General features: G+C 70.1%; 794 protein-coding genes, 21 tRNA genes, 3 rRNA genes, 1 other RNA gene, 18 pseudogenes and 3 riboswitches (1 of these 840 cut by a window edge). Of the genes and pseudogenes, 400 read left to right on the top strand and 437 right to left on the bottom strand.

What is annotated here, in order from left to right; all coding sequences use genetic code 11:
- Positions 1 to 47 precede the first annotated feature (47 nt).
- From AB5J50_RS26815 to AB5J50_RS26800, 4 genes are all read right to left on the bottom strand, one after another.
- Positions 48 to 1,544: a hypothetical protein gene (locus tag AB5J50_RS26815; RefSeq protein WP_369260825.1), complete on the bottom strand. Its 1,497-nt coding sequence runs from the start codon at positions 1,542 to 1,544 to the stop codon at positions 48 to 50.
- A gap of 184 nt (positions 1,545 to 1,728) precedes the next feature.
- Entirely contained in the window at positions 1,729 to 2,385 is a 657-nt protein-coding gene (locus AB5J50_RS26810; protein WP_369260824.1) for a M15 family metallopeptidase, read from the bottom strand.
- 39 nt (positions 2,386 to 2,424) lie between these two features.
- Positions 2,425 to 3,039, bottom strand: a complete 615-nt coding sequence (locus AB5J50_RS26805; protein WP_369260823.1) for a Uma2 family endonuclease — start codon at positions 3,037 to 3,039, stop codon at positions 2,425 to 2,427.
- Between the two features lie 74 nt (positions 3,040 to 3,113).
- The gene (locus tag AB5J50_RS26800) at positions 3,114 to 3,578 is read right to left on the bottom strand and encodes an ATP-binding protein (protein ID WP_369260822.1); all 465 of its coding nucleotides are present in this window, start codon (positions 3,576 to 3,578) and stop codon (positions 3,114 to 3,116) included.
- 267 nt (positions 3,579 to 3,845) lie between these two features.
- Between AB5J50_RS26800 and AB5J50_RS26795 the strand changes: the two genes are divergently transcribed.
- Positions 3,846 to 4,736 (top strand): helix-turn-helix domain-containing protein, encoded by an 891-nt coding sequence (locus tag AB5J50_RS26795; protein WP_369260821.1) that lies wholly within the window; start codon positions 3,846 to 3,848, stop codon positions 4,734 to 4,736.
- 2 nt (positions 4,737 to 4,738) lie between these two features.
- Complete coding sequence (locus tag AB5J50_RS26790; protein ID WP_369260820.1) at positions 4,739 to 4,939, top strand: DUF397 domain-containing protein; 201 nt, start codon at positions 4,739 to 4,741, stop codon at positions 4,937 to 4,939.
- Here the strand turns inward: AB5J50_RS26790 and AB5J50_RS26785 are convergent.
- Both AB5J50_RS26785 and AB5J50_RS26780 read right to left on the bottom strand, forming a co-directional pair.
- Positions 4,917 to 5,411, bottom strand: coding sequence for a hypothetical protein (locus AB5J50_RS26785; RefSeq protein ID WP_327435128.1), 495 nt, complete (start codon positions 5,409 to 5,411; stop codon positions 4,917 to 4,919). The two genes, AB5J50_RS26790 and AB5J50_RS26785, sit on opposite strands and share 23 nt — an antisense overlap.
- Positions 5,412 to 5,540: 129 nt before the next feature.
- Positions 5,541 to 6,611, bottom strand: a complete 1,071-nt coding sequence (locus AB5J50_RS26780; RefSeq protein ID WP_369265521.1) for a sugar ABC transporter substrate-binding protein — start codon at positions 6,609 to 6,611, stop codon at positions 5,541 to 5,543.
- 359 nt (positions 6,612 to 6,970) lie between these two features.
- On the opposite strand from AB5J50_RS26780, the gene AB5J50_RS26775 reads away from it, so the two are divergent.
- Positions 6,971 to 9,400, top strand: a complete 2,430-nt coding sequence (locus tag AB5J50_RS26775) for a PA14 domain-containing protein (RefSeq protein ID WP_369260819.1) — start codon at positions 6,971 to 6,973, stop codon at positions 9,398 to 9,400.
- Positions 9,401 to 9,483: 83 nt separating this feature from the next.
- Here AB5J50_RS26775 and AB5J50_RS26770 read toward each other — a convergent pair whose 3' ends face one another.
- The 5 genes and pseudogenes from AB5J50_RS26770 to AB5J50_RS26750 all read right to left on the bottom strand — a co-directional run bounded on the left by AB5J50_RS26770 (position 9,484) and on the right by AB5J50_RS26750 (position 15,199).
- On the bottom strand, positions 9,484 to 9,936 hold the full coding sequence (locus AB5J50_RS26770; protein WP_369260818.1) for a helix-turn-helix domain-containing protein: 453 nt from the start codon (positions 9,934 to 9,936) through the stop codon (positions 9,484 to 9,486).
- A gap of 5 nt (positions 9,937 to 9,941) precedes the next feature.
- Positions 9,942 to 11,126: a molecular chaperone DnaJ gene (gene dnaJ, locus AB5J50_RS26765; RefSeq protein ID WP_327430334.1), complete on the bottom strand. Its 1,185-nt coding sequence runs from the start codon at positions 11,124 to 11,126 to the stop codon at positions 9,942 to 9,944.
- A 33-nt stretch (positions 11,127 to 11,159) separates the two neighbouring features.
- The gene (gene grpE, locus AB5J50_RS26760; RefSeq protein WP_369260817.1) at positions 11,160 to 11,822 is read right to left on the bottom strand and encodes a nucleotide exchange factor GrpE; all 663 of its coding nucleotides are present in this window, start codon (positions 11,820 to 11,822) and stop codon (positions 11,160 to 11,162) included.
- Entirely contained in the window at positions 11,819 to 13,669 is a 1,851-nt protein-coding gene (gene dnaK, locus AB5J50_RS26755) for a molecular chaperone DnaK (RefSeq protein ID WP_327430332.1), read from the bottom strand. Before dnaK ends, grpE begins: the two co-directional genes overlap by 4 nt.
- A 448-nt stretch (positions 13,670 to 14,117) precedes the next feature.
- Positions 14,118 to 15,199, bottom strand: a pseudogene (locus AB5J50_RS26750) (MraY family glycosyltransferase).
- A 190-nt stretch (positions 15,200 to 15,389) separates the two neighbouring features.
- Here AB5J50_RS26750 and AB5J50_RS26745 point away from each other — a divergent pair.
- Both AB5J50_RS26745 and AB5J50_RS26740 read left to right on the top strand, forming a co-directional pair.
- Complete coding sequence (locus AB5J50_RS26745; RefSeq protein WP_369260816.1) at positions 15,390 to 18,488, top strand: NACHT domain-containing NTPase; 3,099 nt, start codon at positions 15,390 to 15,392, stop codon at positions 18,486 to 18,488.
- Between the two features lie 183 nt (positions 18,489 to 18,671).
- A complete protein-coding gene (locus tag AB5J50_RS26740; protein ID WP_369260815.1) occupies positions 18,672 to 20,948 on the top strand; it encodes a heterodisulfide reductase-related iron-sulfur binding cluster in 2,277 nt (758 codons plus the stop codon).
- 208 nt (positions 20,949 to 21,156) lie between these two features.
- Here the strand turns inward: AB5J50_RS26740 and AB5J50_RS26735 are convergent, their stop codons facing one another.
- Positions 21,157 to 22,185, bottom strand: coding sequence for a hypothetical protein (locus AB5J50_RS26735; RefSeq protein WP_369260814.1), 1,029 nt, complete (start codon positions 22,183 to 22,185; stop codon positions 21,157 to 21,159).
- Between the two features lie 216 nt (positions 22,186 to 22,401).
- On the opposite strand from AB5J50_RS26735, the gene AB5J50_RS26730 reads away from it, so the two are divergent.
- The 8 genes from AB5J50_RS26730 to AB5J50_RS26695 all read left to right on the top strand — a co-directional run bounded on the left by AB5J50_RS26730 (position 22,402) and on the right by AB5J50_RS26695 (position 33,935).
- Positions 22,402 to 23,742, top strand: a complete 1,341-nt coding sequence (locus AB5J50_RS26730; protein WP_369260813.1) for an FG-GAP repeat domain-containing protein — start codon at positions 22,402 to 22,404, stop codon at positions 23,740 to 23,742.
- Between the two features lie 247 nt (positions 23,743 to 23,989).
- A complete protein-coding gene (locus AB5J50_RS26725) occupies positions 23,990 to 25,474 on the top strand; it encodes an FG-GAP and VCBS repeat-containing protein (RefSeq protein ID WP_369260812.1) in 1,485 nt (494 codons plus the stop codon).
- A gap of 89 nt (positions 25,475 to 25,563) precedes the next feature.
- Positions 25,564 to 26,925, top strand: coding sequence for an FG-GAP and VCBS repeat-containing protein (locus AB5J50_RS26720; RefSeq protein WP_369260811.1), 1,362 nt, complete (start codon positions 25,564 to 25,566; stop codon positions 26,923 to 26,925).
- Positions 26,926 to 26,942: 17 nt separating this feature from the next.
- Complete coding sequence (locus AB5J50_RS26715) at positions 26,943 to 28,310, top strand: FG-GAP and VCBS repeat-containing protein (protein ID WP_369260810.1); 1,368 nt, start codon at positions 26,943 to 26,945, stop codon at positions 28,308 to 28,310.
- Between the two features lie 76 nt (positions 28,311 to 28,386).
- Entirely contained in the window at positions 28,387 to 29,823 is a 1,437-nt protein-coding gene (locus tag AB5J50_RS26710; RefSeq protein WP_369260809.1) for an FG-GAP-like repeat-containing protein, read from the top strand.
- Positions 29,824 to 29,855: 32 nt separating this feature from the next.
- Positions 29,856 to 31,298, top strand: a complete 1,443-nt coding sequence (locus AB5J50_RS26705) for an FG-GAP-like repeat-containing protein (protein WP_369260808.1) — start codon at positions 29,856 to 29,858, stop codon at positions 31,296 to 31,298.
- Positions 31,299 to 31,362: 64 nt separating this feature from the next.
- Positions 31,363 to 32,808 carry an FG-GAP and VCBS repeat-containing protein gene (locus AB5J50_RS26700; RefSeq protein WP_369260807.1) on the top strand — a complete coding sequence of 482 codons (1,446 nt, stop codon included), beginning with the start codon at positions 31,363 to 31,365 and terminating at the stop codon, positions 32,806 to 32,808.
- Between the two features lie 110 nt (positions 32,809 to 32,918).
- Positions 32,919 to 33,935, top strand: a complete 1,017-nt coding sequence (locus tag AB5J50_RS26695; protein WP_369260806.1) for a Yip1 family protein — start codon at positions 32,919 to 32,921, stop codon at positions 33,933 to 33,935.
- A gap of 67 nt (positions 33,936 to 34,002) precedes the next feature.
- Here the strand turns inward: AB5J50_RS26695 and AB5J50_RS26690 are convergent, their stop codons facing one another.
- Positions 34,003 to 34,500, bottom strand: coding sequence for a phosphoribosyltransferase (locus AB5J50_RS26690; protein WP_369265520.1), 498 nt, complete (start codon positions 34,498 to 34,500; stop codon positions 34,003 to 34,005).
- Positions 34,501 to 34,510: 10 nt separating this feature from the next.
- Positions 34,511 to 35,086, bottom strand: a complete 576-nt coding sequence (gene dcd / locus AB5J50_RS26685; protein ID WP_010985889.1) for a dCTP deaminase — start codon at positions 35,084 to 35,086, stop codon at positions 34,511 to 34,513.
- Between the two features lie 580 nt (positions 35,087 to 35,666).
- Here dcd and AB5J50_RS26680 point away from each other — a divergent pair.
- Positions 35,667 to 35,740 (top strand) — tRNA-Gly (locus AB5J50_RS26680).
- A gap of 545 nt (positions 35,741 to 36,285) precedes the next feature.
- Entirely contained in the window at positions 36,286 to 38,133 is a 1,848-nt protein-coding gene (locus AB5J50_RS26675) for an RICIN domain-containing protein (protein ID WP_369260805.1), read from the top strand.
- Positions 38,134 to 38,353: 220 nt separating this feature from the next.
- Here AB5J50_RS26675 and AB5J50_RS26670 read toward each other — a convergent pair whose 3' ends face one another.
- The 3 genes from AB5J50_RS26670 to AB5J50_RS26660 form a co-directional block, all read right to left on the bottom strand.
- Complete coding sequence (locus AB5J50_RS26670) at positions 38,354 to 40,825, bottom strand: non-reducing end alpha-L-arabinofuranosidase family hydrolase (RefSeq protein ID WP_369260804.1); 2,472 nt, start codon at positions 40,823 to 40,825, stop codon at positions 38,354 to 38,356.
- 143 nt (positions 40,826 to 40,968) lie between these two features.
- A complete protein-coding gene (locus tag AB5J50_RS26665) occupies positions 40,969 to 41,751 on the bottom strand; it encodes a hypothetical protein (RefSeq protein ID WP_369260803.1) in 783 nt (260 codons plus the stop codon).
- The gene (locus AB5J50_RS26660; RefSeq protein ID WP_369260802.1) at positions 41,748 to 42,278 is read right to left on the bottom strand and encodes a SigE family RNA polymerase sigma factor; all 531 of its coding nucleotides are present in this window, start codon (positions 42,276 to 42,278) and stop codon (positions 41,748 to 41,750) included. The genes AB5J50_RS26665 and AB5J50_RS26660 overlap by 4 nt, the downstream gene beginning before the upstream one ends.
- 1,576 nt (positions 42,279 to 43,854) lie before the next feature.
- Here AB5J50_RS26660 and AB5J50_RS26655 point away from each other — a divergent pair.
- Positions 43,855 to 45,147: a hypothetical protein gene (locus AB5J50_RS26655; RefSeq protein ID WP_369260801.1), complete on the top strand. Its 1,293-nt coding sequence runs from the start codon at positions 43,855 to 43,857 to the stop codon at positions 45,145 to 45,147.
- A gap of 23 nt (positions 45,148 to 45,170) precedes the next feature.
- Here the strand turns inward: AB5J50_RS26655 and AB5J50_RS26650 are convergent, their stop codons facing one another.
- The 13 genes from AB5J50_RS26650 to AB5J50_RS26590 form a co-directional block, all read right to left on the bottom strand.
- Positions 45,171 to 45,872, bottom strand: coding sequence for a zinc-ribbon domain-containing protein (locus AB5J50_RS26650; protein ID WP_369260800.1), 702 nt, complete (start codon positions 45,870 to 45,872; stop codon positions 45,171 to 45,173).
- 770 nt (positions 45,873 to 46,642) lie between these two features.
- Positions 46,643 to 47,206, bottom strand: a complete 564-nt coding sequence (locus AB5J50_RS26645) for a phage tail protein (RefSeq protein ID WP_369260799.1) — start codon at positions 47,204 to 47,206, stop codon at positions 46,643 to 46,645.
- Entirely contained in the window at positions 47,203 to 49,179 is a 1,977-nt protein-coding gene (locus tag AB5J50_RS26640) for a putative baseplate assembly protein (protein WP_369265519.1), read from the bottom strand. The genes AB5J50_RS26645 and AB5J50_RS26640 overlap by 4 nt, the downstream gene beginning before the upstream one ends.
- A complete protein-coding gene (locus tag AB5J50_RS26635) occupies positions 49,179 to 49,601 on the bottom strand; it encodes a GPW/gp25 family protein (RefSeq protein ID WP_330306022.1) in 423 nt (140 codons plus the stop codon). The genes AB5J50_RS26640 and AB5J50_RS26635 overlap by 1 nt, the downstream gene beginning before the upstream one ends.
- The gene (locus AB5J50_RS26630; protein ID WP_330306021.1) at positions 49,601 to 49,918 is read right to left on the bottom strand and encodes a PAAR domain-containing protein; all 318 of its coding nucleotides are present in this window, start codon (positions 49,916 to 49,918) and stop codon (positions 49,601 to 49,603) included. Before AB5J50_RS26630 ends, AB5J50_RS26635 begins: the two co-directional genes overlap by 1 nt.
- A gap of 70 nt (positions 49,919 to 49,988) precedes the next feature.
- Positions 49,989 to 51,812 carry a VgrG-related protein gene (locus tag AB5J50_RS26625; protein ID WP_369260798.1) on the bottom strand — a complete coding sequence of 608 codons (1,824 nt, stop codon included), beginning with the start codon at positions 51,810 to 51,812 and terminating at the stop codon, positions 49,989 to 49,991.
- Positions 51,809 to 52,528 carry a LysM peptidoglycan-binding domain-containing protein gene (locus tag AB5J50_RS26620; protein ID WP_369260797.1) on the bottom strand — a complete coding sequence of 240 codons (720 nt, stop codon included), beginning with the start codon at positions 52,526 to 52,528 and terminating at the stop codon, positions 51,809 to 51,811. Before AB5J50_RS26620 ends, AB5J50_RS26625 begins: the two co-directional genes overlap by 4 nt.
- Before the next feature lie 58 nt (positions 52,529 to 52,586).
- A complete protein-coding gene (locus tag AB5J50_RS26615) occupies positions 52,587 to 53,012 on the bottom strand; it encodes a phage tail protein (protein WP_330306018.1) in 426 nt (141 codons plus the stop codon).
- A gap of 23 nt (positions 53,013 to 53,035) precedes the next feature.
- A complete protein-coding gene (locus AB5J50_RS26610; protein WP_369260796.1) occupies positions 53,036 to 56,134 on the bottom strand; it encodes a hypothetical protein in 3,099 nt (1,032 codons plus the stop codon).
- Between the two features lie 4 nt (positions 56,135 to 56,138).
- On the bottom strand, positions 56,139 to 56,297 hold the full coding sequence (locus AB5J50_RS26605; RefSeq protein ID WP_369260795.1) for a DUF6760 family protein: 159 nt from the start codon (positions 56,295 to 56,297) through the stop codon (positions 56,139 to 56,141).
- On the bottom strand, positions 56,294 to 56,788 hold the full coding sequence (locus AB5J50_RS26600; RefSeq protein WP_330306016.1) for a hypothetical protein: 495 nt from the start codon (positions 56,786 to 56,788) through the stop codon (positions 56,294 to 56,296). Before AB5J50_RS26600 ends, AB5J50_RS26605 begins: the two co-directional genes overlap by 4 nt.
- Positions 56,785 to 57,225 carry a phage tail protein gene (locus AB5J50_RS26595; protein WP_189151609.1) on the bottom strand — a complete coding sequence of 147 codons (441 nt, stop codon included), beginning with the start codon at positions 57,223 to 57,225 and terminating at the stop codon, positions 56,785 to 56,787. Before AB5J50_RS26595 ends, AB5J50_RS26600 begins: the two co-directional genes overlap by 4 nt.
- A gap of 57 nt (positions 57,226 to 57,282) precedes the next feature.
- Positions 57,283 to 58,839 (bottom strand): phage tail sheath family protein, encoded by a 1,557-nt coding sequence (locus AB5J50_RS26590; protein ID WP_369260794.1) that lies wholly within the window; start codon positions 58,837 to 58,839, stop codon positions 57,283 to 57,285.
- 246 nt (positions 58,840 to 59,085) lie between these two features.
- Between AB5J50_RS26590 and AB5J50_RS26585 the strand changes: the two genes are divergently transcribed.
- Positions 59,086 to 60,783, top strand: coding sequence for a DUF4157 domain-containing protein (locus tag AB5J50_RS26585; RefSeq protein WP_369260793.1), 1,698 nt, complete (start codon positions 59,086 to 59,088; stop codon positions 60,781 to 60,783).
- 9 nt (positions 60,784 to 60,792) lie between these two features.
- Here AB5J50_RS26585 and AB5J50_RS26580 read toward each other — a convergent pair whose 3' ends face one another.
- The 4 genes from AB5J50_RS26580 to AB5J50_RS26565 form a co-directional block, all read right to left on the bottom strand.
- Complete coding sequence (locus tag AB5J50_RS26580; RefSeq protein ID WP_369260792.1) at positions 60,793 to 62,889, bottom strand: AAA family ATPase; 2,097 nt, start codon at positions 62,887 to 62,889, stop codon at positions 60,793 to 60,795.
- A 142-nt stretch (positions 62,890 to 63,031) separates the two neighbouring features.
- The gene (locus tag AB5J50_RS26575) at positions 63,032 to 63,739 is read right to left on the bottom strand and encodes a DUF4255 domain-containing protein (RefSeq protein WP_369260791.1); all 708 of its coding nucleotides are present in this window, start codon (positions 63,737 to 63,739) and stop codon (positions 63,032 to 63,034) included.
- Entirely contained in the window at positions 63,736 to 66,966 is a 3,231-nt protein-coding gene (locus AB5J50_RS26570) for a hypothetical protein (protein WP_369260790.1), read from the bottom strand. Before AB5J50_RS26570 ends, AB5J50_RS26575 begins: the two co-directional genes overlap by 4 nt.
- A gap of 211 nt (positions 66,967 to 67,177) precedes the next feature.
- Positions 67,178 to 67,834, bottom strand: a complete 657-nt coding sequence (locus AB5J50_RS26565; RefSeq protein ID WP_330310208.1) for a LuxR C-terminal-related transcriptional regulator — start codon at positions 67,832 to 67,834, stop codon at positions 67,178 to 67,180.
- A gap of 276 nt (positions 67,835 to 68,110) precedes the next feature.
- Between AB5J50_RS26565 and AB5J50_RS26560 the strand changes: the two genes are divergently transcribed.
- A complete protein-coding gene (locus tag AB5J50_RS26560) occupies positions 68,111 to 69,451 on the top strand; it encodes a hydrolytic protein (RefSeq protein WP_369260789.1) in 1,341 nt (446 codons plus the stop codon).
- Positions 69,452 to 70,071: 620 nt separating this feature from the next.
- Here AB5J50_RS26560 and AB5J50_RS26555 read toward each other — a convergent pair.
- Complete coding sequence (locus AB5J50_RS26555; RefSeq protein WP_369260788.1) at positions 70,072 to 70,842, bottom strand: SDR family NAD(P)-dependent oxidoreductase; 771 nt, start codon at positions 70,840 to 70,842, stop codon at positions 70,072 to 70,074.
- 109 nt (positions 70,843 to 70,951) lie between these two features.
- On the opposite strand from AB5J50_RS26555, the gene AB5J50_RS26550 reads away from it, so the two are divergent.
- Complete coding sequence (locus AB5J50_RS26550) at positions 70,952 to 71,566, top strand: TetR/AcrR family transcriptional regulator (protein ID WP_369260787.1); 615 nt, start codon at positions 70,952 to 70,954, stop codon at positions 71,564 to 71,566.
- A 27-nt stretch (positions 71,567 to 71,593) separates the two neighbouring features.
- Here the strand turns inward: AB5J50_RS26550 and AB5J50_RS26545 are convergent.
- From AB5J50_RS26545 to AB5J50_RS26515, 7 genes and pseudogenes are all read right to left on the bottom strand, one after another.
- A pseudogene (locus AB5J50_RS26545) lies at positions 71,594 to 71,806 on the bottom strand (CGNR zinc finger domain-containing protein); the annotation flags it as partial.
- Between the two features lie 28 nt (positions 71,807 to 71,834).
- On the bottom strand, positions 71,835 to 72,278 hold the full coding sequence (locus AB5J50_RS26540) for a PIN domain-containing protein (protein WP_369260786.1): 444 nt from the start codon (positions 72,276 to 72,278) through the stop codon (positions 71,835 to 71,837).
- Complete coding sequence (locus AB5J50_RS26535) at positions 72,275 to 72,541, bottom strand: CopG family transcriptional regulator (RefSeq protein WP_369260785.1); 267 nt, start codon at positions 72,539 to 72,541, stop codon at positions 72,275 to 72,277. The genes AB5J50_RS26540 and AB5J50_RS26535 overlap by 4 nt, the downstream gene beginning before the upstream one ends.
- A 127-nt stretch (positions 72,542 to 72,668) precedes the next feature.
- Positions 72,669 to 73,499, bottom strand: coding sequence for a hypothetical protein (locus AB5J50_RS26530; RefSeq protein WP_369260784.1), 831 nt, complete (start codon positions 73,497 to 73,499; stop codon positions 72,669 to 72,671).
- A gap of 140 nt (positions 73,500 to 73,639) precedes the next feature.
- Positions 73,640 to 74,698, bottom strand: coding sequence for a CU044_5270 family protein (locus AB5J50_RS26525; protein WP_369260783.1), 1,059 nt, complete (start codon positions 74,696 to 74,698; stop codon positions 73,640 to 73,642).
- Positions 74,695 to 75,315: an RNA polymerase sigma factor gene (locus AB5J50_RS26520; protein WP_369260782.1), complete on the bottom strand. Its 621-nt coding sequence runs from the start codon at positions 75,313 to 75,315 to the stop codon at positions 74,695 to 74,697. Before AB5J50_RS26520 ends, AB5J50_RS26525 begins: the two co-directional genes overlap by 4 nt.
- 259 nt (positions 75,316 to 75,574) lie before the next feature.
- The gene (locus tag AB5J50_RS26515) at positions 75,575 to 76,363 is read right to left on the bottom strand and encodes a L,D-transpeptidase family protein (protein ID WP_369260781.1); all 789 of its coding nucleotides are present in this window, start codon (positions 76,361 to 76,363) and stop codon (positions 75,575 to 75,577) included.
- A gap of 539 nt (positions 76,364 to 76,902) precedes the next feature.
- Between AB5J50_RS26515 and AB5J50_RS26510 the strand changes: the two genes are divergently transcribed.
- From AB5J50_RS26510 to AB5J50_RS26500, 3 genes are all read left to right on the top strand, one after another.
- Positions 76,903 to 78,210 (top strand): ice-binding family protein, encoded by a 1,308-nt coding sequence (locus AB5J50_RS26510; RefSeq protein ID WP_369260780.1) that lies wholly within the window; start codon positions 76,903 to 76,905, stop codon positions 78,208 to 78,210.
- A gap of 267 nt (positions 78,211 to 78,477) precedes the next feature.
- The gene (locus AB5J50_RS26505; protein ID WP_369265518.1) at positions 78,478 to 79,089 is read left to right on the top strand and encodes a DUF5819 family protein; all 612 of its coding nucleotides are present in this window, start codon (positions 78,478 to 78,480) and stop codon (positions 79,087 to 79,089) included.
- Positions 79,079 to 80,212: an HTTM domain-containing protein gene (locus AB5J50_RS26500; RefSeq protein WP_369260779.1), complete on the top strand. Its 1,134-nt coding sequence runs from the start codon at positions 79,079 to 79,081 to the stop codon at positions 80,210 to 80,212. Before AB5J50_RS26505 ends, AB5J50_RS26500 begins: the two co-directional genes overlap by 11 nt.
- A gap of 124 nt (positions 80,213 to 80,336) precedes the next feature.
- Here AB5J50_RS26500 and AB5J50_RS26495 read toward each other — a convergent pair whose 3' ends face one another.
- Together AB5J50_RS26495 and AB5J50_RS26490 are read right to left on the bottom strand one after the other, a co-directional pair.
- The gene (locus tag AB5J50_RS26495) at positions 80,337 to 80,816 is read right to left on the bottom strand and encodes a hypothetical protein (protein WP_369260778.1); all 480 of its coding nucleotides are present in this window, start codon (positions 80,814 to 80,816) and stop codon (positions 80,337 to 80,339) included.
- Complete coding sequence (locus AB5J50_RS26490; protein ID WP_369260777.1) at positions 80,786 to 81,436, bottom strand: ABC transporter substrate-binding protein; 651 nt, start codon at positions 81,434 to 81,436, stop codon at positions 80,786 to 80,788. The genes AB5J50_RS26495 and AB5J50_RS26490 overlap by 31 nt, the downstream gene beginning before the upstream one ends.
- A gap of 114 nt (positions 81,437 to 81,550) precedes the next feature.
- On the opposite strand from AB5J50_RS26490, the pseudogene AB5J50_RS26485 reads away from it, so the two are divergent.
- Positions 81,551 to 81,784: pseudogene (locus AB5J50_RS26485) on the top strand (VapC toxin family PIN domain ribonuclease); the annotation flags it as partial.
- Between the two features lie 26 nt (positions 81,785 to 81,810).
- On the opposite strand, the gene AB5J50_RS26480 reads toward AB5J50_RS26485, so the two are convergent.
- The gene (locus AB5J50_RS26480; RefSeq protein ID WP_369260776.1) at positions 81,811 to 82,545 is read right to left on the bottom strand and encodes a DUF4232 domain-containing protein; all 735 of its coding nucleotides are present in this window, start codon (positions 82,543 to 82,545) and stop codon (positions 81,811 to 81,813) included.
- 185 nt (positions 82,546 to 82,730) lie between these two features.
- Here AB5J50_RS26480 and AB5J50_RS26475 point away from each other — a divergent pair, with 185 nt between their 5' ends.
- Positions 82,731 to 84,122, top strand: coding sequence for a helix-turn-helix domain-containing protein (locus AB5J50_RS26475; RefSeq protein WP_369260775.1), 1,392 nt, complete (start codon positions 82,731 to 82,733; stop codon positions 84,120 to 84,122).
- A 551-nt stretch (positions 84,123 to 84,673) separates the two neighbouring features.
- Here AB5J50_RS26475 and AB5J50_RS26470 read toward each other — a convergent pair.
- Positions 84,674 to 85,990 carry a phosphatase PAP2 family protein gene (locus AB5J50_RS26470; protein WP_369260774.1) on the bottom strand — a complete coding sequence of 439 codons (1,317 nt, stop codon included), beginning with the start codon at positions 85,988 to 85,990 and terminating at the stop codon, positions 84,674 to 84,676.
- 208 nt (positions 85,991 to 86,198) lie between these two features.
- Here AB5J50_RS26470 and AB5J50_RS26465 point away from each other — a divergent pair, with 208 nt between their 5' ends.
- The gene (locus AB5J50_RS26465) at positions 86,199 to 89,345 is read left to right on the top strand and encodes a BTAD domain-containing putative transcriptional regulator (protein WP_369260773.1); all 3,147 of its coding nucleotides are present in this window, start codon (positions 86,199 to 86,201) and stop codon (positions 89,343 to 89,345) included.
- Here the strand turns inward: AB5J50_RS26465 and AB5J50_RS26460 are convergent.
- From AB5J50_RS26460 to AB5J50_RS26440, 5 genes are all read right to left on the bottom strand, one after another.
- Positions 89,323 to 90,117, bottom strand: coding sequence for an ABC transporter permease (locus tag AB5J50_RS26460; RefSeq protein WP_369260772.1), 795 nt, complete (start codon positions 90,115 to 90,117; stop codon positions 89,323 to 89,325). The genes AB5J50_RS26465 and AB5J50_RS26460 overlap by 23 nt on opposite strands.
- Positions 90,114 to 91,085, bottom strand: coding sequence for an ATP-binding cassette domain-containing protein (locus AB5J50_RS26455; RefSeq protein WP_369260771.1), 972 nt, complete (start codon positions 91,083 to 91,085; stop codon positions 90,114 to 90,116). The genes AB5J50_RS26460 and AB5J50_RS26455 overlap by 4 nt, the downstream gene beginning before the upstream one ends.
- A 351-nt stretch (positions 91,086 to 91,436) precedes the next feature.
- The gene (locus AB5J50_RS26450) at positions 91,437 to 91,922 is read right to left on the bottom strand and encodes a hypothetical protein (RefSeq protein ID WP_369260770.1); all 486 of its coding nucleotides are present in this window, start codon (positions 91,920 to 91,922) and stop codon (positions 91,437 to 91,439) included.
- Positions 91,923 to 92,236: 314 nt separating this feature from the next.
- Positions 92,237 to 93,130, bottom strand: coding sequence for an alpha/beta hydrolase (locus AB5J50_RS26445; RefSeq protein WP_369260769.1), 894 nt, complete (start codon positions 93,128 to 93,130; stop codon positions 92,237 to 92,239).
- Between the two features lie 239 nt (positions 93,131 to 93,369).
- Complete coding sequence (locus tag AB5J50_RS26440; RefSeq protein WP_369260768.1) at positions 93,370 to 93,702, bottom strand: hypothetical protein; 333 nt, start codon at positions 93,700 to 93,702, stop codon at positions 93,370 to 93,372.
- A 390-nt stretch (positions 93,703 to 94,092) separates the two neighbouring features.
- On the opposite strand from AB5J50_RS26440, the pseudogene AB5J50_RS26435 reads away from it, so the two are divergent.
- Both AB5J50_RS26435 and AB5J50_RS26430 read left to right on the top strand, forming a co-directional pair.
- Positions 94,093 to 95,154, top strand: a pseudogene (locus AB5J50_RS26435) (chitinase); the annotation flags it as partial.
- A 250-nt stretch (positions 95,155 to 95,404) separates the two neighbouring features.
- A complete protein-coding gene (locus AB5J50_RS26430) occupies positions 95,405 to 97,087 on the top strand; it encodes a lysyl oxidase family protein (protein WP_369260767.1) in 1,683 nt (560 codons plus the stop codon).
- Between the two features lie 101 nt (positions 97,088 to 97,188).
- Here the strand turns inward: AB5J50_RS26430 and AB5J50_RS26425 are convergent, their stop codons facing one another.
- The gene (locus AB5J50_RS26425) at positions 97,189 to 98,661 is read right to left on the bottom strand and encodes a hypothetical protein (protein ID WP_369260766.1); all 1,473 of its coding nucleotides are present in this window, start codon (positions 98,659 to 98,661) and stop codon (positions 97,189 to 97,191) included.
- A 138-nt stretch (positions 98,662 to 98,799) separates the two neighbouring features.
- Here AB5J50_RS26425 and AB5J50_RS26420 point away from each other — a divergent pair, with 138 nt between their 5' ends.
- Positions 98,800 to 98,937, top strand: coding sequence for a hypothetical protein (locus tag AB5J50_RS26420; protein ID WP_369260765.1), 138 nt, complete (start codon positions 98,800 to 98,802; stop codon positions 98,935 to 98,937).
- Positions 98,938 to 99,218: 281 nt separating this feature from the next.
- On the opposite strand, the gene AB5J50_RS26415 is transcribed toward AB5J50_RS26420, so the two are convergent.
- Positions 99,219 to 99,509 (bottom strand): hypothetical protein, encoded by a 291-nt coding sequence (locus tag AB5J50_RS26415; RefSeq protein ID WP_369260764.1) that lies wholly within the window; start codon positions 99,507 to 99,509, stop codon positions 99,219 to 99,221.
- Positions 99,510 to 99,662: 153 nt separating this feature from the next.
- Here AB5J50_RS26415 and AB5J50_RS26410 point away from each other — a divergent pair, with 153 nt between their 5' ends.
- Positions 99,663 to 100,694: a LuxR C-terminal-related transcriptional regulator gene (locus AB5J50_RS26410; RefSeq protein WP_369260763.1), complete on the top strand. Its 1,032-nt coding sequence runs from the start codon at positions 99,663 to 99,665 to the stop codon at positions 100,692 to 100,694.
- A 62-nt stretch (positions 100,695 to 100,756) separates the two neighbouring features.
- Here AB5J50_RS26410 and AB5J50_RS26405 read toward each other — a convergent pair whose 3' ends face one another.
- Positions 100,757 to 101,026 carry a hypothetical protein gene (locus tag AB5J50_RS26405; RefSeq protein ID WP_369260762.1) on the bottom strand — a complete coding sequence of 90 codons (270 nt, stop codon included), beginning with the start codon at positions 101,024 to 101,026 and terminating at the stop codon, positions 100,757 to 100,759.
- Between the two features lie 5 nt (positions 101,027 to 101,031).
- Positions 101,032 to 101,631: a DUF5994 family protein gene (locus tag AB5J50_RS26400; protein ID WP_369260761.1), complete on the bottom strand. Its 600-nt coding sequence runs from the start codon at positions 101,629 to 101,631 to the stop codon at positions 101,032 to 101,034.
- A gap of 318 nt (positions 101,632 to 101,949) precedes the next feature.
- On the opposite strand from AB5J50_RS26400, the gene AB5J50_RS26395 reads away from it, so the two are divergent.
- The gene (locus tag AB5J50_RS26395) at positions 101,950 to 102,420 is read left to right on the top strand and encodes a DUF5994 family protein (protein WP_369260760.1); all 471 of its coding nucleotides are present in this window, start codon (positions 101,950 to 101,952) and stop codon (positions 102,418 to 102,420) included.
- Between the two features lie 15 nt (positions 102,421 to 102,435).
- Complete coding sequence (locus AB5J50_RS26390) at positions 102,436 to 102,606, top strand: hypothetical protein (protein ID WP_369260759.1); 171 nt, start codon at positions 102,436 to 102,438, stop codon at positions 102,604 to 102,606.
- 40 nt (positions 102,607 to 102,646) lie between these two features.
- On the opposite strand, the gene AB5J50_RS26385 is transcribed toward AB5J50_RS26390, so the two are convergent.
- The 4 genes from AB5J50_RS26385 to AB5J50_RS26370 form a co-directional block, all read right to left on the bottom strand.
- Entirely contained in the window at positions 102,647 to 103,054 is a 408-nt protein-coding gene (locus AB5J50_RS26385) for a DUF5994 family protein (RefSeq protein WP_369260758.1), read from the bottom strand.
- A 61-nt stretch (positions 103,055 to 103,115) separates the two neighbouring features.
- A complete protein-coding gene (locus AB5J50_RS26380; protein WP_369260757.1) occupies positions 103,116 to 104,141 on the bottom strand; it encodes an acyl-CoA desaturase in 1,026 nt (341 codons plus the stop codon).
- 92 nt (positions 104,142 to 104,233) lie between these two features.
- Positions 104,234 to 104,500, bottom strand: coding sequence for a hypothetical protein (locus AB5J50_RS26375; protein ID WP_369260756.1), 267 nt, complete (start codon positions 104,498 to 104,500; stop codon positions 104,234 to 104,236).
- Positions 104,501 to 104,900: 400 nt separating this feature from the next.
- Entirely contained in the window at positions 104,901 to 105,371 is a 471-nt protein-coding gene (locus AB5J50_RS26370; protein WP_369260755.1) for a MarR family winged helix-turn-helix transcriptional regulator, read from the bottom strand.
- Positions 105,372 to 105,589: 218 nt separating this feature from the next.
- On the opposite strand from AB5J50_RS26370, the gene AB5J50_RS26365 reads away from it, so the two are divergent.
- Positions 105,590 to 106,564, top strand: a complete 975-nt coding sequence (locus AB5J50_RS26365; RefSeq protein WP_369260754.1) for an alpha/beta hydrolase — start codon at positions 105,590 to 105,592, stop codon at positions 106,562 to 106,564.
- A 22-nt stretch (positions 106,565 to 106,586) separates the two neighbouring features.
- Here the strand turns inward: AB5J50_RS26365 and AB5J50_RS26360 are convergent, their stop codons facing one another.
- A complete protein-coding gene (locus AB5J50_RS26360; protein WP_369260753.1) occupies positions 106,587 to 107,216 on the bottom strand; it encodes a PepSY domain-containing protein in 630 nt (209 codons plus the stop codon).
- 135 nt (positions 107,217 to 107,351) lie between these two features.
- Between AB5J50_RS26360 and AB5J50_RS26355 the strand changes: the two genes are divergently transcribed.
- The 3 genes from AB5J50_RS26355 to AB5J50_RS26345 all read left to right on the top strand — a co-directional run bounded on the left by AB5J50_RS26355 (position 107,352) and on the right by AB5J50_RS26345 (position 110,292).
- Positions 107,352 to 108,029 carry a response regulator transcription factor gene (locus AB5J50_RS26355; RefSeq protein WP_369260752.1) on the top strand — a complete coding sequence of 226 codons (678 nt, stop codon included), beginning with the start codon at positions 107,352 to 107,354 and terminating at the stop codon, positions 108,027 to 108,029.
- A gap of 169 nt (positions 108,030 to 108,198) precedes the next feature.
- Positions 108,199 to 109,578 (top strand): ATP-binding protein, encoded by a 1,380-nt coding sequence (locus tag AB5J50_RS26350; RefSeq protein WP_369260751.1) that lies wholly within the window; start codon positions 108,199 to 108,201, stop codon positions 109,576 to 109,578.
- A gap of 198 nt (positions 109,579 to 109,776) precedes the next feature.
- Positions 109,777 to 110,292 carry a GtrA family protein gene (locus AB5J50_RS26345; RefSeq protein WP_369260750.1) on the top strand — a complete coding sequence of 172 codons (516 nt, stop codon included), beginning with the start codon at positions 109,777 to 109,779 and terminating at the stop codon, positions 110,290 to 110,292.
- A 47-nt stretch (positions 110,293 to 110,339) separates the two neighbouring features.
- Here AB5J50_RS26345 and AB5J50_RS26340 read toward each other — a convergent pair whose 3' ends face one another.
- Positions 110,340 to 111,095, bottom strand: coding sequence for a flavodoxin family protein (locus AB5J50_RS26340; protein ID WP_369260749.1), 756 nt, complete (start codon positions 111,093 to 111,095; stop codon positions 110,340 to 110,342).
- A 254-nt stretch (positions 111,096 to 111,349) separates the two neighbouring features.
- Between AB5J50_RS26340 and AB5J50_RS26335 the strand changes: the two genes are divergently transcribed.
- A complete protein-coding gene (locus tag AB5J50_RS26335) occupies positions 111,350 to 112,345 on the top strand; it encodes an NAD-dependent epimerase/dehydratase family protein (RefSeq protein ID WP_369260748.1) in 996 nt (331 codons plus the stop codon).
- 236 nt (positions 112,346 to 112,581) lie between these two features.
- Here the strand turns inward: AB5J50_RS26335 and AB5J50_RS26330 are convergent, their stop codons facing one another.
- Positions 112,582 to 113,694: a sensor histidine kinase gene (locus AB5J50_RS26330; RefSeq protein ID WP_369260747.1), complete on the bottom strand. Its 1,113-nt coding sequence runs from the start codon at positions 113,692 to 113,694 to the stop codon at positions 112,582 to 112,584.
- Entirely contained in the window at positions 113,691 to 114,623 is a 933-nt protein-coding gene (locus tag AB5J50_RS26325; protein WP_369260746.1) for a response regulator transcription factor, read from the bottom strand. Before AB5J50_RS26325 ends, AB5J50_RS26330 begins: the two co-directional genes overlap by 4 nt.
- 103 nt (positions 114,624 to 114,726) lie before the next feature.
- Here AB5J50_RS26325 and AB5J50_RS26320 point away from each other — a divergent pair, with 103 nt between their 5' ends.
- From AB5J50_RS26320 to AB5J50_RS26310, 3 genes are all read left to right on the top strand, one after another.
- Positions 114,727 to 115,497: a glycosyltransferase family 2 protein gene (locus AB5J50_RS26320; protein WP_369260745.1), complete on the top strand. Its 771-nt coding sequence runs from the start codon at positions 114,727 to 114,729 to the stop codon at positions 115,495 to 115,497.
- On the top strand, positions 115,494 to 116,114 hold the full coding sequence (locus AB5J50_RS26315) for a DUF2064 domain-containing protein (RefSeq protein WP_369260744.1): 621 nt from the start codon (positions 115,494 to 115,496) through the stop codon (positions 116,112 to 116,114). The genes AB5J50_RS26320 and AB5J50_RS26315 overlap by 4 nt, the downstream gene beginning before the upstream one ends.
- 233 nt (positions 116,115 to 116,347) lie before the next feature.
- The gene (locus AB5J50_RS26310) at positions 116,348 to 117,160 is read left to right on the top strand and encodes a class I SAM-dependent methyltransferase (RefSeq protein WP_369260743.1); all 813 of its coding nucleotides are present in this window, start codon (positions 116,348 to 116,350) and stop codon (positions 117,158 to 117,160) included.
- A gap of 331 nt (positions 117,161 to 117,491) precedes the next feature.
- Here AB5J50_RS26310 and AB5J50_RS26305 read toward each other — a convergent pair whose 3' ends face one another.
- Positions 117,492 to 118,733, bottom strand: a complete 1,242-nt coding sequence (locus AB5J50_RS26305) for a molybdopterin-dependent oxidoreductase (RefSeq protein WP_327430237.1) — start codon at positions 118,731 to 118,733, stop codon at positions 117,492 to 117,494.
- Between the two features lie 113 nt (positions 118,734 to 118,846).
- On the opposite strand from AB5J50_RS26305, the gene AB5J50_RS26300 reads away from it, so the two are divergent.
- The 3 genes from AB5J50_RS26300 (at position 118,847) to AB5J50_RS26290 (ending at position 123,224) form a co-directional block, all read left to right on the top strand.
- A complete protein-coding gene (locus AB5J50_RS26300) occupies positions 118,847 to 120,202 on the top strand; it encodes a hypothetical protein (RefSeq protein ID WP_369260742.1) in 1,356 nt (451 codons plus the stop codon).
- Between the two features lie 199 nt (positions 120,203 to 120,401).
- Positions 120,402 to 122,342, top strand: coding sequence for a YncE family protein (locus tag AB5J50_RS26295; RefSeq protein WP_369260741.1), 1,941 nt, complete (start codon positions 120,402 to 120,404; stop codon positions 122,340 to 122,342).
- Positions 122,343 to 122,564: 222 nt separating this feature from the next.
- Positions 122,565 to 123,224 carry a hypothetical protein gene (locus tag AB5J50_RS26290; protein ID WP_369260740.1) on the top strand — a complete coding sequence of 220 codons (660 nt, stop codon included), beginning with the start codon at positions 122,565 to 122,567 and terminating at the stop codon, positions 123,222 to 123,224.
- Positions 123,225 to 123,275: 51 nt separating this feature from the next.
- Here the strand turns inward: AB5J50_RS26290 and AB5J50_RS26285 are convergent, their stop codons facing one another.
- Positions 123,276 to 123,683, bottom strand: coding sequence for a DUF5994 family protein (locus AB5J50_RS26285; protein WP_369260739.1), 408 nt, complete (start codon positions 123,681 to 123,683; stop codon positions 123,276 to 123,278).
- Positions 123,684 to 123,868: 185 nt separating this feature from the next.
- Here AB5J50_RS26285 and AB5J50_RS26280 point away from each other — a divergent pair, with 185 nt between their 5' ends.
- A complete protein-coding gene (locus AB5J50_RS26280; RefSeq protein ID WP_369260738.1) occupies positions 123,869 to 124,831 on the top strand; it encodes a helix-turn-helix transcriptional regulator in 963 nt (320 codons plus the stop codon).
- On the opposite strand, the gene AB5J50_RS26275 is transcribed toward AB5J50_RS26280, so the two are convergent.
- On the bottom strand, positions 124,806 to 125,261 hold the full coding sequence (locus AB5J50_RS26275) for a (2Fe-2S)-binding protein (protein WP_369260737.1): 456 nt from the start codon (positions 125,259 to 125,261) through the stop codon (positions 124,806 to 124,808). The genes AB5J50_RS26280 and AB5J50_RS26275 overlap by 26 nt on opposite strands.
- A 29-nt stretch (positions 125,262 to 125,290) precedes the next feature.
- The gene (locus tag AB5J50_RS26270; RefSeq protein WP_369265517.1) at positions 125,291 to 127,378 is read right to left on the bottom strand and encodes a molybdopterin cofactor-binding domain-containing protein; all 2,088 of its coding nucleotides are present in this window, start codon (positions 127,376 to 127,378) and stop codon (positions 125,291 to 125,293) included.
- Between the two features lie 194 nt (positions 127,379 to 127,572).
- On the opposite strand from AB5J50_RS26270, the gene AB5J50_RS26265 reads away from it, so the two are divergent.
- Positions 127,573 to 128,205, top strand: coding sequence for a hypothetical protein (locus AB5J50_RS26265; protein WP_369260736.1), 633 nt, complete (start codon positions 127,573 to 127,575; stop codon positions 128,203 to 128,205).
- 57 nt (positions 128,206 to 128,262) lie between these two features.
- Here AB5J50_RS26265 and AB5J50_RS26260 read toward each other — a convergent pair whose 3' ends face one another.
- The 9 genes from AB5J50_RS26260 to AB5J50_RS26220 all read right to left on the bottom strand — a co-directional run bounded on the left by AB5J50_RS26260 (position 128,263) and on the right by AB5J50_RS26220 (position 139,560).
- A complete protein-coding gene (locus AB5J50_RS26260; protein WP_369260735.1) occupies positions 128,263 to 129,861 on the bottom strand; it encodes a protein kinase in 1,599 nt (532 codons plus the stop codon).
- A 166-nt stretch (positions 129,862 to 130,027) separates the two neighbouring features.
- Positions 130,028 to 131,059, bottom strand: a complete 1,032-nt coding sequence (locus AB5J50_RS26255) for a GNAT family N-acetyltransferase (protein ID WP_327430229.1) — start codon at positions 131,057 to 131,059, stop codon at positions 130,028 to 130,030.
- Positions 131,056 to 132,996: a DUF4910 domain-containing protein gene (locus tag AB5J50_RS26250; RefSeq protein WP_369260734.1), complete on the bottom strand. Its 1,941-nt coding sequence runs from the start codon at positions 132,994 to 132,996 to the stop codon at positions 131,056 to 131,058. The genes AB5J50_RS26255 and AB5J50_RS26250 overlap by 4 nt, the downstream gene beginning before the upstream one ends.
- Before the next feature lies 1 nt (position 132,997).
- Entirely contained in the window at positions 132,998 to 134,950 is a 1,953-nt protein-coding gene (locus AB5J50_RS26245) for an aminotransferase class I/II-fold pyridoxal phosphate-dependent enzyme (RefSeq protein ID WP_369260733.1), read from the bottom strand.
- The gene (locus AB5J50_RS26240; RefSeq protein WP_369260732.1) at positions 134,947 to 136,167 is read right to left on the bottom strand and encodes a hypothetical protein; all 1,221 of its coding nucleotides are present in this window, start codon (positions 136,165 to 136,167) and stop codon (positions 134,947 to 134,949) included. Before AB5J50_RS26240 ends, AB5J50_RS26245 begins: the two co-directional genes overlap by 4 nt.
- Before the next feature lie 47 nt (positions 136,168 to 136,214).
- Positions 136,215 to 137,282 carry an alkaline phosphatase family protein gene (locus tag AB5J50_RS26235; protein ID WP_369260731.1) on the bottom strand — a complete coding sequence of 356 codons (1,068 nt, stop codon included), beginning with the start codon at positions 137,280 to 137,282 and terminating at the stop codon, positions 136,215 to 136,217.
- A gap of 53 nt (positions 137,283 to 137,335) precedes the next feature.
- Positions 137,336 to 137,494, bottom strand: a complete 159-nt coding sequence (locus tag AB5J50_RS26230; protein ID WP_369260730.1) for a hypothetical protein — start codon at positions 137,492 to 137,494, stop codon at positions 137,336 to 137,338.
- A gap of 200 nt (positions 137,495 to 137,694) precedes the next feature.
- A complete protein-coding gene (locus tag AB5J50_RS26225) occupies positions 137,695 to 138,501 on the bottom strand; it encodes a metallophosphoesterase family protein (RefSeq protein ID WP_327430223.1) in 807 nt (268 codons plus the stop codon).
- 117 nt (positions 138,502 to 138,618) lie between these two features.
- Positions 138,619 to 139,560, bottom strand: coding sequence for a hypothetical protein (locus tag AB5J50_RS26220; protein ID WP_369260729.1), 942 nt, complete (start codon positions 139,558 to 139,560; stop codon positions 138,619 to 138,621).
- A gap of 358 nt (positions 139,561 to 139,918) precedes the next feature.
- Here AB5J50_RS26220 and AB5J50_RS26215 point away from each other — a divergent pair, with 358 nt between their 5' ends.
- Genes AB5J50_RS26215 through AB5J50_RS26200 form a run of 4 tightly spaced genes read left to right on the top strand, consistent with a single transcriptional unit; the run spans position 139,919 to position 143,821 of the window.
- On the top strand, positions 139,919 to 141,196 hold the full coding sequence (locus AB5J50_RS26215) for a nucleotidyltransferase family protein (protein WP_369260728.1): 1,278 nt from the start codon (positions 139,919 to 139,921) through the stop codon (positions 141,194 to 141,196).
- Positions 141,196 to 142,182 carry an ATP-binding cassette domain-containing protein gene (locus tag AB5J50_RS26210; protein ID WP_369260727.1) on the top strand — a complete coding sequence of 329 codons (987 nt, stop codon included), beginning with the start codon at positions 141,196 to 141,198 and terminating at the stop codon, positions 142,180 to 142,182. The genes AB5J50_RS26215 and AB5J50_RS26210 overlap by 1 nt, the downstream gene beginning before the upstream one ends.
- Positions 142,179 to 142,946: an ABC transporter permease gene (locus tag AB5J50_RS26205; protein WP_369260726.1), complete on the top strand. Its 768-nt coding sequence runs from the start codon at positions 142,179 to 142,181 to the stop codon at positions 142,944 to 142,946. Before AB5J50_RS26210 ends, AB5J50_RS26205 begins: the two co-directional genes overlap by 4 nt.
- Complete coding sequence (locus AB5J50_RS26200) at positions 142,943 to 143,821, top strand: ABC transporter permease (RefSeq protein ID WP_327430218.1); 879 nt, start codon at positions 142,943 to 142,945, stop codon at positions 143,819 to 143,821. The genes AB5J50_RS26205 and AB5J50_RS26200 overlap by 4 nt, the downstream gene beginning before the upstream one ends.
- 6 nt (positions 143,822 to 143,827) lie before the next feature.
- On the opposite strand, the pseudogene AB5J50_RS26195 reads toward AB5J50_RS26200, so the two are convergent.
- Positions 143,828 to 145,459 (bottom strand): annotated as a pseudogene (locus AB5J50_RS26195) (IS200/IS605 family accessory protein TnpB-related protein).
- A gap of 286 nt (positions 145,460 to 145,745) precedes the next feature.
- Between AB5J50_RS26195 and AB5J50_RS26190 the strand changes: the two are divergent.
- Positions 145,746 to 146,138 carry a helix-turn-helix transcriptional regulator gene (locus tag AB5J50_RS26190; protein WP_330305928.1) on the top strand — a complete coding sequence of 131 codons (393 nt, stop codon included), beginning with the start codon at positions 145,746 to 145,748 and terminating at the stop codon, positions 146,136 to 146,138.
- Between the two features lie 194 nt (positions 146,139 to 146,332).
- Here the strand turns inward: AB5J50_RS26190 and AB5J50_RS26185 are convergent, their stop codons facing one another.
- The 3 genes and pseudogenes from AB5J50_RS26185 to AB5J50_RS26175 all read right to left on the bottom strand — a co-directional run.
- Positions 146,333 to 147,265 (bottom strand): LysR substrate-binding domain-containing protein, encoded by a 933-nt coding sequence (locus AB5J50_RS26185; RefSeq protein ID WP_369260725.1) that lies wholly within the window; start codon positions 147,263 to 147,265, stop codon positions 146,333 to 146,335.
- A gap of 87 nt (positions 147,266 to 147,352) precedes the next feature.
- The gene (locus AB5J50_RS26180) at positions 147,353 to 147,553 is read right to left on the bottom strand and encodes a PucR family transcriptional regulator (protein ID WP_369265516.1); all 201 of its coding nucleotides are present in this window, start codon (positions 147,551 to 147,553) and stop codon (positions 147,353 to 147,355) included.
- A gap of 108 nt (positions 147,554 to 147,661) precedes the next feature.
- Positions 147,662 to 148,049, bottom strand: a pseudogene (locus AB5J50_RS26175) (hypothetical protein); the annotation flags it as partial.
- A 220-nt stretch (positions 148,050 to 148,269) separates the two neighbouring features.
- On the opposite strand from AB5J50_RS26175, the gene modA reads away from it, so the two are divergent.
- From modA to AB5J50_RS26160, 3 genes are all read left to right on the top strand, one after another.
- On the top strand, positions 148,270 to 149,094 hold the full coding sequence (gene modA, locus AB5J50_RS26170) for a molybdate ABC transporter substrate-binding protein (RefSeq protein ID WP_369260724.1): 825 nt from the start codon (positions 148,270 to 148,272) through the stop codon (positions 149,092 to 149,094).
- On the top strand, positions 149,091 to 149,957 hold the full coding sequence (locus AB5J50_RS26165; protein ID WP_369260723.1) for an ABC transporter permease: 867 nt from the start codon (positions 149,091 to 149,093) through the stop codon (positions 149,955 to 149,957). The genes modA and AB5J50_RS26165 overlap by 4 nt, the downstream gene beginning before the upstream one ends.
- A 61-nt stretch (positions 149,958 to 150,018) precedes the next feature.
- Entirely contained in the window at positions 150,019 to 151,119 is a 1,101-nt protein-coding gene (locus AB5J50_RS26160; protein ID WP_369260722.1) for an ABC transporter ATP-binding protein, read from the top strand.
- On the opposite strand, the gene AB5J50_RS26155 is transcribed toward AB5J50_RS26160, so the two are convergent.
- Entirely contained in the window at positions 151,120 to 152,055 is a 936-nt protein-coding gene (locus AB5J50_RS26155; RefSeq protein ID WP_369260721.1) for an FkbM family methyltransferase, read from the bottom strand.
- Positions 152,056 to 152,258: 203 nt separating this feature from the next.
- Here AB5J50_RS26155 and AB5J50_RS26150 point away from each other — a divergent pair, with 203 nt between their 5' ends.
- Together AB5J50_RS26150 and AB5J50_RS26145 are read left to right on the top strand one after the other, a co-directional pair.
- Positions 152,259 to 152,723 (top strand): cupin domain-containing protein, encoded by a 465-nt coding sequence (locus AB5J50_RS26150; protein ID WP_369260720.1) that lies wholly within the window; start codon positions 152,259 to 152,261, stop codon positions 152,721 to 152,723.
- A gap of 828 nt (positions 152,724 to 153,551) precedes the next feature.
- Entirely contained in the window at positions 153,552 to 153,971 is a 420-nt protein-coding gene (locus AB5J50_RS26145; RefSeq protein WP_369260719.1) for an ATP-binding protein, read from the top strand.
- A 281-nt stretch (positions 153,972 to 154,252) separates the two neighbouring features.
- Here AB5J50_RS26145 and AB5J50_RS26140 read toward each other — a convergent pair whose 3' ends face one another.
- The gene (locus AB5J50_RS26140) at positions 154,253 to 154,456 is read right to left on the bottom strand and encodes a cold-shock protein (RefSeq protein WP_010986199.1); all 204 of its coding nucleotides are present in this window, start codon (positions 154,454 to 154,456) and stop codon (positions 154,253 to 154,255) included.
- 269 nt (positions 154,457 to 154,725) lie between these two features.
- The gene (locus AB5J50_RS26135; RefSeq protein WP_327430208.1) at positions 154,726 to 155,064 is read right to left on the bottom strand and encodes a MerR family transcriptional regulator; all 339 of its coding nucleotides are present in this window, start codon (positions 155,062 to 155,064) and stop codon (positions 154,726 to 154,728) included.
- Positions 155,065 to 155,230: 166 nt separating this feature from the next.
- Between AB5J50_RS26135 and AB5J50_RS26130 the strand changes: the two genes are divergently transcribed.
- Positions 155,231 to 156,046 (top strand): hypothetical protein, encoded by an 816-nt coding sequence (locus AB5J50_RS26130; RefSeq protein WP_369260718.1) that lies wholly within the window; start codon positions 155,231 to 155,233, stop codon positions 156,044 to 156,046.
- Positions 156,047 to 156,307: 261 nt separating this feature from the next.
- Here AB5J50_RS26130 and AB5J50_RS26125 read toward each other — a convergent pair whose 3' ends face one another.
- Positions 156,308 to 157,864 (bottom strand): IS200/IS605 family accessory protein TnpB-related protein, encoded by a 1,557-nt coding sequence (locus tag AB5J50_RS26125; RefSeq protein ID WP_369260717.1) that lies wholly within the window; start codon positions 157,862 to 157,864, stop codon positions 156,308 to 156,310.
- Positions 157,865 to 158,045: 181 nt separating this feature from the next.
- Here AB5J50_RS26125 and AB5J50_RS26120 point away from each other — a divergent pair, with 181 nt between their 5' ends.
- Positions 158,046 to 158,672, top strand: coding sequence for a TIGR03943 family protein (locus AB5J50_RS26120; RefSeq protein WP_369260716.1), 627 nt, complete (start codon positions 158,046 to 158,048; stop codon positions 158,670 to 158,672).
- Positions 158,673 to 158,689: 17 nt separating this feature from the next.
- Here AB5J50_RS26120 and AB5J50_RS26115 read toward each other — a convergent pair whose 3' ends face one another.
- The 7 genes from AB5J50_RS26115 to AB5J50_RS26085 all read right to left on the bottom strand — a co-directional run bounded on the left by AB5J50_RS26115 (position 158,690) and on the right by AB5J50_RS26085 (position 165,603).
- On the bottom strand, positions 158,690 to 160,528 hold the full coding sequence (locus AB5J50_RS26115) for an alkyl/aryl-sulfatase (RefSeq protein WP_369260715.1): 1,839 nt from the start codon (positions 160,526 to 160,528) through the stop codon (positions 158,690 to 158,692).
- A gap of 61 nt (positions 160,529 to 160,589) precedes the next feature.
- Positions 160,590 to 160,811, bottom strand: coding sequence for a hypothetical protein (locus AB5J50_RS26110; protein WP_327430204.1), 222 nt, complete (start codon positions 160,809 to 160,811; stop codon positions 160,590 to 160,592).
- Between the two features lie 82 nt (positions 160,812 to 160,893).
- Positions 160,894 to 162,621, bottom strand: a complete 1,728-nt coding sequence (locus AB5J50_RS26105; protein WP_369260714.1) for a transglycosylase domain-containing protein — start codon at positions 162,619 to 162,621, stop codon at positions 160,894 to 160,896.
- Positions 162,618 to 163,367, bottom strand: a complete 750-nt coding sequence (locus AB5J50_RS26100; protein ID WP_369260713.1) for a hypothetical protein — start codon at positions 163,365 to 163,367, stop codon at positions 162,618 to 162,620. Before AB5J50_RS26100 ends, AB5J50_RS26105 begins: the two co-directional genes overlap by 4 nt.
- Positions 163,364 to 163,957, bottom strand: coding sequence for a SigE family RNA polymerase sigma factor (locus AB5J50_RS26095; RefSeq protein WP_369260712.1), 594 nt, complete (start codon positions 163,955 to 163,957; stop codon positions 163,364 to 163,366). Before AB5J50_RS26095 ends, AB5J50_RS26100 begins: the two co-directional genes overlap by 4 nt.
- Before the next feature lie 91 nt (positions 163,958 to 164,048).
- Complete coding sequence (locus AB5J50_RS26090) at positions 164,049 to 164,645, bottom strand: hypothetical protein (protein WP_369260711.1); 597 nt, start codon at positions 164,643 to 164,645, stop codon at positions 164,049 to 164,051.
- Between the two features lie 130 nt (positions 164,646 to 164,775).
- Entirely contained in the window at positions 164,776 to 165,603 is an 828-nt protein-coding gene (locus AB5J50_RS26085) for a L,D-transpeptidase (protein WP_369260710.1), read from the bottom strand.
- A gap of 285 nt (positions 165,604 to 165,888) precedes the next feature.
- On the opposite strand from AB5J50_RS26085, the gene AB5J50_RS26080 reads away from it, so the two are divergent.
- Complete coding sequence (locus tag AB5J50_RS26080) at positions 165,889 to 166,410, top strand: SigE family RNA polymerase sigma factor (RefSeq protein ID WP_327430199.1); 522 nt, start codon at positions 165,889 to 165,891, stop codon at positions 166,408 to 166,410.
- Positions 166,400 to 167,086, top strand: a complete 687-nt coding sequence (locus AB5J50_RS26075) for a L,D-transpeptidase (RefSeq protein ID WP_369260709.1) — start codon at positions 166,400 to 166,402, stop codon at positions 167,084 to 167,086. Before AB5J50_RS26080 ends, AB5J50_RS26075 begins: the two co-directional genes overlap by 11 nt.
- A 189-nt stretch (positions 167,087 to 167,275) precedes the next feature.
- Here AB5J50_RS26075 and AB5J50_RS26070 read toward each other — a convergent pair whose 3' ends face one another.
- Both AB5J50_RS26070 and AB5J50_RS26065 read right to left on the bottom strand, forming a co-directional pair.
- Positions 167,276 to 168,619, bottom strand: a complete 1,344-nt coding sequence (locus AB5J50_RS26070; RefSeq protein WP_369260708.1) for a helix-turn-helix domain-containing protein — start codon at positions 168,617 to 168,619, stop codon at positions 167,276 to 167,278.
- 175 nt (positions 168,620 to 168,794) lie between these two features.
- A complete protein-coding gene (locus AB5J50_RS26065; RefSeq protein ID WP_327435395.1) occupies positions 168,795 to 168,920 on the bottom strand; it encodes a hypothetical protein in 126 nt (41 codons plus the stop codon).
- 18 nt (positions 168,921 to 168,938) lie between these two features.
- Here AB5J50_RS26065 and AB5J50_RS26060 point away from each other — a divergent pair, with 18 nt between their 5' ends.
- Together AB5J50_RS26060 and AB5J50_RS26055 are read left to right on the top strand one after the other, a co-directional pair.
- On the top strand, positions 168,939 to 170,183 hold the full coding sequence (locus tag AB5J50_RS26060; RefSeq protein ID WP_369260707.1) for an amidohydrolase: 1,245 nt from the start codon (positions 168,939 to 168,941) through the stop codon (positions 170,181 to 170,183).
- Between the two features lie 150 nt (positions 170,184 to 170,333).
- Positions 170,334 to 172,304: an Ig-like domain repeat protein gene (locus AB5J50_RS26055; protein WP_369260706.1), complete on the top strand. Its 1,971-nt coding sequence runs from the start codon at positions 170,334 to 170,336 to the stop codon at positions 172,302 to 172,304.
- 78 nt (positions 172,305 to 172,382) lie between these two features.
- On the opposite strand, the gene AB5J50_RS26050 is transcribed toward AB5J50_RS26055, so the two are convergent.
- From AB5J50_RS26050 to AB5J50_RS26030, 5 genes are all read right to left on the bottom strand, one after another.
- Positions 172,383 to 172,856, bottom strand: coding sequence for an SRPBCC family protein (locus tag AB5J50_RS26050; protein WP_369260705.1), 474 nt, complete (start codon positions 172,854 to 172,856; stop codon positions 172,383 to 172,385).
- A 64-nt stretch (positions 172,857 to 172,920) separates the two neighbouring features.
- Entirely contained in the window at positions 172,921 to 173,397 is a 477-nt protein-coding gene (locus tag AB5J50_RS26045) for a hypothetical protein (protein WP_369260704.1), read from the bottom strand.
- A gap of 634 nt (positions 173,398 to 174,031) precedes the next feature.
- On the bottom strand, positions 174,032 to 175,171 hold the full coding sequence (locus tag AB5J50_RS26040; protein WP_369260703.1) for a hypothetical protein: 1,140 nt from the start codon (positions 175,169 to 175,171) through the stop codon (positions 174,032 to 174,034).
- Between the two features lie 138 nt (positions 175,172 to 175,309).
- A complete protein-coding gene (locus AB5J50_RS26035; protein WP_369260702.1) occupies positions 175,310 to 176,542 on the bottom strand; it encodes a PP2C family protein-serine/threonine phosphatase in 1,233 nt (410 codons plus the stop codon).
- A 7-nt stretch (positions 176,543 to 176,549) separates the two neighbouring features.
- A complete protein-coding gene (locus AB5J50_RS26030; protein WP_369260701.1) occupies positions 176,550 to 177,188 on the bottom strand; it encodes an NAD(P)-dependent oxidoreductase in 639 nt (212 codons plus the stop codon).
- Between the two features lie 102 nt (positions 177,189 to 177,290).
- On the opposite strand from AB5J50_RS26030, the gene AB5J50_RS26025 reads away from it, so the two are divergent.
- A complete protein-coding gene (locus AB5J50_RS26025; RefSeq protein WP_369260700.1) occupies positions 177,291 to 177,734 on the top strand; it encodes a hypothetical protein in 444 nt (147 codons plus the stop codon).
- A gap of 75 nt (positions 177,735 to 177,809) precedes the next feature.
- Here AB5J50_RS26025 and AB5J50_RS26020 read toward each other — a convergent pair whose 3' ends face one another.
- Positions 177,810 to 178,454, bottom strand: coding sequence for an SH3 domain-containing protein (locus AB5J50_RS26020; RefSeq protein ID WP_369260699.1), 645 nt, complete (start codon positions 178,452 to 178,454; stop codon positions 177,810 to 177,812).
- Positions 178,455 to 178,628: 174 nt separating this feature from the next.
- Between AB5J50_RS26020 and AB5J50_RS26015 the strand changes: the two genes are divergently transcribed.
- Positions 178,629 to 179,528, top strand: coding sequence for a hypothetical protein (locus tag AB5J50_RS26015; protein ID WP_369260698.1), 900 nt, complete (start codon positions 178,629 to 178,631; stop codon positions 179,526 to 179,528).
- On the opposite strand, the gene AB5J50_RS26010 is transcribed toward AB5J50_RS26015, so the two are convergent.
- Positions 179,443 to 180,774, bottom strand: coding sequence for a PLP-dependent aminotransferase family protein (locus AB5J50_RS26010; protein ID WP_369265515.1), 1,332 nt, complete (start codon positions 180,772 to 180,774; stop codon positions 179,443 to 179,445). The genes AB5J50_RS26015 and AB5J50_RS26010 overlap by 86 nt on opposite strands.
- A gap of 95 nt (positions 180,775 to 180,869) precedes the next feature.
- Here AB5J50_RS26010 and AB5J50_RS26005 point away from each other — a divergent pair, with 95 nt between their 5' ends.
- From AB5J50_RS26005 to AB5J50_RS25990, 4 genes are all read left to right on the top strand, one after another.
- Positions 180,870 to 181,652, top strand: coding sequence for an alpha/beta fold hydrolase (locus tag AB5J50_RS26005; RefSeq protein WP_369265514.1), 783 nt, complete (start codon positions 180,870 to 180,872; stop codon positions 181,650 to 181,652).
- A 200-nt stretch (positions 181,653 to 181,852) separates the two neighbouring features.
- On the top strand, positions 181,853 to 182,278 hold the full coding sequence (locus AB5J50_RS26000) for a hypothetical protein (protein ID WP_369260697.1): 426 nt from the start codon (positions 181,853 to 181,855) through the stop codon (positions 182,276 to 182,278).
- Positions 182,279 to 182,377: 99 nt separating this feature from the next.
- Positions 182,378 to 183,388, top strand: a complete 1,011-nt coding sequence (locus AB5J50_RS25995; protein WP_369260696.1) for an endonuclease/exonuclease/phosphatase family protein — start codon at positions 182,378 to 182,380, stop codon at positions 183,386 to 183,388.
- A gap of 81 nt (positions 183,389 to 183,469) precedes the next feature.
- Complete coding sequence (locus AB5J50_RS25990; protein ID WP_369260695.1) at positions 183,470 to 185,404, top strand: FUSC family protein; 1,935 nt, start codon at positions 183,470 to 183,472, stop codon at positions 185,402 to 185,404.
- A gap of 9 nt (positions 185,405 to 185,413) precedes the next feature.
- On the opposite strand, the pseudogene AB5J50_RS25985 reads toward AB5J50_RS25990, so the two are convergent.
- Positions 185,414 to 185,656, bottom strand: a pseudogene (locus AB5J50_RS25985) (alkaline phosphatase PhoX); the annotation flags it as partial.
- A 170-nt stretch (positions 185,657 to 185,826) separates the two neighbouring features.
- On the opposite strand from AB5J50_RS25985, the gene AB5J50_RS25980 reads away from it, so the two are divergent.
- From AB5J50_RS25980 to AB5J50_RS25945, 8 genes are all read left to right on the top strand, one after another.
- Positions 185,827 to 187,386 carry a VWA domain-containing protein gene (locus AB5J50_RS25980; RefSeq protein WP_369260694.1) on the top strand — a complete coding sequence of 520 codons (1,560 nt, stop codon included), beginning with the start codon at positions 185,827 to 185,829 and terminating at the stop codon, positions 187,384 to 187,386.
- Positions 187,387 to 187,580: 194 nt separating this feature from the next.
- Complete coding sequence (metG, locus tag AB5J50_RS25975) at positions 187,581 to 189,305, top strand: methionine--tRNA ligase (protein WP_369260693.1); 1,725 nt, start codon at positions 187,581 to 187,583, stop codon at positions 189,303 to 189,305.
- Positions 189,306 to 189,544: 239 nt separating this feature from the next.
- Complete coding sequence (locus tag AB5J50_RS25970; RefSeq protein ID WP_369260692.1) at positions 189,545 to 189,910, top strand: PH domain-containing protein; 366 nt, start codon at positions 189,545 to 189,547, stop codon at positions 189,908 to 189,910.
- A gap of 101 nt (positions 189,911 to 190,011) precedes the next feature.
- Positions 190,012 to 190,410 (top strand): hypothetical protein, encoded by a 399-nt coding sequence (locus tag AB5J50_RS25965; protein ID WP_369260691.1) that lies wholly within the window; start codon positions 190,012 to 190,014, stop codon positions 190,408 to 190,410.
- Between the two features lie 12 nt (positions 190,411 to 190,422).
- Positions 190,423 to 193,233 carry an FG-GAP repeat domain-containing protein gene (locus AB5J50_RS25960; RefSeq protein ID WP_369260690.1) on the top strand — a complete coding sequence of 937 codons (2,811 nt, stop codon included), beginning with the start codon at positions 190,423 to 190,425 and terminating at the stop codon, positions 193,231 to 193,233.
- A gap of 179 nt (positions 193,234 to 193,412) precedes the next feature.
- A complete protein-coding gene (locus tag AB5J50_RS25955) occupies positions 193,413 to 193,889 on the top strand; it encodes a hypothetical protein (protein ID WP_369260689.1) in 477 nt (158 codons plus the stop codon).
- Between the two features lie 89 nt (positions 193,890 to 193,978).
- The gene (locus AB5J50_RS25950) at positions 193,979 to 196,498 is read left to right on the top strand and encodes an FG-GAP-like repeat-containing protein (RefSeq protein ID WP_369260688.1); all 2,520 of its coding nucleotides are present in this window, start codon (positions 193,979 to 193,981) and stop codon (positions 196,496 to 196,498) included.
- 98 nt (positions 196,499 to 196,596) lie between these two features.
- The gene (locus AB5J50_RS25945; protein ID WP_369260687.1) at positions 196,597 to 197,310 is read left to right on the top strand and encodes a hypothetical protein; all 714 of its coding nucleotides are present in this window, start codon (positions 196,597 to 196,599) and stop codon (positions 197,308 to 197,310) included.
- A gap of 29 nt (positions 197,311 to 197,339) precedes the next feature.
- Here AB5J50_RS25945 and AB5J50_RS25940 read toward each other — a convergent pair whose 3' ends face one another.
- The 4 genes from AB5J50_RS25940 to AB5J50_RS25925 all read right to left on the bottom strand — a co-directional run bounded on the left by AB5J50_RS25940 (position 197,340) and on the right by AB5J50_RS25925 (position 200,241).
- On the bottom strand, positions 197,340 to 198,689 hold the full coding sequence (locus AB5J50_RS25940; RefSeq protein ID WP_369260686.1) for a polysaccharide lyase family 1 protein: 1,350 nt from the start codon (positions 198,687 to 198,689) through the stop codon (positions 197,340 to 197,342).
- A gap of 138 nt (positions 198,690 to 198,827) precedes the next feature.
- Complete coding sequence (locus tag AB5J50_RS25935) at positions 198,828 to 199,214, bottom strand: hypothetical protein (RefSeq protein WP_369260685.1); 387 nt, start codon at positions 199,212 to 199,214, stop codon at positions 198,828 to 198,830.
- Positions 199,211 to 199,390, bottom strand: coding sequence for a DUF397 domain-containing protein (locus AB5J50_RS25930; protein WP_369260684.1), 180 nt, complete (start codon positions 199,388 to 199,390; stop codon positions 199,211 to 199,213). Before AB5J50_RS25930 ends, AB5J50_RS25935 begins: the two co-directional genes overlap by 4 nt.
- Before the next feature lie 2 nt (positions 199,391 to 199,392).
- Entirely contained in the window at positions 199,393 to 200,241 is an 849-nt protein-coding gene (locus tag AB5J50_RS25925) for a helix-turn-helix domain-containing protein (RefSeq protein WP_369260683.1), read from the bottom strand.
- Between the two features lie 220 nt (positions 200,242 to 200,461).
- On the opposite strand from AB5J50_RS25925, the gene AB5J50_RS25920 reads away from it, so the two are divergent.
- The 4 genes from AB5J50_RS25920 (at position 200,462) to AB5J50_RS25905 (ending at position 203,908) form a co-directional block, all read left to right on the top strand.
- Complete coding sequence (locus AB5J50_RS25920) at positions 200,462 to 200,890, top strand: ATP-binding protein (RefSeq protein WP_369260682.1); 429 nt, start codon at positions 200,462 to 200,464, stop codon at positions 200,888 to 200,890.
- Positions 200,891 to 200,969: 79 nt separating this feature from the next.
- Positions 200,970 to 201,872, top strand: coding sequence for a hypothetical protein (locus tag AB5J50_RS25915; protein WP_369260681.1), 903 nt, complete (start codon positions 200,970 to 200,972; stop codon positions 201,870 to 201,872).
- Positions 201,869 to 202,312: a hypothetical protein gene (locus tag AB5J50_RS25910; protein WP_369260680.1), complete on the top strand. Its 444-nt coding sequence runs from the start codon at positions 201,869 to 201,871 to the stop codon at positions 202,310 to 202,312. The genes AB5J50_RS25915 and AB5J50_RS25910 overlap by 4 nt, the downstream gene beginning before the upstream one ends.
- 159 nt (positions 202,313 to 202,471) lie before the next feature.
- A complete protein-coding gene (locus tag AB5J50_RS25905; protein WP_369260679.1) occupies positions 202,472 to 203,908 on the top strand; it encodes a VCBS repeat-containing protein in 1,437 nt (478 codons plus the stop codon).
- A gap of 82 nt (positions 203,909 to 203,990) precedes the next feature.
- Here AB5J50_RS25905 and AB5J50_RS25900 read toward each other — a convergent pair whose 3' ends face one another.
- Both AB5J50_RS25900 and aspS read right to left on the bottom strand, forming a co-directional pair.
- Positions 203,991 to 204,941: an intradiol ring-cleavage dioxygenase gene (locus AB5J50_RS25900; protein ID WP_369260678.1), complete on the bottom strand. Its 951-nt coding sequence runs from the start codon at positions 204,939 to 204,941 to the stop codon at positions 203,991 to 203,993.
- Positions 204,942 to 205,076: 135 nt separating this feature from the next.
- Positions 205,077 to 206,840 carry an aspartate--tRNA ligase gene (aspS, locus tag AB5J50_RS25895; protein WP_369260677.1) on the bottom strand — a complete coding sequence of 588 codons (1,764 nt, stop codon included), beginning with the start codon at positions 206,838 to 206,840 and terminating at the stop codon, positions 205,077 to 205,079.
- A gap of 214 nt (positions 206,841 to 207,054) precedes the next feature.
- Between aspS and AB5J50_RS25890 the strand changes: the two genes are divergently transcribed.
- Positions 207,055 to 209,286, top strand: coding sequence for a SpoIIE family protein phosphatase (locus tag AB5J50_RS25890; protein ID WP_369260676.1), 2,232 nt, complete (start codon positions 207,055 to 207,057; stop codon positions 209,284 to 209,286).
- Here AB5J50_RS25890 and AB5J50_RS25885 read toward each other — a convergent pair.
- From AB5J50_RS25885 to AB5J50_RS25870, 4 genes are all read right to left on the bottom strand, one after another.
- Positions 209,181 to 210,302, bottom strand: a complete 1,122-nt coding sequence (locus AB5J50_RS25885) for an AI-2E family transporter (RefSeq protein WP_369260675.1) — start codon at positions 210,300 to 210,302, stop codon at positions 209,181 to 209,183. The genes AB5J50_RS25890 and AB5J50_RS25885 overlap by 106 nt on opposite strands.
- A 92-nt stretch (positions 210,303 to 210,394) precedes the next feature.
- The gene (locus AB5J50_RS25880; RefSeq protein ID WP_369260674.1) at positions 210,395 to 211,183 is read right to left on the bottom strand and encodes a VOC family protein; all 789 of its coding nucleotides are present in this window, start codon (positions 211,181 to 211,183) and stop codon (positions 210,395 to 210,397) included.
- 187 nt (positions 211,184 to 211,370) lie between these two features.
- Positions 211,371 to 212,342: a pirin family protein gene (locus AB5J50_RS25875; RefSeq protein ID WP_327430167.1), complete on the bottom strand. Its 972-nt coding sequence runs from the start codon at positions 212,340 to 212,342 to the stop codon at positions 211,371 to 211,373.
- A gap of 163 nt (positions 212,343 to 212,505) precedes the next feature.
- On the bottom strand, positions 212,506 to 213,012 hold the full coding sequence (locus tag AB5J50_RS25870) for an SseB family protein (protein ID WP_327430166.1): 507 nt from the start codon (positions 213,010 to 213,012) through the stop codon (positions 212,506 to 212,508).
- A 141-nt stretch (positions 213,013 to 213,153) separates the two neighbouring features.
- On the opposite strand from AB5J50_RS25870, the gene AB5J50_RS25865 reads away from it, so the two are divergent.
- Positions 213,154 to 214,980 carry an acyl-CoA dehydrogenase gene (locus AB5J50_RS25865; protein ID WP_327430165.1) on the top strand — a complete coding sequence of 609 codons (1,827 nt, stop codon included), beginning with the start codon at positions 213,154 to 213,156 and terminating at the stop codon, positions 214,978 to 214,980.
- Positions 214,981 to 215,133: 153 nt separating this feature from the next.
- The gene (locus tag AB5J50_RS25860) at positions 215,134 to 216,429 is read left to right on the top strand and encodes a M18 family aminopeptidase (protein WP_369260673.1); all 1,296 of its coding nucleotides are present in this window, start codon (positions 215,134 to 215,136) and stop codon (positions 216,427 to 216,429) included.
- Positions 216,430 to 216,567: 138 nt separating this feature from the next.
- Here the strand turns inward: AB5J50_RS25860 and AB5J50_RS25855 are convergent, their stop codons facing one another.
- Together AB5J50_RS25855 and AB5J50_RS25850 are read right to left on the bottom strand one after the other, a co-directional pair.
- Entirely contained in the window at positions 216,568 to 218,391 is a 1,824-nt protein-coding gene (locus AB5J50_RS25855; protein WP_369260672.1) for a thioredoxin-like domain-containing protein, read from the bottom strand.
- 29 nt (positions 218,392 to 218,420) lie between these two features.
- Positions 218,421 to 218,831 (bottom strand): cupin domain-containing protein, encoded by a 411-nt coding sequence (locus AB5J50_RS25850; RefSeq protein ID WP_369260671.1) that lies wholly within the window; start codon positions 218,829 to 218,831, stop codon positions 218,421 to 218,423.
- A 52-nt stretch (positions 218,832 to 218,883) separates the two neighbouring features.
- Between AB5J50_RS25850 and AB5J50_RS25845 the strand changes: the two genes are divergently transcribed.
- Both AB5J50_RS25845 and AB5J50_RS25840 read left to right on the top strand, forming a co-directional pair.
- Positions 218,884 to 219,882 carry a GlxA family transcriptional regulator gene (locus AB5J50_RS25845; protein ID WP_369260670.1) on the top strand — a complete coding sequence of 333 codons (999 nt, stop codon included), beginning with the start codon at positions 218,884 to 218,886 and terminating at the stop codon, positions 219,880 to 219,882.
- On the top strand, positions 219,879 to 220,373 hold the full coding sequence (locus AB5J50_RS25840; RefSeq protein WP_327430159.1) for an LURP-one-related family protein: 495 nt from the start codon (positions 219,879 to 219,881) through the stop codon (positions 220,371 to 220,373). The genes AB5J50_RS25845 and AB5J50_RS25840 overlap by 4 nt, the downstream gene beginning before the upstream one ends.
- Positions 220,374 to 220,421: 48 nt before the next feature.
- Here AB5J50_RS25840 and AB5J50_RS25835 read toward each other — a convergent pair whose 3' ends face one another.
- On the bottom strand, positions 220,422 to 221,216 hold the full coding sequence (locus AB5J50_RS25835; protein WP_369260669.1) for a carbon-nitrogen family hydrolase: 795 nt from the start codon (positions 221,214 to 221,216) through the stop codon (positions 220,422 to 220,424).
- A gap of 154 nt (positions 221,217 to 221,370) precedes the next feature.
- On the opposite strand from AB5J50_RS25835, the gene AB5J50_RS25830 reads away from it, so the two are divergent.
- Complete coding sequence (locus AB5J50_RS25830; protein ID WP_369260668.1) at positions 221,371 to 222,195, top strand: maleylpyruvate isomerase family mycothiol-dependent enzyme; 825 nt, start codon at positions 221,371 to 221,373, stop codon at positions 222,193 to 222,195.
- Between the two features lie 200 nt (positions 222,196 to 222,395).
- Here the strand turns inward: AB5J50_RS25830 and AB5J50_RS25825 are convergent, their stop codons facing one another.
- Complete coding sequence (locus AB5J50_RS25825; RefSeq protein WP_327430156.1) at positions 222,396 to 223,700, bottom strand: MFS transporter; 1,305 nt, start codon at positions 223,698 to 223,700, stop codon at positions 222,396 to 222,398.
- Positions 223,697 to 224,395, bottom strand: coding sequence for a GntR family transcriptional regulator (locus AB5J50_RS25820; RefSeq protein ID WP_369260667.1), 699 nt, complete (start codon positions 224,393 to 224,395; stop codon positions 223,697 to 223,699). The genes AB5J50_RS25825 and AB5J50_RS25820 overlap by 4 nt, the downstream gene beginning before the upstream one ends.
- A gap of 212 nt (positions 224,396 to 224,607) precedes the next feature.
- On the opposite strand from AB5J50_RS25820, the gene AB5J50_RS25815 reads away from it, so the two are divergent.
- Entirely contained in the window at positions 224,608 to 225,504 is an 897-nt protein-coding gene (locus AB5J50_RS25815) for a D-alanyl-D-alanine carboxypeptidase family protein (protein ID WP_369260666.1), read from the top strand.
- A gap of 99 nt (positions 225,505 to 225,603) precedes the next feature.
- Here the strand turns inward: AB5J50_RS25815 and AB5J50_RS25810 are convergent, their stop codons facing one another.
- The 4 genes from AB5J50_RS25810 to pdhA (AB5J50_RS25795) all read right to left on the bottom strand — a co-directional run bounded on the left by AB5J50_RS25810 (position 225,604) and on the right by pdhA (AB5J50_RS25795) (position 230,000).
- Positions 225,604 to 226,062 (bottom strand): hypothetical protein, encoded by a 459-nt coding sequence (locus AB5J50_RS25810; RefSeq protein WP_369260665.1) that lies wholly within the window; start codon positions 226,060 to 226,062, stop codon positions 225,604 to 225,606.
- A 284-nt stretch (positions 226,063 to 226,346) separates the two neighbouring features.
- Positions 226,347 to 227,801 (bottom strand): dihydrolipoamide acetyltransferase family protein, encoded by a 1,455-nt coding sequence (locus AB5J50_RS25805; RefSeq protein ID WP_369260664.1) that lies wholly within the window; start codon positions 227,799 to 227,801, stop codon positions 226,347 to 226,349.
- A 10-nt stretch (positions 227,802 to 227,811) separates the two neighbouring features.
- Positions 227,812 to 228,792, bottom strand: a complete 981-nt coding sequence (locus AB5J50_RS25800) for an alpha-ketoacid dehydrogenase subunit beta (RefSeq protein WP_369260663.1) — start codon at positions 228,790 to 228,792, stop codon at positions 227,812 to 227,814.
- Positions 228,793 to 228,794: 2 nt separating this feature from the next.
- The gene (gene pdhA / locus AB5J50_RS25795; protein ID WP_327430151.1) at positions 228,795 to 230,000 is read right to left on the bottom strand and encodes a pyruvate dehydrogenase (acetyl-transferring) E1 component subunit alpha; all 1,206 of its coding nucleotides are present in this window, start codon (positions 229,998 to 230,000) and stop codon (positions 228,795 to 228,797) included.
- Between the two features lie 382 nt (positions 230,001 to 230,382).
- Between pdhA (AB5J50_RS25795) and AB5J50_RS25790 the strand changes: the two genes are divergently transcribed.
- The 3 genes from AB5J50_RS25790 (at position 230,383) to AB5J50_RS25780 (ending at position 232,768) form a co-directional block, all read left to right on the top strand.
- Positions 230,383 to 231,048 (top strand): response regulator, encoded by a 666-nt coding sequence (locus AB5J50_RS25790; RefSeq protein WP_369260662.1) that lies wholly within the window; start codon positions 230,383 to 230,385, stop codon positions 231,046 to 231,048.
- Between the two features lie 105 nt (positions 231,049 to 231,153).
- Entirely contained in the window at positions 231,154 to 231,606 is a 453-nt protein-coding gene (locus AB5J50_RS25785; RefSeq protein ID WP_369260661.1) for a pyridoxamine 5'-phosphate oxidase family protein, read from the top strand.
- Positions 231,607 to 231,709: 103 nt separating this feature from the next.
- On the top strand, positions 231,710 to 232,768 hold the full coding sequence (locus tag AB5J50_RS25780; protein WP_369260660.1) for a phosphotransferase: 1,059 nt from the start codon (positions 231,710 to 231,712) through the stop codon (positions 232,766 to 232,768).
- 110 nt (positions 232,769 to 232,878) lie between these two features.
- Here the strand turns inward: AB5J50_RS25780 and AB5J50_RS25775 are convergent, their stop codons facing one another.
- Positions 232,879 to 234,444, bottom strand: coding sequence for a protein kinase (locus tag AB5J50_RS25775; protein WP_369260659.1), 1,566 nt, complete (start codon positions 234,442 to 234,444; stop codon positions 232,879 to 232,881).
- Positions 234,445 to 234,749: 305 nt separating this feature from the next.
- Between AB5J50_RS25775 and AB5J50_RS25770 the strand changes: the two genes are divergently transcribed.
- The gene (locus AB5J50_RS25770) at positions 234,750 to 236,393 is read left to right on the top strand and encodes a protein kinase (protein WP_369260658.1); all 1,644 of its coding nucleotides are present in this window, start codon (positions 234,750 to 234,752) and stop codon (positions 236,391 to 236,393) included.
- Between the two features lie 68 nt (positions 236,394 to 236,461).
- Here the strand turns inward: AB5J50_RS25770 and AB5J50_RS25765 are convergent, their stop codons facing one another.
- A complete protein-coding gene (locus tag AB5J50_RS25765; RefSeq protein ID WP_369260657.1) occupies positions 236,462 to 237,004 on the bottom strand; it encodes a bacterial proteasome activator family protein in 543 nt (180 codons plus the stop codon).
- A gap of 165 nt (positions 237,005 to 237,169) precedes the next feature.
- On the opposite strand from AB5J50_RS25765, the gene AB5J50_RS25760 reads away from it, so the two are divergent.
- The gene (locus AB5J50_RS25760; protein WP_369260656.1) at positions 237,170 to 237,646 is read left to right on the top strand and encodes a hypothetical protein; all 477 of its coding nucleotides are present in this window, start codon (positions 237,170 to 237,172) and stop codon (positions 237,644 to 237,646) included.
- A 28-nt stretch (positions 237,647 to 237,674) separates the two neighbouring features.
- On the opposite strand, the gene AB5J50_RS25755 is transcribed toward AB5J50_RS25760, so the two are convergent.
- From AB5J50_RS25755 to pdhA (AB5J50_RS25725), 7 genes are all read right to left on the bottom strand, one after another.
- Positions 237,675 to 238,655 carry an NAD(P)H-quinone oxidoreductase gene (locus AB5J50_RS25755; protein WP_369260655.1) on the bottom strand — a complete coding sequence of 327 codons (981 nt, stop codon included), beginning with the start codon at positions 238,653 to 238,655 and terminating at the stop codon, positions 237,675 to 237,677.
- A gap of 70 nt (positions 238,656 to 238,725) precedes the next feature.
- On the bottom strand, positions 238,726 to 239,823 hold the full coding sequence (locus tag AB5J50_RS25750) for a TrkA family potassium uptake protein (protein ID WP_369260654.1): 1,098 nt from the start codon (positions 239,821 to 239,823) through the stop codon (positions 238,726 to 238,728).
- Positions 239,824 to 239,888: 65 nt separating this feature from the next.
- Positions 239,889 to 241,253, bottom strand: a complete 1,365-nt coding sequence (locus AB5J50_RS25745) for a molybdopterin molybdotransferase MoeA (protein WP_369260653.1) — start codon at positions 241,251 to 241,253, stop codon at positions 239,889 to 239,891.
- Positions 241,253 to 242,221 carry a DUF6457 domain-containing protein gene (locus AB5J50_RS25740; RefSeq protein WP_369260652.1) on the bottom strand — a complete coding sequence of 323 codons (969 nt, stop codon included), beginning with the start codon at positions 242,219 to 242,221 and terminating at the stop codon, positions 241,253 to 241,255. The genes AB5J50_RS25745 and AB5J50_RS25740 overlap by 1 nt, the downstream gene beginning before the upstream one ends.
- A gap of 75 nt (positions 242,222 to 242,296) precedes the next feature.
- Positions 242,297 to 243,673: a dihydrolipoamide acetyltransferase family protein gene (locus AB5J50_RS25735; RefSeq protein ID WP_369260651.1), complete on the bottom strand. Its 1,377-nt coding sequence runs from the start codon at positions 243,671 to 243,673 to the stop codon at positions 242,297 to 242,299.
- The gene (locus tag AB5J50_RS25730) at positions 243,673 to 244,677 is read right to left on the bottom strand and encodes an alpha-ketoacid dehydrogenase subunit beta (protein WP_327430137.1); all 1,005 of its coding nucleotides are present in this window, start codon (positions 244,675 to 244,677) and stop codon (positions 243,673 to 243,675) included. Before AB5J50_RS25730 ends, AB5J50_RS25735 begins: the two co-directional genes overlap by 1 nt.
- Entirely contained in the window at positions 244,674 to 245,834 is a 1,161-nt protein-coding gene (pdhA, locus tag AB5J50_RS25725; protein ID WP_369260650.1) for a pyruvate dehydrogenase (acetyl-transferring) E1 component subunit alpha, read from the bottom strand. Before pdhA (AB5J50_RS25725) ends, AB5J50_RS25730 begins: the two co-directional genes overlap by 4 nt.
- Positions 245,835 to 246,009: 175 nt before the next feature.
- On the opposite strand from pdhA (AB5J50_RS25725), the gene AB5J50_RS25720 reads away from it, so the two are divergent.
- Complete coding sequence (locus AB5J50_RS25720) at positions 246,010 to 246,510, top strand: Lrp/AsnC family transcriptional regulator (protein ID WP_327430135.1); 501 nt, start codon at positions 246,010 to 246,012, stop codon at positions 246,508 to 246,510.
- 48 nt (positions 246,511 to 246,558) lie between these two features.
- On the opposite strand, the gene AB5J50_RS25715 is transcribed toward AB5J50_RS25720, so the two are convergent.
- Positions 246,559 to 247,149 carry a TetR/AcrR family transcriptional regulator gene (locus tag AB5J50_RS25715; RefSeq protein WP_369260649.1) on the bottom strand — a complete coding sequence of 197 codons (591 nt, stop codon included), beginning with the start codon at positions 247,147 to 247,149 and terminating at the stop codon, positions 246,559 to 246,561.
- Positions 247,146 to 248,660 carry a 3-hydroxyacyl-CoA dehydrogenase gene (locus tag AB5J50_RS25710; RefSeq protein WP_369260648.1) on the bottom strand — a complete coding sequence of 505 codons (1,515 nt, stop codon included), beginning with the start codon at positions 248,658 to 248,660 and terminating at the stop codon, positions 247,146 to 247,148. Before AB5J50_RS25710 ends, AB5J50_RS25715 begins: the two co-directional genes overlap by 4 nt.
- A 147-nt stretch (positions 248,661 to 248,807) precedes the next feature.
- Here AB5J50_RS25710 and paaN point away from each other — a divergent pair, with 147 nt between their 5' ends.
- Entirely contained in the window at positions 248,808 to 250,514 is a 1,707-nt protein-coding gene (gene paaN, locus AB5J50_RS25705; RefSeq protein ID WP_369260647.1) for a phenylacetic acid degradation protein PaaN, read from the top strand.
- 4 nt (positions 250,515 to 250,518) lie between these two features.
- Here the strand turns inward: paaN and AB5J50_RS25700 are convergent, their stop codons facing one another.
- The 3 genes and pseudogenes from AB5J50_RS25700 to AB5J50_RS25690 all read right to left on the bottom strand — a co-directional run bounded on the left by AB5J50_RS25700 (position 250,519) and on the right by AB5J50_RS25690 (position 253,361).
- Positions 250,519 to 251,268, bottom strand: a complete 750-nt coding sequence (locus tag AB5J50_RS25700) for a TrmH family RNA methyltransferase (protein ID WP_369260646.1) — start codon at positions 251,266 to 251,268, stop codon at positions 250,519 to 250,521.
- Complete coding sequence (locus AB5J50_RS25695) at positions 251,265 to 252,497, bottom strand: HTTM domain-containing protein (protein WP_369260645.1); 1,233 nt, start codon at positions 252,495 to 252,497, stop codon at positions 251,265 to 251,267. Before AB5J50_RS25695 ends, AB5J50_RS25700 begins: the two co-directional genes overlap by 4 nt.
- Positions 252,494 to 253,361: pseudogene (locus AB5J50_RS25690) on the bottom strand (DUF5819 family protein). Before AB5J50_RS25690 ends, AB5J50_RS25695 begins: the two are co-directional and overlap by 4 nt.
- A gap of 525 nt (positions 253,362 to 253,886) precedes the next feature.
- On the opposite strand from AB5J50_RS25690, the gene AB5J50_RS25685 reads away from it, so the two are divergent.
- Positions 253,887 to 255,029 carry an acyl-CoA dehydrogenase family protein gene (locus tag AB5J50_RS25685; protein WP_369260644.1) on the top strand — a complete coding sequence of 381 codons (1,143 nt, stop codon included), beginning with the start codon at positions 253,887 to 253,889 and terminating at the stop codon, positions 255,027 to 255,029.
- A gap of 126 nt (positions 255,030 to 255,155) precedes the next feature.
- Here the strand turns inward: AB5J50_RS25685 and AB5J50_RS25680 are convergent, their stop codons facing one another.
- The 4 genes from AB5J50_RS25680 to AB5J50_RS25665 all read right to left on the bottom strand — a co-directional run bounded on the left by AB5J50_RS25680 (position 255,156) and on the right by AB5J50_RS25665 (position 258,647).
- Positions 255,156 to 255,485, bottom strand: coding sequence for a rhodanese-like domain-containing protein (locus tag AB5J50_RS25680; RefSeq protein ID WP_327435113.1), 330 nt, complete (start codon positions 255,483 to 255,485; stop codon positions 255,156 to 255,158).
- Between the two features lie 177 nt (positions 255,486 to 255,662).
- Positions 255,663 to 256,589 carry a hypothetical protein gene (locus AB5J50_RS25675; protein ID WP_369260643.1) on the bottom strand — a complete coding sequence of 309 codons (927 nt, stop codon included), beginning with the start codon at positions 256,587 to 256,589 and terminating at the stop codon, positions 255,663 to 255,665.
- Positions 256,590 to 256,685: 96 nt separating this feature from the next.
- Positions 256,686 to 258,053 (bottom strand): DUF2252 domain-containing protein, encoded by a 1,368-nt coding sequence (locus AB5J50_RS25670; protein ID WP_369265513.1) that lies wholly within the window; start codon positions 258,051 to 258,053, stop codon positions 256,686 to 256,688.
- A 234-nt stretch (positions 258,054 to 258,287) separates the two neighbouring features.
- Positions 258,288 to 258,647, bottom strand: coding sequence for a winged helix-turn-helix transcriptional regulator (locus tag AB5J50_RS25665; RefSeq protein ID WP_369260642.1), 360 nt, complete (start codon positions 258,645 to 258,647; stop codon positions 258,288 to 258,290).
- A 124-nt stretch (positions 258,648 to 258,771) separates the two neighbouring features.
- Here AB5J50_RS25665 and AB5J50_RS25660 point away from each other — a divergent pair, with 124 nt between their 5' ends.
- Positions 258,772 to 259,425: an NAD(P)H-dependent oxidoreductase gene (locus AB5J50_RS25660; protein WP_327430126.1), complete on the top strand. Its 654-nt coding sequence runs from the start codon at positions 258,772 to 258,774 to the stop codon at positions 259,423 to 259,425.
- 94 nt (positions 259,426 to 259,519) lie between these two features.
- Here AB5J50_RS25660 and AB5J50_RS25655 read toward each other — a convergent pair whose 3' ends face one another.
- Positions 259,520 to 260,233 (bottom strand): ScbR family autoregulator-binding transcription factor, encoded by a 714-nt coding sequence (locus AB5J50_RS25655; protein WP_369260641.1) that lies wholly within the window; start codon positions 260,231 to 260,233, stop codon positions 259,520 to 259,522.
- Positions 260,234 to 260,469: 236 nt separating this feature from the next.
- Positions 260,470 to 260,552: transfer RNA gene (locus tag AB5J50_RS25650), tRNA-Leu, on the bottom strand.
- A gap of 515 nt (positions 260,553 to 261,067) precedes the next feature.
- On the opposite strand from AB5J50_RS25650, the gene AB5J50_RS25645 reads away from it, so the two are divergent.
- From AB5J50_RS25645 to AB5J50_RS25615, 7 genes are all read left to right on the top strand, one after another.
- The gene (locus tag AB5J50_RS25645) at positions 261,068 to 261,919 is read left to right on the top strand and encodes an FhaA domain-containing protein (RefSeq protein ID WP_369260640.1); all 852 of its coding nucleotides are present in this window, start codon (positions 261,068 to 261,070) and stop codon (positions 261,917 to 261,919) included.
- Positions 261,920 to 261,929: 10 nt separating this feature from the next.
- A complete protein-coding gene (locus AB5J50_RS25640; protein WP_369260639.1) occupies positions 261,930 to 262,454 on the top strand; it encodes an FHA domain-containing protein in 525 nt (174 codons plus the stop codon).
- Positions 262,455 to 262,552: 98 nt separating this feature from the next.
- Positions 262,553 to 264,121, top strand: a complete 1,569-nt coding sequence (locus tag AB5J50_RS25635) for a Stp1/IreP family PP2C-type Ser/Thr phosphatase (protein WP_369265512.1) — start codon at positions 262,553 to 262,555, stop codon at positions 264,119 to 264,121.
- Positions 264,122 to 264,147: 26 nt separating this feature from the next.
- Positions 264,148 to 265,596 carry an FtsW/RodA/SpoVE family cell cycle protein gene (locus AB5J50_RS25630; protein WP_327430123.1) on the top strand — a complete coding sequence of 483 codons (1,449 nt, stop codon included), beginning with the start codon at positions 264,148 to 264,150 and terminating at the stop codon, positions 265,594 to 265,596.
- Positions 265,593 to 267,071 (top strand): penicillin-binding transpeptidase domain-containing protein, encoded by a 1,479-nt coding sequence (locus tag AB5J50_RS25625; RefSeq protein ID WP_369260638.1) that lies wholly within the window; start codon positions 265,593 to 265,595, stop codon positions 267,069 to 267,071. Before AB5J50_RS25630 ends, AB5J50_RS25625 begins: the two co-directional genes overlap by 4 nt.
- 170 nt (positions 267,072 to 267,241) lie before the next feature.
- Complete coding sequence (gene pknB / locus AB5J50_RS25620) at positions 267,242 to 269,212, top strand: Stk1 family PASTA domain-containing Ser/Thr kinase (RefSeq protein WP_369260637.1); 1,971 nt, start codon at positions 267,242 to 267,244, stop codon at positions 269,210 to 269,212.
- Between the two features lie 203 nt (positions 269,213 to 269,415).
- Positions 269,416 to 270,465 (top strand): restriction endonuclease, encoded by a 1,050-nt coding sequence (locus AB5J50_RS25615; RefSeq protein WP_369260636.1) that lies wholly within the window; start codon positions 269,416 to 269,418, stop codon positions 270,463 to 270,465.
- A gap of 105 nt (positions 270,466 to 270,570) precedes the next feature.
- Here AB5J50_RS25615 and AB5J50_RS25610 read toward each other — a convergent pair whose 3' ends face one another.
- From AB5J50_RS25610 to AB5J50_RS25585, 6 genes are all read right to left on the bottom strand, one after another.
- Positions 270,571 to 271,269 (bottom strand): class E sortase, encoded by a 699-nt coding sequence (locus AB5J50_RS25610; protein WP_369265511.1) that lies wholly within the window; start codon positions 271,267 to 271,269, stop codon positions 270,571 to 270,573.
- A 112-nt stretch (positions 271,270 to 271,381) separates the two neighbouring features.
- A complete protein-coding gene (locus tag AB5J50_RS25605) occupies positions 271,382 to 272,770 on the bottom strand; it encodes a class E sortase (RefSeq protein WP_369260635.1) in 1,389 nt (462 codons plus the stop codon).
- On the bottom strand, positions 272,767 to 273,405 hold the full coding sequence (locus tag AB5J50_RS25600; protein ID WP_327430118.1) for an aminodeoxychorismate/anthranilate synthase component II: 639 nt from the start codon (positions 273,403 to 273,405) through the stop codon (positions 272,767 to 272,769). The genes AB5J50_RS25605 and AB5J50_RS25600 overlap by 4 nt, the downstream gene beginning before the upstream one ends.
- Positions 273,402 to 273,590 (bottom strand): hypothetical protein, encoded by a 189-nt coding sequence (locus tag AB5J50_RS25595; RefSeq protein ID WP_327435107.1) that lies wholly within the window; start codon positions 273,588 to 273,590, stop codon positions 273,402 to 273,404. The genes AB5J50_RS25600 and AB5J50_RS25595 overlap by 4 nt, the downstream gene beginning before the upstream one ends.
- Positions 273,591 to 273,636: 46 nt before the next feature.
- Positions 273,637 to 274,335 carry a class E sortase gene (locus tag AB5J50_RS25590; protein WP_369260634.1) on the bottom strand — a complete coding sequence of 233 codons (699 nt, stop codon included), beginning with the start codon at positions 274,333 to 274,335 and terminating at the stop codon, positions 273,637 to 273,639.
- A 60-nt stretch (positions 274,336 to 274,395) separates the two neighbouring features.
- Positions 274,396 to 275,175: a DUF881 domain-containing protein gene (locus AB5J50_RS25585; RefSeq protein WP_327430116.1), complete on the bottom strand. Its 780-nt coding sequence runs from the start codon at positions 275,173 to 275,175 to the stop codon at positions 274,396 to 274,398.
- A gap of 142 nt (positions 275,176 to 275,317) precedes the next feature.
- Between AB5J50_RS25585 and crgA the strand changes: the two genes are divergently transcribed.
- On the top strand, positions 275,318 to 275,572 hold the full coding sequence (crgA, locus tag AB5J50_RS25580; protein ID WP_099502056.1) for a cell division protein CrgA: 255 nt from the start codon (positions 275,318 to 275,320) through the stop codon (positions 275,570 to 275,572).
- 303 nt (positions 275,573 to 275,875) lie between these two features.
- Here crgA and AB5J50_RS25575 read toward each other — a convergent pair whose 3' ends face one another.
- Both AB5J50_RS25575 and AB5J50_RS25570 read right to left on the bottom strand, forming a co-directional pair.
- Positions 275,876 to 276,796 (bottom strand): rhomboid family intramembrane serine protease, encoded by a 921-nt coding sequence (locus AB5J50_RS25575; protein ID WP_369265510.1) that lies wholly within the window; start codon positions 276,794 to 276,796, stop codon positions 275,876 to 275,878.
- Positions 276,797 to 276,969: 173 nt separating this feature from the next.
- Entirely contained in the window at positions 276,970 to 277,503 is a 534-nt protein-coding gene (locus AB5J50_RS25570; protein ID WP_369260633.1) for a peptidylprolyl isomerase, read from the bottom strand.
- Positions 277,504 to 277,895: 392 nt separating this feature from the next.
- Here AB5J50_RS25570 and AB5J50_RS25565 point away from each other — a divergent pair, with 392 nt between their 5' ends.
- Complete coding sequence (locus tag AB5J50_RS25565) at positions 277,896 to 278,597, top strand: DUF5324 family protein (RefSeq protein ID WP_369260632.1); 702 nt, start codon at positions 277,896 to 277,898, stop codon at positions 278,595 to 278,597.
- A gap of 407 nt (positions 278,598 to 279,004) precedes the next feature.
- On the opposite strand, the gene AB5J50_RS25560 is transcribed toward AB5J50_RS25565, so the two are convergent.
- Positions 279,005 to 279,077, bottom strand: a tRNA-Ala gene (locus tag AB5J50_RS25560).
- A 182-nt stretch (positions 279,078 to 279,259) separates the two neighbouring features.
- Between AB5J50_RS25560 and AB5J50_RS25555 the strand changes: the two genes are divergently transcribed.
- Both AB5J50_RS25555 and AB5J50_RS25550 read left to right on the top strand, forming a co-directional pair.
- On the top strand, positions 279,260 to 279,808 hold the full coding sequence (locus AB5J50_RS25555; protein WP_327430113.1) for a DNA-binding protein: 549 nt from the start codon (positions 279,260 to 279,262) through the stop codon (positions 279,806 to 279,808).
- 115 nt (positions 279,809 to 279,923) lie between these two features.
- A complete protein-coding gene (locus AB5J50_RS25550) occupies positions 279,924 to 281,948 on the top strand; it encodes a protein kinase (protein ID WP_369260631.1) in 2,025 nt (674 codons plus the stop codon).
- 15 nt (positions 281,949 to 281,963) lie between these two features.
- Here the strand turns inward: AB5J50_RS25550 and AB5J50_RS25545 are convergent, their stop codons facing one another.
- Both AB5J50_RS25545 and AB5J50_RS25540 read right to left on the bottom strand, forming a co-directional pair.
- Complete coding sequence (locus AB5J50_RS25545; protein WP_369260630.1) at positions 281,964 to 283,529, bottom strand: hypothetical protein; 1,566 nt, start codon at positions 283,527 to 283,529, stop codon at positions 281,964 to 281,966.
- A 241-nt stretch (positions 283,530 to 283,770) separates the two neighbouring features.
- A complete protein-coding gene (locus tag AB5J50_RS25540) occupies positions 283,771 to 283,899 on the bottom strand; it encodes a DLW-39 family protein (RefSeq protein ID WP_003999697.1) in 129 nt (42 codons plus the stop codon).
- A gap of 326 nt (positions 283,900 to 284,225) precedes the next feature.
- Here AB5J50_RS25540 and AB5J50_RS25535 point away from each other — a divergent pair, with 326 nt between their 5' ends.
- The 3 genes from AB5J50_RS25535 to AB5J50_RS25525 all read left to right on the top strand — a co-directional run bounded on the left by AB5J50_RS25535 (position 284,226) and on the right by AB5J50_RS25525 (position 286,624).
- On the top strand, positions 284,226 to 284,573 hold the full coding sequence (locus AB5J50_RS25535; protein WP_369260629.1) for a DUF6344 domain-containing protein: 348 nt from the start codon (positions 284,226 to 284,228) through the stop codon (positions 284,571 to 284,573).
- Between the two features lie 495 nt (positions 284,574 to 285,068).
- Positions 285,069 to 285,857 (top strand): GntR family transcriptional regulator, encoded by a 789-nt coding sequence (locus AB5J50_RS25530; protein WP_369260628.1) that lies wholly within the window; start codon positions 285,069 to 285,071, stop codon positions 285,855 to 285,857.
- Between the two features lie 8 nt (positions 285,858 to 285,865).
- Positions 285,866 to 286,624 (top strand): glycosyltransferase family 2 protein, encoded by a 759-nt coding sequence (locus tag AB5J50_RS25525; protein WP_369260627.1) that lies wholly within the window; start codon positions 285,866 to 285,868, stop codon positions 286,622 to 286,624.
- A 170-nt stretch (positions 286,625 to 286,794) separates the two neighbouring features.
- Here the strand turns inward: AB5J50_RS25525 and AB5J50_RS25520 are convergent, their stop codons facing one another.
- The 5 genes from AB5J50_RS25520 to AB5J50_RS25500 all read right to left on the bottom strand — a co-directional run bounded on the left by AB5J50_RS25520 (position 286,795) and on the right by AB5J50_RS25500 (position 291,008).
- A complete protein-coding gene (locus AB5J50_RS25520) occupies positions 286,795 to 287,310 on the bottom strand; it encodes a hypothetical protein (protein ID WP_369260626.1) in 516 nt (171 codons plus the stop codon).
- 92 nt (positions 287,311 to 287,402) lie between these two features.
- Positions 287,403 to 287,861 (bottom strand): hypothetical protein, encoded by a 459-nt coding sequence (locus AB5J50_RS25515; protein WP_369260625.1) that lies wholly within the window; start codon positions 287,859 to 287,861, stop codon positions 287,403 to 287,405.
- Between the two features lie 418 nt (positions 287,862 to 288,279).
- On the bottom strand, positions 288,280 to 289,203 hold the full coding sequence (locus AB5J50_RS25510; RefSeq protein WP_369260624.1) for an FkbM family methyltransferase: 924 nt from the start codon (positions 289,201 to 289,203) through the stop codon (positions 288,280 to 288,282).
- A 260-nt stretch (positions 289,204 to 289,463) separates the two neighbouring features.
- Positions 289,464 to 289,652, bottom strand: a complete 189-nt coding sequence (locus AB5J50_RS25505; RefSeq protein WP_327430104.1) for a ferredoxin — start codon at positions 289,650 to 289,652, stop codon at positions 289,464 to 289,466.
- A 135-nt stretch (positions 289,653 to 289,787) separates the two neighbouring features.
- Positions 289,788 to 291,008: an amidohydrolase family protein gene (locus AB5J50_RS25500; RefSeq protein WP_327430103.1), complete on the bottom strand. Its 1,221-nt coding sequence runs from the start codon at positions 291,006 to 291,008 to the stop codon at positions 289,788 to 289,790.
- Between the two features lie 175 nt (positions 291,009 to 291,183).
- On the opposite strand from AB5J50_RS25500, the gene AB5J50_RS25495 reads away from it, so the two are divergent.
- A complete protein-coding gene (locus AB5J50_RS25495) occupies positions 291,184 to 291,633 on the top strand; it encodes a DoxX family protein (RefSeq protein ID WP_369260623.1) in 450 nt (149 codons plus the stop codon).
- 228 nt (positions 291,634 to 291,861) lie between these two features.
- Here AB5J50_RS25495 and AB5J50_RS25490 read toward each other — a convergent pair whose 3' ends face one another.
- The gene (locus AB5J50_RS25490) at positions 291,862 to 292,752 is read right to left on the bottom strand and encodes an amidohydrolase family protein (RefSeq protein ID WP_369265509.1); all 891 of its coding nucleotides are present in this window, start codon (positions 292,750 to 292,752) and stop codon (positions 291,862 to 291,864) included.
- Between AB5J50_RS25490 and AB5J50_RS25485 the strand changes: the two genes are divergently transcribed.
- Complete coding sequence (locus AB5J50_RS25485; RefSeq protein WP_369265768.1) at positions 292,753 to 292,908, top strand: hypothetical protein; 156 nt, start codon at positions 292,753 to 292,755, stop codon at positions 292,906 to 292,908.
- Positions 292,909 to 292,955: 47 nt separating this feature from the next.
- Here the strand turns inward: AB5J50_RS25485 and AB5J50_RS25480 are convergent, their stop codons facing one another.
- Positions 292,956 to 293,159 carry a hypothetical protein gene (locus tag AB5J50_RS25480; protein ID WP_369260622.1) on the bottom strand — a complete coding sequence of 68 codons (204 nt, stop codon included), beginning with the start codon at positions 293,157 to 293,159 and terminating at the stop codon, positions 292,956 to 292,958.
- Positions 293,160 to 293,577: 418 nt separating this feature from the next.
- Between AB5J50_RS25480 and AB5J50_RS25475 the strand changes: the two genes are divergently transcribed.
- The 3 genes from AB5J50_RS25475 (at position 293,578) to AB5J50_RS25465 (ending at position 299,412) form a co-directional block, all read left to right on the top strand.
- Positions 293,578 to 294,141: a hypothetical protein gene (locus AB5J50_RS25475; protein ID WP_369260621.1), complete on the top strand. Its 564-nt coding sequence runs from the start codon at positions 293,578 to 293,580 to the stop codon at positions 294,139 to 294,141.
- Positions 294,142 to 294,314: 173 nt separating this feature from the next.
- Entirely contained in the window at positions 294,315 to 294,923 is a 609-nt protein-coding gene (locus AB5J50_RS25470) for a hypothetical protein (protein ID WP_369260620.1), read from the top strand.
- Between the two features lie 475 nt (positions 294,924 to 295,398).
- On the top strand, positions 295,399 to 299,412 hold the full coding sequence (locus tag AB5J50_RS25465) for an AAA family ATPase (RefSeq protein ID WP_369260619.1): 4,014 nt from the start codon (positions 295,399 to 295,401) through the stop codon (positions 299,410 to 299,412).
- A gap of 286 nt (positions 299,413 to 299,698) precedes the next feature.
- Here AB5J50_RS25465 and AB5J50_RS25460 read toward each other — a convergent pair.
- The 9 genes from AB5J50_RS25460 to dnaA form a co-directional block, all read right to left on the bottom strand.
- Positions 299,699 to 299,772: transfer RNA gene (locus tag AB5J50_RS25460), tRNA-Ile, on the bottom strand.
- A 123-nt stretch (positions 299,773 to 299,895) separates the two neighbouring features.
- Entirely contained in the window at positions 299,896 to 300,645 is a 750-nt protein-coding gene (locus AB5J50_RS25455) for a DUF3566 domain-containing protein (protein ID WP_369260618.1), read from the bottom strand.
- Between the two features lie 18 nt (positions 300,646 to 300,663).
- The gene (gyrA, locus tag AB5J50_RS25450) at positions 300,664 to 303,258 is read right to left on the bottom strand and encodes a DNA gyrase subunit A (protein ID WP_369260617.1); all 2,595 of its coding nucleotides are present in this window, start codon (positions 303,256 to 303,258) and stop codon (positions 300,664 to 300,666) included.
- Positions 303,259 to 303,300: 42 nt separating this feature from the next.
- The gene (gene gyrB, locus AB5J50_RS25445) at positions 303,301 to 305,364 is read right to left on the bottom strand and encodes a DNA topoisomerase (ATP-hydrolyzing) subunit B (protein ID WP_369260616.1); all 2,064 of its coding nucleotides are present in this window, start codon (positions 305,362 to 305,364) and stop codon (positions 303,301 to 303,303) included.
- 328 nt (positions 305,365 to 305,692) lie between these two features.
- Complete coding sequence (locus AB5J50_RS25440; protein ID WP_327430092.1) at positions 305,693 to 306,292, bottom strand: DciA family protein; 600 nt, start codon at positions 306,290 to 306,292, stop codon at positions 305,693 to 305,695.
- Positions 306,289 to 307,410 carry a DNA replication/repair protein RecF gene (gene recF, locus AB5J50_RS25435; RefSeq protein ID WP_369260615.1) on the bottom strand — a complete coding sequence of 374 codons (1,122 nt, stop codon included), beginning with the start codon at positions 307,408 to 307,410 and terminating at the stop codon, positions 306,289 to 306,291. The genes AB5J50_RS25440 and recF overlap by 4 nt, the downstream gene beginning before the upstream one ends.
- 167 nt (positions 307,411 to 307,577) lie before the next feature.
- Positions 307,578 to 308,453: a phosphogluconate dehydrogenase (NAD(+)-dependent, decarboxylating) gene (gnd, locus tag AB5J50_RS25430; protein WP_327430090.1), complete on the bottom strand. Its 876-nt coding sequence runs from the start codon at positions 308,451 to 308,453 to the stop codon at positions 307,578 to 307,580.
- 162 nt (positions 308,454 to 308,615) lie between these two features.
- The gene (gene dnaN, locus AB5J50_RS25425) at positions 308,616 to 309,746 is read right to left on the bottom strand and encodes a DNA polymerase III subunit beta (RefSeq protein ID WP_327430089.1); all 1,131 of its coding nucleotides are present in this window, start codon (positions 309,744 to 309,746) and stop codon (positions 308,616 to 308,618) included.
- Between the two features lie 979 nt (positions 309,747 to 310,725).
- A complete protein-coding gene (gene dnaA, locus AB5J50_RS25420; RefSeq protein WP_369260614.1) occupies positions 310,726 to 312,774 on the bottom strand; it encodes a chromosomal replication initiator protein DnaA in 2,049 nt (682 codons plus the stop codon).
- A gap of 398 nt (positions 312,775 to 313,172) precedes the next feature.
- Between dnaA and rpmH the strand changes: the two genes are divergently transcribed.
- The 9 genes from rpmH (at position 313,173) to AB5J50_RS25375 (ending at position 320,230) form a co-directional block, all read left to right on the top strand.
- Positions 313,173 to 313,310 carry a 50S ribosomal protein L34 gene (gene rpmH, locus AB5J50_RS25415; RefSeq protein ID WP_006381191.1) on the top strand — a complete coding sequence of 46 codons (138 nt, stop codon included), beginning with the start codon at positions 313,173 to 313,175 and terminating at the stop codon, positions 313,308 to 313,310.
- 18 nt (positions 313,311 to 313,328) lie between these two features.
- On the top strand, positions 313,329 to 313,700 hold the full coding sequence (rnpA, locus tag AB5J50_RS25410) for a ribonuclease P protein component (protein WP_327430087.1): 372 nt from the start codon (positions 313,329 to 313,331) through the stop codon (positions 313,698 to 313,700).
- On the top strand, positions 313,697 to 314,062 hold the full coding sequence (yidD, locus tag AB5J50_RS25405; protein ID WP_327430086.1) for a membrane protein insertion efficiency factor YidD: 366 nt from the start codon (positions 313,697 to 313,699) through the stop codon (positions 314,060 to 314,062). Before rnpA ends, yidD begins: the two co-directional genes overlap by 4 nt.
- 3 nt (positions 314,063 to 314,065) lie before the next feature.
- Positions 314,066 to 315,346 (top strand): membrane protein insertase YidC, encoded by a 1,281-nt coding sequence (yidC, locus tag AB5J50_RS25400; protein WP_369260613.1) that lies wholly within the window; start codon positions 314,066 to 314,068, stop codon positions 315,344 to 315,346.
- Positions 315,347 to 315,361: 15 nt separating this feature from the next.
- On the top strand, positions 315,362 to 315,871 hold the full coding sequence (locus AB5J50_RS25395) for a R3H domain-containing nucleic acid-binding protein (protein ID WP_327430084.1): 510 nt from the start codon (positions 315,362 to 315,364) through the stop codon (positions 315,869 to 315,871).
- A 195-nt stretch (positions 315,872 to 316,066) separates the two neighbouring features.
- Entirely contained in the window at positions 316,067 to 316,783 is a 717-nt protein-coding gene (rsmG, locus tag AB5J50_RS25390; RefSeq protein ID WP_327430083.1) for a 16S rRNA (guanine(527)-N(7))-methyltransferase RsmG, read from the top strand.
- 339 nt (positions 316,784 to 317,122) lie between these two features.
- On the top strand, positions 317,123 to 318,196 hold the full coding sequence (locus AB5J50_RS25385; RefSeq protein ID WP_327435105.1) for a ParA family protein: 1,074 nt from the start codon (positions 317,123 to 317,125) through the stop codon (positions 318,194 to 318,196).
- Positions 318,193 to 319,287: a ParB/RepB/Spo0J family partition protein gene (locus tag AB5J50_RS25380; protein ID WP_369260612.1), complete on the top strand. Its 1,095-nt coding sequence runs from the start codon at positions 318,193 to 318,195 to the stop codon at positions 319,285 to 319,287. The genes AB5J50_RS25385 and AB5J50_RS25380 overlap by 4 nt, the downstream gene beginning before the upstream one ends.
- Positions 319,288 to 319,612: 325 nt before the next feature.
- Positions 319,613 to 320,230, top strand: coding sequence for a GNAT family N-acetyltransferase (locus tag AB5J50_RS25375; RefSeq protein WP_327430081.1), 618 nt, complete (start codon positions 319,613 to 319,615; stop codon positions 320,228 to 320,230).
- Between the two features lie 135 nt (positions 320,231 to 320,365).
- Here the strand turns inward: AB5J50_RS25375 and trxA are convergent, their stop codons facing one another.
- The 7 genes from trxA to AB5J50_RS25340 all read right to left on the bottom strand — a co-directional run bounded on the left by trxA (position 320,366) and on the right by AB5J50_RS25340 (position 330,142).
- Complete coding sequence (trxA, locus tag AB5J50_RS25370) at positions 320,366 to 320,698, bottom strand: thioredoxin (protein ID WP_327430080.1); 333 nt, start codon at positions 320,696 to 320,698, stop codon at positions 320,366 to 320,368.
- A gap of 43 nt (positions 320,699 to 320,741) precedes the next feature.
- Entirely contained in the window at positions 320,742 to 321,704 is a 963-nt protein-coding gene (gene trxB / locus AB5J50_RS25365; RefSeq protein WP_327430079.1) for a thioredoxin-disulfide reductase, read from the bottom strand.
- Positions 321,705 to 321,884: 180 nt separating this feature from the next.
- Complete coding sequence (locus AB5J50_RS25360) at positions 321,885 to 322,832, bottom strand: hypothetical protein (RefSeq protein WP_369260610.1); 948 nt, start codon at positions 322,830 to 322,832, stop codon at positions 321,885 to 321,887.
- Positions 322,829 to 323,560: an RNA polymerase sigma factor SigM gene (gene sigM / locus AB5J50_RS25355; protein WP_327430077.1), complete on the bottom strand. Its 732-nt coding sequence runs from the start codon at positions 323,558 to 323,560 to the stop codon at positions 322,829 to 322,831. Before sigM ends, AB5J50_RS25360 begins: the two co-directional genes overlap by 4 nt.
- A gap of 28 nt (positions 323,561 to 323,588) precedes the next feature.
- Positions 323,589 to 325,307 (bottom strand): protein kinase family protein, encoded by a 1,719-nt coding sequence (locus AB5J50_RS25350; protein WP_369260609.1) that lies wholly within the window; start codon positions 325,305 to 325,307, stop codon positions 323,589 to 323,591.
- Between the two features lie 118 nt (positions 325,308 to 325,425).
- Complete coding sequence (gene murJ / locus AB5J50_RS25345) at positions 325,426 to 327,675, bottom strand: murein biosynthesis integral membrane protein MurJ (RefSeq protein WP_369260608.1); 2,250 nt, start codon at positions 327,673 to 327,675, stop codon at positions 325,426 to 325,428.
- Between the two features lie 46 nt (positions 327,676 to 327,721).
- Positions 327,722 to 330,142, bottom strand: a complete 2,421-nt coding sequence (locus tag AB5J50_RS25340) for a DUF6049 family protein (RefSeq protein ID WP_369260607.1) — start codon at positions 330,140 to 330,142, stop codon at positions 327,722 to 327,724.
- 222 nt (positions 330,143 to 330,364) lie between these two features.
- On the opposite strand from AB5J50_RS25340, the gene AB5J50_RS25335 reads away from it, so the two are divergent.
- A complete protein-coding gene (locus tag AB5J50_RS25335; protein ID WP_369260606.1) occupies positions 330,365 to 331,831 on the top strand; it encodes a CCA tRNA nucleotidyltransferase in 1,467 nt (488 codons plus the stop codon).
- A gap of 106 nt (positions 331,832 to 331,937) precedes the next feature.
- Here the strand turns inward: AB5J50_RS25335 and AB5J50_RS25330 are convergent, their stop codons facing one another.
- The 4 genes from AB5J50_RS25330 to AB5J50_RS25315 form a co-directional block, all read right to left on the bottom strand.
- Complete coding sequence (locus tag AB5J50_RS25330) at positions 331,938 to 332,450, bottom strand: hypothetical protein (protein ID WP_369260605.1); 513 nt, start codon at positions 332,448 to 332,450, stop codon at positions 331,938 to 331,940.
- A 120-nt stretch (positions 332,451 to 332,570) separates the two neighbouring features.
- The gene (locus AB5J50_RS25325) at positions 332,571 to 333,839 is read right to left on the bottom strand and encodes an MFS transporter (RefSeq protein ID WP_369260604.1); all 1,269 of its coding nucleotides are present in this window, start codon (positions 333,837 to 333,839) and stop codon (positions 332,571 to 332,573) included.
- Positions 333,840 to 333,940: 101 nt separating this feature from the next.
- A complete protein-coding gene (locus tag AB5J50_RS25320; RefSeq protein ID WP_369260603.1) occupies positions 333,941 to 335,023 on the bottom strand; it encodes an inositol-3-phosphate synthase in 1,083 nt (360 codons plus the stop codon).
- A gap of 43 nt (positions 335,024 to 335,066) precedes the next feature.
- On the bottom strand, positions 335,067 to 335,750 hold the full coding sequence (locus AB5J50_RS25315; RefSeq protein WP_369260602.1) for a helix-turn-helix transcriptional regulator: 684 nt from the start codon (positions 335,748 to 335,750) through the stop codon (positions 335,067 to 335,069).
- A gap of 375 nt (positions 335,751 to 336,125) precedes the next feature.
- On the opposite strand from AB5J50_RS25315, the gene AB5J50_RS25310 reads away from it, so the two are divergent.
- Complete coding sequence (locus AB5J50_RS25310; protein ID WP_369260601.1) at positions 336,126 to 338,831, top strand: transglycosylase domain-containing protein; 2,706 nt, start codon at positions 336,126 to 336,128, stop codon at positions 338,829 to 338,831.
- A gap of 121 nt (positions 338,832 to 338,952) precedes the next feature.
- Positions 338,953 to 340,458, top strand: coding sequence for a glycosyltransferase 87 family protein (locus AB5J50_RS25305; RefSeq protein WP_327430066.1), 1,506 nt, complete (start codon positions 338,953 to 338,955; stop codon positions 340,456 to 340,458).
- A gap of 92 nt (positions 340,459 to 340,550) precedes the next feature.
- Here the strand turns inward: AB5J50_RS25305 and AB5J50_RS25300 are convergent, their stop codons facing one another.
- The 3 genes from AB5J50_RS25300 to AB5J50_RS25290 all read right to left on the bottom strand — a co-directional run bounded on the left by AB5J50_RS25300 (position 340,551) and on the right by AB5J50_RS25290 (position 343,331).
- Complete coding sequence (locus tag AB5J50_RS25300) at positions 340,551 to 341,582, bottom strand: alanine racemase (protein WP_327430065.1); 1,032 nt, start codon at positions 341,580 to 341,582, stop codon at positions 340,551 to 340,553.
- 152 nt (positions 341,583 to 341,734) lie between these two features.
- On the bottom strand, positions 341,735 to 342,856 hold the full coding sequence (femX, locus tag AB5J50_RS25295; protein WP_327430064.1) for a peptidoglycan bridge formation glycyltransferase FemX: 1,122 nt from the start codon (positions 342,854 to 342,856) through the stop codon (positions 341,735 to 341,737).
- Between the two features lie 163 nt (positions 342,857 to 343,019).
- Positions 343,020 to 343,331 (bottom strand): hypothetical protein, encoded by a 312-nt coding sequence (locus AB5J50_RS25290; protein ID WP_369260600.1) that lies wholly within the window; start codon positions 343,329 to 343,331, stop codon positions 343,020 to 343,022.
- Positions 343,332 to 343,619: 288 nt separating this feature from the next.
- Between AB5J50_RS25290 and rpsF the strand changes: the two genes are divergently transcribed.
- From rpsF to rplI, 4 genes are all read left to right on the top strand, one after another.
- Positions 343,620 to 343,910 carry a 30S ribosomal protein S6 gene (rpsF, locus tag AB5J50_RS25285; RefSeq protein WP_005482942.1) on the top strand — a complete coding sequence of 97 codons (291 nt, stop codon included), beginning with the start codon at positions 343,620 to 343,622 and terminating at the stop codon, positions 343,908 to 343,910.
- Between the two features lie 75 nt (positions 343,911 to 343,985).
- Entirely contained in the window at positions 343,986 to 344,582 is a 597-nt protein-coding gene (locus tag AB5J50_RS25280; RefSeq protein ID WP_369260599.1) for a single-stranded DNA-binding protein, read from the top strand.
- A 57-nt stretch (positions 344,583 to 344,639) separates the two neighbouring features.
- Entirely contained in the window at positions 344,640 to 344,876 is a 237-nt protein-coding gene (gene rpsR, locus AB5J50_RS25275; RefSeq protein ID WP_003949403.1) for a 30S ribosomal protein S18, read from the top strand.
- A gap of 18 nt (positions 344,877 to 344,894) precedes the next feature.
- A complete protein-coding gene (gene rplI / locus AB5J50_RS25270; protein WP_189187153.1) occupies positions 344,895 to 345,341 on the top strand; it encodes a 50S ribosomal protein L9 in 447 nt (148 codons plus the stop codon).
- Positions 345,342 to 345,524: 183 nt separating this feature from the next.
- Here the strand turns inward: rplI and AB5J50_RS25265 are convergent, their stop codons facing one another.
- Positions 345,525 to 346,862, bottom strand: coding sequence for an MATE family efflux transporter (locus tag AB5J50_RS25265; RefSeq protein ID WP_369260598.1), 1,338 nt, complete (start codon positions 346,860 to 346,862; stop codon positions 345,525 to 345,527).
- A gap of 459 nt (positions 346,863 to 347,321) precedes the next feature.
- Here AB5J50_RS25265 and dnaB point away from each other — a divergent pair, with 459 nt between their 5' ends.
- On the top strand, positions 347,322 to 348,797 hold the full coding sequence (gene dnaB / locus AB5J50_RS25260) for a replicative DNA helicase (RefSeq protein ID WP_330305789.1): 1,476 nt from the start codon (positions 347,322 to 347,324) through the stop codon (positions 348,795 to 348,797).
- Between the two features lie 76 nt (positions 348,798 to 348,873).
- On the top strand, positions 348,874 to 350,259 hold the full coding sequence (locus AB5J50_RS25255; protein WP_369260597.1) for a serine hydrolase domain-containing protein: 1,386 nt from the start codon (positions 348,874 to 348,876) through the stop codon (positions 350,257 to 350,259).
- A gap of 86 nt (positions 350,260 to 350,345) precedes the next feature.
- Here AB5J50_RS25255 and AB5J50_RS25250 read toward each other — a convergent pair whose 3' ends face one another.
- Together AB5J50_RS25250 and AB5J50_RS25245 are read right to left on the bottom strand one after the other, a co-directional pair.
- Entirely contained in the window at positions 350,346 to 350,798 is a 453-nt protein-coding gene (locus tag AB5J50_RS25250; RefSeq protein ID WP_369260596.1) for a GNAT family N-acetyltransferase, read from the bottom strand.
- A 39-nt stretch (positions 350,799 to 350,837) separates the two neighbouring features.
- On the bottom strand, positions 350,838 to 351,296 hold the full coding sequence (locus tag AB5J50_RS25245) for a MarR family winged helix-turn-helix transcriptional regulator (RefSeq protein WP_369260595.1): 459 nt from the start codon (positions 351,294 to 351,296) through the stop codon (positions 350,838 to 350,840).
- Positions 351,297 to 351,439: 143 nt separating this feature from the next.
- Between AB5J50_RS25245 and AB5J50_RS25240 the strand changes: the two genes are divergently transcribed.
- Both AB5J50_RS25240 and AB5J50_RS25235 read left to right on the top strand, forming a co-directional pair.
- Positions 351,440 to 352,651, top strand: coding sequence for an MFS transporter (locus AB5J50_RS25240; protein ID WP_369260594.1), 1,212 nt, complete (start codon positions 351,440 to 351,442; stop codon positions 352,649 to 352,651).
- 122 nt (positions 352,652 to 352,773) lie between these two features.
- Positions 352,774 to 353,193 (top strand): heme-binding protein, encoded by a 420-nt coding sequence (locus tag AB5J50_RS25235; RefSeq protein ID WP_369260593.1) that lies wholly within the window; start codon positions 352,774 to 352,776, stop codon positions 353,191 to 353,193.
- A gap of 131 nt (positions 353,194 to 353,324) precedes the next feature.
- On the opposite strand, the gene AB5J50_RS25230 is transcribed toward AB5J50_RS25235, so the two are convergent.
- Complete coding sequence (locus tag AB5J50_RS25230) at positions 353,325 to 354,191, bottom strand: GNAT family N-acetyltransferase (RefSeq protein WP_369260592.1); 867 nt, start codon at positions 354,189 to 354,191, stop codon at positions 353,325 to 353,327.
- Between the two features lie 208 nt (positions 354,192 to 354,399).
- Between AB5J50_RS25230 and AB5J50_RS25225 the strand changes: the two genes are divergently transcribed.
- Entirely contained in the window at positions 354,400 to 355,032 is a 633-nt protein-coding gene (locus AB5J50_RS25225) for an HAD-IB family phosphatase (protein ID WP_327430053.1), read from the top strand.
- Positions 355,033 to 355,431: 399 nt separating this feature from the next.
- Positions 355,432 to 357,150 carry a globin domain-containing protein gene (locus AB5J50_RS25220; protein WP_369260591.1) on the top strand — a complete coding sequence of 573 codons (1,719 nt, stop codon included), beginning with the start codon at positions 355,432 to 355,434 and terminating at the stop codon, positions 357,148 to 357,150.
- Positions 357,151 to 357,183: 33 nt separating this feature from the next.
- Here the strand turns inward: AB5J50_RS25220 and AB5J50_RS25215 are convergent, their stop codons facing one another.
- The 5 genes from AB5J50_RS25215 to AB5J50_RS25195 all read right to left on the bottom strand — a co-directional run bounded on the left by AB5J50_RS25215 (position 357,184) and on the right by AB5J50_RS25195 (position 360,910).
- Positions 357,184 to 357,666 carry an NUDIX hydrolase gene (locus tag AB5J50_RS25215; protein WP_327430051.1) on the bottom strand — a complete coding sequence of 161 codons (483 nt, stop codon included), beginning with the start codon at positions 357,664 to 357,666 and terminating at the stop codon, positions 357,184 to 357,186.
- Between the two features lie 67 nt (positions 357,667 to 357,733).
- Positions 357,734 to 358,639, bottom strand: coding sequence for a LysR family transcriptional regulator (locus AB5J50_RS25210; protein ID WP_369260590.1), 906 nt, complete (start codon positions 358,637 to 358,639; stop codon positions 357,734 to 357,736).
- Positions 358,640 to 358,888: 249 nt separating this feature from the next.
- Positions 358,889 to 360,034 (bottom strand): cystathionine gamma-lyase, encoded by a 1,146-nt coding sequence (locus AB5J50_RS25205; RefSeq protein WP_369260589.1) that lies wholly within the window; start codon positions 360,032 to 360,034, stop codon positions 358,889 to 358,891.
- Positions 360,031 to 360,522: a low molecular weight protein-tyrosine-phosphatase gene (locus tag AB5J50_RS25200; RefSeq protein WP_369260588.1), complete on the bottom strand. Its 492-nt coding sequence runs from the start codon at positions 360,520 to 360,522 to the stop codon at positions 360,031 to 360,033. Before AB5J50_RS25200 ends, AB5J50_RS25205 begins: the two co-directional genes overlap by 4 nt.
- Before the next feature lie 7 nt (positions 360,523 to 360,529).
- On the bottom strand, positions 360,530 to 360,910 hold the full coding sequence (locus AB5J50_RS25195; protein WP_327430047.1) for a phage holin family protein: 381 nt from the start codon (positions 360,908 to 360,910) through the stop codon (positions 360,530 to 360,532).
- A gap of 81 nt (positions 360,911 to 360,991) precedes the next feature.
- Between AB5J50_RS25195 and AB5J50_RS25190 the strand changes: the two genes are divergently transcribed.
- The 4 genes from AB5J50_RS25190 to AB5J50_RS25175 all read left to right on the top strand — a co-directional run bounded on the left by AB5J50_RS25190 (position 360,992) and on the right by AB5J50_RS25175 (position 363,422).
- On the top strand, positions 360,992 to 361,309 hold the full coding sequence (locus tag AB5J50_RS25190; protein ID WP_327430046.1) for a cupin domain-containing protein: 318 nt from the start codon (positions 360,992 to 360,994) through the stop codon (positions 361,307 to 361,309).
- A gap of 176 nt (positions 361,310 to 361,485) precedes the next feature.
- Complete coding sequence (locus AB5J50_RS25185) at positions 361,486 to 361,698, top strand: DUF5326 family protein (protein WP_327430045.1); 213 nt, start codon at positions 361,486 to 361,488, stop codon at positions 361,696 to 361,698.
- 347 nt (positions 361,699 to 362,045) lie between these two features.
- Positions 362,046 to 362,885 (top strand): IclR family transcriptional regulator, encoded by an 840-nt coding sequence (locus tag AB5J50_RS25180; protein ID WP_369260587.1) that lies wholly within the window; start codon positions 362,046 to 362,048, stop codon positions 362,883 to 362,885.
- Between the two features lie 99 nt (positions 362,886 to 362,984).
- Complete coding sequence (locus AB5J50_RS25175) at positions 362,985 to 363,422, top strand: SsgA family sporulation/cell division regulator (protein WP_067376783.1); 438 nt, start codon at positions 362,985 to 362,987, stop codon at positions 363,420 to 363,422.
- A gap of 63 nt (positions 363,423 to 363,485) precedes the next feature.
- Here the strand turns inward: AB5J50_RS25175 and AB5J50_RS25170 are convergent, their stop codons facing one another.
- Entirely contained in the window at positions 363,486 to 364,979 is a 1,494-nt protein-coding gene (locus AB5J50_RS25170) for a YibE/F family protein (RefSeq protein ID WP_369260586.1), read from the bottom strand.
- A gap of 71 nt (positions 364,980 to 365,050) precedes the next feature.
- Positions 365,051 to 365,207: riboswitch (TPP riboswitch) on the top strand.
- Between AB5J50_RS25170 and thiC the strand changes: the two genes are divergently transcribed.
- Positions 365,200 to 367,029: a phosphomethylpyrimidine synthase ThiC gene (gene thiC / locus AB5J50_RS25165; RefSeq protein ID WP_327430042.1), complete on the top strand. Its 1,830-nt coding sequence runs from the start codon at positions 365,200 to 365,202 to the stop codon at positions 367,027 to 367,029. (Overlaps the previous riboswitch by 8 nt.)
- A 238-nt stretch (positions 367,030 to 367,267) precedes the next feature.
- Positions 367,268 to 368,692 carry a VWA domain-containing protein gene (locus tag AB5J50_RS25160; RefSeq protein ID WP_369260585.1) on the top strand — a complete coding sequence of 475 codons (1,425 nt, stop codon included), beginning with the start codon at positions 367,268 to 367,270 and terminating at the stop codon, positions 368,690 to 368,692.
- A 139-nt stretch (positions 368,693 to 368,831) separates the two neighbouring features.
- On the opposite strand, the gene AB5J50_RS25155 is transcribed toward AB5J50_RS25160, so the two are convergent.
- The 3 genes from AB5J50_RS25155 to AB5J50_RS25145 all read right to left on the bottom strand — a co-directional run bounded on the left by AB5J50_RS25155 (position 368,832) and on the right by AB5J50_RS25145 (position 372,355).
- Positions 368,832 to 369,695 carry a hypothetical protein gene (locus tag AB5J50_RS25155; RefSeq protein ID WP_369260584.1) on the bottom strand — a complete coding sequence of 288 codons (864 nt, stop codon included), beginning with the start codon at positions 369,693 to 369,695 and terminating at the stop codon, positions 368,832 to 368,834.
- A 181-nt stretch (positions 369,696 to 369,876) separates the two neighbouring features.
- Positions 369,877 to 371,040, bottom strand: a complete 1,164-nt coding sequence (locus AB5J50_RS25150) for a metallophosphoesterase (RefSeq protein ID WP_369260583.1) — start codon at positions 371,038 to 371,040, stop codon at positions 369,877 to 369,879.
- A gap of 202 nt (positions 371,041 to 371,242) precedes the next feature.
- Positions 371,243 to 372,355, bottom strand: coding sequence for a LacI family DNA-binding transcriptional regulator (locus tag AB5J50_RS25145; RefSeq protein ID WP_330305769.1), 1,113 nt, complete (start codon positions 372,353 to 372,355; stop codon positions 371,243 to 371,245).
- A 498-nt stretch (positions 372,356 to 372,853) separates the two neighbouring features.
- Here AB5J50_RS25145 and hisC point away from each other — a divergent pair, with 498 nt between their 5' ends.
- Positions 372,854 to 373,933, top strand: coding sequence for a histidinol-phosphate transaminase (hisC, locus tag AB5J50_RS25140; protein ID WP_369260582.1), 1,080 nt, complete (start codon positions 372,854 to 372,856; stop codon positions 373,931 to 373,933).
- Between the two features lie 93 nt (positions 373,934 to 374,026).
- Here hisC and AB5J50_RS25135 read toward each other — a convergent pair whose 3' ends face one another.
- Positions 374,027 to 374,401, bottom strand: coding sequence for a cyclophilin-like fold protein (locus AB5J50_RS25135; RefSeq protein ID WP_369260581.1), 375 nt, complete (start codon positions 374,399 to 374,401; stop codon positions 374,027 to 374,029).
- Positions 374,402 to 374,650: 249 nt separating this feature from the next.
- Here AB5J50_RS25135 and AB5J50_RS25130 point away from each other — a divergent pair, with 249 nt between their 5' ends.
- The 4 genes from AB5J50_RS25130 (at position 374,651) to AB5J50_RS25115 (ending at position 382,729) form a co-directional block, all read left to right on the top strand.
- Entirely contained in the window at positions 374,651 to 376,159 is a 1,509-nt protein-coding gene (locus AB5J50_RS25130; protein ID WP_369260580.1) for a cytochrome ubiquinol oxidase subunit I, read from the top strand.
- Positions 376,160 to 376,179: 20 nt separating this feature from the next.
- Complete coding sequence (cydB, locus tag AB5J50_RS25125; RefSeq protein WP_369260579.1) at positions 376,180 to 377,187, top strand: cytochrome d ubiquinol oxidase subunit II; 1,008 nt, start codon at positions 376,180 to 376,182, stop codon at positions 377,185 to 377,187.
- Positions 377,188 to 377,270: 83 nt separating this feature from the next.
- Positions 377,271 to 380,816: a thiol reductant ABC exporter subunit CydD gene (gene cydD / locus AB5J50_RS25120; RefSeq protein ID WP_369260578.1), complete on the top strand. Its 3,546-nt coding sequence runs from the start codon at positions 377,271 to 377,273 to the stop codon at positions 380,814 to 380,816.
- A gap of 173 nt (positions 380,817 to 380,989) precedes the next feature.
- Positions 380,990 to 382,729 (top strand): GAF domain-containing sensor histidine kinase, encoded by a 1,740-nt coding sequence (locus tag AB5J50_RS25115; RefSeq protein WP_369260577.1) that lies wholly within the window; start codon positions 380,990 to 380,992, stop codon positions 382,727 to 382,729.
- Between the two features lie 124 nt (positions 382,730 to 382,853).
- On the opposite strand, the gene AB5J50_RS25110 is transcribed toward AB5J50_RS25115, so the two are convergent.
- The 7 genes and pseudogenes from AB5J50_RS25110 to AB5J50_RS25080 form a co-directional block, all read right to left on the bottom strand.
- Positions 382,854 to 383,744 (bottom strand): Cof-type HAD-IIB family hydrolase, encoded by an 891-nt coding sequence (locus AB5J50_RS25110; RefSeq protein ID WP_369260576.1) that lies wholly within the window; start codon positions 383,742 to 383,744, stop codon positions 382,854 to 382,856.
- A 99-nt stretch (positions 383,745 to 383,843) separates the two neighbouring features.
- Positions 383,844 to 384,745 (bottom strand): annotated as a pseudogene (locus AB5J50_RS25105) (LLM class flavin-dependent oxidoreductase).
- A 68-nt stretch (positions 384,746 to 384,813) separates the two neighbouring features.
- Positions 384,814 to 385,362, bottom strand: a complete 549-nt coding sequence (locus AB5J50_RS25100; RefSeq protein WP_369265508.1) for an RNA 2'-phosphotransferase — start codon at positions 385,360 to 385,362, stop codon at positions 384,814 to 384,816.
- Between the two features lie 134 nt (positions 385,363 to 385,496).
- Positions 385,497 to 386,441, bottom strand: a complete 945-nt coding sequence (locus tag AB5J50_RS25095; RefSeq protein ID WP_369260575.1) for a MerR family transcriptional regulator — start codon at positions 386,439 to 386,441, stop codon at positions 385,497 to 385,499.
- A gap of 22 nt (positions 386,442 to 386,463) precedes the next feature.
- Positions 386,464 to 387,387 carry a metal-dependent hydrolase gene (locus AB5J50_RS25090; RefSeq protein WP_369260574.1) on the bottom strand — a complete coding sequence of 308 codons (924 nt, stop codon included), beginning with the start codon at positions 387,385 to 387,387 and terminating at the stop codon, positions 386,464 to 386,466.
- Positions 387,384 to 389,153 carry an SDR family oxidoreductase gene (locus AB5J50_RS25085; RefSeq protein WP_369260573.1) on the bottom strand — a complete coding sequence of 590 codons (1,770 nt, stop codon included), beginning with the start codon at positions 389,151 to 389,153 and terminating at the stop codon, positions 387,384 to 387,386. The genes AB5J50_RS25090 and AB5J50_RS25085 overlap by 4 nt, the downstream gene beginning before the upstream one ends.
- Entirely contained in the window at positions 389,150 to 389,992 is an 843-nt protein-coding gene (locus AB5J50_RS25080; RefSeq protein ID WP_369260572.1) for a M24 family metallopeptidase, read from the bottom strand. The genes AB5J50_RS25085 and AB5J50_RS25080 overlap by 4 nt, the downstream gene beginning before the upstream one ends.
- A 257-nt stretch (positions 389,993 to 390,249) precedes the next feature.
- Here AB5J50_RS25080 and AB5J50_RS25075 point away from each other — a divergent pair, with 257 nt between their 5' ends.
- The 5 genes from AB5J50_RS25075 (at position 390,250) to AB5J50_RS25055 (ending at position 394,165) form a co-directional block, all read left to right on the top strand.
- Entirely contained in the window at positions 390,250 to 391,248 is a 999-nt protein-coding gene (locus AB5J50_RS25075) for an ABC transporter ATP-binding protein (RefSeq protein ID WP_369265507.1), read from the top strand.
- On the top strand, positions 391,238 to 392,155 hold the full coding sequence (locus AB5J50_RS25070; protein WP_327430025.1) for an ABC transporter permease subunit: 918 nt from the start codon (positions 391,238 to 391,240) through the stop codon (positions 392,153 to 392,155). The genes AB5J50_RS25075 and AB5J50_RS25070 overlap by 11 nt, the downstream gene beginning before the upstream one ends.
- A complete protein-coding gene (locus AB5J50_RS25065; RefSeq protein ID WP_327430024.1) occupies positions 392,152 to 393,063 on the top strand; it encodes an ABC transporter ATP-binding protein in 912 nt (303 codons plus the stop codon). Before AB5J50_RS25070 ends, AB5J50_RS25065 begins: the two co-directional genes overlap by 4 nt.
- A 10-nt stretch (positions 393,064 to 393,073) precedes the next feature.
- A complete protein-coding gene (locus tag AB5J50_RS25060) occupies positions 393,074 to 393,793 on the top strand; it encodes an ABC transporter permease subunit (protein ID WP_327430023.1) in 720 nt (239 codons plus the stop codon).
- A gap of 126 nt (positions 393,794 to 393,919) precedes the next feature.
- Positions 393,920 to 394,165, top strand: coding sequence for a hypothetical protein (locus AB5J50_RS25055; RefSeq protein ID WP_327430022.1), 246 nt, complete (start codon positions 393,920 to 393,922; stop codon positions 394,163 to 394,165).
- A gap of 434 nt (positions 394,166 to 394,599) precedes the next feature.
- Here the strand turns inward: AB5J50_RS25055 and AB5J50_RS25050 are convergent, their stop codons facing one another.
- From AB5J50_RS25050 to AB5J50_RS25010, 9 genes are all read right to left on the bottom strand, one after another.
- Positions 394,600 to 395,436, bottom strand: a complete 837-nt coding sequence (locus AB5J50_RS25050) for an HAD family hydrolase (RefSeq protein ID WP_369260571.1) — start codon at positions 395,434 to 395,436, stop codon at positions 394,600 to 394,602.
- Positions 395,433 to 396,710, bottom strand: a complete 1,278-nt coding sequence (serS, locus tag AB5J50_RS25045; protein WP_369260570.1) for a serine--tRNA ligase — start codon at positions 396,708 to 396,710, stop codon at positions 395,433 to 395,435. Before serS ends, AB5J50_RS25050 begins: the two co-directional genes overlap by 4 nt.
- A 561-nt stretch (positions 396,711 to 397,271) precedes the next feature.
- Positions 397,272 to 398,207, bottom strand: a complete 936-nt coding sequence (pheA, locus tag AB5J50_RS25040; RefSeq protein ID WP_369260569.1) for a prephenate dehydratase — start codon at positions 398,205 to 398,207, stop codon at positions 397,272 to 397,274.
- Between the two features lie 107 nt (positions 398,208 to 398,314).
- Complete coding sequence (efeB, locus tag AB5J50_RS25035; RefSeq protein WP_369260568.1) at positions 398,315 to 399,706, bottom strand: iron uptake transporter deferrochelatase/peroxidase subunit; 1,392 nt, start codon at positions 399,704 to 399,706, stop codon at positions 398,315 to 398,317.
- 8 nt (positions 399,707 to 399,714) lie between these two features.
- Positions 399,715 to 401,694 carry a copper resistance CopC/CopD family protein gene (locus tag AB5J50_RS25030; protein ID WP_369260567.1) on the bottom strand — a complete coding sequence of 660 codons (1,980 nt, stop codon included), beginning with the start codon at positions 401,692 to 401,694 and terminating at the stop codon, positions 399,715 to 399,717.
- Between the two features lie 13 nt (positions 401,695 to 401,707).
- Complete coding sequence (locus AB5J50_RS25025) at positions 401,708 to 402,178, bottom strand: copper chaperone PCu(A)C (RefSeq protein WP_369260566.1); 471 nt, start codon at positions 402,176 to 402,178, stop codon at positions 401,708 to 401,710.
- Positions 402,175 to 402,828, bottom strand: coding sequence for an SCO family protein (locus AB5J50_RS25020; RefSeq protein ID WP_369260565.1), 654 nt, complete (start codon positions 402,826 to 402,828; stop codon positions 402,175 to 402,177). Before AB5J50_RS25020 ends, AB5J50_RS25025 begins: the two co-directional genes overlap by 4 nt.
- 106 nt (positions 402,829 to 402,934) lie before the next feature.
- Positions 402,935 to 403,669, bottom strand: coding sequence for a YcnI family protein (locus AB5J50_RS25015; protein WP_369260564.1), 735 nt, complete (start codon positions 403,667 to 403,669; stop codon positions 402,935 to 402,937).
- Between the two features lie 167 nt (positions 403,670 to 403,836).
- Complete coding sequence (locus AB5J50_RS25010) at positions 403,837 to 404,649, bottom strand: hypothetical protein (protein WP_327430013.1); 813 nt, start codon at positions 404,647 to 404,649, stop codon at positions 403,837 to 403,839.
- Positions 404,650 to 404,883: 234 nt separating this feature from the next.
- Between AB5J50_RS25010 and AB5J50_RS25005 the strand changes: the two genes are divergently transcribed.
- From AB5J50_RS25005 to AB5J50_RS24985, 5 genes are all read left to right on the top strand, one after another.
- Positions 404,884 to 405,339, top strand: a complete 456-nt coding sequence (locus tag AB5J50_RS25005) for an ATP-binding protein (protein WP_327430012.1) — start codon at positions 404,884 to 404,886, stop codon at positions 405,337 to 405,339.
- A gap of 124 nt (positions 405,340 to 405,463) precedes the next feature.
- Positions 405,464 to 407,056, top strand: a complete 1,593-nt coding sequence (locus AB5J50_RS25000; RefSeq protein ID WP_369260563.1) for an MFS transporter — start codon at positions 405,464 to 405,466, stop codon at positions 407,054 to 407,056.
- Positions 407,057 to 407,095: 39 nt separating this feature from the next.
- Positions 407,096 to 407,704: a TetR family transcriptional regulator gene (locus AB5J50_RS24995; RefSeq protein ID WP_369260562.1), complete on the top strand. Its 609-nt coding sequence runs from the start codon at positions 407,096 to 407,098 to the stop codon at positions 407,702 to 407,704.
- Positions 407,705 to 407,800: 96 nt separating this feature from the next.
- Complete coding sequence (locus AB5J50_RS24990) at positions 407,801 to 408,739, top strand: intradiol ring-cleavage dioxygenase (RefSeq protein WP_369260561.1); 939 nt, start codon at positions 407,801 to 407,803, stop codon at positions 408,737 to 408,739.
- Between the two features lie 9 nt (positions 408,740 to 408,748).
- Positions 408,749 to 409,588, top strand: a complete 840-nt coding sequence (locus tag AB5J50_RS24985) for a triphosphoribosyl-dephospho-CoA synthase (protein ID WP_327430008.1) — start codon at positions 408,749 to 408,751, stop codon at positions 409,586 to 409,588.
- Here AB5J50_RS24985 and AB5J50_RS24980 read toward each other — a convergent pair.
- From AB5J50_RS24980 to AB5J50_RS24965, 4 genes are all read right to left on the bottom strand, one after another.
- Positions 409,563 to 410,900, bottom strand: coding sequence for an MFS transporter (locus AB5J50_RS24980; RefSeq protein ID WP_369260560.1), 1,338 nt, complete (start codon positions 410,898 to 410,900; stop codon positions 409,563 to 409,565). The two genes, AB5J50_RS24985 and AB5J50_RS24980, sit on opposite strands and share 26 nt — an antisense overlap.
- Before the next feature lie 68 nt (positions 410,901 to 410,968).
- Complete coding sequence (locus AB5J50_RS24975; RefSeq protein ID WP_369260559.1) at positions 410,969 to 412,357, bottom strand: PLP-dependent aminotransferase family protein; 1,389 nt, start codon at positions 412,355 to 412,357, stop codon at positions 410,969 to 410,971.
- Between the two features lie 124 nt (positions 412,358 to 412,481).
- Entirely contained in the window at positions 412,482 to 413,933 is a 1,452-nt protein-coding gene (locus tag AB5J50_RS24970; protein WP_369265506.1) for an aminopeptidase P family protein, read from the bottom strand.
- 135 nt (positions 413,934 to 414,068) lie between these two features.
- On the bottom strand, positions 414,069 to 415,580 hold the full coding sequence (locus AB5J50_RS24965; protein WP_369265505.1) for a PP2C family protein-serine/threonine phosphatase: 1,512 nt from the start codon (positions 415,578 to 415,580) through the stop codon (positions 414,069 to 414,071).
- Between the two features lie 480 nt (positions 415,581 to 416,060).
- Between AB5J50_RS24965 and AB5J50_RS24960 the strand changes: the two genes are divergently transcribed.
- Positions 416,061 to 416,726 carry a bifunctional DNA primase/polymerase gene (locus tag AB5J50_RS24960; RefSeq protein WP_369260558.1) on the top strand — a complete coding sequence of 222 codons (666 nt, stop codon included), beginning with the start codon at positions 416,061 to 416,063 and terminating at the stop codon, positions 416,724 to 416,726.
- Positions 416,727 to 416,782: 56 nt separating this feature from the next.
- A complete protein-coding gene (locus AB5J50_RS24955; RefSeq protein ID WP_369260557.1) occupies positions 416,783 to 417,382 on the top strand; it encodes a hypothetical protein in 600 nt (199 codons plus the stop codon).
- Between the two features lie 233 nt (positions 417,383 to 417,615).
- Here the strand turns inward: AB5J50_RS24955 and AB5J50_RS24950 are convergent, their stop codons facing one another.
- The 3 genes from AB5J50_RS24950 to AB5J50_RS24940 all read right to left on the bottom strand — a co-directional run bounded on the left by AB5J50_RS24950 (position 417,616) and on the right by AB5J50_RS24940 (position 420,383).
- Entirely contained in the window at positions 417,616 to 418,605 is a 990-nt protein-coding gene (locus tag AB5J50_RS24950) for a DUF5926 family protein (RefSeq protein ID WP_369260556.1), read from the bottom strand.
- 202 nt (positions 418,606 to 418,807) lie between these two features.
- Positions 418,808 to 419,446, bottom strand: a complete 639-nt coding sequence (locus AB5J50_RS24945) for an ATP-binding protein (protein ID WP_369260555.1) — start codon at positions 419,444 to 419,446, stop codon at positions 418,808 to 418,810.
- Positions 419,447 to 419,573: 127 nt separating this feature from the next.
- Positions 419,574 to 420,383 (bottom strand): glycerophosphodiester phosphodiesterase, encoded by an 810-nt coding sequence (locus AB5J50_RS24940; RefSeq protein ID WP_369260554.1) that lies wholly within the window; start codon positions 420,381 to 420,383, stop codon positions 419,574 to 419,576.
- Positions 420,384 to 420,640: 257 nt separating this feature from the next.
- Here AB5J50_RS24940 and AB5J50_RS24935 point away from each other — a divergent pair, with 257 nt between their 5' ends.
- Complete coding sequence (locus AB5J50_RS24935) at positions 420,641 to 422,140, top strand: trypsin-like peptidase domain-containing protein (RefSeq protein ID WP_369260553.1); 1,500 nt, start codon at positions 420,641 to 420,643, stop codon at positions 422,138 to 422,140.
- 46 nt (positions 422,141 to 422,186) lie between these two features.
- Positions 422,187 to 422,273, top strand: a tRNA-Ser gene (locus tag AB5J50_RS24930).
- Positions 422,274 to 422,453: 180 nt separating this feature from the next.
- Here AB5J50_RS24930 and AB5J50_RS24925 read toward each other — a convergent pair.
- A complete protein-coding gene (locus AB5J50_RS24925; protein ID WP_369260552.1) occupies positions 422,454 to 423,332 on the bottom strand; it encodes a bifunctional DNA primase/polymerase in 879 nt (292 codons plus the stop codon).
- 371 nt (positions 423,333 to 423,703) lie between these two features.
- Here AB5J50_RS24925 and AB5J50_RS24920 point away from each other — a divergent pair, with 371 nt between their 5' ends.
- The 8 genes from AB5J50_RS24920 (at position 423,704) to AB5J50_RS24885 (ending at position 431,990) form a co-directional block, all read left to right on the top strand.
- Positions 423,704 to 424,009, top strand: a complete 306-nt coding sequence (locus AB5J50_RS24920) for a hypothetical protein (RefSeq protein ID WP_369260551.1) — start codon at positions 423,704 to 423,706, stop codon at positions 424,007 to 424,009.
- Between the two features lie 279 nt (positions 424,010 to 424,288).
- Positions 424,289 to 425,485: an acyl-CoA dehydrogenase family protein gene (locus AB5J50_RS24915; protein ID WP_369260550.1), complete on the top strand. Its 1,197-nt coding sequence runs from the start codon at positions 424,289 to 424,291 to the stop codon at positions 425,483 to 425,485.
- An 80-nt stretch (positions 425,486 to 425,565) separates the two neighbouring features.
- A complete protein-coding gene (locus tag AB5J50_RS24910; protein WP_369265504.1) occupies positions 425,566 to 426,540 on the top strand; it encodes a bifunctional MaoC family dehydratase N-terminal/OB-fold nucleic acid binding domain-containing protein in 975 nt (324 codons plus the stop codon).
- A gap of 1 nt (position 426,541) precedes the next feature.
- Positions 426,542 to 427,639, top strand: coding sequence for an acyl-CoA dehydrogenase family protein (locus tag AB5J50_RS24905; RefSeq protein WP_369260549.1), 1,098 nt, complete (start codon positions 426,542 to 426,544; stop codon positions 427,637 to 427,639).
- Positions 427,636 to 428,031: a MaoC family dehydratase gene (locus AB5J50_RS24900; RefSeq protein WP_369260548.1), complete on the top strand. Its 396-nt coding sequence runs from the start codon at positions 427,636 to 427,638 to the stop codon at positions 428,029 to 428,031. Before AB5J50_RS24905 ends, AB5J50_RS24900 begins: the two co-directional genes overlap by 4 nt.
- On the top strand, positions 428,028 to 429,194 hold the full coding sequence (locus AB5J50_RS24895; RefSeq protein WP_369260547.1) for a lipid-transfer protein: 1,167 nt from the start codon (positions 428,028 to 428,030) through the stop codon (positions 429,192 to 429,194). Before AB5J50_RS24900 ends, AB5J50_RS24895 begins: the two co-directional genes overlap by 4 nt.
- Before the next feature lie 416 nt (positions 429,195 to 429,610).
- Positions 429,611 to 430,174, top strand: coding sequence for a SigE family RNA polymerase sigma factor (locus AB5J50_RS24890; RefSeq protein WP_369260546.1), 564 nt, complete (start codon positions 429,611 to 429,613; stop codon positions 430,172 to 430,174).
- A 172-nt stretch (positions 430,175 to 430,346) separates the two neighbouring features.
- Complete coding sequence (locus AB5J50_RS24885; protein WP_369265503.1) at positions 430,347 to 431,990, top strand: long-chain fatty acid--CoA ligase; 1,644 nt, start codon at positions 430,347 to 430,349, stop codon at positions 431,988 to 431,990.
- 63 nt (positions 431,991 to 432,053) lie between these two features.
- On the opposite strand, the gene AB5J50_RS24880 is transcribed toward AB5J50_RS24885, so the two are convergent.
- The gene (locus tag AB5J50_RS24880; RefSeq protein WP_327429983.1) at positions 432,054 to 433,310 is read right to left on the bottom strand and encodes an MFS transporter; all 1,257 of its coding nucleotides are present in this window, start codon (positions 433,308 to 433,310) and stop codon (positions 432,054 to 432,056) included.
- A 164-nt stretch (positions 433,311 to 433,474) separates the two neighbouring features.
- Here AB5J50_RS24880 and AB5J50_RS24875 point away from each other — a divergent pair, with 164 nt between their 5' ends.
- A complete protein-coding gene (locus tag AB5J50_RS24875; protein WP_369260545.1) occupies positions 433,475 to 434,059 on the top strand; it encodes a TetR family transcriptional regulator in 585 nt (194 codons plus the stop codon).
- 59 nt (positions 434,060 to 434,118) lie between these two features.
- On the opposite strand, the gene AB5J50_RS24870 is transcribed toward AB5J50_RS24875, so the two are convergent.
- Positions 434,119 to 438,240 carry a PAS domain-containing protein gene (locus AB5J50_RS24870; protein WP_369260544.1) on the bottom strand — a complete coding sequence of 1,374 codons (4,122 nt, stop codon included), beginning with the start codon at positions 438,238 to 438,240 and terminating at the stop codon, positions 434,119 to 434,121.
- Positions 438,241 to 438,504: 264 nt separating this feature from the next.
- Positions 438,505 to 439,038: an SSI family serine proteinase inhibitor gene (locus AB5J50_RS24865; RefSeq protein ID WP_369260543.1), complete on the bottom strand. Its 534-nt coding sequence runs from the start codon at positions 439,036 to 439,038 to the stop codon at positions 438,505 to 438,507.
- 226 nt (positions 439,039 to 439,264) lie between these two features.
- Here AB5J50_RS24865 and AB5J50_RS24860 point away from each other — a divergent pair.
- From AB5J50_RS24860 to AB5J50_RS24850, 3 genes are all read left to right on the top strand, one after another.
- Positions 439,265 to 439,355, top strand: a tRNA-Ser gene (locus AB5J50_RS24860).
- A gap of 193 nt (positions 439,356 to 439,548) precedes the next feature.
- Positions 439,549 to 439,621 (top strand) — tRNA-Arg (locus AB5J50_RS24855).
- A 433-nt stretch (positions 439,622 to 440,054) separates the two neighbouring features.
- A complete protein-coding gene (locus AB5J50_RS24850; protein ID WP_369265502.1) occupies positions 440,055 to 440,678 on the top strand; it encodes a lamin tail domain-containing protein in 624 nt (207 codons plus the stop codon).
- A 252-nt stretch (positions 440,679 to 440,930) separates the two neighbouring features.
- Here the strand turns inward: AB5J50_RS24850 and AB5J50_RS24845 are convergent, their stop codons facing one another.
- Both AB5J50_RS24845 and AB5J50_RS24840 read right to left on the bottom strand, forming a co-directional pair.
- Positions 440,931 to 441,296 carry a hypothetical protein gene (locus AB5J50_RS24845; RefSeq protein WP_369260542.1) on the bottom strand — a complete coding sequence of 122 codons (366 nt, stop codon included), beginning with the start codon at positions 441,294 to 441,296 and terminating at the stop codon, positions 440,931 to 440,933.
- A gap of 138 nt (positions 441,297 to 441,434) precedes the next feature.
- Positions 441,435 to 442,418, bottom strand: coding sequence for a tetratricopeptide repeat protein (locus AB5J50_RS24840; RefSeq protein ID WP_369260541.1), 984 nt, complete (start codon positions 442,416 to 442,418; stop codon positions 441,435 to 441,437).
- A 327-nt stretch (positions 442,419 to 442,745) separates the two neighbouring features.
- Between AB5J50_RS24840 and AB5J50_RS24835 the strand changes: the two genes are divergently transcribed.
- The gene (locus AB5J50_RS24835) at positions 442,746 to 442,910 is read left to right on the top strand and encodes a hypothetical protein (RefSeq protein ID WP_369260540.1); all 165 of its coding nucleotides are present in this window, start codon (positions 442,746 to 442,748) and stop codon (positions 442,908 to 442,910) included.
- Here the strand turns inward: AB5J50_RS24835 and AB5J50_RS24830 are convergent.
- Positions 442,907 to 443,419 carry a MarR family transcriptional regulator gene (locus AB5J50_RS24830; protein ID WP_369260539.1) on the bottom strand — a complete coding sequence of 171 codons (513 nt, stop codon included), beginning with the start codon at positions 443,417 to 443,419 and terminating at the stop codon, positions 442,907 to 442,909. The two genes, AB5J50_RS24835 and AB5J50_RS24830, sit on opposite strands and share 4 nt — an antisense overlap.
- Before the next feature lie 88 nt (positions 443,420 to 443,507).
- On the opposite strand from AB5J50_RS24830, the gene AB5J50_RS24825 reads away from it, so the two are divergent.
- From AB5J50_RS24825 to AB5J50_RS24775, 11 genes are all read left to right on the top strand, one after another.
- Positions 443,508 to 443,864 carry an HGxxPAAW family protein gene (locus AB5J50_RS24825; protein WP_369260538.1) on the top strand — a complete coding sequence of 119 codons (357 nt, stop codon included), beginning with the start codon at positions 443,508 to 443,510 and terminating at the stop codon, positions 443,862 to 443,864.
- Positions 443,865 to 444,024: 160 nt separating this feature from the next.
- Entirely contained in the window at positions 444,025 to 444,960 is a 936-nt protein-coding gene (locus tag AB5J50_RS24820; RefSeq protein ID WP_369260537.1) for a Bro-N domain-containing protein, read from the top strand.
- 186 nt (positions 444,961 to 445,146) lie between these two features.
- The gene (locus AB5J50_RS24815) at positions 445,147 to 446,016 is read left to right on the top strand and encodes a DUF2797 domain-containing protein (RefSeq protein ID WP_369260536.1); all 870 of its coding nucleotides are present in this window, start codon (positions 445,147 to 445,149) and stop codon (positions 446,014 to 446,016) included.
- 138 nt (positions 446,017 to 446,154) lie between these two features.
- A complete protein-coding gene (locus AB5J50_RS24810; protein ID WP_327429972.1) occupies positions 446,155 to 446,532 on the top strand; it encodes an antibiotic biosynthesis monooxygenase in 378 nt (125 codons plus the stop codon).
- Entirely contained in the window at positions 446,519 to 447,433 is a 915-nt protein-coding gene (locus tag AB5J50_RS24805) for an amidohydrolase family protein (RefSeq protein WP_369260535.1), read from the top strand. The genes AB5J50_RS24810 and AB5J50_RS24805 overlap by 14 nt, the downstream gene beginning before the upstream one ends.
- Positions 447,434 to 447,557: 124 nt before the next feature.
- The gene (locus AB5J50_RS24800; RefSeq protein ID WP_327429970.1) at positions 447,558 to 448,298 is read left to right on the top strand and encodes a response regulator transcription factor; all 741 of its coding nucleotides are present in this window, start codon (positions 447,558 to 447,560) and stop codon (positions 448,296 to 448,298) included.
- Complete coding sequence (locus AB5J50_RS24795; protein ID WP_369260534.1) at positions 448,295 to 449,917, top strand: ATP-binding protein; 1,623 nt, start codon at positions 448,295 to 448,297, stop codon at positions 449,915 to 449,917. Before AB5J50_RS24800 ends, AB5J50_RS24795 begins: the two co-directional genes overlap by 4 nt.
- 14 nt (positions 449,918 to 449,931) lie before the next feature.
- The gene (locus AB5J50_RS24790) at positions 449,932 to 451,446 is read left to right on the top strand and encodes a bifunctional glycosyltransferase family 2/GtrA family protein (protein WP_327429968.1); all 1,515 of its coding nucleotides are present in this window, start codon (positions 449,932 to 449,934) and stop codon (positions 451,444 to 451,446) included.
- The gene (locus AB5J50_RS24785; protein ID WP_369260533.1) at positions 451,443 to 453,716 is read left to right on the top strand and encodes an ArnT family glycosyltransferase; all 2,274 of its coding nucleotides are present in this window, start codon (positions 451,443 to 451,445) and stop codon (positions 453,714 to 453,716) included. Before AB5J50_RS24790 ends, AB5J50_RS24785 begins: the two co-directional genes overlap by 4 nt.
- Before the next feature lie 114 nt (positions 453,717 to 453,830).
- On the top strand, positions 453,831 to 455,345 hold the full coding sequence (locus AB5J50_RS24780) for an MFS transporter (RefSeq protein ID WP_369260532.1): 1,515 nt from the start codon (positions 453,831 to 453,833) through the stop codon (positions 455,343 to 455,345).
- A 96-nt stretch (positions 455,346 to 455,441) separates the two neighbouring features.
- Positions 455,442 to 456,215, top strand: coding sequence for a TetR/AcrR family transcriptional regulator (locus tag AB5J50_RS24775; protein WP_327429965.1), 774 nt, complete (start codon positions 455,442 to 455,444; stop codon positions 456,213 to 456,215).
- A 139-nt stretch (positions 456,216 to 456,354) separates the two neighbouring features.
- Here the strand turns inward: AB5J50_RS24775 and AB5J50_RS24770 are convergent, their stop codons facing one another.
- The 4 genes from AB5J50_RS24770 to AB5J50_RS24755 all read right to left on the bottom strand — a co-directional run bounded on the left by AB5J50_RS24770 (position 456,355) and on the right by AB5J50_RS24755 (position 460,858).
- Positions 456,355 to 456,825, bottom strand: coding sequence for a PPOX class F420-dependent oxidoreductase (locus AB5J50_RS24770; protein WP_369260531.1), 471 nt, complete (start codon positions 456,823 to 456,825; stop codon positions 456,355 to 456,357).
- Positions 456,826 to 456,874: 49 nt separating this feature from the next.
- On the bottom strand, positions 456,875 to 457,696 hold the full coding sequence (locus AB5J50_RS24765) for a YceI family protein (protein WP_369260530.1): 822 nt from the start codon (positions 457,694 to 457,696) through the stop codon (positions 456,875 to 456,877).
- Positions 457,697 to 457,802: 106 nt separating this feature from the next.
- Positions 457,803 to 460,331: an MFS transporter gene (locus AB5J50_RS24760; protein ID WP_369260529.1), complete on the bottom strand. Its 2,529-nt coding sequence runs from the start codon at positions 460,329 to 460,331 to the stop codon at positions 457,803 to 457,805.
- A 41-nt stretch (positions 460,332 to 460,372) separates the two neighbouring features.
- Positions 460,373 to 460,858, bottom strand: a complete 486-nt coding sequence (locus tag AB5J50_RS24755) for a MarR family winged helix-turn-helix transcriptional regulator (RefSeq protein ID WP_369260528.1) — start codon at positions 460,856 to 460,858, stop codon at positions 460,373 to 460,375.
- A gap of 250 nt (positions 460,859 to 461,108) precedes the next feature.
- Between AB5J50_RS24755 and AB5J50_RS24750 the strand changes: the two genes are divergently transcribed.
- Positions 461,109 to 461,306 (top strand): hypothetical protein, encoded by a 198-nt coding sequence (locus AB5J50_RS24750; protein ID WP_327429960.1) that lies wholly within the window; start codon positions 461,109 to 461,111, stop codon positions 461,304 to 461,306.
- A 163-nt stretch (positions 461,307 to 461,469) separates the two neighbouring features.
- Here AB5J50_RS24750 and AB5J50_RS24745 read toward each other — a convergent pair whose 3' ends face one another.
- From AB5J50_RS24745 to AB5J50_RS24700, 10 genes are all read right to left on the bottom strand, one after another.
- A complete protein-coding gene (locus AB5J50_RS24745; RefSeq protein ID WP_369260527.1) occupies positions 461,470 to 462,231 on the bottom strand; it encodes a hypothetical protein in 762 nt (253 codons plus the stop codon).
- Between the two features lie 136 nt (positions 462,232 to 462,367).
- Entirely contained in the window at positions 462,368 to 463,291 is a 924-nt protein-coding gene (locus tag AB5J50_RS24740; protein WP_369260526.1) for an RNA polymerase sigma factor SigF, read from the bottom strand.
- 244 nt (positions 463,292 to 463,535) lie between these two features.
- Positions 463,536 to 464,447 (bottom strand): RNA polymerase sigma factor SigF, encoded by a 912-nt coding sequence (locus AB5J50_RS24735; protein ID WP_369265501.1) that lies wholly within the window; start codon positions 464,445 to 464,447, stop codon positions 463,536 to 463,538.
- A 198-nt stretch (positions 464,448 to 464,645) separates the two neighbouring features.
- Positions 464,646 to 464,939, bottom strand: coding sequence for a Dabb family protein (locus AB5J50_RS24730; RefSeq protein ID WP_327429956.1), 294 nt, complete (start codon positions 464,937 to 464,939; stop codon positions 464,646 to 464,648).
- A gap of 31 nt (positions 464,940 to 464,970) precedes the next feature.
- On the bottom strand, positions 464,971 to 465,150 hold the full coding sequence (locus AB5J50_RS24725; protein WP_369265500.1) for a hypothetical protein: 180 nt from the start codon (positions 465,148 to 465,150) through the stop codon (positions 464,971 to 464,973).
- 352 nt (positions 465,151 to 465,502) lie between these two features.
- Positions 465,503 to 466,234, bottom strand: a complete 732-nt coding sequence (locus AB5J50_RS24720; protein ID WP_369260525.1) for an SDR family oxidoreductase — start codon at positions 466,232 to 466,234, stop codon at positions 465,503 to 465,505.
- Between the two features lie 169 nt (positions 466,235 to 466,403).
- Positions 466,404 to 466,488, bottom strand: a tRNA-Ser gene (locus AB5J50_RS24715).
- Positions 466,489 to 466,498: 10 nt separating this feature from the next.
- Positions 466,499 to 466,963, bottom strand: coding sequence for a tRNA adenosine(34) deaminase TadA (tadA, locus tag AB5J50_RS24710; protein ID WP_327435096.1), 465 nt, complete (start codon positions 466,961 to 466,963; stop codon positions 466,499 to 466,501).
- Between the two features lie 115 nt (positions 466,964 to 467,078).
- Positions 467,079 to 467,621 (bottom strand): hypothetical protein, encoded by a 543-nt coding sequence (locus tag AB5J50_RS24705; RefSeq protein WP_327429953.1) that lies wholly within the window; start codon positions 467,619 to 467,621, stop codon positions 467,079 to 467,081.
- A gap of 260 nt (positions 467,622 to 467,881) precedes the next feature.
- Complete coding sequence (locus AB5J50_RS24700; protein ID WP_327429952.1) at positions 467,882 to 468,064, bottom strand: hypothetical protein; 183 nt, start codon at positions 468,062 to 468,064, stop codon at positions 467,882 to 467,884.
- A gap of 148 nt (positions 468,065 to 468,212) precedes the next feature.
- Between AB5J50_RS24700 and upp the strand changes: the two genes are divergently transcribed.
- A complete protein-coding gene (gene upp / locus AB5J50_RS24695; RefSeq protein WP_327429951.1) occupies positions 468,213 to 468,848 on the top strand; it encodes a uracil phosphoribosyltransferase in 636 nt (211 codons plus the stop codon).
- A gap of 143 nt (positions 468,849 to 468,991) precedes the next feature.
- Here upp and AB5J50_RS24690 read toward each other — a convergent pair whose 3' ends face one another.
- Together AB5J50_RS24690 and AB5J50_RS24685 are read right to left on the bottom strand one after the other, a co-directional pair.
- Positions 468,992 to 469,621 (bottom strand): LytR C-terminal domain-containing protein, encoded by a 630-nt coding sequence (locus AB5J50_RS24690; protein WP_369265499.1) that lies wholly within the window; start codon positions 469,619 to 469,621, stop codon positions 468,992 to 468,994.
- Between the two features lie 114 nt (positions 469,622 to 469,735).
- Positions 469,736 to 470,032: a type II toxin-antitoxin system VapB family antitoxin gene (locus AB5J50_RS24685; protein WP_003999914.1), complete on the bottom strand. Its 297-nt coding sequence runs from the start codon at positions 470,030 to 470,032 to the stop codon at positions 469,736 to 469,738.
- Positions 470,033 to 470,137: 105 nt separating this feature from the next.
- Here AB5J50_RS24685 and AB5J50_RS24680 point away from each other — a divergent pair, with 105 nt between their 5' ends.
- A complete protein-coding gene (locus AB5J50_RS24680) occupies positions 470,138 to 471,754 on the top strand; it encodes a helicase HerA-like domain-containing protein (RefSeq protein ID WP_369260524.1) in 1,617 nt (538 codons plus the stop codon).
- A gap of 70 nt (positions 471,755 to 471,824) precedes the next feature.
- On the opposite strand, the gene AB5J50_RS24675 is transcribed toward AB5J50_RS24680, so the two are convergent.
- The 3 genes from AB5J50_RS24675 to AB5J50_RS24665 form a co-directional block, all read right to left on the bottom strand.
- Positions 471,825 to 471,962 carry a hypothetical protein gene (locus AB5J50_RS24675; protein ID WP_369260523.1) on the bottom strand — a complete coding sequence of 46 codons (138 nt, stop codon included), beginning with the start codon at positions 471,960 to 471,962 and terminating at the stop codon, positions 471,825 to 471,827.
- 561 nt (positions 471,963 to 472,523) lie between these two features.
- Positions 472,524 to 473,102, bottom strand: a complete 579-nt coding sequence (locus AB5J50_RS24670) for an HdeD family acid-resistance protein (RefSeq protein WP_369260522.1) — start codon at positions 473,100 to 473,102, stop codon at positions 472,524 to 472,526.
- A gap of 445 nt (positions 473,103 to 473,547) precedes the next feature.
- Complete coding sequence (locus tag AB5J50_RS24665) at positions 473,548 to 474,132, bottom strand: HhH-GPD-type base excision DNA repair protein (protein WP_369260521.1); 585 nt, start codon at positions 474,130 to 474,132, stop codon at positions 473,548 to 473,550.
- Positions 474,133 to 474,274: 142 nt separating this feature from the next.
- Between AB5J50_RS24665 and AB5J50_RS24660 the strand changes: the two genes are divergently transcribed.
- The 8 genes from AB5J50_RS24660 (at position 474,275) to AB5J50_RS24625 (ending at position 485,756) form a co-directional block, all read left to right on the top strand.
- Positions 474,275 to 476,443, top strand: coding sequence for a penicillin acylase family protein (locus AB5J50_RS24660; RefSeq protein WP_369260520.1), 2,169 nt, complete (start codon positions 474,275 to 474,277; stop codon positions 476,441 to 476,443).
- The gene (locus AB5J50_RS24655) at positions 476,433 to 477,053 is read left to right on the top strand and encodes a GNAT family N-acetyltransferase (protein ID WP_369260519.1); all 621 of its coding nucleotides are present in this window, start codon (positions 476,433 to 476,435) and stop codon (positions 477,051 to 477,053) included. Before AB5J50_RS24660 ends, AB5J50_RS24655 begins: the two co-directional genes overlap by 11 nt.
- 118 nt (positions 477,054 to 477,171) lie before the next feature.
- Complete coding sequence (locus AB5J50_RS24650; RefSeq protein WP_369260518.1) at positions 477,172 to 478,992, top strand: copper resistance CopC/CopD family protein; 1,821 nt, start codon at positions 477,172 to 477,174, stop codon at positions 478,990 to 478,992.
- Between the two features lie 215 nt (positions 478,993 to 479,207).
- Positions 479,208 to 480,521, top strand: coding sequence for an ABC transporter substrate-binding protein (locus AB5J50_RS24645; RefSeq protein ID WP_369260517.1), 1,314 nt, complete (start codon positions 479,208 to 479,210; stop codon positions 480,519 to 480,521).
- Between the two features lie 8 nt (positions 480,522 to 480,529).
- A complete protein-coding gene (locus AB5J50_RS24640; RefSeq protein WP_327435094.1) occupies positions 480,530 to 481,510 on the top strand; it encodes a sugar ABC transporter permease in 981 nt (326 codons plus the stop codon).
- Positions 481,507 to 482,397: a carbohydrate ABC transporter permease gene (locus AB5J50_RS24635; RefSeq protein WP_369260516.1), complete on the top strand. Its 891-nt coding sequence runs from the start codon at positions 481,507 to 481,509 to the stop codon at positions 482,395 to 482,397. Before AB5J50_RS24640 ends, AB5J50_RS24635 begins: the two co-directional genes overlap by 4 nt.
- 27 nt (positions 482,398 to 482,424) lie before the next feature.
- Positions 482,425 to 483,738, top strand: a complete 1,314-nt coding sequence (locus AB5J50_RS24630) for a glycoside hydrolase family 36 protein (RefSeq protein WP_369260515.1) — start codon at positions 482,425 to 482,427, stop codon at positions 483,736 to 483,738.
- Positions 483,735 to 485,756: a beta-galactosidase gene (locus tag AB5J50_RS24625; protein WP_369260514.1), complete on the top strand. Its 2,022-nt coding sequence runs from the start codon at positions 483,735 to 483,737 to the stop codon at positions 485,754 to 485,756. Before AB5J50_RS24630 ends, AB5J50_RS24625 begins: the two co-directional genes overlap by 4 nt.
- Before the next feature lie 74 nt (positions 485,757 to 485,830).
- Here the strand turns inward: AB5J50_RS24625 and AB5J50_RS24620 are convergent, their stop codons facing one another.
- Positions 485,831 to 486,652, bottom strand: coding sequence for a hypothetical protein (locus AB5J50_RS24620; RefSeq protein ID WP_369260513.1), 822 nt, complete (start codon positions 486,650 to 486,652; stop codon positions 485,831 to 485,833).
- A gap of 5 nt (positions 486,653 to 486,657) precedes the next feature.
- Complete coding sequence (locus AB5J50_RS24615) at positions 486,658 to 487,047, bottom strand: hypothetical protein (RefSeq protein WP_369260512.1); 390 nt, start codon at positions 487,045 to 487,047, stop codon at positions 486,658 to 486,660.
- A gap of 67 nt (positions 487,048 to 487,114) precedes the next feature.
- On the opposite strand from AB5J50_RS24615, the gene AB5J50_RS24610 reads away from it, so the two are divergent.
- The gene (locus AB5J50_RS24610) at positions 487,115 to 491,677 is read left to right on the top strand and encodes a CHAT domain-containing protein (RefSeq protein WP_369260511.1); all 4,563 of its coding nucleotides are present in this window, start codon (positions 487,115 to 487,117) and stop codon (positions 491,675 to 491,677) included.
- Positions 491,678 to 491,794: 117 nt separating this feature from the next.
- On the top strand, positions 491,795 to 492,298 hold the full coding sequence (locus AB5J50_RS24605; RefSeq protein WP_369260510.1) for a hypothetical protein: 504 nt from the start codon (positions 491,795 to 491,797) through the stop codon (positions 492,296 to 492,298).
- Positions 492,299 to 492,348: 50 nt separating this feature from the next.
- Here the strand turns inward: AB5J50_RS24605 and AB5J50_RS24600 are convergent, their stop codons facing one another.
- A complete protein-coding gene (locus AB5J50_RS24600) occupies positions 492,349 to 493,878 on the bottom strand; it encodes an FAD-dependent monooxygenase (protein ID WP_369260509.1) in 1,530 nt (509 codons plus the stop codon).
- A gap of 137 nt (positions 493,879 to 494,015) precedes the next feature.
- Between AB5J50_RS24600 and AB5J50_RS24595 the strand changes: the two genes are divergently transcribed.
- Entirely contained in the window at positions 494,016 to 494,681 is a 666-nt protein-coding gene (locus AB5J50_RS24595; RefSeq protein ID WP_369260508.1) for a class I SAM-dependent methyltransferase, read from the top strand.
- 131 nt (positions 494,682 to 494,812) lie between these two features.
- On the opposite strand, the gene AB5J50_RS24590 is transcribed toward AB5J50_RS24595, so the two are convergent.
- From AB5J50_RS24590 to AB5J50_RS24580, 3 genes are all read right to left on the bottom strand, one after another.
- Entirely contained in the window at positions 494,813 to 496,234 is a 1,422-nt protein-coding gene (locus AB5J50_RS24590; protein ID WP_369260507.1) for an ATP-binding protein, read from the bottom strand.
- Between the two features lie 63 nt (positions 496,235 to 496,297).
- Positions 496,298 to 498,736 (bottom strand): helicase-associated domain-containing protein, encoded by a 2,439-nt coding sequence (locus tag AB5J50_RS24585; protein WP_369260506.1) that lies wholly within the window; start codon positions 498,734 to 498,736, stop codon positions 496,298 to 496,300.
- Positions 498,737 to 499,372: 636 nt separating this feature from the next.
- Entirely contained in the window at positions 499,373 to 500,134 is a 762-nt protein-coding gene (locus AB5J50_RS24580) for a calcium-binding protein (RefSeq protein WP_369260505.1), read from the bottom strand.
- 199 nt (positions 500,135 to 500,333) lie between these two features.
- Here AB5J50_RS24580 and AB5J50_RS24575 point away from each other — a divergent pair.
- Positions 500,334 to 500,725: pseudogene (locus tag AB5J50_RS24575) on the top strand (site-specific integrase); the annotation flags it as partial.
- 58 nt (positions 500,726 to 500,783) lie between these two features.
- Here AB5J50_RS24575 and AB5J50_RS24570 read toward each other — a convergent pair.
- Positions 500,784 to 500,871, bottom strand: a tRNA-Ser gene (locus tag AB5J50_RS24570).
- Between the two features lie 95 nt (positions 500,872 to 500,966).
- On the opposite strand from AB5J50_RS24570, the gene ffs reads away from it, so the two are divergent.
- The 6 genes from ffs (at position 500,967) to AB5J50_RS24540 (ending at position 510,071) form a co-directional block, all read left to right on the top strand.
- An RNA gene (gene ffs, locus AB5J50_RS24565) (signal recognition particle sRNA small type) lies at positions 500,967 to 501,065 on the top strand.
- A gap of 82 nt (positions 501,066 to 501,147) precedes the next feature.
- A complete protein-coding gene (locus tag AB5J50_RS24560; protein WP_369260504.1) occupies positions 501,148 to 503,385 on the top strand; it encodes a DNA polymerase III subunit gamma and tau in 2,238 nt (745 codons plus the stop codon).
- 247 nt (positions 503,386 to 503,632) lie between these two features.
- Positions 503,633 to 504,886 (top strand): phosphoribosylamine--glycine ligase, encoded by a 1,254-nt coding sequence (gene purD, locus AB5J50_RS24555; protein ID WP_369260503.1) that lies wholly within the window; start codon positions 503,633 to 503,635, stop codon positions 504,884 to 504,886.
- A 366-nt stretch (positions 504,887 to 505,252) separates the two neighbouring features.
- Complete coding sequence (locus tag AB5J50_RS24550; protein ID WP_369265498.1) at positions 505,253 to 507,088, top strand: hypothetical protein; 1,836 nt, start codon at positions 505,253 to 505,255, stop codon at positions 507,086 to 507,088.
- Positions 507,089 to 507,558: 470 nt separating this feature from the next.
- Positions 507,559 to 509,085, top strand: coding sequence for a N,N-dimethylformamidase beta subunit family domain-containing protein (locus AB5J50_RS24545; protein ID WP_369260502.1), 1,527 nt, complete (start codon positions 507,559 to 507,561; stop codon positions 509,083 to 509,085).
- 86 nt (positions 509,086 to 509,171) lie between these two features.
- Positions 509,172 to 510,071: a phosphoribosylaminoimidazolesuccinocarboxamide synthase gene (locus tag AB5J50_RS24540; RefSeq protein WP_369260501.1), complete on the top strand. Its 900-nt coding sequence runs from the start codon at positions 509,172 to 509,174 to the stop codon at positions 510,069 to 510,071.
- Positions 510,072 to 510,130: 59 nt separating this feature from the next.
- Here AB5J50_RS24540 and AB5J50_RS24535 read toward each other — a convergent pair.
- The 6 genes and pseudogenes from AB5J50_RS24535 to AB5J50_RS24510 all read right to left on the bottom strand — a co-directional run bounded on the left by AB5J50_RS24535 (position 510,131) and on the right by AB5J50_RS24510 (position 511,860).
- A tRNA-Gly gene (locus tag AB5J50_RS24535) sits at positions 510,131 to 510,206 on the bottom strand.
- 23 nt (positions 510,207 to 510,229) lie between these two features.
- Positions 510,230 to 510,777 (bottom strand): annotated as a pseudogene (locus AB5J50_RS24530) (DNA-binding response regulator).
- A 20-nt stretch (positions 510,778 to 510,797) separates the two neighbouring features.
- Positions 510,798 to 511,052: pseudogene (locus tag AB5J50_RS24525) on the bottom strand (ATP-binding cassette domain-containing protein); the annotation flags it as partial.
- Positions 511,053 to 511,190: 138 nt separating this feature from the next.
- A tRNA-Gly gene (locus tag AB5J50_RS24520) sits at positions 511,191 to 511,266 on the bottom strand.
- Positions 511,267 to 511,346: 80 nt separating this feature from the next.
- A tRNA-Gly gene (locus AB5J50_RS24515) sits at positions 511,347 to 511,418 on the bottom strand.
- Positions 511,419 to 511,542: 124 nt separating this feature from the next.
- Entirely contained in the window at positions 511,543 to 511,860 is a 318-nt protein-coding gene (locus AB5J50_RS24510) for an Lsr2 family protein (protein WP_327429925.1), read from the bottom strand.
- 359 nt (positions 511,861 to 512,219) lie between these two features.
- Between AB5J50_RS24510 and purS the strand changes: the two genes are divergently transcribed.
- Genes purS through purL form a run of 3 tightly spaced genes read left to right on the top strand, consistent with a single transcriptional unit; the run spans position 512,220 to position 515,415 of the window.
- The gene (gene purS / locus AB5J50_RS24505) at positions 512,220 to 512,483 is read left to right on the top strand and encodes a phosphoribosylformylglycinamidine synthase subunit PurS (RefSeq protein WP_369260500.1); all 264 of its coding nucleotides are present in this window, start codon (positions 512,220 to 512,222) and stop codon (positions 512,481 to 512,483) included.
- Positions 512,480 to 513,160 (top strand): phosphoribosylformylglycinamidine synthase subunit PurQ, encoded by a 681-nt coding sequence (gene purQ, locus AB5J50_RS24500; RefSeq protein ID WP_369260499.1) that lies wholly within the window; start codon positions 512,480 to 512,482, stop codon positions 513,158 to 513,160. The genes purS and purQ overlap by 4 nt, the downstream gene beginning before the upstream one ends.
- Entirely contained in the window at positions 513,157 to 515,415 is a 2,259-nt protein-coding gene (gene purL, locus AB5J50_RS24495; RefSeq protein ID WP_327429923.1) for a phosphoribosylformylglycinamidine synthase subunit PurL, read from the top strand. Before purQ ends, purL begins: the two co-directional genes overlap by 4 nt.
- A 101-nt stretch (positions 515,416 to 515,516) precedes the next feature.
- On the opposite strand, the gene AB5J50_RS24490 is transcribed toward purL, so the two are convergent.
- On the bottom strand, positions 515,517 to 517,007 hold the full coding sequence (locus AB5J50_RS24490) for an MFS transporter (protein WP_369260498.1): 1,491 nt from the start codon (positions 517,005 to 517,007) through the stop codon (positions 515,517 to 515,519).
- Between the two features lie 78 nt (positions 517,008 to 517,085).
- On the opposite strand from AB5J50_RS24490, the gene AB5J50_RS24485 reads away from it, so the two are divergent.
- The 6 genes from AB5J50_RS24485 to purM all read left to right on the top strand — a co-directional run bounded on the left by AB5J50_RS24485 (position 517,086) and on the right by purM (position 523,727).
- Positions 517,086 to 517,724, top strand: a complete 639-nt coding sequence (locus tag AB5J50_RS24485) for a TetR/AcrR family transcriptional regulator (RefSeq protein WP_369260497.1) — start codon at positions 517,086 to 517,088, stop codon at positions 517,722 to 517,724.
- Positions 517,725 to 517,824: 100 nt separating this feature from the next.
- Entirely contained in the window at positions 517,825 to 519,060 is a 1,236-nt protein-coding gene (locus tag AB5J50_RS24480; protein WP_369260496.1) for a hypothetical protein, read from the top strand.
- A 9-nt stretch (positions 519,061 to 519,069) separates the two neighbouring features.
- Positions 519,070 to 519,882, top strand: coding sequence for a sterol carrier family protein (locus tag AB5J50_RS24475; protein ID WP_369260495.1), 813 nt, complete (start codon positions 519,070 to 519,072; stop codon positions 519,880 to 519,882).
- 318 nt (positions 519,883 to 520,200) lie between these two features.
- Positions 520,201 to 521,001 carry an META domain-containing protein gene (locus AB5J50_RS24470; RefSeq protein WP_369260494.1) on the top strand — a complete coding sequence of 267 codons (801 nt, stop codon included), beginning with the start codon at positions 520,201 to 520,203 and terminating at the stop codon, positions 520,999 to 521,001.
- Positions 521,002 to 521,062: 61 nt separating this feature from the next.
- Complete coding sequence (gene purF, locus AB5J50_RS24465) at positions 521,063 to 522,589, top strand: amidophosphoribosyltransferase (protein WP_369260493.1); 1,527 nt, start codon at positions 521,063 to 521,065, stop codon at positions 522,587 to 522,589.
- Positions 522,590 to 522,632: 43 nt separating this feature from the next.
- Positions 522,633 to 523,727, top strand: a complete 1,095-nt coding sequence (gene purM, locus AB5J50_RS24460) for a phosphoribosylformylglycinamidine cyclo-ligase (RefSeq protein WP_369260492.1) — start codon at positions 522,633 to 522,635, stop codon at positions 523,725 to 523,727.
- Between the two features lie 151 nt (positions 523,728 to 523,878).
- Here the strand turns inward: purM and AB5J50_RS24455 are convergent, their stop codons facing one another.
- Positions 523,879 to 524,136, bottom strand: a complete 258-nt coding sequence (locus tag AB5J50_RS24455; protein ID WP_327429915.1) for a DUF3073 domain-containing protein — start codon at positions 524,134 to 524,136, stop codon at positions 523,879 to 523,881.
- A 321-nt stretch (positions 524,137 to 524,457) separates the two neighbouring features.
- Entirely contained in the window at positions 524,458 to 525,555 is a 1,098-nt protein-coding gene (locus AB5J50_RS24450; protein WP_369260491.1) for a Leu/Phe/Val dehydrogenase, read from the bottom strand.
- Between the two features lie 222 nt (positions 525,556 to 525,777).
- Between AB5J50_RS24450 and AB5J50_RS24445 the strand changes: the two genes are divergently transcribed.
- On the top strand, positions 525,778 to 526,626 hold the full coding sequence (locus AB5J50_RS24445) for a hypothetical protein (RefSeq protein ID WP_327429913.1): 849 nt from the start codon (positions 525,778 to 525,780) through the stop codon (positions 526,624 to 526,626).
- A 610-nt stretch (positions 526,627 to 527,236) separates the two neighbouring features.
- The gene (gene bldC, locus AB5J50_RS24440) at positions 527,237 to 527,443 is read left to right on the top strand and encodes a developmental transcriptional regulator BldC (RefSeq protein ID WP_003949541.1); all 207 of its coding nucleotides are present in this window, start codon (positions 527,237 to 527,239) and stop codon (positions 527,441 to 527,443) included.
- 478 nt (positions 527,444 to 527,921) lie between these two features.
- Here the strand turns inward: bldC and AB5J50_RS24435 are convergent, their stop codons facing one another.
- The 10 genes from AB5J50_RS24435 to AB5J50_RS24390 all read right to left on the bottom strand — a co-directional run bounded on the left by AB5J50_RS24435 (position 527,922) and on the right by AB5J50_RS24390 (position 535,920).
- Positions 527,922 to 528,113 carry a DUF6274 family protein gene (locus AB5J50_RS24435; protein ID WP_369260490.1) on the bottom strand — a complete coding sequence of 64 codons (192 nt, stop codon included), beginning with the start codon at positions 528,111 to 528,113 and terminating at the stop codon, positions 527,922 to 527,924.
- 303 nt (positions 528,114 to 528,416) lie between these two features.
- A tRNA-Asp gene (locus AB5J50_RS24430) sits at positions 528,417 to 528,491 on the bottom strand.
- Between the two features lie 94 nt (positions 528,492 to 528,585).
- A complete protein-coding gene (gene hrpA / locus AB5J50_RS24425; protein ID WP_369260489.1) occupies positions 528,586 to 532,563 on the bottom strand; it encodes an ATP-dependent RNA helicase HrpA in 3,978 nt (1,325 codons plus the stop codon).
- A gap of 315 nt (positions 532,564 to 532,878) precedes the next feature.
- Positions 532,879 to 533,187 (bottom strand): hypothetical protein, encoded by a 309-nt coding sequence (locus AB5J50_RS24420; RefSeq protein ID WP_369265497.1) that lies wholly within the window; start codon positions 533,185 to 533,187, stop codon positions 532,879 to 532,881.
- A 186-nt stretch (positions 533,188 to 533,373) separates the two neighbouring features.
- Positions 533,374 to 533,450, bottom strand: a tRNA-Phe gene (locus AB5J50_RS24415).
- 212 nt (positions 533,451 to 533,662) lie between these two features.
- Positions 533,663 to 533,739, bottom strand: a tRNA-Phe gene (locus AB5J50_RS24410).
- 207 nt (positions 533,740 to 533,946) lie between these two features.
- Positions 533,947 to 534,023, bottom strand: a tRNA-Phe gene (locus tag AB5J50_RS24405).
- 24 nt (positions 534,024 to 534,047) lie between these two features.
- Positions 534,048 to 534,122, bottom strand: a tRNA-Asp gene (locus tag AB5J50_RS24400).
- A gap of 49 nt (positions 534,123 to 534,171) precedes the next feature.
- Positions 534,172 to 534,244: transfer RNA gene (locus AB5J50_RS24395), tRNA-Glu, on the bottom strand.
- Between the two features lie 80 nt (positions 534,245 to 534,324).
- Complete coding sequence (locus AB5J50_RS24390) at positions 534,325 to 535,920, bottom strand: metallophosphoesterase (RefSeq protein WP_369260488.1); 1,596 nt, start codon at positions 535,918 to 535,920, stop codon at positions 534,325 to 534,327.
- A 169-nt stretch (positions 535,921 to 536,089) separates the two neighbouring features.
- Here AB5J50_RS24390 and AB5J50_RS24385 point away from each other — a divergent pair, with 169 nt between their 5' ends.
- The 5 genes from AB5J50_RS24385 (at position 536,090) to AB5J50_RS24365 (ending at position 541,601) form a co-directional block, all read left to right on the top strand.
- Positions 536,090 to 536,440: a metallopeptidase family protein gene (locus AB5J50_RS24385; RefSeq protein ID WP_327429909.1), complete on the top strand. Its 351-nt coding sequence runs from the start codon at positions 536,090 to 536,092 to the stop codon at positions 536,438 to 536,440.
- 104 nt (positions 536,441 to 536,544) lie between these two features.
- The gene (locus AB5J50_RS24380) at positions 536,545 to 537,063 is read left to right on the top strand and encodes a hypothetical protein (protein WP_369260487.1); all 519 of its coding nucleotides are present in this window, start codon (positions 536,545 to 536,547) and stop codon (positions 537,061 to 537,063) included.
- Positions 537,064 to 537,352: 289 nt separating this feature from the next.
- Positions 537,353 to 539,599 carry a DEAD/DEAH box helicase gene (locus AB5J50_RS24375; protein WP_369260486.1) on the top strand — a complete coding sequence of 749 codons (2,247 nt, stop codon included), beginning with the start codon at positions 537,353 to 537,355 and terminating at the stop codon, positions 539,597 to 539,599.
- Positions 539,600 to 539,868: 269 nt separating this feature from the next.
- Positions 539,869 to 541,404 carry an amino acid permease gene (locus tag AB5J50_RS24370; protein ID WP_369260485.1) on the top strand — a complete coding sequence of 512 codons (1,536 nt, stop codon included), beginning with the start codon at positions 539,869 to 539,871 and terminating at the stop codon, positions 541,402 to 541,404.
- Positions 541,405 to 541,525: 121 nt separating this feature from the next.
- Positions 541,526 to 541,601, top strand: a tRNA-Lys gene (locus AB5J50_RS24365).
- A 167-nt stretch (positions 541,602 to 541,768) separates the two neighbouring features.
- Here the strand turns inward: AB5J50_RS24365 and AB5J50_RS24360 are convergent.
- Entirely contained in the window at positions 541,769 to 541,957 is a 189-nt protein-coding gene (locus tag AB5J50_RS24360; RefSeq protein ID WP_369260484.1) for a hypothetical protein, read from the bottom strand.
- A gap of 696 nt (positions 541,958 to 542,653) precedes the next feature.
- On the opposite strand from AB5J50_RS24360, the gene AB5J50_RS24355 reads away from it, so the two are divergent.
- On the top strand, positions 542,654 to 543,202 hold the full coding sequence (locus AB5J50_RS24355) for a YciI family protein (protein ID WP_369260483.1): 549 nt from the start codon (positions 542,654 to 542,656) through the stop codon (positions 543,200 to 543,202).
- 113 nt (positions 543,203 to 543,315) lie between these two features.
- Here AB5J50_RS24355 and AB5J50_RS24350 read toward each other — a convergent pair whose 3' ends face one another.
- Both AB5J50_RS24350 and AB5J50_RS24345 read right to left on the bottom strand, forming a co-directional pair.
- Entirely contained in the window at positions 543,316 to 543,468 is a 153-nt protein-coding gene (locus tag AB5J50_RS24350) for a hypothetical protein (protein ID WP_327429897.1), read from the bottom strand.
- Between the two features lie 518 nt (positions 543,469 to 543,986).
- A pseudogene (locus AB5J50_RS24345) lies at positions 543,987 to 544,211 on the bottom strand (sigma factor-like helix-turn-helix DNA-binding protein); the annotation flags it as partial.
- Between the two features lie 529 nt (positions 544,212 to 544,740).
- Between AB5J50_RS24345 and AB5J50_RS24340 the strand changes: the two are divergent.
- Complete coding sequence (locus AB5J50_RS24340; protein WP_369260482.1) at positions 544,741 to 545,172, top strand: hypothetical protein; 432 nt, start codon at positions 544,741 to 544,743, stop codon at positions 545,170 to 545,172.
- A gap of 129 nt (positions 545,173 to 545,301) precedes the next feature.
- Here the strand turns inward: AB5J50_RS24340 and AB5J50_RS24335 are convergent, their stop codons facing one another.
- Positions 545,302 to 545,850 carry a DUF6817 domain-containing protein gene (locus tag AB5J50_RS24335; RefSeq protein WP_369260481.1) on the bottom strand — a complete coding sequence of 183 codons (549 nt, stop codon included), beginning with the start codon at positions 545,848 to 545,850 and terminating at the stop codon, positions 545,302 to 545,304.
- Positions 545,851 to 545,953: 103 nt separating this feature from the next.
- On the opposite strand from AB5J50_RS24335, the gene AB5J50_RS24330 reads away from it, so the two are divergent.
- Positions 545,954 to 546,334 (top strand): hypothetical protein, encoded by a 381-nt coding sequence (locus tag AB5J50_RS24330; protein ID WP_369260480.1) that lies wholly within the window; start codon positions 545,954 to 545,956, stop codon positions 546,332 to 546,334.
- On the opposite strand, the gene ribA is transcribed toward AB5J50_RS24330, so the two are convergent.
- Both ribA and AB5J50_RS24320 read right to left on the bottom strand, forming a co-directional pair.
- Positions 546,321 to 546,947 (bottom strand): GTP cyclohydrolase II, encoded by a 627-nt coding sequence (gene ribA / locus AB5J50_RS24325; protein WP_369260479.1) that lies wholly within the window; start codon positions 546,945 to 546,947, stop codon positions 546,321 to 546,323. The two genes, AB5J50_RS24330 and ribA, sit on opposite strands and share 14 nt — an antisense overlap.
- 246 nt (positions 546,948 to 547,193) lie before the next feature.
- The gene (locus tag AB5J50_RS24320; protein ID WP_369260478.1) at positions 547,194 to 547,697 is read right to left on the bottom strand and encodes a MarR family winged helix-turn-helix transcriptional regulator; all 504 of its coding nucleotides are present in this window, start codon (positions 547,695 to 547,697) and stop codon (positions 547,194 to 547,196) included.
- A 72-nt stretch (positions 547,698 to 547,769) separates the two neighbouring features.
- Here AB5J50_RS24320 and AB5J50_RS24315 point away from each other — a divergent pair, with 72 nt between their 5' ends.
- From AB5J50_RS24315 to AB5J50_RS24295, 5 genes are all read left to right on the top strand, one after another.
- Entirely contained in the window at positions 547,770 to 548,906 is a 1,137-nt protein-coding gene (locus AB5J50_RS24315) for a dihydrofolate reductase family protein (protein WP_369260477.1), read from the top strand.
- 275 nt (positions 548,907 to 549,181) lie between these two features.
- Positions 549,182 to 549,255 (top strand) — tRNA-Met (locus AB5J50_RS24310).
- A gap of 112 nt (positions 549,256 to 549,367) precedes the next feature.
- Positions 549,368 to 550,579 carry a PP2C family protein-serine/threonine phosphatase gene (locus tag AB5J50_RS24305; protein ID WP_369260476.1) on the top strand — a complete coding sequence of 404 codons (1,212 nt, stop codon included), beginning with the start codon at positions 549,368 to 549,370 and terminating at the stop codon, positions 550,577 to 550,579.
- A gap of 233 nt (positions 550,580 to 550,812) precedes the next feature.
- Positions 550,813 to 550,970, top strand: a riboswitch (cyclic di-AMP (ydaO/yuaA leader).
- Between the two features lie 11 nt (positions 550,971 to 550,981).
- Entirely contained in the window at positions 550,982 to 552,022 is a 1,041-nt protein-coding gene (locus tag AB5J50_RS24300; protein ID WP_369260475.1) for a M23 family metallopeptidase, read from the top strand.
- A 165-nt stretch (positions 552,023 to 552,187) separates the two neighbouring features.
- Entirely contained in the window at positions 552,188 to 553,132 is a 945-nt protein-coding gene (locus AB5J50_RS24295; protein ID WP_369265496.1) for an aldo/keto reductase, read from the top strand.
- Between the two features lie 157 nt (positions 553,133 to 553,289).
- On the opposite strand, the gene AB5J50_RS24290 is transcribed toward AB5J50_RS24295, so the two are convergent.
- The 4 genes from AB5J50_RS24290 to AB5J50_RS24275 all read right to left on the bottom strand — a co-directional run bounded on the left by AB5J50_RS24290 (position 553,290) and on the right by AB5J50_RS24275 (position 558,717).
- On the bottom strand, positions 553,290 to 554,627 hold the full coding sequence (locus tag AB5J50_RS24290) for a PrsW family intramembrane metalloprotease (RefSeq protein ID WP_369260474.1): 1,338 nt from the start codon (positions 554,625 to 554,627) through the stop codon (positions 553,290 to 553,292).
- Positions 554,628 to 554,690: 63 nt separating this feature from the next.
- Positions 554,691 to 555,548: a tRNA (guanosine(46)-N7)-methyltransferase TrmB gene (trmB, locus tag AB5J50_RS24285; RefSeq protein ID WP_369260473.1), complete on the bottom strand. Its 858-nt coding sequence runs from the start codon at positions 555,546 to 555,548 to the stop codon at positions 554,691 to 554,693.
- A gap of 324 nt (positions 555,549 to 555,872) precedes the next feature.
- Complete coding sequence (gene lhgO, locus AB5J50_RS24280; protein ID WP_369260472.1) at positions 555,873 to 557,078, bottom strand: L-2-hydroxyglutarate oxidase; 1,206 nt, start codon at positions 557,076 to 557,078, stop codon at positions 555,873 to 555,875.
- Between the two features lie 214 nt (positions 557,079 to 557,292).
- Positions 557,293 to 558,717, bottom strand: coding sequence for an MFS transporter (locus AB5J50_RS24275; RefSeq protein WP_327429883.1), 1,425 nt, complete (start codon positions 558,715 to 558,717; stop codon positions 557,293 to 557,295).
- A 770-nt stretch (positions 558,718 to 559,487) separates the two neighbouring features.
- Between AB5J50_RS24275 and AB5J50_RS24270 the strand changes: the two genes are divergently transcribed.
- Both AB5J50_RS24270 and AB5J50_RS24265 read left to right on the top strand, forming a co-directional pair.
- A complete protein-coding gene (locus AB5J50_RS24270) occupies positions 559,488 to 561,590 on the top strand; it encodes an asparagine synthase-related protein (protein WP_369260471.1) in 2,103 nt (700 codons plus the stop codon).
- Between the two features lie 582 nt (positions 561,591 to 562,172).
- Entirely contained in the window at positions 562,173 to 565,883 is a 3,711-nt protein-coding gene (locus AB5J50_RS24265) for a BTAD domain-containing putative transcriptional regulator (RefSeq protein ID WP_369260470.1), read from the top strand.
- 105 nt (positions 565,884 to 565,988) lie between these two features.
- Here the strand turns inward: AB5J50_RS24265 and AB5J50_RS24260 are convergent, their stop codons facing one another.
- Positions 565,989 to 567,917 carry a sigma-70 family RNA polymerase sigma factor gene (locus AB5J50_RS24260; RefSeq protein WP_369260469.1) on the bottom strand — a complete coding sequence of 643 codons (1,929 nt, stop codon included), beginning with the start codon at positions 567,915 to 567,917 and terminating at the stop codon, positions 565,989 to 565,991.
- Between the two features lie 330 nt (positions 567,918 to 568,247).
- On the bottom strand, positions 568,248 to 569,027 hold the full coding sequence (locus AB5J50_RS24255; RefSeq protein WP_369260468.1) for a TetR/AcrR family transcriptional regulator: 780 nt from the start codon (positions 569,025 to 569,027) through the stop codon (positions 568,248 to 568,250).
- A 375-nt stretch (positions 569,028 to 569,402) separates the two neighbouring features.
- Here AB5J50_RS24255 and AB5J50_RS24250 point away from each other — a divergent pair, with 375 nt between their 5' ends.
- The 3 genes from AB5J50_RS24250 to AB5J50_RS24240 all read left to right on the top strand — a co-directional run bounded on the left by AB5J50_RS24250 (position 569,403) and on the right by AB5J50_RS24240 (position 573,737).
- Positions 569,403 to 570,782: an NAD(P)/FAD-dependent oxidoreductase gene (locus AB5J50_RS24250; RefSeq protein ID WP_369260467.1), complete on the top strand. Its 1,380-nt coding sequence runs from the start codon at positions 569,403 to 569,405 to the stop codon at positions 570,780 to 570,782.
- 132 nt (positions 570,783 to 570,914) lie between these two features.
- On the top strand, positions 570,915 to 572,570 hold the full coding sequence (locus AB5J50_RS24245) for a SpoIIE family protein phosphatase (protein ID WP_369260466.1): 1,656 nt from the start codon (positions 570,915 to 570,917) through the stop codon (positions 572,568 to 572,570).
- Positions 572,571 to 572,921: 351 nt separating this feature from the next.
- On the top strand, positions 572,922 to 573,737 hold the full coding sequence (locus AB5J50_RS24240) for a class I SAM-dependent methyltransferase (protein ID WP_369260465.1): 816 nt from the start codon (positions 572,922 to 572,924) through the stop codon (positions 573,735 to 573,737).
- 72 nt (positions 573,738 to 573,809) lie between these two features.
- On the opposite strand, the gene AB5J50_RS24235 is transcribed toward AB5J50_RS24240, so the two are convergent.
- Positions 573,810 to 575,084, bottom strand: a complete 1,275-nt coding sequence (locus AB5J50_RS24235; RefSeq protein ID WP_369260464.1) for an MFS transporter — start codon at positions 575,082 to 575,084, stop codon at positions 573,810 to 573,812.
- Between the two features lie 145 nt (positions 575,085 to 575,229).
- On the opposite strand from AB5J50_RS24235, the gene AB5J50_RS24230 reads away from it, so the two are divergent.
- From AB5J50_RS24230 to AB5J50_RS24210, 5 genes are all read left to right on the top strand, one after another.
- Positions 575,230 to 575,778 (top strand): MarR family transcriptional regulator, encoded by a 549-nt coding sequence (locus tag AB5J50_RS24230; RefSeq protein ID WP_327429875.1) that lies wholly within the window; start codon positions 575,230 to 575,232, stop codon positions 575,776 to 575,778.
- A 677-nt stretch (positions 575,779 to 576,455) separates the two neighbouring features.
- Positions 576,456 to 577,981 (top strand): 16S ribosomal RNA (locus AB5J50_RS24225).
- Between the two features lie 315 nt (positions 577,982 to 578,296).
- A 23S ribosomal RNA gene (locus AB5J50_RS24220) occupies positions 578,297 to 581,416 on the top strand.
- 86 nt (positions 581,417 to 581,502) lie between these two features.
- Positions 581,503 to 581,619: ribosomal RNA gene (rrf, locus tag AB5J50_RS24215) — 5S ribosomal RNA — on the top strand.
- Together the 16S, 23S and 5S rRNA genes form the textbook arrangement of a ribosomal RNA operon.
- Before the next feature lie 171 nt (positions 581,620 to 581,790).
- On the top strand, positions 581,791 to 584,292 hold the full coding sequence (locus AB5J50_RS24210; protein ID WP_369260463.1) for a beta-propeller fold lactonase family protein: 2,502 nt from the start codon (positions 581,791 to 581,793) through the stop codon (positions 584,290 to 584,292).
- Positions 584,293 to 584,389: 97 nt separating this feature from the next.
- Here AB5J50_RS24210 and AB5J50_RS24205 read toward each other — a convergent pair whose 3' ends face one another.
- Positions 584,390 to 585,151, bottom strand: coding sequence for a CDP-alcohol phosphatidyltransferase family protein (locus AB5J50_RS24205; RefSeq protein ID WP_369260462.1), 762 nt, complete (start codon positions 585,149 to 585,151; stop codon positions 584,390 to 584,392).
- Between the two features lie 133 nt (positions 585,152 to 585,284).
- On the opposite strand from AB5J50_RS24205, the gene AB5J50_RS24200 reads away from it, so the two are divergent.
- Positions 585,285 to 585,851 carry a GNAT family N-acetyltransferase gene (locus AB5J50_RS24200; protein ID WP_369260461.1) on the top strand — a complete coding sequence of 189 codons (567 nt, stop codon included), beginning with the start codon at positions 585,285 to 585,287 and terminating at the stop codon, positions 585,849 to 585,851.
- On the opposite strand, the gene AB5J50_RS24195 is transcribed toward AB5J50_RS24200, so the two are convergent.
- The 11 genes from AB5J50_RS24195 to AB5J50_RS24145 form a co-directional block, all read right to left on the bottom strand.
- Positions 585,848 to 587,365 (bottom strand): type IV secretory system conjugative DNA transfer family protein, encoded by a 1,518-nt coding sequence (locus tag AB5J50_RS24195; RefSeq protein WP_369260460.1) that lies wholly within the window; start codon positions 587,363 to 587,365, stop codon positions 585,848 to 585,850. The two genes, AB5J50_RS24200 and AB5J50_RS24195, sit on opposite strands and share 4 nt — an antisense overlap.
- Positions 587,366 to 587,378: 13 nt before the next feature.
- The gene (locus tag AB5J50_RS24190) at positions 587,379 to 588,803 is read right to left on the bottom strand and encodes an ATP-binding protein (RefSeq protein WP_327429870.1); all 1,425 of its coding nucleotides are present in this window, start codon (positions 588,801 to 588,803) and stop codon (positions 587,379 to 587,381) included.
- Between the two features lie 31 nt (positions 588,804 to 588,834).
- Positions 588,835 to 590,394, bottom strand: a complete 1,560-nt coding sequence (locus tag AB5J50_RS24185) for an SCO6880 family protein (RefSeq protein ID WP_369260459.1) — start codon at positions 590,392 to 590,394, stop codon at positions 588,835 to 588,837.
- Positions 590,391 to 591,707 carry a hypothetical protein gene (locus tag AB5J50_RS24180; protein ID WP_369260458.1) on the bottom strand — a complete coding sequence of 439 codons (1,317 nt, stop codon included), beginning with the start codon at positions 591,705 to 591,707 and terminating at the stop codon, positions 590,391 to 590,393. Before AB5J50_RS24180 ends, AB5J50_RS24185 begins: the two co-directional genes overlap by 4 nt.
- Complete coding sequence (locus AB5J50_RS24175; RefSeq protein ID WP_369260457.1) at positions 591,697 to 592,548, bottom strand: hypothetical protein; 852 nt, start codon at positions 592,546 to 592,548, stop codon at positions 591,697 to 591,699. Before AB5J50_RS24175 ends, AB5J50_RS24180 begins: the two co-directional genes overlap by 11 nt.
- 201 nt (positions 592,549 to 592,749) lie before the next feature.
- Positions 592,750 to 593,058 (bottom strand): hypothetical protein, encoded by a 309-nt coding sequence (locus AB5J50_RS24170; RefSeq protein ID WP_028804304.1) that lies wholly within the window; start codon positions 593,056 to 593,058, stop codon positions 592,750 to 592,752.
- Positions 593,059 to 593,546: 488 nt separating this feature from the next.
- On the bottom strand, positions 593,547 to 594,872 hold the full coding sequence (locus AB5J50_RS24165) for a peptidase S8 (RefSeq protein WP_369260456.1): 1,326 nt from the start codon (positions 594,870 to 594,872) through the stop codon (positions 593,547 to 593,549).
- A 449-nt stretch (positions 594,873 to 595,321) separates the two neighbouring features.
- Positions 595,322 to 596,698 (bottom strand): peptidase S8, encoded by a 1,377-nt coding sequence (locus AB5J50_RS24160; RefSeq protein WP_369260455.1) that lies wholly within the window; start codon positions 596,696 to 596,698, stop codon positions 595,322 to 595,324.
- A gap of 1,240 nt (positions 596,699 to 597,938) precedes the next feature.
- Entirely contained in the window at positions 597,939 to 598,199 is a 261-nt protein-coding gene (locus AB5J50_RS24155) for a DUF397 domain-containing protein (protein WP_369260454.1), read from the bottom strand.
- Positions 598,192 to 598,383 carry a DUF397 domain-containing protein gene (locus AB5J50_RS24150; protein ID WP_369260453.1) on the bottom strand — a complete coding sequence of 64 codons (192 nt, stop codon included), beginning with the start codon at positions 598,381 to 598,383 and terminating at the stop codon, positions 598,192 to 598,194. Before AB5J50_RS24150 ends, AB5J50_RS24155 begins: the two co-directional genes overlap by 8 nt.
- Before the next feature lie 9 nt (positions 598,384 to 598,392).
- On the bottom strand, positions 598,393 to 599,247 hold the full coding sequence (locus tag AB5J50_RS24145) for a helix-turn-helix domain-containing protein (protein ID WP_369260452.1): 855 nt from the start codon (positions 599,245 to 599,247) through the stop codon (positions 598,393 to 598,395).
- Between the two features lie 191 nt (positions 599,248 to 599,438).
- Here AB5J50_RS24145 and AB5J50_RS24140 point away from each other — a divergent pair, with 191 nt between their 5' ends.
- From AB5J50_RS24140 to AB5J50_RS24130, 3 genes are all read left to right on the top strand, one after another.
- Entirely contained in the window at positions 599,439 to 599,891 is a 453-nt protein-coding gene (locus AB5J50_RS24140) for an ATP-binding protein (RefSeq protein WP_369260451.1), read from the top strand.
- Between the two features lie 191 nt (positions 599,892 to 600,082).
- Positions 600,083 to 601,213, top strand: a complete 1,131-nt coding sequence (locus tag AB5J50_RS24135) for a hypothetical protein (protein WP_369260450.1) — start codon at positions 600,083 to 600,085, stop codon at positions 601,211 to 601,213.
- Between the two features lie 69 nt (positions 601,214 to 601,282).
- A complete protein-coding gene (locus AB5J50_RS24130) occupies positions 601,283 to 602,041 on the top strand; it encodes a serine protease (protein WP_369260449.1) in 759 nt (252 codons plus the stop codon).
- 2 nt (positions 602,042 to 602,043) lie between these two features.
- Here AB5J50_RS24130 and AB5J50_RS24125 read toward each other — a convergent pair whose 3' ends face one another.
- Positions 602,044 to 602,388 (bottom strand): hypothetical protein, encoded by a 345-nt coding sequence (locus AB5J50_RS24125; RefSeq protein WP_369260448.1) that lies wholly within the window; start codon positions 602,386 to 602,388, stop codon positions 602,044 to 602,046.
- A 396-nt stretch (positions 602,389 to 602,784) separates the two neighbouring features.
- Between AB5J50_RS24125 and AB5J50_RS24120 the strand changes: the two genes are divergently transcribed.
- Positions 602,785 to 603,786 (top strand): bifunctional lytic transglycosylase/C40 family peptidase, encoded by a 1,002-nt coding sequence (locus tag AB5J50_RS24120; RefSeq protein ID WP_327429857.1) that lies wholly within the window; start codon positions 602,785 to 602,787, stop codon positions 603,784 to 603,786.
- Positions 603,787 to 604,035: 249 nt separating this feature from the next.
- Positions 604,036 to 604,734 (top strand): phosphatase PAP2 family protein, encoded by a 699-nt coding sequence (locus AB5J50_RS24115; protein WP_327429856.1) that lies wholly within the window; start codon positions 604,036 to 604,038, stop codon positions 604,732 to 604,734.
- Positions 604,735 to 604,962: 228 nt separating this feature from the next.
- Here the strand turns inward: AB5J50_RS24115 and AB5J50_RS24110 are convergent, their stop codons facing one another.
- A complete protein-coding gene (locus AB5J50_RS24110) occupies positions 604,963 to 606,561 on the bottom strand; it encodes an FAD-binding protein (protein ID WP_369260447.1) in 1,599 nt (532 codons plus the stop codon).
- A gap of 370 nt (positions 606,562 to 606,931) precedes the next feature.
- On the bottom strand, positions 606,932 to 607,102 hold the full coding sequence (locus tag AB5J50_RS24105; protein WP_327429854.1) for a hypothetical protein: 171 nt from the start codon (positions 607,100 to 607,102) through the stop codon (positions 606,932 to 606,934).
- 93 nt (positions 607,103 to 607,195) lie between these two features.
- Between AB5J50_RS24105 and AB5J50_RS24100 the strand changes: the two genes are divergently transcribed.
- The gene (locus tag AB5J50_RS24100) at positions 607,196 to 608,050 is read left to right on the top strand and encodes a hypothetical protein (RefSeq protein ID WP_369260446.1); all 855 of its coding nucleotides are present in this window, start codon (positions 607,196 to 607,198) and stop codon (positions 608,048 to 608,050) included.
- Between the two features lie 104 nt (positions 608,051 to 608,154).
- On the top strand, positions 608,155 to 608,340 hold the full coding sequence (locus AB5J50_RS24095) for a hypothetical protein (protein WP_327429852.1): 186 nt from the start codon (positions 608,155 to 608,157) through the stop codon (positions 608,338 to 608,340).
- Between the two features lie 97 nt (positions 608,341 to 608,437).
- On the opposite strand, the gene AB5J50_RS24090 is transcribed toward AB5J50_RS24095, so the two are convergent.
- A complete protein-coding gene (locus tag AB5J50_RS24090; RefSeq protein WP_327429851.1) occupies positions 608,438 to 608,806 on the bottom strand; it encodes a metal-sensitive transcriptional regulator in 369 nt (122 codons plus the stop codon).
- A 215-nt stretch (positions 608,807 to 609,021) separates the two neighbouring features.
- Here AB5J50_RS24090 and AB5J50_RS24085 point away from each other — a divergent pair, with 215 nt between their 5' ends.
- From AB5J50_RS24085 to AB5J50_RS24075, 3 genes are all read left to right on the top strand, one after another.
- A complete protein-coding gene (locus AB5J50_RS24085) occupies positions 609,022 to 609,642 on the top strand; it encodes a DUF47 family protein (protein ID WP_327429850.1) in 621 nt (206 codons plus the stop codon).
- 7 nt (positions 609,643 to 609,649) lie between these two features.
- A complete protein-coding gene (locus tag AB5J50_RS24080) occupies positions 609,650 to 610,648 on the top strand; it encodes an anion permease (RefSeq protein ID WP_369260445.1) in 999 nt (332 codons plus the stop codon).
- Positions 610,649 to 610,865: 217 nt separating this feature from the next.
- Positions 610,866 to 611,132: a hypothetical protein gene (locus tag AB5J50_RS24075; protein ID WP_369260444.1), complete on the top strand. Its 267-nt coding sequence runs from the start codon at positions 610,866 to 610,868 to the stop codon at positions 611,130 to 611,132.
- A 115-nt stretch (positions 611,133 to 611,247) separates the two neighbouring features.
- Here the strand turns inward: AB5J50_RS24075 and pstB are convergent, their stop codons facing one another.
- From pstB to AB5J50_RS24020, 11 genes are all read right to left on the bottom strand, one after another.
- Positions 611,248 to 612,024: a phosphate ABC transporter ATP-binding protein PstB gene (pstB, locus tag AB5J50_RS24070; protein WP_369260443.1), complete on the bottom strand. Its 777-nt coding sequence runs from the start codon at positions 612,022 to 612,024 to the stop codon at positions 611,248 to 611,250.
- 48 nt (positions 612,025 to 612,072) lie between these two features.
- A complete protein-coding gene (gene pstA, locus AB5J50_RS24065) occupies positions 612,073 to 613,143 on the bottom strand; it encodes a phosphate ABC transporter permease PstA (protein ID WP_369260442.1) in 1,071 nt (356 codons plus the stop codon).
- Entirely contained in the window at positions 613,140 to 614,147 is a 1,008-nt protein-coding gene (pstC, locus tag AB5J50_RS24060) for a phosphate ABC transporter permease subunit PstC (RefSeq protein ID WP_369260441.1), read from the bottom strand. Before pstC ends, pstA begins: the two co-directional genes overlap by 4 nt.
- A 107-nt stretch (positions 614,148 to 614,254) precedes the next feature.
- Positions 614,255 to 615,382, bottom strand: a complete 1,128-nt coding sequence (pstS, locus tag AB5J50_RS24055; RefSeq protein WP_369260440.1) for a phosphate ABC transporter substrate-binding protein PstS — start codon at positions 615,380 to 615,382, stop codon at positions 614,255 to 614,257.
- A 332-nt stretch (positions 615,383 to 615,714) separates the two neighbouring features.
- Positions 615,715 to 616,128: an NUDIX hydrolase gene (locus AB5J50_RS24050; protein ID WP_369260439.1), complete on the bottom strand. Its 414-nt coding sequence runs from the start codon at positions 616,126 to 616,128 to the stop codon at positions 615,715 to 615,717.
- 10 nt (positions 616,129 to 616,138) lie between these two features.
- Positions 616,139 to 617,176: a CHAD domain-containing protein gene (locus AB5J50_RS24045; RefSeq protein WP_369260438.1), complete on the bottom strand. Its 1,038-nt coding sequence runs from the start codon at positions 617,174 to 617,176 to the stop codon at positions 616,139 to 616,141.
- On the bottom strand, positions 617,157 to 619,388 hold the full coding sequence (locus tag AB5J50_RS24040) for an RNA degradosome polyphosphate kinase (RefSeq protein ID WP_369260437.1): 2,232 nt from the start codon (positions 619,386 to 619,388) through the stop codon (positions 617,157 to 617,159). Before AB5J50_RS24040 ends, AB5J50_RS24045 begins: the two co-directional genes overlap by 20 nt.
- Positions 619,389 to 619,728: 340 nt before the next feature.
- Positions 619,729 to 620,736 carry a hypothetical protein gene (locus tag AB5J50_RS24035; protein ID WP_369260436.1) on the bottom strand — a complete coding sequence of 336 codons (1,008 nt, stop codon included), beginning with the start codon at positions 620,734 to 620,736 and terminating at the stop codon, positions 619,729 to 619,731.
- Positions 620,733 to 621,764: an ABC transporter permease gene (locus AB5J50_RS24030; RefSeq protein WP_369260435.1), complete on the bottom strand. Its 1,032-nt coding sequence runs from the start codon at positions 621,762 to 621,764 to the stop codon at positions 620,733 to 620,735. Before AB5J50_RS24030 ends, AB5J50_RS24035 begins: the two co-directional genes overlap by 4 nt.
- Positions 621,761 to 622,693: an ABC transporter ATP-binding protein gene (locus tag AB5J50_RS24025; RefSeq protein WP_369260434.1), complete on the bottom strand. Its 933-nt coding sequence runs from the start codon at positions 622,691 to 622,693 to the stop codon at positions 621,761 to 621,763. The genes AB5J50_RS24030 and AB5J50_RS24025 overlap by 4 nt, the downstream gene beginning before the upstream one ends.
- Positions 622,690 to 623,076, bottom strand: coding sequence for a GntR family transcriptional regulator (locus AB5J50_RS24020; RefSeq protein WP_327429837.1), 387 nt, complete (start codon positions 623,074 to 623,076; stop codon positions 622,690 to 622,692). The genes AB5J50_RS24025 and AB5J50_RS24020 overlap by 4 nt, the downstream gene beginning before the upstream one ends.
- Positions 623,077 to 623,232: 156 nt before the next feature.
- On the opposite strand from AB5J50_RS24020, the gene AB5J50_RS24015 reads away from it, so the two are divergent.
- The 6 genes from AB5J50_RS24015 (at position 623,233) to AB5J50_RS23990 (ending at position 628,466) form a co-directional block, all read left to right on the top strand.
- A complete protein-coding gene (locus AB5J50_RS24015) occupies positions 623,233 to 623,775 on the top strand; it encodes an RNA polymerase sigma factor (RefSeq protein ID WP_369260433.1) in 543 nt (180 codons plus the stop codon).
- 14 nt (positions 623,776 to 623,789) lie between these two features.
- On the top strand, positions 623,790 to 624,644 hold the full coding sequence (locus tag AB5J50_RS24010; RefSeq protein ID WP_369265495.1) for an anti-sigma factor: 855 nt from the start codon (positions 623,790 to 623,792) through the stop codon (positions 624,642 to 624,644).
- A 62-nt stretch (positions 624,645 to 624,706) separates the two neighbouring features.
- The gene (locus AB5J50_RS24005; protein WP_369260432.1) at positions 624,707 to 625,567 is read left to right on the top strand and encodes an ABC transporter ATP-binding protein; all 861 of its coding nucleotides are present in this window, start codon (positions 624,707 to 624,709) and stop codon (positions 625,565 to 625,567) included.
- Positions 625,564 to 627,138, top strand: coding sequence for an ABC transporter permease (locus tag AB5J50_RS24000; RefSeq protein ID WP_369260431.1), 1,575 nt, complete (start codon positions 625,564 to 625,566; stop codon positions 627,136 to 627,138). Before AB5J50_RS24005 ends, AB5J50_RS24000 begins: the two co-directional genes overlap by 4 nt.
- Positions 627,123 to 627,848 carry an ABC transporter gene (locus AB5J50_RS23995; RefSeq protein ID WP_369260430.1) on the top strand — a complete coding sequence of 242 codons (726 nt, stop codon included), beginning with the start codon at positions 627,123 to 627,125 and terminating at the stop codon, positions 627,846 to 627,848. Before AB5J50_RS24000 ends, AB5J50_RS23995 begins: the two co-directional genes overlap by 16 nt.
- A 33-nt stretch (positions 627,849 to 627,881) precedes the next feature.
- Positions 627,882 to 628,466: a hypothetical protein gene (locus tag AB5J50_RS23990; RefSeq protein WP_369260429.1), complete on the top strand. Its 585-nt coding sequence runs from the start codon at positions 627,882 to 627,884 to the stop codon at positions 628,464 to 628,466.
- Positions 628,467 to 628,487: 21 nt separating this feature from the next.
- Here AB5J50_RS23990 and mshD read toward each other — a convergent pair whose 3' ends face one another.
- Positions 628,488 to 629,414, bottom strand: coding sequence for a mycothiol synthase (gene mshD, locus AB5J50_RS23985; RefSeq protein ID WP_369260428.1), 927 nt, complete (start codon positions 629,412 to 629,414; stop codon positions 628,488 to 628,490).
- Positions 629,415 to 629,610: 196 nt separating this feature from the next.
- On the opposite strand from mshD, the gene AB5J50_RS23980 reads away from it, so the two are divergent.
- The 5 genes from AB5J50_RS23980 to AB5J50_RS23960 all read left to right on the top strand — a co-directional run bounded on the left by AB5J50_RS23980 (position 629,611) and on the right by AB5J50_RS23960 (position 638,521).
- A complete protein-coding gene (locus AB5J50_RS23980; protein ID WP_369260427.1) occupies positions 629,611 to 631,410 on the top strand; it encodes a bifunctional UDP-sugar hydrolase/5'-nucleotidase in 1,800 nt (599 codons plus the stop codon).
- Between the two features lie 210 nt (positions 631,411 to 631,620).
- Complete coding sequence (locus AB5J50_RS23975) at positions 631,621 to 631,932, top strand: trypco2 family protein (RefSeq protein ID WP_369260426.1); 312 nt, start codon at positions 631,621 to 631,623, stop codon at positions 631,930 to 631,932.
- Between the two features lie 37 nt (positions 631,933 to 631,969).
- Entirely contained in the window at positions 631,970 to 636,235 is a 4,266-nt protein-coding gene (locus AB5J50_RS23970) for an NACHT domain-containing protein (RefSeq protein ID WP_369260425.1), read from the top strand.
- Positions 636,236 to 636,483: 248 nt separating this feature from the next.
- Positions 636,484 to 636,621, top strand: coding sequence for a hypothetical protein (locus tag AB5J50_RS23965; protein ID WP_327429828.1), 138 nt, complete (start codon positions 636,484 to 636,486; stop codon positions 636,619 to 636,621).
- 139 nt (positions 636,622 to 636,760) lie between these two features.
- Positions 636,761 to 638,521: an ABC transporter ATP-binding protein gene (locus tag AB5J50_RS23960; protein ID WP_369260424.1), complete on the top strand. Its 1,761-nt coding sequence runs from the start codon at positions 636,761 to 636,763 to the stop codon at positions 638,519 to 638,521.
- On the opposite strand, the gene AB5J50_RS23955 is transcribed toward AB5J50_RS23960, so the two are convergent.
- From AB5J50_RS23955 to AB5J50_RS23945, 3 genes are all read right to left on the bottom strand, one after another.
- Positions 638,497 to 639,207 (bottom strand): response regulator transcription factor, encoded by a 711-nt coding sequence (locus tag AB5J50_RS23955; protein ID WP_327429826.1) that lies wholly within the window; start codon positions 639,205 to 639,207, stop codon positions 638,497 to 638,499. The genes AB5J50_RS23960 and AB5J50_RS23955 overlap by 25 nt on opposite strands.
- Positions 639,208 to 639,304: 97 nt before the next feature.
- Positions 639,305 to 640,090, bottom strand: coding sequence for a PH domain-containing protein (locus tag AB5J50_RS23950; RefSeq protein WP_369260423.1), 786 nt, complete (start codon positions 640,088 to 640,090; stop codon positions 639,305 to 639,307).
- A gap of 68 nt (positions 640,091 to 640,158) precedes the next feature.
- Complete coding sequence (locus AB5J50_RS23945) at positions 640,159 to 642,237, bottom strand: pectinesterase family protein (protein WP_369260422.1); 2,079 nt, start codon at positions 642,235 to 642,237, stop codon at positions 640,159 to 640,161.
- Positions 642,238 to 642,707: 470 nt separating this feature from the next.
- Between AB5J50_RS23945 and AB5J50_RS23940 the strand changes: the two genes are divergently transcribed.
- Complete coding sequence (locus AB5J50_RS23940) at positions 642,708 to 643,055, top strand: DUF6247 family protein (RefSeq protein ID WP_369260421.1); 348 nt, start codon at positions 642,708 to 642,710, stop codon at positions 643,053 to 643,055.
- Entirely contained in the window at positions 643,052 to 643,411 is a 360-nt protein-coding gene (locus AB5J50_RS23935) for a hypothetical protein (RefSeq protein WP_369260420.1), read from the top strand. The genes AB5J50_RS23940 and AB5J50_RS23935 overlap by 4 nt, the downstream gene beginning before the upstream one ends.
- On the opposite strand, the gene AB5J50_RS23930 is transcribed toward AB5J50_RS23935, so the two are convergent.
- The 4 genes from AB5J50_RS23930 to AB5J50_RS23915 form a co-directional block, all read right to left on the bottom strand.
- Positions 643,386 to 644,846 (bottom strand): sensor histidine kinase, encoded by a 1,461-nt coding sequence (locus AB5J50_RS23930; RefSeq protein ID WP_369260419.1) that lies wholly within the window; start codon positions 644,844 to 644,846, stop codon positions 643,386 to 643,388. The two genes, AB5J50_RS23935 and AB5J50_RS23930, sit on opposite strands and share 26 nt — an antisense overlap.
- Complete coding sequence (locus tag AB5J50_RS23925; RefSeq protein ID WP_369260418.1) at positions 644,843 to 645,574, bottom strand: response regulator transcription factor; 732 nt, start codon at positions 645,572 to 645,574, stop codon at positions 644,843 to 644,845. The genes AB5J50_RS23930 and AB5J50_RS23925 overlap by 4 nt, the downstream gene beginning before the upstream one ends.
- Before the next feature lie 105 nt (positions 645,575 to 645,679).
- Positions 645,680 to 645,892, bottom strand: coding sequence for a hypothetical protein (locus tag AB5J50_RS23920; protein ID WP_369260417.1), 213 nt, complete (start codon positions 645,890 to 645,892; stop codon positions 645,680 to 645,682).
- A 15-nt stretch (positions 645,893 to 645,907) separates the two neighbouring features.
- Positions 645,908 to 647,128, bottom strand: a complete 1,221-nt coding sequence (locus AB5J50_RS23915; RefSeq protein ID WP_369260416.1) for a S1C family serine protease — start codon at positions 647,126 to 647,128, stop codon at positions 645,908 to 645,910.
- A 359-nt stretch (positions 647,129 to 647,487) separates the two neighbouring features.
- On the opposite strand from AB5J50_RS23915, the gene AB5J50_RS23910 reads away from it, so the two are divergent.
- The gene (locus tag AB5J50_RS23910) at positions 647,488 to 649,239 is read left to right on the top strand and encodes a trypsin-like serine protease (protein WP_369260415.1); all 1,752 of its coding nucleotides are present in this window, start codon (positions 647,488 to 647,490) and stop codon (positions 649,237 to 649,239) included.
- Between the two features lie 129 nt (positions 649,240 to 649,368).
- Here AB5J50_RS23910 and AB5J50_RS23905 read toward each other — a convergent pair whose 3' ends face one another.
- Both AB5J50_RS23905 and AB5J50_RS23900 read right to left on the bottom strand, forming a co-directional pair.
- Positions 649,369 to 650,391: a LacI family DNA-binding transcriptional regulator gene (locus AB5J50_RS23905; RefSeq protein ID WP_369260414.1), complete on the bottom strand. Its 1,023-nt coding sequence runs from the start codon at positions 650,389 to 650,391 to the stop codon at positions 649,369 to 649,371.
- Between the two features lie 23 nt (positions 650,392 to 650,414).
- On the bottom strand, positions 650,415 to 651,233 hold the full coding sequence (locus AB5J50_RS23900; protein WP_327429816.1) for a response regulator transcription factor: 819 nt from the start codon (positions 651,231 to 651,233) through the stop codon (positions 650,415 to 650,417).
- Positions 651,234 to 651,485: 252 nt separating this feature from the next.
- Between AB5J50_RS23900 and AB5J50_RS23895 the strand changes: the two genes are divergently transcribed.
- From AB5J50_RS23895 to AB5J50_RS23855, 9 genes are all read left to right on the top strand, one after another.
- The gene (locus AB5J50_RS23895) at positions 651,486 to 652,361 is read left to right on the top strand and encodes an alpha/beta hydrolase family protein (RefSeq protein ID WP_369260413.1); all 876 of its coding nucleotides are present in this window, start codon (positions 651,486 to 651,488) and stop codon (positions 652,359 to 652,361) included.
- Between the two features lie 84 nt (positions 652,362 to 652,445).
- Positions 652,446 to 652,700, top strand: coding sequence for a MoaD/ThiS family protein (locus AB5J50_RS23890; RefSeq protein ID WP_369260412.1), 255 nt, complete (start codon positions 652,446 to 652,448; stop codon positions 652,698 to 652,700).
- Between the two features lie 8 nt (positions 652,701 to 652,708).
- Positions 652,709 to 653,905: a hypothetical protein gene (locus AB5J50_RS23885; RefSeq protein ID WP_369260411.1), complete on the top strand. Its 1,197-nt coding sequence runs from the start codon at positions 652,709 to 652,711 to the stop codon at positions 653,903 to 653,905.
- Positions 653,906 to 654,162: 257 nt separating this feature from the next.
- Positions 654,163 to 654,906, top strand: a complete 744-nt coding sequence (locus AB5J50_RS23880; RefSeq protein ID WP_327429812.1) for a DUF2993 domain-containing protein — start codon at positions 654,163 to 654,165, stop codon at positions 654,904 to 654,906.
- A gap of 220 nt (positions 654,907 to 655,126) precedes the next feature.
- Positions 655,127 to 655,207: a putative leader peptide gene (locus AB5J50_RS23875; RefSeq protein WP_350310325.1), complete on the top strand. Its 81-nt coding sequence runs from the start codon at positions 655,127 to 655,129 to the stop codon at positions 655,205 to 655,207.
- Positions 655,208 to 655,350: 143 nt separating this feature from the next.
- Positions 655,351 to 656,190 (top strand): sulfurtransferase, encoded by an 840-nt coding sequence (locus AB5J50_RS23870; RefSeq protein WP_369260410.1) that lies wholly within the window; start codon positions 655,351 to 655,353, stop codon positions 656,188 to 656,190.
- Positions 656,191 to 656,234: 44 nt separating this feature from the next.
- Positions 656,235 to 656,522, top strand: coding sequence for a DUF1416 domain-containing protein (locus tag AB5J50_RS23865; RefSeq protein ID WP_054232391.1), 288 nt, complete (start codon positions 656,235 to 656,237; stop codon positions 656,520 to 656,522).
- 167 nt (positions 656,523 to 656,689) lie between these two features.
- Positions 656,690 to 656,950, top strand: coding sequence for a DUF3099 domain-containing protein (locus AB5J50_RS23860; protein WP_327429810.1), 261 nt, complete (start codon positions 656,690 to 656,692; stop codon positions 656,948 to 656,950).
- Positions 656,951 to 656,970: 20 nt separating this feature from the next.
- Positions 656,971 to 657,393 (top strand): VOC family protein, encoded by a 423-nt coding sequence (locus AB5J50_RS23855; protein WP_369260409.1) that lies wholly within the window; start codon positions 656,971 to 656,973, stop codon positions 657,391 to 657,393.
- Here the strand turns inward: AB5J50_RS23855 and AB5J50_RS23850 are convergent.
- Positions 657,387 to 657,749, bottom strand: a complete 363-nt coding sequence (locus AB5J50_RS23850) for a DsrE family protein (protein WP_369260408.1) — start codon at positions 657,747 to 657,749, stop codon at positions 657,387 to 657,389. The two genes, AB5J50_RS23855 and AB5J50_RS23850, sit on opposite strands and share 7 nt — an antisense overlap.
- 174 nt (positions 657,750 to 657,923) lie before the next feature.
- Between AB5J50_RS23850 and AB5J50_RS23845 the strand changes: the two genes are divergently transcribed.
- The 6 genes from AB5J50_RS23845 to AB5J50_RS23820 all read left to right on the top strand — a co-directional run bounded on the left by AB5J50_RS23845 (position 657,924) and on the right by AB5J50_RS23820 (position 662,800).
- Positions 657,924 to 658,685 (top strand): hypothetical protein, encoded by a 762-nt coding sequence (locus AB5J50_RS23845; protein ID WP_369260407.1) that lies wholly within the window; start codon positions 657,924 to 657,926, stop codon positions 658,683 to 658,685.
- Positions 658,682 to 659,554, top strand: a complete 873-nt coding sequence (locus tag AB5J50_RS23840) for a hypothetical protein (protein ID WP_369260406.1) — start codon at positions 658,682 to 658,684, stop codon at positions 659,552 to 659,554. The genes AB5J50_RS23845 and AB5J50_RS23840 overlap by 4 nt, the downstream gene beginning before the upstream one ends.
- On the top strand, positions 659,551 to 660,531 hold the full coding sequence (locus AB5J50_RS23835; RefSeq protein ID WP_369260405.1) for a hypothetical protein: 981 nt from the start codon (positions 659,551 to 659,553) through the stop codon (positions 660,529 to 660,531). Before AB5J50_RS23840 ends, AB5J50_RS23835 begins: the two co-directional genes overlap by 4 nt.
- A gap of 230 nt (positions 660,532 to 660,761) precedes the next feature.
- Positions 660,762 to 661,337, top strand: coding sequence for an FABP family protein (locus tag AB5J50_RS23830; protein ID WP_369260404.1), 576 nt, complete (start codon positions 660,762 to 660,764; stop codon positions 661,335 to 661,337).
- A gap of 15 nt (positions 661,338 to 661,352) precedes the next feature.
- Positions 661,353 to 661,775 carry a transcriptional repressor gene (locus AB5J50_RS23825; RefSeq protein ID WP_327429803.1) on the top strand — a complete coding sequence of 141 codons (423 nt, stop codon included), beginning with the start codon at positions 661,353 to 661,355 and terminating at the stop codon, positions 661,773 to 661,775.
- Between the two features lie 50 nt (positions 661,776 to 661,825).
- Complete coding sequence (locus tag AB5J50_RS23820) at positions 661,826 to 662,800, top strand: folate-binding protein YgfZ (RefSeq protein ID WP_369260403.1); 975 nt, start codon at positions 661,826 to 661,828, stop codon at positions 662,798 to 662,800.
- A 28-nt stretch (positions 662,801 to 662,828) separates the two neighbouring features.
- Here the strand turns inward: AB5J50_RS23820 and dtd are convergent, their stop codons facing one another.
- Positions 662,829 to 663,254, bottom strand: coding sequence for a D-aminoacyl-tRNA deacylase (gene dtd / locus AB5J50_RS23815; RefSeq protein ID WP_369260402.1), 426 nt, complete (start codon positions 663,252 to 663,254; stop codon positions 662,829 to 662,831).
- A 174-nt stretch (positions 663,255 to 663,428) separates the two neighbouring features.
- On the opposite strand from dtd, the gene AB5J50_RS23810 reads away from it, so the two are divergent.
- The 3 genes from AB5J50_RS23810 to AB5J50_RS23800 all read left to right on the top strand — a co-directional run bounded on the left by AB5J50_RS23810 (position 663,429) and on the right by AB5J50_RS23800 (position 666,800).
- On the top strand, positions 663,429 to 664,121 hold the full coding sequence (locus AB5J50_RS23810) for a hypothetical protein (protein ID WP_369260401.1): 693 nt from the start codon (positions 663,429 to 663,431) through the stop codon (positions 664,119 to 664,121).
- A gap of 150 nt (positions 664,122 to 664,271) precedes the next feature.
- Positions 664,272 to 665,309, top strand: coding sequence for an asparaginase (locus AB5J50_RS23805; RefSeq protein ID WP_369260400.1), 1,038 nt, complete (start codon positions 664,272 to 664,274; stop codon positions 665,307 to 665,309).
- A 231-nt stretch (positions 665,310 to 665,540) separates the two neighbouring features.
- Positions 665,541 to 666,800, top strand: a complete 1,260-nt coding sequence (locus AB5J50_RS23800; RefSeq protein WP_369260399.1) for a GNAT family N-acetyltransferase — start codon at positions 665,541 to 665,543, stop codon at positions 666,798 to 666,800.
- A gap of 247 nt (positions 666,801 to 667,047) precedes the next feature.
- On the opposite strand, the gene AB5J50_RS23795 is transcribed toward AB5J50_RS23800, so the two are convergent.
- Positions 667,048 to 667,233: a hypothetical protein gene (locus tag AB5J50_RS23795; RefSeq protein ID WP_327429797.1), complete on the bottom strand. Its 186-nt coding sequence runs from the start codon at positions 667,231 to 667,233 to the stop codon at positions 667,048 to 667,050.
- A gap of 162 nt (positions 667,234 to 667,395) precedes the next feature.
- Here AB5J50_RS23795 and AB5J50_RS23790 point away from each other — a divergent pair, with 162 nt between their 5' ends.
- The gene (locus tag AB5J50_RS23790; RefSeq protein ID WP_327429796.1) at positions 667,396 to 668,304 is read left to right on the top strand and encodes a GntR family transcriptional regulator; all 909 of its coding nucleotides are present in this window, start codon (positions 667,396 to 667,398) and stop codon (positions 668,302 to 668,304) included.
- Between the two features lie 36 nt (positions 668,305 to 668,340).
- Here AB5J50_RS23790 and AB5J50_RS23785 read toward each other — a convergent pair whose 3' ends face one another.
- Positions 668,341 to 668,529 carry a hypothetical protein gene (locus AB5J50_RS23785; RefSeq protein ID WP_327429795.1) on the bottom strand — a complete coding sequence of 63 codons (189 nt, stop codon included), beginning with the start codon at positions 668,527 to 668,529 and terminating at the stop codon, positions 668,341 to 668,343.
- Positions 668,530 to 668,677: 148 nt separating this feature from the next.
- Between AB5J50_RS23785 and AB5J50_RS23780 the strand changes: the two genes are divergently transcribed.
- A complete protein-coding gene (locus tag AB5J50_RS23780) occupies positions 668,678 to 669,556 on the top strand; it encodes a GntR family transcriptional regulator (RefSeq protein ID WP_327429794.1) in 879 nt (292 codons plus the stop codon).
- The gene (locus AB5J50_RS23775; RefSeq protein ID WP_327429793.1) at positions 669,556 to 670,293 is read left to right on the top strand and encodes an HAD-IA family hydrolase; all 738 of its coding nucleotides are present in this window, start codon (positions 669,556 to 669,558) and stop codon (positions 670,291 to 670,293) included. Before AB5J50_RS23780 ends, AB5J50_RS23775 begins: the two co-directional genes overlap by 1 nt.
- Here AB5J50_RS23775 and AB5J50_RS23770 read toward each other — a convergent pair.
- The gene (locus AB5J50_RS23770; protein ID WP_327429792.1) at positions 670,284 to 670,472 is read right to left on the bottom strand and encodes a hypothetical protein; all 189 of its coding nucleotides are present in this window, start codon (positions 670,470 to 670,472) and stop codon (positions 670,284 to 670,286) included. The two genes, AB5J50_RS23775 and AB5J50_RS23770, sit on opposite strands and share 10 nt — an antisense overlap.
- Before the next feature lie 193 nt (positions 670,473 to 670,665).
- Between AB5J50_RS23770 and AB5J50_RS23765 the strand changes: the two genes are divergently transcribed.
- Positions 670,666 to 671,538, top strand: a complete 873-nt coding sequence (locus AB5J50_RS23765; protein ID WP_327429791.1) for a winged helix-turn-helix domain-containing protein — start codon at positions 670,666 to 670,668, stop codon at positions 671,536 to 671,538.
- Here the strand turns inward: AB5J50_RS23765 and AB5J50_RS23760 are convergent.
- Positions 671,502 to 672,371 carry an HAD family hydrolase gene (locus AB5J50_RS23760; protein WP_369260398.1) on the bottom strand — a complete coding sequence of 290 codons (870 nt, stop codon included), beginning with the start codon at positions 672,369 to 672,371 and terminating at the stop codon, positions 671,502 to 671,504. The two genes, AB5J50_RS23765 and AB5J50_RS23760, sit on opposite strands and share 37 nt — an antisense overlap.
- A gap of 230 nt (positions 672,372 to 672,601) precedes the next feature.
- Here AB5J50_RS23760 and AB5J50_RS23755 point away from each other — a divergent pair, with 230 nt between their 5' ends.
- The 3 genes from AB5J50_RS23755 (at position 672,602) to AB5J50_RS23745 (ending at position 674,244) form a co-directional block, all read left to right on the top strand.
- Positions 672,602 to 673,702 carry a phosphotransferase gene (locus AB5J50_RS23755; protein ID WP_369260397.1) on the top strand — a complete coding sequence of 367 codons (1,101 nt, stop codon included), beginning with the start codon at positions 672,602 to 672,604 and terminating at the stop codon, positions 673,700 to 673,702.
- Positions 673,703 to 673,777: 75 nt separating this feature from the next.
- A complete protein-coding gene (locus AB5J50_RS23750; protein ID WP_369260396.1) occupies positions 673,778 to 674,116 on the top strand; it encodes a hypothetical protein in 339 nt (112 codons plus the stop codon).
- On the top strand, positions 674,113 to 674,244 hold the full coding sequence (locus AB5J50_RS23745) for a hypothetical protein (RefSeq protein ID WP_369260395.1): 132 nt from the start codon (positions 674,113 to 674,115) through the stop codon (positions 674,242 to 674,244). Before AB5J50_RS23750 ends, AB5J50_RS23745 begins: the two co-directional genes overlap by 4 nt.
- Positions 674,245 to 674,279: 35 nt before the next feature.
- Here the strand turns inward: AB5J50_RS23745 and AB5J50_RS23740 are convergent, their stop codons facing one another.
- On the bottom strand, positions 674,280 to 675,251 hold the full coding sequence (locus AB5J50_RS23740) for a zinc-binding dehydrogenase (protein WP_369260394.1): 972 nt from the start codon (positions 675,249 to 675,251) through the stop codon (positions 674,280 to 674,282).
- 98 nt (positions 675,252 to 675,349) lie between these two features.
- Between AB5J50_RS23740 and AB5J50_RS23735 the strand changes: the two genes are divergently transcribed.
- Together AB5J50_RS23735 and AB5J50_RS23730 are read left to right on the top strand one after the other, a co-directional pair.
- Positions 675,350 to 675,964: a TetR family transcriptional regulator gene (locus tag AB5J50_RS23735; protein ID WP_369260393.1), complete on the top strand. Its 615-nt coding sequence runs from the start codon at positions 675,350 to 675,352 to the stop codon at positions 675,962 to 675,964.
- Between the two features lie 87 nt (positions 675,965 to 676,051).
- Positions 676,052 to 676,989 (top strand): annotated as a pseudogene (locus AB5J50_RS23730) (AAA family ATPase); the annotation flags it as partial.
- Between the two features lie 106 nt (positions 676,990 to 677,095).
- On the opposite strand, the gene AB5J50_RS23725 reads toward AB5J50_RS23730, so the two are convergent.
- The 3 genes from AB5J50_RS23725 to AB5J50_RS23715 all read right to left on the bottom strand — a co-directional run bounded on the left by AB5J50_RS23725 (position 677,096) and on the right by AB5J50_RS23715 (position 679,878).
- Entirely contained in the window at positions 677,096 to 677,794 is a 699-nt protein-coding gene (locus AB5J50_RS23725) for an SDR family NAD(P)-dependent oxidoreductase (RefSeq protein WP_369260392.1), read from the bottom strand.
- Positions 677,761 to 678,651, bottom strand: coding sequence for a nitroreductase/quinone reductase family protein (locus tag AB5J50_RS23720; RefSeq protein WP_369260391.1), 891 nt, complete (start codon positions 678,649 to 678,651; stop codon positions 677,761 to 677,763). The genes AB5J50_RS23725 and AB5J50_RS23720 overlap by 34 nt, the downstream gene beginning before the upstream one ends.
- Before the next feature lie 339 nt (positions 678,652 to 678,990).
- Entirely contained in the window at positions 678,991 to 679,878 is an 888-nt protein-coding gene (locus AB5J50_RS23715) for a sigma-70 family RNA polymerase sigma factor (protein ID WP_369260390.1), read from the bottom strand.
- Positions 679,879 to 679,984: 106 nt separating this feature from the next.
- Here AB5J50_RS23715 and AB5J50_RS23710 point away from each other — a divergent pair, with 106 nt between their 5' ends.
- From AB5J50_RS23710 to AB5J50_RS23700, 3 genes are all read left to right on the top strand, one after another.
- A complete protein-coding gene (locus AB5J50_RS23710) occupies positions 679,985 to 680,755 on the top strand; it encodes an SDR family oxidoreductase (protein WP_369260389.1) in 771 nt (256 codons plus the stop codon).
- Positions 680,756 to 680,832: 77 nt separating this feature from the next.
- Positions 680,833 to 681,381 (top strand): GNAT family N-acetyltransferase, encoded by a 549-nt coding sequence (locus AB5J50_RS23705; RefSeq protein WP_369260388.1) that lies wholly within the window; start codon positions 680,833 to 680,835, stop codon positions 681,379 to 681,381.
- Positions 681,382 to 681,413: 32 nt separating this feature from the next.
- Positions 681,414 to 681,974 (top strand): HAD domain-containing protein, encoded by a 561-nt coding sequence (locus tag AB5J50_RS23700; protein WP_369260387.1) that lies wholly within the window; start codon positions 681,414 to 681,416, stop codon positions 681,972 to 681,974.
- Positions 681,975 to 682,035: 61 nt separating this feature from the next.
- Here the strand turns inward: AB5J50_RS23700 and AB5J50_RS23695 are convergent, their stop codons facing one another.
- From AB5J50_RS23695 to AB5J50_RS23685, 3 genes are all read right to left on the bottom strand, one after another.
- On the bottom strand, positions 682,036 to 684,432 hold the full coding sequence (locus AB5J50_RS23695) for an ATP-binding cassette domain-containing protein (protein ID WP_369260386.1): 2,397 nt from the start codon (positions 684,430 to 684,432) through the stop codon (positions 682,036 to 682,038).
- Positions 684,433 to 684,705: 273 nt separating this feature from the next.
- The gene (locus AB5J50_RS23690; protein WP_369260385.1) at positions 684,706 to 685,644 is read right to left on the bottom strand and encodes an RNA polymerase sigma-70 factor; all 939 of its coding nucleotides are present in this window, start codon (positions 685,642 to 685,644) and stop codon (positions 684,706 to 684,708) included.
- On the bottom strand, positions 685,641 to 686,579 hold the full coding sequence (locus AB5J50_RS23685; RefSeq protein ID WP_369260384.1) for an NAD-dependent epimerase/dehydratase family protein: 939 nt from the start codon (positions 686,577 to 686,579) through the stop codon (positions 685,641 to 685,643). Before AB5J50_RS23685 ends, AB5J50_RS23690 begins: the two co-directional genes overlap by 4 nt.
- Before the next feature lie 186 nt (positions 686,580 to 686,765).
- On the opposite strand from AB5J50_RS23685, the gene AB5J50_RS23680 reads away from it, so the two are divergent.
- Positions 686,766 to 687,344, top strand: coding sequence for a carboxymuconolactone decarboxylase family protein (locus AB5J50_RS23680; protein ID WP_369260383.1), 579 nt, complete (start codon positions 686,766 to 686,768; stop codon positions 687,342 to 687,344).
- The gene (locus tag AB5J50_RS23675; protein ID WP_369260382.1) at positions 687,341 to 688,207 is read left to right on the top strand and encodes an RNA polymerase sigma-70 factor; all 867 of its coding nucleotides are present in this window, start codon (positions 687,341 to 687,343) and stop codon (positions 688,205 to 688,207) included. Before AB5J50_RS23680 ends, AB5J50_RS23675 begins: the two co-directional genes overlap by 4 nt.
- A 106-nt stretch (positions 688,208 to 688,313) precedes the next feature.
- Here the strand turns inward: AB5J50_RS23675 and AB5J50_RS23670 are convergent, their stop codons facing one another.
- The 5 genes from AB5J50_RS23670 to AB5J50_RS23650 all read right to left on the bottom strand — a co-directional run bounded on the left by AB5J50_RS23670 (position 688,314) and on the right by AB5J50_RS23650 (position 693,474).
- The gene (locus tag AB5J50_RS23670) at positions 688,314 to 689,195 is read right to left on the bottom strand and encodes a GNAT family N-acetyltransferase (RefSeq protein WP_369260381.1); all 882 of its coding nucleotides are present in this window, start codon (positions 689,193 to 689,195) and stop codon (positions 688,314 to 688,316) included.
- 244 nt (positions 689,196 to 689,439) lie between these two features.
- A complete protein-coding gene (locus AB5J50_RS23665; RefSeq protein ID WP_369260380.1) occupies positions 689,440 to 690,324 on the bottom strand; it encodes an alpha/beta fold hydrolase in 885 nt (294 codons plus the stop codon).
- A gap of 162 nt (positions 690,325 to 690,486) precedes the next feature.
- Positions 690,487 to 691,491 carry an NADP-dependent oxidoreductase gene (locus AB5J50_RS23660; RefSeq protein WP_369260379.1) on the bottom strand — a complete coding sequence of 335 codons (1,005 nt, stop codon included), beginning with the start codon at positions 691,489 to 691,491 and terminating at the stop codon, positions 690,487 to 690,489.
- Positions 691,492 to 691,663: 172 nt separating this feature from the next.
- Positions 691,664 to 692,719 carry an aldo/keto reductase gene (locus AB5J50_RS23655; protein ID WP_369260378.1) on the bottom strand — a complete coding sequence of 352 codons (1,056 nt, stop codon included), beginning with the start codon at positions 692,717 to 692,719 and terminating at the stop codon, positions 691,664 to 691,666.
- Positions 692,720 to 692,781: 62 nt separating this feature from the next.
- Complete coding sequence (locus AB5J50_RS23650; RefSeq protein ID WP_369260377.1) at positions 692,782 to 693,474, bottom strand: SDR family oxidoreductase; 693 nt, start codon at positions 693,472 to 693,474, stop codon at positions 692,782 to 692,784.
- A gap of 115 nt (positions 693,475 to 693,589) precedes the next feature.
- Between AB5J50_RS23650 and AB5J50_RS23645 the strand changes: the two genes are divergently transcribed.
- The 4 genes from AB5J50_RS23645 (at position 693,590) to AB5J50_RS23630 (ending at position 696,049) form a co-directional block, all read left to right on the top strand.
- On the top strand, positions 693,590 to 694,165 hold the full coding sequence (locus tag AB5J50_RS23645; RefSeq protein WP_369260376.1) for a TetR/AcrR family transcriptional regulator: 576 nt from the start codon (positions 693,590 to 693,592) through the stop codon (positions 694,163 to 694,165).
- A gap of 244 nt (positions 694,166 to 694,409) precedes the next feature.
- Positions 694,410 to 694,913 (top strand): helix-turn-helix domain-containing protein, encoded by a 504-nt coding sequence (locus tag AB5J50_RS23640; RefSeq protein ID WP_369260375.1) that lies wholly within the window; start codon positions 694,410 to 694,412, stop codon positions 694,911 to 694,913.
- 89 nt (positions 694,914 to 695,002) lie between these two features.
- Positions 695,003 to 695,593, top strand: a complete 591-nt coding sequence (locus AB5J50_RS23635; protein ID WP_369260374.1) for a hypothetical protein — start codon at positions 695,003 to 695,005, stop codon at positions 695,591 to 695,593.
- Between the two features lie 117 nt (positions 695,594 to 695,710).
- Positions 695,711 to 696,049 carry a DUF2516 family protein gene (locus AB5J50_RS23630; protein WP_327435087.1) on the top strand — a complete coding sequence of 113 codons (339 nt, stop codon included), beginning with the start codon at positions 695,711 to 695,713 and terminating at the stop codon, positions 696,047 to 696,049.
- Between the two features lie 134 nt (positions 696,050 to 696,183).
- Here the strand turns inward: AB5J50_RS23630 and AB5J50_RS23625 are convergent, their stop codons facing one another.
- From AB5J50_RS23625 to AB5J50_RS23615, 3 genes are all read right to left on the bottom strand, one after another.
- Entirely contained in the window at positions 696,184 to 697,512 is a 1,329-nt protein-coding gene (locus tag AB5J50_RS23625; RefSeq protein WP_369260373.1) for a PP2C family protein-serine/threonine phosphatase, read from the bottom strand.
- 370 nt (positions 697,513 to 697,882) lie between these two features.
- The gene (locus AB5J50_RS23620) at positions 697,883 to 698,968 is read right to left on the bottom strand and encodes an NlpC/P60 family protein (protein ID WP_369260372.1); all 1,086 of its coding nucleotides are present in this window, start codon (positions 698,966 to 698,968) and stop codon (positions 697,883 to 697,885) included.
- A 243-nt stretch (positions 698,969 to 699,211) separates the two neighbouring features.
- Complete coding sequence (locus AB5J50_RS23615) at positions 699,212 to 700,030, bottom strand: class I SAM-dependent methyltransferase (RefSeq protein ID WP_369260371.1); 819 nt, start codon at positions 700,028 to 700,030, stop codon at positions 699,212 to 699,214.
- Positions 700,031 to 700,502: 472 nt separating this feature from the next.
- On the opposite strand from AB5J50_RS23615, the gene mshA reads away from it, so the two are divergent.
- The 3 genes from mshA to AB5J50_RS23600 all read left to right on the top strand — a co-directional run bounded on the left by mshA (position 700,503) and on the right by AB5J50_RS23600 (position 704,207).
- Positions 700,503 to 701,840 carry a D-inositol-3-phosphate glycosyltransferase gene (gene mshA, locus AB5J50_RS23610; protein ID WP_369260370.1) on the top strand — a complete coding sequence of 446 codons (1,338 nt, stop codon included), beginning with the start codon at positions 700,503 to 700,505 and terminating at the stop codon, positions 701,838 to 701,840.
- Positions 701,833 to 702,333: a YbjN domain-containing protein gene (locus AB5J50_RS23605; RefSeq protein ID WP_327429768.1), complete on the top strand. Its 501-nt coding sequence runs from the start codon at positions 701,833 to 701,835 to the stop codon at positions 702,331 to 702,333. Before mshA ends, AB5J50_RS23605 begins: the two co-directional genes overlap by 8 nt.
- 128 nt (positions 702,334 to 702,461) lie before the next feature.
- Positions 702,462 to 704,207 carry a glycosyl hydrolase family 28-related protein gene (locus AB5J50_RS23600; protein ID WP_369260369.1) on the top strand — a complete coding sequence of 582 codons (1,746 nt, stop codon included), beginning with the start codon at positions 702,462 to 702,464 and terminating at the stop codon, positions 704,205 to 704,207.
- Here AB5J50_RS23600 and AB5J50_RS23595 read toward each other — a convergent pair.
- Entirely contained in the window at positions 704,186 to 705,001 is an 816-nt protein-coding gene (locus AB5J50_RS23595; RefSeq protein ID WP_369260368.1) for an AraC family transcriptional regulator, read from the bottom strand. The genes AB5J50_RS23600 and AB5J50_RS23595 overlap by 22 nt on opposite strands.
- Positions 705,002 to 705,050: 49 nt before the next feature.
- Between AB5J50_RS23595 and AB5J50_RS23590 the strand changes: the two genes are divergently transcribed.
- Positions 705,051 to 705,476, top strand: coding sequence for a DUF2000 family protein (locus tag AB5J50_RS23590; RefSeq protein ID WP_369260367.1), 426 nt, complete (start codon positions 705,051 to 705,053; stop codon positions 705,474 to 705,476).
- 94 nt (positions 705,477 to 705,570) lie between these two features.
- Here the strand turns inward: AB5J50_RS23590 and AB5J50_RS23585 are convergent, their stop codons facing one another.
- Positions 705,571 to 706,824 carry an MDR family MFS transporter gene (locus tag AB5J50_RS23585; protein ID WP_369260366.1) on the bottom strand — a complete coding sequence of 418 codons (1,254 nt, stop codon included), beginning with the start codon at positions 706,822 to 706,824 and terminating at the stop codon, positions 705,571 to 705,573.
- A 152-nt stretch (positions 706,825 to 706,976) separates the two neighbouring features.
- Here AB5J50_RS23585 and AB5J50_RS23580 point away from each other — a divergent pair, with 152 nt between their 5' ends.
- Complete coding sequence (locus tag AB5J50_RS23580) at positions 706,977 to 707,738, top strand: phosphoglyceromutase (RefSeq protein ID WP_327429761.1); 762 nt, start codon at positions 706,977 to 706,979, stop codon at positions 707,736 to 707,738.
- Between the two features lie 100 nt (positions 707,739 to 707,838).
- Here the strand turns inward: AB5J50_RS23580 and AB5J50_RS23575 are convergent, their stop codons facing one another.
- The 3 genes and pseudogenes from AB5J50_RS23575 to AB5J50_RS23565 all read right to left on the bottom strand — a co-directional run bounded on the left by AB5J50_RS23575 (position 707,839) and on the right by AB5J50_RS23565 (position 710,356).
- Positions 707,839 to 708,111, bottom strand: coding sequence for a ribosomal protein L7/L12 (locus tag AB5J50_RS23575; RefSeq protein ID WP_369260365.1), 273 nt, complete (start codon positions 708,109 to 708,111; stop codon positions 707,839 to 707,841).
- A 75-nt stretch (positions 708,112 to 708,186) separates the two neighbouring features.
- Positions 708,187 to 708,337 (bottom strand): annotated as a pseudogene (locus AB5J50_RS23570) (site-specific integrase); the annotation flags it as partial.
- 15 nt (positions 708,338 to 708,352) lie between these two features.
- Complete coding sequence (locus tag AB5J50_RS23565) at positions 708,353 to 710,356, bottom strand: YncE family protein (RefSeq protein ID WP_369260364.1); 2,004 nt, start codon at positions 710,354 to 710,356, stop codon at positions 708,353 to 708,355.
- A gap of 537 nt (positions 710,357 to 710,893) precedes the next feature.
- Between AB5J50_RS23565 and AB5J50_RS23560 the strand changes: the two genes are divergently transcribed.
- Positions 710,894 to 711,142 carry a hypothetical protein gene (locus tag AB5J50_RS23560; RefSeq protein WP_369260363.1) on the top strand — a complete coding sequence of 83 codons (249 nt, stop codon included), beginning with the start codon at positions 710,894 to 710,896 and terminating at the stop codon, positions 711,140 to 711,142.
- Between the two features lie 405 nt (positions 711,143 to 711,547).
- Here the strand turns inward: AB5J50_RS23560 and AB5J50_RS23555 are convergent.
- Positions 711,548 to 711,731 (bottom strand): annotated as a pseudogene (locus tag AB5J50_RS23555) (ATP-dependent DNA ligase); the annotation flags it as partial.
- Between the two features lie 293 nt (positions 711,732 to 712,024).
- Positions 712,025 to 712,495, bottom strand: coding sequence for a universal stress protein (locus tag AB5J50_RS23550; RefSeq protein WP_369260362.1), 471 nt, complete (start codon positions 712,493 to 712,495; stop codon positions 712,025 to 712,027).
- Between the two features lie 476 nt (positions 712,496 to 712,971).
- Between AB5J50_RS23550 and AB5J50_RS23545 the strand changes: the two genes are divergently transcribed.
- A complete protein-coding gene (locus tag AB5J50_RS23545; RefSeq protein ID WP_369260361.1) occupies positions 712,972 to 713,325 on the top strand; it encodes a PRC-barrel domain-containing protein in 354 nt (117 codons plus the stop codon).
- Positions 713,326 to 713,558: 233 nt separating this feature from the next.
- Here the strand turns inward: AB5J50_RS23545 and AB5J50_RS23540 are convergent, their stop codons facing one another.
- From AB5J50_RS23540 to phoU, 6 genes are all read right to left on the bottom strand, one after another.
- A complete protein-coding gene (locus AB5J50_RS23540; protein ID WP_369265494.1) occupies positions 713,559 to 714,824 on the bottom strand; it encodes a right-handed parallel beta-helix repeat-containing protein in 1,266 nt (421 codons plus the stop codon).
- 112 nt (positions 714,825 to 714,936) lie between these two features.
- Positions 714,937 to 715,272, bottom strand: a complete 336-nt coding sequence (locus AB5J50_RS23535) for a DUF5959 family protein (protein ID WP_369260360.1) — start codon at positions 715,270 to 715,272, stop codon at positions 714,937 to 714,939.
- A gap of 2 nt (positions 715,273 to 715,274) precedes the next feature.
- The gene (locus tag AB5J50_RS23530; RefSeq protein WP_369260359.1) at positions 715,275 to 715,754 is read right to left on the bottom strand and encodes a hypothetical protein; all 480 of its coding nucleotides are present in this window, start codon (positions 715,752 to 715,754) and stop codon (positions 715,275 to 715,277) included.
- A 165-nt stretch (positions 715,755 to 715,919) separates the two neighbouring features.
- Entirely contained in the window at positions 715,920 to 716,168 is a 249-nt protein-coding gene (locus AB5J50_RS23525) for an SCO4226 family nickel-binding protein (RefSeq protein ID WP_327429754.1), read from the bottom strand.
- 194 nt (positions 716,169 to 716,362) lie between these two features.
- Positions 716,363 to 716,512, bottom strand: coding sequence for a hypothetical protein (locus AB5J50_RS23520; protein WP_369260358.1), 150 nt, complete (start codon positions 716,510 to 716,512; stop codon positions 716,363 to 716,365).
- Positions 716,513 to 716,654: 142 nt separating this feature from the next.
- A complete protein-coding gene (phoU, locus tag AB5J50_RS23515) occupies positions 716,655 to 717,344 on the bottom strand; it encodes a phosphate signaling complex protein PhoU (RefSeq protein WP_369260357.1) in 690 nt (229 codons plus the stop codon).
- A 223-nt stretch (positions 717,345 to 717,567) separates the two neighbouring features.
- Between phoU and AB5J50_RS23510 the strand changes: the two genes are divergently transcribed.
- Together AB5J50_RS23510 and AB5J50_RS23505 are read left to right on the top strand one after the other, a co-directional pair.
- Positions 717,568 to 718,845, top strand: a complete 1,278-nt coding sequence (locus AB5J50_RS23510; protein WP_327429751.1) for an ATP-binding protein — start codon at positions 717,568 to 717,570, stop codon at positions 718,843 to 718,845.
- Positions 718,842 to 719,522 carry a response regulator transcription factor gene (locus AB5J50_RS23505; protein WP_009340348.1) on the top strand — a complete coding sequence of 227 codons (681 nt, stop codon included), beginning with the start codon at positions 718,842 to 718,844 and terminating at the stop codon, positions 719,520 to 719,522. The genes AB5J50_RS23510 and AB5J50_RS23505 overlap by 4 nt, the downstream gene beginning before the upstream one ends.
- Before the next feature lie 119 nt (positions 719,523 to 719,641).
- On the opposite strand, the gene AB5J50_RS23500 is transcribed toward AB5J50_RS23505, so the two are convergent.
- Complete coding sequence (locus tag AB5J50_RS23500) at positions 719,642 to 720,322, bottom strand: DUF461 domain-containing protein (protein ID WP_369260356.1); 681 nt, start codon at positions 720,320 to 720,322, stop codon at positions 719,642 to 719,644.
- Positions 720,323 to 721,070: 748 nt separating this feature from the next.
- On the opposite strand from AB5J50_RS23500, the gene AB5J50_RS23495 reads away from it, so the two are divergent.
- The 6 genes from AB5J50_RS23495 to AB5J50_RS23470 all read left to right on the top strand — a co-directional run bounded on the left by AB5J50_RS23495 (position 721,071) and on the right by AB5J50_RS23470 (position 727,769).
- A complete protein-coding gene (locus tag AB5J50_RS23495) occupies positions 721,071 to 721,553 on the top strand; it encodes a CarD family transcriptional regulator (RefSeq protein ID WP_003953493.1) in 483 nt (160 codons plus the stop codon).
- A 379-nt stretch (positions 721,554 to 721,932) separates the two neighbouring features.
- Entirely contained in the window at positions 721,933 to 722,685 is a 753-nt protein-coding gene (gene ispD / locus AB5J50_RS23490; protein ID WP_327429749.1) for a 2-C-methyl-D-erythritol 4-phosphate cytidylyltransferase, read from the top strand.
- On the top strand, positions 722,675 to 723,184 hold the full coding sequence (gene ispF, locus AB5J50_RS23485; RefSeq protein WP_369260355.1) for a 2-C-methyl-D-erythritol 2,4-cyclodiphosphate synthase: 510 nt from the start codon (positions 722,675 to 722,677) through the stop codon (positions 723,182 to 723,184). Before ispD ends, ispF begins: the two co-directional genes overlap by 11 nt.
- Before the next feature lie 272 nt (positions 723,185 to 723,456).
- Entirely contained in the window at positions 723,457 to 724,857 is a 1,401-nt protein-coding gene (gene cysS, locus AB5J50_RS23480; RefSeq protein WP_369260354.1) for a cysteine--tRNA ligase, read from the top strand.
- A 164-nt stretch (positions 724,858 to 725,021) separates the two neighbouring features.
- Positions 725,022 to 725,963 carry a 23S rRNA (guanosine(2251)-2'-O)-methyltransferase RlmB gene (gene rlmB / locus AB5J50_RS23475; protein WP_327429746.1) on the top strand — a complete coding sequence of 314 codons (942 nt, stop codon included), beginning with the start codon at positions 725,022 to 725,024 and terminating at the stop codon, positions 725,961 to 725,963.
- Between the two features lie 138 nt (positions 725,964 to 726,101).
- Positions 726,102 to 727,769 carry a DoxX family protein gene (locus tag AB5J50_RS23470; RefSeq protein WP_369260353.1) on the top strand — a complete coding sequence of 556 codons (1,668 nt, stop codon included), beginning with the start codon at positions 726,102 to 726,104 and terminating at the stop codon, positions 727,767 to 727,769.
- A 152-nt stretch (positions 727,770 to 727,921) separates the two neighbouring features.
- Here the strand turns inward: AB5J50_RS23470 and AB5J50_RS23465 are convergent, their stop codons facing one another.
- From AB5J50_RS23465 to AB5J50_RS23455, 3 genes are all read right to left on the bottom strand, one after another.
- Positions 727,922 to 728,653 carry a nucleotidyltransferase family protein gene (locus AB5J50_RS23465; RefSeq protein ID WP_327429744.1) on the bottom strand — a complete coding sequence of 244 codons (732 nt, stop codon included), beginning with the start codon at positions 728,651 to 728,653 and terminating at the stop codon, positions 727,922 to 727,924.
- Positions 728,654 to 728,766: 113 nt separating this feature from the next.
- A complete protein-coding gene (locus AB5J50_RS23460) occupies positions 728,767 to 729,225 on the bottom strand; it encodes a hypothetical protein (RefSeq protein ID WP_369260352.1) in 459 nt (152 codons plus the stop codon).
- Between the two features lie 251 nt (positions 729,226 to 729,476).
- Positions 729,477 to 730,613, bottom strand: a complete 1,137-nt coding sequence (locus AB5J50_RS23455) for a sn-glycerol-3-phosphate ABC transporter ATP-binding protein UgpC (protein ID WP_327429742.1) — start codon at positions 730,611 to 730,613, stop codon at positions 729,477 to 729,479.
- A gap of 260 nt (positions 730,614 to 730,873) precedes the next feature.
- On the opposite strand from AB5J50_RS23455, the gene AB5J50_RS23450 reads away from it, so the two are divergent.
- A tRNA-Thr gene (locus AB5J50_RS23450) sits at positions 730,874 to 730,951 on the top strand.
- A 6-nt stretch (positions 730,952 to 730,957) separates the two neighbouring features.
- Here the strand turns inward: AB5J50_RS23450 and AB5J50_RS23445 are convergent.
- Positions 730,958 to 731,437 (bottom strand): N-acetyltransferase family protein, encoded by a 480-nt coding sequence (locus AB5J50_RS23445; RefSeq protein ID WP_369260351.1) that lies wholly within the window; start codon positions 731,435 to 731,437, stop codon positions 730,958 to 730,960.
- A 195-nt stretch (positions 731,438 to 731,632) separates the two neighbouring features.
- On the opposite strand from AB5J50_RS23445, the gene AB5J50_RS23440 reads away from it, so the two are divergent.
- Both AB5J50_RS23440 and AB5J50_RS23435 read left to right on the top strand, forming a co-directional pair.
- Entirely contained in the window at positions 731,633 to 732,286 is a 654-nt protein-coding gene (locus AB5J50_RS23440; protein ID WP_369260350.1) for a rhomboid-like protein, read from the top strand.
- Between the two features lie 10 nt (positions 732,287 to 732,296).
- Positions 732,297 to 733,694, top strand: coding sequence for an NAD(P)/FAD-dependent oxidoreductase (locus AB5J50_RS23435; protein WP_369260349.1), 1,398 nt, complete (start codon positions 732,297 to 732,299; stop codon positions 733,692 to 733,694).
- Between the two features lie 33 nt (positions 733,695 to 733,727).
- Here the strand turns inward: AB5J50_RS23435 and AB5J50_RS23430 are convergent, their stop codons facing one another.
- The 3 genes from AB5J50_RS23430 to AB5J50_RS23420 all read right to left on the bottom strand — a co-directional run bounded on the left by AB5J50_RS23430 (position 733,728) and on the right by AB5J50_RS23420 (position 737,497).
- Positions 733,728 to 735,158 carry an MFS transporter gene (locus AB5J50_RS23430; RefSeq protein WP_369265493.1) on the bottom strand — a complete coding sequence of 477 codons (1,431 nt, stop codon included), beginning with the start codon at positions 735,156 to 735,158 and terminating at the stop codon, positions 733,728 to 733,730.
- A gap of 128 nt (positions 735,159 to 735,286) precedes the next feature.
- Positions 735,287 to 736,267, bottom strand: coding sequence for a zinc-binding dehydrogenase (locus AB5J50_RS23425; RefSeq protein WP_369260348.1), 981 nt, complete (start codon positions 736,265 to 736,267; stop codon positions 735,287 to 735,289).
- Between the two features lie 63 nt (positions 736,268 to 736,330).
- On the bottom strand, positions 736,331 to 737,497 hold the full coding sequence (locus AB5J50_RS23420) for an NAD(P)-binding protein (protein ID WP_369260347.1): 1,167 nt from the start codon (positions 737,495 to 737,497) through the stop codon (positions 736,331 to 736,333).
- A gap of 195 nt (positions 737,498 to 737,692) precedes the next feature.
- Here AB5J50_RS23420 and AB5J50_RS23415 point away from each other — a divergent pair, with 195 nt between their 5' ends.
- On the top strand, positions 737,693 to 738,409 hold the full coding sequence (locus tag AB5J50_RS23415) for a pentapeptide repeat-containing protein (RefSeq protein ID WP_369260346.1): 717 nt from the start codon (positions 737,693 to 737,695) through the stop codon (positions 738,407 to 738,409).
- Between the two features lie 303 nt (positions 738,410 to 738,712).
- Here the strand turns inward: AB5J50_RS23415 and AB5J50_RS23410 are convergent, their stop codons facing one another.
- Complete coding sequence (locus AB5J50_RS23410; protein ID WP_369260345.1) at positions 738,713 to 739,213, bottom strand: hypothetical protein; 501 nt, start codon at positions 739,211 to 739,213, stop codon at positions 738,713 to 738,715.
- Positions 739,214 to 739,244: 31 nt separating this feature from the next.
- On the opposite strand from AB5J50_RS23410, the gene AB5J50_RS23405 reads away from it, so the two are divergent.
- Positions 739,245 to 740,657 (top strand): M1 family metallopeptidase, encoded by a 1,413-nt coding sequence (locus AB5J50_RS23405; RefSeq protein WP_369260344.1) that lies wholly within the window; start codon positions 739,245 to 739,247, stop codon positions 740,655 to 740,657.
- 46 nt (positions 740,658 to 740,703) lie between these two features.
- On the opposite strand, the gene AB5J50_RS23400 is transcribed toward AB5J50_RS23405, so the two are convergent.
- From AB5J50_RS23400 to AB5J50_RS23385, 4 genes are all read right to left on the bottom strand, one after another.
- Positions 740,704 to 742,272: a M4 family metallopeptidase gene (locus AB5J50_RS23400; protein ID WP_369265492.1), complete on the bottom strand. Its 1,569-nt coding sequence runs from the start codon at positions 742,270 to 742,272 to the stop codon at positions 740,704 to 740,706.
- A gap of 251 nt (positions 742,273 to 742,523) precedes the next feature.
- On the bottom strand, positions 742,524 to 743,432 hold the full coding sequence (locus AB5J50_RS23395; RefSeq protein WP_369260343.1) for an NUDIX hydrolase: 909 nt from the start codon (positions 743,430 to 743,432) through the stop codon (positions 742,524 to 742,526).
- Positions 743,433 to 743,703: 271 nt separating this feature from the next.
- Positions 743,704 to 744,948: an FAD-dependent monooxygenase gene (locus tag AB5J50_RS23390; RefSeq protein ID WP_369260342.1), complete on the bottom strand. Its 1,245-nt coding sequence runs from the start codon at positions 744,946 to 744,948 to the stop codon at positions 743,704 to 743,706.
- Between the two features lie 140 nt (positions 744,949 to 745,088).
- The gene (locus AB5J50_RS23385) at positions 745,089 to 745,652 is read right to left on the bottom strand and encodes a hypothetical protein (protein ID WP_369260341.1); all 564 of its coding nucleotides are present in this window, start codon (positions 745,650 to 745,652) and stop codon (positions 745,089 to 745,091) included.
- Positions 745,653 to 746,037: 385 nt separating this feature from the next.
- Between AB5J50_RS23385 and AB5J50_RS23380 the strand changes: the two genes are divergently transcribed.
- Together AB5J50_RS23380 and AB5J50_RS23375 are read left to right on the top strand one after the other, a co-directional pair.
- Positions 746,038 to 746,610, top strand: a complete 573-nt coding sequence (locus AB5J50_RS23380) for a TetR/AcrR family transcriptional regulator (RefSeq protein WP_327429725.1) — start codon at positions 746,038 to 746,040, stop codon at positions 746,608 to 746,610.
- 46 nt (positions 746,611 to 746,656) lie between these two features.
- A complete protein-coding gene (locus AB5J50_RS23375; protein ID WP_369260340.1) occupies positions 746,657 to 747,139 on the top strand; it encodes an Imm21 family immunity protein in 483 nt (160 codons plus the stop codon).
- Between the two features lie 113 nt (positions 747,140 to 747,252).
- On the opposite strand, the gene AB5J50_RS23370 is transcribed toward AB5J50_RS23375, so the two are convergent.
- Complete coding sequence (locus tag AB5J50_RS23370; protein WP_369260339.1) at positions 747,253 to 747,828, bottom strand: TerD family protein; 576 nt, start codon at positions 747,826 to 747,828, stop codon at positions 747,253 to 747,255.
- Between the two features lie 189 nt (positions 747,829 to 748,017).
- On the opposite strand from AB5J50_RS23370, the gene arfB reads away from it, so the two are divergent.
- Together arfB and AB5J50_RS23360 are read left to right on the top strand one after the other, a co-directional pair.
- Positions 748,018 to 748,446 carry an alternative ribosome rescue aminoacyl-tRNA hydrolase ArfB gene (arfB, locus tag AB5J50_RS23365; RefSeq protein WP_327429722.1) on the top strand — a complete coding sequence of 143 codons (429 nt, stop codon included), beginning with the start codon at positions 748,018 to 748,020 and terminating at the stop codon, positions 748,444 to 748,446.
- Positions 748,447 to 748,742: 296 nt separating this feature from the next.
- Entirely contained in the window at positions 748,743 to 749,648 is a 906-nt protein-coding gene (locus AB5J50_RS23360; protein WP_369260338.1) for a sigma-70 family RNA polymerase sigma factor, read from the top strand.
- A gap of 34 nt (positions 749,649 to 749,682) precedes the next feature.
- On the opposite strand, the gene AB5J50_RS23355 is transcribed toward AB5J50_RS23360, so the two are convergent.
- Positions 749,683 to 750,165, bottom strand: coding sequence for a flavin reductase family protein (locus AB5J50_RS23355; RefSeq protein WP_369265491.1), 483 nt, complete (start codon positions 750,163 to 750,165; stop codon positions 749,683 to 749,685).
- A 458-nt stretch (positions 750,166 to 750,623) separates the two neighbouring features.
- Between AB5J50_RS23355 and cdgB the strand changes: the two genes are divergently transcribed.
- Together cdgB and AB5J50_RS23345 are read left to right on the top strand one after the other, a co-directional pair.
- Positions 750,624 to 752,339: a diguanylate cyclase CdgB gene (cdgB, locus tag AB5J50_RS23350; RefSeq protein ID WP_369260337.1), complete on the top strand. Its 1,716-nt coding sequence runs from the start codon at positions 750,624 to 750,626 to the stop codon at positions 752,337 to 752,339.
- Between the two features lie 117 nt (positions 752,340 to 752,456).
- Positions 752,457 to 753,440 (top strand): carbohydrate-binding protein, encoded by a 984-nt coding sequence (locus tag AB5J50_RS23345; protein WP_369260336.1) that lies wholly within the window; start codon positions 752,457 to 752,459, stop codon positions 753,438 to 753,440.
- Positions 753,441 to 753,464: 24 nt separating this feature from the next.
- Here AB5J50_RS23345 and AB5J50_RS23340 read toward each other — a convergent pair whose 3' ends face one another.
- The 3 genes from AB5J50_RS23340 to AB5J50_RS23330 form a co-directional block, all read right to left on the bottom strand.
- On the bottom strand, positions 753,465 to 754,394 hold the full coding sequence (locus tag AB5J50_RS23340) for a 1-phosphofructokinase family hexose kinase (protein WP_369260335.1): 930 nt from the start codon (positions 754,392 to 754,394) through the stop codon (positions 753,465 to 753,467).
- Between the two features lie 194 nt (positions 754,395 to 754,588).
- Positions 754,589 to 755,734: an N-acetylglucosamine-6-phosphate deacetylase gene (nagA, locus tag AB5J50_RS23335; RefSeq protein WP_369260334.1), complete on the bottom strand. Its 1,146-nt coding sequence runs from the start codon at positions 755,732 to 755,734 to the stop codon at positions 754,589 to 754,591.
- On the bottom strand, positions 755,734 to 756,684 hold the full coding sequence (locus AB5J50_RS23330; protein WP_369260333.1) for an ROK family protein: 951 nt from the start codon (positions 756,682 to 756,684) through the stop codon (positions 755,734 to 755,736). Before AB5J50_RS23330 ends, nagA begins: the two co-directional genes overlap by 1 nt.
- Before the next feature lie 161 nt (positions 756,685 to 756,845).
- Here AB5J50_RS23330 and AB5J50_RS23325 point away from each other — a divergent pair, with 161 nt between their 5' ends.
- From AB5J50_RS23325 to otsB, 3 genes are all read left to right on the top strand, one after another.
- Positions 756,846 to 758,102 (top strand): ABC transporter substrate-binding protein, encoded by a 1,257-nt coding sequence (locus AB5J50_RS23325; RefSeq protein WP_369260332.1) that lies wholly within the window; start codon positions 756,846 to 756,848, stop codon positions 758,100 to 758,102.
- 32 nt (positions 758,103 to 758,134) lie between these two features.
- Positions 758,135 to 758,362 (top strand): DUF3263 domain-containing protein, encoded by a 228-nt coding sequence (locus AB5J50_RS23320; protein ID WP_369260331.1) that lies wholly within the window; start codon positions 758,135 to 758,137, stop codon positions 758,360 to 758,362.
- A gap of 319 nt (positions 758,363 to 758,681) precedes the next feature.
- Complete coding sequence (gene otsB / locus AB5J50_RS23315) at positions 758,682 to 759,536, top strand: trehalose-phosphatase (RefSeq protein WP_369260330.1); 855 nt, start codon at positions 758,682 to 758,684, stop codon at positions 759,534 to 759,536.
- A 37-nt stretch (positions 759,537 to 759,573) separates the two neighbouring features.
- On the opposite strand, the gene AB5J50_RS23310 is transcribed toward otsB, so the two are convergent.
- Both AB5J50_RS23310 and AB5J50_RS23305 read right to left on the bottom strand, forming a co-directional pair.
- Positions 759,574 to 760,977, bottom strand: coding sequence for a trehalose-6-phosphate synthase (locus AB5J50_RS23310; protein WP_369260329.1), 1,404 nt, complete (start codon positions 760,975 to 760,977; stop codon positions 759,574 to 759,576).
- Positions 760,978 to 761,126: 149 nt separating this feature from the next.
- Complete coding sequence (locus AB5J50_RS23305; protein WP_327429711.1) at positions 761,127 to 762,071, bottom strand: glucosyl-3-phosphoglycerate synthase; 945 nt, start codon at positions 762,069 to 762,071, stop codon at positions 761,127 to 761,129.
- Between the two features lie 178 nt (positions 762,072 to 762,249).
- Positions 762,250 to 762,401, top strand: a riboswitch (SAM riboswitch).
- Between the two features lie 17 nt (positions 762,402 to 762,418).
- Here AB5J50_RS23305 and thrC point away from each other — a divergent pair.
- The 6 genes from thrC to AB5J50_RS23275 all read left to right on the top strand — a co-directional run bounded on the left by thrC (position 762,419) and on the right by AB5J50_RS23275 (position 769,852).
- Positions 762,419 to 763,729, top strand: a complete 1,311-nt coding sequence (thrC, locus tag AB5J50_RS23300) for a threonine synthase (RefSeq protein ID WP_369260328.1) — start codon at positions 762,419 to 762,421, stop codon at positions 763,727 to 763,729.
- A gap of 95 nt (positions 763,730 to 763,824) precedes the next feature.
- Positions 763,825 to 764,100 (top strand): MoaD/ThiS family protein, encoded by a 276-nt coding sequence (locus AB5J50_RS23295; protein WP_327429709.1) that lies wholly within the window; start codon positions 763,825 to 763,827, stop codon positions 764,098 to 764,100.
- A gap of 430 nt (positions 764,101 to 764,530) precedes the next feature.
- Positions 764,531 to 764,734: a cold-shock protein gene (locus tag AB5J50_RS23290; RefSeq protein WP_005315736.1), complete on the top strand. Its 204-nt coding sequence runs from the start codon at positions 764,531 to 764,533 to the stop codon at positions 764,732 to 764,734.
- A gap of 302 nt (positions 764,735 to 765,036) precedes the next feature.
- Complete coding sequence (gene groL, locus AB5J50_RS23285; protein WP_369260327.1) at positions 765,037 to 766,659, top strand: chaperonin GroEL; 1,623 nt, start codon at positions 765,037 to 765,039, stop codon at positions 766,657 to 766,659.
- A 251-nt stretch (positions 766,660 to 766,910) separates the two neighbouring features.
- Positions 766,911 to 768,029, top strand: coding sequence for an NADH:flavin oxidoreductase (locus tag AB5J50_RS23280; RefSeq protein ID WP_369260326.1), 1,119 nt, complete (start codon positions 766,911 to 766,913; stop codon positions 768,027 to 768,029).
- A gap of 341 nt (positions 768,030 to 768,370) precedes the next feature.
- Complete coding sequence (locus AB5J50_RS23275; protein ID WP_369260325.1) at positions 768,371 to 769,852, top strand: MFS transporter; 1,482 nt, start codon at positions 768,371 to 768,373, stop codon at positions 769,850 to 769,852.
- 73 nt (positions 769,853 to 769,925) lie between these two features.
- Here AB5J50_RS23275 and AB5J50_RS23270 read toward each other — a convergent pair whose 3' ends face one another.
- The 5 genes from AB5J50_RS23270 to AB5J50_RS23250 form a co-directional block, all read right to left on the bottom strand.
- A complete protein-coding gene (locus AB5J50_RS23270) occupies positions 769,926 to 770,597 on the bottom strand; it encodes a Uma2 family endonuclease (RefSeq protein ID WP_369260324.1) in 672 nt (223 codons plus the stop codon).
- Positions 770,594 to 771,421 carry a hypothetical protein gene (locus AB5J50_RS23265; protein ID WP_369265490.1) on the bottom strand — a complete coding sequence of 276 codons (828 nt, stop codon included), beginning with the start codon at positions 771,419 to 771,421 and terminating at the stop codon, positions 770,594 to 770,596. Before AB5J50_RS23265 ends, AB5J50_RS23270 begins: the two co-directional genes overlap by 4 nt.
- Before the next feature lie 282 nt (positions 771,422 to 771,703).
- Positions 771,704 to 772,198 carry a hypothetical protein gene (locus tag AB5J50_RS23260; RefSeq protein ID WP_369260323.1) on the bottom strand — a complete coding sequence of 165 codons (495 nt, stop codon included), beginning with the start codon at positions 772,196 to 772,198 and terminating at the stop codon, positions 771,704 to 771,706.
- Positions 772,195 to 772,473, bottom strand: coding sequence for a DUF397 domain-containing protein (locus AB5J50_RS23255; protein WP_369260322.1), 279 nt, complete (start codon positions 772,471 to 772,473; stop codon positions 772,195 to 772,197). The genes AB5J50_RS23260 and AB5J50_RS23255 overlap by 4 nt, the downstream gene beginning before the upstream one ends.
- Complete coding sequence (locus AB5J50_RS23250; RefSeq protein ID WP_369260321.1) at positions 772,457 to 773,296, bottom strand: Scr1 family TA system antitoxin-like transcriptional regulator; 840 nt, start codon at positions 773,294 to 773,296, stop codon at positions 772,457 to 772,459. The genes AB5J50_RS23255 and AB5J50_RS23250 overlap by 17 nt, the downstream gene beginning before the upstream one ends.
- A gap of 122 nt (positions 773,297 to 773,418) precedes the next feature.
- Between AB5J50_RS23250 and AB5J50_RS23245 the strand changes: the two genes are divergently transcribed.
- Together AB5J50_RS23245 and AB5J50_RS23240 are read left to right on the top strand one after the other, a co-directional pair.
- Positions 773,419 to 773,640, top strand: a complete 222-nt coding sequence (locus AB5J50_RS23245) for a hypothetical protein (RefSeq protein WP_369260320.1) — start codon at positions 773,419 to 773,421, stop codon at positions 773,638 to 773,640.
- Positions 773,637 to 773,837, top strand: a complete 201-nt coding sequence (locus tag AB5J50_RS23240) for a hypothetical protein (protein ID WP_327435394.1) — start codon at positions 773,637 to 773,639, stop codon at positions 773,835 to 773,837. Before AB5J50_RS23245 ends, AB5J50_RS23240 begins: the two co-directional genes overlap by 4 nt.
- A 113-nt stretch (positions 773,838 to 773,950) precedes the next feature.
- Here the strand turns inward: AB5J50_RS23240 and AB5J50_RS23235 are convergent, their stop codons facing one another.
- A complete protein-coding gene (locus AB5J50_RS23235) occupies positions 773,951 to 774,538 on the bottom strand; it encodes a hypothetical protein (protein WP_369260319.1) in 588 nt (195 codons plus the stop codon).
- Between the two features lie 128 nt (positions 774,539 to 774,666).
- Between AB5J50_RS23235 and AB5J50_RS23230 the strand changes: the two genes are divergently transcribed.
- Together AB5J50_RS23230 and AB5J50_RS23225 are read left to right on the top strand one after the other, a co-directional pair.
- On the top strand, positions 774,667 to 774,912 hold the full coding sequence (locus tag AB5J50_RS23230) for a type II toxin-antitoxin system VapB family antitoxin (protein WP_369260318.1): 246 nt from the start codon (positions 774,667 to 774,669) through the stop codon (positions 774,910 to 774,912).
- Complete coding sequence (locus AB5J50_RS23225; RefSeq protein ID WP_369260317.1) at positions 774,909 to 775,325, top strand: PIN domain-containing protein; 417 nt, start codon at positions 774,909 to 774,911, stop codon at positions 775,323 to 775,325. Before AB5J50_RS23230 ends, AB5J50_RS23225 begins: the two co-directional genes overlap by 4 nt.
- Here AB5J50_RS23225 and AB5J50_RS23220 read toward each other — a convergent pair.
- The 3 genes from AB5J50_RS23220 to AB5J50_RS23210 all read right to left on the bottom strand — a co-directional run bounded on the left by AB5J50_RS23220 (position 775,310) and on the right by AB5J50_RS23210 (position 778,782).
- On the bottom strand, positions 775,310 to 776,719 hold the full coding sequence (locus AB5J50_RS23220; protein ID WP_369260316.1) for a PTS transporter subunit EIIC: 1,410 nt from the start codon (positions 776,717 to 776,719) through the stop codon (positions 775,310 to 775,312). The two genes, AB5J50_RS23225 and AB5J50_RS23220, sit on opposite strands and share 16 nt — an antisense overlap.
- Positions 776,720 to 776,735: 16 nt before the next feature.
- Positions 776,736 to 777,671 carry an N-acetylmuramic acid 6-phosphate etherase gene (murQ, locus tag AB5J50_RS23215; RefSeq protein ID WP_369260315.1) on the bottom strand — a complete coding sequence of 312 codons (936 nt, stop codon included), beginning with the start codon at positions 777,669 to 777,671 and terminating at the stop codon, positions 776,736 to 776,738.
- Positions 777,672 to 777,861: 190 nt separating this feature from the next.
- A complete protein-coding gene (locus AB5J50_RS23210; protein WP_369260314.1) occupies positions 777,862 to 778,782 on the bottom strand; it encodes a MurR/RpiR family transcriptional regulator in 921 nt (306 codons plus the stop codon).
- Positions 778,783 to 778,837: 55 nt separating this feature from the next.
- Here AB5J50_RS23210 and AB5J50_RS23205 point away from each other — a divergent pair, with 55 nt between their 5' ends.
- Both AB5J50_RS23205 and AB5J50_RS23200 read left to right on the top strand, forming a co-directional pair.
- The gene (locus AB5J50_RS23205) at positions 778,838 to 779,233 is read left to right on the top strand and encodes a hypothetical protein (RefSeq protein WP_369260313.1); all 396 of its coding nucleotides are present in this window, start codon (positions 778,838 to 778,840) and stop codon (positions 779,231 to 779,233) included.
- Positions 779,230 to 779,496 carry a DUF4031 domain-containing protein gene (locus tag AB5J50_RS23200; RefSeq protein ID WP_369260312.1) on the top strand — a complete coding sequence of 89 codons (267 nt, stop codon included), beginning with the start codon at positions 779,230 to 779,232 and terminating at the stop codon, positions 779,494 to 779,496. Before AB5J50_RS23205 ends, AB5J50_RS23200 begins: the two co-directional genes overlap by 4 nt.
- A 2-nt stretch (positions 779,497 to 779,498) precedes the next feature.
- Here the strand turns inward: AB5J50_RS23200 and AB5J50_RS23195 are convergent, their stop codons facing one another.
- The 4 genes from AB5J50_RS23195 to AB5J50_RS23180 form a co-directional block, all read right to left on the bottom strand.
- On the bottom strand, positions 779,499 to 780,626 hold the full coding sequence (locus tag AB5J50_RS23195) for a GNAT family N-acetyltransferase (RefSeq protein WP_369265489.1): 1,128 nt from the start codon (positions 780,624 to 780,626) through the stop codon (positions 779,499 to 779,501).
- 29 nt (positions 780,627 to 780,655) lie between these two features.
- Positions 780,656 to 781,864 (bottom strand): Cmx/CmrA family chloramphenicol efflux MFS transporter, encoded by a 1,209-nt coding sequence (locus AB5J50_RS23190; RefSeq protein ID WP_369265488.1) that lies wholly within the window; start codon positions 781,862 to 781,864, stop codon positions 780,656 to 780,658.
- A 246-nt stretch (positions 781,865 to 782,110) separates the two neighbouring features.
- Positions 782,111 to 782,470, bottom strand: coding sequence for a hypothetical protein (locus AB5J50_RS23185; RefSeq protein ID WP_369260311.1), 360 nt, complete (start codon positions 782,468 to 782,470; stop codon positions 782,111 to 782,113).
- Between the two features lie 102 nt (positions 782,471 to 782,572).
- Positions 782,573 to 783,217 (bottom strand): hypothetical protein, encoded by a 645-nt coding sequence (locus AB5J50_RS23180; protein ID WP_369260310.1) that lies wholly within the window; start codon positions 783,215 to 783,217, stop codon positions 782,573 to 782,575.
- 47 nt (positions 783,218 to 783,264) lie between these two features.
- On the opposite strand from AB5J50_RS23180, the pseudogene AB5J50_RS23175 reads away from it, so the two are divergent.
- The 3 genes and pseudogenes from AB5J50_RS23175 (at position 783,265) to AB5J50_RS23165 (ending at position 786,368) form a co-directional block, all read left to right on the top strand.
- Positions 783,265 to 783,974, top strand: a pseudogene (locus AB5J50_RS23175) (maleylpyruvate isomerase family mycothiol-dependent enzyme).
- Between the two features lie 130 nt (positions 783,975 to 784,104).
- On the top strand, positions 784,105 to 784,794 hold the full coding sequence (locus tag AB5J50_RS23170; protein WP_369260309.1) for a copper homeostasis protein CutC: 690 nt from the start codon (positions 784,105 to 784,107) through the stop codon (positions 784,792 to 784,794).
- A gap of 335 nt (positions 784,795 to 785,129) precedes the next feature.
- Positions 785,130 to 786,368 carry a serine protease gene (locus tag AB5J50_RS23165; RefSeq protein WP_369260308.1) on the top strand — a complete coding sequence of 413 codons (1,239 nt, stop codon included), beginning with the start codon at positions 785,130 to 785,132 and terminating at the stop codon, positions 786,366 to 786,368.
- Positions 786,369 to 786,434: 66 nt separating this feature from the next.
- Here the strand turns inward: AB5J50_RS23165 and AB5J50_RS23160 are convergent, their stop codons facing one another.
- Complete coding sequence (locus tag AB5J50_RS23160) at positions 786,435 to 787,613, bottom strand: MFS transporter (protein WP_369260307.1); 1,179 nt, start codon at positions 787,611 to 787,613, stop codon at positions 786,435 to 786,437.
- A 92-nt stretch (positions 787,614 to 787,705) separates the two neighbouring features.
- Here AB5J50_RS23160 and AB5J50_RS23155 point away from each other — a divergent pair, with 92 nt between their 5' ends.
- Positions 787,706 to 788,101, top strand: a complete 396-nt coding sequence (locus tag AB5J50_RS23155) for an ArsR/SmtB family transcription factor (protein ID WP_369260306.1) — start codon at positions 787,706 to 787,708, stop codon at positions 788,099 to 788,101.
- A 13-nt stretch (positions 788,102 to 788,114) separates the two neighbouring features.
- Here AB5J50_RS23155 and AB5J50_RS23150 read toward each other — a convergent pair whose 3' ends face one another.
- Positions 788,115 to 790,145: an ATP-binding domain-containing protein gene (locus tag AB5J50_RS23150; RefSeq protein WP_369265487.1), complete on the bottom strand. Its 2,031-nt coding sequence runs from the start codon at positions 790,143 to 790,145 to the stop codon at positions 788,115 to 788,117.
- Positions 790,146 to 790,521: 376 nt separating this feature from the next.
- On the opposite strand from AB5J50_RS23150, the gene AB5J50_RS23145 reads away from it, so the two are divergent.
- Together AB5J50_RS23145 and AB5J50_RS23140 are read left to right on the top strand one after the other, a co-directional pair.
- Positions 790,522 to 790,713 carry a hypothetical protein gene (locus AB5J50_RS23145; RefSeq protein WP_327429684.1) on the top strand — a complete coding sequence of 64 codons (192 nt, stop codon included), beginning with the start codon at positions 790,522 to 790,524 and terminating at the stop codon, positions 790,711 to 790,713.
- Positions 790,714 to 790,800: 87 nt separating this feature from the next.
- Positions 790,801 to 791,922, top strand: coding sequence for a glycosyltransferase 87 family protein (locus AB5J50_RS23140; protein ID WP_369265486.1), 1,122 nt, complete (start codon positions 790,801 to 790,803; stop codon positions 791,920 to 791,922).
- Here the strand turns inward: AB5J50_RS23140 and AB5J50_RS23135 are convergent.
- Entirely contained in the window at positions 791,850 to 793,523 is a 1,674-nt protein-coding gene (locus AB5J50_RS23135; RefSeq protein WP_369260305.1) for a DNA repair helicase XPB, read from the bottom strand. The two genes, AB5J50_RS23140 and AB5J50_RS23135, sit on opposite strands and share 73 nt — an antisense overlap.
- 164 nt (positions 793,524 to 793,687) lie before the next feature.
- Entirely contained in the window at positions 793,688 to 796,231 is a 2,544-nt protein-coding gene (locus tag AB5J50_RS23130; protein WP_369260304.1) for a helicase-associated domain-containing protein, read from the bottom strand.
- 305 nt (positions 796,232 to 796,536) lie between these two features.
- Between AB5J50_RS23130 and AB5J50_RS23125 the strand changes: the two genes are divergently transcribed.
- On the top strand, positions 796,537 to 797,544 hold the full coding sequence (locus AB5J50_RS23125; RefSeq protein ID WP_369260303.1) for a hypothetical protein: 1,008 nt from the start codon (positions 796,537 to 796,539) through the stop codon (positions 797,542 to 797,544).
- Positions 797,545 to 797,591: 47 nt separating this feature from the next.
- Entirely contained in the window at positions 797,592 to 798,212 is a 621-nt protein-coding gene (locus AB5J50_RS23120; RefSeq protein WP_369260302.1) for an HAD family hydrolase, read from the top strand.
- Positions 798,213 to 798,328: 116 nt separating this feature from the next.
- Here AB5J50_RS23120 and AB5J50_RS23115 read toward each other — a convergent pair whose 3' ends face one another.
- On the bottom strand, positions 798,329 to 798,580 hold the full coding sequence (locus AB5J50_RS23115; RefSeq protein WP_369260301.1) for a hypothetical protein: 252 nt from the start codon (positions 798,578 to 798,580) through the stop codon (positions 798,329 to 798,331).
- 196 nt (positions 798,581 to 798,776) lie between these two features.
- Here AB5J50_RS23115 and AB5J50_RS23110 point away from each other — a divergent pair, with 196 nt between their 5' ends.
- Complete coding sequence (locus AB5J50_RS23110; RefSeq protein WP_327429679.1) at positions 798,777 to 799,160, top strand: cold-shock protein; 384 nt, start codon at positions 798,777 to 798,779, stop codon at positions 799,158 to 799,160.
- 25 nt (positions 799,161 to 799,185) lie between these two features.
- Here the strand turns inward: AB5J50_RS23110 and AB5J50_RS23105 are convergent, their stop codons facing one another.
- From AB5J50_RS23105 to AB5J50_RS23090, 4 genes are all read right to left on the bottom strand, one after another.
- The gene (locus tag AB5J50_RS23105; RefSeq protein WP_369260300.1) at positions 799,186 to 800,040 is read right to left on the bottom strand and encodes a 1,4-dihydroxy-6-naphthoate synthase; all 855 of its coding nucleotides are present in this window, start codon (positions 800,038 to 800,040) and stop codon (positions 799,186 to 799,188) included.
- Positions 800,024 to 800,779, bottom strand: a complete 756-nt coding sequence (locus tag AB5J50_RS23100) for a futalosine hydrolase (protein ID WP_369260299.1) — start codon at positions 800,777 to 800,779, stop codon at positions 800,024 to 800,026. Before AB5J50_RS23100 ends, AB5J50_RS23105 begins: the two co-directional genes overlap by 17 nt.
- Complete coding sequence (locus tag AB5J50_RS23095; protein ID WP_327429676.1) at positions 800,749 to 801,246, bottom strand: DUF2771 domain-containing protein; 498 nt, start codon at positions 801,244 to 801,246, stop codon at positions 800,749 to 800,751. The genes AB5J50_RS23100 and AB5J50_RS23095 overlap by 31 nt, the downstream gene beginning before the upstream one ends.
- Positions 801,247 to 801,329: 83 nt before the next feature.
- The gene (locus AB5J50_RS23090; protein ID WP_369260298.1) at positions 801,330 to 802,754 is read right to left on the bottom strand and encodes an MFS transporter; all 1,425 of its coding nucleotides are present in this window, start codon (positions 802,752 to 802,754) and stop codon (positions 801,330 to 801,332) included.
- 703 nt (positions 802,755 to 803,457) lie between these two features.
- Here AB5J50_RS23090 and AB5J50_RS23085 point away from each other — a divergent pair.
- The 4 genes from AB5J50_RS23085 to AB5J50_RS23070 all read left to right on the top strand — a co-directional run bounded on the left by AB5J50_RS23085 (position 803,458) and on the right by AB5J50_RS23070 (position 810,152).
- Positions 803,458 to 804,384 carry a DUF3027 domain-containing protein gene (locus AB5J50_RS23085; protein ID WP_369260297.1) on the top strand — a complete coding sequence of 309 codons (927 nt, stop codon included), beginning with the start codon at positions 803,458 to 803,460 and terminating at the stop codon, positions 804,382 to 804,384.
- A 361-nt stretch (positions 804,385 to 804,745) separates the two neighbouring features.
- A complete protein-coding gene (locus tag AB5J50_RS23080; RefSeq protein ID WP_369260296.1) occupies positions 804,746 to 807,925 on the top strand; it encodes a sacsin N-terminal ATP-binding-like domain-containing protein in 3,180 nt (1,059 codons plus the stop codon).
- 176 nt (positions 807,926 to 808,101) lie between these two features.
- Positions 808,102 to 809,034, top strand: a complete 933-nt coding sequence (locus AB5J50_RS23075; RefSeq protein ID WP_369260295.1) for a hypothetical protein — start codon at positions 808,102 to 808,104, stop codon at positions 809,032 to 809,034.
- 185 nt (positions 809,035 to 809,219) lie between these two features.
- Positions 809,220 to 810,152, top strand: coding sequence for a hypothetical protein (locus tag AB5J50_RS23070; protein WP_369260294.1), 933 nt, complete (start codon positions 809,220 to 809,222; stop codon positions 810,150 to 810,152).
- 47 nt (positions 810,153 to 810,199) lie between these two features.
- Here the strand turns inward: AB5J50_RS23070 and AB5J50_RS23065 are convergent, their stop codons facing one another.
- Together AB5J50_RS23065 and AB5J50_RS23060 are read right to left on the bottom strand one after the other, a co-directional pair.
- Positions 810,200 to 812,599: a cation-translocating P-type ATPase gene (locus AB5J50_RS23065; RefSeq protein WP_369260293.1), complete on the bottom strand. Its 2,400-nt coding sequence runs from the start codon at positions 812,597 to 812,599 to the stop codon at positions 810,200 to 810,202.
- Between the two features lie 112 nt (positions 812,600 to 812,711).
- On the bottom strand, positions 812,712 to 812,999 hold the full coding sequence (locus tag AB5J50_RS23060; protein WP_327429668.1) for a DUF2530 domain-containing protein: 288 nt from the start codon (positions 812,997 to 812,999) through the stop codon (positions 812,712 to 812,714).
- A 265-nt stretch (positions 813,000 to 813,264) separates the two neighbouring features.
- Between AB5J50_RS23060 and AB5J50_RS23055 the strand changes: the two genes are divergently transcribed.
- Positions 813,265 to 814,716, top strand: coding sequence for an NCS2 family permease (locus AB5J50_RS23055; protein ID WP_369260292.1), 1,452 nt, complete (start codon positions 813,265 to 813,267; stop codon positions 814,714 to 814,716).
- 43 nt (positions 814,717 to 814,759) lie between these two features.
- On the opposite strand, the gene AB5J50_RS23050 is transcribed toward AB5J50_RS23055, so the two are convergent.
- Positions 814,760 to 814,942 (bottom strand): ribbon-helix-helix protein, CopG family, encoded by a 183-nt coding sequence (locus tag AB5J50_RS23050; protein WP_327429666.1) that lies wholly within the window; start codon positions 814,940 to 814,942, stop codon positions 814,760 to 814,762.
- Positions 814,943 to 815,085: 143 nt separating this feature from the next.
- Here AB5J50_RS23050 and AB5J50_RS23045 point away from each other — a divergent pair, with 143 nt between their 5' ends.
- A complete protein-coding gene (locus AB5J50_RS23045) occupies positions 815,086 to 815,523 on the top strand; it encodes a MarR family transcriptional regulator (RefSeq protein WP_327429665.1) in 438 nt (145 codons plus the stop codon).
- A 373-nt stretch (positions 815,524 to 815,896) separates the two neighbouring features.
- Entirely contained in the window at positions 815,897 to 817,171 is a 1,275-nt protein-coding gene (locus AB5J50_RS23040; protein ID WP_369260291.1) for an MFS transporter, read from the top strand.
- A gap of 49 nt (positions 817,172 to 817,220) precedes the next feature.
- On the opposite strand, the gene AB5J50_RS23035 is transcribed toward AB5J50_RS23040, so the two are convergent.
- Positions 817,221 to 817,730, bottom strand: coding sequence for a GNAT family N-acetyltransferase (locus AB5J50_RS23035; RefSeq protein WP_369260290.1), 510 nt, complete (start codon positions 817,728 to 817,730; stop codon positions 817,221 to 817,223).
- A 69-nt stretch (positions 817,731 to 817,799) separates the two neighbouring features.
- Positions 817,800 to 818,561 (bottom strand): hypothetical protein, encoded by a 762-nt coding sequence (locus tag AB5J50_RS23030; protein WP_369260289.1) that lies wholly within the window; start codon positions 818,559 to 818,561, stop codon positions 817,800 to 817,802.
- A 102-nt stretch (positions 818,562 to 818,663) separates the two neighbouring features.
- On the opposite strand from AB5J50_RS23030, the gene thpR reads away from it, so the two are divergent.
- Positions 818,664 to 819,254, top strand: coding sequence for an RNA 2',3'-cyclic phosphodiesterase (gene thpR / locus AB5J50_RS23025; protein WP_369260288.1), 591 nt, complete (start codon positions 818,664 to 818,666; stop codon positions 819,252 to 819,254).
- 229 nt (positions 819,255 to 819,483) lie between these two features.
- Here the strand turns inward: thpR and AB5J50_RS23020 are convergent, their stop codons facing one another.
- On the bottom strand, positions 819,484 to 820,476 hold the full coding sequence (locus AB5J50_RS23020; RefSeq protein WP_369260287.1) for an aldo/keto reductase: 993 nt from the start codon (positions 820,474 to 820,476) through the stop codon (positions 819,484 to 819,486).
- Positions 820,477 to 820,866: 390 nt separating this feature from the next.
- Here AB5J50_RS23020 and AB5J50_RS23015 point away from each other — a divergent pair, with 390 nt between their 5' ends.
- From AB5J50_RS23015 to AB5J50_RS23005, 3 genes are all read left to right on the top strand, one after another.
- The gene (locus tag AB5J50_RS23015; RefSeq protein ID WP_369260286.1) at positions 820,867 to 822,408 is read left to right on the top strand and encodes an MFS transporter; all 1,542 of its coding nucleotides are present in this window, start codon (positions 820,867 to 820,869) and stop codon (positions 822,406 to 822,408) included.
- Positions 822,409 to 822,502: 94 nt separating this feature from the next.
- Entirely contained in the window at positions 822,503 to 822,907 is a 405-nt protein-coding gene (locus tag AB5J50_RS23010; protein ID WP_369260285.1) for a winged helix-turn-helix transcriptional regulator, read from the top strand.
- A gap of 19 nt (positions 822,908 to 822,926) precedes the next feature.
- Complete coding sequence (locus AB5J50_RS23005) at positions 822,927 to 823,700, top strand: cyclopropane-fatty-acyl-phospholipid synthase family protein (RefSeq protein ID WP_369260284.1); 774 nt, start codon at positions 822,927 to 822,929, stop codon at positions 823,698 to 823,700.
- Between the two features lie 33 nt (positions 823,701 to 823,733).
- On the opposite strand, the gene AB5J50_RS23000 is transcribed toward AB5J50_RS23005, so the two are convergent.
- The 3 genes from AB5J50_RS23000 to AB5J50_RS22990 all read right to left on the bottom strand — a co-directional run bounded on the left by AB5J50_RS23000 (position 823,734) and on the right by AB5J50_RS22990 (position 825,732).
- Entirely contained in the window at positions 823,734 to 824,345 is a 612-nt protein-coding gene (locus AB5J50_RS23000) for a GNAT family N-acetyltransferase (RefSeq protein WP_369260283.1), read from the bottom strand.
- A gap of 28 nt (positions 824,346 to 824,373) precedes the next feature.
- Positions 824,374 to 824,961: a Uma2 family endonuclease gene (locus AB5J50_RS22995; protein WP_369260282.1), complete on the bottom strand. Its 588-nt coding sequence runs from the start codon at positions 824,959 to 824,961 to the stop codon at positions 824,374 to 824,376.
- A gap of 87 nt (positions 824,962 to 825,048) precedes the next feature.
- A complete protein-coding gene (locus tag AB5J50_RS22990; protein ID WP_369260281.1) occupies positions 825,049 to 825,732 on the bottom strand; it encodes an SGNH/GDSL hydrolase family protein in 684 nt (227 codons plus the stop codon).
- A 132-nt stretch (positions 825,733 to 825,864) separates the two neighbouring features.
- On the opposite strand from AB5J50_RS22990, the gene AB5J50_RS22985 reads away from it, so the two are divergent.
- Positions 825,865 to 826,842 carry a WD40 repeat domain-containing protein gene (locus tag AB5J50_RS22985; protein WP_369260280.1) on the top strand — a complete coding sequence of 326 codons (978 nt, stop codon included), beginning with the start codon at positions 825,865 to 825,867 and terminating at the stop codon, positions 826,840 to 826,842.
- Positions 826,843 to 826,995: 153 nt separating this feature from the next.
- Here AB5J50_RS22985 and AB5J50_RS22980 read toward each other — a convergent pair whose 3' ends face one another.
- Positions 826,996 to 827,316, bottom strand: coding sequence for a carboxymuconolactone decarboxylase (locus AB5J50_RS22980; RefSeq protein WP_369260279.1), 321 nt, complete (start codon positions 827,314 to 827,316; stop codon positions 826,996 to 826,998).
- Between the two features lie 353 nt (positions 827,317 to 827,669).
- Here AB5J50_RS22980 and AB5J50_RS22975 point away from each other — a divergent pair, with 353 nt between their 5' ends.
- Positions 827,670 to 829,181: a cellulase family glycosylhydrolase gene (locus tag AB5J50_RS22975; protein ID WP_369260278.1), complete on the top strand. Its 1,512-nt coding sequence runs from the start codon at positions 827,670 to 827,672 to the stop codon at positions 829,179 to 829,181.
- 61 nt (positions 829,182 to 829,242) lie between these two features.
- Here the strand turns inward: AB5J50_RS22975 and AB5J50_RS22970 are convergent, their stop codons facing one another.
- The 8 genes from AB5J50_RS22970 to AB5J50_RS22935 form a co-directional block, all read right to left on the bottom strand.
- Positions 829,243 to 829,731 carry a hypothetical protein gene (locus tag AB5J50_RS22970; protein ID WP_369260277.1) on the bottom strand — a complete coding sequence of 163 codons (489 nt, stop codon included), beginning with the start codon at positions 829,729 to 829,731 and terminating at the stop codon, positions 829,243 to 829,245.
- Between the two features lie 159 nt (positions 829,732 to 829,890).
- Positions 829,891 to 831,009: a phosphoserine transaminase gene (serC, locus tag AB5J50_RS22965; RefSeq protein WP_369260276.1), complete on the bottom strand. Its 1,119-nt coding sequence runs from the start codon at positions 831,007 to 831,009 to the stop codon at positions 829,891 to 829,893.
- Positions 831,010 to 831,316: 307 nt separating this feature from the next.
- Positions 831,317 to 832,546 carry a cytochrome P450 gene (locus tag AB5J50_RS22960; protein WP_369260275.1) on the bottom strand — a complete coding sequence of 410 codons (1,230 nt, stop codon included), beginning with the start codon at positions 832,544 to 832,546 and terminating at the stop codon, positions 831,317 to 831,319.
- Positions 832,547 to 832,662: 116 nt separating this feature from the next.
- Positions 832,663 to 833,886: a cytochrome P450 gene (locus AB5J50_RS22955; RefSeq protein ID WP_369260274.1), complete on the bottom strand. Its 1,224-nt coding sequence runs from the start codon at positions 833,884 to 833,886 to the stop codon at positions 832,663 to 832,665.
- Complete coding sequence (locus AB5J50_RS22950; RefSeq protein WP_327429638.1) at positions 833,883 to 834,518, bottom strand: ATP/GTP-binding protein; 636 nt, start codon at positions 834,516 to 834,518, stop codon at positions 833,883 to 833,885. The genes AB5J50_RS22955 and AB5J50_RS22950 overlap by 4 nt, the downstream gene beginning before the upstream one ends.
- Positions 834,499 to 834,855 carry a DUF742 domain-containing protein gene (locus AB5J50_RS22945; protein ID WP_327429637.1) on the bottom strand — a complete coding sequence of 119 codons (357 nt, stop codon included), beginning with the start codon at positions 834,853 to 834,855 and terminating at the stop codon, positions 834,499 to 834,501. Before AB5J50_RS22945 ends, AB5J50_RS22950 begins: the two co-directional genes overlap by 20 nt.
- Positions 834,852 to 835,259, bottom strand: coding sequence for a roadblock/LC7 domain-containing protein (locus AB5J50_RS22940; protein ID WP_369260273.1), 408 nt, complete (start codon positions 835,257 to 835,259; stop codon positions 834,852 to 834,854). Before AB5J50_RS22940 ends, AB5J50_RS22945 begins: the two co-directional genes overlap by 4 nt.
- Positions 835,256 to 837,052 (bottom strand): ATP-binding protein, encoded by a 1,797-nt coding sequence (locus AB5J50_RS22935; RefSeq protein ID WP_369260272.1) that lies wholly within the window; start codon positions 837,050 to 837,052, stop codon positions 835,256 to 835,258. Before AB5J50_RS22935 ends, AB5J50_RS22940 begins: the two co-directional genes overlap by 4 nt.
- Positions 837,053 to 837,285: 233 nt before the next feature.
- Here AB5J50_RS22935 and AB5J50_RS22930 point away from each other — a divergent pair, with 233 nt between their 5' ends.
- Positions 837,286 to 840,327: an FAD-linked oxidase C-terminal domain-containing protein gene (locus AB5J50_RS22930; protein ID WP_369260271.1), complete on the top strand. Its 3,042-nt coding sequence runs from the start codon at positions 837,286 to 837,288 to the stop codon at positions 840,325 to 840,327.
- Positions 840,328 to 841,990: 1,663 nt separating this feature from the next.
- Here the strand turns inward: AB5J50_RS22930 and AB5J50_RS22925 are convergent.
- A complete protein-coding gene (locus tag AB5J50_RS22925) occupies positions 841,991 to 842,542 on the bottom strand; it encodes a hypothetical protein (RefSeq protein WP_369260270.1) in 552 nt (183 codons plus the stop codon).
- 1,212 nt (positions 842,543 to 843,754) lie between these two features.
- On the opposite strand from AB5J50_RS22925, the gene AB5J50_RS22920 reads away from it, so the two are divergent.
- The 3 genes and pseudogenes from AB5J50_RS22920 to AB5J50_RS22910 all read left to right on the top strand — a co-directional run bounded on the left by AB5J50_RS22920 (position 843,755) and on the right by AB5J50_RS22910 (position 847,010).
- Positions 843,755 to 844,891, top strand: coding sequence for a lipid II:glycine glycyltransferase FemX (locus tag AB5J50_RS22920; RefSeq protein WP_369260269.1), 1,137 nt, complete (start codon positions 843,755 to 843,757; stop codon positions 844,889 to 844,891).
- A gap of 123 nt (positions 844,892 to 845,014) precedes the next feature.
- A pseudogene (locus tag AB5J50_RS22915) lies at positions 845,015 to 845,911 on the top strand (ATP-binding cassette domain-containing protein); the annotation flags it as partial.
- A gap of 148 nt (positions 845,912 to 846,059) precedes the next feature.
- The gene (locus AB5J50_RS22910) at positions 846,060 to 847,010 is read left to right on the top strand and encodes a DMT family transporter (RefSeq protein ID WP_369260268.1); all 951 of its coding nucleotides are present in this window, start codon (positions 846,060 to 846,062) and stop codon (positions 847,008 to 847,010) included.
- On the opposite strand, the gene AB5J50_RS22905 is transcribed toward AB5J50_RS22910, so the two are convergent.
- A complete protein-coding gene (locus tag AB5J50_RS22905; RefSeq protein WP_369260267.1) occupies positions 847,007 to 847,693 on the bottom strand; it encodes a hypothetical protein in 687 nt (228 codons plus the stop codon). The genes AB5J50_RS22910 and AB5J50_RS22905 overlap by 4 nt on opposite strands.
- Positions 847,694 to 847,839: 146 nt before the next feature.
- Here AB5J50_RS22905 and AB5J50_RS22900 point away from each other — a divergent pair, with 146 nt between their 5' ends.
- The 8 genes from AB5J50_RS22900 to AB5J50_RS22865 all read left to right on the top strand — a co-directional run bounded on the left by AB5J50_RS22900 (position 847,840) and on the right by AB5J50_RS22865 (position 857,984).
- Positions 847,840 to 848,664, top strand: coding sequence for a TIGR03084 family metal-binding protein (locus tag AB5J50_RS22900; protein ID WP_369265485.1), 825 nt, complete (start codon positions 847,840 to 847,842; stop codon positions 848,662 to 848,664).
- Positions 848,661 to 850,364 (top strand): acyclic terpene utilization AtuA family protein, encoded by a 1,704-nt coding sequence (locus AB5J50_RS22895; RefSeq protein WP_369260266.1) that lies wholly within the window; start codon positions 848,661 to 848,663, stop codon positions 850,362 to 850,364. Before AB5J50_RS22900 ends, AB5J50_RS22895 begins: the two co-directional genes overlap by 4 nt.
- A complete protein-coding gene (locus AB5J50_RS22890; RefSeq protein ID WP_369260265.1) occupies positions 850,361 to 851,959 on the top strand; it encodes an acyl-CoA carboxylase subunit beta in 1,599 nt (532 codons plus the stop codon). Before AB5J50_RS22895 ends, AB5J50_RS22890 begins: the two co-directional genes overlap by 4 nt.
- A gap of 10 nt (positions 851,960 to 851,969) precedes the next feature.
- A complete protein-coding gene (locus tag AB5J50_RS22885) occupies positions 851,970 to 853,817 on the top strand; it encodes a biotin carboxylase N-terminal domain-containing protein (protein WP_369260264.1) in 1,848 nt (615 codons plus the stop codon).
- 66 nt (positions 853,818 to 853,883) lie between these two features.
- A complete protein-coding gene (locus AB5J50_RS22880) occupies positions 853,884 to 855,044 on the top strand; it encodes an acyl-CoA dehydrogenase family protein (RefSeq protein WP_369260263.1) in 1,161 nt (386 codons plus the stop codon).
- A gap of 38 nt (positions 855,045 to 855,082) precedes the next feature.
- Entirely contained in the window at positions 855,083 to 856,648 is a 1,566-nt protein-coding gene (locus AB5J50_RS22875; RefSeq protein ID WP_369260262.1) for a 4-coumarate--CoA ligase family protein, read from the top strand.
- Positions 856,645 to 857,379 carry an enoyl-CoA hydratase family protein gene (locus tag AB5J50_RS22870; protein ID WP_369260261.1) on the top strand — a complete coding sequence of 245 codons (735 nt, stop codon included), beginning with the start codon at positions 856,645 to 856,647 and terminating at the stop codon, positions 857,377 to 857,379. Before AB5J50_RS22875 ends, AB5J50_RS22870 begins: the two co-directional genes overlap by 4 nt.
- The gene (locus AB5J50_RS22865; protein WP_369260260.1) at positions 857,367 to 857,984 is read left to right on the top strand and encodes a TetR/AcrR family transcriptional regulator; all 618 of its coding nucleotides are present in this window, start codon (positions 857,367 to 857,369) and stop codon (positions 857,982 to 857,984) included. Before AB5J50_RS22870 ends, AB5J50_RS22865 begins: the two co-directional genes overlap by 13 nt.
- Positions 857,985 to 858,018: 34 nt before the next feature.
- Here the strand turns inward: AB5J50_RS22865 and pdxH are convergent, their stop codons facing one another.
- Positions 858,019 to 858,657, bottom strand: coding sequence for a pyridoxamine 5'-phosphate oxidase (gene pdxH, locus AB5J50_RS22860; RefSeq protein ID WP_369265484.1), 639 nt, complete (start codon positions 858,655 to 858,657; stop codon positions 858,019 to 858,021).
- Between the two features lie 557 nt (positions 858,658 to 859,214).
- Here pdxH and AB5J50_RS22855 point away from each other — a divergent pair.
- On the top strand, positions 859,215 to 860,315 hold the full coding sequence (locus tag AB5J50_RS22855) for a citrate synthase 2 (RefSeq protein WP_369260259.1): 1,101 nt from the start codon (positions 859,215 to 859,217) through the stop codon (positions 860,313 to 860,315).
- A 52-nt stretch (positions 860,316 to 860,367) separates the two neighbouring features.
- Here the strand turns inward: AB5J50_RS22855 and AB5J50_RS22850 are convergent, their stop codons facing one another.
- Positions 860,368 to 861,396 carry an isopenicillin N synthase family dioxygenase gene (locus AB5J50_RS22850; protein ID WP_369260258.1) on the bottom strand — a complete coding sequence of 343 codons (1,029 nt, stop codon included), beginning with the start codon at positions 861,394 to 861,396 and terminating at the stop codon, positions 860,368 to 860,370.
- A gap of 537 nt (positions 861,397 to 861,933) precedes the next feature.
- Positions 861,934 to 862,503, bottom strand: a complete 570-nt coding sequence (locus AB5J50_RS22845) for a nucleotidyltransferase family protein (protein ID WP_369265483.1) — start codon at positions 862,501 to 862,503, stop codon at positions 861,934 to 861,936.
- Between the two features lie 177 nt (positions 862,504 to 862,680).
- Here AB5J50_RS22845 and AB5J50_RS22840 point away from each other — a divergent pair, with 177 nt between their 5' ends.
- On the top strand, positions 862,681 to 863,928 hold the full coding sequence (locus AB5J50_RS22840; protein WP_369260257.1) for an RNA-guided endonuclease InsQ/TnpB family protein: 1,248 nt from the start codon (positions 862,681 to 862,683) through the stop codon (positions 863,926 to 863,928).
- Between the two features lie 187 nt (positions 863,929 to 864,115).
- A complete protein-coding gene (locus AB5J50_RS22835; RefSeq protein ID WP_369260256.1) occupies positions 864,116 to 865,549 on the top strand; it encodes a PAS domain-containing protein in 1,434 nt (477 codons plus the stop codon).
- 64 nt (positions 865,550 to 865,613) lie between these two features.
- On the opposite strand, the gene AB5J50_RS22830 is transcribed toward AB5J50_RS22835, so the two are convergent.
- Entirely contained in the window at positions 865,614 to 866,369 is a 756-nt protein-coding gene (locus tag AB5J50_RS22830; protein WP_369260255.1) for an SIS domain-containing protein, read from the bottom strand.
- Between the two features lie 295 nt (positions 866,370 to 866,664).
- On the opposite strand from AB5J50_RS22830, the gene AB5J50_RS22825 reads away from it, so the two are divergent.
- Positions 866,665 to 867,357 (top strand): metal-dependent transcriptional regulator, encoded by a 693-nt coding sequence (locus AB5J50_RS22825; RefSeq protein WP_327429616.1) that lies wholly within the window; start codon positions 866,665 to 866,667, stop codon positions 867,355 to 867,357.
- Between the two features lie 711 nt (positions 867,358 to 868,068).
- The gene (locus AB5J50_RS22820) at positions 868,069 to 868,968 is read left to right on the top strand and encodes an alpha/beta hydrolase (protein WP_327429615.1); all 900 of its coding nucleotides are present in this window, start codon (positions 868,069 to 868,071) and stop codon (positions 868,966 to 868,968) included.
- Positions 868,969 to 869,064: 96 nt separating this feature from the next.
- Here the strand turns inward: AB5J50_RS22820 and AB5J50_RS22815 are convergent, their stop codons facing one another.
- The 3 genes from AB5J50_RS22815 to AB5J50_RS22805 form a co-directional block, all read right to left on the bottom strand.
- Positions 869,065 to 870,798 carry a transporter gene (locus tag AB5J50_RS22815; protein WP_369260254.1) on the bottom strand — a complete coding sequence of 578 codons (1,734 nt, stop codon included), beginning with the start codon at positions 870,796 to 870,798 and terminating at the stop codon, positions 869,065 to 869,067.
- A complete protein-coding gene (locus AB5J50_RS22810; protein ID WP_369260253.1) occupies positions 870,795 to 871,592 on the bottom strand; it encodes an ABC transporter ATP-binding protein in 798 nt (265 codons plus the stop codon). The genes AB5J50_RS22815 and AB5J50_RS22810 overlap by 4 nt, the downstream gene beginning before the upstream one ends.
- 137 nt (positions 871,593 to 871,729) lie before the next feature.
- Positions 871,730 to 872,383, bottom strand: coding sequence for a bifunctional DNA primase/polymerase (locus AB5J50_RS22805; RefSeq protein WP_369260252.1), 654 nt, complete (start codon positions 872,381 to 872,383; stop codon positions 871,730 to 871,732).
- Between the two features lie 306 nt (positions 872,384 to 872,689).
- Between AB5J50_RS22805 and AB5J50_RS22800 the strand changes: the two genes are divergently transcribed.
- Both AB5J50_RS22800 and AB5J50_RS22795 read left to right on the top strand, forming a co-directional pair.
- Positions 872,690 to 874,075, top strand: a complete 1,386-nt coding sequence (locus AB5J50_RS22800; protein WP_369260251.1) for a transcriptional regulator — start codon at positions 872,690 to 872,692, stop codon at positions 874,073 to 874,075.
- A 400-nt stretch (positions 874,076 to 874,475) separates the two neighbouring features.
- Positions 874,476 to 876,353 (top strand): hypothetical protein, encoded by a 1,878-nt coding sequence (locus AB5J50_RS22795; RefSeq protein ID WP_369260250.1) that lies wholly within the window; start codon positions 874,476 to 874,478, stop codon positions 876,351 to 876,353.
- A 72-nt stretch (positions 876,354 to 876,425) separates the two neighbouring features.
- Here the strand turns inward: AB5J50_RS22795 and AB5J50_RS22790 are convergent, their stop codons facing one another.
- On the bottom strand, positions 876,426 to 877,724 hold the full coding sequence (locus AB5J50_RS22790; RefSeq protein ID WP_369260249.1) for an ABC transporter substrate-binding protein: 1,299 nt from the start codon (positions 877,722 to 877,724) through the stop codon (positions 876,426 to 876,428).
- A gap of 117 nt (positions 877,725 to 877,841) precedes the next feature.
- Between AB5J50_RS22790 and AB5J50_RS22785 the strand changes: the two genes are divergently transcribed.
- Positions 877,842 to 878,342: a hypothetical protein gene (locus AB5J50_RS22785; protein ID WP_327429608.1), complete on the top strand. Its 501-nt coding sequence runs from the start codon at positions 877,842 to 877,844 to the stop codon at positions 878,340 to 878,342.
- A gap of 84 nt (positions 878,343 to 878,426) precedes the next feature.
- Positions 878,427 to 879,311 carry a formyltetrahydrofolate deformylase gene (gene purU / locus AB5J50_RS22780; protein ID WP_369260248.1) on the top strand — a complete coding sequence of 295 codons (885 nt, stop codon included), beginning with the start codon at positions 878,427 to 878,429 and terminating at the stop codon, positions 879,309 to 879,311.
- Between the two features lie 240 nt (positions 879,312 to 879,551).
- On the opposite strand, the gene AB5J50_RS22775 is transcribed toward purU, so the two are convergent.
- A complete protein-coding gene (locus AB5J50_RS22775) occupies positions 879,552 to 880,787 on the bottom strand; it encodes a zf-HC2 domain-containing protein (protein ID WP_369265482.1) in 1,236 nt (411 codons plus the stop codon).
- Between the two features lie 266 nt (positions 880,788 to 881,053).
- The gene (locus tag AB5J50_RS22770) at positions 881,054 to 881,638 is read right to left on the bottom strand and encodes a sigma-70 family RNA polymerase sigma factor (RefSeq protein ID WP_369260247.1); all 585 of its coding nucleotides are present in this window, start codon (positions 881,636 to 881,638) and stop codon (positions 881,054 to 881,056) included.
- 398 nt (positions 881,639 to 882,036) lie between these two features.
- Here AB5J50_RS22770 and AB5J50_RS22765 point away from each other — a divergent pair, with 398 nt between their 5' ends.
- Entirely contained in the window at positions 882,037 to 882,420 is a 384-nt protein-coding gene (locus AB5J50_RS22765) for an STAS domain-containing protein (protein WP_327429605.1), read from the top strand.
- Between the two features lie 229 nt (positions 882,421 to 882,649).
- Positions 882,650 to 883,162, top strand: a complete 513-nt coding sequence (locus AB5J50_RS22760) for an EF-hand domain-containing protein (protein ID WP_369260246.1) — start codon at positions 882,650 to 882,652, stop codon at positions 883,160 to 883,162.
- Here AB5J50_RS22760 and AB5J50_RS22755 read toward each other — a convergent pair.
- Positions 883,146 to 884,738, bottom strand: a complete 1,593-nt coding sequence (locus AB5J50_RS22755) for a class I adenylate-forming enzyme family protein (protein ID WP_369260245.1) — start codon at positions 884,736 to 884,738, stop codon at positions 883,146 to 883,148. The genes AB5J50_RS22760 and AB5J50_RS22755 overlap by 17 nt on opposite strands.
- 210 nt (positions 884,739 to 884,948) lie before the next feature.
- Here AB5J50_RS22755 and AB5J50_RS22750 point away from each other — a divergent pair, with 210 nt between their 5' ends.
- The 4 genes from AB5J50_RS22750 to AB5J50_RS22735 all read left to right on the top strand — a co-directional run bounded on the left by AB5J50_RS22750 (position 884,949) and on the right by AB5J50_RS22735 (position 889,150).
- A complete protein-coding gene (locus AB5J50_RS22750; RefSeq protein ID WP_369260244.1) occupies positions 884,949 to 886,136 on the top strand; it encodes an amidohydrolase family protein in 1,188 nt (395 codons plus the stop codon).
- Entirely contained in the window at positions 886,136 to 887,290 is a 1,155-nt protein-coding gene (locus tag AB5J50_RS22745; protein ID WP_369260243.1) for an acyl-CoA dehydrogenase family protein, read from the top strand. The genes AB5J50_RS22750 and AB5J50_RS22745 overlap by 1 nt, the downstream gene beginning before the upstream one ends.
- Positions 887,291 to 887,300: 10 nt before the next feature.
- Positions 887,301 to 888,209: an acyl-CoA dehydrogenase family protein gene (locus AB5J50_RS22740; protein ID WP_369260242.1), complete on the top strand. Its 909-nt coding sequence runs from the start codon at positions 887,301 to 887,303 to the stop codon at positions 888,207 to 888,209.
- A 479-nt stretch (positions 888,210 to 888,688) separates the two neighbouring features.
- Complete coding sequence (locus AB5J50_RS22735; protein WP_327429599.1) at positions 888,689 to 889,150, top strand: ATP-binding protein; 462 nt, start codon at positions 888,689 to 888,691, stop codon at positions 889,148 to 889,150.
- Positions 889,151 to 889,551: 401 nt separating this feature from the next.
- On the opposite strand, the gene AB5J50_RS22730 is transcribed toward AB5J50_RS22735, so the two are convergent.
- The gene (locus tag AB5J50_RS22730) at positions 889,552 to 890,478 is read right to left on the bottom strand and encodes a cyclase family protein (RefSeq protein WP_369260241.1); all 927 of its coding nucleotides are present in this window, start codon (positions 890,476 to 890,478) and stop codon (positions 889,552 to 889,554) included.
- Positions 890,479 to 890,574: 96 nt separating this feature from the next.
- Between AB5J50_RS22730 and AB5J50_RS22725 the strand changes: the two genes are divergently transcribed.
- The 3 genes from AB5J50_RS22725 (at position 890,575) to AB5J50_RS22715 (ending at position 893,967) form a co-directional block, all read left to right on the top strand.
- Positions 890,575 to 891,489, top strand: coding sequence for an SDR family oxidoreductase (locus AB5J50_RS22725; protein ID WP_327429597.1), 915 nt, complete (start codon positions 890,575 to 890,577; stop codon positions 891,487 to 891,489).
- A gap of 248 nt (positions 891,490 to 891,737) precedes the next feature.
- Entirely contained in the window at positions 891,738 to 892,907 is a 1,170-nt protein-coding gene (locus AB5J50_RS22720) for an acyl-CoA dehydrogenase family protein (protein WP_369260240.1), read from the top strand.
- Positions 892,908 to 892,917: 10 nt separating this feature from the next.
- Entirely contained in the window at positions 892,918 to 893,967 is a 1,050-nt protein-coding gene (locus AB5J50_RS22715) for a Zn-dependent alcohol dehydrogenase (protein ID WP_369260239.1), read from the top strand.
- A 294-nt stretch (positions 893,968 to 894,261) separates the two neighbouring features.
- Here AB5J50_RS22715 and AB5J50_RS22710 read toward each other — a convergent pair whose 3' ends face one another.
- Entirely contained in the window at positions 894,262 to 895,317 is a 1,056-nt protein-coding gene (locus AB5J50_RS22710) for a GlxA family transcriptional regulator (RefSeq protein WP_369260238.1), read from the bottom strand.
- A 71-nt stretch (positions 895,318 to 895,388) separates the two neighbouring features.
- On the opposite strand from AB5J50_RS22710, the gene AB5J50_RS22705 reads away from it, so the two are divergent.
- Positions 895,389 to 896,735, top strand: coding sequence for an MFS transporter (locus AB5J50_RS22705; protein WP_369260237.1), 1,347 nt, complete (start codon positions 895,389 to 895,391; stop codon positions 896,733 to 896,735).
- A 12-nt stretch (positions 896,736 to 896,747) separates the two neighbouring features.
- Here AB5J50_RS22705 and AB5J50_RS22700 read toward each other — a convergent pair whose 3' ends face one another.
- Positions 896,748 to 897,371: a flavin reductase family protein gene (locus tag AB5J50_RS22700; RefSeq protein ID WP_327429593.1), complete on the bottom strand. Its 624-nt coding sequence runs from the start codon at positions 897,369 to 897,371 to the stop codon at positions 896,748 to 896,750.
- 148 nt (positions 897,372 to 897,519) lie between these two features.
- Between AB5J50_RS22700 and AB5J50_RS22695 the strand changes: the two genes are divergently transcribed.
- Positions 897,520 to 898,497 (top strand): hypothetical protein, encoded by a 978-nt coding sequence (locus AB5J50_RS22695; RefSeq protein ID WP_369260236.1) that lies wholly within the window; start codon positions 897,520 to 897,522, stop codon positions 898,495 to 898,497.
- Positions 898,498 to 898,549: 52 nt separating this feature from the next.
- Here AB5J50_RS22695 and AB5J50_RS22690 read toward each other — a convergent pair whose 3' ends face one another.
- The 5 genes from AB5J50_RS22690 to AB5J50_RS22670 all read right to left on the bottom strand — a co-directional run bounded on the left by AB5J50_RS22690 (position 898,550) and on the right by AB5J50_RS22670 (position 907,312).
- Entirely contained in the window at positions 898,550 to 899,329 is a 780-nt protein-coding gene (locus tag AB5J50_RS22690) for an enoyl-CoA hydratase/isomerase family protein (protein WP_369260235.1), read from the bottom strand.
- A 184-nt stretch (positions 899,330 to 899,513) separates the two neighbouring features.
- Positions 899,514 to 901,739 (bottom strand): acetate--CoA ligase family protein, encoded by a 2,226-nt coding sequence (locus tag AB5J50_RS22685; RefSeq protein ID WP_369260234.1) that lies wholly within the window; start codon positions 901,737 to 901,739, stop codon positions 899,514 to 899,516.
- A gap of 345 nt (positions 901,740 to 902,084) precedes the next feature.
- Entirely contained in the window at positions 902,085 to 903,566 is a 1,482-nt protein-coding gene (locus AB5J50_RS22680) for a flavin monoamine oxidase family protein (protein WP_369260233.1), read from the bottom strand.
- Between the two features lie 147 nt (positions 903,567 to 903,713).
- Complete coding sequence (locus AB5J50_RS22675; protein WP_369260232.1) at positions 903,714 to 905,756, bottom strand: recombinase family protein; 2,043 nt, start codon at positions 905,754 to 905,756, stop codon at positions 903,714 to 903,716.
- Between the two features lie 350 nt (positions 905,757 to 906,106).
- On the bottom strand, positions 906,107 to 907,312 hold the full coding sequence (locus AB5J50_RS22670; protein ID WP_369260231.1) for a flavin-containing monooxygenase: 1,206 nt from the start codon (positions 907,310 to 907,312) through the stop codon (positions 906,107 to 906,109).
- A gap of 256 nt (positions 907,313 to 907,568) precedes the next feature.
- Between AB5J50_RS22670 and AB5J50_RS22665 the strand changes: the two genes are divergently transcribed.
- The 4 genes from AB5J50_RS22665 (at position 907,569) to AB5J50_RS22650 (ending at position 910,372) form a co-directional block, all read left to right on the top strand.
- Positions 907,569 to 908,021: a DoxX family protein gene (locus AB5J50_RS22665; protein ID WP_369260230.1), complete on the top strand. Its 453-nt coding sequence runs from the start codon at positions 907,569 to 907,571 to the stop codon at positions 908,019 to 908,021.
- Positions 908,018 to 908,464, top strand: a complete 447-nt coding sequence (locus AB5J50_RS22660) for a Zn-ribbon domain-containing OB-fold protein (protein ID WP_369260229.1) — start codon at positions 908,018 to 908,020, stop codon at positions 908,462 to 908,464. The genes AB5J50_RS22665 and AB5J50_RS22660 overlap by 4 nt, the downstream gene beginning before the upstream one ends.
- A 168-nt stretch (positions 908,465 to 908,632) precedes the next feature.
- Entirely contained in the window at positions 908,633 to 909,262 is a 630-nt protein-coding gene (locus AB5J50_RS22655; protein ID WP_369260228.1) for a GNAT family N-acetyltransferase, read from the top strand.
- Positions 909,263 to 909,451: 189 nt separating this feature from the next.
- Positions 909,452 to 910,372 (top strand): GNAT family N-acetyltransferase, encoded by a 921-nt coding sequence (locus tag AB5J50_RS22650; RefSeq protein ID WP_369260227.1) that lies wholly within the window; start codon positions 909,452 to 909,454, stop codon positions 910,370 to 910,372.
- Here the strand turns inward: AB5J50_RS22650 and AB5J50_RS22645 are convergent.
- Positions 910,350 to 911,006, bottom strand: coding sequence for a pyridoxal 5'-phosphate synthase (locus tag AB5J50_RS22645; RefSeq protein ID WP_369260226.1), 657 nt, complete (start codon positions 911,004 to 911,006; stop codon positions 910,350 to 910,352). The genes AB5J50_RS22650 and AB5J50_RS22645 overlap by 23 nt on opposite strands.
- Positions 911,007 to 911,083: 77 nt before the next feature.
- Positions 911,084 to 911,554: a hypothetical protein gene (locus AB5J50_RS22640; protein WP_369260225.1), complete on the bottom strand. Its 471-nt coding sequence runs from the start codon at positions 911,552 to 911,554 to the stop codon at positions 911,084 to 911,086.
- 90 nt (positions 911,555 to 911,644) lie between these two features.
- On the opposite strand from AB5J50_RS22640, the gene AB5J50_RS22635 reads away from it, so the two are divergent.
- Positions 911,645 to 911,655, top strand: partial view of a hypothetical protein gene (locus AB5J50_RS22635; protein ID WP_369260224.1) — the 5' end (the start) only. Its footprint extends 1,573 nt past the window's final position; only the first 11 of its 1,584 coding nucleotides appear in the window; it begins with the start codon at positions 911,645 to 911,647; its stop codon lies beyond the right edge, outside the window.

The raw sequence follows: 911,655 nt of genomic DNA, 5'->3' as shown, positions 1-911,655 counted from the left end.
CCGTACGTCGATGTCTTGGCGACCGCGGCGACTTGGCGCCCCGGGTGTCAGGAGGCAGGCGCGAAGACGAAGAAGCCGTCGTCGGTGGAGAGGTAGCCGTACTGGGAGGTGTCGTTGAAGTAGGGGATCTGGTCGGTGGTCAGGTCCTTGGCGAGGACCTTCTTCGTGTGGGCGTCGACGGCGACGACGGTGTGGTTGTCGTCGTCGATGCCGTTGTCCGTGCCGTCCGTCGTGCCGTACAGGACCGAGCCGTCCGCGGAGAACCGGACCGGCGCGAGCGCCTTCTCGTTGCCGCCCTGGGCCCACAGCTGCTTGCCGTCGGCGGTCTGCCGTACGACGGTGCCGCTGTCGGTGGCGGCGGCGAACAGGTCGCCGGAGGGCGCGAAGAGGGGCTCCTCGACGCTCGGGTAGGACGCGGTGGCGGTCTTGGCGCCCTTCAGGTCGTACCAGGCGTCGATCCAGGTGCCCGAGACCGCCTGGGTCTGCCAAGCGGTGAGGATCTTGCCGTCCTCGACCCGCAACACCCGGGTCGCCTCCGACATGCGGTCGCCGTCCTCGCGGAACTTCACTCCCGGGGGCGGCGTCACATCGGCGCTGCTCCAGACCTTCGCACCGGTGGTGAGGTCGGAGAGGGTGACCTGCTCGGGGTCGTACTCGTAGCCGCTGGCGTTCTCGAAGCCGGCGTAGTAGGTGCCGGTGATGAGCGGGGCGTACGTCGACTGCCCGGTGGCCAGGCCCTCCTTCGGGAGGAACGAGCAGCCGGCCTGGGAGCCGGTGCAGCCGACCATGCGGGCGGTGCCGCCGTCGATGGGGGTGAGGCTGAGGGTGTTGTCGGCTACGGCGACGCGGTAGCCCTCGAAGAGGTAGGCGGCGTCGTACGTCTGCTCGTCCGTCGACTGCTCGTCTTCCTGCGGGAGTTCGCTCACCCCGAGCTTCTTGCCGGTCGCGTCGTACAGGGTGGCCGTCGAGGTCGTCGACTCCTCGGTGAGCCCGTCGGACTCGGCGGTCGCGGACGTGGTCACGGCGACGGCCGGTACGCCGTCGTGCCACGTCGTGACGGAGACGCCGTCGGTCTTCACCTTGAGGCTCTTGCGCAGGGCACCGGTCTTCGCGTCCCGGAACTCCAGGACCAGGTTCTCCGGTTCGTCCGCGAAGAACAGCACACGGTTCTTCGCGTTCTCCGGCTCGCCCTGAGCCTCGTTGTCCGAGAGGTAGGCGCCGTCCGCGTCCTTGGCGAACAGCAGCGTCTCGCCGAGGTCCAGTACGCCGGGGGTGCCCCCACCGTCCGGGGCGGGCAGGCTCCACGCCGTCTGCCGCGCCAGGCCCGGCAGCTGGGGCCCCTTGTAGGCGGGACCGGCCGCTGCCTTGCCGCCTCCGGACGCCGCGCCCTTGCCGTTGCCGTCGGACCCGCCCTCGGTCGCCGCGTCACCCGACCCGCACCCGGTCAGCAGCCCGAGCGACAGCACCAGCCCCGTCACACCCATCGCCATCGCACCCCGCCTGCGCGGCGCCGCGTACCGTATGTCCCCGTTCATTCCAGCCATGCGAAAGAATCTCCCCGTGATCGTCAGGTTGCAGCGCGCAACCCTAGACGATCTTCAGGGAGTTCATTGACCAGCCCTTGACCCGGATGTCCGGGTCATCCGGATCGTCCGCCTCGTCGGCCCCGCGGGCGCGTATCTCCACAGGATCTCGGCGCCCCCACGGGGCCAATGCCAACCGACCTCGTCAGGCGTCGAGTTCCCGGGGCCCGTAGAGCGCGTGACCGGCACCGGAGGCGAGGGCCCAGTACCGGTCGCCGTAGGACCAATGCCACCACTCGGTGGGGTAGTTGACGAGCCCTACGGCGGTCAACGCGTCGCCGAGCAGCTGCCGGTTGGCCCGCGCCTCCAAGCTGATGTTTTCCGCCGCGGTGTAGCAAGCACCGTCGCTCACCTCCGGGTTCGCGTTCACCGGGGTGCCCATGTCGAGTTCGCGCCCGTCGGCGTCCACGAGGGTGAGATCGACGGCGGCGCCGGCGCTGTGCGGGGCGATCTCCGGCGGGGACACATACCTGCTCGCCGCGGACCGGAGCCGCTCGGCTTCCCAGTCGGGGTTGCTCGCGCGCAACTCGTCGGCGTACCGCTCGAAATAGATCCGTTGCAGGCTGGGCGGCCGGTACCCCTCGACGAACAACAGCCGTACGCCGTCCGGCAGCAGGGCCCGCGCCTCCACGAGCCTGCTCAACACCCCTTCCCGCAGATGCGCGAAGGCTCCCGAGCCGTCCTGTCTCCGCCCGTCGACGGGAAACGGTGCCTTCTCCCGTACGTCGAGGAGAGGCTCATCGCAGTCCACGACTGGTATCGCGGCGATCTTCGGGTCCGACATCAACACGATCTCTGCCATGAATGGATCATGCCGTACGGCCCCTCGGGCTCGTCCGGCTCATGCCCGCTTGGGCCCGGTGATCGCCTCCCCGATCACGAACCCCTTGGCGGGTCCTTCGGGGATGGTGACTTCGGTGCCGTAGGCGACGCGGTGGACTCCGACCCAGTCGGCCTTTTCGGGACGGGGCTCGGTGAGGACCGTGACGGTTCCCTGGTCGTCGTAGTCGTCGGTGATCACGTAGACGGGGATGCCGGCTTGGGCGTACTCACGGCGCTTACGGACCCGGTCCCTGTCCTGGTGGCGCTTGCCTCGTGACACCACTTCGGCGACAAGGTGAACGGCCGAGGCGGCAATCCCGATGCCCTCCACGTCCGCGCGCGGATCCCACCCCTCCGAGGCCACCAGGACGTCCGGCATCCATACGCGGCGACGCCCCAGCGTTACGGCCATCGCCTGATAGGCGGCGTACGTATCCTCGCGCAAGGACAGGGACAGCGCCTCGCTCAATCGGTTGGCGATCAGCCCATGCCGCATACGGCCAATGCGCTGGACATCGATGATCCCCTCGATGATCTCCGCTCGGTAGCCCTCCGGGAGTTCCATGGCCTTCCACGCCTCCCAGAGGACCGCGTCCAGCTCGGCCGCGTCAGGGTCGACCTCGTTCTCGGACATGACACACCTCCCTTCGTTTTCGCGGGATCACCGTAAGTAGGGCGCCGAGGCCGACCAGCGGAACAGACCCAGGCTCACCCGATGCGGTGAGGACGGAACGATCCGGCGACCTCGCCCTCCCCCAGCTCGAACCACACCCCCTTCGCGAACCGCCCCGCCCGTTCCTCCGCCACGCCCCACAGATCCGCCACCTCCGCGACCAGCACGAGGCCGCGGCCCCAGCAGGCGGTGCCGGCGGTGGCCGTCGTAACCGGGGGCTCGTGGCTCTCGTCGTACACGCTCACTCGGAGGCGGGCCGGGGTGAGCTGTACGCGGAGCATGGCGGTGCCCTTGGTGTGGAGGTGGACGTTGGTGACCAGTTCCGAGGTGCACAGGGCCGCGGGCGTGATGAGGGGTTCGCGGTCGAGGGTGAGGAGCACGGTGCGTACGAAGTCCCGGCAGACCTTGGGGGCGGTGGCGTCGGCGGGGGCGAAGAGGCTGTAGTCGTAGGCGAGTTGGGCTGGGCGGTGGGGTGCCTTGCGGGCGGGTTCCATTTCCATGGGGGATCGGCTCCTGTCGGAGAGCTTGTGGAGTGGGGGGTAACGCCCGCGATGGCAGTGTCCGGCTCCGGCTGGGGGGCGGATCGGGTGCGCTTTCACTTGTGGGCAGGGGGAGTTGGACAACTCCGGTACGGTTCCGGAGAGTTAGTGGTGCCACACTCACGGTAGGGAATAAGGGTTACCGCGTGCAACCTATTCGCCGGAATAGGTGGCCCCTGCCGCTCGGGCGGGGCAGACTGGCGCCAACTCGGTGGGAGAGGAAGCACGTTGGCACTGCGCACCAGCACCACAGAACGGCAGCGACGCCTCGGTGCCGAACTGCGGAAGCTGCGCGAACAGGCGGGCTACTCCGTGACGGAGGGCGGTGAGTTCATCGCCATGGGTCGCGCCCACCTGGGACATGTCGAAGCCGGCCGCACCGCGATTCCGGCGGAGAAACTGCGCGCACTATGCCACGCCTATGGGTGCACACGGGAACCTTTGATCGAGGCCCTGGTCGCGATGAGCGAGGACAGTGGCAAAGGCTGGTGGACCGAGTACCGCCGCGCGCTCGCTCAGCCCGTGCTGGATCTGGCTGAACTCGAAGCAGCCGCCGACGCGCTCTTCTCGTACGAGTCACTGTTCATCCCGGGGATCCTGCAGACGCCGGAGTACACGCGCTCCATCTTCCGGTCCAGCGACCGCCCGCACGACGACCTGGAGAGGGCCGTCCAGTTCCGCATGGAGCGGCAACAGATCCTCACCCGGCCCGAGCCGCCGTCTCTGCACACGGTGATCCATGAGGCGGCCCTGCATGTGCGGTTCGGCGGCGTGACCGTCATGCGCCGACAACTCCTGCATCTGATTCGCATGGCGGAACTGCCGCGCGTCACCATTCAAGTGCTGCCGTTCACGGCCGAAGGGCTGTCCGCCTTCAGCACCCCGTTCCTGCTGGCCGACTCACACGGGTCGGCCCTGCAGACGGTTCTCGTCGAGAACCCGGCCGCCACGGTCTACATCCACGAGGGCGACGCGGTCCTGAAATACCGGCAGCGCTTCGACCGCCTCCGCACAGCGGCCCTGCCGCCCCTGGATCCCGCGGTATCCGCATCCACGCACGAGTCCCGTGACTCCCTGGCCCTGCTTCAGCACTTGCTCTACAGCCTTCAGGAGGCCTGACCATGTCCGAACCGGCCTGGCAGAAGTCATCGTTCAGCGAGGATCAGGCGAACTGCCTCTTCATCGCCACCGCCCCCGACGGAACGATCCGCCTCCGCGAGAGCGACGACCCCCAAACGGTCATAGCCACCGCCCCGCAGGGGCTCACCGCACTGCTGCGACACATCAAGTCGCGGCACATCAAGTCGTCGCCCAGCTCCTGAGCAAGGCTTCCCGCGCCGGGCGCCAAGGTGTCGTGGCGCCGCCCTCGGCGCGGCCCCATTCCAGCAGGCGCGCCACGTCCGCCGTGCCGTCCACGAAGCGGTGCAGCAGCTCCAGGGACAGCTCGTACTCGGACTGGACGTAGCCGCCGGGCACCGCGCAGTGCACGGTCAGCTCGGCCGTCTCGTCAGTGGCCGTGCGCACGTGGAGCTCGAAGGGGGGCGGGGCCTCGCCGACGCCCGCCGCGAGGTCGAGGACCGTGTCCGCGACGCTGTGCATCAGCCAGCCGGTGCTCGCCCGCACCTGGACGTGGTGGACGTCGACGGCGCGGACGTCCGCCCAGGTCCAGGATCCCCGCTGGTCCGTGCCGACGGCCTCCAGGCCCTCGGGAGTGAGCCGGACGCCGCGCCCCTGTCCTTCGGGCTCGGCACCCAGGTGCACACTCTCCTCGGTTATCCAGAACAGGCCGATCATGGCCACGGGGTGCCTCCAGCAGGACGATGACAGTACGTCGCACGGTACGACGTGCGGTCATCCTGTGAGACATCCGCGGACCGGGAACGGTTTACCGGCGGCCGCCCGGCCCGCGTACCTCGTACCGCTCTACTTCAGTCCTATCGCCGTGCACGACGCCTTGTACACGGCCGTGCAGATCTGCTTGACCGTGTAGATGCCGTCCGTGATCACCGTGTCCTGGATGTTGGCCTTGGTGAGGGCGACCACGGGCACGAGCTGGGCCGGAACGTCCTTGTTCGTGGGGCTGTCGACCTTGTCGCGGGTGAGGGCGTCGAACTCGATCGAGCGGCCCTGGACCTTCGCCACGGCCATCTCGGCGGCGGCGTTGGCCTCCTCCGGGTACGACTTGTAGACGCTCATGTACTGGTCGCCCTTGACGATGCGCTGCACCGCGTCGAGCTCGGCGTCCTGCCCGGTGACCGGCGGGACCTTGCTGACGCCCGCGGTCTTCAGGGCGTCGATGGCGGCGCCCGCGATGCCGTCGTTGGCGGAGTAGACACCGGCGATGTTGTTGAGGCCGACGGCCGCGATCGCCTTCTCCATGTTGGCCTTGGCGTTGACCGGGTTCCAGTCCTTGGTGTCGTACGTCTTGGCGATGACGACCTTGTCCTTGAGCTCGGACGTGGCGCCGGCCTTGAACTGCGCCGCGTTCGGGTCGGTGGTCGCGCCGTTCATCATGATGATCTTCTTCGAGGCCGCGTTCTCACCCAGCGCCTCGACGAGGGCCTTGCCCTGGACCTCGCCGACGAGTTCGTTGTCGAAGGAGATGTACGCGTCGATCGGGCCCTGCGCCAGGCGGTCGTACGCGATGACGGGGATGCCGGCGTCCTTGGCCTTCTGCACACCGGCCGCGATGGACTTGGAGTCCACGGCGTCCACGAGGATGACGTCGACCTTGTCGTCCACCATCTGCTGGAGCTGGCGGTTCTGCTTGGCCGCGTCCTGCTCGGCGTTGGCGTAGACGACCTTGCCCTTGTTGCTGGTCAGCTTCTCGACCTGCGCCTTGATGATGGGGTAGTCGAACTTCTCGTAACGGGTGTTCTCCCTCTCCGGGAGGAGCAGGCCCACCTGGATGTCGTCGCCCTTCGTGGGGCTGGCCTTGGTGCTGCTGCCGCCGATTCCGTCCACGACGCCGCAGCCGGCGAGGGTGACGGCCATCGCGGACGAGGCCAGGGATATGGCCGTACGACGAAGCCGGGCGTTACGAGTGTTCACATCAGGTGCCTTCCGGGCGAGGTTGCAGCATTGCGACCCAGGTGGCTGAAAGCCAACGCGGCGATCATCTCAGCGTCAAGGAGTAACCACTTAACGAGATGGCAACAGCGTTCTGTGTTCCCCAAGTGAACACGATGGGAAGAGGTTACGCCCTCGCCTTCCAGCAATCCCCTCAGCTTCACCCTGAGTCGCACAAGTCACTGCAACTGCCTACAACCAAGTGGCCACTTCAGGAGTCGTGATCGTCAACGGCTTTACCTCCCGTTGACGATCGGCGACGATCGGCACTCCTGAAGGAACGCATGAACCCAGCCAGAGGCACGACGGCCGCGGTCTCCTCCGCCCTCGTGCTCGCCACCGCAGGCGCCCTGCTCACTGCAGTCGCCACGCCCGCCTCCGCCGCGACATCCTGCGCATCACCGGTCTATAAGCGGCAGTTCTTCGCCAACACCACTTTCTCGGGCACACCGAAGAAAACGGACTGCGACTCGGCGATCGACCAGAACTGGGGGTCGGGTGCTCCGGCTTCGGGCCTGCCGACCAACAACTTCGGCGTCCGCTGGACGGTGACGCGCGACTTCGGCTCCGGAGGGCCGTTCACCTTCAGTGCCCAGGCGCTGGACGGGATCCGCGTGTACCTCGACGGCACCCGCAAGATCGACCTCTGGAAGAACGTCTCCACGACCCAGTCCAAGTCCGTCAAGCTGACCGTCCCGTCGGGCACGCACACCGTGCGTGTCGACTACGTCAACTGGACCGGCTCCGCCAAGGTGAAGTTCACGTACGCGCCGCGGACTTCGGCCTCGGACGACACCGTCAAGCCGCTGGCCCCGAGCGGCGCCGCGGTCACGTACACCGGCTCCACCGGCAAGGCCAAGGTCACCTGGTCCAGGAACAAGGAGATGGACCTCGCCGGCTACCGCGTCTTCCGCCGGCTCAAGGGCGGCACCACCTGGACGAAGCTGACGACCACGACGGCGACCTCGTACACCGACACCCCGCCGCCCACCGGCCAGACGTACTACTACGAGGTCCGCGCCTACGACAAGGCCGGCAACGAGTCGTCGGGCACCGCGGACCAGGGCGTCACGACCGTCGACAAGACCCCGCCCGCCGCACCGTTCGTGGAGATGGACTCCTGCCCGGCCGACCAGCCCTACGCGGCCCCGGAGCTGGTCACCACCGCGGCGAACGCGGCCGACATCACGTTGTACGAGATGCAGCGCCTGAACGCGGCGACCGGCACCTGGACCACCGTGTACTCCGGCACCAAGGGCGCGATCTGCGACACCGGTTATCAGGCCGACGGCAGCAAGGTCACCTACCGGGGGCGGGCCCGCGACGCCGCCGGGAACTGGTCCGTGTACTCGGCCGCCACCACGTTCACCACCTCCGACCGAACGCCGCCGGCGACCACCGCCGACGCCCACGTCGCGTACGAGTCGGGCGTTCCCCACCTCGCGTGGTCGCCCGTCGCCGGAGCCGCCTCGTACCAGGTCCTGCAGTACGACCCGGCGACCGGCGGGTACGTCGAAGCCCTCACCGACGGGACCACCACGACCACCACGACACGGACCGATGTCGTGCCGCGCCAGCGAGCGGCGGTCGCCGACACCTACAAGTACGTGGTGCGCTCCGTGGACGCGAAGGGCAACGCGGCCGCCCCGGTGGAGGTCGCCCTGTCGATGGCCGACCGGCCCGAGGCCATCCCCGCCTTCGAGACCACCGCGAGCAGGTTCGACGAGGGGGTGATGATCGGGTGGAGGAGCGCCGACCCGTGGACCTTCGACGACGGCCCGCTGCTCACGTACAAGATCATTCGCACCGACACGGCGACCGGCGAGAGCACCACCGTGGACAAGTGCAAGCCGAACTCCTCGGTGGACGAGCCGCTGGAAGACCCTTCGACGTCCTGGTGGTGGGCCGGTGACGACGCCCCCGCGTACGCGGGGCGCAAGGAGATCCACGGCACCTGCTGGGACGTCTCGGGCGCGTCCGAGACGAAGTACGAGTACCGGATCGTGACCGTCGACCCGTACGGGCACGTCTCGCAGCCAGGCCAGGCCGCCACGGCGACCACGCCGGACACCCAGCGCCCGGCCCCGGTCGAGAACCTGACCGCCGAGCAGCTCCCGCTCGGCGTCCACCTGACCTGGACGCCGCCCGCCGACGACGACGTCACCGGCTACTACGTGTGGCAGAGCGCCACCGACCCGGACACCGGCGAGACGGTCTGGAAGAAGAACTGCTGGCGGAACAGCTCCATGGCCGGCACCGAGATCCTCTGCCCGACGGTCCCCGACGGCACCACCCACGTCTACCGGGTGGCTGCCACGGACGTCTTCGGCCTGTACGACGACGAGGGCCCCGACTTCTTCCACACCGCCGACATCTCGGTCGCCCTGCCCGACACCCGGCCGCCGGGGTGGACCGGGACCGACGTCCGCGAGGACCAGTACCCCGAGCTGTACGTCGACTGCTCCGAGAGCTCGGGCCTCGGCGACTGCTCCCTGCTGACCGACTACCGCGTGGAACGCTGGGACGCGGCCACGTCCTCCTACGTCACCCTCGCCTCCGGCCAGGTCGGTGTCGGGGACGCGTACTACATGGACACCACCGTCCACGAGGACCGGCTGGGCCTGTACTACTACCGCGTCGTGTACCTCGACGCCGCCGGCACCGAAGTGGTGAGCCGCTCGCAGGCCTACGGCATCTGGGACGACTGGCTCTGACGGCACAAGGAAAAGCAGGGAAAAGGCGAAGGGGCCCGGAGGTTCAGGTGAACCTCCGGGCCCCTTCTTCGCGCATGTACCGCTCAGTCCGAGGACTGCTGTCGCTTCGGCCGCCACACCACCAGCGCACTCGCCTGCTGAACCTCCTGGTACGGAACCAGGTCGCGGCGGTACGAGGCGTGGACGGCGGCCTCGCGTTGCTGCATGGCGGCTGCCGCGCCGTCCAGGGCCGCCTCCATCTCCGCTACGCGGGACTGGAGCGCGGCGACCTGGTTCTCCAGCTCGATGATGCGCTTGATGCCGGCCAGGTTGATGCCCTCGTCCTGCGACAACTGCTGGACGGTGCGCAGCAGTTCGATGTCGCGGGCCGAGTAGCGACGGCCGCGCCCGGCGGTGCGGTCGGGTGAGACCAGGCCGAGGCGGTCGTACTGGCGGAGGGTCTGCGGGTGCAGGCCGGAGAGCTGGGCCGCCACCGAGATGACGTAGACCGGGGTTTCCTCGGTCAGTTCGTACGGGTTGCGTCGACGGCCGTCCATCGCTCTTATGCTCCCTTCGCGGCCTGGAACAGCTCCGCCCGCGGGTCCTCTTCCGCGGTCGCCTCGCGATACGCCTCCAGGGCGTCACGAGCCTTGCCCGACAGGTCCTTGGGGACCGTGACCTCGACGGTGACCAGAAGGTCGCCGCGGGTGCCGTCCTTGCGGACCGCGCCCTTGCCGCGGGCTCGCATCGTGCGACCGTTGGGCGTGCCCGGCGGCAGCTTGAGGGTGACCGGCGGGCCGCCGAGTGTCGGCACGCGCACCTCCCCGCCCAGCGCCGCCTCCGCGAAGGTGACGGGCACGGTGACGGTGAGGTTGTCGTCCTTGCGGCCGAAGACCGGGTGGGCGTCGACATGAACGGTGACGTACAGGTCGCCCGCCGGGCCGCCCCGTTCGCCGGGTGCGCCCTTGCCGCGCAGCCGGATCCGCTGGCTGTCGCTCACCCCGGCCGGTATGCGGACCTGCATGGTCCGGGACGACTTCGCGCGGCCCGAGCCCTGGCAGACCAGGCAGGGGTGCTCCGCGATCAGACCGCGGCCCTTGCAGTCCGGGCAGGGGTCGGTGAGCGAGAAACCGCCGCCCGAACCCCGCGCGACCTGGCCGGTGCCGACGCAGGTCGGGCACACACGCGGTGTGCCGTTCTTGTCGCCGGTGCCCGAGCAGGCCTTGCAGGGTGCCTGGGACGTCATCCGCAGCGGGACCGTCGCACCGTCCACCGCCTCGGTGAAGCTGAGCGTCACCTCGGTGTCGATGTCCTGGCCGCGCCGGGGCTGGGTCCGGGTGCCGGTGGTCGCGCCACCGCGGTTGAACAGGCCCCCGAACACATCACCGATACCGCCGCCGAAGCCGCCGGCCCCGCCCGCTCCGCCCTGGGCGCCGCCTCCGAAGAGGTCGCCCAGGTCGAAGTTGAAGTTGCCGCCGCCCGCACCGGGACCCGGACGGAAGCCGCCGTTGCCGAAGAGGGCGCGTGCCTCGTCGTACTCCTTGCGCTTCTTGGGGTCGCCGAGCACGTCGTTCGCCTCGGAGATCTCCTTGAAGCGCTCCTCGGCCTTGGCGTTGCCCTTGTTGGCGTCCGGGTGGAACTCGCGGGCGAGCTTCCGGTACGCCTTCTTGATCTCGGCCTCGGTGGCGTCCTTGGGGACGCCGAGAACCTTGTAGAAGTCCTTCTCGATGAAGTCCTTGGTGCTCATCCTCGACGTCCCTCCTTCCTCATGCGTTCAACGTCAGCCCTCGTCCGGGCCACCGGACTCCTTGTCGTCGGCCGCGGAGGCCGCCTCCGCCTCGTCGGCCTTGGCGGGCTGCGCCCCCGGCTGGGGCTCGGCGACGGCCACCCGCGCGGGGCGGATGGTGCGCTCGCCGATGCGATACCCCGGCTGCAGAATCGCCACGCACGTCGTCTCCGTGACATCCGGCGCGTACGAGTGCATCAGGGCCTCGTGGATCATCGGGTCGAAGGGCTCGCCCTCCTTGCCGAACTGCTGGAGCCCCATCTTCGCCGCGACGGTCTCCAGCGACTCGGCCACCGACTTGAAGCCGCCGACCAGTTCGCCGTGGTCCCGCGCGCGGGCGATGTTGTCGAGCACGGGCAGGAGCTCGGTCAGGAGGTTCGCGATGGCGATCTCCTTGACCGCGATCCGGTCGCGCTCGACCCGGCGGCGGTAGTTCTGGTACTCGGCCTGGAGCCGCTGGAGGTCCGCCGTGCGCTCACTGAGCGCCGTACGCACCTGGTCCAGCTGGGCCGTCAGACCGGCCGTCTGGGCTGCTGCTGCCGCGTCCCCGGCCGGGGCCGCCCCCTCCGTGGGGGCGGCCTTCGGCTCGGCGTCTTCAGGGGTGGCGCCGGAGGGGACGTCGGGCTGCTCTTCGAAGCCCGGGGTCTCCTCCGTCACGCGGCACCGTCCTTGCGCTCCTCGTCGACGATCTCGGCGTCAACGACGTCGTCGTCGGCCCTGGCCTGCTCGGCACCCGGGGCACCCTCGGCGCCACCGGCGGCCTGCGCGGCCTGGGCGTCGGCGTACATGGCCTGGCCCAGCTTCTGCGAGACGGCGGCGACCTTCTCGGTGGCCGTACGGATCTCGGCGGTGTCCTCGCCCTTGAGCGCGGCCTTCAGCTCCTCGATGGACGCCTCGACCTCGGTCTTGACGTCACCCGGGACCTTGTCCTCGTTGTCCTTGAGGAACTTCTCCGTCTGGTAGACGAGCTGCTCGCCCTGGTTGCGGGTCTCGGCGGCCTCGCGGCGGGCGTGGTCCTCCTCCGCGTACTTCTCGGCCTCCTGGCGCATCCGGTCGACCTCGTCCTTCGGCAGCGAGGAGCCACCGGTGACGGTCATCTTCTGCTCCTTGCCCGTGCCAAGGTCCTTGGCCGTGACGTGCATGATGCCGTTGGCGTCGATGTCGAAGGCGACCTCGATCTGCGGGACGCCACGCGGGGCCGGCGGCAGACCGGTCAGCTCGAACATGCCGAGCTTCTTGTTGTACGCCGCGATCTCGCGCTCGCCCTGGTAGACCTGGATCTGCACGGAGGGCTGGTTGTCCTCGGCGGTGGTGAAGATCTCGGACCGCTTGGTCGGGATCGTCGTGTTCCGCTCGATGAGCTTGGTCATGATGCCGCCCTTGGTCTCGATACCAAGCGACAGCGGCGTCACGTCAAGGAGAAGCACATCCTTGACCTCGCCCTTGAGGACACCGGCCTGGAGGGCGGCGCCGATGGCGACGACCTCGTCCGGGTTCACACCCTTGTTGGCCTCGTTGCCACCGGTCAGCTCCTTGACGAGCTCGGCGACGGCGGGCATACGGGTGGAGCCACCGACGAGAACGACGTGGTCGATCTCGGAGAGGTTGATGCCCGCGTCCTTGATGACGTTGTGGAACGGCGTCTTGCAGCGCTCCAGAAGGTCAGCGGTGAGCTGCTGGAACTGGGCGCGCGTGAGCTTCTCGTCCAGGTGCAGCGGGCCCTCGGCGGACGCCGTGATGTAGGGCAGGTTGATCGAGGTCTCGGTGGACGAGGACAGCTCGATCTTGGCCTTCTCGGCGGCCTCGCGGAGGCGCTGGAGGGCCATCTTGTCCTTGGCGAGGTCCACGCCGTGACCGGACTTGAACTGCTGCACCAGGTAGTCGACGACACGCTGGTCCCAGTCGTCACCACCGAGGTGGTTGTCACCGTTGGTGGCCTTCACCTCGACGACGCCGTCACCGATCTCCAGCAGGGACACGTCGAACGTGCCGCCACCGAGGTCGAAGACGAGGATCGTCTGGTCGTCCTTGTCGAGGCCGTAGGCGAGCGCGGCCGCGGTGGGCTCGTTGACGATACGAAGGACGTTGAGACCGGCGATCTCACCGGCTTCCTTCGTCGCCTGACGCTCGGAGTCGTTGAAGTACGCCGGGACGGTGATGACCGCGTCGGTCACCTTCTCACCGAGGTACGCCTCCGCATCCCGCTTCAGCTTCTGCAGGATGAACGCGCTCATCTGCTGCGGGTTGAAGTGCTTCCCGTCGAGCTCGATCTTCCAGTCCGTACCCATGTGACGCTTCACGGACCTGATGGTCCGGTCCACATTGGTGACCGCCTGGCGCTTGGCGACCTCGCCGACGAGCACTTCGCCGTTCTTGGCGAAGGCGACGACGGACGGCGTGGTCCTGGCGCCCTCTGCGTTGGTGATGACGGTGGGCTCGCCGCCTTCAAGAACGCTGACGACGGAGTTAGTCGTGCCCAGGTCGATGCCGACCGCACGTGCCATTTCGATTCCTCCAGCAATGACTTGAGTGGAACGGACTCAAGTGTGCATGACCGTCGCCGCCCGGTCAACAGAGCTGAGTCGGAGGGGCTCAACTCTTATCTGTTGCTTACGCGCAGGTGGGGGGTGAGCTGGGGGTTTGCCGTGGGGGGTGGGGTGGACGGGGAGGACTTTCGTCACCCCTTCGACCCCTCAGGCCTGGTCGACGATCTCTAATTCGCCGGCCGCGTTCTTCGGTCGCGGCCATGTTCTTCAGTCCCGGCTGGGAATCTTCGGTCCCGGCTGGAGATCTTCGGTTCCGGCTGGAGATCTTCGGTTCCGTCTGGAGATCTTCGGTTCCGTCTGGAGATCTTCGCCTACGACGGGAGATCTTTCGGCTCCGGCCCGCGATCTTCAGCCCGTCCGGGGATCTTCAGCCCGTCCGGGGATCTTCAGCTCCGTCCGGGGATCTTCAGCTCCGGCCCGCGATCTTCAGCCCGTCCGGCGTTTGAGGACGAGGCCGTTCAGGCCGATACGGGGGTCTGGGGGCGGAGCCCCCCGGGGATGGGATCGGGTAGGGGCGGCGGGGGCGAGAACCCGGACGCAAGCCACCCACGACCGCGACAAGACCGACACCCCCCACCACCCACCACGCGGCACCCGCCCCCACACCACCCCAGATCAATGGCCAGCCCCACCAGCGCCCCGGCAAACGCGGCGAAGCCGATGACGACCATGACCCCCTGCCGGGTCAGCCCAAGCCTCCGCAGCCGATGGACAAGGTGGTCCGGGGCAGAACGCAGCAACGGCCACCCCACCCTCCGCCGCGACACAAGCACCAGCACGACATCGGCACAACGCCACCGCCGTCAACGCAAACCCGGCCCCGACCCCCGCCCCACCCTCCCGCCCGGCATGCACCAGCACAGCCGCCGAAGCCAGCACAAACCCCGCGAACAACGCCCCGCACCGCCCCGGCACAATCCGCGCCGGAGGCCACCCATGCATCAGAAACCCGGTGAGCGCGGCGGCCAGCACGCTCAGCAACGTCGCGAGCCCGTCCATGACCTCGGCAGCCGCGCACCCGCCCAGCGCGAACGCGGTGATGACGCCGACCGTCCCGAGCACCCCGTCGGCATGATCGAGCGAACCGAAGGCATGCGTGACGAAGACGATCCAGACGACACCCACCACCGCACCCGGCAGCCCGAGTTCGTCGTACGGCACGGTCAGCGCGGCGCCCACACCCACAACAACCATCCGCACCACCGGCGGTACGGCCCACAGATCGGCGACCAGACCGACCAGCGCGACCCCGATCCCGACGACCAGCAGCCGCCCGGCCTCCGGGCCCAGCGGGGCGACATCCGTCCAGTCCCCGACCCCGGCGACGAACGCCGTACCGCCGACGACGGCCACCCCGCCGAGCAGCGGAACGGGCCGCACCCGGCGCCGCTCGACCACGCCGAAGCGCAGGGCGAGCATCCGCAGGAGCGCGGCGAGCGCGGCGGTGAGGAGCAGGGCGGCCGTGGCGGCGGCGATTCCGTACAACACGACGCCAATTTAGGCGTAATTGTCACAGTATTGTGCGAATAACACGATCGGTGTTACGTGTCCTGCCGAACCGCCTGCCGTACAGCCTGACGAACCGCCTGACGAACCGTGAGCTGTCCCGGTGAACCGGCAGCGGGGAGAAGGTCCCCCGTGGGAACCTGACAAGGCTCGAAAACCGGGAGGGGGCTCGGTGGGGGACGCCGTGTGGAGCTGGCTGGTCGGGCTCGGGGGATTCGTGCTCGGAATCCTCGCGCTCGCCTCGAAGGACCTGCTGGTCGCCAAGGTCAAACTGCTGCTCGACTTCCTGTACGGCCGCTTCGCCGGCAGCCGGCTCCTGCGCCGCGCGGCACTCGCCAAGTACACGCGCGAGCTGTACCGCCGCCACCGCGAGTTCCCGGTCTCCTTCCAGGCGGACGAGGCGCTGAAGCTGCCGATGGAGTCGGTGTACGTACCGCTGTACGGGGGCGAGTCCACCGCCGAGAGCCGCCCCGCACTGTCGGAGACGCTGCGGCGGGCCCGGCACAGCGTGGTGCTCGGGGTGCCGGGGGCGGGCAAGACCCTCCTCCTTCGCCACGAGTCGCTGATGTGGGCGCGGGAGCGGGTACGGGCGGACAGCTCACGAGTGGACCTGGGCGCCCTCGACGACATCCCCGTACTCCTCGAACTCCACCGTCTCAACAAGGACCCGGACCTGACCCTGGAGCAGCACGTCGTCCGGCACTTCGCCCGGCACGGCTTCCCGCGCGCGGACACCTGGGTGGCCGGGGCGCTGGGGAGGGGCGATCTGGCCCTCTACTTCGACGGGCTGGACGAGGTCGCCACCGACCTGCGCGCCAAGGTGGTCGAACTGATCAAGGAGTTCGCGGACACGTACGCGGACTGCCGGATCGTGGTGACCTGCCGGGTCGCGGTGTACGAGGGACAGTTCACGGAGTTCGACCAGACGCTGCGCGTGCGGGACTTCGACGAGCATCTGATCCGGCGGTTCCTGGGCGGCTGGCCGTGGCGGGCGGGCACCGCGACGGACACGGTGGACCAGGTCCTGGGCGCCCTCCGGGACACCCCGCAGATCATGTCGCTGGCCCGCAACCCCCTGCTCCTGACGATGGTCGCGTACCTCTACGACTTCGTGTACGCCGGCACGGACCAGGTCCTCCCACACACCCGCGCCGACTTCTACAAGCAAGTCATCGGCAGCCTGCTCGCCGACCGCCGCCAGACGTCGTACGCGCTCCCTCTGAAGAAGGCGGTCCTCCAGCACCTCGCCCTCGCGGCCCAGGACATCCCGTCGGGCACCCACGACCGGCTGGCGCTGCCGGAGACCGAGGTCCTGAAGACGGCGCGGACGGTGCTGGAGCAGCAGGGCCGCGATCCCGCCCTCGCCGAGAGCGTGGTCAAGGAGATCGTGGAGCGCAGTGGGCTGCTGCTCGCCATCGACAACGGCGAGCGGTACCAGTTCGCGCACCTGACCCTCCAGGAGTACCTGGCGGCGGTGGTCCTGGCCGCCGACCCTGCGGGGCTGCTGCGCCGGTACGCGGCAGATCCCCCGGCCTGGCGGGAGACGGTACGGCTGTGGTGCGGGGTGGAGCCGCGGGACTGCACGGAGGTGGTGCGGGCGGTGTACCGGCGGGACCCGGTGCTGGCCTTTCAGTGCTTGGCGGACGCGCACACCGTCGACGACCGGCTGGCCGAGGAGATCCTGGAGCACTTCGAGCACGGGATCGACCTGGATATCGCCGACGAGCAAGTGATCGCAGCGTTCGGGCTGGTGGCAGGTGACCGGCGGCAGCGCGGAGTGCGGGTCTTCGACTTCCTGGTGGAAGCGGTGCGGTCCGCCGAGGACAGCACCGTGTCGTACGCGGCGGCTCGGGCACTGGCGGCCACGAACCTGCCTCGGGCCGTCGACGCGCTGGCACCCATGGCACACCCGGGCAGCCCTGCTTGGCGTGCCCTCGAGCTGATGGGGGATCTGGCTGTGCCCACCCTCCGCTCCCTGGCGGAAGCGCACCCCCATGCTGTCCGCACGCTCTGGTCCATCCGTACGCCGAAGGCGGCGCGCGCCCTGGCCGAGCTACTGGGGGAGCGGGACCCGGAGAGGGAAGTGCTGTGCGCCTTCCACCTCGGCGAGCTGCTCACCGTCCCCGAGATCGCAGCCGAGCTACGCGTCGCATCGCTCCCGTGGGGCGCGTGGCCGCCGGACATGCCCTGGGTCTGGCGCCCTTTCGCCCAGGGGCCCGACGACGCGCTGATCAAGATCGTAGGCAGGATCGCGTACGTCATCGACCGGATGGACCCCGAGGAGATCGAGCGATGCGACGATCTGCCCATACCCGACCCGCGGATCATCGCCGCGCTGACGGCCGTCTCATACCGCGTTCCCGATGATCCTCTCTTCCTCGGCTTTGAGGTGCGCGTCGGAAGCGAGCTGGCGGAATGGCTGAAGCGGCGCCATCGCATACCCGAGGACTTCATCGGCCTCGAGCACGACCAGGACGGTGCCTACACCAGGGCGGACACGCTCTCCCGCTACTTGGAGGCCGAGCTCGGCGGCTTCAGCTCGTTCCTACTCCAGCAGGTCGTCGAGGTCCTCGCCTCGACCGAGCTGCCCCGACACCGGCTGGTACTCCTGCGCATGCTTCCCGACTGGCTGCAGATGGGGGTCGCCGTGGCGCTGTTGCGCGGGTTCCGGCTCGCGGGACCGGAGAGCTGGGACGTGCTGCCGCGAGAAACGGAGGCCAGGCGCTACGAGTACGCCAGGAGCTGGCACAACCGGTTCATCCGGCTGGTCTCCTTCGCGCTGATCGGGATCGCAGCGTGGGGAGCCGTGAGGGCGGCCACGGGCGACCGTCCGTGGGGCCCCTGGTGGCTGGGGCTGGCGGTCTCGATCGAAATCGGCCTGGGCTTGGCGGCCTACGCGCTGGTGGCCTGGGTCGATCGCAGCACGCGCGAAAGGTACGCAAGTGGAGTGCCTCCAGTTCGGCCGGTTCTGAGGCTGGGCCTGCCGAGAAACGTGGGCGGGATTCTCACCATGGTGAGCGAGACCGAGACACTCTTCATCAGCGTCCTCCTGCTCGTCACGGAGTTCTCCTCGTCCGCCCTCCTGCCCACGGTCGCCCTCTACGCCTACGTCGCCGTAATGCAGCCCTGGGGCGTAGCGGCGGCAACCGGTATCGCCCTGCTAGTCCTTGTCGCGTGCTCCGCGGTGCACATGCGCGCAATGCTGGTCATGAGACGGGACGACGCCCGCTTCCACCCGGTCCGCGAGTTCGTCCTCAAGCCCCTCCTCTGAACCCCCGCACGGAGAGCGACGCGGACCACTCAGGCTCCCCTCAGCGACGCAGATCACCGCCCCCCTGGCTACAGTGCGGCGGAAGATGTAGGTAGTCTCAGACGGACTGCATAAGTTACCGCTTAGTAATCACCTCCGAGGTCACCCTCGGAGCAACACCTCGCAGGCCCGAGGAGCCCCCAAATGCAACTCGCCGCGATCATCGTGTCGCTGGTCCTGACCGTGGTCGGCGTTGCGCTGCTCGCACGCGCCATCGGTCAGTTCGTCCGGTATTTCAAGCTCGGCCAGCCCCTGCCCGCCGGCACCCGGAACGACAACCCCTACCAGCGCAGCGTGACCCTGGTCAGGGAGTTCCTCGGCCACACGCGGATGAACCGCTGGGGCATCGTCGGCTTCGCCCACTGGTTCGTGGCCGTCGGCTTCCTGACGCTGCCGCCGACCCTCGCCCAGGCGTTCGGCCAGCTGTTCAAGGCCGACTGGGTGCTGCCGGTCATCGGTGGCTTCCTGCCGGTCGAGATGTACACCGAGTTCATCGGCGTGATGACCGTCCTCGGCATCGTCGTCCTGATGGCGATCCGGCTGCTCAGCCTGCCCTCGCGGGCCGGCCGCAAGTCCCGGTTCACGGGCTCCAAGGCCGGGCAGGCGTACTTCGTCGAGTACGTCATCCTCACCATCGGCCTGGCCATCTACGTGCTGCGCGGCCTGGAAGGCGCCATCCACCACGTGGAGAGCTACGAGGCCGCGTACTTCGCCTCGTACCCGCTGGTCCTCGCCTTCAAGGGCCTGAGCGTCTCCGCGCTGCAGAACCTGATCTACCTGACCGCGATGATCAAGATCAGCACCTCGTTCATCTGGATGATCGTGGTCTCGCTGAACACCAACATGGGTGTCGCCTGGCACCGCTTCCTCGCCTTCCCGAACATCTGGTTCAAGCGGAACGCGACCGGTGAGACCGCCCTCGGCGCGCTCCAGCCCATGACCTCCGGCGGCAAGCCGATCGACTTCACCGACCCCGGTGAGGACGACGTCTTCGGTGTCAGCCAGGTCGAGCAGTTCTCCTGGAAGGGCCTGCTCGACTTCTCCACCTGCACCGAGTGCGGCCGCTGCCAGTCGCAGTGCCCCGCCTGGAACACCGGCAAGCCGCTCTCCCCCAAGCTGCTGATCATGTCGCTGCGCGACCACGCGCACGCCAAGGCCCCCTACCTGCTCGCCGGTGGCGGCAAGGACATGGAGGGCAATGAGAAGGCGTCCGAGGAGCAGCTGAAGGACGTGCCCGCCGCCGCCCTGGCGGAAGCCGAGCGGCCGCTCATCGGCACCGTCGAAGAGAACGGCGTCATCGACCCGGACGTCCTGTGGTCCTGCACCACCTGTGGCGCCTGCGTCGAGCAGTGCCCGGTCGACATCGAGCACATCGACCACATCGTCGACATGCGCCGCTACCAGGTGATGATCGAGTCCGCCTTCCCGAGCGAGGCCGGCACGATGCTCAAGAACCTGGAGAAGAAGGGCAACCCCTGGGGTCTCGCCAAGAAGCAGCGCCTGGAATGGCTCAAGGAACTCGACTTCGAGGTGCCGGTCGTCGGCAAGGACATCGAGGACCTCAGCGAGGTCGAGTACCTGTACTGGGTCGGGTGTGCCGGCGCGCTGGAAGACCGCGCGAAGAAGACGACGAAGGCCTTCGCGGAGCTGCTCCACATGGCGGGCGTCAAGTTCGCGATCATGGGCGGCGACGAGAAGTGCACCGGTGACTCCGCCCGCCGCCTCGGCAACGAGCCCCTCTTCCAGGAGCTCGGCATGGAGAACGTCGCCGCGCTGAACATGGCGTTCGGCGAGGACGACGAAGACGAGTCGACGAAGAAGCCGAGGTCGGCGAAGAAGATCGTCGCGACCTGCCCGCACTGCCTGAACACGATCGGCAACGAGTACCCGCAGCTCGGCGGCGACTACGAGACCATCCACCACACCCAGCTGCTCCAGCACCTCATCGACGAGGGCAAGCTGCTGCCGGTCACCCCGGTCGAGGGTCTGATCACCTACCACGACCCCTGCTACCTGGGCCGCCACAACAAGATCTACACGCCGCCGCGCGAGATCATGTCCGCCGTCCCGGGCCTGCGTCAGCAGGAGATGCACCGCCACAAGGAGCGCGGCTTCTGCTGTGGCGCCGGTGGTGCGCGGATGTGGATGGAGGAGCGGATCGGCAAGCGCATCAACAACGAGCGTGTTGACGAAGCCCTGTCGCTCAACCCCGACATCGTCTCCACCGCCTGCCCGTTCTGCCTCGTCATGCTGACCGACTCGGTCAACGGCAAGAAGAACGACGGCCAGGCCAAGGAGTCCATCCAGGTCGTCGACGTCGCCCAGCTGCTCCTCGAATCCGTCAAGACCCCGGTCGACGACGAGCCCCCGGCGGGCGAGGCCGAGTCGGAGAGCGCGCCGGAGCCTGAGCCGGTGAAGTAACCGGCCTCGACCGGCCCGATCGGTACGACCGACGCCCCCTGTCCCACCTGGGCAGGGGGCGTCGCCGCATCCCACGCCGGCGTCAGGTCGCCGAAGTCATCGCCGCCCGCATCGCCGACGGCGAGTATCCCGTCGACGCCGCCGGATCAGACCGAGGCATAACCCAGGGCCCGCTTCCGGTGACGGACCCTCCCGGGCATGGGGCTCCTCAGTCCTCGCCAAGACTCGACACCGACGAGAAGACGTACACAAGGAGCACGAGGACGAAGCCGCCCAGGCCGACCAGCACGAACGGCACTTCGGGCGCACTCGCGTCGTGCCCCAGCAGCAGCGGCCGCCAGCCCAGGAACACCGCCACAGTCATCGCGCCGCGGACCGTCTGGACCGTCGGCGACCAGGCCGTCCGCCGCAGTCCGTCCAGCCCGGCCGCGAAGGTGAAGACGGCGCCGAGCACGCATCCGACGACCATGATGAGGACGAAGGCGACCAGCGCGTCCCCGCCGTTCGCCCCGTCCGGAAAGGCCTCCCAACGGCCGGCGGCGAGAGTACGCAGACTCTCGCGCTCGTGCACGACTCCGCCGAGGCGCGGCGCCGACCGGGACCACAGGACCTCGACCTCGGTGCCGACGCGGGGCTTGGCGTCCGTGTACGCACCCTTCACGGTGAGCCGTTCGGGACCGCCGGACACGGAGACCACCAGCCGGGACATATAGCCGCGTACGACGTCGTCACTGAGGTCCTCCCGCACCGCGCGCGGCGGTTCCACGACGGTCGCGGCGCTCACCTCGGCGCCCGCCTCGCGCAGGGCGTCGATCCTGCCGTTGCCCGAGGAGTCCGCCATCACGCCGACGAACAGCGCCCCGGAGACGAAGGCCACGAGGAGCCACACGGCACCCGTACGGACCCTGACCCACCCCGGCGAGCCGAACGAGATCCCGAGGACGTCGTCCAGCGGCGCCCGGCCAAGCTCCTCGGTCCGCCCGGCTCGCCCTTCCCGCGCGCCCGCCTTCGCGAGGGAAACAGCCTCCCCGTCCCCGCGCCGCCGCGGCACCCGCAGCCCCCACAACGCCCCGGCCCGCACGACCGCGCACCCCGCCGCCACACCTCCCCACACCAGCGGCCCGGTCCACGGCCGCGGCACGGCGGAGACACCCAGAAGCCACCAGCACGCGGCCCCCGCCGCGACCCACCCCACCAGCCCGCACACCCGCACGATCCAGACCAGCGCAGAGCGCATGAACCCCTCTCCCCCCGTGATCCCCGTGATCCCCGTGATCCCCGTGATCCCCGTGATCCCCTGCCGAACAAACGCACCATCACCGAGTCGCTGTCAAGGTCTCACCGCTACGCACTCCGCCTCGCAAGTGACCGATCCCGCACGCCCGCACCCTTAACGCATCACCACAACAGGGCCATCATGTGCAGGTTGTTGTCGACGGTGCGGTCGGGGTGAATGGTGCGCGGGCGAAGAAGCAGGCGCGGGAGCGGAATACGTACGGCGACTCCGGCGTCGGCGGCGGCAGCAACGGCGTTCGGCTGCCTCCTCCTGCTGCTCGCCGCCTGCGGCCCCAGCACCGACGCCGGAGCCACCCGGCACACCCCCGCACAGGTCGCCAAGGCCCCCGCCCACCTCCCCGTCCCGCACGGCAAGGGCAGCAAGACCCAGGACGACTTCAACGGCGACGGCCACCGTGATCTCGTCCTCAACGACCTCGTGAAGGACCAGAGTCACAGCGACGACGCGGGCATCGGCATCGTCTACGGGACGGGGACGGCCCACGGACTCGCCCCCGGCGCACGGCAGTTGCTCAGCCCGGCGAAGCAGGCGGCGCCCACAAAGGGCCAACTCCCGGCGGTCTTCGACGCGGAGGCGAGCTGCGACCTCGACAAGGACGGCTTCACCGATCTCGTCGTGTCGACCGATCCGCCGTACGACGGGCAGGGGCAGCCGCCCGTCCCGCTCCAGATCCTCTTCGGCTCGCCCGCCGGTCTGACCGGCAGGGCGGTGAAGCTCACCATCCCCGCGCAGGCACGTTTCGGCAACGACTGGCCGGACCAGCCGGTCTGCGGCGACTTCGACGGCAACGGCGCGAACGACCTCGTCGTGCACGCCTCCAACGGCGAACTCAGCTATCTGCGCGGCCCGTTCAGCCGCAAGGGCACCCCGCGCGCGGCGGGCAAGCCGCTCGTCTCCCCGGGCAACGTGCCGACCGAGCCCGCCGTCGACGTGAACCGCGACGGCTACGACGACCTCCTCGTCCGTACGGCGGCGGACGGCACCGCCCCCTCCGCCGTCGTCCTCGGCGGCCCGGCCGGCCCCACCCGCACCGGCACCACCCTGCCGACCGGCATCGACGTCGCCTTCGGCCGCTTCGGCAAGGGCAAGGCCCTCGACGCGGCGATCGGCTCGATGGGCGGAACGTCTCTGCGCTACGACCTCCCCGGCACCGCCCGCGGCAGCGTCTCCACCCCGGGCTCGGTGCTCGACGCCGGCGACTTCGACGGGGACGGCCTCAGCGAACTCGTCTCCAGCGGTACGGAGTTGCGTGTGCTCCGAGGTCGTACGACCGGACTGTCCGCGAAGGGCATGGTGACCGTGAAGCCGCCCGCCCGGGGCACCACCCGGGTACTGAGCGTGGGCGACTTCACCGGCGACGGGCGGGCGGACCTGGTGGTGCGGACGTACCGGGGAGAGACGCGGGACACGGTCGCCCTGTACCCGGGGGCGGCGAAGGGCCTGGTCGCGCAGAAGCCGACGGTCACCTTCTCCAGTGCGGAGTTCCTGGCCCGGTAAGGCAGGAGCCCGCACCGGGCCTGGTGCGAACCCGGCACCAGACCCCACCGGACTCACCCATCCCACTGACCCCACCAGCCGCAAAAATTTACCGAACTCACGTACAACCCTCGTCCCCCACCGAGGGTCTCCTGTTAGCCGACCGCCCCGCGAACCCTCGGACAACTCCAGGCAAACGCGGGCAGTCGCCACCCCATTGACTGTGGATGTCCGCCAGACATCCCCGCATGCCGCAGGAGAACCCCGCATGCACAAGAAGCACTTGCGACTCGCCCTCGCGACGGCCACCGCTGCCGCGCTGACGGGCGGACTGCTCACGTTCACGGCAGCCACCGCGACCGCCGCCGACTCCTTCAAGACGGCGAAGGCCGACTTCAACGGCGACGGCATCGGTGACGTCGTCGCCTCGGCGCCGGGCGCCTATGTCAGCGGCCACGCCAACGCCGGTCAGGTCGTCGCGCTCTACGGCACCAGCACCGGCGTATCGTCCGCCAAGCGCTCCACGATCAGCCAGAACACCACCGGCGTCCCGGGCACCGCCGAGGCCGGCGACTACTTCGGCGCCGAGACGGCGTACGCCGACTTCAACGGCGACGGGTACGACGACCTCGCCGTGGGCTCCCCGTCCGAGAAGGTCGGCACCGACACCAACGGCGGCGCCCTCGCCATCCTCTGGGGCTCGGCCAGCGGCCTCACCGGCAAGAGCATCGACGTCCCTGACCCGGCCGGCTCCTCGCACGACTACTGGGGCAAGGACCTGGCCGCCGGCGACTTCGACGGCGACGGCAAGGCCGACCTGGTCGTCGGCAGCTCGGCCGCCACCCTCTACGTCTACAAGGGCGGCTTCAGCACCAGCGGTACGCCGGGCGGCCGCTCGACCCTCAAGCCCCCGATCGAGTCGGGCACCAACGACTACCCGTACGGGCCGATGAGCCTGACCGCCGGTGACGTGAACGGCGACGGCCGCACCGACCTGATCGTCGACGGCTACGAGACCCAGACCAGCTACGGCTGGAACACCAACTACTACGTGCCCGGCACGGCCAACGGCCTCAGCGTCGCGTCCGCGCAGGCCCTGAAGCCCGGCATCGTCACCGGTATCGGCGACATCAACGGCGACGGCTTCGGCGACATCGTCAGCGGCGCCGGCTGGGACGCCACCACCTCCGACGGCACGCCCGTCCCGGACGCGGCCAACGGCGGCAAGGTGAACATCACCTACGGCTCCGCGTCCGGCCCGGCCTCGACCTCCGGCATCACCCAGAACACCGGCAGCGTGCCCGGCACCTCGGAGAAGGGCGACGCCTTCGGCTGGGACCTGGACCTGGGCGACATCAACGGCGACGGCTACCAGGACCTCGTCGTCAGCGCTCCCGACGAGGACATCGACGGCGTCAGCAACGCCGGTATGGTCACCGTCCTGTACGGCTCCGCGAGCGGCGTCAAGGTCTCCTCCGGAGTCCAGTCCTTCGCCCAGAGCACGGCGGGCGTCCCCGGCAACGACGAGAAGAGCGACCTCTTCGGCGCCGACGTGAAGCTCGACGACGTCACCGGCGACGGCAAGGCCGACCTGGTCGTGGGCTCGTACGAGAACAGCGCCAACGGGGCCGTGACCTACCTGCCCTCCAACGGCACGACGATCACCACGACCGGCTCGCGCACCATCTCGCCGAGCACCTCGGGCGTCTCGACGTCGGGTACGCCGCAGTTCGGCGCCCTCTTCGCCGACTAGCCGTTCCGTCCCGTTCCGTGCCGTTTCTTGTGCATTCGCCGGGCCCGTGCACCACGGGCCCGGCTTCCCCCCTCCCTGGAGCCCCCGCCTTGCGCAAGCGCACCCTCCTGCTGGCCGCGACCCTGACGACCGGCCTGCTCACCGCCCTGCCCGCCACCACGGCCGCCGCCGCGCCCTCCGGCCTGGTCGGCGACTTCAACGGCGACGGTTACCAGGACGCCGCCGCCCCGGCCCCCAACGCCACCGCCGGCGGTGAGGAGGGGGCGGGCTCGGTCGGTATCGCGTACGGCTCGTCGAGCGGTGTCGGCCGCAAGACGTCCGTCAACCAGAACACCTCCGGTGTCCCCGGCACGGCCGAGCTCTACGACTACTTCGGCGACGCGGCGGCCGTCGGCGACCTCAACAACGACGGTTACAGCGACCTCGTGGTCGGCACCCCGTACGAGCAGGTCGGCGACGACGTGAACGGCGGCACCGTCGTCATCGTCTGGGGCTCCTCCACCGGTCTGAAGGGCGCCACGACCGTGGCGGACCCGGCACCGACGAAGCACGACCGCTGGGGCCAGGCGCTGGCCGTCGGCGACTTCACCGGCGACGGCAAGGCCGACCTCGCCGTCGGCGCGACCGGCACCACGCAGTGGATCGTCAAGGGCGGCTTCACGAAGGCCGGTTCGACCGGTTCGAAGATCACCTACACCACGTCGTGGACCGGCAGCGCGGGCGTACGGCGCCTGACGGCGGGCAAGGTCAACACGGACGCGAAGGCCGATCTGATCCTCGGCGGCCACACCAAGATCGCCTCCGAGACCTACCTCGACCACAACTACCTCTACTTCGGCACGAGTTCGGCCCCGACGAAGAAGACAGAGCTTCCGTACGGCTGGCAACTGGCCATCGGCGACCTGAACAAGGACGGCTACGGCGACATCGTCACCGGCGAGACGGAGACCGCGACCGGCGGCGACGGGGCTCCGGGCGCGGCCGTCATCTCGTACGGCACCTCCTCGGGAGTCGGCACCAAGGCCACCCTCGCCAACTCCGGCCGCCCCTCCCTCGGCGACATCAACGGCGACGGCTATCTCGACCTGGCCCTCGGCTACCCGGAGGAGTCCAGCATCACCACCGTCAACGGCGCGGTCCTCCTCCACTACGGCAGCGCCGACGGCCTCGCCTCCCCCGTGACGCTGACCCAGGACAGCCCTGGCGTCCCCGGCTCCGCCGAGTACAACGACTTCTTCGGTACGTCCGTCCTGCTGACCGACGTCACGGGCGACGGCAAGGCCGACCTGCTCGCCGGTGCGGACGGCGAGAACAGCGGCGCCGGCCTCGTCACCTTCCTCAAGGGCTCCGCCACCGGCATCACCACGTCCGGCGCGGCCTCCTACGGGCCCAGCAGCTTCTCGATCTCCACCGCATCCGACCCGACCCTGGGCACGACCCTGGTCGGCTGACCACCGGAGACCACCCCATGCGCAGACGCACCTCCGCGGCCCTCGCCGCCTCCTTGCTCGCGGCGGGCCTCACCCCGCTCGTCCTGAGCGCTCCGGCGTCCGCCGCCGTCGCGAAGCACTACGACGACTTCAACGGCGACGGCTACCGCGACCTCGCGTACGGCAACTACTACACGAGCATCTCCGGCACCGACGGGTGGAAGGGCGGCGCCGTCACCGTCGTCTACGGCACCGCGAGCGGCCTCGACACCGCGCACCCCCAGGTCGTCCACCAGGACAGCGCGGGCATCCCGGGCACGGGCGAGGAGGACGACATGTTCGGCGAGTCGCTCGCCGGCGCCGACCTGAACAAGGACGGGTACGCCGACCTCGTCGTCGGCAACCAGTCCGAGAAGGTGGGCCTCACGGACCACCGCGGCACGGTCACCATCGTCTGGGGCTCCCGCTCCGGCCTGTCCGGCGGCACCAACCTCACCCCGAAGACCGGCGCCGGCCACCAGTTCGGCGCCGACCTCGCCACCGGCGACTTCACCGGGGACGGCTCGCCCGACCTCGCGGTGATCGGCGGCGGGGAGACCTGGCTGTACCGCGGCCCGTTCACGAAGTCCGGCTCCACCGGCACCGTCAGCAAGATCGACAACGCGGACGGCAGCTGGACCTCCAGCCGCCTCGCGGCCGGCAAGGTCAACGGCGACGGAAAGACCGACCTGGTGATCCTGGGCGAGCAGCCCTACGCCGGTGACGTGCAGCTGCGCGCCTGGTTCCTCAAGGGCTCCGCCTCCGGTCTGACGCCGGGCCCCACCACGACCCTGAGCATCTGGCACGGCGGGCTCGGCCCGAACGCCACCGTCGGCGACTTCGACAAGGACGGCTACGGCGACATCGCGATCGGGCTGCCCGACTCGTACAAGGGCCGGGGCGCGGTGACCGTCTGGCACGGCACGTCCTCCGGCCCCACCACCTCAGAGACGTTCACGCAGGACAGCACGGGCGTCTCCGGCAGCCGCGAGCCCGACGACAACTTCGGTTACGCCGTCTCGGCCGCCGACACCAACGGCGACGGCTACGCGGACCTCGCGGTCGGCGTGCCCCACGAGGACGTGAACGGCATGGCGGACCAGGGCGGCATCCAGCTCTTCCGCGGCGGCTCCGGCGGCCTGACCGGCACCCGCTCCTCCTGGATCCCGCAGACCGTCACCGGCCCCGCCGACGCGAACACCATCTTCGGCTTCGCGCTCCGGCTGCGCGATCTCAATGGCGACGGCAAGGCCGACCTGGCGGCCGGCACCAGCGGCGAGGGCGTACTGCTGCGCGGCACAAGCACCGTGCCGACAGCGACCGGACGGGTCGAACTGCCGGAGTTCGGCGCCAACTTCCTCGACTGACCTTGCCCTGACACCCCCGCACTTTTGCCTGACACCCCCTCACTTCCTGTTTCTCGCTTCTCCGAACGGACTTGGCATGCGCAAGCGCACCCTCCTCCTGGCCGCGACCCTGACGACCGGCCTGCTCACCGCCCTGCCCGCCACCACGGCCGCCGCCGCGCCCTCGGGCCTGTCCGGCGACTTCAACGGCGACGGCTACCGCGACCTCGCGATCGCCGCGCCCATAGCCAAGATCGGCGGCAAGTCCGGCGCCGGTTACGTCGCCGTGGTCTACGGCACCGCGAGCGGCCTCGACACCTCCAAGCGGCAGATCATCAGTCAGGCCACGGACGGCATCCCCGGCACCCCGGAGTCGGGCGACTACTTCGGCGACCGGCTGACCACGGGCGACATGGACGGTGACGGCTACACCGACATCGTCGTCGGCGTCCACAGCGAGAAGATCGGCTCCACCGACTCGTACGGCACGCTGACGGTGCTGTGGGGCGGCACGGACGGCGTGAAGTCCGGCACCGACATCTCCTCGCCGCTGCCGGAGTACCGCAACGAGCTCGGCTGGCAGATCGCGGCCGGCGACTTCGACGGCGACGGCCACACCGACCTGGCCGCCGCCAACAACTCCACGCCCGCCCTGAACATCTTCCGCGGCCCCATCTCCCGTACGGGCAAGGCGACTTCACTCGTCGGCGTCGACACCATCGACCAGACGACCATCTACCCGGACGGCCTGGTCGCCGGCGAGGTCAACGGCGACGGCAAGACCGACCTCCTGGTCATGGGCCAGCAGGAGACCAGCAGCGGCGACTACGCCACCCGCAGCGCCCTCTACCTCGGCTCGGCCACCGGCCCGAAGTACAGCAAGAAGCTCGCGGGCGGCTACGCGGCCACCATCGCCGACGTCGACAAGGACGGCTACGGCGACATCGTCACCGGCAACTTCATGGAGAAGTCGACGACCGAGCCCAACGGCGGCCTGGGCGGCGCGGTCACGGTGACGTACGGGGCGTCCGGCGGCCTCAGCACCCGTACGCCCGTCCGTATCACCCAGGACACCACCGGCGTCCCCGGCACCGGCGAGAAGTGGGACGGCTTCGGCTGGAGCCTGTCGTCCGGCGACACCAACGGCGACGGTTACGCCGACGTCGTGATCGGCTCCAACAGCGAGACCCTCGGCACGAAGACGCACGCCGGCCAGGTCACGGTCCTGCGCGGCTCCGCCTCCGGCCTGACCGGCACCAACTCCAAGTCCTACTCGCAGGACACCGCGAACGTCCCCGGCACCGCCGAGTCCGAGGACTACTTCGGCGACGCGGTGTTCCTGACGGACGCCAACGCCGACGGCCGCGCCGAACTGACGGTCGGCGCGATGGGAGAGAACGACGGCGCCGGCGCCGTCTGGCTCTTCAAGTCCACCACCTCCGGCACCACCGCGACCGGCTCCAAGTCCTTCAACGGCGTGACGCTGGGCGGCCCTTCGGGCCTCGCGTACTTCGGCAACGTCTTCGCGGGCTGACCTCCCTCACGTACTGGACGGAGAACTCCTCTATGCGTAAGCGCACTTCGGTGGCGCTCGCCGCCCTCGTGGCGGCGGGCCTCACCCCCCTCACCCTGACCACCCCGGCCTCCGCCGCCCCCGCCAAGTACGCCGACGACTTCAACGGGGACGGCTACCGCGACCTGGTGACCGCCGCGCCCTACGCCACCGTCGGCGGCAACGCCTACGCGGGCGCCGTGGTCGTCAACTACGGCTCGGCGTCCGGGATCAAGGCCTCCCGCCGTACGGTCATCACGCAGAACTCCACCGGTGTCCCGGGCACGGCCGAGAAGGAGGACGAGTTCGGCACCGCACTCGCCTCCGGCGACCTCAACCGCGACGGGTACGCCGATCTCGTGGTCGGCGCCGCGAAGGAGGACGTCGGCAGCGACACCGACGGCGGTACGGCCGTGATCATCTGGGGCGGCTCCGGCGGCCTCTCCGGCGGCCAGGCGGTCCCCGATCCCGCCCCCTCGGCCCACGACCTGTACGGCATGTCCCTCGCCGTCGGCGACTTCAGCGGCGACGGCAAGGCGGATCTCGCGGTCGGCAGCACGGGCAAGGACATCTGGATCCACCGGGGCGGCTACACGAAGGCCTCCGGCGCCGCGTCCCGCTACGAGCTGGCCACGGACCTGGAGCCCGGCAACGGCGTCTACGGCGCCCAGTCCCTGAGCGCCGGCGACATCAACGGCGACGGCACCGACGACCTGGCGGTCAGCGGCACGTACAACCCCGACGCGTCGACGTACACCGACGGCACCCTGGTGTACCTGGGCTCCTCCACCGGGCTCGCCTTCCAGACGGTCCTGAACAACCACGCCTGGGAGCTGGCGGCCGTGGGCGACCTCAACGGCGACGGCTACGACGACGTGGTGTCGAGCGCGGCCCCGAACGCCTACCGGGAGGGCGACGGCGGCTCCATCAACACCTACCTGGGCGGCCCGAACGGCATCGCCACCACCCCGCGCCAGACGATCGACCAGGACACTGCCGGAGTTCCGGGAACGGCCGAGGACTCCGACTGGTTCGGCTCGTCCCTCTCCATCGGCGACGTCGACGGCGACGGCCGCGACGACGTGGCCGTAGGGGCGCTCTACGAGGACATCGGCTCCGCGGTGCTCGCCGGAAGCGTCACGGTGCTGCGCGGCTCGTCGACCGGCCTGTCCACCTCCAACGCCAAGGCCTTCACCCAGGACACCGCCGGCGTCCCCGGCACCGCCGAGAAGACCGACCAGTTCGGCAAGGCGGTCCACCTCGCCGACCTCAACGGCGACGGCCACGCGGACCTCTCCATCGGCGCCGACGGCGAGAACAACGCGGACGGCGCCCTGTGGACCCTGCGCGGCGCGTCCTCCGGCATCACCACGACGAACGCGGTCTCCTTCGGCCCGTCGTCGGCGGGCGTCTCGACATCGGGCTACCCGAGGCTCGGGTTCGCGATGCTCCACTGACCCCCCTGTCGATGCTCCTCGACGCTCCGCTGACGCCCTTGTCCCAGGAAGGAACCACACGCGCATGAGACACCCCCTCCGCGCCACCCTGGCCACCGCGACGGCGGTGGCCCTCACCGGCGGCCTGCTCACCCTGGCCACCGCCGCTCCGGCGGGCGCCGCCCCCGCCAAGTACGCCGACGACTTCAACGGCGACGGGTACCACGACCTGGTGACCAGCGCGCCCACCGCCACCGTGGGCGGCGCGACCTACGCGGGCGCCGTGGTCGTCAACTACGGCTCGGCGTCCGGGATCAAGGCTTCCCGCCGCACGGTCCTCACCCAGAACACCAGCGGTATCCCCGGCACGGCCGAGAACAACGACTACTTCGGCAGTGCACTCGCCTCCGGCGACCTCAACAACGACGGGTACGCCGACCTCGTGATCGGCGCCCACGGCGAGAAGGTCGGCGACGACGCCAACGGCGGTACGGCCGTGATCGTCTGGGGCGGCGCGAACGGCCTCTCCGGCGGACGGACCGTCCCGGATCCCGCCCCCACGGCCCACGACGAATTCGGGGCGTCCCTCGCCGTCGGCGACTTCACCGGCGACGGCAAGGCCGACCTCGCGATCGGCAGCAACGGCAATGACGTCTGGATCCACAAGGGCGGCTTCACCAAGGCCTCCGGCGCGGCGTCGAAGTACAAGGTCACCGCGCCCGTCAGAGCCAACGTCGCGGGAGCGGGCGCCAGCTACCTCGCCTCCGGCGACGTGAACGGCGACGGCACCGACGACCTGACCGTCTCCGGCATCTACACCGGCGAGAGCACCGCCTACTTCGGCACGTTGGTGTACCTGGGCTCATCCTCCGGCCTCGCCTACCAGGGCGTACTGAAGGAGGAAAGCAGACACGCAGCCATCGGTGACATCAACGGCGACGGCTACGACGACATCGTCACCAGCGACTTGGGCGACACCGTAGGACACCTCGGCGGTTCCGTCAGCACACACCCCGGGGGACCCACGGGCGTCGACGCCGAGCCGACACAGACCGTCGGCCAGGACACCCCGGGCGTGCCCGGAACGGACGAGTCGGGCGACCTCTTCGGGTGGGCCGTCTCCCTCGGCGACATCGACGGCGACGGATACGCGGACGCGGCTGTCTCCGCGTTCTACGAGGAAATCGGCACCATCGACAACACCGGCACCGTCACCGTGCTGCGCGGCGCGCCGACCGGCCTGTCCACCTCCGGCAGCCAGCTCTTCTCCCAGAACACGGCCGGAGTCCCCGGCTACGCCGAGGCGTACGACTACTTCGGTTCGGCGGTGAGCCTCACCGACCTCAACGGCGACGGCCACGCGGACCTGTCCATCGGCGCCAACGGCGAGAACAGCGGGGACGGCGCCCTGTGGAGCCTGCGCGGCGCGACGTCCGGCATCACCACGACGAACGCGGTCAGCTTCGGTCCCTCGGCCGCGGGCGTCTCGACGTCCGGGTACCCGGGCTTCGGCTGGAAGATGCTCCGGTGACCCCGGTGCTCCGGTAGCCCCGGTGCTCCGGTGACTCAGGTGCTCCGCTGACCCAGGAGAAAACCCCGGAAACTCCTCCCCCCGTCCCCCCTTAGGGGATGCCTTAGGGGATGTCACAGGTCGGCCCCAATGCCGGGCCCGTAGCCCCGGGCCCGGCACGTCACTCAGCGGGACCAGGTACGTTCGATGACGTGGCTGGATTCAGGATCGGACGCGGCGGCCGGGACAATCGCCCCCCGCAAGCGCGACCGCAACAACACCGACCGTCGTACGGACAGCAGGCCCCCCAGGGAGGCCAGCAGCAGCCGTACGGCTACCCGCCCGCGCCTCCGCAGCAGCAGCCGTACGGCGGGCAGCAGCCATACGGCTCCCAGCCCTACGGCGGCGGACAGCAGGGCGGCGGCTGGCCGCAGTCCGGCGGTGGCCAGGGCGAGCCGGAGTACTTCGGTGACGGGCACCCGCAGCAGGGCCCGGACCCGTACGCGGCGAACAGCCCCGGCCACACCCAGGCGTTCTCTATCGGCGAGGACCCCTACAGCCAGGGCGAGACCTACCGCGCCGGCCAGGCCGCGGCCCCGCCCGTCGGCCCGCGTCTGCACTGGAAGGACCTGCTGAGGGGCATCGTGATGTCCCCCAACCAGACCTTCCTCCAGATGCGCGACTACACGATGTGGGCCCCGGCGCTCGTCGTGACGTTCGTCTACGGCCTGCTGGCGGTCTTCGGCTTCGACGGCGCCCGCTCGGACGCCATCAACGCCACCCTCTCCAACGCCGTACCGATCGTCCTCACCACCGCCGTGGCGATCGTCATCAGCACCTTCATCCTGGGCGTGGTCACCCACACCCTGGCCCGCCAGCTCGGCGGCGACGGCGCCTGGCAGCCCACGGTCGGCCTCTCCATGCTGATCATGTCGCTCACGGACGCCCCGCGCCTGGTCGTCGCCATGTTCTTCGGCGGCAACGCGTCCTTCGTCCAGCTCCTGGGCTGGGCGACCTGGGTCGCGGCGGGCGCCCTGCTGACCCTCATGGTCAGCAAGTCCCACGACCTCCCGTGGCCGAAGGCGCTGGGCGCGTCGGCGATCCAGCTGATCGCGATCCTGTCGATCGTGAAGCTGGGCACGTTCTAGTACGCGCGAAAGGGGCGCCCGGTGCTGTAAGGCACGGGGCGCCCCTTTCTTCGTACGCGTTCTGCGCTCAGGCGTCGAGAACCTGCCCGGCCCTCTTCACGACCGGCGGTTCCACACTCCACGGGAAGTTGATCCACTCATCGGTCCGCTTCCACACGTACTCACACTTCACGAGGGAGTGGGACTTCTCATAGATCACGGCGCTGCGGACCTCGGCGACGGCACCGACGCAGAAGTCGTGGACGAGCTTCAGGGTCTTCCCGGTGTCGGCGACATCATCGGTGATGAGCACCTTCTTGTCGGAGAAGTCGATGGCGTTGGGGACGGGAGCGAGCATGACCGGCATCTCCAAGGTCGTCCCCACCCCCGTATAGAACTCCACGTTCACGAGGTGGATGTTCTTGCAGTCGAGGGCGTAAGCCAGCCCGCCCGCGACGAACACCCCGCCACGGGCGATGGAGAGCACGATGTCGGGCTCATACCCGTCGTCGGCGATGGTCTGGGCGAGCTCGCGGATGGCACCGCCGAACCCTTCGTACGTGAGGTTCTCGCGCGCTTCGGACATGCTCACGCCCTCACACCTGGGTCCGATGGAAGTTGAGGAAGGACCGCGAGGCGGTCGGCCCGCGCTGGCCCTGGTAGCGGGACCCGTACCGGTCGCTGCCGTACGGGAACTCGGCCGGCGAGCTGAGCCGGAACATGCACAGCTGCCCGATCTTCATGCCCGGCCAGAGCTTGATGGGGAGGGTCGCGAGGTTGGACAGCTCAAGGGTGACGTGCCCGGAGAACCCGGGGTCGATGAACCCGGCGGTGGAGTGCGTGACCAGCCCGAGCCGCCCGAGCGAGCTCTTCCCTTCGAGCCGCGAGGCAAGATCGTCAGGGAGCGAGATGACCTCATACGTCGAGGCGAGCACGAACTCCCCGGGGTGGAGGATGAACGGCTCATCACCCTCCGGCTCGACGAGCCGCGTCAGATCCGCCTGCTCGACCGACGGGTCGATGTGGGGGTAACGGTGGTTCTCGAACACCCGGAAGTAGCGGTCGAGCCGCACGTCGATGCTCGACGGCTGCACCATGGATTCGTCGTAGGGATCGATCCGGACCCGCCCGGCGTCGATCTCGGCCCGGATGTCCTTGTCTGAGAGAAGCACGCCCTGAGGATACGCAAGGCGCGCGGACCGACCACAATCGTGACGTCCCGCGCGCCTGCACCCTTCGCGGTACCGCTTGTCGCTGGTACTTCTCGATACCGCTGGTTACCGCTTCGTTCAGCTACTGCTCGTTACGGTCCTTCACCGCTCATTACCGCTCTTACCGCTTTTCCAACTCCACCGGAACGACGTTCCGGAGCCGCGCACACCGCGGACACCGGAGCAGCCGACCAGGACCGAGCCGCTCGGCCTGCTGCATCGGGAACGAAGCGGTGCTGAACACGTGCCCCTCGGCACAACGGACGACGGTGCGCTCCATCAAGTCCTCAGAGTCCCTTCCCCAAGAGCCGCGTCTGACTGACGACGAAAGCCACATTACGGGATCAAAGGGATGGCCCTCCAGGCGGCACTCCGGTCCCGCCCAGACCCTCTTCCAGGCCCCCACCGTACGCCCCAACTCCGGCCCCCCGCAGCCGCATCCACCCCCCGAAACGCAACCGGGCCCCATGGCTTCGACGCCGGGGGCCAGGCATGCGGTAGAGTGAGCGAGCATTCGACACCGGCTCGGTCGGCGTCTTACGCGGGTGTAGTTTAGTGGTAGAACATCAGCTTCCCAAGCTGAGAGTGCGAGTTCGATTCTCGTCACCCGCTCCACGATTAAGGCCCAGGTCAGAGACCCGGGCCTTTTTGCTGTGTGGGGTGATCAGCGGTCGCGTTTCCAGTACATGCCGTACCCCTCGCACAGGATGCCCAGGGCGAGGGTGTCGGAGATGCCGGCGGTCACGGGTGGGGTCCAGGATGGTGGGCTTCTCGTTGGGCGGCCAGGTGGTCCGCAAGCGCATCGGACCCGATCTCGCTCAGGGCCCACAGGCTGCTGGATCGGCGAGCCCCCTGCCGGAGTGGGTCATCCACAGGGGTGTGGAAGGGCAGCACGGGAACGCCCTGCCGCAAGGTCGGCGAGGCGCTCGGAGCGGCCTTGCCGGGTCGGGATCTCGCTGCCGTCCCGCACCTTCCCCGACCAGCCATCAGGCGTTCGCCGCCGCCGGCGTTAGCCGTGCCGTGCTCCGCGGCGAACGGGAAGCGGTCAAGGCGAAAAAAATCTGTGGATCTTCGCGGCAACCTTTGCGGCCTCTGTGACCACTCAGTGTCGTCCGGCCAAGTGGTCCGGTCAGATGCAACGGCTGAAAGAGAGCAAAGGCATGGCCCTGGAACGAGAGCACAGACATGTCCCCGGCCCACCCACGTCATCGGTGGCGTCCCGCGTCGGCGGTCACCGTGCCGACGGCGGCGCGCGCGGTGATCGCCCGAAGCATCGTGGCCGTCGGTTGCTCGCGCGTCGGGGTCTGTGGGCGGGTCTCGCCATGGTGGTCGTGGCCGGCTCGGCCGTTGTGGTCAACCAGGCTTCGGCGCAGCAAAAAAGCCTGGATCTGAAGAAGTGGTACGTGCTGGTCAACCGCAACAGCGGCAAGGTGCTGGACGACCGCGCCTCCGCCAAGAACGACGGCGCGGCGGTGGTGCAGTGGAGCCGTCACGGCGGCGCCAACCAGCAGTGGCGGTTCATCGACTCGGGTGACGGGTACTACCGGCTGCAGAACCGGAACTCCGGCAAGGTGCTGGACGACCTCGGCTGGTCGAAGACCGCCGGCTCCGCCCTCGTGCAGTGGAAAGACCTGAACGGCACCAACCAGCAGTTCAAACTGGCCAAGTCGCCGGACGGCTACGTGCGTTTGGTCAATCGCTTCAGTGGCATGGCCGTCGATGTCCACAACGCCGCCAAAGCCAACGGGAGCGGTGTCGTCCAGAACCGCGACCGGGGCGGCGCCGATCAGCAGTGGCAACTCGTCCCGGCCGGGAGCGTCGGCAGCTCCGGTACGCCCACCCCGCCGAGCGGCAGCGTTCCCACCAGCCCGGCTCCGAGCAGCTCGCACCCGTCGTCGACGCCGTCTCCCGTGGCCGGTGGCGGCAGCTCGACGAAGCGTTTCATGGGCAGCAGCACGGTGCTCATCGGCGGCTCGATGTCCGACGCCTCGGCGGCCGCCGCGCCGTTCGACGTGCGGTACGCCTATGTGCACAGCCAGCCCGCGCCCTCGTCGGACTACTACACGGCAGCGAAGTGCCACGACGACTGGTCGGGTTGGTGGGGCTGCTGGAACGGCAGCACCACGGCGCCCGGCACGTACGTGACCTGGCGGGACGACGTGGTGTCCCAGGCGACGTACAAGGGCAGCTCGCGTCCGCAGAAGATGCTGTGGACCTGGTACTCGTTGCGCGACCTCGGCGATGCGGCGGGCGAGGGCGACGGTCCGGGTGAGGTCAAGGCCATCAACCGGACCGACCTGCTCACCCGCTACCTGAACGACTACCGCTTCTTCCTCCAGAAGATCGGCAAGACGCAGGCCGCGATCGACCTCGAGCCCGACTTCTGGGGCTACGTCCGCTCGCTCGGCGATCCGCACCAGGTTCCCGCACAGGTGAAGAGCGCGAATCCGACGGACTGCGGATCGCAGGAGAACAGCGCCACCGGGCTCGCCCAGTGCCTGATCTCGATGGCGCACAAGTACGCGCCGAACGCCGAGGCGGGGATGCACCTCTCCTGCTTCGACTGGCAGACCAACACGCAGGCCTGCGTCAAGTCCTACGAGAGCTTCGGGGCGAAGAACGCCGACTTCCTGGCCACCGATGTCTCGGACCGCGACGCGGGCTGGTACGCACAGCCGGCCCACGGCGGCAGTGACCACTTCTGGAACGACCAGAAGGCCGCCGCCGCGCTGCAGTTCTACAAGACGATGTCCGAGTCCGTGGGCAAGCCGGTCGTCCTGTGGCAGATCCCCGTGGGCAACATGGCGCAGAACAACACCCTCAACCATTACAAGGACGACAAGGTCGACTGGTTCTTCGCACACATGGACCAGGTGGCGAACGCCCATGTCGCCGGCCTGTTCTTCGGTCCAGGGCAGCAGGAACAGACCTCGGTCGAGACCGACGGCGGAAACCTGATCAACAAGACGATCGCGTACCACAACTCGGGCGGCACGCCGCTCAAGTAGGCGAAGCCGACGAATGCGCCCCCATCTCTTCGATGGGGGCGCATTTCGTCGTCTTCGCGGGGCTGCGGACTTCTCCGGCCGGCGCCCACGCCCACCCGCGCAGGACCAGGAGCCCACCCATCAGCCCGACAGGCCTCGCCGAGCCTCCGTCCGGTCCCCAAACGACGGGAACCCCAGCCGGCGTACGGCTGGGGTTCCTCGACGAGGCGGTGAGCAGCGGTCAGCGCTGCAGGGTGAGGACGCCCGGCCGCCACGGCAGTCGGTCGTAGGGGCCGGTCGCCGTGGGGGACTTGCCCTGGTACAGGAACTGCAGGTGGCAGGGGTCGATGGTCATGGTCTGGTCGGGGTTGGTGCGGACCAGGTCGCCGTGGCTGATGTCGTTGGTCCAGGTGGCACCGCTGTTGGCCTTGCCCGCGAAGGGGTTGCTCTCGCCGGCGGCCTGCGGGGTCCAGGAACCACTCAGGCTGGAGGCGGTGAACGAGCGGAAGTAGCGCTGCTCGTTCGCACCCCGAGCCTCGACGATCATGAGGTACTGGTTCTGGCCCTGGACCTTGTAGACCTGCGGCGCCTCGAACAGGTTCTTCGTCGAATCGCTCATGACCGTCGTGTACGACGAGCCGAAGTTGCCCGGGAAGTTCCCGATCGGCATGCTCGCCCGGTAGATCTTGCCGTTGTCGCCGGCGAAGAACAGGTACATGTTCTGGCCGTCGGCGATCAGGGTCTGGTCGATCGGGCCGGTGGCGGATTCGGTGCGGGGGATGCTGCCGGTGAACAGCGGCTGCGGCGCGGACCAGCCGTTGGGGTTGGTGGGGTCGCTCGACGTGCGGTAGACGAAGGGCGACGCGCCCCACTGGGACGCCAGCACCCAGATGTTCTTGGGCGCGAAGTAGAACAGTGTGGGCGCCACCGCTTTCTGGCTCATGCCGGTCTGGCCGGCCGACGCCATGTCCGCCCAGTTCGTGAAGGGCTTGAACATCATCGAGCCGTACGACGATCCCGACACGCTCGACGCGTAGACCAGGTGCTTGCCGTTGTACGTCACGGTGGTGAAGTCCTTCACCGCGTCCCACCCGTTCGCCGGCTGCGCCAGCGGGCCGGTCGAGCTCCACCGGTACGTCGACGGAAGAGCACACGTGGCGCCCGTCCCCGTGGGCGTTGTCGGGGTCGGCGTCGACGTCCTGAAGTTCCAGTGCTGGTTGGCGCCGCCGCCGTTGGAGTCCCAGATCTGGACGGGAGTGCCGTTGGCGGTCTTGCCGCCGGGGGTCTCCAGGGCTCGGCCGCTGGCGACATTCGTCAGGGTGTAGGAGCCGTCGCTGTTCCGGGCGGCCTTCCAGTGCTGGTTGGCGCCGCCGTTGGAGTCCCAGACCTGCGTCTTCGTACCGTTGCCGGTCTGGTTGCCCGGCTCGTCCAGGACCCGGCCGCTGGCGATGCTGGTCAGCGTGTAGGAGCCGTCGCCGTTCTTGGTGGCCCGCCACTGCTGGTTGGCGGCACCGCTGGCGTCCCACGCCTGGAGCGGGGTGCCGTTGCCGTTGTATCCCGCGGGCTCGTCGAGAACGCGTCCGGCGGCCGCGTTGGAGAGCGTGTAGACGGTGCCGGAGGTGATGTCCCCGGCCGTCGTACCGCCGCCCGCCGTGCCCCCGCCGCTGCTGCCGCCCAGGGTGGTGAGTACCGCGTCGTAGGCGGGCTTCTTGTTACCACTGTTGTCGAACAGCAGCGGGTTCTCACCGGTGCGCCAGGAGTCGCTGTCGCGGATGCCCCACACCGTGATGCCGGTGCAGCGAGCGACGTTGAGGCAGTCCTGCACGGTGTTGGCGTACGCGGTGGCGGACGCCTGGGCGATGTCGAGTTCGGTGATCTGTACGTCCACGCCGAGCGCGGCGAACTTGGACAGCGTGGTCTGGAAGCTGGCCGGCGGGCCGCCGGCGCCGAAGTGGCTCTGGAAGCCGACGCAGTCGATGGGCACACCGCGGGACTTGAAGTCCTTGACCATCGCGTAGACGCCCTGCGTCTTGGCGTCGGTCCAGTTCTCGATGTTGTAGTCGTTGTAGCAGAGCTTGGCGGAGGGGTCGGCGTTCCGGGCCGTGCGGAAGGCTTCCTCGATGAAGCCGTTGCCCAGCACGTCCTGGAAGACCGAGCTGCGGTGCTGACCGCTGCCGCCGTCGGCGAACGCCTCGTTGACCACGTCCCAGGCGTAGATCTTGCCCTTGTAGTGGGTCATCTCGGTGGTGATGTGGTTGTCCATCACACTGCGCAGGGTGTTGGCGTCGGTGATGGACTTGACCCAGCCGGGCAGTTGGGAGTGCCACACCAGGGTGTGGCCGCGCATGCGCTGGCCGTGCGCGGCGGCGTGGCCCACGATCGAGTCGGCCGGGCTGAAGTTGAAGTTCCCGCGGGAGGGTTCGACGGTGTCCCACTTCATCTCGTTCTCCGGGGTGATCATGTCGAACTCCCGGTCGAGAATGGTGGAGTACGTCGAGTCGCCGAGCCTGCCCGAGGACACTGCCGTGCCGAAGTAGCGGCCGCTGCCGGCCGCCGCGGCGGCCAGGGTCGGTGTGCGGGCCTCCGGCGTGCGTGCGGCCAGCGCGACCAGCGGTACGGCGGCACCCGCGGCGGCGAGGACCACGGCGGCGGCGAGCACGCGGCGGGTAGCCGGCCGGCGGCGATGAGAGCGGTTCTGATCTGACAACGGCATGTCCTTCTGGCACAGCGGGCCTTGATCCGGCCCCGGTTACCTGCCAGTTGCCGCCACGCACACAAAGGTTGCCGCGATCGAGGGAAGAGTTTTCACGGCCGCTGTCACCGTCCCCACCCAGTTCCACGGCGACCTGCTGGCGTTCACCGGGTCGGGACGAATCCTCCCCGGACAGACGCGGAGCCGGCCGAGCCCTGCGCGTCGACGCGGTAGGCGTCGCCTGAGGCACGGCGCACGCCGGTGCCGTTGTTGAACTGGGCGGCAAACTCATAGCTCGCGGCCGGCACGGTCAGGCCCGGCTTGAGGACCCAGCGGTAGACCAGCGCGCCGCCGGCCTCCTGGACGGTGACGGTGAAGTCACCACTCGGCAGGGTCTGCCAGGTGCCGGTGTTCTTCACCCCGCCGGTCTGCGCGATCCGGATCTCGACCGTGAGCGAGGTGAGGGGCCGGGTCGTCTTGAGGGCGAGGTTGCTCTGCGTCCAGTAGACGGTGCTGCCCGGGTCCAACGAGCCGGCCGACCACAGCGGCCCGTTCTGGCTCTCGCCGGCGGTCGGCGATGGACTCGTGGCCGGCGGAGTCGGGCGCGCCCTGCCCGGGGTGGCCGGGGCCGGCGCAACAGGGGTGGGGCGGCCCGATGTCGGGTGCGGGGAGCTGACGGTCGGGGACGGGGTGGCAGGCGTGGTCACGGTGGCCGACGGCGACGAGTGCGCGACGATGGCGGCGACGGCGAGGCCGCCGGTCGCCAGCATGCCGGTGGCGGCGAGCCCGGCGAGCGCGACCCTGGTCCCGGACCTCGCGAACGGCCGCGCGCGGTGACGGACGGCGGGGCCGGCCATGCCGCGTTGCACCCGGGCCAGCATCCGCGCGCGGTCGGGCCGGTGGGCCTCGGCGGCCTCGCGCAGCTGACGAGCGATCTCGTCGTTCACCGGTTCCTCCTCCCTGCCACCAGGTTCCCGGCCGCTCGTGCGCCCAGTATCCTTTCCAGCTCGGCCATCCCCTTCGAGGTCTGGCTCTTCACCGTGCCGACCGATATGCCCAGCGCTGCCGCCGTGTCCTTCTCCGACAGGTCGAAGGCGTGCCGCAGCACCACGCAGGCGCGCTTGCGGAAGGGCAGCCGGGCGAGCGCCGCGCGGACGTCCAGCACGGCCGCCATGTCCGGCCCCTCCACCTTCTCGGGGCTGCGGGACCAGAACAGCGTGATCCGGAGTCGCTCGCGCACCGCGCTGCGGATCCGTCCCCGCGCCAGGTTGGCCACCACACCGCGGGCGTAGGCGAGCGGGTGGTCGGCCTGCCGCAACCGGTCCCAGCGCTGCCACAGGGCGACCAGGGCATCCGCCGCGAGGTCGTCCGCCGCGTCGGTCTCGCCGGTCAGGAGGTGTGCCAGACGGGCGAGTTCGGCATAGTGGCGTTCGAAGAATTCGTGGAACTCCGCGGACGCGTCGTCGAGGAGCATCCCTCCGTCGCCCTCTCCTGGCGATGATGTGCACGTTAGTTGCATATTTAACAACAGGGGGCGCAGCCTAACAGTGCCCGGCCCGGGATTCGAACGGCGGTCGTGCTCGGTTGCGGACCGGTGAAGGCTGTCCGGCGGGCTGGTCAATGCCGGGCGAACTGGACGCCCGTCGGCTGCGCGACGTCCGGCTGCACGGCGGTGCCGTCGACGGTCAGCCGCTCCCCGTAGATGTCGGTGATCCTGACACCGGTCCCGCTCCCGGGGGGGGGGGGGACGGCACGCCAGCACCCGACGACCAGCAGCGCCAAGGGAATGCCCGTGACCAGTCCGCGCCTACGGTTGCGGCGCGGCGTGCTTCGTTGCCCTCATGCCCGTCCATCCGGTAGTCCGACTCGGCCTTCCGGCTCCCAGTTGCCGGCCGCTTGCGCCTGTGCTCTCCCGCAGTTGGCGATCGCTGCGACATGGTGATCGGCCGTGCTGCTGCGACTGGCACCATTTCGGCGTCACGAACGCGTTCGCCATGCTGCGTCTGTCGGCAAGAAGAGGGTGCGGTTCCACCCGGGTGATCGGGCATTCATGGCGGCGCCGCTGCACCAGCTCCCGAAGGACGTGCCGCCCAGGCTGCGGTTGCTGATGCGTCCGGACACGGTGCTGCGGTGGCACCGCGACCTGCTCGCGCGCCGCCACGCCGCCGCCTCCCAGCCGCCTCATGGGGCTTATCGGGTCGTGAGTGAGACTCGATGAGTGGCCGCCAGCAGGTGAGCACTCCTGATCAGTCCCGAACCCCCAGACGAACATTTGGACAGCGTGTTGAGGGTTGCCCCTTGCTGCCGAGGCGTCCGCGACGGAGCGTCATGCGCGGGATTGAGTGCACGGCCCGCATGTTGCTGACTAGGGAAAACAACATCAGATAGCACCGACGAGCGCACCCGGCAAGGATTCGATCCCACTCCCAAAGCGGGTGTCGAACTCTGTCGAGGCATTGGATGAGGGCAGCGCAGAGGATCTTCGACGCCTCCGCACTGACCCGGCTGCTCTGCTCGGCCGAACGTGGCCGCCCACTGGGCCACCGCTGCCCTCGGACCGCATACGCTGTCACAGGAGTGTGCATCTGCAATGCCAACACGTCAGGCACATCCCGCACCCGCAAGTGCAGTACCGCAACTGAGCAGTCGAGCCCCCGCACACCGTCCCCCTGTGGGTCCGTGCCCAAAGCGTGCCCATAAGACCGGGCAACAACGGTAAACAGCGGCACGAAGCCAGCCCTCCGAAGCTGCTTTGCGGCAACATAACTGCAGGTCAGAAGCAGTACCGCCATCCAAGCGCCGTCGCTTCCCAAGCTGAGAGTGCGAGTTCGATTCTCGTCACCCGCTCCATGGCAGAGGCCCAGGTCATCGACCCGGGCCTTTTTGCTGTCCGTGGTGACCAGTTGTCGCGTGCCAGATTCGTCCCCGAGGAAGACAAGGCCGTCGGCTCCGCGGCGGTCGGCCCGTCAGCGGGTGGGGGCAAGGTGTGTTGCCCCCACCGTGCCCTTCCGTCCCTGGGGCCCTCGGCTCCGGCCTCCTAGCGTGGGTCCATGCGTACCCACGAAGTCCCCGGGCAGACACACGGCACGCCGCATGTGACGCCTGCGCGGAACAACCGTGGTCCTCGCACCCTCGGGGCACTGCAGAGCACCGTGGGCAACGCGGTCGTCTCTCAGATGATCACGGTGTCCCGGATGATGACCGAGGACGAGTTCAAGCAGGGCACGACGGCAGTCACCGGGAGGCGCGGCCACTCCGAGATCACCAAGGTGGACCAGGCACTCAAGGCGTTCTACGCCCTGCCGGACGCCGGACAGGGCGCCCGGTGGCTCGCCCTCAGGGACATCATCAAGGCGTGCGGCGACTACGTCGCCCACAAGGGCGACGGAGGGTCGCGGGTCGGGGGCACCCGGCGGCTCGGCGACCAGGCCGCTGCGGCGCAGGGGCAACTGGACCCCGAGGCGGTCTTCCGGGATCTGCTGACCGAGATCGACCAGGTGATGAGCAAGGGGGACAACCCGGACTACGACCCTCGCATGCAGGCCGGCGAGGCCCAGAAGGCGGCCCAGGCCATCCCCGCGGACCGGTTCCACGAGATGATGGGCGGGTTCGTCCAGAAGCTGGGGGCGCTCCGCGAGGACGAGACGCTGCCCGAGGAGACGCACGCCGTCATCGGGGAACTGATGGCCGTGGTGCCGCTGGTGACCGTGATGCAGTACCCGCGGGGTGGCATGGGGGGCATGAAGCTCGGCCCGGACGCCACCGATGACAACCCGGCGTTCACGTTCAACGTCGACACCCAGGCCAGGGGCGGAACTTCCTTCCTGCTGGGGCACATCGCCCATGAGCTGACCCATGTGGCGGCCCATCAGGCGTTCGGCAGCAGCCCGGTGATGGAGCTGGTGCAGTCCGGGGCGACCGACGCGGAGGTCGCGGCGCTGGCGGCGGAGCGCAAGCAGACGCTCGCCGATCTGAAGGCGGCACTAGCCGGGAACCCCGAGTTCGACGACTTCCAGCAGGGGATGCTGGAGGAGAAGCTGGTCTACGGCGGTCAGCCGCAGAAGCTGGAGATGTACGCGAGCTCCTTCGAGGCGGCGGGCAAGATCACCCCCGCGCAGAAGAAGCGGCTGGTCGGCTGGGGCAAGGCGGCCGGAGACGCGTCCGGCACCCTGGTCGAGTACGACACCGTGCTCAACCAGATGCTGATCTATCTGCACATGTGGCAGACCAGCCAGGACAACCCCTTCTATGTACGACTGCGGGCGGCGGCCCAGGCGGCATACGACCGCCGGAGCCGCGCCCGCCGGCCTGCCACGGACGGGCCGGCCGAGCAGTCCTCGTAGAGCCGTTCGCGGTTGGTGTCGAGTCAGCTTCGCTGGAAGAACTCCACCTCCGCGAGGGCCAGTTGATGGCCCGAGGTCAGGCCGACGGGCGAGCGCAGGGTCAGGCGTACCGTCTTCACGTCGCTGATCCCGGTGGGGATCGTCTGGTCGCCCGGTTTGTCGCTGAGGGTGAGCTGCTTGTTCTGCCGCTCGCCGTCCGACGTCGTCACCTCCAGGTCCACTTGGAGTGCGCGTGCCTGGCTGTGGTAGTCCTCCGGGTTCCTGGACGGGCCGTTGGTGATGAGGAGGTCGACCATCCGGAACGGCTTGCCGAAGGTGTAGGTCACCGAGGCGCCGGGCGCGGGCGCGCCCCAGTAGCTGTTGCTCAGTCCGTCCGTGGTGTTCTTCGCCGGGTGCCCGGGGACCTCGGCGCTCGCCCTGATGCGCACCGGGGTCACGGGCTTGGGCTTGCCCAGCTTGTCCCGGGTGTCCTCGAACAGGGCGCGTCCGGCGGGGAGCAGCAGGAGAGCGCCGGCGCACAGCGCCACCACCACGGCCAGGATCACCAGGAGCCGCACCGCCCTGCCCGAACTCGCCCGCACCCGACGGCGGAACGGCCACACGGTCCGCCACCAGGGCAGCGGTTCGGGCTTCGCGGCGGGGTTCAGCGCGGTCGCGCAACGTCGGCAGAACCGACGGCCGGGCGGGTTGGGGGTGCCGCAGGAGGGGCAGGGGGCGCCTGCCACTTCGTCGGGGACCTCCGCGGGACGTACGACCGGGCGGGGGGCCACCGGCTTTGCGGGGCGTACGGGCTGGATGGGGGCGGGGAGTCGGCGTGTGGGGCCGGCCGGGGGGCCGGGGGCCGGCAGTTCCGAGGGGCCGGAGGGTGGAGTGGCCGGAGCGGGGTGGGTGACAGGGGCCGCGGACAGCGCACTCGTGGGGGCGGCCTCGTCGGTGCGGGAGGCCTCGCGGGGTGGTCGGGCGGGGGGCGGGAGCGGAGGGCTCGGCGTCGGCATCGTCGGGGCCTGGCCGGGGTGCGGGGCGTGCCGTCTCCCCGTACTGGCCGGAGGTGGTCCCGGAGCCCTCGCCGTCGCCGTCGCCGTCGCGTGAGTCCGCGGCCGGCGCCGTGCTCGCCCCCCGCTCCTCGCCGCGGCCGCGACCCGTCAGCCGGGTGCGCAGCGACGAACCGCGGGCGGGCGCGGCGGACGCCGGCTCCTCGGCCGGGGGCGACGAGGGCGCCGGAGTGGCGGCCGGGGGTTCGGCAGGTGTGGTCAGGGCCGGCGGCTCTGAAGCCGTGGGTCGGGGCACACGCGTGACCGGCGGCTCCGCAGTCGTACCCGATGCCGGCGGCTCCACAGGCGTACCCGAAGTCGACGCACTCGAAGACGCCGTATCCGAAGACGACGTACCCGGAGACGACGTACTGTCCGACCACCCCAAGTACGCCCCGCAGTTACCGCAGAAGTCGTCCGTGGAGCCGTTGGACGCCCCGCACGCGGGACATGCGCGCATGACGTCACCTCCCTTCGTCGGTGGGCGGGCCGGGCAGGATCTCCACCCGGCAGACGGTGTGCACCGGGCACATGGCCCGGACGACCTCGTGGACCCGGCGCTCGTCCACCCGTGCCTCGCGGCCCGGCCACACCCGGACCAGGGTCTCGGCGGGGGGCTCGGGCGGCAGGTCGGTACCGGCGGTGCTGGACCACGCCGCGCCGCCGTCCCCGCTCACCTCGGCGTGCACGCCGAGCGCGAGCCGCAGTCCCTCGACCAGGCCGCGCCTGGTGCCGCGCCACCGGTGCAGCTCCACCGCGCGGACGACCGCCTCACGGCGCAGCTCCACCGGCCACCGCGGGTCGTCGGCGGCGCCCACCCACGACGCCAGCCAGGCCAGGAAGTCGCTCGGAGCCACCCGGGGGTCGAGGTAGGAGGGCAGGTTGTCGAGGGTCGCGAACACCGGGGCGAGGACGGTGTCGAGCCCGGCCGTGAACCGCTGCGCGAAGTCGTCGTCGGCGTACAGCGCGGGCAGTTGCCCGCCGATCGGGTACTGGCTGGGCAGGCCGGGTACGGCGGCGCGGCTCATCCCCGGACCCCTCGTACCCCTGCATCCGGCTCTACCGCCGTGACGACCACCTGGTGCTGGTAGGAGAAGACCAGCGCGCCCGAAGCCACGTCGATACGGTCCGACGGTGCCCCGCGCCGCCCGGTGATCGGGTCGGCGGCGAACAGCAGGATCTCCTCCACCAGCGCGTTGCCGGTGGCGCGTTGGAGTACGCCGAACACGTCGCCGTACTGCACGGGCCGCCCGAAGGGCCACCCCGTGCCGTCTGGACCGCCGTGCAGCGGGTTGAGGTGCCGGAACAGCGCGGCGAGTGCCGCGTCGCGTACCCGGTCGGTGTCGCCCGGCGCCGCGGCGAGCCGGGCCACCACGGTGACGCCCTGGTAGACCGGCGGCTCCACGACGAGGCGGGTGCCGATCAGGCGTCGTTCGTCGAGGCTCGCGGTGATCGCTTCGAGCACCTGGTCGGAGGGGATCAACTGCTCGAAGCGGAGCCGGTCGTCGTCCTCGTCGGCCACCGCGTCCGGCACCACCAACACCCGTACCGCGCCGGCGCCTTCGGCCGCGGGCAGGCAGCGGACCCGGCGGACCGAGGGTGCCGCCTGGCGGGCGATGATCTCGTAGTCCTCGGCGGTCACCGCGCGTTCCTGCATCCGCAGCGCGTCCGGTGCCCGCAGCTTGGCGTTGTCGATGGTCTCGCCGGCGACGCCGCCGCGCGCCGCCTCCCGGTTGACGACCCGGGCGACGTAGGGAACGGAGCTGCGCAGCACGGAGATCGCGCCGCGGGCGACGTTGCCCGCCGGTCCGCCGCCGGTGCGGTAGCGGGCCACCCGTATCTGGGCGCCCTTGGGCGGCACGGCACCGCACTGCCGCAGCGTGCCGTCCGGCTCGCGCAGCACCGGCGGGAAGCTGAACTCGCCGGTGGTGGCGTCGACGCGGACGTGCCGGTCGGCGGGGCCGGAGCGGCCGAAGTGCTCCACCACTTCCCAGCGCTGCCAGCCCTCCTCCGAGGACACCTCCACCACGGGGGGCTCGCCGTCGAGGAGGACCGGCGGGCGGCCGAGCCGGAACGTCTGCCCGGAGACCCCCTCCGAGGTGCCGAGCGGTACGTCGGTCTCGGTCTCGGCATGCTCGACGGACATGGTGCCGCCCACGGTGAACACCACCGCCTCGCGCACCGTCGGGGACTCCGAGTAGAACGGCTGGCCCGGTTCCGCCTCGGTGACGCGGCAGCGCAGCCAGCCGGCCCGGGTCCCGCCGATCACCGACGCCGTGTGCCCGGCCGGTACGTACACGATGACCTCGCCGGGCCGGTTCAGGCCGCCGGTGGTGTCCTCACCGGTCTCGCACACCTGCCAGCCGCCGCCGGCCCACGCCTCCCACACCAGCGGGGGCTGGCGCGGGTCCACGCCGATGCCCTCGACGCGGCTGTCCAGCTGTACGGCGACCACGCAGCGCGGTACCGCCGTCGGCAGGCCGAACAGCAGCGCGTCGCCCGGCTCCGGTGCGGGCTGGAAGCACGGTACGTCGCCGGCCTCGGCGAGCGTCCTGGTCCGGTCGGTCTGCTCACCGGTCCGGGGCGCGGTCACCAGCCGTATCAACTCGCTGGGCACGATGCGCAGTTCGTCCGCGGTCGTGAACACCACGGCCTCGTCGCCCTCGCCGCCCGCGGTGGTCACCTCGGTGCCCGGGGGCAGCGTCACCGTGTCGGGCTGCGGCGCCGACAGCCAGAAGTCGACCTCGGCGGCGGCCGAGGCCGGCGGGAACAGCCGGATGCCCAACAGGTCGAGGAACGCCGTGTAGTTCTTGTCCGGGACCCGGTTCAGCCGGTACAGCAGCTGGTCCACGAGGTAGGCGAATGTCTCGATCAGGGTGACGCCCGGGTCGGAGACGTTGTGGTCGGTCCACTCCGGGGCGCGCTGCTGCACGTACCGCTTCGCCTCGTCGACGAGTTGCTGGAACCGGCGGTCGTCCAGGTTGGGGGAGGGCAGGGCCATCAGCCGGCGCCCCATTCCTCGGCCCCCTCCTCGGAGGGGATCGTGTAGAAGGGAAAGACCAGGTTGCGCCGGTCGTTGGTGGAACGCATGGTGTAGTGCACGTCGATGTAGAGGGTTCCGGCCTCGACGGCGTCGTAGGCGACCACCACGTCGTCCACCGCGATGCGCGGCTCCCACCGCTCCAGGGCCTCGCGCACCTGCTGCGCGATGAGTCCGGCGGTGGCGCCGTCGCCGGGGGCGAAGACGTAGTCGTGGATGCCGCAGCCGAACTCGGGGCGCATGGGGCGCTCGCCGGGTGCGGTGCCGAGCACCAGGCGGATCGCCTCCTCGATCTCCCGCTCCCGCTCGACCATGCCGATCCCGCCGGTCGGCCCGACCCGCAGCGGGAACGCCCAGCCTCGGCCGATGAACCGCTCGCTCATCACACTCCCCCGATCAGGACGTTGAGGGCGCCGGCCGAGATCATCGCGCCGCACGTGGTCTTGTCGCGCATCTTCGCGGCCGGAAGCCCGCCGATGAGGACCTGGCCCCGGGCGAGCGAGGCCGGGTCGGGCATGACCACGTTGCCCGGTCCCAGGGCCAGGTGCGGTGGCATGGCGCAGGTGTGCACGCTGCCCACGACGGCGGCGGGGCGCCCGCCGATCAGCACGCGGGCCACCGCCGCGGCGGCGCCGGGCGGCGGGGTGGCGATCACGCCGCCGTGGTTGGTGGGGTCACCGGTGCGGGCTGCGGCCGGCATGCGGTGCTCCTTTCGCTGGTCACGGTGTTGGGCCTCAGTTGATCCGGATCGCTGGTCACGGTGTTGGGCCTCAGTTGATCCGGATGAGCTTGGCCTTGAGGATGCCGAGCAGACCGCCGTCGACGGTGACGTTCGAGCTGCCGGTGACGCTCACCGTGCGGCCGCCGATCTTCACCCCGACCCGGCCCTGGATGTCCACGTTCCGGCCCGAGACGCTCACGTCGCCCCGTCCCGCGTCCAGGGTGATGCCCTTCTTGTCGAGCAGGACGGAGGTGAGGGGCTGTCGGCCCTTCCCGGCGTACACCGTCAGCTCGATCTGGCCCCGCCGTTGATCGAGGCGTACTTCGAGGCGCTCGTCACCGGACACGAGCCTGAGTCCGGACGTGCCCGGTGCCCTCGCGTCCAGGAGCTCCATCCGGTGCCCCGAACGCGACACGATGGAGCGGCGGTTGACCTTCCCGGTGCCCTTGTCGATCAGCGGGACCTTGTGGGGCGACGGCTTGTCGACGCCGTTGTAGAGCCCGCCGATGACGTACGGGCTGTCCAGCAGGCCCTGTTCGAATCCGACCAGGACCTCGTCGTTGACCTCGGGGCTGAACACGCCTCCGCCGCCCTTGCCGCCCCACTGCACGGTGCGCACCCAGTCGGTGGTGTAAGTGTCGTCCAGCCAGGGGAACTTCAGCTTCACCGAGCCGTTCTCGGCGCCGCCGATCTCGCGTACGTCCGTCACCACGCCGATCGCCAGACCCGGCATGCGCGAGCCGCGGCCGGGCGCGTTGGCGCCGGTCACCAGGCCGGTCAGGGAGCGGTCCGGGCTGGCGCTCACCCACACCGTCGTCCGGTACCCGCCGTGCGGTTCGAGGACGTGCTGCACCGCCGTCGCCGTGTACTTGCCGGAGAACGCCTGCCCGACGTTGCCGAGCGCCACGGGCTTGCCCGCCCTCAGCCGCGGGTTGCCCTCGGCCACCGCCTCCAACTCACCGAAACCACGGCTGACTTGATCGGACACGGCGTCCGCGACCGCCGTCGTCTCGGCCAGGGTGCGGTACGGGGTGTCCGTGACGGTCAGCTTCGCCGACTTGCCGAACCGGGCGGCGGCGAGCGCCGGGCTCAGGCCCGGCACCACCGTGTCACTGGTCACCGACGGCTGCCGGGACACCAGCGGCTTCTTGGTGGTGACGTCCCAGCCGCGCACCTCCACCTGCGACGCCCCGTCCGCCGCCGACAGCGAGGCCCGCAGCGCGAGCAGGTTCGCCCCGTACTCCAGCACCATCGGGTTGCGGGACGACGAGGTCGACGGCGCGGGCGCGCCGGACGCCTTGACCGGCTTGGTGAACTGGAGCAGCCCCTTGTCGTCGACGCGCACCAGCGCGCCGCTCTCCCCCGCCAGGAACTGCAGGAAGTCCCAGTCGGACACGTTCGCCTGCGAGAGCTGCTTGTAGGTGACCGGCGCGGCCTGCACGGTGCCGCAGGCCAGCCCGGCCCCGGCGGCCACCTTGCGGACGATCGCCGACGCCGTCATGTTCCGGTACGCCACCACCTTCCGGCCCCGCTGGAGGCGGTGCGCCTTGGAGTAGGCGCGCACCACGGTGAACGAGCCCGTGCTGTCCCGGTCCAGTTCGAGGGCCGTCACCTCGCCGGTGAACAGCCGCTCGCGCGCCTGCCCGGACACGGTCACCACCGACACCTTCAGCGGGGTGCCGATGGTGATGCCGGTCGCCTTGAGGAACTCGTGATCGGGGTCGCGGAAGGTGAGCTGTGCCGCGTCGGGCAGGCCCACGTTCTCGTCCACCACACAGCTCACCAGCTGGGCGGCCCAGATCTGCGGAAGTTCGGCGGGCGTCTCCACCACGGGGTCCGCCGCGAACAACCGGCCCCTTGCCTCGGTGGTCATCGCTCCTCCTCACCGCCCGCGTCCTGCAGCCCCGGCACCACCAGTTCGGTACCGGGTTCGAGCGCCATCGGGTCGTCGATTCCGTTCGCCTCCGCGATGACCCGCCAGGCCGTCGCGTCGCCGTATTCCCGCCAGGCCAGCATGGCCAGGCTGTCGCCCGCCACCACGGTGTGCGTACTGCGGGCGGTGCGCGCGCCGGACGTCGGGTTCTGGCCCGCCGGGCCGACGCTCGCCTCCTCGATCGACAGCGCGCAGGTGGCCCGCAGCGGCCTGCCGTCGACGTCGAACAGCGTGTACGACACCGACAGGCTGGAGAGCACCCCGTCGAACGAGGTCGTCCGGGCGGTGCCCCACGTGAACCGCACCCACGGGCTGGCCGGCTTCTTGCGGCCCAGGCTGGCCGGGGTCGGCACGCACGCCTTCATCAGCTTCTCCACCGCCTGCTCCACGGAGTTGTCGTGTTTGGCGGTGGCGTCCAGGAACACCTCCAGGCTCAGCGTGCGCGGGCCACTGCCGACGAACTCGGGCAGTGCCGACTGCCCCGCCATCCGGGACGGCGAGCGCCGCCACTCGGTGGTCTTGCTCAGCTGCAGGGTGGAGGGGTTGAACTGGAGGTTGAGCCGTGCGATGGTCCCGCCGGGCTTCGCGCCGACCGACGCCGGGGGCTCCTTCAGGGTCAGCTTGGCCCTGGCCCGACTGGCGCGCGCTGGTGACATGGCGGGACCTCCTTTCCGGGGGCCGATACGTGGTGGGGAACTGGTTGATGAGGGTGTGTCAGGACGGGCGCAGCCCCTCGTGGGCGATCTCCAGGGTCTCCACCGCGGCCTGCGAACTGGCCGGGTCGAAGGACGGCCCCTGCCAGCGCACCGGGACGATCCCGAACACCTGCCAGCTGATGATCTTTGTCAGGTCCGGTTTCAGGGCCACGATCTCGCCGTCCTTGGGCTCCACGCGCTTCAGCGTCTCGTCGAGCCAGCGGGCGATCTTCGCCGTGTCGGCGGTGACCGGCCGGGTGAGCGTGATGTTCGACCAGGTCACGCGTCCGGGCAGTTGCCACGTGAAGCCGTTGTTGCCGCCCTCGGCGTAGCTCTCCATCTCGACCTCGGCGCCCATGCCGGAGCAGGTGTGGAAGGCGCCCAGGTCGTTGCCGCCGATCGCGAGCCGGAAGAACACACTCGTCGCGAAGATGCTGTCCGTCATTCGTCCGTCATCCGTTCTGGCTCTCAGCGGCGTCCGTCGTAGGGGCGGCCCGTGCGGTCCCGGCCGCGGCGCAGCTCGGTGCGCAGCAGCCGGGCCACCGGGTCGAGCAGGCGGCGCGCCAGGTCGTCCAGGTCGAGGCCGGGGTCGTCCTGGGGTGTCTCGGTGCGGCGGGCCGCGTTCTTGCCGGAGGCGGCGGATGACGTGGCCGACGAGGAGGCCGCGGAGGACAGGGACGACGACCGCTTCCGGCCGGGTGCCGGAACCTCCTTGGCCAGTGCGCCTGTCGGCGGCGCGGGGGGCGCGGAGGACGACCGCGGGCGGCCGCGTGCGTCGCGCTGCACCGCGAGTGCCGGCCCGTCGGCCCCGCCGGTCCCGCCGTCCGCCGTAACGGTCCTCGGCCGGACCACGGGGACGGCTCCCCCCGGTGCCGGGGGGGCCGACGGACGGTCCGCGAGCGGCGGTGCCTGCGGGGCGGTCACCGGCAGGGGCCTCGCCGGTACGGCGGCAACCGGGGCGGCCGTCCCCTGGAGGGGCGGCGCGGGCCGGACTACCGGTACGCGCTGAACGGGGTCCGGGGAGCGGGTCGTTGGTACGCCCGACCCCTCCGGTCCGGGGTACGCGGCTGCTGCCCGCTGGACCTGCGGCGTGGCCGGGGCGAGGACGGACGGGCCGGGCGCCGGGCGCGCGGGGGTCCCGGGGCCGCCCGGCGAGGGCGCCGATGTGCCGGACCGGCGCGTGGGCGCCTCGGCGGTCGGCGTGGAGTCGCTCTGGGGGGCGGCCGGTGCGCCGGGCCAGCGCGCCGCCACCACGGGACGGCCGCCGGAGCGGGAGACGGCGGGCTGTGCCACGCCTTCCGGGGCACGGGTGTTCAGGGTGAGCCGACGCTCGGCGAGCAGCGAGAGGGTACGGGGGGCCGGCGGGGCGGAGTGCGCTGTGGAGCGGGTCGCGGTGAGCGGGGACGAGGTGGCCGGGCCGGTGGTCCGGGCACCTGTGGTGCCTGTGGTGCCTGTGGTGCCTTCGGCCGTGGCGCGGGCGACGACGAGCGGGTCCTGGGCGGCGGGGTCTCGGGGCCGTTGCCCGGCGGCGCCCGGCCCCCCGGGGGTCTGGTAGCCCCCGGTGCTGTCGGCCACGGCCCGGGCGACGACGACCGGGCCCGGAACGGAGGGGCCCTGAGGCCGGTGCCCGACGGAGCCGGAACCGGCTCCCGTGCCTTCGGCCGTCGCCCACGCACCGACGACCGGGCCCTGGGCGGCACGGCCCTGGACAGCGGCGTCTCGGGGCCGTTGCCCGTCGACGCCCGACCCGCCGGGAGTCCGGTCGCCCCCGGTGCCGTCAGCCACGGCCCGGGCGACGACGACCGGACCCGGGACGGAGGGGCCTTGGGGCTGCTGCCCGCCGGACGTCGTGCCGGGTCGTGGCGCGTTCCCGGCCGAGCCTTCCGGGCCTACGGCGCCTGCCGGGCCGTGGGCCGGGGCGGCTGCGGACGGCGTCACCAGCGGTGTGGCGGGCCCGTTTCCGTGGTCCGCGGGGCCGGTCGACATGGTGCCCCCGGTGGCGGACGGGTCCACGTGGCGGCGTTGGACGTCGCCCGTCCCCAGCAGCGGCGCGCCCGGCGTGCGGGGTGCGGCCTCGGTGGGCGTCCGGTCGCGATCCGGCGTGGGCGGCGCCGGAGCTGCGCCGGACCCCGGGTCCTGATGTGTCGTAGCACGCTGGATGTCCGGGCGGGAGGCACGGGCACCGGACGCGGCGGAACCGGGCACCTCGGCGTTCGGCGGCAGCGCGGACAGCGGCGCACCGAGGCCGCCACGCGCGCGTGCCCCGCGGTTGCCGGGGTCGGTGGTCCGGCGCGGGGCGGCGGGCGCCGTTCCCCTCGTACCGCCGTCGTACGGTCCCGGAGTGCCGCCCCCGCCTTCCGCATGGCGCTGAACGACGGGCAGCGCCGGACCGGTCGCGGATCCGGCGCCGGGCGCGGGGGTGCCCTGCGGCAACGGTGTTGCGGTGGAGGGCAGTTCACTCAGCGGGGCGCCGAGGGGCCTGCGGCCGGCCTCGCGCGTGGCGGCGCGCTGCACGGGGGCGGAGGCCGGACCGGGTGGGTCAGGGGTGGTGGCGCTGTCGGGCGCCGGTGCGGCGGTGGGCCGCAGGGCGGGGACACGGCGCGTCGGTCCGGCGGGGCGCCGGGCGACGGTCAGCGCAGCCCCCACCGGGCGGAGCCGGACGGCCGGGTGGGACACGTCGGGGCCGGCGGCACGGGATGCCTCCGACTGCCTGGCTGCCCCGGCGGGCTGCGGCCCCGTCGCGGTGCGTTGGACGGTCGGTCCGGAAGGCGTACGACCCCCGGAACCGGCCGGCGAACGGGACGGCTCGGCCGGGGCGGGCCGCGTCCTGGCAGCGGGCCGGGCCATGGCCCCGTCAGCAGCCGCGGGCGGGATCACCGCCACACGTCGTACCAGCGGAGTCGCGGGAGCGACCGGCGTCACGACCGGGCCGGCGCCCGGCTGCACGGCCCGTTGGACAGCGGGAGGTGCCGAGGAGAGCACAGCGGGCGAGTCCGCGGACGTGAGGCCACGGGCCCGCCCGGCGTCGCCCGAACGGCCCTTCCCCGCAGTGCTGTTGTCGCCAGAACGCTCCCCCAGGGGTGCCGGGCCGGATGGCCGCGCCCCCGGACGTGTCCGGCGCGAGACCTGGGTCGTCGGCGCATCCGCTGCCGCACCCTCGCTCTCCCCCGCCCCGCCCGCCCCCTCCGGGCGCAACGCCCGCAGCAGCAGCGGACCCCCGACGCTGCGGGTGGCCTTCGGGGCGGCGGCCGGGCGCGTGACGCCGCTCACCAGTCCGGTCGGGGCGGTGGGGAGCAGGGCGTGGCCGAGGCCCGCGTCGAACGACGGGTTCTGCCAGGCTGCGAGGCCCGCGCGGAAGGCGAGGCCGTCGCTCACGCCCAACGGGGCGCGGGACACGGTGAGTTCCGGCGCGGTGGTGCGGCGCCAGCCGCCGTCCCAGTCACCGGGCACGGCGGGACCCGAGTCGTCGCGCGCGGCCGGGCCCGAAGTGCCGGGCGCGCCCGGCTCCTCAGGTCCCGCGATGTCCGGCGCGGCGGCCCGGCGGCGCAGCCTGTCCCGCCATGCCATGTGCTCAACCGCCTTCGTTCACACGGGTGTTGATACGAGCGATCTCGGCCACCCACTGCCGGCGCTCGTCGTGGGTCAGGTCGAGGATCTCCTCGCGTTCCCAGTGGAAGTGGTAGGCGATGTACGCGATCTCCTCCCGGAGCCGGGGAAGGGCGTACGTCACGATTCCCCCAGGCGCCCACCCGAGAGGTCGACCTCGAAGCCGCCCTCGCAGTGCGGGCAGGTCACCGCCGCGCGGGTGTGGCCCTCGCTGTTGACCCGGCGGTAGAAGTCCTGGAGGAAGGCGACGTCGGTGGCGTACATCCGCTCCACGATCCCGGCGTGCACATCGCTGATCGAGCCGATCCGGGTGATCACCTGGCTCAGCAGCACCACGCTCAGGTACGCCGGGTTCTCCTTGACCCGCAGGTCGATCTGGGGCCGCAGTTCGTCACGGGCTGTGGCCAGGCGCATCGAGCCGTGGCGGTGCACCGTGCCCGCCTCGTCGACGTACCCGCGCGGCAGCTCGAACTCGAACTCGGTGCGCAGCCCGTGGTCCTCGCGGCGCGGCGGGGCGGCGGCGGGAGGTGCCGCCGCCTGCTCCGACGCCTGGGCGGGCTCCGTCGCCTGGAGGATCTCCTCCAGGTTGCCCGCCGTCACCGTACGACGCCTCATTCGACGATGATCTCCTCGAACACGATCGTGACCGACTCGGTGGCCGGAGACGACTCGCCCGCCTTCAGGGACGGGCCCTCCCACTTGGAGGCCCAGCCCTGCATCAGCTGGATACGGCGGACCGTGTTGCCCTCGGTGTCCTTGATCTCGATGGTGAGGTTCTGCCGCGCGGAGTTCACGGCGCCGTTGTTCAGGGTCTCCTTGATCCACTTGGTGAACTCGCTGCTCTGGTCGAGTCCCCGGGTGATCGTGATCTCACCTGCCTGCCGGGCGCCGGGCTGCTTGCGGATGATCTGCTTGCCCTCCGCGCTGACCTGCTTGACCTCGACGACCTCCTCCTCGACGGTCAGTCCGCTGATCTCCTGGATCGACTCGACCAGGTAGCCGCCGAGCTGCACGCCGAAGACGTGGGTGGAAAGAGCATCGCCCGTTGCCATGACTGTCTGTCACCTTTCCTTACGGGTCTTTTTCTCTGCTTCTCTACTGACCCGTTCTCACTCGTCGATGAGGCTGGTGCTGTCGGAGAACTGGGCCAGCCGGAACACCACGAACTCCGCGGGCTTGACCGGCGAGACGCCGATCTCACAGATGACCCGGCCCTGGTCGATTGACTCCTGCGGGTTGTTGTCCCGGTCGCACTTCACGTAGAACGCCTCTTCGGCGGTGCGGCCGAACAGCGCGCCCCGGCGCCACTCCTCGGTGAGGAACGCGGTGACGTTGCGCCGGATGCTCGACCACAGCCGGTCGTCGTTCGGCTCGAAGACCACCCACTGGGTGCCCAACAGGATGGACTCTTCGAGGTAGTTGAAGAGGCGACGCACGTTCAGGTAGCGCCAGGCCGGGTCGGAGGAGAGGGTGCGGGCGCCCCAGATCCGGATGCCCCGGCCGGGGAAGGCCCGTACGCAGTTCACGCCGATCGGGTTCAGCAGGTCCTGCTCGCCCTTGCTGAGCCGGATCTCCAGGTCCACAGCGCCGCGGATCACCTCGTTGGCGGGCGCCTTGTGCACACCGCGCTCGGCGTCGCTGCGCGCCCACACACCGGCGATGTGACCGCTCGGCGGCACGGTGGTGTTGCGTCCGGCGGCCGGGTCGAAGACCCGCACCCACGGGTAGTACAGGGTGGCGTACCGGGAGTCGTAACCCGCCTCGTCGTTGCGCCAGGTGCGCACCTGCTGGGCGGAGAGCCCGGGCGGGGTGTCCAGGACAGCCACCCGGTCGCCCATCTGCTCGCAGTGCGAGATCACCGCGAGCTGCACGGTGCGCACGCCCTCGGCGTCGATGTCGCCGCGCTGGTAGGCGCTCATCAGGTCCGGCACCGCGACCATGGTGATCTCGTCGATGGTCTCCAGGCCGCCGAACCCGGTGCGGGCCGCGGCGTCGCCGACGTACTCGGCCGGGTTGAGGCGGGACACCTCGCCGGAGCCGTTCGCGGCGGGCGCGGCCGGGCCGTCGGGCAGCGCCAGGGTCTGGCCGGCGGGCCTGGCCTGGGTGGCGCCCTGCTGCTCGGTGACCTCGATCAGCTTGGAGGCGCGGGCCTGGTTGACCAGGTACCCCTTGACGTTCTTGCGGGTGGAGGCCTCGTACGTCTCCGCCACCTTGTCGCCCTGGCGGACCAGGACCTTGAAGCGGTCCTCCGACGGCTTCTCGCCGTCGGCGTCGGCGACCTCCACCGACACGCCGGTCACGCCCGGCTTGGCCGCGACCAGGAAGCCGCCGAGCTCGACCGGCTCCGCAGCCGTGTTCCCGCGCCGTCCGCCGTTGACCGACGGGGCGGAGGCGTCCTCGGCCGCGCCGCCGATGCGCACCACGTACGCGGCGCCGCCGCCGTTGGCGAAGTAGCCGTAGACCGCGTGGGGCAGATAGGTGCCCTCGGTGAAGCCGCCGAACTGCTGGGTGTACTGGTCCCAGCTGGTGACCAGCGTGGGCGCGTGGAACGGGCCGTTCTCGGCGAACCCGACGAACGCGGCGACGGCGGTGCCGACCCCCTCGATCGGTCGGGCACCGGACTGCACCTCTTCCACGTACACGCCCGGGGTGAGGTACGTCGGCATGCTTGCTCCTTCGCGTCCTTACGGGTCACCTGTATCCAGGCCGAGTCTTCGTGGGGGTCCGCCGGGGCGCCAGGGACCCGCGGACCTGGTCGGGGGCAAGAACGCTGCCTTTCCAGACTCCCCGCGCTGACCGTCCGGGCGTCGCCCACCTCTGCCCTCGCGCTGCCCGCGCGGACCTGGACGCCCCGTTCGCCCGCGCGGTCCACTGGAGGCTGCAGCGCAGGTGTGCCGACGAGGAGGCAGCAGATGCAGACGTCCAGGTCGCACGCCGAGCAGGCCGAGACCCGGAAGTCGGCGCGCGGCCCGGCCGCCGCCCGCCGGGAGACGTCCGAAGGCGGCGCCGCCGTACCGCCTCCGCTCACCGCCGACGCGCTCCGCGCGGCGCAGCGCGGCGCGGGCAACGCCGCGGTGACCGGCATGATCGCCCGCCGCGCCCGCACCACGCCCGCCCCCGAGCAGCCGGACCACGGGGTGGACCGGGTCCTGGGCTCCGCCGGCAAACCCCTCGCCTCGCCGGTACGCCAGGACATGGAGGCTCGGTTCGGAACCGACTTCTCCGATGTACGACTGCACACCGGAGCCTCCGCCGCCCGCTCGGCCCGCGCCATCGGGGCCCGCGCCTACACCTCCGGCAGCCATGTCGTCCTCGGCGCCGGCGGCGGCGACAAGCACACCCTCGCCCATGAACTCACCCACGTCGTCCAGCAGCGGGGCGGTCCGGTGTCGGGCACCGACCACGGCAACGGGCTCAAGGTCTCCGACCCGTCGGACACGTTCGAACGAGCCGCCGAGGCCAACGCGCACAAGGTGATGTCCGGGCCGGCCCCGGACGTGCAGCGCCTGCCGGAGGCCGGGCCGGACGGGACGGCGGAAGCAGCGGCGGACACGGTCCAGCGGGCCAGCAGCACCGTGCTGGAGAACGCGGTCGTGACGCACTACCAACCGACCAAGGCCGGCACCCAGAACGCACAGAACCTCACCATCCGGCGTCCCAGCAGGGTGACCGGCCCCGTCAACCCGACGGGCACGGCCGGCCGGGCGGCGGCGCCGAACCCGATCGCGGTCAAGGAACTCCACACGGCCTACAAGAACCAGGTCGGCAAGCGTGGGGCGCCCAGCGAGGCGGACGTGTGGAAGGACCTGTTCGGCGGGGCGGGCTACGACCGCGGCCATGTCATGGGTCTGGAGGTGGGCGGGAGCGACGTCAAGGAGAACATCGTCCCCCAGTGGTCCCTGAACCAGGGCACCGGCATGTGGCGCCGGATCGAGACGGCGTTGGTGGGGGTGGGCACAGGCAACCTCCGCTTCGAGGTGAACTACGCGACGGCACAGGGCAATCACCGCCACGTGATGATCCCGGTCGGCATCGACATCTACCTCGACAACGCCTCCTACGACGTGTGGGAGAACGAGCCGGACGTCAACGACCTGATGAGGGCGGGCAAGGACCCGAGCGACCTGGCGGAGTACTACACGCAGGCGAAGGAAGCGCTGAACGGCCAGACGACGCGGACCGAGGCCCAGATGCAGGACTTCGCCGTGGCGGCGCTGTCCGAGGACAAGGCCACCTTCCTCGCCTACCGGGACTACGAGGCGGCGAGCGCCCAGGGCCAGAACCCTGGTGCCAGTACCGCCGGCACCCACTTGCAGGGCATGACCAAGTCCACCTTCCCCAAGGACCGCCGGGACAAGCTCATCAAGTCGTACGTCGACGCGGGCTGGGTGACCAAGACCGGCACCGGTCCCAGCGCGACCTACACCCTGCACGACGCTCCGGCTCCGGCGCCCGAGCCCGACAGCGACGTCAGCTCCAGCGGCGAGTCCGACGTCGAGATGTCCGACGGTTCCCAGATGTCGGCGCCGGGACAGCCGTTCGCCAGCATCCAGTTCGGCTCGCAGAGCAGCTCCGACTCGGACTTCGACGACCGGATGTCCGATTCCTGAGCATCACCCTCAGGCGTCGTTGGCCGCCGCCAGGTGCGGGCCGAACTCGCCCTCCAGGACCAGCCGTCCGAGCTTGCGGTACTCCTGTGCGACCGCCGTCACCACCTGCCGCATGGTGAGCGGCTCGCCGGACTCCGCCGCGAGGTAGGCCGCGGTCACCGCGCAGGCGCGGATGGAGCCGCCGGCGAGTTCGAAGCGGTCCGCGCAGAAGGCGAGGTCCAGGTCGTGGGCCCGGGGCAGCCGCTCGCCCAGGCAGCGTTCCCACAGGGCGAGGCGCTGGCCGGAGTCGGGCACCGGGAAGTCCGCCACCACGTCGAGGCGGCGGGTGAACGCCTCGTCCAAGTTGGCCCGCAAGTTGGTGGTCAGCACCGCGATGCCGTCGAACGACTCCATGCGCTGGAGCAGGTACGCCGACTCGATGTTGGCGTGCCGGTCGTGCGCGTCCTTCACCTCCGAGCGCTTGCCGAAGATCGCGTCGGCCTCGTCGAAGAGCAGCACCGCGTTGACCGCCGACGCCTCGGTGAAGATCCGCTCCAGGTTCTTCTCGGTCTCCCCGACGTACTTGTCCACAACTGTGGACAGGTCCACCACGTACAGGTCCATGCCCAGGTCCGCCGCGACGACCTCGGCGGACATGGTCTTGCCGGTGCCCGACTCGCCGGCGAACAGCGCGATGACGCCGCGCCCCCGGCCGCCGCCGGGCCGCATCCCCCACTCCCCGAGCACCTGCTCGCGGTGGCGGGCCCGCAGCGCGAGTTCGCGCAACCGCCGGTGGGTGGTCGGCGGCAGCACCAGGTCGTCCCAGCCGACGCCCGGCTCCACCCGGCGGGCGAGCCGGTCGAGCCCCGCGCCGTTCTGGGCACGTACGGCGGTGCGCAGGTCGTCGGCGCGGACCGGGCGGCCCGCGAGGGCGGCCGTACGCATCGCCACGTCGGCGGCGCGGCGCAACTGCCCGGAATCCAGGCGGTGCGCGGCGACGGACTGGGCGAGCTCGTCGGTGTCGCCGGTGCCGGTCGCCGAGCCGTCACCGGCGGCCCGGTCCAGGGCGTGCCGCCACCGCTCGGCCTGCCGCTCGGGGGAAGGCGCCGGCACGTTCAGGACGACGGGGGTGTCGGCCGCCCACAGCGGGTCCCAGGTGCCGGTGCCGTGCGTGAACAGGGGAATCCCGCGCAGCGCCGCGCACAACGCCCCCAGCGTCCGGGCTCGTTCGCCCGGTTCCGCGGGCAGCGACTCCAGCGGGCCGACAACGACCCCGGCACCGGTCAGACGGGCTTCGAGGGCGGCTGTCCGGGCGAGCTCCGGTACGTCGCCGGGGCGCCGGGCGAGGGCCACCGCGTCGAGGACGAGCGGGCGCAGCCCGGCCGCGTGCAGGGCAGCGGTGGCCAGCCCCTCGGCGTCGCCGCCCCGGCTGCGCAGATGGACGAGGCCTGCGCCGGTCCCGGCCGCGGCCGCCGTCCGGTGGACCTCCGCCGCCTCGGCGGTCGGGTCCTCGCGGGCCTCGCCGAGCACCCCGGCGAGCCGGGCGTCGGGTCGCGCGCTGCCCAGCAGGTGCGCGGTGACCCGGTCGGGGACCGCCAACACCCGGGACAACGGCGGCCGTTCCGGCTCGGTGACCTCCACCAGACCGCCCTCGACGAGCGGCGCCCCGGGGGCGAGCCGGAACCGGGCGGCTGCCGCGCCGGCGAGCCCGCACAGCTCCAGGGCGAGCCCGACCGTGGGCCGACGGCGCGTCAGGTCGTCGTTGAGATAGCCGTAGAGCCGCTCGAACCGGGCGTCCAGGTCGGGCGCCACCGCGACCAGCAGCAGGTCCAGATCCAGCGGGGACAGCCCGAACCGCCGGGCGAGGCCGTCGAGAACGGACCCGGCCGGCGGTCGCCACGGCTCCTGGGCGGGTACGTCGAGACCACCCGGCTCGTCCAGGATGCGAGCCGCCGCCTCGGGGCTGAGGTACTGCCCCCGATACGGGTCGTCAGGATCGGGATCGCCGGCACGACGGACAGCCACGGCGTGCCGCACCCGCTCCTCGACGAGACGAAGCCGCGCCCACAGGTGTTCCCCCGGGTCGGCCGTAGGCCCGGCGATCGCTGCCGCTTCGGCAGTGTGCATCACGGCTGGTAATCCCCTTGGTGGAGGCGCCTAAGCGGCCTTGGCAAGTTCCGGTGCGCTACAGCGCCCCTCAAGGGGCGCGGGGAACTGCGCGACCAGCCCCCACCGACCCGCAGACGAATCACCGCGCTTCCAGCGGAGCTCACGGCTGGCGATCCCCCCGGCGGCGCCGCTTCGCAGGGGCGGGTCCCCGCTCGCGTGGGCCGGCAAAGCCGTCCGGACCGGGGTCGGTCGTCTCCGTGTAGCGGAGCCGGCGTCCCGGCGTCGCTTCGCCGTCCTCGCCGCGGGCGGCGGAGCGCACGACGAGCCCTTCGGTGACCGGCGGCGCGACGGCCGTGCTCACCCCGGCGAGCGGCGCCCGTACCCGTACCCCGAGCGATGCCTTCAGCTCTCCGCCGAGCGCCGACCACACATCGGACGCGGCCGGCGCGTCGAGCCCGGCCCCTCCGGCGTCCAGGCTCACGGTCAGGCCGAGTTCGGCGAGCGTGCCGGTGAGCAGCCGCGCGGGCAGCGTGTCGGTGGCCACCAGAGTGGCGAGCACCTGCGAGAGCAGCCGGTGCTCGTCCTGCGGTCGGCTCGCCCACGCCGTGACCAGGTACGTCAGCTCGAACCAGCGGGGCGGGGTGCGCCGCGCCACCAGGTACCCGTCCGCGTCGTACACCTCCCCGGCGCCGCTGCCGCGCCGGACGGCGTCCTCGCGGATGTCGTACAGGAAGACGCAGACCGTCGGGGCGCTGCGGCGCGCCGCCCAGTCCCGGGTGGGGGCGTCGAACACCACCTCGATGCCCGACGTCTGCAGGCCGGACTCGCCGAGCAGCCGGCGCAACCCCTCGTCGACCTCGTGGATCACCGGCGGGTCACCTCGTCGGGCGGCTGCACGCTGCCGCTGACCACCAGGAAGTCGGTCTTCACCGGTGAGAACCCGGGGCCCTTGGCGGTGATGGTGCGCGGTCCGGTCTGGTCCTTGGCGAGGATGAGCAGCTGGCCGATGAAGGTGCCGTCCGGCTTCGGCACGGTCGGCGCCGCCGCCGCGGTGATCCCCGGATTCCAGGTGAACCGCACCGGCACTCCCGGCGGGAAGTCCTTGCCGCGCACTGAGGTGACGAAGCCGGGCTTGCCGATCGCCGGCACCGCGACGATGCGCGGCTGGAGGATGCGCAGCCGCTTCCGGGCGGTGTTGTCGCCCTTGTCGGCGTCCGTCCCGGTGGTGGTGAGAACGCCGGTGACCTGGCCGGTCAGCGCCTTGTCGGGGCTGAGGACGACCCGTACGACGGTGCTCTCGCCCGAGTCCAGGTCCGGCAGCGCACACACCCAGGAGGCGTCGCAGCCCGCCGGCGGCCCGCTGTCCGGGATGCCCTTGGGAAGGCCGATGCGCAGCCGCAGCCCGGTCGCCAGCGCGTTGCGGCCGTTGCGCACGGTGTACGTCACCACGACACGGCCGCCGACGTAGCCGGGGTTCGGCTGGGCCGAGACGCTCACCCCGGGCCCGGCGTCGGGCTCGGGCGCCTGCGGGGGCACGGTGGGTGTCGGTGTCGGGGTGGGCGTCGGTGTCGGTGTCGGGGTGGGCGTCGGTGTCGGTGTCGGGGTGGGCGTCGGTGTCGGTGTCGGAGTGGGCGTGGGCGTCGGAGTCGGCGTGGCCTCGCGCACCGGCACCACGGTCCGGCCGGCGTTGTCGCTGGGCTCCGGGTCCAGGACCGTACCGGTGACCGACCAGTCGACCGGCTGGTCGCCGACGGTGACCCCGGTGAGGGTGACGGTCACCGGGACGGTGCTGCCCGGCTCCACCACGCCGACGTTGCACTGGAGCGAGGCGGCGTCGCAGGTGCCCCCGGGCCAGGTCACCCCGGTGACCTGCACACCGGTGGGCGGGGCGATGGTGAGCGTGGTGCCGGGGGAGGCGGCGGGTCCGTTGTTCACCACGTCGACCTGGACCGTGGTGGAGTCGCCGACGGTGACCTCGGGGGCGGTGCCGGGCGCCTGGAGCGCGAGGTCCACGGGCTGCTGGACGCCGGGTTCCTTCTGCCGGCCCGGGAGGGTGCTGGTGAGCGGGGTGACGTCGCCGGAGTCGACGTCCAACAGGCTCAGTTTCTCGGGGCTGTTGGCCGCGACGGCGGCCCGTGAGCTGAACACCAGGCCCTGGCCGTCGGCCGTCCAGGCGGCGTCGCGCGGCTGGAACGGGCCGGTGGTCGAGGTGTCCGGCAGATCCCGGCCGCAGGCGCCGGGCAGGTCGAGGACGGAGGCGGGCAGCAGCACCTGGCAGTCGTCGCCCGACAGGGACGTGAGGAGGAGGCCGTCGCGCTCGTCGACCGCACCGCCGCCGCTCTTGCGGTTGAAGGCGATGCCGGTCCCGTCCGGCGAGAACGCCGGGCTGTCGTCGATGACTTCGCAGCTGCCCGGGCAGATCGTGGCGCTCAGGTCGCGCTGCCGGGTCAGGTCACCGACGGGCACGGTCCAGATGTGCTTGTTGCCGCCGCCCCCGTCGATCACCTCGTTGCGGGTGAAGGCCAGGGTGGTGCCGTCGGAGGACCAGGTGGGCTGGGCGTCGCCGCCCGTCTGCTCCCCGGCCGGCGGAGTGACCTCGCCGGTGATCGCCCCGGTGGTCGCGTCCGCGATGAGGATGCGGCTGGGACCCGCGGCCTCACCGACGCCGCCCGGCGAAGTCCGGGTGAAGGCAAGGAACTTGCCGTCCGGGGAGAACGTCGGGTCGGTGTCCCAGTCCGTCGCGGCGCGTCCCGCGAGCGGCATGGGCGCCGCGTTGGAGCCGTCGGCATCCACCCTCCAGATCCGCTCGATCCGACGGCCGTCGGCGTCGGTCTCGAAGCGGGTGACGACGATCCGGCGGCCGTCGGGCGTGTAGTTCTGCCGCTCGGTCCACGGGTCGTACCCGGCCGCCGGCTGGAACAGCGGGTCCTTGGCGGGATCGGTGTTGGTGTCGGCCGCCGGGTCCTCGTTGAGGATCGTCAGCCCCAGGTCGCGGGGGTCGGACCCGTCCGCCCGGGCGTCCTGCAGCGTCACCACGTGCGCGCCGGCCGCCGTGGTGCGCTCCACCACCGCACTGCCGCCGTCGACCGAGCCGAGCCAGGTGACCGCGGTGACCTCGCGGTCCTCGTTGAGCACCAGCCCGGGTTCCTGGTCGGAGTGCGCGGGAGTACTGAACACATGGTCGTAGTCGCCCTCGCACGTACAGGTGATCTCGGGGCTCAGGAACACCACCCCGTCCCCGTCGGGCTTCCACGCCGCCCCGTGGGCACGCCAGGTCGCGTACGTGCCCCCGAGCAGCGCTTCGTCACCGTTCCCGTTCGCGTTCGTCACCCGCAGCCGGGGCGTGCTCTGCCCGTCGACGGTGGTCGTGGCGGTGTACGCGATCCAGTCCCGGTTCTCGTCGTCGTTCACCGGGTTCCACGCCGGCTCGGACGCCGTGCCGTTCGCGGGATCGGTGATCCGGGTGGCGGTGCCGCCTGCCAGCGGCCGTACGTAGATCTGCTGTCCCACCGACACGTCGCTGTCACTGGAGTACGCCAGCCGCTGCCCGTCGGGGGAGACCGTCGGGCCCTCCTCGTCGGCGGGGGTGTCGGTGAGCCGCGTCAGGCCTGTGCCGTCGGTGCGTACGAGCCACAGGTCACGCTGCGTCCCGCCGTCCAGGCCCCCGGACCCGGCCGCGTCGAACACCACGGACTGCCCGTCCGGTGTCAGCCGGGGGTGCGCCGCGTCCATGCCGCTGGTGAGACGTCGTACGGAACCGTCGGCGGCCCGCAGGTAGATCTGCGGGTTCTTCTCGTCGCGGCGGCTCGCGAAGACCATCTGGTCGCCGAGGGCGGACGGCTGCATGTCGTTGTGGGCCGGGCCCTCGCCGAACAGCGGTGTACTGGACGTGGTGGAGGCGACCAGGCCGAGACTGCGGTGCCCGGTGCCGGCGTACGCGATCCGGGTGTCCGCGGCGTCGGCCACCGCCTGCGCCCGGGGCTCGGCGCTGCCCTGTCCGGAGGCCGCCGTCACCGCGAGCAGCGGGATCAGCAGCAGCAACGACGCGCCGAGTCTCCCCGGGCGGTACCGCCCGCCGGGGCCAGCGGTGCGCATCACGGTCCACCTCGCAGTCTGGTGCAGCATCTGGACGTACCCCTGCCACCCTGCAATGGCCGCAGGCGACATGGCAGGGCGGCAGGGACGTATCCCGGGGCAGCGCACGGTGTGCTTTAGGGCAGCGCCCCGAAGGGGCGCGGGGAACTGCGCGACCAGCCCCCACCGGCCCGCGGTGAACGACTTGCCCACCCAGCGGAGCGCTCCGGCGTCAAATCAGCCCGTTGCGCAGCGCATACCCCACCGCGTGGGCGCGATTACGCAGTTGCAGCCGGGTAATGATCTCGTGCAGGACGTTCTTGACGGTCCGTTCGGAGTACGCGGTCTTGCGGGCGATCTCCGAGGTGTCCAGGCCCTCCGACACCAGGCGCAGCATGTCCGCCTCGCGGGTGGTCAGCGTGGACAGGGACAGGCCCCGCGGGTCGAGCGCCGAGCGCTGGAGGCTGCCCACGTGGCTGAGCAGTGTGCCGAGCAGGTCGCCGGGCAGCACGCCCTCACCGTTGGCGATCGCCAGGACCAGGTGGAGGAGCCGGTCCTGGTCGGCCTCGGCGCGCCGCAGCACCGCCGAGACGCCGCACTCGATGACGCGTTGCAGCGCACCGGACCCGAGGGTGCCGACCACGAGACCCGCGCGGGTCTCGGTGTTGTGCCGCAGCCGGTGCAGCAGGGCGGCCACATCGTCGTCGACGCGGTCCACGACCACCAGCGACGCCTGGGCCCGCTCCACGTCCGCGTCGTCGAGCAGGTCGATCTCGGGGCGCTGGCGCAACTGCTGGACGACGCCGACGCGCAGGACCGGATCGGCGGCGTAGACGGCCACACTCACCCGGTCCGGACGGTCGGAGCCGGAGGTGCGGTACGTGGGCATGTCCGCCGTTGAGGCGGATATGGCCGGGTTGTTCTCGTCCGAACAGGACATGGCGGGGTTACCACCTGACTCATGAGTGCGTGGGGGGGAGCTGGGACGCGGAGCGGCACGGCGATCGCCGTGAAACGGAGTGGGCACGGCGTGGGCACGGCGGCGGGCCACATCAACCGCTCACAAGCGTAAGGGAGTTGACTTTGGCTTCGAAGGCATCACCACTGCCCGCGTGTTGCCCTCGCATCCCTCGTGGCGGCGCGGGCGCGCTCCTACCGTGGTGGCGTGACGCCTTCTGCAGCCTCTTACGGCCCCGGTGCGCCCAGCCTCGACATCCCGGCCGTGACGGTGGCCCCCGGCAGCACCGCCACGACCAGTCTGACCGTCCGCAACGACAGCGACATCGTCGAGGCGTACAGCCTGGAGGTCGTCGGGGACTGCGCCTCCTGGGCCACCGTGGAACCCCCAAGGGTCTCCCTCTATCCCGGCACCTCCGAGACGGTGACGATCCGTCTGGAGCCGCCGCGCTCCCCGGAGATACGCGCCGGTGAGCTGCCCCTGGGCGTACGGGTCCTGCCGACCGAGCACCCCGATGCGGTACAGGTTCCCGAAACCACCGTGCACATCGAGGAGTTCCACGAGCTGCAGACCGAGCTGGCCCCGCGCCGCCGGCGCGGCTGGCTGCGCGGCCGCTACAAGCTTGCGGTGCGCAACCAGGGCAACACCCCGGTGCAGGTGGGCTTCACCCCCGGCCAGGCGGGCGAGGAGCTGGCGTTCGCCTTCAACCCGGCCGAGCCGAAGCTGGAGCCCGGCGAGTCGGTCGAGGTCGGGCTGCGGGTCCGTACGGGCAAGCCCGTGTGGTTCGGCTCCCCGGTGGTGTGGCCGTTCACCCTGGCCACCGCCGAGACCGGTGACCAGGACGAGACCCAGCCGGACGAGACCCCCGACCGGCCGCCGCTGGACGCGGAGTTCGTCCAGATCTCCGTCTTCCCGAAGTGGCTGCTCGCCGTGCTCGCGGCGCTGCTCGCGCTGCTGCTCGCCTGGTTCATGCTGGTCCGCCCGGCGGTGCGCAGCGCCGCGAAGGAGGCGGCCAACGAGGCGGTCCAGCCGCGCCCCACGCTCCCAGGAGAGCAGGGCGGCAACGGGCAGACACCCGGCAACGGTTCCGGCGGCGCGAGCGCCTCGCCCGACGGTCAGGGTCAGGGTCAGGGTTCCGGAGCGGGCGGCGACGGCACCTCGACCGGGGACGGCACCACGGTCGGCGACGGTCAGCAGAGCTCGGCGACCATCGACCTGAAGAGCTCCGGCGGGGAGACCAAAACCGGTACCTACAAGGTGCCCGAGAAGAGCGTCTTCGGTGTGACGGACATCGTCGTCGCCAACTTCCAGGGTGATGAAGGGGTGATGACGATCAGCTTCGGCGACCGCAAGATCACCACGATCGCTCTGGAAACCTTCCGCAACCAGGACTACCACTGGGTCACCCCCATCAAGATCCCCGCGAACAACACCGTGACCATCGAAGTGACCTGCGCGAAGCCGGGCACTCCGGCCACCGGCCGCCGGTCGCAGGGATGTCACGAGGTCCTGAACGTGAGCGGTGTGGTCAGTCGCACCGAGCAGTGATCCGGACCTCAGGCTTCCGATCATTTTCGATTAGTGCCGACTGCATCTGTAAAGAGTGGCCACCGCATCTGTCCAGAAACCGATAACTCTGGTCTCAAAACCGGCATCCAGCCGCAGACGGCACACACACGGCAGCCAGACCAACGACATCATCACGGTCGCCGGCACCTCCGATACCACGTACATCCACACCGACGACCGCCGGAACGCCTCCGGAGGGAGTCGGGGGCGTCGAAGATCTCGCCGGCCGAGACGACGACTGTCCTGGTCCGGCCGGTGCCGACCACCCCCGCCGCGACCGACGCGAAGCCTCGGCGGACAAAGGTGGCTGACACCAACCGCCACTGGCGACAACGACGCGAAGGGGGATGTGCCAACCGGTGACCGGGGCTGCGCGATCCTCGCCTCGACCCGATGCGGCACCGATCGACTGCCGTGGACACGCCGAGATGTGCTTCCTGACCCGACAGCTCCCCCAAGCCCAAGCCTCCGCCGGAGCAGCGCCGCACGTTACGAAAGACCCGGGCCTTGCTTGTTTTCCCGTCCGATCCGAGGGCCGCGTGAGCTGCCGATGCCATGGCAAGCACGCGGCGGAGACGGGAAGGCTCAGGGTCCGCGCGCTACACGGCGATGACGGCGACCCCTGTCCTGCCCCCGTCGACGTCCACCACTGTTCCGTGCACGAAGGCCGCTTCGTCACTGGCCAGCCAGACCACGGCATGCGCGATGGCGTCCGGCGTGCCGACGGCCCCGGCCGGGGTGCCCTTCATCATGATCTCGCCCGGATGGGTCTCGCTGCCTTCCGGGGCCGGGGGCAGGATCACGCCCGGCGAGACGGCGTTCACCCGGACGCCCATCGGTCCGAACTCCGCGGCCCACGCCCGCGTGAGCGTCTCCATGGCTCCCTTGGTGGAGCTGTAGAGCGCGCCGAGAGGAACGCCCAGGCGCGCGATCCACGAGCCGAGGTTGATGATCGCCCCGCCACCGGACTCCGTCATGCCCGGGACGACGGCAGCGGTGAGGAAGAACGGCGCCTTCACGTTCACTCCGTAGACCTTGTCGAACGTCTTCTCGTCGGTGTCGATCGTGCCGGGGGCCGGGTAGATGCCGGCATTGTTCACCAGGATGTCGATCCGCCCGCCCAAGGTCTCACGGGCCCGGTCGGCCAGGTCCTGGGAAGCCTCCGCGCTGCCGTCGAGGTCCGCCATCAGGAAATCGGCCCGGCCACCGGACGTGCGGATCCCTTCGACGACCTGGGCCCCCCGTTCCCGATTGCGCCCGGACACGATGACGTGGGCGCCCTCGGCAGCGAACGCTTCGGCGATCGCCTGCCCGATATTGCTGGTCGACCCTGTGACCAGCGCCGTCTTGTTCCGCAGTCGTTCACTCATGACGCGATCTCCCTTGTCTCGCAGTGTGCTGACCACTGTGCGCCGCAAAGAATGGACCAGCAAGTCCAGAATGGCGGTACGGTGAGACGGAAGGAGGAGAGGAGGTCAGATGCCGGAGGCACCGACCGCGAAAGGCCGCGCCACACGGGCCCGCATCGTCGAGGGGGCAGCCGAGGTGCTGCGCGAGCAGGGTGTCGCCTTCACGACGCTCGACGACATCCGCAGCCGCACCGGCACGAGCAAGAGCCAGCTCTTCCACTACTTCCCCGACGGCAAGGACGAACTCCTGCTGGCGGTGGCCCGGTTCGAGGCGGACCGCGTCCTGGAGGACCAGCAGCCGCACCTGGGGCGTCTGGACTCGTGGGAGTCCTGGCAGCAGTGGCGGGATGTTGTGGTGGAGCGGTATGAACTCCAGGGCGACCACTGCCCGTTGGGGTCGCTGTTCCTACAGGTCGGGCGGTCCCGGCCTGGTGCGCGGGCAATCGTGACGGAGCTGATGCGGCAGTGGCAGGAGCAGCTCGCCCGCGGGATGCGCACTCTTCAGACGAACGGTCTGGTGTCGCCGGCCCTCGATGTGGACCGGACGGCCGCCGCGCTGCTGGCGGGCATCCAGGGAGGCGTGGCCATCATGATGTCCACGGGCGACTCGTCCCACCTGAGGGCGGCGCTCGACACCGGGATCGAGCACCTGCAGGGGACGGCCGGCGAGGCGGTACGGGCCTGACGCCACCGGGACGCCGCCCCGGACCGTTCAGTGGGCCGCCGCGGGCGCGGTCTTCTTGCGAGCTCGGTACGCGGCCGCCTTGATCTTGTTGCCGCAGGAGTCCATCCCGCACCACTGCCGGCGCATACCCCGCGAGCAGTCGATGTAGGTGCAGGTGCACTCGGGGTTGCCGCACTCCTTGAGCAGGGGCACGTCCGGCCCGCTCAGGAGCTCGATGGCGTGGCGCGCCACTGCGGAAAGAGGGCACTTGGCCGCAGAGAAGCTTGTGTCAGAGCGGGAGGTCGTCGGGGAGCACCCGGAACGCCTTGTGACGGCCCAGCGGTCGTACGGCCCGGAAGTCCCGTCGGTCGAGGGTGAGGATCGCGTCGGTGTCGTAGTCGGCGGCGAGCGCCACGTTCACCGCGTCGGCGAGGTCCAGGTCAAGCGCTCCGTAGCGGACGCGGACGGACTGGGCGGCGCCCAAGTGGTGCTCCGTGATCTCCGGCATGACGACACGGCCCCGGCTCATCCAGCGCCGCAGGTCGTCGACCGCGCTGACGGCGGCCTCCCGCCCCAACTCCCGCGTGGCCACGTGATCGAGTTCCGCCAGCAGGAGTGGCGACATGACCAGGAGACCGGCCGCCATGATCGCCTCATTCGCCCCCCTGTGCTCGGGGTGAGTCGAGTCGAGGGCGGCCAGGAGTCCGGACATATCGGCAATGACGACGATCACGCGGCGGGTCCGGAGTCGGAGTCGGCCTCGCGTCGAACGGCGTCTGTGACCGCGTCACGGACCTCGGCCCTGGACGGCGTACGGCCCGGCCCCTCAAAGGTGCGCGAGAACAGCGGCTCGTCCCAGACCCGGTTCGCCATGGCCGCGAGATGGATCCCCTGGCGGATGATCTCGGCCTCGCTTATCCCGCGGCGCTTGGCGGCCTCTTTGATGATCGCCAGGTCCTCGGGGTCGGCGTAGACATTGGTGCGCTTCATGGACATGTACCAAGCGTAGTCCATGTACCAGAGTGATGTACTGGGGCGGGCTCATGGCTCCACCTACCTGCTCAGCCCTCCTCCCCCTGAGAGGCATCCACAACCGATCAGAACCCTTCGTCGTCGTGTGGCCTCAGGCCGCGTGGCATAACGCCGGGGTCAGCTCGGGCGAGGGTACGACCAGGTAGGAGAAGCGGCCCCAGCCTCCGGTCCTGCGCAGGGCCAGGCCGAGGCGGCCGAGGTGCGGTTCCAGCCTCGGCATACGCGCACGGAGGGCGGCCCTGGTCAGTGGCTGCCCTGCCGGGCCCAGCAGAAGCGTCAGATCATGGCAGCACCAGGGTCGTGGATCGGCGAGGACGAGCTCCAGAAGGACTCTCTGCGAAGCGTGTTCGGGAAGCGGCCCGGGCGGCATCGGGTTCTGGCCCTGCGACAGGGGCTCGCGCGCCGCCTCCCTGGCGACCCACCGCTGGTCCGCCATCAGCCGGGCAGCCAGTTCCTCGATCGGCATGCTGCGGGGCAGGACGTTGGTGGCGCCCGCTTCGAGCAGCGCGGCGGGACAGACGCCTTCGGGTGCGAGGACCGTCACCGGGGCCAGCCGCTGCACAATGCCGACGCGCTGCCCCAGTTCATCCGCACCTCCCTCGTCCGGCACGTCGAGAACGGCCAGCGGGCGCGGTCGTCGGGTCAGGAGCTCGCCGTAGGCGTGCAGCGTCCCCCAGGGGTTGACCACCGGTGGCAGCAACTGCGTTCTGCGCGCCTCCCTCAGCAGCCGACCGCTCCGCTCCCGGGCGAGGGAGATCACCACGCACGCCACAGCGGGGGTGTCCGCCCCGAACTCATCAGCCCGGTCGCCCGGTTGGGCCCGTCCGTATGGTTCGTCCTCGATCGCGGGCTGCGACTCGATCGCGGGCTTCAAGGCGAGTGTCCGTGTGAAGCGTCGTACGGCATCTCCGTGTTCTTGCATCTTCTGGCGTGTTTCCTCGTTCTTCTCAGGCCGTCGGGACGATCTCTTTCCCGCGTGCACGAGTGATTCCCAGCCCCCACCGCACAGGGGCCTGATCCGCCGAGCGGATCAGGCCCCTGTCCCCGTCTGTGCGGCCGGGGTCAGCCGTCGGTCTTGGCGGGTTCCTCGCCATGACGGTCGACGACCGCACGCTTCATGACGGCGTCGATGCCGTAGAGCGTGTCGGTCGTGATGCCCCTGGCCTTGTCCTTGGTCATGTACGACCGCGAGCCGAGGTAGGCGAACGAGTGCTTGTCGAAGATCCACACGTCCCGGGTCGCGGACCCGGCGTCCTCGCGGGTGATGCCGATGCCGTGCCGGCCGGCGGCGTCGACGGCATCCGGGATCTGGGTCACACCGGGAATCCTCTCGACGGCCTTGTAGAGCGCGGAGGCGGTCTCCGGCGGCATGATCGTCGAGCGCAGCAGGTCGCCGATCGTCCCGAAGACGGCTTGGTCCTTCGAATCACCCTTCTCCACCCTGGTCCGGGAGTAGAGCAACTTGAGCAGGGCGTCGGGGTCCGTGGGCAGCGAGGCAAGCCACTTGTACGTGGGGTGATCGATGCCCGGCGAAACGGGGTCGGTGGACTCGATGGGGATCTCCTCGCCGGGCATCACGGCGTCCTTCCCCGTATCGCGCATCCACCCCGTCCTGACGACGGGGTCGGAGCTCTGCGACGTCCAGACTTCCCGCGTGTGCAGGCCGCCGAGCCGCACGGGGCCGTCGAAGGTGCCGGTGTTCTCGCGGGCCACGCTCTCGACGTACACGAACTGGCCTTCCTTCACCGGCGTCTCGTCGGTCTCCATGGCCGCGGCGGCGATCCGGTCGAGGGTGACGGAGGCGCTGTTCGCCTTGGCGGGTGCGGTGGTGGAACCGGCCGCCGGGGCGGAGCTGTGGCCGCCGCCGGAGAAGGTGATGACCAGCGCCCCGGCCAGGGCCATCGACACGGCCGGCAACACCAGGACCGGGCGCGGGAGCCGGCGGCGGCGCGGTGCCCGGGACGTCTGGGCGGAGGGGGTGTGGTCGCGGTCGATCTGCTGCATCAGGGCTTCCTTGTAACGGAGATGACGGCTCGGCGAGAGGTCCCATTCGGCCGATGCCAGCAGTTCCTCCGTCTCACTCCGGGCGGACCCGGCGCGGGGCAGGTTGTCGGCGTTCATCGGGTTTCCTCCTGCAGGAACAGGGCCGCGAACGCGGCCTCACTCTCCATCTCTCCGCGGGCGCCCGGCAGTTCCGCTTCCAGGCCCCGGAGTTGGCCGGAGCTGAGCCGGGCCAGTCGCGCCCGGGCGCGCGAGAGCCGCGACCGCACGGTGCCGACCGGGACGCCGAGCGCCTCGGCGGCCTGCTGGTAGTCCAGCCCGGACGCCACACACAGCGCGAGCACCTCCCGGTCCTGGCGTCGCAGTTGACGCAGGGCGTCGTGGACCACCGCGAGGCGGCGGGCGTCGTCGATCCGGCCGGCCGTCTCGTCCGCGAAGTCCTCGACCGGGCGGGGTTCGGGGCTGCGCGCCAGGAAGGCGAGCCGCCGGCGCAGGCCGCGGTTGGCGTTGTGCGCCTTGTGCGTGGCGATGCCGAGCAGCCACGGCTTGAGTGAGCCGCCCTCCGGCTCCACCGATTCCCGGGTGCGCCAAGCGGCGAGGAAGGTCTCGGACATCGCCTCCTCGGCCTCCGACCAGTTGCCGGTCAGCCGCAGGGCATGGTTGTAGACAGCCCGCGCGTTCTGGTCGTACAGGTCGGCGAACGCCGCGCGGTCCCCTGCCCGTATGCGCGCACGCAACGATTCCGCTGGTTCTGTATGGCTCACACTTTTTACTCTCCGCGGCCCCGGCCCGGTTCCTGTGGCATGCGCCACACCACTGTCGGAAGGGGCGGGTGCTGTCGAAGCGTGAGCATGGCAGCCCGCCCTCGGAGAACTCGACGCCGGCGTCGGTCAAGGGCACCGGTTCGGCCGGGTGCCAGATCAGCTGGGGTTTCCCGGAGACCGGGCGCCTCGGCGTTTCCGGGGCGCTCTTCTTCTTCGTCTCCCACCGCTCCCGTCAGCGTTCGAGGGAGGCGGCGTCGCCCATGACGATCACCGGGTGCTGGGCGGGGTCGAGGGTGCGCAGCAGCTCCTTCATGTGCTGCTTCGCCACGCTCACGCAGGCGTGCGTGGGCCCGCCGTGGTCGACGTGCAGCCAGATGCCGCCGCCCTTGTCCGCGCCGAGCGGGCGGGTCCAGTCGAGGGGCGTCGTTCCGGGCTTGTGGTTGTAGTTGATCGCTACGACGTAGTCGAAGGAGCCCGCGAGCGGCTCGCCTTCGAAGCCCGTGCCGTTGATGGTGAATCCGCGCCCTTGGTCGTAGGGCAGCTTGGTGCCGGGGTCGGGCAGCAGTCCGCCCGCGTCGGTGAGGGCGAACACGCCGATGGGCGAGCGGAGATCGCCGACGTGATGGTCGTCCGTCCAGCCTTTGAGAGCGTTGTGGGCCGGCCAGGTGGCTCCCGGCTCCCAGCCCGTGCCGGTGCGCCGGTACAGCACCACCCGCGAGGTCGAGGAGTTCTTGCCTCGGCCAGTGACCAGGACGACCTGGCGTGCGTTGCCAGGGATCTCGGCCAGCGTCCGGGGCCCCAGGCCCGGCAGCCGCGCGGGGCCGGCGCTGTTCGAGGACGCCTGCCCGGGCCTGGCCTGGGTCGTGCCGGGAGCGGCGGACACGGTGGCCGATCCGTCGTACGCACCCACGGTCACCGGCCGGCCGTCGTCGGCCGTCCTGACACCCGTCCCCGTTCCGCCACATCCGGTGAGCGTGACGAGCAGGGCCAGGCCGGCGGCCGGTATCCCGAGACGACTCACGCCGAGGGTTGCAGAGGTGGTCGCTTGTCGATTCCCGGCCGGGACACGAAGGCACGGGCGCCCGGACAGACGACGAGTTGATGAAGCCATGATCGTCAGACTGGAGGAGACCTGTGAGGAACTCGTCAGCTCCAGACCCCCGGCCCGGAGCTGCGACGGAAAGCGGACCTAGGGCCTGTCGGCCGACGCACCCGTTCGCCGAGTGACCGGAGGCGGACCTTTCCGCGTTCGAGCAAAGGCCGAGGCCGACCGCCGGCCTCCGCATCCCGCCGCCCGACCCGCCGGACGGCGCCCGCCTGTTGGACCGGCCTGCCAGGGAATCGTGAGCGGCTCGCCCGTCATCGAGCCGGATAAACAGCAGCGCCATTCAGCCCATTAATCATTTGTGCAGATGACGCACCGAATTCTTCTATTTCGGCGAAACCCACCCGGAGAAGCCATTACAGGGCCGTCTTCCTACGTAATATGCCAGCCGCAGAATCAGATTCTGCGCGGCCGGGAATCTCCAAGATCATCCTCTCAAAGGAGTTGGCCCCTCGATGACGCTGAATATCCTTGACGCGCCTCCACGGCGCACATTGTCGGTGTGGATCGCTGCGGTGACGGCCGTGGTGATCGCCGCCGTCGTCCTCGCGATGACGCCGACACGCGCAAACGCTGTTGCCAGCCCTGTGCCTCTGGGCACGGCAGCCAGTTTCGGAGTACTGGCCGGCGCCACGGTCACCAACACCGGTCCCACGGTGGTCAACGGTCTCAACGTCGGCGTAAGCCCCGGGACGGCCATCACCGGGTTCCAGGCGTCCGACGGTGGGCCAGGCATTGTGACCGCGCCCGGGACTCTGCACTCTGCCGATGCCGTCGCCGGCCAAGCCAAGATTGACTTGAATACGGCGTACAACCAGGCCGCCGGACAGACTCTGACGGACGCGGTGTACAACGACGCTCCCCATCAGTTCGGTGGCCAGACGCTGACGCCGGGCCTCTACAGGGCGAACAGCTCCGCCTCGATCACCGGCACACTGACCCTGGACGCCCAGGGGAACTCCAGCGCCGTCTGGGTGTTCCAGATCGGTTCGTCGCTGACGACGGCATCCGCCAGCACGGTGAGCTTCATCAATGGCGCCTCGCCGTGCAATGTGTACTGGCAGGTCGGCAGCTCGGCCACGCTCGGTACCAACTCCACGTTCGTGGGCACCATCCTGGCCGACACCTCGATCACCGCCACCACGGGGGCGACCATCAACGGCCGACTGCTGGCCGATGCGGGCCTACGCGGTGACGGCGCCGTGACGCTGGACAGCAACAGGATCTTCCAGGGGCCGTGCGCGACCGGGGGCAGTGGTGGGACCACAGCCGGTCTGGTCACCGGCGGTTTGGTCGCCGGGGCCACGAGCGGTGGCACCACCACGAGCGGTGGCACCACCACGAGCGGTGGCACCAGCACGGGCGGTGGCACCAGCACGGGCGGTGGCACCAGCACGGGCGGTGGCACGGGCAGCGCCACGGTCGGCGCCATCGCCGGCGTGCCGACGGGTGGCGGAACCGGTGGCGACGTGGGTGGTCTCCTCGGCGGCGTCCTGACGACGGGCGGCACCTCGGGCGGAGCGCTCGGCGGCCTCGTCGCGGGCGCTACGACGAACGGGAGCACGGGCGCCGCCACGGGCGGCGTCAACGGCGGCGTGACCGGCGGGACCGAGCAACCGGGCAAGCCCGAACACCACGACCACGGGAAGCCGGAAAAGCCGGGTGACCACGATCACGGTGGGAAGCCCGAAGAGCACGGCGGTTACGGCGGGTACGGCGACAAGCCCGGCAAGGACGACGACTACGGCAGCCTTCGTCACTGAGTCGTTCATGCGTCCCCGAGGGGACGGGCGGCACGCGGCGGATCGTTGTCGATTCCGTCGCGTGCCGCCGCCGGAAGCTCAGGAGAAGCAGTGAGAGAAGCCGGGATCGAAAGGCCGGGTGGGGCCGTGTTGGATGGCACTGCATCGACTGATGCGGACGAATCCGCGGACGAATCCGCGGACGAATTTCCGCAACAATCGGCGCCACAATCCGCACAACAATCCTCGGAAGGATCCGCGGAACAATCGCAGCCTCCGCCGGCCTTCCTGCAAGCGGTGACGAATACTGCCGTGTTCCTCTGCCTGGCGACGGCCCTGGTCCATGTGCTCCTGGTGTTTCTGCACGTGGCTCCCCCGAACCCGCTGTCCCGGCAGTACAGCCGGCAGGTCAACGCGTGGGTCTTCCCGCTGTTCGAGCAGAACTGGCGACTCTTCGCCCCGGATCCGGAGTCCGTCAACCGGCAGATTTCAGCGAGGACCACGCACACCACACCGGACGGAACCGTGCAGGTGAGCGGCTGGTTCGATCTGACCGCCGTGGATGATTCCGCGGTGAAGCACAACCCCTTCCCGAGTCATACGGCGCAGAACATGCTGCGGCGGGCCTGGAGTTCCTACCTCGAAAACCACGCCGACGACGACCAGCCGCGCTCGCAGCGGGCGCTGATGACTCAGCAATACCTGACCAACATCGCGTCGGATCGCGTCGCCTCCCACCGTGGCGGGAGCTTCGAGGCCATCCAGCTACGGGTGGTCACCGTGCCCATCGCCGCGCCCGCCGCGGCCGGCGGCGCGGGCGCGGCCGCAGTCGCGCCGAGGGCGGCCGATACGCGGTATCTGCCCTGGTGGAAGGTGGAGGTGGACTCCCATGGAAACTGAGCAGCTACCCGCATCGCCCCCTCGTACCGCCGAGAAGGCGGGGGTGGGCGCGCCGCACCGCGTACTCGACCGTGTTCGAGCGGCTTTCGACGTCCTGACCGAGCGGCCGGTCTCCCTGTACGCCGCGGCGGTCCTGCGCATCGGATACGGGCTTGTCTACCTCGTCTTCCTGCTGCGCGAGTTTCCGCACCGCGACGAGATCTGGGGTCCGGGATCACCGTGGACGCCGGAGTTGGCGAGGCAACTGTTCGACCAGACGGGATGGATCAGCATCCTCACCCTGTCCGACAACCGGGCCTACTTCGATGCCTGTTACGTACTGGCCGTCGGCGCGTCGGCACTGTTCGCCCTCGGCTGGCGGACCAGAGCGGTGTCCGTGCTGTTCGCGGTCGTGGTCGCGTCGTTCCACAGCAGGGCGATCTTCATGACCGACGGAGGAGACAACCTCATCCTCCTCATGGCCGTCTACCTCGTCCTCACCGCATGCGGCCGTCGCTGGTCCCTGGACGCACGCAGAATCCGGCTTCGAGCATGCGCGGGTGCTACGGCGCGCCCGTCGGTGGACCGGATGGCGGGTGGGCTCCGGCATCACCTCCGCGCTTCCCGGCGGACCCTGGCCGCCGTGCTGCACAACTGCGGGATGTTCGTCATCGCGGCCCAGGTCTGCTTCCTCTACGGGTCCGCGGGCCTGTACAAGGTGCAGGGCGGATCCTGGGGCAACGGGACCGCCCTTCACTACGTCCTGAACCTCGACCTGTTCCGGCCCTGGCCCGGGCTCTCCCTCATGGCGGACGAGCACGACCTACTGATCGCCATCGCCTGCTACATGACGGTGCTGTTGCAGGTCGCCTTCCCGTTCGTCCTGTTCGGGCGGCTCAAGTACCCGGTCCTGACCATGCTGTTGGGCATGCACCTGGGTATCGCGGTACTCATGGGACTGCCCCTCTTCTCCGGCGCGATGATCATCGCCGACGCCGTGTTCCTGCCGGACCGCTTCTACCGGGCTCTGGGACGGCTGTGGCGACGCATCGCTCGGGGCGCGGGTTCCGGAAGAACGGCGGACGCGCCCCGGACACCCCGTGCACTGGTACCTGCGCAGAGCGAAAGCGAACCCGCCGGCTGAGGCCGTATCCCGTCCCGCTCGAAGGCGAGGAGGGCCTCCCGGACGGTGGTGATGCCCTGTCGGACGGCGGCCCGGTCGATCAGGCCGGCGCGGCGCCGGGTGTGCGGTCCTTCAGGGGGTGAGCTCAGGGGGTGAGCTGCTGGTGTCCTATGGCGGAGAGCAGTTGGAGCTTTCCCTGGCTGTCCGTGCCGGGGCGGGCGGTCATGACCACCAGGGTCTGAGCGCGGTTCTCGGTGAACAGGACCTGGGCGTCCACGTCGATGCGGCCGAGGTCGGGGTGGACGATGGTCTTGCTGTCCGCGTAGCGCTGGGCGACTTCCTGGAGTTCCCACAGGTGGGCGAACTCGGGGCTGCGTTCCTGGAGTTCGGCGACGATCAGGGCGGCCCGGGGGTCGCCGCTGCCGGCCGTGAGCGCGGCCCGCAGGCGGGCTGCCTGGGCGCGGCTGTGGCGCGGGTGGTCCTCCTCGGGGTACACCAAGCGCTCGGCCGGGTCGGTGAACCAGCGGTAGTAGGCACTGCGGGCCAGGCCGGTGTGTCGGGTCTGGTCGCCGAGCAGGGCGGTGGCGAGCGGGTTCATCGCGAGGGGACGGATGCGTCCTTCCACGCCGACGCGTCACCGGAGGCGATCTTCGAGAACACCTGGGAGCCGCCCTGGCGGTCGAGCAGGTACTCCAGGTACATCAGCGTCGGCCACTTGGAGTTCGCGGCGAGGGAGAGCGGCATGACGCCTTTGCCCTTCAGCTTCTTCACGGCCGCCAGCAGGTCGGCGTACGTCTTCGGCGGCTCGACGCCCGCGTCGGCCAGCACCTTCTTGTTGTAGTAGAGGACGACCGGAGCGAGGCCGTTGGCGGGCACGCCGTAGACCTTGCCGTCGAAGGTGGCGCTCTGCATCACGCTCGGAGTGAACCGGTCCGTGTTCGCCTCGGCCGCCGTCAGCGCGTCGACCTTGCCGGCCTTGACGTAGTCGTCCAGGGCCCCGCCGCCCCAGCTGAAGAAGATGTCCGGGGCCTGGTTCGCGCCGAAGGCGACGCGCAGCTTCTGCTTGTAGTCGTCGTTCGCGAACAGCCGCAGGGTGATCTTCTCGTCGGGGTGGTCCTTGTTGTAGGCGTCGACGGACTCCTTGAGGATCGTCTGGTCGTTGAGCGCCCACATCGTGAGGCCCTTCGCGGACGAGCCCGCGGACGATCCGGACGGTCCCGAACTCCCGCACGCGGCAAGGCCCATGGCCGCCGTGAGGGTGACCGCGGACGCGACGACGGTTACGAAATACTTTCGCGATCCCGTGCCCCTGCACGGAAAGCAGGGGCGCCGACCGCACGCGCCGTCGTCGCCCGTCGCCTGCGGGCGATAGCAGCAGAGAGTAGCTTCGACCTGGACCAGCAGCAGCCGGGCACATCGCCACCTGCCCCGTCACCGAGCTGGAGCATCCGGGACATGCGCCTGCATTTCGGCTGGATACCGGTCGACGACCGCGCCTGGCAGGTCCAGGAGGCCCTCACCCGGCGCGGACAGCACCGCAGCGCCGGAGCCGTCGATCTCGTGGTGGCCGCCACGGCCGAGGTACAGGGGCTGCTGTTCTTCGAGCGCGCGCTCAGGCGTCACCAGTTGACGGCGTCGTCCATCGACTGCTGCCAGTACGTGACCTCGAGCGAGTCGTCGACGTAGACGCCCTTCGCGGGCAGCGACGGGTGAGCGCCCGCGCCGACGCTCTCGTTTCCGGAGCGGCCGCGGAAGTAGACGGTCAGGGACTTCTCGGTGTGGCCGTTCGAGCCGCTGCCGTCGGTGGCGGACAGGCTCACTGAGGCGTAGCCGGACTCGCCCGGCTCGAGCGTGACGACTGCCTGCGGCTGCGACTCCTCGATGACCGGAGGCACGGCCTGGGCCTCGCCGAAGCGGATGGCCGGGTAGCCGTAGAGGTAGCAGGTCTTGCCGCCGGTGTTGGTCACCGTGAGCAGCATGTGGTTCACGGGGCGGTTCAACGGGGCCGCGACCGTCTTGGTGTTGGACCCCTCGCAGGTGACCGGCTTGCCGGAGGAGCCGGGGGCCTTCGACGCAGAGGTGTCCGTGGCCGGCCTGGTGGTGGCGGTGGCGGGCTTGCCGTCCGAGGAGGCGGAAGAAGAAGAGGAGGAAGAAGAAGAAGAGTTGGATCCGGAGCCGGAACCGGAAGTGGAAGTGGCAGTGCCGGAAGGGGAGTTCGCGGTCGTGGTGGACGCCGAGGCACCCTCGTCGCGGGCCCCTGTTCCGTCGTTGCACGCGGTCAGGGAGAGCGCGGCGAGAACGGCGGTCGCGGCGGCGCCGACGAGACGAGTGCGGGAGGTGCGGAGGTTGGACATGTGGCTGTGCCCCTTCGGTGTTCGGGTGGGGGTGGTGATTGGATGACCGAAGCTTGTGAGGTGATCCGTCCCAACCGCCACGCACGGCGGGCAGTTGGGGACGCTGGAACGCCGAAACGCGCTCTGACCAGGGAGAATGCAGTGGCCCTGGAACGCGTGACTGGGACACGGGGATGGGGGAACGGGTGGCAGCGGCAACAGGGGCCGAGGAGACGGAGGCCTTCGCACGGCTGCTGCGCGAGCTCAAGGACCGCTCAGGACTGAGCTACGGGGCGCTTGCCAAGCGGCTGCACATGAGCACGTCGACACTGCACCGCTACTGCAACGGCACCGCCGTGCCGATCGACTACGCACCGGTGGAGCGCCTCGCAAGGGTCTGCCGGGCAACGCCGCAGGACCTGGTGGAGCTGCACCGGCACTGGATCCTGGCGGACGCGGCACGGGGGCGCAGGGCGGATCAGGTCACGCCGACGGGTTCGACTCAGGGAGCCGCCGGTTCGGCCGGGTCGGCCGGGTCGGCCGGGTCGGCTGATACGGCTGGTTCGGCTGAAACGTTTGAGACGGTCGATCCCGGCTCAACGGAATCGCACGGACGGGGCGACGGCGAGAACGGTGAGCCGGTTGTCGTCGACGTGCCGCGGGACCTCGCACCGCCCCGTCCTCCCCGTCGTCGCCTTCGTCGCCGCACCGTGCTGATCGCCTCCGTCGCGGTGGCCGCCGTGCTGGGGGCTGTCGTGCTCGCCGTGAATCTGCCGTCCGGCGGCGCGGGTGGCCGGCGAGCGGCCGGCGACACCGCCGTGATCACCGGCACGGCGGACGCCGGGAAGCCGTCCGCCGTGCCGTCCCCGAGCGCGAAGGGACACAAGCCGTCCGCATCTGCCTCCGCCTCCACCACCGAGTCCGAGGGGGCCGGATCCGGCACTTCGAAGGGCGACGGCAAGCAGGGCGCGGCCCAGTCCACCGGCGACAGCGCCACCGACGCCGTCCCGCTCACTGTCGGCACCCGTCCCTACGTCTACGACGACCCGTGCAGCCAGCACTTCCTGGTCAACAGCGAACCCGAACAGGTCGGCCCGCCGGCGAGCGAGCAGGACGCCCCGCGCTGGGCCGCCGCGTACGGGGCGGTGTCCTCGGGCGAACAGCGGATCGCCCTCACCGTCCAGGGCACCGGCGAGGACACGGTCGTCCTGGAGGCGTTGCACGTACGCGTCCTCACCAAGGGCGCGCCGCTCGCCTGGAACGACTACTCGATGGGCGTCGGCTGCGGTGGTGGCGTCGGCACCAAGTCGTTCGACATCGGCCTCGACAACGGCAGTCCCACGGTCACCGTCAAGAACGGCCAGCGCGACTTCCCGTACAAGGTCAGCGAGTCCGACCCGGAGGTCTTCTACGTCAACGCCCACACCGAGGCGCACGACGTCCGCTGGGACCTCACCCTGGACTGGTCCAGTGGCAGCCGCCGTGGCACCGTCCACATCGACGACAACGGCACCGCGTTCCGTACCAGCGCCGACGCGGACCGCCCGGGCTACGACTACCCGCTGGGCGGCGGCGAGTGGATCAAGCGGGAGAGCTGACGGGATCCTGGCGTGCCTTGCGGACGTCAGCCCTGCCGAGGAGGTCTTCGGCCGGCCCGGCCGTCTCGTTCCTCACCCTGGCTCGGTCAACGGACCACGCGACCAGAGCCACCACCACAGCCGCTCCGGCCGCGTAGACCGGCAACCACAGGGTCGTGGTGGCGGACAGGCGGTCGGCGACGGCGGGACACCTGTCGCGGGTGCCCGGCATCGGAAACAGCCACGCCCAGCGCTGCAGTATGGGGGCCAGTGCGATCGATGCGCACAGGCCGACGACCAGCGAATACGCCGTCAGATTCCGCGCGTACTCGGATCGGAGGCCGGGCGTCCACGTCGGCAGCCGGTAGGTAGAAGGAGAAGATCACCGCGAGAAGCGTCACCCCGATGTAGGTGGCGAACCACTGCCACGAACCTTCCGCGAGTGCGGCCGCCAGCACGGCGGCGAGGGCAATGCCGATGACCCCCGGCGCACCGGCAACGTCATGACCCGCACTGGTGGATGCCGAACTCCGGGGTCCTCGCGGGCTGGAATCGTTCACGCTCTCAACGCTTCACGCCAGTTCGAGCTGCGATTCCGGTTGCCGCGCTGGTGCGGGCTTCGATTCCCACAGTTTGGTGGTCCGTACGTAGCCGTAGATCACCGAGGTCATCGCCAGAATGAGAAGGGGTCCAGATACCCACTGGTGCCTGGCCATCTCCATCGGCAGATAGCGATAGGACACCAAGAGCGCGGCGAAGACCGCTGCACCGTAAGCGACCAGCTGGATTCCTGATCGGTCCCAGCCGTGGTCGTGCGCGCGCAGAGCCCCCTCGATCGTGAGCGCGAACACCGCGCCGGCAATGAGGTCGGCGCCGTAGTGGTAGCCGAATCCCAGCGTTGCGCAGAGCGTGGCGATCAGCCAGAACGTGCCCGCGTATCGCAGAATCCGTGGGCCCGTGCGGGAATGAACGAAGATCGCGGTAGCCCACGCCGTGTGCAGGCTGGGCATGCAGTTGCGTGGGGTGATCTCGTCGAACGGCATGTGGTGCGGGGTAGTGATCGGCGGCAGTGTTTCCGGCCACAGGTCGGCCGCCGCCCAGTGCCCGCTGGGCGGCGTTTGTGCCCACAGGCTGACCGCCGCCCAGTGCTCGGCGCCGGTGCCGTAGGCGAAGACCGGTCCGACCACCGGGAAGATCATGTAGATGGCCGGCCCGAGGAGGCCGATCGCCAGAAAGGTGCGCACCAGATGGTGGCGCGGGAAGCGGCGCTCGACCGCCACGTTGCGCAGTTGGTACAGCGCGACGACGACCGCGGCCACCGCGAGCTGACCGTAGACGATGTCGAGAAAATTGAAGCCGATCGGGCCGGTGGCCTCGACGATCCGGCCCGCCGGCCACGACGGGTTGCCCAGCGCGTGATCGGCGGTTGCCACGTACTGGTCGAGCACCGCCGGGCGGGTCTTCGAGGTGACGAGCAGCCAGGTGTCGCCGGTCTTGCGGCCGGCCACCAGCAGCAGGGCCAGCCCGACGCCCTTCAGCAGCAGGACACGTTCCCGGCCGGTCCGGCGCGTGACGGCGATGACCGCACAGCCCAGAATCACCCACAATGCGCCATTTCCGAAGGGCTGGCCGTGGGTCGTCCTGGCGTCGACCGCCCACCGCACCAGCGAGAAGACGACGTCGATACCGATCGCGGCACCAGCCGCGATGAACCGCTGCCGCCAGGTGAGCACCACCATCATCAACGCCATACTGGCGTACAACAGCGGCCCCGATTTGGGGGCGAATATCACCTCTTGCACCTGGTTGGTAATCGGCCCGGGCAGGCCGTAGCGACGCGCGGCGATCTCCAGCATGATGAGGAATCCGAGGGCCGCCACGCCCGCCACGGCCCAGAGTCTCGCCCGTGGTCGGCGCCACCCGGAGAACGTAATTCCGTATCTTATTCGTGCACATATCTGCGATTTCATAAATCTCACTTTTCAGTAGATACGCTGATTTTTACTGAGCAGTTGATAATCGCGCAATGGCATTGTTTCCGGTGAAGGGCGGGCAGTGAAGCGTCGCGTCCGGCGCGGTACTGGCTAATCTTCAGGCGTGATAACCGAGTTGACCCTGCTGTCCCGAGTCGCCTGTCGCGGGCGGGAGATCACCGCCCCCCGGCTGCGCGGGCTGTTGGCATTGCTTGCCGAGGATCTGCGTACCGGCTGCAGCACAGGGCGGCTGGTGGAGGGTCTGTGGCCGGACGAGCTGCCGGAGCGGCCGGGGAAGGCTGCGCAGGTCCTGGTGTCGCGGCTCAGGGCGCAGATAGGGGCCGACCTGGTCGTGAGCACGCCGACGGGGTACCGGCTGGCGCTGGACGAGGCACAGGTCGACAGTTCCGCGCTGCTGCTGCACGAGGCGGCGAGCGCCGAGCGCGCGAGGGCCGGGGATCACGCGGGCTCCTTGGCGCAGGCCGAGGCGGGCCTGGCTCTGTGGGACGGGAGTACGGGCGCCGGGGCGGGAGAGAACCTGCACGATCCGGTGGTGGCGCTGCGCGCCGATCGGGGCCGTGCGCATCGTGCGCTGGTCCGCTTCCGGGCGCTCGCGCTCGCCCGGACGGGGCGGCGGGAGGAGGCGGCGGCGCCGCTGGCCGGGCTGGCCCGCGAACTGCCGCGCGACGAGGAGGTGTTGGCTGAGCTGCTGCGGTGTGAGGCCGCGACCGCCGGGCGGGCCGCGGCGCTGACCCGCTACGACGCCTATCGCCGCGGGCTGCGGGACGAGCTGGGGACCGATCCGGGGCCCGGACTCCGGTCCGTGTACCAGGAGTTGGTGCGGGCGGACGCGCCGACGGTCCGGCATGGTGTGCCGCACGAGCCGAATCCTCTGCTGGGGCGAGATGCCGATGTCACCGCCGTGGGCGAGTTGCTGCGCGCGGTGCGGGTGGTCACGGTCGTCGGTCCCGGTGGGCTCGGCAAGACCCGGTTCTCCCACGCGGTGAGCCGGGCGGCCGAGCAGCCCGTCGTTCACTTCGTCACCCTGGCCGGTGTCCTCGCCGACGACGACGTCGCCGGTGAGGTCGCCTCGGCCGTCGGTGCCGGGGAGGGCGGGCGGTTCAGCGGGGGCGGGGATGCGGTGAGCGGCATCGTCGCCGCGCTGGGCGCCGGACCCGCCCTGCTGGTCCTTGACAACTGCGAGCAGGTGATCCCCGGCGCGGCGGATCTCGTACAGGCGCTGGTGTCGCGGTCGAAGGAGCTGCGGGTCCTGGCCACCAGCCGGGCTCCGCTGGGGCTGACCTCGGAGTCCGTGTACGCCCTGCCGGAGCTTTCGCTGGCGACGTCGGTCGAGCTCTTCGAACAGCGGGCGCGAGCCGCCCGGCCCGGCGTGGAACTGCCCGCCGACAAGGTTGCCGAGATCTGCCGTCACCTGGACGGGCTGCCCCTGGCCGTCGAACTCGCCGCGGCCCGGGTCCGGGTGCTCTCCGTGGCCGACATCTCGCGCCGGCTGCGGGACCGTTTCGCGCTGCTGCGCGGCGGCGCCCGCGACGCGCCCGAGCGGCATCGCACGCTGCAGGCCGTGGTCGAGTGGAGCTGGAATCTGCTGGAGCCCGATGGGCGGGCGGCGCTGCGTGCGTTGTCCGTGTTCCCCGGCGGGTTCACCGAGGACTCGGCCCAGTGGGTGCTCGGAGAGAGCGCGGACGCGCTGACCCTGCTGGAACAGCTGGCCGGTCAATCGCTCATCAAAGTGGGTGACAGTCCTTCCGGGGTGCGCTTCCACATGCTGGAGACACTGCGGGAGTTCAGTGCCGCCCGGCGCGCCGAGGCCGGTGAGGAGGAGACGGTGACCGGCCGGTTCCTGCTCTGGGCCCGGGACTTCGGGCGGGCACACCACGACGTGCTGTTCAGCGGCGGCCCGCAGCGCCCGTGGATCCTCATCGGGGCCGAGCAGGACAACCTCGTCCTGGCCCTGCGGTACGCGATGGTCCGCGCCGACGGGCCCACCATCGCGGCTCTCACCGCCGCGCTGGGCTCGCTGTGGGCCACCGGCTCCAACTACGCCCGGCTCGCCGCCCTCGCCGACGACACCGCCGGGCCGCTGTCCCATTTCCGTCCCGGCCCCGAGAACCCCGACGACGTCGAGACGGCCCGCAGCGCGGCGACGGTGTGCACGGCCAGCCTCTTCATGGGCCGCGGCCCCTACGCCGTACGCCATCTCGTCACGCTGCGCCGACTGCCGCCCGCCTCGCCGGACACAGTGGCGCGGGCGCTGGCCATCGTGCTGTGCGCCTTCCCGGAGATACACCCGCCGCAGTACACGCGGCTGCAGGAACTCTGCGACGCCGACGCGCCCATGCTGGCGGGCATGGCTTCGGGCGTCGCCAGTTACGTATGGGAAGCCGAGCACGAGACGGAGCGCGCGCTGGAGTGCGCCCGTCGGATGCTCGGCGCGCTGGGGCACATGGGGAATCCGGCCATGCGGCTGCTCAGCCATGGGCGGATCAGCGAGCTCTGCCTGAAGCTCGGGTACGGCGCGGAGGCGTACGACCATCTCCGGGCCGCGCTGAGCGCGCTCGACGAGGTCGGCGACTGGTCGGACACGATCGGTGTCCGCTCGGGGCTGGTGCTCGCCTGTCTGCAGCGCGGGGACGTCGACGAGGCGGAGTACTGGATGAGTCTCGCGGCCCTGGATCAACAGCCGGAGTCCGCCGAGGTCTTCAACACCGATCTGCCGGCCCGGGCGGAGATCGCGCTGGCCCGCGGGCTGACCGAGGTCGGGCTCGGGCTGTGGCGCCAGGCGGTGGAGCGGATGCGGGAGGGCGTCCTGCAGTATGCCGACGATCCGTTCGTGGATCCGTGGTCGCTGACGATCCAGTCGGCCGCTTTGTCGGCGCACGCGCAGTACGGCCGACTCGAGCCGGTGTCCGGGCTGGCCGAGCAGCTGCGGGAACGGCTGCTCGGGATGCTGTCCGGCTCCCCGGGCGGCGGCCCTCCGGCTCAACTGCCGGTCTACGGCACGGTGTTGACGGCGCTCGGCTTCGCCGGGCTGGCCGGGGGCGATCGTAGTGCCGTACGGCTGCTGGCGCTCGCGGAACGAATGCCCGCGGTACGGGAGTATCCCTCCCTGTCCTCGGCCCGCTCCCGGCAGGCCGCCGAGAACGCCGACAGGGCGGCCTACGACGACGCGAGGTCGACGTACGCCGCCCTGGGGCGGGAGGAACTGCGGGCCGCGGCCCTGCACGAACTCAACTCCGCGGCTCACGGTTGAACTTCGCCTTGGACCACAGGTAGCCCAGCACGGTCAGCCCCAGGCACCAGACGACGGCCAGCACCGCGCTCTTGGTGCCGATCCCGCTGCCCAGCAGCAGCCCGCGCAGGGTCTCGATGACGGGCGTGAAGGGCTGGTACTCGGCGAACCAGCGGAACCAGCCCGGCATGGCGTCCACCGGCACGAACGCGCTGGACAGGAACGGCAGCATCACCAGCGGCGTCCCGATGTTGCTGGCGCCCTCGGGGTTGGGGCTGATCAGGCCGATGCCGACCGCGAGCCAGGTCAGCGCGAGGCTGATCAGAGCCATCAGCCCGGCCGCCGCGATCCACTCCACCGGGGTCGCGTCGGGCCGGAAGCCGATGGCCAGTCCGATGCCCAGGACCAGCACCAGAGCCATCAGCGTCTGGAGCACGCTGCCGATCACGTGGCCGATCAGCACGGAGGCGCGGGAGATCGCCATGGTGCGGAAGCGGGCCATGATGCCCTCGGTCATGTCGGTGCACACGGCCACCGCGGTGCCGAGCGAGGTCATGGCCACGGTCAGGAGAAGGATGCCGGGGACGATGTAGGCGACATAGTCGGCACGGTTCGCGTGACCGCCGGTGATGCCGGCGCTCATCACATTGCCGAAGACGTACACGAACAGCAGCAGCAGGATGACCGGGGTGAGCAGGAGATTCAGGGTGAGGGAGGGGTAGCGGCGGGCGTGCAGGAGGTTGCGCCGGAGCATGGTGAGGTTGTCGCGGAACGCGTAGGTGGCGGTGCTCATCGGACGGTCTCCTTGCTGGTGGAGGGGGCGGGGACGGGGCTTGCGGTCAGGGCGAAGAACACGTCGTCCAGGTCCGGGGTGTGCACGGACAGCTCGTCGGCCTCGATGGCAGCGGCGTCCAGCCAGTCGAGAATGGCGCGCAGTTCGCGCTGGCTTCCGCCGCTGGGGATCTGCAGGGTGAGCGACTCGTCGTCGCGGGTGGTCTCGCGCAGGGCGGTGGCCGCCTGCTCGTACGCCACCGGGTCGGAGAAGCGCAGCCGCACATGGCCACCGGGGACGAGCCGCTTGAGCTCCTCGGCACTGCCCTCGGCGACGATGCTGCCGCCGTTGAGCACCGCGATGCGGTCGGCGAGCTGGTCGGCCTCGTCCAGGTACTGGGTGGTCAGGAAGACGGTCGTACCGCCGGAGACCAGCTCGCGGATGATCTGCCACATGGTGTGCCGGGAGCGCGGGTCGAGGCCGGTGGTCGGCTCGTCGAGGAAGATGATCCGCGGGCTGCCGACCAGGGTCATGGCGATGTCGAGGCGGCGCTTCATTCCGCCGGAGTAGGTGGAGGCGGGCTTCTTCGCGGCCTCGGTGAGATCGAACCGCTCCAGCAGCTCGGCGGTGACCTGCCGTCCCTCAGGCTTGGAGAGGTGGTGCAGGTCGGCCATCAGGAGCATGTTCTCCTCGCCGGTGATCAGTCCGTCCACGGCGGAGAACTGGCCGGTGACACCGATGGCGGCCCGTACCGCCTGGGCCTCGGCGGTGAGCTCGTGCCCGGCGATCCGCGCCTGTCCGCCGTCGGCGGAGATCAGCGTCGACAGGATGTTGACCACCGTGGTCTTGCCGGCGCCGTTCGGCCCGAGGAGAGAGAAGATCGTGCCGGCGGGCACCTGGATGTCGATGCCGTCGAGGACGGTCTTGTCCCCGTAGGACTTCCGCAGCCCGGTGGCTGCGATCGCGAGTTCGTGGGTCGTTGTTGTCATGCGGCAGAGCTTGCGGGCGGGGCGGTTCAGAATGGCTTCAATGCGGTTTCAGTGCTTCGGGGAGAGCTTCAGAGCGCTGAAACGTGCAGTTCAAACCATATGGACGAGGTCTGCGGCAGGACGACCGCGGTCGCCGTGAAGCCGCCGACGCCGCCGACGAGCTCACCCGGCGGCCGAACCGGCCCGCCAGGCGGGCCGGTTCACGCTCAGGTCCCGCAGTCGGCGAGACGGTCTACGGCATCGGGGCAGCGTCGGGTGGTGGTGGAGGGACTGTGTCCACCCGCAGACGGCTCGCCGGCCGGACCTTGCGCTCAGCGCCACGGCGAGCACTGCCAGAGCCGCCTCGTCGCGTCAGGCGTAGGTCCAGCGCCACGCGTTCGAGCTGTATGCGCACTTGATCGTCGCGCCGCTCGCGGTGGTCGTAAGAGACCCATGGTCGCTGTTGCGGCAGAACTGTCCCGCCGAATAACAGTTTCCCGAGTTGGAGACGATCGAGCACGTGCCGGTGTTGTCCTGGCTGCCGTTGTCGGTGTCGGCGGCCTTGGCGGCGGCGGTCTTGGTGACGGTGACCGTGGGGCGGGGCTTCGCCTTGACCCTGACCGTCTCGGTGACGGTCGGGGCGGGCTCGGGCGCGGCCGTCACGGTCGCCGTAACGGTCGTTGCGGGCTTGACCTTGGCCTCGACGGGCTGCTGCCCGCCGTTCCCGGCGGTGGCAAGCACCGCACCCGCGACGAGCAGGCCCATGCCGCCGATCCACACACCAACGCGCTTACGGAGCGGGCGGGTGTCGGGCGGGCGCGGCGTCGGTGGCGTGGGCGCGGTGTACGGGTTGGCCATCTCGTCCCCCAGGGTGGTTCGCGTGGAGCGACCGTAGTTCCCGGCAGGCACATGTGTGGAAGATGTGCGCAAGAGGTGACCTTCCCGTGACCCTTGACCTGTCGGTGCTCCCCTGCGGGTTGGAGAACGTTGCAGGCCGGGAATCACGGTGAACGCAGTCGTGCTCGACAGCTTGCCGAGCGCGGGAGTTCAGAGGAACACCACGTTCTGGGCGCCGCGCGACGACTCCAGGCCGACGCCGCTGCCGAAGGCGCCGAAATACGGCACGGCGTTCGTCCCCTACGCGGCGTCGTGTGGTGCGTGGCCGACCGGCGTCAGGCCCTGAGCGCCGAGCGCAGAGTGGTAGCCATCAGCTCGATGGCCTCCTTGCCCGCCAACACCGGGCCGGTGTGGGTGAAGTAGTGGTCGACGCCCTCGAAGACGCGATGGGTGACCGGGACTCCCGCGGCATCCAGGGCCTTGGCGTAGGCATCGCCCTCGTCGCGGAGGCGGTCGTGCTCCGCGGTGATGACCAGGGCGGGCGGCAGGCCGGCGAGGTCGTCGGCCAGGCCGGGTGAGACGAGGGGGTGGGCGCGGTCGGCCGGATCCGGGACGTAGGCGGTGGTGAAGACGCGTAGGAGGTAGGGGTTGAGCAGCGGCTTGGCGATGGGGGAAAGCTTGGTGGCGGGGTCGGCGAGCTGGTCGAGCGGTGCGGAGTCGATGATCTGGAGCCGGGGCGAGAAGGTGCCACGGTCTCGGGCCGTGCGGCAGACCGCGGCGGTGAGGTTGGCCCCGGCACTGTGCCCGCCCACGGCGAGTCGCGAGCCGTCCCAGTTGTTGGCGGGGCCGTTCCCGGCGATCCACGCGGTGACGTCGTACGCCTGGGTGACGGGGGCGGGGAACGGCCGCTGCGGGGCGACGGCGTAGTCCACGTTGATCACGACGCAACCGGCCATGGCGGCGATGTAGCGGCAGATGTGGTCGTCCTGCTCGGGGCGGCCGACGATGAAGCCGCCGCCATGGAAGTTGACGTACACGGGGGCGGGGGTGCCCGTGGTGGCCGGCGGGCGGTAGACGGTGCAGGTCACCGGTCCGGCACCGGTCTCCACCCGGAGGGACTCGGTCCGCTTCGGGATGTCGGTGAAACGCAGGTCCTTGTGTACGCGGGTCATCATGCCGCTGAGCAGCAACTGGATGCCCCTGGCCTGGATTCCGGGACTGAAGGGCATGGTCCGACCCGCCTATCGCTACAACTTTGAAGTATCAGGTTTCCTGATAATGAACGCTCGACCCGCGTAGCGCAACGGGGAGCGCATCACCGGCTCACTCCCGCCCGGGTCGAGGGCAGCGCTGACGACACCCCGACCGCGACGACGGAGGCGAGCGCGGTTGGGGTGTCGGTGCGCCGGTCTGGTGCGGGGTGTTCGTGGCGTGGGTCGCGAGGCGCGCGCCCGGCCTGCGACCCGGATCAGTGGTTGACCATGGCGCAGGTGACCGTCGTCATTCCGTCGCCCGTCTTGACGACGAACTTGGCCCCGCTCAGACCGTCGACGTCAAACCTTCCCGAATCGTCCGTTGAGACAGTGCCCGAACTGGACCCCGAGTAGGTCACCTTCTGGCCGTTGGGGAACCCCACACCCCAGAGGTGGTACTTGCCGTTCGACTCTCTTTCGACATTGCACGTCGCACTGGGAGCGGCGCCGGGCGCCATGGTGGTCGACGCGTGTGCGGCAACCGCGGGGCCCAGCGCGAGCGCGGGGACGGCCAGGAACGTGAGTGCTGCGAGACGTGTCCGGTTCATCGTTCCACCTCCCTTGGGCGCCGCCAGTGCGGCCGGTGGGACGTGACTGCTCCGTCGCACGCCTGCCGGCGCACCGCCTTGCCGGCCGCCGCCGAGCCGTCCTCCACTCCGGCACACAGCCCGTTGCGGGCGGACTCCACCGTGAACCCATCGCCGGAGACGGCCAGTTGCCAGGTTTCGCCGGCGGCGTGGTCGCAGTGCCCCCGCCCATCTCCCGTGCCCCCTCAGGTCAGTTAATTGTAAAGAACCTTGACAGATAATTGGTCTAGTCCAACCATGGACGCTGTTCGCCCCTGGTCGAGGGGAGTTCTCCCGCGCGTACCGGCCGGGCGGACGTCCCGCATCTGTGCCCGCTGTCCCCGCCTGCACTTCTTCCTCATGGGAGCGTCAATGAGACGACCTGGTCCTCTTCGTACGTTGCTGTCCTGCATGACCGTGACCGCCCTGTCGGCCGGGCTGGTCGCCCTCGGGGGAGGTGGCGCGTTCGCCGCGCAGCCGGCGCCCTCATATCGCGCGAAGCCCATGCCCGCACATGTGGCGGCGCCCTACTTCGAGGCGTGGACCGGTGAGAGCCCGGCCGCGCTCGCCGCCGCGTCGGGCAACAAGTACCTCACCATGGCGTTTCTCCAGACGGATGCGGCGAACTCCTGCACCGCGTACTGGAACGGCCAGACCACCCAGCCGATCGGCAAGGCCACCTTCGGCGCCGACATCGCCGAGATCCAGGCGCGCGGCGGCAACGTCATCCCGTCCTTCGGCGGCTACAGCGCCGACACCACCGGCACCGAACTCGCCGACAGCTGCACCAGCGTCGACGCCATCGCCAAGGTGTACGAGAGTCTCGTCACGACGTACGGCGTCTCCCGCATCGACCTCGACATCGAGGCCGACTCCATCAACAACTCCGCCGGAATCGACCGCCGCAACAAGGCCATCGCGAAGGTCCAGCGCTGGGCCGAACACACCAGCCGCAGCGTGCAGTTCTCCTACACCCTGCCGACCACGAACACCGGCCTCGCGCCGAGCGGCGTGGCCCTGCTGCGGAACGCCGTCGACAACGGCGCACGCGTGGACGTCGTCAACATCATGACGTTCGACTACTGGGACGGCGCCACCCACGACATGGCGGCCGACACCGAGACCGCCGCCGCCGGTCTGCACGACCAACTGGCCGCCCTCTACCCGAAGAAGAGCCCGGCGAAGCTCTGGCACATGATCGGCGTCACCGAGATGCCCGGCATCGACGACTTCGGCCCGGAGGAGACCTTCACCCCGCAGGACGCGGTGACGGTGGAGAAGTGGGCCGTCGCCAAGGGGATCAGCACGCTCTCCTTCTGGGCCCTTCAGCGCGACAACGGCGGCTGCGCGGGTACCGCCGGCGCCAACTCCTGCTCGGGCATCGCCCAGGACACGTGGTACTTCAGCCACACCTTCGAGCCGTTCACGCGCGGGGTCCACGTCAGCGGTTGAGGTCGCCGCCCGCTCCGGGGCGCCAAACGCTCCGGGGCGCCGCGCACTCCTTTCCCCCTCCTTTCCTCGTCCTCTTTCTCCCCAACAAGCAACCCCTGCACGGTTTTCACCCGTCTCACAGGTTGCTCACAGATTCGGCCTCAGGGCGCGTGGGGTGTGCCCGTACCGTCGGCCGGTCGTGGGCTGTCCAGTCAGCTGCCGCTTGACCACGGCACTCGCAGACGAGGAACCGATGACCAGTCAGCAACACCGCAGTCGCTTACAGCGTTCGGCGTTCGCCGCAGGGGCCGCGCTCACCGTTTTCTTCGCCGGGACCGGGGCCGCTCCAGGAGCCGGGGCGGCCCCGGCCGGCACGGCCGGGGAGCCGAAGCTCAAGCTGATCGCCGCGTCGAACTCCGTGACGCTCGACCGCTGGGAGGGGGAACCCGGGGTCTACCTCGACCTGGGTACGTATGTCACGGTCGACGGTGCGCCCTTCGAGTTGAAGGTCACCCGGAAGTCGTACAAGGACCCTGTCGTCGCCAAGCAGATCTTCCGCAACGGAAGCGGTACGAGTACGCGGACCAGGACACTGCCCGCGGGGATGGTGAAGGACTTCTCCGGTCTGCCCGGCTTCCTTCGGGTGTCGATCAAGAACGCGGCCGGTACGGAGGTGGCGAAGAGCAAGGGGACCTTCTGCCCGAACAACGCCTCCGGCCGGATCCGTCCGGACGCACCGGCGACGTCGAAGTACCCGGAGAGCTGCTCCACCAACCCGTTCACGCTGGGCTCGGTGTGGGGTGTCGAGAAGGGCTGGGCGTCCAACTCCAGCACGGTCGACTACGACAAGCCGGTGGACCTGCCGGCGGGCGAGTACACCGCCAAGGTCTCGGTCGCGAAGAAGTACCGTGACCTGTTCGGCATCCCCAATGACCAGCCGACCATCAAGGTGACGGTTCGGCAGGTCAGCAACGGGGGCGGGGGCGGGCAGGGAATGGCCTCCTCCTCGCAGTCCTCCGCACATCACAGTGGTGGGCATGGCGCGCACTCCGCTCCCCACCACTACGGTCCCCGTGGCGCCGACGCACCCACCCCGCCCGCCCTGTCGCACGCCCTCGAAGACCGGGGCATGGCGCACCACCTGGGTGACGGCCCCGGCCACACCGACGGCTCGCGCATCGCGCCCGCGCTCAAGCCCCACACCCAGCGGCCCACCGGCCGGGCCGGCGTCCCGGCGAACGTGCCCAAGCCGGACCTGCGTTCGCTGCCCGCCTGGGGCATCGCCATCACCGACGGCGAGGACGGGGACGTACCGGGCAAGGACTATCTCGCCTTCAGCGCCAACGTCTGGAACGCCGGTCCCGCCCCCCTCGTCGTGGACGGCTTCCGCAGCCCCGGCAAGGAACTGATGGATTCCTACCAGTACTTCTACGACGCCAACGGCAAGCAGGTCGGGTACACGCCCAGCGGCACCATGGAGTGGGACCCGCGGGAGGGCCACGAGCACTGGCACTTCACCGACTTCGCGAGCTACCGGCTGCTGAGCGCGGACCAGAGCACGCAGGTACGCAGCGGCAAGGAGGCGTTCTGCCTGGCCAACACCGACGCCATCGACTACACGGTGAAGAACGCCAACTGGCACCCGTACAACACCGATCTGTCGACCGCCTGCGGTGAGCAGAACTCGATCTCCGTGCGTGAGGTCCTCGACGTCGGCTCCGGCGACACGTACACCCAGTACCGTCCCGGTCAGTCCTTCGACATCACCGGCCTGCCGAACGGCACGTACTACATCCAGGTGATCGCCAACCCCGAGAAGCGGCTCCAGGAGACCAGCCTCAGCAACAACGTCTCGCTGCGCAAGGTCGTCCTGGGCGGTACGCCGGACGCCCGCACGGTGACCGTTCCGCCGTACGACCTGATCAACACCCCGTAGGAAACCGCTGGTTCACGCCGACGCGCACGCCCCGGCCGGGGTTCCGGCCGGGGCGTGCGCGCTCAGGTGATGGGGTGCCAGACGTGGTGTCTGAGGTGGTGTCAGAGGCTGCCGGTCACCGAGGTGCCGAGGATGGTGCCGGAGACGCCGGTCAGGGCCTTGGAGTTGGCGTCGTCCCACGAGCCGCTGCTGTGGCGGATGGTGTGGAGGAGCTTGCCGTCGTCGGTGACGAAGGTGGCCTGGAGTTCGCCGTCGACCCTCGCGGCGCCCACCGAGTTGATGGTCAGGCCCGAACCGAGGACGCCGGAGAGGCTGTTGAAGGTGTCCCAGGTGCCGTCGGAGTGGCGGATGGTGTGCACCTGCTTGGCGCCGGAGTTGCTGATCACGATCATCTGGAGCTCACCGTCGACACCGGCGACGCTGACGTCCGTCGGGGTGCCGGAGTCGCCGGCCTTGCCCTCCACGTTGCCCCAGGAGCTCCACGTGCCGTCGCTGCTGCGGATGGCGTGCCGCACGGTGCCGGGGACGACGACCGCGACCTGGAGTGCGCCGCCCACGGAGGCGATGGACACCTGGCTCGCGACACCCGCGTCGCCGGTCTGGGAGTAGACGCTGCCCCAGTCCTGCCAGCTGCCGTCCTCGTGCCGGATGGTGTGGTAGAGCTTGCCGTTCGATACGGCCACGACGTGCAGTTCCGTGCCGATGGACACGGCGGAGATGTCGGTGATGTTGGTCAGCTGCCCGGCGACGTGCTCGACGCTGCGGAACGGCGACCAGTCGCCGTTGTCGTAGCGGATGGCGTGGTAGAGGGTGTCGTCGGTGCCGACCGCCAGCACATGGGTGTCGTCGCTGACCGCGGCGTCCGCGACGGCCCGGACGTTGCCGATGCTGCCGGTCTGGCCCTCGACGTTGCCGAAGGTGGTCCAGCTTCCGTCGTCCTTGCGGATGGCGTGGTAGACGCTGCTGCTGGTGTTGACCAGGGTCTGCAGCTTCCAGGACGCGGCCGGGGTGGCGGGGGCGTCGGCGGTGATGTTGTTGTAGCGGAGAGCCTTGTAGTTGTAGTACGGGAGGCCCGCGATGTTGCCGCTGTCGATGTCCGCCGTGCCGTACGCCATGTCTATGTCGGGGTTCGCCTCCTGGTAGAACTTGAAGGTTCCTGCCGTCTTGTCGATCCACTTCACGAAGAGAACGACGTGCCCGTCCGACACATCGTCGAGCGCGTCTCCTGGCAGCAGGTCTCTCTTGTCCGAGAGCGTGGTGGACACGGCCGAGTCGTCGAGCGTCGATGTGGTGCGGCTGCTGGTGAGGTGCCACGCCATCGAGACGAAGCCGGAGCAGTCCTGTCGGTAGGTGTGATCGCCGTCCACGTCACTGGTGTACGAGGTCTGGCTGTACTGCACGTTGCGGTCGTACCAGTTCTTGGCACGGGAGATGACCTCCGTGCGGGAGATGTCCCCGCCCTGGGTCGAGGCGGCCGTGGCCTGCTGCGGCAGCACGAGGCCGGTGAGGGCGACGGCGGAGAGCGCGGGGAAGAGAACGAGGGCGCGACGGGTGCTCTTGGCGAGTGCGGACATGGTCGTACTCCTGAATGTGGGCAGGGCTCAGCCCTGGAAGTGACTGCGGGGAGGAGAGAGGGAGGAGAGAGGAGCCGGCGAGAAGAGGTGGAGCCAAGCGAAGGGGCCGGCACAGACGGCTGCCCTGCAGGTGCAGCCGTGGCGCTCGCCTTCGGACTACTGCCGGATCATTCGGACTACTGCCAGATCATGTCGTCCAGGATGAAGATGAAGGGGACCGCGGCGGTCTGGGCGAACTGGATGCTGGTCATGGCGAGAGCCCTTCCTGAGGCGTGAAGACGAAGCGTGGAGACGAGGGACTGAACCGGCCCGTGTCCCGCGGTGACGCGGTGCCGGTGGTGCCCGCCGGGGGTGTTCCCTGCTGGCGATGCCTAGCTTCGTCGCAGCTCAACTGGGGTGGAAGGGCTTTCGGTTGGCCCCAAAGGGCCTTGGCCCATTCGGTCCAGCGAGGGCCTCAGGGGCCCACAAGTCCCACTGGGTTCGACGTGGTTGCGGGGATTGCGGTGGCCGCAATGGCCGCAAAGTCGGCGACGCCTTGGCCGCAATGATCACAGCGGTCACAGGAACGGGGCGATCAGCGGAACCTGAGCCGAGACCAGCCGCCACTGGCGCAACGACGGACATCGCGCGAGCGCGCGCCGGCACGCCAGATCGGCGTGCCGTTCCGCCTCGTCCAGGTCGGCGGCGAGGAGGAAGAGACCGAGTACGGGGTGCGGGCTCGCGCCGGGGTGCGCGCTGACGTGCTCCAGGCGGTCCTGCGGCTCGGCGTGTGTCAGCACGAGCTGTGCCGTGTGCTCGGGTAGCGCCTGGCCAGGGGGGCCCTTCAATTGGACGTGGACGAGATACATACGACCACCGTCCCAAGCCCTAACACCTGTGAGCACCCTGTGGCCCTGGTCATTGTGGTCCTTGGCCGGAAGTGTCCTCGCTGCCCAAAGTCATTGCCTGGGCAATTACTTGTGAGTGATGATCACGACGTATGTCCACGAGGGGGGCCTCATATGCTGACTTTGCTCGGCCTGGACGCGGATGCCGAAGCCGTTTACCGGGCGATGCTGGCGCATCCCGATGACGGGCTGACGGCTCTTTGCGGACGGCTGGGTATCGCCGAAGTGACCGGCCGCCGTGCTCTGGACCAGCTCAGCGAACTCGCCCTGCTGCGGCCTTCGCACGAGCCGGGCCGCGGACTCCAGGCGGTCAGCCCGGACGTCGGCATGGAACTCCTGCTCGCCCGTCAGCAGGCGGAACTCGCCGCCCATCAGCAGCGCATCGAGGAATCCCGCGCCGCCGCCGCGCAACTCATCGCCGAATACGCCGACTCACGGTCCGCCCCCAGCCCCGGAGTCGAGCAGCTCACCGGCCTCGACCAGATCAGGGACCGGCTGACCACCCTCACCCGCGAGGTGCGCACCGAGGTGATGACCTTCGCCCCGGACGGCGAGCACACCCGGGGGAGCATCGAGGCCGCGCGGCCTCTGAATGAGCAACTGCTGGGCCGCGGCGTGCGGTTGCGCACCATCTACCTCGACAGTGTCCGCAACAGTCCGCACACCGCGGAGTACGTCGACTGGCTCGCCGCGCAGGGCGGACAGGTGCGTACGGTGCCGACCCTGCCCATCCGGATGATCATCGTCGACCGGGCCACAGCCGTCATCCCCACCCGCAGCGACGACACGGCGGCCGGCGCGGTCCTGCTCACCGGCGACGGCACCCTCACCGCGCTCTGCGCGCTCTTCGAGACCACCTGGGCCACCGCCGAGCCCTTCGGGAACGCGGTTCCGCGCGATCCTCAGGGGCTCACCGGCTCCGAGGCCACTACCCTGCGGCTGCTCGCCGAGGGGCATACCGACGAAGCGATCGCCAAGCGCCTCGGCGTCTCCCACCGCACCGCCCGGCGCATAGCGACCGGACTCATGGAACGGCTCAACGCGCGTAGCCGTTTCGAGGCCGGCGTCCGCGCCGTGCAGCAGGGCTGGCTGCCGGCCGTCGCCCCCGTCGCCCCCTCGACAGGATCAGACACGCCAGGGGTATGACCCCATGGCAATGTCCTGGACGCTTTGGGACTTTGGCTCGGAACCGCCGTGACAGCAAGGACTCAGCCCGCTCCCTTCCGGGTCCGGCGCCGGGGCCTGAACCGCCCGCGGCCGCCGTCGCGGTGATCACGACGGTCATCGGTGCCGCTCGGTCCGGCCGGGCCGCCCGCCTTCCGCGGAACCGACGGCGCCGGTCCCCGCGCGGTCGTCCAGGAGCGGCCGTAGCGGAAGGCGGCGATGCGTTCACTGTGCTGCGCGTTGAGCAGGTGGATGAGGAGCACGCCGAGAGCGATCATCACCAGGGGCAGGACCACGGCCAGGACGGTCCCCATGGTCCTCACCTCCCCCGCGTCCGCCGCGGTGCCGCGGCGGCCGGATCGCGGGCCTCATGTCCTCCTTCGGAGGCCCGGACCTCCTCCACGGCCAGGTCGGTCTCCGCCACCGTCCGCAGACGCGCGGCCTCCGCCATCAACCGGCTCGCGGTCGACGTGCCCAGTGGGTCGCTCGCGGCGGCCATCAGCCAGGCGGCCGAGGCCGGAGGCGTCTGCGGCGGGACCACCAGCAGGTTCCAGCGGCCCACGTGGTACGAGAGCAGCATCAGCTCGTGCGGGTCCTGCTCCGCCCGGAACCAGCCCACCTTCACCACATGCCCGGCGACGGGCACCTTGCGCGGGACGACCGGCCAGTGGACGGGATTCACGGTGACCCTGGTGATCCGCCCCCACAACGGATCGAGCACCGCCGTCAGTGCGGGGAGTTCCGCCCCGAGATCGCGGGACCGCGGCCACCAGGCGCCGTCCAGGAGAGCCGGTGCGGAACCGGCGGGAGCCAGCGACAGGCGGAGAGCGGAGGAAGCAGAAGACGAAGGGGAGGAGGAAGGGGAAGAGGAGGGCGGCCGGTCTTCGAGGGGCGGCGGGAGGGAGATGGTCGCAGTCATGACGCGGACCCTGCCCCGGGCCGACCGCAACCGGCCCGGCGTATTGAATCGCCGAAAACGACACGAGCGTGGCAGCCGGTGCGCGAAATATCCTCGGTACTTGGAGCGTACTCCTCGGACGACCGAACGGACCGTGGCGCCGGCGACTGCCCCCACCCTTCGAATCGGTGCCTCGCCGGGGTCCGTTCGGCAGGGCGGGAGAGTAGCGTGGAGCCATCGAGGGTATTTCGCACACCGGCAGCCATGCCGGTGTCGTTCTCGGCGAGTGACGACACCGGGCCGCAGCCGGCGGGCGTGGCCGGGAGACAGGTTCGCGCGATGTCCGCGACCACCGACCCCCCACTGCGGATCGTGCCCTTCAGGGCTCCGACCGCTCGCCTCGCGCTGAAGCCCGCGAGTACGCCCCGCGGGCTTCTGGACGGCGCCTGGTGGCCCCGCTCCCGGGACCTGGCACACGAACTCTCCGCTCTGGCCGATGTACTGGATCCCCTGTGGGGACGGATCACCCGGATCGCCGTCAACCCTCAGCACTGGCCGGCCATACCGCCCAGGCCGGCGGTCAACGGACATGTGGTGAAGGTCGGTTGGTTCGCGCGGGAGATGGACCCGAACGAGATCCTGCTGCTGTCCTACACCGCCGGGCGCTGGGACCTGCTGGTGATACCGCCGGAGACCGGCGCCCCGGCGGCCGCCCGGCTGATGGCCGTCGCGAGCGGGAGTTCCGGCCCTCGGGCGACCGCGAGCGCGCTCCTGGAAGCGGAACAAGCCCTCGTGCTCGCGGGAGTGTGAGCCATGGTCACCGGCATGGCCTTCAGTGCTCTGCTGATCCTGGCCGTCGCGGCAGCCCGAGTGATCCACCGGCTCGACGCGCGGCACGCGGAGCGCATCACTCTCTCCTTGCACGGAAGCCCGTCGAACGAGTCGCACCGCAGCCTGTCGAGCGAGCGGAAGCACCCCGGGCCGGCCCGAATGTGACGGGAGACAGAGCCCAGGGCCTCCGTACATCGGCACCCGGTCAGGTGTCGCCTCCCGCCGCGGCGGCCATGAGCGGCTCGGCGGTGCTCCGCGGGGTGCCGGGCGGTACGACCAGCAGGTCCCGCCTGCCCCGGCTGCCCCGGCTGGGGGCGAGCAGGCAGACCGTGTGCGGGGCGGACGCGGCGGTGGACCTGCTCAGGCGCACGACCTGGTTGAAGACGAGCATCCGGCCGGGTGTCGCGGCCCACGTCGCCCCGTTGACCGTGACGCTGCTGATGTGACCCCAGGCCCTCGGCAGTCCGGCGAGCAGCCGCGGGAGTTCCGCGAGCAGGTCGTACGAGTGGGGCCACCACGCACCGTCGATATGGTGCGGCTGGCCGCCACGGGGTGCTAGACGCAGGCGGAGGAGGGGATGCGAGGGGAGCGAGGGCTGCAGTGCGGTGGTCAAGAGGTCTCCTGTGGACTGCCGTACGGAGAGTGAGAGGGAAGGCGAAGGGGCCGGCCCGGGCTCAGGCGCGGCGGGCGGCGACCCGGTCCGGCGTCGGCCAGCGCACGTCGGACACCCAGCCGAGGCGTTCGAGGAGACGGATGACGGCGGCGGAGGGGTCGAGCTGACCGCGGTCTACGCCGTGCCGCGCGCTGGTGGGGTCGGCGTGGTGGAGGTTGTGCCAGCTCTCGCCGAAGGAGAGCAGAGCCAGCGGCCACAGGTTGGTGGCACGGTCGTACCGCCGGGTGTGGAAGGGGCGCTCCCCGATCATGTGGCACAGCGAGTTCACGCTCCACGTCACATGGTGGAGCAGCGCGATGCGCACAACTCCCGCCCACAGCAGGGCGGTCAGGGCACGCTGCCACGTACCGCCGATGGCCCAGCCCGCCGCGAACGGCAGCACGAGCGTGAGGGCGCACAGTGCCGGGAAGGCGCGGGAGACGGCACGGATGTCGCGGTCGGCGAGCAGGTCGGGGGCGTAACGCTCGGCGGACGTGGGGTCGTTGCGGAACAGCCAGCCGACGTGCGCGTGCAGCAGCCCGTGCAACTGGCCGCGCAGGTGCGTGCCGTAGCGGTACGGGGAGTGCGGGTCGCCGGGCCGGTCGGTGAAGGCATGATGGCGGCGGTGGGTGGCGACCCAGCCGATGACGTCGCCCTGGAAGCTCATCGACCCGGCCACCGCCAGTGCGACGCGTACGGGACGGATCGCGCGGTAGCCGCCGTGGGTGAGCCCGCGGTGGAAGCCGACGGTGACGCCGAGGCCGGTGACCGTGTAGAGGACGAGGGCGAGCAGGATGTCGGCGGGGTGGATGAGACTCCCCCACAGCAGCCAGCCGGCCAGGCCGAGCGCCAGGAAGGGGGCGACGACGATCACCGCCGTCACGGTCACGTAGAGCCGCTCGCCGCTGCCGCGCGGGGCCGCCGGTTCATCGGCGGGGAACGGCCCCACTCCGTCGTACTCCCGGGACGGCTGGGCAGCGCTCGGCGGCACGACCACTGAAGGGCGTTCGGCCTCGGACGTGGTGGAACTGGGCGTCATGGACGACATGAGGGGGACTCCTTGACCTCGGTGCGGATGGCGCGGCCGGGGTCACGGGCTGCCCCTGTACGGATGACGGGTGGCGTACTGCGGAGGGACGGTCAGACGGCCTCACGCGGATGCGTACGGTCGGTGGGCCGTCTGCTGGTCTCGATCCAGGGCCTGCGGAGCGGGGGCGCGGAGTACGAGGGATCCAGGGTCAGGTGCAGGCGCGTGCCCGCGCCCTCGGGGCCCGCCGGATAGCTGCGGCCCTCGTCACAGGCGAAGAACCGGCGGAGCACATCGGCGACCTGTCGTGCCACTTCCGGGGACGTGGAGACGATGCGGACCTCGGCACGCCCGGACAGCGGAGGGGCTTCGGCGGTCATAAGGCGGAACCTGCCTCCGAGCGCGCAGCACCCGGTGTCGTGGAGCCGCAAGGCCGAGACCGGTCTGAACGCCGGCATACGAAAGGTCCTCGCTCCCTTCACCGTACTCCTATGGGTCCAAGAGCGGCCGGTCCCCGCCGCGCGGCGCCACCGAGGTCGGCGAACTGCGACTCGGTCCCGCCGAGCGGCGCAACCTCCTCGCCGCTCTGCTGTTCAGGCCCAACCACCCGGTGCCGGTGGACCAGTTGACGGCCTGTGGGACCGTGAGCCGCCGGTGCGGAGGCCGAGATGTTCGGGTCGAACTGGTCGCTCAGGGCACGGCGTACATCCTGCGGATGCCCGAAACCCTGCTGGACGCCCACCGCTTCGAAGAACTGGGGGCGCCCCCTGGCGGGCGAGGTCAGCTCTCCGTGACGTTCGCGGTGAGGAGGCGGAGCAGTTGCTTGGCCATGGCGTCCTGCTCGGGAGTCAGGCCCATTGCGTCACCGATGGCGAGGGGGACGGTGCGTGCCTTCTCCCGGAGCTGGGCGCCGGCTTCGGTGAGGCGCAGGGCGACGGAACGCTCGTCCTCCGCGCGCCGTTCGCGACGGAGCAGTCCGCCCGCCTCCAGGCGCTTCAGGAGCGGGGAGAGGGTGCTGGACTCCAGCTGGAGGGCGTTGCCCAGATCGCGCACGGAGATCGAGTCCTGTTCCCACAGCACGAGCATCACCAGGTACTGCGGATAGGTCAGCCCCAGCGCGTCCAGCAGGGGCCGGTAGCGGGCGGTGACCGCCCGCGAGGCCGCGTAGAGCGCGAAGCAGAGCTGGTCGTCCAGGAGCTGGGAACCCTCCCGGGTACGGACCTCGGTCGGTTCCGCTCCGGCTGCGGTCACGGTGGGTCTCCCTGCATCCGCTTCTGAGTCCTGCTTCCCTGCCTGCTCCGTGTCCTGCACGGCGATCTCCACCTTAGCCTTCGAAGTCCCCTCGATTCTATCGATCCCTAATTAGTAGTGCACGACTTAATCGTGCGCTACTGTCATCGTGTACCGCCGCTCCACGGCGAACACCGCCGCCGGAGCCTGCCCGCGGTGCCCGATCCGAGGAGATCGCCATGACCGACGCCGACGCCACCTCCGCCCGTCCCGTCCTGGAACCCGCCGCCGCGGCCTTCGCCGAGGCGACCGCGAACCCGCCGTACCTCTTCGATCTTGGCCCGGCGGAAGGCCGCAAGACCGTCGACGAGGTCCAGTCGGGGGACATCGCCAAGCCGGCCGTCGACGAGGAGTGGGTGACCGTACCGGGCGGCCCCACCGGTGAGGTCCGGGCGCGTATCGTCCGCCCCGCCGGAGCGACCGGCGTCCTCCCGGTGATCGTCTACATCCACGGCGCGGGCTGGGTCTTCGGCAACGCCCACACCCACGACCGCCTCGTGCGCGAACTCGCCGTCGGCACCGGCGCCGCAGTCGTCTTCCCCGAGTACGACCTCTCGCCCGAGGCCCGCTACCCGGTCGCCGTCGAGCAGAACCACACCGTCGCCCGCTGGATCGTCACCGACGGCGCCGGGCACGGGCTCGACGCCACCCGCATCGCCGTGGCCGGTGACTCGGTGGGCGGCAACATGGCCGCGGCCCTGACCCTGCTGGCCAAGGAGCGCGGCGACGTCCCCCTCGTCCAGCAGGTCCTCTTCTACCCGGTCACCGACGCCGCCTTCGACACCGGCTCCTACCACCAGTTCGCCGAGGGGTACTTCCTGCGCCGGGACGCCATGCAGTGGTTCTGGGACCAGTACACGACCGACGAGGCCGATCGCGCCCGGATCACGGCGTCTCCGCTGCGCGCCACCACCGAGCAGCTCACCGGTCTGCCGCCGGCCCTGGTCATCACCGCCGAGGCCGACGTCCTGCGCGACGAGGGAGAGGCGTACGCCAACAAGCTCCGCGAGGCCGGCGTGCCGGTCACCGCGGTCCGCTACCAGGGCATCATCCACGACTTCGTGATGCTCAACGCCCTGCGCGAGACCCATGCCGCCGAGGCCGCGATCACCCAGGCCGTCACTGCCCTGCGGACGGCCTTCGGCGCCGAGTAACGCCGGCCCGCACTCCTCGGCGTCAGGCGGTCGGGGTGGTGGACACGACGGTGTTGCCGGTCACCGCGCCGGTCGCACCGTCGAGGGTCACCAGGTGCCGGACGCCGTCGGTGCCCAGCACCTCGACCTCCCAGGCGCTTCCGCCGCCCTGCTGCGCCACCACACGCAGGGCGTCCGGCTTGCCACCGGGGACCGCCTTGCCGGCCGCCTCGATCGCCTTGGCCGCCGACACCGCCGGCAGGGGCGCGGGCGCGAGACTGCCCTGACCGCTCTGGCTGTTCTGGCTGTTCTGGCTGCTCTCGTCGTTGCTGTCGCTGTTCTGGCTGTTCTTGTTGTTCCGGTTCGCCTTGAACTCGTCGTTCTTGCCCGCGTCCCCGCCTCGGCCCTCGCCGCGGCCGCGGTGCTCGCCGTTGCCGCGGCCCTTCTGGTCGCGGTCCGCCGCGACGTGGCCACGGTCGTTCTTGTCGCCGTGGTCGTGGTCGGCGATCGCGACGGCGCCGGCCGCGGCTCCGCCCAGCAGGACGACCGCGACGCCGAGCGCCACCTTGCGGCTTCGCCTCAGTTGCGGCAGGCGCGGGAGGCGCTCGCGGAACGGCTTGGCCGACTTGGCCGACTTGGACTCGGGCTGCTCCGGCGGGACGGGCTGGGACATGCTCGGGCTCCTGATCGCGAGGCCGGCCCGGTGCCGGCGGCTGCGGTCAGCTTGGAGTGTCGTTGCTGAAGCCAGGCTGAAGGCAGCTGAAGCTGTCTTCAGGGAGCCGCCGGGCGGCGTGCGACGCTGTACGGCGTGCGTGTACTGGTGGTCGAGGACGAGAAGCGGCTGGCCGCCGCCCTGCAGCGGGGGCTGACGGCCGAGGGCTTCTCCGTCGATGTCGCCCACGACGGGAACCAGGGGCTGTGGCTCGCCCTGGAGCACAACTACGACGTGATCGTGCTCGACATCATGCTGCCCGGCCTCAACGGCTACCGGGTCTGCGCCAGGCTGCGCGCGGCCGGCAGCGAGACGCCGATCCTGATGCTCACCGCCAAGGACGGCGAGTACGACGAGGCCGAGGCGCTGGACACCGGTGCCGACGACTTCCTGTCCAAGCCGTTCTCGTACGTCGTCCTGGTCGCCCGGCTCCGGGCACTCCACCGCCGTACCGGCCACCGGCTTCCTCCGACACTCGAACTGGGCGATCTCGTGATCGACCCGGCCCGCCGTACGTGCACCCGCGGTGGCAGCGAAGTACGCCTCACCACACGGGAGTTCGCCATCCTGGAGTATCTCGCCCGGCGCGCCGGCGAGGTGGTGGCGAAGCGCGAGATCCTCCAGCACGTCTGGGACTCCGCCTTCGAGGCGGACCTCAATCTCGTCGAGGTCCACGTCAGCGCCGTACGCCGCAAGATCGACACCCTGTTCGGCCGCTCGGCCCTGGAGACCGTCCGAGGCGCCGGATACCGGCTGGCGGCCGACGGTGGCTAGGCGATACCGAGGCCTGGGCCAAGAGCGAGACCGAGGCCTAGACGGAGACGGAGACCGAGGCCGAGACCGGTACCGGTTCCTCCCGCGGCCCGGCTTCCTCCTGCGGCCCGGCTTCCTTCCGCGCCCCGGCGAGATCCTGGCCGCGATCCGGAGCCCCCGCACCACCTCCGTGCGACTCGCGCGACGCCTGTGGCCGGGGTCGGTCCGGGCCCGGGCGACGCTCGGCGCGACCACGGTCGTCGCCGTCGCGCTGGCCGCGGCCTCCTTCGCGCTGCTCGGCATTCTGCACTCCAACCTCCAGCGCAGCGCCAACGACGCCGCCACCCAGCAGGCGGACACCGTGGGACGGCTGGCCACTCAGGGCAAGCTCCCGGACCTGCTGCCCCTCGCCCACGGCGCCGACTTCATCCAGGTCGTCGACGCCGACGGGCGTGTCGTGGCCGCCAGCCAGAACCTCAGCGGGCGCCCGCCCGTCGGCCACGTCCGCCCGCACCGCGGCGAGCTGCGCGCCACCTGGTCCGGCGAACCGTTCCACGACGAGCACCGCCAGCGGATCGTCGCCGTCACCGCGCAGACCCCCACCGGCAAGGTCACCGTGTACGCGGGTACCTCGCTGCGGGACGCGGACCAGGCGGACGAGATCACCGCGGTCGCGCTGGGCATCGGCACACCGCTGCTGCTGGCCACGGTCGCGCTGGTCACCTGGTGGGTGACGGGCCGGGCGCTGCGTCCGGTGGAGGCCATCCGGTCCGAGGTCGCCGAGATCACCGGGCACGCACTGCACCGCCGGGTCCCGGTCCCGGAGGCCCAGGACGAGGTCGCCCGCCTCGCCCGCACCATGAACGCCACCCTGGACCGCCTGGAGGACGCGGTCGTCCGCCAGCGCCGGTTCATCGCCGACGCCTCGCACGAACTGCGCAGCCCGATCACCGTCCTGCGTACGCAGCTGGAGGTCGCCCTCGCCCACCCGGACCCGGCACTGTGGCCGGACCTGGTCAGCGAGGTACTGGAGGACACCGTGCGGCTCCAGGACCTCGCCGCCGACCTGCTGCTTCTGGCCCGCCTCGACGCGGCCGAGCCTGTGGAAAGCGGTCCGCTGGAGCTGGCCGACCTCTGCCGTACGACCGTCGCCGCACGCCACGGCGACCGGGTCCCGGTCGGCTTGAGGCTGGAGCCCGGCATCACGGTCGAGGGCAACCGGGGCCGGCTCACCCGACTCCTCACCAACCTGCTCGACAACGCCCAACGGCACGCGGACGAGCACATCGAGCTGGCGCTGCACACCGACGCGGCCACCGGCACAGCCGTACTGGAGGTGACCGACGACGGCCCCGGCATCCCCGACGCCGACCGCGACCGCGTCTTCGAACGCTTCACCCGCCTCGACGACGCCCGCAGCCGCGACCTCGGCGGAGCGGGCCTCGGCCTGGCCATCGCCCGCGACATCGCGACCCACCACCACGGCACCCTCACCGCCGAGCCCCACCCGCGGGGCGCCCGCATCGTCGCCCGCTTCCCGCTCGCGCCTCCGGGGGCTGAAATGCCGTAAGGCGGCTGGGCGAAGCTCCAGGTCAGCAAGCTGTGCCCCGCGCTGCGTGATCTTCGTGGACAGGCCGCCACAGCATTAAGCTTGCCTAAGTCAAGCAATCTGTTTATAGTTGAGTGAGTTAAGCAAATGCGTGTCGCTGCTGCACCCAGCTGATCCCAGACACACCCCCGCCCCCACCCCCGCCCGAGAGGAACCCCCATGAAGCCGCTCGCCTCCTTCGCCCGGTTCGTGCTGTGCGGTGGCGGCGTGGGTGTCCTCTCCAGCGGTGCCGTGGCGCTGCTCGGCGGGCTGATGCCCTGGGTGCTGGCGAACGCGCTGATCACCGTCGCCTCCACCGTCCTGTGCACGGAGCTGCACGCCCGGTTCACCTTCGGGGCCGGACGGCGCGCCGGTCTGCGCCAGCACTGGCAGTCCGCGGGATCCGCCGCGGCCGCCTACGCCGTGACCTCCGTCGCGGTGCTGATCCTGCACCTGGCGCAGTCGTCGCCCGGGATGCTCACGGAGCAGGTCGTCTACCTCGGCGCCTCCGGGCTCGCCGGAATCGGACGTTTCGTGGTGCTGCGCCTGTTCGTCTTCGACGGGGGCCGGAGCGGGAACGCGGTGCCGGCGGTGAGCCCGGTGCTGAGCCCGGCGCGGGTTCAGGGGACGTGGGCCGCCGCCGGGAGGGCGTCGGCGGCCTGGGGGCGGGCGTACGCGGAACCGTCTGCGGCGTGATGCGGGGCCCGCTCCGGCGGGCGGGTGTTCGGTCGGGGCGTACGCCGTCAGCGGTAGTCGGGGTTCGGGGCGTCGAGGCGGCAGCCGGCGTCCCATTCCGAGCGCTGGTTGCCGTGGGGCGGGATGCCCTCGGCGCGCTTCAGCATGGCCGCCATGTGCATGAGGTTCCAGGTCATGAAGGTGGTGTTGCGGTTGGTGAAGTCGTTCTCCGGGCCGCCGGAACCGGGGTCCAGGTACGACGGTCCGGGGCCGGCCGGACCGATCCAGCCGGCGTCCGCCTGGGGCGGGATCGTGTAGCCGAGGTGCTGGAGGCTGTAGAGGACGTTCATCGCGCAGTGTTTGACGCCGTCCTCGTTGCCGGTGATCAGACAGCCGCCGACCCGCCCGTAATAGGCGTACTGGCCTTTGGAGTTGAGCAGACCCGAGCAGCTGTAGAGCCGTTCGACGACCTGCTTGGTGACCGAGCTGTTGTCGCCCAGCCAGATCGGTCCGGCGAGGACCAGGATGTCGGCCGCCATCACCTGCTCGTAGAGGGCAGGCCAGGCGTCCGTGGTGAAGCCGTGCTCCGTCATGTCCGGGTAGACGCCCGGCGCGAGGTCGTGGTCGACGGCGCGTACGACGTCGGTGGCGACCCCCCGTTCGTCCATGATCGCCCGGCTTTTGTCGATCAGCCCCTGGGTGTGGCTCTGCTGGGGCGAGGGCTTGAGCGTGCAGTTGATGTACAGCGCGCGCAGGTCGTCGAAGCGGTACGGGTCGTCGGAGGCGAGCGTGGGGCTGGGAGTGGGAGATGGCTGCGCTGCCATGTTGAGGCTCCCTCAAGGAGGCGGTGGGGGCGGGGATCCGGGTGAGGCGGCCGCATCATATCGGGAATTTCGGATTTGACTGATCCATGGGGATTGATTCCGACTGGCATGGATCAGTGGGATCAATGCGGTCGCATGGTGTGTCCAGTGTTCTCGGGATGCGCACGCGCCGGAACAGGCCGGGTCTTACGGACCCGTGACGTAACGGGCGCGGTGCTGCACGGTGGTGTGGTCGCGGTCCTAGCGTTCGGCGTATGCGAGTACTGGTCACCGGCGGTGCCGGGTTCATCGGGTCCCAGATCGTCCGGGCGCTGACCGCGCGGGGGCACGAGGCGGTCGTGTTCGACCTGCGCGGCGGTCTGGACGTACGGGATGCCGAGGCGGTCGCGGGTGCGCTGCCGGGCGTGGACGCCGTGTGTCATCAGGCGGCGATGGTGGGGCTGGGGACCGGGTTCGGCGACGCGGTCGAGTATGTGTCGCGCAACGACCTCGGTACGGCGGTGCTGCTCTCCGCGATGGCGGACGCGGGGGTGCGGCGGCTGGTGCTCGCCGGGTCGATGGTCGTGTACGGCGAGGGCGCCTACGAGTGTGAACGGCACGGTGCGGTACGGCCCGGGCCCCGGACCGTCGCCGATCTGGACGCGGGGCGGTTCGAGCCCCGGTGTCCGCGGTGCGGTGCGGAGTTGGCCCCTGGGCTGGTGGGCGAGGACGCTCCGGTCGACCCCCGGAACGTGTACGCGACGACCAAACTGGCCCAGGAGCATCTGGCGGCGGCGTGGGCCCGGTCGACGGGGGGTTCGGCGGTGTCGCTGCGCTACCACAACGTGTACGGGCCGGGGATGCCGCGCGACACCCCGTACGCGGGGGTCGCCTCCTTCTTCCGGTCCGCGCTCGCCCGGGGCGAGGCTCCGCGGGTCTTCGAGGACGGGGGGCAGCGACGGGACTTCGTGCACGTACGGGATGTGGCGGCGGCCAATGTCACCGCCCTGGAGGCGGGTTCGCCTGCCGGGGCCCTCACCGCCTACAACACCGGGAGTGGGGAGCCGCACACCGTCGGCGAGATGGCGCGGGCGCTGGCCGCCGCGTACGGGGGGCCCGCGCCTGTCGTGACCGGGGAGTACCGGCTGGGGGACGTGCGCCACATCACTGCCGACTCGTCTCGGTTGCGGGCCGAGTTGGGGTGGAAGGCCGAGGTCGGGTTCGTGGAGGGGATGCGGGAGTTCGCGGCGGCGCGGCTTGGCGACGGGTGAGTTTTTCGCCCCCGCCGCCCCTACCCGTCCCATCCTTCTGGGGCTCCGCCCCAGACCCCGTTCGGTTGAGTGTCGACTGCGGACCGGCGGGGGCCGTTCGCGCAGTTCCCCGCGCCCCTTAAGGGGCGCGGGGAACTGCGCAATCTTTTGGGGGTCTGGGGGCGCAGCCCCCAGGTACGGATGGGACGGGTAGGGGCGGCGGGGGCGAAAGACACCACAGGTCGCGACCAGGGGCGCTACGCCTCCGCCATGGGCAGGGTGACCTCGAAGCGGCAGCCGCCGGGCACGTTGTGGACGGCGGCGTGGCCCTGGTGGGCCTCGACGATGCCGCGGACGATGGCTAGGCCGAGGCCCGCTCCGGCGGGTGGGGTGCGGGCATGGGTGCCGCGCCAGCCGGTGTCGAAGACGCGCGGCAGGTCTTCTTCCGGGATGCCGCCGCAGCCGTCGGTGACGGACAGGACGACGCCCGCGTCCGACCGCTCGGCGGCGACCGCGACCGTGCCGTCGGCCGGTGTCCGGCGGATGGCGTTGACGAGGAGGTTGCCCAGGACGCGGCTCATCTCCTTGCCGTCCACCTCGACCGGCACCTGTTCGACGCGGTCGCCGACCAGCCGTACGCCGTGTTCGCGGGCGAGCGGGTCCGCGCCCGCGAGGGCGTCGCCGACGAGGTCGTAGACGGAGATGCGGGAGGGGGACAGGGCGAGTGCTCCGGCGTGTATGCGGGAGAGCTCGAAGAGGTCGCCGACCATGTCGTTGAGCCGCTCGACCTCGGTGCGGATCTGTCGGAGGTAGCGGTCGGGGTCGGCGGCCACACCGTCCTCCAGCGCTTCCGACATCGCGCGCAGCCCGGCGAGCGGGGTCCGCAGGTCGTGCGAGATCCAGGCGACGAGTTCGCGGCGCGAGGTCTCCAAAGCGCGTTCGCGGTCCCGGGACTCGGCGAGCTTCGCGCTGGTGGCCTGCAACTCCCGGCTCAGCGCGGCGAGTTCGGCGGTGGCCGGACCGTCGGGGGCCGCGAAGTCGCCGCCGTCGCCGAAGGAGCGGGCGGCGAGGGTGAGCGCCCGGCTGCGGGCCACCACCCAACGGCCAAGGAGCAGCGCCGTGGCCAGGGAGACGACGGCCGCCATGGCGACGACGGTCGTGACGACGGTCAGGTCGTGCGAGGACAGGAACATCGCCCACGCCACGGCCAGGGTCCCCGCGAGCATCGCGGTTACGGCCACGGCGGCGACCACGGCGAGCGAGGCGGTCAGCGAGCGCCGCCGGATCAGCCGCAGCACACCCGCGCCGAGCAGCCCCGCCGCGGCGGCGCCGAGGAAGGCGAACAGGGCCATGAGGAGTACGTCGTTCATGGCCGTGACCGGGTCTCTCCGTCGGGGGCGGCATCCGGGGAGCCATCGGAGGCTGCGTCCGGGGAGCCGTCCAGCGATCTGCCCCCTGATCCGTCCAACGATTCGTCCCCTGATCCGTCCAGGGATTCGTCCCGGGCTCCCGCCATGGCATCGAAGCGGTAGCCCACCCCCCACACCGTCTGGATCAGGCGGGGGCGCGCCGGGTCGTCCTCGACCTTGCCCCGCAGTCGGCGTACATGGACCGTGACCGTCGACAGGTCGCCGAAGTCCCAGCCCCACACCTCGCGCATCAGGTCCTCGCGGCCGTACGCCCGGCCGGGATGGCGGAGGAAGAAGGCGAGGAGGTCGAACTCGCGGACGGTGAGGGCGAGTTCCGTACCGTTCTTGGTCGCGCGGCGGGCCGCCGGGTCGACGGTGAGGCCGGCCGTGTGCAGGGGGTGCGCGACCGTGACGGGGCGGGTCCGGCGCAGTACGGACTCCACGCGCAGCACCAGTTCGCGGGGGCTGAACGGCTTGGTGACGTAGTCGTCGGCGCCCACCTCCAGGCCCAGGATCCGGTCGTCCTCGTCTCCGCGCGCGGTGAGCATGATGACCGGCACGGGCCCGTGGCCGCGCAGCCTGCGGCACACCTCAAGGCCGTCCATCCCGGGCAGCATCAGGTCCAGGACCACCAGGTCCGGCCAGTGCGCGGCGGCCCGGGCGAGCGCGGCGGGGCCGTCCGCGGCGCGGTCCACGACGTACCCGGCGCGGTCGAGGTAGCCGGAGACGACCTCGGCGACGGTGGGGTCGTCGTCCACGACGAGGACGCGCGCCGTCTCCCCGTGCCCGCGCGTCGCCTGCCCGTGCCCGCTCGGGGTCGGGGTCGGGGCGGGCCCGGCACCCGGGGATGCGTGAGGTCCGGCACCTGCGGATTCGTACGGCTGCTGCATGCATCCAGCGTCCCACCGGCCTCGGCTCCGTGCCGTGCTCCCGGCGCGACGTCCGTGTTTCGTAAGGACCTGAAGTCCGATATCTCCCTTTCGTGTTCGTAGGGTGAAAGCCGTGACGACCTTCCCCGCACCACCCCCGGAAGTCCCGGAAGTCGACGTGGTCCTCCCCTGTCTGAACGAGGCCGAGGCCCTGCCCTGGGTGCTCGCCCGTATCCCGCCCGGCTGGCGCGCGCTGGTCGTGGACAACGGCTCCACGGACGGCTCGGCGGACGTGGCCCGCGGGCTCGGCGCGACCGTCGTCAGTGAGCCGCGGCGCGGGTTCGGCGCCGCCTGCCACGCCGGGCTGCTGGCCGCCACCGCGGACATCGTGTGCTTCTGCGACTGCGACGCCTCACTGGACCCGTCCCGGCTCGTGCCCTTCGTCCGCGAAGTGCGGGGCGGCCGGGCCGACCTCGTCCTCGGGCGGCGCCGTCCGCAGGGCCGGGGCGCCTGGCCCGCGCACGCCCGGGCCGGCAACCTCGCGCTGGCCCGGATGCTGCGGCGCCGCACCGGCCTGCGCCTGCACGACCTCGGCCCGCTGCGGGCCGCCCGCCGCGAGCCGCTGCTCGGCCTCGGGCTCACCGACCGCCGCAGCGGCTACCCGCTCCAGATGGTCGTCCGCGCCGCCGACGCCGGCTGGCGCGTCACCGAGCACGACGTGCCGTATCTGCCGCGCACCGGCGCCTCCAAGGTCACCGGCACCTGGCGGGGCACCTGGCAGGCGGTCCGGGACATGCGCCGCGTGCTCGCCGAACCGCCCGCCCCCGGCCCCGGCACACTCGCCCCTCCCCATCCGCCGTCCCACACCCCTTCCCAGGGAGGAACCGCCCAGTGACGACTCTCCTCGTCATCGCCAAGGAACCGCTGCCGGGGCGGGTGAAGACCCGGCTCACCCCGCCGTTCACGCCCCGGGAAGCGGCACTGCTCGCCGAGGCGGCGCTCGTGGACACCCTGCGTACGGTGGCGGCGACGCCCGCGCGGCGCCGCGTGCTGGTGCTCGACGGAGCGGTGGGCCCCTGGCTGCCGCCCGGCTTCGACGTCGTACCGCAGTGTGCGGGAGGGCTCGACGAGCGGCTGGCCGATGCCTTCGCGGGCTGCGACGGGCCCGCGCTGCTGATCGGCATGGACACACCTCAGGTGACGCCTCGGCTCCTCACCGTGGACTTCGCCGACTGCGAGGCGTACTTCGGCCCGGCCGAGGACGGCGGCTTCTGGGCGCTGGGGCTCGCCGATCCCGATCCCGCGCTGTTGCGGGGTGTGCCGATGTCGACGCCGGCGACGGGGGCCGTTCAGCGGGAGCGGCTCGTCGCCGCCGGGTTGCGCGTGCGCGATCTTCCCTGCCTCCGGGACGTCGACACTGCCGCCGACGCGGAGGCGGTCGCCGCGATCGCGCCGGCCGGCAGCCGGTTCGCCGCCGAGCTCGCCCGTGTGCGGGCGGTGACCCATCCGTGAGTACGGCACCTGGCGCTCCCCGTAGCGCTGCCGAGCGGGCCCGCGGCGGAGCCGCTGATGGACGCAGCGCCCCCGCCGCCCCTACCCGTCCCATCCCCAGGGGCTCCGCCCCTTCGACCCCGCCAAGGGGCTCCGCCCCCTGGACCCCCGATCGGCCTGAACGGCCTCGTCCTCAAACGCCGGACGGGCTGGTGGGAACTCCGGACAGGCTCGTAGGCGCTCCAGACAGACTGGTGGGCGCTCCGGACAGGCTGGTGGGCGCTCCCGACGGGCTGGTGGGCGCCCCTTGGTCCGCGGATCCCTACTCCGACGCCCTGGTCACCGGCCGGGGCCCGCTCTTCCTCCGGCGGACCGACGGCTGGCTGCTGCCTCTGGAGGTGGAGCGGTGGTGCGCGCGGGCCGATGCGGTGGATCTGGCGGTGCTGGGGCACTGTGAGGGGGCCGTGCTCGATGTGGGGTGTGGGCCGGGGCGGCTTGTCGCCGAGCTGGCGGCCCGGGGGCGGACCGCGCTCGGGATCGATGTCAGTGAAGCCGCCGTCGCGCACACCGTGCGGTTCGGCGGGCAGGCGCTGCGGCGCTCCGTCTTCGAGCCGCTTCCCGGGGAAGGCCGCTGGGGCACCGCCCTCCTTCTCGACGGCAACGTCGGTATCGGCGGCGACCCGGCCGCCCTTCTGCGGCGGATGTCTCAACTCCTCGCGACTGGTGGGCTGTTGATCGCCGAGACTCTCCCGGACATGGACGCCGACATCGACGAACGCGTCAGCGTGCGTATTGTCCGGGCCGCCGATCCCCGCAGCGCCGTCGGGCCGGCCTTCCCGTGGGCCCGCCTCGGCAGCCCGGCCCTGCTGCGGTACGCGGAGCGCGCGGGCTGGCGCCCGGACGGTCAGTGGACGGCCGGCGGGCGCTCCTTCGTCGCCCTGCGCAACCGGAGCGACCGACGCGACCGCAGCAGGAGCAGCACCGCCGAACCACCGAACAGCACCGCCGTGATCAGCAGCCAGCGGGCCAGGAACCCGTCCCCGGAGAGGCCGGTGGCGGACCGGTAGTGGTCCGCCATCTGTCCGCTGATCAGCGGAAACCAGATCAGCAGCAGGAGAGCGGAGAGCGCCGCCGGGACCCGGACGTAGACCGTCCACTCCCGGCGGCCGGCCGCGCCCAGCCCCCGCGTGACGGCCCGGTCCGCTCCCGCGTACAACGGCACCAGCACCAGGTCGTGCAGCACCGCCAGGCCCACGAACCACAGCGCCACCCCGAACCAGTCGTCCGCGAGCAGCCGCACCCCCGCGTACCCGGCGAGTGCGAACGAGCAGGCGAGAAGAAGGATTTGGAACGGACTGCCCAGGGCGGGCTTCCCGAATGGTCGTCGCATCCGTCGCATCACAGGTCTCCGAACGTCATCCGGGCCACCCACTTGGTGTTGAGCACGCCGGGTGCCGCGGGAACGATGATCCGCGCCGGGTAGCCGTGGTCGGGGGTCAGGTCCTCGCCGTTGACGAACAGGGCGAGCAGGGAACGCGGGTCGCGCACCTGGTTGTAGCGCAGGGCGGCCCGGCGGAACGCTCCGTGCCGCTGGAGCGACTCCACCAGCACGTCGGGCGCCGCGCCCTCCTCGTATCCGACGAGCGCCGCCAGGTCCCGCAGCCGCACCCCCCGCCACCACTGGTCGGAGGTCGACCAGCCCTCCACGCAGGCGATGGGCAACGCGGCGCTGTACAACGGGAGTTGCAGCAGATCCGCGCGGCTCAGCCGGACCGTCCGGCCGCTTCCCTCCACCACCAGCCGCCATGCCTCCGCGCTCGTCTCCGTCGCGGTGATCCCGCGCGAGGCGGCCGTCTTGTTGATCTGGAAGCCGCCCGGTCCGCTGCCCGGTTCGGGGCCGCCGTGCGGCGCGAGCACGGCCGTCTCCCGGATCGGCGCGTCGAAGCTGTGGCCCGCCGTCGTGGCGAACAGGAGCAGCGAGCCGCCGCCGACGAAGCCGAGGGCACCGCGCCGCGAGACGGTGGGCGGGGCGGGGTCCGGTGAAATCAACTCCCGTTCCCCGTCGGTCAGATCCTCGTCCCTCAGATGGCGCAGATTGCGTACGGCCATCGGCACGCGCAGCACCGCGTGCGCCACGAACGCGGCGATGAACACCCAGGCGCCGTAGAAGTGCAGCGGATAGAAGGAGCCGGGGAAGATGTAGTCGAGCTGGACGTTCAGTACGCCCGTGACGAACTCGAACAGCGCGCCGCCGACCAGCAGGAGCAGCGAGATCCGCTCCAGCGCGTGGGCGAGCGACCGGGCGGGCGGCAGCGTGAACAGCTTCGGCACGACCGACCACAGCTTGGCCAGCAGTACGGGGATCAGGGTGATGCCGAGCGTGACGTGGATGCCCTGCGTGAGGCGGTACAGCCAGGGCGGGTCGGTCGGCCAGGAGAAGAGGTAGAAGCCGAGCAGGCCCTTGTCCGGGGTCATGTCGTTCACCGGCGACAGGTTCGGGTTGTAGGCGGCGTACGACACGAGGCCCGTCAGGAACAGCACCGTGATCCCGCCGAGCAGCACGATGCCGAGCACGGAGGTGAACCAGGGGCCGCGCAACGGGCTGCGCCAGAACGCGGGGGAGGAAGGAGACCGTGGCATGACCCGACCGTAGGACGGGGACACCCCCCGAACGGGTCCGTGAACCATGACGAAACCCTGACGTCCACACCGCCGGCGGCTGCGACGGGCGTTCCGCGGCCTAGCGTGCCGGTGTGAACCGCGATCTTCTCCGCGATCTGGCCGCCGTGCTGGCCGCCGCCCTGCTCGTCACGGCCGCCGTCCTGGCCGGCACCGCGATCGAGCACCGCGACGGCACGCTGCACGTCGGCTGGCCGCCGCTGTACGCCCACTGGGATCCGCATACCGGTCCCGGCACCCCGGCCGCGCTCGTGGTGGCCGTCGCCGTCGTCGCGTACGGGCCGCTCCTCGCCGCCCGGCTGCCGTGGCGCGCGCTGCTGTCCGCCGTCTGGGCAACCGCCATGGCGTGGACGTTCTCGCTCGCGCTGGTGGACGGCTGGCAGCGCGGGATCGCCCGGCGGCTGACGACCGAGTACGAGTATCTCCAGGTCATCGAGCCCGTGAACCGCTTCCACGACATCCCCGCCGCCCTGCGGGACTTCACCCACCACATCCTGATCCACTCCCCCGACCACTGGCCCGCGCACGTCGCCGGACATCCGCCCGCCGCCACCCTCACCTTCGTCCTCCTCGACCGGATCGGGCTGGGCGGCGGAGCATGGGCGGGCGTCTGGTGCATCACCGTCGGGGCGACGGCGGCGGTCGCCGTCCTCGTCACCGTACGGACGCTGTCCGGTGAGGCTCTCGCCCGCCGCGCCGCCCCCTTCCTCGTCCTCGCCCCGGCCGCCGTATGGATGGGCACCTCCGCGGACGGCTACTTCGCCGCGGTCGCCGCCTGGGCCGTCGCGTTCCTCGCCCTCGCGGTCACGGGACACCGGCCCCGGGCGGCCGGCCTCGCCTCGGGGCTGCTCTTCGGCCTCACCGCGTATCTCTCGTACGGGCTGACACTGTTCGCGGTGGTCGCCGCGGCCGCTGTGCTGCTCGGCTCGCGGCGGCTGCGCCCGCTTCCGTACGTCCTCGCCGGACTCGCCGTCGTACCGCTGGTGTTCACGCTGCTCGGCTTCGACTGGTGGGAGGCGTACCGGCTGCTGGTCACCCGCTACTACGAAGGGGCGGGCGGTGTCCGGCCGTACGGCTACTGGGTGTGGGCCAACCTCGCCTGTACGGCCTTGATCGTGGGCCCGGCGACGGTGGCGGGCCTGCGCCGGGCGGGAGCGGCCCCCGTCCGCACAGGCGTCCGCGGTGGCCTCCGTACCCCCGGTACCCTCGCGGCCGAACCCCGCCTGTCGCTGCTGGTGTTCGCCGCCCTGCTCGCCCTCCTCGCCGCCGATCTCTCCGGCATGAGCAAGGCGGAGACGGAGCGGATCTGGCTGCCGTTCGCGATGTGGCTGCTTTCGGCGTGCGCGTTCCTGCCCCGGCCGCGCGTGTGGCTCGCCGCGCAGGCCATCCTCGCGTTGACCCTCAATCACCTGCTGTTCACCGGCTGGTGACCCCGCTCGCCCCCCTTGGGAAGCCCATGGGAGACCCATGGGAAACACCTTTCACACCTGTCACAGGCATGCCATAGGCTTCCCACGGCAGCCGCGCCCCGCGCGTCACCGCATCTCCCTTTCCGCGGTCACGTCCGGGCGTTGCGCGGCGCTCTCAACTCCCGGTATTCACCGGTCTCCTTGTGGGGGTAGCAACACCTTGCGTACGCGCAGCATCTCGACCGCGACGGCGCTCGCGGTCCTCTTCAGCTCGGCGGTACTGAGCGTCGTCGCGGCCGGATCCGCCTCCGCCGACTCCGCCACCGTCCTCGCACCCGGCGGCATCGTCGCGGACGGCGCCCTCAAGCGGGTGTTCGTGGGCGACGCCGAGGCCGGGAAGATCCTGGCCACCGACTACGACGGCACCCTGGTCGACTCGGTGAGCGGCATCACCGCGGTGACCGATCTGGCGCTGTCCGACGACGGCACCACCCTGTACGCGGCCGCGTCGGGCAGCCACGAGATCGTGGCCCTCGACGCCACCACCCTCGACGTCCTGGCCCGCTACACCGTCGCCACCACCTACGGCCCGCGCCATGTCGCCTTCGCCGGCGGCAAGGTGTGGTTCAGCTACGGCGACCAGTGGGACGGCAACCTGGGGTCGGTCGATCCGGCGGTGCAACCGGCGGGCTCGGACAGCGCGGTGCAACTCGGCCAGTTCTCCAACCGGGTCTGGGGCCAGGCGCTCCTGGACACCGACCCGTCCTCGCCCGGCCTGCTGGCCGTCGGCGAGACCGGTCTGTCCACGGACTCGATGGCCGTCCTCGACGTCTCCGGCGGCACACCGCAGCTGGACGCCTGGTACAACGGCGACTACTCGCTGAACAGCGGCATCAGCGACATCGACCTCGTGCCGGGCGCCTCGCAGGTGCTGGTCAACGGCAAGGAGCGGGCCGCCTACGCGGACGGGAAGTTCACCGCCCACGGCGCCTACCCCGACGGGCAGCGTGCCGACATCGCCGCGAACGGGCTGGTCGCCCAGTCCAACGGCAACACGGTGGCGGTCTACCAGCCGAACACGACGCTGCCGGTCCGCACCTACGACACCGGCGCGACCACCGCCCCGACCACCCTGCGGTGGGCCCCGGACAACTCCCGGCTCTTCGCGCTCGTGGCGACGACCGGCGGCTACACCCTCAAGGCGCTCAGCGACCCGACGCTGAACAACCCGACCCTGACGGTGAACGCCCCGTCCACCGCCACCCGCGCCCAGCAGCTCACCGTCACCGGGAACCTGTCGGCGACGGTCGCGCTGCCCAGCGGCACCTCGCTGAACGTCACCCGCACCGACCTGGAGAGCCCGAACGGCAAGGCGCTGGCCCCCGTCACGGTCAAGGCGGACGGCTCGTACAGCTTCACCGACACCCCGCCGGCCGGCGGCACGGTCACGTACAAGGTCTCCTACGCGGGCGACGCCGAGCACACCGCGGTCAGCGCCTCCGACAAGGTCGCGGTCTCCCGTACGACGCCGACGCTGACCCTGAACAACAACGGCAAGGTCTACAACTACAGCGCCGACGTCTCCTTCACCGCGCACCTCGGCTCGACGTACAAGAACCGCACGGTCGAGCTGTGGGCGAACCCCTACGGCGCCGACAAGCCCAACACACTCCTGAAGTCGGGCACGGTCGACTCCAGCGGCAACATCTCCGTGACGGTGGACATGACGCGGGACACCGACGTCACCGCCGTCTTCAAGGGAGACGCCCGCTACGCGCCCAAGACGGTGAAGTCCACGGGGTACGCCAGGGTCAAGATCTCGACCGCCGTCTCCAAGCACTACAAGACGGCGCTGATCGGCTCGACGAACTACTACTGGTTCCACAAGAGCACCGCCCCGCTGCTCACCACCACGATGACCTACTACAAGGGCCGCAAGCAGCGCTTCGACCTCCAGGTCTACTCGGGCGGCAGCTGGCACTCCGACGACCCGCAGTACTTCGCGCTCGGCACCGACGGGAAGTCGGCCGTGTCCCTGGACGCGCCCGGGCAGTCCGGCATCAAGGCGCGCATCCGGTCGACGTACGTCAACAGCGCGTCCGGCGACACCGTGAACACGACGACGTACGGGCCCTGGAAGTACCTGTACTTCTCCAGCTGACCCCTCCCCGGCCGAAAGGCGCCCGCAAGTCCCTGATCCCTGACAGCCGAATGCCGCCCCTGCCGGGGCGGCATTCGGCTGTCGGACCAAAGGTGCTGGTCAGCGAGGTACGGCGAGGTGTGGGGGGAGGCCGTGGGGCGGCGACCGGGCCGGTGATCGGTTGCGGCGGGGTGCGGTGGTTCGCACGGTGGGCCTCAAGAGCATTTCTCGAAAGGACTGACCATGCGTCCCCCCACATCCCCCACACCCGCCACATCCCACATATCCCCCGACTCCCGCAGATCCCGCGGACTCCTCGTACCGGCCGCTGTCTGCGCCGCGCTGGTCTTCGGCCCGGTCGGCACGGCCGCCGCCGTCACCGACGTACCCGGGACGGCTTCGGCCGGCACCACCGCGGCATGGTCCTCCGTCGGCCCGGACGCCGTCCTGGACCAGCTCGACGTCCTCGACGAAGCGAACCAGGACGACGACCTCGCTCCTCTCCTGGACGTGCTGTCCGCCATCGCCAAGCACGAGGAGGCGGGCACGCTCGACCCGGCCGCCGCCGGATACGCGCGGTCCCTGGAGACGGCGAACGCCTCCCTCCAGCAGCGGCTGAAGGACCGGGCCGGCTCCACCACGGACCGGGCCGCGGTGCCGGCCGCCGACCCGATCGCGGATCTGGTGGCCCAGCTCCAGTCGACGGTCGGCGGACTGGTCCAGGCCCTGACAGGTGTCCTGTCGGGCGCCGTGGGCACGGTGACGGGCCTGCTGTCGCCGGTGCTCGGCGTGGTCACGGGGCTGCTCGGCACCGGCCTGCCGGCGCTCCCGGACCTCCCCGCCGCGGGAAGCCCGGCCACCACAGCGGGATCGCCGACCACCGTGGTGCTGCCGGCAGGATGACCCGCCCGGCCTGACAGTGGCCGCGGCACGGGCCGTGCGGGCGGTCGGCACCTACGGGTGTGGCCAGCGGCTGCCGGCCGCCGCGGCCGCCATCAAGGGCACGGCGTCGGCCGCGGCCACCTCCGGGGGCACGACCAGCAGGTCCCATCGGCCGTGGCCCGGGCTGACCAGACAGATGGTGTGGCGGTCGCGGGACCCTGATTCCCTGCGCAGTCGTACGACGTGGTTGGCGACCAGCATCCGCCCCGGCGACGCCGACCACATCGCCGTGTGCACGGTGACACCGGTGATCTGCCCCCAGCCGCTGGGCAACGCGCCTATGAGCGAAGGGAGTTCGGCGAGCAGATCGCGTGTTCGGGGCCACCATGCCCCGGCGATGCGCCGCGGCAAGACGCTGTGCGGCGCCAGCCGCACACGGGCCACGGGCGGAAAGGGCGGGATCTGACGGACGGCGGCCATGAAGGCGCTCCTGTCTGGGACCACGGCCCCGGTTCCTCCTCACCGTACTCCGCACGGCGGGCAAGCGGAGTTCTGCGAACTCGCCGCTCGTACCGGCGACTTGGCGCTCACCGAGCGCCGGGGTTCCCCGCACGCTCCGCCCAGTACCCAAGGAGTCGTGTCCGGGGGTGTGACAGGGCCCCCCCATGTTGCTGTCCCGCAGGTCACAGGGCTGCCACACTGGTCGCACGGCACGTGAGCAGCGCGGCGGTGGCGGTGGCACCGAGCTGGGGCGGTTTCTGCGCGCACGCCGGTCCCGGGTGGCGCCCGCCGACGTCGGTCTTCCGGAGGGCGTCGGGCTGCGCCGCACGCCGGGGCTGCGCCGCGAGGAGCCGGCCACGCTCGCCGGGGTCAGCATCGACTACTGCACACGCCTGGAACGCGGCAAGGAGACCCACCCCAGCCCGTCCGTCGTCGACGCCCTCGCCGCCGCCCTGCTGCTGGAGGACGGCGAGCGCGATCATCTGCGGGACCTCGCCGCCTGCGCCGCGCGCGGTACGCCCGGGGCGCCGTCCGCCCCCAGCCGCTCCGTGCATTCCGGCGTCGAGCTGCTGCTGGAGGGCATGCGGCCCTACCCCGCACACGTGGTCAGCCGCACCCTGGAGCTGGTCGCCACCAACCCCGGCGGGCTGCATCTGATGGCCGGCCTGGCGGACTGGCCGGTGCGGCAGCGCAACATCGTGCGGTACGTCTTCCTGCACCCCGCGGCCCGCGAGCTGTTCGACGACTGGGAGAACCAGATCCGCGGCTGCGTCGCCCGGCTGCGCACCCTGGCCGGCACCGATCCGGACGACCCCGACCTCACCCACCTCGTCGACGAACTCCTGCTCAAGAGCCCGGACTTCGCCCGCCTGTGGGAGCGCTACGACGTCCAGGGTCACTCCCACGGCCACAAGACCTTCCACCACCCCGCGGTGGGCGACCTCACCCTCGGCTACCAGAGCATGCAGCTGGACGGCACGTCCGGCCACCGCCTGGTCGCGTACTACGCCGAACCCGGCACCCCCGAGTACGCCGCGCTGGTCCTCCTCGACAAGGCCGAGGACCCGCACGCCTCGCCGAGCGGTGCCGGACAGCCGCCCGTCAGTCCTGGGCGGCGGCCTTCTTGATCGCCTCGCGGATCCGGGTGTAGGTGCCGCAGCGGCAGACGTTCTCGATGCGGTCGATGTCGGCGTCCGTCGGGCTGGACGTCTTCTTGAGGAGGGCCGCCGCGGCCATGATCTGCCCGGGCTGGCAGAAGCCGCACTGGGAGACGTCGCAGTCCAGCCAGGCCTGCTGGACCGGGTGGAGTGTGTCGCCGTCGGCCAGGCCCTCGATGGTGGTGACCTTGCGGCCCGCGCAGTCCGCGACCGGCACGACGCAGGGCTGGATCTCCGCGCCGTCGAGATGGCTGGTGCAGGCACGGCAGACGCCGACACCGCAGCCGTACTTGGGTCCCGTGACGTCGAGCAGGTCGCGCAGGACCCACAGCAGCGGCATGTCGGCCGGTGCTTCGACGGTGACCGGCTTCCCGTTGACGACGAAGGAGTAGGAGGGCATCGGCAGTCCAGGTCCGTCTCAGAAGAGGATCAGAAGTTGAGGGGGAAGCGGCGGGGGCGGGTGCCCGTCGCGCGGGCGTAGGCGTTGGCGACGGCGCCCGCCGCGGCCGGGACGCCGAGTTCGCCCGCCCCGCCGGGGTCCCGCCGCGACGGCAGGATGTGCGCCTCGAAGTGCAGCGGGGCGTGCCGCTGGCGGGCCCAGTGGAAGTCGGCGAAGCTGCCCTCGCGGACGGCGCCCCGGTCGATGTGGAGGCCGGCCTGGAGCACGGTGGAGATGCCGTCGACGGCGGTGCCCATCAGCTGGGCCTCCAGGCCTCGCGGGTTGACGGCCGTTCCGACGTCGGCCGCCATCACCACCTTGGTCACCCGGGGGTTCTTCGGGTCGGAGGCGTCGATCTCGGCCAGAGCGGCCACACAGGAGCCGTACTCCTCGTGGACGGCCACGCCCTGGGCGTGGCCGGCCGGCATGGTCCGGCCCCAGTTCCCGGCGGTCGCGACCTTGTCGAGTACGGCCTTGACGGTCTTGCTCATCAGGGTCGTACGGCGGAACGCGACCGGGTCCTTGCCCAGGCTCCGCGCGATCTCGTCGACGACGATCTCCTGCGCGGTCCGCGTCGTCCCGGAGTCCACCGAACGCCAGGCGCCCAACGGCATCGCCAGCTCCACGCCGCCCGAGTCCCCGGAGACGCGCCCGAAGTTGTACAGGCCGCTGTCGCTGGGGAGCGGTCCGCCCGTCACGCCGCCCTGAGCGGTGGCGCCGGTGGCACCGGAGTCGTCGTAGGCCTCGTTCACCGAAGCCGTCATGTGGGTGAAGGCCACCACCCTGCCGCCGGCGTGGCTGGCCCGGATCCGGTGGTGGCTGGCCGGGCGCATCCTGCCGTGCCGGATGTCGTCGTTGCGGCTCCACATCAGCTTGACCGGCCGGTGGGCGGCCTTGGAGATCTGGGCCGCCTCGATCGCCGCTTCGTAGTTGAGCCGCCGTCCGAACGAGCCGCCGCCGCGCATGACATGGACCCGGACCTTCGACGCGTCGAGCCCGACCTCCGAGGCGATGCTGTCGCGCGCGTCCATCGGCGTCTGGGAGGAGAACCAGATCTCGGCGCGGTCGGCGCGTACGTCGGCCACCGCGGTCAGCACCTCCATCGGGGCGTGGCTGACGAAGGCGAACTCGAACTCGCCCGTCACCTGTGTCGTACCGAGCAGCGGGGTCCCGAGGGGCGGGACGGCGGCCCGCAGCCGGGACCGGATGGCGGTGTCCGACAGTGCGGCGAGCGGGCCGGGGGCCCAGGTGATGTGCAGGGCGTCCCTGGCCTTGAAGGCGTGGTGGAAGGTTTCCGCCACCACGGCGACACCGCCGGCGATCCTGACGACCGCGTGGACGCCCGGCAGGGCACGGGCCGCCCGGTCGTCGACGGTGACGGCCTTCCCGCCGAGTGTCGGTGGCCGCGCCACCACGGTCGGCTTCGCCCCGGCCGCCGACACGTCCCCGGCGTACTTCGCCCGGCCCGTGACGATGTCCCGTGCGTCGATGCGGGTCGTCGGCTGCCCGATCACCCGGTGCTTGGAGGCCGGCTTGGGCTTGGCGGGAATGGCCGGGTGGCGGATCCGGGCGGCGGCCTCGGTCAGCGACCCGAAGGTGGCCGTACGCCCGTCGGGGGCCACCACCATCGTGTCCCGGGTGCGCAGCAGGCGGGGCGGGAGATGCCACCGTCGGGCGGCCGCCGTGACCAGCTTGGCGCGCGCGGTGGCGGCCAGCTCGCGGGCGGGCCCGTACAGCGAACTGACCGAGTTCGAGCCGCCGGTGTACTGGTTGCCCTTGGTCCGGGCCTCGGCGAGCGGGATGTCGATGTCGGCGAGCCGGGCGTCCAGCTCCTCGGCGATCATCATGGCGACGGCGGTCGTGATGCCCTGGCCGACCTCGACGCGGGGCAGCCGTACGACCACCTTGTTGGCCGCGGTGACCTCCAGGACCAGCATCTCCTCGTCGGCGCCGGTCACCAGGACGTCGGACGGTGTGGGGACGCCCGCCGCGGTGGGCTCGACGCCCTCCGCCGACGATCCGTCGCAGCCGAGCGGCGCCGCGACGGTCAGGGTGGACGCCGCCAGCGTGTAGACCATGAACCTGCGGCGGGACAGCGGAGGGGCCAACGGACAGTCCTCTCGGTGCGTCGTGCGTCGTACCCGGGTTCGTTCGACTGATGGGTAAGAGGGGCAGGACTTCTTCTGGGTTGCCTACCTGGCGGCATGAACGCTTGTGCCCCCTTCCGCGTCCCAGTACCGATGTACCGATCGGCCCAACGGGGAGGGACACCATGCGCGGACGAAGCAAGGCATCCACGGGCGCCACCATCGCGGGCGCCGTCGCGCTCTTCCTACTACAGGGGTGCGGCAGCGAGAGCGACAGCCAGGACGTCGCGGACGTCCACACGCGCTCCAGCAGGCCCGCACACCCGGCCAAGCCCAAGGCCCCGACCGTGTGCGTCGGGAAGCAGCCGGTGGGCAGCCTGCCGGGGCCGAAGCACGGGGAGACGGACGGCACCCCGCTGTGGCGGGTGATGGCATACGTGGAGAAGACGGCGGACAAGCACTACCGGACCGTCTACACCGGCCTGTCGGTCGACCAGGACCACCAGGCCACGGACGTGTACCGCATCCCCTCCGACGCGTTCGACGCGGACATCTGCGGCGCCGCCGAGAAGGGCGTGACCATGCGGCTGCACGACACCGACATCAACGAGAAGGACCTCACCGCCCTGTCCGACCGGATCAGCGCGGACATGAACCGCTGGGACGGCACGTTCGAGCTGCGCGAAGTCGGCCCGGACGTCCGGGGGTTCGTGTTCGTGGGCGTCGACGACCCCGCGAAGGCCAGGCCCGTCATCGCCAAGGCCTTCGGCAAGAAGCACATCAGGGTGCGGCACGTGGCGCCGGCGTCGGCCCGCTGACGGCCTCGGCGAGAAGACGTGCGTACGTGCATAAGTGCGTACGTACGCATGCGGACGTCAATCGGTGGTGAAGCCCGCCTTGACCTTGTTGAAGACGGGTCGGTACGTGTCCCATTGGACGTCCGGTGCCGACAGGTAGATGTCGTACTCCGTCGCGCCCTCCTGCCCGAAGCCCAGGTCGATGGCACGGAACACGCGCGCCCGCCCCTGGATGGTGAACTCCCACACCGCCGCGGCCTGGTCCTGGAACGCGGTCCGCTCCATACGGATCTTCCGGTACCGCCCGCCGGGGTAGTTGATCTTGGTGTTCGCCTCCATGTTCTTGAAGTGCGACTCGGGGTTCGGGCCGGCGGGGTCGACCGTGCCGATCGTGAGTTCCGCCAGGCCGGTCTTGTCGGTGTAGGTGACTGATTCGGAGGTCGCCTTGCCGCGCTTCCAGCCGTCCGGGACGGGATAGGCGACGCCGAGCGTCTTGTCCGTGACCAGGTGGAAGCCCGCGGGGACGGGCACGGACGTGGACGTGGGTGTCGACGACGCCGAGGCGGCGTGCGTGCCCGTGTCGCTGTCCCCGTGCGAGGTCACGTACAGACCGACCGCCACGGCCACGCCCGCCACCGTCACGGTGATCAGGCCGGGGACGAGGACGCGCCGCTTGCGGCGGCCGCCGCCGCCAACGTTGTCGGAGGGGGCGGGATCGGCCGGCTGGGCGGGCAGAGACCGCGTCGGCGCGGGCTGAGGCTTCGGCTGCCGCTTCGGCTGTCGGTCCGGCTGTCGGTCCGGCTGCGACGAGGACTGGGCGTGGGGCTCGGCGTGGGTCTGGGCGTGGAACTGCGTCGGAGCCTCCGACGCCACGACCCGCAGCGCCCGCTCCGCCTCCTCCATCGACGGCCGCTCCGCCGGGTCCTTGGCCAGCAGCATCTCGATGAGGGGTTCGAGGGGACCGGCCTGCTTCATAGGGGCGAGCGGGTCGACGACGATGGCGTACGCCGTCTCCACAGCCGTGTCCTTGCGGAACGGGGGCCGTCCCTCGACCGACTGGTACAGGGTCGCGCCGAGCGCCCAGAGGTCCGCGGCGGGGCCGGAGTTGCGGCCCTTCATCCGCTCGGGCGAGATGTAGTCGATCGACCCGACGATCTCGCCGGTCTTCGTCAGCGTGGAGGTGCCGCTCGTCATCGCGATGCCGAAGTCGGTGAGCACGACACGGCCGTCGGCGCCCAGCAGTACGTTGCCGGGCTTGACGTCGCGGTGCAGCACCCCGGCGGCGTGCGCGGCGCGCAGCGCGGCGATCATGCCGAGGCCGACGCGGGCGGCCTCGCTGGGCGCCAGCACCTCACCGCCCTTGAGCAGCGCGCCGAGGGTGGTCGAGGGGACGTACTCCATGACGATGCAGGGCAGCCCCCCGTCGTCCACGACGTCGTGCACGACGACCACGTTGGGGTGGGCGATACGGGCGGCGCTGCGCGCCTCGCGGCGGGTGCGTTCGTAGAGGGTGGCGAGCTCGTCGTCGGTGAGGTGCGGCTGGACGTGCAGCCGCTTCAGGGCGATCTGACGGCTCAGGACCTCGTCCTCGGCACGCCACACGGTGCCCATGCCACCGCGGCCGATCCGGTCGATCAACCGGTAGCGGCCGGCGATCAGCCGCCCCTCGTCCGACACTGCGCGCCCCTTGCCGACGTTCTTGGTGCCCCTGCTCGGTGCCCCCCTGCGCGTTCGATTCGCATCGTGCGCATCGACACCATAGTCGGCGCGGGTTGCGGACACTGTGGCGCGGGCCATGCGTGGAACCTGTGCAGACTGTGCCCCTGGTCAAAGGGCTCGTTCGTCAGCCGGGGGCGACACACGCGTACAGCGGCAGCGGGCTCATGCCGTGGCGTTCCTTCATCGGGCGGTTGCTCCGGCCGCCCTCCACCCACTGCTTGCCCGCCTCGATCGCGGCGCGGATCTCCGTGGCCCACATGAGGTAGTTGGGGCTGAAGCCTTGGACGGTGGCGTCAGTGGTGCCGCCCACCCACATGTGCAGGCGCTGGTCGTCCAGCAGGACCACCGCGGCCGCCGGCGTCCGCTCGCCCAGGTCGACGCGCACGACACGGGCGCGGTCGCCGAGGGCCATGACGAAGTCGATGAAGGCGCTCTCGGGATACATGTCCGCGCTGCCGTACTTGGCGGCCGTGCGGCGGGTGAGGTCACACACGGTGCGCAGGAAGTCCGGCCGGGGGGCTTCCACGGACGTCGTGACACCGGCGTCGGCCGCGCGGCGCATGTACTGGCGGATGTTGCGACGCGTCCTCGCGCCCAGCCTCGCGAGATAGTCGTCGTACGTCGTCACGCCCTGGAGCGGGAGTTGGAAGCGGGTGACGATCGGGGCCACCCGCCACCCCTTGCGGCGGGCCGCGTCGAGCAGCGGATCGCCCTCCGCGACGCTGACGAGACCCGTGGCCCGCGCGCCGTCGCGGGCCCCCAGCTCCACCAGGGCGTCCAGCATCGCCGCGAGCACCCGGTCGCGATGCTCCTCGTCCGTCGCGAGCACGGGGATCCGGGTGTCGTAGCAGTACCAGTTGTGCCCGAGGAGCGCCGTGCCGTCCGCCTCCGGGATGCCGACGGCGCGCAGGAAGCCGTACGGGTCGCCCTGCTTGTCGAGATAGCACGGCAGTACGGCGACGGTCCGACCGGCGTCGACGGCCGTCAGATAGCGGACGGCGGCGTACGGGCTGAGCGGGTTGTCCTGATAGGCCCGCAGATACTCCGGGGTGTAGTGGACGGGGGCGGCGGCCGAGGCGGCCACCCGCTGCCACTGGGCGGTGTCGAGGTCGTCGATGGATTCGGCGACGGTGACCCGCGGCCCGCTCGTGCTCATGCCGTTACCCCTCTTTCTTCGTGCGGCCCGGTTACCGGCGGCGGCCCGTCCGGCGCGACCTCGTCGGCCCAGCCCGCCCTGGTCATCGCCGACAGGAAACGCTCCCCGAAGTCCGGTGTGGCCGGCCGGATGCCGGAGTCCAGTTCGGCGGTGCGGATGACGGCCGCCGCGTCGGCGGTGCCGTCGATGCTCTGCGCGAGGGCCATCGCGGCGGCGTAGCAGCGGCCCCGGTCCACGGTCAGCTCCTCCAGGAACCACTGGCGGTCCTTCTCCGCCATGGCTCCCATCAGCGCCCGGAGGTTGAAGGGTCCGGGCCAGGCCCTGCGCAGGCCCGGACCGCGCGGCGCCGGCGGCCGGTGCTCCGCGAGACCGTCGTCCCAGGCTGCCGACAGCGTGCGGTGCAGCCCGGCGAGGAGCTCCGCCTGCCGGTCGAGCACGCGCGGGCTCGCGCCGAGCGGGCGCAGGGTGCGCAGGGCGTCCCGGCCGTAGTGCCAGCGCCGCGTCAGCCGGGCGACGGCCGACCGGTCCCCGCCCAGCCCGTCGGAGGACGGCCCCTCAACGGACGGCAGGCAGGCGGTCATCCGGCGGGCCGTCCAGCGGGTCAGGAGCTGGGCGAGGCGGTCGGCGTCCCGTCCGCAGGCCGTCGCCGCGACGGCGGCAGCGGACGCCGCGATCGCGGCGGACCTGCGCAGCTCCCGCGGATCGACCTTGTCGAGCGTGTCGGCACCGGAGTGGTTGAACCGGTCGGGCCAGTGCCCCAGTTGTACGGCGGGGACGCCGATCGCCCGGTCGGCGAGGATCGCGTGGTCGGAGGCGCCGACGAACGGCGTCGTACGCCAGGCCCAGGTGTCGCAGCCGACGGCACCGCTGTAGGAGCGCGCGGCGGGCGGCAGGGCCCGTACGCAGGCTTCGACCAGGGCGTTGGCGTAGTGCGGGAGGTACTCCGGGCCGTACTCGACGATCAGCGGCCCCCCGCAGCGCTGCTGGTCCTCGCCCACCATGTCGAGGTTGACCGCCATCGCGGGGAGCGGCCGGGTGCCCTCCTCGACCGCCTGGTGGACGTAGGCGGCGAGGCCCACGAACTCCGGTGCCCAGACGAACCGGACGGGACGGCGCAGCGACCGCCCCGCGAGCACGCGTCCGGCAGCCAGTGCCGCCGCGACACCCGAGGCGTTGTCGTTGGCCCCGGGAGCCGGATGGCACAGGTGGGCGCCGAGCAGACACGCGTCGCCCTCCGCCGCCGAGCCCGACGGGGTACGGGCGACCACGACCGGCATCCGCCGGGGGCCGGTGTCGACGTCGACGACCACCCGGACCCGCTCGCCCCGCCGGTGCGCACGGAGCAGCTCGTCCAGCTGGGCCGGGAACACGCTGAAGCCGAACAGGGCGCTGTCGCCGGGCAGTTCGACCCGCCCCGCCTGGCCGGGCCGGTCGGGATGGGTCGTCACGCAGAACCCGCTCGCCTTCTCGGTCCGCATCCGGGCGAACAGGCCGGGGCCGAGGCCGGCCGCCGACCCGACGAGGACCAGTGCGCCCGGCGGCCAGCCAGGTTCCTGCGCCAGCGCGAGCGGCACCTCGCCGTCCGTGGCCGCCGAGTTCGCCGCGAGGGCGTAGGGCTGTGCGGGGTAACTGACCAGCGAGGGGCGGCCGTTGAGCGACAGGTGCGCGGCGCGCGGTGTCCAGGAGGAGGGTGCCGTGTACGTCCACCACGCTGTCGTGCCGTCCGCGGGGAAGCTCAGCACCTCGACGTCGGCCAGCCCCACGCGTTCGGCCTCACCCGCGACGAAGTCGGCCGCCTCGGCGATCCCCGCCGATCCCTGGTACCGGTCCCATTCGACCAGCCGGGCGACCCAGCGCATCGCTTCGTCGGCGTCGACGGCCTGTTGGATGTCACCGACCAGACCATTGAGGCCACTTGGACCACTGAGGCCGCTCAAGCTATCCGCCCTGGGCGAAGGCCGCGCGGAAGGCCGTCAGCCGGGCGTCCGACAGCGGGACAGCGATCTTGAAGAGCCTGCCGCCACTCTTGGCCCCCGGCAGCCCGCGCCCTACAACCCCCGTATCCGTACCCGAACCCGTAACCGTGCCCCAAAACCCCTGCCCCTCCACCTCTTTGACCCTCAGCCCGAGCTTCTCGGCCAAGGCCCCGCCCGTGTCGTCCGCCGGCGCGGTCACCCACGGCAGACAGTCGGCCCCCTCCGTCACCGCGAGCCCCGCCCCCCGCAGCAGCGCCGACATCTCCGGCTTCACCTCGGCGATCCTGGCCCGCAGCGCGGCGAAGACGTCGCCCTGCGCCAGGAGGCCGAGGGAGACGGCCAGACCGTAGCCGTTCGCGCCGAGCGGTGGCGCGGCCTCCCGGAGCCGCCGGGTCAGCGCGGGCGCGGCGACCGCGAAGCCGACCCGGAGTCCGCCGCAGCAGTAGCCCTTGGACATGCTGCGCACGACGATCAGGTTGTCGTGTTCGGCGACCGCCGGTACGCAGCTGGCGTCCGGGCCCGCGTAGACGGCGTACGCCTCGTCGAGGACCACGGTCGTGCCGTGTGCGCGGGCGGCGCGGGCGATCTCGTCGAGCGCCGCCCTGCCGTACAGGTCCCCGGTGATCGTCGGGCGGTCGAGCACGAGGACCGAGGGGGCGTGCCGGTCGAGGTCGGCGACCAGGTCCTCGATCCGGGTCGCGATGGCCTCGCTGCCCAGGCGGGCGGCCCAGCGCGGCAGGTCGGGGTGACCGCCGCGCAGGTGCAGCACGGGACCCGGCTGCGCCAGTGCCGCGCAGGCGTGCAGCAGACCGGTGGCTCCGGTGCCGGCCGTCACCGTGTCCGGGGGGAGGTCGAGGCCGAAGTGCGCGGACAGCACCGGCGCGGCCTGTGCGGCGGCGTAGGGGTCGGTCACGTGATAGGCGCGCGCCGTATCGGCGGTGACCCCCTGGAAGGCACGGTCGACCGAGGACCGTACGAAGTCGATCTCGTCGGGCGACCAGCGCAGGTCCACGACATCGCCGGGGCCGACCGCATCCTCCGGTCCGGCAGATCCCGCAGATCCCGCAGATCCGACAAGCCCCCCGGCGGCGGGCCGTTCCCACGCCGTGATCGCGGTGGTGTCCGCGCCCTCCGGGTTGCGGGCCACGAACTGCACGTATCGCGTCGTGAGCGCGGCCTCCCGGCCCGCCGTGAAGTCGGCGTCGGCGCGCTCGACCTGGAACCCGGCGCGGATCAGCAGGTCCCGTACCTCGGCGGGCTGGTAGAGCCGTACGTCGTCATGGATGACCACCGGCTCCGCGCCGCCGCGCCGGACCTCGATCGAACCGGCGCTGCGGCCGGTGGCCACCTGGTAGTTGCGGCGGAAGACGGCCCGCAGCCCCTCGGTCTCGAAGGTGGCCTCGGGCACGTAATGGCCCGCGATCGTCAGGACGTTGGAGTGGTCGAGCACGAGCAGCCCGCCGGGGACGAGTGCCCGGCGGGCCTCCCGGAGCAGGCGCAGCTGCTGGGCGTCGCTGCCCCAGCCGAAGGACTGCACGCAGACGATCGCGTCGAACTCGCCGACCGGCCAGGGGAGTTCGCGCAAAAGGTCGAGGTGCAGCCACTCCACCTCCACCCCGGCCGCGGCGGCCGTCGCCGCGGCCTGCCGCAGGGCCCACGCGCCGGCGTCGGCGCCGGTGACGCGGAACCCGCGCCCGACCAGCGCGACCGCGTGCCGACCCGTGCCGCAGCCCAGGTCGAGGACGCGGCGGCCCGGGGCCGAGGCGTCGAGGACCTCGGCCAGGTAATCGGCTTCGGACGCGGTGCGCTCGGCGGTGTACTCGTGGGCCGCCACGGCCCAGAACTCCTCGCCGAAGAAGTCCTGGTACCAGGGGCGGCCCGCACCGCCGCCCCTCACGTCATCGTCATCGGTCATACGGCGTCCGCCCGCAGCGCCTCCTGCCGGTGGAGGAAGCCGCACACGTCGCACAGTCCGGCCGGGTTGGGCACGCCCTCCATCAGGAGATACCGGCCGCCGCAGACCCGGCACAGGTCGTCGACCACCGGCAGCAGACTGCGCTGCACGTTCTCGAAGGCGTTGAACAGGTAGTAGTCGATGCCCGGCCAGAGGTCGTACAGGTGGTCGGCCATCGCGTAGGCCATGGAGCGTTCGTCGGAGCCGGTGGTGAACCGGCCCGGGGCGCCCTGCCGGCTGAGCTCCGGCGCGACGAGTTCGAGGTAGAGGGTCAGTTCCTTCTTGGTGATGCGGTAGAGCGGGAAGACGTACCGCAGATCGCCCAGTTCCCGGACGGGGATGCCGCCCATCCGGTATCCGGTGGTGAACCAGGTGACCATGCTGGCCACCAGGTCGTCGGCGTTGAAGCCGAACGCCACGACCGAGGCGTCGGCGCGCCCGGCTTCCCGCTCCAGCATGCGGCGCAGCACCTGGTGGCCGATCACCATGTTCATGTTGCGGTGCTCGCCGGCGACGACCTTGTTCATCACGTCGACGAACGGCTCGCGCAGCTTGAACACGTCGGCCACGTCGTCGGCGGTCACGATCGTGTGCTCCAGGCCGAGACCCGCACAGGAGTCCAGCGCGATCTGGAAGGTCGCCGGCTCGTCCCAGTCGGGCAGCCCGGTGATGGTGACGGCGGTCATGTCGATCTCGGGCCAGCGGCCCCGGGTGCGTTCGAGCAGCTTGAGGTAGGCGACGCTGTCCCGGCCGCCCGACAGTCCGATGACGGCGCGGTCCCCGGCGCGCATCGTGCCGCCGGAGGTGATGCTCTGGACGAAGGTCTCCTCGACGTACTGCACGAAGGTCTCGGCGGTGAGCTGCTCGGTGCGGCGCTCCAGGGTGCCGCCGTGGTCGAACAGGACGGACTTGGAGTACACGGGGTCCGGCGCGGCGTAGACGTGCTCCTTGGGCTTGCGCAGCACGTCGAGGTCGTAGTGCCGTACCTGACGGACCTCGATGACGTCGTCGGGTTCGACGACGACCGCCGATTCGGGGATCACCGCCCCGTTCCGGTACGCGAGCACCGCGTTGGCCGGGATGCCGTGCAGGCGCAGCACGTCGAGGAGGTTCTGGCCCGGTGCCGCGTACAGGGTCTCCGAACCACCGGTCTTGTTGCGGAACACGACCGTGCTCACCGTTTCTCCTATTCGTCTGGGGGTGCTGGGTACTACGAGTCCTGGTGCTACGAGTCCTGGGCGAGCGGTGCGTTCCAGGCGGCGAGGGGTACGAACATCTCGTCGTCGCTGAGGGATCCGTGCTCCCAGGCGACGGTGGGGTCGGGCACGGGGAAGGCCGCGGAGGTGGCGAGGGCGACCACCGCGCCGATGCGTTCGCGGACGACGGGTGTCGCGGCGAGCAGTCCCCGCTCGGCCAGGTCGTCGGGGGTCAGTACGAGCGCATGGTCGCCGAGTGCGTCGCTCAGGGCGGCCGCGAGCTCCCGTTCGTGGCCCGGCAGCGGATACATCCACCGGACGCGGCCCGCGCCGCCGCCGGGCATCCGGCAGTGCGCGGGGGAGTCCAACCGTGCCCAGGCGTCGAGGAGTTCGGCCTTCGGCGCGACCGGGACCTGGCCGTGGTCGGCGTGTGCGAGGACGCTCCATCCGGCGTCGGCCCAGCGGCTCGCCGCCGTGTCCAGGAGCCGCAGGGACGCGTGCAGGCGGTCGTCGTAACCGGCCAGGTGGATGTGGTCGTCGAGGTTCACGTAGGCCCACACCAGGGGTGGCACCTCGTGGGAATCCGCGAGGACGGCCTCGACCTCGCGCACCGTCCGCTCGACGACCGCGACGGGATCGGGGTCGAGCTCGGCCGCCGACGACGGGACGACCCGGGCGCCGTGCAGCAGCGCCGCGGCCCACTCCCCGGTCAGCCGCTCCAGTTCGGCGCCGACCACGAAGGCGGCCCCGCCCGCAGCCACGGCGCGGTCGAAGAGGGTCGGACCACCGTGCAGCAACGGGTTCTTGGGCGGCGGGCAGGGGCCGAAGGCGTACGTCTCCCCGGTGATGAGGTGGGTGACGCAGTCGGCGTCCGGCGCCCGGTAGACCATGCCGAGGGCGCCGTGCCGGGAGGGATCGGCGCCGGTGACGGCGGTCAGCCAGGCGGTGGTCGAGGTGCTGGGGAACGTGGAGCGCAGCGGGCGCGTCCGGGCGTGGGCGAGGGCCCCTTCCGCGACGCCGTACGACAGGCCGTCGATCGCCAGGACGCACAGTCCGCGGGGTGCGTTGCTCAGACACCGTTCGACGACTTCGGGCACCACGCGCAGGTCGGCGGACGCTGTCGTACGTCCGCCGACACGTGACGCCGTGCTCAGAAGTTCGGCACGCAGTCGGTGCAGGTGGTGCGGAACTTGGCGATGTGCACGGCCTGACGGTCCGTGATCATCCGCTCGACCAGGCGCGGCAGCAGCATCACCGGCGCGGGTGTCGTCGTGGTGGTCTTCGGGGTGGCGAGTGGAGCTGTCTGCATGGATTCCTCCTGCTTGCCGGAAAGGTGCGAGAGAAAAGTGCCAAACAACTTTCAGTTTTTGCGTGAACAGGTCAACACATGGCGAGTTGGCCTGTCAACACCGGGCGGTCCGGCATTTCCTCCCCAACTCACCCTGCGTTTCGGTGAGTTGATGGAATGGAAACAATGAATGCCGCGCGCGGCGGAAGCGGCAGCGGCTGTCAATTGACGAAAACGAGGGATTCCGCTTCTTCGACGATCTTCTCCGGGACGGGCGGGCTCATCAGGGTGCCGGCATAGCGCTCGGCGTCCGGGTCCGCCGCCCGGTGGGCGCGGGCGACGGCGTCCGAGACGTCGTACCGCGTGGTCCTCAGACGGACGTCGGGACCCAGCAGAGCCCAGTACGCGGTGCCCGGTTCGCCCGAGTGGTACGGCAGCCCGACGCTTCCCGGATTGACGCTGCGCAGGCCCGCCACCACGCGGTCGAACTGGAGGTGCGAGTGCCCGGTGACCAGGACACGTGCGTCGAGGGCCGCGGACAGCCGCGCGAACCGCTCCGCCGGCGTGCCCGGCGTGACCAGTTCATGGTCGCTGCGCGGGGAGCCGTGACAGAAGTGCACCGGGCCGAGCCCGTCGATCCCGACCACGACCCCGAAGGGCACGCGGGTGAGAAAGTCGATGGCCTCGGGCGAGTGCCGGTCCGCGATCCACGACTGGCGGGGCGTGTCGGCCACCCGCGCGGCGGTGCCGATCTCGGCGGCGTACCGGTCGGCGTTGCCCCGCACACATAGGGCGCGCTCACCCAGGGCGACGATCCGCTCGTAGGTCTCCTGCGGCTGCGGGCCCCACGTCAGGTCGCCGTTGAGGACGACGAGGTCGGCCGCGGCGACGTCCGGTTCGGCGAGCACGGCGTCGAAGGCGGGGATGTTCGCGTGGATGTCGGAGAGCACGGCGACCCGGGCCACCGGCCCGTACCGGCGCACCGGCCCTTCCCAGCTCGCCGGGCCGTGCAGCGTGACGTCGTCCATGAGGGAATCGTCCGTCGGGGAGTCGTCCATCGGGGATCGGGCCTTTCGGGGTCGGGCCTTTCGGGCGGAGTCCTGGGCGAGGGATGGGCGGGAAGGCGGGTCACGCCGTCGCGGCCGTCACGCTGTCGCGGCCGTCACGGCCTTCGCGGGCCCGGTGGACCGGGGATGGTTGAGGCGCGTACCCGGAGGCGGTCCGATCAGCGCTTTTCCCTCGGACGGGAGGCCGTCGACCAGATGCGCGGCGATCACTATGCGGTCCCACAGCGGAAGCCCGTCGTCGTCCCCGGCCAGCTCGTCCACCCTGGCGAGGAGCCCGGCGGGGTCGGCCATCGGCGGCAGCGGCGGCAGTTCCGAGCCGGGTGCCGGGGCCAGGGAGTGGGCCGGGTGGGCGGCGCAGAGCCGACGTGCGGCGGCCACCACCCCGGCGGACCGCTCGGAGGACGGCTCGCCCGCCAGCATCGCGAACGCCTCGTCCCGCCGCCGCCCGGACAGCAGGACACTCACCTCACGGATCAGATCGGCGGGATCGTCCGGCGCGTGCAGGAAGTTGAGGCACATCAGCTCGCAGCCGAGCGCGCCGCGCAGTGAAGCGCCGCCCGTGTCCCGGTTCTTGGACGATCCCTTCAGCTCGCTGAGCCGTTCGGCCGCCGTCATCCCTGTCCGCTCCGGACCATGGGTGTCCCGCAACGCGACGAAGAGACAGGGCGGCCCCGACTCCAGGATCATGTCCACGGCCCGGATGACGGCCAGCGGCGCGGCGTTGATCTGGTAGCGCCACAGCTCACGGCAGACCCGCGCGTCGACCCGGACCTCCAGCGCGCCGAGCGGCACGAAGCCATGGCCGGCCAGCAGGTCGAGGGCGGGCTCGATACGGCGTCCGACGACGGCGTCGGGCTTGAACATGACGAAGGTGGTACGCCCGAGTGTCCGCTCGGTCTCGTCCGCGTCCCGCCCGTCCAGCAAAGCCGCCATCTCGCGGAAGTAGACGTCGTCCGGATACGTTCGGCGCCGTACGGGATCGTGTGTGAAGGGAGCCCGCAACCACTCCTGGACGGCCATGATCCTCCGACTCTCCGCTCGGTCGCGGCCCTTGGACTTTCACGGCGATTCACGCCAACTGGGCTGTATGCAAAGCGAGTTGCACCGTTGTCATGCACCATTCGAGGCAATACGCTGAGGCTAACTTCCAAGACCGAACACATCAAGGAGGGTCCCATGAGCGTCGCCTTCAAGAAGGTTACGGTCCGCCCGAAGCCGGGCAAGTAAGCGACCGGTGTCGATGCGATCGGGATCGGTGTGTCCGGTTTTCCGGAGATCCTGATCGCGTCTTCCGTCGCTCCCCTTCGCACTCCGCGACATCAATTCGCGTCACCCCTTCGACCACAACAAAAGCTCGCTCACGGGGGCGGAGTCGGCGTTGACTGAAGTAACGACCGGAACCGCGGTCACGACCGACACGGTTCTCGCCCTGCTGGAGGCCGGGCCCCGGTCCGCCCGCGACACCGTGCTGCGTACGGCCCGCGACGGCCGGCACAAGCTCGCCGCCACCCTGCTGAGCCTGTGGGCCGCGGGCGGCGAGGAGCTCACGGACGACCAGACGGCCGAGCTGCGGCTGGCCCAGGAACGCATCGAGCGTTACCAACAGGTCTGGGAACGGCTCCAGGAACACGCGCCCGACGCCTTCCTCCTCAAGGGGATGACGATCGCCGCCCTCTATCCGCCGGGGGTACTCCGCTCGGCCGGCGACCTCGACGTCATCTGCCCCCGCCATGCCGATCTGTGGGCCTGCGCCCGCCATCTGGCCGCCACCGGCTGGGAGTTGGAGGCCTTCACCGTGGGGCCCGCCCGCCCCGGCGACACCGTCTCCCCGCACCTGGGCGCGGAGTTCCGCAAGCCGGCGCCCGATCCGTCCCAGGATCCCTACGCCGTCGGCCTGTTCACCGCCGAGATCGTGACGGACGTCCACGGACCGGCCCGGCAGCTCGCCCGCCCGTCGCGTTCCCCGCTGGCCGCGAGCACGGTCGCCCTGGTGGCGGAACGGTGGGAACGGCCCTTCCGCTCCCGTGACCTGCTCGACCTGGTCCTGCTGCTGCGGGCCCTGGACGAGCAGGGCGTACAGCAGGTGCGCGACGACCTCGACAAGGCCGGCCTGTGGCCGGAATGGCGGGAGGCGATGCGCGGGATCGCCCGCCTCGGATGGCGGCCCTCTGTGGTGCTGCCGCACACCCGGGCGGCGGCCGTACGCGCACGGCTGCTGCGGTGGGCGCGCACCGCGGTGCGCTGGAGCAGCCCGGTGCGCGCGGCGGCCTTCGCCGCGCAGTCCGGCATCGAGGGCCGGGGCGGACGCCTCGCCGCCCTCGCCTCCGACCTCGTACACCGCCGGCCGGGTGCGCGGCGGCTGCTCGCGGCGGGGGTGCCGCTGTTCGGGGTGCCCCTGGACACACCGGACGCGCCCACGGACGTACAACCGGACATACCGCTGGACGACAAGCCCGTCGAGCAGCTGCGGCTCGACGACGTCGGCCGCCATCTGGTCGCGCGGACCCCGCTGGGTTCCTTCCTGCTGGTGTCGGGTGCCGCCCGGCAGGAATGGCTCGACGAGGCGGCCGGCCCCGCATCCGCCCCCTCCAGCACACCTGGCACACCCGGCACACCCGACACCGAGCACTCTTCGTCCATGCGAACGGGAGCGTGATGCGCGACAGCGGCAATCGGCCGGGCGGTGCGGACCTGGCCGTCGACACCCGCCGGCTGAGGCGGGAGTACCGCGTGCGGCGCGGACCGGCGGTCACCGCCCTGGACGACGTCTCGATCGAGGTGGAACAGGGCGAGGTGCACGGACTGCTCGGCCCGAACGGGGCCGGCAAGAGCACCCTGATGAAGATCCTCTCGACGGTGCTGCTGCCGACCTCCGGAAGCGCGTACGTACTCGGCCACGACCTGGTGACCGAGCACCGGCGGATCCGGCCGCTGCTCGGCATCGTCTTCGGCGGCGAACGCGGGCTCTATCCCCGTCTGACGGCCCGCCAGAATCTGCGCTACTGGGCCGCGTTGTACGGCATGTCCACCAAGAAGGGCCTCGCCAGGACCGACGCGCTGCTCGACGAACTCGGCCTGGCCGAACGAGCCGACGACCGCGTGGAGACCTTCTCGGTCGGCATGCGCCAGCGGCTGCACCTGGCCCGGGGGATCATCGGGGACCCGCGCGTCCTGCTGCTGGACGAGCCCACCAACGGCCTGGACCCGCTGGCCGCCCGCCAGTTGCGCGAGCTGATCCAGCGGCTCGCCGGGGAGGGCCGCACCATCCTCATCGCCACGCACGACCTGGCCGAGGCGGAAGTGCTCTGCGACCGCGTCACGATGATCAACCACGGCCGGGTGATCGCGGCGGAGGCCCCGAAGACCCTGGCGCGGCTGGTGTCGCGGCAGGAACGCGTCCGCGTCCGCGCCGATGCCGGGCTGCTCGACCGGGTGCGCGCCCTCGCCGGTGTCCTCGGCGTGGACCCGGCCGACGACGGCACGGCGGTCGTCTCCGTCGACAGCCAGGAGGCCGTCGGCACCGTGCTGGCCTTCGTGGTCGCCGAGGGCGTCACCGACGTACGCACGGAGCTGCCCAGCCTCGAAGAGGTCTATCTCCGGCTCGTCCACCGCAACGAGAAGCGCAGCGTGGTGAACCGGTGAGTCTGCTCGCCGCGGCCGGGCGCTTCCAGGGCCGGCTGGTGCTGACCCACCGCGACTACCTCATCGACCTGGTGCGCACGCCGCTGCTCGCCGCCGTGTTCCTGCTGCTGATCCGGCACAACGACCGGCCGGACCTCCTCGCGTACGGGCTGCTCGCACCGGTGCTGATGGGTGTGTGGAGCATGGCGATGCTGATCTCCGGGGAGGTCGTCGACAACGACCGCTGGCTCGGCACCCTGGAGCTCCAGATCGCGGCGCCGGCCGGCTTCGCCCGGGTGGTGCTCAGCCGGGTCTGGGTGACCACGGCGATCAGTCTGCTGACGGTGGTGGAGGTCGCCGCCGTCGCGATCCTCGGCTTCGGCATCGTCCCCGACGTACCGCACCCGTTCGTCTTCCTGGTGGGTCTGCTCGCCACCGCGGTCGCCACCGCCGGGTCCGCCACTCTGATGGCCGCACTGTTCGTGGCGACGCGCACCGCCCGCACCTTCCAGAACTCGCTGAGCTATCCGGTGCTGCTGCTCGGCGGGGTGTTCACCCCCCTCGACCGGCTGCCGGAGTGGACCCATCCGATCGGCCGGCTCATCTACCTCTCCTGGAGTTCCGACCTGCTGCGCGACGCGCTGGGCCCGGCCCCCGTCACCTCGGTGGCCTGGCGGACCGGCGCCGTCCTCGGCCTCGGGCTGCTCACCGGGACCGGCGGCCGGCTGCTGCTCGGCAGGGTCGTACGGCTGGTGCGGGAGACCGGGACGGTGGGGCTGACATGAGCGGCGGCACGGATGAAATGGCCACCGCTCCGGACGCGATGGCCGCTGCGCAAGCCGATGACACGCCGGACGCGTCCAGTGGCCTCGGCCGCCGTCTCCAGGTGCTGGGCTGGGCGGCACGCGCCGGAGCTGCCGACTACGGCACGGTCTTCACCTGGAAGACCTGGCTGCTCGGCTGGTTCGTTCGGATGCTCGCCCAGGTGCTGTTCTTCACCACCATCGGCGACCTGCTCGGCCCCGGCCAGGCCCGCTATCTGCTGATCGGCAACGCGGTGGCGCTGGTGGCGCTGCACGGCATCTTCGCGACCGCGTCGACCACCTGGGAACTGCAGAACGGCACACTGCCCCTGCTGGTCGCCTCGCCCAGCAGTCCCTCGCTGGTTCTGCTGGGGCGGAGCCTGTTCTGGCTCCCGGACGGCGTGGCGTGCGGCCTGGGGGCGGTGCTCATCCTGGCCCCCGTGGCGGACCTGCGGCTGACCGTGACCAAGGTGGCCCTGCTCGCCGCGCTGCTCGTCCTCGTCGCGATGACGAGCTACTGCCTCGGCCTGTTCCTGGGCTCCCTGGTGCTGACCGCCGCGGACCTGCGCAACGTGGTCTCCAACGCCGCGTTCACGGTGATGATGATCGTCTGCGGCCCGGAGGTCCCGGCGAGCGCCGTCGGCCCGGTGCTCGGCCGGATCGGCGATGTCCTGCCGCTGACCCACGGCCTCCTCGCGGTCCGCGAGGTACTGGCCGGGAGAGCGGGCGCCCACACCGCCGGGCTGGCGGCCTGGGAAACGCTGATCGGGGCCTGCTGGCTCGCGGCGGCCCTCACGGTACTGACCTGGCGAGCCCGCCGCAGCCGCCGCGACGGGGCGGCCCTCTTCCTGACGTGACCGTTCCTAAAGACTGAGCGGGAGTGAGTCCTGTTGCCAGGACGCATGCTCAGCCGAACGCCCCGAACGGTGTTGGGCGTTCTGGTCCCCCGCGTTCGCTCCGCATCCGGGCGGCACGCATCTGGTGCGTGGTCCGGGAATGCGGGGGCGGGTTTCCTCACGCCCGGGGACCTCCGGCCTGGCCTGGACGGTCCGATGCCCACGACGATCACTCCGGTCGTCGTGGGGCGGTGCCGTCCGTCGCCGGATCGGGTGTCCCTGGGCGCGCCTGCCGATCGCCACGGCGGCCGCGTCGTGGCGAGTGGTGGTGCGGTTCTTCGAGGTCAGCGGGCGCTGCCAGTGCTGGGCGCCCCATCGGGAGGTGTAGGCCGGGTCCACGGCGATGATTGCGATGCCCGTGTGGTCGGCCATCGAGGTCAGCCGGGCGCGGAGCTTCCCGGTGGGCATGCCGGAGATCAGCTGTCTGAAGCGCTTCTTGCGACCGTGCTTCTCCCGGGTCTTCTCCGCGCCGAAGTCCAGGTCCTCCACCGCGATCGCTGTGACGCCACAGGTCTTCGCCCAGTTCAGCAAGCGCGTGAGGGCGTGACGGACCTGGGCGTCGCGATGCTGCGCGGTGCCGGACAGATCGTAGAAGAAGCGGCGCGGGGTGCCGATCGGATTGCCGTGGACATCCAGGCGCCAGGCGGCGAGGTGATCGGCGTTGGTGTCCACGCCGATCACGCCCTCGGCCAGGGCAGCCTGAAGCGGGATCGTCTGTGTCGGTGCGTAGTGCCAGGACGCGGTGAGGTACCAGCGCCCGCGTGTGACGTCGTAGTGGATGCGGTAGGCCACGGCCCGGTTCGCCTCGACACGGTCGGCCCATTCCTGCCTCCGGTGCGGGAAGCTCACCCGGGCGGCGAGCACATAGCGGCCGTGCTTCGCGTTCGCCAGGTCTGCCAGCGGGGCAGGCAGCCTGATGCTCACCTCGCCCTGGGGGCTGACACGGATGGTCTCGTTGCCGTACCGCTTCCCGGACTCGCCGTCTGCGGCGAGGAACCAGCGTTCGGCTTCCCACTGTTGGCGCCACTGGTGCTCGGTGAGCTGGGCGGTGTCGAGGTGGTGGCGGGTGCGGGCCAGGCGCTTGCCGCCCCTCACCACATGCACGATCCCAGCCTCGCGGTCACCTTGCTCGGCGGCCAGCCGGTCTTCGAGGACGTGCAGGCGGCGGGTCTTGGCGTGCCACTCCTGACGGGAACGGTAGCCGCCCGGCGTTTTCTTGCTGCCACTCTCCCCGACCGGGAGCGACAACCGGTGCGCGATCGTGGCGATGCCCGCTTCCAGGCCCTGGATGTGGGCGGACTGGCAGCGGCGGGCGAGCGCCCACTGATCATGGGTGGCCTTGGTGATGCTGCCTGCCCACCGCGACGACGACACCGCCGTCAGTTCCCGCTTACGCACCGCCCACGTGTCCGCGGAGTGCTCCAGACCTTCCGCGCAGCGGGCCTTGAGGTCCTTCGAGGCGAGCGAGCCGAGATGCGCGCCGACCAGCCCGAGGACCTTCTCGTCCTGCGGCGTCAGATGCTTGAGGCGGGTCCGCACGGCCACACCGCTCGGGCCGGTCGCGACGAACGGCTTGGCCAGTGACCGCAGCCCGCCCACCCCGTCACCCCCTGCCCGGATCCGTCCGAAGATCCCGTCACCGCATCCAACGAGGCCCGCCAGTAAAGGTCACACATTCGATGCAAGAACATCCGTTCTCTCATGAAAGGGCCAGCCCATGGCCGACGCGCGCACAGCCAAGACCACGGCACTCGCTCCCGCTCACCAGAACACGCTCGAGCACACTCCAGCGGCAGCGGCTCCAAACCCCTCGCCCCGACCTGGGCCTGGCCCTCCGCGAGTCCTGGCTTGCAGGTGCGAGGATTTCCGACCTATCGTCACGCGCATGCAGTCGTACACCATCGGCCAGGCCGCCCGGCTCCTCGGCGTGAGCCCCGACACCGCCCGGCGGTGGGCGGACGCCGGGCGGGTGGCCACGCATCGGGACGAGGGCGGGCGGCGGCTCATCGACGGGCGGGATCTCGCCGCGTTCTCGGTGGAGCTCGCGAAGACCGGTGGCGAGGAAGACGCCTCCTACACCTCCGTGCGCAACGCGTTCCCCGGCATCGTCACCGCCGTCAAGCTGGGCGATGTCGCGGCCCAGGTCGAGATCCAGGCGGGCCCGCACCGGCTGGTCTCCCTGCTGACCCGGGAGGCCGTGGAGGAGCTGGGCCTGGAGGTCGGCATGGAGGCCACGGCGCGGGTGAAGTCCACCAACGTGCACATCGACCGCGCCTGAGCGGGGACCCCCGGGTTCAGGGGGCCGGTGTCGTCACACAGAGCACCTTGGCCATGTCGCGGCTCTCCTCAACTCCGTTGATCGGAAGGTGCTTTCACGATCCTCGGAGGCGAATGCACTGGTCAAAGCGAACGTTGCTATGCCCGGATAGCGCGCTCCTATCAACTCCCGCGGCCCGTGCACGCGGGGCCCGCTCAACCCCCCGCACCCAGATACGTCTTCAGCAGCGCGTCCAGCGCGTCCCGTACCCCGACCTCCCGCGCGACCTTCAACAGCGCCTCGGCCAGCACGGACTGAGGCTCGCTCCGGGCCACGACGAGCCCCACCCGCGGCCCGTGCGCGGGCCCCACCAGCGGCACCACCCGCAGCCCGTCCGGCACCCCGAACATGTGCAGCCAGGCGTGCGAGATCACGCTGGACCAGCGGCCGCCGGGCAGATGCGCGTACAGCCCGGCGACACTGTCCGACTCGATCGCCGGGGCGGCCGTCGCACCGTCGGCGGCGAAGCACTCGTCGATGATCCGCCGGTTGCGCATGCGGGGGCTGAGCAGGCACAGCGGCAGGGCGGCCACGTCGGCCCAGCGTGCGGTGGACGCGGTGGCGAGCGGACCGTCGGCCGGGGTGAGGAGCACGTACCGCTCCTCGTACAGCGGGAAGCGGCGTACGTGACGGAGCTCGTCGTCGTCGAGATACGTCATCGCCGCGTCCAGCTCGAACTCGGCGAGACCGTGGGTGATCTCGGCGGACGACAGCGACTCCAGGCTGACCCGGGCCCCCGGATGCCGCTCGCAGAAAGGCGTGGTGAGCAGGGAGGCCGCCGGCAGCGCGGTCGGCACGATCCCCAGCCGCAGGGTGCCGGCCAGTCCGCCGCGCAGTGCCGACAGCTCCTGGTGCAGGGCGTCCCGCTCGGCGAGGATGCGGTGCGCCCAGGCGAGGACCACCTCGCCCTCCGGGGTGAGCCCCTCGTACCTCCTGTCCCGGCGCACGATCGGCACGTCCAGCTCGTGCTCCAGGCGGCGTATCGCGGCGGACAGCGACGGCTGGGACACGAAGCAGGCGGCCGCCGCGCGGGCGAAGTGCCGCTCCCGGGCGAGCGCGACCAGGTACTCCAGCTGACGCAGCAGCATGGGTCACACCTCCCGTTCCCGTCGGCCGATCACGTCACCTCGGCGGCTCACGTTCGCAGACCGCAAGCCTTTCTGCCACCGACCGGGTCACCGCCCGGGCCGCTCCCGGCACAGCAGGGCGGCCCGCAGGCCGAGGCGGTCGTGGAGGCGGGACAGGTCGCGGCCGGCGACGTGCTCGATGCGCCCGATGCGGTAGTGGACGGTGTTGACGTGCAGGTGCAGCGCCTCGGCCGTGCGCGCCCAGGAGCCGTCGCAGCGCAGGAAGGTCTCCAGGGTCTCAAGGAGCACGGCGGCGGACGCGCTCCTGGGGTCGAGCAGCCCGCCCAGCACGGTCCGGCTGAACGCGCTCCGCACCTCCGCCGGTATGCCGGTGAGCAGCGTGTCGGCCGGCTCGGCTGTCCAGGACGGGTAGCGTCCGTCCACCCGTATCGCGTTGATCCCGCTGATGTGCCGGGCCCCGCAGCGGTCCTGCGGCAGGACCAGCTGGGGGCCGGCCCGGTCGAGCGGGGTGTCGTCGATGCCGACCGCGAGCAGGACCGGGGCGTCGGCGAAGTCCGGGTCGATCTCGGCCCAGGTCAGCAGGGCATGGTGGCCGCCCGCCCCGGTCACCGCGATGAGGAAGCGCAGCCGGTCCTTGCGGCGGGCCGGGTCGAAACCGGGCCCGGCGTCCCGCAGGACGTCATGCAGCAGCGGCCACGGTCAGCCGGGCGGGCCGGGCGAGGTCTCCGGTCAGGTCCAGCTCCGCGAGGGCGGGAGCGGGCGGCTGGTGCACGGACGGGGTCAGGGACTGGCTCACTGGGCAGCACCTCCCGAAAGACCGTACCCAGCAGACCGTCCCGTACAAACGCACATGCATACATCCCAAGGTCAATCACGCAGCTCATGCGATGTGACAGGAGACTTACGGCTTGCATATGCGGAAGTATGATCTGCGTATGCTCGGCTAAAGCTTGAGAGAGCCGCACAGCTCAGAGCATCAGAGCTTCAGAGGGAGTAGACCCGTGATGACCCGTTACGCCCGCCGGACCCGCCGGACCTTGCAGGTGGCCGGTGCCGGTGCCGCCGCGCTGCTGGCCCTGAGCGCCTGCTCCTCCTCCGACGACTCGTCGGCCAAGTCGGACCCGTCGGCCTCGTCGTCCTCGTCGCCGAAGCTGTCGGGCACGGTGACCGTCTTCGCCGCCGCCTCGCTCAAGGAGAGCTTCACGACGCTGGGCAAGGAGTTCGAGAAGGCCCACCCCGGTACGAAGGTGACCTTCAGCTTCGGCGGCAGCGACACGCTCGCCGCGAGCATCACCGGGGGAGCCCCGGCCGACGTCTTCGCCGCCGCGAGCCCCAAGACGATGGCGATCGTGACCGACGCGAAGGACGGGGTCGGCACCCCGGCCATCTTCGTCCGCAACCAGCTGGAGATCGCGACCCTGCCCGGCAACCCCGACAAGGTCGCCTCCCTGAAGGACCTCACCAAGTCCGGCCTCAAGGTCGTACTCTGCGACAAGACGGTGCCGTGCGGCGCCGCCGCGCAGAAGGCGCTGGACGCCGGCAGCCTCAAGCTCACCCCGGTCTCGTACGAGCAGGACGTCAAGAGCGCCCTGGCGAAGGTGGAGCTGAAGGAGGCCGACGCCGCCGTCGTCTACAAGACCGATGTGAAGGCGGCGGGTGACAAGGTGGAGGGCGTGGAGTTCCCCGAGTCGGCCAAGGCCATCAACGACTACCCGATCACCCTGCTCAAGGACGCGCCCAACGCGGCCGCGGCCAAGGCGTTCATCGAGCTCGTGACGTCCGCCGAGGGCCAGAAGGTGCTGACGGCGGCAGGGTTCCTCAAGCCGTGACCACGCAGCTGGGCAAGCCGGACGCCGCGGCCGACACCCTCACGGGTGGGCCGCGGCGTCGGCGCGTCGGGGCGGGTGCGCGCCGTGGGGCTCCGCTTCCCCTGCTGCTGCCCGCCCTCGCCGGCCTGGCCTTCCTGCTCCTCCCCCTGATCGCCCTGCTCGTCCGGGCCCCCTGGCGCAGCCTGCCGCACCAGCTGACCAGTCCGGAGGTCTGGCAGGCCCTCCAGCTGTCCCTGGTCACCGCGACGGCGGCCACCGCGGTGAGCCTGGTCCTCGGCGTGCCGCTCGCCTGGCTCCTCGCCCGGACCGACTTCCCGGGGCGCGGCTTCGTACGGGCCCTGGTCACCCTGCCGCTCGTCCTGCCCCCGGTGGTCGGCGGTGTCGCGCTGCTCCTCGCCCTCGGCCGCAACGGCGTCGTCGGGCAGTGGCTGGACTCGTGGTTCGGGATCACCCTGCCGTTCACCACGGCCGGGGTGGTCGTGGCCGAGGCGTTCGTCGCGATGCCGTTCCTCGTCATCAGCGTGGAGGGCACCCTGCGGTCCGCCGACCCGCGCTACGAGGAGGCCGCCGCGACCCTCGGCGCCTCCCGCTTCACCGCGTTCCGCCGGGTCACCCTGCCGCTGATCGCGCCCGGCATCGCGGCCGGTTCCGTACTGGCGTGGGCCCGCGCACTCGGCGAGTTCGGCGCGACGATCACCTTCGCGGGCAACTTCCCCGGCCGTACGCAGACGATGCCGCTGGCGGTCTACTTGGCCCTGCAGAGCGACCCGGCCGCCGCGATCGCGCTGAGCCTGGTGCTGCTGATTGTGTCGATCACCGTCCTTGCGGGGTTGCGGGGCCGATGGATGACGGCGGCGTCATGAAGCACGTGAGCGACGCAGGCGAAGACATCGACTCAGACGTGTGCGAAGGGGAGGCGGCCTCATGACGGACCTCACCCCCGCCACCGAGTCCGTCTCCGACAAGGGCCTGGACGCCCGCCTGGTCGTCCACCGCGGCTCCTTCCACCTCGACGTGTCGCTGTCGGCCGCGCCCGGTGACGTCGTCGCGCTGCTCGGCCCCAACGGCGCCGGTAAGTCCACCGCGCTCCGCGCCCTGGCCGGACTCACCCCGCTGTCGGACGGCGGCCACCTGCGGCTGGACGGCGCGGCCCTGGACCGTACGCCACCCGAGTCCCGCCCCGTCGGCGTCGTCTTCCAGGACTATCTGCTCTTCCCGCACCTGACCGCGCTCGACAACGTCGCCTTCGGACCGCGCTGCCAGGGCGTGCCCAAGACGGAGGCCCGGGCGCAGGCGGCGGCCTGGCTGGAGCGCATGGGCCTGGCCGACCACGCCGGAGCCAAGCCACGCCGGCTCTCCGGCGGCCAGGCACAACGCGTCGCCCTCGCCCGCGCACTGGCCACGCACCCCCGGCTGCTCCTGCTCGACGAACCGCTGGCCGCGCTGGACGCCCGCACGCGCCTCGACGTCCGGGCCCAGCTCCGGCGCCATCTGGCCGGCTTCGAGGCCGTCGCCGTACTCGTGACGCACGACCCGCTGGACGCGATGGTGCTGGCCGAGCGGCTGGTGGTCGTCGAACACGGCCGGGTCGTCCAGGAGGGCACCCCCTCCGACATCGCCCGCCATCCGCGCACCGACTACATCGCCCAGCTGGTCGGCCTCAACCTCTACCAGGGGCAGGCCGAGGGCCACGAGGTCCGGCTGGACACGGGCGCGGGCACGGGCGCGGCGACGACCACGATCACCACCACCGAGGACCTGACCGGCCCGGTGTTCGTGGCCTTCCCGCCCGGCGCCGTCACCCTCTACCGCGACCGCCCCACCGGCTCCAGCGCCCGCAACCTGTGGCAGTGCCGGGTCGGCGGCCTGGAAACACACGGCGACCAGATCCGGGTGGACCTGACCGGCGAACTCCCCCTGGCCGCCGACCTGACGACGGTCGCGGTGGCGGAACTCGACCTGCATCCGGGCGCCCCGGTGTGGGCGACGGTGAAGGCGACACAGACGCACGCGTACCCGGCGTAATCAGCCGCTCCGCGGTACCGCGTCCGCGCGCACCATCACGCAGTCGAACTCGACCACCCGCCCGGTGGCCGGTTCCCGCGACACCGGGTACATGCCGGTGATCTCGAATCCGCTGCCCTCGTACACGGCGATCGACTCGGCCATCCGCGGACTGCCCTCGTACAGCCGCAGCGTGGCGACCTCGGACTGCATCCCGACGAATGCGGCGACTCGTTCCCCGGCACCCGCGAAGACCTCCAGGTCGTACCCCTGGGTGTCCATCTTCAGATAGGGCCGGGGATCGGTGATCCCGGCGAGCGCCTTGTCCATCATGCCGTCGAGCCGGCGGATCTCGATGTCCTCGGTACGGGACTTCGCGAACCGCTTGTAGCGGTCCTTGCCGTAATCGCTGGGCTGGAGAAGGGAGTTCATGGTGTTCCAGCCCACATTGATGGACTGGGTGGCGTCCTCGCGCCCCAGCCCGATCCGGTGCACCCACCACTCCGGATCACCCTCGGCGGCCTTCTGGAGCTTGCCGAACGCCTCCGCCGTGGGTTCGAAGGAGACGATCCGGCCCCGGTAGCCGAGGCGGCGCAACTGCCGCCCGTACTGGCCGGAGTTGGCACCCACGTCGAAGACACAGTTCACCTCGCAGCGCTCCAGCAGCGCGGCGACGTGCTGACCGCACAGATACGCGGCGGCCGCCACCTGGAACCGGCGTTCGTCGGCCGCCGCCGCCTTCTCGTCGAGAAGCAGCCGCGCACCCGAGTCCCCGAGCGCCACGTCCTTCCAGGAGGCCCCCGCCGTGCCGCGCAGCACCAGATCGGCCCGCGGCCCCACCGGAACGCGGGTGCGCTCACCCCGCCGGTAGACCACCGCCGCGCCCGAACCGAGATCCAGCACCCGCACCCCGATCCGGGGAAGCAGACCTAGCAGTTTTCTGTGAAGGGTCGGCATCTGCGCACCCTTTCAGACATTCCGTGGAGTTCACCAGGAGTTGGAGAAAGCCTTTGCGAGGAGGGGCGGGAGCCGCCGCGCGACCGCCCCGTGCGGCTACGGGGCGTTGACCCGGGGCCAGAGATTGCCCTAAGAGGAGTGAGCCGAAACCGACTCCGACACCGACGACTCCCACTCCACCCCACTCCCAGCAAGGGCATGTGATGACCTCTCCCTCCTCCGAGACGTCCGGCATACCGGCGACAGCCACCGCCCTCGGCATGCGGCCGCACCCCGAAGGCGGCTGGTTCGTCGAGACATGGCGCGCGGAGCAGACCTTCCGGCCCGACGGCTACCCCGGCCCCCGTGCCGCCGCGACCGGCATCTACTTCCTGCTCGCCCCCGGAGACACATCCGCGTGGCACACGGTGCGCTCCGACGAACTCTGGCTCTGGCACCGCGGCGGCCCCCTGGAACTTGTCCTCGGCGGCGACGGCGACAGGCCCGATCCCGAACCGACGGTCGTCCGCCTCGGCCCCGCCGTCGAGGACGGCGAGCGCCCCCAGGCCCTCGTACCCGGCGGAGTCTGGCAGGCCGCCCGCCCAGCAACAGACCAGGAAGTACTGGTCAGCTGCGTCGTGGCACCCGGCTTCGACTACGAGGACTTCCGCCTGGAGGGCCGTCCGTAGAGGCGTTCTCGCCCCCGCCGCCCCTACCCGTCCCATCCCTGGGGGCTGCGCCCCCAGACCCCCCTAAAAGATTGCGCAGTTCCCCGCGCCCCTGTTAGGGGCGCGGGGAACTGCGCGACCAGCCCCCACCGTCCCACAGCCGAACGAACCAGGGCGGGCGGGGAATCGCAGGGCGAAGCCCCGCGCCATCAGGGGCGCGGGGAACTGCACGACCAGCCCCCACCGTCCCACAGCCGAACGAACCAGGGCGGGCGGGGAATCGCAGGGCGAAGCCCCGCGCCATCAGGGGCGCGGGGAACTGCGCGACCAGCCCCCACCGGCCCGCAGCCGAACGAACCAGGGCGGGCGGGGAATCGCAGGGCGAAGCCCCGCGCCATCAGGGGCGCGGGGAACTGCACGACCAGCCCCCACCGTCCCACAGCCGAACGAACCAGGGCGGGCGGGGAATCGCAGGGCGAAGCCCCGCGCCATCAGGGGCGCGGGGAACTGCGCGACCAGCCCCCACCGTCCCACAGCCGAACGAACCAGGGCGGGCGGGGAATCGCAGGGCGAAGCCCCGCGCCATCAGGGGCGCGGGGAACTGCGCGAACGGCCCCCACCGGCCCGCAGCCGACACACAACCCACGGCCAAAGCACTCACCCGCACCACCACCCCCACCTCCGTACACCCTTAGCGGCTTTGTGACGTACGGCGCTGGTTGCGGATCACCAGAGGCGGGCATCACCCGAAGGCAGGACCGGCCGCGCAGCGTGTCGCGCGGGTCCCGGCCGGCGGGGATGGAGCCGTCGGGTGCTGGTTCTCCTGGGAGGGGAAGAGAGGTGTCCGTCATGCGTGCGCACCAGCGCGCCGTCCGGCCGACCGCCCGCGTGGAGTACACACTGCCGCGTGCGGCCGTATCGGCGGGCAGGGCCCGCAGGTTGACGTCGGCGTTTCTCACCCGGCCGCGGCCACGGATGGCGGCACCGACCGCCGACCAGGTCGACGACGCCACGCTGATCGCCTCAGAACTGGTCGCCAACGCCGTACGACACGGCCGCACCGGTTGTCGGCTGCGGCTGCAGCTGGGGCACGGGCAGGTGACCGTCGAGGTCCACGACGACAGCCCGGGCCGCCCCCGCGTCGGCCCGCTGGACACCGACTCGGAGAGCGGGCGCGGGCTCGCGATGGTCCAGGAACTCGCCCACAGCCTTGAGGTCGTCAGCACCGGCTTCGGCGGCAAGACGGTCCGTGCGGTGCTGGCGGTGTGACCGCCGTCCACCGGGTGAGGTCTTGAGTTTCGCGGGACCGGAAAGCGGGTAAGGCCGCGCGCTCGGCGTGCGTCCGAGAAATTTCCCGGGAATTCATTCGGAACAGACGGAAGAGACAGAGCAGCTGGGGCAACTGGGCCGGCTGGAGTAGTCAGAGCCGGCCGTCAGAGAAGTCGGAACCGTCGGGAAAAAGCAGATGGCCGGGGCCGCACCTCGCGGTGCTGGCCCCGGCCACCTGTATGCATCAACCGACTCAGAAGTCAGGCGTCAGCGGTCCCGGACTAGGCGGGGACGATGTTCTCCGCCTGCGGGCCCTTCTGACCCTGCGTGACGTCGAACGTCACCTTCTGGCCTTCCTGGAGCTCACGGAAGCCCTGGGTGGCGATGTTCGAGTAGTGAGCGAAGACGTCGGCGCCGCCGCCGTCCTGCTCGATGAAGCCGAAGCCCTTTTCCGCGTTGAACCACTTCACGGTGCCAGTAGCCATATCAAAATCTCCTTCGGGGCAAAGCTCGAGAGCCCACACTGTGTGGACTCGCGTCGCCGCAATGATTGCCCCGTCCGGAAAATGCACCGGAAAAACTTTGGGAACCACAACTGCAACTGATAACGACACTAGCACGATACGAGCCCGGGAGGGGGCGCACTATCTCACCCCGCCCCGGGGAATAAAAAAACCTGACGGCGCCGCGAGCCAAATTCTGCACTGGCCGAAGTAAATATCCCCGCCCGCCGGACACCCCGCAGAGCGGGCGGTCACGCGTCCTGCGTCGCCGACCGGCGCAGTTCCGCGTTGAGCCGCAGGGCCTCGTCGAGGCGGTCCTCCAGGGTGACGATGCGGCAGGCCGCCTCGACCGGCGTGCCCTGGTCGACCAGCTCGCGGGCGCGGGCCGCGACACGCAGCTGGCGGCGGGAGTAACGGCGGTGGCCGCCCTCGGACCGCAGCGGGGTGATCAGACCCGCCTCGCCGACGGCACGCAGGAACGCCGGGGTGGCGCCGATCATCTCGGCGGCGCGGCCCATCGTGTACGCGGGGTAGTCGTCGTCTTCGAAACGGTCGCTGGGGCTCGCTGAAGATCCCTGGGGCAGGTGCATCACCTCCACTCTGACAGATCCACGAACAGATCCACGGACGGCGTCCGCCGACGGACGCGGCCCGGCGCGCCGGGCCCGGCTCACCCGGACGGCTCCGTGCGCTGGTGGGCGACCGTGCCCGGTGGTGGCGTGGGAGGACACACCGCGTCCTCGGGAGGCCTCCGTCATGAACCGTCCGTCGTCCTGTCTCCTCGCGTCCGCTCTGACCGCGGGCATGCTGCTGTCGACGGCCGCATGCTCGAGCGGCGGCGGGGACAACGGTTCCGGCCATACGGAGGTCTCGGCGTCCCCCCTGGCCACGAAGTCCCCCGCCACGTCCGCCACGCCCGCGCTCACCGAGGCCCAGGCCCGGAGCGCGCTGATCACCAACACCGACCTGGGGTCGCAGTGGACCGAGACGCAGGGCGCGGCGACCTGGCGGGACGCGCTGCTCAAGAGCAAGGTCGACGCGTCGGCCTTCGTCGAGAACAAGGGGGACGCCGCCGACTGCCAGCAGCTTCTGGACGGTCTGTACGCGGAGGACCTGCTGGGTACGCCCAAGGGGGCCCAGGCCGTCACCGGCTTCGACGACAGCGACAACGACGCGCAGATGCGTTACCAGGTCGCCGCCTACGATCGGGCCGCGCTGGACTCGAAGCTGGCGTGGATGAAGACGTTGCCGACGAAGTGCGACCAGTTCACGGCCATCGACAACAAGGGCGGGAAGCAGGTCGTCCAGGTTGTGTCCGCGTCGCCGCCCGACGTGGGTGACGCGCGCGAGGGGCTGGAGTTGACCATGATCGGTGAGCTGGACGGCAACCCCACGACGCTGACCCTGGACATCGGTGCCGTACGGGTCGGCGACAACGCCATCTACATCACCAACGGCGGCCTCAACGGCGCCGACGGCGACTCCACCATCCAGGCCATCAAGGCCGGCACCCAACGCCTCCAGGACGTCATGTCGGGCAAGACCCCGCCCCAGATCCCCACCCCAAGCTGACCCCGGTTCTTCGCCCCCGCCGCCCCTACCCGTCCCCTCCCTGGGGGCTGCGCCCCCAGACCCCCTAAAAGATTGCGCAGTTCCCCGCGCCCCTAAAAGACGGGGCGCGGGGCTGTGACATTTGCGGCTCCGCCGCGGGGCGCGACAAGCCCCCACCCACCCGCAGCCGACGAACAACCCACGGGGTCTGGGGCGGAGCCCCGGTAGGCGACGAGGCCGGTCACTCCGACGCCCACGACCACGACCACACCCGAACCGTTCCTAGAGACTGAGCGGGAGCGAGTCCTGTTGCCAGGACGCATGCTCAGCCGTGTGCCCCGAACGGTGTTGGGCACACTGGTCTCCCGCTTTCGCTCCACGGCCGGGCGGCACGCATCTGGTGCGTGGTCCGGGCGGGTGGGGGCGGGTTTCCTCACGCCTACGGGTGTCCGGTCGGGCCTGGGCGGTCCGATGCCCCGCAGCATCACTCCGGTGCTGTGGGGGCGGTGTCGTCCGTCGCCGGATCGGGTGCCCGAGGGCGCGCCTTCCGATCGCCACGGCTGCCGCGTCGTGGCGAGTGGTCTTCCTGTTGGTGCTGGTCAGTGGCCGCTGCCAGTGCTGGGCACCCCACCGGCTGGTGTACGCCGGGTCGACCGCGACGATCGCCACCTGCTGCTCGGCGGCCATCGAGACGAGTCTGGCCTTTAGCCTCGCGGTGGGGAAGCGGGAGATCAGGCGGCGGAAGCGTTTGTTGCGGCCGTGCTTCTCCCGGCCCTTGCCGTCGGTGAAGTCGAGGTCCTCGATCGCGATCGCCGTCGCTCCTCCGTGGCGGGTGTAGTGCAGCAGCCGGCTCAGCGCGTGCCGGATCTGCGCGTCCCGGTGATCTGCGCTGCCGGTCAGGTCGTAGAAGAAGCGCTGCGGCTCGCCGACCGGGTTGCCGTGCACGTCCAGGCGCCAGGCGGCGAGGTGGTCGTCGTTCATGTCCACCCCGACCACACCCCGCGCCAGCGCCGCCCGCAGTGGCAGGACCGGCGCGGTGGCGCGCTGCCAGGAGGCGGTCACATACCAGCGGCCCCGCGGCAGGTCGTGGTGGAGGCGGTAGGCCACCGCCCGGTCGGCCGTGATCCGGTCGAGCCACTCTTCGCCCCGGTGCTTGAACCGCACTGTCGCATCCAGCACGTACCGGCCGTGCGGCGCGTTGGCCAAGTGGGCGAGAGTGGTCGGGAGTTTCAGGGAGATCCGGCCGGTGTCGGTGACACGGATCGTTTCGTTGCCGAAGCGTTTGCCGGACTCCCCGTCGGCGGCCAGGAACATCCGCGCCGCCTCCCACCGCTCCCGCCACGCCTCCCGACTCAGTCCGGCGTCGTCCAGGTGGTGACGGGTGTGGGCGAGCCGCCGACCGCCGCGCACCACACGCACCCGGCCCGCCGCCCAGTCCGCCTCCACCGCCGCCAACCGGTCCTTCAGGGCCTGCAGGCGGCGGGACTTGGCATGCCACTCACCCCGCGAGGCATACCCGCGCACCAGCCCCTCACGCTTGCTGGCCTTGGCGCCCAGCGGCCTCGCCAGCCGCGCCTCGATCTGTGTGACCTGCCCCCGCAACCAGCCGATGTGGGCTGCCTGGCCGCGCCGGGCCAGCGCCCACTGGTCATGCGTGGCCTTGGTGATACTGCCCGCCCAACGCGCCGACGAGCAGCCCGTCAACCCCCGCTTGCGCACCGCCCACGCGGCGGCATCATGCGCCGTCCCCTGCCGGGACCGGACGGCGAGATCACCGGCGGCCAGCGAGCCGAGAAACGCGCCGACCTCACGCAACACGGCCGTGTCTGCTTCCGACACCCGCAACCGGTCCCGAATGGCCACCCCGGCGGGACCAGGCACCACGAACGACGCCGCCAACTCCCGCAGCCCGCCCACCCGTTCACCCCCATCCGGTCGAAGATCCCGCCACCTCACCCAACGAGCACCACCCGCAAAGGTCACCCATTCGACCCAAGAACTCCCGTTCCCCTCCCGGAAATTGGGCCCAGCACACGCCGCACGACAGGCAAGGCACCACCGGCACGCAGCCAGGCAACCAGGGCTCAACCCGCCCCGACACTCACTCACGCTCACCAAAAGTCGCTACCGCGCAGCACACGGGCAGCAGTTCCCAACCCCCCGCATCGCCTGGCTGCTCGCCGTCCCCGCCGCCGCCCTGCTTCTCTTCCCGCCCCCGGCCCTCGGCTCGTACAGCGCCGAGCGCGAAGCCGCACAGCGCGCGGCCCAGGGCGTGGGCACCTTCCCGGCGCTCCCCTCCGGGAACCCCGTGGAGCTGACCCTCGGCCAGTTCACCTCCCGCGCGATCTACGACAGCGGCAGGTCGCTCTCGGGCCGTACCGTCCGGATGACCGGTTTCGTCACCCGGGGCGACAACGGCACCTGGTACCTGGCCCGGCTGCTCATCACGTGCTGTGCGGCCGACGCGAGCACGTACAAGATCCGTATCAAGGGCGCCGACGCCCCCGTGAACGACACCTGGGTCACCGTCACCGGCACCTGGCACCCCAAGGGGAAACTGGGCTCGGAGGAGGCGTGGCCGCCGGTGCTGGACGCCACGGCGGTGAAGACGGTGAAGCAGCCCGACAACCCGTACGAGCGCCGCTGAGCGACCCCGCCCCGTGGCTACGGCGTGACGACCGGGAAGGCCTTGTCCGGCTCGGAGGCGTACGAGAGCAGGCGGGCCAGGAGTTCCGTGTCGCCGTCGGTCTCGATGCCGGCGAGGCCCTGGCCGGCGAGCAGGCCGCGCAGTTCGGGCCGGGTGAGGATCAGCGTCAGCCCCGCGTGCGGCTTCGGTGTGTGGTGGACCGGCATGCTGCGATGGGTGAGTGCCCCGTGGTGGAGGTTGACCCGGTGGCGGCGCTGTTCGTCGATGACGACGAAGTCGAGGGTGAGGTGTTCGTTCCAGGCGCGCGGGCCGTCGATGCGGACGGCGAGCGAGTCGAGGAGCATGCTCACGGTCAGCGCGGACGCGATCTCGGAGCCGGCGGTGTCGAGGTCGCTGCCGGCCGGGCCCTCGCGCAGTTCCAGGGCGGCCGTCAGATAGAAGTTGCGCCAGGTGCCGTTCTCGGCGCCGTGCCCGAGCCGGTCGTAGACACCGGCGAGGGCTTCCTTGGCGGCGGTGTTCGACGGGTCGGCGAAGACGACGTGATTGAGGAGCGTGGCGGCGAAACGGAGGTCGCCGCCGTCGGCGTACGTACGGGCCTTCGCCAGCGCCTGCTCCGTGCCGCCCGCCACCTCGACGTAGCGCCGGGCGAGCTCGACGGGCGGATGCTCCCAGAGGTGGGCGGGATTGCCGTCGTACCACCCCATGTACCGCTGGTAGACGGCCTTGACGTTGTGGCTCACGGATCCGTAGTAGCCGCGCGCGTGCCAGGAGTTCTCCAGGTCGGGCGGCAGGCGCAGCTCCTCGGCGATCTCGGGGCCGGTGAGACCGTTGTTGAGGAGGCGGAGGGTCTGGTCGTGCAGGTAGGCGTACAGGTCCCGCTGTTCGCCGAGGAACCGGACGACGTTCTCCCGACCCCAGGTGGGCCAGTGGTGGGAGGCGAACGCGACGTCGTACGCATCGCCGAAGACGTCGATCGTCTCGTCGAGGTAGCGGGCCCAGACGCGGGCGTCGCGAACCAGGGCGCCGCGCAGGGTGAGCAGGTTGTGCAGGGTGTGGGTGGCGTTCTCGGCGACGCACAGGGCGCGCTGGTCGCGCAGCAGGAGGTTCATCTCGGCGGGTGCCTCGGTGCCGGGCGTCAGCTGGAAGACGAACCGCACCCCGTCGACGGTCTCCTCCTGCCCGGTACGGGTGATGTCCACGGTCGGCGCGATCAGGCCGACACTCCCGGCGGAGGTGATGGTGCCGAGCCCGGTGCCGATCTGCCCGTCCGGCGCCTTCGGCAGGTGCTGCCCGTACATGAACGCGGCGCGCCGCAGCATGGCGTTGCCCGCGTGGACGTTCTCGCTGACCGCGTGCTCCAGGAACCCCTCGGGGGCGAGCACCGGCAGCCCGCCCTCACTGCCGTGCGGAAGCACACCGCGGGCCCCGCCGAAGTGGTCGACGTGCGAGTGCGTGTAGATCAGCCCGGTCACGGGCCGCGGTCCCCGGTGCTCCCGGTACAGCGCGAGGGCGGCCGCCGCGCACTCGGCGGAGATCAGCGGGTCGACGACGACCACGCCGTACTTCCCCTCGACGACGGTCATGTTCGAGAGATCGAGCCCCCGAACCTGATAGACCCCCTCGGTGACCTCGTACAGCCCCTGCCGCGCACACAACCGCGCCTGCCGCCACAGACTCGGATGCGCGGTCTGCGGACACTCACCGTCCAAGAACGCGTACGCGTCCCCGTCGTAGACGACGCGCCCCTCCTCGTCCCTGACCACCCCCGGCACCAACGCCGCGATGAACCCCCGATCGGCGTTCTCGAAGTCCGCGAGATCGTCGAAGGGAAGGTCATCACGCGCCGGGGCAGTCATACGGCCAGCCTGTGCGGCTGGCCGGGGGACGGCTAGCGGTGTGGGCCGTTCGAGGGGTGGGTCAGAGCCGGTCCATCCGGGTGTAGGGGCTGAGGACGCGGACCTGGCGGGCGCCGAAGTCGACGAGCATCGCGATGCCCTCTTCGACGCCGACGATCGTGCCCAGGCCGTACTGGTCGTGGGAGACGCGGTCTCCGAGGCTGAACTCCTTGGCCACGGGGATGACCGGGGCAGCGAAGGGGCTGGTGGGCAGGTGGCGCCGGGGCGCGGAGGATTTCGACATCGTGTAGCCAGTATGGGCCCTATTTCGGCGGGCGGTAGGGCCTGATGGTCTCGATCCCGCTCCGACTCGGCCTTCATGGCTCTCAGCCGCCGGACAGCTTCGTGGCCGTCGGCGCGGGTACCGGGACGTTCTCCCAGGGCTTCCCCCAGGACGACGGCGCCAGTCTGCCGCGTACGTCCGCCGTGACGCGGGAGGCGAGATCGGAGACGGTGGCGGGGAGCTGGGCGGTTCGGGCCGGGTGCTTGCCGTGGGCGGGGTGCTGGGCGAAGAGGGCGACGGTGACGGCGAGTCGTTCGTCATACGTGGTGTGCCAGAGGGTGCGCGTGCCGGCACTGCCGGTGAACGTGGGCAACGGGCCGCCCTCGGCGTACACGAGCTTGTTGGCCACGTCCACGGCGCGCCGGTCCATCGCGGTGCGCGTGTCCGGGTGGGCCGTGTAGACGGTGCGGCCCCCGCGGGTGATCTTCTGGACGGTGTAGGGCTGGGCGTAGGTGCCGTTCGCCGCCGCCGTGGCGTACGCGGAGGCCAGCCGGAGCGGGGTGGGCGCGGCGGACCTTCCCAGGGTGGTCAGGGGCGGGCCCAGCTTCGTCACCGTGAACGGCACGAGCGCCGTGCCCGCCTCCACCGCTCCGTTCAGCGCGTCGTTGAAGGGCTGGTGGGCGTAGTCCGCGCCGCCGTACAGGACCCGGACCGCACCGTCGCCGGGGACCAGCGCGACCACCGCCGTATGGAGCTGAGTGCCCTTCTCGGCCGGCTGGTCGGCCACCAGCTCGGCCGTCGCGTCCTGGGCCGTCAGGTCGAAGGTGGTGCGGACGGTGTAGCCGCCGCGGGCCAGCTCGTCCTGGGTGATGCCCAGCCGGTCGGCGGCCTCCGCGGCGGCCACGTCGATCAGGTACTGGCGCTGGCCGTCGGTGTCACCGGGCGGATAGAAGCGGAACGCCGGGAAGCGGGCGGCGTTGCGCTGGGCCGTTGTGATGGCTCCGCTGTCGGCCATCGCGTCCAGCACCCACTCCCACCGGTCCGTCAGCTTCGCCGTCACCTTCGCGTCCGAGCCCGCCTTCTCGTAGTACGAGGGGATGTTGACGATGGCGGCCAGGGCGGCTCCCTGGCTGACGGTCAGGTCCTTCGCGTCCACGCCGAAGTAGTTGCGTGCCGCCGCCTGGATGCCCGCCGCGCCCCGGCCGAAGTACACCGTGTTGAGGTAGCCCTCCAGGATCTCGTCCTTCGACCTCGTCCGGTCCAGCTTGATCGCGATCAGGGCCTCCCGCGCCTTGCGGGACAACGACTGCTGCGGGCTGAGCAGCGCGTTCTTCACGTACTGCTGTGTGATCGTGGAACCGCCCTGCCGGCCGCCCCCGCTCACCGTCGACCACGCCGCCCGGGCGATCGCGCTCGGCGAGATCCCGTTGTCCGTACGGAAGGAACGGTTCTCCGCGGCGATCACCGCCTCCTGCACATGCCGCGGCACCTGCGAGAGCGGCACCTCCTGACGGTCGACCGGCCCGCGCCGCCCCAGGTAGTCGCCGTGCGCGTCGACGAACACCGTGCTCTGCATCGCCGTCTCCGGGTGCGGCTCGGGGATGATCGTCATCTTGTACGCCACCACGGCCGCGCCGACGAGCGTCAGCAGGACGACGAGCAGCGCGACCAGCACGCGCCGCAGCCGGCGGCCACGGGTGCGGCGGGCCCGGATACGGCGGGCGCGGAGGTGGCGGGCCAGGCGGGCGAGGACGCGTCGGTGGAGGGCGCGTCGGGTGCCCACGGGGGCTTGCGCGGCTGCCTTCTTCCCGGCCTTCCTCCCGGCCCTCACTGCCCGAACTCCTGGCTCGCGATCACCCCGCCCGCCGAGTCGTACACCGTGACTCTCTTGGTGATGCCGAGCACGCTGTTCGCGGATGTCACGGAGTCCGGCACCTTCATCACCAGGTACCAGACGCCCCAGCCGGGCTTGCCCGCGAGCGTGAGCGCGGTGCCGTCGCGGTCGCCCGCGACGGTCTTGACCTCGACGCGAGCCGGTTCGCCCTTGCCGTGGAAGATGCCGGAGAGGAAGTAGCCGTTCCCGTCCCCCGACTGCTGGAGGCTGACGCCGGGGGTGCTCATGTCGAGGTTCCCGTCCGTGACGCTGCGGAACTGGGCGCCGGGCGCCCCCGGCTCCAGCCAGTGCTTGCCGTCCTCGGTCAGCCAGATCTTGGTGCCGGGCGCGACCCGCACCCGCTCGCCGGGTGTCACGACCCGCACCTTCCCCGCGGGCGCGGGCGCCGAGGGCGAGGGGCTCGTGCTGCCGGCGCTCGCGGCAGGCGGCCGCACGTGCTCGCCTGGCCCGGAGGCCGTGCCGTCGCGGAGCACCACCACCACCGCCAGCGGCACCAGCAGCGCCCCGCAGGCGGCGCCCAGCACGGCGGTCCTGCGGCGCCGCCCGCGCCGGCGGCCCTCGCGCTCGATGGCGGCCAGCGGTACCGCGGAGGGCGTGACGTCGTACGCGGCCTCGGTGAACACCTCGCGCAGCCGCTCGGCCTCGGCGGCCGGCGGGCGCGGGGAACGGAACAGGTGGTTCATGAGCGGGCTCCGGAAACGGGGGGTCGGCCGGCGAACAAGGGGTGGGCGCGCAGGGCCGCAAGGCCGCGCCGGGCATGCGTCTTGACCGTGCCGACCGAGCAGCCGAGCAACTGCGCGATCTCGGCCTCGTTCAGGTCCTCCCAGTAGCGCAGCACCATCACGGCACGCTGCCGCGCCGACAGCGCGGCCAGTGCCTGGTCCAGGGCCGCCCGCTGCTCGACGGCCTCGGCATGCCCGGGCTCGCGCTGGTGCACCCGCTCGGGCAGGAACGGCGTCAGCAGCTGCGCGACCCGTCTCTTGCGCACCCGGCTGAGGTTGTTGTTGACCAGCGAGCGGCGTACGTAGAAGTCGACGTCGTCGCGCGGGATGCGCCGCCAGCGTACGTAGACCTTGGCCAGCGTGGTCTGGACGAGATCCTCGGCCTCGTGGAAGTCGCCGGTGAGCATGTGCGCGGTGCGCACGAGGCGGGGCCAGGCCGCGGTGGCGTACGCGGCGAAGTCGCCATTGTCGGCCGGGACTTGGGAGGCGCCGACAGGAACTTCGAAGACATCGGCGGGAACTCGGGAGGCGTCGGTGGGGTAGTGCGGCACGGCCGGCGGTCCCTCGGGGTCGGGTACGTGGGGGGGGTGGGCGGTGCGGGGGAGTCGAGACCTGAACAACCCGACTCCCCCGCCCGCACGGTCAGTTCAGCTTCAGCTGGGAGTAGACCTTGCCGTGGGTGGTGTAGACGGTGACGGCGCCGAAGTAGTCGAGGCCGCCCTTGTCATCGCCGGCCGGCACCTCGGCGGTGGCGTACCAGACGCCCCAGCCGGGCCTGCCCGCCAGCTCCAGGAGCTTGCCGTGCACGGTGCCGGCCTTGGTCTCCACCTCGACGCGGGACGCGGTGCCCTTGCCGCCGTAGTAGAGGCCGGAGAGGAAGTAGTGGCCGTCCACGCCTTCCGTCTGCATCGACACGCCGGGCTGGGTGAGGTCGATGTTCCCGTCGACCACGCTGCGAAACTGCGGCTCGGGAGACTCGGGCGTCGTCCAGTACTTGCCCTCCTCCGTGAGCCAGATCTCCGCGCCTCCGGGGACCTTCACGTGTTCGCCGGGGGCGACGATCTGAGCCGTAGGGGCCTTCTTGGCGGCGGCCTCGGCGATCGCGGTCCTGGCCTCGGTGACCCGCTGATGCGTGCCGGACACCGCCTTCCCCTGTGAGGCGGCGTACGACACCGCAGGCGCCCCGACCAGTGCGACGGCGACCGCGGTGGCGGCCATGTACTTCTGTATCCGTGTCATGAACGGACAACTCCTCGCGATGTAGCGATGTGCGATGTACGAATCGGACTGGAGGGCGCCTCTCCACTCCTCCAAACTCCGGTCACCCCCGCCCCGGATGACACCGGGGCCGATATTTCTCGCGCGGGCCTCACGAGAGGGCGCTCCCCGCCCGCCACTGCTCCCAGCTCACGTTCCAGTCGCCGTACCCGTTGCCGGCGGCCACCGTGTCCTTGGAGCCGACGACCGTGACGACGTCGCCGGGGATGACCTCGTCGTAGAACCTCTTCGCCGTGCCGTCGGTGGCGAGCCCGACGCAGCCGTGGGTGACGTTCTGGTGCCCGGCGTACGTGTTGGCCTTCGGGTTCTGGTGGAGGTAGGTGCCGGAGGTGGTGAGGTGGACGGCGTAGGAGTAATAGCCCGCGTAGGAGTCGCCGTAGCCGACGGTCCGCGAGTCCATGAAGACCTTGGCCGACTTGTCGGAGACGACCATCGTGCCGTTCCAGGTGTCCATGCCCGGGGCGCCCGCGGTGATCGGCACGCGGCGCGTCGAACCGGCCTTCTCAACCGTCATGGTGTGTGTACGGACATCGACCGTGGCGACGAGGGAGCGGCCCACCGTGAAATGGCGAGTGATTCCGGCACCGGCCCGGACGGTGACCGCCGTGCCGGGCTTCCAGTACGCGCGCGGCCGGAAGTCGACGCGCTGCCCGTCGAGGAGATTGCGGTCCTTGACCCAGCTCCAGGAGCCCTCGATATCAGCGGCGGTGACCTTCAACTGCCGCTCCACATCGGCCCGTTCGACAGCCGGTATCACGTGGTCGAAGGTCACGGAAATGGGCATGCCGACGCCCACCGTCTGCCCTTCGGCGATGTTGACGCGCGCGCCCCGCAGGGACTTGAGGGGGGTGGAGGTGGCGCTGGGCGTGGGCTTCGGTGAGGGGTTGAGGGTGACGGTGCCGGCCGGCTTCGCGCTCACGTCCGCCCCGGTGCCTGCACTCGTGCCCCCGCTCCCGTCGGCCACGGCCCGCGCCGAGCAGCCCGCCAGCGCGAGCGCGCACACGGCCGCCGCACCCCAGGCGCGACCGATCCGCCGCCGCCTGACATCTGTTGGCCTCGTACTCCCCGTACTCCCCGTGCTCCCCGTGGTCATCGCGATCCCCCTGTGGTGTGTTTCGATGTGCGACGTACGGGACCTGTACGCACGGCACGGACGGCCGGGTTGCATCGGGCCGCGGAAATTCCGGAAACTCCGGCGGGGGGCATGACCGAGGAAGAGTTCGACGCGTTCTACGCGACCGCGTTCCCCCGGCTGACCGGCCAGCTCTTCGCGTTCACCGGGGATCACGGCGAGGCGCAGGACGTCGTCCAGGAGGCGTTCGTACGCGCCTGGGACCGGCGGCGGGAGTTCCTCGCCGACGGGGCGCCCGAGGCGTGGATACGGACCGTGGCGATGCGGCTCGCGGTGAGCCGCTGGCGTCGTGCGCGCCGCTGGCTGGAGCTGGTCCGGCGCACTCCGCCGCCCGAGCACACGCCGGGCCCCGACCCCGAGCGCACCGCCCTGGTGGCCGCGCTGCGCACGCTGCCCGAGGCGCAGCGGATGGCCCTGGTTCTGCACCATCTGTGCGACCTGAGTGTCGAGCAGGTAGCCTCCGAAACCGGTGCCCCCGTCGGCACGGTCAAGGCCCGGCTGTCCCGTGGCCGGGCGGCGCTGGCGCGGGTGCTCTCGGTGGACTCGACGGACTCCGCGGACGAGGGGGAGAGGGAGGGCGGCCGTGTCCGATGAACTCACCTCGGGCCTCAGGGAGTTGGCCGCCGAAGGCGAAACGCTCCCGGCGCTGTCCGGTGCGGAGATCCGCGGCCGGGCGGTACGTCGGCGGCGGCGCCGGCGTACGAGCGTGGCCGTGGCGGGTGCCTCCGCCGCCGTGGCACTCGCCCTGGTTGTCGCGGTGAACCTCGGCGGTGGGCACACGGAGCAGCGGCCGGCGCCGGCCGCCAGCCCGACCGGTACGCCGAGCCTTCCGGCGACGGCCGACGCCACGGTCGATCTCTCCCGGCGTGTCATCTCGGTCGCGGGGCGCGAGCTGCCGCTCTCCTCCGGCTCTGAGTGGGCGCCCACGGGGACGGGCCGGATGATGGTCATCGCGAAGGAGCCCGCCAAGGTGCTGCCCGCTACCGAAGCCGGCTTCAAGGTCGCGTACGACCTCAAGGTGCCCTGGGTCATCGAGTTCAGCACCTCCGACGGGACGGCCAACTACATCGCCGGCCTCACCTACGACGAGAAGGCTCCCGGCAACTACGACCGCACCACCGGCTGGATCGGTCTGCGCGCGAGCGACGCGAAGTGGCTGTACGGGCAGCTGCGGCTGGGCTCAGTGATCGACATCGAGGGAACGGCCCCTGCGGCTGTCCCTACGGCCACCGCCGCGTCGGGCACGGGCACGGGGCTCTCGACCGGCTAGTTTCCTCGCCCCCGCCGCCCCTACCCGTCCCATCCTTCTGGGGCTCCGCCCCAGACCCCGTGGGCCGGTCTTTCGGCTGCGGGTGGGTGGGGGCCGGTCCCAAAGATTGCGCAGTTCCCCGCGCCCCTTTTAGGGGGTCTGGGGGCGCAGCCCCCAGGGAGGGGACGGGTAGGGGCGGCGGGGGCGAGGTCACAGTGGGGGCTGGGCCGGGGCCGGGCCCAGGGTGGTGGTGCCGGGGGCCGTGCGGTGGCCGAGGCCTGTGCGGTAGGCGTCGAGGGCCGCCTCGATGCGGCCGGTGCGACGGAGCAGGTCGCCCAGGAGGCGGCACAGGTCCGCGAGGTCCCCCGCCGCCCCGGCCCGCTCCAGCAGACTCATCGCCCGTACGTAGTGCTCCTCCGCCGTCTCCGTGTCCCGCGCGTCCTCCGCGATGATGCCGAGAAGCCGGTGCGCCCCGGCCGAGTGGATGGCGCCCCGCTCGGGGCTGAGATCACCGAGCACCCCGTGGAGCAGCCCCGCGGCCTCGTCGGACTTCCCGCGCCGGTGGAGCACGTCGGCCAGTTCCACGGCGACCTGGCTGGTGTAGAGGGCGGCCCGCTTGGCGGAGAGCATGGCCTGGGCCTCGCGCAACTCGCTCTCCGCGCGCTCCAGTTCGCCGTTCTGGGCGTACAGATAGCCGCGCATCCAGTGACAGTTGGCGAGCTCGGTACGGATCTGGAGCTGGCGGTAGAGCTCGGCGGCCTTGGCGAGGGACGCATCGGCCTCGGCCATCCGCCCCTCGGCGATCATCGTCCGGGCCACCGAGCGGTGCATGCGGGCGACCAGCGCCGGGTCGCCGACCTGGGGGGCCAGGGCCAGCGCGAACTCGGCCGCCTGGGCCGCCCGGGCGTGCGCGCCCATGTCCATGTAGGGGGCTATGACGCCCGTGTAGAGGAGCAGGAGCGCGTCCGGGTCGTGCAGGCCGGTGCGGTTCAGTTCGTCGAGCGTGGACTCGAACAGGTAGCAGGCGTACCGGAGTTCACCGGCGAGGTAGTGGGAGACCGCCCGTCCGCGCACGGCGGGCACGCGCTGCGGGAGCGGTGCGTCGCCGGTCCTGCGTTCCGATTCCTCGAACCGCTCACGTGCCGTGGCCAGGTCGCCCGTCTCCAGGGCGCATTCACCGAGCCCCAGCAGCGCGGCGGCCTGCTCGGCGACCAGCCCGTGCGCGTCCGCCTCCGCGAGCAGCCCGGTGTACTGCTCGGCGGCGACCTCGGCCTCACCGGTGGCGAGCGTGCGCTGCGCGTCGGTCAGGCGCAGCCGGAGGTCGGTGGCGAGGTGGGCGGGGCGGCCGGTGGCGAGCTCCTCGTAGGCGATCCCGAGCCGGTCGGCGATGTGCCGCAGCGCGGGCTCGGAGGCCCGCACCCGGCCCGCCTCCAGGGTGGAGATGTACGCGGGCGTGTACGCGGGCTCCGCCAGCTGCTTCTGCGTCAACCCGCGCTCCGTACGCAGCTGTTGCACCCTGCGCCCGATGATCTCCGGGCCGTCACGCTCCGCCATGTATTAAGCATGCCATTAAGTCGACTTACGTTCGGTCAACTCTTGACTATTGTCCAACTCCCCTTGGCCCTCTTGCCCTTTGACGCCGGGAACCCCTACGTTAAGCGACGGATTAAGCCCGCTTAATACTGCGCTGTTGTTGCGAGGTCGCCGTGCTCCGACGTATTTTCGCGCGCTACTCCAGAGGGTTCGGTGCGGCCGTCATCGCGGTCGCGGCACTGGTCACGGCGGCGAACGCGGGCCCGGCCCGGGCGGCGGAGCCGCACTCCGCCACGCAGGCCCCCGCGTCTTTCGGCGGCACTTCTCCTACTCTGGCCCCGTGACCTCTTCCGCCGCCCGCACCGCGCTGGACCTCACCGCCGACCTCCCGGTCCCCGCCCTGGAAGACTTCTACCGGGATCTGCACCGCCATCCCGAGCTGTCGCTGCGAGAACACCGGACGGCGGCCCTCCTCGCGGAACGGCTGCGGAAGGCCGGGTACGAGACCGCCGACGGCGTCGGCGGCACGGGAGTGGTGGGCGTGCTGCGGAACGGCGACGGGCCCACCGTGCTCCTGCGCGCCGACATGGACGCGCTGCCCGTCACCGAGGAGACCGGGCTGCCGTACGCCTCCGAGACCGCCGGAGTCATGCACGCCTGCGGTCACGACCTGCACGTCACCTGGCTGACGGGCGCCGCCGACGCGCTCGCGGCGGGACGCGATACCTGGTCCGGCACGCTGGTCGTGCTCGGGCAGCCCGCCGAGGAGACGGGCGAGGGCGCGGCGCGGATGGTCGCCGACGGACTGTACGAGCGGTTTCCGCGGCCCGATGTGCTGCTCGCCCAGCACGCGGCACCCGGGCCCGCCGGGCTGTACGCCCACTCCCCGGGGCTGATCATGTCCGCCGCCACCGACATCGACATCGTCGTGCACGGGCTCGGCGGGCACGGCTCACGGCCGGAGGCGACCGTCGACCCCGTGGTGACTGCGGCGTACATCGTCACCCGGCTGCAGACCGTCGTCAGCCGGGAGATCGCCGCGCGCGACTCCGCCGTCCTGACCGTGGGGCGGATCGAGGCGGGCACCCGGCACAACATCATCCCGTCCGAGGCCCGCATCGCCCTCAACCTCCGTACGCAGTCGGAGGACGTGCGGGAGCGGATGATCGCCGCGATCCGGCGTATCGCGGCGGGCGAGTGTCTGGCGGCCGGCTGCCCGCGCGAGCCCGAGGTGACCGTCGGCAGCAGCTTCCCGGTGACCGTCAACGACCCCGACACCGACCGTCGTATCGCCGCCGTGCACGGCGAGGTCTTCGGCGCCGGGACGATCCTCGACCCCGGTCCCGCGATGGGCAGCGAGGACTTCTCCCGGCTGGCGGAGGGCGGACTGCCGTACTCCTACTGGTTCGTGACAAGCACTCCGGCCGACGTCTGGAACGCGGCCCCCGGCGGCGACGACCTGATGCACAGGCTCGCCGCCGTGCCCAGCAACCACAGCCCGCTCTTCGCCCCCGACCTGAGCACGGTCGCGCCGGGTGTGCGGACGCTGGTGTCGGGGGCGCTGGCGTCGTTGTCGGTGGCGTGACCTAGTCTTCGCTCACTCGCCACACGAGGCACACAGGTCACGCACGGCCACGCATGTTCCCGTACGGTCCGGCATGGTCCCGCACGGCCGCCTCCTGCCCGGCGCCCACATCTCCTTCGTCTTTGTTCGTTCCGGGGGGTTCGAATCAGCGTGCGTATGCGCACTCTTCCCATCGCCACGGCGTTCGCGGTCGTCTTCAGCTCCGCCGCCCTGGCCATCGGCACGGCCGGCACCGCCGCCGCCGACTCCAGCAAGAGCCTGCCGGTCAAGTCGTCCGCCGACATCGTGGTGGACGGCGTCCACCAGCACGTCTTCGTCAGCGACCCGTCCAACGGCAAGATCGTGGTCACCGACTACGCCGGGACCGTCGTCAAGCAGATCACCTCCCTGCCGGGTGTCATCGGCATGGAGCTGTCGGCCGACTCGAACACGCTGTACGCGGCGGTGCGCGACGCCGACGCGGTGGTCGCCATCGACACCACCACGCAGACGGAGTCCGCCCGTTACGCGACCGGCGACGGCCACTACCCGCAGAGCGTCGCCCTGGCGGGCGGCAAGCTCTGGTTCGGCTACGGCGCCTCCGGGGGCGGCAACATCGGCTCGCTCGACCTCTCCGGCGAGCAGCCCGTGGTCACGCTCGACCAGGACCCGAACGTCTTCTGGTACAACGCGCCGATGCTCGACGCCGCGCCCGGCTCGAACCTCCTGGTCGGCGGCGAGAGCGACCGTCTCGGCGTGTACGACGTCACGTCGGGCACCGCCACCCGCACCGCGACGGGCAACGGCAGCGGCAGCTTCGGGGAGCTCCAGGTCACCCCGGACGCCCAGCACGTCGTCGTGGCCAGCGGATCGCCGTACTACCACCAGGTGTTCAAGACCTCCGACCTCACCGCGGACGGCAAGTACGCCAGCGACGCGTACCCCAACTCCGTGGCCATCGCCCCGGACGGCGCGGTCGCGGCGGGCATCGACGGCTCGTACGAGCCGGACGTGTACGTGTACCGGCCGGGCACCACCACCTCGGTCCGCACCTACGACTTCCCGAACACGGGCCAGACCTCGGGCTCCGACCTGCTGGCCACCTCGGGCCTGGCCTGGGCGCCGGACGACAGCCGGCTGTTCGCGGTGACGTCCAACAGTGAGGGCATCTACTCGCTGCGCGTCCTGACCGACCCGACCAAGGCCGCCACCGCCATCACCGTGGACGCCCCGGCCACCGCCACCCGCGCCAAGCAGCTCACCGTCAAGGGCAAGGTCACCTCCAAGCTCGCGCTCCCGACGGGCGCCAAGCTCACGGTCACCCGCACCGACCTGGAGTCGACCGCCGGCAAGGCGCTCGCCTCCGTGACGGTCAAGGCCGACGGCACGTACTCCTTCACCGACACCCCGCCCGCCGGCGGCAAGGTCAAGTACACGCTGAAGTACGCGGGCGACGCGGACCACTCGGCGGGCTCCGGCTCCGACACCGTGGAGGTCTCGCGCGCCGCGACCACCCTGTCGCTCAACAACAACGGCAAGGTGTACGCGTACGGCGCCGACGTGACGTTCACGGCGCACCTGGGGACGACGTACAAGAACCGCAAGGTCGAGATCTGGTCCGACCCGTACGGTTCCGACAAGCCCAACAAGCTGGTGAAGTCGGGCACGGTCAACTCGTCCGGCAATCTGTCGGTGACCCTCGACCTGACCCGTGACGCGAAGATCACGGCGAAGTTCGCGGGCGACGCGCGCTACAAGCCGAAGACGGCGACCAGCACGGTCGGCGCCCACGTGAAGGTCTCCACGGCGGTCAGCGGTCACTACAAGACCAAGTCGGCCTGGAGCCACACGTACTACTACTTCCACCAGTCCAAGGACCCCGTCTTCACCACCACGATGACGGCGTACCCGGGCCGCAAGCAGCGCCTCCAGATGCAGGTGTACACCCAGGGCTCCTGGCAGACCACGGGCACCGAGTACTTCGAGCTCAGCTCCTCCGGCAAGTCGGCGGTCACCGTGACCGGCACCCCGCCGACCGGCTACCGCTTCCGGGTCCGCGACTCGTACATCAACGCCTCGTCGGGCGACACCGTCAACTCCACGACGCACGGCGCCTGGAAGTACTTCATCTTCACCAGCTAGGAAGTGCCGTCAAGGCAGAGGACAAAGGCCCCGTGGATTACTCCGCGGGGCCTTTGCTGTGGGCCTGTGACCGGACGATCAGCCCTGTCCCGGACGGTGGGGGTGCGATGCGGACGGGGCGGTGCGGGCTTCCGCTTCGGCAACGGCCGCGTCCGTGAAGGAGACGATCGCTCTCTTGACGACCGGGTTCGCGACCGGTCCGAGCGCCCGCAGCGAGGGTTCCGCTGACACGGTGTAGACGACCTCGGTACGTTCCTGTCCGACGGGGTTGAAGGCGACGGTCGCGGAGAAGCGCAGCGGGGCTCCGGAGAGCATGCGGTACGAGTAGCGTGAGGGCCGGTTGAACTCCGTCACCTGTTCCCGGATGGTCGCGCCGGGCACGCGCAACACGCGGACGGCTCCCAGGCCGTTGGGCGCGGGGTCGCCCTCCTGCTGCAACGTGGAACTTCTGATCGCCGAGACCAGGGCGGCGTACCCCCGGTGGTCGGTGAAGACATCGAACACCGTGTCCGGGGGCGCGGCCGCCGTCCTGCGGACTTCGAACGTGTTCATCGCAGACGCCTCCCGGCCGGACCAGGGCGCTTCCGGTCCGATCCGATCAAGGGCAACGGTCCTGTCAGCTACCGGGGTTGCCGATCATGCCGATCCGGAATCCGAGCCAGGGGTAGATGTTCTTGGGGATCAGGTCCGACTGCGGCTGCGGGCCGATCGCCGCGATCGCCGGCTGGTAGGCCTTGGCGTTGGAAACGCCACCGTGCATCCGGCGCACCACGCGCGGCGTGTGCTTCAGGATCGGATCGATCGTGTCGGTCCACTCGACCGCGTTGCCCGCCTGGTCGAGCGTTCCCCAGGGCGAGCGCGTGAGGGACTGGCCCACGCCGGCCAGGCTGCCCTGGTAGTTCGCCTGGTACTCGTCGGCGGACAGGTTGATCGGGTTCTTGGTCTCGCAGTCCGAGCCGGCCTCGGGCGGGCACCATTCCGGGTACGTACCGGGCTTGGCACCACCCTGGGGGCCATTGGGGAACTCGGGACCCTGCGGGCTGTAGGCCGCTATCGGCTGGGTACGAGTACTTCCCTCCGCCCTTCGGATCATAGTAAGCGGCCTTGATCCATTCGTCCTGGCTGGGGATGACGAATCCGGAGGACTGATTCCTGGTCGTCTTGGGGTCCCGTAGGTCGTACATTCCCGTCTCGGAATCCGGAGACAACTGGACTTTGTACGTGTAGATAGGCGACCGCATAGTGCTGACCCGCGGACGCCGACGAGGAGAAGTTGATGGAACCGTACTTCGGCCACGCCGACGAACTCATATACGGCACCCACAACGCGCCCGCCGGGCAGAGACTCTGGCCATGGACCTACCCCTTTCTTGAGGCGAGATAGCCAGGGGTGTCGCCAATGCGCCGCATCTTCATGCTGTGCCACCACTTGCGCATCTGCAAGCGGAGTGCCCTCGATCATGAATCGAAGACCATTCAACTGTTGCGGGATTCCCATGCCACACCGGAATTACGAGCGGCTTTATGAGTTGCTCACTGCTCTGTCGACAACGGCTGAATGGTGGGCCGTTGACACCGGATGAAAAGTGCCCACGTGGTCTGGTGCGCCTGAAACGGCCGCCATAGGAGAGCTCACGAGCCGGACTTGCCGATCAGTCCGGCGAGTTGATCCCGGGTCATGCCCTCGCGGGTGCGCAAGATCTGAACCTGTGCGGTGAACCGGTTCCTCAACCCTGTGTCTGGAGCTGGCGCAAATGCTGCTGGACATGATCCAGCGCGCCCTCCCGGCGGCCCGGCACGCGCAGCCTCAAGTCGGCCAGCGCGGGCCCCAGTTCACGGGCGCGCGCCGTGTCGTCGATGCGGCCCCACTGGTGGTGGGCCCGGTCCACGGCGGACTCCACGGACGGGGCGTCGGACGGCTGCCCGGCGTCGAGGCGGGCGCTCGCGACGGACAGCCATACCCGGCAGCTGAGTTCCGCGTCCCCGGCGAACATCGCCAGGTCGGCCCGGACCTCCATCCAGTGCAGTACCTGTTCCGAGGCGGGCCCGTACGTACGGAGGGCCTGCTGCTCCCACTGTCCGGCCAGCGCGGCAGCCTCCCCGTGCCGGCCGGCCTGGACGGCGGCGGATATGGACTCGTGGGGGTCGGCCGGAGCCACGGGTGGCTGGGCCGGGAGCGGGGGTGCCGTCGCCATCGGTGGCCTCGGCTGCGGAGGCTGCGGAGGGGTCACCGCGGGTGTGCCCGGCGTCAGCACGAGGTCCGTACGGCCGTCCTCGCCCATCACCCGTGTCAGCGCCTGCTGATGGAGCTGCGGGAGCGGGGGGCGCCAGCCGCTGCGGAGGATGGTGGCTACGGCTCTCATGTACGCCGGTGCCGCCACCGTGCGGCGGGGCGGGGGCGGGGCGATCCTGCCGTACAGGGCGGCGGACGGGCCCGCCGTCAGAGGGTGGGCGGTGAGGTGGTCCCACGTCTCCGCGTCGGCGTGCAGGTCGACGAAGAGGGTGGTCGTGCCCGGTGGGCGCAGCCGGAGTTCCTCGGTGATCCAGTGCCAGGGGAAGGCGGTGTAGCGGACCGTCGCCGGGGTGGTGCGGGCGAGGGCGAGGTGGGGCAGGCGCTGGCGGCGGTCCAGTTGGAGCTGGCCGGTCATGAACACCGTGAGCGGGCCGGGGGCCGTCGCCGCCGCGCGCAGCCGGGTGAGGACCGCCTGCGGCTCCAGCGGGTCGGCCAGTTCCACGACGTTCGCGGTGTCGGTGCCCGACAGCACCGCGGGCGACACCGCCGCCAGTACGGGGAGCACGGACGCCGCGTCCACCAGACACCCCTTGCCCACCGGCGAGGCCGCGAGGAGCAGCACGGTTCCGGGCATAGGTTCCCTCCCCCATCGATCACGTACGTCAGCACCGTAGCCGCTGCGCCTGCAAAGGGGGACGCGAGGAGTGCAAACGCCCTGCTATGCCTCCCTGCCTCCTGCCTCCGGCCTCCCTGCCTTTATGCCTCTACGCCTCTACGCCTCTCCCCCTGTATGTCTCTCCGCCTCCGTGCGCTCCCGGCGTCGTACGGCGAAGATCGTCGTGTCGTCGACCAGATGACCGCCGGCGTGCAGCAGGGTGCCGTCGCGGACGAACTGGACCAGGTGGTGCGGTTCGGCGGTGCGCGGGTCCTCGGCCAGGGCCTGGGCGACACGGTCGCGGAGCGGGAAGAAGACGCCCGCCGCGTCGCGGGCCTCGGTCACGCCGTCGGTGACCAGGAGCAGGGTCTCACCGGGGGCCAGCGGGACGCGGAGCAGGGGCGGCGGGTCGTACGTCAACTCGCTGAGCCCGAGCGGGAGTCCGTCGCCGGACGGCAGCGACCGTACGCCGTCGGGTGCGATCACGAGCGGGGGTTCGTGACCGAAGTTGATGACCTCGACGGTGTCCGTGGCGGCGGTTTCGGGGAAGCCGACCAGGATGCCCGTGGCGAAGCGGTCTCCGTCGTCGCGGCCGATCGCCGCGCAGTAGCGGACGTGCCGCAGCATCCGGACCTCCAGGCGGTCGGCGACCGTGTGGAGCCGGGGTTCGTGGTACGCCGACTCGCGGAACGTGCCGAGCAGCGCGGCCGCCGCCTCCACCGCCCCGAGCCCCTTGCCCTGGACGTCGCCGAGCAGGACGCGGGTGCCGTGCAGGCCCGGCTGGATGTCGTAGAAGTCGCCGCCGACGCGGGCCTCGCTGTCGGCGGCGAGGTACACGGCCGCGTGGTCCAGGTCGCCCCAGCCCGGGGCCAGCGGGCGCAGCAGGGTGCGCCGGGTGGTCTCGGCGACGTCCCGCATGTGCAGCATGCGCTGCTCGCCGCGGACCCGGACCGCGCAGGCGAGGGTCGCGAGGATGCCGCCGACGGCGACGAGGATGAAGTCGGGCAGGCCCGTCTGGTACTGGTGCGGCCAGGAATTGTCCACGACGACGTAGGCGCCCAGCGAGAGCACCGCGAGCGCCGCCGTGCCCCACACCCCGCAGATCGCCGCCGCGATACCGGGCACCAGCACGATCCAGGAGACGATCCGGAACTCGCCGACGGTGTTCCAGTCGAGCACCGCGATGGCGACGAGCAGCAGCAGCGGCGGCAGCCACGCGACGCTGCGGCCGCCCACCCGCAGCAGCTTCTGCCGCTGGACGGCGTCCGGCCGTGCGGTGGGCGGCCGGACGCCGAGCAGGGATCTCCGGCGGCCCGTCGCGCCGTACCGCCCCGGCCTCGGCCTCGTCATCGGCTCGTCAGTACGCGACCGACATCCGAGCGCGCGGGTGGGCGTCCTTCTCCAGCTCGTCGACGAAGGCGATCGCGTAGTCCTCGGCGCTGATCCGGCTGTTGCCGTGGTCGTCGGTGAGCATCCGGTCGCCGCCGATACGGAAGGTGCCCGTACGTTCGCCGGGGGCGATCTCGGCGGCGGGCGAGACGTAGGTCCAGTCGAGGCCGTCGTCGAGGGTGCGGTAGTAGGCGAGGGCGTCGCGGTGGGCGAGGGCCTCCGCGAGGTAGGCCTCGGGGAAGCCGGGCTGGTCGGCCACCGCCTGTCCGGGCGCGACCTCCAGGCTGCCCGCGCCGCCGACGACCACGAGCCGCCGTACGCCGGCCTGCTGTACGCCCTCCACCAGCGCCCTGTTGAGCGCGAGGAAGGGTTCGCTCGGGTCGGAGCCGTCCCTGGGCGGCCCGCAGGCCGACGCCACCGCGTCCGCGCCCGCCACCAGCTCCGCCACCTTCGCCGGGTCCGAGGCGTCCGCCGCCGTCGCGGTGACCCCGGGGATCGGGGACTGCCCGGACCGGCTCACGGCCACGACCTGGTGTCCGCGCGCGGACGCCTCCGTAGCGATACGGCTGCCGACCATGCCGGTGGCGCCGAAGAGTACGAGCTTCATGAAGGTCAGCGAAACACGGGGTCAGGACCGCCGCATCCCGACTTGCCAGGCGCCCCGGCGAGGTGTGACCTGGAAGGCGGGGCGAGGAGAGAGGAGCCTCCCATGGCTCACGCGGCACCCACATCACGTACGACATCACCTGCTTACGTCGCGCCGGACGTCTTCGGGCCGGAGGTCCACACCTTCGCGAAGTGGGCGATACCCATCGTCGGCGGGCTCATCTACGGCTACTGGGCCGCGGCGATCAACCGCGACGGCGGCCCGATCACGGGCTGGAACGTCCTGTTCGGCTTCGCGTGCGCCCTCGCGGTCGCGTTGCTCTACGTCGGCGTACGCATGCTGGCGCCGCTGATGAAGCGCGAGCTGCACGCGGTGCTGTGGGCGTCGTACGCGGGCATCACGTTCGGGTTCCTGTACTGCCAGACCGACGCGAGCGTCCTGCGGTCCACGCTCATGGCGCTGGGGGTCGCGGCGAGCGTGTTCGCGGTGGCCTTCTACCGCTACTACACGCGCGAGGACGCGGCGGGGCACCCCGATTCGCACTGACGCCCAGTGGAGACAAACGGCGCACGAGGTCCCGGCATGATGCCGGGGCCTCGTGCGTCTCCCTCACTCACCTACTCACCTGCCACCTGGGACCCAGTCCCAGGAGCTGGAAGAGGAGCCGGTCAGGCTCCAGCTCCACGAGCCGGAGACGCTGAAGCTCCAGGTGCCCGAGCCGGAGAAACTCCAGCCGGGGTCGTTGCAGGGGTCGGAGTTCCAGGACGAGTTGTCGTTGTTCCAGCTGGAGTCGTTGTCATTCCAGTTGGAGCTGTTGCTCCCGCCGGAGCCGCCGTTCCAGCCGGAGTTGTCGTTCCCGTTCGAGTTGTTCCAGTACCCGTCGTTCGAGTCCGGGCACGGGTCCGAGCAGCTCGGCACCCACTGCCGGCCGGTGTCCACGAAGGCGGCGCTGGCCCAGGCGTGCGCGCCCACGAGCCAGTACCAGTCCGAGTTGCCGAAGACGCTCTGTCCCGTCACCGCGCACTCGACGCGGTCCTGGGTGCCCGGTGAGAGCCTGCCGACGACCGGCGAGTGCGAGGTGGGCTGCAACCGCAGGTTCACATCGCCGCGGGAGACGACGGTGCCCCATACCGAATTGTTCGAGCCGCCGCCACCGGAGGTGTGCGCCGACGAAGCCGCCGCCGGGGTGCCCACCACCGCAGTGGTGAGAACGCCGCCGGTGAACAGGGCCGCGGCAAGGGTCCGCAGGGCCGGGGTTCTGCGCATATCGGCCTCCTTCTCCCCAGATCCAGGTAACACCCGTTCGGGTGAGCGCTCCACCGGAGAGCGTGGGGCCCCTGTGGTTACTGGGGTTCGGGCGGTCCCCGTTCGGCTTGTCGTATGCGCCCATTTGCAGTCAAACCGCTCGCACGGGAGGGCCGGGGGGCTTTGCCTGGTGGGGTGTCCCAAGGTGTCCGGAGCGCTCTGTCGGCCGTGCTGATCGTGTTCGCCTGCCTGCTCGCGCCACTCGGCGCGCTGTCGACCTGGGCGATGTACGGGCTCGGTGACTCCGCGCGGTACGAGGCCACGATGGCACCGCTCGCCTCCGACACCGACGTACGGGACGCGATCGCGGCCGGCGTCACGGACGGCATCCTGCGCGAGGTCCACGTACGGCCGCGGTTGCAGGGGCCGGTGAACCACTTCGTGCGGGACGCGGTGCGCTCCTTCACCGAGACCGAGGCGTACCGCACGGCGTGGCAGGCCGCGAACATGGCCGCGCACGACGCCGTGATGCGGGCGCTGCGCGAGGACCGCGAGGGCGCGGTGACCGTCGACCTCGCGCCCGTCGCCGAACGGGTCAAGCGTCAACTCGCTGATGACCACATGCCGTTGGCGAACCGGATCCCCGTCGAGCACACCGAGATCACGGTGCTCGCGGCCGAGGATCTGGCCCAGCTCCGGAAGGGGTTCCACGTGCTCGAAGTCGCCGGTTTCTGGCTGCCGGTCGGCGCGGTCGTCTTCGCCCTCGCGGGCATCCTCGTCGCGGTGTGCCGCCGCCGGGCGGTCCTGGCGACCGGGCTCGGCACCGCGCTGGGCGCCGCGCTCCTCGGCGCCGCGATCGCCGTGGGGCGCCGGCTCACCCTCGCCGATCTGCCGCCCGACGTGTCCCGGACGGCCGCGGGCGCGGTGTACGACGCCCTCACGGAGACCCTCCGGTTCGTCTCCTGGCTGCTGCTGGCCCTGGGCCTCGCGGTGTCCCTGACCGCCGTGCTCATGGGCGCGTACGCGCGATACCGGCGAGCGTCCGCAGAGCTTGCGCAAGCTCCGGCGGAGCAGTCGACGCAAGTCCGAGCCTGACGCAGTCCTCGGCGCGCGTGCCCAGGACCGGGACAGTGAAGGCGGACCCCGGGGTGATCGCCATCCCCCGCTCCGCCGCGGCCGCCGCGAAGGTGTCGGCGCGCCACGGGTACGGCAGCTCCCACCAGGCGTAATACCCGTGCGGATCGGAGTGCACGGTGTACCCGCGCAGATGTTCGGCGACCAAGTGCTGGCGATGCGCCGCGTCCGCACGCTTGGCGCGGACCAGGTGCTCCACCGTGCCGTCGGCGATCCAGCGCACCGCCGCCTCCAGGGCGAACCGGCTCGCGGTCCACGCGCCCGAGCGGAGAGCCGCCGCCGCCTGCTCGACCCGCCCCTCCGGGGCGACGAGGAAACCGACGGTGAGGCCCGGGGCGACGCGCTTGGAGAGACCGTCGACGACGTAGGTGCGCTCGGGGGCGTACGCGGCGAGGGGGTCGAGGGGGCCCTCGTGGAGGAAGGACCAGATGCGGTCCTCGACGAGTGGAAGGTCCAACTCCCTTGCTGTAGCCGCTAGTTGGTGCCGCCGCGCTTCCCCCATCGTCACCGACGTCGGGTTGTGCAGGGTCGGCTGGACGTACACGGCGGACAGCGGTGTCGAACGGTGTGCGGCCGTGACCGCCTCCGGGCGGAGCCCCTCCGCGTCCATGGGCAGCGGGACCAGCGTGACGCCAAGACGGTTCGCGATCTCCTTGACCAGGGGATACGTCAGGGACTCGATGCCGACGCGGCCCCCGGGCCGTACGAGGGAGGCGAGCGCGGCGGCGATGGCCTGGCGGGCGTTGCCCGCGAAGGTCAGCCGGGACGGGGCAGGGCGCCAGCCCGGGGTGGCGAGGAGCCCGGCGGCGGCCTCGCGCGCGGCGGCCGTACCGGTGGCGGGCGCGGTGCGCAGGGACTCCGCGAGGACGTCGGGGCGCAGCAGCGGGGCCAGGGCGGGTGCGAGGAGCTCCGACTGGCCAGGCGCGGACGGGTAGTTGAGCTCCAGGTTGACCGGTGCGGTGGTCGCCGGTTCGGCGAGCGCGCGGCCCGAGGGGAGCGGCGCGGCCCGCACGAAGGTGCCGCGCCCGACCTCGCCGACGACCAGTCCGCGCCGTACCAGTTCGCCGTACACCCGCCCGGCCGTCGACCCCGCGATGCCGCGCCGCCGCGCGAACACCCGCTGCGGGGGCAGCCGTTCACCGGGCCTGAGCCGTCCGGCGGCGATGTCCTCGGCGATCCGGTCGGCTATCCGCCGGTAGTCCTCCACCACGTCGATCCCCCTGTCCGGCACCCGGAGCGGGATTGCACCGAGAGCAAAGATCTTATTGCACCGAGGAGTTGGGCGAGCCTAGGGTCATGGCCATGGCACCCTTCCTCGCATACGAGGACGAAGGGGGCGCCGGTTCGTCGGCGCTGCCCCTTGTCCTGATCCACGGCCACCCTTTCGACCACACCATGTGGGCTCCGCAGACCGCCGCGTTCTCGCCGGAGCGCCGCGTGATCGCCCCGGACCTGCGCGGCTACGGGGCCTCCCCGGTGGTCCCCGGGGTCACTCCCCTCTCGACGTTCGCCGAGGACATCGCGGCGCTGCTGGACGAGCTGGGGGTGGCGGAGTTCGTGCTGGCCGGGCTCTCCATGGGCGGCCAGATCGTCATGGAGTGCTACCGGCAGTTCCCGGAGCGGATCCGGGGCCTGGTCCTCGCGGACACCTTCCCGGCCGCCGAGACACCGGAGGGCAAGAAGGCCCGCAACGACATGGCGGACCGGCTGCTGCGTGAGGGGATGCGCGGGTACGCCGACGAGGTGCTGCACAAGATGGTCGCGCCGTACGCGGACGCGGAGGTCACGGCACATGTGCACCGCATGATGACCTCGACCCCGCCCGAGGGCGCGGCGGCCGCCCTGCGGGGCCGGGCCGAACGCCCCGACTACCGCGAGCTGCTGACCCGGGTCACCGTCCCGGCCCTGGTCGTCGTGGGCGCCGACGACGAGTACACCCCGGTCTCCGACGCGCAGGCGATGCACGCGGCGCTCCCCGACTCCGCGCTGTACGTGATCGGCTCGGCGGCCCACATGCCGAACCTGGAGCGGGCGGAGGAGTTCAACGGGGTGCTGGCGGAGTTCCTGGCCCGGCTCGGCGACTGAGACTGAGCCCGGCCGCGACCGCGGGAGGGCGATCGAAGAGGGGTGCGGAGAAGGGTGCGAAGAGGGGATGCGCTTCCCGGACCGGCCGTCGCAGAGGAACGGCCGGCCCGGAAAGCGTCCCCCGTTCGGCCCACCGGGAATGCGACCGCGCGTCTCGCGGAGCGAACCTGCGGGTGACACTCCGGCCCCGAGGAGACCCCATGGCCCAGAACACCGCACCGCCCGCCCCCGAGTCCTCCGCCCGCTCGTCCTGGGCCTCGGGCGGCACCGTCTTCGCCGGTGTCCTGATGATGGTCAGCGGCGTCGTGGGCGTGCTCAACGGCATCTCGAACATCGCGACCGACGACGTCTACCAGCGCATCGGCACCTACGTGTACGAGTTCGACCTCACCACCTGGGGCTGGATCCACCTCATCATCGGCGTGCTCGTCGCGGTCACCGGCTGGGGCATCCTGAAGGGCTTCGACGTGGCCCGCGGCTTCGGCATCGGTCTGGCAGCCCTCTACCTGATCGAGAACTTCATGTTCCTGCCCTACGCCCCCGTCTGGTCCGTCGTCTCCATCGCCCTCGCGGTCTTCGTGATGTGGGCGCTGGCGACCGCCAGCCACTCGCACGCGACGCGGTAGGTCCCCGCAGCACACCGCAAAGGGCAACCCGCCACCGCCGCACCCCGTCTTTGAGGGAGGATTCGGGCACCCCCACGCGGACGAGCGGAAGGCCGGGACTTGGACACTGCGGCGGCTGAGTGGACGAGTGCCGGGGAACCGGCCGGTGCGCGGCGACGGGCCGGCCGGACCGTCGGGGCCTGGGCGGCGGGGCTGCTGTTCGCCGGGGTGAGCGTGGTCATCGGGTGCCGGGTGGCCGACAGCGACGGGATCACGCCCGTGCCGCAGTTGCTGGCGTTCCTGCCGTGGCTGCTCGCGCCCACCGGGCTCGGGCTGCTGCTGGCGCTGCTCGCGCGATGGCGGGTCGGGATGGTGTGGGGAGTGCTGCTGCTGGGGTGCGTCGCCTGGTTCATCGAGCCCTACGGCAAGACCAGCGAGCCCGGCGGCACTCCGCTCGCCGAGCTGCGGGTCATGACCTCCAACGTGGAGTTCGGGCGCGGTACCGACGCGCTGATCCCGGCCGTCCGGCGGCAGAAGCCCGACATCCTGTTCGTGGAGGAGTGCGAGTACGGGTGTTCGCGGGCACTGAAGGACGCCTTCGGCGGGAGCCGTGGTGTCTATCCCTACCGCGAGGCCGTCGAGGGGGCCGGGTCCGACGGGTCCGTCATCATGAGCCGTTTCCCGCTGACGGGGGCCGACGGTGTGCGCGGCACCATGGGCATGCCCGGAGCCGTCGCCGACGTGGACGGGCACGACGTACGGCTCCAGCTCGCGCACCCCATGCCCCCGCTCCCCGGCCAGCTCGGCGTCTGGCGGCGCGAGCTCGGGGAGCTGCGCGACTACGCGGCGGCGAGCGCGAGCCCCACCATCCTCGCCGGAGACTTCAACGCCTCCCAGGACCACGCCGCGTTCCGCCACATCCTCGACACCGGCCTGCGCGACGGCGCCCGTCTCGCCGGGGACCCGCGCACCCCGAGCTGGCCCGCACGGACCACGCCGACGCTCGGCGCGCAGATCGACCACGTCCTGGTCTCCGAGGACTTCTCGGCGAACAAGGCGACGTTCCTCCGCATCACCGGCACCGACCACCGCGCCCTCGTCGTCGATCTCACGCTCCACCAGCACGAGTGAGGTTCGATCTCACGCTTCACCAGCACGAATGAGCCGGGGGATGAGCCTGGGCCGCCCGCGTGGGACGGCCATACTTGGGGCATGTCCCGCGAGTTCCCCATCGGCCTCACTCCTCCCGACTGGCTGGTCAGGAACCTCCGGCCGGAGCAGGCGTCCGTCAACTGGGCCGCTGCCGCCCGCGCCGCCGTCGCCATGGCCCTTCCGCTCGCCATCGGCCTCGCCGCCGGACAGCCGGCCTGCGGCGCCCTCGGCTCCATGGGCGCCCTGTCCGGGGTCATCGGCGACACCGCTGACGCCTATCGCCTGCGGATCCTCAACATCGCGGTGCCCCAGCTCTTCGGCGCGATCGGCGTCACCATCGGCTCGCTCGTGTTCGGGCACGGCTGGGTCGCCGTCGCCGCCGTCACCGGGGTCGCGCTGATCTCCGGGATGATCTCGACGATCGGCGCCGTGGCCTCCGTATCCGGACTGCTGCTGCTCCTCAACTGCGTGATCGGCGCCGGGATTCCGCTGCCGGGGCAGTGGTGGCTGGCGCCCCTGCTGATGTCCGGCGGCGGGCTTCTCGTCCTCGTACTGGCGCTGCTCGCCTGGCCGTTGCGCTCGGGCGTGCCGGAGCGGGCCGCCGTCGCGGACACGTACCGGACGGTCGCGGACCTGCTCGCCGCCGCCGGGACCGACGCGTACACCGACCTGCGATTCGCCGTCACCCAGTCCCTCAACCAGTCGTACGACGTCGTCCTCGCCCGGCGCGCCTTCCACCACGGCCGCAGCCCCGACCTCGTCCGACTGCTCGCCCAGCTGAACGCCGTCACGCCCGTCGTCGAGGCCGCCCCCGCCGCCCACCAGTACGGCAAGCCGCTGCCCGCCGAGGTGCCCGCCGCCGTACGCCATCTCGCCGACGCCGTGGAGACCGGCTACACCGGACCCATAGGGCTCCAGCTCCCCGCCCCCGTCAGCGAGACCGCGCGCGCCGTCGACCAAGCGCTGCGGCACGCCGCCGCCGTCGTGACGGACCGGGCTCCGGACCCGCACGGCATCGACGACCGCCTCGGCCGCCCGGCCGCCCTCCGGATCCGCGCCGCGCGCGCCGCCCGCAACGTCCTGCTGTCCGCCGGCTCCTGGCGCTACGGCCTGCGCCTCGCCCTGTGCATCGGCCTCGCCCAGGTGCTGGTCTCGATCATCTCGGTGCCGCGCTCCTACTGGGTCGCCCTCACCATCACCTTCGTGATGAAGCCCGACTTCGGGTCGGTCTTCTCCCGGGCGCTGATGCGCGCGCTGGGCACGGTCGCCGGGCTCGTCGTCGCGGCCGCGGTCCTCACCTTCGTACCGAACGGCTGGTGGGACGTGCTCGCCCTGTTCGTCCTCGCCCCGCTCATCCCGGTGCTGACCCCGCGCGGCTACGGCTACCAGACCGCCGCCATCACCCCGGTGATCCTCCTCCTCTCCGACCTCCTCAACCACCAGGGCACCGGGCTTCTCGTGCCCCGCCTGGTCGACTCCCTCATGGGGTGCGCGATCGCGCTCGTCGCCGGATACCTGCTGTGGCCGGAGAGCTGGCACACCCGTGTCGGCGACCGGCTCGCGGACGCCGTCGCCGACACGGCCGGCTATGTCGAGAGCGCGTTCCGGAGCGGCGCCGATCCCGCCGCCCGTGCCCGCAGCCGGCGCCGTCTCTACCGCGACCTCTCCCTCATCCGTACGGAGTTCCAGCGGGCCCTGACCGAACCGCCGCCCATCGGCCGCCGCGCCGCCGCCTGGTGGCCGCTCGTCGTCGCCGTCGAGCGGATCGTCGACGCCACGACCGCGGCGGGGGTCCGCGTCAAACAGGGCTCGCCCGCACCGTCCACCGCCGAGGTCGCCCAGGTCGTCCGCCAGCTCCGGGAGCTGTCCGAGGGCCTGCGCGAGACCGACGTGCTCTTCACCGTACGTACGGATCTCACCGGGCCCTCGGGCTCCGTGCTCGAACCTCTGCGGCAGGAGGTCGCGGCGGCACGGGCGATCGCCTCACCGCACTGAGGGCGGTTGTCACGAGGACGGGGGCGCCCCTTCGGCCAAGGGGCGCCCCGTCCTCGTACGTACCGCCGCTAGATCCCGATGTCGCAGCCGTCCGCGCGCCACACGGCCACCCTCGGGCCGGTCCATCCTGGTGGCGCCGGCCTTGCCACCGGCGAGGCGGGTGAAGACGAAGACCTCGTCGGCGGTCATTCCGTCAACGTGCGAGACGACGCCGCCGGCGGTCGCGGCGACCGGCGGAATCCACTCACCGGCTCTCCCACTCCGGCGAACGAAGGGTGAACCTGCCGAAGCTGTCGGGGTGTTGACACCGTCGCCTTTTCGGTATCCGCCCCTGCCCAAGATCGCCGGCTGCGGCCGTTAACCTTACGTGTCCGTCCTGGCCAGGGATTGACGGGGATCAACTCACGCGAAGGGTTGCGCACATGGGCATTCTCACCGTCTTGCGGAATGCGTTCGGCCGCTCACGCAAGGGTCGTGACACCGACGGGGAGACCTCGCGGGAGGCTTCGACTCCGACGGTTCCGACCGTTCCGGCCCCGGCGACGGAGCCGGACCCGGCCCCCGCACCGGAGGCCGTGGCCGTGACCGAGCCGAAGATTCCGGCCCCGTCGACCGAGCCCGAGCCCCAGCCGTCCGTCGTGGACGAGCTGGTGTCGGCGGCGTTCGACAACGTAACGGTCCCGAAGCCGACGCCCACGCCTCCGGCGGAAACCGTGACGCCGGAACCGGAGCCTGTGGCTGTGGCTGAGGTGGAGCCGGAGCCTGTGGTCGAGTCCGAGCCGGTCGCCGCGGTCGAGCCTGAGCCGGTCGCCGTGGTCGAGCCCGAGCCCGTGGTCGAGGTCGAGGTCGAGGTCGCCCCCGAGCCCGTGGCGGAAGAGACCCCGGCGGCCGAGCAGGAGCCTGAACCGGAGCCGGCCGCCGAGCCCGAGCCGGTCGCGGAAGTCGAGCCCGAGCCGGAACCCGAGCCCGTGGTCGACGTCGAGCCGGTCGCCGAGGTCGAGCCCGTGGTGGCGCCCGAGCCGGTCGCCGTGGTCGAGCCGGAACCCGAGCCCGTGGTCGAGCCGGTCGCCGAGGTCGAGCCCGTCGTGGAGCCCGAGCCGGAGCCCGTCGTCGCCGAGGAGCCCACCCCGGTCGCGGCACAGGCGGACGAGCCGGTGGCCGCCGACGGCGATCAGGCCCCACAGGGGCCACCCGCAGCCGACGACGAGAGCGTCACGGGTGGTGCGGGCGGGAAAGAAGAGCCGGCCGAAGGCGAAGCCGAGGCCGAGGCTGAAGCTGAGACCGAGGCCGAGGTCGAGGTCGAGGCCGAGGCCGACGCCAAGCCCGCCGTCCCCCTCACCCGCCTCAAGACCCGCGCCCCGAGCCTGGTCACCGCGTACAAGGAAGCAGGAACGGCCCTCAAGCAGAGGGACCTCATCGGCACCCGCGCCAAGGTCTACCTCGTCCTGGACCGCTCCGCCTCGATGCGCGCGTACTACAAGGACGGCTCCGCCCAGGCTCTCGGCGAGCAGACCCTCGCCCTCGCCGCCCACCTCGACCCCGAGGCCAAGGTCCAGGTCGTCTTCTTCTCCACCGAACTGGACGGCACCGGCGAGCTCACCCTCACCGAGCACGAGAACAAGATCGACGAGCTGCACGCCTCCCTCGGCCGTATGGGCCGTACGAGCTACCACGCAGCGGTCGAAGAGGTCCTCACCCACCACCAGAAGTCCGGCACCACGGACCCGGCGCTGGTGATCTTCCAGACGGACGGCGCCCCCGACGCCAAGACCCCCGCCACCCAGTCCCTCACGGACGCGGCGAAGGACCACCCCAGCGTCTTCTTCTCCTTCATCGCCTTCGGCGAGCAGGACAACAAGGCCTTCGACTACCTCCGCAAGCTGAAGACCGGGAACACGGCCTTCTTCCACGCGGGCCCGACCCCGCGCGAGCTGATGGACGCCGAGGTCTACGAGGGCGTACTGGAGAACTGGCGCCCGTAACCCCGTAAGCCCTGCAAACCCGTAAACCCCCGAACCCCACAAGAACTGCCGCAGGCCGCCCGCTTCCCACCCCTTAAAACGGGAAGCGGGCGGCCTGCCCATGTCGGCTACGATTTCAAGGTTCACAGACGACGACCCGCCGACCCGAATTCCGACGATCGTCACCCCACGTAGCGACTTGGGAGCAGCCCGCGATGGCTCGACACCTCATCACCAGCGCCCTTCCGTACATCAACGGGATCAAGCACCTGGGCAACATGGTGGGGTCCATGCTCCCGGCGGACGTGTACTCCCGGTACCTCCGCCAGCGCGGCCACGACGTCCTGTACATCTGCGCGACGGACGAACACGGCACCCCGGCCGAGCTGGCGGCGAAGGAGCAGGGTCTCCCCGTCAACGAGTTCTGCGCGCAGGCGCACGACGCGCAGAAGGCGGTCTACGACGGCTTCGAGCTGTCCTTCGACTACTTCGGCCGCAGCTCCAGCCCGCAGAACCGCGAGATCACCCAGCACTTCGCGCGCCGTCTGAACGAGAACGGCTTCATCGAGGAGCGCGCGATCCGCCAGGTGTACTCGCCGGCGGACGGCCGCTTCCTCCCGGACCGCTATGTCGAGGGCACCTGCCCGCACTGCGGCTACGACAAGGCGCGCGGCGACCAGTGCGAGAACTGCACGCGCGTCCTGGACCCGACCGACCTGATCAACCCGCGTTCGGCGATCTCCGGCTCGACGGACCTGGAGGTCCGCGAGACGAAGCACCTCTTCCTGCTCCAGTCGAAGCTCCAGAGCGAGGTCTCGGAGTGGGTGGCGCGCCACGAGCACGAGTGGCCGCAACTGGCCTCGTCCATCGCCCGCAAGTGGCTGACCGAGGGCCTGCACGACCGCGCCATCACCCGTGACCTGGACTGGGGCGTCCCGGTCCCGGCCGACACCTGGCCGGAGCTGGCCGCCGAGGGCAAGGTCTTCTACGTCTGGTTCGACGCCCCGATCGAGTACATCGGCGCGACGAAGGAGTGGTCGGACCTCGACCCGGAGAACCGCGACTGGAAGTCCTGGTGGTACGACGCGGACTCCGGCGAGAACCCGGTCCGCTACACGGAGTTCATGGCGAAGGACAACGTCCCGTTCCACACGGTGATGTTCCCTGCCACGGAGCTCGGTGTACGGGAACCCTGGAAGAAGGTCGACTACGTCAAGGCCTTCAACTGGCTGACGTACTACGGCGGGAAGTTCTCCACGTCCCAGAAGCGCGGTGTCTTCACCGACCACGCGCTGGACATCCTGCCCGCCGACTACTGGCGCTACTTCCTGATCGCCAACGCTCCCGAGTCGGACGACTCGTCCTTCACCTGGGAGCACTTCACGGCCACGGTGAACAAGGACCTCGCCGACACCCTCGGCAACTTCGTCAACCGCGTCCTGTCCTTCTCCAAGAAGCGCTTCGGCGAGGAGGTCCCGGCGGGCGCGGAGGCCGGCGAGGCCGAGGCGAAGCTGGGCGAGGAGATCTCGGGCCTGCTCGCCGAGTACGAGACCCAGATGGAGGCCCTCCAGTTCCGCAAGGCCGCGGCCGCGCTGCGCGCCCTGTGGTCGGCGGGCAACTCCTACCTGGAGGAGAAGGCCCCCTGGCTGGAGATCAAGACCAACCCCGAGGGCGCGGCGCTGACCCTCCGCACGGCGATGAACCTGATCCACCTCTACTCGGTGGTCTCGGAGCCCTTCATCCCGGCCTCCTCCCGCGCGATGCGCGAGGCGTTCGCGCTGCCGTCCGACACGGCGGACTGGGTCTCGGCGGACGAGGCGAAGGCCCTGTCCTCCGTCCCCGCGGGCACCCCGTTCACGGTCCCCCCGGTCCTCTTCGCCAAGATCACGGACGAGGACCTGGAGGCGTACAAGGAGCGCTTCGGCGGCGCCCCGGAGTAACGGCAGTCACGCGACCGAGGGCCCGGGAACGACCAGTTCCCGGGCCCTCGGCGTCAGAACCTCGGAACATCCCTGTCCGGACCCGCCTTGCGGGCGTTCGGCAACAGCGGACCATCTGGAATCCCTTCCCCTCTGTGCGCACCCCCTCCCAGGCTGTATAAATTGCGAAGATCATGTGAAGCCATTGGCTTACTGGGACATGAGTGGACATATGAGTCCACTGAGTGGGGGGTTCATCCATGGCACTTTTCGGAAACGCGAGCACCATCGACCCGGCCGCGGCGCAGAAGGACTACGCGCGCCTGCTGGGTCAGAACGAGCAGGTCCACGCCGCGTACCTGCTGATACGCGACTCCATCCTGCTCACCGACCGCCGCCTCATCCTCGTCGACAAGCAGGGCATCACGGGCAAGAAGGTGGAGTACCACTCCATCCCGTACCGCAGCATCACCCACTTCGCGGTGGAGACCGCCGGCACCTTCGACCTCGACGCCGAGCTCAAGATCTGGATCTCCGGCACCGCGGCCCCCGTCGAGAAGACCTTCACCAAGGGCGTCGACATCTACGAAGTCCAGGCGATCCTTACGCAGTTCGTAGCGAAGTAGCGCCGCGCGCCGCAAACCCTCCCCGCGGGGTCCCCGACAAGCCTTGTTAGCATCCGCTCACTTGTGCGAGGGCGGGGCCCTCGCGGGGAGGGACATTTCACGTGGGCAGACACGCCCTGAGACGGGGCGGTCCGACCGCCCTCGTCTCCGCACTCACGGTCGCCGTAGTGGCCGGAACCATCACCCTGTTCTCCGGCACGCCGGACGGCGGCGGCGCCGCGCAGGCCGCCACCACGGCCGCCGCCACAGCCGCCACCACCGCCGGGACGACGGAGATCGTCCTGGAAGATCCGCGGCTGGACACCCCGCGCAGCGACCGTCTGCTCGCCGCCGGCGAGACAGGATTCCTGCACCGCCAGGCGGGCGTCGCCGGACTCCTGTGGACGGATTACGACGACGGCACCACCGTCACCGTCGAGGGCCCGTCCGGGGTGTACAAGCCGACCACCACCACCTGCTACGACATCAGCATGCGCTGCGCCTCGGGCATGTACGGGTAGGCCGTCGACACCGTGGCACTGCCCCACGCCACCTACGGCGACCCGGTGTCGCTGTGGACGCCGGACGGCAGCGCCCTTCGGACCGTCGACCTGAGCCAGTCGGCCGACTACGTGGGCACGTACGGCAACACGCTCGTCACGGTCGAGTGGAACGGCGTCGTCGATGCCGAACAGCTGGACGGCTACTGGCTGCACCTCGTCGACCTCGTCGACGGCACACAGCGCGACCGCGTGGTGACCGGCTACCCGACCGACGGGTCCTGGGACGTGAGCGCCCCGCGCACCGGCGACGAGAACGGCTTCCTGCTGGCCTACGCCGTCCACGACGAGAACGGTGACGTCGACTCGTACACCGTCAGCTACCTCGACTTCGCCACCGCGCAGTTCACCCCGGTCTTCACCGGCCTTAAGAGCGCGCCGGAGCTCGTCCTCACCGACGACCGCGTCGGCTGGTACACGGCCGCCGCCGGCCTGCACCTCAAGCCCCGCGCCGACCTCACCGCCGAGGAGACGGTCCCGGTGGCCGCCGGGGCCACCACAGGCGGCTACCCCACCCTCGTCGGCGACTGGCTGGCGCTCACCGCGTCCGGGGGCGTCACCGCCGTCTCCCTCACCGACGGCTCCACCCGCGCGCTGCTGACGAAGGCGTACGGCACCCCACTGGCCGCCCCCGACGGCGCCGCCCTCGTCACGGGTGGCACGAGCACGAGCGACTGGTGGATCCAGCGGGTCACCCCGGGCGCGGACGGCTCGCCACAACTGGAGAAGCTGTACAAGGTCGCCCCGTACGAGAACACCAAGACCGGGCTCGCCCTCAGCCGGGGCAGCCTGCGCGTCGCGGAGGACAGCACCACCAGCACCTCCGACACCACCTCGTGGCGCACCATCGGCACCGTCGGCGGCCGGTTGACCGCGTCCCCCGCCACGGAGAGCGGCTCGGTCATCCCCAAATGCCCCTACGCCGGCACCACCTGCTCGGCGATGTGGGGCAACTACGGCAACGGGCCCAGGGACGTCTACCTCGACACGTACTACGACGGCGACGAGGGCGGCAGCGGCCTGGAGGACGCGGACCGGCTGGTCACCATCGGCTACAACCCCCTGGAGTTCCACACCGAGGGCGGCGCGATCGTCGACGTCTCCGACGACTACGCCGTCTACAACTCCGGCGGCTCGGCCCCGATGCAGTACGTCGGTGAGTTCGGCCAGGGCCAGAAGCTGAAGCGCTCCATCCGCGCCGCCGCCCTCGACGGCTCCACCCTGTGGAGTGCCTCCACCGCCGGCAAGCTCACCTCGTACAGCCTGACCGCCGACAAGACCCTCGCCACGGTGACGGTCCCGGGCCTCGCCTGCGTGCCGAGCGAACTCCAGGCGGCGGGCCGCTGGGTCTACTGGGCGTGCGGCACAAACTCGGCGGGCGTGTACGACTCCAAGGCCGGTACGTCCCGCTCGGTCACGCCCGGTGACGTGCTCCTCGGCGACGGTTTCACCGTCCGCCACGACCACGCCACCGACCAGCTGGTCCTGACCGAGGCGGCCACCGGTACCACCCGCGTCATCGCCTCCGGGGTGCCCGACACCGGCCTGGCCGCGGACCGGCGGTACCGCTGGACCGTGGACGAGTACACGGGTCTGGTCGCCTGGATCGGCGCGTACGAGCAGACGCACGTCGCCACCACCGGCGTCGCCCCGTCCGCCGTGACGTCCTTCGAGACGCAGGCCGGCAGCTACGTCGACCCGAACGTGCGTTTCGAGGGCTACTGGCTGCTGTCCCGCCCGGTCACCTCCTGGTCCGTGACCTTCACCTCGGTCCAGAGCGGCGTGAACGGCAAGGCCACGGCCACGGTCACCGGCGGCGCTTCCGCGGCGCGGGTGAGTACGAACTGGTACGGCAAGACGGCGAGCGGGAGTTACTTCCCCAACGGCCACTTCACCTGGACCCTCAAGGCGACGGGCACCGGCACCTCCACCGCGACCACGGTGGCCACCGGCTACGGCTTCCTCACCCGGGGCGCCGCCGTACGCCACGACTTCACCAGCCCCGACGGCCCGGACGGCCGCGGCGACCTGCTGACCCTGAACTCCTCCGGCGGCCTCACCTTCCAGAGCGGCACCGGCACCGGCAAGTTCAACTCGAAGTACACCGGCACCGGCTGGTCCACCACCATCACGGCGATCCCGTTCGGCGACCTGAGCGGCGACCTGAGCGGCGACCTGAGCGGCGACCGCTGCAACGACGTCCTGGTGCGCTACAGCAGCGGGGCGCTCCGGCTCTACAAGCCGGGCTGCGGCAAGGCGGTCACGCCGTCGACGTCGTACACGACCCTCGCCACCAGCGGCTGGACCCAGTACAACGCGCTCACCTCGCCCGGTGACGTGAACGGCGACGGCCGCCCGGACCTCATCGCGCGGGGCGCGACGACCGGGACCGTCTACCTCTACAAGGGCACGAGCGACGGCAAGCTCGCCGCCCGTGTGAAGCTCTACGACAACTGGAAGGGCTACAAGAAGATCGTCGGCGTCGGCGACATCACCGGCGACGGCAAGGCCGACCTGCTCGCCCAGGACACCGCGAACACCCTCTACCGCTACGACGGCAAGGGCGACGGCACCTTCGCCGCCCGCGTGAAGCTGTTCACCGACTGGGGCGGCTCCTACAACGCCGTCGTCGGAGTCGGCGACATCACCGACGACGGCAAGGCCGACCTGGTCTCCCGCGACACCAGCGGCAACCTGTTCCGCAACAGCGGGGACGGCAAGGGTTCGTTCGGTTCGCGTACGACGATCGCGACCGGGTGGGGCGGCTACAAGTCGCTCTCCTGAGGGACCTCACATGCCGTAGGGCGCCCGGGATTTCACGTCCCGGGCGCCCTCGTCGTCGAGCGGGAACCGCAACGCCGAAGCCGACGCCGGCACGAACAGTTTCCGGGCCCTTTTGCAGCAACCGAATCGAGACCGACCCCGGTTCTGGCATGCCCTCATCCACCCGTATGGTTTCCGCCATGGCAGTCCCTCACGTCATCCCGATCGCCTATGAACCGAAGCACCGCACCGAGACCATCGGCCGGTATGCGGACGGTCAGTTCCTGGCGTCGATCACGTACGCCTTCCCCGAAGGCTTCCGTCCCGACGACGGCTGGGAAGAGCACAAACGCCTCTATACCGTGCTCCACACCTTCGACGCCGAGGGCCGCTACCGCGACTCGGAGGTCTGGTGTGCGGGCACCTGGGCGGAACAGCAGCGCGACCCGCACGGCGACGACTCGGTCCTCTCCCGCGCCCGCGTCCACCTGGCGAAGCTGCTGCGCAGCCTGCCCCGCCGCTCCTACACGGACATCGCGATCCGCCCCTTCCAACTCACCGTCGACGGCGTGCTGTTCGGGCTGCTGACCGGGGAGGACGAGGGTGAGGCCTGGGCGGAGCTGTACCCGGACCGGCTCGGCTTCGGCGAGCCGTGGGACGGCACGTACGACACCTGAGCGGCCGAAACATCGCGGCCAAAACCCACTGGTAGCATCCGCTCACTTGTTCGGGGGGAGCAACTCCCCCCATGGGGAGGGGAACTCACGTGGGCCGTAATGCCCTGGGCCGTGGCCGGCTGGCCACGGCCGTAGCCGTCGTAGCGCTCGCCGTCACCGGGGGAGGTGCCCTGCCGCTGGTCGCGGCGGGGACGGCAGCCGCAGCCGCATCCGATCTCAAGCCCTGGCAGGGCGGGAACGAAGTCACCAGCACCACCGACGACACGAAGACGCAGGACGTCGCCATCGCCGGTGACGGCACCGCGGTCACGATCTGGAACCAGGGGGACCTCCAGAACACGACCACGCGGAAGCTGTACGCCGCCGTACGCAAGCCCGGCAGCGGCGTCACCTTCGGCGCGCCGCACGAGCTCGCCGCCACGCCGACCAGTGTCGGCGAGGCCAAGCTGCTGACCACCGCGGACGGCAACGTCACCGCGCTGTGGACCGAGGCCGTGGACAACACCTCGACGGCGCCGAACCGGCTCGTCAGCGCCGTCTACGACGCCGACCAGGGCTCGTGGCGGGAACCGGTCGAGGTCGTCTCGGCCGCCGACCAGGCCGGCTACCTGCACGAGATCGACCTGGCCGAGGGCCCGGACGGTTCACTCACCGCGGTGTGGACCGGGCGTATGGGGGGCAGCGCGGACGACGTGGAGATCAGCGCCGCCGTCCGCGCGGCCGACGGCACCTGGTCCGCCCCGTCCCAGGTCAGCACCCGCTCGGCGGACGCGGCCGAGGCCGTCTACGCGCCGTCCGTCGCGGTCGACACGGCCGGCGTCACCACCGTCGCCTTCTCCCAGTACAAGGCCGGCGCCTCGGTCCGTACGTACACCAGGGCTCCCGGCGGCACGGAGTGGACCGCGTCGGCCGACTTCGCCGACGGCGACGCGGCCCAGCTCGCCGCCGCCGACGACGGTTCGCTCAAGCTCGTGTACAACAAGGGCGGCACCAAGCTGTACTACGCCGAGCACCCCGGCGGCACCACCGAGTGGAGCACCCCCGAGCTGGCCGGCATCGCCGAGGGCGGCGCGGGCACCCCGGAGCCGCTCGTCGAACCGGACGGCGACGTCACCCTCGTATGGACCGCCTGGCGGTCGATGTACTCGCCCGGCACGTTCACCGCCACCCGCACCGACGGCACCTGGTCGGCCAGAGCGCCGTTGTCGGGCACGACGGGGTCGGTGTCCGACCTGGCCGCCGACGCCGCGATCAGCCCGGACGGCACCGTGCGCGCCGTATGGAGCGAGAGCGGCAAGCCGTACACCGCCACCCGCGTCGACGACACCTGGAGCACGGCCGAGCCGCTCGACACCACCACCAAGGGCGATGTGTACGCCCAGGTCGCCGCCGGAGCCGAGGACACGGCCACCGCCGTGTGGTCCGCGTTCACCGACACGGACAACAACGGCACGGCCGACCGCTGGAAGACGTACGGCGGCCTCACCGCCTGGCCCGCCCTGGGCCTCACCAGCGCGACCATCCCCACCACGGCCGCCCTGAAGGGCACCACCTCCTCCAGCACCGCCTGGGCCCCCACCTGGAAGCTCAACCGCCCGTCCGTCTCCTGGAGCCTGACGCTCACGAATACGGCGGGCAAAGTCGTCCGTACGCTGACGGGCACGCCGGCCGACCGCACGGTCACGCCCGCCTGGAACGGCCGTACGACATCCGGCGGCTACGCCCCCAACGGCACCCTCCGCTGGAAGCTCTCCGCCACCGCCGAGGAGGGCGGCACCGCCGTCCAGCTCGACTCGGGCACGCTCACCGTCACCGGCGGCGCGGCCGTCGCCCGTGACTTCGCCGGCAGCGACGGGACCCCCGACGGCAACGGCGACCTGCTGACGATGAACTCCACCGGCACGTTGACCTACCAGCTCGGCAAGCCCGCGACGGGCACCTTCCTGGGGAAGACCAGCGGCAGCGGCTGGGAACCGACCGTGAAGGCGGTGCCCTTCGGCGACCTGAACGGCGACCGCTGCAACGACGTGCTCGTACGGATGACGGACGGTTCGCTGCGCGGCTACAAGCCGGCGTGCGGCAAGCCGCTGACCCCGTCGACGTCGTACACGACGCTGGGTACGGGCTGGTCGGCGTACAACGTCCTCACCTCGCCCGGCGACGTGACGGGCGACGGCCGCGCGGACCTGATCGCGCGGAACTCCTCCACCGGCGCGGTCTACCTCTACAAGGGCACCAGCTCCGGCACGCTCTCGGCCCGCGTGAAGCTGTACTCCGACTGGTCCGGCTACAAGAAGATCGTCGGCGTCGGCGACCTGAACGGCGACGGCATCGGCGACCTGCTCGCCCAGGACAAGTCCAACAACCTGTACCGCTACACGGGCACGGGCTCCGGCACCTTCAAGGCCCGCGTGAAGCTCTTCAGCAACTGGGGCGGTTCGTACAACACGGTCGTCGGCGTGGGCGACCTGACCGGCGACGGCAAGGCCGACCTGGTCTCGCGCGACAGCTCGGGCAACGTGTGGCGCAACAAGGGCACCGGCACCGGTTCCTTCGGCAGCCGTACGCAGATCGCGACGGGCTGGGGGAGCTACAAGTCCCTTTCCTGACCGCCCAGTTGGGCGTGGCCCAGGCGCCTTTGCCTGGGCCACCCTCAGGCACTCCGCTAGCCTTGGCCCACTGAGACGCGAGGGGCTGGGGGGCACGGATGCGCGTACGAAGACACGGGTGGCTGCTGGTGGGCACGGTGCTGCTGGCGTACGCCGCCACGGCCTGCGGGGACACACAGTCGAGCGGCACCGCGGCCGGCCCTTCCGCATCCGCTTCCACCACTCCCTCCGCGTCCGCTCAAGCCCCCTTGTCCGCCGAGGAGTTGAAGTCCCTCGCGATCACGAGTGACGAGGTGCCAGGGAATCGCGGCGTCTCGGCGGACGAGCGTGATCCTTCCGCCGCGGAGGACAACACCTTTCCTCCGGTCTCGGACGCCTCCTGCCAGAAGATGAACGACACCCTCGACGCCGGGACCGCATCGGCCGTCGTCGACCAGATCTTCAACTGGAAGGACGGCATCTTCCCAGGCACCTCCACTCTCGCCTCGTACGACGGTACGGAGGCGAAGGACTCCTTCGCCCGACTCCGCACCGCGCTCAAGACGTGCACCGACTTCACCGGAGTGGGCTACACGGGGAAGTACAAGGCCCACGTCGCGACGGAGAAGATCGCCGGCGTCGGAGACGAGTCGCTCGCCTTCCGGATCACCACCCCGTCGGAGGGCCGTGTGCGCAACCAGCAGCACATCTTCGTACGGGTCGGCCAGGTCACGGTGTACTGCACGATGCTGGACGTGGACCACAGCGCCCACTTCCCGATGAACCTCCTCAGGAAGCAAGTGGATCGCCTGGCCCGCGCCCAGCACACCTGACGTGACTGCTGTTTCAGCTACAGGTTGAGCTACGGGTTCAGAACCCCCGCGCCGGTCGTCGTCGCCAGCTCCGTCGGAAGGTTCTTCGCGGAGGTCTGGAGCCCGGCCTTGAGGCTCGGCGTCCAGTTCACCGTCGTCTTCAGCTTCTTCGAGCTCGCGGCGTTGTACGCGGCGACGAGGTCGGTCGCGGTCCCGTTGACGAGGTTGCCGCTGCCGGCGACCGAGCCGGTGCCGTCACCGCTCAGCAGCTTGGCGATCTTCCCGCCGGCCGGGACCGTCCAGTAGTTGTCCTCGGCGACGACCTGGGCCTTGGCGCGCGAGTTGATCGTGTAGAGAGGCGCGTAGCCGTTGACGGTCGTGGTGTCGAAGTAGTTGTTGTAGATGTGGACCTGGCCGATACGGGCGAGCGGAGCGCGCTGCACGATCCCCTTCCACACGTTGTGGTGGATGGACACATGCAGCTTGCCGGTGCTGTCGGTGTCGCTGCTGCCGATCAGCATCGTCTTGTCGTGGTTGGTGAACTGATTCCGCTCGACGGTCACCAGGTCCGAGCCCTTGGTGATGTCGAGGTCACCGTCGTGGATCTGGTACTCGCGGCCGTAGTACTTCTTGTTGGCGCTGTCGAAGTCCGGCGCGTCGGTGAACGTGTTGTGGTCGGCCCACACATGGGTGGCCGTGCGCAGCGTGACGGCGTCGTACGCGGAGTTCCAGTTGCCGGTGGAACCGTCGGTCGGGTCCCACTGCGGGAAGCAGTCCTCGGTGGCGGCGAAGGTGAGGTTGCGGATGATGACGTTGTCCACGTCCTTCACCTGCAGACTGCCGCCGGTGATCCCGGCCTTGGTGCCCGGCACGCCCACGATGGTGGTGTTGGCCGGCACCTTGAAGACAACGCTCTTCGCCTGCTTGGCCTGCGCGGCGGCGCGGGCGGTCTCCTGCGTGCCCGAGGGCAGCTTGGAACGGCCGTACGTCGACGGGTCGTACGCCTTGAGGTAGGCGTCCAGCGAGTACCCGGTCCCCGAGGAGTAGTCGGAGCAGCTCAGCTTCTTCCCCGAGTCGTCCGTGTTGGCGTCGATGGTGCCCTTGATCTGAATGATCTTCGCGGCCGTGTTGCTGCTGGAGCCGAGCGCCTTCACCAGCTGCGCCCGGGTGCTGACGGTGAACACATGCGCCGAGTCGGCCTGCGAGCCACCGGTCGTCCCGGAACCGGAGGCCGCCCAGCCGTCCTTGGCGGGCAGCGCCTGGTGGGCCAGATCGACGGCACCGGCGTTCGCGTTCATCACAAAGGCGGCAGCGCCGAGTCCGGTGGCCGCGACGGCGGCGGCGCAGACCAGAACGGTGCGGCGGGTGCGGAGGGACCGGCGGTGGGAGGGGGATGCCACGGATGAGTCCTTACGTGGTTGTGGAACACGTGCGTTGCGTGTGAAGCCCTGGCGAACAGGGCTTCTGACTCATCAGTGGTCGCGGCGATCGGAAAGGTTGCCGCGAGTTCCTCTCAACTCGCGGCCGGGACCGAGCGGTTACTTGCCCGCGTCGCGCGGGGGCAGCTCACCGATGTTCGCCACCGGCTGCCCGCCCTTGGGGCAGACCCACACCGGCACCCCCGCTACGACCGTCGCACTCAGCGGGTGACTGTCCGGATGCCGCGGACAGCACGGCCACACGGCCGGCTCCCCCTCCGTCCACAGCGCCTCCACGGCCCAGTCCTGCACCTGATCGGCAAGCCCGGCGAGCCGCTCCGCGGGGCTGTCCCCGGGCCCGAGGCTGACGCCCTGCCCACTCCCGTCGGGAGCCCAGAGCACGGGGCCGTACTCCTCGTGCTCACGGATTTCCGGTTGTACGGAGCTCTGGGCTCGGAGGTCTTGGAGGACGGTTTGGAGGGCTTGAGGGAACTCGTTTTCGGTCATGTGCGGGCTGCCCGTATCCCCTGCAGGAGGGCGGCCAGACTCTCTCGGGAGACGGGGAGTATACGGGCGGGATCGTCGCTCTCCCGGAGGAGCAACTCGCCGCTGGACAGGGCGAGTTCCACGCAGGAAGCCCCGTCCGAACCGCTTGAGAAGGACGACTTCTGCCACTGGATCACGTCTACAGCTCCTTCGCGAGGCGGTGGATGTAGTCCCGCGACTGTGCGGGCTCAAGGGATACCGACTCCACCTTACGGAAGAGTGTTCGTACGGACTGGAGTTGTGCCGCGGCGTCCACAAGGGCCGAGCCGGAGGGCACGTCCTTCTGGACGGTGTCCAGCGCGGGCACGCGCCCGCCCGCGTAGAGCAGCGCCGCACTTGCCCCGGCGAAACCGTCCACGTCGAACGGAATCACTCGCACCGTGACGCCCGGACGTTCCGACTGCCGGAGCACTTCGTCGAGTTGGGCCCGGGCCACTCGTCTGTCCGCCACTCGCGTGCGCAGCACGAACTCGTGCAGCACCGCCGTGTACGGCGCCTCGCCGCCCCTGGCAAGAACCTCCTTGCGGCGCATGCGGTGCTCCACTCTCGGCTCCAGCTCACTCTCCGGAAGCTCCGGACGCCAGTACGCGAAGACCGCACGCGCGTAGTCCTCCGTTTGCAGCGGCCCGGTCACGTGGGCGGTACCGATCTCATCCACGTACGTCGCGTGGTGCTCCAGCTCTGCCAAGTCCAAGAACGGGGGCGGCAGTACGCCCCGGTACGCCTCCCACCATCCCCGCGTACGGTCAGTCGCCATCTCCACCAGCGCATCGATCAACTCGCTGTCCGTGCAGGCGTAATGTGCGGCCAGCCGCCGCACCCGAGCCTCGCTGACTCCGGCAACCCCCGACTCGATCTGGCTCATCGTCACCGAAACCGCCCCGAGCAGCCCGGCCGCCTCTCTGGCCGTCAGGCCGGCTGCCTCCCGCAACTTCCGCAGCTCCCGCCCCAGTCGCTCCTGTCGGGCCGTTGGCTGTTTTCTCGGCACCCGAACCTCCCCGATTCACCACTGTGAGTGATGAGCCTACGACAATGGGTTGCATCGGACTAACTTTAGTCTCTACCGTTGATGACGCGACGCACACGCTGCGGAACCGCCGGGAACCCCGGAAGCGCACCGCCCCGTCACGCCACGACGGCCGCGACATGCCACCTTCCGACAGCCGCCGCGCTCCCCCCAACCCTCTCTCCCTGACCAGGAGTTGACCATGCCCGAAACCGGAGAGCCGACCGACGACCACCCCTGGGACTACACCCTCTCCATCCCCAACGACCCCCGAGCCGTCACGATCTGCCGCCGCACCCTCCGCCTGATCCTCACCCTGCACGGCCTCCCCCACCTCGCGGAGGTGGCCGAACTGGTCGCGACCGAGCTGGTCGCCAACGCCGTACAGCACACCAAGGGGCCGGCGGCCATACGCCTCCGCTGGACCCACGGAGTGCTCCGCATCGGCGTCTGGGACGCGGACCCCACTCCGCCGACCCCCGCCCCGGCATCCACCCTCGCCGAATCCGGCCGAGGCCTCGCCCTCGTACAGGGATGCGCCGACGGCTGGGGCTGGTACCCCCTGGGCGGAGCCCAAGTACCGGGCGGTACGGGCAAGTTCATCTGGTGCGAACTGACTGCGGCGGCGTGAACGTTTTGCCGTCCCCGAAAGAGTGAACGCATGCCCATCGGCCGGTCACCCCGGTCCTTGATCCACCTAGGTTGCGCACATGGTCACATCAGCTCACGAGGGCATGCACCGGATCTTCCAGGAACGGCCCGAGATCCTGACTCCCGTGTTCGGGGTGCTGGGCATCGAGTTACCCGAGAAGGCGGCCGTCTACGCGGTAGCCACCGACGCCACGGAGGCCAAGCCCATGGCCCGGCACATCGACACGGTGCTGCGTGTCGGGCCCTCCGACGGGGACGACTTCCTGCTCGCCGTCGAGGCGCAGGAACGACGAGACCGCAAGAAGGAGTCGAGCTGGCCTTATTACGTCGCCTATCTCCAAGCGAAATACGGCCTGCCCGTACTGCTTCTCGTCGTCTGCCGGGACCGGGCCACCACCAAATGGGCAGCCGGTCCATTCGACTGCGGAGCCCGCGGTTGGACCGCGCAGCGGACGTACCCGCTGGTCGTCGGGCCGGACAACCTCCCGGTGATCGCCGACGAGAGAACCGCGGCCGAGAAGCCCGCGATGGCCGCGTTCTCCGCCCTGGCACACGCCAACAGCCCCGACGTCGACGGCATACTGGACTCACTGGGCCGCGCCCTTGCGGGCATGGACCCGGACGCCGCCAGCTACTTCTACCAGTTCCTGGACAGTGCCCTGGGGGCATCCCCCGCCGGAGACAAATGGAGGAACATCGTGACGTTCGTCAACTACTTCCCCGGCCGGGGCACACTGCTTGAGAAGACCTTCCTCGAAGGTGAGGCGAGGGGAGAGGCCAAGGGCATCCTGCGCGTCCTGGAGGTGCGCAGCCTCCCCATCTCCGACGTCGTCCGCGAACGCATCACCGCATGCACCGACCTCGACCGTCTGAACGACTGGCTCGACCGGGCCGGAACAGTCGCTCACGCGGAGGACCTGTTCTCCGGGGACGGCGACGTCTCGGAGAACGCCACCCCATGAAGCCAGACCTCCCCTTCGACCGGCTGAGCCCGGAACTTCAGGAGAAGCTGAGCGGTCGCATGATGGTCACGGCGTTCTGCATGGCCATCGGCCTGCCCACAGATCAGGCGATCGCCGACCACAACGCCCACCTGAACGAAATCAGCCGACGCGAGTCCCTCGCGCTGCACGAGGTCAGTTATCTGCGTTCCAAGGCAGGTGGCTGGGCCGAGGAATACGCAGAGGGATGGGCCGACGGATTCGCCGAGGGGCGTGCCACGGCGGTGCTCAGGGTCCTGCAGGCCAGGAACGTCCACATCACCGGTAACACCTGGGAACGCGTCACAGACTGCTCGGACTTGGCCACGCTCACCCGGTGGCTGAACCTGGCCTTCACCGTCACCCGTGCCGAGGACCTGTTCGCGGCGGAGCCCGGACACCTACAGGAACCCTCGCCTTGACCGTCAGCGCTACGGCTACAAGTCCCTTTTCTAACCGCCAGGTTGAGCAATGAGTGGAGCGCCCGGAGCACACGGCCCTGGGCGCTTTACAATCCCCGCGTGATGTCGGCGCACGTGTGATGCGCCTGGGGCGGAGGGGCTCACATGACAAGTACTCGCATGACCAGAACCAGAGGCCGGTGGAGAGCCGCGGCGATCGTACTGGCCGGGGTGGTCGGGAGCGCGCTGCTGCCCGCCGCTCCCGCCGCCGCCGTGCACGGGCCTGTGCCCCGCGACTTCAACGGTGACGGGTATCGCGACGCCGTCCTGCCCGCTCCCGGCGTCAACGTGTCCGGCAAGGAAGGCGCCGGTGCGGTCGTCGTGCTGTACGGATCCGCGTCCGGGCTCTCCACGACCCGGCGGAAGACCATCACGCAGAACACCTCCGGAGTACCGGGCACCAGCGAGGCGTACGACGGCTTCGGAACCGCCACCGCCACGGCCGACCTGAACCGCGACGGCTACGCCGACCTTGTGGTCTCGACGCCCTACGAAGACACCCCCCAAGGCGCCGACTCCGGCCTGGTCACGGTCCTGTGGGGCGGCAGCGGCGGGCTGACCAACGGCACGAACCTGCCGACCCCCTCCGACGACCCCGGGTACTTCGGTCTCGACGTCGCCGCACTCAGCAGCGGGCCGGGGTCGGACACCGAGGTCCTGGTCAGCGGGTACGACGGATCCGTCCGATTCCGGGGACCGTTCCGCCGTACCGGCACCTTCGGATCCGCCTCCGTGAACCAGAACACCGCATCCGTCGAGACCGTCGCGCTCGGCGACGTCAACGAGGACCTGTCGCCGGACGAGGCAGTGATCACCTCACGCATGAGCGGGCTGACCGGCGGCGAGATCTACCTGAACCCCGAGTCCGGGGCCGACCGGCCGACCTCCTTGAAGAAGGGCAACGGTCTGGTCGCGGCCTACGGCGACCTCAACGGCGACGGGTACGACGACCTGGTGGTCGGCGACCCGGATGAGCCCGAAGTCGCGGGCGCGGACGGCGCGCCGGGCGGGAGTGTCTCCATCTGGTACGGGTCGGCGGATGGCATCGCGACCGACGCGCAGCCCGTGCGCATCTCCCAGGACACCGCAGGCGTACCCGGCACGAGCGAAAAATACGACGCGTTCGGCGGGTCCGTGGCGGTGGTCGACCTCAACCACGACGATCTTGCCGACATCGTCGTCGGGACCCCGTACGAAAGCCTCGGCGGCGCGAAGCGTGCCGGAATGGTGACCGTGATCCCCGGCCGGGCGTCGGGCGCGCTCGGCACCGGGTCGTACTCCTACACGCAGGACACCTCCGGCATGCCGGGCAGTTCCGAGACCGACGACTTCTTCGGGACCACGGTTTCGGCTGCCGACATCAACCGGGACGGCGAGCCGGAGCTCTTCATCAGCGCATCCGGGGAGAACCTCTCGCTCGGCGCGGTCTGGGTCCTGACCGGCGCCTCCACACGCCCCACGACCACGGGCAGCAAGATGATCCTGCCCTCCTCGGTCGGCCTCGCCCAGAACACCCTGGTCCTGCTGGGCGGCAACGGCCTGCTCAATGTGATCTGAGCAGCAGGACAACCAGGAGAGCATGGAGAAGGGCCCGGAACCGTTCTGGTTCCGGGCCCCTTGTGTCATGTCCGTACGAGGATCAGCTCGCCGAAGCCGACGCGCTCGCCTGCGTATCCGTGCTGTCGTGCGTCTCGTCCGGTGCGACGCCCATGGTCAGGTGGGCGTGGACGCCCTTGGCCATGTGCTTCTTGTCGTACTTGAGGTAGAGCAGCCCGCCCTCGTGCCCGTTCTGGGGGTAGATCGTGTCCTCGTCGAGGGTCGTCCGGGTGGCGGTGTTCGTCGAGTACGGCGCCACCTCGGCGGAGGCCAGCACCGACTCCTCGTCGAAGAACAGCTGGCCCGTGTGGCAGGCGTGGCCGCCCTCGTACCCCGCGTCCGTCCAGGTGCCGTCCACGTGGACCTTCACGTGGATGTGCACGCAGCGGCCCCGGTACCAGCCCGGGAAGACCGTCCTGAAGGTGACGTGACCGTGCCTGTCCGTCCGCCACGTGCCGCGCAGATAGCGCTCGTCGTCGGTCGGCTCCTGGTGGCCGCCGCCTCCACCGCCGGGACCGCCCGACGGGGGCGGTCCGGTGGGCACGTCCGTGGGTGTGGCCGAGGGGTCGCCGGAGGGCGGGGCGCCGCCACCGCCGTTGCCCATGCCCTCGTAGCCCGAGTAGACGCCCAGCGCGGAGCAGTGCCAGATGTCGACGGCGGCGTTCCGTACCGGTCTGCAGGTCTCCGCGTCGATGACCTTGAGCTTGAGGGTGAGGGGGATGCCCTCCTCGTCCTCGGTGATGTCCTGGCGGATCTTGTCCGCGTCGATGTAGTACGGACCCTCGGTGGTCTCCGTGGTCAGGACGTAGCACGCGTCGGTGGGCGTGCCGGTGGGCGCGCCCTCGGGTGCGTCCGCACTCTTGTCGCCCGCGAAGGCGTTCGCGCCCAGGCCGACGGCCAGACCGGCGGCCGCGACCGTCGCACCACCGGCCACGACGACCTTTCGGCGCGTCAATTCCCGTTCTGTCATTGCCTGTTGGGGGGTGTCAGTCATGGCTGAGGAGATTATGAAGTGAACCTGTCAAAGAACTGTGATTCACGGTGATTCATGAGGCACACATGAGAATGGCTCGGAATCGGTGTCGATTCCGAGCCACTCACGTGAGGACCCGCGAGGCCCCCTGAAGCCCTACTTCGGCTGCGGCTTGCGCACCGAGAGGTGCAGCTCCCGCAGACGCGTCTCGTCCAGCTCCGTCGGCGCGCCCATCATCAGGTCCTGCGCGTTGCCGTTGAGCGGGAACGCGATGGTCTCGCGGATGTTCGGCTCGTCCGCGAGCAGCATGACGATGCGGTCGACGCCCGGGGCGATCCCGCCGTGCGGCGGGGCGCCGAAGCGGAAGGCGCGGAGCATGCCGGCGAACTGCTCCTCGACGGTCTCACGGTCGTAGCCCGCGATCTCGAACGCCTTGAGCATGATCTCGGGCTCGTGGTTCCGGATCGCGCCGGAGGACAGCTCGACGCCGTTGCAGACGATGTCGTACTGCCAGCCGAGGATGTCCAGCGGGTCCTGGGTCTCCAGGGCCTCCAGACCGCCCTGCGGCATCGAGAAGGGGTTGTGCGAGAAGTCGATCTTGCCGGTGTCCTCGTCCTTCTCGTACATCGGGAAGTCGACGATCCAGCAGAAACGGAAGACGTTCTCCTCGAAGTGACCCGCACGCTTGGCGGCCTCGACCCGCACCGCGCCCATGATCTTCGAGACCTCGTCGAACTCGCCCGCGCCGAAGAACACCGCGTGGCCGGCAGAGAGAGACAGGCGCTTCGTCAGCTCCGCGACGTTCTCCTCCGTCAGGAACTTCGCGATCGGGCCCGTCAGCGAGCCGTCCTCGGCGACACGGACCCAGGCCAGGCCCTTGGCGCCCTGCGAGACCGCGAAGTCACCGAGCTGGTCGAAGAACTTCCGGGGCTGCGACGACACGTCCGGCACCGGCAGGGCGCGCACGTGCTTGCCCGCGAAGGCCTTGAACTCGGAGCCTTCGAAGATGTCGGTGATGTCGACGAGCTCCAGCTGGGCCCGCAGGTCCGGCTTGTCGGAGCCGTACTTCAGCATCGCCTCGCGGAACGGGATGCGCGGGAAGGGGGACGTCACGTGACGGCCGTTCCCGAACTCCTCGAAGAGTTCCGTCATCAGCTTCTCGATGGGCTGGAAGACGTCTTCCTGCTCTACGAAGCTCATCTCGACGTCGAGCTGGTAGAACTCGCCCGGCGAGCGGTCCGCGCGCGCGTCCTCGTCACGGAAACAGGGCGCGATCTGGAAGTAGCGGTCGAAGCCGGAGATCATCAGCAGCTGCTTGAACTGCTGCGGGGCCTGCGGAAGCGCGTAGAACTTGCCCGGGTTCAGGCGGGAGGGGACCACGAAGTCGCGGGCGCCCTCCGGGGAGGTGGCGCTGAGGATCGGGGTCGCCATCTCGTTGAAGCCCAGCGCCGTCATCTTGTGACGGATCGCGGAGATCACGGCCGTACGCAGCAGGATGTTGCGGTGCATGCGCTCACGGCGCAGGTCGAGGAAGCGGTACTCCAGGCGCCGCTCCTCGTTGACCCCGTCCTCCGCGTTGATCGTGAACGGCAGCGGGGCGGCCGCGCCGAGCAGCTCGACCTCGCTCACCTCGACCTCGATCTCGCCCGTGGGCAGGTCCGGGTTCACGTTCTCCGTGCCGCGCGAGACGACCTTGCCGTCGACGCGGACCGTCGACTCCTTGGAGACCTTGTCGAGGGCCTCGTAGGCGGGCGTGCCGGGGCGGGCGACGAGCTGCGTGATGCCGTAGTGATCGCGCAGATCGATGAAGAGGATGCCGCCCAGGTCTCGGCGATTGTGCAGCCAGCCGCTCAGCCGGACGTCGCTTTCGACGTCAGAGGCGCGGAGCTCGCCGCAGGTGTGGGACCTGTACCGATGCATCGTCGTTTCATCCAGTCTTCGCGGATCGCGGTCTGTTGACCGGGGCCTGTTGATCGGGGTGTTTCACGTGAAACACCCCCAGGGTACCGGGCAGCCCAAGATCGCCTCCCCACCATTTAGGCCTGTGGCCCCGTACGGCCGCGCACGGGGCCACAGGCCAGTGCCACCACAGCTTCGGTGGCAGGTACCGATCACCTGTTCATACAGTGGGTCAATGCGCACTGGTGAGCCCCTGCCCGGCGTGGGGGACGTCCTCGCCGCCCTCGCGACCGGCCTGTGGCGCTGGGACAACGCCGGGGGCCTCGTCACGTTCGACGCCGAGGCCGCCCGGCTGATCGGTCTGCCCGCGGAGCCGACGACGCTCACCGAGGCGGGCGCACGCTCCCATTTCCACCCCGTCGACTGGAATGAGATCTACGGAGTCGTGCAGCTCGCCGTCACCGAAGGCACCCTCGCCGAGGCCCGGATGCGGATCATGGACGGGCACGGCCGGGTGATCCGTACGGTTCGCAGCCGCTCCAAGCCGATCGTCGACCCGAAGACCGGCGAGTACGAGCTGATCGGCACCCTCCAGGAGATCAGCGAGCCGCCGCCGGGCTCCGCCGCCCGCACCCCCGTCACCGGCGACTGGCGCCGCTCCCGCGAGGCGTTCCTGCTGGACGCGGGGCGGGCGCTCGCCGAGGCGCGGTCCACGGCGGAGGTGCTGCGGGTCGCGGCGGGCCTGTCGATGCCCGGGTTCTCGCCGGACGGGCTCGCCGTCTTCGGCGCGGAGGCCGACCGGCTGACGGTCATCGGACACCACGGGCACCAGCCGGGCGACGAGAGCCCCTTCTCGCAGATGTCCCTGACCACGGACTATCCGGCCGCGGACGTCGTCCGCACGGGCCGCGCCGTCTACCTGTCCTCCCCCGAGGAGTACAAGGAGCGCTACCCGGCCTCCTGGCCGCTCGCCCAGCACTTCGGCCGGCAGTCCTGGGCGTTCCTGCCGCTCACCGTCGCGGGCCGCACCATGGGCGCGTGGATGGCGGCCTTCACGTACCCCGTCACCTTCACACCCGACGAGCGCTCGGTCCTCACGACCGTCGCCCGCATGCTCGCGCAGGCCCTCTCGCGCGCCGTCGCCGCCGAGACCGAGCGTGAGCTGACCGACGGCCTCCAGCGCTCGATGATGCCCACGCTGGGCCCCCAGATGCCGGGCATGAGCGTCGCCGCGCGCTACGTGCCCACCGGCGGCGGTCTCCAGGTCGGCGGCGACTGGTACGACATGATCCCGCTCCCCACCGGCCGCTTCGCCCTGGTCATCGGCGACGTCCAGGGCCACGACGTGCGCGCCGCCGGCCTCATGGGCCAGCTCCGCATCGCCCTGCGCGCCTACGCCGCCGAGGGCCACCGCCCGGACGCGGTGCTGTCGCGGGCCTCGCGCTTCCTGTACGGGGTCACGGACTCGGTGACGTACGGGTCGAGCAGCGGCACGGGCAACGGCGAGAGCGGTGATCTCCGCTTCGCGACCTGCCTGTACGTCGAGGTCGACCCGGCGACCGGGACGCTCGACATCGCCCGAGCCGGGCACCCCGACCCCGCGATACGCATGGCGGACGGAACCGTACTGATGCGGCCGACCGCGGGCGGGCTGCCGCTCGGCATCGACCCGGACGCCGACTACCCGACGACCCGGCTAGTCCTGGAACCCGGCGAAACCATGCTGATCTGCACCGACGGGCTCATCGAGACCGGGGGCCACGACCTCGACACCGGCTGGCGCCGTATCCGCCGGACCCTCGAATCCCACGACGGCGACATGGAGTCCCTCGCCGACGCCCTGGTCCAGGCCGTGCACGGGCCCTCCTCGCACCACACCACCGGGCCGCTGGCCGACCGGCGCGAGGACGACATAGCCGTACTGCTGCTGTGCCGGCTGGGCCCGGGGTGCGGCTGCGGCGACACGGTCACGACCATCCCGCCGACAGTGCGCCGCACCGTGCTGACCGTGGCGCAGGCCGAGCCCGAGCGGATCGCGGACGCCCGTCAGCAACTGCGCGAGATGCTGCACGACTGGGCCTCCGAGGACCAGCTCGACTCCGCGGTCCTCCTCGTCTCCGAGATGGTCACCAACGTCCTCGTGCACACCGACGCCGACGCGCTGCTCGTCGCCGAGGTGACCGGCGAGCCGGGCGAGCGGCGGATGAAGGTCGAGGTCACCGACGCCAGCGACGACCTGCCGCACCGGCGTCACCCCGGCGAGCTGGCGTCCTCCGGACGGGGGCTGGTGTTCATGGAACTCCTCGCGGACGCGTGGGGCGTGGACCCGCGGGGGGAGGGGAAGAGCATCTGGTTCGAGTTCTACGAGTCCGATGCCGACGCCGACGACGCTCCTCGTTCTCCAGGCGCTTCTGGCGCTTCTGGCGCTCCTGAGGCTCCTGGCACTCCTGCTTCTTCTGAGGCGTAGCGCGTACGGAGTTCGTGCAGCACTCCGAACGCGGCGGCCGTCAGCGGGACGGCGAGCAGCATGCCCAGGATCCCCGCGACGGACGCGCCCGCCGTGATCGTCAGCATCACCACCGCCGGATGCATCTGCACGGTCCGGCTCTGGATCATCGGCTGGAGCACATGCCCCTCCAGGACCTGCACGGCGACGACGACCCCGAGCACCCACAGCGCGATCACGAACCCCCGGTCCGCGAGCGCGACCAGCACCGCCACCGCGCCGGAGATGAACGCGCCGAGATACGGGATGTACGCCCCCACGAAGACCAGCGCGCCGAGGCCCACCGCGCCCGGGACACTCAGGATCAGCAGCCCGACGGTGATGCAGAAGGCGTCGATGAACGCGATGAACGTCGTCCCGCGCATGAACCCCTCGACGCCCTCGAAGGCCCGGCGGGCCATGGCCTCGACGACATCGGCGGTCCCCCGGGGCGCCAGCGACCGCACCATCCCGGACACCCGGTGCGAGTCCCGCAGGAAGAAGAAGACGAGCAGCAGCGCCAGTACGGCCATGGCGATGCTCTCGCCCACGATGCTCACACCACTGATGACATTGGACGCGGCCGTGCCGCCGAACTTGGTCAGCAGGTCCTTGGAGTTGGTCGCGAGGTCGTCGAGGGACGTACCCGCCGCGCCCAGGTGCTCGGCGACGGACTTCGCGGCCTGCTTCAGCGAGGCGACGATCTGATCGCCGGTGTCGATGAGCGCGGCGACGACGATGTAGACGGCGCCACCCACCACCACGACCACCGCGACACACGTGAGCCCGGCGGCCAGCGACCGGTTGACCTTCACCTTCACCAGCCGCCGGTACAACGGCCCGAGCAGCGCGGTCCCGAGCAGCGCGAGCAGCACCGGCACCACCGCCGTACGGAACTCCCCGCACAGCACGATCCCCACCCACCCGACACCGGCGGCGAGCAGGATCACGGCACACCAGGCGGCCAGCCGCCGGGCGCCTTCGGGGAGTAGCTGCACGCTTCCACCCGATCACGCGCCGGGCGAGCCGTCCTGTGGGGAGGGCCCGCCCGGGTGACGCAGCGTCAGCGACCGGCGATACGCGGCTCGGTTCAGGGCGTGGCGCTCGTGATGACGGCGAAGGGCGCCCCGAATGGGTCGAGGAACATGGCAAGGCGTCCGACACCCTCGGCGTCGACGGCGGGGATGATGACCGTCGCGCCCAGTTCCTGGGCCCTGGCCACCACGGCGTCGCAGTCCTCGACCTCGAAGTACGGGTGCCATTCGGAGGACGAGCCGCGCTGCATGTGCTCCGCCGGGAGCTGCATGAGGCCGCCGTGCATGGTCGTCTCGCCGCCGCCCGCGGGCCCGGCGATGGTGTAGACGATGTCCGGGCCCATGGGCATGTCGCGCATGTCCCACGACAGGACCGTGCGGTAGAAGTCCTTCGCCGCCGCGGCGTCCGTGGTGTAGAGCTCGATCCAGCTGAGGGTGCGCGGCTCGTTGACGACCTCCAGGCCATCCATGTCCCGGGCTTCCCACACGGCGAACTCGGCGCCCGTCGGGTCGGTGAAACCGGCCATCCGCCCCGCGGTGAAGACGTCCGTGGGCGGGAAGCGGACCGAGCCGCCGGCCTGTTCGACCGCTTTCGCGGTGGCGTCGGCGTCCAGGGTGCGGAAGTAGACCGTCCAGGCGGAGGACGCCCCCTCCTCGGTCAGCGGGCCGACGGCGGCCACGGTCTTGCCGTCCTTCTGCAGGAAGCCGTAGCCCCCGGCCTCCGGTCCCGCGGACTGGAACTGCCAGCCGAACGTTCCCTCGTAGAAGGCGACGGCCGCGTCGATGTCCGGTGTCCCCAGGTCGAGCCAGTTCGGCCCGCCCGGAACGTTCGTCGAGGTGAGCATGAGGCGCTCCTAGCAGGTGAGTTGCGGTGGCCCGGAAACAGAGCCGGGACTCGGTGCCACCGCCGACACGTCTGTCCGACAAGCTACCCGCCGAGCCCCGCGCGAGCATGCCGTAGACCGCGCGCGCACGGGAAAGCCCCGTCCGTTGCACCGGACGGGGCTTTCCCGTGATTCACCCGACGGAGGCTTACAGCCCGCCCTCCGACATCCCGTGCACCGCCGGGACGGTTCCCAGGCGACCCTTCTGGAAGTCCTCGAAAGCCTGCTGGAGCTCCTCGCGGGTGTTCATCACGAAGGGGCCGTAGTGGGCCATGGGCTCACGGATCGGCTGCCCGCCCAGGAGCACGACTTCCAGGTCCGGCGTGTTCGAGTCCTGCTGCTCGTCCGCACGGACGGTCAGCGAGCCGCCCGCGCCGAAGACGGCGGTCTGGCCCGTGTGGACCGGGCGGCGGTCCGTGCCGACGCTGCCGCGGCCGGCGAGGACGTACGCGAGGCCGTTGAAGTCCTCGCGCCACGGGAGGGTCAGCTCGGCGCCGGGCGCCAGGGTCGCGTGGACCATGGTGATCGGCGTGTGCGTGATGCCAGGGCCCTGGTGGCCGTCGAGCTCACCGGCGATGACGCGGAGCAGCGCGCCGCCGTCGGGGGTGCTGAGCAGCTGCACCGTGCCGCCACGGATGTCCTGGTACCTCGGGGCCATCATCTTGTCCTTGGCCGGGAGGTTCACCCACAGCTGGAGGCCGTGGAAGAGGCCGCCGGACATGACAAGCGACTCCGGCGGGGCCTCGATGTGCAGGAGGCCCGAGCCCGCGGTCATCCACTGGGTGTCACCGTTGGTGATGGTGCCGCCGCCACCGTTGGAGTCCTGGTGGTCGAAGATGCCGTCGATGATGTACGTCACGGTCTCGAAGCCGCGGTGGGGGTGCCAAGGGGTGCCCTTGGGCTCGCCCGGCGCGTACTCCACCTCGCCCATCTGATCCATCATGATGAACGGGTCCAGGTACTTGTAATTGATCCCGGCGAACGCACGGCGAACCGGGAAACCCTCACCCTCGAAGCCACTCGGCGCGGTCGTCACGGCCAGAACGGGACGGGCCACGGCATCGGTCGGCGCGGCCACACGGGGCAGGGCCAGCGGGTTCTCAACGGTCACTGCAGGCATGTCGGGACCTCCTTGTGGTTCGAGTTTAGTTGAGCATTGAACTTTCTGCTACCCGTAACGACGGACGCCCGGAGGGCATTCCCTCCGGGCGTCCGGGATGTCGCAGCAGGTGTCGCAGTAGGTGTCGCAGTACGAGAGCCTCCGCCAGCCGTACAAGCGCCTGCTAGCCGTACATACGGCGCATCGCGAAGTCCACCATCTGCTCCACGGCCTTCGCGTCGAAGACCATCCGGTGCTCGCCCTCCATGTCGAGGACGAAGCCGTAGCCGGTCGGCAGCAGGTCGATCACCTCGGCGCCGGTGATCACGAAGTACTTGGACTCCTTGCCGGCGTACCGGCGGAGCTCCTTGAGCGAGGTGAACATGGGGATCACCGGCTGCTGGGTGTTGTGCAGCGCGAGGAAACCGGGGTTGTCGCCGCGCGGGCAGTACACCTTCGACGTCGCGAAGACCTGCTGGAAGTCCTCCGCGGACATCGATCCCGTGGTGAACGCGCGGACCGCGTCGGCCAGGGACGGCGGGGACGGCTCCGGGTACAGCGGCGGCTGCTGGCCGTAACCGCCGGGCATCTGCCCGCCCGGCATCTGCCCACCAGGCATCTGCCCGGGCATCTGCTGCTGGGGCTGGGCGTACCCCTGCTGTGCGCCCGCGTTCTGGTCGTAGCCGTACATGCGTCAAAGAGTAGTGGGCCACATATGGACCATCAGGGGTTGATTCTTATTACTGGCGGGTAGCATCATCGTAGCTACTTGTTGGTACGTGAACTAGGTGCGAGGTCAGTGCCTCGCCGATCCCTTAACGGAGCCGTCGCCATGGGGCACTACAAGTCGAATCTCCGCGACATCGAGTTCAACCTCTTCGAGGTGCTCGGGCGCGACAAGCTGTACGGCACCGGCCCGTTCGCGGAGATGGACACGGACACCGCCAAGAGCATCCTCGAGGAGCTGACGCGGCTTTCGGAGAACGAGCTGGCCGAGTCGTTCGCGGACGCCGACCGCAACCCGCCGGTCTTCGACCCGGAGACCAACACCGCGCCCGTACCGGCGTCCTTCAAGAAGAGCTACAAGGCCTTCATGGACTCCGAGTACTGGCGGCTCGGCCTGCCCGAGGAGATCGGCGGCACCACCTCGCCGCGCTCCCTGATCTGGGCGTACGCGGAACTGCTGCTCGGTGCGAACCCGGCGGTGTGGATGTACGCCTCGGGTCCCGCCTTCGCCGGCATCCTCTACGACGAGGGCAACGACGTCCAGAAGAAGATCGCCCAGATCGCGGTCGAGAAGACCTGGGGTTCGACCATGGTCCTCACCGAGCCCGACGCGGGTTCGGACGTCGGCGCCGGGCGCACCAAGGCGATCCAGCAGGAGGACGGCTCCTGGCACATCGAGGGCGTGAAGCGCTTCATCACCTCCGGTGAGCACGACATGGAGGAGAACATCCTTCACTACGTGCTCGCTCGCCCCGAGGGCCACGGCCCCGGCACCAAGGGTCTCTCCCTCTTCCTCGTCCCGAAGTACCTCTTCGACTTCGAGACCGGCGAGCTGGGCGAGCGGAACGGCGCCTACGCCACCAACGTCGAGCACAAGATGGGCCTCAAGGCGTCCAACACCTGCGAGATGACCTTCGGCGACCGTCACCCCGCCAAGGGCTGGCTGATCGGCGACAAGCACGACGGCATCCGCCAGATGTTCCGCATCATCGAGTTCGCCCGCATGATGGTCGGCACGAAGGCGATCTCGACGCTGTCGACGGGCTACCTGAACGCTCTTGAGTACGCCAAGGAGCGCGTCCAGGGCACCGACCTCGCGAACTTCATGGACAAGACCGCGCCCAAGGTCACCATCACGCACCACCCGGACGTCCGCCGCTCGCTGATGACGCAGAAGGCATACGCGGAGGGCATGCGCGCCCTGGTGCTGCACACCGCGGCCGTCCAGGACGACATCCAGGTCAAGGAGGCCGCGGGCGAGGACACCGCCGCCCTTGAGGCCATGAACGACCTGCTCCTGCCGATCGTGAAGGGCTACGGCTCCGAGAAGGGCTACGAGCAGCTCGCGCAGTCGCTGCAGACCTTCGGCGGCTCCGGGTTCCTCCAGGAGTACCCGATCGAGCAGTACATCCGCGACGCCAAGATCGACACCCTGTACGAGGGCACCACCGCGATCCAGGGCCAGGACTTCTTCTTCCGGAAGATCGTCCGCAACCAGGGCGCGGCGCTGAACTCCCTCGCCGAGGACATCAAGAAGTTCCTGGCGCTCGGCACCGGCGGCGAGGAGCTGTCCACCGCCCGCGAGCAGCTCGCCAAGGCGGCCGTAGAGCTGGAGGCCATCGTCGGCCTGATGCTCACCGACCTCGCGGCGACCGAGCAGGACGTCAAGAACATCTACAAGGTGGGCCTGAACACCACCCGCCTGCTGCTGGCCTCCGGTGACGTCGTCGTCGGCTACCTGCTGCTGCGCGGTGCCGCCGTGGCCGCCGAGAAGCTGGAGACGGCCTCCGCCAAGGACAAGCCCTTCTACACCGGCAAGATCGCGGCGGCGAAGTTCTTCGCGGCGAACGTCCTGCCCGGCGTCACCGGCGCCCGCAAGCTCGCCGAGAGCGTGGACCTGGACGTGATGGAGCTGGACGAAGCGGCGTTCTAGGCACCTTCCAGGCACCTTCCGGGTCCCCCGAGCGGGGCGGACACCGAATCGGAACCTGTCCTTCCGGTCACGTGTCCGCCCTTCACAACCCCGTTACGAGGGCCCGCTCCCATCCCCGGGAGCGGGCCCTCACGCGTCGTTAAGGTGAACACCATGAGCACACCCTCACGCTTCGACCGCGGACACACCGACGACCTCATGTCCTTCCTGGCGGCGAGCCCGACGCCCTACCACGCGGTGGCCAATGCCGCCGAGCGGCTGGAGAAGGCCGGATTCCGTCAGGTCGCCGAGACCGACGCGTGGGAGGGGACGAGTGGCGGGAAGTATGTGCTGCGCGGGGGTGCGATCGTCGCCTGGTACGTGCCGGAGGGCGCCGGGGCGCACACCCCGTTCCGGATCGTGGGCGCGCACACCGACTCCCCGAACCTGCGGGTGAAGCCGCTGCCGGACACCGGCGCGCACGGCTGGCGGCAGGTGGCCGTGGAGATCTACGGCGGGCCGCTGCTGAACTCCTGGCTGGACCGGGACCTGGGCCTCGCGGGACGCCTCTCGCTGCGGGACGGCTCCACGCGCCTGGTGAACATCGACCGCGCCCTGCTGCGCGTGCCCCAGCTCGCCATCCACCTGGACCGTTCCGTCAGCGCCGAGGGGCTCAAGCTCGACAAGCAGCGGCATCTGCAGCCCATCTGGGGGCTCGGCGACGCCCGCGAGGGCGATCTGATCGCCTTCCTGGAGGAGGAGCTGGGGCTGGCCGCGGGCGAGGTCACCGGGTGGGACCTGATGACCCACTCCATCGAACGGCCCTCGTACCTGGGCCGCGACAAGGAGCTGATGGCCGGCCCGCGCATGGACAACCTGCTCTCCCTGCACGCGGGTACGGCGGCGCTGGTCGCGGTCGCCGCCGGCGACTCCGGCCTCCCGTACATCCCGGTGCTCGCCGCCTTCGACCACGAGGAGAACGGCTCGCAGAGCGACACCGGCGCCGACGGGCCGCTGCTCGGCAGCGTGCTGGAGCGTTCGGTGTTCGCGCGCGGCGGCTCGTACGAGGACCGGGCGCGCGCCTTCGCGGGCACCGTCTGTCTGTCCTCCGACACCGGCCACGCCGTCCACCCCAACTACGCCGAGCGGCACGACCCGACGCACCACCCGCGCGCCAATGGCGGCCCCATCCTCAAGGTGAACGTCAACAACCGCTACGCCACGGACGGTTCGGGCCGCGCCGTCTTCGCCGCCGCCTGCGAGAAGGCCGGCGTGCCCTTCCAGTCCTTCGTCTCCAACAACTCGATGCCCTGCGGCACCACCATCGGACCCATCACGGCGGCCCGCCACGGCATCAAGACCGTCGACATCGGCGTGGCCATCCTCTCCATGCACAGCGCGCGCGAACTCTGCGGCGCCGACGACCCGTTCCTGCTGGCCAACGCGCTGGTCGCGTTTCTGGAGGGCTAGCCCTCCACCGGCGCACGCGGCGGTCGCGCGGTGACGAGGGAGGGACGGCAGCCTGGACGTCGACCTGCGCGCCGCCGAGGAGTCCTGCTGGAACGACGAGCTGTCCGACCTGGGTCTGTGACGGGGTGACGGGCCCGCTCAGTCGTCCATGCCCGCGAGGACCAGCGGCAGCCGGTCCGCGCCGCCCTCGCCCAGCCGCACCGGAACGCCCCAGTCCTGCTGGTGGACATGGCAGGCCGGGTACTCGTTGGACGGATCGTCGTCGCAGGACGCGGCCATCGCGGAGACGTGCAGCACGCCTTCCGTGACGGCCGGGTTCAGCTCCAGGGCGCGGGAGAGATCGGTTCCCGCGCCCTCGCCAGCGAGCAGCAGCTCGGGCGGGGTCGAGGAGACGAGGAGCCGGGTGGAGGGGCCGTACCGCGTGTCCAGCTTCTGTCCGGCGGGAGCCTGGAAGATGACGTCCAACCGGAGCTTGCCCGGGGCGACTTCGGTGGCGGCGCGCTGGGTGCGGTGGGCGACCGACTCGACCCGTACGGCCTCCTCGGGGAGCCGCAGCCGGGTCAGCCGGTGGCGGGCGGACTCGACGACCACGATGTCGTCACCGAGGAGCACCGCGTCGCTCGGTTCCCTCAAGTCCGTGGCCAGTGTGGTCACTTCACCTGTCGCCGGGTCGTAGCGGCGCAGTGCGTGGTTGTACGTGTCGCTCACCGCGACCGAGCCGTCGGGGAGGGCCGTGACCCCCAACGGGTGCTGGAGCAGGGCCTGTTCGGCCGCCCCGTCGCGGTGCCCGAAGTCGAAGAGCCCGGTGCCGACGGCGGTGTGCACGGCCCCGTCGAGGTCGACCCAGCGCAGCGCGCTCGTCTCGGAGTCGGCGAGCCACAGCCGGTCCTCGGTGGCGGCGAGCCCCGACGGCTGCGCGAACCAGGCCTCGGCGGCCGGCCCGTCGACGAGCCCCTCGTTCGTCGTACCGGCGGCGACCCCGACGGTCCCGTCCTGCGGGTCGTACGCCCACAGCTGGTGCACGCCGGCCATGGCGATCCAGACCTTGCCGCCGAACAGGGCCACATCCCACGGCGAGGAGAGGTCGACCTCGCGCGCCGGACCGGACGTCGGCGAGCCCTGCCACCACTGGCGGCCCGTCCCCGCCAGGGTCGTGACCTCACCGGTCGCGAGATCGAGCCGCCGCAGCGCGTGGTTCACGGCGTCGGCGACGACCACGGACCCGTCCTCCAGGAGCGCCAGCCCCTGCGGCTCACTGAACCCGGCCACCTCGGCCGCCCCGTCCGCGAACCCCCGCACACCGGAGCCGATCCGCCGCACGACGGTCTCCCCGTCGCCCTCCAGCTCCACCAGCTGATGCCGGGTCGTGTCACTGACCAGCAGGTTCCCGCTCGGCAGGGCGAGGGCCTTGCCGGGGAAGCGGAGCACCGTGGGCTCGGGCTCCGGCGCCACGTACGGCCCGTCGCCGCGCCGCAGGGTTCCCTTCGCCGCGTGCTCGGTCTCCAGCTCCGCCACCAGCCGGGCGATGGCGTGCGCATGCCCCTCACCTGCGTGCTGCGCGACGACGTACCCCTCGGGATCGATCACGACGAGCGTCGGCCAGGCGCGCACGGCGTACTGCTTCCAGGTCGCGAGCTCGGGGTCGTCGAGGACCGGGTGCTCAACGCCATACCTCTCGACGGCGTCCACGACCGCCTGGTGCTCGGCCTCGTGCGCGAACTTCGGCGAGTGCACGCCGATGATCACCACCGTGTCCCGGTGCTTCTCCTCCAGCTCGCGCAGCTCGTCCAGGACATGCAGACAGTTGATGCAGCAGAACGTCCAGAAATCGAGGATGACGATACGTCCTCGCAGGTCGGCGAGGGTGTACTGCTCATCTCCCGTGTTCAGCCAGCCGCCCTTGCCGATCAGCTCGGGGGCGCGGACACGGGCGCGACGGGTGGTGGGGGCGGAGTCGTTCATGGATCAAGGGTGCCACCCGTCACTGACAGTCAGGCCAGCGCATGGCCCGTGGTGGCGTCCACGTGGTCCGGTACCTCGTCGTGGCGGTCGCCGACGGTGAGGGTGCCCGTGGGTTCGAACATCAGGATGGCGGCACCGGCCGGGGCGTACGGCTTGTGTTCGGTGCCGCGCGGGACCGTGAAGACCGAGCCCCTGGAGAGGGTCACCGTGCGCTCCCCGTCCGTCTCGCGCAGGGCGATGTGCAGTTCCCCCTCGACCACCAGGAAGAACTCGTCGGTGTGTTCGTGCACGTGCCAGAGGTGCTCGCCTTCGACCTTCGCGATGCGTACGTCGTAGTCGTTGACGGCGGTGACGATGCGGGGGCTCCACAGGTCGGTGAAGGAGGCGAGGGCGGTGGAGAGGGAGACGGGCTCGCTGCGCGGGGTGCGTTCGCTGGTCATGGGCTCATCCTGGGCGGTGGTTCCCCGGCCGCACGAGTGCTAGAAATCGCATATGCCGCAAGGATCCTCGCAGCCGGACCGATCGCACCGCGTCGTCCTCGTCGTCGACGAGAATTCGAACCCCTTCGAGATGAGCTGCGCCATCGAGGTCTTCGGGCTGCGGCGGCCCGAACTCGGCCGCGAGCTGTACGACTTCCGGCTGTGCGCCGCCGGGCCGCGGACCCGGATGCGGGACGGTTTCTTCACGCTCACCGATGTCGCGGGGCTGGAGGCGGCCGAGGACGCGGACACGCTGATCGTGCCGAACCGGCCCGACACCGATGCCCCGCGCTCCCGGGAGGTCCTGGACGCCGTACGGCGGGCCCACGCGCGCGGCGCCCGGCTCATCGGCTTCTGCTCGGGCGCGTTCACGATCGCGGAGGCCGGGCTGCTGGACGGGCGGCGGGCGGCCTGCCACTGGATGTGGGCGGAGTCCTTCCGGGCGCGGTTTCCGGGGGTCCTCCTCGAACCGGACGTCCTCTTCGTGGACGACGGGGACATCCTCACCGCGTCCGGCAGCGCCTCCGCGCTGGACTTGGGGCTGCACGTCGTACGGCGCGACCACGGCGCGGAGATCGCCAACGCGGTGTCCCGCCGACTGGTCTTCGCGGCGCACCGCGACGGCGGCCAGCGCCAGTTCGTGGAACGGCCGCTGCCCGACGTACCCGACGAATCCCTCGCCCCTCTGCTCGCCTGGGCGCAGGAGCGGCTCGGCGAACCGCTGACGGTCGCGGATCTGGCGGCGCGCGCGGCGGTCAGCCAGGCGACGCTGCACCGGCGCTTCCGGGCACAGCTCGGCACGACCCCGCTGGCGTGGCTGACCGGCGAGCGGGTGGCACTGGCCTGCCGGCTCATCGAACGCGGCGAGGAACGACTCGACGTGGTCGCGGACCGCAGCGGCCTCGGCACCGCCGCGAACCTGCGGGCACGGCTGCGCCACGCGACCGGACTCAGCCCGTCGGCCTACCGGCGGCGTTTCGGACCGCCCACCGGGGAAGCGGTGATGGCATGAGATACCTCGTACGCGACCGGCTCCTCGGCTTCGGCGACGACTACTGGATCGAGGACGACCGCGGCAACAAGGTCTTCCTCGTCGACGGCAAGGCCATGCGGCTGCGCGACACCTTCGAGCTGAAGGACACGCACGGGCGGGTCCTGATCGACATCCACCAGAAGATGTTCGCCCTGCGCGACACGATGATCATCGAACGGGACGGCGACCCGCTCGCGACCATCAAGCGCAAACGCCTCTCCCTGCTCCGCAACCACTACCGCGTCTCCCTGGTCGACGGCACCGAACTCGACGTCAGCGGCAAGATCCTCGACCGCGAGTTCGCCGTCGACTACGACAACGAACTCCTCGCCCAGATCTCCCGCCGCTGGCTGCACGTCCGCGAGACGTACGGCGTCGATGTCGTACGGGAGGACGCGGACCCGGCGCTGCTGATCGCGGTGGCGGTGTGCGTGATCCATCTGGCGGAGAGGGAACGGGAGGAGGACTGACGCCGGGGAGCAGGGACTCACGCTCGGGTGGGCGGGTCCAGGGACGGACTAACGCCGGGGCGGGTCCAGGCCCAGCAGGCGGTCCTTGAGCGCCGGGAACTGTTCCCGCGTGGTCGCGACCTTCGCCGGGTCGAACTCCACCGTGAGGGTCTCCTCGCCGGCCCCTGCCTCCGCGAGGACCTCGCCCCACGGGTCGACCACGATCGAGTGACCGGCCTGGGGAACTTCCGCGTGCGTACCGGCCGTTCCGCAGGCAAGGACGTACGCCTGGTTCTCGACGGCCCGGGCCTGTGCGAGCAGCGTCCAGTGGGAGCGGCGCCGCTCGGGCCAGCCGGCCGGGAGGACGAAGGTCTCGGCGCCCGCGTCGACGAGCCCGCGGAAGAGCTCGGGGAAGCGCAGGTCGTAGCAGGTGGCGACGCCGATGACCGTTTCCGGCAGACGGACCGTCACCAGCTCTGCCCCGGCACCCATCAGCACGGCCTCGCCCTTGTCGAAGCCGAAGCGGTGGATCTTGCGGTAGGAGGCGGCGAGTTCACCGGAGGGGGAGAAGACGAGCGAGGTGTTGTACAGGGCGCCCTCCGGGTCCCGCTCGGGAATCGAGCCCGCGTGCAGCCACACACCCGCGTCGCTCGCCGCCTTGGCCATCACCTCGTACGTGGGCCCCTCCAGCGGCTCGGCCTCCGCCTCGAACCCCTCGTAGGCGAACGCGCCGGTCGTCCACAGCTCGGGCAGCACCACGAGATCGACACCGGCTTGTTCTCGTACGAGAGCCGCCACACGCAGCCGACGCGATGCGACCGATTCGCTGTCGTTTACGTCGATCTGGAGGAGAGAGGCGCGCACACTACCACCGTCCTGGCATTCGAGCCGTCCATACGGGCCTACGATCGTCACACGAAAGCACTGCCGGGGTGCCTCACAGCAGCGTAACTTAGCGTCCCAAGACACCCGCTGCCTGTGCACTGCCCGCGTCCAACCGCCCGAGGGGTCCCGTTCCGTGAGTCTGCATCCCAGCCTTCAGTCCTACGCCGACGCCTGGACCCACTCGATCGACGCGATAACCGAGCTGGTGCAGCCGCTTGTGGAGGGCGAGTGGAACCGGCGGACGCCGTGCCCCGGCTGGTCGGTCCGCGACCTCGTCTCGCATGTGATCGGACTCGACTGCGAGATGCTGGGCGACCCGCGGCCGATCCACACCCTCCCCCGCGACCTGTATCACGTGACGAACGAGCACCAGCGGTACATGGAGATGCAGGTCGATGTACGCCGTCACCACACGGCGCCGGAGATGACCTCCGAGCTGGAGTACACGATCATCCGCCGCAACCGTCAGCTGCGGAACGAGAACCGGCAGCCCGACACCAAGGTGCGTGCCCCCCTCGGCACCGAGGTCACTCTTGAACACGCCATGCGGAACCGTGCGTTCGATGTGTGGGTGCATGAGCAGGACCTTCGCGCTGCCCTCGGCCGGCCGGGCAACCTCGACTCTCCGGGTGCGCACATCACCCGCGACGTGCTCCTGTCAGCCCTCCCGAAGGTCGTGGCCAAGGACGCCGGCGCTCCGCCCAACTCGGCCGTGGTCTTCGACATCCACGGCCCCATCGAGTTCCTCCGCACGGTCCGCGTCGACGCCGACGGCCAGGGCTCGATAGACGGCGCCCCTTCCCTGGGCCCGGCCGCCACCCTCGCTCTCGACTGGGAGACGTTCGTCCGCCTCGCCTGCGGCCGCGTGCACGCTGACGCTGTGTCCGACCGCATCAAGACAGAGGGCGACCCGGAACTGACGACAGCAATCCTCCGAAACTTCGCGGTGACCCCGTAGCCAACTGATCCCTCTGCCCCTTCGACCCCGTTGGGTTGTGTGCCGGGTGCGGGCGGGTGGGGGCTGGTCCAAAAGATTGCGCAGTTCCCCGCGCCCCTTTTAGGGGCGCGGGGAACTGCGCAATCTTTTAGGGGGTCTGGGGGCGCAGCCCCCAGGGATGGGACGGGTAGGGGCGGCGGGGGCGAAAGCCATGGTGGGGGCTACGCAGGAACGTGCACCGTCTCCACCCGACTGGCCACCAACCGCTCCCGCTCCCTCCGAGCCGCCTCCCCCCGCAACCGAAAGATCTGACTCAGCCCAACCGCCTGCAGAACGAACACCGCAGCGAAGGCAACCCGATAGTTGTCCCCGGTCGCATCAAGCAGCACACCAACAGCCAGCAGCGTCGTCATGGAGGCGACAAACCCACCCATGTTGGTGATGCCGGAGGCGGTGCCCTGCCGCTCCGGCGGATTCGCGGGCCGCGCGAAGTCGAACCCGATCATCGAAGCCGGGCCACACGCCCCCAGCACGCTGCACAGCACCACCAGCACCCACATCGGCGCGTGCTCCCCGGGGTACACCAACACGAACGCCCAGACGCCCGCCGTAGCGAACACCGTGCCGAGCGCCAGCGGAAGCCGCGCCGCATGATGCCGGGCAACGATCTGCCCGTACACCAGTCCGACCACCATGTTGGAGAGAACGACGAGCGTCAGCAGCTCACCGGCCGTCGCCCGCGACAACCCCTGCGCCTCGACCAGAAACGGCAGCCCCCACAGCAGCAGAAACACCATCGCCGGGAACTGCGTCGTGAAGTGCACCCACATCCCGAGCCGCGTGCCGGGCTCCCGCCACGACGCGGCGATCTGCCGACGCACGTAAGCAACCCCCTGGTGCGGGAACGGCTCCGGCTCATGCCCCTCGGGGTGGTCCTTCAGAAACAGGAGGAGGAGTACGAGGACCACGACACCGGCGGCCGCACTGCCGGCGAACGCCGCCGTCCAGCCCACCCCGTGCAGCAGCCGCGCGATGACCAGGGTCGAGACCAGGTTGCCCGCCATGCCCGCGAGACCCGCGAGCTGCGCCACCAGCGGCCCGCGCCGCGCCGGGAACCACCGCGTACCCAGCCGCAGCACGCTGATGAACGTCATCGCGTCGCCGCAGCCCAGCAGCCCGCGCGAGGCGAGCGCCATGGCGTACGAGGAGGAGAACGCGAAGCCCAGCTGCCCCGCCGTGAAGAGCACTACGCCGATCGTCAGGACCCGCTTCGTGCCGAGCCGGTCCACCAGCAGGCCGACAGGTATCTGCATGCCCGCGTAGACGAGGAGTTGGAGAATCGAGAAGGTGGAGAGGGCAGAGGCGCCCACGTGGAAGCGGTCCGCCGCGTCCAGTCCGGCCACCCCCAGCGACGTACGGAAGATGACCGCGACGAAGTAGACGGAGACGCCGATGCCCCAGACGGCGATCGCGCGCCGTCCGCCGGGCGGATCTCCGGGAAGCGACACGGCCGAACCCGAGCTCATCGGACCTCGCCCCTCGCCAGGTTGGAGAACCAGCTGACGTGCCGGTGGATGATGCCGACGACCGCCTCCGCGTCACCGGAGCGCAGCGCTTCGAGGATCTCCTCGTGCTCGGTGAGCGTCTTGGTGATCCGGTCGGGGTGGGCGTGCATCACGGCGACTCCCATCCTCAACTGCCGGTCGCGGAGCTGGTCGTAGAGCCGGGAGAGGATCTCGTTGCCACCGCTGCGGACGATCTCGGCGTGGAAGCAGCGGTCGGTGACGGCGGCGGCCGCCAGATCTCCGGCGGCGGCCTGCCCCTTCTGCTGGGCCAGCAACTCCTCCAGGCGCGCGATGAGTCGCGGTGAGGCGGGGACGGCCTTGCGGGCCGCGTGCTCCTCGACGAGCTGGCGGGTCTCGACGACGTCCGCGATCTCCTGCGCGGAGACGGGCAGGACGAGTGCGCCCTTCTTCGGGTAGAGCCTGATCAGCCCTTCGGCCTCCAGCCGGAGCAGTGCCTCGCGCACGGGGGTCCGCGAGACTCCGACCGCCTCGGCGAGCTCGCCCTCGGTGAGCAGCGTCCCGCCCTCGTAACGGCGTTCCAGGACACCCTGCTTGACGTGTGCGTAGACGCGGTCGGCGGCGGGCGGTTGCTTCAGGGTCGGCTTGACGGCCGGCTCGTCGGGCGCCGAGGTGGGGACGGCTGGGGCTGAGGGCATGCGCACATCATAGATACAACACGTACGCATGCTCGCGGCCGGTCCAGGATGCGGACCCCAGCAGACCCCAGGGGCTTTCTCATGTAACTCACATCACATGAAGCGCATCCGGCGCCCGTACATCCCTTTAAGCTCCTCACGAGTCCGTACGTGAGACGGCACTGCCATGTGCCGTTCTCCCAGGGGCATTTCGCGCATTCGGAGCGTTCATTTTGATTACCGGCATTAAGGGCACGCGTTTCCGCAGGGCCGCCGCTGTGACCGTCACGACCGGCGCCGTGCTGGCCGCCGGCGCCTTCGGCGCCGCACCCGCGGGCGCGGTGGCCACGCCCACGATCGCCGCCAAGGGCGGCTACGTGATGAACAACGGCACGGGCACGACCCTTTACACCAAGGCCGCGGACACCAGACTTTCCACCGGCTCCACCACCAAGATCATGACGGCCAAGGTGGTGCTGGCCCAGTCGAACCTCAACCTGGACGCCAAGGTCACGATCCAGAAGGCGTACAGCGACTACGTGGTCGCCAACAACGCCTCCCAGGCCCACCTGATCGTCGGCGACAAGGTCACCGTGCGCCAGCTCCTGTACGGGCTGATGCTGCCGTCCGGCTGTGACGCCGCCTACGCGCTCGCCGACAAGTTCGGCAGCGGCACGACCCGCGCCGCGCGCGTGAAGTCGTTCATCGGCAAGATGAACGCCGCCGCGACGAGCCTCCACCTGACGAACACGCACTTCGACTCGTTCGACGGCATCGGCCACGGCGCCAACTACTCGACGCCGCGCGACCTGACGAAGATCGCCAGCAGCGCGATGAAGAACTCCACGTTCAAGTCGGTCGTGAAGACGGTGACCACGAAGCAGAAGGCCACCACCAGCAGCGGCGGCTACCGCTACTACACGTGGGAGAACACCAACAAGCCCCTGCTGACCGGCTACACCGGCACCATCGGCGTCAAGACCGGTTCCGGCCCCGAGGCCAAGTACTGCCTCGTTTTCGCCGCGACCCGCAACGGGAAGACGGTCATCGGCACGGTGCTCGCCTCGACGTCCATCGACGCCCGCACGGCTGACGCCAAGAAGCTGATGAACTACGGCTTCGCCAAGTAAGGCGCGCAGAAGGAAAAGCACAGACGGATAGCACGTACAAGAAAAGGGGGGCCTGCCGCGCGTCATGCGCGGCAGGCCCCCCTTTTCTTGTACGGGAAATCAGCCGTGAAGAAGCGGCGAGCCGTACAGCTCCTTGGTGATCGCACCCTTCCCGTCACCCTCGATGTCGTACACGAGCGTCGCGTCCGAGGACCACCACAGGTCCTTGTCGTACGTCGCCGTCGGCGCGACGCAGCGGTTCGCCGGGCCGTCCTCGGCCGGGCCCGAGTAGTCGGCATTGACCAGGGCCGTCAGGTCACACGTCTTCGTGGTGACGATCGTGTCGCTGCCGCCCGAGTCCGCACGCGACTCGACACGGTTCGTGATCTTGAACGAGGTGAATCGCTTGCTGTTGTCGATCACCTGGTCGTCGACGATCTGCCATCTGACCGTGCTCGACGCGGTCACCTTGCCCGAGGTGACGTCGGCGCAGTTCGGAATGTAGTACGTCGTCTCGGGCTTCTGGCCCGGGAAAATGATGTTGAACTGGTGCGCGAAGTCGTCCGAACACGAGCTCACCGCAGCCGCCGGAGAAGCGAATGCGATCCCCCCGGCGAGCGCGCCGCCCACAAGAGCGAATGCGGCGAGAGACTTTCCAACCGTCAAGGGTCGTCCTTTCGAGAAGCGCCCACGTCCAAAAAGGTGGGCCCCGCCAAATACCGAACGGCTGGTCGAACCGCCCGGCAGTCGTGATCATAGGCAGGCAAAGATCCCGAAAAACAGGCCGGTTCGCAGCTTGGCTGCATTACGCCAAAGGCGCCCCTTCTCGAATGAGAAGAGGCGCCCCGGGGAAAAGCGTGGGCTTACGCCCAGGTGATCAACCGCTTCGGCTGCTCCAGGATCGCCGCCACATCGGCGAGGACCTTGGAGCCCAACTCGCCGTCGACGAGGCGGTGGTCGAAGGACAGCGCCAGCGTGGTGACCTGGCGGGGCTTGACCTTGCCCTTGTGGACCCACGGCTGGAGCTTGATCGCACCGACCGCGAGGATCGCGGACTCGCCGGGGTTGAGGATCGGCGTGCCCGTGTCGACGCCGAAGACGCCGACGTTGGTGATCGTCACCGTGCCGCCCTGCATCGCGGCCGGGCTCGTCTTCCCCTCACGGGCCGTCGAGACCAACTCGCCCAGCGACTGCGCCAGTTGCGGCAGCGTCTTCGCGTGGGCGTCCTTGATGTTCGGCACGATCAGACCACGCGGGGTCGCCGCCGCGATGCCCAGGTTCACATAGTGCTTCTGGACGATCTCCTGGTTGGCCTCGTCCCAGGAAGCGTTGACCTCGGGGTTGCGCTTGATCGCCACCAGCAGGGCCTTGGCGATCAGGAGGAGCGGATTCACGCGCAGGCCCTGCAGTTCCTTGTCCTGCTTGAGCTCCTCCACGAGCTTCATCGTGCGCGTCACGTCGAGCGTCACGAACTCGGTGACATGCGGCGCGGTGAACGCCGAGCCGACCATCGCGGCGGCCGTGGCCTTGCGGACACCCTTGACCGGGATACGGGTCTCACGTCCCGTGTCGTACGCGACGACCGGGGCCGGGACTCGGGCGGGCGCCTGCACAGGGGCGGCCGGGGTCACCTCCACGACCGGGGCCGGGGCGGGGGCGGGTACCACCGCCGCGTGCACGTCCTCGCGCGTGATGATGCCGTCCGGGCCCGACGGGGTGATCGTCGTCAGGTCGACCCCGAGGTCCTTGGCGAGCTTGCGGACGGGCGGCTTGGCGAGGGGGCGCTCCTTGGCGTGGCCGTGTCCGTTGAGCTCGCCCTGGATCGCGGTGCCCGCGAGGAACGGCTCGGGCTGCTGCGCGGGAACCACCTCGGCGCCCTTGCGGGGGCGACGCTTCGTGGAGGACTCGGCGACGCCGTACCCGACGAGGACCGGCTTGCGGCCCTCGGGCTTGGGCTCCTCGGCGGGAGCCGGCGCGGCGGGGGCCGGGGCGGACGCCGCAGAGGTCTGCACGGGCGCTGCGGGGGCCTGCGGAGCCGGGGCACCGGCACCACCGGCCACGTCCACCGCGATGATCACCTCGCCGACGTCCACCGTCGTCCCCTCGGGGAAGCGGAGTTCGCTCACCACACCGTCGTAGGGGATGGGCAGCTCGACCGCGGCCTTGGCCGTCTCGACCTCGCAGACGACCTGGCCGTCGGTGACGGTGTCACCGACCTGTACGTACCACTTGAGGATCTCCGCCTCGGTGAGTCCTTCGCCCACGTCGGGCATCTTGAACTCGCGGAGCCCCGACGCGTTCTCAGTCATCGTCGTCACGACCCTCTCCTCAGTACGCCAGCGAGCGGTCGACGGCGTCGAGCACCCGGTCCAGGCCCGGAAGGTACTCCTCTTCCAGGCGCGCCGGCGGATACGGGGCGTGATAGCCGCCGACCCGCAGGACGGGTGCCTCCAGGTGGTAGAAGCACCGCTCGGTGATCCGGGCGGCGATCTCCGCGCCCGTACCGAGGAACACCGGGGCCTCGTGCACCACGACCAGGCGGCGGGTCTTCTCGACCGAGGCCTGGATGGAGTCGAAGTCGATGGGGGACATCGAGCGCAGGTCGAGGACCTCGATCGACTTGCCCTCCTCCTGGGCGGCCGCGGCGGCCTCCAGGCAGACCTTCACCATCGGCCCGTACGCGACGAGGGTCAGGTCGGTGCCCTCGCGCGTCACGCGTGCCTTGTGCAGGGGTGAGGGGATCGCGTCCTTGTTGACCTCGGACTTGTCCCAGTAGCGCCGCTTCGGCTCGAAGAAGATCACCGGGTCGTCGCTGTGGATGGCCTGCTGCATCATCCAGTAGGCGTCGGAGGCGTTCGAAGGGGAGACCACCTTGAGGCCCGCCACGTGCGCGAACAGCGCCTCGGGGGACTCGGAGTGGTGCTCGACCGCGCCGATGCCGCCGCCGTACGGAATGCGGATGACGACGGGGAGCTTGATCTTTCCGAGCGCCCGCGCGTGCATCTTCGCGAGCTGCGTGACGATCTGGTCGTACGCCGGGAAGACGAATCCGTCGAACTGGATCTCCACCACCGGGCGGTAGCCGCGCAGGGCGAGGCCGATCGCGGTGCCGACGATGCCCGACTCGGCGAGCGGGGTGTCGATGACCCGGTCCTCGCCGAAGTCCTTCTGGAGTCCGTCGGTGACCCGGAAGACACCGCCGAGCTTGCCGACGTCCTCGCCCATGATGAGGACCTTGGGGTCGGTGTCGAGGGCCGTGCGCAGCGACTCGTTGATCGCCTTGGCCAGCGCCATCTTTTCTGCCGCCATCGCTACTTGCCCTCCCCTTCATCCGCGAACGACGCCTGGTAGGCGGCGAACTGGGCCCGCTCCTCGTCGACGAGCGCGTGCCCGTCCGCGTACACGTTCTCGAAGATGGCGAAGTGGTCCGGGTCCGGCATGGCACGGACGACTTCGCGTACTCGTTTGCCCAACGCCTCGCTCTCGGCCTCGAGTTCCGCGAAGAATCCCTCGTCCGCGTGGTTTGAGGCTTCGAGATACGTGCGCAGGCGCAGGATCGGGTCCTTCGCCTCCCAGGATTCGCGCTCCTCGTCGGCCCGGTACTTGGTCGGGTCGTCGGAGGTGGTGTGCGCGCCCATGCGGTAGGTGTACGCCTCCACGAGGGTGGGGCCCTCGCCGCGGCGGGCCCGCTCAAGGGCCCACTTGGTGACGGCGAGGCAGGCGAGGACGTCGTTGCCGTCGACGCGGACGCCCGGGAAGCCGAAGCCCTGCGCGCGCTGGTAGAGCGGGACGCGGGTCTGCTTCTCGGTCGGCTCGGAGATGGCCCACTGGTTGTTCTGGCAGAAGAACACGACCGGGGCGTTGTAGACCGCGGAGAACGTGAACGATTCGGCGACGTCACCCTGACTGGAGGCGCCGTCTCCGAAGTACGCGATCACGGCCGAGTCGGCGCCGTCCTTGGTGATGCCCATGGCATAGCCGGTGGCGTGCAGCGTCTGCGAGCCGATGACGATCGTGTACAGGTGGAAGTTGTTGGTGTTCGGGTCCCAGCCGCCGTTGTTCACACCGCGGAACATGCCGAGCAGGTTGGTCGGGTCGACCCCGCGGCACCAGGCGACGCCGTGCTCGCGGTAGGTCGGGAAGACGTAGTCGTCGTCGCGGGTGGCCCGGCCCGAACCGATCTGGGCGGCCTCCTGGCCCAGCATCGAGGCCCACAGGCCCAGCTCGCCCTGGCGCTGCAGGGAGGTGGCCTCGGCGTCGAAGCGACGGCTCAGCACCATGTCCCGGTACAGACCGCGCAGCTCGTCGGGTGTGATGTCGGCGACGTACGGGTCGTACGTGGCGTCCTTGACCCGCTTGCCTTCCGGGGTCAGCAGCTGAACGAGCTCGGGCTCGGCGCCCGTCGTACCCGGCGACTTCTTGGCGGCCGGGCTGGTGCGCTTGGCACCGGCGCTCGCGGCGCTCTTCGTACCGGCGCTGCGTCGCGGCTTGCGCGCGGCAGTGCTCTCCACGGTCACGTGTGCTCCTCCGTCGGTCCGGCCCCCGGGGTTGCCGGGTAACCAGTGCGGCTCGCCTATTCCCGGTACCCGTGCACGGGGTGGGTGCCACTCGGCCGGGAACAGGCGTGACAGGTGCCCCGGCGAGCGCCCTGCAACAGCCACGTTACCCAGTGCTTCACAATTCTGTGAAACCCCTCCTGACCTGCGATTTTGCTGGGAAGTCCAAGTACTTTCAAACTTGGATTTCCTACTAAATCAAGTCGGTCGGGAACTACCGCTGGTCACAGCACTGGTTACAGCCTTGCAGGGGGCCGGAACACCGGCACGTTATCCCGGCCACCCCGCGCTCGGGAAGAGTTCACCTGGAGCAGTGCCCATGATCGTGTGTGACACTGACAGCGTGCATCAAAAAGGGAAAATCACCGTATTTCTCCTGGACGATCACGAGGTGGTCCGTCGCGGAGTCCACGAGCTGCTCTCGGTGGAGGACGACATCGAGGTGGTCGGCGAGGCCGGCACGGCGGCCGACGCCCTGGTGCGGATTCCGGCCACCCGCCCGGACGTCGCCGTCCTCGACGTACGGCTCCCGGACGGCAGCGGTGTGGAGGTCTGCCGCGAGATCCGGTCCCAGGACGAGTCCGTCAAGTGCCTGATGCTGACCTCGTACTCCGACGACGAGGCCCTCTTCGACGCGATCATGGCGGGCGCCTCGGGCTATGTCCTCAAGGCCATCCGCGGCGCTGAACTGCTCTCCGCCGTACGGGACGTCGCCGCCGGAAAGTCCCTGCTCGACCCGGTGGCCACCGCCCGCGTCCTGGAGCGGCTGCGCGACGGCGGCGGCGCCAAGAGCGACGACAAGCTGGCGCACCTCACCGAGCAGGAGCGCAAGATCCTGGACCTGATCGGCGAGGGGCTCACCAATCGCGTGATCGGGGAGCGGCTGCACCTCGCCGAGAAAACGATCAAGAATTACGTGTCGAGTCTGCTGTCCAAGCTGGGAATGGAACGGCGTTCCCAGGCGGCGGCGTATGTGGCGCGGATGCAGGCGCAACAGCAGAGCCGCTGAACGGCAGCGCCAATCCGCGCGGTGTCTTATTCGGGACTTATGGCCCCTCTTCGAGGGGCGGGTGCCTCTTTTTCCGCGCCCCCCGGTTACCGGAGATTGGGTGGCATGCCCACCGACGAACGGACCGCGGACAAGCGGTCCGCCGACGAACAGCTCGCCGTGGAACTGATCGGCCGCACCGATTACGGCCGGGTGGCCACGAGCATGCGCGCGTTGCCCTTCCTCGCATTCGCCCGCCACATCGTGGTCGACGGCCGCGTGCTGCTGCGGATGCCTCGCAACTGCGGATACCACCGCGCCTGCGCCGGCAGCGTCGTCGCGTACGGCACCGACAACCTGAGCTCCGCGCGGCCGGGCGAGAGCGTGTGGTCCGTGCAGATCGTGGGCCAGTGCGAGAGCGTCGAGCCGACCGCGGCCGAACTGGAACTCTTCGGTCCCGCGCCGCGCCTCGTGGACGGCGAGCCCTTCGAGCCGGTCTATCTGGGCATCGATCCGCAGTTCTCCACCGTGCACTCCACGGACGGTGGCCTGGAACGGCAGTTCCAGCACATCCTGTGACCCCCATGTGATCGAAGACGACTGTCTGTGACAAACGCGAGGTCAGAGGCCCGGCTCGTGCCCTAGCATCTGGCGCGTGCCGCGCTCATCTGTACCACCCCCTATGCCTCACGCGCCCCCTCTGGGCGCCCTCCTCCGCCAGTACGCCGCCGGGTCCGCGCTGACCTGCGAACCCGTCGAGCAGGGGCTGCTCAACCGCGGCTATCGCCTGCGCACCACCCGCGGCCGGTACTTCCTCAAGCACCACTTCGACCCGGAGACCGCCGACCCCGCCGCGATCGCCCGCCAGCACCGGGCGACCCAGCGCCTGGCCGACCTCGGCGTCCCGGTCGCCCCGCCGCTGACCGGCACCGACGGTCGTACCGTCGCCGTCGTCGGGGGCCACGCGTACGCGCTGCACCCGTGGATCGACGGACGGCACCGGCACGGCGGCCAGCTCAGCACGGAGCAGTGCGCGCGCCTGGGGGCGCTCCTGGGCGTCGTCCACGCGAGCCTGGAGCGGGTGATGCCGGCGGAGGGACGAACGGCGGCGAAACCGGCCGCCGGCGCCGAGCGTGCGGAAACCGCCGCGCCGACGGAGGGTGCCGATCCCGCCCGGGGCGCCGACCCCGCCGACACCTTCGCGCTCATCGACCGCCTGCTCGCCCAGGTACGCCGCCACCGCCCCTCCGACGCCTTCGACGAGCTGGCCAGGCACCGGCTCCTGGAACGGCGCGCCCTCCTGGAGCGGCACGCCGACCGCCGGCCCCCGCAGGGCGGCTCGGAGGGCTGGGTGCACGGCGACTTCCACCCGTTCAACCTGCTCTACCGCGACGGCGAGCCGGCCGCGATCGTCGACTGGGACCGGCTGGGCATCCACCCGCGCGCGGAGGAGGCCGTACGCGCCGCGGTGATCTTCTTCGTACGCCCCCTCGGCACGCTCGACCTGACGAAAGTACGGGCCTACGCGCGCGCGTACCGGCGTACCGCGGGCGCCACCCCCTCCGAACTCACGGCCGCCGTGCACCGCGTGTGGTGGGAGCGGCTGAACGACTTCTGGATACTGCGCTGGCACTACGAGCGCGGGGACACCCGCGCCGATCCGCAGTTCCCGGCGGCCTCGGCGCTGGCGGTGTGGTGGACGCGGGAGTACGAGTCGGTGTGCGAGGCGTTCGCGGGCTGAGAGGCATGGGCGGCCGAAATGAAAACACCCTCCACGTGTGCATGGAGGGTGTTTTCGATCAGACGTGATCAGCTGCCTGACCGCGTCTGATCAGACGCGGTCGGCCGCGGTCAGGGGCCCTCGCCCGCGCCGGCGACGGTGCCGCCCGTGCCGGGATCGGTCGGGTCCGCCGTCGTCGGTTCCGCCGTCGGCGTCGTCGGATCGTCCGTCGGCTCCGGGGTGGTCGGCGTCGTGTCGGTCGGCTCGTCCGTCGGGTCGTCCGTCGGCTGCGTGGGTTCGCTCTGCGACGGCGTGTACGACGGCGTGTACTCCCCGGTGCCACTGGTGCTGGTCGAGTCGTCCGTGGAGGTGTCCGTGGACTCGTCGGTCGCCTCGTCGCTGGGCGTCTCGCTGGACTGGTTGTCGTCGGTGGTCTTCGAGGTGGTCGGCGACTGCGTCGTACCGTTTCCGCCACCGCTGTTGTTGCCGGTGTTGTGGAGCGCGAGCGCGACACCCGCCGCGATCGCGATCACCGCGAGGACCGCCAGTATCCACAGCTTGCCGCTGCCGCTGCCCTTGTTGCCGTGCCCCTCGAAGCCGCCGTCGTCCCCGCCGCCGTACGGAGGGAGTATCGGCGCCGGGATCTGCGAGGTGCCGGAGTCATGGGGGTGCGGCAGCGCGGTGGTGCCCGCGAAGCCGCCCGCCGGGGTGTGCAGACCCTCGTGCATGGTGACCGGGCCGGTGTTCCAGGTGCCGGTGTGCCCGCCCTGGTCGTACAGCATCTGCAGCCCGTACTGGACGAGCCCGCGCATCTCCTCGGCGGTCTGGAACCGGTCGTCCGGCTCCTTCGCGAGCGAGCGCATGACGAGCCCGTCGAGCTCCGGCGGCACCGAGCCGGAGACCTGGGACGGGGGCATCGGGATGTCCTGGACGTGCTGGTAGACCACCGACAGCGGCGTCTCGCCGGTGAACGGGGGCCGCAGCGCGAGGAGTTCGTAGAGCAGGCAGCCGGTCGCGTACAGGTCGGAGCGGTGGTCGACGGCCTTGCCGAGGGCCTGCTCCGGGGAGAGGTACTGCGGCGTGCCCATGACCATGCCGGTCTGGGTCATCGTCGACTGCGCGCCGTGCAGGGCGCGCGCGATGCCGAAGTCCATCACCTTCACGGCACCGGTGTGCGTGATGATCACGTTCGCCGGCTTGATGTCGCGGTGCACGATGCCGTGCTGGTGCGAGTAGGCGAGCGCCTCGAGCACTCCGGAGACGATGATCAGCGCCTGCTCGGGCCCGGGGGCCTCGGCGTTGAGCAGCAGATCGCGGATCGTGCGGCCCTCGACGAGCTCCATCACGATGTACGGGACGACGCCGTGGCCGACCACGTCCTCGCCGGAGTCGTACACGGCGACGACGGCGTGGTGGTTGAGCCCGGCGACCGACTGGGCCTCGCGCGTGAAGCGGGCCTTGGAGACCGGGTCCTCGGCCAGGTCGGAACGGAGCAGCTTGACCGCGACGGTGCGCCCGAGGCGTACGTCCTCGGCCGCGAACACCTCGGCCATGCCGCCCCGGCCGAGTCGGTGGGTCAGCCGGTACCGGCCGTCCCCCACAAGTCCGCCGTTACCCCACATCTCCGGCGCATCTGACATACCGCCGCCAGTCGCCTCGGGGTCGGACGGGCCCTGAGCGCGCTGCTGCTGTGCCATCAGTCCTCGCCGTCGTTTCTGCCCGCGGTCTGCGCGGTGGTTGTTACGGTCTCCGTCGGGCCACGCTACAGGCTCGGCGCAAGGCGCCGGTCCGAGATGGACGTGAGATGGACCGGCCATCAAACCCGCCACAGGGGCACGCGTGCAAATTCTGTGTGCCACCCGCACGGCACCTGTAACGCTTCCGCGACGCTTCTTTCGCAGACGGTCACGGAACGGGCACCGAGCTTGACGTGTCAGTGCCCTCGGGCAGACTTGGCCGGGAATAGCCACATCGATCACACAGGCCGCGGGGGACGCAGAAGATGAGCCAGGACGGCGCACAGGGCCGGTACGCGGGGCGTGCGGTGGCCGGCGGCCGCTACCAGCTGCGTGATCTGCTCGGCGAGGGCGGCATGGCCTCGGTGCATCTCGCCTACGACTCGGTCCTCGACCGCCAGGTCGCGATCAAGACGCTGCACACCGAGCTCGGCCGCGAGCAGGCCTTCCGCGAGCGCTTCCGCCGCGAGGCCCAGTCGGTGGCGAAGCTCACCCACACGAACATCGTCTCGGTCTTCGACACCGGCGAGGACGACCTCGACGGCATGACGACGCCCTACATCGTCATGGAGTACGTCGAGGGCCGCCCGCTCGGCTCCGTGCTCGACCAGGACATCGCGCAGTACGGCGCCATGCCCGCCGACAAGGCGCTGAAGATCACCGCGGATGTGCTGGCGGCCCTGGAGATCAGCCACGAGATGGGCCTGGTCCACCGGGACATCAAGCCGGGCAACGTGATGATGACGAAGCGCAGCGTCGTCAAGGTGATGGACTTCGGCATCGCCCGCGCCATGCAGTCCGGTGTCACCTCGATGACGCAGACCGGCATGGTCGTCGGCACCCCGCAGTACCTCTCCCCGGAGCAGGCGCTCGGCCGCGGCGTGGACGCCAGGTCCGACCTGTACTCCGTCGGCATCATGCTGTTCCAGCTGGTCACCGGGCGGCTGCCGTTCGAGGCGGACTCGCCGCTGGCCATCGCGTACGCGCATGTCCAGGAGGAGCCGGTCGCGCCCTCCTCGATCAACCGTTCACTGCCGCCGGCGGTGGACGCGCTGGTCGCCCGCGCGCTGAAGAAGAACCCGAACGAGCGTTTCCCGAGCGCCGAGATCATGCGCGACGAGTGCCTGCGCGTGGCCCAGTCGTTCCAGGCCGCCGCGCCGAGCATCGTGGCGGGCGCCCAGACGTCGAGCGGCGCGGGCGTCGGCTCCGCCGTCTTCCCGCCCGTCGAACAGGGCACTCCGGCCCCGGGCCCCGTACAGACGCCGTACCAGCCGGGTCCGTACGGCACGCCGACCCCGGCGCCCTCCCAGACTCCGGCCCCGGCGTACGGCTATCCGCAGCAGGGCGGCTACCAGACGCCGCCGCAGACCGCCGCGTACGCCCCGCAGCAGGGCATGTCGACCCCGCCGCCGTACAACCTGACGCCCCAGCCCGCGGCGCCCGTCTCGGGCGGCTCCGGTGGGCGCAAGAGCAACAAGGGAGTCGTCATCGGGTCGATCGTCGTCGCGCTCGTCGCGATCGGCGGCCTGATCACCGCTCTCACCCTGAACGGCGGCAGCGACGACAACAAGGGCGGCACCGACGCCAGCACGTCACCGACCGCGACCGTGGTGGCGGGGCACCGGGGGCCGGACACGTCGAAGACGATCGAGACGGACGAGTGCACGGACCCGGTGGAGTCGTACAACGACGAGAAGAAGATCCAAGTCCCGAATTTTCAGTTCAAGTACATCAAGTCCGTCAAATCCTGCTTCCAGGCTGCCGGGTGGCAGATGAAGATCAAGTATGTCGACGAGAACACTTACGGCGAGGGCGCAGTCATGGACCAGTTCCCCTCCGCAGGCACGGACGTCGACCCGAAGGACATGCCCGAGATCGAGCTCAGCGTCTCGACCGGCGACCCGTCCTGAGCAGCTGACACACGAGACGGGCCCGGCACCTGAGTGCCGGGCCCGTCTCGTCCGTGAGGTGTCCGCGGCTACAGGTACGGTCCGCCCACGCGGCCGCCCGCCCGGGGGTCCTCGTCGCCGTCGGCGCCGCCGACGCCCGGCGGGAGGGCGCGGCGCATCGACTCCAGCTGGGCCCTGGCCGCCATCTGCTGAGCGAACAGGGTCGTCTGGATCCCGTGGAAGAGTCCCTCGAGCCAGCCCACCAACTGGGCCTGCGCGATCCGCAGTTCGGAGTCGCTGGGGATCACTTCATCCGTGAAGGGCAGGGAGAGCCGCTCCAGTTCCTCGACGAGTTCGGGGGCCAGGCCGTCCTCCAGCTCCTTCACGGAGCTCGCGTGGATCTCCTTGAGCCGGACGCGGCTGGCCTCGTCCAGAGGTGCGGCGCGCACCTCCTCCAGCAGCTGCTTGATCATGCTGCCGATGCGCATCACCTTGGCGGGCTGTTCCACCATCTCAGTCACCGGGACCTCGCGGGAGTCCTCGTCTCCGGTGCCGCCGAGAGCCATACCGTCCTGGCCAACGACCAGGATCTGAGGGTTCTCCGGCGACCTTTCGTTCCTCGGCATCTCCATGCCGCCATTCTCTCGCACCCGTACACCACACCACGGTGGTGCCCCCCGTACAGGGTGATCCACCCTGTACGTCCCTCCGGCGGCGGCCGGGATGCCGGGACAAACGGCACATGTGAGGCTTGTCCCGTTGATCACGGGACTCCTCACCGGGAGGGGGTCACCGGCGTGACTCCATCACTCAGCAAATTGCGTACGACGGGACTGATACTGGTCCTGATAACCGGCGCCGGCCCTCCGGCGTACGCCGCCGCGCGCGCCCCGTACGCCGCCCCGCCCGCACCGTCCGCCGATGCCTCCCGCGCGGGAAGCCTCCCCGGCGAGGGACGCGCTCGGCCCGGGCGCGCCGAGCCCACGGCGCCGGACAACCCGGACGCCGTTGACGAGGGGGGACTCATTGACGAGGGGGACGAGGGGGATGCGGAGGCGACACAAGCCGCCCCCGACCCCGCCGTCCCGGACCGCTCGGAGGCGAGCGCCGCCGCCGAGCCGTCGGGGGACGCGGTCCCCGTCCAGCAGAACGTGATCGGGCCGGCGCCCACCCCTGAACCGGACCTCCAGATCCTGCCCCTAGGAAGCGGGCTGATCCTGATCGGCCTGGGCCTGGGGCTGGCCTTCGTCGCCCTGCGGGTACGGCGCCGCTGAGCGGCACGTCGCCGCCCATAGAGGGGCGCTACGGCGCGACGAGCAGCACCTTTCCGATGTGGCCGCTCTCCTCCAGGACCCGGTGGCCCGCCGCCGCGTCGCTCATCGGCAGCTCGCGGTCGACGACCGGGCGTACGTGGCCGGAGTCGATCAGCGGCCACACATGCTCACGTACGGCCGCGACGATCGTCGTCTTCTCGTCGAGCGGGCGGGCGCGCAGCGAGGTCGCGCTGATGGCCGCACGCTTGTTGAGGAGGGTGGCGATGTTCAGCTCGCCCTTGATGCCGCCCTGCATACCGATGATCGCGAGCCGTCCGTTGACGGCGAGGGCCTGGACGTTCCGGTCCAGGTACTTGGCGCCCATGTTGTCGAGGATGACGTCCGCGCCGGCGCCGCCCGTGGCCTGCTTGATCTCCTCGACGAAATCCTGCTCGCGGTAGTTGATCAGGATGTCGGCGCCCAGCTCGGCGCAGAAGTCGAGCTTCTCCTTGGTGCCCGCGGTGACCGCGACCTTCGCGCCGACGGCCTTCGCCAGCTGGATCGCCATGGTGCCGATGCCGCTGGAGCCGCCGTGCACGAGCAGGGTCTCGCCGGGCCGCAGATGCGACACCATGAAGACGTTCGACCAGACGGTGCAGGTCACCTCGGGCAGCGCGGCCGCCTGCCTGACGTCCAGGCCCGCAGGCACGGGCAGCAGCTGCCCGGCCGGAACGGCGACCTTCTCGGCGTACCCACCGCCCGCGAGCAGCGCGCACACCTCGTCACCGACCGCCCACCCCGACACACCGGGCCCGGTCTCGACGATCCGCCCCGAGCATTCGAGACCGGGGTACGGCGACGCGCCGGGCGGCGGGTTGTAGAGGCCCTGCCGTTGCAGCAGATCGGCGCGGTTGACGGCGCTGGCCACCACCTCGACGAGCACTTCGCCCTCGCCGGGCACGGGGTCCGGGACCTCGTCCCACACCAGCGCCTCGGGCCCACCAGGTTCAGGAATCGTGATCGCGTACATGAGGGGGACGCTACTCCTGAGGGGTGCGGCCCCGTCCTGTGGGAGGGGCTGCTTCTGCGGCTTTCTCTTGCTAGTCCTGGGGCAGTGGCCGGGTGTCCGGGGCCACCTGTGTGCCGGGGGTGATGCGCACGATCGTGATGAGCCGGTCCGTCAGCTGGAGTGTCCCGACGGCCGGATCGTCGTAGCCGAGCACCCGATGGCCTCGTACGACACTCACCACCAGGTCGTCCGTCTCGCGTACGCCCTTGCCGACCTCGGCCTTTATGACCGTCCGTTCGACGATGTCGAGCCCGCTGCCCTGCTGGATGAGGTCTTCCATGACCATGCCCGCGGCGGGGCTGAGCACGGAGAGCCCGAGCAGTCGCCCGGCGGCACTGGCGCTGGTGATGACGGCGTCGGCGCCGGACTGCTTGAGCAGCGGCGCGTTCTCCTCCTCCCGTACGGCGGCGACGATCTTCGCCGCACGGTTGAGCTGCCGGGCGGTCAGCGTGACCAGCACAGCGGTGTCGTCGCGCTGGGTGGCGATGATGATCTGCCGCGCCTTGCGCACCTCGGCCCGCATCAGCACATCGCTGCGCGTCGCGTCCCCGACGACGCCCGCATACCCTTCGGCCGCTGCCGCCTCGACCACCTTGGAGCTGGGGTCGACGACCACGACCTGTTCCTTCTTCAGCCCGGTCGCGCAGACGGTCTCGATGGCCGACCGCCCCTTGGTCCCGAAGCCGACAACGACGGTGTGATCCCTCAAGGCCGCCCTCCAGCGGTTCAGCCGCCATTCCTCCCGGGTGCGTTCCGTGAGGACTTCGAGCGTGGTGCCGACCAGGATGATCAGGAACAGCACGCGCAGTGGCGTGATGACGAAGATGTTGGTGATCCGGGCGGCGTCGCTGACCGGGGTGATGTCGCCGTATCCGGTGGTGGAGAGGGTGACGGTCGCGTAGTAGAAGGCGTCGAGCAGGTCGACGGAGCCGTCCGAGTTGTCGTTGTAGCCGTCGTGGTCGACCCAGACGATGAGCGCGGTGACAACGAGCACCAGCAGCGCGATCGCCAGCCGCTTGCCGACCTGAAGGATCGGGCGTTCCACGACTTTCTTCGGGAGGTTCACCCGATGGGTCACGAGATGTTCGTCCGCTTGGCGGGCGATCGCGTCATGGCCCGGAAGTTTCACGTGAAACACACCCCGTTCGGATTCATCCGACCCGCATCTTCATCCGACCCGCACCCCGTTCAAGATCATGTGAAGCAGACGTCGATCCCTGCGGTGGCCCAAGGCAGATCGAGGAGTTCCAGCTCCTGCCCCGCCCGCGCACCACCCGGCGGTACGACCGCGAGCGCGTCGGACGCCGCGATGCCCCGCAGCATCGCCGGGCCGTTGTAGTGCAGCGGCACCGCCCGGTCGGCGCGCAGCGTGACGGGGATGAGCCGGGTGTCGTACGGGTGCCCGTGCACGGCCTCGTTGAGGGGCAGCGTGTACGGCTCCGGGGCCGGGCGTCCGGCGAGGATGCGCAGCAGCGGCTCGGCGAGCGTGAGCAGGCCGGAGACGGCGGCCAGGGGGTTGCCGGGCAGGCCGACGAGGTGCTGGTTCTCCTTGGTGCGGGCCAGCAGCATCGGGTGCCCCGGGCGGACCTTGACGCCGTCCACGAGGAGTTCGGCGCCGATGCGGCGCAGGGTGGGGTGCACATGGTCGACGGGGCCCGCCGCGGTGCCGCCGGTGGTGACGATCAGGTCGGCGTCGGAGCCGGTGATCGCCTTGTGCAGCGCCTTGGCGTCGTCGCGGAGCCTGCGCACCGCGACGACCTCGGCGCCGAGCGCGCGCAGCCACGGAGGCAGCATCGGACCGAGCGCGTCCCGGATGAGCCCGTCCTGGGGCAGGCCCTCGGTGAGCAACTCGTCGCCGAGGACGAGGACTTCGGCGCGCGGGCGGGGGACGGCGGCAAGGGTGTCGTACCCGGCGGCCGCGGCGAGGCCCAGCACGGCGGGGGTGACCAGCGCGCCGGCCGGCAGCAGCTGGTCGCCGATGCGGCACTCCTGCCCTCGCGGGCGGATGTCCTGCCCGTGCACGACCTCCCGGATGGCGTGCAGCCGCCCCTTGTCGTCGATGAGTCCGTGCTCGCTGCGCAGTACGGCGGTGACGTCCTGCGGGATGCGCGCCCCGGTGGCGATCCGCACCGCCTCGCCGTCGGTGAGCGCCGCCGGCTCCGCGTGCCCGGCGAGCACCCCTTCCTCCCGTACCTCCCAGGGTCCGGGTCCCGAGACCGCCCAGCCGTCCATCGCGGAGGTGTCGAAGGAGGGGAGGTCCGTGAGCGCGGCGAGGGGGGCGGCGAGGACGAGGCCGAGGGAGGCGTCGAGGGGTACGGAGACAGGGGCCCGGCGTGGCACGGAACGGGCGGCCCGCCCGGCGACGACGCGCGCCTCGGGCCAGGGGGTGGCCTGGTGATGGGCGTGGGCGGCCCGGCGGCCCTGCTGCCCGGCTCCGGGCGCGGGCACGGAACGGCCCTCGGGGGCGGGCGCGCCGTCTTCCTTGACCAAGGCGAGGGCCTCCTCGAAGTCGAAGTCCTCGGCGTCCTGGCTGTCCCGGGTACCGCGGGCGGCGGTCATCAGGCGTCCGGCTTGGCGTCGGGGGCGTCCTCGTCGGCCCAGCGGAGCGCCAGCTCCGTGGCCTTGCGGGAGGCCTCGGCCACGGCTTCCGGGCCGCCGCCCGCCCGCGCGGCCGCGTACCCCACGAGGAACGTGGTCAGCGGCGCGGCGGGCCGGGCCACACCGTGCGCGGCGTCGCGGGCCAGATCGAGCAGGATGCCGGTGTCGACGTCCAGGTCGATGCCCAACTCGTCCTTGACTGCGGAAATCCATTCATCCAACACGTGCCCATGCTCCCTGATACGTGCCCGGGCGGCGGCGATGTCGTCCCAGGTGTCGCAGTCGAAGGACGCGACGGGGTCGGAGATGCGGGTGAGGCCGAGCGCGGCGGTGAGCCGTCGCAGCGGCAGCCCGGTGAGTGCGCCGTGCGCGGCGGTGAGCACGGCCAGCTCCCGGCGCAGGGCTTTTGCACGGTACGCGGCCACAAGGGGCTGATCGCGGCCGTCGGGGTCGGTGAGCAGCACGCCGTCGGGTGTCGCCGGCTCCCCCGGGGACCCGCTCCGCCGGGGCCGAAGGGGGATCAGCAGGCGCCGTACCGTCCCCTCGTCCAGGAACGGCAGGTCGGCCGAGAGCACGACGACGTACTCCGCGGTGGTGTGCCGCAGCCCGGCGTCGAGCGCGGCGAGCGGTCCTCCGCCGGGCGGGTCCTCGCGGGCCCACCGCACAGGGCGTGTGGTCGCCCTGGGCTCGGCCACGACCACCGTGGTGCCGGCGTCGGCGCATGCGGTCAGCACCCGGTCGAGCAGCGCCCGGCCGCCCACGCGTACGCCGGGCTTGTCCGCGCCGCCCAGCCGCCGTGCGGCACCGCCCGCGAGCACGACGGCGTCGTACGGGACATCGGCGCCGGGGATGCCCGACGGCTCGGGGCTGCCCGGCGACCCGGGCGTGCCGGATGACTCCGGCGCACCCGGTGGCTCGTACGCGGTCATCCCCCGAGTATGGGCGTCCGAAGGATCATTGCCACCCCCGCGCACAGCATGTGGACGGGGATGGCGCCGCCGGGGCTAGAGCGTCCGCAGCAGTACCGCCGGATGTTCCACGCAGTCCGCCACATAGCGCAGGAAGCCGCCCGCCGTGCCGCCGTCGCACACCCGGTGGTCGAAGGTGAGCGAGAGCTGCACGACCTGGCGCACCGCGAGCTCGCCCTCGTGCACCCAGGGCTTGGGGATGATCCGGCCGACGCCGAGCATGGCCGCCTCGGGGTGGTTGATGATCGGCGTGGAGCCGTCGACGCCGAACACCCCGTAGTTGTTCAGCGTGAAGGTGCCGCCGGTGAGTTCCGCGGGCGTCAGCCTCCCGGTCCGCGCCGCCTCGGTCAGCCGGGCGAACTCCGCGCTCAGTCCCTCCGCGTCCCGCGCGTGCGCGTCCCGTACGACCGGTACGACGAGTCCCCGCTCGGTCTGCGCCGCGAAGCCCAGGTGCACCTGGTCGAGCTGTACGACCTCGCGGGCGTCCATGTCGACGGTCGAGTTGAGCTCGGGGAAGCGGGCCAGCGCCGCGGTGCAGATCCGGGCGAGCAGCGCGAGCAGGGAGATCTTCGGGTCGCCCGCCGCATTCATCGCCGCGCGCGCCCGCATGAGCTCCGTCGCGTCGGCGTCCACCCAGCACGTCGCGTCGGGTATCTCGCGACGGCTGCGGGAGAGCTTGTCGGCGACGGCACCGCGGACGCCGCGCAGGGGGACACGGAGGCCGTGCGCGGGCGACGGCGCCGTCGTCGGCACGGGGGCGGGCGCGGGCACGGGCGGGCGCGGCTGCCCGGCCGCCGCACGCAACGCGTACTCGACATCCGCCCGCAGGATCAGACCGTCGGGCCCGGAGCCCTCCAACTCCCGCAGATCCACGCCGTTCTCCCGGGCGAGCCTGCGCACGAGCGGGGAGATGACGGGCACGGGACCTTCGGCATACGGCCGTACGCCGATGCTCTCGACGCCGCCGCGCCCGGTCCCGGTCCCCGCGGGCACGGTGGCCGCGGGGCGGTCCTCGCCCGCGGGCGGACCCGTCGGCCGCCGTACCGGAGCCGCTCCGGTGGGCGGCCGCACCCTTCTGCGCCGCGCCGGAGGCGCCCCCGTGCCGTACCCCACCAGCACATTGCCGGATCCCTCGTCGTCCGCGGCACCCTCGATGGAGGACGCCGGTGCGCCCACGGCGACGGTCAGCAGCGGTGCCCCCACGGGCAGTTCCGTGCCCTCCTCGCCGAAGCGGGCGGTGACCACGCCCCCGTAGGGGCAGGGGACCTCGACCATCGCCTTGGCGGTCTCGACCTCGACGACGAGCTGGTCGACGGCGACGACGTCACCGACCTCCACCAGCCAGCGGACGATCTCCGCCTCGGTGAGGCCCTCCCCGAGGTCGGGGAGCTTGAACTCCAACACCTGGGCCATCAGCTGTCCGCCTCCCACTGCAGACGCCCCACGGCGTCCAGAATCCGGTCGACACCGGGCAGATGGTGCCGCTCCAGCATCGGCGGCGGATACGGGATGTCGAACCCGGCGACGCGCAGCACCGGCGCCTCCAGGTGGTGGAAGCAGCGCTCGGTGACGCGGGCCGCGATCTCCCCGCCCGGGCCGCCGAAGGAGCCCGACTCGTGCACGACGACCGCACGCCCGGTCCGCCGCACCGATGCCGACACCGTCTCGTCGTCGAACGGCACCAGGGAGCGCAGATCGACGACTTCGAGGTCCCAGCCCTCGGCCCGCGCCGCCTCGGCGGCTTCGAGGCAGACGGGCACGGACGGCCCGTACGTGATGAGTGTGGCGCTCCTGCCCGAGCGCCGCACCACCGCGCGGCCTATCGGTTCAACGGCCGGCGGCTCGTCCGGGTTCCAGGAATCCTTCGACCAGTACAGCCGCTTGGGCTCCAGGAAGACGACAGGGTCGTCGGAGGCGATGGAGGCGCGCAGCAGCCCGTAGGCGTCGGCGACCGTCGCGGGCGTGACGACATGGAGCCCCGGAGTCGCCATGTAGTACGCCTCGGAGGAGTCGCTGTGGTGCTCGACGCCGCCGATGCCGCCGCCGTAGGGGACACGGATGGTGATGGGGAGCGGCATGGCGCCGCGCGTGCGGTTGCGCATCCTGGCGACATGGCTGATCAGCTGCTCGAACGCGGGGTACGCGAAAGCGTCGAACTGCATCTCCACGACCGGCCTGAGGCCGTACATGGCCATGCCGACGGCCGTCCCGAGGATGCCCGCCTCGGCGAGCGGCGTGTCCGTGCAGCGGTCCTCGCCGAACTCCTTGGCGAGTCCGTCGGTGACGCGGAAGACGCCGCCGAGGGTGCCGACGTCCTCGCCCATGACGTGGACGCTCGGGTCGTCGGCCATGGCGTCGCGCATCGCGCGCCCGAGGGCCTGCGCCATGGTGGCCGGCTTGAGGGCAACGGTGGTCATCGCCCGGCTCCTTCCGGCCCGTGGTGCTGCGGACCGTCCGCCGCCGCGTCCAGTTCCGCCCTCAACTGGGTCTCCTGCTCAAGTAGTTGAGTAGTGGGCTGGGCATACACATGGGCGAACAGATCCATGGGGTCGAGCACCGGGTCCTGGTTCATGCGCTCGCGCAGATCGGCGGCCATCGTCTCGGCGTCCTCGCGCGCGGTCCGTATGGTCTCGTCGTCGAGCAGGCCGCGTTCGGTCAACTCGTGCTCCAGGAGCGCGATCGGGTCGTGCGCGCGCCAGGTCTCGACCTCGGCGTCGCCGCGGTAGCGGGTGGCGTCGTCGGCGTTGGTGTGGGCCTCGATGCGGTACGTGACGGCTTCGACGAGCGTCGGACCGCCGCCCGCGCGCGCGTGGGCGATGGCTTCGCTCAGGACCTGGTGCACGGCGGCGGCGTCGTTGCCGTCCACCAGACGGCCCGGCATCCCGTAGCCGACGGCCTTGTGGGCCAGCGACGGGGCGGCGGTCTGCTTGGCGAGCGGGACGGAGATGGCGAAGCCGTTGTTCTGGACGAGGAAGACGACCGGGGCCTGCCAGACGGCGGCGAAGTTCAGCGCCTCGTGGAAGTCGCCCTCGCTGGTGCCGCCGTCGCCGACCAGGGCGAGAGCGACCACGTCGTCGCCCTTGAGGCGGGCGGCGTGCGCGAGGCCCACGGCGTGCGGGAGCTGGGTGGCGAGGGGGGTGCACAGGGGCGCGATGCGGTGCTCGCGGGGGTCGTACCCGGTGTGCCAGTCGCCGCGCAGGAGCGTGAGCGCCTGGACGGGGTCGAGGCCCCGGGCGACGGCCGCGAGGGTGTCGCGGTAGCTGGGGAAGAGCCAGTCACGGTCTTCCAGGACCAGCGCGGCGGCGACCTCGCAGGCCTCCTGGCCGGTGCTGGAGGGGTACACGGCGAGGCGGCCCTGCTTGGTGAGGGCGGTGGCCTGCGTGTTGTAGCGGCGGCCTCTCACCAGTTCCGCGTACAGACGGCGCAGCAGTCCCGGGTCGACCTTCGCTGCTGCCTCGGTGCCGAGGACGCGGTACGGCAGCGCGTCGGGCAGCAGCGGCGCGGGGTCGGTACGGGGCTGCCAGGCGGGCGGCGGCGTGGGCCGGTAAGCGCCTCGCTGCTCCATGACCGTCATGACGGCACCTCCTCGTGGGAGACGGCTTTGGACGCGTCACGGGTGTGAGGCGCCTCACCTACCGATTGTTCGGTCGTCGGCACATTTTGGCTACAGACCCCTCCAAGCTGTGGACAAACGGTTCTGCACAGCCTGAGATGGACGCAGTACGTCCATGGTAGGGAGGCGGGGGGACATGGCACCTGAACAAATGGCCGAGCCGCCGGAGGCCGGCCGGGTGCAGCCGCCCGCCCGCCCGCTCGACGCCATCGATCAGGACATCCTGCAGATGCTCCAGGCGGACGGCCGCGCCTCGATACGGTCCGTCGCCGAACGGGTCCATGTGTCACGGGCCAACGCCTACGCGCGGATCAACCGCCTCATCGAGGACGGCGTGATCCGCGGCTTCGGGGCGCGCGTCGACCACGAGCGCGCCGGACAGGGCACCTCGGCGTACATCACCCTCAAGATCGTGCAGAACTCCTGGCGCACGGTCCGCGAGCAGCTGAGGGTGCTCCCCGGCGCCTCCCACATCGCCCTGGTGGGCGGCGACTTCGACGTACTGCTCCTGGTGCACACGCCGGACAACAAGGCACTGCGCGAGCTGGTGCTCACCCGCCTCCAGGCCATCCCGGAGGTGCTCAGCACACGGACACTGCTGGTGTTCGAGGAGGAGGACCTGGAGCCGGAGGGCTAGGGGCCCTCAGCCCCCTGAACCCGCCGAGCCCGCCGAGCCCGCCGAGACTCAGTGCTCGCTGCGCAGCCCCGAGAACACCAGCTGCACCACGGCGTCGGCCACTTCGCGCGCGCCCATGCCCCGCCCGTCAGGCCGGTACCACTCCACGATCGAGTTGATCATCCCGAAGACCAGCCGGGTCGCGAGCCGGACCTCCACATCGCCGCGTACGTCCCCGTCGGCGGCCGCGGCCTTCAGGAGCTCGGCGACCTGGTGGTCGAAGTCGCGGCGGCGCTCCAGGGCCCAGCGCTCGGTGTCGGTGTTGCCCCGCACCCGCAGCAGCAGCGTCACGTACGGCAGTTCGGCGGTGAGCACCTCGACCATGCGCCGTACGACGTACTCCAGGCGCTCCTCGGCACGCCCCACGCGCGCGTGCTCCTCGCCGAGGATCTCGAAGAGACCGTCGAGGGCCCGGCTGACCGCGCGGTGCAGGAGTTCCTCCTTGCCCGCGACGTGGTGGTATATCGACGACTTGGAGATGCCGGCCGCCTTGGAGAGGTGCTCCATGGAGGTGCCGTCGTAGCCGCGCTCGTTGAAGACCTGGACGGCGACGGAGAGCAGGGTCTCCGGGGTGTAGGTGTCGCGCTTGGCCGTGGTCATGAGGTGCCCTCCCGCTTGTCGGCGGCGTGCCCGTGGCGGTACAGCGCCAGGGAGGGCGCGTACCGGCCGGAGGGCTCGCGCAGATGCAGCTCCTCCAGGAGGTCGTGCGCCCAGATCTTGCCGAGCCTGCGACACCATTCGAAGGGGCCCAGCGGGTAGTTGACGCCGAGCCGCATCGCCGTGTCGATGTCCTCCTCGGTGGCCACCCCCTTGGCGACGGCGTCGTGCGCCAGGTCGACGATCCGGGCCACCGTCCGGGCGACGATCATGCCGGGGGCGTCCCCGATGACGCTGACGTCCTTGCCGAGCGCCTGGAAGAGCCCGATGGCCTCGGCGACGGTCTGGGGCGCGGTGTCCTGCGAGGCGGACAGCGCGATACGGGTCGCCCTGCGGTAGTCGAGCGCCAGGTCGAAGTAGACGACGTCGCGGAACTCGACCGAGGTCTGGCCGTCCGCGAGGGCCAGCTGGCCTCCGCTGGGCAGCACCAGGCGGGTGCCGTGGTCCTCCTCGTCCTCACGGACCTGGATGCCCGCCTCGCGGATCAGGGCGAGCAGTTCGGAGGCCGGGCCCAGATCGCCCTCGACGACGACGTACGCGGGCGGCTGCGACTTCTCCGCGGTGTGCGGCTCGGAACGCTCGGCGTCGTCCCCGTAGTCGTACCAGCCGTGTCCCGTCTTGCGGCCGAGCCGGCCGGACTCGACGAGACGTCGCTGGGCGAGCGAGGGCGTGAAGCGCACGTCCTGGAAGAAGGACCGCCACACGGAGTGCGTGACGGACTCGTTGACGTCCTGGCCGATCAGGTCGGTCAGCTCGAACGCGCCCATCCTGAATCCGCCGGACTCACGCAGGATCGCGTCGATGGTGGCCGGGTCGGCGGCCTGCGACTCGTACACCGCGAAGGCCTCGGCGTAGAAGGGCCGGGCGAGGCGGTTGACGATGAAACCGGGGGTGTCGGCGCAGGCGACCGGGGTCTTCCCCCAGGCGCGTGCCGTCTCGTACGCGCGCGTGGCCGACGAGAAGTCGCTCGCGTGCCCGGAGACGACCTCCACGAGGGGCAGCAGCGGAGCGGGGTTGAAGAAGTGCAGTCCGACCAGGCGGCCGGGGTTGCGCAGGGCCCCGCCGATGGCCGTGACGGACAGCGAGGAGGTGTTGGTGGCGAGCAGGCAGTCGTCCTCGACGATGTCCTCGAGTTCGCGGAACAGCCGCTGTTTCACGTCGAGCTGTTCGAGCACCGCCTCGATGACGAGCCCGCAGTCCGCGAGGTCGGCGAGGCTCCCGGCGGGCAGGAGCCGGGCGCGCGCGGCGTCCCGGTCGGCACCGGTGAGCCGGTCCTTCTCGACGAGCCGGTCGAGACGGGCGCCGATCGCCTCGGCCGCCGCGTCGGTACGCCCGGCGACCGCGTCGTAGAGCCGCACCGGGTGGCCCGCTACCAGCGCGACCTGGGCGATGCCCTGGCCCATGGTGCCGGTGCCGACGACGGCCACGGGGCTGTTGAGGTCGAGTGCTGTCATGTGCGCGATCCTCCCGCACGGGGTTTTCCACAGATGCGGCGGACCCCCTTGTCCCGACCGATCGTTCGGTTACTCTAACTCTGACTGTCCGTTCCTGCCCAGCTCGGAGCTCAACGAAGAGCTCTTGAGACGAGGAGTTGGTCCCTGATGGCCGCCGAACTCACCGCCCACCATCTGATCGCCCAGCACCGGCCCACCCTCGACCAGGCGCTGGAAGCAATCCGCACGCGCGCGTACTGGTCCCCGCACCCCGAGCACCCCAAGGCCTACGGAGAGAACGGCAGCCTGGGCATGGCCGAGGGCAAGGCCGCCTTCGACGCCCTCCTCGGCACCCGCCTCGACCTCGGCCAGCCCGGCACGGACGACTGGGTCGGCGGCGAGGTGTCGCCGTACGGGATCGACGTAGGCGTCACGTACCCGCACGCGGACCTCGACGTGCTGCTGCCCGCCATGAAGGCCGGGCAGCGGGCCTGGCGCGACGCGGGCGCGGAGACGCGCGCCGTCATCTGTCTGGAGATCCTCAAGCGGATCAGCGACCGCACCCACGAGTTCGCGCACGCGGTCATGCACACCAGCGGCCAGGCCTTCATGATGGCCTTCCAGGCGGGCGGCCCGCACGCGCAGGACCGCGGCCTGGAAGCAGTGGCGTACGCGTACGTGGAGCAGGTCCGCACCCCCGACACCGCCGAGTGGACCAAGCCCCAGGGCAAGCGCGACCCGCTCGCGCTCACCAAGCAGTTCACGCCCGTCCCGCGCGGCATCGCACTGATGATCGGCTGCAACACCTTCCCGACGTGGAACGGCTACCCGGGCCTGTTCGCCTCCCTCGCCACCGGCAACGCCGTCCTGGTCAAGCCCCACCCGCGCGCGGTGCTGCCGCTCGCGCTGACCGTCCAGATCGCGCGCGAGGTGCTCGCCGAGGCGGGCTTCGACCCGAACCTGGTGGCGCTGGCCGCCGAGCGCCCCGGCGAAGGCATCGCCAAGACCCTGGCCGTACGGCCCGAGATCCGGATCATCGACTACACGGGCTCCACGGCGTTCGGCGACTGGCTGGAGACCCACGCCCGCCAGGCGCAGGTCTACACCGAGAAGGCCGGCGTCAACACGGTGATCGTGGAGTCGACGGGCGACTACAAGGGGATGCTGTCCAACCTGGCCTTCTCCCTGTCCCTGTACAGCGGCCAGATGTGCACGACCCCGCAGAACCTGCTGATCCCCCGCGACGGCATCCGCACGGACGAGGGCCCCAAGTCCTTCGACGAGGTGGCCGCCGACCTCGCGAAGTCGGTCGGCGGACTCCTCGGCGACGACGCCCGGGCCAACGCGCTTCTCGGCGCCATCGTGAACCCGGACGTGAAGGCCCGACTGGAGGCCGCCGCCGGGCTCGGTGAAGTCGCCCTCCCCTCGCGGGAGATCAGCAACCCCGAGTTCCCGAACGCCGTGGTGCGTACGCCGGTGATCGTGAAGCTCGACGGCGCCCGGAAGTACTGGGAGGGGGCCGACGACGAGGCCGCCTACCTCAGCGAGTGCTTCGGCCCCGTCTCCTTCGCCGTCGCGGTCGACTCGGCCGCCGACGCCGTGGAACTGCTGCGCCGCACCATCCGGGACAAGGGCGCGATGACCGTCGGCGCGTACACCACCGACGAGGAGGTCGAGCAGGCCGTGCGGGAGGCCTGCCTGGAGGAGTGCGCCCAGCTCTCCCTGAACCTCACCGGCGGGGTGTACGTCAACCAGACGGCGGCCTTCTCCGACTTCCACGGCTCCGGCGGCAACCCGGCCGCCAACGCCGCACTGTGCGACGGCGCGTTCGTCGCCAACCGCTTCCGGGTGGTGGAGGTGCGCAGCGAGGCGTAACCGCCTACGCCGGTGCGCTCCCGGTCGCACTCCAGTGGAACAGCGTCATCGCCACACTGGTCGCGAGGTTGTAGCTGGAGACCTGGGGGCGCATCGGCAGCGACACCAAGTGGTCGGCGCGGGCGCGGAGTTCGGGGGACAGACCACTGCGCTCGGAGCCGAAGGCGAGCACGGCGTCGTCGGGGAGCTTCAGCCCGCGGATGTCCTCGCCCTCCGGGTCGAGCGCGAACACCGGGCCCGGCGGCAGCTCGGCCACCGTCAGCCGCTCCACAGCGGTCGCGAAGTGCAGACCCGCCCCGCCGCGGACGACCGTGGGATGCCAGGGGTCGAGCGTGCCCGTCATGACCACGCCGGTCGCGCCGAAGCCCGCGGCGAGCCGGATCACAGCGCCCGCGTTGCCCAGGTTGCGGGGGTTGTCGAGGACGACGACGGGCGCGGTGCGCGGGGTGCGGGCCAGCGTCTCCAGGTTGGCGGCACGTGAGGGACGTACGGCCAGGGCGGCGACCGCCGTGGGGTGCGGGCGGGGGACGAGCGCCTTCAGCGTCGCCTCCGGCACCTCCTCCAGGAGTCCGTCGAGGGCGTCGCGTACGTCGGGAGCCAGCTCGTCGGCCAGTTCCAGAGTCGCTCGCCGGTCGGTCGTGACGGCCACCTGGATACGGGCCTGGAAGCGCACCGCGTGCTTGAGGGCGTGAAAGCCGTCGAGCAGGACGGAGGCGTCGGCGCACTGATGCCAGGCACGTACCGGGTCGTTCATGCCGTGAAGCCTACGTGCGCCTGCTCGGTCTGTTCCGGAGTCCCGGGCTGCGGCTCGCGCGGCCCCGGCACCGTACGGCCGTCGCGTCTGAGCAGCACTCCACGCGCGCGCGTGGCCCATCCGCCGAGACGGTGCAGGAAGGACGTCGGCAGGAACACCGCGTCGGCGGCGATCATCGCGAGCGAGAAGAACGGCAGCCCGAGGACCACGGCGATCACGGCGTGCTCGGTCATCATGCCCGCCAGCAGCACGTTCTTGACCCGCCGGTTGAACAGGGTGAAGGGGAAGGCGACCTGCGCGATGACCGTCCCGTACGTCACCAGCATCACGATCGTGCCGTGCGCGGACATCAGGTCGGACAGGGCGGGCCAGGGCGAGAAATAGTCCAGGTGGAGCGGGTAGTAGACGGCGGTGCCGTCCTGCCAGCGCGAGCCCTGGATCTTGTACCAGCCGGCGGTCGCGTAGATCAGACACGCCTCGGCCATGATCACGAACAGGGCCGCGTTGTGCACGACGTTGGCGACGACGTCCAGCAGGATCCGCGGCTCCCGGGTGCGCGCTACCCGGCCCACGGCCCACCACAGGCCCTGCACCGCCCACAGGCCCCAGAAGACCGTGAACCAGCCGCCCAGCCAGCCGGCGTCGATCCGGCCCGCGCCCGTCGCCGCCGCCAGCACGACCCCGATCACACCCCACAGGGCGGGGCCGACCCGGTCGGGCCCATTCCGCTCGCCACGCGCGCGTGCCTCCCGCGCGAGCCGGGCCCGCCGCGCGTCCAGGGACCAGACCTGACCGCAGCGGGTGAGCACCAGGTAGATCGACATCAGATGGATGACGTTGTCGCCGCCGTCCCCCATGAAGATGCTGCGGTTCTGCAGGGACAGCACGCCGACCATGAAGAGCACGGACATCGCACGGGTCCGCCAGCCCAGCAGCAGCGCGCCGCTCGACAGCACGGCGAGGGCGTAGACGATCTCGAACCACACCTGGCTGTCCGACCACATCAGGACCGTGAAGGCGTGGTTGCTCGCGGTGAGCTGCTGGGCAAGGTCCCAGCTCCACGGACCGTCGGGCCCGTACATCTCCTGGCGGTGCGGGAACTCGCGCAACAGGAACAGCAGCCAGGTGGCGGCGAAGCCGATGCGGACCACCGCGGCCTGGTACGGGCCGAGGGCGGTCTCGGTGACGCGGGTGATGCCGCGCGAGACCGACAGGGCGAATCGGCTCATCGCGCGCTCGCCTCCGTCAGTCCGTCCTCGCGGTCGCTCTCGGGCACCGGCCACCAGGGCAGCTCGCGGACCATGGGCTTGTCGGACACCTGCTCCTCGCTCCACTTGGGGGGCGGCACGTTGGTGGTACGGGAGCGGACCTGGACGCGTTCGACGACGGCGCCCTTGCCACCCGCGTGCTCGCGGGCGACGCCCAGCACGGCGACCCGGCGCAGATAGCGTTCGGAGAGGTCACCGCGCAGGCCCACGGGACGGTTCTGGCTGTCATGCGCACTCGCGTAGAAGTCCCAGGCGCGGCGCAGTTCGTTCTGCTGGGTGTGGCTCGGCAGCGGATTGCCGTCGATGAGCCGGCCGTCGCGCGCCGACAGGTCGTACCAGCCGGTCTCGCGGCTGGTGCCGTCCGGGGTACGGACCAGGGCGCGGACCTGCACCGCGACGTTCTGCTGCAGGGGGTTGGGGGCGAAGAGCTTCCAGTTCTGCTCGAACTCGGGGTAGATCCATTCGTCGATCGCCTTGCCGTGCTGCTTGGTGACCGTGTTCGAGGGCGCGACGTGCAGGAACACCATCCCGAGGTGCACACAGGCGGCGACCGCGACGACGGCGAGGGCGAGAGCGGCGGCGATCTGGTAGCGAAGGGAGAGGGCGGCTATGCCGGTGGGGGCGGGGAGGGGGGGGTGTCGGGGGCGGGGACGAGGACGGGGACGAGGGCTGGGGCTGGGGCTGGGGCGGGCTCGGTTCCGGATTCGGGTCCTGGCCCTGCTCCTGGTCCGGATTCGGCTTCGGATTCGGACGTGACCGGCTCGGATGCGCGCGCCTCGGGCACCGAACCGTCCCGCACCGCACCGTCAGGCATCGAGCCGGCACGCGTGGACTCGGTGGGCTCGGTGGGCTCGGCGGGCTCGGCGGGCTCGGACACGGCAGGCGTAGAAGCGCCAGGCCCGTCCGGACCTGGCCCCGTCTTCCCACTCTCGTCGTACGCGTCCATTCCGCCCCGATTCACGATCCCGAATCCGATGCCGGCCGCCGGGCCGCGGGCACCGTACCGCCACGCCGCACCGCACCGCGACGTTCGCAGGGGCACCGTACTCAGACCCGGCCACCCGGCACAGCCCCAAGGGACACAGCGGTCACACCGGTGCCCACGAGGTTATCCACAGCGGTTGACACCTTACGGCGCTCGGCCGAGCATTGATTTGAGCAAAACGAACGATCGGTTGGTCGGCTGGTGGGGAGTGAGGGGGCGGAGGGGACCGCACGGCGACAGCGGTAGCGCACCGTGGTGAGCGGCGGCCGGCCGTTCCCTTCTTGTAGAACCTGTTCTATCTTGACGCTCCGTCAGATCGGGCGTCCCGCCTGGTTGGTGGGCCGGCGCGTGGGAGGACAGGACCCGTGGACTTCACCTTCACCGAGGAGCAGCAGGCGGCGGTCGAGGCGGCGAAGGCGGTGTTCGCCGGGGTCGCGCCGGACGGGGTGCCCAGCCCCGCGCTCACCGCGGGCGCCGTCGCCGAGGACTTCGACCGGGCCCTGTGGTCGAAGCTCGCCCACACGGACCTGCTGAGCCTGCTGCTCGACGCGGAGTACGGCGGGGCGGGGCTCGACGCGGTCGCGCTGTGCCTGGTGCTGCGCGAATCGGCGAAGGTGCTGGCGCGCGTGCCGCTGCTGGAGAGCTGTGCGGCCGCGGTGGCCGTGCAGACATACGGCGGTGCGGAGTTGAAGGCAGAGCTGCTCGCGCGGGCGGGCCGGGGCGAACTCGTGCTGACCGTCGCCGCCAACGGCCGCACCGGCCACGACCCGGCCGAACTCGCCGTGACCGCACGGCAGGACGGTGAGGACGGTGACGTGTGGGTGCTGGACGGGGTACAGACGGCGGTTCCCTGGGCGCACAACGCCGACTTCACCCTCGTACCCGCGCACACGGAGGCCGGCCGGACCGTCCTCGCGCTCGTGCCCCGCGTCCACGAAGGGGTCGCGCTCGCCGAGCAGTTCTCCACCAGCGGTGAGCGGCTCGGGGAGCTGAGTCTGGAGTCCGCGCGGATCGCCGCCCGGGATGTCATCGACGCGGAGGGGGCGTGGGAGTGGTTGCGCGAGCTGCTGGCCACCGGGACGTGTGCGCTGGCGCTCGGGCTCGGGGAGGGCGTGCTCGGGATGACGAGTGCGTACACCGGCAAGCGGGAGCAGTTCGGGTTCCCGGTCGCCACGTTCCAGGCGGTCGCCGTGCAGGCCGCCGACCGCTATATCGACCTGCGCGCCATGGAGGTGACGCTGTGGCAGGCCGCGTGGCGGATCAGTACGGGGGCGGGGGGTGCGCTTCCGGCGTCCGGGGACGTGGCCGTCGCCAAGATCTGGGCGTCGGAGGGGGTACGGCGGGTCGTGCAGACCGCGCAGCATCTGCACGGTGGGTTCGGTGCCGACACCGACTATCCGCTGCACCGGTACCACGCCTGGGCCAAGCAGCTGGAGCTGTCGCTCGGACCGGCGGCGGCGCATGAGGAGGCGCTGGGGGATCTGCTCGCGGCGCATCCGCTGGGCTGAGCGCCGGGCCGCGCCGCAGCCGACGGGTTCGGGACCGGGCGGCGGCGCCGAGCCCACGCCAGAACGTCGGCTCGCGCACGCCTTCACCGCCGGGTGCCGCCGGTGGTCACGGGGACCCGGACCTGCCTACAGCACGAAGCCCGGCTGGCCCTTGTCGTCCACGACCGGGCGGCCGGCGGCTGCCCAGATCTGCATGCCGCCGTCGACGTTCACGGCGTCGATACCCTGCTGGACCAGGTACTGCGTGACCTGGGCGGAACGGCCACCGGAGCGGCAGATCACGTTGACCCGGCCGTCCTGCGGGGCCGCCTCGGTCAACTCGCCGTAGCGGGCGACGAACTCACTGATGGGGATGTGCAGCGCCCCTGCGGCATGGCCTGCCTCCCACTCGTCGTCCTCCCGGACGTCCAGCAGGAAGTCTCCGTCCGCGAGATCTCCGACCTCAACCGTGGGCACACCAACTCCGAAACTCATACCTCCGACGCTACCTGACCGCGCCGACGACCTGATCCCTTTCCTCCCCTTCAGCGAGACAGGGGGGCCAGGAAGATCAATGGGGCCAGGGAGATCGGGAAGACCGGGAAGATCAGTGGGATCGGGAAGGCCAGGAAGACCGGGAAAAGCCGGAGAAGGTCAGGGAGCCTGGTCGGCGATCAGTTCCGCCAGTTCGGCCTCGCGCTCCTCGACCTGGGCCAGCAGCTGTTCGGCGATCTCCTCCAGCAGGCGGTCCGGGTCGTCCGGGGCCAGCTTGAGCATCGCGCCGATGGCGCTCTCCTCCAGTTCGTGGGCGACGAAGGCGAGCATCTCCTTGCGCTGGGCAAGCCATTCGAGGCGGGCGTAGAGCTCCTCGCTGCGGCTCGGCTTCCACTCCTGGGGGACGGGACCCGCGGCCCACTCCTCGGAGAGCTCCCGCAGCAGCGCCTCGTCGCCCCGGCCGTACGCGGTGTTCACCCGGGCGATGAACTCGTCGCGCCGCTTGCGCTCGTCCTCGTCCTGCGCCAGGTCGGGGTGGGCCTTGCGCACCAGCTCGCGGTAGAGCTTGCGGGCCTCCTCGCTGGGGCGCACGCGCTGCGGGGGCCGTACGGGCCGGTCGGTGAGCATCGCCACAGCCTCGGGGAACAGGCCCTCCGAGTCCATCCAGCCGTGGAACAGCTCCTCGACGCCGGGCATGGGCATGACTCGGGCCCGCGCCTCGTCCGCCTTGCGTATGTCCTCCGGGTCGCCGGTTCGTGCGGCGCGCGCTTCGGCGATCCCGGCGTCCAGCTCGTCGAGGCGGGAGTACATCGGCCCGAGCTTCTGGTGGTGCAACCGCGAGAAGTTCTCGACCTCGACCCGGAAGGTCTCCACCGCGATCTCGAACTCGATCAACGCCTGCTCAGCCGCCCGCACGGCCCGCTCGAGCCGCTCCTCGGGCCGGGCCTCCCCTTCGGTACCGGTCTGCTCGACCGGTGGCTGCTCGGGAGTCGGGTCCGCGGTCTCGGCCTCCCCGGCACCGGACCGCTCCCGCGGCTCCTCGGCGGCGGGCTCGGGCTCGGTCTGCTCGGCTTCGGGCGTCGTCACGCGACCAGCGTAAGACACGGCCCCAACGCCTCGGTCGGGTCCGCCCCCTACCCCCCCCCCTCCCTCCCCCTTCCCTCCCGCCCGGCCTCCCCCTACTCAGACCCCCATCTCCCCCTCGATCCGCCCGCTCCGCACCGCCTCCACCAGCTCCGCGTGATCCGCCTCCGTCCGGTCCGCGTACGCCACGGCGAACGTCGCGACGGCCTCGTCCAGTTCCTCGTTCTTGCCGCAGTAGCCGGCGATGAGGCGGGGGTCGGCGCTGTGGGCGTGGGCGCGGGCGAGGAGGGCGCCGGTCATGCGGGCGTAGTCGTCTATCTGGTCGGCGGCGAGGGCGGCGGGGTCGACGCTGCCCTTGCGGTTGCGGAACTGGCGTACCTGGAAGGGGCGGCCGTCGACCGTGGTCCAGCCCAGCAGGATGTCGCTGACGACCTGCATGCGCTTCTGGCCGAGGACCACACGGCGGCCCTCGTGCTGCACCTCGGGTATCGCGTGCCCGGCCGTCGCCAGGTGCGGGAGCAGCGCCGAGGCGCGGGCCTCCTTCACCTGGAGGACGAGGGGTTCGCCGCGGTGGTCCAGGAGCAGCACGACGTAGGAGCGGGTGCCCACGCTGCCGGTGCCGACGACACGGAAGGCGACGTCGTGCACCGCGTACCGGGCGAGGAGCGGGAGGCGGTCCTCGGAGAGCGTCGTCAGGTACTGCTCCAGGGACGCGGCGACCGCGGCCGCCTCCGCGTCGGGTACCCGGCGCAGCACCGGCGGCGCGTCCACGAACCGGCGGCCGCCGCCGTCCACCGCCTGCGTCGACTTCGCGGCGAAGCGTCCGCTGGTGTTGGCCCGCGCCTTCTCCGAGACCCGCTCCAGGGTGCCGAGCAGATCGTGGGCGTCGGTGTGCGAGACGAGTTCCTCGTCGGCGATCGCGTTCCACGCGTCCAGTACCGGCAGCTTGGCCAGCAGGCGCATGGTGCGGCGGTAGGAGCCCACGGTGTCGTGCGCGGCGGCCCGGCACGTGTCCTCGTCCGCCCCGGCCTCGCGGCCCGCGAGCACCAGCGAGGTGGCGAGCCGCTTCAGGTCCCACTCCCAGGGGCCGTGGACCGTCTCGTCGAAGTCGTTCAGATCGATGACGAGGCCGCCGCGCGCGTCCCCGTACAGGCCGAAGTTCGCCGCGTGCGCGTCACCGCATATCTGGGCGCCGATGCCGGTCACGGGGGTGCGTGCGAGGTCGTACGCCATGAGGCCTGCCGAACCGCGCAGGAACGCGAAGGGGGTGGCCGCCATCCTGCCGACCCGTATCGGGGTGAGTTCGGGGATACGGCCGAGGTTGGACTCCTGGACCGCGGTCACGGCGTCCGGCCGGCCGGTGTCCGCCGTCAGTTCGGCGTGCGCCTCGCGCGGCACCGGCCCGCGCAGCGCCTTCCCCTCTTCTTTGGGCGATCCCTGCGCGGGCCACGCGGCGAATCCCGGCACCGCGAATCGCCGTACCCCCAAAGCCGTGGGCTCCTGCTGCTGGTCCTGCCGCGTCTGCTGCGCCGGAACCGCTGTACCGAGCTCGGTCACTCCGACCGCCTCCCCCGTGCACGAACATCAACTCGTGCTGACCGTACAGCCGGTCGCCGAAACGCGTCAGACCCTGTGGACAACTCGACGGCAGAGCCTGTGGACAACTCCGCCGTCACAGAAGGACAGCCACCGCTTCCGGGGCTACCCCGGGCACTGCCCGCTCTCCGGCAGATACCTCTCCGCCCACGACCCCAGCTCCTTGAGCGCGGGTTCCAGTGCGGCTCCCGCCTCCGTCAGGCGGTACGACACCCGCAGCGGGGGGCCTTCGTCGACTTCGCGCACGACCAGGCCTGCCGCGCCGAGTTCGGTGAGCCGGTCCGAGAGCATCCGTTCGCTGATGCCGGGGATCGCTCTGCGCAGTTCGGCGAAGTGGACGGGGCGTTGCAGCAGGACGGCCACGACCAGGCCTGTCCAGCGCTTTCCGAGCAGTTGGAACACCCGCGCCATGCCGTCGTCGACCTTCTGGCACGCGCCTGCGTCGTGGCTTCCCCGTTCCGGCATGGGTCCAGGGTACTGGGTCCACGTAGGGAGATGAAAAAAAGTAAGTAGCTGTGTTATCTATAGTCCAGTACGAAAGGGAAGCTCATCCCCGGGCTCCCGCAGCACCTCTTATCTGGAGAACCCCATGGCCACCCTCCTCCACATCGACTCCTCCGTGTTCCCGGGCTCCGCCTCCACCTCCCGCGCGGTGACGGACGCCTTCCGCAAGGCCTGGGAGGAGCAGCACCCGGAGGGCACGGTGATCTACCGCGACCTCGCCACGAACCCCGTGCCGCACATCAACGCCGACGCCCACACCGCCGGTTTCGCCGCTCCGGACACCCACACCCCGGAGCAGGCCGCCGCCTTCGCCGAGCGCGTACGGCTCATCGAGGAGCTGGAGCGGGCGGACGCGATCCTGATCGGCGCGCCCATGTACAACTTCGCGATCCCCTCGACCCTCAAGGCGTGGCTGGACAACGTGCTCCTCATCGGCCGCACCGCCATGACCGAGGAGTCGAAGGTGAAGGGCACCCCGGTCACCGTCGTCGCCAGCCGCGGCGGCTCCTACGCGCCGGGCACCCCGCGCGAGCCCTACGAGTACGTGCAGAACTACCTGGAGGCCATCCTGCGCGACACGCTCGCCCTGGACCTCGACTTCATCGTCCCGGAGCTCACGATGGCGCCGCACAACCCGGCGATGTCCGAGCTGATCCCCCTCTTCGAGGCCTCCCGCACCAAGGCCCTCGACGACGCGGCCGCCAAGGCCAAGGAGCTCGCCGAGCGCCTCGCGGCGTAACCGCTCCCCGCCGGGCGGGGTGCGTGTGCGTCATGAAGGACCTCGGGCGCAACAGGGTCCAGGTCAGGCCGGCAAGCCGCCGCGCCACAAGGCGTCACACGGTGCCGGTGGCCCCGGTGACAGTGATGTGGCGTTGTGGGCGGGCCGCGTCGGCGGCCCCGGAACCGCTTCGGCCAGGCGTCACTCGACGGCTCCGCGCTCGGGGGCGACGACGATCCGTGCCCGTCGCCTCCAGTGTGGCGATGCCGGGCAGCAGCAGCTGCCACATGTCACAGGTGCGGTCCATGAGATCGGCCCGCCCGGTCAGCAGCTGCGAGTACAGCTGGATTCCGGTGCAGGCTCCGACCACGAAGTGCGCGACCGTCCGGGGGAGGACGCCGTCGCGCAGGTCTCCCTCGGCCCTGGCCGTCTCCAGATGGCCGGTCATGATCTGCTTCCAGTCCTCGAAGGAGGTCACGTCGCTCATGCCGAAACGGCCCTGCTCGACGGCCAGGCGGACGCCGGCACGCAGCATGGGGTCGATCTGCAGGCGGTGGGCCCACACGAGGGTGATGTCGACCAGCCGCTGCAGTCCTTCGGAGTGCAGTCGCGGCTCGATGGCCTGCGGCTGGGAGTTCATCACGGCTTCGGCCAGGGCCTGCTTGGACTCGAAGTGGAAGTACAGGGCTCCCAGCGTCAGCCCGGCGCGCCTGACGATGCTGGAGACACTCGCGCCGTCGTAGCCGTTCTCGTCGCACACCTCGGCGGCTGCCCGCAGGATCTGATTGCGGGTGCGGACCGCTCGCTCCTGCTTGAGATCCATGGTCATCCACTTCCTCGACAAAAAGCAGGGAAACCCGCGCCCGTATCGCCCAGCGTTCCCCGGCAGTTGCTCCCGGCCGGCCCCACCGGGTCGCACACCTCGGCGCACGGCACTGACACGCACCGACGACGAAGGCCCCGACCGTGAGATACCTCACCGTCGGGGCCGCCCGTACGAACTGCGAACAACGAGAAACGGGCCCCGCCAGGACTTTCGTCTCTGGTGGGACCCGTTCCCTCTTGTGCGCGAGGGGGGAGTTGAACCCCCACGCCCTTGCGGGCACTGGAACCTGAATCCAGCGCGTCTGCCATTCCGCCACTCGCGCATTTGCTGTGTCGTCCGTCTCTCACCAAGTGGTGCGAGCGCCTGCCGACATCGAGAAGATTAGCACGCTGCCAGGGGTGGAATCACATCCCTTTCCACCACCCCCACACCCACCCCGCGGGTGCTCCCGCGCAGGCCACCTCCCCCGTACCGGCCCCGGCGCCCGCCGCACGTCTCAGCCAGAACCGGTTCACGTATCAACCTCGTACCGGTCCAGCGCATCTCCCCAGAAGCCGGACGGGCCGCACAGTCAGGTGCGGGACACTGGTCGTGGGGCGCCTCTACGATCCATGGCAGGAGTAGTGCCGGGACGAGTTCGAAGAGGTGTCCCGGAGGGAACCTCGGGAGGGGACTTCGGAAGCCGTCGACAACCGTCGACCGGGCCGACAGGGGGAACCAGCCGATTTCCCGACGCGTGGATACGATCAGTAAGCAGTACGAGCAAGACCAGCGGGATCAGGAAGACGAAGACGACAGCAAGCTGTACCAGGACGGCTACGAAGGAGGAGGTGCCCCATGGGAGTCCTGAAGAAGTTCGAGCAGCGTCTCGAAGGTCTGGTCAACGGCACCTTCGCCAAGGTGTTCAAGTCCGAGGTCCAGCCGGTGGAGATCGCGGGAGCGCTCCAGCGGGAGTGCGACAACAACGCGACCATCTGGAACCGCGAGCGGACCGTCGTCCCCAATGACTTCATCGTGGAGCTGAGCGCACCGGACTTCGAGCGCCTCAGCCCCTACTCCGGCCAGCTCGGCGACGAACTCGCCGGCATGGTGCGCGACTACGCCAAGCAGCAGCGCTACACCTTCATGGGCCCCATCAAGGTCCACCTGGAGAAGGCCGACGACCTCGACACCGGCCTGTACCGGGTACGCAGCCGTACGCTCGCGTCCTCCAGCAACCAGCAGGCTCCCGAGCGCGCCCCCGCGGGCCCCGCCCCGGCAGCCCCGCGCGGCCAGGGCCAGGGTGGCTACGGCTACCCGCCCGCGGCCGCTCCCCCCATGCCGTCCGCGCCGCCGCCCGGCGGCCGCCCCGGACCCGCGCCCATGGGCCAGCGGCCCGCCGCGGCAGCGGGCGCACAGCCCGGCACCCGCATGCGGCACTGGATCGAGATCAACGGCACCCGCCATCAGATCTCACGCCCGACGCTGGTGCTGGGCCGCAGCACCGAAGCCGACGTGCGGATCGACGACCCCGGCGTATCCCGCCGGCACTGTGAGATCCGGACCGGAACGCCCTCGACGATCCAGGATCTCGGGTCCACCAACGGCATCGTGGTGGACGGGCAGCACACCACCCGCGCTACGCTCCGCGACGGCTCGCGGATCGTCGTGGGCAGCACCACCATCATTTACCGGCAAGCCGAAGGGTGAAGCGGGGGCAATGTCAGAGCTGACCCTCACGGTCATGCGGCTGGGTTTCCTGGCCGTACTGTGGCTGTTCGTGATCGTGGCCGTGCAGGTCATCCGCAGCGACCTGTTCGGAACGCGCGTCACACAGCGCGGCTCGCGCCGGGACGCCTCCAGGCAGCAGCCGGCAGCGCGCCAGTCCGCGCCGCCGCAGCAGCGCCAGCAGGCCGCACCCAGCGGCGGCGGCGGCCGGCAACGCCGCGGCGCCCCCACCAAACTGGTCGTCTCCGAAGGCACCCTCACGGGTACGACGGTGGCACTCCAGGGGCAGACCATCACACTCGGCCGCGCCCACGACAGCACCATCGTCCTGGACGACGACTACGCGTCCAGCCGCCATGCCAGGATCTACCCGGACCGGGACGGCCAGTGGATCGTCGAAGACCTCGGCTCCACCAACGGCACGTATCTCGACCGGAGCCGGCTGACGACTCCCACGCCCATTCCGCTGGGCGCGCCGATCCGCATCGGCAAGACCGTCATCGAGCTGCGGAAGTAGTGCTACGTCATGAATGAGCGCGAGCGGAGCGAGCACGCAGCGGCGGTCCACACGACGGACCCCGGCGCGCTCCCGACCGGAGGGTGGGCACCGTGCGGATGTACCCGGAGCCGACGGGCGAGGTGCGCATGAGTCTGTCACTGCGCTTCGCCGCCGGATCGCACAAAGGCATGATCCGCGAGGGCAACGAGGACTCCGGCTACGCCGGTCCCCGTCTGCTCGCGATCGCCGACGGGATGGGCGGCCAGGCCGCCGGTGAGGTCGCCAGCTCCGAGGTGATCTCCACGATCGTCGCGCTCGACGACGACGTGCCCGGCTCCGACATCCTCACCTCGCTCGGCACCGCCGTGCAGCGCGCCAACGACCAGCTGCGCATGATGGTCGAGGAAGACCCCCAGCTCGAAGGCATGGGCACCACGCTCACCGCCCTGCTGTGGACCGGCCAGCGCCTCGGCCTCGTCCACGTCGGCGACTCCCGCGCCTACCTGCTGCGTGACGGCGTACTGACGCAGATCACCCAGGACCACACCTGGGTGCAGCGCCTCGTCGACGAGGGACGCATCACCGAAGAGGAAGCCACCACCCACCCGCAGAGGTCCCTCCTCATGCGCGCGCTGGGCAGCGGCGACCACGTCGAGCCCGACCTCTCCATCCGCGAAGTCCGCGCCGGCGACCGCTACTTGATCTGCTCCGACGGCCTCAGCGGCGTCGTCTCCCACCAGACGATGGAAGACACCCTCGCCAGCTACCAGGGCCCGCAGGAGACCGTGCAGGAGCTCATCCAGCTCGCGCTGCGCGGCGGCGGCCCCGACAACATCACCGTCATCGTCGCCGACGTCCTCGACATCGACTCCGGAGACACCCTCGCCGGGCAGCTCTCCGACACCCCCGTCGTCGTCGGCGCGGTCGCCGAGAACCAGCTCCAGCTGCACGACAACGGCGCCATGCAGACGCCCGCGGGCCGCGCCTCCCACCTCGGCCGCCCGGTGCCCGGACAGGGCGGCGGCGAGTTCGGCCCGCCCGGCAGCGGCGACACCACCGGCTACGTACCCACCGGCGGCTTCGGCGACTACTCCGACGAGGACTTCGTCAAGCCGCGCGCCGGACGCAAGTGGCTGAAGAGAACCCTCTACATCACCCTCGCGCTCGCCGTGATCGGCGGCGGCCTGTACGGCGGCTACCGCTGGACCCAGACGCAGTACTACGTCGGCACCAAGGGCGAACACGTCGCGCTGTACCGGGGCATCAGCCAGGACCTGGCCTGGGTCTCGCTCTCGCAGGTGGAGAAGGACCACCCCGAGATCGAACTCAAGTACCTGCCGCCCTACCAGCAGAAGCAGGTCAAGGCGACCATCGCCGAAGGCGGCCTCAGCGACGCCACCTCCAAGATCGACGAACTCGCCGTGCAGGCCTCCGCGTGCAAGAAGGACGCCCAGCGCCGCGCCGCCGAGACCGAGAACAACTCCAAGACCGGCGAGGGCGAGGCCGGCGGAACCACGGGAACCACTCAGACCTCCCTGACGTCCAAGGCCACGTCCAGCCCGAGCCCGACCCCCACGAGCTCGGCACCGTCGTCCTCCAAGTCCACGACCGCACCCACTCCCACACCCGGCCCCAGCCTCTCCACCGAAGAGCAGAAGCTGGTCTCGCTGTGCGGTAAGCAGTAAGCAGCCGTGAGGGGCCCTGTCACACGATGAGCAGTAGTACGAACACGCCGACGCACCACACGTCCACGATCGGTTCGATCGGCGCACCGAGCCGGCGCAACACCGAGCTGGCACTGCTGGTGTTCGCCGTCGTCATCCCGGTCTTCGCCTACGCCAACGTGGGCCTGGCCATCGACGACAAGGTGCCCACCGGCCTGCTGAGCTACGGCCTGGGCCTCGGCCTGCTGGCCGGCGTCGCCCACCTCGTCGTACGGAAGTTCGCCCCGTACGCGGACCCGCTGCTGCTGCCGCTGGCCACGCTCCTCAACGGGCTCGGCCTGGTGGTCATCTGGCGGCTCGACCAGTCCAAACTGCTCCAGTCGATCGGCCAGGCAGGCAGCGCCGCGCCGCGCCAACTGATGTACACCGCGCTGGCCATCGCCCTGTTCGCCGTCGTGCTGATCTTCCTCAAGGACCACCGCGTCCTGCAGCGCTACACCTACATCTCCATGGTCGGCGCACTGTTCCTGCTGCTGCTCCCGCTGGTCCCCGGCCTCGGCGCCGACATCACCTACGGCGCCAAGATCTGGATCTCGGTCGCCGGATTCTCCATCCAGCCCGGCGAGTTCGCGAAGATCGTCCTGGCGGTCTTCTTCGCCGGCTACCTGATGGTCAAGCGCGACGCGCTCGCCCTCGCCAGCCGCCGCTTCATGGGCCTGTACCTGCCACGCGGCCGCGACCTCGGCCCGATCATCGTCGTCTGGATGATCTCGATCCTCATCCTGGTCTTCGAGACCGACCTCGGTACATCGCTGCTGTTCTTCGGAATGTTCATCATCATGCTGTACGTCGCCACCGAGCGGACCAGCTGGATCGTCTTCGGTCTGCTGATGTCCGCGGCCGGCGCGGTCGGCGTGGCGAGCTTCGAACCGCACGTCCAGACGCGTGTACAGGCCTGGCTCGACCCGATGCACGAATACCTGCTCAGCCAGTCCGGGGTCAACGACGGCGTCGTCCACTCCGAGCAGGCCATGCAGGCCCTGTGGGCCTTCGGCTCCGGCGGCACCCTCGGCACCGGCCTCGGCCAGGGCCACTCCGAACTCATCCGGTTCGCCGCCAACTCCGACTTCATCCTCGCCACCTTCGGCGAGGAGCTGGGCCTGGCCGGCGTCATGGCGATCCTGCTGATCTACGGCCTGATCGTGGAGCGCGGCATCCGCACCGCCCTCGCCGCCCGCGACCCGTTCGGCAAGCTCCTCGCCGTCGGCCTGTCCGGCGCCTTCGGACTCCAGGTCTTCGTCGTCGCCGGCGGCGTCATGGGCCTGATCCCGCTGACCGGTATGACCATGCCGTTCCTCGCCTCCGGCGGTTCCTCCGTCATCGCCAACTGGGCCCTGATCGCCATCCTGATCCGCATCAGCGACACCGCGCGCCGCCCGGCACCCGCTCCCGCCCCCAACCCCGACGCCGAGATGACCCAGGTGGTCCGCCCGTGAACAAGCCCCTGCGCCGGATCGCCATCTTCTGCGGGCTCCTCGTCCTCGCCCTGCTCATCCGCGACAACTGGCTCCAGTACGTCAAGGCCGACGAACTGCGCACCGACACGGCCAACCGCCGCGTGAACATCGAGCGGTACGCCACCCCGCGCGGCGACATCATCGTCGACGGCAACCCGATCACCGGGTCCGTCAAGTCCAAGACAGGCGACTACGAGTACAAGCGCACCTACAAGGACGGCGCGATGTGGGCGCCCGTCACCGGGTACGCCTCACAGGCCTTCGACGCCAGCCAGCTCGAGAAGATCGAGGACGGCATCCTCACCGGCAACGACGACCGGCTCTTCTTCCGCAACACCCTCGACATGATCACCGGCAAGAAGAAGCAGGGCGGCAACGTCGTCACCACCCTCAACGCCGCCGCGCAGAAGGCCGCCTTCGAGGGCCTGGGCGACAAGAAGGGCGCCGTCGCCGCGATCGACCCGTCCACCGGCGCGATCCTGGCGCTGGCCTCCACCCCGTCGTACGACCCGTCGACGTTCGCCGGGAACTCCACGTCGACGGACGCCAAGGCCTGGAACAAGCTCCAGAAGAAGAACAACGCCGACGACCCGATGCTCAACCGGGCGCTGCGCGAGACCTACCCGCCGGGCTCCACCTTCAAGGTCGTCACCGCGGCCGCCGCCCTGGAGAACGGGCTGGTCCCCGACGCGGACACCAACACCACCTCGCCGGACCCGTGGACCATGCCGGGCACCACCACCGTGCTGCCCAACGAGGGCAACCTCCCCTGCAAGAACGCCACCCTGCGCACCGCCCTCCGGGTCTCCTGCAACAGCGTCTTCGGCAAGATCGGCTCGGACCTCGGCAACGACAAGATGCTGGAAGAGGCCAAGAAGTTCGGCTTCGGCTCCGAGCAGTTCACCCCGGTCCGCTCCAACGCGTCGGTCTTCTCCGACAACATGAACAAGTCGCAGACCGCGCTGTCCTCGATCGGCCAGTACAACACCGCCGCGACCCCGCTCCAGATGGCCATGGTCGCCTCCGCCGTCGCCAACGACGGCACGCTGATGAAGCCCTACATGGTCGACAAGCTCCAGGCCCCGAGCCTGGACGTCATCTCGCAGACCGAGCCCCAGAAGCTGAGCCAGCCGCTCTCCGAGAAGAACGCCCAGATCCTCCAGTCGATGATGGAGACGGTCGTCAAGAGCGGCACCGGCAAGAACGCCCAGATCAACGAGGGCGGCGTCACCGTCGGCGGCAAGACCGGCACCGCCCAGCACGGCGTCGACAACAGCGAGAAGCCGTACGCCTGGTTCATCTCGTACGCCAAGCTCAGCGACAACAGCTCGCCGGTCGCCGTGGCCGTCGTCGTCGAGGACGGCAGCGCCAACCGTGACGACATCTCCGGCGGCGGTCTCGCCGCCCCCATCGCAAGGGACGTGATGAAGGCAGTCATCGACAGCAAGAAGTGACCCCGCTCACGTCCCCTTCACATCGGTGCACGTTGCGATACCGGTCCTGTCACGGGTGACGGTCTTGGCCAGGTCACAGAAGGCGAGCCGGGTACGGTATGCCCGGACGGCACACCGCCGGACCACACAAAGGTGCGGTCGGGACCGACGGAGAGGGCTGGTAGGTAGCTATGGAAGAGCCGCGTCGCCTCGGCGGCCGGTACGAGCTGGGCCACGTGCTCGGCCGTGGTGGCATGGCCGAGGTCTACCTCGCGCATGACACCCGGCTCGGCCGTCAGGTGGCGGTGAAGACGCTGCGGGCCGACCTCGCACGCGACCCGTCGTTCCAGGCCCGCTTCCGCCGGGAGGCCCAGTCGGCCGCCTCGCTCAACCATCCCGCGATCGTCGCCGTGTACGACACGGGTGAGGACTACATCGACGGGACCTCCATCCCGTACATCGTGATGGAGTACGTCGACGGGTCCACGCTGCGCGAGCTGCTGCACTCAGGGCGCAAACTGCTGCCCGAGCGCACGCTGGAGATGACCATCGGGATCCTCCAGGCCCTGGAGTACTCCCACCGCGCCGGCATCGTCCACCGCGACATCAAGCCGGCCAACGTCATGCTGACGCGCAACGGCCAGGTCAAGGTCATGGACTTCGGCATCGCCCGCGCGATGGGCGACGTCGGCATGACCATGACGCAGACGGCCGCCGTCATCGGCACGGCGCAGTACCTCTCGCCGGAGCAGGCGAAGGGCGAGCAGGTGGACGCGCGAAGCGACCTCTACTCGACCGGCTGCCTCCTGTACGAGCTCCTGACGGTCCGCCCGCCGTTCATCGGGGACTCCCCGGTCGCGGTGGCGTACCAGCACGTACGTGAGGAGCCGCAGCCCCCGTCCGTCTTCGACCCCGAGATCACGCCTGAGATGGACGCGATCGTCCTGAAGGCCCTGGTCAAGGACCCGGACTACCGCTACCAGTCCGCCGACGAGATGCGCGCCGACATCGAGGCCTGCCTCGACGGCCAGCCCGTCGCGGCCACCGCCGCCATGGGCTCCGTCGGCTACGGCGGCTACCCCGACGACCAGCCGACGACCGCCCTGCGCTCCACGGACGCCCAGGCCACGTCCATGCTCCCCCCGATGAACCCGGACGACGGCGGCTACGGCTACGACGACCGCCCCGACCGCCGCCGCCAGAAGAAGTCGAACACCTCGACGATCCTCCTGGTCGTGGCAGGCGTCCTCGTCCTCGTCGGCGCGATCCTGATCGGCAAGTGGGCGTTCAGCGGCAAGAACGCGGGCAACGACACGTTCAAGGCCCCCAACTTCGTGAGCCAGACGTACGACGAGGCCAAGAAGATGGCGGAGAACCGCGATCTGACACTCGTGCGCAAGAACAAGGCCTGCGAGGAGGAGCCCAAGGGCAACGTCTGCTCGCAGGATCCGACGGCGGGCACGTTGGTGAAGAAGGGCGACACGATCAATCTGGTGGTGTCGACCGGGGCGCCGAAGGTGGTCGTACCCAACGTCACCGGCAAGACCCTGGACGAGGCCACGTCGATCCTCGGGGCCGACAAGTACCAGTTCAGGATCAAGACGAAGTACGAGGAATCCACGGAGACCGAGAACCTCGTCCTGAAGCAGAACCCGGAGCTCGGCGCGGAGGTGCAGAAGGGATCGACGATCACCCTCACCGTCGCCAAGAAGAAGCAGCAGGTCACGGTCCCCGACGTCACCGGCAAGACCTGTGACGAGGCCACGGCACAGATGACGGCCAGCAAGCTCGTCGCCTCGTGCACCGAGGTGGAGACCGACGACGCCAACCTCGTCGGCAAGGTCATCCAGACCTCCCCGCAGGCCAACGCTCAGGCCGACCCCGGCTCCACGGTCACGATCCAGATCGGCAAGGCCAAGGCGCAGGTCGCCGTGCCGACTGTGGCGGGCGGGAGCCTCAAGGACGCCAAGAAGGCCATCGAGGCCGCGGGCCTGACCGTCGGCAACATCAGCGGCTCCCAGGACGACAACGCCATCGTCATCAGCACGGACCCGCAGGCCGGCACTCCGGTCAACCCGGGCACCGTGATCAACCTGACCGCGGCGGGCGGCAACGGCAACAACAATGGCGGCACCAACATCTTCGGCGGCACCACCGGCTGAAGCCCCGCCTGAACACGACTGTGCCCCGCCCGGAACTCTCCGGGCGGGGCACAGCTCGTTCAGCGCGCCGCCCTGACCAATACGACCTTCTGTACGAGATTCGACCGTATCTTCCTACTTCCCGACTCGTTGAAGGCATGGGGCGGGGAAGCACAGCTCTGCCCCGGCCACACGGCCACGACACGAGCAAAAAGGGGCAGTACATGATCGCCGAAGCGGCTCTGCTGGAATCGAAGACTCTGCGGGACAGCGTGCTGCAACGCACGGAAGTACTCGACAAGGTCAAAGCACTGTCGCTGCTGCCGGACGGCATGCATGTGACTACGGCTATGGTCGCGGCGTACTTCGAAGTCGCCGATACTGTGATCAACAACTTGCTCAGTCGACACAGGCAGGAGCTGGAGTCCAACGGCTTGCGGGTGTTGCGGGGCTCTGAGCTGCTGGAATTTAAGGAACTCAACTTGAGTTCCTATCCGGGAAGTTATCCACAGCCCCGATCAAGCCTCGCCATCTGGTCCCGTCGAGCCGTCCTCAACGTCGCCATGCTCCTGCGCGACAGCGACGTCGCCCGCCAGGTCCGCACCTACCTCCTCGACATGGAGTACCTGGCGCGCACTCACCCAGTCGACACCCAGGCCTCCGGCACGAGCCGCACCCTCGATGACCGCATCGACCAGCGCATCACCCACATCCTCGGCAAGACCGTCGTCCCCATGTTCAACGCCCTGATCGAAACCTCGGGCGAACACCGTCGGGAACTCATCGCCCTCCGTGAGGATGTCCAACGGATCGAGCAGCGGCTGTGCGACCACGACACCCGCATCACCGATCTCGAACTCACTCGTGGTCCGCGCCCGTACACCGGAATCATGGCCTCCATCGACGCCATGAACTGGCGGGAGTTCGAGCACCACGTCGCCGTCCTGCTGCGCCGCGACGGCTGTACGGACGTCATCGTGCACGGCGGCCCGGGCGACCGGGGAGTGGATGTCACCGCGCGCGCCGCCGACGGCCGCTCAGTCGTCGCGCAGTGCAAGAGCTTCGCGCCCTACCGCCCGGTGTGGAGCGGCGAACTGCAGAAGTTCCTCGGCGCTTCACACGTCCAGCACGCGGCTGACGTGGCGCTCTTCGTCGCCACGACATCATTCACGCCCGACGCGCGTGCCATCGCGGAGAGCTACGGCGTCACCCTCGTGGACCGTGCCCACCTGGAGAAGTGGAGCGCGGGAGTTCCACTGTCCGTCCTCCAGTAGGCGTCCCCGGACACAACCGAAAGAGCCCGAAGCCGCAAGAGCAAGTTGCGGCTTCGGGCCTTCTGCATCGTAGGTGACTGAGTTGCTTGCAGTAACTCAGTCACCTCAGCGCAGTTCCTTCGGCGGCGTCCGGTCGCTGTCCACCTTGTCCACGCGCTCCAGCTCCCCCCACACCACATACCGGTACCGGGACGTGTACACCGGCGTGCAGGTCGTCAGGGTGATGTAGTGGCCCGGCTTCTTCTTGCCGGACTGCTTGGGGACCTGCTGGAGGACCTTGACGTTGTACTTCGAGGTCTCCGGGAGGATGTCGTAGACCTTGTAGACGTACCACTTGTCCTTGGTCTCGAAGACGATCGGGTCGCCCTTTTTGATCTTGTCGATGTTGTGGAACTTGGCGCCGTGGCCGTCGCGGTGGGCGGCGAGGGTGAAGTTGCCGTCCTTGCCGGTGGTCGGGAGCGCGGCCTTGACCGGGTCGGTGTAGTAGCCGGCGACGCCGTCGTTGAGGACCTTCGTCGAGGTGCCCTTCTTGACGAGGACCTCGCCGTTCTTCATCGCCGGGACATGCAGGAAGCCAATGCCGTCCTTGGTGTCCAGAGCACCCGGACCACCCTTGTCCTGCGCCCAGTTGTCGCGGACCTTGTCACCCTGCTTGTCCGCCACACGGTCCGCGACGACGTTCGTCCACCACAGGGAGTAGACGACGAACAGGCCGAGCACCAGACCCGCGGTGATGAGCAGTTCACCAAAGACGCTGACCACCATCGCGACGCGGCCGGAACCACGACGTCGCGATGCGGACACCCCGGCGTCGGTGTCGGCTCCGGATCCGGATTCGGCGCGCTCGTCGTGGTCGGTCCTCGCTGCCACTGTGCATCTGCCCCGTCTGGTCTGTCTCAGGTTGTCTCACGTGCTCTCAGCTGACGAGCGCGTCCGGCTTGCCCTTGCTGCGCGGCCGGTCCTCAACCATCTTGCCCCAGACGATCATCCGGTACTTGCTGGTGAATTCCGGCGTACAGGTGGTCAGTGTGATGTAGCGGCCCGGCTGGGTGAAAGTCGAACCCTTCGGTATCGGGTCGAGCACACTCGTATTGCTCGGCTTCGTCACCGGCAGGATCGACGTCATCTCGTAGACGTAGTAATCGTCCTGCGTCTCGACCACGATCTTGTCGCCCGGCTTCAGCCGGTTGATGTACCGGAACGGCTCCCCGTGCGTGTTGCGGTGCCCCGCGAGCCCGAAGTTGCCCGTCTTGGCATCCGGCATCGCCGTCTTGGTGGCGCCCTCGCCGTAGTGGCCGACCATCCCGCGGTCGAGCACCTTCGTCTTGCTCGTGCCCTCGGCGATCGGCGTGACCACGTCCAGCTTCGGGATGTGCAGGATCGCGAAGCCCTGCCCCGGCGCGAAGGTCCCGGGGCTCCGCTTGCCGCTCGCCCAGTCCTGCTGAAGGTGGTGCGCGGCACTGCCCGCCTGCTGATGCGCCCGCACATTCGACCACCACAACTGGTAGGTCACGAACAGCAGCATCAGTACCCCGGTGGTGATGAACACCTCGCCGATCACCCGGCTCGCGATGACACCCGCACTGGGCTTGCGCGCCCGCGCCGCCCGCCGGGCCTCCATCCGGCTCAGAGGCGCCTCAGCGCCCTCAGCGGCCTTCTCCGCCGACTCCTGGGACCCTTGGGACTCCTGGGGCTCCTGAGCGCCCCCACGCCGCCCCTGACGCCTTGCCGCCTTCCGCCGCGCCGCACGGCCGCCAGACGCCGCTGTGGGCCCGTTCTCAGCTATTCGTGGCGCGTCCGGGATCCGCAGCGCCACCGTCTCGTCGTCCAACGGCAAGGGCGCGACGACCGGTTCCTCGTACGGAGCGGCGACCGGCTCCTGGTACGGAACCGCCACCGGCTCCTCGTACGGCGGGGAGTACGTCTCCCCGTACGACGGCGGAGACGGCCGCAGCGGTTGCTGCACCTGCTGCGGTTGCTGCACCTGCTGCGGTTGCTGCACCTGCTGCGGCTGTTGAACCTGCTGCATTTGCTGCGGTTGCTGGACCTGCTGCCGTTGCTGCTGCTGTGCAGGCTCCTGCCCCGCGTACCAGTCGGCCGCGTACCCCTCCGGGTCGTACCACTCCTCCGGCTGCCCCGCCGGCCGTTGCCCCGGCACCGGCAAAGGGTCCGTCAGCGGATCCGCGAGCCCCCCGACCGCCGCCTCAAAAGCGCCCGCACCCGCACCCTCGAACGCGTCAGCGCCCCCGTACGCGGCCTCGCCGCCATAGGGGGAGCTGTCGCGCTCGGGGCGCAGCGCGGTCACGCCGTGGCCCTGCCCACCACCGGGGCGAGCCCCGCCGACCTCGCCACGGCCACCTTGTCGCCGCACTCCAGCAGCCAGTTCGCCAGCATCCGGTGGCCATGCTCGGTCAGCACCGACTCCGGATGGAACTGCACGCCCTCGACCGGGAGTTCACGATGCCGCAGCCCCATGATGATCCCGTCGTGCGTACGGGCCGTGACCTCCAGCTCGGCCGGGACCGTCTCCGGCTCGGCCGCCAGTGAGTGGTAGCGCGTCGCGGTGAAGGGGGACGGCAGGCCCGCGAAGACCCCCTTGCCCCCGTGCTCGACCAGCGAGGTCTTGCCGTGCAGCAACTCGGGCGCACGATCCACGACACCGCCGTACGCCACCTGCATCGACTGCATACCGAGGCAGACACCGAAGACGGGCACACCGGTCGCGGCACAGTGCCGGACCATGTCGATACAGACCCCGGCCTGCTCAGGAGCGCCCGGACCCGGCGACAGAAGCACCCCGTCGAAGCCGTCCTGGGCGTGCGCCGTCGACACCTCGTCGTTGCGCAGCACCTCGCACTCGGCGCCCAGCTGATACAGGTACTGAACCAGGTTGAAGACGAAGCTGTCGTAGTTGTCGACGACGAGAATCCGCGTGCTCACTGGTTGTCCACCGTCACATCGTTGAAGGGAAGCAGCGGTTCGGCCCACGGGAAGACGTACTGGAAGAGCACGTAGACCACCGCGAGGACCAGTACGAGTGAGATCAGCGCCCTCACCCATACATTCCCCGGCAGATGCCGCCAGATCCAGCCGTACATGCCGTCCCTTCCGTCGCACCACGGCATCGGAGCCACATCCCACACCACCGGACTCACGCCGTACTGCACCAGACTAACGGCGCAGAGCCTCCGGTTTCCCTGCCTCCACAGGCTGCGTGGAATCAAGGTGAGCCCAGACGATCAACCGGTGGCTGTGTCCCCATTCCGGGTCGCACGTGGTCAGCGTGAGATAGCGCCCCGGACGCGTGTACCCGGACTTACGTGGCACAGGGTTGATCACCTCAATGTCCGAGGGCAGCGTTTTGTAAGGGCCTTTGTCGATCCGATACGTGAACCAGGTCGTCCCGTCGGTCAGCACCACCGCGTCGCCACGCCGCAGCTCGGGAAAATCCTTGAACGGATCGCCGTACGTACGCCGGTGGCCCGCGACCGAGAAGTTCCCCGTCTGCCCGAGCTGAGCCGTCCCCCTGTAGTGGCCGAGCCCCTTCTTGAGGACGCTCGTGGCGGTGCCTTCGAGCACGGGCTTGTTCCACGTGAAACCAAGCCGCGGGATGTACATCACCGCGAACGGCTTGCCGTACTTGTACGGCGCGGGCGCCTTCGGACTCGCCGTGGCCGGGGCACCCGAGGGCGCCTGCGTCTTCTGGGCCAGCGCACCCTTCGACCACTGCTTCTGGAGCACATCGATCTGGTGGTCCATCGCACTGTCGGCCTTCACACCGGTCCAGAACAGCACATAGACCACGAAGAGCACGATCAGAGCACCCACGGTGATGCACAGCTCACTGATCGTCCTGACGACCACTCGCACCGACACAAGGTCCCCCCGGCGGCAGCTGCTCCACAGGCTTCGCGTACTACGCCGCCGGCACTACCCCACCGGCTTCGCGTAGTGGAGATCCACTGTGCCCGAGTAGCCGGGAAGAGTCACCGTCCCGTCCTCCTCGACTTTCCAGCCGAGCCCGTAGACGTTGACGTACACCATGTAGTTCTGGATCGCCGGAGAGGCCGCGAGCGCCTTCTGGAGCTTCTGCGGGTCACCGACGGCCGTGATCTTGTACGGGGGCGAGTAGACGCGCCCCTGGAGGATCAGGGTGTTGCCGACGCAGCGCACCGCGCTCGTGGAGATCAGCCGCTGGTCCATCACCTTGATGCCCTTGGCACCGCCCTGCCACAGGGCGTTCACCACCGCTTGCAGATCCTGCTGGTGGATGACCAGGTAGTCGGGCTGCGGCTCGGGATAGCCGGGCAGCTTGGCCGTCGCGTTCGGCGGAGCGTCGTTGAGCGTGACCGTGACGGCCTCGCCCTTGAGCTTCTGGGTGCCCGCGTTCTTCTCCAGCGCGGCGAGTTTGGCGTCCTCCGCCTTGCTGCTGCCGTCCTCACGACCGGCCAGCGCATCCACGTCGTCACGCAGGGCACCATTGGAATCATCCAGCGTCGCGTTCTTGTGGCTGCGCTCCTGGATCAGGTCGGAGAGCTTCAGCAAGGACGTATCCGTACGGATATTGGTGCCCTTGGCCGTATTGAAGCTGGTGAAGAAAATAAGGCCGGCGAGAGCGAAGACGGCCGCGGTGAGTACCCGTACGGGCCGGAAACGGCGTTTACCGGCAGGACTGGATCCCGTCCCGGGGGAGTCGGCAGAATTGCTCAACGTACCCTTATCTCCTTCGGCGCCGCGGAAGCACTACGCTAACGGACGCCCGGGGGAGCACTCAGTGTCCCCTTGTACGCTGCCCCGGAGCCCGCCCCAGTTCCCTGCGCGGCCACGCAGCGCATCGACAGGAGAGACCCTCGTGCCGAAGTCACGTATCCGCAAGAAGGCCGACTACACGCCGCCCCCGGCGAAGCAGGCGACCAACATCAAGCTGACCAGCCGCGGCTGGGTCGCACCGGTCATGCTGGCCATGTTCCTGATCGGCCTCGCCTGGATCGTCATCTTCTACGTGACAGACGGATCCCTGCCGATCGACGCCCTCGACAACTGGAACATCGTGGTCGGCTTCGGCTTCATCGCGGCGGGATTCGGCGTCTCCACGCAGTGGAAGTAGCGCCTCGGAGCAGCTCTGACGTAGCTCTGCCCAGGGCTATCCACTGAGTTATCCACAGCTGTTGTCCACAGAGGTGGAAAAGAAAGACGATCTGTGGATAACTCAGTTGAGGTTGACGCCGGTACGACTGACCTACCGGCATCCGGAAGCCTGTTCGCCCCCTGCCTGACCTGGGAAAACCAGGATCAGTGACAGGGGGCACAGCTGTTCCCGCACAGCGTGCACAAGATCCGCCACGATCTGTGGACAACATCGGTCCACAGGTGAGCTGAGCTCCCTCTCAGGTGAGCTGTGCTCAGCCTCTCAGGTGAGCTGAGCGGTTCTCACCAGCGTGGTGACCAGCACGACGGCCAGGACCAGGGTGGACACCCCGTACTGGATCAGCGCCCTGCGCTCGCGCGGCGCGTGGACCATGGCGTAGCCGACGACGACGCCGGCGACGAGGCCGCCGATGTGGGCCTGCCAGGCGATGTTGAATGCCGGGTTGAAGGTGAAGACCAGGTTGATCACCAGCAGGGCGATCACCGGGCGCAGGTCGTAGTTGAGACGGCGCATGAGGACGGCGGTCGCGCCGAAGAGGCCGAAGATGGCGCCGGAGGCGCCGAGCGACGGCTGGTTCGGGGCGGCGAGGAGGTAGCTGAGCGCGCTGCCCGCGAGGCCCGAGACGAAGTAGAGCGTGAGGTAGCGGGCGCGGCCGAGGGCCGCTTCGAGGGGGCCGCCGATCCACCACAGGCTGAGCATGTTGAACAGGATGTGGATGTAGTTGTGGGCGTCGTGCAGGAACATCGCCGTCGCCAGTCGGTACCACTGGCCTTCGGCGACGCCCTCGATCGAGCCGAGGATCGGGACGTACGCGCGGCCGATGAGGTCGAAGCGGTGCGTGAAGCGGTCGCCCATCGACATCTGGACGAGGAAGACGGCGAGGTTGATGCCGATCAGGATCTTGGTGACGCGCCGGGGGTCCGCGGCGACCGTGCCGCCGGCGATGGTGCGGGGCTGGGTGGCCGTCGGCGCGTGCCCGGTGCCGGAGCCACTGCGTACGCATTCGGGGCACTGGAAGCCGACGGAGGCGCTGACCATGCACTCGGGGCAGATGGGGCGCTCGCAGCGGGTGCAGCGGATGCCGGTCTCGCGGTCCGGGTGCCGGTAGCAGGTGGGCAGGCTCTGAGCGCCCTGCGGTCCCTGATCCCGCGGGCCCTGCGGGCTGCCTGGCGCCTGGTCCATGGGGTCGTCCATGGGTTCCCCTCAATCTCCGTATGACGGCTCGCACGCGGGCACACAGGGTCCGTGTGCGCAACGCACCGCCCCGTCCATCCTTACGGATGAACGGGGCGTTTGGTTCCCTGCGGGAGCCTTCGGACTCGGTGGTGCCGAGCCCCGGGGCGTGCCGTTGGGGCTCAGCCTTCGCGGGTCTCGACGACGACCGATTCGATGACGACGTCGTTGACCGGGCGGTCGGTGCGGGGGTTGGTCTGGGTGCCGGCGATGGCGTCCACGACCTTCTGGCTGGCCGGGTTGGTGACCTCGCCGAAGATGGTGTGCTTGCGGGTCAGCCAGGCCGTCGGGGAGACGGTGATGAAGAACTGGGAGCCGTTGGTGCCCGGGCCGGCGTTGGCCATGGCCAGCAGGTAGGACCTGTCGAAGGCGAGGTCCGGGTGGAATTCGTCCTCGAACTGGTAGCCGGGGCCGCCGGTGCCGTTGCCCAGGGGGTCGCCGCCCTGGATCATGAATCCGCTGATCACCCGGTGGAAGACCGTGCCGTCGTAGAGCTTGTCCGTGGACTTCACACCCGTCGCGGGGTTGACCCACTCACGCTCGCCCTGGGCGAGCTCGACGAAGTTCCGGACCGTCTTGGGCGCGTGGTTCGGCAGGAGCCGGATTTCGATGTCGCCTTGGTTGGTCTTCAGGGTGGCGTAGAGCTGCTCAGCCACGATCTGCCTTCCGTTGCCTTCTTTGACTTCCCGATCCTCGCACGGACGGGGCGGCGCGTCGCCCGGCCGCCACCTCTGGGCGGATATCCGTGCGTCTGGCTTGCAGAAATCCGGTCGAGTGGCCTCGCGACGGGGGCGCGCGGCGGGGATCCGTGGCATTGTCGACGACAAGCTCCTGTTGCCCCGTATTAAGCCGCTATTGCACTTGATCGACACTTGATCGAGTCCCGTTCTGAAGTCACCCGGAGTCAGTACCCGTGACCCGGATGCCCGCCCTCACATGCCCCGGACCTTTTGGGCGGGCATGATCCCGATAAGGGTGGAAAGGTGAACTGTGTGTCTTTGGGGGCACCTCAGACCCCCGACGTACGCCACCGAGGAGGAGGAAACCCGTGACCCGCATCGACAGCGTGCGCGCCGCGACCGGCTCGGCGAAGGACAGCGTGCTGCACGCCGCGGAAGTGGTGGCGCCTTACGCCGACACGGCCATGGACAGGGCTTCGTACTATGCGCAAGAGGCGCGCGTACGGCTTGCGCCGAAGGTGTCGCAGGCCGCCGAACAGGCCCGCGTGCAGTACGACGTCCATCTCGCGCCGCGCCTTGAGCAGGCCCGTACGCATGTGCCGCCGAAGGTCGACCAGGCGGCTCATGAGGCCGCCGTCCGTACCCGCAAGGCGGCTCGTCAGGCCGCTGACTATTCCAAGCCGAAGATCGAGCAGGCGGTGGCCGCGGCCCAGCCGGTTCGGGACGAGGCCGCGTCCCGCGGTGTGGCGGCGCTGGCCGCGTTGCGCGGTCAGGTCTCGCCGGAGGAGATCCAGAAGCTGGTCCGTAAGCACGAGCGGCGGGCGAAGGCCGGCCGTCTCGCCAAGGGGCTGGCTGTGCTGGGGGTTCTGGCGGGTGCTGCGTTCGCCGCCTGGAAGTGGTGGGACAAGCAGGCCAACCCTGACTGGCTGGTCGAGCCTCCCGCCGCGACCGAGGTGCCCGAGTCCGGTCGTCTGTCGTCGGTCGACGGCAGCGGCCAGTCGGAACTGGACCCCGAGGTCCAGGCCAAGGAGGCCGAGGAGCGGGCGGCGGACCGCGACGACCGCCATTGAGGCGACGACCGTCGCTGAGCTCGGCCGCCGGCTGAGTCCGGCTTCAACAGCGTCGTGGGGCAGGAGACTTGAGGGTCTCCTGCCCCACGGCGATGTTTCACGTGGAACGTGTGACCCGCCCATCGTCAGGTCTCCCTCGTCGGCGCCGGGAGGAAGATCAACACCGGCGTCACGTCCGGATTCTTCGAGGCACTGTCGGACGCACCGGCCGCTGGCGGCCAGGACCGCTCCACTTACGGATCGGTTACTCACGGGGATCCGCGGAGGGGGAAGGCCTCTCCCGAGCCCCGCGAACCCGGGCCTCCACAGGCTCCGGGCCGCACCGCCGCATTCGGGTGCCCACACGGCGAAGCAGAAAAAGATCCCCCCTGACCGCGTTTCCGCAGGTCAGGGGGGATCTGTTTGTGTGGAGCCTAGGGGAGTCGAACCCCTGACATCTGCCATGCAAAGACAGCGCTCTACCAACTGAGCTAAGGCCCCGGAGGAGGAACACCCAGCCACAGGAATCACCTGCTGACGGGCGCCGCAGACCAGAGTACCGGGTCACCCCCGGTATCTCGCAAAAAGATTGGGGGTCCCCGTGAACGACCACTCTCCGTAAGATGCTCGACGTGGTTCGCTACAGCGAACCGCGGTATTTGGGGAAGCGATGGGGAGACGCAATGGACGCCGCACAGCAGGAAGCAACCGCGAGAGCCCGGGAGCTTCAGCGGAACTGGTACGGGGAGCCGTTGGGGGCGCTCTTCCGTAGGCTCATCGAGGATCTGGGTCTCAACCAGGCGCGTCTTGCCGGGGTGCTGGGCCTGTCCGCGCCCATGCTGTCGCAGCTGATGAGCGGTCAGCGCGCGAAGATCGGCAATCCCGCGGTGGTCCAGCGTGTACAGCTGCTGCAGGACCTGGCGGGGCAGGTCGCGGACGGCAGTGTGAGTGCTGTCGAGGCGACCGAGCGCATGGACGAGATCAAGAAGTCTCAGGGGGGTTCGGTGCTCAGCAACACCACGCAGTCGACGACCAGTTCGGGAGCGCCCACGGTCAAGCGGGTGGTCCGGGAGATCCAGTCGCTGCTGCGCTCGGTGGCAGCCGCCGGGGACATCATCGAGGCGGCGGACACTCTCGCCCCGAGCCACCCGGAGCTGGCAGAGTTCCTCCGGGTGTACGGCGCCGGCCGTACCTCTGACGCGGTCGCGCACTACCAGTCGCACCAGAGCTGAGCCGAGGACCCGGCCGCCGAGGGGGCGGCGGCCGGGTCCACCGCGCGGAAGGCACCGCAGGAGGGCCGGCGGCCGAGCCGGTCCCGGGGGAGCCGAAGGGGAGCGTCGTACGACCATGGGTGAGGTCTTCGCCGGACGGTACGAACTGGTCGACCCGATCGGACGTGGGGGAGTCGGTGCGGTCTGGCGCGCCTGGGACCACCGGCGGCGCCGGTATGTGGCGGCCAAGGTGCTGCAACAGAGCGACGCGCACGCGCTGCTGCGCTTCGTGCGGGAGCAGGCCCTGCGCATCGACCATCCGCATGTGCTCGCTCCCGCCAGCTGGGCCGCCGATGACGACAAGGTCCTGTTCACCATGGACCTGGTCGCCGGGGGCTCCCTGGTCCACCTGGTCAATGACTACGGCCCGCTGCCTCCTCCCTTCGTCTGCACCCTGCTCGACCAGCTGCTTGCGGGCGTCGCCGCCGTGCACGCCGAGGGGGTTGTGCACCGCGACATCAAGCCCGCCAACGTACTGCTCGAAGCGACCGGTACGGCCCGGCCCCGGCTGCGTCTGTCCGACTTCGGCATCGCCATGCGACTCGGCGAGCCGCGGCTGACGGAGACCAACTACGTGGTGGGAACGCCCGGTTACTTCGCGCCCGAGCAGATGATGGGCGCCGAACCGGACTTCCCCGCCGACCTGTTCGCCGTCGGTCTGGTCGCCCTCTATCTGCTGGAAGGGGCCAAGCCCGACGCCAAGGCGCTGATCGAGTACTTCGCCGACAACGGCACGCCGTCCGCTCCGCGGGGCATACCCGAGCCGCTGTGGCAGGTCGTGGCCACGCTGCTGCAGCCCGACCCTCACGCGCGGTTCCGCACCGCCACGGGTGCGCGCAAGGCGCTCGCCTCGGCCACCGAGCTGCTGCCCGAGACCGGCCCCGACGACGAACTGGTCGAGGTCTTCGACCAACTCGGGCCGCTCCCGGAGGGGTTCACCCCGGGGGGACCGCTTCGGCCCGCGCCGGGGGTGAGCACGGGGGGCTTGTCGTCCGGGGCGCATGGGACGCGTCGAGACACCACCGCTACGCAGCTCAGCCCTGACGACACACCGTCTTGGCCGGGCCCCGGCATCGGCCCACATGCCGGCCCCGATGCCGACTCCAACTCGGGCTCCAGCTCGGGATCCAGCTCGGGATCCAACCCTGTATCGACGCTTGGCTCCAGCTCTGGGTCTGGCCCTCGTCCTAGCTCTGGGCCCGCCTCCAGTTCCGGTCCGGGGCTCGGCTCCAACCCCGTCTCGATGCCTGGCTCCGGCTCCGGCTCCGGCTCCGGGCCATGGCGTCACGGCTCGGGCTCCGGGCCATGGCGTCACGGCTCGGGCGCGTTGTCTCAGGAGGCCGATTCCGTCGGTGTCTGGGCGGGGTCCGGCACCAATGGCGTACGACCGGAGCCCGTTACCGGTCACGCAGGCCCCGAGCCCGGCGCCCGGCAGGTACGACCCGAGCCCGGCGCCAATCACGTAGGACCGGAGCCCGGCGCCAATGGCGTACAGCCGGAGTCCGTCCCCAGCAACGTACGGCCGAAGCCCGCTCCCGACGGCGCACCACAGCAACCCGCCCCCGACGCCATCCCCCCGCAGCCGTCCACCATGTCGGACACGGGCAGCTTCCACCTCCCGCCACCGCAGCTGAGCGCTCCCGACGCGCAGCCGCAGTCCGGGCCCCAACCACAGCCCGAGCCCCAGCCCCCACGGCAATCGCAGCCACATCCTCAACCACAGCAGGCATGGCACGAGACGCAGCAGTTCCCCACGCCCCTCCATCCGCGGCACCTGCCCGTACAGCCGCCCACTCCCCCCACATCGCTCGTGCTTCCGGCGCCAACTCCCCCTTACGCTCAGCCTTTCGACCCCACCCCGACTCCCACGCCCACGCAAGTGCCCTCCCCCCATTTGCCTGTGGCCCCGCCCGCGTACGCCTCTACTGCTTCATACACCGCTCGGTCCCCGCAGGTTCCGTCACAGGCGGGAGCAGTTCCGGAGCGCCGTGGAAGGCGCGCGCGGCCTCGCCCCGGGCCGCCCGCGAAGGTGGCTGTCCCGGTGCTGCTTCTCGCGCTGGCCTGCTTCGCCGTGGGTTTCTGGGCGCTGAGCCGGATCTGAGCGGGGCGGCGCGCCCTACCAGCCCCGCGGAGCCCCGCGCTCCCACGGCGCCGGGGTCTGCATCTGAGTCTGGGGCTGGGGCTGCGTCTGCACAGGAGCCGAAGCCGTGTCCGCGTCCTCCGGCGCCACCCGGGCCCGTCTCCGCGCGACCACCCTCCACACCCCGAGCGCCAGCACCAGCACGCTCCCCGTGCCGATTCCGCCGGCGGCGACCAGCTTCATCGTGCCGCTGCTGTCGCCGCCGGCACCGTCTCCGGTACCGGTCGAACCGCCCACCGTGCCGTCGGCCGTGGCGTCGGAGTCCTCCGCCGGGACGTCGAAGGCGTCGCGTGGCGCTGCCTGCCCCGCGTAGGCGGGACCTGTCTGCGCCGTCCCGTCCACGCGCACGCGCAGCGTCAGCCCGAACGGTCCGTCGCCGATCTTGTCGGCGACCTGCGCGGCGAGGTGGACGACGAGGTAGTACGAGCCCGCGAACCGCATTCCGCTCACGCGGTCGTTGAATGCGTATCGGTTCTCGTACGCGACGGGCGGCAGTGGATCGAGTGCGGCCGAGCGCTGGCCGCCGTCGTAGCCGGCGCCGATGTCGTCGACGAAGCCGCGTACGGGGTTGTAGAGGGACATGACGAGAGCGGTGCCGACATTGCCGCCGTTGCTATGGCTCGAACTGCCCAGGTCGGCGGTGGCGTAGAGCTGTTGCCCCCAGTCGACCGGCACTTTGTAGAAGAGCGTCTGCCCGGGGCTGATCCAGTCCTGCCAGATGCCCTGCCGCAGTGAGGTCGCCGTGGTGAAGCCCGTGCCGCCCTTGCGGCGTTTCGGGCTCCCGGCGAGGGCGTCGGGCGACGCGGAGTTCCAGGCCTCGGGCGCGCTCGTCGGACCGGCCGCCTTCTTCAGGCTGGGCTCCGACACATAGCTGAGTTCCAGGTCCCAGTCGCCGGACGAGGATCCCGTCGTACCGCTGCGTGTGACGACCACGTAGTACGTCCCTGCCGTCTGGCAGGCGTACTGGTTGCCGCTCGTTTCGCGTGACGCCCAGGCGGCGATGGGGTGGGGGCTCTGGGTGGCGCCGAAGTGGGTGGTTCCGGAGAAGGAGCAGTTGCGGCTGTTGCCGTCCTGCACGGACACCTTGACGCCGTCCGAGTAGGAGACCGTCGTACCCGGCCTGGGGACGGCGGTGGCGGAGACGTAGGCGTTGGACGTGTCGTCGAGTTCGAGGCGGTAGTAGAGCTTGGCGTCCCTGCCTATGGAGCTCCTGTAGGTCTTGCCCGGCGCAAGTTGTTCGGCGTCGGTGGTGTCCGCGGTGCCCTTGACGGTCGTGGCGTCCTCGGCGAAGGCGTACGGCGTTGGTGTCGCGGCCGCCGTCGTCTGTGCTCCGGCGGCGGCAGTCGTCTGCGTTCTGGCGGCCGCGGCGGCCTGCCCCGTCGACCCGATCGTCGCGCACACCGCCACTGCCACCGCCGCTGCTGCCGCTGTGAACGCCCGGTTGTGCCACGCCATCGCACGCCGCCCCACCGTGCGCCGCCCCATCACGCGCCACCCCTCGTCGTAGCCCCGGACCGTGGCCCATCCTGCCCCGCCAGTCACCGCGCTACCCGTGCTATCCACAGGAGCGGCCGAAAGGGCTCGTCCGGACGGACATCAACTTTGCCGGGGCAATCAATCAATTCGCTCAAGCGAATTGAGCGAGCCCCGAAGAGAGTCCCAGACAGAGCCACGAACAGAGGCACGAACAGAGCCGCACCCAAGGCCCCGGACAAGGCCCTGGACAACACAAAACCCCGACCGCGATGGCGGCCGGGGTCTGCTCTGAGACTGTTGTCGATACTCACGAACCCGTGGGCACGGAGTCAGTCGCCTCCGTCCACAGATCCTGCTCGGCGCGATCCGCCTGGATCTGGCGGTACACGAGGAGCCCGCCGATGGCGGCCAGTGCGACCAGGAGAAGCTTCTTCACCGCGCGACCTCGTCTTTCGTTGACGTAGGGGACCTCTGGCGCCCGACTATACACACCGACCGATATCGATCGGTGACCTGGATCGGCCCTCAACTCCCGCCCGGTACGCAGTAGTAGAACCGGATGCGATCGCTCCGGCCGGAGGGTGATCAGACCTCACAGACGGTGACTTTCACCACGATCTCCGACTTTTCGGGGCTCTTGCGGCCATCCGGGTGGTGTTCATCTGAACATCGACGCGCCACGGGCGTCGGTCCACCACTTCGCGGCCCGCATACACATCATGAGGAAAGTACGCAAATCGCCTGACCCGAAAGTGAGGGGCCATGACCCAGAACAAGGTCATGAAGCTGTGGACCGCCATCGTCACCGCCTTCCTGGCGCTGTGCACGACGCTCGGACTCATCACGACCACCGCGGCCGCGGCCGTACCGCAGGCCGGGGCGCCCCGCAACAGCACGGCGACCTCCGTGGCGGTGCCGGCGATGTCCTACTGGACCTGGTCCTACAACCGGGCCCTGCCCCCCACGATGAAGCAACGCATCCGCGCCGAGGCCCACGGTTCCTCACCGAACTGCCGCCACCGCCCGCCGGCCGACGACGCCACGGCGGACCCCGCCACCCTCTGCGAGTCCGAGACCGTCACGGAGCCCGACACGGCGCTCCAGAACTGAGCGATACGGCGTCGTCCCCAGCCCCCTCCAAGATGCCCTGACGTAGCGGCGAACTTGCGTACGAAGCAGCCCAGGGCGAAGGCCCGGCAACTCATCCGAGTTGCCGGGCCTTCGGCGTTCTGCCCGGTTGCCATAACTAGCTCACGGCAAGGAGAGGGGCCCATAAGGCACCTGCGAGGACGGGAATGGTGTACGCGATGAACACCGCTGCCTTTGGCCCGCGGATGTGCACGGCGGTGTGAGTCTCAGCGAAGTCGGGCACGAGAGCGACGAGCCGCCTTAGGAGAGCGCCGGTATACCGGATCTGCCGGTGCCCCACATAGAGCCATATGACAGCAATGGCTATCCCAAAAGCCGCGATGACACGTGTTCGCTCCTCCGCCTCCACTCGTCAAGACCTCTTTAGGAGTCGTAGGCTGAGGTGTGAGTTGTTGGCTCGCTGACGTGTCGGCTCGCTGACACGTCAGGCCCCACATGACGGATCGGTGAGGACCAGTGCCAAAGGCGTACGAAGTGATCGCGGACGACCTCCGCCGGTCCATCCGGGAGGGCAGGCGCAGGCCCGGCGACAAGCTGCCGTCGGAAACCGATCTGGCGGGCCACTACAAGCGGAGCGTGCCGACCGTTCAGAGCGCACTCCGGGTCCTGAACGAAGAAGGGCTGATCGACAAGCAGCACGGCCGCGGCAACTTCGTCCGTCGCCCCCGCACGATGGCGCGACGCTCGAACCTCCGGCATCAGTGGGAGAAAAACCGGGCTCGCCAGTCGGTGGAGGAGCGGGCGCAGACCGGTGCCACTGAGCATGACACCGGTCTTGAGCTGGAAGACCTCGTCTTCTACGCGTCGTACCGCGAGATCAAGGCGGACGGGGACATCGCGGCGGTCATGGGCGTCCCTGAGGGAACGGCGCTGGTCGAGCGCACTTATCGGACGCGGTACGCCGCGGAGACCGCGCCCTTCAGCCTGGTGACCTCCTACCTCGTCCGCGACATGGTCGCGGAGAATCCCGACCTCCTGGACGAGACCAAGGAGCCGTGGCCAGGGGGCTCGCAGAACCAGCTCTACACCGTCGGCATTGAAGTGGACCGCATCGAGGAGCGCGTCACCGCCCGGCCACCGACGCCGGAAGAGGCGGCGGAACTGGAGCTGCCGCGCGGGACCTCGGTGCTCGCCCTCCGGAAGACCTCGTACGACGTCAATGACCGCGTTGTGGATCTTTCCGACATCATCCTGCCCGGTGACCGCACCGAGCTGCTCTTCACCACTTCCCTGGAAAGGTGGTGAGTGCTGCCGTGCGCCGGCGCATCATCATCGTCACCGCTGTCCACGGCCCCTCGGCCAAGTTCCTGCCGGAGGCCTACAAGTCACTGTGCGAACAGGAGCTTCCGGACGGCTGGGAGTGGCACTGGGTCATCCAGGAGGACGGGAAGACGGACGACGTCACCCCGTACGTCCCCGCCGACGAGCGCGTCACCTTCCGGCAGGGCCGGCCGGGGGGCCCGGGTGTCGCCCGGACCGTCGCTCTCGCCCATGCCGACGGCGAGTACATCAAGGTGCTGGACGCCGACGACCAGCTCGCTCCCGGCACGCTCGCGCGCGACCTGGCCGCACTTGAGAATGACCGCACTGTCGGATGGGCCACGTCGCGAGTCCTGGACTTCATGCCCGACGGCTCCACGGTCGGCTTCCCGGGCGACCCCGACAACGGTCCGATCGAGCGCGGAGTCGTGCTCGACTACTGGAAGGCGAATGGTTTCCGCGCCCAGGTCCACCCGGCGACGCTCTTCGTGCGGCGTGACCTCCTGCTCGCTCTTGGCGGCTGGATGGCGCTTCCCGCCTCGGAAGACACTGGCCTGCTGCTCGCGCTGAACTCAGTGAGCCGCGGGTGGTTCTCCGAGGAGGTGGGGCTCCTCTACCGGAAGTGGGAGGGGCAGGCCACCGGCCAGGCATCGCACATCGAACCCGCCGAGCGCGACGCACGCATGGCGGTCGTGGAGGCCAGGTCACGAGCGCTCGCGTACTTCGAGTGGCACTACCCGACCACGGACTGACCGGCACCTCGTAGACGATCTCGCAGACAGCTGCGGGAGTGGGTGACCGTGACTCCGATTTCGGCCATGCGGTCGACGACGCCCTTTCCCGCGTAGGGTCCGCTTCCGGCAGCACGACGAGCGTGCGAGGGTGCGGCTCTTTCGCGTGTGTCACCGCGGTCGCCCGGCCTTCACCGGGCAGGCGTACCGCCCCGGTCGCCCTTTGCCTTGCTGCCGCCCACCCGCTCCACGAGCGGCTCCAGCACGAGCCCGACCGTGGCCACTGCGACCGCCGGCAGGACGGAGTGGGCGTGAACCCCCGGCGTCCACTCCAGCAGCATCACGCCGACGAGGAACGCCGACAGCCACCCGAAGGCTGCGTCCGACAGCCGGGCAATGGCGGGTGAGGGCGTGAACGTGACGCGCACGAGCCGCCGTGCCGGCACCGTGATCGCCATGGCGATCACAGAGCACGGAGCCAGGAGCAGCAGCGCCCAGAACACCGGAGCGAGTCCGTCGAGCTCGACCGCTCCGGGGAACACGGTCGCCGTGACGAGCAGGACGAGCAGGAACAGCAGGCCCACGAGCGCGGCCACCAGCAGGACCAGCCCGCCGACGACAGCTCGGGCAAGCCGCTTCTCTCCGGGGGTCGACGGTTCGTCGTCCACGTTGTTGCTCTCGCCCTCCGGTACGGATCGTGCTTCCACGTCGAGCACCGCCTCCCGTTCGTCCCTCGGTTCCTGTTCGCGGGGCGCCGGTCGCGATGGTCGGGCGGCGCCACCGGGCCACGCCACGGCGGTTACGCCGCGATAAGGATGATCGCCTTGGCGAGGTCGAGCGCCACGTCGTACGGCAGTCCCGCCCTCACCAGAGCCAGGGTCAGCGCGTGCTCGCCCCAGTTCTCAACGGCCTCGATCGCGTCGGCGATCTTGTTGCCGTACCTGGAGGCATACCTGCCTGCCTTCGGCGACACGTGCTTGAGCACCTTGCCCATCCACACGCCGCCGTGCCGGAAGCCGGCCACGACCAGTTTGCGGACGATGGTGCTCCAGCCGAACCCCTGCCTCGGCTTGGCTGCCGCCTTGCCCTCCAGGGAATGTGCGTAAGCCTCGAACTGGGTGATCTCGGCCGTGTCCGCACCGCCGTCGGCCTCGATCCGCTGGATGAGGTCGCGCACGTCAGCGGCGGTGAACGCCAGCTCCGACGCGTCGGCCGTGTCGGCCGCATCGGCCTTGAACACGGGCTGAGTGGCGGTCAAACCGGAGTTCTGAGCCTCCGTCGCCTCCGCCAGCGGAGCCGCCACCCCCAATGCCATCGCTGCGGCGGCCACTACAGCGGCTGCCTTGAGTCCGCTTCCCCCGCGGTTGGTCCCCGTAGCCGGACGGCGCATGGCTATCGACGATCTCACGTCGTTGTTCCCCTCGTGTTGTGCTGTTGTGCGCTGTTGGTCAGACAGACATGCCGCGGGCTTCTCGCCCTCTCGGACCGCTGGTCAGACGGAGCCAAGGCGGGCAGCCGCAGCAAGACGATCTTGCAGACCGGCAGGCGGCCATCACAACGAAGTTGAGGAAGAACTGAGGGTAATTGATCACTTAGGTGAATATTTCACGACTCTCCACCGGCCTCGGTGTGCGTCTTACGACAGTGCCGCCTACCGAGCGTGAGAAGTTATCCCCTCAGGGAAGGGTCTCCGCGTCCACCCGAGAGAAGATCAAGTCGCTTTCGACGGTGACCGGCTCCCGCAACCGGACCGGCGCAAGGAGCTCACCGCTCAACGCGGGCGGATAGCTCTCGGGTGCGTAGTCGTTGGCCAACCGGTAGGCGTAAAAGCCTGCGTCGGCCATCGTCTTCATCAGTTCCTCGGCTGAGTCGCCGAGTTGAGCCATACGGTCGGGGGTCACCTCGACGGTGATCTCCGCATCGGGCCGAAGCTTGTCCAGTACGGGCGCGAGGCCCCGGACGACGCTCCCCTCCGCGCCTTCGACATCGATCTTGATCACGCGGGCGTTCGCGATCTCCGAGGGATCCAGCAGTTCCGGCAGCGGGCAGGCCTCGATCTGGAACGTGGACTCGGCCGGACCGTCGTACGGAACGATGCTGTTCGCGCCCATGTTGCGCGAGCTGGCGAGCACGAACGTCAACGTCCTGTGACTGTCCGACACGGCGGCGTTGATCGCACGGATGTTGTGGCACTCATTGAGACGGGCCTGCTGCAGCAGCCGCTGGTGGAAGACCGGCGAGGCCTCGATCGACACCACCTGGCCCTCATCGCCGACGAGCTGTGAGGCGAGGACGCTGAAGACACCGATGTTGGCGCCGACGTCGATGAAGCCGTCCCCGGGCTTCAGCCGGCTCTGGAGCCAGTTCGTCATGTTCGGCTCCCACACGCCGAACAGGTACAGATACCGCTGGATCAGGTCCTGCGTGTCGACGGCGAAGCGGGCGCCGGACCGCGTCTCAACGACACGTCGACGAGGGTGCTCGCGGAGGTGCGGATTCAGGTAGTGCTTGGCCAGCGGCGCCTTGCCGAGCGGGCCCGGGGCATCACGCACGTACCGGCGGCCGAGGGTGACCAAGGCCTCTGAAATGGGGTTGCTCATCCGATTGCCTCTCCGCCGGCTCCAGCGAAACCGTAGCGTGCGGTCTCTTCCGGTTCCCACCGATGCCAGGTTTCGCCGAGGGGGAGGAACGCGCGGAGCTCGGGGGCTTGGACGGTGCGCAGAGCCCTCGACACCGCGTAGCCGCTTGGCCAGCGGCCTCCGCCTCACCAAGATGATCGCGTCGGCCTTGCGCTTCGACCTCTCGGGTGGCCCCCGTCCCTCACCGGGGCAGCAGCCTTCCGGCGTGCCCGTCGGTCGTGCTACTCGCTGAAACGAATCGCTTGGGACGGGCACCAGTCAGCCGCTTCTTGTACCTCGGGCTCGTCTCCGGCGCCCTCACGACCGGGCAGGACGGTGCCGTATCCGTCCACCAGGGCGAAGACGGTCGGAACCCTGATGCCGCAGTCACCGGAGCCGTAGCAAACGTCGGGGTCCACGGATACCTTCATGCGCACTCCAGCCACGAAGAGAACACCGGCCCCCTGAAGCGGGTCGGTGAGCGGATCAGGCCTGTCGGCCTTCACGACCTGCCTGCCCGCCAGGCAGTGCCCTCAATCGACCGTCCCCGGCAACTGCCCCTGCTTCTACTTCCCTTGATCGAAGGCCAGCTCCAGCATCCGAATGGCGTTCCCCCGCAGCAGCTTGTACGCCACATCGTCGGGGAGGCCCGCCACATGGTCTGCCGCCACCTGCTTCGTGTGGGGGAAGGTCGAGTCGACGTGCGGGTAGTCGGTCTCGAAGGTCGCGTTGTTCACGCCCACCGTCTCGATGGCCTCGATGCCGTGCTTGTCGCGGAAGAAGCAGCAGAAGATCTGCCGGTAGTAGTAGGTCGACGGCGGATCCGGGATCAGATCCCTGACTCCGCCCCACGCCCGATGCTCCTCCCACACATCGTCGGCGCGCTCCAGGGCGTACGGGATCCAGCCCATCTGCCCCTCGCTGTACGCCAACTTGAGGCGCGGGAACTTCACCAGGACCCCGGAGAACAGGAAGTCCATCATCGAAGCCATGGCGTTGTTGAAGCTCAGCGCCGCCTGGACGGCGGGCGGGGCGTCCGGCGACGCCGCCGGCATCTGCGACGACGATCCGATGTGCATGTTGACCACCGTCCCGGTCTCCTCGCACACCGCGAAGAACGGGTCCCAGTAGCCGGAGTGGATCGACGGAAGCCCCAGGTACGTCGGGATCTCGCTGAAGGTCACGGCCCGCACGCCGCGGGCCGCGTTGCGCCGGATCTCCGCAACGGCGAGGTCGATGTCCCACAGAGGAATCAGGCACAGCGGGATGAGCCGCCCTCCGCTGTCGCCGCACCACTCCTCGACCATCCAGTCGTTGTAGGCACGGACGCACGCGAGCGCGACCTCCTTGTCCTTGGCCTCCGCGAAGGTCTGCCCGCAGAACCGCGGAAACGTCGGGAAGCAGAGCGAGGCCTCCACGTGGTTGAGGTCCATGTCCGCCAGCCGGGCCTTCGGGTCCCAGCAGCCACGCCGCATCTGTTCGCGCGTGATGCCGTCGAGGGTCATCTCGTCACGGGAGAACCCGACGGCCGCGATGATGCGCTTGTACGGGAAGACCTCGCCCTCGTACCTCCACCAGTCCGTGACCTGACCGTTCGGGTCCGTGGTGAACCGGTACTTCCCGCCGATGTACTGGAGGTCGCCGATCCCGGCAGTGAAGGGCTTCGGCCCTTTGTCGCGGTACTTACGCGGAAGCCACGTCTCGAAGAGGTGCGCAGGCTCGATCACGTGATCGTCCACGCTGATGACCCTGGGCAGATCCCTGGTGCCGCTCTCGGTGCTGACCACGACTTACCCCCTACTGCCTGCCGATTCTCCATGAATTATCTGACGACCCATCAGATTCAGGCTAGAGGTCCACTCCCCTGACAGCAAGAGCGAACAGCACCCCGACCCCTTGCGCTCCGGAACGCCGTCCGGTGAACTGACGCTCCATCAGATTCATGTCGGAGGGTGTCCTGGCATGCAGACGGTTTGGCTCAGCGGCGCCGAGTGGTTCGCAGTCCTCCGCATCGGCCTGGGCCTGTGGTGGCTGGAGAGCTGGCGCCACAAGGACAAGAAGGACTGGTTCACGGGAGGCGGCATCATGTGGGCAGGGGGAGTCGCTGCCAAGCACCGATGGCCCTTCGTACGGCTCGGCTTCGACCGCATAGTCAAGCCGAGGCCCCGGCTGATGGCCTACGTGGTTGCCTACGCGGAACTGGCCCTCGGCCTCGGCCTCATCGCCGGCTTCCTCACACCGATCGCTCTCGTCGGCGGGCTGGCGCTCAATCTGATCTACCTCGTGCTGATGATTCACGACTGGGCCGAGCAGGGACAGAACTTGATGATGGCCCTGATCTCGCTGGTCACCCTGTTCGCCATGGGCTGGCAGTCGTGGTCGCTCGACGCTGCGTTGGGGCTCTTCGTATAGCGCGGCCCAGTGGCGGCACGCGAGCGTGAGCACGCTGGGCGGCGACGCTGAAACAGGGGGGTGTCACAGCGGTCACAGCGTCACGGTGATCACCGTGACCTCGACAAACATGCCGCGCCAAGCCACGACAAGCCATGACACCCCGGTTTCAACAGTTCCCTTCGCCCATTCGACGGACTGATGGGACGAACCACTGGACGAACTAGCTGTACGAACCAGCTGGACGAACTACTGAGCCGCAGCCGTCGCCGCGCGCGCCCGAGCGCGGAAGGCCTCCAGCTTGTCGACCGGCTCTGTCAGCTGCCTGCTGCGAGAGCGGATGCTGACGTCGTGTCCCTCGGCCGCCTTCCACAGCGCGCCGACCGTGGCCTGTTCGCGCGGGATGTGGGCGAAGGGGTCGAAGGAGTACCAGCGCATCGCGTTCTCGTGGGTCATCTTCCGGGCGTCCGAGTCCGAGACGGAGCAGCTCTCCAGCACGTTGTGGAGTTGTTCCGGCGCGTCCGGCCACAGGGAATCGCTGTGCGGGTAGTCGCCCTCCCAGGCGATGTTGTCGATGCCGATGTCGCGCCGGAGCTTCACCCCCAGCGAATCGGTGATGAAGCAGGTGAGGAAGTGCTCGCGGAACACCTCGGACGGCAGCTTGCCGCCGAAGTCCTGGAGGGTCCAGGTCGAGTGCATCTCGAAGGTCCGGTCCACCCGCTCCAGGAAGTACGGGATCCAGCCCGTGCCACCCTCCGAGAGGGCGATCTTCAGGTCGGGGAAGTCCTTGACCGGGCGGGACCACAGCAGGTCCGCCGCGGCCGAGACGAGGTTCATCGGCTGGAGCGTGATCATCACGTCGGGCGGTGAGTCGACGGCCGGGATGGCGAGCCGGCCGGAGGAGCCGATGTGGACCGACATGACGGTGTCCGTGTCGGACAGCGCCCGCCACAGCGGGTTCCAGTACTCGTGGTGGAAGCTCGGGTAGCCGAGGACCGCGGGGTTCTCGGTGAAGGTGAGTGAGTGGCAGCCCTTGGCGGCCACCCGGCGGACCTCGGCCTCGCACAGTTCGGCGTCCCAGATGGCGGGGAGGGCCATGGGGATGAACCGTCCGGGGTAGGCGGCGCACCACTCGTCGATGTGCCAGTCGTTGTAGGCCCGGACAAGCGCGAGCGAGAAGTCGGAGTGTCCTCGGTGGCGAACATCCTGGCCGAGAAGCCGGGGAAGGACGGGAAGTTCATCTGGGCGAGTACCCCGCCCGCGTTCATGTCCTTGATGCGCTCGTGGACGTCGTAGCAACCGGGCCGGATCTCGTCCATGCCCTGCGGATCCAGGCCGTACTCCTACTTGGGCCGCCCGGCGACCGCGTTGAGCGCGGCGTTGCCGACGGTGTTGTCGCGGAACTGCCACACGTCACTGCCGTCCTCACGGTGGACCAGCCGCGGCGCCTCGTCCTGGTACCGCTGTGGCAGGTGGTTCACGAAGATGTCCGGCGGTTCGATGATGTGGTCGTCCACGCTGATCAGGATCAAATCGTCCCGCTGCATGTCGGTCCCTTCAGTCTGACGCGGGCAGCACCTTGGCCACCTTGAGGGTCGTCGGAACGCCGTCACAGCCCGGGAACCTTGAGCTCGACGCCCCTACGAGGCACTCGCCCCAGCTCAGCGAGTCCCCTCCCGCACCATGCCGAATCCACGCTCTCTCTAAGCGGAAACTACATTCTCCTCATGCGGGAATCAAGAATCCGAACCGAACGATCTCCACGTTCCACGCTCCTCCACGCTCCACGAGGCAGCACGGCCGCTGCACCTGGCTCAGCGCAGAGCGACAGGTGGTCGCGCGGCGGCTCGCTCGAGCTTGCCGATCACCCCGTGACGCCCCCTGTTTCAGCATCTTGTGGACCCCGGACCGCCAGCACTCGTAAGATCATCCAGCCATCTTTAGGAGTCATGGCTGGGGGACGAGTTGAGTACCGGCGAGCAGCTCGTCACCATCGCCGCAGTACTCCTCGGTGCGCTGATGACGCACGTCACCAACTACCTGATGGAGAGAAGCCGGAACCGGTACCAGCTCCTGACCCGGTGGGACGACAAGAAGATCGACGCGTACGGGGATTACGTGGACGCCGTGAAGGCGAGGATCGCCATGTCCGTCCGGCTGTACGAGTCGAGAGAGGGCCTGTCCGGGAGCGAAAGGTCCGAGCACGACTTGCGTGAGGACCTGTCGGAAGCCAGTCGGGCATGGGGTGGCGCCTTCGAACGCGTCATGCTGCTCGGCGGCGATGACGCCATCGAGGCGGGGCATGAGCTGAACACCGTGGTCGCGGAGATCGTCTGGCAGGCCACAGGCAAGATCGGCGGAAGCCTGGACAGCTGGCGCCAGCGCAACCGAACGGCGTTCCGCGCGATCAACGCCTTCCACGAGGCTGCTCGGCAAGACCTCGGCATCCAGGGAAGCGTCACGGGCGAGCGGCACCCCGAGAGGGATCTCTTGCTCCCACCCTCGCGCCAGACGTCCGACGACGACTGATCGCCCAACGCCGGCGAAGGCCCTCGCCGGTTCCGCCGCACAATCTCTGGCCTCTTCACGCCCGACGTGCCACTCTGCCAGCCGCTCGCTGTTGGCCCCTGCCGTCCGCCGGGCCCAGGGCCGACGAGGGGACCGATCAGGAAGCGATCCTCCTGACCGAAGAGGAGACAGAGATGAGTGACCCCGACGGCAATGAGCACCTGAGCTCCGCGCAGGCCGGAGTGCCTCAGCCCCCGGAGGCGGCAGAGGACACCACTGAGCAGAAGCTCAGGGTGAGCCACGCCGCACGTACCCGAAGCGCCGCGTCCCGAGCCGCGGCCATCTGTCATTACATCGGGCAGCACAGCTCCGACGAGAAGCACGAAGGTGGAACGGCAGACGAGCAGATCTCCTGGAAGTCCGCCCACGCCGCTCGCGTAGCCGCTCAAGCAGTCGCCGTCCTCGCTGAGAGTTCCCCCGCCCCCGCAGCGGACTCACGGTGCGCCAGGAACGCCTCCGCCTCCGCTGCCCAAGCCGCCCAGATGGGCCAGCTCCACGACAGCTCCAGCGAGCTGTCCGTTGCCGCCTGTCGCGCCGCTCTCACGGCATCCCAGGCCGCCGCAGCAGCTGCGGGGGCAGGAGGTTCGGGCGAGAACGAGACGCTCAACGCCAAGGCGGACGCAGCCGAGGCGGACGCCGTCGCCGCCGCCAGGAAGGCGGGATGGATGCTGCCGGGCCAAGACCTTCCTGAGGTGTCGACGGGCATCCGGAGCCCTGATCTCATGTCGATGCTGCACCTGTGACGGTGCCGCCCGCCGCGTACCGGGATGCACTCGCTACTCGCTCCACACACCGCACCGTTCGGTACCGGTCCCTCCCCTCGTGGGGACCGGTACCGAACGGTGCGGGCGGAGTCGATCCGCGCCGTGTCGGCGTGCCGGCACGGATCGAGTAGAGGTCGGACCCGCGATCGATGCGATTACGGTCCTGATGGCACCGGCTCCACGGATTGCTCAGGCTCACACGCCGAGACCGTCGCCGCCGTCTCGTAACTCCAGCGGAAGCTGACCGAAAACATGCGGCGTCATAAGTTGTCTCTCCGAGCGCTGAGCTGGTGGCCCGTCCGGACGTAGCGTGGTTGATTCGCTACTGCGTCGAGATCCTGCCAGCTGTGACTCACGCCGAGAAGATTCCGGTACCGGACCGACGACTTCACCGCAGGTCAGCCATATAAGGTGAGTTTTCCGGTCCGGATCCAGGTGTGGGGGAAGTTAAGGGGTGGAGGCCTTGAGTTCCGACTCAGGGGCACGCACAGCCTTCGCGGAACGTCTCGCGCTGCTGTACAAGGAGGCCGGCAACCCTCCCCTCAAGAGCGTGGCCGAGGCGATCGTCCGGCTTCATCGGGTCGACGAGCGAGGGCGTCCCGTACGGGTGTCCGTTCAGCGGATCAGCGACTGGCGACGGGCCAAGAACGTGCCTGCCCAGTTCGCCGCACTCGCAGCGGTGCTACAGGTCCTGATCCCCGAAGCACGTCGCTTGCGCCCCGCCCCGGTGTCCCCGGGCCTTTACGACCTGGCCCAGTGGCAGCGGCTATGGGAGCGCGCGGTCGCCGACCCGGTCGGCGACCCCCCTGCGACATCCACAGGGGAGGAAGAGAAGGAACGATCCGCGGTCGAGGCCCCCGCCCTCCCCGGTGGTGTGTGCCCGTACCTGGGGCTCGCCTCGTACCGTCAGCAAGACGCCCGGTGGTTCTTCGGCCGAGAGCGGAGCACGGATTCCCTCATCGCTCAGCTCCGCGCCGTGGAGAAGACGGGTGGCCTGGTCATGCTCGTGGGCGCCTCAGGGGCGGGAAAGTCCTCCCTGCTGAACGCCGGCCTGGTGACCGCATTGCAGAACGGCGCACTGGGGGACGAGAACAGCCGGGCGAGGGAGGTTCTGCAGCTCGTGCCGGGAGGCGATCCTCTCTCGGAGCTGACCCGCCGGATCCCCGAGCTCGCACCGCTCCTCTCTCCGGAGGAACCGACAGCCCAGGAGCCCGGCACTCCGCAATTCACGGACGCGGTGAGGGAAGCCGTCACGGCATGGGCGAAACGCGAGACATCCTCCGCCGCTCGTCCGGTCGTCATCGTGGACCAGTTCGAGGAAGCGTTCACCCTCAGCTCCGACGAAGCGAACAAGCGCACCTTCATCCAGCTCCTCCACGCCGCATGCTCGCCCGCCGACACCGGTGACCCAGCCCCCGTACTCGTAGTCCTCGGCATACGCGCCGACTTCTACGAGCAATGCCTCGGATATCCCGAACTGGCCGACGCGCTGCAACACCGGCACATGGTGCTCGGACCGCTGACCAACGCGGAACTGCGCGAAGCGGTCACCGGACCGGCCAAGGCCGTGGGCCTGGAGCTCGAACCGGGGCTGGCGGAGCTGATCGTCCGGGAAGTGAGCGCCGACGGCCCCCGTGGGGCGCACGACGCGGGGGCACTGCCGCTCCTCTCCCACGCCCTGCTCGCCACCTGGCAGCGGCGGAAGGCGGGCAGGCTGACGCTGGCCGGCTACCGCGCGGCGGGCGGGATCCAAGGAGCGGTGGCGGCGACCGCCGAGCGGGCCTGGTCCGGCCTCGACCCGGCGGCGCGTACGGCCGCGAGGCTGCTCCTGCTCAGGCTGGTGCGGCTGGGTGAGGACACGCAGGCCACCCGTAGACGGGGGACGCGGCGCCAGCTGGCGGAGGAGTCGACTGATCCCAACAAGACGGAGGAGTCGCTCGAAGCGCTCGTTCGCGCCCGCTTGGTGACCCTCGACGCGGAGACCGTGGAGATCACCCATGAAGCGCTGCTCCACGCCTGGCCGCGCCTGCGCGACTGGATCGACGAGGACCGGAACGACCACCTGGTACGCCAGCAGCTGGAGGAGGACGGCAGGGCCTGGGAGGGCTCGGAGCGTGACTCCTCGCTGCTCTACCGGGGTTCCCGTCTGGAGCAGGCCCACGGCTGGGCGAAATCTGCCGGGCACACCTTCCTGACCCGCAGCGCGGTGGAGTTCCTGGCCGCTTCGGTCAGGCTGCGCAGGCGCACGGTCTGGATCAGCCGTAGTGCCGTGTCGGCTCTGGTCGTCCTGGCGGTACTCGCCGCCGGCTCGGCGGTGGTGGCGTGGCAGCAGCGGGACGACGCCGTGTTCGCGCAGGTGATCGCCGAAGCCGATCGCGTGCAGTACACGGATCCGTCGTTGTCCGCTCAACTCGACCTGGTGGCACACCGCCTGCGGTCGGACGACGAGGGCGCGAACAACCGGTTGATCTCGATCGTGAACGCACCGCTGGCCACGCCGCTTCTCGGCCACACCGGCGCCGTCTACCTCACCTCCTTCAGCCCCAACGGAAAGATCCTGGCCACCGCCAGCTACGACCGAACCGTTCGGCTGTGGGACGTGACAGACCGCACGCACCCCAAACCCCTGGGCAAGCCCCTCACCGGCCACACGAGTTGGGTGAGCACCGCGGTCTTCAGCCCGGACGGCCGGACCCTCGCCAGCGCTTCCGACGACGGCACGATCCGGCTGTGGGACGTACGGGATCCCAGCCACCCGCGTCCGCTCGGCACGCCCTTGACCGGCCATGACGGCACGATCTACCTGCTCGCCTTCAGCCCGGACGGACACACCCTGGCCGCCGCCACCGAAGATCACGTCGTGCGCCTGTGGAACGTGGGCGACCCGCGCAAGCCGAGCGCGCTCGGTGCTCTGACCGGGCAGACCGCCGCCGTACGCTCCGTGGCCTTCAGCCCCGACGGCCGGACGCTGGCAGCCGGCGGCGACGACATGACGATCAGGCTGTGGAACGTGGCCGATCCACGTCACCCGAAGCCGATCGACGCGGTGCTGACCGGCCACACGGACCTCGTGCACTCCGTGGCTTTCAGCCCCGACGGCCGCACCCTCGCCAGCGGCAGCGCGGACGACACCGTCCGGCTCTGGAACGTCGCCGACCCACGCCACGCGGCGCCGCTCGGCGCGCCGCTCACCGGCCACACCGGTCCCATATGGTCCGTTGCCTTCAGCCCCGACGGATCCATGCTCGCCGCCGCCAGCCAGGACAGTACGGCGAGCCTGTGGAACGTCAGTGATCCGGCATACCCGTCGCAGGTGGGCGAGCCGCTCGCAGGAAGCAGCGGCGAGATGTACGCCTTGGGCTTCAGCCCCGACGGCCGGACCCTCGCCACCGGGAGCGGCGACAACACGGTCCGCCTGTGGTCGATACCGACGTCGGACATGATCGGCCGCATCGGAGCGTTCCGCCAGGACGGGCGGGTGCTCGCCACGGCCGCGAGCGACGGAAGAATTCGTTTGTGGAACGTGGAGACTCCCAGCCGACCCGTATCGCTGGGCAAACCGTTCACGCCCGGGGAGGGTGAGGTGCGTGAGCCGACTTTCTCCCCCGACGGCCACACACTCGCGGTGCTGACCGGAAATCGCACAGTGCAACTGTGGAACGTCACCGACCCGGCTCGACCAGTCTCCTACGGACAGCCCATAGCCCTGCGGACACGGTTCGCGGCTGCGCTGGCCTTCAGCCCGGACGGACGCACGCTGGCAACCGCCTACGACGACCGCACCATCCAGTTGTGGAACATCAGCGCCCCATCCCGTCCGCGTCCGCTCGGCACGCCGCTCACCGGCCACAAGGGCTACGTCAACTCCCTCGTCTTCAGCCCGGACGGCCATACGCTCGCCAGCGGCAGCGCGGACGACACCATCCGGCTCTGGAACGTCACCGACCCACGCCACGCGGCACCGCTCGGCGCGCCGCTCAAGGGGCACCTCGGCCCCATCAACGCGCTCGCCTACAGTCCGGACGGCCGTACGCTCGCCAGCGGCAGCGACGACAACACGGTCCGCCTCTGGAACATCGCCGACCCCGTCAAGGCGTCCCGGCTGGGCTCCCCCCTCACGGGCCACACCGAAGCGGTCGTGTCGCTGACGTTCAGCCAGGACGGCCACACCCTGGCAAGCGGCGGCAACGACAACACGGTCCGCCTCTGGAACATCACCCACCCGTCCGAGGCCGCCCCCATCGGCCAGTCGATGAGCCCCAACGCCAAAACAGGCAATTTCCTGTCGTTCAGCCCCACCAGCCACATGCTCGGAGTATCGAGCGGCACCGACACCGTCCGACTGTGGAATCTGGACGTCGACGAGGCTATTCGTCACATTTGCTCGACCACTCGGGGCGTTCTGACCCCGGAAAAGTGGCAGGAGTACCTGCCCCGCCTCTCGTACGAGCCTCCGTGCGGTGGGTAACGGCGCCGAGCCCCGACCAGCGCCACACCTCCGAGCACTGCCACGTGATCCGGATCACAACTCCCCATCACGGCTGAGCAGTTACCTCCCCCCGCACAGACAGCCTTGTTACCCTTGGCCATAGCCCGATCGCTGGTGCATCCCCCGTCGCCAGCGGTCGGGCGTTTCTGTGTCTCGCGCCGCCTCACGAGTCCGTCATGGGCCAGGCCAACGCCCTCATCGGGGCACAACGAAGAGCGGGCGCTTCCCGCCAGGGGAAACGCCCGCTCTGCTTGATCTTCATCTGTGGGGCTAACAGGATTTGAACCTGTGGCCTCATCCTTATCAGGGATGCGCTCTAACCAACTGAGCTATAGCCCCGCCGCGCTTTGCGGTGTGTGTCCCGCGCGCTGACCTCTGAAGATTAGCGCACGACGCGGCCAGTCCCAAAATCGATAGTCGACGACCGACGGTCAGAGCGTTTGAGAGGCGGCTGCTCCGCGGCTACTCGTCCTCGGCCAGCGTCAGCTCGACGCCGCCGACGAAGCCGGCGGAGAGGTTGTAGATGAACGCGCCGAGGGTCGCCAGGGCCGTCGCGAGGACGACGTCGATGACCGCGATGACCGACGTGAACATGAGGACGTGCGGGAGCGAGAGGAAGGACTGGAGGTCGAATCCGTTGGATTCGTTCGAGCCCGTCGCCTCCGAGATCGTGCCGCCGACCGTCGAGAAGACGCCCATCGCGTCCATGACCATCCACAGCACCGCGGCCGCCACGATCGTGCAGATGCCGAGCGCGATGGAGAGCAGGAAGCTGACCTTCATCACCGACCACGGGTCGGCCTTGGCCACGCGCAGTCGCGCCTTGCGCGTGCGCGGCGCCGTACGCGCCCCGGTGCGCGGCCGTCGGACCGCGCCCGACGGCGGCTGCTGGGCCGGGTACGCCTGCGGCGGGTGGTACGGCTGCGCGGGCTGCGGCTGCCGCTCCCCCGGCAGCGGCGAACCAGGCGGCGGACTGCCGGGCGCCGGAGCGCCGGGCAGCGGTGAACCCTTCGGCGGCGCGCCGGGTGCCGGGTGCGCCCCTGCCGGGGCCGCCTGCCCGCCCGCGTACTGCTGGGCCTGCGGGCCTCGGGTGTCCGTCACAGTTCCCCCCTGGGATCCATGAGAGTCATGGGAGTCAGTCGCATCAGTGGCGGGGCCACGGCCGCCGTCCGTTTCCGTACCGGTCGACCCGGCGCCCGTGGCTCCGCTCACGATGACTCACTCCTCGCGCTACTCGGCCGAGGACGGCTCGCCCTCGTCCGTACCGACGACCTCAACGCCTTCGGCGGTCTCGTCCGCGGCGTCCTCGCCGTCGACTTCCTCCGCCTCGCGACCGGCCTCGGCGTTACGTGCGATACCGACCACGGCATCGCGCTTGCCCAGGTTGATCAGTTGGACGCCCATGGTGTCACGGCCTGTCTCCCTGACCTCGTTGACTCGCGTACGAATCACACCACCGGACAGTGTGATGGCGAGGATTTCGTCGGTCTCCTCGACCACCAGCGCGCCGACGAGGGACCCACGGTCCTCGACGATCTTGGCGGCCTTGATTCCGAGGCCGCCGCGACCCTGGACGCGGTATTCGTCGACGGCGGTCCGCTTCGCGTACCCACCGTCCGTAGCAGTGAACACGAACGTACCGGGTCGAACAACATTCATCGAGAGCAGCTGGTCTCCCTCACGGAAGCTCATGCCCTTGACGCCCGAGGTCGCACGGCCCATGGGACGCAATGCGTCATCCGTCGCGGTGAACCTGATCGACTGCGCCTTCTTGCTGATCAGAAGCAGATCATCTTCGGCCGAGACGAGTTCGGCTCCGATCAGTTCGTCATCCGAACCGTCCTCCGTCTCGCGAAGGTTGATCGCGATGACGCCGCCCGAGCGGGGCGAATCGTAATCCTTGAGAGGCGTCTTCTTTACGAGGCCGCCCTTTGTGGCCAGGATCAGGTAGGGCGCCGCTTCGTAGTCGCGGATCGCGAGGATCTCGGCGATCGCCTCGTCCGGCTGGAAGGCCAGCAGGTTGGCGACGTGCTGACCGCGCGCGTCACGGCCGGCGTCCGGGAGTTCGTACGCCTTCGCGCGGTAGACGCGGCCCTTGTTGGTGAAGAACAGCAGCCAGTGGTGTGTCGTCGACACGAAGAAGTGGTCGACGATGTCGTCCTGCTTCAGCTTCGTGCCGCGTACGCCCTTGCCGCCCCGCTTCTGGGAGCGGTAGTCCTCGGTCTTGGTGCGCTTGATGTAGCCGCCGCGCGTGATGGTGACGACGATGTCCTCTTCGGCGATCAGGTCCTCCATGGACATGTCGCCGTCGAAGGGCACCAGCTTGGAGCGGCGGTCCTCGCCGAACTTCTCGACGATCGCCGCGAGTTCCTCGCTGATGATGGCGCGCTGACGCTCCGGCGAGGCGAGGATCGCGTTGTACTCGGTGATCTTCGCCTGGAGCTCGTCGTGCTCCTGGATGATCTTCTGGCGCTCCAGGGCGGCGAGTCGGCGCAGCTGCATCTCGAGGATGGCGTTGGCCTGGATCTCGTCGATCTCCAGGAGGCCCATCAGGCCCTCGCGCGCGATCTCGACGGTGTCACTGCGCCGGATCAGCGCGATGACCTCGTCGATGGCGTCCAGGGCCTTCAGGAGGCCGCGCAGGATGTGCGCGCGCTCCTCGGCCTTGCGCAGCCTGAAGCGCGTACGGCGGACGATGACCTCGACCTGGTGCGACACCCAGTGGCGGATGAACGCGTCGAGGGACAGCGTGCGCGGTACGCCGTCCACCAGCGCCAGCATGTTGGCGCCGAAGTTCGACTGCAGATCGGTGTGCTTGTAGAGGTTGTTCAGGACGACCTTGGCGACCGCGTCCCTCTTGAGCACGATCACGAGCCGCTGGCCCGTACGGGAGCTCGTCTCGTCGCGGACGTCCGCGATGCCGCCGACCTTGCCGTCCTTCACCAGGTCGGCGATCTTCTGCGCGAGGTTGTCGGGGTTGGTCTGGTAGGGGAGTTCGGTGACCACCAGGCACTGGCGGTTCTGGATCTCCTCGACCTCGACGACCGCGCGCATCGTGATGGAGCCACGACCCGTGCGGTACGCCTCCTCGATACCCTTCCGGCCCACTACCAGCGCGCCGGTCGGGAAATCGGGGCCCTTGATGCGCTCGATCAGGGCGTCGAGCAGCTCCTCGTGGCTCGCCTCGGGGTTCTCGAGGTACCACTGGGCGCCGGCCGCGACCTCGCGGAGGTTGTGCGGCGGGATGTTGGTGGCCATGCCGACCGCGATGCCCGCCGAGCCGTTGATCAGCAGGTTCGGGAACCGGGCCGGCAGAACCGTCGGCTCCTGGTTTCGGCCGTCGTAGTTGTCCGTGAAGTCGACGGTCTCCTCGTCGATGTCACGGACCATCTCCATGGACAGCGGCGCCATCTTGCACTCGGTGTAGCGCATGGCGGCGGCGGGGTCGTTGCCCGGAGAGCCGAAGTTGCCGTTGGAGTCCACCAGCGGCATCCGCATCGACCACGGCTGCGCGAGGCGGACCAGCGCGTCGTAGATCGAGGAGTCGCCGTGCGGGTGGTAGGTACCCATGACGTCGCCGACGACACGGGCGCACTTGTAGAAGCCCTTCTCGGGCCGGTAGCCGCCGTCGTACATGGCGTACAGGACACGGCGGTGGACGGGCTTGAGACCGTCCCGTACGTCGGGCAGCGCGCGCGACACGATGACGGACATCGCGTAGTCGAGGTACGAGCGCTGCATCTCCGTCTCGAGCCCGACGGGCTCGACGCGCAGGGTGATCTCGCCGCCTTCTTCAGGCGTGCTGGGAGTGTTCTCGTCGGCCATTGCTGGTGAAGATCCTTTCTGCTGCGGTCAGCTGAGACCGACTCAGATGTCGAGGAAACGGACGTCCTTGGCGTTGCGCTGGATGAACGCGCGGCGGGCCTCGACGTCCTCGCCCATGAGGACCGAGAACAGGTCGTCGGCCTGGGCCGCGTCGTCGAGCGTGACCTGGCCGAGGACGCGGTGCTCCTGGTCCATCGTCGTGATGCGCAGCTCCTCGGCGTTCATCTCACCGAGGCCCTTGAAGCGCTGGACCGAGTCGTCACGGATGCGCTTGCCGGCCTGCTTGCCCAGCTCGATCAGCGCGTCGCGCTCGCGGTCCGAGTACGCGTACTCGAAGTCGTCCCGGCCCCACTTGATCTTGTACAGCGGGGGACGCGACAGGAACACGTGTCCTGCCTCGACCAGCGGCCGCATGAAGCGGAACAGGAACGTCAGCAGCAGGGTGTTGATGTGCTGGCCGTCGACGTCGGCGTCCGCCATCAGGATGATCTTGTGATAGCGGAGCTTCTCGATGTCGAAGTCCTCGTGGACTCCGGTGCCGAAGGCCGAGATCAGCGCCTGGATCTCCTGGTTCTGCAGGATCTTGTCGATCCGCGCCTTCTCGACGTTGAGGATCTTTCCTCGGATCGGGAGGATCGCCTGGTACTGGGGGTTGCGGCCGGACTTGGCCGAGCCGCCGGCGGAGTCACCCTCGACGATGAAGATCTCGCACTTGGTGGGGTCGTTCGACTGGCAGTCGGAGAGCTTGCCCGGCAACGACGCCGACTCCAGCAGGCCCTTGCGGCGGGTGAGGTCACGCGCCTTGCGGGCCGCCACGCGCGCGGTGGCCGCCTGGATGGACTTGCGGATGATGTCCGCGGCCTCGTTCGGGTTGCGGTCCAACCAGTCGTTGAGGTGCTCGTAGACCGCCTTCTGGACGAAGGTCTTCGCCTCCGTGTTGCCCAGCTTGGTCTTGGTCTGGCCCTCGAACTGAGGTTCGCTCAGCTTGACCGAGATGATCGCGGTCAGACCCTCGCGGATGTCGTCACCCGTGAGGTTGTCGTCCTTTTCGCGCAGCAGCTTCTTGTCGCGCGCGTACTTGTTGATCAGCGAGGTCAGCGCCGCACGGAAGCCCTCCTCGTGCGTACCGCCCTCGTGGGTGTGGATGATGTTGGCGAAGGAGTACACGCCCTCGCTGTAGCCGCTGTTCCACTGCATCGCGACCTCGAGGGACAGGCTCTTGTCCTTGTCCTCCGCCTCGAGGTCGATGACGGTGGGGTGCACCGCTTCTCCCTTGCGGGAGTTGAGGTACTTCACGAAGTCGACGATGCCGCCCTCGTAGTGGTACGTGACGGTCCTGACCTCGTCCTTCTCGTCAGCACCCGCCTCGTCCGCCCCGGCAACCGCCTTCGCCGACTCGCGCTCATCAGTGAGTTTGATCGTCAAACCCTTGTTGAGGAACGCCATCTCCTGGAAGCGCCGCGAGAGCGTCTCGAAGGAGTACTCGGTGGTCTCGAAGATGTCCGCGTCAGCCCAGAAGGTGACCGAGGTGCCGGTCTCGTCCGTGGCCTCATGCTTGGCCAGCGGGGCCGTCGGGGCGCCCAGCTTGTAGTCCTGCGTCCAGCGGTGGCCGTCGGTCTTGACCTCGACGGAGACCTTGCTCGACAGAGCGTTCACGACGGAGACGCCGACGCCGTGCAGACCACCGGAGACCGCGTAGCCGCCACCGCCGAACTTGCCGCCCGCGTGCAGCACCGTCAGCACGACCTCGAGGGCCGGCTTGTTCTCGGAGGGGACGATGCCCACCGGGATGCCACGGCCGTTGTCGACGACGCGCACGCCGCCGTCGGCGAGGATCGTGATGCCGATCGTGTCCGCGTGGCCGGCCAGCGCCTCGTCGACGGAGTTGTCGACGACCTCGTACACGAGGTGGTGAAGTCCGCGCTCACCGGTCGAGCCGATGTACATACCGGGTCGCTTGCGGACCGCGTCCAGACCCTCGAGGACGGTGATGGCGCTGGCGTCGTACGAGGCTGTGACCTCGCCGTTGGCGCCGGCGTCGGTGGACGGGATGTTCTCGTTGGGGTTGCCGGAATCGGCCACGAAGCGCCCTTTCTGGCACAGCACAAGCCGAACTCCCGGCGGGTGGCCGGAGCGGCTGCGGCGTGTTGCGGTGGTAAGCCTTTGTCAGCGTTGCTCGGTGCGTCCCACAAGTGGGGCGGGATTAGCTTCCAGTCTACCGGTAGCGCCGACAGTGATGGGGGTTTGCCGGTACCTGAGTCCGCATGTGCCGCCCTGAACCGGTCTCGCCCGACTCCCCATATGCGGACCCGGGCTCAAAGAGGCTTACAGCGGCACTCAGCGCTTCCGGGTGTCAACCCTTGGCTACTGCGGAGTCAGGTCGGTGTTCGCCACCGCGTGCACTCCCGCACAGGGGCCCTCAATGTGACCCGGCTCACCCATAGGTGTCGCCGGGACCCGTGCTCCCAGGGGCGCGCAGGGGCCCGAAGCGGCGCGGGGGACCCCCAGGGCCCTGCACCTTGATCAGCCGCACCGTGCCGTGCCCGAGATCCTGGTTCAGCCGCGCGACCAACTGCGGGGCGAGCAGGCGCAACTGGGTCGCCCAGGCGGTCGAGTCGCACTGCACCGTCAGCACCCGCTCGGCCGGATCGTCGTCGTACCGCAGCGGAACACAGTGCTTGGCCAGGTCGTCGCCGACGATCTGCGGCCAACGGCCCATCACACCGCCCACCGCGGCCGGGGTCTCCCAGCCGCGCTCGGTCAGCAGCCGGTTGATGGCGGCGCCGAGCGCCATGGGGTCGCGCCCGTCGGCGCGCGCGCCGGAGCGCAGGCCCCCGCCGCGCCGCGCCTGCTTCTTCTGCTGCGCCGCATCTCCACGCGCGCGTGCCTGCTCCTTCGCGGCGCGCAGGGCCACGCGCGCGAGGTCGACGCCGGAGGGCTCGGGAGTCTTCTTCTTGGCTGTTTCGCCCGACTTCCCGGGTGCTTCGCCGGGTGCGCCTCCAGGAGCGTTCTTTTCCGGTGTGTTCTCCGTCATACGCGCTCCACCGTCCCCTCGGACACTGTGTACCGCGTCCCGGCCAGTACGCCCGGTACGTCGTCGTCGACCGCGGCGGTCACCAGCACCTGCTCGCCCGAGGCGACGAGTTCCGCGAGGCGTTCCCTCCTGCGTGTGTCCAGCTCCGCGAACACGTCGTCCAGGACCAGCACCGGCTCATTGCCCTCGGCCCTCAGCAGGTCGTACGAGGCCAGGCGCAGCGCCAGCGCGTAGGACCAGGACTCGCCGTGGGAGGCGTATCCCTTGGCGGGCAGCTGACCGAGTTTGAGAAGCAAATCGTCTCGATGGGGTCCTACTAGAGTCACGCCCCGCTCGATCTCCTGCTTGCGGACCTCGGCGAGCGCCCCCATCAGCTGCTCGTACAGGTCCTCGCGGGTGTGTGCCTCACCAGGCGCGGACGGCTTGTACTCCAGGGCGACCGGCCCGCCGCCGGGCGCCAGCTGCTCGTACGCCTTGTCCGCCAGCGGCTGGATCGCGGAGATCAGGTCGAGCCGCTGGGCGAGCAGCTCGGCGCCCACGCGCGCGAGGTGCTGGTCCCACACGTCGAGCGTGGACAGGTCCATCGTGCGGCCACCGTGCCGCCGGGCCAGCGCGGCCGACTTCAGCAAGGTGTTGCGCTGCTTGAGGACCCGCTCGTAGTCGGAGCGGACGCCCGCCATCCGCGGGGAGCGGGCCGTGATCAGCTCGTCGAGGAAACGGCGCCGCTCACCGGGGTCGCCCTTGACCAGGGCGAGGTCCTCGGGCGCGAACAGCACCGTTCGTACGATGCCGAGTACGTCACGGGGTCTGACCTGCGAGGACCTGTTGATGCGGGCGCGGTTGGCCTTGCCCGGGTTCAGCTCCAGCTCGATGAGCTGCTGACGCTCGCCCTGGCGGACATTGGCCCGGATGATCGCGCGGTCGGCGCCCATCCGTACGAGAGGCGCGTCGGAGGAGACGCGGTGGCTGCCCAGGGTGGCGAGATAGCCGACCGCCTCGACCAGGTTCGTCTTGCCCTGTCCGTTGGGGCCCACGAACGCGGTGACGCCCGGGTCGAGCGGGACCTCGACCCGGGCGTACGAGCGGAAGTCGGCCAGCGACAGATGCGTGACGTGCATGGTCGTTCGCCGACCTCCCCCAGCATGGTGTTTCGGGTTCTCCCGGCCGTCCGGGTCGGCCCCGGGCGGCGGCTCTTTCCCCGATGACCGGGGCTGGCCCGGCCATCAGTTTTTCCCCGGCTGTGGACAACCGGGTCACCCCGGGTGTGGAGAACCCGGGGCGCGGATCAGGCCTTCTCGACCGCGTGGCCGCCGAACTGGTTGCGCAGCGCCGCGATCATCTTCATCTGCGGCGAGTCGTCCTGCCGCGAGGCGAAGCGCGCGAAGAGCGACGCGGTGATCGCGGGCAGCGGCACCGAGTGGTCGATGGCCGCTTCCACAGTCCAGCGGCCCTCGCCGGAGTCCTGTGCGAAACCCTTGAGCTTCTCCAGGTGCTCGTCCTCGTCCAGCGCGTTGACGGCGAGGTCGAGCAGCCAGGAGCGGATGACGGTGCCCTCCTGCCAGGAGCGGAAGACCTCGCGCACGTCCGTGACGGAGTCGACCTTCTCCAGCAGCTCCCAGCCCTCGGCGTAAGCCTGCATCATCGCGTACTCGATGCCGTTGTGGACCATCTTCGAGAAGTGGCCCGCACCGACCTTGCCGGCGTGCACCGAGCCGAAGTCGCCCTCGGGCTTGAGCGCGTCGAAGACCGGCTGCACCTTCGCGATGTTCTCCGCGTCGCCGCCGTACATCAGCGCATAGCCGTTCTCCAGGCCCCACACGCCGCCGGAGACGCCGCAGTCGACGAAACCGATGCCCTTGATGCCCAGCTCGACGGCGTGCTTCTGGTCGTCCGTCCAGCGCGAATTGCCGCCGTCCACGACGACGTCGCCCGGCTCCAGCAGGGCGGCCAGCTCGTCGACGGTGGACTGGGTCGCGGCACCGGCCGGGACCATGACCCACACCACGCGCGGGCCCTTGAGCTTGCCCACAAGCTCTTCCAGGCTGTGGACATCGGCGACGTCCGGGTTGCGGTCGTATCCGATGACGGTGTGGCCTGCGCGGCGGATCCGCTCGCGCATGTTGCCGCCCATCTTGCCGAGGCCGACGAGACCGAGCTCCATCAGTTGTTCCTTAGGGGTTGCGACGTGGCGTGAGGGCACTCTCGTACCTGTGACTGAGCCTAAACCCGGACGCTCACGCACACCTGTGGGCATACCCGCTCAGACGTACACCCCACCTGCGGATTCGCCCGCCGGGCCCTGGGACCCGACGGGCTCACGGGCTCAGCCCGACAGACGCACCGGCATGATCAGGTACTTGTAGGCCTCGTCCGCCTCGGCGTCCACGGCGGGCTTGCCGCTCAGCAGCGCGGGCTTCGTGGACGTCGTGAAGGAGAGCTGGGCCACCGGCGAGTCGATGGCGCTCAGACCGTCGAGCAGGAACGTCGGGTTGAAGGCGATCGAGATGTCGTCGCCCTCCAGGTGAGCGTCAACCCTTTCCACAGCCTGTGCGTCGTCGCTGGAACCGGCCTCCAGGATCAGCACGCCCTGCTCGAAGCTGAGCCGCACCGGGGTGTTCCGCTCGGCGACCAGGGCCACGCGCTTGACGGCCTCCACGAAGGGGGCGGTCTCGATCACGGCGATGGAGTTGAACTCCGTCGGGAACAGCGTGCGGTACTTCGGGAGGTCGCCTTCGAGCAGACGGGTGGTCGTACGCCGCCCGGCGCCCTCGAAACCGATCAGGCCCTCGCCCGCGCCGGAGCCGGACAGCGCCAGGATCACGCTGTCGCCGCTCGTGAGGGCCTTGGCGGTGTCCAGGAGCGTCTTGGCGGGCACCAGGGCGACCGCGGACGCGTCCGGGTTCTCCGGCTTCCACAGGAACTCACGGACCGCGAAGCGGTAGCGGTCGGTGGAGGCGAGGGTGACCGTGTCGCCCTCGATCTCGATGCGCACGCCGGTCAGGACGGGGAGCGTGTCGTCACGCCCCGCCGCGATGGCCACCTGGGCGGCGGCCGAGGCGAAGACCTCACCGGGGACGGTGCCCGTCGCCGACGGCATCTGCGGCAGCGCCGGGTACTCCTCCACAGGCAGGGTGTGGAGTGTGAATCGCGAGGAGCCGCAGACCACGGTCGCTCGTACACCGTCTGTGGAAATCTCCACCGGCCGGTTGGGGAGGGCGCGGCAGATGTCCGCGAGGAGGCGGCCGGAGACGAGGACCGTGCCCTCTTCGTCGACCTCCGCGTCCACGGAGACTCGTGCCGAGACCTCGTAGTCGAAGCTGGAGAGGCTCAGGGCACCCTCCTCGGCCTTCAGAAGCAGGCCGGCGAGCACAGGCGCCGGCGGACGGGCCGGGAGGCTGCGTGCCGCCCAGGCCACTGCCTCCGCGAGTACGTCGCGTTCCACCCGGATCTTCACCGTTGCCGCCTCCGTCTGTTGCCGGCGCTCTCGCCCTGCTGGCCTTCGTCGTCTGACTCGGTGTCGTTCAGCCCTGTGACGGGAAGGACACCGGGGACCAGTCTGACGCACCGCACTGACAGTCGGTGCCCCTCGGGGTCAAGTCGTGCCGAGCGGCACCGGAGCCTCCGACCTCGAGTTGTGCACAGCCCCGTCTTCGAAGCGATTCCCAGGCTCTCTCTAGTTGGTCTTAGTAGTAGGGGCTGTGGATACCGTGGATAACCGCGTTTCCGCAGGTCAACAGGGATTTTTTGTCCACTGACCCTGTGGGCGGAGGCGGTGGACAACCCCGGGTCTCTGTGGACGACGAAAAGTTCTGCACACTCGATGCACAGCCCAGGGCGACTTCTCCCCAGCGCCGTCCCCAGCTTTACCCGCGTTCCCCACAGCCCAACCGGACACCTTGGTGTGACGCCTTTCACTCGACACGGTGAGAGGGCGCGTCGCGTTGCCGAACAGTGGACAGAGGTGTGGAGAAGCTGGGGATCACTGGGGACAACTGACTCCGGCCTGTGGGTTGCCAGTGGACAACTCCGTGCACACCCTGTGGATCTTTTCTTCGTCCACAGTCTGTGGAGAGTCTTCGTCCACGAATCCACAGGGGGTTGACCTGGTCTGATGGTCTTTCAACAGTGCCCCCTGTGGACACGATCGGGACAACTTTCCAGTCCCCAGGGTGTGGACGCGAGAAAGTCACCGAATCTGTGGAGAGTGGCCGTAACCGTGCTCGTATTCGAACAGTGGGTGTCGTTCCGGTAGCGGTCACAAGAGGCGGGAAGCCCTCGGCATGCGCCCGAGAACGGCGGAAGGCGCCCTCGGGACGGGTTCGGGCGCGGGTTCGGGACAGCGAAAGGCGCCCTCGGGAAGGTGTCCCGGGGCGCCTTCAGCGACGTACGACTGGCTCTGGCGTCGGCTCTTCTCGGCTCCGCAGCCGGCTCTGTCAGCCGTTCTTGATGCGGTTCGTGAGCTCGGTGACCTGGTTGTAGATGGAGCGGCGCTCGGCCATCAGCGCGCGGATCTTGCGGTCGGCGTGCATGACGGTCGTGTGGTCGCGGCCGCCGAACTGCGCGCCGATCTTCGGCAGCGACAGGTCCGTGAGCTCGCGGCACAGGTACATGGCGATCTGCCGCGCCGTCACCAGGACGCGGCTGCGCGAGGATCCGCACAGGTCGTCCACCGTGAGCCCGAAGTAGTCGGCGGTGGCCGCCATGATGGCGGGAGCGGTGATCTCGGGGGCCGAGTCCTCGCCGCCGGGGATGAGGTCCTTGAGGACGATCTCCGTTAGACCGAGGTCCACCGGCTGCCGGTTGAGCGACGCGAACGCCGTCACCCGGATCAGCGCGCCCTCCAGCTCGCGGATGTTGCGTGAGATCCGGGACGCGATGAACTCCAGCACCTCCGGCGGAGCGTTGAGCTGCTCCTGCACCGCCTTCTTACGAAGGATGGCGATACGGGTCTCCAGCTCGGGCGGCTGGACGTCCGTGATCAGACCCCACTCGAAACGGTTCCGCAGCCTGTCCTCCAGGGTCACCAGCTGCTTGGGCGGCCGGTCGGAGGACAGCACGATCTGCTTGTTCGCGTTGTGGAGCGTGTTGAAGGTGTGGAAGAACTCCTCCTGCGTCGACTCCTTGTCCGCGAGGAACTGGATGTCGTCGACCAGCAGGATGTCCATCTCCCGGTACCGCTTGCGGAAGCTGTCGCCCTTGCCGTCGCGGATGGAGTTGATGAACTCGTTGGTGAACTCCTCGGAGCTCACGTACCGCACGCGCGTCCCCGGGTAGAGGCTTCGCGCGTAGTGCCCGATCGCGTGCAGCAGGTGCGTCTTGCCGAGTCCCGACTCCCCATAGATGAAGAGGGGGTTGTACGCCTTCGCCGGTGCCTCGGCGACGGCTACCGCGGCGGCGTGCGCGAAGCGGTTGGAGGCGCCGATGACGAAGGTGTCGAAGAGGTACTTCGGGTTGAGGCGCGCGGTGGGCTCGCCGGGACCGGATGCCGGCGAGGGCTTCGCGGCCAGCGGGCCGGGCGAGCCGCCGACGGAGGACTGCGGGGGGCCGCCGCGGTGCATGCCGCCGCCCGAGGACGGCTCCTGAAGGTCGCGGCGGTCGGGGCGCTGGTCGTAGTCGGAGCGCGACTGGTCGTAGTCCTGGCGCTGCTGCTCGTAGGGCGGGCGCTCCATCGACTGCGGCCGGTAGTCCTGCGAGGGCGAGGCGTAGGGGTCGCGCTCCGGGAAGCCGAGACGCTGCTGCTGCCAGCCGTAGTCGTCCTGGGAGTGCCGCGGCCAGGCGCCCGGCTCGGGGCGCTGGTAGTCCGGGTAGGCGGGGCGGGCCGTCGGGAGCTGGTCCGGACGGCCGGACGGCAGCTGGTCGCCGGGGGCACCGGGGAGCTGGTCGGAGCGGCCGCCGCGGTGGTCGTCGGCGCGGTGGCGGCCGTATCCCTCGTAGCCGTCGCGGCGCTGTGGGTCGTAGCCGCCGCGGTCGTCGCGGTTCGGGGAGTCGTAGCTGTTGCGTTCGTCACGGGCCTGGGCGTCGTAGCCGTTCCGCTCGTCGCGGCCCTGGCTGCCGTAGGGGTTCCGCTCTTCGCCGCCCTGGCTGTCGTACGTGTCGCGGCCCTGGCCCGGCCCGCTGTCGTACGTGTCGCGGCCCTGACCGGACCCCGAGGGGAGCTCGGGCTCCTCGTAGCGGGAAGGGGCGGGCGCGGGGGCAGGCGGTTCCCCGGCGGAGTCGTCGACGGTGATCGCGATGCGGATCGGGCGGCCGCACTCACGGCTCAGGGTCTCGCTGACGATCGGCGCGAGGCGTCCTTCCAGTACGCCCTTCGCGAACTCGTTCGGGACGGCGAGCAGGGCGGTGTCCGCGACCAGGGCCAGCGGCTGGCAGCGCTTGATCCAGTGCTCGTCCTTCACCTCGACACCCTGACCGCGGCCCTCACCGAGGAGTTGTTCCAGTACTCGTGGCCACACTGCGGCAAGATCGGCAGGTACGTCGGCCACAGGGCACGCTCTCTCACGGGTCCCACGAACGTGTGGTTCTGGGAACTGGTTGGGAAGTCAGTCGGGTGGGGCGGGGGAACAAAACCGCTGGGGCGGTGGGAAGGGAACGAATCGGAGTTCAGCCACGGTAGTCAGAGCGACCGCTGCGGTTCAAGTTGTTGTCCCCAGCCTGTGGATAGTGTCTCGTGCGAGAGGCTGGTTTGACCGGATGGCGCAGCCCCGCGTACCGTGACCAGGTCGAGTTGTCGATGGCTGCTGCCGCCTGCCTCCGATGGGCACAGGTCACGTCGAGTGATCGGGAAGCGGTGCACTCGGGCGTAATTACGAGCTACCTCGTGGGCGCACGGTGACAGCCAAGGCGGCACCCCGCCACCACCGATTCTTTCTGGAGCCCCCGAGTGAGCAAGCGCACCTTCCAGCCGAACAACCGTCGTCGCGCCAAGACCCACGGCTTCCGCCTGCGGATGCGTACCCGTGCCGGCCGCGCGATTCTCGCGAACCGCCGTGGCAAGGGTCGCGCGAGCCTGTCCGCCTGATCACTTACAGGTCATGACGTGCTGCCTACCGAGCATCGGCTGAGGCGGCGCGAGGACTTCGCGACCGCGGTACGCCGAGGACGCCGGGCCGGACGCCCGCTCCTCGTCGTCCACCTTCGTAGCGGTGCAACGGACCCGCACGCGCCTGGGGAGAGCGCTCCCCCGACGCGTGCGGGTTTCGTCGTGAGCAAAGCCGTGGGTGGAGCGGTCGTGCGCAACAAGGTAAAGCGCCGACTTCGCCATCTGATGCGTGACCGAGTCGCCCTGTTGCCCCCCGGTAGCCTGGTAGTCGTACGAGCGCTGCCCGGTGCGGGCGACGCCGACCATGAACAGCTGGCCCGAGACCTGGATGCCGCCCTTGAGCGGTTGCTGGGAGGGGGCGCGCGATGAAGTACCCGCTGCTGGCTCTTATCAAGCTGTACCAGTGGACGATCAGCCCGTTGCTCGGGCCGGTGTGCAAGTACTACCCGTCGTGTTCCCACTACGGCTACCAGGCCATCGACCGGCACGGTGCGATCAAGGGAACGGCACTCACTGCCTGGCGCATCCTCCGGTGCAATCCGTGGTCGCTGGGCGGTGTGGACCATGTCCCGCCGCGCAAGCGTCCGCGGTGGCACGAAATGCTGCGTAACGCCTGGCGTGCACGCAAGGGCGGGAACTCCGCCGCCGAACCGGCCATCGAAGGGCACGGTATGTCCGACCGTCCCTCGAGCCCGGCCGCCGAGACCCCGTCCCATGCTCAAGGAGCCTGATTAGTGGACACGATTGCCAGTCTGTTCAGCTTCATCACGACACCCGTTTCCTGGGTCATCGTCCAGTTCCATGCCGTCTACGGGAAGATCTTCGGTCCCGACACGGGCTGGGCCTGGGGCTTGTCCATCGTGTCCCTGGTGATCCTGATCCGTATCTGCCTCATCCCGCTCTTTGTGAAGCAGATCAAGTCGACTCGGGCGATGCAGACGCTGCAGCCCGAGATGAAGAAGATCCAGGAGCGCTACAAGAACGACAAGCAGCGCCAGTCCGAAGAGATGATGAAGCTGTACAAGGAGACGGGTACCAACCCGCTCTCCTCGTGCCTTCCCATCCTGGCGCAGTCGCCGTTCTTCTTCGCCCTGTACCACGTGCTCAACGGCATCGCGACCGGCAAGACGATCGGCGTCATCGACGATCAGCTGCTTGCCAGCGCGCGTCAGGCGCACATCTTCGGCGCCCCGCTGGCCGCGAAGTTCATGGACAGCTCGGCCAAGGTCGAGGCGCTGGGCGCCACGCTGCTGGACGTCCGTGTCGTGACCGCGGTCATGATCGTTCTGATGTGCTTCTCGCAGTTCTACACGCAGCGTCAGCTGATGACGAAGAACGTCGACACCACGGTGAAGACGCCCTTCATGCAGCAGCAGAAGATGCTGATGTACGTCTTCCCGGTCATGTTCGCCGTCTTCGGCATCAACTTCCCGGTCGGTGTCCTCGTCTACTGGCTGACCACCAACGTGTGGACCATGGGCCAGCAGATGTACGTGATCCGCAACAACCCGACTCCGGGCAGCAAGGCCCAGGCCGCGTTCCTGGAGCGCCTGCAGAAGCACGTCACGCACCACGGCAAGACCCGCAGCCGCCGCGAGAAGAACATCGTCAAGGCGATCGTCTCCAAGGGCCGCGACCGCAACGAGTTCGAGCGCAAGTTCATCAACACGCTGACCAAGGCGGGCCTGGCGGCCCAGACCGACGGCACCGTGGTGAAGGGCGAGAGCACGACCCTCGTCGAGACCGAGGACGGCACCCCGACCACCGGCGGCGCCACTCCCAAGCGCCAGCAGCCGAAGCGGCAGTCGAAGTCCCAGCGCCAGTCGGGCACGGCGAAGGCGGCCGGCGAGTCCGAGCCGAAGACCTCGCTGAGCAAGTCCGACGAGCCGGAGGACGACAAGCCCGCCCCCAAGCAGGCGAGCGGCGGCAACAAGCCTGGCACCGGTACCCGCAGCAAAGCCCAGTCCGGACAGCGCAAGGGCCCGCAGCGGCCCAAGTCCCCGTCCAAGAAGTAAGAAGGAGTCCATCCCGTGACGGAAGGCACCACCTCCGCCGCCGCTGAGGGCGACACCCTGACCCGCCTTGAGCAGGAAGGCGAGATCGCGGCGGACTACCTCGAGGGTCTGCTGGACATCGCCGATCTCGACGGCGACATCGACATGGACGTCGAGGCCGACCGCGCGGCTGTCTCGATCGTCAGCGACGCCGGCAGCCGCGATCTGCAGAAGCTGGTCGGCCGGGACGGCGAGGTGCTGGAGGCCCTTCAGGAGCTCACCCGCCTGGCCGTGCACCGGGAGACCGGGGACCGCAGCCGGCTGATGCTGGACATCGCGGGCTACCGCGCCAAGAAGCGCGAGGAGCTCTCGGAGCTGGGCGCCAAGGCCGCGGCCGAGGTCAAGAGCTCCGGCGAGCCCGTGAAGATGAAGCCGATGACGCCCTTCGAGCGCAAGGTGGTCCACGACGCGGTCAAGGCCGCAGGCCTGCGCAGCGAGTCCGAGGGCGAGGAGCCGCAGCGCTTCGTCGTCGTGCTTCCCGCCTGATCGGTACGTACGTTTCTCCGGCCCCGTCTGTTGCGCAGACGGGGCCGAAGTTTGTCAGCCTGTAGTCCCCGACAGCTGGTAGTCACCGGTAGCTGTGGTAGTCCCCGGACAGCTGTGGTCCCGGCAGCTGTAGTCCCTGATAGTCCTGGAAGTCAGCGCTCAGTGCGCTTATGCGGTACGGAAGGACGGTCCCCCGTGACGGAGGCAGCGGAGCTTCCCCCTGCGCCCGAGCAGGCGCGCGAGGTATTCGGCGATCGCTTCGCGGACGCGGTCCGGTACGCGGAGCTGCTGGCCGAGACGGGAGTGCAGCGCGGGCTGATCGGCCCCCGTGAAGTGCCCCGCCTGTGGGAGAGGCACCTGCTGAACTGCGCCGTGCTCTCAGAGGTCGTGCCCGAGGGTGTGACCGTGTGCGACGTCGGCTCCGGCGCCGGGCTGCCCGGTATCCCGCTGGCCCTGGTCCGGGAGGACCTGAAGATCACACTGCTGGAACCGCTGCTGCGTCGGACCAACTTCCTCACCGAGGTCGTCGAGCTGCTCGGTCTCGACCATGTCACCGTCGTGCGCGGCCGCGCCGAGGAGGTCATGGGGAAGCTGCAGCCGGTCCATGTCGTGACGGCCAGGGCGGTCGCTCCCCTCGACAGGCTGGCGACGTGGGGCATCCCACTGCTTCGCCCGTACGGCGAGATGCTCGCGCTCAAGGGCGACACGGCCGAGGAGGAGCTGAAGGCCGCCGCCACGGCTCTGAGCAAGCTCGGAGCCGTGGAGACGTCCATCCTGCACGTTGGCGAGGGCGTGGTGGACCCGCTGTCGACCGTAGTGCGGGTTGAGGTCGGGGAGAGCCCTGGAGGGGTGCGCTTCGCGGCCAAGCGGGCCAAGGCGGCCCGGACGGGGCGTGCGCGCCGCCGCCGCTGATCCTGGGTGTGAGATAAATCGTGGACTCCCGGCTCCGCAGGACGGAGCCGGGAGTTTTTCGTCACTCCCGCTGATCCGTCCTGACGACGAGTCGTACTCCACACAAGCTGCCAAACCTACGCATCTCGGAGTGTCGCGCCGTAATGGCCGGGACCGCTATGCATCGTGTTTCACGTGAAACGTCGCTCATTGCTGCACGGCATCATCAGTCGCGGACGCGCCGCGGCCGAACCCCGCGACCGGAGGCCTCTCGGTTCACTCGGAGAGGGTGCGGAGTTGTCCACAGAGGTGGATTTCTCCACAGAACAACGGGCCTCGCTGGTTCACGACCCCGAAGACATGGGAGGCTCTGTTCATTGCGAGCCTGAAGTCGAGGAGAGTGAATCCTTGCGGTCCGACGCCAACATCGCGGGACCGATGACCGATCCGGTCCCCGGTCCCCGTACCGAGTCGATGGGGGAGGATGTTTCACGTGAAACACCGCCCCCGATGGACGACACTCCCATCGGTCGTGCTGCCCAACTGGCGGTGGAGGCGCTAGGTCGCGCCGGTGAGGGCCTGCCACGGCCTGCACAGACCCGCGTCATGGTGGTCGCCAACCAGAAGGGTGGGGTGGGTAAGACCACGACCACGGTCAACCTGGCTGCCTCGCTGGCGCTGCACGGTGGCCGTGTCCTGGTGATCGACCTCGACCCTCAGGGCAATGCCTCCACGGCGCTGGGTATCGACCATCACGCCGAAGTTCCATCGATCTACGACGTGTTGATCGACAGCAAGCCGCTCTCCGAAGTCGTTCAGCCGGTCCCTGATGTCGAGGGACTCTTCTGCGCTCCCGCCACGATCGATCTCGCCGGTGCGGAGATCGAGCTGGTGTCCCTGGTGGCGCGGGAAAGCCGGCTGGAACGAGCGATCCAGGCATACGAGCAGCCGCTGGACTACATCCTCATCGACTGCCCGCCATCGCTCGGCCTCCTCACGGTCAACGCGTTGGTCGCCGGTGCAGAAGTGCTCATCCCCATCCAGTGCGAGTACTACGCGCTGGAAGGCCTGGGACAGCTTCTGCGCAATGTCGACCTGGTGCGGGGGCATCTCAACCCCGACCTCCATGTCTCGACGATCCTGCTCACCATGTACGACGGCCGGACGCGCCTCGCGTCGCAGGTCGCGGACGAGGTGCGCAGTCACTTCGGCGAAGAGGTGCTGCGGACGAGCATTCCGCGCTCGGTCCGTATCTCCGAGGCTCCGAGCTATGGGCAGACGGTTCTGACTTACGATCCGGGTTCGAGCGGTGCTCTCTCGTATCTTGAGGCCGCACGGGAAATCGCCCTCCGCGGAGTCGGAGTGGCGTACGACGCACAACACGCCCACGTGGGCGCACAGAACGATCAGAACATGGTGGAGGGGATCCAGTGAGCGAGCGACGACGGGGTCTGGGGCGTGGCCTCGGCGCACTGATCCCTGCGGCTCCGACAGGGGAGAAGGCAGCTTCCTCGGGCGGTGGAGCGTCCGCCTCGCCGGCGGCTGTACCGGTGCTTACCGCCGAGCGGGGTGTGGCGGCGGCGAAGGTGGCCATGCTGCCGCCTGTTTCACATGAAACGGAGGAGCCGTCATACAACGGAGCCCTGGAGGCGCCCCCGGCGCCCGTCGGTGCTCACTTCGCCGAGCTGCCACTCGACTTCATCACCCCGAACCCGCGTCAGCCTCGTGAGGTCTTCGACGAGGACGCTCTGGCTGAGCTGGTCACCTCCATCAAGGAGGTCGGGCTTCTCCAGCCCGTCGTGGTGCGTCAGGTGGGGCCGACGCGGTACGAGCTCATCATGGGTGAGCGGCGCTTCCGGGCATGCCGTGAGGCGGGGCTAGAGGCCATTCCGGCGATCGTGCGGGCCACGGAGGACGAGAAGCTTCTTCTGGACGCGCTGCTGGAGAACCTGCACCGCGCCCAGCTGAACCCGCTGGAAGAGGCGGCCGCCTACGACCAGCTACTCAAGGACTTCAACTGCACGCACGACCAGTTGGCGGACCGGATCGGCCGGTCGCGCCCGCAGGTCTCGAACACCCTGCGTCTGCTGAAGCTCTCGCCCGCGGTGCAGCGTCGCGTTGCTGCCGGAGTCCTTTCCGCGGGGCATGCGCGAGCTCTGCTCTCCGTGGAGGACTCGGAGGAGCAGGACCGGCTGGCTCACCGCATCGTGGCCGAGGGGCTTTCGGTGCGGGCCGTCGAGGAGATCGTCACCCTCATGGGATCGCGGCCGCAGACCGCCCCGCGCTCCAAGGGGCCGCGGGCAGGCGCTCGGCTCTCCCCGGCGCTGAGTGATCTGGCCACGCGTCTCTCGGACCGTTTCGAGACTCGGGTGAAGGTCGACCTGGGGCAGAAGAAGGGCAAGATCACCGTCGAGTTCGCCTCGATGGACGACCTTGAGCGCATCCTGGGATCCCTCGCTCCGGGTGAGGGACCAGTGCTTCAGAGGAGCCTTCTGGACGACGACTCCGACGACACGGAGGTCTGAGTCGCCCGAGGGCGGGGCGGCTCCCATCGGCCGACCATCAGAGCGGGCCGTGTCCGGTGTGTACCGGGACACGGCCCGCTCTTTGCTTTCTGGCGGTATCGACGGAATCGCATCGTGGATACGATGCGATCGGGTATGGCGCATCCACCTGGCAGCACCTTCATGGGGAGGCGGGGGCCATGCAAACCGTGACCCGTACCGGACTGGTGACCGCGGGTCTGGGCCTGGGGGCGGTCGGCGGCTTCGTCGGCAGTCTGCTCAGGGAGCGGAGCGCTCTGACAGCCGCCCGTGTTGCTGCGGGCGAAGGAAGTGAGGAACATCCTCCATGGGGCGCCGGCTCGTTCCGCTCACGCTGGACAACCTTCAGGACCTTCCCAAGCGCTGTCGCGCGTGTGTCTTCTGGGAGCTGGACCCAGTCAGCGGTGAGGCCGCGCTGAAGGCGGGCACGCCTGCACTGGAGAAGGAAGCCTGGATCTCTGCGGTCCTGCTGGACTGGGGCTCCTGCGGCCGTGTCGTTTATGTGGACGACGTGCCGGTGGGCTTCGTGCTGTACGCGCCTCCCGCTTATGTCCCCCGCTCCACCGCTTTCCCCACGAGCCCGGTGTCGCCGGACGCGGTTCAGCTGATGACCGCCTTCATCATGCCGGGTTATCAGGGGCAGGGACTCGGCCGGGTGATGGTCCAGACGGTCGCCAAGGATCTGTTGCGTCGTGGCTTCAAGGCGATCGAGGCCTTCGGGGACTCACGGTGGAAGCAGCCGGCCTGTGTGCTGCCCGCCGACCATCTGCTGGCGGTCGGCTTTAAGACGGTCCGGCCGCACCCCACCTATCCGCGACTGAGGCTGGAGCTGCGAACGACTCTCTCCTGGAAGGAAGATGTCGAGCTGGCCCTGGACCGTCTTCTCGGAGCGGTACAGAAGGAACCGGCGCTTCGCCCCCTGTAGCCGGCGCTCTACTCCCGCATGACGCCTTGTTCCCTGTATGACGCTCTGCCCCCCTCACGCGAATGGGCCAGCCCTTCCGGGCTGGCCCATTCGTGTTTCACGTGAAACATCCGCCGCGCGTGCGGCCGTCACCGACTACTCGGCGATGAAGTCCTCAAGGTCGCGGACGATCGCGGCCTTCGGCTTCGCACCGACGATGGTCTTGGCGACCTCGCCACCCTGGTAGACGTTCAGGGTCGGGATCGACATCACGCCGTACTTGGCGGCCGTGCCCGGGTTCTCGTCGATGTTGAGCTTGACGACCTCGATCTTGTCGCCGTACTCGGCGGCGATCGCCTCGAGGGACGGCGCGATCTGGCGGCACGGGCCGCACCAGGCAGCCCAGAAGTCCACCAGGACGGGCTTGTCGCTCTTGAGGACGTCGGTCTCGAAGGAATCGTCGGTCACGTTCTTCAGGGTGCCGGCCACGGCGGGCTCCTTAACTCGTTGATGCGGTGGGGCGGATGGGGGATCAGACGGTGGCAGCCGCGGCAGCGGCCTCATCCGCGAGGGCGGCGAGGAAGCGCTCGGCGTCGAGAGCGGCGGAGCAACCGGTGCCGGCCGCGGTGATCGCCTGGCGGTACGTGTGGTCGACCACGTCACCGGCGCCGAAGACACCGGTCAGGTTCGTCCGGGTCGAAGGCGCCTCGACCTTCAGGTAGCCCTCGTCGTCGAGGTCGAGCTGGCCCTTGAAGAGCTCGGTGCGCGGGTCGTGACCGATCGCGATGAACAGACCGGTCACCGGCAGTTCGGAGAGCTCGCCGGTCTTCAGGTTGCGCAGCGTCAGGCCCTCCAGCTTGGGGTTGCCCTTGATCTCGGCGACCTCGCTGTCCCAGACGAACTTGATCTTCGGGTCGGCGAACGCGCGCTCCTGCATGGCCTTCGAGGCGCGCAGGCTGTCCCGGCGGTGGACGATCGTCACGGACTTGGCGAAGCGCGAGAGGAAGGTAGCCTCCTCCATCGCGGTGTCGCCGCCGCCGATCACGGCGATGTCCTGGTCCTTGAAGAAGAAGCCGTCACAGGTCGCGCACCAGGAGACGCCACGCCCGGAGAGGGCGTCCTCGTTGGGCAGGCCGAGCTTGCGGTGCTGCGAGCCCGTCGTGACGATGACGGCCTTGGCGCGGTGCACGGTGCCCGCGGTGTCCGTGACGGTCTTGATCTCGCCCGACAGGTCGACGGCGACGACGTCGTCCGGAACCAGCTCGGCACCGAAGCGCTCGGCCTGTCCGCGCATGTTGTCCATGAGCTCGGGGCCCATGATGCCGTCCTGGAAGCCGGGGAAGTTCTCCACCTCGGTGGTGTTCATCAGCGCACCGCCTGCGGTGACGGCGCCCTCGAAGACCAACGGCTTCAGCGATGCGCGCGCGGTGTAGAGCGCTGCCGTGTAGCCGGCGGGCCCGGAGCCGATGATGATCACGTTACGGACGTCGCTCACGGCTTGATTCCTCGTCTCTGGAGACTGCTGCGTACCGGTGGAGCCTCTCTCAGTACTCTCACCCCACCCAACGGATCCTAAGGGGCTTCAATTCCCGCTGTGTCCGGGCACACGGAAGCGCGCCACCGCACAGAGATGCCATGCGGTATCCGGGGAGGAGCCCTGTGGGTGCTGACGTGCTCAGGACCGGGCGTACGACCGCGTCAGCAGCAGCTTGCCGGGGGACGCCGAGTCCTGCTTCTCGCAGGCGTCGTCGACGATGTAGGCCGTGACCTTCGTGCTGTCGGAGGCGTCGGGCTGGACGACGAGATAGACACTCGTCTCCTTGTAGGTGCCCTTCTCGGCAGCGAGGACGACTCCGCTGTTCCCGGTTCCTTGCTGGACACAGTCAGGGACGTGCACGTTGGGGGTGATCAAGGTGCCGACCCCACCGGAATCGGTCCCTGCGCCATTCGACTCGATGCTCCATGGCTTCGCGCTGCCGTTGCGGCTGCCCGTGCTCTTGTTCTTCGCGAGGAGCTCCGCGACCTGGCTCTCCAGCTTTCCCTCAGAAAAGGTGCCCTTCGAGCCGGACTCCTGCTGCGTCACCGTCTCAGGGCTCTTGCTGTCGCCGCCCATCGACTGCACGAGGATCGCGCCCAGTCCCAGAGCGGCAGCCGTGAAGACGGTGCCGAGAACGACCGCCCTGCGGCGCCCACGGCGTACCCGGTGGGCACGGCCGGGGCCGGTGGCCGCGCGAGGACGCCCCGAGGGGCGGTCCGTGGACGAAGCGGAGCCCGAGTCGGCCGACAGGACGGAGACGTCGGCGGGCGATGTTTCACGTGAAACGCTCGCGCGGTCGTCCGCCGCACCGGGTGCGTGATCGGGTGAGGTGGCACTCAACAGGGCTTCCGCGGCCAGGGCGGCATCGATGCGGCCGGCCACGTCGTCGGGCATGCGTGTCGGGCCCGGCAGCGTGCCGAGCAGACCACGGATCTCCTCGAGTGAGTCGTACACATCGGCACAGAGCACGCAGTCATCGAGATGCTGTCGCACGTCCGCGGTACGGGAAGGCGGGAGCAGACCTTCGGTGAGGTCGGAGATCTCCGCGACGTCCGGGTGCCCGGCCGTATCCGTCGTGGATGTCACGCTCGCCCACCTCCGCCCTTCACAGCAGCTGAATCGCTTGGCCCTGCATCATGTGGACCCGCATCGTGGGGTCCTGCTGCCGGTGGGACGGATGTCCCCTGCGTCCGGTTCCTTCCACCGCCCGACTTCTTGCCGTCCTTGCTGCTCCCGTTCTCCGTACGGAGATGGGTGAGCAGCGGGAGCAGTCTGGCTCTGCCGCGTGCACAGCGGCTCTTCACCGTGCCGGTCGGGACATCGAGGATGCGGGCCGCTTCCGCCACGGGGTAGCCCTGCATGTCCACCAGGACGAGGGCTGCCCGCTGGTCGGCCGGGAGAGTGTCCAGTGCTTGCAGGAGCTCGCGGTGCAGATCGTTGCGCTCGGCCGGTGCGGAGGCGGACTCGTGCGGTTCGAGGAGCTGCTCCAGGCGTTCGGTGTCGTCGACGGGCGATGTCTTCCTGGAGGCGGCCTTGCGGGCGCGGTCCAGACAGGCGTTCACCGTGATGCGGTGCAGCCACGTCGTGACGGCCGACTGGCCGCGGAAGGTGTGGGCGGCCCGGTAGGCGGAGACGAGCGCGTCCTGGACGGCGTCAGCGGCCTCCTCGCGGTCTCCCAGCGTCCGCAGGGCCACCGCCCACAGCCGGTCGCGGTGGCGCCGCACAAGCTCACCGAAGGCGTCAGGATCGCCCTCTACGTGACGGGTGAGGAGGTCCTGATCGCTGACATCGCCGTATGCGGTTTCATCGGCCATCGGACCCCCTCCCCTTCGTCGACGAGCGTCAGCCGCTGAACTTCACGTCCGTGATGGCTTGCTTGTAGCCCGCGCTGCTGTAACCGTCGGCGGGCGCTTTCGGCACGTCGGTGATCCACAGCAGGACGTACTGCGTCTTCACGGACTTCTTGCCCTTCACCTTCGCGGTCGTGCCGCTCGTGGTGACGGAACCGATTTCCTTCATCCCGTCGACGGACGTCGAGGGCGACAACGAGTCCGTCGCGTACAGGTGGATCGTCGTGTGGTCCCCGGGATAGCGGAGTCCTATCGACGCGGCTGAGATCTCCTGGGCCGAGCCGAGGTCGTAGACGATGCCCACGCCGGGCTTGTAGGGCGCCAGCGTCGGACCGGCGTTGTACTTCTTGGTGCGCCAGTACGTGCTGCTGTCGCCGTCGTACGTCTTGCCGACGTCCTCGGCCGCCTGGGCTTCGCCGCTCGCGACGTACTCCTGCGCGTTCTGGATCTTGAGCTGCTTGACCGGCTCGGTCTTGTCGCTGTTCTTGTCGTTGCCGTCGGTCGTCTGCGTCTGCTTCGTGTCGTCGGACTTGTTGTCCTGGTCCATGAGAGCGTCCGCGAGCTGCCAACTGCCCAGGCCCAGCGCGGCGATGAGGAGAGCCGACACGGCCCACTTGAGGGCCTTGCCGGTACGGCTCTGCAGCGGGGGCGGCGGAGTGGGCACGGGCTGAGTGACCCCCGGACGCGGCGCCGGACGGCCGTACGAGCCCTGCTGATACGTCGTGCGCTGGTACTCCGGCGGGGCGGTGAACACCGGCTCCGGCGGACGGATGCGGGGCATCTCGCTGACCGCCTTCACCAGTTCCTCCGGCGTGGTGCACGGGGATTCATGGCGGGAGGCGGTCGCGCCGTCGTTGGCGAGGGCGCGCATGGCGAGCTCGGACAGGCCCCGGTGGACGCCGGCGCGAACCTGGTCGGGGGCGATGAGGCCGACGCCCTTGGGCAGCCCGGACAGGCCGTACGCGTCATTGTTGTAGGGCCAGCGCTGGGTGAGCGCGGCGTACAGGAGCGCGCCGATCGCCTCAGTGTCGGTGCGCTGCGGGGTGTCGGAACTGATGCCGCGCAGCGCGGCGTTCACGGCGAGCCCGCGGATGCGCCACTGGCCGGACGAGGTGCGCAGCACGGCGCCAGGGGTCAGCCGCAGATGCGCGAGGCCCTCGCGGTGCGCGGCGGCCATCGCCTGGGAGACCTGGCTCACCATCTGGTAGGCCTCGTGCACCTCCAGCGGGCCCGAGGCCAGAAGCGTCGTCAGCTCCGTGGCGTCCGGCAGCCACTCGTGCACCACGTAGACGAGGTCGTTCTCCTCGACCGCGTCCAGGACCTGGACGAAGCGGGGATCGCCCAGCAAGGCGGAGGAACGGGCCGCCGCCAGTACGGAGCGGGCCCGTGGATGGTCGGCGGGCAGCAGGTGCACACCGACGGCGCGGCGGAGTTTCTCGTCCATCGCACGCCAACTGCTGAAACCGTCCAGACGGGTGACGCACTCCTCGAGGCGATACCGTCTGGCGAGCTTGTGGCCGCTGTGCAACTCGGGCGGTGAGGCCTTTCCGGGACTCTCGGTCCCGCCGCTCCCCTGTGCCTCTTCGCTCTCCGTGTCCCGCTCCCGGTTCTGGGCCACCCCGTCGGCCGTGGACTGGTCCGCCTTGGCGGTCAGCGGCTCGTCACCGCTGTTGTCTGCCACGTCGACGGCAGCCGTGCTCCGTTCCGCCACCGTCGTCCCTGCCTCCCCATCCGTTGCGCGCTGTCCGACGCAGAAACCAATTGTGCCCACAGTCCGGCGCTATGCACGACACACGGCGACGGACGATGGTTGTGCGCGTACCCCCGCCTCAGCGCCCGAAGCGCCCGCGGACCATTCCGACCATTGAGTTGAGCTCCACGATGCGCATTTTGCGTGCGGCGACGTAGAACACACCGAGCAGGGCGATCGAGCCGACCAGGAGTGCCGCGATCGAGCCGAGCGCCCCGTGTCCGAGGGCCTGGGTGATCGCGAATCCGACCGCGCCGCCCACCACGGCGCCAGGGATGGCAGCGAGGCAGAGACGCGCGTATGTGCGCATGACACGCGCACCGTCCAGGTCGCCGCCGAGCCGGTTGCGGAGCCGCTTCCAGGCCACTCCGACACCCACGGCGTAGGCCAGCCCGTACGACCCGGCCATGCCGACGACCGCCCACTGCGCCGGAAGGATCATGTAGCACACGGCCGAGGCGGCGGCGTTGACCGCGGCCACGATGACCGTGTTGTAGAAGGGGGTGCGGGTGTCCTCGTAGGCGTAGAAGCCGCGCAGTACGACGTACTGCACGGAGAACGGGATCAGGCCGAGGCCGAAGGCCATCAGGACATAGCCCTGGGCCTGGGCGGACTCGATTCCGCTGGAGCCGAAGAGCAGGGTGCACATCGGGATACCGAGGGCCACGAACATGAAGGCCACGGGGACGATCGCGACGGCCGAGGTACGCAGCCCCTGCGAGATGTCGTCGCGGACCGCGCCGGGGTCGCCGTCGTGGGCCGCGCGCGAGATCCGGGGCAGCATCGCGGCCATGACCGAGACCGTGATGATCGCCTGCGGCATGCCCCAGATGAGCTGTGCGTTGGAGTAGGCCAGGATGCCCGCGCCGCTCTTGCCGTAGGCCTTGCCCGCGGCGGTCGCTAGCTGGGTGACGACCAGGACGCCCGCCTGGTTGGCGAGGACGAAGAGCACGGTCCACTTGGCCAGTGCGACGGCCTTTCCGAGGCCGTGCCCTCTCCAGTCGAACCGCAGTCGGAAGCGGAAGCCGGTCTCGCGCAGGTACGGAACCATCGCCACGGCCTGTACGACCAGGCCGAGCAGGGTGCCGATGCCCAGGAGACGGACACCGTCGGCCGGGATGTTGTGCACCGTCATGCCGGAGTCCGCGGCCGTTCCGTAGACCCAGAGGAACAGGCCGAAGGTGGCGATCATGACGATGTTGTTGAGGACCGGAGTCCACATCATCGCGCCGAACTTCCCGCGGGCGTTGAGGATCTGGCCCATCACCACGTGGATGCCCATGAAGAAGATCGTGGGCAGGCAGTAGCGGGCGAAGGTGACGGCGACGTTGTTCGCCGGCGGGTCGCTGGCGATGGCATGCGACATCAACTGGATCAGCAGCGGCGCCGCGAAGACGACGATCGTGACGATCACGCCGAGGGCGACCATGACGAGGGTCAGGAGGCGGTTGGCGTAGGCCTCACCGCCGTCCTCGTCCTCCTTCATGGACCGCACCAACTGCGGCACGAACACGGAGTTGAGGCCGCCGCCGACGGTCAGGATGTAGATCATCGTCGGCAGCGTGTAGGCAACGCCCCAGACGTCGCCGAGGGTCGCGGCGCCCAGAGCAGCCGTGATGATCATGGTCCGGACGAACCCGGTGAGCCGGGACACCAGTGTGCCCGCCGCCATCACCGCGCTCGACTTCAGCAGACCCGACGCGCGTCCGCCCGACTTCTTCGCGGCAGGCGCGGGTGCGGGCGCCGAGGGCTGCGCGGTGGCCGGAGCCGGTTCAGGAGCCGGCGACGGTACCGCGTGCCGGCCGACGGGGGGACGGGCGCCGCCCTGCTGCTGGTCGCGGAAGAGATGGGCGAAGGCGTCGGGTTCGTGGCGCTCCTCGCCGGACTGGGTGACCAGGTCGTCGACGCCCACGAACTGGGTGGTGCGCGCGTCCTCGCCGTACGGAAGGTGCCGCGTCGGGCCGGCCGGTTCCGGAGGGGGCGTCTGGGCCCACACACGCGGGTCGGGGGCGTACTGCGGCGTGGGCGGCTGGGCGTAGAGCGGCTGCTGCGGGTAGAACGCGCCGGGGGGCGGCGGGGGGTGCGCGGCACGGTCGTAGAGCGCCTCGGTCACCGGGTCCTGGGCGGAGAGGTCCTGCGCCCGGTAGGGATCCTGGTCGTAGGCGTCCTGGAAGTACATGTCCGCGGCGGGACCGGCCGGCATCTGGCCGTGCTCCGGCGCTTGGCCCTCGGGGTAGCCGACGTGGCCCGCGTCCTGGTCCGGGTAGCCCTCGGGGTAGCCCGAGCCGCCCGCGCCCTGGCCGCGGTCACCGTCGTACGGCGCGTTCATGGTTACCCCACCTCATCGTCCCCGGGCCCACCGGCCACGACATCGCTCAACGGTCCACTCTCTCACCCGTGCCGGACGGGCCGGTGCTTTCCGGTGCGGTGTCCGGTGTCGGGTCACTCGGGTGCTCCGGGGCGTCTGCCCCGGGCTCCGCGCCGGACTCCTCTTCGGGACCGTTCTCGGAGTCTTCGGTGTCCTCAGTGTCTACGGTGCCGTCCGCGTCCTTGTTCACGCCCTCGGCCTCGGGACCGTCCTCCGGCTCCTCCTCGGCCTGTCGGGCGGCGGCGCGCTTGCGCTGCGTGTACATCCGGAAGCCGGCGAGCACGAGCAGCAGGACGCCACCGCCGATGACCAGCATCACCGTCGGGGTGATCTCGGTGACCTTCACCTCGAAGGTGACCTCGGGACCGTATGCCTGGCCGTCCTCCGTGTACAGCTGGGCGACGACCTTCACCGGGCCGTTGGCCTCGGCGGAGGTGGTGAACTTCACCGACTGGCTGTGCTCGCCCGCGACCTGGATCTGCTGTTCCTGGTAGGGGCCGTTGCCGATCTTGAGGCGGGTGGGCTGGCGCGAGGTGAGGCGCAGCACCAGATGGTCGACGCCCTGTACGAGGTTGTTCTGCACGGTCACGGGGATCGTGGCGCTGCGCCCGGACAGCTTCGCGTCGGATTTGTCGATCAGCCGGACCAGGCCGGTGAGGTCGCTGAGATACGAATCCACGCCCTTGCGGAAGGTCTCCGCCTCGGAGGCACGGCCCCGCCAGGACGTGGACATCCCGCGGTCTATGGCCCGACCGAACGGGGTGACCACCCGAGCCTTGTCGGTGAGGATCACCTGGAAGTTGTCGAGCTTGCTCTGCGTGGTCTGGATCTGCTCGAAGGCGGATCGCGGCAGCTCCTGCTTGCGCAGCGAGGACGGGTACGAGGACGCGGAGGGCACCTTTGTGGTGGCGCCCGTGTCCGGCTTGGCCTTGGCGGCCGCGGCGAGGCCCTGGGACTCCGACCAGTTCCCGTCCTGGAGGGCCCTCAGCGCCTGTGCCATCGTCTGGGCCTGGCTCGCGGACGGCATCCGCTGCGGGGCGACCACGATGCTTCGCTGCTCCTCCGACTCCTGCAGGTTGATCATCAGGCTCTGGGCGAGGAATTCCTGCACGGCGAGCGTGGAGTTGTCGGCCTTCGTCATGTCGCCCTGGAACGCGGTCGACAGCCGGGCGTCCGCGACCACCGCCGTCGTTCCGCCGCCGATGGGGCGGGCCGCGCTCGGTGTGTACGGCAGTCCGCCCGTCTCGCGCAGGCTGTCGCTGCGGGCGATCACCTTGTCGGCGCCGGCCGAGGTGGCCACCTTGACGATCGACGGGTCGACGGCGCCGTCAGCGGGCCAGGCGAACTCGGTGCTCGGCTTCACATGAAGGATCGTCTCCACCGTGCTGGAGGCCACATCGGTGGCGTCCTTGAGGTGGCTCAGGGAACCGGTGACGTCCTTGCCGTTGTGGGCCAGCGATGCCAGATCGGGGTCGGCGAAGGGGAGGGCGACGACCTTCTTGTCCTGGACCGTCTTCTCCAGCTTGTCGAGCCAGGCCTTGGCGACCGCCTGGTTCTTGCCCGCCGTGGTGGTGCCGTTCTCGCCCTGGATCCGGTAGCTGTCCCTCCTCATCGCGTCGACGGACGCCAGCAGGTCCGGGTCGAGGACCCAGGTGACGTCGAGATCGCTGCCCAGGGACAGGAGCTGGTCCAAGCGCCCGCCCGGGGAGATCTCCTTGGCCAGGTCGTCGTTCTTGAAGACGGGCGTCTGTGCCTCGTCCGAGCCGGTCTCCGCCGTGAGGTGGACCGTGGAGATGAGCGGCCAGAGGTATGTCGTCTTCGTCTTCGTGCCCGCCTCGTCGGGCTGCCAGGGCAGGAACGTCCGCTGGATGCCGAGCACCTGGTCCCACTGCTGGGCGGCCGTACGGCCCGTCAGTGAGACAGCGAGCTGGTAGACCCCGTCGGAGCCGAGGTCCAGCTCCTTGACGGGCACCGAGATGCTGAAGTGCTGCGAGACGCCCGCGGCGAGCTTGGAGAACTTCACGGTGTACTTGCCGCCGACCTCGAAGGGATCGAGGCCCAGCTGGAACCCGGTGCGCTTCGCGGCGGTGTCGATGGCGGAGCGAGTGTTCAGGGACGGTCCCACGCGCAGACCCACATGGGCATCCGTGACGGCCTGCTTGCCGTTGTTGGTGACCGAGCCGGAGACGGTCAGGGTGTCGCCGTCGGTGGGGGCGCTGGGGCTGAGCGAGTCGAGGGAGACGTCAACCGTGCTGGACCCGGTGGCCTCGGCCGCGGAGGTCTTCTCCGCGGCGGACGCGGACGTGCTGATGGGCAGCTGGAGCAGCCCGGCCAGCAGGGGTGCCCCAGCCAGCAGTGCTCCGCTGCGCCGGAGCCACCGGCGGGCAGGTGAGGGACTCATCCCCTGGAAGTCTGCCGCCTCGGCCACGCGCTCGCCCGTCCCTCGTCGTCGTCAGTGGTCGTCGGAATGTGCGTCCACGCATGGTAACGATGCGCGCGGAGGGTAAGTGCCGCGGAGTGCACCACAAGATCGGCGGACAGGGCCGACTGTCCTGTATATGTGCGTATTGATGCCATCAGAAATTGGGGCTGCCTGTGCACGTTTTATGGAGGAGCCCGCAGGTGCCTCGGCCACGTACCCTTTTCTGTTGTGCCGAACGCCAACGAAGACAACCCCAGTGCCCTGAGTCAGGTGCAGCACCGCGCGGTGAGTGAACTGCTGCGGGTGTCGCCTGTTGCCGACGACCTCGCCCGCCGTTTCCAGGAGGCCGGGTTCTCGCTCGCCCTGGTCGGCGGCTCGGTCCGGGACGCGCTCCTTGGCCGACTCGGCAATGACCTGGACTTCACGACCGACGCCCGCCCCGAGGACGTACTGAAGATCGTGCGGCCCTGGGCGGACGCCGTCTGGGAGGTCGGGATCGCCTTCGGTACGGTGGGCGCGCAGAAGGACGCCCGCGTGGACGACGTACAGCAGTCGTTCCAGATCGAGGTCACGACGTACCGCTCCGAGGCGTACGACCGGACCTCGCGCAAGCCTGAGGTGTCCTACGGCGACTCCATCGAGCAAGATCTCGTGCGCCGGGACTTCACGGTGAACGCGATGGCCGTCGCGCTGCCGGAGAAAGAGTTCATCGACCCGTACGGCGGCCTCGGCGACCTGTCCGCTCGGATTCTGCGGACCCCGGGCACCCCCGAGGAGTCGTTCTCCGACGATCCGCTGCGGATGATGCGTGCCGCCCGGTTCGCCGCGCAGCTCGACTTCGAGGTGGCCCCCGAGGTCATCGCCGCGATGACGGACATGGCCGGGCGCATCGAGATCGTTTCGGCCGAGCGGGTTCGGGACGAGCTGAACAAGCTGATCCTGTCCGCGCACCCGCGCGAGGGCCTGACGCTGCTCGTCGACACCGGGCTGGCCGACCATGTGCTGCCGGAGCTTCCCGCGCTCCGACTGGAGCGTGACGAGCACCACCGGCACAAGGACGTATACGACCACACGCTGATCGTCCTGGAGCAGGCGATGGCGCTTGAGGAGGCCGGTCCCGACCTGACCCTCCGGCTCGCCGCGCTGCTGCATGACATCGGCAAGCCGCGGACGCGTCGCTTCGAGAAGGACGGGCGGGTCTCCTTCCACCACCACGAGGTGGTGGGCGCGAAGATGACCAAGAAGCGGATGACGGCGCTCAAGTACTCCAATGATCTGGTGAAGGACGTCTCACGTCTGGTCGAACTTCACCTGCGTTTTCACGGGTACGGCACCGGCGAGTGGACGGACTCCGCGGTCCGTCGCTACGTACGTGACGCGGGCCCGCTCCTCGACCGCCTCCACAAGCTGACCCGCTCCGACTGCACCACGCGGAACAAGCGCAGGGCGACCGCGCTCTCCCGCGCGTACGACGGCCTGGAGGAGCGCATCGACCAGCTCAAGGAGCAGGAAGAGCTCGACGCGATCCGCCCCGACCTCGACGGCAACCAGATCATGGAGATCCTGGGCATCAGCCCCGGTCCGGCGATCGGCCAGGCGTACAAGTTCCTGCTGGAGCTGCGTCTGGAGAACGGGCCCATGGAGCACGACGCCGCGGTGGCGGCGCTCAAGGAGTGGTGGGCCGAGCAGGTCTGAGGTTCGTGGAACGGGGTCATGTTTCACGTGAAACATGACCCCGGGCGACACGAAGGGGCGGTGTTTCACGTGAAACACCGCCCCTTCGCACATCCAGCTGTGCGGGTTACTTGTTGTCCCCCAGGCAGAGCGTGAAGGACTCGCCCGTCTCCTTCCAGGTCAGCGTCGCCGTCGTGCCCGTGACGCTCTCGCAGGTCAGCGAAGGCAGCGACGCGCCGTCAGCCTTCTTGAGGACCTTGTGCGTGGCCTTCGAGTCGGTGCAGTCGACCTGGACCACGTCCGGGTCGTTCGAGGTTCCCTTGTTGTACAGGCAGTCGCCCACGGCCAGCTTCTTGGCGTCCTCGCCGTCCTTGTTGAGCAACCAGCCGCCCACGATGATGCTGAGGCCTGCGATGGCCACGACTATGCGCAGGTACTGCCTGACGCTGCGCTTCGGCCGCTGCGGCGGGACCGGGGCGTACGGGGCGCCCTGCTGCGGGAAGCCGGGCTGGCCGGGCTGCTGGGGGTAGCCCGGCTGCTGCGGGTAACCCTGGGGCGGCTGCTGGCCGTACGGGGCCTGACCCTGGGGCGGCTGGCCCTGGGCGAACGGGTTCTGGCCCTGGGGCGGCGGAGTGGTCACTTGGGGGTCCCCCTAGAACGTAGGCGCGTGACGCGAAGACGCGAATAAGACGCACGTAAGCTATCGGGACCCTGTGACAACGCAGTAGTCAGGAGGGGCTCTGTGGCACTGATGTGACACTTACTGCAGTTCAAAGCGGGCCATAGCGATAGCAATTGCCGCGTAGAGCGCCGCCACCGTGACGACGAGGGAAACCGAGCGTCCGTCAGGAGGCAGTATCAGAGCGGCTACTGCGGCCGCGCCGACGAACGCGACGTTGAACAGGACGTCGTAAACGGAGAAGATCCGGCCGCGGAAGCCGTCGTCGACCGAGGACTGGATGATCGTGTCCGTGGCGATCTTCGCGCCCTGTGTCGTCAGCCCCAGGACGAAGGCGGCGACCAGCATGGGGGCAGCGGCGAACGGCAGGCCGAGCGCGGGCTCCAGGATCGCGGCGGCGCCCGCGCAGGTGACGATCCAGCCGCCGGGCCCCAGCCTGCCCACCGCCCAGGGCGTCACCACGGCCGCCACGAAGAAGCCCGCCCCGGAGACACCGACGGCCAGCCCCAGCAGCGCGAGTCCGTTGTCCGAACCCGGCTCGGGTGCCCAGGCGTACCGGCAGAGCATCAGCACCATGACGGTCAGAGCGCCGTAGCAGAAGCGCATCAGCGTCATCGCCAGCAGCGCCCAGACCGCCTCCCGCCGTGCGGGCTCGGCCAGATGACGTACGCCCGCCGCCAGGCCGCGTGCGGTGCCGACGAGCGCCTTGGCCAGATGCGGCTGCGTCAACTGCTGGTCGGGGCCGAGCAGTTCCGGGGCGATGCGCAGGGAGGCGAGCGCCGCGCAGAGGTACAGGGCCGCCCCTACGAGGACGACCGCCGCGTCGGAGTCCGAGGCGACCAGCCGTACGACGAACGCGAGACCTCCGCCCAGGGTCGCGGCGAGTGTTCCGGCGGTCGGCGACAGGGAGTTGGCCATCACCAGGCGGTCCGAGTCGACGACGCGGGGCAGCGCGGCCGAAAGGCCGGCGAGGACGAAGCGATTGACCGCGGTGACGCACAGTGCGGAGGCGTAGAAGAGCCAGTCGGGCACGTGGCTCAGCATCAGAACGGCCGTCGCACACGCCAGCGCGGTCCGCAGCAGGTTGCCGTACAGGAAGACCTGGCGGCGCCGCCAGCGGTCCAGCAGGACGCCGGCGAAGGGGCCGATGAGGGAGTACGGGAGCAGCAGCACCGCCATCGCGGAGGCGATCGAGGCCGCCGAGGTCTGCTTCTCCGGTGAGAAGACGACGTAGGTGGCGAGCGCGACCTGGTAGACCCCGTCGGCGCCCTGGGACAGCAGCCGTATGCCGAGCAGGCGCCTGAAGCCCTGGAAGCGCAGGAGGACGCGCAGGTCACGCACGACAGCCATGGGGCACAGCCTCACATACGTTGAGGGTCCCCGGGCGGAATGCCCGGGGACCCTCAACGACGTTCACAGAGAAGTGCTTAGACGCACGGCTCCCTGTCTCGTCAGCGCTCGACCTCGCCCTTGATGAACTTCTCGACGTTCTCGAAGGCCTCGTCGTCGAAGTACTGGACCGGCGGGGACTTCATGAAGTACGAGGACGCGGAGAGGATCGGGCCGCCGATGCCGCGGTCCTTGGCGATCTTCGCGGCGCGCACGGCGTCGATGATGACACCCGCGGAGTTCGGGGAGTCCCACACCTCGAGCTTGTACTCGAGGTTCAGCGGGACGTCGCCGAAGGCGCGGCCCTCGAGGCGGACGTACGCCCACTTGCGGTCGTCGAGCCACTGCACGTAGTCCGACGGGCCGATGTGGACGTTCTTCTCGCCCAGGTCGCGGTCCGGGATCTGCGAGGTGACGGCCTGCGTCTTCGAGATCTTCTTGGACTCGAGGCGGTCGCGCTCCAGCATGTTCTTGAAGTCCATGTTGCCGCCGACGTTGAGCTGCATGGTGCGCTCAAGACGGACACCGCGGTCCTCGAACAGCTTCGCCATCACACGGTGCGTGATGGTCGCGCCGACCTGCGACTTGATGTCGTCGCCGACGATCGGGACGCCGGCCTCGGTGAACTTGTCCGCCCACTCCTTGGTGCCGGCGATGAAGACCGGGAGGGCGTTGACGAAGGCGACCTTGGCGTCGATGGCGCACTGGGCGTAGAACTTCGCCGCGTCCTCGGAACCGACGGGCAGGTAGCAGACGAGGACGTCGACCTGCTTGTCCTTGAGGATCTGGACGACGTCGACCGGGGCCTCGGGGGACTCCTCGATGGTCATGCGGTAGTACTTGCCGAGACCGTCGAGGGTGTGACCGCGCTGGACCGTGACGCCCTTGTTCGGGACGTCGCAGATCTTGATGGTGTTGTTCTCGCTGGCGCCGATGGCGTCCGAGAGGTCGAGGCCGACCTTCTTGGCGTCGACGTCGAAGGCGGCGACGAACTCGACGTCACCGACGTGGTAGTCGCCGAACTGGACGTGCATCAGACCGGGCACCTTGGCCGCCGGGTCGGCGTCCTTGTAGTACTCGACGCCCTGCACCAGCGAGGCGGCGCAGTTGCCCACGCCGACGATGGCTACGCGAACCGAACCCATTCCGATTGCTCCCTGTATGTACGTAGTGAAACCCCGACGGGTCTCACCTGGTGGTGTCGTCGGACGGATCCGGCCGGGTGCTGTCCCGGTGCCGGGGCAGGCCGCCCGTCTCTCCAGATGTGTTGTCCTGCTGAGCGGAGCCTTCGGGGGCGGAACCCTTGACGTCCCGTCCCGCTCGCTCGCTCTCGATGAGCTCGTTCAGCCAGCGCACTTCGCGCTCCACGGACTCCATTCCGTGGCGCTGGAGCTCAAGGGTGTAGTCGTCGAGGCGCTCCCGGGTGCGCGCCAGTGAGGCGCGCATCTTCTCCAGGCGCTCCTCGAGCCGACTGCGGCGGCCCTCCAGTACGCGCATGCGTACGTCGCGTGACGTCTGCCCGAAGAACGCGAAGCGGGCGGCGAAGTGCTCGTCCTCGTACGCGTCGGGACCCGTCTGCGAGAGCAGCTCCTCGAAGTGCTCTTTTCCTTCCGCCGTCAATCGGTAGACGATCTTGGCGCGACGCCCCGCGAGTGGAGCTGCGAGGGTGTCCTCGGGTGTGGAACCCGATTCCTCGATCAACCAGCCGTTGGCGACCAGCGTCTTGAGGCAGGGGTAGAGCGTCCCGTAGCTGAAGGCACGGAACACACCCAGTGACGTATTGAGTCGTTTGCGCAGCTCATAGCCGTGCATCGGGGACTCGCGGAGCAGGCCGAGTACGGCGAACTCGAGGATCCCGGAACGCCGGCTCATCGTCGCCTCCTCCCTGTCGCTGCCTCGTCGGCACGGTCTTTATGCCGTGCTGATGTATCGACTCGATACATCAGCACGATAGAACGGTCATGCGGATGCGACAAGTGGGGTCACGGTGAACGGCGTCACATCACCGATTCATACGAAGCGAGTTGCCTGATTTGGGGTGAACTTCGGAGCTAGGTGGGTTTTGACGGTGCGTAGTCTGTGCGGCATGCACACCACCGGGAACCAAGTGACGCCTGGGGGGCGTCATCGTCCTCGGTGCAGTACGGGTGAATGCGTAAACGACCGCATCCGTACTTCGGGGGGACCGGAAACCAGCTGCCGTTTCCAGGCGCGCACGGGTGCGCCTGCCCGAGGAGTAATCGTTCGATGAGCGAGCACCGTCGCAAAACGCCGCAGGCACAGGGCGGCGGACGTGCCGCGGCCCGACGCGGCCAGCCCGGCCCGTCCGAAGGCCGCCGCGCGGCACCGCGTGGCGCCACCGAGTCTCCTTCCGACTCCTATGACTCGGGGGGTGAGGAGCGCCCGTACGGTGGCCGTGCCGAGGCCCGACGGGCGGCGCAGAGAGGCAGTAGTAGTAGCGGCGGCCGGCGCAGATCGGCCGACGGCGCGGGACGCGGCGGCCCCGGAGGCGGTGGCGGCCGACGTGGCGGCCCCGCGGGTCCGAACGGGCCCGGGCGCGGCCGAGGCCGTTCCGGGCCGCCCGCCAAGAAGCGGATCATCGACTACCCGCGCGCCGGCAAGTACGGCGTGGGGCGCTGGGTCCCGTCCTGGAAACTGGTGACGGGGCTGTTCATCGGCTTCTGCGGCAGCCTGGTCGCTGTGGCTGGTATCGCGTACGCGATGGTCTCGGTCCCGAAGGTCGCCGACACCGCCACGGCGCAGAACAACGTCTACTACTGGGCCGACGGCAGCGAGATGGTCGCCACCGGTGGTGAGACCAACCGCCAGATCATCAACTACGACCAGATCCCCGAAGCCATGCGGTACGCCGTCATCTCGCAGGAGAACAAGACCTTCGAGACCGACAGTGGCATCGACCCGAAGGGCATCGCCCGCGCTTTCTACAACATGGCCAAGGGCGGTCAGACGCAGGGTGGCTCGACCATCACCCAGCAGTACGTGAAGAACGCGATGCTGGACGACCAGTCACAGACGATCTCGCGGAAGTTCAAGGAGCTCTTCGTAGCGATAAAGGTCGGCGCCACGGTCAAGAAGGAAGACATCATGGCCGGCTACCTGAACTCCGCGTACTTCGGTCGCGGGGCCTACGGTATCCAGGCGGGCGCGCGCGCGTACTTCAACAAGGACGCCATCAAACTGAACCCGAGCGAGTGCGCCTTCCTGGCGGCGATGCTCAAGGGCGCCACGTACTACGACCCGGCGGGTGCGACGGAGGTCGACCCGGTGGGCGCCACACCCGCGGCCAACACGAAGCGGGCCAGGGCCCAGTGGGCGGACACCCTCACCAAGGAGGTCGAGTACGGCCACCTGAGCGCCGCGAAGCGGGCCACGTACAAGGAACTCCCCAAGTGGCAGAACCCGCGGTCGAACACCCAGCTCAGCGGCCAGATCGGCTATCTCGTCGATCTCGCCAAGGGCTATATCATCAACAACACCAAGATCACCGCGAGCCAGCTTCAGCAGGGCGGCTACTCGATCCACACGACCTTCGACAAGAAGAAGGTCGACGCGCTCAAAGACGCCGTGGACAAGGTCCGCAAGCAGAACATCAAGCCCAAGCTGCGCCCGAAGACGGACAAGTACGTTCAGTTCGGCGGGGCCTCCGTCAACCCGGCCACCGGCGCGATCGAGGCCATATACGGCGGTGAGGACGCGACCAAGCACTTCACCAACAACGCCGACCAGACCGGCGCCCAGGTGGGTTCGACGTTCAAGCCCTTCGTGCTGGCCGCCGCCATGTCGTGGGGTGTCAGGAACCCCGACGGCGATCCGGTCCAGGCGCAGGACGAGCGCACCATCGTGTCCCCGAAGAGCCTGTACAGCGGTAAGAACAAGCTCAAGATCAAGGACTACGACGGGACTATCTGGACGGACAAGAACGGCAACGAGTGGCAGCAGAAGAACGACGGCCAGCAGTCGTACAACCCGCCCAGCTACAAGATCGACCTGCGTGAGGCGATGCGTGAGTCCGTGAACTCCGCATATGTCCAGTTGGGTATGGATGTCGGCCTGGACAAGGTCAAGGCGGCCGTCATGGACGCCGGCATCCTGGAGTCGAGCCTTGCCAGCGCCAACTATCCGTCCTTCTCGCTGGGCACGTCCTCCCCGAGCGCGATCCGTATGGCCGGTGCATACGCCACGTTCGCGGCCAGCGGCAAGCAGAACAGCCCGTACTCGGTCCAGGAGATCACCAGCAAGGACGGCACGGTCTTCCGCCACAGAGAAGTCGCCAAGACCAAGCAGGCGTTCACCGCAAAGGTCGCCGACAACGTCACCGACGTCCTGAAGACCGTGGTCGAGAAGGGAACCGGTACCAACGCCCAGCTGGCCGGTCGTGAAGTGGCCGGTAAGACCGGTACCACCGACGGCAACAAGTCCGCCTGGTTCGTCGGGTACACCCCTCAGCTGTCGACGGCGATCGGCATGTACCGCATGGACGACGACGAGACCAGCAAGGATCGCCAGTTCCTCCAGATGTACGGCACGGGCGGCGAGAAGACGATTCACGGTGCCTCGTTCCCGTCCCAGATCTGGCGCGACTACATGGAGCAGGCGCTCAAGGGTGAGAAGGCGGTGGACTTCCCGACGCCCACGGACATCGGCAAGGTCCTCAATGACACCCCGAGCCCGAGCGCGACCCCCTCGCCCACCGCGAGCGCCACGGAGAGTGCTACGCCGACTCCGACGCCCAGTGAGAGCCTGACGTCTCCTTCGCCCTCGACGAGCCAGCCGTGCAACAGCTGGAAGTGTGACACCACCACTGGCGGCACGGATACGGGTGGTACGGACACCGGTGGTACGGACGGCGGAGTTACCGCCACACCAACGGAGACCACCACCAGTAGCACCAGAGGCAACGGCAACGGAGGACTCTTCGGAGGAACGAACTGATAACCGCCTCCGTGCGTGTTTCACGTGAAACATGCCGTTTCACGTGAAACAAGGGCCGCCGCACCGACCAGGTGCGGCGGCCCTCGGCGTATTCCTAGGCGCGTACGGCAGGATGTGCGGCATGCCCAGTGCAGAGACGACGCGAGCGAGCGTGCACGAGCCAGAGCTGGTACGGCCGACCAGGGAGGACGAGGTCGCCGCGAGCGGCAGTGAGCTGATCGGCGGCCCGATCGGGCGACGTGCCCTGCTCGGAACGTCCTGGTGGACGCCTGTGCGGGTTGTCGCGCTCGTCGCGATCGGCATGTTCGCCCTCGGCATGGTGCAGAAGCTGCCCTGCTACGACAGTGGCTGGTTCTTCGGTGCCAGCTCGCAGTACACGCACGCGTGCTACTCGGACATCCCGCACCTTTACCAGGGGCGCGGCTTCGCCGACGGTCTTGTGCCGTACTTCGACAAGATCCCCGGCGACATGGACTACCTCGAGTACCCGGTGCTGACCGGTGTGTTCATGGAGGTGGCGGCGTGGCTCACCCCGGGCAGCGGGAGCATCCAGGACCAGGAGCAGATCTACTGGATGGTCAACGCCGGGATGCTGATGGCGTGCGCGGCGGTCATCGCCGTATGCACCGCGCGCACCCACCGTCGACGCCCCTGGGACGGCCTTCTGGTCGCCTTCGCGCCCGCCTTCGCGCTCACGGCCACCATCAACTGGGATCTCCTCGCTGTGGCCCTGCTGGCCGCCGCGATGCTCATGTGGTCGCGGGGGCGCGCTCTGGCGTTCGGCGTGCTGATCGGGCTCGCCACGGCCGCCAAGTTCTACCCGTTCCTGGTGATGGGACCGCTCTTCCTGCTGTGCTGGCGGGCGGGCAAGTGGCGTGAGTTCGGGACAGCGCTGCTCGGCGCCGTCGGGGCCTGGCTCGCTGTGAACCTTCCGGTGATGTACCTGGCGCCGGAAGGGTGGGCGAAGTTCTACAGCTTCAGCCACGACCGCGGGGTGGACTTCGGTTCGGTCTTCCTGTTCATCTCGAACTGGCTGAAGATCGCGATCACCGCCGACACCGCGAACACGTGGGCACTGATCATGATGCTGCTCCTCTGCGTGGGCCTGACCGCCCTCACGCTCACCGCCCCGCGCCGCCCCCGCTTCGCCCAGCTCGCCTTCCTGATCGTCGCGGCCTTCATCCTCACCAACAAGGTCTACTCGCCCCAGTACGTGCTGTGGCTGGTCCCGCTCGCCGCGCTGGCCCGGCCGCGCTGGCGGGACTTCCTGATCTGGCAGGCGTGCGAGGTCGCGTACTTCCTGGGGATCTGGATGTACCTCGCGTACACGACCAGTGGGGACGCTCACAAGGGACTGCCGACCGACGGGTACCAAATCGCCATCGCCGTCCACCTGTTGGGGACGCTGTACCTGTGTGCCGTAGTCGTACGCGACATCTTCATGCCGGAACGCGACATGGTGCGCCGAGCTGGTGACGACGACCCGTCGGGCGGTGTCCTGGACGGTGCGGAGGATGTCTTCGTACTCGGTGCCGCGGCCCATCCACCGCGGCACGCGGCGCACTTCGACGGGCCGCAGGTGGAATGGGGCAGCCGGAGTGGGGCAGCCGGAGACCGTTCGCCCTGAGCGAACAGGACGTAGGGAAGCCATACAAAAGGCCGTACACGGTGTCCGTGTACGGCCTTTCGGCTGTCTCCGAGCGGGTCGAACCCAGAAGGTCAGCGTTCGACGATGCGGTCGAACTGTGTGGTGGTGTGCCGCAGATGGGCCACCAGCTCGTCGCCGACCTTCGGCTCCGTGGCGTCCGAGGGCACGAAGAGGATCGAGACCTGCATGTGCGGGGGCTCCGCGAACCAGCGCTGCTTGCCCGCCCACACGAACGGCGAAAGGTTCCGGTTGACCGTCGCGAGGCCGGCACGGGCGACGCCCTTGGCGCGCGGCATGACGCCGTGCAGGGCCTTCGGGGCCTCCAGGCCCACTCCGTGCGACGTACCGCCCGCCACGACGACGAGCCAGCCGTCCGAGGCCACCTTCTGCTGCCGGTAGCCGAAGCGGTCGCCCTTGGACACACGCGTGACGTCCAGGACGGCCCCGCGGTACTCGGTCGCCTCGTGGTCCCCCAGCCACAGCCGCGTGCCGATACGCGCGCGGAAGTGGGTCTGCGGGAACTGCTGCTGCAGCCGCGCGAGTTCCGCGGCCTTGAGATGGCTGACGAACATCGTGTGCAGCGGCAGGCGGGCCGCCCGAAGGCGGTCCATCCAGCCGATGACCTCCTCGACGGCGTCCGAGCCGTCGGTGCGGTCCAGCGGCAGGTGGATCGCGAAGCCCTCCAGCCGGACGTTCTCTATGGCGGAGTGCAGATGCGGCAGGTCCTGCTCGCTGACCCCGTGCCGCTTCATCGAGGACATCACCTCGATGACGACACGGGCGCCCACGAGGCCGTACACGCCGTCGATGGACGACACCGAGCGGATGACACGGTCGGGCAGCGGCACGGGCTCCTCGCCCCGCCTGAACGGCGTCAGGACCAGCAGATCGCCGCCGAACCAGTCCTTGATCCGGGCGGCCTCGTACGTGGTGCCGACGGCGAGGACGTCGGAGCCGAGGCGGGTGGCCTCGTCCGCGAGCCGCTCGTGGCCGAAGCCGTAGCCGTTGCCTTTGCAGACGGGGACGAGACCCGGGAACTGCTCGGACACCTGCTTGTGGTGTGCCCGCCAGCGCGCGGTGTCGACGTAGAGCGTGAGCGCCATGGCCGGTCCCGGAACCTTTCTCGTGGCTGCGGTGTATCAGAGGTATGAAAGGAAATTGTGGCGGATCCGCGGGGCCGACGTGGCGATGCCGGGCCGGATCAGTGGCTCGGCATGCGGTTCGGGATGCGGTGGGGGGCTGTTTTCGGACTGGTTCAGCGGCGCGACATGTAGATGTCCAGCGCCTTGTGGAGCAGCTTGTTCAGTGGGAAGTCCCACTCGCCGAGGTACTCGGCGGCCTGCCCGCCCGTGCCCACCTTGAACTGGATCAGTCCGAAGAGGTGGTCGGTCTCGTCCAGCGAGTCGGAGATGCCGCGCAGGTCATAGACCGTCGCACCGAGGGCGTACGAGTCGCGCAGCATGCGCCACTGCATCGCGTTCGAGGGCCGGAACTCACGTCCGATGTTGTCCGATGCGCCGTACGAGTACCAGACGTGCCCGCCGACGACCAGCATCGTCGCGGCGGACAGGTTCACGCCGCCCCGCCGGGCGAAGTAGAGCCGCATCCGGTTGGGGTCCTCGGTGTTGAGGGCCGTCCACATGCGCTGGAAGTACGACAGCGGGCGGGGCCGGAAGTGGTCGCGGATCGCGGTGATCTCGTACAGCCGCTGCCACTCCTCCAGGTCCTGGTAGCCGCCCTGGACGACCTCGACGCCCTCTTTCTCGGCCTTCTTGATGTTGCGGCGCCACAGCTGGTTGAAGTTCTTGTGGACCTCTTCCAGGGAGCGGTTGGCCAGCGGCACCTGGAAGACGTAGCGGGGCTGGACGTCGCCGAAGCCGGCGCCGCCGTCCTCGCCCTGCTGCCAGCCCATGCGGCGCAGCTTGTCGGCCACCTCGAAGGCGCGCGGCTCGATGAAGTCCGCCTCGATGTCGCGCAGGCGCTTCACGTCCGGGTTCTGGATGCCGCCCTTGATGGACGCGGCCTCCCAGCGCCGGATGATCACCGGAGGGCCCATCTTCACGGAGAAGGCGCCCTGCTGCTTGAGGTGCGCGAGCATCGGCTGCAGCCAGTCGTCGAGGTTCGGCGCGTACCAGTTGATGACCGGACCCTCGGGCAGATACGCGAGATAGCGCTTGATCTTGGGCAGCTGGCGGTACAGCACCAGGCCCGCGCCGACCATCTCGCCGGTCCTGTCGTCGAACCAGCCGAGGTTCTCGGAGCGCCACTCCGCTTTGACATCTGCCCAGGCCGGGACCTGCATGTGACTCGCCGAGGGCAGACTCTGGATGTATGCCAGATGCTGCTCTCGACTGATGGTCCTCAGGGTCAGGCTCATTCGGGGCGCTCCTCGGGCTGGTGTGTCCCCATGGGTACAGGGGCTCCGGCTCTCGCGCCGAAGCCTACTGCGCCCTGCGAGCGCCCCGTCTGGCCGTATGGAACCTGGACCCCGGGGATGGAGCGTGAAGCGTCCCAGGGTCAGGGGAAAACGGACGTTCGACTCAGAACACACCGCCGAAGAGGCCGCCGTGGGCCAGGCCGAGGTAGAAACCGACGGCCGAGAAGCCGAGCCCCAGAATCAGCCCGAAGCGCTCTCGTGTCGTCTCGGAGATGAACTGCCCGTAGGCGCCGGTGAGGATCCCGACGAGGCCGGCCCAGGAACTGAGCAGATGCAGACTGTCGAACATCGACGAGACGAAGGCCGTGATCCCGCACACCAGGGTCACCGCGAGCAAGGTGTCCTGGAGCGGATGCGGCTTGCCGTCCGTGGCGAAGAGTGAGCCGGTGGTGTTGGGTCGCAATACCTGTGCCATAGGGCACCTCCTGCGGAAGGCGGCGCATCGTAGCGCCATACACACCCGATGTGTACAGATTGACGGTCAACCCGGTCGGATTTCAACCGGAAGCCGGTGTGCAGGTACTCTGTATCCTCTGCACCGGTGTCTGCCCAGGCTCAAGGCCAGGTCACGACAGGGATTGCCGCTCGGTTCACCGATCGGGGAGCCCGATTGTCAGTGGCGGCCGATACCGTTGCGTACGCATCACAACCCTCCTGCCACGGAACGACCGTGGCCGTTGAGTCCAAAGGAGGTGGGTTCCACATGCGTCACTACGAGGTGATGGTCATCCTCGACCCCGATCTGGAGGAGCGCGCTGTCGCCCCCCTGATCGAGAACTTCCTCTCCGTCGTCCGTGAGGGCAACGGAAAGGTCGAGAAGGTCGACACCTGGGGCCGTCGTCGTCTCTCGTACGAGATCAAGAAGAAGCCCGAGGGCATCTACTCGGTCATCGACCTGCAGGCCGAGCCTGCGGTCGTCAAGGAGCTCGACCGCCAGATGAACCTGAACGAGTCGGTCCTCCGGACCAAGGTCCTCCGTCCCGAGACCCACTGAGCTCCGCTCAGCTGATCTCGGGCATCGAGTAGCAGCACTAAGCAGCCAGCAGCAAACCCGCCGAGAGGTTCCCCCATGGCAGGCGAGACCGTCATCACGGTCGTCGGCAATCTTGTCGACGACCCCGAGCTGCGCTTCACCCCTTCCGGTGCGGCGGTCGCGAAGTTCCGTGTCGCGTCCACCCCCCGCACCTTCGACCGTCAGACCAATGAGTGGAAGGACGGCGAGAGCCTGTTCCTGACCTGCTCGGTCTGGCGTCAGGCGGCGGAGAACGTCGCCGAATCGCTTCAGCGAGGCATGCGCGTCATCGTGCAGGGCCGGCTGAAGCAGCGGTCCTACGAGGACCGTGAGGGCGTCAAGCGCACGGTCTACGAGCTGGACGTCGAGGAAGTCGGCGCCAGCCTGAAGAGCGCCACGGCCAAGGTCACCAAGACCACCGGTCGAGGTGGCCAGGGCGGCCAGGGCGGTTACGGCGGCGGTGGCGGCGGCCAGCAGGGCGGTGGCTGGGGCGGAGGCTCCGGCGGCGGTCAGCAGCAGGGTGGCGGCGCTCCCGCCGAAGACCCCTGGGCGACCAGCGCTCCTGCCGGTGGCAACCAAGGCGGCGGTGGCGGCGGCTGGGGTGGAAACTCCGGCGGCTCCGGCGGCGGCTACTCGGACGAGCCCCCCTTCTAGGCCCCCGGGCCGAGGGTGGGCCGTACCCCCACTTCTTGATCACACAGGAGAAACACCATGGCGAAGCCGCCTGTGCGCAAGCCTAAGAAGAAGGTCTGCGCTTTCTGCAAGGACAAGGTCACGTACGTGGACTACAAGGACACGAACATGCTGCGGAAGTTCATTTCCGACCGTGGCAAGATCCGTGCCCGCCGCGTGACCGGCAACTGCACGCAGCACCAGCGTGACGTCGCCACGGCCGTGAAGAACAGCCGTGAGATGGCGCTGCTGCCCTACACCTCCACCGCGCGATAAGGGAAGGGTGACCGAAACATGAAGATCATCCTCACCCACGAGGTCTCTGGCCTCGGTGCCGCGGGCGACGTCGTTGACGTCAAGGACGGTTACGCTCGCAACTACCTGATCCCGCGGAACTTTGCGATCCGCTGGACCAAGGGCGGCGAGAAGGACGTCGAGCAGATTCGTCGTGCTCGCAAGATCCACGAGATCGCGACCATCGAGCAGGCCAACGAGATCAAGGCCCGCCTCGAAGGCGTGAAGGTCCGTCTGGCCGTTCGCTCCGGCGACGCCGGTCGTCTCTTCGGCTCCGTCACCCCGGCCGACATCGCCTCGGCGATCAAGGCTTCCGGTGGCCCCGAGGTCGACAAGCGCCGCATCGAGCTGGGCGCGCCGATCAAGACCCTGGGCGCCCACGAGACGTCCGTGCGTCTGCACCCCGAGGTTGCCGCCAAGGTCAACATCGAGGTTGTCGCTGCCTGAGTGCAGCGCTCGGCATAGCTGAGAGAAGGGCCGCACCCCACGGGGTGCGGCCCTTCTGCGTGCTGCGAGAGTGCGACCGCCTTTCCCTCGGATGCCGATACTCGGGGGCGGCGGCGACAGCGGTGCGTCGTTTCACGTGAAACCCTGGTCCCTCGCTCTCGCGTCTCGTTTCACGTGAAACGGTCAGCGCGTCGCGCCTGTGACGATCCAGCGCCCCGAGCGAGAACGCAGCCACAGGGTCAGCATCCGTATCGCCATCATCAGGGTCATCGCTCCCCAGAGTGCGGTGAGCCCGCCGCCGAGTACGGGGACGAGTAGAGCGACGGGAGCGAAGACCGCCAGAGTGAGCAGCATGGCCCACGCCAGGTAGGGGCCGTCCCCCGCGCCCATCAGGACTCCGTCCAGCACGAAGACGATGCCGCAGATCGGTTGTGAGACGGCCACCATCAGCAGGGCGGGCAGCGCAGCGTCTTGCACGATCGAATCACTGCTGAACAGCGGAAGGAAGAGAGGGCGAGCGGCCATGACCAGAAGACCGAGTACGACCCCGGTGGCGATGCCCCACTGCACCATGCGGCGGCAGGCCTCGCGGGCGCCTTGGGCGTCGCCCGCACCGAGATAGCGTCCGATGATGGCCTGTCCTGCTATGGCGATCGCGTCGAGCGCGAAGGCGAGCAGGCTCCACAGGGACAGGATGATCTGGTGCGCCGCCATCTCGGCGTCCCCAAGCCGGGCGGCGACCGCCGTGGCGATCATGAGAATCGCCCGCAGCGACAGGGTGCGTACGAGCAGGGGTGCACCGGCCTGGGCGCAGGCCCGTATCCCGGCGGCATCCGGTCGCAATGAGGCACTGTGCTTCCGGGCCCCGCGGATGACGACGTACAGATAGACGGCGGCCATGCCGAACTGGGCGATGACGGTGCCCCAGGCGGATCCTGCGATGCCCAGACCCGCACCGTAGACAAGGCCCGCGTTGAGCGCGGCGTTGGCGACGAAGCCCCCGACGGCGACATACAGCGGGGTCTTTGTGTCCTGCAGTCCGCGCAGGACACCAGTGGCGGCGAGCACGACGAGCATGGCTGGGATGCCGAGCGCCGAGATCCGCAGATAGGTGGTCGCATACGGTGCGGCGGTGTCAGAGGCGCCGAAGAGTTCCATCAGGGCAGGTGCCGTGGGGAGGAGGACTGCTATGACGGCCGCGCCGATCAGCAGGGCGAGCCAGATGCCGTCCATGCCCTGACGGATCGCGGCCCGCAGATCACCCGCTCCGACACGGCGGGCGACGGCGGCCGTGGTGGCGTAGGCGAGGAAGACGAAGACACCGACGGCCGTCATGAGGAGGGCCGAGGCGACGCCCAGGCCCGCCAGTTGTGCGGTGCCGAGATGGCCGACGATGGCGCTGTCGGCCATGACGAAGAGAGGCTCGGCGACGAGTGCGCCGAAGGCCGGAACTGCCAGCGCGACGATCTCTCGGTCGTGCCGGCGGCGGGCGGTCCTGGACGCCGCGGGAGCCTGTGTCATGAGCACCAATCTAATCTTCCACAGGTAAGAGATGCAATGCAAAAAGACCCCTTACCTGTGGTCTGGTGGGGCGCGCCGCGGTGCACCGTTTGAAGCGATCTTGGCCCGACCGGGAAAGTTTTTCTTCTGCACAGCCGGTGGACGGGAAAGATGCAGGTCAGGGCGGGTTGCTCGAAGGGGCTGAGGGCTTGTTCACAAGGCTGTCCACCGGGTCGTGCACAGGTTTTGTGGGGTTCTCCACAGCATCCGGGCCGTCGTCCACATGGCCTGTGGATAACCAGATTGGCTGACGGTGCCCGCGGGCCTACCGTGGTGCGGCGCCCGCTCTCTCCTCCGTCCTCGGAAACCTGGCAAAACCGACGCGTCAGAACCGGAGTTGGGCAACTCAGTTGTCAGTGCCGTGCCGTAGAAATGAGAGGCACGGTTAGGTCCGCTCGGCGGACGGGAGGAGGTGGCTCGGTGAGTATTTCCGAGCCCTTGGACGACCCCTGGGCCGACAGCGGTCCCAGTGATCGTCTGCCCGCTTCCCGCCAGCGCGGCAACGGCGGCCGCGGCCGTGACGAGCAGCACGACCGCGACCGGGACAGCGGCTCGTGGGAGGGCGGAGGTTCGTCCTTCGAGCGTGTGCCGCCCCAGGACCTGGACGCCGAGCAGTCCGTCCTCGGCGGCATGCTCCTGTCCAAGGACGCCATCGCCGATGTTGTCGAGGTCCTCAAGGGCCACGACTTCTACCGGCCGGCGCACGAGACCATCTACGGCGCGATCCTCGACCTGTATGCGAAGGGCGAGCCGGCCGACCCCATCACGGTCGCGGCCGAGCTCACCAAACGCGGCGAGATCACCAAGGTCGGCGGCGCACCGTACCTCCACACCCTGGTGCAGACAGTCCCGACCGCGGCGAACGCCGAGTACTACGCGGAGATCGTGCACGAGCGGGCGGTCCTACGCCGCCTGGTCGAGGCGGGTACGCGCATCACACAGATGGGATACGCGGCCGACGGCGACGTCGACGAGATCGTCAACAGCGCCCAGGCCGAGATCTACGCGGTCACCGAGCAGCGCACCACCGAGGACTATCTGCCGCTCGGCGACATCATGGAGGGCGCGCTCGACGAGATCGAGGCGATCGGTTCGCGGTCGGGGGAGATGACCGGTGTGCCAACCGGCTTCACCGACCTCGACTCGCTCACCAACGGTCTGCACCCGGGCCAGATGATCATCATCGCGGCACGCCCCGCCATGGGTAAGTCGACGCTGGCCCTGGACTTCGCCCGAGCCTGCTCGATCAAGCACAACATGCCCAGCGTGATCTTCTCGCTCGAAATGGGCCGCAACGAGATCGCGATGCGACTGCTGTCGGCCGAAGCGCGCGTGGCCCTGCACCACATGCGGTCCGGCACGATGACCGACGAGGACTGGACCCGGCTCGCGCGCCGCATGCCCGACGTCTCGGCCGCCCCGCTCTACATCGACGACTCCCCGAACCTGTCGATGATGGAGATCCGCGCCAAGTGCCGTCGCCTCAAGCAGCGCGCCGACCTGAAGCTCGTCGTCATCGACTATCTCCAGCTGATGCAGTCGGGTGGCAAGCGCTCCGAGAGCCGCCAGCAGGAAGTCTCCGACATGTCGCGAAACCTGAAGCTGCTGGCCAAGGAGCTGGAGCTGCCGGTGATCGCGCTGTCGCAGCTCAACCGTGGTCCCGAGCAGCGCACGGACAAGAAGCCCATGGTCTCCGACCTGCGTGAATCCGGATCGATCGAGCAGGACGCGGACATGGTGATCCTGCTGCACCGTGAGGACGCGTACGAGAAGGAGTCACCGCGCGCCGGCGAGGCGGACATCATCGTCGGCAAGCACCGTAACGGCCCGACGGCCACGATCACGGTGGCCTTCCAGGGCCACTACTCGCGCTTCGTGGACATGGCGCAGACCTGATGCCACACCGCTTGGAGTATCGCGGCGCCGGAGAAATGCACTCGACGTCCGTTGACCGGCCGGGTGGACTGTGGGCATGACGACACCTCAGGAAGATCTGCTTCCCGCCACACGTCGGGCCCTGCTGCACCGTATCGCCGTTGCACAGGCCGAAGGGCGGGCACCATCGCTGGTCGCGGCGGTCGTCCGGGGCGGGGAGACGGTGTGGAACGGGGCACGGACCTCGGTGGACGGGCACGGCCCCGACGAGAACGTGCAGTATCGGATCGGCTCGATCACCAAGACCTTCACGGCCGTACTCGTACTGCGGTTGCGTGACGAAGGCGTTCTGGACCTCGGCGACCCGCTGGAGAAGCATCTGCCGGGCACCGGCGCGGGGGAGGTCACCATCGCCGAACTGCTCGCGCACACAGGTGGGTTGGCCGCCGAGTCGCCCGCGCCCTGGTGGGAGCGCACGCCTGGCTCGCTGCGCCCCGAGCTGGCCGACGTGCTGGGCGAGCAGCCCTTCCGGCATCCGGCCGGGCGCCGGCACCACTACTCGAACCCCGGCTACGCGCTGTTGGGCGCGTTGGTCGAGGAGCTGCGGGGCGCTCCCTGGGAGGAGGTGCTGCGGCGCGAGGTACTCGAACCGCTGGGCCTGCACCGTACGAGCGGTCGACCGCAGGCGCCGCACGCGGGCGGCTGGGCGGTCCACCCCTGGGCTGACGTGATGATGCCCGAGCCCGCGCAGGACCTCGGCCGCATGGCTTCGGCCGGACAACTGTGGTCCACCACCGGGGACTTGGCGCGCTTCGCCGTCTTCCTTGCCCGGGGCGACGACCGGGTGCTGAGCGCGGCATCCGTACGGGAGATGCGTACGCCGTCCGCGCCGCCCGAGACCGCGGAGCTGGCTGCAGGCTCCGGGTACGGCCTCGGCCTGCAGATCGTGCACCGCGATCGCCGGACACTCGTCGGGCACTCCGGGTCCCTGCCGGGCTTCATCGCCGGCCTGATGATCGATGCAGAGGAAGACGTGGCGGCGGTCGTGTTGTCCAACTGCACTTCGGGCCCTTCCGCGTTGACCGTCGCCGTCGATCTCGTACGGATCGTCGCGCAGGCCGAACCGAGGATTCCTGAGCCTTGGCGACCGATCTCCGAAGTGGACAGTGCCGTACTGGAGTTGGTGGGGCAGTGGTGCTGGGGGACCTACGCCTTCGGGTTGCGGTTGTCGGCTGACGGGGAGGTCGGCTTGGAGCCGCTGTCCGGTGTCGGTCGGGGCGCCCGCTTCAGGGCGAACACCGACGGGACCTGGACGGGGCTCGACGGCTACTACGCGGGGGAGCTGCTGCGGGCCGTACGACGCCCGGACGGCTCGGTGAGCCATCTCGACCTCGGGTCGTTCGTCTTCACGCGTCAGCCGTACGAGGAGGGGGCTCCTGTGCCGGGTGGGGTGGATCCCGAAGGCTGGCGAGGGATCAAGTAGGCGGTGTCATGGGAGAGGCGGGCTGTTTCACGTGAAACAGCCCGCCTCTCGGTGTGCGGTCGCTTGCCAGACGTAGGTGAAGCGCCTCAGAGCGGCAGCTTGAAGCCCACGTGGGAGGCCGTGAAGCCGAGCCGCTCGTAGAAGCGGTGGGCATCGGGGCGAGTGACATCGGAGGTCAGCTGGACCAGCTGGCAGTCCTGGCGCCGGGATTCGTCGATCGCCCATTCGATGAGCTGGGTGCCGAGGCCGCTGCCGCGCTCGTCGGCGTGGACGCGTACACCTTCGACGATGGCGCGAGTCGCTCCCTTGCGAGAGAGTCCGGGAATCACCGTGAGCTGAAGGGTGGCGACGACCCGGCTCTCGCGTACGGCGACGACCAGGTGCTGGTTCGGGTCGCTGCGCAGGCGCTCCAGGGCGGCCAGGTAGGGGGTCAGGTCGTCCGGCGACTCGCGTTGGGCGCCCAGTGGGTCGTCCGCGAGCATCGCGACGATGGCGGGCACGTCGGCGGCGACAGCCGCTCGTATTTCAAGATCTCCCATGACCGCACCCTATGAGGACATATTCGGGGAGTGCTCGGTTCAGGCGGGCACGCTCGCCGACTCCACGACTCGGACCAGGGGGGCCAGCTCTGGGTTCTTGGCCGCTGTGTCGAGCGCCTCGCGCAGGGCGGCGTCATTGGTGGGGCGCGCCTCTTCGAGCAGCTTGAGGCCCGTCTCGCTGACGTTCGTGTAGATGCCGCGACGGTCGGTCGGGCACAGATAACGGGAGAGCAGCCCGCGGTCCTCGAGCCGGGTGACGAGCCGTGTGGTCGCGCTCTGACTGAGGACGACCGCGTCCGCGACCTGCTTCATCTGCAGATGGCCACCCGTGCCGTCGTGCTGCCGGCTGAGCACATCGAGCAGGGAGTACTCCCGCACGCTCAGGTCGTGATGGGTCTGCAGGGCCCGCTCGATGTGGGCCTCGATCCTCCCGTGCAGCAGGGAGAGGGCACACCAGCCCTGAGCGAGGGCGGTGAGCGCGGGGTCCGTGGCTGTCATGGCGTTTTCCTCCGTCCCGGAGCGGCTGAAACCCAGGATAGAGCACGTGCGCAATAGTCAGCTGTTGCACATAGCCCGCGTCTGCAACTATTGTGGTCGCACGTTAAGTGCTCCTGCAATCTTCTGGAAGGTGTTACCCCACCATGCCTCTCGCGCTTCTGGCCCTCGCGATCGGGGCCTTCGGAATCGGAACCACCGAGTTCGTGATCATGGGTGTGCTGCCCGAGGTCGCCGGTGACTTCGGTGTCTCCATCCCCACCGCCGGACTGCTGGTGACCGGCTATGCCCTCGGTGTGGTGATCGGAGCCCCGATCATGACCGCGCTCGGTACGAAGATGTCCCGCAAGCGGATGCTGATGCTGCTGATGGGGCTGTTCGTGCTCGGCAATCTGCTCTCCGCCGTCGCCCCGGTCTTCGGGCTGATGCTGGCGGGCCGCGTGGTCGCCTCGCTCGCCCACGGCGCCTTCTTCGGCATCGGCTCCGTGGTCGCCGCCGAGCTGGTCGTGCCCGAGAAGAAGGCCGGCGCGATCGCCATGATGTTCAGCGGGCTCACCATCGCCAATGTCGTCGGCGTTCCCCTGGGCACGCTGATCGGGCAGTCCGTGGGGTGGCGTGTCACCTTCGCCGGTGTCGCGGCGCTCGGCGTGATCGGGCTGCTGGGCATCGCCAAGCTGGTCCCCGAAATGCCGAAGCCCGAAGGCGTGCAGCTGCGCCACGAGCTGGCCGCCTTCAAGAACGTCCAGGTGCTGCTGGCCATGGCGATGACCGTGCTCGGCTTCGGCGGAGTCTTCGCGGCCATCACCTACATCGCTCCGATGATGACCCATGTCGCGGGCTTCGCCGACGGCTCCGTCACCTGGCTGCTGGTCCTCTTCGGTCTCGGCATGGTCGGCGGGAACCTCGTCGGCGGCAAGTTCGCCGACCGCGCACTGATGCCGATGCTGTACGTCTCCCTGGGCGGCCTCGCGGTCGTCCTGGCCCTGTTCACCGTCACCGCGCACAACAAGATCCTCGCGGCTGTCACCATCGCCCTGATCGGCGCTCTGGGCTTCGCCACCGTGCCGCCGCTGCAGAAGCGTGTCCTCGACCAGGCGCACGGCGCCCCCACCCTGGCCTCGGCCGTGAACATCGGCGCCTTCAACCTCGGCAACGCCCTCTCGGCCTGGATCGGCGGCATCGTCATCGCCGCGGGTATGGGCTACACCGCCCCCAACTGGGTCGGTGCCGTCCTCGCCGCGAGCGCGCTCGCCCTCGCCGTCCTCTCGGCTGCCCTGGAGCGCCGCACGGACGCCCCGAGCGCCGTCGTTGTCGCCGGCGGCGCGCCCGCCGAACAGCGAACCGCCGTCCACCACTGACCGGCGTCGAGCCAGGTGTGGGGCCAGGGCCGTCCCCGCCTCGACTCGACCCGGCATCACCGGCGCTCGATCCAACACCACCCGCACTCGACTCAGCACGCCCCCACAAGGAGACACCCCTCATGAGCACCACCGCCGTCGCCCCGCTGACCATCGGGGACGCCGAAGTCCTCGTCACCGCGGCCCGCCGCGCCGCCGAAGCCGCCGGAGTCAGGGTCAGCGTCACCGTCCTCGACGCGGGCGGTCATCTGCTCGCTTTCCGGCGCGACGACCAGGCCGTGCTGATCTCAGGTGAGACGAGCACTCGTAAGGCCTACACAGCGCTGCAGCTGGACTCCGCCACCGCCGACCTCGTCGACGCGGTCCAGCCCGGCGGCCTCTTCCACACCCTGCCCACCGCGCTCGACCGGCCCCTGCTGTTCATCGCGGGTGGCGTACCGGTCCACCGCGACGGCCGCCTGATCGGCGCGATCGGGGTCGGTGGCGGCATGCCGGATCAGGACCACGGCTTCGCCGTCGCCGCCGCCGAGTCGCTCTCCTGACGTACGTGAGCACAGAAGTCGTACGTGAGTAGAGAAGTGCCGGTCCCCCCAGCGTCCTATGAGGGACCGGCACTTCCTCTTGGGCTTCTCGGCGCCGCACCCCGAAGCCGGCCTGATCCGAAAGGAAGGCCCTAAGCTGCAGCCACCGTCAATGGAGCGAAACGTCGCGTCCAGTCCCCGGGCAGCTCCGAGATCCCGTATGTCATGACCGAGTTGAAGCTGATGGACGCCAGTCCGCGCTCCTTCAGCCACGCCAGCAGCTCTTCGTGCCGTACGTCGATGTCGGTGCGCAGGGGGCGATCGGTGTGGGCGGCCAGCGAGGCGATGAGTGCCTTCGCGGTCTCCGTGTCGAGGGCGATCAGCGGACCCACGACATGGTTGTTCATATTGGGCCAGGCGGATGCGTACCCGATGATCCGGCCGTTCTCCTCGGCGACGCGCAGTTGGTCGGAGAAGGCGGGCAGCCGCGTGATCATGTGGGTGCGATCGGACCCGAAGATCTCCTCGTCGAGGCGGAGGATGGCGGTGAGGTCCTCGGCCGCGGCCGGGCGCGTGAAGACCTCGGGTTCCGGCCCGCCGGGGGTGAAGTGTCCACGAACCATCTCGGCCCGGCCGGTGACCTTGAAACCCAGTTCCTCGTAGAGCGGGCGACCGTACGCCGTCGCATGCAAGGTCAGCGGGGTGGTGCCCATCTCCGCGACCACATGCCGCATCAGTCGACGGCCGACGCCCTGGCGGGCATGCCTCTCGGCGACGAGCACCATGCCGATCGCAGCCAGATCAGGGCGCTCCCGCGGTCCGTACTCGGTCACGACGCAGGCGGTGACAAGGCCGCCTTCGGGGTCGTCGATGCCGTAACCGGTTCCCGCCGCGAGGAGAAGACCCCACTTGTGTTCCTCGCGGGGCCACCCCCGATCCTCGGACAAGTCGGCGCAGGCGGTGAGATCGCGAGGCGTCAGACGACGGATGGGCAGAGCGGCGAGGGAAGGTGTCGACACGCAGGTCAGGCTGTCTGACACCCACCCCTGACGTCCACCCGTTTGCGGGCACACGTACGCGCTTTTGGTCATGTCGTGCACAACCGCACAGCGCGCGGACAGATGTTTCACGTGAAACGGCGCGATCGACGGCTTGGCTCGCCAGTGAATGGGTCAATAGCTGGGCTTGCCAGTGGAGGGACAGCGCACACCGCTAGCCTCAGCCGACATGGCACGACTTCATCTCTTCGATCTCGACGGGACGTTGCTGCACGGGAGCACCGCACCAGTGGAGATCTCACGGCAGCTCGGACGGGAAGCCGAGACCGTGGCACTCGATCAGGCGATCTCCGAGGGGCGCATAGGCCCTCCGGAGTACGCGACACAGGTGCATGCCTTGTGGACGGAGCTCACCGAGGCGCATGTGACGGCGGCTTTCCAGGGAGCGCCTTGGCTGTCCGGCATCGAGGATGTCTGGGCGGAGATCCGGGGGAACGGCGACTACTGTGCCGTCGTCTCGCTCTCGCCCTCCTTCTTCGTGGAACGGCTGACGGCGTGGGGAGCGCACGCGGCATACGGCTCACGGTTCCCCGCCGTGCCGTTCACCGAGCCGGTCGACCCGGCGGGGATTCTCAGCAGCGCGGCCAAGGTGCAGATCGCGGACCGGCTCTGTGAAGAGTTCGGGGTGAGCCGGGCCGACTGCGTCGCCTATGGCGACTCATCGTCGGACAGGGACCTGTTTGGTGCCGTGCCGGTATCCGTCGCGGTCAATGCGGATCGCCATCTGGCGGGCCTCGCCACCCACTCCTACGTGGGACGGGATCTGTGGGATGCCTATGAATTGGTCCGTCGCGCCCGTTAATTGAGGCAATTGATGCATCGGCCCCCGCCAATTCTTGGTGACGGAAGCGGAGACTTGTGTATGGAGCGGCTGCCGGTATGGTCGAGTCCGGTTCGCGTCCACCGAGATGTACGCACGTCTCGTGGGGGCGCGAACGCAGGCCAATGCAGCCTAACGGGACGGAGAGATCGAAGACCCGCATTTTCCGTTATGCGGCCGGGTGTTGACTCGGGGTGGGATGCTGCGGTGAGGGCACTGCGGCCAATGTCACATTCTCGCCTTACTTGTCCGTACGGAGCGGGAATCCGGGTTCAATGTGGCCGCATTGGCCGACGGGGACTGAACCAGGAAAGAAAGCAAGCCGTCTGCGGGGGAAAGCAGGCATCTTCCGACCACGGAAGTGCGCAGACCGACCGAAAGATGTTCGAGGCGAGGCACACCATGGACGCTCCGACCACCACGTCGGCCGACAACGGCACTTCCGGCGGCAACGGAGGGAGCGGCTGGTTCACGCCGCGCAAGGAGCCGGCGCCTTCCGGCGGGGAGCATGGGGCAGCCGACGGCCGTCGACTCGCCGCGATGCGTCCGGTCGGCCGACCCTCCACGGGACAGGGAACGCCTGGACAGGGAACGTCGGCACAGGAGACGCCAGAGCAGGGAACACCGGCGCAGGAACGAATATCCTCGGCCGGGCAAGCGTCACCCGCGCCGGATGAGGCCGCGCCGACGCACCGAGGGGCAGCACCGACCGCGACGGGGGCCCAGGAAGCAGCACCGACTGCGACGCGGCCTTACGAGGCAGCACCGACTGAGATGCGCCCCCATCAGCCGTCACAGCCCGAGGCGCGGCGCCCTGAGCCGGAGTCCGCCCACGGCGCCCATGGCGCTCACAACGCCCACGAAGCCGTACGACCGCAGTCGGGCCCCGCGCAGCCCGGACATGGCGCTCCGCAGCCTGATCCCGGTCCGGAGCCGCGTGTGCCCGTCCAAAGGCCCGCCCCCGAGGCGGCCCCCGCTCCGAAGGCGTCCCCCGACGCCGTGCTGATCCGCCGGACCATGGCCGAGGTCGGCGCCGTCGCCGACAAGGTCACCTCGTACTTCTACGCGCTGCTCTTCGTGCGTCACCCGGAACTGCGCTCGCTGTTCCCCGCCGCGATGGACACCCAGCGGGACCGGCTGCTCAAGGCGCTGCTGACCGCCGCCGAGCACATCGACAACACCGAGGTCCTCGTCGCGTATCTGCAGAACCTCGGCCGTGGACACCGCAAGTACGGCACCCGGCCCGAGCACTACCCGGCTGTCGGCGAGTGCCTCATCGGTTCGCTCAGCCGGTTCGCCTCGGCGATCTGGGAGCCCGAGATGGAGGCGGCCTGGGTGCGTGCGTACACGACGATCTCCCAGGTCATGATCGACGCGGCGGCCGCGGACGAACTGCGTGCCCCGGCCTGGTGGTACGCCGAGGTGGTCTCGCACGATCTCAGGACCCCGGACGTCGCCGTCGTCACGGTTCGCCCCGACCAGCCGTACCCCTTCCTCGCCGGGCAGTACACAAGCCTGGAGACGCCGTGGTGGCCGCGGATCTGGCGGCACTACTCGTTCGCCTCGGCGCCCCGCTCCGACGGTCTGCTGGCGTTCCATGTGAAGGCGGTTCCGGCGGGCTGGGTGTCCAACGCGCTGGTGCACCGTGCCCGGCCCGGCGACATCATCCGGCTCGGCCCGCCGGCCGGCTCGATGACCGTCGACCACACCACCGACAGCGGACTGCTCTGTCTGGGCGGCGGCACCGGCATAGCGCCCATCAAGGCCCTGGTCGAGGATGTCGCCGAGCACGGAGAGCGCCGCCCGGTCGAGGTCTTCTACGGGGCCCGCACCGATCACGACCTGTACGACATCGACACGATGCTGCGGCTCCAGCAGAGTCACCCCTGGCTCGCGGTGCGCCCTGTCGTCGACCAGCAGGCTCATCTCCAGCTGCCGGACGTCATACGCGAGTACGGGCCATGGAACGAGTACGACGCGTATCTCTCGGGTCCGCCCGGAATGATCCGCAGCGGTGTGGACGCGCTGAGGGACATCGGCATCCCGTCGGAGCGCATACGCCACGACTCCGTGGAGGAACTCGTCGCGGCCGGAGACTGACCAAGGCCCCGAGGGCCCTTCCCGCGCCGTACGTCAGCCCAGGTCAGGCGCGTGCATCGCCCGTACGCCCTCGATGTTCCCGTCGAGGTAGTGCCGCAGGGACAGCGGTACGAGGTGGACGGAGGCAATCCCGACGCGGGTGAAGGGCACACGGACGATTTCGTACTCGCCGCACGGCTCGTCGATCTCGGGGCCGTGGCGCTGGGCCGGGTCCATGGACTCCAGACGGCAGACGAAGAAGTGCTGTACCTTCACGCCGGTCGCGCCGCCGTCGTCGCCGATGTGCTCGACGGTGTCGACGAAGCAGGGCACGACATCGGTGATCTTGGCGCCGAGCTCTTCATGCACCTCACGGTGGAGCGCGTCGACGACAGTCGTGTCCTCCGGTTCGACCCCGCCACCCGGTGTGAGCCAGTAGGGATCGACGCCGGGCTTGGTGCGTTTGATGAGAATCAAATCGTCGCCATCGAGCAGGATGGCGCGGGCGGTGCGCTTGACCACGGGTCGGACGGTCATGGGAGAAATGTGGCCCGGCTGGTTCCACGTGAAACATCGCGGAGCCCGGATACCTTCAAGAAGGCCCTCAGCTCCAGTCGACCGCCGCCCTCAGCAGCCACTCATGCGCCCGCGCGATGTGCGGCATCGCCAGCGTTCCGGTGCGGACCACCAGAAAGTACGTTCGCAACGGAGGCACCGCCGGGTCGAGGAGTGCCACGACGTCGCCGCGCTCCAGTGCGGCGGCGCAGAGATACCGGGGCAGTACGGCGATGCCGGCGCCCGCAGTGACGCAGGCGAGGACCGCGCGCAGATCGGGGACGACGACGGTGCCCGCGGCGGCCGGGCGGGAGTCGAAGACGGAGGCCCAGTAGCGGGCGACGAGCGGCAGCGACTCGTGCACCTCGACGACGGGGAAGTTCTCCAGGGCGTAGGCACCCTTGCGGCGCAGCTTGCCGGGGCCGACGCAGGCAGCCCAGCGCGGGGCGGCGACCAGGACGTGCTCCTCGTCGCAGAGCGGAGTCGCGGTGAGCAGCGCACCGCGCGGACGGGCCGTCGTAATGGCCAGATCATGATGTCCGGCGGCGAGCCCCTCCAGTGTTTCCTCGGCGTTCCCGAAGGAGGCGCGCAGCGCGAAGCCCTGGCCGTCGTCGCCCGTCAGCTCCGTGAGCGCGGGCAGCGCCCGTTCCGCGGTGAACTCCGGCGGCCCGGCGAGATGCAGGGTGCGTAATGAGGAGTCCTCGTCGAGGCCGGTCTCGGCGATCTCCACCAGGGCGTCGAGATGCGGCGCGGCCTTGTGGGCGAGTTCGTCGCCGATGGTCGTCGGAGTCACCCCGCGCGCCTGGCGCAGAAACAGGGGCCGCCCCAACTGCCGCTCCAGTGTGCGGATCTGCGAGGTGACGGCCGGCTGCGAGAGCCCGAGCAGCGCGGCGGCGCGGGTGAAGGAACCGGCCCGGTGCACAGTCACAAAAGTGCGCAGCAAGGCCAAATCCATGGTGCCCCTCCCCTCCCAGCACCCCCGCGCGAGCCCTAACTATAAATAAGTCGATAGGTCTCTGTCGCTACTGTGATTGGACACTGACACAGAGTCAACTAGCCTTGTTCGCGCGGTTCTTCGCGCGCAGAACCGGGACGGTCCGAGCCACGAGGGGGGAGGCTCGGACCGTCCGTTGTACGTAGCGAGGTACTAAACCCGCGGCCCGGAGGTGCGCAGCAGCGTACTCACCGGTCACTCAGGAAGGGTTCACTCCGCGGATTCTTCGAGAGCCCGCAGTACATCCGCCACCAGGTCCTCGGGATCCTCGGCGCCGGCCGAGAAGCGGATGAAGCCTTCCGGCACCGCGTCCCCGCCCCACCGGCCGCGCCGCTCGGCCGTGGACCGCACGCCGCCGAAGCTCGTCGCCTCGTCCACCAGCCGCAGCGCGTCGAGAAAACGGTCGGCACGCGTGCGCGTGGGCAGCGTGAAGGACACCACGCACCCGAAGCGCCGCATCTGCTGCGAAGCGATCTTGTACGAGGGGTCGTCGGGCAGTCCCGGGTAGCGCAGCCCGGTCACCTCGGGCCGCTCCCGCAGCGCCTCGGCGATCGCCAGGGCATTGGCGGTCTGCCGGTCGGCGCGCAGCTGGAGTGTGGCCAGCGAGCGGTGCGCGAGCCAGGCCTCCATGGGGCCGGGGATCGCGCCGACGATCTTCCGCCAGCGTCGTACGGGAGCCATCAGAGCGGCGTCGCGGACGGTGACGTATCCCAGGAGAAGGTCGCCGTGCCCGGTGAGCATCTTGGTGCCGCTGGCCACGGAGAAGTCGGCGCCCAGCTCCAGCGGGCGCTGTCCGAGCGGGGTCGCCAGGGTGTTGTCGACGGCGACGAGGGTGCCCTGTGCGTGAGCCGCCGCGACGAGCCGTCGTACGTCGCACACGTCGAGGCCCGGGTTCGACGGCGTCTCGATCCACAGCAGCTTCGCGCCGTCGAGGACCTCCAGCTGGGCGTCGCCGCCGGTCGGGGCGGTACGCACTTCGATGCCGTACGCGGTCAGTTGTTCGCGCACCAGCGGCAGCACCTGATAGCCGTCGTCGGGCAGGACCACGACGTCGCCGGCGCGCAGCTGGGAGAAGAGCACTGCCGAGATGGCGGCCATGCCGGAAGGGAAGGCGAGCGTTTCGACGCCGTCCTGTCCGGGGGCCTCCAGTTCGCCGATGGCGCGCTCCAGGAGCGTCCACGTCGGGTTCTCGTCACGGCCGTAGGTGTACGGGCCGGTGGGCTCGCCGGGCAGGTGGTAGTGCGCGGCGAAGGCCGGGCCCGGGAGCGTCGGCTCGTACTTGACGGGTTCGGGCAGCCCGGCCCGCACCGCGCGCGTGCCGTCACCTGTTCCCGTGACGAAATCCCCTGACGTCATGCCGCCTGTCCCTCCACTCGCTCCTGTACCGCGGCGAGCAGTCCTGGGCTCGCCGCTTCCACCATCTCAAGACACTCCTCGAAGCCGTCCATATGTCCGTAATACGGATCGGGAACGTCCAGATCGTCGCCCGCGGCGGGGTCGTACGACCGCAGCAGCTTGACCTTGTCCGCGTCCTCGGCAGTGGGCGCGAGGCGGCGCAGGGCCTTGAGGTGGCCGGAGTCGAGGGCGATGACGAGGTCGAGGCGGGAGAACCACGACGCCTGGAACTGCCGGGCCGCGTGGCCGCTCTCGTAGCCGCCCGCCTCCAGCACGGCGACGGTGCGCGAGTCGGCGCCGTCGCCTTCGTGCCAGCCGCCCGTGCCCGCGCTGTCGACCTCGACGAGGCCGTCGAGCCCGGCCTCTTCTATGCGGGTGCGGAAGACGGACTCGGCCATCGGGGAGCGGCAGATGTTGCCGGTGCAGACGAAGCAGACGCGATAGGGCATCGGGCACTCAGTCCTTGCCGTCGGGCAGTACGACGTTGAGCGCCCAGGACACGATGGAGATGATCAGGCCGCCGACGACTGCGGTCCAGAAGCCCTCGACGTGAAAACTCAGGTCGAGCTTGTCGGCCAGCCACGAGGTGAGCAGCAGCATCAGGGCGTTGACCACGAGGGTGATCAGGCCGAGCGTGAGGATGAAGAGCGGGAAGGTCAGCACCTGCACGATCGGCTTGACCAGGAAGTTGACCAGGCCGAAGACCAGCGCGACGAGCAGCAGCGTGCCGATCTTCTTGCCGGTGCTGCCGCCCGTCAGGGTGATCTTGTCGAGTATCCAGACGGCGACGGCCAGGGCCCCGGCGTTGGCGAGCGTCTTGACTACGAAATTCTTCATGTGTCTGATCGTGGCAGAAGAGATCGACTGGCGAGAGAGGCTGTGGACACAGCTTCCGGCGTACGAGAGCGGACGAGGGCGATGAAGGCATTCCGGCTGGATGAACTGGAGGCGGAACGCGCCGCCAACGACGGCGCCTACCTGCAGTTCCTGCGCGAGCGGAACATGTCGGTCGGCCTGTACGCGCTCGACGCGGGCGAACTCGACTCGCAGAAGCCGCACCAGCAGGACGAGGTGTACTTCGTGGTGAGCGGGCGGGCCTCGATCACGGTCGGCCTGGAGACCACCCAGGTGGCGCGCGGCAGCGTCGTCTACGTGCCCGCGGGGGTCGCCCACAAGTTCCATCACATCACCGAGGACCTGAGGGTTCTGGTGGTGTTCTCTCCGCCGGAGAGCTGACCTCCGTCTCAGGGTTCCCTAGGGGGACGGTCAGGGGAGGACAAGGGGTGCGAGACCCCCGCTCGGCCCCCTCTCGGCTCTAGCATCGAGTGCAGGACATCAATGCACGACATCAGAGAACCCGGAATCAAGCCCCTGGGCTTGGGGCACCGGGCGGAGAGGTAAGGACAAGGGCGATGCGAGAGATCTTCAACGGTATGCCGTGGTGGGTGAAGTGGGTCGCGGTGCCGGTCATCGCCATCGTCGTGTTCGGCGGCCTGATAGCGACCGTGGTCGGCTTCGTCATCGGTCTGCTCTTCAAGGCCCTGGTCTTCGTCGCGCTGGTCGGCGGACTGATCTACATCGTGCGGAAGTTCATGTCGAGCTCGTCGTCGCGCAGCGACTGGTGAGGCGCGAGAGGGTGAGCGATCGGTAACGGGCAGGCCGGTAAAGGGAACCCGAGGTTCCCTCGGCCGAGGGAAGTTTTCCGGCGAGGCCGTCTGCGAGCGGTGGCAGGCGGTTAAAGTCCGGAATTCGACGCGGGGTCGATCCCCCGCGGGCAGCGCACAGCCCCCTCCCGTGTGCCCCCGCACGGGCGGTCCCCCTCGCGCTTCGGGAGTGCCCCTTGGCCACGGTTGACACCGCACCCGCAGATTCACTCACTCCACCCGTCCAGCGATCGGGTGTGCCGGCGGGGTCATGTGTCCCGCCCGCCCAGCCACGCACCACGCCAGGGGAGACACCCGCTCCGCGCACCATGCCTGGGGAGCCACGTGCTTCGCGCAGCACCCCAGGGGAGACGCTCGCTCCACGCACCCCTCCAGCGGAGGCCGCGTCCCTGGAGCCGCACCCCACGACCCTGATCGGCTCCGTGCAGCGGGCGATGCGCCTTCTGGAGGCCGTCGCTTCGCGCGAGCACGGCGCGCCCGCCAAGCAGCTCGCCCGGGAGGCCGGGCTCGCCCTGCCGACGGCGTACCACCTGCTGCGCACCCTGGTCCACGAGGGCTATCTGCGCCGTGACAAGGGGCTGTTCTTCCTCGGCGAAGCCGCCGAGCGGCTGAGCAGCAGCGGAGCGCAGCAGAAACGTCGCAGCACGGTGAGCGACGCGCTCGCCCATTGGCGTGATTCGATCGGCGCACCCGTCTATTACGCGATCTACCGCGACGGCGAGATCGAGGTCATGTGCATCGCCGACACCCCGGGAAATCCCGCGGTGGAGGAGTGGGCCGACTTCCGGGAGACCGGGCACGCGCACGCGATCGGCCAGTGCCTGCTGTCCCAGCTGGACGAGAAGGCCCGCCGAGATCACCTCGACCGCTACCCCGTGCAGTCGATCACTCCGTACACGGTGCGTGACAACGACAGTCTGCTGCGGCGCCTGGAGCGGACGGGCCGGATGGAGCCCGTCATCGAGCGCCAGGAGTACGCGCTGGGCACGGTCTGCGCCGCGATCCCCATCACCGCAGGCTCCACCGCCGGGACAATGGCCATTTCCCTGCCTTCTCACCAGGCCGAGCGTCTGCTACCCGCCGCACGGCAATTGCAGAGCGAAGTCGGCAGGCTGCTAGGGACACTCGCCATCTCTATCAGTATCTGAAAACTCACTCCTTGTGATCTGGTGTGCACGTTAAGCAAGATTCCTGCAGTGTCAGGGGGACGATTCCTGGCCAGTCGACGGCAAACGACGGGGTAGGCGATGCGCGAGTCGGTGCAGGCAGAGGTCATGATGAGCTTCCTCGTGTCGGAGGAGCTGTCCTTCCGCATTCCGGTGGAGCTGCGATACGAGACCTGTGATCCGTACGCCGTGCGGCTGACCTTCCATTTGCCCGGTGACGCGCCGGTGACCTGGGCGTTCGGGCGGGAGTTGCTGATCGACGGCGTGGGCCGGCCGTGCGGTGACGGCGATGTGCACATCGCGCCCGCCGATCCGGAGGCGTTCGGCGAGGTGCTGATCCGGCTTCAGGTGGGCGGCGACCACGCGCTGTTCCGGTCGGGGGCGGCGCCACTCGTGGCGTTCCTCGACCGTACGGACAAGCTGGTGCCGCTGGGGCAGGAGCGTTCCCTCGCCGACTTCGACGCGCACCTCGACGAGGCGCTGGACCGCATCCTGGCGGAGGAGCAGAGCGCGGGCTGAGGCACTGCCGCACACCCAAGTGGAGTAACGCTTCCTCTCAAGTCACACCGGCATCAGGAGACTTCAGCGCTTGCGGCGGCGGCCCTTCCCGCCGCGTGCCGGCGTCCTGGACCCCGTGGGCTCCACAGGGCGGGCCGCGGTCTCCGGGCGGTCCGCGGAGACCACCAGGGCGGCCAGCGCGGTGGTTACCGGCACCGAGGCGACCAGACCGATCGAGCCGACCAGGGTGCGCACGATCTCCTCGGCGACCAGTTCGCTGTTGGCGACCGTACCCACGCTGCTCTGGGCGATCGAGAAGAGCAGCAGCAGCGGCAGCGCGGCGCCCGCGTACGCCAGGACGAGGGTGTTGACGACCGACGCGATGTGGTCGCGGCCGATACGGATGCCCGCGCGGTACAGGCCGCGCCAGCCCATCGTGGGGTTCGCCTCGTGCAGCTCCCAGACCGCGGACGTCTGCGTCACTGTCACATCGTCGAGCACACCGAGCGAACCGATGATGACGCCCGCGAGCAGCAGACCGCTCATGTCGATGGATGGGTACAGGCCGTGGATCAGGCCGGTGTTGTCGTCGGTGTTGCCGGTCAGCGCCGCCCAGCCGATGAATTCGGAGCCGAGCACACCGATCAGCAGCAGCGAGAGCAGCGTGCCGATCACCGCCACCGATGTACGGGCCGAGAGGCCGTGGCACATGTAGAGCGCGATCAGCATGATGGCGCTGGCTCCGACGACCGCCACGATCAGTGGATTCGAGCCCTGCAGGATCGCGGGCAGGATGAAGAACGTCAGGATCAGGAAGCTGACGGCCAGTGCGACCAGCGCCATGATGCCGCGCATCCGGCCCACCACAACGACAACCAGTGCGAAGATCCCGGCGAGCAGGGCCATGGGGAGCTTCCGGTTCACATCGGTGACCGAGTACTGCAGATCCTTGGGCGCGGAGGGCTCGTACGCGACCACGACCTTCTCGCCCTCGTGCAACTGCCGCGACTGGTCGGGCTGGACGATCTCGGTGAACGTACGGCCCTTGTCCTTGCCGGTGTCGACCCGGATCGTCGCCTTCTTGCAGTCGCCCGTCGCCTGCTGCTGCGCGGAGGAGCCCTCGGCGGTGGAGGTGTCGCCCGTCGGGGTCTCCCCCGAGGCGTTCACGGACTTGCAGTCCACCTTGTCGACCTTGGTGACCGTCGCCTGCTGGGTCTGCCGGTCGAAGCCGACGCCGGTGCGCTCGTGAGAAGGAGCGCCGCCGGGCCACAACACCACAAGACCCACGACGACCGCCGCCGTGAAGGGGATCAGCACCGCGGCGATGACCTTGCGCAGATGCTTGGAGACGGGGGTGGCGGGGCCATGGCTGTGACTGTGCGAGTGGCCGTGCCCGCCGCCGGGACCGTGGCCGTGCCCATTGCCGGGTCCGTGACCGTCACCGGGTCCGGAGCCATGGCCGCCACCGTCCGGACCATGCCCGCCGCCGTCACCGGAGCCGTGTCCATGGCCGTCACCGGAACCGGGTCCGCGCGGCGGCTCGGACGGTGGGAACGGGGACTGCTGTGTCGTGGTCACCGACCGATCATCGCAAGAACGGCGGGGGCCCTCTGTTCACCGCGCCAGATATGACGCTAGCGTGGAGGCACCTTTGCACACGCGGGAGCTCGGAGCACCGGGCTGAGAGGGCGCTGACCTTCGTCTTAGCGATGTTTCACATGAAACATCGGCGGACGGAAGCCGCTGCGTCGACCGCCGAACCTGTTACCGGGTAATGCCGGCGTAGGGAGTAGGTCTCATGACCAACAAGGACGTACGCACGCCTGCCTCCAGCCAGACGGACGGGGCGCTTGCTCCGGCCGAGAACGGTGGGGCGTCCGCCCCGACCGAGAACGGCGAGGCCGGGAAGTCCATCGGCTGGCACAAGGGGTACGTCGGGGGTTCACGTCCCGATCTACGGGTGCCGGTCCGCCAGGTGCACCTCACCAACGGGCAGTCCGTCACGCTGTACGACACCTCGGGCCCGTACACCGATCCGACCATCGACACCGATGTACGCAGGGGTCTGGCGCCGCTGCGCGAGAACTGGATCATCGCCCGCGGCGACACCGAGGAGTACGCGGGCCGCCCGGTCCGTCCCGAGGACGACGGGATCAAGCACACCTCACCGCGCGGGGGCCTGCGCAACCTCGACGCGGTCTTCCCGGGGCGGCCGCGTCAGCCGCGCAGGGGCCGCGCCGGAGAGGCGGTCACGCAGCTCGCGTACGCCCGGCGCGGCGAGATCACGCCCGAGATGGAGTTCGTGGCGGTCCGCGAGAACGTCGACCCCGAGGTCGTACGCGAGGAGATCGCCGCCGGCCGCGCGGTGCTGCCCGCGAACGTGAACCACCCGGAGATCGAGCCGATGATCATCGGCAAGCGGTTCCTGGTGAAGGTCAACGCCAACATCGGCAACTCGGCCGTCACGTCCTCCATCGAGGAGGAGGTCGAGAAGATGACCTGGGCGACCCGCTGGGGCGCCGATACGGTCATGGACCTGTCCACCGGCCGCAACATTCACACCACCCGTGAGTGGGTGCTGCGCAACTCCCCCGTCCCCATCGGCACCGTGCCGCTCTACCAGGCGTTGGAGAAGGTGGACGGCCGCGCCGAGGAGCTGACCTGGGAGATCTACAAGGACACGGTCATCGAGCAGGCCGAGCAGGGCGTGGACTACATGACGGTCCACGCGGGGGTACGCCTGCCCTACGTGCCGCTCACCGCGAACCGCAAGACCGGCATCGTCTCGCGCGGCGGCTCGATCATGGCGGCCTGGTGCCTGGCGCACCACAAGGAATCGTTCCTGTACGAGAACTTCGAGGAGCTCTGCGAGATCCTCGCGGCGTACGACGTCACGTACTCGCTCGGCGACGGGCTGCGGCCCGGGTCGATCGCGGACGCCAACGACGCAGCACAGTTCGCGGAGTTGAGGACACTCGGGGAACTCAACACGATCGCCAAGCGTTTCAACGTACAGACCATGATCGAGGGCCCGGGACATGTCCCGATGCACAAGATCAAGGAGAACATCGACCTTCAGCAGGAGATCTGTGATGAAGCTCCGTTCTATACGCTCGGCCCGCTGACGACGGACGTCGCGCCGGCGTACGACCACATCACCTCCGGCATCGGTGCCGCGATGATCGCCTGGTGGGGCACGGCCATGCTCTGCTATGTCACGCCCAAGGAGCACTTGGGCCTGCCCAACCGTGACGACGTCAAGACCGGCGTCATCACCTACAAGATCGCCGCCCACGCAGCCGACCTCGCCAAGGGGCACCCAGGTGCGCAGGAATGGGACGACGCGCTGTCCGACGCCCGCTTCGAGTTCCGGTGGGAGGACCAGTTCAACCTGGCCCTCGACCCGGACACGGCACGGGAGTTCCACGACGAGACACTGCCGGCCGAGCCCGCCAAGACGGCTCACTTCTGCTCCATGTGCGGGCCGAAGTTCTGCTCGATGAAGATCTCGCAGGACATCCGGCGGGAACACGGCGGTTCGCAGGTGGAGATCGAAGAAGGCATGGCTCAGAAGTCCAAGGAGTTCGCGGCCGCGGGCAATCGGGTCTACCTGCCCATGACCGACTGAGCCGGACACATGTGCTGACGCCTCCGCCCGGGCCCCGGTCACCACGACCAGGTCCTGCCTGGGCTGTGGGACGTCGTGCGGCCACGTCGTAACGGAAGAGACAGGATCACGCATGGCGTGATCAGCATCCCTGCGCTGCCTGACATGGGCGGGATCGATGTGGCCAACGGAGTCGTTCGAGGCGTCTGGGTGTGCTTCGAACGGCTCCGGTGCCGGGTTCTCTCGGCAGACTGGGCGCATGACATCGACAGCCATGAGCAAGGGCGCCAATCTTCCCGTCGTCGCCGGGGCCGTGCAGGCCGTGCTCGGCTGGAGAGGAGGAGCCGGTGCGCCGGACGCGGATGCCTCGGCGCTGCTGCTCGGCGCGGACGGACGGGTGCGGGGCGACGGGGACTTCGTCTTCTACAACCAGCCGCGGCATGCCTCCGGCGCCGTACGCCATCTCGGGAAGCAGCGGGATGCCGCTGGCACGACGGACACGGTCGAGGTGGACCTGCGCGCCCTGGAGCCGGGCATCGAGCGGGTCGTGCTGTGCGCCTCGGCCGACGGTGGCACGTTCGGTGAGCTGACCGGACTGACGCTCATGCTGCTCGACGCCGGGACGAGGCAGGAGGTCGCGCGTTTCGAGATGGAGGCCACGACGGAGACGGCGTTCATCGGGGGTGAGCTGTATCTGCGGGGCGGTCAGTGGAAGTTCCGTGCGGTCGGGCAGGGCTATGCGTCCGGACTCGCGGGGCTGGCCACCGACTTCGGGATCAGCGTGGACGAGGAGGCCGGTGCGGCCGGGGGCCCGGAGCCCAGCACCGCCGGGTTCGCGGCGCCAGCCCCGGCTGCCGTTCCGCCTGTGGCGCAGCCCGCCCCGGCGGTTCCAGCCGTACCCCCCGCCCCCGCCCCTCGCCTCGTCAAGGGCGAGGAGCAGTTGCCCGTGGACATGCGCAAGCGGCTCTCGCTGCGCAAGGAGCAGGTCGCGGTCAGCCTGGAGAAGCATGGTGCGGCAGGGGTGACGGCCCGCGTCGTCCTGGTCCTGGACGCCTCCGGGTCGATGTCCTTCCTGTACTCGAAGGGCGTCGTGGCCGACGTGGTGGAGCGGATGGCGGCGGTGGCCGCGCAGCTGGACGACGACGGGGTGATGCAGGCGTGGACGTTCGCGTCCCATCCGGCGCGGCTGCCGGATCTCGGTCTGGGGGAACTGCCTGAGTGGCTGGAGCTCCATGTCCGGGTCGGTGAGCTGAGCCTGTTCCGACGGAGCAAGAAGCCGCGGAAGGGCCTGCGGCCGGGGCAGGTGGACATGCGCGCGGTCGGGATCCAGAACGAGGAGCAGAAGGTGATCGCGGAGGTCCGGACGTATGTGCGCGAGCACCCGGCCACCGATCCCACGCTGGTGCTGTTCTTCTCCGACGGCGGCGTCTACCGCAACAAGGAGATCGAGAAGGAGCTGCTGGAAGCGGTCGAGGAGCCGGTCTTCTGGCAGTTCGTGGGCTTGGGACGGTCCAACTACGGCGTGCTGGAGCGGTTCGACACGCTGCCGGGCCGACGCGTCGACAACGTGGGGTTCTTCGCCGTCGACGACATCAGCGACGTACCGGATCCGGAGCTGTACGACCGGCTGCTGTCCGAGTTCCCGGCCTGGATGACCGCGGCCCGGCAGCTGGGCATCATCTGACGGCGCCCTGCCGGACGGCGCACGGCGGACATGGCCCACCGGCTCGGGCCCGCACTCCATCAGCGCGGGCCCCGGTTTCCTCCCCACACCCGGCCGTAGCCCGGACACGAGCCGCCCGGTCGGCCCGGGCGCCCGGGTGTCACTCCGGCTGGTGCTCCGGCCCTCCGAAGTCCGGGCTCGTGAAGTCAGGGCTGGTGAAGCTCGGGCGCGGGCCGGCCGCGGGGCCGCCGTCGGGGCTGCTGAACCCCGGCCGGTCGTAGCCGAGCTGCGGGATGCGGCTGGGTGCCGGTGCCGGACGGCCCAGCGCCGCGGAGCCCGGGTCGGCGAGGGCCTCCCGGAGGAACGGCAGGATGCCGCGCTCCAGCAGGGCATCGCGCCAGGCTTCCCTGGCCCGGGCCACCTGTTCGCTGAGCTCGCCGCGTGCTCCGGCCTGGAGCGAGGACGAGCTGTTGCGCAGTGCGGTCAGCAGCAGTCCGACCGCGGCGACCAGAATCGCGGCCGCCGTGACCGCGCCGAAGACCCACCCGGTGGTCAGAAGGGTCTTGGCGAACGTCTGTTCGGGGTCGAGCATCTGCAGCAGGTACCCCACGAGCAGGAAGATCGCCGCGGCCGTCCCGGCGAGGACCGGGGCGAGCACCGCGACGACGGCGATGGCACCGGCTCCGGCGGTCTCGGACACCTCCCCCACGGTGGCGGCGAGCCGCATCGCGGTCGCGCCCGGCTCCGCTGAGCCGGCTTCCTCGCTCATGACCGGGGCGGACGGCGCCGGCTGGCGCAGTTCCTCGCGGATCTTGACGTAGTGCTGGTATTCGGTCGCCGCGGCCGCCGTGATGAGAGCGGTGGCGTTGAGCGCCATCGTGCGCAGCTGTTCGGGGTTGAGCCGCTGGCCGACAGCGGCGAGTTCCGGGCGGTGTGGTGCGGAGCGCAGCGCCTCATCGAGGATCCGCTCGTACTCTTGGCGGTCCTCGCTCAGCAGGTGCTGCGGAACGCTGTTCATGTGCATCCCCCGATGCTCCGTAGGGCTGGTGGCTCGCACGCTGACGAGCCGTCGGGCAGAAACGGAGGGGAGCCTGCTACGGATAAGCCGATGGTAGAGCGGTGACGGCACGCCGTGACAGGGGGTTTCCAGAAATTGCCCCCTGGCCAGCGCAGTCCTCCGTGGGGGACGCTTGCCCGAGGAACGCTCAGCTATCCAGGGGAAGTTGCCGGACCAGCAGCTTTCCGGCCATGGTCACTCCGCCGTCCATCGCGATGGCCAGCCCGTCGGCGTAAAGATGCGGTCCCTCGACCACCGGGCCCGCGCCGTCCTCGCCCTCCTCCGAGCCGACCTCGCCCAGGAGGTACGGAATGGGGCTGTGACCATGGACGATGCGGGTGCCGCCGTACGCGCCGAGCAGCTCCCGGACGGCCTCGGCGCCCCCGTCGTCGCGGAACGCGAAGCGCTTGGTGAACTTGCGGAAGAGGTCCCAGCACTCGTCCGCGTCGTTGCGGGTGAGGGTTTCGCGGACGGTGTCGTTGACCGCTTCGATGGAGTCGCCGTAGTCGAGATAGGCGGTGGTGTCGGAGTGCACCAGGAGGTGTCCGTCGACCTGCTCCATGGCGTCGAGCCGGGCCATCCACTGCAGGTGGTGGTCCTGGAGACGGTCCATGTCGGTCTTCTGGCCGCCGTTGAGCAGCCAGGCGGCCTGGAAGGTGGCGGTGCCCGCGCCGGAGTTGACGGGGGTGTCGCCGAACCGTTTGGCGCCGAGCAGCAGCAGCTCGTGGTTGCCCATGAGGGCCTTGCAGTAGCCGCCGGCCGCGGCCGCCTCGGCGGACAGCCGCATCACGAGGTCGATCACGCCGATGCCGTCCGGGCCGCGGTCGGTGAAGTCGCCGAGGAACCACAGGCGCGCGGTCCCGGCGGACCAGTTGCCCGCGGCGTCGATGAGGCCCTGCTCCTGGAGCGCGGCGACCAGCTGGTCGAGATAGCCGTGCACATCGCCGACGACGTACAGCGGACCCGGCCCGTCGCCGGGCGCCGGGGCGGCCACGGCGTCGGGGTCAACCGCGACCTGAAGCGTGTCACCCCGGTTGATGACGGGCAGATCGCGCCGCGTGGGTGTGTACTCCGCCGAGTACTCCGCGGACGGGTACTCGGCAGGCGGGTAATCCGCGGACGAGTGCGCCGCGGCCGCGTACTCGTCGGACTCCTCGGCGGGTCTGGCGCCCTCGCCGGGAGGCGTGCTCTGCGCGTACGGACCGGTCTCGGGGACGTACGGACCGGTCTCGTGGACGTACGCGGGCACCCGGAAGTCGCGCAACGTCGCCGTCCGCACCACCTCGGGTCCCTGACCGGCCCCCTGAGTCATCGACCCCTCCACCACCATCGCGCCGCATCTGCACCGGATCGGACTGCCTGGTCGCAGCGGCCCGCGGTGTCGTCCGCCCATCATAGGAATGCGGATCGCGCCATGTGATGACCCAGGGGTGGTGAATCGGAGGAGGAGCCCAGTTCACCGCGGTTTTCGCCCGAATTGGGCGGGGCTTTCCCCGCCCTTTCAGCGTCGGGCGTCAACCCTTCTCGGGTGATCGGGGCGCACTGACTGTCGTACGGGGCGGACGGCGCTCGGAGGACGTCCGCACAATCAGCTCCGTCGGTATCACCTGCTCGACCGGTTGGTCCGATTCGACCCCCTCGATGGCGTCGATGAGGAGCTGGACCACGGCCGTGCCGATCCGGCGCGGTTTGAGGGAGAGCGTCGTGATGGGCGGCTCGGTGTTGGCGTAGACGGTCGACTCGCTGCAGCAGACCAGCAACAGGTCGTCCGGTACGCGCAGACCGTAGCGCCGGGCCGCGGCCAGCAGGTCGGTGCCGTTCGGGTCGAAGAGACCGTAGACGGCGTCCGGGCGGTCGGGCCGGGCGAGGAGCCGGTCGGCGGCGACGGCCCCCGCGCACGGATCGTGCGCCGGGTAGGCCTCGTACACCGGATCCTGGCCCACGCGCTCGCACCAGCGCAGGTATGCGGTGGTGGAGAGATGGGTGTACGTGTCCGTGGTGGTGCCGGTGAGGAGGCCGATCCGGCGGGCGCCGGCGTCGGCCAAATGGTCGAGGATGCCCAGGACCGCGGCCTCGTGGTCGTTGTCCACCCAGGCGGTGACCGGGAGCGAGCCCGCCGGGCGGCCGTCGGAGACGACCGGTAAGCCCTGCCGGACCAACTCGCTGACCACCGGGTCCTGGTCGGACGGGTCGATGACCACGGTTCCGTCCAGGGCGACGTTCGACCACACGTCGTGGCGCGAGGTCGCGGGGAGGATGACCAGGGCGTAGCCCCGGGCGAGCGCGGCCGAGGTGGCGGCTCTGGCCATCTCCGCGAAGTACGCGAACTCCGTGAAGGTGAAAGGTTCATCCCCGTATGTCGTCACGGTCAGGCCGATGAGGCCCGACTTGCCGGTACGGAGGGTTCGGGCCGCGGCCGACGGGCGATAGCCCAGCCGGTCGGCGACCTCGCGGACGTGGCGTCGGGTGGCGTCCGGGAGCCGGCCCTTGCCGTTGAGGGCATCGGACACAGTCGTGATGGAGACCCCTGCGGCCGCAGCCACGTCTCTGATACCCGCCCGGCCCGGTCGACCGCCTCGGCGGGAGGTCTCCGCCCGGCTCACCTGGTGCTTCCCTGCTGCTGTCATGGCGAGCCGATAGTAGGGCTCATGCGGTGGGGTAGTGCGGACGCATATGCACTCGTTGACAGGCACGTTTCTGCATGGTCGAAGTGGGTCAACTCCCTTAGAAACAAAGGAAGTTGAACGATACAATGGCAGTACGTGACTTGTCGGCACGCATGAGCCTGCCAAGTGGGCCATGTTTCGAAGAGGTCTCAACTCACCTTCACGAGGGATGCGCGCCACGGCGTGAGCCACCGGCGCGCGCGCCTCCGGGTGGCGCGCCCCCCATTTCGTACGCCTTCGTACAAGGATGACCGCCGAGCCGTACGAGGATCATCACCGGAACGTACGAGGATCACCGTCGGACAGTCACGAGGATGATCACCGAGCAGCGCCCGGCCGCCGGCCGGTGGGCGTTCGGTGGTCCACAGCCATTCGCAGCGGCGCCGAATCCTCATAAGGTGAGAAGCATTGGTAGCCGGTGGTGATCATGAGCCGCTGGTCGTCACGAGGAGGACTGCGGTGAGCGAGACGAGCCCCAAGCTGCGTGCCGAGCTGGAGGGTATCCCCACCTACAAGCCCGGCAAGCCCGCCGCGGCGGGCGGTCCGGTGGCGTACAAGTTGTCCTCCAACGAGAACCCGTATCCGCCGCTGCCCGGCGTGATCGAGAGCGTCACCGCCGCGACGGGGTCCTTCAACCGCTACCCGGACATGGCGTGCACCGGGCTGATGAACGAGTTGTCGGACCGTTTCGGCGTCCCTCTCTCGCACCTGGCGACCGGCACGGGCTCGGTCGGGGTCGCGCAGCAGCTGCTGCAGGCCACGAGCGGCCCCGGGGACGAGGTCATCTACGCCTGGCGGTCCTTCGAGGCCTACCCGATCATCACGCAGGTCAGCGGGGCGACCTCGGTGAAGGTGCCGCTGACGCCGGGTGAGGTGCACGACCTGGACGCGATGGCGGACGCGATCACCGACCGGACCCGGCTGATCTTCGTCTGCAACCCCAACAACCCGACCGGCACGGTGGTGCGCCGGGCCGAGCTGGAGCGGTTCCTCGACCGGGTGCCCAGTGATGTGCTGGTCGTCCTGGACGAGGCGTACCGCGAGTTCATCCGTGATGTCGAGGTGCCGGACGGCGTCGCGATCTACCGTGACCGGCCCAACGTCTGCGTACTGCGCACGTTCTCCAAGGCGTACGGACTCGCCGGTCTCCGGGTCGGCTTCGCGATCGCCCATGAGCCGGTCGCCGCGGCGCTGCGCAAAACGGCGGTGCCCTTCGGCGTGAGCCAGCTGGCCCAGGACGCCGCGGTGGCGAGCCTGCGCGCCGAGGACGCACTGCTCGGCAGGGTCGGCTCGCTGGTGTGCGAGCGCCAGCGCGTGCTCGAGGCGCTGCGCGGTCAGGGCTGGACGGTGCCCGAGACGCAGGCCAACTTCGTCTGGCTGCGACTGGGGGAGCGCACCCTCGACTTCGCCGCCCACTGCGAGCAGGCCGGGGTCGTCGTACGGCCCTTCGCCGGCGAGGGAGTCCGGGTGACGATCGGCGAGAACGAGGCGAACGACATCTTCCTGAAGGCGACGGAGGGGTTCCGCAAGGAGCTCTGATCACCTAGGGGTGTGGGGAGTTGTGGCCCTAGGGAGCGCTGGTCCCCCACCCCGTCCTACGTTTCGGGGGGTGCCGAAGTTCCGCCGGGGCCCCTAGGGCTCTACGAGTTCTACGCGTACGGGGTCGCCGTTGCGCACGGTCGTGAGGGCGCGGGGGGCGCAGTCGAGACGGCCGAGGACGTTGCACGGGCTGGCGAGGCGGCACTCGTCGCCTCGCGAGATCGGTGTGGGCCCGTAGGGGAGGGCGAGGGCGTCGCCGTCGGTCCAGAAGGCCACCGTGCCCGGCTCGACGACCTGTTGGGCGCCGTCCTCGAGGGCGGCGGAGACGCCGGTGTCGAAGTAGACCTCCTCGCCCCAGGTGTGGGCGGTAGAGGCGAGCGGCAGTGCCTGGGCGAGGGCCAGGGCGGTCGGGGTGTCGTCGAGGGTCGCGGTGAGGTGCCCCGCGGGCCAGGAGATCCGTATCTGCATGAGGCGGATTCAACAAGATGTTGAAGGGCTTGGGAACCCCTCGCGCGCCATGGGTCCACCGGTCCATCCCCGCTGGGGCTTAATGGGCCGCCTTAAGGACCCCCCGCCCCTCACGCATCGAACGGCCATGCGTCATAATTGCTTGTGAATGTGAACGCGTTCACAAGCGTGTCCCGGTTGCTCCCATGATGCATGCGACAAAGGGGGCAAACTGCCGCTGTACCACGGCGATGTAAGGAGACTGACGACGTGGAATTGGCTTTGGCGCCGGAGACTCTGGCGCGATGGCAGTTCGGTATCACCACCGTCTACCACTTCCTCTTCGTCCCCCTGACGATCTCGCTCGCCGCGCTCACCGCCGGCCTGCAGACGGCCTGGGTGCGCACGGAGAATCAGAAGTACCTCAGGGCCACGAAGTTCTGGGGCAAGCTCTTTCTGATCAACATCGCGATGGGTGTCGTCACCGGCATCGTGCAGGAGTTCCAGTTCGGCATGAACTGGTCCGACTACTCGCGCTTCGTCGGTGACATCTTCGGTGCCCCGCTCGCCTTCGAGGCCCTGATCGCCTTCTTCTTCGAGTCCACCTTCATAGGGCTGTGGATCTTCGGCTGGGACAAGCTGCCGAAGAAGATCCACCTCGCCTGCATCTGGATGGTCTCGATCGGCACGATCCTGTCGGCGTACTTCATCCTCGCGGCCAACTCCTGGATGCAGCACCCCGTCGGCTACAAGATCAACAAGGCGAAGGGGCGTGCCGAACTCACCGACTTCTGGCATGTGCTGACCCAGAACACCGCGCTCGCCCAGTTCTTCCACACGATCTCGGCGTCCTTCCTGACCGGCGGCGCCTTCATCGTCGGCATCGCCGCCTTCCACCTGCTCCGCAAGAAGCACGTCTCCGTGATGAAGACCTCGTTGCGCCTCGGCCTGGTCACCGTCGCCATCGCCGGACTGCTCACCGCGATCAGCGGTGACACCCTCGGCAAGGTCATGTTCAAGCAGCAGCCGATGAAGATGGCCGCCGCCGAGGCGCTGTGGGACGGTCAGGACTCCGCGCCGTTCTCGATCTTCGCGTACGGGGATGTCAGCAAGGGGCACAACACCGTCGAGCTGTCCATCCCGGGGATACTGTCGTTCCTCGCCGACGACGACTTCAGCTCGTACGTCCCCGGCATCAACGACACCAACAAGGCCGAGCAGGCGAAGTTCGGTCCCGGCGACTATCGCCCCATCATCCCCGTCACCTTCTGGGCGTTCCGCTGGATGATCGGCTTCGGCATGGCGTCCTTCGCCATCGGCCTGGCCGGACTCTGGCTGACCCGCAAGAAGTTCATGCTGCCGCAGCACCTGAGGGTCGGCGAGGACGAGGTGCCGCATCTTGTCCTCTTCAAGAACAAGGCCCTCGGCCCGACGCTCACGAAGTGGTACTGGCGCATTGCGATCCTGACCCTGGGCTTCCCGCTGATCGCCAACTCCTGGGGCTGGATCTTCACCGAGATGGGCCGTCAGCCGTGGGTCGTCTACGGCGTCCTGCAGACCCGGCAAGCGGTCTCCCCCGGTGTCTCCCAGGGCGAGGTGCTCACTTCGATGATCGTCTTCACGGCGCTCTACGCGATCCTCGCCGTCGTCGAGGTCAAGCTGCTCGTGAAGTACGTCAAGGCCGGACCGCCCGAGCTCACCGAGGCCGACCTCAACCCGCCCACCAGGATCGGCGGCGACTCCCGTGACGCCGACAAGCCGATGGCCTTCTCCTACTAGGCCCAGGGAGCGCTCAAGTCATGGAACTTCACGACGTCTGGTTCGTGCTCATCGCGGTCCTCTGGATCGGCTACTTCTTCCTGGAGGGCTTCGACTTCGGAGTCGGCATCCTCACCAAGCTGCTGGCCCGTGACCGCGCCGAGAAGCGGGTGCTGATCAACACGATCGGTCCCGTCTGGGACGGCAACGAGGTGTGGCTGCTCACGGCGGGCGGTGCGACATTCGCCGCCTTTCCCGAGTGGTACGCCACGCTCTTCTCCGGCTTCTATCTGCCGCTGCTGATCATCCTGGTCTCTCTGATCGTGCGCGGTGTCGCCTTCGAGTACCGGGCGAAGCGGCCCGAGGAGAACTGGCAGCGCAACTGGGAGACCGCGATCTTCTGGACCTCGCTGATCCCGGCGTTCCTGTGGGGCGTGGCCTTCGGCAACATCGTGCGCGGAGTGAAGATCGACAAGAACTTCGAGTACGTGGGCAACTTCGGGGATCTGCTCAACCCGTACGCGCTCCTCGGCGGCCTGGTCACGCTGACGCTGTTCACCTTCCACGGGACGGTGTTCGTCGGGCTCAAGACGGTCGGGGACATTCGGGAGCGGGCGCGGAAGCTGGCGCTGCAACTCGGGCTGGCGACAGCCGTGTTGGCGCTGATCTTCCTGCTCTGGACCCAGGTCGAGAACGGCGACGGCACGTCGCTGGTCGCGCTGGTCGTGGCCGTGGCAGCGCTCGTCGCCGCCCTTGTGGCGGTCAACGGCGGTCGTGAGGGCTGGGCGTTCATGCTGTCGGGGCTCACCATCGTGGCGGCCGTCGCGATGCTCTTCCTGACGCTCTTCCCGAACGTCATGCCGTCCTCGCTCAATGACGACTGGAGCCTGACGGTCACCAACGCGTCGTCGAGCCCTTACACCCTGAAGATCATGACTTGGTGTGCGGGGATCGCCACGCCGATCGTCCTGCTCTACCAGTCGTGGACGTACTGGGTGTTCCGCAAGCGGATCGGTACGCAGCACATCGCGGCCGATGTTGCGCACTGAGGTCTGCTGAATCGACGGGCATGTTTCACGTGAAACGACCGTTTCACGTGAAACATGCCTGATGAGCCAAGGGTGTGTTTCACGTGAAACCGATCGATCCGCGTCTGCTGCGGTACGCCCGCGCCACTCGCCTCTTTCTCGCGGCGGTCGTTGGGCTGGGGATCGCCGGGGCGGCGCTGGTCATCGCCCAGGCGATGCTCATTGCCGAGGTGGTGGTCGGCGCCTTCCAGCACGGACTCTCGGCCGGTGAACTCCGCACACCACTGATGCTGTTGGCGCTGGTCGCGATCGGGCGGGCCGTCGTCTCCTGGCTCACCGAGCTCGCCGCACACCGGGCGAGCGCGGCGGTCAAGTCGGAGTTGCGGGGGCGGCTGCTGGAGCGGGCCGCGCTCCTTGGCCCCGGGTGGCTGAGCGGGCAGCGGACGGGATCGCTGGTCGCCCTCGCCACGCGGGGAGTCGACGCGCTCGACGACTACTTCTCGCGCTATCTGCCGCAGTTGGGGCTCGCGGTGGTGGTTCCGGTGGCCGTGCTCGCCCGGATCGTCACCGAGGACTGGGTGTCGGCGGCGATCATCGTCGGCACGCTGCCGCTGATCCCGCTCTTCATGGTTCTGATCGGCTGGGCCACGCGGACCCAGATGGACCGTCAGTGGCGGCTGCTGTCACGCCTTTCGGGGCACTTCCTGGACGTCGTCGCGGGGCTGCCCACGCTCAAGGTGTTCGGCCGGGCCAAGGCGCAGGCCGAGTCGATCCGGAAGATCACCGGCGAGTACCGGCAGGCGACCATGCGGACGCTGCGGATCGCCTTCCTGTCGTCCTTCGCGCTGGAGCTGCTCGCCACGATCTCGGTCGCGCTGGTCGCGGTGACCATCGGGATGCGGCTCGTGCACGGCGAGATGGACCTGTACGTGGGGATCGTCATCCTCGTCCTCGCGCCCGAGGCGTATCTGCCGCTGCGGCAGGTGGGGGCGCAGTACCACGCCGCAGCCGAAGGGCTGGCGGCGGCCGAGGAGATCTTCTCGGTGCTGGAGACACCGGTTCCGGCGTCCGGCTCGCTGCTCGCGCCGGCGGGGGAGATCGGCTTCGAGGGCGTCACCGTGCGGTACCCGGGGCGCTCCGGGGACGCGGTCTCGGACGTCTCGTTCACGGTCGCCCCCGGTGAGACGGTGGCTCTTGTCGGACCGAGCGGCGTGGGCAAGTCGACACTGCTGAACGTCCTGCTGGGGTTTGTGGCGCCCACCGAGGGCCGGGTGCGGGTCGGGGGAGTCGATCTTGCCGAGGCCGACCGGGTGGAGTGGCGCTCGCGGATCGCCTGGGTGCCGCAGCGGCCTCATCTGTACGCCGGGTCCATTGCCGAGAACGTACGGCTGGCACGGCCCGACGCCGACGACGCGGCGCTGCGCCGGGCGCTCGCCGACGCGGGTGCGGCCGGCTTCGTCGACGCGCTGCCCGACGGGACCGACACGGTCCTCGGTGAGGACGGAGCCGGGCTGTCGGCGGGCCAGCGCCAACGCCTCGCCCTGGCCCGGGCGTTCCTCGCGGACCGGCCCGTGCTGCTCCTCGACGAGCCGACCGCCTCGCTGGACGGAGCGACGGAGGCGGAGGTCGTGGAGGCGGTGCGGCGGCTCGCCGTGGGGCGGACGGTGCTGCTGGTCGTGCACCGGCCGGCGTTGCTGGGGGTGGCGGACCGCGTGGTGCGGCTGGAGCCACACGCGTCTGCCGACGTGTCGGGTTCGGCGGAGTCCGCGGTGACCGTCGAGGTGCGCGGCTCCGCGGATTCCGGCCGTGCACAGTCGCTGCGACCGGTCGAGCCGGAAAGCGTGCCCGCGGCGGACGGCGAAGAGCCCCCTGCGGCCCCTCGGGGGCGTGGGGGCGTGCTTGCTCGCGTCCGGGCCATGGCCGCTCCCCGGCGCGGGCCGCTCACGCTCGCTCTGCTCCTCGGAAGTCTCGCGCTCGGGAGTGCCGTCGGTCTGATGGCCACCTCCGGGTGGCTCATCTCGCGGGCGTCCCAGCAGCCGCCGGTGCTGTATCTGATGGTGGCCGTGACGGCCACGCGGGCGTTCGGGATCGGGCGGGCCGTGTTCCGTTACACGGAGCGGCTCGTGTCGCACGACGCGGTGCTCAAGATGCTGGCCGACACCCGGGTCGCCGTGTACCGGCGCCTCGAACGCCTCGCGCCCGCCGGGCTGCGGACGGCCCGGCGCGGAGATCTGCTGTCGCGGCTCGTCGCCGACGTGGACGCGATGCAGGACTACTGGCTGCGGTGGCTGCTGCCCGCAGGAGCCGCGGTCGTCGTGTCCGCCGCCTCCGTCGGCTTCACCGCCTGGCTGCTGCCCGAGGCCGGTGCCGCCCTCGCCGCCGGACTGCTGGCGGCCGGAGTCGGCGTCCCGCTCGTGACCGGCGCCGTGGCGCGCCGTGCCGAACGGCGACTGGCTCCCGCGCGCGGCGTCCTGGCGACCCGGGTGACCGATCTGCTCACGGGAACGGCCGAGTTGACCGTCGCGGGCGCACTGCCCGCCCGTACCGCCGAGGCGCGGCGGGCCGACACCGTGCTCACCCGCATCGCCTCCCGGGCCGCCACCGCGACCGCGCTCGGCGACGGGCTCACGGCACTCGCGTCCGGACTGACCGTCGCGGCCACCGCCCTCGTGGGCGCCCAGGCGGTCGCCGCCGGGCGCCTGGGCGGCGTGGCGATGGCCGTCGTCGTCCTCACCCCGCTGGCCGCGTTCGAGGCCGTCACGGGGCTGCCGCTCGCCGTCCAGTACCGGCAGCGGGTGCACAAGAGCGCGGAGCGTGTGTACGAGGTGCTGGACGCGCCCGATCCCGTACGCGAACCGGACCGACCGCAGCCGGCGCCCGCGTCGCCGTTCCCGCTGCGTGTACAGGGGCTCCGGGCCCGTCACACCGGACAGGACCGGGACGCGCTCGCCGGGCTCGACCTGACCCTCGAACAGGGCCGCAGGATCGCCGTCGTCGGCCCCTCCGGGTCGGGGAAGACCACGCTCGCGCAGGTACTGCTGCGGTTCCTGGACCCGGACGCGGGGACGTACACGGTGGGCGGCGTGGACGCGTACGGCATGGACGGGGACGCCGTACGCCGCATGGTCGGGCTGTGCGCCCAGGACGCGCACCTCTTTGACAGCACCGTGCGCGAGAACCTGCTGCTGGCCCGCAAGGACGCGACCGAGGCCGAACTGCGCGACGCGCTCGCGCGGGCCCGGCTCCTCGACTGGGCGGACGCTCTGCCCGACGGGCTCGACACACTGATCGGCGAGCACGGCGCACGGCTGTCCGGCGGCCAGCGGCAGCGGCTCGCGCTGGCCAGGGCGCTGCTCGCCGACTTCCCCGTCCTCGTCCTCGACGAGCCCGCGGAACACCTCGACCTGCCGACGGCCGACGCGCTCACCGCGGATCTGCTGGCCGCGACCGAGGGCCGTACGACGCTGCTGATCACGCACCGGCTGGCCGGGCTCGACGCGGTGGACGAGGTCATCGTGCTCGCGGAGGGGCGAGTGGTCCAGCGGGGTCCGTACGCGGAGCTGGCGGCCGGCGAGGGGCCGCTGCGGGAGATGGTGGAGCGGGAAGCGGAGGGGGATCTGCTGGTCGGGGCCGCGCGGCAGTACAGCTAGGCCCTGGCGTCGGGGGCGGGCGGGAAGGTGACGGCAGGGCCCAGGAGCGGTCCGCGCCTCCGGCGTTCGCCGTCCGGCCGCCCCGGACCGGCCTCCCGCACCTCCGGTCCTGACCTTCTCTCACGGCCTCATCCCGACTTTCCCTTACAAATAGGACTTACTACGCTCAAGCCATGTCAGTAGCTCCCGACTCGCCCGACCCGGACGGCGGCCCGGACAGTGCGGCTCGGGCGCCTCGGGGCCTGCAAGGGCTGTCGGCCGAGCTGACCGCGCGCGTGCCGCAGCTGCTGGAGGCGATGCGCTCCGTCGGGTCGGGCCTTGAGCTGCACTCCACGCTGGACCGGATCTGCGAGACGGCAGCCCAGCTGGCGGACGCACGGTACGCGGCCATCGGGGTCGTGGCGGAGGACGGAAACGGGCTCGCGGACTTCGTCTATCACGGGGTCGACGAGGAAACCGCCCAGCGGATCGGGCGGCTGCCCGACGGGCACAAGGGGCTGCTCGGGGCGCTCATCCACGACCCGGACCCGGTGCGGCACACGAACCTGGCCGACGACCGGCGCTCCTGCGGGTTCCCCGAGCACCATCCGCCGATGCGGAGCTTCCTCGGGGTTCCGATCCGGGTACAGGGGGAGATCTTCGGGAATCTGTATCTGGCCGAGAAGCGCGGCGGCGGCTCGTTCAACGACTACGACCTCAACATGGTCCGGGTGCTGGCCACGGAGGCGGGTATCGCCATCGGCAACGCCCGTCTGTACGAGGCCGCCCAGCAGCGCGAGCGCTGGATCGACGGATCGGTGGCCGTCACCACGGCGCTGCTGTCGGGCGGCGACGCCGAGGACGCCCTCCAGGTCGTCGCCGAACAGGCCCGCCGGCTCTCCGGCTCCGCGGCCGGGCTCGTACTGCTGCCCGCCGAGGAGGGCGGCCTGGAGATCGTCGCCGTCGCCTTGGAAGGCCCGTCGAAGACGCTCGGCATGGTCATCCCGCCGGAGAGCGAGTTCGTCGCCGAAATCCTCGACGGGGAGGCCGTGTTCGTCGAGGACGCGGCTACCGACCGGCGCATGCTCCCGGAACCCGCGCGCGCATACGGGCCGATGATGATGCTGCCGCTGCAGAGCGACGGCCGGGTGCTCGGGGCCCTCGTCACCCCGCGCACCCGCGACGGCCGCCCGTTCACCGAGACCGAACGCATCCTCGCCGCGCAGTTCGCCTCGCAGGCCGCGCTCGCGCTGATGATGGCCGAGGCCCAGCGTGACCGGGAGCGGCTCGCGGTGTACGAGGACCGCGACCGGATCGCCCGTGACCTGCACGACCTCGTGATCCAGCGGCTGTTCGCCACCGGGATGATGCTGGAGAGCGCACAACGGTGGTCGGTCGTACCCGAAGTCCAGGAGGGCGTCGGCAAGGCGGTCGACGAACTCGACGTCACCATCCAGGAGATCCGCACCGCCATCTTCGCGCTCCAGCAAGGCCCCGCCGAAGTGCCGTCCGGACTGCGCACCCGTGTGCTGCGCGAGATCAACATGGCCGCCGTACCCCTCGGCTTCAAACCCGGCCACCGCTTCATCGGCCCCGTCGACACACTGGTGGGCGAACTCACCGGCAAGAACCTCATCGCCGCCCTGCGCGAGGCCCTCTCCAATGCCTTCCGTCACTCCGGGGCCTCCCGCATCGACGTCGTCGTCGACGCGACCGCGCACCTGCCGGACGGACAGCAGGGCGTACGGCTCAGCGTCGCCGACGACGGGGTCGGCATCCCCGACGGGGGGCGGCGCAGTGGGCTGCGGAACCTCAAGCGGCGGGCCGAGTCGCTGGGCGGGGACAGTTGGTACGGGGCGGGGATGGGGGAGGGAGGGGGCGGTACGACGGTGGTCTGGCAAGCGCCGTACGCTCCGCGGGTTGGGCCGGTTTGAGGCGGGGCCCGGTTATGGCTGCGCGTCGGCTTGTAGGTGACGTCTACTTCGAGCGGCGGGTTGCTTTGAGGCTGCGGGTGGTCTGTGGCTGGGCGCGCAGTTCCCCGCGCCCCTTACGGGGCGCTCAGCGCAGGCGTTCCGCGAGTATGCGCTCGATCACTACCGCCACCCCGTCCTCGTTGTTGGCGACCGTGCGTCCGGAGGCCGCGGCGATCACCTCGGGGTGGGCGTTGCCCATGGCGTACGACTGGCCTGCCCAGCTGAGCATCTCGACGTCGTTCGGCATGTCACCGAAGGCGACGACTTCCTCGGGGGAGATACCGCGCTCGGCGCAGCACAGCGCGAGAGTGCTGGCCTTGGAGACGTCGGGGCCGCTGATCTCCAGCAGGGCGCTGGGGCTGGAGCGGGTGACGTTGGCCCGGTCGCCGATGGCCAGGCGGGCGACGGTGAGGAAGGCGTCGGGGTCGAGCTCGTGATGGAAGGCGAGGATCTTGAGCACCGGTTCGCCGGCACCGGGGGCGTCCGCCGCCAGCAGCTTCTCGGCGGGCGCGAGGCTGTCGGGGGTCTCCATGTGCAGCTTGGGGTACGTGGGTTCCTGGTAGAAGCCGTACGTCTGCTCCACGGCGAACACGGCGCCCGGCGCGGCCTCGCGCACCAGCCGTACGGCGTCGAGCGCGTTCTCCCGCGCCAGCTCGCGGACCTTGACGAACCGGTGGGCGCCGGGGCCGCCGTGCAGGTCGACCACGGCGGCGCCGTTGCCGCAGATCGCCAGGCCGTGCCCGTGGACGTGGTCGCTGACGACGTCCATCCAGCGAGCCGGGCGGCCGGTGACGAAGAAGACCTCGATGTCCGCCTGTTCGGCGGCGGCGAGGGCGGCGATCGTGCGCTCGGACACCGACTTGTCGTCGCGCAGCAGGGTGCCGTCGAGATCCGTGGCGATCAGCCGGGGCAGAACGGTGGAGGCCGGGGTCTCGGGCCGTCGAGTCGCTGAGGTCACCCGCCCATTCTCCCGCATATGCGCGCACGGCCGTGCGGCAGACCGCACATGTGAGTGATTACCGTCCTCACCAGCACCGTTACGCCCCGTCCAGCCAAGGGCGGCCGGGGCGGGGTCTCAGGGCAGCTGCGTCAGGGCCTCCATGGCGATCCGCTCGAAGATCTTCACGTCGGCCGCGAAGTCCGAGTCGGGGATCGGCCAGTGGATCACGATGTCGGTGAAGCCCAGCTCCGCGTGCCTGCCCGCGAAATCGACGAACGCGTCGAGGGACTCCAGCGGACGGCCACGGTCCGGGGTGAAGCCGGTGAGCAGGATCTTGTCGAGCTCGTCCACGTCCCGGCCGATCGCGGCGCACGCGTCGGCCAGCTTGTCGACCTGCCCGCGAATGGCCTGAACCGACTGGTCGGGGGTGCCCGTTTCGTACAGCTTCGGGTCGCCGGTCGTCACCCACGCCTGCCCATGCCGGGCGGCGAGCTTCAGCCCGCGCGGACCGGTGGCGGCCACCGCGAACGGCAGCCGGGGGCGCTGGACGCAACCCGGGATGTTGCGCGCCTCGTGCGCCGAGTAGTAGTCGCCGCCGTACGAGACGGAGTCCTCGGTCAGGAGCCGGTCGAGCAGCGGTACGAACTCGCCGAAGCGGTCGGCGCGCTCGCGCGGGGTCCAGGGGTCCTGGCCGAGCGCCGTGGCGTCGAAGCCGGTGCCGCCCGCGCCGATGCCCAGAGTGACCCGGCCGTTCGAGATGTCGTCGAGGGAGATCAGGTCCTTGGCGAGCGTCACCGGGTGCCGGAAGTTCGGCGAGGTCACGAGCGTGCCGAGGCGGAGCCGGTCGGTGACGGCGCCGCCGCGGTCAGCGTCGGCACGGCCCCGAACCACGGGCCGTCGCGGAAGGTCCGCCACGACAGATGGTCGTACGTGAACGCGGTGTGGAAGCCGAGCTGCTCCGCACGCTGCCAGGCGGAACGCCCGCCCTCGTGCCAGCGGACGTACGGCAGGATCACAGTGCTCAGACGCAGACTCATACATCGAGCGTAAGCGGAACCGCCCAGTGGTCACGGCCACCGCATGATCGCCCCCGCTGCCTGCCTGGTCAGTGCCCCGAGGGAAACCGCAGGTACCGCGGCGGTACGGCCTCGGTGAGCCAGACCCCGTTCGCGCTGACCCGGAAGACATGGCCGTCGCGGTGCATGGCGGCGGCGTCCACGGAGAGCACGACCGGCCGGCCGCGGCGGGCGCCGACGCGGGTGGCGGTCTCCCGGTCCGGCGAGAGGTGCACGTCATGCCGGTTCATGGGCCGCAGGCCCTCGGCGCGGATCGCGTCCAGGCAGCGGGCCACGGTCCCGTGGTAGAGGTACGCGGGCGGAGTCGCCGGGGGCAGTCCGAGGTCGACCTCGACGGAGTGGCCCTGGCTGGCGCGGATCCGGGTCCCCTCGATCGCGAAGCGCCGCTTGTCGTTCGTGGCCACCACGTGATCGAGCTCCTCGCGCGTGAACCGGAAGCCGTGCGCGGCCGCCGCGGCCATCAGCGTCTCGATCTCCACCCAGCCGCCCTCGCCGAGCGTGAGCCCGATCCGCTCGGGCTGGTGCCGCAGATGCTTCGAGAGGTACTTCGACACCTTCACGGTGCGTCTTTCATCCATGCGTTCGTTCATCTCTCCAGCGTGCCTGGCGAGAGACGGATCACGCATTTGATTTTGATACGGAGGTTTGATCCACAGCCAAGTACTGTTATCCACAGGGGAATTGACGAATCTGTGGACAACTCACCAGCTATTTAGGGCATTTCGTCAACATCGCCCAGTTTTCGGTGGTTTGAGGTGAGTCGGTCCAAGGTCCGTGCCTGCACCTCCCGTTCAGCAGCCGCAGCGACGAAGGCCGACACCTGCCCGGCACCAACCAGCCCCTCAACAGCCCGCATTGTGTCCTCGGGAATCTCCACGGAACGCGTCTCATCCTTGAGCTCCGGGGGTTGGCCCGCACCGAGGTGCTGACGCAGGTGCCGGTTGGCGAACAGCCGCATGGCACGGGCCAGTTCGGCGTCCACCGTCTGCTGCGCGAGCGGGCGCAGCCGTCGCACGAGCGAGGCAGCCTCGGCCGCGTCCGCGTCGGTCGGCTGGTGCTCCCCCAGATAGCGCGCGAAGACGTGCTCCGTCGTGAACTCCAGGAAACGGGAGGCAATATGCTCGACCTGCCCCCTCAACTCCCGCAAATGGCCGGAGATCGCGGACAGAGGAACTCCCGCCGCGGACAACTCGACGGCCACGGCCAGCTCTTGAGGACTCGGAACGAGGAAGGAGTCCCCGTCCCCGGGAACCGGCTCCAGTACACCGAGTGCGACGGCGTCGGCGACCGCCGCGTCGTCCGGGCTGCCGCCGAACCGCTCGTCGAGCTCGGCCCGCGAGATACGTACGGCCTCCTCGTCGGTCCACGGCCCGTCGACCTCCGCGACCAGACCGAGGATCCCGCCGAGACCCCGGCCCGTGTCCCAGGCCTCCAGGAGCTCCTTGATGGAGGCCAGCGTGTAGCCGCGGTCCAGGAGGCCGGCGATCTGCCGCAGCCGGGCCAGATGCGCGTCCGCGTACACATTCGCGCGGCCGCGCCGCTCGGGGCGGGGGAGCAGCCCGCGGTCCTGATAGGCGCGGATCGTCCGGACCGTGGCACCGCTGTGGTGCGCCAGGTCCTCGATCCGGTACGCGGCACCGGCCGACTCGTCGCTCACGCTTCCCGCCCTCCCGGCCTCGCTACGCGATGGCCGCGCGTCCGATCGCCCCCGCAGCCGACCGTGCCGCCGGTGACTGCGCCAGATACTCGACGGCCCTGCGCAGTGAGCCCTCCTGGGACGGATGGTACGACCGCCGCAGGTAGCGGGGTATGGCCGTGCCGAGCTCCTTCCAGGTGGGCAGCAGACCCTTGCGTACGGCCCTGTTGTGGGCGGCGAGCGAGTAGCGCAGGCGGCCGGCGAGCTGGGGATCGTGGCGTATGAGGTAGGCGGCACCCCACGCCCACAGGTACAGCATCATCGGCGCGGTGACCGCCATGCCCGCGATCCTGCGCGCGTAGCGGGGCAGGCCCTCGCCGCCGCAGTGCTGGTACATGTCGAAGGCGACCGCGCGGTGCTCGACCTCCTCCGCGCCGTGCCAGCGCAGCAGGTCGAGCATGACCTCGTCGGCGTCGGCGAGGTCGAGGCCCTCGGCCGCCAGCACCCAGTCGCCCAGCACCGCGGTGAACTGCTCGATCGCCGCGATCACCGACAGCCGGAAGCGCAGCCACTCCCCGGCCGGTACCGGCGCCCCCAGGGGCGGTTTCTCGCCCAGCAGCTTCTCGAAGAGGAAGTCGACGTACTTCGTGAAGTCCGCGGTGTCCAGGCGCTGCGCCGCGAGGTGGTCGAGGACATACGCGTGCTGCACGCTGTGCGTCGCCTCCTGCCCCATGAAACCCTTGACGTCCTGGAGGAGTTCGGGGTCGTCGACCAGCGGCAGCCCCTCCTTGAAGACCTTCACGAACCACCGCTCCCCCGCGGGCAGCAGCAGATGCAGCACGTTGATGACGTGGGTGGCGGTGGGCTCGTCCGGGATCCAGTGCAGCGGCGTCCGCTGCCAGTCGAAGGAGACCCGGCGCGGGGCGATCGCATGGTGGTCGTCGCTCAGGGAGGCGAGCTCGCTCACAGCGGTGGCTCCAACCGTGCGATCGTGCGCAGTGCCCTCGGTGTGAAGCGGGACATGAGGTGGGCGCCGCGCGCCTCAGGGGTGACCGGGACGACCGCCTGATTGCGGACCACCGCGCGCAGGATCGCGTCGGCCACCTTCTCCGGCGGATAGTTGCGCAGCCCGTACAGCCGCGCCGACTTCTTCTGGCGCCGCTTCTCCTCCAGGGCGTCGACCCCGGCGAAGTGCGCGGTCGAGGTGATGTTCGTGTTGACGAAGCCGGGGCAGATCGCCGAGACGCCGATGCCCTGCCCCGCCAGCTCCGCGCGCAGGCACTCGCTGAGCATCAGGACGGCCGCCTTGGAGGTGCTGTAGGCGGGCAGCGCCTTCGACGGCTGGTACGCCGCCGCCGACGCGGTGTTGACGATGTGGCCGCCCTGCCCGCGCTCGGCCATCTGCTTCCCGAAGAGCCGGCAGCCGTGGATCACGCCCCACAGATTGACGTCGAGGACCTTCCTCCAGTCCTCCGGGGTCGTGTCGAAGAAGGATCCGGAGAGCCCGATCCCGGCGTTGTTCACCAGCACGTCCACCACGCCGTACTCGGTGGCGACCTTCTCGGCGAGCTTCTCCATGGCCTGCTCGTCGGAGACGTCGACCGTCTCCGCCCAGGCCTCGGGGGAGCCGATCAGCCGGGACATCTCCGCCGTACGGGCCGCGCCCTCGGCGTCCCGGTCGACGGCCACCACGCGCGCGCCGGCCTCGGCGAACGCGAAGGCGGTGGCCCTCCCGATGCCGCTGCCCGCGCCGGTGACCAGAACGAGCTGCCCGCCGAACCGGTCCGCGTACTTGCCCGTGGCCATGGTGTCGTGCGCGGGCACCCCGGTCCCCCGGCCTTCGTTCGCCGTCACGAACTCCGCGATCCAGGCCGCCAGTTGGTCCGGGCGCGTACGCGGCACCCAGTGCTTGGCCGGGAGCGTACGGCGCACCAGCCGCGGGGCCCACGTCTCCAGCTCGTCGTAGAGCCGCTCGGAGAGGAAGGCGTCACCCAGGGGCGTGATGAGCTGCACGGGCGCGTGCGCGTAGGCGTCCGTGCGCGGCCTGCTCAGCCGGGCCCGTACGTTGTCGCGGTACAGCCACGCGCCGTGCGCCGCGTCCGAGGGCAGCGACGGGGTCGGGTAGTCGCCCGCGGGGACCTTCTCGACCCGCTGGAGGATCTTCGGCCACTGCTTGCCGAGCGGGCCGCGCCAGGCCAGCTCGGGCAGGACGGGCGTGTGCAGCAGATACACGTACCAGGACTTGGCGCCCTGGCCGAGGAGTTGGCCGACCTTGCGCGGGGTGGGCCGCTTCACGCGCTGCTTGATCCAGTGCCCGAAGTGGTCCAGGGACGGCCCGGACATCGACGTGAAGGACGCGATCCGGCCCTCGGTGCGCGGGACCGTGACGAACTCCCACGACTGCACCGAACCCCAGTCGTGCCCCACCAGATGTACGGGTCTGTCGGGGCTGACCGCGTCCACGACCGCCAGGAAGTCGTCCGTCAGCTTCTCCAGAGTGAACCCGCCGCGCAGCGGCTGCGGCGCCGTGGACCTGCCGTGGCCCCGGACGTCGTAGAGCACCACATGAAAGCGTTCGGCGAGGCGCGTCGCGACCTCGGACCACACCTCCTTGGAGTCCGGATAGCCGTGCACGAGCACCACCGTGGGCTGTGAGGGGTCACCCAACTCGGCGACGCACAGCTCGACTCCGCCCGTCCGCACCCAGCGCTCACGCGCGCCTTCGAGACTCACTTGTCCTCCGCCCAGCGCCGCACGTGCGGCAGATCGTCGTCCAGCCAGAACGCGCCCTGCTCGGGGTCCTTGGAGTCGGTGACGACCAGGATCTCCTCGAACTTCGCGCCCGTGCCCCGGAATCCGAGGTGCGGTTCGACCGCCCACAGCCCCGGCCGGGGCGGATGGTCGGAGAACCGGTACGGCGACCACAGCGGCGACCAGCCGTCGCGGTGCCCGTGGATCGCGTCGCTCGCGAGCCCCTTCAGGGACTGGGTGCCGAACCCGAACAGCCTTGGCGACCAGGGGCGTTCCTTCACCCGGTCCACCTTGTGCGCGATCACGCCGAAGGGATACGCGCGATGCCGGTTCGCATAGCCCTGGCGGACCATGAGCCGGTCCACGTCCTCGTAGATCTCGCGCAGCGGGCGCCGCTCGCGCACCTCGCGCAGGATCAGCTCGCGGTGCGCCTCAAGGTCGGCGAGCAGCTTGTCCTGCACGGGGTTCAGCCCGAGCGAGCCCGAGTAACCGATGTCCGCCGTATATCCCTTGTGGACCGGGGCCATGTCGAGGATGAACGGCATCCCCGGCTCCAGACGGCGGTTGGTGGGGAAGAACTGCAGCGGGATCCGGAAGTTCACGAACGCCGTACGGTCCCCGAACCAGGCGAAGGGCAGGTGGAACCAGTCCCGCACCCCGCGCTCGCGCAGCCAGTCGCGCTGCATGCGCGCCGCCTCGCGCTCGGTCACACCCGGCTTGAGCTGCGCCGCGACCGCTTCCGCGCACTCGTACGCGAGGCGCTGCACTTCCCTGAACCCCCGCAGTTCCGCGGAGAGTTCGCCTGCCACTGCCGTCGTCATGCCACCGCCCCACCCATGTCCACGCTGACCGCGGTACGTGCCCGTAACTTGACACTGGCGAATGTGACAGTTGTTAGAGGCTGCGTCAATAGCGCTGCGCGACGCCTGTGGACAACCGCCGCGATGTGGATAAACCAGCGCCGGTTGTTCGACCTCAGGGGGACCCCTACGGGCCCGTACGACTGGAGTCTGACGCGGATCCAGCTCCATGGGCTGACGACCGCTGTGGCGTGCGCCACTACCTTCGAAACGTGACTGTGATCGCGACCGAAAGCCTGAGCAAGCGGTTCCCCAGGGTGACCGCTCTTGACCGGCTCTCCGTGGACGTCGGGCCCGGTGTGACCGGACTCGTCGGAGCCAACGGGGCCGGCAAGTCCACACTGATCAAGATCCTGCTGGGTCTGTCCCCCGCCACCGAGGGCCGCGCACACGTGCTCGGCCTCGACGTCCCCACCGAGGGCGGCGCCATCCGCGAGCGGGTCGGGTACATGCCCGAGCACGACTGCCTGCCGCCCGACGTCTCGGCCACCGAGTTCGTCGTCCACATGGCGCGCATGTCCGGGCTCCCGCCGGCCGCGGCCCGCGAGCGCACCGCGGACACCCTGCGCCACGTCGGCCTCTACGAGGAGCGCTACCGACCCATCGGCGGCTACTCGACGGGCATGAAGCAGCGCGTGAAGCTCGCGCAGGCCCTCGTCCACGACCCCCAGCTGGTCTTCCTCGACGAGCCGACCAACGGCCTCGACCCGGTCGGCCGCGACGACATGCTCGGCCTGATCCGCCGCATCCACACCGACTTCGGCATCTCGGTCCTGGTCACCTCGCACCTCCTGGGCGAGCTGGAGCGCACCTGCGACCACGTCGTCGTCATCGACGGCGGCAAGCTGCTGCGCTCCAGCTCCACCACGGACTTCACCCAGACCACGACGACCCTCGCCATCGAGGTCACCGACACCGACGAGCACCCGGACGGCACCGGCACGGTGCGCGACGTGCTCCACGCGCGCGGGATCGAGACCCACGACGGCAGCGGCCTGCCCGGCGCCGGACACATCCTGCTGCTCACCGCCGAGGGCGAGGAGACCTACGACCTCGTCCGCGACGTCGTCGCCGACCTCGGCCTCGGCCTGGTCCGGATGGAACAGCGCAGGCACCACATCGCGGAGGTCTTCAAGGACAGCGACGAACACAAGACCGGTGGCGAATCGAAGACCGGCGACGAGCAGCGGAAGGAGGCGGTCGGCCATGGCGGTTGAGCAGCCCCAGGTGGCGGCCCCGGCCCAGCCCGGTGAGCAGACCCGTATCCACAACATCGGCTACCGCAACTACGACGGCCCGCGCCTGGGCCGCGCCTATGCCCGCCGCTCGCTGTACTCGCAGTCCCTGCGCGGCGCCTACGGCCTCGGCCGCTCGGTCAAGTCCAAGGTGCTGCCGATGCTGCTCTTCGTGGTGATCTGCGTCCCCGCACTCATCATGGTGGCCGTCGCGGTCGCCACGAAGGCGAAAGACCTGCCCGTCGACTACACGCGCTACGCGGTGATCATGCAGGCCGTCATCGGCCTGTACGTCGCCTCCCAGGGACCCCAGTCCGTCTCGCGCGACCTGCGCTTCAAGACCGTACCGCTGTACTTCTCGCGCCCCATCGAGACCGTCGACTACGTAAGGGCCAAGTACGCGGCCCTGGCCTCGGCGCTGTTCATCCTCACGGCCGCACCGCTGATCGTGCTCTACGTAGGGGCGCTTCTGGCGAAGCTCGACTTCGCCGACCAGACGAAGGGCTTCGGACAGGGGCTGGTCTCCGTGGCGCTGCTGTCGCTGCTGTTCGCCGGGATCGGCCTGGTCATCTCGGCCATCACCCCGCGCCGCGGCTTCGGCATCGCGGCCGTCATCGCCGCCCTGACCATCTCCTACGGAGCGGTGTCCACCGTCCAGGCCATCGCCTTCGAGCAGTCCAGCACCGGAGCCGTCCCGTGGCTCGGCCTCTTCTCGCCGATCACGCTCATCGACGGAGTGCAGACGGCCTTCCTCGGCGCCACCTCCGCCTTCCCCGGAGCGGAAGGCCCCTCGTCCGGGCAGGGCGTCGTCTACCTCATCGTCGTCCTGGGTCTCATCGCGGGCTGCTACGGCCTCCTGATGCGCCGCTACCGAAAGGCCGGGCTGTGACCACACTCACCATCGACCACGTCTCGCGCTGGTTCGGCAACGTGGTGGCGGTCAACGACATCACCATGACGATCAGCCCCGGAGTCACCGGCCTGCTCGGCCCGAACGGCGCAGGGAAGTCCACCCTCATCAACATGATGGGCGGCTTCCTCGCCCCCTCCACGGGCACCGTCACCCTCGACGGCCAGCAGGTCTGGCGCAACGAACAGATCTACCGGCACATCGGCATCGTCCCCGAACGCGAGGCGATGTACGACTTCCTCACCGGCCGCGAATTCGTCGTCGCCAACGCCGAACTGCACGGCCTCGGCGCGAAGGCCGCCCAAAGGGCCCTCGCCACCGTCGAGATGGAGTACGCGCAGGACCGCAAGATCTCCACGTACTCCAAGGGCATGCGGCAGCGCGTGAAGATGGCGTCCGCGCTCGTCCACGACCCGTCGCTGCTACTGCTCGACGAGCCCTTCAACGGCATGGACCCGCGCCAGCGCATGCAGCTCATGGACCTGCTGCGCCGCATGGGCGACGAGGGCCGCACGGTGCTGTTCTCGTCCCACATCCTCGAAGAGGTCGAGCAACTCGCCGCGCACATCGAGGTGATCGTCGCCGGACGGCACGCGGCGAGCGGCGACTTCCGGCGCATCCGCCGCCTGATGACCGACCGCCCGCACCGCTACCTCGTCCGCTCCAGCGACGACCGGGCCCTGGCCGCCGCGCTGATCGCCGACCCGTCGACATCCGGCATCGAAGTCGACCTCGCCGAGGGCGCGTTGCGCATCCAGGCGGTCGACTTCGGCCGGTTCACCGCGCTGCTGCCGCGCGTCGCGCGCGAGCACGGCATCCGGCTGCTCACGGTCTCGCCGTCCGACGAGTCGCTCGAATCCGTCTTCTCGTATCTCGTCGCGGCGTAGGAGGCCGAAGATGTACGACCCCACAGTCGCCCGGCTCACCTATCGGGGCCTGCTCGGCCGCCGCCGGGCCCTCATCCTCTGCGCGCTGCCCGTCCTGCTCATCGTGATCTCCGCGGCCGTACGCGGCTTCGCCGGAGCCGACGACCAGGTCGCCTCGGACGTGCTCGGCGGATTCGCGCTCGCCACGATGGTGCCCATCATCGGCGTCATCGCCGGTACGGGCGCGATCGGACCCGAGATCGACGACGGCTCGGTGGTGTATCTGCTGGCCAAGCCCCTGAAGCGGCCGACGATCATCTTCACCAAGCTGATCGTCGCGATCGCCGTCACCATGGCGTTCTCCGCGCTGCCGACGTTCATCGCGGGCATGATCCTGAACGGCAACGGCCAGCAGATCGCCGTCGCCTACACCGTGGCCGCACTGGTCGCCTCGATCGCGTACGCCGCCCTGTTCCTGCTCCTGGGAACCGTGACCCGGCACGCGGTGGTCTTCGGACTCGTCTACGCCCTCGTCTGGGAGGCCCTCTTCGGGTCGCTGGTGTCCGGCGCGCGCACGCTCAGCGTCCAGCAGTGGGCGCTCGCGGTCGGCCACAAGGTCACCGGCGGGGAGCTCGTCACCTCGGACGTGGGTCTGCCGACCGCCACGGTGCTGCTGATCGCGGTCACCGTGCTCGCCACCTGGTACGCCGGGCAGCGGCTGCGGTCACTGACGCTGGCCGGCGAGGAGTGAACGGGGGCTCCACGCGCGCGTGCCGGGTTGTCGCCACGCGCGCGCGGAGCCCTCTTTTCTTGACAGCGTCTTCACCTCTGCCTGGGCACACTGGGCCAAGGGGATGCACGGCTAGGAGGAACGGGGATGGCAGAACCGAAGGGCGAGGAACAGCGGGAGTCCGGGGACGTGTCCGGGGATGTCTGGGACGACGTCGTACTGGACGAGAACTTCATACGCTCCGCGGAGACGGCCGAGCCGTCCGCCCGCGCCCGTATGCTCGCCGCCCGCTGGCGCGAAGGGGGACCCGATCCGCAGCCCTGGCGCTCCGACGAGCCGCCCGCGGGATGGTTCTTCAGCAAGGGGCGCCGGCGCAGGTGGCGCCGCCGGTAGCGATGGTCTCTTATTCGCGGCGCCCGACTCGGCGTACGGGCACAGTGGGTTGTGCATGTACGCCGAGTCGGGCGCCGCATTCTGGGAGAGACGTCCGGAGCGGGCTCCGGAGTAGTTACCGTTCCTTGGCAGCAAGCGGGAGCAGGTCCCCTGGCTGGCACGCCCCGAACGGTCTTGGGCGCACTGGTCGTCCGCTTTCGCATCCCGGGCGGCGACACGGATCCTGTCCGTGGTCCGAGCCGGGCGGGCGGATTCCCTGACGACCTGGCTCGATGGACGTGGCCAGAGGCGACGGGGAGGCCCTGAACCATCTCTCCGGTGGAGCAGGGGTCCCGCACGCTGGCACCACAACCGGCGTTCCAGATCGCACAGTTACGCTACCCCGGCCCTTGCGTCGCCCCGCAACCCCGGAAGCCGACCATCACACGATCGAGCTAACCCAGCAACCGCTCCAGCACCACAGCGATCCCGTCCTCGTCGTTCGAGGACGTCACCTCGTCCGCGATCGCCTTGAGGTCGTCGTGGGCGTTGGCCATCGCCACCCCGCGCGCGGCCCACCCGAACATCGGGATGTCGTTCGGCATGTCGCCGAAGGCGATCGTGTCCGCGGCCTTCACACCCAGGCGGCGGGCGGCGATGGACAACCCCGTCGCCTTGGAGAGGCCCAGGGGGAGGAGTTCCACAATGTCCGCTCCCGCCATCATGACGCCGACAAGGCCGCCCGCGACGCGCGTGGCCGCCTCGGCGAGCTCGTCGGCGGAGAGCGTCGGGTGCTGGATGTACAGCTTGTTCAGGGGAGACGACCAGAGGTCCGCCGCGTCAGTGATCGGTACGACCGCGAGCGGACCGGCCATCATGCGGTAGCCGGGGCCGACCAGTATCTCGCCGTCGAGCCCGGCGCTGCTCGCGGCGAGCAGCAGCGGGCCGACCTCCGCCTCGATCTTGGCGAGCGCCAGACCGGCCAGCTGCCGGTCGAGCGTCACCGCGGTGAGCAGCCGGTGCTCCCCCGCGTCGTACACCTGTGCGCCCTGGCCGCACACCGCGAGACCCTTGTAGCCGAGGTCGTCGAGGATGTGCCGGGTCCAGGGCACCGCACGCCCCGTGACGACGATGTGCGCGGCGCCCGCGGCGGTGACCGCGGCGAGCGCCTCACGCGTACGCTCCGAGACCGTCTCGTCGGAACGCAGCAGCGTCCCGTCGAGATCGGTCGCGACGAGCTTGTAGGGGAAGGACCCGGTGGACCCGGTCGACTCCGTGGCGCCGGTGGTCACTTGGAGATCGGCTCCAGGACCTCACGACCGCCCAGGTACGGACGCAGCACCTCCGGCACGCGGACGGAGCCGTCGGCCAGCTGGTGGTTCTCCAGGATCGCGACGATCGTGCGCGGTACGGCGCACAGCGTGCCGTTCAGCGTGGCGAGCGGCTGGACCTTCTTGCCGTCGCGCATGCGGACCGACAGGCGGCGGGCCTGGAAGCTGTCGCAGTTGGAGGCCGAGGTCAGCTCGCGGTACTTGCCCTGGGTGGGGATCCACGCCTCGCAGTCGAACTTGCGGGTCGCGGAGGAGCCGAGGTCGCCCGACGCCACGTCGATGACCTGGAAGGGCAGCTCAAGGCCGGTCAGCCACTGCTTCTCCCAGTCCAGGAGCCGCTTGTGCTCGTTCTCCGCGTCCTCAGGGGCGACGTACGAGAACATCTCGACCTTGTCGAACTGGTGCACGCGGAAGATGCCGCGGGTGTCCTTGCCGTACGTGCCGGCCTCGCGGCGGAAGCACGGCGAGAACCCGGCGTAGCGCAGCGGCAGCTGGTCGGCGTCGAGGATCTCGTCCATGTGGTACGCCGCAAGGGGGACCTCGGAGGTGCCGACCAGGTAGTAGTCGTCCTTCTCCAGGTGGTACACGTTCTCCGCGGCCTGGCCGAGGAAGCCGGTGCCCTCCATGGCGCGCGGGCGGACCAGCGCCGGGGTCAGCATCGGGATGAAGCCGGCCTCGGTGGCCTGCGCGATCGCCGCGTTGACGAGGGCGAGCTCCAGCAGCGCGCCGACACCCGTCAGGTAGTAGAAGCGCGAGCCGGACACCTTGGCGCCCCGCTCGACGTCGATGGCGCCCAGCGCCTCGCCGAGCTCCAGGTGGTCCTTGGGCTCGAAGCCCTCGGCGGCGAAGTCGCGGATGGTGCCGTGCGTCTCCAGGACGACGAAGTCCTCCTCGCCGCCGACCGGGACGTCGGGGTGCACGAGATTGCCGAGCTGGAGGACGAGCCGCTTGGTCTCCTCGTCCGCCTCGTGCTGCTCGGCGTCGGCGGCCTTGACCGCGGCCGCGAGCTCGCCGGCCTTCTTCAGCAGCTCGGCCTTCTCGTCGCCGGACGCCTTGGGGATCAGCTTGCCGAGCGACTTCTGCTCGGAACGGAGCTCGTCGAAGCGGACGCCGGACGACCTGCGCCGCTCGTCGGCGGAGAGGAGGGAGTCGACGAGCGCGACGTCCTCTCCACGGGCGCGCTGGGAGGCGCGAACACGGTCGGGGTCCTCACGGAGCAGGCGAAGGTCAATCACCCCTCAAGGCTACCGGTGCGCGGTTCCGGCCAACGACTCGATATTCCGGTCCGGGGCTTCCGTCACGTTATGAGTGGAATGCCGGGCTGAATCTCTTGATCACCAATGGGGCGCCGCGGAGTGGCTTCGGGAGCGTCAATAAAAAGGACGCTACTCCCTGAAACGGGGCAGATGGCAGTCTACGGGTTGACTGGATTCCCTTGCGCGGAGCGGGACTTGAGGGGGAGTTGTCCACAGGGATCCACACCCTCACCAAGTTATCCACAGGCTGTGCGGAAGATCTGTGGACTGCGGAAGTGATCGTTCCGAAAGCCGCATGCGGGACGAAGAATTCCCGAGTCAAACCATCTCTACACCCACGTTCGAGTGGAAATGCTTCGCTCCAAAGGATTGATCAAGGGAAAAGAGTGGACGAGGGGTGACGTACGGGACTGTGGACGGAGTAGGGGCCTGTAGGCCGATTTGTCGACGATGTAGCGCTTCGTTGTCGACTTGTCCCCAGGTCGAGAAGCGCACCTGTGGATAACTTTGTGGAGAAAGAAAATCTGCAGGTACGACCGACTAAAAACGGCCGTCCTGGCAGCGCGCCAGCCAGTCCGACGCCGCCGAGAACGCGTCGTCGGACGTCCCGGGCCGCACCGCCCGTACGTCCTCCAGGGCGACCCCGGCCCGCGGATAGGACCCGAGGAAGCGCACCTGGGGGGAGATCCGCTTGAGGCCCATCAGCGCCTCGCCCACACGGCGGTCGGTGATATGACCCTCGGCGTCAACGGAGAAGCAGTAATTGCCGATGCCCTGGCCGGTCGGCCGCGATTCGATCCGCATCAGGTTGACGCCGCGTACGGCGAATTCCTGGAGGAGTTCGAGCAGCGCGCCCGGGTGGTCGTCGCCGAGCCAGATGACCAAGGACGTCTTGTCGGCGCCGGTCGGGGCCGCGGGCCGGGCGGGGCGGCCGACCAGCACGAAGCGGGTCTCGGCGTTCGCCGCGTCGTGGATCTCGGTCACCAGCGGTTCGAGAGCGTACGTCGCCGCCGCGAACTCGCCCGCGAAGGCCGCGTCGTACCGGCCCTCCTGGACCAGGCGCGCCCCGTCCGCGTTCGACGCCGCCGATTCCCACAGTGCGTCGGGCAGGTGTGTGCCGAGCCAGTTCCGCACCTGCGGCTGGGCGACCGGGTGGCCGGTGACCGTCTTGATGTCCTTCAGGGCTGTGCCGGGCCTGACCAGGAGGGCGAAGGCGATCGGCAGCACGACCTCGCGGTAGATCATCAGTGGGTCACCCTTGGCGAGCTCGTCGAGGGTGGCGGTGACACCGCCCTCGACCGAGTTCTCGATCGGGACGAGCGCGCCCGCGGCCTCGCCGCCGCGCACCGCGTCGAGCGCGGCCGGGACGGACACCATGGGGACCAGCTCCCGCGTCGCGGCTTCCGGAAGCGTGCGGAGAGCGGCCTCGGTGAACGTTCCCTCGGGGCCGAGATAGGTGTAGCGCGTCGCCGACATACCGTCACCCTAATGGGCCTTGTCCAACCCGGCTCGCCTCTGTGGACACCGCGGCCCCGCAGGGCATCCCCTTGGCGGACCGGCAACCGCGGCCTCGACGGTGTCCCTCAGCCCTCCAGCAGCCGCTGCCCCACGTACTCCCCCTCGGCCGCCCCGCCCGGCACCGCGAACAGTCCGCTCGACTCGTGGCGGATGAACGTGGAGAGCGCGTCGCCGCGGTCGAGCTTGCGCTGGACGGGGACGAAGCCGCGCAGCGGATCGGCCTGCCAGCAGACGAAGAGCAGGCCCGCGTCGGGCACGCCGTTGGTGTCGATGCCGTCGTGGAAGGAGAACGGACGGCGCAGCATCGCGGCGCCGCCGTTCTGGTCGGGCCGGGTGATCCGGGCATGCGCGTTGATGGGCACGACCAGGTTGCCGTCGGCGTCTGTCTTGTCGAGGTTCATCGCGGTCGTCTCGGTGCCGCCGGACAGCGGCGCCCCGTTCGACTTCTTGCGCCCGATGACGTCCTCCTGGGCCTTGACGGAGAGCTTCTCCCAGTCGTCGAGGAGCATACGGATACGGCGTACGACGGCGTACGAGCCGTTCGCCATCCAGGCCGGGTCGGCCGAGCCCGACGCGGGCACGAAGATGCGCTGGTCGAAGGTGGACTCGGACGGCTTCGGATTGCGGGTGCCGTCGATCTGGCCCATGAGGTTGCGGGCCGTCATCGGCTGTTCGGTGGCGCCGGGCGAGCGGTTGAAGCCGTTCATCTGCCAGCGGACGCGGGCCGCGCTGCCCGCGTCCTTTTGGATCGCGCGCAGGGCGTGGAAGGCGACCAGGGCGTCGTTCGCGCCGATCTGCACCCACAGGTCGCCGTTGCTGCGCGCCTTGTCGAGGTGGTCGGAGGAGAAGTCGGGCAGGGGGTCCAGGGCGACCGGGCGCTGCTTCTCCAGGCTCGTACGCGCGAAGAAGCTGTGTCCGAAGCCGAAGGTGACCGTCAGGGACGACGGGCCGGCGTCGCGGGCGATGTCCGTGTCGTCGTGCGCGGCGGCTTCGCCCGCCATCATTCGCTGGGCCGTCGCCGACCAGCGGCGCAACAGCGCGGCCGCCTCCTTGCGGCCCGCTCCCGCGGCCAGGTCGAAGGCGACGAGGTGGCCGCGGGCCTGGAGGGCGTTGGTGATGCCGGGCTGATGTTTCCCGTGAAACATCACCGCGTCCGCGCCGAGGGAGGTCAGCGGGGTGGCCTTCTCGGCGGAGGGTGCCGCCGCGTATCCCACGGCGCCTCCGGCCGCGCCCAGGGCGAGACCGGTGGCACCCGCGGTGCCGAGGAGTCGGCGCCGTGAAAAGACCCCCTTAGGAGAGGTCTCCTCGAAAACGGCCTCCTTAGGAGAGGCGATTTCCGGCGTGGCCTTCTTGGTGGAGGCGTTTTCCGCATCGGCCTCCCTCGGAGAGGTCACCTTGGAAGAGGCCTCGGAGGTGGTCCGCTGGGAGGACGTCTCCGGAGTGGAGTGGTCAGCCATGGTGAGGTTCAGCCGATCTGCGCGTTCTTGTTCACGGTCGCTTGGTCGATGTCGGAGGTCCGTACGGTGACCGCGATCTTCCAGTCGCCCGCCATGGGGATCTGCACCCCGGCCGCCGACCAGTGTCCGGTGGCGATGCGGTCGGGGGTCACGGGCAGCGGGCCGATGTCCTTCGCGGCGAGGGTGAAGGCGACCTTCACCTCGGGTACGTCGAAGGCCTTGCCGTTCGGCCGCTCCACGAAGACGTGCATCTCGTTGGCGCCGACGCGGGCCGGGTCGAGGGTGACCTCCACGGTGCCCTTGCCGTCCTGGCCGCCGGTGTCGAACGGGATCTTGAGGGAGAGCGGGCCGGACCGCTGCGAGGAGGACGCGGTGGCCTGCTGGGCCGCTTCCTCGGTGCGCCCGGGTTCGGTGGTCGTCAGCGCGGTCGTGACCGCGAGCAGCACGATGGCGACGCCCGCCTCGGCGAGGACGGAGCGGCGCAGCCCCGAGCGGTGAGGGTCGGCGTCGCGGATGCGCTTGTCGCGTGTGGTGGCGACGGCGGCCCGCTGCCGGGCGAGTTGGGTGGCGCGCCGGGAGTCCTCGGGGTTCGCGGGAACGGTCGCCCGTGTCTTTCCGCGCTGTTCGACCACGGCCGCCGCCACGGCCTCCGGAGCCGCGACCTCCGACAGTTGGCCGGTCCAGCGCCGCGAGATCCACGCGATGCCCACGAGGACCGCCACCAGGCCGATCTTGACGAGCAGCAGCTGCCCGTATGTCGTGTCGGTGAGTGCCGACCAGGAGCCGACCTGGCGCCACGACTGGTAGATCCCCGTGGCGACCAGCGTGAGGACGCCGCCGAACGCGACGCGCGAGAAGCGGCGTACGGCCGTCGCCTCGATCTGTGCGTCCGCGGGCGCCCGGAACAGGGCGACCAGCAGTGTCGCGAGGCCGCCGAGCCAGCCGGCGACGGCCAGCAGGTGCAGCACGTCGACGGGCATCGCGATGCCCGCCTGGATGCCGGTCGAGGCGTGCTCGGCCATGGCCCAGGTCGCGGCCAGGCCCGCCGCGACGACGGCACCGCCGATCGCGAGCCCGAAGGTGAGGTCTTTCTTCTCGGCGGCCCGGTCGGCGGCGTCGGCGGCGGCCTCCTCCGACTCGTCGTCCTCGTCCGGTCCGTCGTCCTCGTCCCGCTTCACGTACGCGCCGAAGAGCACCGCGATGAACAGTGCCGCCGCGGCGAGCAGCAGCAGCCGGGAGACCAGGGCCGCGCCCGACTTGGTCTGCAGCACCTGCCCGAGCAGTGTCAGGTCGAAGATGTCGCCGACCTTGCCGGAACCGACGTAGGAACCGCGCAGGAGCAGCAGCGCGAGCGTGGCGCCGGTCAGCGCGAGCCATCCGGTGACCACGAGCCGCTGCACCGGCCGGACCCCGGCGCCCCGCTGCCAGCAGGCCAGGACGAAGGCCGCGCCGCCGACGAGGAGGATGAATCCCGCGTAGGAGACGTAGCGCGCGAACCCGTAGAGCACGCCGACGACCCCGCCGCCCACGGCCTGGTCGGACAGTGCGACGGAGGTCTGCGAGGGTGCGCCGATGGAGAAGGTGAAGGCGCCCGAGACGGGGTGGCTGTCCGCCGACACCACTTGGTAGGTGACGGTGAACGTGCCGTCGGGCAGCCCCGAGTGCAGCTTCACGGCGTACGTGGTGCCGCTCGGGTTGGTCGCTTTGCCGGTGTCGACCCGCTTGCCCTTGGGGTCGAGCACGCGGAGCGAGCCGTCGTTCATCGCGACCTTCTCGGAGAAGGTGAGCGAGATCTGGGCGGGCGCCTTGTCGACCACCGACCCCTGCTTCGGGTCGCTGCCGGTCAGCGCGGCGTGCGCGGAGGCGGGCGCCGCGCCTGCCAGGAGCGCGCCGGAGACGGCGAGGAACAGCAGCACGAGCGTCCGGAAGCTACGGAAGCCCGGGTGGCTCGGACGGCTCCGGAAGCGGGAGGCGATGGTCGGCGTCATGGTGGTCCCTCCCTCAGTGCCCGGTCTTGGGTGTGTACGTCGCGGACTTCACCGGCATGGAGATCTTCACCGTGCCGGACTTGGCGAAGTGCAGTTCCACGGACACCTTCTCGCCCTGCTTCGGCTTGTGGGTGAGCTTTTCGAACATGAGGTGATTGCCGCCGCTCGCGAAGTCCAGGGTGCCCTTCGACGGCACCTTGAACGACTTCTCCTCCTCCATCGCGCCGCCCTTGGTGGAGTGCAGCGTGACGTTGTCCGAGAGGTCGCTGGTGACCGAGGTGAGGGTGTCGGCGCCACCGGAGTTGGTGACGGTGAAGAACCCGGCCGCCATGGTGTCCATGCTGGGGGCGGGCATGTAGGCGCCGGTGACCTTGAGTTCGGGCGTGGCCGAGGAGGAGTCCTTGTCGTCCGAGGCGTCCGAGCCGCATCCGGCGAGGGTCACCGCGGCCGCTATGACCACCGCGCATCCGGCGAGGGGCCTCACGGGTTCTCCCCCTTGATGATCTTGGGGAGGTCCTTGGTGTAGTCGTCGACGGTGGCGTCCTCGCCGTACAGCACATAGCCCCCGTCGGTCTTCGGCGAGAACGCGATGACCTGGGTGCCGTGGACGGAGACGAGCTTGCCGTTCTTGTCCTTCGACGTCGGTTCGATGGAGATGCCCATCGTGCGGGCGCCGGCCTGGATCGTGGCGAAGTCGCCGGTCAGGCCGACGAAGTCGGAGTCGATGCCCTTGAGCCACTTGCCGAGCGCGGCGGGGGTGTCGCGGGCCGGGTCGGTGGTGACGAACACGACGCGGAGCTTGTCCTGCTGGGCCTTGGGCAGCTGCTTCTTGGCGACGGCGAGGTTGTTCATCGTCAGCGGGCAGACGTCGGGGCAGTGGGTGTAGCCGAAGTAGATGAGCGTCGGCCGGCCCTTGGTCTGCGCGAGCAGGTCGTACTTCTTGCCGTGCGTGTCGGTGAGCACGAGGTCCGGCTTCTCGAACGGCTTGTCGAGAATCGTCGCGGCCTTGCCGGAGCCGGACTCGACGGACACGTCGGCGATCGGCTTGTTGCTGTCGTCGCCGCTGCCGCAGGCGGAGAGGGTCAGAGCGGCGGCGGCGAACAGGGCGGCCGCGGCATACGTCTTCTTGCGCATAGAAAAATGTCCCAGATGTGAGCGCTCCGGTGCGCACCGGGGGTCGTACGGGCCTGAAGAGCCAGGTCGTACGGCCTCCCGGTGCGCGCCGAATGCGGGGTGGATCTCAGGCGTTCGTACGCCGACGACCGGCCAGCACGCCGTAGGCGACGCCCGCCGCGCCGACGACGATGCCCACGACGCCGAGCACGCGGGCGGTGGTGTCACTGCTGTCGGAGGAGGACGCGGCCTCGGTGGTGTCCTGGGCGGTGTCCTTGGCGTCGGAGGCGTCCTCGGTGGCGGTGGACCCGTGGTGGCCCGTCTCGGACGCGGCGGAGAGGGCGAGCACCGGAGCCGGGTTCTCGGGCTCTTCCTCGCCCTCCTTCTGCGGCTCGATCCAGCGCACGACCTCCTTGTTGGAGTACGTCTGGACGGCCTTGAAGACGAGCTCGTCGGTGTCCTCGGGGAGCGCGCCGATGGAGAGCGGGAACTTCTGGAAGAAGCCCGGTTCGATGCCCTTGCCGCTCGCTGTCCAGGTGACCTTGGTGACGGCCTCGTCGATCTTCTCGCCGTGCAGGGTGAGCGGCTTGGCCGGCTTGGACTTGGTGACCTTCACGCTCCAGCCGTCGATCGGCTGCGGCATGACGGAGGCGAGCGGGTGGTCGGTCGGGAAGTTCACCTCGAGCTTGGTGGTCGAGGCGTCGTCGCGCTCGTTCGGCACCTTGAAGTTCACGGTGGCGTAGTCGCCCTTGGCGGCCGTGCCCTCGGGCTGCACGCTGACGTGCGCGAAGGCGGGGGCGGAGAGGGCGAGGACGGCCGAGGCGGCGACGGCGCCGGCGGCGGCGATACGGGAAGCCTTCATGGAAGGGAGCACTCCACTTTCAGTCCGAATTCAGTCCGATGAGGGGGGTGCGCGTGCGGAAGTGCCCTCTGAGTGCCCTCTACAGGGAGGGCGTCGAAAAGGGTGGGCACGCGCGTGTGCCGCACGACGGCGTCCCCGTCATGGAGGTCATGGAGTGGCGCGTCGTGTCAGGCGGCGAGGACGAGTGCGGTGGAGGACGGCGGTCCGCGCCGGACGACGGTGTGCTGGAGCGCGGTCGTCCGCGGTTTCGGGGGCGCGAGGTACGCGGTGCGGGGCGTGCGTGCCACGTCGGGCGCCCCGGGAAGTCCGGTGCGCAGGGCGCGTACGAGCGTGAACGCGGCGCGCAGCGACCGTACGAGCGCCCCTTCCGCGACCCCTTGCGCCGACAGTCGCATGAGACGGAGCAGCGCCATGTCCCCGCGACGCAGCACCCATCCGGCGGCGACGGCCGCGAGGACGTGGGCGAGCAGCATCGGCAGGGAAGGCAGTACCGACATCGAGGAGCCCGCGGTGGCCGACACGGCGTCCGCGGAGTGGTTCATGGAGTGCGTCATGCCCGTGTCGATCCGCGCGTCGGCGAGGATCTTCTGGGCCTGCGCGGGGCTGATCGCCGCCGCGGTCGTGCCGCACACGAGGCGTGCGGCCCGCTCGACGAGCGAGGCGTCGGACATCGACATGCCCGCCATCGACGTCGTGGCGACGGTGTGCTGGCCGAGCCCGAAGAACGTGTGCAGCACGGTCTGGCCGGCCGCGAGCACCGCCACGATGCCCGGCAGCGAACGCTCACGCCCCGCCAGCGCGGCGGACACGGCGAACACCGCGAAGAAGCCGGCGCCCAGCGTCCACCAGGGGACCGTGGCGCACGAGGCGAGCGTGTGACCTGCCGCGGCCAGCACGACGCAGACCGCGGCGAACACCGCGGCCCTGAGGATCCGGAGGTCGAATCCGGAGTGCGCCGAACGCTGGTGGGGGGCAGTCATGGCGGGCTCATCATCGCACTGGGCCCACCCGTTCCCCACGGCAGGTCCGCAAGGTGACGTTCCGTGAGCCAGGGCCTGGAAGATCACGATCTGGGATGGGTTGATCGCACATACACCGACCCCTGTCGCGCGCGCATCCGCCGTATGGGCGGCATCACGGCAAGTGGGCGATTGCGCACGCGTACTTGCGGCAATACGTAACGGTATGTCGAGCCGCGGCCGGGAGGCTGGAGCATGAGCATCTGGTGGTCACTCCATTTGCGGCGCGAAGCTGCGAGCGTTCCGCTCGCCAGACGCCTGCTGCTCGGCACGATGGAGAGCGCGGGCGTCGACCCGGACGTTTCCTACGACCTCTCCGTCGCCCTCAGTGAGGCCTGTGCGAACGCCGTCGAGCACGGCGGGGACGCGGCGCTCGGCGGCTCGTCCGAGGCCTACCGGGTGACCGCCTACCTGGACGGCGAGAAGTGCCGCATCGAAGTCGCCGATTCCGGCCCCGGTTTCCCGGCAGGGCGGGCCCGCACCCCCCTGCGTCCGGCGCGCGCCGACGCCGAGCACGGCCGGGGCCTGTGTCTGATCCAGGAGCTCGCCGATCACGTGCACATCGGCAACAAGCCGGGGCGGGGCGGCGCGGTGGTCAGCTTCGACAAGATCCTCAAGTGGAAGAAGGACCCTTCTTTGCTGACCGCGTAGCGCTCTGAGCGGCGGCGGGGCACCTGGCCGCGCCACCGCCCAATCTGGAAGCCAACTTTATATTGACAGTGGACTCTCATTTGGGAGTAGCCTCTCATTAGGTTGCTCCCTTCTGGAGGTCCGTATGTCTGCGACGAACCACTCCTCTGCAACAAACCACTCCTCTGCGACAAACCCAGCCGCTTTCGCCGCAACCCGCAGCCGTTGGCTGGCCCTGGCCGCCCTCACGCTGAGCGTGCTGATCGTCGGGCTGGACGGCACGATCATCAACGTCGCCCTGCCGACCCTCGCCGGTGATCTGCACGCCGACAGCGCCCAGTTGCAGTGGATCGGCGGCGGCTATCTCCTGGCCCTGTCCGTGGCGATGCTCCCCGTCGGCCTGCTGGGCGACCGGTACGGCCACAAGCGACTGCTGCTCTGCGGGATCGCGCTGTTCGGCCTCGCCTCGCTGGGCGGCGCGTTCGCCGGGTCGCCCGCGACGGTCATCGCGGCCCGGGCGGTCCTCGGCCTCGGCGCCGCCACGATCATGCCGCTGTCGATGGCGATCCTGCCGCGCGTCTTCGCCAAGGAGGAGCTGCCCAAGGCCATCGCCGTCTGGACGGCCGCCACCGCCCTCGGCATGCCGGTCGGCCCGCTCGTCGGCGGCTGGCTGCTCGACCACTTCTGGTGGGGCTCGGTCTTCCTCTTCAACGTGCCCGTCACCGTCCTCGCCCTGGCCGCCGGCCTGTGGCTGCTGCCGAGCGACAAGAAGCGCGAGGCCGCCGTACCCTTCGACGCCCTCGGCGCCGTACTGAGCGCCCTCGGCATCACCGCACTCGTCTACGGCACGATCCTGATCCCGCGCGACGGCTGGACGGACCCGACCGTCCTCGCCACCCTCGTCGCCGCGGCCGCCCTGCTGACCGGGTTCGTGGTGCGTGAGCGCCGCCACCCGCACCCGCTCGTCGACCTGTTGCTGTTCGCCGACCGCCGCTTCCTGTGGGGCACGCTGATCGCGGTCTTCGTCAACTTCGCCGTGATGGGCATCCTGTTCGTCGTCCCGCAGTACCTCCAGGCCGTCCTCGGCAACGACTCCTTCGGCACCGGCCTGCGCGTACTGCCCCTGATCGGCGGGCTGATGGCCGCCGCCACGGCGAGCGAATCCCTGGTCCCCCGGCTCGGCGCCCGTACGGTCGTCCCGCTCGGCATGGCCATCCTCGCGGGCGGGGTGCTCCTCGGAGCGACCACCGACCTGTCCAGCGGCTACGGCTTCACCGCGCTCTGGCTCTCCCTCACCGGACTGGGCTTCGGCCTCGCCGTCGTGCCCGCCACCAGCCTGGTGATGGGCTCGCTGCCGGACGGCAACACCGGGCAGGGCACGAGCCTCCTGGAGACCGTGCAGCAACTCGGCGGCGTCCTCGGCGTGGCCGGCCTCGGCAGCCTCCTCGGCTACGGCTACCTGGCCCGGCTGCGCACCGACCGTCTCTCCGCCCAGGCGTCCGACGCGGCCCGCGACTCGGTGTCCGGCGCCGACGAGGTGGCCCGGCAGCTGCACGACACGGGCCTGGCGACCTCCGCCCACGAGGCGTTCGTCCATGGCATGAACCTGGTCCTGACGGCCTGCGGGGTCATCTCCCTGCTGGCCGCCGTACTCGCCGCGGTCTGGCTGCCGGGCCGGTCCACGAAGTGCCGGAAGGTGGCCCGGTCAGTGCCCGAACACGCAGAATCGATGGCATGACGACGCGATCAATGGCGTAACGACGTGGGAGACCATCGCATGACGACGCAGGAGACCTCGGCCGCGCCCCTCGGTCTGCGGGAGCGCAAGAAGCAGAAGACCCGCGACCGGATCCGCCGTGAGGCGTACCGGCTGTTCGCCGAGCACGGGTACGAGGCGACGACGGTCGACCAGATCGCGGAGGCGGCCGAGATCTCCCCGAGCACGTTCTTCCGGTACTTCCCCACCAAGGAGGACGTGGTCATCCAGGACGAGTACGACCCCGCGCTCGCCGAGGCACTGCGCGCCCGCCCGGCCGACGAACCGATCGTCGACGCGATCCTGAAGGCCCTGAAAGGCCCCTTGGGCCAGATGCTGGACCAGGACCGCGAGGAACTGCTGCTGCGCACCCGGATCACCTTCACGGACCCCGCGATCCGGGCCCGCTCGGTCGGTGAACAGGAGCGCAGCGAGAAGGAGATCGCCGCGATCATCGCGGAACGCACCGGCCGCAACGCCTCGGATCTCGATGTGAAGTGCGCGGCCGCGGCCATCATCGCCGTCTTCACGACCCTCGTACGGCACTGGGTCGAGGGCGGCGGCACGGAGGACCTGGCGGAGCTGTACGAACGTCATCTGCCGCTGCTGTCGCACGGCCTGGAGTTCTAGAAGCGGCCTGCCGCGACTTCAGCTTCCTCAAGGTCCACAGGTCAATCACAGGGCTCGCCCATGAGTTTGAGGGCTGACGTTCCTAATTTTCCCAGCATGACGGGAAGCCACAAAGACAAGTCGATCACCCGGCGCCGCGCGATCGCGGTGACCGGAGGCACAGTCGCCGCAGGAGGCCTCGCGGTCGCCGGGTACCAGGCGGCGTTCGCCGACGAGACGACCACCACCGATGCCGACGCCACCGCCTCGGCGAGCTCCAGCAGCGGTACCTGCGTGCTGATGTCCAGCGTCACCGAGGGGCCGTACTACCTGGACGGCGCCCTGATCCGCAAGGACATCACCGAGGGCAAGAGCGGCGTTCCGCTGACGCTGCGCATCACCGTTCAGGACACCACCGACTCCTGCAACCCGGTTGCCGGTGCCGCCGTGGAGATCTGGCACTGCGACGCCTGGGGCTACTACTCCGGCTACACCACCGCCAACCCCGGCGGCTCCGCGCCCGCCGAGAGCGAGGACGGCTCCACCGCCAACGACCAGACCTACCTGCGCGGTTACCAGGTCGCCAACGCCAACGGGGTCGTCAAGTTCGAGACGATCGTCCCCGGCTGGTACACGCCCCGCACCTGCCACATCCACGTCAAGGTGCACACCGGCGGCGAGAAGGAGGACGGCACGTACGAGGGCGGCACGGTGAACTACACCGGGCAGCTCTTCTTCGACGACGACATCGCCGAGACGATCTTCGCGCTGGAGCCCTACTCCCAGCACTCCGGCAGCTACACCACGCTCGACAACGACATGGTGTACGACGGCGGCGGCGCCTCCAGCGGGCTGCTGACCCTCGAGCCGGTCCACAAGAAGGACCCGTCCAAGGGCTACAAGGGCTACATCACGCTGGGCATCGACCCCGACGCCGAGAGCACCGGCGCGGGCAGCGGCGGCGGTGGTACGCCCCCGAGCGACGCTCCGACAGGTACGCCGCCGAGCGACGCACCCAGTGACAGCGCCTCCCCGTCGGCCTCCGCGTCTTCGTAAGGTACGCGCATGAGCAGCCGCGAGGACGAGACGCTGGCGCAAGCCGCAGTGGCCGCGCTGACATGGCAGTTGGAGCTTTCCCCCAAGCCCGGACTGCCCGACCCGCGCGATCTCGACGCCCGGGCCACCCGCAAGGACCACTGTTCCCTGCGCTGGTCGGCCAAGGCGCTGGCGCCCGGCCTCGCGGCCATGGCGGCCGCCGCCCGCCGTACCGGCCTGCCCACGCCCGAACTCCGCGCGGAGCTGGGCGCGATCGGCCGGTGCACCGAGCATTCGGTGGGACTGGCGGGCGGTGGCCACCGCGGTGCCCTGTGGGCCCTCGGGCTCCTGGTCGCGGCGGCGGCCCTGGAACCCCGGGCCACCGGGAACGACGTCACGGCGGCCGCCAAGCGGATCGCGGCGCACCAGGACCGGCGGGCGCCGCGGCGGCCCTCCCGCGGGTCGTCCGTCTCGGCGAAGTACGGCGCCGCGGGGGCGCGCGGTGAGGCGCGCGCCGGATTCCCGCATGTGCGGCGGGCGTTGGCCGCGCTCGCCACCGCCCGTACGGCCGGCGCGCCCGAACCGTACGCCCGGCTCGACGCCCTCCTCACCGTCATGTCCACCCTCCAGGACACGGAACTGCTGTACACCGCGGGCCCCCTCGGCCTCCGCCATGTCCAGGCGGGCGCCCGCGGGGTGCTGGAAGCGGGCGGCACCTTCACGGAGGCGGGCCGCGAGGCGCTCTCCGCCCTCGACGACGACCTCCACGCGCGCGCGTGGAGCCCGCGTGGCAGCGGAGCGCTCCTCGCGGGAGCGCTGTTCGTGGACTCGCTGCCCGTGGTGGTCAGGACACCGGCACGGGTCGCGTGACCCGGTCCTGGTCCTGTTCGCGGTCCTGTTCGCGGGTTCGGTCCCGGCCCGCGTCCTGACCCTGGGCTGTCACGCCGTGCGTGGCAGCCCACTTCGCCGCCGGACCCATCCCGTACGACGCCCCCGCCATCAGTCCCCCGAGCAGCAGCCACCCCGGCGTCCCCCAGCCGACCAGCAGGGCCGTCAGGACCAGGGGGCCCATCGTGCGGGCCACCGTGACGCCGGTGCCGAAGAAGCCCTGGTACTCGCCCATGCGGTCGGCCGGGGCGAGGTCGAAGGCCAGGTGCCAGGAACCCGCGGACTGCTGCATCTCGGCGACGACCTGAAGGACCGCGCCCGCCACGAGGATCCCCGCCGCGGCCCACGGGGAGGCACCGGACGACAGGGCGAAGACCGCGCAGGACGCCAGCATGACGAGCCCGGAGCGGCGTATCGCGCGCGTGGCCGACGCGAGCCCCGTGACACCGCGGGCCATCCGCACCTGGAAGACCATCACCGCGCCCGTGTTGAGTACGAACAGCGCGGACACCAGCCAGGCGGGCGCCGCCGTGCGCTCGGTGATCCACAGCGGGATGCCGAGGCTGAGCAGCGGCATCCGCAGCAGCAGCACGGTGTTCAGGAACGTGACCAGCACGTACGGCCGGTCACGCAGCACGCCGGGCCGCCCGCGATCCCGGCGCGCGACTCCATGCCCCCGCCGCACGGCGACCGGCGGCACCGGCGGCAGCCGCAGCAGCAGCGCCGCGCACAGCAGGAAGCTCACCGCGTCCAGCGCGAACACCCCGAGATACGCGGCCCGCGTCCCGGCATGCAGCGCGAGCCCGCCGAGGCCCGCGCCCACCGCCAGACCGGCGTTGAGCGTCGACTGGAGATGCGCGAGGAGCCCGGTCCGCTCCCCGGCCGGCACCAGCCCCGCGAGGAGCGCCTGCCGGGCCGCCGCGAGCCCCGACTGCGCGGACGCGTACGCGCAGGCCGCGAGGACGAAGGGGACGAAGCCGCGGACGACCAGGAAGGACGCCACCGCGGCGGCGGTCGCCAGCGCCAGCAGCACCGCCGTGCCGCGCGGCCCGCGCCGGTCGGCGAGCCCGCCCAGCGGCACGCCCACCAGCGAGCCGATCGCCCACGCGACGGTCAGCCCGAGCCCCACGCGCGCGGGGGCGAGCCCCACGACATGGGTGAAGTAGAGCGCCGAGGTCACGTAATAGGCGCCGTCCCCCACGGAGTTGCCCAGCTGGGCGAGGGCCAGAACGCGCCGCGGGCCGGCGGGCGGAACAAGGCCGCTCGGCTTGGAGGATGCTGCCGGGTTCGTCATGTCCTCGACGCTACGGGCGTATTGGCACCCTCAGAAGCTCCAATTAGCGTGTCAATTGTTGGCCCAATTCACTCCGGGCGGCGCTCTCCCCGGAGCACCCGCCCGAGCACTTCCAACGCCTCGGGATACAGCCGCCCCCGTGGCGTCCCGTAGCCCACGACCAACCCCTGTGGCCGCCCCTCGCCGCGCGCGTGCCAGTGCGCCCCGAGATGCCCGACCGCGAGCCCCTCCGCCTCCGCCCGCGCCAGCACCTCGGCCTCGTCGGCCACCTCCACCAAGGCGTGCAGGCCGGCCGCGATCCCGCGGACCTTCGACCGTGCGCCCAGCCGGTCGAGGAGCTGGTCCCTGCGCCGCCGGTACCGCAGCCGGCACGCGCGCACGTGGCGGTCGTACGCGTGGCTGTCGATCATCTCGGCGAGCGCCAACTGGCCGATGGACTCGGTGTGGTGGTCGCTGTGCAGCTTGATGTCGGCCACCGCGTCGACCAGGTGCGGCGGCAGCACCATCCAGCCGAGGCGCAGCGCGGGCCCGAGTGTCTTGGAGGCCGTCCCCAGGTACACGACGTGGCCCGGTGCCATTCCCTGGAGGGCGCCGACCGGCTGCCGGTCGTAGCGGAACTCCCCGTCGTAGTCGTCCTCGACGATCAGCCCCTCACGCGCGCGTGCCCAGTCGGTGAGCGCCCGGCGCCGCTCGGGGTGCAGCGTGACACCGGTGGGGTACTGGTGCGCGGGCGTGACGACGACCGCGTCCGCTCCGGCGGAATCCAACGCGCCCGCGCAGGCGCCGCGTTCGTCGACCGGCAGCGGCACCACGGTTCCGCCGCCCTTGCGCACGACATCCCGGTGGAACGGCAGCCCGGGGTCCTCCATGGCGACCGTTCCGCCGTCCAGCACGCGCGTGAGGAGCGCGAGCCCCTGCACGTATCCCGAAGTGATGACGATCCGCTCGGGGGGCGCGATGACACCCCGTGCGCGCCCCAGATAGCCCGAGAGCGCCGTCCGCAGTTCGATGCGCCCGCGCGGGTCCCCGTAGTCGTACGCCAGAGAGGGAGCCGTCGCGATCGCGCGCCGCAGGGCGCGCAGCCAGGCCGCCGCCGGGAACGTACTGACGTCAGGGCTGCCGGGGCGCAGATCGAAACGGGGTGCACGCGCGTGTGGAGCCCGGGCAGCCGCGGACACGCCGTCCATGGGCAGCGCCGCCACCTCGGTGCCCGACCCCTGCCGCGCCGTCAGATAGCCCTCGGCGACCAGCTGGTCGTACGCCGCCTTCGCCGTGCCCCGGGAGACCCCCAGTTCGGCCGCGAGCCGCCGTGTCGCGGGCAGCCGGGTGCCGGGGGCGAGACGCCCGTCGCGCACGGCGTCCCGCAACGCCCGCTCGAGTCCGGCCCTGCGCCCCGCCGCGGCGTCCGGCTCCAGGTGCAGGTCGACTCCGACGCCGGACCAGAAGTCGCCGTCCACTTAACCCCCCGGGTGAGTCCACCGCGCCCCTTAAGGGGCGCGAGGAACTGCGCGACCAGCCACAGACGACCCGCAGCCGAAAATGGCCGGGCACCCAAGGGGTAACCCGGCCATCCGGTTCATATCAGCCCTTCAGAGAGGCCATCCACGCCTCGACCTCGTCAGAGCTGCGCGGCAACCCGGCGGACAGGTTCACGTTGCCGTCCTCCGTGACCAGAATGTCGTCCTCGATCCGGACACCGATGCCCCGGTACTCCTCCGGAACCGTCAGATCGTCCGCCTGGAAGTACAGCCCCGGCTCCACGGTCAGGCACATACCCGGCTCCAGCGTGCCCTCGACATACGTCTCGGTCCGCGCGGCAGCGCAGTCGTGGACGTCCATGCCGAGCATGTGGCCGGTGCCGTGCAGGGTCCAGCGGCGCTGGAGGCCGAGCTCCAGGACTCGCTCGACCGGGCCCTCGACGAGACCCCACTCGACGACCTTCTCGGCCAGCACGTGCTGCGCGGCGTCGTGGAAGTCGCGGAACTTGCCGCCCGGCTGCACGGCCGCGATACCGGCCTCCTGGGCCTCGTACACGGCGTCGTAGATCTTCTTCTGGATCTCCGTGTACGTGCCGTTGATGGGCAGCGTGCGCGTGACGTCGGCGGTGTAGAGCGTGTGCGTCTCGACGCCCGCGTCCAGCAGCAGGAGGTCGCCGGAGCGGACCGGGCCGTCGTTGCGCACCCAGTGCAGCGTGCAGGCGTGTGGACCGGCGGCGCAGATGGAGCCGTAGCCGATGTCGTTGCCCTCGACGCGCGCGCGGAGGAAGAAGGTGCCCTCGATGTAGCGCTCGCTGGTGGCCTCGGCCTTGTCCAGGACCTTCACGACGTCCTCGAAGCCGCGCACCGTCGAGTCGACGGCCTTCTGCAGCTCGCCGGCCTCGAACTCGTCCTTGACGAGCCGCGCCTCGGACAGGAAGACCCGCAGCTCCTCGTCGCGCTCGGCGGTGACCTTGTCGGTGAGCGCCGCCTCGATGCCGGCGTCGTAGCCGCGTACGACCCGGACGGGGCCGGTGGCTTCCTTCAGCGCGGCGGCCAGTTCCCGCACGTCCGACGCCGGGATGCCGTACAGCTGCTCGGCCTCGGCGAGGGAGTGGCGGCGGCCGACCCACAGCTCGCCCTGGCCGGAGAGCCAGAACTCGCCGTTCTCACGCTCGGAGCGCGGCAGCAGGTAGATCGTCGCCTTGTGGCCGTCACTGGTCGGCTCCAGAACGAGGACGCCGTCCTCGGTCAGGTTGCCGGTCAGGTACGCGTACTCGACGGAGGCGCGGAAGGCGTACTCCGTGTCGTTCGAGCGGGTCTTCAGGTTGCCCGCGGGGATCACCAGGCGGTCGCCCGGGAAGCGCGCGGACAACGCGGCACGGCGGGCCGCGGTGTACTCGGCCTGTGCGATCGGCTCAAGGCCGCGCAGCTCGGTGTCGGCCCAGCCGGACTTCATGTTCTCGGCCAGCTCATCGGACACGCCCGGGTACAGGCCGTTCTTGCGCTGCTTGATCGGCTCTTCTTCGCCCGCTTCGTCAGCGGCTTCGTCGAGCACGGCTTCCGGGGTCTCCGGGTTGAGCGCCTCCGACACGGTCTGCCTCCTAGATACGACTCTGGACCTCCTCCATCGTACGGTCGTACTGAAGGGGGCCCAGGGCCGGAAGGCCTGTTACGTACGGCTACGCGGGGCTCACTCGAACCGCGCCGCCAGGAGGACGACGTCCTCGTCGCTGTCGGCCTCGTCGAGCCCGTCCGGCAGCACACTCCGTAGGACGTGATCGGCGATCGCGCCGGGATCGTCGCGTACCGCCCTGGGCACGCTCGCCGCCGCCGCGTGCAGCCGGGCGAAGGCGCGGTCCATGGGGTCGCCGGTGCGGTGCAGCAGGCCGTCGGTGTACAGGAGCACGGTTTCGCCGGGCTCGGCGGTCAGTTCGATGCTGGGCGCCTCCCAGCAGGCGAGCATCCCGAGCGGCGCCGACAGCGAGGTCTCCACGAACTCCGTGCGCCGCGCGCCGATCACCAGGGGCGGGCTGTGCCCGGCACCGGCGAGGGTGAGTTTGCGCAGCGCGGGCTCGCAGTAAGCGAAGAGGGCGGTCGCGGAGCGGGCGGGCTCGGTCAGCCTGAGCAGCAGTTCGAGGTCGGACAGGACGGCGACGGGGTCCTCGCCCTCCATGACGGCGTACGCCCGCAGGGACGCCCTCAGCCGGCCCATCGCGGCGACCGCGCTGGGCCCGGACCCGGTGACCGAGCCGACCGCGAGGCCGAGCGCGGCGTCGGGCAGCGGCAGCGCGTCGTACCAGTCGCCGCCGCCGCGCGGCCCGGTGCGGTGCCGGGCGGCGAGCTGGACGCCGGAGACCCGGGGAAGCCGCGGGGGAAGCAGCTCCTGGGCGATCGTCGTCATGCACGCGCGCGTGCGCTCCAGTTCCACCAGCCGTGCCAGATGCTCGGTCGCGTACCGGGCGTAGAGGCCGATCAGATGGCGCTGGCGCTCGACCGGTTCGGCGGGCTCGTCGTAGAGCCATACGGCGGCGCCCAGGCGGCCCGCCGCGTCGGTGGCCAGGGGGAGTGCGTAGCTCGCGGCGTAGCCGAGCCGGGCGGCCACCTCGCGGTGGCGGGGGTCGAGCCCGTCCTCGGAGAAGAGATCGGGCTGTGCGATCTCGCCCTCGCCGCCCGGCAGTCCGTCCAGGATCCTGCCGTACGACATGGAGCTGCGCGGAACGGTCTCGATGTGGCCGAGATCCGCCCGGGCGAGGCCCAGGCCGATCGTGGTGTCGGGGCCGAGTCCGTCGCCCGGTTCCATGACGACGAGGCCGCGGCGGGCGCCCACGAGAGCGGCTCCGGCGCGCAGCAGTTCCTGCAGCGCGTCGCTCAGTGTCGCGGTGCGCGCCAGGCGCTCGGTGAGTTCGTGGAGTGTGGTGAGGTCGGAGACCCAGCCCGCCAGACGATCATAGAGGACAGCTCCGGCGCCGGTGGGAGAGGTGGCCGAAGAGGCACCCGTGGCGGCAGGCGTCGGCGCGACAGTGTGTGCGGGCGAGGGAACCGTTGAATCGATTCCAGCCACTTTCGGAAGGTGAGGGGCGTTCATGACGTCCGGCTTTCCGACCGGTGCGTATTGCTCAATAGCATCGCAAACCCCCATGTCGTTCTGCGCCGCTAGCAGTGTCTCCACATGTACACGCACTCGTGAGGGGATGTCCAGCATTGTCCTGCGGGGATTCCTGGTGTCCATGAGACTGTCGGTAACCCTTGCGGGAAAGCAAAGTTGGCTTAAAACTGACTCGGGTAACGGCTTATTGCGGTCGACTGGCCTAGTTCGACGGAGCGTCACAGCGGTCGTGGGTACGTACTCGGTGAAGGCCAGGGGTGGTTGGGATCCTCCCGGAACCTGGCAGCGGACCCGGGCGTCTTAACCACCGACGACCGTGCCCCATCCTCCCGTGGCGGAGGCGGCAAGAAATACGCGGGACGGCAAAACGCCAGGCGCCGCCACCCCACGCCATGCCCATGCTTTAGACAAGCGCAGTATGGACGCGGACGCAGCCAAATGCTCGGCCCAGAGGGGTTTCCCTTGTCTCCAGCAGGGGTGTGATGCGCCAGCAGGTACGCACAGTGAAGTGATCGACACATGGTGTGATGTGGTCCTCGGTGTTGCCAGGCGTGCAACGGAAAGGAACGAGCGCTCATGCGCGAGATCCTCGGAAGGCGACGCAGGCTCCTGTCCAGGCGAAACAACGGGAGGCCTGAGGTGCTCGGCGCGGCCCTGACCTTCGCGGCCGAATGGCGGTGGCCCGTACTCCCGGGTGTGGCGGCGGACCCGCAGGGGCGTGCCCGCTGCGGATGCCCCGACCCGGAGTGCACGGTGCCCGGCGCCCACCCCTTCGACCCCGGCCTCCTCGCGGCCACCACCGACGAGCGCATGGTGCGCTGGTGGTGGACCAACCGGCCGTCGGCACCCATCGTGCTGGCCACCGGAGGCACGGCCCCCTGCGCCGTGAGCCTGCCCGCCCTCGCGGCGGCCCGCGCCCTCGACGCCCTCGACCGCAAGGGCATGCGCCTCGGCCCGGTCGTCGCGTCGGCCACGCGCTGGGCGATCCTCGTCGCGCCGTACTCCATGGAGCAGCTCGGCGAACTGCTCTACGCCAAGGACTTCGTCCCCGGCTCCCTCCGCTTCCACGGCGAGGGCGGCTACATCGCGCTGCCGCCCTCCGAGACCGGCCAGGACCAGATCCGCTGGGAGCGCGCCCCGCTGCCCGGCTCGGCCGCCCCCTGGGTGCCCGATGTCGAGGCCGTCGTGGACGCCGTGGTGGAGGCCCTCACTCGTACGGGTGTGAGCGCGCCCGAGTTGTAGGGGCGCCCGGCGCGCGGTGAACCGCGCGCCCGCCCCCGCTCGTTATCTTCCCCGGTATGAACCTTCGCCTGCTCGCACTCGCGGGCGTAGTGGCGGTCACGGTGGCCCTTCCGCTGGCCGTGGCATCCGCGGGACCTGTCGGCGACCTCGGCGATCTCGGTGATCGGGGCGACGCCGGTCCTGCGGCCGTGCGTGCGTCCGGACACGACGGCGACCGACGTGACGGCGACCGGCGTGATGACGGTCGCCGTGACGACGACAAGGGGGCGGTGAGTCCCGCCCCCACACGTTCTCCCCTGCTGCTCGGTCTCGGCCTCGCCACCGCCGCCCGGTGCGGACCCGAACTCTCCTCGCCCGACGGTGTCGAGGCGCAGACCTGTGTCCTCACGCAGGGTGAGGACACCTGGGCGCGCACCTACTACCGCAACGCGACCGGCGACGAGCTGAGCTCCGTACTGAGCCTCATGGGCCCCGGCGGCCGCACGGTGCAGATGAACTGCACGGTGGGCGCGGAGGACGATCCGGGGGCGTGCGAGACGCCCAGGGAGCGCACGACGGGCGATGCGGGGGCCTACACGGCGGTCGCGGAGTTCGCGAAAGGCGCGGGTTCCCGTGGGCCGCTGCTGCTGCGCTCGGGGAGCAACTCGGGGCAGTAGCAAGGCTGTTGACGTCGTACGGGATTGCGCACATGGAAAGACCCGGTTGCTGGCGACGGGGGATGCACCAGCAACCGGGCTACTCGAACGGTAACAAGAGATCGGCGGTTCGCAAATTCGATCTCGGCTATTCGGACACGGATTTACCTGTCACAACGGGGAGTTGTGACAGGAGTCACCCATCTGCGAGGTCCTGACCAGCTGACCAGTCGGTCAGTTTCGCTGTCTGTGAATCAGCTGAGAGTTACTTGTCGGTTGGTGAGGCCGCCGCGCGCGCGGCGCTCGTCCGCGGTGAGCGGTGCGTCCGTGGCCAGAGCGGTGGCGAGGCGCTCGGCGAACTCGGCCGCCGGCTTCTCGACGTCGTCCGCCGTGACCCCTGTCGGCAGGTCCCAGACCGGCACCGTGAGCCCGTGCGCACGGAAGGAGCCGACCAGTCGGGTACCCTCCCCGAGGCTCGACCGGCCGGCCGCGTGCAGCCGGGCCAGGGCGTCCAGAAGCTGCTCCTCCGGGTGCGGCATGACCCACCGCAGGTGGTTCTTGTCGGGCGTCTCGCACCAGTAGGCGGCGTCGACCCCGGAGAGCTTCACCGTCGGGATGGCGGCGGCGTTGGCGCGCTCCAGGGAGGCGGTCACCTCCGGCGTCGCGTTCTCCGCGTCCGGGACCCAGAACTCGAAGCCCGCGTGCACAACTGGCTCGAACGCGCCTTCGGGGTCGAGCAGGTCCTGGAGCCGCGGACCGTCGGCCGGGGCGCGCCGGCCCTCGACCGGAGTGCCGGGCTGCGCGGTGAGCGCGCGCTGGAGGGTGTCGGCCAGATCGCGGCTGATGTCACCGGACGCCGTGTCGTTCTGCAGGCCGAGCAGGACCGAGCCGTCGTCGCGGCGCAGCGCGGGCCACGCCATGGGCAGGACGGTGGCGAGCGTGACCGAGGGGACGCCCTCGGGGAGGCTCTCGTTGAGCTTCAGCTCGACTGTGGCGGCGGGCACCAGCTCGCGCAGCGCGACCCAGTCGCCCTCGCCCGGCAGGCCCTCGAAGGGGCGGTGCACCAGCTCGGTCACCGCGTGCGCTGCCGCTCGGCCGTGACAGGCCTTGTAGCGGCGGCCGCTGCCGCAGGGGCAGGGCTCGCGAGCGCCGACAACCGGAAAGTTCCCATCAGCGCCTCCGGCGCGGGCTCCGCCTTTCGTCTGAGGCTGCTTGGCCTTCGTCTGGGGTCGCTTCTTGGCCATCGTGGGTGTCTCCCGATCACGGCTCGTCTCGTACGGGCGCGAGCCTAGCCGTTCGTGCGACGGCCGACGGGACCCTGTGGACAACGCACCGAGTCGTCCCGGAACCGGTGGTTCGGTCCGCGTGTGCCTCGGTCCGACCGCGCTCACGGGAAGGCGGCCTGGGGGTGCCTCGATCGGCGTAGGACCTGGATCGGTGTGTCCTTCAGTCCAAGTCGTCGAAGGCGTCCGCGAAGTCGAGGTCGGGTATCCCGGACACGGTCGGTGACGCGACGCGCGTAGCGAAATCGTCACGACGGCGCGCGGCTGTCGTGACCGCCACGTCCTCCTGGACGACGACCCACACCGTGACCTCACCGCGGGCGTCGTCCCGCACGCCCCAGTCCTTGGCCAGCGCCGTGATGATGTTCAGCCCGCGGCCGCCGTGCGCGGTGACCGAGGGCGTGGCCGGAACCGGGCGGGTCGGACCACCGCCGTCCGTCACCTCGACGGTGAGTCTTCCGGACGGATCCACGCGCCACGCGGCGCGGACGTCGCCGTCGCCTGCCAGGGCATCGCCCAGCGGCCTGCCATGTCGGCACGCGTTGCTGAGCAGTTCGGAAAGGATCAGTACGGCATCGTCGATGACCGATTCCGCCACGCCACCGGAGCGCAGCTGATCACGCATCCGGTGTCTTGCTTTCCCCACGCCCGCAGGGCCATGGGGTACGGCCATGCTCGACGACGTGGGCACCTCCTGTGCCACCACCAACGCCACCCCCGAGACCTCCTTTGCCCCACGCCACGGTGTGAATGCCCCTTTGGACTGGACCGGAAACCGGCCAATCCACGTCTGCTGACGCACTCGTAACGATCGAACACGGACCGAACGCGCCGGTGCACTCCCTGTAATCGCGTGGCCTGAATTCGACGGTGGAATCCGGGGGTTCGGGGTGCGTTTCGGAGGTGGCTTCAGGGAGGGGGTCGCGAAGTCAGCGGCCGAGCTGGCGCAGTACCGCGCGCGGGCGGTTGGTGATGATGGCGTCGATGCCCAGCTCAACGCAGAGATCGACGTCCTCGGGCTCGTTCACGGTCCAGACGTGCACCTGGTGCCCGGCTCGTTTCAGCCGTTCGATGTACCCGGGGTGACTGCGTACGATCCGCATCGACGGGCCCGCGATCCGGACACCCGCGGGCAGTCGTCCGTCGCGCAGCCGGGGCGAGACGAACTGCAGCAGATAGACCGTGGGCAAAGTCGGGGACGCGGCCCGGACGCGGTGCAGTGAGCGTGCCGAGAAGCTCATGACGCGTACGGCCGACTCGGCGGCGGACTCCGGGGCGTCCAGGCCGAAACGCTTCAGCAGGAGCAGCAGCCGCTCCTCGACCTGGCCCGCCCAGCGGGTGGGGTGCTTGGTCTCGATGGCCAGTTCCACGCGCCGGCCCGCGTCGGCGACGAGTTCGAGCAGTCGCTCCAGGGTGAGGACCGAGGTGTCCTGCGGGTCCCCGGGGCCGTACTCCCAGTCCGGGGACTCGTCGCGGTTCTTCCAGGAGCCGAAGTCCAGCGCGGCCAGCTCGGAGAGCTCCAGGGCCGAGACCGCTCCGCGGCCGTTGGACGTACGGTTGACGCGGCGGTCATGGACACAGACGAGATGCCCGTCCGCGGTCAGCCGTACGTCGCACTCGAGGGCGTCCGCCCCGTCCTCGATCGCCTTCTTGTACGCGGCCAGGGTGTGCTCGGGGGCCTCTTCGGAGGCTCCGCGGTGGGCGACGACCTGAATCGGGTGCTGTCGTGCGAGGGTCACCGCGTCATGGTGCCACCGTCACGGGGCAGGCGTGAGGTCGGATACGTCAGAAATGGGTCAATTTCGACTGGCGGGTCCGTTATAAAGAATCGCCCCGGACCCACAGCCACCGCTTATGGTGCTCTGACGTCCGGTGGGAAAAGCTGACGGCGTACAAAAGCACATGCACAGCTGAATCGCGCCGGGCCGTCGACAAGCGTGAGTGAGCGTGACCGAGTGCGACCGAGAACAACAGCCGTGGATCGAGGAGAAGAGCTGTGAGCACCGAGAACGAGGGCACTGCAGTACCCCCGGCCCCGTCCGCACCTCCTGTGCCGGTGGAAACTCCCGCTGCTTCCGCGCAGACCGCTGCGCCCGAGGGGGGCGCACCGACGGCACCGATCCCGGCGGTGCCTCCGAGCGCCCCCGGCGCGCCGGAGCAGGCACCGGCGCACGCGGGGCAGTCGGCGTACGCCTCCGCCGGAGCCGGGCAGGGAGCCGACCCGTACGGACAGGGCGCCGGAGCCCCCGGCTCCGCCGCCGAGGCGGGCTGGCCGCCTCCGCCGCCCGCCACCCCGTCGTACGCGGACGGCGGCGGCTCGGGAGCCGACGCGTGGGGCTCCTCCTACCACCAGCAGCCAGCGCCGAAGCCGAAGAACGGGCGCGGTGGCCTGGTCGCCGCGATCCTGGTGGCGGCGCTGGTCGCGGGCGGCGTCGGCGGCGGCATCGGCTACTCGCTGGCCAAGAACGACGACAACTCCACCGACTCGACGACGGTCTCCGCCCCGAGCAGCAGCGGCAGCGTGAAGCGTGCCTCGGGCACGGTCGCGAACGTGGCGGCCAAGGCGCTGCCGAGCACCGTCACCATCGAGGCCCAGAGCACCAGCGGCGAGGGCGGCACCGGCACCGGGTTCGTGTTCGACACCCAGGGCCACATCCTCACCAACAACCACGTCGTGGCGGACGCGGTCGACGGCGGCAAGCTCACCGCGACCTTCCCCAACGGCAAGAAGTACAACGCCGAGGTGGTCGGCCACGCGCAGGGTTACGACGTCGCGGTCATCAAGCTCAAGAACGCGCCGTCGGACCTGAAGCCGCTGGCTCTCGGCGACTCCGACAAGGTGGCCGTCGGCGACTCCACGATCGCGATCGGCGCGCCCTTCGGCCTCTCCAACACGGTGACCACGGGCATCATCAGCGCCAAGAACCGCCCGGTGGCCTCCAGTGACGGCAGCTCCAGCAGCAAGGCCTCGTACATGAGCGCCCTGCAGACGGACGCCTCGATCAACCCGGGCAACTCCGGTGGCCCTCTCCTGGACGAGCAGGGCGCTGTCATCGGCATTAACTCGGCGATTCAGTCGACGAGCAGCGGCGGCCTCGGCGGCACCAGCCAGTCCGGCTCCATCGGCCTGGGCTTCGCGATCCCGATCAACCAGGCGAAGAACGTCGCCCAGCAGCTCATCAAGACCGGCAAGCCGGTCTACCCGGTGATCGGCGCGTCGGTCTCCCTCGAAGAGGGCACCGGCGGCGCGAAGATCACCGAGCAGGGCGCGAGCGGCTCCGACGCGGTCACCTCCGGCGGCCCCGCCGACAAGGCCGGCCTCAAGCCCGGCGACGTCATCACCAAGCTCGACGACCAGGTGATCGACAGCGGTCCGACCCTCATCGGCGAGATCTGGACCCACCAGCCCAACGACACCGTCAAGCTCACCTACACGCGCGACGGCAAGACCCACACCGTGGACGTCACCCTGGGACAGCGCGAGGGCGACAGCTGACCCGTTAGTCTTGTCCCCGCGCCGCCCACGATCGTGGGCGGCGCGGGGTGGGTTGCCCGAGCGGCCTAAGGGAACGGTCTTGAAAACCGTCGTGGCAGCGATGTCACCGTGGGTTCAAATCCCACACCCACCGCAGTGGCTGAGAGCCCCCGACCAGGGAAACCGGTCGGGGGCTCTCGCCGTTGACAGACGGTGAGGCATGCGACCCATGTCGCACCCTGGGTCCCGCCCTTTACCGTGCGGACGACCTCACCGGCCCGACCGGTGGCGGCCACTTCGGCTACCGCTTCGCCGGCTGACCACCGGCCGACCGTCAGCCGTGCCGCCGAGGCGACGGGTTCGTCATGCGGGCCGCCGACGCGATCGTCGAGCGGGCCTCGCGTTCGGTGAGGCCCGTGCGGACGGCGGCTTCGACGAGGGGCTCGGTCAGTTGGGGGCCGATGCCGTTCTCGTAGGCGCGGCAGGCGGCCCAGAAGAGGCGGGTGTTGCGCTGCCCCGCGTGGGCGGCGAGCACGAACTGGACGAGCCCCTGGCCGTGTTGGCCGGTCGCGGGGGGCGTGGGGTGGTGCGTACGGGGCGGGGGCGTGAGCAGGCGCAGCAGTTCGCGCGGGCAGGGCGCGGGCGCCAGCTGCGCGGTGCCCGGAGCCGTTTCGTACACGCCGTGTTCGGTGCGGGAGCCGGGGCCGACGAGGTAGCCGCCGGCGCCGCGGATGTCGATGCCGGGGGCCAGCCGGCTCGCCGAGTTGGGGACGACGACGTCCGGCGGTCCGCTCAGCCACAGGTGACGGCCGCCGCTGGGGGTGAGGACGACCACGGTCGCCGGGATCGTGAACAGGTGGCGCAGGGCCAGTTCACGGAGGGCCGCCGAGGAGTCCGTACCGGATTTGGTGTCGAGGTCGATGCCGATGAGGTGGTGCGGATGCAGTCCGCAGGCGATGCCGTAGCCGGTGGCCCAGGGGGCGGCGGCGAAGAGTTCGCGGATGCGCCGGGGGTCGGTCGAGGCGTCGTACACGCCGTGTCCGAAGCGGCCGCATTCGCCGTGGCAGGGGGAGGGTTCGGGGTCGTCGCGATGGGGGGAGCGCAGGGCCGGGAGTTTCGTTCGGGACAGCGGGATCACCGCCAGTCCGCGCTCGGCTGCGGACAGGGCGTGGGCCAGGGCCAGGGTGGTGGCCTGCCGGTCGATGGTGGCCATGCATCCATGTTCGTACGAGTGTTCGAAAAAGGGAAGGGCTCGCCGGACACGCGAGGGCGCGGGGTGGGCGAAGGGTGGGATTGGCCGAAAATGTGCTGGAACGCTTCAGCCCTTGCGGCGACTGGGATTGAGCCGCCTGGCCAGGGCTGAGCAGGGAGTTTGTGGGCGTGAAGGGGGTTTATCGACATGTCCTCACGCTTGAGGGCGAATCACGGCTTCCGGGGTGGTTCGCCGGGGATTCTGTGGGCAACTCTGGACTCGCGACGTCGTGAACAACGCCGAGGCGGTCGGCCAACTGCCTTGGAACAAGCCTTATTTCACGTACATCCCGGTTCACCGCCGGTGCGTACAACCGGTTCTGGAGGAATCACATGGCAAGCATCCGTACCGCCCGCGTCCTCGCCGCCGTCGCGGCCCTGCCCCTCGCGGCCGCCCTCTTCTCGGGTGTCGCGACAGCAGACAACGGCGCCTTCGCGGACGACGGATCGAACGCGGGCGTGGCGTCCATCATCGGCAGCGGCGTCGGACACGACAACAACGGCAACTCCTCCACCACCCAGCAGCAGGCGGTCGGCTCCGGCGCCTCGAACCAGAGCAACACGGCCCAGGTGAACGGCTCGGCGTTCACTGCCATCGACCAGGACAACGCCGTCGTCAACTTCACCAACCTCTGGTGAGCCGGGGGCCGATGCGCTCACATCGGCCCGGAAACTCCCGTGTGGGGTTGCGCTCTGTGGGGTGGTAACGCGTCTGCGCGGCGGTGCTTCGGTGCCGTCGCGCAGACGCGTTTCGGTGCGTCTCCGACGGCTCCGGTGCCGGTTCTCCGGAAGGTCCGCGGCAGCTCCGGTCCCGATCCTCCGGAGGGTCCGTCACGGCTCCGGTGACCTTGACAGTGGACAGTATCTGACGGACAGTCAGAAACCCTTGTTCGTACGAAGTCCGGGAGGGCCGCCGCCGTGCACCTCGCCCCCACCGAGCGCCAGCAGCGGCTGCGCGCCGAGCTCCGTACGTACTTCCGGGACCTGATGCCCGACGGACCGCCGCCCGCCGACGACCCCGGGCGGCAGCGCGCCCTGCTGCGCCGCATCGGCGCCGACGGGCTGCTCGGACTCGGCTGGCCCGTCGCGTACGGAGGCCAAGGGCGCGGCGCGGACGAGCAGTTCGTGTTCTTCGACGAGGCCTACCGGGCCGGCGCGCCGGTGTCCATGGTCACTCTGAACACCGTAGGGCCGACGCTCATGAAGTACGGGAGCGAGGAGCAGAAGGAGTTCTTCCTGCCGCGCATCCTGAGCGGCGACCTCGTCTTCGCCATCGGGTACTCGGAGCCCTCGGCGGGGACGGACCTCGCCTCCCTGCGGACGCGCGCCGTGCGGGACGGCGCGGAGACCTCCGGTCCGGGGGACGCCGAGGGCGCGCACTGGCGGATCGACGGGCAGAAGATCTTCACCTCCAACGCCCAGAACGCCGACTGGATCTGGCTCGCCTGCCGGACCGACCCGGACGCGCCCAAGCACCAGGGCATCTCGATCCTCCTCGTGCCCACGGACGCGCCCGGCTTCTCCTGGACGCCGATCGAGACGGTGGGCGGACTGACGACCACGGCCACGTATTACGACGGGATCCGCGTCCCCGCCGGGAACCTCGTCGGCGAGGAGAACGGCGGCTGGGGGCTCATCACCAACCAGCTCAACCACGAGCGGGTCGCGCTCGCCGCGATCGGGATGCAGGCCGAGGACTTCTACGCGGCCGCGCTGGAGGCGGCGCGTACACCTGATCCGGTGAATGGTCGGCGTCGGATTGACGAGCCGTGGGTGCGGTTCCGGCTGGCCGAAGTACATGCCCGACTGGCGGCATCACGCCTGCTCAACTGGCGTTTGGTGGGGGATGTGGGGGCCGGTCGACTGGCACCCGGCGACGCGAGCGGCGTGAAAGTCGTGGGAACCGAATCCGCGGTCGCGGTGTACCGAATGTGTCAGGAAATTGTGGGAGCGGACGCACTGGTCCGCTCCGGCTCACCGGGGGTGTTCGGGGACGGCGAGCTGGAGCGGATGAACAGGGCGGCGCAGATCAACACGTTCGGGGGCGGGGTGAGCGAGGTGCAGCGGGAGATCGTGGCGACCATGCGGCTCGGGATGAAGAGGGGGCGGCGGTGAGTGACGAACCGAATGAACTGAATGAACCGAACGAGCCGGATGAACCGAACGAACCGGATGAGCTGGACGAGCCGGATGAGCTGGATGCGCTGGTCGAGCTGGGGCTGCGGCTGAAGGTGTACGAGGGGCGCGCGGCCGCTGTCGCGGGCGTGGGCAAGGACCCGGTCAACGAGCCGATGATCCGGCACTGGTGCGAGGCGATGGGTGACACCAATCCGGCGTACGAGGGGCCGGACGCCGTGGCACCGCCCACCATGCTCCAGGCATGGACGATGGGCGGCCTCTCCGGACACACGGGCCGCTCGGGCGCGTTCGACGAGTTGCTCGGGCTGCTCGACGACGCCGGGTACACCTCGGTGGTCGCCACCGACTGCGAGCAGGAGTATGTGCGTCCGCTGCGCCCGGGGGACGAGATCACCTTCGACGCGGTGATCGAGTCGGTCTCCGAACGCAAGACGACCAAGCTGGGCACGGGGCACTTCGTCACGACGCGGATGGATGTACGGGCGGGGGGCGAGCTCGCCGGTACGCACCGGTTCCGGATCCTCAAGTACGCGCCGGCGCGACGGAAGCCCAAAGAGTCGAAGGAGCTGGAGGAGCCGAGGAGCAGGCGCCCGCGCCCGGTCGTCAACAGGGACAACGCCGGGTTCTGGGAGGGCGTCGAGCGGCACCGGCTGCTGATCCAGCGGTGCACGGGCTGCCGGGAGCTGAGATTCCCCTGGCTGCCGGGGTGCAACGGATGTGGCTGTCTGGAGTGGGACACGGTCGAGGCGAGCGGCGACGGGACCGTCTACTCGTACGTCGTCATGCACTATCCGCCCTTCCCGGCCTTCACGGCCTTCACGGAATCTGATCACGCCGCCGACGCGGCGGGTCCCTACGCGGTCGGCCTGATCGAGCTGGCGGAGGGCGTGCGGATCGTGAGCAATGTGATCGGGGTGCCGTACGACAAGGTGCGGATCGGGATGCCCGTGCGGCTCCAATTCGAGCGGTACGACGAGGAGCTGGTGCTGCCGGTCTTCCGGGCCGGTGAGACCGATGGCGGGGGGAGCTGAGATGGACTTCACGCCGACCGAGGAGCAGGCAGCCGCCCGTGATCTCGCCGCACGGATCTTCGGCGACCTCTCCACGCACGAGCGGCTCGCCGCCGCGGGGACCGGCAGCGACGCCGAGCTGTGGAAGGAGCTGTGCGCGGCCGGGCTCGTGGCGGCCGTGGCGGACATAGGGCTCCTCGGCCTGGTGCTCCTCCTGGAGGAACAGGGGCGCACCACGGCCCAGGTTCCGTTCGCGGCGAGCTGTGTGTACGGGCTCCTGGCGGTGACTGCCCACGGTTCACAAGAGCAGCGGGAGCGGCTGCTGCCGGGGATCGGGGACGGCACGGTGGTGGTGAGCGGGGCGATGTCCGGGCCGGGTGCCGTCCGGGAGGGAGCGCCGGGACGGTTGAGCGGTCTCGTCCCCGTGGTGCCCTGGCTGCGGGACGCCACCTATGTGCTCGTCGCGGACGACCGGCACCGGCTCTGGCTGGTGCGGACCGCCGAGGCGGCATGCGAGCCGGTGGAGCTGACGGCGCCCTGGTCGGCGGGGCGGCTGACGCTCGACGGGACGCCAGGTGAGCGGCTTGGTGGGCCGCCGGGTGAGCGATACAGGGAGGACCCGGACGAGGAGGACCTCCACCAGGGCGAGCAGGCTCCCCAGGACGCCTACGACGACATACTCGCCACCGCCCGTACCGCCTTCGCCGGACTGCAGGCCGGGGTGTGCGCGGGGTCGCTGGCGCGGGCCGTGGAGTACACAAACACGCGGGAGCAGTTCGGGCGACCGCTCGCCGCCAAGCAGGGCGTCCAACTCCGGGCGGCCGACGCGTACATGGACACCGAGGCGATACGGGTGACGGCGTACGAGGCGGCATGGCGCCGCGACGAGGGGCTGGCGTACGCGACGCACGCGCTGACCGCCGCCTGGTGGGCGTCCGAGGCGGGACAGCGGGTGGTGCACACGGGCCAGCATCTGCACGGCGGGACGGGAGCCGATCTGGAACACCCCGTGCACCGGCACTTTCTGTGGGGGCGGCAGTTGGACGCGTATCTGGGGTGCGGGAGCGAAGTGCTCCAGGAATTGGGGGAGTTGATCGTGAGCGGTGAGGTGGAGACATGAGAGTCGGCGACGCACTGCCGCCGCTGGAGATCGAGGTCACGCGCACGCTGATCGTGGCCGGGGCGATCGCGTCACGGGACTACCAGGACGTGCACCACGACGCGGAGCTGGCACGGCAGAAGGGTTCCCCCGACATCTTCATGAACATCCTGACCACCAACGGTCTGGTCGGGAGGTACATCTCCGACTGCCTCGGACCGGACGCGGTGCTTCGCAAGGTGGCCATCCGCCTCGGCGCGCCCAACTACCCGGGCGACACCATGGTGTTGACCGGCTCGGTCGAGGAGGTCGAGGGCGACACGGCGACGGTGCGGGTGATCGGGGCGAACGGCATCGGCAGACATGTGACCGGGACGGTGACGGTCACCCTGCCGCCCGGGGGCGCCCGATGAGCGTACGGACGAGGGACAGCCTCGGCGGAGCGGCAGCGGTCGTGGGGATCGGGGCCACCGAGTTCTCCAAGGACTCCGGGCGCAGTGAGCTGCGGCTGGCGGTGGAGGCGGTGCGGACCGCGCTCGACGACGCGGGGCTGACGCCGGGGGACGTGGACGGGATGGTCACGTTCACGATGGACACCAGCCCGGAGATCACCGTCGCCCAGGCGGCCGGAATGGGGGAGCTGTCGTTCTTCTCGCGGATCCACTACGGGGGCGGCGCGGCCTGCGCGACGGTCCAGCAGGCGGCGCTCGCGGTGGCGACCGGAGTGGCCGAGGTGGTGGTCTGCTACCGGGCGTTCAACGAGCGGTCGGGCAGGAGATTCGGTTCCGGGGTGCAGCAGCGGGAGCCGTCGGCGGAGGGGGCGGCGCTGGGCTGGTCCCTGCCGTTCGGGCTGCTCACGCCGGCCTCCTGGGTGGCGATGGCGGCCCAGCGGTATCTGCACACCTACGGACTGACACCCGAGGCGTTCGGCCATGTCGCCGTGGTGGACCGGAAGTACGCGGCGACGAACCCGGCGGCGTACTTCCACGGCAGACCGATCACCCTCGCCGAGCACGCGGCCTCGCGGTGGATCGTCGAGCCGCTGCGGTTGCTGGACTGCTGCCAGGAGACGGACGGCGGCCAGGCGATCGTCGTCACGTCCGTGGAGCGGGCCCGTGATCTGCCGCATCCCCCCGCGGTGATCACGGCCGCCGCCCAGGGCGCGGGCCGGGCGCAGGAGCAGATGACCAGCTTCTACCGGGACGATCTGACGGGGCTGCCGGAGATGGGCGTGGTGGCACGGCAGCTGTGGCGGACGGCGGGGCTGAGTCCGGGGGACATCGACGTGGGGATTCTGTACGACCACTTCACGCCGTTCGTGCTGATGCAGCTGGAGGAGTTCGGGTTCTGCAAGCCGGGGGAGGGCGCGGAGTTCGTCGCCGAGGAGCGGCTGCCGCTGAACACGCACGGAGGACAGCTCGGGGAGGCGTATCTGCACGGGATGAACGGGATCGCGGAGGGGGTGCGACAGCTGCGGGGCACGTCCGTGAACCAGATACCGGGAGCCGGCCGCGTCCTCGTCACCGCGGGCACCGGAGTTCCCACATCGGGGCTGATCCTCGGGACGGACGAGTGAGAAGGCGGGAGCATGTCCGGGACCCAGCGGGCCCCCGTACAGCCGCCCCTCGGCGGTCAGGCGACCAGCTCCCGGTGGTCCGGCGACCAGCCCCGGCGGTCCCGCGTGCAGCTCCCGTTGGTTCCGCGACCGACTCCCGGTGGTCCCGCGACCAGCTCCCGGCCGTCCCGCGTGCAGCCCCCAATGGTCCGGTGCGCAGCCCCCAATGGTCCGGTGTACCCGCCCCCAGCGGTCCGGTGTACTGCCCCGGTGTACTGCCTCGGTAGGTGTCTCTCAGGGATGAACCCTCAGGGTGCAGGCGCCGCTCGTCCACCCTCAGGAGGTGGGGTCAGCCCCACTCCTACAACCTGAGGGGGACACCGCTTCGGGACCTGCGGCCGATCCGCGAGAGGAGGGGGCGAACCTAGCGTGGAGCCATGACCACACCCGTCTGCACGAGCGCTTCGAACGCCGCGACACCGGCGGTGAAAACCCTTCCGTACGCGCCGTATCCCTCGTTCGCGTCGTATGTGAAGGCCCGCCAGCCGGTGCTGCTGCGTACGGCCCGGTCGCTCACCGCGAACCCGAGCGACGCGGAGGACCTGCTGCAGACCGCGCTGACGAAGACGTACGTCGCCTGGGACCGGATCGAGGACCACCGGGCGCTGGACGGCTATGTGCGCCGGGCGCTGCTGAACACGCGGACGTCGCAGTGGCGCAAGCGCAAGGTCGACGAGTTCGCGTGCGACGAGCTGCCGGAGCCGGAGGGGCTGTCCGCCGGGGACCCCGCCGAGCAGCAGGCGTTGCACGACGCGATGTGGCGGGCGATCGCGAAGTTGCCGACGCGGCAGCGGGCGATGGTCGTTCTGCGGTATTACGAGGACCTGAGTGAGGCACAGACCGCTGAGGTGCTCGGGGTCTCCGTGGGGACGGTCAAGTCGGCCGTGTCGCGTGCGCTGGGCAAGCTGCGCGAGGACCCCGAGCTGGGACTCGTCCGTTAGGCCACCATCCGGTAGGTCACCTTCCGGTGGGCCATAAAGGTTCCCGTTGGCAACGTGATGTGATCGATCAACGGGCCCTAGTGACATACCGCGCGGTATGTGCGCAGAATCAGCGCAGCCCTTACTACCGCGTAGGCAATGTCGCCCCCGGGAGGACGCCGTGCTGAGCACGATGCAGGACGTACCGCTGACTGTGACCCGCATTCTCGAACACGGCGCGCTCGTGCACGGTTCGTCGCAGATCACGACCTGGACCGGGGAGGGCGAGCCGCAGCGTCGCAGCTTCCGCGCGGCCGCGGAGCGTGCGGCCCAGCTCGCGGGCGCCCTGCGCGACGACCTCGGGGTGACGGGCGACGAGCGGGTCGCGACGCTGATGTGGAACAACGCGGAGCACGTCGAGGCGTACTACGCGATCCCCTCCATGGGCGCGGTCCTGCACACGCTCAACCTCCGCCTCCCCGCGGAGCAGCTCGTCTTCATCGTGAACCACGCCGCCGACCGCGTGATCATCGCGAACGGTTCGCTGCTTCCGCTGCTCGCGCCGCTCCTCTCCCATCTGCCGACCGTCGAGCACGTGGTGATCTCGGGCCCCGGTGACCGTTCGCTGCTCGCCGGAGCGTCCGTGCGGGTGCACGAGTACGAGGAGCTGATCGCCGGGAAGCCGACGACGTACGACTGGCCGGAGATCGACGAACGCCAGGCCGCGGCCATGTGTTACACCTCCGGCACCACCGGCGACCCCAAGGGCGTGGTCTACTCCCACCGTTCGATCTACCTGCACTCCATGCAGGTCAACATGGCCCAGTCGATGGGTCTCACCGACCGCGACACGACCCTCGTCGTGGTCCCGCAGTTCCACGTCAACGCCTGGGGTCTGCCGCACGCGACCTTCATGACCGGCATCAACATGCTGATGCCGGACCGTTTCCTCCAGCCCGCGCCGCTTGCCGAGATGATCGAGAGCGAGCGGCCGACGCACGCCGCCGCCGTCCCCACCATCTGGCAGGGCCTGCTCGCCGAGCTGACCGCCAAGCCCCGCGATGTCTCCTCCCTCACCCAGGTCACGATCGGCGGCTCGGCCTGTCCGCCCTCGCTCATGGCGGCCTTCGACGAGCTGGGCATGCGGGTCTGTCACGCCTGGGGCATGACCGAGACCTCGCCGCTCGGCACCATCGCCCGGCCGCCGGCCCACGCCGAGGGCACGGACGAGGAGTTCGCGTACCGGCTGACGCAGGGCCGCTTCCCGACCGGCGTCGAGGCCCGCCTCACCGGCCCCGGCGGCGAACGGCTCCCCTGGGACGGCGAGTCCGCGGGCGAGCTGGAGGTGCGCGGCCCCTGGATCGCGGGCGCCTACTACGGCGGCCAGGGCGCCGAACCGCTGCGCCCCGCCGACAAGTTCAGCGAGGACGGCTGGCTCAAGACCGGTGACGTCGGCACCATAAGCGCCGACGGCTTCCTGACCCTCACCGACCGCGCCAAGGACGTCATCAAGTCGGGCGGCGAGTGGATCTCGTCCGTGGACCTGGAGAACGCCCTCATGTCCCACCCGGATGTCACCGAGGCCGCCGTCGTCGCCGTCCCCGACGACAAGTGGGGCGAGCGGCCGCTGGCCACCGTCGTCCTGAGGGAGGGCTCCGCCGCCGACTTCGAGTCGCTGCGCGCCTTCCTCGCCGACGAGGGCAAGATCGCCAAGTGGCAGCTCCCCGAGCGCTGGACGATCATCGCCTCGGTCCCGAAGACGAGCGTCGGCAAGTTCGACAAGAAGGTGCTCCGCAGGCAGTACGCGGAGGGCGAGCTGGACGTCACGAAGCTCTGACACACGTGACACACGTACGGCGGGTGGGGAGCCCTGGGGCGCCCCACCCGCCGTACGCGCAGATCATCGACGTACGGACGCCGTGGCGCTCGCGTTCCGCCCCGGACCACGCCGTACGGACGTCGTGGTCCACCCCAGAAGCAGCCACACCCCCGCCACCGCGCACACGCCACCCCAGCCCCACTGGGTGAACGCGCTGCCCGCCAGCGCCGATGCGAGCGCGCCGCCCGCGAAACCGGCCACCACATAAGCCGTGTTGGCGGTCGCCGGGGTCGAGGTCGTCGTCAACGCCAGGGTCTGGTTGGCGACATGGCTGGTCACCAGGGCCGCGTGGACCACGATCGCCGCCGCGCACAGCGCCCACAGCGTGCTCCCGCCCAGCCAGAACAGCGGTACGGACACGGCCGCGAGCAGATACGCGGACCGTACGACCTTGGCGGCGCCGAACCGGTCGACGAACCCGCCCGCGAGCGGTGCCACGGCGCTCGCGGTGAGGCCGAAGAGACCGAAGAGCCCGGCCGTCGCGGTGGACAGCCCGTACCCGCCGTCGCCCGTCAGCAGCAGCGCGAGCGAGGTCCACAGCGCGCTCCACGCCCCGTACATCCCGGCCTGGCGCAGGCACGCCCGCCAGAGGTCCGGGGAGGTGCGGACGACGGACGGCAGGGCGCGGAGCCCCGCGAACAGCGGGCCCGTGCGGGGGCGGGAGTCCGCGGGGAGCGCCCAGGCGGTCGCGAGCCCCAGCGCGGCGGTCAGCACCGCCGCGCCGACGAAGACGATCCGCCAGCCGAACGCCTGGCCGATCAGCCCGCCGAGGACACGGGCCGCGACGATCCCGGTGAAGAGCCCGGCGATGACGGCGGCGACGTGCCGGGCCCGCCGGTTCGCGGGGGCGCGCGCGGCGACCAGCGGCACCAGCAGCTGCGGTACGACGGTGGCGGCGGCCGCGACGAAGACGGCGGCGGCCAGTGTGGTGGTCCCGCCCGAGAAGGCGCCCAGGGTCAGCGCCGCCGTGGTGATGAGCGAGAGGGCGGCGACCAGGCGGCGCCGGTTCACGGTGTCGCCGAGCGGGGCGAAGAAGAGCAGCCCGGTCGCGTAGCCGAACTGCGCGACCGACGCGATCCAGGCCACGGCCGAGGGCGCCGAGCCGAAGTCGTGGGCGATCAGGGGGAGCAGCGGGGCCGCGAGGTAGATGTTGGCGGCCGTGACGGCGGTGCACAGGGCGATGAGGGTGAGGAGGAGGGTGGGCGGGAGCGACGGCGCGGCGGCCGGTCGGCGGACACCGGTGCGGGGCGCCGGGATCTCCTGGGTGGCTGACGGCATGAGCGGCGGGACTCCTTCGGGCCGGCTGCGGAGCGGATCGGGTCAGCTGAGTAACCAGCCGGCCAAGTAACTAACTGGTTGGTTGGCTGCGGAGGCCGAGTCTGCCCCGCACCCACGGGAGTGTCAACCAACTGGTTGGTTACTTATTCCGCTACCCTGTCCGCATGGCAGCGAAAGTCAGGGACCCCGAGGCCACCAAGGCCCGGATCTTCGAGGCGGCGATCGGCGAATTCGCCCGGTACGGCATCGCGGGCGCCCGCATCGACCGCATCGCGGCCGAGGCCAAGGCGAACAAGCAGCTGATCTACGCCTACTTCGGCAACAAGGCGGAGCTTTTCGCACGCGTCCTCGAGAAGCGGATGCTCGACCTCGCCATAGCGCTCCCCGTCGACGGCGACGACATCGAGGGCTGGATGGACCGGCTGATGGACTACCACGCCGCCCACCCCGAACTGCTGCGCCTCCTCTTCTGGGAGGGCATCGAGTACGACACGGCCGAACTCCCCGACGAGTCCGAGCGCCGGCAGCACTACGCCCGCAAGGTCGCCACCCTCGCCGACGCGCAGGCCCGCGGCGTCATCAGCGCCGACATCCCGCCCAACGACCTGCTGTTCATGCTGGTCGCGCTCGCGGGCTGGTCCACGGCCGTGCCGCAGATGCGGCGCATCCTGGTCGGCGGCGAGGACACGGACAGCGAGCGGGTACGGGCCTCGGTCCGTGCGGCGGCACGACGGCTGACCGCCCGGTAAGCCCCTGGGGCGGACCTGGGGTCGGCCGGACCCGGTTGACCAGGCCTGGTTGACCGGGCCTAGTTGGTGCCGATGCGTGCCAACAGGTCGACGATCCGGTCCTGCACCTCGGCGCTGGTCGAGCGCTCGGCGAGGAACAGCACCGTCTCCCCCGCGGCCAGGCGCGGCAGTTCGGCCGGGTCGACGGCGGCCGTGTAGACGACGAGCGGTGTGCGGTTCAACTGCCCGTTCGCGCGCAGCCAGTCCACGATTCCGGCGTGCCGGCGCCGTACCTGCATCAGATCCATCACGACCAGGTTCGGCCGCATCTGCGAGGCCAGCGTGACGGCGTCCGCGTCGGTCGACGCCCGCGCGACCTGCATCCCGCGCCGCTCCAGCGTCGCGGTCAGCGCCAGCGCGATCTCCGCGTGCTCCTCGATGAGCAGCACGCGCGGCGGGTGCTGCTCGGAGTCCCGGGGCGCCAGGGCCTTCAGGAGTACGGCGGGATCGGCGCCGTACGCCGCCTCGCGCGTCGCCTGTCCGAGCCCCGCCGTCACGAGGACGGGGACCTCGGCTGCGACGGCCGCCTGGCGCAGCGACTGGAGCGCCGTGCGCGTGATCGGCCCGGTCAGCGGGTCGACGAAGAGCGCGGCCGGGAAGGCGGCGATCTGCGCGTCGACCTCCTCGCGCGAGTGCACGATGACGGGCCGGTAGCCGCGGTCGCTCAGCGCCTGCTGGGTGGTGACGTCGGGCGCCGGCCACACGAGCAGCCGCCGCGGGTTGTCCAGCGGCTCCGGGGGCAGCTCGTCGTCCAGGGGCTGCGGCTGCGGCTGGTCGGCGACCTCGACCGCGCCGCCGGGACCGTCGAGCGGCTCGGGGCCCTCGGCGGCGTTCTCGTCCGGTGCTCCTATGGCGTACGACCGTCCGGCGCCCTCGGTGGCTCCGGGCAGCCGGGGCCCGGGCGCCGCGGCGGTCTGGCCCGCCTGCGGGTGCGGACGGGCCTCCGTCTCCGGGCGCTCGGCGGCGGGCTCGGGAGGCGTACCGAGCTTGCGGCGGCGGCCCGAACCGTTCGTCTGGTGCGGGGGAGGCGTGGCGGACTGGGCCTGAGCCGGGGCGCCGGGCTGGTTCGGGGCGGACTGGCGGGCGAACGGGACGCCTTGGCCGAGCGTACGCACGCTTATGGCACGGCCCTGCGTCGAGTTGGGGTCGATCGGGGCGGCGGCCTCGGCGGGCAGCGGCTGAGCGACGCGGGGTTTCGCCGGGAGCTCAGGGGGGAGCGGGGTGCCCGGGGCGGGCGTGGGCTGAGCCGCGGCGGGAGCGCTCGGCGCGGGCTGCGCCGGGGCCACCGGCTGTGCGGGGGCCGCGCCGGGGGGTACGGGGGCCGGAGTGCCCGCGCCGGAAGTGTCGTTGGCGTGGGGACCGGCGTTCGTGTTGGCGTTCGGCCACGGCTGCGGAGCCAGGGCTTGGGCAGGGGCCGGGGTGGCCTGGGCGGCGGCAGGGGGCTGCGGTGCCTGCGCGGGAACACCCTGCGCGGGAACGCCCTGTGCCGGAACCGCCTGCGCCGGCACACCCTGCGCGAGTGTCCCCGCTGTCCCCGCTGTCTCCGGCTGACCCGGGGCAAGGCGGGCGCGCCGCCGTCCCGTCGGGTTGGAGACGGGGTGCGGCTGCGGCGGGGTGTGATCGTCGGCCGGGTCGTGCAGCATCGCGTCATGACGGCCGTCGTCGGCCTGCTGGAGCTGAGCCCGGGCCTGAGCCTGAACTTGGGCCTGCGCCTGAGCCTGGGCCTGGACGTACTCGGGTGACTGGTCCGCCTCCGCGGGCGGCAGCGCGAACACCGTACGGGCGCCCGTCTCCTGCGCGGCGGCACGCTCGGCCGCGGCGGCCAGCGCACGCCGACGGCGCCCGGTCGGCTGCCCCGCGTCCGCGGAGCCACCGGCGTCCTGCATCCCCTGCGCCTCCGGGGCGACGGGCGCACTGGGCGCCGCGGGCAACGCCGCCGGCAGCGCGTGCTGTTCGCCGTCCCGCAGCGCACGCCGCCCGGCGGGCACCGGCACCCCCTGCGGAGGCACCGTCCCGCCAAGCCCCGTGCCCACGGCCGCGGTGCCCGCCGCGTGCTCGCCCGCCATGACGACCGCACCCTCGGAGACACCGCCGGTGCCGTCACCGGTCGCCTCGCCGGGCATGTCACCCGTCGTACCGTCGCCCGCGTCCTCGGCCGGACTCGGCCGTCCGCGCCGCCGTCCGGTACCGCCGGAGCCACCGCCGTCACCCGGGCCCTCGACCGCGGACCCCTGCGCGGGCACCGTCACCTCGCGGGGGTTCTGCTCATCGGCCGTACGCCGCCGACGCCGCCCCGTGGGAGCGGCCCCGCCGGTCTCGGTGGCCGCGGGCTCGGACTCCCCCGCCACCTCGCTCTCCAGGAAGGCGTCCACGGAGGACCGCCGGGCCCGCCGCCTGCCGCCGCTCTGGTGCGAGGCCTGCTCGGGAAGGGCGACCTCGGAACCGGGAGCGTCCGCGGGCTCGGTGGCCGGAACCGTCCCGGCGCCCCCGCCGATCGGCACCTCCAGCACGAACGCGCTGCCGCTCATGCCCGGCACCTCGTGCGTCTGGAGCACACCGCCGTGCGCGCGCACGATCCCGCGCACGATCGGCTCGTGCACCGGGTCTCCCCCGGCGTACGGCCCGCGCACCTCGATACGGACGCCCTCACCGCGCTGCGCGGCGGCCACGACGACGGTGTTGTCCATGTAACCGCCCGCCGACACGGGCGCGTTGCCGGTCGCGTCGACCCCCGCCACATCGGCGATGAGATGCGCGAGGGCGTTCGCGAGCCGCTGCGGGTCGACCTCGGCCTCGATGGGCGGCGCGTGCACGGCGAACTGGACGCGCCCGGGCCCGATGAGCTCGACGGCCCCTTCGACACCGGCGGCGACGACCGCGTCGAGCATCACCTTCGTACGGGAGATCTCCTCCGCGCCCGAATCCAGCCGCTGATAGCCGAGGACGTTGTCGACGAGCGTCGTGATCCGCGAGTAGCCGGCCGCGAGATGGTGGAGCACCTGGTTGGCCTCGGGCCACAGCTGTCCGGCGTCGTCGGCTGCGAGCTTGGAGAGTTCGCCGCGCAGCTGGTCGAGCGGTCCGCGCAGGGACTGGCTGAGCACGGCCAGCAGCTGCTCGTGCCGCGCGGTCAGCGCCTCGTAGCGGTCCTTCTCGCGCTCGCCGAGCGCCGCGTACCGCTCGTCGCCGGCGGCGAGTTCCTCCTCGTGCTGCTCGCTCACCTCGGCCAGCTCGGCCGTGTGCGCCTCGCGCAGCGCCTTGAGCTCCTCGGCGTGCTCGTCGGCGATCCGGGCGAGCTCCTCGGCGTGCCGGGTGGCCTCGGCGTCCTTCTCCTCGGCCAGGGTGTCGTACGGCCGCCGGTCGGTGAAGGTCATGACGGCGCCGACGAGCTGGTCCCCGTCACGCACCGGCGCGGTCGTCAGGTCGACCGGCACCTTGTCCCCGGCCTTCGACCACAGGACCTGCCCGCGCACCCGGTGCTTGCGCCCGGAGCGCAGGGTGTCGGCGAGCGGCGACTCCTCGTACGCGAACTCGTCGCCGTCCGCGCGCGAGTGAAGGATGAGGGAGTGCAGGTCCTGGCCGCCGAGATCGCTGGCCCGGTATCCGAGTATCTGAGCGGCCGCCGGATTGACCAGAACAACCCGCCCCTCGGTGTCCGTCCCGACGACACCCTCGGCCGCCGCGCGCAGGATCATCTCGGTCTGGCGTTGCGAACGCGCGAGTTCGGCCTCGGTGTCGACGGTGCCCGACAGATCGCGTACGACGAGCATGAGCAGCTCGTCAGGGGTGGGTCCGTAGCTGTCGTAGGCCTGCTGGCCGTTCTCGAGATTCGCACTGGTGACCTCGACCGGGAACTCGGTCCCGTCGGTCCGCCGCGCGATCATCCGGGTCGGCTTGGTCCGCCCGTTCTGGTCGATGGTCTCGGGCTGCCGCATGGATCCCGGGATCAGCCGGGAGTCGAACTGCGGCAGCAGATCGAGCAGTCCCCGGCCCACCAGAGCCGTGCCCGGGGCCTCGAAGGCCTCCAGGGCGATGGTGTTGGCGTTGACGACGGTCCCATTGGCGTTGACCAGCACCAACGCATCGGGCAGCGCGTCCAGTATGGCTGCGAGGCGAGCAGCGCCTCGGGATGGCCTGCTGCTCACGAGACGCTTCCTCCCTGTTACCGCACCTTGCCGACCGCGGATGCCATCTTGCCAACCGGCCCGCAGCGTGTCACGCGAGGGAGTCTACGGGCAGAGGTTGCGCTCGCGACGCCGGATGAGAGGGAGGTCGCACGCGGAAGTGACGCGGATTGGACGCAGAAGAGACGTAGAACCTGTGACCACGCATTTTGCCCCGCACCACCGTGAGGCAGCTGTGACTCCACCCTGTCCTCCTCCCGTCTTCCCCTGTCCTCGTTGTCCTCGTTATGCGCGGGTGTCCGGCAGCAGCGGCACCAGCGCGTCCCACCGCGCGATCTCGCACCCGTTCGTGCGGTCGAACCGCGCGTCCACAGGGCGCCCCGCCCAGGTCCCCGTGACATGCGCGGTGGCCGGACCGCCGTACAGCATCGTGCACATGGTGCCCGGCGGCACCGGACCGAAGGGGTCCTTGCCCCAGGTGGTCTTCCCGTCCAGCTGCTGACAGGCCCCGTCCACATCCGGGTGACTGCCGCCACCGGGGTGACACCGCAGTTCGTACCTCCCGTCCGCACCGTTTCCCATGCCGTGGACGGTCACGGTCAGCCGGTCCCCGGAGTCCTCGTCGCGGGCCGGCGGGGGCATCAGGGCGGAGAGGGGGGCGCCGACCATGGGGCTGCCGGACATAGGTGGGTCGGACATGGGGCTGCCGGACATGAGGGCGCCCGACATAGGCGCGGCGGACGCGCCCGACGCGACGGGTACGGCGGACAGCGCGGCGGTGGCGGACGCGGCGGCGGTGAGAACGAGACGGCGCAACATGCCCTGACTAACGCGACGCGCCCCGCACGGTTGCACGACGATCCGGCCACCACCCCCTTCCCCCGGCTTCCCCCGCTTCCCCCTTTCCGCCCTCCCGCCCTCCCGCCGAATCCGGGCTTTGCTCTGCGGCCCGCCTGCCTAGTACCGTGGGGGGCGATTGGTGACACCGCACTCGACTGTGTCATCATCTGCACGCACCACTCGCGCTCGCGCGGGCGGCTGTGCGGGAGGCGTCGCCTAGTCCGGTCTATGGCGCCGCACTGCTAATGCGGTTTGGGCCTTCAAGCCCATCGAGGGTTCAAATCCCTCCGCCTCCGCGCCAAGATCCGAAGCCCCGGTCCATCTGGACCGGGGCTTCGGCGTTACCCAGCCCTGGAGTGCGTTTGCCCAGCTCACAAGGGGTGCGGCAAACGGATTTCACATGGCGGCGGCAGTCATGTAATGTTCTTCCTGTCGCCGCGAGCGGGCCAAAAGCCTGGGGAACGGGACAGCAGGACAAAAACAAAACAAGCACTCGTAGCTTAACGGATAGAGCATCTGACTACGGATCAGAAGGTTGCAGGTTCGAATCCTGCCGAGTGCACAGCAGGCCAGAGGCCCCGTGGAGGAATCCACGGGGCCTCTGGCTTTTGTCTTGACGGCAGCGCCCGGGGGTGAGAGGTGGGCGAAGGCCGCCTGTGCTTGTTACTCACTTTCGGTTGGCGTCGCACGCGTTGGTGGGGTGGCGTGGCAAGGGTGGCGAATGTCCGGGGTCAACGGGCGCACGGGCAGTCGTCGTTCCGAGGCGTCAAACTGGTGCATATGGTTCATGAATGGGAGATACATGGGAGAGTCACAGTAATATGCGTGATTCGTAACGTAGTTCACGTCTCATCCGCATTACCGGCACATCGGGTCCACGGTGTGGATGCGCGGCCGACCGGTCGCCACCCCCACACCGCACACCCCGTCGGCCGACTGGCCGCAGGCGGGGTTGTGCGTGCACTGAGCAGGGAGAACCTGTGCCTGTTTCCAAGATCGTAACCGCCCGCAGTCTGGCTGCCGCCGCGCTTGCAGCCGGCGCCCTGGTCGGGGCGGTGACGCTGCCGGCGTCCGCGGCCGACCACAGCCCGCACTGGTCGAACGTGGAGATCAGCGACGTCCAGTACGACGTCCCGGGCCGCCGCAACGACGACTCGAACCGCTCCCTGAACAAGGAGTGGGTGGAGATCACCAACAACAGCCGCTACGGCGTGAACCTGGACGGGTGGACGCTGGCCGACGAGGACGGCCGCACCTACACCTTCCACCACTACCGCCTGGACGGACGGGCCACCGTCCGCGTCCATACCGGCGAGGGCCGTGACAGTCGTAGCGACCTGTTCCAGGACCGTCGCCACGAGTTCTGGGACAACCACTCCGACACGGCCACCCTGCGCAACGACTACGGCCGCTTCGTCGACGACTTCTCCTGGGGCGACCGTGACCGCGACCGCGACCACCGCGGCGGCCACCACGGTGACCGCGACTACCGCGGCGGCGACCGTGACCGCGACTACCGCGGCGGCGACCGTGACCGCGACTACCGCGGCGGCGACCGTGACCGCGACCACCGCGGCGGCGACCACGGCGATCGCGACCACCGCGGCTACCGCCGCTGATTCCCCCGGCCCGCCTGACCGTCCGAAGCGAGAACGAGCCTCCATGAGGATCGCTTACGCCCACCCGGACGACGTCGCCAAGCTGCCGGCCTTCCGTGCGGAGGCCGGCAGCTTGGCTCTCGCGGCTTGGTACCGATCAGTGGCAGCGGCCCTGCCTTGCGGAGGCCGGCACGGGTGCTCAGCACCTCGAAGGAGCGGTTCAGGTTGCAGCGACCGGCGCCACCATCAAATCGCAGGCTTGATTCGCCGTCGTCACCAGATCCACATCCCTCCGATGACGCCATCAGGGCCAAGGAAGTGGGCCGCCTCAGGGCCCACCCGAGAGTCATCGTCCAGAGGGATGGCGAATCGGTGCTCGCCGAAGTCCAGGGCGAGGATCTGGTCCGGATCCAGTTCATAGCCGTCGACCGTCTTGCCGATGTAGCTGTGCATGACGTCCAGCGATCCCGGTTCAGGGAAGCGCCACTCGCGGCCGTCGTACAGGCCGAATGGATCACTCAAGGCCCGCAGGACCGGTCCGTCAAAATGCAGCTCGACGTAATCACGTACGAAGTGCACGGCACCCACCTCCGCACCCATCAGCAGCTGGAGCGGGTTGTCCGGGTCAACAGTTTCCACGAGATCATGCTGGCATGAGCCCCGAGGTTCGATGGCGGGGGGCTTCCGGGGCGGCCGGCAGGGCGACGATCGTGATCGGCCGTTGGCGGTCGCGGAGTTTCGGCTCCGCCCCACGACAGCCCTTGCGCAGGTGCGTGTTCAGTTCTCGCGGATACGGCGGGCCTTGGCCAGGAGGTTCCGGGGCAGCCCCGGTCCCGCGCACGCATAGTCGATCAGCAGGTCCCGGTAGGCGGTGTTCGCGAGCTCCGGCGCCATGGCGATCAGGGCCCGCAGGTCGTCGGACGAGCCGGACAGGCGCGTGCGATACGCGGCACCTGCGGCACGCAGGGAGACTTCCTGCGGTTCGTGTTGCAGGCCCTGTTCGACGAGGGCCACAGCTGCGGCGAAGTCGCCCTGCTCGGCACGCACGTCGGCCAGGTCCAGGTAGAGGGACCAGTTGGCGGGGTCCAGGGTCAGGGCGTCTTCGAAGGCCTCCGCAGCCTGGTCGAGGTCGCCCATCGCCCGCCAGGTGTTCGCCCGCGCGACTGCGGTCCACATGACCCGGTCGACGGTATCGGCGCGGTCGCAGAGGGCGAAAGAGAGCTCGTAGCGTCCGCAGGCCCGGGGCAGTCGGGCCATGGCAGCGAGCGATTCCGGCACCGGACTCCGTTCGGACACCACGTCGATGGTGTGAAACCAGGGCGCGAACCGTTCACGCATCTCGTCGGTGTCCAGGTCGTGGCCGTAGTCCAACGTCCGCAGACACGCCTCCGCCAGTGCCTGGGCACTCACCGCGTCGAGAAGACGCGCATCGCCGAACCATGGGGCAGAGCCCCACGGCACGTCCGGCCGCGCGCCCGTGACCGAACCAAGGGCCATCACCGCGTCATCCATGTCCCCCTTGAGGAACAGGAAGTACGCCTGCGCCAGCACAGCGCTCAAGGAGCCGTCCCCTTCGAGACCCGCCTCCAGCTCCGAGCGCCGGTCCCGCCACAAGTCGGCGAGGGTCGCATAGGGCTCCGGGGCCGCCGGCGCGGAGGCTATCGCCCCCACCAGCAACTTCACGGCGCCGACCGGACTTCCGCCGCAGTGCGCCATCACACGAGCGAGACTGACGCCCGCCGCCACTGACTGATTCGACATCGCCAGAGAATATCCATGGCCAAACTTGGCCAAAGGTTCTGTGACCCCTTCCGCTTGCGCGGCAGCACGCAGTTGATGATCCGTGAGTGACGGCAACCCTGACGGCAACGACGGCACACAGAGGCCGATGATCACCACAGTCGGCGATCACTCCGGGAGGAGGCGAGCCATCCTCCCAACGAGCTGCCCGATCCTACGGATCAGTACAGATCAGAAGGTTGCAGGTTCCAATCCTGCCGAGGGCACAAAGGTGAGAGGCCCCGGATAAGATCCGGGCCTCTTTGCGTTCGGGGGCGGACAGCAGGGGCTGGGCGAGAAGGGGGTCTTATGAGTGAGCGTGACGACATCGATGGAGTCGACTACGAAGATCCCTTTGAGCGGGGGAAGATGGACTGGACGTTCTTCCGCGGGGTCCTTCTCGCCGGATTTCTGCTGATGATGATCGCCTTTGGGATCTTCACGTGGGCGTTCGCCCATCGGAACCCCTACTAGGCCGGCCTCTGTGTGCGGAGCTCTTCCCGGTACTCGCTCATCAGCTCGCCCGTGCGGGTGAACCAGTCGTGCAGGACGGCTACTTCGGCAGGGGTGTACTCGGCGAAGAGTTCGGTCAGGCGGGCGTAGTAGGGCTCGTAGAGGGCCAGGACGCGGGTGACCGCGGCCGGTTGCGCGGCGATGCGGACGCGGCGGCGGTCCGTGGGGTCGGGGCGGCGGGTGACGTAACCGGCGCGTTCGAGGCGGTTGAGGATGCCCGTGACGGCCCCGGTCGTCACATGCGCGCGCTCCGCGAGGTCGCCGGCCGTGAGCAGGGTGTCGCCGGCCTCCAGGACGAACCCGAAGCACGTGAGGTCGGTGACGTTCAGGTTCAGCCGCTGGGCCATCTCCTGCTGGCCGAACATGCTCGCCGCGATGAGGTGGTCCATGGCGGAGAGCGCCTGTGCCGGTGTCGCGGGTGGGCGCGGGTAGGGCCGCGAGTGCGGTGTGCCGCCCTGCTGCATCGACATTCCCTTAGTCCGTGAGAGGTTTTAGTGCTGAATTTCTTAGGTAGTGAGGGGTTGTGAGTCTAGTCGTTGGCTTAGGAGGGGGCTGGAGATGAGCCAGTGGGACGAGGGGCACACCATCGCGGGGTGGACCGGGTGCGGGATCGCCACGGTAGGAGTGGCGGGAATCGCTGTCGGCGTCTGCACCGGGAACGCCCTGGGGGTGTGGGGCGGGCTGGCTGTCGTGGCGATCGGTGCCGCGGTCACCTGGGCGCTGCACCTCTCCGGCTGGGGCAAGCCGCCGGGGCGCCGGCCCGCCGCGCAGTGGGGGTTGCGGGTCAAGGACCTCACCGCGCGGGAGGGGCATCCCGGGTGCGTCGGATGCCGGCTGGCGGGGCGGGGGCGGCCTGCGGAGTTTCCGGTACGGGTGGCTGGGGAGGCGGGCACGGGTGAGCCGGTGAGCCGGTGAGCGAGTCCGCCGGCTGAGTGCTTCGTCGTCGTTCTTCTTCCTTAGTTCTTCCTGGTCAGGGGCAGAATCGATACCTCCGTCGCCTATCGGGTGAACATCCTTGCTATCGCCCCGAGTTGACCTTCCGTGTGCCTATTTTCCGGAGCGGAGGTGATGCTCGATGTACGAGCAGAACACGCCGCCGGACGAGTCGGCGGCACAGCGGCAGGACGCGATCGACATCAATGACTTCGTGTTCGCGGCTACGGGGGCGCGGGTGCGGAGGCTTACGTTGCCGGATGGGGAGCACTGGTTTCCGGCGGCGGACGTGGCCCGGCACCTGGGGTACACAAACACGCGCCAAGCCCTGCAGATGCACGTTGCCGCAAACTGGCAGAAGCGTCTGAGCGAGTTTGCACGAGGCGTCTATACAGCAGACACCCTGAGCAAACTCGCAGGTCACAGGCTGCAAAAGTCAATGAAGATGGTGAACCTCAAGGGGCTGGTCCAGCTCGTGAACGGTTGCACTAAGCCTGAGTGTGAGCCGTTCAAAGTCTGGGTTTCCGAGGTCATCGAGACTATCCAGCGTGATGGCTCCTACTCCCTCGAACCGGCCCCCATCCAGCCCGCCCCCAGCGGCGGCACCGCGTACGTGATGCCCCAGCAGGTCGCCGACGCCATCGTGCGGCTCGAAGAGCGGAACGTCCGGGCCGACGAGATGCTGCTCGCCTTCCAGGAGGAGCGCGGCGAGCTGTTGCGGGAGATCAGCCTCAGCCAAACCGTGATCGCCGACGCGCTGCAGCAGATCGCCAACGCTCTGGCTCACCCTGCCGCCCGTCCCCGGCCCGCTGCCGTACCGAAGCTGACGCCTCAGGAGCTCCTCGCGGCCTGGAAGGAGAAGAACCTCGTCGTCACGGAGGACATCCACGCTGTGGCGGCCTACCTGGCTCCGGCGCTCCTGCGGGGCGGTGCCCGTTACCGCCTGGAGGAGATTGCCGGCCGAACGGGGCTGGCGCAGTCGCGTGTGTATGACTGTGTACGGATGCTGCTCAAGCGGGGCTGCATGCGGCAGCAGGGCTGCACGCCGGAGGGGGCTCCGGTGTACGTGCTGCCGTAGTGCCGTAGGAGCGCAGTGAGAGAGGCCCGAAGCCGCAAAACGACGTTGCGGCTTCGGGCCTCGTCGTACGTTAGCGGACCGCTTGGCTTGGTGCGGCGATGTTGCACGAACCGTCTATGGAGTAGACGGTTCGTGCAACATCGCTGGTCAGGACCGTTGTCAGTGCCGCCCCCTATTGTCGTCGGTGTGCGGCAGGCATGGAGATGTTCGGGGTTGCGGTGGGCGTCGGACGGGCCCGTGCTCGTGTGGGGCGGGGGGCGCCGGAGCCCGCTGGCCTGGGGGAAGCAGGTGGCGTTCGGTGTGGTGGACGGGGGTGTGCGGACGTGTGTGGGGGCGCGGGGGCATGACTGCCCCGTGCGGGCCGCCGTGTCGGGGCGGAGTACCGGGGCGCGGTGCGAAGAGTGTGCGCGGCTGGACCGGGCGCACTCCGTGGCCGCCGACACGATCGCCGATGACCCGCGGCCGTACCACGTGTATCTCGCGTGGTTCGGGCCCGGCATGGTGAAGGTGGGGATCACCCGGGTCGAGCGGGGGTCCGCGCGGTTGCTGGAGCAGGGGGCCGTCACGTTCAGCTGGCTGGGGGAGGGGCCCTTGATGGCCGCGCGGCGGGCGGAGGAGTTGCTGCGGGCCGCGCTCAAGGTGCCGGATCGGATTCCGTACGCCGACAAGCGGGCCGTGCGCGCGGCGCTGCCGGGGCCAGGCGAGCGGGTGGCCGAGATTGAGGAGTTGCACGCGCGCGTGGGGCGGCTCGATGCCTGGCCCGAGTCGCTCCGGCGCGCGCCGTTCGAGCCCGTCGATCACACCGACGTGTTCGGGCTGGCGGGGATACCCGCCGTCGAGGGTGTCGTGAGCGAGTTGGCCGCGGGCTGTGTGGTCAGTGGTGAGCTGTGCGCCGCCGCCGGGCCCGATCTGCACCTCGCGACCGAGAGGGGTGTTGTCGTTCTTGATACGCGGCTGATGACGGGGTGGGAGCTGACCGGTGTCGGCGGTGAGGCCGGACTGACCGTTCCCGTAAGGGAGATGGGGGAGCGCAGTGTGCAGGACGGGCTCTTCTAGCAGGCGGGACGGTGTCTTTACGGCGTGCCGGAAAAGGTCTCTTCCGGCACGGCGGAATGGTCAAGACTTCGATCCCTTTTGGATCCCGTTCGGAAAGGTGCTGGACGTGCCGTGGCGCCCGAGCCGAGAGTGGCGGACATGAGCGATCACTTCATTGCGCCTGTCGCTGCTGCACCTGTCGCCGAACCCGTCGCGGCCCATGAACCCCCGTACTACGCCGTCGTGTTCACCTCCGTGCGGACGGAGGGCGACAACGGATATGACGAGACCGCCGAGCGCATGGGCGAGCTGGTGAAGGAGATTCCCGGGTTCCTCGGGGAGGACGCGGCCCGTACGCCGGGCGGGCTCGGGATCACCATCGCCTACTTCCGGGACGAGGCCTCCATCGACGAGTGGCGCCACCACATGGAGCATCAGGCGGCGAAGAAGTACGGGCGCGCCCACTGGTACGAGCGCTACACCCTCCACATCGCCAAGGTCGAGCACAGTCATGGATTCGAGCGTGCCCGTGGCTGAGCAGGCGGAGAAGGCTGGGAAGGCTGAGGCGGCGGAGGTCCGGGGGTTCTGGGAGCGGCTCGGGTTTCCCGGGCTCGTCGACGTGCACACGCACTTCATGCCCGAGCGTGTGCTGCGCAAGGTGTGGGACTACTTCGACGGGCTCGGGCCGCTGACGGGCGGCGTCGAGTGGCCGATCACCTATCGCGGGGACGAGGACGAACGGCTCGCGGTGATCAGGGAGTTCGGGGTGCGGGCCTTCACGGCCATGCTCTACCCGCACAAGGCCGGCATGGCCCAGTGGCTCAACTCGTGGGCCGTCGACTTCGCCCGCCGGACCCCCGACTGCCTGCACACGGCGACCCTCTTTCCCGAGCCGGGCGTCGAGGCGTATGTGCGTGCGGCGGTGGACGAGGGGGCGCGGGTCTTCAAGGCGCATGTGCAGGTGGGGGCGTACGACCCGGGGGATCCGCTCCTCGATCCGGTGTGGGGGCTGCTCGCCGAAGCCGGGGTCCCCGTCGTGATGCACTGCGGGTCCGGGCCCTCACCCGGCAAGCACACCGGGCCCGGTCCGGTCGCCGCCGTACTCGCCCGGCATCCCCGGCTGCGGCTCGTCGTCGCGCACATGGGGATGCCGGAATACGATGACTTCCTCGACCTCGCCGAGCGGTACGGGGAGGTGCGGCTCGACACGACGATGGCGTTCACGGACTTCAGCGAGCGGTTCGCCCCGCTCCCCCGGCGCGCTCTTCCCCGGCTCGCGGATCTTGGCGACCGCGTCCTCCTCGGCACCGACTTCCCGAACATCCCGTACCCGTACGCCCACCAGTTGCACGCCCTGGAACGGCTCGGGTTGGGGGACGACTGGCTCCGGGCGGTCTGCTACGAGAACGGCGCACGCCTCTTCAAGATCAACCACTGAACCGCTCGGCCTCGGACACTCGATGATCTTCCAAGGAGTTGCCTGAGAGGCACCTGTGTGTTTCTCAGGAAAATCACAGGTTCCCGAAAGCATGCTCTCAGAGGACCCCGACAAGGTGTCCGCTATGACCACGACCTCGCCCCAGGGGCGCACCGAACTGCTGAGGCCGGACGGGAGCCCCGTCCGAGTGCTTGTGGTGGACGACGAGCTGTCGATCACCGAACTGCTCTCCATGGCCCTCCGCTATGAAGGCTGGCAGATCCGCAGCGCGGGTGACGGACAGGGTGCGGTGCAGACCGCCCGCGAGTTCCGCCCCGACGCTGTCGTCCTCGACATGATGCTGCCCGACATGGACGGGCTGACCGTCCTGGGTCGGCTGCGTCGCGAACTGCCCGAAGTTCCGGTGCTGTTCCTGACCGCGAAGGACGCCGTCGAGGACCGCATCGCGGGCCTGACCGCCGGCGGCGACGACTACGTCACCAAGCCGTTCAGCCTCGAAGAGGTCGTGGCCCGGCTGCGTGGGCTCATCCGCCGTTCCGGTGCCGCCGACCGGCGTTCCGACTCCGTGCTCGTCGTCGGGGACCTCACCCTCGACGAGGACAGCCACGAGGTGTCGCGGGCCGGCGAGAACATCCACCTCACCGCGACCGAGTTCGAGCTGCTGCGCTTCCTGATGCGCAATCCGCGCCGGGTGCTCAGCAAGGCACAGATACTCGACCGCGTGTGGTCGTACGACTTCGGTGGCCAGGCCAACGTGGTCGAGCTCTACATCTCGTATCTGCGCCGCAAGATCGACGCCGGGCGCGAGCCGATGATCCACACCCGGCGTGGGGCCGGTTATCTGATCAAGCCCGCCGCGTCATGAGCGGGCGACGACGGCCGCGTACGCAGAAGAGGCGAGCACGACAGCCGCGCACGCTGCGGACGCGGCTCGTCGTCTCGGCGGTCGCACTCATCGCCGTGGTCTGCGCCGTGATCGGCACGGTGACGACCATCGCGCTGGGGCAGCATCTGGATCAGCAGCTGAACAGCCAGGTCACCGAGGCAGCCAAGCGAGCCGGAGGGCCGCCGGGGAATCCGGGCAAGGGCAATGGGCTGCCCATGGACCCGAACAGTGACCCGTCGGCGACCACCTCCAGCGTCTCCTCGTCGGAGGACAGGCTCGACTTCTTCGTCAGCCAGGGGACGCAGAAGGACACCATCGCCGCTGCGGTCGACAACGACGGCGGAGTCACCCAGGCGGTCATCGCCAAGGAGTCCACCACCAGCGGTGTCTTTGAACGCATGAAGGGCGTCAAGCTCAACGAGGCCCAGAAGGCCGCGCTCGGCTCCGTATCCAAGACCGGCATCCACACCATCGACATCCCGGGCCTGGGCGAGTACCGCGTCACGTACGTCCATGGCGGCAAGGGCAACTTCTACGTCGCCCTCCCCACCGCGTCCGTCACCAACACCATCAACACCCTCATCATCGTCGAGGTGAGCGTCACCGCGGCCGGTCTGATCGCGGCCGGCATCGCGGGCAGCGTCCTCGTCGGTGTCGCCCTGCGCCCGCTGCGCAAGGTCGCCGCCACCGCCACCCGCGTCTCCGAACTCCCCCTGCACAGCGGGGAAGTCACCCTGTACGAGCGGGTTCCCGAGTCCGAGGCCGATCCGCACACCGAGGTCGGTCAGGTCGGCGCGGCCCTCAACCGCATGCTCGACCACATCCACGGCGCCCTGCACGCACGGCAGCAGAGCGAGATGCGCGTACGGCAGTTCGTCGCCGACGCGAGTCATGAGCTGCGTACGCCGCTGGCCTCCATCCGCGGGTACGCCGAGCTCACCAGGCGTGGCAGGGAAGAGACCGGGCCCGACACCCGGCACGCCCTCGGGCGGATCGAGTCCGAGGCCGGGCGCATGACGGGGCTCGTCGAGGACCTGCTGCTGCTCGCGCGGCTCGACGCGGGCCGCCCGCTCCAGTACGAGCAGACCGACCTCGTACCCCTGGTCATCGATGCCGTCAGCGACGCGCGGGCGGCCGGGCGGGACCACAACTGGCGGCTGGAGCTGCCGGAGGAGCCCGCGCTGGTGTCGGCGGACGCCGCACGGCTCCAGCAGGTGCTGGTCAATCTGTTCGCGAACGCACGCACGCACACACCACCGGGTACGACCGTGACCGCGCGCGTCCACCGGCACGGGCCGTGGCTGTGCGTGGACGTCCAGGACGACGGGCAGGGTATCCCCGCGGATCTGCTCCCCCGTGTCTTCGAACGGTTCGCGCGCGGTGATTCCTCGCGCTCCCGGGCCTCCGGCTCGACCGGTCTGGGGCTCGCCATCGTGCAGGCCGTCGCGTCCGCGCACGGCGGTGCCGTGACCGTCGACAGCATCCCGGGCAGGACCGTGTTCACCGTGCATTTGCCTGCGCTTGTCCCGGAAACAAATTGGCAATCGCACTCACAGGTACAGCACAGCGCCACCACATGGGTGCAACAGGGCGTCTGACGAGAGTCGTTGTCATGCGAACCGACTCTTCTCCCGGCAATCTGCCGGCGCGGGAGCACCTCCCGGCCGGAGACGCCGGTACGCCTGTCCTGGACGTAGTGATCCCCGTCTACAACGAGGAGAAGGACCTCCAGCCATGTGTGCTCAGACTGCACGAGCACCTCAAGCGCACGTTCCCGTACGCGTTCCGCATCACCGTTGCGGACAACGCGTCCACGGACACCACCCCTCAGGTGGCCGCGCGGCTGGAGTCGGAGATTCCGGAGGTCAGATCCTTCCGGCTGGAGCAGAAGGGCCGCGGCCGGGCGCTGCGGACGGTGTGGTCCGCCTCGGACGCGCCGATCCTCGCGTACATGGACGTGGACCTGTCCACCGACCTCAACGCGCTGCTGCCGCTGGTGGCGCCGCTGATCTCCGGTCACTCGGACCTCGCGATCGGCTCGCGGCTGTCCCGCTCCTCGCGTGTCGTGCGCGGCGCCAAGCGGGAGTTCATCAGCCGCACGTACAACCTGATCCTGCGCGGCTCGCTGCAGGCCCGCTTCTCGGACGCGCAGTGCGGCTTCAAGGCGATCCGCCGTGATGTCGCCCAGGTGCTGCTGCCCCTGGTCGAGGACACCGGCTGGTTCTTCGACACCGAGATGCTGGTGCTCGCCGAGCGCGCCGGACTGCGCATCCACGAGGTGCCGGTCGACTGGGTCGACGACCCGAACTCGACGGTGCACATCGTGAAGACCGCGACGGACGACCTCAAGGGGGTGTGGCGGGTGGGACGTGCTCTCGCCACCGGTTCGCTGGCGCTCGACCGGCTCGCCCGGCCCTTCGGGGACGACCCGCGCGACCGCGACCTGACCGACGTACCCAAGGGCCTGGCCCGGCAGCTGGTCGGCTTCTGTGTGGTGGGCGCGCTGTCCACCCTCTTCTACCTGCTGCTCTACAGCGGCTTCCGCTCGTTCTCGGGGTCGCAGGTCGCCAACGCGCTCGCCCTGCTCGTGTCGGCGGTCGCCAACACGGCGGCCAACCGGCGGCTGACCTTCGGTGTACGCGGCCGGGGCGGCGCCGTCCGGCACCAGGCACAGGGCCTCGTCGTCTTCGGTATCGGTCTCGCCCTCACCAGCGGCTCGCTCGCCGCGCTGAACGCGGCGACGACCAGCCCCTCGCACTCCACGGAGCTGGCGGTCCTCATCGCCGCGAACCTCGCGGCGACGGTGTTGCGGTTCCTGCTCTTCAGGGCCTGGGTCTTCCCCGACCGGCGCGACGACACGCCGTCGTCGTCCCAGGTGGTGACCTCGCACAACCCGGCCTCGCCCACCTACTCGACGGCGCAGCACCACTCGGCCGCCCAGCACGCCCAGGCAGGGCACCCGCCGCTGCCCCAGCGCCCGACGGCGCCGCAGTCTTCGTACGACACGTATGACACAGCCCAGTTCCGCGCCGGTGAAGCCGCGGACCGCACCTGGGGGGACTCGACCATGCAGTTGCAGGCGGTGCGCCCGCACGATCACGATCACGATCCGAGGAACGCGCGATGACCACTCAGCCCGATACGGATACGAGCCTTCCGGGGGGCGCGAGCCCCTCCGGGGGAGCCAGTCCCTCGTGGGGGCCTCCCACGTCGACGGCCCTGCAGGAGCCGGTCGTGCCCGCCGTGGCCCCGGTTCCGGCGCCCGGCGCCGGTGAGCCCAAGCAGCCCCTCCCGCGCCGCTTCTGGCGCGGCCGGCCCGAGGACCCGCGCTGGGTGCGCCCCGCCTTCCTCGGCCTGCTGCTCGCCACCGCGGTGCTGTATCTGTACAACCTGAGCGCCTCCGGGTACGCCAACTCCTTCTACTCGGCGGCCGTGCAGGCCGGCAGTCAGAGCTGGAAGGCGATGTTCTTCGGCTCGCTCGACTCGGCCAACGCCATCACCGTCGACAAGCCCCCGGCCTCGCTGTGGCCGATGGCCCTGTCGGTGCGGATCTTCGGCCTCAACTCGTGGGCGATCCTCGTCCCCGAGGTGCTCATGGGCGTCGCCACGGTCGGCGTCCTGTACGCGGCCGTCCGGCGCCGCTTCAGCCCCGCGGCCGGTCTGATCGCGGGCGCGGTGCTCGCGCTCACCCCCGTCGCCGCGCTGATGTTCCGGTTCAACAACCCGGACGCGATGCTCGCGCTGCTGATGACCGTCACGGTCTACTGCGTGATCCGCGGCCTGGAGGACGGCCGTTCGAAGTGGCTGGTCTGGGCGGGTGTCGCGGTCGGCTTCGCCTTCCTCGCGAAGACCCTCCAGGCCTTCCTGATCCTTCCGCCGCTCGCCGTGCTGTACGCGGTCTGCGCGCCGGTGACGCTGAAGAAGCGGTTCGGGCAGCTGGGCCTCTCGGCCGTCGCGATGGTCGTCTCCAGCGGCTGGTGGGTCGCGATCGTGGAGCTGTGGCCCGCGTCCTCCCGCCCGTACATCGGTGGCTCGCAGAACAACTCCTTCCTTGAGCTGACCTTCGGCTACAACGGTCTCGGCCGCATCAACGGTGACGAGACCGGCAGTGTCGGCGGCGGTGGCGGCGCCGGTGGCACCGGGCAGTGGGGTGAGACCGGCTGGAACCGGATGTTCAACTCCGAGATCGGCAGCCAGATCGCGTGGCTGCTGCCGGCCGCGCTGATTCTTCTCGTCGCCGGGATCGTGCTGACGCGCAAGGCCAAGCGGACCGACCTGGCCCGCGGTTCGTTCCTCGCCTGGGGCGGCGCGCTGCTGATGACCATGGTCGTCTTCAGCTACATGGCCGGCATCTTCCACCAGTACTACACGGTGGCGCTGGCCCCCTACATCGCCGCCGTCGTCGGCATGGGCGCGACGGTCCTGTGGGAGGAGCGGAGCAAGATCTGGGCGTCGCTCACCCTCGCGGGCGCGGTCACCGCTACCGCGGCCTGGGGTTACGTCCTGCTCAACCGCACCTCCGACTACCTGCCCTGGCTGAAGTGGCTCGTGCTCATCGGCGGTCTGGTCGGCGCGCTCGGCCTGATCTTCGCGGCCAAGCTGGGGCGTCAACTGGCGCTCGCGGCGGTCGGGCTGAGCTTCGTGGCCTCGGTCGCGGGCCCGACGGCGTACACCCTCTCCACCGTGAACACCGGGCACACCGGGTCCATCGTCACGGCCGGTCCGGCCGGGGCGAGCATGATGGGCGGCGGGGGCGGTCCTGGTGGCGGCGGCGTCGGCGGCCGTGGTGGGTTCGGCGGCGGTATGCCGGGCCAGAACGGCACCACCCAGAACGGCAACGGCAACACCCAGCAGGGTGGCGGCATGGGGCAGCCTCCGACCGGCGGCACCGGTGGCACGGGCGGCTTCCCCGGTCAGAACCAGCAGGGCAACGGCACCTCCCAGAACGGCCGGCAGGGCGGCCCCGGCGGTCAGACCGGCGAGGGCGGCATGGGCGGTGGCGGCGGCGTCGGCGGTCTGCTCAACGGCGCGACCGTCACCTCCGAGGCCAAGAGCCTGCTGTCGAAGAACGCGGACGACTACACCTGGGCGGCCGCGGCCATCGGCTCCCAGAACTCCGCGAGCTACCAGCTCGCCACCGGCAAGCCCGTGATGGCGATCGGCGGCTTCAACGGCACGGACCCGTCTCCGACGCTGGCCCAGTTCAAGAAGTACGTGGCGGACGGCAAGATCCACTACTTCATCTCCAGCGGTTCGGGCGGCGGCATGGGCGGCAGCAGCAGCGGTACGTCGTCGCAGATCAGCTCGTGGGTGACGGCCAACTTCAAGAAGGTGACCGTGGGTTCGGCCACGTTCTACGACCTGACGCAGGCGGCGAGCAGCAGCTCCAGCAGCTGACGGTTCCTTTCGCGGGGTGATGGCCCGGAGCGTTTGCTCCGGGCCATCGGTCTGTCCGGGGGTGTCGCCATACTTTCTTGTACGGCGTATGGGAACTGTTCTACGGTGTACAACATGTCAAGCACGCCGATATCCCAAGGCCCCCAAGGTCCCCTTGCCGCCCAAGGACACCCCCAGCGCTGGCTGATCCTCGGCGTCATCTGTCTCGCGCAGCTCACCGTGCTGCTCGACAACACCGTCCTGAATGTCGCGATCCCCTCCCTCACCCGGGAGCTGGACGCGTCCACCTCGGACATCCAGTGGATGATCAACGCGTACTCGCTGGTGCAGTCCGGGCTGCTGCTCACCGCGGGCAGCGCGGCCGACCGTTACGGGCGCAAGAAAATGCTGGTGGCGGGGCTGGCGCTGTTCGGGATCGGGTCACTGGTGGCCGGACTCGCGGGCTCCACCGGGCAGTTGATCGCCGCGCGGGCGGGGATGGGAGTGGGGGGTGCGCTGCTGCTCACCACCACGCTCGCCGTGGCCATGCAGATCTTCACGCCCGACGAGCATCCGAAGGCCATCGGTATCTGGAGTGCCGTGAACGCGCTCGGCTTCGCGGCCGGGCCGCTCCTCGGCGGCTTCGTGCTGAACCACTTCTGGTGGGGGGCGATCTTCCTCGTCAATCTGCCGGTGGCGGCGCTGGGGCTCGTCGCGGTGGTGGCGCTCGTACCCGAGTCGAAAAATCCGCGGGGCGACCGGCCCGACCTGCTGGGCGCGCTGCTCTCCACCGTCGGTATGACCGCGCTCGTGTACGCGATCATCTCGGGGCCCGGGCAGGGGTGGGCTTCGGGGCGGGTGCTGGTCACGGCGGGGGTGGCTGTGGTGGTGCTCGGTGTGTTCGCGTACTGGGAGAGCCGGATTCCGTATCCGATGCTCGATCTGCACTTCTTCCGGGACCGGCGGTTCACGGGGGCCGTTGCGGGGGCGGTGCTCATCACCTTCGGGATGGGTGGCGCTTTGTTCCTGCTCACTCAACATCTCCAATTCGTCCTGGGATACGGGCCGTTGGAGGCGGGGCTGCGGACCGCTCCGCTCGCCCTGTCCGTCGTCGCCCTGAACTTCTCCGGTCTGTCCGCGAAATGGACGGCGAAACTCGGGACCCCGGTGTCGATCGCGCTCGGCATGGTGCTGATGTCGGCGGGGCTGGTGTCGATCGCGACGCTCGCCGCGCACGGGTACGGGGGCACGCTGCTCGGGCTGCTGCTCATCGGCGCGGGGTGTGCGGTGGCCAACCCCGCCATGGCGCACGCCATCATGAGCGCGATTCCCCGGGAGAAGGCGGGCGTCGGTGCGGGCATCAACGGCACGCTCGCCGAGTTCGGCAACGGGCTGGGGGTGGCCGTGCTCGGCGCGGTCCTCAACTCGCGGTTCGCGGCGCTGATTCCGGTGGCGGCGAGTTCGTTGCCGGCGGCGCTCGGCTCGGCTCGGTCGGCGCAGGAGCGGGGGCGGATCACGGACGCGTTCTCGTCGGGGCTGGAGACCAGCCAGTTGGTGGGTGCGGTCGCCGTGCTTCTCGGTGGACTCCTGGCGGCGGCGTTGCTGCGGCGGGCGGAGAGGGCAGACTCCGCGGTGGCGGTTTCCGCGTAGCGCCCGCTTAGCATCATCGAGGAGGGCGGACCGGAGGATTCCGGCCCGCCGCGCAGAAGTACGTACCCGCAGTCCGAGTTCCTAGGAAGGTGCGCCATGGTGAGGGCAGCCGACCGGGCCAAGCGTCCGGCGCGGACCAGTGTCTGGCTGGAGGGCAAGGCCCCCCGGGGCGGTGCGGCTCGGGGCGGTGGGCAGCCGTCGGGGCTCGACCGGGAGCGGATCACCGAGGTCACGGTGCGGTTGCTGGACGCGGAGGGGTTGGCGAAGTTCTCCATGCGCCGGCTGGCCGCCGAGCTGAACGTCACCGCGATGTCCGTGTACTGGTACGTCGACACCAAGGACGACCTGCTCGAACTCGCCCTCGACGCGGTGTTCGGTGAACTGGAGCTGCCGGACGCGGAGTCGGGGGAGGACTGGCGCGATCAGCTGCGCGCGCTGGCCACCGGGTACCGGGCGCTGCTGGTGCGCCATCCCTGGGTGTCGCCGCTCATCGGCAACTTCCTGAACATCGGGCCGCACTCCATGGCGTTCTCGCTCTGCGTGCAGCAGGTGGTCCGCAACACGGGGTTGCCGCCGTACGGGCAGATGGGCGCGCTGTCGGCGGTGTTCCAGTTCGTGTACGGCTTCGGCACGATCGAGGGGCACTTCGTGCAGCGTTGCGCCTCGGCGGGGATGTCCCAGGACGAGTACTTCCGCCAGGCCATGAGCACGATCAGCGAACAGCCGCAGTTCGCGGCGAACTTCGAGAGTGCGGCGGATCTGATGGAGGCGCGTGGGGGTGACACGGTCGAGGAGATGCGAGAGCGGGACTTCGGCTTCGCCCTGGAGATGCTGATCGCCGGCATCGAGACGATGGTGGCGCGCGGCTGAGGGTCCCCGTGCGTGGGCCACTGCGCGACCAGCCCCCACTCACCCGCAGCCGACACACAACCCCACCCACCCCCATGGGGTCGAAGGGGCGGAGCCCCTGGGGATGGGACGGGTAGGGGCGGCGGGGGCGAGAATCCCGTTAGGGCTGGGGGGCCAGGTGGGCCGGGAAGCCGCCGGTGGCGACCGGGCCCCAGCGGTCGGGGGTGATGCGGATGATGGACTTGGCCTGTTTGAGCATCGCCGCGCGGTACTCGTCCCAGTCCGGATGCTCGCCCGCGATACAGCGGTAGTACTCGACAAGAGGTTCGACGGAGTCCGGCGCGTCGATGACCTCGGCGCTGCCGTCGATCTGAACCCACGGCCCGTTCCACTCATCGCTCAGGACGATCACGCTGACGCGCTCGTCCCGCTTGGCGTTGCGGGTCTTGGCGCGCTCGGGATAGGTCGAGACGACGATGCGGCCGGAGTCGTCGACCCCGCAGGTCAGGGGCGAGCCCTGGGGGCTCCCGTCGGCCCGGCGGGTGAGAAGGATGGCGCGGTGGCGGGGGCGTACGAAGTCGAGCAGTTCGTCGCGGGAGACAGAGGTGTTCGTCGCGATGTTCGGTGCCATGGGCCGCAGCCTACGGGCTGGACGGTGCTCCGGCCTGTCCCTGCCGTGCCTACGCCTGGGGCAGCGATTCGCCCTGCACCGCCTGGATGTCCAGCTCCACCTTGAGCGTCGTACCGATCGCGGCGATGCCCGCCTGCACGACCTGGTTGTAGCGCATCGCGAAGTCCTCGCGGTGCAGTTCCGTCGTGGCGCGGAACGCGGCGCGGGTGCCACCCCAGGGGTCGGCCCCGGTGCCGAGGTAGGCGAGGTCCAGGTCGACCGGGCGTACGACGCCGTGCAGGGACAGTTCGCCGTGGATGGTCCAGCGGTCGGAACCGGCGGGGGTCACGGCGGTCGAGGTGTAGGTGATGTGCGGGTACGCCTCGGCGTCCAGGAAGTCCGGCGACCTCAGGTGCCCGTCGCGCATGCCGTTGCCGGTGTCGATGGAGGCCGCGGAGATCGTCGCCTGAACGCGGGACTTGGTCACGTCGTCGGGGGCGATCTCGATCGTGCCCGAGAAGTCGGTGAAGCGGCCGTGCACGCTGGAGATGCCCAGGTGCTGGGCGACCGCGCCCACGGAGGAGTGGGCGGGGTCGATGGTCCACGGGCCGGGCGGCGGCAGTTCGGTGCCGCCCTGGCGGGCCAGGGTCACGTTGCCGACCTCGGCGCGGCCGGCGGCGGTCACGAGGGCGCTGGATGCGGCGGGCGCGTACCCGACCGCCGTGACGATCACGGTGTACGCGCCCGGCGCGAGGGCGGTCGTGTCGTGGACGGCTCCTTCGGTGTCCGCCTCGGCGCGCAGCACCTGGGCGCCCGTCATGTCGGTCACCGTGACGACCGCGTGCGACACGGCCCATCCGTCCCGCGTACGAATGCGTGCGGTCAGTCCCATCCCGTTTTCTCCCTGCAAGACACGAAAAATTGGTCGTAATGAAACCGGCCCGTGGGGGGCGCACCTCCGCTCAGAGTGCGCGCTTCCCCACGGGCCGGGGCTCGAACTACTCGCCGGGGTGAGCGAGTTCGATGTGGTGGTCGTCGACGCCGCGGCCGGAGACCGTCAGTGCCGTCGCCACCGGCGGGTAGCCCGTCGCGATGACGGTGTACTCGCCGCCGTCCAGGTCGGTGAAGGCGTACGCGCCGTCCGTGCCCGTCCTGGCCGTGCCGACTACGTTGCCCGCCGCGTCCACCAGCGTCACGCGGGCGTCGGCGAGGGGGCCCTGCGGCGCCCGTACGACACCCTGGAGCTGGGCGCCCGAGTCGAGTTCGACCTCGATCCGGGTGACCCCGGCGCCGCCGACCTCGACGGGCAGGGCCCGCGGCCGGTGACCCGCCGCGTTCACCGCGACCGTCACGACACCCGGCACCAGCTCGGCGAAGGTGAACTCGCCCTGCTCACCGGTGGTCCCGGTGGCCAGCACATCACCGCGTACGTCGGTCACGATGACCATGGCGTCCTTGACCGCCGTACCGCCGTCGGCGGCCCGCACGACACCGCTCAGCCCGCTCGTGCCGCTCAGCAGGATGTCGTACGCGACCGGCTCGTCGTTGACGACGATCGTCGAGGCCTGCGGCTGGAAGCCGTCGGCGGAGGCGATCAGGACGTAACTGCCCACGCCGGGCGCGTCCACCGTGTAGGAGCCGTCGGCCTGGGCGACCGAGCGGCCCAGCTGCCGTCCCGCGAGCGAGATCAGCGTGACCGCGGCCTGCGGCACGGGCGCGCTCTCGGCGCCGCGGACGTAACCGCGTACGGGAACGCCACTGGAGGCGGGCAACGGGGTGGTCTCCTTCGTCGCCGTGGCGACGGCGGACAGCCGCTGCGTGCCCTCGGGACCCGCTTCGGTCTCCGCGACGGCCCAGCTCGGGACCTTCTCGTCGGTGGCGGGAGTCCCGGCGGCGGGAGCCCCGGCGGTGGAAGTCTCCGCCGGCGTTTCCGTCTTGGCGTCCGCCGCCTGGGCCAGCGCGCCCGACGTCCGCAGCGGGACCTCCTTGATGAACAGCACGATGAAGAAGGCGATCAGTGCCATGCCCGCGGCGATCAGGAAGACGTCCGCGATGCCGTGGCCGTACGCGCTCTCCATGACGGTGCGCAGCGGCTTGGGCAGCTTGTCCATGTCCGGGATGCTGGAGCTGGAACCGGACGCCAGCTTGGCGTACTTGGGGCCGAGGTCGGTCAGACCGTCCTTGACGTAGTCGGTGATCCGGTTGGCCATGACCGCGCCGAGCGCGGAGACACCCATCGCACCACCGAGGGAACGGAAGAACGTCACCGTGGAGCTGGCCGAGCCGAGGTCGGCCGGGGCCACCTGGTTCTGCGTGGACAGCACCAGGTTCTGCATCATCATGCCGACGCCGAGGCCCAGCAGCGCCATGAAGATCGCGATGTGCCAGTAGGCCGTGTCGTAGCGGATCGTGCCGAGGAGGCCGAGACCCGAGGTCACCAGGACGCCGCCCGCGACCAGCCAGTACTTCCACCGGCCGGTCTTGGTGATGATCTGGCCGGAGACCGTGGAGGCGACGAACAGGCCGGCGATCATCGGGATGGTCATGACGCCCGACATCGTCGGGGACTTGTCACGGGCCAGCTGGAAGTACTGGCTGAAGAAGACCGTGCCGGAGAACATCGCGACACCCACGAAGAGCGACGCGAGGGAGGAGAGGGTGATGGTGCGGTTGCGGAACAGCCGCAGCGGGATGATCGGCTCGCTCGCCCTGGACTCGACCAGCACGAAGATCAGGCCGAGCACGATCGAGCCGCCGACCATCGCGTACGTCTGCCACGACACCCAGTCGTACTTGTCACCGGCGAAGGTGACCCAGACCAGCAGCAGCGAGACCGCGGCGGAGATGAAGAACGCGCCGCCCCAGTCGACCTTCACGTCCCGCTTCACGACGGGCAGGTGCAGGGTCTTCTGCAGCACGATCAGCGCGATGATCGCGAACGGCACACCGACGTAGAAGCACCAGCGCCAGCCGAGCCACGAGGTGTCGGTGATGACACCGCCGAGCAGCGGACCGCCGACGGTTGCGACGGCGAACGTCGCGCCGAGGTAGCCGGAGTAACGCCCGCGCTCACGCGGGGAGATCATCGCGGCCATCACGATCTGCGCGAGGGCGGACAGACCGCCGACGCCGATGCCCTGGACCACTCGGCAGGCGATGAGCATGCCGGCGTTCTGCGAGAGACCGGCGGCAGCCGATCCCAGGACGTAGATGACCAGCGCTATCTGAACGAGCGCCTTCTTGCTGTACAGGTCGGAGAGCTTGCCCCACAGGGGCGTGGTCGCGGTCATGGCCAGCAGCGAGGCCGTGACGACCCAGGTGTAGGCGGACTGGCCGCCGCCCAGGTCGCCGATGATCTCGGGGAGTGCGTTGGAGACGATCGTCGACGACAGGATCGCGACGAACATTCCGAGCAGCAGCCCGGAGAGCGCCTCCATGATCTGCCGGTGCGTCATCGGAGCGCCGTCGGCGGCGCCTCCGTGCTTGGCGTGAGAGCCCCGCACACCGGCTGGTGTGGTCGTTGCCATGGGCTTCCTTTTCTTACGTACTTACGCGGGTGTACGGGTGGTCAGTTCTGTTGCGCTGTCGCATACGGGTGCGGGTGGAGCGGCCGCTGTGTGGTGGAGCGGCAGTCGCCGAAGCTCTCGCGCAGCCGGCCCATGAGTGCGATGAGCAGCCCGACCTCGTGGTCGGACCAGTCGCTCAGCCGGTCGGCGAGGAGCCGCGAGGTGCGCCGGGAGAGCTCGTCGAGCTGCTCCTGACCCGAGGGGGTGAGGTGGAGGATGCGTGAGCGCTTGTCGGCCGGGTCGGGGGACCGTTCGATCCAGCCCCGGTCAGCGACATGCGCGACGTGGCGGCTGGTCACCGACATGTCCACGGAGAGCAGCTCCGCGAGCCGGCTCATCCGCATCTCGCCGTACCGGCCGAGCAGCGTCAGCACGGCGGCGGAGCCCCCGGGGCAGTCGGGCGGCAGGATCCGCCCCATGTCCCTCTTCACGGCACCGATGGCACTGAGCTGACGAGCCAACTCCTCGTACTGCGCCTGCTCGGCCATCACACCTCCCGTATTCGTTGCTTGGGGCAACCATAAATCAAGTTGGTTGCCGCAGGCAAACGAAATCCTTGCGAGCGGACCTAAAAACTTGGCAAAGGCAAGTATTGGCGAACGTAAACTTGCAGGTGGGAGGGGGTAGCCGGCTGGGGATGCGCTGAGAGTGAGCTGGGAGGGCGGGACCGTGGTCCTGGGGCACCAGGTAGGGCCCCGCACTTGGGCAGCCCTCATGAATTCGCTAGTGTCCTGACCCATGGCAAACACCCAGGGCCCCGAGGGCAACTACGACCCCGCGGGCAGCACCCAGATGTTCCGTGCCTTCGTCGACGAGGCCCCCCAGAGCCGTCAGCAGCAGGCCGTCGCTCCGGCGGGCCCCCGCGTCGGCCTCATCGTCGGCATCGTCGTCGCCGTGGCGATCGTTGCCGCGGTGGCCTGGCTCGCACTGAAGTAGTAACGGGCGTGCGGGGCTGACCGGTGGGGCGGTGAAGATCAGGGCGAAGCCCCGTCTTCAGGGGTGCGGGGCTGCGACCTTTTGCGGCTCCGCCGCGTGGGCGCCACCAGCCCCAACGGACCCGCACCCGACGAACCAGCCGGCGGTCACGTCCACTGGAGGGTCACTTCCACTGGACGGACACGTCCCGCGTCTCGATGTGCATGCCCAGCGGCACGCGCCACGCGTCGACGCACACCGTCCAGGTCTTGTCCTTCTTCGCGCCGGCGGCGATCGGTGCGGGAAGGTCCTCGGTGGATTCGATCGTCGCCCAGTCGATCCCGAGCGCCCCGATGATGTGCGTCCCGAAGGTCACCGTGCCCGAACGCACCGCCGTGCCCCCGGTGTTGCGGAACGAGACGGTCACCTTCTCGCACCACCGCTGATCGGTGGCCTCACGCGAGGGATCGCCCACGCTGAGCACGGCGGGCCCGGCGCTCGCCGTGGACCCGGGTGCCGTCGGGGCCGGCGACGCGGACGCGCCTCCCGAACCTCCGCTCGTGCCACCTGAGTTGCCGCCCCCGGACGAGGATGTCGACGTACCGCCGCTGCTGTCGGCTGCTCCGCCGCCGCCCTGATCGCTGGTGCCGGATCCCGTAGCCGTCCCACCGGAGCCGGAGCCGGAGCCGGAGCTGGAAGCCGAGGCCGAGCTCGATGTCGATTCCCCGGAGCCCGAACTCCCGGACGTTCCCGCCCCCTTGGAGCCGGCCGCCGTGTCGCCCTTCAGTGGCATCAGCGACACATTCCCCGTGGGGGCCACCACCGCCCCCGACGCCCGGGGCGAACCCCCGGCGGCTCCGACAGCGACGTACCCGTCCCCGCCGCCACCGCTCCCGCAGGCGGCCAGCACCGTACCCAGGCAGACCACAGTCGCCGAGGCACCCACAAGGGCACCTCGACGACCACGTATCGACTCTCGACGCATCGCGCCAGTGTGGCTGACGATCCGTCAATTATGAACCCTCGGGAGGCTCCTGAGGCGAACCTCAATCGGCGCCTCAATCGGAGCCGCAGCCGGAGTCTCAGTCGGAGATGAGCCCTTCCCGCAGCTGCGCCAGGGTTCGGGTCAGCAGCCGGGAGACGTGCATCTGCGAGATGCCGACCTCCTCGCCGATCTGCGACTGGGTCATGTTCGCGAAGAAGCGGAGCATGATGATCCGGCGCTCGCGGGGCGGAAGCTTGGCGAGCAGCGGCTTGAGGGACTCGCGGTACTCGACGCCCTCCAGAGCCGTGTCCTCGTAGCCGAGGCGGTCCGCGAGGGAGCCTTCGCCGCCGTCGTCCTCGGGGGCGGGGGAGTCGAGGGACGAGGCCGTGTACGCGTTGCCCACGGCGAGGCCGTCGACGACGTCCTCCTCGGACACGCCCAGGACCGCGGCGAGTTCGGTGACCGTCGGAGAGCGGTCGAGCTTCTGCGAGAGCTCGTCGCTGGCCTTGGTGAGGGCCAGGCGCAGCTCCTGGAGGCGGCGCGGGACGCGGACGGACCACGACGTGTCGCGGAAGAAGCGCTTGATCTCACCGACGACCGTCGGCATCGCGAACGTCGGGAACTCGACGCCGCGTTCGCAGTCGAAGCGGTCGATCGCCTTGATCAGGCCGATCGTGCCGACCTGGACGATGTCCTCCATCGGCTCGTTGCGGCTGCGGAAGCGGGCTGCCGCGTAGCGCACGAGCGGGAGGTTCAGCTCGATGAGGGTGTCACGGACGTAGTTGCGCTCGGGGCTGTTCTCGTCCAGCGCGGCGAGCCGCAGGAACAGGGAGCGGGACAGGGTGCGGGTGTCGATGGCGCCCGAGGACTCGGGGGCCTTGACGGCTTCGGGGGCCGGGACGGCCGGAGCGGCGTCGGGGGCCGGAAGGGCCGGGACATCGTGAAGCGCGTCGTGCGTCTCGGGCGCTGCCTCGCTCTTCATGAGCGTGAGCACCTTCGAGCTGCCCTGGTCTGCGGACATGCCACCCCCTTTGGGTCGCGGACGGTCGCGGCAGTCGCTCCCGTCGGAGGAACGCAGCCTCCACCTGAATACCGGAGGCGGGGCCGCGGCAAACGCGCTTCCGGCAGAATGTCACATGTCGGCAACACGCTGTAGTGACATGTCGACATGGAGGGGGTGAATAGGCCCTGGAAAGAGGGGGTCTGACGGTTTTTCAGCTCTGAACTGTCGGAAAAGGAGCCATGGAGCGATTCGCTCTTGCCGGTTACGCCTCGATCCTGTTTGCGGATCGAAGACGCGCGAAACTACGGGCGAGCAGCCTTGACACATGCATCTGGGAGACTCCCAGCTCGGCGCTGATCTGTGACTGCGTCAGATTGCTGTAGTAGCGCAGGAGAAGGATCCGCTGCTCGCGCTCGGGCAGTTGTACGAGCAGATGCCGTACGAGGTCGCGGTGTTCGACCCCGTCGAGTGCCGGGTCCTCGTAGCCGAGCCGGTCGAGCAGTCCCGGCAGCCCGTCGCCCTCCTGGGCCGCTTCGAGGGAGGTCGCGTGGTACGAGCGGCCCGCCTCGATGCAGGACAGCACCTCCTCCTCGGTGATGCGCAGCCGTTCGGCGATCTCGGCGGTCGAGGGCGAGCGCCCGAATGCCGTCGTCAGGTCCTCCGTCGCGCTGTTCACCTGCACCCACAGCTCGTGCAGCCGGCGCGGTACGTGGACGGTGCGGACGTTGTCGCGGAAGTACCGCTTGATCTCGCCGACGACGGTCGGCATCGCGAAGGTCGGGAACTGCACACCCCGGTCCGGGTCGAACCGGTCGATGGCGTTGATCAGCCCGATGGTCCCGACCTGGACCACGTCCTCCATGGGCTCGTTGCGGCTGCGGAAGCGCGCTGCCGCGTACCGGACGAGCGGGAGGTTGGCCTCGATGAGCGCCCCGCGTACGCGGTTGTGCTCCGGGGTGCCCGGCTGCAGGGTCTTGAGCTGGCCGAAGAGGACCTGGGTGAGGGCCCGGGTGTCGGCGCCGCGGCGCCGCTCCGGCGCGGGGTCCTGCGTGACCTCCTGGGTGATCTCCTGTGCGACTTCCGGGGTGACTTCCTGGGGTGGTGCCGGGGTCGGCGCCTGGGCCGGGGCCGGGGCTTCCTCCTGGGGCGGCGCAGTACTGGCCGACACGGTCAACGCCACCTCTTCATTCGTCAACACAACCGTCAACTCATCCCTCAAAAGCGGTCATAGCATCACAAGACATGTGCACTGTGTGCAAGCACCGCATAACGCCGTGTTGAGGGAGAGTTGGGGCGCAGGACGTGAAAAGCCCCCCGCCGGTTCCGGCGAGGGGCTTCGGAGCGGCAGGGCCCGGAAGGCCGGCGGCAGGGCTCAGAACGGATAGTCGGCGATCACCCAGGTCGAGAACTCTCGCCACAGCGCGGCGGCCGCCTGGTGCGCCGGGTGCTCCAAGTACCGCTTCAGGGCGTCGGCGTCGTCGACGGCGGAGTTGATCGCGAAGTCGTACGCGATGGGCCGGTCGGTGATGTTCCAGTCGCATTCCCAGAACCGCAGCTCGGGAATCTGGTCGCCGAGCGCGCGGAAGGCGGCGGCGCCCTCGACGGCGCGCGGGTCGTCGCGCCCGACGCCCTCGTTGAGCTTGAAGAGGACCAGATGGCGGATCACGGGCACTCCTTGGTGGTGCGAGGGACGCCTCTCAGTTCTTGGCCCCGTCGGCGACCCATGTCATGAAGTCGCCGATGGCCTGAGCGGCATTCGATATGCCCTCGAACCCTATCTGGACGTAATCGGCGGCCTTGGCGGGATCTGTGATGATCACGTACAGCGCGAAGACTACGAGTGCATAGACGGCGATCTTCTTCGAATTCACCGCCATCGCGGCCTCCCTGTGACTGCTGCGCCCGCTGGGCCCCCTGTTGCCGGCGGCGAGTGTAACCTTCACGCCGCTTTTAAGGACCAACGGCCCGCTGGTCGAGGCCCTTTGCCGAGCCGCTCCGGGGGTGTGGTGGCCCAGGATGGATGGTGAGCCCGGCGGTTCTGGCAGGAGTCCGGCGGGCGGGACGGACCCCACTGCGGGGTCCCCGCCGTGGAATCCCCCGAGACGCGGCGCGGACTTGTGGGTCCCTCCTCACCGGGGGAAGCGGCTCCCCGATGCCGCTTCCCCCGTCCTTCTCTTCTCGGACTCCTGTGAACGTCTTCGCGCGGCCATGAGTGAGACGTAAACGGACTCAGGCGAGCCAATCGGCGTAGTGGGTCGGGGCAATGCGGACATCACCGTGGGCGACCAGGACGTCACCCTGGACGGCCGCGAACATGCCGGCGGTGTCATCGATGACGACCGAGCGCCCGTCGCCCTTGGCGGTGAGGGTGATCCGGCCGAGCTCGTCGAGGGTGTAGACGTCAGGGCCCGCGACGTTGAGGATGCCGTTCAGCGGGGTGCCCGCGGCGACTTCGGCGACGGTGGCGGCGACGTCTGCGGCGGCGATCGGCTGGATCGGCGTGCGCGGCAGGCGGACCGTCTCGCCGTCGGCCGTCCACGACAGGACCGCGTCCATGAACTCCATGAACTGCGTGGCGCGGACGATGGAGTACGGGATCGGGCCGCCGACGAGGATGTTCTCCTGGAGCGCCTTGGCCCGGTAGTAGTCCAGTTGGGGCACCTGGTCCACGCCGACGATGGAGAGCACGACGAAGTGGCCGACGCCGCCCTTCTCGCTCGCGGCCAGAAGGTTGCCCATGGACGTGCGGAAGAAGTCGGGCGAGGCGTCGTCGAACGTCGGCGAGTTGGTCAGGTTGACGACGACGTCAGCACCTGCCACGGCATCCTCCAGGCCCTGGCCTGTGATGATGTCGACGCCTGTGGACAGGGAGTGCGGTACGGCCTGGTGTCCGGCCGCCTTCAGGTTCTTCACCACCTGCGACCCGATCAGTCCGGTTCCCCCGACAACTGCGATCTTCATGGCGTGTCCCTACTCTCGGCTCTTCGTCGTCCGATATGTACCTTATGGGCCCAGAGGGTGTCCGGGACCCGAACTCGGACAAGCTGGTGCCTGCCGCGCGGGTGAAGGGGACGGAAACCAAGACGGAGCAGCACGAAGGGCCCCGTCTTTCGACGGGGCCCTTCTCAAGCGGTAGCGGAGGGATTTGAACCCTCGGTGACTTGCGCCACACTCGCTTTCGAGGCGAGCTCCTTCGGCCGCTCGGACACGCTACCGAGGGAGACCTTACCCCAAGGTGGGCCGTGGTCTGAAATCCGTTTGGCGGTCCCGGAAGAAGTCGGTGAGCGTGCGCGCGCACTCGTCGGCGAGGACGCCCTCGATCACCTCGGGCCGGTGGTTGAGCCGCCGGTCGCGTACGAGGTCCCAGAGGGAGCCGGCCGCGCCCGCCTTCTCGTCGCGGGCGCCGTACACGACCCGGTCCACCCGGGACTGCACGAGCGCGCCCGCGCACATCACGCAGGGCTCCAGGGTGACGACGAGCGTGCAGCCGGACAGCCGCCACTCGCCGATCTCCGCGGCGGCCCTGCGCAGCGCGAGGACCTCGGCGTGCGCCGTCGGATCGCCGGTGGCCTCGCGTTCGTTGTGCCCGGTCGCGAGCACCGTCGTACCGTCCGGGGACAGCACGACGGCGCCGACGGGAACATCCCCGCCCCGGACGGCCCGGTGGGCCTCGTCCAGGGCGAGCCGCATAGCGGCCCGCCAGCGGTCGCGTACCGGATCGGGCTGTGGAGTTTCCTCGGCGGTGCTCACCCGGGGAACCTAGCGGAAGCTTCCGGAGCCGGCGGCCGGCCGGAGATCGCCGCGCCTAGCGGACGGTCTCCAGGACCTCTGCCGCACCCAGGGCGTCGGCGATCGTGCTGAGCGCGTCGCCTTCGTCCAGGGAGAGCAGTTCCTTCTCGCTCACTCCGAGGTCCGCGAGGATGGCACGGTCCCCGACGGGGCTGTGCGAGACGGCGTCGGCGGACACGATCTCGTCCTCGTCGTCGTCGGAGTCGTTTCCGTTGTCGGGTTCACCGTCCTCCGTGCCGTCCAGGTCGAGGGAGTCCAGGTCGGCGTCGTCGTCGCCCGGATCCCGTCCTAGTAGTTCGTCCGTGAGCAGGATCTCGCCGTACGAGCTGCGGGAAGCGGCGGCAGCGTCCGAGACGTAGATGCGAGGGTCCTCCTCGCCGTCCACGCGGACGACGCCGAACCACGCGTCTTCCTGCTCGATGAGTACGAGGACCGTGTCCGCCTCTGAGGCTTCACGGGCCAGGTCGGTCAGATCCGACAGGCTCTCCACATCGTCGAGCTCTGTGTCGCTCGCTTCCCACCCGTCTTCGGTGCGCGCGAGCAGTGCGGCGAAGTACACCGTGACTCTCCCACTGGTCGTAGGCGTGCCGGTTGGGGATCCCCCCGGCGGAGGCTGTGGGCGGGGCGTGCTGCTCCGAGCCCCACCCACTCGGAATCGTGGCAGAAACAGAGCGTTCAGGGGACGTCTTCGGCCTGCTGTGTCTGCCTCTTTTGATCGCTAACAGCGGATCGTACGCGGCTGTCGGCGCCGAGTGAGCACCTCCCCGCCCAGACACGGGCTCGTGCAACCCGGGCGGGGCGTCCGCTTACGGTGGGCGGCTACCAGCGGAAGGTGCGCATACGCATGGCGTGGCGCAGTCGTGCTGCCTTGGCGCGGCGGGGCTGGACCCGGTCGCGCAGCTCGCGCGCCTCGGTCAGCTCCCGCAGGAACTGGGCGCGCCGCCGCCTGCGCTCGGCGTCGGTCTCCACCTGCTCGGGGGACTCCTCTTCCGGGTTCCGCATCGGCACACCACCCCAGGTCCGTCCTTCCCACTTTCCCTCTGATGGGCGGTTTGATGCCAGGGGACGGGTGACATCGCGGGCCGGACCTTGCCGGGCCCGGCCGGACGGGGCACTGGCGGGCGCCCGGAGCCCGGCTACTGTTGTGGACATGCGTCTCCACGTCGTCGACCACCCCCTGGTCGCCCATAAGCTCACCACCCTGCGCGACCAGCGCACCGACTCCGCGACCTTCCGGCGGCTCGCCGACGAGCTGGTCACCCTGCTCGCCTACGAGGCCACCAGGGACGTACGCACGGAGCAGGTCGACATCGTGACCCCGGTCGCCTCCACCACCGGCGTCAAGCTCTCCTACCCGCGCCCCCTCGTCGTGCCGATCCTGCGCGCGGGCCTCGGCATGCTCGACGGCATGGTGCGGCTGCTGCCGACTGCCGAGGTGGGCTTCCTGGGCATGGTGCGCGACGAGGAGACGCTCCAGGCCTCCACGTACGCCACCCGCATGCCGGACGACCTCTCCGGGCGCCAGGTGTACGTCCTGGACCCGATGCTGGCCACCGGCGGCACGCTGGTCGCGGCGATCCAGGAGCTGATCAAGCGCGGCGCCGACGACGTCACCGCCGTGGTCCTCCTCGCCGCCCCCGAGGGCGTCGAGGTCATGGAACGCGAACTGGCGGGCACGCCGGTCACCGTCGTCACGGCCTCGGTCGACGAGCGGCTCAACGAGCACGGTTACATCGTGCCGGGGCTGGGCGACGCGGGCGACCGGATGTACGGCGCGGCGGAGTGACTCGCGGGTTCCCAGGGTTCGCGGTGGAGTGACTCCTGGGTTCCCCAAGGGATTTCGGCCGTACGGGGCTTTCGGCCCCGTACGGCCTTCTTGGTTCTACGGGGCCGCCGGCGCCGTACGGCGTTCCAGGCCGTACGAGGTTTTCAGCAGGTCTTCTTCGAGGTGGAGGGTGTCGGCTGGGGCTTGGCCAGGACGGCCAGGGCCTTGTCGGCGTCCTCCTTCTTCGTCAGCGACTTGAAGGCGGTGCCGATGATGAGGTCGACCTCGGTGGCCTTGTCGCGGCCATCGGTCTTCAACTCGGCGCCGGGGAGCTGGGTGTTGAGGACGGGCAGCGCGGCCGAGTAGGCCGACTTCGCGCCGAGCAGTATCCCGGCGCCGTCGACCTTCTTGTCGTACGCGTCCGTCGCGTTGCCCACGTCGCCGATCTTGAAGCCGCGCTTCTCCAGCTCGTCCGCGGTTTCCTTGGCCAGCCCGCTGCGGGGGGTGGCGTTCAGGACGTTCACGGTGATCTGGCCGGGCTTGGGCAGCGTCTTGGCGATCGCGGCGGCCGGTGTGGCCGACGCGCTGACCTTCGACGCGCAGTCCGCCTTGGGGCCCGCAGCCGTCGCCTTGCCGCCGCCGCCCGTGAAGACGTCGATGAGCTGCAGGGTTCCCCACCCGATCAGCCCGAGTGCGGTGACGGAGGCGACGACCAGGAACACGAGCCTGCGGCGCCCCCGGGGTCGGCGCATCCGCGGGTACTTGTCCCCCGTGATCCGGTACTGGCCGCCCATGCCAGGGGGAGTGAGCATGCTCATGGGCGCAGCGTAGTGCGCCGCGGCGGCGATAACTACTAGATGATCATTGCCCGGCGCTCAGTTCAACCCATTGGGGTCAAGCCGTGGCCATTAGTCCAGTTCAAGGACGCGTGCGTGGAGCACCTGGCGCTGTTGCAGCGCGGCGCGGACGGCGCGGTGCAGGCCGTCTTCCAGGTACAGGTCGCCCTGCCACTTCACCACGTGCGCGAACAGGTCGCCGTAGAAGGTGGAGTCCTCGGCGAGGAGGGTCTCCAGGTCCAGCTGGCCCTTGGTCGTCACGAGTTGATCGAGGCGGACCGGGCGCGGCGCGACGTCCGCCCACTGCCGGGTGCTTTCCCGGCCGTGGTCGGGGTACGGCCGTCCGTTTCCGATGCGCTTGAAGATCACACGGAAAGCCTACCGGTCAAGAGCTTCCGGGCGCAGCCATGGCGACGGAGTGCGACGCTGGAAAAGACGCCGTAAATCCGTTCAAATCGGGAACAGGGGCCTGATATGCATGACAGCGAGACCATGCCGTCGGCTGCCCCTGGGTCCGCTCCCGGGACGACCGGAAACGCCCCCGCCGCGGGAAGGAGCGCCGCCGCGCTGCCGCAGGAAGCCCTGGAAATCGCTTCCGGGTACGCCTTCTCCGGCCCCGCCCTCGATCTGGGCGCCCTGCTCTGGGACGGGCAGTGCCTGCCCGACGTACAGATCCGCATCCCGTTGCCGATGCTCAACCGGCACGGTCTGGTCGCCGGCGCCACCGGCACCGGCAAGACCAAGACGCTCCAGCTGATCGCCGAGCAGCTGTCGGCCCAGGGCGTGCCGGTGTTCCTAGCGGACATCAAGGGCGATGTGTCGGGCATTTCGGCGCCGGGCGTGGCGGGCGACAAGGTCCAGGAGCGCGCCCGGGACGTCCACCAGGAGTGGACGCCGACCGGATACCCGGCCGAGTTCTACGCGCTCGGCGGCATGGGCCACGGCATCCCCGTACGCGCCACGATCACCAGCTTCGGCCCGGTGCTGCTGTCCAAGGTGCTCCAGCTCAACCAGACCCAGGAGCAGTCGCTCGGCCTGATCTTCCACTACGCCGACCAGAAGGGCCTGGAGCTGGTCGACCTCAAGGACCTGCGCGCGGTCGTCACGTTCCTGACCTCGGACGAGGGCAAGCAGGAGCTGAAGGGGATCGGCGGGCTGTCCACGGCCACGGCGGGCGTCATCCTCCGTTCCCTCACCGCCTTCGAGGCGCAGGGCATGAGCCCCTTCTTCGGGGAGCCGGAGTTCGACACGAGTGAGCTGCTGCGGACGGTGTCGGACGGGCGGGGGGTGGTGTCGGTGCTTGAACTGCCGGAAGTCCAGGACAAGCCGCAGCTCTTCTCGACCTTCCTGATGTGGCTGCTCGCCGACTTGTTCCACGATCTTCCGGAAGTCGGCGACGCCGACAAGCCGAAACTCGTGTTCTTCTTCGACGAGGCGCACCTGCTCTTCAACGACGCCTCGAAGGCCTTCCTGGACTCGATCACCCAGACCGTCCGGCTCATTCGCTCGAAAGGAGTTGGCGTCTTCTTCGTGACGCAGACGCCGAAGGACGTACCCGCCGATGTCCTCGGCCAGCTCGGCAACCGCGTCCAGCACGCCCTGCGGGCCTTCACTCCTGACGATCAGAAGGCTCTGAGGGCGACGGTGAAGACCTTCCCGAACTCGGCGTACGACCTGGAGGAACTCCTCACGGGACTCGGGACCGGGGAGGCCGTGGTCACGGTCCTGAGCGAGAAGGGCGCCCCGACCCCCGTCGCCGCGACCCGGCTGCGTGCGCCCGGGTCGCTGATGGGTCCGGTCGACTCGGCGGTCCTGGACCGGGCGGTCACGGCGTCGCCGTTGTACGGGCGGTATGCACAGGCTGTGGACCGCGAGTCGGCGTACGAGAAGCTGACGGTGGCGCGGGAGGGGGCGGTGGGTTCTGCTCCCAAGGGGGCACCGGCGAAGGGGCGGGCGGCCAAGGAGGAGGCCTCGGTTGTCGAGCAGGTGGTCGGGAGTGGGCTTTTCAAGTCGCTGGCCCGGTCGGTCGGTACGCAGATCGGTCGTGAGATCACTCGGTCGTTGTTCGGGACGGCTCGGCGTCGGCGGTAGGGCGGTAGGGCGGTAGGGGCGACCGCCCCGTCCTGGGGGTGCGGGGGAGGGGCGGTCGCCCTTGTTGTTGTCAGTTGTGGCTGTGTTCCGTCGGGGGGTTCTTGTGGTGGGGGCCGTTCGGCTTGGGGCGGGGGGTCGGCTTCGGTGCGTTGCGTACGGCCTCTGCGCGCAGCAGGGCGCGCAGGACCGCGTAGGGGTCGCTGGGCATGGGGTGTCCTTGTGTCCTTGAGTTCGCTGTGTTCGCTGGTGAGGGACTGACCGGGGCGGAAGCCGGGTCCGTCAGCAGCGCAGGACCACGCAGCGGAGGGTGTGCGGGGCGGAGCAGCGCGAGGGGGATGCGGGGGCCGGCACGGGGAGGGGGCGTGCTGGTGCTCCGGGGTGCGCGTGTCGGGGCGCAGGGGGGTGAGGGGGGGCGGGTGGTCCTGGCGGGTGGGCGGGCGCAGGGCCGTGTCGAGTACGTCGTGTTCGGCGGTGCCTGATCCTGGTCCTGATTCGGTGCCGGCCGTGGGGGCGGGGGTGGGGGTGGACGCGGCGAGCGCTTCGAGGTGCGGGCCTGTGGCGAGTACCGCGGTGACCAGCAGGATGAGGATCCGCAGCCAGGTGCCTGAACGTGACGTGCCTGAACGTGAAGGAGCCCCTCCCCGCGCTCGCGCGCACCGGCGCAGCGGGTGCGGGGGGTGCGGGGTGGGGCTCATGCGAGGTCCTGTCCCCACCGGAGGTGGGTGATTCATCGGGTTGGCCTGGAGATCCACTCTGTTGGCGGAGCGGATCAGGCGGTGCGGGGGATGCGCCGGGCGGAGGAGCGGATGCCGAACGCCGTGATGATCTCGACGATGCCGACCGCGATGAGCCAGCAGCCGGCTACGAGGGTGAGGACGGCGACCGACTTGAACGGGGCCACGATCAGCACGATGCCGGCGATGAAACTGATGATGCCGAGGAACACCTGCCAGCCGCGGGCCGGCACGGTCGGGTCGGACGCGGCGGCGATGGCCTGGGTGATGCCGCGGAACAGCCAGCCGATGCCGATCCACAGGGCGAGGAGCAGGATCGACTCCATCGCGCCGCGGAAGCAGAAGAGGCCCAGCAGGATGGACAGGGCGCCGCTGATGAAGGCCAGGACGCGGAGGGAGGTCGCCGCGTGGGTGCCGAAGGCGGCGACGAGCTGCAGGACGCCGCTGACGATCAGGTAGACCCCGAAGAGCACTCCGGCGACGCGGAGCGAGGCCTCCGGCCAGACCAGCACCATGACACCCAGCGCCAGCGCGGCGATTCCGGCGCCGAGGACGGCTTGCCAGGCGGTACGGGAGAGAAGGTACAGGGGGCCTTCGTCTGTGGGCTCGCTCATACCCCATGCTGTGAACGGCTGCGGGGATCTCGCCACCGGGATGATCCGAGTGGTGGACGTATGCCGGTGGGGTGGGTGGGGTTCGGCGTTGTGGGGCGGGGCCGTGCCGGTACGTCCAGCCCGTCGCCGGTGGGCATTACTGCCTGCTGCCACAGCATGAACTTGCCCATAACCCCGTAAGCGACGGGCTGGACGTACCGGCACGGCCCCTTCTGTGCGACGCCGACTGCGCCGCCGTACGGGGGGGGAGGGTGGGTGGGGCCGTGTGGCGAACGGTTCCTGGGGGATCGCGGGGCGCAGCCCGACGCCTTTGCTCTTAGGGGCGCGGGGAACTGCGCGACCAGCCCCCACCGGCCCGCACCCGACACACAACCGAACGGGGTCGAAGGGGCGGAGCCCCTGGGGATGGGACGGGTAGGGGCGGCGGGGGCGAGGAACCCGGGTCCTACTTGCCGGAGGCCTTCGCGGTGGCTTTCATTTCTTGTTTGTGGGCGCGGACCTTGGCGAGGGAGTCGGGGCCGGTGATGTCGGCCACGGAGCGGAAGGACTTGGGCTCGCCGTAGGGGCCCGCGGACTCGCGCCAGCCCTTGGGCCGTACGCCCAGTTGTTTGCCGAGGAGGGCGAGGAAGATCTTGGCCTTCTGGGGGCCGAAGCCGGGGAGATCCTTGAGGCGTTGGAGGAGTTCGGCGCCGGTCTTGGCGTCGTTCCAGACGGCGGCGGGGTCTCCGGCGTAGTGCTCCACGAGGTACTGGCACAGCTGCTGGATCCGCTTGGCCATCGAACCGGGATAGCGGTGCACGGCCGGCTTGGCGGACAGCAACGCGGCGAACTTCTCCGGGTCGTACGCGGCGATCTCGTGCGCGTCGAGATCGTCCGTACCCAGCCGTTGCGCGATCGTGTACGGCCCCGCGAAGGCCCACTCCATCGGAACCTGCTGGTCCAGCAGCATGCCGACGAGGGCGGCGAGCGCGCTGCGGCCGAGCAGTTCGTCGGCTTCCGGCTGCTGGGCGAGGTGAAGAGTGACGTCCATGGACCGATGATCCCCCGGACGGGGGCGGGGTGCAGGTGGTGACCCCGGCCCGCGCGGGTCTTCACGGCGTGCGTACGATTTCGCCCCACTGGGAGTTAGGTTAGCCTAACCTGGCTTAACCTGAGACGAGTGGGGATGGATCGTGACCGTCGAGATCTACCGTGACGCCTGGGGCATCCCCCACCTGCGCGCGGACAGCGCACAGGAACTCGCCCACGCCCAGGGCCGCACCACCGCCGTGGACCGGGCCTGGCAGCTGGAGGTCGAACGGCACCGCTCGCAGGGCACCTCGGCCGCCTTCCTCGGCGCCGACGCCGTCGCCTGGGACCGGTTCGCCCGGCAGGCCCGGCTCGACGACACCGCCAGACGCTGTTTCGCGGCCCTGGAGAAACGGGATCCCGAGACCGCCGCGTGGGTTGTCTCGTATGTGGCCGGGGTCAATGAGGGGCTCGCCGAGGGCGCCCGGCGCGCCCCGGAGTTCGCGGCGACCGGGCTCGCCCCCGGGCGCTGGGAGCCCTGGAGCCCCCTCGGTGTCTGGCTCGGCACGCACATCCTTTTCGCCGGGTTCCCCGCCAAGCTCTGGCGCGAGGAGGTCGTACGGCTGCTGGGGGCGGATGCGGTCCAGCTGTTCGCCATGGACGGGCCCGGCACCTCAGGGAGCAATGGGTGGCTGGTGAGCGGCGAGCGCAGCGTCACCGGGCGGGCCGTCATCGCCGGTGATCCCCATCGGTTCATCGAGGAGCCCGGCGTCTATCAGCAGATACGCCTCTCCTGCCCCGAGTTCGACGTCGCCGGCCTCGCCGTCCCCGGCGTCCCGGGCATCGCGCACTTCGCCCACACCGGAACCGTCGCCTGGGCCATCACGAACGCGATGGCCGACTACCAGGACCTGTACCGGGAGCGCCTGCGGTGGGCCGCCGGGCATCCCGGTGACGGCTCGTCTGACGGTTCCTCCGTCGAGGCGGTCGAGGTGCTTGATCCCGACGGCTCCTGGCGGGCCGCGTCCCGGCACCTGGAGACCATCCACGTCGCCGGGAGCGAGTCCGTCGAGGTCGAGGTGATCGAGACGGGACGGGGGCCCGTGGTCATCGGCGGAGCGGGGGCCGAGGAGTCCATCAGCCTCCGGTATCCGCCTCGCGTCACCGAGGACCTCGGCTTCAGCGCCCTCCTCCCGCTGCTGCGCGCCCGCCGAGTCGCCGACGTGGACCGGGCGTTCGACCGCTGGGCCGAGCCCGTGAACGTCGTCCAGGCCGCCGACACCGAGGGCGGGCTGCTGCACCGTGTCGCCGGGCGGGTCCCGGTGCGGAGCGCCGACAACAGGACACGGGTGGTGGCTGCCTGGGAGCCCGGGCGTGAGTGGCAGGGCTGGCACGAGATGCCGTACGGCTCCTTCGAGGACGGCGTCGCCGTGATGGCCAACCAGCGCGGGCCCGCCGCCCCGCTCGGCGTCGAGTTCGCCCCGCCGCACCGCGCCTCGCGCATCCGGCAGCTTCTCGGCGCGGCGAAGGAGGCGAAGGAGGCGAAGGAATGGTCGGCGCAGGACATGGCCGCCATCCACATGGACACCCATCTCGCCTCGGCCTCCGCCCTGTTGGACCGGCTGGGTGCCCTCGCGCGGGAGGAGCTGAGCCCCGGGGCGGTCGCGCTTCGGGAGCAACTCCTCGGCTGGGACCGGCGGATGGAGGCCGGCAGCGCCGAGGCAGCGGTGTACGCGGCGGTGCGCGGTGCGGTCGTACGGCGGCTCGTGGCGCAGCCCGCGCTGGCCGTGCTGGCCGGTCCGGCCGGTTCGCTTGCGTATCCGGAGATTTTTCTTCCTTGGCTGGCCCTCACCCCGCGCGTCGGGTTCGCCCTCGAAAACCTGCTGAAGGCCGAGGAGTTGTACGGCATCGACCGCGACGCGATCGTCCGCGCGGCCGTCGAGGAGGTGGCCGCCGCTCCTGCGCCGGGCACGTGGGGCGACACCCACCGGCTCGCGCCCTGGCGTGCGCTCACCGGCACGTCGTACGACGAACCGGGGCTGTCCGGCGACCACGACTGTGTGCTGTGCACCTCGGCGGTGCCCGGTCTCAGCGACCTGAGCGCGCGCGGCCCGGCCGCCCGTTATGTCTGGGATCTCGCCGACAGGGAGAACAGTCTGTGGGTGGTTCCGTTCGGTGCGGACGGCGTTCCGGGATCGGGCCACCACCGTGACCAACTCCCCTTGTGGCTCAAGGGAGATCTCGTCCCGGTGACCACCGACTGGAACAAGCTGACCAAGCAGAGCCATGAGGGCCGTGAGGGCCAGGAGAGCTGGGAGAGTTATGAGGACTGAGACTGCTTACGCCCTGGGCCGTCGAGCCGTGCATGAGCAAGTGCTCGACGGGTTCGGCACCGTCCGTGTCGTGACGGTCGATCCGCACGCCGACCTCGATGTCATCCACGGGTGGGTCGCGCAGGAGCGGGCCAGGTTCTGGGGGATGAACGGGCTCACGAAGGAGCAGGTGCTCGAAACGTATGTCCACCTGGACTCGCTCGACACCCATCACGCCTTCCTCGCGGTCAAGGACGGCGAACCCGCCGCGCTCTTCCAGACGTACGAGCCCGAGGCCGACCGTGTCAGCGAGTGCTACGACGTCGAGCCCGGTGACATCGGTATGCATCTGCTGATCGGGCCCGCGGGACCCGGTGGTGACCGGCCGGGCTGGTCGTCGGCCCTGCTGACCGCGTTCACCACGTATCTGCTGACCGGCCTCGACCGGCAGCGGGTCGTGGTCGAACCCGACGCGCGCAACGCGAAGGCCATCGACCGGCTGACCCGGCAGGGGTTCGTCCCGGCGGAGGAGATCGTGCTGCCCGAGATCGACCTGCCCGAGGTCTACCTGCCCGAGAAGCGTGCCCGGCTCGCCTTCCTCACCAGGAAGGTCTTTCAGGCAGGCCTTTAAGGTCTTTCAGGACGCCTTTGAGGAGGCCTTTGAGGGGGTTCCTCGCCTGTGGGTGAGCAGCGCGCCGTTCGCGTCCGTACGTAACCGGGACTCTGGAAACGCGGATGCGGAGTGGCGTGTGAGCGGACAGCGGGAGCGGCGGGGCGTCGTCCGGGGCCTGGCGCTGCTGGCGGGCGTCCTGGTGCTGGTCCTGTTCGGCGGGGTGAGCGGCGCGTCCGCGCATGCCGCGCTGACGGGCACCGATCCGCAGGACGGCAGCGTGCTGAAGTCCGCGCCCCGGCAGATCACGCTGACGTTCAGCGAGTCCGTCGGGCTCCTCGACGACTCCTTCCGCGTGCTCACCCCGGAGAACCGGCGCGTCCACACGGGCGCGCCCGGCCACGCGGGCGGCCGTTCCGACACCGCCCGCGTGACCCTGCCACGCGGCCTCGGCACCGGCACGTTCACGGTTGCCTGGCGGGTCGTCTCGGCGGACAGTCACCCCGTCTCCGGCGCCTTCACCTTCTCCATCGGCAAACCCTCCGCGACCTCCGTCGCCCTGCCCTCCGCGCCCGCCGGGGACACCGCCTCCGCCACGCTCTACGACATCGCCCGCTACGTCGCGTACGGCGGCCTCGCCCTGCTCATCGGCGCGGCCGGCTTCGTCATGGTCTGCGGCTTCCAGGGGAGTGTGCGGCGCCTGCTGCTGACCGGCTGGTGGACCCTGCTGCTGTCCACGCTCGCGCTGCTGCTCCTGCGCGGCCCCTACGAGCGCGGCACAGGCGTTGCCGCGGCCTTCGACCCGGCCGTCCTGCGCGAGACGCTCACGAGCCGGCCAGGTGTGGCCCTGGTGGCCCGGCTGGTGCTGCTGGGGGTGGCCGCCTTCCTTCCCGAGCGCGTTCGCGTACGGGAACGGGGGCGGGCGAGGGGTGCCCTCGTCCTCGGCGGGGCGCTCGCCCTCGGTCTCGCGGTCACCTGGGCTGCCGTCGAGCACGCGTCCGCCGGGATCCAGGTCCCCGCCGCGATGGTCTCCTCCGTGCTCCACCTGCTTGCCATGGCCCTCTGGCTCGGCGGCCTGACCGCCCTGCTCTCCGCGCTCTACCGCCCGGCCCAGCCCCTCTCCACGGCCGTCGTCACCCGCTTCTCCCGGCTCGCCCTCGCCTCGGTCGCCGTCCTCGCCGGCACCGGCGTCTACCAGTCCTGGCGCGGCCTCGGCTCCTGGGACGCCCTGACCTCGACGTCGTACGGCAGGATCCTGCTCGCCAAGCTGTGCGCGGTGCTGCTCCTGCTGGCGGGGGCGGCGTATTCGCGGCGCTGGACGGGGCGGCTGGCGGTGACGGAGGCGGAGGCCGCGGTGCCCGCTCCTGCCGTCGTGGAACGGGTTGCTGTGTCCGTCGGGGGGTCGGCTGCGGTGGACGCGGGCGCCCCCGATGGCGTACGAGCTGAATCCGCGTCCCCCGCCGATCACGCCGGCACGTACCGGCGGGGTCTGCGTCGCTCCGTGCTTGCCGAGGTCACCGTCGGCATCGTCGTCCTGGTGATCACCACCGTGCTGACCGGGACCCAGCCGGGGCGGGCGGCCACCGAGGCGGCCGCTTCGGACGTGGCCGCGGACCTGCCCACGTCGTCGACGTCGCTGGTTCCCTTCGACGTCGGTACGCCGGGCGGGCACGGCAAGGTGCAGATCGAGCTGGCGCCCGGGCGGGTGGGCGAGAACTCCGTGCAGGCCGTGATCCTCGGGCCCGACGGGGGCATCGCGACCGTCCCCGAGCTGCGGCTCACCTTCACGCTGGCCGCGCAGCAGGTCGGCCCGATCGACGCCGGGCTCACCGACAAGGGCGGCTACTGGGGGACGGACACCCTCACGCTCCCGCTGGCCGGCACCTGGACCATGAAGGTCACGGTGCGCACCACCGACATCGATCAGGTCACGGTCTCGAAGAACGTGAGGGTCGGCTGACGGCTCGCCGCCCTCCCCACCCGGTATGTCACCGGAATTGATCTTCGTCGTGTCCATCACGTTTCAACAAAGGCCGCCGACAACTCTTGACGTATGACAGGACATACGACTGTTATTGCGCCACACGATGTTCGGTCAGGTTGATTTCTGGTCGATTTCGACTGGCTCAACCCCGCTCTCCCCCGCGACCGGACGCACGTCTTCGAGGAGCCGTCATGCACCACCTCTCCCCTTCCGGTCTCTCCGTCCCCGGCCCGAGCCGTCGCAGCGTGCTGCGCGGCGTCGGCGGCGCGGCCGCGCTCGCTGCGGGAATACCCCTGCTCAGCGCCTGTGGCGGCAGCACGGCGGCCAGTGACCCGAAGACGGTCACCGTCGGCTCCAACGCGTCGGACGCCGTGCCGAAGAAGGCCTTCGCCGACATCTACGCGGCCTACAAGAAGCAGTCCGGCATCACGGTCGATGTGAACACGAAGGACCACAACACCTTCCAGGAGCAGATCAACTCCTACCTCCAGGGCACGCCCGACGACGTGTTCAACTGGTTCGCCGGCTACCGCATGCAGTTCTTCGCGGCCAAGAAGCTCGCCACCCCGATCGACGACGTGTGGAAGACGATCGAGGGCAACTTCCCCGACGCCATGAAGGGGCTCAGCAAGGGCGAGGACGGCAAGTACTACTTCGTGCCGCTGTACACGTACCCCTGGGCGGTCTTCTACCGGAAGAGCGTCTTCAAGAAGTACGGGTACGAAGTCCCCACCACCTGGTCCGCGTTCATCGCGCTGTGCAAGCAGATGAAGAAGGACAACCTGGTCCCGATCGCCTTCGGCGACAAGGACGCCTGGCCCGCGCTCGGCACCTTCGACCAGATCAACTTCCGTACCAACGGCTACGACTTCCACGTCGAGCTGATGGCGGGCAAGGCCTCCTGGACCGACAAGCGCACCCGCGCCGCCTTCGACAACTGGGCCGAGATCCTCCCCTACCACCAGGACGGCGCCGTCGGCCGCACCTGGCAGGACGCCGCCCAGACCCTGGTGTCCAAGAAGGCCGGCATGTATCTGCTGGGCACCTTCGTGGGCCAGCAGTTCACCAACGCGGCCGACCGCGACGACCTCGACTTCTTCGCCTTCCCGGAGATCGACCCCACCTACGGCCAGGACACCGTCGAGGCGCCGACCGACGGGTTCATGCTCAGCAAGAGCCCGAAGAACCAGGCGGGGGCCGTGAAGCTCCTGGAGTACCTGGGCACCCCGGCCGCCGAGCAGATCTACCTGAAGTCCGACCCGAACGTCGTCGCCGCGTCCACCAAGGCCGACACCTCCTCGTACACCGACCTGCAGAAGCGCGCGTACGAGATGATCAGCGGCGCCAAGAACCTCACGCAGTACATGGACCGCGACAGCCGGCCCGACTTCACCTCCACGGTGATGCAGCCCGCGCTGCAGAAGTTCGTCCGCGACCCCAAGGGCATCGACAGTCTGCTGACGTCGATCGAGCGCCAGAAGAAGACGATCTTCGCGTCCTCATGAGCAGCGACATGAACATCGATACGACGACGAAGTCCCCGGAGGCGGCCGCCGTGCCGCCTCCGGGCGCCGCGTCCCCCAAGAAGCGGGCTCCGCAGGGCCATCGGCGTCTGCTGACCCGCCGTGACCGGATCACGCTCGGCCTGATGGCCGGCGTGCCCACGGTCCTGCACGTGATCCTCGTCTGGTTCACGGCCCTCGCCTCGATCGCCCTGGCCTTCACCACCTGGGACGGCATCGGCTTCGGCTCGATCAAGTGGGTCGGGCTGCAGAACTTCAAGGAGCTGTTCAGCAGTAACCCGCAGTTCTGGCCCGCCGTCCAGCACAACGTCATCTGGTTTGTTGTGCTGATTTTGATCCCGACCCCGATCGGCCTGTTCCTGGCCGTGCAGCTGGACAAGAAGATCCGGTTCAGCCGGGTCTACCAGACCGCGTTCTTCCTGCCGGTCGTCGTGTCGATGGCCGTCATCGGCTTCGTCTGGCAGCTCGTCTACAACCCCGACACGGGCCTGATCAACAGCCTCATCGGCGCCAACAAGCCCGGCCACTACATCGACTGGATCGGTGACCCGAACCTCAACCTCTGGGCCATCCTGGTCGCCGCCTCCTGGCGGCACACCGGCTACATGATGATCCTCTACCTGGCCGGTCTGAAGGGCGTGGACCCGGCCCTGCGCGAGGCCTCCGCGCTGGACGGCGCCAACGAGTGGCAGACGTTCAAGAACGTCGTCTTCCCGACCCTGCGCCCCACCAACACGGTCGTCCTGGTCGTCACGATCATCGAGTCGCTGCGCGCCTTCGACCTGGTGTTCGTCTTCAACAAGGGCGCCCAGGGCACCGAGCTGCTCTCGATCCTGGTCACCAACAACATCATCGGCGAGTCCAGCCGGATCGGGTACGGATCGGCCATCGCCGTCGTCCTGCTCGTGATCTCGCTCGTCGTGATCATCCCGTACCTGGTGGCCACCTTCCGGAAGGAGCGGCGCGCATGAGCTCCCCCACCGCCGCGCTCGGCAAGCAGCGCACCCCCGTCCGCCCGGCCCGGGTCCTGCTGCACGTGTTCCTCGTCCTCACGTCACTGGCCTGGCTCGGCCCGCTGCTGTGGGCCCTGTTCGCCGCCCTGCGGCCCTACGGCGAGACCAGCGAGAAGGGCTACGTCTCGTGGCCCGACAAGCTGAGCTTCGACAACTTCACCAACGCGTTCCAGCAGTCCGACATGCTCCACTACTTCGGCAACACGCTGCTGATCGCGATCCCGGCCGTGCTGCTGACGCTGTTCCTGTCGTCGTGCGTCGCGTTCTACGTCAGCCGCTTCGACTTCCGCGTCAACCTCTTCCTGCTGCTGGTGTTCACGGCCGGCAACCTGCTCCCGCAGCAGGTCATCATCACCCCGCTGTACCGCCTGTACCTGCTGATCGATCTGCCCGGGATCACCGTCAGCGGCAAGCTGTACGACTCCGCGCTCGGCCTGGTCCTCATCCACGTGGCGTTCCAGTCCGGGTTCTGCGCCTTCGTGCTGAGCAACTACATGCGCTCGCTGCCGCACGAGCTGACCGAGGCCGCGCTCGTCGACGGCGCCTCGGTGTGGCGGCTGTACTGGCAGATCGTGCTGCCGCTGTGCAAGCCCGCGATCGCGGCCCTGGCGACCCTGCTGTCCATCTGGATCTACAACGACTTCTTCTGGGCCATCGTGCTGATCTCCACCGGCGAGAACATGCCGATCACCTCGGCCCTGAACAACCTCTCCGGCCAGTACTTCACCGACCCCAACCTGGTCGCCGCCGGCGCCCTGCTCACCGCGATCCCGACGCTGACCGTGTACTTCGCGCTCCAGCGCCAGTTCGTCGGCGGTCTCACGCTGGGCGCCAACAAGGGCTGACGCCCTCGTACTTGAAAGAGAACCACCGTGCCCCACCCCTTCACTCCGCTCGACTCCGTGCCCGTCGACCCGCGCAGGGCCAGGGTCCACGAGGAGGGCTGGCAGTCCTGGAGCCCCAGCGGCGCCTACGCCCTCGGCGACAAGCCGTACCGCCCGACGAACGACAACTGGGCGACCGTCTGCTACCGGCCCGGGCACACCGTCCCGGCCGGTGTCTTCCAGGGGGAGGGACTCCTGGCCCTCGACCCGGGCGACGGCTCGCCGGTCCGGCTGTGGGCGGCGGCCGACCCGCTGCGGTCCGTGCCGTCCATCCGGCTGGAGATACGGGACGACCGGGCGGAGATCAGCGCCGACGGGCCGGTGCAGTCGCTGACCGGCACCGACATCCAGTCGGTGCTGGCGGACTGGGCGGACGGCCTCGGCCTCGCGGCCCCGCGGCCGGCGCCCACCGTCTGGTGCTCCTGGTACGAGTACTTCACCGCCGTCACCGAGGACGACATCCACGAGAACCTCCGTGCGATGGACACCCTCGACCTCCCCATCGACGTCGTCCAGATCGACGACGGCTACCAGAGCGCCCTCGGCGACTGGCTCACCCTCTCCGGCCGCTTCCGCTCCCGCGCCGGCATCGCCGACACCATCCGCGCGCGGGGCCGCAGGGCGGGCATCTGGACGGCACCGTTCCTGGTCGACCCGAGCAGCGAACTCGCCACGGCCCACCCCGACTGGCTCGTACAGTCCCTCGACGGCACGCCCCTGCACGCGGGCCGCAACTGGGGCCACGACCTGTACGTCCTGGACACCACGCACCCGGCCGCGGCGGCCTACCTGACCGAGGTCTTCACCACCCTGCGCGCCGAGGGCTACGACTACTTCAAGGTCGACTTCCTCTACGCGGGCGCCATGGACGGCGTACGGCACGACGGAACCGACGCCCTCACGGCGTACCGCTCCGGTATCGCCCTGATCCGCGAGGCGATCGGCCCGGACTCGTATCTGCTGGGCTGCGGTGCGCCGATCCTCCCCTCCATCGGCCTCTTCGACGCCATGCGCGTCAGCCCCGACACGGCTCCGCACCGCCGCTCCGAGGCCGACGACTACTCCCAGCCCGGCCAGGACGCCGCCGCGTTCACCGGCGTCGGACGCCAGTGGCAGCACGGCCGTCTCTGGGTCAACGACCCCGACTGCCTGATGGCCCGCCCCGCCGTGGAGACCCGCGAACGCTGGGCGGCGCATGTGGAGTCCACCGGCGGCCTGATGGCGTCCAGCGACCGGCTGCTGTCGCTGGACGACTGGGGCGTGACGACAACGCGGCGTCTGCTGGGGGGAGTTGCCCGATGAGCACCATCCGCACCCTGTCCGTTCCCGGTATCGCGTACGGCGGCGACTACAACCCCGAGCAGTGGCCCGAGGACGTCTGGGCCGAGGACATGCGCCTGATGCGCGAGGCCGGCGTGACCATGGTCAGCGTGGGCATCTTCGCCTGGGCCCTGCTCGAACCGTCCGAGGGCGTGTACGACTTCGCCCGCATGGACCGCCTGCTCGGCCTGCTGCACGAGAACGGCATCGCGGCCGACCTGGCCACCCCCACGGCCGCGCCCCCGGCGTGGTTCTTCCGCGCGCACCCCGAGGCGCTGCCGGTGGACCGCGACGGCCGCACCCTCTCGTACGGCAGCCGACAGACCTTCTGCCCGAGCAGCCCCGCCTACCGCGAGGCCGCCCTGCGCATCGCGGGCGCCCTCGCCGAGCGGTACGCCGGCCACCCGGCCGTGGCGATGTGGCACGTCCACAACGAGTACGGCTGCCACAACGCGGAGTGCTACTGCGACACCAGCGCGGCGGCCTTCCGTAGGTGGCTCCGGGCCAGGTACGCCGACGACCTGGCGGAGCTCAACCACGCCTGGGGCACCACCTTCTGGAGCCAGTGGTACTACGACTGGGACGAGATCCTGCCGCCCCGCGCCACCGGAGCCGTCCCCAACCCGACCCACCAGCTGGACTGGCGCCGCTTCTGCTCGGACGAACTGCTGTCGCTGTACGTCGCCGAGCGGGACGTACTGCGCCGGGCGGCCCCGTCGACGCCCGCCACCACCAACTTCATGGTGATGGACAACTTCGACGCGCTGGACTACTGGCGCTGGGCCCCCGAACTGGACGTCGTCTCCAACGACCACTATCTGATGTCCGCCGACCCCGAGTCGGAGATCGACATCGCGCTCAGCGGCGACCTGATGCGCTCGCTCGCGGGCGGCCCCTGGCTGCTGATGGAGCACTCCACGGGCGCGGTGAACTGGCAGCCCGTCAACCGCGCCAAGGGGCCGGGGGAGTTGCGCCGCAACGCCCTCGCGCATGTGGCGCACGGCGCGGACGGCATCGCCTACTTCCAGTGGCGGGCGGCCAAGGCGGGCGCCGAGCAGTGGCACTCGGCCATGCTGCCGCACGCCGGGACGGACAGCCGCATCTGGCAGGACGTCGTCGCACTGGGCCAGGACCTGAAGGCGCTGGCGGAGGTGCGCGGCAGCACGGGCACGGCGTCCGTCGCCATCGTCTGGGACTGGAACGCCCGCTGGGCCGTGGAACTGCCCTCCCAGCCGAGCGGCGAACTCCGCTTCCAGGACCTGGTCCGTGACTGGTACGAGCCGCTGTGGCGCGCGGGCGTGGCCGTGGACTTCGTACGCCCCGAAGCCGACTTGAGCGCGTACCGCCTGGTCCTGGCGCCCAGCCTGTACCTGGTGGACGACGCGGGCGCGGCGAACCTGGCCGCTTTCGCCGAACGCGGCGGCACGCTCGCCGTCGGCTTCCACAGCGGTGCGGTGGACGAGAACTGCCATGTGCGGCTGGGCGGTTACCCGGGCGCGTTCCGGGAGGTCCTCGGCGTACGGTCCGACGAGCTGTTCCCGCTGCTGGTCGACGAGACGGTGGGCCTGAGCGGGGGCGGCACGGCCACGCTGTGGTCGGAGCGGGTGGGCCTCGCGGGCGCGCGGGCGGTGACCTCGTACACGGAGGGCCCGCTGACGGGTGTCCCGGCGGTCACCCGGCACACGTACGGCGCGGGCACCGCCTGGTACCTCGCCACCCGCCCGGATCCGGCCACACTGGGCGCCCTGCTCACCCGGATCCGTGAGGAGGCGGGCGTCGAGCCGGTCGCGACCACCCCGCTCGGCATCGAGGCGGTCCGGCGCCGGGGGCCGCACGCCGACTACCTCTTCCTGATCGACCACGGCGGCCAGGGCGCCGAGGTGCCGGTCGCCGCCGACGCGACGGAACTCCTCACCGGTAAGCCCGCTTCGGGGTCGGTGACGGTTCCGCCGGGTGGGACGGCCGTTGTACGGGAGCCGCACGGGGCTGACGGCAGCTGACGGGAGCTGACAGGGGCGGTCGGGTTCCGCCGGGGAAGGCCCGCGGCTCCGGCTGCGGCCGCGTCCCCGGCGGTTCAGGGCTGTGGCGGTGGAGAGGGAGGACCGGTGTGCCGCATGGCGAAGACCGCTTCGGTGGTGCGGCACAGGGCCCCCACCGCCCCGCGCAGTGACCGCCAGAACGCCAGCCCGACCACGACTCCGAGGAGCGCCGCGGGCCACCACCAGGCGCCGAGGACCGTGAACGCGAGGCTCCAGGCGAGCGCCTCGCACGCCGCGTCATAGGCGTCCCGGGCTTCGCTCAGCGCGGCACGGGGGGCGTCCGGCAGCGCGAGGAGCAGCCCGGTCCACTCGCTCGCGACCTCGGTTCCCGTCTCGCCTCTGACGTGCGCCTCGGTGGCGCGGAACCGATCGCCCGACCAGGTCGGGGAGCCGGGCTCGGCCGGTCCGGTACGGGTCCTGCGCGCGTCGAGCCGGTCGGCGCGCAGCTGCCGTCCGGCGGCGCGTGCGCGGACGGACTGCCGCCCGATCTCCTCGGGAGGCGCCCAGCGCCGTACCCGCCACGCGGTCAGCCGGCGGCCCAGGGGCATTAGCCACCAGGGCCAGGCCCCCGACGCCAGCCCGCCGATCGCGCCCCCTGCGAAGGGCACCGCGAACGCGGCTCCCACCGCCGCCACCGCGACGAGCACGAGGGACGCGACGCCGTCCCCGGACATGCCGCCGCTCCACCGCAGCGCACCGGCGATCCGTTCGCGGGCGAGCCCGAGATCGTCCCAGTGGCGCTGCCCGAGCTGGCCGCCGCCCACGGTCGCCACCACGACGAACAGCACGGCGGGCAGCAGCCGGCGCAGAAACCAGCCGTCGGGTATGCGCTTCTGGAGTTCGACGAGCAGCCCCACGGCCCTCAGCCGTCCACGAGGCGCATCGGCCGGCCGGCCAGGGCACACGCCGGAGTCTCCGGGCCCGTCGCCCCCTCGCGCAGGTCCACCCGGCCACAACGGCCCGTGGGGCAGACCCAGCCGACCGACCGCGGGGTGGGCCCGGACGGCCATTGGCTCATGCCCATCGTGATGCTCAGGCCGAGCCCGCCGGGGATCCCGGCCCCTTCGGCCGCCTGGTGCAGCGCGCGCACCGCGTCCCGCCACGCGGAGGTGGACGGGTCGCCGTCCCGGACGACCGCGAAGGGTGCCTCCCAGAGTGCGGGGCCGATCAGCTCGCGTACCGCGTCGGCATTGCGGCACAGGTATTCGACGGCATTCTCGTAGACCCTGCGCGCTTGCGCCCCGTCCCCCACCGCAGACTCCCTGAAAGTCCGGAGAACCACTGCCCTCTGACGTGAGATCAGATTAGTGTAATGAAGGATGACTGAGCTTCAGGATCGAGTGATCGCCCGTCTCGTAGCAGCTCAGAACGCCCGCGATCCCGCGCCGCTGCGCGGAGAGGACGCGGTGAGCGATGCGCTGGCCCTGCTGCGTGAGGCCGCGCCGTCGCCCGAGGGAGTGATCGATCTCGACGGGGTCGCCGCCGTCTGCTGGACGTTCTTTCTCCGCCATCAGGGCCCCGAGGACCCGGACGCCCAGCGAAACGTACTGATCGCGCTGAGCACGTTCGGATTCCTGTGCCCGCAGGTGCCGGCCGACGCCCAGCTTCCGCAGCCGCTGCGGGACGGCTTCGACCCTGCCGATCCGGGGCATGAGGCGCGGTTCGCCTACCTCGTGAGTTCGGCGTACGGGGAGGCTGTCGGCGACAGTCCGGCGTACGGGGATGCCGGCCGGCTGGCCGCGCTGGACCGTGCGCTCGCCTGGTCCGATACGGCGCATCAGCTCCTGCCCGAAGACCACGACGGGTTCGTCGAGTTGGCGTTCCACAGCCTCGGGCTCCACGCGGCGCGTTTCCAGCTCGCGGCGGACCCGGACGCGCTCACCGTCGCCGCCCGGTACGCGGGGGCGGTGTGCGAGGGGCTGCGTTCCGCCGGCCCGGAGGGGGCGGAGGCGGCGGCGGTCGCCCTCGGGACCGTCCTGGACGCCGCGCGGCTGCTCGGCGAACCCCCGCTCGCCGAGGTCGAGCGGCTGGCGGCGGCCGCCCCGGAGGGCGCGCTCACCCCGGAGGGCGCCGAGGCGCTGCGCTTCCTGCGCGAGCTGGACGCCGAACCGGCCGCCTGGCCGGGGGAGATGGACCTGCGCGTCGGCTCGGTCATCGCCGACGCAGGGATACGTGAGCACGACGCGAGCCGGATCGCCTGCGGTGCCCGGCGGCTGCGCGCGGCGCTCGCCCACACCCCCGCCGACCACCAGGCCCACCCCTTCGCCACCGCCGTCCTGAGCCGGACGCTCGCGGCCTTCGCCCAGGAGCGGGGCGACGACGCGGTGGCACGAGAGGCGGCACGTGAGGCGGCCGAACTGCTCGCCACGGTCGACGTGACGCGCCTGCTGAACGGCGCCGACGCGGAAACGCTCGCCGCTTTCCCCGGAGCGGACCAGGAACTCCTCGCCACCGTGCGGGGGTTGACGGAGCTGATCGAGGACGACGATCCGGGGCGCCTGCAGCAGGCGGGGCCGTTGCTCGGCCACCTCGTCGAGCAGCTCAGGGAACGCGCCCCGGGCGACGGGGAGTCCGCACACGCCCCGGACATCGACCTCGAAATCCTCGACATGGTCAGCGTGATCATGGGGCAGTCGGGGCAGGCGGAAAACTCCAAGGACTCCAAGGACTCCGGGGATTCCAGGCAATCCGCGCAGTCCGGCGTGGTCTCCGATCAACGGATCGCCCGGTACCGCGCCGCCCTGGACGGCCTGCCCGCCGACAGTCCGCACCGTTACGCCTATGTCGCCGTGCTGGCCGTCCTCACGGGAGCGCACGCGCAGGCCCTGCGGGAGGCCGAACCCGCCAGGGCGGCCGCGCTCACGGCGGAATCCCGGTCGCTGACCGACGAGGTGGCGGCCGCCGCCCCGGACGGTTTCCTGCCGCTCGGCCTGTTGCGTCGTGGCCTCTTCGACGCCGCGCTGCCCGTCGCCATGGCGGCCATCCACGCGGACGAGCCGGACAGTGCGGAGGACCTGCGCGACCTGACCAGGCTGGTCTCCTTCGTGTCCCGCATGGACGACGTCCGGCTCGACGACCCCGAACATCTCGACACCGACATCGTGGCCATGCGGGAACTGCTCGCGGACCTCGGCGAGGAAGACCCCTCGATGCAGGCGCTGCTGGCCGGGGCGCTCGGCAGCGCGCTCTCCGCCCAGAGCTCCCAGCAGGGCGATCTCGCCCCGCTCGACGAGGCCGTCCCGCTGTTGCGTCAGGCGCGCTCGCACGCGTCCGACGTCGGCGACGTCTCCGAGGGGCTCGACGGGCTCGGTCGGGTCCTCGCCGACGCGCTCACGGCCTGGTCGTTCGGGCGCTTCGACGCGGAAGGGGCACGGGAGGCGGCGGCACTGTTCGCCGCGGCGGCTGATGGGTCCTCGCCCGGCGTCGACGCGGCGGTGGCCGAAGGGACACTCACCGACTTCGATGTGGCGGTGCTGTCGGCCCGTACCGAATTCCTCAACGCCGTGGAGAACTACGTGATCGGCCACGATCCGGCCCAGCTCGAACGGGCCCGGGAGCTCACGCGGGGGCTCAAGGAACTCATCGGCCGAGCGGACGCCCAGGACGGGGACCGTCTGCCGGGGCTCGACGTGCTGGGCGACGCCCTCCTCAACCTGGTCGACACGTTGGGGCCCGGCGGCGGCCCCAAGCCCGACATCACCGACGAGCTGGTCGAGCAGTGCCGGAGCACGTTCGGGGCGTGTCCGGCGGGCCACCCGATGCGGCTGTTCACCGCGTCCACGTTCATGCGGGCGCTGGCCCAGCGTTCTGTCGTGGTGCGCCGCGCCGATCCGGAGCACGCGGCGCGCCTGGTGGCCGAGGCCAACGAGGTGATCAGCGGCGTCGAGGGGGAGGCACCCGACGGCTGGGCCGACACGATGCGCGTCTTCATCGGTGTCATCGGGAAAGGACGTCTGCCTCGGCTCTCCCTGCCGGACGGGCTGCCCATGACCCCCTCCCGGGCGCCGGCGAACGCCGTCGAGGCCATGATGGCGTTCCTCGGAAACCGGCTGTCCGGCAGCGCCGACCCCACCGCGCTGCGCCACCCCATGCTCCCGACGTGGTTCCGGGCGCACGGGGAACTCGGCGCCGCGGCCGGTGCGTTGGGGAGGGAGAACGGCAGTGTCGAGCTGGCCCTGTCCCATCTCGAAGCGGCCATCGAGGCCATGGCGGACGTCACCGACCGGGGAAGCGACCAGCAGTCCGCCGAGCACGGTCTGACCTCGTTCGAGGGGGACATCCGCCGGATCGTCGAGCTGATCCTCATGACGGTCCAGGGCCGCCAGGCCGCCGCCGGGGCGCGCGCCTTCGTCGACGAGGTCCGCAGCGCCCTCGACGACTTCCAGACCGCCCTGCGGGAACAGCGTGTGCCGGACCCCCTGCCCGATACCGCCGCCCTCTCCCGCATGCTCCGTATCGTCGCGGGGCCCGACGTCGACCGCACCACCGAGCTGCTCGAACGCGGGCGCGGGCTGCTGCTGGCACGGCGGATCGAGGCCCGCGCCGACATCGGCGAAGTGCGGTCGGCGCATCCCGCGCTGGCTCGCGAGTTCGAGCGGCTGACCGACCTGCTCGCCACCGAGTCCGGCGTACCCGACGTGCCCGGCACACCGGACGTATCCGATCCGGCCCCCGCCGGGCACGCGGAACGGGCCCGGCTCGCGGGGCTCCGCGCGTCACGCGAACTCGACGAGCTGGTCGACCGCATCCGCGCCCAGCCGGGGTTCGACGGCTTCCTGCGCCCGCTCTCCGCCGGGCAACTGCGCCTGCTCGCGGCCGACGGTCCGATCGTCGTGCTCAACCACACCCAGGGCCAGTGCCACGCCCTCGTGGTGACGGCGGAGTCGATCACCTCCCTCCACCTCGAACCCGACTCGGACGAGATCACCGAATCGGCCCGACAACTCGGCGACGCCGTCGACGCCATCAACGCGCACGGCCCGTCGAGACCGTCCCCGGCGCAGCTCATCGCCGCCGGCGCCACGCTCGCTCGTACGCTGGCGTGGACCTGGCACAAGATCGTGCGCCCGGTACTCGATCTGGTCGGGTCAAGCGGGCCCGTTCCCGACGAAGGCACCTGGCCGCGCATCTGGTGGGTGCCCACGGGCGCCTTCAACGCCCTGCCGCTGCACGCGGCGCAGTGCACGCTGCCCGACTGCGCACTCGACGGCTGCGGCGCCGCGCTGGACGCCGTGATCTCGTCGTACGTCCCCGGATTCCAGACCCTGGCGTACGCGCGCACCCGCGCCGCCCTCCGCGACACCGCCGACAACGGCGGCGCCCTGCTGGTCGCGGCCCCCGAGGACGAGCTGCCCGGCGTCGCGGCGGCGGCCGGCTACGCCGCGGGGCTGCTCGGCGCGCACGAGCCGCTGGTCGGTGCCGCCGCGACCCGTGAGGCCGTACTCGCCGCGCTCGGCGCCACCCCCTGGGCGCACTTCGGCTGCCACGCGGCCACCGACCCCACGGAACCCTCGGGCGCCCTGCTCCACCTGCCCAGCGGAGAGCCCCTGTCCGTCCTCGAAATCTGCCGGGCCCGCCCCCGGTCGGCCCGCCTCGCCTTCCTCGCGGCCTGCGGCACCGCCCGCACCTCCGAGCGGCTCACCGACGAGGCCATCCACATCACCAGCGCCTTCCTCCTGGCCGGCTTCCCCACCGCCGTAGGCACCCTCTGGGAGATCGACAGCACCCACGCGGACCACGTCACCCGCGCCTTCTACGACCGCATGACAACCCCTGGCACCGACACCTCGGCCCACGCCCTGCACCACACCGTCCGAGAACTCCGCCACCGCATCCCCGACCGCCCGCATGTCTGGGCGGCGTACGTCCACGCGGGCACCTGACCGCACCCGGCGGGTGGCCCGGCGATCAAGCCCCGTCGGAGGATCTGACGCACGGGGCCCAAAAACGGCCGCTGTGAACGACACTGCACCCACGAAAAAACCGATGAGGGGGGCGGCGTGAACCGACATCTCACGATGGCGTGGTGGGTGGGGCTCGCCCTGTGCGCTCTGGTCCTCGGCCTGCTCCAGCCGACGGCCGCGTACGACGGAGGCTTTCCGGCGGTAGTGATGCCGGCGTTCATCATGAGCATCGCCGGCGTGGTCCCTACGTGCGGTCTCGCCCGCGGGTGGCTGACGAGCCGTGACCGTCGCACCCCCGACTGGATCGCCTACCTGGCCGCCGCCCTGGTCTGGTCGGCCGTCCTCTCGCTCCTCACCAGCGTGGTTCTCACGGGCCTGCCCCACGGCTGGGAAACGGCCTGGTCCTGGGCCGACATCCGGCTGCGTACGACATGGATCGCCGGTGTCCTCGTCCCCGCAGCCCTCGGCACCCACCTCGTGATCCGCCTCTGGGACCGCCCGCGGCGCCCCACGCGCACTGCCGACCGCCCCCGCCCCCGGCCCAGAACTCGTGTCACCGACCACCCTCGACCCTCGAAGCGCGGTGGCCTGCACCGTTGACTCGGCCGATGGGTGACGCAGGGGTCGACTGCACGCCCCCCACACACACATCAACTCGGTCGGGCGGGCAGCCAACGATCGAGGTAGTCGCGCAGCCCTTCCAGGTGCGTTCCGGCAGCGACGTAGCCGAAGTACCCGTCAGGGCGCACGAGCCCGTGGACCGCAGTCGGCCATGGACTCTCCGCGCCGAGCCGGTGCACGCTGATCATGTCGTCGCGTCCGCACAGGGCCGCGGCGAGGTGTTCATCGCTCCAGATCGCGGGTGGTCCGGACAGCAGCAGGTGCCAACCCGGTTCCGCGGTCCGTGCCTGGAGCCCGCGCGGGAGGTCGGGCAGACGGTCGCCCGGCCGCGGACCGCGCCTCGGTGGCTGTGGGCCCCCGGTGGTGGCGGGGCTGCGCCGGTAGTGAATGCCCAGCTCCGACACCGTACGGAAGACCCGCCCGCGCGGCCCGTTCGCACGCAGCGCCAACGGAGCCAGGCGCGGCGCGAGTCGCGAACGGGCGAAGCGGATGACCGGGTTGCTGCTGGTGCCGAGGGTGAACGCGCGGTCGGTGAAGCGCAGCACGTTGCGGGCGACCGGGGCGCGCTCGGCCTCGTATGTCTCCAGCAGTTCCTCCGGAGCCCTTCCCTGGCACACGAGGGCGAGTTTCCAGCCCAGGTTGAGGGCGTCTTGGATGCCGGTGTTCATGCCCTGGGCGCCCGCCGGGCTGTGGATGTGGGCCGCGTCCCCGGCGAGGAAGAAGGGCCCCGAGCGGTAGCGGGCGGCCCCGCGGTTGTGGAGGCGGAAGTCGGTCATCCACACCGGGTCGCGCAACGCCAGCCGGTCGCTGGTGTACCGGTCGGTGATCTCCTGGAGGAGCCCCAGGTTCAGCTTGGTGTCCGGGGCGCCCGGCGGTCGCATCGCGAGCATCCGCCAGGTGGCCGGCGTCCCCAGGGGGAAGAAGAGCAGCATCCCTGCCCCGGTCATGTACGCGTGCACCGCCCCGGACTCCAGCCCATCGACTTCCAGGTCGGCCAGCAGGAAGGTCTGCGGGTAGGCGTACCCCTCGAAGCCGATGCCCGCCTGGGCCCGCACCGTGCTGTGCGCACCGTCGCAGCCCACGACGTACCTCGCCGCTACGGTCTCCTCGGTACCGTCGCCGCGCCGGAGCCGACAGCTGACGGACGAGCCGGTGCGCTCCAGAGCGACCACCTCCGTGCCCCGTTCAACGTCCACGTCCTGGCCCCTCAGATGCTCCGAGAGGACGCTCTCGGTCTCCGCCTGCGAGAGGAACAGCACGAAGGGGTACGCGGTGTCGGCCAGCCCGATGTCGAACAACGGCATCTGCACCACCCGCTGCGGCAGATGCATCCTCAGCTGCATCGCGGGGTTGCCGCGTCCGACCAGTTCGTCGGTCACCCCGAACGGGGCCAGCGCTTCCAGGGTGCGTGGCTGGATGGCCAACGCGCGCGACTCGTGGACCCGGTCCAGCGAGCGGTCGACGATCCGGAAAGTGGTCCCGTAGGTCCGCAGCTGCGCGGCGAGGGCGAGCCCGGTGGGCCCCGCGCCGACCACCAGCACGTCCAGAGGAGCCGTCATGAGTCCACGGTAGTGCCCGGCCGTCTCGATGCTTCCCGTTCGCCGTACGGGCGATCATGGGGCCGGGAGCCACCGCGCCTGCTGGACCGGTGCGGATCGCACCGCTGACGCGGGCCATGAGGGAGAAGGACATCAGCATGTCGGAGGACGGGCAGGAGCTGGCCGGAGCCCAGCGAGAGCACTGGCAGCGGACCTACGGCGAGCACCCCGGCATGTACGGCGAGGAGCCGTCCGAACCGGCCGTCCACGCCGCCGAGGTATTCCGGGCCGCCGGTGCCCGTGAGGTTCTGGAGCTGGGCGCCGGGCACGGCCGCGATGCCCTGTTCTTCGCCCGCGAGGGCTTCACCGTGCTGGCCACCGACTTCAGCCCGGTCGGCCTGGAACAGCTGCACGAGGCCGCGCACGCGCAAGGCGTCGCCGAACGGGTCAGCACTCACGTGCAGGACGTCCGCCGGCCGCTCCCGCTCCCGGATGCGTCGGTGGACGCGGTCTTCGCTCACATGCTGCTGTGCATGGCTCTCTCCACCCGGGAAATCCACGCCCTGGTCACCGAGGTCCGCCGGGTGCTGAGGCCGGGCGGCGCGTTCGTCTACACGGTCCGGCACACCGGGGACGCGCACTACCGGGCCGGTACGGGGCACGGCGACGACATCTGGGAGCACGGCGGCTTCGCCGTCCACTTCTTCCCCCGCGCCCTGGTCGACCACCTCGCCGAGGGCTGGATCCTTCACGAGGTCCACCCCTTCGAAGAGGGCGGCCTGCCGCGCCGGCTGTGGCGGGTCACCCAGACCGTGCCACGGTGACATGCATCGAAGGACCCCACCGCGAACTTCAGTTCTAGTGGTCGTTGCAACACCCCAGTTCAAGGGGTGTCATGGACTTCGAGATTCGAACCTGTGAGGGGTTCTGCAACCAGCGGGGGGCCGGTCCCTGCTCACGCCCTGTGCCAGGCGCTGAGCAATTCCTCGGGGCCGTATACCGCCTGGAGCCCGGAACAGCTGATCCCGTTGCGGGAGACCGCCACGAGTGGAACGGGCTCGTCGGTGATCGCCGCCCGGTGCTTCTGCAGCGCGGCCAGATCGTGGCTGTCGAACGCGGAAGTCTCCAGCCACTTGACCGAGCCGAGGAAGAGCAACTGCTTGGCCACGGGCTGTCGGTCGGCGCCCACCAAGTCGATTTCCACGTCGTTGCTGCGGGTCCAGTACCCGCCGATCGCCGGGGCGGCGGGCAGGAGCCCGTCCGGCAGGAGACGGGCCACGGATTCCCGGACCAGGGGCTCGATCGCGCGGCCCCGCCAGCTCGTCCACTGCTCCTTGATCCGGCTCAGGGTGAGATCTCCCCGCATCCGCTCGATCTCCGCCATGTGCGGATCCAGAAACGCGAGCCAGAACCGGAGGTAAGGGTCGGCCACCCGGTAGCGGCGTTCCTTCGACGGCCGCGTCGAGAGGGGCAACTCGGCTGCCACCACCCGTTTCTCGGTCAGGACATCCGTGGCTCGGGTGAGAGTGGTGTGGGCGATGCCGCCGGCGGCGCGGGCGATGTTGGTGAAGGTTCGCTCCCCACTTCCGATGGCCCGCAGGACTTCCCTGCTCATCGCCTGGGGCGGAAACTCCGCGGCCAGTGACCGCTCGGCGGAGACCAGCAGTGCCGAGATCGGGTTGTCCAGCGAGTCGCGGAGGAACTCCCGGACATCCGCTCCGGCCCGCCACTCCGCGCAGATCAGCGGGAGACCGCCCGTGATCAGGGCGGCGTCGAAGGCGTCCGCCGGCTCAAGCCCGAGCATCTCGCCGATGTCGGCCGGGTTCAGCGGCCCCACGACCATTTCCCTGCCCCGCTGATGGAAGGGGCGGTCGTAGCTGTTCAGCGCCTCCATCATCGACAGGTCGGATCCGACCAGGAGGAGGAGCACCGGCTTGCGGCTGAGCAGCCGGTCCCATGCACGCTGGAGCATGCCCTCGAAGGCGTCGATGCGGTCCATGAGATACGGAACCTCATCGATGACGACGACGCTCGGGCTGTCGTTGGGCAGGACCTCCGCAAGCAGCCTGAATGCGGCGTTCCACTGTTCCGGGGCCTCCTCCGAGAACAGCCCTCGCTCCGGGAGCGTGGATCTGGCGACGGCGTCGAGCAACTCCGTCAGCTCGTCCTCCGCCGTGCCGCCCGCCGCGGTGAAGAAGAGGTACGGCACCTCGGTGCGCCGGAGGAACTCCTCGACGAGGCTGGACTTGCCGACCCGCCGCCTTCCCCGCATAAGGATGCATTGACCTGGCTTCGCCGACCCGGCGGCACCATGAACGGCTTGGAAGGCGTTGCGGAGCACGTTCAGCTCGCGGTCCCGCCCGATGAAACGACGCATGACAGCCTCCCGCTAGAGATAGTATCGATGCAGATACTATCCCTAGCGATACCATCTGCCTTCTCAGTCGGGCATGACGCTCATGACGCTGTGGATGCGGGAGAGGGTGAAAACGCGCTCGGCGTCGCGAAGGTGGCACCAGGCGTCGAGGTAGGGCGGGTCGAGCATGAGGCGGCTGAGGGTGCGCACGGTCCGGTTGCCCGAGGTGGCGACGTACTCGACGGTGATGGCCTGAGCGGCATCGATGGCGTGGGCGAGCTGGCGGACGTCGCTGTATGGCAGGTGCTTCGCCCACCCTGCGACGATCTCCTCGGTGTCCGTGGCGAAGGGCGCTCCTCCGTCGAACGGCGCGGGTTCGGGAGCCGTGGGCGGGGCGGCCAGCAGCCGGGTCGCCATGGTGTCCGGGTCGATGGCGGCGGATGCCTTCGCCGCGCGCGTGGCAGCGATCCGGCCGCTGTCCCTGGCGTCGGCGGCGCGCGGAGCCGGAACGGAAGCGGCAGTCCGCCGAGTCCGGGCTTTTTCGATGCGTACCGTGCCCGCGGCCGTCTCGGCGACAGGGGCGTATCCCTCGGCTCGGAGGGCGGCGAGGGTGGCGTCGAGGGGGCTGCGGCTGATCAGCACGGTCGGCGCCAGCTGTCGCAGCCCAAGCTTGGCGAGCTTGCGGTGGGCGGCGAGCTCGGCCAGGAGCGCGGGCTCGTCGCTGTGGAGGACGCAGGTGGCGGGGGCGATGCGCACGCGCCCGTGGCCGCGCGCGGTGTCGGCGATCAGGTATGACAGCGGCTGTGGCAGGGGCCCGGTGGCGACAGCGGCCAGGTCGGCTGTGATGTCGTCGGGGATACGGCCGGCGTCCAGGGCCCGGCGGATGCTGCCGGCGCTGAACCGCCACACCGATGCCGTGCCGCTGGTCTCCCGGTCGGCGACGGAGTCCAGGAGTGCGGCCAGCCGCGCGGACGGTGTGCCGGTGACGACGGCGGTGAGGTCGGCGCCGATCCGGGCCGTCGCGGTAGCCGAGGGCAGCAGCCGATGGCATTCGATTCTCAGCCCCTCCGTGTCGCCGGTCCGCAGGTGGATGCTGAGGGTGGACAGGGCACCGCGAGCGAGTACGCCAAGGAGTTCGGCCTCACGGATCACGGCGGCGAACGGCGTTCCGTCCTGGGGCGATGAGTCGGCGAGCGGTCGGTGCCAGGCGATCAGGGGCCCCAGATCCGAGGCGACCCTCATGCCCTTCCCTGTCGGGAGCTGTGCGGCTGCGGCCAACAGCCCGTGGCGGGCCTGCACGCAGCCGTTGCAGGGTGGTGCTCCGGCGAGGGCGGGGAGCGCCTTGTTGTCCTCGTCGCGCGCCTGGGTGGGGGTGAGCGGCAGATTCCGCCATGCCTGGAGCAGTACGGCGAACTGCTCCGGGGGTTCCTGTTCCGCCCAGGCGTCGTACGCCTGGGCGGGCGCCACGCGATCGCCGTCCCGGCCCAGGAGCCCGGCAGCGTACGCGGTCTCCAGGACTAGGCGTACGACAGCGTCGTCGGCCTGGGCGGCCTTGCCGATCCGGGCCAGTTCACGCGCACCGATCCCGCCGGACTTCAGCCGGGCCGGCGCAGTCATCGAGCAGGCCGACAGGACCGAGACGGCATGGGCTGCGAACGCCGTGGCCGCGGCTGACGCTTCGCGGTCCACCTCTGCCGGGGTGACGGACGCCAGTCGCGGGGTGGGCGGGACGGGTTCGAACGGTGCGTGCCAGCCGGGCCCGCGCAGCGCGAGCGCCACTTCGGCGGGCATCCGGGCCGGACCGTAGCGGTGACGGTCCTGGATCAGGAGTCCCCGGTCAACTGCCCATCGGGCGCCCGGTTCGAGGGCGGGGCTCGCATGCCCGAACATGATGAACTGCGGTGGCTCCCCCGGCGCGGTCCCCGCTCGGCGTTCGAGCAGCTCCCGGGCTGCCGCAGGGGCCTTGGCGACCACTGAGGCGATCTTTTCCGGGTCGCTGTGGTGTTCCACCAGTGCGGACAGTCGCTGCGCTTTGGTGCCCGGCGGCTTGACTCCCAGCGCCTCCACCATGCCGCGCAGCTCGTCGGAGGTCGTGCCCGCAAGTAGTTCCTTCAGCGGGGCGTCCAGCCCCAGGGGCGTGTCCCACGCCTGCCGCAGCGGTCCGGCCATGCGGAGCTTTCCCGCGCCGTCCGGCCAGACCAGAGCATGATCGGCCAGCGCCTCCAGCACGGCCTCCAGTTCGCGAGTGGTTTCGTCGTCCGCCGCTCCCAGCAGTTCCGCCAGGGCATCGCGCGATGCGGGCGCACCCAGCGCCGCCAGTGCCTCGGCCACCTGGAGATGCGGCAGCGCGAGCCGCGGCAGGACCAGCGCCACCGAGCCCGGGCGCTGAAGACGATCCGCCAGTTCCCCCACCGAGCGCGGCTCCGGTGGGGACACGGCGTCCTTCCGCGTCCCGAGCACGCGTGCCAGACGAGAGGCGTCGAGGCTGCCCAGCCATGTCGCCAGCGTTGATCGGGACTTCATGCGGGTGCACCTCGTCAGACCAGGGAGCGTCGCAGCGGGGCCGGAGCCCCAGTGCCGGGTCCAAGGATGGCGTATCCCCGTGATCCGCAGGTGCCATATGAGGGCAGGCTCCGCCCTTGGCGGGCGTTGGCGGGCGTTGGCGGCTTGCGGGCCGCGTCAATCGCGGCGTGAGAGGGCTCACTCGTTCGCCGAAATGTTCTAATTTGACACTTCTCAACGCAACCAGAAATGCAACCAGTACACGCCGAGTAGCCGAACCGCGATGCGCGGCTCGGCTACTCGTTTCGCCTGTTCAGGCGGCTGCGGAGGATATGAGAGGCCCCGGATCTCTCCGGGGCCTCTCGCCTGTGTGCACTCGGCAGGATTCGAACCTTCTGATCCGTAGCTCTATGTGGATCGGTCGTTGACGTTCATACCGGCCGAGCGACGGCCCTACGAGGACGCTGCCGGACGGGGCCGGTTGCTGTGGTTGCTGCACTTCATTGCCGTCCCGCCTCCCCAGGGCCTCATCCAGCACGGCAACCAGCAGGGCCTCATCCAGCACGGCAATCAGCGCTTTGAGTGGGGCGCGGATTGCCGTCGCGACGCGTCGAATTCCGACTGCCGCCGGCCGCGGCCGGTATCGGCGTCCGCTGATTACTTGGTGTCGACGTAGTCGCCGGCGGCCTTGGCGGAGGCCGTCGTGGTAGTGCCCACGAAGGCATAGCGCCAGTAGCCGTCGGCGGATGCGGCGACGGTGGTCCTCAGGGTGCCGGTGCTGCTTGTGGTGACGGTCTTGACCGTCGTGTAGGTGCTGGTGCCCGCCTTGCGGAACTGCAGCTGCACCGACTGGTTGGCGTACCCGTGGTACGCGTTGTCGTCCCAGTTGGCCCTGCTGAGCTTGCCCGTCACGGTCAGGGTCGCGCCCTTGCTCACTGGTTCGGGCGAGGCGTCGGTCGTGAGCTTGGCATACCGCTTGACGTAGAACTTGTCCGGCCAGTTCTGCGTGATGACGTCGTGGTCCTTGGAGCTGATGTCCACGTACGCCTGCCAGGCTCCCGCCTGCGCGTTCTCCAGTCCGTAGTAGCCCGGGTCCATGACGTAGCTCATCGAGCAGGTGGCGGTGGTGGCGTTGACGGCCTTGCAGCCCAGGTTGTCGTGGTACCCAAAACCGGTGGCGGTTGCTGAGCTCCAGATGTCGGAGTAGGCGGCGTTGATCCCGGAGCTGTCCGTGGCGGTGATCGCCAGGATGAAGGTCTTCTTCTCCGTGGTGCCGACCACGACGGACTTTCCGCCGTTGAACGACACGCTTGTGATCTTCAGATCTCCGTTCCCGGTCACGGCCTCGGCGGCCGGAGCGGTCAGAGCCGAAAGCGCCACCGCAGACGGCAGCAGAATGCCGACGGCAAGCTTGCGCATGAAACCCCCACAGGGCAGGCCCACCGTGCTGATTGATGGCGGTGGGATGTGAACAGGTGTGCGGAGTGTAGAGGCGCGCGCGCAAGCCGATTGCCGCAGGGCGGCGATGGCGTTGACCTGTGCGTTCCTGGGGTGCTCGGCGGTGTTTCCATTTGCACCCCGCCTGCCGCTTACCACCACCCTCCCCAGCTCCGCGCGCGGCTGCGGGGACGACCCGTGTGGTCGGAAGGCGGGCCCGAAGCGGGAGCAGACCCGGCGCGAGCACAAGTCCACGAAGTCGCGGGCGGGGCGCCGCACGATCGGTCTGCCCGATCCGCTGATCAAGATTCTCCGGCAGCACGGAGAGGTCCAGGAGCGCGAGCGGAGCACGGCTGGTGCGGACTGGGAGGGCAAGGGATATGTCTTCGCCTCGCCGGTCGGTGGACCGCTGAGCCCTAACACGGACTTCCACGTCTGGACTGGAAGCGGCTTCTTCGGGACGCGGGCGTTCGGGACGGGCGGCTTCATGACGCGCGCCACACGGCGGCGGACGTCGTGATCGACGCGATCATGGGATGGGAGCCCGGGGGAGCGGCCGGGATGCGCGCGCAACGTCGAAGGGCCCCACCGCGAACGGTGGGGCCCTTCGACATCGTGCCCGGTGAGGCACTGGCGGAGGATACGAGATTCGAACTCGTGAGGGGTTGCCCCCAACACGCTTTCCAAGCGTGCGCCCTAGGCCTCTAGGCGAATCCTCCGCCGCAAACAATACAAGACGTTGAGGAGTGCTCGCGAACCCGTTCCCCCCGCTCAGATCGCGTTCGTTCCTCCCGCTCAGATCGGGTACCCTGTGCAGAGCCCCTCACGTGGCGCTATCTGACTGAACTCCCCCAGGGCCGGAAGGCAGCAAGGGTAGGTTGGCTCTGGCGGGTGCGTGGGGGGCGCTTGCGTTTGCGGGGATGTGCCGGTGAGCGGTCCCTGTCGTCGTCAGCGAGCGGTGCTCGTTGTCAGTGGGCGCCTATAACCTCGTAGGCGTGTCGTCTCTCGCGCTGTACCGCCGCTATCGCCCGGAGTCGTTCGCCGAGGTCATTGGGCAGGAGCATGTCACCGACCCGTTGCAGCAGGCGCTGCGGAACAACCGGGTCAATCACGCGTACCTGTTCAGCGGTCCGCGCGGGTGCGGGAAGACGACCAGCGCACGAATCCTCGCCCGGTGTCTCAACTGCGAGCAGGGCCCTACGCCCACCCCGTGCGGTGAGTGCCAGTCCTGTCGGGACCTCGCGCGCAACGGGCCGGGTTCCATCGACGTCATCGAGATCGACGCCGCTTCGCACGGTGGTGTCGATGACGCTCGTGACCTGCGCGAAAAGGCCTTCTTCGGGCCCGCGAGCAGTCGGTACAAGATCTACATCATCGACGAGGCCCACATGGTCACCCCGGCGGGCTTCAACGCCCTGCTGAAGGTGGTCGAGGAGCCGCCCGAGCATCTCAAGTTCATCTTCGCCACGACCGAGCCCGAGAAGGTCATCGGGACGATCAGGTCGCGGACCCACCACTACCCGTTCCGGCTCGTGCCGCCCGGCACCCTGCGGGGGTACCTGGGCGAGGTCTGCGGACACGAGGGCATCCCCGTCGAGGACGGGGTGCTGCCGCTGGTCGTGCGGGCCGGTGCGGGGTCCGTGCGTGACTCCATGTCCGTCATGGACCAGCTGCTCGCGGGCGCGGGCGACGCCGGTGTGACGTATGCCATGGCGACCTCTCTGCTCGGGTATACGGACGCGTCGATGCTGGACTCGGTGGTCGAGGCGTTCGCCGCAGGGGACGGCGCCGCGGCCTTCGAGATCGTGGACCGGGTGATCGAGGGGGGCAATGACCCTCGGAGGTTCGTCGCCGATCTGCTGGAGCGGTTGCGGGATCTGGTGATTCTGTCGGCCGTGCCCGATGCCGCCGAGAAGGGGCTCATCGATGCCCCGTCCGATGTCGTGGAGCGCATGCAGGCCCAGGCCGGAGTCTTCGGCGCCGCCGAGCTGAGCCGCGCCGCCGACCTCGTCAACGCGGGCCTGACGGAGATGCGCGGCGCCACGTCGCCCCGGCTCCAGCTCGAACTCATCTGCGCGCGCGTGCTGCTGCCCGCCGCGTACGGGGACGAGCGGTCCGTCATGGCCCGGCTGGACCGCGTCGAGCGCGGTGTGAACTTCTCCGGCGGCGGGGGCACCCCCGTCATGGGGTACGTGCCCGGGCCCGAGGTGCACGGCGCGGCGCCGGTCGCCTCGGCTCCGGGGGTTCCGCCGGTTCCGCCCGGCGGCGGGGCCGCCGCGGCCCGGGCCGCGGCGCGCGGGGCTGGGCCTGGCGGGGCCGCCCCGCAGAGCGTCGAGCCGGCCGTGCCCGCGGCTCCCGTAGCTCCCCCGGTTCCCCCGACGAGTGCGCCCCCCGCCGCTCCGGCGGCCCCGCCCGCGGCCGCGCAGCCGCAGGCCCCAGCCGCTGCTCCGGCGGCGCCCGCGCCCGGCGCCTGGCCCACCGCGACGGCAGCGGGCAGTGGCCGACGCCCAGGCGGATGGCCGACAGCGACCCCCGCGGGCGGGGGACAGCCTCCGGCCGCGACGCCGAGTGCGCCCGCGCCTTCTCCCGCCGCGGCCGCCCCTGCGCCCGCAGCGGCCTCTCCCGCCGCTCCGGCGGCTCCCGCGAGCGGCGGCATCGACTTCACCACGCTGTGGCCGAACGTCCTGGAGGCGGTCAAGAACCGCCGCCGGTTCACCTGGATCCTGCTCAGCCAGAACGCGCAGGTCACCGGCTTCGACGGTACGACCCTGCAGATCGGCTTCGTCAACGCGGGCGCGCGGGACAACTTCGCGAGCAGCGGCAGCGAGGAGGTGCTGCGGCAGGCGCTGGCCGAGCAGTTCAACGTCCAGTGGAAGATCGAGGCGATCGTCGACGCCTCGGGCGGCTCCACACCGCCGCCTCCGGCCGGCTCCGGCTACGGCGGCGGGGGTTACGGCGGGGCTCCGGCCGCCGCGCGCCCCGCCCCCCAGCAGCCGCAGGCTCCTGCCGCACGCCCCGCGGCTCCCCAGGGCGGCCCCTCCGCCGGCCACGCTCCGACCGCGCCCGCCCCGACCCCGACCCGTTCTCCGGCTCCCGAACCGCCTCCGGTGGCCCCCGAGGACGACATCCCCGAGGACGACGACCCCGACCTCGACGAGTCCGCCCTCTCGGGCCACGACCTGATCGTCCGCGAGCTGGGGGCGACGGTGGTGGAGGAGTTCACCAACGAGTAGCGCGCAGCGCGTAACGGGGCCTTCACCGGCGTACAGCTACTGCACAAGCGCTCGCCTACTTCACGAGCGCTCTCCGGCGCCCCCATCGGCGTACGACCGCTTCGTGTCCGCCCCCACCCGCGTCACCCGCGTACGACCGCTTCACCCGCCGGCACCGCCTTCCTTCAGAGGATCCCACCAACCCTGAGCACCCCTCTCCTCGGAAGCCCCCACAAAGGCACCCGCCCCCGACGGTTAGGCTGACCCCGTGAAGGTCCTTGTCATCGGTAGTGGCGCCCGCGAACACGCCCTGTGCCGTTCCCTGTCCCTCGACCCCGACGTCACCGCCCTGTACTGCGCCCCCGGGAACGCAGGCATCGCGGAGGTGGCCGAGCTGCACGCGGTCGACGCCCTCGACGGCGCCGCCGTGGCCGCGCTGGCCACGGAGCTCGGCGCCGAGCTGGTGATCGTGGGCCCGGAGGCCCCGCTCGTCGCGGGGGTCGCCGACGCCGTGCGCACGGCGGGAATCCCCGTCTTCGGCCCCTCGAAGGAGGCCGCGCAGCTGGAGGGCTCCAAGGCCTTCGCCAAGGACGTGATGGCGGGTGCGGGCGTTCCGACGGCGCGCTCGTACGTCTGCACGACGCCCGAGGAGGTCGAGGAGGCGCTGGACGCCTTCGGTGCCCCGTACGTCGTGAAGGACGACGGTCTCGCGGCCGGCAAGGGTGTGGTCGTGACCGACGACCTCGACAAGGCCCGCGCGCACGCCAACGCCTGCGACCGCGTCGTCATCGAGGAGTTCCTCGACGGCCCCGAGGTCTCCCTCTTCGCGATCACGGACGGCGAGACCGTCGTCCCGCTGCAGCCCGCCCAGGACTTCAAGCGCGCGCTGGACAACGACGAGGGCCCGAACACCGGCGGCATGGGCGCGTACTCGCCGCTGCCCTGGGCGGACCCGAAGCTCGTCGAGGAGGTCATGGAGACCGTCCTCCAGCCGACCGTCGACGAACTGCGCCGCCGCGGCACACCGTTTTCCGGCCTTCTTTACGCGGGTCTGGCGATCACCAGCCGTGGCGTACGGGTCATCGAGTTCAACGCCCGCTTCGGCGACCCGGAGACCCAGGTGGTCCTCGCCCGCCTGAAGACCCCGCTCGCGGGTGTGCTGCTGGCCTCGGCGAACGGCACCCTCGCCGACCTGGCGCCACTGCGCTGGAGCGACGACGCGGCCGTCACGGTGGTCGTGGCATCGCACAACTACCCCGACACCCCGCGCACCGGCGACCCGATCACCGGGCTCGACGAGGTCGCGGCCCAGGACGCCCCGTACGCCTACGTCCTGCACGCCGGGACCAAGCGCGACGGTGACGCGGTGGTGAGCGCGGGTGGCCGAGTGCTCTCCGTCACGGCGACCGGCACCGACCTCACCGAGGCCCGCGCCCGCGCGTACACGGCTGTCGCCCGTATCGGTCTCGACGGTTCGCAGCACCGCACGGACATCGCGGCGAAGGTGGCGGCGGAGGCGTAAGCCCCCGGCACCCGGCCGCTCGATGCGCCGCTTGGCCCCGGATCCCGCAAGGAATCCGGGGCCTTTTTCTGTACGGGTTCCGGTGCGGATTTCTGTACGGAATCGGGGGCCTGATCATTGCCCACCGTCATCCACCTTTCCCCAAGGCCATTCCATCGAGTGACCGATGCCCCATCCGGCTGACGGGGGCCGGGGCCCCAACTAGGGTGCGGCGAAAGCGTTCCGGCACTTGGCCCACCGGCATTGCGATGTCGGTGGTGGGTGCCACAGTGGGGGAGTGAGCAACGCCAGGGCATCCGTCGGCACGAGCTGTGAGACAGCTCGCGCCCGGCGGACCGTAGGGGGTGACGTCCGGTCGTGACCGGTATGGGTGTGGAGGTGGGCGCGCAGGCCGCGCGGTCCCGGGCTCTCGCCGTGCTGCGCATCCGCAGCAGGGCGCTGGCCGTAGCCCTGCTGCCCGCGGCCGTCGCCGTCGTGCTGCTCGTCGGCGGCTCCACCGGGCACATCACCGGCGGCAGCTGGGGTACGACCCGCTGGATCGTGACGATCCTCGCCGCCCTCGTCCTCCTCGCGGCCGCGGGCATCGCGCTCGTCGTCGCCCGCGCGCGGCCCGCCGTGAGCCCCACGGTCTCGATCACCGAGGCATCGGCCCCCGATCTGTACCGCATGGTCCGCGACCTGGCCGACCGCCTCGACGTCCCGGCCCCGTCGGCGATAGCGCTCACCCCGGACTGCGACAGCTGGCTGGAGGACCGCACCCACCCGGCACACGGCCCGCCCCGTCCGGAGGGCGGAGACGAGCTGGATGGCCTGCGAGGCATACGCGGAGCTGGGACCCGTGGCGTACGAGGGCTGTCGACACGGCCCCGCCGCGCCCCCTCCGCCCCCGTCCTTGTCATCGGCTCCCCCTTCCTGTGGTGGATGCGGGTCGGTGAACTGCGCGCGGTCCTCGCCCCGGTCGTCGCCGGTACGGGTCCCTCGGCGCACCCCGACATAGCCGCGGCCCGCCGTTTCGTACGGGGTCTGGACGCGGCCGTGGCCGTGACCTCGGTACCGAAGCGCGGACCGCTGTCCCGCGCGGTCCTCGGCGGCGTCGGCTGGGTGACCCGCCTCCTGCTGCGCAGCTGCCGTGGCCACGCGGCCGAGATGGAGCGAGGAGTGGCGGCCGCCGCGGCCGAGCGTGCACAGGCTGTGGATTACGGTCTGCGGATCGTCGCGCAGGAGCAGGTGGGTCTGGCCTACGCGGGCTGGGACCGGCTCCTGACCCGCGTCGCGCTGCCCGCCTGGCGGATGGGCCGCTGGCCGTCCCGGCTGGACGCCGGCGTGGTCGCTGCCCTCACCGAGCTGTCCCGCCGCGACCGCCTGGCCGAGGGCTTTACCTCCCGCCTCGGCGAGCGCCCCGCCTGTGACCTGCTCGAAGAGCCCGGCACGGTGGACGAGGCGGCCTCGCTCCTCGCCGCCCGCCTCTTCCACGGCGGCCCGGCCGAGCCCGGCCCCGACTGGGCGCCGGTCGACTGGCAGGACTACCCGGACGAGGTCGTCGACCGCAAATGGCGCACTGACGCGGCCCGCCTGCACCGGGTGCTGGACGCGCTGGGCGTGCGGCACTCCACGGACCCGGCGGCGCCCGATGCGAACGGTCCGACGCTGACGCGGGTGATGGACCACCTGTCCGCGCCACCGGAGGACGGAGCGGCGCCGGGCCCGGACTCTGACGCCCTCGCCACGCACCGTGCGGACGCGTACGAGGGGATGGCCGAGGACGAGGACGACGCGGATCTCGGCCTCGGGAACGAGCGGACGGCTGCGCTCGCGGCCGGGCTCACCGCGGAGCTGGCCCGCGAGGAGGCGTCGGCGCCGGCCGTGGCGCCCGCGTCGGCCGGGGGTACGGAGCAGGGCCCCGACCGGGCCCTCTGGGACGACGGGATGCTTCCCCTCTTCCCCCTCCAGCCGCCCCGGACCGGGCGTGAGCTGCTGGCCGACCATGTCACGGCGATGGTGTGCTGTGCCGCGATGGACACCGCGGGGGCCGTGCCGGGGCTCGACTGGCTCGACGGTCCGTCCCTCTTCGTCGACGGCGAACGTGCCGCCGACCTTGGGCCCCGCGTCCTGACCCTCGTCGAATCGGGTGACCCCACCCCCCTCCGCGACTGGCTCCGCCACCTCGGCGTCCGCCCGGAGAAGCCGGTCCGCCTCGTCTGACGCACCACCCCCGGGTGCGCCCGGGATGTTCTTCGCCCCCGCCGCCCCTACCCGTCCCATCCTCCAGGGGCTCCGCCCCTTCGACCCCAGGGGCTGTGTGTCGGCTGCGGGCCGGTGGGGGCTTGTCGCGCAGTTCCCCGCGCCCCTAAAAGCGAAGGCGCGGGGCTGCACCCCGCGATCCCCCAGGAACCGTTCGTCACACGGATCCACACCCGCAGCAGGCGACGCACGACGGCCCCACCCACCCTCACCCCCCCGGTACGGCGGTGCACTCGCCGTCGCACGGCCCCGACCCACGACCGAACCCCACCCCCCCCGCACCTCACCGCCAAGGCGGAACCCCCTGTTCCACTCACGCCAATTCGCGACGAACGGTGACGGAGTGCGTGCGTAATGTGATGTGCTGGGACCGATCGCGCACAAGGCAAGGGCTTACAAGGATGACGGGGGCAAGAGGGAGGGGAGCAGGCATGGGGTCGGAGCAGATTCGCCGCTGGGAGTCGGGAGCACTCGCGCACGCCGTGACGGACCCCTTCGGCCAGGGTCCCGTCCCGTGGCTCCGGGGCGACGAGCACTACTTCGACGACACCGGCCACGTCGTCCCCTGGTACATCGACCACATCGACAACACCCCGGGCGCCACCCTCGTACGCGACGACCGCGACACCAAGGCCCAGGCCAGGCGAGCCATCCCCCACCCCCGAGCCGGAGGCCCCCGCTCCGCCGACGACGTGCACCGCCAGATCAAGGGTTTCAGCTCCACCGGCGCGGCCGCCCCCGGCGAGGCCATCGACTTCCACATCACCGTCGACCCGCCCCAGGAATTCAGCGTCGACATCTACCGGATCGGCCACTACGGAGGTGACGGGGCATCCAAGATCACCACCAGCCCCCGCCTCTCCGGCATCGTCCAACCCCCTCCGCTCACCGCCGACCGAACCGTCTCCTGCCACCACTGGTGGCTCTCCTGGCGGCTCCAAATCCCCACCTACTGGAGCATCGGCGCGTACGTCGCCGTCCTCACCACCGTCGACGGATACCGCTCCCACGTCCCGTTCACCATCCGCGACAACCACCCCGCCGACCTGCTCCTCCTGCTCCCGGACATCACCTGGCAGGCGTACAACCTGTACCCGGAGGACGGCCACACCGGCGCCAGCCTGTACCACGCGTGGGACGAGGAAGGCCGGCTGCTCGGCGAGTCCGACGCCGCGACGACGGTCTCCTTCGACCGGCCGTACGCGGGCGCGGGGCTCCCCCTCCACGTAGGTCACGCCTACGACTTCATCCGCTGGGCCGAGCGCTACGGCTACGACCTCGCCTACGCCGACGCCCGCGATCTGCACGCCGGCCGCGTCGACCCCACCCGCTACCGCGGCCTCGTCTTCCCGGGCCACGACGAGTACTGGTCGACGCAGATGCGCCGCACCACGGAACTCGCCCGCGAACACGGCACCTCGCTCGTCTTCCTCTCCGCCAACACCATGTACTGGCAGGTGGAGTTGGGCCCGTCCCCGTCCGGCGTCGCCGACCGCCTGCTGACCTGCCGCAAGCGCAGGGGCCCCGGGAAAGCGGCCCTGTGGCGTGAAATCGACCGCCCTGAGCAGCAACTCATCGGCATCCAGTACGCGGGAAGAGTCCCCGAGCCCCACCCGCTGGTCGTCCGCAACGCCGACCACTGGCTGTGGGAGGCGACCGGCGCGCAGGAGGGCGACGAACTGGAGGGCATGGTCGCGGGCGAGGCCGACCGCTACTTCCCGCGCACCCCGCTGCCCGAGCACCAGGGCCGCATCCTCCTGGCCCACTCCCCGTACCGGGACAGCGAGGGTGCCGTCCGTCACCAGGAGACCTCCCTCTACCGGGCCCCGTCCGGCGCCCTGGTCTTCGCATCCGGAACGTTCGCGTGGTCCCCGGCCCTGGACCGCCCGGGCCATGTCGACACCCGTGTCCAGCGAGCTACGGCCAACCTCCTCGACCGCATCTGCAAACACGACTGAGAAAGCACATCCCGCACCCCCTGGCCAAAGCCACTCCCCGCATACGGGAGAATCAAGCCAATTGGACAGAACCACGGGGAGGAACCGTGTCCGGATTCGTCGAAAAGCCCGAGCCCCTTCAGGTGCCGGGTCTGGTACATCTGCACACCGGCAAGGTGCGCGACCTGTACCAGAACGAGGCGGGCGACCTCGTGATGGTCGCCAGCGACCGCATCTCCGCCTTCGACTGGGTGCTCCCCACCGAGATCCCCGACAAGGGCCGCACGCTCACCCAGCTCTCCCTGTGGTGGTTCGACCAGCTCGCCGACCTGGTCCCCAACCACGTCCTGAGCGCCGAACTCCCGACGGGCGCCCCCGACGACTGGGCCGGCCGCACCCTGATCTGCAAGTCCCTGCGGATGGCCCCGGTCGAGTGCGTCGCCCGCGGCTACCTCACCGGCTCCGGCCTGGTCGAGTACAACGAGTCCCGCACCGTCTGCGGCCTCGCCCTCCCCGAGGGTCTGGTCGACGGCTCGGAGCTCCCCGCGCCGATCTTCACCCCCGCCACCAAGGCGGCGGTCGGCGAGCACGACGAGAACGTGTCGTACGAGGAGGTCGCCCGCCAGGTCGGCGCCGACACCGCGGCCCAGCTGCGCCAGGCGACCCTCGCCGTCTACAGCCGCGCCCGCGACATCGCCCGCGACCGGGGGATCCTCCTCGCGGACACCAAGTTCGAGTTCGGCTACGAGGGCGAGACGCTGATTCTCGCCGACGAGGTGCTGACCCCGGACTCCTCCCGCTTCTGGCCCGCCGACGTGTGGGAGCCGGGCCACGCCCAGCCGTCCTTCGACAAGCAGTACGTCCGCGACTGGCTGACCTCCCCCGAGTCCGGCTGGGACCGCAAGAGCGAGCAGCCGCCGCCCGCGCTGCCCCCGCATGTCGTGGAGGCGACCCGCGCCAAGTACATCGAGGCGTACGAGCGTCTGACCGGCAACAGCTGGAGCTGAGGACGCCAGGAGAGACACGAAGAAGCCCCCGACCCGGGAGGGTCGGGGGCTTCTTCCTATGGAGCGGACGACGAGGCTCGAACTCGCGACCTCAACCTTGGCAAGGTTGCGCTCTACCAACTGAGCTACGTCCGCATTGCGCCGTGGCGCGAGGCCAACTATACCCAACCTGGCTCGCGCGCGAGCCGCACCGCCGCATGACGGTTCTCCGCCCCGAGCTCCGTCACGGCCGACGACGGATAGTTCCGTACGGTCCCTGGGACAGCGCGACCCGCTCGGCGATCTCCGCGACGGGCGCCCCGTCGGCGGCGAATTCGAGCACCTCGGCCTCGCGCACGGTCAGCGGCGAGTCCCCGGCGGAGATCGCGTCGGCGGCCAACTCCGGGTCCACATGGCGGTTTCCCGCATGCACCGTACGAATGATCTCGGCGAGCCGCTGCGCACTGACCGTCTTCGGGACGAACCCGCGCACACCCGTCGCAAGCGCCCGTTTCAGATGTCCCGGCCGCCCATGACTCGTCACGATCAGCACCTGGCAGCCGGGCAGTTCGGCTCGCAGCGATGTGGCCACCCTCACACCGTCCGCTCCCGGCATCTGAAGATCCAGCACGGCGACAGCGGGCTCGTGCGCCCGCACCATCGCCAGCGCCTCGGGCCCGGTCGCCGCCTCGGCCACGACGACCAGATCGTCCTCCAGAGCGAGCAGCCCGGCGAGCGCACCCCGGAGAGGACCCGCACCCGTCCGCCGGCTGGGGGCGCGAGGCCCTCAAGCAGCTCGACCGTGGATGTCCTGCCCGCGCCGTTCGTCTCCAGCAGGGCGAAGAGTTCACCGCGGCCGACGGAAAAGCTGACTCCGCGGACCGCTTCAAAAGCTCCGCCGACTCCGAGGTCTCCGCGGTCTCGGCGATCTCCCCCGTACACACGGCGCAGATCAGTGACCTCAATCACGTCATCGTGCTCGTCGTGCTCGTTCGTGTTCATGAAATCAGCGTCGTCGCGGAGGGGGCCCCGCAGCAGTGCGCGGTGTCATCACTCCGCATGACAAATGTCAGATGCGCCGAAGACGTCCGGAGATGGGCACAGCAAAAAAGCCCCGGTCCATGACCGGGGCCTTCGTGCTGGAGCGGACGACGAGGCTCGAACTCGCGACCTCAACCTTGGCAAGGTTGCGCTCTACCAACTGAGCTACGTCCGCATTGCCCCCGACCGGCTTTCACCAGTCGGTGCGAGCACCACCCTACCTGATCCACAAGAGTGGTCGGTAAGGGGTTGCAGAGCGGGTGACAGGAATTGCACACTGCGCCTTCCCCCTGGAAGGGGGATGTTCTGCTACTGAACTACACCCGCATGACTCCTTGGGGTTCGTCCTTTCGGCCTTGCCCCTCGGCGTGTTCCAGACTCTAGCTGATCAGACGGGGGTCAGCGCAAGTCGGCTCTTCCCAGGGGTGGATGGCCGGCCGGAGCGAGGGAGTCAGTGCGCCTCGGCGAACGCCTCGTAGACCTTCTTGGGGATGCGGCCGCGCGGCGGCACGTCCATCTTGTTGGAGCGGGCCCAGGCGCGGACGGCGGCCGGGTCGGGGGTCAGCGCGGTGTGCGTGTACGCCTTCCCGGACTTGGACTGCTTGCGGCCGGCCTCGAGGTAGGGCGCGAGCGCCTTACGCAGTTTCTTGGCATTGGCTGGATTGAGGTCGATCTCGTACGACTTGCCGTCCAGTCCGAAGACGATCGTTTCCGCCGCTTCTGAGCCGTCGATGTCGTCAAAGAGAGTGACCACGACACGCTGCGCCACGAATATCGGTCCCTTCGTGCGACACCTCTGCGATCAAGTCATGACGTGCACAGACGTCACGGAGTTGTCGGGGAGATGTCGACTGTCCGGCTGTTATTGGGCAAAGTATCGGCTATTGCCAATTCATTTGTACAGTGCCCGGCATTGCATTGTGAAGCCCGACTAAATCCTTCCGCGTGTCCGAGGGCAATGGGGTCCTGCCGCTCTTCTGCGGTTTTTCCCAGGATTTTCCGTGCAGGTCCCCGCGTCGATGCGGGATCGTGATCGGGGTCACGTAGGATTCTACGAATCTACGCGAGTAGAAATTTTGTGCAGGTAGTCTGAAGGGACCTGCTCAGCACCACACACCGGGAGTGCCAGTGGCACGCGTCGTAGTCGACGTCATGCTCAAGCCGGAGATCCTCGACCCCCAGGGCCAGGCGGTGCAGCGTGCACTGCCGCGTCTCGGTTTCGAAGGTGTCTCCGACGTACGTCAGGGAAAGCGATTCGAACTGGAAGTGGACGGACCGGTGGACGACGCCGCGCTCGACCGCATCCATGAACTGGCGGAATCCTTCCTCGCCAACACCGTGATCGAGGACTTCACCGTCAAGGTCGAAGAAGTCGCGGAGGCAGGAAAGTGACCGCTCGTATTGGAGTCGTCACCTTTCCCGGCAGCCTCGACGACCGGGACACGCAGCGCGCCATCAAGCTCGCCGGTGCCGAACCCGTCGCCCTCTGGCACAAGGACAAGGACCTCAAGCAGGTCGACGCCGTGGTGCTTCCCGGCGGTTTCTCGTACGGCGACTATCTCCGGGCCGGCGCCATCTCGCGCTTCTCGCCCGTGATGGAGACCGTCATCGAGCAGGCGAAGTCCGGAATGCCGGTCCTCGGCATCTGCAACGGCTTCCAGGTCCTCACCGAGGCGCACCTCCTCCCCGGTGCGATGCTCGGCAACAACCACCTCCACTTCATCTGCCGCGACCAGAAGCTGCGGGTGGAGAACGCGGAGACCTCCTGGACGGCCGACTACGAGTCCGGCCAGGAGATCCACATCCCGCTGAAGAACATGGACGGGCGGTACGTCGCCGACGAGCACACGCTCGACATGCTGGAGGCGGAGGGCCGGGTCGCCTTCCGTTACGTGGACTTCAACCCCAATGGCAGCCTTCGGGACATCGCCGGGATCACGAACGAGGCCGGGAACGTGGTCGGTCTCATGCCGCACCCCGAGCACGCGGTCGAGCCCCTCATCGGGTCCGGCCGCACCGACGGCCTCCCCTTCTTCACCTCGATCCTCAAGAAGCTGGTCAACGCATGAGCCGCACGCCTCTGGACACGGTCGAGAACGCGGCCGCGACCCCCGACGTCGAGCTGCCCTGGGCCGAACTGGGCCTGAAGAAGGACGAGTACGAGCGGGTCGTCGAGATCCTCGGCCGTCGGCCCACCGGCGCCGAGCTCGCCATGTACTCGGTCATGTGGTCCGAGCACTGCTCGTACAAGTCCTCGAAGGTCCACCTCCGCCAGTTCGGCGAGAAGGCCCCGCAGTCCGACGCGCTGCTCGTGGGCATCGGCGAGAACGCCGGTGTCGTCGACGTCGGCCAGGGCTACGCGGTCACCTTCAAGGTCGAGTCGCACAACCACCCGTCGTACGTCGAGCCCTACCAGGGCGCGGCCACCGGCGTCGGCGGCATCGTGCGCGACATCATCGCGATGGGCGCCCGCCCGGTCGCGGTCGTGGACCCGCTGCGGTTCGGTGCGGCCGACCACCCCGACACCAAGCGCGTCCTCCCGGGCGTCGTCGCCGGCATCGGTGGCTACGGCAACTGTCTGGGCCTGCCCAACATCGGCGGCGAGGTCGTCTTCGACGCCTGCTACCAGGGCAACCCGCTGGTCAACGCCGGCGCCATCGGCGTCATGCGGCACGAGGACATCCACCTCGCGAAGGCGTCCGGCACCGGAAACAAGGTCGTCCTGTACGGCGCCCGCACCGGCGGCGACGGCATCGGCGGCGCCTCGATCCTCGCCTCCGAGACCTTCGACGACGCCAAGCCGTCGAAGCGCCCGGCCGTCCAGGTCGGCGACCCCTTCCAGGAGAAGCTCCTCATCGAGTGCACCCTGGAGGCCTTCGCCGAGAAGCTGGTCGTCGGCATCCAGGACCTCGGCGCGGCCGGTCTCTCCTGCGCCACCTCCGAGCTCGCCTCGAACGGCTCCGGCGGCATGCGCGTCACCCTCGACGACGTACCGCTGCGCGACTCCACGCTCTCGCCCGAGGAAATCCTCATGAGCGAGTCGCAGGAACGCATGTGCGCGGTCGTCGAGCCGGAGAAGGTCGACCGGTTCCTGGAGATCTGCGAGAAGTGGGACGTCATCGCCACCGTGATCGGTGAGGTCACCGACGGCGACCGGCTGGAGATCTACTGGCACGGCGGCAAGATCGTCGACGTCGACCCGCGGACCGTGGCGCACGAGGGCCCCGTGTACGAGCGCCCTTACGCCCGCCCGTCCTGGCAGGACGAGCTCCAGGCGGACGACGCGAACAAGCTCCCGCGCCCGGCGACGAGCGAGGAGCTGAAGGACCAGGTCCTCCAGCTGGTCAGCTCTCCCAACCAGGCCTCCAAGTCCTGGATCACCTCCCAGTACGACCATTTCGTGCAGGGCAACACGGTGCTGGCGCAGCCCGAGGACTCGGGCATGATCCGCATCGACGAGGAGACCGGTCTCGGCGTCGCCATCGCGACGGACGGCAATGGCCGCTACGCGAAGCTCGACCCGTACGCGGGCGCGCAGCTGGCGCTCTCGGAGGCCTACCGCAACGTGGCGACGACCGGCGCCAAGCCGCTCGCCGTCTCCGACTGCCTGAACTTCGGCTCGCCCGAGGACCCGGCCGTCATGTGGCAGTTCGCCGAGGCCATCCGTGGTCTCGCCGACGCCTGCCAGCAGCTGGGCACCCCGGTGACCGGCGGCAACGTCTCGCTCTACAACCAGACGGGCGAGGTGGCCATCCACCCGACCCCGGTCGTGGCCGTGCTGGGTGTCATCGACGACGTCGCCCGCCGTACGCCGGTCGCCTTCCAGGAGGAAGGGCAGCTGCTCTACCTCCTCGGTGACACCCGCGAGGAGTTCGGCGGTTCGGCCTGGTCGCAGGTCGTCCACGACCACCTCGGCGGCCTGCCTCCGCAGGTGGATCTGGAGCGCGAGCGGCTGCTCGCCGAGATCCTCATCTCGGCCTCCCGCGACGGCATGATCGACTCCGCGCACGACCTGTCCGACGGCGGTCTGGTCCAGGCCGTGGTCGAGTCGGCGCTGCAGGGCGGCAAGGGTGCGCGACTGATCGTCCCCGACGGTCTCGACGCGTTCACCTTCCTCTTCTCGGAGTCGGCGGGCCGTGCGGTCGTCGCCGTCCCGCGCTCGGAGGAGCTCCGCTTCAACGACATGTGCGGTGCGCGGGGCCTGCCGGTCACCCGCATCGGCGTCGTCGACGGAGACACGGTCGACGTCCAGGGCGAGTTCGCGCTCACCCTGGAGGAGCTGCGCACGGCGCACGAGGGCACGATCCCGGCGCTGCTCGCGTGAAGCGGAAGCAGTGATCAGTAAGCGGTAAGCAGTAAGCAGTCGTACGACGACGAAGGCCCCGCCCGTTTCGACGGGCGGGGCCTTCGTGTGTGCTGCGGTCGTCAGGCCGGGACGGGCTCGGGCTGCCGCGCGGGCTGCTCGGTGTCCTCCGGCCGCCCGGGCCGGGGCAGCCGCAGCGCCAGCACGGCGGCCAGCGCCATCAGTCCCGCACCGCACCAGAACACCACGCTCGTCGCGTCGATGAACGCGTGTACGCCGTTGGCGTGGGCGGTGCCGGTCAGCTGGGCGAGGGTGCTGATGTCGCCGCCGGGGCCGTGGGTGGCGTACAGGCGGGCCAGGACGGTGCCGAAGAGGGCGGCGCCCAGGGCGTTGCCGAGGGACTGGAAGTAGCGGATGGACGTGGTGGCGACGCCGAGCTGGTGGCGCGGGGCCGCGTTCTGGACGAGCAGGATCAGCTGGCCGAGCAGTTGCCCGAACCCGGCGCCGACCAGCAGGAGTTCGGCGCGGATCAGCCAGAGCGAGGTGTCGGGACCGGTGGTCGTGGCGAAGAGCACGAACGCCAGGGCGGTGGTGGCCGTGCCGCTGATGGTGAAGGTGCGTGCCGTCCAGCCGCGCGTGGTGAGCGGGCCGGAGAGCAGCCCGGTCGCAGACAGGCCGACGGCCATCGGGAGCAGATAGAGGCCCGCGGAGGAGCTGGTGATGCCACGCACGACCTGGAGGTAGATGAGCACGTAGTAGATGGCGCCCATCATCGCGGCGCCCATGATCGCCTGGATGGCGAAGCCGAGGCGCAGTTCGCGGATGCGGAACAGGGAGAGGGGGAGGATCGGTTCGGCCGCCCTCAGCTGTCGCCGGAGGAACAGGGCGAGCGTGACGGCCACGACGGCGATCAGGCCGAGGACAGCGGGTGACGACCAGGCGTACTTCTTGCCGCCCCAGTCGGTGACCAGGAGCAACGCGCTGGAGAACGCGGCGGCGAGCGCGGCGCCGGCGTAGTCGAGCGGGCGGCGCACCGGGTGTGCGGGGAGCTTCAGGGCGAAGGCGGAGGCGGCGAGGACCGCGAGGCCGACCGGCAGGTTGACGTAGAAGATCCAGCGCCAGCTCGCGTGATCCGCCAGCAGGCCGCCGATCCAGGGGCCGACCGCCATCGCGGCGCCGGCGACGAGTCCGCCCATGTTGGTGCCCTTGCCGGCGCCCTTCTCCTCCGGGCCCTTGAGGTGGGCGATCACCACCATCGTCACGCTCATCAGCCCGCCGCCGCCCAGGCCCTGCACGGCGCGGGCCGCGATGAGCTGGTCCATCGACTGGGCGGCGCCGCACAGCGCGGAGCCGAGCAGGAAGGTGGCGATCGCGCCGGTGAAGACACGCTTCGGGCCGAGGATGTCGCACAGCTTGCCGTACAGCGGCAGCATCGCGGCCGACGCCAGCGCGAACGCGCTGACCAGCCAAGGGATCTTGGAGATGCCGTGGTCGGGATCGAGGTCCTGGACGATCGGGACGGTGGCCGCGGACACGATCTGCAGGTCCAGGACGGCCAGGACGATGGTCACGAGGCAGACGAGGAAGCCGATTTTGCGCTGGGTCTCGGTCATGGGCACCACCATGGCGTCAAATCTGTACCGAGTCAATCTTTCATCCGGGATTAAATTTCGCCTTGGTACAGTGACCGCATGGCTGAGGCGATGGGGCTGCGTGAGCGCAAGAAGCTGCAGACCGCGAAGCGGATCTACCGGGCCGCGGTCGCGCTCTTCGCCGAACGGGGCTTCGACAACGTCTCCGTGCAGGAGATCGCCGACGCCGCCGAGGTCTCCAAGATGACCGTCTTCAACTACTTCGGTACGAAAGAGGACTTGGTCTTCCTCCCCATGGAGGAGCACTTCGGCGACGCGGCCCGCGCCGTGCGGGACCGGCAGCCGGGCGAGTCCGCCGTGGAAGCCGTACGCCGCCACTTCCTGGAGATGGTCGAGAGCCGCGACCCCTCGGTCGGGCTCAACAGCGAGCCGTTCGCCCGCCAGGTGCGCGGTCTTGTCATGGAGACCCCGGTCCTGATGGAACGCGCCTTCCTCGCCGCTCAGAAGGGCACCCGGGACCTGGCCGCGACCCTCGCCGAAGAGACCGGCGACCTGATGCTCGGCACGATCGCCGCCGCCATGCTGAGCGCCGCCCGCAACGCCCTGATCGAGGAGCACCACCGCCGCGTCGATGCGGGCGAGAGCGTGGACACCGTCGCGGCCGACGCCGCCGAGCGCGCCGAGCGGGCCTTCGCGCTGGTGGAACACGGACTCGGGGACTACGCGCGCAAAGCGTGAGGTTCCCGTACGGATGGCAGTCCGCGCCGCCGTGTTGACAGTGACTGCTGCTAACTTCGGCAACCCTGGGGACGTGTGGGGAACGAGGTACGGGGGAGCGGTGCAAGTACCCGAGCGCGCGCGGAAGTTCGTCAACGTGCTGCTGAGTCTGGTCGCCGTGGCCGGCATCGGCTGGAGCGGCCTGGAGATCTGGCAGGTCCTGTACGGCCGGTACCAGATCAACGAGGCTTGTGCGGGACTCGTCCCGGCCGGGCGCGTGCTCGCGCTCTCCCCGGCGGGCGGCTCCATCTCGCACCGGGTGGCCGCCGAGGGCACCATCGAGCTCAACGCGGGGCTGCCGCAGGACTGCGAGATCTTCAGCACCGAGGCGGGGGAGAAGTATGGCACCGACAGCGGCGAGCGGTGGTTCTTCACGGGCGCGGTGGGCGTCGTGCCCGGCGACAAAGCCGTCATCGCCGACGATCCGATATCCAGCATCCTCGACTCGTACGCCGACCACACCTACCTCGCACAGCCGCTCGGCGGCGGCATAACCGGCCTGGTCTCGGACACGGGCGTCACCGTCCAACTCCTGTGCCCCGAGGGCAAGTCCGACGGCGAGTCGATCAAGGCTCTGTGGGCCAGGGCCTCGCTCATGGACCCCGGGCCGCCCTTCACCGAGAACGGCCAGCTCACCGCCCACGACCGGAGCGTCCTCGCCGAGACCGCCGTGCTCACCGCCAACAACCTCGCCGACCGGCTGGGCTGCGCCGGCCGGCTGCCCGATCCGCCGGAGGACATCCCCGCCCTGACCGAGGGCCCGACCTCGGCCTCGCACGCGGACGGCACCTGCGCCTGGTACCGCAAGGCCGGCTTCGCCGACCAGGATCTGCTCGCGGACCAGGTGCTGGAAAGCCGAGTGGACGACACGCTGTGGGACGAGCAGTGCGGCCTCGTGGTCAGTGAGACCCACGCGCGTGACCTCTGGTACGCGCACCAGGACGACCTCAAGGACCTCGGCGAGCCGACCCGCGCGGGTGACTGGTTCGTCTCCTTCCATACGTACGCCGGAGAGGATGCGAAGTACGTCCAGCTCACAGCCGACGGCAACAACGAGCTTCCCGAGCCCGCGGAACCGGGCAAGGCGGGCCGCAGCCGCGGGGAATCGATCTGGTGGGCGTCCTCCGTCTGCGACGGAGCGCCCCAGATCCACACGATGACCATCGCCTTCCCCTACGACAAACTGACGACACCCGCGTACGAGAAGGTCTTCCGCGCCTACGTCACCGACATCGCCGAGCGCCGCGGCTGCACGGACACCAAGTTCCCCGCGTCCTCGACCTTCCGCGCCGACTAGGCTCCCGGCATGCCGCCCGCCAAGAAGCGCACCCGCACCTACGACTCCGCCAAGATCCGCGCCGCGGTGCTCGCGCAGTTCGGGCACGTACGAGAAGGCGTACGCGCCCTGACCGATGAGCAGTTGGCGGGGGCCACCGGCCTCGGGGACTGGAGCGTGCGGGACTTGGCCGCGCACATCACCATGGGCGTCGAGGCCGTCAGCCGGTACATCGACCGCCCGGAGCCCGCTCAGCAGGAGCCGGTCCCTCCGAAACTCGCCCTGCTCGACTGGCCGTTCGTGACGGCGGCCCGAGCCGGGGACATCGCCGACGGCACGCGTCAACTCGCCGCCGGCAACCCCGACCTCGACGCGCTCTACGCCCGCACCGAGCAACGGATCACCGAGCGGCTGGCCACGGCCCCCGACGACCGGCTGCTTGTCACCCGCACCGGTGCCATGACCCTCGCCGACTACCTCGTGACCCGCACGGTCGAACTCGTCGTCCACACCGACGACCTGAACCGCGCCGTGCCCGGCCTCGACATCCCGTACGACCGGCAGGCCCTCGCCGCCTGCACCCGGCTGCTCGCCGACGCGCTCGCCGTGAAGGCGCCCGGCGCGTCGACGGAGGTACGGATTCCGCCGTACGCCGTCGTGCAGTGCGTGGAAGGGCCGCGGCACACTCGCGGCACCCCGCCGAACGTCGTCGAGACGGATCCGCTGACGTGGCTCCGTCTCGCGACGGGGCGCGTGGCCTGGAAGGCGGCCCTGGAGGACGCCAAGCTCAGCGCAAGCGGAGAACGAGCCGACCTCGGGGGGCTCCTGCCCTTGATGGGCTGAGCCCCTCCGGCCCCCGTGGAATGTGTCTCGGCCGCGGGTGGGTGGGGGCTGGCCGCGCAGTTCCCCGCGCCCCTTGGGTGGGGGTGAGCTGGGGCTGTTTGTTGGGTGCGGGCCCGTGGGGGTTGCTCGCGCAGTTCCCCGCGCCCCTAAAAGGGGCGCGGGGAACTGCGCAATCTTTTGGACCAGCCCCCACCCACCCGCGGCCGACGAACAACGCACGGGGTCGAAGGGGCGGAGCCCCTGGGGGATGGGACGGGTAGGGGCGGCGGGGGCGAAAAACCAGGGAACCAACCACCCCACCCCTCCCGTCACACCGGCATGGACAAGCAGCGACTGGCCCTCACCGCATTGACCCTGCTTCCGCTCGCGGTGGCATGCGGCACCGAGTCAGCCAGCGGCAGCGGCTCCGTGGGGTCGGCCGAGTCACCCGTCACCGGCGTCCACTGGACCGTCGACAGCCTCACCGTGGACGGCACGACCAGGCAGGCCCCCGCCGGCGCCTACCTGCGAATCGGCGAGGACGGCCGGGCCAGCGGCAACCTCGGCTGCAACGGATTCGGCTCGACCGCCACCGTCAAGGGCGACCGCATCGAGTTCGGCCGACTGGAGACGACCGACATGGGCTGCCGGAAGGGCCCGATGACCTTCGAGGAAAACATGAGCCGCACCTTCGTCAACAGCTCGTTCACCACGAAGGTCAAGGGCGACAAGCTGACGCTCACCGCCGACGACGGCGACCGCGTCAACCTCAGCAAGGAACAGGACGCGCCTCTGTACGGCACGAAGTGGACCGTCACGGCGCTCGGTGACGCGAACAGCGCCCAGTCCCTCCCGAAGGGCGCCGAGGACAAGGCGTACTTCGTCCTCGACCAGAAGCACGGCACCCTCTCCGGCCGCCTCGGCTGCAACCACGTCTCCGCGAAAGCGACCGTCCGCGACGGACTTATCACCCTCGGCGCAGCCAAGACGACCCGCATGATGTGCGACGGCTCACTCATGGACACCGAGAAGTCCTTGCTCAGCCTCTTCGGCGGCACGGTCGTATACGAACTGGATCACCGCACCCTCACGCTGACCAGCACAAACGGCGCGATCATCAGCGCTGTCGCCGACGAGTGATCCATTAGGGTCCCGTATCCCCAATTCGGACCAGTGGTCGATCTCGCCTACACTCGGTGGCGTGCCACGTGGTGACGGTCGACTCAATCATGATCTGCTCCCCGGTGAGAAAGGCCCCCAGGACGCTTGCGGCGTCTTCGGTGTCTGGGCTCCGGGCGAAGAGGTCGCCAAGCTCACTTACTTCGGGCTCTACGCCCTCCAGCATCGGGGTCAGGAATCCGCGGGAATCGCGGTCAGCAACGGCTCCCAGATCCTCGTCTTCAAGGACATGGGCCTTGTGTCCCAGGTCTTCGACGAGACCTCTCTCGGTTCGCTCCAGGGTCATATCGCGGTCGGTCACGCCCGCTACTCGACCACTGGCGCCTCCACCTGGGAGAACGCCCAGCCGACGTTCCGTGCCACCGCGCACGGCTCCATCGCGCTCGGCCACAACGGCAACCTCGTCAACACGGCGCAGCTCGCCGAGATGGTCGCCGGCCTTCCCAAGCAGGAAGGCCGCACCACGCGTGTGGCGGCCACCAACGACACCGACCTCCTCACCGCACTCCTCGCGGCCCAGGTCGACGACGACGGCAAGCCGCTGACCATCGAAGAGGCTTCCGCCAAGATCCTCCCGCAGGTCAAGGGCGCCTTCTCGCTCGTCTTCATGAACGAGCACACCCTGTACGCGGCCCGTGACCCGCAGGGCATCCGCCCGCTGGTCCTCGGCCGGCTGGAGCGCGGCTGGGTCGTCGCCTCCGAGTCCGCCGCCCTCGACATCTGCGGCGCCAGCTATGTGCGCGAGATCGAGCCGGGCGAGTTCGTCGCCATCGACGAGAACGGCCTCCGTACATCGCGATTCGCGGAAGCGAAGCCCAAGGGCTGTGTCTTCGAGTACGTCTATCTGGCCCGCCCCGACACGGACATCGCCGGCCGGAACGTGTACCTCTCGCGCGTCGAGATGGGCCGCAGGCTCGCCAAGGAAGCCCCTGTGGAGGCCGATCTGGTGATAGCGACCCCGGAGTCCGGGACGCCCGCCGCGATCGGTTACGCGGAAGCCTCCGGCATCCCGTTCGGTGCCGGCCTGGTCAAGAACGCGTACGTCGGCCGGACCTTCATCCAGCCGTCGCAGACGATCCGCCAGCTCGGTATCCGCCTGAAGCTGAACCCGCTGAAGGAAGTCATCAAGGGCAAGCGCCTGGTCGTCGTCGACGACTCGATCGTGCGCGGCAACACCCAGCGCGCGCTGGTGCGCATGCTTCGCGAGGCCGGCGCGGCGGAGGTCCACATCCGGATCTCGTCCCCGCCCGTGAAGTGGCCCTGCTTCTTCGGCATCGACTTCGCGACCCGCGCCGAGCTGATCGCCAACGGCATGACCATCGAAGAGATCGGCACCTCGCTCGGCGCCGACTCCCTCTCGTACATCTCCATCGACGGCATGATCGAGGCCACGACCATCGACAAGCCGAACCTGTGCCGCGCCTGCTTCGACGGCGAGTACCCGATGGATCTCCCGGACCCCGAGCTGCTCGGTAAGCAGCTTCTGGAGACCGAGCTGGCCGCGGGTCCCGCAGCCACGGCCGCGTCCGACGCCATCCGTCGCCCGTAAGTGCCGTAGAGCCCCGTAACACCAACCCGAAAGATCCCAGGCAATGTCTGCTGTGTCCGATCAGGGGACTCCGTCCCCGGGCAGTACCGGTGCTTCCTACGCGGCTGCCGGCGTCGACATCGAAGCGGGCGACCGCGCCGTAGAGCTGATGAAGGAGTGGGTGAAGAAGACGCAGCGCCCCGAGGTCCTCGGCGGCCTCGGCGGTTTCGCCGGCCTCTTCGACGCCTCCGCCCTCAAGCGGTACGAGCGCCCGCTGCTCGCCTCCGCGACGGACGGCGTGGGCACCAAGGTCGACCTCGCCCGCCGGCTCGGCGTGTACGACACCATCGGCCACGACCTGGTCGCGATGGTCATGGACGACATCGTGGTGTGCGGCGCCGAGCCGCTCTTCATGACCGACTACATCTGCGTCGGCAAGGTCCACCCGGAGCGCGTGGCGGCCATCGTCAAGGGCATCGCCGAGGGCTGTGTCCTCGCGGGCTGCGCCCTCGTCGGCGGCGAGACGGCCGAGCACCCGGGCCTGCTGGGTCCGGACGACTTCGATGTCGCGGGCGCCGGCACGGGCGTGGTCGAGGCCGACCAGCTGCTCGGCCCGGATCGTATCCGTACGGGTGACGCGGTGATCGCCATGGCGGCCTCCGGTCTTCACTCGAACGGGTACTCGCTCGTCCGGCATGTCCTCTTCGACCGGGCCAACCTGAGCCTGGACCAGCACATCGAGGAGTTCGGCCGCACGCTCGGCGAGGAGCTCCTGGAGCCCACCAAGATCTACTCGCTGGACTGCCTGGCGCTGACGAAGACCACTCAGGTGCACGCCTTCAGCCACATCACCGGCGGCGGACTCGCGGCCAACCTGGCCCGGGTCATCCCGGACGGGCTGCACGCGATCGTGGACCGCGAGACCTGGACCCCGGCCCCGGTCTTCGACCTCGTCGGCAAGACCGGCGACGTCGAGCGCCTGGAGCTGGAGAAGACGCTGAACATGGGCGTCGGCATGATCGCGATCGTGCCGGAGGAGTCCGCGGACGCGGCCCTCGCGACGTTGGCCGACCGTGGGGTCGAGGCATGGGTCGCGGGCGAGATCGTCGAGCGGGGCGACTACACGACGGGCGCGGAACTGATCGGCGACTACGCGTAAGAATCCAGCTCCTCCGGCGTTGGAGGAGCTGGATCCGGGGCAGAGCCCCACGACGGCAGCACAAAACCCGGTCCGGCGGTCGATGCCCCGGACCGGGCGAGGTGCAGGCCAACTAAGGGAACTGCGAATACGGCTGAGCGCGCTGCAAGCGTTACGCGCCGCGACGCTGCGACGTGGGACCGGACTGGTCGTCCTCGTCCTCATCGTCGTCGTTATAGAGATCCGCGTACTGAGCGTACGGGTCGTCTTCTTCCTCGTCGTCGTCCTCGAACGGCTCGCCATTCGGCGGCTGGCTCGAAGTCGAAGCGCCCAGCTCATTGGCCAGACGCGAGAGGTCAGTCCCGCCGCTGCTGTACTTCAGCTGGCGGGCGACCTTCGTCTGCTTGGCCTTTGCCCGGCCGCGCCCCATGGCTCGACCCCCTCGGATACGGGGCTCGGTGGCCCCAGAGTCTTGACACGCGTTCATGATCTGGAACGGGCTCTCCGTGGAGAGACCGGTCCGTAGGGCTTCCACGGTACCTGAGCCCGCGCCCATACGGTACGTCGCCCGCACTACGCGCCTCTGCCCAGAACCCGCGAGGTGCCCTGTCCTCGCTGGTCAACCGCGATTTTAACCTCTTCTTGGCGGACGACCCGCCGACAGACGTGAGAGTTCTCTCTAAGTGTCCCATCGGCGGGTCCCTGACAAGCCCACGGACGAGCGCGCGTCAGGCCGGAAGAAATGGCTCCGCTATCCGCGGCTCCGTGCCTCCGCCATCCGCTGCTCGGCGATCCGGTCGGCCGCGGCGGCCGGCGGAATCCCGTCTTCCTTCGCACGTGCGAATATGGCCAGCGTGGTGTCGAAGATCTTCGCAGCCTTCGCCTTGCACCGGTCGAAGTCGAAGCCGTGCAGCTCGTCGGCGACCTGGATGACACCGCCCGCGTTCACGACGTAGTCCGGGGCGTACAGGATCCCGCGGTCCGCGAGGTCCTTCTCCACACCCGGGTGCGACAGCTGGTTGTTGGCCGCGCCGCACACGATCCTCGCGGTGAGCACCGGCACGGAGGCGTCGTTCAGCGCCCCGCCCAGCGCGCACGGGGCGTAGATGTCGAGGCCTTCGGTGCGGATGAGTGCCTCGGTGTCGGCGACGGCCGTCACCCCGGCCGGGTGCTTGTCGAGGATCCGGCGCACCGATTCCTCACGTACGTCCGTGATCACGACCTCGGCACCGTCGTCGAGCAGATGCTGCACGAGGTGGTGGCCCACCTTGCCGACGCCGGCGATGCCCACCTTGCGGCCGCGCAGCGTCGGGTCGCCCCACAGGTGCTGGGCGGAGGCCCGCATGCCCTGGAAGACACCGAAGGCGGTGAGGACGGAGGAGTCCCCGGCGCCGCCGTTCTCGGGGGAGCGGCCGGTCGTCCAGCGGCACTCACGGGCCACGACGTCCATGTCGGCGACGTACGTACCGACGTCGCACGCGGTGACGTACCGGCCGCCGAGCGAGGCCACGAAGCGGCCGTACGCGAGGAGCAGCGCCTCGGACTTGATCTGCTCGGGGTCTCCGATGATCACGGCCTTGCCGCCGCCGTGGTCGAGACCGGCCATGGCGTTCTTGTAGGACATGCCGCGCGAGAGGTTCAGGGCGTCGGCGACGGCCTCCTCCTCGCTCGCGTACGGGTAGAAGCGCGTACCGCCGAGGGCGGGGCCCAGTGCGGTGGAGTGGATGGCGATCACGGCCTTCAGGCCGCTGGCGCGGTCCTGGCAGAGCACGACTTGCTCATGACCGCCCTGATCCGAGTGGAACAGGGTGTGCAGTACATCAGCAGGTGCGCCGGTTACGTCGGTCACTGTGGTGACTCCCAGGTAATAAGCGGCGGTTGGGTGCGGGGCCCGTGCGGATGGCGGGCTCCGTGGGCATGAGACTAGAGCCTGCGCCCACCCGCCTTCGGTGCAGTGTTCAGGATCACCCACTGGCGGAGTACAGCCATGGTTCGATTTGCATAGATTTCTCGTCAGGTTGTGAGCGGTTTTCGCTGGTTTTCCCGGTGACCAACGGGGGAGGGAGCAGGCGTGCCCAAGGTGTCCTCGGTGATCGTCCCGTACGCGTCGTATCTGCGTGTGTACGAACCGCTGGCCGCCTTCCCGGAGCCGGAGCGCGGGCACTGGGCGCGCTACGCCCGCCGGACCGAGCGCCCGTCGTACCAGGACGAACTGCGCCGCTCGCTGGCCGACTTGCTGCCCACCCCGCCGATTCCGGTGCCGGTGCACGAGAGCGGCGAGGCGTTCGTGGCGGAGGTGGACGGGGTGGTGTGCGTCTGCCCCTGGCGCACCCGGCTGCGTGGCTGGCAGGCCCTGGGCGAACTGGCCGAGGAGCTGCCGGCGCCGGTGCTCGACGCGGTCCTGCCGCCGTTGGTGCGCCGTCAGGCCGCCCTGGACTACGAGCGCTGGATGGCCCGCAACCCCGACGCCCGCCCGTGGATCCGCACCTCGACCTGGCAGGTGCCGCTGAACTGGTTCGTGCTCGTCTCCGACGAGGAGCGGGAGTACGAGAAGGGGGCGGGGCCCGGCGGTGCCGCGCCGGTGCTGCGCTACCGGACGCCGATGGTGCAGGCGCGGCGGCGGACGGCACGGGCCCTGAGGACGCTGAAGGACACCTTCGACGAGGGGCCGCTCATCGACGGTCTGGTGGACGTGGGGCGCTGGCTGGAGGAGTTCCACCCGCGCTCGCTCGTGGAGCTGGACTACGGCGGGCTCGTGCACGTCCTGCCCGCCGGGCATCTCGAAGGGGACCACTCGGCCGCGGATGTCGCCGAGGGCATCGAGGCGCTGCGTGACGGGGACGGGGCCGCGGCGGGCGAGGCGTACGGGCGGCTCGTGGAGCGGTGGCGGTCGGTCAGGGACCGGCGCTCGGCGAACTGAGGCGGGGCCTGGAAGGCCTCCGGGGTTCCTGAGGCGGGACGCGGGAGGCCTCTGGGGTTCCTGGGGCGTGCGAGCTGCATGTGCAGTGTGATCTGCTTCTCACTGGATCGCGTCGAACTCGCGTATGGTCCTCACACGCTGAAGACCCTCACTCCGGGACGTTGGTCCCGATCCGGGCTTTTGCGTCAAGCAGGTGCCAAGCGTGACGGACGGCACTTACCTGGCTCTTGCGTCGCTTGCCACTCCTCATGTCAAAATAGGACAAGGAGCCCGGGGGAAGGCTCCGTCTACCCACGTATGGGTGGAATCTCAGCATTGCACGCTATGGGGGGTCTGGTGACTCCTGATCGCCCTGTGACTGATCGTCACAGTGGCGTGACTGTCCGCTATGGCATGGTCCATCGGCTTCCGTCGCTGATGAACACCTGGGAGGGCAATTCCATCGGTTTGGCCGACGCGGTTGGACAGATGGTGTAGTTGTAGTGCCGAGGACAAGCCGTTCGTCCTATAACCGACTCGACTCGCGTCCGCCATTTCGGGCAACGCGGGTCAAGGTGCAGAATTTAGAGGAATGAACCGAGAAGGTTCGGTTCTCCCGAGGAGGCCGCTCATGACCGCTCGCACCCCTGATGCCGAGCCGCTGCTGACCCCGGCTGAGGTCGCCACGATGTTCCGCGTCGACCCCAAGACGGTCACGCGGTGGGCGAAGGCCGGCAAGCTTACGTCCATCCGCACGCTCGGCGGGCACCGCCGCTATCGCGAGGCTGAGGTCCGCGCACTGCTCGCGGGTATCCCGCAGCAGCGCAGCGAGGCCTGAACAACTGCATAACCGGACAATCCGGCAGGTCCCCCAACCGGTCGAGGCGTCCGAACCACAGCTCCAAGCGACGCGGGTTCTGCCCCAACAGAGCCCACGCCCAGGGTTTTCTGGCACTGACAAGGGTGCGTCGTAGATCGCGCTGGACTCCGCCGAGTCCAGCGCGATCTTTTTTGTGCTCTCGCGGTGTCCCGGCGGGCGGCCTGTGAGTGGCCTTGTCGCAGTCTGGGGAGGGGTGTCGGATCTCCTGTGGGAGCGCTCACCCGGCGGTGCAATTGCACATATTAAATTGACCAGTTGTAGGTGGGCTGTAAGTTCCGCACTTCTGAAAACTTATGCGGTGACACCCGTCACATGCCACAGTCCTTGTTGCCCGAGAGGCTTGTGCGCTAAGGGAGTTGGGGTCGCGCGCAGGTAGTCGTACGTCAGTCGTACGTCGAGACTCCCGCCGGCCCGTGAGCGTGTCCGCCGCCTTTGGTCATGCCTTGGAGGGACTTTCGTCCTCGACGGCGCTCTCGGCGTCCTCCTCGCCCCTCTGGCCGGGCTCCATGGCCAGCCGCAGGAGCTGGTGGCAGATCGGGCAGTGACGCGTCAGATGGCGGTACCCGGAGGCGGCCGCCAGGTGGGCGCGGAGCAGGGCTCGCGTCTCGTGCCTAGCGGGCGCCGCCATACGCACCTCCGGGGGGTCGGGGAGACGAGAACCCTGGCTTCCGGGGTACCGGCGGAATGTGACGCCGTCAAGGTGTCTCGCCCCCGCGGGTGGCTCCGCCCAGGGGGCCGGTGGGGCTGTGTTTCGGCTGCGGGCCGGTGGGGGCTGGTCGCGCCGTTCCCCGCGCCCCTGAAGGCGCGGGGCTTCGCCCCGCGATCCCCCGCCCGCCCGCAGCCCCCAGGACGGGACGGGACGGGTAGGGGCGGCGGGGGCGAAACAGAAGAGCCCCGCTCCGTTGCCGGATGCGGGGCTCTGTCTTTGTTGCGGTCCTGACGGGATTTGAACCCGCGGCCTCCACCTTGACAGGGTGGCGAGCACTCCAAACTGCTCCACAGGACCAGGTTTCGCGGCACTTCGCGGTGCGCTGTGCTGCGAAATGAGACTGTACAGGAGGGTGAGCCCGGGGTCGAACTCACCCACCGTGCAGGCCCCGTTACGGAACCGCCGCGTCGATCGCCTTCACGATCCGCTTGTCGGACACGGGATACGCCGTGCCGAGCGCATGGGCGAAATAGCTGACCCGGAGCTCCTCGATCATCCAGCGGATGTCCAGGACCGAGGAGGGGACCGGCCGGCCCTGCGGGAGTTGCTCCAGGAGCCAGGCGTACTCGTCCTGCATCTCGTGGACCTTCTCCATACGGGTGGTGTCCCGCTGGACGTTGGTCGGCATCTGCTGGAGACGCCGGTCCGCGGCGACCAGATAGCGCATCAGGTCCGGCAGCCGCCGCAGCCCGGTCGCCGTGACGAAGCCCGGCTTCACCAGGGCGTCCAGCTGGCTCCGTACGTCCGTGAGGTTGGCGAGGAGCGTCGGACTCTTCACGCCCTTCAGACGGCGCTCACAGGCCTGCCAGGCGGCAAGAACCTGCTGCACCTGCCCGACCGTACGCACCGTCGTGTCGACGATCTCGGCGCGCACCTTGTCGTACAGCTTCCGGTACGACTCCTCGTCCCACGCCGGGCCCCCGAAGTCCCCGATCAGCTTGTCCGCCGCCGCCATCGCGCAGTCGTCGAAGAGGGCCTGGATCGAGCCGTGCGGGTTCGCGGACAGGGCCAGCTTCTGGGCGTTGGTGAGCTTGTCCGACGCGAACTTGCCCGGGTTCACCGGGATGTTGCGCAGGATCAGCCGCCGCGTGCCGTTCCACATCGCCTGCGCCTGCTCGGCCTCCGTGTCGAAGAGCCGTACGGAGACGGTGTTCGCCGTCGGTCCGTCGTCGACCAGGGCCGGGTACGCCTTCACGGGCTGGCCGGCGCGGCGGGTCTCGAAGAGGCGCGTGAGCGAGCCGATCGTCCAGTCCGTCAGGCCCGAGCGCTCCAGGGACTCGCCGCCCTCGCGCTCCGCCGTCGCCGCCGCGGCCTGCGAGATCGCCTTGCGCGCCTTCGGCTTCAGCTGGAGCTTCAGCGCCTCCAGGTCCTTGTCCTCGGCGAGATTGCGGCGCCGCTCGTCGACGATCCGGAAGGTGATCTTCAGGTGGTCGGGGAGCCGGGACCAGTCGAAGTCGTCGGCCGTGAGCGGGACACCGACCATGCGCTTCAGCTCGCGCGCCAGGGTCAGGGTGAGGGGCTCCTGGAGGGGGACGGCCTGGTCCAGGAACCTCGTCGCGAAGTTCGGGGCGGGGACGTAGTGGCGGCGGATCGGCTTCGGGAGCGAGCGGATCAGCTCCGTGACGACCTGTTCCCGCAGGCCCGGGATCTGCCAGTCGAAGCCCTCGTCCGTGACCTGGTTGAGGACCTGGAGCGGGATGTGGACCGTGACGCCGTCGGCGTCCGCGCCCGGCTCGAACTGGTACGTCACGCGGAACTTCAGACGGCCCTGGCGCCAGGAGTCCGGATAGTCGTCCTTGGTGACCGCGCCGGCCTTCTCGTTGATCAGCATCGAGCGCTCGAAGTCGAGCAGCTCGGGTTCCTCGTGGCGCTTGTGCTTCCACCAGGAGTCGAAGTGCGCGCCCGACACGACGTGCTCGGGCACCCGCTGGTCGTAGAAGTCGAAGAGCGTCTCGTCGTCGACCAGGATGTCCCGGCGCCGGGCGCGGTGCTCCAACTCCTCGACCTCGGTGAGGAGTTTGCGGTTGTCGGCGAAGAACTTGTGGTGCGTTCGCCAGTCGCCCTCGACGAGCGCGTTGCGGATGAACAGCTCGCGGGACGTCTCCGGGTCGATCCGCCCGTAGTTGACCTTCCGCTGGGCGACGATCGGTACGCCGTACAGCGTGACCTTCTCGTACGCCATCACCGCGGCCTGGTCCTTCTCCCAGTGCGGTTCGCTGTACGTCCGCTTGAGGAGGTGTTCCGCGAGGGGCTCGACCCACTCCGGCTCGATCCTGGCGTTGACGCGGGCCCAGAGGCGGGAGGTCTCGACGAGCTCCGCGGACATCACGAAGCGCGGGGGCTTCTTGAAGAGCGCCGACCCCGGGAAGATCGCGAACTTGGCGTTGCGGGCGCCCAGGTAGTCGTTCTTCGCCGTGCTTCTCCCGCTCTCTCCTCCGGACTCCTTCACGTCCTTCATGCCGACGTGGGAGAGCAGGCCGGCCAGGAGGGAGACATGGACGCTCTGGTCCGCCGCGTCGTCCTCGTTGAGGTGGATGCCCATCTGCTTGGCGACCGTGCGCAGCTGGGTGTAGATGTCCTGCCACTCGCGGATGCGCAGGAAGTTCAGGTACTCCTGCTTGCACATACGGCGGAAGGCGGACGAGCCGCGTTCCTTCTGCTGTTCGCGGACGTACCGCCACAGGTTCAGGAAGGCGAGGAAGTCGCTCGTCTCGTCCTTGAAGCGGGCGTGCTGCTGGTCGGCCTGCGTCTGCTTGTCGGACGGGCGCTCGCGCGGGTCCTGGATGGAGAGCGCGGCCGCGATCACCATGACCTCGCGCACGCAGCCGTTCTTGTCGGCCTCCAGGACCATGCGGGCCAGCCGGGGGTCGACGGGGAGCTGGGCGAGCTTGCGGCCGGTCTCGGTGAGGCGCTTGCGTGCGTCCTTCTCGGACGGGTCCAGCGCGTTCAGCTCCTGGAGGAGCTGGACGCCGTCGCGGATGTTGCGGTGGTCGGGTGGGTCGATGAAGGGGAACTTCTCGATGTCGCCCAGGCCGGCCGCCGTCATCTGGAGGATGACCGAGGCGAGATTCGTACGGAGGATTTCCGCGTCCGTGAACTCCGGGCGGGCGTTGAAGTCGTCCTCGGAGTACAGGCGGATGCAGATGCCGTCGGACGTACGGCCGCAGCGGCCCTTGCGCTGGTTGGCGCTGGCCTGGGAGATCGCCTCGATGGGGAGGCGCTGGACCTTGGTGCGGTGGCTGTAGCGGGAGATGCGGGCGGTGCCCGGGTCGATGACGTACTTGATGCCCGGGACGGTGAGCGAGGTCTCGGCGACGTTGGTCGCCAGAACGATCCTGCGGCCTGTGTGCTGCTGGAACACGCGGTGCTGCTCGGCGTGCGAGAGGCGGGCGTAGAGGGGGAGTACCTCGGTGAAGCGGTAGTTCTTCTTGGTGAGGGCGTCGGCCGTGTCGCGGATCTCGCGTTCGCCGGAGAGGAAGACGAGGATGTCGCCCTTGCCCTCGGCCTGGAGCTCCTCGACCGCGTCCGTGATCGCGGTGATCTGGTCGCGGTCGGCGTCGTCGCCTTCCTCTTCGAGGAGGGGGCGGTAGCGGACCTCTACGGGGTAGGTGCGGCCGCTGACCTCGACGATCGGGGCGTCGCCGAAGTGCCGGGAGAAGCGCTCGGGGTCGATGGTCGCGGAGGTGATGACGACCTTGAGATCCGGGCGCTTGGGCAGCAGCTGGGCGAGGTAGCCCAGCAGGAAGTCGATGTTGAGGGAGCGCTCGTGGGCCTCGTCGATGATGATCGTGTCGTACGCGCGCAGCTCGCGGTCGGTCTGGATCTCGGCGAGCAGGATGCCGTCCGTCATGAGCTTGACGAAGGTGCCGTCCGGGTTCACCTGGTCGGTGAAGCGGACCTTCCAGCCGACGGCCTCGCCGAGCGGGGTGTCCAGCTCCTCGGCGACGCGCTCGGCGACGGTGCGGGCGGCGATGCGGCGGGGCTGGGTGTGGCCGATCATGCCGCGGACGCCGCGGCCCAGTTCGAGACAGATCTTGGGGATCTGGGTCGTCTTTCCGGACCCGGTCTCGCCGGCGACGATGACGACCTGGTGATCACGGATGGCGTCCGCGATCACGTCCTTCTTCTGGCTGACGGGGAGCTGCTCGGGGTACGTGACGGCGGGCACGCGGGTGCGGCGCTCGGCCATGCGGACCTCGACCTTGGCGACCTCCGCCTCGATCTCGGCAAGCACGGCGGAGCGGGCCTCGGGCTTGCGGATCTTGCGCGCGCCTTCGAGCCTGCGCCCGAGCCGGTGCGCGTCGCGCAGGGACAGCTCGGCCAGACGGGGGGCGAGATCGCCGAGGGCGGGGGCGGGATGCGTAGACATACGCGGTCCAGGATCTCACCTCGGCGAAATTCCTGGCGAACGCTTTTGCGTGGGGGCCTTGGCGGGGTGCCTGGGGGGCGGGGCCGTGCCGGTACGTCCAGCCCGTCGCCGGTGGGCATTACTGCCTGCTGCCAAGGCATGAACTTGCCCATAACCACATAAGCGACGGGCTGGACGTACCGACACGGCCCCTTCTCGCCGTACGCGGCCGGCCGTGCGTGGGGCATCCGTGCGGCCGCCGTGGCCGGCTGGCCGTGCGTTGGTATTCGTGCAGCCGTCGTACGGGGCCGGCCCTGCTCGTGGGCGGGTGTGCGGTCAGCTGTTGCGGGGGGCCGGCGGTGTGGGCGTCTGGGGCGTGGCGGGCTGTGCCGCCTGGTCGCGGCGGGTGGGGTCGGCCTGGGCCATCGCCCTGGCGGTGTTGGAGACGGCCTTGATGCCCAGGTAGGCCGTGGTCATGGTGCTGACCGCCGTGAAGGCCGCGGTGAGGACGCCGATGATCACCGACTTGTCGCCGTCGAGACGCCATACGCCGAAGATCGCGACGACGGTGATCGCGAGGTTGCTGAGGAGGACCGCCTGCAGCCCGTACCGGGCCCGGTACCGCTCCAGATCGAGCTCGCGCATCGGCTTCGATTCGCGATCGCGCAACACCATTGCTTCCCCCACACCCCGTAACACCGAGTCGGCCAGCCAGAACGTAGCGCTGTGCCGGGTGCATGCCAAATCGCCCCGCCTGGGGGCGCCTGAGCCCACGGGGCTTCCGGATCCGGGCACGACGAAGGCCCCGTCCTGATGGACGGGGCCTTCGGGTGGTGGCTGGGGCCGGGGTCGAACCGGCGACCTGTCGCTTTTCAGGCGATCGCTCGTACCAACTGGGCTACCCAGCCACGAGGTCTCCGAGGAAACCTCAGCGGTCCTGACGGGATTTGCTGTGCCCGATTGCGGCTGCGCCGCGGGCGCGGCCTCCGCCTCGACAGGGTGGCGGGCTGTGGCGGGTGCTTGATCCGGATTCTTGATCGGAGTCAGGCGTACGAGTCCGGGGCCGGGCCGGGCCGGGTAAACGATCAAGGGCCCCGTCCGTTTGGACAGGGCCCTTGGGTGGTGGCTGGGGCCGGGGTCGAACCGGCGACCTATCGCTTTTCAGGCGATCGCTCGTACCAACTGAGCTACCCAGCCACGAGGCTTCCGAGGAAACCTCAGCGGTCCTGACGGGATTTGCTGTGCCCGATTGCGGCTGCGCCGCGGGCGCGGCCTCCGCCTCGACAGGGTGGCGGGCTGTGGCGGGTGCTTGATCCGGATTCTTGATCGGAGTCAGGCGTACGAGTCCGGGGCCGGGCCGGGTAAACGATCAAGGGCCCCGTCCGTTTGGACAGGGCCCTTGGGTGGTGGCTGGGGCCGGGGTCGAACCGGCGACCTATCGCTTTTCAGGCGATCGCTCGTACCAACTGAGCTACCCAGCCACGAGGTCTCCGAGGAAACCTCAGCGGTCCTGACGGGATTTGAACCCGCGGCCTCCACCTTGACAGGGTGGCGAGCACTCCAAACTGCTCCACAGGACCAAGCTGTTGTGTGCGAACAAGCGAAGCTAGTGTCGCACACAGTGTTGCGTGCCCCCAACGGGATTCGAACCCGTGCTACCGCCTTGAAAGGGCGGCGTCCTAGGCCGCTAGACGATGAGGGCTATCGGCCCGCCTGGGCGCTTCTCAGCGCGTCGGGGACGTGAGAAGCATATGGGATGGCGGGAGGTATCGCCAAAACGGTTTACGGGGCCCCCGACGGCGCGCTCGACGCGGGACTCGGAGAGGGGGTCGCCCCGGGCTGGTTCTCTCTGGGGAGGTGGCGGCTGACCTCGGCCGTTGTCAGGCCCAGGCCGCCCAGTTTGATCTCGTCCCAGGCCTGGAGGCGGCGGGTGTCGCGGTCGAAGTAGAGGACCGACGCCTCGATCGGGTCCGGGTACTTGCCCTCGACGGCGCGCAGGCCGCTGCCGCCCGTCGAGCCCTCGATGCGCAGCCGGGTGCCGTTCTCCATGACCTCCATGCCCTCGTGGTGGAGGTGGCCCGCCAGCACCATCGGTACCGCGCCGTCCGTCCGGCGCGCGGCCGACGGTTCGTGGACGACGGCGACGTCGGCCGGGGTGCCCGCCGCCGTCTGGTCGCGCAGCGAGGAGGCGAGCCGGTCGCCCGCCAGCTCCTCCGTCGTGTTGCCGCCGGGGGCCACCGCGCGGTCGGGGGTGAACTGCGGGTCACCGATGCCGGCGAAGCGCAGGCCCGCGACCGTGGCCGTCCGGCCGTCGTCCAGGACGTGCACGTTCTTCATGTGCTCCAGGTAGCGCTGGGTGAGCAGGGAGTCGTGGTTGCCGCGGACCCAGACGTACGGGGCTCCGAGGTCCGCGATGGGGTCCAGGAAGCCGTTCTCGGCCGCTGTGCCGTGGTCCATCGTGTCTCCGGAGTCGACGATCACATTGATGGCGTACTGGTTCACGAGTGACGCGATGATCTTCCAGCTCGCCGGGTTGAGGTGGATGTCCGAGACGTGCAGGACCCGGATCGTGGTCGGATCGGGCTCGTACGCCGGGAGCGTGGACGTGACGTCGTACAGCTTCGTCACGTTCGTCACCAGGCGCGCCAACTCCTTCTGGTAGACGTCGAATTCGCTGACGATGCTGCGCGCGTTGCCCACCAGGGAGGGGGCGCTGCTCAGCAGTCCGGAGAATTTCGGTTCCAGGACCGACTTGGGGTTCCAGGTGGCGAAGGCGGTGGCTCCGGACGCGGCCAGCAGGGTGAGGGCCAGGCCGCCCGCGGCGAGGGCGCGGCGCGGGCGGCGGTAGACCGCGAGGCCGAGCGCGGTGGCGCCGGAGACGACCGCGACGCAGGACCGTACGGCCAGGTCGAGGGTGCCGTGTTCGACGTCCCGGGCGACCTCCTCCTGGAGGCCGGACAGCCGCTCCGGGTGGTCGACCAGGGCCTCCGAGCGCTCCGGGTCGAGCTGGTCGACGGACACGTCCAGGCGCAGCGGGGCCTCGTGGCTGCGCAGCTCCAGCGCGCCGAGCGGGGAGACGTTGATCTTCGTGCCGCCGGTGAGGGAGGGGCGCAGGGTCATGGTGGTGTTCATGGGGCCGACCGGGACGCGTACGTTCCCCACGACCAGCAGCCCCAGCCAGGCGCCGAGGATCACGATGCAGACCAGGCCGAGAGCGCGGACGTACGGGTGCGGCTGGGGGACGAGCTCGACCGCCGGGAGCGGGCGGCGGGCGCGGTAGTGGCGGGCCAGGGCGCGGGGCGCCGCACGGGCGCGGTGGCGTATGCGGTGAGCGGCGGCGGTGACTACAGCGGTGACGGCAGCGGGGACGCGGGCCATTGGTCCCGTATGCCCAAGTGTGGGGGCGGGTATGCGGTGCGGGCCCCGGCGGGCGTGCGCCCCCGGTGCGACCCGTGCGACCCGTACCCGTCTTACGGGGGGCGTCATGGCACTCGTACGGCGTTGTCGCCGACTCTCGTTCGGGGACGTCGTGCCGGACAATGGCCGTGTGCTGGAGATGACGCGCGAGGAGTTCGAGGAACTGGTCGCCGAGGCGCTGGACCGGATCCCGCCGGAGCTGACGCGGATGATGGACAACGTGGCGGTGTTCGTCGAGGACGAACCGCCCGCCGAAGATCCCGAGCTGCTCGGGCTGTACGAGGGCACTCCGCTGACGGACCGTGGGGAGTGGTACGCGGGGGTGCTGCCCGACCGGATCACGATCTACCGGGGGCCGACGTTGCGGATGTGTGAGACGAGGGAGGACGTCGTCGCCGAGACCGAAGTGACCGTGGTGCACGAGGTCGCCCATCACTTCGGAATCGACGACGCCCGGCTGCACGCGCTCGGGTACGGCTGACGTTCGCCCCTTTCGCTCGGTTGGGCTGTGGGGCGCGTGTCTTCTTGTGGGCGGCGGGAGTTGGGCAGGGGGACTCCCCGTTCCGCCCTCGGAGGTGGCTGCCCGTGCGCGCCTTGTACGTACCCGTCCGTCTGGTCGCCACGGTCATGGCCGTCGCCGCTGCCGCCGGTTGTATGAGCGTGGGTGACGACGGGGTGCGGCCCGGGCCCTCGCACTCGGCGGGGCAGCGGGGCGGCGAGGCGCCCGACGGCGGGTCCGCGGTGAGCGGGGGCGGCGTCGGGTTCCATGGGGGCAAGGGGGCGAAGGGTGCCGCCTCCTCGGCCGAGCCGGGGGAGTCCGCGTCCGGCAAGGCGTCCGCGTCGGCGTCGGCGTCCGGGGACGTGAAGCCGTCCGCCAAGGCTCCGGGCAAGGGCGGGAAGGGGGGCACGCAGACATCCGCGCCGCCGCAGGGGGAGCCGAGTGCCACGCCCCCGTCGGCGGAGCCGTCGCCCCCGCCGCCGCCCGTGTCGTCGCCCCCGGCGTCCGATCCGGCTACGGCGGAGCCGTCGTCGTCCGCGCATGAGCAGCAGGCGACGCAGCTGGTGGAGCGGGAGCCGGCGCCGCAGGCGGGCGAACCGGCGTAGTCGGGCGGCGAGGGGCGAGGGCCCAGGGTCCACGGGAATACGCTCGACCTCTGCAGGTGTTACCCCTCCCGTACGTGCCTGACCTGCCCCTTTGAGGGTCAGTTTGCCTTCAGGGGTGGAGGGTGCGTATGGTAGTAGATCGTTTGATCCCAATTGCCCGGCGCCAATGCAGAGAGCGTCGCGTGGCGCGTACTCTCCCTTGCCGTGGCCGGACCGCATAGAGGCGGTCGATTGCGACTTCACGGAGTTTGGGCGCGTGCCGAAGAACTCCGGAAGGTTCGCATTTCGCATGTCTGTTTCCAGTACTGATCACGTCGTCGTGCCCGAGAACAACGAGAACGACAACACCGAGAGCGTCATCGAGGTCGTCGAGTCCGTCGAGTCCGTCGAGACCGCCGAGTCCGCTCCCGAGATCACCTTCGCCGACCTCGGTCTCCCCGAGGGGGTCGTCCGCAAGCTCGCGCAGAACGGCGTGACCACCCCCTTCCCGATCCAGGCGGCGACCATCCCGGACGCCCTGGCCGGCAAGGACATCCTCGGCCGCGGCCGCACCGGCTCCGGCAAGACCCTCTCCTTCGGTCTGCCGCTGCTCGCCCAGCTGGCCGGCGGCCACACCGACAAGAAGAAGCCCCGCGGCGTCATCCTCACGCCGACCCGTGAGCTCGCGATGCAGGTCGCGGACGCCCTCCAGCCGTACGGCGACGTCCTCGGCCTGAAGATGAAGGTCGTCTGCGGCGGTACGTCGATGGGCAACCAGATCTACGCCCTGGAGCGCGGCGTCGACATCCTCGTCGCCACCCCGGGCCGTCTGCGCGACATCATCAACCGCGGCGCCTGCTCGCTCGAGAACACCCAGATCGCCGTCCTCGACGAGGCCGACCAGATGTCCGACCTGGGCTTCCTGCCCGAGGTCACCGAGCTGCTCGACCAGGTGCCGGCCGGCGGCCAGCGCATGCTGTTCTCGGCCACGATGGAGAACGAGATCTCCACGCTGGTCAAGCGCTACCTGAGCAACCCGGTCACGCACGAGGTCGACAGCGCCCAGGGCAACGTCACGACCATGTCGCACCACATCCTCATCGTGAAGCCCAAGGACAAGGCGCCGGTCACCGCCGCCATCGCCTCCCGCAAGGGCCGCACGATCATCTTCGTCCGCACCCAGCTGGGCGCCGACCGCATCGCCGAGCAGCTGCGTGACGCCGGTGTGAAGGCCGACGCGCTGCACGGCGGCATGACGCAGGGCGCGCGGACGCGGACGCTGGCCGACTTCAAGGACGGTTACGTCAACGCGCTCGTCGCGACCGACGTCGCCGCCCGCGGTATCCACGTGGACGGCATCGACCTGGTCCTGAACGTGGACCCGGCCGGTGACCACAAGGACTACCTGCACCGCTCCGGCCGTACGGCCCGCGCGGGCCGCAGCGGCACCGTCGTGTCCCTCTCCCTGCCGCACCAGCGTCGTCAGATCTTCCGGCTGATGGAGGACGCGGGCGTCGACGCCGCGCGTCACATCATCAACTCCGGTACGGCCTTCGAGCCCGAGGTCGCCGAGATCACCGGCGCCCGTTCGATGACCGAGGTCCAGGCCCAGTCTGCGGGCGACGCCGCGCAGCAGGCCGAGCGCGAGGTCTCGCAGCTCACGAAGGAGCTGGAGCGCGCGCAGCGTCGTGCGGTCGAGCTGCGTGGGGAGGCCGACCGCCTGGTCGCCCGTGCCGCGCGTGAGCGGGGCGAGGACCCGGAGGTGGCCGTCGCCGCTGCCGCCGAGGCCGCCGCCGAGCAGGTCGTCGTCGAGGCCCCGGCCGCCGAGGCCGCCGCCGCCGAGCCGGCCGAGCGTCCCGCGTACGAGCCGCGTCAGCGCCGCGACGAGCGGGGCAACTACGAGCGTCGTGACAACGACCGTGGCGGCTTCCGCCGCGACAACGACCGTGGCGGCTTCAACCGCGACGACCGCGGCGGCCGTCGTGACGACCGTGGCGGCGACCGTGGTGGTTTCCGTCGTGACGACAACCGTGGTGGCGGCTTCAACCGCGATGACCGTGGCGGCCGTTCTTTCGAGCGTCGTGACGACAACCGTGGCGGTGGCTTCAACCGCGACAACCGCAGTGGCGGCTTCAACCGCGACAACGACCGTGGCGGCTTCCGTCGTGACGACAACCGTGGTGGTGGCTTCAACCGCGATGACCGTGGCGGCCGTTCTTTCGAGCGTCGTGACGACAACCGTGGTGGTGGCTTCAACCGCGATGACCGTGGCGGCCGTTCTTTCGAGCGTCGTGACGACAACCGTGGTGGCGGCTTCAACCGTGACGACCGTGGTGGCCGTTCCTTCGAGCGTCGTGACGAGCGTGGCGGCCACCGTGGCAGCGACCGTCCCTTCAACCGTGACCGTCAGGGCGACCGTCCGGCAGGCGGCGGCTTCCGCTCCGGCCACGACCGCCCGCAGGGCCGTCGCGACGACCACCGCGGCACGGGCACGGGTACCGGCACCGGTAGCTTCGGCCGCCGTGACGACAAGCCGCGCTGGAAGCGCAACGGCTGACCGCAGAGGCGGACGGCAGCAGCTGATCGCAACAGCTGACTGCCGCCGCTGACGCCGATCGGCTTTCGAGGGCCCGTACGACTTCGGTCGTACGGGCCCTTTCCGTTGCCCCGGTAATCCCTCTACCGCAACGACGGCAAGGGGAACGGATCATTCGGCTCGCGGGTGAAGATCGCCACCGGTCGGCTGAGCTGCAAGGGCCTTTTTTAGGCCACACCGCTTCCCGACTTGGCGCATGTCGTGCCCCTGGCAAGGGAATCGCTGGGGGCATGACAGATGACGCCATAGCGAGTGGGCTGTCGGACGAAGAACGGCTTGCCCAGCTCGGCTATACGCAGGTTCTCGCCCGCCGCATGTCGGCGTTCTCCAACTACGCGGTCTCCTTCACGATCATCTCGGTCCTGTCGGGCTGCCTGACGCTGTATCTGTTCGGCATGAACACCGGCGGCCCCGCGGTGATCACCTGGGGCTGGGTCGCGGTCGGACTGATGACGCTGTTCGTGGGGCTGTCCATGGCCGAGATCTGTTCGGCCTATCCGACCTCGGCCGGGCTGTACTTCTGGGCGCACCGGCTCGCCCCGCCCCGCAGCGCGGCCGCCTGGGCCTGGTTCACGGGCTGGTTCAACGTCCTCGGCCAGATCGCGGTGACCGCCGGCATCGACTTCGGCGCCGCGTCCTTCCTGGGCGCCTATCTGAACCTCCAGTTCGACTTCAAGGTGACACCGGGCCGCACGGTCCTCCTCTTCGCCGGGATCCTGGTCCTGCACGGCCTCCTGAACACCTTCGGCGTCCGGATCGTCGCCCTCCTCAACAGCATCAGCGTGTGGTGGCACGTGGTGGGCGTCGGAGTCATCGTGGGCGCGCTCGCCTTCGTACCGGACCACCACCAGTCGGCGTCCTTCGTCTTCACGGAGTTCGTCAACAAAACGGGCTGGGGCAGCGGCGTGTACGTCGTCCTCATCGGTCTGCTGATGGCCCAGTACACGTTCACCGGATACGACGCCTCCGCCCATATGACGGAGGAGACCCACGACGCCGCCACGGCCGGCCCGAAGGGCATCGTGCAGTCCATCTGGACGTCGTGGATCGCCGGCTTCGTGCTGCTCCTCGGCTTCACCTTCGCCATCCAGTCGTACGACGATGAGCTGGGCTCGGCGACGGGCGCGCCCCCGGCCCAGATCCTGCTCGACGCGCTGGGCGCCACGGCCGGGAAGCTCCTCCTCCTCGTCGTGATCGGCGCACAGCTCTTCTGCGGGATGGCGTCGGTCACGGCCAACAGCCGCATGATCTACGCCTTTTCGCGCGACGGCGCGCTGCCCTTCTCGCACATCTGGCACACGGTCAGCCCGCGCACCCGGACACCGGTCGCGGCCGTATGGCTGGCGGCGCTGTCCGCACTCGTCCTCGGCCTCCCGTACCTGATCAACTACGCGGCCTACGCCGCCGTGACCTCGATCGCGGTCATCGGGCTCTATGTCGCGTACGTCATCCCGACGCTGCTACGGGTGCGCAAGGGCGACGCCTTCGAGCGCGGGCCCTGGCACCTGGGCCGCTGGTCCCGCCCGGTGGGCGTGGTCGCCGTCGCCTGGGTGGTCGTCATCACGGTCCTGTTCATGCTGCCCCAGGTCTCGCCGGTCACCTGGGAGACCTTCAACTACGCCCCGATCGCCGTCCTCGTCGTCCTCGGCTTCGCGGCGACCTGGTGGCTGGCCTCGGCCCGCCACTGGTTCCTCAACCCCGAACACCACCGCACGATCGCCCGCGAGGCGGCCCGCAAGGGCGCGCCCGAACCGGTCGATCCGTAACCTTGCACGCTTTTGGCGTGGCCGGGTCGCCGATACCCGATCGGAGTCCCGGCCTCGTCCGGCTATGCTCGGGGATGCATCGGCACGGGCCGGTGCGACGCATCGGCGTCGGCCGGTGCGTGGACCCTTAGCTCAATTGGCAGAGCAGTGGACTTTTAATCCATTGGTTGTGGGTTCGAGTCCCACAGGGTCTACCAGGAAGCCCCAGGTCAGAGTGCATCTGAACTGGGGCTTCGGTACGTTTCGGGGGCCCGGAGATCGTTGGCTGGCCCGCTGCTGGCCCGAGAGGTGAACGATCAAGAAGGGAGCGGCCCCGGCCGGAGCGGCGTCCGGCGGGGTCTAGGTGCGCGCGGCACGGTACGCCTTACGCCTTCCACAGCTCGTCCGCCGTGGCGCACCGCCTCTCTCCGCGCCCGCAGCCCTCGCACCCGGTGGAGTGATTGAGGAAGGCGCGGTATGCGGTCTGCATGCGGCTGTACGTGCCGCTCTTGGCGACCAGCTGCATGTGACCCGCGCTTCCCGCGTCGCGCCACTCCCGCCTGATGCCGCTCATCGCGCGCCACCCCCGTGAGGGTGGTTGCGGATCTCGACACTGCAGTCCGTCGCCCGCGACGGGTTCCCCGCGGCCGTGTAGTGGCCCGCTGTCGGGCCAGCGCCCCACACACACCACAGCCCGGCACCGGGGCGGGTTCGCTGAGGGGGAGTTCGAGGGTGATGGGCGGGTCCATTGTGGTCTTCACCCGCGTGCCTCCGCTGGCGTGAATCGTCTTCCAGGGCTGGAAGCCGGGGCCCGAACTGGAGGCGGAATGCGCCGCCTTCGAGGTTCCGGGCCACGCGCAAGGGATCCCGGAAGGCGAGGCAGTGATCCGTATCCCGGCCAGGATGGTGCACATGATCAGGGAGGCGTGCGATGCCGTCGAGCGTGCCGACGTTTGATGAGTTGATCTCCAACTGCACTCGCTCCGCTGTGCACTTGGAGATGCGCGACGCCTGCTGCTCGGCATCTTGGCGCTCACCGTCGGCGGGTGCGTATGTGTGGTGTGGGCCCAGCGCGGCGGGCCCCGCTGGGTCCGCGTCGTGGCGACCGTGACGCTCACCGCGGGGGAACTGCTGCGTAGCTCCGAGAAGAATCGGCGCCGGAGCCCGAACCGGACCAGCGGCGACGGCGACTGGAAACCGCGCCAGGAGTGTGTGGTCATCGTTGCCAAATCCCGTTGCGATGCTGCCGTGTTGGGGAGAGTCTCTGCGCATGGAGTTCCTCTGCTACCACCGCGACAGGCCCGGCTCGGGCACGTTGCGCGACAAGCTGTTGGAAGAGCACTGGTCGTACATGGACCGGTACGCGGCGGAGATGATCGCTCGCGGCCCGACCCTCGCCGACGACGGCGAAACGGCCACCGGCAGTGTGCACATCGTCGACCTGCCGGATCCCGCTGCCGCCCGCGCGTTCGCCTTCGACGAGCCCAACTATCAGGCCGGCGTGTACCGGGACGTGCTGCTGCGCCGGTGGCGCAACATGCTGGGGCGCACCATGTGGGATTTCCCTGGTGGCCGGACCGGTGGCAACCGGTATCTGGTGCTCGGCCTCGGCTCGGAGCAGGCCGTCGACCTCGTCGTGCCGCCCGACCGTGACGAGCTGATCGCGTACGGGCCACTGCTGTCCGACGACGGCGCCACCTGGCTGGGCACGGCGGTGCTGGTCCGGGCCCCGGACCCGGACACGGCACGCGCCGTCCTGAGCCCGGACCGGTATGCCGACATCGAGGTCCACAACTGGCAGTTCGGCGGGCGGTCGTGACGAACCAAGGACGCGCCGCGCCGACGGCACCTGGCGGTTGACCGCAGGAGCGTTCCGCCGGGCAACCTGCTCCAGCACTGGATCCAGAAAGCTGAGCCGAGCGGCACCGCGGGTCACCGGTCCTTCATCAGGATGTGCAGCAGTGTCACCACGCCGACCCCCACCAAGAGCGCGGCGCCGAACGAGGGATGCTCGAAGGCCGCGTACACCGCGCCGCAACCAACGAGCGCCAGCAGCACCGTCCGCTGATCCGTCTGACCGTTCATCGGTGAGGTCCTCCCGTTGTCCGCACCGCCACCGGCTTCGGCGGCCCCCTTGCGTATCCCGAGCACCCTCCCGAGTGCCCCGCATCCGAAGGAAACAACGACTGGAATCCGGACAGAATTCACAACCGGAGCCGCCTCATGGGCGAGTCGGCCGTACACTCCGGCGCGCCCCGGGTGACGTACAGGGCTGGTGCCGACGAGTTGCCGCTCGCCCCTGCATGCCCACTGAACGCCCCGAACCACCTCGGTGGGTCGGGGCGTTCGGCGCCCGCCCTGGTTCCAGGCCCTGCCCTGTCGGCCTAGGTCCTCCCGGCCGGTCGATGTTGCAGCCAGCGGTCGGTGAGGTCGTACGCCATGGTCGCGATGTTGAGCGCGACGAGGGCCCACAGACGCATGGGGTCCTGCGCCACGTCTCCATGGGTGATCGCGACGGTCAGGCTTCGGCGTCGGGGTCGGGGTCGGGGACGGGGATGGGGATGGGGCCAGGAGTGGGGTCCGGGGCCGCCGGGGTCCGCTGGTCAGTCGAGGTAGTCACGGAGCACCTGCGATCGGGACGGATGCCGCAGCTTGCGCATGACATCGCGGCGGATCTTCTCGAACCGGTACCGGGTGATACCCAGCTCCGCCTGGAGCTGGGCCTGTGTCCGCTCGCCCTCGAAGAGCCCCAGGACCAGCTTCGCCTCGCGCTCGGAGAGGGTGTCGAGCACGGAGTGCATCTGCTCGGTCATCAGGGTTCGGCTGACGATGGCGGTCACGTCGTCCTCGGCTTCGCCGGAGGCGAGGTCGAACTGCTCCCCCTCGCGCGCCGACGCGAGATCGGACAGCAGGGCCACGGGTGCTCCGCGCAGCTCGGTCTCCCACACGGGCCGGTGCAGCCGGTGCTGGTAGAGGGACTCGATGCGCACGTCCGCGACCGAGTCCTGGACGGCGGAGAACTCGGCGTCCACGGTGCGGCGGGTCCAGCCGTCCTCCAGCAGCGCGGCTATCGTCCCGTCGACGCGCGTGCCGGTGGCGTTCAGCCCCAGCCAGCGCTTGACGAACCACCGTACGGTCGCGATGTCCCCGTCCAGAGCCGCGCCGCGGGCCAGCAGGGCCGCCGCCAGCGTCAGCCGCGCGACCTCCCCCGCGCTGCTGTCGGCGCTGCTGTGGCGGGCCAGATCGCACCAGCGCCGGAGCACGGCACGCAGCGCCGGGACGATTGAGGCCTCGTGCTCCCAGCTTCCGTGGAGTGTGCCGGGCAGCACAGGACGGACGTCCACCTGGAGCGACAGGGTGGGGCGTGCCTCCGCGCCGGTGCCGCCTGCGCCCGGCCGCACGCCGAGGCTCAGCGGCTCGCGGACGTGGGCGAGCGGTGTCGGCCGGCCGCGCCAGAGCCGCCCACACCTGCCTGCCCTCCGCGCCGAGCAGCCGCGGCCGCTGATAGGTCTGTACGGCCGCTTCGGCGACGGCGGCGTTGCCGCGGACAGCGTGTTCGGCCGGATCGGCGGTCCCGCACTGCATGAGGAAGCCCACGCCCTTGCGCCGGTCGGCGACGAGGCCCCAGACGGGTTCGAGGACGGGTGCCATCTCCAGAGCGAGCCGCCGGCTCGCGGAGACGACCTGGCTGGCCGCGAGTTCGTCCAGGCGCAGACGCAGGCGGAGCAGATCGGCCACCAGCTGCCGCTCCTCCTCGTCGTGTGCGGCGGGCCGATCCTCAGCAGCTGAGTCGATGCCGCTGTGCATGTGCTGTTCTCCTCAGGTTCCGGAGCCGTGGCGGAAACACGGCCCTCTACTCCCTAGGGCGAGAAACAGGGGAAATGGCGATCTTGGCGAGCGTGGGCGGCAAGAAGTGGTTCAGGAGGCGGCCAGGATGTCCTCGCAGTCGCGCCACGCGTGCGCGCTGAGCAGCGGCCGGAAGCCGGTGAAGAGGTCCAGGAGGTCCGCGCCCCACTGCTTGCGCCATTCGGGGTTCTCGTCCACGAGGTCCAGTTCGTTGGCGGCGGTGAGTTCCGCGAAGTCGCGGCGCTGCTGGACGGCCGGTGTCGAGACGGTGCGCGTGAAGCGGTCGTGGAAGGTGCCGGAGGGGTCCGCGAGGGCCGGGTAGGAGGCCGTGCGGTCGCAGCTCGCGTAGAAGTGGACCAGGGACTCGGCCTCGGGGCCGATGACGGCGGTCAGTTCGGCGCGGCGGTCGGTCGGCAGGAGGGCGGTGGCGAAGCCGTCGGTGCCGTAGAACGCGTGGCACAGGCCCGCGAGTTGGAGCGCGGGGCGGGCCTCCCAGCGCGCCAGCCGGTCCCGTACGCGCACCAGGTGTGCGAGCAGGGTGCCGCCCGGGTGCTCGATGTCCGCCGCGCCCAGCTCGCGCAGCAGGGCGATGGCTTTGGAGGACTGCGCCGTTGACTCCACTGACTGCTTCTCCCGCCGCGAGAAAACCGCCGGACCGCCGGCCCTGTTCAACGATCCTTGACCGGGACATCGGATCGGTCAATGGGGGCACGGGATGGCGGACATGGCGGACATGGCAGATGCGGCAGGCACGGCGGACATGGCGGTTGGCGGGCTCGACCTCGACGCGATCGACGAGCTGTGCGCGGCGGCCACGCCCGGGCCGTGGTTCGTGCGGAGCCTGGACGACGACCACGCCATGAATCTCGTGGCGGTCAGCACGGTCGAAGACACCGGGCGGGGTGAGCGGTGGCCGGCGTTCGACCACGGTGAGATCGTCGCGGCGACGCTGGTGCAGCAGCCGCGTTACGTCGACTGCGCGGACGAACGCTGGGACGAGAACGCGGCGTTCATCGCGCTGGCGAGGGACGCCGTGCCCCGGCTGGTGGCGGAGGTCAGGCGGCTTCGGTGGATGGCCGGCGAGGAGGGTGTCAGCCCGCCGTGAGCTCCGTCAGGGGCAGCGTGTGCTGGGTCTGGAGGACCTTGGCGCGCAGGTAGCGGACGTTGTGGGCCGTGGTGAAGACGCCCGTCGGGACGCGGTGGGAGACCGTGATGCCGAGGTCGCGCAGCTGATCGGCCTTGTCGGGGTTGTTGGAGAGCAGGTCCAGGGAGTCGATGCCGAGGGCCTGGAGCATCTGCGCGGCGGCCGTGTAGTCGCGGCCGTCCTCGGGCAGGCCGAGAGCGGCGTTGGCGGCGTAGGTGTCGAGGCCCTGGTCCTGGAGGGCGTACGCGTCGAGCTTGTTGTAGAGGCCGATGCCGCGGCCCTCCTGACGGAGGTACAGCAGCACGCCGCCCCGCTCCGCGATCTGCTCCACCGCCTCGCGCAGCTGCGGGCCGCAGTCGCAGCGGGCCGAGCCGAAGACATCGCCGGTCAGGCACTCGGAGTGCAGTCGCACCAGCGGGTTCGCGGCGGGCTTGCCGAGGACGACGGCGAGGTGTTCCTTCTCGTCGGCGAGGCCGTGGAAGGTGACGAGCTCCGCGTCGACCGAGTAGCCGTCGCCGAAACGCAGGGGCACAGTGACGCGGGTGCGCACCGTGGCGGTGGGGAAATCGCGCATGTTGTCTCTCCGGTCCAGCGGGTGTGGTGCCAGGTGTGGCGCCGGTTGTCATGCCATGTGCGGAGCAGTGTTTCAGATTTGAAGCACTAGGTCCGGGAGAGACAGTACACGGTGCTTTAAAGTTCAAGCAACGCTTTTTGGCCGACTATGTGTCGCACGGCTCACATGCATCACATAGCTCGCGCGGCTCGCGCGACTCGCAGGGCTTGCGCGGCTCGGCTCCCCCGCCGGCTCGTGACGCCGGCCTCAGGAGGAACGTCGCCGCCACGGCAGATCTTCCCCGCAGGCCCCGGGATTCTCTCCCTGGATGCCCCGAGCGATGCTCGCGGAGATCTCCTCCAGCTGTCCGACCTGCTCCGGGGTCAGATGGTCGAAGAGTGCCGCCCGGACCTGCTCCACATGGCCGGGCGCCGCCCGCTCCAGGATGGCTATGCCCTCGTCCGTGAGCACCGCGACCTGGCCGCGCTTGTCGCTGGGGCAGCCCTCCCGGCGTACCAGGCCGTCGTTCGCCAGCCGGGTCACGCCGTACGTCAGCCGGCTTCGGGTGATCTTCAGGATCTCGGCGAGGTCGGTCATCCGCAGCCGCCGGTCCGGTGCCTCGGAGAGCATGGCCAGGATGGAGTAGTAAAGGTGCGGCATGCCGGCATCCGCCTGGAGCTGCCGGTCGATCGTGTCCTCCAGGAGCGAGGAGGCGGCGATGAACGAGCGCCAGGCGCGTTGTTCGGCGGGCGAGAGCCAGCGGGTCGTCATGCCGCCAGTCTAGGTACTGTTTAAAAGTTGAACCACTAGGAGCCTAGAGCTCGGAGCTGGAGGGTGCGCCCCATGCCCCACCCCTACGTCCTGTTGTCCGCCGCCGTCTCCCTCGACGGCTTCCTGGACGACACCGGCCCCGAGCGGCTGCTGCTCTCGGGCGCCGCCGACTTCGACCGGGTCGACGAGGTACGGGCGTCCAGCGACGCGATCCTGGTCGGCGCGGGCACGCTCCGCTCGGACAATCCGCGGCTCCTGGTCAACTCGGCCGAGCGGCGAGCCGCGCGGATCGCCTCCGGACGCCCCGAGTACCCGCTGAAGGTCACCGTCAGCGGGTCCGGCGACCTCGACCCGGCGGCGCAGTTCTGGCACACGGGCGGCGAGAAGGTCATCTATACGACGGACGAGGGCGCGGCGAAGGCCTCCGACCTCCTGCACGGCCTCGGTGTCGAGGTGGTGTCGACCGGGCCCGATCTCGACTGGCGTGTCCTCCTCGAACACCTTCATGACGTACGAGGTGTACGGCGCCTCATGGTCGAAGGGGGTGGGCGGGTGCACACCCAGCTGATGCGGGAGGGGCTCGCCGACGAGCTGCAGCTCGCCGTCGCGCCGTTGTTCGTGGGGGAGGTGGACGCGCCGCGGCTGTTCGGGCCCGGGGCGTATCCCCCCGGGCGGATGCGGCTGGTGGAAACACGGCCCGTCGGGGACGTCGTCCTCATCCGGTACGTCCCCACGGCGCCCGGTGTCGGGGGGCTCGCCTCGGCCGCGGACCGGCACTGGCTGGGGCTCGCGTGTGAGCTGGCGGAGTTGTGTCCGCCCTCGGAGACCGCGTTCAGTGTGGGGGCGGTGGTCGTGGCCGCCGACGGGACCGAGCTGGCCCGGGGCCACTCCCGTGAGGGGGACGATTCCGTGGTCCACGCCGAGGAGGCGGCGCTCGCCAAGATCGACCCCGCCGACCCGCGTCTCGGCTCCGCCACGGTGTACAGCAGTCTGGAGCCGTGCGCCCGCCGCGCCTCCCGGCCCGCGCCGTGTGCCCGCCTGATTCTCGACGCGGGGGTACGGCGGGTTGTCACCGCCTGGCGCGAGCCGGACACGTTCGTCGCCGGCGCCGACGGTAACGCGCTGCTGGCAGCCGAGGGTGCCGATGTCGTCGTACTCCCGGAGTACGAGCAACGCGCGACCGCCCCCAACCGTCACCTCTTGGGCTAGGCCCGGCGGTTTCCTCGCCCCCGCCGCCCCTACCCGTCCCATCCCCAGGGGCTCTGCCCCTTCGACCCCCGGGGGTAGTTCGTCGGCTGCGGGCCGGTGGGGGTTGCTCGCGCAGTTCCCCGCGCCCCTAAAAGCGTCCAGGCCGCCCCCGTCTTTTGTCTTTAGGGGCGCGGGGAACTGCGCAATCTTTTAAGCGGGGCTCGGGGGGCGAGAAACCGGTGCTGGGGAACGTGGGTGCTGGGGGTCCCGCGGATGGCGTACACTGGTTTTAACGACGCGGGGTGGAGCAGCTCGGTAGCTCGCTGGGCTCATAACCCAGAGGTCGCAGGTTCAAATCCTGTCCCCGCTACTGAAGGCCAAGGGCCGGAACTCGGATTCACGAGTTCCGGCCCTTGGTGCATGCGGACCTGCGTCCCACGTCCCCCGGTCGGTCCACACCGCTCGCCCCGGCCCCTCACTCCATGAACCCTGAACGAGTGGGGCAGCAAGCAGACGAGCAGCGGACCGACAGCCCCGTACCCGTACCCGCGCCCGATCCCGCCCCGGGGGCCACCCCCGTCCCGACGGACCCGGCCCGCCGCAGGATCTCGAACGCACGGGCCTTCGTCCGGACACTTCCCGCACTGCTCATCGCCGTCGGAGCGGTCTACGACTACGTCACCCCGTCGGACTTCACCGCGGCCCCCCTCTTCACAGCCGCCCCCCTCGTGGCCGCGCCCCTCTACTCACTGCGCGGCACCGTCCTCACCGGCATCCTCGCCCTCGCCGCCGTCTTCGCGGTCCACCTCAAGCTCGACATCGTCCTGAACGTCGACTCGGTCACCGAATCGGCCACCGTGGCCACGGCCGCCGTCCTGGCCGTGCTCATCAACATCCTCGTCCGCCGCAGCGACGAACGGCTCGCCTCGGTCCGCGAGATCGCCGAGTCCGTGCAGCGCGCGGTGCTGCCGGAGCCCGAGGAGCGGATCGGCGGTCTGGAGGTCGCGGCGCGGTACGAGGCGGCGCAGGCGGACGCGTTCATCGGCGGCGATCTGTACGCAGTGCAGGACTCCCCGCACGGCGTACGGCTGGTGGTGGGCGACGTACGCGGGAAGGGGATGGGCGCGGTGGCCGCCGTAGCGGTGGTGATCGGGGCGTTCCGGGAGGCGGCCGAGCAGGAGGCGACGCTGGAGGCGGTCGCCTGCCGTCTTGAGCGGGCGCTGGCCCGCGAGGGGACCCGGCGGGACGGCCTGGACGCCTTCGAGGGGTTCACGACGGCCGTACTCGCGGAGATCCCGCACGACGCGGACGTCGTACGGATCGTCAACCGCGGCCATCCCCCGCCGCTGCTCCTGCACGCGGACGGCACGCTCGTCGCGCTCGCCACCGAGGATCCCGCGCTGCCGCTCGGCATGGGCGAGTTGGGCACCTGGCCCGACCGGGCGGTGGCGGCCGTATTCCCGCGGGGAGCCACGCTGCTCCTCCACACCGACGGCCTGTCCGAGTCCCGCGACGAGCGCGGGGAGTTCTACGATCCCGCCCCGCGTCTCGTCGGCCGCGCCTTCCCCGGGCCCGACGCTCTGCTGACCGCCCTGGCCGAGGAGGTCCGCCGGCACACGGGCGGCGCCCTGACGGACGACATGGCGCTGCTCGCCGTACGGCGTCCGGGGGAGTTGGCCGAGGGGGGTTCTTGATCGTTGTCACAAGGGGTGATCGGACGGTGTCCCTCCGCATAACAGCTGACACACCATCAGCTGAATCGACGTCGATGAAGCGTGGTCAACTCGCCCGGTTTACGCCAGTGGTGACCCCAAAGTCCTGGCCAAAAGCGTTAACGATCAGTCCGAACAGCTTGGAATCCGGTACCCGGGTCTATTAACGTTCGATAACGCAGCGCGGTCGTCCCAGCCGTCACAAGAGATGGCTCCGTGCGCACGCGCCGAATCCCGCAAGGGAACCGGGGAACCACCAACTTGGGGTGAATCGAGCGTAATCCGTCGTGGGAACACGACAGGTATACGCGCGTAGGAGACCTTCCTGCTCCGAACCCGTCAGCTAACCCGGTAGGCGAGAAGGAAGGAAAGGAGTGCGCCCACGTGGCGTCCAACCGGCCTGCCCAGCCAACCTCGTTCGCGCCGAACGACACACAGCCCTTCGGCTACGCCTACGGCAACGACGAGGGGCCTTGGGAGGAGTGGAACCCCACTGAGGATTCCGTCCGTCCCGTTCGCGGCCGGCACCGCGTCAGCAAGCAGCGCGGTGGGGGACTCGCCCGCAGCTCCACGGTTCTCGGCGTCGGCGTCATAGCCGCCGTGGGCGCGGGTGGCATGGCCACCGCGGCGCCCGGCAAGCCGCCGGTGTCGATCTCGCTGCCCGACCTGTCGTCGGTCACCGAATCCGCCAAGGCCCTGATATCCGACGGCGATTCCGCCACGCCCAAGGGCTCTTCCACCCCGCTCACCACCGCCGGCCTGACCAGCGCCGACACCGCGCAGGGCAGCACCGACGCGGGTGAGGCGCTGCGCGCCCGCATCATCCAGCAGGCCGAGTCGCAGCAGGACCAGGTCGACAGCGCGGCCCAGGAGGCCGCCGAGGCCGCCGCCGCGAAGCAGGCCGTCGCGCTCGCCGCCAAGCAGCAGGACGACGCCGAGGCCAAGGCCGCCGCCGCCAAGAAGAAGGCGGACGAGGAAGCCAGGCAGGCCGCCGAGGCCAAGCGTCTCGCCGAGCTCGCCAAGAGCTACTCGCTGCCCACCTCCTCGTACACGCTGACCGGGCGCTTCGGCGACGCCGGCTCCATGTGGTCCTCCGGCTACCACACGGGCCTCGACTTCGCCGCGCCCACCGGCACCCTGATCAAGGCGATCCACAGCGGCACCGTCACCGAGGCGGGCTGGGCGGGCGCGTACGGCTACCGCACGATCCTCACCCTCGACGACGGTACGGAGCTGTGGTTCTGCCACCAGTCGTCGATCAGCGTCAGCGTGGGGCAGAAGGTCGCCACGGGCGACGTCATCGGGCGCGTGGGCGCGACGGGCAATGTCACCGGGCCGCACCTGCACCTTGAGGTCCACCCCGACGGCGCCGCCACCGCGATCGACCCGATGGCGTGGCTGCTCAGCAAGGGGCTCAATCCCTGAGACCGGTTCCTCTTGAGGCCGGCTTCTCCTGGAGTCGGCTTCTTTTTAGGCCGGCGCCGTTCTTTTCCTGATCCCCGGCGGTCCTGACGACAACCCCCCGACGTCAGGGCTGCCGGTCCGGTTTGTCTGGAATACAGTCATCCCGTGCGGGCGTTGAAGCTGATCATGACTTCTCTCCGCAAGCTTGGCTCGTCCGACCTCGAGGTCTTCCCGCTCTCCCTGGGCGGCAACGTGTTCGGCTGGACCGCCGACGAGGCACAGTCCTTCGCCGTGCTCGACGCGTACGCGGCCGCCGGCGGCAACTTCCTCGACACCGCCGACCAGTACTCGTCGTGGATCGAGGGCAACAAGGGCGGCGAGTCCGAGACCATCATCGGCAAGTGGCTCAAGGCACGCGGGAACCGCTCCGACATCGTGGTCGCCACCAAGGTCAGCCAGCACCCCGAGTTCCCGGGGCTGTCCGGCGCCAACATCAAGGCCGCGGCCGAGGCGTCCCTGCGCCGCCTGGACACCGACCACATCGACCTCTACTACACGCACTTCGACCAGCCGGAGGTGCCGGTCGAGGAGATCATCGGTGCGCTCGACGAACTGGTGAAGGCCGGCAAGGTACGCCACATCGCCGCCTCCAACATCTCGCCCGAGCGGCTCCAGGAGTCCCTGGAGTTCTCCGACCGCGAGGGCCTCGCGCGGTACGTCGCCCTCCAGCCGCACTACAACCTCGTCTCGCGCGACACCTACGAGGGCCCGCTCCAGGATCTCGCCTCCCGCACCGGCCTCGCCGCCGTCCCGTACTTCGCGCTCGCCTCCGGCTTCCTCACCGGCAAGTACCGCCCGGGCGCGACGGTCGACTCGCCTCGCTCCGCGGGCGCGGCACGCCACCTCGACTCCGAGCGCGGTGTCCGGGTCCTGGCCGCCCTCGACGAGGTTGCCCAGGCCCACGAGGTCCCGGTGGCCACGGTCGCGCTGGCGTGGCTGGCCGCCCAGCCGACGGTCGCGGCACCGATTGCTTCGGCGCGGACGGTGGAGCAGTTGCCGGCGCTGCTGGGGGTGGCGGACCTGGTCCTGACGGACGGCGACCTCGGGAAGCTGACGGAGGCCTCGGCGTAGCAGCTCCCGGCTTTCGCGCAGTTCCCCGCGCCCCTTTTAGGGGCGCGGGGAACTGCGCGAACGGCCCCCACCGGCCCGCAGCCGACGAACCGGCCTACGGGGTCTGGGGCGGAGCCCCAGAAGGATGGGACGGGTAGGGGCGGCGGGGGCGAGGAAACTACGAGCGGTACGGGTTGTACGCGGGATACGGGGCCGCAGGTCCGTAGGGCTGGGTGTAGGGCTGGCCGTAGGTGTACGCGTAGCCGTGTACGGGCCACGGCGGGGGTACCGGGACCACCGGAGCCGTCGCCCGGGCCGCGTACGCCAGGGCCGGCCGGGCGATGTCCCGGCGGCGCCACAGCTCGTCGAGCAACTCGCGCTCCCGTACGACGAAGTCGGCCCCCGCACGCCCCCGCCGCCCCCGATGACGGAGAAACGCCAACGAGGTCGCGTACGCCTCGTACTCCGCGACCGAGCGCCCCGCGGCCTTCCCGAAGTGATGTCCCGCCCACTCACGGGCGAGCCGCCGCGCCCGCATCGACCCCAGGACGTACGGTTCCGGCGCGGTCAGCCACCCGGCGAGGGCATACGCGGGCAGTTCCGCGCGCACGGTGCGCAGCTCCCGCTGTCGCGTCCAGATGGCCAGCCAGGTCAGCAGCCCGAAAGCGGGCACCATGAACGCGGCGTACACCGCGAAGAACCCGTACTCCCCGAAGCTCGACGAGCTGTTCCAGGCGGAGTGCATGCCCATGGCGAGCAGCAGCCCGCCCAGCGGCAGCAGTACGCGGCGCAGATGCCGGCGTTCGGCGGACATGGCCGCGATGCCGAAGCCGATGCCGGTCAGCACGGTGAACAGCGGGTGCGCGAAGGGCGACATCACCACGCGGACGAAGAAGGTCGCGGCGGTGACGGACGCGAGCCCGCGCTCGCCGCTGAGCTGGTCGGTGCCGAAGGCGGTGCCGAGGTAGAGGATGTTCTCGGTGAACGCGAAGCCGGTGGCGGTGACCCCGGCTATGACGACACCGTCGACGATCCCGGTGAAGTCCCGTCTGCGGAAGAGGAAGACCAGCAGCACGGCGGCGGCCTTCGCGGACTCCTCCACGATCGGCGCTATGACGGTCGCGCCGAGGGTGTCGGCGCTGGACGGGTCGGCGGTCGCCGTCGCTATCCATCTGGTCGCGAAGCTGTTGGCGACGATCGCTATCAGCGCGGCCGCGCAGGCACCCCAGGCGAAGGCGAAGAGCAGGTTCCGCCAGGGCCCGGGCTCGACCCGGTCCAGCCACCGGAAGGCGGCGACGAGCAGCGGCACGGGGAACACGGCGAGGCCGAGGCCCACCAGAAAGCCCTCGGTGCCGGTCTGTTCGCGGACGAGGGCCAGGATCACGAGCCCCGATATCGCGAGCAGCGTGATCAGCGCGCCGTAGCGCACCGGCTTCCGCTGCCACCAGTGCGCGTGCCGCAGCGCACCGCCGGCGGGACCGCTGGGGTGCGTCGGGTACGGGGGACAGGTGGCCACGGCATTGACCCTAACGAGACAGGGGCGCAGCCCGCGACGGCGCCTGGTGCCGTGTGCGGGGCTTCAGTCGCCGCTGGACTGCTGGTCCTGGTGGTGCACGAGGTGCTGTACGCGCCGGAACAGGAGGTCGTTCACCACATGACCCTTGTCCAGTCCCTGGCCCTCGAAACGGGTCAGCGGCCGGAAGTCGGGACGTGGCGCGTAACCGCCGTCGGGCTGGGTGTTCTCGAAGTCCGGGTGCGCGCTCAGCACTTCGAGCATCTGTTCGGCGTACGGTTCCCAGTCGGTCGCGCAGTGCACGAGGGCGCCCGGCCTGAGGCGGGTCGCGACGAGGCTGAGGAACTCCGGCTGGATCAGCCGCCGCTTGTGGTGCCGCTTCTTGGGCCAGGGGTCGGGGAAGTACACGCGCAGGCCGTTCAGGGACTCCGGCGGGAGCATCTCCCTGAGCAGGATGATCGCGTCGCCGTTGCCGACCCGGATGTTGGACAGTCCGTTCCGGTCGGCGAGATTCAGCAGATTGCCCTGGCCCGGGGTGTGCACGTCCACCGCGAGGATTCCGGTCTCCGGGTCCTCGGCCGCCATCTGCGCGGTGGCCTCGCCCATGCCGAAGCCGATCTCCAGCACGACGGGGAGGTCGGACCCGAACAGTTCCGCGAGATCGATCGTCCGCTGCCCGTCGATGTCCAGACCCCACTTGGGCCACAGCCGCTGCAACGCGTCCGCCTGCCCGGTCGTCACCCGGCTCCGCCGAGGCTGAAAACTCCGGATCCGCCGCTCGAAGTGCGACCCCGCGGGGTCGGCCTTCGGCCCGTCGGGGAAGCGGGGCTCACCCTTGGCGCGGGCGTGATGCAGCGAGCCGTCGGGGGTGGTGGCGGTGGTGGCGGGTGCGGGCTCTTCGGGGGAGCCAAGGGAGTCAGACACAGTGGGGTCGATTTTACGGGGCGGAGAGGGGCATGTTCTTCGCCCCCGCCGCCCCTATCCGTCCCATCCCGTTCCTGGGGCTCTGCCCCAGACCCCGGGGTGGGTTCTTCGGCTGCGGGTGGGTGGGGTGCGTGGGGGTTGTTCGTCGGCTGCGGGCCGGTGGGGGCTGGTCGCGCAGTTCCCCGCGCCCCTAACGGCTCGGGGCTGCGCCCCGTCGCCCCGAGCAGTTAGGGGCGCGGGGAACTGCGCAATCTTTTAGGGGGGCTGGGGGCGCAGCCCCCAGGGATGGGACGGGTAGGGGCGGCGGGGGCGAAGAACACCCCCTCACGCCGCCGTCAACATAGCCAGTGCCCTCCGTGCGACCTCTCTCCCGATCGGCAGCGAAGCCGTAGCCGCAGGGGAGGGAGCGTTCAGTACGTGCACGGTCCGGGGGCCCTCCCGGATCAGGAAGTCGTCCACCAGGGTCCCGTCGCGAAGGACGGCCTGAGCCCGCACTCCGGCAGGGGCGGGGACGAGGTCGTCCGGGGTCACCGCGGGCAGCAACCGCCGCACGGCATCGGTGAACGCCGGCTTCGACAGTGAACGCCGCAGCTCCCCGGCCCCGTACCGCCAGTGCCGCCGGGCTATCCGCCAGGAACCGGGCCAGGCCAGGGTCGCGCCCAGCTCCCGGGGCCGGACGGCACCCCACCCGTACCCCTCCCGGGCGAGCGCGGGCACCGCGTTCGGCCCGATGTGGACGTGTCCGTCGATGCCCCGGGTGAGGTGCACCCCGAGGAAGGGGAAGGCCGGGTCGGGCACGGGATAGACCAGTCCGTGCACCAGCTCGGGCCGCGCCAGCGTGTAGTACTCGCCGCGGAAGGGCACGATCCGCATGCCGGGGTCGTCCCCGGCGAGCCGGGCGATCTCGTCGCAGTGCAGCCCCGCGCAATTGACCAGCACGCGCGCGCGGACGACCGCCCCGTCGGCCGTACGGACGGCGGCGCCGAGGCCGGGGCGCTGGTCGACGCGGACGACAGCCGCCCCGTACCGGATCTCGGCCCCGGAGGACTCGGCGAGCTGCCGGGCCACCGCGACGAAGTCGCAGATCCCCGTGGTGCCGACGTGGATGGCGGCGAGGCCGCGCACCTGCGGCTCGTACTCCGCTATCTGGGCCGGGCCCAGTTCCCGTACCGGAATGCCGTTCTCCCGGCCGCGCTGGACCAGTCCGTGCAGCCGGGGCAGCTCCGCCTTGTCCGTGGCGACGATGAGCTTGCCGGTGACGGCGTGCGCGATGCCGTACTCCGCGCAGAACTTGACCATCTCGGCGGCGCCCCGCACCGCGTACCGCGCCTTCAGGGATCCCGGGCGGTAGTAGATCCCGCTGTGGATCACCCCGCTGTTGCGCCCCGTCTGGTGCCGGGCGGGCCCCTGCTCCTTCTCCAGCACCGTCACCCGGGTGCCCGGCGCCGCGCGCGTGATCGCATACGCCGTCGACAGGCCGACGATCCCGCCGCCGATCACCAGCACATCGCAGTCGTACACGCTCGGCACCTGCTCCACCTCCCGGCTTCGATAGTGCACTGCGCCACTGACAATGCCTTCAAACCCGGGGGGAGGCCCCCTGCGCCCCGAAGGGGCGTAAGGGGGCGCGGGGCGCTCACATCATGCGGCTCCGCCGCGTGGGCGCGACCAGCCACCGACAACCCGCAGCCCCGACACCACAGGAACCCGGCAGACGCGAGGGACCCTGTCCCCAGCGGAGCGCCTACGCGGGGGCCATGAGCAGCGGCCGTGCGCGCTCCCGCAGCTCGGCCACGCGCGGTTCGTCGCCGTACGGCTCCAGTCGGTGCAGGAGATCCTTCACGTACTCGGTGGTGCGCGCGGAGGAGATGCGCCCCGCGACCTCCACCGCCCGTACGCCCTGCTCGCATGCCGCGTCGAGGTTGCCCGACTCCAGCTCGGCGACCGCCGACACCACGAGTCGCAGGCCGTGGGAGCGTACGAACTCCTCCGTCGGCTTCGACAGCGCCTGCTCGGTGAAGCGGCGCACCTGGCGCGGCGCCTTCAGGTCGCGGTAGCACTCGGCCGCGTCGGCGGCGAAACGGTCGTACGAGTAGAAGCCGAGCCAGGACGGGTCGTTGTCGCCGTCCCGGGCCCGCTCCAGCCAGCCCTCGGCGGCCTTCAGGGCGGCGCCGGCCGCCTGGGCGTCGCCGGCGCGCGCGTGCGCGCGTGCCTCGACGAGGCGGTAGAAGCTCATGGTGCGGGCTGTCGCCAGTCCTCGGTTGCGTTCCAGAGCGGCCTGGGCGAGGTCGACGCCCTCGTCGCCGAAGCCCCGGTATGTCGCCTGGAGGGACATGGACGCGAGTACGTAGCCCCCCAGGGGCACGTCGGCGGCCGCTCGGGCGAGGCGCAGCGCCTGGATGTAGTAGCGCTGGGCGGCCTCCTGCTGGCCGGTGTCGAACGCCATCCACCCGGCGAGGCGGGTGAGCTCGGCACTGGCTCCGAAGAGGGCTCTGCCCACCTCGTCCGAGTAGGAGCCGAGCAGCAGGGGCGCCGCCTCCACCCTCAGGCACTCGGGCACCATGGATGAACGCCAGTCGCCGCCTCCGTACTTGGAGTCCCAGCGCCTGGCGTCCTCGGCTGCCTCGCGGAGCTTCTGCACATCGCTGTGGCCGACTTTCAGCGGTGCTCCGGAGCCCTCACCGGGGCTCACCTCGCGCGCCACCGAGCTGTCGGCCGGGGTTATCAGCCACCGTGAAGCGGGAGTTGCGTATGCGCTCACTGCGAATGACCCGGCGAGCGACTGCCAGATGCCGCCGCTGCCGGCCCGGCGCCCGGCCAGGTCGAGGCGGTACAGCTCTGTCGCCGACCGCACCGCCTGTCCGACGTCACGGGGGAAGGCGAGGCCCACCTCGGGTGCGGGATCCGCGTCCGCCAGGCCGATCTCGTGGAGCGGCACCGGGCGGCCGAGCTTCTGGCCGATGGCGGCCGCGATGAGGTGCGGCGCCGCACCTTGCGGCACCATTCCCTTCGACACCCAGCGCGCCACCGACGTCTTGTCGTAGCGAAGAGTCAACCCGCGTTGAGCGCCAAGGTCGTTGACGCGTCGTGCGAGTCCTGCGTTGCTGATTCCCGCGAGGGCGAGAACGGCGCCGAGTTTTTCGTTCGGCCCGCGTTGCTCCCTGGACATGCGCCACCCCTCGACACAGACGGCTGCCGCGATGGCATAACCACGCGGCATTCGTAAACCCAGCGTAGTTCGCCCAATCCCAAGCGTTAAGAGGCCTGGTTCCGGATGGCGGGATTGTGGTCCGTACGACAGTACGGACGGTTGCGGCGTGCTCCCGCTGTGTGGCCGTGCGCCCGTCCGTGCGCTCTTCTCCGGCCATCGGGGGAGCGCTTCCATGGATTGTGCGTGGGTCGGCCCGCTGTACTGGATCCAGTGGGCTGGGGGACACCGCCGCCTACATCCCCGCGGGCGGCGGACCGGTCCGGGAGGCGAACTCCGCCTCCCGGACTGTGCGTTGCCGGAGCGGTGCGCAGGGCCTGTACGGAGCGTGTGCGCTCTTGTCCGCCCGTAGCTGATTTGGCCGAAAATCGACGGTGGCCGTCGGAGGCAATTAGGGCTCCTACCACGTCAGTTGAGGGCGCGTAGGGTGTTTTTGGGGAGCGTATCGGGGGCGCATTCGCGTCGGCCCGGCGGGGGTCGGACGTCGCCCGGACGTTGCCCAAACGTCGCCCCGGGGGTTCGCCCGGAGGCGGCCTCTCGTCGGCCGCGCGGCGGCTCGACTTCGCCCGACATCGGTTGTGCGTCGGCTTCTTGGCGGCGCGGGCGCTCGCACGGGGGCGCACTCCAGGGAGCGCAAGCCGCCGCAGGAACCCTCCCGCGCGCGTCCTTCGTGGCAGCATGGTGCCGAGTTCGTACGGTGCACTGGTTGTCCACAGCCTGTGGAGGCGGCGATGCGATGGTTGGTGGGGTGGAGCAGCACCGTCGCCAGAGCGCCTGAAATCGGCTCGGCGGGCGCCACCGGAAACGACGGCGAGACCGTGCACCCGGTGGGTTCCCAACTCCTGTGGGGCGACCCCGATCCGCTCTGGGCTGTCGGCGACTGGCGTCCCGACGAGGTGCGCGTCGTGAAGGCCGACGCGCAGAACCGTATCGCCGTACTCGGCACCTGCGGAGCCTCCGACGAAGAGCTGCGCGTCGGGCTGTTCGCCGCGCGCGGAGGGGCGATTCGGCATCTGACCAACTGGTCCGGCAGCTATACGGCGGTCGTCCAGGTGGGCCGGCGGGTGACCGTCTGCGGCGATCTCGCGGGCGCGCGGCCCGTGTTCTACACCCCCTGGGCGGGCGGCACGGCCTACGCGACCGCCGCGCTCCCCCTCGCCGACCTCATCGAGGCGAACCTGGACTTCGGGCACCTGGCGGCCCTGCTCGCCGCCCCCGACGTACCGGCCGCGGTGCACGACTCGACTCCGTACGACGGCGTGCGGCGCATCCCGCCGGGGCACGCGCTCATCCTGCGCGCCGGGGCGCGCGAGATCGCCGGATACGAGCCGGTCGCCTCCCTCGCGGTCGCGGCGCCCTCGGCCGACCCCACGAGCGCCGTGGACGCCGTGCGCGACGCCCTCGTAGAGGCCGTACGCACGCGTCTCGCCGCGCCGCGTCATGTGCCGGGCACCGATGTGGACCCCGGGCCAGTGCCCGGGATGGGGCCCGCCGAGCGGCGCGCCGCGCGCGGGATGCCGGTGCCGGGGATCGGCGCCGACCTCTCCGGAGGGCCCGCCTCGGGGACGCTGGCGCTGCTCGCCGCGGGGCTTCCGGGGGCGCCGGGGACTGTTCTGGGGCACGGTACGGGCGCTGGTGAGCGACTTCTGGCGGTCACTTTCAACGACCTTGCCGTCAGCGGGCGGGAGGCCGAGCTGGAGCGGGCCGGGACGCTCGCCGCGAATCCCCGGCTGCACCATGTGGTCGTCACCGGCGGCGAAGAGGTGCTCCCCTACGCCGACTTGGACGGCCCGCTGACGGACGAACCGGGCCCGTCACTGGTGACGGCGGCCCGGCACCGCGCGCGGCTGTCGGCCGGGAGCGCGGACCACTTCACGGGGTACGGGGCGCGGCAGGTCCTGGACGCCCATCCGGCGCGGCTCGCGGACCTGCTGATGGACCGCAAACGGCGTCACCTGGTGCGGCCCGTCGCGGCGCTGGCGAAGGCTGACGGTTCGGTGATGGTCCCCGCGCGCGTGTACGGCGCCGCGCGCAAGCTGGCCCGTACGCCGTACCGCACCGGCGTCGACGTGCTCGCCGACCGGCTGCTGCACCGGCGGTTCGAGGAGCCGGGGGGTGCCGTGGGGGCGTCGCTCGCCGCGCTCACCTGGGCCAGGCCCGGGCCCGCGGCGCGTTGGCTGACCGGTGAGGCGCTTGCTGAAGTATCGGTTCGCCTGCAAGGGGCGACGGGGCGGCCGGGGGTCGGGCCCGGGCAGCGGCCGGGCGACTTCCGCGCGCGTGCGGCGCTCGCGCGTCACGCGGCCGATCTGCGCGTCCTGGAGCAGGCCGCCGAGATCCGCTTCCAGCGGCTGCACGCGCCGTTCCTCGACAACCAGGTGGTACGCGCGTGCCGTGACCTTCCCGAGGCGCTGCGGGTGCAGCCGGGCGCTCGCGCGGCGATCCTCCGTACGGTGCTGGAGGGCGCCGGCGTGGCGGATCTGCCCCCCGGGTGGGGAGCACCGTCCCACGCGTCCTCGGCGGCGGCCGCACGCACGGGGTTGCGGGTGGCCGCGGATTCCCTGATCGCCCTCTTCGACACACCTTTGCTCGCCCAGGCGGGCCTCGTCGAGGCCCGCGTCGTCCGCAAGGCCCTCCGCGCGGCCGCGGAGGGCGAGCCCCTGCCCCTCGACGGTCTCGCCGATCTGGTCTCCCTGGAACTGTGGCTACGCCGGTTGCTGGCCCGCCGGGGAACCTGCTGGACGGGAACCCCCGCCCGACAGCGCGCCGTGCCGGCCGGGATTGTGCCGCAGGGGCGGGCGTTGGGTGCGGGTGCGGGGGCGGTTCGGAGGGGGTAGGCGGCGTTGTGGGTCGGGGCCGTGCCGGTACGTCCAGCCCGTCGCCGGTGGGCATTACTGCCTGCTGCCACAGCATGAACTTGCCCATAACCCCGTAAGCGACGGGCTGGACGTACCGGCACGGCCCCTTCCGTGCGTCGCCGACTGTGCCGCCGTACCGGGGGGGGTGAGGGTGGGTAGGGCCGTCGTGCGTCGCCAGCTGGGGGTGGGTGGAGCTCCGTGCGTCGTCGGCTGCGGGTGCGTGTCGGCTGTGGGCGCGTGTCGGCCGTGCGTCGCCGGGTGCGGGCGTGGATCCGTGTGACGAACGGTTCCTGGGCTATCGCGGGGCGCAGCCCCGCGCCTTCGCTTTTAGGGGCGCGGGGAACTGCGCGACCAGCCCCCACCGGCCCGCACCCGACAAACAACCGAACGGGGTCGAAGGGGCGGAGCCCCTGGGGATGGGACGGGTAGGGGCGGCGGGGGCGAGAAACGCAATCGCCTGCACCACCGCGTCGGGTAAGCCGAAGAGCCACAGACCGTGCCCGACAAGGCTCGCCGGGGAAAGCCGATGCCGCGGGTTGCGGGGACGGTGAGAATGGGTGGGTGCGGTACAGGATTCTGGGGGTCACCCAGGTGGAGGACGACCGGGGCGCCCAGATCACCGTGGGCGGCCCCCGCGTACGCGCGCTGCTCACAGCCCTGGCCCAGCGCCCCGAACACACCACCACCCCGGACACCCTGATCGACGAGGTGTGGGCGGACGATCCCCCACAGGACGCCCCCGCGGCCCTACAGGCCCTGGTCGGCCGCCTCCGCCGAGCCATCGGCAAGGACACGGTCACCTCCGAGGCGGGTGGTTATCGTCTGCGGGCCACCAAGGACGACGTGGACCTGTTCGTCTTCGAGCGACTGGTGGGGCAGGGCAAGGCCGCACTCGGCCACGGTGACGCCACAACCGCCGCCGACCGCCTCCGCGAGGCCCTCGCCCTGTGGCACGGCCCCGCCCTCGCCGACCTCCCCGACCGCACCGCCGCGACCCGCCCGGAGGCCCTCCGCCAGGAGGCGACACGAGCCCGCGTCGACGCGGACCTGCGGCTCGGCCGCGCCTCCGACGTCGTACCGGAGTTGAAGGAACTGACGTCGGCTCACCCGTACGACGAGGCGCTGCACGTCCTGCTCATCCGCGCCCTGCGCGACGCCGGCCGAGGCGCGGATGCCTTGGCTGCGTACGAGGGAGTGCGCCGCGGGCTGATGGACGGTCTGGGAGCGGATCCCGGACCGCAATTGCGCGCTCTGCACGCGGAGTTGCTGAACCCACAGCAGAACCCGCAACAAGACCCGCAACCGGAGCAGGGGCAGGGGCAGGAGTACGGGCAGGGACATGGGTACTGGCAGGGGAATGGGAATCGGAATGGGAAAGGGGCTTGGGCAGGGGACACGGCTCGCCCCCAAGCCCGTGCGGGCGGGGCGGCGCCCGCCGGTTCCAGCGGGTCGGGCGATCTCTTCCGGGCCCCGCGGAACGGGAACATTCGTCCTCGTCTGAACTCATTCGTCGGGCGGGAACCCGAACTCGGAGCCATCCGTTCGGATGTTCAGAGGGCACGCCTGGTCACCCTGACCGGACCAGGTGGTTCGGGAAAGACCCGCCTCGCCGAGGAAGCCGCCGCCGGGCTGCCGCAGGCGTGGCTGGTCGAGCTGGCCCCGCTCGACCGGCCCGAGGCGGTCCCGGGCGCCGTGGTCAGTGCCCTCGGTCTGCGCGAAACCGTGCTGATCACCAACGAGATGGCGGTCCCGCAGGACGACCCGGTCGCCCTGCTCGTCGAGTACTGCGCCCCGCGCAGCCAGCTCTTGATCCTTGACAATTGCGAACATGTCATCGGCGCGGCGGCCGAGCTCGCCGAGACTCTGCTGACGCATTGCCCGGGGCTCACAATCCTCGCCACCAGTCGTGAACCCCTGGGCGTGCCCGGCGAGTTGGTGCGCCCGGTCGAGCCCCTGCTGCCCGATTCCGCGCGCCGCCTCTTCATGGAGCGGGCGTCGGCCGTGCGTCCCGACGCCGACGTCGCGTTCCATGACTCGGCTGCCGTGGACGAGATCTGCCGACGGCTCGACGGTCTGCCCCTGGCCATCGAGCTGGCCGCCGCCCGGCTGCGGCTGCTCACCCCTCGTCAGATCGCCGACCGGCTCGACGACCGCTTCCGGCTGCTCACCTCCGGGAGCCGCACGGTGCTGCCCCGCCAGCAGACCCTGCGCGCCGTCGTCGACTGGTCCTGGGACCTGCTCGACGAGCGGGAGCGGACCGTGCTGCGCGAGGCGTCCGTGTTCGCGGGCGGCTGGGACCTGGCGGCCGCGGAGGCCGTGTGCACCGGGCCCGCGGCCGATCTCGTCGGGGCGCTCGTCGACAAGTCCCTGATCGTCGCCACCCCGTATGACGGAGAGGGAGACGGGGGTGGGGAGGGAGGCGGCTATGGAGATGGCTACGTAGACGGCGTTCGGCTTGGCGGCATGCGTTATCGCATGCTGGAGACCATCCACGAGTACGCCACCGAGCGCGCCGCGGAGGTCCCCGAACTGCGCGTCGCGGCCGAGCGGCGGCACTGCGCGTGGGTGCGCTCGCTGGTCGAGGAGGCCGAGCCGCTGCTGCGTTCCGCCGAGCAACTCCCGTGGATCCGGCGGCTGGAGAGCGAGCTCGACAACATCAGGGCTGCCCTCTTCCGCGCGATCGTCGCCGGTGACGAGGAGGAGGGCGGTGCCCTGGTCCTCGCCATGGGCTGGTTCTGGTGGCTGCGCAACTTCCGCCGCGAGGGAACGGAATGGACGGACCTCGTGCTGCGGCTGGGCGCGATGCTCGACGCGACCGGGCCCGGCGCCCCGCCCGCCCCAGGGAGGCCGCCGGCCGTGAGCCCTGGGACCGGCGCCGCTGTGGGCAGTCGGCCGGGCACGAGAATGGGCTCCGGGACGGGCGCGAGCATGGGTACCCGGACCGGCACGACCATGGGCGCCCGGAAAGACGCGGGCGCAGGTCCTGGGGAGCCTGGAGAGCCTGGAAAGGGCGCGCTGCCTCTCGGGGCTCGGCCCGTCTCCGGTGACGCCCTCCTCGCCGAGCTGGACGCCGTCGACCCCGTGGCGGCCTTCCTCGACGCCCCCGAGCGCGATGAGCACCCGTTGCGCGGGATGCGGATGCGGCTGCGGCTGTTCCACCTGTTCATGAAGGTGGACATCGATTCGCTGGACGGGCGGGTGGACGGGCCGATGCGGGAGTACATCCAGCGGGTGCGGGCCGTCTTCGAGAAGGGCGGCCCGGACGCGGCCCGGATGCCGGGACTTATCTGGCCGATGGCCTCCTACTTCCTGGGCGGCGCGGACGATCTGCGGCCCGTCATGGACGCGGCGGTCGCCAACTGCCGTGCGTACGGGGGCGAGTGGGAGATCGGCGTCACGCTGATGTTCCGTACGCACATGGTCGTCGATGCCCCTGGCGGTATGGACGGCGTGGACGACGACCTGGCGGAGCTGCGGGTGCTCAGCCGCAGGGTGGGGGACCGTTGGATGCGGGCCCAGGTGTGCAGCGCGGCCGGTGAGGCGGCGATGGCGCGCAGCCTGTTCGACGAGGCGAAGCGGGAGTACGAGGAGGCGCTGCGGCTCGCCTTCGAGGTGGGCGCGTATGCCGAGACGCCGTTCCTCATGGCGCGGCTTGGTGAGATCGCCCATCGCGCGGGCGAGCGGTCCCGGGCGCTGGCCGCTCTGGACGAGGCGAGCGCGGCGGCCGAGCGGTACGGGGTGACGGACTCCCGGGCGTTCGTCCGGCTGCTGCGGGCCCAGATCGCACTGGACGACGGGGAGGTCGCCTCCGCGCGCGAACTGTGCGAGCAGGCGCGCGAGGATGCCTTCCAAGGGACCCCGCCCCCGCAGTTCGTGGCGGCGCTGAACTGGGTGGACGCCCTCGTCACGACCGCCGAGTCCGGTCCGGAGCACGGTCTGCGGAAGTTGTTCGACGCCCTCCGGGAGGCGGTGGACATGCGGTGCGCCGATGTGGTGAAGGCGGGCTTCCTCGATGTCGGGGCGGGCCTCCTGGCTAAGCTGGGCGATCACCCGCACGCGATCCGTCTGCTCGTCGCCGGTGCCCGCTGGCGCGGTGGCCATCCGCGTCCTCCGCGCGAGCGCGTCCAGGCCGAGCGTACGGAGGCAGCCGCGCTCGCGGCCCTCGGACCTGTCCGCTATGAGTCCGAGCGGGCCAAGGGTTCGGACTTCACCACGGACGACGCCCTGCGGGACCTGGCCGAGGCGCTGAATGAGCATCCCACCGCCGACTAGCGGCTCGGGCTCATCTCACACTCACGCACAAGCGCCCGCGTGTTCCCCGGTACCGGTACCGGCATCGGAGCGGGACGCGCTCACGCCCACTGGAGCCGTGCCCGCTCACTGGCACAGGAACTTCGACTCCGCCCAGTCCGCCAGCGCCGCCGAGTCGAACGGAGAGTGGGGTTCGACGACGAGGCGGATCGTCTTGTGGCCGGTGAGGTTCACATGGACGGGGATCGCCTGGTCACCGCCCTCGATCAGCGGCGACTTCCACAGCTGTGACCCGTCGGCGTACACGGAGAAGCGCGCCTTGCCGAGGCCCATCGTCAGGTCGTCGACGCCGACCATCGCGTCGTACGAGGAGCAGCTGCGGTTGAGGTCGATGGTGACGGAGGACTGGCCGTGGACGGTCACCCCGTGCGCGTACGTCGTGTTCGCGATCGACACCCCGTCGCGCTGCCACACCCAACTGCTCTCGCCGAGCCGCATCTCGGGCTTGGTGTGGTCGCCGTTGACGCCGTAATCCAGCTCGCTCCACTGGTAGACGACCGGTGCGGGAGGGGGCGTCGGGGTCGGGGTCGGAGTCGGCTTGGGCGGGGGCTTCGGCTTCGCCTTCGTCGGGGTGGGGGTTGGCGACGGCTTGGGTGTGGGCTTCGGGGTGGGCTTGGGCGTCAGGGAAGGCGTCGGTGTGGGAACCGGGGCGGGGGCGACCACGACCGGCGGCTTCGGCGTAGGCGTCTTCTTCGGCGGCTTCGGCGACGGCAGTGGCGCCTCGACGGCGGGTGAGGTGGCCGGCTTGGCCTCGGGCTTCTTAGCCGGGCTGTGGTTGCCCGACAGGGCGATCGCCACCGCCACCGCCGTGGCCGCCGCGACGACACCCGCCGCGATACCGGCCTTGACCGGCGCGCCGATTCCTTCCGACGCCGCCGCGCCGCCACCCGCGCTCGCCCCGCCCGAGCCGCCACTCGCCGCGGCGGCCGCGCCCGCGGCTCCGGCCGCACCCGCGCCGGCGCCACCGGCGATGAGGGCGACGGCCTTCGCGTAGCCGGCGGCACCGAACCAGCCGATGACCGCGACCGGCACGACCGCGGGGATCCCGCTGGCGACTTCCTTGATCTGGCCCGCGGCCAGCCGGCACTTGGCGCACTCCTCCAGGTGCTTGCGCAGCCCGCGTTCGGCGCGGGTGCGCAGCCCGCCGCGTGCGTAGGCGCCGAGCCGGTCGGCGTAGCGCGCGCACTCCTCGTCCATGCTGAGCGTGGCGCTCACATGCGCCTGGAGGTAGGCCTGCTTGAGGCCCTCACGAGCGCGGCTGGCGAGCACGCGCGTGCCGTTGGCGTCGAGTCCGAAGAGCGTGGCGACCTGGCTCGGCGACTCGTCCTCGACCTCGGTGTGCCACAGCACGGCCTGCCAGCGCTCCGGCAGCGAGCGGAAGGCCTGCATGGCCATGGACTGCTCGGCCTCGTGCATCGCGCGCACGTCGGCGCCGAGGTCCAATGTGTCGTCGTCGGACACGTCGGAGCCGCGGGCGGCCTGCGTGGCGAACACCGCGAAATCGTCGACCAGTTGCTCCCGCTTCGCCGACTTCGTCCAGTTCGCGGCGACACGGCGGACCGTGGTCAGCAGATACGCGCGTACGGCGTGCTCGGGGCCGCTGCCGCCGCGTACGGCCTGGAGCATGCGGGCGAACACCTCGGCGGTGAGGTCGTCGGCGGTGTGCGCGTCCCGGCAGCAGGTGCGCGCGTAGCGGCGCACGGCTTCCGCGTGGCGCCGGTACAGCGCCTCGTACGCCGTGTCGTCACCCGCGCGCATCCGCTCGATCAGATCGGCGTCGGACGGAGGCAGATCGACCGGGGGCGGCAGGGCGCCGCCGTCGCGCCGGTCGAAGCGGTCGCGCTGCGAGGGAACGCTGGGGTCCGGGCCGCTGTCGCCCGAAGGCACCGCGCGGCCGGTCGAGGGGCCACCCTGGCTCGGCACCTGCTGTGAGGGCGGCCCGCCGGTTTCCGCGCCACCGTCACCGAGTGACTCGTCCCGCCCGTCAACGCTCATCGCGGAAAGCCCCCGCCTGCACACTCGGACCCGAATACCGGGAAAGAGTGCCACACGCTTCAGGGGCGCGGCTCCCCAGTACGGACCAACCACTCGTCCGTGGGGTCTTGCCACACGACAGCACTAGTTGTCACTCGTTTGGGGAATAGTCAACGAACGGCCCGCGCGCGGGAGTTGCCGTTACGCCTGAAATATCCGGGGCGCGCTGTCGCAGGCTCCGCTGACCGCCGTACCCGGTACGCGAGTAATGCAGCACCCGGCGCGAGTGGCGCAGCACCCGCGCCCAGGAAGGCCCGGTTCTCACGGGAAGGCCCGGTACTCAACGGATGCTCACGCCGGACGTGAGCGCAGCCCCTCCAGCAGGATGTCGAGAAGCCGTGCCGAGGCCGCGGCCTGGTGGGCGGCGTCCGGAAGTGAGGGTGCCGCCGTCGCGATGACCAGCAGGACATCCGCCACGGTGACGTCCGCCCGCAGCTCGCCCGCCGCGCGCGCCCGGTCCACCAGCCGGCCGACCACCTCGAGCAGCGCCGCCGCACCGGCGTCGTCCGCCGGCACGACCACCGACTCTTCCTCGGGCACCGGCCGCTGTTCGACGAGCCGCAGCTCGGGCGTGAGCCCGGACCGCTGCTGCGGCACCCGCGCCTCGTCCGCCTCGGCCCCGTCCTCCGCGACGCCGACCCGCAGCACCTGCGGCGGCAGCAGCCGTCCGGCGCCCGAGGCCACCGACGTGCGCAGGAAGCGCGAGAGCGCCGACCACGGCTCGTCCTCCTGGCCGAGCGCCGCACGTGCCTGGTCGGTCAGCCGGGAGGTCTCCTCCTCGGCTATCCGGCGGACCAGGACGTCCTTGCTCGGGAAGCGCCGGTACACCGTGCCGACACCGACCCTCGCGCGCCGCGCCACGTCCTCCATGGGCGCGCCGTACCCCAGCTCGCCGAAGACCTCGCGCGCCGCGCGCAGTACGTGCTCCAGATTGCGCTGTGCGTCCACGCGCAGCGGCGTCGTACGCGATCCTTCACCTGGACCGCGGCCATTGCCGCTCGCCGCCGCGCCGACCGTGCCACCGGACGCGATGGCAGACGCGGAAGACCAATGAGAATCCTGAATGTGCATAAGCGTTCCCCCGGTAATGACGTCTCCCCCCGGAGACTCTCCCCGCCATTGGCAGCCGGAGCGTGCGGAACAAGCTTGTGAGCACGAGCCCGCCCTGCGGACTCGTCGAGCGCATCCCCCTACACCCCGTCGACACACGAACATAGTTGAGAGGGGGTCAATTCAGAAGGGGCAGGTTCCGCACGGAGCGCCCCCCGATCGGAGTACGGGACGGTTACGTCCCGATTGCGCCCCCTCCGCGCACCCCGTTCACCCCCACTGACCTGCGCATCTTCCGCGCACTCCGGTAAATCGGCCAACCCTGCGCGTTGGCGGCGGCCGGTCACACAAATTGTCGGGCCTGTGGACAAACGCAAGAGCTGGGTGCGTCATGGGATGGTGAAGGAACGCGCGCGCATTCTCATTGTCGGCGGCGGCTACGTCGGGATGTACACCGCTCTGCGCCTGCAGAGGAAGTTGAAGCCCGAACTGAAACGGGGCGATGTCGAGATCACGGTCGTCTCACCCGACCCGTACATGACCTATCAGCCGTTCCTTCCCGAGGCCGCCGCGGGCTCGATCTCGCCCCGCCATGTCGTCGTCCCGCTGCGCCGGGTCCTCGACCAGTGCCGGATCGTCATCGGCGAGGCCCAGTCGATCGACCACGCCAAGCGCACCGCGACCCTCACCACGCTCGCCACCGAGGAGGAGGGTGCGGGCCCGGTGCAGATCACGTACGACGAACTCGTGCTCGCCCCCGGCTCGATCTCGCGCGCCCTCCCGGTCCCCGGACTCGCCGACTACGCCATCGGCTTCAAGACGGTCGAGGAGGCCATCGGCCTGCGCAACCACGTCATCGAGCAGATGGACATCGCCTCCTCCACCCGCGACCCCGCGATCCGAGACGCGGCCCTGACCTACGTCTTCGTAGGAGGCGGTTACGCCGGCGTCGAGGCGCTCGGCGAGCTGGAGGACATGGCCCGCTATGCCGCGCGCTACTACCACAACGTCCGCCCCGAGGACATGAAGTGGATCCTCGTCGAGGCCTCGAACCGCATCCTCCCCGAGGTCGGCGAGGAGATGGGCAAGTACACGGTCACCCAGCTGCGCCGCCGCAATATCGACGTACGCCTGGAGACCCGCCTCGACTCGTGCGCGGACCGGGTCGCCGTCCTCAGTGACGGCGCGCGCTTCCCGACGCGTACGGTCGTGTGGACCGCCGGAGTGAAACCGCACCCGATCCTCGCCGCGACCGACCTCCCCCGCAACGAGCGCGGCCGCCTCAAGTGCACTCCCCAGCTGACCGTCGACGGCGTCACGCACGCGTGGGCCGCGGGAGACGCCGCCGCCGTCCCCGACGTCACCGCCGCCGAGTCCGGCAAGGAGACCGCGCCCAACGCCCAGCACGCCGTGCGTCAGGCCAAGGTGCTCGGCGACAACATCGCGCACTCCCTGCGGGGCGAGCCGCTTGAGACGTACGCCTACAAATACGTCGGTTCGGTGGCGTCCCTGGGGCTGCACAAGGGCGTCGCGCACGTCTACGGGCGCAAGCTGAAGGGCTATCCTGCCTGGTTCATGCACCGCGTCTACCACCTGAGCAGGGTGCCGACTTTCAACCGCAAGGCCCGTGTGCTCGCCGAATGGACCCTGGCGGGGCTCTTCAAGAGGGAGATCGTGTCCCTCGGTTCGCTCGAACACCCCCGAGCGGAGTTCGAACTCGCGGCCGGTGGAAAGCCTCCTCTCGACCCGAAGCTCGACCCGAAGGGGTCGTCCTGACCGGACCCAGGAACTCCACCGGTCGGGCCTGCGTCTGACGGATGTCGGCCCGGTCGGCCAGACTGCCAGACTGGTCCACGACCTTGGGCGGGCCCACCGCTCGCCCTTCTATCCCACGAGGCTTTCCCCACTGTGAACTTCACGCGCTGGAGCGCCCGGCTCCCCGGAACGCAGCGCCGCGCCGCAGCGCGGACCGAGCACACGGTCTCCCCGGACCGGCGAGGGGAAGGCTCCGTGCCCGCGGCCCGCGCCGAGCAGCTGACCGACGACACGCCGCCCGCGCTCGCCGTCGACGAGCTGCCGGTGCGCGAGGTCCTCGACCGCGTCCCCGCGCTCGTCGCCCTCGTGCACGGCCCCGAGCACCGCCTCGCGTACGTCAACGACGCCTACACGGCGGCCTTCGGCGTACGCCCCGTCGGCGAGCCCGCGCACGAGGCGCTGCCCGAGCTGGACGAGCTCGGCCTGCTGCCGCTCCTCGACCAGGTACTGCGCAGCGAGAAGCCCCGCACGGTCAAGTCCCGCAAGGTGAAGAGCGGCCGCTCCTACACCTTCACCTGCACACCGGTCGACACCTCCCCCGAAGGCCAGGGCGGTGGCGTACTGATCTTCGCCACCGATGTCACCGACCACGCCGAGGCCGCCGAGCGGCTGCGCGCCAGCGAGCGCCGCCAGCGCGAAACGGCCGTCACCCTCCAGCGCTCCCTCCTCCCCCAGGAGTTGGAGGAGCCCGACGACCTGCGCATCGCGGCCACCTACCAGCCCGGCGGCACGGAGGCCGCGGTCGGCGGCGACTGGTACGACGTGATCACCCTCGGCGGCGGCCGTACGGCGCTCGTCATCGGCGACGTCATGGGCCGCGGGGTGCGCGCCGCGGCGGTCATGGGCCAGCTCCGTACGGCCGTACGCGCCTACGCCCGCCTCGACCTTCCTCCCCACGAGGTCCTGCAACTCCTCGACGGCCTCGCCACCGAGATCGACGCCAACCAGATCGCCACGTGCGTGTACGCCGTCCACGACCCCAACGAGGGGCGGCTGGTGTACGCCTCGGCGGGCCACCTCCCCATCCTGGTCCGCGACGAGAGCGGCACCGTCCACCGCGCCGACGAGCCCACCGGGCCGCCGCTCGGCACCGGCGGCTGGCTGCACGCCTCGGGCTCGGTGCCGCTGGGCCCCGGCTCCACCGCCGTCCTCTACACGGACGGCCTGGTCGAGCGCCGCGACGAGGACCTGGACGAGGGCATCGCCTCCCTGGAGCGCGCCCTCGCCGGCGCCACCGGCAGCCCCCAGGTGGTCTGCGACCGCCTGGTCCGTTCGGCGGGCGTCACGGCCGACCACGACGACGACGTGGCGGTCCTGGTCCTCCAGCACCCCGCCCGTACGGGGCCGGACAGCGAGCTCTTCCGAAATGCCGCCCTGGAGTTGCTCGGGGGTGTGGAGGCGGCGCCACGCGCGCGTGCGTTCGCCTCCGGCGTTCTGACGAGCTGGCGTTTTCCGGCCGAGTTGCATGACCTGGGGGTCCTGGCCGCCAGTGAGCTCGTCGCCAACTCGCTGCAACACGGCACGCCACCCATGCGGCTGCGCCTGCGGCGCACTGACCGGCGCCTCATCATCGAGGTCACGGACGGCGATGATCACCTTCCGCGGCGGCGACGTGCCGACCCTGCCGACGAGGCCGGCCGTGGGATCGCCATCGTCGCCACGATTGCCTCCGGCTGGGGGTCGCGGCGTACCCCTGGGGGCGGCAAGGCGGTGTGGTGCGAGTTCGCGCTCCCGCGCGGGGAACACTGAGCGCTTGGGCCAGGGGCGTTTTTTCGCCCCCGCCGCCCCTACCCGTCCCATCCCCAGGGGCTCCGCCCCTTCGACCCCCGTTCGGTTGTTCGTTCGGCTGCGGGTGGGTGGGGGCTGGTCGCGCAGTTCCCCGCGCCCCTTAAAAGCACCCGGGGCGGGCCGGCGGTTGTTTAGGGGCGCGGGGAACTGCGCGAGCAACCCCCACCGGACCGCAGACGACTCTCTTCAGGGGCGCGGGGAACTGCGCAATCTCTTAGGGGGTCTGGGGGCGCAGCCCCCAGGAACGGGATGGGACGGGTAGGGCCGCGCGGCACCTAGCCGTCTGGTCCGCCCGGTGCTAGTAGCTCCTCCATGGCAGACGAAACGGGCTTTCAGCTCAAAGGAAGTGCTCCTGAGCGCTACGAGCGGTACGCCGCGCCGTTCATGGCGCCCTTCGTGGAGGCGGTGCTGGACGCCGTGGACCTGTTCCCCGGCGCCAAGGTCCTGGACCTGGCATGCGGCACAGGCTTCGCGGCCCGCGCGGCAGCCGCCCGCGTCGGCCCGGCAGGCCGCGTCTCGGGCGCGGACGTCAACGACGGCATGGTGAGGGTGGCGAGGGAACGCGCGCCCCGGATGTACCCGGACATCGCGTTCACGGCGGCCCCCGCGGACAAACTCCCCTACGAGGACGCCACCTTCGACGCGGTCGTGTGCCAGCAGGGCGTCCAGTTCTTCCCCGACCTGGATGCCGCCTTCACGGAGACGGCCCGAGTGACCCGCCCAGGAGGCCGCTTCGCCGCCACCACCTGGGCCGCCAGAAACCTGATCCCGTACTTCGTGGCCCAGTACGAGGCCGTCAAGGAGTACGGCGGCCCAGAGATCGCCGCGGACTACGAGGGCGCCTTCTCCGGCACCGCCGAACGCCTCACCACCGCCCTGCGCACCGCCGGCTTCCACGACGTCACTTGCCGCGAGGTCAGCTTCGGCATCGCCTTCCCGCCGCTGGCCGAGTACGCCCCCGGCCAGCTCTCGTCGACGTCCTGGGGCCAGGCGATCATCGACAACGAAGGCGACGACGCCCTCGTACGCGCGGGCCGCGCGGTCCACGAACACCTCGCGGACCGCGCCGCCCCCGACGGCAGCGCGACGCTCCCCTTTACGGCCAACCTGGTGACGGGGGTCCGCTGAGAGACAAAAGAGGCCGCCACCACGTCCGAAAACGCGGTGGCGGCCGTCGTACGTCTGCCCGTCCGTCGTCCGTCAGGCGCTCGCCGGGACCGGCTCCGCCGGTGTACCGCCCTGCGCGACCACCCGGCTCTTCGCGAGCGACGGCTGGTTCTGCACGGGGGTGAGCTGCCGACCGAGCCGCACGGCCAGGAACGTGATGCCGAGCGAGAAGAGAAGGAACGTCACGATGTACGGGCCGTGCAGTGACGCCCCCATCGGGCCGCCCACCGCGGGACCGATCGCCAGCGCGAGCTGCTTCACCAGGGCGAAGGCCGAGTTGTACTGACCGGCCATGCCCGACGGCGCCAGATCGGCGACCAGCGGTGCGACGGTCGGCGACAGCATCGCCTCGCCGAGTCCGAAGAGCGCGTACGTCGAGATGAAGGCAGCCGTGGCCATGGTCTTGCTGCCGTGGCCGAGGCCCGCGTACCCGGCCGCGAGCCACGCGACGGCCCAGATCAGACCGACCGCGCCGATCACCCGGGACCGCTTCCTGCGCTCGACGAACCTGAGCACGGCGAACTGCGCGATTACGATGACCGCGGTGTTCGCCGCCATCGCCGTACCGAGCGCGGACGTGGAGATCCCGGCCGCCTCGACGCCGTACGCGGAGAGCCCCGACTCGAACTGTCCGTAGCAGGCGAAGAACAGCACGAAGCCCAGCACGGACAGCTGCACCATGGCCCGGTTGTCGAGCAGCTGCTTCCAGCTGCCGCCCTTGGCCTGCGGCGCGTCACCCTTGATCCGCGGCGCGTGCGGCATCCGTACGGTCGACATGATCACGACGAGCAGCAGGAACATCGCCGCCTCGATCGAGAACAGCAGGGTGAACGACCCCGGCCGCGAGGTGTCGACGATGTGGCCGCCGATCAGACCGCCGACACCGAACCCGAGGTTCTGCAGGAAGAACTGCATCGCGAAGGCGCGCGACCGGGTGTCCGCCGAGGAGCAGTCCACGATCATCGTCGCGAGCGCCGGCTGCATCACGGCCTGCCCGGCACCGAGCGCGGCCGCCGACAGCAGCACGGTCGTGGCGCTGTTCGCGAGCCCGAGACTCAGAGCTCCCAAGGCGGCGGTGACCAGGGCGGCGAGCAGCACCGGCAGCGGGCCGCGCCGGACGATGGCGCGCCCGGCGAACGGCAGCACGACAAGAGCGGCCACGGCGAAGACGGCGAGCACGATGCCCGCCGTCATGGAGCCGAGTCCCCGAACCTGCGCCACATAGACGTAGAGGAAGGGGACGGTAAAGCCGAGCCCGAACGCGCTGAGTGCGTTGCCCACGTGGATACGGCGCATCGCTGCGCCCATCGCCCTGGTCACTTTCACCTGCCTTGGTAGTGAAGCCTTCAGGGTGCATGGATGCAGACCTGAAGACTTCGAAGCTAAAGTTAGAACTTGAACAGTACACGTTGAAGGACTTCAAGGCCAAGTGATGGCGTGCGATACTGCGGTCATGGGCGACACCCCCGGCGTCAGTGAGCCGACACTCGAAGAACAGATCGCCGCCTACCAGCGCGAGTTCCAGGACCTCGACCCCCAGGTCGAGAAGATCGTCTCGGCCCTCTCCCGCCTCAACCGGCGCATGAACGTCGCCTACGGCCGCCAGACCGCCGCACTCGGCATCAGCAGCGCCGAATGGGAGGTCCTCAAGGCCCTCGTCCTCGCCGGCGCCCCGTACCGCCTGGGCCCGAGCGAGCTCGCCAAGCGGCTGGGCCTCACCCCGGCCGCGATGACCCACCGCATCGACCGGATGGTCTCGGAGGGGCTGGTCACCCGGGAGCGCGACGAGTCCAATCGCGTACGCGTCATCGTGGAGCTGACGGACGAGGGGCGCGAGAAGTGGCTTGAGGCGATGCGCCTCGCCACGGTCTTCGAGGAGGACCTGCTCCAGGACCTGTCCGCAGAGGAGCGCGGCGTCCTGGGTGAGGTTCTGACCCGTCTTCTACGACGCGTGGAGCACGCCCAGCCGGACGCGGGCGGCCGGCTCAGCGACCTCGATTAAAGATCTTGACAGCAGCGGTTGACATCACCCTGCCCGGTCCGTAAGGTTCTTCGAGTTGCCACGGAGCCGTAACGGTTCTTCGGTAGCACCTCCGCCGCTGATGCGGCACCCAAATCACCAGCACGATCTCCCGGACCGGGGCGAATTCGGCGTGCCCGAATTCAATTCGATTCGGACACGGCAGCCCGATTAGGAACTGCCGAGAGGATCCGCTAAAGTTTGGGACGTCGGAACGGCCCAACAGCCGCGAAGACAAGCCCCGCTGACTGGGAATCAGGCCCGAAAGGATCTGATAGAGTCGGAACCGCCGGAAAGGGAAACGCGAAAGCGGAAACCTGGAAAGCACCGAGGAAAATCGGACCGGAAACGATCTGATAGAGTCGGAAACGCAAGAACGAAACAAAAACAAAGCAAGACCGAAGGGAAGCGCCCGGAGGAAAGCCCGAGAGGGTGAGTACAAAGGAAGCGTCCGTTCCTTGAGAACTCAACAGCGTGCCAAAAATCAACGCCAGATATGTTGATACCCCGTCTCCGGCCGATCGGCTGGGACGAGGTTCCTTTGAAAAAGTCCTGCCGGGCACTGCCTGGTAGGCGCACAGCGAGGACGCTGTGAACCGAGGGGATTATTCCTCCCTTCGGTTCCGCTCTCGTGGTGTCCACCCGATTACGGGTAAACATTCACGGAGAGTTTGATCCTGGCTCAGGACGAACGCTGGCGGCGTGCTTAACACATGCAAGTCGAACGATGAAGCCCTTCGGGGTGGATTAGTGGCGAACGGGTGAGTAACACGTGGGCAATCTGCCCTTCACTCTGGGACAAGCCCTGGAAACGGGGTCTAATACCGGATAACACTCCTGCCCGCATGGGTGGGGGTTAAAAGCTCCGGCGGTGAAGGATGAGCCCGCGGCCTATCAGCTTGTTGGTGAGGTAGTGGCTCACCAAGGCGACGACGGGTAGCCGGCCTGAGAGGGCGACCGGCCACACTGGGACTGAGACACGGCCCAGACTCCTACGGGAGGCAGCAGTGGGGAATATTGCACAATGGGCGAAAGCCTGATGCAGCGACGCCGCGTGAGGGATGACGGCCTTCGGGTTGTAAACCTCTTTCAGCAGGGAAGAAGCGAGAGTGACGGTACCTGCAGAAGAAGCGCCGGCTAACTACGTGCCAGCAGCCGCGGTAATACGTAGGGCGCAAGCGTTGTCCGGAATTATTGGGCGTAAAGAGCTCGTAGGCGGCTTGTCACGTCGGGTGTGAAAGCCCGGGGCTTAACCCGGGGTCTGCATTCGATACGGGCTAGCTAGAGTGTGGTAGGGGAGATCGGAATTCCTGGTGTAGCGGTGAAATGCGCAGATATCAGGAGGAACACCGGTGGCGAAGGCGGATCTCTGGGCCATTACTGACGCTGAGGAGCGAAAGCGTGGGGAGCGAACAGGATTAGATACCCTGGTAGTCCACGCCGTAAACGGTGGGAACTAGGTGTTGGCGACATTCCACGTCGTCGGTGCCGCAGCTAACGCATTAAGTTCCCCGCCTGGGGAGTACGGCCGCAAGGCTAAAACTCAAAGGAATTGACGGGGGCCCGCACAAGCAGCGGAGCATGTGGCTTAATTCGACGCAACGCGAAGAACCTTACCAAGGCTTGACATACACCGGAAACGGCCAGAGATGGTCGCCCCCTTGTGGTCGGTGTACAGGTGGTGCATGGCTGTCGTCAGCTCGTGTCGTGAGATGTTGGGTTAAGTCCCGCAACGAGCGCAACCCTTGTTCTGTGTTGCCAGCATGCCCTTCGGGGTGATGGGGACTCACAGGAGACTGCCGGGGTCAACTCGGAGGAAGGTGGGGACGACGTCAAGTCATCATGCCCCTTATGTCTTGGGCTGCACACGTGCTACAATGGCAGGTACAAAGAGCTGCGAAGCCGCGAGGCGGAGCGAATCTCAAAAAGCCTGTCTCAGTTCGGATTGGGGTCTGCAACTCGACCCCATGAAGTCGGAGTTGCTAGTAATCGCAGATCAGCATTGCTGCGGTGAATACGTTCCCGGGCCTTGTACACACCGCCCGTCACGTCACGAAAGTCGGTAACACCCGAAGCCGGTGGCCCAACCCCTTGTGGGAGGGAGCTGTCGAAGGTGGGACTGGCGATTGGGACGAAGTCGTAACAAGGTAGCCGTACCGGAAGGTGCGGCTGGATCACCTCCTTTCTAAGGAGCATCTAGGCCGCCAAGCTTGCTTGGTGGTCCAGGGCCATTACGTCGGCACACGTCCGACGGTGGTTGCTCATGGGTGGAACGTTGATTATTCGGCCGGGTTCACGGGTCGGAGGCTGCAAGTACTGCTCGCAAGAGTGTGGAAAGCATGATCTCCGGACGGGAGTTGGTCGGGCACGCTGTTGGGTGTCTGAAGGTACGGCCGATACGGCTGCCTTCAGTGCCGGCCCCGGTAAAAATCCGCTTCGGTGGGTTGTGACGGGTGGTTGGTCGTTGTTTGAGAACTGCACAGTGGACGCGAGCATCTGTGGCCAAGTTTTTAAGGGCGCACGGTGGATGCCTTGGCACCAGGAACCGATGAAGGACGTGGGAGGCCACGATAGTCCCCGGGGAGCCGTCAACCAGGCTTTGATCCGGGGGTTTCCGAATGGGGAAACCCGGCAGTCGTCATGGGCTGTCACCCATACCTGAACACATAGGGTATGTGGAGGGAACGCGGGGAAGTGAAACATCTCAGTACCCGCAGGAAGAGAAAACAACCGTGATTCCGGGAGTAGTGGCGAGCGAAACTGGATGAGGCCAAACCATATGCGTGTGAGACCCGGCAGGGGTTGCGCATGTGGGGTTGTGGGATCTCTCTTTCACAGTCTGCCGGCTGTGAGGCGAGTCAGAAACCGTTGATGTAGGCGAAGGACATGCGAAAGGTCCGGCGTAGAGGGTAAGACCCCCGTAGTCGAAACATCAACGGCTCGTTTGAGAGACACCCAAGTAGCACGGGGCCCGAGAAATCCCGTGTGAATCTGGCGGGACCACCCGCTAAGCCTAAATATTCCCTGGTGACCGATAGCGGATAGTACCGTGAGGGAATGGTGAAAAGTACCGCGGGAGCGGAGTGAAATAGTACCTGAAACCGTGTGCCTACAAGCCGTGGGAGCGTCGGATATGTGCTTGCACATATCTCGTGACTGCGTGCCTTTTGAAGAATGAGCCTGCGAGTTTGCGGTGCGTTGCGAGGTTAACCCGTGTGGGGAAGCCGTAGCGAAAGCGAGTCCGAATAGGGCGATTCAGTAGCGCGCTCAAGACCCGAAGCGGAGTGATCTAGCCATGGGCAGGTTGAAGCGGCTGTAAGAGGTCGTGGAGGACCGAACCCACCAGGGTTGAAAACCTGGGGGATGACCTGTGGTTAGGGGTGAAAGGCCAATCAAACTCCGTGATAGCTGGTTCTCCCCGAAATGCATTTAGGTGCAGCGTCGTGTGTTTCTTGCCGGAGGTAGAGCACTGGATAGGCGATGGGCCCTACCGGGTTACTGACCTTAGCCAAACTCCGAATGCCGGTAAGTGAGAGCGCGGCAGTGAGACTGTGGGGGATAAGCTCCATGGTCGAGAGGGAAACAGCCCAGAGCATCGACTAAGGCCCCTAAGCGTACGCTAAGTGGGAAAGGATGTGGAGTCGCACAGACAACCAGGAGGTTGGCTTAGAAGCAGCCACCCTTGAAAGAGTGCGTAATAGCTCACTGGTCTAGTGATTCCGCGCCGACAATGTAGCGGGGCTCAAGCGTACCGCCGAAGTCGTGTCATTGCAGCAATACGCCCAACGGCGGCTGTGATGGGTAGGGGAGCGTCGTGTGCCGGGTGAAGCCGCGCCGGAAGGCAGTGGTGGACGGTTCACGAGTGAGAATGCAGGCATGAGTAGCGATACACACGTGAGAAACGTGTGCGCCGATTGACTAAGGGTTCCTGGGTCAAGCTGATCTGCCCAGGGTAAGTCGGGACCTAAGGCGAGGCCGACAGGCGTAGTCGATGGATAACCGGTTGATATTCCGGTACCCGCTGTGAAGCGTCAAACATTGAACCAGGCGATGCTAAGTCCGTGAAGCCGCCCCGGAGCCTTCGGGCAAAGGGGAGTGGTGGAGCCGACGGACCAGACCTGCAGTAGGTGAGTGATGGGGTGACGCAGGAAGGTAGTCCATCCCGGGCGGTGGTTGTCCCGGGGTAAGGGTGTAGGCCGTGCGATAGGCAAATCCGTCGCACATGAGGCTGAGACCTGATGCCGAGCCGATTGTGGTGAAGTGGATGATCCTATGCTGTCGAGAAAAGCCTCTAGCGAGTTTCATGGCGGCCCGTACCCTAAACCGACTCAGGTGGTCAGGTAGAGAATACCGAGGCGTTCGGGTGAACTATGGTTAAGGAACTCGGCAAAATGCCCCCGTAACTTCGGGAGAAGGGGGGCCATCACCGGTGAGAGGACTTGCTCCTTGAGCTGGGGGTGGCCGCAGAGACCAGCGAGAAGCGACTGTTTACTAAAAACACAGGTCCGTGCGAAGCCGTAAGGCGATGTATACGGACTGACGCCTGCCCGGTGCTGGAACGTTAAGGGGACCGGTTAGTCACTCTTCGGGGTGGCGAAGCTGAGAACTTAAGCGCCAGTAAACGGCGGTGGTAACTATAACCATCCTAAGGTAGCGAAATTCCTTGTCGGGTAAGTTCCGACCTGCACGAATGGCGTAACGACTTCTCGACTGTCTCAACCATAGGCCCGGTGAAATTGCACTACGAGTAAAGATGCTCGTTTCGCGCAGCAGGACGGAAAGACCCCGGGACCTTTACTACAGTTTGATATTGGTGTTCGGTTCGGCTTGTGTAGGATAGCTGGGAGACTTTGAAGCAGGCACGCCAGTGTTTGTGGAGTCGTCGTTGAAATACCAGTCTGGTCGTGCTGGATGTCTAACCTGGGTCCGTGATCCGGATCAGGGACAGTGTCTGATGGGTAGTTTAACTGGGGCGGTTGCCTCCTAAAGAGTAACGGAGGCGCCCAAAGGTTCCCTCAGCCTGGTTGGTAATCAGGTGTTGAGTGTAAGTGCACAAGGGAGCTTGACTGTGAGACCGACGGGTCGAGCAGGGACGAAAGTCGGGACTAGTGATCCGGCGGTGGCTTGTGGAAGCGCCGTCGCTCAACGGATAAAAGGTACCCCGGGGATAACAGGCTGATCTTCCCCAAGAGTCCATATCGACGGGATGGTTTGGCACCTCGATGTCGGCTCGTCGCATCCTGGGGCTGGAGTCGGTCCCAAGGGTTGGGCTGTTCGCCCATTAAAGCGGTACGCGAGCTGGGTTTAGAACGTCGTGAGACAGTTCGGTCCCTATCCGCTGTGCGCGTAGGAATATTGAGAAGGGCTGTCCCTAGTACGAGAGGACCGGGACGGACGAACCTCTGGTGTGCCAGTTGTCCTGCCAAGGGCATGGCTGGTTGGCTACGTTCGGGAGGGATAACCGCTGAAAGCATCTAAGCGGGAAGCCTGCTTCGAGATGAGTATTCCCACCTCCTTGAGAGGGTAAGGCTCCCAGTAGACGACTGGGTTGATAGGCCAGATCTGGAAGCCCGGTAACGGGTGGAGGTGACTGGTACTAATAGGCCGAGGGCTTGTCCTCAGTTGCTCGCGTCCACTGTGTTGGTTCTGAAACCACGAACAACCGTCGTAGCTATGCCACGGCTCCGGTTGACAGTTTCATAGTGTTTCGGTGGTCATAGCGTGAGGGAAACGCCCGGTTACATTCCGAACCCGGAAGCTAAGCCTCACAGCGCCGATGGTACTGCAGGGGGGACCCTGTGGGAGAGTAGGACGCCGCCGAACAAATTTTGAGAAGAAGCCTCAACTCTTGGGTATGTACCCGGAGTTGGGGCTTTTTCGCGTTCACCATGCAGTCATGTCCACGTCAACAACAGTCCTCTCTCCCGTCACGCTCTCGCGCCACCGTCGTGACTCATGGTCCTGAGACGCAGAAACAGACGTCGAGTTGTCACTGTGCTGGCAGGTACCGCCGTTCTCGCCACCGGGGCTGCCGTCGCGCTCGCGGCCGCGGGCGGGCAGGGCACGGCAGGTCCGAAGGACGATGGAACGGCCATCACCCCCGTCGGCTACAAAGTCACCCCCGCCGGCCAACAGGCCCAGCTCGGGAACCTCCCGCTCAACGCGGTGCTGTCGCCCGACAAGAGCATGCTCCTGGTGAGCAACGCCGGTCAGGGCACCCAGTCCTTGCAGGTGGTCGACCCCGAGGACTCGGAGGTCGTGCAGACCATCTCGTACAAGAGCCCGGCGGCGATCTTCACCGGGCTCGCCTTCAGTCCCGACGGCAAGCGCGCGTACGTCAGTGGGGGCGGGCGCGAGATCATCCACACGTATGACGTGGCGGACGGGCGGCTGACGGAGAAGGACCCCATCAAGCTGCCCACGAAGAACCCCGACGGGCAGGCCGTGAACATGTATCCGGCCGGGATCGCCGTGACGCCCGACGGGAAGCGGCTCGTCGTGGCCGACCGGCTGGCGGACGCGGTGACCGTGGTCAATCTCGGCGACGGTTCGATGGCGACCACGGCTGTGGGGCATGACCCGTACGCCGTCGTTCTCGCTGATGGCGGGAACACCGCGTATGTCACCAACCAGGGCGGCAAGACCGTCAGCGTGCTGGATGTCAGTGGGGCGGCTCCCGTGCAGAGCGACTCCATCGAGGTGGGGACGCATCCCAACGCCGTGGTCGCCGACGCCGAGGGGGACACCCTCTACGTCGCCAATGGGGACAGTGATCAGGTCAGCGTCATCGATGCCACGACGCGCAAGGTCACGCGGACCATCGGGCTCGCGCCGTACCGGCACGCTCCCGTCGGCAGCAATCCCGACGCGCTCACGCTCTCCGAGGACGGGCGGCGGCTCTACGTCGCCAACTCGGGGAACAACGACATCGCTGTCGTAGACCTGAAGGATGGGAAGACGGACGGGCTGATCCCGACCGCCTGGTATCCGACGGCCGTCATCGCGCATGACGGGAAGTTGTATGTCACCAATGCCAAGAGGCTTGGAGCCGGGCCGAACAACGGGCCCGGGTATCCCAACCCGACGTCCACCGCGGCGACTTCGCCCGACCAGTACTCCGGGTCGATGATGAAGGGGACCCTGTCGACCGTCCAACTGGACGGTGGATCGAAGCAGTTGAAGAGGTGGACGCGGACCGTCGTCGCCAACAACGGGTTCGAGCAGAAGGACAGTCCGCGGGCGAGCGGGGCGGTCGTGCCGCGACGGGTCGGGGAGAAGTCGCCGATCAAGCACGTCATTTACGTGGTGAAGGAGAACCGGACCTACGACCAGGAGTTCGGCTCGCTGAGCCAGGGCAACGGGGACGCCTCGCTCAATCTGTTCGGGGACGACTCCGCGCCCAACGCCCGTGCGCTGGAGCAGCGGTTTGTGACGCTGGACAACTTCTACGCGGACGCCGAGGTGAGCGCGCAGGGGTGGAACTGGACGGTGGCCGCCAACTCCAACCCGTACAGCGAACAGGGATGGCCCGCCAACTACTCCGGGCGCAACCACTCGTATCCGTCCGAGAACGGTGACCCGGCCATCGCGCCCAACAAGGATCCCGAGCACGCGTACATCTGGCAGCGGCTCGCGGACAAGGGCGTCGGCTTCCGCAACTACGGGTTCTATGTGAACGCGGACGCGGCGGGGAAGGCCGCGGCCCAGGATCCGGTGCTGAACGCCGGGACCGACCACGACTTCGGGCTGTACAACCTCAGTTGCCCCGACTCGGCGAACACCTTCCCCGCGCGCGGTACGACCTGCGGGAGCCCGCGGATCGAGGAGTGGAAGAAAGAGTTCCAGGGGTACGAGGCGAGCGGGGAGCTGCCCGCCTTCGAGATGGTGCGGCTGCCGAACGACCACACCTCCGGGACCAAGGCCGGCATGCCGACCCCGCAGGCGTACGTCGCCGACAACGACTGGGCGCTCGGGCAGCTGGTCGACGAGGTCTCGCACTCCAAGTTCTGGAAGTCGACGGCGATCTTCGTGACCGAGGACGACGCGCAGAACGGGCCCGACCATGTGGACGCGCATCGGACGATCTCGCAGGTCATCAGCCCGTACACGCAGACCGGGCGGGTCGACTCGACCTTCTACAGCACCGCCTCGATGGTGCGGACGATCGAGCTGCTGCTCGGGCTGTCGCCGATGACGCAGTTCGACGCGTACGCGACGCCGATGGTGAACTCGTTCACAGCGCGGCCGCGTGTCGAGGCGTACGACGCTGTGAAGCCGTCGACCGATCTGGCGGCTGTGAACACGGTCAACTCGCCCATGGCGAAGGTGTCCGCGAAACAGGACCTCACCAAGGAGGACCAGATCGACGAGCGGACCTTCAACGAGGCGATCTGGAAGAGCGTGCGGGGAGCCGAGTCCGTGATGCCCGCGCCTCGGCATGATCTGTACGGGGCTGTGCCCAATGACCAGGCCGCGGAACTGGATGACGACGACTGAGTGACGACGACTGGGTGACGATCACTGAGTGCCGGCCGCTGAGTGACGTACGCAAGCCCCCACTCCCCTCCGGGAGCGGGGGCTTGCGGGAGTGCGGTCACTTCAGGCGGGACGACGCGACGATCGAGACGATGTGCGCGGGGACGAGCAGCCATACGATCGCCGTCACGGCGACGGTCGCGATCTTCGTTGCCGTCAGGTCGCCGAGTGCCAGGTCGACGACGGCCGTCACGAGCAGCAGGATGGTGCACTCGATGCCGTTGACCAGGCGGTGGAGGCCGACGGCCGAGGCGAGGCGGCGGACCTGGGCGAGTCCGCTGGAGCGCGGCACGACGGACTGGTCGGTGGCCTTCTCCATACCGCTGTCAGAGCGGGCCACGTGGACCAGGTCGGAGGACGACTTCAGGAGCAGCACACCGATGGCCGCCGCCAGGCCGGCCACCAGGTAGGGGTCCAGGCCGAGTTCGGCGGCGCGGACGCCCATGCCGACCATGACGGCCGCGTCGGCGAGGTAGGCGCCGAGACGGTCCAGGTAGACGCCGAGCGGGCTGAACTGGCGCCGCCAGCGGGCCACTTCGCCGTCCACGCAGTCCAGCAGCAGGTACAGCTGCATGAAGACGACGGAGAGTACGGCCCCGCCCAGGCCGGGGATGACCAGGGCCACCCCGGAGAGCACGCCCGCGAAGACCATCACCGTCGTGATCTGGTTCGGCGAGACGCGCGTGCCCAGCATCAGGCGGGTCACCCGCAGGGAGAGCGCACGCATGTAGAGGCGGCCGGCCCAGTGCTCCGCCCTGCTCTCCAGCTTGCCCGCAGGGTGGATGACCTCGCGGAGTTCCTCTAGTTGGACCTTGGTCATGCGGCTTTCTCCCCTGGATCAATGTGCGTACAGGGAAGAGCATGACGGGGGCCCGGACGGCGGGCGTCGGCAGGGTGGATGTCCGGGGGATATCGGATGAGTGATGTCGTGCGCGCGTACTACGGTGGCTCCCATGAATCACGTGATCCGTTCCATACGTGCCGACGAGTGGGCCAAGGTGAAGGAGCTCCGGCTCGACGCCTTGAAGGACCCCGTCGCGCATCTCGCGTTCCTGGAGACCTACGAGGAGAGCCTCGCCAAGCCCGACGCGTTCTGGCAGGAACGGGCGGCCGGGGCGGCCGAGGGGACGACGGAGCGGCAGCAGTTCATCGCCGAGGACGCGGAGGGCGTGTGGGGCGGGTCCGTGGCCGTGCTGGTCGAGGAGGCGGGGTCGCGGGACTTCAACGACGTCTTGGTCGAGCAGCGCCAGGGGCACCTGGTGGGGGTCTATGTGCGGCCCGAGCACCGGGGGAGTGCGGTCGGTGTGACCGGGGCGCTCTTCGACGCCGCCCTTGAGTGGTCCTGGAGGATCGGGCTCGATCGCGTACGGCTCTTCGTGCACGAGAAGAACGGCCGGGCGGAGGCGTTCTACCGGAAGGCCGGGTTCGTGCCGAGTGGGCGGACCGTGCCGGCGCCGGGGGATGCCGGGGAGCTTGAGCTGGAGCTGGTGATCGAGCGGCCGGACGCGGGGGCCCGCTAGAGCGGGAGTTCGTACTGGGGCCAGCGGGACCTCGCCTGTTCCTGGGAGCGGAGCAGGGCCAGCGTCGGCAGGCCCCGGTCCGCTCCCGTGGCCAGGAGGTCCGGGAGCTGGGGGAGCGGGGCCACGGCCGCGACGTCGTCCAGGACGAGCGTGAGTGGTGGGTCGAGGCGACCGGAGGATGACCGTTCGGCCATGCGCCGGCCGCGCTCGACCACGCTTGAGGCGAGGGCCGTCAGGAGCGGCATGGCGCCGGGGTTCGCCTTGGGGTCCTCGATGGGTTCACCGACCACATAAAGCGTGCCCCCTTCGTTCACAAAGGAATCCAAGGCGAGGCTGTCAGTTCGGTTCGCAGTGCATGACTCACGGATGTTGACCGTGAAGAGGGAGGACAGCGCGCGGGCCGTCAACTCCTGGGCGATGTCGCGGCGTTCGGTGTGCGAGGTGAGGGCGGCTTCGAGTTCGCCGGCGGCGCCTGATGCGGCCTTGGGGTTCGTACGGAGGGCTCGTACGGCGTCCTGGACTTGGGTGCCCTGGGCCCAGCGGTGGACGTGGCGGAAGGGTTTGCCCTCCACGGCGGCCGCGTGCAGGTAGCTGCGCAGGAGCGTTTCCGCTACGTCTGCCATGGGCTGGTCGACCTTGGCGGTGGGGCGTACGGGGGCGAGGAGGGCGGTGGCTCTTGCCGCTGCCGTTGCCTTGTCCTCGCAGCCGGTTGATGGGGACCAGTGGAGGCGGGCCGGGGTGTCGCACAGGTGACTGGGGTCGTAGAGGAGGACGGGGCCCAGTTTGGCTCTGGCGTCCTTGGTCTCCGACCAGGTGTTGGGGTTCGAGGTGATGACCAGGGCTGGGCCTTCCGCGTCCCGTACGGCTTGGGTTGCAGTTGTGTGGCGGGATTCTGGTGGGGCCAGGACGACCGCGCCTGCGGCGCGGGTTTTTGCCCACCCGCCCACCCGTTTACTGTCAGTTGCATCGGGAGCCGCCGGAGCCGCGCCTTCGGCGCGGACGGTTTCCCACCCGCCCACCCGTTTACCGTCCGTCGCAGAGGGAGCCGTCCAGGCAGCCGTCGTCGGCCGCAGCTCCTCCGCCTGGCTCGGCACCACCGGCACCACCGGCACCACCGGCGCAACCTCAGCCGTCGCCTCCGCCCTCCGCCTGGCCCTTCCCGCCCGCCACCGCGCCACCGTCCCCATCACGAACACCGTCAGCACCAGCAGCACCATCAGCTGGCCGATGAACAGGCCCCAGAAGAGCCCGTACCCGGAGAGCTCGGCGGCCGGGGTGGCCGGCCAGGCGCCCGGCACGTCGTGCGGTTGGCCGATGAGGTGGCGCATGGCCAGGGGGGTGTGGGCGAAGGTGACTGCGTGTGGCCAGGCGCCGCGGGAGAACCAGCCCGCGAGGCCCGTCGCCGTCCACACCATCAGCGTCATGCCGAGGAGGAAGGCGAGTACCCCGACCAACAGCCCGTCGGGGATGCCGCTTTCCCCTTCGCGACGCCCGTCGCGCTGGTCCTGTCTCATCTCACGCCACCTCTCACGCCACCGTGGACTCGGAGGAGCCGTCGAGATCGCTGAGGTGCTGTTCCATGAAGGCCGCCGCCCGCTCCTCCGCCTCCAGTTCCGCGGCGCGCAGCGCGTCGTCGGCGAGGTGGTCGGCGGAGGACTCGGTCATGGCGCGGTCGGTGAAGACGAGGGGGCGTTCGGTCTCGGTGATCAGGTGCTTGACCACCTGCACGTTGCCGTTGACGTCCCACACCGCGATGCCGGGCGTGAGGGTGGGGATGATTTCGACCGCCCAGCGAGGCAGGCCCAGCACCCGGCCCGTCGACCGTGCCTCGTCCGCCTTCTGGGCGTAGATCGTCCGTGTCGACGCCATCTTCAGGATCGCCGCGGCCTCCTTCGCCGCCGCCCCGTCGACCACGTCCGACAAGTGGTGGACGACCGCGACGAACGACAGGCCGAGGCGTCGGCCGAACTTCAGCAGCCGCTGGAAGAGCTGGGCCACGAAGGGGCTGTTGATGATGTGCCACGCCTCCTCGACCAGGAAGATGCGCTTCTTCCGGTCGGGGCGGATCCATGTGTGCTCCAGCCACACGCCCACGATCGCCATCAGGATCGGCATGGCGATCGAGTTCCGGTCGATGTGGGAGAGGTCGAAGACGATGAGGGGGGCGTCCAGGTCGATTCCGACCGTTGTGGGGCCGTCGAACATGCCCCTCAGGTCGCCGTCCACCAGGCGGTCCAGGACCAGGGCCACGTCCAGACCCCACGCCCGTACGTCGTCTATGGCGACGTTCATCGCCTCGGCCGACTCCGGCTCGGGGTGCCGTAGCTGCTCCACGATGTCGGTCAGCACCGGCTGGCGCTCGACGATCGTCTCGTTGACGTAGGCGTGGGCGACCTTCAGGGCGAAGCCGGACCGCTCGTCCAGGCCGTGGCCCATCGCGACCTCGATGATGGTGCGCAGCAGCGCCAGCTGGCCCGTCGTCGTGATCGCCGGGTCGAGCGGGTTGAGCCGGATCCCCATGTCCAGGGCGGCGGTCGGGTCGAGACGGATAGGAGTTATCCCCAGCTCTTCCGCGATGAGGTTCCATTCGCCGACGCCGTCCTCGCCCTGCGCGTCGAGGACGACGACCTGCCGGTCGCGGAACCTCAACTGCCGGAGTACGTACGTCTTCTCAAGCGCCGACTTGCCGTTGCCGGACTCGCCGAGGACCAGCCAGTGCGGGGCCGGGAGCTGCTGCCCGTACAGCTGGAAGGGGTCGTAGATGTAGCCCTTCCCGGAGTACACCTCGCGGCCGATGATGACGCCCGAGTCGCCGAGGCCCGGGGCGGCGGTCGGCAGGTAGACCGCCTGGGCCTGGCCCGTGGAGGTGCGTACGGGGAGGCGGGTCGTCTCGACCTTGCCGAAGAGGAAGGACGTGAAGGCGTCCGTGGCGGCGGACAGCGGATCCCGCATCAGAGCATCAGCCCCATCAGAACATCAGCCCCTACCTGCGGATTCCGGTGGCGAACGGCAGTGTGTTGACGAAGGCCCGGTGGTGCTCGCGGTCGCACCACTCCAGCTTCAGATACGACTTGCCGGCCGAGGCGCGGATCGTGCGCTTGTCGCGCGCGAGGGCCTCGGGGGAGCGGGAGGAGACGGTAATGTAACCGACCAGGTTGACGCCCGCCGCGCCGCTCGCGAGGTCCTCGCCGCGCTGGTCGAGACGGTTGTGGGAGGCCACGTCACGGGGGTCGACGGTCCGGTTCATCTTGGCGGCGCGCGACGCCTCCGCCTCGTCGTTCGTCTTCTCCGTCAGCATGCGCTCGATGGCGACCTCGGTGGGTTCGAGGTCCATCGTGACGGCCACCGTGCGGATGACGTCCGGGGTGTGGACGAGGAGCGGGGCGAGGAAGTTGACGCCCACCGGGGTCATCGGCCACTCCTTCACCCAGGCCGTGGCATGGCACCAGGGGGCACGGGTCGAGGACTCGCGGGTCTTCGCCTGGAGGTAGGTGGGCTCCATGGCGTCGAGCTCGGCGGGCCAGGCGTTGCGCTTGGTCATCGCCTGGATGTGGTCGATCGGGTGGTCGGGGTCGTACATCGAGTGCACGAGGGAGGCCAGCCGCCCCTGACCGAGCGGCTGCCGTACGCGGATATCGGCTTCCTGGAGCCGCGAGCAGATGTCCGTCAGCTCACGCGCCATGACGACGGCGAGCCCCGCGTCCCGGTCCACCTTCTTGCCGCCCTGCGGCCGGGCCGCGCGGGCCATCGCCTGGGCCTCGGCGGCCAGCTCGCGCGAGTAGTGCATGCAGGCGACGAGGTAGGCGCGGTGCTGCTCGCTGCTCGTCGACACCATGGACTGGAGCTGGTCGTACGACTGCTGCAGCCAGCCCGGGGCCCGCTCGTCGCCCCGTACGGCGACATCCTTGGCGTGGGCGTCCGGGTCGGCGGGCAGCGTGCGCGCGAGCATTTGCAGCCGGGTCACGAAGCCGTCGCCGTTGGCGACATGCTTGAGGAGGGTGCCGAAGCGGTCGACGAGGGCTTCCTGGTCTTCGCTGTCGCGCAGACCGACGCCCGGTCCCTCGATCTCGATGGCGGCCGTCACCGTGCGGCGGTCGGCGTGGAGGAGGACGGCGATCTCGTCAGGGCCGAAGGGGGCGGCGAGCCAGGAGATCCGCCCGATCCCCGGGGGCGGGCCGATCTCGATCTCCCGCCCGTCGACGCGCGTACCGGCCTCCATGACATTGCTGCGGTACGCCGTCCCCTGGCGCAGGCTCCGCTTGTAACTGCGGTTGATCTCGAACCACTTGTAGAACGTACGGCGCTTGTAGGGGATGTACACCGCGGCGAGCGCCAGCAGCGGGAATCCCATCAGCAGCACGATCCGCAGGGAGAGGACAGGGACGAGCAGGCCGCACATCATGCCCAGGAACGCGCCCCCGATGATGAGCGCGATCTCGCCGGACTCGCGATTCCGGCCGACGATCGCGTTCGGCCGGGCGCGGCCGATCAGATATGTACGGCGGGGCGTGACCGGATGGGACACGTGGGACTCGGTCGTCAACGCCCTTCACCTCCCGTGCGGTTGGGACTGCTGTTGCGGGTGTTGCTCGCGTGCGGGGTGTTGGCCGGGCTGGTACGCGGTGGGGGTGCGGCGGAGGGGACAGATCCGCCGCCTCCGTTCGGCGTACGTGTACTGTGCGCGGCCACACCGCCGGACACCGGGTTGGCGGGGCGGGGCTGGTTGCCGCCGCCTCCGCCGCCGTTGTTGTCGGCGCGGGAGCTGTGGGTCTTGATGCCCTGCGCGACCAGGGTCGCCGGGGAGCTGATCACGGCCGCGGCCTTGCCCTCGGCGCCCTGCATGATGCGGTTGTTGCGGGAGCCGGCGATCTCGTCGCCGAAGCCCGGTACGAAGCGGTAGATCATCGCGCTGGCGAAGATGGCGAGCAGGATGATCGCGAGGCCGGAGACCACGGCGGAGAACGCGTCCGGGCCGTTGTCGGTCGACAGCGCCCCCGCCAGCCCCAGCACGATCACGATCACCGGCTTCACCAGGATCACCGCGATCATGATCCCCGCCCAGCGGCGCACGTGGCCCCACAGGTTCTTGTCGACCAGACCCGCGTACACGACCGTGCCGAGCAGCGCGCCGACGTACAGCAGTGCGGCCCGGATGACGAGCTCCAGCCACAGGACTCCGGCCGCGAGGATCGACACCAGCGACACCACGATGAGCATGATGGGGCCGCCGCCGATGTTCTCGCCCTTGTTCAGCGCGCCGGAGAAGGTCCCGAAGAACGTGTCCGTCTGGTTGCCGGTCGTCTTGGCGAGGACCTCGGTGACGCCGTCGGTCGCCGACACGACGGTGTAGAGGATCAGCGGGGTGAAGGCGCTCGCCAGCACCGTCAGCCACAGGAAACCGATCGCCTCGGAGAGCGCGGTGGTGAGGGGGACACCTCGCACCGCCCTCTTCGCCACGGCCAGCAGCCACAGGAGCAGGGTCAGGATGGTCGACGCCGCGAAGACCACCGCGTACTGCTGGAGGAACTTGGGGTTCGTGAAGTCGACGTTCGCTGTGTCGTTCACGGCGGCGGAGAGCTTGTCGACGGTCCAGGAGGCGGCGTCGGCGCAGCCCTTGGCCAGGGAGGAGAGGGGGTCGAGGGTGGAGGTGAGGCTGGGGTCGGTGGTGCTTCCGGAGCCGCCGCTGTCGCTTTCGCAGTACTTCTTGGCGGGGCCGCGAACGTACTGGCAGGGGTTGCTGCTGGGCGAGGGGCTGGGTGCCGCGACGGCGTTGGTGGCGAGCAGGACGGCAGCGGACTGCACCGCCGCCATTGCGGCGGCGAGGGAGAGCGCACGACGGGCCTTGTTAGCGGGCATACGTGAACCCTCCGTATTCCTCGACAGCCTTGGTCATGTCGTCGGCGGTGGAGGCCTTCTGGTCCCGGCCGACCGGGACCGGCCCGTCCTTCTGCGTGAAGTCGCTGACCTTCCAGTCTCCGTTGATCCACTTCAGCTGGTACGTCGTCGTGTACCAGCTCTCGGAGACGGGGTTCGTGGACCCGTCACCGGAGAGGCCGAAGAGCGACGTGTACCAGAGCTCGACCGTGGCGGTGTCGGCGGTGGAGGCGGTGACCTTGGTGCCCACGGGGATGATCCGTGAGACGAAGGTCTGCCCGGCCGGCGCCGATCCGTCCTTGCTCAGGCCGATGTTGGTCAGGAACTTCTCGCTGGTGTACGCCGCGTCCAGGTCGGGCAGTCGCGCGGCGGCTACGTCGGGCGCGTACACGGCGTTGACGATGGTGTGCCGCTGCTCCGTGTTGAACATGCCGGTCGAACCCAGGGCCACCCCGTAGTTGGTCGCAGCGCTCTGCGCCCCCTGCGCACTGTGCGCGAACCCCGCCGGAATCCCCGCCGCCTTCGATGCCACCGGACGCTCCCCGGAAGCCGCCGTGGGCGAGGTCTTGGCCTTGTCGCTGTTCCCGCTTCCCGAACCCGAAGAGGAGTCGTCCCCACGGTTCGCGAAGGCGATGGCGGCGATCAGGAGGACGACGACGCCGACGACCGTGATCAGGCTCCGTGAGGAGGACCCGCGGCCGCGCCGCGCACCGCCGTAGACGTCGCCCGTGCGGTCGGGATAGCGGGTGCGTGTCTGCCCGGAACCCCCGTACCCCCCGTCGTCACCGCGCGCGCCGTCGCCGGGTTCGTCACCGAGACTCATGCCGCGTACGCCCCCTCAACCTCTCGCTGAACCAAGTAGTACGACGGTAGCCGTGCTGGTTCCCGCGCGGGCGCGGTGTGGTGACTCGACATCAGGGAAACGCAACCTCAGCCGGTGGGCACGACGGACGGGTGGGTCGGAGGAGAGAGGGATCCGGGCGCGCCCGGCCAGGTGTGGGGGTGTCGGACACCCCCTGGACCGCTACACCGCCATGCCGTACACGATGGTGAAGAGCGTGCCGAGGGATCCGATGATGAAGACTCCGGTGAGGCCCGCGATGATGAGGCCCTTGCCCTGTTCGGCGCTGAAGGTGTCGCGGAGGGCGGTCGCGCCGATGCGCTGCTTGGCCGCGCCCCAGATCGCGATGCCGAGGCAGAGCAGGATGGCGACCGCCATCACGACCTCGATCATCACCTTCGCCTCGTTGCCAAGGCTGCCGAAGGGACCCCAGTCCGGAGCGATCCCGCCGATGATTGTGGTGATGTCGCCCTTATCGGCTGCGAAAAGCATGTAAGTCACCGCCCCTAGTGGGTAGTTCTGCACCCTCTGCCACTGCGCGCAGAGGTCGGGCCCATTCTCGCCGACAAAGACGCTGTCGTATGTCGACTTGACGTCATTGATTGGCGGGTTTCGTACGAATCCCTTGCCACCGGCTTACGCGGGATCCTGGCGGGAGGCGTATGACGGTATGCGGAGGGTCGTATGGTCACTCTGTGTATCACGGCCGGTCACGCCGGGCAATGAAGTCGGAGCGGAACCTGTGGTGTGGTTCCGTCGTTAACCCCTTCTACGTGGCGCACGCCCCGCCCGCCTCGTAGCCATGCCGCACGCCTGTCCCGTTTCTGACGGGCCGTCGCGCCGATGCCCAGCCGATGTCCAAAGGCTATCCCGCTGTCTCCTGGCACGGGAAAACGGGCCGCGGCTGGTTGCCGCGGCCCGTTCATCAGGTGCTGCCGGGGATCCCCACATGACCCCGGCGGCCCCCCGCTCCCAGAAGGTCAGCCGGTGAAGGCCGCGACTCCCTCAGGGGTGCCCCAGCCGGTCGGGCCGTCGTAGCCGGACGTGGCGGTGCAGAGGTAGCTGGTGGTGCAGGTGCCGTTGTTGCCCGAGGTCACGTCGTTGAGGGCCGAGGTGCCGGCCGCCGTGTACGGGAACTTCGCCGGGTAGGAGCTGGTGGACGGGGTGCCCGCGAGGGCGTAGACGCCCGCGATGATGGGCGACGAGGCGCTCGTACCGCCGAAGGTGTACCAGCCCGCCGTGATGCCGTACGAGTCGTAGACCGCGACGCCGGTGGCCGGGTCGGCGACCGCCGAGACGTCGGAGATGGTGCGCTTCGAGCAGCCGGTGTCGGTCTGCCAGGACGGCTTGGGGTCGTACGCGGAGCAGCCGGAGCCGGTGCCTTCGGTGCTGCTGGTCTTCCAGACCGTCTCGGTCCAGCCGCGGGTGGTGGAGGTGGCCTTGGTCAGCGCGGTGCCGCCGACGGAGGTGACGTACTGCGAGGCGGCGGGCCACTCGGCGCCGTAGCCGCTGTCACCCGCGCTGACGGTGATGGCGACGCCCGTGTGCTTGAAGTACGAGGTGTCGTACGTCGTGTCGGAGGAGGACTCGGAGGCGCCGTAGCTGTTGGAGACGTACTTCGCGCCCAGCGTCACCGCCTCGTTGACGGCGGTGCCGAGGTTGGCGATGGTGGCGGACTTGGCCTCGACGAGGAGGATGTTGCAGTTCGGGCAGATGGCGCTGGCCATGTCGAGGTCGAGGGAAATCTCCTCGGCCCAGCCGGTGTTGCTCGACGGAAGCGAGGTCGTCGAGCCGGTCTGGCTGACCTTCTTGAAGCAGCCGTTGGCGGTGGTGCACGCCGACAGGCCGTAGTACGAGCGGTAGGTCGCGAGGTCCGCCTCGGCGTTCGGGTCGTTGTACGCGTCGACGATGGCGATGGTCTCGCCCGAGCCGTTGGAGGCGGCGGCCGACGTCAGACCGTACGCGGCCTGGAGGTCCGTCGGCCCGAAGCCGGACGGGGTGGACGCGTCGGCGGCCTTGGGGGTGACGCCCTTGGCGTACGCCTTCTCCGACATGTACTCGGTGACGCCGCTGGTGACGCGCTTGGCGTTACAGGCCGCGACGTCCGTCTTCGTGGGCGTGGCGCACGCGCGGGTCCAACTGACGTGGGGGGTGACCTTCGCGACGCGGGACGCCTGGGCGTCCGCGCTGCCGGCGCTGCCGAATGCGGCGAGGACGAGGGCGGCGGTGCCGAGGGCGGCCGCGCCTATCCGGCCGAGGCGGCGGCTACCGCTCGCGGACGGTCTTTGGGGGTGTGTGGTGCGCAACGTACAGCCTCCTGGGAGTGGTTGACAGGGGCAGTGCAGGTGCGCCGCCGGTACGAGGTCCCCGGCGGTGGGCCGAGCGGCCCGCGGATGACCATCCCTTGTTGAGTACGTGACAACAAGAGGCTTATGGAATCCTTACTTCCGCCATACCGAAGCGGGCCTTCACGTGACTTCTCCATGGCTGTCGGATGGCTTGAGGGTGGTTGAAGCTTGACTCAACTCACAGCTGTTTCACGGGAATTGAACAGCTCGTCAGTAAGGCAAAACCGGTGGTCATGGCGCCGGAAACGCGCCGCGCGGGCAGCGGAACGGGCCGCGTGGACACAGGAACGGGGCTGCGATGACACGGGAACGGGCCGCGGCTGGTTGCCGCGGCCCGTTTCAGACGCCGCCGGGGGATCCCCACTTCCCCTCCTCGGCGGCACCCGTTCGGTGCTCGGAGGTCGATGTCAGCCGGTGAAGGCGTCGATGCCCTCCGGGGTGCCCCAGCCGGTCGGGCCGTCGTAGCCGGACTTCGCGGTGCAGAAGTAGCTCGTGGTGCAGGAGCCGTTGCTGCCGCTGGTCACGTCGTTGAGGGCGGAGGTGCCGGCTGCGGCGTACGGGTACTTGGCCGGGTAGTCGCTGCTGCCCGGGGTGCCGGCGAGGGCGTACACGGACGCGATGATCGGGGCCGAGGCGCTGGTGCCGCCGTAGGTGTTCCAGCCGGTTCCGTCGGAGCCGTAGCTGTCGTAGACGGAGACTCCGGTCGCCGGGTCGGCGACGGCCGAGACGTCGGAGATCATGCGCTTCGAACAGCTCGTGTCGGTCTGCCAGGTCGGCTTCGCGTCGTACGAGGAGCAGCCGGAGCCGGTGCCCTCGGTGCTGCTGGTGTTCCAGACGCTCTCGGTCCAGCCGCGGCTGTTGGAGGACGTGGACAGCTTGGTGCCGCCGACCGCGGTGACGTACTTGGAGGCGGCCGGGTACTCGGCGCCGTAGCCCTCGTCGCCGGCGGAGACGGTGATGGCGACGCCCGCGTGGTTGAAGTACGAGGAGTCGTACGAGGTGTCGGAGGAGGACTCCGAGCCGCCGTAGCTGTTGGAGACGAACTTCGCGCCCTTGGTGACCGCGCGGTTCACCGCGGTGCCGAGGTTGGCCATCGAGGACGACTTGGCCTCGACGAGGAGGATGTTGCAGTTCGGGCAGATGGCGCTGGCCATGTCGAGGTCGAGGGAGATCTCGCCGGCCCAGCCGCTGTCGGCGGTGGGGAGGGAGGTCGTCGAACCGGTCTGACTGACCTTGCTGAAACAGCCGTTGGCGGTGGTGCAGGCGGAGAGGCCGTAGTACGAGCGGTAGGTCGCGAGGTCGGCCTCGGCGTTCGGGTCGTCGTACGCGTCCACGATCGCGATGGTCTCGCCGGAGCCGTTGGAGGAGGCGGCGTCGGTCAGGCCGTACGCCGACTGGAGGTCGCTCGGGCCGTAGCCGGTGGGGGTCGCGGAGGCGGCGTTCGGCTTGACGGTCTTGGGGGCGATGCCCTTCTTGGCGGCCTGCTCCTCCTGGAAGGCGGTGGTGCCGCTGGTGACGCGCAGGGCGTTGCAGGAGGCGTAGCCCTTCTTCGGGGTCGCGTCACACTGCGAGGTGTACTTCACGTGGGCCTTGGCGACCTGGGCGGCGATGGCCTTGGCGCTGACTGCCTTCGGAGTCACGGGAGTTGACGCACTCGCGTGGACGGCGGTGCCGAGACCGCCGATCACGAGGGCGGCGGTGGCGAAGGCGGAGGCGCCTATTCGGCGCCAACTGGTGTGCGTGGTTGATCTGTTGGTGCTGGTTGTGGGGGGTGCGGTACGCAACGTACAGCCTCCTGAGAGTGGTTGACAGGGGCAGTGCGGGTGCTGCGCGGCGCCGGTGCGGTGTCCCCGGCGGCGGGGCCGTGTGACCCGCGTAGACCTTCTCCTTGTTGAGTACGTGACAACAAGAGAGATCTGGAATCCTGACTTCCGCTATACCGAACCGAGGTGATCGACTTACCGCGCAATGGGCTCTCGATGGCCGGAAGCTGACGGTGGCTTGACTCGAGGTGCGGGGGGAGGTGTACGGGCAGCGCCGGGCTTTGGCCTTGGCCTTTGGGCGAGGTTTCGTGGGCCGGGGGAGCAGGGCGTGGGGGCGCGGGCTTCCTGAGCGGTGCTGTTGGGGCCGCCCGCTTCTTGGCAGTGTCGTGCTTCCGCGGGCCGAGTAAAGGGCGCTCCGCTGCGCTACGCGTCGGCTGCGCCGATTCCGCTTCGCTCCACCCTTGACTCGGCCCGCTCCAGCACGGGGGAGAAGCGAGCGGGCGGCCGGGGGTGAGGGGTCCCCGGGTGGGTTTCCGGCGGCCGGGGGTGAGTCGTGGCCCGGGGTTGGTGTGGCGCGGTCGCGCCTCGCCGGCACGCCGGGTGGGCTTGGCGGCGAGCGGTGGGTGGGGTGGCGCGTTCGGCGGTGGGGGCACGCCGGGCCGGCTCAGCGGCGAGCGGCCGGTGGCCGGGGGAGGGGGTGGTTGGCGGGGGCCGCAGGGCGCAGGAGGGCGCGGGAGGGGGGTGATTGGCAGATTTGTTCCAGCGGGAGGCAGGAGAAGGCAGGAATACGTGGGTGGAGCGGGGTCCTGCGTGGAACGGATCTGCCAATCGCCGCCTGATTCAGTGGAACCGGGCGGAAGCAGGGGGCGCGGTCGGCGGACAGGACCGACGTGGTGCCCACGCCGAGGCGGCGGGCGCGCGCACCCCAGCAGTCCACTCAGGGGTGGCCGCTAAGCCGGCCCGGCGTGCCCCCGGTCGTCGGATGCGCCGCCCCACCGGCCGTTCGCCGCTAAGCCGGCCCGGCGTGCCGGCGAGGCGCGTCCGCGCTCGATCGGCCGGGGGTGACTGGTCACCCCCGGGTGTCGGGAGCCCACCTGGGAACCCCTCACCTCTGGGCCGCCCGCTCGCTTCTCCCTCGTGCTGGAGCGCCCCGAGTCAAGGGTGGCCCGGAGGGCCATCGCCGAAGGCGACGCGTAGCGCCCTTTACTCGGGGCGTGGAAGCACGACACTGGCCAAGAAGCGGGCGGTCCCGACGGTTACTTCATGAGCGGGGTTCAGCAGGGGCCGAGGGTTCCTCGTCCTCCAGGCCCTCTACGAAGTGGTCGAACTCGCCTGCCTGTACGCCCAGTACGAAGGCGTCCCACTTCTTCTGGGTGGTCGTGACGACGTTCTCCGGGTCGCTCGTCTCGCGGATGTAGACCAGGTCGTTGTCTCCGAAGGCGAGTTCGATCCAGGGGCCGGGGCCCGTCGCGTCGTCCGGGGCGGCGCGGACCCAGTCGAGGTTCGGGGGGACTTCAGCCACGGCGGTGTTCCTTCTTGAGGGTGTGGAGGAGGGTGCGGAAGGCCACCGGGGTGGCCCCGAGTATGGCTCCGCTGGGATCGCTGCTCTCGGTGAGATGGATCGTCCCGGCATCGCCTCCGGTGACGTGCACGCAGGACTCGCCTTCGCCGCAGTACGACGACTTCTGCCAGGTTGCTGTGGGCACATCTACCTCTCAGAGGGTCTGGATGATGCTGTGGATGAGGGCTCGGGACTCTGTCTCGATCAGGCTGAGCGCCGTCAGCCGGTCGAGGACCGTGCGGTACTTGTCGAGTTGGGCCTCGGCATCCAGCAGGACGATTCCGTGCGACTGGTCCAGCTGGACGGTGTCGAGCTGCGGAACGGACCCGTGGACGTAGTAGAGGGGCTGTCCCGATCCGGGGTACCCGCCGGCGTCGAACGGGATGACCAGGATCGAGATATTGGGATGCTCGCCGATTTTGAGTAGGTGCTTGAGTTGCTGGCGGGCAATCTCCCGGCCGCCGAACCTCATGTGCAGGGCGGCCTCGTGGATGACCGCCTGGTACGGGATCATCGGCTTCCCGTGGAAGAGCACCGCCTGCCGCTTGATGCGGAACGACGCGCGGTGCTCCACCTCCGAGGGCGACAGTTCGGGTACGACCTGGCGGAAGACCTCGCGGGCGTGATCCATTGTCTGGAGAAGGCCGGGGATGCCTGAGGTATGCGCGGTGCGCAACGCGGTGCCGTTGCGTTCCAGTTCGGCCAGGTCCAGCAAGCCTGCGGGCAGGATGTCCCGGTACTCCTCCCACCAGCCGCGCTTGCGCTCCCCTGTCATCCCGGCGATGGCCTCCACCAGGGCTTTGTCCTGGCACTCGTACTGGCAGGCCAGCGTGCGTACGCGCTCCGCGCTCACACCGAGGCGTCCGGTCTCCATGTTGCTGACCTGAGCCTGCTTGATTCCCAGAAGCTGGGCGGCCTGCGTTGACGTCAGCCCCGCCCGCTCACGCAGTCTGCGCAGCTCGGCGCCGAAGCGCAGCTGACGTGCCGTTGGGTTGGTCCTCACGGGCATGCCCGTCGTTCCTCCGTGCTGTCAGGTCACCCACACGAGTGGTTGCAGTAATTATCGTCCGGAACGGGACGAAGAATATATCCAGCGCCGCTACTTTGATGCTCGGGCGCCCCACTCAGAAGCACCCCGCTCGACGGAGCGGCATGGTCACTGAGCAACCACTCAACTCCCCACCGTGATCGGAGACTTCCATGGCCACCGTATCCCCGCCCTGGTCCTACACCCTCCAACTCCCGCACGATCCCCGAGCCCCAGGCATCGCCAGGGCCACCCTCCGTACCGTCCTCGCCGCCCACGGGCTCACCGAACTCACCCCCACCGCTGAGCTGTTGGCATCGGAGCTGCTCACCAACGCGCACCTGCACACCAAGGGGCCGTACGCCCTGCGGCTTCACGCGGCCGAGCCGGACCGGGTCACGGTCGCCGTGTGGGACACGGATCCGAGGGTGCCGCCCGGCTTCGCGGAGAAGGGCGCCCCCGTCCTCGCACCCCCGGATGGTGACGAGCACGGTCGGGGGCTGCACCTCGTGCGGGCCTGTGCGGATGCGTGGGGCGTGTCCGTGTTGCGGGAGCTGGGGGCGTCGAAGGGGGGCAAGTTGCTGTGGGCCGAGTGTGCGCATGTGGGGAAACCGGGGACGGCGTAGGCGGGTGATCGGCATGCTGAGCGGTCATGGGGGTTGAACCGGAGAGTGGTGGGGGCGCCGGTGGGGTGCGGGGGTTCTTCGCGCGGTTGGCGGGCAGCCGGGGTCGGTCGGTGGTGGCCACGGCCGGCTGTCTGATCGCAGGGATCGCGTTGGTCTTGCCTTACGTGCAATCGGCGGAGGCCGGGGGGCGCGTGTCCGCAGAACTCTCCGGGAGCTCGGTGGTAGGCGGACCCTCCCTTTCCAACGGGCAGACGACGCAGGTGCGCCTGGAGGTGCCGGAGGGGAGTACGGGGCTGCGGCTGCCCCTCCGTCTGCGTAACCCCCGGCCTGCCGACTGCCTGGCGGACGGGACGGTGGACATCGACGCGGTGTCCGGGACGTTCGATCCTTACTGGCATACCAGTACACATGCCGAGTTGGCTGTCGCGGAGGCGGTGCGGATCAAGGAGTCGACCAGACTCGTGGTCCTGTCCGTCCGGCTCAGGACACTGGGCGACTGCCGGATCGACGTCTTGGTGGCGCCGTACCGGGCGATCCATCGGGAGCCGTCCCTCACCCTCGGGCACGTCGTGGGCCTGGTCTTCGGGATGGTGCTGCTGGTGGCGGCCGAGATCTGCGGAGTCCGTTACGTCAGGCTCGTCCGTTCGGCGACGCGCCGTGAACAGTCCCCCGACTGGGAACCCCGAGTCCGCCTCCGCACCGCCGAGGACCGTCTCGAAGAAGCCCTCCGTCGGCCGGCTCCCCGGCAGTCGCCCGAGCCCGAAGCTGAAGCCGAGCCCGACGGTGGGCAGCCCCCGGAGCAGGACCTCGCTCTCCCCGCCCTCTGGTCCGTCACCAACGCCCGGTTGGCGCTCTACCACCGCATCGCCACCGGGCAGGCGTCCGCGTCGTTCCGTAACGCCCAGACCGCCATGTGGACGGGATTTGTCCTGCTGGGCGCGTTCACCGCGGCGGCGGCCTTCGCACGGAACACCACGGCCAGCATCGTCGCGGGAGCCCTCGGCGTGACGTCGGCCGGGCTCGCGGGATACGTGAGTCGAACCTTTGTGCGGTCTCAGGAGAGCGCGGCCGGGCATCTGAGGGCATACTTTGATCAGCCGCTGGAGTTCTCCCGGTACCTCGCCGCGGAGCGGCTCATCGCCGAAGCTGAGCTGACCAGTGAGCAACGTGCCGAGATTCTCGGCAGCCTGGTACGGGCGATCGTCGCGCCCGAGGGTTCGGCGAGCGGTCAGGCGCCGGCGCCGCAGCCGTCGCCGGCTGCGGATGCGGGTGCTGGTGCGGGCGTGAACGAGGGTGCCCGTCAGGACCCGTCCAGCCAATAGGGCCCTCATAGGTGATTCTTAGTGTGGTCTCAGGGTTTTTCTCACGTGCCTGCGGCAGGGTGAGGAGCGATGAAACGCACCATCCGTCCCCCCGGCACCCGTCGGCACGCCCTGCTCGGTGCCGTCGTGCTGCTGGCGGCCGTCACGTCCTCCTCCGTGGCGGCCGCCGATGCCGGTCCCGGACCGTTCGGGGTGACCGTGCGGGCCGCGACCAACGACCGGACCGCCCGCGTGGGCGCGCTGTTCCACGGGAGCGGCGGGCACTTCTGCACCGCCTCCGTCGTGCACAGCGCCGGGCGGGATCTCATCGTGACCGCCGCGCACTGCGTCGACGGGGGCGGGACCCTGCGCTTCGCGCCCGGATACCGGGACGGGAAGGCGCCGTACGGGTACTGGGAGGTCCAGGGGACCTTCGTGCCCGAGGGGTGGACGAGGAAGCAGGACGAGGACACCGATGTCGCCTTCGCCGTCCTCGCGGAGAAGGACGGGAAGGGCGTCGAGGACGTCGTCGGGGGCGGGAACGTCTTTGCCTCCGGGCGCGCCACCGGGTCGACCGCCGTCACCGTCACCGGCTACCCCAGCACCCTCGAAGCGCCCATCACCTGCACCAACAAGCCCACGGTCCACAGCCGTACGCAGCAGCGCATCGCGTGTCCCGAGTTCGCCGGGGGGACGAGCGGCAGCCCCTGGGTGAACGGTGACGGGGAAGTCGTCGGCGTCATCGGCGGGCACCAGCAGGGCGGGGACACCGACGACGTCTCGTACAGCGTCGCCTTCGGGGCCGAGGTGGCGGCGTTGTACCGGACGGCGAGCGGACAGGGACAGTAGCTCTACTGCGTCTGCACCGAGATGTACATCGCGAGCCAGCCCAGCGGCAGAAGCAGCCATACGTAGGCGAGCGGGCGCTGCCAGACCGGCTTGCCCGGGTCGAGGACGACGCCCGTCGGGGACGGCGTCGGGGCGGGCAGCTTCTTGATCTTCGAGTGGGCGTACAGGTTCGCGATGAGCGTGAACCAGGCGTAGAAGAGGATCGAGCCCGGGCTCCACCAGCCGCCCGCCAGGGTCTTCGTCGTCATCTCCCGGTGGATCGCCGTGGCGCAGGAGCGGCAGAACGGGCCCTCCATCTTGGAGAAGCGCATCGCGACCAGCAGCCCTGTGTGCTGACGGATGGTCATGTCCCGGGCGGGCTGCGCGGCGCATATGCGGCAGGCGGGGGTGAGGGGCGGGGCGGCCTGGTAGGCGTAGCCGCCCGCGGGGGCGGGGGGGCTGGGGCGGGGGCGTGGGCTTGGGGGTACTGGCCGTACGCCGGGTTCTGGGGCGGTGCTGACGGGTTCTGGCCGTACGCCGAGTTCTGTGCGCCGTACGCGTCCTGCGTGCCGTATGAGCCATACGCCTGCGCCCCGTTTGGCGCGTAACCGCCTTGCGGGGCAAACGGGTTGCCCTGGGGCGTGTTCGGGTGCGGGGGCGGGGTCGCCACGTGCGGTTTCTCCTTGTGCGTGATCGTCCCGTCGCGTGGTGGCCGCCTCTAGACTGACGTCGGCGGACTCCCGGGCGGCGAGGGGCGGTTGACGGTGCGTAAGGCATGGATCGTAGCGACCGCTGCCGTCGGGGCCGGGATCAGCTTCGTGATGCTGCTCGTCGTCGGCGTCTACATGGTCGCCGGGAACCTCGCCAACGGGATCGGCGGCGGGTCCGTCGGGCTCGCCAAGGGGGCTGTGCCCGCCGCGTACCAGACGCTCGTACAGAAGTGGGGCAATCTGTGCGGCGCCATCAATCCGGCGCTGCTGGCCGCCCAGTTGTACCAGGAGAGCGGATTCAATCCGAATGCCAAGAGTCCGGCGAAAGCGGAGGGAATAGCGCAGTTCATTCCGGGGACCTGGGCCACGCACGGAGTCGACGGCGACGGGGACGGCGACCGCGACGTCTGGGATCCGAATGACGCGATTCCGTCGGCCGCCTCGTACGACTGCCAGCTCGCCTCGTACGTGAAGGACGCGCCGGGGAACGTCACGGAGAACATGCTCGCCGCCTACAACGCGGGGGCCTATGCGGTCATCAAGTACGGGGGCGTGCCGCCGTACAAGGAGACCCAGAACTATGTGAAGACGATCACGACCCTGGAGAAGAGCTTCGCCGCGCCCGTGACCCGGGTGGATCCCTCGAAGCAGGCCGCGACGGCGATCACGTACGCGCAGAAGAAGCTCGGCACGCCCTACCTGTGGGGCGGCAACGGCACCGCTGACCAGGGCGGACGCTTCGACTGTTCGGGGCTGACGAAGGCCGCGTACGAGAGTGCGGGGATACAGCTTCCCCGGGTCGCCAACGACCAGTACAACGCGGGGCCGCACCCCAAGCGGGACGAGCTGCTGCCGGGAGACCTGGTCTTCTTCTCGGACGACCTCACCAACTCCCGGGCCATCCGGCACGTGGGGATCTACGTGGGCGGCGGGTACATGATCGACGCGCCCAGGACGGGGGCCGTCATCCGGTTCGACCCCGTGGACACCCCCGATTACTTCGGTGCCACCCGGGTGACCGAAGATGGCGCGAAAGCACTGCCCACGGCCGTGTGAACCCACCCCCTGAGCTGCGGCGATGTGTCTCTCTTCGATAACGTCTGAGTGATCATTCCGTGGAGGGTGGAACGTATTACAGGGGACTGTGCGTTCCTTTTGACGTAGCACTGATCTAAGACTCGGTTCCAGCGGATCTGCGGTTCCAGCGGATCTAGCGGTTCTAGCGGTTCTACGACCACGGGGGTGGATCGAGCGGCGCACGAAAGGGTGTGCCCGCAGGAAAGACGACGAAGGGGCCGCAGCACCATGGCTGGACTCGCCGAATCCGGTTCGAACCCCGACGTCGACCTGCTCTACGACATCAACGGCCTCGCCAAGGCCGCCCCGCACTGGTTCGACCGGGGCATGGAGTTCGTGGGTGAGTACGGGCTGCTGCTCGCCATGGTTCTGCTGGTGCTGTGGTGCTGGTGGACCGTGCGGCGGCGGGGTGGTGAGGATGCCGCGTCCTCTGTGGCCGCGTTGGTGTGGGCGCCGTTGGCCGCCGGCATCGCGGTGCTGGTGAACGTGCCGATACGGGGTTTCGTGGAGCGACCGAGACCTTTCGTCGATCACCAGGGGCTGGACGTCCTGGTCTCCGGCAAGACCGATTACTCCTTCGTCAGTGATCACGCGACGCTCACCATGGCGATGGCTGTCGGGCTGTTCGTCGCGCATCGGAAGTTCGGGCTGGTCGGGATAGGGCTCGCGCTGTTTGAAGGGTTCTGCCGGGTCTACATGGGGGTGCACTACCCGACGGACGTCGTTGGTGGCTTTGCGCTCGGTACGGCGGTTGCTCTGCTGTTGTCTCCGCTTGCCATGGCGCTGTTGACACCTGTCACGAAGGCTGTGGAGCGGTCTGTGCGGGGTGGGTGGCTGATTCGGGCGCGGGTGGCTTCCGGTGGGCGGGATGCGTTGATTCCGGGGGCTCGGGCGGAGCGGCCTGAGGAACGGGATCTGGCGGCGTAGGGGTTTTCTCGCCCCCGCCGCCCCTACCCGTCCCATCCCGTTCCTGGGGGCTGCGCCCCCAGACCCCCCTAAAAGATTGCGCAGTTCCCCGCGCCCCTGAAAAACGGGGGGCGGGCGGGGGATCGCGGGGCGAAGCCCCGCGCCTTCAGGGGCGCGGGGCTGTGTCGATATGCGGCTCCGCCGCGTGGGCGCGACCAGCCCCCACCCACCCGCAGCCAAAGAACAGGCCTACAGCGCCTGCGGGAACGTGAAGAAGCGGTTGGGGTCGTACTGGTGCTTCAGGGTTGTGAGGCGGGTGGCCGCGTCGCCGTAGTACGCCTTGCGCCAGTCGGTGAGGGTGGCGTCGGTGTAGTTCTGGTAGGCGGCGCCCGAGGCGTAGCGGGACATGGCGGTGTGGGCGGTGGTCAGCCAGGACTGGGCTGTCGTACCGGAGGTGCCTGCCTGCCAGGAGACGATGTACTGGGCGAGCATGCGGGAGCGGCGGTGGACGAAGGCCGTGGAGGTGGGGGCCACGCGGTTGACCGCGCCGCCCAGCGCGGTGAGCGCGATGCTGCCGGCGCCGCCTCGCACCGATGACATCTGGTTGAGCAGCGTCTGGATGCCCGCCGTCGAGATCGAGCGGTCGAAGAAGTCCGAGCGGGCCGCGTAGGTCTCTCGGCCGAGCGCGCCCTGCGGGGAGCGGCCCGGTGTCGAGCCCGGGAGGTGGCACTGGGCGTCGGTCGCGAAGGAGGAGCAGCCCGCGTACACCTCCATGGAGTCCTCGTACGAGCGCTTCTTGAGGGAGACGCTGCGCGCGGGCGAACCGATCTTGTCGGCCAGGCGGTCCACGGCGTTCTGGAGCTCGGTGTACGTGCCGAGTGAGAAGGCCGCGATGGAGACCGTGGGGGTGCCGCCCGCCGCGTTCGCGATGTGGCAGGACGACCAGATCTCGTCCGGCTGGTCCGGGCCCCACTCCTGCCAGGCCTTCACCACGGCGGCGGCCTTGGCCCAGGGCCAGGTCATGTACGCCGACACGGCCTGCGGCGCGGGGTGGGTCTTGAAGCGCAGCTCGGTGACGACGCCGAAGTTGCCGTTGCCGGCGCCGCGCAGGGCCCAGAAGAGGTCCTTGTGGTCGGTGGCGTTCGCGGTGAGCTGCTTGCCGTCGGCCGTGATCAGGGTCGCCTGGGTGAGGCTGTCGCAGGTGAGGCCGTACGCCCGGGAGACCACGCCGTGGCCGCCGCCGAGGGTCAGGCCGGAGACGCCGACCGTGGGGCAGGAGCCGGCGGGGATGGTGACGCCCTTCGCCGCGAGGGCGCGGTAGACGTCGATCAGCTTGGAGCCGGCGCCGACGACCGCCTCGTTCGCGCTCGCCCGGATCTTGTTCAGCTTGGAGACATCGATGACCAGGCGGCCGTTGCCGGAGGACCAGCCGGCGTACGAGTGGCCGCCGTTGCGGATCGAGACCTTGATGCCGTGGGCGCGGGCGTAGTCCATCGTGGTGCGGATGTCGTCGGCGTGGGCGATGTACGCGACGGCGGCGGGGGTCAGGTTGTCGAAGCGTGTGTTGTAGAGCTGGTGGGCGGCCGGCCAGCTGCGGTCGCCGGGGCGGACCAGGGCGCCGTCCAGGTCTCTGGACAGGGCGGTCCAGTTGGCGGCGGTGGCTCGGGTGCTGGTGCTGGTGCCGGTGCTGGTGGTGGACGTGCGTATGGGGGTGGAGGCGCCCGTCGTCTCGGTGGTGCCGGTGGTGCCGGTGGCCTTGGTGGCGGCGGTGTCGTTGCCGTTGCACGCCGATGTTGCTGCCGCCGCTAGTGCGGCGGTGGCTCCGCCGATGAACGTACGCCGTTGCATGTGCGCCTCCCGTGGGTTTCGTGGAACGAGACGGGGCGTCGGGCTCGGGGGTTCCACGGGTGTGCGCCACAGAATCGTTACAGCGTGGCAGAAGCGCAAGAGGTGCTCGCCCCCGCCGCCCCTACCCGTCCCATTCCTGGGGGCTGCGCCCCCAGACCCCCTAAAAGATTGCGCAGTTCCCCGCGCCCCTGAAAGACAGGGGGTTGTTCGTCGGCTGCGGGGCGGTGGGGGCTTGTCGCGCAGTTCCCCGCGCCCCTAAAAGCATGGGGTTGCGCCCCGGGGGCTTTTAAGGGGCGCGGGGAACTGCGCGCCCAGCCCCCACTCACCCGCAGCCAAAACACAACCGAACGGGGTCTGGGGCGGAGCCCTGCTACGCCAGTGGGCCGTCGCCGTGGCCCTCCGCGTCCGTGCGGGCCATGCTGCGGGCTCTGCGGGCCGGGCCGCGCCAGCCGCAGGTGCAGCGGGCTACGCAGAAGCGGCCCTGTTCGACCGTCGTTGTGCGGTGTTCCGGGGAGGAGTTGGTCTCGTCCTGCTGTGCCACGCCAACAACGTTACCCAAGGCAAGTGAACGGGATGCCACCGCGTGACGAGCGCCCCTACTCGTCGTTAACCGGAACGAGAGGGAGGGCAGGCGATGGTGGCGCAGGTGGCGCAGGCGCAGGAGGAAAGGCTGGTCGGCCTGGTCGTCGTCGCGGCCTTGGTGGCCGGGGCGATGGTGTGTGGCGCGGGGTGTTCCGGTGGCGGGGCCGCCGCCGAGAGCGGCCGTGTCGGTGCCGACTCCGTCGCGGTGCTGCACAGCGCAGCGACCACGCTGGAGCGCGCGGGCAGCGCGAGGGCCCGTACGTCCATGGAGATGGCCACCGGCGGGACGCGGGTCACCATCCGAGGTGAGGGCGTGTACGACTTCAAGGACCAGATGGGGCGGTTCAAGGTGCTGTTGCCGGAGGATCCGGCCGGCGCGGATGAGCACCGGCCGATCACCGAACTCCTCGCCCCGGGCGCCCTGTTCATGAAGAACCGTGGCGCCGGCGTCCCCGCCGACAAGTGGGTTCGCGTCGACACGGCCGGTCTCTCGGACGGGAACCTCGTCACCGGTGGCGCCACCGACCCGTTCGCCGCGGCCGAGTTGTTGCGGGGGACGCGGACGGCGACGTATCTGGGGAAGACGGAGGTGGCCGGGACCCCGGTGCGGCACTATCGCGGGACCGCCGATCTGCACGTTGCCGCCCGCAGTGCGTCGAAGGGGCAGCGGTTGGCGCTCAAGGCGGCGGCGAAAGGGTTCGCCACCGCCGAAGTGCCGTTCGACGCCTACCTCGACGACCAGGGGCGGCTGCGCAAGGTCCGCCACCGGTTCAGCTTCGTCAACGGGCAGCAGAAGGGCACCGTCGCGGTTGCCTCGACGACCTTGCTGTACGACTTCGGTGTCCCCGCCGACGTACGGCTTCCGGATTCCGGGGACATCTTCGCCGGGAAGATCGCCGAGCAGTAGCCGAGCAGAAGCCGAGCAGGGGGGCCGGAAATGGCCCTTCCGTGCCATGCGCGGTGTGTAGGCCGCTCCCTACCCTAGGAAGTCGGTGACGGCAGGAAGAGGTGATGCACGTGGCTCCGGTCGGCGGTACGGCAGTTCAGGACCACGTGGCCCTCGCCGAGATCGAGCTGTGCGGCGACCTGATCATCGCGGCCTCGGCCGCCCATGAGGACCGGCTCAGTCTTGAGAGCATCGACGAGGTGCTGAAAGTGGCTGAAGAGCGTGCTGATGAGCGGGGTGCGGAGGAGTAGGGCTGCTCCCGCTCCCTTGCCCTTGACGCCTGGGCGTGGCCTGGTCCCCGCCACGCCTCACCTACGTCATATGCAGCTCGCGTACGTCATATACCGCTCACGTGCGCAGCAGCCGGCCGATCGCCTTCGTCGCCTCTTCGACCTTCGCGTCGATCTCGGCGCCGCCCTTCACGGCCGCGTCCGCGACGCAGTGGCGCAGGTGCTCCTCCAGGAGCTGGAGGGCGAAGGACTGGAGGGCCTTCGTGGAGGCGGAGACCTGGGTGAGTATGTCGATGCAGTAGACGTCCTCGTCGACCATCCGCTGCAGACCGCGGATCTGGCCCTCGATGCGGCGCAGGCGCTTGAGGTGCTCGTCCTTCTGCTTGTGGTAGCCGTGGACACCGCGGTCGTGGTCGGTCACGATCTCCGGTGCGGCTTCCTGGGTTTCGCCGGAGGGCGTCGTCGCGCCGGCCTCGGTGGTCGTCATCGCGTCCTCCCGCTGACTGAACCGCTAACTGATACCCCTAGTGGGTATATGGTATCGAACTTTGCTGGGTATAGGGCCCTTGCCCAATGGCGGGACCGGACCCTGTGCTGATCACTGTGCCCGATGGGCGACACTGGGGGACGGCCCATTAGCCGTGGCCGGATGATGCGCCTAGCATCAGCCTGACCGAACCGAAGCACCCCGAGGACCCCAACGTGCGCTTTCGTCTGACCCCCAGGGAGACGAGCTTCTACGACATGTTCTCCGCATCCGCGGACAACATCGTCACGGGCTCGAAACTCCTCATGGAACTGCTCGGGGCGGACACCGCCGGCCGGGCTGAGATCGCAGAGCGTATGCGGGCCGCGGAACACGCCGGTGACGATGCGACGCACGCGATCTTCCACCAGTTGAACTCCTCGTTCATCACGCCGTTCGACCGCGAGGACATCTACAACCTGGCCTCGTCCCTCGACGACATCATGGACTTCATGGAGGAGGCCGTCGACCTGGTGGTCCTCTACCAGGTCGAGGAACTCCCCAAGGGTGTGGAGCAGCAGATCGAGGTGCTGGCGCGCGCCGCCGAGCTGACCGCCGAGGCCATGCCGAACCTTCGGACCATGGACAACCTCACCGAGTACTGGATCGAGGTCAACCGCCTGGAGAACCAGGCCGACCAGATCCACCGCAAGCTGCTCGCCCATCTCTTCAATGGCAAGTACGACGCCATGGACGTGTTGAAGCTCAAGCAGATCGTGGATGTGCTGGAGGAGGCGGCGGACGCCTTCGAGCACGTGGCCAACACGGTGGAGACCATCGCGGTCAAGGAGTCCTGACCCCTTCATGGACACCTTTGCGTTGATCGTGACCATTGGGGTCGCGCTCGGATTCACGTACACGAACGGCTTTCACGACTCGGCGAACGCGATCGCCACGTCGGTGTCCACGCGGGCGCTGACCCCGCGGGCGGCGCTCGCCATGGCCGCGGTGATGAACCTCGCCGGTGCCTTCCTCGGCAGCGGTGTCGCCAAGACGGTCAGCGAGGGGCTGATCCAGACGCCCGAGGGTTCCAAGGGGATGGGCATCCTCTTCGCCGCGCTGATCGGCGCGATCACCTGGAACCTCATCACCTGGTACTTCGGCCTGCCGTCCTCGTCCTCGCACGCTCTGTTCGGCGGCATGGTGGGCGCGGCGCTGGCGGGCGGTACGACGGTGTACTGGTCCGGTGTCCTCGACAAGATCGTCATCCCGATGTTCCTGTCGCCGGTCGTCGGTCTGATCGTCGGTTACCTCGTGATGACCGCGATCATGTGGCTGTTCCGGCGGTCCAACCCGCACAAGACCAAGCGCGGTTTCCGTATCGCGCAGACGGTGTCCGCGGCAGGCATGGCGCTCGGTCACGGTCTCCAGGACGCGCAGAAGACGATGGGCATCGTGGTGATGGCCCTGGTCATCGGAGACGTCCAGAAGCAGGGCGATCCGATCCCGGTCTGGGTGAAGATCGTCTGCGCGGCGATGCTGTCCCTCGGTACGTACGCGGGTGGGTGGCGGATCATGAGGACGCTCGGACGCAAGATCATCGAGCTCGACCCGCCGCAGGGGTTCGCGGCCGAGACGACCGGTGCGTCGATCATGTTCGCCACGGCGTACATCTTCAAGGCGCCGATCTCCACGACCCATGTCATCACCTCCGCGATCATGGGCGTCGGCGCGACCAAGCGTCTGAACGCCGTCCGCTGGGGTGTCGCCAAGAACATCGTCATGGGCTGGTTCATCACCATGCCGGCGGCGGGGCTGGTGGCTGCCCTCAGCTTCTGGGTCGTGAATCTGGCGTTCCTGTAGTACTCACGCCAGTACCCCTGCCAGTACCAGTGAATGGCCCGCTCCGGCTTCCGGAGCGGGCCATTCCTGTGAAGGTGCAACCGCTTTCGTAAAAGCCGGGGGTGCCGCCGCGATCGCTGCTGGCTTCTGGGCTCAAGCGTTCGAATAGAACGCGCCATACGAGGGTGGGGGTCTCGACACCGTTGCGTCGGGCTCGTACGTGGACTGGGCCGGATCCATGTACTTCGAGAGCTACGGCGACCACTTCTCGGGCTGCGACAACTGGAAGGACGGCGCCGGCGTCATCGGCTACTGGAAGGTCGGCGCGAGCGGTACCGAGCACTCGATCTACGACGGCAACGGTTTCGGCGAGTGCGTGTACGAGGACCACAACGTCTCCGAGACCTCGTACGTGTACATCCAGGTCTGTATCCGGGACGACGGTGACGTGAAGGAGGGCACGTGCAGTGCCTGGGAGAGGCAGTACGCCGGTAGCCCCCTCTAGGGACTGTCCGGCCGGAAACGAGCGGGCCCGCCCCCGGGAGCCAGGGGCGGGCCCTTCTCGTCCTCGCGGTGGCACCGCCATGCAGCACCGCGAGGGGTTCTTGTGGACGGCTCGGTCAGCCGAAGCGGCCCGAGATGTAGTCCTCCGTCGCCTGGACCGACGGGTTGGAGAAGATGCGCTCCGTGTCGTCGATCTCGATGAGGCGGCCGGGCTGGCCGACCGCGGCCAGGTTGAAGAACGCGGTGCGGTCGGAGACGCGGGCGGCCTGCTGCATGTTGTGCGTCACGATGACGATCGTGAAGCGCTCCTTGAGCTCACCGATCAGGTCCTCGATGGCGAGGGTGGAGATCGGGTCCAGGGCCGAGCAGGGCTCGTCCATCAGCAGGACCTGGGGCTCCACCGCGATCGCGCGGGCGATGCACAGACGCTGCTGCTGGCCGCCCGACAGACCCGAACCCGGCTTGTTCAGGCGGTCCTTGACCTCGTTCCAGAGGTTCGCGCCCTTGAGGGACTTCTCGACGACGTCGCTGAGCTCGGACTTCTTGTAGGAGCCGTTGAGCTTGAGGCCCGCCGCCACGTTGTCGAAGATCGACATCGTGGGGAAGGGGTTGGGGCGCTGGAAGACCATGCCGATCGTGCGGCGCACGGCGACGGGGTCGATCCCGTTCCCGTACAGGTCCTCGTCGTCCAGGAGCACCTTGCCCTCGACGCGGCCACCGGGGGTGACCTCGTGCATGCGGTTGAGGGTGCGCAGGAAGGTCGACTTGCCGCAGCCGGAGGGGCCGATGAAGGCCGTCACCGAGCGGGGCTCGACCGTCATGGAGATGTCTTCGATCGCCTTGTGGGCGCTGTAGTAGGCGGTGAGTCCGCTTACGTCGATTCGCTTGGCCATGGTGGTTACTTCGCTTCCAGATTCCGGATCAGTCGCTGAGTGGCCGCGTCAGCGACCGGTCTTCGGGGCCTTCCAGCGGGCGATGCCGCGGGCCGCCAGATTGAGGATCATGATGAAGGCGATGAGGACGAGCGCCGCCGCCCAGGCCCGGTCGTACGCCGCCGGGCTGCCGCCGCTGTTCTGGTACTGCTGGTAGATGTACAGCGGGAGCGAGGACTGCGGGCCGTTGAACGGGTCCGTGTTGATGAGCGGGTTGCCCCAGACGAGGAGCAGCACGGGCGCGGTCTCACCGGCGATACGGGCGACGGCCAGCATCACACCGGTCGTGATACCGCCGAGTGACGTCGGCAGGACGACCTTGAGGATGGTGCGCCACTTCGGGACGCCCAGCGCGAGCGATGCCTCGCGCAGCTCGTTCGGGACGAGCTTGAGCATCTCCTCGGTGGAGCGGACCACGACCGGGATCATCAGGATGGACAGGGCCATCGCCCCGGCGAAGCCGGAGTAGCCGAAGCCGAGGATCAGGATCCAGAAGCTGAGGATGAACAGGCCCGCGACGATCGACGGGATGCCCGTCATGACGTCGACGAAGAAGGTGACGGCCTTGGCGAGCGTGCCCCGGCCGTACTCGACCAGGTAGATCGCGGTGAGCAGGCCGATCGGCACGGAGATCAGGGTGGCGAGGCCGACCTGCTCCAGGGTGCCGATGATGGCGTGGTAGATGCCGCCACCGGCCTCGGTGTCGGCGGTCATGCCCATGGAGTGGGTCAGGAAGTAGAAGTCGAGGACCTTCACGCCCTTGCTGACCGTCGTCCAGATGAGCGAGGCCAGCGGGATCACGGCAAGGATGAAGGAGACCCAGACGATGCTGGTCGCGACGCGGTCCTTCGCCTGGCGGCGGCCCTCGACCTTGGCGGCGATGACGTACGTACCGAGGACGAAGAGGAACGCGGCGATCAGGCCCCACTGGACCTTGCTGCTGAGGCCGAAGCCCAGACCGATGCCCACGGCGACGGCGATGGAGCCGCCGGCGATCGCCCACGGAGACCACTTGGGCAGCGTGGCGCCGCGCAGGGTGCTGGGGCGCGGGGCGGGTGCGGTGGCGGTTGCGTGGCTCATGCGTTGGCCCCCGAGTACTCCTTGCGGCGGGCGATGATCGCGCGGGCCGCGCCGTTGACCAGCAGCGTGATGAGGAAGAGCACCAGACCGGAGGCGATGAGCGCGTCACGGCCCTGCTCGCTCGCCTCGCTGAACTTGGCGGCGATGTTCTGGGCGAAGGTGCCGCCGCCCGGGTCGAGCAGGCTGGCGTTGATCTCGAAGCTGGGGGACAGGACGGTGGCGACGGCCATCGTCTCGCCGAGGGCTCGGCCGAGGCCCAGCATCGAGGCGGAGATCACTCCGGAGCGGCCGAAGGGGATCACCGACATGCGGATGACCTCCCAGCGGGTGGCGCCGAGCGCGAGGGCGGCTTCCTGGTGCATCAGGGGCGCCTGCCGGAAGACCTCACGGCTGACGTTGGTGACGATCGGCAGAATCATGATCGCCAGCAGGATGCCGACGGCGAGGAGGGTGCGCGGGGCGCCGTCCTGCCAGGAGAGGACGCCGGTCCAGCCGAAGTAGTCGTTGAGCCAGCTGTAGAAGCCGGTGAGGTTCGGCACCAGGAAGAGTGCGCCCCAGAGGCCGTACACGATGGACGGTACGGCGGCCAGCAGGTCCACGACGTACGCGATGGTGCCGGCGAGCTTGCGCGGGGCGTAGTGCGTGATGAACAGCGCGATGCCCACCGCGATCGGGACCGCGATGGCCATGGCGATGATCGAGGAGATGATCGTGCCGAAGGCGAGGACCGCGATGCCGAAGACCGGCGGGGTGTTGTTGGCGTTCCACTCGAACGTCGTGAGGAAGTTGCCCTCGTTCTTGCTGAGGACCAGGGACGCGCGGTAGGTGAGGAACGCCGCGATGGCGGCCATGATCACCAGCAGCAGGATGCCGGAGCCCCGGGACAGGCCGAGGAAGATCCGGTCGCCCGGGCGGGTGGCGCCACGGGCCGCGCGCTTCGATTTCGCCGGGGTCGGCCGGCCCGAAGGGGTGGGGGGAGCAGTTGATTGCGTAGATATGTCCATTGGGGTTCTCCGGTCTGCGGAGCCTTGGGAGATTGTCCCTCGGCTCCAGGCGGCGGTGCACCGGACGGTGCGGCCCACCCCCGTCAGGGAGTGAGCCGCACGCTGGGTCAGCTCAGGTTCGCGACGGTCTCGCGGACCTTGGCGTTGATCTCGGTCGGGATCGGGGCGTAGTCCAGGGCCTTCAGGGAGTCCTGGCCGTCCTGGCTCGCGGTGTAGGTGAGGAAGGACTTGACGGCGGGCAGGGTGTCCGCCTTGTTGCCCTTCTCGCAGACGATCTCGTACGTGACCAGGGTGATCGGGTAGGCGCCCTCGGCCTTGGTCTTGTAGTCGAGCTGGAGGGAGAGGTCGCTGCCGGTGCCGACGACCTTGGCCGCGGAGATGGCCGCGGTGGCGTTGTCGATCGTGGCCTTGACCGGGGCGGAGGCGCCCGTGTCCAGGGCGGCGGTGCTGATGCCGTCCTTGGCGTAGGAGAGCTCGAAGTACGAGATCGCGCCCGCGGTCTGCTTGACCTGCTGGGCCAGGCCGGAGGAGCCCTGAGCGGACTGGCCGCCCTCGGCCTGCCAGGCCTTGCCGCCCGAGTACTTCCAGTTGTCGGGCGCGGCGGCGATCAGGTACTTGGTGAGGTTGTCCGTGGTGCCGGAGTCGTCCGAGCGGTGGAACGCCTGGATCTTGGTGCTGGGAAGCTTCGCGTCGGGGTTCAGCTTCTTGATCGCGGCGTCGTCCCACGTCTTGATCTTGCTGTCGAAGATCTTCGCGAGGGTCGGCGCGTCCAGGACCAGGTTGTCGACACCCGGGACGTTGTAGCCGATCGCGATCGGGCCGCCCACCATCGGGAGGTCGATGGCCTGGCTGTCCTTGCAGACCGACTTCGACTGCGTGACCTCTTCGGGCTTCAGCGCGGAGTCCGAACCGGCGAAGGCGACCTGGCCCTGGAGGAACGCGGTGACACCGGCACCGGAACCCTCGGGCTTGTAGTTGATCTGCACGTCCTTGCACTCGGTCGTGTAGGCCTTGGTCCACGCCTGGATGGCGTTGGCCTGGGCGGACGAGCCGTTGGCGAGGAGCTGACCCTTGGCGGATCCACAGTCGATGTTGCCGGCCTTGGCGGTGGCACCCGTGGTCGACTTGGTGCCGCCGCTGGTGTCGTCAGAGCCGCACGCCGTGAGGGCCAGGGCGCCGGAGACGGCGAGAGCACCGAGGGTGAGGGCCCGCCGGTTCATGCGCTGAAGCTTCACTTCGGGATTTCCTTCCAGGAGCCGCCGTCTGGTGGCGGCGTGCGAGGTCTGTGTAAAGCGGTCCGTAATACGGGGGAGACGTCCAGGACGTGCTCCGCACCGTGTAAGGCCGAAATTAGGCAGATCAGGTGAAGCCGCTGATGGCCGTAAGTGAACGGAGGGTGAACCCCTGCGGTCGGTGCGGTGAGGTAACGGAACGCTCACGTCTAGGACACGGGGGCATTCCATTGGGCTGGGCCGGGGGGTGACGTGCGGGTGAGGTTTGCGTTACGTGCGGGTTGTCTGTGGTTGCTCGCGCAGTTCCCCGCGCCCCTGAAGGGGCGCGGTTGTGCTCAGGTCAGGTGGAATGTGCTCAAAAGCGACACTATGAGGTCGCGGTCCCTTGGCTGGGTCAGGCGGTTGCGGGCCGCTGTGGGGGAGAGCCAGAGGACGCGGTCCACCTCGCGGTTCGGGGTGAAGTGGCCCGTCGTTGCCTCGGCTGCCCAGTAGTGGACCTCTTTGGGGCGGCCGGCGACCGTGTAGTGGAGGGTGGGGAGGGCGGCGCCTGGGACGGCGGTGTAGCCCGTCTCCTCCTCCACCTCGCGCAGGGCGCCCGCGAGGGGGTCCTCGGAGCGTTTCAGTTTGCCCTTGGGGTGGGACCAGTCGTCGTACTTCGGGCGGTGGACGAGACAGACCTCCAGTTCGCCGTCGACCGGGGAGCGGCGCCACAGGACGCAGCCCGCCGCCTGGATGGTGTCGTCGGCCATCGGGCCTCCCTCAGAGGGTGCGTACCGCTTCCTTCTGCCATGCCTGCTGGAACGCGAACCGTGCCGCCTCGACCTCGTGCCGCTGGTCGGCGTGGAGCACCCCGAGCGCGTACGCCGTCGCCGGGGCGATCCGTGGGGTGCGGGCCGCCGAGGCCGCGGCCGATGCCGCCTCCGCCGCGTCCCGGTGCCGGTTGAGGGCCTGGCCCGCGGCGAGGAGTCGTACGTCGGTGGGGCACTCGTCGCCGTACATGAGTTCGCGGGCGTAGCGGTGCAGCCGGAGCAGCAGGCGGACCTGGTGCCAGGGGGCGTCCTGGGGCTGCGGCGCGGTGTCGGCGGAGAGGCCGTGCACGAGGGCCTGCGCGTTGTAGGGGTGGCCCGCGGTGACCAGGGGCAGCGCGGCGACGGCGTCGGTGAGGCGGTCCGCCGCGGCGGCGGCCAGCGGGCGCAGATCGGTCGCGGGCGCCGCCGGGGTCAGCGGGACCTCGCTGGCGAGGACGGCGACGCTGTCGGCGACGGCGTGGAAACGGGAGGAACCCAGCGCCTGAAGGGCCGCGGAGTGGGCCCGGGTGCGGGCGAGGGTCAGCTGGCGGTCGAGGAGGGCGCCCGCCTTCGCCGCGCCGACGGTCAGAGTGCCCTTGGGGGTCGGGTGCGCGTTCGCGCCGGAGGCCTGGGAGGGGAGGGCGGCCGAGCCCGACAGCCGGTTCAGCGCGCCGAGCAGTCGCTCCAGGCGGGCCCCGTACGCGTGCTCCCGTGCCAGCGTGCCGGACAGCCAGGCCAGTTCGGGGCGCATGCCCTCCGACCAGTCCGTGTCGAGCAGGGGCCGGAAGGTGTGGAGGCTGCCGCTGATGCGGCGGGCCGAGCGGCGCAGGGCGCGCGCCGCGGCGACCGACTCGGCCGAGCCGCTGGCCGCGCCGGCGCCGGTTTCCCGGTGCTGGCGCAGCGAACGGAGGAACTCCGTGGCCTGGGCCCGCAGATAGCCCGCGAGGGCATCACTGGTGACGGGCCCGGCCGTGGGGTCGGTGGGGGGATCAAGGTGCTGCTGTGCCACGCCGGCGCCTCCGGGCGTCTATGAGCATCTCCTGGACGTTCCGCAGGGGCTGGCCATCCGCGTCGGTCGCGTGCCGCGTCCACTCGCCGTCGGGGCCCAGGTGCCAGGATGCGGTGGTGTCGGACATGCCGGTCTCGAGCAGCCGGTTGAGGGCCGCGCGATGAGCCGGGTCGGTGACCCTGACCAGGGCCTCGATCCGCCGGTCGAGGTTGCGGTGCATCATGTCGGCGCTGCCGATCCACACCTCGGGCTCGCCGCCGTTGCCGAAGCCGAAGATCCGGGAGTGTTCGAGGAAGCGGCCGAGGACGGAGCGGACCCGAATGTTTTCGGACAGGCCCGTGACGCCGGGGCGTACCGCGCAGATGCCGCGCACCCACACGTCGACCGGTACCCCGGCCTGGGACGCGCGGTACAGCGAGTCGATGAGGGCCTCGTCCACCATGGAGTTGACCTTGATGCGGACATGGGCGGGGCGTCCGGCGAGGTGGTGCTGTACTTCCTTGTTGATCCGCGAGATCAGGCCGTCGCGCAGGGACTTGGGGGCGACGAGGAGACGGCGGTAGGTCTCGCGGCGCGAGTAGCCCGACAGCCGGTTGAAGAGGTCGGAGAGGTCCGCGCCGACCTGCTGATCGGCGGTGAGCAGGCCGAGGTCCTCGTACAGCCGGGCCGTCTTCGGGTGGTAGTTGCCCGTGCCGACGTGGGAGTAGCGGCGCAGGGTGTCGCCCTCCTGCCGTACGACGAGCGACAGCTTGCAGTGGGTCTTCAGACCGACCAGGCCGTACACGACATGGCAGCCGGACTCTTCGAGCTTCCTGGCCCACTTGATGTTGGCCTGCTCGTCGAAGCGGGCCTTGATCTCGACCAGGACGAGGACCTGCTTGCCGGAATCGGCGGCGTCTATCAGCGCGTCGACGATCGGCGAGTCGCCCGAAGTCCGGTACAGGGTCTGCTTGATGGCGAGGACGTCGGGGTCCAGCGCCGCCTGCTCCAGGAACGCCTGGACGGAGGTGGAGAAGGAGTCGTACGGGTGGTGGAGGAGGACGTCCCGTTCGCGCAGGGCGGCGAAGATGTCGGGCGCGGACGCCGACTCGACCTCCGCGAGGTCGCGGTGGGTGCCCGCGATGAACTTCGGGTACTTCAGCTCGGGCCGGTCGAGGGAGCCGATGCCGAAGAGGCCCGTGAGGTCCAGGGGACCCGGCAGCGGGTACACCTCGGCCTCGGAGATCTTCAGCTCGCGTACGAGGAGATCGAGGACGTACCGGTCGATGGACTCCTCGACCTCCAGGCGCACCGGCGGCCCGAAGCGGCGCCGCATGAGCTCCTTCTCCAGCGCCTGGAGCAGGTTCTCGGCGTCGTCCTCCTCGACCTCCAGGTCCTCGTTCCGAGTGAGCCGGAAGGTGTGGTGCTCCAACACCTCCATGCCCGGGAACAGCTCCTCCAGGTGGGCCGCGATCACATCCTCGATGGGGACGTAACGGTTCGGCGAGGCCTCCAGGAAGCGGGAGAGCAGCGGCGGGACCTTGACGCGGGCGAAGTGGCGGTGGCCGCTGACCGGGTTGCGTACGACGACGGCCAGGTTCAGGGACAGGCCGGAGATGTACGGGAAGGGGTGCGCGGGGTCGACCGCCAGGGGGGTGAGGACCGGGAAGATCTGGTGCCGGAACAGGGTGAAGAGGCGGGCCTGCTCCTTCTCCGTCAGCTCGCTCCAGCGGACCAGGTGGACGCCCTCCTCCGCGAGCGCGGGGGCGACGTCCTCCTGGTAGCAGGCCGCGTGCCGGGCCATGAGCTCGCGGGAACGGGCCCAGATCATCTCCAGGACCTCACGGGGCTGGAGCCCGGAGGCGGACTTCGTGGCCACGCCGGTCGCGATACGGCGCTTCAGGCCCGCCACCCGGACCATGAAGAACTCGTCCAGGTTGCTGGCGAAGATCGCCAGGAAGTTGGCGCGCTCCAGGAGGGGCGTGTTCGGGTCCTCGGCGAGCTCCAGAACACGCTCGTTGAACGCGAGCCAGCTGCGCTCGCGGTCCAGGAAGCGGCCCTGCGGCAGGGTGATGCCGTCCTGCACCGTGTCCTCGTACGTGTCGAGGTCGGCGTCGAGGTCGGGCTCGAGATCGGAGGCCACCGCCGACACGGTGTGCGGGCGGTGAGCGGCTATGGAGCCGACGGACGGCTGGGGGTGCTGGACCGGTGCCTGGGCGCTGGGCTGGTTCATGGACCCATTCTTCCGCGCTGAGGGCGAGACCGGCGCGTCGGAGAGGGCAAGCGGCAGCGCGGCGATTCGGAAGTTCCCATTCCGGTTCCGGATCGCTGGCGTACGCTCACTCCCCGTCGTCGGCGAGGACTCGTTCTCCGGCGGAGGCGAAGGCTCGGGCACGGCGGGCTTCATTGGTTGAGCGTCGCAAGGTCGTCTGAATCGATGGTTACGGCGACATGACGTGCGGGATAGCGGGGGGCGGCTCCCGGACGTCTACATGAACGGACATCCGTCCAGAACACGCCCGGGAGCCTCGTCCGCGCCCACCCCCGTGGGACGCGTACATGTCTGTGCCTTTTCAGGGGGTACGGCGGCGCAGCAGCCAGAAGGCGGCGGCGGTGGCGAGTGCGGCGGCGGCGAGCAGGATGCCGGTCTCCACCAGCTGGAGGGGCCAGAAGTGGGACTTCGGGTGGTAGGTGGCCCAGAGGTCGGAGATGCCGTTCTTGCTCATGCACCGCTTGAGGTCGACGGCCGTGTCGTTGTCGACGCAGGCCAGGTCGTTGCCGATCCGCTTGCCGGAGGTGAGGACCACGCCGTGTTCGAGCTGGAGCGCGGTGCTGGGGAGGTTGGAGGCGGCCGATCCGGTGACGGTGACCGCGGGCCACAGGCTGTCCCGGTAGAGATCGCCGAGGTTCTGTACGGCCAGGGTGACGACGACGGCGAGGCCCAGCGCGGGCAGCGTACGGCGGACCAGGAGGCCCGCGAGGGCGCCCACGGCCAGTGCGCACAGGGCAGCGCCGACGGCGACCGGGCCGTTGGAGCGGTAGGCGTCCGACAGGTACCAGTCCTGGCCGAGGATGTCCCGCGCGTCGCTCCACATCAGGCGGTGCAGCAGCACCAGCACGCTCGTACCGGCGGTGACGAGCGCGGCCGGGACGGCGAGCTTGGCCGCGAGCCAGCGTACGGGCGGGACGGACTGCGTCCAGGCGAGGGCGGACGTGCCGCTCTCCAGCTCACGGGCGACCAGGGTGGCGCCCGCCCAGGCGGCGACGAGGTAGGGCAGGTAGGCCACGGCGGAGGTGGCCAGCGAGGTGACCGTGTCGTAGAACTCGTACGTCGGGCTGTCGAGCGTGGAGTCCACGCACGAAGTGTCGGCGGCGCACGAGGACACCCTGTGGCTCAACTCCCGTACGGCATCGGTGCCGAGCCAGTAAGCCCACAGCAGGCCGGCCGAGGCCGCCGCGACCAGCGCCCACCAGGCCCACAGCGCGGTGCGGTGCACCCGCAGTACCGCCCGGGCCGTGCCGCGCGGGACGAACGGGAGGGCGCGCCGGGCGAGCTGCGGCGCGGCGGTGGCTGCGGTCATGCGGCGGGCTCCTTGTAGGTGGCGGTGACGGTGGAGGCGCCGGTGCGCCGCTTCAGCAGGCGGAAGGAGACGAGGACCGCGAGGCCGGCGAGGGCGAGCACCAGGGCGGTCGCCGTGAGCTGGAGGGGCCAGAAGTGGGAGAAGGGGTGGGAGTCGCTGTAGTAGCTGACGGCGTCGAGCTTCTTGTAGGCGGCGCGGCACATCGCGTAGTGGCTGGTGCCGCAGAGCGGGTCGGCGATGCGGGCACCGGAGGAGGTCAGGAGACCGCCGTCGACCATGAGGCCCAGGTCCTTGGGGCTGTTGTGGGTGAGGCTGGTGACGGTCGTCACCGACGGCCAGAGGTGGGGCAGCGCCAGGCTGACGGCGAAGCGGATTCCCGCCGTGCACAGCACGGCCACGACGAGCGCGGCCAGCGAGCGGCGCAGCGCGATTCCGGCGAGCGCGCCGAAGGCGAGGCCGGCCAGGGCGAAGGCGATCGTGGTCGTGCCGTTGGCGTGGAAGGTGAATTCCTCGGCCCAGGGCTTGGCGCTGTCGATCTTTCCGCGGCCCTTGAACCACACCATGCGGTGCAGCAGGACGAGCACGCTCGTGCCGGCGGTGACGAGCGCGGCCGGGACGGCGAGCTTGGCGGCCAGCCAGCGGGCCGGGGAGACCGACTGGGCCCAGACGAGCTGTGCGGTGCCGTTCTCCAGTTCGCGGCCGATGAGCGAGGCGCCCGCCCAGGCGGCGACGAGGAACGGCACGAGGTTCATCGCGTAAGTGGCGTACTGGGAGACCGTCTTGTACGTGAGGATCGCGTTCTGGTCGTACGAGCACGTGCTCTTCCCGCAGGCGAAGTACTCCCGCCACGCGGTGGCCGCCGCGTCGGTGAGCGGGCCGTACAGCCACAGCATCAGGGCCGCGCCGACGACGGACACACCCACCCAGGTGTACAGGGCGGGGCGGTGCAGCAGGAGCGTCATACGGGTCATGGCGAACGGGCGGCCGGCGGGTCCCGTCGGGGTGCCGGTGGAGGCGAGGGCGGTCATACGGCGGGCTCCTGGGCGGCGGTGCGGGCGGGGACCTTGGCCGGGTCCAGGGACAGTGCGGGAGCTTCGGGGTTGCGCAGATACGCGAGGACCAGCTCCTCCAGGGACGGCTCGGCGGTGCGCCAGTCGTCGCCGAGCGGACCGCTGCGGCGGACGACCGCCGTGAGCTGCCGTCCGGTGGTACGGGCCTCGACGACGGTGTGCGGGGTGAGGTCCCGGGCGGCTCCGTCGGGGGAGTGCGCGGGGCCGGTGAGGAGGGTGTGCGCGGCCAGCAGGTCGTCCAGGTCGCCCGCCAGGCGCACCCGGCCGCCGCCGATCAGCAGCAGGTGGTCGCAGGAGCCCTCCAGCTCGGCGACCACGTGCGAGGACATCACGACCGTGGTGCCGTGCTCGGCGGCCTCGGCCATCAGCACGCCCATCAGCTCGTGCCGGGCCAGCGGGTCGAGGTCGGCCATCGGTTCGTCGAGGAGCAGGAGTTCGGCCCGCTTGCCGAGCGCGAGGGCGAGGGCCACGCGGGTGCGCTGGCCGCCGGAGAGGGAGCGGATCTTCGCCTTCGGGTCCAGCCCGCCGCCGTCGTACGTGATCCGCTCGGCGACCGGGGCGTCCCAGCGAGCCTGGTTCAGCTCCTGGCCCAGCCGCAGCGTGTCGGCGACCGTGAGCTGCGGATACAGGGGCTTGTCCTGGGCGACGTAGGCGACGCGCTCGCGGGCGGCTGCCGGGTCGGTGCCCAGCACGGTGAGGGAGCCCTCGGTGGGAGCGAGCAGCCCGGCCGCGTGGGCCAGCAGCGTCGACTTGCCCGCGCCGTTGGGGCCGACGACGGCGCAGACGCGTCCCGCGGGGAGCCGGAAGGAGCAGTCGCGCAGCGCCCAGCCTCCCCGCCGTCCGAACCGCTTGCCCAGTCCGGCCGCCTCTATGGCGGTGTGGGTCATTCCTGGTCTCCCTTGAAGTGTTCGTCCAGCACGGCGGTGAAGAGCGCCGCGACGTCGTCGTGGTCGAGTCCGGCCGCGCGGGCCCTGGCGGCCCAGGCGTCGAGTTCGGCGCGCAGCGGGGAGTCGGCCGGGGCGGCGCCCAGCGACTTCCGTACGAAGGTGCCGAGGCCCCGCCGCGCCTCGACCAGGCCCTCCCGCTCCAGCTCGCGGTAGGCCTTGAGGACGGTGTTCGGATTGATAGCGGTGGCTTCCACGACCTCGCGGGCCGTGGGGAGCTTGTCGCCCGGCTCCAGCAGGCCCAGGCGCAGGGCCTGTTTGGTCTGCTGGACGATCTGGACGTAGGTGGCGACGCCGCTGCGCCGGTCGATGCGGTACTCGACCACTCGGACAACCACCCTTTCACTAATTGAGTAGTGAAAGGGTGGTGCAAGATGGTGCCCGGCGTCAAGAGCGAGATCGTCAAGAGCGAGATTCTGCGGGCCGGAAATTTTGTGGGCCGGTGCGTGAACCGATCGGTGGGGCTCGTCCGATGAGGGGTCGTGAGGGAAACAAGAAGCGACGGGGAGCTGCTGCGGGCCATCGCGGCGGACGGGGACCGTCGCGCCTTCGAAGAGCTGTACCGGCGGTACGCGCCATGGCTGACCGCGCGGCTGCGCGGCCGGTGCGCGGACGCCGGGGTCGTCGACGACGTCGTACAGGAGACGTTCCTCGCCGTGTGGCGCGGCACCGCCCGCTACCGCGAGGAGGGTGACGCGGCCGGCTGGCTGTGGCGCATCGGCTCGCGCCGGCTCATCGACGCCCTGCGCGGTGACGGAGCGCGCGGCCGCATGCGGCAGGCCCTGGCACGCCTGCGCCACCGCGACGAGGCCTCGGCCGAGGAGCGCGTCCTGGCCGGCGTCGAACACGGCGACCTCGCGGGCGCGTTGACCCGTCTGTCACCCGAACTGCGCGCGGTCCTCCAGGCCACGGTGATCGACGGACTCACCACCCGGGAAGCCGCCGTCCTGCTCGGCATTCCGCCGGGCACCGTCAAGACGCGCGCCCTGCGTGCACGCAAGCAGCTGCGGGAGGAGTTGGCATGAGCGACGACATGCGTATGACATGGCATGTGCCGGAGGAAGACCTCCAGGCTTACGTACAGGGCGAGTTGGCGGCTCCCCGGCTGTGGTCCGCCGACACCCACCTCGCCTCCTGCGCGCAATGCCGGGCGGCCCTGGCCGAGGTGAGCGACCCGGTCGCGCTGGACGCGGGCTGGGAGCGGCTCGACGCCGAGCTGGACGCGCCGCGCCCCGGTCTCGTCGAGGCCCTGCTGGTGCGGATCGGCGTCGCCGACCACACCGCACGGCTGCTGACGGCCACCCCCGTACTGCGCGCCTCCTGGCTCGGGGCGGTCGCCGCCGTCCTGATGATGACCGTGCTGGCGTCCTACTCCATGCGGACGTCGGCCACTCCCACCCTGTTCCTGGCCCTCGCACCGCTGCTCCCGCTCGCCGGGGTCGCGCTGTCCTACGGACCCGCCCTCGACCCGACGTACGAGATGGTGGCCGTCACGCCGACCCACGGCTTCCGCCTGCTGATGATCCGCACGGTCGCGGTCCTGACGGCGGGCCTCGGGCTGAACGGTCTCGCGACCCTCGCCCTCCCCTCGTACGGCCTGCACGCCCTGGCCTGGCTGCTGCCCGCCCTCGCCCTCACCGGCACCGGCCTCGCGCTGACCGCCCGAATCGGCCCGGTCCTCGCGCCCTCCCTGGTCGGCGGGGCCTGGGTCGCGCTGCTGGCGGCGGCCCACGCGAGGACCGCGTCCGGCGCGACACTCGCCCCGTTCACCGCGACGGGCCAGACGGTCGCCGCGGCGGTCACCGCCCTGGCCGCCGGTCTCCTCTATCTCGTACGGGACCGGTTCGACTCCTCGACGGTGTACGGGCCCTTCTCCGGCGGGGGTGCCGCGTGAGCGCCGCCCCCGCCCCCGTCCCCGACCACCACCACTCCTTCTCCGACAGGAGCACCGCTCGTATGACCCCCACTGTCTCCGCCTCCGGCCTGAGCCTCCGCTTCGGGGGGACCGTCGCGCTCGACGACGTCTCCGTGCGGCTGCGTGAGGGCGTCACCGGACTGCTCGGACCCAACGGCGCCGGGAAGACCACCCTGTTGCGGGTGCTCGCCACCGCCGTGCCCGCCGACCGGGGTGCCTTCACGGTCCTCGGGCACGACCCGAGTACGACGGCGGGACGCCTCGACGTCCGGCGCACGCTCGGTTATCTGCCGCAGACGCCCGGCTTCCACCACGACTTCTCCGCCTTCGAGTTCGTCGACTACGTGGCGATCCTGAAGGAGATGACGAACCGCACCGCCCGGCACCGGGAGGTACGGCGCGTCCTGGAGGCCGTCGGCCTCTCCGACGTCCGGAGCAAGCGCATCAAGAAGCTGTCCGGCGGTATGCGCCAGCGGGTCGCGCTGGCCGCCGCGCTGGTCGGCGACCCCGGCTTCCTCGTCCTGGACGAGCCGACCGTGGGCCTGGACCCCGAACAGCGCATGCGCTTCCGGGAGTTGATCGCACAGGCGGGCGAGGGGCGGACGGTACTGCTCTCCACCCACCAGACCGAGGACGTGGCGATGCTCTGCCACCGCGTGATCGTCATGACCGGCGGCCGGGTCCGCTTCGACGGCACTCCGGCCGAACTGACCGCGCGGGCGGCGGGCCGGGTGTGGAGCAGCACGGAACGCGACCCGGGCGCACGGGCCGGCTGGCGCACGGGCACAGGCAGTTTCCGCAATGTCGGCGATCCGCCCGAGGGCGCCGACCTCGTCGAACCCACCCTGGAGGACGGCTACTTGCTCACCCTCGACGGCGAGCCCGCGGAGGTGGCGGCATGAGCGCCACCACACACACGGTCACGGAGGCGGCCCCCACGGGGGTGGAGCCGACCGCTCCGGCCGGAACGTCCAGGACGGCCGCCGTCCTCGCCCTCGCCCGCTTCGAAGCCCGGGAACTGTTCCTGCAGATCCCGGTGTTCATCTTCTTCCTGCTGTACGTCGGCTACACCGGCTGGCAGCTGTTCTCCGGCCGGGAGGGCATGGACGAGTACCCGGTCCTCCAGAACGTCGACCGGGACACCCAGAGCGGTCCGCTGCTCCTGGCTGTCGCGATCTTCGTCTGCGTCAACCGGGCCGTGCTGCGCTCCCGCCGACGCGACACGGACCGGCACCTCGACGTCCTGGTCATGGAGCCGTGGCGGCGTACGGTGGCGCACGGGCTGTCCGTCGTGCCCTGTGCCGCGCTCACCGCGCTCGTGGTCGCCTTCCAGTTCACCTGGGCGGCGATGAAGCCGGGCGCCGTCGGCCACGGATCGGCGGCCGAACTGGCCGTGGCTCCGCTGATGGTGCTGCTGTCCGGCGTCCTCGGCGTGCTGTCCGCGCGGCTGATCCGCAACTCGTTCGCCGCCCCGCTCTTCGTCGTCGGCCTCTCCGCCATGGCCACCCTGGCCTCGTCGGCCTCCGGTGGTGCGCGCTGGGAGGAGTGGCTGTGGCCGGCCGTCTCCGAAAGGGGCGCCGACCCGTTCCCGTCCGAACTGCTGGGCCGGCCGGCCGCCTGGCACGCGCTGTATCTGGCCGGGCTCGTGGTGCTGCTGCTGTGCCTCGCCGTGCTGCTGGGCGGCGGTCGTACCCGCGCGGTCAAGGCGGTCACCGCCCTCGCGCTCGCCGCCACCGCCGCGGGGGTCGTCGGGCAGTCCCCGGGTGACTCGGCCGGGCTGCTCGCGGCCCGCACGAAGGCGTCCGTCAGCCCGCAGAAGGTGCAGTCCTGCGTCGAGCACGGCAGGTCGACGTACTGCGCCTTCCCCGAGTGGACCGGCCGCACCGCCGACTGGGCCGGGATCGTCGACCGTGTCCAGTCCCTCGCGGGCGGCAGTGCCGGGGGCGAACGGATCACCGTACGGCAGCGGATCGACGCCCGCTACGGGCTGACCAGCGACGCGGCGCTCCCCTCGGCCACCACCCCGGCCACTGTGACGGTCGGCACGCGCTGGGGCGGCAACCGCGTCCCGGAGTTCGCGGTCGGCGTCGCCTCGGTCCTGGTCGCGGGCGACGAGAAGTCCGGCGGCGAGATCTGCGGCGGCCGTGCGGTGACCACCGTGTGGCTGGCGCTGGGCGCGCTGCCCGACCCGATGGAAGCGTTCAAGAACGTTCGCCTGGACGACAGTGTCAAGGGCGCCGGTCTGGTGCTGACCCCGACCAACGGCCTGTCCCTGAGCGCCGAGCAGACGCGCGTCGTCCGGGAGCTGCTGGAGAAGTCCCGCTACGGCGTCGTCCCCAAGGTGAAGGCCCACTGGGCGGAGCTCACGTCCCCGAAGACGTCGACGGCACGGGTGGCCGAGCTGCTCGGGGTCCCGGCCGGCGCGAAGGCGAACGGCTCGGCATCGGAGGGTGACTCGTGCGGAGAGCAGTGACGGGTGATGCCCCCGGGCCGGGCACGCCGGCCCTGGAGCGGACGCCGGCCACGCGGCGCCCGTACGCCCTGATCCGTGCCCTCGCGCGACCGGTGTGGCGCACCCTGCCGCGCAGGGCCCTCGCCACGGGCGCCGTCCTGGGGCTGCTGCTGGCCGGTATCCCGCGGATGTTCTCCGCCCCGGACGACGGATGGCTCTGCCTCAGCGTGCTGCGGGCCGCCGCGCTCGCCTTCGGGCTGGGCCTGGCGTTCCTGCTGGACGACCCGGCCCGGCACACCACCGCCGCGGTGCCGGCCCGGCGGCCGGTGCGGACCGGGCTGCGGATGGCGCTCGTCGCCCCGCTCGCGGCGCTGTGGTGGACGGCCGCCCTGCTCCTCGTACCGGAGCAGGGCCGGCCCCCGGTCGGCGCGGTCACCCTGGAGGCGGCGGCCACCGCCGTGCTGGCCCTGGCCGCCGCGACCCTGGTCGTGCGGTACACGGAGACCGCCGAACCGGGGATCGCGGTCTCCTCGGGGCTGGTGGGCACCGCACTCGGCGCGGCCCTGCTGCTCCCCGACCGCTGGGAGCTGTTCGTGGCGGTGACCGACCCGCGCTGGGACGCCGCGCACCAGCGGTGGGCGGGGATCCTGGCCGTGGCGGCGCTGGTCGTCGTGTGCCGCATGGCGGAACCCACACAGCGGTGGCGGGTAACCTCCTTTGCTCATCGTTGACTTGACGTGAGCACGCGCTCAAGGGGGACCTGAATGTCCACGCCTCCGCCGCCCCAGGGTGGCTACAACTCCTATGGCCAGCAGCCCTATCCCGGGCCTCAGGGGCCGTATCCGCCCCAGCAGCAGTACGGGCAGCAGCAGCAGCCGCCGCCTCCGCAGTACGGGCAGCAGCAGCCGTATCCGCCCCAGCAGCCCTACCAGGGCCAGCCGCCCTATGGGCAGCCGCCGTACCAGCAGCACCCGGCGCCGGCGGGGCCGCCGCCCGGGCGGCAGCGGCCCGCGTTCAACTCGCGGTCGCCGCTGTTCAAGGCCGTCGTCTTCGTGATCGCGCTGATCGGCGCGGGCGTCTACTACTTCACGAAGAGCGACGAGCCCTACAAGCCCAGCACCGACACCAGCAACAGCGACTTCAGCGCCGAGGTCGGCGACTGCATGAAGAACAACGGCACCGAGAGCAGCCCGGACCTGGAGGTCGTCGACTGCACCAACAGCGCGGCCGCCTACAAGGTGGAGAAGACCGGCTCGACGAGCGAGTGCGAGGACGGTCAGCTCAAGTACACGAAGACCCGCCGGAGCACGACGCTGCTCACGATGTGCCTGTCGGAGATCAGCAACTAGCCGAGCGGCACGGGGCGGCGGTCAGGACTCCGCCCGGTACATCAGGTCCGTCTCGTGGGTGACGAAGCCGAGGCGCTCGTACACGGTCACCGCCGCCTTGTTGTCGGCGTCGACGTAGAGCATCGCGGTGGGCAGGGCCTGGGCGGCGAGGTGGCGGAGCCCGATCGTGGTGAGGGCCTTGCCGAGGCCGATGCCCTGGGCGCCGGGGTGGACGCCGAGGACGTACACCTCGCCGAGCCCTTCCTCGGCGTGGACCTTGGTCCAGTGGAAGCCGATGAGTTCGCCGCCGCGCCAGGCGAGGAAGAACCCGGACGGGTCGAACCACGGCTCGGCCATCCGGTCGTCCAGGTCGCGCTGGGTGAGGGAGCCCTGCTCGGGGTGGTGGGCGAAGGCCGCGGCGTTCACCGCGAGCCAGGCGGCGTCGTCCCGTCCGGGCACGAAGGCGCGGACGTTCACCCCGTCCGGGAGCTTCGGCTCGGGCAGGTCGAGGCCCGCCAACGGCCGCCGCATCTGCCGCAGTTCGCGGAAGAGCGTGAGCCCGAGGACCTGCGCGAGGTGCCGGGCGGCGGAGTGCCCGCCGTGCGCCCACACCCGCAGCCGCTTGCCGGACTCGGCGAGCAGCGCCGAGCCCAGCGCCCGGCCGTGCCCGTGCCCGCGGACCGCCGGGTGGACGACCAGCTCGGCGGCCGGGGCCTCGACCGGGTCGGTGTCCTCCAGCTGCGCGTATCCGATCAGCTCGTCGCCGAGGGTCAGCAGCAGATGGCGTACGCCTTCGCGGGCTCCGCCCTTCAGCTGGAGCCGCCCCTGCTCGGACACCGCCTGCTGTCCGTCGGCCCGGGCGGCCTCCGCGAGCAGCCGGAGCACGTCCTCGGCCTGGGCCGGGGTGAGCGCGGTGTAGGTCTCGATGGCACGGGAGAGGCCGGAGGGCGCGGTGTCGTCGCTGGTCATGGCTATGAGGGTACGGCCTGCCCGTTTCATGGTGAAGTGACCTCGGTGGCAACCAACTGGTAACCGTGAAACCCCTGTTGCGCTACGCGCGTTGAATCTAAAGTGCGGGCAAAGCCACGCGGCAGCCACAGCCGTCCCACAGCTGACACGGCTCCGGGGGCTCCGACAACTCCGACAGCTCCCACTGGGGGGAACCATGCCGCAGACGTCACGGCACAGACACACCCATCGCCTTCTCGCGGCCGCCGCCGGTCTGGCCACCGTCGGTGCGCTGGCCGCGGCGATGCCCGCGAGCGCGGGTCAGGACCAGGCGACGCCCCTGCACCACCAGGGCAGCGGCCGCTACCAGGACGTGCAGCTGCTGTCCTTCAACGACCTGCACGGCAACCTGGAGCCGCCGACCGGTTCCTCGGGCCGGGTCACGGAGCTCCAGGCGGACGGCACGACGAAGACGGTCGACGCGGGCGGCGTCGAATACCTCGCCACGCATCTGCGCGAGGCCCGCAAGGACAACAAGTACTCGATCACGGCCGCCGCCGGTGACATGGTCGGCGCCTCCCCGCTGATCTCGGGCCTTTTCCACGACGAGCCGACGATCGACGCGCTCAACAAGCTCGACCTGGATGTCACCTCCGTCGGCAACCACGAGTTCGACGAGGGCGCCAAAGAGCTGGCCCGGCTGCAGAACGGCGGCTGTCACCCGAAGGACGGCTGTTACGACGACAGCGAGAAGTTCACCGGCGCCAACTTCCCCTACCTCGCCGCGAACGTCACCGACGAGAAGACCGGCAAGCCGATTCTCAAGCCCTACTGGGTGTGGAAGAAGAACGGCGTCAAGGTCGGCTTCATCGGCGTGACGCTCGAAGGCACCCCGAACATCGTGTCGGCCGACGGCGTCAAGGGCCTGAAGTTCGGCGACGAGGTCGAGACGATCAACAAGTACGCCAAGGTGCTCCAGCGCCAGGGCGTGAAGTCGATCGTCGCGCTGATCCACGAGGGCGGCGCGCCCGCGTCGTCGGCGTACAACTACGACTGCGACAGCCCCGGCGCCGGTGACGGCATCTCCGGCCCGATCGTCGACATCGCGAAGAACGTCACGCCGGCCGTGGACGCGCTGGTCACCGGCCACACCCACCAGGCGTACGCCTGCACGATCAACGACCCGGCGGGCAACCCCCGCATGGTCACCTCGGCGGCGTCCTTCGGCCGGCTCTACACCGACACGACCCTCACGTACGACCGCTGGACCGGCGACATCGCCCGTACGGCGGTGAAGTCCGCGAACCACGTGGTCACCCGTGACGTGGCGAAGGCCGCCGACATGACGGCCCTGATCAGCAAGTGGAAGACGCTCTCCGCCCCGATCGCCTCGCGCCCCATCGGCTACATCGCGGGCGAGATCGGCAACACCGGCACCGAGTCCCCGCTCGGCGACATGATCGCCGACGCGCAGCTCGCGTACGCCAAGTCCCTCGACCCCGAGGCCGACCTCGCGGTGATGAACCCGGGCGGCATCCGCGCCGGTCTCACCTACGCGGCGAGCGGCAGTGAGGGCGACGGCGTGGTGACGTACGGGGAGGCCTACACGGTCCAGCCCTTCGCCAACACGGTCAACCTGGTCGACCTGACCGGCGCCCAGGTCATCACCGCACTCCAGCAGCAGGTCAGCGGCTCGAACGAGGCCGCCCCGAAGATCCTCCAGATCTCCAGCGGTCTGACCTACACGCTGGACCTCACCAAGACGGGGGCGGCCCGTGTCGTCGCCGACTCGGTCAAGCTCAACGGCACCGCCATTGACCCCACCGCCACGTACCGCGTCGCGATGAACTCCTTCCTCGCGGGCGGCGGCGACGGCTTCGCCGAACTCGGCAAGGGCACGAACATGCTCATCGGCGGCGACGACCTGGCGGCCTTCGAGGCGTACCTGACGGCCAACTCGTCGGCCACGACGCCTTATCCGGTACCGGCGGCGAACCGGATCACCGTAGTGAAGTAGCGGGTGCAGCAGATCGCATTCGTGCGGTAGCGGTAACGGCAGCGGTTCCGGTTGCCGGCAGGGGGGCGGTACGCATCGTCGGGCCAGATGATGCGTACCGCCCGTCCTGCTTGTGCCGCGAAGACAAGTCCTCTGTGAGCCAGGGCACTTAACATGAGGTGACGTCGGTAGCGCTGCCCTCGGAGCAGACGGTCGACGGGGGAGACGACGATGGAGATCAGGCTCGCGGATGCCCTGAAGGCGTTGCGGAACGAACTCGCCGACGCTTCGTTGCAGTCGGCAGGACAGCCGGTCAGGCTGCTGGTGGAGACGGTCGATCTGGAGCTGCAGGTGGCGGTCACCCACGCCAAGGAGGGCGGGGGCGGCGTCAAGTTCTGGGTCCTGACGGCCGACGGCAAGGCTTCCGCGAGTACCGCCGTCACCCACACGGTGTCACTCCAGCTGAAGGCCGAGACAGCCGACGGCGGCCGGGTGCTCACCGGATCCGGCACGGAGGACAAGGTTCACCTGACGGACGACTGAGTGTCGGCGGTTTCTGTCGTACGGGGGTGGGGTGGCGATGGCGAGCCAGTCCGATCGCGTCGTGCAGATCGTCGGCCGGGACTCCGACGGCAGGCCCTACTTCGTGGCGTCGGGGTTTCTCCTGGCCGGCGATCTGGCGATCACGGCCGCGCACACGGTGGAGGACGCGTCCGTACCGTACGAGGTGCGCTCCGGCGGGGCGTCCGCCCGCATCGGGGTCCGGTGTGTGGTGCCGTGCGCGGACCGTGACCTCGCCCTGCTGGTCCTGGAAGCGGCGCGGGAAGCGATCGAGCCCGTCCGGTTCGCCGAACTCCCCCACGACATGGGGCAGGTCGACGTGCACGCGGTCGGCTACCCCTGGTTCACCCTGGAGGAGGCCCGGCCGAGGAGCCATCAGCTGAATGGCACCGTCCAACTGGGTTCCGACCGTGCGGCCCACCAGCTGCAACTGTCCCTCACCAGCAGCGATCCGCCGCCGAAGCCGCCCGGCGGTTCCGCGTGGGAGGGCTACTCGGGAGCGGGCGTACTCACCACGTACGAGGGGCTGCTCGCCGGGGTCGTCACCAGCCACCGTCCGACGGGGGACCGCCGCAATCTCACCGGCACCGATCTGTGCGATCTGCGGGACCCGGAGTTCCTCGCCGTCCTCGCGGATCACGGTGTCGAGGCGTCGCCCCTTCCGGTGCGTCTGGTGGCGGAGCGGGCCGGCCGGGCCACCGCGACTCCGCACTGGCTGCCGCCCGCCGTCCGCGGGGTGCTGGCCCGCCAGCGAGCCGAGGCGGACGAACTCCCGTACCGCTTCCGGCAGGATCGCCGCTCGCGCCGGCTGACCGCGGTGTACATCCGCCAGGTGCTGAGCCGCACCGAACCCGAGGACCCGGAGGGCGAGGGGGAGACGGAAACACGCCCCGACGCCCGGACCGGCCACGGACCACCGGCCCACGGCCATGGTTCACCCCGCGGCCAGGGCGCGATGAAGGCGACCGGACCGCCGCAGCGGCTGGAGGAGGTCCTGGCGCACGACGCCCACGGCGGCGACCACGACGACGGCGGCGGGCATCTGCTCATCGAGGGCGGACCGGGTGCCGGGAAGTCCACCCTGCTGCACAGTTGCGCCCTGGACCTCGGCGAGGCCGCACTGGGTGCGGCGACGGCCCGTGGACGGTGGGTGCCGCTCTGGGTCACCGCCGCCGCGCTCGCCGACGTCGGCCACTCGCTGGAGAGCGCGGTCGCGGCGGCCACGGGACTCGACTCCGGGGACGGCACGCTGCCCCGACTGCCGGACGGCGCCCGCTGGCTGGTACTCGTCGACGCGCTGGACGAGGTCCACCACGACCAGCGCGGCAAGGTCGTGCACCGGCTGACCGACCGGGTGGGACAGGACACGAGTGCTGCGCCGCGCATCCTGCTCACCACCCGCCCCGATCCCGAGGGCACGACCGACCTGGTCCGGGCCGGGTTCCACACCTACTCCCTCGACCCCTTCGACCGGCACCGCCTGGAGGAGTTCGCCCGTACGTGGTTCAAGGACTCCGGCCGCGCCGAACTCGCGGCGGACTTTCTGCGGCAGATCGACGACACCGGCCTGAGCGACCTGCTCCGCAACCCGCTGCTCGCCACCGTCACCGCGCTCGTCTTCGAGAACGCCCCCGACGAACCCCTGCCGGACAACAGATGGGCGCTGTACGAGCAGTACCGCGTGCAGCTCGCGACCGCCAAGCGGGATCAAGTCGACTCCCTGTGGCGGGAGTTGGCACTGCGTGCGGAGTTCACCGCGCGGGGGCGGTACGCGGTGGCGTACCTGCGGGAGCACCTGGAACCACTGCTGTCCCACCTCGCGTACGCCCAGGTCGCCGAGGGCGCCCGCGACCTGCCGCACAAGGCCCGCCGCTGGTGGGAGGAGACCGCGATCGACGGACAGGGGCGCCGCTTCGGGGCCGCGCCGCCACTGGACGGATGGTCCAACACCGTCACCGACGCGCTGCTGGGGACCGGGCTGCTCGTCCGCAGGGGACATGACCTGGAGTTCCTGCACGCGACATTCGCCGAGCACCTCGCCGCGGAGCGGCTGGCGGGCGGGCTGCCGGAGGTGTTCGATCCGGGGTGCGAGGGATGGCGTACGGCGATTCTGGCCGCGTCCGGTCGTACGAAGCATCCCCTCGCAGGGCTCTACCGGACCGCGCTGGTGCATTACGGCCACCGACATCGGGACGGCGGGCGGGCGTTGCTGGACTGGTTGCAGGAGGGGGTGTGGGGCAGCCAGCTGCTGGCGGGGGAGCTGCTGGCTGCGCGTTGTCCGGCGGACGACGTTCACTATCGGCGGCTCCTCGACGCTGTCGGGGAGTACTCGGCTGCCGGGAGGTTCCCCTGGGGCGTACTCTCCCGGGTCCGGCATCCCCTGGTGAAGGCCTACCTGCACGACACCGTGCGTCGGCCGGACGGGCCCCACCGGGCGGAGGCGGCCACAGCGCTGCTCGCCCACGATCCGGCAGACGCCGTACGGGCTTTGGTGGAGATGGCCGCGGACCCGCACGTGAATCGCTCGATGTTGCAAAGCACGGCTTTGGAGCTGCTGGACTCGCATCCTCAGTACACGACGGAGGTGGCCGGGGTGCTGGGGGCTGCCGCGGACGGCGGTCTGGCCTTCCGTTATCAGGGGCTCCAGAGCGCAACGGTCCTGATCGGGCTCGGCGGGCAGTATGTCGAACGGGGAGCCAAGATATTGACGTTGCTCGCCGACGACTGGATGGTGTCCGGCTTCGATCGGGAACGGGCCGTCGAGATGCTGATCGACCTTGGCGATACGTATGCGGCGGAGGTTGCACGAAGGCTCAGCCGGACTGTCAGTGATTCGCGGACCATGAGTTCGAGCCGGGAGAAAGCGGCCACGTTGCTGGCCCGACTTGGCGAGCCCTACCTCTCTGAGGCGGTTTCGGCCCTTCGGGAAATGATCATAGGCTTCAGTTGGTTCGATCGCCGAGATGCGATGGAGGCGCTCGTCGGTCTCGGCGGAGCGCATGTCGACGAGGCGGTGCACGCGTTGCGGACGGTCGTCGCCGATCCGTCCAAGTCGGTCTACGACCGGATGGAATCGGTGGGGCAGCTGGCGGGTCTCGGTGATGCCTACAGCGAGCAGGTGGTCGAGGCGTGGCGCCTGCTCATGGGCGATCCCAGTGTGGGCAGTGCCGGGCAGTTGGAGGCCGCACAAGCGCTGGCTCGTCTGGGGGGAACGCATACGGAGGAGGCGCGTCGACGGGTTCAGCACATGATCGACGCTCGCGAGACGGGCCTGCGTGACCGAAGGAGAGCGAAGCGACTCCTGGCGGACGGGCTTAAGGGATGGGAGGCCGAGCAGCTTGCGCTCTGGCGCTCGTCTCTGAGAAATCCCAGGGACTCGGACTACCAGCGTTGGCAGGCTGCGTTGGGGATGGCCGGGCTTCCCGGTGGGGACGCGGACGAGGTGGCAAAAGCCTTGCTTTCCGTACTGACCGACGGGCGAATCCGGGGATACGAGCTGAGCAATGGCGCGCGGGCGCTGCGCGATCTGGGTGACCAACACGTGGAGAGGGCCGTGGCGGTGCTCCGTGCTCAGTTCGCGGACGCGCGGTCCGCGGGGGCGTCCCGTACCACCGCGGCACGCGCGCTGTTGGCTCTCGAAGTGCCTACGCTGCGCGATGATCCCTTGCTGCTGCGGACGGTGATCGCCGATCCGGAGCTCGCCCATTACGACTTCCGTGACGCGGTAGAGAGATTGCGCGCGGTGGGAGAAGGGGAGATGGGCAAGGTCGCGGCCGACCTTTGCGTCGGCCTCAGTGACCATCGCACTGAAGCGGAGCGCCAGCGAGTCATCGCCAGGGTGCTGCGTGAGCTGGGTGACTCCCACGTGGAGTCGGCCGCCGCGGCCCTGCGTGCGGAACTCGTACGGCCGGGCATCAGCACCAGGTCCAGGCAGGCAGCGGCACGGGGCCTGATGGCGCTCGGAGGTCCACACGTGCCCAGCGACCCGGAGGTCCTCCGTGCCCTCGTCGCCGATCGCAGGGCCTATGCGAAGGACCGGGTGCTGGCCGCCGACGCGTTGCTCAGTCTCGACAGATGGCCTGCCGAGAGGAAGAGGATCGGCCGGATACTGTTTGCCCTCGCCACCCGCGAGCGAGACCTGTTCGACCGGAGTTCCGATGAGGCGATTGATCTCCTCCGCAGTCTCGGCGGGGAGTACCGGTCCATGGCCGACCGCGCCGAGACCATGAACAGAGACCGGAGTCGGCCGCCCTTGCTCCGTCGCCTGATCAGACGGTCCCCTTGACGGAACACGACCACAATGAATTAGCCTGGCAATCACCTCAGTAAGTTCCATGTGAGGTCCGTAATAAATTCTGTGTGAGCGGCGGGTCGGTTCCCCCGTCGCTCTAAGAATTTCTTTCAGCCGCAATTCATTGAGGTCTAAGGCGAATTGGTGATTTCGGGGTTCTGGGTCCCGTAGTGTTTTCCATGTCGAAAGCGAACAACGCAAACGGCAAAGGGAATACACCCACTGGGAAGAAGGAGAACCCCATGAGCTTCCACAAGATCGCCCCGGTCAAGAAGCACCACAAGCCGGCCGCCAAGCACGCCGCCAAGCCCGCGCCGAAGCCCGCCGCCAAGAAGGCCGCCGCTCCGAAGCCGCGCCCGGTGAGCCGTCAGGGCCGCTAGTAGCCGCTAGCAGCCACCGGCAGCCACCGGCTGTCGCTTGTCGCTACGAGGCGGGGCCCCGGAACTGGATTCCGGTGGCCCCGCCTCGGCCGTGTTCTGGACCGGGAAACGGGAAACGAGAAAGGGGAGTTGAGCTGAAATGCGGGAAGTCCGGGAGGCGTTCGCGCGCTTCTGGCCGCTGACACGCGGCGATCGCAAGTGGCTGGTGCTGATCATCGGGTGTGTGGTCGTGGCCGCACTCGCCGAGACGGCATCGATCCTGCTCTTCGCGGAGCTCACCGATCACGCGCTGAAGGAGGGCTCGATCTCCGCGTTCTGGGGACCCGCCGGAGCCTGGCTCGGGGTCGCCGTACTCGGTGCGGTCGTCGGTTATCTCGGTAACTCGCTCGCCGTGTGGACTGCCGAGAGATTCGTCCTCCGGCTGCGCGCGGGTGTCTTCCGCCACGTCCAGGATCTGCCGCCCCACTTCTTCCAGCAGCACCGCCAGGGTGATCTTGTCGAACGCCTCACGGGTGATGTCGAGGCCATTGAGCAGATGGTCGTGTCAGGGGTGGTGGGGACCGTCTCCGCCGCCTTCTCGGCCGTCTTCTATGCCGCCGCCGCGCTCTGGCTGCGCTGGGATCTCGCGCTCGTCACCTTCGTCCTCGCCCCTCTCTTCCTCGTCGCCGCCCGCCGGTTCTCCGGACGGATCAAGAAGGCGTCCCAGGAGGAGCGGGCCGCCGACGGGGCGATCACCTCGGTCGTCGAGGAGTCGCTCGGCAATGTGGTGCTGACGCAGGCGTACAACCGCCGGCGCGCCGAGGAGAAGCGGCTCGACCGGGAGGCGCGCGCCTGGATGCGCGCGTCCGTGCGCGGGGCGCGGGCGAGCGAGATGTACGAGCAGTTCGTCGAGGTCGTCGAGACCGTGTGCGTGCTCGCCGTGATCGGCCTGGGCGCCTGGGAGATCTCCGCGGGCCGGATGTCGCTGGGCCAGCTGCTCGCCTTCGCCGCCTTCCTCGGCTATCTGTACCCGCCGATCCGCAACCTCGGCCAGCTCGGCCTCACCCTCACCGCCGCCACCGCAGGCGCCGAGCGGATCCAGGAGATCCTGGACGCCGAGCCCGCCGTCGCCGACCCCGTCGCCCCGGTCCCCGCATGGCCCGTACGCGGCTGGGTCAGCCTCCACGGCACCTCGTTCCGCTACCCGGGCGCCGAGCACGACTCCCTGCGCGAGGTGACCTTCACGGCCGGACCCGGCGAACTCGTCATCGTCACCGGGCCCAGCGGCGCCGGAAAGTCCACCCTCTCCAAGCTCCTGACCCGCTTCTACGACCCCACGGCCGGCGTGATCTGCCTCGACGGCATCCCGCTGAGCGACGTACCCCTGGAGTTCCTGCGCGAGAACGTCGCGCTGCTGCCCCAGGAGACCCTCATCCTGCACGGCACGATCCGCGAGAACATCGAGTGCGGACGGCCGGGCGCCTCACTGGCCGAGATCGAGCGGGCCGCGCGGGACGCCGTCGCGCACGAGTTCATCAGCGCACTGCCCGAGGGGTACGACACCGAGATCGCGCCCGGCACGGCCATCCTCTCCGGCGGCCAGCTCCAGCGGATCGCCATCGCCCGCGCCATGCTGCGCGGCGCCCCCGTCCTCGTCCTCGACGAGCCCACGACCGGGCTCGACTCGGTCGCCGCGCGCCGGGTGGTGCAGCCGCTGCGCCGACTGATGGCGGGCCGTACGACCATCATGATCACGCACGATCTGTCACTGGCGCCCGACGCCGACCGGATCCTGGTCGTGGACGGCGGCCGGCTGGTGGAGGCGGGCACGCACGACGAGTTGATGGCGTACGGCGGGGCGTACGCGCGCCTCGCCAGGCCGGCGCCCGAGTTCGACTATCTGGCGGCGCGCAGCGTGTAGCCGAGCCCCCGCACGGTGTGGATGAGCCGCGGTCCGCCGTGGCTCTCCAGCTTCCGGCGCAGATACATCACGTACACGTCCAGCGTGTTGGACGCCGGTTCGAAGTCGAAGCCCCAGACCTCCCTGAGGATCTGGGCCCGGCTGAGGACCTTGGCCGGGTGCCGCAGCAGATGCTCCAGCAGGGCGAACTCGGTCCGGGTGAGGTCGAGGGGGTCGTCGCCGCGGGTGACCGTGCGGGCCCGCAGGTCCATGGCGATGTCCTGGAAGGCGAGCCGGTCGCCGGGAAAGGCCGCGTCCGGTGCCTGCTCCGGGCGCGGGCTGCGGCGCAGCAACGCCCGTACGCGGGCGAGGAGTTCCTCGCTCGCGAACGGTTTCATCAGGTAGTCGTCGGCGCCGTTGTCGAGCGCGACGATACGGTCGCCGACCGCGTCCCGGCCGGTGATCATGAGGATGGGCACGGTGGACCCGGAGGCCCGGATCCGCCGGGTGGCGGCCAGCCCGTCGAGCCCGGGCATGGTCACATCCATCAGCACCAGGTCGGGCCGCCCGTCCGCCCCGCCCACGAGAGCGAGGGCCTCACGGCCGTCCCCGGCGAGGACGGTCTCGTACCCCTCGAACCGGAGCAGCCGGTCGAGCCCCTCTCGCACGGCCGCGTCGTCGTCGGCCAGCAGGATCTTCCGCGCCATCGGTCCAACGTGTAACAGGGCGCTGTGCTGGACCTGGCAGGCGGATAAGCGTGAGCTGGGGGAAGACGGGGAGACGGGGGAAGTCGGGGGACAGGGGCTACGGCTCCCGCAGTGACCGGGGGACCTGGGACTCCCAGCGCCAGTTCAGGAGGGCGGCGAGGAGGGCGAAGGAGGCCAGCGGGATCCACGCGAGCAGGAGGAGCGCCGGCTGCTCGTCCTGGGTGACCAGGAGCACCACCCAGAGCACGAACATGCACAGCCAGACGATCAGGCCGCCGTTGAAGGCCCGCTGCCAGGCCGTGCGGTGCCCGGCCCGCCGCCGGATCAGCGCCTCCACCGCCGGACGCCGCTCCCAGGTCATGTCGCGCTGCCGGGTGGCGGCGTAGCGCAGGTCGGTCATCTCGGCGTGGGGGTCGGCAAGTTGCCAGTCGTTGACGTGCGGGAGGAGGAACCTGCGGCCCTCGGTGTCGTACAGGAAGGTGATCCACTGGGGCGCGAACGAGGACTTCCGCGGTATGGGCTCGACACGGATGTCGTAGATGTCGTGCCAGGCCCGCCGCCGCTCGACGACGGCCCCGCGGACACGGATACCGTCGCCCGTCACCAGCGTGCAGCCCCGCGTCATGAACAGCGCCAGCCTGCCGAAGGCCAGGACCACGGTGACCGCGAGGATCGGCCGCCCCCACTCCGCCGCCGGGCCGGTGGTCGACCGCGTCAGCTGAAAGAGGCAGTTCAGCGCCAGGAAGGCCCACAGGGCGAGCACCCGCCCGGGCAGCCATCGCCTCCGGTACTCGCGCTCGATCCCGTGCCCGGCTTCGTCCCAGGCCTCGTCCCCGGATTCGCCCCCGGCCGCGTCCCCGGACCCGGCCCCGTACTCGCTCATGTGCCTCTCCCCCGGTCACGCGTCGAACGCGCGCGACCGGGAGATCGTAAGGCGGGCTCCTGTGAGGGTCAGGAAGCGGTCGGCGTCCAGTCGCCCAGCCAGGCGGCGACGGTCTGGTCGGCGGCCTGGGTGTCCGTCAGCTGCGGACGGTCGCTGCTCGCGGCGCCCGAGCCGGCGCCGGTGTTCTTGTACTCGGCGAAACGGTCGGCCTTCCAGGAGAAGCCGCCCATGTCGGACCACGGGTTCGACCTGATGGCGGCGCTGAGGCTGGAGTTGCGGACGGTGGTCTGCGGCCTGAGGGTCGCGTCGCCGCCCGCGTGCCAGTTGCGGCCGAGGGAGAAGCTGGCGGCCGTCACATCACCGTTGAAGGTGGTGTTGTTGATCAGGAAGCCCTTGCGGTTCGCCGCGGTGCTGGGCGCGGTGACGTACCCGGCGGAGCTGCCGTCCCAGCGCTTCTTCAGGGTGATCACCGAGTGGTCGACGACGGCGGTGGCCCGGCCGAAGATGAAGTCGACGTTGCCCACGACGTAGGAGTTGCGGATGTAGACCCGGCCCAGCGCGCTGCTGTTCGCGCTGTCCAGCTCCAGGGTGTCCTGGTCGCCGGTGACGATCACCGAGTCGAGGAAGACCTTGTCGGCGGCGGTGCGCAGGGCGACGGCCTGCGCGCTGATGTCCTGGTGCGCCTTCTCGTCGAAGTCGTTGGAGACGGTCAGGTTGCGGGCCTGGAAGTCGTCGGCCTCCACGGCCATGGTGGCGCTGCCGGTGGTGCCGTACGTCGTGCCGTCGGCCTTCTTCGTCCCGGCCGCGTTGTTGTAGACGATCACCGTGTCCTTACGGCTGCTGCCCGTGCCCTGGATGGTGACGTGCGGCTTGTTGGACGGGACCTTGACGGTCTCGCGGTACGTGCCCGGCTTCACGGAGATCGTGACGCGCGAGGCGTTGTTCGCGGGTACGACGTCCACGGCGGCCTGCACGGTCTTGTACTGACCGGTGCCGTCGGCGGCCACGGTGAGGGTGGTGCCCGTGGCCGCGGTTGTCGTGGCCGTCGTCGTACCGAGCGAACTCCTCGGCCCAGAACTCGACTTGAGGAGCGCGGGAACGTCGGCCGCCTTGTCGAGCGTGTAGCTGTAGTAGCTCTTCGGGTCCCAGGACGCGCCCGTGCCCCCGCTCTCGTTCTTGCCACTGGTACCGGAGAAGACGTTGCCGCTCTGGGCGAGGGTGGCGGTGCTGTCCCGGACGACGGGGTTGTTCATCCCCGAGAAGTAGCTGTTCTGCAGCACCATGTTGGTGTTGCCGCGCGCGTAGTTGCCGTACGCGGACGTGATGTCCGTGCCCGGCTCGTCCTCCAGGTAGTTGTTGTAGAGGTGCGCGTGGGCGACGTTGTCCGTGGAGGGGTTGCGCTGCTGGGTCTCGCGGATCCAGTTGTGGTGGATCGTGATGTCGGCGGTGGTGTTGTCGGTCCAGCCGATGCCGAACGCCTTGTTCTCGTTGCTCAGCTTGTTGTACGACACCGTCAGGTACGTGGTGTCCTTGCGGCTGTCGATGAGCCCGTCGGCCATGTGCCGGATGTCGTTGTGGTCGATCCACACGTGGTGCGCGCCATCCATCTGGATGCCGTCGTAGTCGTGCTCCTTGTCGTTCCAGACGCCCTGGTAGGCGTCCCGGATCGTCAGGTTGCGGATGATCACGTTGTGCACGCCCTGGCCGAGGAAGAAGCCGCCGCCGACGATGTGCCCGGCGGTGCCGGAGCCGATGATGGTCTTGTTCGACTGGACCTTGATCTCGTTGCCGACCGGGTCCATGTTGATGGTCGCGGCGACGACGATGACGTACGGCTCGGTCGCGGTCGCGTACTTCTCCAGGTCGGCGAGCGTCTTCACGGTGACGGTCTTGCCGTCCCGGCCGCCGTAAGTCCCGTTCTGGCCAAGGGCGTTGACGGAGGCGAAGCCGTCGGCGGTGGCCGTGGCCCAGGCCGGGGTGGTGGCGGTCGCGGCCGACGCCTTCGGCTGCGCGTCCGCACCGAACACGCCGAACACCCCGCCGTAGGCCATGGCTCCGGCGGCGGACAGGGCCAGGGGGACACCGACGACCAACGCGGTTTTCCGCCGACGGTGACGAGCGCGGGCCTTGCTGCGGGTCTCACTCACGGGATGCTTCCGATCAGGTGGGCGGTGGCTTGAGTCACCTGCTGGTCGGCGCCGGTGGAGAAAAGGTTGCCGTGGGAGGGGGAAGTCTTGGTGCCGGTCCGCCTTCCAGTGGGGGTGATTGGCAGAACCGTTCCAGTCGGTGCGGCGCTGACCAGGGAATACGGCGGCGGGCGTGGGAACAGATCTGCCAATCCCTCCCGGACCGGGGCCTGGCGCGAGTCGTCCTGCGGCGACGGGCCGCCCGCTGGTCTTCTCGGCCGTGTTCTGGGCCGGATTCGTGGACGAGGTCAAGGGCGAGGCGGGCGTGCACACGTTCGGGTGATGCGGGTCGGAAGGCCTGACGTTCGAGGTCGAACCTCCCCCATCGTTGATCTTCCGGTCGAATGGGCGGCCTGGGCGTGAACGACAGATAGGGCAGAGGCGAGGCGGTTATGGTCGTAGACGCGACGCGTCGAAGGAGGGCATCGGCCATGGCTGCTCACGCTGAGGAACCCGATCCGGTCGTCCCTCCTATGCCCGAGCGGACGCCGGGGGCGCTGCGCGAGGCCATTGCCGAGCACGCCCCAAAGCTCCTACCCGACTTCGACGACCACTGGAAGTGGGCGATCGCCGACGCCTACAACCTTGGCCCTGTGCCCGCGTTCATGGCCCGCTGGTGGTGCGAGTACGCGATCGCCCGTAATCCGGAACTCGACGCCCACGTGATCGATCTCCAGCACCGTGCTGCAGAGGCAACCGACATCGCTGAGGCCAAGGCTCTGATCGACGAGGTGGCGAAGATTCGCTACGGCACGCGGAAGCTGGAGCCCGGCGAGTGACCGACGAGTTCATGGGGCCGCCTTGGCAGATGGACTGGCGGCTCGATGCCCTCACGAGCCGTGATGCACTGCCCGAGCATGTGCGGACGATGGTTGATGAGGCACGCGCCGAGCTGGTCACGGCGAAGGATCCGTATTTCCGGGGGATCGATGCCGATGCCGCTCTACCGGAAACCATGCGTGTCCAGCCGGCGCGGTCCAGCGATCCGAAGGGGCCGCGCATCCTGTACTTCGGCAACGGCGACGGCTGGCTCGCCTATACCTTCGTTCGGCGCTCCGAGGATCCGCAGATCCTGGTGTTCGAAGCCTTCTGGCAGGGGGCCGACCCGCTTACACCGCCTCCGGCGGAGGAGTAGCCGCCCCCGGCAGCCGTACCGTAGCCACCGTTCCGCCGCCCTGCGCCGGGCGCAGCGAGATCTCGCCGCCCGCCTGCTGGACCGTACGGGCCACAATCGACAGACCGAGGCCGGAGCCCGGGAGTGCGCGGGCCGACGGGGAGCGCCAGAAGCGGTCGAAGACGTGCGGGAGTTCCTCGCTGGGGATGCCGGGGCCGTGGTCGCGGACGGTCAGTTCGCCGCCCTTGAGTACGATGTCGATGACCCCGCCCTCGGGGCTGAACTTCACCGCGTTGTCGAGGATGTTCACGATCGCCCGCTCCAGTGCCTGCGGCTCCGCCCGGACGAACCAGGGCTGGAGATCCGCCGTGATCGTCAGCTCGGGGCCACGCAGCCGCGCCCTGCGCAGGGCCGCTTCGACGGTGTCCTGAAGGTCCACGGCCTCGGCACGGTCCGCCGGTGTTCCCGCGTCCGAACGCGACAGTGTCTGCAGGTCGCCGATCAGTGAGGCCAGTTCCGTCATCTGTGCCGTCACCGAGGCGAGGAGTGCCTTGCGGTCCGCCGGGGGGATCGGGCGGCCGGTTTCCTCGCTGCGGGTGAGGAGTTCGATGTTGGTGCGGAGGGAGGTCAGGGGGGTCCGGAGTTCGTGACCGGCGTCCGCGATGAGCTGCTGCTGGAGCTCGCGGGAGCTGGCGAGGGAGGCGGTCATCGAGTTGAAGGAGCGGGAGAGGCGGGCGATCTCGTCCTCGCTGTCCTCCTCGACCGGGATACGGATGGAGAGGTCTTCGGTACGGGCTACGTGTTCTACGGCGTCGGTGAGTTTGTCGACCGGGCGCAGGCCCGCGCGGGCGACCCAGAGACCTGCGGCTCCGGCGCCCAACACCCCGATTCCGGAGACGAGGAGGAGGATGAGGGCCAGGTCGTTGAGGGTGTTCTGGGTGTCCTCGAGGGAGATGGCGGCCATGATCGCGACGTCAGGGTAGGCCTGGGGGTTGGGGCCGGGCCCCACGGGGACAGCAATGGCCGCCACCCGGACGTCGTTGCCTTTGGAGTCGGTGCTGTTGTGGAAAGTGCGGACGCTTGCGTCGGGGTTTGCGGCCACCTCCTTGTCCGTGGCCGTGACCTTCACCACGCCCTCCGAGTCGTTGAGGACACATGTCTTGCCCTCTGACGTCACCAGCTGCAGGTAGAGGAACGAGGGCCGGCGGTTGGTGTCCGAGTCGTTTGCCGTCTGGGTACAGCTTGCGAGGACCGCCGGTACCTGTCCCGGGTTCAGCAGCATCCTGCCGTTGACGCTCGCGAGCCGACTGTCGACCTCGTCGTACAGCTTCCCCTGCACGATGAACCAACAAGTCACCGAAACCGCAGCCACCGCGAACGCCACCGCCGCAGCCACCAGCAGTGCGAGCCGGGACCGGATCGGCAGCGACCGGAACTGGCGGAGGACCTTGTTCACTCCGCGCCGCCCGACCGCAGCACGTACCCCACACCCCGGACCGTGTGGACGAGGCGCGGCTCGCCGCCCGCCTCGGTCTTGCGGCGCAGGTACATGACGTACACGTCCAGGGAATTCGAGGACGGCTCGAAGTCGAAGCCCCAGACCGCCTTGAGGATCTGCTCGCGGGTGAGGACCTGGCGCGGGTGGGCCAGGAACATCTCCAGGAGGGTGAACTCCGTGCGGGTGAGCTCCACCGCGCGTCCGGCCCGCGTGACCTCGCGGGTCGAGAGGTCCATGCGGAGGTCGCCGAAGGTGAGCGCGTCGTCGTCCGGGACGGCGCCCGCGGTCGCCGTGTACGAGCTGCGTCGCAGCAACGCCCGGACTCGGGCGAAGAGTTCGTCGAGCTCGAACGGCTTGACGAGGTAGTCGTCGGCGCCGGCGTCCAGGCCGGTGACGCGGTCGCCGACCGTGTCGCGGGCGGTGAGCATGAGGATCGGCGTCGTGGTGCCCGCGCCGCGCATCCGGCGGGCGGCGGTGAGGCCGTCCATGCGGGGCATCTGGATGTCCAGGACGACCAGGTCCGGCTGGTAGGCCGTTGCCTTCTCCAAGGCGTCCGCGCCGTCGACCGCGACCGCGGTGTCGTATCCCTCGAAGGCGAGGCTGCGCTGGAGTGCTTCGCGCACGGCAGGCTCGTCGTCGACGATCAGAATGCGCTGGGGGTCACGGTCGCCATCGGCGGGGCTCATGGGCTGGAGTTCCTCGGGTGCGCTGGGACGGTGGGTCTGACGTCTTCAGCCTCGCACGTTTGCGGGCGGGGACGGAGAGAAGGCATCAGCCGGGGAGGGAGGAGCTCAGCTCTGCATCGTGCTGAGCCGGCGCAGCTGGACCTTGCGGCGGTGCGGGTGCGCGGAGGAGATCCGCAGGCCCATCAGCTGCGGGACTGGCGGGACCGCCACTTCCGGAGCCCGAGTCGCCGGGGCATGCAGCTCGTACGCCACTTCCAGGGCCAGGGTGAAAACGGCCGGGTCGCTGTCGGCGAAGATGTGGGAGACGCGCGTGATCATGGGAACCTCCAGGAATCAGCTGTCGGAGCCGCCGGCCCGCAGAGAGGCCAGGTCGGACTTGACGGTGTTGATCGGGATGGCGAAGCCGAGGCCGACGCTGCCCGCGCTGGACGAGCTGGACGAGGAGTCCGAAGCGGCCGAGTACATCGCCGAGTTGATGCCGATGATGTTGCCGTTCATGTCGATCAGCGCGCCGCCGGAGTTGCCCGGGTTGAGGGACGCGTCGGTCTGAAGGGCCTTGTACGTCGTCGTGGACGAGCCGGTGTCGCCGTTGAACTCCTGGCCGCCGAACTCGAACGGCCACTGGCCGTTGCCGCCCTGGCTCTGCTGGTCCTGGCTCTGGCTCTCGTCCGTGGAGACGGTGACGTCACGGTCGAGCGCGGAGACGATACCGCTGGTGACCGTGCCGGTCAGGCCCTCGGGGGAGCCGATCGCCACGACGTCGTCGCCGACCTGGACACCGTCGGAGTTGCCGAGCGTCGCGGTCTTCAGACCGGACGGCGCGTCCTCCAGCTTGATCAGCGCGAGGTCCTTCTTGCTGTCGGTGCCGACGACCTTCGCGGTGTACGACTTGCCGTTGCTCAGCTGCACCTTGATCGACGAGGCGCCGGAGATGACGTGGTTGTTGGTGATGATCTCGCCGCTGGTCGTGATGATCACGCCCGAGCCGGTGGACGAGCCCGCGTTCGAGGTCGCGTTGATCTCGACGATGCTCGGGCTGACCGCCTGGGCGACCCCGGCGATCGTGCCCTTCTTGGCGGTGGGCACCACGGTCGTGCTGGTGCTGCTCGACGTGGTGTCCTTGCTGGTCAGCTCCTGGATGCCGTACGCGGTGCCGCCTCCTATGGCGGCGGCGACGATCGCGACGGCGGCCAGCAGGGCGAGCGGCCCCTTCGCGCGCTTCTTCGGAGCGGCGGCCGGGGCCTCCGTGGCGGGGACCGGCTCGGCCATGAGGACCGCGGTGCTCGCCGCGGCCGGCCCGGGGGCGCCGGGGTAACCCGCGAAGCCACCGCCATGGCCCTCGCCACCGCTGCCACCCTGACCTGAGCCCGGCCACACGGTGGTACCCGGCTCGACGGCGACCGGTGCGACCGGCTGGTACGCCGGCGGGGGAGGCCACTCGGGGTTCACGGGGGAGGAAGCGTGCTGCTGCTGGGGGGCCACCGGCAGGGGATTCGCAGACTGCTGGTTGTCGCCCTGGGGGTACTCGCCGCTGCGGCGGAAGCTCTCGGTCATGGAAAAAGACTGTCCCCCGATCATGAGAGCTCCCTGAGTCCCCGCTGAGAAGCCCGACAGAAGCTCGTATGCCCGATATAAAGACGCTCCGGACCCGCTCCTGCACGGAAAACAGGGGGTTGCGCGGGGGTGATGTCACGGAAGGCGCCCGACGAATACTTGTCTGCCTGCTGTGAAGCCCGTGTGCGGTGGGACGCGTGAGGCCTACGATCGCCGCGCCGGAGGGGGGCTCCGCGGATACGCCTGAATCGATGCAAGCGATCGCTGTCGTCGCTGTCGTCGACCGGGCGGCCTGTGCGTCGTACGCCCTCCTTGGGCCCATACGACACCACACGCACCCACCACCCCAGGAGCCCTGAGTGATACGTGCCCTGCGCGGCCGTCTGAGACGCCCCGCCACGGCGTTGCCCGCGGCCGCCCTCGCGCTGGCGCTGACCTGCGCCGGCGCCCTCGCGGCGCAGCCCGCAACGGCGGCCGACAACCCGGCCGGTCTGCCCGACGCGAGCGTCGCCCAGTCCACGACCCCGGCCCCGGCCGCCTCCGACAAGGAACTGCGCAACCGCGTCACGGAGGCCGCCAAGGCCCAGGCGACCCCCGAGACCCCCAAGAAGACGCCGTTCATCATCGGCGGCAGCGAGACGCCGATCTCCTCCGCGCCCTGGATGGTCCAGCTCTCCTACTACGACAGCACGGCGGGCGTCGGCTACTTCTGCGGCGGCACCCTCGTCGCCCCGAACAAGGTCCTGACGGCGGCGCACTGTGTCGCGGGCCTGGACTGGGTGAAGAACGGCGCCGTCGTGGCCGGTACCGCCGGTCTGCTGGACGACACGAGCGGCACGGTCGCGGGCGTCTACCGTCAGTGGAACCACCCGCACTACAGCTCCACGACCGTCCAGAACGACATCGCGGTCCTCACCCTGGACCGCCCGCTGGAGCAGCAGTGGACGCGGCTGGTGGCCGCCGGCGACTCCGCGTCGTACGCCGCGGGCAAGACCGCCACCGTCTACGGCTGGGGCCTGACCTCCGGTGCCGAGGGCGCCGACCTGTCGGCCACGCTGCGCAAGGTCGACCTGACAGTGCAGTCCGACGCCACCTGCAACTCCGCGATGCAGTCGGTCCTCGGGGAGGACGACTTCGTCGAGGGCTCGATGTTCTGCGCGGGCACCCCGGCCACCGGCACCGACGAGGGCACCAAGAGCCCCTGCAACGGTGACTCGGGAGGCCCGGTGATCGTCGGCGGCAAGGTCGTCGGCATCGTCTCGTGGGGCGTCTCGGGCTGCACGGCCGAGGGCGCCTACCCGGTCTTCACCAAGGTCGCCTCGTACACCTGGGCGGCCCAGCCGCGCATCGACGACACCGACCTGACCTTCGACGGCAAGGCCGACATCCTGGCCCGCACGCCCTCCGGCAACCTCTTCGAGCAGGACAGCAAGGGCACCTCGCTCGCGGCCCGCGCCTTCCAGGGCAACGGCTGGGAGGGCATCAGCTGGGGTCTCCAGGCCGACCTGGACCGGGACTTCTACCAGGACCTGATCGTCCGCGACAAGGGCGACGGCAAGCTGTACCGCAGCTACCTGAACCACTCCTCCGGCGAGTACGAGTGGATGCAGATCAGCTCGGTGTGGGGCGGCTACAAGTCGTACGCCATCCCCGGCGACATGACCGGTGACGCCCGCCCCGACCTCGTCGCGGTGGACGCCGACGGCTCGGTCTACCTCTACCCGGGCAAGGGCACCGGCCAGTTCTACGGCCGCGTCAAGGTCGTCGACAAGGCCTGGAAGAACGTGAAGATCTTCGGCCACGGCGACCTGTCCGGCGACGGCAAGGCCGACCTGCTGGTCCGCAACAGCTCCGGCGTGCTCTACCTCTACCGGGGCACGCAGGTCGAGAAGACCCCGTTCGCGGCGCGGATCCAGGCCCGCACGGGCTGGAACTTCACGTCGTACGTCTCCAACGGCGACGTCACGGGCGACGCCATCGCCGACATCGTCACCCGCGACTCCGGCGGCACGCTCTGGCTCTACCCGGGCACCAACAAGGCGTCCAGCAGCCTCTTCGGCTCACGAAAGAGCTTGGGAACGGGCTTCAACCAGTACAACCTGCTGTTCTAGGCCCACAAAAACGAGCGCCAGCCCTGCAACCGAGCGGGGCTGGCGCGCCCTTTAGGGGCGCGGGGCCGTATCGATATGCGGCTCCGCCGCGTGGGCGCGACCAGCCACATCCGGCCCGCAGACACCCCACTACTCGCAGCCGCAGGACCTTCGTACGACCAACCGCGACGGGAAAAGCTTCAACCGCTCCCGCCGAGACCCGGCAACCCGCAGCCCATCATCAAGCACAAGATCAACCGCGGCCCGAGCCATCGCCGACCGGTCCGATGCAATCGTTGTCAAAGGCGGGTCCGTCAACGCCGCTTCCTTGACGTCATCGAAGCCGGCGACCGCCAGCTCCCCGGGAACGTCAATCCGCAGCTCACGCGCGGCCCGCAGCACACCGATCGCCTGGTCGTCCGTGGAGCAGAAGATCGCCGGCGGCCGATGAGGCCCGGCCAGCAGCTCCAGGCCGACCTGATACGCGTCGTACCGGTTGTAAGGAGCCTCGAAGAGGCGCCCCTCCGTGGAGATCCCGGCCTCCTGCATCGCCCGCCGCCAGCCCTCGACGTGGTCCGAGACGGGGTCGCCGACCGCGGGGGTCTCGGCCGTACCGCCCAGACAGGCCACGTACTCGTACCCGTGCTCAAGAAGATGCCGCGTGGCGAGCTGCCCGCCGCCGATGTCGTCCGTGACGACGGCGACGTCGTCGATGGCCTCGGGGCGCTCGTGCAGCAGCACCACGCGGGCGTCCCACGCGTCGATCTCGGCGGCCGCGTGGTCGTTCAGCGCGTGGCTGACGAGGATCAGTCCGGAGACCCGCATGCCGAGGAAGGCCCGCAGATAGTGGACCTCGCGCTCGGCGACGTAGTCGGAGTTGCCGACGAGCACCATTTTTCCGCGCTCGGCGGCGGCCTGTTCGACCGCGTGCGCCATCTCCCCGAAGAAGGGCTGGCGCGCGTCCGGCACGATCAGGCCTATGAGCTCGGTCCTCCGCGATGCCATGGCCTGGGCGACCCGGTCGGGCCGGTACCCCAGTTCCTTGATCGCGGCGAGGACGCGCTCGCGCGTGGCCGGGGCAACCGGCCTCGGTCCGTTGTTGATGACATAGCTGACGACGGCGGTAGAAGTACCCGCCAGCCGCGCTACATCATCCCTAGTCACCTTGGCCACGCGCGGAGTCTACGCGGATGGACCTACCTCTGGGCAGGGCGTACGGCGGCTTCCTGTGCCTCCGCTGTGATCTCGTTGTCGGCCGTGGCGTCGAGGTGCGCCGTCTCGTCCGCATCATCCGGCTTTGGCTGGGCCGCCTTGGCCTTCGCCTCGTCCGCCGCGCGGTCCACCTTCTCAGGAGTAACGAATCGATAACCGACGTTCCGCACGGTTCCGATCAGCGACTCGTGCTCGGGTCCGAGCTTCGCGCGCAGCCGTCGTACGTGCACGTCGACGGTCCGCGTACCACCGAAGTAGTCGTAGCCCCAGACCTCCTGGAGCAGCTGGGCGCGGGTGAAGACGCGGCCCGGGTGCTGCGCGAGGTACTTCAGGAGCTCGAACTCCTTGAAGGTCAGGTCGAGGACCCGGCCCTTGAGCTTCGCGCTGTACGTCGCCTCGTCCACGGAGAGGTCGCCGTTGCGGATCTCCATGGGGGAGTCGTCGTTGACGATCTGCTGCCGGCCCATGGCCAGCCGGAGACGGGCCTCGACCTCGGCCGGTCCCGCGGTGTCCAGCAGGACGTCGTCGATTCCCCAGTCGGCGGTGACGGCCGCGAGGCCGCCCTCCGTCACGACGAGGATCAGCGGGCAGCCGGGTCCCGTGGAGCGCAGCAGCTGGCACAGGCTGCGCACCTGGGGGAGATCACGGCGTCCGTCGATCAGGATGACGTCGGCACCGGGGGTGTCGACGAGAGCGGGTCCTTCCGCCGGGGCCACTCGCACGTTGTGCAGGAGCAGGCCGAGAGCGGGAAGCACCTCCGTCGACGGCTGAAGGGCATTGGTAAGGAGCAGCAGAGAACTCATCGCGCCCCACCTGCCTGGGTCGTCCTACGTTCGTGCACGGTTCGCTCGCCCATAACGTCTGGTTCCTCCTCGGTCCCTGCGAGGACGTTTGCGGCACTGCTTTGTACGTGCGGCTCCCGCGCCCCTGGGATCCGCCATGCGATCGACGGCCCGTACACCTGCGGTTTCCCGCTTCGTATACAACGCTTCCGAAAGCACAAAAGGACCCGGGGGCTACGCTGCCCGAGTCCTCTGCCCAGCAGAATAGCCCACATGAGCTCAGGTCCGGCAGGTCAAGTGACGCGATCTTTCAATAGTCCACACCTTGAGACAACGTCGCGCACCTCTTTGAGGAGGTTTCTGCGCACGGTCGACGGGGTGACGATCGATGCGGAGTACGACCCCGGAACGGGGCCTTCTGGTGACCTGGCGTTCATCGTCGCGCACGGGTTCACGGGCGATCTGGACCGTCCGCATGTGCGCCGCGCGGCGGGTGTCCTGGCACGCAATGCGGCGGTGGTCACCTTTTCCTTCCGTGGTCACGGGGGATCCGGCGGCCGCTCCACGGTCGGCGACCGCGAGGTGCACGATCTCGCGGCGGCCGTGGCCTGGGCCCGCGAACTGGGGCACACCCGGATCGTCACCGTCGGCTTCTCCATGGGCGGCTCGGTGGTGCTGCGGCACGCCGCGCTGTACGGCGGCTCGGCGGGGGAGCGGGACGGGGAGCGGGATCAGGAGCACGAGGGGCGCACAGAGGCGCGAACGGACGCGGTGGTTTCGGTGAGCGCACCGGCTCGCTGGTACTACCGGGGCACAGCCCCTATGCGGCGGGTGCACTGGCTGGTAACCCGCCCGGAGGGCCGGTTCGTGGGCCGGGTCGGCCTGCGCACCCGTATCCACCACCGCGACTGGGACCCGGTCCCGGACTCCCCGGTCGAGTGCGTCCCCCGTATCGCGCCCACCCCGCTCCTCATCGTCCACGGCGACCAGGACGGCTACTTCCCCGTCGACCACCCGCGGATGCTGGCCGAGGCGTCCGACGGCCACGCGGAACTGTGGCTGGAGCACGGCATGGGCCACGCCGAGAACGCCGCCGACGACGAACTGCTCGCCCGTATCGGGGACTGGGCCGTCGCACACGCGGGCTAGCCTGGCCCTGACGGTGTTCACAGAAACCACAGACCTGTGGATCCACTGGATGTGGTGGATCCAGATCGCTGATTGAGGAACGAGATGGCAAAGGGCACGGTGCGTTACTGGGCCGCCGCCAAGGCCGCGGCAGGCGTCCCCGAGGAGCCGTACGACGCGAGCACGCTCGCCGAGGCACTCGAGGCGGCTCGCGAGCGACACCCCGGCGAACTCGTCCGCGTCCTGCGGCGATGCTCGTTCCTCATCGACGGTGACCCCGTGGGGACCCGCGGGCATGAGACGGTACGGCTGGCCGAGGGCGGCACGGTCGAGGTGCTCCCGCCGTTCGCAGGAGGGTGAGCGAGACGATGAGCAACCAGCCGTACGAGCCTCCGTACGAGGGGTACGACCCCTATCAGCAGGCTCAGCAACAACAACAGCAACAGCAACACCAGCAGCCCGCACAGCAGCCCGAGTGGCAGCAGTACACCCAGCAGTGGGAGGGGCAGACCTGGGAGACCCAGGCGCAGGCGCCCGTGTCCGCCGCGGACACGGCCTATCTGCCTCCGCAGGGATACCAGGGGCATCAGGGGCATCAGGGTTATGCGGAGCCGCAGGCGTACGGCGTCACGGCCCAGCCGCTTCCGCAGGAGACCGGGGGCCAGGCAGGGGTCCCGGCCGGGGCCCAGGGGTGGGACTACCCGCAGCAGCCGCAGGCTCAGCAGCCAGAGGTTGTCGCGCCGACCCTCCCCGACGAAGCGCCCGACTCCGCCGGCTACGGCCCGCCCACCATCACCGGCAACCCCCGCGTGACCGACGCCCAGCGCGCCCGCGCCGAGGGCCGGTCGCCGATCATCGAGCCCGGGATCCAGCCCGCCGCGCTCACCGCGGTCCTCGGGCTGCTGCTGTCCGGTACGGCGGCGATCGGGGAGTACGCGCTCGTCGTACCCCTCGTACTGCTTCAGGCCGTCACCGCGGCGGGATGGTTCCGGCTGAACGGGATGTGGCCCGCCCGGCAGGGCATCGCGCTGGCGTTCCTGGGCGCGGTGACCGCGGACGTCGCGCTGCTCGCGACCGGCCGGGAGAACGGGCCCGCCGCGATCCTCGGCACCCTCGGCGTGTGGGTCCTGCTCACCCTCGTGCTGCAACTGCGCAGCCACGCCGACCCGGACACCCGGATGTACGGCCTGATGGCGACCGTCGCCTCGGCGGCGCTGGCGATCATCGCGGCAGGGCACCTCGCGGCGGAGCCGGACGCCGTCACGGTGGGCGCGGCCGCGGTCGCGGTGGCCGTCCTGGCCCGCGCGCTGCCGCTGCCCACGGCGGCCTCCGTGGGGGTCGCGCTGCTGGCCGCCGCGGGCGCCGGTGTCGCGGTCGGCGGGATGACGGACCTGGGCACGCAGGGCGCCTTCCTCGGCCTCGGCGCGGGCGTCTGCGCGCTGATCGGCCACCGGGTCGCCAGCTACGACTACCCGTCCCGTTTCGTCCACTTCACGGCGGGCGTGGCGCTGCCGCTGGCGGCGGCGGCCCCGGCCGTGTACCTGCTGGGCCGCGCGCTGGGCTAGCCCCTGCCGTCCGGCCGGCCGCACTCCAGCCGCTCTCGGCCGGCCGCACTCCAGCCGCTCTCGGCCGGCCGCACTCAAGTCGCTCTCCGACCGGACTCCCACGGCTCTCCGGCGGCTCTCCGACGGTCCTCCGATCGTCACAGCTGATCGACAACCGCCCCGAAGGGCCCCCGAACCGGGGGCCCTTCGGGGTTAGGCTCGCTCGACGGCCACTCGGTCGTCGAGACCGGCCGGCCTAGGTGGGGGAAACACCGAGCATGCGCGCACTGCGAATAATCCTGATCCTTGTCGTCGTTCTCGGCGGCCTGTTCGTGATCGCGGACCGGGTGGCGGTCGGGTTCGCGGAGGACAAGGCGGCGGACAAGATCAAGACCACCGAAGGCCTGGCCAGCACCCCTGACGTGTCCATCGAGGGCTTCCCCTTCCTCACCCAGGTCGTCGGCGGCGAGCTCGACGACGTGAAGATCGGCATCAAGGACTACGAGGCGTCGACGGGCGGCACGAACGCCGCGGCCGGCACGATCCGCATCGACGACCTCAACGCCGAGATGCACGGCGTGGCCTTCAACAGCGACTACAGCTCGGCCACCGCCACCAGCGCCACCGGCACCGCCTCCATCAGCTACGCCGAGCTCCTCAAGGCCGCCAAGGCCGAGCCCACGCAGGTCGCCTCCGGTGTCACCGCCCAGGTCATCGGCCTCTCCGACGGCGGCAACGGCAAGATCAAGGTGACGGTCGAGGCGACCGTCCTCGGCACCAAGCTGCCCCAGCCGGTGTCGGTGCTCAGCTCCGTCAGCGTCTCGGGCGACACGGTGAAGGTGCACGCGGACTCCCTGCCCAAGCTGGGCGTCGAGCTCGCCGAGGGCCGGATCCGCGCGATCACCGACTTCTCGCAGAAGATCGACGAACTCCCCGGCGGCATCCAGCTCGACAAGGTCGAGGCGGCGAAGAGCGGCGTGGACATCTCGGTGAAGGGTTCGGACGTCAAGCTGGTCGGGTAGGAGGGCAGACTGGCGGGGCCCGCTCGTCCCCGCATGTCCGAAGAGCGAGACGACCCCGTCCGTACAGCAGATGAGCTGTCGATGTGATGACGGATACAGGGCCCCGGAATCCCGGCGGATACGGCTGCGCCCCTCCCCTCGTCCCACATTGCGGACGATCGTGTCTCAAAATATGACACACCGGTGACATGGCTGCCTGTGCGTCCCTACGATCGGACGCATGAAGCGACAGGCGGATCTCACGAAGCGGCGGGCAGTAGACCTGTGCCGCGTCGCCGCCATGCTCTGTCGCACCTTCTGAGCGGAAGCGTTCGTCCTTCCGCGAGCCGGGCCCTTCGACCTCTCTTGTCGGGGCCACCCCCGCGCCGCACCGCCGCCTCAGGCGTGCCGCGCACCCCTCTCCAACGCACCACCCCGCCGCAACTGCCCCGGAGGAGAACGAGCATGAGCCGCAGCGACGTCCTGGTAGACGCCGACTGGGTCCAGGACCACCTGGACGACCCGAGCGTGGCCATCGTCGAGGTCGACGAGGACACGTCCGCGTACGAGAAGAACCACATCAAGAACGCGATCCGGATCGACTGGACCAAGGACCTCCAGGACCCGGTCCGCCGTGACTTCATCGACCAGGAGGGCTTCGAGAAGCTCCTGTCGTCGAAGGGCATCGGCAACGACACCCTCGTCGTCCTCTACGGCGGCAACAACAACTGGTTCGCGTCGTACGCCTACTGGTACTTCAAGCTCTACGGCCACGAGAACGTGAAGCTTCTCGACGGCGGCCGCAAGAAGTGGGAGCTCGACTCCCGCGACCTGGTCGCCGAGGTCCCCAACCGTGCCTCGACCGACTACAAGGCCAAGGCCCAGAACACCTCGATCCGCGCCTTCCGTGACGACGTCGTCGCCGCGATCGGTTCGCAGAACCTGGTTGACGTGCGCTCGCCCGACGAGTTCAGCGGCAAGCTGCTCGCGCCGGCCCACCTGCCGCAGGAGCAGTCGCAGCGTCCGGGCCACGTCCCGTCCGCGCGCAACATCCCGTGGTCGAAGAACGCCAACGACGACGGCACCTTCAAGTCGGACGACGAGCTCAAGGAGCTCTACGCCGACGAGCAGGTCGACCTCGCCAAGGACACGATCGCGTACTGCCGCATCGGTGAGCGTTCAGCGCTCACCTGGTTCGTGCTGCACGAGCTGCTCGGTGTCCAGAACGTCAAGAACTACGACGGCTCCTGGACCGAGTACGGCTCCCTCGTCGGCGTGCCGATCGAGCTCGGCGCCAACAAGTAACCCGGCTAAGCAACCCTCAAGGCCTGAAGGAACGGAATCGAAATATGTGTGGAGCGAAGGCCGGCGGCCCCGACGCCTCGACGATCAAGCCCGGTGAGACCACGATCCAGGGCCAGGTGACCCGCGACGGCGAGCCGGTGACGGGCTACGTCCGTCTCCTGGACTCGACCGGCGAGTTCACCGCCGAGGTCCCGACCTCGGCCACCGGACAGTTCCGCTTCTACGCGGCCGAGGGCACGTGGACCGTACGGGCCCTGGTGCCCGGCGGCACCGCCGACCGCACGGTCGTCGCCCAGACGGGTGGCCTCGCCGAGGTCGCGATCGCCGTCTGAAGCACCGGCCGCCGTCCCTGACGGCAGTCACCTGAACGGCCGAAGGGCCGCACCCCCGGGGGTTGGACGCTTACCGGATCGGGGTGCGGTCCTTCGGCTGTTCCGGCCGCTCACCGGACTGCTCCCACCCCTGCGCCGGCGGGCTTTCCCGGGCCTACGCTGGAGACATGTACGCACGCAGGCGGCACGTGTACTTCGCCATGATGGGGACGTGTATCGGGCTCTTCGTCCTGGCCTGGGGAGTCGTGCGGCTGTGGTCGATGCCCGTGGCCGTGGGAATGTGTGTGGTGGCGATGGTGATTCCGCCGCTGGCCGCGATGGTGGCCAACCGGCGGGGGCCCGAGGATCGCTGGTGGGACGACCCGTCCGGGGATCCCAAGTCCGACGAGTGGTGGGACGAGCTGGACGGGAAGAAGCGGCGGCCGTAGCAGCCGGCGGAAGGGCGTTCATGTCGCGTACGAGACTGTCCACCGTGGTGTTCGATGCGCCGGACGCGCATGAACTGGCCGACTTCTACATGCGGTTGCTCGGGTATGTGCTGCGCGCCGAGGAGCCGGACTGGGTGCTCATCGGCCCCCCGTTCGAAGGCACCGCGCTCGCCTTCGAGACCGAGCCGCTCTACACACCGCCCGTGTGGCCCGCGGGGCCCGGCGACCAGCGGATGATGCTGCACCTCGACATCGAGGTCGACGACCTGGACGAGGAGACGGCCCGCGCCCTCGCCGAGGGGGCGAAGCTCGCCGACCACCAGCCCCAGGAGGACGTACGGGTCTTCTTCGACCCGGCAGGGCATCCCTTCTGCCTCTGGGTGCACACGCGCGACAAGCACCGCAGGCGTCAGACGCGCCATGCGCGCCATACGCCTCAATAGACCAGCGCCTGCGTCCCGTCCGCCATCGCTTCCTGCACGAACACCTGCGCCCCCGCGATGCGTACGCCCTTCAGGACGTCCTTCTCCGTGATCTCGCGGCGGGCCGCGCACTGCGTGCACAGGGTGATGGACCCGGCCGCCAGGATCGAGTCGATCAGATCGGGCAGCGGTGCCGCGTGCGGAAGCTCGAACTCGGCGGCGCGACCCGGCAGCGCGAACCACGAGGACTCACCGGTCAGCCAGAGGGAGACCTCGACACCACTGGCCACGGCCACCGCCGCGACGGTGAACGCCTGTGAGCAGCGCTCCGGGGCATCGGCCCCCGCCGTCACCTTGATCACGAGCTTCTTCGCCATGCCCGAATGGTAGTCCGAATCGTAATCAACTCCTGTGCAACCCCATGCATTGGCCATGGGTCTCCTGTGCGCGCGGATACGGAATCCTCGCTTCACGTTCTGTGGGGGGACGTCTTGGAAGTAACTGAAGGCCCCGAAGCGCCTGAAAGACCTGTCGTGCCTGAAACACCTGTCGTGCCTGAAGATGTACCGGTTGTTGACTCTGGTACGACTTCCGGTGAACTCGACCCGGCCGCGCCGCGCGTCCGCCGACGCGGTCGTACGACGCTGCTCATCGCCACCGCCGCCGTGCTCGGGCTCGTCGCCGGTACCTGCGCCGGATATCTGGTCCAGGCCGACCGCGAGCCCACCAAGCTGGCCTCGCTGTCCCAGCCGGTGGTCGCACAGGCCAAGGGCGCGGGCCCCGAGCCGCTGTCCGCCGCCCAGGACTACCGGGTGAAGACGGACGGTGACCTGCGCAAGCTGCTGATCAAGCGGCCGAAGGGAGCGCAGAACCTCAGCTCCTTGCAGGGCGAGGACAACTGGCTGGACATCGGCGACTACGCGGACCAGCTCAAAAACTCGAACGAGGAGTTCAGAGAGCTCCTCGGCGCCGAGTTCCGTCGCGCGGCCGGCACCGAGTGGGGCGTCGGCCACACGTACACCGTCGAGATCCGGCTCGTGCAGTACCGCCAGGAGGAGGGCCTCGGAGCCGCCGACCGGTCCGCCAACTGGAACGTCGACGGCACCCGCGGCTGGCCCATTCCCGGCACCGGCGACGGCATGGCGTATGTGAGCACCAAGCCCGAGACGAAGCCCGGCTATCTGCCGCTGTACAAGGCGCAGGCGGCCGCCTGGCGCGGCGACATCGCCATGGAGATCTGGATCTACGACACCAAGCCGATCTCCAAGTCGAAGATCATGGACCTGGCCAAGCGGCAGATGGAGCGGCTGTGACCGAGCAACCGACAACCCCGGAGCCGCTGGAGCCCGTGGACGCCGTGAACTCCGTACCGGAGTCCGTGACGCCCGCCCCGGAGCCCGCTTCGGAGCCCGCGCCCGCCAAGAAGCCCGTGCGCCGCGGCCGTATCGCCGCCATCGCCGGTTCGGTCCTGCTCGTCGGAGCTGTCATCGGAGGCAGCGCCTACACCGGCGTGACCGTCCAGGACGCCGACCGTGACGCGGGCGCGCCGGTCTGGAAGTTCCCGAAGGCCTCGAAGAAGGACGCCAAGACGGCGAAGGCGGCCTCGGGGCTCGCCGCCATGCTCGTGCCGTACGAGAAGGACGGCTGGAGCCGGGGTCCGGACATCGCCGAGTTCGGCTCGGACGCCGCGCTGAGCGGGGGCGAGGCCGCCGCCCTGCGCAAGGAGTCGATCAGCGGTCTGCCCCGCACCCAGCGGCGGCGGATCGAGAAGCAGATCGACAAGCAGCACACCAAGGGCATGGTGATGCGCAGCTACCTGAGCACGGCGAACGCGAGCGACTCCCCGGTCTACGCCGAACGGGCCTTCACCGTGAGCATCGAGCTGATGCAGATGGAGGACAAGGCGGCGATCAAGAACATGTCGACGTTCCAGAACGAGCTCTTCGACACCCTCGGCATCTTCCGCGCCGGGCCGAAGATCACGGGCCACAAGAACGCCAAGTGCTTCCTGCCGCCCAAGGACAAGACAGAGAAGCTCGACATGATGATCTGCTCCGCCTACGAAGGGGACGTGCTGGTCAGCGTCACCGCCGAGGCGGCCAAGCCACTGAACACCAAGGGGGTCGCGTCGCTCCTGCGTGAGCAGCTCGACCGCATCGTCGAGCCGGGGGAGGCGGTATGACCGAGCAGACGGAACAGACGACACCGGTCGAGCAGGCCGAGCGCGCCGAGGACACCGAGCAGGCCGCGCAGACCGAGCAGGCGCCGCCGGTCGAGCCGCAGGCCGCCGTCACGCCGGTGCCCGAGGCGGCGCCCGCGGTCGTCGACCCGCTGGCACCCCCGGTGACGGTCGATCCCCTGGCGCCCCCGGCACCCCCGGCGCCCCCGGTGAAGAAGGACCGCCGAGTCCTGCGCGCCGTTCTGCGCTGGACCGCCGCCGTGGTGGTCTTCGGCGCGGTCGGTACGTCGGCCGCGTACGGCATCACGCGGATGGAGCGCACCGACGTACCCGGTCTGGCGACCGAGACGGACGGGCGCTGGGACTACCCGACGATCAGCAAGCCGCCGCTGCCGTCCGGCAGCCCGGCGCCGTTCGTCGACGCCAACAAGGCCGGCGCCCACTACGCCGATCTGCGCAAGCTGGTCCTCCCCGCCCCGAAGGGCGCGAAGGCCGACGCGGCGCTGCGCGGCGAGGACGGCTGGCTGGCGCGGAAGACCTTCCTGGCGGAGTACGCCGAGAAGGCGGACCAGGAGACGGTCGCGCAGCTGCTGACCGACTACGGCCTGCGGCACATCGCCGCCCGCGGCTGGACCACGCAGGACGGCACCCACACGCGGATCTACCTGCTGCAGTTCAACACCGCGGCCGTGGCGGACGAGGTGATCACCACCAAGCTCGCGAACTACGACTCCCCGCAGTACGCGGTGCGCGGCGCCGCCCTGACCGAGCGGGACGAGAAGTTCCCCGAGCGTGCGGCGGTCGACGAGATCACCCGGTTCGCGTACACGGAGAGCAAGCCGTACGGCGCCGAGCAGGTCCGTCAGGCGTATCTGTCGGCCGGGGACACCCTTGCCCTGATCGTCCAGTCCCGGAAGGGCACCGCGCAGGCGGTCCCGTTCCAGCAGACGGTGATCCTGCAGAGCCAGCTGCTCGGCTGAGCCGCCAGGGTGTACCTGACAGAGAGAGCCGGGCCCCAGCCGCGTAAGCTGGGGCCCGGCTCTTGTGTACTGCCTCTACCGCACCCGCTCATCCGAGGAGCACCCCGTGGAGATCTTCTTCGAAACCCTGCTGGTCCTGGTCTGCGTCGGCGTTCTCGCCTTCGCCGGACTGACCGTGAAGAAGCTGTACCAGGGCCAGCGCTGACCCCCATCGAGGAATTGCCGAGTTCATGATCGAGATCCCGTCCGACCTCCACAAGGACCTGGTCCCCCTCGTCTTCCTGCTCGGCAGCTGGGCCGGCGCGGGCGTCCACGACTTTCCCGGCTCCGAGAAGTGCAACTTCGGGCAGGAGGTCACCTTCTCGCACGACGGCCGTGACTTCCTGGAGTACCGGTCCCACACCTGGGTGCTGGACAGCGACGGGAACAAGGTCCGCCCGCTGGAGACCGAGTCCGGTTTCTGGCGCATCGACGCCGACCGCAAGGTCGAGGTCACGATGACCCGCGACGACGGCGTCGTGGAGATCTGGTACGGCGAGCTGGCCAAGCAGAAGCCGCAGATCGACCTGGTCACGGACGCCGTCGCCCGTACGGCCGCCTCCGGCCCCTACACCGGCGGCAAGCGCCTCTACGGCTACGTCAAGAGCGACCTCATGTGGGTCGGCGAGAAGCAGACCCCCGAGGTCGAGCTGCGCCCCTACATGTCGGCGCACCTGAAGAAGGTCGTCACCCCGGAGGACGTCGAGCGCTGGGCGAAGGCCCTGCCGGACGACATGCCGGACGACGGGATCGCTTTCTTCAAGTAGGCCTAGACTTCCAGTGTGGTGAGCACCGACTGGAAGAGCGACCTGAGGCAGCGCGGCTACCGGCTGACGCCGCAGCGCCAGCTTGTCCTCGAAGCCGTGGACACCCTGGAGCACGCGACCCCCGACGACATCCTCATCGAAGTGAGGAAGACGGCGTCGGGGGTCAACATTTCCACGGTCTACCGGACCCTGGAGCTCCTGGAGGAGCTGGACCTGGTCAGCCATGCCCATCTGGGGCACGGCGCGCCGACGTACCACCTGGCCGACCGGCACCACCACCTCCACCTCGTCTGCCGCGACTGCACGAACGTCATCGAGGCCGATGTCTCGGTCGCCGCCGAGTTCACCGCGAAGCTCCGCGACACGTTCGGCTTCGAGACGGACATGAAGCATTTCGCGATCTTCGGCCGCTGCAAGGACTGCGCGGCGAAGAAGTAGCGCCGGCGAGAAATAAATACGGCGGCTACTCGGTCGTAGGCTGTGTGGATATGAAGAGCCCCCTGCTGTCCCTGCCCGGAGCCGTTCCCGCCGAGGGTGTGGACGAAGCCGTCGCCGCGCACTACGGCGACCTGTTCCGCGAGCAGCGCACCCTCGCCGACGGCACCGGCTTCGTGGACCTCTCCCACCGCGGTGTCATCACCGTCACCGGCGAGGACCGGCTCAGCTGGCTGCACCTGCTGCTCACGCAGCACGTCACGGACCTCCCGGCGGGCCGCGCCACCGAGGCCCTGATCCTCTCCGCGCACGGCCACATCGAGCACGCGCTGTACCTCGTCGACGACGGCGAGACGGTGTGGATGCACGTGGAACCCGGCACCCAGGAGGCGCTGATCGCCTACCTGGAGTCGATGAAGTTCTTCTACCGGGTCGAAGTCGCCGACCGGACCGCCGACTTCGCGGTCGTGCACCTCCCGGCCGGTTCCATCGCCGAGGTCCCGCAGGGCGTCGTCGTACGCGAGACGCCGTACGGCCGTGATCTCTTCCTTCCGCGTGCGGACCTGGAGTCGTACGCGGCGGACACCGAGAAGCACGGCCCGGCGGTGGGGCTCCTCGCCTACGAGGCCCTGCGCGTCGAGAACCACCAGCCGCGCCTCGGCTTCGAGACCGACCACCGCACCATTCCGCACGAGCTGGGCTGGATCGGCAGCGCGGTGCACCTCGAGAAGGGCTGCTACCGCGGCCAGGAGACCGTCGCCCGCGTGCAGAACCTGGGCAAGCCCCCGCGCCGTCTGGTCTTCCTGCACCTCGACGGCAGCGAGGTCCATCTGCCGCCGCACGGCACCGAACTCCGCCTCGCGGCCGACGGCCCGGACGGCCGCACGATCGGCTTCATCACGACGTCCGTACGCCATCACGAGCTGGGCCCGATCGCGCTGGCACTGGTGAAGCGGAACGTACCCGTGGACGCGCCGCTGGTGGCCGACACGACGGCGGCGGCGCAGGAAGTCGTCGTAGAGCCGTAGGCGTAGGCGTATTGCCCTGGCCCTGGGCTCACATCTCCAGGAGCACGGTGAACGGGCCGTCGTTCGTCAGCGAGACGCGCATCTGTGCGCCGAAGCGGCCCGTCGCCACCGTCGCGCCCAGGGCGCGGAGTTGGGCGACGACCTCGTCGACGAGGGGCTCGGCCACGTCGCCGGGGGCGGCGGCGTTCCAGGTGGGGCGGCGGCCCTTGCGGGCGTCGCCGTACAGGGTGAACTGGCTGATGACGAGCAGCGGGGCGTCGATGTCGGAGCAGGACTTCTCGTCGGCCAGCATGCGGACCGACCAGAGTTTGCGGGCCAGTTGGGCCGCTTTCTCCTTGGTGTCCTCGTGTGTGACCCCGACGAGGACGCACAGCCCCTCGCCGTCGATCTCCCCGATCGTCTCGCCGTCCACGACGACGCTCGCGCCGTCCACTCTCTGCACCACCGCACGCATGCGGACCATCATGCCGTGCGGTCCCTTCGCGTGATTTCCAGGGGTCACCAACCCCCCATCTGGGGCCGATCGGGGGCACTCGGTCACATAGCGACCACTTGGGGTGGCACGATGCGGTGTGTTGCGGTGCATCCGTGGGGTGGACCGCGCCGGTCGAGGGGACGGTAGAGGCACATGAGCACACCGAGTACTGGGCAGCCGCCCGGAGCCGTGTCACTGACCCGCACGAGCCCACGGGCGGAACGGACGGACCGGACGGAACGGACCGGGGGTACGGGAGGGATGACCGCCTGGCCGCCGGTGCAGCGCACCGACAGCAGCCCGCTCTCCGCCGACCCGCCCCCGCACGACCTCGCCGTGCTCCGGCTGCCCGAACTGCGGACGCTGCGCCGGGACGCCCAGCGGGACGAGGCCGACCTCAGCTATGTGCGGCGGCTGCTCCAGGGACGCATCGACATCCTGCGGGCCGAGCTGGCGCGCCGTGGGAAGCGGCGGGCGCCCTCCCCGGCCTCGGGCCGGCTGTCGGTCGTCGGGCCCGGGGAGCCGTCGGTCGTCGAACGGCTCTCGGAGATCCTGACGGACGCACCCGCCCGGCACCGTTCGTCGGCCCGCCATGTGACAGTGGGCACACCGCACGGCGAGGAGTACCGGGCGCTGGCCGCGGACATGCTCGCCGAGGTCGAGCTGTCCGACCTGGACGCCCGTACGGATGAGGAGCTGGGCGCCGGGATGGGACGGCTCGTCCGGTACGAGCAGCAGGTCTCCCGACGGCGCCAGCAGCTCCAGCGCACGGCCGACGATTGCAGCGCCGAGATCGCCCGCAGGTACCGTGAAGGCGAAGCACAAGTAGACGACCTGCTCATGTGACGCGGCGGCCCCGGCGATCCCGGGGCTGTACGGCGGGCACGGCGACCACCAGGGCGATCACCCACCTGGTTCCGCGGGCGTGGGGGCGTGGTCCGGGACAGCCCGGGCAGGCGCCGCCTGAGCGGGTCCCGTTCCGGAAGGCCACCGCCGATGTCCGCCGCACCCGCAGACCCCTCCATATCCGAGGTATCCGCACCCGACGTTCCCGCCGCGCGTGCCGTATCCACCCCCGCGCAGCCGGTGCAGCCCGCGCCGCCCGTCCTCGCCGAGGTCGTACGGTCCGGCTTCGTCGAGGGGCGTCATCGCGGGAGCCTGGTGCTGCTGGCCGCGGACGGGTCGGTCGAGCTGGCGCTCGGTGAGGTGACGGCGCCGGTGTTCCCGCGCTCGTCGAACAAGCCGATGCAGGCGGCGGGTGTGCTGCGCGCGGGGCTCGACCTGGCCGGGGAGCGACTGGCCCTGGCCGCCGCGAGCCACTCCGGGGAGATCTTTCACCGTGATCTCGTCCAGAAGATGCTGGGCGAGCACGGGCTGACGGCCGCGCAGTTGCAGTGCCCGCCGGATCTGCCGCTGGACCCCGCCGAGGCCGAGATGTATCTCGCCGGGGGTGCCGTCCGTGACCGGGTCACCATGAACTGCTCCGGCAAGCACGCGGCGATGCTCGCGGTGTGCGCGCTGCGGGGCTGGCCGACGGAGTCGTACCTCGACCCCGGGCACCCCCTCCAGCAGCTGATCCACTCCGTGGTCGAGGAGGCTGCCGGGGAGCCTGTCGCCGCGGTCGGTACGGACGGCTGTGGGGCGCCCCTGATGGCCATCACCCTCACCGGGCTCGCCCGGGCCTTCCGCTCCTTCGTCCTCGCCGCCCCCGGCTCCGCCGAACGCCGTGTCGCCGACGCGATGCGGGCCCACCCCGAGTACGTCGCCGGTACGCGTCGCCCCGACACCTGGCTCATGCGCGAGGTTCCGGGTGCGCTGTCCAAGATGGGCGCGGAGGCCGTCCAGGCGGTCGCCCTTCCTGACGGCCGCGCCCTCGCCTTCAAGATCGACGACGGTGGGGGGCGGGCGCTGGGTCCTGTCCTCGCCCGTGCGCTCGGGCTGTTGGGCGTGGAGGCGCCGGTGGTGTCACGGATCGGGCGGGCGCCGCTGGTGGGCGGGGGTCGGGAGGTCGGGGAGATACGGGTGGCGTTCTGACGGGGTTTCCTCGCCCCCGCCGCCCCTACCCGTCCCATCCCTGGGGGCTGTGCCCCCAGACCCCCGCTAAAAGATTGCGCAGTTCCCCGCGCCCCTTTCAGGGGCGCGGGGAACTGCGCGAGCAACCCTCACCGGGGGTCTGGGGCGGAGCCCCAGAAGGATGGGACGGGTAGGGGCGGCGGGGGCGAAAATCCCCGCGACACCCCGCCGTCGTCCACCTAGCGTGGTTTCATGACCCGTCCCGCCCCCATCGACGTACGACCGATCACCGCCGCCGACACCCGAGAATGGACCCGCGCGCTGAACACGGGGTTCCTGCGCACGCCCACGGTGTCGGACAGGGAAGTCGAGGACCGGGGCTCATACATCGACCCCGCACGGACACTGGGCGCCTTCGACGGCCCCCGCTGCGTCGCCACGTTCCGATCGTTCCCGATGGAACTCACCACCGTGGGCGGCACCCCCGTCCCCGCCGACGCGATCTCGAACGTCACCGTCACCCCCACCCACCGCCGCCGCGGCCTCCTCACCCGCATGATGACGGCCGACCTCGCGGCAGCGAAGGAGCGGGGCGACGTCGTGGCGGCACTGATCGCCGCCGAGTACCCGATCTACGGGCGGTACGGCTTCGGTCCCGCCACCACCACCGCCGAGTGGACGATCGACGTACCGCGAGCCGGCCTCGACCCCCGCTGGTCGGGCCCGGCGGACGGCGGCCGTATCGACCTGGTGGACGGCGAGGAGGTCCGGAAGGCCGGCCCCGAGCTGCACGAACGGTTCCGGCGGAGCCGGCCAGGGGCGATCAACCGAGACGAGCGCTGGTGGCAGGTCAGCACCGGGGTGCTGCGCCTGGACCGTGTGCCGTGGCGGGATCCCTTCTTCGCGGTGTACCACTCGGCGGCCGGCGAGGTCGAGGGCCTGGTCTCGTACGAGTCGGACGACAACTGGGGCGACGCCAACCAGCCGCTGAACACGGCGAGCGTGAACTGGCTGATCGCGGTGACGCCGGCGGCCGAGCGGGCCCTGTGGCAGTACCTCTGCTCGATCGACTGGATCGTGCGAGTCAAGACGGGCCGGCGGGCCCCGGACGACCTGCTGCCGCGCTTCCTGCCCGATCCGCGCGCCGCCCGCATCACCACGCAGTCGGACTGGCTGTGGGTGCGGATCCTGGATGTCGTACGGGCTCTGGAGGCGCGTACGTACGAGGGTTCGGGCGGCAGCCTGGTCCTGGAGGTGACGGACCGGGACGGGCTGTCGGCCGGGCGCTACCGGCTGGACGCGGGACCGGAGGGCGCGTCCTGCGCGCCGACCACTCGGGACGCGGAACTCGTCTTGGACGTAGGTGAGTTGGCTGCGCTGTGGCTGGGCGACGAGTCGGCGGTGCGACTCGCCGCGCTGGGCCGGGTGCGGGAAGAACGAGCGGGCGCCGCCTCCATTGCCGACGCCCTGCTCCGCACGTCCAGGCGACCGTGGTGCCCGGACATCTTCTGATCTCGTGATCTTGCGATCTCGTGATCTCGTGATCTCGGCTGAGCGGTACTCCTTCCGTGCGGGCGATGGCTGATGACTGTCGATCCGTTGATCCGTAGCGATTCAGTTGTCGTGATGCGGTGACGCATTCAGTTGTGGCTGCGCATTCAGTTGTGGCTGTGCTGTGCGGTGTTACGGACTGACCGAGCTCCCGGCTCCCCTCCGGAAGGGAGCCCGGTCAGCCGGACTGCCGGACGGCGGCGTCCGATCAGCCGGACTGGGCGAGCAGCATCACGAGGATCACAGCTCCGATGCCGCTGATCATGGTGTTCTTGGCCTTGAGGCCGATGGACAGCGCGACGAACGCGATGATGCCCATCGGCCCGTACTCCCACTGGATGAGCTGTTCGAATCCGACGGCGAGAGCGGCGACGGCGAGGGCGATGAGCGGCATGGGTCCCTCCTGGTGGACAGGGCGACTCTGGCGGCCAACCTCCGGGAAGTTTGACCATGTTGCTCAAGTTGGTGACCAACTTACTCTTACTTATCTCCGCGTTGGGTCGACTCATAACCACCTATCAGGCAACTGCCCAAAGATGGCGGGAAGTTGTAGTGTTTGGTCGTGGACCCGGAACACGTCGCCGTCAATGGGCGGAACAGGTCACCACGGCCCCAGAGGTCACACCGCGAAGTGGCTGACGAACTGCGCAGCCGGATCAAGTCCGGTGAGCTGCGGCCGGGACAGCGCATGCCCACGCAGGTCAAGCTGGCGGACGAGTTCGGCGTCGAGCGCGGCACCGTACGACAGGCGTTGCGCATCCTGCAGTCGGAGCATCTGCTCGTCAATGTGTCCAGGGGGAGCCCAGCGACCGTCGCCGACAACCTGGCCAGGGCTCTGACCGGCCCCGAAGCCCCGCCGCAGCCCACCACGGTGGCGCTCGGCGCGAGGATCGCGGCCGCCTTCGCGGCCCCCCATGTGGAGATCGACGCGCTGTGTCTGACGTCGATCTCGCTGACCCTCGCCATGGGCGAACCGCTGCGTCAGATTCACGCGGGGCGAATAAAACCGGCCAGGGTGGACGTCCGCCTGCTGTTGCCGAGCGGCGACATCGACCTTGCCTTCCCGGCCCCCGTCGACGCTTCCGCCGACGGCCGGCTCCAGCGCAACTGGCTGGCCAACCGCAATGCCCAGGGCCAGGTGCTGCGCCACAACCTGCTCGCCCTGCGCTCCACGCACGGCATCGACGTGAACGTCACCTTCCGCGCGCTCCCCTTCACCCCGCCCGTGAAGCTGTATCTGCTCAACGGCGCCGAGGCTCTCTTCGCGTACTACACCCTCACCAAGCGCGAGGAGGAGATCGACGATGTGCATCTGGAGATGTACGACGTCCAGGGCACCCAGTCCATGCTCTTCCCCTTCACCCAGGGCGCCGGGCTGCGGGACACGACGTTCGTGGAGCAGTCCCACCTGTGGTTCAACGCACTGTGGGAGACCATCAGCTCGGAGCTGCTGCTCACGAGCTGAGGCCTCCCGGACCTGCCGATCGAAGATTCTCGCAGCTCACAGGGCTGGTCCGGCGATCATCAGGGCGAGTACGACCGCCCCGATGGAGCTGCAGGTGGGGCTCTTGGCCTTGATGCCGATGCTGAGCAGCAGCAGTCCGACGATGCCTGTCGGGCCGTAGTGCCACTGGACGAGCTGCTCGAAACCGACGACGAAGACGGCGGAGAGGAGGGCGATGGCGGGCATGGTGGTTCCTCCTGTTTCAGAGAGGGAGGCAAAACTTCCGCCAACTTGGCCAAGTTGGCAACCAACTATGCTTAAGTTGTCCCCACTTGGCTACTAGTCATAAACAACTCTCAAACAACTCCCCATAGATGGATGAGAGTTGTAGCGTTTGGTCGTGACTCAGGAGAACGTGGCAGTGAACGGCAGCAGAAGGCTTTCGCCCCAGGAGATCGCCGACGTCCTGCGGGAGCGGATCCGCGTGGGAGACCTCAAGGCGGGCGACCGGCTGCCCACCCAGGCCGAGTTGGCGGAGGAATTCGGCGTCGAGCGCGGCGCCGTCCGTCAAGCCCTCCGCGTCCTCCAGGGCGACGGTCTCCTGAGCAACGTCAGCAAGGGCAGCCCGCCCCGGATCGCCGACATTCCCCGGATGCGGGACGAGCCCCAGCCGACGATGGTGGGGCTGGCGCCACGCCTCACCGAGGCGTTCTCCGTGCCGCACGTCCGCGTGGACGCCGCCTGCCTCACCGCGGAGACACTGATGCTGGCCCTGGGCGAGCCGGTCCGTCTGATCCACGAGGGCAGGATCCGGCCCCAGTCGATCGATGTCCGCATCCTGCTGCCCTCCCGGGACATCACCCTCGCGTTCCCGGTCCCGGTGGAGGGCCGCGGCGAGGACGACCCCGTCCACCGGCGCTGGCTGGACCAGCGCAACGCCCAGGGCCACGTCCTGCGCCACAACCTCCACTCCCTGCGCTCCTCGCACGGCATCGATGTCCGAGTGACCTTCCGGGCCCTGCCGTTCACCCCGCCGGTGAAGCTGTACCTGCTCAACGGCTCGGAGGCGCTCATCGCGTACTACATGATCACCAGGCGCGAGGAGACCGTGGAGAACGGAACCCTGGACATGTACGACACCCTCGGCTCCGCGTCCCTCCTCTTCTCCTTCGAGAAGCGGGCCGGCCAGCGGGACGCCGCCTTCGTGGAGGAATCCCAGAAGTGGTTCGACGCCCTCTGGGAAACCATCACCACGGACCTGACACTCTCCTAGTGACTTCTGATACGGCGCAGACTGATTCGGTGGCAGCAGAGACAGAGAACCTACGGGAAGTGATCAACCGCGCCCGCTTCGTGCTCTTCGACTTCGACGGGCCGATCTGCCGGTTGTTCGCGGGGCACTCGGCGGAGGACGTGGCCAGGGATCTGGTGGACTGGCTCGCGCGGCAGGGGCTGCGGGGACTGCTCACCGAAGAGGAACGCGTCCATCCCGACCCGATGGCCGTCCTCTACGCGGTCGACCGGCGGCATCCGCACAGCGACCTCGTGACCGAACTGGAGGAGCGGCTCACCCAGCAGGAACTCAAGGCGGTGGCCTCCGCCTGGCCCACCGCGTACGCGGATCCGCTGATACGGACCTGGAGTGCCGTCGGCGCCCGGCTGGCGGTAGCGACCAACAACTCCCCGCGCACCGCCGCTCGTTACCTCGCGAGCCGAGGCCTCGCCGAATGCTTCGCCCCCAACATCTACGGCCGCACCCGGGACCTGCACCGCCTCAAGCCCGATCCGCACTGCCTGGTCAGGGCCCTGAACGCCCTGGGCGCCGCCCCGTCGGCGGCTCTCATGATCGGGGATGCCCCCTCGGACTTCCGCGCCGCCCAGCAGGCCGGGGTTCCGTTCCTCGGCTACGCGCGTAACGAGGACAAGGAGAAGCTGCTGCGGGACGCGGGAGCCGAGGATGTGGTGGGGTCGCTGGAGCCGGTTCTGCGGGTGCTCCGGGGTCAGGTCTGAAGCTGCAGGCTGAGCAGGACGAAGAGGAACGCCGCCCATCCGGCCAGTCGCGGATGCCCCGCCCGTACGCCCACCAGCGCCAGGGTCAGCAGGACCAGACCCGCGAACCCCAGCTCCGTCTGCACCAGTTGAGCCATCCCGAACTCGACGGCCGCACCCACCACCTGAAAGATGACCATGTCCCCCACCCCGTCCACTTCACTGACACTTCACTGGACACTTCACTGATTCGATCAACCAACCGTCCAATTGGACTGGTTGACTTGAAATTGGTTTGCCCGACTGGGCTGATCCCTTAACTGGCAGTCAAGGTGGACTTCCGATTTGACTGAAACTGGTTTGCTTGTCGGTCGGAAGCGGTACGGTCGGCATGTGGGCGATGAGCGGACCGGTGACGGAGGTGGCAAGGAGTTCCGGCGTGTCCTGGACGAGCTGCGCAACCGCATGGTCAACGGGCGCTACGCGCTGGGGAGTTCGCTGCCCGCCCAGCGGCTCCTGGCCGAGGAGTTCGACGTGTCCCGGGACACCGTTCAGCGAGTGCTGAAGACCCTGGCGAGCGAGGGCTGGGTGGAGTCCCGGCAGGGCAGCGGATCCCGCGTGGTCAAGACCCAGCGGATACAGCCGGCGGTCCTGCAGAGCGCGAAGCCCCGACCCATGGCTCTCGGCCCGATCATCAGCAAGGCCTTCGGGCGGGCCGAGGTCAGCCTGGACGTCTTCACGCTGACCGGTGAATCCCTCGACCTCCATGTGCGGTTGCAGGCGGAGCGCATACGTACGGACCCGGAGAGCGCACCGCAGCGTGTCGCCGTACGCATTCTGGTGCCGTCCGAGGAAGTCGAGCTGCCCTTCCCCCGCTCCAAGGACGCCCCGTCCGACCGGCGCCCGGTGGAGCGGGTGTGGGACATCGCGCGCCGGTCGGCGTCCTCGCTGCGGTACGTCCTCGACTCACTGAGGGTCGAGAAACTGGTGCCGGAGGTCAGCCTGGAGATCCGGCACACACCGGTGGTGCCGAACTTCAAGTTCTATCTGCTCAACGGCTCGGAGGCGCTGTTCGGGCTCTACCAGGTGGTCGAGCGCCCGATCGTCCTGGACGACGGCGAGGAGCTCACCGCCGTCGACGTCGAAGGGATCGGCGCCGCTCTCATGCACTACGAGCGGGATGCCGCCCCGGACTCCCCGGGTTCCTTCTTCGTGGACAGCATGCAGACCTACTTCGACTCGGTGTGGACCCTTCTTTCGGAGTAGTCGTCTCTTTCGGAGTAGTCGTTCAGGAGCTCCCGGGCCGCGGCGATGACCGGGGCGTGTGACGAGACGACCCCGTCCGCCCTGTTGCGCTTCATCTGCTGCCGGCGCTTCCTGTCCTGGGTGTATCCGAGGAAGCGAACCCCCGCGGACTTGGCCGCCCGCAGGTCGGTGAGCTGATCGCCCACCAGCAGGGCCCGGGAGGGATCCAGCCCGTCCAGGTCTTTCAGCGCGCGGAGCACCACGTCGGGATCGGGCTTCATCCGACGTGGTTCGCCCGGATCGCGGCCGTGGACGGCGAAGAACTTCCCCTCCAGGCCCGCATGCTTGAGGTAATGCCAGACGGGTTCTTCAGCGTTGTTGCTCACGATGACCAGGCGCTTGCCGAGGTCGAGCAGTGCGTCCAGCAAGTTCTCGACATCCGGGGCCTGAACGGCGGAATTTACAGCGGCGTATTCATGCCCGGTAACGATGGTGTTCGCCAGGCCCAGAGGCACCCGGCTGCGAACCGCAGGCGCCTCCCCGTCCAGCATGTCCCGGAGACGTTGGAGGATCCCGTGCGAGTCGTCGCAGTCCTCGACCTTCCGGTCGAGAGCGCCCCATTCGAGCCGCGCCATGACCTTGATCTCCTCGGCGATGTGCGCGGTCGGCACGTCGCCGAACAGGTCACAGACAGGGCCGTCGAAATCGAGGAGCACCGCGTCCGCGTCGCGCACGAGCCGCCTCAGGTCCTGTCCGCCGCGTCTGCCCCACAGGGGCCTCTTCGCTTTCACCCCGACAGTGTGGACCACAGAGACCGGCGCGCCGCGATTGCGCGACACGCCGTCACCGGCCAATTGGCGCAGGCGTGTCGCGTCGAATCCGTGCCTGCGTGTCGCGTCGAATCCGCGCGGGTGTGTCGTGCCGGCTCCGTCGAGTTTCCGCTTTCGCACGAGCAGGCGTTCATACGCTCACGCAGGGGACGGAGGTGATCAGAAGAATCGCTTCTGGCACGATGCTCACCGGCTGGGGAGTACCGTTCTCCCCTCCTTCACCATTGGTGCGGTCTCACGCGAGAGAACGGGCAATGTCCGAATCGGCTTCCTTGGCTCGGCAGCGAGCCGTTGAGGTGAGTGGCAACGCGAGCGTGGTCGAAGGACCACTCCAGGGCTACCACCACGAGACCTATGTGTTTCCGCTGCCCGGTGGGGACGAAACGGTTGAGCAGGTCCGCTGGAAGTGCCGTGAACCGCGCGCCAACCTGCTGTGGTTCGACCGGCGTTGCTTCGCCTCGGAGGAGGAGCTGCTCCGCGCTCTTGAGGGACACATCACGGGCATCCCCGAGCTCATCCAGGCGGGGCCCGTCGGTCTTCAGCGGTTCATCGAGGGAGAGACGCTGGGAGCGCGGTACGGCTCCGGTCGTGCGATCGCCCCTTCTCTCTTCCACCAAATCGTCGAACTCTTCCGGCAGTTGGTCGCCGTAAGACCTGAAGTTCTCGCCGTGGAACGGACCTGCGAACCCCAGGACCGCGCGACCGAAGGCGACAGCTCCGGCTTCCTGGAGCGGCTCATCTGCTTCACCGAAGAGCGCGTGTACCTGAAGAATCTCGGTGCCTTCGAGGCCCTGTTCGGATCCCTCGGGGTGGACGGTGATGCCTTCAAACGGCTCAGAAAACATGTGTCGGGACTGACCGAACGCCCGTTCTGTCTCCTGCACGCGGATCTGCATCGCGAGAACTTCGTCGTCGACCGGGAGGACCGGCTCTGGACGATCGACTGGGAGTTGGCGATGCTCGGTGATCCGCTCTACGACCTGGCCACCCACCTCTACCTGACGCGTTACCCGAGGCCCCAGGAACGCAGGATGGCGCAGCACTGGCGGGACGCCGTCGAGGGTGTCGTCCCCGGAAGCTCGGCCGGATGGGAAGAGGATCTGCCCAGACTCCTCGACTACAAGCGGGCCCAGTCGCTGTTCACGGATGTCATCCGGATGTCCCTGTCGTTGGGCGCGGGCCCGGTGGGCGACGAACGTCTCCTCACTCGTGCGGGCGGCAAAATACAGCGCGTGCTGGCTGCCGCGGCGGAGCCGTTGGGGCTCGAAAGAGTGCCGGGCATGCGACAGATCACGGGTTCACTCCTTCGCTGGTATCAGGATCACAAGCAGTTCGGTACGGAGCGCGCGCTGTAACGTGCGCCGTGCAACGGCGATCTGCGATACCCAAGTTGTCCCCGGATGTTGGACTCGCTCACAAAGGAGCGGCCAGTGGGTGCACCCCCTGTCGTCCCGCGTGTCTTGTTCCAGGACTTCACCGGCGACGACACGTACGACGCGTTCGTCCGCGCGGCGCTGTTGGACGGGACGGCGAGCGGGGGCCATCACAACGCCAGCTACGTTGCTCCGCTGACGCAGCGCATGGCCCGGCTCCTCGGCCAGGAGGCGGGCACGCACGTGACCGTCCGGGTCCGGCGGACCGAGGGACTGCCGGTGGTGATCAGGACCTGGCCGATCCATCCGCAGGCGCTGCACCGCAGACTCGTATGGGGGCGGGTACGTCTTCGACCCGGCTGCTCGCTCGCGCCGACCTCGAAGCCCCCAACGTGAACGGGGCCGTGGACTCGTACGGGACGCCCCTGGAGGCCGTCATAGCGGCGCTGGGGCTGCCGCCACGGCCGACGGCGAACCCCTATCTGGCGCGTGCGCTGGTGCACGGTGTCCACAGTGGCGGCTGAGTGCGCACCGGCGCGGCGTGGGGCGGGGGCCGCGCTCACACTTCCAGGACCACCTTCCCCACCAGCCCCCGCCCCTCAATAGCCGCATGCGCATCCCCCGCCCGCTCCACCGCAAACACCTCACCGATCACGGGCCGCAGCCGCCCCGCCGCGGCCTCCGTGAGCGCGGCGGAGGTGAAGCGGTGCAGGTCGGCGGGGCTGAACTGGACGTCCGGGATGCCGAAGAGCTTGATTCCGCGGCGGGTGGCTTCGGCGGTGTCGATGGGGGAGAAGCCGCCGGACGGTGCCCCGTGGGCCGAGAAGCGACCGCCGTCCGCAGTCAAGGAGAAGGCGGTGGCGCCGAGGTGGCCGCCGACCCCGTCCAGGACCAGGTCCGCGGCCTCCGGTGAGCCGCCAAGTGCCGTACGGGCGGCCGTCGTCCAGTCGGGGTCCGTGGCGTCGACCACCGCGTCCGCGCCCAACTCCCGTACCAGAGCGGTCTTCGCCTCTCCGCGGGCCACCCCGACGACCCGTGCGCCACGCGCGTGCGCCAGCTGGATCAGCAGGGTGCCCATGCCTCCGGAGGCACCGAGGACGAGGACGCGGTCGGTGGGCCCGACGGCGGTCACTTCGAGGAGGCCGACGGCGGTGACGCCGTCGTGGACCAGGGTCGCGGCCTGGAGGAGGTCCAGGGAGTCGGGCACGACGGTCAGAGCCGGGACCGGGGCGACGGCCCGCTCCGCGTAGCTGCCCGTCACGAAGGAGGTGACCCGGCGGCCCAGCCACTCGGCGGGCACGTCCGGGCCGAGGGCGCTGACCACGCCCGACACGCCGCCTCCGGGAACGTACGGAGGCGTCACCGGGAAGAAGTCGCGGCCCCAGCCCGACCTCACCTGCGTCTCCACGAAGATCGTGTCCGCGTACGCCACGTCGATCAGGACCTCGCCGGGCGCCGGGACCGGGTCCGGGACTTCCACCGGGACGAGGACCTCGGGACCGCCGAACGCCTTCACCTGTACTGCTCGCATCGGTCACTCCTGGGAAGCGGGATGAGTCCTGCGCAGTCTTCGACCTCAAGCCGGGTTGAGGTCAAGCGTCTGCCCGGCCGGTGCGTAGGCTCGTGGCCATGGGTGAGATCGGACTGCGCGAGCGCAAGAAGCAGCGGATGTACCAGGCCGTCTCCGACATCGCGATCGGGCTGTTCCTGGAGAAGGGCTTCGACGCCGTGTCCGTCGCCGAGATCGCCGCCGCAGCCGAGATCTCCAAGCCGACCCTCTTCCGGTACTTCCCGGCCAAGGAGGACCTCGTCCTGTACCGGATCGGCGACCATGAGGACGAAGCCGCGCGGGTGGTCGCCGACCGCGCGGAGGGGGAGTCCGTGATCGGCGCCCTGCGTGCGCACTTCCTGGACGGGCTGCGGCGCCGTGATCCCGTCACCGGGCTCAATGACCATCCGGCCGTCCGCGCCTTCTACCGTCTGCTCTACGGGACGCCGTCGCTGGTGGCGCGGCTGTACGCCCACCTGGAGCGATCCGAGGCCGCCCTCGCCGAGGCCCTGGGCGGCGGCCTCGACGCGCGGCTCGCCGCCGGGCAGATCATCGCCGTACGCCGCATCCTCGCCGAGGAGAACTGGCGGAGGGTCGCAGAGGGGGAGGCGGTCGACGAGGTCTACGGGGACGCGGTCGCCGTCGCCGAACGTGCGTTCGAGCAGTTGGGGAGGGGGCTTCCCAGGCTCGCCTGATCCCTGACCCTTGACCCCTGATCGCTCACTGATGGTGACTGGGTAAAAAATTTAACTCGGTTACGTTATTCCGTTATCTTGGACGGTATGACGTCCCCCGACCCTGCCCTCGCCCAGTCCCTCACCCGCGAACGCGACTACCACGACACCTGCCGCGCCGCCCTCAGCGCCATGGTCGACGGCGCCGAGGAACAGGTCGTCACCGGCGAAGACGTCTCCGCCTCCGGTGCCGACGCCGAAGTGCTCGGGTACCGGCTGCGCAGCAAGGCGAAGGAGCTGCGCGAGCTGCCCCAAGGGCCCTTGTTCTTCGGCCGGTTGGACTTCGGGCGCGATGCCGGGACGGCCGGTGACCATGCCGGGCTGAGCTATCACATCGGGCGGCTGCGGATCACCGAGCACCCCGCCGCGCCGCCCCTCGTCGTCGACTGGCGCGCACCCGTCTCCCGCGCCTTCTACCAGGCGAGCGCCCGCGAACCGCAAGGCGTCGCTGTCCGCCGCCGCTTCGGCTGGGCGCCCGGCAGCCGGGGCGACTCCGCCGACCTCACGGGCCTGGAGGACGAGCACATCGGCACGGGCCACGAGTCGGCCGGCAGCATCCTCGCGGGCGAGATCGAGCGCCCCCGGGTCGGCCCCATGCGCGACATCGCGGCCACCATCCAGCCCGAACAGGACGATCTTGTACGAGGCGATCTCGCGGCCTCGGTCTGTGTGCAGGGCGCCCCCCCGGCACCGGCAAGACCGCCGTGGGCCTGCACCGGGCCGCCTACCTCCTCTACACCCACCCCCAGCGCATCCGCCGCCGCGGACTGCTCATCCTCGGCCCCAACCGCACGTTCCTCTCGTACATCTCGGAGGTCCTGCCCGCCCTCGGCGAGACAGCCCGTCGCGGAGCGACTGGTTGGAACTTCCGGCAGTCGACGATCGGGGACGAGATCGCCCGGCACCCGGTGACGGCGGAGGACGCCGAGCGTGCGGCCGTCGTCAAGCACGACCCCCGGATGGCGGAGGTGCTGCACCGGCTGTACGTGGTGCTGACGCGGGCGGTGTCCCGGCTGGACGTGGTGCACTCACGCCCGCTCCCCTGGTGAGTTACCAGTAGCTACTAGCTACTGGCCAGTTACCCGTTACCCGTCACCAGGGGATCGGCGTGCCGTCGCGGAAGAAGCCGCCGGTGGGGCCGTCGTCCGGGAGGGTGGCCGCCCATACGACGCTCGCGGCACCCTCCGCGACCGGCCGGCCGCCGGGTCCGCCCATGTCCGTGGCGACCCAGCCCGGGCAGACGGCGTTCACCAGGATCCCGTCGGCGCGCAGCTCGGCGGCGAGCATGCGGGTGAGGGCGTTGAGGGCCGTCTTGGTCGTGGAGTACGCCGGGGTGCCGCCGCCCATGCTCGCCAGGGACGCGGCCTCGCTGGAGACGTTCACGATGCGCGGGTGTGCGCCGGCACGGAGAAGGGGGAGCAGCGCCTGGGTCAGCCGCCAGGGACCGTACAGATTCGTCTCCGCCGCCTCGCGTACGACGTCCAGGTCGGCGGTGGCGGCGCGTTGCCAGGTGTCGTACGTGATCGCCGCGTTGTTGATCAGGACGTCGAGGGCGGTGAGGTCCCGGGCGGCCGCGTCGATGTCCGCCGGGGAGGTGACGTCAAGGCGGAGGGGGCGGGCGTTCGGCCCGACGTCCTCGGCCGCCGCCCTGGCCGCCTCGGCGGAACGCGCGGTGACGTACACGGTGTGCCCCGCGGCGGCCAGCTGCCGGGCGACTTCGTGGCCGATACCGCGGTTGGCGCCGGTGACGAGGGCGATCATTCGACGGCCCCGGCTGCCGGGTCCGTCCATGCCGCCGGTGCTGCCGCTGTCGCTGGGGTCAGGAGTGGGATCAACTGCTCTTCCTCGTACGTCAGATGGGCTTCGAGGTCGGCGGTCAGGCGTTCCACCTCGGAGAGTACGTGACCGGGGTCCGCGTCCTCGGTAGCGACAACCCGGCGGAGTTCTTCGAGGAGGGCGGCGATCCGTTCGTGTTCCTGGCGCAGACGGACCAGGGCCGGGGTGAGTTCGGGATGGCGGCCGGCGAGGAGCGGGAAGATGCCGAGCTCCTCGCCGGTGTGGTGGTTGTGGAGGCCCTGACAGAGGGTGAGGCAGTTGACGCGGAGCTGGGCGCCGAGGGCCGGGCCCTGCTCCGTGACCTCCTTGCGCACCAGGGCGAGTTCGCGCCGGAAGGCGTCGTGGACGACCTTCAGGGCGTCGGCCATGGAGCCCGCGTTGACGTTCGGCGGGCCGTCCTTCGGGATCGCGTGCAGGGCGACGACGGGGATGACACGGGCCGTCTTCGCCTGGTACTCCGCCCACCCCGGGTCGGCCTCCACCGCGCGGGCGAAGACGGCGTCGCGCTCGGCGCGTTCGAGTACGACGGCCTCCGCCTCGTAGGTGAAGACACCGTCCTCGACGGTCAACCGGGGGTTCGCGACAAGGTTGTGGAACCAGTCGGGGTGCTGAGGCGCACCCCCGGCCGACGCGATGACGAGCACGCGCTCGCCGCCGTCGGGATAGAAGCCGACGGGGGTCGTGTGCGGGGTTCCCGTCCGCGCGCCGGTGGTGGTCAGCAGGAGCAGCCGGGCTCCTTCGAAATAACCGCCGACGCGTCCGTTGTTGGCGCGGAATTCATCGATGACCTGCTGATTGAAGGGGTTGGGCATTCGCTGCTTTCTTTTGTTTTCGGGCAGGGGGAATTTCCGCGGGGCGCGTGCGGTGTGAATACGGCTCGATCGCAGCCCGCGGTGCGGCGCGGTGCGGAATGTGGTGCGTGAAGGCGCGCTCAGCCCCGAACAGGGGGCGCGCTCAAAGGAAGGCGTACGAAGACGTCGTACGAAGAAAGTGCAGGCGGGGCTCTACCCCGCCCCGGCCTCACTCGGAGGCCGGGCAACCAACTCGCTCACGGCACAAGGCCGACCCGGCAGTCATGGGCGTCACGCTAATGCCGGGTGCGGCCCTAATGCAATGGGCTATTCCATGCCCAAGCGATTTCGCGCATATTTTCAGGCATCCAGGGCGGCGACTTCCAGTTCGCCGAGGCGGTCCGGGTCGGCGATGACGTCGATTCCGGTGATCAGGTCGTCGTCCGTGAACGTGAAGGTCAGGACCAGGCGGAGGCGGCCGAGGGGGGCCATGGCCAGGCCGACCGTTCCGTCGAGGAGGGCGGGGCCGGTGAAGTGGGCGCGGCCGGTGGCGGCCATCGCGCCCTTGGCGACGGTGATCGCGCCGCTGACGACGACCGGTTCCGGGGTGGGGATGACGAACGTGTCCGCGTGCAGGACGACATCCGGGTGGAGGAGGGCGACCAGGGCCTCGAAGTCGCCGCCGCGGGTGGCGGCGAGGAAGGCGTCGACGACGCGGCGCCGGCGGGTCAGATCGGCCTCGGGCAGCGGGGAGGCTCCCTTGACCCGGCGCCGGGCGCGGCTCGCGAGCTGCCGCACGGCGGCGGGGGAGCGTTCGAGCATCGGGCCGATGTCGTCGAAGGGCACGGCGAACATGTCGTGCAGGACGAAGGCGAGCCGTTCCGCGGGGGAGAGCGTGTCGAGGACGACGAGCAGGGCGACACCGACGGAGTCGGCCAGCACGGCTTCCTCTTCCGGGTCGCCGCCGTCCTCCGGGGCGACGGCCGGGTCGGTGAGCCGTATGTCGAGAGGTTCCTCGCGCTGCCGCTCGCGCGTGCGCAGCAGGTTCAGGCACAACCGCGCCACGACCGTGGTCAGCCACCCGGCGATGTTCTCGACGTCGTCGGTGTCGGCACGGCCGGCGCGCAACCAGGCTTCCTGGAGCGCGTCATCGGCCTCGCTCACCGAGCCGAGCATCCGGTAGGCCACGGCCCGCAGATGCGTCCGGTGCTCCTCGAAACGCTCCGCCAGCCATGCGCTCTCGCCCACCGTGTCACATTCCTTCCGCGCGGGGTGTCAGAGGAATAGAACACCGAGAACCCGCTGAGGGGACAGGGATTTCGAACCTTCCGTCCTCACGAACCTGGGAGCAGCCATGACCTCCACCCCCGCAACCGTCCTGGTCACCGGCGGCACCGGCACGCTCGGAAGCCTCGCCGTCCCGCTGTTGCGGGAGACCGGCCGCGACGTACGGGTGCTGAGCCGGCACGCCCGTGAGGCCGCCGACGGCGTCGAGTACGTGGCCGTCGACCTGTTGAAGGGCGAGGGCATCGACGCCGCGCTGACCGGCGTCGACACCGTCCTGCACCTCGCGGGCGGCCCCAAGGGCGACGACATCGCGACCCGCAATCTGGTGCGGGCCGCGCGGACCGCGGGCGTACGGCACCTCGTGTACATCTCGGTCGTCGGCGCGGACCGCGTCCCGCTGGCCTGGCTCAGGTCGAAGCTGGACGCCGAGCGGACCATCGCGGAATCCGGGGTGCCGTGGACGACGCTGCGGGCCGCCCAGTTCCACGAGCTGACGCTGAAGATGGTGCAGACGATGGCGAAGATGCCGGTCTTCCCGGTCCCCGGCGGGCTGCGCCTCCAGCCGGTCGACGCGCGCGACGTCGCGGCCCGCATCGCCGAACTCACCCTCGGCAGCCCGGCCGGCCTGGTGCCCGACCTCACCGGACCCCGGGTGTACGGCCTGGACGACCTGGCCCGCGGCTACCTCAAGGCCCGCGGCAAGCGCCGCCCGATGCTGCCGCTCCGCATCCCCGGCAAGGCGGGACGCGCCTACCGCGCGGGCGACAACCTGACGCTGGCCGGAGCGGACACCGGCAAGCGGACCTGGGAGGACTTCTTGGCGGAGCGGGTGGGCTGAGCGGTGCCGGGTTTTCCGCAGTGCGCCCGGCGGAAAACCCCTCCGTCCCGACACGCACTGCTCCATATGATCACCGCATGATCGAAGGCAAGCTGGTACGGCTCAGGGCGCTGCGCGCCGACGACGTGGACGCCCAGGTGCGCTGGCGCAACGACCCCGAGGTCGTGCACTGGGCCACCGGCAGCGACCCGCTCTTCGGTCCGGTGACCCGGGAGGCGGTGGCGCACTTCCACGAGATCCGGCTGCGCGACGACCCGCGCGCGCAGCAGACGTTCACCGTGGAGGACCTGGCCGACGGCCGCGCGATCGGCATGGTCGACTACCGCGACCTCGACTCCTTCGCCGGCCGGGCGACGGTCGGCATCACCATCGGCGAACGCGACCGCTGGGGCGGCGGCTACGGCTCCGAGGCCCTCCGCCTCCTGCTGGACCACCTCTTCGGCGCTCTCCGACTGCACCGCGTCGAACTCGACACCTGGAGCGGCAACGAGCGTGCCATGCGCGCCTTCCGCGCGGTCGGGTTCGTGGAGGAGGGGCGGCGCCGGGAGAGCGTACGGGTGGGCGACGAGTGGTACGACGGCGTGGAGTTCGGACTCCTGCGGGAGGAGTGGACGTCCCGGGGCTGAGGGGCCGTAGAGAGCACGTCTATCCTGCGGCTATGGACGGAAACGCGCCGCGTCCACTTCTCTTCCTCGACGTCGACGGACCACTCATCCCGTTCGGGGCAGGGCCGGAGCAGTACCCGGACGGATACCCGACGTACCAGGCGCCCCCGATGCACCGGATGCGCCGGACCGGCCCCGGGCCACAGCCGGTCGCGGCGAACCCACTGCTGACCAGGATCAATCCGGCCCATGGCCCGCGACTGGCGGCGTTGCCGTGCGATCTGGTGTGGGCCACGACCTGGATGGCTGACGCGAACGAGTGCGTCGCACCGTGGCTCGGCCTGCCGGAACTGCCGTTCGTGAGCTGGCCGGACCCCTCCGACTCCTACTCCGACGAGGTCGAGTGGGGTGCGCTGCACTGGAAGACCCGCCCGCTCGTCCACTGGGCGTCCGGCCGCGACTTCCTCTGGGTCGACGACGAGATCAACGACGCCGACCGGACCTGGGTCGCCGCGCACCACCAGGGGCGAGCACTGCTGCACCGCGTGGATCACCGCCACGGCCTCACGGACGCGGACTTCGCCGCCCTCGAAGAGTGGCTGACTCATTTCTGAGGGCGGTTTCAGGCGTCCGTACCTTCGTGATCGTCGGCGCCGGTGTCCGTGAGGGCCTCCGTCAGGCGCCGACGTACGTCGCGAGGTGCTCGCCGGTGAGGGTGGGGCGGGTGGCGACGAGGTCGGCGGGGGTGCCCTCGAAGACGATCTTGCCGCCGTCGTGGCCGGCGCCGGGGCCGAGGTCGATGATCCAGTCGGCGTGGGCCATGACCGCCTGGTGGTGCTCGACGACGATGACCGACTTGCCGGAGTCGACGATCCGGTCGAGCAGGCCGAGCAGATGCTCGACGTCGGCGAGGTGGAGGCCGGCGGTCGGCTCGTCGAGGACGTAGATGCCGCCCTTCTCGGCCATGTGGGTGGCCAGCTTGAGCCGCTGCCGCTCGCCGCCGGACAGTGTGGTGAGCGGCTGGCCGAGGGTGAGGTAGCCGAGCCCGACGTCGGCGAGCCGGGTGAGGATGCGGTGCGCGGCCGGCGTGTGTGCCTCGCCGGCGCCGAAGAACTCCTCCGCCTCGGTCACCGACATCGCGAGCACCTCGCTGATGTCGCGGCCACCGAGGTGGTAGTCGAGGACCGATGCCTCGAAGCGCTTCCCCTCGCACTCCTCGCAGGTGGTGGCGACGCCCGCCATCATCGCCAGGTCGGTGTAGATGACGCCTGCGCCGTTGCAGGTGGGGCAGGCGCCCTCGGAGTTGGCGCTGAACAGCGCCGGCTTCACGCCGTTGACCTTCGCGAACGCCTTGCGGATCGGGTCGAGCAGTCCGGTGTACGTCGCCGGGTTGCTGCGCCTGGAACCGCGGATGGCGCCCTGGTCGACCGACACCACGCCCTCGCCGGCCGGGATCGAGCCGTGCACGAGGGAACTCTTGCCGGAGCCCGCGACGCCGGTCACGACGGCAAGCACCCCGAGCGGGATGTCGACGTCGACGCCCCGCAGGTTGTGCGTCGTCGCGCCCCGGATCTCCAGGGCGCCGGTGGGCTTCCGCACCGATTCCTTGACGGCGGCCCGGTCGTCGAAATGGCGGCCGGTGATGGTGCCGCCGGTCCGCAGCCCCTCGACGGTGCCCTCGAAGCAGACGGTGCCGCCCGCCGTACCCGCGCCGGGGCCGAGGTCGACGACGTGGTCGGCGATCGCGATCGTCTCCGGCTTGTGCTCCACGACGAGCACCGTGTTGCCCTTGTCCCGCAGCCGCAGCAGCAGGTCGTTCATCCGCTGGATGTCATGGGGGTGCAGGCCGATTGTGGGCTCGTCGAAGACGTAGGTGACGTCGGTGAGCGAGGAGCCGAGGTGGCGGACCATCTTGACGCGCTGCGCCTCGCCGCCCGACAGCGTGCCCGCCGGCCGGTTGAGCGACAGGTAGCCGAGGCCGATCTCCACGAACGAGTCGAGGGCCTGCCCCAGCGCGGTGAGCAGTGGCGCAACCGACGGCTCGTCGAGCCCGCGGACCCACTCGGCCAGGTCGCTGATCTGCATCGCGCAGGCGTCGGCGATGCTGATCCGCTTGATCTTCGACGACCGGGCCCCCTCGTTGAGCCGGGTGCCGTCGCACTCGGGGCAGGTCGTGAACGTGACCGCCCGGTCCACGAACTCCCGGATGTGCGGCTGCATGCCCTCCCGGTCCTTGGCGAGCATCGACTTCTGGATCCGCGGGATCAGCCCCTCGTAGGTCATGTTGATGCCCGCGATCTTCATCCGGACCGGCTCGCGGTGGAGGAAGTCGTGCAGTTCCTTCTTGGTGAACTTGCGGATCGGCTTCTGCGGGTCGAAGAAGCCCGACTCGCTGTAGAGCCGGGAGTTCCAGCCGCCCCCGGTGTAGCCGGGGACCGTGATCGCGCCCTCGGCGAGCGACTTGGAGTCGTCGTAGAGCTGGGTGAGGTCGAGATCGGTGACCGCGCCCCGGCCCTCGCAGCGCGGACACATGCCGCCGGTGATGCTGAAGCTGCGCCGCTCCTTCACCTTCTGTCCGCCGCGCTCCATGGTGACCGCGCCCGCTCCGCTGATCGAGGCGACGTTGAAGGAGAACGCCTTGGGCGAGCCGATGTGCGGCTTTCCGAGCCGGCTGAAGAGGATCCGAAGCATCGCGTTGGCGTCGGTGGCGGTGCCGACGGTCGAGCGGGGGTCGGCCCCCAGCCGCTGCTGGTCGACGATGATCGCGGTCGTCAGCCCGTCGAGGACATCGACCTCGGGCCGCGCGAGCGTCGGCATGAAGCCCTGCACGAACGCGCTGTAGGTCTCGTTGATCAGCCGCTGCGACTCCGCGGCGATCGTGTCGAACACCAGCGAGCTCTTGCCCGAGCCGGAGACACCGGTGAACACCGTCAGCCGACGCTTCGGGATTTCGATGGTGACGTCCTTGAGGTTGTTCACGCGCGCGCCGTGTACGCGGATCAGGTCGTGGCTGTCGGCAGCAGCGGCGTGCGGCGCAGGCGACTTCGCGTCCGTCCTCGTGGCCATGCTCATCGTGTCTCCCTCTCGTGGGCCTCTTGGGCGGGGCCGCCTTCGCGGTCTCCGTCGGCGTCGCCTGGATCGACCTGACCGGCTTCGAGCGGTACGTACGGTTTTGGCCGCGACCGCCTGACGGCTCGGCAGAGCTCGTTGAAGCCTGTGACGGTCAGGCTAGTTGCGGCTCCGTGCCCCGCGCTTCTCGAATCCTGATCGGTACGGGAAACCCGCCCGGTCCGGTGGGGCGGTGGGCGGTGGGCGGTGGTCCGGAGGGCCGTCAGAGGGCCGCCGTCAGCTCTTCCGGTCGACCGGTGGCGGCCGCAGTGCCTCTTTCGCCTCGCGGGTGACCGCCCAGGCGTCCGCCACCGGACCCACGTGCCCGAGCTTGTCGGGGTTGATCACCGAGCGGATCGCCTGGATCCGTCCGTCGAGGATGTCGAGCCCCAAGGTGTTGACGACCTTGCCGTCCCGGTCGCGGAAGACCGCGCCCGGCTGGCCGTTCACCTCGTGCGGCTCCACCACGCCGCCGATACGGACGAACGGCGTGGCGATCGCGGCGAGCAGCCGGGCCACGTTCTCGGCGCCGAAGATGCCGCTGCCCCACTGCGGGGCCTTGCCGCCGCTGTCCCCGACCATCGACACATCGGCGGCGAGCAGCTCCCGCAGCCCGTCGACGTCCCCTTCTCTGAACGCGTCGAAGAACCGCCCGGCGAGTTCCTCGCGCTCCCTGCGGTCGGCCTCGAACCGGGGCCGCCCCGCGTCCATGTGGCGCCGTGCCCGCACCGCGAGCTGGCGGCACGCGGCCTCCGAGCGCCCCACCGCCGACGCGACCTCGGGGAAGCCGAAGTCGAACACCTCCCGCAGGACGAAGACCGCACGCTCCAGCGGGCTGAGCCGCTCCAGCAGCAACAGGGCCGCCATCGACACCGAGTCGGCCAGCTCCGCCGACCGCGCCGGATCCTCATAGGGGTCGGTCAGCAGCGGCTCGGGGAACCATGGCCCGACGTACTCCTCCCGCCGGACGCGGGCCGAGCGCAGTACGTCGATCGAGACCCGGGTGACCACGGCCGAGAGGAAGGCCTTGGTCGACGCGGGCTGTGCCGGGGAGGCCGCGAAGCGCAGCCAGCTCTCCTGGACCGCGTCCTCGGCCTCGCTCACGCTGCCGAGGATCCGGTAGGCGATCGAGAACAGCAGCGGCCGCAGCTCCTCGAACTCCTCGGTCCGGGTCACGCCAGCTCCTCCTTGAAGCCCTGGCGCCATGAGGGGTAGTGCGGCTCCCAGCCGAGCTCCCGCCTGGCCTTGGCGTTGGAGAAGCCGCGCCCCTCGGTCATCATCACCACCGCCTGTTCCCCGGCCAGCAGCCGGGCCAGCCACTTGGGCACCCGCATCGGCCGCTTCGCCCCCGCGCACTCAGCGAGGTACGGCAGCCACTCGTTCGCCGGGGCCGGGTCGTCGTCGACGATGTTGAACACGCCCCTCGCCTTCTGCTCCACGGCCAGGACGGTAGCGCTCGCCGCGTCGTCGAGATGCACCCACGAGCTGTAGCCGGTGGAGCGCCCGACGAGCGGGAACTGTCGCTTGCGGATGAGCTCGACCTGGTCGTCGATGGCGTACGGCCCGTAGAACGCGCCGTATCGCATCACCGCGCCGCCGGCCTTGAGGACCACCTCCTCGACGTGGCGTATCGCCTCCATCCCCGCCTGCGCGGCCGTTCCCGTCATCAGGTCCAGCGGGTCCTCCTCGGTCTTGACCCAGCCGCCCTGGCGGATGCCGTTCCAGCTGGCATAACCCTGCGCGACGACATGGGAGACGCCGGTCGCCTCGGCGGCGGCCAGCAGGTGGTCCGTCCCCTCGGTGCGCAGCCGGTTGGTGGTGGCGAACCAGCGGTCCGGGTGCTTCAGATCGGGCTTGCCGGCGTGAGTGAGACTGATGGCGGTCATCTGGTGCACGATCACGTCGGGCCGGGCCGCGGCCACCGCCTCACCGACCGACACCGCGTCCAGCCCGTCCATCACGACCCCCACCGCGCCCAGCTGCTCCAGCAGGCCCAGCTTGGCCGCGCTCGTCGTCGTAGCCGTCACCTGGTGCTCCCGGGCCACTAGCTGCGGCACCAGCCGCCGCCCCAGGACCCCGGCCCCGCCTGCCACGAACACCCGCATGACCATCACCTTCACCTTTCTGATTCCGGCATTGCTCTCATCCCGGAGACGAGACAGCCCGGGCGTCTGTGACATGGGGAGCGAGGACAGGCGGGTGGCGACGGTGGCTGTCACATACGCGGGCCCGGCGGTGTCTTCATGCCGAACAGCCCAACAGGCAGATGTCCAAGGCAGATGTCCAAGGAGGACACCATGGCGCTCCGCGTCCCGAAGGCTGAGCTTCCCGCCGAGCTCAGCGAAAACATGATCAAGCAGCTCGGTGCCGTGCCCGAGCCCGTCGAGGTGGTGTGGCACAGCCCCAAGGTCGCCACGTCCAACCTGGAGTTCTCGGCCGAGCTGGCCGAGTGGGACGCGGCCGACGCGAGCCTCAAGTCGTTCGCGCACATGGCCGTCGCGGCACAGGTCGGCTGCGGCTGGTGCCTCGACGTCGGCTACTTCCAGGCGCAGAACCAGAACCTGGACCTGGCCAAGGCGAGCCAGGTGCCGCGCTGGCGGGAGTCGGAGGTGTTCACGCCGTTGGAGCGGGACGTGCTGGAGTACGCCGAGGCGATGACGAACACGCCGCCGACCGTCACCGATGAGCTGCACGCGAGCCTGCTCGACCGGCTCGGCCCGGCCGCGATGGTCGAGCTCACCGCGTACATCGCCTTCGTCAACATGGCGACCAGGAACAACAATGCGAACGGGATCACCTCGCAGGGCTTCTCCGATGCCTGCGAGATCCCACTGGCCGCGCGGCCGGAGAACTCCGACGTAGCGTCGACGGCATGACCGAGGACCCGTTCGTCGCCCATCGCAGCCTGCTGTTCACGGTCGCCTACGAGATGCTCGGGTCGGCGGCCGACGCGGAGGACGTGCTCCAGGAGTCCTGGCTGCGGTGGGCCGACGTCGACCGGTCGCAGGTGCGTGACTCGCGGGCGTACCTCGTCCGGATCGTCACGCGGCAAGCGCTCAACCGCCTGCGGACGTTGTCGCGCAGCCGCGAGGAGTACGTCGGCGAGTGGCTGCCGGAACCGCTGCTGACCAGCCCTGATGTCGCCGAGGACGTCGAACTCGCGGAGAGCGTCTCGATCGCGATGCTGACCGTCCTGGAAACGCTCGGGCCGACGGAGCGGGCGGTGTTCGTGCTCCGCGAGGTCTTCGAGATGCCGTACGGGGAGATCGCCGAGGCCATCGGGAAGTCCGCTGCGACGGTGCGGCAGATCGCGCGGCGCTCACGCGAGCATGTGGCGGCTCGGCGGCCACGGGCGCGGGTGAGCCGGTCGGAGCAACAGGCCGTGGTGGAGCGGTTCCTGGCCTCGTTGCGCACCGGGCAGTTGCAGGAGCTGATGGAGGTCATGGCGCCGGACGTGGTCCTGATCGCCGATGGCGGCGGGTTCGCGGCCGCCGCGCTGGCTCCGCTCCACGGGGCTGAACTGGTGGCGACGGTGCTCGCGCGCGCGGACCGGGTGACGGCCGCGTTCGAGACCACGACGGTGTGGCTCAACGGCGCGCCCGCGGGCCGGTTCGAGGTCGACGGCGAGCCGACCGCGGTAAGCCTCGTGGTGGAGAACGGGCGGGTCACCCGGATCTACCTGATGAGAAACCCGCGGAAGCTGACGCGGCTGGACGAACCGGCCGAACTCGCCAGGTAGGCCCGCTGCCGCTCCGGCAAGGAGAGGAAGGAAAGGAGAGGAAGGAAAGGAAGGGGAAGGAAACGAGGGGAAGGCAAAGGCAAAGGCGAGCGGCTTGCCTGTCGCGTTACTGAGCGACCTCCGGTTCGGTGTACGCGAAGTCGTACACGGCCCATTCGGTGACCGGGAGGAACCCGATGCGCTGGTAGAGGGCGTTGCTGGTGGGGTTGGCCGGGTTCGCGTGCAGCACGACGTCCGTGGCGCCCGCGGCCAGCGCGGCCCGGCTCACCTCGACCGTCGCGGCGCCCGCGTAGCCGCGACCGCGCAGGTGGGCCGGGGTGTAGACGGGGTCCACCTGGATCACGCCGGCGACCATCGGGTTCACGCCCGCCATGGAGACGGGCGTGCCGTCCGGGCTCTCCCAGAAGGTGAAGCGTTTGTCGGCGAAGCGTGTGCCGGCCCAGGAGTCGGCGTCGATGGTGACGACTTCCCCGACGTCCGTGGCGAACTCACGGCACCAGCGCATGAGTTGTTCATGGTCCTGCTCGCCCACGGGTCGGCCCCGGCCCGCTGGGGCCGGCTGCGGTGGGGTGAGCGTGCCGAGGCGGTACAGGCGGATCCGTGTGCGGAGTGTCGGCGTCGCGCCTGTGTGCCGCTGCCAGGCCTCGGCGAAAGCAGTGGCGGTGTCGTGGGCCGCGCTGACGTAGGGAAGGGAGTGGCCGAGGGCGGCCAGGTGGGCGGCGAGGGTGTCGGCCTGCTCGGGGGTGAGGGGGGTGAGGCCCAGGCCGAGGGACGGGAGGCGGTGGAAGGTGGCGCGGACCTCGCCCGCTCGCTCCAGCCGGCCGAAGAGGGGGGCTTGGGTGCCGTATGCGGCCGCCCCGCGTGTGCGCAGTCTCTTGATCGCTGTCAGCGGTGTGACGTGCAGGGCGGGCCGTGAGCGCAGGAACTCTCCGGCCCGGGCGAGGAAGTCGTCGACGTCTTCGGTGAGGTGCCAGTCATCCGGGCGCATGCTTCATGATTTCTGATGCGCTCGCCGCGGGGATCGCGAATGCCCGAAGAGCGCCGCATCCGGCGTCCCGGCCCGCGTGAAGTCCCGGCCCACCGGCACCCCGCTCCTCCGCTGAGACTGAGCACGATAGGTGTCGTCATCCTTCCGTCCCGACCTGCCCTTTCGTGAAGCTCTGAGCGCGACATCTGTCGCCGAATTCGCATCGTTCCTGACGTGATCCGCACTCTTCGCAGGCAAGTTGTCGTCAACTTCGAAGATCGCCCCTCCCAGGGGAGGCGTGCGGCTTCCCTGGGAGCCTGAGCGATACCCGGGACTCCTTGTGGTCCCATCGCTGTACGTGGACGGACCTGCTGGTCCCGGTCGGGCTGGACGCGGGACGGGGAGGCATGGACCTGTCCGATGGGTGGCCGGATCGGTGGACGGCGACGTGGAAGTACGCCGGGGACGAGATCACGGGCCCGGTCCGCCACCTGGAACAGGTGCCGGTGGCGAGCCGCGGGCCGATGCGGGGGTTCACCTGGCGGCGGGAGCAGCGGCACCGGCCCGGTCTGGAGTCGCTGGTGTCCACGGGGCGGCTGCACGGTAGCGAGATGGCTTTGTCGCGGTCGTCCGTGCGCTCTTTCAGCCGGTCCAGGAAGGCGTGGGCGGCCCGTCGGCCGCTTTCGGTGGCGGTGAAGAAGAGGAACTGCTTGGGGTCCCTGCGGGTCGCGACGGCCTTGAGGGTGTCCTTGATGGTGAGGGAGGTGACCTTGTCGATGCCGGGGCCTCCGGCGGGGCCCGTGCCCGCGAGGATCATCTTCCGTACGAGGTCCGGTTCCTGTGCCGCGACGACCTGGGCGACGAAGCCGCCCATCGACAGGCCGAGCAGGTCGACACGGTCGTACCCGAGAGCCCGGATGAACAGCACCGTGTCGCGGGCCATCGCCTCGATGGTGTCGGGCGTGGAGCCGCCGGAGGCGCCGACGCCGCGGTTGTCGTAGGTGATCACGCGGCGTCGGGCGGCGAGTCCGTCGACGACGCGGGGGTCCCAGTTGTCCAGGACCGCGGACAGGTGGTTGAGCAGGATCAGCGGTACGCCGTCGTCCGGGCCGTGCTGCCGGTAGGCGAAGTCCACGCCGTGCACGGACACGGCGCGGGTCGGCGCGTTCTTGTACGACGCCGGGGTGGGCGTGGGGGAGCTGGACGGTGCGTTCGTGATCGGGTCCTGGTGTGGGAGAGAGGAGCGTGGGGCGGGATCTGCTCGTTGTGGCGGGCGGTGTTCTCGGCGTCCGGCAGGGCCGGTGCCCTGTGCTCACGTCATGGAGACGACGACCTTGCCGGCCTTCGCGCGGCCCTTCTCTACGTATTCCATGGCCTGGAGGGTCTCGTCGAACGGGAAGACCCGGTCGACGACGGGGCGGATCTGTCCGGCGTCGATGAGGGCGGTGAGTTCGCGCAGTTGGTCGCCGCTGGCCTTCATGAAGAGGAAGGAGTAGGTGACGCCGAGGCGCTTGGCCTGGCGCCGGACCTTCGCGCTGAGCGCGGTGATGCCCAGGCGCATGACCAGGTTCGAGCCGAGTTCGCGGGCGGTGGCCGGGTCGGGCGGGCCCGCGACGGAGATGGCCAGGCCGCCGGGCTTGAGGACGCGGAGGGACTTGGCGAGGTTCTCGCCGCCGAGGGAGTCCAGGACGACGTCGTAGCCGTGGAGGAGTTCGGAGAAGTCCTGCGTGCGGTAGTCGATGACCTCGTCCGCGCCGAGGTCCTTGACGAGGTCGACCTTGGCGGTGCTCGCGGTGGCGGCCACGTGCGCACCCAGGGACTTCGCCAGCTGGATGGCGATGGACCCCAGGCCGCCGGCGCCCGCGTGGATGAGGACCTTCTGGCCCGGCTGTACATGGGCCCGCTCGACCAGGGCCTGCCAGGCGGTCAGCGCGACCAGGGGGAGGGAGGCGGCCTCGGTCGTGGTGAGCGTGGCGGGTTTGAGGGCCAGGTCGTCCTGGTGGACGGCGAGGAGTTCGGCGAAGGTGCCGATGCGGTCCTTGTCGGGCCGGGCGTAGACCTCGTCGCCCACCGAGAAGCGGGTGACGGACGATCCCGTACGGACGACGGTCCCGGCGAAGTCGTTGCCCAGGACGAGCGGGAGACGGTACGGCAGGATCGCCTTCAACTCACCCTTGCGGATCTTCATGTCCAGCGGGTTGACGCTCGCCGCGTGGATCTTGACCAAGACATCCTCGGCGCCCACCTGGGGGTCGGGTATCTCGGCGGCGCGCACCGTGGTCGGGTCGCCGTACTTCTCGACCATGAAGGCCTTCATTGTTGTCTCCGTTCGTTCGGTCTCCCGCACGAGCGGGAGGGGCGTTCTGTCCGTGAGGGGCTTGTGCCGGTACGAGACAGTTTGTGATGTTCTTCTAGTCCGCGCGCTCCGCGTCGGCACGGCAGTGGCCAGTGCCTGCGCGGAGAGCTCTGCGTCGGCCGTGTTTCCGGGCTCAGGCCACCGGCACGACCGGGGTGATGACGCTGCTCGCGTCGCCGCCCTGGAGGTGCCCCAGCGAGCCCGCGATGCCCTCGTGCGGTACGCCGAGCGGCACGGCGCTGACCTTGTCGAGGCGCGCGTACTGCTCGTCGGTCAGCTGGACGTCGAGGGCTGCGAGGTAGCTGTCGAGCTGGGAGAGGTTGCGCGGGCCGATGATCGGGACCAGCGTGGCCGTGGAGCGGGCGGCGCGCTCGCGGACCCAGGCCACCGCCACCTGGGCGGGCGTCGCACCGGTCTCCTGGGCGATGGCCAGGACGGTGTCGACGACGGCGGTCTTCTGGTCGGTGCTCTCGGTGTGGATGACCATGCCCAGGTCGCTGAGGCGCCCTTCTGCGGACGTGCGGTACTTGCCGGTGAGCAGTCCGCCGCCGAGCGGGGACCACAGTGCGGCGCCGAGTCCGAGGCTCTCGGCCATCGGCAGCAGCTCGCGGTCGGCGGTGCGCTCGACGAGGCTGTACTCGTGCTGGATGCCGATGACGGGGGACTGGTTGCGCAGGTCGGCGAGGGTTACCGCGCGCGAGACGCGCCAGGCGGGGAAGTTGGACAGTGCGGCGTGGTGGATCTTGCCCGCGCTGACCAGGTCGTCGAGACCGCGCAGGAGCTCCTCCATCGGAGTGAGCTGGTCGGGGAAGTGCACCCACAGCAGGTCGATGTAGTCGGTGCCCAGGCGCTTCAGGCTGGCCTCGACGGAGGCGACCAGGTTCTTGCGGCTGTTGCCGGTCTTGGAGATGTCCGGCTGCGGGGCCGCGCCGAGGGCGAACTTGGTGGCCAGGACGAAGTGCTCGCGGTCGGCGGAGACCAGCTTGCCGGTCAGTTCCTCCGACTCGCCGAACTGGTAGCCGTCGGCGCTGTCGAGGAAGGTGCCGCCGGCCTCGGCGAACCGGTCGAAGATGCGGCGGGCCTCGTCGGGCTCGGCGCCTGCGCCCCAGCCGGTGCCGAAGTTCGCGGTGCCGAGCGCGTACTCGGACACGCGCAGTCCGGTCCGGTGGCCAAAGGTCGTGTAACGCATGAGAAGTCCTTGCGCAAGGGGGGGCCTGGAAGGCCGTCGTGCCGTGGTGGAGGGGGTGAGCGTCAGCCCGCGTTCGGCTGGGGCGCCGCGGACAGGCCCTGCTTGACGTACCGGCTGGTCTCGTCGGCGAGGATCTCGGGCAGGCCGGTCTCGATGCCGCGCAGGGCCTGGGCCGCGACGTCGGCGGCGTCGACCTTCTGATCGGCGGGCACGCCGGCGGCCATGTCGGTGTCCATGTAGCCGACGTGCAGCGCCGAGACGGTGATCCCGCGGGGCGCCAGTTCCTCGCGACTCGCGTCGCTCAGCGCCCAGGCGGCGGCCTTGGAGGCCGCGTAGGAGCCGAGTCCTGCCGGGTGGTACCAGGACAGGGCGGACAGGACGTTGAGTACGGCGCCGCCGCCGTTGCCCTCGATGACGGGGGCGAAGGCCCTGGTGGCTGCGAGCGGGCCGAAGAAGTTGGTCTCCATCTCGCGACGTACCTCGTCCAGGTCGCCGCCGACCAGCGTCGCGCCGGTGGAGATGCCCGCGTTGTTGATCAGTAGCGTCGCGTCCGACGCGATGCGGGCGGCCTCCCGTATCGACTCCTGGTCCGTCACGTCGAGGCGCAGGGGGCGGACGCCCGGCAGGTCGACTGTCTCGGGACGGCGGGCCGCCGCGTAGACCTTGGCGCCGTGCTCGACGAGCTGGGCGGCCAGGTGCCGCCCGAGGCCCCGGTTGGCGCCGGTGACCACCGCGACCGCGTTCTTGAGTTCCATGCCTGCTCCAGACTCTTTCGGGCGCCGTTGGGACACCCGCACCAATTAGATTGCAACAACAATCTAAACACCAGACTACGATAGATGCCAGTCGACATCCAAACGGGAGGTGGCCATGGGCCGCGTATCGCAGGCGCAGGCGGAGGAAAATCGCAGGCGGGTGGTGGACACCGCGTCGCGGCTGTTCCGGGAGCAGGGAACCCACGTCAGCGTCGCCGATCTCATGAAGGCGGCCGGCCTCACCCACGGTGCCTTCTACAAGCAGTTCGCCTCCAAGGAAGCGCTCGTCGACGAGGCCACCGCCCACGCCTTCGATGAGCTCGCACGGTGCCATGCGGCCGAGCTCGAGCGGCACGACGGGCAGCGGGATGCCGCTCAGCGGGCCCTGATCGACACCTACCTCTCCGTCGAACACCGTGACAACGCGGCGGACGGCTGCCCGGTCGCGGCTCTCGCCATCGATGTCGCGCGCGGACCCGAAGGCCGCGAGGCGCGCCGTACCTACGCGGAGGGCGTGGCCGACTTCGCCGCGCTCCTCGCCCCCGCCGAGGCCGTCGGGGCCGGCGAGGGCGGCCTCGCCCGGCTGTGCACCCTGTTCGGTGCGCTGGTCCTGTCCCGGGCCACCCAGGGCTCCCCGCTCTCCGAGGAGATCCTCGCCGCCGCGCACGCGGCCCTGACGGAAGCCGGCTGACCGGGGGCCCGGCATCGGGCGCCGCGCGGCGTGTGTGCACCGGTCGCACCCGCGAGGTGACGCGGGGCCCGAGGCTTCCGTGCTCGCGGCCTGATCGATCTGGCGTAGTTCCGTGCTCCCTACGACAGTTGTCGTGCAAATGCGACACCTATCGTGCTCAGGCTCACCTCCGCCCGAGTGGCATGGCGCACTATTGCAAGCAAGATGCTTGCAATAGTTAGCGGAGTTGGTGCAAGGTAGAGGCATGGCATCGCTCAACGTCGGCAATCTTGGTGAGTATCTGCGGGAACAGCGGCGCAGCGCGCAGCTGTCACTGCGGCAGCTCGCCGACGCCGCCGGGGTGTCCAATCCGTATCTGAGCCAGATCGAGCGCGGGCTGCGCAAGCCGAGCGCGGAGGTGTTGCAGCAGGTCGCCAAGGCGCTGCGGATCTCCGCCGAGACGCTGTACGTGCGGGCCGGGATCCTCGACGCCGAGCGGGACCGGGACGAGGTGGAGACGCGCGCCGTCATCCTCGCCGATCCCACGCTGAACGAGCGGCAGAAGCAGGTGCTGCTCCAGATCTATGAGTCCTTCCGCAAGGAGAACGGGTTCGAGATCGCGCAGGACGCGCCCCAGGATGCGACCTCGGACGCGAACCAGAGCATGGCGCAGGACATATCGGATGCCCAGCACCCGCAGGACACCGCCGCCCGCGGCCCCCGCACGGCCGACGGCAGCGATGCCGATCCGCAGCAGACCGCCAGTTGACCAGCACCGCCGGAAAGATCACCGACAGGCCGGTCCGTCGCCGATCACCAAAACCCTCAGCTGAAAGCGAATACCGGAGGACCATCGCCATGGCCATCACCGACGAAATCCGCAAGGCCGCCACGGACCCGACCCCGCTCTACTTCCTCGCCGGCACCGCCGACCTGGCCGTTCAGCAGGCCAAGAAGGTCCCCGGCATCGTGGAGCAGATCCGCGCCGAGGCCCCGGCGCGCATCGAGACCGTGAAGAACATCGACCCGAACGCCGTCCAGGAGAAGGCCGCCGCCCGCGCCAAGGAGGCGCAGGAGACGATCCAGACCAAGGTGACGGAGTTCATCGGCACCCTCGACACCGACCTGAAGAAGCTCGGTGAGTCCGCTCAGGACCTCGCCCTGCGCGGTGTCGGCGTCGCCGTCGAGTACGCCGTCAAGGCCCGAGAGACCTACGAGAAGGTCGCCGAGCACGGCGAGCAGACCGTGAAGACCTGGCGCGGCGAGGCCGCCGAGGAGATCGAGGAGCTGGCCGCGGTCGTCGAGCCGAAGGCCGAGACGGTCGAGGTCAAGGACGAGGAGAAGCCGGCCGAGGCCGCCGCCGAGCCCGCCCTGGCCAAGAAGACGGCCGCCAAGAAGGCCCCGGCCCGCAAGGCCACCGCCAAGAAGACGACGTCGCCCGCCAAGTAGGCGAGCGACGGCAAGACCGTTTCGCCGTACGAAGACGGGCCGGGCACTCTCAGAGTTCCCGGCCCGTTCTCCGGGTACGGTGGCCGTAGAGACGACTCGACTCGGGCGGTGGGCATTGTGCTGTTGACGGCATTCGGCGGCTTCATGTGGCTGATCTTCACAGCCATGCTGGTGCTCGCCGTGGTGGCGCTGGTGTTGGCCGCGGTGGCCCGCGAGGACGCCTACCGCGCTGCTGACAAGCAGAACAAGATGTTCTGGCTGATCATCCTCGGCATCACGGTGGCCGTGAACCTCTGGGTGCCGATGCTCTTCGTGCAGATCGCGGGCCTGGTCGCCACGATCGTCTTCTTCGTCGACGTCCGCCCCGCCCTCCGCCAGGTCTCCGGCGGCGGCCGCGGCCGCCGCGGCGGAAGCAGCAGCGACGGCCCGTACGGCCCCTACAACGGCGGACGGTAAGACCGGCACCCCGCAAGGGGCCAACAAGGCACAACAAGCACAACAGGGACAAGCGACGCCTGACGCGTACGAGAAGCCTGACGCGTACGAGAGGTACGACGGGGGTTACGGCTTCCTGCCCGGCATCGGCGCGGTTACGGCGTCCTGTCCAGCATCAGCACCGCCACGTCGTCCGTCAGCTCCCCGCCGTTGAGCTCGCGCACCTCGCTCACCGCCGCGCGCAGCAGTTCCTCGCCCTCCAGCCCCTGGGCGAGCTGACGGCGGACCATGTCCACCATGCCGTCCTGGCCGAGCCGCTCCTTGCCCACGCCGATGTGGCCCTCGATCAGACCGTCGGTGTAGAGCATCAGGCTCCAGGCGGCGCCCAGCTCCACCTGCATCCGCGGCCAGCGGGCGTGCGGCACCAGGCCGAGCGCCGGTCCGTTGTTCTCGTACGGCAGGAGTTCGGCGGGCCGGCCCGGGCGGGCGATCAGCGGGGACGGGTGGCCGGCCAGGCAGAGCCCGGCGCGGCGGCCGTCCGGTGCGATGTCCACGGTGCAGACCGTCGCGAAGATCTCGTCGTTCTCGCGCTCGTGCTCCAGGACCTGCTGGAGGGTCGAGAGGAGTTCGTCTCCGCACAGGCCCGCGAACGTCAGCGCGCGCCAGGCGATGCGCAGCTCCACGCCGAGCGCCGCCTCGTCGGGCCCGTGCCCGCAGACGTCACCGATCATCGCGTGCACGGTTCCGTCGGGCGTACGGACGGTGTCGTAGAAGTCGCCGCCGAGCAGCGCACGGGAGCGGCCCGGGCGGTAGCGCGCGGCGAAGCGCAGTGGGGAGCCCTCCAGGAGGGGTGTCGGCAGCAGACCGCGTTCCAGGCGTGCGTTCTCCTGGGCGCGCAGCTTCGACTCGGTGAGCCGTCGCTCGGCCTTGTCGGAACGTTTCCGCTCCACCGCGTACCGGATCGCGCGGCTCAGCAGCCGTCCGTCCAGTTCGTCACGGAAGAGGTAGTCCTGGGCGCCGACGCGCACCGCCTCCGCGCCGCGCTCGGCGTCTCCCGACGCGGTGAGCGCGAGGACGGCGTGCTGGGGCGCGAGCCGCAGCACATGCTTGAGCGTGGCCAGCTCGTCGTCACCGGCGGCGGCCCGGCCCGACACCGGCAGGGCGAGGTCGAGCAGGATGCAGTGGACGTCGTCGGTCAGCAGCCGCTCGGCCTCGGTGAGGTTGCGGGCGGTACGGATGCGGATCGGCTTGCCCGCCGCGTCGAGCATGTCCGGCACGCCGAGCGAGGCGGCCGGGTCGTCCTCGATGACCAGCAGGGTCAGGTTGGTGGTGCTGTCGAGAGGGCCGGTGGCGCGAGGCGCCGGTGCTGCCAGGGTCGGGCCGCCGGCAGGGTCTCCGGAGGGGCCGCCGGGCGAGAACGCGGCTTGAGCCTGACCACTCTCCACGGCCGGGATCGCTCTCTGCCGCGGTACGGGTACGGGCATCGTCTGGGTTCCTTCCCTCCCCCCGAGGGCGTGGTGGGGCGAAGGACCTCGACCCACCGACGGGGACCATAGCGTCAGCCGGTGCCGCAACGGAATGGTGTACGGCACGGCGTCCGGCAAACGGCCACCGTCATATGCCGCATCCTGTACCGCACTTGGACAGGATGGGGTTCCAATCGGGATGACGAAGGTCACGTCCCGGAAGTTGATCCGGGAGGGCAACCGTGTGGTGCGTCACGTGGGGCGCGTCACCTGGAGTGCCTCACGTGGGTATGGGGCCGGTCCACACAGGGTGGTTACGGCGCCGATCCGCACGGGATTGGGATGGGATGGGATGAGATAGGTACGCCGAGGGTCCCCGCGGCAGACGTCACGCGTCCGGTCGTACGACCCCCAGGATCGGCATCGACCCCGCCCCCGTGATCGTCACCGTCCGCCCTGGCCTCGGGGCGTGCACGATCGCGCCGTCTCCTATGTACATCCCGACGTGGCTGGCGTCATCGAAGTAGATGATCAGGTCGCCGGGACGCATGTCCTTGATGTCGACGCGGGTGAGCTGCTTCCACTGCTCCTGCGAGGTGCGGGGGATGCCGTGTCCGGCGGACGCCCAGGCCTGGGAGGTCAGCCCCGAGCAGTCGTACGACCCCGGGCCCTCGGCGCCCCACTCGTACGGCTTGCCGATCTGGTCGGTCGCGTACTTCACGGCCTTCTTGCCCTGTTCGGACGCCTTGCTGTTGATCTCCGCGAGGACGCCGGAGCTCAGCCAGGCGGTCTGTGCCTGGTAGGCGGCCTCTTCCTCCAGCTTCGCCAGCCGCTCCTTCTCCTCCTTCTCCAGCTGGGACTCCAGCTTCTCGGCGGCGGCGATCCGCTCCTTGATCTTCTTCTTGGCCTCGGCCTTGGTCTTGCGGTTGGCCTCCAGCTTCTTCCACTGCGCGGAGGCGTCCTTCGCGTACTGCTCCAAGTCCTGCTGGGTGCGGGTCATCTCCGCGAGCAGCCCCTTGGTCGCGTGCTCGCCCTGCCGCACGCGTCCCGCGCCGTCCAGGAACTCCTGCGGGTCGTCGCTCAGCCACAGCCGGGCCTCGGGCGGCAGCCCGCCCCCGCGGTACTGCGCACGGGCCGCGGCGCCTGCCCGGTCCTTCAACTTGTCCAGTTTCGCCTGGCCCTTGACGATCTCGCGGGCCAGATCGACGATTTCGGCGGACTGCTTCTGGGCCTTCTCCTCCGCCGCGTTGTACGCGTCCGTGGCCACCGCCGCCGCGTGGTAGAGCTTGTCGAGCTTCTTGCGGACGGCTTCAAGGTCCTTGTTGCTCACGGGTGTCGGTGTCGCCGTGGGGGTCCGGGTCGGTGTGGGTGTCGGGCTCGCATACGCCACGCCGGGTGCCGCCAGCACCGCGCAGGCACATGCGCACGCCAGGGCCATGGCCATCGTGGTCAGGCTCCGCTTGCCGGATCCCATTACTCCGCCCCCCAACTGATTTACCGTCAGTAACTTACGGACGCCTGGGGGATCGTGCCATGTCGGCGCGCAATGCGACAGAGGCGGGCAAGAACTCCCTTCCCCCCAACCCGCCTCCACAAGACGATCTCCCCGCCTGTGTGACGAACCAGTCACGGAGTTCGTTCCCCGCAGGTCAGACGCCTGGATCGGCCGGGCGCGCGCCGCCGTGCACCCCGAACGGGCCCTCGGTGCGGGCCGCGATCACCTGCGCGGCGCCAACGCCTCCCAGCGCACCGTGACTTCGCCCTGCCGCCAGCGCGTCACCCCGTCCGCCACCGGCCAGCCGGCCGTCAGGTCGCGGACCGCGCGTATCCAGCGCTGCCGGGCGCCGTATGAGGCGTAGGGCGCGGCGGCGGCCCAGGCGCGGTCGAAGTCGCGCAGGAACGCGTGCACGGGTTCGCCCGGGACATTGCGGTGGATGAGGGCCTTCGGCAGACGTTCGGCGAGGTCGGACGGGCGGTCCAGGGAGCCGAGGCGGGTGGCGAAGGTGACCGTGCGGGGGCCCTCCGGGCCGAGGGCGACCCAGACGTGCCGGCGGCCGATCTCGTCGCACGTGCCCTCGACGAGCAGGCCGCCCCGGGAGCCGGTCGCGGGGTCCGCCGGTGCGAGACGGGCGCACAGGCGCTGCCATACCTCGGCCACCTGCTCCTCGTCGTACTGGCGCAGTACGTTCGCCGCGCGGATGAGTGCCGGGCTGCCCTGCACCGGTACCTCGAAGCCGCCGTGCCGGAAGGCGAGACCCTCGCGCTCGTAGGGGCGCGCGGCCTCCACGCGCGCCGGTTCGATCTCGATGCCCACCACGCGCGCGCGGGGGGCGACGGTGCGAAGCCGTGCCAGCAGCTCGACCGCGGTCCAGGGGGCGGCGCCGTAGCCGAGGTCGACCGCCACCGGGTCGGTGGCGCGGCGGAGTTCGGCGCCGTGCACCGCCGCGATCCAGCGGTCCATGCGGCGCAGCCGGTTGGGGTTCGTCGTCCCACGCGTCACGGTCCCCACGGGGCGGGACGCTGCGCGGGCTGTCATACGTACGAGGGTATGCGCCGAAAGGGTCTCGCCCCCGCCGCCCCTACCCGTCCCATCCCGTTCCTGGGGGCTGCGCCCCCAGACCCCCCTAAAAGATTGCGCCGTTCCCCGCGCCCCTGAATGCGGCTGCGGGACGGTGGGGGCTGGTCGCGCAGTTCCCCGCGCCCCTAAAGACAAAAGACCGGGGGTGGCCGGGGGCGACGGGGCGCGCCCCGAGCGTTTGGGGCGCGGGGACTGCGCGAGCAACCACCCCGGCCTTGCAGTCGACCAGACAACCCCCTGCCCACCCCCACCCCACCCAAGGGGCACCCACCCGCAGCCGACAAGCAACCCGCCCCACCCTCGAACGGTTGAGCGATACCCGGTAATGATTCGGCAAAGAGGAAATGGAGCGGCACCCTCCGGCGTTCCCCCTGTCGGAGGGCGCACTGCACCCTCCGACAGGCATGCCCGCAGCGAGGAGGAACGCCACGTGAGCCAGTACGTCGGCAGGCTCGGGCGACGCTCCCCGGCGGCGCCCTCCCGGCTCAGGCTGCACCGCAGGCCCCGTCGCGTCGCGATGCTCTCCGTGCACACCTCACCCCTGCACCAGCCCGGCACGGGCGACGCGGGCGGCATGAACGTGTACATCGTGGAGCTCGCCCAGCGCCTCGCCGCGATCAACATCGAGGTCGAGATCTTCACGCGGGCCACCACGGCCGCCCTGCCGCCGACCGTCGAGCTCGCGCCCGGCGTCCTCGTCCGGCACGTCGACGCCGGCCCCTATGAAGGCCTCGCCAAGGAGGAGCTGCCCGCCCAGCTGTGCGCCTTCACGCACGGCGTCATGCAGGCCTGGGCCGGTCACCGCCCCGGCTACTACGACCTGGTGCACTCGCACTACTGGCTCTCCGGCCACGTCGGCTGGCTCGCCGCCGAGCGCTGGGGCGCGCCCCTGGTGCACGCGATGCACACCATGGCCAAGGTCAAGAACGCCGCGCTGGCCGAGGGGGACACCCCCGAGCCCGCCGCCCGCGTCATCGGCGAGACCCAGATCGTGCGCGCCGCCGACCGCCTCATCGCGAACACCGCGGAGGAGGCCGACGAACTCGTACGCCACTACGAAGCCGACCCCGACAAGGTCGCCGTCGTCCACCCGGGCGTGAACCTGGACCGCTTCCGGCCCGCCGACGGCCGCGCCGCCGCCCGTGCCCGCCTCGGCCTCCCGCAGGACGCCCTGATCCCTCTCTTCGCGGGCCGCATCCAGCCCCTGAAGGCCCCCGACGTGCTGCTGCGCGCGATCGCCGTCCTCCTGGACGAGCGTCCCGAGCTGCGCTCGCACATCGTGGTCCCCGTAGTGGGCGGTCCCAGCGGCAGCGGTCTCGCCAAGCCCGAGGGCCTGCAGAAGCTCGCCGCGCGGCTCGGTGTCGCCGACGTCGTACGTTTCCGGCCGCCCGTGGGGCAGGAGCAGCTCGCTGACTGGTTCCGGGCAGCGTCGGTGCTGGTCATGCCCTCGTACAGCGAGTCCTTCGGGCTGGTCGCCATAGAGGCACAGGCGGCCGGTACGCCGGTGCTCGCGGCCGAGGTCGGCGGGTTGCCCGTCGCCGTGCGCCACCAGGAGACCGGCTTCCTGGTGAAGGGGCACGATCCCGCCGCCTACGCGCGCGTGCTGCGCGATTTCGCGGACGACGAGACGCTTCCGGCACGGATGGGAGCCGCTGCCGCGCGCCACGCGGAGCACTTCGGCTGGGACACCGCGGCGGCGGCCACGGCGGACGTCTACACGGCGGCGATGCAGGCCCACAGGCGTCGCGTACGCTCCCACCATGGCTGACGTACAGCAGGCGGCGCAGGTCGTCGAGGGGGTCCTGAAGGACGCCGACCTCGAATGGGAGAGCCCGGACAGCGGCCACTACGTGGTGAAGCTCCCCGGCACCCGGAAGCTGTCGACCACCGTCTCGCTGATCGTCGGCAGGCACTCGCTGTCGCTCAACGCCTTCGTGATCCGCCACCCCGACGAGAACGAACCGGGTGTCCACCGCTGGCTCCTGGAGCGCAATCTCAAGCTCTATGGGGTCGGTTACGCGGTCGACTCCCTCGGCGACATCTATGTGACCGGAAAACTGCCGCTGGCCGCCGTCACCCCGGACGAGATCGACCGCCTCCTCGGCTCGGTCCTGGAGGCCGCCGACGGATCGTTCAACACCCTCCTTGAGCTCGGTTTCGCCTCCGCGATCCGCAAGGAGTACGCCTGGCGGGTGTCCCGCGGCGAGTCGACCCGCAACCTGGACGCGTTCACGCATCTGACTCAGCGTCCCACTAACTGACCTCCCTCGCCCACTGATTAGCCGTTGCGAGACCCCTTCCCAGCCCGGGGTCCCCGTGGCATGCTCGCCGCCGACGCAGATCTGAACGTCGTTCACATCCATGGAAACCAATGGAGGGGCGGACGGGTATGAGCAACGGGTATACGGGCAAGGCGCATACGGGCAACGCGCATAGCGGCAACGGGCATTCGGGCATCACCAGACGCAGCCTGCTCGGCGGCGCCACAGCCGTGGCGGCCGTCGCCGTGACCGGCGGAACAGCGACAGCCGCCGCACCATCCGCACCGCCCTCACCCTCCGCGCCACAAGGGCAAGTGCCGGCCCTCTGGAGGGAGTTCAGCCGCACCCCCTTCACCCACCCGCAGATCCCGTACGTCGGCAGGTCCGGCCGCGGCGGCGGGGCGACGCGCTTCCCCCGCCGCCCCGTCGTTGCCGACGTACGCGACTACGGAGCCGTGGCCGACGACGGCACCACGGACTGCGCCCCCGCGATCAACCGTGCCATCGCTGCCGCCGGAAGGGCCGGCGGTGGCACGGTTCTCATCCCGCCCGGCACCTTCCGCATCGACGACCTGATCCGCGTCGGGCACTCGAACGTCGTACTGCGCGGTGCCGGCAGCGACCGTACGAAGCTGTACGCGACCAAGAACCTCACCGAGCTGATCGGCGTCTACGGATCCCGTTACGGCGGCGACAAGTCGTCCTGGTCCTGGGCGGGCGGACTCATCTGGTTCTGCCCGACCGACCGCTTCACGACGCTGACGACCGCCATCCAGGCGAAGGCCTGGCCCTTCGAGGGCTGGACCGGCAACAAGCGCGACGAGTGGCGGACGCTGACAACGGTCGACCCCGCACGCCAGGGCTCCTGGACGGTGACGGTCGCCGACGCCTCCGCGCTGAAGCCGGGCAGTCTGGTCCTCCTGCGCCTCGCCGACGACACCGGCCACACGCTCCTGGAGCACATGGCGGGCGGCGGCCCGGGCCCCGAGGCGTACTACTGGGACGACAAGACAAAACTGACGTCGTACGTCCCCTACGAGTGGCCCGTCCGCATCGCGCACGTCCGCGGCCGCGAGGTCACCCTCGAACGCCCCCTCCCGCTCGACGTACGCCCCGAATGGGACCCGCGCCTGACCACCCACGTACCGGAGCTGACCGGCTCGGGAGTCGAGGGCCTCACCCTGGAGGCCGTGGAGACCCCGCAGTCCCCGCACCTCCTCGACAAGGGCTACAACGGGGTCGTCTTCCAGTGCGCGTACGACTGCTGGGCCGACGACATCGTCGTACGCCATGTGGACAACGGCTTCGGCCTCGTCGCCGCCTCCGCCTGCACCCTGCGCCGTACGACGGTCGCGGGCCGCGGCTCGCACCACCCGTACTTCTGCCGCGAGGGCTCGCACGACAACCTCATCGAGGACTTCACGATCGAGCAGCGCACGGTCCCGGCCCCCGCGGGAACCCAGCTCCACGGCATCAACGTCGAGGGCCTGTCCTCCTCCAACGTCTGGTCGCGCGGCGAGATGCAGATGGGCACCTTCGACTCCCACCGCGGCATGCCCTTCGCCAACGTCCGCACGGACATCACGGTGAACAACAACGGCCGCCACGGCGGCGACGCCAGCGCGGGACCGTTGTTCGGCGCCCGCTTCACCCACTGGAACATCCGCGTCACCAACGCCCGCGCCGGTCTGATGAAGATCGACGGCCTAGCGCCCTACTCCGCCACCGTCGGCGTCAACGAGGTGACGGAGTTCGACCAGACCGACGTACCCGACTTCACCGGAGACCTGCACGCGCGCGTGGAGCTGTACGGCACCACCGACGTCGTACGCCCGCGCAATCTGTACGAGGCTCAGCGCGAGCTGGAGCGATAGCGACCGGGGGAGACCCCCACCAACCGCCTGAAGTGGCGCGTCAGATGAGACTGGTCGTAGAAGCCGGTCGCCGTGGCCACTTCGGCCGGTTTCCCGCCCTCCAGGAGGAGCCGGCGGGCGCGGTCGACGCGGCGGGACATCAGGTACTGGTGCGGGGCGATGCCATACGCACCGCTGAACGCCCGTACCAGGTGGGCGGGATGGGCGTGCACGAGCTCGGCCGCCTCGTCGAGGGCGATGCCCTGGACGAGGCGTGCGTCGAGGAGTTCACGCAGGCGGACCGCGAGCGGAGGGTCGGCGCGCGGGAGTTCTCGGGTGATCCGGGGGCGCAGATGGCCGCGCAGCCGCTCGGCGATCAGGGCCAGCCTGCTCGCGGCCTCCAGCTCGTCCCCGGGGTGCCCGAGCGCCGTGTGCAACTGCCCGACGCGGCGCCGCAGTACGGGATCCACCACGTCGGGCCCGTCCACCGCGGGCCCGATGAGTTCCTCGGCGAGATGAGTGCCGTCGAGATACAGGACCCGCTTGCGAAAACCGTGCTCGGTGACCGGCGACCCGTTGTGCGGCACGTGCGGCGGCAGCAGCGACACCGTGTCGTGCGGGGTGCCGTGCTCATGCCGGTCGAGGTCGTACCGCACGGCACCGTCGTCGACGATCAGCAGCGTCCACGCCTCGTGTACGTGCATGGGGTACGCGTACTCGGTGTAGTGGGCGTGGAAGACCTCCACGACACCCGGAACGTGCGGGCGCCATGCGGTGATCTCCCGCTGAGGGACCTGAAGGGCCTGAGGGGCCATGCAAAGAACGTACAAGACGAGGTCGTACGGCGTCGGACAGTCTCGGTGCATGAGTGAACAGCCCATCCGCTTCGACACCAAGATCGCCGTACTGCTGCGGGAGGACCTGGAGCCCTGGCAACGACTTAATGTGACCGCTTTTCTCGTCAGCGGCCTGGGGACGGCGGTTCCCGAGGTGATCGGAGAGCCGTACGCCGACGCGGACGACGTCGCGTATCTGCCGATGTTCCGCCAGCCGGTCCTCGTCCTCGAGGGCACCAAGGAGACGCTGACGGCAGCCCACGCGCGCGTGCTGTCCCGCGCCCTGCCCCGAGCCGCCTTCACGTCCGACCTCTTCACCACCGGCAACGACCGCGACAACCGGGCGGCCGTGCGGGCCGTACCGACGGGGGAGCTGGACCTTGTGGGGCTCGCGGTGTACGGGCCGAAGAACGCGGTGGACAAGGTGATGAAGGGGGCGCGGATGCACCCTTAGACCGGGGTGATCGGACCGGGGTGACCGGACCGGAGTGACCGGACCGGAGTGACCGGACCGGAGTGACCGGACAGGGATTGCCGGACGGGGACTGCTAGACCGGAGTGACCTCCGCCCGCGCCGTCGTCGGGGTCTCCACGACCGTCTCCTCCGCCGGCAGCCGCCGCATCAGCACCCCATACCCGACCCCCGCCGCCGTACCCACCACCGCGCACAGCCCCCACAGCCACTCCGCGCCGAACCGGTCGATGACGACGCCGGACATCAGCGGGGCGACGAGCGCGGCGAGGGACCAGGACAGGGTGTACATGCCCTGGTAGCGGCCGCGGCCGTGCAGCGGGGACAGTCGGACGACGAGCCCCGTCTGGGTGGGCGCGTTGACGATCTCGGCGAGGGTCCACACGCACACCGTGAGGGCGAAGACGCCGACCGAGCCGGCGAAGGCGGTGAGCCCGAAGCCGTAGCCGGCGAGCAGGGACGAAATGACCAGCAGCCGCTTCGGATCCCGGTGCTCGATGAAACGGGTGACCGGGATCTGGAGCGCGACGATGAGTACGCCGTTGACGGCGACCGCCATGCCGTAGTCGGCGGGGGTGAAGCCCGCCGCGCCCATCGCGACCGGCAGTCCGACGGAGCCCTGCTGGAAGACGAGGGCGACGAGGAAGGACAGCCCGACGACGCTCATGTAGCGCCCGTCACGCAGGACGGTTCCGAGGCCGACGGCGGGTTCCGATGCGGCCTTGGCGGTGAGGACCGGCTTGGACTCCGGCAGCTTCGCGAAGATGACGAGCGCGCAGACGAGGGTCATGCCGGCCTCGATGAGGAAGCCCGCGAGATAGCTGAACTCGGCGATGAAACCGGCCGCCATGGAGGAGACGGCGAAGCCGAGGTTGATGGCCCAGTAGTTGAGGGAGAACGCGCGGACGCGGTCCTCGGGCCGGACGATGTCGGCCATCATCGCCTGCACGGCGGGCCGCGAGGCGTTGGAAGCCATCCCCACCAGGAAGGCGACGGCGGCGATCGCCGCCGGATGGTGCATAAAGCCGAGCAGTGCGACGGAGAAGGCCGTCGACACCTGCGCGATGAGCAGGGTGGGCCGCCGCCCGAGCCGGTCGGTCATCACGCCGGCGCCGAGCGAGGAGACGACACCGCCGAGGCCGTGCAGCGACGCCACGAGACCGGCGTACGAGGCGGAGTAGCCGCGATCGAGTGTCAGGTACAGCGCCATGAAGGTGGCGACGAAAGCACCGAGCCGGTTGACGAGTGTGCTGGTCCACAGCCACCAGAACTCGCGGGGGAGCCCCGAGACGGTCTCTCGGGCAGCGCGTCTCATGACGGCGAATGGCATGGCTGGTCCCCCACGGACGTAAGCGGCTCAGGCGGTGAGCACAACTTACGAGTCGGGGCTCTCGGGAAGCCACTCAATTAACAGATGCCGTCAACTGTCCGGTCTGCGGGCGGGCGAGCGAGGGGACGAAGGCTTCCATTACGCTCGTACGCATGGCCGACGCACCGTACAAGCTGATCCTCCTCCGCCACGGCGAGAGCGAATGGAACGCGAAGAACCTGTTCACCGGTTGGGTGGACGTCAATCTCAACGAGAAGGGCGAGAAGGAGGCAGTCCGCGGCGGTGAGCTGCTCAAGGACGCCGGCCTGCTGCCCGACGTGGTCCACACCTCGCTCCAGAAGCGCGCGATCCGCACCGCCCAGCTCGCGCTGGAGTCCGCGGACCGCCACTGGATCCCGGTCCACCGCTCCTGGCGCCTGAACGAGCGCCACTACGGCGCCCTCCAGGGCAAGGACAAGGCCCAGACCCTCGCCGAGTTCGGCGAGGAGCAGTTCATGCTGTGGCGCCGCTCGTACGACACCCCGCCGCCGGCGCTCGAGGACGGCACGGAGTTCTCCCAGTCGGACGACCCGCGCTACGCGTCGATCCCGCCGGAGCTGCGCCCCCGCACGGAGTGCCTGAAGGACGTCGTCGTCCGCATGCTTCCGTACTGGTACGACGGCATCGTCCCCGACCTCCTCGCGGGCCGCACGGTCCTGGTCGCGGCCCACGGCAACAGCCTCCGCGCCCTCGTCAAGCACCTCGACGGCATCTCCGACGCCGACATCGCGGGCCTGAACATCCCGACGGGCATCCCCCTCGCCTACGAGCTGGACGCCGACTTCAAGCCCGTCAACCCGGGCGGCACCTACCTCGACCCGGAGGCCGCCGCGGCCGCCATCGAGGCGGTCAAGAACCAGGGCAAGAAGAAGTAGCCTGAATTGATCAAGCCCCCTACCTGCGGGTTTTCCGCTGGTAGGGGGCTTTTCGGTGGCCTTGGGCCGTCTCTGGGCCGTCTACTGCTTGACCGGGCCGTCAGGGCTTGAGGATTTCCGGCTCTGGCTGTGCCCTCACCTCTGCCTGTGCTCCCACATCGCGGAGAGCCGCGACCGCCGCCTCTGCGTCCTCCTGAAGCACGCCGTCGAGAATCGTTGCGGGAACCTGCGTTGCCAGAACCTTGCTGCGCCAGAGACTCAGTCCCGTCAGTCGACGTACGACTTGGGCGACGTCCAGCACACGGGTGCCAGGATCGGTGAGCACCACGTCATGAGGCACGTCGTCGCACACCAATAGGAAGTACTCCGTCATTGCTCTCCCGCCCCTCTCTGGCCCGGAGAGTACGAGCCCTCAGCCGCCATGTCGCCTCAATTGGGCCGCCTCGAAAGCGTAGAAGTGGCGGAGGGCGTGCATGCCGTTCTCGCGGGACTCGGCGTAGGGCTGGCCACGCTTGGGGACCGGGATCACCCCGGCACCGGCGAGCGCCCGCTTCCACACCTCCTCGTTGAGGGAGGTACGCGTGGCCCCCGCGCGGTCCGGGCTTTGGGGGGCCTCAGCTGGTGAAGGTGAAGTACTTCCAGGAGCCGTGCGTGGTCGAGTTCACGGTGTCGTTCGAGGAGTTGTTGATGTAGGACGACCGCACGCGCATCGAGTAGCCGGTCTGGTGCGTGCCGCCCAGTTCCACCACCGACTTGCCCGTGGAGTCGAGCTTGAAGTACTCGTACCCCGCCGACCGCCAGGCGCCGTCGGAGTAGATCTGGAACTCCAGCTTCTGCGAGCGGCCGGGGTAGGCCGTCATTGTGGTCGTGAGGAGCGGATTGGTCGTCTTCCGGAAGTAGTACTTGGTGTACCCGTTGACCGTGGCCGTCTTGTAGTGGCGGCTCAGGCTCAGCGACACCTTGACCTTCGCGCCCACCCAGCTCGTGGCCGTCTTCGGGGCGGTCCGGGCGTCGCCGGAGAAGGACGCGCTGACCGTGGTGTCGCGCTTCAGGGTCAAGGTGACCGACAGGTTGCCCTCGCTGTTGACCGTGCCGGTCTTGACCAGGTACTTGCCCTTGCCGTCGCCCGCGGTGTCCGCGTAGAGCGAGAGCGTCCGGTTCTTGTACGTCGTGCCGAGGTGGGCGGTGAACGTCACGTTACTGGCGTAGTCGTAGACGTTGCCGTTCTTGTTCACTGTCAGGGTCGGCGAGGTCCGGGAGACCTCGACCGTGTCGGAGGCGGAGGCAGCCGTGCGATCGGCGCCGCCGGCATAGGAGACCTTGTACGTGACCTTGCCGCCCGCGGGCGGGGTGTCGGTGAAGGAGAAGGTCCCGTCCGCCTTCACCGTCGCGGCCGGGAGCGCTTTGCCGTTCGGGGACTCCAGGTCCGTTCGGGTGACTGCGACGGTGGCTCCCGCGGGCAGCCCGAGCGTGTTCGTGACCTTGCCGGAGACGGTCAGCGACTTGGCCCGGTCGGCGGTCGCCGGGGCGTTCACCGTGACGGTGGTGACGGCCTTGCCGGGGTCGGTGACGACGCGCAGGCTGTACCTGTTGGAGAGACCGTGTGTGACCGCGAAGAGCCGGCTGCTGTCGGGTGCGAAAGCGAGGTCGCCGTGGTCGAGCAGGGTCTCCTGGGCGACTCCACCCTGTTCGTCGGTGAAATTGGCGGTCCGCCTCGGGGCCGTGCCACCCGGCTTGTAGATGGACACCTGGGGGGAGAAGTTGGCGTAGGTGTCGGTGCCCACCGCGACGAGGCCGTCCGGCGCGACATCCACCGACCGTTGTGCCCAGTAGCCGCTCGGATACCTGATGGTCTCCGACAGGTCCGATGTCCGGAAGACCTGCTGGAAGTCGCCTGCCGTGGTGGCCACCACGAGCTCTGTGCCGTCCGGGGTGAGCGCCAGGTCCTCCGCGGTGTTGCCGATGGCGGCGTCCTGCCCGCCGAGGAACGCGGTCCGGCCGGCCGTGCCGGACGACACGTCGTAGATGCCGAGGGTGAAGTAGTACTGGCGCGAGCCGGCCGCCAGGGTGTTGGGAGCGCCGGGTACCGAGTCCAGCAGGGGAGCGTCCTTCCACGTCCCTTCGGCCTCCTGGGCGAGCGAGACCCGCGTCTGTCCGCCGGACAGGTCGAGAGAGCCGATGTTGCCGTGACCGACGCCGCCATAGCCGAACCAGAGTTTGCCGCCCGCGAGCGCCAGGTGCTGCGGATCCGTGCCGTCACCCGTCGCGTACCGCCCGGCCTCGGTGAGCGTCGCCGTGTCGATGGCCACGATCTCGTCAGTTCCCGGCACGGCGACGTAGACCGTTGCCGAGTCGGCGGAAAGCTCCAGGCCGTCAGCCTGCGGCAGCGAGGTGATCGTCCCGATGACGGTGCCGTTGTAGTCGGTGGCGACGACCTTGCCTCCCGACGGGTCACTGATGAAGACCCGCCGGTGAACGCCGTCCACGATGATGTCGCCGCTGGACGTGATGGGCAGCGCGGCGCTGCTGTCGGCGACGGCAGCGCCCGCCGCCGACCCGATCAGGGCGACAGAACCGAGAGTGACCGCGAGCGCTGTTACGGCCGAAATGCTGCGCACACGCACAGTGATGCAACCCCCACTAGGAAGACAGGATGCCCACAAGACCTCTGGAGCCCCTTCAGGGTTGTACGGCACACCCGCGCAAGTTTCCGCAGGTCCCACGGGATGCCGCCCAGGAGCCGGGCACCTTTTATGGCAGGCGCGCACTCGGATCGCTGCGATCGGGGTCGAGCGGGTCGTGGATCGCGGCCAGCCGTGGGTGTCCGAAGCACTCGTCAGACATGCGGCCGACGATGTCCAGGAACGGCACTCAACGGCTGCTGAATTACAGCAGCGCCCAGCAGTATGGCAGGAGAGTGCCTCGGGCCCCGACCGCAGTACAGCAGGGCTGTACAGCAACCACCACGACCGCAGCCGACCGTCAATGTTTCCAAACACCCACGTGATCTGCCGAGCAGACCTCAACGACCGTCCCGCCCATAGTTCGGGACGAAGAGGTCATCACTCATGTCTCGGCGTCGCGGCTGGCCCGGGGTACGCGATGCTTGGGGTATGGCCCCTGAAGCTAGCGCTGCTCCGTCGATGAACACTCGCGTGAGTGCGGCGACCGATGGAATAACCAGAGTTTTCACGTGGGAGGAAGGCGAACGCATCGAGGTCCGCAACCTGGGTGGCGAGATCGTCATTGAGGCAAACGCTGCCGGGTTGAAGACTCTGGCCGGCCACCTCCTCACTCTCGCTCAGGACGGCACGCCGGACGGCGCTCACCTCCACCTGGAGGAGAACAACGGGCTCGAACAAGGCTCCGTAGGGCTGGTCTTGGAGAGGTGCGACGACGAATGACGCGTGCCAGACGCGTGCCAGATCGTGCGGGGAACCACGGGGAACAGCGGGGAACCAATCGACCGTCTACCGCGTGCTCGCGTCCCTCCGCCGCAGGTCAGGCCGGGAGCAAGCCCTAGATGCCCTTAGCTTCCCAAGCTGAGGGCTCGCGCACCGTCGTCACGGGGCCGTCCGAGGCTGCTCGACAGTGGCCAAGGACGACCAACGACGACCGCTAGGCGCACGAGCCCACCTCCCCTGACCAGCAAAAACCCAGCTCACCAAGATCCCCGGTAAGACTCAGGGCAAGAAGAAGTAACGCGACGTCAGTAAGCCCCCTACCTGCGGGTTCTCCGCCGGTGGGGGGCTTTTTGCAGGCTCTCGAAGCCGCGGATCTTTCCGCTCAGCCCGTCACCGAACCCCACTTCACAGTTCGGCGAGCCGGCGGACGGCCGCGGTCAGGGAGCGGCCGCGCGGGGCGTCGGCCCAAGGGGGTTTCCTTCAGGAGCCCGTCCACGTCGGTGATGGTCCAGCGGCGCGCGTGCAGATCCGGGTCATCGAGGTCGTCCCAGCTCAGTGGCGCTGCGACGGGGGCGCCGGGTCCGGACCGCCCGGCGCCGGAGTCGGGCTGGGCGGTACGGGATCGTTCGGCGGAGTACCCATGGCCGCAGCCCCCTCACGGCTGTCCCGGAGAGGCGCGGACGGCGGTGGACGCTCCGGCTCCGGTCCGGGGACGGGCGTGGGCGCCGGTCGGGGTGCCTGGGGATCGCCGGGCCAGGGGTGTGTCGGAGGCGCCGGATGCGGATTCGCGGGATCCCGGGGGAACGGGTGGGTAGGCGGACTGGTCTTCAGATTCGTCATGGTGCGTCCGGTTGTTCATCAGGGGACCGGTAGCAGGGCCGGTCAGGCACGGTCGGTGGTCTCGTCGTCATCCTTCGCGTCCGGGCGGACGATGACGACCGGGCAGGACGCGTGCGCAGCGCATTGCTGGCTGACCGAGCCCAGCAGCAGGCTGGCGAACCCTCCCAGGCCCCTGCTGCCCACGACCAGCAACTTGGCGCCGGCCGACGCCGCGATCAACGCTTGCGCGGCCCCGCCCCGCACCAGATGCTGTTCCAGCGGCACCTCGCCGACCTGGAGAAGCACCTTCTGGATCTCTTCGGTCATGGCCTGTCTGCTCTGGGCTTCGTCAAACTCGGCGTCCACCGCCGGAGCCGACCAGCCGATCGCTCCGGGCAGCTCGTAGGCCGCCACGGCGTCCACCGTCGCCGCGATGAGACGCGCGTACCGCACCGCCCACCGGAGTGCCTCGTACGATGCCGGCGATCCGTCGACACCCACCACCACACGGGAAGTCCGGCCACTGGAGTCCATGGCCTCCTCCCTCCTCGTTCGGCTTCCCCCCTCCACTTCAGTCTCCCCTCGCGCCGGAGACACAGCTACACGGGAACTACCGGGGTGGAGGCGGCGGGGGGTCAGGCACCGGCTCCGGTCCGGGGGACGGGCCTCGGGTGTCCTCCGTCCCTCGGGTCGGGAGGGGGCTTCTTCCTCACCTGAACCCCGGCTCCCGCGCCACTGTCGTCCGGTCGCCGCCATGCCGGGCATGTCTGCCCCCGTCGGCCTCCGCCATGCCCGGTCTCAGCCGGTTTACGCAGGTCACCGATAGTCCCCTCGGGCGTCTTCGGGAGCCCGAGCTCGGCGGCGGCGTGGCGGGCCCGCTCCACGCTCGAGACGCTCCGACGGCACCACTGCGCCTTACAGGGGAGCCATCGGAGCGCCACCCGCACAACTCCACCCGGTGCGGGCCATGGTGGCAGCCTGAACAGCAGCTGCGAGCGAGGAGAGCAGCCATGCCGAACGAAGACATCTGGGGCTACCGCGCGGATTCCGGCTACGAGACGGGAACCGCCCTGATCGGATTCAAGGTCGAGGCGACCGACGGAAGCATCGGAAAGGTCGATGAGCACACGGACGAGGCCGGAGCCGGCTACCTCGTCGTCGACACCGGCGTATGGATCTTCGGCAAGCACGTACTGCTCCCCGCCAGCACCATCCAGCGGATCGACCGCGACAACGAAACCGTCTACGTCAACCGCACGAAGGACCAGATCAAGCACGCGCCCGAGTTCGAGCGAGAAAGGCAGCCCCGCGACCCCACCTACCTTGAGCAGTACGGCAAGTACTACGGCACGCCGCACATGTGACCCCTCCCGCCGGAGGAAGACCCAGGGGGGACCTGCGCCTCGACCGGGCCAATGATGACCACTCAGACGCACGGGAGCACTGCCCACACCTGCGAAAGGGGGGCTGTTCGAATCCTGCCGGGGCATCAGAGAGAAGGGCCGGCTCAGGAGGGGTTTCCTCCAGGCCGGCCCTTCTCTGTTTCAGGGGCCGCCGCGTTTCAGGGGTCGCCGTATGCGTCTGCTCGGCGCGTGCGTCAGCTGGGCTTGACGACGGCCGTTGCCCTGAATCCGCAGCACTGGATTTCGCGGACGGGCGCGACGTACGTCCTACGGATCCGGTCGCCGCGGAGGATGCCGGTGGTGTCGACCGCGTCGGCGATGACGCCAATGCCCACCTGGCCGCCGGTGATCTCGTTGTGGGCGGTTGTGCCGTCACCGTCCTGGATGGCAATCCCGAAGAACCGGTTGTCGGTCAGCCGGTTGCGGCTGATCTGGCAGCAGTTCGGGCTGAAGACCTGGTAGATGCCGATGTCGGTGTCGGAGACTCGGTTCTGGGAGATCTGTGTGCCTGACGCGGCGCCGATGACGGCGATACCTGAGGACTGGTACTCGTTGGTCGGATCCCCGCCACACCCGGGGAAGGTGCACACGGCGTGGGAAACCAAGTTGCCCGTCACGGTGGCTACCGCGCCCCCGACGACGATCCCGGCCTGGACGGTCGGGATCTGAGCACCGCCGGTGACGACGTTGTTCTTCGCGACCACCTGTGAGGGCGTGCCCTCGCTCGGACCGTTCAAATTGAAGCCGTCGGTCTGGTAGCGGGTGACCCTGACATGAGTGATCCGCCCAGAAGCAGGGCTGCCGGCCGTGCCGTCCACCTGGATGAAGTCCGGCAGTCCGATGGTCACACCCCGGCCGAATGCCTGATCGGCCGGACAGGACGGGGCGGGCAGCATGTCGATGACGCGAGATCGTGACAGGTCGAGACTCGAAGACTGAAGTGCGGTGATGCCGCTGGCAAGCTGACCACACGGCACCGGCCCAGTCACGGTGAAGCCGGACATGTGGACGTGGGCGCCGTCGGCGATCCGCACGACGGAGGTCACCGGCACGTCATGGCGCACGTCCTGAGCGAAGGGGGTCAGCGTCGTCGGCGACTTGATGACCGGCGAGCCCTTGCCGACGCCTTTGAGATGGAGATCCTTGCCGCTGACGACGACCTCTTCGGTGTACGTCCCGCCCCGGACGAGGATCGTGTCCCCCGAGGCAGCTGCGTCCACCGCTGCCTGAATCGTGCGGTAGTCACGCGGCACGACCAGCGTCGACGCCGTATGGGCGGCAGGTGCGATACCCACTAGGGCACCCACCGTCGCCAGGACTGACAGAACGGCAAGGGCGCCTCTCGTACCCAGTTTTTCTGACCTCTTCAAAGCGCCCTTCATGGAACTCCTCTTCATCACATGGACGAACAGGATGAAAGTACCAATATTGATCAAAAGGGATATGTGGCGGCGCGCCATGCGATCCAAGTGAGGGTGTCCGTCTGGTCACGCGTTGGAGGAAGGCAAGCTTGACGACCGGGTTCGAGAGTCGTCCGAGCTCCTCGAATGAGGCCCTGCCAGGGCGAGGCCGTCAGTCGCGGCCGCGCCGCCACTCGTAGGCACCGGATGACGTTTCGACCACTTCGCGCGGATAGACCTCACGGACGCGCGAGAGCAGTGCGTGCTGCTCGCCGATCCACCCCGGAGCCGGGGAGAACAGCGGCACGGTGAGCGTGACCGCCGACGAGGGGCCGTCGTGCACGGAAACCCAAAGGCCGCCGCTCTCATCGGGCTTGAACCGCATGGACGGAGTGCGGCCCGACGGCTGCTGACGCCCGAGCACGCGCACAGCGACACTGTGTCCGCTGGTCCCTGGGCGGTCAGCCAGGTGGATCAAGTCGATGACATCGCGTTCGTCGTAGGCCATGGCTAGTTGTCGAACCACACGACAAGGCGGACGTTGTCAGAGCCGTGGCGCTTGGCCAAGGTGCGCATCACTGTCCAGACGTCGCCCCAGCTCGAGTCCTGGACTGCCTGTCGGCGAGTGAGCCGGGAGATGCGGAAGAGGCGGTCTCCGTCGAGCCATTCCGTGCCTTCGGGCCAGTGTTCGCCGGCGCGTGCGGCGACCTGCGGGCTGGTCCCGGTGAGTTCGGCGAGGCGCTCGGGCGATTCGCCGCATCCGTCCCAGACCCAGTCTCCGTCGGGGCCACGACGGTATTCGAACGCCGCCGGATACACCTTCAGCGCGGCGGGCTCGTCCCACGCGACCGTCTCCAGTTCGGCCCAACTGATCCAGGACGGGCTGTGGGCGTCGGTTCCGTGTTCGCGGAAGGCTCGCGCGACCGCCCTGGATGCGTCCTCCGGGAAGCCGCGCTTCGCCGCGAGAGGCTCGAACGAGCCGGCCCGCACGCCGAACAAGCAGTCGAACGCCAGGTAGGACCGGTCGTTGTAGAGGTGATCCAGGGCACAGGCCGGGTGCCAGCGGAGGAAGAACTCCTCGTCGTCCTCGGGCTCGGAGAAGTCGATGTGTCATGCGGTCATGGGGTCATGGGGTGGTGATCGGGACTGCGGCCGTCATATCGACAGCGGCACCGGATGGATCTCGTCCGGCGCGTGTCCGGTGCGTTCGTGGATGCGCTGGATCGCCTCGGCCGAGGGGGCCGAGGAGAGGCAGTACACCGTGCCGGACTCCGGATCCGCCCAGGCCCTCTCGAAGTGCACGCCCTCGTCCTTCTCGATGGCGAGGTCGGCCTTGTGCGCCTGCATGAGCTGATCGGCGGTGATGCCCGCCATTCCGTGGTGGACGTCCATGAATTGCGTCATGGCCTCCCCACCTCCTTATGCGTCGTCGCCTCTCACTTGTTGCCTCTCTTCCATGCTGCGCTTTTACGACGGCGGGGGCGACCCTCGAAGCGGTCGGCATGCGGTCGGCATGCAGTCGGCATACGGAGAGCGGCGGCCGGCATACGAAGAAGGGCCCCGCCATGAGGAGCGGGGCCCTTCGGTGTCGTACGAGATCAGCCGCACTGGCACGGATTGCCCGACTGGCAGCCGCACCCGCAGCCGGAGCCGCAGCCGCAGGCGCCGAACAAGGGGAGGCTTTTGATCTCGGCGGGCTGCTCGTCACCGTTCTGCGTGGGATCGGTCGTGCTGGGGGATTCGGCCATGGGTCCCTCCTTCAGGCACGAAGGTGTGCGAGGCACACTGCACCGCACAGCTCCTGGCACCCATTGCATGCCCACCGGGGCGGGCGTATCAACGGCGCACACTCGGCGCACAGAGGCTTGCACGCGCCCCGGGAGAGGGCACTCAGGCCCCCTCCACCCCCGTCACCGGCTGGATGTCCGCCTGGAGCTCGTCCGCGTGCTCACCCGTCACCAGGAACACCACGCGCTTGGCCACGGACACCGCGTGGTCGGCGAAACGCTCGTAGTAGCGGCCGAGCAGGGTCACGTCGACGGCCGTCTCGATGCCGTGCTTCCAGCGGTCGTCCAGCAGGTGCTGGAAGAGCGTGCGGTGCAGGAGGTCCATCTCGTCGTCGTCCTGCTCCAGCTGGAGGGCGAGGTCGACGTCCTTGGTGATGACGACCTCGGCCGCCTTCGCCATCAGGCGCTGTGCGAGCTGGCCCATCTCCAGGACCGTGGCGTGCAGGTCGTGCGGGACCGCGCGCTCGGGGAAGCGCAGCCGGGCCAGCTTGGCCACGTGCTGGGCCAGGTCGCCGGAGCGCTCCAGGTCCGCGGACATACGGAGCGAGGTGACGACGATACGGAGGTCCGTCGCCACCGGCTGCTGGCGGGCCAGCAGGGCTATCGCCCGGGCCTCCAGCTCGTGCTGAAGATCGTCGACCTTCTGGTCGGCCGCGATGACACTCTCGGCCAGCTTCAGGTCGGAGTCGAGGATGGCCGTCGTGGCGCGCCCGATCGCCGACCCGACGAGCCGGGCCATCTCGACCAGGCCCTCGCCGATCGAGTCCAGTTCCTCGTGGTACGCGTCCCGCATCAGGTTGTCCCTCTCTTACGTCTTCATCGGGGGTTCCGGGGGGTCAGAGCCTGTCGAAACGGGCGCTGTGAACCCCACGCTCCCACGTTCCGGCCCGTACGCGTCCGTTTCCGGCATCCCAAATGAACCATCACTAGCTCCTAGGTGAACTCTGGGCGACGAGTGTTCGAGGTCGCACTCGGATGGCTGTGGCCAGTGGCGACGGCATGCCTAACCTGGGTGCATGGACGTGAACGCGGCGGTCGCCGCAGCGGCAGCGATCGCCGGAGTGCTTACCGGTGTCATCGCCATGCTGGCGTTCCGCTGGAGCGAGCGCGACCAGAAACGCCCGACCCGCACGTCGCTGCACACGGACCCGGTGCTTCCGCCGGGTGTCGACACCGTGCTGTCCGTGCTCCGGTCCTCGGCGGTCGTGCTCGACGAGGCGGACGCCGTGGTCAAGGCCAGCTCGGCGGCGTACGCCCTCGGGCTGGTGCGCGGCGGCAAGCTGGCCGTCGAACCGATGATGCAGATGGCGCGTGACACCCGTCGTGACGGGGAGATACGCCAGGTGGAGCTGGATCTGCCGAGGCGCGGGACGGGGAGGGGAGAAGCCCTCGCCGTCTCCGCACGTGTGGCGCCCCTCGGGTCGCGGCTGGTGCTCCTGCTCGTGGAGGACCTCACCGAGGCCCGGCGCATCGAGGCCGTACGACGCGACTTCGTCGCGAACGTCAGCCATGAGCTCAAGACCCCGGTGGGCGCGCTCTCGCTCCTCTCCGAGGCCGTCATGGACGCCTCCGACGACCCCGAGGCCGTCGAGCGCTTCGCCGGACGCATGCAGATAGAGGCCACCCGGCTCACCAACCTCGTACAGGAGCTCATCGACCTCTCCCGGGTCCAGAACGACGACCCCCTGGAGGACGCCGAGCCCGTACGCGTCGACGAACTCGTCGCCGAGGCGATCGACCGCTGCCGCCACCAGGCCGGCACCAAGCAGATCACCATGGCCGCGGGCGGCACCGCCGACCTGAGCATCTGGGGGAACCGGGGCCAGCTGGCCGCCGCCCTCGGAAACCTCGTCGAGAACGCCGTCAACTACTCGCCCGCCCGCACCCGGGTGGGTATAGCCGCGCGCCGGGTGACCGCGCCCGGCGGAGACCTCATCGAGATCGCCGTGACCGATCAGGGCATCGGCATCTCGGAGAAGGACCGGGAGCGCGTCTTCGAGCGCTTCTACCGTGTCGACCCGGCCCGCTCCCGCCAAACGGGTGGTACGGGCCTCGGTCTCGCGATCGTCAAGCACGTGGCCGCCTCGCATGCCGGGGAGGTCACGGTGTGGAGCTCCGAGGGTCAGGGCTCCACGTTCACCCTGCGGCTGCCGGAGGCGGGTGCGGCCCGCGACCGCCTGACCGATCACCACATGCCCGGACTCGACCAGGAGGACGAGACCGAGCAGCCTGACGGGACGACCACCGTCACATCCCCGTATGAACCGCTTCCCGCTCCGGAGGTCCTTCCGTGACCCGTGTGCTCGTCGTCGAGGACGAGGAGTCCTTCTCCGACGCCCTGTCGTACATGCTCCGCAAGGAGGGCTTCGAGGTCGCCATCGCGACCACCGGGCCCGACGGACTCGACGAGTTCGAGCGCAACGGCGCCGACCTCGTCCTCCTCGACCTGATGCTGCCGGGGCTGCCCGGCACGGAGGTCTGCCGCCAGCTGCGCGGCCGCTCCAACGTCCCGGTGATCATGGTCACCGCCAAGGACAGCGAGATCGACAAGGTCGTCGGGCTGGAAATAGGAGCCGACGACTACGTGACGAAGCCCTTCTCGTCGCGTGAGCTCGTCGCCCGCATCCGCGCCGTGCTCCGCCGCCGTGGCGAGCCCGAGGAGGTCACCCCGGCCGCCCTGGAGGCCGGGCCGGTCCGCATGGACGTCGACCGCCACGTGGTCACCGTCTCCGGTTCCAAGGTCGACCTCCCCCTGAAGGAGTTCGACCTCCTGGAGATGCTGCTCCGCAACGCGGGCCGCGTACTGACCCGCATGCAGCTCATCGACCGGGTCTGGGGCGCCGACTACGTGGGCGACACCAAGACCCTCGACGTCCACGTCAAGCGCCTGCGCGCGAAGATCGAACCCGACCCGGGCGCGCCGCGGTACCTGGTGACGGTGCGCGGCCTGGGGTACAAGTTCGAGCCGTAAACCGACCCCCACGCGCGCGTGATGCACGACGAAGGGCGGCACCCCCTGGAGGGGTCCCGCCCTTCGCGCGTTGTACGAGGCTGATCTCCGCGTACGAGGGTGATCCCGGCGTACGCCGGTCAGTTGCCGGAAGCCGACTCCGAGGCGCTCGCCGTGGCCGTGCCCGCGACCGTCGTGCTCGACGACGCCACGTCCGTGGGCGTCTCCGAGACGGAGTCGGACGGGGAGCCCGAGACGGACTCGGAAGGCCCGGTGGTCGCGGAGGCCGAGGCGCCCGGCGCGGCCGGGATCTCGCTCGGGCCCCACTTGGTGAAGTAGCTCTCGGCCGGGACGACGAAGGCGCGCAGGCTCACGGCACCGGTCTTGCTGAAGCCGAAGGTGACCTGCTGGGCGTTGCCGTCCTTGACGGCCTCACCGGGGTTGGTCAGCGCGGCGGAGGCGTTGCCCTTGCCGCCGAGGATGACGGAGCCGCCGGCCGGGATGGTCAGCTTGCCCTTGCCGTCGGCGGGCGTGATCTCGGCGGTGCCGTCACCGCCGACGTTGATCGAGTCCAGGGTCTGGTCGGTGCTGCCGTTGTTGAACAGCGTCGCGGAGATCACCGCCGGGCCCGTGGCCGTCGTGTTGGGCTGGGTGATGACCAGGGCGTTCTGGACCTTGATGTCGCCGACGGTGGTCGCCGCGTTGTCAGGCTTCACCTCAAGCGTCTGGGCGTCGTTGCCGGCCGCGCACGCGGCGAGCGAGGCGATCGAGAACGCGATGGCGGCGGCGGCGAGGGCGCCGCGTCGAAGGCTGCTGCTCACGGCGGCGGCAACTCCTTGAACGTGGGCGAAGCAGGACGACTTCGTTGTAAAGCCGCCCTAAGGGTCTGTCAGCGGCCTTAGGTTACCGAGCCGTTCCCATGCCACCGCACCCGACCCGCCTCTTACCGCGCACGGGCTGTCATCCGCGCACCGGCGGGCCGACATTCGCGCACCGGCCGGGGGCTGTCATCCGCGCACCGGCCGGGGCTGTCGTCCGCGCACCGCCGGGCTTCCTTGCGCCCGATGTGCGCCCCGTCCGTCGCACACCGTTCCTCCGGCTCATCGGCTACTTTGGGCGCGCACTCGTCCGCCATTCACATAAGTACCCCCGGCATCGACTTGCGGATTTTCCCGTAAGGAGTCGTAAGGGCGCGTAAGGAATGCATGGCGGTCCCGAAAATTGATCACCGGCTGTTCAACCGGTTGATCATCGGTCGTCTTGATCAATTCCGGATTCGTCTCGTACTCGACTCCGGTCACCGAACGGAGTAGCGGAAGTCGCACTCTTGGAGCTGGACAAACCGGTACGTTCAGACCCTGGTCAGGGGCTTCCGTTGTCTGTAACGTGCGCGTTTCCCTTCCCCTGGACAGCGGCTCCGACCTGCGAATACCCCCTTCCGATCGCCCCTCGCAGCACGTTCCTGTTGCGGTTGTCAAGCCCCGAGATATGCCCTGACCTGCGAAAACGCCATTCAGAAGACGCCGTATCCGTGTTACCCTGGATAGCCACGGAAGGGGTACCTGTCACATGACGTTCAAGGTTGGCGACACCGTGGTCTATCCCCATCACGGGGCCGCGCTGATCGAGGCCATCGAAACTCGCCAGATCAAAGGCGTGGACAAGACCTACTTGGTGCTGAAGGTCGCCCAGGGCGACCTGACGGTGCGTGTGCCAGCGGACAATGCGGAGTTCGTCGGCGTGCGTGATGTGGTCGGTCAGGACGGGCTGGACCGGGTCTTCGAGGTGCTGCGCGCGCCGTACGCCGAGGAGCCCACGAACTGGTCGCGTCGTTACAAGGCAAATCTGGAGAAGCTCGCCTCCGGCGATGTCATCAAGGTCGCGGAAGTCGTCCGTGACCTGTGGCGTCGTGAGCGCGAGCGCGGACTCTCCGCCGGTGAGAAGCGCATGCTCGCCAAGGCCCGCCAGATTCTGGTGAGCGAGCTCGCCCTCGCGGAGAACACCAACGAGGACAAGGCCGAGGCCCTGCTCGACGAGGTTCTCGCGTCCTGACGCTGGCAGTCGCCGAGACAGTCTTTATCGTCCCGACGTACACAGTCGCCGAGACGGCAGTCGTCTTGACGTACGCACAAGCCCGCGCAGCTGCGCAATGAAATGCCGCGGTGCCCGATGACGCAATTGCTGTCGCCGGGCGCTGCGGCATGTTCATACCCGCGCCCATTCGATATACCGGATGTTCACTCCGTATACGTATACCCGCGTACCCGCACATCCCCTACCTGGCATGGCGGGCCCGGGCAGTTCGCTCGACCGGATGTCACGGAAGGGTCCCCGGTCAAGCGTCGCGCCCGGCACACCCCCAGCTCTACGAGCAGGGGGCTCGCCCAGGCCATACCCATCCCGGCCGAGCACACAAACCTGACAGGAACCGATGTCTGACGTTTCGCGCCCTTCGCCGTCGGGGGCACGTACCGCGGCCGTGATTCCGGCCGCCGGCAGGGGCGTGCGCCTCGGCCCGGGCGCCCCCAAAGCGCTTCGCGCGCTGAACGGCACGCCGATGCTCATTCACGCGGTCCGCGCGATGGCCGCGTCCCGCGCCGTCTCGCTGGTCGTCGTCGTGGCCCCGCCCGAGGGCGCGGCCGAGGTGAAGACGCTGCTCGACGCGCACGCGCTGCCCGAGCGCACCGACTTCCTGGTCGTCCCCGGGGGTGACAGCCGCCAGGAGTCCGTGAAGTACGGGCTCGACGCGCTGCCGCCCGGCATCGACATCGTCCTCGTCCATGACGCGGCCCGCCCGCTCGTGCCCGTCGACACCGTGGACGCCGTCATCGAGGCCGTACGGGACGGGGCTCCCGCCGTCGTCCCCGCACTGCCGCTCGCCGACACCGTCAAGGAGGTCGAGCCCGCGGCCGTCCCCGGTGCTCCCGAGCCCGTCGTGGCCACGCCCGAGCGGGCGCGGTTGCGGGCCGTGCAGACGCCGCAGGGGTTCGACCGCGAGACGCTCGTACGGGCCCACGAGACCGTCACCGACAACGTGACCGACGACGCGAGCATGGTCGAGCAGCTGGGGCTGCGGGTTGTGGTGGTGCCCGGGCACGAGGAGGCGTTCAAGGTGACGCGGCCGTTGGATCTTGTGCTGGCGGAGGCGGTTCTCGCGCGGCGGAGGCTGAACGATGGGTTCTGAGGGAGCCGCTGGGCCTGGGCCGGTGATTCCGCTCGTCGGGATCGGCACGGACATTCACGCCTTCGAGGAAGGGCGTGAGCTGTGGTGTGCCGGGCTGTTGTGGGAGGGGGAGGGGGCCGGGCTTGCCGGGCACTCCGACGCGGACGTCGTCGCGCATGCGGCGTGCAACGCGTTGTTCTCTGCAGCGGGGCTCGGTGACCTCGGGGCGCACTTCGGGACCGGGCGGCCTGAGTGGTCCGGGGCGTCGGGGGTCACGCTGCTGACGGAGGCCGCGCGGATCGTGCGGGCGGCGGGGTTCGTCATCGGGAATGTCGCTGTGCAGGTGGTCGGGCCGCGTCCGAAGATCGGGAAGCGGCGGGACGAGGCGCAGAAGATTCTGTCGGATGCGGTGGGGGCGCCTGTGTCGGTGTCCGGGGCCACGACGGATGGGCTGGGTTTTCCGGGGCGGGACGAGGGGCTGATGGCTGTGGCTACGGCGTTGGTCGTACGGGCGGGCTGAGGCCGGGCGGTTCCTCGCCCCCGCCGCCCCTACCCGTCCCATCCGTCCCTGGGGGCTGCGCCCCAGACCCCCGCTAAAAGATTGCGCAGTTCCCCGCGCCCCTGAAAAACGGGGAACTGCGCGAGCAACCCCCACCCACCCGCAGCCGACACACAACCCCCGGGATCGAAGGGGCGGAGCCCCTGGGGCCGGGTCAGGTGTATGTCACGAATACGTGCTGCTTGGGTCGGAAGGGTCGCGGGGCACTACCCAGGGGCCACTACCCTGGAGTGGTGACGATTCGCCTGTACGACACCAGCGCCCGGCAGATCCGTGACTTCACCCCGCTCGTGCCGGGTTGCGTCTCGATCTACCTGTGTGGCGCCACCGTGCAGGCCGCACCCCACATCGGGCACATCCGCTCGGGACTGAACTTCGACATCATGCGCCGCTGGTTCGAGCACCGCGGGTACGACGTCACGTTCATCCGCAACGTGACCGACATCGACGACAAGATCATCACCAAGTCGGCCGAGCAGGGCCGCCCTTGGTGGTCGATCGGGTACGAGAACGAGCGGGCCTTCAACGACGGGTACTCCGTGCTCGGCTGCCTGCCGCCCTCCTACGAGCCGCGCGCCACCGGCCACATCACCGAGATGGTCGAGATGATGCGCGGGCTCATCGAGCGGGGGCACGCGTACGAGGCCGACGGGAACGTGTACTTCGACGTACGGTCCTTCCCCGAATACCTCCGGCTGTCCAACCAGGAGCTGGACAACCTGCTCCAGCCCTCCAGCGAGGGCGAGACCGGCAAGCGGGACTTGCGCGACTTCGCCATGTGGAAGGCCGCGAAGCCCGGTGAGCCCAGCTGGGAGACGCCGTGGGGGCGCGGGCGTCCCGGCTGGCACCTTGAGTGCTCCGCCATGGCCCACAAGTACCTGGGCTCCGCGTTCGACATCCACGGCGGCGGGCTCGACCTGATCTTCCCGCACCACGAGAACGAGATCGCCCAGGCCAAGGCCTTCGGCGACGAGTTCGCCAAGTACTGGGTGCACAACGCCTGGGTCACCATGAGCGGCGAGAAGATGTCGAAGTCCCTCGGGAACTCGGTGCTCGTCAGCGAGATGGTCAAGCACTGGCGGCCCATCGTGCTGCGCTACTACCTCGGCACCCCGCACTACCGCTCGATGATCGAGTACAGCGAAGAGGCCCTGCGCGAGGCCGAGTCGGCGTTCGCACGTATCGAGGGCTTCGTGCAGCGCGTGGTCGAGAAGGCGGGGGGCGTCGTCGAGCCCGCCGCCGAGGTGCCGCCCGCCTTCGCCGAGGCCATGGACGACGACCTGGGCGTGCCGCAGGCGCTCGCCATCGTGCACACCACCGTGCGGCAGGGGAACTCCGCCCTCGCCGCCGACGACAAGGAAGCCGCCGTGGCACGGCTGGCCGAGGTGCGGGCCATGCTCGGCGTCCTGGGCCTCGACCCGCTCGACCCGCAGTGGGTCGGCGAGGGCGACCGCGGCGAGGACCTGGCCGGCGTCGTCGACACCCTCGTCCGGATGGTCCTCGACCAGCGTGAGGCCGCCCGGACCCGCAAGGACTGGGCGACCGCGGACGCCATCCGCGACCAGCTCAACCAGTCGGGCCTGGTCATCGAGGACGGTCCGCAGGGGCCGCGCTGGACGCTCGGCCCGCGCTGAGCGCCCGCTGCGTCGGCGCCGGCCGACGCCCCGTCGACCCCCGTCGACCTTGATCGATTGTGCCGCCCGGGCCTCCGGGCGGCACACTTCATAGACGTACGCATTTTGAAGAGCGTCAGCTCTCCTCAGTAGAGCGTCAGCTCTCTCTCACAGACAGGTAGGTCATGGCCGCTAACAACCGCCGCATGTCCGGCAAGAAGGGCGCGCAGGTCGGCAGTGGCGGCCAGCGACGCCGGGGCCTGGAAGGCAAGGGCCCGACCCCGCCCGCCGAGATGCGCAAGGGGCACAAGAAGAACCGCATCGCGGGCGCCAAGGCGAAGCAGGCCGTGCGCCGCCCCGCGCCCAAGGGGCGCGGCGGCAAGGGCACGTCCGAGATGGTCGTCGGACGCAACTCCGTCGTCGAGGCGCTGCGCGAGGGCGTACCCGCGTCGATGCTGTACGTCCAGCAGTTCATCGACAACGACGAGCGGGTGCGCGAAGCCCTTCAGCTCGCGGGTGAGCGCGGCGGTATCCACCTCATGGAGGCCCCGCGTCCCGAGCTCGACCGCATGACCAATGGGCTCAACCACCAGGGTCTCGTCCTCCAGGTCCCGCCGTACGAGTACGCGCACCCGGAGGACCTCGTCGCCGCCGCGTTCGACGAGGGCCAGGACCCGCTGATCGTCGCCCTCGACGGGGTGACCGACCCGCGCAACCTCGGTGCCGTCGTCCGCTCCGTCTCCGCCTTCGGCGGCCACGGCGTCGTCGTGCCCGAGCGCCGCGCGGCCGGCATGACCGCGGGCGCCTGGAAGACGTCCGCCGGCGCCGCGGCCCGTACGCCCGTCGCCCGCGCCTCGAACCTGACGCGCGCCCTGGAGGCGTACAAGAAGGCGGGCCTCGTCGTGGTCGGTCTCGCCGCCGACGGTGAGGCCGAGATCGGTGAGCTGGAGGCCCTCGGCGGTCCCGTCGTCATCGTCGTCGGCAGTGAGGGCAAGGGGCTGTCGCGGCTCGTCGGTGAGACCTGTGACTTCCGCGTGCGGATTCCGATGCCGGGCGGCACGGAGTCGCTGAATGCCGGTGTGGCGGCGGGAGTTGTGCTGTACGAGGCGTCGCGGCGACGCGCCTGAGCATGATGACTACGCACCTGAACACATGTGTGCGTAGTCACCCCCGTGGGGTAATCGGGATGTTCGGGATGACCTTGACGCGGTCCGGACAGATCGGCGCGGTCAAAGCAGTGTCCTAAACACACGTCACTCGGTTAGATGAGTGTGGACACCAGAACACCCCGCACACCCACGGGGGACCTCTCGTCGGGATTCGACGACGCTCCCGCGCTGAGCATGGTGAAGGTGCCGAGCGATCCGGCGCAGGTCATCGTCAATCATGCGAGCTTCCGCGTGCAGCTAGGAGTCGCGTCGCGGAGCCAATCCCCGCGTATCGCACGGCACTTGAGTGCCGGCGGCGACACCGCACGGATCCCCGTCGCCGGTACGGCGGGCAGAGCGGGCGCGGCCGGTCAGGCCGCCGGAGCCCGCCGCCGCGCTCCTGTCGTCTGGAGCGGGAAGTCGGCGCCGGACGACACCGGCGCCCACCGGCTGCTCCAGGCCGTGCGGAGCACGAGCCTGCGCCACGGCTCCGCCGACCCGGCGGGCGACGCCGGCGCGACCCAGGTCATCCCGCGCATCGACGAACACGGCGGCTACGACGGCGATCTGACCGTCGAGACGATCGAGACACCCCTCGTCGGCAGCCAGCGCACTCACTCCGGCGAGCCCCGGCTGCTGCCGCACATGCGGACAGTGGACAGCGCCTACGACGAACCCCGGTACGCGGGCGGCGAGTTCGCGGACGGGGAGTTCGCGGACGACGCGTACGAGGACGACGACGGCGACGAGCGCGACGCACCGGTCAAGCGGCACGGCGCCGACCCGGTCCGGCACGCGTACTACCCCGGCCGCCGGATGAACCTCGGCGTGGTGCTGCTCCCGCTGCGCGTCTTCCTCGGGTTCATCTCCATCTACGCCGGCATGGGCAAGCTCTGCGACCCCGTCTACTTCGACGGCGGCAAGCGCGGCTCCATGGTGAAGTGGCTGAACACGCTGCACCCCTGGGAAGTCGCCGAGCCGCTGCGGCAGTTCGCGCTCCAGCACCCCGTCGGCTCCGGGCTCGTGATCGCCTTCCTCCAGGTCATCGTGGGCGTCCTCACGGTGCTCGGGCTGTGGCAGCGGGTCGCCGCCGTCGTCGGCGCGATGCTGTCGGCGGCGCTCATCGTGACCGTCAGCTGGAAGACGGTGCCCGCGTACGACGCGCCGGACATCATCTACCTCGCCGCATGGTCCCCGCTGATCATCGCGGGCGCCCCCGTCTACTCCGTCGACGGACGCCTCGCGAGCGAGGCCTGGCGGACCCTCGGGCCGCGCGCCGACATCTGGGAACTGCGGCACCGAGTGCTGCGCCGCGGCGCGCTCGTCACGACCATCGCCGTCGGCCTCACCCTGCTCATCGGCTCGCTCCTCGGCGGCGCCGTCCGCGACGCCGACCGAATCGTCGTGCCGGGGCCCGGCGAGGCTCCGCGCAACGAACTGCCCGGCTCCCCGCTTCCCGAGACGCCCGGCAAGCGGCACCACAAGGCCACGCCGTCGGCCTCCGAGTCGCCCACCCAGGGCAGCTCCTCGTCGCCGTCGGGGGCGGCCACCACGCCGGGGGCGGTCCGTGAGACCGGCACGGTCAGCAGTGGGCCCAGCCAGACGCAGGGCGGCGGGCAGGCTCCGCCTCAGCAGTCGTCGCCGGTGAATCAGGCGCCGAGTACCAGTGCGGGGCCGACGTCCAGTGGGGGTACGTCCAGCGGTGGCTCCACCAGTGGGTCTCCGAGCGGCGGTACCGGTGGGTCCACGGGGCAGCCGGGGCTTGTGGGTGGTCTTCTCGGGTGACGGTGGTGGGGGCTGAGCCCAGTGGTTTCGCCCCCGCCGCCCCTACCCGTCCCATCCCCGGGGGCTGCGCCCCCAGACCCCCGCTGAAAAGATTGCGCAGTTCCCCGCGCCCCTAAAAGGGGCGCGGGGAACTGCGCAATCTTTTAGGGGTCTCAGCGGCCCAGTGCCGCCAGTTCCTTCGCCGCCTCCGTGAGGTCCTTCGCTGTGTCGATGGCGCGCCAGTACGCGCCCTGCGGGAGCGAGAAGCCGGCCAGGCGGCGTTCGCGGGCCAGGTGCGGGAACGTGGTGCGCTCGTGGTCGCCGCGCTCGGGGAGCAGGTCGGCGAACTCGGCGGAGAAGACGTAGACGCCCGCGTTGATCTCGTAGGTGGTCGGCGGGGACTCGATGAAGTCCGTCACGCGCCCGAAGTCGTCCGTCTCGACGGCACCCCACGGGATGCGGGGACGGGCGAGGGCGAGCGTCGCCACGGCGTCGCGCTCGGTGTGGAAGTCCGCCATGTCGCGCAGCGAGAAACGGGTCCAGATGTCGCCGTTCGTCGCGTACCAGGGCTGGTCCGGGTGCGGGAGGTGCGCGGCGGCGTACTTGAGGCCGCCGCCGCGGCCGAGGGGCTCCGTCTCGACGACCGTCGTGACGTTGACGGGGAGGTCGGCGGACTCCAGCCACTTCTGCAGGACCTCGGCGAGGTGGCCGCAGGACACGACGACGTCGGTCACGCCCTCTTCGGCGAGCCAGGTCAACTGGTGGCCGATGATCGGGGTCCCGGTGCCGGGGATCTCGACCATCGGCTTGGGCCGGTCGTCGGTGTACGGGCGCAGCCGGGAACCCTGGCCGCCGGCCAGGACAACGGCTTGAACGGGGCGCGACGCGGCGTTCGGATCGGTCATGACCGAACTGTACGTCGCGCCCCGCTCGCGGCTTCTGGCGGCAACCGTTCCTTAATCAGCCGTTACCTGGCGGCCCGGAATCAGCCTTTTTGTGGCGGTGGGAGGTAAGCGGCTCAGAAGTGGGTGGCCGCGACCCCCGAGGCGAAGGCCGTGTCGCAGACGGGGCGTGCGAAGGACTGGGCGCGCGTCGGGCCGTACGCACGGACCGCGGCGCGGCCCAGGGCCCGGGCGATGGAGACGCAGTGCTTCGCGAGCGAGGGACGCCCGTTCACCGCCTCCTGGAGGTGGGTGAGCGCGACGCCCGGGTTCTTCTCCTGGAGCTCCAGCAGGAGCTTGTCGCGCAGGACGTCCTGCGGGGCCCGGGAGACGGCTCGGGTGGAGACATCCGACGAGGTCGCTTCGGACGCGGTGAGCACCGAGTTCGAGGGGTTCCCCGACCAGTTGACTCGGGTGACCGCGAGGGTCCCGGAGAGCACCAGGACGACAGGCAGAACGAGGGCGAGGGTGCGGCCGACCCGGCGGGCGGGGCCACGGCCACGCCGGGTCCGTTGGTTAGTGGTGGAGTGCTTCACGCGAGTGAGGGTAGCGCGGGGTGATGATTTGGAGACATTTAGTAATCAGTTCGGGGGATACGGGAACGGCTTTTGTGGGGTAGCGCGTTGACGTACGCGTATCGAAATGACCGGTCTGCCGGGGTATTTGTCGACAACGAAGAGGGCCCCGCAGCAGGCTGCGGGGCCCTCTTCGTCAACTTGGGTGAATTCCACCCCTACGGGGTGTTGAACCCCACCGATTGGCTCGGGCGCCTCGGGCGCCCGGGGCCTCAGTCGGAGAGGCGCTCGCCCGTGGAGGTCGAGAACACGTGGATCTCGCCCGGACGCGGCACGACGTGCAGCGTGGCGCCCTTGTCCGGGACCGCGCGGCCGCTGACGCGGACGACGAGGTCCTTGAGGTCGTCGCCGACCTTGGCGGAGCCATAGACGTAACCGTCGGCGCCGAGCTCCTCGACGACGTTCACGGAGACCGCGAGACCGGCCGGGGCGTCCTCGGTGTCCTTCGACAGCGACTTGGCCGCCTCGCCGTTGTGCTCGACGATGTCGAAGTGCTCGGGACGGACGCCGACGGTGACCGTGCGGTCGCCCTTGTCGGCGGCGGCCTTCAGCGCCTCACGGTTGACCGGGACGACCGAGTTGCCGAACTTCACGCCGCCGTCGGTGATCGGGACCTCGATCAGGTTCATGGCCGGGGAGCCGATGAAGCCGGCCACGAAGAGGTTCTTGGGGCGGTCGTACATGTTGCGCGGCGAGTCGACCTGCTGGAGCAGACCGTCCTTGAGTACGGCCACCCGGTCGCCCATGGTCATGGCCTCGACCTGGTCGTGGGTGACGTACACGGTGGTGATGCCGAGGCGGCGCTGCAGCGAGGCGATCTGCGTACGGGTGGAGACACGGAGCTTGGCGTCGAGGTTCGACAGCGGCTCGTCCATGAGGAACACCTGGGGCTCACGCACGATGGCGCGACCCATGGCGACACGCTGGCGCTGACCGCCGGACAGGGCCTTCGGCTTGCGGCCCAGGTAGTCGGTGAGGTCGAGGATCTTCGCCGCGTCCTCGACCTTCTGGCGGATCTCGGCCTTGTTGACGCCGGCGATCTTGAGCGCGAAGCCCATGTTGTCGGCGACCGTCATGTGCGGGTACAGCGCGTAGTTCTGGAACACCATGGCGATGTCCCGGTCCTTCGGCGGCAGATGCGTGACGTCGCGGTCACCGATGCGGATGGCGCCGGCGTTCACGTCCTCGAGCCCCGCGAGCATGCGGAGCGAGGTGGACTTGCCGCAGCCGGAGGGACCGACGAGGACGAGGAACTCGCCGTCCTCGATGTCGATCTCCAGAGCGTCGACGGCGGGCTTCTCGGTGCCCGGGTAGATCCGGGTCGCCTTGTCGAACGAAACAGTGGCCATGGTGAGGGGCCCCCTTCACCGGCAGGAACGTGCCGGACGATCCGAGTAAAGGTGGTGATCCGCTACGGAAGGTTCCCCAGCGGTGATGCGTGGTGTAGTCCACAAGAGTGAACTGGGTCAGGACGGTACCTGCCGTTCACTCGGTCTGTCAGTACCCGAGGCCCTGTGAACTTCGCGGAAATTTTCGACAGGGGCCCGCTGTGACGTGGGTACACTGCTCGGGCACGTATGCGGCGGGTGCACCACGCGCGCGTGTGCAGGCCTCCTTAGCTCAGTCCGGCCAGAGCAACGCACTTGTAATGCGTAGGTCGTCGGTTCGAATCCGACAGGAGGCTCCACCATCTCTAGCGGCTGCTGCCGAGGGACTGAAGCGCTCCGTCCGTGAGCCGGTACACCGTCCACTCGTCCTGCGCCCGGGCGCCCAGCGACTCGTAGAAGTCGATCGACGGGCGGTTCCAGTTCAGGACGGACCACTCCAGGCGCTGGTATCCGCGCTCCACGCAGATCCGGGCCAGCTCCGTCAGCAGTGCCTTGCCGTGGCCGGTGCCGCGTGCCTCGGGGCGTACGTACAGGTCCTCCAGGTAGATGCCGTGGACGCCGCGCCAGGTCGAGAAGTTCAGGAACCACAGGGCGAAGCCGGCCGGCTCGCCCGTCGTGTCGTCCACCGCGATGTGCGCGTACGCGGCCGGGCGCGGGCCGAAGAGCGCCTCGTGCAGCTGCTCGGGGGTCGCCCTCGCCTCCTCCAGGGCCTTCTCGTACTCGGCCAGTTCACGGACCAGGGCGTGGATGACGGGGATGTCGGCGGGGGTCGCGGTGCGAATCATGGGGGGAGGCTAGCTGTGGGTGCCGCGCAGGCGGCGCCCGATTGACGCCCCCGCCGCCCCTACCCGCAGCCGACACACAACCCAAGGGCGGCCTGCTCCTCGGAGGCTGGCCGTTCGAGCGGCAGGGCGACCGCCGCCGGCTCATCCGGAATGTCGATCACGTGCGGGACACTAATGGCGTGCGGGAATCGATTCATGCGAATTAGCCGGGGCTTCCACAGGGTGTGGACGTATGTGCGCGGCGCCCCCGGTACGTACGTCTGGCTGGGGATCCTCTTCGTCACCACGGTGGCTGTGCACCAGATGTCGCCGGAGTTCGAGGAACAGTTTCTGCGGCAGCGGTCCACCAACATCCACGAGCTGTCGAACAATCCGCTGCGGGTGCTGATCTCCAGTGCGATGTGGATCGATGGCGGGCACTGGCTGCCGTATGCCGTGCTCTACACCGTTTTCCATGCGCCGGCGGAGCGGTGGCTGGGTACCGCGCGGTGGCTGGCCGTCTGTGTGGCCGCGCATGTCCTGGCGACGCTGATCAGTGAGGGGGCGCTGCTGCTCGCGATCCGGCACGGGGTGGCTCCGCACTCGGCGGTCAACACCCTGGACGTCGGGGTGAGTTACGCGCTGGCGGGGGTGATCGCGATCCTGACGTACCGGATCGCGGCGCCCTGGCGGTATCCGTATCTGGCGGTGGTTCTCGCCGTCTACGGGCTGCCGATGTTCTCCAGTCCCACCTTCACCGATTTCGGACATTTCATCTCGGTGGTGATCGGTCTGGCCTGCTATCCGCTGGTCAGAGGCCGTGGAAAAGCACGGAATCCGAAGGAGACAGTGGCTGCTCCGAGGGGTTAACGTCCCGGCCATGAGCAGCAGCACGGTCAACGGCGGCATCTCCTTCTGGTACGCGGACGACGGCCTTCCCGGGACGCGGGAGCCCCTGGCCGGTGACGCGTCCGCCGACGTCGTCATCGTCGGCGGCGGCTACACGGGACTGTGGACCGCGTACTACCTGAAGAAGGCGGCCCCCTTTCTCCGTATCACCGTCCTGGAGCAGAAGTTCTGCGGCTACGGGGCCTCGGGGCGGAACGGCGGGTGGCTGTACAACGGGATCGCGGGGCGCGACCGGTACGCGAAACTGCACGGCAAGGAGGCGGCCGTCCGTCTCCAGCAGGCGATGAACGAGACGGTCGACGAGGTGGTGCGGGTCGCCGCCGAGGAGGGCATCGACGCCGACATCCATCAGGGCGGCGTCCTCGAAGTTGCTTACACGCCCGCTCAGTTGGCGCGGCTCAAGGACTTCCACGCGCACGAGCTGTCGTACGGCGAGAAGGACCGTGAGCTGTACGGCGCGAAGGAGACCGCCGAGCGGATCCGGGTCGCGGACGCGGTGGGCTCGACCTGGACTCCGCACGGGGCGCGGCTGCACCCCGTGAAGCTCGTCAAGGGGCTCGCGGCAGCCGTCGAGGCGCTCGGCGTGACCATTCACGAGCAGACACCGGTCACGGAGATCCGCCCGAAGCACGCGGTGACGCCGTACGGGACCGTCCGCGCGCCGTACATCCTGCGCTGTACGGAGGGCTTCACCGCGGGCCTCAAGGGCCAGAAGCGCACCTGGCTGCCCATGAACTCGTCGATGATCGCGACCGAGCCGCTGACCGCGGAGCAGTGGGAGACCATCGGCTGGGAGGGGCGCGAGACGCTCGGCGACATGGCGCACGCGTACATGTACGCGCAGCGCACCGCCGACGACCGCATCGCGCTCGGCGGCCGAGGGGTTCCGTACCGCTTCGGCTCGCGCATCGACAACGACGGCCGTACGCAGGACGCGACCATCGAGGCGCTGTACGAGATCCTCGTGCGCTTCTTCCCGTCCCTGACCGGGGTGGAGGTGGCGCACGCCTGGTCGGGTGTCCTCGGCGTGCCGCGCGACTGGTGCGCCACGGTGACTCTGGACCGCTCCACGGGCCTCGGCTGGGCGGGCGGCTACGTCGGCTCCGGCGTCGCCACCACCAACCTCGCCGCGCGCACGCTCCGCGACCTGGTCCAGCAGGACTCCGGCCAGTCCGGCGCGACGGACCTGACCGGCCTCCCGTGGGTCAACCACAAGGTCCGCAAGTGGGAGCCGGAGCCGTTCCGCTGGATCGGCGTGCACGGCATGTACGCGACGTACCGCACCGCCGACCGCCGCGAACTGACCACGCACAGCGCGGAGTCGTCGCGACTGGCCCGGGTGGCGGACCGGGTGGCCGGGCGGCACTGACAGCTGCGGCGCCGGGTGGCCCCGGCGCCGGGGTCAGATCACCGGCTCGGGTACGGGTGTGCCCGCGGGCGCGCGCTTGGGGGGCTTCGCCGTGACCATCAGGCCCGCGACCAGGCCGGCCAGGAGCATGATGCCGACGGCCCACCAGATGGCGACGGTGTAGCCGTGGACGATGCCCTCCTTCGTGATCAGGGCCTGCTGGGCGGGGTCGTGGAGGTGGGCGGCGATGTAGGCCGCGCTGCTGGTGGTGGCGATGGTGTTCAGGAGGGACGTGCCGATCGAACCTCCCACCTGCTGCGAGGTGTTGACGGTCGCGGAGGTGACGCCGGCGTCCTGCGGGGCGACTCCGGCGGTGGCGGTGGCGAAGACCGGCATGAAGGTCAGGCCCATGCCGAGGCCCATCAGGATCATGCCGGGCATGATCTGGCTCGCGTACGCGGAGTGGGCCGTGAGCTGGGTGAAGACCAGCATTCCGGAGGCCGCGAGGATCATGCCGGGGACCATCAGCATGCGGGGCGCCACGCGGCTCATCAGCCGGGCCGAGATCTGCGTCGAGCCGGTGATGATCGCGGCCGTCAGGGGCAGGTAGGCCATGCCCGTCTTCACGGGTGAGTAGCCGAGGACGACCTGGAAGTAGTAGGTCAGGAAGAGGAACATCCCGAACATGCCCATGACGGCGAGGGCCATCGTCAGGAAGCAGCCCGCGCGGTTGCGGTCCCTGATGATGTGCAGGGGGAGGAGGGGGCTCGGGGCCCTGGTCTGCCACCACACGAAGATCGTGAGCAGTACGACGCCCACGCCGAGCAGGGCCAGGACCAGCGGGTCCGTCCAGCCGCGCGGCTCCGCCTCGCTGAACCCGTAGACGATCGCGACGAGTCCGCCGCAGCCCAGCACCGCGCCGGGTACGTCGAGCCGGACATCCTTGTGGCCCGGGTGGGCGCGCAGCAGTGCGGACGCGCCGAAGACCGCGATGATCGCGATGGGGATGTTGACGTACAGGCACCAGCGCCAGTTCAGGTACTCCGTCAGCAGCCCGCCCGCGATGAAGCCGATGGCCGAACCGCTGCCGGCGAGGGCGCCGTAGACGCCGAAGGCCTTTCCGCGCTCCTTCGGGTCGGTGAACGTGGTGGTCAGGAGGCTGAGCGCGGAGGGGGCCAGTACGGCGGCGAAGGCGCCCTGGAGTGCGCGGGCGCCGAAGAGCATGCCGGGGCTGGTCGCGGCGCCGCCCAGCGCGGAAGCGGCGGCGAAGCCGATCAGCCCGAAGATGAAGGTGCGCTTGCGGCCGACGAGGTCCGCGATCCGGCCGCCGAGCAGCAGGAGGCCGCCGAAGGCCAGCGTGTATGCCGTGATCACCCACTGGCGGTTGCCGTCGGACATACCCAGATCGTGCTGTGCGGAAGGGAGCGCGATGTTCACGATGGTCGCGTCCAGGACGACCATCAGCTGGGCGAGCGCAATGATCACCAGGCCCCACCAGCGGCGGGGGTCGGCGCCTTCGGGAGCCCCGGGTTCACCTGTTCGGGTGACGCTCACCTGGTCAGAAGACCATGAATCGGTACGTATCGCATCTTCGGCTTCGGTTCCATGGCTTGTCATGGCTCCAGCACCACCTTTCCGATCGTGCCCCGGGTTTCCAGTGCCCGGTGGGCGGCGGCGGCCTCGGCGAGCGGGAAGCGGGTCACGGCCGGGGTGAGGCGGCCGGCGGCCGCTTCGGCGAGGGCGCGCAGTTCCAGGGTGCGTACGGGGCTGGCGCCGCCCGCCTTTCGCAGCATCGCGGGGCCGAGGACCTGCTCTGTCACGCCCTCGATGATCAGCGGCTCTCCGCCCTGGATGCCCTCGCCGGACCAGCCGAAGACGAGGTGCCGGCCGCCGGGGCCCAGGAGGCCGACGGCCGCGCGGGCGACATCGCCGCCGACGCCGTCGAAGACGACCGTGGCCGTGCGTGGGCCGAGGTGGGCGCGAACCTGTTCCGGCCAGGTCGTGTCCTTGTAGTCGACGGCCAGGTCCGCGCCGTTCTCGCGCACCAGGGCCACCTTCTCCGGGCCGCCGGCGAGGCCGATCACGGTGGCGCCCGCGTGCCGCGCGTACTGCACGAGCAGGGTGCCGATGCCACCCGCGGCGGCGGGGACGACGGCCACGGAATCGGGGCCGAGCTCGGCGAACTGCACGATCCCCATGGCCGTACGGCCTGTTCCGATCATGGCGACGGCCTGGGCGAAGTCCAGGTTCTCGGGGATCTCGTGGAGGCGGTCGACATCGGTGACGGCCAGTTCGGCGTAACCGCCGGGGGCGAAGCCGAGGTGGGCGACGACGCGTCTGCCGAGCCAGAGCGCGGCGACGCCCTCGCCGAGGGACTCGACGGTTCCGGCGACCTCGCGGCCGGGGATCGTCGGCAGTGACGTGGGTGCGGGGGCCGGGCCCTGCATGCCTTCACGCAGGGCCGCGTCCAGGAGGTGGACGCCCGCCGCGGCCACGGCGATACGGACCTGGCCGGGGCCCGGCTCGGGATCCTCGGTCTTCTCGTGCGTGAGGTTCTCGGCCGGGCCGAAGGCGTGCAGGCGGATGGCTTGCATGGGTGGGCTCCCCTGGGGTTCGCCGAAGTTCGCGACGGTTCGTAGAAGGCCCACTTTTCAACCTCAAGCATGCTTGAGGTCAAGGCGTTCGCGGATCCTGAAGGCCAGGGCGACCGCTTCCAGCGCGCTGTTGAAGGAGACCTCCGAGAGCACGCCGGGTGCGGCGACCTGGTCGCCTGCCAGATAGACGCCGTCGCCGCGGTCGATGGAGGGCCGGTCGCGCCAGCTGGTGCCGGGAAGATCGACCGCGCCCGTACGGCCGCCCGCGACCGCCTCGCGCCGCCAGGTGACGCGCTCGCGCCAGCCCTCGAAGGCGAGGTCGAGGAGGCGCTCGGCGCGGACGGCGCCGGCGGCTCGGGACTCGTGCGGGGCGATCGGGATCTGGCCCTGGATGAGCTGTTCCCCGGCCGGGGCGAGGGTGCGGTCCTGCGCGGTGAACCTCTCGATCCAGCCGGGCGCGTCCAGGTCGGAGACGGCGAACGCGTCGCCGCGGCGGGTGCGGACCGCCAGGTCGATGAGGGCGGTGCGGCCGCTGGTCCAGGTCAGGGAGTCGTCCTTGAGGAGGCGGCGGGCGGAGGCGAGGGAGGTGGCGACGATGACGGGACCCCGGTCGACGGGGAGGGCGTCGATCCGGGCCAGGGTCTCCATGCGCACGCCGAGATTCCATGCCCGGGCGGCCATCCGGTCGATGACACTCGCCCAGCCGCCCCTCGGGTAGTGCGCCTCCGGGGGCAGTCTCGTGGCGCGGCGCAGCCGTTCCTGCACGAACGCCGCGGAGAGGGAACCGGGGTCGTGGTGGAGGAGGGCGACGGCGGAGTAGTGCGCGGCGGCCCGGGCGCCTTCCTCTCCCGCCTGTCCGGTGGCCCAGGTCAGGAAGTCGACGTCCACGGGGGCCTGTTGGGAGGTCCGGCGCAGCAGCTTGAGCATGGAGAAGGGCGGGGTGCGGCGCAGGGTCCCCTTGTGGTGCAGCCGCAGCCGGGCGGCTTCCAGGGGCGGGACCGGGGCGAGCGGTCCGATCAGGTCCCGCTGCTTGAGCCAGGTCCAGTGCGGGCCGCCGCTGTAGAGGGCGTGGGGGCCTTCGTTGGTCTTGTACGGGCCCTCGGCGGTCCGCGCCCGCCCGCCGAGGGTGTGGTGGGCTTCGTACACGGTGACCTTGGCACCGGCTTCGGCGGCGGTGATCGCTGCGGTGAGGCCGGCGAACCCGCCGCCGATGACGGTGAGGTGGTGCATGGCTGGGGTCTCCCTCGGTTTGGGGGCGCGCTTGGGGCCGTGCTTGGGGCCGTGTTTGCCGTGTTTTGGGTTCCTGCTCGGGTCGCTTTCTGTGAGTACGACTGGTTGAGGGCACCGGAATGTGACATCGGTGCCGGATTTTCTTTGTCTTTGCAGGTCAGGGGGGTTGTCAGTGGGGGCGTGCAGGATGGGGGCATGGTGAGGCGAGCGGGCGGTGGCCGTGGCGGTGGCAGTGGGGCCGGTGGGGCCGGGGTGAAGGCGGCGCGGCGGCCGGAGGTGCGGCTGCCGGAGCTGGAGTCGTACGACGGCTTCGGGCTGGAGCCGGACGGGGATTACGACGGGCTGGAGTTCCGGGAGGTGGACTTCGCCGGGCAGGACGGCGGGGGCGCCCGCTTCATGGACTGCGCGCTGACGGGGTGCGCGCTGGACGAGACGCGGCTGCACCATGCGCGTGTCCTGGACTCGGTCCTGACGGGCATACGGGGCGTGGGCACCGATCTCGCCGAGTCGACGCTGCGTGATGTCGAGCTGGTGGACGCCCGGCTGGGCGGGGTGCAGTTGCACGGCTCCGTGCTGGAGCGTGTCCTGGTCCGCGGCGGCAAGATCGACTATCTGAACCTGCGCAAGGCCCGGCTCAAGGACGTCGTCTTCGAGGGGTGTGTCCTCGTCGAGCCGGACTTCGGGGGTGCCCGCCTGGAGCGTGTCGAGTTCGTGGGCTGCGTCCTCAAGGGGGCGGACTTCACGTCGGCGACGCTTACGGACGTGGATCTGCGCGGAGCGGCGGAGCTGGACATCGCGCGGGGGGTGGACCGGCTGGCGGGGGCGGTGATCAGTGCGGGGCAACTGCTGGATCTGGCACCGGTGTTGGCCGCGTCCATGGGGATTCGGGTGGAGGGTGGCGGAGAGGGCTGATTCGGGGTTCGCCGCCGTTGTGGTGCGCGCGGTGTGGTGCGTGGGGCGGGGCCGGGTCGGGGGTATCCGTCCTCGGTCTGGCGCGGAATCGGTGGCGTTTCAAGGAGCCGGCGTTGACGCGCCAGCCGCTGCGGGCGGACATCCCCGACCCGGCCCCTCGGCGCCGTCAGCGGCTGGCGGTGTGTGGGGGTGTGCGTCCGACCCGCACCCGGTGCCTTGGCGCCGTCAGCGGCTGACCGTGTGTGGGGGTGTGCGTTCGTTCGCCCTGCCTTCGCCCTGTGCTCGCTCTCCGCTCGGCAGGTCTTAGGAGAGTCTGGGGAAGCGGGCCTCCAGTGTCCAGATCGCCGGGTTTTCGCGGAGCGGCTCGTGCAGGTCGGTGAGGTCGGCCAGGAGGTCGTGGAGGAAGTCGCGGGCCTCTCGGCGGAGTTCGGAGTGGGAGAAGGTCAGCGGTTCCTCGTCGCGGTGCATCCAGTCGGCCTCGATGTCCACCCAGCCGAAGCGGCGCTCGAAGAGCATGCGGTCGGTGGATTCGGTGAAGTCGAGCTCCGCGTGCTGGGGGCGGGAGGCGCGGCTGCCGCGCGGGTCCTGGTCGAGCTGCTCCACGATGTCGCACAGCGCCCACGCGAAGTCGAGCACCGGCACCCATCCCCAGGCTGTGGACAGCTCCCGGTCCGCCTTGGTGTCGGCGAGGTAGACGTCGCCGCAGAACAGGTCGTGGCGGAGCGCGTGGACGTCCGCCCGGCGGTAGTCCGTCTGGGGCGGGTCCGGGAAGCGGTTGGAGAGGGCGTAGCCGATGTCGAGCACGTATGTGATGGTGTCATGCCCTCGTAGGATCATGGGTGTGCCCCGATCTTCCGCCGCCGCCCCCTTTGCCCTGGCGCTCGCTGTCGTCCTGACCGCGTGCGGCGGCGGTGGCGTGCACGGGAAGCCCGGCGCGTCCGGTGTCCGCGATCCGTACTTTCCGAAGATGGGCAACGGGGGGTACGACGTCAGTCACTACGGGCTGACACTGTCGTACGACCCGCGCCGCAAGCACCTCGACGGTACGGCTGAGATCACGGCTCGGGCCACGCAGAACCTCAGTGCCTTCCACCTCGATCTCAAGGGGCTGGACGTCGAGAGCGTCACCGTCGAGGGCAAGGCAGCCCGCTGGAACCGGGCCGGCCAGGAGCTGACCGTGCGCCCGCACGAAGACCTCGACAAGGGGGAGACGTTCCGGGCGACGGTCCGGTACTCGGGCACGCCCGAGACGATCACCGACCCGGACACCTCGGAGGAGGGCTGGCTGCGCACGGCCGACGGTGCGGTGGGGCTGGGGGAGCCGACGGGTTCGATGGCGTGGTTCCCCGGCAACCACCACCCCTCCGACAAGGCGTCGTACGACATCAGGATCACCGTTCCGGAGGGGCTGAAGGCCGTTTCCAATGGTGAGTTGATGAGTGAGACGACCGCCAAGGGGCGTCGGACTTTTGATTGGCACACTGCCGAACCGATGGCGAGCTATGTCGCCACGCTCGCGATCGGTGAGTACAAGATCAGCCGCTCGACGACGGAAAACGGTCTGCCGGTGTACGTCGCCGTGGACCCGACGCAGGTGAAGGCGAGCAAGAAGGTGCTCGCCCAGATCCCCGAGATCATGGACTGGGAGGAGTACAACTTCGGCCCGTACCCCTTCTCCTCGACCGGCGCGATCGTGGACCGCGGCGACGACGCGGGCTATGCCCTGGAGACCCAGACCCGGCCCTTCTTCCCCGGCGCCCCCGACACCAAGACCCTCGTCCACGAACTGGCCCACCAGTGGTACGGCGACTCGGTGACGCCCGAGTCCTGGCAGGACATGTGGCTCAACGAGGGCTTCGCCACGTACGCGGAGTGGCTGTGGCAGGAGGACCACGACGGCGACACGGCCGACGAGATCTTCAACTCCCTCTACAAGGGCGACTATTACGACGACCCCGCCGACAACAAGGCCGTTTGGGCCTTCCCCCCGGCGAAACCCACCAGCGCGGCCCACATCTCCGACAGCCCCGTCTACGAGCGCGGTGCGATGGTCCTCCACAAGATCCGCCAGGCCGTCGGCGACGACACGTTCTACGACATCATCCAGGGCTGGGCCGCCGTCCACCGCCACGGCAACGCGGACACCGACGACTTCACGGCATACGTCGAGAAGATGGCGCCGGACCAGGACTTCGGTGAGATCTGGAAGGACTGGCTGTACGGAGAGGGAAAGCCGGACCACCCGTGAGGAGGAGGGGTGGCCCGGCTTGGTCGTGACGGGTGTGCCGTAGCGACTAGTTCACGTTGACCGCGGTCCAGGCCGAGGCGACGGCCTGGTACTCGGCGCTGCTCGCGCCGTACAGGTCGCTCGCCGCCTGGAGGGTGGCGACGCGGGCGCCCGCGTAGTCCGTGGAGGACGTGAAGTACGTGGTCAGGGCCTTGTACCAGATCTGGTCGGCCTTGGCGCGGCCGATGCCGGTGACCGTGGAGCCGTTGTAGGTCGGCGAGTTGTAGCTGACGCCGTTGATGGTCTTCGCGCCGCTGCCCTCGCTCAGCAGGTAGAAGAAGTGGTTGGCGACGCCCGAGGAGTAGTGCACGTCGAGGCGGCCGACCGTGCGGGACCAGTAGTCGGCGGAGCCGCCGTCCTTGCTGGGCTTGTCCATGTAGCGCAGCGGGGTGCCGTCGCCGTTGATGTCGATCTTCTCGCCGATGAGGTAGTCGCCGACGTCGGAGGAGTTGTTCGCGTAGAACTCGACCGAGGTGCCGAAGATGTCGGAGGTCGCCTCGTTGAGGCCGCCGGATTCGCGGGTGTACTTCAGCCCGGCGGTGGCGGCGGTCAGGCCGTGGCTCATCTCGTGCCCGGCGACGTCGAGCGAGGTCAGCGGGTGGGTGTTGCTGATGCCGTCGCCGTACGTCATGCAGAAGCAGCTGTCGGACCAGAAGGCGTTGACGTACGCGCTGCCGTAGTGGACGCGGGAGTAGGCGGCCTTGCCGTCGCCGGCGATGCCGTTGCGGTTGAACGCGGACTTGTAGAAGTCCCAGGTCACGGCGGCGCCGTAGGCGGCGTCGACGGCCGCGGTCTGACGGTTGGCGGGCGTGCCGTCGCCCCAGCTGTCGTCCGCGTCGTGGAAGAGGGTGCCCGTCCCGGTCGTACCGCCGTTGAGGTCGTACGTCTTGTGGCCGCCGCGGCCGCCGTCGGTCAGGTCGTAGCCGCCGGAGGAGGAGGCGGTGGAGCCGACGGTGACGGTGCCGCTGTACTCGCTGGTGCCCGTGCCGGTGTCGATGGCCTCGTAGTCGTACAGCTTCTTGCCGGTGGCGGCGTCGGTGATGACGTGCAGCTCGCTCGGGGTGCCGTCCTTCTGCACGCCCTTGACCACGGACTCGTACGCGAGGACCGGCTTGGCCGGGACGGCCCAGACGATCTTGCGGGTGGTGGTGGAGGTGCTCTTCGCGGCGCCCTTCTCGGAACTTGCCGCGCTCAGGGCGGACTTCTTCGCGGCGGACGCGGATACGGCGGCCTCGGTGGACGCGACGGATATCCGGGCCTTGGCCGCCTTGTCGACCCCCTTGAGGTGGCCGCTCTTCGTCACGTGCGTGACCAGGTCGCCGCCGAGGACGGGCAGTCCGGCGTAGGTCCGCTCGTAGCGGGTGTGGACGGTGCCGTTCGCGTCCTTGACGACATCCCGGACGACGAGCTTCTCCTGGGCGCCGAGCCCGAGCTGCCCGGCGGTCGAAACGGCGTCGGCCTGGGCCGACTTGATGGCCGCTACGCGGGCGGACACGCTCAGCGGCAGGGCGGTCGCCCCGCTGGTGTGCTCCGGGGCGGCGGTGGCCGACCCGTTCTGCACGGCGAGCACGACCATCGCGGCGGACGCGGCGAGGGCGGCGGCACGCAGTGCGGTCTTGCGCGGGGTGTGCGCGGCGCGGGACTGCAGTCTCACTCGAACTCCTTCAGACAAGCCACAGATGAGCCACAACGGACTCACAGGCGTGGGGCATGAGGGTGAAGCCTGAGGGGAAGCGCGAGGAGAGGGTGACACCTGACACCCCTTGTTTGACAGGGTGCGGTCAAGGTTTTACACGTTTGTATCCGAAAGCCGTGCGGCAGGGTTCGCTATGCGGACGGTCCGGGACTCTCCAACTCGATGAGCAGCCGGGCCAGTTGGGGCGGCCAGACGGCGTCGCCCGAGGCGGCCAGCTCCTGCAGACTGCGCCAGCGCCAGGCGAGGATGCCCTCCTCGGCGCGGGCGGCGGCACTGCGGCTGTTCGGCTCCCGATGCGGGCCGCGCGCCACGTAGATGTGCTCGTGCTGGCGCACGGGGACACCGGCCCGGGTGAAGTCGTGCTCCCAGGTGCACAGCAGGGGGCCGGGGGTGAGGTCGTCCCAGCCGGTCTCCTCACGCATTTCCCGCAGGGCGCCCTCGCGTGGACTCTCCCCGGGTTCGAGGCCGCCGCCGGGCATCGCCCAGTGGACGCCCACCTCCTCGTTGTCGTAGCAAAGGAGGAAGACGCGGCCTTCGGGGTCGAGGACGGCGATGCGGGCCGCCCGGCGCGGAGTTCGCGGCACGGAACGGGGACGCCTGCCGCTGCGCGCACGTCGGCTGCTGCCGAGGTCGATCCGCATCTGCGCCTGTGCCGAGCGGGTGGCGCGCCGGTGTTCTCTGCGCGCGTCCTGGTAAGGGGCGGAGTCGAGAGGGCTGCCGGAGGCGAGGACGTCCCGTATCGTCCGCAGGCTGAGATAGGCGACCTGGATCGCCGACACCAGCTCCGGCGGGACGCATATGACGGCCGATTCGCGGGCCTCGTTGCATCCGGAGGCCCGGAACGCCTCCCGCACCCGTGCGTCGACGGCCGCCGCGCCCTGCGGCTCCCGTTGATCACCGGTCGCCACGGCACGCATGGCCTCGTGGGCCTGCCGGAAGGTCGTCAGGCAGGCGATGTAGATGTCCTTGCGCTCCTGCCGGGACCGGTCGATCGCATCGCGCCGCCACCGGGTGTGATCGGCGACCAAGGTGGACCCCACGCCCACGATGGCCCCAAGCCCCGTACCTGCCAACGTCATCCACTCCATCCGGGGGTCTTGCCCACCTGATGGCTCGGTCAGTCGCCGGGGTGCGGGCGACTGCCGGTACCCTCCCGAAGTGGTCCAGAAGGCCGCTCACGGCCCGGAGACCGTCGTAGACGCGACGCCGACCCTGCCCACGGCCCCGGAGACGGCCGCACCGCCGACCGGCCCCGGACATGCCACGGGCCCCGGGGGATCAGCCATGCATCCCAGGGGCCCGGCAGATGGATCAAGGGTCAGTCGTCTGACGTGACTGGTTGTATGTCCCTTCGCCTCGCCATGTCCCTTCGCCTCGCCGGCGGGCGAGGTACCAGCGTCGGCCAGTGGCGAAGGCGCGCCGTGCCGTGCGTACGGCAGCGATCTGGGTGGCAAGGTGGAGCTGGTACTGCCACGGGTTCTGGTTACCGTTGCGTACCGACATGGCGTGCGCGAACGCGACAGCATCGCGGTCGATGTACTGGTCCAGGTGCTCGAACCACGCCATGCTCGTACGCGCGGCCGCCTGTACCGGGTGGAGTTCCGCGCGGCGGTGGCGGTCGAACTCCCGCAGCGCGTCCTCCACGTCAAGGTATTCGTGCAGGCTGTGTGCGAGGACGATCGCGTCGATGATCGCCAGTCTGGTGCCCGACCCCAACGTGAAGTGGGTGGTGTGTGCAGCGTCGCCGACGAGCACCGTCTTGCCCTGGTACCAGGTCTTGTTGGTCACGTGCGCGAAGCGCTGCCAATGCGCCGGTGCACCCCGTGATCGGCTGAGCAGGCGGTGGCCGTCGAGTGGGCGTTTGAAGATGTCCTCCAGCAGTCGCACTCCCTGGTCGGGGGCGAGCACGTCGAGTCCCAGACCGTGCCAGGTTTGCGGTGAGCATTCGACGATGCAGGTGCTGACTCCCGCGACCGAGGGATAGGCGTGAAACCAGATCCATCCGGCGGACGTCTGCTCGAAGCTGAACACGAAACTGGGGAACGCCTGGTCCGTGCCGAGCCAGATGTAGGGATTGAGACCGACATCGATGTGAGTTCCGAATGCTTCGTGGTGTCCCCGGATCCCGCTGTTCGCACCGTCGGCGGCAACGAGAAGGTCCGCCTCGGGAAGTGTCGAGGGAGCCGCAACATGGTGGCCGTACTGGACGTGGACGCCGAGCTGCGACGCACGCCGAGCCAGGACGTCGAGCAGTGCCGATCGGCTCATGCTGTATCCGTAACCCCCGAAGTACGCCGTCTGCCCGCCGGACGAGCCGCGCACACGCACTTCCTGGTCCTGCCACAGCACGGACCTGGCTGTGACCTCCCGCGCGCTTTCCGGATCGTTGCGATAGAGGACGTCCAGCAGGTCGTCCCAGTACACGACACCCCAGCCGTAGGTGGCTGCGGGCGGGTCACGGTCGAACACGGTGATCTCGTGTCCGGCATCGCGCAACTTGGCCGAGATCGCGAAATACAACCCCGCAGGCCCCGCACCGACGCACACGATCCTCACCGCTACACACCACCCCAGCTACGGGTCGGATGGGAGGCCTGCCGCTCCAGACGGGTCCGGATGCCCGAGATGTTCGGGCATCCGGATGCAGCACTCACAAAGCTGCCGCATGTTGATCGTGATCACACTGCGCTGGAGCGTCAGTGGCCTCCACCGCCGCCACCTCCGCCGCCGCCGCCGGAGCCGCCACCTCCGCCGTCGCCGCCGCCGCCGTAGCCGCCACCGCCGCCGTCGCCGCCGCCGTAGCCGCCACCGCCGCCGTCGCCGCCGCCGTAGCCGCCACCGCCGCCGTCGCCGCCGCCGTAGCCGCCACCGCCGCCGTCGCCGCCGTGGCCGCCGCCACCGCCGCCGTAGCTGCCACCGCCGTAGCCGCCGTAGCCGCCACCGCCGTAGTCGCCACGGCCATTGTCGCCGTGGTCACCACGGGAGTTGTGGTTGTCGCCCCAGCCCCAGCCGTCACTGGAGTGGCCGCGGTCTCCCCAACCCCAGCCGTCATGGCAGCGGTCTCCCCAACCCCAGCCCCAGCCGTCATAGCAGCGGTCTCCCCAACCCCAGCCGCAGCAGCGGTCTGAGACAGAGGCGACGTTGGACGGCGAGGCGGAAGCGGCCGCGCTGGCAGCTCCGGCTCCGGCCGCGATGGCAAGGATGGGTGCAGTACAGACCGCAGCGGCTATTCGCCGCATCCTGGTCGTAGTCGCGCGCATGATGGTGCCCCCCTTCCGGGGGTCGAAACAGGGACCTTGGGCGCTCACAGGCAGCGCCAAACGTGCCAGATCCTGCGCGCGGGTCTGGCATGCGCTAATCCAGCCGCCGGAAGTGCTGAACAACGTCGTAGTGGTTCCCCGGCGGGCTTCCGGATCTTACTATTGAGTATAGATCGGGCTATACGGTACGAAACGCCCCGTTTCGTCAAGATAGGGCCATTTCTCGGGCAAAGTCAACGGGTGCACCAGTGGCTCACAAGGGAGGCATGCGGTGGTTACTCCCAGTCCGCAGATTGGCGGTCAGAACCCTTTGGCTCCTGAGTGCGCCCAGCCCGACCGCATCGCGCCCGACTCCCGGCGGCGCCGCCGGGAATCTCACGAAGCCGTGCTCCGAGCCACAAAGGACCTGCTCGGTGAGGTCGGATATCAGCGGCTTTCCTTCGAAGGCATCGCACGGCGGGCCGGAGTCAGCAAGGCAACCATCTATCGGTGGTGGCCGAACAAGGCCGCGCTGGTGATCGAGGCCCTCAGCGGGGAAGTCCCACTACCTCCCATCCACGAGACAGGCGACCTGGAAGCCGACCTGCGCACCGCTGTCCGGCTCACCATCGAGCTCGTCTCCGCCATGCCCACGTGCCTGATCCTCCCGGCGCTTCTCGCCGATGTGATCGGGGATCCCACCGGTACCGGAGCCTTCGCCGAGCTCATCGAACCCCGCCGCGCGTCGGTAGTGAAACTGCTGGAGCGGGCCCGCCTCGAAGGTCGGTTGCCGCCGGACACCGATACGTCACTGATGGTCGACATCTACTCCGGAACCGTCGTCTACCTGGCCGCGGTGAACCGCGAACCGCCGGGCGAGGCGGTGATGGACCAGATCGTCAGCCTCCTCCTGTACGGCCACCTCCCGGTCAAGAAGGGGCTCGCGCTCACGGATCGAGGGAGATCGCCAGGCGGGTGAGGTTGAGATCGGCTCGGATGCCGCGGAGGCAGGCGTCGACCGTGTGATGGTCATCGGTGACACGGACACCCCTGACGACTACGACCGTGCCTGCGAGGTGGACGGTCTGGCGGGCGTGATCGCGATGAGCGAGGGCTCTGTGCCCGGGGCTTTGGTTTTGGCGGATCAGCCCGCTCCGAGTTGCTATCTCCCGGAACGCCGGACGTTCCTTCGCTGGTCGGCCGCCCACGCCGAGTCCGACCTGCTGGCCGCGGCTGAGGCCGTCCTCGCCGATCCCGCTACGGAATGGGAGGAGTGCGGCACCTGGACGACGGATGGGCAGGCAGTGCTCATGGACTCCGCGGAAGCCGGCGCCGACCCGGGTGCCGAGTATCCCCACGGCGGAGGACTACCGGAACAGACTCCCGTGCCGGTGCCGCCCGGCCGCTGGACCGTGCGCGCTGTCCACACCCGGGGAGACGAGCACACCTGGGTGGGCTTGGTCCAACTCCTTCCTGCCGACGCCTGGAGCAACGGCCCTGGCCGGTGATGGGGAGGAGATCGCCATGGGGACCTGGGACGTCGGCCCGTTCGACGGAGGAGCCTCGGATACGCGAGGAGCCCCCGGCTCGTGCTGGGGGCTCCTCGACTGTCGCGTACGGCTCAGACGCTCACGCCGAAGTCCTGGGCGATGCCCACGAGACCCGACGCGTAGCCCTGGCCGACCGCGCGGAACTTCCACTCCGCGCCGTTGCGGTAGAGCTCGCCGAAGACCATGGCGGTCTCCGTCGCCGCGTCCTCGGAGAGGTCGTAGCGCGCGATCTCGGCGCCGCCGGCCTGGTTGAGGATGCGGATGTAGGCGTTGCGGACCTGGCCGAAGTTCTGCGAGCGGGTCTCGGCGTCGTAGATCGAGACCGGGAAGACGATCTTGTCGATGTCGGCGGGGAGGCCCGCCAGGTTGACGTTGATCGCCTCGTCGTCGCCCGCGCCCTCGCCCGTGCGGTTGTCGCCGGTGTGGACGATGGTCTGGTCCGGGGTCTGCTTGTTGTTGAAGAAGACGAAGTGGGCGTCCGAGTAGACCTTGCCCTGGGTGTTGACCGCGATGGCCGAGGCGTCGAGGTCGAAGTCGGTGCCCGTGGTGGTGCGGACGTCCCAGCCGAGGCCCACGGTGACGGCGGTCAGGCCCGGAGCCTCCTTGGTGAGCGAGACGTTGCCACCCTTGGACAGGCTTACAGCCATTGTTGGGAGTCCCTTCCCTCGTTGCGTACGAACACTGTGCCCGCACGTTTGGGCTTCGTACGGGCACGAAGCTACAGCTACCTCTAGGAACGCCAAGAGGGGTACCGAAGGTTCCAGCTCCCTTTACTTTCTTTACCTTCCCGAAAAAGAGGGTGACGTGGACCGGAGATCCGCGCGACCATGAACCCCATGTCCGGTCCTTACGTCATTCGCGGCTCCGTCTCCCTTCCCGAGGCCGAGCTCATGTGGCGTTTCTCGCGATCCAGTGGGCCCGGCGGGCAGCACGTCAACACGAGCGACTCCCAGGTCGAGCTGCGGTTCGACCTCGCGAAGACCGAGGCGCTGCCGCCCGTCTGGAAGGAGCGCGCCCTCGCCAAGCTCGCCGGACGGCTCGTCGACGGCGTCATCAGCGTCCGGGCCTCCGAACACCGCTCCCAGTGGCGCAACCGCGAGACCGCGGCCGTACGGCTCGCTTCCCTGCTCGCCGAGGCCTCCGCCCCACCGCCCAGGCCCCGCCGTGCCACCCGCATCCCCCGCGGCATCAACGAACGCCGCCTGCGCGAGAAGAAGCAGCGCGGGGACACCAAGCGGGGCCGTTCCGGGCGGGACTGGGGATAGGACCTCAGGGGCTCTGCCCCTTCGACCCCGGGGCTTGTTCGTCGGCTGCGGGTGGGTGGGGGCTGGTCGCGCCCCGCGGCGGAGCCGCAAATGTCACAGACCCGCACCCCTTAGAAGCACCCGGGGCGGACCGGCGGTTGTTCAGGGGCGCGGGGAACTGCGCGAGCAACCCCCACCGGCCCGCACCCGACACACAACCCAGGGGGTCTGGGGGCGCAGCCCCCCGCTTGTCACATCCACTCCCCACGATCCGTCAACCCACTGACGGGACGGACCGTGACGAGGAGATGTGACCCATGAGTGACATGAACGGCGGCGCATTTTCGGGCAAGGGCGAGACCGACTTCCTCGCCGAGCGGTTCGAATCGCATCGGAGTCATCTCCGCGCCGTCGCCTACCGCATGCTCGGCTCGCTCGCCGAGGCCGATGACGCCGTGCAGGAGGCCTGGCTCAAGCTCAGCCGGGTCGACGCCGCCCGGGTCGACAACCTCGGCGGGTGGCTGACGACCGTCGTGGGGCGGGTCTGCCTGGACATGCTGCGGTCCCGTCGGACCCGGGGCGAGGAGTCCTTGGAGGAGCAGCCGGGGGTGCGGATGCCGGAGCCGGTCATCAGCCCCTTCGGCGGGATCGACCCGGAGCAGGAGGCGCTGCTCGCCGACTCGGTGGGGCTGGCCCTGCTCGTCGTACTGGAGCAGCTCGCGCCCGCCGAGCGGCTCGCCTTCGTGCTGCACGACCTGTTCGCCGTGCCGTTCGACGAGATCGCGCCCATCGTGGGCCGTACGCCGGCGGCGTCCCGTCAGCTCGCCAGCCGGGCCCGGCGCCGGGTCCAGGGCGGGGCGCCCGCGCCGGATCCCGACCTCGCCCAGCAGCGGGAGGTCGTCGACGCGTTCCTGGCGGCGGCGCGCGACGGTGACTTCGACGCGCTCGTCGCGGTGCTCGACCCGGATGTCGTGGCGCGCTCGGAGGCCGGTGTGACCACCGGTGCGATCGCCGTGGCCTCGGGAGCGAGCACCGTCGCGCATCTCGCCCGCATCGCGCGGCCCGCCCTCGTCAACGGTGCGGCGGGTGTGGTCGTGGTGGTGGACGGGCGCCCGGTCAGCGTCCTCGCCTTCACCGTCGTACACCGCAGGATCGCCGTGATCGACATCCTCAACGACCCGGAACGGCTGGCCGGGCTCGACGTCACCGTCCTCGACCAGTGACCGAGGGGTCAGGGGGGTCAGAGGGTTCAGTGATTCAGCCCAACTGCCGGTAGCGGCCCTTGAAGTGCACCAGCGGCCCCCCGTCCGCGCTAGGCACCTGGGCCGTCAGGACGCGGCCGATGACCAGGGTGTGGTCACCCGCGCGCACGCGCTGCTCGGTGCTGCACTCCAGGGTCGCCAGGGCGCCGCCCACCAGGAGCGCTCCGGACGCCTCGCCGCGGACGTACGGGATGTCCTCGAAGAGCAGCCGGTCGCTGATGCGGCCCTTCATGGCGAAGCGGCCCGCGATGTGGCGCTGGCTCTCGGAGAGCACGGAGACGGCCCACAGGGGCTGTTCGTCGAGCAGGTCGTCCATGCGGGAGCCCTCGCGCAGGCTGACCATGACGAGGGGCGGGTCCAGGGAGACGGACATGAAGGCCGTCGCGGTCATGCCGACGTCCTCGCCACCGGGGCCGTCCGGGTCCAGCGCGGGCTCGTGTGCGGTCACCAGGACCACGCCCGCGGCCAGCCGGGTCATGGCGGCGCGGAACTCGTCGTTGCTCACCCCCTCAGCATGCACGGACGGGGTGGGGGGAGCGGCAGGGGAGGTCTTCAGCACGCCGAAACGCTAGTCTCCGCCCCCGGGCCGGCGCATCGGACCTCGGCCCGAGCCTGGTCCTAGGACCACCGACCGAGATGCCGACCGAGATACCGATGGCAACGCTCCTGCGCAACGGACACAATTGCTCACAGTCTCCGCACAGCTCTGCAATATGCGTTCAGTAAACGCACGGTGAAAATGCAGAAACCCTACTCAATTGTTCATCTTCAGCTGTGACTTGAGTCACAGGAGCCATATTTTGTTGACCCTGTGTACCGAGTGGGCAGCGCGCTGTGATTCAGTGGCGGGGAAGCTGAGCAAGAAGCTACCAACTAGTACCACCTAGTACGCCGAGAGAACCCTGGAGTTGCTGCGAGGTCTCGAGGGGAGGGCGCATGGAGACCGAGTCGGAGCCCTACGTCCGTCTTGCGACCCTGCGGCAGCTGCACACCGTGATGGCGGACATGAACACCGCCCGCAGCCTGGCCGACACGCTGCAGACCGTCGCCGACGGCGTGGTCACCGGCCTCGGCTTCGAGCTGGCGTGTGTCAACCTCGTACGCCCGGACGGCGACCTCGTCGTCGCCGCGCTCGCCGGCAACTCCGCGGCCGAGGCCCTCATCACCGGCCGCGTCGGCTCCCGCGCCTCCTGGGACCGCCGGCTGAACATGGGCGAGGCCTGGGGCGACCTCCGGTTCATACCGCACACCGAAGGCTGGGTCCTCGACGAGGACGACGTACCGCAGTGGTACACCGACGGTCCCGCGCCCCGCTTCGAGGACGAGTGGCACCCCTCCGACCGTCTCTTCGCGCCCATGCGCACCCCGGGCGTCTCCGGCGGCAGCTGCGGCGAGCTGATCGGCGTCCTGTCCGTGGACCGGCCGCGCAACGGGCGGCGGCCGGGCGCGTGGGGGCGTGAGGCGCTCCAGATGTACGCGTTCCAGGCCGCCATCGCGATCAGCAACGCGCGTCTACGAGCCAATATGCAGCGCGCCCTCGTCCGCCTTGAGCGCGAGCAGCAGGCCCTGCGCGCCAGCGAGGAGTCCTTCCGCCAGGCCTTCGAGTACGCGCCCTCGGGCATGGCGATCGCCGAGATGGGCGGCGACCAGCACGGCCGCATCCTGCGGACGAACGACGCCCTGTGCCGCCTCCTCGGCCGCCCCGCCTCCGCGATGCGCCGCTACTCCTTCTCCGACCTCGTGCACCCCGAGGACATCGGCACCCTGCTCAGAACGTCCGCCGAGGGCGGCCGGGCCGAGCTGCGGCTCGGGCGCCGCGACGGCAGCTACGTCTGGGTGCACCTGCGCAACTCCGTCGTCGCGGACGCCGCCGACGGCCCCCGCTTTCTGCTCACCCACGTCGAGGACATCGAGGAGCGCAAACGCCGCGAGCTCCAGCTCGCCCACCGCGCCTCGCACGACGCGCTCACCGGCCTGCCGAACTCCGCCGAGCTGCGCTCCCGGCTCAGCTCCCGCCTCTGTCAGCGCCCGCAGTCGCTTCCGCCCGGCGCGGTCGCCTCGCTGGACGCGGCGTACGGGCACGGGCAGTACCCGGAGCTCCCGGGCGGCACGCAGAGCGCGTACGAAGGGAACGGCCACCCGGCGTACGACAACAACGGCCATGGTTTCGACTTCCAGCCGGTCTCCGAGGCGTACGACGCCTTCGACCACCACGTGCACACGATCGCGCCCGAGGGTGAGACGGACGACGGCACCAAGGGGCTCGCGGTCCTCTTCTGCGACCTCGACGGCTTCAAATCGATCAACGACCGGTTCGGGCACAACGCGGGTGACGCGGTCCTCATCGAGGTGGCGAGACGGCTCACCCACGCCGTCCGGGACGGCGACACGGTCGCCCGCCTCGGCGGCGACGAATTCGTGGTGCTCGCCGACGGGCTCGGCCGCGCCGACGCCCAGGACCTCGCCGTACGGCTGCGGAACGCGATCATTCCGCCCATCCGGGTCGACGGACGGGCCGTCCGCGTGGGCGCGAGCTTCGGCATCGGATGGGCACACTGCGGCATGACGGCGGACGAGGTGCTGAAGTCCGCTGACGAACGGATGTACATCGAGAAACGGTCTCGTCCCAAACAGCATCGGCGTGCGGGATAAATCGCAGGTCAGTGCGTTGATGCGGTGAAGACCCCCCGTGTGGCTCAGCAAGAGCGGGTAGGCTCGCCCTTCATCCGTACGACGCATCTGAACCGCACCCGCTGAGGAGACCTAGGGATGACGCCCGGCAACAACGGCGCGAGCACGCCCGAGGACGACGACCCGTTCGGCTATCTCTACGCCGATGGTCAGGCCAACGGAGCCACCCCGCCCCCTGGAGGCGGCGGCTACGGCTACCCCGGCTCGGTCAACAGAGTGCGGGCGGTCGGCGAGCGCCAGTACGGACAGCCGGCCCAGCCCGGGTACGGCCAGCAGCCGCCGACCGCGCAGTACGGCCAGGTGCCGCCGCAGCAGCAGGCGTACGGCCAGCAGCCCGGGTACGGCCAGAACGCGCACTACGCGGCCCCCGAGACGATGATGGGCGGCGCGCCCACCAGCCGGCAGCCGCTGCCCGGTGACGGCGGCGGGCGCGGGCGCGGCCCCAACACCAAGGGCCTTCTCATCGGCGCGATCGCCGTGGTCGCCGCCGTCGTGATCGGCATCGGCGTCGCCATGCTGGACGGCGGCTCGGACGACGACAACAGCAGCGACAGCGTGAGCTCGAACCCGACGACCTCGCAGAGCGCGTCGCCGAGCGCGTCGGCGTCCAAGAGCTCCGGCGCCTCCGCGGAACTGCCGGCGATCGACGCGAAGGCGCTGAACTTCGGCACCGGCGTGAGCACGGCCTCCGACGTCGCGGGCGCCCTGTCCGACGGCGGTGTCTATGTGACGGGCCTGAACGCCACGGGTGCCTCCGTCACCTGGAACGTCAGCAACATCCCGAAGACCGGTGCCTACACCCTCTTCGCGCGCTACAGCGCGGCCGGTGACGACCAGTCGATGACGCTCACCGTCAACGGCAAGGTCTTCGGCTCCAAGCTGAGCCTGAAGAACTACACGGGCGCCGCCGACGGCGACTTCGCGAAGGGCTGGACGAAGACCTACGCGTATCCCACCCTCAACAAGGGCACCAACACGATCACCATCTCCTGCGGGGACGGCGACAGTTGCAACGTCCTGCTCGACCAGCTGTCGCTGAAGCAGGGCCAGGTCAAGGACTAGCGGCGGCCTGGCCGCCCCCGGCGGTCACGCCGCCGTGGCGTCCGCCGTCACCGCTATCTGGTCCAGCAGCGTCTCGTACGCCGAGCGGTCGAACTCGCCCGCCACGGGCGTCAGTACGGTCGCCGCGGACAGCGCCACGGCCCGGGCCAGGCGCTCCGGCCACGGCAGGTGCTCCACCAGCCCCGACAGCAGGCCCGCGACCGCCGAGTCGCCCGCGCCCGTCGGATTGCCGTGCACGTGGCGCGGCGGGGTGGCCCGCCAGCGGCCTTCCGCGTTCGCCGCGAGGAGGCCCTCCCCGCCCAAGGAGGCCACGACCGTGTGCGCGCCGCGCCGGCGGGCGTCCCGGGTGGCCTGCGACGGGTCGTGGGAGCCGGTGAGTTCGGCGAGTTCGTCGGCATTCGGCTTCACGATGTCGGGGCGGGCCGCGACCCCGCGGCGCAGCGGTTCGCCGCTGGTGTCCAGCAGCACCGGGACCGCCGACGCGCGGGCGGCCCGTATGAGCTGGGCGTAGGCGCCGACCGGCACACCCGGGGGCAGGCTGCCGCACAGGGCCACCGCCGAGGCGGAGCGCAGCAGATGCTCGTACGCCTCCTGGAAGGCCGACCACTCGGCCGGGGTGATCGCCGGTCCCGGCTCGTTCAGCTGAGTCGTGTCACCGGTCGCCGTGTCGACGACGGCTATCGTGCGGCGCGTCGATCCCGTCACCGGGACCAGCGCGTCCACCACCCCCGGCGTGTACGTGAGTTGGTCCTGCACCGCGCGGCCCGTCGCGCCGCCCGTGAAGCCCGTGACCGTCACCTCGTGGCCGAGGGCGGCGAGCACCCGGGCCACGTTCAGGCCCTTGCCGCCCGGGCGTTCGGTCACCTCGGTCACCCGGTGCGAGGTGTGCGGCCGCAGTGACCGTACGTGATAGGTGAGGTCGAGAGCGGTGTTCAGTGTGACCGTGAGGATCACCTGGGCCGACCTCCCCCGAAGAGAATCATCAAGTGGACGCCCGGCAGGCGCTGGTACGCGCTGACCCGTTGTCCGGAGGCTCGATCATGTCAAAGACAACGGCGGTCGGCCCAGTCCCGTGGGCCAACCGCCGTGCTTGAACAGGCAATTGTTGTACGTCGGTAGCCATTCGCCGTGCGCCGACAAGGGGCCAATCAGCCCAGTTGGGGCTCAACCACCCATTCGCCCCTGCGCATCACGCCCTTGATCCCGAAGTCGGCGTCGAGAAGCACCAGGTCGGCGTCCTTGCCCGGCTCCAGGGAGCCCACCTTGTCGTCCATGCCGAGCAGGCGGGCGGGGTTGGCGGAGAGGGCCGCCACGACGTCCTCGACCGGCAGCCGGTCGATCGTCACCGCGCGCTTGAAGGCACGGTCGAGCGTGAGCGTCGAGCCCGCGATCGAACCGCCCTCCACCAGACGGGCGACGCCGTCCGCGACCTCGACCTCCAGCGGGCCGAGCATGTAGCGGCCGTCGCCGAAGCCCGCCGCGTCCATGGCGTCGGTGATGAACGCGACCCGGTCGGCGCCCGCGTGATGGAACGCCAGCTCCAGGGAGGCGGGGTGCAGATGCGTGCCGTCGTTGATCAGCTCGACCGTGACCCGCTCGTCCTCCAGGAGGGCCGCGATCGGACCGGGTGTGCGGTGGCCGAGCGCCGGCATCGCGTTGAACAGGTGCGTCGCCACGGTCGCGCCCGCGTCGATGGCCTTCTGCGTCTGCTCGTACGTCGCGTCCGTGTGCCCGATCGCCGCGATCACCCCGTGCTCGGCCAGCAGGCGTACGGAGGCGATGCCGCCCGGCAGTTCGGTGGCGAGCGTGACCATCTTGGCCCGGCCGCGCGCCGCGTCGATCAGCTTGCGGACCTCCGCCGGATCCGGGTCGCGCAGCAGTTCCTCGGAGTGCGCGCCCTTGCGGCACGGCGAGATGAAGGGGCCCTCGAAGTGGATGCCCGCGATGTCGCCCTGCTCGGCCAGCTCGGACAGCAGCCCGGCGCGCTGGGCGAGCCCGTCCATGTCACCGGTGACGGTGGAGGCGACGACCGTCGTGGTGCCGTGCAGACGGTGCGTGTGGACGCCCTTGAGGACTTCCTCGACGGTCCCGGAGGTGAAGGAGGCGCCGCCGCCACCGTGGTTGTGGAGGTCGACGAAGCCGGGGACCAGCCAGTGGCCCGATACGTCGATGATCTCCGCGTCGGCGGGACCGCTCCCGACGATCCGCGCGCCCTCGACGAGCACGCGGCCGCCGTCCACGATCCCGGTGGGCAGAACCACCCGGGCGCCGGCGAGAACCTTTCTTGGGGCCATCAGGTGGTTACCTCCGAGCGGTCGGTGATGTCGGTTTCGAGTAGATCCCAGGCCAGCAGCCCCGCGCCGAGGCAGCCGGCCGTGTCGCCGAGGGCCGCCGGGACGATGCCCGGCAGCTTCTGGAAGGTGACGCGCCGCTCGACGGCGGCCCGCAGCGGTGAGAACAGCGTCTCCCCGGCCTCCGCCAGGCCGCCACCGATGATCAGGGTGCGCGGGTCCAGCAGAGTGAGCGCGGTGACGAGCCCGTCGGCGAGCGCGTCGACGGCCTCCTGCCAGACCTGTACGGCGCGGGGGTCCCCGGAGTCGACCGCCTTCGCGCAGTCCGCCGCGTCCGCCTCCGGATCGCCGGACGCCTCCGCCCAGGCCTGGCTGACGGCCGCCGCGGACGCGTACCGCTCCAGACAGCCGTGCTGCCCGCACGGACACGGGGTCCCGCCGGGGCGTACGACGATGTGGCCGATCTCGCCCGCGAAGCCGTGCGCGCCCTCCTCGACGCCGCCGTCGATGCCGATGGCGCCCGCGATGCCGGTGCCGAGCGGGACGAACAGGAACCGGTCCGCCCCCTGTCCCGCGCCGATGCGGCCCTCCGCGAGCCCGCCCGTGCGCACGTCGTGCCCGAGCGCGACGGGTACGCCGCCCAGCCGGTCGCCGAGCAGCCGGCGCAGCGGGACGTCGCGCCAGCCGAGGTTGGCCGCGTACACCGCGATGCCGTGCGCGGCGTCGACGATGCCGGGGACGGCGACTCCGGCGGCGACGGCGGGCCCGCCGAGGTGCTCCTCGCCGTACGCACGCAACTCGGCGGCGAAGCCGAGGATCGTCTCGACGACAGCCTCCGGACCGCGCTCCCGGCCGGTCGCCCGGCGTGCCTGGTACAGCAGGTCGCCGTCGGCGCCCACGAGGGCGGCCTTCATCCCGGTGCCGCCCACATCGAGGGCGATGACATGTCTCACGGGGGACAGTGTCGCCCCTTACCCCAGGAGAGATCTAGTCCACTCACGTGGTGTAGACCTTGTATCCGCATGCCGAGACGGATGCAACGGACGCACAAGCAAATGCGGCCAGGGTCGGCCAGGGGCCGGCGCGTGCTGGCCGGGGGTTGGGAGACAGAGCAGTGCAGCGGCGTAGGACAGGACTGATCGCGGTGGCGCTTGCCATGGGCATGACGGCGACACTCGCGGGCTGCGGCAGCTCGGACGGTTCCTCGGAGGTGACCCTGAAGCTGGTGGCCGCCGACTACGGCGACTCCTCGGCCAACAGCTCCCAGAAGTACTGGAACAAGCTGGTCAAGGAGTACGAGGCGGACCACCCGGGGGTCAAGGTCGAGGTCAGCGTCTACTCCTGGACCGACGTCGACCGCAAGGTCAAGGAGATGGTCGCGGCGGGCGACGCGCCCGACATGGCGCAGATCGGCGCGTACGCCGACTACGCCGCGAAGGGGCAGCTCTACAAGGTGGATGACCTGCTCTCCATACCCGTCGAGGCCAACTTCGTCCCGCAGCTCACGGACGCGAGCCAGACCCAGTACGGCATGCCGTTCGCGTCCTCCACGCGGCTGCTCTTCTACAACAAGACGCTGTTCTCCGAGGCCGGCCTCACCCCGCCGCAGAGCTGGAGCCAGCTCGCCGCCGACGCCAAGGTGCTCAGGGCCAAGGGCGTCAAGTTCCCCTACGCGCTGCCGCTCGGGCCCGAGGAGGCGCAGGCCGAGACGATGCAGTGGCTGCTGAGCGGCGGAGGCGGGTACACCGACGACGTCGGCACGTACGCCATCGACTCGGCGCAGAACATCAAGACGTTCACCTGGCTCAGGGACGAACTGGTCGGCAAGGGGCTCACCGGGCCCGTCGCTCCCGCGAAGCTGAACCGTGCGGACGCGTTCGAGGCGTTCGCGCGCGGCGAGGTCGGGATGCTCAGCGGGCACCCCACGCTGATGCAGATGGCCGCCAAGAAGGGCGTGGAGTTCGGCATGGTGCCGATGCCCGGCATCGACGGCAGGACCAAGGCCACGATGGGCGTCGCCGACTGGATGATGGCCTTCAAGAAGAACGGCCACGGCAAGCAGGTCGGCGACTTCCTCGACTTCGTCTACAACGACAAGAACGTGCTCGCCTTCTCCCACGAGTACGACCTGCTGCCGGTCACCTCGTCCGCGTCCGACGCGATGGCCGGAGACCAGGACGACCAGGACCTCGCCCCGTTCCTGGACGAGCTCCCTTCCGCCGAGCTGTACCCCGTCGGCAAGACGTCCTGGGCCAAGATCAGCGCCGACATCAAGAAGCAGATCGCCAAGGCCGTGAGCCCTGGGGGCAGCCCGACCGGGGTCCTCAGCTCGCTCCAGAACGAGGGGACCATGGCGGACAGCGCGGGCTGACGCTGTCAGTGGCGGGGGTTACGGTGCTGTCCATGGAGGACCTCACGTCGCGGGAGCAGGGGATTCTTGCCATGGAGCGCCGCGGGTTCCCTGGGCCGGGAGCCAAGGAGCGCGCGATCCGGGAGCAGCTCGGCCTGCCCCCCATCCGCTACTACCAGCTCCTCAACGCCCTCCTCGACGACCCCAGGGCCCTCGCCCACGACCCGGTAACGGTCAACCGCCTCCGCAGGGTCAGAGACTCCCGCCGGGGAGAGCGCTGAGGGGTTCCCGGGTTCCTCCCCGTTCGGTTGTGTGTCGGGTGCGGGTGGGTGGGGGCTGGTCGCGCAGTTCCCCGCGCCCCTTAAAAGAACCCCGGGCGGGCCGGCAGTTGTTTAGGGGCGCGGGGAACTGCGCGCCCAGCCCCCACCGTCCCGCAGCCGACGAACCACCCCGTCTTCAAGGGGCGCGGGGAACTGCGCAATCTTTTAGGGGGGTCTGGGGGCGCAGCCCCCAGGGATGGGACGGGTAGGGGCGGCGGGGGCGAGGACATGACCTGATGAGCCATGGGTGCGTTCGGGGTCGCGCGGATAGGGTCGGCACATGGGCAGCCATGCGGAATCCACGGACTCCATGCCGACACCCGCGACCCCCGCGGGACGCGACGGCCTCGACGCCATCCTCGCGCGGCCCGCAAGGGCAGTGATCGCACTCGACTTCGACGGAACACTCGCCCCGATCGTCCCCGACCCGGAACAGGCCCGCGCCCACCCCGCCGCGGTCCCCGCCCTCGCCACCCTCGCCCCCAAGGTCGCCTCCGTCGCCGTAGTCACCGGCCGCCCGGCCGGCGTAGCGGTCCGCCACGGCGGCTTCGCGGGCGTACCGGGCCTGGAACACCTGGTCGTCCTCGGCCACTACGGCGCCGAACGCTGGGACGCCGTGAGCGGCACGGTCAACGCCCCCGCCCCGCACCCCGGCGTCGCCGCCGTCCGCGCCGAGCTGCCCGGATGCCTCGACAGGATCGGCGCCTGGCAGGGCACGTGGATCGAGGAGAAGGGCCGCGCCGTGGCGGTGCACACGCGCCGCGCGTCCGACCCCCAGGCCGCCTTCGAAGCCCTGCGCGAGCCCCTCACCGACCTGGCCACCCGCCACGGCCTGATCGTCGAACCGGGGCGGATGGTCCTGGAGTTGCGCCCGCCGGGCATGGACAAGGGGGTCGCCCTCCTGGAGTACGTCCGCGAGATCGGCGCCGAATCCGTCCTCTACGCCGGCGACGACCTGGGCGACCTGCCCGCCTTCGCCGCCGTCGACAAGCTCCGCTCCGACGGCATCCCCGGCCTCCTCGTCTGCAGCGGCAGCTCCGAAGTCGCCGAACTCGCCGACCGGGCCGACCTGGTGGTGGACGGCCCGCCCGGCGTCGTACGACTGCTGTCCGCGCTCGCGGCCCGACTGGACTGACGACTGGACTGACTGGCGCCTGTGTTGACGGGGCCGCTCAGGCCTCCAGCTCGTGCAGCTGTTCCAGGAACCACTGGGCCGGCGGCAGAGCGGTCGCCGCGGCGGCCAGCCGCTTGGTGCGCTCGGCCCGTTCGTGCGGCGGCATCGACAACGCCTCGTGCAGCGCCCGCGCGGTGCCGATCACGTCGTACGGGTTCACGACGATCGCGTCCTCGCCGAGCTCCTCGTACGCCCCCGCCTCCCGCGACAGCACCAGCGCGCACCCCTCGTCGGAGACGACGGGCACCTCCTTGGCGACGAGGTTCATGCCGTCCCGGATGGGGTTGACGAGGGCCACGTCGGCGAGCCGGTATGCGGCCAGCGAGCGCGCGAAATCGTCCTTGACGTGCAGGAGTACGGGGGTCCAACCCGGCGTTCCGTACGCTGAGTTGATGTCGTCCGCCAGGCTCTGCACCTCGGCCGTGTAGTCCCGGTACACGGCGAGGTCCTGCCGTGAGGGGTACGCGAAGGCGACGTGCACGACGCGCTCGCGCCACGACGGCAGGTCATCGAGCAGCTGCCGGTAGGCCAGCAGCCCGCGCACGATGTTCTTCGACAGCTCGGTCCGGTCGACCCGCACGATCGTCTTCCGGCCCTCGCCGATCTCCGCCCGGAGGGCCGCCATGCGCTCCTCGACATCCGCCTCGTGCGAGCGGCGCCGCAGGAAGTCGGCGTCCGCGCCGAGCCCGTGCACCCCGACCCGGGTGTCGCCGAGCCCGCCGACGAGCTCGTCGGCGCACGCGGTGAACGCGTCCGCCCAGCGGCGGGTGAGAAACCCGAGCCGGTCCGCGCCCAGCATCCCGCGCAGCACCTGCTCGGAGATGTCGTCGGGCAGCATCCGGAAGTAGTCCACCGGCGCCCACGGAGTGTGCGAGAAGTGCCCGATCCGCAGGTCGGGCCGCAGCTCGCGCAGCATCCCGGGGACCAGGGTCAGGTGGTAGTCCTGCACGACGACCACGGCGCCCTGATCCGCCTCCTCCGCCAGCGCCTCCGCGAACGCCCGGTTGTACGCCTTGTACGACCCCCACTGGCGCCGGAACTCCGCGTCGAAGACCGGCTCCAGCGGGGTCTGGTACAGCATGTGGTGGACGAACCAGAGCACGGAGTTCGCGATGCCGTTGTACGCGTCGGTGTGCACGGTGGCGTCGATGTCGAGCATCCGTACGCCGTCCTCGCCGACCCCGCGCCGCACCGCCTCGCGGTCACCGTCGCCGAGTGCCGAGCACACCCACAGGGCGCCCGCGTCCGGGCCGATCGCGGACAGACCCGAGACCAGCCCGCCGCCGCCGCGCTTGGCTTTCAGCGAGCCGTTCTCGTCGACCTCGTAGGTGATCGGGCCGCGGTTGGACGCGACCAGGATGCGGTGGGCGCCCTGCGCTTTTTCGCCCTGCGTTGAAGCCATGCCTCGAAATCTAGCCCCCCGCCTAAACGCTCAAACGTTCACTTCGGCCGTATGCGAGGTCGTATGTGATCTCACGGCCGGCGGGGGCTGGTCGCGCCCCGCGGCGGAGCCGCAGATGTCACAGCCCCGCGCCCCTATCGGGGCCCGGTCTACGCGGCCCTTCGTTTCCTGTACTCGGCGATTTCGGACATCGGGGGGCGTTCCTCCGTGTCCACCGAGTACGTGCGCGGCTCGAAACCCTCCTTGCCGCGTTCGAACTGGGTGAGGGACGGGCGGATCATGTGGCCGCGGGCCAGCCTCAGCTGGGCCGTGCGGTAGATCGCGGCGGACATGCGGCCCAGCGCCTGGCCGTCCTGGTGGCGGTGTTTGCGGACGCCGACGTCGACCTGGGCGAGGGCGTCCAGGCCCACGAGGTGCAGGGCGTCGACGAGCATGCCCAGCTCGACGCCGTACCCGACGGGGAACGGCAGCTGTTCGAGCAAGGAGCGGCGGGCCGCGTACTCGCCGCCGAGCGGCTGGACGAAGCCCGCGAGCTGCGGCCAGTGCATGTTCAGCAGGGGGCGCGCCATGAGTTCGGTGACCCGGCCGCCCTGGCCCGCCGCCCCGCCCAGCGGTCTGTCGTACATGGCCTTGACCAGGTCCACGCCCGGGTCGGTGAGCAGCGGGCCCACGATCCCGGAGACGAAGTCGGACGAGAATTCCTTGAGGTCCGCGTCGATGAAGCAGACGATGTCCCCGCTCGTCACGAGCAGCGACCGCCACAGGACCTCGCCCTTGCCGGGCACGGTCGGGATCCGCGGCAGGATCTCGTCGCGGTGCACGACGCGCGCGCCCGCGGCGGCGGCGACCTCGGAGGTACGGTCGGTCGAGCCCGAGTCGACGACGACGATCTCGTCGACGAGGGGCACCTGTTGCATCAGGTCGTGGCGGATGACGGCGACGATCTCGCCGACCGTCTCCTCCTCGTTGAGGGCGGGCAGCACTACGCTGACCGTCGATCCTGAGGTGCGTTTGGCGGCCATGAGCTTGTGGAGCGGGCGGTCGGTAACGGACCAGGAGCGTGTGCTCAGCCAGCGCTCGACTTCTTCCAGCACAGTCTGCGGCTCCTCACTGTCTGGTCACACACTCTCATCAGCATGTGATCCATCTCGCGGTTCGGACGACTATCTCAACTGTCCTGGCCTTCGGTTACAGTCTTGAACAACGCGGATGACCATCGCATGTCCTGGATCATCAGCACGTACTGTGTTCAACAGTTCAACAATCAAATACCGCTCATCCAGAGGGGCAGAGGGATACGGCCCGATGAAGCCCCGGCAACCCTCCAGCCGGTCTCGTACGACTACGTTGTCGTCGCGAGGCTCCCGGCTTGGGAAGGTGCCAAATCCGTCTCACGGCGAAGTGCGCCGTGAGGAAGATGAGGAGAAAGGGCCTCGCCTCCATGGCTGCGCAGACAGTTGCAAGCACCACGAACACGGGAATCTCCGCCGACTCGGCCAACTCCGTGGACCTCGGTCCGGCCGCCGCGCTTTCCTGCCGCGAGTGCGGCCACCGCGTCCCGCTCGGCCCGGTCTTCGCCTGCGAGGAGTGTTTCGGCCCGCTGGAGATCGCGTACGACTTCTCGGCCTACGAAACCGAAGAACTCCGCAAGCGCATCGAAGCGGGTCCCGCGAACATCTGGCGTTACGCGCCCCTCCTGCCCGTCCCCGCGGACGTCGCCGAGAAGCCGAACATCAACCCCGGCTGGACCAAACTCGTCCAGGCCGACAACCTCGCGCGCGAGCTCGGTGTCGACGCCGGCAAGCTCTTCGTGAAGGACGACTCCGGCAACCCGACGCACTCCTTCAAGGACCGCGTCGTCGCCCAGGCCATCGAGGCCGCCCGCGCCTTCGACTTCACCACCCTCTCCTGCTCCTCCACCGGCAACCTGGCCGGCGCGGTGGGTGCCGCCGCCGCCCGCGCCGGCTTCCGCTCCTGCGTGTTCATCCCGCACGACCTGGAGCAGGGCAAGATCGTCATGGCCGCGATCTACGGCGGCGAGCTCGTCGGCATCGAGGGCAACTACGACGACGTGAACCGTTTCTGCTCCGAGCTGATCGGCGACCCCGCCGGCGAGGGCTGGGGCTTCGTCAACGTCAACCTGCGGCCGTACTACGCGGAGGGGTCCAAGACCCTCGCGTACGAGATCTGCGAGCAGCTCGGCTGGCAGCTTCCCGACCAGCTGGTGATCCCGATCGCCTCCGGCTCCCAGCTCACCAAGGTCGACAAGGGCCTCCAGGAGCTGATCAAGCTCGGGCTCGTCGAGGACAAGCCGTACAAGATCTTCGGCGCCCAGGCCGAGGGCTGCTCGCCGGTGTCCGTCGCCTACAAGGCCGGCCACGACGTCGTACGCCCCCAGAAGCCGAACACCATCGCCAAGTCCCTCGCCATCGGCAACCCGGCGGACGGGCCGTACGTGCTCGACATCGCGCGGCGGACGGGTGGGGCCGTGGAGGACGTCAACGACGAGCAGGTCGTCGACGCGATCAAGCTCCTCGCCCGGACCGAGGGCATCTTCGCGGAGACCGCCGGTGGAGTGACCGTGGGTGTGGCGAAGAAGCTGATCGAGAATGGTCTCCTCGACCCGACCCTCACGACCGTCGTCCTCAACACCGGCGATGGTCTGAAGACGCTGGACGCGGTGGCCGGTACGGGGCTGACGGCGACCATTCGTCCCAACCTGGAGTCGTTCCGGGAAGCTGGGCTCGCGTAAGTAGGGCCGTTCTCTTTCTGCGGGCCGGTGGGGGCTGGTCGCGCAGTTCCCCGCGCCCCTTTGGGGGCGCTCCACCTGACCGGAGGTCACAAGGCATGAGCGTCAACGTTCGCATCCCCACCATCCTGCGCACCTACACCGGCGGCAAGGCCGAGGTGAGTGCCGAGGGTGGGACTCTCGCCGAGGTCATCGCCGACCTGGAGAAGAACCACACGGGTATCGCCGCGCGCGTGCTGGACGACCAGGGCAAGCTGCGCCGCTTCGTCAATGTGTACGTCAACGACGACGACGTGCGGTTCGAGCAGGGGCTGGAGACGGCTACGCCGGACGGTGCGGGCGTCTCGATCATCCCGGCCGTCGCCGGAGGCTGATCGCTACCCTCGGTAACGCCGAATACGCAGTGTTCATCGAATTGCCCTCTCCGTGAGAGAAACGGAGGGGGCAATTCTGCATGGTTGAGCGGGGTACAGTTGGGGAACCCGCTTCGCTATTCATGCCGGATGCATATGAGTACCTGTGCGACACCCGACAAGAAGTAGCCAAAGTGCCCCTCCTTTTTGAGCCTTTTATGGCATATACGGGGCCCGACTTGCCCTGAAACTTCGCAAGTCCTCCGCATTTTCCCGATCGGCGATGCCCAGAATTCTCGTCCGATTGACCTGTTGCAGACGGCAGTTGGACAGATACATTCAGCCGCGGTCGACGCGTTCCGGCGCACACCCCCAATCGTTGGGGGGTGAGGTCTGACCCGGATCCGCGAAGTGTGGATCTGTGCAAGGGCCAGTAATAGGGGAGTTAGGCATGGCTCAGGGCACCGTCAAGTGGTTCAACGCGGAGAAGGGGTACGGCTTCATCGCGGTCGACGGTGGTGCGGACGTCTTCGTGCACTACAGCGCGATTCAGATGGACGGCTACCGCACCCTTGAAGAGGGTCAGCGAGTGGAGTTCGAGATCTCGCAGGGCCAGAAGGGTCCGCAGGCGGACATGGTCAAGCTCGCCGTCTGATCCGGCGCGATCGGCCACCGACGCACTCACGCCGAGGGGCCCGCATCCCACCTGGGATGCGGCCCCTCGTGCGTTCCGGGGCGTTCCGGGCGTCCCCTTCGTTCGTGAGAGGCGCTTGCACTCGCAGGGGTCGAGTGCTAATCATTGGCGTTAGCACTCTCCCAGTGAGAGTGACAGAACTTGGATCGGGCCAGTGAGGTCCGCAGGCCGGTGGGGCAAGGAACCACAAGGGCTGCAGGCCGTCCGTCGCGGGCGCGGGCGCGATCCGGAGCAATCCACCCCGTCCGGGAGGACCACTTCACATGGCCAAGATCATCGCGTTCGACGAGGAGGCACGGCGCGGTCTCGAGCGCGGGATGAACCAGCTCGCCGACGCCGTCAAGGTCACCCTTGGCCCCAAGGGCCGGAACGTCGTCCTCGAGAAGAAGTGGGGCGCCCCCACGATCACCAACGATGGTGTTTCCATCGCCAAGGAGATCGAGCTCGAGGACCCGTACGAGAAGATCGGCGCCGAGCTGGTCAAGGAAGTCGCCAAGAAGACGGACGACGTCGCTGGTGACGGTACGACCACGGCGACCGTTCTCGCCCAGGCGCTCGTCCGCGAGGGCCTGCGCAACGTAGCCGCCGGCGCCAACCCGATGGCTCTCAAGCGCGGTATCGAGAAGGCCGTCGAGGCCGTCTCCGGTGCCCTCCTTGAGCAGGCCAAGGATGTCGAGACCAAGGAGCAGATCGCTTCCACGGCCTCCATCTCCGCCGCCGACACCCAGATCGGCGAGCTCATCGCCGAGGCGATGGACAAGGTCGGCAAGGAAGGCGTCATCACCGTCGAGGAGTCCCAGACCTTCGGTCTGGAGCTGGAGCTCACCGAGGGTATGCGCTTCGACAAGGGCTACATCTCGGCGTACTTCGCCACCGACATGGAGCGTATGGAGGCCGTCCTCGACGACCCGTACATCCTGATCGCCAACTCGAAGATCAGCAACGTCAAGGACCTGCTGCCGCTTCTCGAGAAGGTCATGCAGTCCGGCAAGCCGCTGCTGATCATCGCCGAGGACGTCGAGGGCGAGGCCCTGTCGACCCTGGTCGTCAACAAGATCCGTGGCACCTTCAAGTCCGTAGCCGTCAAGGCCCCGGGCTTCGGTGACCGCCGCAAGGCCATGCTCGGCGACATCGCCATCCTCACGGGCGGCGAGGTCATCTCCGAGGAGGTCGGCCTCAAGCTGGAGAACGCGGGCATCGACCTGCTCGGCCGCGCTCGCAAGGTCGTCATCACCAAGGACGAGACGACGATCGTCGACGGCTCGGGTTCGGCGGACCAGGTTGCCGGTCGCGTCAACCAGATCCGTGCCGAGATCGAGAACTCGGACTCGGACTACGACCGCGAGAAGCTCCAGGAGCGTCTGGCGAAGCTGGCCGGCGGCGTGGCCGTCATCAAGGCCGGTGCCGCCACCGAGGTCGAGCTCAAGGAGCGCAAGCACCGCATCGAGGACGCCGTTCGCAACGCGAAGGCGGCCGTCGAGGAGGGCATCGTCGCCGGTGGTGGCGTGGCCCTCATCCAGGCCTCCGCGGTCTTCGAGAAGCTGGAGCTCGAGGGTGACGAGGCGACCGGCGCCAACGCCGTGCGTCTCGCCCTGGAGGCCCCGCTCAAGCAGATCGCCGTCAACGGTGGTCTCGAGGGTGGCGTCGTCGTCGAGAAGGTCCGCAACCTGCCCATCGGTCACGGCCTGAACGCCGCCACCGGTGAGTACGTGGACATGATCGCCGAGGGCATCATCGACCCGGCGAAGGTGACGCGCTCTGCCCTGCAGAACGCCGCCTCCATCGCCGCGCTGTTCCTCACCACCGAGGCCGTCATCGCCGACAAGCCCGAGAAGGCCGGCGCGGCCGCTCCGGGCGGCATGCCGGGCGGTGACATGGACTTCTGATCGACTCGGCCATAACGGCCCTGGTTGATCTCTGTCCTTACGTTCCGAGGGCGGTACCCCCACTCCCAGGGGGTGCCGCCCTCGGGCGTGTTCGGGATCACATGTGGGTGGTGCGGGGCGGCGGAATGAGTCGACGGACGGAGGAGTTGACGTTCACGGGTGGTTGATGCACATGCACATACCACCTGGAATCCCCGTCTTACTCGACGTCGGATCGACCCCCGTGACCGACCTCTCCGAGGAGCCCCTACGTGACTGCCGCCCCCTCCCGCGCAGCCGAGATCCTGTCCCGCCCCGTCTCCCTGAACGGCCTGACCGTCCCCAACCGGATCGTGATGGCGCCGATGACCCGGCAGTTCTCGCCGGGTGGTGTCCCCGGCGAGGACGTGGTCGGCTACTACGCCCGCCGCGCCGCCGCGGGCGTGGGCCTCATCGTCACCGAGGGCACGTACGTGGGCCACGACTCGGCCGGGCAGAGCGACCGCATCCCGCGCTTCCATGGCGAGGAGCAGCTCGCGGGCTGGGCGAAGGTCGCCGACGCCGTGCACGCCGCGGGCGGGAAGATCGTGCCGCAGCTGTGGCACATCGGCATGGTGCGCGAGGCGGGCCAGCCGCCGTTCGCCGAGGCCCCCGCGGTCGGCCCCTCCGGCCTGCGCATCGGCGCCACCGAGGCCACCGGCAAGGCCATGACCCAGACCGACCTGGACGACGTCATCGCGGCGTTCGCCGAGGCCGCGGCCGCCGCCGAGCGCATCGGCTTCGACGGCGTGGAGATCCACGGCGCGCACGGCTACCTCCTCGACCAGTTCCTGTGGGAGGGCACCAACCGCCGCACGGACGCGTACGGCGGTGACCTGGTGGCCCGTACGAAGTTCGCCGCCGAGATCGTCGCCGCGGTGCGCGCGGCCGTCTCGCCCGAGTTCCCGATCATCTTCCGCTACTCGCAGTGGAAGCAGGAGGCGTACGACGCCCGGCTCGCCGAGACGCCGGAGGAGCTGGAGGCGCTCCTCGCCCCGCTCGCCGCGGCCGGGGTGGACGTCTTCCACGCCTCGACGCGCCGCTACTGGCTTCCGGAGTTCGAGGGTTCCGACCTCAACCTCGCGGGCTGGACGAAGAAGCTGACCGGCAAGCCCACCATCACCGTCGGCTCGGTCGGGCTGGACGGCGACTTCATCAAGGGCTTCATGGGGGAGGGCTCCCCGGTCAAGGGCATCGACGACCTCCTCGACCGCCTGGAGCGCGACGAGTTCGACATGGTCGCCGTCGGCCGCGCGCTGCTCCAGGACCCGGAGTGGGCGGCGAAGGTCCTCGACGGCCGCTTCGGTGACCTGGCGCCGTACGACGCGGCAGCACTCCGCACCCTGAGCTGACCCACCGGTTCCTCGCCCCCGCCGCCCCTACCCGTCCCATCCCCAGGGGCTCTGCCCCTTCGACCCCGTTCGGTTGTGTGTCGGGTGCGGGTGGGTGGGGGCTGGTCCGAAAGATTGCGCAGTTCCCCGCGCCCCTAAAGACGGCGGTGGGCGGGGGATCGCGGGGCGAAGCCCCGCGCCTTCAGGGGCGCGGGGCTTCGCGGGCAACCCCCACCGGCCCGCAGGCGACACACAACCCAACCGCACGGCTGACCCCTCCCCCAAAGTTTCGCTTGCTTAAGTCAATCAATTTGGGTTAGCTTGAGTAAGTCAAGCAACCTTGCCTGTCCCGGAGGCCCGCCATGTCCGACACCCTTGCCCGACCCGCCGACGCCGGAGGCTCACCGCGGTCGAACGCCGTGGTGGCGGTGCTGGCCCTCGCCGGAATCGTCGTCTCGCTGATGCAGACCCTGGTGATCCCGATCGTCCCGGAGCTGCCGAAGCTCCTCCACGCCTCGGCGTCGGACACCATCTGGGCAGTCACCGCCACGCTGCTCGCCGCCTCCGTCGCCACGCCGGTCGTCGGCCGCCTCGGCGACATGTTCGGCAAGCGCCGCCTGCTCCTGGTCAGCATCGTCCTGCTGGTGGCCGGTTCGGTCGTCTGCGCGCTGAGCGACTCCCTGGCCCCGATGATCATCGGACGGACCCTGCAAGGCCTGGCCGCCGCTGTCGTCCCGCTCGGCATCAGCATCATGCGTGACGTCCTGCCCAAGGAACGGCTCACCAGCTCCATCGCGCTCATGAGCGCCTCGCTGGGAGTGGGCGGCGCCCTCGGCCTGCCCACCGCCGCCTTCATCGCCGACCGCTTCGACTGGCACATCCTGTTCTGGACTTCCGCCGCACTCGGCGCCGTCGCCTTCGCCCTCGTCCTGACCCTCGTGCCCGAGTCCAAGGTGCGCGCCGGCGGCCGCTTCGACCTGATCGGCGCCATCGGCCTGTCGACCGCCTTGGTCTCCCTGCTGCTGGCCGTCTCCAAGGGCTCCACGTGGGGCTGGACCAGCGGCACCACCCTCGGCCTGTTCGCCACGGCGGTCGTCGTGCTGCTGGCCTGGGGCGCGTACGAGCTGCGCACCAGCCAGCCGCTGGTGGACCTTCGCACCCTCGCCCGCCGTCAGGTGCTCTTCACCAACCTCGCCTCGGTGGCCTTCGGCTTCTCGATGTTCGCGATGTCCCTGGTCCTGCCGCAGCTGCTCCAGTTGCCCACGCAGACCGGCTACGGTCTCGGCAAGTCCATGCTGACCGTCGGCCTGGTGCTGGCCCCGCAGGGCCTGGTGATGATGGCCATGGCGCCGGTCTCCGCCGCCATCACCAAGGCCAAGGGCCCGAAGATCACCCTCATGATCGGCGCGGTCATCGTGGCCGCCGGCTACAGCCTCAACATCGTGCTGATGTCCGAGGTCTGGCACCTCATCCTGGTCTCCTGCATCATCGGCGCCGGTGTCGGCTTCGCCTACGGCGCGATGCCCGCGCTCATCATGGGCGCTGTGCCCGCCACCGAGACGGCCGCCGCCAACAGCCTCAACACCCTGATGCGGTCCATCGGTACGTCGTTCGCCAGCGCCCTCGCCGGTGTGATCCTGGCCCAGATGACCACCACCTTCGGCACCACCGCCCTGCCCTCCGAGAACGGCTTCAAGACGGTCATGGCCATCGGCGCCGGTGCCGCGGTCCTCGCCTTCGTCCTCGCGTCCTTCCTGCCGGGCCGCCGGACGGCCGCGGTGCAGGCGGCGCCGGCCGCCTCCGGCCCGGCCGAGCAGGCCGAGGTCGCCGGGGCGAAGTCGTAACGTCCTCCGCGCGATACGGGCCCGTTGATCGTGAAGCACGATCGGCGGGCCCGATGGGGTTGGCGTCCTGTGGTCAGTCCGCGTAGTCCTTCAGTTTCTCGGTTTCCAGGGTGATGTTCACGGGGGCGGGAAGCTCGACCGAGGCGCCCCAGGGGTAGGAGGGGGACTGCTGGTAACGGCCGTCCTTCGGCTCGCTGAACACGGTGACCGTGTTGTTGTCTCGGTCGATGAGGAGGTAGACGGGGATGTCGGCCGCTCCGTAGCCGACGGGCTTGTCGATACGGTCGCGCTGGTTGGTGTCCCGGTCGCGGGAGGTGATCTCTACGGCCATGAGGGTGCCGTTGGGGTCCGACCATTCGCCGTGCCCCTTGTAGTGGTCCACCGGTGCGAGGGACCCGTCCGTCCGGGCGCGGCCCTTGCGGTAGGCCTCTGCCTTGACGCCGGACTCGGGTACGAGATTCAGGTCCGGGCGTTGTTGCATGCACTGGCGCAGCAGCCACATGAAGATCGACGTGTGGTTGCCGTCCGGCATGGCCTTGACCTCTAGTTTTCCGTTGATGTACTCAAGCCGCACGGTCTCCGGTGCCCGGCGCTCCAGTTCCTCGAAGTCCTCCATGCTGAGCGGGTCCTTCGTACGGAGCCGCCCGTCGATGAATTCGAGCCGCACGTGTTCCGGGGCGTTGGCGGCCAGTTCCTCGAAGTCCTCGATGGGCATCTGCGGGTGTTCAGCGGTACCAGGGGTCATACGCGTGGCCTTTCGTTTCGGTCGACCATCGCCGCGCGTGCTGCGGCGGCGTGGGTGCGGACTGCGGAGGACGTCAGGGGGCCGGAGGGCCGGGGCGGTGGGGCGGACCCGCCTCGGCACGGTCCGCAGATGCCGCCCGGCAAGGCCTCCGGGCGGCCCGGGGCGCCGCACTTCGCGCACTCCAGTACGCGCAGGGGTGGGCGGGGGGCGGGAGCGGGCTCGGGCGGGAGCTTGGTGGTCAGGCGGTTGCGGACGAGGGCGGCCGGGCTGTGCACCGGGGTGGGGAGACCTGCCGCCAGGGCCTGGAGTACGTGCTCATCGGTGGCGCCCCTCGCGAACCACTCCGTGAGCAGGGGCGCGAGGTCCGCGCACGCGGCGTGCGACAGGGACAGCGCCGGGGTCGTACGGCCCAGCGCCGCGAGCAGGATGTACGCGCGGGAGCGGGTGGGGCTGGGTCGGTCCGGGGGTTCCGGTGATTCCTTCGGTACGTCGCCCCGCGTGAACGCCGCCCACCAGTCGTCGTCCCGCGCCGTTCGCGAGAACCACGTTCGGGTGATCCAGCGCGGGCTGCCCGAGTCGGCCAGGTGTTCGCGGCCCCGGCGCAAGTGACCTGCCCGGTGGAGGTTGTTGAGGGCCGTGCGTAAGGCGCATTGGCCGTACGGGAGGTGCTTGGCCAGCGTCTTTACGGAGATGTCGGCGCCGCCCGGGAGGCGGTCGATGTACGCGGCGATGGCTGCTTCGCGGGGCGGGAGGTGCGCGAAGTCGTGCTGGGTGCGGGGGAGTTGGTCCGGGGTGTTGAGCTTTCCGTAGCCAGGATTGGCCAGGGGGTGGGGGAGGGCGTGCGCAGAGCGGGGGGCAGCACTAAAGTTGGCTTCAGCCACGGGATCGCGCTTTCGATCTCGGAGGTCAAACCCCCGCAGGTGTTCCAGCACCTAGCGGGGGTTGTTCGTTATGCGGGCACGCTAGCCCCTCGTCACTGTGCGTGGCAAGCCGATCGCGTCAAGTCAACTCGCGGGGAGGGAGGGCGGGTTGAGGCCCGCCTCCCGTTCCTTGCAAAGAGGGCTCGGAGCTGGGGGCTTGAGCTTCGGGCGGTCGTCGGCCTCAGATCATCCGCAGCCGCCGTCGGTGACGTCGATGGAGAGCTTCGTGCTCGCGTTCGGGTTCGCGCTCGCGTTCGTCTTCGTCCCGTCGAGCTGCATCGCGATGACGTGCATGCAGAACTTCGCGTCCGTTCCGTCGCCGGTGACCGTGTAGTCGTACGGGCCTGTGGAGACCCTGACTCCGTACGACGGTCCCTTTCCGGTCTGTTCCACGGCGCCCTTGATGGTCTCGCCGTAGCCCAGATACGCGTCGGTGTACTGCGGCTCCCTCTCCAGGTCCTGCGCCGCCTGGTGCACCGCCGAGCGCAGCTCGCCCTCACTCCAGCTGGAGTCCGGGTGGGGCGAGCTTGCCCGGAGGTAGTACATGCCGCCCGCCGCGAGGAGCAGCGAGCCGATGATCAGGACGAGGCCCAGGGGATTGTTCGGGTTGTAGACGTACCGGTTCGTGCCCCACTTGCTTCTGACGAAGACCGGTTCGTCGTCACGGGGGCCGCCGCTCAATGGGCCGCCTGGGCCGTGTCTTTGACGTCCGCGATGAATGCGGACCAGGCGTTCGCCCGGAACGCGAGCTTCGGGCCGTGGGGGTTTTTGGAGTCGCGGACGGGGATGAGGGTTGGGTGCCCGTCGGCGACCTCCAGGCAATCGTTGCCGCCGCCCCCGCTGTACGTCGACTTGCGCCAGTGGGCGACTTCGAGGCAGTTGTCGCCGCCGCCCCCGCTGTAGCTGGACTTGTGCCATATGGCCGTGCTCAGGTCGTAGTCAGGGAAGTTCCTCATGGCTGTAATCCTGCGCCAGTGCCTCGATCAGGGCCAGGGACTTCTGCGGCGAGAGGGCGGAGGCGGTGAGGAGTTCATAGGCGAGCTTGTGGTGCTTGACGGTGGCCGGGTCGTCCTCCAGCCGCCCGGTGCCGACCCCTTCGAGGTAGACCAGCGGAGGGGCGTCCTCGAACTCCATCAGCTTCAGGGAGCCGTCCATTGAGGTGTGCGCTCCCACGCTGAACGGCAGCACCTGCACGATGACCCGGTTTCGGTGGGCCAGACCGGCGACGTGGCGCAGGGCCTCCGCCATCACCGCGCGGCCACCCGTTTCCCGGCGTAGCGCCGCCTCGTCAAGCACCGCCCACAACAACGGCTTTGTTGGGTCGTTGAGAAGGCGGGTCCGCTCCATCCGGCCATCCACCCACTCGTCGATCACCTCCTCCGGTGCCGTCGGCGCGTAAGCGCGATTTACGGCCCGTGCGTACGCTGGCGTCTGGAGCAGCCCTGGGATCAGCAGCGGCGCGTACTGCCGGATCGCCGTTGCGAACGTCTCCGCCTCCGCCGCCTCCGCGAACTGCTCGAGATAACGAGACTTGGCCGCGGCCCCGCAGTTGCGCGTGAAGAAGTCATGCGTACCCAGGACTTCGTCCAACATCCGGGCGTAGTCCGGCTGCATCCGCCGGGTGCCCGCTTCCAACTGGCCGATGAACGAGCCGCTGACGAACAGTCGCCCGCCCAGCTCTTCCTGGCTGAGGCCCGCTTTCTCGCGGGCGTGGCGCAGCTCGGCGCCCAGCAGGGCGCGGGGGGACGAGGACGGGTCGAGATCCTTCGGACCTGCCATGGACAACTCCCTGTCGCACACCCTGGGTTGTTGGGACGCCGCCTCTCGCCAGGTTAGAGGGCAGATCGCCACGCTGTGTATGAATCAGGAACACTCAGCGTGGAGGGAACAGAGCGATGGAGATGACGTCGAGTAAGCGGCTGCGGCCCACCGAGGAGATCGTCGAGGAGTTGCGCGCAGCCCTCGTCGGGGTCGGTGTCGTGCTGCCCTCGCTGCGGGTCGACCCGGTCACCGGCGTGAGCGACGAACCCTTCGCCCTCGTCGCGCTCGGCCGCTGCAACGTCGGCACGGCGCAGAAGCTGACCGCCGTGCTGCGCGGCGCCGCCGCCGGAGGTGACGCGTGACCGAGGAGTACGTGATCGACGTACGGGACGGGCGGCTCGGCCAGGTGATGGGGCGCGAGGGCGGCTACGTACAGCTGCGGCCCCTGGGCGGTGGCCTTGAGTGGGACTGCCCTGCGGACGCGCTCGGCGAGGCGCCGCCGGGGGAGGTGCTGCGGGCGAGGGTGCGGCTGATCAACGCGGAGGGGCGGCTGCCGTGACCGGCGCCCGCTCCCGGGGTCGGTGATTGGCAGATCTGTTCCGGCAGATTGCCGCAGAATGCGGGCCCAGCGCGGCACACATCTGCCAATCGCTCGCCTCCTGAGGGGGGCGGCTACAAGTTGCCCATCGGTTCGATGTCGACCTTCACCGGGGTGCCCCAGATGCGCAGCACCTCGTAGTCCGTGAACTCGTGGACCAGGCGGTACGCCATGCCCGGGCGGGGGGTGCGGCGCTCGGCGGCGAGGTAGCGCTCGGCCTCCTGGCGGTCTCGGCGGGGGGTGCCGCAGAGCTGCCAGGCCTGGCCGTTCCAGACCTCCGGGAGCCAGCGTTGCTGGGGCTGGGGGCGGTCGCCGCGGATGCCGTAGCGGGACATCGAGCGCTCCGGGGCCTCGTCCGGGGCGGGGGCTCGGCCGTGGCCGTACGCGTCGTTGACCTCGGTGCGGCGGGCGGTGCGGCGGCGGGTCTCGCAGAGCAGGCAGCGGTCGGGGGCGCTCTCGTCCACCGGGCCGTTCGGATGTTCGGCGCAGCGGGTCGTGGGCGCCGCCGTCGTCACCGTCTCGTCCAGCAGGTCCAGGGCCCGCTTCAGGTCGGCCTTGACCTCGTGCAGCTTCGCGTCAGGGGTGTCGGCGGTGAGCGCGTCGCCGTGCTCGCCGAGGACGCGCAGGGCGCGGCCGAGGGCGGTCAGCTGGGCGTGGTTCACGGTGGTCGGTCCCTTCTCCGGGCGTGCGCTGTACGTGCCCCACGGTTGCACAAGCCACTGACAATCGTTCTTTTCCAGGGCGGAGGTCCGACGGATATGTACACTCGCAGAGAGGATCGCGGCTAAGTATGTACATCACGGAGGTCGAGATGTCCCTGACGCACATCGACATCGATGACGAGGCACTGGAGACGGCCAAGCGTCTGGGCGGTCACCGGACGAAGACCGCCGCGGTCGCGAAGGCGCTGGAGGAGTACAACAAGCGGCTGAGTCGAGCTGCCGCCTATGAAAAGTACTTCGAGCTCGCCAAGGAGTGGGACATCGAAGGGGCTGAGGCCGCACACCGCGCTGACAAGGAGGCGTACGGCGCATGAGCGGCTACCTCCTGGACTCGTCGGCGCTCTGGCGCCTCCTCCGTGATCAGTACCTCTACAGGGAATGGCTCCCGGTCGCCTCGGACGGCGACGTCCGGTCGTGCTACCCCCAGCGTGCGGAGTTCCTGCGGTCGGCGCGGAACCTGAAGGAGTACGCGGCGTACGGCGGGATGTTCGCCGACCTCTACGACGACATCGCCGTACCCAAGAGCGCGCCCAAGTGGATCGGCGGATTACAACTGCGTGCCGCCGAACACGGAGCCCATCAGGCGCTGTCCGCCGTCGACCTCCAGATCTGTGCCACCGCCGCCCACCACGGCCTTGTCGTCCTCCACGACGACAACGATTTCGTGACCGCCGCCCGTTTCGCGGTCGACCTGCGGCAGCACAACGTGCGTCAGGGGCCGCTCTGAGCCCGCGGTCCACCGAGACCGAAGAAATACGTCGCCGCGAAGCCGACCGCGTACCCCGTCAGCAGCCCGCCCCCGTAGATCGCCGCCGTCATCCCCAACCCCCTGTTCCCCGCGAGCAGCGGGAACAGGGCCCAGCCCGACGGTCCGATCGCCGTCGCGCCCACCTTGTCGCCGAGCGTCGCGAAGAAGCCGACGAAGGCGCCGCCCGCCGCGCCGCCCGCGCAGGCGGTCAGGAACGGGCGGCCGAGCGGGAGTGAGACCCCGTAGATCAGGGGTTCGCCCACGCCGAGCAGCCCGGCCGGAAGGGCGGACCTGATCGTCGTACGGAGTGAGGTGTCGTGGCGGAGGCGGACGTAGACCGCCGCTGCCGCGCCGACCTGGCCCGCGCCCGCCATCGCCAGGATGGGGAGCAGGACCGTGTAGCCCTGCTGCTCGATGAGGGTGGTGTGGATGGGGATCAGGGCCTGGTGCAGTCCGAGCATGACGAGGGGCAGGAACAGGCCGCCCAGGATCAGGCCCGCGAAGGCGCCCGTGTGGTCCAGGAGCCAGTTCGCCGCCGTGCCGATGGCGGAGGAGAGCTCTCCGGCCGCGTACATCAGGGCGTAGAGCGTCACCAGGCCGGTGACGAGGACCGTGACGGTCGGGGTGACGAGGACGTCCAGCGTCGCCGGGACCCGGCCGCGGCACCACTTCTCGACGTACGTGCCCAGCAGCGCGGCGGCCAGCGCGCCGAGGACGCCGCCCTGGCCGGGCGCGAGCGTCATCCCGGCCACCGTCACCTTCGCGACCCCCGCGTACACGATGACGGCGGCCACCGCGCCGCCCAGAACGGGCGTGCCGCCGAACTCCTTCGCCGTGTTGTAGCCGACGAAGACCGCGATCAGCGCCATGAATCCGGAGGCGATGGCGGTGAGTGCCGGGGTGAGCGCGGGCAGCCGGCCAAGGTTCAGCAGGAGGCCGTTGAGGCCCGCGATGATGCCGCAGCCGATCAGGGCGGGGATGAGCGGGACGAAGATGTTCGCGATCCGGCGGAGGGCCAGCTTGAGGGGGGTGGCGTTGCGTTGCTTCTGGGCCTCCTTCAACTCGGCTCCCGTGGCGGCCAGTTGATCGGCTTGATTGGATGCCGGCGTCGGGGTGAGCAGCGCCTCGAACTCGGGCGTCACGCGTGCGACGATGCCCGGCCCCAGAACGATCTGGAGCTGGTCGGTGTCGTCGTCGTCCGCGACCAGGCCCAGGACGGCGGGCAGCGCTCGTAGATCGTCTCTCCGTACGAGGCTGCCGTCGCGCAGGCCGAGTCGCAGACGGGTCATGCAGTGGGCGACGGAGGTGACGTTCGCGGGGCCGCCCACGAGGGGGAGGATCGCTTCGGCGGTGAGGGTGTCCGGTGTGCGCACCCCCCGAGAGTGCTGGTCAGCCGGTCGCCGCCGCCAGCGCGGCGCGCAGGTGGCCCTTGCTCTCCTCCAGAAGGTGGGCGGCCGTCGGCCCGTCGACCCCGCCCAGGATCGTCAGGATCGCGTTCTTCACCTCGCCGTCCGTGGCGGCCAGGGCCCGCTCGATCTCCTCGTCCGAGGCGCCCGTCGCCAGCGCCACGATGCGGCGGGAGCGGGCCCGCAGCTTCTCGTTCGAGGCGCGGACGTCGACCATCAGGTTCCCGTACGTCTTGCCCAGCCGGATCATCGTGATCGTCGACAGCATGTTGAGGACGAGTTTCTGGGCCGTGCCGGCCTTGAGACGGGTGGAGCCCGTCAGCAGCTCCGGGCCGACGACGACCTCGATGCCGTGCTCGGCCGCCGCGGCCAGCGCGCTGTGCGCGTTGCAGGACAGGCCGATCGTCAACGAGCCCCGCGCACGGGCGTGTTCGACGGCACCGATGGCGTAGGGGGTGCGGCCGGAGGCGGAGATGCCGACGACGGTGTCCTCGGCGGTCAGGGCGAGCTTCTCCAGATCGGCGGCGGCCAGCTCCTTCGAGTCCTCGGCGCCCTCGATCGACGTGACGATCGCGGTCGGACCGCCCGCGATCAGGCCCACGACCTGCGAAGGGTCGGTATTGAAGGTGGGCGGGCACTCGGAGGCGTCCACGACACCCAGGCGGCCGGCGGTGCCCGCGCCCGCGTAGATCAGCCGGCCGCCGCGGGCCATCCGGGCGGCGATGTCGTCGATGGCGGCGGCGATGAGCGGGAGGCGCCGCGCGACGGCGGCGGCCACCGTCGCGTCCTCGCCGTTCATGAGCGACGCGATCTCCAGTGTGGGCAGCTGATCGATCTCGGCGAGGTCGGGGCGGAACGCCTCGGTCGTCAGCGCCTCCAACTCGGCTCGAAGGTCGGGGTGGTTGGACATGGAGGTCATGAGAGGAGCGGCTCTTTCCGGTGAGGGTGTCGTAAAACGCCCCTGAAAGGGGCGCGGGGAACTGCGCGACCGGCCACAACCGGCCCGCAGTCTCCCAGCTACTTCAGGTCCCCGTTATCCCGCTTTTCGTGCTCTGCGCGCCTTTATTGCTTTGCGCGCATTTTTATTGCTTTACACGCCTTGCGTGAAGTTATCGCCCGCCACGCGGAGTGTGCCGGTGCGCCAGCGCCTCGTACGACGCGGACAACGCCGGCGCCGCCGTCTCGTACGTCCGCTGAGCGACCCCCACGAACAGACAGTCCACGACCAGCAGCTGACTCGTACGAGAAGACATGGCCGCAGGCCGCAGCTCGCTCTCGCGGGCCGTCGACGTGGTGAGGATGTGGTCCGCGTACTGCGTGACGGGCCCGCCCGGGCGGCCGGTGATCGCGACCGTCGTCGCCCCGTGCTCGAAGGCGACCCGGAGCGGTTCGATCACGTCGCCGGTCGAGCCGGAGTGCGTGATCGCTATCGCCACGTCCTTGGCGCGCAGCTGCACCGCGTTGGTGACGGCGAGGTGCGGATCGCTGTGCGAGTGGGCTATGAGCCCGATGCGCAGCAGCTTCTGGGCGAGATCCTGGGCGACGAGCCCGGACGCGCCGACGCCGTAGATGTCGATGCGGCGGGCCACCGCGAGCGCGGCGACGGCCGCGCCGAGCTGGACCGTGTCGAGTCCGGCGGCGGTGTCGGCGAGGGTCTGCTGCTCGTCGTAGGCGAGTTTCGCGACGACGTCCGCGAGGGGGTCGTCGACCGCGATGTCGGCGGTGACGGCGGGCGCGCGCCCGGACTGCTGCTGGGCGGCGAGCCCGGCGAGCGCCAGGCGCAGATCCCGGTACCCGGGGTAGCCGAGGAGACGGGCCGTCCGCACGACCGTGGCCTCGCTGGTGCCGGTGAGCTCGGCGAGGCCGGTGACCGTAAGGGCCGCGCAGCCGGCCGGGTCGGCGGCGACGGCCTCGGCGACCCGCTGCATGGAGCGGGTCATCGAGGGGGCGAGTGTCCGCACCTTGGCCGCGAGGGCGGCGGGGGCGGGCGGCGCCTCTCCCGCGAAAATTTCCTTCACGTCTTGGGTCACTCTTGAAAGATATTTTCCTTTGGGGCATACGGTCAAGGGTGCGCACAATGGGGACATGGACCCCTCCGGCAACCCCGTCAGCCCCATGGAGCAGGCGCTGCACGCGGCGCGTGCCCTCGTGCTCGCCGATCTGATCGCGGGCGAGGTCGCCGAGGCGGACGTCGTCTCCCTGGTCGAGGACTCGGTGGTGCAGCGCCGCTGGTGGGTCGAGCAGTGGCCGGAGGGCAAGAACTACGTCGCCGGGCTCGTCGCCCAGGACGTCCAGGACGCCCTGCTGGAGCGCCACGGGCGGTGGCCGCTGTGCCCCGTCTGCGGCTCCGGGGACCCGCACGCCCTCGACGTCGAACCCGAGTTGGGCCCCGACCCGCACTGGGTGTGCCACAAGGCGGGCGTGAAGGTGGCGTCGGTGGGCTCCCTGGGCTCGGCGGCCGGCGGAGCCGCGTCCTCGTGACCGTCTACATCGACCCGCCCACCTGGCCCGGGCACGGTCGCCTGTGGTCCCACCTGATCAGCGATGTCTCGTACGACGAACTGCACGCGTTCGCCGCCGAGTTGGGCGCCCCGCCGCGCGCCTTCGAACGCGACCACTACGACATACCGTCGCACCGGTACGAGGATGCCGTGCGCGCGGGAGCGGTACGGGTCAGCAGCCGCGAGGTGGTGCGACTGCTGTACGGGGCGGGGCTGCGGCGGCGGAAACATCCGGGGAAGTAGCCTCAGCCCTCCCGGGCGTACAGCCGCAGGGACCGGTCCATGCCGTGCAGCTCGTACGCGTACTGCTCCACGTCCTCGCTCACCCGCTTGAACCCGGCGCGCGAAATGACGCCCAGGGACGGGGTGTTGGCCCGGTCGATGGCCGCGAAGAGAAGCTTGACGTCGTCGCGGGCCAGGGCCCAGGCGGAGAGGGCGCGCAGGGCCTCGGTGGCGTAGCCGTGGCCGCGGGCGTTCTCCGCGAGGTCGTAGCCGACCTCGGCGCGGTCCTCCTCGTCGGGGACGCCGTGGAAGCCCATCCCGCCGACCGCGCGGCCGTCCTCCCGCCGTACGAGCACGAACATGCCCCACTCCGGCCGGTGCACCCCGCCCTCGTACGCCTTCACGACCATCCCGGCGGCGTCCCGCGTGCCCTCGAACGGGCCGCCCTCGATCCACTCGAAGCCGCCGGTGCCGCCCGCGCTCAGATCGGCGGCGGCTGCCGGGGTGACCCCCTGGAGCGTGAGCCGCTCGGACTCGATCACCAGGTTGTTGGACCAGCGCCACTCGGTGACCGGGTCGCGGCCGGGCAGTTCGCCGCGACCGGTGGCCCACAGGAGGGTGCGCCAGGGGGCGTCGGGCTCGGGCCGGACCTGCGGGAAGATCCGGGTGAGGACCCACTCGCAGAGCGCGGCCGGGGGTTCATAGGCGAGCTGGAGCCCCTCGGCGATGTCATACGTGTGCAGCAGGACCTCGGCGACGCCCATCGCGGCGAAGCCCTCGCGGTTCGCGCTGCGGAACGGGTACGGGTGGTAGGCGCGCACCTCGCGGGGTGTCGTACGGATGGTGGCGGTGAGCAGGGCGCCGGTCGTCTCGAGCACGTCGACGACGCCCGCGCTGTCGGTATCGTCCTCCATCACGATCTCGAAGGGGACGTACGCCTTCGTGGCCCGTCCGGCCAACTGCCCCGCGTACGCGATGAGAGCACTGGCGGTGTGCTCGGCGGTCTCCCGGCAACTCCACTCCAGGCTCCCCGCGTTGACACTGTCCCAGTCAGTCCCGGCCGCGACCGCGGCGCGCAACAGCGCCACGCTCCCCGCGACGGCTTCCGTCACCCGGTCCGCCATCTGGTCCGCAGCCATGTCCCCGCCCATGTCTCCCATGCGGGCGAGGATAGGTCGGATCACGCTTGCGTACGTACCGATTTGTTCGCGCCGCCCGCCCTGGTCACGACGCGTGAGTTCCGCGTACGGCGATGCAGCCGCAGTGCGACGGCGGCCACGCCGATGGCGAGGGTGGTCATGGCCGCGCCCGCCCATGCGGTGGAGGTGTAGCCGAACCCGGCGTCGATGACCGCGCCGCCGATCCAGGGCCCGCAGGTGTTGCCCAGGTTGAAGGCGGCCGTGGTCGTGGCCCCGGCCAGGGTGGGGGCGGCCGCGGCGACGTTGAACATCCGGGCGTTCAGCGCGGGGGCGGTGTAGAAGCAGGCGACCCCGAGGAGGAAGGAGAGAACCACGGCGCCGATCGCGTACTGCCCGAAGAGGGCGAGCCCGACGAGGATGACGGTGTCGGCCGCCATACCGCTGATCAGCACGCCGAAGAGATGCGCGTCGGCGAATCGTCCCCCGACGGTGGTCCCGATGAGCGCGCCGACCCCGAACAGCGCGAGCACGGCGGGCACCCACCCGTCGTCGAGCCCGGCGACATCCGTGAGCAGCGGCGCGAGATAACTGAACGCGCAGAACACACCGGCGGCGCCGAGCATGATGACGCCGATGGACAGCCAGACCTCCCGGTTCCGGAAGATGCGTACCTCGCGCCTGAGCTGCGGCTTCTGGGCGGGGAGAGGGATACGGGGGATGAGCGTGACCACCCCGAGGAGCGCGATCGCCGAGGCGGCGGCGACGGCCCAGAACGCCGACCGCCAGCCGAGCCCCTCGCCGAGGAAGGCCCCGGCGGGCACCCCCAGCACATTCGCGATCGACAGCCCCCCGATCATCACGGCCAGCGCCCGCGCCCGCGCGTTCCCCGGCACCATCGCGACGGCCACCGCCGCCCCGATCGCCCAGAACCCCGCGCAGGCGAGAGCACTGACGACGCGAGACGCGAACAGGACGCCGTAGGTCGGGGCGAGGGCGCCTGCTACCTGGCCGAGCCCGAAGACGGTGATGAGGGCGACGAGGGTGGTGCGGCGGGGGAGTCTGAGCGTCGCCACCGCGAGGAGGGGTGCTCCTACGACCATGCCGATCGCGAACGCCGAGATCAGCAGGCCGGCTTGGGGGATGGTGACGTCCATGTCCTCCGCGATGGGCGGGAGGAGGCCGGAGAGCATGAACTCGCTGGTGCCGAGGGCGAAGACGGAGAGGGCGAGGATGTAGACGGCCAGGGGCATGCGGGGGCGGGCGGTTGGGGTGGGTGTATCTGGGGGCAGGGCTCGGGGAGTTGGGGCCATGTCCCCTTCGTACGGCGTTCAGTGGTCGGCGTCGAACCAGTTTTCGGCTTCGTGGTGGAAGCCTAGGCGGGTGGCTTCGGCGGCTACTTCGCGGAAGGGGCGTTGGAGCAGGAGGGCGTCCCGGGTGCCTCGTACTGGGCGAGCCCGATCAGCAGGGCCTTGTAGCGCACCGATCCGGCACCGCTCTCAGGACGGCCGCTTGAAGACGAGCGTCAGCCCGCGAGTGCCCTGTACCTGGCCGGTCCCGATGAGCTGGATGCCGCCGCTCGCGGTGACCTGGAAGGAGAGCTGGGCCTCGGCGAGCGGGAGGGTGCCGCCGCGGGCCGAGGCGTCGGCGAAGAGCTGCTGGAGGGCGTCGACGGTCGTCGCGAGGTTCTTGCGCAGGGGGCCCAGCGGAACCGAGCGCAGGACGGCTTCGCTGTCGCGGCCGAACAGCCCCATCGAGTCCGTCCCGTCCGTCCCTTCGTCACCGTCCTCCGTGACGCTGACCCAGAACGGCAGGGTCTGCTCCGAGAGTTCGTTCGGCTGGTCCGTTCCCTGGTCCATCCCCGGTCCTTCCCCCGCATGGTGGCTGGACCAACCTTAGGGCTCGGAAGGGCAGTTGAGCAGGCAAACGGTCACTCGGGTGGGCGGGGGACCGATGATCCGTCACCCTGTGAGCAGCTCCAGCTCGGCGCCGATGTTGTACCGCGCGGTCGCCTCCCACTCCGCCGCCCCGTACGGCGTGTGGAACAGGCGGGGCAGGTCGAGGAGTTGGCGCAGGATCGCGGCGCGGCCCTCGCGGAAGGCGTCGTTCGGGACGAAGGCGTACTCCTGGCGGACGGCGGCGGTGTAGGCGGCGTACGCGTTCGGGGACGAGGCCAGGATCGCCAGGTCGGCATCGCACAGGACCTGGCCGTTGCGGTCGTCGTCGGCCGGGTCGTGGGTGACGGTGAGGCGGACCAGACGGGCGACTTCCTCGGTCCACTCCTCGGACACCCCGGCCTCGGGGAGCGCGCGCTCGGCGAGGCGGGCGGACCGCTCCTCGTTCTCGGAGCGGTCGGGGAAGTACACGGCGTCGTGGAACCAGGCGGCCAGCCGCACCAGGTCCGGGTCGTCCGCGTGCTTCTCCAGTACGTCGATGTGGTCGAGGACCGCCTTGAGGTGCGTGACGGTGTGGTAGTGGCGCTGCGCCTCCTGCCAGCGGGTGAGGAGGTTGTCGGCGTACGGGACCGGGTCCGGGCCGCCGCCGGGCGCCCGGGCTTCTTCCAGGGCACGGGTCCAGCGGGTGCGCAGGGCATCGAGATCGACCATGCGTCTATTCTCCCGCGCGCTGCCCCGGAGCCCCTAGCGTGAAGACCATGACTCCTGCTGACGTTCACGACGTACGCGACCCCGAGCTGCCCGGACGGCTTCTCGCCATCGAGCGTGACGCGCTGATACCGCTGCTGCGGTCCAGGCCGGACGAGGACTTCGCGCTGGCCACCACCGCGTGTCCGGGGTGGACCGTGCGGGACGTGCTCGCGCACTGTTCGTCCGCGCTGATCCGGGTGGTGGACCGCCGGTTCGAGAAGGGCGTGTTCAGCCCGGAGTGCAACGACCGGGACATCGCCGAGCGCGGCGACTGGTCGATGGGTGAGGTCATCGACGAGCTGGAGCGCGGGATGACCGAGGCCGGGCCGGTGATCGCCAAGGCGGGCGGTGTGCTCGATCCGGTCGCGCTGGGCGTGGGGGTCCCCCCACGCCCTTAAGGCAGTGGGGGAGGGTGCACGCCGGTGACGTGCGCGAGGTCTTCGGGGAGCCGGGGGCGTACGCGGGCGACGGGCTGCCCCACGCGCTCACCCTTCTCGCGCGGATCACCCGGGAGAAGGGGCACCTGCCGCTCCACGCCGACCTGGACGATGCGGACGAGCCGCTGCGGCTGGGCGAGGTGTCGGGGGCGCGGACGCCCGCGCGCTACATCGGCGACGCCGCCACCCTCGTACGGCTGTATTCGGGGCGTCCGCTGGAGGGGGCACGGTACGAGCTGGCCGGAGCGGAGGAGGGGGAGCTCAACATCTTCGGAGAGTGACCGGATTCCCCGCGGACCAGGATTCCCCGCCGGCCCGGACGCCTCGCGGCGATCTTCTCGCGGGGGAGCGGCATCTCGGCGTACTCTTGGATTGGACTAGACCTGTAGTCGCCCAAGGGGAAGAGGTCCTATGAGCAAGCGCGCAGTCCTGGAGGTGATCGCCCTCGGTGTGGAGGACGCGGTCGCCGCCCAGGCCGGAGGTGCGGACCGGCTGGAGCTGGTCACCGACATGGCTGCCGACGGACTCACTCCGCCGGTCGAGAACTTCGTCGGGATCCGCGCCGCCGTCGACATCTCACTGCGCGTGATGCTCCGCCTGGCGGACGGCTTCGCCGCGGGGGACGTCGACGAGTTGGTGCGCGTCGCCAGGCAGATGCGTGCCGCCGGGGCGGATGAGTTCGTGCTCGGGTTCCTCGACGAGCACGGCGGCCCCGACCTCGCCGCCGTGGAGCGGATCGTCGCCGAGCTGGACGGCTGCCGCTGGACCTTTCACCGTGCGATCGACCGTGCCGCCGACCGTGATGCCCTGCGCAAGCAGCTCGCGGACCTGCCGGGCCTCGATGCGTACCTCACGGCCGGCTCCCCCGAGGGCGTGGACGACGGCCTCCCCACGCTCGTCGCCGAGGCCGCACGCAGCGGTGAGCCCGGCTACGAGCCGCGGATCATGGTCGGCGGCGGCCTCCGCCTCGACCATGTGCCGCCGCTGCGTGCCGCGGGGGTCGACGCCTTCCACATCGGCGGCGCCGCCCGCCCTGGCGGCTGGGCCGGCCCGGTCTCGGTGGATGCGGTGCGGGAGTGGCGGGTGGCGCTGGACGCGTAGGGGGCACGTGGGGTGTTCTTCGCCCCCGCCGCCCCTACCCGTCCCATCCCGTTCCTGGGGGCTGCGCCCCCAGACCCCCCTAAAAGATTGCGCAGTTCCCGCGCCCCTTAAGGGGCGCGGGGAACTGCGCGACAAGCCCCCACCCACCCGCAGCCAAAGAACAACCCCCACGCACCCCACCACCGAGGTCACAGATCCGTATCTGCCCGGTAGTTGTTGTGTGTTGAGGGTCTCGTGGCGATCACGGGCCGCCCCCGTGCGTGCATATTAGGGAAGCCCCGGTGAGCCGGGGCATGACAAAGCGCACGTGCACAGCAACAGGGGGACAACGCTCCATGCCATCCATACGCAGCCGCTCGCTCGCGGCCGCCGCAGCCGTGATCGCGGCCATCATGGTCACCACCACGGCCTGTGACAGCAAGAAGGACGACGCGGCCGACGCGGCGCCCTCGTCGTCCGCGCAGGCGGACAAGAACGTGGACACCGGCGGTGACGACGGCGGTGTCTCCATCGGGGGCTACAAGCTGCCCGCCGGTATCCCGACCGACCTCAGCGGCGCCGACCTGGACAAGTGGAAGAACGGGGGGTGGAAGGACTACAGCAACTGGGCATCCAAGGCTGAGGACTTCGCCAACCCGTACATCGAGGACTTCTGGACGCCGGAGCGCATCGCCTCGGCCAAGGAGATCGCCGGTGACATGCCGACCGTCGCCAAGTCGACCAACATGAGCTCCGGTTCGGGCGGCGCCGTCTACGCCTACGAGCCCGACGGCCCGGTCAAGAAGTACAAGGCCACGCGGGTGAAGTCCACGTACCACCACTACGCGGCGGCTGTGGGCAAGCTGTTCTTCAGTACCCCCGAGGGCGAGTACGTGTGCTCCGCCGCGGTGGTCTCCGACCCCGCGCACCCGGGCAAGTCCAACATGGTGTGGACCGCGGGCCACTGTGTGCACGGCGGCAAGGGCGCGGGCTGGTACCGCAACATCGCCTTCTACCCGTCCTTCAACAACAAGGCCAACCTGAACATCCAGCAGGCGGTCCAGAACGCCAACTCCCGCAGCGTCTCGCCGTACGGCAGCTACTGGGCCGACTGGGCCATCACGTCCAACAACTGGATCAAGGGCGGCTCGGGCCACAGCGGCACCTGGGCCTCCACGTACGACTACGCCGTGCTGCACGTCAAGCAGCCCAAGGGTCACAAGTCGCTTCAGCAGCAGGTCGGTGCGGCCCTGCCGGTGTGGTTCAACGCCCCGGCGGCGAACAAGGTCAAGAACATGAAGGTCCGCGGCTACCCCGCCGCTTCGCCCTACGAGGGCTCGAAGATGTACGACTGCCGTGGTGCCACCAAGCGCTACGTGCTCGGCACCAGCTACCCGAGCAAGTACCCGGCCGAGTACCAGGTCGGCTGCACCATGACCGGCGGCGCCTCGGGCGGTCCCTGGTACATGTCGCACAAGGGCCGCAACTACCTCGTGTCCAACACCTCGTTGGGCGGCAACGGTGCGCTGACCGGGCCGCGCCTCGGCACGGACGCCAAGGCGGTCTACCAGGCCATGTGGAAGAAGTTCAAGTAACAAACCCCGAACGACTGGGGAGTTGAGGTGGCCGCGGTGCTCATGAGTGCCGCGGCCACCCCTGTATCAGGCCCGGACCGGGGCGGGTTTCGCCGCGGTCCGCGCCGGGTGCGCTTCCCGTGTCGTGAACGCCGCCACGGTCACCGCCAGTGCCGCCAGCCCCGCCCCCGCCAGCAGGAACCAGCGGTCTCCGAACAGTGAGATCGCGAGGCTTCCGGTGCCGCCGGCCGCCGCGATGCCCAGGTACAGCGCGCTGCTGTTGAGGGAGATGAGCAGGGGGGCGTTCGCCGGGTCGAGGGAGGCGAGGCGGGCGGTGAGGGCGACCGCGATGGACCAGCCGACGAGTGGGGTGAGCGCGGAGGACGCCAGCGCGGTCGGCAGGGACTGGAGCGTCCAGGGGAAGGCGGTGGCGAGCGCCAGGTACGCCGTGCCCGAGGCGAGGATCACCGGTCGCGACCCCCACCGGTCGACCAGCCGCCCTCCGAGCTGGCCGCCCCCCACGGACGCGAATCCGGAGACCAGGAGCAGCAACGTCAGCCGGTCCTGATCGCCGCCGGTCGCGGGGTAGGTGGCCACCGTGTAGTAGATGTAGGTCGTCTGGAAGGCCAGGAAGACCAGGAACGTCGTGAGGGCCGCACCCAGGACGCGGGGGTTGGCGAGCGGCGTCAGCCGCTCGCGCAGGGTCAACCCGCCTACGGGTTGCGGCAGTTCGCGCAGCAGCAGTGCGAGCCCGGCGAATGCGGCCAGCCCGAGCGCCGTCACCAGCCACATCGTCAGCCGCCAGTCGGTGCGGCCGATCCAGGTGCCCAGCGGAACCCCGAGAGCGGTGGCGGCGGTCAGCCCGCCCATCACCACGGCGATGGCCCGCCCGCGCCGCTCGGGCGGTACGAGCGAGGTGGCGACGGCGTTGGCCGTCGGCGTGTAGAGCGCGGCGCCGACGGCGGCCAGTACCCGGGTGGCGAGCAGGACGCCGTACGAGGGAGCCAGTGCCGTAAGGGCGTTGGCGATGCTGAAGACGGCGAGTGCGGTGAGCAGGGCGCGGTGGCGGGGCCAGCGGGCGGTTGCCGTGGCGAGCACGGGCGCGAGCACCGCGTACGAGAGGGCGAAGACGGTCACCAGTTGTCCGGCGACCGTGATGGAGACGTTCAGATCGCGGGCGATGAGCGGCAGGATGCCGGCCATGACCATGCCATCCGTGCCCACGGCGAAGGTGCCGAGGGCGAGCAGGAGCAGTCGTAGGCGCACGGGGGTCCCCCAAGAGTCCTGAACGGTTTGACGTTGGTCAAACAATAAAGACTGTTGGATGATTGTCAAACGGTAAGGAGAGAGGTGCGCCCGTGAAGTCCGTGAAATCCGTGAGCTCCGTGAAGTCCGTGAAGTCCGTGACGGACGAGGAAGGCGAGTGGCTGCCGCAGCCCGACGCGGACGACATCGAGCTGGTCAAGGTGCTGCACGCGCTTGGTGACCCGGTGCGGCTGTGGCTGCTGAAGAAGTACGCGACCGGCGAGCAGTTCAGCTGCGCCCCGGACGTGCTCGGCGTCGGCCATCTGCACAAGTCGACCGTCTCGCACCACATGCGGATCATGCGTGAGGCCGGGCTCACCTCGACGCAGGTCGTCGGCCGCAACCGCTTCGTGCGGCTGCGCCGTGACGACCTCGACGCCCGGTTCCCCGGCCTCCTGGACGCGCTGCTGAAGGCGCTTCCCGATTCCCTGCCCGACTTCCCTTCCTGATCCCTGTCCCTGATCAGGCGAGCTGGGGCGGCAGCGGTGCCGCGTGCGTGACGATCAGGCCCGAGACCGCTCGGGTCAGGGCCACGTACAGGCGGCGCAGCCCGGTCCGCTCGTCCGGTTCGCCGTCGACCACGGCCTGTGGCTCGTCCAGGACCACGTAGTCGTACTCCAGGCCCTTGGCGAGCGAGGCCGGTACGAGGGTGAGCCGGGTCTCGGCCGTCGTCTCCTCGCCCGGGCCGAGATACGTCAGCCCGGCCGCCGCCAGCGCTTCGGCGAGGACGGGGATGCGGGCGTCGGCGGCGATCAGACCGGTGGAACCCTCGTTGCTCAGCAACTCCCGTACCGCTTCGACGACTTCGGCTTCGATGACTTCGGCCTCGACGACTTCGGTGTCGGTCGCGCCGGTGTCGGTCTCGCCCGTGTCGGCCGCGCCGGTATGCGCCCGCACCTCGAAGAAGCCCGGGTTCTCCCGGACCGACGCCACCGGGGTCAGTCCGGGCGCGATGTGCGGCAGCAGCCGGGACGCGTACGTGATGACATCGGTGGGCACGCGGAAGCCCGCCGTCAGCTCCTCGATCACGGCCTCGTCCTTGCCGAGATGGCGCAGCGCCTCGTCCCAGCTCCGCGTTGCCCACGGGGTCGTCCCCTGCGCCAGATCCCCCAGCACGGTCGCCGAACCGGTCGTGCAGCGCCGGCCCACGGCCCGGTACTGCATCGGGGAGAGGTCCTGCGCCTCGTCGAGCACCACATGCCCGAGTGAGTGCGTGCGCTGCACGAGGTCGGTGGCCTCGTCGATCAACACGGCATCCGCGGCAGACCACTTGGCGGACTTGACGCTCCGCACGGGCTTGAGCCAGAGGATTTCCTTCTGCTCGTCCTCGTCGAGAATCCCCTCCGCGTGTACGGCGAGGAAGTCGGCGTCGGAGAGCAGCCGCAGGACGAGTTTGGCGGGGTCGACGGGCGGCCAGATCGCCTTGACCGCGGCCTTCACGGCGGTGTTGCGGGCGACGGCGTCCTGCACCCGGTCGTCCGGCGCCTCGCCCGACCGCTCCATCTGCACCAGCACGGCGTGTGCGATCCGCTGCGGAAGGGCCTCGCGGGCGGCGCCGTACCGGATGTCGCGGTCGAGCAACTCCCGGACGATCTCCTCCAGTTCGTACGCCGCCACCCGCCAGCGCCGCGAACCGCGCACGACGACGACCGGCTCGGACGGCAGGGTCACATGCGAGCGCACGGCCCGCCGCAGCACTTCCGCCATCCGGGCGTCGCCCTTGATGACGGCGGCGGTCGCGTCGTCGCCTCCGCGTACCTCGACATGGGCGACGAGGTCGTCGACGGTCGCCTGCTTGACCTCCAACTCGCCGAGAGCAGGGAGGACTTGCTCGATGTAGTGCAGGAAGGACTTGTTCGGCCCGATGACCAGGGTGCCGGTGCGGGCGAGCCGCTCCCGGTGGGCGTACAGCAGATACGCGACGCGGTGCAGGCCGACGGCGGTCTTTCCGGTGCCGGGGCCTCCCTGCACACAGACCGAGCCGGACAGCCCGGACCGTACGATCTCGTCCTGCTCGGGCTGGATGGTCGCCACGATGTCGCGCATCGGGCCTACGCGCGGCCGCTCGATCTCCTGCTGGAGCAGCTTGCTGGTGGCCGCGGCCTCGGCGGGGTCGGAGAGGTGCTCGTCCTCGTACGCCGTGAGGTCGCCGCCCGTGTATCCGAAGCGGCGGCGCAGCCCGACGTCCATGGGGTTCTTCTTCGAGGCCCGGTAGAACGGCTGCGACACCGGCGCGCGCCAGTCGATGACCATCGGGTCGCCCTCGGCGTCGTGCACATGCCGCCGCCCGATGTAGAAGCGCTCGCCCTCGGCGCCCTCCGCCTTGTCGGCGCCCGGCGGGTGCAGGTAGTCGAGCCGCCCGAAGAACAGCGGGGTGTGACTGAGGTCGGCGAGGGCCTTGATGCGCTCGTCCATCTGGCGCTGGAGCACCGCGGCGTTCACCCAGTTCGCGGTGACGTCACGGATGTCGAGGCTCTCGACGTCCTCGCGCATGGCGCGCAGGGCGGCGCGGGACTGGCCGAGGTGGGTCTGCTCGCGGGAGAGGGGATCGTCGGACGGGGTGGACACGGGGGTTGCCTCCGGGGACCTGCTGCGTGGGTGATTCCTGGATGCCGTCCGGTTTCCGGCCGGACAGCGGCACTCCGTGACAGGAGGCGGGCAAGAGCGGAGATTCTAGGTGACCGGAGGATGCGGAGGCCAATGGTTTTCCACGGCCCGGGAACGGTCTCAGGGGTGCGCCCCCGGGGACCCTAGGGGGCGGGGTCCGTCGTGAGGTGTACGGCGGGCGGTCGGCAGGCGTACGAGGGGGCCAGCGAGGTTCGGTCGGAAGGCCGACGCCATCGGGGGCTCGGAGTTCCACCATGGATACATGAGCGCAGCAACCTTCACCCCAGGCCCTGTCCACCCCGGTCTCCCCAGCGGCGCGACCGCCGCGACCTCCACCCACCACCGCCACCGTCTCGGCGACGCCCTGCGCGCCGTCAAGGTGTTCGCAGGCGCGGCGCTGCGGGTCGTCCTCCTCGGCGAATACGAAGAGGAAGCGGGCGTACGACGCCGGTGAGCCGTCCGCCGGGGTGAAGTCCCCCGGCACTAGGGTCACTCCGTGCTTCAGCGGAAAGTGACCACGTCGTCACGCACAGAAGTCACCCTGCTCGCCCTCTCTTTCGCCGCCTTCTCCGCGCTGTGCGTCATCACACGCGCCCCCATGGCCGACGCGCTGGTCTACCGGGCCGAGGGCGCGGCCGTACTGAACGGCACGGATCTCTACGGGTTCGCCGTCACCGAGTGGCAGCTGCCCGCCACGTACCCGCCCTTCGCCGCGCTTCTCTTCGTGCCGACGGCCTGGCTCGCGCCCGGCGCCCTCAAGGTGGCCTTCGTCGCCGGAAACGTGGGCCTGCTGGCGGTGCTGGTCCGGCTCTCCTGCCGTTTCGCGGGACTTCCGGTGCGACTCCCGGCGCTCTGCGCCGCCACCGCCTTCGCCCTGTGGCTCGAACCCGTCTTCCAGACCGTCCTCTTCGGTCAGATCAACCTGGCCGTCGTCTGCCTGATCCTCTGGGACCTGACCCGGCCGCCCGGCGCCCCCGGCAAGGGCATCGCGCTGGGCATCGCCGCCGGGGTGAAACTCACGCCCGCCGTCTTCATCGCGTACCTGCTGCTCAGGCGCCGCCGTCGGGAGGCGGCAGGCGCCGTGTCGGCCTTCGCCGCGACCGTCCTGCTGGGCGCGCTCGCGCTGCCCGCCGCGAGCGTCGAATTCTGGACCCGGCGGCTGTACGAGACCGGCCGCGTCGGCAAGGCATGGATCGTCGACAACCAGTCGCTTCAGGGGCTGATCGCCCGCGCCCTGGGGGAGCCGGCACCGGGCCTCGCCTGGGCGCTGCCCGCGGCGGCGGTCGGGTGCGCGGGCCTGTGGCTGGCGGCCCGCAGGGCCGGGGACGAGCGCTGGGGCATCCTCGGGACCGCGTTCACGGCCCTCCTGGTCTCCCCGATCAGCTGGTCGCACCACTGGGTGTGGTGCGTCCCGCTGATCGCCGTGCTGTACGCGGACGGCCGCCTCCGCCAGGCAGCGACCGTCACCGCGGTCTTCGCGGCCCGCACCCTCTGGCTGATCCCGCACCAGGGCGACCTGGACCTCCGACTCCCCTGGTGGCAGCAGCCGTTGGCGGCGCCGTACCCCCTACTGGGGTTGCTGCTGCTCGCTCAGCTGTCGGTCCCGGTCCCGGTCTCTGTCCCGGTGTCGGTGAGCAACTCGTCCGCGTCCATGATCCGGTAGGCGTACCCCTGTTCCGCCAGGAAGCGCTGGCGGTGGGCGGCGAAGTCCTGGTCGATGGTGTCGCGGGCGACGACGGAGTAGAAGTGCGCCTGGTGGCCGTCGGCCTTGGGGCGCAGCACCCGCCCGAGCCGCTGGGCTTCCTCCTGCCGTGACCCGAAGGTGCCGGACACCTGGATGGCGACGGTCGCCTCGGGCAGGTCGATGGAGAAGTTGGCGACCTTCGACACGACGAGGACGCTGATCTCGCCCTCCCGGAAGGCGTCGAAGAGCTTCTCGCGCTGCGCGTTGCTGGTCTCGCCCTTGATGACGGGCGCGTTCAAGTGCTCGCCCAGCTCGTCGAGTTGGTCGATGTACTGGCCGATCACGAGGATCTGCTGCCCCGCGAACCGCCGCACCAGCGCCTCGGTCACCTTCCGCTTGGTGGCGGTCGTGGCGCAGAAGCGGTACTTCTCCTCGGTCTCGGCGGTGGCGTAGGCGAGCCGCTCGGAGTCGGTGAGATTGACGCGGACCTCGACACAGTCGGCGGGCGCGATGTACCCCTGTGCCTCGATCTCCTTCCAGGGCGCGTCGAACCGCTTGGGCCCGATGAGGGAGAAGACGTCCGACTCGCGCCCGTCCTCACGGACCAGGGTGGCGGTCAGGCCCAGCCGCCTGCGCGCCTGGAGATCGGCGGTGAACTTGAAGACGGGCGCGGGCAGCAGATGCACCTCGTCGTAGACGATGAGCCCCCAGTCACGGGAGTCGAAGAGCTCCAGGTGGGGATAGATCCCCTTCCGCTTGGTCGTCAGCACCTGGTACGTCGCGATGGTGACCGGCCGGATCTCCTTGCGCGTACCGCTGTACTCGCCGATCTCGTCCTCGGTGAGACTCGTGCGCTTCACCAGCTCGTGCTTCCACTGCCGGGCCGAGACGGTGTTGGTGACGAGGATGAGGGTGGTGGCCTTGGCCTGCGCCATGGACCCGGCCCCCACGAGCGTCTTCCCGGCACCGCAGGGCAGCACGACGACCCCGCTGCCGCCGTGCCAGAAGTTCTCCACGGCCTGCCGCTGGTACGGGCGCAGCGCCCAGCCGTCCTCGGCCAGCTCGATGGGGTGTGCCTCCCCGTCGACGTATCCGGCGAGGTCCTCGGCCGGCCAGCCCAGCTTGAGCAGCGTCTGCTTGATCTGCCCGCGCTCGGAAGGGTGTACGGCGACGGTGTCCGGGTCGATCCGGGCGCCCACCAGCGGCGCGATCCGCTTGGAGCGCAGCACCTCTTCGAGCACGGGCCGGTCGGTGCTGGTGAGGACGAGCCCGTGCGCCGGGTCCTTGCTCAGCGTGAGCCGCCCGTAACGGTCCATCGTCTCGGCGATGTCGACGAGCAGCGCGTGCGGCACGGGATAGCGGCTGAACTCCACGAGTGCGTCGACGACCTGCTCGGCGTCGTGCCCCGCGGCCCGCGCGTTCCACAGCCCGAGCGGCGTCACCCGGTACGTGTGAATGTGCTCGGGCGCCCGCTCCAGCTCCGCGAACGGCGCGATGGCCCGCCGGCACGCGTCCGCCAGCTCGTGATCGACTTCCAGCAGGAGTGTCTTGTCGCTCTGGACGATGAGGGGTCCGTTCACACCCGTCCCTTTCTGCGTGCCGGCATCCCAGCGCGGATGCCCGGCCAAACGTCCAGTGTGCCCCATCCGGCTCAGAACCCCAGGGGCTGTGTCTTCCACCACGCGCAGAGGACGTCGGCGTCAGCGTCGGTGTCGGGGTCCGCGTCGGCGTCGACGGTCCGGGGTCAGGCCTGGTCGTCCGCCAGCTCCGCGACCCCCGTCACCCGGTGCAGCGGATACGTGCGGACTTCGTCCGCCGTGTGGTCGTACGCCGTGACGAAGCCGCCCTCGACGCGGATCGGGGCGATGACGCGCTGGGTGGCGGCGCCCTCGGCGTTGACGTAGCCGATCCAGAGGGATTCGCCGGTGAGGACGGCGGCCTGCATGGTGGCGAGGGTCTCGGCGGAGCTGGTGCGGGGGAGCTCGCCGTTGCCGGGGTGGTCGGTGGCCGCGTCCTGCTTGCGGGGGGTCGTGGAGGCCAGGTCGCCGGCGCGGATGGCGCGGATCGCGGCGCCGAGGAGCGTGGCGTCGGGAACCGGGGGGCCGTCCGGGACGGGCTCGGGTGCGGTGCGCGGCGGGGTGCGGTGGGCGTGCGCGCGGGTGATCAGGACATCGCCCTCGGCGGACTCGGCGGCGGGCGCGAAGCCCATCGCGCGGAGGCCTTCGAGGAGGGCCGCCGGGTCGGCCTGGGCGGCCAGGACGGTGGGCGCCAGGCGGCGCAGCCGCAGACCCTGCGAGCGCTTGTCGGCGAGGATCTCGTTCAGCAGCGCGTCGTCGTCGCAGCGGACGTACGCCGACGCCGCGCCGATCCGCAGATGGCCGTGTCTGCGCGCCACGTCGTCGATGAGATACGCGAGCGGCTGCGGGACCGGTGTACGGGAGTGGGCGGCCAGGAACGCGTGCAGGTCCGACGCCGAGCGGCCCGCGTCCAGCGCGCGGCGCACCGAGGCGGGAGTGAAGCGGTAGACCGTCGCGCCGCCCTTCGACTCCACGTCCGCGAGGACGCCCAGCGTGTCCGCCAGGGGGCGCTCCAGGGGGCCCGGGGCGACCGCGGTCAGGTCCGCCTGGAGGAGGACGTGGTCCAGCGGCTCCGGGAGGAGGGGGGCGAGCAGCCGGGCGGCCCGGGTGGCGGCCGCGGCCTGTTCGGCGGGGGAGTGACCGGCCTCGGGGAGGGCGTGGTGCCGCTTGTGGGCGGGCAGCTTGTCGCCCGGGCCGGTGGGGGTGGTGGGCTCGCCCTCCAGGGCGGACGGTGACGGGAATCCCAGCAGGGCCCGTCCCTGCGCCGACAGCGCCCCCCGGCCCGTGATTCCCAGCAGCTCCGCCTCGGACAGGGTCCAGCGGGCCAGCCGGGTGCGCAGGTCGTCCGTGGCGGACCGGTCGCCCCGCAGGGGGCGCTCCCAGTGCAGACGGGCGAGGACGGAGTCCGCGGTGGGGGAGGCGCCCTCGGGGAGCGCGGCGAGGAGGGTCAGCACGCGGTGGCGGACCTCGGGGGCGGCGGAGCGGTCCAGGCCGGGCCCGAGCGCCGAGAGCGTACGCTCCTTCGCGTCCCGCGCGCCGACCAGCCCCGCCGTCCGCGTCGCCACCAGCCACGCCGAGGCGAGCCGCGCCCAGCGCTCGGCGGCGGGCAGCTCCAGCCACTCGTCGTACCCGGGCGTCGCCGCGTACCGCTCGTCGGCCTCGCCGTCCGAGGCCAACAGCCCCGCCGCGTAGGCGAGCTCGACCCAGAACGCGGCGATCGGCTCCGACAGGTCCAGTGCCACCGCCGTCCGCTTCAGGTCCCGCACGCTCAGCCCGCCCGCGCGCAGCACCGCCGGACCGCCCTCGTGCCAGTCCTTGAGCAGTTCCTCGACGGTCGCCAGCGCCGTGTACGCCTGGCCGGCCGCCGCGGCGTCCACAACCTGTGGACGGTGGGTCCGCGCCGCCTCGACAGCCGGCGCCACCGGCTCCGCCGCCCGGTGCGCGCGGCCCGCCCGCAGATGCAGGGCGACCTCCCGGGGCAGTACGACCGTGCCGGGCGCCGTCGGCAGCAGCAGCCCGCGGTCGATCAGCCAGCGCAGATGCCGTGCCGGGTCGGCCGTCACCTGGCCGTACGGCGGCCCCCACACCAGCCGCGACAGCACGTCCACCGACTCGGCGGGCGCGTCGTCGAGCAGCGCCGACATCCGCGCCCGGTCCGTGAACAGGCCGGTGAGCGACGCGACGGCGGACACGGAGTCGTGGGTGGTGGGCAGCCCGGCCGCCGCCACGATCTCCTGGATACGGCCCGGAGACATCCCCGCCGTGGCTTCGGCGACCGTCGGGCCCAGACCCGTCGGGGACGGGTGCTGCGGGGACGGCGCGAGCAGCTCCCGTGCCGTCCGTACGAGGCGGAGGCGGTCGTCGGGGCCCCAGGCCAGGGCCTGCTCGCGGAGCGTCCCGAGGGCGCGCGGGAACGCCGCCGTGACCGCCGGGTCGCGGTCGTCGCCGGCCATCAGGCTCATGAGCTCGTCGTACGTCGCCGGGTCCGCCGCCACGGCCAGGGCTTCCGCGGTCTGCAGGGCGAAGCGGTCCAGGCGTTCCAGGGCGCGGACGACCGAGGCGCGGGTGCCGGCGCGGGTGGCGAGCTGGGTGAGGTCCGTGGGGACGGGGGTGATCAGGTCCGGGCGGGACCTGAGGAGCGTGGACAGTGAGGTGTCGTCCCGCGTGCGGAGGGCTTCCGCCAGGGAACGCGGAGCGGTCTCGGTGCTCATCCTGTCAACGGTAGCGGGTGGGTTGCGCAAGGGGAGTCCTTCGCCCCCGCCGCCCCTACCCGTCCCATCCCCAGGGGCTCTGCCCCTTCGACCCCGTTCGGTTGTGTGCCGGGTGCGGGTGGGTGGGGGCTGGTCCAAAAGATTGCGCAGTTCCCCGCGCCCCTAAAACGGGCGCGGGGAACTGCGCAATCTTTTAGCGGGGGTCTGGGGGCGCAGCCCCCAGGGATGGGGCGGCGGGGGCGAGGGAAAACCCGGTACCTTCGTCGGCACGGGGTAATCAACGTGCCCGCCCCGGAGGGGACTTCGTGGGGATTGAGAGTGACCAGCTTGTCTTCGACTACCTGAGCCGGGTCGGAGACCTGGCCCAGCAGCGGCAGCTGCCGTCGGCGACGCGGATGCGGCTGGTGTCGGAGCTGCGGAACGAGATCGACCGCCGCAGGGCGAAGTCACCCGTCGACAGCCCCGCCGCCGTCCGCCGCATCCTCGCCCGCCTCGGCACCCCCGACGAGATCGTCACGGCAGCCGGCCGCAGCGACGACGCCGCGCCCGGGACGGAGCCGTGGGCCGCCGTCCCCACCCAGCGCGCCGCCGAACCGGAAACCCGTCCCAAGGGCCTGCGCCGCGTCGTCCCGAGGCCGCGCCCCGCGGAACCGGAACCCACCGAGAACGCCGACGCCCCCTCCCCGCCACACCTCGCGAGCGCGCAGGAACTGGGCGACAGCGCCACCCAGCCCGACTGGTGGCGCGTGGACAGCAGCCCGTTCGGGCTCGGGGACAGCGTGCCGGGGTTCGTCGGAGGCGTGGAGATCCCCGAACTGCTCAAGCCGCCGCCCGAGGAGAAGCCCGCCGAGGAACCGAAGCCGGGGGCCAGGCAGTCGGCCAAGCAGCCGGCCAAGCAGGCGGAAGCGGTTCCGGACGACGAGCTGGATGCTGTGGAGGAGAAGCCGGCGCGTCGCCGCCTCCTCCCGGGCCTCAGCGGCTGGAGCAACCCCCTCCTCCTGCTCGCCGCCGCCCTCCTCGTCGCGGGCGCCGCCCTCGGCAACTGGTTCGCCCTGGGCCTCGGCTGGCTCATCGCCTACGCCTCGCGCCGGCTGACCCCCGCCGAGTCGAAGTGGGCGGTCCTCGTGCTGCCCGGCCTGGCCGCCACGGCCGGCATCGTCTGGCTGTGGGGCCGTACGAACGGCCGCTGGGGCGCCCCCATCGCCGAGGGACACATGAACGACGCGGTCACCGAGACCTGGCCCTGGGTCGTCCGCGGCGCGGCCGTGGCCTCCGCCCTGTACCTGGTGTGGCGGTCACAGCGCCGACGCTGACCCCTTGGACCGATGGCTCCCTGGGCTCCCTTGGCTCACTTGGGACAATGGCCCGTATGACTTTCCGCGCGCTGACCGTCGGCTTCGACCTCGACATGACCCTGATCGACTCCCGCCCCGGTATCCGCGCCTGCTATCAGGCACTTTCCGCGCGGACGGGCACGTACATCGACTGCGATCTGGCGGTCACGCGGCTCGGGCCGCCGCTGGCGGACGAGCTCGTCAACTGGTTCCCGGCGGACGAGGTCCCGGCGGTCGCGGACCTCTACCGTGAGATGTACCCCACACACGCCATCACCGGCACACTCGCGATGCCCGGCGCCCGGGAGGCCGTCGCGGCCGTGCACGCGACGGGCGGGCGGGCCGTCGTCGTCACCGCGAAGTGGGAGCCCAACGCCAAACTGCACCTGGAGCATCTGCGTATCGACGCGGACGAGGTCGTCGGCAACCTGTGGGCCGAGCAGAAGGCGGAGGCGCTGCGCGAGCACGGCGCGAGCGTGTACGTCGGCGATCACACCGGAGACGTACGCGGCGCGCACACGGCGGGCGCGTACGCCGTCGCCGTGACCACCGGCCCGTGCGACGCCGGGGAACTGCGCGCGGCGGGCGCGGATGTCGTCCTCGCCGATCTCACGGAGTTCCCGGCGTGGCTGGAGAGCTACAGCTGACCGGCTCCCGCCAGGTCCTGCCGGCCTAGGGGGCTTCTGATGGATCTCCGCGGCGTCGCGACGCCCGGCACGCCCTCTCGCCGCTCCTTCTCCCACGGAGATCCATCAGAAGCCCCCTAGCTCCGCGCGGCGCGTGCCCGGCGGCGGCCCTCCGCGATGGACTGGAGCACTCCGGCTGCGGCCAACAGGAATCCGACGCCCATGAACATGCTCAAGCCGAACATGTATGTCGGAAAAGGAGTCGTACCGAGCAGCAGCGGTGCCACGGTGACCAGTGTGGCCACGGCTCCGATGAAGAAGACGATGGCACCGGCACGGATCAGCCGGTCACCGGCTTCGGGGGAATTCGCTTGGGTTTTGTCACGCACCGGACCAGGGTAGTTCCCAGCGCGAAGGAACAATCCAGCGACGTCTTGTCACCAGCCGCCGGACCATTAGCCTTGGTACCGGCGGGTCCGACGACCCGCTGTAGTGCTATCCAGAGCCGTTTAAGGGCAGTTGCCCATGCAACCGCCCGAGCAGTTTTCAGAGCAGTTTCCGACGAGTACGAGGACGAGGACAGACGTGCCTACCGGCAAGGTCAAGTGGTTCAACAGTGAGAAGGGCTTCGGCTTTCTCTCCCGCGACGACGGCGGCGACGTCTTCGTTCATTCCTCGGTCCTGCCCGCCGGAGTCGAAGCTCTCAAGCCCGGCCAGCGCGTGGAGTTCGGCGTTGTCGCCGGTCAGCGCGGCGACCAGGCGCTTTCGGTGACCATCCTGGACCCGACCCCCTCCGTGGCGGCCGCGCAGCGCCGCAAGCCGGACGAACTGGCTTCCATCGTCCAGGACTTGACGACCCTCCTCGAAAACATCACGCCGATGCTGGAGAAGGGCCGTTACCCCGAGAAGGCCTCCGGCAAGAAGATCGCGGGCCTGCTGCGAGCGGTCGCCGACCAGCTCGACGTGTAGGCATCCGGCAGACAGTCCAGGGCACTTACGGGAAGTTCAGCGCATCCGGGCCGAGGGGCGGCACCAGCCCCTCGGCCGCCGCGCGGGTGAGCAGTCCCCGGATCGCGGCGTAGCCGTCGTCGCCGAGGTCCGCCGTGAACTCGTTGACGTACAGGCCGATGTGCTGGTCCGCGACCTTCGGGTCCATCTCCTGGGCGTGTTCCAGGACGTACGGGCGGGAGGCCTCCGGGTCGTCCCACGCGGCGCGGACCGAGGCGCGGGCCGACTCGGCGAGCAGCTTCAGCGTGTCGTCGCCCAGCGAGCGCTTGGCGATGATCGCGCCCAGCGGGATGGGCAGCCCGGTCGTCCGCTCCCAGTGCTCGCCCATGTCGGCGAGCTTGTGCAGCCCGTAGTTCTGGTACGTGAAACGCGCCTCGTGGATGACCAGTCCCGCGTCGACCTTCCCGTCCCGTACGGCCGGCATGATCTCGTGGAACGGCATGACGACGATCTGGCCGACGCCGTCGGGAATCGTGTCCGCGGCCCAGAGGCGGAAGAGCAGGTACGCCGTCGACCTCTCGCTCGGCACGGCGACGGTACGGCCGGTCAGGTCCGCGTGCGCCTCGCGCGTGAGCACCAGCGGGCCGCAGCCCCGCCCCAGCGCGCCCCCGCACGGCAGCAGCGCGTACTCGTCGAGGACGTACGGCAGCACGGCGTACGACACCTTCAGCACATCGAACTCACCGCGCTCGGCCATGCCGTTGGTGATGTCGATGTCCGCGAACGTGACGTCGAGCGCGGGCGCGCCCGGCACCCGGCCGTGGGCCCAGGCGTCGAAGACGAACGTGTCGTTCGGGCAGGGCGAGTACGCGATCTGCACAGGCTCAGTGAGTGCGGTCATGCCGGTTCCAACCCTCCAGTACGGGCGCAAGCTTCCCGAAAGCCTCGGTGAGTGCGGCGAGCGCGTCGCCGATGCGCCAGGCGGCGCGGTCGCGCGGGCCGACCGGGTTGGAGACCGCGCGGAGCTCCAGTACGGGCACACCGTGCGCGGCGGCCGCCTCGGCGACCCCGAACCCCTCCATCGCCTCGGCGAGGGCGCGGGGGTGACGTGCGCGCAGCTCGGCGGCGCGGGCGGCGGTGCCGGTCACGGTGGAGACGGTGAGCACCGTCCCGGCGCGTCCGCCCGTGGCCGCCACGACGTCTCGTACGAGTGATTCCGGTGGACGGTGGCTGACGGTCCCGAAGCCGAGCGCGGTGACCGGGACGAAGCCGTCCACGGTGTCCGCGCCCAGATCCGCCACGGTGATGTCGTCGGCGACGACGAGTGACCCGACGGGGGCGTCCGGCTGGAAACCGCCCGCGATCCCGGCGGAGACGACCAGGGCGTAGGGGGTGCCTTCGAGCGCCGCCGCGGTGAGCGCGGTGGCGGTGGAGGCGGCGGCGAGGGCGGGGCCCACACCGGCGGCGAGCAGGTCGTAACCGCCCGAGCGGTGGAGACTCACCCCGGGGAGCCGGACCTCACGGGGTGGAGCCGGGAACGCCCCGGCCACCGCGTCCCGCTCGGCGGGGACCGCGGTGGCTACCAGGACGCGTACGACGGAAGACGTGGTCAGGAGTCCTTCTTGAGCTTGAAGGACCACAGGCCGGTGACCGTCTTCTCGCCCTCCTTGATGGAGACGAGCGTCGAGTTGCCGCTGGCGCCGTACTGGGCGTTGAAGAACACGCTGCCCGGGATCGTGCGGTACGTCTTCGTGCTGGAGTCGGTCAGCGGCTGACCGTTCATCAGGATCGTCCAGCCCTTGTCCGCGATCTTCGGGTCCACACCGAACCGGACGGTCTCGTCGGGGTCGACCTTGATGGACTTGATGTCCTTGGACTTCAGGCACTTCGCCAGGTCCGCGGTCGACACCTCCTTGCCGTCGTTGTAGCAGTCGGTCTCGGAGCTCACCGAGTTCTTGCCGACCGTGATCGTGGCCAGCGGCGTCGGCTTGTCACAGGCGGACAGGGTGAGAAGTCCGGCGGAAACGGCGCCGACAGCGGCGACGGCGCGACGGCGGCGCGCAACGCTGCGTGCATTAGCGGCTCTGCCGCGGGGCAGGGAGGTCATGGCCGAAGGCTATCGGGCAGGTCCAGTGGTCTCCCCACGTGGGGTACGGCGTGCCGTCCGTGGCCCCCGCGTGGCCGTGCCGCTCACGCCACGCGTTGCCGGGCGGGTCCGGCGTGGTGTGCCGCGCTGAGCAGCCCCCGTACGGTCGTCAGCCAGCCCGTGGCGACGATCGCGGCGGCCACGGACAGGCCGAGCGTGCCGTTGAGCGGCAGCGCGATGCCGATGCCGCCGCCGAGGACCCACGCCATCTGCAGCAGCGTCTCGGAGCGGGCGAAGGCGGACGTCCGGACGAGTTCCGGGACGTCCCGCTGGATCAGCGCGTCCAGGGACAGCTTGGCGAGGGCCTGCGCGAAGCCCGCGACCGCGGCGAGGCAGGCCACGAAGGCCGCCCCGAAGAACAGCGCGGCGAGGATCGCCGTCGCCAGTACGAACGCCACCACCGTCACGATGATGATCTCCGGAGCGCGCTGTTTCAGCCAAGCTCCGACCGCCGTGCCGAGCGCGTTGCCCGCGCCCGCCGAGACGCCCACTATGCCGAGCGAGACCGCCGCGCTCTCGCCGGTGAGCGGGTGCTCGCGCAGCAGGAACGCGAGGAAGAAGATCAGGAAGCCGGAGAGACAGCGCAGGGAGGCGTTGGCGCCGAGCGCGTGGGTGACCGCCGTGCCGACGGTACGGAGCCCCGGGCGCGGGGCCTTTTTCTGGCGCGGTCCGTGCAGGTGCTCCTCGTCCGCGGCCAGGAGTGCCTTGTCCTCGCCCTTCGCCGAGTCGACCTTGTGCGGCAGGGTGAACGACAGGAACGTGCCCGCGATGAAGATCACGAAGGCGCCGTAGAGCGGGTAGCGCGGGCCGAGGATCTGGAGTCCCGCCCCGATCGGCGCGGCGACGGCGGTGGCGAAGAGCCCGCCGAGGGTGACCCGGGAGTTGGCCTTCACCAGGGAGAACTTGGGTGGCAGGAGGCGTGGCACGACAGCGCTTCGTACGACTCCGTACGCCTTCGAGGCGACCAGTACCCCGAGTGCGGCGGGGTACAGCTCGATGCCGCCGGTGACGACCGCGCTGGAGAGCAGCAGGGCGAGGAAGGCCCGGGCGAGCATCGCGGCTGCCATCGCGGCGCGGCGGCCGTGGGGGAGGCGGTCGAGGAGGGGGCCGATCACGGGGGCCAGGAGGGTGAAGGGCGCCATGGTGATGGCGAGGTAGAGGGCGACGCGGCCGCGGGCCTCGTCGGTGGGGACGGAGAAGAAGACCGTGGAGGCGAGGGCGACGGTGATCATGACGTCACCGGCGCCGTTCACCGCGTGCAGCTCGATCAGCTTGCCGAGGCCGGATTCGCCGGCTCCGTGGGCGTGCGTGGCCTTGCGGATGCCGCGTGCCGTTCCGGTCACCGGGAAGTGCAGGGCACGGCCGACCGCGCGGACGGACCCGCTCATCCGGCCCGATCCGCCACTCCGGCTGCTGCCCTTGGTGCCACCGACTCCGGTTGCTCCCTGGGGCGACCTTGCGGCTGCCACTCCGTCATAGTGCCCCGAGATGGGGGTGCGTAGTGCGGTTACCGCGCGTATGGGGGGCGCGTGCGGCTTGGGGTCGGGGCCGTGCCGGTACGTCCAGCCCGTCGCCGGTGGGCATTGCTGTCTGCTGCCACGGCGGGACTGGGCGATAACCACGTAAGCGACGGGCTGGACGTACCGGCCGGCCCCTTCGGTGCGTCGCCGGGTGCGGGTGCCTCTTAAGGGGCGCGGGGCTGTGTCAATATGCGGCTCCGCCGCGTGGGCGCGACCAGTCCCCACCGGCTCGCAGCCGACGAACAACCCACGGGGTCGAAGGGGCGGAGCCCCTGGGGATGGGACGGGTAGGGGCGGCGGGGGCGAGTAACAGGGGAGGTCGTCGGCGTGTCCTGGTGGGCGACTTTGCGGCCGGCCGAGACGGGTTGTGCGGGCGCGAAACACCGGCGCGCAGTGCCGGAGAATGTGGCGCGGAGCGCCGAAGAGGGCCGCCGGTGTGGGCCCAGGGGCCAGGAGAAGGTAGCGTGCGTAGCGCGCATGCGGCGATTGTTCTCGGCCGCGCGCCTCTCGGCCATCCCGCAGAATGGATGGCGTAGGTGCGCCCGAGTGCGATCGGGCGCGGACGTCGACGCGGCCCTCCGGTCCGCTCCGTCCGCACCCCCGCCGGAGGAATGGCGCACCCGTGAGACGGCGTAGGAGAGAAGCGATACCTGTGAGCGCAGCGACCACGCGAAGCCGCACCCCCGACCGCCTGTGCGCCGAGGCAGTCGACCTCGCCCGTACTGCCGCCGAGGAGGTCGCCGCACCCGGCGTCGTCGGCGCGCACGTGGGGCTGGTCTCCGAGGGGGACCGCGTAGTCACGCACTTCTTCGAGTGCGAGGAGCTGGGGTATCGGGGGTGGCGCTGGGCGGTGACCGTCGCCCGGGCCTCCCGGGCCAAGTTCGTCACGCTCGACGAAACCGTGCTGCTGCCCGGCCCCGAATCGCTGCTCGCCCCCGAGTGGGTGCCGTGGAGCGAGCGGCTCCGCCCCGGTGACATGGGCCCGGGGGACCTGCTGCCCACGGACGCCGAGGATCTCCGCCTCGAACCCGGTTTCACCGGCGAGGACGAGCCGCCGCCGAACTCGCCCGTCTCGGAGGAGATGGCCGAGCTGGTGGAGGCGGAGGACGCGGAGGTGACGGGCGGGGCGCCCGCGACGCTTCCGGTCGCGCCGCGGCGGGGTTCGATCGCGGCGGTGGCCGAGGAGCTGGGGCTGCGTCGTGCGCGGGTCCTGTCCCGGTACGGGCTGCATGTGGCGGCCGACCGGTGGGAGGAGGGGTACGGGCCGAAGACGGCGATGGCGCAGGCCGCGCCCGCGTCGTGCGTCAGCTGTGGCTTCCTGAACCCCATCGGGGGCTCGCTCGGACAGGCGTTCGGTGTCTGTGCCAATGAGTTCTCGCCCGCCGATGGGCATGTCGTGTCCCTCTCGTACGGCTGTGGCGGGCACTCCGAGGCCGCCGTCATGCCGAAGCCGCCGCGCCCGGCTCCGCCGGTGATCGACGAAACCCGCGTGGACCCCTTCCCTCTCCGCCCGTCCCCCGATTCCGGTTCGGTCTCGATCACGACGGACGAAACCTCGGCGGAGCTGGGTCACTCGTAACCGGCCGGGTTTCCCTCGCCCCCGCCGCCCCTACCCGTCCCATCCCCAGGGGCTCCGCCCCTTCGACCCCGACCGGGCAGTTCGTCGGCTGCGGGTGGGTGGGGGCTGGCCGCGCAGTTCCCCGCGCCCCTAAAAGCCAAGGGGCGCGGGGCTGTGACATTTGCGGCTCCGCCGCGGGGCGCGACCAGCCCCCACCGGGCCGCAGCCAACGAACAACCTCCATCCATCCGCAGTCGAAGAACCCATCCCCCCGGGCCGACGGGGCGGAGCCCCGGGTGGAAGGGGGCCCGGCGCGCGGTACCTTCATGCCGCGACCGAGTGCTGCACTAGCGGTCGCGCCAGGCGAGAGGGAGAGTGAACCGTGAGCAAGTTCGTGCGGCCGGCAGCCGAGGGCGCGGACCCGTTCGGGACAGCCCGCCTGCGACGCGGCGTGCTGGACGCCTGGGCGACCAGCCCGGCCCGGTTCCGCGAGGACGCCAACGCCGAGGAGGACCTGGTCCTCGGCGGGTATCGGGACCGGCTCGTGGTCGAGCTCGCCCAGAATGCCGCCGATGCGGCGGCCAGGTCCGGCGTTCCCGGCCGGCTGCGGCTCACCCTCCGCGACGGCGTGCTCGCCGCGGCCAACACCGGCGCCCCCCTCGACGCGACCGGCGTCGAGTCGCTCTCCACACTCCGCGCCTCCGCCAAGCGCGACGCCCACGACACCGCCGTCGGCCGCTTCGGCGTCGGCTTCGCCGCCGTGCTCGCGGTGACCGACGAGCCCGCCGTGGTCGGCCGCCACGGCGGTGTCCGCTGGTCCCTCGCCGAGGCCCGTGAGCTGGCCGGCGACACCGCCCGGCACAGCCCCGGTCTCGGTGACGAGATCCGCCGCCGCGACGGCCATGTGCCGCTGCTCCGGCTGCCGTTCGCCGCCGAGGGCACCGCCCCGGAGTCGTACGACACCGTTGTCATCCTGCCGCTGCGGGACCCCGCCGCCCAGGATCTCGCCGAGCGGCTGCTGCGGAACATCGACGACGCCCTCCTGCTCGCCCTTCCCGGCCTCGACGAAGTCCTGGTCGAGGTCGGCGAGGGCGACGGTGAGGTGCGTACGCTGCTGCGGCGCGGCCATGAGGACGGCGTCACCGTCGAGGACTCACGCGACGGCAGTACGCGGTACCGCGTCGCCTCCCACCACGGCCCGCTCGACCCCGCCCTCCTCGCCGACCGCCCGGTCGAGGAGCGGCTGCGCCCGCACTGGTCCGTCACCTGGGCCGTACCGGTGGACGCCGACGGCGCCCCCGCCCGCCCCCGCACCAGCCCCGTCGTGCACGCGCCCACCCCCAGCGACGAGCCGCTCGGCGTCCCCGCCCTCCTCATCGCCTCCCTCCCGCTCGACACCACCCGGCGGCACGCCGCCCCCGGCCCGCTCACCGATTTCCTCGTGGAGCGCGCGGCGGACGCGTACGCCGAACTGCTCGCCGCCTGGCGTCCGGTGGGCACCGGGATCATCGACCTCGTGCCCGGCCCGCTCGGCAAGGGCGAGCTGGACGGCACGCTGCGCCAGGCGATCCTGGACCGGCTGCCCCGTACCGCCTTCCTGCCGCCGGCCGCCCCGCCGGTCAGCGCTGCGGAGACCCCCGACGACTGGCCCGAGACCAGCGTGTCGGAGAACCCGGCCGCCCTGCGGCCTCGTGACGCCGAGGTGGTGGAGGGCGCGGGCGCCGAGACCGTCCAGGTCCTCGCCGAGGTGCTGCCCAGCCTGCTGCCCGCCGGGCTCGAACGCCGGGCGGAGCTGCGGACGCTGGGTGTCGCCCGTGTCCCGCTCACCGAGGCCGTCGACCGGCTGGCCGGACTGGAGAAGGATCCGGGCTGGTGGCGGAGGCTGTACGACAGCCTCGCCGGGGTCGACCCCGACCGGCTCTCCGGGCTGCCGGTGCCGCTCGCCGACGGGCGTACGACCATCGGCCCCCGGCAGGTCCTGCTGCCGCTCCCGGACGGGCCCACCCCCGACGACACCTGGGCCGCCACCTCCGACAGCCTCGCCCGGCTCGGACTCAAGGTCGCCCACCCGGACGCCGCCCACCCGCTCCTGGAGAAGCTGGGCGCCCTCCCGGCCACGCCCCGCGCCGTGCTCACCACCCCGCAGGTGCGCGCCGCCGTCGCCGCCTCGCTCGACGACGAGGGCGGGGCCTGGGACGAGGACGCCCTGGACGCGGAGGAGTTGGCGGACACCGTTCTCGCGCTCGTTCGCGACGCCGGCCTCGAACCCGGCGACGAGCCCTGGCTCGGCGCCCTCGCCCTCCCGGACGAGGAAGGGGAACTCGCGCCCGCGGGTGAACTCGTGCTGCCCGGCAGCCCGTTCGCCCAGGTCATGCGTGAGGACGAATTGGCCTTCGCGGACGGTGAGCTGGCCGAGCGCTGGGGTGAGCAGCCGCTCGCCGCCTGTGGCGTGCTCGCCAACTTCGCCCTCGTGCGCGCCACCGATCTCGTCCTCGACCCGGACGAGCTGGAGCCGCGCGACTCCGACTTTGCCGAGCCTGATGACGCGGGCCTCCTTGACGCCGTCGACGTGTGGTGCGAGGACGTTCTGGACCGGCTGCCGGACGCGCCGGTGCCGCCGGTCGCCACCGAGATCGTCGCCGTACGGGATCTGGACCTGGTGGACGACGAGCGGTGGCCGCAGGCCCTCGCCCTGCTGTCCCGGCCGCCGTTGCGGGACGCGCTGACCCAGCCGGTGCGCGTCCTGCTGCCGGACGGCACGCACGAGATCGTCCGGCCCTACGCGGCCTGGTGGCTGCGTGGGCATCCCGTTCTCGACGGGCGCCGCCCGGCCGGACTGCGGGCGGAGGGCAGCGATCCGCTCCTGCACGGTCTGTACGACGCCGCCGACGCCACCGGCTTCGACGACGAGCAGGTGCTGCGGGCGCTGGGGGTGCGGACCTCCGTGGCCGCCCTCCTCGACGAGCCCGGGGGCGCCGCCGAGCTGCTCGACCGGCTCGCCGATCCCGACCGCAAGGTCTCCGGCGCCCAACTGCACGCCCTCTACGGCTTCCTGGCCGACCTCGACCCCGAGCAGGTGACCCTGCCGGACGAGCTGCGAGCCGTCGTCGACGGTGAGGTGCGCGTGGTGGACGCGGCCGACGCCGTGGTCGTGGACTCGCCCGACCTGCTGCCCTTCACCGACGGGGTGCCGCTGCTCCCCGTACGGCCGTCGCGCGCCGCCGATCTCGCCGAGCTGTTCCAGGTGCGGCGGCTGAGTGAGTCGGTGACGGGGGAAGTGACCTCCGAGGGTGCCGAGCACGACGTCCCGGAGTCCGTACGGGTGCTGCTCGGGCCCTCGACGCCCACCTCGTACGTCGAGCACGACGAACTCGTCGTCGACGGAACCGAGTTGGACTGGCGGCGTACGCGGGACGGGGTGCTGCATGCCTCCACCCTGGAGGGCGTCGCCGCCGGGCTCGCCTGGGCGGCCGGGCAGTGGCCGCGCCGCTTCGAGGTCGCCGCGCTGCTCGAAGACGCGTCCCGCACCGAGGAGTTGGCGCGCGACCGCTGGTTCGACTGACCTTCAACCGGTGGTTCGAGCGACCTTCGCGAGATGGTTGAAATTTCTTCACTTCTCGTACAACCAATCACTCCAGGCGCATGTCTGATCACCTGAGTCACCAGACTCCTAGATCGGTTGGGCACCGCGGCGACTACGACGACTCGTGGTGCCCCTTCTCCTCACGGGGTAACAACATGCGCATACGTGCCACCGTGGCCGCCGTCTCCGGCGCCCTGGCTCTCTCTGCCTTCGCCGTGCCGGGCGCCCACGCCGCCGACGCTTCCGCCGCCTCCCGCGCGGACGTCGCCAAGGTGCAGGAAGCCGCCCGCGCCGCCTCCGGCAAGACCGCGTTCAGCACCTCCTCGGCTGCCGACACCGGCTCGCCGTACACGCTCGACCTGTCCTTCTCCGGCACGAAGGTCAACAACGGCAAGCCGATCGTCGCGGGCGTCGCCAACAAGGTCACCGCCCCGGTCACCTTCAACATCACGCACGCCGCTGACGTCGACATCACCGCCGACGACTTCATCCTGGACGTGGAGATCTACCGCGGCACCTACGAGGAGCCGGTCAGCATCCTGTTCGGCGACGACCTCCCGGCCTGCACCGCGACCTCGACGACCGCCGCCACCTGCAAGGGCACCATCGACGTCTACCCGGACACCGACCTGGTCAACGCCGACGCCACCACCTGGAAGGCCATCGGCTACGCGGTCGCGCTCAACGGTCAGGACCTGACCTCCGACGACATCGACTGGAGCAAGGTCGGCTACGTCGACCAGGACGCGCTGGCCGCCACCAAGCTGCAGCGCTACTCCAAGCTGACGGTCAACGCCTCGCCGGAGCCGGTGAAGAAGGGCAAGACCATCACGGTCACGGGCAAGCTGTCCCGCGCCAACTGGGAGACCCACAAGTACGCGGGTTACACCGGCCAGTCGGTGCAGCTGCAGTTCCGCAAGAAGGGCAGCGACACCTACACCACCGTCAAGACCATCAAGACGGACAGCACGGGCAACCTGAAGACGACCACCACGGCCTCCGTGGACGGCTACTTCCGCTACTCCTTCGCGGGCACCGCGACCACTCCGGCCGTCAAGGCCACGGGTGACTACGTCGACGTGCAGTAGTCAGGAGCCACTGGCTGTGAGTTTGGTAATCCGCTCACAAAGTCTTCAAATCCCGTACAACCATTCACTCCTGCCACAGATCTGATCACCCGAGTCAACAGACTCCACCATCACTTGGGCCCCGTGCGACGACGAGCCGTGAGGAACGACCACCACCGGGGCCCCTTTCTCCACTTGGGGATCGCATGCGCATACGTGCCACCGTGGCCGCCGTTTCCGGCGCCCTGGCCCTCTCCGCCTTCGCCATTCCGGGCGCCCACGCCGCCGACGCCTCCGCCGCCTCCCGCGCGGACGTCGCCAAGGTGCAGGAAGCCGCCCGCGCCGCGTCCGGCAAGGCCGCGTTCAGCACCTCCTCGGCCGCCGACACCGGCACGCCGTACACGCTCGACCTGTCCTTCTCCAACGTGAAGGTCAACAACGGCAAGCCGATCGTCGCGGGCATCAGCAACAAGGTCACCGCGCCGGTCACCTTCACCGTCACGCACGGCGCCGACGTCGACATCACCGCCGCCGACACCTACATCGACCTGGAGATCTACCGGGGCACGTACGACGAGCCGGAGAACGTCCTGTTCGGCGACGACTTCCCGTCCTGCACCGCGACCTCCACCACCGTCGCCAGCTGCAAGGGCACGATCGACGTCTACCCGGACACCGACCTGGTCAACGCCGACGCCGCCACCTGGAAGGCCATCGGCTACGCGGTCGCGTGGAACGGTGTGAACCCGGACTCCGACGACATCGACTGGAGCAAGGTCGGCTACGTCGACCAGGACGCGCTGGCCACCACCAAGCTGCAGCGCTACTCCAAGCTGACGGTCAACGCAGGCCCGGAGCCGGTCACCAAGGGCAAGACCCTGACCGCCACCGGCAAGCTCACCCGTGCCAACTGGGAGACCCACTCCTACAAGGGCTACACCAACCAGCCGGTCAAGCTGCAGTTCCGCAAGGCGGGCACCAGCACGTACACCACGATCAAGACGGTGACGTCCGACTCGTACGGCAACGTGAAGGCCACCACCACCGCCAGCACGGACGGCTACTGGCGCTTCCGTTTCGAGGGCACCTCGACCACCCCGGCGGTCTCCGCCACGGGTGACTACGTCGACGTGAAGTAGTAACTCCCGTACGGTTCAGGCCCGTACGGGCCTGAACCGTACGCGGCTCAAGCCGGGAAACGGCGGTCGACCCACCGCCACAAGAGCTCCAGCACGGCCGCCGCCACCGCCGAGATCCCCACCGCGATCCACGGCATCGTCTCGCCGACCAGTTTCAGCGCGAAGAAGTGCTGCAGACCCGGCACCACGAGCACCAGCAGGAACGCCCCGCCCATCGCGGCGACGAGGCAGATCCGCCACCAGGTGTACGGCCGGGCGATGATCACGAGCACCCACATCGAGATGAGGAAGAGCGTCAGCGTCGCGGCGCTCGTCTCCGCGTCCAACGAGCCCTCGCCCGTGTAGTAGTGACGGGCGATCAGATATGTCACGAAGGTGGCCACTCCGGCGACGACCCCGCCCGGGATCGAGTACCGCATGACCCGCCGTACGAAGTGGGGTTGCGCGCGCTCCTTGTTGGGGGCGAGCGCGAGGAAGAAGGCCGGGATGCCGATGGTCAGGGTGGAGAGAAGGGTCAAGTGCCGTGGCAGGAAGGGGTATTCGACCTGCCAGCACACCACCAGGATGGCCAGCAGCACCGAGTAGACGGTCTTCACCAGGAAGAGGGTCGCGACCCGGGTGATGTTCCCGATGACCCTGCGGCCCTCCCCGACCACCGAAGGCAGCGTCGAGAAGCTGTTGTTGAGGAGGACGATCTGGGCCACCGCCCGGGTGGCCTCCGAGCCCGAGCCCATGGACACGCCGATGTCGGCGTCCTTCAGGGCCAGTACGTCGTTCACGCCGTCGCCCGTCATCGCCACGGTGTGCCCGTGCGACTGCAGCGCGCCCACCATGTCCCGCTTCTGCTGCGGGGTGACCCGCCCGAACACCGTCCCCTTGTCCAGCGACTTCGCCAGCTCCTCCTTCTCGTCGGGGAGATGGCGCGCGTCCACGACGGAGCCGGTGAGTCCGAGCTTCCCGGCCACCGCGCCCACCGACACCGCGTTGTCGCCGGAGATGACCTTCGCCCTGACGTCCTGCTCGGCGAAGTAGCGCAGGGTGTCCGCCGCGTCCGGGCGCAGCCGCTGTTCCAGGACGACCAGGGCGGTGGGCCTGGCGTTGAGCTTGACCTCCGGGCTGTCCAGATCGCGGGTCGCGCGGGAGAGCAGCAGCACCCGCAGTCCCGCCTCGTTCAGCCGCTCGGTCTCGGCGAGCGCCGGGTCCCCGGCGGGCAGCAGGACGTCGGGGGCGCCGAGCAGCCACGTACTCGACTCGCCGTTGCCCTCGCTGAAGGACGCCCCGCTGTACTTGCGGGCCGAGGAGAAGGGCAGCGACTCGGTGCAGCGCCACTCCTCGCTGTCCGGGTAGGCGGCGATGATCGCCTGGAGGGAGGCGTTCGGCCGCGGGTCCGATTCGCCGAGCGCGCCGAGGACCCTGCGTACGTACGACTCGTCGGCGCCCTGGAGCGGGCGCAGCTCGGTGACGTCCATGCCGCCCTCGGTGAGGGTGCCGGTCTTGTCCAGGCAGACGGTGTCGATGCGGGCGAGGCCCTCGATGGCGGGGAGTTCCTGCACGAGGCACTGTTTTCGGCCAAGGCGGATGACGCCGATCGCGAAGGCCACGGAGGTGAGGAGGACCAGTCCCTCGGGGACCATCGGCACGATCCCGCCGACCGTCCGCGCGATGGATTCCTTGAAATCGTGCTGCTTGACGACGAGCTGGCTGATGACCAGGCCGATCGCGGTCGGGATCATCATCCACGTCACGTACTTGAGGATCGTGGAGATACCGGACCGCAGCTCGGAGTGGACGAGGGTGAAGCGCGAGGCCTCTTCGGCCAGCTGCGCCGCGTAGGCCTCCCGGCCCACCTTCGTCGCGGTGAAGGCGCCGCCGCCCGCGACCACGAAGGAGCCCGACATCACCTCGTCGCCGGGGTGCTTGACCACCGGGTCGGCCTCACCGGTGAGCAGGGACTCGTCGATCTCCAGGCCGTCGGCCTCGGCGCAGCTGCCGTCGACGACGATCTTGTCGCCGGGCCCGATCTCGATCAGATCCCCGAGCACGATCTCCGACGTACTGACCTCGGTGGCGATCCCGTCCCTGCGTACGGTCGGTTTCGCCTCCCCGATCACCGCGAGCGAGTCCAGGGTCTTCTTGGCCCGCCACTCCTGGATGATGCCGATCCCGGTGTTGGCGATGATCACGTACCCGAACAGGCTGTCCTGGAACGGTGCCACGAACAGCATGATCAGCCAGAGCACGCCGATGATCGCGTTGAAGCGTGTGAAGACGTTGGCCTTGACGATCTCGCGCAGGGAGCGGCTGCTGCGCACGGGGACGTCGTTCACGTCGCCCCGCGCGATCCGCTCGGCGACCTCGGCGGCGGACAGCCCCTGCACCCGCCGCGTGGGCGGTATGGGCACGGGGTGAACGGGATCGAGTTCGGCGCCCGCGTCGATGTGCGTCATGCATTCGACGGTACGTGCGGATATACGGCTTCACCTGCCGAGTGCACCAAAGATCCGACCTGGGGAGGACGGCGACGGCGGGGAGTGATGCCGTGGGTGTACGGGGAGCTGGTTACTCCGCAGCAGGGGCCGAGCGCTCCGCTTCGGCGGCGGCTTCGGCGGCGGCCCGCTTGAGTGCGGCGTCGCGGCCCCGGACGTACCAGATGCCGATCAGGCCAAGACCCGCGCCGGCCAGGCAGGTCCACAGCCACCACAGGTGCCCGTGGTCGTCGAACCAGCCGTAGAACGGCAGCTGCACCAGGAAGAGGACGAACCAAAGAATCGTGCCGCCCGTGATGGTGGCGACGATCGGGCCCTCCAGGGGCTCCGGCGCCTCGTGCTTGGGGGTCCACTTCGCCATGTGCACAGCTTACGAGGGTCCCGGACCGGCGGTCGCGCGCGGCCGTACGAGCTGGTGCGCGCACCCGCGCCGCCCTTGTATACCAAGTATCTACGCGCGGAGATAGCGAATTCGACCTCATATGTTCATACTGAAACAGCCTGAGTCTGGCCAGTTGTATTCGTACGAAACACCAACAGCAACATGGGGGAAACCTGTTGGTGATCGAACGCTGGCGAGACTTGATCACGTTTCCCCCATCCCCCCTGCACGTTTGAGGTCACGCATGTCCACCTCGGCCGCCACCAAGGCCTCCGCCCCCCAGCAGCCGGAGCCCCGGCCCGCGCAGGGTGCCCTCGACCGCTACTTCAAGATCTCCGAGCGGGCCTCCAGCATCCCGCGTGAGATCCGCGGCGGTTTCGCCACCTTCTTCGCGATGGCCTACATCATCGTGCTGAACCCGATCATCCTGGGCAGCGCGAAAGACATGTACGGGAACCACCTGGACAACGGCCAGCTGGTCACCGCGACCGCCCTGACCGCGGCCTTCACCACGCTTCTCATGGGCGTCATCGGCAACGTGCCGATCGCACTGGCGGCGGGCCTGGGTGTGAACACCGTCGTCGCGCTCCAGCTCGCCCCGCGGATGTCCTGGCCGGACGCCATGGGCATGGTGGTGCTGGCCGGCTTCATCGTGATGCTCCTTGTCGCCACCGGTCTGCGTGAGCGGGTCATGAACGCCGTGCCGCTCGGCCTGCGCAAGGGCATCGCGATCGGTATCGGCCTGTTCATCATGCTGATCGGCCTGGTCGACTCCGGCTTCGTCACGCGCATCCCGGACGCCGCGCAGACGACCGTGCCGCTTCAGCTCGGCTCGGACGGTCACCTCAACGGCTGGCCCGTGCTGGTCTTCATCCTCGGCACGCTGTTCACGCTCGCGCTGATGGTGCGCAAGGTGCCCGGCGCGATCCTGATCTCGATCGTCACGATGACGGTCGTCGCGGTGATCATCAACGCCGTCGCCACGATCCCGTCCTGGGGTCTGACCACCCCGAAGTGGCCCGGCAACCCGGTCGCCACCCCGGACTTCGGGCTCGTCGGCAAGGTCAGCCTCTTCGGCGGCTTCGACAAGGTCGGCCTGCTGACCGGCACCCTCTTCGTCTTCACCGTGCTGCTGTCGACCTTCTTCGACGCGATGGGCACGATCATGGGCATCAGCGACGAGGCCAAGCTGACCGACGCGGAGGGCCAGATGCCCGGCATCAACAAGGTCCTCTTCGTCGACGGCATCGCCGTCGCCGCGGGCGGCGCCACCTCCTCCTCGGCCACCACCTGCTTCGTGGAGTCCACGGCCGGCGTCGGCGAGGGAGCCCGCACCGGCCTCGCGAACGTCATCACCGGCGCGCTCTTCGCCGTGGCCCTGTTCCTGACCCCCGTCGCCACGATGGTCCCGTCCCAGGCCGCCACGCCCGCGCTCATCGCGGTCGGCTTCCTGATCATGTCCCACTCGGTCAAGGAGATCGACTGGGCGGACTACACGATCGCCATGCCGGCCTTCGTGACGATGGTGATGATGCCGTTCACGTACTCGATCACGAACGGCATCGGCATGGGCTTCATCACCTTCGTGGTGCTGCGTCTCGCCGCCGGGCGTGGCCGCGAGGTCCCGGTCGCGATGTACGTGGTCGCGGCGGTGTTCGGTTTCTACTACCTGATGCCGGCGCTGGGTCTGACCTGATCGGTCATGGCGTACGGGCCTCACGTGCCCCGGTGTTCCGGGCTCACGTGACCCCGTAGAACTTCTCCGTCTCCTCGACCGCGGACTGGAACCGCTCGTCGAAGTCATCGCGAATGAGCGTCCGGACGACATAGTCCTGGACGCTCATTCCGCGTTTGGCGGCGTGGTTTCGGAGCCGGTCGAGCAGCTCCCCGTCTATCCGCAGGCTGAGCACGCTGGTCCCCATGGAGTCGAGGGTCGCCGGACCCCGGCGGGCGACGGGTCACTTTCCGCAGCGGGCTCACTCATATGAGTGATGTCGGGGTTCGGTGGCGCGGTTCACGGGCAACGCGGTGGTCTTTAGCGAGGGTAATGAGTTACGCTAAAGACATGCCTGACCTCACCCATGGCGACGACGAGGCCGCCGTGAACGCCTTGCGCTCCGCAGTGATGCGGTTGTCGCGTCGACTCAAGCACCAGCGGGTCGACGAGTCGCTGAGCCCCACCGAGATGTCGGTGCTCGGCACCCTCGCCCGCTGCGGCACCGCCACGCCGGGCGAGCTCGCCCGCAAGGAGCATGTGCAGCCGCCCTCGATGACGCGCATCGTCGCGTTGCTCGAAGCCAAGGGGCTTGTCAGGCTGGAGCCGCACCCCGAGGACCGGCGCCAGAAGGTCGTCACCCAGACCGACAAGGCCGAGGCGATGCTCGAAGAGAGCCGCCGCAAGCGGAACGCGTTCCTGGCCGGACTGGTCGAGGCCCTCGACGAGGACGAATGGGCGAAGGTCCGCGAGGCCGCCCCCGTCCTGGAGAAGCTCGCGCAACTGTGACCCCTGGCGGCTCTCCCCCGGGAGGGCCGCCGCCAAGAAGCTTCCACGAAGGCTTGCGAGAAAGCCTCCGAGGAAGCCGCCGAGAAAAGAAGAGCGCCGACGCCCTCCATGACGCCGACGTCAACGACTGCCTAGGAGGCGAGCCCTGTTGAGTACGGGATCCGGAGCAGATTCCGCCCCCGCACCAGCCGCCCACGACTCCCTGCCCGCCCCCGACCGTTCCACCGGCGCTTCCGAGTCGGCTGACTCTTCGGTGTCGGCTGACACTTCCAAGTCCGCCGGCTCTTCCAGGTCCGCTGACTCTTCCGGCGCCACCGGCTCTTCCGGCTCCTCTGGCTCGACCGGCTCGACCGGATCGTCCCCCTCTTCCTCGATGTTCAGCTCGCTGAAGATCAGGAACTACCGCCTGTTCTTCCTGGGCCAGGTCGTCTCCAACACCGGCACCTGGATGCAGCGCATCGCCCAGGACTGGCTGGTGCTGAGCCTGACCGGCTCGTCCGCCGCGGTCGGTATCACCACCGCGCTGCAGTTCCTGCCGATGCTGCTCTTCGGGCTGTACGGCGGTGTCCTCGTCGACCGTCTCCCCAAGCGGCCCACGCTGCTGGTGACCCAGACGGCGATGGCTCTCACCGGCCTCGCGCTCGCCTTCCTCACCCTCTCCGGCCATGTCCAGGTGTGGCACGTCTACCTGGCGGCCTTCGCCGTCGGTATGGCCACGGTCGTCGACAACCCGGCCCGCCAGTCCTTCGTCGCCGAGATGGTCGGCCCGGGCCAGCTGCAGAACGCGGTCAGCCTGAACTCGGCGAACTTCCAGTCGGCCCGCCTGGTCGGCCCCGCGGTGGCGGGCGTGCTGATCACCGGCGTCGGCACCGGCTGGGCCTTCCTCTTCAACGGCCTGTCCTTCGTGGCCCCCCTCGTGAGCCTGCTGCTGATGCGCTCCCGCGAACTGCACGTGGTCAAGCGGGCGCCGCGCGGCAAGGGCCAGCTCCGCGCGGGACTCCACTACGTCGCCGGCCGCCCCGAACTGATCTGGCCGATCGTCCTCATCGGCTTCATCGGCACCTTCGGCTTCAACTTCCCGGTCTGGCTGTCGGCGTACGCGGACGACATCTTCGACGCGGGCGCCGGCGCGTACAGCCTCTTCAACACGCTGATGGCGCTCGGCTCGCTGGCCGGCGCACTGCTCGCCGCCCGCCGCGGCACGGCCCGGCTGCGCGTCCTGATCGCGGCGGCCGTGGCCTTCGGCCTGCTGGAGGTGGTCGCTGCCGTGGCCCCGTCCCTGTGGCTCTTCTCCCTGCTCATGATCCCGATAGGGATCTTCGGGATGACGGTCAACGTCACCGCGAACACCTCGGTCCAGATGGCCACCGACCCCGCCATGCGCGGCCGCGTCATGGCGCTGTTCATGATGGTCTTCATGGGCGGATCGCCCCTGGGCGCGCCCGTCGTCGGCTGGGTCACCGACGCCTACGGCCCGCGCGTCGGGTTCGCCCTCGGCGGCCTGATCTCGGCGGCGGCCGCGGTCACCATCGGCCTGGTCCTGTCCCGTGTCGGCGGCCTCCGCCTCTCGGTCGGCTGGCACCACGGCCACCCGCAGGTCCGCTTCGTCCCGAAGGAACAGCGGGAGCTGGCCACGGCGGCGGCGTAGGCCGGACACCTCCGGGCGACCATGGCCGGGCCTTGGGTGGACTGGCGGACTACACGCGCCGGGCCAGCACCTGGCCCGGCCAGTCGCCGACGGTGAACGTCTCCGTCGGCGTGAAGCCGTTGCCCTCGTAGTACGCGACGAGCCTGCCGTCGCCGCCCGCGTAGCAGTCGAGCCGCAGCAGGGACACGCCGTGGCGGCGCGCCTCGTCGACGGCATGGGCGAGGAGCGCGCCGCCGACCCCGCGCCTCGCGAACCGGCGGTCGGTGACCAGGGAGTGCACATACAGCTCGGGTTCGCCCGCGGGGGCGACCTCCGGCCCCGGTCGCCCGGTCAGCGTCATCGTGCCCGCCGGTTCGCCGTCGATCTCCGCGATCCACGGGGTGCCCTCGGCGAGGATCCGCCGCACCTGCTCCACGGCCTCGGGGTGCGTCGACCAGGGCCGGCTGCCCCATTGGCCCGTGCGCCCCTCGGAGACGAGCCAGGCCACCGCGCCGTCGAGCATGCCGAGTATCGCGGGGAGGTCGTCGACGCCGCCTTTTCGCATCTCCGGTGAACCCATCGCAGCAGGCTGGACGGCGAGCCGTTCGCGCGGGCTAAGCAGTGGGCTGAGCACTCGGCTGAGCAGCGGCTAGGTAACCGCCCTTATCCGCTCCAGGGCCAGATGGAACGCCGACGGGCCGACCTTGAGCGGGCCGCTGAACGGGTAGTTGAACTCATAGACGATGAGGAGCATCACGCCCACGGTGAAGGCGAGGGAGAACACCACGCCCGCGTGGGCGCGCAGGCTCTCCATGCCGAAGAGGTAGACGAAGCCGAGGGTGACGAAGGCGCCGATGAGCAGGGCCGTCCACAGGAGCGGGGGGACTCCGGCGTTGGCCGCCTCATTCACCCGCTCGCGGCGCGCGTTGCCGAGTTGCGCCGCGGCGTCCAGGGCGCCCTGGTAACGGGCCTGGTCCGCGCCGGTCTCCGGCTCCAGCGAGTTGATCGTCTCGCGGATCTCGGTGAACTGCCGCCACGCCGCCGGATCGTCCCGCTGATCGGCCAGCAGCGGCCACTCCTCGTGGATCACCGTGCCGGTGTACCGCTCGGTCAGTGCGGCGAGGCGGGTGCGGTCCGGCTGCGGGAGCGTACGGCTGAACCAGGCGATCTGGAGCAGGGCGTTCGTCTCCGTGTACGTGTTCTCGTGTGCCTGGGAGCGGGCCTCCCACACCCCGACGACCACCATCGCGAGGACGACCGCGTAGATCACCCCGACCTGCGCGTACACAAACCCCAGCACCTCGTTGTTCGGCTTCCGCTTCGCCAGCGGCACGACCCGGGCGACGGCGAACAGTGCCGCGGTGGCCGCCGCCGAGCAGACCAGGAGCAGCAGGATCCCGAGCATGGGCATGCGACGTTCCCCCCGTCGACGTACACATCCACCTATGTACGTGGATACCTCCATGGTGCGGGGAGGGTCGCCCGGTGATCCATTCCCTGGAAGGGTGACGTCATGAGACTCTTTGCGGCGGTGCTGCCTCCGGAAGACGCGATCCGCGAACTCGCCACGGAAGTAAACGAGTTGGAGCGGCTGCCGGGCGCGCACGACCTGCGCTGGACGGGCCGCCCCGGCTGGCACTTCACGCTCGCCTTCTACGGCGAGGTGGACGAGGAGATCGTCCCGGACCTCTCGGAACGGCTGGCGCGCGCGGCCCACCGTACGGACCCGTTCCCGCTCTCCCTGCGCGGCGGCGGCCACTTCGGCGGGCGGGCGCTGTGGGTGGGCGCGGCGGGTGACGTGGCGGCCCTGCGGCTGCTGGCCGGCCGGGCGGAGGCGGCGGCCAGGAAGGCGGGCGTCGCGACGGGGGAGCACCGGCGTTACCGCCCGCATCTGACGGTGGCCCGCAGTCGCGCCGACGCCGACTTCAAGGCGTACGTCACTGTCCTGGGCGCGTTTGCCGGGCGGGAGTGGACGGTGGGTGAGCTGTGTCTCGTCCGCAGCTATCTGCCGAAGTCGGGGGTGCGGGGGGAACAGCCTCGCTACGAGACGCTGGTGAGCTGGGCGCTGGGGGCCGGAACGGGAGCCGGAACGGGGGGCGGTTAACCTCGATGGCGTGAACCCGAAGACCCGTAACCGGATTATGGCCGGTGTGCTTGTGCTGATGTTCGTTGTGGTGGCGGTGGCGGCGGCGGTCAGGTAACGCCGGGATGCTGCGGGTGGTTTTTTGGCTGCCCGCCGGTGGGGGCTGGTCGCGCCCCGCGGCGGAGCCGCAGATGTCACAGCCCCGCGCCTCTTAAGGGGCGCTCCTGCCTGCGCCCCTTAAGAAGTGCCGCTACCAGGCGAACGCCTCCGGTGACGGGCCCGGGCCCGGGAAGATCTCGTCGAGCGAGGTCAGTAGGTCGTCGCTCAGTTCCAGGTCGACGGCCCTCAGGGCGGAGTCGAGTTGTTCGGCTGTGCGGGGGCCGACGATCGGGCCGGTGATGCCGGGGCGGGTGAGCAGCCAGGCGAGGGCGGCTTCGCCGGGCTCGATGCCGTGCTTGTCGAGCAGGTCCTCGTACGACTGGATCTGCGCGCGGGAGGAAGGGTTGGCGAGGGTGTCGGCGGCCCGGCCGGAGGCGCGGCGTCCGCCCTTGACCTCCTTCTTGATGATCCCGCCCAGTACACCGCCGTGCAGCGGTGACCAGGGGATGACCCCGAGCCCGTACTCCTGCGCGGCCGGGATGACCTCCATCTCGGCGCGCCGCTCGGCGAGGTTGTAGAGGCACTGCTCGCTGACCAGGCCGATGGTGCCGCCGCGGCGGGCGGCGGTCTCGTTGGCCTGGGCGATCTTGTAGCCGGGGAAGTTGGAGGACCCGACGTAGAGGATCTTGCCCTGCTGGATGAGGGTGTCGATCGCCTGCCAGATCTCGTCGAAGGGCGTGCTGCGGTCGATGTGGTGGAACTGGTAGACGTCGATGTAGTCGGTCTGGAGCCGCTGGAGACTGGCGTCGACCGCGCGCCGGATGTTCAGCGCGGAGAGCTTGTCGTGGTTGGGCCACGGGTCGCCGTCGGCGGCCATGTTGCCGTACACCTTGGTGGCGAGGACCGTCTTGTCGCGGCGGTCGCCGCCCTTGGCGAACCAGTTCCCGATGATCTCTTCCGTACGGCCCTTGTTCTCGCCCCAGCCGTACACGTTCGCGGTGTCGAAGTAGTTGATCCCTGAGGCCAGCGCCGCGTCCATGATGGCGTGGCTGTCGGCCTCGTCGGTCTGCGGACCGAAGTTCATCGTGCCGAGAACCAGTCGGCTGACCTTGAGTCCCGTGCGTCCGAGCTGCGTGTACTTCATGACTCCTTAGCCAACGCCTTAGAGCACGCTCAAGGCAAGAGAGCACGCTCAAGGCAAGGGCGCCACTTTGCTTTTTCCGGGAAAGTGTGGGCACATTCCGCGTCACTTTATTGCCGTGCTCACAAAACCCTGGGGTTCGTCAAGCGCGAGAAGCACCACATTGGATTGCCGAGAAATACGTCGGCTCCAACGGGCCGTGGCTGTTAGGGTGGAGACTCGTCCCGGGGTCGAGTTGTGCCATGTCGGCACCTCACCCCGGATTGCATTGTGTGGGCGTCCCGTTTCGTCGGATTCCGTTCGCCCCGGCTTCTCTCTCGGAATGGAAGTTGACTTTTCGGGTCGCTTTCTCTCTCCGGGGAAATGTTTCCAGCCCACCTTTGGAGTATTTCCATGTCTGCGTCTGCTGACAGCATGGCTGTCGCCGCCCCCGCGGGACCGGATACATCCGGCTCCGGCCCCGCTTCCGGTGGCCGACATCTCGGGCTCGCCCTCGTCGTGATCGCCGCGGCCCAGCTGATGGTCGTTCTCGACGCCACGATCACCAATATCGCCCTGCCCGCCATCCAGACCGACCTCGGTGTCTCCGACGCGAACCTGGCGTGGATCGTCAACTCGTACGCGCTGGCCTTCGGCGGGCTGCTGCTGCTCGGCGGCAAGGCGGGTGACCTGTTCGGGCGGCGGAAGATGTTCCAGGCCGGTATCGCCGTCTTCACGCTGGCCTCGCTGCTCGGCGGGCTCGCGCCGAACGAGGGCCTGCTGATCGCCGCCCGTATTCTGCAGGGCGTCGGCGCCGCGCTGGCCGCGCCCAATGCGCTGGCGCTGATCACCACGACGTTCCCGGCGGGCAAGCCGCGCAACACGGCCATGGGTGTGTACGCGGCCATGGGCGGTGTCGGTGCCACCGTCGGGCTGCTGCTGGGCGGCACGCTCACCGACGTACTGGACTGGCGGTGGGTGTTCTTCGTCAACATCCCCATCGGGCTCGCGGTGCTGGCGGGGACACGGACCCTCGTCGAGGCCGAGCGGCACCCGGGGCGCCTTGACGTACCCGGCGCCATCACCGGCACGGGTGGGCTGATCGCCCTCGTCTACGGCATCACGCGCGGCGGTGAGCACGGGTGGACCAACGGGCTCACGCTGGCGTCCTTCGCGGCGGCGGCCGTCCTGCTGGCCGCCTTCCTCTGGCTCCAGGCGCGGATCACGAACCCGATGATGCCGCTGCGGCTGTTCAAGGACCGTAACCGGTGGGGCAGTTACGGCACGATGCTCTTCATCGGCGCCGGTATGTTCGCCACCTTCTATTTCCTCACGCTGTATATGCAGCTGATTCTCGGCTACAGCCCGGTCAAGACCGGGTTCGCCTATCTGCCGTTCAGTTTTGGAATGGCGCTGGCCGCGGGTGTCAGCTCGAAGCTGGTCGCCCGGCTCGCTCCGCGGGTGATCGCCGGGCCGGGGCTGCTGGTGGCGGCCGTCGGCATGTTCTGGTTCGCGACGCTGGAGCCGGACTCGTCGTATGCCGGGCATCTGATGCCCGCCATGTTCGTCACCGCGCTCGGGCTCGGCATGAGCTTCGTGCCGATGACCCTCGGCGCGGTGAGCGGCGTGTCGCACGAGGACACCGGCATCGCCTCGGCGCTGCTGAACACCGCCCAGCAGATCGGCGGCGCCCTCGGTCTCGCCGTCCTGTCGACCCTCTCCACGTCGGCGGCCGACGACCAGCTGCCCGAGGCCGCCGGATCCCTCTACCGGGGCCTGGTCACCAAGGACTTCGCCCTGGTCGCCAAGGCGGGTGACGCGGTGACCCACGGCTACACCGTGGCGTTCGCCGCGGCCGCCGGCATGTTCCTGGCGGGACTGCTCGTCACCGCCCTGGCCGTCAACGCCGGGAAGCAGCAGCACGTCGAGGGCGCGGCCCCCGTCCACATGGGCTGACGCTCACCCCACTACGACGAACCGGCGCGATGACCGTGCCCCGCCGCCCCGCGCGGGACGGCGGGGCACGGTCATCGCGCCGCTGGAGTACCCGATGAGCGACCAACCGCACTCCGAACCCCCGCCGGTCATCGCCGCCCTCACCCGGGCCTTCGCCCTCCTCGGCAAGCGCTGGAACGGCCTGGTCCTCGCCGCACTCGCCAAGGGCCCGGCCGGCTTCGGCCAGGTCCGCGAGCGGGTGCCCGGCATCAGCGAGCGCATGCTCGCCGACCGCCTCCACGAACTGGCCACCGCGGGCCTCCTCACCCGCACCGTCCACCCCGGCCCACCGGCCCGCTCCCAGTACGCCCTCACCGCACACGGCAGGGCCTTCCTCATCCCGCTCGCCGCCCTGGCGTACTGGGCGGAGGACCACCTGCCGCCGTACGCCGAACAGCGGGACGAGCGGGACACCGGCCGACTCCCGCCCGGCGAAACACAGTTGTCCCGCACCCCCTGATCCGCTTGGCTCGTCCCCCATGACCGCACCCGACGCACTCAGCGCACTCGTACGCCCGGACCGCTATCCCCGCTCCTCCGCCTACGACCCCGCCTGGCTGCTCGGCCTCGACATGGGCCCGAATCCCCTGTGGCTGCTGGAGGACCTCGCACGGGACCTGGACCTGCGGCCGGGCATGCGGGTCCTCGACCTCGGGTCCGGGAAGGGGGCGACATCGGTGTTCCTCGCACGGGAGTACGGCGTCGATGTCGTCGCGGCCGACTGGTGGGTCGGGGCGGAGGAGGCGGCGGCCGTCTTCGCGGCGGCGGGCGTCGACGGCCAGGTGGAGGCCGTACGGGCCGAGGCGCATCAACTCCCCTTCGAGGAAGGGAGTTTCGACGCGATCGTCAGCATCGACGCGTTCGAGTACTTCGGTACGGCGGACAACTACCTGCCGTACCTGGTGCGGTTCCTGCGTCCCGGCGGCCAACTGGGCGTCGCCACACCCGCGTTGACGCGCGAGGTCCGGGAGATGGGGGCGATCCCCGCGCACATCAAGGCCCTTGTCGGCTGGGAGGCGATCGCCTGGCACACCGCCGAGTGGTGGCGGTTCCAGTGGGAGATCACCGAGCTGGTGACGGTGACGTCCGCGCGGCTCCAGGAGGACGCCTGGCGGGACTGGCTGCTGTGGACCCGGGCGTGCGCCGAGCACCTGCCGGAGGGGCGGGCCGCGCACCAGCCCGTCATCGACATGCTGACCGCCGACGCGGGCGCATACCTTTCCTTCGCGCTGGTGACCGCCGCCCGGACCTAGCCGGACCTAGCCGGATTCAGGACATACCCGGTGTCACTCCGCGCCCAACGGGTCGCCCTGGACGAGCGCGTGCAGGTGCTGGTCGTGCCAGCCGTCCGCGTGCAGCAGCGCGCCGCGCTGGGTGCCTTCGAGGGCGTATCCGGCCTTGGCCGCCACGCGGCACGACGCCGGGTTGGCCACCGAGTGGCACAGCCGCAGCCGGTGCAGCCCGAGTTCCTCCAGGGCCCACCCGCTGAGGCGCTTCACGGCCTCGACGGCGACACCGCCGCCACGGGCCGCGGGCAGGATCCAGTAGACGATCTCGGCGCTGCCACCCGTGAGGTCGATGCCGTTCCAGCCGATGAGCCCCAGGGCCTCGCCGTCACCGTCCGACCGTGCGATCGCCCAGATCGCGCCCTGCTCGGCCTGCCAGCGCTCGTGCATGCGCTCGATCCTCTGGCGGGCTTCCTCCGGTGACGCCACGTGGAAGAGGTTCCACTGGCGGATGGCCGGGTCCTGGCCGGCGGCCAGCAGGGCGTCGGCGTCGCCCGGGCGCCAGGGGCGCAGCTCCAGGCCCAGCTCATGGGGGAGTTCGAGCACCGGTTGCGGGTGCCGGGCCATGTGGCCCGCCGGAACGACGGGGGGTATAGGGGAGTTGGCGATCATCGCGGCATCGTGCCATACGCTCCGCGGGTTAGTCGCGGGGGAATTCGTCTGTCTTGAGGGTGAGGCCGACCACCGTGTTGGTGAGGTCTACGGCGTCGCCGAACGCGATCTTCGTCTCGGTCGCGTAGTCGCCGTCCTTGGGGTGGGTGAAGATGTGGCACCTGCCCTGGTACGGGTCGGCGATGAGGTAGACAGGGACCTCGGCGAGGGCGTAGGCGAGCTTTTTGGGGCCGTAGTCATTGGCTGCGGTGTCCTTGGAGATCACCTCGGCCACGAACTCGACATCCTGGTAGCGCCAGCGGTTTTTGCTGTCCTTCACGGATCGTTCGGTCATCGCTGCCACGTCGCAGGCGAAACCGTTCAGGTGCCCGGGGAAGTCGATGCGGACGTCCGAAGCAAGCCGCTTGCGGGGGTACTTGCCGCGCAGTTGTTCCAGGAGGCCGAAGATGATCTCCCAGTGGGTTTGACGCTGCGGCGACATGAAGATGTTCCCCCCGACGATCTCGACCTTGGTTCCCTCGGGGATGGGCATCTTCTCGAGCGTCTCGAACATGACGTCCAGAGTCAGCTCGCCGCTGTCGTCGGCCATCGCGATCCTGTCTTCAAGGACGGTCATCGTGGCGCTCCTCCCCGGCTGCCTCCGCACGAGTGCAGCCGCGCAGTACAACGATACGCACGGTGACCAGGGCACGCCGGGATTCGGTCAGGCGGTTTCGGCCGTGTACGGCTCGCCCAGGTCCCACGCCTGGTACATGGCCTCCGCGAACCCCTCCGCGATCTTGTGCTCACCGCTCGCGTTGGGGTGCGTGCCGTCGTACGTGTCGAAGGTGATGTCGTACGAGGACGGCGGCGACGCCAGCAGAAGCGGCGAGCGGGGCTCGTCGAGGTCGGCGACCGTCTTGGCGAGGAGCTCGTTGAAGGAGGCGACCTCGGCGGCGAAGGGGGCGTCGGACTCGGCGCGGACGTTCGGTATCACCGGGAGCAGGACCATGCGGACGCGGGGGTTCGCGGCGCGGGCCTCGGCGATGAAGGTGCGGGCGTTCTCCGCCGTCTGGGCCGCGTTCGTGTAGAAGCCGAGGTCGATCAGGCCCAGGGAGACCAGCAGGACATCCGCCCGCTGCGCGCGCACCGCCTCGCGGATCAGCGGGGCCATGTGGAGCCAGCCCTCGCCCCAGCCGGCCAGATGGGCGCGGGGGAAGTCCGGGTCGGCGTACTCGTACGAGTCGGGGGAGTCCGTCGCCTTGTCGTAGAGCGTCTCGCGAGGGCCGACGATTTTGAAAGGGCCTCCGCACGTCGCGCGCAGGTGCTGCCACATTCGGTAACGCCATGTGTGTTCGCCCGCGCTACCGATCGTCATGGAGTCGCCGACGGGCATGAACCTGAGCATCCGCTCATCATGGACGATCAGCGGGGGCGTCCCGGGCCGTGGGGGTGTGAGGCTGGACACTCGCCCGGCCGGACCTGTGAGCCGTGGGCGCGGGTGACGTGAACGGTCGGCCGGGATGGCAGGCTTGGGGCCATGCGCCGATCGCCTTCGTTCCTCGCCGGAGCCCTCCTCGTCGTCGCCCTGGCGGCGCCGGCCGTCGCGGACAGCGGGGACGACGGGTTCACGATCAAGGACCCGAGGGTCACCGAGTCCAGCGGCCTCGCCGCCTCGCACGCCCACCCCGGCATCTACTGGACCCACAACGACAGCGACGACGGGGCGTACTTGTACGCCGTCGACAGCAGCACGGGAAAGACCGTCGCCACGATCACCATGACCGGGGTCGGCGCCCCGCGCGACGTCGAGGCCATCTCCATCGGGCCCGACGGCGACCTCTACGTCGGCGACATCGGCGACAACCTCGGGGGCAAGTGGTCGTACGTCTGGATCTACAAGCTGCCCGAGCCCAAGGTGCTCAAGGACCAGACGATCCACGCCACGCAGTACGTCGTGAAGTACGCGGACGGGCCCCGCAATGCGGAGGCGCTGATGGTGCACCCGAAGACCGGGCGCGTCTACATCGCCGACAAGGACGAGGACGGCGGTCACCTCTACGAGGGCCCCGCCCAGCTCTCCGCCACCGGCACGAACATCTTCAAGCCCGTCGCCACCATCGACCTCTGGGTCACCGACGGCGCCTTCTCGCCCGACGGCAAGCAGCTCGCCGTACGCGGGTACTTCGGCGGGATCGCGTACCGCTGGAACGACGGGAAGATCAAGCGGCAGGCGCGGCTCAATGTGCCTCTGCAGGGGCAGGGCGAGTCCGTCACGTACAGCGCGGACGGGTCGAAACTCATGTACGGGAGCGAGGGATCGGACAGCGGCGTGCAGCCGGAGAGTGTGCCCGGGTACAGCGGATCCGGGTCCGAGTCACCCTCGAAGGGCGGAAGTTCGGCGAGCGCGGACGGCGGCGGCGACGGCTTGGGCGGCAGCGTCAAGTTCGGCGCGCTCGCTGTCGCCGTCGTCCTGGGCGGGGTGTTCGGCCTCCGGAGGCTGTTCCGCAGGAACTGAGTCAGGGCGGGGACGGTGCTGACGAGCGCGAGCTCCCGGCTCGGCGATCCGGGCAGACGTAGGCCCCGGCTGCATCGCAGGCGGGGCCTATGCCATGCAGTGGCCACCGGACCGGCGGGACCGGCGGGCGGCCGCAGGCTCTGGGCAGTGCGTCTACGCCCCGGTTTCGTCCTCGGCCACGGCGATGGCGAATCCGAGGGCCTCGGTGATGTGGGCGGCCGCCGACATGACTCGGGCGGTGCCGACGATCGGCGCGATCGCGACCAGCACATCCTGTACCTGGCCCGCGGTCAGGTTGGCCTTGACGGCGGGGTCGATGTGGGCGAGGTAGGACACCGGCGGTGCGTCGATGGAAACGAGCGCGGCGATGCGGGTGAGGATGAGCATGTCCGGGGACAGTCCGCATCGCTCGATCGAGTCGAGGGTCATGGCGGCCAGGGTGTCGAGGACAGGAGTGTCGGATGAGGTCGTCATGCTGGGTCAGCTCCTGGGGGTGTGTGGGTGCCGACGCGTCAGTGGCAGGAAGAGGTCCGCTGCGTCGAAACTCCTGTGCTCGACCGTAGGGACGTTCCGCTCCGAGTGCATCTCGAGAACGGCGGCTCAATACCGAGCGTGCCGGCATCAGGCAGGGTGCCGACCACTCACACCCGTGCCCTCCGGCCCGGCCCGGCCCGGCTCGCGCGCTGCCTGTCGGGGGCGGGCAACCCGGGCAACCCCGTCACAGAGCTTGACGTGTCCATGGGCTATCCGTTCCATGGAAGGTACGCGGTGCATGGGAGCGCTCCCATCCTGTTCCGGGGCCGCGCCTCCCCGAGAGGAACCCGCACATGTTCCGCAGCTTGCGAAGAGCGCTGTGCGTCGCTGCCGCCGCGCTCCTGTTACCACTGGCGGGCGGTGCGCAGACCGCCCACGCGGCGGCCGCGCCCGGCGCCGGTTACTGGCACACCAGCGGCCGCCAGATCCTCGACGCCGCGGGCCAGCCCGTACGCATCGCCGGAATCAACTGGTTCGGCTTCGAGACCGGCAACTACGTCGTCCACGGCCTCTGGTCACGCGACTACAAGAGCATGATCGACCAGATGAAGTCGCTCGGCTACAACACGATCCGGCTGCCCTACAGCGACGACATCTTCAAGAGCGGCACGGTCCCCAACAGCATCGACTTCTCCAGCGGCAAGAACGCCGACCTGCAAGGGCTGGGCTCCCTCCAGATCATGGACAAGATCGTGTCGTACGCCGGTCAGGACGGCCTCAAGGTCATCCTCGACCGGCACCGGCCCGACGCGGGCGGCCAGTCGGCGCTCTGGTACACCTCCGCCGTCCCGGAGTCGACGTGGATCACTGATCTGAAGGCCCTGGCGGCGCGTTACGCCGGACAGGACACCGTCATCGGCATCGACCTGCACAACGAGCCGCACGATCCCGCCTGTTGGGGCTGCGGCGACACGGCGACGGACTGGCGGCTGGCCGCGCAGCGGGCCGGGAACGCCGTCCTGTCCGTCAACCCGGATCTGCTGATCTTCGTGGAGGGCGTGCAGACGTATGCGGGTGTCTCGGGCTGGTGGGGCGGCAACCTGATGGGTGCCGGGCAGTACCCGGTGCAGCTGAACGTGGCGAACAGGGTCGTGTACTCGGCCCACGACTACGCGACCAGCGTGGCCCAGCAGAGCTGGTTCAGCGATCCCTCCTTCCCCGACAACATGCCCGGGGTGTGGGACAAGTACTGGGGTTATCTGTTCAAGCAGAACATCGCGCCCGTGTGGGTCGGCGAGTTCGGTACGACGCTGGCGTCGACGGTGGACCAGAAGTGGCTGGCGGCGCTGGTGAGTTACCTGCGGCCGACGTCGACGTACGGGGCGGACTCCTTCCAGTGGACGTTCTGGTCGTGGAATCCCAACTCCGGTGACACGGGCGGGATTCTGAAGGACGACTGGGTGACCGTGGACACGGTGAAGGACGGGTATCTGGCGAGCGTCAAAGCGCCGCTGTTTCCCAGTACCGGTGCGGGTGGTGGGGGCGGCGGCGGTGGCGGGAGTACGGCCGCCTGCAGCGCCGCGTACACCGTCAGCAGCGACTGGGGCAGCGGGTTCAACGCCGCGGTGAAGGTGACCAACACGGGGACGAGCGCGATCAGTTCCTGGAAGGTGACCTGGACCTGGAGCGGGTCCCAGCAGGTGACGAACATGTGGAACGCGTCGTACACCCAGAGCGGTTCGACCGTGACGGCGGTGAACGCCGCCCACAACGGTGCGATCGCAGTCGGCGGTTCGGCCGACTTCGGGTTCGGCGGCGCACCCGGGGGCGGGGGTGTACCCAGCGTGACGTGCACGGCGGCATGAGAAGGGCATGAGAAAAGGGCGTCCGGTGTGTGCCGGGCGCCCTCGTCGCCGTATCCGGGGCTCAGCTCCGGACCGGCAGGAGCGCGTGCTTGCCGCGGAACATGGGCGCGTTGAGCAGGCTGACGCCGTTGTGGCGGCGGCCGCGCAGGTAGAACAGGGGCGCTGCCACGAACGTCACGAAGATCGCGAGGATGCTGAAGGGGAACAAGGCCGGGTACGACTGGCCTTCGGGCAGGGTCTTGCCGCCCTGGTGGACCGCGTAGGCGAGCGCGGCGACGAGGACGATCACGGACAGGGCTGCCAGGACGAGGTACACGGCGGCGGCCCGGCGGGTGCGTGACTCGGCGTGCACCTCCGCCACCAGGGCGGTCTCGCACACCGGGCAGGTCAGCTCCACGTTCTGCTTGCCCGTCTGCGGCCGGCGCACCTGGAAACGGCTGTCGCGCCAGCTGATCGAGCGCGTCGCCGGCCGGACCACGCCGCCGGAGACCTGGTCGCTGACGATGTGCCGCAGGGCCACCTGCACCATGCCCGGTATCGGTCTGTTCATGTTCCCCGCAGTCCCCTCCGTCGCACGGCCCGATGCGGGCCCATCGGGCACACAGTGTCGGGCGCGCGACGGCGGGGACTCAACGGCTCACGGAGGCCTTTGCCTTGACCATGCCTTCCGCGTAAACCAGCAGCTTTTTCGGGGAGTTGCTGCGACCGGTTACAGCTTCTCGATCACGTAGTCGATGCACTTCGTGAGCGCCTCGATGTCCGCCGGGTCGATCGCCGGGAACATCGCGACGCGGAGCTGGTTGCGGCCGAGCTTGCGGTAGGGCTCGGTGTCGACGATGCCGTTGGCGCGCAGGACCTTGGCGACGGCGGCGGCGTCGATCTCGTCGTCGAAGTCGATCGTGCCGATGACCTGCGAACGCTTGGCCGGGTCGGTGACGAACGGGGTGGCGTACTTGGACTCCTCCGCCCAGGAGTACAGCCGGGTCGACGAGTCCTTGGTGCGGCCCGCGGACCACGCCAGACCGCCCTGGCCGTTGATCCACTCCAGCTGCTCGTTGAGGAGGAAGAGGGTGGCGAGGGCCGGGGTGTTGTACGTCTGGTTCTTGCGGGAGTTGTCGATCGCCGTGGGGAGCGAGAAGAACTCCGGGATGTGGCGGCCGGAGGCGTGGATGCGCTCGGCGCGCTCGATCGCGGCCGGGGAGAACACGCCGATCCACAGGCCGCCGTCGGAGGCGAAGGACTTCTGCGGGGCGAAGTAGTAGACGTCGGTCTCGGCGATGTCGACGGGGAGGCCGCCGGCGCCGGAGGTGGCGTCCACCAGGACGAGGGAGCCCTCGTCGGCGCCCGCGACCCGCTTGATGGGGGCGGCGACACCGGTGGAGGTCTCGTTGTGGGTGAAGGCGTAGACGTCGACGCCCGCCTCGGCGACCGGCTCGGGGTGCGTGCCGGGGTCGGAGGAGACGACCGTCGGCTCGGCGAGCCAGGGGGCGAGCTTGGCGGCCTTCGCGAACTTGGAGGAGAACTCGCCGAACGTGAGGTGCTGCGACTTGTTCTCGATCAGGCCGTGGGTCGCCACGTCCCAGAACGCGGTGGAGCCGCCGTTGCCGAGGATGACCTCGTAGCCCTCGGGGAGGGAGAACAGCTCGGAGATGCCCTCGCGCACCTTGCCGACCAGGTTCTTGACCGGGGCCTGGCGGTGGGACGTACCGAGCAGAGAACTACCGGTCGCGGCGAGCGCGTCCAGCGCCTCCGTACGCACCTTGGAGGGGCCCGCGCCGAATCGTCCGTCGGCGGGCTTGATGTCAGCGGGGATCTCGATATCAGCCACGGTGGGGAGCCTAGCCGTTTGAGGAAACCTGGGCGAAACGTCGTCCGTCGGGTGAGACGGGGTGGGGGTGACGGTTGGGGGGATTCGCCCCCGCCGCCCCTACCCGTCCCATCCCTGGGGGCTGCGCCCCCAGACCCCCCTAAAAATTGCGCAGTTCCCCGCGCCCCTTTTTAGGGCGCGGGGAACTGCGCAATCTTTTGGACCAGCCCCCACCCACCCGCAGCCAAAGAACCGGCCCACGGGGTCTGGGGCGGAGCCCCAGAAGGATGGGACGGGTAGGGGCGGCGGGGGCGAGAAACGTCCCGCCTCAGCCCGTCGTCAGGCGCACCGGCAGCTCGAACAGATCGTTCTGCGTCACCACCGGCTTGTTGCGGAGCTCCGACGCCGGGACCGCCAGGTCGAGGGCCGGGAAGCGCTCGTACAGGGCGGGCAGGGCCACCGCCGCCTCCAGGCGGGACAGGGCCGCGCCCGGGCAGACGTGCGGGCCGTGGCCGAAGGAGATGTGCCGGTTCTCCGATGTGCGCGTGATGTCGAAGTCACCGGCGCTCGGGCCGTGGGCGGCCTCGTCGCGGCCGATCGCGCCGTACGACACGATCAGCGCGTCACCCGCCGGGAGGACCTTGTCGCCGACCGGTACGTCCTCCGTCGCGAAGCGGATGAGGACGTGGGAGGTCGGGGTGGAGTAGCGCAGGGTTTCCTCGACGACCGACGACCAGTCGACCTCGCCGGCCAGGACCAGGGCGCGCTGGACGGGGTGCGTGGACAGGTTGACGACCGCGTTGACGATGAGGGAGATCGTGGTCTCGTGGCCCGCCGCGACCATCAGCTGGAGAGTGGAGACGATCTCCTCGTCCGTGAGGTGGTCGCCGTCCTCGGAGGCGAGGATCAGGGCGCTGGTCAGGTCGTCGCCGGGCTCGGCGCGCTTCGCGGCCACCGTCTCCGCCATGATTCCGGCCAGTTCGGTGAGGGTGGCGATGACCTCGGCGGGCGGGGTCTGCGTCGAGAAGAACTTCTCGAAGAGTTCCTTGAGGCGGGGGAGGCGGGACTCGTCTATGCCCATGAGGTCGGCGATGACGTACATGGGGAGGGGGTAGGCGAAGTCGGCCTTCAGGTCGACGACCTCGGCGGAGTCCGGCAGCCCGTCCAGCAGGCCCTGCGTCAGCTTCGAGATCCGCTCGCGCATCTGCTCCACCCGGCGCGGGGTGAGCGCCTGTGCCACCAGCGTGCGCATCCGGCGGTGGTCCGCGCCGTCGACGGTGAGCATGGAACGGCCCGGGTTGGCGAGCCCGATCAGCGGCCAGTCCGGGGCTATCTCGCCGCGCTGCCAGGCACCCCAGACGTTGATGTCCTTCACCAGACGGGGGTCTGTGAGCAGCGCGCGCGCCTCCGCGTGGCGGGTGACCGCCCACACCGGGACGCCGCCCGGCAGTTCGACGGCGGCGAGCGGGCCCGCCGCGCGCAGCCTGGCGCTCTCGCCCTCCAGGTCGGTGACGAAGGGGTCCAGCGCGATACGGGTCTCTTCGGTACCGGTGGTCATGCGGGGGTGCCTCCAAGGGCCGGGGTCGGAGTTCGGAGTGCTGTGTCTTCCCGGGGGCAACCCCCGGACCCCGGCCGGAAGACGGGCCGACCGGGTGCTTTGGCGTTTCGGAGCGTTCAGAGCGCGGGTACGGGGGTGAACCTCACGGGCAGTTCGGTCAGGCCCCGCAGCCAAGGGGACGGGCGCCGGGTCAGGGACTCGGCGGGGACGGCCAGGTCGATGTCCGGCAGCCGGTCCAGTACGACCTCGATGCCCGTGCGCGCGATCACCTCCGCGACCTCCTGCGCCGGGAACGGGCAGCGGTGCTCCCCGTGGCCGAAGGAGAAGTGGGCGTTGTTGCCGCCGGTGAGGGCGGAGCCGTCGGTGCGGACCTGGGGGTCGGAGTTGGCGCCCTGGAGGCCGAGCAGCAGCAGGTCGCCGGAGCGGATGCGGCGGCCGCCGAGCTGGGTGTCGCGGGAGGCCCAGCGGCCGGCCACGTTCTGGGTGGGGGTGTCCTCCCACAGGACCTCGTTCATGGCCTCGGCCACACTGTGCCGGCCGCCGAAGAGCGACGCCGCGAAACGGTCGTCCGTCAGCATCAGGCGCAGCGAGTTGCCGATCCAGTCGGCGGTCGGCTGGTGTCCCGCGGCCATCATGACCATGAGGTCCTGGGCGATCTCCACGTCGGAGAAGCCGGAGCCTTCCGCTGAATTCGCCCTCGCGAGCATCCGTGAGACGACGTCGTCCGCCGGCTCGGCCTTCCGGTCGGCCAGCAACTGAGCCATGGAGGTGGCCAGATGCTGCTGGCCCGCGAGCGCGCCCTCCCGGCCGTTGATCATGTCGTTGAGGGCGGTGACCAGGCCGGGGCCCTGCTCCTCCGCGAAGCCGTAGAGCGTGGCGAGGACGCGGACGGGCAGCAGTGCCGCGTAGTCCCCGACGATGTCCGTCTCGCCCTTGGCGCAGATCGCGTCGATCAGTTCGTCGGCGAACCTCTCGGCGTGGGAGCGCAGTTCGAAGGGGTCGACGGCTTCGAGCGCGTCGCTGATCATCGCGGCGCGCTCGCGGTGGCGTTCGCCGACCGTGTAGAGGATGGAGGGCTGCTTGCGGCCGATCATCGGCAGCAGCGGCCAGTCGTCGGGGATGCGGTCCCACTGGTTCCACAGCTCGGAGTCCCGGCTGAACAGCACGGGATCGCCCGTGACCTGGTGCAGCTCGCGGTAGCCGAGCACCAGCCAGGCGGGGATGTCGCCGTCCAGCACGACCGGTGTCACGGCACCGTGGTCGCGCCGCATCTCCCGGTACAGCTCGGCGGGTTCGGTCTGGAACCGGGGCCCGCTGAGGGGCACGGGGGCGGGGGTCACAGCGCCAACTCCGGTGATCGTGGGATGGAGAGAGACTTGAGGTGCTCGACCAGGGTGATCAGCACCCGCTTGCTGGACTCCCGGGAACGGGCGTCGCAGTCGAGCAGCGGGACATGCGGGTCGAGGTCGAGGGCCTCGCGGATCTGCGCGGGGGTGTGGGTGGGCCCGCCGAAGTCGTTGCAGGCCACGATGAACGGGGTGCCGTGGTGCTCCAGACGGTCGATGGCGTACCAGGAGTCGTCGATGCGCCGGGTGTCGACGAGGACGACCGCGCCGAGCGTGCCGGAGAACAGCCGGTCCCAGAGGAACCAGAAGCGTTCCTGCCCCGGCGCGCCGAACAGATACAGCACATTGCGGGCGTCCAGCGTGATGCGGCCGAAGTCGAAGGCGACGGTGGTCGCGGACTTGCCGCGCACCTCGCTGATGTCGTCGACCGCCTCGCCGGCCTGCGTCATCGTCTCCTCGGTGTTGAGGGGACGAATCTCGCTCACGGAGCGGACCAGGGTCGTCTTGCCGACGCCGAAGCCGCCGACGACCACGATCTTGAGGCCGTTGTCGGCCGACGCCTCCAGGGGCGTACGCGCGCCGTCCGTCGGGGAGGACGTACGCGCGTCAGAGGTTACGGAGTCCAACGAGCACCTGCTCCAGGATGTCGGGGTCGGGGAGACCGGAAGGAACAGTGGGCTGCGGGTGGCGGGCGCTGACGCGGCCCGCGGCGAGCAGGTCGGCGAGCAGGATGCGGGTGATGGACACCGGGAGCTTCAGCTCCGCGGCGATCTCCACGACCGCCGTCGGCCGGTCGCACATCCGCAGGATCGCGGCGTGCTCCGACTGCATGCCCAGCACCGGATCGCACTCCGCGACCACCAGCGTCACCAGGTCGAAGGGGGTGTCGGGCCCGGACCGGCTGCGCCCTCCCGTGAGGGTGTACAGCCGGTCGGGCGCGTCGTCCCTGCCCGGGCGGCTCATGACGTACGGGGCCGCGCGCTCAGGTGTTCGCCGAGCTGCTCCACGAGTTCGCTCATGTTGTGCCCGACCAGACCGGCGTCCGCGTCCTCGGCGGTGACGACGGCGAGGTGCGCTCCGTCGCCCGCCTCCACGATGAACAGAACCCCGCCGTAGAACTCGGCCATGGCCGAGCGCACACCTCCGCTGCCGTCGCCGAACTCCATGGACGCGCCGTGGGACAGCGACTGGATGCCGGCGGCGATCGCGGCGAGCTGGTCGGCCTGGTCGACCGAGAGCTCCGGGGTGCGGCACAACTTCAGGCCGTCGCGGGAGAGCACGAGCGCGTGCCGGGCGCCCGGGGTGCGCTCAAGGAGGCCCTCGATGAGCCAGGAGAGCTTCTCGTCGGCGGTGGTGGTGCCGGTCATGGGGTGGTGTCGCCTTCCGGGTGCGCGTGCGAGTGCGGCTGCGGCTGTGAGTTCGAGGGGGTGGTGGGGGCTGTCTCCCGTACGGCTTCGTCGGCCCGTACGGGTTCGTCTGCCTGTACGGCTTCCTTGTCCTGTACGGCGTCTTCTTGTCCTGCTGCGTCTCGTACGGTGTCCCCGGCGCCCGCCGCCGTGCCGCGTACCGCCTGGCGGAAGCTGCTGAAGCGGGCCGCCGCCCTCGCCTTGGAGGTGTCGGCGGTACGGGGTTCCGGGTCGGCCTGGGGCGGCGTGGCGTGCGTGCGGCTGCGCTCGGCGTGCGCGAGGGTGCGGCCGCGGCGGCGCTTGGGGAGGTTGTCGGCCGCCGGGGGAACCGGCTCGTGCCGGGGCGAGTCGTGGGTGGGGACCGGGTCCGGGTCGAGGTCGCCGGCGGCGCGGGCGGCGGCGTACGACACCTGGGACGCCTCGGAAGCCGGGGAGGCCTCGGACGGCCGGGTCGCCTGGAGCAGGGGCTCCACGGCGTAGTCCTCGATGAGGGCACGGGGGTTCGGGGGAGCCGGAGTCGCCACCGCCTGCCCGGGCTCCACCGGCAGGGGGGCGGTGGGAAGCGTGAGGAGGTCCTGGGGGATGAGCACCAGGACGCCCGTGCCGCCGCGCGCGGAGGGCCGGAAGGACACCTTCAGACCGTGCTTGCGGGCGAGCCGGCCGACGACCGCGAGGCCGAGCCGGGTGCCGGTGAGCCCGCCGAGCCCGGCGGTGCTGCCGGCGTCCCCGGACACCGCACGCTCGGCGCGGCGCAACTGGACGTCGCCCATGACCAGGCCGCTGTCCTCGACGGAGACGATGACGCCGGCCGGGACCTCCTCGACGTACACATGCACTTCGGCGGTCGGCGGCGAGAAGTTCGCGGCGTTGTCGAGGAGTTCGGCGAGGGCGTGCATGACGCCCTCGGCGGCGTGTCCGGCGACGGCGGCGTCGCTGGCGGAGTGCACGCGCACGCGCTGGTAGCCGCCGATGCGGCCCATCGCGCCGCGCAGGATCGACTCCATGACGATGGGGCGCGCCCAGCGGCGGCCCGAGCGCGCGCCGGTGAGGACGGCGACGGAGTCGGCGAGGCGGCCGGCCTGCGCGGTGCGGTGGTCGAGGTGGAGGAGGTCGGCGAGGACTTCCTCGTCGGAGTGCCGCTCCTCCATGGTGCGCAGGTCGGCGAGCATGCCGGTGGCCAGGGCCTGCATCCGGCCCGCCGCGTTGGCGGTCGCGGAGATGGCGGCGGCCCGGTCGCCGGTGGCCCGCCGGGCGCGCTCGGTCAGCCGGGCGTTCTCCTCGGCGAGGCGGGTGCGTTCGCCGGTGAGGTGCTGCCGCTCGGCGGCGAACTCCTCGGTGAGGCGGGCGCGTTCCTGCGCCGCGGCCTCCGTCAGCTGTGCGCGTTCCCGTGCCGCCGCCTCGGTCAGGCGGGCCCGCTCGCGGGCGGAGTCGTCGGCCAGCCGGGCCTGCTCCTGGCGGAACTCCTCGGCCAGCCGGGCCCGTTCCTGAAGGAGCCGTCCGGCGTCCTGGGTCACGGCGTCGAGACGGCGGCGTACCAGTTTCGCCGTCTGCGTGGCGCGGGCGGCCACCGCGACGGCCGCGCACAGCAGCACCGCGGCCGCGCCCGCGCCCCAGGCGAGGGGGGCGCGCACCGAGTCGGGCGCCAGGGTGACCGCGACGGCCACCGCGAGCGCGGCCGGGACGGCGGCGATCAGCGGAGCGGGCGCGACGGCGCGGAGGGTGGGTCGTTCGCCTGAGGGGGTGGGGGCGGTCATCAATCGGTCCTCGGTCGTGTCCTGGAAGAGAACGTGTCCTCGGTCGGGTCCTGGAAGAAGCCGTGTCCTCGGTCGTGTCCTGGGCGAGAAGCGACACCTGGTGCTCAACTGGCCGTCACTATATGAGAGTTCGTGATCGAATTGGGAAGGTTCTGGAAGCGGTTTCATGATCCGGTCGTAATCCGCGGGTGCGGCTGACCGTCGCTGTCGGTACCCGGCGTCATTCTGGGGGGATGACGGATCTCGAAGGGCTGCGGGCCGGGCTGGCGAAGGCCGTGCGCGGCGAGGTCGCCTTCGACGCGACCGCGCGGGCGCTGACCACCATGGACGCGTCCAACTACCGGCGCGTCCCGCTCGGTGTCGTGTCCCCGCGCGACGCCGACGACGTGGCGGCCGCCCTCGCCGTGTGCCGGGCGCACGGCGTGCCGGTCGTGCCGCGCGGCGGCGGCACCTCGATCGCCGGGCAGGCCACGGGCACGGGCGTCGTCCTGGACTTCACCCGCCACATGAACCGGATCGTGTCGCTCGACGCGGAGAGCCGTACGGCCGTGGTCCAGCCCGGCGTCGTCCTGGACCGCCTCCAGGAAGCCTCCGCCCCGCACGGCCTGCGCTTCGGCCCCGACCCCGCGACCCACAGCCGCTGCACCCTCGGCGGAATGATCGGCAACAACTCGTGCGGGTCCCACTCGGTGGCCTGGGGCACGACGGCGGACAGTGTGCGGGAGCTGTCGGTCGTCACCGGCCGAGGGGCCCGCGTCACGCTCGGGCAGCACTGGGCGGGCGCGCCGGACGGCCTCCGGGCCCTGGTGGAAGGCGAGTTGGCGCGTCTGCGCACCGGCTTCCCGGACCTTCCGCGCCGTATCTCCGGGTATGCCCTGGACGCCCTGCTCCCCGAGAAGGGCGCGGACGTCGCCCGCGCCTTCTGCGGCTCCGAGGGCACCTGGGGGGTGCTGACCGAGGCGGTCGTACGACTGGTGGAGGCGCCCCGCGCTCGGGCGCTGGCTGTGCTGGCGTACCCGGACGAGAGCGCGGCGGCGGAGGCGGCCGCGGGGCTGCTGCCGCACGCGCCGCTGACGGTGGAGGGGATGGCCGCGGACCTCGTGCCGGCCGACGCGGGGCTGCCCCGGGGCGGCGCCTGGCTGTTCGTGGAGACGGGCGGCGCGTCGCAGGCGGAGGCACGCGCGCGTGCGGACGCGATCGTGCGGGCCGCGGACGTCCTGGACGCCGTGGTCGTCACCGACCCGGAGGGCCAGCGCGCCCTGTGGCGGCTGCGCGAGGACGCGAGCGGTACGGCGACCCGGATGCCCGACGGCAGCGAGGCCTGGCCCGGCTGGGAGGACTGCGCGGTGCCGCCGGCCCGGCTCGGCGCCTATCTCCGCGACTTCCGGGGCCTGTTGACGGCCCACGGGCTGCGCGGCACGCCGTACGGGCACTTCGGCGACGGCTGCATCCATGTGCGCATCGACTTCGACCTGATGACGGCCCAGGGCGTGAGCCGCTTCCGGCGCTTCTCCGAGGAGCTCGCCGACGTGGTCGTCTCCCACGGCGGCTCCCTGTCCGGCGAGCACGGGGACGGCCAGGCGCGGGCCGAACTGCTGCCCAGGATGTACGGCGCCGAGATGGTCGGCCTCTTCGAGCGGGCCAAGGACCTCTGGGACCCCGACGGCCTGCTCAACCCCGGAATGCTCGTACGGCCGCACCGGCTGGACGAGAACCTGCGGTTCGCGGTGCTGCCGCCGAAGCCGGTGGACGTGGAGTTCGGATACCCGGCGGACGGCGGGGACTTCTCGGCCGCGGTCCGCAGATGCGTGGGGGTCGCCAAGTGCCGTACGACGGAGAGCACTTCGGGGAGCGTCATGTGCCCCTCCTTCCGGGCGACCGGCGAGGAGGAGCACTCCACGCGCGGGCGGGCGCGGCTGCTGCACGAGATGCTCGCGGGCGAGGTCGTGACGGACGGCTGGCGCTCCACGGAGGTCCGCGACGCGCTGGACCTGTGCCTGTCCTGCAAGGGATGCAGGTCCGACTGCCCGGTCGGCGTCGACATGGCCACGTACAAGGCGGAGTTCCTCCACCACCACTACGAGGGCCGACGACGGCCGGCCGCGCACTACGTGATGGGGTGGCTGCCGGTGTGGCTGGCGGCGGTGACCCGGACGCACTCGGCGTGGCTGGTCAACTCCCTCGCCGCGGTACGTCCGTTGGCCGCCGTGGCCAAACGGCTGGGCGGCATCGCGCCCGAACGGGAGATTCCGCGCCTGGCGCGCGAGACGTTCAGCCGGTGGTGGGGGCGGCGGTTCAAGGAGCAGGTGCAGCGGATGATGAGGGAGAGGGCGCATGAGTTTCCCGCTGGCGCGGGAGACGACGACGCGGGAGACGCAGGCGCGGGGCCCTTCGACGAGGGGGAGGACGGCGCGGGGCCCTTCGGCGAGGAGGACGGTGCGGGGCCCTTCGGCGAGGGCCGCGGCGGCCCGCGTGAGACGGCCTTCCTCTGGCCGGACACCTTCACGGAGTACCTCTCGCCGTCCGTGGGGCAGGCGGCCGTGCGGGTGCTGGAGGCGGCGGGCGTGGGCGTGCTGCTGACGCCGGCGGTGGCGATGAGGAAGACGGCCGCGGGGTATGGAGTGTCGGTCCACACGAGCCCGTGGTCGGTGGGCCGCCGCGGCCGGGTCTGCTGCGGTCTGACGTATGTCTCCACCGGACAACTGGACCGCGCCCGTACGGTGATGCGCCGCACGCTCGACCTGATGGGCGTGTTCCTCGACCCGGACCTCTACCCGCAGCCCCCCGCCGTCGTCGTCCTGGAACCGAGCTGCGCCGCCGCCCTCCGCACCGACCTCCCGGAACTGCTGCACGACGATCCCCGCGCGGCACGTCTGGCGGCGGCGGTGCTGACGTTCGCCGAGGCCCTGGAACGCCTCGCCCCGGACTGGACACCACCACCGGTGAACCGCCCGGCCGTCGGCCAGACCCACTGCCACCAGCACGCGGTCCTCGGCGACGCGGCCGACCGCCGGCTGCGCGAGGCGGCGGGCCTGACCGGCACCCTCGCGGGCGGCTGCTGCGGCCTCGCGGGCAACTTCGGCTTCGAGAGAGGCCATTACACGGTCTCGGCGGCCTGCGCGGAGGAGCAACTGCTCCCGGCGGTACGGGAGGCCACCGACGACACGGTGATCCTGGCGGACGGCTTCTCCTGCCGTACACAGGTGGAGCAGCTGGCGGGGCGGAAGGGGAGGCATCTGGCGGAGGTGCTGGCGGAGGTGCTGGCGGAGGGGTGAACGGAGCGGCTACGCGAGGGGCGAACACCCAGACCGGGGAGGGCGGCCTCAGCGGGGAGTGGGCCCGTGCCGAACCCCGTCGACCGAGTCGCCGTCCTCCCCGATATCCACGGTGTGCTCCCCGCGTTGGAAGCCGTGCCGGCCACGAACCGGACGTGACCGCCGCGGACCGCATCGTGCTCACCGGTGACATCGCAGCGCGTCCGCGACCTGTGGAGGTTCTCGACCTGCCGGCGCGACAGGGAGACCCGGTCGTCCGGATCGCGGGAGACGACGACCGCGACCTGGTCGGGTACCGCCACGGCCGGCGCACATCGAACCCGGACCCGATCGCGCCCAGGGGCGCCGAAATCAACTCGCTACGACCAGGTCGACTTCCTGGCCGCCCTTGCGAACCCTGGGCAGCGTCGACATCCAGGCGGCCACCACCCGGGCATCGGCCCGGCTATGGCTGTGCCACAGACCCGCTGGGCAGGGCTGCTCGTCGAGCCGGTCCCGCAACGACCGGTAGGGACGCCCTGAAGACACGGCGCCGGACCGGGAGCGAGGGAAGGGCGTGGGCGGTGTGCGCCGAAGCGTTGTGGTGTGGCGGCACATGCTGTGACGCGTGCCGACTCGTCCATGCGTGAGCGAGCGCAGCGAGGACCGTCCTGCCCTCGATGGCCGCCGTTGGTTCGTTCTGCACGCGGACGGGTTCGGACGGCATCAGCGGTCGTGCGATGTCGAGCATTCCCCCCGAAACGATCCGTCCCCGTCGCCCATTCCTCCTACCCTGCAGACGGGCGGGCCCACTCACCGCGTGGCCATTCCCAGCCGAAAGTGCCAGAGCGTCTTTGCGTTCCTGGATGTGCTGGAACCGGCGGATGATGTCTGCCGCGTGAGAGGGGTCTGTCATGGATCCGGTAGCGAGCCGGTCCCTTGTATCCAGAAGGTCGCGGTAGATGGCGCTGTAGGCGCTGCACAGCTTGATGGATTCGTCGGCGCGATCGCTCAGGCCGCTGGCGTGGGGGGCGATGATCGTGAACGCGGCGAGGCCTGACAGCGCAGAGACGAGTACCTGAGCGCTGAACTCCGAGGACTCGGCGATGACGGGCCAGGCGAGGAGTCCTGCGGTGAGACTGAGTACTGCTGAGGCGAGGTTGTACAGGCGGACTCTCTGCACCAGGTGGGCAGCTTCCCTCGGCATTCTTTTGGCCCAGTAGCCTGCGTTTTCGATGCTTTGCTCGAGTAGCCGCGACATCGTTGCGTCAGCTGGATTCTTCGACTGTCTAAATACTTTGGACAGCAGTTTCATGGCACTCTCACGATTGACGGGCAGTGCGTCGACAGTGATGGCGCCGGCTCGCAACCCGCGACATCGACGCGCATATGGTCTGCTTAAGTAACTCGTGTGCAGTAGCGCGGGTGGTTCTGGGTGGCTGGGTGATTCGTCGATGGTGGCGGCGCTTGTTCGTACCTGTGCGTCCGAGTCCACGTGCAGCGACACGCGGAGTCTTTGATAAAGACTTAGTATGGCGTAACGGATTTTATCGGGCGGGTGTCGCGCACGCGGTCAACCCCCTGCGGCGGAGGCATCCGTGGAGCGGTACTCAATGCCGGAGACCCCGGCCCGATTGCGGCGGGCCGGGGTCTCCATGTGTTGCGGGTTGTTGGTGCCCGTCGTCTAGTACCCGTCGCGCCCGTCGTCGCGCCCGTCGCGGTGGTCGTCGACCACCCGGAAGCTGCCCACGACGCCGTCGCGGACGTGTACGCCGCTGCCGCCGTGGCCGCGGCCGTGGTCGTGGTCGACCTTGACGCCATTGCTGGTGCTCCAGGGGCCGACCGTGGCGATGGGCGCGCCGTTGTCGCAGGTGACGCCGCGGAAGAACTCGACGGTCTTGCGGCTGTCGTTGCGAATGTTGAAGCTCTTGGAGCCCAGGCCGCTGAGCACGGTGATGCAGCCCTGGAAGTGGGCCGTGTACGTCCGCTCGTTGATGTCGATCCTTCCTTCTCGCCGTCCTTCTTCCTGTCCTTCGTTACCCTTCGAGTTTCCGCTGTCGCCGCCGAGGGGGGCCGCGGCGGGCCCCGCTGCGGCGGGGGCTGCGGCGGGGGCCGCCTGCTTGATGGCGGGGGCGGCCTCGGGGGCACCGGCAGCCGAGGCGTAGGTGACGCCGGTGGCGGCGAGGGCCGCGGCGGCCGCTACGGCGGCAGTCATGGCGATGTTACGCGTGGTCATGGCGCTTTTCCCTATCTCTGAGACGTCGACTGAAGCAGTCGATCTGTGGATGAAATTACTGATAATCGGCTTTTCTGTCATGTCGGACACGCCGGAGTTGTGGGAGAAGGAGTCGGACTCGACGCATATGCGCAGTCGTCTGGACATCCGGAACGCACCTGAAATGCCTTCAACGTGCCCTGCACAGTGCTTACTTGACGCATCGTTGGGGTCCGGGCGATCGATGGGCGTGGGCCCGTGGGATCACCCTGTCGGAGCAGGGCGGCAGCGTGTCGTACGGAACGCGCGCACTTTCTCTCTGCGTGTCTGTCATCTGCGGTCCGCTGCAAGCCGCCCTGAAGGGCCGTCATCAGCCCGGCGTCGCCGCTCCTCGCGCAGGTCGGGCCTACCGCTGTACAGGTCGAAGGCAGTGCCCGGGGCCGGAACCGCAGTGACAGGCCGGGCCCTGGCCCAGCCTTGCCGGCCGAGCGAGGCTGCACCACCGCCCCCGGCCTCGTCTCCGGGAAGAACATGCAGAACGCCTGCCGCGAGCGGCGTCCCGTCCTCGCGCGTCGAGTGGCTGGTGGCGACCTGTCCGGGGACCCGGGCCCCCGGATGCCAGTTTCCGGGGGCCCAGGCAGGCTGTCGCCCGGCGGGGCGGTCCAGGGACAGCAGCGGTCACTGTGCCGTACCGGCGTGCGGGCTGGGGAGCGATGCTCTGGCTGGTGACCGCTATCTCACCTGATCGGCCGTCATCGGTAGCCCGCGGATGGTGTCGGCCTGGTGGGAAGCCCCCGGGTGCGGTGTGGTGACGATCAGCGTCCGGGGGCTTCTCCGGGCCGCCCCCGAGCGGAGATCGAGGGAAAGCCGCCATCACTGTGTTGCGGAGGCGGTTGCGGAGGAAGCGACTGGCGGGCCTGTTGTCCCTCTCTCCCCCCGACAGCCGTCGCGGCTTCGCCCGCAGGGTCGGAGTTTTGATCCCTTCCCGCCGCCACGCGTCCGGCTCGACGCTCCCGGGGTCACCCACAGCACCAGGTCGTCCGCGTCCGCGAGGACCAGTCGGCACAGCAGAACGCGGGCCTCTTCCGGGCTAACTTTCGCGTCGTCGAGGACGACAGCACGGACCGCCGGCCGCAGGTTCACGGAAGGCGTCCGGACACGCTGGTGGGAAGCCCGCGTGCCGAAGCCCGTAAGTACGCTGGCAGCCCCACCCCCCCATAAGGAGTGCCGCATATGAGGCTCCGTCTGCAGGCCATCACCCGTGAAGAGCATCTGGCGTTCGTCAGGACGCGGGCCTCGGCCAGTCACATGCAGGTGCCGTCGTGGGGTGAGGTGAAGCCGGACTGGCGGGCGGAGAGTCTGGGGTGGTTCGACGACAACGGAGGCGGAGGCGGGACCCTGGTCGGGGTGGGCCTTGTGCTGCTGCGCCCGCTGCCGAAGGTGAAGCGGTACCTCGCCTATCTGCCGGAGGGCCCGGTCATCGACTGGCACGCGGCGGATCTCGCCGAACGCTGGCTCGCACCGATGCTGACGTACCTCAAGAGCCGCGGCGCGTTCTCGGTGAAGATGGGCCCGCCCGTCGTCGTACGCCGATGGAGCGCGGACGCGGTCAAGGCGGCGATCGCCGATCCGGCGGCGCGACGCCTTGGGGACGTGGAGGCGACGGCGTACGAGCCCGGTGCCGTCGAGGTCGCCGACCGGCTGCGCCGCATGGGATGGCAGCGGACCGAGCCGGGCGGCGAGGACGGCTTCGCGGCCGGACAGCCGCGGTACGTCTTCCAAGTGCCGTTCGCCGGGCGGTCGCCGGAGGAGATCCACCGGGGTCTCAACCAGCAGTGGCGGCGCAACATCAAGAAGGCCGAGAAGGCCGGTGTGCAGGTGGTGCGGGGCGGTTACGACGACCTGCCCGCCTTCTACGAGCTGTACGCGGAGACGGCCGAACGCGACCGTTTCATCCCGCGCCCGCTGCCCTACTTCCAGCGCATGTGGACCGCGTTGACCGCCGAGGACCCCGACCGTATGCGGCTCTACCTCGCCCACCACGAGGGCGACGTCCTCGCGGCGGCCACCATGCTGACCGTCGGCACCCACGTCTGGTACTCCTACGGCGCCTCCACCAGCCGCAAGCGCGAGGTCCAGCCCAACAACGCCGTCCAGTGGCGCATGATGACCGACGCCCATGAACTGGGCGCCGCCGTCTACGACTTCCGCGGCATCACCGACACCCTCGACGAGAGCAACCACCTCCTCGGCCTCCTCCGCTTCAAGGCGGGCGCGGGCGGCGAGGCCGTCGAGTACCTCGGCGAGTGGGACTTCCCGATCAACCGGCTGCTGCACAAGGCGCTGGACCTGTACATGGCGCGCCGCTGAGGCCCCCGAGTCCCGGCGGCGGACATCCAGCACTCAGGCTTTTAAGCCAACCCTCAGGTTTCATAAGGCGATTCACAGTTCCCCTTTGCTGTTTTTGACTGCGCCTTGGTGCGGCACCCGTGTGGCGTGCCGGTCGGCGACTTCCCGCTGGCGCGGCTGCGCGAGTACGTCACGCTGCTGCCGCAGGAGACCCTGGTCCTGCACGACACCGTCCGCGCGAACATCGCGTGCGGTCGTTCGGGTGCGAGCGACGAGGCGATCGTGGAGGCGGCGCGGGCGGCCGACGCCCACGAGTTCATCATGAGTCTGCCCGAGGGCTACGACACCAGGATCGACCCCAACTCGGCCCGGCTGTCCGGCGGCCAGCTGCAACGGCTCGCCATCGCCCGCGCCATCCTGCGCGACGCACCCGTCCTGGTCCTCGACGAACCGACGACCGGCCTGGACGCGATGGCCGCGCGCCGCGTGGTCAAACCGCTGCGCCGCCTGATGGCGGGCCGTACGACCATCATGATCACGCACGACCTGAACCTCGCCCCCGACGCCGACCGCATCCTCGTCGTCGACCACGGCCGCATCGTCGAGACGGGCCGCCACGACGAGCTCCTGTCCCGCGGCGGCGCGTACTCCCGCCTGCACCGCTCCCAGAACAACGCACTCATGGACACGGGGGAGCTGCGGCTGCCGCTGTTCGTGGAGGGGGCAGGGGCGGCTGGGGTGCCGGTCGCGGTTCCGGTTTCGGTTCCGGGGTACGGGGACGTGCCGTACGGCAACGCCGCCTACGACCACGGTGTGTACGGGAACGCCGTGTACGGGGACCCGGCGTACGTCTCGGCTTCCCCGGCCTCAGCGGCTTACCCGGCGTATTACTCGGAGGGACCGCAGGGAGTCGTCAGCGGCTTCCCGGTCGCCGACGGCTGGTACGCCTTCCCGGGCACGGTCCCGGATCACCTGGTCCAGGATCATCTCTCCGACGGTCGCCCCCTTTTCCGGGACGAAGCGCCCTGGACCGGCGCCTGACGGGCCCGCCTGCCCGCTCTCCGTCTCCGGCGCCCCAGGACAGTCGTATAACGGGTTCACACGCCTGACAGAGTCCATTACCCTGGACCGGCAGGTGCAGCATGATGAACGAACCCCGAGTCGATGTCCCGGAACCCTGGAAGGCCCCGTGAACACCCCCAGCGCCGCCCCGTCCTCCCCGGCCTCGACCGCCGCCCCCGCGACGGCACCCGTGCCCACGCCGGGCGGCCCGGGCCGACGAGGTTCCCTGGGGCCGGTGGGTCTGGTCCTCGCCGGAGGCGTCTCGGTGCAGTTCGGCGGGGCGCTGGCCGTGACGCTGATACCCAGGGCCGGTGCGCTGGGTGTCGTGACCCTGCGACTGCTCGCGGCGGCGATCGTGCTGATGGTGGTCTGCCGCCCCCGGCTGCGCGGCCACTCCCGCACCGACTGGGGCACGGTCGTCGTCTTCGGCATCACGATGGCCGCGATGAACGGCCTCTTCTACCAGTCGGTCGCCCGCATCCCGCTCGGCCCGGCGGTCACCCTGGAGGTACTCGGCCCCCTCGCCCTCTCGGTCCTGGCCTCCCGACGGGCGATCAACATGCTCTGGGCCGGACTCGCTCTTGCCGGTGTCTTCCTCCTCGGCGGCGGAGGCTTCAGCAGCCTGGACCCCACAGGTGTCGCGTTTGCCCTGGGGGCGGGCGCCATGTGGGCGACTTACATAGTCTTCAGCGCACGTACGGGCCGCCGCTTCCCCCAGGCCGACGGACTGGCCCTCGCGATGGCCGTCGCGGCCCTGGTGTTCCTCCCGCTGGGCATCGCGGAGGCGGGCGTGAAACTGCTGGACCCGACGACGGTCGCCCTGGGCTCGGCCGTGGCGGTCCTCTCCTCCGTCCTCCCCTACACCCTCGAACTCCTCGCCCTGCGCCGCCTGCCCGCCTCCACCTTCGCCATCCTCATGAGCCTGGAACCGGCGGTCGCCGCGACGGCCGGCTTCCTGGTCCTCCATCAAGCCCTCTCCGCGACGGAGGCCGCCGCGATCGCCCTGGTCATCGCGGCCAGCATGGGGGCGGTGCGGACGCAGGTGGGACGGGGGAAGGCGAAGGGGCTGGACGGCTAGGGCAGCCGCCCGTCCGGCTTTTGGCGCACCTGATCACGGGCGGACCGGGCGGAGCTGAGCAGACCCATATAGCCGTACGGCCGCTCGTGCTCCCCGAACCACAGCTGCGGCGCCCGCGCGTACGCGGCCGCGGCGAGTTCGCGCCCCCAGCGGCGGCTGGCGTACATCGGGATCGCGAGGCGGTAGCGGCGGTCCGGCAGACCGGGGCGCGGCGGCTGGTCCCGCACGACGAGTGGCTTGAGCAGCGGATCGGCGTCGTCGACATCGCCGTACGGGCACAGTTCAAGGCTCATGATCTTCTGGCCGGCCCTGGCGTTGCCCTTGTGTGCCCAGTACAGCCCGACCCCGGCCAGTGACTGCCACGGCACCACTGTCTGCCGCTCGCGGCTGTGCCGCCACCACACCCCGTACGCGTCGAAGGCGAGCAGCGTCCCGCGCCCCGCCCACAGCGCGAATGCCATCAGCACCCCCAACCCGCCCAGGAACAGCAGCCACACCGCGGCGAAGATCCACTGCCCGACGCCCGCCCCGCCCTTCGCCGCCGTGACGACGAGCGGCAGGGGCGCGAGACAGAGCGCGATCAGCGTGCCCGGCAGTCCGGTCCGAAGCCGACGCATCCCGAAGCGGTAGACGGTGGCGTCGGGGGCGGGGTGAGCGGGCGGAGGGGGTGGAGAGGGAAACATGGCGGCAGAGCCTAGCGGGGTGACCTGGGCATGACGAAGTCCTCCGTAGCCGCATCTGCGCCAATTAATGCAAGCATGCTTGATTGTTTCTGTGGCCACTGCCATGCTCCGGGACACACAACGTCGTGCCCCGAGGGGAGCGCATGGTGTCCGACCCGTCGCCCGTGATCGACGATCTGTGCCGGGAGAGCGAGGAACTCGACCGGCTCGTGGGGGAGTTGGGGGAGGAACGGTGGGCGGTCGCCACACCGGCTCCCGGGTGGACCATCGCCCACCAGATCGCCCATCTCGCCTGGACCGACCGCGCCGCGCTGCTCGCCGTGACCGACGCGGAGGCCTTCGCCAAGGAGGTCGAGAAGGCGCTCGCCGCGCCGGACGGATTCGTGGACGAGGGTGCGGAGGAGGGCGCCGCGCTGCCGCCGGCCCGACTGCTCGCCGACTGGCGGTCGGGGCGGGCCGCCCTGGAGGAGGCCCTGCGCGCGGCACCCACGGGAACGCGGTTTCCCTGGTACGGCCCACCCATGTCGGTCGCCTCTATGGCCACCGGCCGTCTTATGGAGACCTGGGCCCATGGACAGGACGTGGCCGATGCGTTGGGTGTGATGCGCGCACCCACGGACCGGCTGAAGCATGTGGTGCGCATCGGGGTGCGGGCGCGTGACTTCGCCTTCGGGGTACGAGGGCTCACCGTGCCCGGCGAGGAGTTCCGCGTGGAACTCGTTGCTCCGTCCGGCGAGTTGTGGACCTACGGCCCGGCGGACGCCGCCCAGCGCGTCACCGGCCCGGCCCTCGACTTCTGCCTGCTGGTGACCCAACGGGCGCACCGCGCCGACCTCGCCGTACGGGCACAGGGCCCCGACGCCGACCGGTGGCTGGACATCGCCCAGGCCTTCGCGGGCCCGCCGGGGGGCGGACGCGCGCCGAAGGAGCCTGGACGCGAGCCGGGGGAGCCGAAGGGGACCGGGCGGTGACCGCCGTACGACCGCTGCGCATCGGCAACGCCTCCGGTTTCTACGGCGACCGCTTCGACGCCCTGCGCGAGATGCTCACCGGCGGTCCGCTGGACGTCCTCACCGGCGACTATCTCGCCGAGCTGACGATGCTCATCCTGGGCCGTGACAAGCTGAAAGACCCGAAGCGCGGGTACGCCAAGACCTTCCTGGGCCAACTGGAGGAGTGCCTCGGCCTCGCGCACGAGCGCGGCGTGCGTGTCGTCGCGAACGCGGGCGGACTCAACCCGGCCGGACTCGCCGACGCCGTGCGGGAGTTGGCGGACAGGCTCGGCATCCCGGTGCGTGTCGCCCATGTCGAGGGCGACGACCTGACGCACCGATACCCGGGGAGTCTCGCCGCGCACGCCTACCTCGGCGGCGCCGGTATCGCCGCGTGTCTGCGCGAGGGCGCGGACATCGTCGTCACGGGGCGGGTCACGGACGCGGCACTCGTCACGGGGCCCGCCGTCGCCCACTTCGGCTGGGGACCGGGGGACCACGACCGGCTCGCGGGCGCCGTCGTCGCCGGGCACGTCCTGGAGTGCGGCACCCAGGCCACCGGCGGCAACTATGCCTTCTTCGCCGACCACGACCCGGCCCTTCTGCGCCACCCCGGCTTCCCGCTCGCCGAACTCCACGAGGACGGTACGAGCGTCATCACCAAACACGTCGGCACCGGCGGTCTCGTCGACGTCGGTACGGTCACCGCACAGCTCCTGTACGAGACGCAGGGCGCCCGGTACGCGGGCCCCGACGTCACCGCCCGGCTCGACTCGGTCCGGCTGACCCGGGAGGGCCCCGACCGGGTCCGGATCGAGGGAGTGCGCGGGGAGGCCCCGCCGCCCACCCTCAAGGTCGGCCTCAACCGGCTCGGCGGCTTCCGCAACGAGGTCGTGTTCGTCCTGACAGGACTCGACATCGAGCGCAAGGCCGCCCTCGTGCGCGACCAGTTGGACACGGCACTCGCCACCGCCAAGTCCCGCCCGGCGGAGGTGCGGTGGGATCTCGCCCGCACCGACCACCCCGACGCCCCCACCGAGGAGACCGCGAGCGCACTGCTCCGGCTCGTCGTACGGGACGCGGACCAGAACGCGGTCGGCCGCGCGCTGAGCGGAGCCGCCGTCGAACTGGCGCTGGCGAGCTACCCCGGATTCCATGTGATGGCGCCACCTGGGCCGGGCTCGCCTTATGGGGTCTTCGAGGATGTGTACGTCCCCCATGGCGCCGTCGACCATATGGCGGTCCTCCACGACGGGCGTCGGGTGCCTGTGGCTCCGGTCGAAGACACCCGCGTACTGGAGACGCCGGAAGAACCACCGTTGCCCGAGCCGTTGCCCTTGACCGGACCGACCCGCCGTGCGCCACTCGGCCTTGTCGCCGGCGCCCGCAGCGGTGACAAGGGCGGGAACGCCAATGTCGGGGTCTGGGCGCGCACGGATGACGCGTGGCGGTGGCTGGCCCATCAACTGACCACGGACAGATTTCAGAGTCTGGTGACGGAAAGCCGCCCTCTGAAAGTCGTCCGGCACGTACTGCCCAACCTCCGCGCCCTCAACTTCGTCGTGGAAGGAATCCTCGGCGAGGGCGTCGCCTCCCAGGCCCGTTTCGACCCCCAGGCCAAGGCCCTCGGCGAATGGCTCCGCTCCCGTCACCTGGACATACCGGAGAGCCTCCTGTGACCGTCCTTTCCTCCGCGCTCGACATCAGCGGCCCCGACTACACCGCCCACCGCGAAGCCATGCTCACCAAGCTCGCCGAGCTGGACACCGAGCACGCCAAGGCGCTCGCGGGCGGCGGCGAGAAGTACGTCGCCCGGCACCGACAGCGCGGCAAGCTGCTCGCCCGGGAGCGGATCGAGCTGCTCCTCGACCCGGACACACCGTTCCTGGAGCTGTCGCCGCTGGCCGCGTACGGCAGCGAGTACGCGGTCGGCGCCTCGCTGGTCACCGGGATCGGGGTCGTCGAGGGCGTGGAGTGCCTGATCACGGCGAACGACCCGACCGTGCGCGGCGGTGCCAGCAACCCCTGGAGCCTGAAGAAGGCCCTGCGGGCCAATGACATCGCGCTCGCCAACCGGCTGCCCTGCATCAGCCTCGTCGAGTCGGGCGGCGCCGATCTGCCGTCACAGAAGGAGATCTTCATCCCCGGGGGTGCGATCTTCCGCGACCTCACCCGGCTGTCGGCGGCCGGAATCCCCACCGTGGCGGTCGTCTTCGGGAACTCCACCGCCGGAGGCGCGTACGTCCCCGGCATGTCCGACCACGTGATCATGGTCAAGGAGCGGGCCAAGGTCTTCCTGGGCGGGCCGCCGCTGGTGAAGATGGCCACCGGTGAGGAGAGCGACGACGAGTCCCTGGGCGGTGCCGAGATGCACGCGCGCGTGTCGGGTCTCGCGGACTACTTCGCCGTCGACGAGCAGGACGCCCTCCGCCAGGCCCGGCGCGTGGTCGCCCGCCTCAACCACCGCAAGGCGTACGGCGATCCGGGCCCGGCAGCCCCTCCCAAGTACGACGAGGACGAGCTCCTGGGGATCGTCCCCGGCGACCTGAAGCACCCCTTCGACCCGCGCGAGGTCATCGCCCGCATCGTCGACGCCTCCGACTTCGACGAGTTCAAGCCCCTCTACGGGACGAGCCTGACGACCGGCTGGGCGACGCTCCACGGCTACCCCGTCGGCATCCTCGCCAACGCCCAGGGCGTGCTCTTCAGCGCCGAGTCCCAGAAGGCCGCCCAGTTCATCCAGCTCGCCAACCAGCGCGACATCCCGCTGCTCTTCCTGCACAACACCACCGGCTACATGGTCGGCAAGGAGTACGAGCAGGGCGGCATCATCAAGCACGGCGCGATGATGATCAACGCGGTGAGCAACTCACGGGTCCCGCACCTGTCCGTGCTGATGGGCGCCTCCTACGGAGCCGGTCACTACGGCATGTGCGGGCGCGCGTACGACCCGCGCTTCCTGTTCGCCTGGCCCAGCGCCAAGTCGGCCGTCATGGGCCCCCAGCAGCTCGCGGGCGTCCTGTCGATCGTCGCCCGGCAGTCGGCGGCGGCGAAGGGGCAGCCGTACGACGACGACGCCGACGCGGCGCTGCGCGCCATGGTCGAGCAGCAGATCGAGTCCGAGTCGCTGCCGATGTTCCTGTCCGGGCGGCTGTACGACGACGGGGTCATCGACCCGCGCGACACCCGCACCGTTCTCGGCCTGTGCCTGTCCGCGATCCACACGGCGCCCTACGAGGGCGCGCGCGGTGGCTTCGGCGTCTTCCGGATGTGAGGTCTCCTCAGTGATCAGCTCAATCCTTGTGGCCAACCGGGGCGAGATCGCCTGCCGTGTCTTCCGCACCTGCGGTGAGCTGGGGATCCGAACGGTCGCCGTGTACTCGGACGCCGACGAAAACGCCCTCCACACGCGCGTGGCCGACGCGGCGGTACGGCTGCCGGGCGCGGCGCCCGCGGAGACGTATCTGCGCGGCGATCTGATCGTGAAGGCGGCCCTGAGCGCCGGCGCGGACGCCGTGCACCCCGGGTACGGCTTCCTCTCCGAGAACGCCGGCTTCGCGCGGGCCGTCCTCGACGCGGGCCTCGTCTGGATCGGCCCGCCGCCCGAGGCGATCGAGGCGATGGCCTCCAAGACGCGCGCCAAGAAGCTGATGGGCCTCGCACCCCTGGAGACGGTCACCGCCGACGACCTCCCGGTCCTCGTCAAGGCGGCCGCGGGCGGCGGCGGACGCGGAATGCGCGTCGTCCGGGAACTCGCCGACCTGGACGCCGAGTTGACGGCCGCCCGCGCCGAGGCCCTCAGCGCCTTCGGCGACGGCGAGGTCTTCGTCGAGCCCTACGTAGAGGGCGGCCGGCACGTCGAGGTGCAGATCCTCGCCGACACGCACGGCACGGTGTGGGCGCTCGGCACCCGCGACTGCTCCCTCCAGCGCCGCCACCAGAAGGTCATCGAGGAGGCCCCGGCGCCCGGCCTCGGCGACCTCACGGAAACCCTCCACGACCTGTCCGTACGTGCGGCCCGAGCCGTCGACTACGTGGGCGCCGGGACGGTCGAGTTCCTGGTCGCCGACGGCAAGGCCCACTTCCTGGAGATGAACACCCGCCTCCAGGTCGAACACCCCGTCACGGAAGCCGTCTTCGGCATCGACCTCGTGGCCCTCCAGATCCGTGTCGCCGAGGGCGAGCCGCTCGACAACGACCCCCCACGCGCGCGCGGCCACGCGATCGAGGCCCGCCTGTACGCCGAGGACCCGGCACACGCGTGGGCCCCGCAGACCGGCACCCTGCACCGCCTCACCGTCCCGGACGGCATCCGCCTCGACACCGGCTACACCGACGGCGACCCCATCGGCATCCACTACGACCCGATGCTCGCCAAGGCCGTCGCCCACGCCCCCACGCGCGCACAGGCCCTCCGCAAGCTGAGCACGGCCCTGGAGCGCGCCGAGATCCACGGCCCGGTCACCAACAGGGAGCTGCTCGTACGGTCCCTGAGGCACCCGGAGTTCGCCGGCGCCCGCATGGGCACCGGGTTCTACGACCGTCACCTGCCCGAGCTCACGACGGTCCTCCCGGACCCGTACGCCCCCCTGGCCGCCGCCCTCGCGGACGCCCACGGCCGCTCCCGGTTCGGCGGCTGGCGGAACCTGCCCGCGCAGCCCCAGACCAAGCGCTACCTCATGGCGGGCACCGAGCACGAAGCCCACTACCGGCACACCCGCGAGGGCCTGACCGCCGACGGGGTGCGCGTGGTGCACGCCGACGCCCGCCGCGTCGTACTCGAAGTGGCCGGCGTTCGGCGGAAGTTCGACGTCACCCAGTACGACGACCAGATCTTCGTGAACGCCACCGCCCTCACCGCCCTGCCCCGCTTCCCCGATCCGGCCACGCACCACGCCCCAGGCTCCCTGCTCGCACCGATGCCCGGCACGGTGGTCCGCGTGTCGGAGGGCCTGACCGCAGGAGCCGCCGTACGGGCCGGAGAGCCCCTGCTGTGGCTGGAGGCGATGAAGATGGAGCACAAGATCTCCGCCCCGACGACAGGCACGCTCACGGCCCTGCACGCGACCCCCGGCCAGCAGGTGGAGGTCGGGACCCTCTTGGCCGTGGTTCAGGAAGACGCGCCCCTTTAGGGGCGCGGGGAACTGCGCGAGCAACCACATACGACCCGCACTGTCGAGACGTCCTCAGGAGCCCCGATGAGCCTCGCCATGGAAACCGAAGAGCACAAGGCCCTCCGTTCCGCCGTAGCCGCCCTAGGCAAGCGCTACGGCCGCGACTACCTCACCAAGGTCGTGGCCGAAGAAGCCCACCCCGACGAACTCTGGTCCGAGGCAGCCAAGCTCGGCTACCTCGGCGTCAACCTGCCAGAGGCATACGGCGGTGGAGGCGGCGGCATAGCCGAACTCTCCATCGTCCTGGAGGAACTGGGCGCGGCGGGCTGCCCCCTGCTGATGATGGTCGTGTCGCCCGCGATCTGCGGCACGGTCATCGCCCGCTTCGGCACCGAGTCCCAGAAGCGGCAATGGCTCCCGGGCCTGGCCGACGGCACCCGCACCATGGCCTTCGGCATCACGGAGCCCGACGCCGGCTCCAACTCGCACCGGATCACCACCACGGCCCGCCGCGACGGCGACACCTGGCTCCTCACTGGCCGCAAGGTGTTCATCTCCGGCGTCGACATCGCCGACGCGACACTCATCGTCGGCCGCACGGAGGACGCGCGGACGGGCAGCCTCAAGCCCTGCCTGTTCATCGTCCCGCGCGACGCCGACGGTTTCGAACGGCGCCGTATCGACATGGAACTGCACGGCGCGGAGAAGCAGTTCGAGCTCACTCTCGACGACGTACGGCTGCCCGCCGACGCCCTCGTCGGCGACGAGGACGCGGGCCTGCTCCAGCTCTTCGCCGGGCTCAACCCCGAGCGCGTCATGACGGCCGCGTTCGCGATCGGCATGGGCCGCTACGCGCTGAACAGGGCCGTCGAGTACGCGCGTGAACGCACCGTCTGGAAGGCGCCCATCGGCGCCCATCAGGCCGTCGCCCACCCCCTCGCGCAGGCCCACATCGAGCTCGAACTCGCCCGGCTGATGATGCAGAAGGCGGCGTTCCTGTACGACTCCGGGGACGACGTCGCGGCCGGAGAGGCCGCCAACATGGCCAAATACGCGGCCGGCGAGGCCTGCGTGAAGGCCGTCGACCAGGCCGTGCACACCCTCGGCGGCAACGGCCTCACCCGCGAGTTCGGCCTCGCTTCACTGATTACGGCGTCGCGCGTGGCTCGTATCGCACCGGTCAGCAGGGAGATGATTCTCAACTACGTCTCCCACCAGACCCTGGGCCTGCCCAAGTCGTACTAGGCCGTTCAAGGTTGTACAACGCCGTACTAGGAGGAACCGTGTTCCGCAGCGAGTACGCAGATGTCCCGGCCGTCGAGGAACCCATCCACGAGGCCGTCCTCGGCCGCGCCGCCGAGCGCGGCGACACACCCGCGCTCATCGACGGCGTCGACGGGACCACGCTCACCTACGGCCAGCTGGACGTGTTCCACCGCCGGCTGGCCGCCGCGTTCGCCGAAACGGGCGTCCGCAAGGGCGACGTACTGGCCCTGCACAGCCCGAACACCATCGCCTTCCCGACGGCGTTCTACGCGGCCACGCGCGCGGGGGCCTCGGTCACCACCGTGCACCCGCTCGCCACGCCCGAGGAGTTCGCCAAGCAGCTGCGCGACTCCGCCGCGAACTGGATCGTGACCGTCTCACCCCTCCTGGAGACGGCACGCCAGGCCGCCGAACTCGCCGGCGGCGTACGGGAGATCTTCGTCTGCGACAGCGCGCCCGGACATCGCTCGCTGGTCGACCTGCTCGGCACCACCGCGCCCGAACCGCAGAGGGACATCGACCCCGTCGCGGACATCGCCGCCCTCCCGTACTCCTCGGGCACCACCGGCATCCCCAAGGGCGTGATGCTCACCCACCGGTCCATAGCCACCAACCTCGCGCAGCTCTCGCCCCTGCTGCCGATGGGCCCCGGCGACCGCATCCTCGCCGTGCTGCCCTTCTTCCACATCTACGGGCTGACGGCCCTGATGAACGCGCCCCTGAGGCAAGGCGCCACCGTCGTCGTACTGCCGCGCTTCGACCTGGACACCTTCCTCGCGGCCATCGAGAAACACCGCATCAGCGGCCTCTTCGTGGCCCCGCCGATCGTCCTCGCGCTCGCCAAGCACCCGGCCGTCGCGCAGTACGACCTGTCGTCCCTGAAGTACATCATTTCCTCCGCCGCACCCCTGGACGCCAAGCTCGCCGTCGCGTGCGCACAGCGGCTCGGACTGCCGCCCATCGGCCAGGGCTACGGCATGACGGAACTGTCGCCCTGCACCCACCTCGTCCCCCTGGACGCCGAGAACGCGCCCCCAGGGACGGTCGGCAAGCTCGTACCGGGCACCGAGATGCGCATCGTCTCCCTCGACGACCCCGACATACACCTGGGCGTCGGCCAGGCCGGCGAGATAGCCATCCGCGGCCCCCAGGTCATGAAGGGCTACCTCGGCCGCCCCGACGACACCGCCGCGATGATCGACAAGGAGGGCTGGCTGCACACCGGAGACGTCGGCTACACGGATGCCGACGGCTGGCTGTTCGTCGTCGACCGCGTCAAGGAACTCATCAAGTACAAGGGCTTCCAGGTCGCCCCCGCCGAGCTGGAGGCCCTGCTGCTCACCCACCCCGCCATCGCTGACGCCGCCGTCATAGGCGTCTACAACGAGGACAACAACGAAGTCCCCCACGCCTACGTGGTCCGCCAGCCGTCCGCGACCGACCTCTCCGAAGGAGAGGTCATGATGTACGTCGCCGAACGCGTCGCCCCGTACAAGAGGGTCCGTCAGGTCGCCTTCATCGACGGAATCCCCCGGGCGGCCTCCGGGAAGATCCTGCGCCGGGAACTGCGGGGCCTGTCGTGACCGTTGTCCACAGGGCGCACGAACGCGCCGTCACCACCCTCACCCTCGACTCGCCCGGCAACCGCAACGCCCTCTCGGCCGTGCTCGTGGACGAACTCGCGGACGGCCTCACCTGGTGCGGCAAGGACAGCGACGTACGCGCGATCGTCCTCGCCCACACCGGGAACACGTTCTGCGCGGGCGCCGACCTGCGCGACCCGCCGCACCCGGACGCCTTCGTCTCGCTGCTGCGGCAGATCGTCGAGCTGCGCAAACCCGTGCTGGCCCGGGTGACCGGCCATGTGCGGGCGGGCGGACTCGGGCTGCTCGGCGCCTGCGACATCGCGGCCGCTTCCACAGAGGCCACTTTCGCCTTCACGGAGGTACGGATCGGCGTCGCGCCCGCCGTCATCTCCCTCCCCCTGCTGCCCCGCACCGACCCCCGCGCCCTCGCCCGCTACTACCTCACCGGCGAACGCTTCGACGCCGCGGAGGCGGTCCGCACCGGGCTCCTGACGGCGACGGGCGACGACGTGGACGCCGTACTCGCCCCCGTCCTCGACGGTCTGCGCCGTGCCTCCCCCCAAGGCCTCGCCGAGACGAAACAGCTGCTCACGGCTAAGGTGCTGGAAACCTTCGACCGGGACGCGGCCGACCTGACCGCGCTCTCGGCCAGGCTGTTCTCCTCCGCGCAGGCCCGCGAGGGAATGACCGCCTTCCTCGAACGACGGGATCCCGCATGGGTGGTGTAGGCACGACGGAGCATGGCGCGCGTCTTCCGCATGTCCCCAAGCAGGACCGCAGCCGGGCCACCCGGCAGCGGCTCCTGGCAGCCGCCGTGTCCTGCCTCGCCGAACACGGCTGGGCGGGCTCCACGGTCTCCGTCGTCGCCGAACGCGCCGGCGTCTCCCGGGGCGCCGCTCAGCACCACTTCCCGACCCGCGAGGACCTCTTCACCGCGGCCGTCGAGTACGTCGCCGAGGAACGCTCCACCGCCCTGCGCGCCCTCTTCCCCGACGGCGCCGCCGACCGCCGCGTCGTCGTCGCCGCCCTCGTCGACCTCTACACCGGCCCCCTCTTCCGCGCCGCCCTCCACCTCTGGGTCGCCGCATCCAACGAGGAACAGCTCCGCCCCCGTGTCACCGAACTCGAGGCCCGCGTCGGCCGCGAGACCCACCGCATAGCGGTCGACCTCCTCGCCGCCGACGAATCCCGGCCGGGCGTACGCGAAACCGTCCAGGGCCTGCTGGACATGGCCCGCGGCCTGGGCCTCGCCAACCTCCTCACCGACGACGGGGGGCGACGCGAGCGCGTGGTGGAGCAGTGGGGGGCGCTGATGGAAGAGGCGCTCGGCTGAGACGGGTCGTGCTGAACCGGGTCGCCGGCCGGGCTCAGGGGCTGAGCCGCTCCACCCGCCAGCTGCCGTCCGGCTCCGCCACGTACCGGAGGCGGTCGTGGAGACGGTTTTCGCGCCCCTGCCAGAACTCGACCGACTGCGGGGCGATACGGAAACCACCCCAGTTCGGCGGGACGGGGACCTGCTCGCCCTCCGGGTAGCGGGCGCTCAACTCCGCGTACGAGGCATCCAGCTCGACGCGGGAGTAGATGACCGAGGACTGGGCGCTGGCCCAGGCACCGAGCTGGGAGCCGTGCGGGCGGGTGCGGAAGTACGCGGCGGTCTCGTCGCGTCCGGTGCGCCGGGCCGTGCCGGTGACGATGACCTGGCGGGCCATCGGATGCCACGGGAAGAGCAGCGAGATGTACGGGTTCTCGGCCAGCTCGCGGGCCTTGCGGGAGTCGTAGTTGGTGTAGAAGACGAAGCCCTGCTCGTCGTACTGCTTCAGCAGCACCGTGCGCGAGCTGGGCCGGCCCTCGGCGTCCGCCGTGGCGACGACCATCGCGTTCGGCTCGTGCACGAAACCGTGCATCGCGGCCTGCGCCGCCTGGTTGAACCAGCGGGCGAACTGGTCCATCGGGTGCGGGGCGAGGTCCGCCTCGTCCAGCCCCTCGGCGCGATAGTGCGCACGCATCGCGGCGGGGTCGGCGGCGAATTCTTCGGCGTCGTCCTCGGCTGCCTCGGCTGCGCGCTGGACGAGGGGCTCGGCGGCGGATTCATCCGGGAAGCGGTCGGTCACGCCGTCATCCTGCCGTATGCACCCTCGCCCCCGATCGCCCCGTGCGCCCTGCCCCCGATCGCCCCATGCGCCCTGCCCCCGATTGCCCTGTGCACCTCGCCTCCTACGGGCGTGTGCTTCATCACTGAGTGGCACTGAGTGCCGCGCACTCTCCCCAAAGGTGGCACTCAGGGATATCGTGCTGCTGCCGTTCCGGTTGGGTGACCGCCAGCCGCACGGGGCATCACCGGGGTGACCGCTTCGGACCGCGAGTCGGTGAGGACTCTTCGAAGAGCTTCCTGGAGCCTTCGAGAGCCTTCGAAACGACCGTGGAACCGGACCGGCACGGACGGACGAACGACCGTCGACCGTCACCCACGCCTGGCACATGGTCACGAACACCGCGTACACCACGTACGCCATGTACACCCCCCACAAAACCATCTGTCGCACACATCACGAGGAGCCGCCTGATGTCCGACTTCGTACCCGGACTCGAAGGAGTCGTCGCGTTCGAGACGGAGATCGCCGAACCGGATAAGGAGGGCGGCGCACTCCGGTACCGGGGCGTCGACATCGAGGATCTGGTCGGCCACGTCTCCTTCGGCAACGTCTGGGGGCTCCTCGTCGACGGCGCCTTCAACCCCGGCCTGCCGCCCGCCGAACCGTTCCCGATCCCCGTCCACTCCGGCGACATCCGCGTCGACGTCCAGTCCGCACTCGCCATGCTCGCCCCCGTCTGGGGCCTCAAACCCCTCCTCGACATCGACGTGCACCAGGCCCGCGAGGACCTCGCCCGCGCCGCCGTCATGGCCCTCTCCTACGTCGCCCAGTCCGCCCGCGGCCAAGGCCGGCCCATGGTCCCGCAGAGCGAGATCGACAAGGCCCAGTCCGTCGTCGAACGCTTCATGATCCGCTGGCGCGGCGAGCCCGACCCCAAGCACGTGGCGGCCGTGGACGCCTACTGGACATCGGCCGCGGAACACGGCATGAACGCCTCCACCTTCACGGCACGCGTGATCGCGTCAACGGGCGCCGACGTCGCCGCCGCCCTCTCCGGCGCCGTCGGAGCCATGTCCGGCCCCCTGCACGGCGGCGCACCCTCCCGCGTCCTCGGCATGATCGAGGAGATCGAACGCACCGGAGACGCCGAGGCCTACGTCAAGCAGGCCCTCGACAAGGGCGAACGCCTCATGGGCTTCGGCCACCGCGTCTACCGCGCCGAGGACCCGCGCGCCCGCGTCCTCCGCCGCACAGCCCGCGAACTCGGCGCCCCCCGCTTCGAGATCGCCGAAGCCCTCGAGAAGGCCGCCCTCGCCGAACTCCACGCCCGCCGCCCGGACCGCGTCCTCGCGACGAACGTCGAGTTCTGGGCCGCCATCGTCCTCGACTTCGCCGAGGTCCCGGCCCACATGTTCACCTCGATGTTCACCTGCGCCCGCACCGCCGGCTGGTCCGCGCACATCCTGGAACAGAAGCGCACGGGCCGCCTCGTACGCCCCTCCGCCCGCTACATCGGCCCCGGCTCCCGCAGCCCCCAGGACATCGTGGGCTACGGGGACATCGCCCACTGACGGCCATGCCCCCGTCGTAACCCCCGTCGTCATCCCCGTCGTACGCCGGTCATCACGCGGGCGTGAGCAACTCCGCGTGATGACGGGCGGCGACCAGCGGATGCGCCCGCAGCTTGCCCTTCAGCTCATTGAACCCGTACTCGGCGAACAGCGGATTCGCCGGATCGTCGGTGACCCCGGGCGCGGCGGAGGCATGCGGGAAGGGCAACGGCTCGACCCGCGCGTCAAGCCGCGGGTTGTAGAAGAAGGGCACCGAGAACCGCTCAGTGGCCCCCGGCGGACTCACCACCCGGTGATTCGTCGCGACCAAGTACCCATTGGTGGCCACCTCCAGCAGCTCACCCAGGTTGACCACGAAGGCCCCCGGCAGCGGCGGCACCTCATGGAACAGCCCGTCCTCCCGCTGCACCTGGAGCCCCCCGACCTGATCCTGGAGCAGCAGCGTCAGAAACCCATAGTCCTTGTGCGCACCGACACCCTGATCGGCGCCGTCACCCGCACTCCCCGGATACCGCACCAGCTTCAGATGCGGATGGGCGCGCGAGCCGAAGACGGGCTCATAGAAATCGGCGGGCGCCCCGATGGCGGCCAGCAGCTCACGCAGCAGCCGCGCCGCGACCGAACTGAGCCGCTCGACCCACGCCAGCGCCGCGACCCGCAGCTCCGGCAGCGCGGCCGGCCACTGGTTCGGCCCCTCCAGCCACCAATAGGCGGGCTCACCCGCCCCGGGTATCCGAGCAGGCCGTTCGGCCCCGATGTCCAGCTGATCCCGCCAGTCCCGGCTCCCACCCGTCCGCTCGTCTCCCGTACGCGTGTACCCACGGAAATGCGGCGAGTTGACGTTGTCGATCGCGAGCCGATCGGCCTCGGGAAGCGCGAAGAACCGGTGCATGGCCCGCAACAGGGCAGCGGTCTCACCCTCGCTCACCCCGTGCCCGACCAGCTGGAAGAACCCCACGTCATGGGCGGCACTGTGCAACTGCGCGTGCAGCAGCGCACGGGACTGGGGACCGCGGTCGGCCGCGGAGAGATCAATGATCGGAAGCTGCTGGTACGGGGAGGAAGACGTGTTCGTCGTCATGAGGTGCGTCCGCAGGGTGTACGGGTGCCCGGGAAGCCGCCAGGGGGTGGGGCGGGGCCACGGGTGCCAAGTGGAAGAAGAACAGAGCAGAAGGGGGCTGGGTCAGGCAGAGCGCCGACAGCCCATGCTCGTGACGCGCACGTAGTCCACGTGCCGGCGTCGAACGAGCATCGGAAGCATGGCCCAAGAGTACTGCTGCCCACTCCATCCGCCTGTGCCCCACCTCACACCCCACGCACGCCCCCGAAAACGCAGACGACCCGCGAGCTCGGGTTCCCTCGCCTCACGGCAAGGGAGCCGGCCGGACGTACCGGCGAGCCCGCGGGTCGGGTGACTGCTGGAGATTGGGCCGGCTGCACGCTCGTATCACGCGCTGGTCCGGCACCGCACTGGATGTGGTGACGGGCCGCTAGCCCGCAGCCACCTCTCCTGTCCGGTTTTCATACATCTGCCGAACCACCTCCCTTCTGGATTGGTCACACTCTAGAAAGCCAAGGAATCCCGTTCAACCGGTTTTCGAGATGTTGAAGTTCGCTGCTACCCAGGCCACTCCAGCACCCGCAGGTCAGGCCACTCCCGCCGCCACCGCTCCGCCTTGTTCTCGTACACCGCCCGGGGCGCGAGAACCGGATTGGGCCGCACCACAAGGTTGAACACCTCAGTCAGTCCATGCGGCGCATAGACCCGCCACTGGCCGTCCGGTTCCAGTCGCACCCCCAGGCAGCACGTCGTCGACGCGAAGGAGTCGGTCGCTGACTCCACGGAGTCGTGGGGCGGGCAAGGGACGCCGAATTTCTGCTCGTACCAGAGGTGGACGCGTGCCTCGTTGCGGATCTCGACGTCTGCCGGGAGGTCGGAGAAGGCCTCGCGGCCGGCGCGGATCGCCGCGTCCTCGGCCTCCCAGGAGAGGTCCGTGGCGTCGAAGTAGAAGACGTCGTAGTCCTTGATGGCGTGGGTGGGGGGCCGGTCGGTGACGACGTTCCAGACGGTCTGGAAGAGGCAGCCGGCGGTGAGGTACCAGTGGGGGAGGTTCAGGGTGGCGGTGCGTTCGAGGATTTTCAGCTTGTTTCTTGCGAGGAACCCCGGGCGTTCACGCCCGGGAGGAATCGCATCCTGGGGCGGGCGGCGCGGAGCGCCGCAGCGTCATGACGTCTGCTCGGCCGCGGAGAGGCCGGGTCTCTCGTCCGGTCAAGGCGCCGACACACGACGATGTGTGTCACCCGTTCAGGTGATCCACTTCGAACGTGCGGTGGCCTGTCGTGCGGGTGTGTACGTTCGGTGGTTGTGAAGCTGGTGGTGCAGGTCAAGCTGTTGCCGACGCCCGAGCAGGCGGCGGCGCTTGAGGTAACCCTGCACGCCTGCAACGAGGCCGCCACCTGGGTGAGCGAGGTGGCCTTCGAGCGCGGTGAGTTCAAGAACTTCGCCCTGCGCAGGCACGCCTACGACACCGTCAAGTCCCGCTGGGGATTGGGCGCGCAGGCCGCCCAGCATGTCGTCAAGAAGACGTGCGACGCGTACACCGCATTGAAGGCGAACCTGAAGGCCGGAAACCTGGGACGGCCCGGCTCGAAGCGCTACCGCCGTGCGACCGAGAAGCCGATCGTCTTCCGCCCCCAGGGCGCGCAGCCCTACGACGACCGGATGCTGTCCTGGCAGATCGCCGAGCGGACGGTGTCGATCTGGACCACCGGCGGGCGGGTCAAGAAGGTGGCGTTCACCGCCTCGGTCGAGCAGCTGGCCACCCTGGCCCTGTACCGCAGGGGCGAGTCCGACCTGCTGGAGCGGGACGGCATGTGGTTCCTGAGCGCCACCTGCGAGATCCCCGAAGCGCCGCCGAACACAGAGCCGGTGGGCTTCCTCGGGATCGACCTGGGCATCGTGAACATCGCCACCACCTCGGACGGCGAGATCATGGCCGGGCGCGAACTCAACCGGATCCGCACACGCGAGCGCGGCCTGCGCGCCAGACTGCAGAGGAAGAACACCCCGTCCGCCAAGCGCCGGCTGAAGAAGCGGCGGTGCAAGGAGGCGCGGCGGGCCAAGGACATCAACCACAAGATCGCGAAACATGTGGTGGCCGAGGCGGAACGCACCGGTCGCGGGATCGCCCTGGAAGACCTGACAGGCATCCGCGAGCGGGTACGGCTTCGCAAGCCCCAACGGGCCATCCACTCCAGCTGGTCATTCGCTCAGCTGGGGGCGTTCATCGCGTACAAGGCCCGCAAGGCGGGGGTGCCGGTGGTGTACGTCGATCCGGCGTACACCTCCCGGACCTGCGCCGAGTGCGGGCACGTAGACAGGGCGAACCGGGTGAGTCAGGCCTGGTTCGCGTGCCGGAACTGCGGATTCGTTGATCACGCAGACCGCAACGGCTCCCGCAACATCCGCGCCCGTGCGTGGGAGTTGTGGCGACGCGGGGCCCAGTCAACGGCCCCTGCCCCACCCCGAACACCTCGGAACGGGGCTGGACGCAAACGCAGCGTCACCGCCAGTGATGCCCGTTGTGCAAGCTCGGCGCTTAGCGCTGGGTAGTTGACGAGTACGTCGTTGTGGGAGAGCGTCGTGCGGAGGGCGCTGAGCTGGGCGTCCAGGGGGAGGCGGGCGATCGGTGAGGGGGTCTGCTGGGGCGGGCGGGGCGGGATTCCGGCGTACAACGATTTCGTCCAATCTTTGGGGAACCTGGTGTGGGCTGGGTCACGTTCGAGTTGAATGATGACGAGTGAGCGAACTGTCGCGCCGTACACGCGGACGCAGCCTGCAGGGGGTCCAGGTGAGTGCTTCCCGGCGTAGTGGGACCACCGATGAGCTGGGGCCGGACGAGCCCGAGCGGGATGGTTCGGATCTGCTTGCCGCGCTGTTGGACGGGATGGACGCGGCGCTGTGTGCTTTTGATGCCGATGGTGTCGTGACCCATTGGAATCGGGAGGCCGAGCGGATTCTGGGGTGGACCGCGGCCGAGGCCGTGGGGCGGCGCGGGTTCGCCGGGTGGGCCGTGCGGACCGCGGACGCGGAGGAAGTCGAAGGGCGGCTGTTGTCCGTCATGCAGGCGCCCGGGCGGCAGGTGCATGAGTTCGCCCTCCTCACCAAGGACGGCGGGCGCGTGCTCGTGCGGACGCAGTCGGCCGCGGTGCGCGGTCCCGACGGCAAGCCCGCCGGGGTGTACTGCGCCTTCAGCGAGGTGCATGCCCAGATCGATCTTGAGCGGTCCATCGCGCTGAGCGAGGCGTTGTTCGAGGACGCCAGCTGGGGTGTGGTGCTGGTGGATGCCGATCTGCGGCCCGCCGTCGTCAACGCTCACGCGGCCCGGGCGCTCGGGACGGGGCGTACGGCCGTGCTCGGGCGGCCTCTCGGCGATTTGCTCTCGCAGGGCGTGGAGGAGCTGGAGAGCGCGCTGACCCATGTGCTGGCCGAGGGTGCGCCGCCCGCGCCGGCCGAGATGTGGGTGAGCGTGCGGACGCAGGAGGGTGAGAAGCGGCGGTGCTGGCGGAGTGGGTTCCTGCGGCTCGCCTCGCCGCTGACGGAGGAACCGGTTCCGCTGGGTGTCGGGTGGCTCTTCCAGGATGTGACCGAGTCCAAGCAGACCGAGCAGGAGGCGGCGCTGCTGCGGTTCCGGGCCAATCAGCTGCACCGGGCGGCACGGGCCGCGGCCGAGTGCGAGGACCCGGGCGAGGCCGCCACGGTCCACCTCGACTTCTCGCTCGCGGGGTTCGCGGATCATGCGCTGATCGACCGTGTGGCGGGGGGTTCGGTGGGGGACGGCGAGGGGCCTGTGCGGCTCGTACGGGCCGCCGCCACGCCTGCCGGGGCGCCGGGGCCGAGTGTGCTCACCGGGAAGGCCGGGCTGCCCGTGCGTTACGGGGACGGGCACCCCGCGGTGCAGTGCGTGGAGCGCGCCGGGTCCGTACGGGCCAGCGCGGGCGCCGCCGATGCCGAACAGGCGCGGGAGTGGGCCGTGGCGCGCCAGTGGCCGCAGGACTCGGTGCACGCCCTGTGCGCGGTGCTGCGCAGCCGGGGGCGGACGCTGGGCGTCGTGACGTTTCTGCGGGGGGCGGGGCGCAGCCAGTTCGAGCGGGCGGATGCGACGTACGCGGAGGATGTGGCCGTACGGATCGCGATGGCGCTGGATCTGGAAGGGCTGGTGGGGCTTTCCTGAGGCGGGACCTGCCCGACTGTCTGAGTGATCACCATCCGAGTGATCACTGTCTGAGTGATCCGGCTCAGCGCTGGTAGAAGATCCGGTCCCCGTACTCCGTCATCACGCGGCCGTTCCACTCGTGGCCGCCGTCGACGTTGCCCGAGCGCAGGAGCGGCGGCTCGATGCCCCGGTCGGCCAGGGCACCCGCCGCCGTGGCCATGACGGCCTGGAGGAGGGCCGTGGTGACGACGGTGGAGGCGGGGGCGAAGGGGGCCTCGATCGCGTCGATGGTGAGTTCCGCGTCGCCGACCGCGATCTTCGAGTCGAGGACGATGTCGCAGTGGTCCTTCAGGTAGGTGCCCGAGACGTGCCGGGACTTCGTCTCGGAGGTGTAGGCAACCGAGGTGACGCCGATGACCTTCAGGCCCAGCGCGCGGGCGTTCATGGCCATTTCGACGGGGAGCGCGTTGCGGCCGGAGAGCGAGATGATCACGAGTACGTCGCCGGAGCGGACCGGGCTGGAGTCCAGGACGGCGCTCGCGAGGCCGTTCACCCGCTCCAGGGCGGAGCCGAGCGTCGCGGGCATGACGTCGACGCCGACGACGCCCGGTACGGCGAGCAGGTTCATCAGAGCGAGGCCGCCCGCGCGGTAGACGATGTCCTGGGCGGCGAGCGAGGAGTGTCCGGCGCCGAAGGCGAAGAGCCGGCCGCCCTCCGCGACGGTGTCGGCGATCAGGGTGCCGGCCGCCTCGATGTCCCCGGCGTCCTCGTCACGGACCCGTTGCAACAGGCCGATCGCGGCGTCGAAGAACTGCCCGGCCAGCTTGCTGTCGCTCATCGGCGAAGCCCCTTAGAAGTCGCGTCGGAGTCGGTTGGGCGTGGTGTCGCGGATCACGTTGCGGTCTGGACCAGTGCCCTGTCAATACGGCCCGCAGGGGCGACACTGGGCGCGGGGCGCCGTTCGCATCCGCCCCGGCCGGGCCTCGGGCCCCTGCAGCCGCGGAGGCAGCCGTTACCGCGTGGTTTCACCGGCGAGGCACGGTTGTCAGTGGTATGCGTCAGAATTGAGTTCAGGGCCAGCGCACACGCCGGTGGACCATCGAGTCTCCGGCAGAGCTAATCGAGGGGCACGTATGTCCGGACTGATCGACACCACGGAGATGTATCTCCGCACCATCCTCGAGCTGGAGGAGGAAGGCGTGGTCCCCATGCGCGCCCGGATCGCGGAGCGGCTCGACCAGAGCGGGCCGACGGTCAGCCAGACGGTGGCGCGGATGGAGCGCGACGGCCTCGTGGCGGTGGCCAGTGACCGTCACCTGGAGCTCACCGAGGAGGGGCGGCGGCTGGCCACCCGTGTCATGCGCAAGCACCGCCTCGCGGAGTGCCTGCTCGTCGACGTGATCGGTCTGGAGTGGGAGCAGGTGCACGCCGAGGCGTGTCGCTGGGAGCACGTGATGAGTGAGGCGGTGGAGCGGCGGGTGCTGGAGCTGCTGCGCCACCCGACCGAGTCGCCGTACGGGAATCCGATCCCGGGGCTCGAAGAGCTCGGTGAGAAGGACGGCGCGGACCCGTTCCTGGACGAGGGCATGGTGTCGCTGGCCGAGCTCGACCCGGGTCTCGACGGCAAGACCGTGGTCGTACGGCGTATCGGCGAGCCGATTCAGACGGACGCGCAGCTGATGTACACGCTGCGGCGGGCGGGCGTGCAGCCCGGTTCCGTGGTGAGCGTGACCGAGTCGGCCGGCGGGGTTCTCGTGGGCAGCGGGGGCGAGGCCGCGGAGCTGGAGGCGGACGTCGCCTCCCATGTGTTCGTCGCCAAGCGCTAGCGCTCCCCGCAGGGGTGTCGCCGAGTGGTGGCGGCGCCCGCGGGGTCACTGACTTCCGGCACCCGCGAGGGGCAGCTCCCGGGCGCCGACCGAGGGGGCCGGTATCCGCTGGCCCCTCACGTCGGCCCCCGGGTGCACGCCGAGCACCCCGCGTCGGGCGTGTCAACTCCCGCGACAGCGGAGGCAGTTGTGCCGTTTTTTGGACCTCACCGAAACCAAGATTCAGTGTGCGGAATCGCAGCGCCGGGACCATTTGCGTGCGAGGCTGTCGCGAGAGGCATATGACCTGAGGGCTCTTGACCGTGTCCGACAGCGATGTCGCGCGGTTGGGGAGGGGGCGGGGAGGATGTGCCGTAGATGTGGAGAGGGCCCCGGCGCCAGATGGCGCCGGGGCCTGTCCTCCCCTGTGCTGACCCGGAGCCCCGAGCTCTCAGGGTCATTCCCCTCGGACCGTTTTCCCCGAGCGGTCCGCCTCCCGCTGAAGATCTCCCCTCGGCGGCGGCGGTCAATCCCTGAGCGTGGTCACTCGAACGAGGGGTGTTGCAGCCAGGAAGGCTATTTTCGAAACCCCATTCGATAAGTTGGCGGCGTGGCAGGGGTACACGTAGAGCAGCACACCAGCAGGAGCAGCGGTAGGAAGCGGTACGAGTGGACCGGCCGGTTCGATCGGGAGCGAGCCGGTCCGAGCGAGCTAGGGGGGTGCCATTACCGATGGTGCGGCGCATCGACGTGACGGGGGCGGGCGGCGTACGCCTGGCTGCCTGGGAGTTCGCCGATCCTCCCAAGGCGGGCCTCGGGCTGGACGGGCTGGACAGGGCGGAGCGGACCGGTGAGGCCGCGGAGGCCCCCGGAGTGCTGCTGCTGCACGGCCTCATGGGCCGCGCCTCGCACTGGGCGTCCACCGCCCGCTGGCTCTCCGAGCGGCACCGTGCCGTCGCCCTCGACCAGCGCGGCCACGGCCAGAGCGACAAGGCGCCGCAGGCGGAGTACACGCGCGAGGCGTACGTCGAGGACGCCGAGGCCGCTCTCGAACAGCTCGGCCTCGCCCCGGCCGTTCTCATCGGCCACGCCATGGGCGCGCTGACCGCCTGGCAGCTCGCCGCCAAGCGCCCCGATCTCGTGCACGGCCTGATCATCTGCGACATGCGGGCGTCGGCGTTAGGTGCCGCGTCGCAGCGCGAGTGGGAGGACTGGTTCAAGGCCTGGCCCGTCCCCTTCGCCACGCTCGCCGACGTACGGAAGTGGTTCGGCGAGGACGACCCCTGGGTGGAGCGCCCGAACCCGTCCCGCGGCGAGTTCTACGCCGAGGTGATGCACGAGTCGCCGGACGGCTGGCGTCCGGTCTTCGAACCGGAGCAGATGCTCAAGTCCCGCCAGACCTGGGTGTACGACGCCCACTGGGAGGAGCTCGCGCAGGTCCGCTGCCCCGCCCTGGTCGTCCGGGGCCTGGACGGCGAGCTGGGCCGCGCCGAGTCCCAGGAGATGGTCCGCGTCCTGCCGCACGGCCAGTACGCGGAGGTGGCCGACGCCGGCCACCTCGTGCACTACGACCAGCCGGAGGCGTGGCGCGCGGCCATCGAGCCGTTTCTCGACGGAGTCCTGACCCCCTGACGCTCTGAGCTCATGTCCTGCGGCTCCTGGGGTTCCTGCGGCGCTCCTGGGGCTCCTGCGGCGCTCCTGCGGCTCCCGCGGCTCCTGCGACGCTTCTCAGCCCTTGCTGACCGCCGCCAGGATCTCCGGCAGTCGCCGGGCCGTCCGCGGCGCCGCCAGCCGCAGCCCGGCCACCGTGATCAGGGCCCCGTACCCCGCGCCCAGCGGCAGCAGCAGCCAGGTCCACTCGTCCCCGTCCCGGCTCACGTTCAGCCAGATCGCGAGGGCGATGACGGGGGCGGCCAGCAGCGCCGCCGAGACCATGCCGCCGAAGACGGCGATCCAGGCGAGGCCCGCCTGCCCGGGGGCCACGTTCTTGTAGCCCTCCTGCGGGATCGAGTACGGGAAGCGGGCCGACGTCCAGGCGCCGGTCGCCAGCATCGCGCCGAGCAGCGCGAAGGAGAGGCCGAGCACCTCGGGCAGCCGGGGCCAGTCGCCGAGCATCGCGGTCGTCAGGACGGTCACGAGGGTCGCGTACGGCAGCGTGATCACCAGCAGGGCGAGCGCGCGTCCGCGCAGTTCGACGTAGGCGTCGCGCGTGGACGAGATCGTCATCGCGACCATCCAGAACGCGGACGTGTCCTGCCCGAACTGGTTGTACATCTGGATCCCGAGCATCCCCGCCGCGAAGCACGCGAAGTAGATCGACCCGGTGCCCTGCAGGGCGTTGAACACGGGCACGATCAGCCCGATGGCCAGCGACGTCACCCACGCCGCCTTGGTCTTCGGGTCGCGCCACACATAGCGCAGGCTGCGCTCCATGACCGTTCCGGTGCGCCCGGACGGCAGCAGCCGGCCGAGCCCCGACGAACCCCGCTCCCGCGCGGCGGGCTCGGCCGCCTGCAACGTCGACCCGTCCGGCGAGGTCATCAGCCGGGTGAGGTGCCGGGACCACAGCGCCAGCAACCCCACCAATGCGGCCGCACTCAACGCCAGTTGGACGACCCCGGCCGCGTACGACCCCTCGCTCACCGAATCCACCGCGCCGATCGCCGACGCGGGCGGCACCCAGCGCAGGACGTCCGCCACCGGGTCGAGCTGCGACAGGCCGCCCGCCGCACCGAGCCGTTGCGCCCCGAAGTTGACGAGCTGCGCGCCGATCGCGATCACCAGGCCGCTGAGCACCGCCAGGTCGCGGCCCTTGCGGCTGGACAGCAGCCGGATGTTGGCGGCCGCGACGGCCCGTGCGAGGGCCACGGAGACGAGCAGAGCCACGACCACGGCGACGACGGCGGTGACGTACGCCGCCGTGCCGTGCGCCACGGAGATGACCGAACCGACGAGCAGGCACAGGGTGAACAGCGGCCCGATGCCGACGAGCGAGGCCACGAGCAGCGCCCGGACGAGCGGACGCGGGCGCAGCGGCAGCATCACCAGGCGCGTCGGGTCGAGCGTCTCGTCGCCGCTGGGGAAGAACAGCGGCATCACGGCCCAGCCGAGCGCCATGACCGCCACCAGGAGCACGGCGACGGCGGTGGCGTGCGCGTTGCCGCGCAGCGCGATCAGGCCGATCAGCTGGAGGGCGGCGAAGAGGAGGACGAGGACGACGGAGGTGACGTACGCGGCCCGCCGTCCGGCCGACTGCCGCAGCCCGTTGCGCAGGAGCGACAGTTTCAGCCGTACGACGACGGGGGTGATCGACGCGGTGGAGGTGCGGGGGGCCGCTGTGGCCGTCGAGCCGGCGCCCGTGCCCGAGCCCGTGCCTGCGTCCGGGTTGGCGCCCGTGCCCGCGCCCGGGTCGGCGCCCGAGCCGGCGCCTGTGCCCGTGTTCACGCTCGCGTGCGGGCTCATCGGGCGGCCCCGCCGCCCAGCCAGTCGAGGTCGGTCCCGGCGGAGCGCGCGTTCGCGCCGACCAGTTCCAGGAAGGCGTGTTGGAGCGAGGGGGCGCTACCGCGTACATCCGCGAGCGGGCCGTGTGCGCGGATGCGCCCCGCGGCCATGACGGCGACCCAGTCGCACAGCGACTCGACCAGCTCCATCACATGGGAGGAGAAGACGACCGTGGCGCCCGATCCCGTGTACCGCTCCAGGACGCCGCGGATGGTCTGCGCGGAGACCGGGTCGACGCCCTCGAACGGCTCGTCGAGGAAGAGGACTTCGGGGTTGTGGAGGAGGGCGCAGGCCAGGCCGATCTTCTTGCGCATGCCCGTCGAGTAGTCGACGACGAGTTTGTGCTGGGCGCCCGCGAGGTCGAGGACGTCGAGGAGCTGGGTGGCGCGCTTGTCGACCTCGGCGCCGGGCAGACCGCGCAACCGGCCGGTGTACGCGAGCAGTTCGCGCCCCGACAGCCGTTCGAAGAGCCGCAGCCCCTCGGGCAGGACGCCGATGCGCGCCTTCACCTCCACCGGGTCGCGCCATACGTCGCGGCCCACGACCTCGACGGTGCCCTGATCGGGCCTGAGCAGCCCGGTCACCATCGACAGCGTGGTGGTCTTCCCCGCCCCGTTCGGCCCGACGAGCCCGATGAACTGCCCCGCGGGCAACTCCAGATCGATCCCGGCGACGGCGACCTGCTCCCCGAACCGCTTCCAGAGCCCCCGCACACGCACAGCGGGCACCTGATGGTCCTTAGCTCCCTCAGCCATATAGGCACCCTAAGGGGGAGTGGCCTGCTCTTAGGGGCGCGGGACTGTGACATCTGCGGCTCCGCCGCGGGGCGCGACAAGCCACGACGCACCCGCAGCCGCCAACGAACCGAACCAGGCAGGACGAACTGCGACGCCTACCGATCCCGCCCGCACGCATAGGCAAGCGGCGAGATCAACTCCTCCGCATCCGGCAGCCACCGATTCGCGGGAGTCGGCCGGCAAGCCCACTGCACGGCACCCCGGGAACCGAACCGAGTCGGCGGGGCGGCCACGTACGAGCCCTCGCCCAGGGCGACCAGGTCGAGGGAAGCGGGCGGCCACCCCAACTTCCGTACCAGATCCGGAACCTTCGCCGCCGCACCGGGCAGCACGAAGAAGTGCATGCGCCGGTCCGGCGTACAGGTCACCGGCCCGAGTGTCAGTTCCATCCGCTCCATGCGGGCGAGCGCGAGAAACCCGGCCGTCTCCGGCACATCGATCGCGTCGAACGTCCGCCCCGTGGGCAGCAGGATCGACGCCGCCGGCTGCTTCGACCACATCCGGCGCGCGACGGTCGCGCTGCCCGTCGCCTGGGTCGCCCAGTCCTCGCGCGCCGGATGCGCGCCGGGTACGGCGCACGCGGGCTCGCCGCAGGAGCAGCGCTGCACCCCGTCGACGGCTTCCAGCCAGGTGCCGGGGAACACGTCCCAGTGGCGCTCCTCGGCATAGCGCACGGCGGTGTCCTGCAGCGGTTCGCCGCGCTGCTTGGGGATATGTGCGGTCTCGGTGCCTGCGATGGTCTCTTCCACGCTGAACTCAACTCCCGGGTCCACCTCGGGTTACGGGGGACACGCGCGCGGGGGAGGGGCATCGATTCCTCACGTGGGGCGCATGGATGCACGTGTGGGGGCGCGCATGGGCAACGGCAGCGGGGTGTGGGTAACCAGGGGAGGGGTTGGGCACCCGCCTTTACCCCGGCAATCCTCACATGTCTCGCATCTTCGGCATCTCTGCGGGGCATTGATCTTCATGGCCGACTTCTTTCGGTGCGGTTGGCCGGTGAAGACACGTCAACTCGGTGCGTGGGCAGGCACCGCAGCCACAGGGGGTACGCCATGGCCGCAAGGCCTCTCGTCGCCAGGCAGCCGAACGAACGGTTGCAGGCGCTCATTCAGGAAGCGGGCTGTTCCAACGCCGGGCTGGCCCGCCGGGTCAACATGTGCGGCGCGGAGCACGGTCTCGATCTGCGCTACGACAAGACGTCCGTGGCCCGCTGGCTGCGCGGACAGCAGCCACGCGGACGGGCTCCGGCCATCATCGCCGAGGCACTGGGCCGCAAGCTGGGCCGTACGGTCACGATCGACGAGATCGGCATGGCCAACGGCAAGAACCTCGCGTCCGGCGTCGGTCTCCAGTTCTCGCCGACCGTACTGGGGGCCATCGAGCAGGTCTGCGAGCTGTGGCGCAGCGATGTGGGGCGCCGCGACTTCCTGTCCGGCTCCTCCGTCGCCGCCTCCGCGCTCGTGGAGCCGAGCCGCGACTGGCTGATCTCCGCGCCGGACTCGCAGGTGGCGCGTTCGGCGGGCCCGCGCGTCGGGCTCTCGGACGTCGCGGCGGTCCGCGCGATGACCCAGGCGCTCACCGACCTGGACCACCAGTACGGCAGCGGGCACGTACGCCCGGTCGTTGTGCACTACCTCAACAGCGTGGTCTCAGGGCTGCTCGCGGGCTCCTACCGGGAGGCGGTCGGGCGTGAACTGTTCGCCGCCGTATCGCGGTTGACGGAACTCGCCGGCTACATGGCCATCGACACCGGCCAGCCGGGGCTCGCCCAGCGGTACTACATCCAGGCGCTGCGGCTCGCGCAGGCGGCCGGTGACCGTGGCTACGGCGGTTATGTGCTCGCCGCGTCCATGAGCCACCTGGCGGCCCAGCTCGGCAACCCGCGCGAGATCGCGCAGCTGGCGCGCGCGGCGCAGGAGGGGGCGCGCGGGCGTGTGACACCGCGCGCGGAGTCGATGTTCTACGCCGCGGAGGCGCGCGGGCACGCGCTCATGGGCGACGCGCGCGCCGCCCAGCTGGCGTCCGGGCGCGCCGTCAGCGCCCTGGAGTCGGCCGACCCGGCCTCCGGGGACGACCCGGCGTGGATCGCGCACTTCGACGAGGCCTACCTGGCCGACGAGCTGGCGCACTGCCACCGGGACCTGGGACAGGCGGAGGCCGCCGTGCGGTGTGCGGAGGAGTCCCTCGCCGGGCACCCCGAGTCGCGGGCCCGCCGCCGCGCGATCGGCTTCGTGCTGCTCGCCACGGCGCAGGTACAGCAGCGCGAGGTGGAACAGGCCTGCCACACGGGCCTGCGCGCGGTGGAGTTGCTGAGCACCCTCCGTTCCAACCGCGGCGCCGAGTACCTCGACGACTTCCAGCAGCGGCTCGAGCCGTACCGGGACGAGCCGGTGGTACGGGAGTTCGGGGCGCGGCTGGAGTTGCAGGCGGCGGCGTGAACGCAGGGCGAGGGGCGCGCACGTACGCGTGCGCGCTCCGCGCTAGCTCAGAGCGCGTGCGCCCCGCTTGAACGGGTGGTGCGGGCGCCCGTCGTGCGCGTCCGCTGCGGGCGCCTGGCGCGAGTGTTGGGTGCGCGCGTCCGGCGTGAGTATCTGGCGCGCGCGCCCCGCATAAGTGTTTGGCGCGGGCGTCCATGAACGTATGGCGTGCGCCGGCGTGAACACGCGGGAAACGTGGGCGCCGGGAGTGAGAGAGGACGAATACAGCGCACAGGGGGGTGGTTTCGTTACCCGTGTCACAAGGGGAGGAGGTCACGCCCTGTGCTGCGTGGCACCGGGTTGGGGGGACCCGGTAGCGTGAGCCGACGATTCCGAAGGTCCCCCATTCGTAGGAGTCCCGGTGACGCAGAGTGGACAGGGCGAGGAGCCCTCGGCGCGACCCGCGCGCGAAGGCATCGTGCTGCCTTCCGACGGTGGCGAGCCCCTGCTGCCGGGTATGACGGGCGACCGTACAACCCCGGCGGGCGGTCAGGCCTGGGGCCAGCCGTGGGGCCCCGACCAGTCGGCCGCCCCCGCCCCGCAGCCCGGCGAGGGCTGGGGAGCGCCAGTGAACGGAACCCAGACCTGGGGGGCCGACGAGCCGCCCCGGTCCACGGCCCCCGCCCCGGAGTGGGGCGCCCCCGACGCCTCGCAGGGCTGGGCGCCCCAGCAGCAGCCCGACGCGAACGGGTACCAGCAGCAGCCGGGCTCGCACGGGGCTCAGCAGTCGCAGGGTTTCGCGCCGCAGGCGGCGCCCGGCGCCGGGCCACTGCCGCCCGAGGGCGCGCAGGCGCCGTCGTACGGCACGCAGAACGGTTTCGCGCCGGAAGCGCAAGGCGCGCACGCGGGGGGCGCGTACGGCGGGTATGGCGCCCCGGACCAGCAGGTAGCGCAGCCCCCGCACGCCGGGAACGCCCTTCCGCAGGCCGCGCCGGATCCGTACGGCGCCACCGGACCGTCGGTCCCCTCGCACTCCCTGCCGCCCGCCGCGCAGCCGGCGCCGCTGCCGCTGCCGCCCGCCGAGGACGGCGCGACCCAGTACATCCCGTACATACCGCCCGCCCCGGGCGCCGACGAGGGGGCGACGCAGTACATACCGCCCGTCGCCGCCGCGGTGGACGACGGGGCCACTCAGTACATCCCGCCGGTGGGCCCGGGTGCGCTGCCGCCCGAGGCGCCGTCGGAGGCGACGCAGTTCCTGGGGCAGGCGCCGCACGGTGGTGCCGCCGGGCCGCTGCCCGCCGCCGCGCACCCGGACGCCGAGGCCACGCAGTACATCGCTCCCGTGCCCGCGCAGCCGGCCGGCGCGCCGTACGGGATACGCCCGGGCGCGCCGGAGGACCGGCAGCCCCCGGCGGAGTTCGACAGCCTGTTCCGCAGTGAGCCGGAAGGGCCCGCGTCGACGCAACAGATGCCGCGCTTCGACCCGTCGGCGCCGGAGCCCCCGTACGGCGCGCAAGCCCCGTACGGCGCCCAGCCCTCACAGGGCGCGCCCGGCCCATACGGCGCACAGGCTCCCTACGGGGCGCACGCCCCCGGCGCGCCGGGGGGCCGGGCCGCCGCACGGCGCGGTGGAGCGCCCGACGGTGACGGTGGTGGCGGACGCGGGGGCCGCGGCCGGTCGCGTGTCCCGGTGATCGCGGCCGTCGGCATCGGCATCGCCGTGCTCGGCATCGGTGCCGGCGCCCTGCTCAGCGGCGGCGGCGACAGCAAGGACGACAAGAGCAAGACCGTGTCGGCGACGGCACCCACGACCCAGGACTCGGCGTCGCCGTCCACCGACCCGGCCAAGGCGCAGGCCGTCGAGCTGGACAAGCTCCTGGCGGACAGCAGCAACAGCCGCGACGCGGTGATCAACGCCGTGGCGGACGTGAAGGCGTGCGACAACCTGGGCCAGGCGGCCAGTGATCTGCGCGACGCTGCCAAGCAGCGCGCCGCGCTGGTCACCCGGCTCGCTTCCCTCCCCGTCGACAAGCTCCCGAACCACGCCGAGCTGACCACCGCGCTCACCAACGGCTGGAAGGCCTCCGCGTCGGCCGACAACCACTACGCCGCCTGGGCCGACCAGGCCGCCGGCAGGAAGGGCTGCCGGAAGGGCCAGGCCCGCACCACCGGGCAGAAGCAGGCGGGCGACCGGGCCAGCGGCACCGCGTCCACGGAGAAGGAGAAGGCCGCGAAGCTGTGGAACTCCATCGCGTCGACGTACGGCCTGACGCAGCGGGCGCGGACCCAGCTCTGAACCGTCGCTGAACCCGTCTGAACCGTCTCTGAACCCTTGGGGGCCGCAAGGCCCCCAAGGTCCTCAGGGTCCTCAGTCCGCGTTCTCCAGACTCTTCGACACATTGACGAACCCGCGCCGCGCCGTCACCAGTTGACCCTGGCGTACGACCTGGAAGGTGACGTCGGCGTTGATGAGGCGCGGGAAGTCGACGGCCGCGATCAGATCCTCGAAGCGCCAGCTGAGTGTCGGGGTGAGCCCGCCCGTGGTCACCTTGAGGCCGTCGTCGAGGGCGCGCTGGATCGTCCGCGCGGACACCTCGCCGCTGTCGAGCGACTCGATGGCCGCCTTCAGCACGGTGTACGCGATCCAGGTGGTCTGCACTCCGGCGTCCGCGGGGTCGATCCGGTTGTCGCCGAACGCATGATCCTTGATCACCTTGCGCATGGTGTCCCAGCGGGGGTCGCTCGCGTTCGGGTACCAGCTGGTGACGTACGAGCCCTCGTACGGGCTCGACTTGCCGCCGGTGGCGTCGATCTGCGACTGGTCGATGCTGCCGAGGACGGTGCCCATGCGCACCGCCGGGTAGTTCTCGCGGTCGCGCCGGAAGGAGTCCATGAACGTGTCGGTGCGGTCGCCGAGCGCGGGCACCACGCAGCCCCGCTTCAGCGGGTCGCTGGTCGCGCGCTGGAGCACCTGCCGCGTCTGCCGCGTGTACTCGGTCGCGTCCTCGGCGGCCCGCTGGTCCGAAGCGGACGCGTGGCCCTCCGACTTCAGGCCGGAGTTGAGCAGCACCGGGAGCTGGTCGCCGGCGGCGGTGTCGGGGCGGGCGAGCGCGACCGGGCCACAGTCCTTGCCGAGCTGTTCGCCGAGGCCGGCCAGCAGCGCGGGCTCGCCACCGTTGACGGGGTAGGAGAGGGGGCTGGTGAACTCGTCGTTGGTGACGCCGTAGCCGCCGATGTACGGGATGCCCGCGCTTTCCAGCGGGGTGAGGAACGAGCGGCCGTGCTGGCTGTAGGAGCCGACGACGGCGACGACCTTCTCGTCGACCGCCCGCTGGGCGCACTTCGCGGCGTCCACGAAGTCGTTGTGGTCGTTGCAGGTGATGACCTTGAGCTGGTGGCCGTTGATGCCGCCCTGGGCGTTGATCCAGCGGGCGTAGGCCATCGCCATCGCGGGCATGCCGGGCATGTTGGTCGCGGCGGTCTTCTCGGGTGCCCAGGTCATGACGGTGACGGGGTCGTCCCCGGAGCCCCCCGTGGCACCAGGGATGACCCCGCATCCGACCGCGATCGACGCACACGCGACCAGCGCGCCCGCGGACAGCAACGTGGCCTTGACGGGCCGGGGGAGGACGGGTGAGCTCGTGCGTGTGCGTCGCCTGCCGGTCATGGACACGCACGATTCCGTCACATCACTAACCGGGGAGTGACCGTTGGTCAATAAAAGGTGACGCAGAGGTGAATTGCGGGGGCCGATGATCGGTTTTTCGCCGGGAACGTACGATCGGTGACCGTGCAAGGTTCGGAGAACTCTTCCCGTCGCGGGCGTCGCTCATCCACCATGGGCGGCATGCCACTGAACGACATGCCGTGGTGGCGCTGGCGCAGCAATGTGCGCTCCGCGCTGCACATGCTTTCCGACACAGACTTCCAGCGGGGCGTCTGGCTCGCGGGCGTCGACGGGTACGGGGACGTCACCGACGCCGTGTATCGCCTGGTCGAGGACACCTGGCTGGACAACTGGTCCGCCGAGAAATACGTCGGCACGATCTTCCGGGACTCCCAGGAGGCGGCCCTCGTCGACACCGCCGTGCTGCGCGTCCTGCGGATCATGCACCAGGTCGGGCCCGACGCGCCTGTCTCCGCGTACCTCGACCACCCCGCGTGGCCGGAGGCCGTCCGCGCCGCGCGTGACGCACACGTGCGGCTCGCGGTGAGCGACGGGGAGGATCCCGACGCCCAGCCGCGCACGCTTGAGGTACTGCGGATCCTGACGCGGTCGGCGTAGGCCGGCGCGGGGGACTTCTCGGAGGGCGTCCGGGTGGCGGGACGGTCGCCCGCCCCAGGCGCCCGGTATGGGAACCTGTCCTGCATGAATGAGCAGTCCGTCCGCGGGACCGCACCCGCCGCCGAGCAGTACGTCCTGACCATCTCGTGCCCGGACAAGCCAGGCATCGTGCACGCCGTGTCGAGCTACCTCTTCATGACCGGCTGCAACATCGAGGACAGTCAGCAGTTCGGCGACCACGACACGCGACTGTTCTTCATGCGGGTCCACTTCTCGGCGGAAGCGCCGGTGACCGTGGAGAAGCTGCGCGCGAGCTTCGCGGCGGTCGGCGACTCCTTCCACATGGACTGGCAGATCAACCGGGTCGAGGACAAGATGCGGGTCGTCCTCATGGTCAGCAAGTTCGGCCACTGCCTGAACGACCTGCTCTTCCGGGCGCGGATCGGGGCGCTGCCGGTGGAGATCGCCGCCGTGGTCTCCAACCACACGGACTTTGCCGAGCTGGTGGGTTCGTACGGCATTCCGTTCCGCCATATCCCGGTGACGAAGGATACGAAGGCGGCGGCCGAGGCGGAGCTGCTGGAGCTGGTTCGCGAGGAGAACATCGAACTGGTCGTCCTTGCCCGCTATATGCAGGTCCTCTCCGACGACCTGTGCAAGCAGCTCAGTGGCCGGATCATCAACATCCACCACTCCTTCCTGCCGAGCTTCAAGGGTGCGAAGCCGTATCACCAGGCGCATGCGCGGGGTGTGAAGCTGATCGGGGCCACGGCGCACTATGTGACGGCCGACCTCGACGAGGGGCCGATCATCGAGCAGGAGGTCGAGCGTGTCGGCCATGGGGTGACTCCCGATCAGCTGGTCGCCATCGGGCGGGATGTGGAGTGCCAGGCGCTGGCGCGAGCGGTGAAGTGGCATGCCGAGCGCCGCATCCTCCTGAACGGCCGCCGCACGGTCATCTTCGCGTAGGGGTTTTCGCCCCCGCCGCCCCTACCCGTCCCATCCCGTTCCTGGGGCTCCGCCCCAGACCCCGTGGGCCCGGTTCTTCGGCTGCGGGTGGGTGGGGGCTGGTCCAAAAGATTGCGCAGTTCCCCGCGCCCCTTTTAGGGGCGCGGGGAACTGCGCAATCTTTTAGCGGGGGTCTGGGGGCGCAGCCCCCAAGGATGGGACGGGTAGGGGCGGCGGGGGCGAAAAACTGCCGGTGGCCACCTACATGCGGCTCAACGACGCCGCGGCGAACAGCACATCCCTGATCGCCCCCCGGTCCCCGTCCTGCCCCGCGGCAGCCTCCTCGGGTGACACATGCCCCGCTGCGAGACGGCAGAACTCGACGCCGTCCAGTGCGACATGGGCGACCTCCCGCTCGGCGGAGCCCACCGCTCCGGGCGAGTCGAGAGGGATCAGCCACTCGCCACCCCCGGACCCCTCGATCTCAAGGCGCAGGCTCCGCCCAGGCGCCCCCGCGGCGACGAGGTGATGGCCGGCCGGCGCGGGCGACAGGCCCGCCCGGCGGCGCTCGGCGAGCGATGCGGGCAGCATGCGGGCCGCGAGGTCGATCATGCGGTGGAGGTGGCGTGGGGCGGGCGGCTCGTACGGGTAGTCCACGGCGTCCGCGATGTCGCCCGCGTGTACCCAGCACTCGAAGGCCCGGTCCAGCATCGAGTCGCTGAGCGGCAGCTCGAACCCGCCGTACGGCACGGTGAGCCGCGCGGACCCTCCCTCGCCCCCGGCGGCTCCGCCCGCCTGGGAGGTGCTCGCTCCCGTGAACGACACCGTACGGACGAGGTTGTGGCTCTGCTCCCGCCAGGGCAGCCGTACGGACCGGGTCGGCGGGAAGTGCGAGGCACGCCAGAACGCCTCGGTGCGGCCCTCGGGGGTCGGTTCCCCGGCGGGCGAGCCGGTCGGGCCGAGCGGGTCCTCCAGGCCCAGCGCGACGGCGACCAGGCCGTCGACGCTCAGCAGATGGGCGATGACTCCGGCGACCGTCGTACGGCGGCTCACCGGCCCGTCGCCCTCGAACCACCGCAGCCGCACGGGCGCATGCCACTCGGCGCCGCCTATGTCCTGCAGCAGCGCGTCGAGCCGGGCGGTCTCCGCGTCGTACGGGGCGGCCCATTCGGGCACCGGAATCCGCGGCGGGCGCCGGCCGAGGCAGCCTTCCAGGACGCGGGTGCGCAGCGTCGGGTCGAGGTCGAGGCTCTCGGCCGGGTGCAGCAGCCCGACCGCCTCGCGCAGCCGCAGCGCCTCGTCCGCGCAGGAACCGCACTCCCCGAGGTGCTCCTCGACGGCAGCCGTCTCCTCCGCCGAGCAGGCGGCCAGCGCCCATGCGCCGAGCAGCGACTTCAGTACCCGGTGCTCCAGGACGAGCGGCGCCGGTTCGGGAGCGGCGGCCGGTTCGGGCAGCGGCAGCCCGGTGTCCTCGACGGACGCACGCGGCGGCGGTATGCGCGGGGGACTCCCCGACTCCGGCTCCTCACCGTTGCCGTGAGCGGGCCCGCCGGGTTCGCTGGGTCCCTTGGGCCCCGCGGGCCCACCCTCGGCCGCCGCGGCGGCCCCGTCCGGCCCTACGCCGCCCTCGGCGCCTCCGGCGCCCGCGCGCCCCTCGTACGTACCGCCCTCCTCCTCATGGCCTTCAGGCCCTTGATGCCCTTCGTGTCCTTCACGCCCGTCGTGCTCGTCGAACGCCTCGAAACGGCGGTCCGCTCCTCCGCTCACCGCACACCACCCCTGTACTCGGGCGGTGCGCCGGCGGGCCCGGTGTCGTGGGCGGTGGACAGGAGCTGGAGGCCGAGGCGGAGCCGACGGCGGGCCTCGTCCTCGGTGACGCCGAGGTCGGCGGCGGCCTGGCGGTAGTCGCGGCGCTGGAAGTACGCGAGCTCCAGGGCGGCGCGCAGCGGGGCGGGCATGGACGTGACGATGTAGTCCGCGCGGGCGGCGACGGAGGCGCTGCGCACCTTCCGCTCCAGCTCCTCGGTGGTGCCCCCGCCGCCCCGGGCGAGCGCGGCGGTCTCGGTCGCGCGCAGCCGCTGCACGGCGAGGCGGTGGGTCAGTGCGGCGACCCAGGAACGCATCGGGCCCTGCTTGGGGTCGTAGGCGTCGGGGTTCTCCCAGACATGGGCGAACACCTCGCGGGTGATGCGGTCGGCGGCCCGCTCGTCGCCGAGCACGCGGTGGGCGAGGCCGTGCACGAGCGAAGCGAACCGGTCGTAGAGCTCACCGAGCGCCGCCGCCTCCCCGCGTGCGAGCCGCTGCTGCATCCTGCGGTCCCAGCGGGGCGGTGCGTCCCTCTTCGCCATGCGGCCCCCTCACCCCTGATCGTGCCCGGCGCCTGTCCCTGCCTCTGTCGCTGTCTGCTGCCCCTGTGCTCGGTGCGTGTGCGCTGCTGCTGTCCAGCCTGTGTGCACCACTGTCTCGAATGTAGTCGGCACGTCCGACAGCGCACGCCCCTTTGCGTCAATGTGCGCCCCTGGACAGGCCGAGAATGGTAGAAGCCAACCGTCTTCCCCATCGAATCCGATCGAAACAGACCGTTCACGTCCGAAATAGCTCGCTCGCCCCGCATTTTCGACCGTAGACCGGCGTTTCTTCGTTCGCGGACCGGTGTTTCATGGAACGAGGGCGGGGCAGCCGCGCTGAAGGGAAGCGAAGGAACGGCTTCCGTTTTCGGTGGGCGATGCGAGCGGGAGGCGTTGCGATGACGCTCAAGGTGACCGAGGACCAAGACGGCGAAGAGGGCGAGTGGGCCGTGCTGCGGGTGTCGGGCGAGCTGGACCTCGTGACGTCACCGGTGCTGCGCCAACGGGTGCACGGCGCGGTGGCCGACGGCCGCCGCAGTCTCGTGCTCGACCTCTCCGGGGTCTTCTTCTGCGACTCCAGCGGCGTCGGCGTGCTCATCGCCACCCGCCGTCTGATCCGCTCCTGCCAGGGCCGGCTGCGGCTGATCCTGCCCGCCCGGGGCGCGACCGACGGCTCCCACGTCAACCGCGTCCTCGCGGCCCTCGGCGTCCGCCGCCTCTTCGACGTGTACCCGGACGTCGCCACGGCCGTCGGCGAGGAGTCGAGCCCGCTGTCCGCGTGATGACTCTCTCCGCGTGATGCCCCCTGTCTCCCCGCGCGTCCCCTGTCGGCGTGACTCCCCTCACTCGTCCCGCGACACACGGCCACACGGTTGTCCCAGAATTCCCGCAGTCTTGGTACAACCGTCGTTTTCCCGCTCCCGCGGTGGCCCCGGCGTCGTACGCTCCGTCCCAGATGAACCCCAGTCCGGCTGAGAGACCGGCTGAGATGTAAGGCGGTCCGAACACACCATGGTCAGCACCGAGTACGAGCGCAGGATTGCCGCCCGGTTCGCCGGCTTCGACCAGGACGGCAACGGCTACATCGACCGGGAGGACTTCAACGCCGCGACCAAGGCGGTCCTCACCGAGTTCGGTACGACGGCCCGCTCCGACAAGGGCCAGGCCCTGTACGTCGGCGCCGAGGCGTTCTGGCAGGGCATGGCCGGGATAGCGGACCGGGACGGCGACCAGCGGATCACCCGTGAGGAGTTCGTCAGCGGCGCGGTGAAGCGGCTGCGCGACAACCCCGAGCGGTTCGCCGAGATCGCCCGCCCCTTCCTGCACGCCGCTCTCGCCGTCGCGGACACCGACGGGGACGGCGCGGCCACGGTCGAGGAGACCACGCGCGTCCTCAAGGCCCTTGGCGTGAGCGACGACATCGCCGCCGTCGCGGCCGGCGCCCTCGACACGGACTCCGACGGCCGGGTCGGCGAGGCGGAGGTCGTGAGCGCGTTCGCCCGCTACTTCACGGTGCCGGAGTAGTACCCGACGGCCGCGCGTCCTGAGCGGTCCCCGACCGTCCCGAAAACCGTTCGCGCAGCTTGTACTTGAGCACCTTCCGCAGCGTCTCGTTCCGCGGAAGGGCGTCCACCACCTCCAACTGCTCCGGCAGCTTGTGCACGGACAGCCCTTCCGCGCGCAGATACGAGACGACGGCCTCCAGGGTCAATTGCCCGGCCCCCGGCGCCTGTTCCGCCGCCTCGATCACGGCGCAGACCCGTTCCCCGCGCTCGGCGTCCGGCAGCCCGATCACGGCGACATCGCCGACGGCCGGGTGCTGGTGCAGCAGGTCCTCGATCTCCTTGGCGGAGATGTTCTCGCCCTTGCGGATGATGATGTCCTTCAGGCGCCCGGTCAGGACGAGATGCCCGCTCCCCGTCAGATGCCCGACGTCCCCGGTGATCAGGAACCCGTCCGCGTCGAAGGCCGCGGCGGTCTGCCCGGGGTCCAGATACCCCTGGCAGACGGCCTCGCCCCGCAGCCGTACCTCCCCGTCGACGCCGTACGGCCGAACCGCGCCCTTCCCGTCCACGACCCGTATCTCCATGCCCTCCGGCGGCCTGCCCTCCGTCGTCGCCAGGTTCTCGACCGTGTCGTCCGGCGCCCCCATCGTGATCATCGGGACCTCGGTCATCCCGTACCCGTGGGTGAGCTGCACCCCCATCTCCCGTACGACGGAGTGGTAGACCTCGGGCGGCTTCGGCGCCCCGCCGCCCGCGAGCAGCCGCAGCGTCGGAATGACCGGCTTCCCGGGCTGCTTGCGCTGCTCGGCCAGGAACATCGAGTAGAAGGCCGTGGAGCCGCCCGCCACCGTCACCCCGTGCCTGCGGTAGCCGTCCAGTGCGGCGGGCAGCGCGAAGTGCTCGAACATCACGGCCGGGAAGCCGTACAGCAGCAGCATCACCGTGTAGTCCGGTCCGGCGATGTGCGCGTACGGGAAGGCCATCGAGCCCACGTCGTCGGCCGACAGGTGCAGCGCGTGCGCGAGGCATGAGCCGCCCGCGATCAGTGAACGGTCCGTGTGCAGCACGCCCTTGGGGTCGGAGGTGGTGCCGGAGGTCCAGTAGATCCAGCGGACCGAGGTGCCCTCGGAGGGCGGGGCGGGCAGCACGGCGGGGTCGCCGTCCGGCAGCCTGTCGTACGCCTCGAAGACGCCCTTCGCGCCGAGCCGCCGTGCCATCGCCGTGTGGTCGAAGCCCCGCCACTCGCCCGGTACGGCGAAGTACTCGGCCTTGGACTCCCGTAGCGCGAAGCCGACTTCGCGGTCGCGGTAGAAGGGGATGACCGGGGACTGTACGGCGCCGAGGCGGGCCAGCGCGAAGGACAGCAGCGCGGTCTCGATACGGGTGGGCAGCTGCCAGGCGACCACGGTGCCGGGGCGCACCCCCATGTCGTAGAGGCCCGCCGCCACCCGCTCGGCGCGGGCGCGCAGTTCGCCGAAGCTCAGGGAGCGGTCGTCCTGGAGGAGGACGAGCCGGTCGGGGGTGAGGTCGGCGCGGCGCGCGACCAGTTCCCACAGCGTGCGCGCGGACCCCAGGGCGTGTGCGGTGTCGTTCACTTCAACCCCCTGCAACTGACGGACAGTCAGATCGTGGGCAGAGCGTAGGGCTCGCCGCCTTGTCGGTCCATAGGCGCGGAGCTAGCCTGCTTGGGGAGAAGGATCTGACGGGTCATCAGATACGTCGCCACGTGCCACGCGTTCGACGTTCACGTGCCATGCGCTCGTCGGGTACGTCCACCGGACACGTACGCAAGGCGGAGGGGAACCATGACCGAACTGCCCCGCATCATCAGCGTCGACGACCATGTGATCGAGCCCGCGCACCTCTTCGAGACCTGGCTGCCGCGGAAGTACCGCGAGCGCGGGCCGCAGCCCCTCACCGCCGGCATCGGTGAACTCGCCTACGTGGGCGGCAAATACCGGATCACGATGGATCCGGACGGTCCGCCCACCGACTGGTGGGTCTACGAGGGCCTCAAGTTCCCGTACAAGCGCAACATCGCCGCCGTCGGCTTCGACCGCGACGAGATGACGCTGGAGGGCATCACGCGCGCGGAGATGCGGCGCGGCTGCTGGGACCCGGCCGAGCGCCTCAAGGACATGGACCTCAACCACGTCGAGGGCAGCCTCTGCTTCCCCACGTTCCCGCGCTTCTGCGGGCAGACGTTCGCCGAGGCGCACGACAAGGAAGTGGCCCTGGCCTGTGTGCGCGCGTACAACGACTGGATGGTCGAGGAGTGGTGCGGCGACAGCGGCGGGCGGCTGATCCCGCTGTGCCTGATCCCGCTGTGGGACGTCGACCTGGCGGTCGCCGAGATCCGCCGCAACGCGGCCCGGGGCGTGAAAGCCGTGACCTTCTCGGAGATCCCCACCTATCTGGGGCTGCCCTCCATCCACTCCGGCTACTGGGACCCCTTCTTCGCGATCTGCCAGGAGACCGGCACGGTCGTGAACATGCACATCGGTTCGTCGTCGCAGATGCCCGCCGCCTCGCCCGACGCACCGCCCGCCGTACAGGCCTCGCTCAGCTTCAACAATGCGATGGCCTCGATGATGGACTTCCTGTTCAGCGGGGTACTGGTGAAGTTCCCGCGCCTCAAACTCGCCTACTCCGAGGGGCAGATGGGCTGGATCCCGTACGCCCTGGAGCGCGCCGACGACGTCTGGCAGGAGCACCGCGCCTGGGGCGGGGTCCGCGACCTCATCCCCGAGCCCCCGTCGACGTACTACTACCGGCAGATCTTCTGCTGCTTCTTCCGCGACAAGCACGGCGTGGCGTCCCTGGACGTGGTCGGCCGCGACAACGCCACCTTCGAGACCGACTACCCGCACGTCGACTCGACCTTCCCGCACACCAAGGAGGTCGCCCTCGACCATGTGAAGGGCCTCGACGACGAGACGGTCTTCAAGCTGATGCGCGGCAACGCGATCCGCATGCTGGACCTGGACCTGTAGTGGATCTCGCGGACACGGCCGAGGAGGAGGAGTTCCGGGCGCGGTTGCGCGAGTGGCTCGCCAAGGTGCTCCCCTCGCTGCCCCCGAAGCCGTCCCCGGACGACTGGCCGGGCAGACGCGCGTACGACCTCGGCTGGCAGCGGATGCTGTACGACGCCGGGTACGCCGGTCTGCACTGGCCCGTCGACGCGGGCGGCCGGGGCGCCACCCCGACGCAGCACCTCATCTACCTGGAGGAGACGGAGAAGGCGGGCGCCCCCTACGTGGGGGCCAATTTCGTCGGGCTGCTGCACGCCGGGCCGACCATCGCCTCCGAAGGGAGTGCCGAACAGCGGGCGCGCTGGCTGCCGCCCGTGCTGCGCGGCGAGGAGGTCTGGTGCCAGGGCTTCAGCGAACCGGACGCCGGCTCGGACCTCGCGGCGCTGCGCACGCGCGCGTGGCGGGACGGCGACGACTACGTAGTGAGTGGGTCCAAGATCTGGACCTCCCACGCGGAGGTCGCGGACTGGTGCGAACTGCTGGTCCGCACCGACGTCACCGCCCCCAAGCACCGCGGCATCTCCTGGCTCGCGATGCCCATGGACGCCCCGGGGATCACCGTCCGGCCGCTGCGGACGCTCGCGGGCTCCACCGAGTTCGCCGAGGTCTTCCTCGACGAGGTGCGCATACCGGTCTCCCACCGCGTCGGCGCCGAGAACGACGGCTGGCGGGTGACCATGGTGACCCTGTCGTACGAGCGCGGCACCGCCTTCGTAGGAGAGGTCGTCGCCTGCCGCCGCGTCCTCGGCGACATCGCCCGTGAGGCGCGCGAGAACGGCCGCTGGGACGATGCCGTACTGCGCCGCCGTCTCGGCAGGCTGAACGCCGAGTTCCGGGCGCTGTGGCGGCTCACGCAGTGGAACGTCAGCGAGTCGCAGCACACCGGGGGAGTGCCCGGCGTCGGCGGTTCGGTCTTCAAGCTGCGGTACTCGCACGCCCGCCAGGAGCTGTACGACGCCGCCGCCGAGGTCCTCGGCCCCGAGGCGCTCGACCTGGGGCGGGAGTGGACCCTCGACCGGCTCTCGTCCCTGTCGTACACCATCGCGGCCGGCACCTCGCAGATCCAGCGGAACATCGTGGCCGAGCGGATCCTGGGCCTTCCGAAGGGACGGTGAACTCCCCGAAGTGGACTTCCAACTCACGGACGATCAACGGGCGTTGAAGAGGGGCGTGCGCGAGCTGCTGACCGCGCGCTTCGGCCCCGACGAGCTGCGGGCCGCCGCCGATGCCGGGCCGCCCGACCTCGACCGGGCGCTGTGGCGCGAGCTCGGCGAGGCGGGCTTCTTCGCGCTGCGGCTGCCGGAGTCGGACGGCGGAGTCGGACTCGGCCTCCCGGAAGCGGTGCTGGCCTTCGAGGAGGCGGGCCGGGTCCTGCTGCCCGGCCCGCTGATCGCGACCCACCTCGCGGCGGGCACGGTGGACGGGGCGGCCACCGGAGAGGCCGTGGTGACCGCCGTCGACGGGGTACTGGTGGAGTGGCTGGACCAGGCCGATGCCGTACGAGGGGACGTGACCGGCGCCGAGCCGCTGAGGTCGGTGGATCCGCTGACTCCGGTGCACCGGGTGCCCGCCGCCGTGTTGCCACGGGCCGACCCCGAGGCCGTACTCGTCACCTCGCTCCTCACCTCACTCCTCACGGCCGCCGAACAGCTCGGCACCGCCGCCCGTACCTGCGAGCTGGCCGTGCAACACGCCCGGACGCGGGAGCAGTTCGGGCAGCCGATCGGGGCCTTCCAGGCGGTGAAGCACCTGTGCGCGCAGCTGCTGGTGCGGGTGGAGGTGGCGCGTGCTGCCGTCTATGCGGCCGCTGTGACCGCCGACCCGGTGGATGTCGCGGCGGCCCGGCTGCTCGCCGACGAGGCCGCCGTGCGCGGCGCCCGCGACTGCCTCCAGGTGCACGGCGGCATGGGCTTCACCTGGGAGTCCGACGTCCATCTGTTCCTCAAGAGGGCATGGCTGCGGACACAGCGTGCGGGTGGAGTCACGGAGAGTGAGGAGATGTTGGCCGATGATCTTCTCGCCGGGGTGGGCTGAAAGGCCTCTGTACAGGCATGGAGCGAGAAGGGCTCACGTGAATGTCGCGGATCGTGGCATACCGGAATTACGGAGCGTTGATATCGGGTTGTGTCCTACGTGTGACTTGTCACGGCCTGGAGTCGGCGCCGAGCTCCGGTACCTTGTGTGGGATGCGAGTGGTCCTGAGGCTGAGCCATCCCGGAGGTGCCCCTGAGGCGGCTCCGGACCCGGCGATGCGCGCCGCTCGCGAGGCAGGGCGGACCCCCGCGCCTGCCTGTTCGACTCCCCGTGGCGAGCGTCGCACAGTATGCCGCACGCGTACTCCTTCGCGCTGGAATATGCCCGAAGCGCTTGTTGGGGTGACTGTACGTCAACCATGCTGTCTCGCAAGGGAATCACGTTCCGTGATCCTTGTTCTGGCCATGCAGAAAATGGCTACGATCGTGGCCCTTGTGAGGCGCGAGGCGATGTGTCCGCCGGTTCGGATGGTGTGAGCGGTGCAGGTGCTTCAAGTGCAGCTGGAGATCCGGCCCGACCCCGCAGAGGTGGGGCGAGCCCGGAGGTGGGCCCGTTCGAGGCTCGCCGGGTCCGGGATAGGGGCCGACGAACCGCTCGCTGAGACGCTGATCCTGCTCGTCTCCGAACTCGTCACCAACGCCGTGGTGCACACCGGCTGTCCGGCCGTGCTCCGGCTGTCCCTGCCGGGCGGGGGCGAGGCCGCCACCGTCCGCCTGGAGGTGGCCGACTCCAGCGCCCGGCCCCCGGTCCCGCGGCACGCCGAGGGCGACGAGACCAACGGCCGCGGCCTGGAGCTCGTCGACGGCCTCGCGGACCGCTGGGGCTGGATGCCCGAGGGTGCCGGCAAGCGCATCTGGTGCGAGGTGGACCGCTGCGCTCCGGGCGCTTCGGCGGGGGCCGCGTATCCGGCGTACGAGGACTTCGCGTACGAGGCGGTCTAGGACTCCCCGGGGTCTCCCCGGAGGCAGGGGTGCATGGGTTCGTGCATGTATGCACGAACCGCCCGCACCGGGCCACGGTCGCGGCTGAATGCGCCCTGGCGTGCTTCTGTACGCGCCGTCATAAATAGGACGTTAAGTGATAATTCCCCGAACGGGTGTTGACGTGACGTGTCCGTTTGATCACGCTTGTGTTCAGCGATTCGCCGCGAGGGGACGGCGAGGGTTCCGGTGACGGGAGCCCTCGGCGAGTGTGAGTCGCGATTCGGCGTCGGCTCCTACAGGGCCAGAGGAGCAGGGCGGGTACGCCGGAGCCGGATGGCGGCGCGCGGTGCCGTGCTCGGGGCGAGCATCGACGCGCCGCCACCCGACCCTAGTTGGCGACCGGCCGGGGTCATGGCTCTCTACAGCAGGGCGACCGGCGCCACCGGTGTGCCCGTGCCGCCCACGAAGGGTTCGGGCATCGCCGACAGCAGGAAGGTGTAGCACCCCTCTTCTCCACAGGCTGTGGACAACTTTTCGAGATTCCAGTTCTGGCCCTGCAGCATCCCCATCTCGACAAGGTCGAGCGCGTGCACGGGCAGCCACAGATCCTCGATCTCCGGCGGAAAGATCTCGAACGTGAGGGTGTCGTTCGCGACCGCCGCGACATCACGCGCGTGGAACCACTCCGGGGTGCGCACGGACAGCCCGGGCGACGGATACGCGTACCCGTGCGTGTCGCCCGCGAGATACACCTGGATCTGCCCCGTCCGTACGAGGACGATGTCGCCGGCCCGTACCCGCGTACCCGCCAACTCCTCGGCCGCGTCCAGGTCTTCGGGCGTCACGGCGTGCCCGCCCTCCAGCCGCTCGACACCCCGTGCCCGCGCGACGTCGAGCAGTACACCGCGCGAGACGATGTGCCGCGGCTTGTCGATGCCGCTGAACTCGGCGCCGCCGTGCGGGGTGATCGTGTCGGCCGGGCGGCCGTTGTAGAGCTTCCCGGAGTGTGAGACATGGGTGAGCGCGTCCCAGTGGGTCCCCGCCTGGAGCCCCATGGTCACCGCGTCGTCGCTGCACGCGACCGTGCCCGGCCCGAAGATCTCCTGGTTGATCTGCACCATGGCGTGCAGCGGATTGACGCGCCCGGGGATCATGCCCGTCTGTACGCCGTCCTGCTGGAGGGGGAGCGCGAGCGGTACGCGGCGCCCGCTCCGGACGCAGGCCGCGGCCTCCCGTACGACCTCGTCGGTGATGAGATTCAGCGTTCCGATCTCGTCGTCGGCCCCCCAACGCCCCCAGTTGTTCACGCGCTTGGCGATCTCGTGGAACTCGGCCGGCAGTGACATGAGTCCTCCCCGGGGGCTTGTCTCCAGGTATCTGACGGGTCGTAGAATCCGAGTTGAATCTAACGGACCGTCAGAAACTGCGGGAAGGGGCCGGGCGTGGGGAACTTCTTGGCAGGCAAGGTCATCGCCGTCACGGGGGCTGGGCGGGGAATCGGCCGTGCCGTGGCGCTGGCCGCGGCAGCCGAGGGCGCGCGCGTCGTCGTCAACGACTACGGCGTCTCCATCGACGGCGCCGAGCCGACGAGCTCGATCGCCGACGCCGTCGTGAAAGAGATCGAGGCGGCGGGCGGCGACGCGGTCGCCGTCGCCGACGACATCTCGACGATGGCGGGCGGACAGCGGGTCGTCGACACCGCGCTGGCGTCGTACGGACGGATCGACGGCGTGGTGTGCGTGGCCGGGATCCTGCGCGAGCGGATGCTTTTCAACATGACCGAGGAGGAGTGGGACCCGGTCGTCGCCACCCACCTCAAAGGCACGTTCACGCTCTTCCGGGCCGCCTCCGCGGTGATGCGCAAGCAGGGCTCGGGGACGCTGATCGGTTTCACCAGCGGCAACCATCAGGGGTCCGTCTCCCAGGCCAACTACAGCGCGGCCAAGGGCGGGATCATCTCGCTCGTCCGCAGCGCGGCGCTGGGACTGCACAAGTACGGGGTCACGGCGAACGCGGTCGCACCGGTCGCCCGCACCCGGATGTCCGCCAACGTCCCCATGGAGCTCAAGGAGATCGGCGAGCCCGAGGACGTCGCCGCGCTGGTGGTGTACCTGCTCTCCGACCGTGCGCGGGAGGAACGGATCACCGGGCAGGTGTACACCATTGCCGGGCCCAAGATCGCGGTGTGGGCGCAGCCGCGGGAGTTGCGGGCGGGGTATGCGGAGGGGGCCGCCTGGACGCCGGAGCGGATCGCGGACTTTTTGCCGGGGACGGTGGGGGTGGATCCGATGCCGTTGCTGGAGGGGGTGGAGGCGATGGCTCGGGCTGCGGGGGAGGGGGCGCGGCCCAATGCGTAGATCTTGGGGGCAGGGTTTTTCGCCCCCGCCGCCCCTACCCGTCCCCCCAGGGGCTCCGCCCCTTCGACCCCGTTCGGTTGTGTGTCGGGGGTGCGGGTGGGTGGGGGCTGGTCCAAAGGATTGCGCAGTTCCCCGCGCCCCTTTTAGGGGCGCGGGGAACTGCGCGAGCAACCCCCACGGCCCGCGCAGCCCCCCCGGGATGGGACGGGTAGGGGCGGCGGGGGCGAGACAACGCGGAGGTGGCGAGCGTGGAGTTTGGATTCGGGTCGGAGGACGAGGTGTTCCGGGGTGAGGCGCGGGCCTGGTTGCGGGCGCGTCTCGGTGGTGGGGGCGTGGACCGTCGGGACTGGGAGCGGGAGCTCGGGCGGGGTGGGTGGATCGGGCTCGGGTGGGGTGAGGACGGGTATGGAAACCGGCGGGCGAGCCTGACTCAACAGGTCGTCTGGGCCGAGGAGTACGCCCGGACGAAGGCACCCGCCCGCTCGGGACACATCGGCGAGAACCTGCTGGCCCCGACCCTCATCGCCCACGGGACGGAGGAACAGAAGGCCCGCTTTCTGCCCCCCGTCGCCCGGGGCGAGGAACTCTGGTGCCAGGGATACAGCGAGCCGGGAGCGGGGTCGGACCTGGCGGGCGTGCGCACCGCTGCCGTACGCGACCGCGACACCGACTCCTACCGGGTCACCGGCCAGAAGATCTGGACGTCCCTCGCCCACGAGGCGGACTGGTGCTTCGTGCTCGCCCGTACGCAACCCGACACCACCCGCCACCACGGCCTGTCCTTCCTGCTCGTCCCGATGGACCAGCCGGGCCGCATCGAGGTCCGCCCGATCCGCCAGCTGACCGGCACGAGCGAGTTCAACGAGGTCTTCTTCGACGGGGCGGTGGCCCGCGCCGAGCACGTGGTTGGCGGCGAGGGAAACGGCTGGCGCGTCGCGATGAGCCTGCTCGGCTTCGAGCGAGGCGTGTCGACGCTGGCCCAACAGATCGGTTTCGCCCAGGAGTTGGGACGGGTGGTGGAGGTGGCCGTCGCGAACGGTGCCGTCGCCGATCCTGTCGTACGCGACCGGCTCGTACGCCAGTGGGCCGAGCTGCGCACGATGCGGTGGAACGCCCTGCGCACGCTGGGGAGTTCGGGGAACGGCGGTCAGGCGGGCGGCGCGGGGGCGCCCAGCGTGGCGAAGCTGCTGTGGGGCGGCTGGCATCGGCGGCTGGGCGAGCTGGCGGTGCTGGTGCGGGGTGCCGGGGCGGCGGTGGGCCCGGCGGACTGGACGACGGCGGCACCGTACGAACTCGACGCGTTCCAGCACCTGTTCCTGTTCAGCCGGGCCGACACGATCTACGGCGGCTCGGACGAGATTCAGCGCACGATCATCGCCGAGCGCGTGCTCGGCCTGCCTAGGGAGCCGAAGGGCTGAGGGAGTCGCGATGCGAGGCGTGATCTTCGACGGAGAGCGGACCCAGGTCGTGGACGATCTGGAGATACGGGATCCAGGACCCGGAGAGGTATTGGTCGCGATCTCCGCGGCCGGGCTCTGCCACAGCGACCTCTCTGTGGTGGACGGGACCATACCGTTCCCCGTTCCTGTGGTGCTCGGCCATGAGGGTGCGGGTGTGGTGGAGGCGGTGGGTGTGGGCGTCACCCATGTCCAGCCTGGCGACCATGTGTCGCTGTCCACGCTCGCCAACTGCGGGGCCTGCGCCGAGTGCGACCGGGGACGGCCGACGATGTGCCGCAAGGCGATCGGGATGCCGCAGCAGCCGTTCGCGCGGGGCGGTCGGCCGCTGTACCAGTTCGCGTCCAACTCGGCCTTCGCGGAACGGACGTTGGTGAAGGCGGTGCAGGCGGTCCGGATTCCCCAGGACATCCCGCTGACGTCCGCCGCGCTCATCGGATGCGGCGTCCTGACGGGCGTAGGAGCGGTACTGAACCGCGCCCGCGTGGACCGGGGCGACAACGTCCTCGTCATCGGCACGGGCGGCATCGGCCTCAACGTCATCCAGGGCGCCCGGCTCGCGGGCGCCCTCACCATCGTCGCGGTCGACTCCAACCCGGCGAAGGAGTCCGTGGCCCGGCAGTTCGGCGCCACCCACTTCCTGACCTCGACCGAGGCGGTGAAGGACATCCTCCCCACCGGCGCCCACCACGCCTTCGAATGCGTAGGCCGCGTCGAACTCATCCGCCAGGCCATCGACTCCCTCGACCGCCACGGCCAGGCGGTCCTGCTCGGCGTCCCCCCGGCCACCGCCGAGGCCTCCTTCCTCGTCTCCTCCATGTACCTGGACAAGTCCATCCTCGGCTGCCGCTACGGCTCCTCCCGCCCCCAGCGGGACATCGCCCTGTACGCCGAGCTGTACCGCGAAGGCCGCCTGCTTCTGGACGAGTTGGTGACGGCTACCTATCCGGTGGAGGACTTCGACAAGGCGGCGGAGGATGCGCATGAGGGGAGGGTGGCGAGGGCGGTTCTGACGTTTTAGGTTGTGCGTTCGGCTGGGGGTGGGTGGGGGCTGGTCCCAAAGATTGCGCAGTTCCCCGCGCCCCTGATGGCGCGGGGCTTCGCCCCGCGATTCCCCGCCCGCCCTGGTTCGTTCGGCTGCGGGCCGGTGGGGGCTGGTCGCGCAGTTCCCCGCGCCCCTAAAAGGGCCGGTGGGAACTGCGCAATCTTTTAGGGGGGTCTGGGGGCGCAGCCCCCAGGAACGGGATGGGACGGGTAGGGGCGGCGGGGGCGAAAACCACCCACCCGGCACCCGCACCCGAAGTGGTCCCCAGCCTCACCAGTCCGCTCGGCCGCTGCCACCCCCACTGCCGACCCTCACGTTCCCGGGCCCGGGCCCGGGCCCGCCCCCGGCCCGGAACGTACGCCGATACGTAGTAGGCGTGACCCCGAGCGCCGCCTGTAGGTGCTGCCGCATCGACTGGGCCGTGCCGAAGCCGGCGTCCCGCGCCACCTGGTCGATCGACAGGTCGCTGGACTCCAGCAGGTGCCGGGCCCGTTCGACACGCTGCTGGGTGAGCCAGTGCCCGGGGCTGATGCCGACCTCCTCGCGGAAACGACGCGTGAAGGTGCGTACGGACATCGACTCCTGTTCGGCCATGTCGCGCAGCTGGATCGGCTCGTGGAGGCGGCCGAGCGCCCAGGCGCGGGCGGCGGTCGTGGTGGCCGCCTGCGCCTCCGGCACCGGGCGCTGGATGTACTGCGCCTGGCCGCCGTCGCGGTGCGGCGGCACGACGGTGCGGCGGGCCACGTCGTTGGCGACGGCGGCGCCGTGGTCGCGGCGTACGAGATGAAGGCACAGGTCGATCCCGGCCGCGACACCGGCGGACGTGAGGATGTCCCCGTCGTCGATGAAGAGCACGTCCGCGTCGACCTGGATCTTCGGGAAGAGCTGCTGGAAGTGCTCGGCGTGCATCCAGTGCGTGGTGGCCGGGCGGCCGTCGAGGTAGCCGGCGGCGGCGAGGACGTATCCGCCGGTGCAGATGGAGACGAGGCGGGTGCCGGGGCGGATGTGGGCGAGGGCGGCGGCCAGTTCGGGGGTGAGGACGCCTTCGTCGTGGACGGGGCCGAGTTCGTACGAGGCGGGGATGACGACGGTGTCGGCGGTGGCCAGCGCCTCCGGACCGTTCGCGATGAGGACGGCGAAGTCGGCGTCCGTCTCGACGGGGCCGGGCGGCCGGATCGAGCAGGTGACGATGTCGTACAGGGGCTGTCCGTCCGTGTCGCGCGCCTTGCCGAAGATGCGCTGCGGGATGCCCAGCTCGAAGGGCAGCAACCCGTCGAGGGCGAGGACGACGATGCGGTGCCGACGGAACGTACCCTGAGTGGCCATGGCCCGATCCTAGCGAATGCTGTCCTTCGGGCCAGTGGTTCGCCGGGATCGTATCCCCGAAGCTCTATGTCGTGACCCAGACAACCGAAGCCGCCGGAGCCGCCGAAGCCGCCGGAGCCGCCGAGGCCGTAGAGGACTCCCGGCCCCGATCCACCCGTTCCTCCGATCCTCGTATCCACCGTGCGTGGTTCGTGGCAGCCGTGGCCTTCGTGACGATCATCGGCGCGGCGGCGTTCCGTTCGCTGCCGGGACTGTTGATCGATCCGCTGAACCACGATTTCCACTGGTCGCGCGGCACGATCGGCGCGGCGGTCTCGATCAACCTCGCGTTGTACGGGCTGACGGCACCGTTCGCGGCCGCGCTGATGGACCGCTTCGGCATCCGGCGTGTGGTGGCGGTCGCCCTGACCGTGATCGCGGTCGGTTCCGGGCTGACCGTGTGGATGACGGCGGCCTGGCAGCTCATGCTCTGCTGGGGCCTGTTGGTGGGCCTCGGCTCCGGCTCGATGGCGCTGGCGTTCGCGGCGACGGTCACCAACCGCTGGTTCACGGAGCGGAAGGGCCTGGTGACGGGCATTCTGACGGCGGCCTCGGCGTCGGGTCAGCTGATCTTCCTGCCGCTGCTGTCCTGGATCGTCACGGAGCACGGCTGGCGTCCCGCCTCGGTGACCGTCTCCCTCGCGGCCCTCGCGGTCGTCCCCTTCGTATGGCTGCTGCTGCGGGACCACCCGGCGGACGTGGGCGTGAAGCCGTACGGCGCGCCGGAGTTCGTACCGAAGCCCGCGCCTGTGACGGGCGCGGCCCGTCGTACGGTCACCGTGCTGTTCAAGGCGGTCCGCACCGGCCCCTTCTGGCTGCTGGCCGGCACCTTCGCGATCTGCGGCGCCTCGACGAACGGCCTGGTCCAGACGCACTTCGTGCCTGCCGCCCACGACCACGGCATGCCGATCACGGCGGCCGCCTCGCTGCTCGCGGTCATCGGCGTCTTCGACGTGGTCGGGACGGTCGCCTCCGGCTGGTTCACCGACCGCTTCGAGCCTCGCCGGCTGCTGGCGGTGTACTACGCGCTGCGCGGCATCTCGCTCCTCTTCCTCCCGATGCTCCTCGAGCCGACCGTGCGCCCCCCGATGATCTTCTTCATCGTCTTCTACGGCCTCGACTGGGTCGCCACCGTCCCGCCCACCCTGGCCCTGTGCCGCGAGCAGTACGGCGAGGACAGCGCCATCGTCTTCGGCTGGGTCCTCGCCTCCCACCAGGTCGGCGCCGCCCTTGTCGCCTTCCTCGGCGGTGTCGCACGGGATGTCTTCGGCTCGTACAACGTGGTCTGGTACTCCGCGGGTGCGCTGTGCGCGGTGGCGGCGCTGATGGCGCTGGTGATCCGGCGCCGACCGGTTCGGGCGGCGGCGGCCCTGGCCTGACCAGGCGGTCGCCTAGAGGAACCGCCCCTTGTGGAACAGCAGCGGCGCCATGTCGCCGTCGCCGGTCCCGAGCGCGTCCACCCGGCCCACCACGATCAGGTGGTCCCCTCCCGTGTGCACCGCGTGGATCGTGCAGTCGATCCAGGCCGCGGCGCCCGCGAGGCGGGGCGAGCCGGAGACCGGCGCCCCGTCGTACACGACCCCGGCGAACTTGTCCGCGCCGCTCACCGCGAAGCCGCGGCACAGGTCGCCCTGGTGGGCGCCGAGGACGTTCACACAGAAGACGCCCGCGCGCGCGATCCGGGGCCAGGTCGTCGACGTACGACCGACCATGAAGCAGACCAGCGGCGGGTCGAGGGAGAGGGAGGAGAAGGACTGGCAGGCGAAGCCGGCCGGTCCCGCACCGTCCCCCGGTCCTTCTCCGCCATCGGTGGGCGGTGCGGTGACAACGGTCACGCCGGTCGCGAAGTTCCCCAGTACGCGGCGGAATTCGGTCTGATCGACCGGCGCGCGCTCGTCGTCGCCGACTGCGCGCAGATCCGGGCGCGGCAACACCTCGACGGGCCCCGCGACGGTGGGGGCCCCGGCCGACCTGAGGTAGCGGACGGCGGCGGCGGCCATCCCTGCGTGTCCCATCACATCAACCATTGAAGCTGACGAGGTGTCAGATGGGAAGGGCTCGGCATCAGATGCGAAGGGGCGGGAATCAGATACGAAGGGACGAGATGCCGTGCTCGAACCCCTCCCGCGAACCCGCACCACGCCCCGCGTTATCTTTCGCCCCATGGGGTGGGGAAACACATGGCGGCCCAAGCGCTCCCTGCTGAGCTGGGCGAACGCCGAACTGAACGTGGCCGCGGCGGTCTGCGCCTCGCAGCTCGCGGTGGCCTGCGCGATCTGGTGGGTCGGGACATTCGACGACGACACCCACGGCGCGGGGTCCGGCGGCGGACTCGCCGCCGTCGGGGTGCTGTGCATGCTCGTGTTCGGCCCGCCGCTCCTCGCCGCCCTGGGCCTGCTGCACGCGGCGGCGCACACGATGCCGGCCGCCACGCTCGCCCGCCTCGCGACCCGGCGCGTGCGCGGCCCCGAGGGCGCCTGGCACCTGGCGTTCGCGGTCCTGCTCGGCGCGCTCTGGGCAGCCGTCGCCGTCGCGCTCGGCGGCCTCTCGCCCACCGGCACGCCCGCCCTGCTGATCGCCGCTTCGGGTGTCCTGCCCGCGCTGGGCGTCGCGTACGTCCGCCGGCGGGAGCGCGCCACGGGCCGCGCCCCGCGCAGCCGCCGCATCTGGATCCGCTCGGCGCTCGCGTCCCTCGGAGCGTGCGTGCTGGTCGCCGTCGCGGGTGGGGTGGGCCTGTCCACGGGACTCATCAAGGAGTACGAGCCCCCACAGCTGTCCGCCGGGCAGCTCGCCGGGGTCTGGCGGGGCGACGGCGGGGCCGTACTGCGGCTTCGCGCCGACGGCCGGGCCGAACTCACCGCTCTCCCCGCCGAGCCCGAGTTCCAGGACGTGAGGACCGAGGACTTCACGCGGTGCGCCGGGACCGGCAGCTGGTTCCTCGACACCGAGGGCCGCTACGCCCCGTACGCCGACGCGGACGACCCTTCGCAGCCGGACCAGCGGGACGGTGTCGTCGTACGCATCAAGGACTGCGGCCACGACACGTACTGGACCATCGGCGGCAGCGAACGCCGTCCCGAGCTGTTCGTGCTGTTCGGCGACCCCGACTCGGGGGATCTGCGGATCCTGAAGAAGGACTGAAGACAAGCGCTCGTCGGGACTGACTCACCGCCCCTTGTCCGTCGGGACCGACTTACCGCCCGTTGTACTGAGGGCTCCGCCGCTCCACGAAACTCGCGACCCCCTCGTTGGCGTCCGCCGTCGTCATGTTGATCTCCTGGGCGGCCGCCTCCGCGGCGAAGGCGGCCGTGCGGTCGGTGTCGAGGGAGGCGTTGACCAGCTGTTTGGTGAGGGCGAGGGCGCGAGTCGGGCCGGCGGCGAGGCGTTCGGACCACTCCCGGGCGGTCTTCTCCAGCTCCTGGGGCGGTACGACCCTGTTGACGAGGCCGAGCCGTTCCGCGTCCGCGGCCGTCAACGCGTCGCCGAAGAACATCAACTCCTTCGCGCGCTGCGGGCCGATGAGGCGGGGCAGCAGATAGGCCCCGCCGCCGTCGGGGACGAGCCCGCGGCGCACGAACACCTCGATGAACCGGGCCGCGTCCGCGGCCAGTACGAGGTCGCAGGCGAACGCGAGGTGCGCGCCGATCCCGGCCGCCGTGCCGTTGACCGCCGCGATCACCGGTTTCTCGCAGTCCAGTACGGCGGCGATCAGCCGCTGGGCGCCGAGCCGGATGGTCCGGGCGACATCCCCGGCCACCCGCTCCCCGGCGGGCGGCCCGCCCCGAAGGTCCGCGCCCGCACAGAAGCCGCGACCCGTCGCCGTGATCACGACGGCCCGTACGCCCGGGTCGGCGGACGCCTCCGCGAGCAGCGCGATCACGCGTTCCCGCTGGTCCCAGGACAGGGCGTTCATCGCCTCGGGCCGGTTGAGGGTGATCCACGAGACGGCGTTGTCAGTGGCGTGAAGTATCAATGAGTCGAGGGACTTTTCGGGGAGTTCGGGAGATCCAGGGGTCTCACGGGGCTTACGGGACGTATGGAATGTAGGGGATTCACGGGAATCGCGGGATTCACGGGGGGATTCGGACATGGGGGTACTCCGTTTCGTACGGGGAGTGGTGGGCCTTTTGCGCGGGAACTGGGTGGTGCACGGCCGCTCAGCGGCACACCACCAACGCGTCCAGGGCCACCGCCCCCTGCCCTCGAGGCAGCACCATCAGCGGATTGATGTCCAGCTCCGCGATGTCGTCGCCGAGTTCGAGCGCCATGCGCTGCACCCGGAGGGCGACCTCGACCAGGGCGTCCACGTCGACGGGCGGAGCCCCGCGCACCCCGTCGAGGAGCGCCCGCCCCCGCAGTTCGGACAGCATGGCCCGCGCCTGGTCCTCGCCGAACGGCGGCACACGGACGGCCGCGTCGCGCAGTACCTCGACGAGGACGCCACCGAGGCCGACGGTCACGGTCGGCCCGAAGAGCTGGTCGTGCGTGACGCCGACGACCATCTCGACGCCCCGCTCGACCATCTGGCAGACGAGCACCCCGTCGAGCGAGATCCCTTCGAAGCGCGCGATGTCGGTCAGCTCGCGATAGGCGTCGCGGACCTGGCTGGCGGAGGTCAACCCGATCTTCACCAGGCCGAGTTCGGTCTTGTGGGCGATCTGCGCGCCGGAGGCCTTCATCACCACCGGGTAGCCGACCAGGCTCGCCGCCCGCACGGCCGCCGCCGCGCTGGTCACCAGCTGCTCGCGCGGCACGCGGATCCCGTACGCGCGCAGCAGCTGCTTGGCCGCGTGCTCGCTCAGCTGCTGGCCGGGACGCATCAGCGCCTGCGCCTTGCGGAAGGAGGGCGAGGGGGTGCGAGGTGCCTCGTCGAAGGGGGAGCGGTACGCGGAGACGAACCGGTGGTGGTCCAGGTAGGCACGGACGGCGGTGATGCAGTTGGCGAACGTACGGAAGGTGGCGACCCGCGACGACCCGAGCAGCGTCTCGCGGTACGCGGCCTCGGTGCCGACCGGCGACCCCCACACCACGCACACCAGCTTGTCCGTCTGCTCCGCCGCGTCCACCAGGTCCTGCGCGAGCTTGTCGCTCATCGGCGGGAAGGGGCCCGTGATCGGGCAGATCAGCACCCCCACCCCCGGATCGGCGAGGATCGCGTCGATGATCTTCCGGCCGCGCCAGTCGCCGACGGGGTGGCCGCCGTTGTCGACGGGGTTGGCGACGTTCAGGTACTCGGGTATCCACTGGTGCAGTTCGGTCTGCTTGCCGGAGGACAGTGTGGGCAGGGAGAGCCCGGCCTCGCTCGCCAGGTCCGCGAAGTGCGCGCCCGTGCCGCCCGAGATCGAATAGACGACGACGCCGTCCGCCTGCGGGGTGCGTGCGCGGGCCAGCAGGGCCGCGGTGTCCTGGAGTTCGTCGAGTCCGTCGACGCGGATCACGCCGTACTGCCGCATCGCCGCGTCCACCACCGTGTCGGCGCCGGTCAGCTTGCCGGTGTGTGAGGCGGCGGTGCGCGCGCCGGTCTCGGTGCGGCCGACCTTGACGGCGACGACGGGTACTCCGCGCCGGGCGGCGCGGTCGGCGGCGAGCAGGAAGGAGCGGCCGTCCTTCAGCCCCTCGACGTAGCAGGCGATGGCACCGACCTCGGGCTGTTCGGAGAAGTAGGAGATGAAGTCGGCGGTCTCCAGGTCGGCCTCGTTGCCGGTGGGTGCCCAGTGGGAGAGCCGCACACCCAGCTCCTGCATCGCGAACACCGGCCGCCCCTGGTGCCCGGACTGCGTGATCAGCGCGATGGCCGGGCCGTCGAGGTCGTCGCGGAACTTCTCGAAGGCGTTGAGGTTGGTGTTGGGCCCGAGCAGCCGCAGGCCCGAGCGGCGGACGGCGGCGGCGAGGCGGGTCTGCTCGGCGGCGCCCTCGGCTCCGGTCTCGGCGAACCCGGAGGCGAAGGCGACCGCGAACTTCACCTTGGCCTCGGCCAGTTCCCCGATCAGGGGGAGGGGGTCGCCGACGAGGAGCACGGCCAGGTCGATCTGCTCGGGCACGTCCGCGACGGAAGGGGAGCAGGGTATGCCGAAGACCGCCGGCCGGGTCGGGTGCACGGGGTGCAGCCGGGCGCCGACCCGCTCGGCCCAGGCGATCAACTGCCGGGTGATCCCGGTGTTCGGCCGTCCCTCGGCGTCCGAGGCGCCGATGACGGCCACGGACTCGGGACGGAAGAAGCGGGCCAGATCGGGTACGTCGGCGTACAGCGGACGCCCGCTGACGTCCAGGTCGTCGACCTCGGCCGGGCGGCCGTGCACGACCGGTGAGGGTTGCTCGCCGCAGGCGATGACCCGGGCCCGGCGGGAGTCGGTGGTGAGGGTGCCGTGGGTTGATCCAAGCATCGGTCCGCCCGCTCCTGTGTGACAGCCAACTTTTAACTGACGCAGTGTCAGATTACTTAACTGACGCCATGTCAGGAACTGTTGTGCAGGCAAAGGCTGCACACGGTGGAGGGGGAGCGGGGGTGGAGCGTGCGTAGAGCGGGGGTGGAGCGAGGCTGGAGCGAGTGCGGAATGTGCGAGCGCCGGGCGCGAAAAGGCGTGCGGCGGGCACTTGGTACGTACCCGCCGCGGGGGGAGGTGGAACCGTCCGATGGCGGTCCGTGGGCCTTCTGTGGGCCGTCCGAGGGTCCGTCCGAGGGGCGTCCCGGGGCCGTCCCAAGGTCGTCGGCGGGCGTCCCAGGGTCGTCAGAGGACCGCCAGGACCTCCTTCGCCACCCGCTCGCCGGAGCGCACGGCGCCGTCCATGTAACCGTTCCAGTAGGTGGAGGTCTCGGTGCCGGCCCAGTGGATGCCGCCGGCGGGCCTGCGCAGGGCCGGGCCGTACTCGGTGAGGACGCCGGGCGGGGCGTAGGCGACCGGGCCGCCGCGGGAGAAGCCCTCGTTGTCCCAGCGTTGGAGTACGAAGGAGGTGGGCGACTTGGCCTTGTCGCCGAAGTAGGTGGCGTAGTCCTTCAGGACGGCCGCCTTCACCTCGTCGACCGTCGAGGCGTCGAACGCGCGCATCTCGTCGGCCTCGATGAAGCCCATCAGGGCGCCGTAGGAGGCGTCGGGGGGCGAGTTGTCGAAGGTGGAGCGGACGATGCCGGTGTCGCTGACGACCTGGCCGTTGAGACCGTCGGCGCGCCAGAAGGGGGTGTCGTACACGGCGATCGCCTTGCCGATTGAGCCCATCGGCAGCCGCTGGCTGAGCTGGTCGCGGTCGGCGGGCAGCAGCGGGTCGTACGCGATGCGCGCGGCCAGCGGTGGCGGCAGGGCGACCACGACACGGCGGGCGGTGGCCGTGAGCCCGTCGGCGGTCACCAGATACTTGCTGCCCGAGAGGGTGATGGAGCGGACCGGGGCGCTGAGCACCACCCGGCTGCCGAGGGCCGCGGCGAGCTTGATCGGCACCTGCTGGGAACCGCCGACGAAGCGGGACTCCTGGGCGCCGTTCGCGGTCTCGGTGAGGCGCTCCAGGGTGCCGGCGTTGGACTCGTTGCCGGCGGCGGCTATGTAGAACAGCACGTAGAGGAGGGAGAGTTCACGGGGCTCGGCCGAGAAGACCGACGTACAGGCGACGTCGAAGAGGAACTTCGCGGAGGGGATGACGGCGTTGGCGTTCAGCCAGCTCTCGAAGGTCTGCTTGTCCCACTCGTCGGCCTTGGCGGCGGTCCAGGGCGCGTCGACCGGGACCTGCGCCGCCATGTCGTCGAGTTCGGCCTGCACGACGGCGGCGTTGGCGAGCCCGGCGACGTCGATGGGCGGGACGGAGCCGAGGAGGCCGTCGGTGGCGTAGGCGGTCTTCTTGCCGTCCTTGTAGAGGAGGTTCTTGCCGGTGTTGTAGGTCGTGAAGGTCGCCACGCCCAGGCTGTCGGCGAGGGCCTTGATGCGGTCCTGGGTGGGGCCGATGAACTCGCCGCCGCCCTCGGTGAAACCGCCGTTCGTCAGCTTCAGGTTGACGACCCGTCCGCCGACGCGGTCGCGCGCCTCCAGGACGACGACGGACTTGCCGGCCGCGACCAGGTCGCGGGCCGCGGTGAGCCCGGCGAGCCCGCCGCCGACGACGGCGACGTCGACGTCGCGGGTGGCGGCGGAGGCGGTGCCCGCGCTCGCGCCGGTGAGGGCGACGCCGGTCGCGGCGGCGCCACCGAGCAGGGAGCGCCGGGAGAGCTGTCTTTCACGTGCCACGGTCGTCCTCCGTCGAATGCGAGAGGTGAGTGGAGCTGGAAAGTGAGCAGGGCTCGCATTCTGGCCCCGCACGGCGGTGCGGTACAGCTCTCCCGTCACATCTGACTCACACGTAACAGGAGGTGTACATAAGAGAGTTGAGGAGTTCTACGTTCGGGCGACGGTCTTCGCGATCTTCTCCGCATCGATCGCCAGCTCGCGGAACATGCCGCTGATGGGGTTGCCTGATCCACCATCCGTAAGTTCCGTGAGGTCGTCCTCCGTGGCTCCGATCAGGGCCAGGACACCCGAACGGATCTCACCCACCACATGCAGGAGCGGAATCGTCGGGTGGCGGTACGCCACCGTCCCCCGCCCGTCGGTGGCCAGATGCTTCATGAGGGCCTGCCATGCGCCGCTGTGGAACCAGACTCCCTGCCGTCGGCGGATCGCCTCTGAGCGACCCCAGGGTTCGATTTCGGACCACTCCGCCCCATGGCGGAGGCGGTGCAGCATCCCGTTCAGGGCCTGCCGCAGGTCCAGGCTGGTCATCGAGAAGTGCCGGGGTCCGTGGTACTGAGCGATGACTTCCCGTGCTGCCTCCCACTGTTTTTCGCTGACGTCCGGCGGCACGTGCGCGCCGGTTTCGTGGTGCCAGGCAGTGACCGTGCAGGGGGCTCCGGGCCGCTTGACGAAGTGGCCCTTCTCGGGAAGAACCGCGATGCGGAACATGTCGAAGATCTCGGCCTTCTCGGCCACATCCAGGTTCGCCAGCCGCTCCCGGGAGGAGCGGGCGAGCGAGACGATGGCGTTTGCCCTGGCCCGTGTCTGCTCATACTCGGACAGCCAGTGCTGCACCTCTTCGAGCTGCTTCATCCAGCCCTCGACTTCCTCCCGCAGCTTCTTGACCGCGGCCACGGCCACGGTCGGCTCCATGCCCGCCTTGATGTACTCAGGTACCGCGTCCTTGATCAGCTTCTCTTGCTTCTCGATGCTTGTGGCCAGGTGCTCCTGACGCTCCAGGTACTTGTCCCGGTCGCCGGGGAGGGAGACGACCTCGCGGTCTGCGAGAGCCCTCAGGCGGGCCTCGTTCGCGAGGAACTCGGTCACCTTGGACCAGACAGCGTTCTCGATCTCGATCGCATCCAGGTTCGTGCAACCGCAGCCCGACTTGTCGGAGCTGTTGCCCTGACAGCGGTAGGCACGCTGCCCCGTCCGCCCTCCTCCGACGTAGACCTGTCCGCAGTCGCTGGCGATGTGGCCGCTGAGGGAGTAGATCCGTGCGGGCTTGCGGGGCTTGTCGATGGACCGCTTCTTGAGTGCAGCCTTCAGACCCTCGGTCCGGTCGGGGGTGAGGATCTGCGGTACGGCGATGCGTACGGGCTCGCCGTAGACCGGCGTGCCGTCCTCGTAGAGCCTGGTGGCCTTCTTGCGCTCGCCGCGGTTGGCCTTGCGGTACGTGGTGTAGCCGTCGAAGGTCTCCGAGTGCATGCGCTGGTAGAGGTTGGTGGCCGTCCACGGCTTGCCGCTGCGGGTGTACATCTCCAGCCGGTTCAACTCGTCTGCAACCTTCTCGTAGCTCTTCTTGTCGTCGACCAGCAGGGCCACGGCCTTGAGGATGACGCGGGCCTCGTCCTCGCAGACGACGAGGAAGGAGCCCTTCTGGCCCTTGCCTTTGATCCGGTAGCCGTACGGCGCCGGGCCAGCGGGCCATCCGCCGTACTCGATCTTCTTGTTCCGGCCGTCCAGCGTCCGCTGGCGGATGCGGTTCCACTCCATCTCGGAGAAGAACACGTACTGCTGGAACATGGTCCAGCCCAGCTCGGTGCTGGTGTCGATGCACTCCTCAACGGAGATGAAGTGGACGCCGATGTCCTGCATGCGCCAGGCCCAGTTGAAGGCAGCGCGGGCCGTACGGCCTACGCGGTCCACCTTCGGGACCACGATGCGGTTCGCTTTGCCCTCTTGGGCCCGCTCCTCCAGGCGGAGCATGGCTGGGCGGCGATCCAGACTGCCGCTGACACCCTCGTCGGAGAAGATCTCCAGGATGGTGTGCCTGGTGTCTTCGGCCTCCCAGGCGCGCAGTTCATCGTCCTGGACGTCGAGCCCGTAGCCCTTGAGCTGCTCCTCCGTAGAGGCCCGCTTGTAGGCCAGGGCGATGATCTCCGTCCCCGTCGTGGCGGGGTTGGGGCCGCGCATAAGCTTGGTCATGTCAGTCCCTCCATGACTGGCCAGACCCCGGGGTATGTGGTGTACCGCCGGGGTCACCAATGTGGCGCAAAGCTTATGGGGTGTCACTGACAGTGAGTGGGGCGAACGGGATTTTCAGCAGCCGCCGCCCTGAGCTGTCGTCGGGTTTGTCCGCCACGTTCCAGGTCATGGCGATTGCAGGCACGCTTGAAGGCCGCAATCGACCCCAGCCGCAGCAACTCGGCTCCGTTCGTGTGCAGTCCGGCAGCCTCGCGCACATCCCGGAGGACGTATGAAGCCGATCCAGTACGCGGGGGTTTCGGTTACGGCCCAGTGAGGGGCTACGTCAGACGGAGGTTCGGAGATCGTCGTCAGGAGGGGAGCCGCGAGACCTGTCGTCCGGTGCCCCTGGCGATGGCCTTCGCGATCTTCACCGCGTCGATCGCCAGCTCGCGGAACATGCCGCTGATGGGGTTGACGTAGCCGCTGAAGAAGAGGCCGGGGGCATTGTCAGGGCAGTGGGCCCCGTGCACGACCGGCTTGCCGCGCTCGTCGAGTACGCCGAGGTGTCCGACGACGCCCTCCAGCGCGCGTACGTAACCCGTTGCGGCGATCACCACGTCCGGGCCGATCCGGGCGCCGTCGGCGAGGACGACCTTGCCGTCCTCGAAACCGTCCACGGCAGCGACGATCTCGACCTGCCCCTTGCGGACGGCGTCGATGAGGCCGACGTCCTGGACGGGGATGGAGCCCTCGTTGACGCGGGAGTAGAGCCCGGTGTCGGGGCGGGGCAGCCCCTGTGCCGACAGGTCCGGCACGCTCAGCTTGGCCATCGGCCCGGCGAGCTTGTCGACGAGGCGCACCGGCAGCCGGCGTACGACGATGCCTGTGAACTGGGCGGCCCAGCCGGCCGTCGAGCGGCGCACGATGTGCGGGGCGGTGCGCACGGAGAGCCGTACGCGCTGGGCGCCGCCCTCGATCAGGTCCACGGCGATCTCCGCGCCCGTGTTGCCAATGCCGACGACGAGGACGTCACGGCCGGCGTAGGGGGCGGGGTTGCGGTAGTCGCCGGCGTGCAGGAGTTCGCCGGTGTAGGTGTCGCGGCCGGTCCAGTCGGGCATGTGGGGCGTGTGGTTGTAGCCGGTGGCGACGACCACCGCGCTGCCGGTCAGCTCGCGCCCGCCGGTGGCGTGCAGCAGCCAGCCGTCGCCGCCCGGGGCGGGCTCGATGCGCGAGACCTCGACGCCCGTGACGATCTCCAGCTGGTGGTACTCGGCGTACTTCTCCAGGTAGCGCACCACGTTGTCGCGCGACACCCACCGCCCGAACGAGCGCGGCATCGCCAGCCCCGGCAGCGCGGACAGCCGCCGCGTGGTGTGCAGATGCAGCCGGTCGTAGTGGCGCCGCCAGGACGCCCCGACCTTGTCGGACTTCTCCAGCACGACGGCCCGCACGCCCTGCGCGCGCAGCGCGTGCGCCGCCGCGAGCCCGCCGGGGCCGCCGCCGATCACGTACACGGGGCGGTCTTCGTGGGACGGCACCGTGCGGGGTGTCGAGGAAGCAGTCGAGTCGGCCATGAGCGCGAGCGTAATCACGTCCTCACTTGATAGGTCTCGGTCAAGCCCGGAATCGGTTGCGAACTGATCACGGCTGTAGGAGGAGTGGGTGGGGCTGGTGGCGTAGGTCACTTGGTTGTGATGGGGGCGTGGAGGGGAGGGCGCGTACGCCTCGCGCGGCGCTGGGGAGTCGGCGGTGTACGCCTCTTGCGCCGGTGCACCTCCGTACGCTGAACTGACGTACCGTCAGATCCCGCGTGCGGCAGGAGGTTCGGCCATGGACACGATCTGGCTCAGCGGCGCGGAGTGGCTGGCCGTGCTGCGGATCGGGCTTGGGCTGTGGTGGCTGGAGAGCTGGCGGCACAAGGACAAGAAGAGCTGGTTCGAGCGGGGGACCGGGATCGCGTGGGCGGCGGACATCGCGGCCAAGCACCGGTGGAACGCCGTGCGCTCCGGGTTCGACGTGGTGGTCGCGCCGCGGCCACGGACGATGGCGTACGTCGTCGTGTACGCGGAGCTGGCGCTCGGACTGGGGCTGGTGGCCGGACTGCTGACGCCGGTCGCCCTGGTCGGAGGGCTTCTTCTGAACGTCCTCTACCTCGTCCTCATGATCCACGACTGGGCCGAGCAGGGGCAGAACTCGATGATGGCGCTGATCTCGGTCGTCGGGCTGTTCGGGATGTCGTGGCAGACGTGGTCGCTGGACGACGCGATCGGGCTGTTCCAGTGAGCGGGGCGGTACGGGGCGGCGCCGGGGCCGATCGGTTCGACGTCCCCGAGGCCGACGCCTTCACACGGCCCTACTGGGAAGCGGCCGCCGAGGGGCGGCTGCTGCTCCGCCACTGCGCCGCCTGCGACCGTGCCCACCACTATCCCCGGGAGTTCTGCCCGCACTGCTGGAGCGAGGACGGCGTGAGCTGGCGGACCGCGAGCGGGCGCGCCACGCTCTACACCTGGTCCGTCGTGCACCGCAACGACCTCCCGCCGTTCGGGGAGCGCGTGCCGTACGTCGCCGCCGTCGTCGACCTCGAGGAGGGGCCGCGGATGATGACTGAGGTGGTGGAGTGCGAGGTGGGCGAGGGGGGCACGGGGGGCATGAGGGGCGTGTTGCGGATCGGGATGGAGCTGGAGGTCACCTTCCGCGCGGGCGTGCCGGTGTTCCGACCGAGGTAGCGCGCGCCCTTCGCGCTCCGCGCGCCTGGTCTGTGCCTTTCGCGCCCTCCTTCGTGAGGGTGTCCACAAAAGGCAGAGCTTCCTCAAGGGCTCTCCATGCGGCGCCCAGGGGTGCCTGGGGGCACCCAGGGGTGTGACCCGGGCGGGCCGACGCGTTTCAATGGCTGGATGTCCGAAGTCCATGAACAGTTCGCCGCCCACCCCTTCCCCGAGCTGCACGGCAACGGTCTGCGGCTGCGCCCCTGGAACGCGGAGTCCGACGCCGACGTCTCGGCGTACCTGCGGGGACTGTCCGATCCGGAGTTCCAGCGCTGGAACACGCCGCTCAGGTTCATCCGGGACATCGACGCCGCCCGCGAGTCGCTTCTCGCGCGCACCGACAGCGCGGAGCGAGGCACCGCCGTCTCCTTCTGCGTCACCGACGCGGACACCGGCGCGCTGCTCGGCCACGTCGGCGTCAACGACATCAACCACATCATGAGCTGCGCCAACGTCGGCTACTGGATCCTGCCGGAGGCGCGTGGCCGCAGGGTCGCCGCCCGCGCCCTGAACCTCGCCGCCCGCTACGCCTTCACCGACCTCGCCCTGCACCGCCTGGACCTGGGCCACGCCCTCGGCCACGACATCTCCTGCCGCGTCGCCGAGCGCTGCGGATTCCGGTACGAGGGGACGCTGCGCGGCGCGATGTTCGAGGCGGGACGGCACGACGCGTTCCGGGACGTACATCTGCACGGACGGCTGGCGACAGATCCCGAGCCGTCGGCGCCCTTCGGCCGTGGGGCGGTGGGCCTGGGCTGACCTGCGGGGCAGTTCCCCGGATTGCCGTAGCGCAGCGAGCACGCAGAGCCACAATGGTGGCACGGTGCTCATGGTCCCCGCCTGACAGGGAGCCCGTCGTCACCTCCCCTCACCGCGGGCGGCGGTCGGCCATGCGCAGTCGTCCGTAAATCAGAGGCGCAGGCTTCCGGGCCCACGGGATCATCGGGCATGGAATCTGTTGCTCACGACGTCGCGTCCGGCTGGCGGCTCACCCACGACCTGGACGTCTTTCTCGGGCGGGCCGGGGAGTTCCTGCGCTCGCGGCCTGCCATGCACACCGTGCCGCTGACGGTGACGGACGCCTTGCGGCGGCGCGGGATGGACGGGTACGGGAAGGAAGCGCCGCTCTTCGGATTTCTGGAGCGGGAGGGGGCCGTGCGGGCGACCCTCTTCCGTACGCCGCCGTATCCGCTGAACCTCACGCCCCTGTCCACGGAGGACACCGACACCCTCGCCGCCCTGCTCGCGGACCTGGGCCACAACCCGTCCGGTGTCTTCGGCGACAGCATCACCAGCGCGGCCTTCGCCGAGGCCTGGCAGCGGCGTACGGGAGCCACGGTCGCGCTGCGCGAGCGTCAGCGGCTGTACCGCCTCGGCACCCTGACACCGCCCGAACCCGCCCCGCCCGGCCGGGCCAGGGTCGCGACGGAGCCGGACAGGGCCCGACTCGCCCAGTGGTACGGGGAGTTCGCCGAGATCATCGGTGAGGACGGGTCCCGTGACAGCGGTGCCTGGGCCGACGACCGGCTCTCCTACGGCGGCGCCACCCTGTGGGAGACCCCCGACGGCACCCCTGTCTCCATGGCCGGCCGCACCGACCTCATCGCCGGGCAGATCCGCGTCGCGCCCGTCTACACCCCGGCCCACCTGCGCGGCCGTGGTTACGCCGGTGCCGCCACCGTCGAGGTCAGCCGCGCCGCGCTCGCCGCCGGCGCCGACGAGGTGCTCCTCTTCGCCGACCTCGCCAACCCGACCAGCAACGGGTTGTACCAGCGCATCGGCTACCGACCGGTCGCCGATTTCGCCACGTACGACTTCACCACGCACGACTTCACCACGCACGACATCACGGCCACAGCAGCTCCTTGACCCAACCATCCCCCGTACGCCGGTAGTCGAGGCGCAGATGCCGTCGGCGCGCATCCCCCTGGAAGAACTCCACCTCGTCCGGGCGCAGGTGGTAGAGGGTCCAGGTGGGGGCGGGCGCGTCCGGCTCCCGTTGGGCCCGGTCCCAGGCCGCGTCCGACGCCCGCGTCAACTCCTCTTCCGAGGGCAGGACTTCGCTCTGGTGGCCCACCAGCGCGGCGGCCAGCGCGCCCGTGGAACGCGCGTGCAGATCCGCCTGGCTCTGCTCCGGCGGTGCGACGGTGATGGGGCCGCGGAGCCGGATCTGGCGCCCCTGTGCGGGCCAGTAGAAACCGAGCGCCGCGTACGGCCGGGCGGCGAGCTGTCGGCCCTTGCGGCTGGTCGCGTGCGAGGCGAACGACCAGCCGGTCGCGTCGGCCCCGTGCAGCATCACCGTGCGTACGTCCGGCAGCCCGTCCTCGTCGGCCGTCGCCAGCGACATGGTGTGCGGTTCCGTCTGCCCGGCGGCCACGGCCTCCGCGAACCATCGCGCGAACAGGGGCAGCGGCTCGTCGGGGGCGGCGCCCGGGTCGAAGGAGGGCAGCTCCGTGTCCCACACCCGCAGCGATCTCAGCAGCTCATGAAGATCCGGTTCCATGCGCCGAGTATGACCGGGGAGTCCGGGGAGTCCGGGGAGTCCGGGAGTCCGGGGAGACCCGGGACCCACCGGAGCCGTCAGGCGACCTCGCGTCGTGCCGCGTTCAGGAAGCGTGTCTGGTGTTCCCGCAGGTGGTCCCACATCTCCTCGTCGGAGAGCTGGTGCTCCCATATGACGTGGTCCACGGCCGAGGCGTAGTCCCAGGCGCGCTGGAAGAACTCGTCGCCGAACAAGACCCTGATCATCCGTTCGCAGACCCAGAGCCGGTCGATGAGGCTCCGCGCGGCTTCGAGCCACTCCGCGGGGGTGGCGAGCGGATCCGGCGCCCGCTTGCGCTGCTCGGCGATCCGGATGCCCTCCTGGGCGAGTGCGATGAACTCCCGGAGAAGATCCAGGCGTTCGGTCCGACGCGCCTCGGCGAGCTGCGCCGCCTGCCGCTTGTCCTCGCTGCGGCCGGCCTGCCTGCCGGCCGTGAACTGCGCGAGGCAGGACAGCCCGCCGCCGACGGCCACGCCCAGCAGAGGTGTCCACACCTGTGCGGAACCCACGGCACCCGCTCCCTGGTTGGCGACCCACCCCTGAGCCGAGTCTGATCCACAAGTTTGATCCACAAGCCCGAAGAGGTGAACGATCTGTTCATGCCTGTCAT

Source organism: Streptomyces sp. R35 (genome assembly GCF_041053035.1).
Lineage (GTDB): Bacteria > Actinomycetota > Actinomycetes > Streptomycetales > Streptomycetaceae > Streptomyces > Streptomyces lutosisoli.
The sequence above is the reverse complement of the archived record's forward strand: the minus strand, read 5'-3'. Positions and strand labels throughout refer to the sequence as shown.

Excerpts from the sequence above, each read along its gene's own strand:
- pstA (WP_369260442.1), bottom strand. The coding sequence starts at position 613,143 with ATGAGCCACGCAACCGCCACCGCACCCGCCCCGCGCCCCAGCACCCTG.
- AB5J50_RS25195 (WP_327430047.1), bottom strand. The coding sequence starts at position 360,910 with ATGAAGAATTTCGTAGTCAAGACGCTCGCCAACGCCGGGGCCCTGGCC.
- AB5J50_RS24330 (WP_369260480.1), top strand. The coding sequence starts at position 545,954 with ATGGCGGACATGGCAGATGCGGCAGGCACGGCGGACATGGCGGTTGGC.
- AB5J50_RS22830 (WP_369260255.1), bottom strand. The coding sequence starts at position 866,369 with ATGAGCGACAGCAAGCTGGCCGGGCAGTTCTTCGACGCCGCGATCGGC.
- AB5J50_RS24170 (WP_028804304.1), bottom strand. The coding sequence starts at position 593,058 with ATGCTTTTCGCAGCCGATAAGGGCGACATCACCACAATCATCGGCGGG.
- yidD (WP_327430086.1), top strand. The coding sequence starts at position 313,697 with ATGAAGTACCCGCTGCTGGCTCTTATCAAGCTGTACCAGTGGACGATC.
- AB5J50_RS26050 (WP_369260705.1), bottom strand. The coding sequence starts at position 172,856 with ATGAACACGTTCGAAGTCCGCAGGACGGCGGCCGCGCCCCCGGACACG.
- AB5J50_RS23180 (WP_369260310.1), bottom strand. The coding sequence starts at position 783,217 with ATGGTCGATCTCGATGCCCTGCGCACCCGCTGGACCCGTGCCCTGGAA.
- AB5J50_RS26035 (WP_369260702.1), bottom strand. The coding sequence starts at position 176,542 with ATGACGAGGCCGAGGCCGGGGCGGTACGGCGCGACGGGCCGCCGGAGA.
- AB5J50_RS24350 (WP_327429897.1), bottom strand. The coding sequence starts at position 543,468 with ATGAACGGTCAGACGGATCAGCGGACGGTGCTGCTGGCGCTCGTTGGT.
- AB5J50_RS24090 (WP_327429851.1), bottom strand. The coding sequence starts at position 608,806 with ATGACGACCACCGAGGCCGGCGCGACGACGCCCTCCGGCGAAACCCAG.
- AB5J50_RS26725 (WP_369260812.1), top strand. The coding sequence starts at position 23,990 with ATGCACAAGAAGCACTTGCGACTCGCCCTCGCGACGGCCACCGCTGCC.
- AB5J50_RS25210 (WP_369260590.1), bottom strand. The coding sequence starts at position 358,639 with ATGGATTTGGCCTTGCTGCGCACTTTTGTGACTGTGCACCGGGCCGGT.
- AB5J50_RS23575 (WP_369260365.1), bottom strand. The coding sequence starts at position 708,111 with ATGACGGAGTACTTCCTATTGGTGTGCGACGACGTGCCTCATGACGTG.
- AB5J50_RS24665 (WP_369260521.1), bottom strand. The coding sequence starts at position 474,132 with ATGGACGTCACTCTTCACCTCGCCCAGCAGCCGGAAGCCGACGAACTG.
- AB5J50_RS24125 (WP_369260448.1), bottom strand. The coding sequence starts at position 602,388 with ATGACCATCCGTCAGCACACAGGGCTGCTGGTCGCGATGCGCTTCTCC.
- AB5J50_RS26340 (WP_369260749.1), bottom strand. The coding sequence starts at position 111,095 with ATGGCAGCGCAGCCATCTCCCACTCCCAGCCCCACGCTCGCCTCCGAC.
- AB5J50_RS25300 (WP_327430065.1), bottom strand. The coding sequence starts at position 341,582 with ATGGCGCTCACGCTCTACGTCGACACCGCGCGCTGGCGGGCACACCAC.
- AB5J50_RS26585 (WP_369260793.1), top strand. The coding sequence starts at position 59,086 with ATGCAGACGTCCAGGTCGCACGCCGAGCAGGCCGAGACCCGGAAGTCG.
- AB5J50_RS26400 (WP_369260761.1), bottom strand. The coding sequence starts at position 101,631 with ATGACTGCGACCATCTCCCTCCCGCCGCCCCTCGAAGACCGGCCGCCC.
- AB5J50_RS26535 (WP_369260785.1), bottom strand. The coding sequence starts at position 72,541 with ATGTCCATGAAGCGCACCAATGTCTACGCCGACCCCGAGGACCTGGCG.
- AB5J50_RS23720 (WP_369260391.1), bottom strand. The coding sequence starts at position 678,651 with ATGCCCAACCCCTTCAATCAGCAGGTCATCGATGAATTCCGCGCCAAC.
- AB5J50_RS23355 (WP_369265491.1), bottom strand. The coding sequence starts at position 750,165 with ATGACCCGGCTGGCCGCGGGCGTGGTCCTGGTGACCGCACACGAGCCC.
- AB5J50_RS26375 (WP_369260756.1), bottom strand. The coding sequence starts at position 104,500 with ATGACCGCCGAAGCCCCTCCGCTGTCCGGGCGTGCCGAGGTCCGCATC.
- AB5J50_RS26325 (WP_369260746.1), bottom strand. The coding sequence starts at position 114,623 with ATGCAGCAGCCGTACGAATCCGCAGGTGCCGGACCTCACGCATCCCCG.
- AB5J50_RS24375 (WP_369260486.1), top strand. The coding sequence starts at position 537,353 with ATGTCTGTTTCCAGTACTGATCACGTCGTCGTGCCCGAGAACAACGAG.
- AB5J50_RS25970 (WP_369260692.1), top strand. The coding sequence starts at position 189,545 with ATGGCACTTTTCGGAAACGCGAGCACCATCGACCCGGCCGCGGCGCAG.
- AB5J50_RS23895 (WP_369260413.1), top strand. The coding sequence starts at position 651,486 with ATGAGCTCAGGTCCGGCAGGTCAAGTGACGCGATCTTTCAATAGTCCA.
- AB5J50_RS24740 (WP_369260526.1), bottom strand. The coding sequence starts at position 463,291 with ATGTCCGCAGACCAGGGCAGCTCGAAGGTGCTCACGCTCATGAAGAGC.
- pheA (WP_369260569.1), bottom strand. The coding sequence starts at position 398,207 with ATGTCGGCGACGCGCTACACCTATCTCGGCCCCGAGGGAACGTTCACC.
- AB5J50_RS25765 (WP_369260657.1), bottom strand. The coding sequence starts at position 237,004 with ATGGAGATGCCGAGGAACGAAAGGTCGCCGGAGAACCCTCAGATCCTG.
- AB5J50_RS26360 (WP_369260753.1), bottom strand. The coding sequence starts at position 107,216 with ATGTCCCAGCCCGTCCCGCCGGAGCAGCCCGAGTCCAAGTCGGCCAAG.
- AB5J50_RS23165 (WP_369260308.1), top strand. The coding sequence starts at position 785,130 with ATGCCATCCATACGCAGCCGCTCGCTCGCGGCCGCCGCAGCCGTGATC.
- AB5J50_RS23990 (WP_369260429.1), top strand. The coding sequence starts at position 627,882 with ATGTCCACGCCTCCGCCGCCCCAGGGTGGCTACAACTCCTATGGCCAG.
- AB5J50_RS24595 (WP_369260508.1), top strand. The coding sequence starts at position 494,016 with ATGTCGGAGGACGGGCAGGAGCTGGCCGGAGCCCAGCGAGAGCACTGG.
- AB5J50_RS24260 (WP_369260469.1), bottom strand. The coding sequence starts at position 567,917 with ATGAGCGTTGACGGGCGGGACGAGTCACTCGGTGACGGTGGCGCGGAA.
- AB5J50_RS24590 (WP_369260507.1), bottom strand. The coding sequence starts at position 496,234 with ATGCGTCGTTTCATCGGGCGGGACCGCGAGCTGAACGTGCTCCGCAAC.
- AB5J50_RS22940 (WP_369260273.1), bottom strand. The coding sequence starts at position 835,259 with ATGACCGGCACCACCACCGCCGACGAGAAGCTCTCCTGGCTCATCGAG.
- AB5J50_RS25110 (WP_369260576.1), bottom strand. The coding sequence starts at position 383,744 with ATGCGGGAGAATGGGCGGGTGACCTCAGCGACTCGACGGCCCGAGACC.
- AB5J50_RS23595 (WP_369260368.1), bottom strand. The coding sequence starts at position 705,001 with ATGGCCCCTCAGGCCCTTCAGGTCCCTCAGCGGGAGATCACCGCATGG.
- AB5J50_RS23415 (WP_369260346.1), top strand. The coding sequence starts at position 737,693 with ATGGTGAGGCGAGCGGGCGGTGGCCGTGGCGGTGGCAGTGGGGCCGGT.
- AB5J50_RS23145 (WP_327429684.1), top strand. The coding sequence starts at position 790,522 with ATGAGCGCAGCAACCTTCACCCCAGGCCCTGTCCACCCCGGTCTCCCC.
- AB5J50_RS24050 (WP_369260439.1), bottom strand. The coding sequence starts at position 616,128 with ATGGCCGACGACACCATCCAGGCGGCGGGCTGCGTCCTGTGGCGCCGC.
- sigM (WP_327430077.1), bottom strand. The coding sequence starts at position 323,560 with ATGGCCGATGAAACCGCATACGGCGATGTCAGCGATCAGGACCTCCTC.
- AB5J50_RS25215 (WP_327430051.1), bottom strand. The coding sequence starts at position 357,666 with ATGACCGTCCGACCCGTGGTCAAGCGCACCGCCCGCGCCATCCTGCTC.
- AB5J50_RS22850 (WP_369260258.1), bottom strand. The coding sequence starts at position 861,396 with ATGACGACGAACACGTCTTCCTCCCCGTACCAGCAGCTTCCGATCATT.
- AB5J50_RS26345 (WP_369260750.1), top strand. The coding sequence starts at position 109,777 with ATGAAGCCGCTCGCCTCCTTCGCCCGGTTCGTGCTGTGCGGTGGCGGC.
- AB5J50_RS26040 (WP_369260703.1), bottom strand. The coding sequence starts at position 175,171 with ATGCCCGGAACCGTGCTGCTCCTCGCGGCCTCGCCGGTGGGCAAGGGG.
- AB5J50_RS24240 (WP_369260465.1), top strand. The coding sequence starts at position 572,922 with ATGGCAGACGAAACGGGCTTTCAGCTCAAAGGAAGTGCTCCTGAGCGC.
- AB5J50_RS25700 (WP_369260646.1), bottom strand. The coding sequence starts at position 251,268 with ATGAACGACCCGGTACGTGCCTGGCATCAGTGCGCCGACGCCTCCGTC.
- AB5J50_RS26615 (WP_330306018.1), bottom strand. The coding sequence starts at position 53,012 with ATGACGGACAGCATCTTCGCGACGAGTGTGTTCTTCCGGCTCGCGATC.
- AB5J50_RS23245 (WP_369260320.1), top strand. The coding sequence starts at position 773,419 with ATGACGTCGAGTAAGCGGCTGCGGCCCACCGAGGAGATCGTCGAGGAG.
- AB5J50_RS25505 (WP_327430104.1), bottom strand. The coding sequence starts at position 289,652 with ATGAAGGTATCCGTGGACCCCGACGTTTGCTACGGCTCCGGTGACTGC.
- AB5J50_RS22865 (WP_369260260.1), top strand. The coding sequence starts at position 857,367 with ATGGGTGGTGTAGGCACGACGGAGCATGGCGCGCGTCTTCCGCATGTC.
- AB5J50_RS26625 (WP_369260798.1), bottom strand. The coding sequence starts at position 51,812 with ATGACCACCGAGGCAAGGGGCCGGTTGTTCGCGGCGGACCCCGTGGTG.
- AB5J50_RS23860 (WP_327429810.1), top strand. The coding sequence starts at position 656,690 with ATGTACGCACGCAGGCGGCACGTGTACTTCGCCATGATGGGGACGTGT.
- phoU (WP_369260357.1), bottom strand. The coding sequence starts at position 717,344 with ATGCGGGACGCGTACCACGAGGAACTGGACTCGATCGGCGAGGGCCTG.
- AB5J50_RS24320 (WP_369260478.1), bottom strand. The coding sequence starts at position 547,697 with ATGACGACCCGCTGGCTCTCGCCCGCCGAACAACGCGCCTGGCGCTCG.
- AB5J50_RS24080 (WP_369260445.1), top strand. The coding sequence starts at position 609,650 with ATGGACACCTTTGCGTTGATCGTGACCATTGGGGTCGCGCTCGGATTC.
- AB5J50_RS26305 (WP_327430237.1), bottom strand. The coding sequence starts at position 118,733 with ATGCCACGGTCTCCTTCCTCCCCCGCGTTCTGGCGCAGCCCGTTGCGC.
- AB5J50_RS23295 (WP_327429709.1), top strand. The coding sequence starts at position 763,825 with ATGAGCGTCAACGTTCGCATCCCCACCATCCTGCGCACCTACACCGGC.
- ispD (WP_327429749.1), top strand. The coding sequence starts at position 721,933 with ATGTCTGACGTTTCGCGCCCTTCGCCGTCGGGGGCACGTACCGCGGCC.
- rpsR (WP_003949403.1), top strand. The coding sequence starts at position 344,640 with ATGGCGAAGCCGCCTGTGCGCAAGCCTAAGAAGAAGGTCTGCGCTTTC.
- AB5J50_RS25375 (WP_327430081.1), top strand. The coding sequence starts at position 319,613 with ATGGGGCGCCGGCTCGTTCCGCTCACGCTGGACAACCTTCAGGACCTT.
- mshD (WP_369260428.1), bottom strand. The coding sequence starts at position 629,414 with ATGACCAGCGACGACACCGCGCCCTCCGGCCTCTCCCGTGCCATCGAG.
- AB5J50_RS23495 (WP_003953493.1), top strand. The coding sequence starts at position 721,071 with ATGACGTTCAAGGTTGGCGACACCGTGGTCTATCCCCATCACGGGGCC.
- AB5J50_RS23000 (WP_369260283.1), bottom strand. The coding sequence starts at position 824,345 with ATGATCGCCAACTCCCCTATACCCCCCGTCGTTCCGGCGGGCCACATG.
- AB5J50_RS25005 (WP_327430012.1), top strand. The coding sequence starts at position 404,884 with ATGAGCATCTGGTGGTCACTCCATTTGCGGCGCGAAGCTGCGAGCGTT.
- AB5J50_RS25850 (WP_369260671.1), bottom strand. The coding sequence starts at position 218,831 with ATGACCAGCGAACGCACCCCGCGCAGCGAGCCCGTCTCCCTCTCCACC.
- AB5J50_RS22905 (WP_369260267.1), bottom strand. The coding sequence starts at position 847,693 with ATGTTTCCCTCTCCACCCCCTCCGCCCGCTCACCCCGCCCCCGACGCC.
- AB5J50_RS25325 (WP_369260604.1), bottom strand. The coding sequence starts at position 333,839 with ATGGCTGTCGTGCGTGACCTGCGCGTCCTCCTGCGCTTCCAGGGCTTC.
- AB5J50_RS24115 (WP_327429856.1), top strand. The coding sequence starts at position 604,036 with ATGGCTGGACTCGCCGAATCCGGTTCGAACCCCGACGTCGACCTGCTC.
- AB5J50_RS25070 (WP_327430025.1), top strand. The coding sequence starts at position 391,238 with ATGGCGGTTGAGCAGCCCCAGGTGGCGGCCCCGGCCCAGCCCGGTGAG.
- pstC (WP_369260441.1), bottom strand. The coding sequence starts at position 614,147 with ATGGACATATCTACGCAATCAACTGCTCCCCCCACCCCTTCGGGCCGG.
- AB5J50_RS24490 (WP_369260498.1), bottom strand. The coding sequence starts at position 517,007 with ATGACCGAGACCCAGCGCAAAATCGGCTTCCTCGTCTGCCTCGTGACC.
- AB5J50_RS25015 (WP_369260564.1), bottom strand. The coding sequence starts at position 403,669 with ATGAAGGCTTCCCGTATCGCCGCCGCCGGCGCCGTCGCCGCCTCGGCC.
- AB5J50_RS25800 (WP_369260663.1), bottom strand. The coding sequence starts at position 228,792 with ATGGCGGCAGAAAAGATGGCGCTGGCCAAGGCGATCAACGAGTCGCTG.
- AB5J50_RS24040 (WP_369260437.1), bottom strand. The coding sequence starts at position 619,388 with ATGAACCAGCCCAGCGCCCAGGCACCGGTCCAGCACCCCCAGCCGTCC.
- AB5J50_RS26100 (WP_369260713.1), bottom strand. The coding sequence starts at position 163,367 with ATGAACCACCTGTTCCGTTCCCCGCGCCCGCCGGCCGCCGAGGCCGAG.
- efeB (WP_369260568.1), bottom strand. The coding sequence starts at position 399,706 with ATGGCTGACCACTCCACTCCGGAGACGTCCTCCCAGCGGACCACCTCC.
- purU (WP_369260248.1), top strand. The coding sequence starts at position 878,427 with ATGAATGAGCAGTCCGTCCGCGGGACCGCACCCGCCGCCGAGCAGTAC.
- AB5J50_RS23605 (WP_327429768.1), top strand. The coding sequence starts at position 701,833 with ATGGCTGACGTACAGCAGGCGGCGCAGGTCGTCGAGGGGGTCCTGAAG.
- AB5J50_RS24795 (WP_369260534.1), top strand. The coding sequence starts at position 448,295 with ATGAGCGGGCGACGACGGCCGCGTACGCAGAAGAGGCGAGCACGACAG.
- AB5J50_RS24680 (WP_369260524.1), top strand. The coding sequence starts at position 470,138 with ATGCATGACAGCGAGACCATGCCGTCGGCTGCCCCTGGGTCCGCTCCC.
- AB5J50_RS24585 (WP_369260506.1), bottom strand. The coding sequence starts at position 498,736 with ATGAAGTCCCGATCAACGCTGGCGACATGGCTGGGCAGCCTCGACGCC.
- AB5J50_RS26805 (WP_369260823.1), bottom strand. The coding sequence starts at position 3,039 with ATGTCCGAGAACGAGGTCGACCCTGACGCGGCCGAGCTGGACGCGGTC.
- AB5J50_RS22765 (WP_327429605.1), top strand. The coding sequence starts at position 882,037 with ATGACGCTCAAGGTGACCGAGGACCAAGACGGCGAAGAGGGCGAGTGG.
- AB5J50_RS23830 (WP_369260404.1), top strand. The coding sequence starts at position 660,762 with ATGATCGAGATCCCGTCCGACCTCCACAAGGACCTGGTCCCCCTCGTC.
- AB5J50_RS22770 (WP_369260247.1), bottom strand. The coding sequence starts at position 881,638 with ATGGCGAAGAGGGACGCACCGCCCCGCTGGGACCGCAGGATGCAGCAG.
- groL (WP_369260327.1), top strand. The coding sequence starts at position 765,037 with ATGGCCAAGATCATCGCGTTCGACGAGGAGGCACGGCGCGGTCTCGAG.
- AB5J50_RS26230 (WP_369260730.1), bottom strand. The coding sequence starts at position 137,494 with ATGCAGACAGCTCCACTCGCCACCCCGAAGACCACCACGACGACACCC.
- AB5J50_RS26620 (WP_369260797.1), bottom strand. The coding sequence starts at position 52,528 with ATGTCACCAGCGCGCGCCAGTCGGGCCAGGGCCAAGCTGACCCTGAAG.
- AB5J50_RS23405 (WP_369260344.1), top strand. The coding sequence starts at position 739,245 with ATGGGTGTGCCCCGATCTTCCGCCGCCGCCCCCTTTGCCCTGGCGCTC.
- AB5J50_RS22995 (WP_369260282.1), bottom strand. The coding sequence starts at position 824,961 with ATGACCGTCCTTGAAGACAGGATCGCGATGGCCGACGACAGCGGCGAG.
- AB5J50_RS23540 (WP_369265494.1), bottom strand. The coding sequence starts at position 714,824 with ATGGCGCGCCGCCACATATCCCTTTTGATCAATATTGGTACTTTCATC.
- AB5J50_RS26655 (WP_369260801.1), top strand. The coding sequence starts at position 43,855 with ATGCGTACCCACGAAGTCCCCGGGCAGACACACGGCACGCCGCATGTG.
- AB5J50_RS22935 (WP_369260272.1), bottom strand. The coding sequence starts at position 837,052 with ATGACCGCCCCCACCCCCTCAGGCGAACGACCCACCCTCCGCGCCGTC.
- AB5J50_RS23050 (WP_327429666.1), bottom strand. The coding sequence starts at position 814,942 with ATGGGGACCAGCGTGCTCAGCCTGCGGATAGACGGGGAGCTGCTCGAC.
- AB5J50_RS22710 (WP_369260238.1), bottom strand. The coding sequence starts at position 895,317 with ATGGCCACTCAGGGTACGTTCCGTCGGCACCGCATCGTCGTCCTCGCC.
- AB5J50_RS26790 (WP_369260820.1), top strand. The coding sequence starts at position 4,739 with ATGTCCGAACCGGCCTGGCAGAAGTCATCGTTCAGCGAGGATCAGGCG.
- AB5J50_RS22790 (WP_369260249.1), bottom strand. The coding sequence starts at position 877,724 with ATGACCGGCAGGCGACGCACACGCACGAGCTCACCCGTCCTCCCCCGG.
- AB5J50_RS23965 (WP_327429828.1), top strand. The coding sequence starts at position 636,484 with ATGAGCTTCCACAAGATCGCCCCGGTCAAGAAGCACCACAAGCCGGCC.
- AB5J50_RS26800 (WP_369260822.1), bottom strand. The coding sequence starts at position 3,578 with ATGGAAATGGAACCCGCCCGCAAGGCACCCCACCGCCCAGCCCAACTC.
- AB5J50_RS23320 (WP_369260331.1), top strand. The coding sequence starts at position 758,135 with ATGGAGGACCTCACGTCGCGGGAGCAGGGGATTCTTGCCATGGAGCGC.
- AB5J50_RS25865 (WP_327430165.1), top strand. The coding sequence starts at position 213,154 with ATGGGGCACTACAAGTCGAATCTCCGCGACATCGAGTTCAACCTCTTC.
- AB5J50_RS23875 (WP_350310325.1), top strand. The coding sequence starts at position 655,127 with ATGAAGCGACAGGCGGATCTCACGAAGCGGCGGGCAGTAGACCTGTGC.
- AB5J50_RS26445 (WP_369260769.1), bottom strand. The coding sequence starts at position 93,130 with ATGCCCTTCAGTCCCGGAATCCAGGCCAGGGGCATCCAGTTGCTGCTC.
- AB5J50_RS24725 (WP_369265500.1), bottom strand. The coding sequence starts at position 465,150 with ATGGCGGTGAATTCGAAGAAGATCGCCGTCTATGCACTCGTAGTCTTC.
- upp (WP_327429951.1), top strand. The coding sequence starts at position 468,213 with ATGCGTCTCCACGTCGTCGACCACCCCCTGGTCGCCCATAAGCTCACC.
- AB5J50_RS24180 (WP_369260458.1), bottom strand. The coding sequence starts at position 591,707 with ATGCCCGCTAACAAGGCCCGTCGTGCGCTCTCCCTCGCCGCCGCAATG.
- AB5J50_RS25775 (WP_369260659.1), bottom strand. The coding sequence starts at position 234,444 with ATGGCACAGCAGCAGCGCGCTCAGGGCCCGTCCGACCCCGAGGCGACT.
- AB5J50_RS24190 (WP_327429870.1), bottom strand. The coding sequence starts at position 588,803 with ATGCGGGATCCGCTGTCCGCCGCCACGGACGCCTTCACGTCCTTCCTC.
- AB5J50_RS23740 (WP_369260394.1), bottom strand. The coding sequence starts at position 675,251 with ATGCGAGCAGTACAGGTGAAGGCGTTCGGCGGTCCCGAGGTCCTCGTC.
- AB5J50_RS22800 (WP_369260251.1), top strand. The coding sequence starts at position 872,690 with ATGGCCGCAAGGCCTCTCGTCGCCAGGCAGCCGAACGAACGGTTGCAG.
- AB5J50_RS26200 (WP_327430218.1), top strand. The coding sequence starts at position 142,943 with ATGAGCGGCGGCACGGATGAAATGGCCACCGCTCCGGACGCGATGGCC.
- AB5J50_RS25305 (WP_327430066.1), top strand. The coding sequence starts at position 338,953 with ATGCCCAGTGCAGAGACGACGCGAGCGAGCGTGCACGAGCCAGAGCTG.
- AB5J50_RS26115 (WP_369260715.1), bottom strand. The coding sequence starts at position 160,528 with ATGACTGCCCCGGCGCGTGATGACCTTCCCTTCGACGATCTCGCGGAC.
- AB5J50_RS23735 (WP_369260393.1), top strand. The coding sequence starts at position 675,350 with ATGGGTGAGATCGGACTGCGCGAGCGCAAGAAGCAGCGGATGTACCAG.
- AB5J50_RS25785 (WP_369260661.1), top strand. The coding sequence starts at position 231,154 with ATGCCCACCGACGAACGGACCGCGGACAAGCGGTCCGCCGACGAACAG.
- AB5J50_RS23960 (WP_369260424.1), top strand. The coding sequence starts at position 636,761 with ATGCGGGAAGTCCGGGAGGCGTTCGCGCGCTTCTGGCCGCTGACACGC.
- AB5J50_RS23205 (WP_369260313.1), top strand. The coding sequence starts at position 778,838 with ATGGACCCCTCCGGCAACCCCGTCAGCCCCATGGAGCAGGCGCTGCAC.
- AB5J50_RS26270 (WP_369265517.1), bottom strand. The coding sequence starts at position 127,378 with ATGGTCTACACGCTGGCGGCGTCCACCCTGACCGTCGCGGCGCCGCTC.
- AB5J50_RS26185 (WP_369260725.1), bottom strand. The coding sequence starts at position 147,265 with ATGCTGCTGCGTCAGCTGGAGTACCTGGTCGCGCTCGCCCGGGAGCGG.
- AB5J50_RS26770 (WP_369260818.1), bottom strand. The coding sequence starts at position 9,936 with ATGGACGGCCGTCGACGCAACCCGTACGAACTGACCGAGGAAACCCCG.
- AB5J50_RS24130 (WP_369260449.1), top strand. The coding sequence starts at position 601,283 with ATGAAACGCACCATCCGTCCCCCCGGCACCCGTCGGCACGCCCTGCTC.
- AB5J50_RS26405 (WP_369260762.1), bottom strand. The coding sequence starts at position 101,026 with ATGGGGACCGTCCTGGCCGTGGTCCTGCCCCTGGTGATGATCGCTCTC.
- hrpA (WP_369260489.1), bottom strand. The coding sequence starts at position 532,563 with ATGTCTACGCATCCCGCCCCCGCCCTCGGCGATCTCGCCCCCCGTCTG.
- AB5J50_RS23445 (WP_369260351.1), bottom strand. The coding sequence starts at position 731,437 with ATGATTCGCACCGCGACCCCCGCCGACATCCCCGTCATCCACGCCCTG.
- AB5J50_RS23865 (WP_054232391.1), top strand. The coding sequence starts at position 656,235 with ATGTGTGGAGCGAAGGCCGGCGGCCCCGACGCCTCGACGATCAAGCCC.
- AB5J50_RS23255 (WP_369260322.1), bottom strand. The coding sequence starts at position 772,473 with ATGAGGAACTTCCCTGACTACGACCTGAGCACGGCCATATGGCACAAG.
- AB5J50_RS26735 (WP_369260814.1), bottom strand. The coding sequence starts at position 22,185 with ATGCGCTCTGCGCTGGTCTGGATCGTGCGGGTGTGCGGGCTGGTGGGG.
- AB5J50_RS25205 (WP_369260589.1), bottom strand. The coding sequence starts at position 360,034 with ATGACGTCAGGGGATTTCGTCACGGGAACAGGTGACGGCACGCGCGCG.
- AB5J50_RS24100 (WP_369260446.1), top strand. The coding sequence starts at position 607,196 with ATGGTGGCGCAGGTGGCGCAGGCGCAGGAGGAAAGGCTGGTCGGCCTG.
- AB5J50_RS24035 (WP_369260436.1), bottom strand. The coding sequence starts at position 620,736 with ATGACCGCAGCCACCGCCGCGCCGCAGCTCGCCCGGCGCGCCCTCCCG.
- dnaJ (WP_327430334.1), bottom strand. The coding sequence starts at position 11,126 with ATGAGCACCAAGGACTTCATCGAGAAGGACTTCTACAAGGTTCTCGGC.
- AB5J50_RS26570 (WP_369260790.1), bottom strand. The coding sequence starts at position 66,966 with ATGCGCACCGCTGGCCCCGGCGGGCGGTACCGCCCGGGGAGACTCGGC.
- metG (WP_369260693.1), top strand. The coding sequence starts at position 187,581 with ATGGCTCGACACCTCATCACCAGCGCCCTTCCGTACATCAACGGGATC.
- AB5J50_RS23810 (WP_369260401.1), top strand. The coding sequence starts at position 663,429 with ATGAGCACACCGAGTACTGGGCAGCCGCCCGGAGCCGTGTCACTGACC.
- AB5J50_RS25660 (WP_327430126.1), top strand. The coding sequence starts at position 258,772 with ATGGCCACCCTCCTCCACATCGACTCCTCCGTGTTCCCGGGCTCCGCC.
- AB5J50_RS23225 (WP_369260317.1), top strand. The coding sequence starts at position 774,909 with ATGAGCGGCTACCTCCTGGACTCGTCGGCGCTCTGGCGCCTCCTCCGT.
- AB5J50_RS24305 (WP_369260476.1), top strand. The coding sequence starts at position 549,368 with ATGAACCCTGAACGAGTGGGGCAGCAAGCAGACGAGCAGCGGACCGAC.
- AB5J50_RS24370 (WP_369260485.1), top strand. The coding sequence starts at position 539,869 with ATGACAGATGACGCCATAGCGAGTGGGCTGTCGGACGAAGAACGGCTT.
- AB5J50_RS24360 (WP_369260484.1), bottom strand. The coding sequence starts at position 541,957 with ATGAGCGGCATCAGGCGGGAGTGGCGCGACGCGGGAAGCGCGGGTCAC.
- AB5J50_RS25575 (WP_369265510.1), bottom strand. The coding sequence starts at position 276,796 with ATGGACCAGGCGCCAGGCAGCCCGCAGGGCCCGCGGGATCAGGGACCG.
- AB5J50_RS24965 (WP_369265505.1), bottom strand. The coding sequence starts at position 415,580 with ATGCTGGACATCCCCTCACGAGTGCGTGTACATGTGGAGACACTGCTA.
- AB5J50_RS26815 (WP_369260825.1), bottom strand. The coding sequence starts at position 1,544 with ATGGCTGGAATGAACGGGGACATACGGTACGCGGCGCCGCGCAGGCGG.
- AB5J50_RS26610 (WP_369260796.1), bottom strand. The coding sequence starts at position 56,134 with ATGGCATGGCGGGACAGGCTGCGCCGCCGGGCCGCCGCGCCGGACATC.
- AB5J50_RS26425 (WP_369260766.1), bottom strand. The coding sequence starts at position 98,661 with ATGTCCGCACTCGCCAAGAGCACCCGTCGCGCCCTCGTTCTCTTCCCC.
- AB5J50_RS24670 (WP_369260522.1), bottom strand. The coding sequence starts at position 473,102 with ATGAGCGAGCCCACAGACGAAGGCCCCCTGTACCTTCTCTCCCGTACC.
- AB5J50_RS24200 (WP_369260461.1), top strand. The coding sequence starts at position 585,285 with ATGAATCACGTGATCCGTTCCATACGTGCCGACGAGTGGGCCAAGGTG.
- AB5J50_RS24230 (WP_327429875.1), top strand. The coding sequence starts at position 575,230 with ATGGGCGACACCCCCGGCGTCAGTGAGCCGACACTCGAAGAACAGATC.
- AB5J50_RS24110 (WP_369260447.1), bottom strand. The coding sequence starts at position 606,561 with ATGCAACGGCGTACGTTCATCGGCGGAGCCACCGCCGCACTAGCGGCG.
- AB5J50_RS23900 (WP_327429816.1), bottom strand. The coding sequence starts at position 651,233 with ATGAGTTCTCTGCTGCTCCTTACCAATGCCCTTCAGCCGTCGACGGAG.
- AB5J50_RS23685 (WP_369260384.1), bottom strand. The coding sequence starts at position 686,579 with ATGGTCATGCGGGTGTTCGTGGCAGGCGGGGCCGGGGTCCTGGGGCGG.
- AB5J50_RS25900 (WP_369260678.1), bottom strand. The coding sequence starts at position 204,941 with ATGACTGACACCCCCCAACAGGCAATGACAGAACGGGAATTGACGCGC.
- AB5J50_RS23345 (WP_369260336.1), top strand. The coding sequence starts at position 752,457 with ATGACGCCCGGCAACAACGGCGCGAGCACGCCCGAGGACGACGACCCG.
- dnaK (WP_327430332.1), bottom strand. The coding sequence starts at position 13,669 with ATGGCACGTGCGGTCGGCATCGACCTGGGCACGACTAACTCCGTCGTC.
- AB5J50_RS26245 (WP_369260733.1), bottom strand. The coding sequence starts at position 134,950 with ATGACCGATGACGATGACGTGAGGGGCGGCGGTGCGGGCCGCCCCTGG.
- AB5J50_RS22970 (WP_369260277.1), bottom strand. The coding sequence starts at position 829,731 with ATGAACAGACCGATACCGGGCATGGTGCAGGTGGCCCTGCGGCACATC.
- AB5J50_RS25890 (WP_369260676.1), top strand. The coding sequence starts at position 207,055 with ATGCGCACTGGTGAGCCCCTGCCCGGCGTGGGGGACGTCCTCGCCGCC.
- AB5J50_RS24800 (WP_327429970.1), top strand. The coding sequence starts at position 447,558 with ATGACCACGACCTCGCCCCAGGGGCGCACCGAACTGCTGAGGCCGGAC.
- AB5J50_RS25870 (WP_327430166.1), bottom strand. The coding sequence starts at position 213,012 with ATGTACGGCTACGACCAGAACGCGGGCGCACAGCAGGGGTACGCCCAG.
- AB5J50_RS25665 (WP_369260642.1), bottom strand. The coding sequence starts at position 258,647 with ATGCCGGAACGGGGAAGCCACGACGCAGGCGCGTGCCAGAAGGTCGAC.
- AB5J50_RS25820 (WP_369260667.1), bottom strand. The coding sequence starts at position 224,395 with ATGCCCTCAGCCCCAGCCGTCCCCACCTCGGCGCCCGACGAGCCGGCC.
- AB5J50_RS25855 (WP_369260672.1), bottom strand. The coding sequence starts at position 218,391 with ATGAACGACTCCGCCCCCACCACCCGTCGCGCCCGTGTCCGCGCCCCC.
- ribA (WP_369260479.1), bottom strand. The coding sequence starts at position 546,947 with ATGCGCGATTTCCCCACCGCCACGGTGCGCACCCGCGTCACTGTGCCC.
- AB5J50_RS25000 (WP_369260563.1), top strand. The coding sequence starts at position 405,464 with ATGTCTGCGACGAACCACTCCTCTGCAACAAACCACTCCTCTGCGACA.
- AB5J50_RS23770 (WP_327429792.1), bottom strand. The coding sequence starts at position 670,472 with ATGGTCATCTTTCAGGTGGTGGGTGCGGCCGTCGAGTTCGGGATGGCT.
- aspS (WP_369260677.1), bottom strand. The coding sequence starts at position 206,840 with ATGCATCGGTACAGGTCCCACACCTGCGGCGAGCTCCGCGCCTCTGAC.
- pdhA (WP_369260650.1), bottom strand. The coding sequence starts at position 245,834 with ATGACGGTCATGGAGCAGCGAGGCGCTTACCGGCCCACGCCGCCGCCC.
- AB5J50_RS26460 (WP_369260772.1), bottom strand. The coding sequence starts at position 90,117 with ATGAGCACCGCCACCTACGCGTTCCGCGACAACCTCACCATGCTCCGG.
- AB5J50_RS26275 (WP_369260737.1), bottom strand. The coding sequence starts at position 125,261 with ATGCCCTCCTACTCCTTCGTCGTCAACGGGAAGCCGGTCACCGTCGAA.
- AB5J50_RS22700 (WP_327429593.1), bottom strand. The coding sequence starts at position 897,371 with ATGGGACACGCAGGGATGGCCGCCGCCGCCGTCCGCTACCTCAGGTCG.
- AB5J50_RS24485 (WP_369260497.1), top strand. The coding sequence starts at position 517,086 with ATGGCTGAGGCGATGGGGCTGCGTGAGCGCAAGAAGCTGCAGACCGCG.
- AB5J50_RS25020 (WP_369260565.1), bottom strand. The coding sequence starts at position 402,828 with ATGCGCAAGAAGACGTATGCCGCGGCCGCCCTGTTCGCCGCCGCCGCT.
- AB5J50_RS23640 (WP_369260375.1), top strand. The coding sequence starts at position 694,410 with ATGGCATCGCTCAACGTCGGCAATCTTGGTGAGTATCTGCGGGAACAG.
- gyrA (WP_369260617.1), bottom strand. The coding sequence starts at position 303,258 with ATGGCCGACGAGAACACTCCCAGCACGCCTGAAGAAGGCGGCGAGATC.
- AB5J50_RS23520 (WP_369260358.1), bottom strand. The coding sequence starts at position 716,512 with ATGGCCGAATCCCCCAGCACGACCGATCCCACGCAGAACGGTGACGAG.
- AB5J50_RS23820 (WP_369260403.1), top strand. The coding sequence starts at position 661,826 with ATGAAGAGCCCCCTGCTGTCCCTGCCCGGAGCCGTTCCCGCCGAGGGT.
- AB5J50_RS26265 (WP_369260736.1), top strand. The coding sequence starts at position 127,573 with ATGCGCGGACGAAGCAAGGCATCCACGGGCGCCACCATCGCGGGCGCC.
- AB5J50_RS25555 (WP_327430113.1), top strand. The coding sequence starts at position 279,260 with ATGGACGCCGCACAGCAGGAAGCAACCGCGAGAGCCCGGGAGCTTCAG.
- AB5J50_RS26130 (WP_369260718.1), top strand. The coding sequence starts at position 155,231 with ATGAACCGTCCGTCGTCCTGTCTCCTCGCGTCCGCTCTGACCGCGGGC.
- AB5J50_RS23915 (WP_369260416.1), bottom strand. The coding sequence starts at position 647,128 with ATGACCGAGAGCTTCCGCCGCAGCGGCGAGTACCCCCAGGGCGACAAC.
- AB5J50_RS24785 (WP_369260533.1), top strand. The coding sequence starts at position 451,443 with ATGACCACTCAGCCCGATACGGATACGAGCCTTCCGGGGGGCGCGAGC.
- AB5J50_RS25320 (WP_369260603.1), bottom strand. The coding sequence starts at position 335,023 with ATGGGTTCGGTTCGCGTAGCCATCGTCGGCGTGGGCAACTGCGCCGCC.
- AB5J50_RS26695 (WP_369260806.1), top strand. The coding sequence starts at position 32,919 with ATGTCACAGGTCGGCCCCAATGCCGGGCCCGTAGCCCCGGGCCCGGCA.
- AB5J50_RS26225 (WP_327430223.1), bottom strand. The coding sequence starts at position 138,501 with ATGGACGACGTCACGCTGCACGGCCCGGCGAGCTGGGAAGGGCCGGTG.
- AB5J50_RS26025 (WP_369260700.1), top strand. The coding sequence starts at position 177,291 with ATGGCTCACGCGGCACCCACATCACGTACGACATCACCTGCTTACGTC.
- AB5J50_RS24775 (WP_327429965.1), top strand. The coding sequence starts at position 455,442 with ATGGTGAGGGCAGCCGACCGGGCCAAGCGTCCGGCGCGGACCAGTGTC.
- AB5J50_RS25220 (WP_369260591.1), top strand. The coding sequence starts at position 355,432 with ATGTTCGAGGCGAGGCACACCATGGACGCTCCGACCACCACGTCGGCC.
- AB5J50_RS24950 (WP_369260556.1), bottom strand. The coding sequence starts at position 418,605 with ATGGCCAAGAAGCGACCCCAGACGAAGGCCAAGCAGCCTCAGACGAAA.
- nagA (WP_369260334.1), bottom strand. The coding sequence starts at position 755,734 with ATGGCCCCAAGAAAGGTTCTCGCCGGCGCCCGGGTGGTTCTGCCCACC.
- cdgB (WP_369260337.1), top strand. The coding sequence starts at position 750,624 with ATGGAGACCGAGTCGGAGCCCTACGTCCGTCTTGCGACCCTGCGGCAG.
- AB5J50_RS23370 (WP_369260339.1), bottom strand. The coding sequence starts at position 747,828 with ATGGCTGTAAGCCTGTCCAAGGGTGGCAACGTCTCGCTCACCAAGGAG.
- AB5J50_RS23785 (WP_327429795.1), bottom strand. The coding sequence starts at position 668,529 with ATGCCCGCCATCGCCCTCCTCTCCGCCGTCTTCGTCGTCGGTTTCGAG.
- AB5J50_RS23885 (WP_369260411.1), top strand. The coding sequence starts at position 652,709 with ATGAGCAACCAGCCGTACGAGCCTCCGTACGAGGGGTACGACCCCTAT.
- AB5J50_RS24010 (WP_369265495.1), top strand. The coding sequence starts at position 623,790 with ATGACATGGCATGTGCCGGAGGAAGACCTCCAGGCTTACGTACAGGGC.
- AB5J50_RS24455 (WP_327429915.1), bottom strand. The coding sequence starts at position 524,136 with ATGGGGCGCGGCCGGGCAAAGGCCAAGCAGACGAAGGTCGCCCGCCAG.
- AB5J50_RS25135 (WP_369260581.1), bottom strand. The coding sequence starts at position 374,401 with ATGCAGATACGGATCTCCTGGCCCGCGGGGCACCTCACCGCGACCCTC.
- AB5J50_RS23015 (WP_369260286.1), top strand. The coding sequence starts at position 820,867 with ATGTCTGCGTCTGCTGACAGCATGGCTGTCGCCGCCCCCGCGGGACCG.
- AB5J50_RS25200 (WP_369260588.1), bottom strand. The coding sequence starts at position 360,522 with ATGCCCTATCGCGTCTGCTTCGTCTGCACCGGCAACATCTGCCGCTCC.
- AB5J50_RS25720 (WP_327430135.1), top strand. The coding sequence starts at position 246,010 with ATGGCACCTGAACAAATGGCCGAGCCGCCGGAGGCCGGCCGGGTGCAG.
- AB5J50_RS25635 (WP_369265512.1), top strand. The coding sequence starts at position 262,553 with ATGTACCCGGAGCCGACGGGCGAGGTGCGCATGAGTCTGTCACTGCGC.
- AB5J50_RS24635 (WP_369260516.1), top strand. The coding sequence starts at position 481,507 with ATGAGCTCCCCCACCGCCGCGCTCGGCAAGCAGCGCACCCCCGTCCGC.
- AB5J50_RS23545 (WP_369260361.1), top strand. The coding sequence starts at position 712,972 with ATGCCGAACGAAGACATCTGGGGCTACCGCGCGGATTCCGGCTACGAG.
- AB5J50_RS25980 (WP_369260694.1), top strand. The coding sequence starts at position 185,827 with ATGGGCATTCTCACCGTCTTGCGGAATGCGTTCGGCCGCTCACGCAAG.
- AB5J50_RS25825 (WP_327430156.1), bottom strand. The coding sequence starts at position 223,700 with ATGAGCTCGGGTTCGGCCGTGTCGCTTCCCGGAGATCCGCCCGGCGGA.
- AB5J50_RS24195 (WP_369260460.1), bottom strand. The coding sequence starts at position 587,365 with ATGAGACAGGACCAGCGCGACGGGCGTCGCGAAGGGGAAAGCGGCATC.
- AB5J50_RS26740 (WP_369260815.1), top strand. The coding sequence starts at position 18,672 with ATGCAACTCGCCGCGATCATCGTGTCGCTGGTCCTGACCGTGGTCGGC.
- AB5J50_RS23465 (WP_327429744.1), bottom strand. The coding sequence starts at position 728,653 with ATGACCGATCCGAACGCCGCGTCGCGCCCCGTTCAAGCCGTTGTCCTG.
- AB5J50_RS22810 (WP_369260253.1), bottom strand. The coding sequence starts at position 871,592 with ATGGCTGAGGGAGCTAAGGACCATCAGGTGCCCGCTGTGCGTGTGCGG.
- AB5J50_RS25935 (WP_369260685.1), bottom strand. The coding sequence starts at position 199,214 with ATGACCGAAAACGAGTTCCCTCAAGCCCTCCAAACCGTCCTCCAAGAC.
- AB5J50_RS24835 (WP_369260540.1), top strand. The coding sequence starts at position 442,746 with ATGAGTGAGCGTGACGACATCGATGGAGTCGACTACGAAGATCCCTTT.
- AB5J50_RS25755 (WP_369260655.1), bottom strand. The coding sequence starts at position 238,655 with ATGTACGCGATCACGATTCCTGAACCTGGTGGGCCCGAGGCGCTGGTG.
- AB5J50_RS24875 (WP_369260545.1), top strand. The coding sequence starts at position 433,475 with ATGGCAGCGAAAGTCAGGGACCCCGAGGCCACCAAGGCCCGGATCTTC.
- AB5J50_RS24885 (WP_369265503.1), top strand. The coding sequence starts at position 430,347 with ATGCAGGACGTACCGCTGACTGTGACCCGCATTCTCGAACACGGCGCG.
- AB5J50_RS26380 (WP_369260757.1), bottom strand. The coding sequence starts at position 104,141 with ATGTCGTCCATGACGCCCAGTTCCACCACGTCCGAGGCCGAACGCCCT.
- AB5J50_RS25010 (WP_327430013.1), bottom strand. The coding sequence starts at position 404,649 with ATGACTGCCCCCCACCAGCGTTCGGCGCACTCCGGATTCGACCTCCGG.
- AB5J50_RS26045 (WP_369260704.1), bottom strand. The coding sequence starts at position 173,397 with ATGATCCGAAGGGCGGAGGGAAGTACTCGTACCCAGCCGATAGCGGCC.
- AB5J50_RS26160 (WP_369260722.1), top strand. The coding sequence starts at position 150,019 with ATGACGGACCTCACCCCCGCCACCGAGTCCGTCTCCGACAAGGGCCTG.
- AB5J50_RS23855 (WP_369260409.1), top strand. The coding sequence starts at position 656,971 with ATGTCGCGTACGAGACTGTCCACCGTGGTGTTCGATGCGCCGGACGCG.
- AB5J50_RS25695 (WP_369260645.1), bottom strand. The coding sequence starts at position 252,497 with ATGAGCCGATTCGCCCTGTCGGTCTCGCGCGGCATCACCCGCGTCACC.
- AB5J50_RS22730 (WP_369260241.1), bottom strand. The coding sequence starts at position 890,478 with ATGTCACTGCCGGCCGAGTTCCACGAGATCGCCAAGCGCGTGAACAAC.
- AB5J50_RS24625 (WP_369260514.1), top strand. The coding sequence starts at position 483,735 with ATGAGCACCATCCGCACCCTGTCCGTTCCCGGTATCGCGTACGGCGGC.
- AB5J50_RS24830 (WP_369260539.1), bottom strand. The coding sequence starts at position 443,419 with ATGTCGATGCAGCAGGGCGGCACACCGCACTCGCGGCCCTACCCGCGC.
- AB5J50_RS23660 (WP_369260379.1), bottom strand. The coding sequence starts at position 691,491 with ATGAAGGCCTTCATGGTCGAGAAGTACGGCGACCCGACCACGGTGCGC.
- AB5J50_RS23550 (WP_369260362.1), bottom strand. The coding sequence starts at position 712,495 with ATGGACTCCAGTGGCCGGACTTCCCGTGTGGTGGTGGGTGTCGACGGA.
- AB5J50_RS26430 (WP_369260767.1), top strand. The coding sequence starts at position 95,405 with ATGACCAGTCAGCAACACCGCAGTCGCTTACAGCGTTCGGCGTTCGCC.
- AB5J50_RS25280 (WP_369260599.1), top strand. The coding sequence starts at position 343,986 with ATGGCAGGCGAGACCGTCATCACGGTCGTCGGCAATCTTGTCGACGAC.
- AB5J50_RS23835 (WP_369260405.1), top strand. The coding sequence starts at position 659,551 with ATGACCGAGCAGACGGAACAGACGACACCGGTCGAGCAGGCCGAGCGC.
- AB5J50_RS25860 (WP_369260673.1), top strand. The coding sequence starts at position 215,134 with ATGAGCACACCCTCACGCTTCGACCGCGGACACACCGACGACCTCATG.
- AB5J50_RS24980 (WP_369260560.1), bottom strand. The coding sequence starts at position 410,900 with ATGACGAACCCGGCAGCATCCTCCAAGCCGAGCGGCCTTGTTCCGCCC.
- AB5J50_RS26660 (WP_369260802.1), bottom strand. The coding sequence starts at position 42,278 with ATGCTCCTCGACGACGCGTCCGCGGAGTTCCACGAATTCTTCGAACGC.
- AB5J50_RS26365 (WP_369260754.1), top strand. The coding sequence starts at position 105,590 with ATGACCGACGCCGACGCCACCTCCGCCCGTCCCGTCCTGGAACCCGCC.
- AB5J50_RS25185 (WP_327430045.1), top strand. The coding sequence starts at position 361,486 with ATGCGAGAGATCTTCAACGGTATGCCGTGGTGGGTGAAGTGGGTCGCG.
- AB5J50_RS23105 (WP_369260300.1), bottom strand. The coding sequence starts at position 800,040 with ATGACCGCACTCACTGAGCCTGTGCAGATCGCGTACTCGCCCTGCCCG.
- AB5J50_RS25440 (WP_327430092.1), bottom strand. The coding sequence starts at position 306,292 with ATGACGGAGAACACACCGGAAAAGAACGCTCCTGGAGGCGCACCCGGC.
- AB5J50_RS24475 (WP_369260495.1), top strand. The coding sequence starts at position 519,070 with ATGCCGCCCGCCAAGAAGCGCACCCGCACCTACGACTCCGCCAAGATC.
- AB5J50_RS26155 (WP_369260721.1), bottom strand. The coding sequence starts at position 152,055 with ATGCCGACCCTTCACAGAAAACTGCTAGGTCTGCTTCCCCGGATCGGG.
- AB5J50_RS24890 (WP_369260546.1), top strand. The coding sequence starts at position 429,611 with ATGACCACACCCGTCTGCACGAGCGCTTCGAACGCCGCGACACCGGCG.
- AB5J50_RS26410 (WP_369260763.1), top strand. The coding sequence starts at position 99,663 with ATGCTGACTTTGCTCGGCCTGGACGCGGATGCCGAAGCCGTTTACCGG.
- AB5J50_RS23030 (WP_369260289.1), bottom strand. The coding sequence starts at position 818,561 with ATGCCCATGCTCGGGATCCTGCTGCTCCTGGTCTGCTCGGCGGCGGCC.
- AB5J50_RS25180 (WP_369260587.1), top strand. The coding sequence starts at position 362,046 with ATGCCTGGGGAGCCACGTGCTTCGCGCAGCACCCCAGGGGAGACGCTC.
- AB5J50_RS26670 (WP_369260804.1), bottom strand. The coding sequence starts at position 40,825 with ATGCCGTTGTCAGATCAGAACCGCTCTCATCGCCGCCGGCCGGCTACC.
- AB5J50_RS25495 (WP_369260623.1), top strand. The coding sequence starts at position 291,184 with ATGCAGACGGTTTGGCTCAGCGGCGCCGAGTGGTTCGCAGTCCTCCGC.
- ispF (WP_369260355.1), top strand. The coding sequence starts at position 722,675 with ATGGGTTCTGAGGGAGCCGCTGGGCCTGGGCCGGTGATTCCGCTCGTC.
- AB5J50_RS24770 (WP_369260531.1), bottom strand. The coding sequence starts at position 456,825 with ATGGCACCGAACATCGCGACGAACACCTCTGTCTCCCGCGACGAACTG.
- AB5J50_RS24780 (WP_369260532.1), top strand. The coding sequence starts at position 453,831 with ATGTCAAGCACGCCGATATCCCAAGGCCCCCAAGGTCCCCTTGCCGCC.
- AB5J50_RS25145 (WP_330305769.1), bottom strand. The coding sequence starts at position 372,355 with ATGACAGCAGCAGGGAAGCACCAGGTGAGCCGGGCGGAGACCTCCCGC.
- pdxH (WP_369265484.1), bottom strand. The coding sequence starts at position 858,657 with ATGCGTGCGCACTATCGCGCCGAGGGGCTGGACGAGGCGGACCTCGCC.
- AB5J50_RS26335 (WP_369260748.1), top strand. The coding sequence starts at position 111,350 with ATGCGAGTACTGGTCACCGGCGGTGCCGGGTTCATCGGGTCCCAGATC.
- AB5J50_RS25880 (WP_369260674.1), bottom strand. The coding sequence starts at position 211,183 with ATGCTCACCTCGACGAACGTTCCGGGCGGGCCGAACTGGCTCGACCTG.
- AB5J50_RS25595 (WP_327435107.1), bottom strand. The coding sequence starts at position 273,590 with ATGCCGTGGTGCGACGGAAGGGACGGCATGTACGGCTGGATCTGGCGG.
- AB5J50_RS25100 (WP_369265508.1), bottom strand. The coding sequence starts at position 385,362 with ATGGATGAAAGACGCACCGTGAAGGTGTCGAAGTACCTCTCGAAGCAT.
- AB5J50_RS22670 (WP_369260231.1), bottom strand. The coding sequence starts at position 907,312 with ATGGCCGACTCGACTGCTTCCTCGACACCCCGCACGGTGCCGTCCCAC.
- pstB (WP_369260443.1), bottom strand. The coding sequence starts at position 612,024 with ATGGCCAAGCGAATCGACGTAAGCGGACTCACCGCCTACTACAGCGCC.
- AB5J50_RS22665 (WP_369260230.1), top strand. The coding sequence starts at position 907,569 with ATGGACACGATCTGGCTCAGCGGCGCGGAGTGGCTGGCCGTGCTGCGG.
- femX (WP_327430064.1), bottom strand. The coding sequence starts at position 342,856 with ATGAGCCTGACCCTGAGGACCATCAGTCGAGAGCAGCATCTGGCATAC.
- AB5J50_RS23150 (WP_369265487.1), bottom strand. The coding sequence starts at position 790,145 with ATGCGCGAGGACGTCGAGAGCCTCGACATCCGTGACGTCACCGCGAAC.
- AB5J50_RS26595 (WP_189151609.1), bottom strand. The coding sequence starts at position 57,225 with ATGGCAACGGGCGATGCTCTTTCCACCCACGTCTTCGGCGTGCAGCTC.
- AB5J50_RS25955 (WP_369260689.1), top strand. The coding sequence starts at position 193,413 with ATGGCAGTCCCTCACGTCATCCCGATCGCCTATGAACCGAAGCACCGC.
- AB5J50_RS22645 (WP_369260226.1), bottom strand. The coding sequence starts at position 911,006 with ATGGAACCGGATCTTCATGAGCTGCTGAGATCGCTGCGGGTGTGGGAC.
- rlmB (WP_327429746.1), top strand. The coding sequence starts at position 725,022 with ATGGCCGCTAACAACCGCCGCATGTCCGGCAAGAAGGGCGCGCAGGTC.
- AB5J50_RS24075 (WP_369260444.1), top strand. The coding sequence starts at position 610,866 with ATGTACTTCGAGAGCTACGGCGACCACTTCTCGGGCTGCGACAACTGG.
- AB5J50_RS24315 (WP_369260477.1), top strand. The coding sequence starts at position 547,770 with ATGCCCCACCCCTACGTCCTGTTGTCCGCCGCCGTCTCCCTCGACGGC.
- AB5J50_RS25735 (WP_369260651.1), bottom strand. The coding sequence starts at position 243,673 with ATGGCCCAGGTGTTGGAGTTCAAGCTCCCCGACCTCGGGGAGGGCCTC.
- AB5J50_RS25240 (WP_369260594.1), top strand. The coding sequence starts at position 351,440 with ATGCCTCTCGCGCTTCTGGCCCTCGCGATCGGGGCCTTCGGAATCGGA.
- AB5J50_RS23870 (WP_369260410.1), top strand. The coding sequence starts at position 655,351 with ATGAGCCGCAGCGACGTCCTGGTAGACGCCGACTGGGTCCAGGACCAC.
- AB5J50_RS24610 (WP_369260511.1), top strand. The coding sequence starts at position 487,115 with ATGACTGAGCTTCAGGATCGAGTGATCGCCCGTCTCGTAGCAGCTCAG.
- AB5J50_RS24390 (WP_369260488.1), bottom strand. The coding sequence starts at position 535,920 with ATGGCCCGCGTCCCCGCTGCCGTCACCGCTGTAGTCACCGCCGCCGCT.
- AB5J50_RS23655 (WP_369260378.1), bottom strand. The coding sequence starts at position 692,719 with ATGCGTTACACGACCTTTGGCCACCGGACCGGACTGCGCGTGTCCGAG.
- AB5J50_RS25315 (WP_369260602.1), bottom strand. The coding sequence starts at position 335,750 with ATGAGCCGGCGTTCCGGGATCCTCGAGTTCGCCGTACTCGGCCTGCTC.
- AB5J50_RS23675 (WP_369260382.1), top strand. The coding sequence starts at position 687,341 with ATGACCGAGGACCCGTTCGTCGCCCATCGCAGCCTGCTGTTCACGGTC.
- AB5J50_RS26785 (WP_327435128.1), bottom strand. The coding sequence starts at position 5,411 with ATGATCGGCCTGTTCTGGATAACCGAGGAGAGTGTGCACCTGGGTGCC.
- AB5J50_RS23035 (WP_369260290.1), bottom strand. The coding sequence starts at position 817,730 with ATGGGTTCACCGGAGATGCGAAAAGGCGGCGTCGACGACCTCCCCGCG.
- AB5J50_RS23095 (WP_327429676.1), bottom strand. The coding sequence starts at position 801,246 with ATGACCTCCCTGCCCCGCGGCAGAGCCGCTAATGCACGCAGCGTTGCG.
- AB5J50_RS25150 (WP_369260583.1), bottom strand. The coding sequence starts at position 371,040 with ATGACTCAGGGGGCCGGTCAGGGACCCGAGGTGGTGCGGACGGCGACG.
- AB5J50_RS26020 (WP_369260699.1), bottom strand. The coding sequence starts at position 178,454 with ATGCGCAGAACCCCGGCCCTGCGGACCCTTGCCGCGGCCCTGTTCACC.
- AB5J50_RS26285 (WP_369260739.1), bottom strand. The coding sequence starts at position 123,683 with ATGGCCGCCGTCCGTCAGATCCCGCCCTTTCCGCCCGTGGCCCGTGTG.
- AB5J50_RS24865 (WP_369260543.1), bottom strand. The coding sequence starts at position 439,038 with ATGTTGCGCCGTCTCGTTCTCACCGCCGCCGCGTCCGCCACCGCCGCG.
- AB5J50_RS24880 (WP_327429983.1), bottom strand. The coding sequence starts at position 433,310 with ATGCCGTCAGCCACCCAGGAGATCCCGGCGCCCCGCACCGGTGTCCGC.
- AB5J50_RS23580 (WP_327429761.1), top strand. The coding sequence starts at position 706,977 with ATGGCCGACGCACCGTACAAGCTGATCCTCCTCCGCCACGGCGAGAGC.
- AB5J50_RS23615 (WP_369260371.1), bottom strand. The coding sequence starts at position 700,030 with ATGACAGCCCGCGCAGCGTCCCGCCCCGTGGGGACCGTGACGCGTGGG.
- AB5J50_RS26080 (WP_327430199.1), top strand. The coding sequence starts at position 165,889 with ATGACCGAGGAAGAGTTCGACGCGTTCTACGCGACCGCGTTCCCCCGG.
- AB5J50_RS23190 (WP_369265488.1), bottom strand. The coding sequence starts at position 781,864 with ATGCCCCTGGCCGTCTACATCCTCGCCCTCTCCGTCTTCGCCCTCGGC.
- AB5J50_RS26500 (WP_369260779.1), top strand. The coding sequence starts at position 79,079 with ATGGAAACTGAGCAGCTACCCGCATCGCCCCCTCGTACCGCCGAGAAG.
- AB5J50_RS22650 (WP_369260227.1), top strand. The coding sequence starts at position 909,452 with ATGGAATCTGTTGCTCACGACGTCGCGTCCGGCTGGCGGCTCACCCAC.
- AB5J50_RS26530 (WP_369260784.1), bottom strand. The coding sequence starts at position 73,499 with ATGCAAGAACACGGAGATGCCGTACGACGCTTCACACGGACACTCGCC.
- AB5J50_RS23130 (WP_369260304.1), bottom strand. The coding sequence starts at position 796,231 with ATGAGCACCGAGACCGCTCCGCGTTCCCTGGCGGAAGCCCTCCGCACG.
- AB5J50_RS23925 (WP_369260418.1), bottom strand. The coding sequence starts at position 645,574 with ATGAGCCCCGCCGATGGCGACCGTGACCCCCAGCGCATTCTGATCGTC.
- AB5J50_RS24005 (WP_369260432.1), top strand. The coding sequence starts at position 624,707 with ATGACCCCCACTGTCTCCGCCTCCGGCCTGAGCCTCCGCTTCGGGGGG.
- AB5J50_RS23970 (WP_369260425.1), top strand. The coding sequence starts at position 631,970 with ATGGCGAGCCAGTCCGATCGCGTCGTGCAGATCGTCGGCCGGGACTCC.
- AB5J50_RS24895 (WP_369260547.1), top strand. The coding sequence starts at position 428,028 with ATGAGCGTACGGACGAGGGACAGCCTCGGCGGAGCGGCAGCGGTCGTG.
- AB5J50_RS24840 (WP_369260541.1), bottom strand. The coding sequence starts at position 442,418 with ATGTCGAATCAGTCAGTGGCGGCGGGCGTCAGTCTCGCTCGTGTGATG.
- AB5J50_RS23705 (WP_369260388.1), top strand. The coding sequence starts at position 680,833 with ATGATCGAAGGCAAGCTGGTACGGCTCAGGGCGCTGCGCGCCGACGAC.
- AB5J50_RS24250 (WP_369260467.1), top strand. The coding sequence starts at position 569,403 with ATGGTGAAGGAACGCGCGCGCATTCTCATTGTCGGCGGCGGCTACGTC.
- AB5J50_RS24765 (WP_369260530.1), bottom strand. The coding sequence starts at position 457,696 with ATGGGACTGACCGCACGCATTCGTACGCGGGACGGATGGGCCGTGTCG.
- AB5J50_RS23425 (WP_369260348.1), bottom strand. The coding sequence starts at position 736,267 with ATGCAAGCCATCCGCCTGCACGCCTTCGGCCCGGCCGAGAACCTCACG.
- AB5J50_RS23510 (WP_327429751.1), top strand. The coding sequence starts at position 717,568 with ATGGACGTGAACGCGGCGGTCGCCGCAGCGGCAGCGATCGCCGGAGTG.
- AB5J50_RS23270 (WP_369260324.1), bottom strand. The coding sequence starts at position 770,597 with ATGACCCCTGGTACCGCTGAACACCCGCAGATGCCCATCGAGGACTTC.
- AB5J50_RS25160 (WP_369260585.1), top strand. The coding sequence starts at position 367,268 with ATGACATCGACAGCCATGAGCAAGGGCGCCAATCTTCCCGTCGTCGCC.
- AB5J50_RS25550 (WP_369260631.1), top strand. The coding sequence starts at position 279,924 with ATGGGTGAGGTCTTCGCCGGACGGTACGAACTGGTCGACCCGATCGGA.
- AB5J50_RS23375 (WP_369260340.1), top strand. The coding sequence starts at position 746,657 with ATGGTCATCGGTGACACGGACACCCCTGACGACTACGACCGTGCCTGC.
- AB5J50_RS24955 (WP_369260557.1), top strand. The coding sequence starts at position 416,783 with ATGAACCTTCGCCTGCTCGCACTCGCGGGCGTAGTGGCGGTCACGGTG.
- AB5J50_RS24545 (WP_369260502.1), top strand. The coding sequence starts at position 507,559 with ATGGGGTCGGAGCAGATTCGCCGCTGGGAGTCGGGAGCACTCGCGCAC.
- AB5J50_RS23710 (WP_369260389.1), top strand. The coding sequence starts at position 679,985 with ATGACCTCCACCCCCGCAACCGTCCTGGTCACCGGCGGCACCGGCACG.
- cydB (WP_369260579.1), top strand. The coding sequence starts at position 376,180 with ATGGAACTTCACGACGTCTGGTTCGTGCTCATCGCGGTCCTCTGGATC.
- AB5J50_RS22925 (WP_369260270.1), bottom strand. The coding sequence starts at position 842,542 with ATGACCACGCGTAACATCGCCATGACTGCCGCCGTAGCGGCCGCCGCG.
- AB5J50_RS24655 (WP_369260519.1), top strand. The coding sequence starts at position 476,433 with ATGAGGACTGAGACTGCTTACGCCCTGGGCCGTCGAGCCGTGCATGAG.
- AB5J50_RS23385 (WP_369260341.1), bottom strand. The coding sequence starts at position 745,652 with ATGCGCGCGACTACGACCAGGATGCGGCGAATAGCCGCTGCGGTCTGT.
- AB5J50_RS24255 (WP_369260468.1), bottom strand. The coding sequence starts at position 569,027 with ATGCACATTCAGGATTCTCATTGGTCTTCCGCGTCTGCCATCGCGTCC.
- AB5J50_RS22715 (WP_369260239.1), top strand. The coding sequence starts at position 892,918 with ATGCGAGGCGTGATCTTCGACGGAGAGCGGACCCAGGTCGTGGACGAT.
- AB5J50_RS23525 (WP_327429754.1), bottom strand. The coding sequence starts at position 716,168 with ATGACGCAATTCATGGACGTCCACCACGGAATGGCGGGCATCACCGCC.
- AB5J50_RS26440 (WP_369260768.1), bottom strand. The coding sequence starts at position 93,702 with ATGAACCGGACACGTCTCGCAGCACTCACGTTCCTGGCCGTCCCCGCG.
- AB5J50_RS23440 (WP_369260350.1), top strand. The coding sequence starts at position 731,633 with ATGCGAATTAGCCGGGGCTTCCACAGGGTGTGGACGTATGTGCGCGGC.
- AB5J50_RS23045 (WP_327429665.1), top strand. The coding sequence starts at position 815,086 with ATGCCTGACCTCACCCATGGCGACGACGAGGCCGCCGTGAACGCCTTG.
- AB5J50_RS24175 (WP_369260457.1), bottom strand. The coding sequence starts at position 592,548 with ATGAGTCTCGGTGACGAACCCGGCGACGGCGCGCGCGGTGACGACGGG.
- AB5J50_RS25910 (WP_369260680.1), top strand. The coding sequence starts at position 201,869 with ATGAAGCCAGACCTCCCCTTCGACCGGCTGAGCCCGGAACTTCAGGAG.
- AB5J50_RS26220 (WP_369260729.1), bottom strand. The coding sequence starts at position 139,560 with ATGGCCGTCCAGGAGTGGTTGCGGGCTCCCTTCACACACGATCCCGTA.
- AB5J50_RS26140 (WP_010986199.1), bottom strand. The coding sequence starts at position 154,456 with ATGGCTACTGGCACCGTGAAGTGGTTCAACGCGGAAAAGGGCTTCGGC.
- AB5J50_RS24925 (WP_369260552.1), bottom strand. The coding sequence starts at position 423,332 with ATGGCCACCATCGACCGGCAGGCCACCACCCTGGCCCTGGCCCACGCC.
- AB5J50_RS24140 (WP_369260451.1), top strand. The coding sequence starts at position 599,439 with ATGGCCACCGTATCCCCGCCCTGGTCCTACACCCTCCAACTCCCGCAC.
- AB5J50_RS22930 (WP_369260271.1), top strand. The coding sequence starts at position 837,286 with ATGACGGATCTCGAAGGGCTGCGGGCCGGGCTGGCGAAGGCCGTGCGC.
- AB5J50_RS25250 (WP_369260596.1), bottom strand. The coding sequence starts at position 350,798 with ATGGGAGATCTTGAAATACGAGCGGCTGTCGCCGCCGACGTGCCCGCC.
- AB5J50_RS24420 (WP_369265497.1), bottom strand. The coding sequence starts at position 533,187 with ATGCGCGAGCTCGATCTGGAGCGGTACCGGGCCCGGTACGGGCTGCAG.
- AB5J50_RS24270 (WP_369260471.1), top strand. The coding sequence starts at position 559,488 with ATGCGATGGTTGGTGGGGTGGAGCAGCACCGTCGCCAGAGCGCCTGAA.
- AB5J50_RS23635 (WP_369260374.1), top strand. The coding sequence starts at position 695,003 with ATGGCCATCACCGACGAAATCCGCAAGGCCGCCACGGACCCGACCCCG.
- AB5J50_RS24750 (WP_327429960.1), top strand. The coding sequence starts at position 461,109 with ATGGCAAACACCCAGGGCCCCGAGGGCAACTACGACCCCGCGGGCAGC.
- AB5J50_RS23800 (WP_369260399.1), top strand. The coding sequence starts at position 665,541 with ATGACCCGTCCCGCCCCCATCGACGTACGACCGATCACCGCCGCCGAC.
- AB5J50_RS23060 (WP_327429668.1), bottom strand. The coding sequence starts at position 812,999 with ATGGCGAAGTGGACCCCCAAGCACGAGGCGCCGGAGCCCCTGGAGGGC.
- AB5J50_RS22675 (WP_369260232.1), bottom strand. The coding sequence starts at position 905,756 with ATGACCAAGCTTATGCGCGGCCCCAACCCCGCCACGACGGGGACGGAG.
- AB5J50_RS25630 (WP_327430123.1), top strand. The coding sequence starts at position 264,148 with ATGAGCAGTAGTACGAACACGCCGACGCACCACACGTCCACGATCGGT.
- bldC (WP_003949541.1), top strand. The coding sequence starts at position 527,237 with ATGACCGCTCGCACCCCTGATGCCGAGCCGCTGCTGACCCCGGCTGAG.
- AB5J50_RS23170 (WP_369260309.1), top strand. The coding sequence starts at position 784,105 with ATGAGCAAGCGCGCAGTCCTGGAGGTGATCGCCCTCGGTGTGGAGGAC.
- AB5J50_RS26580 (WP_369260792.1), bottom strand. The coding sequence starts at position 62,889 with ATGCACACTGCCGAAGCGGCAGCGATCGCCGGGCCTACGGCCGACCCG.
- AB5J50_RS24095 (WP_327429852.1), top strand. The coding sequence starts at position 608,155 with ATGCACGTGGCTCCGGTCGGCGGTACGGCAGTTCAGGACCACGTGGCC.
- AB5J50_RS25480 (WP_369260622.1), bottom strand. The coding sequence starts at position 293,159 with ATGCAGCGGGACGATTTGATCCTGATCAGCGTGGACGACCACATCATC.
- AB5J50_RS23975 (WP_369260426.1), top strand. The coding sequence starts at position 631,621 with ATGGAGATCAGGCTCGCGGATGCCCTGAAGGCGTTGCGGAACGAACTC.
- AB5J50_RS23695 (WP_369260386.1), bottom strand. The coding sequence starts at position 684,432 with ATGAGCATGGCCACGAGGACGGACGCGAAGTCGCCTGCGCCGCACGCC.
- AB5J50_RS23470 (WP_369260353.1), top strand. The coding sequence starts at position 726,102 with ATGAGTGTGGACACCAGAACACCCCGCACACCCACGGGGGACCTCTCG.
- AB5J50_RS24435 (WP_369260490.1), bottom strand. The coding sequence starts at position 528,113 with ATGGCGGCGCCCGCTAGGCACGAGACGCGAGCCCTGCTCCGCGCCCAC.
- AB5J50_RS23890 (WP_369260412.1), top strand. The coding sequence starts at position 652,446 with ATGGCAAAGGGCACGGTGCGTTACTGGGCCGCCGCCAAGGCCGCGGCA.
- AB5J50_RS23645 (WP_369260376.1), top strand. The coding sequence starts at position 693,590 with ATGGGCCGCGTATCGCAGGCGCAGGCGGAGGAAAATCGCAGGCGGGTG.
- AB5J50_RS23670 (WP_369260381.1), bottom strand. The coding sequence starts at position 689,195 with ATGCGCCCGGATGACTGGCACCTCACCGAAGACGTCGACGACTTCCTC.
- AB5J50_RS24205 (WP_369260462.1), bottom strand. The coding sequence starts at position 585,151 with ATGACCAAGGTCCAACTAGAGGAACTCCGCGAGGTCATCCACCCTGCG.
- AB5J50_RS22880 (WP_369260263.1), top strand. The coding sequence starts at position 853,884 with ATGAGCCTCGCCATGGAAACCGAAGAGCACAAGGCCCTCCGTTCCGCC.
- AB5J50_RS25770 (WP_369260658.1), top strand. The coding sequence starts at position 234,750 with ATGAGCCAGGACGGCGCACAGGGCCGGTACGCGGGGCGTGCGGTGGCC.
- AB5J50_RS24675 (WP_369260523.1), bottom strand. The coding sequence starts at position 471,962 with ATGCCCAGCGACCCCTACGCGGTCCTGCGCGCCCTGCTGCGCGCAGAG.
- AB5J50_RS24900 (WP_369260548.1), top strand. The coding sequence starts at position 427,636 with ATGAGAGTCGGCGACGCACTGCCGCCGCTGGAGATCGAGGTCACGCGC.
- AB5J50_RS23420 (WP_369260347.1), bottom strand. The coding sequence starts at position 737,497 with ATGCACCACCTCACCGTCATCGGCGGCGGGTTCGCCGGCCTCACCGCA.
- AB5J50_RS25915 (WP_369260681.1), top strand. The coding sequence starts at position 200,970 with ATGGTCACATCAGCTCACGAGGGCATGCACCGGATCTTCCAGGAACGG.
- AB5J50_RS24960 (WP_369260558.1), top strand. The coding sequence starts at position 416,061 with ATGCGCGAGATCCTCGGAAGGCGACGCAGGCTCCTGTCCAGGCGAAAC.
- AB5J50_RS26525 (WP_369260783.1), bottom strand. The coding sequence starts at position 74,698 with ATGAACGCCGACAACCTGCCCCGCGCCGGGTCCGCCCGGAGTGAGACG.
- AB5J50_RS22980 (WP_369260279.1), bottom strand. The coding sequence starts at position 827,316 with ATGACGACCTCATCCGACACTCCTGTCCTCGACACCCTGGCCGCCATG.
- AB5J50_RS25535 (WP_369260629.1), top strand. The coding sequence starts at position 284,226 with ATGACCCAGAACAAGGTCATGAAGCTGTGGACCGCCATCGTCACCGCC.
- AB5J50_RS25710 (WP_369260648.1), bottom strand. The coding sequence starts at position 248,660 with ATGACAGCACTCGACCTCAACAGCCCCGTGGCCGTCGTCGGCACCGGC.
- AB5J50_RS25255 (WP_369260597.1), top strand. The coding sequence starts at position 348,874 with ATGACGACACCTCAGGAAGATCTGCTTCCCGCCACACGTCGGGCCCTG.
- AB5J50_RS25715 (WP_369260649.1), bottom strand. The coding sequence starts at position 247,149 with ATGACCACGGCCAAGCGCGACACCTACACCCCGGAGACCCTGCTCTCC.
- AB5J50_RS26510 (WP_369260780.1), top strand. The coding sequence starts at position 76,903 with ATGACGCTGAATATCCTTGACGCGCCTCCACGGCGCACATTGTCGGTG.
- AB5J50_RS23920 (WP_369260417.1), bottom strand. The coding sequence starts at position 645,892 with ATGATCACGCGCGTCTCCCACATCTTCGCCGACAGCGACCCGGCCGTT.
- AB5J50_RS23040 (WP_369260291.1), top strand. The coding sequence starts at position 815,897 with ATGTTCAGCTCGCTGAAGATCAGGAACTACCGCCTGTTCTTCCTGGGC.
- AB5J50_RS26090 (WP_369260711.1), bottom strand. The coding sequence starts at position 164,645 with ATGACACGGATACAGAAGTACATGGCCGCCACCGCGGTCGCCGTCGCA.
- AB5J50_RS25190 (WP_327430046.1), top strand. The coding sequence starts at position 360,992 with ATGAAGGCATTCCGGCTGGATGAACTGGAGGCGGAACGCGCCGCCAAC.
- AB5J50_RS22695 (WP_369260236.1), top strand. The coding sequence starts at position 897,520 with ATGGGGTGGGGAAACACATGGCGGCCCAAGCGCTCCCTGCTGAGCTGG.
- AB5J50_RS22975 (WP_369260278.1), top strand. The coding sequence starts at position 827,670 with ATGTTCCGCAGCTTGCGAAGAGCGCTGTGCGTCGCTGCCGCCGCGCTC.
- dtd (WP_369260402.1), bottom strand. The coding sequence starts at position 663,254 with ATGCGTGCGGTGGTGCAGAGAGTGGACGGCGCGAGCGTCGTCGTGGAC.
- AB5J50_RS23250 (WP_369260321.1), bottom strand. The coding sequence starts at position 773,296 with ATGGCAGGTCCGAAGGATCTCGACCCGTCCTCGTCCCCCCGCGCCCTG.
- AB5J50_RS23590 (WP_369260367.1), top strand. The coding sequence starts at position 705,051 with ATGAGTGAACAGCCCATCCGCTTCGACACCAAGATCGCCGTACTGCTG.
- AB5J50_RS23805 (WP_369260400.1), top strand. The coding sequence starts at position 664,272 with ATGTCCGCCGCACCCGCAGACCCCTCCATATCCGAGGTATCCGCACCC.
- AB5J50_RS22985 (WP_369260280.1), top strand. The coding sequence starts at position 825,865 with ATGCGCCGATCGCCTTCGTTCCTCGCCGGAGCCCTCCTCGTCGTCGCC.
- AB5J50_RS25920 (WP_369260682.1), top strand. The coding sequence starts at position 200,462 with ATGCCCGAAACCGGAGAGCCGACCGACGACCACCCCTGGGACTACACC.
- thrC (WP_369260328.1), top strand. The coding sequence starts at position 762,419 with ATGGCTGCGCAGACAGTTGCAAGCACCACGAACACGGGAATCTCCGCC.
- AB5J50_RS26645 (WP_369260799.1), bottom strand. The coding sequence starts at position 47,206 with ATGAGCCGCGCCGCCGTACCCGGCCTGCCCAGCCAGTACCCGATCGGC.
- AB5J50_RS22920 (WP_369260269.1), top strand. The coding sequence starts at position 843,755 with ATGAGGCTCCGTCTGCAGGCCATCACCCGTGAAGAGCATCTGGCGTTC.
- AB5J50_RS22760 (WP_369260246.1), top strand. The coding sequence starts at position 882,650 with ATGGTCAGCACCGAGTACGAGCGCAGGATTGCCGCCCGGTTCGCCGGC.
- AB5J50_RS26810 (WP_369260824.1), bottom strand. The coding sequence starts at position 2,385 with ATGGCAGAGATCGTGTTGATGTCGGACCCGAAGATCGCCGCGATACCA.
- AB5J50_RS24600 (WP_369260509.1), bottom strand. The coding sequence starts at position 493,878 with ATGACGGCTCCTCTGGACGTGCTGGTGGTCGGCGCGGGGCCCACCGGG.
- AB5J50_RS24825 (WP_369260538.1), top strand. The coding sequence starts at position 443,508 with ATGAGCCAGTGGGACGAGGGGCACACCATCGCGGGGTGGACCGGGTGC.
- AB5J50_RS24920 (WP_369260551.1), top strand. The coding sequence starts at position 423,704 with ATGGCAAGCATCCGTACCGCCCGCGTCCTCGCCGCCGTCGCGGCCCTG.
- AB5J50_RS23850 (WP_369260408.1), bottom strand. The coding sequence starts at position 657,749 with ATGGCGAAGAAGCTCGTGATCAAGGTGACGGCGGGGGCCGATGCCCCG.
- AB5J50_RS26590 (WP_369260794.1), bottom strand. The coding sequence starts at position 58,839 with ATGCCGACGTACCTCACCCCGGGCGTGTACGTGGAAGAGGTGCAGTCC.
- AB5J50_RS22945 (WP_327429637.1), bottom strand. The coding sequence starts at position 834,855 with ATGAGCCGCCCGGGCAGGGACGACGCGCCCGACCGGCTGTACACCCTC.
- AB5J50_RS22655 (WP_369260228.1), top strand. The coding sequence starts at position 908,633 with ATGTCCGAAGTCCATGAACAGTTCGCCGCCCACCCCTTCCCCGAGCTG.
- AB5J50_RS22960 (WP_369260275.1), bottom strand. The coding sequence starts at position 832,546 with ATGACCACCGGTACCGAAGAGACCCGTATCGCGCTGGACCCCTTCGTC.
- AB5J50_RS24810 (WP_327429972.1), top strand. The coding sequence starts at position 446,155 with ATGAGCGATCACTTCATTGCGCCTGTCGCTGCTGCACCTGTCGCCGAA.
- AB5J50_RS24990 (WP_369260561.1), top strand. The coding sequence starts at position 407,801 with ATGACGGGAAGCCACAAAGACAAGTCGATCACCCGGCGCCGCGCGATC.
- AB5J50_RS23120 (WP_369260302.1), top strand. The coding sequence starts at position 797,592 with ATGGCCCGTATGACTTTCCGCGCGCTGACCGTCGGCTTCGACCTCGAC.
- AB5J50_RS23700 (WP_369260387.1), top strand. The coding sequence starts at position 681,414 with ATGGACGGAAACGCGCCGCGTCCACTTCTCTTCCTCGACGTCGACGGA.
- AB5J50_RS23230 (WP_369260318.1), top strand. The coding sequence starts at position 774,667 with ATGTACATCACGGAGGTCGAGATGTCCCTGACGCACATCGACATCGAT.
- AB5J50_RS25385 (WP_327435105.1), top strand. The coding sequence starts at position 317,123 with ATGGGAGGCTCTGTTCATTGCGAGCCTGAAGTCGAGGAGAGTGAATCC.
- AB5J50_RS23360 (WP_369260338.1), top strand. The coding sequence starts at position 748,743 with ATGAGTGACATGAACGGCGGCGCATTTTCGGGCAAGGGCGAGACCGAC.
- AB5J50_RS25990 (WP_369260695.1), top strand. The coding sequence starts at position 183,470 with ATGTCCCGCGAGTTCCCCATCGGCCTCACTCCTCCCGACTGGCTGGTC.
- AB5J50_RS23585 (WP_369260366.1), bottom strand. The coding sequence starts at position 706,824 with ATGCCATTCGCCGTCATGAGACGCGCTGCCCGAGAGACCGTCTCGGGG.
- AB5J50_RS26110 (WP_327430204.1), bottom strand. The coding sequence starts at position 160,811 with ATGTCGAAATCCTCCGCGCCCCGGCGCCACCTGCCCACCAGCCCCTTC.
- AB5J50_RS26290 (WP_369260740.1), top strand. The coding sequence starts at position 122,565 with ATGCGTCCCCCCACATCCCCCACACCCGCCACATCCCACATATCCCCC.
- AB5J50_RS25745 (WP_369260653.1), bottom strand. The coding sequence starts at position 241,253 with ATGACCGCCGCCCGCGGTACCCGGGACAGCCAGGACGCCGAGGACTTC.
- AB5J50_RS22825 (WP_327429616.1), top strand. The coding sequence starts at position 866,665 with ATGTCCGGACTGATCGACACCACGGAGATGTATCTCCGCACCATCCTC.
- AB5J50_RS25730 (WP_327430137.1), bottom strand. The coding sequence starts at position 244,677 with ATGACCACCGTTGCCCTCAAGCCGGCCACCATGGCGCAGGCCCTCGGG.
- modA (WP_369260724.1), top strand. The coding sequence starts at position 148,270 with ATGACCCGTTACGCCCGCCGGACCCGCCGGACCTTGCAGGTGGCCGGT.
- AB5J50_RS26600 (WP_330306016.1), bottom strand. The coding sequence starts at position 56,788 with ATGAGGCGTCGTACGGTGACGGCGGGCAACCTGGAGGAGATCCTCCAG.
- AB5J50_RS25945 (WP_369260687.1), top strand. The coding sequence starts at position 196,597 with ATGCGCGTACGAAGACACGGGTGGCTGCTGGTGGGCACGGTGCTGCTG.
- AB5J50_RS26000 (WP_369260697.1), top strand. The coding sequence starts at position 181,853 with ATGGCCCAGAACACCGCACCGCCCGCCCCCGAGTCCTCCGCCCGCTCG.
- AB5J50_RS24995 (WP_369260562.1), top strand. The coding sequence starts at position 407,096 with ATGACGACGCAGGAGACCTCGGCCGCGCCCCTCGGTCTGCGGGAGCGC.
- rpsF (WP_005482942.1), top strand. The coding sequence starts at position 343,620 with ATGCGTCACTACGAGGTGATGGTCATCCTCGACCCCGATCTGGAGGAG.
- AB5J50_RS25510 (WP_369260624.1), bottom strand. The coding sequence starts at position 289,203 with ATGAGCAACCCCATTTCAGAGGCCTTGGTCACCCTCGGCCGCCGGTAC.
- AB5J50_RS26635 (WP_330306022.1), bottom strand. The coding sequence starts at position 49,601 with ATGAGCGAGCGGTTCATCGGCCGAGGCTGGGCGTTCCCGCTGCGGGTC.
- AB5J50_RS24550 (WP_369265498.1), top strand. The coding sequence starts at position 505,253 with ATGGGTGTGGAGGTGGGCGCGCAGGCCGCGCGGTCCCGGGCTCTCGCC.
- AB5J50_RS23535 (WP_369260360.1), bottom strand. The coding sequence starts at position 715,272 with ATGGCCTACGACGAACGCGATGTCATCGACTTGATCCACCTGGCTGAC.
- AB5J50_RS25645 (WP_369260640.1), top strand. The coding sequence starts at position 261,068 with ATGGGAGTCCTGAAGAAGTTCGAGCAGCGTCTCGAAGGTCTGGTCAAC.
- AB5J50_RS23755 (WP_369260397.1), top strand. The coding sequence starts at position 672,602 with ATGTCCGAATCGGCTTCCTTGGCTCGGCAGCGAGCCGTTGAGGTGAGT.
- AB5J50_RS26480 (WP_369260776.1), bottom strand. The coding sequence starts at position 82,545 with ATGTCCAACCTCCGCACCTCCCGCACTCGTCTCGTCGGCGCCGCCGCG.
- gnd (WP_327430090.1), bottom strand. The coding sequence starts at position 308,453 with ATGGAGCTCGGTCTCGTCGGCCTCGGCAAGATGGGCGGCAACATGCGC.
- AB5J50_RS25225 (WP_327430053.1), top strand. The coding sequence starts at position 354,400 with ATGGCACGACTTCATCTCTTCGATCTCGACGGGACGTTGCTGCACGGG.
- AB5J50_RS24985 (WP_327430008.1), top strand. The coding sequence starts at position 408,749 with ATGAGCAGCCGCGAGGACGAGACGCTGGCGCAAGCCGCAGTGGCCGCG.
- AB5J50_RS26690 (WP_369265520.1), bottom strand. The coding sequence starts at position 34,500 with ATGTCCGAAGCGCGCGAGAACCTCACGTACGAAGGGTTCGGCGGTGCC.
- AB5J50_RS23055 (WP_369260292.1), top strand. The coding sequence starts at position 813,265 with ATGTCCACCTCGGCCGCCACCAAGGCCTCCGCCCCCCAGCAGCCGGAG.
- AB5J50_RS26490 (WP_369260777.1), bottom strand. The coding sequence starts at position 81,436 with ATGGGCCTTGCCGCGTGCGGGAGTTCGGGACCGTCCGGATCGTCCGCG.
- AB5J50_RS26005 (WP_369265514.1), top strand. The coding sequence starts at position 180,870 with ATGGCACCCTTCCTCGCATACGAGGACGAAGGGGGCGCCGGTTCGTCG.
- AB5J50_RS23625 (WP_369260373.1), bottom strand. The coding sequence starts at position 697,512 with ATGCCCGTACCCGTACCGCGGCAGAGAGCGATCCCGGCCGTGGAGAGT.
- AB5J50_RS23185 (WP_369260311.1), bottom strand. The coding sequence starts at position 782,470 with ATGGACCAGGGAACGGACCAGCCGAACGAACTCTCGGAGCAGACCCTG.
- AB5J50_RS25060 (WP_327430023.1), top strand. The coding sequence starts at position 393,074 with ATGTACGACCCCACAGTCGCCCGGCTCACCTATCGGGGCCTGCTCGGC.
- AB5J50_RS26550 (WP_369260787.1), top strand. The coding sequence starts at position 70,952 with ATGCCGGAGGCACCGACCGCGAAAGGCCGCGCCACACGGGCCCGCATC.
- AB5J50_RS24295 (WP_369265496.1), top strand. The coding sequence starts at position 552,188 with ATGACTTCTCTCCGCAAGCTTGGCTCGTCCGACCTCGAGGTCTTCCCG.
- purM (WP_369260492.1), top strand. The coding sequence starts at position 522,633 with ATGTCTGCTGTGTCCGATCAGGGGACTCCGTCCCCGGGCAGTACCGGT.
- AB5J50_RS22820 (WP_327429615.1), top strand. The coding sequence starts at position 868,069 with ATGGTGCGGCGCATCGACGTGACGGGGGCGGGCGGCGTACGCCTGGCT.
- AB5J50_RS26390 (WP_369260759.1), top strand. The coding sequence starts at position 102,436 with ATGGCCTTCAGTGCTCTGCTGATCCTGGCCGTCGCGGCAGCCCGAGTG.
- AB5J50_RS23795 (WP_327429797.1), bottom strand. The coding sequence starts at position 667,233 with ATGCCGCTCATCGCCCTCGCCGTCGCCGCTCTCGCCGTCGGATTCGAA.
- AB5J50_RS24720 (WP_369260525.1), bottom strand. The coding sequence starts at position 466,234 with ATGAAGATCGCAGTTGTCGGGGGAACCGGACTGATCGGGTCGCAGGTG.
- AB5J50_RS26415 (WP_369260764.1), bottom strand. The coding sequence starts at position 99,509 with ATGTATCTCGTCCACGTCCAATTGAAGGGCCCCCCTGGCCAGGCGCTA.
- AB5J50_RS26675 (WP_369260805.1), top strand. The coding sequence starts at position 36,286 with ATGGCCCTGGAACGAGAGCACAGACATGTCCCCGGCCCACCCACGTCA.
- AB5J50_RS24760 (WP_369260529.1), bottom strand. The coding sequence starts at position 460,331 with ATGGCAACGACCACACCAGCCGGTGTGCGGGGCTCTCACGCCAAGCAC.
- AB5J50_RS25780 (WP_369260660.1), top strand. The coding sequence starts at position 231,710 with ATGCCTCACGCGCCCCCTCTGGGCGCCCTCCTCCGCCAGTACGCCGCC.
- murJ (WP_369260608.1), bottom strand. The coding sequence starts at position 327,675 with ATGAACGCGCCGTACGACGGTGACCGCGGCCAGGGCGCGGGCGGCTCG.
- AB5J50_RS23400 (WP_369265492.1), bottom strand. The coding sequence starts at position 742,272 with ATGGTCGTGCTCGCCGTGCAGAACGGGTCGGCCACCGCCGCCCCGGAG.
- AB5J50_RS26565 (WP_330310208.1), bottom strand. The coding sequence starts at position 67,834 with ATGCCCACGTACCGCACCTCCGGCTCCGACCGTCCGGACCGGGTGAGT.
- AB5J50_RS26030 (WP_369260701.1), bottom strand. The coding sequence starts at position 177,188 with ATGAAGCTCGTACTCTTCGGCGCCACCGGCATGGTCGGCAGCCGTATC.
- AB5J50_RS23950 (WP_369260423.1), bottom strand. The coding sequence starts at position 640,090 with ATGAGCGAGTACGGGGCCGGGTCCGGGGACGCGGCCGGGGGCGAATCC.
- AB5J50_RS24690 (WP_369265499.1), bottom strand. The coding sequence starts at position 469,621 with ATGGGCGGCCAGTACCGGATCACGGGGGACAAGTACCCGCGGATGCGC.
- AB5J50_RS23065 (WP_369260293.1), bottom strand. The coding sequence starts at position 812,599 with ATGACGCACATCGACGCGGGCGCCGAACTCGATCCCGTTCACCCCGTG.
- AB5J50_RS23275 (WP_369260325.1), top strand. The coding sequence starts at position 768,371 with ATGTCCGACACCCTTGCCCGACCCGCCGACGCCGGAGGCTCACCGCGG.
- AB5J50_RS25055 (WP_327430022.1), top strand. The coding sequence starts at position 393,920 with ATGGCAGAACCGAAGGGCGAGGAACAGCGGGAGTCCGGGGACGTGTCC.
- AB5J50_RS23005 (WP_369260284.1), top strand. The coding sequence starts at position 822,927 with ATGACCGCACCCGACGCACTCAGCGCACTCGTACGCCCGGACCGCTAT.
- AB5J50_RS24645 (WP_369260517.1), top strand. The coding sequence starts at position 479,208 with ATGCACCACCTCTCCCCTTCCGGTCTCTCCGTCCCCGGCCCGAGCCGT.
- AB5J50_RS23070 (WP_369260294.1), top strand. The coding sequence starts at position 809,220 with ATGCGCATACGTGCCACCGTGGCCGCCGTTTCCGGCGCCCTGGCCCTC.
- AB5J50_RS26555 (WP_369260788.1), bottom strand. The coding sequence starts at position 70,842 with ATGAGTGAACGACTGCGGAACAAGACGGCGCTGGTCACAGGGTCGACC.
- otsB (WP_369260330.1), top strand. The coding sequence starts at position 758,682 with ATGGGCAGCCATGCGGAATCCACGGACTCCATGCCGACACCCGCGACC.
- AB5J50_RS23435 (WP_369260349.1), top strand. The coding sequence starts at position 732,297 with ATGAGCAGCAGCACGGTCAACGGCGGCATCTCCTTCTGGTACGCGGAC.
- AB5J50_RS26190 (WP_330305928.1), top strand. The coding sequence starts at position 145,746 with ATGCAGTCGTACACCATCGGCCAGGCCGCCCGGCTCCTCGGCGTGAGC.
- AB5J50_RS24820 (WP_369260537.1), top strand. The coding sequence starts at position 444,025 with ATGTACGAGCAGAACACGCCGCCGGACGAGTCGGCGGCACAGCGGCAG.
- AB5J50_RS25640 (WP_369260639.1), top strand. The coding sequence starts at position 261,930 with ATGTCAGAGCTGACCCTCACGGTCATGCGGCTGGGTTTCCTGGCCGTA.
- AB5J50_RS26255 (WP_327430229.1), bottom strand. The coding sequence starts at position 131,059 with ATGAGCACGAGCGGGCCGCGGGTCACCGTCGCCGAATCCATCGACGAC.
- tadA (WP_327435096.1), bottom strand. The coding sequence starts at position 466,963 with ATGCGGCTCGCCCTGGACGAGGCCCACCGGGCCGTCCGGGGCGGGGAT.
- AB5J50_RS25235 (WP_369260593.1), top strand. The coding sequence starts at position 352,774 with ATGAGCACCACCGCCGTCGCCCCGCTGACCATCGGGGACGCCGAAGTC.
- AB5J50_RS23290 (WP_005315736.1), top strand. The coding sequence starts at position 764,531 with ATGGCTCAGGGCACCGTCAAGTGGTTCAACGCGGAGAAGGGGTACGGC.
- AB5J50_RS22685 (WP_369260234.1), bottom strand. The coding sequence starts at position 901,739 with ATGCTTGGATCAACCCACGGCACCCTCACCACCGACTCCCGCCGGGCC.
- AB5J50_RS26780 (WP_369265521.1), bottom strand. The coding sequence starts at position 6,611 with ATGGCCGTCACCCTCGCCGGCTGCGGCGTCGTGGACGGAATCGGCGGC.
- AB5J50_RS25030 (WP_369260567.1), bottom strand. The coding sequence starts at position 401,694 with ATGACGCCGACCATCGCCTCCCGCTTCCGGAGCCGTCCGAGCCACCCG.
- AB5J50_RS24790 (WP_327429968.1), top strand. The coding sequence starts at position 449,932 with ATGCGAACCGACTCTTCTCCCGGCAATCTGCCGGCGCGGGAGCACCTC.
- AB5J50_RS24470 (WP_369260494.1), top strand. The coding sequence starts at position 520,201 with ATGGACAAGCAGCGACTGGCCCTCACCGCATTGACCCTGCTTCCGCTC.
- AB5J50_RS26150 (WP_369260720.1), top strand. The coding sequence starts at position 152,259 with ATGACCTCTCCCTCCTCCGAGACGTCCGGCATACCGGCGACAGCCACC.
- AB5J50_RS23075 (WP_369260295.1), top strand. The coding sequence starts at position 808,102 with ATGCGCATACGTGCCACCGTGGCCGCCGTCTCCGGCGCCCTGGCTCTC.
- AB5J50_RS26775 (WP_369260819.1), top strand. The coding sequence starts at position 6,971 with ATGAACCCAGCCAGAGGCACGACGGCCGCGGTCTCCTCCGCCCTCGTG.
- AB5J50_RS26455 (WP_369260771.1), bottom strand. The coding sequence starts at position 91,085 with ATGACAACAACGACCCACGAACTCGCGATCGCAGCCACCGGGCTGCGG.
- AB5J50_RS23195 (WP_369265489.1), bottom strand. The coding sequence starts at position 780,626 with ATGGGCGGGGACATGGCTGCGGACCAGATGGCGGACCGGGTGACGGAA.
- AB5J50_RS26145 (WP_369260719.1), top strand. The coding sequence starts at position 153,552 with ATGCGTGCGCACCAGCGCGCCGTCCGGCCGACCGCCCGCGTGGAGTAC.
- AB5J50_RS26450 (WP_369260770.1), bottom strand. The coding sequence starts at position 91,922 with ATGGCCAACCCGTACACCGCGCCCACGCCACCGACGCCGCGCCCGCCC.
- AB5J50_RS25265 (WP_369260598.1), bottom strand. The coding sequence starts at position 346,862 with ATGACACAGGCTCCCGCGGCGTCCAGGACCGCCCGCCGCCGGCACGAC.
- recF (WP_369260615.1), bottom strand. The coding sequence starts at position 307,410 with ATGCACGTCACGCATCTGTCGCTGGCCGACTTCCGCTCGTACGCCCGG.
- AB5J50_RS25115 (WP_369260577.1), top strand. The coding sequence starts at position 380,990 with ATGTCAGTAGCTCCCGACTCGCCCGACCCGGACGGCGGCCCGGACAGT.
- AB5J50_RS25655 (WP_369260641.1), bottom strand. The coding sequence starts at position 260,233 with ATGACCATGGATCTCAAGCAGGAGCGAGCGGTCCGCACCCGCAATCAG.
- AB5J50_RS23020 (WP_369260287.1), bottom strand. The coding sequence starts at position 820,476 with ATGAAGTACACGCAGCTCGGACGCACGGGACTCAAGGTCAGCCGACTG.
- AB5J50_RS25155 (WP_369260584.1), bottom strand. The coding sequence starts at position 369,695 with ATGCACATGAACAGCGTTCCGCAGCACCTGCTGAGCGAGGACCGCCAA.
- AB5J50_RS25080 (WP_369260572.1), bottom strand. The coding sequence starts at position 389,992 with ATGACGACGGCAGTGGCAGGCGAACTCTCCGCGGAACTGCGGGGGTTC.
- AB5J50_RS23310 (WP_369260329.1), bottom strand. The coding sequence starts at position 760,977 with ATGGCTTCAACGCAGGGCGAAAAAGCGCAGGGCGCCCACCGCATCCTG.
- AB5J50_RS25615 (WP_369260636.1), top strand. The coding sequence starts at position 269,416 with ATGATCGCCGAAGCGGCTCTGCTGGAATCGAAGACTCTGCGGGACAGC.
- AB5J50_RS24640 (WP_327435094.1), top strand. The coding sequence starts at position 480,530 with ATGAACATCGATACGACGACGAAGTCCCCGGAGGCGGCCGCCGTGCCG.
- AB5J50_RS25905 (WP_369260679.1), top strand. The coding sequence starts at position 202,472 with ATGACCAGAACCAGAGGCCGGTGGAGAGCCGCGGCGATCGTACTGGCC.
- AB5J50_RS23955 (WP_327429826.1), bottom strand. The coding sequence starts at position 639,207 with ATGGCGCGGAAGATCCTGCTGGCCGACGACGACGCGGCCGTGCGAGAG.
- AB5J50_RS26280 (WP_369260738.1), top strand. The coding sequence starts at position 123,869 with ATGTTGCTGTCCCGCAGGTCACAGGGCTGCCACACTGGTCGCACGGCA.
- AB5J50_RS24755 (WP_369260528.1), bottom strand. The coding sequence starts at position 460,858 with ATGGCCGAGCAGGCGCAGTACGAGGAGTTGGCTCGTCAGCTCAGTGCC.
- rplI (WP_189187153.1), top strand. The coding sequence starts at position 344,895 with ATGAAGATCATCCTCACCCACGAGGTCTCTGGCCTCGGTGCCGCGGGC.
- arfB (WP_327429722.1), top strand. The coding sequence starts at position 748,018 with ATGTCCGGTCCTTACGTCATTCGCGGCTCCGTCTCCCTTCCCGAGGCC.
- thpR (WP_369260288.1), top strand. The coding sequence starts at position 818,664 with ATGAGACTCTTTGCGGCGGTGCTGCCTCCGGAAGACGCGATCCGCGAA.
- AB5J50_RS23010 (WP_369260285.1), top strand. The coding sequence starts at position 822,503 with ATGAGCGACCAACCGCACTCCGAACCCCCGCCGGTCATCGCCGCCCTC.
- AB5J50_RS26210 (WP_369260727.1), top strand. The coding sequence starts at position 141,196 with ATGCGCGACAGCGGCAATCGGCCGGGCGGTGCGGACCTGGCCGTCGAC.
- AB5J50_RS26630 (WP_330306021.1), bottom strand. The coding sequence starts at position 49,918 with ATGCCGGCCGCAGCCCGCACCGGTGACCCCACCAACCACGGCGGCGTG.
- AB5J50_RS25245 (WP_369260595.1), bottom strand. The coding sequence starts at position 351,296 with ATGACAGCCACGGACCCCGCGCTCACCGCCCTCGCTCAGGGCTGGTGT.
- AB5J50_RS23725 (WP_369260392.1), bottom strand. The coding sequence starts at position 677,794 with ATGGACGGACCCGGCAGCCGGGGCCGTCGAATGATCGCCCTCGTCACC.
- purL (WP_327429923.1), top strand. The coding sequence starts at position 513,157 with ATGAGCCGCACGCCTCTGGACACGGTCGAGAACGCGGCCGCGACCCCC.
- AB5J50_RS26395 (WP_369260760.1), top strand. The coding sequence starts at position 101,950 with ATGTCCGCGACCACCGACCCCCCACTGCGGATCGTGCCCTTCAGGGCT.
- AB5J50_RS23680 (WP_369260383.1), top strand. The coding sequence starts at position 686,766 with ATGGCGCTCCGCGTCCCGAAGGCTGAGCTTCCCGCCGAGCTCAGCGAA.
- AB5J50_RS26715 (WP_369260810.1), top strand. The coding sequence starts at position 26,943 with ATGCGCAGACGCACCTCCGCGGCCCTCGCCGCCTCCTTGCTCGCGGCG.
- AB5J50_RS25840 (WP_327430159.1), top strand. The coding sequence starts at position 219,879 with ATGAGATACCTCGTACGCGACCGGCTCCTCGGCTTCGGCGACGACTAC.
- AB5J50_RS22750 (WP_369260244.1), top strand. The coding sequence starts at position 884,949 with ATGACCGAACTGCCCCGCATCATCAGCGTCGACGACCATGTGATCGAG.
- AB5J50_RS26135 (WP_327430208.1), bottom strand. The coding sequence starts at position 155,064 with ATGCACCTGCCCCAGGGATCTTCAGCGAGCCCCAGCGACCGTTTCGAA.
- paaN (WP_369260647.1), top strand. The coding sequence starts at position 248,808 with ATGGCCGCCGAACTCACCGCCCACCATCTGATCGCCCAGCACCGGCCC.
- AB5J50_RS24905 (WP_369260549.1), top strand. The coding sequence starts at position 426,542 with ATGGACTTCACGCCGACCGAGGAGCAGGCAGCCGCCCGTGATCTCGCC.
- AB5J50_RS25175 (WP_067376783.1), top strand. The coding sequence starts at position 362,985 with ATGCGCGAGTCGGTGCAGGCAGAGGTCATGATGAGCTTCCTCGTGTCG.
- AB5J50_RS24355 (WP_369260483.1), top strand. The coding sequence starts at position 542,654 with ATGGAGTTCCTCTGCTACCACCGCGACAGGCCCGGCTCGGGCACGTTG.
- AB5J50_RS23880 (WP_327429812.1), top strand. The coding sequence starts at position 654,163 with ATGCGCGCACTGCGAATAATCCTGATCCTTGTCGTCGTTCTCGGCGGC.
- AB5J50_RS25740 (WP_369260652.1), bottom strand. The coding sequence starts at position 242,221 with ATGACCGCGTACGAGCCACCGGGTGCGCCGGAGTCATCCGGCACGCCC.
- AB5J50_RS23940 (WP_369260421.1), top strand. The coding sequence starts at position 642,708 with ATGGCTGCTCACGCTGAGGAACCCGATCCGGTCGTCCCTCCTATGCCC.
- AB5J50_RS23980 (WP_369260427.1), top strand. The coding sequence starts at position 629,611 with ATGCCGCAGACGTCACGGCACAGACACACCCATCGCCTTCTCGCGGCC.
- AB5J50_RS22855 (WP_369260259.1), top strand. The coding sequence starts at position 859,215 with ATGTCCGACTTCGTACCCGGACTCGAAGGAGTCGTCGCGTTCGAGACG.
- AB5J50_RS24000 (WP_369260431.1), top strand. The coding sequence starts at position 625,564 with ATGAGCGCCACCACACACACGGTCACGGAGGCGGCCCCCACGGGGGTG.
- AB5J50_RS26705 (WP_369260808.1), top strand. The coding sequence starts at position 29,856 with ATGCGTAAGCGCACTTCGGTGGCGCTCGCCGCCCTCGTGGCGGCGGGC.
- AB5J50_RS22990 (WP_369260281.1), bottom strand. The coding sequence starts at position 825,732 with ATGCTCAGGTTCATGCCCGTCGGCGACTCCATGACGATCGGTAGCGCG.
- AB5J50_RS23600 (WP_369260369.1), top strand. The coding sequence starts at position 702,462 with ATGAGCAACGGGTATACGGGCAAGGCGCATACGGGCAACGCGCATAGC.
- AB5J50_RS25875 (WP_327430167.1), bottom strand. The coding sequence starts at position 212,342 with ATGCCTGCAGTGACCGTTGAGAACCCGCTGGCCCTGCCCCGTGTGGCC.
- AB5J50_RS26700 (WP_369260807.1), top strand. The coding sequence starts at position 31,363 with ATGAGACACCCCCTCCGCGCCACCCTGGCCACCGCGACGGCGGTGGCC.
- murQ (WP_369260315.1), bottom strand. The coding sequence starts at position 777,671 with ATGACCTCCATGTCCAACCACCCCGACCTTCGAGCCGAGTTGGAGGCG.
- AB5J50_RS24145 (WP_369260452.1), bottom strand. The coding sequence starts at position 599,247 with ATGCCCGTGAGGACCAACCCAACGGCACGTCAGCTGCGCTTCGGCGCC.
- AB5J50_RS26330 (WP_369260747.1), bottom strand. The coding sequence starts at position 113,694 with ATGAACGACGTACTCCTCATGGCCCTGTTCGCCTTCCTCGGCGCCGCC.
- AB5J50_RS22815 (WP_369260254.1), bottom strand. The coding sequence starts at position 870,798 with ATGAGCCCGCACGCGAGCGTGAACACGGGCACAGGCGCCGGCTCGGGC.
- AB5J50_RS24025 (WP_369260434.1), bottom strand. The coding sequence starts at position 622,693 with ATGACCCACACCGCCATAGAGGCGGCCGGACTGGGCAAGCGGTTCGGA.
- AB5J50_RS25470 (WP_369260620.1), top strand. The coding sequence starts at position 294,315 with ATGAGTGACCCCGACGGCAATGAGCACCTGAGCTCCGCGCAGGCCGGA.
- AB5J50_RS24030 (WP_369260435.1), bottom strand. The coding sequence starts at position 621,764 with ATGACCGCCCTCGCCTCCACCGGCACCCCGACGGGACCCGCCGGCCGC.
- AB5J50_RS26070 (WP_369260708.1), bottom strand. The coding sequence starts at position 168,619 with ATGGCGGAGCGTGACGGCCCGGAGATCATCGGGCGCAGGGTGCAACAG.
- AB5J50_RS23620 (WP_369260372.1), bottom strand. The coding sequence starts at position 698,968 with ATGGGATCCGGCAAGCGGAGCCTGACCACGATGGCCATGGCCCTGGCG.
- AB5J50_RS25290 (WP_369260600.1), bottom strand. The coding sequence starts at position 343,331 with ATGGCACAGGTATTGCGACCCAACACCACCGGCTCACTCTTCGCCACG.
- AB5J50_RS26730 (WP_369260813.1), top strand. The coding sequence starts at position 22,402 with ATGGTGCGCGGGCGAAGAAGCAGGCGCGGGAGCGGAATACGTACGGCG.
- AB5J50_RS23455 (WP_327429742.1), bottom strand. The coding sequence starts at position 730,613 with ATGGCCACTGTTTCGTTCGACAAGGCGACCCGGATCTACCCGGGCACC.
- AB5J50_RS24700 (WP_327429952.1), bottom strand. The coding sequence starts at position 468,064 with ATGCGGAACCCGGAAGAGGAGTCCCCCGAGCAGGTGGAGACCGACGCC.
- AB5J50_RS23650 (WP_369260377.1), bottom strand. The coding sequence starts at position 693,474 with ATGGAACTCAAGAACGCGGTCGCGGTGGTCACCGGCGCCAACCGGGGC.
- thiC (WP_327430042.1), top strand. The coding sequence starts at position 365,200 with ATGACCAACAAGGACGTACGCACGCCTGCCTCCAGCCAGACGGACGGG.
- AB5J50_RS25310 (WP_369260601.1), top strand. The coding sequence starts at position 336,126 with ATGAGCGAGCACCGTCGCAAAACGCCGCAGGCACAGGGCGGCGGACGT.
- AB5J50_RS24580 (WP_369260505.1), bottom strand. The coding sequence starts at position 500,134 with ATGCGCAAGCTTGCCGTCGGCATTCTGCTGCCGTCTGCGGTGGCGCTT.
- AB5J50_RS24235 (WP_369260464.1), bottom strand. The coding sequence starts at position 575,084 with ATGGGCGCAGCGATGCGCCGTATCCACGTGGGCAACGCACTCAGCGCG.
- pknB (WP_369260637.1), top strand. The coding sequence starts at position 267,242 with ATGGAAGAGCCGCGTCGCCTCGGCGGCCGGTACGAGCTGGGCCACGTG.
- AB5J50_RS26640 (WP_369265519.1), bottom strand. The coding sequence starts at position 49,179 with ATGGCCCTGCCCTCCCCCAACCTGGACGACCGCCGGTTCCAGCAACTC.
- AB5J50_RS24275 (WP_327429883.1), bottom strand. The coding sequence starts at position 558,717 with ATGTCCAGGGAGCAACGCGGGCCGAACGAAAAACTCGGCGCCGTTCTC.
- AB5J50_RS25845 (WP_369260670.1), top strand. The coding sequence starts at position 218,884 with ATGCCGCAAGGATCCTCGCAGCCGGACCGATCGCACCGCGTCGTCCTC.
- AB5J50_RS26710 (WP_369260809.1), top strand. The coding sequence starts at position 28,387 with ATGCGCAAGCGCACCCTCCTCCTGGCCGCGACCCTGACGACCGGCCTG.